General features: G+C 69.9%; 810 protein-coding genes, 6 tRNA genes, 3 rRNA genes, 6 pseudogenes and 4 riboswitches (2 of these 829 only partly in view). Of the genes and pseudogenes, 292 read left to right on the top strand and 533 right to left on the bottom strand.

The window, feature by feature from the left end:
- Positions 1-348, top strand: the 3' portion of a protein-coding gene (locus tag ACQP0P_RS18730) for a hypothetical protein (RefSeq protein ID WP_433378374.1). The gene continues 159 nt to the left of window position 1, outside the view; the window shows 348 of its 507 coding nt (coding positions 160-507); its start codon lies off the left edge, out of view; the stop codon is at positions 346-348.
- 107 nt (positions 349-455) lie between these two features.
- Here the strand turns inward: ACQP0P_RS18730 and whiA are convergent, their stop codons facing one another.
- The 7 genes from whiA to uvrA all read right to left on the bottom strand — a co-directional run bounded on the left by whiA (position 456) and on the right by uvrA (position 9,471).
- On the bottom strand, positions 456-1,436 hold the full coding sequence (whiA, locus tag ACQP0P_RS18725) for a DNA-binding protein WhiA (protein ID WP_433378371.1): 981 nt from the start codon (positions 1,434-1,436) through the stop codon (positions 456-458).
- A gap of 93 nt (positions 1,437-1,529) precedes the next feature.
- Positions 1,530-2,468 carry a gluconeogenesis factor YvcK family protein gene (locus ACQP0P_RS18720; RefSeq protein WP_433378368.1) on the bottom strand — a complete coding sequence of 313 codons (939 nt, stop codon included), beginning with the start codon at positions 2,466-2,468 and terminating at the stop codon, positions 1,530-1,532.
- Positions 2,465-3,337, bottom strand: coding sequence for an RNase adapter RapZ (gene rapZ, locus ACQP0P_RS18715; protein ID WP_433378365.1), 873 nt, complete (start codon positions 3,335-3,337; stop codon positions 2,465-2,467). Before rapZ ends, ACQP0P_RS18720 begins: the two co-directional genes overlap by 4 nt.
- The gene (gene uvrC / locus ACQP0P_RS18710; RefSeq protein WP_433381967.1) at positions 3,334-5,292 is read right to left on the bottom strand and encodes an excinuclease ABC subunit UvrC; all 1,959 of its coding nucleotides are present in this window, start codon (positions 5,290-5,292) and stop codon (positions 3,334-3,336) included. Before uvrC ends, rapZ begins: the two co-directional genes overlap by 4 nt.
- A gap of 146 nt (positions 5,293-5,438) precedes the next feature.
- Entirely contained in the window at positions 5,439-5,891 is a 453-nt protein-coding gene (locus ACQP0P_RS18705) for a Rieske (2Fe-2S) protein (RefSeq protein WP_433378362.1), read from the bottom strand.
- A 224-nt stretch (positions 5,892-6,115) separates the two neighbouring features.
- Positions 6,116-6,541 (bottom strand): Rieske (2Fe-2S) protein, encoded by a 426-nt coding sequence (locus ACQP0P_RS18700; RefSeq protein WP_433378359.1) that lies wholly within the window; start codon positions 6,539-6,541, stop codon positions 6,116-6,118.
- Positions 6,542-6,630: 89 nt separating this feature from the next.
- Positions 6,631-9,471, bottom strand: coding sequence for an excinuclease ABC subunit UvrA (uvrA, locus tag ACQP0P_RS18695; protein WP_433378356.1), 2,841 nt, complete (start codon positions 9,469-9,471; stop codon positions 6,631-6,633).
- Positions 9,472-9,742: 271 nt separating this feature from the next.
- Here uvrA and ACQP0P_RS18690 point away from each other — a divergent pair, with 271 nt between their 5' ends.
- Positions 9,743-10,384, top strand: a complete 642-nt coding sequence (locus ACQP0P_RS18690; protein ID WP_433378354.1) for an MBL fold metallo-hydrolase — start codon at positions 9,743-9,745, stop codon at positions 10,382-10,384.
- Between the two features lie 86 nt (positions 10,385-10,470).
- Here ACQP0P_RS18690 and pssA read toward each other — a convergent pair whose 3' ends face one another.
- From pssA to ACQP0P_RS18630, 12 genes are all read right to left on the bottom strand, one after another.
- Positions 10,471-11,304, bottom strand: a complete 834-nt coding sequence (pssA, locus tag ACQP0P_RS18685; RefSeq protein WP_433378351.1) for a CDP-diacylglycerol--serine O-phosphatidyltransferase — start codon at positions 11,302-11,304, stop codon at positions 10,471-10,473.
- Positions 11,291-11,938 carry a phosphatidylserine decarboxylase gene (locus ACQP0P_RS18680; protein ID WP_433378349.1) on the bottom strand — a complete coding sequence of 216 codons (648 nt, stop codon included), beginning with the start codon at positions 11,936-11,938 and terminating at the stop codon, positions 11,291-11,293. The genes pssA and ACQP0P_RS18680 overlap by 14 nt, the downstream gene beginning before the upstream one ends.
- A gap of 128 nt (positions 11,939-12,066) precedes the next feature.
- Positions 12,067-13,056, bottom strand: coding sequence for a TerC family protein (locus tag ACQP0P_RS18675; RefSeq protein WP_433378346.1), 990 nt, complete (start codon positions 13,054-13,056; stop codon positions 12,067-12,069).
- Between the two features lie 300 nt (positions 13,057-13,356).
- The gene (locus ACQP0P_RS18670) at positions 13,357-14,475 is read right to left on the bottom strand and encodes a glycosyltransferase family 4 protein (RefSeq protein ID WP_433378344.1); all 1,119 of its coding nucleotides are present in this window, start codon (positions 14,473-14,475) and stop codon (positions 13,357-13,359) included.
- Positions 14,465-16,114 carry a murein biosynthesis integral membrane protein MurJ gene (gene murJ / locus ACQP0P_RS18665; RefSeq protein ID WP_433378341.1) on the bottom strand — a complete coding sequence of 550 codons (1,650 nt, stop codon included), beginning with the start codon at positions 16,112-16,114 and terminating at the stop codon, positions 14,465-14,467. The genes ACQP0P_RS18670 and murJ overlap by 11 nt, the downstream gene beginning before the upstream one ends.
- The gene (locus tag ACQP0P_RS18660; protein ID WP_433378338.1) at positions 16,111-16,977 is read right to left on the bottom strand and encodes a hypothetical protein; all 867 of its coding nucleotides are present in this window, start codon (positions 16,975-16,977) and stop codon (positions 16,111-16,113) included. The genes murJ and ACQP0P_RS18660 overlap by 4 nt, the downstream gene beginning before the upstream one ends.
- Before the next feature lie 4 nt (positions 16,978-16,981).
- A complete protein-coding gene (locus tag ACQP0P_RS18655) occupies positions 16,982-17,956 on the bottom strand; it encodes a copper transporter (RefSeq protein WP_433378335.1) in 975 nt (324 codons plus the stop codon).
- Entirely contained in the window at positions 17,953-19,164 is a 1,212-nt protein-coding gene (gene steA, locus ACQP0P_RS18650) for a putative cytokinetic ring protein SteA (RefSeq protein ID WP_433378332.1), read from the bottom strand. The genes ACQP0P_RS18655 and steA overlap by 4 nt, the downstream gene beginning before the upstream one ends.
- Positions 19,165-19,323: 159 nt before the next feature.
- On the bottom strand, positions 19,324-21,036 hold the full coding sequence (gene recN, locus ACQP0P_RS18645; RefSeq protein WP_433378329.1) for a DNA repair protein RecN: 1,713 nt from the start codon (positions 21,034-21,036) through the stop codon (positions 19,324-19,326).
- A 90-nt stretch (positions 21,037-21,126) separates the two neighbouring features.
- Positions 21,127-22,032: an NAD kinase gene (locus ACQP0P_RS18640; RefSeq protein WP_343968981.1), complete on the bottom strand. Its 906-nt coding sequence runs from the start codon at positions 22,030-22,032 to the stop codon at positions 21,127-21,129.
- 129 nt (positions 22,033-22,161) lie between these two features.
- On the bottom strand, positions 22,162-22,980 hold the full coding sequence (locus tag ACQP0P_RS18635) for a TlyA family RNA methyltransferase (protein WP_433378325.1): 819 nt from the start codon (positions 22,978-22,980) through the stop codon (positions 22,162-22,164).
- Positions 22,977-23,150: a hypothetical protein gene (locus ACQP0P_RS18630; protein WP_433378322.1), complete on the bottom strand. Its 174-nt coding sequence runs from the start codon at positions 23,148-23,150 to the stop codon at positions 22,977-22,979. Before ACQP0P_RS18630 ends, ACQP0P_RS18635 begins: the two co-directional genes overlap by 4 nt.
- Positions 23,151-23,563: 413 nt before the next feature.
- Between ACQP0P_RS18630 and ACQP0P_RS18625 the strand changes: the two genes are divergently transcribed.
- Positions 23,564-23,911, top strand: a complete 348-nt coding sequence (locus ACQP0P_RS18625; RefSeq protein WP_030905074.1) for an SCP2 sterol-binding domain-containing protein — start codon at positions 23,564-23,566, stop codon at positions 23,909-23,911.
- Between the two features lie 61 nt (positions 23,912-23,972).
- On the opposite strand, the gene ACQP0P_RS18620 is transcribed toward ACQP0P_RS18625, so the two are convergent.
- Positions 23,973-24,980, bottom strand: a complete 1,008-nt coding sequence (locus tag ACQP0P_RS18620) for an HAD-IIA family hydrolase (RefSeq protein WP_433378318.1) — start codon at positions 24,978-24,980, stop codon at positions 23,973-23,975.
- A 50-nt stretch (positions 24,981-25,030) separates the two neighbouring features.
- The gene (locus ACQP0P_RS18615) at positions 25,031-25,462 is read right to left on the bottom strand and encodes a tetratricopeptide repeat protein (protein WP_343968972.1); all 432 of its coding nucleotides are present in this window, start codon (positions 25,460-25,462) and stop codon (positions 25,031-25,033) included.
- A 121-nt stretch (positions 25,463-25,583) separates the two neighbouring features.
- Between ACQP0P_RS18615 and ACQP0P_RS18610 the strand changes: the two genes are divergently transcribed.
- Both ACQP0P_RS18610 and ACQP0P_RS18605 read left to right on the top strand, forming a co-directional pair.
- The gene (locus ACQP0P_RS18610; RefSeq protein ID WP_433378314.1) at positions 25,584-26,942 is read left to right on the top strand and encodes a DUF1015 family protein; all 1,359 of its coding nucleotides are present in this window, start codon (positions 25,584-25,586) and stop codon (positions 26,940-26,942) included.
- 178 nt (positions 26,943-27,120) lie between these two features.
- Positions 27,121-28,047, top strand: a complete 927-nt coding sequence (locus ACQP0P_RS18605; RefSeq protein ID WP_433378310.1) for an MBL fold metallo-hydrolase — start codon at positions 27,121-27,123, stop codon at positions 28,045-28,047.
- Between the two features lie 90 nt (positions 28,048-28,137).
- On the opposite strand, the gene ACQP0P_RS18600 is transcribed toward ACQP0P_RS18605, so the two are convergent.
- The 14 genes from ACQP0P_RS18600 to argC all read right to left on the bottom strand — a co-directional run bounded on the left by ACQP0P_RS18600 (position 28,138) and on the right by argC (position 48,130).
- Positions 28,138-29,244 carry a hypothetical protein gene (locus tag ACQP0P_RS18600; protein ID WP_433378305.1) on the bottom strand — a complete coding sequence of 369 codons (1,107 nt, stop codon included), beginning with the start codon at positions 29,242-29,244 and terminating at the stop codon, positions 28,138-28,140.
- Positions 29,245-31,591: 2,347 nt separating this feature from the next.
- Positions 31,592-31,708: ribosomal RNA gene (rrf, locus tag ACQP0P_RS18595) — 5S ribosomal RNA — on the bottom strand.
- 131 nt (positions 31,709-31,839) lie between these two features.
- Positions 31,840-34,969: ribosomal RNA gene (locus ACQP0P_RS18590) — 23S ribosomal RNA — on the bottom strand.
- Positions 34,970-35,358: 389 nt separating this feature from the next.
- Positions 35,359-36,883, bottom strand: a 16S ribosomal RNA gene (locus ACQP0P_RS18585).
- Together the 16S, 23S and 5S rRNA genes form the textbook arrangement of a ribosomal RNA operon.
- Before the next feature lie 680 nt (positions 36,884-37,563).
- The gene (gene tyrS, locus ACQP0P_RS18580) at positions 37,564-38,832 is read right to left on the bottom strand and encodes a tyrosine--tRNA ligase (RefSeq protein WP_433378302.1); all 1,269 of its coding nucleotides are present in this window, start codon (positions 38,830-38,832) and stop codon (positions 37,564-37,566) included.
- Between the two features lie 138 nt (positions 38,833-38,970).
- On the bottom strand, positions 38,971-39,621 hold the full coding sequence (locus tag ACQP0P_RS18575; RefSeq protein WP_433378299.1) for a DNA-3-methyladenine glycosylase: 651 nt from the start codon (positions 39,619-39,621) through the stop codon (positions 38,971-38,973).
- A complete protein-coding gene (gene argH / locus ACQP0P_RS18570; RefSeq protein ID WP_433378296.1) occupies positions 39,621-41,039 on the bottom strand; it encodes an argininosuccinate lyase in 1,419 nt (472 codons plus the stop codon). Before argH ends, ACQP0P_RS18575 begins: the two co-directional genes overlap by 1 nt.
- A 41-nt stretch (positions 41,040-41,080) precedes the next feature.
- Positions 41,081-42,280: an argininosuccinate synthase gene (locus tag ACQP0P_RS18565; RefSeq protein WP_433378293.1), complete on the bottom strand. Its 1,200-nt coding sequence runs from the start codon at positions 42,278-42,280 to the stop codon at positions 41,081-41,083.
- A gap of 69 nt (positions 42,281-42,349) precedes the next feature.
- A complete protein-coding gene (locus tag ACQP0P_RS18560) occupies positions 42,350-42,844 on the bottom strand; it encodes an arginine repressor (protein WP_433381964.1) in 495 nt (164 codons plus the stop codon).
- Between the two features lie 8 nt (positions 42,845-42,852).
- Positions 42,853-43,833 (bottom strand): ornithine carbamoyltransferase, encoded by a 981-nt coding sequence (argF, locus tag ACQP0P_RS18555; RefSeq protein ID WP_433378290.1) that lies wholly within the window; start codon positions 43,831-43,833, stop codon positions 42,853-42,855.
- Entirely contained in the window at positions 43,823-44,974 is a 1,152-nt protein-coding gene (locus ACQP0P_RS18550; RefSeq protein ID WP_433381961.1) for an acetylornithine transaminase, read from the bottom strand. Before ACQP0P_RS18550 ends, argF begins: the two co-directional genes overlap by 11 nt.
- Positions 44,975-45,030: 56 nt before the next feature.
- Positions 45,031-45,960, bottom strand: a complete 930-nt coding sequence (argB, locus tag ACQP0P_RS18545) for an acetylglutamate kinase (protein WP_433378287.1) — start codon at positions 45,958-45,960, stop codon at positions 45,031-45,033.
- A complete protein-coding gene (gene argJ, locus ACQP0P_RS18540) occupies positions 45,957-47,111 on the bottom strand; it encodes a bifunctional glutamate N-acetyltransferase/amino-acid acetyltransferase ArgJ (RefSeq protein WP_433378284.1) in 1,155 nt (384 codons plus the stop codon). The genes argB and argJ overlap by 4 nt, the downstream gene beginning before the upstream one ends.
- Positions 47,108-48,130, bottom strand: coding sequence for an N-acetyl-gamma-glutamyl-phosphate reductase (argC, locus tag ACQP0P_RS18535; RefSeq protein WP_433378281.1), 1,023 nt, complete (start codon positions 48,128-48,130; stop codon positions 47,108-47,110). Before argC ends, argJ begins: the two co-directional genes overlap by 4 nt.
- A 271-nt stretch (positions 48,131-48,401) precedes the next feature.
- On the opposite strand from argC, the gene ACQP0P_RS18530 reads away from it, so the two are divergent.
- The 3 genes from ACQP0P_RS18530 to ACQP0P_RS18520 all read left to right on the top strand — a co-directional run bounded on the left by ACQP0P_RS18530 (position 48,402) and on the right by ACQP0P_RS18520 (position 52,111).
- Entirely contained in the window at positions 48,402-50,063 is a 1,662-nt protein-coding gene (locus ACQP0P_RS18530; RefSeq protein ID WP_433378278.1) for a class I adenylate-forming enzyme family protein, read from the top strand.
- A gap of 80 nt (positions 50,064-50,143) precedes the next feature.
- Entirely contained in the window at positions 50,144-51,454 is a 1,311-nt protein-coding gene (locus tag ACQP0P_RS18525) for an MFS transporter (RefSeq protein ID WP_433378275.1), read from the top strand.
- 78 nt (positions 51,455-51,532) lie between these two features.
- Positions 51,533-52,111 carry a Uma2 family endonuclease gene (locus ACQP0P_RS18520; RefSeq protein ID WP_433381958.1) on the top strand — a complete coding sequence of 193 codons (579 nt, stop codon included), beginning with the start codon at positions 51,533-51,535 and terminating at the stop codon, positions 52,109-52,111.
- A gap of 116 nt (positions 52,112-52,227) precedes the next feature.
- Here ACQP0P_RS18520 and pheT read toward each other — a convergent pair whose 3' ends face one another.
- From pheT to ACQP0P_RS18440, 16 genes are all read right to left on the bottom strand, one after another.
- On the bottom strand, positions 52,228-54,756 hold the full coding sequence (gene pheT, locus ACQP0P_RS18515) for a phenylalanine--tRNA ligase subunit beta (protein ID WP_433378272.1): 2,529 nt from the start codon (positions 54,754-54,756) through the stop codon (positions 52,228-52,230).
- Positions 54,756-55,805 carry a phenylalanine--tRNA ligase subunit alpha gene (gene pheS / locus ACQP0P_RS18510; protein ID WP_350956993.1) on the bottom strand — a complete coding sequence of 350 codons (1,050 nt, stop codon included), beginning with the start codon at positions 55,803-55,805 and terminating at the stop codon, positions 54,756-54,758. The genes pheT and pheS overlap by 1 nt, the downstream gene beginning before the upstream one ends.
- A 121-nt stretch (positions 55,806-55,926) precedes the next feature.
- A complete protein-coding gene (locus tag ACQP0P_RS18505) occupies positions 55,927-57,009 on the bottom strand; it encodes an ATP-binding protein (protein WP_433378269.1) in 1,083 nt (360 codons plus the stop codon).
- Between the two features lie 77 nt (positions 57,010-57,086).
- Positions 57,087-57,902, bottom strand: coding sequence for a TrmH family RNA methyltransferase (locus ACQP0P_RS18500; protein ID WP_433378266.1), 816 nt, complete (start codon positions 57,900-57,902; stop codon positions 57,087-57,089).
- Positions 57,903-57,974: 72 nt separating this feature from the next.
- Positions 57,975-58,358 (bottom strand): 50S ribosomal protein L20, encoded by a 384-nt coding sequence (rplT, locus tag ACQP0P_RS18495; protein WP_012892552.1) that lies wholly within the window; start codon positions 58,356-58,358, stop codon positions 57,975-57,977.
- Between the two features lie 24 nt (positions 58,359-58,382).
- Positions 58,383-58,577, bottom strand: coding sequence for a 50S ribosomal protein L35 (gene rpmI, locus ACQP0P_RS18490; protein WP_030920046.1), 195 nt, complete (start codon positions 58,575-58,577; stop codon positions 58,383-58,385).
- A gap of 129 nt (positions 58,578-58,706) precedes the next feature.
- Positions 58,707-59,324: a translation initiation factor IF-3 gene (infC, locus tag ACQP0P_RS18485; RefSeq protein WP_433378261.1), complete on the bottom strand. Its 618-nt coding sequence runs from the start codon at positions 59,322-59,324 to the stop codon at positions 58,707-58,709.
- 347 nt (positions 59,325-59,671) lie between these two features.
- On the bottom strand, positions 59,672-60,499 hold the full coding sequence (locus tag ACQP0P_RS18480) for a shikimate dehydrogenase (RefSeq protein WP_433378258.1): 828 nt from the start codon (positions 60,497-60,499) through the stop codon (positions 59,672-59,674).
- A complete protein-coding gene (mltG, locus tag ACQP0P_RS18475) occupies positions 60,493-61,668 on the bottom strand; it encodes an endolytic transglycosylase MltG (protein ID WP_433378255.1) in 1,176 nt (391 codons plus the stop codon). Before mltG (ACQP0P_RS18475) ends, ACQP0P_RS18480 begins: the two co-directional genes overlap by 7 nt.
- 157 nt (positions 61,669-61,825) lie before the next feature.
- Entirely contained in the window at positions 61,826-62,866 is a 1,041-nt protein-coding gene (gene mltG / locus ACQP0P_RS18470; protein WP_433378252.1) for an endolytic transglycosylase MltG, read from the bottom strand.
- Positions 62,863-63,372, bottom strand: a complete 510-nt coding sequence (ruvX, locus tag ACQP0P_RS18465) for a Holliday junction resolvase RuvX (protein ID WP_433381955.1) — start codon at positions 63,370-63,372, stop codon at positions 62,863-62,865. Before ruvX ends, mltG (ACQP0P_RS18470) begins: the two co-directional genes overlap by 4 nt.
- A 52-nt stretch (positions 63,373-63,424) precedes the next feature.
- Entirely contained in the window at positions 63,425-66,097 is a 2,673-nt protein-coding gene (gene alaS / locus ACQP0P_RS18460) for an alanine--tRNA ligase (RefSeq protein ID WP_433378249.1), read from the bottom strand.
- Position 66,098: 1 nt separating this feature from the next.
- Positions 66,099-66,353 (bottom strand): hypothetical protein, encoded by a 255-nt coding sequence (locus tag ACQP0P_RS18455; protein WP_433378246.1) that lies wholly within the window; start codon positions 66,351-66,353, stop codon positions 66,099-66,101.
- A complete protein-coding gene (locus ACQP0P_RS18450) occupies positions 66,350-66,796 on the bottom strand; it encodes a DUF948 domain-containing protein (protein ID WP_433378244.1) in 447 nt (148 codons plus the stop codon). The genes ACQP0P_RS18455 and ACQP0P_RS18450 overlap by 4 nt, the downstream gene beginning before the upstream one ends.
- Before the next feature lie 303 nt (positions 66,797-67,099).
- The gene (locus tag ACQP0P_RS18445; protein WP_433378241.1) at positions 67,100-68,413 is read right to left on the bottom strand and encodes a replication-associated recombination protein A; all 1,314 of its coding nucleotides are present in this window, start codon (positions 68,411-68,413) and stop codon (positions 67,100-67,102) included.
- Positions 68,414-68,444: 31 nt separating this feature from the next.
- A complete protein-coding gene (locus tag ACQP0P_RS18440; RefSeq protein ID WP_433378238.1) occupies positions 68,445-68,906 on the bottom strand; it encodes a hypothetical protein in 462 nt (153 codons plus the stop codon).
- A gap of 201 nt (positions 68,907-69,107) precedes the next feature.
- Between ACQP0P_RS18440 and ACQP0P_RS18435 the strand changes: the two genes are divergently transcribed.
- A complete protein-coding gene (locus ACQP0P_RS18435; protein WP_433378235.1) occupies positions 69,108-69,995 on the top strand; it encodes a peptidylprolyl isomerase in 888 nt (295 codons plus the stop codon).
- Positions 69,996-70,337: 342 nt separating this feature from the next.
- Here ACQP0P_RS18435 and aspS read toward each other — a convergent pair whose 3' ends face one another.
- The 3 genes from aspS to ACQP0P_RS18420 are packed head-to-tail and all read right to left on the bottom strand — an operon-like array spanning position 70,338 to position 74,068.
- Positions 70,338-72,074, bottom strand: coding sequence for an aspartate--tRNA ligase (gene aspS / locus ACQP0P_RS18430; RefSeq protein WP_433378232.1), 1,737 nt, complete (start codon positions 72,072-72,074; stop codon positions 70,338-70,340).
- The gene (gene hisS / locus ACQP0P_RS18425) at positions 72,071-73,336 is read right to left on the bottom strand and encodes a histidine--tRNA ligase (RefSeq protein WP_433378229.1); all 1,266 of its coding nucleotides are present in this window, start codon (positions 73,334-73,336) and stop codon (positions 72,071-72,073) included. Before hisS ends, aspS begins: the two co-directional genes overlap by 4 nt.
- A 3-nt stretch (positions 73,337-73,339) precedes the next feature.
- Complete coding sequence (locus ACQP0P_RS18420) at positions 73,340-74,068, bottom strand: MBL fold metallo-hydrolase (protein ID WP_350927288.1); 729 nt, start codon at positions 74,066-74,068, stop codon at positions 73,340-73,342.
- A gap of 147 nt (positions 74,069-74,215) precedes the next feature.
- Here ACQP0P_RS18420 and ACQP0P_RS18415 point away from each other — a divergent pair, with 147 nt between their 5' ends.
- Positions 74,216-75,082 carry a peptidylprolyl isomerase gene (locus tag ACQP0P_RS18415; RefSeq protein ID WP_433378225.1) on the top strand — a complete coding sequence of 289 codons (867 nt, stop codon included), beginning with the start codon at positions 74,216-74,218 and terminating at the stop codon, positions 75,080-75,082.
- Between the two features lie 38 nt (positions 75,083-75,120).
- Positions 75,121-76,371 carry a DUF349 domain-containing protein gene (locus tag ACQP0P_RS18410; protein WP_433378222.1) on the top strand — a complete coding sequence of 417 codons (1,251 nt, stop codon included), beginning with the start codon at positions 75,121-75,123 and terminating at the stop codon, positions 76,369-76,371.
- Between the two features lie 148 nt (positions 76,372-76,519).
- Here the strand turns inward: ACQP0P_RS18410 and ACQP0P_RS18405 are convergent, their stop codons facing one another.
- The 16 genes from ACQP0P_RS18405 to pgsA all read right to left on the bottom strand — a co-directional run bounded on the left by ACQP0P_RS18405 (position 76,520) and on the right by pgsA (position 92,500).
- Complete coding sequence (locus tag ACQP0P_RS18405) at positions 76,520-78,715, bottom strand: RelA/SpoT family protein (protein ID WP_433381952.1); 2,196 nt, start codon at positions 78,713-78,715, stop codon at positions 76,520-76,522.
- 237 nt (positions 78,716-78,952) lie between these two features.
- Complete coding sequence (locus ACQP0P_RS18400) at positions 78,953-79,471, bottom strand: adenine phosphoribosyltransferase (RefSeq protein WP_433378220.1); 519 nt, start codon at positions 79,469-79,471, stop codon at positions 78,953-78,955.
- A gap of 79 nt (positions 79,472-79,550) precedes the next feature.
- A complete protein-coding gene (gene secF, locus ACQP0P_RS18395; protein ID WP_433378217.1) occupies positions 79,551-80,624 on the bottom strand; it encodes a protein translocase subunit SecF in 1,074 nt (357 codons plus the stop codon).
- Positions 80,624-82,372: a protein translocase subunit SecD gene (secD, locus tag ACQP0P_RS18390; protein ID WP_433378214.1), complete on the bottom strand. Its 1,749-nt coding sequence runs from the start codon at positions 82,370-82,372 to the stop codon at positions 80,624-80,626. The genes secF and secD overlap by 1 nt, the downstream gene beginning before the upstream one ends.
- 79 nt (positions 82,373-82,451) lie before the next feature.
- Positions 82,452-82,814: a preprotein translocase subunit YajC gene (yajC, locus tag ACQP0P_RS18385; RefSeq protein WP_433378213.1), complete on the bottom strand. Its 363-nt coding sequence runs from the start codon at positions 82,812-82,814 to the stop codon at positions 82,452-82,454.
- Positions 82,815-83,040: 226 nt separating this feature from the next.
- Positions 83,041-84,099, bottom strand: a complete 1,059-nt coding sequence (gene ruvB / locus ACQP0P_RS18380) for a Holliday junction branch migration DNA helicase RuvB (RefSeq protein WP_433378211.1) — start codon at positions 84,097-84,099, stop codon at positions 83,041-83,043.
- A 73-nt stretch (positions 84,100-84,172) separates the two neighbouring features.
- Positions 84,173-84,793, bottom strand: a complete 621-nt coding sequence (gene ruvA, locus ACQP0P_RS18375) for a Holliday junction branch migration protein RuvA (protein ID WP_433378208.1) — start codon at positions 84,791-84,793, stop codon at positions 84,173-84,175.
- Positions 84,790-85,377, bottom strand: a complete 588-nt coding sequence (gene ruvC / locus ACQP0P_RS18370) for a crossover junction endodeoxyribonuclease RuvC (RefSeq protein WP_350927351.1) — start codon at positions 85,375-85,377, stop codon at positions 84,790-84,792. The genes ruvA and ruvC overlap by 4 nt, the downstream gene beginning before the upstream one ends.
- Before the next feature lie 189 nt (positions 85,378-85,566).
- Complete coding sequence (locus ACQP0P_RS18365) at positions 85,567-86,319, bottom strand: YebC/PmpR family DNA-binding transcriptional regulator (RefSeq protein ID WP_326638806.1); 753 nt, start codon at positions 86,317-86,319, stop codon at positions 85,567-85,569.
- Between the two features lie 3 nt (positions 86,320-86,322).
- Entirely contained in the window at positions 86,323-86,913 is a 591-nt protein-coding gene (gene pdxT / locus ACQP0P_RS18360) for a pyridoxal 5'-phosphate synthase glutaminase subunit PdxT (RefSeq protein ID WP_433378204.1), read from the bottom strand.
- 169 nt (positions 86,914-87,082) lie between these two features.
- The gene (gene pdxS, locus ACQP0P_RS18355) at positions 87,083-87,997 is read right to left on the bottom strand and encodes a pyridoxal 5'-phosphate synthase lyase subunit PdxS (RefSeq protein ID WP_030919964.1); all 915 of its coding nucleotides are present in this window, start codon (positions 87,995-87,997) and stop codon (positions 87,083-87,085) included.
- Between the two features lie 149 nt (positions 87,998-88,146).
- Positions 88,147-89,157 carry a DUF3048 domain-containing protein gene (locus tag ACQP0P_RS18350; protein ID WP_433378201.1) on the bottom strand — a complete coding sequence of 337 codons (1,011 nt, stop codon included), beginning with the start codon at positions 89,155-89,157 and terminating at the stop codon, positions 88,147-88,149.
- A gap of 97 nt (positions 89,158-89,254) precedes the next feature.
- A complete protein-coding gene (locus ACQP0P_RS18345) occupies positions 89,255-89,794 on the bottom strand; it encodes a hypothetical protein (protein WP_355553607.1) in 540 nt (179 codons plus the stop codon).
- Positions 89,791-90,960: a glycosyltransferase family 4 protein gene (locus ACQP0P_RS18340; RefSeq protein ID WP_433378198.1), complete on the bottom strand. Its 1,170-nt coding sequence runs from the start codon at positions 90,958-90,960 to the stop codon at positions 89,791-89,793. Before ACQP0P_RS18340 ends, ACQP0P_RS18345 begins: the two co-directional genes overlap by 4 nt.
- Entirely contained in the window at positions 90,957-91,871 is a 915-nt protein-coding gene (locus ACQP0P_RS18335) for a phosphatidylinositol mannoside acyltransferase (RefSeq protein ID WP_433378195.1), read from the bottom strand. Before ACQP0P_RS18335 ends, ACQP0P_RS18340 begins: the two co-directional genes overlap by 4 nt.
- An 11-nt stretch (positions 91,872-91,882) precedes the next feature.
- Positions 91,883-92,500 (bottom strand): phosphatidylinositol phosphate synthase, encoded by a 618-nt coding sequence (pgsA, locus tag ACQP0P_RS18330; RefSeq protein ID WP_433378192.1) that lies wholly within the window; start codon positions 92,498-92,500, stop codon positions 91,883-91,885.
- A gap of 276 nt (positions 92,501-92,776) precedes the next feature.
- Here pgsA and ACQP0P_RS18325 point away from each other — a divergent pair, with 276 nt between their 5' ends.
- The 3 genes from ACQP0P_RS18325 to ACQP0P_RS18315 all read left to right on the top strand — a co-directional run bounded on the left by ACQP0P_RS18325 (position 92,777) and on the right by ACQP0P_RS18315 (position 98,957).
- The gene (locus tag ACQP0P_RS18325) at positions 92,777-94,909 is read left to right on the top strand and encodes an elongation factor G-like protein EF-G2 (RefSeq protein WP_433378189.1); all 2,133 of its coding nucleotides are present in this window, start codon (positions 92,777-92,779) and stop codon (positions 94,907-94,909) included.
- A 159-nt stretch (positions 94,910-95,068) separates the two neighbouring features.
- On the top strand, positions 95,069-96,655 hold the full coding sequence (locus ACQP0P_RS18320; protein WP_433378186.1) for a glycoside hydrolase family 10 protein: 1,587 nt from the start codon (positions 95,069-95,071) through the stop codon (positions 96,653-96,655).
- 187 nt (positions 96,656-96,842) lie between these two features.
- Entirely contained in the window at positions 96,843-98,957 is a 2,115-nt protein-coding gene (locus ACQP0P_RS18315; RefSeq protein WP_433378183.1) for a hypothetical protein, read from the top strand.
- Here the strand turns inward: ACQP0P_RS18315 and ACQP0P_RS18310 are convergent.
- The gene (locus tag ACQP0P_RS18310) at positions 98,900-99,451 is read right to left on the bottom strand and encodes an HIT family protein (protein WP_433378180.1); all 552 of its coding nucleotides are present in this window, start codon (positions 99,449-99,451) and stop codon (positions 98,900-98,902) included. The genes ACQP0P_RS18315 and ACQP0P_RS18310 overlap by 58 nt on opposite strands.
- 181 nt (positions 99,452-99,632) lie before the next feature.
- Here ACQP0P_RS18310 and ACQP0P_RS18305 point away from each other — a divergent pair, with 181 nt between their 5' ends.
- The gene (locus tag ACQP0P_RS18305; RefSeq protein WP_433378177.1) at positions 99,633-100,307 is read left to right on the top strand and encodes an Asp23/Gls24 family envelope stress response protein; all 675 of its coding nucleotides are present in this window, start codon (positions 99,633-99,635) and stop codon (positions 100,305-100,307) included.
- An 85-nt stretch (positions 100,308-100,392) separates the two neighbouring features.
- On the opposite strand, the gene thrS is transcribed toward ACQP0P_RS18305, so the two are convergent.
- Both thrS and ACQP0P_RS18295 read right to left on the bottom strand, forming a co-directional pair.
- The gene (gene thrS, locus ACQP0P_RS18300; RefSeq protein WP_433378174.1) at positions 100,393-102,360 is read right to left on the bottom strand and encodes a threonine--tRNA ligase; all 1,968 of its coding nucleotides are present in this window, start codon (positions 102,358-102,360) and stop codon (positions 100,393-100,395) included.
- 68 nt (positions 102,361-102,428) lie between these two features.
- Positions 102,429-103,034, bottom strand: coding sequence for a glycoside hydrolase family 25 protein (locus tag ACQP0P_RS18295; protein ID WP_355553579.1), 606 nt, complete (start codon positions 103,032-103,034; stop codon positions 102,429-102,431).
- Positions 103,035-103,127: 93 nt separating this feature from the next.
- Between ACQP0P_RS18295 and dapD the strand changes: the two genes are divergently transcribed.
- Both dapD and ACQP0P_RS18285 read left to right on the top strand, forming a co-directional pair.
- Positions 103,128-104,105 carry a 2,3,4,5-tetrahydropyridine-2,6-dicarboxylate N-succinyltransferase gene (gene dapD / locus ACQP0P_RS18290; RefSeq protein ID WP_433378171.1) on the top strand — a complete coding sequence of 326 codons (978 nt, stop codon included), beginning with the start codon at positions 103,128-103,130 and terminating at the stop codon, positions 104,103-104,105.
- Between the two features lie 155 nt (positions 104,106-104,260).
- Complete coding sequence (locus tag ACQP0P_RS18285) at positions 104,261-104,875, top strand: hypothetical protein (RefSeq protein ID WP_433378168.1); 615 nt, start codon at positions 104,261-104,263, stop codon at positions 104,873-104,875.
- 25 nt (positions 104,876-104,900) lie between these two features.
- On the opposite strand, the gene ACQP0P_RS18280 is transcribed toward ACQP0P_RS18285, so the two are convergent.
- From ACQP0P_RS18280 to ACQP0P_RS18260, 5 genes are all read right to left on the bottom strand, one after another.
- Positions 104,901-105,797 carry an LLM class F420-dependent oxidoreductase gene (locus ACQP0P_RS18280; RefSeq protein ID WP_433378165.1) on the bottom strand — a complete coding sequence of 299 codons (897 nt, stop codon included), beginning with the start codon at positions 105,795-105,797 and terminating at the stop codon, positions 104,901-104,903.
- A gap of 100 nt (positions 105,798-105,897) precedes the next feature.
- On the bottom strand, positions 105,898-106,560 hold the full coding sequence (locus ACQP0P_RS18275) for a potassium channel family protein (RefSeq protein WP_433378162.1): 663 nt from the start codon (positions 106,558-106,560) through the stop codon (positions 105,898-105,900).
- A 132-nt stretch (positions 106,561-106,692) separates the two neighbouring features.
- Positions 106,693-108,591: a DNA helicase RecQ gene (recQ, locus tag ACQP0P_RS18270; RefSeq protein WP_433378159.1), complete on the bottom strand. Its 1,899-nt coding sequence runs from the start codon at positions 108,589-108,591 to the stop codon at positions 106,693-106,695.
- Between the two features lie 115 nt (positions 108,592-108,706).
- Positions 108,707-112,303, bottom strand: a complete 3,597-nt coding sequence (locus ACQP0P_RS18265) for a discoidin domain-containing protein (RefSeq protein ID WP_433378156.1) — start codon at positions 112,301-112,303, stop codon at positions 108,707-108,709.
- Between the two features lie 767 nt (positions 112,304-113,070).
- A tRNA-Val gene (locus ACQP0P_RS18260) sits at positions 113,071-113,142 on the bottom strand.
- A 464-nt stretch (positions 113,143-113,606) separates the two neighbouring features.
- Here ACQP0P_RS18260 and ACQP0P_RS18255 point away from each other — a divergent pair.
- Positions 113,607-114,023, top strand: a complete 417-nt coding sequence (locus ACQP0P_RS18255; protein ID WP_350927231.1) for an SsgA family sporulation/cell division regulator — start codon at positions 113,607-113,609, stop codon at positions 114,021-114,023.
- Positions 114,024-114,060: 37 nt separating this feature from the next.
- Here the strand turns inward: ACQP0P_RS18255 and ACQP0P_RS18250 are convergent, their stop codons facing one another.
- Positions 114,061-114,693 carry a DUF305 domain-containing protein gene (locus ACQP0P_RS18250; RefSeq protein ID WP_433378153.1) on the bottom strand — a complete coding sequence of 211 codons (633 nt, stop codon included), beginning with the start codon at positions 114,691-114,693 and terminating at the stop codon, positions 114,061-114,063.
- A 70-nt stretch (positions 114,694-114,763) separates the two neighbouring features.
- Here ACQP0P_RS18250 and ACQP0P_RS18245 point away from each other — a divergent pair, with 70 nt between their 5' ends.
- Complete coding sequence (locus ACQP0P_RS18245) at positions 114,764-116,134, top strand: LVIVD repeat-containing protein (protein WP_433381948.1); 1,371 nt, start codon at positions 114,764-114,766, stop codon at positions 116,132-116,134.
- A 72-nt stretch (positions 116,135-116,206) separates the two neighbouring features.
- On the opposite strand, the gene ACQP0P_RS18240 is transcribed toward ACQP0P_RS18245, so the two are convergent.
- From ACQP0P_RS18240 to ACQP0P_RS18230, 3 genes are read right to left on the bottom strand one after another with little or no spacing between them, the layout of a single operon-like run.
- Positions 116,207-117,037: an aminotransferase class IV gene (locus tag ACQP0P_RS18240; RefSeq protein ID WP_433378150.1), complete on the bottom strand. Its 831-nt coding sequence runs from the start codon at positions 117,035-117,037 to the stop codon at positions 116,207-116,209.
- Positions 117,038-117,054: 17 nt separating this feature from the next.
- A complete protein-coding gene (locus tag ACQP0P_RS18235) occupies positions 117,055-118,053 on the bottom strand; it encodes a chorismate-binding protein (RefSeq protein WP_433378147.1) in 999 nt (332 codons plus the stop codon).
- Between the two features lie 4 nt (positions 118,054-118,057).
- Positions 118,058-118,945, bottom strand: a complete 888-nt coding sequence (locus ACQP0P_RS18230; protein ID WP_433378144.1) for a LysR family transcriptional regulator — start codon at positions 118,943-118,945, stop codon at positions 118,058-118,060.
- A gap of 74 nt (positions 118,946-119,019) precedes the next feature.
- Here ACQP0P_RS18230 and ACQP0P_RS18225 point away from each other — a divergent pair, with 74 nt between their 5' ends.
- Positions 119,020-120,303 carry an NAD(P)-binding domain-containing protein gene (locus ACQP0P_RS18225; RefSeq protein ID WP_433378141.1) on the top strand — a complete coding sequence of 428 codons (1,284 nt, stop codon included), beginning with the start codon at positions 119,020-119,022 and terminating at the stop codon, positions 120,301-120,303.
- Here the strand turns inward: ACQP0P_RS18225 and hutH are convergent.
- Positions 120,284-121,831 (bottom strand): histidine ammonia-lyase, encoded by a 1,548-nt coding sequence (gene hutH, locus ACQP0P_RS18220; RefSeq protein ID WP_433378138.1) that lies wholly within the window; start codon positions 121,829-121,831, stop codon positions 120,284-120,286. The two genes, ACQP0P_RS18225 and hutH, sit on opposite strands and share 20 nt — an antisense overlap.
- A gap of 150 nt (positions 121,832-121,981) precedes the next feature.
- On the opposite strand from hutH, the gene ACQP0P_RS18215 reads away from it, so the two are divergent.
- The 4 genes from ACQP0P_RS18215 (at position 121,982) to ACQP0P_RS18200 (ending at position 123,681) form a co-directional block, all read left to right on the top strand.
- Positions 121,982-122,053, top strand: a tRNA-Gly gene (locus ACQP0P_RS18215).
- A 25-nt stretch (positions 122,054-122,078) separates the two neighbouring features.
- A tRNA-Cys gene (locus ACQP0P_RS18210) sits at positions 122,079-122,149 on the top strand.
- A gap of 14 nt (positions 122,150-122,163) precedes the next feature.
- A tRNA-Val gene (locus ACQP0P_RS18205) sits at positions 122,164-122,238 on the top strand.
- 516 nt (positions 122,239-122,754) lie between these two features.
- Entirely contained in the window at positions 122,755-123,681 is a 927-nt protein-coding gene (locus ACQP0P_RS18200) for an NAD(P)H-binding protein (protein WP_433378135.1), read from the top strand.
- A gap of 237 nt (positions 123,682-123,918) precedes the next feature.
- Here the strand turns inward: ACQP0P_RS18200 and ACQP0P_RS18195 are convergent.
- Positions 123,919-125,178 (bottom strand): annotated as a pseudogene (locus ACQP0P_RS18195) (RNA-guided endonuclease InsQ/TnpB family protein).
- A gap of 229 nt (positions 125,179-125,407) precedes the next feature.
- On the opposite strand from ACQP0P_RS18195, the gene manA reads away from it, so the two are divergent.
- On the top strand, positions 125,408-126,508 hold the full coding sequence (gene manA / locus ACQP0P_RS18190) for a mannose-6-phosphate isomerase, class I (protein WP_433378132.1): 1,101 nt from the start codon (positions 125,408-125,410) through the stop codon (positions 126,506-126,508).
- Between the two features lie 103 nt (positions 126,509-126,611).
- Here the strand turns inward: manA and ACQP0P_RS18185 are convergent, their stop codons facing one another.
- Positions 126,612-126,929, bottom strand: a complete 318-nt coding sequence (locus ACQP0P_RS18185) for a helix-turn-helix domain-containing protein (RefSeq protein WP_433378130.1) — start codon at positions 126,927-126,929, stop codon at positions 126,612-126,614.
- A 194-nt stretch (positions 126,930-127,123) separates the two neighbouring features.
- Here ACQP0P_RS18185 and tnpB point away from each other — a divergent pair, with 194 nt between their 5' ends.
- From tnpB to ACQP0P_RS18160, 5 genes and pseudogenes are all read left to right on the top strand, one after another.
- The gene (tnpB, locus tag ACQP0P_RS18180; protein WP_433378127.1) at positions 127,124-128,491 is read left to right on the top strand and encodes an IS607 family element RNA-guided endonuclease TnpB; all 1,368 of its coding nucleotides are present in this window, start codon (positions 127,124-127,126) and stop codon (positions 128,489-128,491) included.
- Positions 128,478-128,744, top strand: a complete 267-nt coding sequence (locus tag ACQP0P_RS18175; RefSeq protein WP_433381945.1) for a M24 family metallopeptidase — start codon at positions 128,478-128,480, stop codon at positions 128,742-128,744. Before tnpB ends, ACQP0P_RS18175 begins: the two co-directional genes overlap by 14 nt.
- Entirely contained in the window at positions 128,741-130,039 is a 1,299-nt protein-coding gene (locus tag ACQP0P_RS18170) for a threonine synthase (RefSeq protein WP_433378124.1), read from the top strand. Before ACQP0P_RS18175 ends, ACQP0P_RS18170 begins: the two co-directional genes overlap by 4 nt.
- Positions 130,036-130,575: pseudogene (locus ACQP0P_RS18165) on the top strand (LLM class flavin-dependent oxidoreductase); the annotation flags it as partial. The gene ACQP0P_RS18170 and the pseudogene ACQP0P_RS18165, both read left to right, overlap by 4 nt.
- Before the next feature lie 62 nt (positions 130,576-130,637).
- Positions 130,638-130,973 (top strand): hypothetical protein, encoded by a 336-nt coding sequence (locus ACQP0P_RS18160; RefSeq protein ID WP_433382557.1) that lies wholly within the window; start codon positions 130,638-130,640, stop codon positions 130,971-130,973.
- 287 nt (positions 130,974-131,260) lie between these two features.
- Here ACQP0P_RS18160 and ACQP0P_RS18155 read toward each other — a convergent pair whose 3' ends face one another.
- The 12 genes from ACQP0P_RS18155 to torT form a co-directional block, all read right to left on the bottom strand.
- The gene (locus ACQP0P_RS18155) at positions 131,261-133,648 is read right to left on the bottom strand and encodes a xanthine dehydrogenase family protein molybdopterin-binding subunit (RefSeq protein ID WP_433378121.1); all 2,388 of its coding nucleotides are present in this window, start codon (positions 133,646-133,648) and stop codon (positions 131,261-131,263) included.
- On the bottom strand, positions 133,645-134,118 hold the full coding sequence (locus tag ACQP0P_RS18150; protein WP_433378118.1) for a (2Fe-2S)-binding protein: 474 nt from the start codon (positions 134,116-134,118) through the stop codon (positions 133,645-133,647). Before ACQP0P_RS18150 ends, ACQP0P_RS18155 begins: the two co-directional genes overlap by 4 nt.
- Entirely contained in the window at positions 134,115-135,017 is a 903-nt protein-coding gene (locus ACQP0P_RS18145; RefSeq protein ID WP_433378115.1) for an FAD binding domain-containing protein, read from the bottom strand. The genes ACQP0P_RS18150 and ACQP0P_RS18145 overlap by 4 nt, the downstream gene beginning before the upstream one ends.
- Positions 135,018-135,083: 66 nt before the next feature.
- Positions 135,084-135,551, bottom strand: coding sequence for a RidA family protein (locus ACQP0P_RS18140; RefSeq protein ID WP_433378113.1), 468 nt, complete (start codon positions 135,549-135,551; stop codon positions 135,084-135,086).
- Positions 135,551-136,525, bottom strand: coding sequence for a biotin-dependent carboxyltransferase family protein (locus tag ACQP0P_RS18135; RefSeq protein WP_433378110.1), 975 nt, complete (start codon positions 136,523-136,525; stop codon positions 135,551-135,553). The genes ACQP0P_RS18140 and ACQP0P_RS18135 overlap by 1 nt, the downstream gene beginning before the upstream one ends.
- A complete protein-coding gene (locus tag ACQP0P_RS18130; RefSeq protein WP_433378107.1) occupies positions 136,515-137,405 on the bottom strand; it encodes a 5-oxoprolinase subunit B family protein in 891 nt (296 codons plus the stop codon). The genes ACQP0P_RS18135 and ACQP0P_RS18130 overlap by 11 nt, the downstream gene beginning before the upstream one ends.
- An 11-nt stretch (positions 137,406-137,416) precedes the next feature.
- The gene (locus tag ACQP0P_RS18125; RefSeq protein ID WP_433378104.1) at positions 137,417-138,778 is read right to left on the bottom strand and encodes an acetyl-CoA carboxylase biotin carboxylase subunit; all 1,362 of its coding nucleotides are present in this window, start codon (positions 138,776-138,778) and stop codon (positions 137,417-137,419) included.
- 5 nt (positions 138,779-138,783) lie between these two features.
- Positions 138,784-139,029: an acetyl-CoA carboxylase gene (locus ACQP0P_RS18120; RefSeq protein ID WP_433378101.1), complete on the bottom strand. Its 246-nt coding sequence runs from the start codon at positions 139,027-139,029 to the stop codon at positions 138,784-138,786.
- Position 139,030: 1 nt separating this feature from the next.
- The gene (gene pxpA, locus ACQP0P_RS18115; RefSeq protein WP_433378098.1) at positions 139,031-139,771 is read right to left on the bottom strand and encodes a 5-oxoprolinase subunit PxpA; all 741 of its coding nucleotides are present in this window, start codon (positions 139,769-139,771) and stop codon (positions 139,031-139,033) included.
- A 2-nt stretch (positions 139,772-139,773) separates the two neighbouring features.
- Positions 139,774-140,811, bottom strand: coding sequence for an ABC transporter permease (locus ACQP0P_RS18110; protein ID WP_433378095.1), 1,038 nt, complete (start codon positions 140,809-140,811; stop codon positions 139,774-139,776).
- A complete protein-coding gene (locus ACQP0P_RS18105; RefSeq protein WP_433378092.1) occupies positions 140,808-142,337 on the bottom strand; it encodes a sugar ABC transporter ATP-binding protein in 1,530 nt (509 codons plus the stop codon). The genes ACQP0P_RS18110 and ACQP0P_RS18105 overlap by 4 nt, the downstream gene beginning before the upstream one ends.
- 58 nt (positions 142,338-142,395) lie before the next feature.
- Positions 142,396-143,520, bottom strand: a complete 1,125-nt coding sequence (gene torT / locus ACQP0P_RS18100; RefSeq protein WP_433378089.1) for a TMAO reductase system periplasmic protein TorT — start codon at positions 143,518-143,520, stop codon at positions 142,396-142,398.
- 171 nt (positions 143,521-143,691) lie between these two features.
- Between torT and ACQP0P_RS18095 the strand changes: the two genes are divergently transcribed.
- The gene (locus ACQP0P_RS18095; RefSeq protein ID WP_433378086.1) at positions 143,692-145,185 is read left to right on the top strand and encodes a PucR family transcriptional regulator; all 1,494 of its coding nucleotides are present in this window, start codon (positions 143,692-143,694) and stop codon (positions 145,183-145,185) included.
- A 7-nt stretch (positions 145,186-145,192) separates the two neighbouring features.
- Here the strand turns inward: ACQP0P_RS18095 and ACQP0P_RS18090 are convergent, their stop codons facing one another.
- From ACQP0P_RS18090 to ACQP0P_RS18030, 13 genes are all read right to left on the bottom strand, one after another.
- A complete protein-coding gene (locus tag ACQP0P_RS18090) occupies positions 145,193-145,795 on the bottom strand; it encodes an energy-coupling factor transporter transmembrane component T family protein (RefSeq protein ID WP_433378079.1) in 603 nt (200 codons plus the stop codon).
- Positions 145,795-146,469 carry an energy-coupling factor ABC transporter ATP-binding protein gene (locus ACQP0P_RS18085; RefSeq protein ID WP_433378076.1) on the bottom strand — a complete coding sequence of 225 codons (675 nt, stop codon included), beginning with the start codon at positions 146,467-146,469 and terminating at the stop codon, positions 145,795-145,797. Before ACQP0P_RS18085 ends, ACQP0P_RS18090 begins: the two co-directional genes overlap by 1 nt.
- Before the next feature lie 19 nt (positions 146,470-146,488).
- Positions 146,489-147,070, bottom strand: a complete 582-nt coding sequence (locus ACQP0P_RS18080) for a biotin transporter BioY (RefSeq protein ID WP_433378073.1) — start codon at positions 147,068-147,070, stop codon at positions 146,489-146,491.
- A gap of 714 nt (positions 147,071-147,784) precedes the next feature.
- Complete coding sequence (locus ACQP0P_RS18075) at positions 147,785-148,324, bottom strand: TetR/AcrR family transcriptional regulator (protein ID WP_433378070.1); 540 nt, start codon at positions 148,322-148,324, stop codon at positions 147,785-147,787.
- Between the two features lie 258 nt (positions 148,325-148,582).
- Positions 148,583-149,404 (bottom strand): SDR family NAD(P)-dependent oxidoreductase, encoded by an 822-nt coding sequence (locus tag ACQP0P_RS18070; protein WP_433378067.1) that lies wholly within the window; start codon positions 149,402-149,404, stop codon positions 148,583-148,585.
- A gap of 10 nt (positions 149,405-149,414) precedes the next feature.
- Positions 149,415-150,737 carry an ABC transporter substrate-binding protein gene (locus ACQP0P_RS18065; protein WP_433378064.1) on the bottom strand — a complete coding sequence of 441 codons (1,323 nt, stop codon included), beginning with the start codon at positions 150,735-150,737 and terminating at the stop codon, positions 149,415-149,417.
- 35 nt (positions 150,738-150,772) lie between these two features.
- Positions 150,773-151,792, bottom strand: coding sequence for a branched-chain amino acid ABC transporter permease (locus tag ACQP0P_RS18060; protein ID WP_433378061.1), 1,020 nt, complete (start codon positions 151,790-151,792; stop codon positions 150,773-150,775).
- The gene (locus ACQP0P_RS18055; RefSeq protein ID WP_433378058.1) at positions 151,789-152,688 is read right to left on the bottom strand and encodes a branched-chain amino acid ABC transporter permease; all 900 of its coding nucleotides are present in this window, start codon (positions 152,686-152,688) and stop codon (positions 151,789-151,791) included. Before ACQP0P_RS18055 ends, ACQP0P_RS18060 begins: the two co-directional genes overlap by 4 nt.
- Positions 152,689-152,695: 7 nt before the next feature.
- A complete protein-coding gene (locus ACQP0P_RS18050) occupies positions 152,696-153,406 on the bottom strand; it encodes an ABC transporter ATP-binding protein (RefSeq protein WP_433378055.1) in 711 nt (236 codons plus the stop codon).
- Positions 153,403-154,167, bottom strand: a complete 765-nt coding sequence (locus tag ACQP0P_RS18045) for an ABC transporter ATP-binding protein (protein WP_433378052.1) — start codon at positions 154,165-154,167, stop codon at positions 153,403-153,405. Before ACQP0P_RS18045 ends, ACQP0P_RS18050 begins: the two co-directional genes overlap by 4 nt.
- Positions 154,168-154,611: 444 nt before the next feature.
- Positions 154,612-155,826: an amidohydrolase family protein gene (locus tag ACQP0P_RS18040; protein ID WP_433378049.1), complete on the bottom strand. Its 1,215-nt coding sequence runs from the start codon at positions 155,824-155,826 to the stop codon at positions 154,612-154,614.
- 108 nt (positions 155,827-155,934) lie between these two features.
- The gene (locus tag ACQP0P_RS18035) at positions 155,935-158,118 is read right to left on the bottom strand and encodes an acyl-CoA dehydrogenase (RefSeq protein ID WP_433378046.1); all 2,184 of its coding nucleotides are present in this window, start codon (positions 158,116-158,118) and stop codon (positions 155,935-155,937) included.
- Between the two features lie 12 nt (positions 158,119-158,130).
- Positions 158,131-158,997, bottom strand: a complete 867-nt coding sequence (locus tag ACQP0P_RS18030) for an amidohydrolase family protein (RefSeq protein WP_350927141.1) — start codon at positions 158,995-158,997, stop codon at positions 158,131-158,133.
- A gap of 182 nt (positions 158,998-159,179) precedes the next feature.
- On the opposite strand from ACQP0P_RS18030, the gene ACQP0P_RS18025 reads away from it, so the two are divergent.
- Positions 159,180-160,367 carry an amidohydrolase family protein gene (locus ACQP0P_RS18025; protein WP_433378043.1) on the top strand — a complete coding sequence of 396 codons (1,188 nt, stop codon included), beginning with the start codon at positions 159,180-159,182 and terminating at the stop codon, positions 160,365-160,367.
- A gap of 105 nt (positions 160,368-160,472) precedes the next feature.
- A complete protein-coding gene (locus tag ACQP0P_RS18020; protein WP_433378040.1) occupies positions 160,473-161,279 on the top strand; it encodes a VOC family protein in 807 nt (268 codons plus the stop codon).
- A 150-nt stretch (positions 161,280-161,429) separates the two neighbouring features.
- On the opposite strand, the gene ACQP0P_RS18015 is transcribed toward ACQP0P_RS18020, so the two are convergent.
- Positions 161,430-163,601: an acetate--CoA ligase family protein gene (locus tag ACQP0P_RS18015; protein WP_433378037.1), complete on the bottom strand. Its 2,172-nt coding sequence runs from the start codon at positions 163,599-163,601 to the stop codon at positions 161,430-161,432.
- Positions 163,602-164,075: 474 nt separating this feature from the next.
- The gene (locus ACQP0P_RS18010; protein ID WP_433378034.1) at positions 164,076-164,732 is read right to left on the bottom strand and encodes a GntR family transcriptional regulator; all 657 of its coding nucleotides are present in this window, start codon (positions 164,730-164,732) and stop codon (positions 164,076-164,078) included.
- Between the two features lie 574 nt (positions 164,733-165,306).
- Here ACQP0P_RS18010 and ACQP0P_RS18005 point away from each other — a divergent pair.
- A complete protein-coding gene (locus ACQP0P_RS18005) occupies positions 165,307-166,944 on the top strand; it encodes a flavin-containing monooxygenase (protein ID WP_433378031.1) in 1,638 nt (545 codons plus the stop codon).
- A 132-nt stretch (positions 166,945-167,076) separates the two neighbouring features.
- On the top strand, positions 167,077-168,027 hold the full coding sequence (locus ACQP0P_RS18000) for an alpha/beta hydrolase (RefSeq protein ID WP_433378028.1): 951 nt from the start codon (positions 167,077-167,079) through the stop codon (positions 168,025-168,027).
- Between the two features lie 242 nt (positions 168,028-168,269).
- On the opposite strand, the gene ACQP0P_RS17995 is transcribed toward ACQP0P_RS18000, so the two are convergent.
- Entirely contained in the window at positions 168,270-169,520 is a 1,251-nt protein-coding gene (locus ACQP0P_RS17995; RefSeq protein WP_433378025.1) for an extracellular catalytic domain type 1 short-chain-length polyhydroxyalkanoate depolymerase, read from the bottom strand.
- A 666-nt stretch (positions 169,521-170,186) separates the two neighbouring features.
- Here ACQP0P_RS17995 and ACQP0P_RS17990 point away from each other — a divergent pair.
- On the top strand, positions 170,187-171,041 hold the full coding sequence (locus ACQP0P_RS17990; RefSeq protein ID WP_433378022.1) for a shikimate dehydrogenase: 855 nt from the start codon (positions 170,187-170,189) through the stop codon (positions 171,039-171,041).
- 95 nt (positions 171,042-171,136) lie between these two features.
- Here ACQP0P_RS17990 and ACQP0P_RS17985 read toward each other — a convergent pair whose 3' ends face one another.
- The 4 genes and pseudogenes from ACQP0P_RS17985 to ACQP0P_RS17970 all read right to left on the bottom strand — a co-directional run.
- Entirely contained in the window at positions 171,137-171,877 is a 741-nt protein-coding gene (locus tag ACQP0P_RS17985) for a 4'-phosphopantetheinyl transferase family protein (RefSeq protein ID WP_433378019.1), read from the bottom strand.
- Positions 171,874-172,287 (bottom strand): hypothetical protein, encoded by a 414-nt coding sequence (locus ACQP0P_RS17980; protein ID WP_433378016.1) that lies wholly within the window; start codon positions 172,285-172,287, stop codon positions 171,874-171,876. Before ACQP0P_RS17980 ends, ACQP0P_RS17985 begins: the two co-directional genes overlap by 4 nt.
- A 40-nt stretch (positions 172,288-172,327) precedes the next feature.
- On the bottom strand, positions 172,328-173,998 hold the full coding sequence (locus tag ACQP0P_RS17975; RefSeq protein WP_433381942.1) for a type I polyketide synthase: 1,671 nt from the start codon (positions 173,996-173,998) through the stop codon (positions 172,328-172,330).
- 166 nt (positions 173,999-174,164) lie between these two features.
- A pseudogene (locus ACQP0P_RS17970) lies at positions 174,165-175,838 on the bottom strand (acyltransferase domain-containing protein); the annotation flags it as partial.
- On the opposite strand from ACQP0P_RS17970, the gene ACQP0P_RS17965 reads away from it, so the two are divergent.
- On the top strand, positions 175,813-176,427 hold the full coding sequence (locus ACQP0P_RS17965) for a GDP-mannose 4,6-dehydratase (protein ID WP_433378013.1): 615 nt from the start codon (positions 175,813-175,815) through the stop codon (positions 176,425-176,427). The pseudogene ACQP0P_RS17970 and the gene ACQP0P_RS17965 sit on opposite strands and share 26 nt — an antisense overlap.
- A gap of 61 nt (positions 176,428-176,488) precedes the next feature.
- On the opposite strand, the gene ACQP0P_RS17960 is transcribed toward ACQP0P_RS17965, so the two are convergent.
- The 6 genes from ACQP0P_RS17960 to ACQP0P_RS17935 all read right to left on the bottom strand — a co-directional run bounded on the left by ACQP0P_RS17960 (position 176,489) and on the right by ACQP0P_RS17935 (position 179,666).
- Positions 176,489-176,674, bottom strand: a complete 186-nt coding sequence (locus ACQP0P_RS17960; protein WP_433378011.1) for a thioesterase II family protein — start codon at positions 176,672-176,674, stop codon at positions 176,489-176,491.
- Positions 176,675-176,864: 190 nt separating this feature from the next.
- Positions 176,865-177,026: a hypothetical protein gene (locus ACQP0P_RS17955; RefSeq protein WP_350930096.1), complete on the bottom strand. Its 162-nt coding sequence runs from the start codon at positions 177,024-177,026 to the stop codon at positions 176,865-176,867.
- 145 nt (positions 177,027-177,171) lie between these two features.
- A complete protein-coding gene (locus ACQP0P_RS17950) occupies positions 177,172-177,516 on the bottom strand; it encodes a hypothetical protein (protein WP_433378008.1) in 345 nt (114 codons plus the stop codon).
- Between the two features lie 77 nt (positions 177,517-177,593).
- A complete protein-coding gene (locus ACQP0P_RS17945; protein WP_433378005.1) occupies positions 177,594-178,469 on the bottom strand; it encodes an IS5 family transposase in 876 nt (291 codons plus the stop codon).
- A gap of 34 nt (positions 178,470-178,503) precedes the next feature.
- A complete protein-coding gene (locus tag ACQP0P_RS17940) occupies positions 178,504-178,836 on the bottom strand; it encodes a PfkB family carbohydrate kinase (RefSeq protein ID WP_433381939.1) in 333 nt (110 codons plus the stop codon).
- A 68-nt stretch (positions 178,837-178,904) separates the two neighbouring features.
- A complete protein-coding gene (locus tag ACQP0P_RS17935) occupies positions 178,905-179,666 on the bottom strand; it encodes a DeoR/GlpR family DNA-binding transcription regulator (protein WP_433378002.1) in 762 nt (253 codons plus the stop codon).
- Between the two features lie 299 nt (positions 179,667-179,965).
- Here ACQP0P_RS17935 and ACQP0P_RS17930 point away from each other — a divergent pair, with 299 nt between their 5' ends.
- The gene (locus ACQP0P_RS17930; protein WP_350966380.1) at positions 179,966-180,214 is read left to right on the top strand and encodes an SAV_915 family protein; all 249 of its coding nucleotides are present in this window, start codon (positions 179,966-179,968) and stop codon (positions 180,212-180,214) included.
- Between the two features lie 277 nt (positions 180,215-180,491).
- Here ACQP0P_RS17930 and ACQP0P_RS17925 read toward each other — a convergent pair whose 3' ends face one another.
- The 7 genes from ACQP0P_RS17925 to ACQP0P_RS17895 form a co-directional block, all read right to left on the bottom strand.
- The gene (locus tag ACQP0P_RS17925) at positions 180,492-181,160 is read right to left on the bottom strand and encodes a response regulator (RefSeq protein ID WP_350966379.1); all 669 of its coding nucleotides are present in this window, start codon (positions 181,158-181,160) and stop codon (positions 180,492-180,494) included.
- The gene (locus ACQP0P_RS17920; RefSeq protein WP_433381937.1) at positions 181,157-183,694 is read right to left on the bottom strand and encodes a DUF4118 domain-containing protein; all 2,538 of its coding nucleotides are present in this window, start codon (positions 183,692-183,694) and stop codon (positions 181,157-181,159) included. The genes ACQP0P_RS17925 and ACQP0P_RS17920 overlap by 4 nt, the downstream gene beginning before the upstream one ends.
- 8 nt (positions 183,695-183,702) lie before the next feature.
- Positions 183,703-184,548 carry a potassium-transporting ATPase subunit C gene (locus tag ACQP0P_RS17915; RefSeq protein ID WP_433377997.1) on the bottom strand — a complete coding sequence of 282 codons (846 nt, stop codon included), beginning with the start codon at positions 184,546-184,548 and terminating at the stop codon, positions 183,703-183,705.
- Positions 184,549-186,699, bottom strand: coding sequence for a potassium-transporting ATPase subunit KdpB (gene kdpB / locus ACQP0P_RS17910; RefSeq protein WP_433377994.1), 2,151 nt, complete (start codon positions 186,697-186,699; stop codon positions 184,549-184,551). It abuts the gene before it with no gap.
- Positions 186,699-188,360, bottom strand: a complete 1,662-nt coding sequence (gene kdpA / locus ACQP0P_RS17905; protein ID WP_433377991.1) for a potassium-transporting ATPase subunit KdpA — start codon at positions 188,358-188,360, stop codon at positions 186,699-186,701. The genes kdpB and kdpA overlap by 1 nt, the downstream gene beginning before the upstream one ends.
- Positions 188,360-188,449, bottom strand: coding sequence for a K(+)-transporting ATPase subunit F (gene kdpF / locus ACQP0P_RS17900; RefSeq protein WP_225265852.1), 90 nt, complete (start codon positions 188,447-188,449; stop codon positions 188,360-188,362). Before kdpF ends, kdpA begins: the two co-directional genes overlap by 1 nt.
- A gap of 274 nt (positions 188,450-188,723) precedes the next feature.
- Positions 188,724-190,616, bottom strand: coding sequence for an amino acid transporter (locus ACQP0P_RS17895; RefSeq protein WP_433377987.1), 1,893 nt, complete (start codon positions 190,614-190,616; stop codon positions 188,724-188,726).
- A gap of 357 nt (positions 190,617-190,973) precedes the next feature.
- Here ACQP0P_RS17895 and ACQP0P_RS17890 point away from each other — a divergent pair, with 357 nt between their 5' ends.
- The gene (locus ACQP0P_RS17890) at positions 190,974-191,930 is read left to right on the top strand and encodes a D-2-hydroxyacid dehydrogenase (RefSeq protein ID WP_433377984.1); all 957 of its coding nucleotides are present in this window, start codon (positions 190,974-190,976) and stop codon (positions 191,928-191,930) included.
- 19 nt (positions 191,931-191,949) lie between these two features.
- A complete protein-coding gene (locus ACQP0P_RS17885; RefSeq protein WP_433377981.1) occupies positions 191,950-192,858 on the top strand; it encodes an alpha/beta fold hydrolase in 909 nt (302 codons plus the stop codon).
- A 286-nt stretch (positions 192,859-193,144) separates the two neighbouring features.
- Here ACQP0P_RS17885 and ACQP0P_RS17880 read toward each other — a convergent pair whose 3' ends face one another.
- From ACQP0P_RS17880 to ACQP0P_RS17865, 4 genes are read right to left on the bottom strand one after another with little or no spacing between them, the layout of a single operon-like run.
- Positions 193,145-194,179: an LLM class F420-dependent oxidoreductase gene (locus tag ACQP0P_RS17880; RefSeq protein ID WP_433377978.1), complete on the bottom strand. Its 1,035-nt coding sequence runs from the start codon at positions 194,177-194,179 to the stop codon at positions 193,145-193,147.
- 10 nt (positions 194,180-194,189) lie between these two features.
- The gene (locus tag ACQP0P_RS17875) at positions 194,190-195,401 is read right to left on the bottom strand and encodes an acetyl-CoA C-acetyltransferase (RefSeq protein WP_433377975.1); all 1,212 of its coding nucleotides are present in this window, start codon (positions 195,399-195,401) and stop codon (positions 194,190-194,192) included.
- 54 nt (positions 195,402-195,455) lie between these two features.
- Complete coding sequence (gene fabG / locus ACQP0P_RS17870) at positions 195,456-196,199, bottom strand: 3-oxoacyl-ACP reductase FabG (RefSeq protein ID WP_433377973.1); 744 nt, start codon at positions 196,197-196,199, stop codon at positions 195,456-195,458.
- Positions 196,196-197,371, bottom strand: coding sequence for an acyl-CoA dehydrogenase family protein (locus tag ACQP0P_RS17865; RefSeq protein WP_433377970.1), 1,176 nt, complete (start codon positions 197,369-197,371; stop codon positions 196,196-196,198). The genes fabG (ACQP0P_RS17870) and ACQP0P_RS17865 overlap by 4 nt, the downstream gene beginning before the upstream one ends.
- 68 nt (positions 197,372-197,439) lie before the next feature.
- Here ACQP0P_RS17865 and ACQP0P_RS17860 point away from each other — a divergent pair, with 68 nt between their 5' ends.
- Together ACQP0P_RS17860 and ACQP0P_RS17855 are read left to right on the top strand one after the other, a co-directional pair.
- The gene (locus ACQP0P_RS17860) at positions 197,440-198,396 is read left to right on the top strand and encodes an alpha/beta hydrolase (RefSeq protein ID WP_433377967.1); all 957 of its coding nucleotides are present in this window, start codon (positions 197,440-197,442) and stop codon (positions 198,394-198,396) included.
- Positions 198,397-198,520: 124 nt separating this feature from the next.
- Complete coding sequence (locus tag ACQP0P_RS17855) at positions 198,521-199,744, top strand: acyl-CoA dehydrogenase family protein (RefSeq protein WP_433377964.1); 1,224 nt, start codon at positions 198,521-198,523, stop codon at positions 199,742-199,744.
- 120 nt (positions 199,745-199,864) lie between these two features.
- Here ACQP0P_RS17855 and ACQP0P_RS17850 read toward each other — a convergent pair whose 3' ends face one another.
- From ACQP0P_RS17850 to ACQP0P_RS17820, 7 genes are all read right to left on the bottom strand, one after another.
- Positions 199,865-200,584, bottom strand: a complete 720-nt coding sequence (locus ACQP0P_RS17850) for an ABC transporter ATP-binding protein (protein ID WP_433377961.1) — start codon at positions 200,582-200,584, stop codon at positions 199,865-199,867.
- Positions 200,581-202,434, bottom strand: a complete 1,854-nt coding sequence (locus ACQP0P_RS17845) for a branched-chain amino acid ABC transporter ATP-binding protein/permease (protein WP_433377958.1) — start codon at positions 202,432-202,434, stop codon at positions 200,581-200,583. The genes ACQP0P_RS17850 and ACQP0P_RS17845 overlap by 4 nt, the downstream gene beginning before the upstream one ends.
- Positions 202,431-203,288, bottom strand: coding sequence for a branched-chain amino acid ABC transporter permease (locus tag ACQP0P_RS17840; RefSeq protein WP_433377955.1), 858 nt, complete (start codon positions 203,286-203,288; stop codon positions 202,431-202,433). The genes ACQP0P_RS17845 and ACQP0P_RS17840 overlap by 4 nt, the downstream gene beginning before the upstream one ends.
- Entirely contained in the window at positions 203,285-204,487 is a 1,203-nt protein-coding gene (locus tag ACQP0P_RS17835; protein WP_433377952.1) for an ABC transporter substrate-binding protein, read from the bottom strand. Before ACQP0P_RS17835 ends, ACQP0P_RS17840 begins: the two co-directional genes overlap by 4 nt.
- 105 nt (positions 204,488-204,592) lie before the next feature.
- Positions 204,593-205,354: an acyl-CoA thioesterase domain-containing protein gene (locus ACQP0P_RS17830; RefSeq protein ID WP_433377949.1), complete on the bottom strand. Its 762-nt coding sequence runs from the start codon at positions 205,352-205,354 to the stop codon at positions 204,593-204,595.
- On the bottom strand, positions 205,351-206,967 hold the full coding sequence (locus ACQP0P_RS17825) for a FadD3 family acyl-CoA ligase (protein ID WP_433377946.1): 1,617 nt from the start codon (positions 206,965-206,967) through the stop codon (positions 205,351-205,353). The genes ACQP0P_RS17830 and ACQP0P_RS17825 overlap by 4 nt, the downstream gene beginning before the upstream one ends.
- An 83-nt stretch (positions 206,968-207,050) precedes the next feature.
- On the bottom strand, positions 207,051-207,866 hold the full coding sequence (locus tag ACQP0P_RS17820) for an enoyl-CoA hydratase/isomerase family protein (RefSeq protein WP_433377943.1): 816 nt from the start codon (positions 207,864-207,866) through the stop codon (positions 207,051-207,053).
- 167 nt (positions 207,867-208,033) lie between these two features.
- Here ACQP0P_RS17820 and ACQP0P_RS17815 point away from each other — a divergent pair, with 167 nt between their 5' ends.
- Together ACQP0P_RS17815 and ACQP0P_RS17810 are read left to right on the top strand one after the other, a co-directional pair.
- Entirely contained in the window at positions 208,034-209,551 is a 1,518-nt protein-coding gene (locus ACQP0P_RS17815; protein ID WP_433377940.1) for a class I adenylate-forming enzyme family protein, read from the top strand.
- 97 nt (positions 209,552-209,648) lie between these two features.
- Positions 209,649-210,446: a FadR/GntR family transcriptional regulator gene (locus tag ACQP0P_RS17810; RefSeq protein WP_433377937.1), complete on the top strand. Its 798-nt coding sequence runs from the start codon at positions 209,649-209,651 to the stop codon at positions 210,444-210,446.
- A gap of 288 nt (positions 210,447-210,734) precedes the next feature.
- Here the strand turns inward: ACQP0P_RS17810 and ACQP0P_RS17805 are convergent, their stop codons facing one another.
- The 6 genes from ACQP0P_RS17805 to ACQP0P_RS17780 form a co-directional block, all read right to left on the bottom strand.
- Positions 210,735-211,769: an ABC transporter substrate-binding protein gene (locus ACQP0P_RS17805; protein ID WP_433377935.1), complete on the bottom strand. Its 1,035-nt coding sequence runs from the start codon at positions 211,767-211,769 to the stop codon at positions 210,735-210,737.
- A gap of 72 nt (positions 211,770-211,841) precedes the next feature.
- Positions 211,842-212,720, bottom strand: coding sequence for an ABC transporter permease (locus tag ACQP0P_RS17800; RefSeq protein ID WP_433377932.1), 879 nt, complete (start codon positions 212,718-212,720; stop codon positions 211,842-211,844).
- Complete coding sequence (locus ACQP0P_RS17795; RefSeq protein WP_433377929.1) at positions 212,717-213,517, bottom strand: ABC transporter ATP-binding protein; 801 nt, start codon at positions 213,515-213,517, stop codon at positions 212,717-212,719. Before ACQP0P_RS17795 ends, ACQP0P_RS17800 begins: the two co-directional genes overlap by 4 nt.
- Positions 213,518-213,793: 276 nt before the next feature.
- A complete protein-coding gene (locus ACQP0P_RS17790) occupies positions 213,794-214,531 on the bottom strand; it encodes an enoyl-CoA hydratase/isomerase family protein (protein WP_433377926.1) in 738 nt (245 codons plus the stop codon).
- 16 nt (positions 214,532-214,547) lie between these two features.
- On the bottom strand, positions 214,548-216,260 hold the full coding sequence (locus ACQP0P_RS17785) for a UGSC family (seleno)protein (protein ID WP_433377923.1): 1,713 nt from the start codon (positions 216,258-216,260) through the stop codon (positions 214,548-214,550).
- Positions 216,257-216,508, bottom strand: coding sequence for a hypothetical protein (locus ACQP0P_RS17780; RefSeq protein WP_433377920.1), 252 nt, complete (start codon positions 216,506-216,508; stop codon positions 216,257-216,259). Before ACQP0P_RS17780 ends, ACQP0P_RS17785 begins: the two co-directional genes overlap by 4 nt.
- A 170-nt stretch (positions 216,509-216,678) precedes the next feature.
- Between ACQP0P_RS17780 and ACQP0P_RS17775 the strand changes: the two genes are divergently transcribed.
- Positions 216,679-217,086 (top strand): nuclear transport factor 2 family protein, encoded by a 408-nt coding sequence (locus ACQP0P_RS17775; protein ID WP_433377917.1) that lies wholly within the window; start codon positions 216,679-216,681, stop codon positions 217,084-217,086.
- A 62-nt stretch (positions 217,087-217,148) separates the two neighbouring features.
- Here ACQP0P_RS17775 and ACQP0P_RS17770 read toward each other — a convergent pair whose 3' ends face one another.
- Entirely contained in the window at positions 217,149-217,913 is a 765-nt protein-coding gene (locus ACQP0P_RS17770; protein ID WP_433377915.1) for a FadR/GntR family transcriptional regulator, read from the bottom strand.
- Positions 217,914-217,969: 56 nt separating this feature from the next.
- Between ACQP0P_RS17770 and ACQP0P_RS17765 the strand changes: the two genes are divergently transcribed.
- Both ACQP0P_RS17765 and ACQP0P_RS17760 read left to right on the top strand, forming a co-directional pair.
- Positions 217,970-218,566, top strand: a complete 597-nt coding sequence (locus tag ACQP0P_RS17765) for a VOC family protein (RefSeq protein ID WP_433377912.1) — start codon at positions 217,970-217,972, stop codon at positions 218,564-218,566.
- Positions 218,563-220,128, top strand: a complete 1,566-nt coding sequence (locus ACQP0P_RS17760; RefSeq protein WP_433377910.1) for an AMP-binding protein — start codon at positions 218,563-218,565, stop codon at positions 220,126-220,128. The genes ACQP0P_RS17765 and ACQP0P_RS17760 overlap by 4 nt, the downstream gene beginning before the upstream one ends.
- 11 nt (positions 220,129-220,139) lie before the next feature.
- Here ACQP0P_RS17760 and ACQP0P_RS17755 read toward each other — a convergent pair whose 3' ends face one another.
- Positions 220,140-220,910, bottom strand: coding sequence for an enoyl-CoA hydratase-related protein (locus tag ACQP0P_RS17755; RefSeq protein WP_433377907.1), 771 nt, complete (start codon positions 220,908-220,910; stop codon positions 220,140-220,142).
- Between the two features lie 113 nt (positions 220,911-221,023).
- On the opposite strand from ACQP0P_RS17755, the gene ACQP0P_RS17750 reads away from it, so the two are divergent.
- Both ACQP0P_RS17750 and ACQP0P_RS17745 read left to right on the top strand, forming a co-directional pair.
- Positions 221,024-222,055 (top strand): acyl-CoA dehydrogenase family protein, encoded by a 1,032-nt coding sequence (locus ACQP0P_RS17750; protein ID WP_433377904.1) that lies wholly within the window; start codon positions 221,024-221,026, stop codon positions 222,053-222,055.
- Between the two features lies 1 nt (position 222,056).
- Positions 222,057-223,187, top strand: coding sequence for an acyl-CoA dehydrogenase family protein (locus tag ACQP0P_RS17745; RefSeq protein WP_433377901.1), 1,131 nt, complete (start codon positions 222,057-222,059; stop codon positions 223,185-223,187).
- 7 nt (positions 223,188-223,194) lie between these two features.
- On the opposite strand, the gene ACQP0P_RS17740 is transcribed toward ACQP0P_RS17745, so the two are convergent.
- Both ACQP0P_RS17740 and ACQP0P_RS17735 read right to left on the bottom strand, forming a co-directional pair.
- On the bottom strand, positions 223,195-224,499 hold the full coding sequence (locus tag ACQP0P_RS17740; RefSeq protein ID WP_433377898.1) for an acyl-CoA dehydrogenase family protein: 1,305 nt from the start codon (positions 224,497-224,499) through the stop codon (positions 223,195-223,197).
- Positions 224,496-225,248 carry an enoyl-CoA hydratase/isomerase family protein gene (locus ACQP0P_RS17735; RefSeq protein ID WP_433377895.1) on the bottom strand — a complete coding sequence of 251 codons (753 nt, stop codon included), beginning with the start codon at positions 225,246-225,248 and terminating at the stop codon, positions 224,496-224,498. The genes ACQP0P_RS17740 and ACQP0P_RS17735 overlap by 4 nt, the downstream gene beginning before the upstream one ends.
- Before the next feature lie 78 nt (positions 225,249-225,326).
- Between ACQP0P_RS17735 and ACQP0P_RS17730 the strand changes: the two genes are divergently transcribed.
- From ACQP0P_RS17730 to ACQP0P_RS17705, 6 genes are read left to right on the top strand one after another with little or no spacing between them, the layout of a single operon-like run.
- Positions 225,327-226,601 (top strand): hypothetical protein, encoded by a 1,275-nt coding sequence (locus ACQP0P_RS17730; RefSeq protein WP_433377892.1) that lies wholly within the window; start codon positions 225,327-225,329, stop codon positions 226,599-226,601.
- Positions 226,598-227,779 carry a CaiB/BaiF CoA transferase family protein gene (locus tag ACQP0P_RS17725; RefSeq protein WP_433377889.1) on the top strand — a complete coding sequence of 394 codons (1,182 nt, stop codon included), beginning with the start codon at positions 226,598-226,600 and terminating at the stop codon, positions 227,777-227,779. Before ACQP0P_RS17730 ends, ACQP0P_RS17725 begins: the two co-directional genes overlap by 4 nt.
- A 29-nt stretch (positions 227,780-227,808) precedes the next feature.
- Positions 227,809-228,918, top strand: a complete 1,110-nt coding sequence (locus ACQP0P_RS17720; RefSeq protein WP_433377887.1) for an acyl-CoA dehydrogenase family protein — start codon at positions 227,809-227,811, stop codon at positions 228,916-228,918.
- A 20-nt stretch (positions 228,919-228,938) separates the two neighbouring features.
- Positions 228,939-229,742, top strand: a complete 804-nt coding sequence (locus ACQP0P_RS17715; protein WP_433377885.1) for an enoyl-CoA hydratase/isomerase family protein — start codon at positions 228,939-228,941, stop codon at positions 229,740-229,742.
- 40 nt (positions 229,743-229,782) lie between these two features.
- On the top strand, positions 229,783-230,526 hold the full coding sequence (gene fabG / locus ACQP0P_RS17710) for a 3-oxoacyl-ACP reductase FabG (RefSeq protein WP_433377882.1): 744 nt from the start codon (positions 229,783-229,785) through the stop codon (positions 230,524-230,526).
- Positions 230,526-230,984: a MaoC family dehydratase gene (locus ACQP0P_RS17705; protein ID WP_433377879.1), complete on the top strand. Its 459-nt coding sequence runs from the start codon at positions 230,526-230,528 to the stop codon at positions 230,982-230,984. Before fabG (ACQP0P_RS17710) ends, ACQP0P_RS17705 begins: the two co-directional genes overlap by 1 nt.
- A gap of 107 nt (positions 230,985-231,091) precedes the next feature.
- Here the strand turns inward: ACQP0P_RS17705 and ACQP0P_RS17700 are convergent, their stop codons facing one another.
- The 4 genes from ACQP0P_RS17700 to ACQP0P_RS17685 form a co-directional block, all read right to left on the bottom strand.
- On the bottom strand, positions 231,092-232,093 hold the full coding sequence (locus ACQP0P_RS17700) for an LLM class flavin-dependent oxidoreductase (RefSeq protein ID WP_433377876.1): 1,002 nt from the start codon (positions 232,091-232,093) through the stop codon (positions 231,092-231,094).
- 10 nt (positions 232,094-232,103) lie between these two features.
- A complete protein-coding gene (locus tag ACQP0P_RS17695; RefSeq protein ID WP_433377873.1) occupies positions 232,104-232,982 on the bottom strand; it encodes an amidohydrolase family protein in 879 nt (292 codons plus the stop codon).
- Positions 232,983-233,072: 90 nt separating this feature from the next.
- Positions 233,073-234,269, bottom strand: coding sequence for an acyl-CoA dehydrogenase family protein (locus ACQP0P_RS17690; protein ID WP_433377870.1), 1,197 nt, complete (start codon positions 234,267-234,269; stop codon positions 233,073-233,075).
- 83 nt (positions 234,270-234,352) lie between these two features.
- Positions 234,353-235,630: a CoA transferase gene (locus tag ACQP0P_RS17685; protein ID WP_433377867.1), complete on the bottom strand. Its 1,278-nt coding sequence runs from the start codon at positions 235,628-235,630 to the stop codon at positions 234,353-234,355.
- Positions 235,631-235,784: 154 nt separating this feature from the next.
- On the opposite strand from ACQP0P_RS17685, the gene ACQP0P_RS17680 reads away from it, so the two are divergent.
- The 3 genes from ACQP0P_RS17680 to ACQP0P_RS17670 all read left to right on the top strand — a co-directional run bounded on the left by ACQP0P_RS17680 (position 235,785) and on the right by ACQP0P_RS17670 (position 237,992).
- Positions 235,785-236,048 (top strand): hypothetical protein, encoded by a 264-nt coding sequence (locus ACQP0P_RS17680; protein ID WP_433377864.1) that lies wholly within the window; start codon positions 235,785-235,787, stop codon positions 236,046-236,048.
- A complete protein-coding gene (locus tag ACQP0P_RS17675; protein ID WP_433377861.1) occupies positions 236,045-237,061 on the top strand; it encodes a MaoC family dehydratase in 1,017 nt (338 codons plus the stop codon). The genes ACQP0P_RS17680 and ACQP0P_RS17675 overlap by 4 nt, the downstream gene beginning before the upstream one ends.
- Before the next feature lie 181 nt (positions 237,062-237,242).
- The gene (locus ACQP0P_RS17670; RefSeq protein ID WP_433377858.1) at positions 237,243-237,992 is read left to right on the top strand and encodes a GntR family transcriptional regulator; all 750 of its coding nucleotides are present in this window, start codon (positions 237,243-237,245) and stop codon (positions 237,990-237,992) included.
- Between the two features lie 304 nt (positions 237,993-238,296).
- Here the strand turns inward: ACQP0P_RS17670 and ACQP0P_RS17665 are convergent, their stop codons facing one another.
- Together ACQP0P_RS17665 and ACQP0P_RS17660 are read right to left on the bottom strand one after the other, a co-directional pair.
- The gene (locus ACQP0P_RS17665) at positions 238,297-239,607 is read right to left on the bottom strand and encodes an FAD-binding oxidoreductase (RefSeq protein WP_433377855.1); all 1,311 of its coding nucleotides are present in this window, start codon (positions 239,605-239,607) and stop codon (positions 238,297-238,299) included.
- Positions 239,608-239,646: 39 nt separating this feature from the next.
- On the bottom strand, positions 239,647-239,907 hold the full coding sequence (locus tag ACQP0P_RS17660; protein ID WP_433377852.1) for a hypothetical protein: 261 nt from the start codon (positions 239,905-239,907) through the stop codon (positions 239,647-239,649).
- Between the two features lie 60 nt (positions 239,908-239,967).
- Between ACQP0P_RS17660 and ACQP0P_RS17655 the strand changes: the two genes are divergently transcribed.
- Positions 239,968-241,401: a PLP-dependent aminotransferase family protein gene (locus ACQP0P_RS17655; RefSeq protein ID WP_433377850.1), complete on the top strand. Its 1,434-nt coding sequence runs from the start codon at positions 239,968-239,970 to the stop codon at positions 241,399-241,401.
- Positions 241,402-241,542: 141 nt separating this feature from the next.
- Here the strand turns inward: ACQP0P_RS17655 and ACQP0P_RS17650 are convergent, their stop codons facing one another.
- From ACQP0P_RS17650 to ACQP0P_RS17640, 3 genes are read right to left on the bottom strand one after another with little or no spacing between them, the layout of a single operon-like run.
- Positions 241,543-242,802: an RNA polymerase sigma factor gene (locus tag ACQP0P_RS17650; protein WP_433377847.1), complete on the bottom strand. Its 1,260-nt coding sequence runs from the start codon at positions 242,800-242,802 to the stop codon at positions 241,543-241,545.
- Positions 242,799-243,167 (bottom strand): YciI family protein, encoded by a 369-nt coding sequence (locus ACQP0P_RS17645; protein ID WP_433377844.1) that lies wholly within the window; start codon positions 243,165-243,167, stop codon positions 242,799-242,801. Before ACQP0P_RS17645 ends, ACQP0P_RS17650 begins: the two co-directional genes overlap by 4 nt.
- A gap of 30 nt (positions 243,168-243,197) precedes the next feature.
- Positions 243,198-243,893: a DUF998 domain-containing protein gene (locus ACQP0P_RS17640; protein WP_433377841.1), complete on the bottom strand. Its 696-nt coding sequence runs from the start codon at positions 243,891-243,893 to the stop codon at positions 243,198-243,200.
- A gap of 196 nt (positions 243,894-244,089) precedes the next feature.
- Here ACQP0P_RS17640 and ACQP0P_RS17635 point away from each other — a divergent pair, with 196 nt between their 5' ends.
- Positions 244,090-244,569, top strand: coding sequence for a hypothetical protein (locus ACQP0P_RS17635; protein WP_433377838.1), 480 nt, complete (start codon positions 244,090-244,092; stop codon positions 244,567-244,569).
- Positions 244,570-244,705: 136 nt separating this feature from the next.
- Positions 244,706-244,879, top strand: coding sequence for a hypothetical protein (locus ACQP0P_RS17630; protein WP_433377835.1), 174 nt, complete (start codon positions 244,706-244,708; stop codon positions 244,877-244,879).
- A 1-nt stretch (position 244,880) separates the two neighbouring features.
- On the opposite strand, the gene ACQP0P_RS17625 is transcribed toward ACQP0P_RS17630, so the two are convergent.
- The 3 genes from ACQP0P_RS17625 to ACQP0P_RS17615 form a co-directional block, all read right to left on the bottom strand.
- The gene (locus ACQP0P_RS17625; RefSeq protein ID WP_433377832.1) at positions 244,881-245,138 is read right to left on the bottom strand and encodes a GNAT family N-acetyltransferase; all 258 of its coding nucleotides are present in this window, start codon (positions 245,136-245,138) and stop codon (positions 244,881-244,883) included.
- Between the two features lie 121 nt (positions 245,139-245,259).
- Positions 245,260-245,553 carry a hypothetical protein gene (locus ACQP0P_RS17620; protein ID WP_433377829.1) on the bottom strand — a complete coding sequence of 98 codons (294 nt, stop codon included), beginning with the start codon at positions 245,551-245,553 and terminating at the stop codon, positions 245,260-245,262.
- A gap of 590 nt (positions 245,554-246,143) precedes the next feature.
- A complete protein-coding gene (locus ACQP0P_RS17615) occupies positions 246,144-246,524 on the bottom strand; it encodes a hypothetical protein (RefSeq protein WP_433377826.1) in 381 nt (126 codons plus the stop codon).
- A 185-nt stretch (positions 246,525-246,709) separates the two neighbouring features.
- Here ACQP0P_RS17615 and ACQP0P_RS17610 point away from each other — a divergent pair, with 185 nt between their 5' ends.
- From ACQP0P_RS17610 to ACQP0P_RS17595, 4 genes are all read left to right on the top strand, one after another.
- On the top strand, positions 246,710-247,678 hold the full coding sequence (locus ACQP0P_RS17610) for a GlxA family transcriptional regulator (protein WP_433377823.1): 969 nt from the start codon (positions 246,710-246,712) through the stop codon (positions 247,676-247,678).
- A gap of 1,296 nt (positions 247,679-248,974) precedes the next feature.
- Entirely contained in the window at positions 248,975-249,661 is a 687-nt protein-coding gene (locus ACQP0P_RS17605) for an MmpS family transport accessory protein (protein ID WP_433377820.1), read from the top strand.
- A 594-nt stretch (positions 249,662-250,255) separates the two neighbouring features.
- On the top strand, positions 250,256-250,618 hold the full coding sequence (locus tag ACQP0P_RS17600; protein ID WP_433377817.1) for a nuclear transport factor 2 family protein: 363 nt from the start codon (positions 250,256-250,258) through the stop codon (positions 250,616-250,618).
- A gap of 360 nt (positions 250,619-250,978) precedes the next feature.
- Complete coding sequence (locus ACQP0P_RS17595) at positions 250,979-251,374, top strand: hypothetical protein (RefSeq protein WP_433377814.1); 396 nt, start codon at positions 250,979-250,981, stop codon at positions 251,372-251,374.
- A 127-nt stretch (positions 251,375-251,501) separates the two neighbouring features.
- On the opposite strand, the gene ACQP0P_RS17590 is transcribed toward ACQP0P_RS17595, so the two are convergent.
- From ACQP0P_RS17590 to ACQP0P_RS17580, 3 genes are all read right to left on the bottom strand, one after another.
- On the bottom strand, positions 251,502-251,747 hold the full coding sequence (locus ACQP0P_RS17590; RefSeq protein WP_433377812.1) for a DUF5958 family protein: 246 nt from the start codon (positions 251,745-251,747) through the stop codon (positions 251,502-251,504).
- Positions 251,702-251,944, bottom strand: a complete 243-nt coding sequence (locus tag ACQP0P_RS17585; protein ID WP_433377809.1) for a DUF7710 domain-containing protein — start codon at positions 251,942-251,944, stop codon at positions 251,702-251,704. Before ACQP0P_RS17585 ends, ACQP0P_RS17590 begins: the two co-directional genes overlap by 46 nt.
- Before the next feature lie 171 nt (positions 251,945-252,115).
- On the bottom strand, positions 252,116-252,493 hold the full coding sequence (locus ACQP0P_RS17580; RefSeq protein ID WP_433377806.1) for a hypothetical protein: 378 nt from the start codon (positions 252,491-252,493) through the stop codon (positions 252,116-252,118).
- Between the two features lie 176 nt (positions 252,494-252,669).
- Between ACQP0P_RS17580 and ACQP0P_RS17575 the strand changes: the two genes are divergently transcribed.
- The gene (locus tag ACQP0P_RS17575; protein WP_433377803.1) at positions 252,670-253,272 is read left to right on the top strand and encodes a DUF3885 domain-containing protein; all 603 of its coding nucleotides are present in this window, start codon (positions 252,670-252,672) and stop codon (positions 253,270-253,272) included.
- Between the two features lie 204 nt (positions 253,273-253,476).
- Here the strand turns inward: ACQP0P_RS17575 and ACQP0P_RS17570 are convergent.
- Positions 253,477-253,553, bottom strand: a tRNA-Pro gene (locus ACQP0P_RS17570).
- A gap of 110 nt (positions 253,554-253,663) precedes the next feature.
- On the opposite strand from ACQP0P_RS17570, the gene ACQP0P_RS17565 reads away from it, so the two are divergent.
- The 4 genes from ACQP0P_RS17565 to ACQP0P_RS17550 all read left to right on the top strand — a co-directional run bounded on the left by ACQP0P_RS17565 (position 253,664) and on the right by ACQP0P_RS17550 (position 256,157).
- On the top strand, positions 253,664-254,101 hold the full coding sequence (locus tag ACQP0P_RS17565) for a hypothetical protein (RefSeq protein ID WP_433377800.1): 438 nt from the start codon (positions 253,664-253,666) through the stop codon (positions 254,099-254,101).
- A 467-nt stretch (positions 254,102-254,568) separates the two neighbouring features.
- Positions 254,569-255,252, top strand: coding sequence for a hypothetical protein (locus ACQP0P_RS17560; protein WP_433377797.1), 684 nt, complete (start codon positions 254,569-254,571; stop codon positions 255,250-255,252).
- Between the two features lie 6 nt (positions 255,253-255,258).
- A complete protein-coding gene (locus tag ACQP0P_RS17555) occupies positions 255,259-255,960 on the top strand; it encodes a hypothetical protein (RefSeq protein WP_433377794.1) in 702 nt (233 codons plus the stop codon).
- A 2-nt stretch (positions 255,961-255,962) separates the two neighbouring features.
- The gene (locus tag ACQP0P_RS17550; RefSeq protein ID WP_433381934.1) at positions 255,963-256,157 is read left to right on the top strand and encodes a hypothetical protein; all 195 of its coding nucleotides are present in this window, start codon (positions 255,963-255,965) and stop codon (positions 256,155-256,157) included.
- Positions 256,158-256,373: 216 nt separating this feature from the next.
- Here ACQP0P_RS17550 and ACQP0P_RS17545 read toward each other — a convergent pair whose 3' ends face one another.
- Both ACQP0P_RS17545 and ACQP0P_RS17540 read right to left on the bottom strand, forming a co-directional pair.
- Positions 256,374-256,829, bottom strand: coding sequence for an ATP-binding protein (locus ACQP0P_RS17545; protein WP_433377791.1), 456 nt, complete (start codon positions 256,827-256,829; stop codon positions 256,374-256,376).
- A 119-nt stretch (positions 256,830-256,948) separates the two neighbouring features.
- The gene (locus ACQP0P_RS17540; protein ID WP_433377789.1) at positions 256,949-257,725 is read right to left on the bottom strand and encodes a SigB/SigF/SigG family RNA polymerase sigma factor; all 777 of its coding nucleotides are present in this window, start codon (positions 257,723-257,725) and stop codon (positions 256,949-256,951) included.
- 193 nt (positions 257,726-257,918) lie between these two features.
- Between ACQP0P_RS17540 and ACQP0P_RS17535 the strand changes: the two genes are divergently transcribed.
- Positions 257,919-258,290, top strand: coding sequence for an STAS domain-containing protein (locus tag ACQP0P_RS17535; RefSeq protein ID WP_433377786.1), 372 nt, complete (start codon positions 257,919-257,921; stop codon positions 258,288-258,290).
- Between the two features lie 113 nt (positions 258,291-258,403).
- Here ACQP0P_RS17535 and ACQP0P_RS17530 read toward each other — a convergent pair whose 3' ends face one another.
- Both ACQP0P_RS17530 and ACQP0P_RS17525 read right to left on the bottom strand, forming a co-directional pair.
- Positions 258,404-259,462 (bottom strand): enoyl-CoA hydratase/isomerase family protein, encoded by a 1,059-nt coding sequence (locus ACQP0P_RS17530; protein ID WP_433377783.1) that lies wholly within the window; start codon positions 259,460-259,462, stop codon positions 258,404-258,406.
- A 115-nt stretch (positions 259,463-259,577) separates the two neighbouring features.
- Entirely contained in the window at positions 259,578-260,294 is a 717-nt protein-coding gene (locus tag ACQP0P_RS17525; RefSeq protein ID WP_433377780.1) for an ANTAR domain-containing protein, read from the bottom strand.
- Between the two features lie 125 nt (positions 260,295-260,419).
- Between ACQP0P_RS17525 and ACQP0P_RS17520 the strand changes: the two genes are divergently transcribed.
- Positions 260,420-262,279, top strand: a complete 1,860-nt coding sequence (locus ACQP0P_RS17520) for a SpoIIE family protein phosphatase (RefSeq protein WP_433377778.1) — start codon at positions 260,420-260,422, stop codon at positions 262,277-262,279.
- A 514-nt stretch (positions 262,280-262,793) separates the two neighbouring features.
- Positions 262,794-263,948: a glycosyltransferase gene (locus tag ACQP0P_RS17515; protein ID WP_433377775.1), complete on the top strand. Its 1,155-nt coding sequence runs from the start codon at positions 262,794-262,796 to the stop codon at positions 263,946-263,948.
- Positions 263,949-264,000: 52 nt separating this feature from the next.
- Here ACQP0P_RS17515 and ACQP0P_RS17510 read toward each other — a convergent pair whose 3' ends face one another.
- A complete protein-coding gene (locus ACQP0P_RS17510) occupies positions 264,001-264,954 on the bottom strand; it encodes a hypothetical protein (protein ID WP_433377772.1) in 954 nt (317 codons plus the stop codon).
- Between the two features lie 111 nt (positions 264,955-265,065).
- Here ACQP0P_RS17510 and ACQP0P_RS17505 point away from each other — a divergent pair, with 111 nt between their 5' ends.
- Positions 265,066-265,797, top strand: coding sequence for a glycoside hydrolase family 16 protein (locus ACQP0P_RS17505; protein WP_433377769.1), 732 nt, complete (start codon positions 265,066-265,068; stop codon positions 265,795-265,797).
- Between the two features lie 66 nt (positions 265,798-265,863).
- On the opposite strand, the gene ACQP0P_RS17500 is transcribed toward ACQP0P_RS17505, so the two are convergent.
- Positions 265,864-266,931: a PucR family transcriptional regulator gene (locus tag ACQP0P_RS17500; protein ID WP_433377766.1), complete on the bottom strand. Its 1,068-nt coding sequence runs from the start codon at positions 266,929-266,931 to the stop codon at positions 265,864-265,866.
- A gap of 94 nt (positions 266,932-267,025) precedes the next feature.
- Between ACQP0P_RS17500 and ACQP0P_RS17495 the strand changes: the two genes are divergently transcribed.
- Both ACQP0P_RS17495 and pruA read left to right on the top strand, forming a co-directional pair.
- The gene (locus ACQP0P_RS17495) at positions 267,026-267,952 is read left to right on the top strand and encodes a proline dehydrogenase family protein (protein WP_433377763.1); all 927 of its coding nucleotides are present in this window, start codon (positions 267,026-267,028) and stop codon (positions 267,950-267,952) included.
- Positions 267,952-269,577: an L-glutamate gamma-semialdehyde dehydrogenase gene (gene pruA, locus ACQP0P_RS17490; RefSeq protein ID WP_433377760.1), complete on the top strand. Its 1,626-nt coding sequence runs from the start codon at positions 267,952-267,954 to the stop codon at positions 269,575-269,577. Before ACQP0P_RS17495 ends, pruA begins: the two co-directional genes overlap by 1 nt.
- A 320-nt stretch (positions 269,578-269,897) precedes the next feature.
- Here the strand turns inward: pruA and ACQP0P_RS17485 are convergent, their stop codons facing one another.
- From ACQP0P_RS17485 to ACQP0P_RS17445, 9 genes are all read right to left on the bottom strand, one after another.
- A complete protein-coding gene (locus ACQP0P_RS17485) occupies positions 269,898-271,091 on the bottom strand; it encodes an NAD(P)/FAD-dependent oxidoreductase (protein WP_433377757.1) in 1,194 nt (397 codons plus the stop codon).
- Positions 271,092-271,162: 71 nt separating this feature from the next.
- On the bottom strand, positions 271,163-272,578 hold the full coding sequence (locus ACQP0P_RS17480) for a diaminopimelate decarboxylase family protein (protein ID WP_433377754.1): 1,416 nt from the start codon (positions 272,576-272,578) through the stop codon (positions 271,163-271,165).
- A gap of 64 nt (positions 272,579-272,642) precedes the next feature.
- Positions 272,643-274,334: a thiamine pyrophosphate-binding protein gene (locus ACQP0P_RS17475; protein ID WP_433377751.1), complete on the bottom strand. Its 1,692-nt coding sequence runs from the start codon at positions 274,332-274,334 to the stop codon at positions 272,643-272,645.
- Between the two features lie 140 nt (positions 274,335-274,474).
- Positions 274,475-276,817: a N,N-dimethylformamidase beta subunit family domain-containing protein gene (locus tag ACQP0P_RS17470; RefSeq protein ID WP_433377748.1), complete on the bottom strand. Its 2,343-nt coding sequence runs from the start codon at positions 276,815-276,817 to the stop codon at positions 274,475-274,477.
- On the bottom strand, positions 276,814-277,641 hold the full coding sequence (locus ACQP0P_RS17465) for an SDR family NAD(P)-dependent oxidoreductase (protein WP_433377745.1): 828 nt from the start codon (positions 277,639-277,641) through the stop codon (positions 276,814-276,816). Before ACQP0P_RS17465 ends, ACQP0P_RS17470 begins: the two co-directional genes overlap by 4 nt.
- Positions 277,638-278,774, bottom strand: coding sequence for an ABC transporter ATP-binding protein (locus ACQP0P_RS17460; RefSeq protein WP_433377742.1), 1,137 nt, complete (start codon positions 278,772-278,774; stop codon positions 277,638-277,640). Before ACQP0P_RS17460 ends, ACQP0P_RS17465 begins: the two co-directional genes overlap by 4 nt.
- Before the next feature lie 11 nt (positions 278,775-278,785).
- A complete protein-coding gene (locus ACQP0P_RS17455; RefSeq protein ID WP_433377739.1) occupies positions 278,786-279,571 on the bottom strand; it encodes an ABC transporter permease in 786 nt (261 codons plus the stop codon).
- Complete coding sequence (locus tag ACQP0P_RS17450) at positions 279,571-280,425, bottom strand: ABC transporter permease (RefSeq protein WP_433377736.1); 855 nt, start codon at positions 280,423-280,425, stop codon at positions 279,571-279,573. Before ACQP0P_RS17450 ends, ACQP0P_RS17455 begins: the two co-directional genes overlap by 1 nt.
- Before the next feature lie 19 nt (positions 280,426-280,444).
- Positions 280,445-281,530: an extracellular solute-binding protein gene (locus ACQP0P_RS17445; protein WP_433377733.1), complete on the bottom strand. Its 1,086-nt coding sequence runs from the start codon at positions 281,528-281,530 to the stop codon at positions 280,445-280,447.
- A 346-nt stretch (positions 281,531-281,876) separates the two neighbouring features.
- Between ACQP0P_RS17445 and ACQP0P_RS17440 the strand changes: the two genes are divergently transcribed.
- The 3 genes from ACQP0P_RS17440 to ACQP0P_RS17430 all read left to right on the top strand — a co-directional run bounded on the left by ACQP0P_RS17440 (position 281,877) and on the right by ACQP0P_RS17430 (position 284,802).
- Positions 281,877-282,563: a GntR family transcriptional regulator gene (locus tag ACQP0P_RS17440; protein WP_433377730.1), complete on the top strand. Its 687-nt coding sequence runs from the start codon at positions 281,877-281,879 to the stop codon at positions 282,561-282,563.
- Positions 282,560-283,312, top strand: coding sequence for an SDR family NAD(P)-dependent oxidoreductase (locus ACQP0P_RS17435; protein WP_433377727.1), 753 nt, complete (start codon positions 282,560-282,562; stop codon positions 283,310-283,312). The genes ACQP0P_RS17440 and ACQP0P_RS17435 overlap by 4 nt, the downstream gene beginning before the upstream one ends.
- A gap of 281 nt (positions 283,313-283,593) precedes the next feature.
- Positions 283,594-284,802 (top strand): M20 metallopeptidase family protein, encoded by a 1,209-nt coding sequence (locus ACQP0P_RS17430; protein ID WP_433377724.1) that lies wholly within the window; start codon positions 283,594-283,596, stop codon positions 284,800-284,802.
- 538 nt (positions 284,803-285,340) lie between these two features.
- Here the strand turns inward: ACQP0P_RS17430 and ACQP0P_RS17425 are convergent.
- The 9 genes from ACQP0P_RS17425 to ACQP0P_RS17385 all read right to left on the bottom strand — a co-directional run bounded on the left by ACQP0P_RS17425 (position 285,341) and on the right by ACQP0P_RS17385 (position 293,284).
- The gene (locus tag ACQP0P_RS17425) at positions 285,341-285,982 is read right to left on the bottom strand and encodes a TetR family transcriptional regulator (RefSeq protein WP_433377721.1); all 642 of its coding nucleotides are present in this window, start codon (positions 285,980-285,982) and stop codon (positions 285,341-285,343) included.
- A gap of 447 nt (positions 285,983-286,429) precedes the next feature.
- On the bottom strand, positions 286,430-286,981 hold the full coding sequence (locus ACQP0P_RS17420; RefSeq protein ID WP_433377718.1) for a hypothetical protein: 552 nt from the start codon (positions 286,979-286,981) through the stop codon (positions 286,430-286,432).
- A gap of 157 nt (positions 286,982-287,138) precedes the next feature.
- Positions 287,139-287,891: a lysophospholipid acyltransferase family protein gene (locus tag ACQP0P_RS17415; RefSeq protein ID WP_433377715.1), complete on the bottom strand. Its 753-nt coding sequence runs from the start codon at positions 287,889-287,891 to the stop codon at positions 287,139-287,141.
- A gap of 48 nt (positions 287,892-287,939) precedes the next feature.
- Complete coding sequence (locus ACQP0P_RS17410; RefSeq protein ID WP_433377712.1) at positions 287,940-289,598, bottom strand: thiamine pyrophosphate-binding protein; 1,659 nt, start codon at positions 289,596-289,598, stop codon at positions 287,940-287,942.
- Positions 289,595-290,368: a cyclase family protein gene (locus tag ACQP0P_RS17405; protein ID WP_433377709.1), complete on the bottom strand. Its 774-nt coding sequence runs from the start codon at positions 290,366-290,368 to the stop codon at positions 289,595-289,597. Before ACQP0P_RS17405 ends, ACQP0P_RS17410 begins: the two co-directional genes overlap by 4 nt.
- A 209-nt stretch (positions 290,369-290,577) precedes the next feature.
- Positions 290,578-290,940: a hypothetical protein gene (locus tag ACQP0P_RS17400; RefSeq protein ID WP_433377706.1), complete on the bottom strand. Its 363-nt coding sequence runs from the start codon at positions 290,938-290,940 to the stop codon at positions 290,578-290,580.
- A 236-nt stretch (positions 290,941-291,176) separates the two neighbouring features.
- Positions 291,177-292,454 carry a hypothetical protein gene (locus ACQP0P_RS17395; protein WP_433377703.1) on the bottom strand — a complete coding sequence of 426 codons (1,278 nt, stop codon included), beginning with the start codon at positions 292,452-292,454 and terminating at the stop codon, positions 291,177-291,179.
- Between the two features lie 263 nt (positions 292,455-292,717).
- Positions 292,718-292,912: a hypothetical protein gene (locus ACQP0P_RS17390; RefSeq protein ID WP_433377700.1), complete on the bottom strand. Its 195-nt coding sequence runs from the start codon at positions 292,910-292,912 to the stop codon at positions 292,718-292,720.
- Between the two features lie 117 nt (positions 292,913-293,029).
- Positions 293,030-293,284 carry a Smr/MutS family protein gene (locus ACQP0P_RS17385; protein WP_030919034.1) on the bottom strand — a complete coding sequence of 85 codons (255 nt, stop codon included), beginning with the start codon at positions 293,282-293,284 and terminating at the stop codon, positions 293,030-293,032.
- 366 nt (positions 293,285-293,650) lie between these two features.
- Here ACQP0P_RS17385 and ACQP0P_RS17380 point away from each other — a divergent pair, with 366 nt between their 5' ends.
- Positions 293,651-296,995: a S8 family serine peptidase gene (locus ACQP0P_RS17380; RefSeq protein ID WP_433377696.1), complete on the top strand. Its 3,345-nt coding sequence runs from the start codon at positions 293,651-293,653 to the stop codon at positions 296,993-296,995.
- Positions 296,996-297,078: 83 nt separating this feature from the next.
- Here the strand turns inward: ACQP0P_RS17380 and ACQP0P_RS17375 are convergent, their stop codons facing one another.
- Together ACQP0P_RS17375 and ACQP0P_RS17370 are read right to left on the bottom strand one after the other, a co-directional pair.
- A complete protein-coding gene (locus ACQP0P_RS17375) occupies positions 297,079-297,507 on the bottom strand; it encodes a CBS domain-containing protein (protein ID WP_433377693.1) in 429 nt (142 codons plus the stop codon).
- Between the two features lie 94 nt (positions 297,508-297,601).
- Positions 297,602-298,801: a PucR family transcriptional regulator gene (locus ACQP0P_RS17370; protein ID WP_433377690.1), complete on the bottom strand. Its 1,200-nt coding sequence runs from the start codon at positions 298,799-298,801 to the stop codon at positions 297,602-297,604.
- Positions 298,802-298,985: 184 nt separating this feature from the next.
- Here ACQP0P_RS17370 and ACQP0P_RS17365 point away from each other — a divergent pair, with 184 nt between their 5' ends.
- The 22 genes and pseudogenes from ACQP0P_RS17365 (at position 298,986) to ACQP0P_RS17260 (ending at position 320,576) form a co-directional block, all read left to right on the top strand.
- Complete coding sequence (locus ACQP0P_RS17365) at positions 298,986-299,804, top strand: ABC transporter ATP-binding protein (RefSeq protein WP_433377686.1); 819 nt, start codon at positions 298,986-298,988, stop codon at positions 299,802-299,804.
- Positions 299,801-300,625: an ABC transporter ATP-binding protein gene (locus ACQP0P_RS17360; RefSeq protein ID WP_433377683.1), complete on the top strand. Its 825-nt coding sequence runs from the start codon at positions 299,801-299,803 to the stop codon at positions 300,623-300,625. The genes ACQP0P_RS17365 and ACQP0P_RS17360 overlap by 4 nt, the downstream gene beginning before the upstream one ends.
- Positions 300,622-301,512 carry a branched-chain amino acid ABC transporter permease gene (locus tag ACQP0P_RS17355; protein WP_433377680.1) on the top strand — a complete coding sequence of 297 codons (891 nt, stop codon included), beginning with the start codon at positions 300,622-300,624 and terminating at the stop codon, positions 301,510-301,512. The genes ACQP0P_RS17360 and ACQP0P_RS17355 overlap by 4 nt, the downstream gene beginning before the upstream one ends.
- Positions 301,505-302,623: a branched-chain amino acid ABC transporter permease gene (locus ACQP0P_RS17350; protein ID WP_433377677.1), complete on the top strand. Its 1,119-nt coding sequence runs from the start codon at positions 301,505-301,507 to the stop codon at positions 302,621-302,623. Before ACQP0P_RS17355 ends, ACQP0P_RS17350 begins: the two co-directional genes overlap by 8 nt.
- Positions 302,624-302,625: 2 nt before the next feature.
- Complete coding sequence (locus tag ACQP0P_RS17345) at positions 302,626-303,909, top strand: ABC transporter substrate-binding protein (protein WP_433377674.1); 1,284 nt, start codon at positions 302,626-302,628, stop codon at positions 303,907-303,909.
- 106 nt (positions 303,910-304,015) lie between these two features.
- Entirely contained in the window at positions 304,016-305,425 is a 1,410-nt protein-coding gene (locus ACQP0P_RS17340) for an aminopeptidase P family protein (RefSeq protein WP_433377671.1), read from the top strand.
- A gap of 345 nt (positions 305,426-305,770) precedes the next feature.
- Positions 305,771-306,580, top strand: coding sequence for an MlaE family ABC transporter permease (locus tag ACQP0P_RS17335; RefSeq protein ID WP_433377668.1), 810 nt, complete (start codon positions 305,771-305,773; stop codon positions 306,578-306,580).
- Positions 306,580-307,446, top strand: a complete 867-nt coding sequence (locus tag ACQP0P_RS17330) for an ABC transporter permease (RefSeq protein WP_433377665.1) — start codon at positions 306,580-306,582, stop codon at positions 307,444-307,446. Before ACQP0P_RS17335 ends, ACQP0P_RS17330 begins: the two co-directional genes overlap by 1 nt.
- Before the next feature lie 5 nt (positions 307,447-307,451).
- On the top strand, positions 307,452-308,471 hold the full coding sequence (locus ACQP0P_RS17325) for an MCE family protein (protein ID WP_433377662.1): 1,020 nt from the start codon (positions 307,452-307,454) through the stop codon (positions 308,469-308,471).
- 4 nt (positions 308,472-308,475) lie between these two features.
- On the top strand, positions 308,476-309,534 hold the full coding sequence (locus ACQP0P_RS17320) for an MCE family protein (protein ID WP_433377659.1): 1,059 nt from the start codon (positions 308,476-308,478) through the stop codon (positions 309,532-309,534).
- On the top strand, positions 309,534-310,559 hold the full coding sequence (locus tag ACQP0P_RS17315; protein WP_433377656.1) for an MlaD family protein: 1,026 nt from the start codon (positions 309,534-309,536) through the stop codon (positions 310,557-310,559). The genes ACQP0P_RS17320 and ACQP0P_RS17315 overlap by 1 nt, the downstream gene beginning before the upstream one ends.
- Complete coding sequence (locus ACQP0P_RS17310; protein WP_433377653.1) at positions 310,556-311,659, top strand: MCE family protein; 1,104 nt, start codon at positions 310,556-310,558, stop codon at positions 311,657-311,659. The genes ACQP0P_RS17315 and ACQP0P_RS17310 overlap by 4 nt, the downstream gene beginning before the upstream one ends.
- 92 nt (positions 311,660-311,751) lie before the next feature.
- Entirely contained in the window at positions 311,752-312,777 is a 1,026-nt protein-coding gene (locus tag ACQP0P_RS17305) for an MCE family protein (protein WP_433377650.1), read from the top strand.
- Positions 312,774-314,120, top strand: coding sequence for an MCE family protein (locus ACQP0P_RS17300; RefSeq protein WP_433377647.1), 1,347 nt, complete (start codon positions 312,774-312,776; stop codon positions 314,118-314,120). Before ACQP0P_RS17305 ends, ACQP0P_RS17300 begins: the two co-directional genes overlap by 4 nt.
- 4 nt (positions 314,121-314,124) lie before the next feature.
- Positions 314,125-314,886 (top strand): hypothetical protein, encoded by a 762-nt coding sequence (locus ACQP0P_RS17295; protein WP_433377644.1) that lies wholly within the window; start codon positions 314,125-314,127, stop codon positions 314,884-314,886.
- 81 nt (positions 314,887-314,967) lie between these two features.
- Positions 314,968-315,540: a MarR family winged helix-turn-helix transcriptional regulator gene (locus ACQP0P_RS17290; protein WP_433377641.1), complete on the top strand. Its 573-nt coding sequence runs from the start codon at positions 314,968-314,970 to the stop codon at positions 315,538-315,540.
- A 59-nt stretch (positions 315,541-315,599) separates the two neighbouring features.
- Positions 315,600-316,280 carry an LppX_LprAFG lipoprotein gene (locus tag ACQP0P_RS17285; protein WP_433377638.1) on the top strand — a complete coding sequence of 227 codons (681 nt, stop codon included), beginning with the start codon at positions 315,600-315,602 and terminating at the stop codon, positions 316,278-316,280.
- Positions 316,280-317,836 carry an MFS transporter gene (locus ACQP0P_RS17280; RefSeq protein WP_433377634.1) on the top strand — a complete coding sequence of 519 codons (1,557 nt, stop codon included), beginning with the start codon at positions 316,280-316,282 and terminating at the stop codon, positions 317,834-317,836. The genes ACQP0P_RS17285 and ACQP0P_RS17280 overlap by 1 nt, the downstream gene beginning before the upstream one ends.
- A gap of 233 nt (positions 317,837-318,069) precedes the next feature.
- The gene (locus ACQP0P_RS17275) at positions 318,070-318,486 is read left to right on the top strand and encodes a pyridoxamine 5'-phosphate oxidase family protein (protein WP_433377631.1); all 417 of its coding nucleotides are present in this window, start codon (positions 318,070-318,072) and stop codon (positions 318,484-318,486) included.
- Positions 318,485-319,075 (top strand): annotated as a pseudogene (gene cbiT, locus ACQP0P_RS17270) (precorrin-6Y C5,15-methyltransferase (decarboxylating) subunit CbiT); the annotation flags it as partial. The gene ACQP0P_RS17275 and the pseudogene cbiT, both read left to right, overlap by 2 nt.
- Entirely contained in the window at positions 319,072-319,821 is a 750-nt protein-coding gene (gene cobM, locus ACQP0P_RS17265; RefSeq protein WP_433377628.1) for a precorrin-4 C(11)-methyltransferase, read from the top strand. The pseudogene cbiT and the gene cobM, both read left to right, overlap by 4 nt.
- Positions 319,818-320,576, top strand: coding sequence for a cobalt-precorrin-6A reductase (locus ACQP0P_RS17260; protein WP_433377625.1), 759 nt, complete (start codon positions 319,818-319,820; stop codon positions 320,574-320,576). Before cobM ends, ACQP0P_RS17260 begins: the two co-directional genes overlap by 4 nt.
- Here the strand turns inward: ACQP0P_RS17260 and ACQP0P_RS17255 are convergent.
- From ACQP0P_RS17255 to ACQP0P_RS17245, 3 genes are read right to left on the bottom strand one after another with little or no spacing between them, the layout of a single operon-like run.
- Positions 320,564-322,087, bottom strand: a complete 1,524-nt coding sequence (locus ACQP0P_RS17255; protein ID WP_433377622.1) for a precorrin-2 C(20)-methyltransferase — start codon at positions 322,085-322,087, stop codon at positions 320,564-320,566. The two genes, ACQP0P_RS17260 and ACQP0P_RS17255, sit on opposite strands and share 13 nt — an antisense overlap.
- 5 nt (positions 322,088-322,092) lie before the next feature.
- Entirely contained in the window at positions 322,093-322,719 is a 627-nt protein-coding gene (locus ACQP0P_RS17250; RefSeq protein ID WP_433377619.1) for a precorrin-8X methylmutase, read from the bottom strand.
- Positions 322,716-324,236 carry a precorrin-3B synthase gene (locus ACQP0P_RS17245; RefSeq protein WP_433377616.1) on the bottom strand — a complete coding sequence of 507 codons (1,521 nt, stop codon included), beginning with the start codon at positions 324,234-324,236 and terminating at the stop codon, positions 322,716-322,718. Before ACQP0P_RS17245 ends, ACQP0P_RS17250 begins: the two co-directional genes overlap by 4 nt.
- Before the next feature lie 14 nt (positions 324,237-324,250).
- A riboswitch (cobalamin riboswitch) is annotated at positions 324,251-324,452 on the top strand.
- A 35-nt stretch (positions 324,453-324,487) separates the two neighbouring features.
- Between ACQP0P_RS17245 and cobN the strand changes: the two genes are divergently transcribed.
- Positions 324,488-328,129: a cobaltochelatase subunit CobN gene (cobN, locus tag ACQP0P_RS17240; protein WP_433377613.1), complete on the top strand. Its 3,642-nt coding sequence runs from the start codon at positions 324,488-324,490 to the stop codon at positions 328,127-328,129.
- Between the two features lie 189 nt (positions 328,130-328,318).
- On the opposite strand, the gene ACQP0P_RS17235 is transcribed toward cobN, so the two are convergent.
- From ACQP0P_RS17235 to ACQP0P_RS17200, 8 genes are all read right to left on the bottom strand, one after another.
- Positions 328,319-329,659 (bottom strand): cobyrinate a,c-diamide synthase, encoded by a 1,341-nt coding sequence (locus tag ACQP0P_RS17235; RefSeq protein WP_433377610.1) that lies wholly within the window; start codon positions 329,657-329,659, stop codon positions 328,319-328,321.
- Entirely contained in the window at positions 329,653-330,255 is a 603-nt protein-coding gene (gene cobO, locus ACQP0P_RS17230) for a cob(I)yrinic acid a,c-diamide adenosyltransferase (protein ID WP_433377607.1), read from the bottom strand. The genes ACQP0P_RS17235 and cobO overlap by 7 nt, the downstream gene beginning before the upstream one ends.
- 1 nt (position 330,256) lies before the next feature.
- Positions 330,257-332,380 carry a magnesium chelatase subunit D family protein gene (locus ACQP0P_RS17225; protein WP_433377604.1) on the bottom strand — a complete coding sequence of 708 codons (2,124 nt, stop codon included), beginning with the start codon at positions 332,378-332,380 and terminating at the stop codon, positions 330,257-330,259.
- A gap of 49 nt (positions 332,381-332,429) precedes the next feature.
- Positions 332,430-333,155, bottom strand: a complete 726-nt coding sequence (locus ACQP0P_RS17220) for a CbtA family protein (RefSeq protein ID WP_433377601.1) — start codon at positions 333,153-333,155, stop codon at positions 332,430-332,432.
- An 8-nt stretch (positions 333,156-333,163) separates the two neighbouring features.
- Complete coding sequence (locus ACQP0P_RS17215) at positions 333,164-333,352, bottom strand: CbtB domain-containing protein (protein ID WP_326638530.1); 189 nt, start codon at positions 333,350-333,352, stop codon at positions 333,164-333,166.
- A gap of 3 nt (positions 333,353-333,355) precedes the next feature.
- Positions 333,356-333,502: riboswitch (adenosylcobalamin (AdoCbl) riboswitch) on the bottom strand.
- A 185-nt stretch (positions 333,503-333,687) separates the two neighbouring features.
- Positions 333,688-334,440, bottom strand: coding sequence for a precorrin-6A synthase (deacetylating) (cobF, locus tag ACQP0P_RS17210; RefSeq protein WP_433377598.1), 753 nt, complete (start codon positions 334,438-334,440; stop codon positions 333,688-333,690).
- 53 nt (positions 334,441-334,493) lie between these two features.
- Positions 334,494-335,666 (bottom strand): chromate efflux transporter, encoded by a 1,173-nt coding sequence (gene chrA / locus ACQP0P_RS17205; protein ID WP_433377595.1) that lies wholly within the window; start codon positions 335,664-335,666, stop codon positions 334,494-334,496.
- 39 nt (positions 335,667-335,705) lie between these two features.
- A complete protein-coding gene (locus ACQP0P_RS17200; RefSeq protein WP_433377592.1) occupies positions 335,706-336,254 on the bottom strand; it encodes an ATP-binding protein in 549 nt (182 codons plus the stop codon).
- A 326-nt stretch (positions 336,255-336,580) separates the two neighbouring features.
- Between ACQP0P_RS17200 and ACQP0P_RS17195 the strand changes: the two genes are divergently transcribed.
- The 3 genes from ACQP0P_RS17195 to ACQP0P_RS17185 are packed head-to-tail and all read left to right on the top strand — an operon-like array spanning position 336,581 to position 338,270.
- Complete coding sequence (locus tag ACQP0P_RS17195; RefSeq protein ID WP_433377589.1) at positions 336,581-337,435, top strand: helix-turn-helix domain-containing protein; 855 nt, start codon at positions 336,581-336,583, stop codon at positions 337,433-337,435.
- A 33-nt stretch (positions 337,436-337,468) separates the two neighbouring features.
- The gene (locus tag ACQP0P_RS17190) at positions 337,469-337,870 is read left to right on the top strand and encodes a DUF397 domain-containing protein (RefSeq protein WP_433377586.1); all 402 of its coding nucleotides are present in this window, start codon (positions 337,469-337,471) and stop codon (positions 337,868-337,870) included.
- Positions 337,863-338,270, top strand: a complete 408-nt coding sequence (locus tag ACQP0P_RS17185; protein WP_433377583.1) for a DUF397 domain-containing protein — start codon at positions 337,863-337,865, stop codon at positions 338,268-338,270. Before ACQP0P_RS17190 ends, ACQP0P_RS17185 begins: the two co-directional genes overlap by 8 nt.
- Before the next feature lie 141 nt (positions 338,271-338,411).
- Here the strand turns inward: ACQP0P_RS17185 and ACQP0P_RS17180 are convergent, their stop codons facing one another.
- Both ACQP0P_RS17180 and ACQP0P_RS17175 read right to left on the bottom strand, forming a co-directional pair.
- Entirely contained in the window at positions 338,412-340,340 is a 1,929-nt protein-coding gene (locus ACQP0P_RS17180; protein WP_433377580.1) for a PQQ-binding-like beta-propeller repeat protein, read from the bottom strand.
- A 334-nt stretch (positions 340,341-340,674) separates the two neighbouring features.
- Entirely contained in the window at positions 340,675-340,812 is a 138-nt protein-coding gene (locus tag ACQP0P_RS17175; protein WP_433377578.1) for a hypothetical protein, read from the bottom strand.
- Between ACQP0P_RS17175 and ACQP0P_RS17170 the strand changes: the two genes are divergently transcribed.
- The 3 genes from ACQP0P_RS17170 to ACQP0P_RS17160 all read left to right on the top strand — a co-directional run bounded on the left by ACQP0P_RS17170 (position 340,811) and on the right by ACQP0P_RS17160 (position 345,022).
- Positions 340,811-341,014, top strand: a complete 204-nt coding sequence (locus ACQP0P_RS17170) for a hypothetical protein (protein ID WP_433377575.1) — start codon at positions 340,811-340,813, stop codon at positions 341,012-341,014. The genes ACQP0P_RS17175 and ACQP0P_RS17170 overlap by 2 nt on opposite strands.
- 481 nt (positions 341,015-341,495) lie before the next feature.
- The gene (locus ACQP0P_RS17165) at positions 341,496-343,973 is read left to right on the top strand and encodes a hypothetical protein (protein ID WP_433377572.1); all 2,478 of its coding nucleotides are present in this window, start codon (positions 341,496-341,498) and stop codon (positions 343,971-343,973) included.
- An 89-nt stretch (positions 343,974-344,062) separates the two neighbouring features.
- Entirely contained in the window at positions 344,063-345,022 is a 960-nt protein-coding gene (locus ACQP0P_RS17160; protein WP_433381931.1) for a C39 family peptidase, read from the top strand.
- Positions 345,023-345,096: 74 nt separating this feature from the next.
- On the opposite strand, the gene ACQP0P_RS17155 is transcribed toward ACQP0P_RS17160, so the two are convergent.
- Complete coding sequence (locus tag ACQP0P_RS17155; protein ID WP_433377570.1) at positions 345,097-347,106, bottom strand: PQQ-binding-like beta-propeller repeat protein; 2,010 nt, start codon at positions 347,104-347,106, stop codon at positions 345,097-345,099.
- 187 nt (positions 347,107-347,293) lie between these two features.
- Here ACQP0P_RS17155 and ACQP0P_RS17150 point away from each other — a divergent pair, with 187 nt between their 5' ends.
- Complete coding sequence (locus tag ACQP0P_RS17150) at positions 347,294-348,100, top strand: amidohydrolase family protein (RefSeq protein ID WP_433377567.1); 807 nt, start codon at positions 347,294-347,296, stop codon at positions 348,098-348,100.
- Positions 348,097-348,831 (top strand): amidohydrolase family protein, encoded by a 735-nt coding sequence (locus tag ACQP0P_RS17145; RefSeq protein WP_433377564.1) that lies wholly within the window; start codon positions 348,097-348,099, stop codon positions 348,829-348,831. The genes ACQP0P_RS17150 and ACQP0P_RS17145 overlap by 4 nt, the downstream gene beginning before the upstream one ends.
- A gap of 21 nt (positions 348,832-348,852) precedes the next feature.
- Here ACQP0P_RS17145 and ACQP0P_RS17140 read toward each other — a convergent pair whose 3' ends face one another.
- The 5 genes from ACQP0P_RS17140 to ACQP0P_RS17120 form a co-directional block, all read right to left on the bottom strand.
- Positions 348,853-349,833 (bottom strand): dihydrodipicolinate synthase family protein, encoded by a 981-nt coding sequence (locus ACQP0P_RS17140; RefSeq protein WP_433377561.1) that lies wholly within the window; start codon positions 349,831-349,833, stop codon positions 348,853-348,855.
- A gap of 10 nt (positions 349,834-349,843) precedes the next feature.
- Positions 349,844-350,707, bottom strand: a complete 864-nt coding sequence (locus ACQP0P_RS17135) for a carbohydrate ABC transporter permease (RefSeq protein ID WP_433377558.1) — start codon at positions 350,705-350,707, stop codon at positions 349,844-349,846.
- Entirely contained in the window at positions 350,704-351,570 is an 867-nt protein-coding gene (locus ACQP0P_RS17130) for a carbohydrate ABC transporter permease (RefSeq protein WP_433377555.1), read from the bottom strand. Before ACQP0P_RS17130 ends, ACQP0P_RS17135 begins: the two co-directional genes overlap by 4 nt.
- 54 nt (positions 351,571-351,624) lie before the next feature.
- The gene (locus tag ACQP0P_RS17125; protein WP_433377552.1) at positions 351,625-352,872 is read right to left on the bottom strand and encodes an ABC transporter substrate-binding protein; all 1,248 of its coding nucleotides are present in this window, start codon (positions 352,870-352,872) and stop codon (positions 351,625-351,627) included.
- Positions 352,873-352,943: 71 nt separating this feature from the next.
- Positions 352,944-354,113 carry a DegT/DnrJ/EryC1/StrS family aminotransferase gene (locus ACQP0P_RS17120; protein ID WP_433377549.1) on the bottom strand — a complete coding sequence of 390 codons (1,170 nt, stop codon included), beginning with the start codon at positions 354,111-354,113 and terminating at the stop codon, positions 352,944-352,946.
- A 62-nt stretch (positions 354,114-354,175) separates the two neighbouring features.
- Between ACQP0P_RS17120 and ACQP0P_RS17115 the strand changes: the two genes are divergently transcribed.
- A complete protein-coding gene (locus ACQP0P_RS17115; protein ID WP_433377546.1) occupies positions 354,176-355,381 on the top strand; it encodes a hypothetical protein in 1,206 nt (401 codons plus the stop codon).
- On the opposite strand, the gene ACQP0P_RS17110 is transcribed toward ACQP0P_RS17115, so the two are convergent.
- The 4 genes from ACQP0P_RS17110 to ACQP0P_RS17095 form a co-directional block, all read right to left on the bottom strand.
- Complete coding sequence (locus tag ACQP0P_RS17110) at positions 355,378-356,433, bottom strand: dihydrodipicolinate synthase family protein (protein ID WP_433377544.1); 1,056 nt, start codon at positions 356,431-356,433, stop codon at positions 355,378-355,380. The genes ACQP0P_RS17115 and ACQP0P_RS17110 overlap by 4 nt on opposite strands.
- 31 nt (positions 356,434-356,464) lie before the next feature.
- Positions 356,465-357,481, bottom strand: a complete 1,017-nt coding sequence (locus tag ACQP0P_RS17105) for an NAD-dependent epimerase/dehydratase family protein (RefSeq protein ID WP_433377541.1) — start codon at positions 357,479-357,481, stop codon at positions 356,465-356,467.
- Positions 357,482-357,577: 96 nt separating this feature from the next.
- Positions 357,578-358,474: a Gfo/Idh/MocA family protein gene (locus tag ACQP0P_RS17100; RefSeq protein ID WP_433377538.1), complete on the bottom strand. Its 897-nt coding sequence runs from the start codon at positions 358,472-358,474 to the stop codon at positions 357,578-357,580.
- Between the two features lie 144 nt (positions 358,475-358,618).
- Positions 358,619-359,389, bottom strand: coding sequence for a GntR family transcriptional regulator (locus ACQP0P_RS17095; RefSeq protein WP_433377535.1), 771 nt, complete (start codon positions 359,387-359,389; stop codon positions 358,619-358,621).
- 122 nt (positions 359,390-359,511) lie between these two features.
- Here ACQP0P_RS17095 and ACQP0P_RS17090 point away from each other — a divergent pair, with 122 nt between their 5' ends.
- Together ACQP0P_RS17090 and ACQP0P_RS17085 are read left to right on the top strand one after the other, a co-directional pair.
- Positions 359,512-360,807, top strand: a complete 1,296-nt coding sequence (locus ACQP0P_RS17090; RefSeq protein WP_433377532.1) for a D-tagatose-bisphosphate aldolase, class II, non-catalytic subunit — start codon at positions 359,512-359,514, stop codon at positions 360,805-360,807.
- A complete protein-coding gene (locus ACQP0P_RS17085) occupies positions 360,804-361,958 on the top strand; it encodes an SIS domain-containing protein (protein ID WP_433377529.1) in 1,155 nt (384 codons plus the stop codon). The genes ACQP0P_RS17090 and ACQP0P_RS17085 overlap by 4 nt, the downstream gene beginning before the upstream one ends.
- A 209-nt stretch (positions 361,959-362,167) precedes the next feature.
- Here ACQP0P_RS17085 and ACQP0P_RS17080 read toward each other — a convergent pair whose 3' ends face one another.
- The 14 genes from ACQP0P_RS17080 to ACQP0P_RS17015 all read right to left on the bottom strand — a co-directional run bounded on the left by ACQP0P_RS17080 (position 362,168) and on the right by ACQP0P_RS17015 (position 376,200).
- On the bottom strand, positions 362,168-362,716 hold the full coding sequence (locus ACQP0P_RS17080; protein WP_433377526.1) for an RICIN domain-containing protein: 549 nt from the start codon (positions 362,714-362,716) through the stop codon (positions 362,168-362,170).
- 140 nt (positions 362,717-362,856) lie between these two features.
- Positions 362,857-363,396, bottom strand: a complete 540-nt coding sequence (locus ACQP0P_RS17075; protein WP_433377523.1) for an RICIN domain-containing protein — start codon at positions 363,394-363,396, stop codon at positions 362,857-362,859.
- Between the two features lie 139 nt (positions 363,397-363,535).
- On the bottom strand, positions 363,536-364,078 hold the full coding sequence (locus tag ACQP0P_RS17070) for an RICIN domain-containing protein (RefSeq protein WP_433377520.1): 543 nt from the start codon (positions 364,076-364,078) through the stop codon (positions 363,536-363,538).
- Positions 364,079-364,489: 411 nt separating this feature from the next.
- On the bottom strand, positions 364,490-365,911 hold the full coding sequence (der, locus tag ACQP0P_RS17065) for a ribosome biogenesis GTPase Der (RefSeq protein WP_433377517.1): 1,422 nt from the start codon (positions 365,909-365,911) through the stop codon (positions 364,490-364,492).
- Complete coding sequence (gene cmk / locus ACQP0P_RS17060; RefSeq protein ID WP_433377514.1) at positions 365,908-366,564, bottom strand: (d)CMP kinase; 657 nt, start codon at positions 366,562-366,564, stop codon at positions 365,908-365,910. The genes der and cmk overlap by 4 nt, the downstream gene beginning before the upstream one ends.
- Before the next feature lie 162 nt (positions 366,565-366,726).
- Positions 366,727-367,800: a prephenate dehydrogenase gene (locus ACQP0P_RS17055; RefSeq protein WP_433377511.1), complete on the bottom strand. Its 1,074-nt coding sequence runs from the start codon at positions 367,798-367,800 to the stop codon at positions 366,727-366,729.
- Positions 367,801-367,834: 34 nt separating this feature from the next.
- On the bottom strand, positions 367,835-368,194 hold the full coding sequence (gene aroH, locus ACQP0P_RS17050; protein ID WP_030919183.1) for a chorismate mutase: 360 nt from the start codon (positions 368,192-368,194) through the stop codon (positions 367,835-367,837).
- 81 nt (positions 368,195-368,275) lie between these two features.
- On the bottom strand, positions 368,276-368,932 hold the full coding sequence (locus ACQP0P_RS17045; protein WP_433377508.1) for a pseudouridine synthase: 657 nt from the start codon (positions 368,930-368,932) through the stop codon (positions 368,276-368,278).
- A 1,541-nt stretch (positions 368,933-370,473) separates the two neighbouring features.
- A complete protein-coding gene (scpB, locus tag ACQP0P_RS17040) occupies positions 370,474-371,052 on the bottom strand; it encodes an SMC-Scp complex subunit ScpB (protein WP_433377505.1) in 579 nt (192 codons plus the stop codon).
- On the bottom strand, positions 371,045-371,869 hold the full coding sequence (locus ACQP0P_RS17035) for a segregation and condensation protein A (RefSeq protein WP_433377502.1): 825 nt from the start codon (positions 371,867-371,869) through the stop codon (positions 371,045-371,047). Before ACQP0P_RS17035 ends, scpB begins: the two co-directional genes overlap by 8 nt.
- A gap of 30 nt (positions 371,870-371,899) precedes the next feature.
- Positions 371,900-372,847, bottom strand: a complete 948-nt coding sequence (locus ACQP0P_RS17030) for a ParA family protein (protein ID WP_326638505.1) — start codon at positions 372,845-372,847, stop codon at positions 371,900-371,902.
- A 99-nt stretch (positions 372,848-372,946) separates the two neighbouring features.
- Positions 372,947-373,849 (bottom strand): tyrosine recombinase, encoded by a 903-nt coding sequence (locus ACQP0P_RS17025; protein ID WP_433377499.1) that lies wholly within the window; start codon positions 373,847-373,849, stop codon positions 372,947-372,949.
- Positions 373,850-373,885: 36 nt separating this feature from the next.
- A complete protein-coding gene (locus tag ACQP0P_RS17020) occupies positions 373,886-374,533 on the bottom strand; it encodes an NUDIX domain-containing protein (protein WP_433377496.1) in 648 nt (215 codons plus the stop codon).
- Positions 374,530-376,200: a CTP synthase gene (locus ACQP0P_RS17015; RefSeq protein ID WP_433377493.1), complete on the bottom strand. Its 1,671-nt coding sequence runs from the start codon at positions 376,198-376,200 to the stop codon at positions 374,530-374,532. The genes ACQP0P_RS17020 and ACQP0P_RS17015 overlap by 4 nt, the downstream gene beginning before the upstream one ends.
- A gap of 156 nt (positions 376,201-376,356) precedes the next feature.
- Here ACQP0P_RS17015 and ACQP0P_RS17010 point away from each other — a divergent pair, with 156 nt between their 5' ends.
- The 5 genes from ACQP0P_RS17010 (at position 376,357) to ACQP0P_RS16990 (ending at position 380,744) form a co-directional block, all read left to right on the top strand.
- Entirely contained in the window at positions 376,357-377,154 is a 798-nt protein-coding gene (locus ACQP0P_RS17010) for a DapH/DapD/GlmU-related protein (protein WP_433377491.1), read from the top strand.
- 92 nt (positions 377,155-377,246) lie between these two features.
- Positions 377,247-378,380 carry an NAD(P)H-dependent flavin oxidoreductase gene (locus ACQP0P_RS17005; RefSeq protein WP_433377488.1) on the top strand — a complete coding sequence of 378 codons (1,134 nt, stop codon included), beginning with the start codon at positions 377,247-377,249 and terminating at the stop codon, positions 378,378-378,380.
- 252 nt (positions 378,381-378,632) lie between these two features.
- A complete protein-coding gene (locus ACQP0P_RS17000) occupies positions 378,633-379,232 on the top strand; it encodes a DUF4126 domain-containing protein (protein ID WP_433377485.1) in 600 nt (199 codons plus the stop codon).
- A 130-nt stretch (positions 379,233-379,362) separates the two neighbouring features.
- Complete coding sequence (locus tag ACQP0P_RS16995) at positions 379,363-379,977, top strand: hypothetical protein (RefSeq protein WP_433377482.1); 615 nt, start codon at positions 379,363-379,365, stop codon at positions 379,975-379,977.
- A 176-nt stretch (positions 379,978-380,153) separates the two neighbouring features.
- Positions 380,154-380,744, top strand: coding sequence for a Uma2 family endonuclease (locus tag ACQP0P_RS16990; RefSeq protein WP_433377479.1), 591 nt, complete (start codon positions 380,154-380,156; stop codon positions 380,742-380,744).
- Here ACQP0P_RS16990 and ACQP0P_RS16985 read toward each other — a convergent pair.
- A complete protein-coding gene (locus ACQP0P_RS16985; protein ID WP_433377476.1) occupies positions 380,722-381,294 on the bottom strand; it encodes a hypothetical protein in 573 nt (190 codons plus the stop codon). The two genes, ACQP0P_RS16990 and ACQP0P_RS16985, sit on opposite strands and share 23 nt — an antisense overlap.
- A gap of 180 nt (positions 381,295-381,474) precedes the next feature.
- Entirely contained in the window at positions 381,475-383,586 is a 2,112-nt protein-coding gene (uvrB, locus tag ACQP0P_RS16980; protein ID WP_433377473.1) for an excinuclease ABC subunit UvrB, read from the bottom strand.
- A gap of 199 nt (positions 383,587-383,785) precedes the next feature.
- Between uvrB and ACQP0P_RS16975 the strand changes: the two genes are divergently transcribed.
- From ACQP0P_RS16975 to ACQP0P_RS16960, 4 genes are all read left to right on the top strand, one after another.
- Positions 383,786-385,342: an SPFH domain-containing protein gene (locus ACQP0P_RS16975; protein ID WP_433377470.1), complete on the top strand. Its 1,557-nt coding sequence runs from the start codon at positions 383,786-383,788 to the stop codon at positions 385,340-385,342.
- A gap of 66 nt (positions 385,343-385,408) precedes the next feature.
- Positions 385,409-386,659, top strand: a complete 1,251-nt coding sequence (locus ACQP0P_RS16970) for an SPFH domain-containing protein (RefSeq protein ID WP_433377467.1) — start codon at positions 385,409-385,411, stop codon at positions 386,657-386,659.
- 17 nt (positions 386,660-386,676) lie between these two features.
- Positions 386,677-387,450 (top strand): sporulation protein, encoded by a 774-nt coding sequence (locus ACQP0P_RS16965; RefSeq protein ID WP_433377464.1) that lies wholly within the window; start codon positions 386,677-386,679, stop codon positions 387,448-387,450.
- Between the two features lie 242 nt (positions 387,451-387,692).
- Entirely contained in the window at positions 387,693-388,697 is a 1,005-nt protein-coding gene (locus tag ACQP0P_RS16960; RefSeq protein ID WP_433377461.1) for a helix-turn-helix domain-containing protein, read from the top strand.
- A gap of 36 nt (positions 388,698-388,733) precedes the next feature.
- Here ACQP0P_RS16960 and ACQP0P_RS16955 read toward each other — a convergent pair whose 3' ends face one another.
- The 4 genes from ACQP0P_RS16955 to ACQP0P_RS16940 form a co-directional block, all read right to left on the bottom strand.
- Positions 388,734-388,904 (bottom strand): hypothetical protein, encoded by a 171-nt coding sequence (locus tag ACQP0P_RS16955; protein WP_433382555.1) that lies wholly within the window; start codon positions 388,902-388,904, stop codon positions 388,734-388,736.
- Positions 388,905-389,125: 221 nt separating this feature from the next.
- A complete protein-coding gene (locus tag ACQP0P_RS16950) occupies positions 389,126-389,323 on the bottom strand; it encodes a hypothetical protein (protein WP_433377458.1) in 198 nt (65 codons plus the stop codon).
- 138 nt (positions 389,324-389,461) lie between these two features.
- Positions 389,462-390,895 (bottom strand): reverse transcriptase domain-containing protein, encoded by a 1,434-nt coding sequence (locus tag ACQP0P_RS16945; RefSeq protein WP_433377455.1) that lies wholly within the window; start codon positions 390,893-390,895, stop codon positions 389,462-389,464.
- 444 nt (positions 390,896-391,339) lie between these two features.
- Positions 391,340-391,789 carry an ATP-binding protein gene (locus ACQP0P_RS16940; RefSeq protein ID WP_433377452.1) on the bottom strand — a complete coding sequence of 150 codons (450 nt, stop codon included), beginning with the start codon at positions 391,787-391,789 and terminating at the stop codon, positions 391,340-391,342.
- A gap of 252 nt (positions 391,790-392,041) precedes the next feature.
- Here ACQP0P_RS16940 and ACQP0P_RS16935 point away from each other — a divergent pair, with 252 nt between their 5' ends.
- Complete coding sequence (locus ACQP0P_RS16935; RefSeq protein ID WP_433377449.1) at positions 392,042-392,869, top strand: helix-turn-helix domain-containing protein; 828 nt, start codon at positions 392,042-392,044, stop codon at positions 392,867-392,869.
- Positions 392,851-393,072 carry a DUF397 domain-containing protein gene (locus ACQP0P_RS16930; protein WP_433377446.1) on the top strand — a complete coding sequence of 74 codons (222 nt, stop codon included), beginning with the start codon at positions 392,851-392,853 and terminating at the stop codon, positions 393,070-393,072. Before ACQP0P_RS16935 ends, ACQP0P_RS16930 begins: the two co-directional genes overlap by 19 nt.
- Before the next feature lie 117 nt (positions 393,073-393,189).
- Here the strand turns inward: ACQP0P_RS16930 and ACQP0P_RS16925 are convergent, their stop codons facing one another.
- Positions 393,190-398,004 carry a LamG-like jellyroll fold domain-containing protein gene (locus tag ACQP0P_RS16925; protein ID WP_433377443.1) on the bottom strand — a complete coding sequence of 1,605 codons (4,815 nt, stop codon included), beginning with the start codon at positions 398,002-398,004 and terminating at the stop codon, positions 393,190-393,192.
- A gap of 210 nt (positions 398,005-398,214) precedes the next feature.
- On the opposite strand from ACQP0P_RS16925, the gene ACQP0P_RS16920 reads away from it, so the two are divergent.
- Positions 398,215-401,358 (top strand): BTAD domain-containing putative transcriptional regulator, encoded by a 3,144-nt coding sequence (locus ACQP0P_RS16920; RefSeq protein ID WP_433377440.1) that lies wholly within the window; start codon positions 398,215-398,217, stop codon positions 401,356-401,358.
- A 188-nt stretch (positions 401,359-401,546) separates the two neighbouring features.
- Here the strand turns inward: ACQP0P_RS16920 and ACQP0P_RS16915 are convergent, their stop codons facing one another.
- From ACQP0P_RS16915 to polA, 7 genes are all read right to left on the bottom strand, one after another.
- On the bottom strand, positions 401,547-403,121 hold the full coding sequence (locus ACQP0P_RS16915) for a hypothetical protein (RefSeq protein ID WP_433377437.1): 1,575 nt from the start codon (positions 403,119-403,121) through the stop codon (positions 401,547-401,549).
- A gap of 352 nt (positions 403,122-403,473) precedes the next feature.
- On the bottom strand, positions 403,474-404,676 hold the full coding sequence (locus tag ACQP0P_RS16910; protein ID WP_433377434.1) for an SLC13 family permease: 1,203 nt from the start codon (positions 404,674-404,676) through the stop codon (positions 403,474-403,476).
- Positions 404,677-404,838: 162 nt separating this feature from the next.
- Positions 404,839-405,438, bottom strand: a complete 600-nt coding sequence (gene coaE / locus ACQP0P_RS16905; protein WP_433377431.1) for a dephospho-CoA kinase — start codon at positions 405,436-405,438, stop codon at positions 404,839-404,841.
- Positions 405,439-405,719: 281 nt separating this feature from the next.
- Positions 405,720-406,175, bottom strand: coding sequence for a GNAT family N-acetyltransferase (locus ACQP0P_RS16900; protein WP_350922730.1), 456 nt, complete (start codon positions 406,173-406,175; stop codon positions 405,720-405,722).
- Positions 406,176-406,349: 174 nt separating this feature from the next.
- Complete coding sequence (rpsA, locus tag ACQP0P_RS16895; RefSeq protein WP_433377427.1) at positions 406,350-407,846, bottom strand: 30S ribosomal protein S1; 1,497 nt, start codon at positions 407,844-407,846, stop codon at positions 406,350-406,352.
- Positions 407,847-408,066: 220 nt separating this feature from the next.
- Positions 408,067-409,155, bottom strand: a complete 1,089-nt coding sequence (locus ACQP0P_RS16890; protein ID WP_433377424.1) for a polysaccharide deacetylase family protein — start codon at positions 409,153-409,155, stop codon at positions 408,067-408,069.
- Positions 409,156-409,460: 305 nt separating this feature from the next.
- The gene (gene polA / locus ACQP0P_RS16885) at positions 409,461-412,154 is read right to left on the bottom strand and encodes a DNA polymerase I (RefSeq protein ID WP_433377421.1); all 2,694 of its coding nucleotides are present in this window, start codon (positions 412,152-412,154) and stop codon (positions 409,461-409,463) included.
- Positions 412,155-412,221: 67 nt separating this feature from the next.
- Here polA and ACQP0P_RS16880 point away from each other — a divergent pair, with 67 nt between their 5' ends.
- Positions 412,222-412,641 carry a PaaI family thioesterase gene (locus ACQP0P_RS16880; protein WP_433381928.1) on the top strand — a complete coding sequence of 140 codons (420 nt, stop codon included), beginning with the start codon at positions 412,222-412,224 and terminating at the stop codon, positions 412,639-412,641.
- Positions 412,642-412,870: 229 nt separating this feature from the next.
- Here ACQP0P_RS16880 and ACQP0P_RS16875 read toward each other — a convergent pair whose 3' ends face one another.
- From ACQP0P_RS16875 to ACQP0P_RS16865, 3 genes are read right to left on the bottom strand one after another with little or no spacing between them, the layout of a single operon-like run.
- On the bottom strand, positions 412,871-413,632 hold the full coding sequence (locus ACQP0P_RS16875; RefSeq protein WP_433377418.1) for an amino acid ABC transporter ATP-binding protein: 762 nt from the start codon (positions 413,630-413,632) through the stop codon (positions 412,871-412,873).
- Positions 413,629-414,477 (bottom strand): amino acid ABC transporter permease, encoded by an 849-nt coding sequence (locus tag ACQP0P_RS16870; RefSeq protein WP_433377415.1) that lies wholly within the window; start codon positions 414,475-414,477, stop codon positions 413,629-413,631. The genes ACQP0P_RS16875 and ACQP0P_RS16870 overlap by 4 nt, the downstream gene beginning before the upstream one ends.
- Before the next feature lie 3 nt (positions 414,478-414,480).
- On the bottom strand, positions 414,481-415,299 hold the full coding sequence (locus ACQP0P_RS16865; protein WP_433377412.1) for an ABC transporter substrate-binding protein: 819 nt from the start codon (positions 415,297-415,299) through the stop codon (positions 414,481-414,483).
- A 292-nt stretch (positions 415,300-415,591) separates the two neighbouring features.
- On the opposite strand from ACQP0P_RS16865, the gene ACQP0P_RS16860 reads away from it, so the two are divergent.
- A complete protein-coding gene (locus ACQP0P_RS16860) occupies positions 415,592-416,152 on the top strand; it encodes a DUF4352 domain-containing protein (protein ID WP_433377409.1) in 561 nt (186 codons plus the stop codon).
- Between the two features lie 47 nt (positions 416,153-416,199).
- Here ACQP0P_RS16860 and ACQP0P_RS16855 read toward each other — a convergent pair whose 3' ends face one another.
- The 6 genes from ACQP0P_RS16855 to ACQP0P_RS16830 form a co-directional block, all read right to left on the bottom strand.
- On the bottom strand, positions 416,200-416,973 hold the full coding sequence (locus ACQP0P_RS16855) for an ABC transporter ATP-binding protein (RefSeq protein ID WP_433377406.1): 774 nt from the start codon (positions 416,971-416,973) through the stop codon (positions 416,200-416,202).
- Positions 416,963-417,727: an ABC transporter ATP-binding protein gene (locus ACQP0P_RS16850; RefSeq protein ID WP_433381925.1), complete on the bottom strand. Its 765-nt coding sequence runs from the start codon at positions 417,725-417,727 to the stop codon at positions 416,963-416,965. Before ACQP0P_RS16850 ends, ACQP0P_RS16855 begins: the two co-directional genes overlap by 11 nt.
- A 65-nt stretch (positions 417,728-417,792) precedes the next feature.
- Entirely contained in the window at positions 417,793-418,962 is a 1,170-nt protein-coding gene (locus ACQP0P_RS16845) for a branched-chain amino acid ABC transporter permease (RefSeq protein ID WP_433377403.1), read from the bottom strand.
- Positions 418,959-419,927, bottom strand: a complete 969-nt coding sequence (locus ACQP0P_RS16840; protein WP_433377400.1) for a branched-chain amino acid ABC transporter permease — start codon at positions 419,925-419,927, stop codon at positions 418,959-418,961. The genes ACQP0P_RS16845 and ACQP0P_RS16840 overlap by 4 nt, the downstream gene beginning before the upstream one ends.
- A 158-nt stretch (positions 419,928-420,085) precedes the next feature.
- A complete protein-coding gene (locus tag ACQP0P_RS16835) occupies positions 420,086-421,288 on the bottom strand; it encodes a branched-chain amino acid ABC transporter substrate-binding protein (RefSeq protein ID WP_433377397.1) in 1,203 nt (400 codons plus the stop codon).
- 283 nt (positions 421,289-421,571) lie between these two features.
- Positions 421,572-422,198, bottom strand: coding sequence for an ANTAR domain-containing response regulator (locus tag ACQP0P_RS16830; protein ID WP_433377394.1), 627 nt, complete (start codon positions 422,196-422,198; stop codon positions 421,572-421,574).
- 113 nt (positions 422,199-422,311) lie between these two features.
- Between ACQP0P_RS16830 and ACQP0P_RS16825 the strand changes: the two genes are divergently transcribed.
- From ACQP0P_RS16825 to ACQP0P_RS16810, 4 genes are all read left to right on the top strand, one after another.
- Positions 422,312-422,384: transfer RNA gene (locus ACQP0P_RS16825), tRNA-Leu, on the top strand.
- Between the two features lie 100 nt (positions 422,385-422,484).
- The gene (locus ACQP0P_RS16820; RefSeq protein ID WP_433377391.1) at positions 422,485-423,252 is read left to right on the top strand and encodes a helix-turn-helix domain-containing protein; all 768 of its coding nucleotides are present in this window, start codon (positions 422,485-422,487) and stop codon (positions 423,250-423,252) included.
- Between the two features lie 70 nt (positions 423,253-423,322).
- Positions 423,323-423,910, top strand: a complete 588-nt coding sequence (locus ACQP0P_RS16815) for a GNAT family N-acetyltransferase (protein ID WP_433377388.1) — start codon at positions 423,323-423,325, stop codon at positions 423,908-423,910.
- A gap of 109 nt (positions 423,911-424,019) precedes the next feature.
- Positions 424,020-424,826 carry a maleylpyruvate isomerase family mycothiol-dependent enzyme gene (locus ACQP0P_RS16810; protein ID WP_433377385.1) on the top strand — a complete coding sequence of 269 codons (807 nt, stop codon included), beginning with the start codon at positions 424,020-424,022 and terminating at the stop codon, positions 424,824-424,826.
- 240 nt (positions 424,827-425,066) lie between these two features.
- Here the strand turns inward: ACQP0P_RS16810 and pyk are convergent, their stop codons facing one another.
- From pyk to gltB, 5 genes are all read right to left on the bottom strand, one after another.
- The gene (gene pyk / locus ACQP0P_RS16805) at positions 425,067-426,497 is read right to left on the bottom strand and encodes a pyruvate kinase (RefSeq protein WP_433377382.1); all 1,431 of its coding nucleotides are present in this window, start codon (positions 426,495-426,497) and stop codon (positions 425,067-425,069) included.
- A 410-nt stretch (positions 426,498-426,907) separates the two neighbouring features.
- Positions 426,908-427,327 carry a hypothetical protein gene (locus ACQP0P_RS16800; protein ID WP_433377379.1) on the bottom strand — a complete coding sequence of 140 codons (420 nt, stop codon included), beginning with the start codon at positions 427,325-427,327 and terminating at the stop codon, positions 426,908-426,910.
- 358 nt (positions 427,328-427,685) lie between these two features.
- The gene (locus tag ACQP0P_RS16795; protein WP_433377376.1) at positions 427,686-429,356 is read right to left on the bottom strand and encodes a S8 family peptidase; all 1,671 of its coding nucleotides are present in this window, start codon (positions 429,354-429,356) and stop codon (positions 427,686-427,688) included.
- A 238-nt stretch (positions 429,357-429,594) separates the two neighbouring features.
- Positions 429,595-431,073 (bottom strand): glutamate synthase subunit beta, encoded by a 1,479-nt coding sequence (locus ACQP0P_RS16790; protein ID WP_433377374.1) that lies wholly within the window; start codon positions 431,071-431,073, stop codon positions 429,595-429,597.
- 88 nt (positions 431,074-431,161) lie between these two features.
- Complete coding sequence (gene gltB, locus ACQP0P_RS16785) at positions 431,162-435,667, bottom strand: glutamate synthase large subunit (RefSeq protein WP_433377371.1); 4,506 nt, start codon at positions 435,665-435,667, stop codon at positions 431,162-431,164.
- Between the two features lie 199 nt (positions 435,668-435,866).
- Here gltB and ACQP0P_RS16780 point away from each other — a divergent pair, with 199 nt between their 5' ends.
- A complete protein-coding gene (locus ACQP0P_RS16780) occupies positions 435,867-437,537 on the top strand; it encodes a bis-aminopropyl spermidine synthase family protein (protein ID WP_433377368.1) in 1,671 nt (556 codons plus the stop codon).
- Here the strand turns inward: ACQP0P_RS16780 and ACQP0P_RS16775 are convergent.
- The 15 genes from ACQP0P_RS16775 to ACQP0P_RS16705 all read right to left on the bottom strand — a co-directional run bounded on the left by ACQP0P_RS16775 (position 437,503) and on the right by ACQP0P_RS16705 (position 449,049).
- Entirely contained in the window at positions 437,503-438,123 is a 621-nt protein-coding gene (locus ACQP0P_RS16775) for a hypothetical protein (protein WP_433377365.1), read from the bottom strand. The genes ACQP0P_RS16780 and ACQP0P_RS16775 overlap by 35 nt on opposite strands.
- 109 nt (positions 438,124-438,232) lie before the next feature.
- Positions 438,233-439,072 (bottom strand): hypothetical protein, encoded by an 840-nt coding sequence (locus ACQP0P_RS16770; RefSeq protein WP_433377363.1) that lies wholly within the window; start codon positions 439,070-439,072, stop codon positions 438,233-438,235.
- The gene (locus tag ACQP0P_RS16765; RefSeq protein WP_433377361.1) at positions 439,069-439,788 is read right to left on the bottom strand and encodes a VIT1/CCC1 transporter family protein; all 720 of its coding nucleotides are present in this window, start codon (positions 439,786-439,788) and stop codon (positions 439,069-439,071) included. The genes ACQP0P_RS16770 and ACQP0P_RS16765 overlap by 4 nt, the downstream gene beginning before the upstream one ends.
- Positions 439,785-440,894 (bottom strand): prolipoprotein diacylglyceryl transferase, encoded by a 1,110-nt coding sequence (gene lgt, locus ACQP0P_RS16760; RefSeq protein ID WP_433377359.1) that lies wholly within the window; start codon positions 440,892-440,894, stop codon positions 439,785-439,787. Before lgt ends, ACQP0P_RS16765 begins: the two co-directional genes overlap by 4 nt.
- A 26-nt stretch (positions 440,895-440,920) precedes the next feature.
- Complete coding sequence (locus tag ACQP0P_RS16755; protein ID WP_433377357.1) at positions 440,921-441,685, bottom strand: DsbA family protein; 765 nt, start codon at positions 441,683-441,685, stop codon at positions 440,921-440,923.
- Positions 441,685-442,215 (bottom strand): MauE/DoxX family redox-associated membrane protein, encoded by a 531-nt coding sequence (locus ACQP0P_RS16750; RefSeq protein WP_355617825.1) that lies wholly within the window; start codon positions 442,213-442,215, stop codon positions 441,685-441,687. The genes ACQP0P_RS16755 and ACQP0P_RS16750 overlap by 1 nt, the downstream gene beginning before the upstream one ends.
- Positions 442,216-442,425: 210 nt before the next feature.
- Entirely contained in the window at positions 442,426-443,220 is a 795-nt protein-coding gene (gene trpA / locus ACQP0P_RS16745) for a tryptophan synthase subunit alpha (RefSeq protein WP_433377355.1), read from the bottom strand.
- Between the two features lie 58 nt (positions 443,221-443,278).
- On the bottom strand, positions 443,279-444,448 hold the full coding sequence (gene trpB / locus ACQP0P_RS16740) for a tryptophan synthase subunit beta (protein ID WP_433381922.1): 1,170 nt from the start codon (positions 444,446-444,448) through the stop codon (positions 443,279-443,281).
- 78 nt (positions 444,449-444,526) lie between these two features.
- On the bottom strand, positions 444,527-445,336 hold the full coding sequence (gene trpC, locus ACQP0P_RS16735; protein ID WP_433377353.1) for an indole-3-glycerol phosphate synthase TrpC: 810 nt from the start codon (positions 445,334-445,336) through the stop codon (positions 444,527-444,529).
- A gap of 169 nt (positions 445,337-445,505) precedes the next feature.
- Positions 445,506-445,946, bottom strand: a complete 441-nt coding sequence (locus tag ACQP0P_RS16730; RefSeq protein WP_433377351.1) for a DUF2752 domain-containing protein — start codon at positions 445,944-445,946, stop codon at positions 445,506-445,508.
- A 108-nt stretch (positions 445,947-446,054) separates the two neighbouring features.
- Positions 446,055-446,465, bottom strand: a complete 411-nt coding sequence (locus tag ACQP0P_RS16725) for a DUF4190 domain-containing protein (protein WP_433377349.1) — start codon at positions 446,463-446,465, stop codon at positions 446,055-446,057.
- A gap of 182 nt (positions 446,466-446,647) precedes the next feature.
- The gene (locus tag ACQP0P_RS16720) at positions 446,648-447,223 is read right to left on the bottom strand and encodes a Trp biosynthesis-associated membrane protein (protein WP_433377347.1); all 576 of its coding nucleotides are present in this window, start codon (positions 447,221-447,223) and stop codon (positions 446,648-446,650) included.
- Positions 447,220-447,567 (bottom strand): phosphoribosyl-AMP cyclohydrolase, encoded by a 348-nt coding sequence (gene hisI, locus ACQP0P_RS16715; protein ID WP_433377345.1) that lies wholly within the window; start codon positions 447,565-447,567, stop codon positions 447,220-447,222. Before hisI ends, ACQP0P_RS16720 begins: the two co-directional genes overlap by 4 nt.
- Positions 447,557-448,264 carry a cache domain-containing protein gene (locus ACQP0P_RS16710; RefSeq protein ID WP_433377343.1) on the bottom strand — a complete coding sequence of 236 codons (708 nt, stop codon included), beginning with the start codon at positions 448,262-448,264 and terminating at the stop codon, positions 447,557-447,559. The genes hisI and ACQP0P_RS16710 overlap by 11 nt, the downstream gene beginning before the upstream one ends.
- Before the next feature lie 29 nt (positions 448,265-448,293).
- Complete coding sequence (locus tag ACQP0P_RS16705) at positions 448,294-449,049, bottom strand: FadR/GntR family transcriptional regulator (RefSeq protein WP_433377341.1); 756 nt, start codon at positions 449,047-449,049, stop codon at positions 448,294-448,296.
- Positions 449,050-449,218: 169 nt separating this feature from the next.
- On the opposite strand from ACQP0P_RS16705, the gene ACQP0P_RS16700 reads away from it, so the two are divergent.
- The 4 genes from ACQP0P_RS16700 (at position 449,219) to ACQP0P_RS16685 (ending at position 453,299) form a co-directional block, all read left to right on the top strand.
- A complete protein-coding gene (locus ACQP0P_RS16700) occupies positions 449,219-450,247 on the top strand; it encodes an ABC transporter ATP-binding protein (RefSeq protein WP_433377339.1) in 1,029 nt (342 codons plus the stop codon).
- A gap of 16 nt (positions 450,248-450,263) precedes the next feature.
- Positions 450,264-451,496, top strand: a complete 1,233-nt coding sequence (locus ACQP0P_RS16695) for an ABC transporter substrate-binding protein (RefSeq protein WP_433377337.1) — start codon at positions 450,264-450,266, stop codon at positions 451,494-451,496.
- Between the two features lie 121 nt (positions 451,497-451,617).
- Positions 451,618-452,493, top strand: coding sequence for an ABC transporter permease (locus ACQP0P_RS16690; protein WP_433377335.1), 876 nt, complete (start codon positions 451,618-451,620; stop codon positions 452,491-452,493).
- Positions 452,490-453,299 (top strand): ABC transporter permease, encoded by an 810-nt coding sequence (locus ACQP0P_RS16685; protein ID WP_433377333.1) that lies wholly within the window; start codon positions 452,490-452,492, stop codon positions 453,297-453,299. Before ACQP0P_RS16690 ends, ACQP0P_RS16685 begins: the two co-directional genes overlap by 4 nt.
- An 11-nt stretch (positions 453,300-453,310) precedes the next feature.
- On the opposite strand, the gene ppk2 is transcribed toward ACQP0P_RS16685, so the two are convergent.
- From ppk2 to ACQP0P_RS16670, 3 genes are all read right to left on the bottom strand, one after another.
- Positions 453,311-454,258, bottom strand: coding sequence for a polyphosphate kinase 2 (gene ppk2 / locus ACQP0P_RS16680; protein WP_433377331.1), 948 nt, complete (start codon positions 454,256-454,258; stop codon positions 453,311-453,313).
- A gap of 230 nt (positions 454,259-454,488) precedes the next feature.
- Positions 454,489-456,261, bottom strand: coding sequence for an ABC transporter ATP-binding protein (locus ACQP0P_RS16675; RefSeq protein ID WP_433377329.1), 1,773 nt, complete (start codon positions 456,259-456,261; stop codon positions 454,489-454,491).
- A complete protein-coding gene (locus ACQP0P_RS16670; protein ID WP_433377327.1) occupies positions 456,258-458,087 on the bottom strand; it encodes an ABC transporter ATP-binding protein in 1,830 nt (609 codons plus the stop codon). Before ACQP0P_RS16670 ends, ACQP0P_RS16675 begins: the two co-directional genes overlap by 4 nt.
- A 168-nt stretch (positions 458,088-458,255) precedes the next feature.
- Between ACQP0P_RS16670 and ACQP0P_RS16665 the strand changes: the two genes are divergently transcribed.
- From ACQP0P_RS16665 to ACQP0P_RS16650, 4 genes are all read left to right on the top strand, one after another.
- Positions 458,256-458,888: a TIGR03085 family metal-binding protein gene (locus tag ACQP0P_RS16665; protein ID WP_433377325.1), complete on the top strand. Its 633-nt coding sequence runs from the start codon at positions 458,256-458,258 to the stop codon at positions 458,886-458,888.
- Between the two features lie 402 nt (positions 458,889-459,290).
- Positions 459,291-459,452 (top strand): hypothetical protein, encoded by a 162-nt coding sequence (locus ACQP0P_RS16660; protein ID WP_169750203.1) that lies wholly within the window; start codon positions 459,291-459,293, stop codon positions 459,450-459,452.
- Between the two features lie 315 nt (positions 459,453-459,767).
- Positions 459,768-460,325, top strand: coding sequence for a hypothetical protein (locus tag ACQP0P_RS16655; protein WP_433377323.1), 558 nt, complete (start codon positions 459,768-459,770; stop codon positions 460,323-460,325).
- 111 nt (positions 460,326-460,436) lie between these two features.
- Entirely contained in the window at positions 460,437-461,843 is a 1,407-nt protein-coding gene (locus ACQP0P_RS16650) for a glutamine synthetase family protein (RefSeq protein WP_433377321.1), read from the top strand.
- 40 nt (positions 461,844-461,883) lie between these two features.
- Here ACQP0P_RS16650 and ACQP0P_RS16645 read toward each other — a convergent pair whose 3' ends face one another.
- The 10 genes from ACQP0P_RS16645 to hisD all read right to left on the bottom strand — a co-directional run bounded on the left by ACQP0P_RS16645 (position 461,884) and on the right by hisD (position 469,716).
- Positions 461,884-463,077, bottom strand: coding sequence for a hypothetical protein (locus ACQP0P_RS16645; protein WP_433377319.1), 1,194 nt, complete (start codon positions 463,075-463,077; stop codon positions 461,884-461,886).
- Positions 463,074-463,607 carry a SigE family RNA polymerase sigma factor gene (locus tag ACQP0P_RS16640; protein WP_433377317.1) on the bottom strand — a complete coding sequence of 178 codons (534 nt, stop codon included), beginning with the start codon at positions 463,605-463,607 and terminating at the stop codon, positions 463,074-463,076. Before ACQP0P_RS16640 ends, ACQP0P_RS16645 begins: the two co-directional genes overlap by 4 nt.
- A gap of 393 nt (positions 463,608-464,000) precedes the next feature.
- Positions 464,001-464,771: an imidazole glycerol phosphate synthase subunit HisF gene (gene hisF / locus ACQP0P_RS16635; protein ID WP_433377315.1), complete on the bottom strand. Its 771-nt coding sequence runs from the start codon at positions 464,769-464,771 to the stop codon at positions 464,001-464,003.
- Between the two features lie 10 nt (positions 464,772-464,781).
- On the bottom strand, positions 464,782-465,504 hold the full coding sequence (gene priA, locus ACQP0P_RS16630; RefSeq protein WP_433377313.1) for a bifunctional 1-(5-phosphoribosyl)-5-((5-phosphoribosylamino)methylideneamino)imidazole-4-carboxamide isomerase/phosphoribosylanthranilate isomerase PriA: 723 nt from the start codon (positions 465,502-465,504) through the stop codon (positions 464,782-464,784).
- Positions 465,505-465,508: 4 nt separating this feature from the next.
- Positions 465,509-465,850, bottom strand: coding sequence for a hypothetical protein (locus ACQP0P_RS16625; protein WP_433377311.1), 342 nt, complete (start codon positions 465,848-465,850; stop codon positions 465,509-465,511).
- 19 nt (positions 465,851-465,869) lie between these two features.
- The gene (hisH, locus tag ACQP0P_RS16620) at positions 465,870-466,505 is read right to left on the bottom strand and encodes an imidazole glycerol phosphate synthase subunit HisH (protein WP_433377308.1); all 636 of its coding nucleotides are present in this window, start codon (positions 466,503-466,505) and stop codon (positions 465,870-465,872) included.
- Positions 466,499-466,654, bottom strand: coding sequence for a hypothetical protein (locus ACQP0P_RS16615; protein ID WP_433377305.1), 156 nt, complete (start codon positions 466,652-466,654; stop codon positions 466,499-466,501). The genes hisH and ACQP0P_RS16615 overlap by 7 nt, the downstream gene beginning before the upstream one ends.
- A gap of 28 nt (positions 466,655-466,682) precedes the next feature.
- Complete coding sequence (gene hisB, locus ACQP0P_RS16610) at positions 466,683-467,303, bottom strand: imidazoleglycerol-phosphate dehydratase HisB (RefSeq protein ID WP_433377302.1); 621 nt, start codon at positions 467,301-467,303, stop codon at positions 466,683-466,685.
- Positions 467,300-468,370, bottom strand: a complete 1,071-nt coding sequence (locus ACQP0P_RS16605) for a histidinol-phosphate transaminase (protein ID WP_433377299.1) — start codon at positions 468,368-468,370, stop codon at positions 467,300-467,302. Before ACQP0P_RS16605 ends, hisB begins: the two co-directional genes overlap by 4 nt.
- A 38-nt stretch (positions 468,371-468,408) precedes the next feature.
- Positions 468,409-469,716, bottom strand: coding sequence for a histidinol dehydrogenase (hisD, locus tag ACQP0P_RS16600; protein WP_433377296.1), 1,308 nt, complete (start codon positions 469,714-469,716; stop codon positions 468,409-468,411).
- Positions 469,717-469,815: 99 nt separating this feature from the next.
- Between hisD and ybaK the strand changes: the two genes are divergently transcribed.
- Together ybaK and ACQP0P_RS16590 are read left to right on the top strand one after the other, a co-directional pair.
- On the top strand, positions 469,816-470,316 hold the full coding sequence (gene ybaK, locus ACQP0P_RS16595) for a Cys-tRNA(Pro) deacylase (RefSeq protein ID WP_433377293.1): 501 nt from the start codon (positions 469,816-469,818) through the stop codon (positions 470,314-470,316).
- Positions 470,317-470,387: 71 nt separating this feature from the next.
- Positions 470,388-471,845, top strand: coding sequence for an amidase (locus ACQP0P_RS16590; RefSeq protein WP_433377290.1), 1,458 nt, complete (start codon positions 470,388-470,390; stop codon positions 471,843-471,845).
- A gap of 15 nt (positions 471,846-471,860) precedes the next feature.
- Here ACQP0P_RS16590 and ACQP0P_RS16585 read toward each other — a convergent pair whose 3' ends face one another.
- Positions 471,861-472,466, bottom strand: a complete 606-nt coding sequence (locus ACQP0P_RS16585) for a hypothetical protein (RefSeq protein ID WP_433377287.1) — start codon at positions 472,464-472,466, stop codon at positions 471,861-471,863.
- Positions 472,467-472,519: 53 nt separating this feature from the next.
- Between ACQP0P_RS16585 and murA the strand changes: the two genes are divergently transcribed.
- The gene (murA, locus tag ACQP0P_RS16580; RefSeq protein ID WP_355550895.1) at positions 472,520-473,836 is read left to right on the top strand and encodes a UDP-N-acetylglucosamine 1-carboxyvinyltransferase; all 1,317 of its coding nucleotides are present in this window, start codon (positions 472,520-472,522) and stop codon (positions 473,834-473,836) included.
- A gap of 70 nt (positions 473,837-473,906) precedes the next feature.
- Positions 473,907-476,183, top strand: a complete 2,277-nt coding sequence (locus ACQP0P_RS16575; protein ID WP_433377284.1) for a transglycosylase domain-containing protein — start codon at positions 473,907-473,909, stop codon at positions 476,181-476,183.
- A gap of 184 nt (positions 476,184-476,367) precedes the next feature.
- Here the strand turns inward: ACQP0P_RS16575 and dnaE are convergent, their stop codons facing one another.
- Positions 476,368-479,889 carry a DNA polymerase III subunit alpha gene (dnaE, locus tag ACQP0P_RS16570; RefSeq protein ID WP_433377281.1) on the bottom strand — a complete coding sequence of 1,174 codons (3,522 nt, stop codon included), beginning with the start codon at positions 479,887-479,889 and terminating at the stop codon, positions 476,368-476,370.
- A gap of 97 nt (positions 479,890-479,986) precedes the next feature.
- Entirely contained in the window at positions 479,987-480,919 is a 933-nt protein-coding gene (locus ACQP0P_RS16565; protein ID WP_433377278.1) for a chorismate mutase, read from the bottom strand.
- Positions 480,920-481,388: 469 nt separating this feature from the next.
- Between ACQP0P_RS16565 and ACQP0P_RS16560 the strand changes: the two genes are divergently transcribed.
- The 6 genes from ACQP0P_RS16560 (at position 481,389) to ACQP0P_RS16535 (ending at position 489,063) form a co-directional block, all read left to right on the top strand.
- A complete protein-coding gene (locus tag ACQP0P_RS16560) occupies positions 481,389-483,623 on the top strand; it encodes a protein kinase domain-containing protein (RefSeq protein WP_433377275.1) in 2,235 nt (744 codons plus the stop codon).
- 50 nt (positions 483,624-483,673) lie between these two features.
- On the top strand, positions 483,674-485,599 hold the full coding sequence (locus ACQP0P_RS16555) for a protein kinase domain-containing protein (protein ID WP_433377272.1): 1,926 nt from the start codon (positions 483,674-483,676) through the stop codon (positions 485,597-485,599).
- Complete coding sequence (locus ACQP0P_RS16550; RefSeq protein ID WP_433377269.1) at positions 485,596-486,429, top strand: AraC family ligand binding domain-containing protein; 834 nt, start codon at positions 485,596-485,598, stop codon at positions 486,427-486,429. The genes ACQP0P_RS16555 and ACQP0P_RS16550 overlap by 4 nt, the downstream gene beginning before the upstream one ends.
- Before the next feature lie 23 nt (positions 486,430-486,452).
- Complete coding sequence (locus tag ACQP0P_RS16545) at positions 486,453-487,133, top strand: AzlC family ABC transporter permease (RefSeq protein WP_433377266.1); 681 nt, start codon at positions 486,453-486,455, stop codon at positions 487,131-487,133.
- Positions 487,130-487,441 (top strand): AzlD domain-containing protein, encoded by a 312-nt coding sequence (locus ACQP0P_RS16540; RefSeq protein ID WP_433377263.1) that lies wholly within the window; start codon positions 487,130-487,132, stop codon positions 487,439-487,441. Before ACQP0P_RS16545 ends, ACQP0P_RS16540 begins: the two co-directional genes overlap by 4 nt.
- Positions 487,442-487,587: 146 nt before the next feature.
- Entirely contained in the window at positions 487,588-489,063 is a 1,476-nt protein-coding gene (locus ACQP0P_RS16535) for a protein kinase domain-containing protein (protein ID WP_433377260.1), read from the top strand.
- Between the two features lie 90 nt (positions 489,064-489,153).
- Here the strand turns inward: ACQP0P_RS16535 and ACQP0P_RS16530 are convergent, their stop codons facing one another.
- Genes ACQP0P_RS16530 through ACQP0P_RS16520 form a run of 3 tightly spaced genes read right to left on the bottom strand, consistent with a single transcriptional unit; the run spans position 489,154 to position 491,073 of the window.
- The gene (locus tag ACQP0P_RS16530; RefSeq protein WP_433377257.1) at positions 489,154-490,083 is read right to left on the bottom strand and encodes an RluA family pseudouridine synthase; all 930 of its coding nucleotides are present in this window, start codon (positions 490,081-490,083) and stop codon (positions 489,154-489,156) included.
- Positions 490,076-490,702 (bottom strand): signal peptidase II, encoded by a 627-nt coding sequence (locus ACQP0P_RS16525; RefSeq protein ID WP_433377254.1) that lies wholly within the window; start codon positions 490,700-490,702, stop codon positions 490,076-490,078. The genes ACQP0P_RS16530 and ACQP0P_RS16525 overlap by 8 nt, the downstream gene beginning before the upstream one ends.
- Positions 490,666-491,073 (bottom strand): TraR/DksA family transcriptional regulator, encoded by a 408-nt coding sequence (locus ACQP0P_RS16520; RefSeq protein ID WP_386274343.1) that lies wholly within the window; start codon positions 491,071-491,073, stop codon positions 490,666-490,668. Before ACQP0P_RS16520 ends, ACQP0P_RS16525 begins: the two co-directional genes overlap by 37 nt.
- Positions 491,074-491,544: 471 nt before the next feature.
- On the opposite strand from ACQP0P_RS16520, the gene ileS reads away from it, so the two are divergent.
- On the top strand, positions 491,545-494,703 hold the full coding sequence (gene ileS, locus ACQP0P_RS16515; RefSeq protein WP_433377251.1) for an isoleucine--tRNA ligase: 3,159 nt from the start codon (positions 491,545-491,547) through the stop codon (positions 494,701-494,703).
- A gap of 200 nt (positions 494,704-494,903) precedes the next feature.
- Here ileS and ACQP0P_RS16510 read toward each other — a convergent pair whose 3' ends face one another.
- The 18 genes from ACQP0P_RS16510 to mraZ all read right to left on the bottom strand — a co-directional run bounded on the left by ACQP0P_RS16510 (position 494,904) and on the right by mraZ (position 516,198).
- Positions 494,904-496,646 (bottom strand): hypothetical protein, encoded by a 1,743-nt coding sequence (locus ACQP0P_RS16510; protein WP_433377248.1) that lies wholly within the window; start codon positions 496,644-496,646, stop codon positions 494,904-494,906.
- Between the two features lie 43 nt (positions 496,647-496,689).
- Positions 496,690-497,547: a DivIVA domain-containing protein gene (locus tag ACQP0P_RS16505; RefSeq protein WP_433377245.1), complete on the bottom strand. Its 858-nt coding sequence runs from the start codon at positions 497,545-497,547 to the stop codon at positions 496,690-496,692.
- Between the two features lie 49 nt (positions 497,548-497,596).
- Positions 497,597-497,884, bottom strand: coding sequence for a YggT family protein (locus ACQP0P_RS16500; RefSeq protein WP_433377242.1), 288 nt, complete (start codon positions 497,882-497,884; stop codon positions 497,597-497,599).
- Between the two features lie 82 nt (positions 497,885-497,966).
- On the bottom strand, positions 497,967-498,470 hold the full coding sequence (locus ACQP0P_RS16495) for a cell division protein SepF (protein ID WP_350924541.1): 504 nt from the start codon (positions 498,468-498,470) through the stop codon (positions 497,967-497,969).
- 119 nt (positions 498,471-498,589) lie between these two features.
- Positions 498,590-499,294 carry a YggS family pyridoxal phosphate-dependent enzyme gene (locus tag ACQP0P_RS16490; protein ID WP_433377239.1) on the bottom strand — a complete coding sequence of 235 codons (705 nt, stop codon included), beginning with the start codon at positions 499,292-499,294 and terminating at the stop codon, positions 498,590-498,592.
- Positions 499,295-499,385: 91 nt separating this feature from the next.
- The gene (gene ftsZ / locus ACQP0P_RS16485; RefSeq protein ID WP_433377236.1) at positions 499,386-500,750 is read right to left on the bottom strand and encodes a cell division protein FtsZ; all 1,365 of its coding nucleotides are present in this window, start codon (positions 500,748-500,750) and stop codon (positions 499,386-499,388) included.
- Between the two features lie 225 nt (positions 500,751-500,975).
- Positions 500,976-501,650, bottom strand: coding sequence for a cell division protein FtsQ/DivIB (locus ACQP0P_RS16480; RefSeq protein WP_433377233.1), 675 nt, complete (start codon positions 501,648-501,650; stop codon positions 500,976-500,978).
- A gap of 34 nt (positions 501,651-501,684) precedes the next feature.
- A complete protein-coding gene (gene murC / locus ACQP0P_RS16475) occupies positions 501,685-503,091 on the bottom strand; it encodes a UDP-N-acetylmuramate--L-alanine ligase (protein WP_433377230.1) in 1,407 nt (468 codons plus the stop codon).
- A gap of 116 nt (positions 503,092-503,207) precedes the next feature.
- Entirely contained in the window at positions 503,208-504,296 is a 1,089-nt protein-coding gene (murG, locus tag ACQP0P_RS16470) for an undecaprenyldiphospho-muramoylpentapeptide beta-N-acetylglucosaminyltransferase (protein WP_433377227.1), read from the bottom strand.
- A 14-nt stretch (positions 504,297-504,310) separates the two neighbouring features.
- On the bottom strand, positions 504,311-505,591 hold the full coding sequence (gene ftsW / locus ACQP0P_RS16465; protein ID WP_433377224.1) for a putative lipid II flippase FtsW: 1,281 nt from the start codon (positions 505,589-505,591) through the stop codon (positions 504,311-504,313).
- Positions 505,588-507,009 carry a UDP-N-acetylmuramoyl-L-alanine--D-glutamate ligase gene (gene murD, locus ACQP0P_RS16460; protein WP_433377221.1) on the bottom strand — a complete coding sequence of 474 codons (1,422 nt, stop codon included), beginning with the start codon at positions 507,007-507,009 and terminating at the stop codon, positions 505,588-505,590. Before murD ends, ftsW begins: the two co-directional genes overlap by 4 nt.
- Positions 506,991-508,049, bottom strand: a complete 1,059-nt coding sequence (gene mraY / locus ACQP0P_RS16455) for a phospho-N-acetylmuramoyl-pentapeptide-transferase (RefSeq protein WP_433377218.1) — start codon at positions 508,047-508,049, stop codon at positions 506,991-506,993. Before mraY ends, murD begins: the two co-directional genes overlap by 19 nt.
- The gene (locus ACQP0P_RS16450; protein ID WP_433377215.1) at positions 508,046-509,617 is read right to left on the bottom strand and encodes a UDP-N-acetylmuramoyl-tripeptide--D-alanyl-D-alanine ligase; all 1,572 of its coding nucleotides are present in this window, start codon (positions 509,615-509,617) and stop codon (positions 508,046-508,048) included. The genes mraY and ACQP0P_RS16450 overlap by 4 nt, the downstream gene beginning before the upstream one ends.
- Positions 509,618-509,629: 12 nt before the next feature.
- Complete coding sequence (locus ACQP0P_RS16445) at positions 509,630-511,174, bottom strand: UDP-N-acetylmuramoyl-L-alanyl-D-glutamate--2,6-diaminopimelate ligase (RefSeq protein WP_433377213.1); 1,545 nt, start codon at positions 511,172-511,174, stop codon at positions 509,630-509,632.
- 40 nt (positions 511,175-511,214) lie between these two features.
- The gene (locus ACQP0P_RS16440) at positions 511,215-512,996 is read right to left on the bottom strand and encodes a peptidoglycan D,D-transpeptidase FtsI family protein (RefSeq protein WP_433377210.1); all 1,782 of its coding nucleotides are present in this window, start codon (positions 512,994-512,996) and stop codon (positions 511,215-511,217) included.
- A 1,040-nt stretch (positions 512,997-514,036) separates the two neighbouring features.
- The gene (locus ACQP0P_RS16435; protein ID WP_433377208.1) at positions 514,037-514,432 is read right to left on the bottom strand and encodes a hypothetical protein; all 396 of its coding nucleotides are present in this window, start codon (positions 514,430-514,432) and stop codon (positions 514,037-514,039) included.
- 115 nt (positions 514,433-514,547) lie between these two features.
- Positions 514,548-515,540: a 16S rRNA (cytosine(1402)-N(4))-methyltransferase RsmH gene (gene rsmH / locus ACQP0P_RS16430; RefSeq protein ID WP_433377205.1), complete on the bottom strand. Its 993-nt coding sequence runs from the start codon at positions 515,538-515,540 to the stop codon at positions 514,548-514,550.
- A gap of 226 nt (positions 515,541-515,766) precedes the next feature.
- Positions 515,767-516,198 carry a division/cell wall cluster transcriptional repressor MraZ gene (mraZ, locus tag ACQP0P_RS16425; RefSeq protein WP_350924513.1) on the bottom strand — a complete coding sequence of 144 codons (432 nt, stop codon included), beginning with the start codon at positions 516,196-516,198 and terminating at the stop codon, positions 515,767-515,769.
- A gap of 491 nt (positions 516,199-516,689) precedes the next feature.
- On the opposite strand from mraZ, the gene ACQP0P_RS16420 reads away from it, so the two are divergent.
- Genes ACQP0P_RS16420 through ACQP0P_RS16410 form a run of 3 tightly spaced genes read left to right on the top strand, consistent with a single transcriptional unit; the run spans position 516,690 to position 521,409 of the window.
- The gene (locus ACQP0P_RS16420; protein ID WP_433377202.1) at positions 516,690-517,667 is read left to right on the top strand and encodes an AAA family ATPase; all 978 of its coding nucleotides are present in this window, start codon (positions 516,690-516,692) and stop codon (positions 517,665-517,667) included.
- Positions 517,664-518,920, top strand: a complete 1,257-nt coding sequence (locus ACQP0P_RS16415; RefSeq protein ID WP_433377199.1) for a DUF58 domain-containing protein — start codon at positions 517,664-517,666, stop codon at positions 518,918-518,920. The genes ACQP0P_RS16420 and ACQP0P_RS16415 overlap by 4 nt, the downstream gene beginning before the upstream one ends.
- On the top strand, positions 518,917-521,409 hold the full coding sequence (locus ACQP0P_RS16410) for a transglutaminase TgpA family protein (RefSeq protein ID WP_433377196.1): 2,493 nt from the start codon (positions 518,917-518,919) through the stop codon (positions 521,407-521,409). The genes ACQP0P_RS16415 and ACQP0P_RS16410 overlap by 4 nt, the downstream gene beginning before the upstream one ends.
- Positions 521,410-521,518: 109 nt before the next feature.
- On the opposite strand, the gene ACQP0P_RS16405 is transcribed toward ACQP0P_RS16410, so the two are convergent.
- The 6 genes from ACQP0P_RS16405 to ACQP0P_RS16380 all read right to left on the bottom strand — a co-directional run bounded on the left by ACQP0P_RS16405 (position 521,519) and on the right by ACQP0P_RS16380 (position 526,452).
- Positions 521,519-521,920 carry a DUF3040 domain-containing protein gene (locus tag ACQP0P_RS16405; protein WP_030909878.1) on the bottom strand — a complete coding sequence of 134 codons (402 nt, stop codon included), beginning with the start codon at positions 521,918-521,920 and terminating at the stop codon, positions 521,519-521,521.
- Between the two features lie 147 nt (positions 521,921-522,067).
- Positions 522,068-523,288, bottom strand: a complete 1,221-nt coding sequence (gene dinB, locus ACQP0P_RS16400) for a DNA polymerase IV (RefSeq protein WP_433381917.1) — start codon at positions 523,286-523,288, stop codon at positions 522,068-522,070.
- 55 nt (positions 523,289-523,343) lie between these two features.
- Positions 523,344-524,102: a class I SAM-dependent methyltransferase gene (locus ACQP0P_RS16395; protein ID WP_433377194.1), complete on the bottom strand. Its 759-nt coding sequence runs from the start codon at positions 524,100-524,102 to the stop codon at positions 523,344-523,346.
- 285 nt (positions 524,103-524,387) lie between these two features.
- Positions 524,388-524,798, bottom strand: coding sequence for a transcription antitermination factor NusB (gene nusB, locus ACQP0P_RS16390; protein ID WP_355550953.1), 411 nt, complete (start codon positions 524,796-524,798; stop codon positions 524,388-524,390).
- The gene (gene efp, locus ACQP0P_RS16385; protein ID WP_343979490.1) at positions 524,798-525,358 is read right to left on the bottom strand and encodes an elongation factor P; all 561 of its coding nucleotides are present in this window, start codon (positions 525,356-525,358) and stop codon (positions 524,798-524,800) included. Before efp ends, nusB begins: the two co-directional genes overlap by 1 nt.
- A gap of 26 nt (positions 525,359-525,384) precedes the next feature.
- The gene (locus tag ACQP0P_RS16380; RefSeq protein ID WP_433377189.1) at positions 525,385-526,452 is read right to left on the bottom strand and encodes a M24 family metallopeptidase; all 1,068 of its coding nucleotides are present in this window, start codon (positions 526,450-526,452) and stop codon (positions 525,385-525,387) included.
- A gap of 93 nt (positions 526,453-526,545) precedes the next feature.
- Between ACQP0P_RS16380 and ACQP0P_RS16375 the strand changes: the two genes are divergently transcribed.
- Positions 526,546-528,417: a glycoside hydrolase family 9 protein gene (locus tag ACQP0P_RS16375; RefSeq protein WP_433377187.1), complete on the top strand. Its 1,872-nt coding sequence runs from the start codon at positions 526,546-526,548 to the stop codon at positions 528,415-528,417.
- Positions 528,418-528,513: 96 nt separating this feature from the next.
- On the opposite strand, the gene ACQP0P_RS16370 is transcribed toward ACQP0P_RS16375, so the two are convergent.
- Positions 528,514-529,554 carry an LLM class F420-dependent oxidoreductase gene (locus ACQP0P_RS16370; RefSeq protein WP_433377184.1) on the bottom strand — a complete coding sequence of 347 codons (1,041 nt, stop codon included), beginning with the start codon at positions 529,552-529,554 and terminating at the stop codon, positions 528,514-528,516.
- Positions 529,555-529,714: 160 nt separating this feature from the next.
- Between ACQP0P_RS16370 and ACQP0P_RS16365 the strand changes: the two genes are divergently transcribed.
- Positions 529,715-530,620 (top strand): endonuclease/exonuclease/phosphatase family protein, encoded by a 906-nt coding sequence (locus ACQP0P_RS16365; RefSeq protein ID WP_433377182.1) that lies wholly within the window; start codon positions 529,715-529,717, stop codon positions 530,618-530,620.
- A gap of 180 nt (positions 530,621-530,800) precedes the next feature.
- On the opposite strand, the gene ACQP0P_RS16360 is transcribed toward ACQP0P_RS16365, so the two are convergent.
- From ACQP0P_RS16360 to ACQP0P_RS16340, 5 genes are all read right to left on the bottom strand, one after another.
- Entirely contained in the window at positions 530,801-531,430 is a 630-nt protein-coding gene (locus ACQP0P_RS16360) for a nucleotidyltransferase family protein (protein WP_433377179.1), read from the bottom strand.
- Entirely contained in the window at positions 531,427-532,587 is a 1,161-nt protein-coding gene (locus ACQP0P_RS16355) for an XdhC family protein (protein ID WP_433377177.1), read from the bottom strand. Before ACQP0P_RS16355 ends, ACQP0P_RS16360 begins: the two co-directional genes overlap by 4 nt.
- A complete protein-coding gene (locus ACQP0P_RS16350; RefSeq protein WP_433377174.1) occupies positions 532,580-533,788 on the bottom strand; it encodes a vWA domain-containing protein in 1,209 nt (402 codons plus the stop codon). The genes ACQP0P_RS16355 and ACQP0P_RS16350 overlap by 8 nt, the downstream gene beginning before the upstream one ends.
- Positions 533,772-534,668, bottom strand: coding sequence for an AAA family ATPase (locus ACQP0P_RS16345; protein WP_433377171.1), 897 nt, complete (start codon positions 534,666-534,668; stop codon positions 533,772-533,774). Before ACQP0P_RS16345 ends, ACQP0P_RS16350 begins: the two co-directional genes overlap by 17 nt.
- Positions 534,669-534,876: 208 nt before the next feature.
- Positions 534,877-535,938 carry an RNA-guided endonuclease InsQ/TnpB family protein gene (locus ACQP0P_RS16340; RefSeq protein ID WP_433381914.1) on the bottom strand — a complete coding sequence of 354 codons (1,062 nt, stop codon included), beginning with the start codon at positions 535,936-535,938 and terminating at the stop codon, positions 534,877-534,879.
- Between the two features lie 123 nt (positions 535,939-536,061).
- On the opposite strand from ACQP0P_RS16340, the gene ACQP0P_RS16335 reads away from it, so the two are divergent.
- On the top strand, positions 536,062-537,402 hold the full coding sequence (locus tag ACQP0P_RS16335) for a TrkH family potassium uptake protein (RefSeq protein ID WP_433377168.1): 1,341 nt from the start codon (positions 536,062-536,064) through the stop codon (positions 537,400-537,402).
- The gene (locus ACQP0P_RS16330; RefSeq protein WP_433377165.1) at positions 537,395-538,063 is read left to right on the top strand and encodes a potassium channel family protein; all 669 of its coding nucleotides are present in this window, start codon (positions 537,395-537,397) and stop codon (positions 538,061-538,063) included. The genes ACQP0P_RS16335 and ACQP0P_RS16330 overlap by 8 nt, the downstream gene beginning before the upstream one ends.
- Before the next feature lie 84 nt (positions 538,064-538,147).
- Here the strand turns inward: ACQP0P_RS16330 and ACQP0P_RS16325 are convergent, their stop codons facing one another.
- From ACQP0P_RS16325 to ACQP0P_RS16305, 5 genes are all read right to left on the bottom strand, one after another.
- Positions 538,148-538,606 carry a PH domain-containing protein gene (locus ACQP0P_RS16325; RefSeq protein WP_433377162.1) on the bottom strand — a complete coding sequence of 153 codons (459 nt, stop codon included), beginning with the start codon at positions 538,604-538,606 and terminating at the stop codon, positions 538,148-538,150.
- A 131-nt stretch (positions 538,607-538,737) separates the two neighbouring features.
- A complete protein-coding gene (ribH, locus tag ACQP0P_RS16320; protein ID WP_350924481.1) occupies positions 538,738-539,208 on the bottom strand; it encodes a 6,7-dimethyl-8-ribityllumazine synthase in 471 nt (156 codons plus the stop codon).
- Between the two features lie 73 nt (positions 539,209-539,281).
- Complete coding sequence (locus tag ACQP0P_RS16315) at positions 539,282-540,496, bottom strand: bifunctional 3,4-dihydroxy-2-butanone-4-phosphate synthase/GTP cyclohydrolase II (protein ID WP_433377158.1); 1,215 nt, start codon at positions 540,494-540,496, stop codon at positions 539,282-539,284.
- A gap of 106 nt (positions 540,497-540,602) precedes the next feature.
- Entirely contained in the window at positions 540,603-541,238 is a 636-nt protein-coding gene (locus ACQP0P_RS16310) for a riboflavin synthase (RefSeq protein ID WP_433377155.1), read from the bottom strand.
- Positions 541,239-541,567: 329 nt separating this feature from the next.
- Positions 541,568-541,698: riboswitch (FMN riboswitch) on the bottom strand.
- Positions 541,699-541,819: 121 nt separating this feature from the next.
- A complete protein-coding gene (locus ACQP0P_RS16305; protein ID WP_433377152.1) occupies positions 541,820-542,635 on the bottom strand; it encodes an oxygenase MpaB family protein in 816 nt (271 codons plus the stop codon).
- A 303-nt stretch (positions 542,636-542,938) separates the two neighbouring features.
- On the opposite strand from ACQP0P_RS16305, the gene ACQP0P_RS16300 reads away from it, so the two are divergent.
- From ACQP0P_RS16300 to ACQP0P_RS16280, 5 genes are all read left to right on the top strand, one after another.
- On the top strand, positions 542,939-543,964 hold the full coding sequence (locus tag ACQP0P_RS16300) for an ABC transporter permease (protein WP_433377150.1): 1,026 nt from the start codon (positions 542,939-542,941) through the stop codon (positions 543,962-543,964).
- A 17-nt stretch (positions 543,965-543,981) separates the two neighbouring features.
- A complete protein-coding gene (locus tag ACQP0P_RS16295) occupies positions 543,982-545,766 on the top strand; it encodes an ABC transporter substrate-binding protein (protein ID WP_433377147.1) in 1,785 nt (594 codons plus the stop codon).
- 127 nt (positions 545,767-545,893) lie between these two features.
- Positions 545,894-546,874, top strand: a complete 981-nt coding sequence (locus tag ACQP0P_RS16290) for an ABC transporter permease (protein WP_433377145.1) — start codon at positions 545,894-545,896, stop codon at positions 546,872-546,874.
- Between the two features lie 14 nt (positions 546,875-546,888).
- Positions 546,889-547,887 (top strand): ABC transporter ATP-binding protein, encoded by a 999-nt coding sequence (locus ACQP0P_RS16285; protein WP_433377142.1) that lies wholly within the window; start codon positions 546,889-546,891, stop codon positions 547,885-547,887.
- Positions 547,884-548,930, top strand: coding sequence for an ABC transporter ATP-binding protein (locus ACQP0P_RS16280; protein ID WP_433377140.1), 1,047 nt, complete (start codon positions 547,884-547,886; stop codon positions 548,928-548,930). Before ACQP0P_RS16285 ends, ACQP0P_RS16280 begins: the two co-directional genes overlap by 4 nt.
- Before the next feature lie 141 nt (positions 548,931-549,071).
- Here the strand turns inward: ACQP0P_RS16280 and rpe are convergent, their stop codons facing one another.
- Positions 549,072-549,728, bottom strand: a complete 657-nt coding sequence (gene rpe / locus ACQP0P_RS16275) for a ribulose-phosphate 3-epimerase (protein ID WP_433377137.1) — start codon at positions 549,726-549,728, stop codon at positions 549,072-549,074.
- A 390-nt stretch (positions 549,729-550,118) separates the two neighbouring features.
- On the opposite strand from rpe, the gene ACQP0P_RS16270 reads away from it, so the two are divergent.
- Positions 550,119-551,678 (top strand): PQQ-binding-like beta-propeller repeat protein, encoded by a 1,560-nt coding sequence (locus ACQP0P_RS16270; protein ID WP_433377134.1) that lies wholly within the window; start codon positions 550,119-550,121, stop codon positions 551,676-551,678.
- Positions 551,675-552,481, top strand: coding sequence for a hypothetical protein (locus ACQP0P_RS16265; protein ID WP_433377132.1), 807 nt, complete (start codon positions 551,675-551,677; stop codon positions 552,479-552,481). Before ACQP0P_RS16270 ends, ACQP0P_RS16265 begins: the two co-directional genes overlap by 4 nt.
- Positions 552,482-552,689: 208 nt before the next feature.
- Here the strand turns inward: ACQP0P_RS16265 and asnB are convergent, their stop codons facing one another.
- The 8 genes from asnB to ACQP0P_RS16225 all read right to left on the bottom strand — a co-directional run bounded on the left by asnB (position 552,690) and on the right by ACQP0P_RS16225 (position 564,798).
- The gene (asnB, locus tag ACQP0P_RS16260) at positions 552,690-554,543 is read right to left on the bottom strand and encodes an asparagine synthase (glutamine-hydrolyzing) (RefSeq protein WP_433377129.1); all 1,854 of its coding nucleotides are present in this window, start codon (positions 554,541-554,543) and stop codon (positions 552,690-552,692) included.
- 98 nt (positions 554,544-554,641) lie between these two features.
- A complete protein-coding gene (locus ACQP0P_RS16255) occupies positions 554,642-556,153 on the bottom strand; it encodes an RsmB/NOP family class I SAM-dependent RNA methyltransferase (RefSeq protein ID WP_433377126.1) in 1,512 nt (503 codons plus the stop codon).
- Between the two features lie 5 nt (positions 556,154-556,158).
- Positions 556,159-557,088, bottom strand: a complete 930-nt coding sequence (gene fmt, locus ACQP0P_RS16250) for a methionyl-tRNA formyltransferase (protein ID WP_433377124.1) — start codon at positions 557,086-557,088, stop codon at positions 556,159-556,161.
- A gap of 5 nt (positions 557,089-557,093) precedes the next feature.
- The gene (gene def, locus ACQP0P_RS16245) at positions 557,094-557,642 is read right to left on the bottom strand and encodes a peptide deformylase (protein ID WP_343979553.1); all 549 of its coding nucleotides are present in this window, start codon (positions 557,640-557,642) and stop codon (positions 557,094-557,096) included.
- Between the two features lie 77 nt (positions 557,643-557,719).
- Entirely contained in the window at positions 557,720-559,096 is a 1,377-nt protein-coding gene (locus ACQP0P_RS16240) for a hypothetical protein (protein ID WP_433377120.1), read from the bottom strand.
- A 40-nt stretch (positions 559,097-559,136) separates the two neighbouring features.
- Positions 559,137-560,789, bottom strand: coding sequence for a hypothetical protein (locus tag ACQP0P_RS16235; protein ID WP_433377117.1), 1,653 nt, complete (start codon positions 560,787-560,789; stop codon positions 559,137-559,139).
- A gap of 64 nt (positions 560,790-560,853) precedes the next feature.
- Positions 560,854-563,250, bottom strand: a complete 2,397-nt coding sequence (locus ACQP0P_RS16230; RefSeq protein WP_433377114.1) for a primosome assembly protein PriA — start codon at positions 563,248-563,250, stop codon at positions 560,854-560,856.
- Between the two features lie 90 nt (positions 563,251-563,340).
- Positions 563,341-564,798 (bottom strand): amidohydrolase, encoded by a 1,458-nt coding sequence (locus ACQP0P_RS16225; protein ID WP_433377111.1) that lies wholly within the window; start codon positions 564,796-564,798, stop codon positions 563,341-563,343.
- 494 nt (positions 564,799-565,292) lie between these two features.
- On the opposite strand from ACQP0P_RS16225, the gene ACQP0P_RS16220 reads away from it, so the two are divergent.
- Positions 565,293-566,987: a hypothetical protein gene (locus tag ACQP0P_RS16220; protein WP_433377109.1), complete on the top strand. Its 1,695-nt coding sequence runs from the start codon at positions 565,293-565,295 to the stop codon at positions 566,985-566,987.
- Positions 566,988-566,995: 8 nt separating this feature from the next.
- On the opposite strand, the gene ACQP0P_RS16215 is transcribed toward ACQP0P_RS16220, so the two are convergent.
- Both ACQP0P_RS16215 and ACQP0P_RS16210 read right to left on the bottom strand, forming a co-directional pair.
- Positions 566,996-567,418: a hypothetical protein gene (locus ACQP0P_RS16215; protein ID WP_433377106.1), complete on the bottom strand. Its 423-nt coding sequence runs from the start codon at positions 567,416-567,418 to the stop codon at positions 566,996-566,998.
- Positions 567,419-567,541: 123 nt separating this feature from the next.
- Positions 567,542-569,107, bottom strand: a complete 1,566-nt coding sequence (locus ACQP0P_RS16210; protein ID WP_433377103.1) for a hypothetical protein — start codon at positions 569,105-569,107, stop codon at positions 567,542-567,544.
- A gap of 229 nt (positions 569,108-569,336) precedes the next feature.
- On the opposite strand from ACQP0P_RS16210, the gene ACQP0P_RS16205 reads away from it, so the two are divergent.
- Positions 569,337-569,804 (top strand): ATP-binding protein, encoded by a 468-nt coding sequence (locus tag ACQP0P_RS16205; RefSeq protein ID WP_433377101.1) that lies wholly within the window; start codon positions 569,337-569,339, stop codon positions 569,802-569,804.
- 19 nt (positions 569,805-569,823) lie between these two features.
- Here ACQP0P_RS16205 and ACQP0P_RS16200 read toward each other — a convergent pair whose 3' ends face one another.
- The 16 genes from ACQP0P_RS16200 to pyrR all read right to left on the bottom strand — a co-directional run bounded on the left by ACQP0P_RS16200 (position 569,824) and on the right by pyrR (position 585,506).
- Positions 569,824-570,270, bottom strand: coding sequence for a type II toxin-antitoxin system VapC family toxin (locus tag ACQP0P_RS16200; protein ID WP_433377099.1), 447 nt, complete (start codon positions 570,268-570,270; stop codon positions 569,824-569,826).
- Positions 570,271-570,275: 5 nt separating this feature from the next.
- Entirely contained in the window at positions 570,276-570,566 is a 291-nt protein-coding gene (locus tag ACQP0P_RS16195; RefSeq protein WP_157594289.1) for a FitA-like ribbon-helix-helix domain-containing protein, read from the bottom strand.
- 108 nt (positions 570,567-570,674) lie between these two features.
- Entirely contained in the window at positions 570,675-571,862 is a 1,188-nt protein-coding gene (metK, locus tag ACQP0P_RS16190; protein WP_355563093.1) for a methionine adenosyltransferase, read from the bottom strand.
- A 364-nt stretch (positions 571,863-572,226) separates the two neighbouring features.
- Positions 572,227-572,595 carry a hypothetical protein gene (locus ACQP0P_RS16185; protein WP_030909976.1) on the bottom strand — a complete coding sequence of 123 codons (369 nt, stop codon included), beginning with the start codon at positions 572,593-572,595 and terminating at the stop codon, positions 572,227-572,229.
- Between the two features lie 78 nt (positions 572,596-572,673).
- Positions 572,674-573,897 carry a bifunctional phosphopantothenoylcysteine decarboxylase/phosphopantothenate--cysteine ligase CoaBC gene (coaBC, locus tag ACQP0P_RS16180; RefSeq protein WP_433377094.1) on the bottom strand — a complete coding sequence of 408 codons (1,224 nt, stop codon included), beginning with the start codon at positions 573,895-573,897 and terminating at the stop codon, positions 572,674-572,676.
- Between the two features lie 9 nt (positions 573,898-573,906).
- On the bottom strand, positions 573,907-574,170 hold the full coding sequence (gene rpoZ, locus ACQP0P_RS16175) for a DNA-directed RNA polymerase subunit omega (protein WP_030909981.1): 264 nt from the start codon (positions 574,168-574,170) through the stop codon (positions 573,907-573,909).
- A 12-nt stretch (positions 574,171-574,182) separates the two neighbouring features.
- Positions 574,183-574,755: a guanylate kinase gene (gene gmk / locus ACQP0P_RS16170; RefSeq protein WP_051752025.1), complete on the bottom strand. Its 573-nt coding sequence runs from the start codon at positions 574,753-574,755 to the stop codon at positions 574,183-574,185.
- Between the two features lie 193 nt (positions 574,756-574,948).
- Complete coding sequence (mihF, locus tag ACQP0P_RS16165; protein ID WP_030909986.1) at positions 574,949-575,272, bottom strand: integration host factor, actinobacterial type; 324 nt, start codon at positions 575,270-575,272, stop codon at positions 574,949-574,951.
- 185 nt (positions 575,273-575,457) lie between these two features.
- Positions 575,458-576,171, bottom strand: coding sequence for an orotidine-5'-phosphate decarboxylase (pyrF, locus tag ACQP0P_RS16160; protein WP_433377090.1), 714 nt, complete (start codon positions 576,169-576,171; stop codon positions 575,458-575,460).
- Positions 576,168-577,142: a dihydroorotate dehydrogenase gene (locus tag ACQP0P_RS16155; RefSeq protein ID WP_030909991.1), complete on the bottom strand. Its 975-nt coding sequence runs from the start codon at positions 577,140-577,142 to the stop codon at positions 576,168-576,170. The genes pyrF and ACQP0P_RS16155 overlap by 4 nt, the downstream gene beginning before the upstream one ends.
- Positions 577,132-577,983 (bottom strand): dihydroorotate dehydrogenase electron transfer subunit, encoded by an 852-nt coding sequence (locus ACQP0P_RS16150; protein ID WP_433381911.1) that lies wholly within the window; start codon positions 577,981-577,983, stop codon positions 577,132-577,134. The genes ACQP0P_RS16155 and ACQP0P_RS16150 overlap by 11 nt, the downstream gene beginning before the upstream one ends.
- Positions 577,984-578,033: 50 nt before the next feature.
- On the bottom strand, positions 578,034-581,330 hold the full coding sequence (carB, locus tag ACQP0P_RS16145; protein ID WP_433377086.1) for a carbamoyl-phosphate synthase large subunit: 3,297 nt from the start codon (positions 581,328-581,330) through the stop codon (positions 578,034-578,036).
- The gene (carA, locus tag ACQP0P_RS16140; RefSeq protein ID WP_433377083.1) at positions 581,323-582,561 is read right to left on the bottom strand and encodes a glutamine-hydrolyzing carbamoyl-phosphate synthase small subunit; all 1,239 of its coding nucleotides are present in this window, start codon (positions 582,559-582,561) and stop codon (positions 581,323-581,325) included. Before carA ends, carB begins: the two co-directional genes overlap by 8 nt.
- A gap of 121 nt (positions 582,562-582,682) precedes the next feature.
- The gene (locus tag ACQP0P_RS16135) at positions 582,683-584,011 is read right to left on the bottom strand and encodes a dihydroorotase (RefSeq protein ID WP_433377080.1); all 1,329 of its coding nucleotides are present in this window, start codon (positions 584,009-584,011) and stop codon (positions 582,683-582,685) included.
- Positions 584,011-584,940, bottom strand: coding sequence for an aspartate carbamoyltransferase catalytic subunit (locus ACQP0P_RS16130; protein WP_433377077.1), 930 nt, complete (start codon positions 584,938-584,940; stop codon positions 584,011-584,013). Before ACQP0P_RS16130 ends, ACQP0P_RS16135 begins: the two co-directional genes overlap by 1 nt.
- Positions 584,937-585,506 (bottom strand): bifunctional pyr operon transcriptional regulator/uracil phosphoribosyltransferase PyrR, encoded by a 570-nt coding sequence (gene pyrR, locus ACQP0P_RS16125; protein ID WP_350924424.1) that lies wholly within the window; start codon positions 585,504-585,506, stop codon positions 584,937-584,939. The genes ACQP0P_RS16130 and pyrR overlap by 4 nt, the downstream gene beginning before the upstream one ends.
- Before the next feature lie 292 nt (positions 585,507-585,798).
- Between pyrR and ACQP0P_RS16120 the strand changes: the two genes are divergently transcribed.
- The 3 genes from ACQP0P_RS16120 to ACQP0P_RS16110 all read left to right on the top strand — a co-directional run bounded on the left by ACQP0P_RS16120 (position 585,799) and on the right by ACQP0P_RS16110 (position 589,508).
- Entirely contained in the window at positions 585,799-587,043 is a 1,245-nt protein-coding gene (locus tag ACQP0P_RS16120; RefSeq protein ID WP_433377074.1) for an arginine deiminase, read from the top strand.
- Between the two features lie 626 nt (positions 587,044-587,669).
- Positions 587,670-588,164 carry a transcriptional regulator BldD gene (gene bldD, locus ACQP0P_RS16115; protein WP_030910010.1) on the top strand — a complete coding sequence of 165 codons (495 nt, stop codon included), beginning with the start codon at positions 587,670-587,672 and terminating at the stop codon, positions 588,162-588,164.
- 210 nt (positions 588,165-588,374) lie between these two features.
- Entirely contained in the window at positions 588,375-589,508 is a 1,134-nt protein-coding gene (locus ACQP0P_RS16110; protein ID WP_355549785.1) for a PP2C family protein-serine/threonine phosphatase, read from the top strand.
- A 158-nt stretch (positions 589,509-589,666) separates the two neighbouring features.
- Here ACQP0P_RS16110 and ACQP0P_RS16105 read toward each other — a convergent pair whose 3' ends face one another.
- Positions 589,667-590,113, bottom strand: a complete 447-nt coding sequence (locus tag ACQP0P_RS16105) for an SAV_6107 family HEPN domain-containing protein (RefSeq protein ID WP_355549782.1) — start codon at positions 590,111-590,113, stop codon at positions 589,667-589,669.
- Positions 590,114-590,482: 369 nt separating this feature from the next.
- Positions 590,483-591,286, bottom strand: coding sequence for a L,D-transpeptidase family protein (locus ACQP0P_RS16100; protein ID WP_433377069.1), 804 nt, complete (start codon positions 591,284-591,286; stop codon positions 590,483-590,485).
- A gap of 119 nt (positions 591,287-591,405) precedes the next feature.
- On the opposite strand from ACQP0P_RS16100, the gene ACQP0P_RS16095 reads away from it, so the two are divergent.
- Complete coding sequence (locus ACQP0P_RS16095) at positions 591,406-591,882, top strand: YbaK/EbsC family protein (RefSeq protein WP_433377066.1); 477 nt, start codon at positions 591,406-591,408, stop codon at positions 591,880-591,882.
- Between the two features lie 83 nt (positions 591,883-591,965).
- A complete protein-coding gene (locus ACQP0P_RS16090; RefSeq protein WP_433377064.1) occupies positions 591,966-592,514 on the top strand; it encodes a GNAT family N-acetyltransferase in 549 nt (182 codons plus the stop codon).
- A gap of 25 nt (positions 592,515-592,539) precedes the next feature.
- Here the strand turns inward: ACQP0P_RS16090 and metF are convergent, their stop codons facing one another.
- Positions 592,540-593,472 (bottom strand): methylenetetrahydrofolate reductase [NAD(P)H], encoded by a 933-nt coding sequence (metF, locus tag ACQP0P_RS16085; protein WP_433377061.1) that lies wholly within the window; start codon positions 593,470-593,472, stop codon positions 592,540-592,542.
- A gap of 401 nt (positions 593,473-593,873) precedes the next feature.
- Between metF and ACQP0P_RS16080 the strand changes: the two genes are divergently transcribed.
- Entirely contained in the window at positions 593,874-594,941 is a 1,068-nt protein-coding gene (locus ACQP0P_RS16080; RefSeq protein WP_433377058.1) for a polyprenyl synthetase family protein, read from the top strand.
- Between the two features lie 115 nt (positions 594,942-595,056).
- Here the strand turns inward: ACQP0P_RS16080 and thiE are convergent, their stop codons facing one another.
- The 3 genes from thiE to ACQP0P_RS16065 are packed head-to-tail and all read right to left on the bottom strand — an operon-like array spanning position 595,057 to position 597,279.
- Entirely contained in the window at positions 595,057-595,698 is a 642-nt protein-coding gene (thiE, locus tag ACQP0P_RS16075) for a thiamine phosphate synthase (RefSeq protein ID WP_433377056.1), read from the bottom strand.
- Entirely contained in the window at positions 595,676-596,050 is a 375-nt protein-coding gene (locus ACQP0P_RS16070; protein ID WP_433377053.1) for an Rv2175c family DNA-binding protein, read from the bottom strand. The genes thiE and ACQP0P_RS16070 overlap by 23 nt, the downstream gene beginning before the upstream one ends.
- Before the next feature lie 50 nt (positions 596,051-596,100).
- The gene (locus ACQP0P_RS16065; RefSeq protein ID WP_433377050.1) at positions 596,101-597,279 is read right to left on the bottom strand and encodes an NAD(P)/FAD-dependent oxidoreductase; all 1,179 of its coding nucleotides are present in this window, start codon (positions 597,277-597,279) and stop codon (positions 596,101-596,103) included.
- Between the two features lie 314 nt (positions 597,280-597,593).
- Between ACQP0P_RS16065 and thiO the strand changes: the two genes are divergently transcribed.
- The 4 genes from thiO (at position 597,594) to pknB (ending at position 601,713) form a co-directional block, all read left to right on the top strand.
- Positions 597,594-598,730 (top strand): glycine oxidase ThiO, encoded by a 1,137-nt coding sequence (gene thiO / locus ACQP0P_RS16060; RefSeq protein WP_433377047.1) that lies wholly within the window; start codon positions 597,594-597,596, stop codon positions 598,728-598,730.
- Complete coding sequence (thiS, locus tag ACQP0P_RS16055) at positions 598,727-598,927, top strand: sulfur carrier protein ThiS (RefSeq protein ID WP_433377044.1); 201 nt, start codon at positions 598,727-598,729, stop codon at positions 598,925-598,927. The genes thiO and thiS overlap by 4 nt, the downstream gene beginning before the upstream one ends.
- 56 nt (positions 598,928-598,983) lie before the next feature.
- On the top strand, positions 598,984-599,691 hold the full coding sequence (locus ACQP0P_RS16050; RefSeq protein WP_433381908.1) for a thiazole synthase: 708 nt from the start codon (positions 598,984-598,986) through the stop codon (positions 599,689-599,691).
- Between the two features lie 75 nt (positions 599,692-599,766).
- Positions 599,767-601,713, top strand: coding sequence for a Stk1 family PASTA domain-containing Ser/Thr kinase (gene pknB, locus ACQP0P_RS16045; RefSeq protein WP_433377041.1), 1,947 nt, complete (start codon positions 599,767-599,769; stop codon positions 601,711-601,713).
- Positions 601,714-601,811: 98 nt separating this feature from the next.
- Here pknB and alc read toward each other — a convergent pair whose 3' ends face one another.
- The 9 genes from alc to uraD all read right to left on the bottom strand — a co-directional run bounded on the left by alc (position 601,812) and on the right by uraD (position 610,188).
- Positions 601,812-602,765 carry an allantoicase gene (alc, locus tag ACQP0P_RS16040; RefSeq protein WP_433377038.1) on the bottom strand — a complete coding sequence of 318 codons (954 nt, stop codon included), beginning with the start codon at positions 602,763-602,765 and terminating at the stop codon, positions 601,812-601,814.
- Positions 602,766-602,824: 59 nt separating this feature from the next.
- On the bottom strand, positions 602,825-604,138 hold the full coding sequence (gene allB / locus ACQP0P_RS16035; RefSeq protein ID WP_433377035.1) for an allantoinase AllB: 1,314 nt from the start codon (positions 604,136-604,138) through the stop codon (positions 602,825-602,827).
- 143 nt (positions 604,139-604,281) lie between these two features.
- Positions 604,282-605,508: a glycerate kinase gene (locus ACQP0P_RS16030; protein WP_433377032.1), complete on the bottom strand. Its 1,227-nt coding sequence runs from the start codon at positions 605,506-605,508 to the stop codon at positions 604,282-604,284.
- 132 nt (positions 605,509-605,640) lie between these two features.
- A complete protein-coding gene (locus ACQP0P_RS16025; RefSeq protein WP_433377029.1) occupies positions 605,641-607,026 on the bottom strand; it encodes an 8-oxoguanine deaminase in 1,386 nt (461 codons plus the stop codon).
- Positions 607,023-607,529: a (2Fe-2S)-binding protein gene (locus tag ACQP0P_RS16020; RefSeq protein WP_433377026.1), complete on the bottom strand. Its 507-nt coding sequence runs from the start codon at positions 607,527-607,529 to the stop codon at positions 607,023-607,025. The genes ACQP0P_RS16025 and ACQP0P_RS16020 overlap by 4 nt, the downstream gene beginning before the upstream one ends.
- Positions 607,529-608,404, bottom strand: a complete 876-nt coding sequence (locus ACQP0P_RS16015) for an FAD binding domain-containing protein (protein WP_433381905.1) — start codon at positions 608,402-608,404, stop codon at positions 607,529-607,531. The genes ACQP0P_RS16020 and ACQP0P_RS16015 overlap by 1 nt, the downstream gene beginning before the upstream one ends.
- Before the next feature lie 5 nt (positions 608,405-608,409).
- Positions 608,410-609,324 carry a factor-independent urate hydroxylase gene (gene pucL, locus ACQP0P_RS16010; protein WP_433377023.1) on the bottom strand — a complete coding sequence of 305 codons (915 nt, stop codon included), beginning with the start codon at positions 609,322-609,324 and terminating at the stop codon, positions 608,410-608,412.
- A gap of 1 nt (position 609,325) precedes the next feature.
- Positions 609,326-609,637 (bottom strand): hydroxyisourate hydrolase, encoded by a 312-nt coding sequence (gene uraH, locus ACQP0P_RS16005; RefSeq protein WP_433377020.1) that lies wholly within the window; start codon positions 609,635-609,637, stop codon positions 609,326-609,328.
- Entirely contained in the window at positions 609,634-610,188 is a 555-nt protein-coding gene (uraD, locus tag ACQP0P_RS16000; protein WP_433377017.1) for a 2-oxo-4-hydroxy-4-carboxy-5-ureidoimidazoline decarboxylase, read from the bottom strand. The genes uraH and uraD overlap by 4 nt, the downstream gene beginning before the upstream one ends.
- 236 nt (positions 610,189-610,424) lie before the next feature.
- Here uraD and ACQP0P_RS15995 point away from each other — a divergent pair, with 236 nt between their 5' ends.
- Positions 610,425-611,273, top strand: a complete 849-nt coding sequence (locus tag ACQP0P_RS15995) for a deoxyribonuclease IV (protein ID WP_433377014.1) — start codon at positions 610,425-610,427, stop codon at positions 611,271-611,273.
- Positions 611,274-611,846: 573 nt separating this feature from the next.
- Here the strand turns inward: ACQP0P_RS15995 and ACQP0P_RS15990 are convergent.
- The 3 genes from ACQP0P_RS15990 to ACQP0P_RS15980 all read right to left on the bottom strand — a co-directional run bounded on the left by ACQP0P_RS15990 (position 611,847) and on the right by ACQP0P_RS15980 (position 614,575).
- Positions 611,847-612,638 (bottom strand): LytR/AlgR family response regulator transcription factor, encoded by a 792-nt coding sequence (locus ACQP0P_RS15990; RefSeq protein WP_433377011.1) that lies wholly within the window; start codon positions 612,636-612,638, stop codon positions 611,847-611,849.
- A gap of 66 nt (positions 612,639-612,704) precedes the next feature.
- On the bottom strand, positions 612,705-613,895 hold the full coding sequence (locus ACQP0P_RS15985; protein WP_433377008.1) for a histidine kinase: 1,191 nt from the start codon (positions 613,893-613,895) through the stop codon (positions 612,705-612,707).
- Between the two features lie 59 nt (positions 613,896-613,954).
- Positions 613,955-614,575 carry a molybdopterin-dependent oxidoreductase gene (locus ACQP0P_RS15980; protein ID WP_433377006.1) on the bottom strand — a complete coding sequence of 207 codons (621 nt, stop codon included), beginning with the start codon at positions 614,573-614,575 and terminating at the stop codon, positions 613,955-613,957.
- A gap of 343 nt (positions 614,576-614,918) precedes the next feature.
- On the opposite strand from ACQP0P_RS15980, the gene aroF reads away from it, so the two are divergent.
- Positions 614,919-615,956: a 3-deoxy-7-phosphoheptulonate synthase gene (aroF, locus tag ACQP0P_RS15975; protein ID WP_433377003.1), complete on the top strand. Its 1,038-nt coding sequence runs from the start codon at positions 614,919-614,921 to the stop codon at positions 615,954-615,956.
- A 61-nt stretch (positions 615,957-616,017) separates the two neighbouring features.
- Here aroF and thiI read toward each other — a convergent pair whose 3' ends face one another.
- The 3 genes from thiI to macS all read right to left on the bottom strand — a co-directional run bounded on the left by thiI (position 616,018) and on the right by macS (position 619,155).
- Positions 616,018-617,220 (bottom strand): tRNA uracil 4-sulfurtransferase ThiI, encoded by a 1,203-nt coding sequence (gene thiI, locus ACQP0P_RS15970; protein WP_350924371.1) that lies wholly within the window; start codon positions 617,218-617,220, stop codon positions 616,018-616,020.
- Positions 617,221-617,336: 116 nt separating this feature from the next.
- Positions 617,337-617,966 (bottom strand): response regulator, encoded by a 630-nt coding sequence (locus ACQP0P_RS15965; RefSeq protein WP_433381902.1) that lies wholly within the window; start codon positions 617,964-617,966, stop codon positions 617,337-617,339.
- Positions 617,967-618,045: 79 nt separating this feature from the next.
- On the bottom strand, positions 618,046-619,155 hold the full coding sequence (gene macS, locus ACQP0P_RS15960) for a MacS family sensor histidine kinase (protein ID WP_433376999.1): 1,110 nt from the start codon (positions 619,153-619,155) through the stop codon (positions 618,046-618,048).
- A gap of 77 nt (positions 619,156-619,232) precedes the next feature.
- Here macS and ACQP0P_RS15955 point away from each other — a divergent pair, with 77 nt between their 5' ends.
- A complete protein-coding gene (locus tag ACQP0P_RS15955) occupies positions 619,233-620,090 on the top strand; it encodes an MHYT domain-containing protein (RefSeq protein WP_433376996.1) in 858 nt (285 codons plus the stop codon).
- Between the two features lie 154 nt (positions 620,091-620,244).
- Here ACQP0P_RS15955 and ACQP0P_RS15950 read toward each other — a convergent pair whose 3' ends face one another.
- Both ACQP0P_RS15950 and ACQP0P_RS15945 read right to left on the bottom strand, forming a co-directional pair.
- Entirely contained in the window at positions 620,245-621,270 is a 1,026-nt protein-coding gene (locus ACQP0P_RS15950; protein ID WP_433376993.1) for a 6-phosphofructokinase, read from the bottom strand.
- Between the two features lie 316 nt (positions 621,271-621,586).
- Positions 621,587-622,534 carry a lactonase family protein gene (locus tag ACQP0P_RS15945; protein WP_433376990.1) on the bottom strand — a complete coding sequence of 316 codons (948 nt, stop codon included), beginning with the start codon at positions 622,532-622,534 and terminating at the stop codon, positions 621,587-621,589.
- 161 nt (positions 622,535-622,695) lie between these two features.
- Here ACQP0P_RS15945 and ACQP0P_RS15940 point away from each other — a divergent pair, with 161 nt between their 5' ends.
- The 4 genes from ACQP0P_RS15940 to ACQP0P_RS15925 all read left to right on the top strand — a co-directional run bounded on the left by ACQP0P_RS15940 (position 622,696) and on the right by ACQP0P_RS15925 (position 629,727).
- On the top strand, positions 622,696-623,598 hold the full coding sequence (locus tag ACQP0P_RS15940) for a bifunctional helix-turn-helix transcriptional regulator/GNAT family N-acetyltransferase (protein WP_433376987.1): 903 nt from the start codon (positions 622,696-622,698) through the stop codon (positions 623,596-623,598).
- 656 nt (positions 623,599-624,254) lie between these two features.
- Entirely contained in the window at positions 624,255-627,587 is a 3,333-nt protein-coding gene (locus ACQP0P_RS15935; protein WP_433376984.1) for a P-loop NTPase fold protein, read from the top strand.
- A gap of 245 nt (positions 627,588-627,832) precedes the next feature.
- On the top strand, positions 627,833-628,651 hold the full coding sequence (locus tag ACQP0P_RS15930; RefSeq protein WP_433376982.1) for a hypothetical protein: 819 nt from the start codon (positions 627,833-627,835) through the stop codon (positions 628,649-628,651).
- 257 nt (positions 628,652-628,908) lie between these two features.
- On the top strand, positions 628,909-629,727 hold the full coding sequence (locus ACQP0P_RS15925; protein ID WP_433376979.1) for an HPP family protein: 819 nt from the start codon (positions 628,909-628,911) through the stop codon (positions 629,725-629,727).
- A gap of 310 nt (positions 629,728-630,037) precedes the next feature.
- Here the strand turns inward: ACQP0P_RS15925 and ACQP0P_RS15920 are convergent, their stop codons facing one another.
- Together ACQP0P_RS15920 and ACQP0P_RS15915 are read right to left on the bottom strand one after the other, a co-directional pair.
- Positions 630,038-631,486 carry a hypothetical protein gene (locus ACQP0P_RS15920; protein WP_433376976.1) on the bottom strand — a complete coding sequence of 483 codons (1,449 nt, stop codon included), beginning with the start codon at positions 631,484-631,486 and terminating at the stop codon, positions 630,038-630,040.
- A gap of 163 nt (positions 631,487-631,649) precedes the next feature.
- Entirely contained in the window at positions 631,650-632,387 is a 738-nt protein-coding gene (locus tag ACQP0P_RS15915) for a GntR family transcriptional regulator (protein ID WP_433376973.1), read from the bottom strand.
- 198 nt (positions 632,388-632,585) lie between these two features.
- Here ACQP0P_RS15915 and ACQP0P_RS15910 point away from each other — a divergent pair, with 198 nt between their 5' ends.
- The 3 genes from ACQP0P_RS15910 to ACQP0P_RS15900 all read left to right on the top strand — a co-directional run bounded on the left by ACQP0P_RS15910 (position 632,586) and on the right by ACQP0P_RS15900 (position 636,086).
- Entirely contained in the window at positions 632,586-632,918 is a 333-nt protein-coding gene (locus ACQP0P_RS15910; RefSeq protein WP_433376971.1) for a hypothetical protein, read from the top strand.
- Positions 632,919-633,351: 433 nt separating this feature from the next.
- Positions 633,352-634,860, top strand: a complete 1,509-nt coding sequence (locus tag ACQP0P_RS15905) for a pyridoxal phosphate-dependent decarboxylase family protein (RefSeq protein ID WP_433376968.1) — start codon at positions 633,352-633,354, stop codon at positions 634,858-634,860.
- On the top strand, positions 634,857-636,086 hold the full coding sequence (locus ACQP0P_RS15900) for an MDR family MFS transporter (RefSeq protein WP_433376965.1): 1,230 nt from the start codon (positions 634,857-634,859) through the stop codon (positions 636,084-636,086). Before ACQP0P_RS15905 ends, ACQP0P_RS15900 begins: the two co-directional genes overlap by 4 nt.
- Here ACQP0P_RS15900 and ACQP0P_RS15895 read toward each other — a convergent pair.
- A complete protein-coding gene (locus tag ACQP0P_RS15895; protein ID WP_433376961.1) occupies positions 636,064-637,062 on the bottom strand; it encodes a helix-turn-helix domain-containing protein in 999 nt (332 codons plus the stop codon). The genes ACQP0P_RS15900 and ACQP0P_RS15895 overlap by 23 nt on opposite strands.
- A gap of 71 nt (positions 637,063-637,133) precedes the next feature.
- On the opposite strand from ACQP0P_RS15895, the gene ACQP0P_RS15890 reads away from it, so the two are divergent.
- A complete protein-coding gene (locus ACQP0P_RS15890) occupies positions 637,134-637,592 on the top strand; it encodes a rhodanese-like domain-containing protein (RefSeq protein ID WP_433376958.1) in 459 nt (152 codons plus the stop codon).
- Positions 637,582-638,061, top strand: a complete 480-nt coding sequence (locus tag ACQP0P_RS15885) for an N-acetyltransferase family protein (protein WP_433376955.1) — start codon at positions 637,582-637,584, stop codon at positions 638,059-638,061. The genes ACQP0P_RS15890 and ACQP0P_RS15885 overlap by 11 nt, the downstream gene beginning before the upstream one ends.
- Positions 638,062-638,311: 250 nt before the next feature.
- On the opposite strand, the gene ACQP0P_RS15880 is transcribed toward ACQP0P_RS15885, so the two are convergent.
- Positions 638,312-639,049 carry a GntR family transcriptional regulator gene (locus tag ACQP0P_RS15880; protein WP_433376952.1) on the bottom strand — a complete coding sequence of 246 codons (738 nt, stop codon included), beginning with the start codon at positions 639,047-639,049 and terminating at the stop codon, positions 638,312-638,314.
- A gap of 198 nt (positions 639,050-639,247) precedes the next feature.
- Here ACQP0P_RS15880 and ACQP0P_RS15875 point away from each other — a divergent pair, with 198 nt between their 5' ends.
- Positions 639,248-639,565, top strand: coding sequence for a hypothetical protein (locus ACQP0P_RS15875; RefSeq protein ID WP_433376949.1), 318 nt, complete (start codon positions 639,248-639,250; stop codon positions 639,563-639,565).
- Between the two features lie 89 nt (positions 639,566-639,654).
- On the opposite strand, the gene ACQP0P_RS15870 is transcribed toward ACQP0P_RS15875, so the two are convergent.
- Positions 639,655-641,097 carry a hypothetical protein gene (locus ACQP0P_RS15870; RefSeq protein ID WP_433376946.1) on the bottom strand — a complete coding sequence of 481 codons (1,443 nt, stop codon included), beginning with the start codon at positions 641,095-641,097 and terminating at the stop codon, positions 639,655-639,657.
- An 83-nt stretch (positions 641,098-641,180) separates the two neighbouring features.
- Here ACQP0P_RS15870 and ACQP0P_RS15865 point away from each other — a divergent pair, with 83 nt between their 5' ends.
- A complete protein-coding gene (locus tag ACQP0P_RS15865; RefSeq protein WP_433376944.1) occupies positions 641,181-641,798 on the top strand; it encodes a DUF6461 domain-containing protein in 618 nt (205 codons plus the stop codon).
- Between the two features lie 167 nt (positions 641,799-641,965).
- Here the strand turns inward: ACQP0P_RS15865 and ACQP0P_RS15860 are convergent, their stop codons facing one another.
- On the bottom strand, positions 641,966-642,508 hold the full coding sequence (locus ACQP0P_RS15860) for a TIGR03086 family metal-binding protein (protein ID WP_433376941.1): 543 nt from the start codon (positions 642,506-642,508) through the stop codon (positions 641,966-641,968).
- Here ACQP0P_RS15860 and ACQP0P_RS15855 point away from each other — a divergent pair.
- Positions 642,507-643,334 (top strand): AraC family transcriptional regulator, encoded by an 828-nt coding sequence (locus ACQP0P_RS15855; protein WP_433376938.1) that lies wholly within the window; start codon positions 642,507-642,509, stop codon positions 643,332-643,334. The two genes, ACQP0P_RS15860 and ACQP0P_RS15855, sit on opposite strands and share 2 nt — an antisense overlap.
- 197 nt (positions 643,335-643,531) lie before the next feature.
- A complete protein-coding gene (locus tag ACQP0P_RS15850) occupies positions 643,532-645,319 on the top strand; it encodes a hypothetical protein (protein ID WP_433376935.1) in 1,788 nt (595 codons plus the stop codon).
- Between the two features lie 222 nt (positions 645,320-645,541).
- Here the strand turns inward: ACQP0P_RS15850 and ACQP0P_RS15845 are convergent, their stop codons facing one another.
- Entirely contained in the window at positions 645,542-646,009 is a 468-nt protein-coding gene (locus ACQP0P_RS15845) for a Dps family protein (RefSeq protein WP_433376932.1), read from the bottom strand.
- A gap of 124 nt (positions 646,010-646,133) precedes the next feature.
- Here ACQP0P_RS15845 and ACQP0P_RS15840 point away from each other — a divergent pair, with 124 nt between their 5' ends.
- From ACQP0P_RS15840 to ACQP0P_RS15820, 5 genes are all read left to right on the top strand, one after another.
- Positions 646,134-646,976: a MerR family transcriptional regulator gene (locus ACQP0P_RS15840; RefSeq protein WP_433376929.1), complete on the top strand. Its 843-nt coding sequence runs from the start codon at positions 646,134-646,136 to the stop codon at positions 646,974-646,976.
- Positions 646,973-649,309 (top strand): VIT domain-containing protein, encoded by a 2,337-nt coding sequence (locus tag ACQP0P_RS15835; protein WP_433376926.1) that lies wholly within the window; start codon positions 646,973-646,975, stop codon positions 649,307-649,309. The genes ACQP0P_RS15840 and ACQP0P_RS15835 overlap by 4 nt, the downstream gene beginning before the upstream one ends.
- Before the next feature lie 190 nt (positions 649,310-649,499).
- Positions 649,500-650,357 carry a homocysteine S-methyltransferase gene (gene mmuM, locus ACQP0P_RS15830; RefSeq protein ID WP_350924324.1) on the top strand — a complete coding sequence of 286 codons (858 nt, stop codon included), beginning with the start codon at positions 649,500-649,502 and terminating at the stop codon, positions 650,355-650,357.
- A 312-nt stretch (positions 650,358-650,669) separates the two neighbouring features.
- Positions 650,670-651,638, top strand: coding sequence for an acetylxylan esterase (locus ACQP0P_RS15825; RefSeq protein WP_433376922.1), 969 nt, complete (start codon positions 650,670-650,672; stop codon positions 651,636-651,638).
- Positions 651,639-651,742: 104 nt separating this feature from the next.
- The gene (locus tag ACQP0P_RS15820) at positions 651,743-652,750 is read left to right on the top strand and encodes a LacI family DNA-binding transcriptional regulator (protein ID WP_433376919.1); all 1,008 of its coding nucleotides are present in this window, start codon (positions 651,743-651,745) and stop codon (positions 652,748-652,750) included.
- A 28-nt stretch (positions 652,751-652,778) separates the two neighbouring features.
- Here ACQP0P_RS15820 and ACQP0P_RS15815 read toward each other — a convergent pair whose 3' ends face one another.
- The gene (locus ACQP0P_RS15815; protein ID WP_433376917.1) at positions 652,779-653,498 is read right to left on the bottom strand and encodes a lysophospholipid acyltransferase family protein; all 720 of its coding nucleotides are present in this window, start codon (positions 653,496-653,498) and stop codon (positions 652,779-652,781) included.
- A gap of 149 nt (positions 653,499-653,647) precedes the next feature.
- Between ACQP0P_RS15815 and ACQP0P_RS15810 the strand changes: the two genes are divergently transcribed.
- On the top strand, positions 653,648-654,412 hold the full coding sequence (locus tag ACQP0P_RS15810) for an alpha/beta hydrolase (protein ID WP_433376914.1): 765 nt from the start codon (positions 653,648-653,650) through the stop codon (positions 654,410-654,412).
- Between the two features lie 66 nt (positions 654,413-654,478).
- Entirely contained in the window at positions 654,479-654,949 is a 471-nt protein-coding gene (locus ACQP0P_RS15805) for a hypothetical protein (RefSeq protein WP_433376911.1), read from the top strand.
- Positions 654,950-654,962: 13 nt separating this feature from the next.
- On the opposite strand, the gene ACQP0P_RS15800 is transcribed toward ACQP0P_RS15805, so the two are convergent.
- The 7 genes from ACQP0P_RS15800 to ACQP0P_RS15770 form a co-directional block, all read right to left on the bottom strand.
- A complete protein-coding gene (locus ACQP0P_RS15800) occupies positions 654,963-656,090 on the bottom strand; it encodes a hypothetical protein (protein ID WP_433376909.1) in 1,128 nt (375 codons plus the stop codon).
- A gap of 141 nt (positions 656,091-656,231) precedes the next feature.
- On the bottom strand, positions 656,232-656,942 hold the full coding sequence (locus ACQP0P_RS15795; protein ID WP_433376906.1) for an endonuclease/exonuclease/phosphatase family protein: 711 nt from the start codon (positions 656,940-656,942) through the stop codon (positions 656,232-656,234).
- Positions 656,943-657,190: 248 nt separating this feature from the next.
- Positions 657,191-658,135 (bottom strand): ROK family glucokinase, encoded by a 945-nt coding sequence (locus ACQP0P_RS15790; RefSeq protein ID WP_433376903.1) that lies wholly within the window; start codon positions 658,133-658,135, stop codon positions 657,191-657,193.
- A gap of 27 nt (positions 658,136-658,162) precedes the next feature.
- Complete coding sequence (locus ACQP0P_RS15785) at positions 658,163-659,134, bottom strand: hypothetical protein (RefSeq protein WP_433376900.1); 972 nt, start codon at positions 659,132-659,134, stop codon at positions 658,163-658,165.
- Positions 659,124-660,296 carry an ArsA family ATPase gene (locus ACQP0P_RS15780; protein ID WP_433376898.1) on the bottom strand — a complete coding sequence of 391 codons (1,173 nt, stop codon included), beginning with the start codon at positions 660,294-660,296 and terminating at the stop codon, positions 659,124-659,126. Before ACQP0P_RS15780 ends, ACQP0P_RS15785 begins: the two co-directional genes overlap by 11 nt.
- Positions 660,297-660,326: 30 nt before the next feature.
- Positions 660,327-660,764 carry an SRPBCC family protein gene (locus tag ACQP0P_RS15775; RefSeq protein ID WP_355549665.1) on the bottom strand — a complete coding sequence of 146 codons (438 nt, stop codon included), beginning with the start codon at positions 660,762-660,764 and terminating at the stop codon, positions 660,327-660,329.
- A 56-nt stretch (positions 660,765-660,820) separates the two neighbouring features.
- Positions 660,821-661,588 (bottom strand): metallophosphoesterase family protein, encoded by a 768-nt coding sequence (locus ACQP0P_RS15770; protein WP_433376894.1) that lies wholly within the window; start codon positions 661,586-661,588, stop codon positions 660,821-660,823.
- Positions 661,589-661,786: 198 nt separating this feature from the next.
- Here ACQP0P_RS15770 and ACQP0P_RS15765 point away from each other — a divergent pair, with 198 nt between their 5' ends.
- Positions 661,787-663,580, top strand: coding sequence for an AMP-dependent synthetase/ligase (locus tag ACQP0P_RS15765; RefSeq protein ID WP_433376891.1), 1,794 nt, complete (start codon positions 661,787-661,789; stop codon positions 663,578-663,580).
- Here ACQP0P_RS15765 and ACQP0P_RS15760 read toward each other — a convergent pair.
- The 8 genes from ACQP0P_RS15760 to ACQP0P_RS15725 all read right to left on the bottom strand — a co-directional run bounded on the left by ACQP0P_RS15760 (position 663,577) and on the right by ACQP0P_RS15725 (position 672,881).
- Positions 663,577-664,704, bottom strand: coding sequence for a glycosyltransferase family 4 protein (locus ACQP0P_RS15760; RefSeq protein WP_433376889.1), 1,128 nt, complete (start codon positions 664,702-664,704; stop codon positions 663,577-663,579). The genes ACQP0P_RS15765 and ACQP0P_RS15760 overlap by 4 nt on opposite strands.
- Positions 664,701-665,978: a M48 family metallopeptidase gene (locus ACQP0P_RS15755; protein ID WP_433376886.1), complete on the bottom strand. Its 1,278-nt coding sequence runs from the start codon at positions 665,976-665,978 to the stop codon at positions 664,701-664,703. Before ACQP0P_RS15755 ends, ACQP0P_RS15760 begins: the two co-directional genes overlap by 4 nt.
- A gap of 211 nt (positions 665,979-666,189) precedes the next feature.
- Positions 666,190-667,065 carry a hypothetical protein gene (locus ACQP0P_RS15750; protein WP_433376884.1) on the bottom strand — a complete coding sequence of 292 codons (876 nt, stop codon included), beginning with the start codon at positions 667,063-667,065 and terminating at the stop codon, positions 666,190-666,192.
- 160 nt (positions 667,066-667,225) lie between these two features.
- Positions 667,226-667,648, bottom strand: a complete 423-nt coding sequence (locus tag ACQP0P_RS15745; RefSeq protein WP_433376881.1) for a C40 family peptidase — start codon at positions 667,646-667,648, stop codon at positions 667,226-667,228.
- A gap of 211 nt (positions 667,649-667,859) precedes the next feature.
- Positions 667,860-668,019: riboswitch (cyclic di-AMP (ydaO/yuaA leader) on the bottom strand.
- Between the two features lie 401 nt (positions 668,020-668,420).
- Positions 668,421-669,398 (bottom strand): NlpC/P60 family protein, encoded by a 978-nt coding sequence (locus tag ACQP0P_RS15740; protein ID WP_433376878.1) that lies wholly within the window; start codon positions 669,396-669,398, stop codon positions 668,421-668,423.
- Positions 669,399-669,535: 137 nt separating this feature from the next.
- Positions 669,536-670,168, bottom strand: coding sequence for a hypothetical protein (locus ACQP0P_RS15735; RefSeq protein ID WP_433376875.1), 633 nt, complete (start codon positions 670,166-670,168; stop codon positions 669,536-669,538).
- Positions 670,169-670,231: 63 nt separating this feature from the next.
- Positions 670,232-671,494, bottom strand: coding sequence for an NYN domain-containing protein (locus ACQP0P_RS15730; RefSeq protein WP_433376872.1), 1,263 nt, complete (start codon positions 671,492-671,494; stop codon positions 670,232-670,234).
- A gap of 202 nt (positions 671,495-671,696) precedes the next feature.
- The gene (locus ACQP0P_RS15725; RefSeq protein ID WP_433376869.1) at positions 671,697-672,881 is read right to left on the bottom strand and encodes an RNA-guided endonuclease InsQ/TnpB family protein; all 1,185 of its coding nucleotides are present in this window, start codon (positions 672,879-672,881) and stop codon (positions 671,697-671,699) included.
- 239 nt (positions 672,882-673,120) lie between these two features.
- Here ACQP0P_RS15725 and ACQP0P_RS15720 point away from each other — a divergent pair, with 239 nt between their 5' ends.
- From ACQP0P_RS15720 to ACQP0P_RS15710, 3 genes are all read left to right on the top strand, one after another.
- A complete protein-coding gene (locus tag ACQP0P_RS15720; protein WP_433376867.1) occupies positions 673,121-674,239 on the top strand; it encodes a phosphotransferase family protein in 1,119 nt (372 codons plus the stop codon).
- A 97-nt stretch (positions 674,240-674,336) separates the two neighbouring features.
- Entirely contained in the window at positions 674,337-676,061 is a 1,725-nt protein-coding gene (locus ACQP0P_RS15715; protein WP_433376864.1) for a DEDD exonuclease domain-containing protein, read from the top strand.
- Between the two features lie 43 nt (positions 676,062-676,104).
- Positions 676,105-676,392: an Lrp/AsnC family transcriptional regulator gene (locus ACQP0P_RS15710; RefSeq protein ID WP_030910213.1), complete on the top strand. Its 288-nt coding sequence runs from the start codon at positions 676,105-676,107 to the stop codon at positions 676,390-676,392.
- Here ACQP0P_RS15710 and ACQP0P_RS15705 read toward each other — a convergent pair.
- From ACQP0P_RS15705 to ACQP0P_RS15695, 3 genes are all read right to left on the bottom strand, one after another.
- The gene (locus ACQP0P_RS15705; protein WP_433376860.1) at positions 676,335-677,264 is read right to left on the bottom strand and encodes a sensor histidine kinase; all 930 of its coding nucleotides are present in this window, start codon (positions 677,262-677,264) and stop codon (positions 676,335-676,337) included. The two genes, ACQP0P_RS15710 and ACQP0P_RS15705, sit on opposite strands and share 58 nt — an antisense overlap.
- Positions 677,265-677,619: 355 nt before the next feature.
- Positions 677,620-678,666, bottom strand: coding sequence for an anthranilate phosphoribosyltransferase (gene trpD / locus ACQP0P_RS15700; protein WP_433376857.1), 1,047 nt, complete (start codon positions 678,664-678,666; stop codon positions 677,620-677,622).
- 18 nt (positions 678,667-678,684) lie between these two features.
- Positions 678,685-679,083, bottom strand: a complete 399-nt coding sequence (locus ACQP0P_RS15695) for a hypothetical protein (protein WP_350930325.1) — start codon at positions 679,081-679,083, stop codon at positions 678,685-678,687.
- A gap of 195 nt (positions 679,084-679,278) precedes the next feature.
- Between ACQP0P_RS15695 and ctaE the strand changes: the two genes are divergently transcribed.
- The 4 genes from ctaE to qcrB are packed head-to-tail and all read left to right on the top strand — an operon-like array spanning position 679,279 to position 683,495.
- Positions 679,279-679,896, top strand: a complete 618-nt coding sequence (gene ctaE / locus ACQP0P_RS15690) for an aa3-type cytochrome oxidase subunit III (protein WP_433376854.1) — start codon at positions 679,279-679,281, stop codon at positions 679,894-679,896.
- 16 nt (positions 679,897-679,912) lie between these two features.
- Positions 679,913-680,728 (top strand): cytochrome bc1 complex diheme cytochrome c subunit, encoded by an 816-nt coding sequence (qcrC, locus tag ACQP0P_RS15685; protein ID WP_433376852.1) that lies wholly within the window; start codon positions 679,913-679,915, stop codon positions 680,726-680,728.
- Positions 680,725-681,849: a cytochrome bc1 complex Rieske iron-sulfur subunit gene (qcrA, locus tag ACQP0P_RS15680; RefSeq protein WP_433376849.1), complete on the top strand. Its 1,125-nt coding sequence runs from the start codon at positions 680,725-680,727 to the stop codon at positions 681,847-681,849. The genes qcrC and qcrA overlap by 4 nt, the downstream gene beginning before the upstream one ends.
- The gene (qcrB, locus tag ACQP0P_RS15675) at positions 681,846-683,495 is read left to right on the top strand and encodes a cytochrome bc1 complex cytochrome b subunit (protein ID WP_433376846.1); all 1,650 of its coding nucleotides are present in this window, start codon (positions 681,846-681,848) and stop codon (positions 683,493-683,495) included. Before qcrA ends, qcrB begins: the two co-directional genes overlap by 4 nt.
- A gap of 218 nt (positions 683,496-683,713) precedes the next feature.
- On the opposite strand, the gene ACQP0P_RS15670 is transcribed toward qcrB, so the two are convergent.
- The 4 genes from ACQP0P_RS15670 to ctaC all read right to left on the bottom strand — a co-directional run bounded on the left by ACQP0P_RS15670 (position 683,714) and on the right by ctaC (position 687,898).
- Positions 683,714-684,943, bottom strand: a complete 1,230-nt coding sequence (locus ACQP0P_RS15670; protein ID WP_433376843.1) for a L,D-transpeptidase — start codon at positions 684,941-684,943, stop codon at positions 683,714-683,716.
- Positions 684,944-685,098: 155 nt separating this feature from the next.
- A complete protein-coding gene (locus ACQP0P_RS15665) occupies positions 685,099-685,494 on the bottom strand; it encodes a cytochrome c oxidase subunit 4 (protein ID WP_433376840.1) in 396 nt (131 codons plus the stop codon).
- Positions 685,491-687,080: an aa3-type cytochrome oxidase subunit I gene (gene ctaD / locus ACQP0P_RS15660; RefSeq protein ID WP_433381898.1), complete on the bottom strand. Its 1,590-nt coding sequence runs from the start codon at positions 687,078-687,080 to the stop codon at positions 685,491-685,493. Before ctaD ends, ACQP0P_RS15665 begins: the two co-directional genes overlap by 4 nt.
- A 68-nt stretch (positions 687,081-687,148) precedes the next feature.
- The gene (ctaC, locus tag ACQP0P_RS15655) at positions 687,149-687,898 is read right to left on the bottom strand and encodes an aa3-type cytochrome oxidase subunit II (protein WP_433376837.1); all 750 of its coding nucleotides are present in this window, start codon (positions 687,896-687,898) and stop codon (positions 687,149-687,151) included.
- Between the two features lie 216 nt (positions 687,899-688,114).
- On the opposite strand from ctaC, the gene ACQP0P_RS15650 reads away from it, so the two are divergent.
- The 3 genes from ACQP0P_RS15650 (at position 688,115) to ACQP0P_RS15640 (ending at position 690,030) form a co-directional block, all read left to right on the top strand.
- Positions 688,115-689,251 (top strand): cysteine desulfurase family protein, encoded by a 1,137-nt coding sequence (locus tag ACQP0P_RS15650; RefSeq protein WP_433376834.1) that lies wholly within the window; start codon positions 688,115-688,117, stop codon positions 689,249-689,251.
- Between the two features lie 25 nt (positions 689,252-689,276).
- Positions 689,277-689,546 carry a sulfurtransferase TusA family protein gene (locus tag ACQP0P_RS15645; RefSeq protein ID WP_433376832.1) on the top strand — a complete coding sequence of 90 codons (270 nt, stop codon included), beginning with the start codon at positions 689,277-689,279 and terminating at the stop codon, positions 689,544-689,546.
- A 61-nt stretch (positions 689,547-689,607) separates the two neighbouring features.
- Positions 689,608-690,030: a CBS domain-containing protein gene (locus ACQP0P_RS15640; protein WP_399525947.1), complete on the top strand. Its 423-nt coding sequence runs from the start codon at positions 689,608-689,610 to the stop codon at positions 690,028-690,030.
- Positions 690,031-690,155: 125 nt separating this feature from the next.
- On the opposite strand, the gene ACQP0P_RS15635 is transcribed toward ACQP0P_RS15640, so the two are convergent.
- Together ACQP0P_RS15635 and ACQP0P_RS15630 are read right to left on the bottom strand one after the other, a co-directional pair.
- A complete protein-coding gene (locus ACQP0P_RS15635; protein ID WP_433381895.1) occupies positions 690,156-691,142 on the bottom strand; it encodes a carbohydrate kinase family protein in 987 nt (328 codons plus the stop codon).
- Positions 691,143-691,296: 154 nt separating this feature from the next.
- Positions 691,297-691,650 (bottom strand): HesB/IscA family protein, encoded by a 354-nt coding sequence (locus tag ACQP0P_RS15630; RefSeq protein WP_030910261.1) that lies wholly within the window; start codon positions 691,648-691,650, stop codon positions 691,297-691,299.
- A gap of 210 nt (positions 691,651-691,860) precedes the next feature.
- Between ACQP0P_RS15630 and nadA the strand changes: the two genes are divergently transcribed.
- Positions 691,861-693,015, top strand: coding sequence for a quinolinate synthase NadA (gene nadA, locus ACQP0P_RS15625; protein WP_433376827.1), 1,155 nt, complete (start codon positions 691,861-691,863; stop codon positions 693,013-693,015).
- A 104-nt stretch (positions 693,016-693,119) separates the two neighbouring features.
- Here nadA and ACQP0P_RS15620 read toward each other — a convergent pair whose 3' ends face one another.
- From ACQP0P_RS15620 to ACQP0P_RS15590, 7 genes are all read right to left on the bottom strand, one after another.
- Positions 693,120-693,830: an SIMPL domain-containing protein gene (locus tag ACQP0P_RS15620; RefSeq protein ID WP_433376825.1), complete on the bottom strand. Its 711-nt coding sequence runs from the start codon at positions 693,828-693,830 to the stop codon at positions 693,120-693,122.
- Between the two features lie 100 nt (positions 693,831-693,930).
- Positions 693,931-694,683, bottom strand: a complete 753-nt coding sequence (locus ACQP0P_RS15615) for a maleylpyruvate isomerase family mycothiol-dependent enzyme (protein WP_433376822.1) — start codon at positions 694,681-694,683, stop codon at positions 693,931-693,933.
- Between the two features lies 1 nt (position 694,684).
- The gene (locus ACQP0P_RS15610; RefSeq protein ID WP_433376819.1) at positions 694,685-697,102 is read right to left on the bottom strand and encodes a protein kinase domain-containing protein; all 2,418 of its coding nucleotides are present in this window, start codon (positions 697,100-697,102) and stop codon (positions 694,685-694,687) included.
- A gap of 212 nt (positions 697,103-697,314) precedes the next feature.
- Positions 697,315-697,890, bottom strand: a complete 576-nt coding sequence (gene pspAB, locus ACQP0P_RS15605; RefSeq protein ID WP_433376816.1) for a PspA-associated protein PspAB — start codon at positions 697,888-697,890, stop codon at positions 697,315-697,317.
- A gap of 62 nt (positions 697,891-697,952) precedes the next feature.
- Positions 697,953-698,855 carry a zinc metalloprotease HtpX gene (gene htpX / locus ACQP0P_RS15600; RefSeq protein WP_433376813.1) on the bottom strand — a complete coding sequence of 301 codons (903 nt, stop codon included), beginning with the start codon at positions 698,853-698,855 and terminating at the stop codon, positions 697,953-697,955.
- A 9-nt stretch (positions 698,856-698,864) separates the two neighbouring features.
- Positions 698,865-699,143 carry a PspA-associated protein PspAA gene (gene pspAA / locus ACQP0P_RS15595; protein WP_343982922.1) on the bottom strand — a complete coding sequence of 93 codons (279 nt, stop codon included), beginning with the start codon at positions 699,141-699,143 and terminating at the stop codon, positions 698,865-698,867.
- The gene (locus ACQP0P_RS15590) at positions 699,140-699,961 is read right to left on the bottom strand and encodes a PspA/IM30 family protein (protein WP_433376809.1); all 822 of its coding nucleotides are present in this window, start codon (positions 699,959-699,961) and stop codon (positions 699,140-699,142) included. Before ACQP0P_RS15590 ends, pspAA begins: the two co-directional genes overlap by 4 nt.
- A 147-nt stretch (positions 699,962-700,108) precedes the next feature.
- On the opposite strand from ACQP0P_RS15590, the gene ACQP0P_RS15585 reads away from it, so the two are divergent.
- Positions 700,109-700,717: a DUF3043 domain-containing protein gene (locus tag ACQP0P_RS15585; RefSeq protein ID WP_433376806.1), complete on the top strand. Its 609-nt coding sequence runs from the start codon at positions 700,109-700,111 to the stop codon at positions 700,715-700,717.
- 157 nt (positions 700,718-700,874) lie between these two features.
- On the opposite strand, the gene ACQP0P_RS15580 is transcribed toward ACQP0P_RS15585, so the two are convergent.
- Entirely contained in the window at positions 700,875-702,128 is a 1,254-nt protein-coding gene (locus ACQP0P_RS15580; protein ID WP_433376803.1) for an SMI1/KNR4 family protein, read from the bottom strand.
- 44 nt (positions 702,129-702,172) lie between these two features.
- Here ACQP0P_RS15580 and ACQP0P_RS15575 point away from each other — a divergent pair, with 44 nt between their 5' ends.
- Positions 702,173-703,171 (top strand): aldo/keto reductase family protein, encoded by a 999-nt coding sequence (locus tag ACQP0P_RS15575; protein ID WP_433376800.1) that lies wholly within the window; start codon positions 702,173-702,175, stop codon positions 703,169-703,171.
- A 155-nt stretch (positions 703,172-703,326) separates the two neighbouring features.
- Here ACQP0P_RS15575 and ACQP0P_RS15570 read toward each other — a convergent pair whose 3' ends face one another.
- Positions 703,327-703,533 carry a hypothetical protein gene (locus tag ACQP0P_RS15570; RefSeq protein WP_433376798.1) on the bottom strand — a complete coding sequence of 69 codons (207 nt, stop codon included), beginning with the start codon at positions 703,531-703,533 and terminating at the stop codon, positions 703,327-703,329.
- Positions 703,534-703,724: 191 nt separating this feature from the next.
- Between ACQP0P_RS15570 and ACQP0P_RS15565 the strand changes: the two genes are divergently transcribed.
- Positions 703,725-704,768, top strand: coding sequence for a bifunctional adenosylcobinamide kinase/adenosylcobinamide-phosphate guanylyltransferase (locus tag ACQP0P_RS15565; protein WP_433376795.1), 1,044 nt, complete (start codon positions 703,725-703,727; stop codon positions 704,766-704,768).
- Between the two features lie 319 nt (positions 704,769-705,087).
- Positions 705,088-706,041: an adenosylcobinamide-GDP ribazoletransferase gene (locus ACQP0P_RS15560; RefSeq protein WP_433376792.1), complete on the top strand. Its 954-nt coding sequence runs from the start codon at positions 705,088-705,090 to the stop codon at positions 706,039-706,041.
- Positions 706,042-706,232: 191 nt separating this feature from the next.
- Here ACQP0P_RS15560 and ACQP0P_RS15555 read toward each other — a convergent pair whose 3' ends face one another.
- The 3 genes from ACQP0P_RS15555 to ACQP0P_RS15545 all read right to left on the bottom strand — a co-directional run bounded on the left by ACQP0P_RS15555 (position 706,233) and on the right by ACQP0P_RS15545 (position 708,631).
- The gene (locus ACQP0P_RS15555; protein ID WP_433376789.1) at positions 706,233-707,156 is read right to left on the bottom strand and encodes a lysostaphin resistance A-like protein; all 924 of its coding nucleotides are present in this window, start codon (positions 707,154-707,156) and stop codon (positions 706,233-706,235) included.
- A 57-nt stretch (positions 707,157-707,213) separates the two neighbouring features.
- The gene (locus tag ACQP0P_RS15550) at positions 707,214-708,209 is read right to left on the bottom strand and encodes a DUF1648 domain-containing protein (RefSeq protein ID WP_433376787.1); all 996 of its coding nucleotides are present in this window, start codon (positions 708,207-708,209) and stop codon (positions 707,214-707,216) included.
- A gap of 92 nt (positions 708,210-708,301) precedes the next feature.
- Positions 708,302-708,631: a GntR family transcriptional regulator gene (locus ACQP0P_RS15545; RefSeq protein WP_433381892.1), complete on the bottom strand. Its 330-nt coding sequence runs from the start codon at positions 708,629-708,631 to the stop codon at positions 708,302-708,304.
- Between the two features lie 108 nt (positions 708,632-708,739).
- Between ACQP0P_RS15545 and ACQP0P_RS15540 the strand changes: the two genes are divergently transcribed.
- From ACQP0P_RS15540 to ACQP0P_RS15495, 10 genes are all read left to right on the top strand, one after another.
- Positions 708,740-710,284, top strand: coding sequence for a leucyl aminopeptidase (locus ACQP0P_RS15540; RefSeq protein ID WP_433376784.1), 1,545 nt, complete (start codon positions 708,740-708,742; stop codon positions 710,282-710,284).
- A 197-nt stretch (positions 710,285-710,481) separates the two neighbouring features.
- The gene (gene lpdA, locus ACQP0P_RS15535; RefSeq protein WP_433376781.1) at positions 710,482-711,861 is read left to right on the top strand and encodes a dihydrolipoyl dehydrogenase; all 1,380 of its coding nucleotides are present in this window, start codon (positions 710,482-710,484) and stop codon (positions 711,859-711,861) included.
- Between the two features lie 36 nt (positions 711,862-711,897).
- Positions 711,898-713,382 carry a 2-oxoglutarate dehydrogenase, E2 component, dihydrolipoamide succinyltransferase gene (gene sucB / locus ACQP0P_RS15530; RefSeq protein ID WP_433376778.1) on the top strand — a complete coding sequence of 495 codons (1,485 nt, stop codon included), beginning with the start codon at positions 711,898-711,900 and terminating at the stop codon, positions 713,380-713,382.
- A 399-nt stretch (positions 713,383-713,781) separates the two neighbouring features.
- Positions 713,782-714,678 carry a TIGR01777 family oxidoreductase gene (locus ACQP0P_RS15525; RefSeq protein ID WP_433376775.1) on the top strand — a complete coding sequence of 299 codons (897 nt, stop codon included), beginning with the start codon at positions 713,782-713,784 and terminating at the stop codon, positions 714,676-714,678.
- Between the two features lie 38 nt (positions 714,679-714,716).
- Positions 714,717-715,454, top strand: coding sequence for a Type 1 glutamine amidotransferase-like domain-containing protein (locus tag ACQP0P_RS15520; protein ID WP_433376772.1), 738 nt, complete (start codon positions 714,717-714,719; stop codon positions 715,452-715,454).
- A 28-nt stretch (positions 715,455-715,482) separates the two neighbouring features.
- The gene (lipB, locus tag ACQP0P_RS15515) at positions 715,483-716,160 is read left to right on the top strand and encodes a lipoyl(octanoyl) transferase LipB (RefSeq protein ID WP_433376770.1); all 678 of its coding nucleotides are present in this window, start codon (positions 715,483-715,485) and stop codon (positions 716,158-716,160) included.
- A gap of 118 nt (positions 716,161-716,278) precedes the next feature.
- Complete coding sequence (lipA, locus tag ACQP0P_RS15510) at positions 716,279-717,208, top strand: lipoyl synthase (protein WP_433376767.1); 930 nt, start codon at positions 716,279-716,281, stop codon at positions 717,206-717,208.
- Between the two features lie 96 nt (positions 717,209-717,304).
- A complete protein-coding gene (locus ACQP0P_RS15505) occupies positions 717,305-717,553 on the top strand; it encodes a fibronectin type III-like domain-contianing protein (RefSeq protein WP_433376764.1) in 249 nt (82 codons plus the stop codon).
- Positions 717,554-717,697: 144 nt separating this feature from the next.
- The gene (locus ACQP0P_RS15500; protein ID WP_433376761.1) at positions 717,698-718,378 is read left to right on the top strand and encodes a DUF4191 domain-containing protein; all 681 of its coding nucleotides are present in this window, start codon (positions 717,698-717,700) and stop codon (positions 718,376-718,378) included.
- Entirely contained in the window at positions 718,378-719,172 is a 795-nt protein-coding gene (locus tag ACQP0P_RS15495; protein WP_433376758.1) for a class I SAM-dependent methyltransferase, read from the top strand. The genes ACQP0P_RS15500 and ACQP0P_RS15495 overlap by 1 nt, the downstream gene beginning before the upstream one ends.
- Before the next feature lie 158 nt (positions 719,173-719,330).
- On the opposite strand, the gene ACQP0P_RS15490 is transcribed toward ACQP0P_RS15495, so the two are convergent.
- The 4 genes from ACQP0P_RS15490 to ACQP0P_RS15475 form a co-directional block, all read right to left on the bottom strand.
- On the bottom strand, positions 719,331-720,476 hold the full coding sequence (locus tag ACQP0P_RS15490) for a serine hydrolase domain-containing protein (protein WP_433376756.1): 1,146 nt from the start codon (positions 720,474-720,476) through the stop codon (positions 719,331-719,333).
- Between the two features lie 95 nt (positions 720,477-720,571).
- A complete protein-coding gene (locus ACQP0P_RS15485; RefSeq protein WP_433376753.1) occupies positions 720,572-720,859 on the bottom strand; it encodes a hypothetical protein in 288 nt (95 codons plus the stop codon).
- Positions 720,856-721,893, bottom strand: a complete 1,038-nt coding sequence (locus tag ACQP0P_RS15480; protein ID WP_433376751.1) for an RNA polymerase subunit sigma-70 — start codon at positions 721,891-721,893, stop codon at positions 720,856-720,858. Before ACQP0P_RS15480 ends, ACQP0P_RS15485 begins: the two co-directional genes overlap by 4 nt.
- A gap of 99 nt (positions 721,894-721,992) precedes the next feature.
- On the bottom strand, positions 721,993-722,454 hold the full coding sequence (locus ACQP0P_RS15475; protein ID WP_433376748.1) for an RDD family protein: 462 nt from the start codon (positions 722,452-722,454) through the stop codon (positions 721,993-721,995).
- Positions 722,455-722,577: 123 nt separating this feature from the next.
- On the opposite strand from ACQP0P_RS15475, the gene ACQP0P_RS15470 reads away from it, so the two are divergent.
- Together ACQP0P_RS15470 and glnA (ACQP0P_RS15465) are read left to right on the top strand one after the other, a co-directional pair.
- Complete coding sequence (locus ACQP0P_RS15470; RefSeq protein WP_433376746.1) at positions 722,578-723,597, top strand: hypothetical protein; 1,020 nt, start codon at positions 722,578-722,580, stop codon at positions 723,595-723,597.
- Positions 723,598-723,767: 170 nt separating this feature from the next.
- Positions 723,768-725,192 carry a type I glutamate--ammonia ligase gene (gene glnA / locus ACQP0P_RS15465; protein ID WP_350927894.1) on the top strand — a complete coding sequence of 475 codons (1,425 nt, stop codon included), beginning with the start codon at positions 723,768-723,770 and terminating at the stop codon, positions 725,190-725,192.
- A 306-nt stretch (positions 725,193-725,498) separates the two neighbouring features.
- On the opposite strand, the gene ACQP0P_RS15460 is transcribed toward glnA (ACQP0P_RS15465), so the two are convergent.
- From ACQP0P_RS15460 to ACQP0P_RS15450, 3 genes and pseudogenes are all read right to left on the bottom strand, one after another.
- Positions 725,499-726,221 (bottom strand): MerR family transcriptional regulator, encoded by a 723-nt coding sequence (locus tag ACQP0P_RS15460; RefSeq protein ID WP_433382552.1) that lies wholly within the window; start codon positions 726,219-726,221, stop codon positions 725,499-725,501.
- Between the two features lie 49 nt (positions 726,222-726,270).
- Positions 726,271-726,423: pseudogene (locus tag ACQP0P_RS15455) on the bottom strand (MerR family DNA-binding transcriptional regulator); the annotation flags it as partial.
- Positions 726,424-726,652: 229 nt separating this feature from the next.
- Entirely contained in the window at positions 726,653-728,683 is a 2,031-nt protein-coding gene (locus tag ACQP0P_RS15450; protein ID WP_433376743.1) for a protein kinase domain-containing protein, read from the bottom strand.
- Between the two features lie 705 nt (positions 728,684-729,388).
- On the opposite strand from ACQP0P_RS15450, the gene ACQP0P_RS15445 reads away from it, so the two are divergent.
- Positions 729,389-729,892, top strand: coding sequence for a hypothetical protein (locus tag ACQP0P_RS15445; protein WP_433376740.1), 504 nt, complete (start codon positions 729,389-729,391; stop codon positions 729,890-729,892).
- Between the two features lie 99 nt (positions 729,893-729,991).
- Here the strand turns inward: ACQP0P_RS15445 and ACQP0P_RS15440 are convergent, their stop codons facing one another.
- Together ACQP0P_RS15440 and ACQP0P_RS15435 are read right to left on the bottom strand one after the other, a co-directional pair.
- On the bottom strand, positions 729,992-730,219 hold the full coding sequence (locus ACQP0P_RS15440) for a DUF397 domain-containing protein (protein WP_433376738.1): 228 nt from the start codon (positions 730,217-730,219) through the stop codon (positions 729,992-729,994).
- Entirely contained in the window at positions 730,219-731,097 is an 879-nt protein-coding gene (locus ACQP0P_RS15435) for a helix-turn-helix domain-containing protein (protein ID WP_433376735.1), read from the bottom strand. Before ACQP0P_RS15435 ends, ACQP0P_RS15440 begins: the two co-directional genes overlap by 1 nt.
- Before the next feature lie 231 nt (positions 731,098-731,328).
- On the opposite strand from ACQP0P_RS15435, the gene ACQP0P_RS15430 reads away from it, so the two are divergent.
- The 7 genes from ACQP0P_RS15430 (at position 731,329) to ACQP0P_RS15400 (ending at position 739,750) form a co-directional block, all read left to right on the top strand.
- Complete coding sequence (locus tag ACQP0P_RS15430) at positions 731,329-731,670, top strand: hypothetical protein (RefSeq protein WP_433376732.1); 342 nt, start codon at positions 731,329-731,331, stop codon at positions 731,668-731,670.
- 416 nt (positions 731,671-732,086) lie between these two features.
- On the top strand, positions 732,087-733,538 hold the full coding sequence (locus tag ACQP0P_RS15425; RefSeq protein ID WP_433376729.1) for a hypothetical protein: 1,452 nt from the start codon (positions 732,087-732,089) through the stop codon (positions 733,536-733,538).
- Positions 733,539-733,757: 219 nt separating this feature from the next.
- Positions 733,758-734,369, top strand: coding sequence for a C40 family peptidase (locus ACQP0P_RS15420; protein ID WP_433376726.1), 612 nt, complete (start codon positions 733,758-733,760; stop codon positions 734,367-734,369).
- An 88-nt stretch (positions 734,370-734,457) separates the two neighbouring features.
- On the top strand, positions 734,458-735,294 hold the full coding sequence (locus tag ACQP0P_RS15415; RefSeq protein WP_433376723.1) for an LLM class flavin-dependent oxidoreductase: 837 nt from the start codon (positions 734,458-734,460) through the stop codon (positions 735,292-735,294).
- 408 nt (positions 735,295-735,702) lie between these two features.
- Positions 735,703-736,584 (top strand): AAA family ATPase, encoded by an 882-nt coding sequence (locus ACQP0P_RS15410; protein ID WP_433376721.1) that lies wholly within the window; start codon positions 735,703-735,705, stop codon positions 736,582-736,584.
- The gene (locus ACQP0P_RS15405) at positions 736,548-737,426 is read left to right on the top strand and encodes a hypothetical protein (RefSeq protein WP_433376718.1); all 879 of its coding nucleotides are present in this window, start codon (positions 736,548-736,550) and stop codon (positions 737,424-737,426) included. The genes ACQP0P_RS15410 and ACQP0P_RS15405 overlap by 37 nt, the downstream gene beginning before the upstream one ends.
- Positions 737,417-739,750: a S8 family serine peptidase gene (locus ACQP0P_RS15400; RefSeq protein WP_433376715.1), complete on the top strand. Its 2,334-nt coding sequence runs from the start codon at positions 737,417-737,419 to the stop codon at positions 739,748-739,750. The genes ACQP0P_RS15405 and ACQP0P_RS15400 overlap by 10 nt, the downstream gene beginning before the upstream one ends.
- Positions 739,751-739,937: 187 nt before the next feature.
- Here ACQP0P_RS15400 and ACQP0P_RS15395 read toward each other — a convergent pair whose 3' ends face one another.
- The 3 genes from ACQP0P_RS15395 to ACQP0P_RS15385 form a co-directional block, all read right to left on the bottom strand.
- A complete protein-coding gene (locus tag ACQP0P_RS15395; protein ID WP_433376712.1) occupies positions 739,938-741,164 on the bottom strand; it encodes a hypothetical protein in 1,227 nt (408 codons plus the stop codon).
- Positions 741,165-741,341: 177 nt separating this feature from the next.
- Positions 741,342-744,323, bottom strand: a complete 2,982-nt coding sequence (locus tag ACQP0P_RS15390) for a bifunctional [glutamine synthetase] adenylyltransferase/[glutamine synthetase]-adenylyl-L-tyrosine phosphorylase (RefSeq protein WP_433381890.1) — start codon at positions 744,321-744,323, stop codon at positions 741,342-741,344.
- 207 nt (positions 744,324-744,530) lie between these two features.
- Entirely contained in the window at positions 744,531-745,232 is a 702-nt protein-coding gene (locus ACQP0P_RS15385) for a type 1 glutamine amidotransferase (protein ID WP_433376709.1), read from the bottom strand.
- Positions 745,233-745,397: 165 nt separating this feature from the next.
- Between ACQP0P_RS15385 and ACQP0P_RS15380 the strand changes: the two genes are divergently transcribed.
- A complete protein-coding gene (locus ACQP0P_RS15380) occupies positions 745,398-746,261 on the top strand; it encodes an alpha/beta hydrolase (RefSeq protein WP_433376706.1) in 864 nt (287 codons plus the stop codon).
- Between the two features lie 122 nt (positions 746,262-746,383).
- Here ACQP0P_RS15380 and ACQP0P_RS15375 read toward each other — a convergent pair whose 3' ends face one another.
- Complete coding sequence (locus ACQP0P_RS15375; RefSeq protein WP_433376703.1) at positions 746,384-747,109, bottom strand: hypothetical protein; 726 nt, start codon at positions 747,107-747,109, stop codon at positions 746,384-746,386.
- A gap of 282 nt (positions 747,110-747,391) precedes the next feature.
- Positions 747,392-748,753, bottom strand: a complete 1,362-nt coding sequence (gene glnA, locus ACQP0P_RS15370) for a type I glutamate--ammonia ligase (protein WP_433376700.1) — start codon at positions 748,751-748,753, stop codon at positions 747,392-747,394.
- Between the two features lie 184 nt (positions 748,754-748,937).
- Here glnA (ACQP0P_RS15370) and ACQP0P_RS15365 point away from each other — a divergent pair, with 184 nt between their 5' ends.
- The 8 genes from ACQP0P_RS15365 (at position 748,938) to ACQP0P_RS15330 (ending at position 760,302) form a co-directional block, all read left to right on the top strand.
- Entirely contained in the window at positions 748,938-749,783 is an 846-nt protein-coding gene (locus ACQP0P_RS15365; protein ID WP_433376697.1) for a terpene synthase family protein, read from the top strand.
- Positions 749,784-749,818: 35 nt separating this feature from the next.
- Positions 749,819-750,364, top strand: coding sequence for an EF-hand domain-containing protein (locus ACQP0P_RS15360; protein ID WP_433376694.1), 546 nt, complete (start codon positions 749,819-749,821; stop codon positions 750,362-750,364).
- Between the two features lie 59 nt (positions 750,365-750,423).
- Positions 750,424-751,458 (top strand): terpene synthase family protein, encoded by a 1,035-nt coding sequence (locus tag ACQP0P_RS15355; protein ID WP_433376691.1) that lies wholly within the window; start codon positions 750,424-750,426, stop codon positions 751,456-751,458.
- Between the two features lie 216 nt (positions 751,459-751,674).
- Positions 751,675-753,597 carry a sensor histidine kinase gene (locus tag ACQP0P_RS15350; protein WP_433376688.1) on the top strand — a complete coding sequence of 641 codons (1,923 nt, stop codon included), beginning with the start codon at positions 751,675-751,677 and terminating at the stop codon, positions 753,595-753,597.
- Positions 753,598-753,682: 85 nt separating this feature from the next.
- Entirely contained in the window at positions 753,683-755,176 is a 1,494-nt protein-coding gene (locus tag ACQP0P_RS15345; protein ID WP_433376685.1) for a BTAD domain-containing putative transcriptional regulator, read from the top strand.
- A gap of 2 nt (positions 755,177-755,178) precedes the next feature.
- Positions 755,179-757,284: a histidine kinase gene (locus ACQP0P_RS15340; protein ID WP_433376683.1), complete on the top strand. Its 2,106-nt coding sequence runs from the start codon at positions 755,179-755,181 to the stop codon at positions 757,282-757,284.
- Positions 757,285-757,342: 58 nt separating this feature from the next.
- Complete coding sequence (locus ACQP0P_RS15335) at positions 757,343-758,248, top strand: TolB family protein (RefSeq protein WP_433376680.1); 906 nt, start codon at positions 757,343-757,345, stop codon at positions 758,246-758,248.
- Positions 758,249-758,517: 269 nt separating this feature from the next.
- A complete protein-coding gene (locus ACQP0P_RS15330; protein ID WP_433376677.1) occupies positions 758,518-760,302 on the top strand; it encodes an NAD+ synthase in 1,785 nt (594 codons plus the stop codon).
- Positions 760,303-760,394: 92 nt separating this feature from the next.
- Here the strand turns inward: ACQP0P_RS15330 and ACQP0P_RS15325 are convergent, their stop codons facing one another.
- From ACQP0P_RS15325 to ACQP0P_RS15295, 7 genes are all read right to left on the bottom strand, one after another.
- Positions 760,395-760,982, bottom strand: a complete 588-nt coding sequence (locus tag ACQP0P_RS15325; protein ID WP_433376674.1) for a TetR/AcrR family transcriptional regulator — start codon at positions 760,980-760,982, stop codon at positions 760,395-760,397.
- A 7-nt stretch (positions 760,983-760,989) separates the two neighbouring features.
- Entirely contained in the window at positions 760,990-762,288 is a 1,299-nt protein-coding gene (locus tag ACQP0P_RS15320; RefSeq protein ID WP_433376671.1) for a hypothetical protein, read from the bottom strand.
- A 17-nt stretch (positions 762,289-762,305) separates the two neighbouring features.
- On the bottom strand, positions 762,306-762,695 hold the full coding sequence (locus tag ACQP0P_RS15315; RefSeq protein WP_433376668.1) for a hypothetical protein: 390 nt from the start codon (positions 762,693-762,695) through the stop codon (positions 762,306-762,308).
- Positions 762,696-762,757: 62 nt separating this feature from the next.
- Entirely contained in the window at positions 762,758-764,791 is a 2,034-nt protein-coding gene (locus ACQP0P_RS15310; protein ID WP_433376665.1) for a right-handed parallel beta-helix repeat-containing protein, read from the bottom strand.
- A gap of 293 nt (positions 764,792-765,084) precedes the next feature.
- On the bottom strand, positions 765,085-765,732 hold the full coding sequence (locus ACQP0P_RS15305) for a TetR/AcrR family transcriptional regulator (protein ID WP_433376662.1): 648 nt from the start codon (positions 765,730-765,732) through the stop codon (positions 765,085-765,087).
- 7 nt (positions 765,733-765,739) lie between these two features.
- Positions 765,740-767,302 carry an MFS transporter gene (locus ACQP0P_RS15300; protein ID WP_433376659.1) on the bottom strand — a complete coding sequence of 521 codons (1,563 nt, stop codon included), beginning with the start codon at positions 767,300-767,302 and terminating at the stop codon, positions 765,740-765,742.
- A 133-nt stretch (positions 767,303-767,435) separates the two neighbouring features.
- A complete protein-coding gene (locus ACQP0P_RS15295) occupies positions 767,436-768,638 on the bottom strand; it encodes an MFS transporter (RefSeq protein WP_433376656.1) in 1,203 nt (400 codons plus the stop codon).
- A gap of 208 nt (positions 768,639-768,846) precedes the next feature.
- On the opposite strand from ACQP0P_RS15295, the gene panB reads away from it, so the two are divergent.
- Positions 768,847-769,692, top strand: coding sequence for a 3-methyl-2-oxobutanoate hydroxymethyltransferase (panB, locus tag ACQP0P_RS15290; protein ID WP_433376653.1), 846 nt, complete (start codon positions 768,847-768,849; stop codon positions 769,690-769,692).
- 60 nt (positions 769,693-769,752) lie between these two features.
- Here panB and ACQP0P_RS15285 read toward each other — a convergent pair whose 3' ends face one another.
- From ACQP0P_RS15285 to npdG, 3 genes are all read right to left on the bottom strand, one after another.
- A complete protein-coding gene (locus tag ACQP0P_RS15285) occupies positions 769,753-770,664 on the bottom strand; it encodes a threonine/serine dehydratase (protein WP_433376650.1) in 912 nt (303 codons plus the stop codon).
- 91 nt (positions 770,665-770,755) lie between these two features.
- Positions 770,756-771,928, bottom strand: a complete 1,173-nt coding sequence (locus ACQP0P_RS15280; RefSeq protein WP_433376647.1) for a trans-sulfuration enzyme family protein — start codon at positions 771,926-771,928, stop codon at positions 770,756-770,758.
- A gap of 345 nt (positions 771,929-772,273) precedes the next feature.
- Positions 772,274-772,939, bottom strand: a complete 666-nt coding sequence (npdG, locus tag ACQP0P_RS15275; protein WP_433376644.1) for an NADPH-dependent F420 reductase — start codon at positions 772,937-772,939, stop codon at positions 772,274-772,276.
- 123 nt (positions 772,940-773,062) lie between these two features.
- Here npdG and ACQP0P_RS15270 point away from each other — a divergent pair, with 123 nt between their 5' ends.
- Positions 773,063-773,641, top strand: coding sequence for a hypothetical protein (locus tag ACQP0P_RS15270; protein WP_433376641.1), 579 nt, complete (start codon positions 773,063-773,065; stop codon positions 773,639-773,641).
- Between the two features lie 22 nt (positions 773,642-773,663).
- Here the strand turns inward: ACQP0P_RS15270 and ACQP0P_RS15265 are convergent, their stop codons facing one another.
- Complete coding sequence (locus ACQP0P_RS15265) at positions 773,664-773,846, bottom strand: hypothetical protein (RefSeq protein ID WP_355570007.1); 183 nt, start codon at positions 773,844-773,846, stop codon at positions 773,664-773,666.
- Between the two features lie 44 nt (positions 773,847-773,890).
- Between ACQP0P_RS15265 and map the strand changes: the two genes are divergently transcribed.
- Entirely contained in the window at positions 773,891-774,739 is an 849-nt protein-coding gene (map, locus tag ACQP0P_RS15260; protein ID WP_433376638.1) for a type I methionyl aminopeptidase, read from the top strand.
- 37 nt (positions 774,740-774,776) lie between these two features.
- Here map and ACQP0P_RS15255 read toward each other — a convergent pair whose 3' ends face one another.
- From ACQP0P_RS15255 to ACQP0P_RS15240, 4 genes are all read right to left on the bottom strand, one after another.
- Positions 774,777-775,190, bottom strand: a complete 414-nt coding sequence (locus ACQP0P_RS15255; protein WP_433376635.1) for a sensor histidine kinase — start codon at positions 775,188-775,190, stop codon at positions 774,777-774,779.
- 178 nt (positions 775,191-775,368) lie between these two features.
- On the bottom strand, positions 775,369-777,411 hold the full coding sequence (locus ACQP0P_RS15250) for a cytochrome c oxidase assembly protein (RefSeq protein ID WP_433376632.1): 2,043 nt from the start codon (positions 777,409-777,411) through the stop codon (positions 775,369-775,371).
- Positions 777,408-778,013, bottom strand: coding sequence for a copper resistance CopC family protein (locus ACQP0P_RS15245; RefSeq protein WP_433376629.1), 606 nt, complete (start codon positions 778,011-778,013; stop codon positions 777,408-777,410). The genes ACQP0P_RS15250 and ACQP0P_RS15245 overlap by 4 nt, the downstream gene beginning before the upstream one ends.
- 83 nt (positions 778,014-778,096) lie before the next feature.
- A complete protein-coding gene (locus ACQP0P_RS15240) occupies positions 778,097-779,371 on the bottom strand; it encodes a helix-turn-helix domain-containing protein (protein WP_433381887.1) in 1,275 nt (424 codons plus the stop codon).
- A gap of 1,501 nt (positions 779,372-780,872) precedes the next feature.
- Between ACQP0P_RS15240 and ACQP0P_RS15235 the strand changes: the two genes are divergently transcribed.
- From ACQP0P_RS15235 to ACQP0P_RS15220, 4 genes are all read left to right on the top strand, one after another.
- Entirely contained in the window at positions 780,873-781,307 is a 435-nt protein-coding gene (locus ACQP0P_RS15235; RefSeq protein WP_433376626.1) for a helix-turn-helix domain-containing protein, read from the top strand.
- 93 nt (positions 781,308-781,400) lie between these two features.
- Positions 781,401-784,373 carry a BTAD domain-containing putative transcriptional regulator gene (locus tag ACQP0P_RS15230; protein WP_433376623.1) on the top strand — a complete coding sequence of 991 codons (2,973 nt, stop codon included), beginning with the start codon at positions 781,401-781,403 and terminating at the stop codon, positions 784,371-784,373.
- A gap of 130 nt (positions 784,374-784,503) precedes the next feature.
- Positions 784,504-786,747: a xanthine dehydrogenase family protein molybdopterin-binding subunit gene (locus ACQP0P_RS15225; protein ID WP_433376620.1), complete on the top strand. Its 2,244-nt coding sequence runs from the start codon at positions 784,504-784,506 to the stop codon at positions 786,745-786,747.
- A gap of 37 nt (positions 786,748-786,784) precedes the next feature.
- The gene (locus tag ACQP0P_RS15220; RefSeq protein WP_433376617.1) at positions 786,785-788,161 is read left to right on the top strand and encodes an NCS2 family permease; all 1,377 of its coding nucleotides are present in this window, start codon (positions 786,785-786,787) and stop codon (positions 788,159-788,161) included.
- Between the two features lie 27 nt (positions 788,162-788,188).
- Here ACQP0P_RS15220 and ACQP0P_RS15215 read toward each other — a convergent pair whose 3' ends face one another.
- Positions 788,189-789,178 (bottom strand): excalibur calcium-binding domain-containing protein, encoded by a 990-nt coding sequence (locus ACQP0P_RS15215; protein WP_433376615.1) that lies wholly within the window; start codon positions 789,176-789,178, stop codon positions 788,189-788,191.
- Between the two features lie 793 nt (positions 789,179-789,971).
- Here ACQP0P_RS15215 and ald point away from each other — a divergent pair.
- Complete coding sequence (gene ald / locus ACQP0P_RS15210) at positions 789,972-791,090, top strand: alanine dehydrogenase (RefSeq protein ID WP_433376612.1); 1,119 nt, start codon at positions 789,972-789,974, stop codon at positions 791,088-791,090.
- A 12-nt stretch (positions 791,091-791,102) separates the two neighbouring features.
- Here ald and ACQP0P_RS15205 read toward each other — a convergent pair whose 3' ends face one another.
- Positions 791,103-791,819, bottom strand: coding sequence for a DUF3105 domain-containing protein (locus tag ACQP0P_RS15205; RefSeq protein WP_433376609.1), 717 nt, complete (start codon positions 791,817-791,819; stop codon positions 791,103-791,105).
- Positions 791,820-791,952: 133 nt separating this feature from the next.
- Here ACQP0P_RS15205 and ACQP0P_RS15200 point away from each other — a divergent pair, with 133 nt between their 5' ends.
- Together ACQP0P_RS15200 and ACQP0P_RS15195 are read left to right on the top strand one after the other, a co-directional pair.
- On the top strand, positions 791,953-792,591 hold the full coding sequence (locus ACQP0P_RS15200; protein ID WP_433376606.1) for a DUF305 domain-containing protein: 639 nt from the start codon (positions 791,953-791,955) through the stop codon (positions 792,589-792,591).
- Positions 792,592-792,665: 74 nt separating this feature from the next.
- Positions 792,666-792,965 carry a DUF3467 domain-containing protein gene (locus ACQP0P_RS15195; RefSeq protein ID WP_030921269.1) on the top strand — a complete coding sequence of 100 codons (300 nt, stop codon included), beginning with the start codon at positions 792,666-792,668 and terminating at the stop codon, positions 792,963-792,965.
- 117 nt (positions 792,966-793,082) lie between these two features.
- On the opposite strand, the gene trpS is transcribed toward ACQP0P_RS15195, so the two are convergent.
- The 7 genes from trpS to ACQP0P_RS15160 all read right to left on the bottom strand — a co-directional run bounded on the left by trpS (position 793,083) and on the right by ACQP0P_RS15160 (position 800,319).
- On the bottom strand, positions 793,083-794,048 hold the full coding sequence (trpS, locus tag ACQP0P_RS15190) for a tryptophan--tRNA ligase (protein WP_433376603.1): 966 nt from the start codon (positions 794,046-794,048) through the stop codon (positions 793,083-793,085).
- 199 nt (positions 794,049-794,247) lie between these two features.
- Entirely contained in the window at positions 794,248-795,309 is a 1,062-nt protein-coding gene (locus ACQP0P_RS15185) for a threonine aldolase family protein (RefSeq protein WP_433376600.1), read from the bottom strand.
- A 138-nt stretch (positions 795,310-795,447) separates the two neighbouring features.
- On the bottom strand, positions 795,448-796,089 hold the full coding sequence (locus ACQP0P_RS15180) for an SDR family NAD(P)-dependent oxidoreductase (protein WP_433376597.1): 642 nt from the start codon (positions 796,087-796,089) through the stop codon (positions 795,448-795,450).
- Positions 796,086-798,158, bottom strand: coding sequence for a DUF6421 family protein (locus ACQP0P_RS15175; RefSeq protein ID WP_433376594.1), 2,073 nt, complete (start codon positions 798,156-798,158; stop codon positions 796,086-796,088). The genes ACQP0P_RS15180 and ACQP0P_RS15175 overlap by 4 nt, the downstream gene beginning before the upstream one ends.
- A 196-nt stretch (positions 798,159-798,354) precedes the next feature.
- Positions 798,355-799,281 carry a hypothetical protein gene (locus ACQP0P_RS15170; RefSeq protein WP_433376591.1) on the bottom strand — a complete coding sequence of 309 codons (927 nt, stop codon included), beginning with the start codon at positions 799,279-799,281 and terminating at the stop codon, positions 798,355-798,357.
- 253 nt (positions 799,282-799,534) lie between these two features.
- Entirely contained in the window at positions 799,535-799,738 is a 204-nt protein-coding gene (locus tag ACQP0P_RS15165; protein WP_433376588.1) for a DUF397 domain-containing protein, read from the bottom strand.
- A complete protein-coding gene (locus ACQP0P_RS15160) occupies positions 799,723-800,319 on the bottom strand; it encodes a DUF5753 domain-containing protein (protein ID WP_433376585.1) in 597 nt (198 codons plus the stop codon). The genes ACQP0P_RS15165 and ACQP0P_RS15160 overlap by 16 nt, the downstream gene beginning before the upstream one ends.
- Positions 800,320-800,504: 185 nt before the next feature.
- Here ACQP0P_RS15160 and ACQP0P_RS15155 point away from each other — a divergent pair, with 185 nt between their 5' ends.
- On the top strand, positions 800,505-800,711 hold the full coding sequence (locus ACQP0P_RS15155; RefSeq protein WP_433376582.1) for a hypothetical protein: 207 nt from the start codon (positions 800,505-800,507) through the stop codon (positions 800,709-800,711).
- A 154-nt stretch (positions 800,712-800,865) separates the two neighbouring features.
- Here ACQP0P_RS15155 and ACQP0P_RS15150 read toward each other — a convergent pair whose 3' ends face one another.
- Positions 800,866-801,942, bottom strand: a complete 1,077-nt coding sequence (locus ACQP0P_RS15150) for an RNA-guided endonuclease InsQ/TnpB family protein (RefSeq protein ID WP_433359705.1) — start codon at positions 801,940-801,942, stop codon at positions 800,866-800,868.
- 212 nt (positions 801,943-802,154) lie between these two features.
- On the opposite strand from ACQP0P_RS15150, the gene ACQP0P_RS15145 reads away from it, so the two are divergent.
- From ACQP0P_RS15145 to ACQP0P_RS15135, 3 genes are all read left to right on the top strand, one after another.
- Positions 802,155-802,304 (top strand): hypothetical protein, encoded by a 150-nt coding sequence (locus ACQP0P_RS15145; RefSeq protein WP_433376579.1) that lies wholly within the window; start codon positions 802,155-802,157, stop codon positions 802,302-802,304.
- Between the two features lie 165 nt (positions 802,305-802,469).
- A complete protein-coding gene (locus ACQP0P_RS15140) occupies positions 802,470-803,090 on the top strand; it encodes a hypothetical protein (protein WP_433376577.1) in 621 nt (206 codons plus the stop codon).
- A 210-nt stretch (positions 803,091-803,300) separates the two neighbouring features.
- On the top strand, positions 803,301-804,188 hold the full coding sequence (locus tag ACQP0P_RS15135; protein ID WP_433376574.1) for a phosphotransferase family protein: 888 nt from the start codon (positions 803,301-803,303) through the stop codon (positions 804,186-804,188).
- A gap of 182 nt (positions 804,189-804,370) precedes the next feature.
- Here ACQP0P_RS15135 and gdhA read toward each other — a convergent pair whose 3' ends face one another.
- Entirely contained in the window at positions 804,371-805,714 is a 1,344-nt protein-coding gene (gene gdhA / locus ACQP0P_RS15130) for an NADP-specific glutamate dehydrogenase (RefSeq protein ID WP_433376571.1), read from the bottom strand.
- Positions 805,715-805,917: 203 nt separating this feature from the next.
- On the opposite strand from gdhA, the gene ACQP0P_RS15125 reads away from it, so the two are divergent.
- Positions 805,918-806,622: a hypothetical protein gene (locus tag ACQP0P_RS15125; RefSeq protein ID WP_433376568.1), complete on the top strand. Its 705-nt coding sequence runs from the start codon at positions 805,918-805,920 to the stop codon at positions 806,620-806,622.
- Here the strand turns inward: ACQP0P_RS15125 and ACQP0P_RS15120 are convergent.
- From ACQP0P_RS15120 to ACQP0P_RS15105, 4 genes are all read right to left on the bottom strand, one after another.
- On the bottom strand, positions 806,562-807,224 hold the full coding sequence (locus ACQP0P_RS15120) for a response regulator (RefSeq protein WP_433376565.1): 663 nt from the start codon (positions 807,222-807,224) through the stop codon (positions 806,562-806,564). The two genes, ACQP0P_RS15125 and ACQP0P_RS15120, sit on opposite strands and share 61 nt — an antisense overlap.
- A gap of 78 nt (positions 807,225-807,302) precedes the next feature.
- Complete coding sequence (locus ACQP0P_RS15115; protein WP_433376562.1) at positions 807,303-807,554, bottom strand: hypothetical protein; 252 nt, start codon at positions 807,552-807,554, stop codon at positions 807,303-807,305.
- 87 nt (positions 807,555-807,641) lie between these two features.
- Complete coding sequence (locus tag ACQP0P_RS15110; RefSeq protein ID WP_433376560.1) at positions 807,642-809,189, bottom strand: serine/threonine-protein kinase; 1,548 nt, start codon at positions 809,187-809,189, stop codon at positions 807,642-807,644.
- Positions 809,189-810,760: a hypothetical protein gene (locus ACQP0P_RS15105; protein ID WP_433376557.1), complete on the bottom strand. Its 1,572-nt coding sequence runs from the start codon at positions 810,758-810,760 to the stop codon at positions 809,189-809,191. The genes ACQP0P_RS15110 and ACQP0P_RS15105 overlap by 1 nt, the downstream gene beginning before the upstream one ends.
- A gap of 624 nt (positions 810,761-811,384) precedes the next feature.
- Here ACQP0P_RS15105 and ACQP0P_RS15100 point away from each other — a divergent pair.
- Both ACQP0P_RS15100 and ACQP0P_RS15095 read left to right on the top strand, forming a co-directional pair.
- Entirely contained in the window at positions 811,385-813,442 is a 2,058-nt protein-coding gene (locus ACQP0P_RS15100; RefSeq protein ID WP_433376554.1) for a hydantoinase/oxoprolinase family protein, read from the top strand.
- 76 nt (positions 813,443-813,518) lie between these two features.
- Positions 813,519-815,219, top strand: coding sequence for a hydantoinase B/oxoprolinase family protein (locus ACQP0P_RS15095; protein ID WP_433376552.1), 1,701 nt, complete (start codon positions 813,519-813,521; stop codon positions 815,217-815,219).
- Here ACQP0P_RS15095 and ACQP0P_RS15090 read toward each other — a convergent pair.
- From ACQP0P_RS15090 to ACQP0P_RS15075, 4 genes are all read right to left on the bottom strand, one after another.
- Positions 815,200-815,784 carry a Uma2 family endonuclease gene (locus ACQP0P_RS15090; RefSeq protein ID WP_433376549.1) on the bottom strand — a complete coding sequence of 195 codons (585 nt, stop codon included), beginning with the start codon at positions 815,782-815,784 and terminating at the stop codon, positions 815,200-815,202. The genes ACQP0P_RS15095 and ACQP0P_RS15090 overlap by 20 nt on opposite strands.
- Before the next feature lie 68 nt (positions 815,785-815,852).
- Positions 815,853-816,500: an adenosylcobinamide amidohydrolase gene (locus ACQP0P_RS15085; RefSeq protein WP_433381884.1), complete on the bottom strand. Its 648-nt coding sequence runs from the start codon at positions 816,498-816,500 to the stop codon at positions 815,853-815,855.
- A gap of 215 nt (positions 816,501-816,715) precedes the next feature.
- Positions 816,716-817,489 carry an ABC transporter ATP-binding protein gene (locus tag ACQP0P_RS15080; protein ID WP_433376546.1) on the bottom strand — a complete coding sequence of 258 codons (774 nt, stop codon included), beginning with the start codon at positions 817,487-817,489 and terminating at the stop codon, positions 816,716-816,718.
- A gap of 172 nt (positions 817,490-817,661) precedes the next feature.
- Positions 817,662-818,627, bottom strand: a complete 966-nt coding sequence (locus ACQP0P_RS15075) for a FecCD family ABC transporter permease (protein ID WP_433381881.1) — start codon at positions 818,625-818,627, stop codon at positions 817,662-817,664.
- 187 nt (positions 818,628-818,814) lie between these two features.
- Here ACQP0P_RS15075 and ACQP0P_RS15070 point away from each other — a divergent pair, with 187 nt between their 5' ends.
- The gene (locus ACQP0P_RS15070; protein ID WP_433376543.1) at positions 818,815-819,006 is read left to right on the top strand and encodes a hypothetical protein; all 192 of its coding nucleotides are present in this window, start codon (positions 818,815-818,817) and stop codon (positions 819,004-819,006) included.
- Here the strand turns inward: ACQP0P_RS15070 and ACQP0P_RS15065 are convergent.
- The 6 genes from ACQP0P_RS15065 to ACQP0P_RS15040 all read right to left on the bottom strand — a co-directional run bounded on the left by ACQP0P_RS15065 (position 819,003) and on the right by ACQP0P_RS15040 (position 824,220).
- Positions 819,003-819,956 carry an ABC transporter substrate-binding protein gene (locus ACQP0P_RS15065; RefSeq protein ID WP_433376540.1) on the bottom strand — a complete coding sequence of 318 codons (954 nt, stop codon included), beginning with the start codon at positions 819,954-819,956 and terminating at the stop codon, positions 819,003-819,005. The two genes, ACQP0P_RS15070 and ACQP0P_RS15065, sit on opposite strands and share 4 nt — an antisense overlap.
- A 217-nt stretch (positions 819,957-820,173) precedes the next feature.
- Complete coding sequence (locus ACQP0P_RS15060) at positions 820,174-820,968, bottom strand: Gfo/Idh/MocA family protein (RefSeq protein ID WP_433376536.1); 795 nt, start codon at positions 820,966-820,968, stop codon at positions 820,174-820,176.
- A 56-nt stretch (positions 820,969-821,024) separates the two neighbouring features.
- Positions 821,025-821,165 carry a hypothetical protein gene (locus ACQP0P_RS15055; protein ID WP_433376533.1) on the bottom strand — a complete coding sequence of 47 codons (141 nt, stop codon included), beginning with the start codon at positions 821,163-821,165 and terminating at the stop codon, positions 821,025-821,027.
- Positions 821,166-821,199: 34 nt separating this feature from the next.
- The gene (locus tag ACQP0P_RS15050) at positions 821,200-822,402 is read right to left on the bottom strand and encodes a cytochrome P450 (protein WP_433376530.1); all 1,203 of its coding nucleotides are present in this window, start codon (positions 822,400-822,402) and stop codon (positions 821,200-821,202) included.
- On the bottom strand, positions 822,389-823,405 hold the full coding sequence (locus ACQP0P_RS15045; RefSeq protein WP_433376527.1) for a phosphotriesterase family protein: 1,017 nt from the start codon (positions 823,403-823,405) through the stop codon (positions 822,389-822,391). Before ACQP0P_RS15045 ends, ACQP0P_RS15050 begins: the two co-directional genes overlap by 14 nt.
- A gap of 35 nt (positions 823,406-823,440) precedes the next feature.
- Positions 823,441-824,220 carry a phytanoyl-CoA dioxygenase family protein gene (locus tag ACQP0P_RS15040; protein ID WP_433376524.1) on the bottom strand — a complete coding sequence of 260 codons (780 nt, stop codon included), beginning with the start codon at positions 824,218-824,220 and terminating at the stop codon, positions 823,441-823,443.
- A 119-nt stretch (positions 824,221-824,339) separates the two neighbouring features.
- Between ACQP0P_RS15040 and ACQP0P_RS15035 the strand changes: the two genes are divergently transcribed.
- Together ACQP0P_RS15035 and ACQP0P_RS15030 are read left to right on the top strand one after the other, a co-directional pair.
- A complete protein-coding gene (locus ACQP0P_RS15035; protein WP_433376521.1) occupies positions 824,340-825,254 on the top strand; it encodes a TIGR03621 family F420-dependent LLM class oxidoreductase in 915 nt (304 codons plus the stop codon).
- 70 nt (positions 825,255-825,324) lie between these two features.
- A complete protein-coding gene (locus ACQP0P_RS15030) occupies positions 825,325-825,906 on the top strand; it encodes a histidine phosphatase family protein (RefSeq protein ID WP_433376518.1) in 582 nt (193 codons plus the stop codon).
- A 40-nt stretch (positions 825,907-825,946) separates the two neighbouring features.
- Here ACQP0P_RS15030 and ACQP0P_RS15025 read toward each other — a convergent pair whose 3' ends face one another.
- The 4 genes from ACQP0P_RS15025 to ACQP0P_RS15010 all read right to left on the bottom strand — a co-directional run bounded on the left by ACQP0P_RS15025 (position 825,947) and on the right by ACQP0P_RS15010 (position 828,281).
- Entirely contained in the window at positions 825,947-826,720 is a 774-nt protein-coding gene (locus ACQP0P_RS15025; protein ID WP_433376515.1) for a hypothetical protein, read from the bottom strand.
- An 82-nt stretch (positions 826,721-826,802) separates the two neighbouring features.
- Positions 826,803-827,060 (bottom strand): hypothetical protein, encoded by a 258-nt coding sequence (locus ACQP0P_RS15020; protein WP_433376512.1) that lies wholly within the window; start codon positions 827,058-827,060, stop codon positions 826,803-826,805.
- A gap of 123 nt (positions 827,061-827,183) precedes the next feature.
- Positions 827,184-827,420 carry a DUF397 domain-containing protein gene (locus ACQP0P_RS15015; RefSeq protein WP_030921376.1) on the bottom strand — a complete coding sequence of 79 codons (237 nt, stop codon included), beginning with the start codon at positions 827,418-827,420 and terminating at the stop codon, positions 827,184-827,186.
- The gene (locus ACQP0P_RS15010; protein WP_433381878.1) at positions 827,421-828,281 is read right to left on the bottom strand and encodes a helix-turn-helix domain-containing protein; all 861 of its coding nucleotides are present in this window, start codon (positions 828,279-828,281) and stop codon (positions 827,421-827,423) included.
- A gap of 316 nt (positions 828,282-828,597) precedes the next feature.
- Between ACQP0P_RS15010 and ACQP0P_RS15005 the strand changes: the two genes are divergently transcribed.
- The 3 genes from ACQP0P_RS15005 to ACQP0P_RS14995 all read left to right on the top strand — a co-directional run bounded on the left by ACQP0P_RS15005 (position 828,598) and on the right by ACQP0P_RS14995 (position 832,749).
- The gene (locus ACQP0P_RS15005) at positions 828,598-829,029 is read left to right on the top strand and encodes an ATP-binding protein (protein ID WP_350915019.1); all 432 of its coding nucleotides are present in this window, start codon (positions 828,598-828,600) and stop codon (positions 829,027-829,029) included.
- Between the two features lie 284 nt (positions 829,030-829,313).
- Positions 829,314-831,710: a helicase-associated domain-containing protein gene (locus tag ACQP0P_RS15000; RefSeq protein WP_433376507.1), complete on the top strand. Its 2,397-nt coding sequence runs from the start codon at positions 829,314-829,316 to the stop codon at positions 831,708-831,710.
- A gap of 244 nt (positions 831,711-831,954) precedes the next feature.
- On the top strand, positions 831,955-832,749 hold the full coding sequence (locus tag ACQP0P_RS14995; protein WP_433376504.1) for an ABC transporter ATP-binding protein: 795 nt from the start codon (positions 831,955-831,957) through the stop codon (positions 832,747-832,749).
- Between the two features lie 42 nt (positions 832,750-832,791).
- Here ACQP0P_RS14995 and ACQP0P_RS14990 read toward each other — a convergent pair whose 3' ends face one another.
- Positions 832,792-834,399 carry a DUF885 domain-containing protein gene (locus ACQP0P_RS14990; protein ID WP_433376501.1) on the bottom strand — a complete coding sequence of 536 codons (1,608 nt, stop codon included), beginning with the start codon at positions 834,397-834,399 and terminating at the stop codon, positions 832,792-832,794.
- A 120-nt stretch (positions 834,400-834,519) separates the two neighbouring features.
- Here ACQP0P_RS14990 and ACQP0P_RS14985 point away from each other — a divergent pair, with 120 nt between their 5' ends.
- Positions 834,520-834,840 (top strand): GroES family chaperonin, encoded by a 321-nt coding sequence (locus ACQP0P_RS14985; protein WP_350915035.1) that lies wholly within the window; start codon positions 834,520-834,522, stop codon positions 834,838-834,840.
- Between the two features lie 159 nt (positions 834,841-834,999).
- Here the strand turns inward: ACQP0P_RS14985 and ACQP0P_RS14980 are convergent, their stop codons facing one another.
- The 4 genes from ACQP0P_RS14980 to ACQP0P_RS14965 all read right to left on the bottom strand — a co-directional run bounded on the left by ACQP0P_RS14980 (position 835,000) and on the right by ACQP0P_RS14965 (position 838,442).
- The gene (locus ACQP0P_RS14980; RefSeq protein ID WP_433376497.1) at positions 835,000-835,947 is read right to left on the bottom strand and encodes a hypothetical protein; all 948 of its coding nucleotides are present in this window, start codon (positions 835,945-835,947) and stop codon (positions 835,000-835,002) included.
- A gap of 116 nt (positions 835,948-836,063) precedes the next feature.
- A complete protein-coding gene (locus ACQP0P_RS14975; RefSeq protein WP_433376494.1) occupies positions 836,064-836,336 on the bottom strand; it encodes a hypothetical protein in 273 nt (90 codons plus the stop codon).
- Between the two features lie 167 nt (positions 836,337-836,503).
- Positions 836,504-837,415: an ABC transporter permease gene (locus ACQP0P_RS14970; protein ID WP_433376491.1), complete on the bottom strand. Its 912-nt coding sequence runs from the start codon at positions 837,413-837,415 to the stop codon at positions 836,504-836,506.
- Positions 837,416-837,449: 34 nt separating this feature from the next.
- Positions 837,450-838,442 (bottom strand): ATP-binding cassette domain-containing protein, encoded by a 993-nt coding sequence (locus ACQP0P_RS14965; RefSeq protein ID WP_433376488.1) that lies wholly within the window; start codon positions 838,440-838,442, stop codon positions 837,450-837,452.
- A 126-nt stretch (positions 838,443-838,568) separates the two neighbouring features.
- On the opposite strand from ACQP0P_RS14965, the gene ACQP0P_RS14960 reads away from it, so the two are divergent.
- Positions 838,569-839,357 carry a TetR/AcrR family transcriptional regulator gene (locus ACQP0P_RS14960; protein WP_433376485.1) on the top strand — a complete coding sequence of 263 codons (789 nt, stop codon included), beginning with the start codon at positions 838,569-838,571 and terminating at the stop codon, positions 839,355-839,357.
- A gap of 255 nt (positions 839,358-839,612) precedes the next feature.
- On the opposite strand, the gene ACQP0P_RS14955 is transcribed toward ACQP0P_RS14960, so the two are convergent.
- From ACQP0P_RS14955 to soxR, 5 genes are all read right to left on the bottom strand, one after another.
- Positions 839,613-840,791 carry an AI-2E family transporter gene (locus ACQP0P_RS14955; protein ID WP_433376482.1) on the bottom strand — a complete coding sequence of 393 codons (1,179 nt, stop codon included), beginning with the start codon at positions 840,789-840,791 and terminating at the stop codon, positions 839,613-839,615.
- 372 nt (positions 840,792-841,163) lie between these two features.
- Positions 841,164-841,538 (bottom strand): hypothetical protein, encoded by a 375-nt coding sequence (locus ACQP0P_RS14950; protein ID WP_433376479.1) that lies wholly within the window; start codon positions 841,536-841,538, stop codon positions 841,164-841,166.
- A gap of 278 nt (positions 841,539-841,816) precedes the next feature.
- A complete protein-coding gene (locus ACQP0P_RS14945) occupies positions 841,817-842,335 on the bottom strand; it encodes a TIGR02611 family protein (RefSeq protein WP_433376476.1) in 519 nt (172 codons plus the stop codon).
- 436 nt (positions 842,336-842,771) lie between these two features.
- A complete protein-coding gene (locus ACQP0P_RS14940) occupies positions 842,772-845,714 on the bottom strand; it encodes a cellulose binding domain-containing protein (protein WP_433376473.1) in 2,943 nt (980 codons plus the stop codon).
- Positions 845,715-845,947: 233 nt separating this feature from the next.
- Positions 845,948-846,424 (bottom strand): redox-sensitive transcriptional activator SoxR, encoded by a 477-nt coding sequence (gene soxR, locus ACQP0P_RS14935; RefSeq protein WP_433376470.1) that lies wholly within the window; start codon positions 846,422-846,424, stop codon positions 845,948-845,950.
- A gap of 140 nt (positions 846,425-846,564) precedes the next feature.
- Between soxR and ACQP0P_RS14930 the strand changes: the two genes are divergently transcribed.
- The 7 genes from ACQP0P_RS14930 to ACQP0P_RS14900 all read left to right on the top strand — a co-directional run bounded on the left by ACQP0P_RS14930 (position 846,565) and on the right by ACQP0P_RS14900 (position 854,560).
- Positions 846,565-847,386 carry a patatin-like phospholipase family protein gene (locus tag ACQP0P_RS14930; protein WP_433376467.1) on the top strand — a complete coding sequence of 274 codons (822 nt, stop codon included), beginning with the start codon at positions 846,565-846,567 and terminating at the stop codon, positions 847,384-847,386.
- A 7-nt stretch (positions 847,387-847,393) separates the two neighbouring features.
- Entirely contained in the window at positions 847,394-848,002 is a 609-nt protein-coding gene (locus ACQP0P_RS14925) for an AAA family ATPase (protein ID WP_433376464.1), read from the top strand.
- A gap of 430 nt (positions 848,003-848,432) precedes the next feature.
- Positions 848,433-849,392: a LysR family transcriptional regulator gene (locus ACQP0P_RS14920; protein ID WP_433376461.1), complete on the top strand. Its 960-nt coding sequence runs from the start codon at positions 848,433-848,435 to the stop codon at positions 849,390-849,392.
- A gap of 85 nt (positions 849,393-849,477) precedes the next feature.
- Positions 849,478-850,980, top strand: a complete 1,503-nt coding sequence (locus tag ACQP0P_RS14915) for a S1 family peptidase (RefSeq protein WP_433376458.1) — start codon at positions 849,478-849,480, stop codon at positions 850,978-850,980.
- A 184-nt stretch (positions 850,981-851,164) separates the two neighbouring features.
- Complete coding sequence (locus ACQP0P_RS14910; protein WP_433376455.1) at positions 851,165-852,640, top strand: hypothetical protein; 1,476 nt, start codon at positions 851,165-851,167, stop codon at positions 852,638-852,640.
- 142 nt (positions 852,641-852,782) lie between these two features.
- Positions 852,783-853,964 (top strand): ROK family protein, encoded by a 1,182-nt coding sequence (locus ACQP0P_RS14905; protein ID WP_433376452.1) that lies wholly within the window; start codon positions 852,783-852,785, stop codon positions 853,962-853,964.
- Between the two features lie 92 nt (positions 853,965-854,056).
- On the top strand, positions 854,057-854,560 hold the full coding sequence (locus ACQP0P_RS14900; RefSeq protein WP_433376449.1) for a GNAT family N-acetyltransferase: 504 nt from the start codon (positions 854,057-854,059) through the stop codon (positions 854,558-854,560).
- 6 nt (positions 854,561-854,566) lie between these two features.
- On the opposite strand, the gene ACQP0P_RS14895 is transcribed toward ACQP0P_RS14900, so the two are convergent.
- Entirely contained in the window at positions 854,567-854,830 is a 264-nt protein-coding gene (locus ACQP0P_RS14895; RefSeq protein ID WP_433376446.1) for a transposase, read from the bottom strand.
- Between the two features lie 23 nt (positions 854,831-854,853).
- Here ACQP0P_RS14895 and ACQP0P_RS14890 point away from each other — a divergent pair.
- Both ACQP0P_RS14890 and ACQP0P_RS14885 read left to right on the top strand, forming a co-directional pair.
- A pseudogene (locus ACQP0P_RS14890) lies at positions 854,854-855,826 on the top strand (RNA-guided endonuclease InsQ/TnpB family protein); the annotation flags it as partial.
- 40 nt (positions 855,827-855,866) lie between these two features.
- Positions 855,867-856,094, top strand: a complete 228-nt coding sequence (locus tag ACQP0P_RS14885) for a hypothetical protein (protein ID WP_433376443.1) — start codon at positions 855,867-855,869, stop codon at positions 856,092-856,094.
- Here ACQP0P_RS14885 and ACQP0P_RS14880 read toward each other — a convergent pair.
- The 4 genes from ACQP0P_RS14880 to ACQP0P_RS14865 form a co-directional block, all read right to left on the bottom strand.
- Complete coding sequence (locus ACQP0P_RS14880) at positions 855,990-857,129, bottom strand: glycosyltransferase family 9 protein (protein WP_433376440.1); 1,140 nt, start codon at positions 857,127-857,129, stop codon at positions 855,990-855,992. The genes ACQP0P_RS14885 and ACQP0P_RS14880 overlap by 105 nt on opposite strands.
- Before the next feature lie 109 nt (positions 857,130-857,238).
- Positions 857,239-858,462 carry a glycosyltransferase family 9 protein gene (locus tag ACQP0P_RS14875; protein ID WP_433376437.1) on the bottom strand — a complete coding sequence of 408 codons (1,224 nt, stop codon included), beginning with the start codon at positions 858,460-858,462 and terminating at the stop codon, positions 857,239-857,241.
- A 407-nt stretch (positions 858,463-858,869) separates the two neighbouring features.
- Entirely contained in the window at positions 858,870-859,349 is a 480-nt protein-coding gene (locus tag ACQP0P_RS14870) for a dCMP deaminase (RefSeq protein WP_433376434.1), read from the bottom strand.
- Between the two features lie 26 nt (positions 859,350-859,375).
- A complete protein-coding gene (locus ACQP0P_RS14865; protein ID WP_433376431.1) occupies positions 859,376-860,074 on the bottom strand; it encodes a RibD family protein in 699 nt (232 codons plus the stop codon).
- Positions 860,075-860,270: 196 nt separating this feature from the next.
- Here ACQP0P_RS14865 and ACQP0P_RS14860 point away from each other — a divergent pair, with 196 nt between their 5' ends.
- From ACQP0P_RS14860 to ACQP0P_RS14845, 4 genes are all read left to right on the top strand, one after another.
- Entirely contained in the window at positions 860,271-860,420 is a 150-nt protein-coding gene (locus tag ACQP0P_RS14860; RefSeq protein ID WP_433376428.1) for a hypothetical protein, read from the top strand.
- 64 nt (positions 860,421-860,484) lie between these two features.
- A complete protein-coding gene (locus tag ACQP0P_RS14855; protein ID WP_433376425.1) occupies positions 860,485-861,465 on the top strand; it encodes an anion permease in 981 nt (326 codons plus the stop codon).
- Entirely contained in the window at positions 861,462-862,121 is a 660-nt protein-coding gene (locus ACQP0P_RS14850) for a DUF47 domain-containing protein (RefSeq protein WP_433376422.1), read from the top strand. Before ACQP0P_RS14855 ends, ACQP0P_RS14850 begins: the two co-directional genes overlap by 4 nt.
- Before the next feature lie 128 nt (positions 862,122-862,249).
- The gene (locus ACQP0P_RS14845) at positions 862,250-862,879 is read left to right on the top strand and encodes a helix-turn-helix domain-containing protein (RefSeq protein WP_433376419.1); all 630 of its coding nucleotides are present in this window, start codon (positions 862,250-862,252) and stop codon (positions 862,877-862,879) included.
- Positions 862,880-862,992: 113 nt separating this feature from the next.
- Here ACQP0P_RS14845 and ACQP0P_RS14840 read toward each other — a convergent pair whose 3' ends face one another.
- From ACQP0P_RS14840 to ACQP0P_RS14780, 13 genes are all read right to left on the bottom strand, one after another.
- Positions 862,993-864,375 carry an FAD-dependent oxidoreductase gene (locus ACQP0P_RS14840; RefSeq protein WP_433381875.1) on the bottom strand — a complete coding sequence of 461 codons (1,383 nt, stop codon included), beginning with the start codon at positions 864,373-864,375 and terminating at the stop codon, positions 862,993-862,995.
- Positions 864,330-865,772 (bottom strand): kynureninase, encoded by a 1,443-nt coding sequence (kynU, locus tag ACQP0P_RS14835; protein WP_433381872.1) that lies wholly within the window; start codon positions 865,770-865,772, stop codon positions 864,330-864,332. The genes ACQP0P_RS14840 and kynU overlap by 46 nt, the downstream gene beginning before the upstream one ends.
- Before the next feature lie 162 nt (positions 865,773-865,934).
- On the bottom strand, positions 865,935-866,981 hold the full coding sequence (locus tag ACQP0P_RS14830) for an LLM class flavin-dependent oxidoreductase (protein WP_433376415.1): 1,047 nt from the start codon (positions 866,979-866,981) through the stop codon (positions 865,935-865,937).
- A gap of 12 nt (positions 866,982-866,993) precedes the next feature.
- Complete coding sequence (locus ACQP0P_RS14825) at positions 866,994-867,386, bottom strand: TIGR04076 family protein (protein WP_433376412.1); 393 nt, start codon at positions 867,384-867,386, stop codon at positions 866,994-866,996.
- On the bottom strand, positions 867,383-867,784 hold the full coding sequence (locus tag ACQP0P_RS14820; protein ID WP_433376409.1) for a nuclear transport factor 2 family protein: 402 nt from the start codon (positions 867,782-867,784) through the stop codon (positions 867,383-867,385). Before ACQP0P_RS14820 ends, ACQP0P_RS14825 begins: the two co-directional genes overlap by 4 nt.
- A gap of 73 nt (positions 867,785-867,857) precedes the next feature.
- A complete protein-coding gene (locus ACQP0P_RS14815; protein WP_433376406.1) occupies positions 867,858-869,156 on the bottom strand; it encodes an amidohydrolase family protein in 1,299 nt (432 codons plus the stop codon).
- Positions 869,153-870,865 (bottom strand): hydantoinase B/oxoprolinase family protein, encoded by a 1,713-nt coding sequence (locus ACQP0P_RS14810; protein WP_433376403.1) that lies wholly within the window; start codon positions 870,863-870,865, stop codon positions 869,153-869,155. Before ACQP0P_RS14810 ends, ACQP0P_RS14815 begins: the two co-directional genes overlap by 4 nt.
- The gene (locus tag ACQP0P_RS14805) at positions 870,858-872,522 is read right to left on the bottom strand and encodes a hydantoinase B/oxoprolinase family protein (protein WP_433376400.1); all 1,665 of its coding nucleotides are present in this window, start codon (positions 872,520-872,522) and stop codon (positions 870,858-870,860) included. The genes ACQP0P_RS14810 and ACQP0P_RS14805 overlap by 8 nt, the downstream gene beginning before the upstream one ends.
- A complete protein-coding gene (locus ACQP0P_RS14800) occupies positions 872,519-874,576 on the bottom strand; it encodes a hydantoinase/oxoprolinase family protein (protein ID WP_433376397.1) in 2,058 nt (685 codons plus the stop codon). The genes ACQP0P_RS14805 and ACQP0P_RS14800 overlap by 4 nt, the downstream gene beginning before the upstream one ends.
- Positions 874,577-874,584: 8 nt before the next feature.
- Positions 874,585-876,597: a dipeptide ABC transporter ATP-binding protein gene (locus ACQP0P_RS14795; RefSeq protein WP_433376394.1), complete on the bottom strand. Its 2,013-nt coding sequence runs from the start codon at positions 876,595-876,597 to the stop codon at positions 874,585-874,587.
- Complete coding sequence (locus tag ACQP0P_RS14790; RefSeq protein ID WP_433376391.1) at positions 876,594-877,454, bottom strand: ABC transporter permease; 861 nt, start codon at positions 877,452-877,454, stop codon at positions 876,594-876,596. The genes ACQP0P_RS14795 and ACQP0P_RS14790 overlap by 4 nt, the downstream gene beginning before the upstream one ends.
- Positions 877,454-878,464: an ABC transporter permease gene (locus tag ACQP0P_RS14785; protein ID WP_433376388.1), complete on the bottom strand. Its 1,011-nt coding sequence runs from the start codon at positions 878,462-878,464 to the stop codon at positions 877,454-877,456. Before ACQP0P_RS14785 ends, ACQP0P_RS14790 begins: the two co-directional genes overlap by 1 nt.
- A gap of 3 nt (positions 878,465-878,467) precedes the next feature.
- Positions 878,468-880,144 (bottom strand): ABC transporter substrate-binding protein, encoded by a 1,677-nt coding sequence (locus ACQP0P_RS14780; RefSeq protein WP_433376385.1) that lies wholly within the window; start codon positions 880,142-880,144, stop codon positions 878,468-878,470.
- Positions 880,145-880,504: 360 nt separating this feature from the next.
- On the opposite strand from ACQP0P_RS14780, the gene ACQP0P_RS14775 reads away from it, so the two are divergent.
- Together ACQP0P_RS14775 and ACQP0P_RS14770 are read left to right on the top strand one after the other, a co-directional pair.
- A complete protein-coding gene (locus ACQP0P_RS14775) occupies positions 880,505-880,738 on the top strand; it encodes a type II toxin-antitoxin system CcdA family antitoxin (RefSeq protein ID WP_433376382.1) in 234 nt (77 codons plus the stop codon).
- Positions 880,739-880,938: 200 nt separating this feature from the next.
- Positions 880,939-882,042 carry a transposase domain-containing protein gene (locus ACQP0P_RS14770; protein ID WP_433376379.1) on the top strand — a complete coding sequence of 368 codons (1,104 nt, stop codon included), beginning with the start codon at positions 880,939-880,941 and terminating at the stop codon, positions 882,040-882,042.
- Here the strand turns inward: ACQP0P_RS14770 and ACQP0P_RS14765 are convergent.
- The 8 genes from ACQP0P_RS14765 to ACQP0P_RS14730 form a co-directional block, all read right to left on the bottom strand.
- Positions 882,029-882,724, bottom strand: a complete 696-nt coding sequence (locus ACQP0P_RS14765; protein ID WP_433376376.1) for a hypothetical protein — start codon at positions 882,722-882,724, stop codon at positions 882,029-882,031. The genes ACQP0P_RS14770 and ACQP0P_RS14765 overlap by 14 nt on opposite strands.
- A gap of 595 nt (positions 882,725-883,319) precedes the next feature.
- Positions 883,320-884,816, bottom strand: coding sequence for an L-arabinose isomerase (araA, locus tag ACQP0P_RS14760; RefSeq protein ID WP_433376373.1), 1,497 nt, complete (start codon positions 884,814-884,816; stop codon positions 883,320-883,322).
- Positions 884,813-885,481, bottom strand: coding sequence for an L-ribulose-5-phosphate 4-epimerase (locus ACQP0P_RS14755; protein WP_433376370.1), 669 nt, complete (start codon positions 885,479-885,481; stop codon positions 884,813-884,815). Before ACQP0P_RS14755 ends, araA begins: the two co-directional genes overlap by 4 nt.
- Positions 885,482-885,512: 31 nt before the next feature.
- Positions 885,513-887,189: a ribulokinase gene (gene araB / locus ACQP0P_RS14750; RefSeq protein WP_433376367.1), complete on the bottom strand. Its 1,677-nt coding sequence runs from the start codon at positions 887,187-887,189 to the stop codon at positions 885,513-885,515.
- A gap of 50 nt (positions 887,190-887,239) precedes the next feature.
- On the bottom strand, positions 887,240-888,238 hold the full coding sequence (gene yjfF / locus ACQP0P_RS14745) for a galactofuranose ABC transporter, permease protein YjfF (RefSeq protein ID WP_433376364.1): 999 nt from the start codon (positions 888,236-888,238) through the stop codon (positions 887,240-887,242).
- Entirely contained in the window at positions 888,235-889,284 is a 1,050-nt protein-coding gene (locus tag ACQP0P_RS14740; RefSeq protein WP_433376361.1) for an ABC transporter permease, read from the bottom strand. The genes yjfF and ACQP0P_RS14740 overlap by 4 nt, the downstream gene beginning before the upstream one ends.
- The gene (locus tag ACQP0P_RS14735) at positions 889,281-890,798 is read right to left on the bottom strand and encodes a sugar ABC transporter ATP-binding protein (protein WP_433376358.1); all 1,518 of its coding nucleotides are present in this window, start codon (positions 890,796-890,798) and stop codon (positions 889,281-889,283) included. The genes ACQP0P_RS14740 and ACQP0P_RS14735 overlap by 4 nt, the downstream gene beginning before the upstream one ends.
- Before the next feature lie 218 nt (positions 890,799-891,016).
- On the bottom strand, positions 891,017-892,006 hold the full coding sequence (locus ACQP0P_RS14730) for a LacI family DNA-binding transcriptional regulator (protein WP_433381870.1): 990 nt from the start codon (positions 892,004-892,006) through the stop codon (positions 891,017-891,019).
- Positions 892,007-892,344: 338 nt separating this feature from the next.
- Between ACQP0P_RS14730 and ACQP0P_RS14725 the strand changes: the two genes are divergently transcribed.
- On the top strand, positions 892,345-893,382 hold the full coding sequence (locus tag ACQP0P_RS14725; RefSeq protein WP_433376355.1) for a TerC/Alx family metal homeostasis membrane protein: 1,038 nt from the start codon (positions 892,345-892,347) through the stop codon (positions 893,380-893,382).
- 9 nt (positions 893,383-893,391) lie between these two features.
- On the opposite strand, the gene ACQP0P_RS14720 is transcribed toward ACQP0P_RS14725, so the two are convergent.
- Together ACQP0P_RS14720 and ACQP0P_RS14715 are read right to left on the bottom strand one after the other, a co-directional pair.
- Positions 893,392-894,120, bottom strand: coding sequence for a maleylpyruvate isomerase family mycothiol-dependent enzyme (locus tag ACQP0P_RS14720; protein ID WP_433376352.1), 729 nt, complete (start codon positions 894,118-894,120; stop codon positions 893,392-893,394).
- Positions 894,121-894,328: 208 nt separating this feature from the next.
- The gene (locus ACQP0P_RS14715) at positions 894,329-895,780 is read right to left on the bottom strand and encodes an MFS transporter (RefSeq protein WP_433376349.1); all 1,452 of its coding nucleotides are present in this window, start codon (positions 895,778-895,780) and stop codon (positions 894,329-894,331) included.
- A gap of 158 nt (positions 895,781-895,938) precedes the next feature.
- Between ACQP0P_RS14715 and ACQP0P_RS14710 the strand changes: the two genes are divergently transcribed.
- The gene (locus tag ACQP0P_RS14710) at positions 895,939-896,565 is read left to right on the top strand and encodes a TetR/AcrR family transcriptional regulator (RefSeq protein ID WP_433376346.1); all 627 of its coding nucleotides are present in this window, start codon (positions 895,939-895,941) and stop codon (positions 896,563-896,565) included.
- Between the two features lie 220 nt (positions 896,566-896,785).
- On the opposite strand, the gene ACQP0P_RS14705 is transcribed toward ACQP0P_RS14710, so the two are convergent.
- Both ACQP0P_RS14705 and ACQP0P_RS14700 read right to left on the bottom strand, forming a co-directional pair.
- Positions 896,786-898,285, bottom strand: a complete 1,500-nt coding sequence (locus ACQP0P_RS14705) for a protein kinase domain-containing protein (RefSeq protein ID WP_433376343.1) — start codon at positions 898,283-898,285, stop codon at positions 896,786-896,788.
- Between the two features lie 281 nt (positions 898,286-898,566).
- Positions 898,567-898,749, bottom strand: a complete 183-nt coding sequence (locus tag ACQP0P_RS14700) for a hypothetical protein (RefSeq protein WP_433376340.1) — start codon at positions 898,747-898,749, stop codon at positions 898,567-898,569.
- A gap of 438 nt (positions 898,750-899,187) precedes the next feature.
- Between ACQP0P_RS14700 and ACQP0P_RS14695 the strand changes: the two genes are divergently transcribed.
- Positions 899,188-902,565, top strand: coding sequence for a hypothetical protein (locus ACQP0P_RS14695; RefSeq protein WP_433376337.1), 3,378 nt, complete (start codon positions 899,188-899,190; stop codon positions 902,563-902,565).
- Positions 902,566-903,015: 450 nt separating this feature from the next.
- On the opposite strand, the gene ACQP0P_RS14690 is transcribed toward ACQP0P_RS14695, so the two are convergent.
- The 8 genes from ACQP0P_RS14690 to ACQP0P_RS14655 form a co-directional block, all read right to left on the bottom strand.
- Positions 903,016-903,690 carry an ArsR/SmtB family transcription factor gene (locus ACQP0P_RS14690; RefSeq protein ID WP_433376334.1) on the bottom strand — a complete coding sequence of 225 codons (675 nt, stop codon included), beginning with the start codon at positions 903,688-903,690 and terminating at the stop codon, positions 903,016-903,018.
- Between the two features lie 5 nt (positions 903,691-903,695).
- Positions 903,696-904,190: a cupin domain-containing protein gene (locus tag ACQP0P_RS14685; RefSeq protein WP_433376331.1), complete on the bottom strand. Its 495-nt coding sequence runs from the start codon at positions 904,188-904,190 to the stop codon at positions 903,696-903,698.
- Positions 904,191-904,383: 193 nt separating this feature from the next.
- Entirely contained in the window at positions 904,384-904,797 is a 414-nt protein-coding gene (locus ACQP0P_RS14680) for a nuclear transport factor 2 family protein (RefSeq protein ID WP_433376328.1), read from the bottom strand.
- Positions 904,798-904,974: 177 nt separating this feature from the next.
- Positions 904,975-905,244 carry a hypothetical protein gene (locus ACQP0P_RS14675; protein ID WP_433376325.1) on the bottom strand — a complete coding sequence of 90 codons (270 nt, stop codon included), beginning with the start codon at positions 905,242-905,244 and terminating at the stop codon, positions 904,975-904,977.
- A gap of 128 nt (positions 905,245-905,372) precedes the next feature.
- Complete coding sequence (locus tag ACQP0P_RS14670) at positions 905,373-906,473, bottom strand: NAD(P)-dependent alcohol dehydrogenase (protein WP_433376322.1); 1,101 nt, start codon at positions 906,471-906,473, stop codon at positions 905,373-905,375.
- A gap of 393 nt (positions 906,474-906,866) precedes the next feature.
- Entirely contained in the window at positions 906,867-908,363 is a 1,497-nt protein-coding gene (locus ACQP0P_RS14665) for a phosphotransferase family protein (protein ID WP_433376319.1), read from the bottom strand.
- A complete protein-coding gene (locus ACQP0P_RS14660; protein WP_433376316.1) occupies positions 908,360-909,499 on the bottom strand; it encodes a hypothetical protein in 1,140 nt (379 codons plus the stop codon). The genes ACQP0P_RS14665 and ACQP0P_RS14660 overlap by 4 nt, the downstream gene beginning before the upstream one ends.
- A gap of 46 nt (positions 909,500-909,545) precedes the next feature.
- Entirely contained in the window at positions 909,546-910,742 is a 1,197-nt protein-coding gene (locus ACQP0P_RS14655) for a cytochrome P450 (protein ID WP_433376313.1), read from the bottom strand.
- A 978-nt stretch (positions 910,743-911,720) separates the two neighbouring features.
- Here ACQP0P_RS14655 and ACQP0P_RS14650 point away from each other — a divergent pair.
- Positions 911,721-913,019 carry a Rieske 2Fe-2S domain-containing protein gene (locus ACQP0P_RS14650; protein WP_433376310.1) on the top strand — a complete coding sequence of 433 codons (1,299 nt, stop codon included), beginning with the start codon at positions 911,721-911,723 and terminating at the stop codon, positions 913,017-913,019.
- Between the two features lie 145 nt (positions 913,020-913,164).
- Here ACQP0P_RS14650 and ACQP0P_RS14645 read toward each other — a convergent pair whose 3' ends face one another.
- Complete coding sequence (locus ACQP0P_RS14645; protein ID WP_433376307.1) at positions 913,165-914,076, bottom strand: IclR family transcriptional regulator; 912 nt, start codon at positions 914,074-914,076, stop codon at positions 913,165-913,167.
- Positions 914,077-914,560: 484 nt separating this feature from the next.
- Complete coding sequence (locus ACQP0P_RS14640; RefSeq protein WP_433376304.1) at positions 914,561-916,027, bottom strand: MmgE/PrpD family protein; 1,467 nt, start codon at positions 916,025-916,027, stop codon at positions 914,561-914,563.
- A gap of 628 nt (positions 916,028-916,655) precedes the next feature.
- Here ACQP0P_RS14640 and ACQP0P_RS14635 point away from each other — a divergent pair.
- Positions 916,656-917,054, top strand: coding sequence for an alpha/beta hydrolase fold domain-containing protein (locus ACQP0P_RS14635; RefSeq protein WP_433376301.1), 399 nt, complete (start codon positions 916,656-916,658; stop codon positions 917,052-917,054).
- Positions 917,055-917,549: 495 nt separating this feature from the next.
- Here ACQP0P_RS14635 and ACQP0P_RS14630 read toward each other — a convergent pair whose 3' ends face one another.
- The gene (locus tag ACQP0P_RS14630) at positions 917,550-918,986 is read right to left on the bottom strand and encodes an aldehyde dehydrogenase family protein (protein ID WP_433376298.1); all 1,437 of its coding nucleotides are present in this window, start codon (positions 918,984-918,986) and stop codon (positions 917,550-917,552) included.
- Between the two features lie 819 nt (positions 918,987-919,805).
- Here ACQP0P_RS14630 and ACQP0P_RS14625 point away from each other — a divergent pair.
- Positions 919,806-920,735, top strand: a complete 930-nt coding sequence (locus tag ACQP0P_RS14625) for an ABC transporter substrate-binding protein (RefSeq protein ID WP_433376295.1) — start codon at positions 919,806-919,808, stop codon at positions 920,733-920,735.
- 220 nt (positions 920,736-920,955) lie between these two features.
- Here the strand turns inward: ACQP0P_RS14625 and ACQP0P_RS14620 are convergent, their stop codons facing one another.
- From ACQP0P_RS14620 to ACQP0P_RS14610, 3 genes are all read right to left on the bottom strand, one after another.
- Positions 920,956-922,146: an epoxide hydrolase family protein gene (locus tag ACQP0P_RS14620; RefSeq protein WP_433376292.1), complete on the bottom strand. Its 1,191-nt coding sequence runs from the start codon at positions 922,144-922,146 to the stop codon at positions 920,956-920,958.
- Positions 922,147-922,370: 224 nt separating this feature from the next.
- A complete protein-coding gene (locus ACQP0P_RS14615; RefSeq protein WP_433376289.1) occupies positions 922,371-922,511 on the bottom strand; it encodes a hypothetical protein in 141 nt (46 codons plus the stop codon).
- A protein-coding gene (locus ACQP0P_RS14610) for a Rieske 2Fe-2S domain-containing protein (protein ID WP_433376286.1) crosses the window boundary here: on the bottom strand, positions 922,508-922,746 show its final stretch. 1,069 nt of this gene lie beyond the right edge of the window; the window shows 239 of its 1,308 coding nt (coding positions 1,070-1,308); the start codon falls outside the window, past its right edge — the gene reads right to left on this strand; the stop codon is at positions 922,508-922,510. Before ACQP0P_RS14610 ends, ACQP0P_RS14615 begins: the two co-directional genes overlap by 4 nt.

Raw genomic sequence — 922,746 nt, 5'->3', positions numbered from 1 at the left:
CTCGCCATGATGGCGGTCAGGCCGACGAGCCCGGTGCTGCCGCCGCTGGCCGCCCTCTTCTCCCTGATCGGCGCCGCGCTCGGCCAGGTCGCCGGATACGTGATCATCTGGGTACGAGCCTCCGGCGACGACTACGGCTCGGCGCTGACCCAGGTTCTCAACACCTTCCCCGAGGATCTCAGGCGCGATCCCAAGTCACTGCTGTTCTGGGCGATCGCCGCCTACGCGGGCTTCGGCTTCGTGAGCAGAAGAGTCAAGGCCGCCCGCGAAGCCCACGCCGCCTCGTCCGTCCCGCAGCCGGACGAGGCCGACCAGGTGGACTACTTCGCTCCCAGGAAGCAGCCCTGAGCGGGCTTTGACGGCACGTACCGGAGCGCGGCGGCCCCACCGGGCCCGCCGCGCTCCCGGCGTGGTTACCGGGAGCGCGGCGCCGCCCTTTCAGATCGGGGAGCGCGTCAGGGGGCCAGCATGTCGACGGTGAGATTGGCCTCGGTGTTGGGGATGCCGATGTCCTGAGCGCGCTTGTCGGCCATGGCCAGCAGGCGGCGGATGCGACCGGCGATGGCGTCCTTGGTCAGAGGCGGGTCGGCGAGCTGGCCGAGCTCCTCCAGGGACGCCTGCTTGTGCTCCACCCGCAGGCGGCCGGCGATCACCAGGTGCTCCGGGGCCTCCTCCCCGAGGATCTCCAGTGCCCGCTGGACCCTGGCTCCGGCGGCGACCGCGGCGCGGGCCGAGCGGCGCAGGTTGGCGTCGTCGAAGTTGGCCAGCCGGTTGGCCGTCGCCCGGACCTCACGGCGCATCCGCCGCTCCTCCCAGGCCAGCACGCTGTCGTGGGCGCCCAGCCTGGTCAGCAGCGCGCCGATGGCGTCGCCGTCACGGACCACCACCCGGTCGACGCCGCGCACCTCGCGGGCCTTGGCATGGATCTTCAGCCGCCGCGCCGACCCGACCAGCGCGAGCGCCGCCTCGGGCCCCGGGCAGGTGACCTCCAGCGACATCGAGCGCCCGGGCTCGGTGAGCGAACCGTGCGCCAGGAACGCCCCCCGCCAGGCCGCCTCGGCGTCGCAGGCCGCCCCGGCGACGACCTGGCGGGGCAGGCCACGGACCGGGCGCCCGTGGTTGTCGATCAGGCCGGTCTGGCGGGCCAGCGCCTCCCCGTCGCGGTAGACCCGCACGAGGTAGCGCGATCCCTTGCGCAACCCTGCCGGGGCCAGCACGAGCACCTCCGCCTTGTGCCCGAAAACTTCACCGATGTCTTTGATGAGCCGACGGGCGGTGACGTTGGTGTCCAGCTCGGCCTCGATCACGATCCGGCCGCTCACCAAGTGCAACCCGCTCACGAACCGCAGCAGCGTCGACACCTCGGCCTTACGGCAGCAAGGCTTCAGGACCGTCAGCCTGCTCAGCTCGTCCTTGACCACACCTGTCATCGCCATGCGCGTTCGTCCTCCCCCATACAGACCCCATGCGGCCCGAGATGAATCGGGCTCACAGCAGTTTCTCGCACTCCTGGGCACCGCTGACCAGGATCAACGCTTCGCACGGAAAATCTCGTCCAGGACGGAGGCAAGACGTTGTGCATCGTGTCGCGGCGAGCCGTCCTCATCCGCCACGGAGGCCAGGACCAGCCTCCCGCCGAGACCGGCCGCGGCCTTCTCCAGCTCCTCACCGTCGTCGGCCACGCCGGTGTCCGCGACGACCACGTCCACCTCCAGGGAGGGCGCGTGCTGGCGCAGCACCTCCAGGTGTTTCTGGGGGGAGAAACCGTCGGTCTCCCCCGCCTGGGGAGCGAGGTTCAGCGCGACCAGGCGCCGCGCGCGGGTGGTGTGCAACGCCTCGGCCAGCTCGGGCACCTTCAGATGGGGCAGCACGCTGGTGAACCACGAGCCGGGGCCGAACACCACCCAGTCGGCGTCGAGGACCGCCTCGACGGCCTCGGGGCACGCCGGTGGGTCCTCGGGGACCAGCGAGATGGCCCGGACCCTGCCCGGGGTGAGCGCACAGGCCACCTGGCCGCGCACCGTGCTCACCAGACCGTCCAGCTCCACCTCGGCGGCGATGTCGAGTGGCACCGAGGACATCGGCAGCACCCGCCCGTGCGCGCCGAGCAGCCGCCCGAGCCAGTCGAGTCCGGCGACCGTGTCGCCCAGGCGCTCCCAGAGCGCCACGATCAGCATGTTGCCGATCGCGTGGCCGTTCAGGTCACCATCGCTGCGGAAGCGATGCTGGACGACCTCGCTCCAGGTGTGGCCCCACTCGTCGTCACCGCACAGGGCGGCCAGCGCCATCCTCAGGTCTCCCGGGGGCAGCACGCCGAACTCGCGGCGGAGACGGCCGCTGGAGCCTCCGTCGTCGGCCACGGTGACCACCGCCGTCAGCCGGGAGGTGACCCTCCGCAGTGCCGACAGCGAGGCGTACAGCCCGTGCCCTCCACCCAGCGCGACGACCTTGAGACCTTCATGACTCACTCCCGGCCCACATCCCGATGGCTTACCTGCACCTCCATGCCACCCCGATCCCGCAGCCGGCCGCCGATCTGCTCGGCCATGGCGACGCTGCGGTGCTTGCCCCCGGTGCAGCCGACGGCGAGCGTGGCGTAGCTCTTGCCCTCGCGGGTGTAGCCGGAGGCGATGATGGCGAACACCTCGTCGTAGGCGTCAAGAAGTTCCTTGGCACCCGCCTGGTTGAGAACGTACTCCCGTACGGGGGCGTCCAGACCGTTCATGGGGCGAAGTTCGGGAACCCAGTGGGGATTGGGCAGGAACCGGCAGTCGACGACCATGTCCGCGTCGACCGGCAGGCCGTACTTGTAGCCGAAGGAGACGACGTTGACCCGCAGGCCCGGACGGTCCTCGCCACCAAAGAAGGCGACGATCTTCCCCCTGAGCTCGTGGACGTTGAGGCTGGAGGTGTCGATCACCAGGTCGGCGTTGGCCCGGACCTCACGCAGGATGCCGCGCTCGCGGGCGATCCCGTCGACCAGCCGGCCGTCGCTCTGCAGCGGGTGCGGGCGGCGGACGTTCTCGAACCTGCGGACCAGCTCCTCGTCACTGGCCTCAAGGAACACCACCCGCACGCCGACGCCGCGCCCCTCCAGCTCCTCGATGGCACTGTTGAGGTCGCTGGTGAAGGCCAGGCTGCGCACGTCGACCACCGCGGCCACCTTGTCGGCGGCCAGCTTGACCCGCCCCGCCTCCTCGGCCATGGCGAACAGCAGCCCCGGCGGCAGGTTGTCGATGACGAACCACCCCAGATCCTCCAGAGCCTTGGCGGCGGTGCTCCGCCCCGCCCCCGACATTCCGGTGACGAGGACGAACGCGGACTCTCTTTCGCTCATGGGTTCTGCCCCTTCAAGACCGACACGATCGTCTCGGCCGTCGAGGGGCCGATCCCGGGAACCTCGCAGATCTGCGCCGCGGTCGCCTCCTGCAGCCGTCTCACCGATCCGAAATGCTTGATCAACGCCTGCCTGCGGGCCGGGCCGAGTCCGGGAACCTCGTCCAGAGCGCTTTCCTTGACGCTCTTCGACCGCTTGGATCGATGGTAGGTGATGGCGAAGCGGTGAGCCTCGTCGCGCACCCGCTGAAGAAGGTAAAGGGCCTCGCTGGAGCGGGCGAGGATCACCGGCAGGTCCTCACCGGGCAGCCAGACCTCCTCCAGCCGTTTGGCCAGGCCGCACACCGCCACGTCGTCCACGCCCAGTTCGTCGAGCGCCCTGCGGGCCGCCGCGGCCTGCGCGGGACCGCCGTCGACGACGACCAGGTTGGGCGGGTAGGCGAACTTGCGCGGCTTGCCGGTCTCCGGGTCGACGCCCGGCGTCCGCAGCCCCTCGCCCGGCCCCTCGTCTGGCCCCTCGTCTGGCCCCGCCATGGCGTCGGCGTCGAGATCCCCGGTGGCCGAGCGCTCCTCCAGGTAGCGCTTGAAGCGGCGGGAGATCACCTCGTAGATGGAGGCGACGTCGCCCTCGGTGGAGCGCACCGAGAACCTGCGGTACTCGCTCTTGCGGGCCAGGCCGTCCTCGAACACCACCATGGAGGCCACCACGTCGGTGCCCTGCAGGTGGGAGACGTCGTAGCACTCGATGCGGAGCGGCACCTGGTCCAGACCGAGGGCGTCGGCGACCTCCTGCAGCGCCCTGCTCCGCGCGGTCAGGTCGCCGGCCCGCCTGAGCTTGTGCTGTTTCAGGGACTCCACGGCGTTGCGCTCGACGGTCTCCATCAGCGACCTCTTGTCACCCCGCTGCGGAACCCTGATCTCCACCCTGGCCCCGCGGTGCTCGCCGAGCAGCTCGGAAACCGCCTCCGTATCGGGTGGCAGGACGGGGACCAGCACCTCCCTGGGCAGCGCCTCGGCGGCCGCGTCACCGTACATCTGCAGGAGGAACTGCTCGACCAGCTCGCCAGGCGTGGCCTCCTCGACCTTGTCCACCACCCAGCCGCGCTGGCCCCTGATCCGCCCGTCACGGACGTAGAAGACCTGGACGGCGGCCTCCAGCGGATCCTCCGCAAGGGCGATCACGTCGCAGTCGGTGTTGTCGCCGAGGACCACCGCCTGCTTCTCCATCGCCCGCTGCAGGGCTCCGATGTCGTCGCGCAGCCTGGCCGCCCGCTCGTACTCCTGCGCGGCGGCGGCCTCGCGCATCTCGCGCTCCAGCCGCTTGACGAACCGGCCGGTGTTGCCGGCCATGAACTCGCAGAAGTCGTCGGCCAGCTTCCGGTGCTCCTCGGCGGTGACCCGGCCGACGCAGGGGGCGGAGCACTTGTCGATGTAACCCAGCAGGCAGGGGCGCCCGACCTGCGCGGCCCGCCGGAACACCCCCGTCGAGCAGCTCCTGATCGGGAACACCCGGAGCAGCAGGTCGACGGTCTCCCTGATCGCCCAGGCGTGGGAGTAGGGGCCGAAGTAGCGGATGCCCTTGCGCTTGGCCCCGCGCAGCACCTGGACCCGGGGAAACTCCTCCCCCATGGTGACCGCGAGGTAGGGATAGGACTTGTCGTCGCGGTATTTGACGTTGAACCGCGGGTCGTACTCCTTGATCCAGGAGTATTCGAGCTGGAGCGCCTCGACCTCGGTGCCGACGACGGTCCAGTCGACGTCCACGGCGGTCGTGAGCATGGTCTGGGTTCGCGGATGCAGGCTCGCGAAGTCGGCGAAGTAGGAGTTGAGCCGCTGGCGCAGGCTCTTGGCCTTGCCGACGTAGACGACCCGGCCTCCGGCGTCCTTGAACCGGTAGACGCCGGGGGACTCGGGGATCGACCCCGGCTTCGGCCGGAAACTCGCCGGACCACCCACAGATCTCGCCACACAGAAAGCCTATCGGCCCGGACCGACAGGTTTCCTTGCAACTTTTCCCGGCTCGGCCTCCGCGCCCGGAGAACCGGTGACACGCGGCCCCGCCGCCGGGGCGAGCCCTTCCGACGGCGGGGAGACGAGCGGATTCAGGCGAGGCTGATGGAGTCGCCGTCCACCTTGATCGCCTTCTCCTCCAGCGGCTTCGAGGCCGGGCCGTTCGCCACGGAACCGTCAGCGATCTTGAACTTGCTGCCGTGGCACGGGCAGTCGATGGTGCCGTCCACGACCTTGTCCACGCCGCATCCCTGGTGGGTGCAGACGGAGCTGAACGCCTTGAACTGACCCGCGGCCGGCTGGGTGATCACGATCTTCTGGTCCTTGAAGACCTTGCCACCCCCCTCGGGAATGTCCGCGGTCTTGGCCAGGGCGTTCGCCCCGGAGTCGCCCGCGCCGGCCGCCGGCGCCTGCGAGGACGCGGCCGACGAGGCGTCACCGCCGCTCACCGCGGGCTCCTCCGAGCTCCCGCACGCGGTCAGCACCGCGGCCACCCCGGCCCCTCCGGCGCCCAATATCACCGTACGACGTGTCGTCTCAGTCATGCATCTCCTCCAGGATCATCATCTTCAGGTACGGCCGGAACCCCGATGACGGTTCAGCATGCCGTACGCCGCGTCAGGAGACTGTGAAGAATTACCCCCTTGGCCCTCTTTCTGGATCATCCAGAGAATCCCCCGGAAACCCTCATCGCGGACTTCGGCCCCGGCGAACCGACCCCGATGAGCCCGACAAATCCGCCCCCTGGAGGAGAAGACGGCGCGAACCGTCAGACCACGATGATCCCGTCACCCTCGACCTTCAGCGCGTACTGGACCAGCGGCGCCTCCGCCGGGCCCTTGAGGCATTTGCCGGAGTCGGCGGCGAACTCGCTGCCGTGGCAGGGGCAGCGGATGACGCCGTCCCCGACCCCCCCGACCGCGCACCCCCGGTGCGGGCAGCTCGCCGTGAACGCCCTGAACACCCCAGAGGTCGGCTGGGTGATCACGATCTTCCACTTGGTGATCACCTTGCCGCCGCCCATCGGGATGTCTGCGGTCCTCGCGATGACCTTCCCCTTGATCCCCGGCGGCACGATGGCGGCGGCGGGCTCCCCGCTGCCGCACCCGGCCAGCGCCGCCCCGCACGCCACGGCCCCCGCGGCGGCGATCACCTGCCTGCGCGCAGGCATGGCGGAGGTTTCCTGCATGCTCATCGCAGCCCTTCTCGCAACATCATCCCCGTTCAGAACCGGGCTCCCGCGTCAAGGGTATTGACGGGGGAGCCCGGCCCTGAATCCGGCCTTCAGGTGCCGAGGATCTTGCGCAGGAAGCGGCCGGTGTGGCTCTCGTCGACCAGGGCGACGTCCTCGGGCGTGCCGACGGCGAGCACGCTGCCTCCCCTGGAGCCGCCCTCCGGGCCCATGTCGATCAGCCAGTCCGCGGTCTTGATCACGTCGAGGTTGTGCTCGATGACGATGACCGTGTTTCCACCGTCGACGAGCTTGCCCAGCACACCCAGCAGCCTGCGGATGTCCTCGAAGTGCAGGCCGGTGGTGGGCTCGTCGAGCACGTAGATCGTCCGGCCGGTGGAGCGGCGCTGCAGTTCGGAGGCGAGCTTGACACGCTGGGCCTCACCGCCGGACAGGGTCGTGGCGGGCTGGCCGAGCCTGACGTACCCCAGGCCGACGTCGTAAAGCGTCTGCAGGTAGCGCTTGATGGACGGGATGGAGTCGAAGAAGCCCAGGGCCTCCTCGATCGGCATGTCGAGCACCTCGGAGATCGTCTTGCCCTTGTAGTGGACCTCCAGGGTCTCCCGGTTGTAGCGCGCCCCGTGACAGACCTCACAGGGCACGTAGACGTCCGGCAGGAAGTTCATCTCGATCTTGAGGGTGCCGTCTCCCGAGCACGCCTCGCACCGGCCGCCCTTGACGTTGAAGCTGAAGCGCCCCTTCTGGTAGCCGCGGACCTTGGCCTCCGTGGTCTGCGCGAACAGGTCACGGACCTTGTCGAAGACGCCGGTGTAGGTCGCCGGGTTGGAACGGGGCGTGCGTCCGATCGGCGACTGGTCCACGTGCACGACCTTGTCGACCAGGTCCATCCCGTTGACCCGCGCGTGCCGGCCGGGGACGGTACGCGCGCCGTTCAGCTCCTTGGCCAGCGCGTTGTAGAGGATGTCGTTGACCAGGGTGGACTTGCCGGACCCCGAGACCCCGGTGACCGCGGTCAGCAGTCCGAGGGGGAACTCCACGTCGACGCCCTTGAGGTTGTGCTCGCGGGCGCCCTTCACGGTGAGCTGCCGCTTCCTGTCGCGCTTGCGGCGTACGGCGGGGATGGCGATGGTCTTGCGGCCGGACAGGTAGGCGCCGGTCATCGACTCCTCCGAGGCCAACAGGTCGGCCACGGTGCCGGAGACGACGACCTGGCCGCCGTGCTCACCCGCCCCCGGGCCGATGTCGACCACCCAGTCGGCGGCGGCGATGGTGTCCTCGTCGTGCTCGACCACGATGAGCGTGTTGCCCATGTCGCGCAGCCTGATCAGGGTCTCCAGCAGCCGCTGGTTGTCGCGCTGGTGCAGGCCGATGGAGGGCTCGTCCAGCACGTACAGCACACCGACCAGGCCGGAGCCGATCTGGGTGGCGAGCCGGATGCGCTGTGCCTCACCACCCGCGAGGGTGCCTGAGGCTCGGTCCATGGTCAGGTAGTCGAGGCCCACGTCGAGCAGGAAACCCATCCGGGCGTTGATCTCCTTGACCACCCGCTCGGCGATGTGCATGTCACGGTCCGACAGCGTCAGCCCCGCCAGGAACGTCGCGCAGTCGCCGATCGACATCGCCGAGACCTCGGCGATCGAGCGGCCGTCGACCGTGACGGCCAGCGAGACCGGCTTGAGCCTGGCCCCCTCGCAGGCCGGGCACGGGATCTCCCGCATGTAGCCTTCGTACTTCTCGCGCATGCCGTCGCTGTCGGACTCACCGTGGCGACGCTGCACCCAGGGGATGGCCCCCTCGAAGGTGGTGTAGTAGGAGCGCTCCCGGCCGTAGCGGTTGCTGTAGCGGACGTGGACCTGCTCGTCGTGACCGTAGAGCAGAGCCTTCTGCGCCTTCTTCGGCAGCCGCTCCCACGGGGTGTCGAGGCTGAACCCCATGTTCAGGCCGAGCGCCTCGACGAGGCGGACGAAGTAGTCGCTGGTGTGACCCCCGGCCCACGGGGAGATCGCGCCCTCGCCCAGCGGCTTCTCCGGGTCGGGCACGATCAGGTCGGGGTCGACCTCCATCCGGACGCCCAGGCCCGTGCACTCGGGACAGGCGCCGAAGGGCGAGTTGAACGAGAACGAGCGGGGCTCCAGCTCCTCGAACGACAGGTCGTCGTAGGGGCAGTAGAGGTGCTCCGAGTAGAAGCGCTCGCGGTTCGGGTCGTCCTCGGGCAGGTCGACGAACTCCAGGGTGATCGTCCCGCCCGACAGCTGCAGGGCGGTCTCCACCGAGCCGGTCAGGCGGCTGCTCGCGCCCTCCTTCACCGCCAGGCGGTCGACGATCACCTCGATGTCGTGCTTCTCCTGCTTCTTCAGCGTCGGCGGCTCATCCAGCCGGACCACCGTGCCGTCGACGCGGGCACGGGCGAAGCCCTTGGCCTGCAACTGGCTGAAAAGCTCGGCGTACTCGCCCTTGCGACCGCGGACCACCGGGGCGAGCACCTGGAAGCGGGTGCCCTCGGGGAGCTCCATCACCCGGTCGACGATCTGCTCGGGACTCTGCCTGGCGATCGCCCGCCCGCACCGGGGGCAGTGCGGCTTGCCGATGCGTGCCCAGAGCAGGCGCAGGTAGTCGTAGACCTCGGTGATCGTGCCGACCGTGGAGCGCGGGTTGCGGCTCGTCGACTTCTGGTCGATCGACACCGCGGGTGAGAGACCCTCGATGAAGTCGACGTCGGGCTTGTCCATCTGCCCGAGGAACTGCCGCGCGTAGGCCGACAGTGACTCGACATAGCGGCGCTGGCCTTCGGCGAAGATCGTGTCGAAGGCCAGACTGGACTTGCCCGAGCCGGACAGCCCGGTGAAGACGATCAGAGAGTCTCGCGGGAGGTCCAGCGAGACGTCCTTGAGGTTGTGTTCACGTGCACCACGCACGATGAGGCGGTCAGCCACGGTAGTCCCGACGTCGTTTTAGAGGGTTGGAAGCGGTCGCGGGAAGACTAGCGAGAGAGACCGACAATTTTCCGGGCCGGCGTCCGGAGCTCAGGGGTTCCCCGCCCTCTCCAGACTACGGTCTTCCCGTGGATGTGGCAGGTCGTCCCCGGTTTCAACAGGGTGAACACCCCCCTTATGCCCCGCACCACCCGCCGGGTGGCAATGATGAGGGGTGGGAACGGACACCACCCGCTCCCCACCTTGCCGTGACACCATCCGAGGAGAATCCGTGACGTACACCGGTGATGTGCGGGTCGGCGGCCCCGCAGACCTGCGTGAACTGCCCGGCCTGACGATCGCCAAGCTGGCCGTCGGCCCGTTCGACAACAACGCCTACCTGCTCCGCTGCACCCGGACCGGGGACGGCGCGCTCATCGACGCGGCCGCCGAGCCCGACCGGCTGCTGGAGCTCATCGGTGACCGGCCGATCAGCAAGATCATCACTACCCACCAGCACGGCGACCACTGGCAGGCCCTGGAGGAGGTCGCCAGGGCGACCGGCGCCTCGGTGATCGCCCACCCGCTCGACGCGCCGGGGCTGCCGGTGCCGGTGGACCTGGAGGTGGGGCACGGCGAGGAGATCACCGTCGGCGAGGTCGGCCTGGAGGTGATCCACCTGCGTGGGCACACCCCGGGTTCGATCGCCCTGTACCACCCCGGTCACCTGTTCACCGGCGACTCGCTCTTCCCCGGCGGTGTCGGCAACACCAACAAGGATCCCGAGCGGTTCGCCCAGCTCTTCGCCGACGTGTCAGAGCGGATCTTCGACCGGCTGCCGGACGACACCTGGGTCTATCCGGGCCACGGCAGGGACACCACGCTCGGCGCCGAGCGCCCCTGCCTGCCCGAGTGGCGCGAGCGGGGCTGGTGAGCTCGCGGCGCGGAGGTCTCACCGCCCGCGCCGACAGGGATCCTCCGCCCGCGGGGACCGCCGGTCCCGGCGGGCGGTCCCGGCGGTCAGCCGACTTCGGCGGACGCCCTGCGCTGCTCCTTGCGCTTCTCCCGCTTGAACATCAGGACACGCAGCGGGATGGCCGCCACGATCGTCATCTGCATGACGGCCCCGACCTTGATCAGCGTGTCGCCACCGGCCAGGCCCGCGACCCAGATGGTCAGGCAGGCAACATTGATCATCATCCAGGCGAGTACCCCGGCGGCCACGTTGCCCTTGGGCTTGGGGTACTCGATCCGGCTCACCATGAGATACGCCACACCGAAGATGGGCAGGATCGTCCAGGTCGACGGGGGGAACAGCAGTACGACCGAGACCACGGTCATGGCGCCCATCGGGATGGGCAGGCCCATGAAGTCGCCGCTCTTGGTCTTCACGCAGGCGAAACGCGCCAGCCGGATGACCCCGGCCAGCAGCACGGACGCCGCCGCGGTCATCACCAGCAGGAACGGGATCTGCGGATTGAACCCCGCCCAGATGACCACCATGAAGGCGGGGGCGAAACCGAAACTGATCACGTCGGCGAGGTTGTCCAGCTCGGCGCCCATGGCCGAGGCGCGGAACTTCCTGGCCACCAGGCCGTCGAACAGGTCACAGGTGGCACCGATCAGCAGGAGCACCACGGCGGTGCCGAAGAACCGGGGGTCGGCCGCGAAGGGCTTGCCCTCCTGCAGCGCGTTGATGGCCGACCAGGAGAGCACGCAGACCGCCAGGAAGCCACAGAGGGCGTTACCGAGCGAGAGGGAGTCGGCGGCCGACAGGCGGAACGCCTTGCCCACGGGCCCTCGCGGCTCGTCGTCCGTCTCGTCCATCGGCCAGCTCGCGTCAGCCGTGGTCAAGACCGGTCACCCCCGCGACGGTCCGCTGGCCCACCGAGACGGCCGGGGCGATCCCCTCGGGAAGGTAGACGTCGACCCGCGAGCCAAACCTGATCAGGCCGATCCGCTCGGCTCTGGCGACCTTCGCCCCCTCGGCCGCGTAGGGCACGATGCGGCGAGCGACCGCACCGGCGATCTGAACGAACTCGATGTCGCCGAGCGCGGTGTCCAGGTGCCAGACGACCCGCTCGTTGGTGTCACTGTCCTTGTTGAAGGCGGGCAGGTACCCCCCGGAAACATGCTCCACCGAGGTGACCGTGCCGGCCAGTGGCGCCCGGTTGACATGCACGTCGAGTGGGCTCATGAAGATCGCCACCCTGGTCCGGCCGTCCGGCCATGGATCGATGCTCTGCACCACACCGTCCGCGGGCGACAGGATCCGCCCGGTGCCCGGAGTCCGATCCGGATCGCGGAAGAACCAGAGCATCCCCCCGGTGAGCGCGGTCAGCGGAACCGCCGCCAGCGCCCAGCGCCGGTCACGGCGGCTGAGCAGGGAGGTCACGGTGGCGGCGGCCACGGTCGGGAGCAACCACGGGGAGACGCCACGCGCCAGGCCCAGCGGACCGGGCCGGTGGCTTACTGAATCGTGGGACACAGGGAACCTTTTGTGATGTCTTGCGGCATTAGACCGGTATGTCTACCCGCTCTGGGGCAGGATGTTACCCATCTCTTAGCCCTTATAAGGCGCAATGAGACAAGCAAAGCGCCTCACACGCCGATTCGCTAGCCCTGCTCGACACTCGCCGGGGTGGTGTTTTCCTTGCCTACACGAGCATCACGCCGGACCTTCGCCAGGCTGATCGCGGTGGTGACGACCATGGTGACGACGATAACCGACAGTGACACCCAGATCGGCACTTCGGGAGCCCAGGAGACGCCACTGGAGTGCAGCGCCTCAAGGATCAGCTTAACCCCGATGAAACCGAGGATGAACGCGAGACCGAAGCTGAGGTAGACCAGCCGCTGGAGCAGACCTCCCAGCAGGAAGTAGAGCTGGCGCAGACCCATCAGCGCGAACGCGTTCGCGGTGAAGACGATGAAGGCGTCGGTGGTCAGGCCGAAAATCGCCGGAATCGAGTCGAGCGCGAACAGCAGGTCGGTGGTGCCGATGGCGATCATGACGATCAGCAGCGGGGTGACCATGCGCCTGCCGTTGACCTTGACGACGACCTTGGAACCCACGTAGTCGTCGGTGTGCGGCAGCACCCGCCGGGCCCAGCGCAGGACCGCGTTCTCCTGAAGGTCCTCCTCCTGGCCGAACTGGCGGACGAGCTGGACCGCGGTGTAGATCAGGAACAGGCCGAAGACGTAGAACAGCCAGCCGAAGTTGGACAGGGCCGCGGCGCCGAGGGCGATGAAGACGCTGCGCATGACCAGCGCCATCACGATGCCGATCAGCAGCACCTTGTGCTGGTGGACCTTCGGCACCGCGAAGCGGGTCATGATGATGTAGAAGACGAAAAGGTTGTCGACGCTCAGGCTGTACTCGGTGATGTAGCCGGCGAAGAACTGTCCCGCGGAGGTGGGGCCCGCGAAGATCCACAACACGATACCGAAAATCACCGCGAGGGTGACGTAGAAGCCGACCCAGAACCCGGCCTGCTTGAGGGAGAACTCCCGCGGCTCGCCCCGGTCGACGATCCACAGATCGAAGGCGAGAACGATGAGCAGACCGCCGATAACGGCCAACCATGCCCAGACAGGAACAATCACAACTGATAAACCTCCGGCGGCGCGCACGACAGACTGCCGGAGGTCTCTCCCGCCCGCATGAGGCATCGACTGAGATGGTCGAAGTGCGGACCGACAGCCCCGGGGGCCTCGTGGAGCGAGGCAACACCGTGATGACGAGACTGCCGCGAAGGGATACTCCCCCCCTAAACACGCCAGTATAGGTCTCCGGCATGGTGGCGCCTAATCCAACATCACGACCTCTCCGCCTGTTCCATCGGGCTTCCGGCCTCGCCCGCCACCAGGCTTCGGAAATCTGGCACGGACCGTGATCGGGCCCTTTCAGCCCCTCGGGGAAAGCCCGGCGTAGACCGCGAGCACCGCCTCCAGTGCCTCCGGTTCACCCGGCATCCCACGGCCTCGCCTGGCGGCGGCAACGGCCAGCTCCTCCGCGAGACCGTCGTCGGCGAGCACCCTCGCGACCGCGTCGCGCATCGCCGCGACGTCCCCGTACGGCACCAGCAGCCCCGCCTCACCCACCATCGCCGGGATGCCCCCCACCGCGGTGGCGATCACCGCCGTACCCGCCCGCAGGGCCTCCTGCACGGTGAGCGGCTGCCCCTCCCAGCGGCTCGGCACCAGCAGTGCCCTGGCCACCCCGAGTAGGTCCGCCACGTCGGTACGGGCACCGAGCAGCCGTACCGGCAGGTTCTCCCGGTCGATTCGCTCCTGCAACTCCGCTCGCAGCGGCCCCTCCCCCGCCACCAGGAACACCGGCCCCGACGCGTGCTCCGCGTCCCGGCGAACCTCCGGCAGGGCCTTCGCCACATCGAGCAGGGTCTCCAGGCCCTTCTGCTGGGCGAGCCTGGCGACCGTCAGGAAGATCGCCCGCTCTCCCGTACCGAGCTCCCGCCGGATGTCCCCGGCCTCGCGCCCGGAAGGAGGCAGCGCGGGCGCCGGGACCACGGCGGCCTCGACACCCCTGGCCCCCAGGTGGGCCATCCGCTCCCCCAGATCGGAGGAGACGACCAGGATCCGGTCGGCGCGGCGGGCCACGATCCGTTCCAGGAGGCCGTAGACCGCGCCGACCACGCCGCCCGCGGTCGCGGCGTTGTGCAGGGTCACCACCAGGCCGGTTCCGGTTCCGGCCAGCGCGATCGCCGCCAGCGCCCCGGCTCTCAGCCCGTGGGCATGCACGGCATGCGCCCCGCGCAGCGTCCTGAGCGCCATGACCGCCCGTAGATCGTCGAGTGGGCGGGGCCGGTCGGAGATCGGCACCGGCACGAAGCGTGCGCCGAGTGCGGCGAACCCGAAGGCCCGCTCCGTGCTCGGGGGACCTGCCACGACCACCCGGTGGCCGCCGCGCACCAGCCCTCCGGCCAGCATGGCGACGTGTCTGCCGACCCCTCCCTCGCTCGTTCCCAGCACGAACGCCACGCGCGTCCCCTGATCAACCGTCAAAACCGCTCCCCTCCCTCGCGGCTCCGCCGCGCAGCCTGGCCAGCAGTGCCTGGGCGTCTCGCCTGTCGACCGTCACCGCCACGGCCGCGAACGCGGCCACCCCGGCCGTCGCGGCGGCCAGTCCGACCGCCACGTAGGCCGGCTTGGACACCGCCCCGAAAATGCTGACCAGGGTCAGGCCCGCCCCCCAGGCCGCGACACCGCCGACCAGGGCCGCCAGGAGGGTACGCGGCGTACCCTCCAGCGCGGCCCTCCCCCTGGCGCGCAACACCGCGAGGGCCAGCAGCAGCCCGCCGACGGTCATGCCGATCGTGCTGCCCAGTGCCAGCTGCCCGACCACGTCCGCCGGATCCGCGGCGGCATGGGCGAGCACGACCTGGGCCGCCAGCGCGACGGCCCATCCGGCCACCGAGGCGACGGCCGCCGACCGGCCCAGGCCACAGGAGTACAGGATGCGGGCGAGGTGCAACATGAGCGCGTACCCGACCACACCGGGCGCGAACAGCGCGACGGCCCTGGCCATCTCGGCGGGCTCGCCGCCCGGGGTGCCCCGCAGGAAGACCTCTGACACCGGTACGGCGACCGCGGCCATCACCCCGGCCGCGAGCCCCGTCACCAGCAGCACGGCCCGGATGGTGGAGGAGGTCAGGCTGTCGAAGCCGGCCCCGTCCCCCTCCTGCGCCCGAGTGGAGAGCACTGGGAAGGAACTGGTGGCGATCGGCATCACCAGCACCGCGTACGGCAGCTGGTACAGCGCCCAGGAGTAGGTGTAGACGCCGATCGCGCCGTCCCCGCCCAGGTCGTTGGCCAGGACGATGACGACGAGCAGCGTGATCTGCTGCGCGATCAGCACGGCGATGCCGGCACCCGCCAGGCCCCGTGCCCGGGTCGCGACGCCCGGTGGGAAAGACAGGGAGGGCCGCAGCCTGAGCCCGAGCCGGGCCACCGGGCCGATGACGGTGAGCACCATCGCGGCGGCGGCGACGGTCGCGCCGAGGGAGAGCGACAGCTGCCCGGCGGTGGTCAGCTCCGTCAGGTCCTCGGCGGCCTCCCCGTTGACCGCGCCGAACAGCAGGTTGGAGCCGACGATGAGCAGGCTGGAGACCAGCGGAGCCAGGGCCGGTCCCATGAACCGCCGGTGTGCCTGGAGCACGCCGTACAGGACCACGGCCAGCCCGAAGAAGATCATTCGAGGGGCGAAGAGGAGGAGCATGCCGGTTCCGGCCTCGATGACCGTGGTCAGGTCGCAACCACGTGGATCGCCCACCAGCAGCGCGACGATCGGCCCGGCGAACGCCACGATGAGCAGCGCCAGCGGCACCATGACGAGCATCACCCAGGTGAGCAGCGCCGAGGTGATCTGGCCGGCCTCCGCCCTGGCCTCGGGGTCGTCGTCGGCCCTGGCGGCCGCCGAGGCCAGCACCGGCACCACCATCCCGGCCAGCGCGCCGCCCGCCACCAGCTCGAAGACGATGTTGGGCACGTAGTTGGCGGTGTTGTAGGCGGTGCTCAGGCAGAGGTTGCCGACGGTCTGTGACTGGACGAGATAGCGGCCGAACCCGACGAGCCGGGCCAGGACGGTCACGATCCCGATGAGAAGTGCCGCTCCCGCGACCCCCTGGGCGATCCTGCTGCTCATCGGGTGGCGGGTGCCTGCTCCACGGGACGACGGCCCAGCATGTCGAAGCGGTGCAGGACGGGGTTGCCCGCGATCACCTTGGTGAAGCTGACCTTCTCCGAGGCGGCGGTCAGCGCGACCACCGTGCCGAGCACGGCCAGGCGTCCCGGACGGCCCAGGGTGACGGCGGCGGCCAGGCCGACAAGCGCGCCCAGCGCGTTGGCCCCCGCGTCGCCGAGCATGGCCCGCTCACCGAGGTCCTCGGGCAGCAGCGCGGCGGCGGCACCCATGGGAAGCGCGGCCAGGGTGGCCGGGACCGGGTCGTCCCTGAGCAGAGCCGCGGCGAGCAGGGGGGCGCCGGCGAGCAGGCCCACCTTGACGGCACGCCCGGGACGCAGGTCGAAGAGGTTGGCCAGGTTGGCGCTCCCGGCGATCAGCGCGCCGTTGACGGCGACGTCGAGGGGCGCGCGGGAGGTGGCGGCCGCGGTGGCCAGGCCGGTCGCGCCGATACCGAGGATCTTCACGGCCCCGCTGGTGACCTCCCCCTTGGCCAGGGCGCTCAGATGCCCCTTGAACCCCTTGGAGGAGGTCGCGCCGTACAGGTCGTCGTAGGCACCGAGGCCGCCGGCCCCCACCGCGGCCAGCAGCGCCGCCACCCGGGCCCTGCCGGTCATGCCGGGGATCACGGCCGCCGCGGCACCGGCGCCGGCGACGAACGCCGGGCCCTCGAGCAGGGTGATCGGTTCGCCCCTGTGGTTCGTGCGCGCCCAGGTCTCCACATCGCCCACCGGAGGCCTGCGGGTGAAGGCCGCGTACGCGGCACGCGCGGCGACCGCGCCGAGGAGCGCACCGGTGAGGGCACCGAGAAAAGCACGACGAGCCATCGGATCATCCTCCGGAGGTGGCCGTGACGGCCGTGGGGGTGGGCGTCGCGCTGGGCTCGATACCAGAGACGCCGGAGCCTATGCCGTACTGGCCGGCGAGCCCGGCCAGTTGCTCTCGGAGAGCGTAGACCACCACGACCCGCCCCGCGGGCATATCCGCGGTGTCGACACTGGAGACCTTCTCCGTGAAGGAGGTCTCCTCACGGAGCGCGGTGATGATCCCACCGGTCGCGGCGGAGGTCTGCGTACCGGCCAGTACCGTGCCCTGGCCCACCTCGTCGAGGCCCAGCGCCAGTGCCACGAGCGCGCCCGCCCGCCCGGCGGCGGTCTCTCCGGTGTACGCCTCCGCGGGTGCGATCATCAGGGCCAGTTCCGCGCGCTTGGCGGGGTCGTCGGTGATGGTGAGCAGGCCGGCACGCTGGAAGGCGTCGAGGATGCCCACGCCGGCCGGATGCTCCTTGCCCGCCTGGACGGGGTCGCTGGTCACGATCGCGTCGGCGAGCACCTGGGCCGCCTTGTCGTAGGCCGTGCCCTCGACGGGGAAGACGGTCTCGGCGGCCTTGGACCCGACGGCCAGCTTGTCGACGAAACCCGTCTGGGCGGGGTCGATGTACCTCTCGGTGAGGGTGATCCGGCCGGTCACGATCGCCCCGGCCTCCTCGATCACCTGCTGCGCCGACTCACGCACGCTCACCGTGGCGCCCGGTGCCTCGACGACCACGACACGCTTGCCCACGAGCGCGTCCTGGACCAGCCGGGGGGTGTCGGCGAGCACGAAGGCGTCGTTGCCCGCCTCCCGCCTCTGCAGGGCCTCCACCTGGTTGCGGAGCTCGTTGTTGCCCTCGCGGAGCTGGTTGGCCAGGCCCTCGCTCGCCTTGATGACGGGGTCTTCGAGGAGGGTGGTGCCCAGCACGATGCCCACCGACAGCGCGAGGAAGATCGCGACGATGGAGACGAGGTGATAGCGGAAATCGATCACGAGAAGAGTCCGACCAACCAGAAGATGAAGCCGCTCCAGACGTCGCGGACGCTGTCCAGCCAGATCTTGCCCACCGAAGAGACGACGATCGCCACTCCCATGGTGATCAGCGTGGTGGCGACGAGCAGGAGCAGGGACGGGGTGGAGATCCGGCTGCGGTAGAGCCGGCTGACGCCCTTTGCGTCGACGAGCTTGCTGCCCACCCGCAGGCGGGTGAGGAAGGTGCTGGCCATGCCGGAGCGCCCCTTGTCGAGGAACTCCACCAGCGTCGCGTGGGTGCCGACGGCGACGATGAGGTCGGCGCCCTTGTCGTCGGCGAGCAGCATGGCGATGTCCTCGCTGGTGCCGATCGCCGGGAAGATCACCGCGCTGCGACCGAGCTGCTGGACCCGTTCCAGCCCCGGCGCCCTGCCGTCGCGGTAGGCGTGCACGACCAGCTCGGCACCGGCGGTGAGCGCCTTGGTGGAGACCGAGTCGAAGTCGCCGACGATGATGTCCGGCAGGTAACCGGCCTCCAGCAGCGCGTCGGCCCCGCCGTCCACCCCGATCATGACCGGGCGGTATTCACGGATGTAGGGGCGGAGGGCGGCGATGTCCTCCTTGTAGTGGTAGCCGCGCACCACGATGAGGACGTGCCTGCCCTCCATGACGGTCCGGACGTCGGGAACGCCGATCCCGTCGATGAGGAGGTCACGCTCGCGGCGGACGTACTCCATGGTGTTGGCCGCGAACGCCTCGATCTGCACGGTCAGCCCGGCCCGCGCCTCGGTCATCGCGGCCTCGACGGACTCGGGGGTCTGCACGTCGCCCTTGCCGACCGCCTCCTCGTCGAGGTAGACGACGCCCTCGTGCAGCCGGACCAGGTCTCCGTCCTTGATCCGCTCGAACAGCTCGGAGGTGGCGTTGTCCACGAACGACACCCCGGCGTCAACGATGATCTGCGGGCCCAGGTTGGGGTAACGGCCGCTGATGCCCGCGGCGACGTTGACGACGCCTGCCGCACCGCACGCGACAAGCGCCTCCGCGCTGACCCGGTCAACGTCAACGTGATCGATAATCGCGATTTCCCCGGCCCTGAGGCGCTTGGTCAGCCTCTTGGTCCGCCGATCGATTCTCGCCACTGCCGTCACCCCGGGAAGGTCCGTGACCTTCCTGCGGCGGAGGTACCCGGTGAGCCTGTCTTGAAGCCCGTCAATCGGCACCTTCATCACGACCATCCTGCCAGAGTGAACGACCAGGAGAGCCAAACAGTCGGCAGCGTGTCAGATACGTCACCCGTGACCCCCGTCACCTGCTCCCCCGGAACATACGGATTACTCTTTCAAACCGCTACTTACTCCCTCGTCTCTCCTTCCGGGGGCGTCCGGTCACGCCTTGTCCGCGGCCGCGATCGACAGGAGCTCCTCCGCGTGCGCGCGGCCCAGCTCGGAGTTCTCCAGCCCGGCGAGCATGCGGGACAGCTCCCGCGCCCTGCCGTCCTTGTCGAGGGCGATCACGCCGCTCCGCACCACGCTCCCGTCATCGGCCTTCTCCACCACGAGATGCTGGTCGGCGAAGGCCGCGACCTGCGGAAGGTGGGTGACGACGATCACCTGGGAGGTCCTGGCCAGCCGCGCCAGCCTGCGGCCGATCTCCACCGCGGCCTTGCCACCCACGCCCGCGTCGACCTCGTCGAAGACGAACGTCGGGACCGGGTCGGCGCCGGCGAACACCACCTCGATGGCGAGCATCACCCGGCTCAGCTCGCCGCCCGAGGCGCCCTTGTTCAGCGGCAGGGGCGGCGAGGCGGGGTGCGGCGACAGCCGTAGCTCGACCTCGTCGACACCGTGCGGGCCGAACTCGGGGGCGGCGACGATGGTGACCACCACCCTGGCGTGCGGCATGGCCAGCGCGGTGAGCTCCTCGGTCACGGCCTGCCCGAAGCGCTCCGCGGCCACCGACCTGACCCGGGTCAGCTCGGCGGCCAGCTCGGTGAGGCGCCCGGTGAGCTCCTCGTGCTCGCGGGTGAGCTCACCGATGCGGTCGTCGTCACCGTCGAGCTCCGCGACGCGTGCAACGGCCCGAGCGGCCCAGGCGAGCACCTCGGCGGTGTCCTGGCCGTATCTGCGGATGACATGGATGAGCGCGGCCCGCCGCTCCTGCACCGCCGCGAGCCGACCCGGATCCGCGTCGATCGACTCGGCGTACGCGGCCAGCTCGGTGGCGACGTCGGAGATCAGGTAACCCGCCTCGGCGAGCCTTTCGGCGATCCCGGCGAGCGCCGGGTCGAAGTCGCGCACCGCCTCGACCGCCGTGCGGGCCTCGCCGACCAGCGCGATGGCATCCGGCATGGCCTGCTCACCGGACATCGGGTCACCGAGCAGCGCCCGGTGCGCCGTCTCGGCGGCACTCCGGAGGGAGTCCGCGTGGGAGAGCCGTTCCTCCTCCTCGCGCAGCTCGGTCTCCTCGCCGGCCTTGGGGTCGACCCTCTCGATCTCACCGAGCCCGAACCTGAGCTGGTCGGCCTCCTGGGCGCGCTCCCTGGCTCTGGTGGTCAGCTCGGCCAGCTGCTCCGCGATCTTCCTGTGCCGCTTGTACGCCTGCTCGTAGGCGCGCAACGGCTTGACCAGTTCCTCGCCCGCGTAGCGGTCGAGAGCGGCGCGCTGGCGGCCGGGCTGCAGCAGCCGCTGCTGGTCCATCTGGCCGTGCACGGCCACCAGGTCCTCGGCCAGGTAGGTGAGCGTGCCGACGGGGACGGTGCGCCCCCCCAGCCAGGCACGGCTGCGCCCCTCGACGGAGACGGTCCGCGAGATGATCAACTCGCCGTCCTCCACCTCGCCGCCCACGTCCTGCACCTGCTGCGCGACCCGTCCCGCCGGGTCGACGATCAGTGTGCCCTCGATGCTGGCCCGCTCGGAGCCGGGACGGACCCGGGCGGGATCGGCCCGGCCGCCGAACAGCAGCCCCAGACCGGTCACCACCATGGTCTTGCCCGCACCCGTCTCGCCTGTGACCACGGTGAATCCCGGCGATAGCACCAGGACGGCCTCGTCGATCACGCCGAGCCCCTGGATGCGGACCTCCTCGACCCTAGGTCGCACTGGTCCCTCCCGTCACATCGAATTCACCGAACATCAGTGCGGTGCGCGGGCACGATCCTACGCGCTTGAGACGTCACCCGCCCTGCCGTACTAGGGCCTCACCCGTCCGCGCCACCCCTGTACAGGGAGATCGAACTTGGCGACCAACCTGTCGGTGAACGGCGCGCCCGTGTCCTCCAGGCCGTGCAGCCGAGCCAGTCTTACCGGGAGCTCGGCCCGCCGCAGCTCCACCCTCGCCCCGGCGGGCAGGTCGAACCTGCGGCGCCCGTCACACCACAGCACCGCTCCCGCGGTCTCCGTCTGGACCTCCAGCGCGAGCCTGGAGCGGGGCGAGACCACCAGGGGCCGGGAGAACAGCGCATGGGCGCTGATCGGCACCAGCAGCAGCGCCTCCACCTCGGGCCAGACAACCGGCCCTCCCGCGGAAAAGGCGTACGCGGTGGAACCGGTCGGCGTGGCGCAGATCACCCCGTCACACCCCCAGCGCGACAGCGGGCGCCCGTCGATCTCGGCGACCACCTCGAGCATCCTCTCGCTCTTCTCGACGGTGGCCTCGTTCAGCGCCCAGCTGTCGGCCAGCAACTTGCCGTTGAGGCGGGCGGTGACCTCGATGGTCATCCGCTCCTCGACGTCGTAGCGGCCTTCCACCACGCTGTCGACCGCGACCGCCAGGTTCTCCACCTCGGCCTCCGCCAGGAAGCCCACGTGTCCGAGGTTCACACCCAGCAGCGGCACGCCGGCCGGGCGGGCGAACTCGGCCGCCCGCAGGAGGCTCCCGTCGCCGCCGAGCACGATCATCATCTCGGCGTCGTCGACCGCCGCCGAACCGGCGGGCACCACGTCGGCCCCGGCACAGGCGATCTCGTCGGCCTCGGCGCTGAGGACGCGCACGGTCAACCCGGCGTCCAGGAACCGCTGGATCACCATCCGGGCGCTGTCGACGGCCGCCGGCCGGCCGGTGTGCGCGGTGACCAGCACGACGCGCTTGGCAGTCATCTCATCTCCTCGAGCGTGGAGACCCCGAGCTCTGGCTCTGGGGAGGAAGTCAACTCAGCTCTTCCAGTGTGGGTGCCCCGAGTTTCGGCTCCGGGCAGGATGTCAGGTCGTGCTCTCCCGGGTCGCCGGCTACCGGGGGCCCTCCGCCACCGCTCGCTCGATCTCGGCGCCGAGGTCGGCGACCGGCGGGGCCCCCTCTCCCTTACCCAGCCAGATGACGTACTCGACGTTGCCCGACGGGCCGGGCAGCGGGCTCGCGGTGACCCCTCGCACGGCCAGGCCGAGCGCCCGCGCGGCTTCGGCCACGTCCTGCACGGCCTCCGCGCGAAGCGCGGGGTCGCGGACGACGCCGCCCGCGCCGACCCGCTCCCTGCCGACCTCGAACTGGGGCTTGACCAGCATCGCGAAATCGGCCCGCTCGGCGGCGCAGCGCACCAGGGCGGGCAGTACCAGGCGCAGCGAGATGAAGGAGAGGTCTCCGACGACCAGGGTGGGCGCCTCGCCGACCATGTCCGGCGTCAGGTCCCTGACGTTGACCCGCTCCATGACCGTGACCCTGTCGTCGGTCCGCAGCGACCAGGCGAGCTGGCCGTAGCCGACGTCGACGGCCAGCACGTGGGTCGCGCCGCCGCGCAGCAGCACGTCTGTGAAGCCCCCGGTGGAGGCACCGGCGTCCAGGCAGCGGCGCCCGGCGACCGTGAGGCCGCGGGGGCCGAATGCCTCCAGCGCGCCGAGGAGCTTGTGCGCCCCTCGCGAGACGTAGTCCGGACCCTCGGCCGCCTCCACCACCACGATGGCCGAGGCGGTGTCGACCTGGGTCGCCGGCTTGGCCGCCACCTGGCCGCCGACGCTGACCCTGCCGGCCTCGATGAGCTGGGCCGCCTGTTCCCTGGACCGCGCCAGCCTCCTGCGGACGAGTTCGCTGTCGAGGCGTGCCCGCCGGCTCACGGGTGCCGGTCCGGGACGTCGTCCACCGAGGCGAGCGCCTGCTCCAGTCCGGTGAGCACCTCCTCGAAGACGTCCGCGTGCGCGCAGACGGGCAGGGCACCGAGCCGGGCGAGCCCGCCCAGCGCGGCGTCCGCCCGCTCGTCGCCCGTCTCCTCAAGCAGGTCCGTCATGCGCCCCCTCCGGATCCTCTCCTGGCCGCCTCGGCCGTCGTGGCCGTCTCGGCGCCCCTTGCCGCCGCACGGACGCGACGCTCACCGGCCCGGTGCCCGTGAATTCCCCGACCGTATCGGAACCCGCGTCCCCCGTCGCCCCGGTGGGCCTCGCTCCGCCCCGGCGTGGGTCAGGAGAGCGGGTTCTTCAAAGCTGGGTAAAGCGCGAACTATCGCGGGGGTCTCGCGCGTTGTCATCTCGTTAAGGTCGGCGGCCGCCCAAGCACGCCCTCCTCGGGGTTTCGTACGCCGCGGCGTACGCCCCTTTCCCGGCACACCCCCGCGCCGGATTGCATGCCGTGCCCATGTGGAACGCTACCGTCCGTACCTGAAAGGGATTCAGGCCGGTCCGGAAGAGAAGGGAGCGCCACGCGATGGCGACCGTCGACGAGTGCCGGGCGGCACTGCGCAAACTCGGCGAGCAGTTCGACGAGGTTGACCAGGCAAGCCGCGCCAAGCACGTGGTCGAGCGCAGTATCAGCTGCCACATCAAGGATCTCGGCGTGACCTTTTACGGTCGCATCCACCACGGCGGCCTCGGCCCCTTCGAGGATCTGCCCTCGGACGACGGCAGGGAGGCCGAGGTGAAGCTGACCATCGGCAGCGATGATCTCGTCGCCCTGGTCAACGGGGAACTCGACATGGGACGGGCCGTGTTCGGCGGCCGGGTCAGGGTCGACGCCAGCTTCGGAGACCTTCTCCGCCTGCGCAAACTTCTCTGAGGGCCCCGCCCGAGGGCGGGATCACCTGAGGGGAGAGACCGCCGGGACGAAAACAGCCCTCTCAGCCGGCGGGCGAGAGCGCGGAGTCGAGTGCCGCCTTCACCGCGTCCTCGTCCGCCCGGCCCTCCCCCGCGGCCTCCCAGGTCGCGGCTGAGGCGGCGCGGAGGCCGTCGAGCGGCTCACCTCCACCCTCAAGGGTGAGGACACCCTCCTCCCAGCGGGCCGTCCACCCGTCGCAGGTCCACCCGTCCCCGGCCCGCCGCACCTCGGGATAGGGCCGGTGCAGTGCGGACAGATCGCCGGCGACATAGGTCGGCCGGTGCCGGGGGGCGGCGGTCAGCACGTCGAGCGCGCTCGCCACCCCCGTCAGAACCAGCAGGCTGTCGACTCCGGCGTTGGTCGCCCCCTCGATGTCGGTGTCGAGCCGGTCGCCGACCACCAGGGGCCGCCGCGATCCGGTACGGAGCATCGACTCCCGATGCAGGGGCGGCTCGGGCTTGCCCGCGACGATCGGCTCCACCCCGGTCGCCGTGGCGATGACCCTGACCATCGCGCCGTTGCCGGGAAACTCACCTCTGCCGGTCGGCATGGTCGAGTCGGCGTTCGCGGCCACGAAGAGCGCCCCCTCTTGCACCGCGAGTGTCCCCTCGGTCAGCAGGCCGTAGGAGAGGTCGGGGGCTATGCCCTGGACGACCGCGACCGGACTGTCCAGGGCGGTGCTGACCGGACGCAGACCATGGGCGCGCAACGCGGTGCGCAGTCCCATCCCGCCGACCACCAGCACCGCGGCACCCGGTTCGACCCGCTCGGCCACGAGCCGTGCGGCGGCCTGGGCGGAGGTGACGACGTCATCTGGGGTCGCCGGAGCGCCCAGCGCGCTCAGGTGCTGGGCGATGGCGCCGGGGGTGCGTGAGGCGTTGTTGGTGACATAGGCGAGGCGCACGCCACGCTCCGCCGCCCGGCGTAGCGCCTCGGGCGCCCCGGGTACGGCGTCGCGCCCGAGATACACCACCCCATCGAGATCAAGGAGGAGGGTGTCATACAGGTCGATCAGCGCGTTTGTGTCCACAGACCTATTTCATCACCCACGTTCCACTGCTCGCACAGATCACATACGGATCACATCCGGCGGGCCCGTAACGTGGCGCGCACGCTTTTCAAGGCGGAGACGTAGTGCCGCTGGTCGGGCCGCATCGCGACGGCGATGGCCAGCGGCTCCTGGGCTCCCTCCATGTCCCCGGTCCGCCACAGGGCGAGCCCGAGACCGAAATACGCGTAGTCCTCGGCTGGGTTCGCATCGATGATCCAGCGAAAGCTGTCGACCGCGTCGGCGTACTGCCGGGAGTTGAACTGTGCCCGGGCGAGAGCCTCACGGATGCTCCGGGACTCCGGCTCCGCGTAGGCCGCCCGCTCCAGCAGCGCGGCAGCCGCCGCCGGGCTCCCCTCGGCCAGCAGCCTCATCCCTCGTTGAAACCATTCGTAGACGTCCCCGACCGGAGCGCCCGTCTCGGGGTTGGGGGAATCAGACGGACCGCTACGTCCTTGGACCATTGTGTGAGGCCTCCTTCATCGACAGACGACAGATCTGGCCGACTCCCTGACGGGACCGGGCACCACCGCAGCCTCGAGACGGCGCCTGGCCGTTTCAGGCCTTTATGGCAGCATGCCCTCTATGGCGAATCCTGAACTGCCGGTTCCCGACGGGCTGCTGCTACGCCCGTTCCGCGGCGTACGGTTCACGGTCGACGATCTGGCCGGGGTCACCTCACCGCCTTACGATCTCATCGACGAGGCGGGCGTACGGAAGTTGCTCGACACCCACCCCAACAACGTGGTGCGCCTGATCCTTCCCGGCATCGACCAGCCCAGGTACGCCGAGGCACGGGAGAGGCTTCGGGAGTGGCTCTCCTCCGGAGTGCTGGCCGCCGACGAGACACCCGCGATCTACGTCTACGAGCAGTCCGGGCCCGGAATCCTGCAGCGCGGACTCATCGGCGACGTGGGCCTGGCGGGGCCGGAACAGCACATCGTCCTGCCTCACGAGAACGTGATGCCCGGACCGGTCGCCAACCGGCTGGCGCTGATGCGCACCACGGAGGCCAACCTGGAGCCGATCTTCCTGCTCTACGACGGCGCGGGCGGCGCCGCCACCCGCCTCGTCGACCGGACCGCCACATCCCGGCCTCCGCTGGCGGAGGCGGTGACCGGCGACGGGGTCAGACACCGGCTGTGGGCCGTCACCGACACCGGTGAGCTCGCCTCCATCAACGCCGATCTCCGCCCTCGCCAGGCTCTGATCGCCGACGGGCACCACCGCTACGCCACCTACCTCGAACTTCAGCGGGAACACCACGCCGCGAGGCCCGCAGAGCCCGGGCCCTGGGATTTCGGTCTCGCACTCCTGGTGGACTCCGGCGCCTACCCCCCGCATCTGAAGGCCATCCATCGGGTCATTCCCGAACTGCCGCTCGGGGAGGCGCTGGCCAAGGCCAGGGGCTCCTGGAAGGTGCGGGAGCATGCGGGCCTGGCCGAGGGGCTGGCCGCGCTGGAGGAGAGCACCGGACCGGCCTACCTGTTGTCCGGCGGGGGCCCCACCTACCTGCTCACCGACCCCGACCCCGACCGGCTCGCGCACGCCATGCCGACCGACCGCTCGGCCGGATGGCGGGCGCTGAACACCTCCATCCTCGCGGAGTTCCTCCTGCCGAAGGTGTGGGGGATGCGGGACGACGAGCGTTCGGTGCGCGTCGTCCACCACGATCCGGAGGCCGCCACACAGCTCGCGCGGGCCTCCGGTGGGACGGCGGTGCTGCTGCGCCCGCTGGCGGTCGAGGACGTGCTCGCGATCGCGGCCCGGGGAGAACGGGTGCCCCGCAAGTCCACCTCCTTCGGCCCCAAGCCCCGCACCGGCCTGGTCCTGCGTCTGCTCACCAGTTCGGCCCAGAGCCCGCCCGCGAGCGGTCCGGCCCCCCAGGAAGCCGGAGCTTTGAGCGACTCTGAGGTCTCCGGCCCCTGGAGGTCCGAACAGTGACCGAGATCATGCGTTCACCCCGGAGACGACATCTCAGCGGCCCTCACAACCGGCACCGGGTCGCTTGCTTTCTTCGCGTACGGAGGCGAGCGGCCGAGGATGATTCTCTACGATGTGAGCTGCACCGGAATGGCCGAATACCGTTCTGGGGACGCCGGTTCCAGTTATGAGGTGACCTGTGGACAACATCACCGCCCTCGGCGGAGACGTCTATGAGATCGACACGAGGATGGCCGGATACTCCAGCATCACGGCCGGATACCTGATTCTCGGAGATCGGCCCTGCCTGGTGGAGACGGGCACCTCCACCTCGGCTCCCGTGGTACGCGACGCCCTGACCTCGCTGGGCGTCGGCCCGGCGGATCTCACCACGATCGCTGTCACGCACATCCACCTGGACCACGCGGGCGGAGTCGGGGACATCGCCGGTTTCTACCCGGATGCGGAGATCGTGGTTCACGAGAAAGGCGCCCGGCATCTCGCCGACCCGGCCAAACTGATGGCCAGCGCGCGAATGGTCTGGGGCGACAGGCTGGACGCCCTGTTCGGCGAGCTCTCCCCCACCGAAGCCTCACGAATTCGCGCGCTAGGGGACACCGGCACCATCGACCTCGGCAACGGACGCACGCTGAGCAGCCACTACTCCCCGGGACACGCCAAACATCACGTGGGGCTCATCGACTCCGGCACCGGTGACCTCTACGTCGGCGACGCGGCCGGGGTCTACCTTCCGGAGACGGGCGACCTACGCCCCGCCACGCCCCCGCCGGACTTCGACCTGCGGACCGCACTGGACTCGATCGCCCTGTTCAAGGCGCTGGGCCCGCAACGGCTGCTCTTCAGCCACTACGGGCCGGTCACGGACGTGGAAGAGATTCTGGGACGCTCCGCTGAGGAGTTGCGTGTCTGGGTCGACCTGACCCGTCAGGCCCGCGCGCAGGCCATGGACCTGGACCACGCGGTGGCCATGGTCAGGGAGCGGACCCGTGACCGCTATGCGGCGCTGAAGGCGGACGAGGCCACCGCCGAGCAGTTCGAGCTGCTGAGCGGCGCCCCGTCCAACGTGGCTGGAATCCTGCACTGGCTGGACCGGACAGAGTCGTAAGGACGCGTCTCCCAGGCCCAGGACCGCGCTGGAATCGCCATTTCGGGTGAACGGACCGTTCACCCGAAACGCGGCGAAGTCCCCGGGGAGCTACTTCTCCTCGGGCTTGCTCCGGCGATTCTGGCCCTGCTCGTCGGTCTCGTCCTGATCGTCGTGGGTATCGGGGGCATCGCGGAGAATGTCGCCGAAGTCAGGCTCGATGAAGGCCGGCTCGACAGCCAGGTCGGCCTTTCCCTCCTTCTCCTGGATCTTCCGCTCGATGCCCGCCGTTCCGGTCGCGTCAGGAGCGCCGGTGTCCAGGGCGTCACCGATCACGGGCTTTCCCGTGCCGAACGCCTCCTCGTAGAGATCGTCTTCGTCCTCGATGTCCGCGTCCAGAGTCGCCGCGTCGTCGATGTCGTCCTCGTCGGCGTCGTCGGCGTCGTCGGCGTCGTCGGCGTCGTCGTCGGCGTCGTCGGCGTCGTCCAGGAAGCGGTCGTCGACGGCTTCCTCGTCCTCGAACTCGTCGTCCTCTTCGAGATCCTCGATGACGGCCCCGGTCAGCTCCGCGTAACGCTCGGCCGCATCGGTCTCGCCGTCCTCGTCGAAAGCCATCGCCCGGCCGAACCACTCGGTGGCAGGCCCCTCGTGACCCGCCTCGAACAACGCGTCGGCGTAGGCGAAGGCGAGACGGGCCGACCAGGGCTGGGGACGCGTGTCGCGCAACTCGGGAAGGCGCTGGAGAGTGATGACCGCGGCATCGTGCTGACCGAGATCACGCCGGGCGCCGGATTCCACGATGGCGAGCTCGATCTTGCCGACGCGGTCGAGCCGCTCGGCCTCCTTGGAGCGGACCAGGTCGAGGGCGCGCTCGGGGCGGCCGAGGCCACGCTCGCAGTCCGCCATGATCGGCAGGAACGAGTCAGAACCCGTCATCCGGCGGGCCGCACGCAGGTCACTGAGTGCTTCGGAGAAGTGGCCGGCATGGTAGGCCGCGATGCCGACCGCCTCGCGGATCACTCCGATCCTGGCCGCGAAGCGGCGAGCGACCTTGGTGTGCTCGTACGCCCGCTCCGCGTCGTCCTCGCCCAGAGCCCTCTCGGCTGCCACGAGGTGGCGAGCGATCAGCTCCGCGAGGTCGAGCGGGAGGGAACGGAGCTCCTCGCGAATCTCCTTGTCGAGCTCCTCCGCGGTGATGTCCGGGGCAAGCTCGGGCAATTCCTCACGCTGGCGGCTGGGCGCCTCGTCACGGCCACCGGGCCGGTCATCCCGGCCATAGCGGGTGCGTGACCCCTCGCCATCGCGGTCTCCCCGGTAGCCGCCGGCGGGACGGTCGTCACGGTTGAACGGCCTGCGCTCACCACGATCGTCACGGTTGAAGGGCCTGCGCTCGCCGCTGTCGGGACGCGAACCGTAACGGCTACGGGCCTGGTCACGGTCACCGTACGAACGACGCTCGCCACCCGGACGATCATCACGGTTGAACGACGGACGCTCCCCACCCGAACGGTCATCGCGGTTGAACGGCCTGCGCTCACCACGATCATCACGGTTGAAGGGCCTGCGTTCACCGCTGTCGGGACGCGAACCGTACTGACCACGCGACTGATCGCGGTCACCGTACGAACGACGCTCCCCACCCGAACGGTCATCGCGGTTGAACGGCCTGCGCTCACCGCTGTCGGGACGCGAACCGTACTGACCACGCGACTGATCGCGGTCACCGTACGAACGACGCTCCCCACCCGAACGATCATCGCGGTTGAACGGCCTGCGCTCACCGCTGTCGGGACGCGAACCGTACTGACCACGCGACTGGTCACGGTCACCGTACGAACGACGCTCCCCACCCGAACGATCATCACGGTTGAACGGCCTGCGCTCACCACGATCATCACGGTTGAACGACGGACGATCTCCCCGGTAACCACCACCCGAACGGTCATCGCGGTTGAACGGCCTGCGCTCACCGCTGTCGGGACGCGAACCGTACTGACCACGCGACTGATCGCGGTCACCGTACGAACGACGCTCCCCACCCGAACGATCATCGCGGTTGAACGGCCTGCGCTCACCGCTGTCGGGACGCGAACCGTACTGACCACGCGACTGATCGCGGTCACCGTACGAACGACGCTCCCCACCCGAACGATCATCGCGGTTGAACGGCCTGCGCTCACCGCTGTCGGGACGCGAACCGTACTGACCACGCGACTGGTCACGGTCACCGTACGAACGACGCTCCCCACCCGAACGATCATCACGGTTGAACGGCCTGCGCTCACCACGATCATCACGGTTGAACGACGGACGATCTCCCCGGTAACCACCACCCGAACGATCACCGCTGTCGGGACGCGAACCGTACTGACCACGCGACTGATCGCGGTCACCGGACGAACGACGCTCCCCACCCGAACGGTCGTCACGGTCGAACGGCCTGCGCTCACCACGATCATCACGGTTGAAGGACGGCCTGTCCCCGCGGTCACGGGCTCCGTAGGAACCGCCTCGGGACTGGTCGCGATCACCATAGGAACGCTGGTTGTCACCACGCGGCCCCGAAGGCCTCTGCCCACCGCCCGGCCGGTCGTCGCGGTTGAAAGGAGGACGGCCGGAACCACGGTCGTCACGGTTGTAGGACGGCCTGTCGCCGCGGTCACGAGAGCCGTAAGAACCGCCCGGGCGCCCCTCTCGGCGCTCACCATATCGGGGGCCGTCTCCCGGACGTCCCCTGTAGCCACCTGCGCGATCGCCGCGGTGACCTCCCTGACCGCCAGATCCGCGGTTCTCGCCCTCTTCGCGTCGACCCGCGCCTTCAGGCCGGTTGTCACTGTTCACTTCTGGTCCATTCGTTGGCTCACTCTGCGAGCGCCTCCCATCTCCTCGATCGGATGGGACGGTTCGCTGTGCGGGCGGTCTCCGGCCGCGGGGTGCGCCCCGTTCGCTATCGCTGCCCCGCCCTATCGTGGTCTGGCGCGACGAAGGCCACCCGCTGGTGGGGTGGCCCGGCCTCTCCAGCCTAGCAAGCCATTGAAACTCCATACGCCCTTCTCCGGTACCCGTAAATGATCACGAACGTCGTGGCGCAGTGCATTGCCGGATTTCAGAGCGCTGCGGAGTGTCCGGCCCTCGTCTGGCATCACAGGTTCGGCAGAGCAGAAGGCCGCTCAGCGGAGGCTCTCCCTGATGGCGAGCCCGTGGAGGCCTTAACTGGGACACGAACGGCTGGCTTTTCCATCAAGCCCCGGCTCCTGGGATGATTTCCGAATCTCCCAGAAGCGCCTTTCGGAACTCTCCTTGGAAGGCATGAAGAACACTGGCCGACGGTTCGGATTCCAGTGCATGGAAACGCCGAGAACTCCCACCGACCGGCGGGGATCCAGGTACAGCCCCTTGTTCGAAGGCTCCCCGGAAACCACTGTGAACCGGTGAGAGCCGAGGTCTGCCCCCTTACACGGAAGCCCACTGAAAACCCCAGAAAAACCCCGCAAGCCCCTTCCCGAAAGCTCCCTGGAAAACACGAAGGCCCCCACCAAAAGGTGAGGGCCCTCAATGAAAAATTGTCCGGCGGCGACCTACTCTCCCACACCGTCCCCGGTGCAGTACCATCGGCGCTGAAGAGCTTAACTTCCGGGTTCGGAATGTAACCGGGTGTTTCCCCTTCGCCATAACCGCCGTAACACTATGAAACACACAAACCACTGTTTGCTGTCTCAGAATTGCCTAGTGGACGCGAGCAAGACCTTGATCTGGCGCTGCTCCGGACCCGGCGAAGGGACAGAGCGCTGCACAGATCAAGCATGTTGCTTTGTGGTCAAGTCCTCGGCCTATTAGTACTGGTCAGCTCCACACATTACTGCGCTTCCACCTCCAGCCTATCAACCCGGTCGTCTACCGGGAGCCTTACCCACTCTCGTGGTGGGAGACCTCATCTCAAGGCGAGCTTCCCGCTTAGATGCTTTCAGCGGTTATCCCTTCCGAACGTAGCCAACCAGCCGTGCTCCTGGCGGAACAACTGGCACACCAGAGGTTCGTCCGTCCCGGTCCTCTCGTACTAGGGACAGCTCCTTTCAAGTCTCCTGCGCGCGCAGCGGATAGGGACCGAACTGTCTCGCGACGTTCTAAACCCAGCTCGCGTGCCGCTTTAATGGGCGAACAGCCCAACCCTTGGGACCTACTCCAGCCCCAGGATGCGACGAGCCGACATCGAGGTGCCAAACCATCCCGTCGATATGGACTCTTGGGGAAGATCAGCCTGTTATCCCCGGGGTACCTTTTAGCCGTTGAGCGACGGCGCTTCCACATGCCACCGCCGGATCACTAGTCCCAGCTTTCGCTCCTGCTCGACCCGTCGGTCTCACAGTCAAGCTCCCTTGTGCACTTACACTCGACACCTGATTGCCAACCAGGCTGAGGGAACCTTTGGGCGCCTCCGTTACTCTTTAGGAGGCAACCGCCCCAGTTAAACTACCCACCAGACACTGTCCCTGATCCGGATCACGGACCGAAGTTAGACGTTCAAAACGACCAGAGTGGTATTTCACCAATGACTCCACCACCACTAGCGTGATAGCTTCACCGTCTCCCACCTATCCTACACAAGACGTTCCAAACGCCAATGTCAAGCTATAGTGAAGGTCCCGGGGTCTTTCCGTCCTGCTGCGCGTAACGAGCATCTTTACTCGTAGTGCAATTTCGCCGGGTCTGCGGTTGAGACAGCGGGGAAGTCGTTACGCCATTCGTGCAGGTCGGAACTTACCCGACAAGGAATTTCGCTACCTTAGGATGGTTATAGTTACCACCGCCGTTTACTGGCGCTTAAGTTCTCAGCTTCGCCACACAAGTGCGACTAACCGGTCCCCTTAACGTTCCAGCACCGGGCAGGCGTCAGTCCGTATACATCGTCTTACGACTTCGCACGGACCTGTGTTTTTAGTAAACAGTCGCTTCCCCCTGGCCTCTGCGACCCCCACCAGCTCAGAACGCAAAGGTTCGTCACCAGCGAAGGCCCCCCTTCTCCCGAAGTTACGGGGGCAATTTGCCGAGTTCCTTAACCACAGTTCACCCGATCGCCTTAGTATTCTCTACCTGACCACCTGAGTCGGTTTAGGGTACGGGCCGCCACGACACTCACTAGAGGCTTTTCTCGGCAGCATAGGATCACCCACTTCGCCACAATCGGCTCGGCATCACATCTCAGACTTAATGTGCTGCGGATTTGCCTACAACACGTCCTACATGCTTACCCCAGGACTACCATCGCCTGGGCTGGGCTACCTTCCTGCGTCACCCCATCGCTTACCTACTACCAGTTCAGGCCAGGCGTTCAGCCTCACCCACACCCCGAAGGGCGTTAGGGGCTTAAGGACCCTTAGTATCACTGGATTCAGTATTGGCGCATCGTAGCGGGTACGGGAATATCAACCCGTTGTCCATCGACTACGCCTGTCGGCCTCGCCTTAGGTCCCGACTTACCCTGGGCGGATTAGCCTGCCCCAGGAACCCTTGGTCATCCGGCGCAGAAGTTTCTCACTTCTGATTCGCTACTCATGCCTGCATTCTCACTCGCACAGCCTCCACAGCTGGATCACTCCGCTGCTTCACCGGCCGCACGACGCTCCCCTACCCATCCACACACCTAAACCACAAAGGCTCAGTTATACGTGTGAATGCCACGACTTCGGCGGTGTACTTGAGCCCCGCTACATTGTCGGCGCAGAATCACTTGACCAGTGAGCTATTACGCACTCTTTCAAGGGTGGCTGCTTCTAAGCCAACCTCCTGGTTGTCACTGCGACTCCACATCCTTTCCCACTTAGCACACGCTTAGGGGCCTTAGTCGGTGGTCTGGGCTGTTTCCCTCTCGACTACGGAGCTTATCCCCCGCAGTCTCACTGCTGCGCTCTCACTTACCGGCATTCGGAGTTTGGCTGACGTCAGTAACCTTGTCGGGCCCATTAGCCATCCAGTGCTCTACCTCCGGCAAGAAACACGCAACGCTGCACCTAAATGCATTTCGGGGAGAACCAGCTATCACGGAGTTTGATTGGCCTTTCACCCCTAAACACAGGTCATCCCCCAGGTTTTCAACCCTGGTGGGTTCGGTCCTCCACGCGGTCTTACCCGCGCTTCAACCTGCCCATGCCTAGATCACTCCGCTTCGGGTCTACAGCATGCGACTCAAACGCCCTATTCAGACTCGCTTTCGCTACGGCTCCCCCACACGGGTTAACCTCGCCACACACCATAACTCGCAGGCTCATTCTTCAAAAGGCACGCAGTCACATCACAAACACTCCGAAGAATGTTTACGCTCCTACGGCTTGTAGGCACACGGTTTCAGGTACTATTTCACGACCCCTCACCGGGGCGCTTTTCACCTTTCCCTCACGGTACTTGTTCACTATCGGTCATCAGGGAGTATTTAGGCTTACCAGGTGGTCCTGGCAGATTCACACAGGATTTCTCGGGCCCCGTGCTACTTGGGATCCCCTCCAACAGTCCAACCAATTTCGCCTACCCGACTCTCACGGTCTACGGCGCCACTTCCCAGAAGCTTCGGCTATCGGAAGGATTTCTTACTGTCTACGGTCTCGGCAGAAACCGTCAGAGGGTCCCACAACCCCGTAAACGCAACGCCTGCCGGCTATCACACGCCTACGGTTTAGCCTGATCCGCTTTCGCTCACCACTACTCACGGAATCACTAATTTGTTTTCTCTTCCTACGGGTACTGAGATGTTTCACTTCCCCGCGTTACCACCAACCGCCCTATACATTCAGGCGGAGGCAACACCACATGACTGGTGCTAGGTTTCCCCATTCGGACATCCCCGGATCAAAGTCTGGTTGGCGACTCCCCGGGGCTTAACGCAGCCTCCCACGTCCTTCATCGGCTCCTGATGCCAAGGCATCCACCGTGTGCCCTAAAAAACTTGGCCACAAAGATGCTCGCGTCCACTATGCAAATCTCAAACAACAAACAGCGACCAAACCCGCCCCGCCACCAACACCCGGCTCCGAAGAACCAGACCGGTATGACAGGAGGATGGTCCCGCATGAGGCTCCAACAGACAGCAAGCCCGCCACAGGCGGGCCCGCCATGATGTCCGTTTCCTCAGGACCCAACAGTGTGTCCAACCAGACCCAGCCCCCGAAACCCCGTTCCCACTCCCTCTCACGAGGGCGGTACTAGCAGTCCCGGCCGACAGACCCGGTTGAGTAGCCAGTGCTCCACTAATGAGCGCGCCGTGTGCAGAACGTACGCCTGCAGACACGACATGAACCCTTCTCCCAGCCGAAACCGGCGAGAAGAGCCGATGCTCCTTAGAAAGGAGGTGATCCAGCCGCACCTTCCGGTACGGCTACCTTGTTACGACTTCGTCCCAATCGCCAGCCCCACCTTCGACCGCTCCCCCCAGACAAGCTGGTTGGGCCACGGGCTTCGGGTGTTGCCGACTTTCGTGACGTGACGGGCGGTGTGTACAAGGCCCGGGAACGTATTCACCGCAGCGTTGCTGATCTGCGATTACTAGCGACTCCGACTTCATGGGGTCGAGTTGCAGACCCCAATCCGAACTGAGACCGGCTTTTAGGGATTCGCTCCACCTCACGGTATCGCAACCCTCTGTACCGGCCATTGTAGCATGTTTGCAGCCCAAGACATAAGGGGCATGATGACTTGACGTCATCCCCACCTTCCTCCGAGTTGACCCCGGCAGTCTCCAATGAGTCCCCACCACCCCCGAAGGAGCGTGCTGGCAACATTGAACAAGGGTTGCGCTCGTTGCGGGACTTAACCCAACATCTCACGACACGAGCTGACGACAGCCATGCACCACCTGTCACCCAGTCCGAAGAGGCACCCATCTCTGAGTGTTTCCGGGCGATGTCAAGCCTTGGTAAGGTTCTTCGCGTTGCGTCGAATTAAGCAACATGCTCCGCCGCTTGTGCGGGCCCCCGTCAATTCCTTTGAGTTTTAGCCTTGCGGCCGTACTCCCCAGGCGGGGCGCTTAATGCGTTAGCTACGGCGCGGAAACCGTGGAAGGTCCCCACACCTAGCGCCCAACGTTTACAGCGTGGACTACCAGGGTATCTAATCCTGTTCGCTCCCCACGCTTTCGCTCCTCAGCGTCAGGTAAGGCCCAGAGAACCGCCTTCGCCACCGGTGTTCCTCCTGATATCTGCGCATTTCACCGCTACACCAGGAATTCCGTTCTCCCCTACCTACCTCTAGCCAGCCCGTATCGAATGCAGACCTGGAGTTAAGCCCCAAGCTTTCACACCCGACGTGACAAGCCACCTACGAGCTCTTTACGCCCAATAATTCCGGACAACGCTTGCGCCCTACGTATTACCGCGGCTGCTGGCACGTAGTTAGCCGGCGCTTCTTCTGCAGGTACACGTCAACTTCGTCCCTGCTGAAAGAGGTTTACAACCCGAAGGCCGTCATCCCCCACGCGGCGTCGCTGCGTCAGGCTTTCGCCCATTGCGCAATATTCCCCACTGCTGCCTCCCGTAGGAGTCTGGGCCGTGTCTCAGTCCCAGTGTGGCCGGTCGCCCTCTCAGGCCGGCTACCCGTCGTCGCCTTGGTAGGCCGTTACCCCACCAACAAGCTGATAGGCCGCGAGTCCATCCCCAACCGAAAAGACTTTCCACACCCACCCGATGCCGGGAGGTGTCGTATCCGGTATTAGACCCAGTTTCCCGGGCTTATCCCAGAGTCAGGGGCAGGTTACTCACGTGTTACTCACCCGTTCGCCGCTCGAGTACCCCGAAGGGCCTTTCCGCTCGACTTGCATGTGTTAAGCACGCCGCCAGCGTTCGTCCTGAGCCAGGATCAAACTCTCCAAACAATGTCTGAACAGTTGCTCCCGGCTGAAAGCACCCATCTCACATGATGGATGTTCAACCAAAGGAATCCGTCCCCCACCCCGATGAAAGGGCAGGTTGGACAGGGTTGTGCTTCATGCACTGGCTTTTAACACACTGTTGAGTTCTCAAGAAACGGACGCGTACACCGTCGTCCCGACCAGTACTTGATCGGAGAGCCAGGGGCGCTCTGCTTCGTACTTAAATCCTACAGCTTGTCAAGACTGTGTCAAATTGCTAGCTCTCAGCTATTTGTCACAAACCCTGCAGACTCACTAGGATTTTCTTTGCCCCGCTTCCGGAGCAATCCGCTGAACCTACCGTGTCATCCGGGCCACAGCGAAGCAACCGGTTTTCCGGTGATCTACGCGGAGTCCGAACTCTCAAGTTCGTTCAGTGGAGTGTCCCTGGGGCCCGTCCGCCAGCTCAGGCGTCCGGCTCGCTCCCGGGGCATTGAAAAGATTATGCCCCTCCCGGAACATCGTCAAATCAGCCGCGCTTGGTAAAACCGCAGGTCAGAGGGGTTCCTTAAGGAAACCAGGCGCGTTTGCTACCGGAATGTTACGCGGTGAGACAGCGAACGCCCCGGCCGAAGCCGGGGCGTCCATCCCTCGTAATCATCGCCTTTACCTGGCAGAAGAGCAGATCGACAGCGCGGGAGGGGTCAGGCCTCGACGACCTCGACGCCACCGACCGAACGCTTGCCACGGCGGAGCACCAGGAAGCGTCCGTGGAGCAGATCATCGGCCGACGGCACGTACGCCTCGTCGGTGACCTTGGTGTTGTTGAGGTAGGCGCCGCCCTCCTTGACGGTGCGACGCGCCTCGGACTTCGACTTGACCAGGCCACTCTCGGCGAGCAGGTCGACAAAGGACGCTCCCAGCACGGAAACCTCGGCACGCGGCACCTCGGCGAGAGCCTCCCCAAGCGTGCGCGCGGGCAACTCCTCCAGGGAGCCCTGACCGAACAGAGCCGCCGAGGCGGCGATCACCGCGGCGCACTCGTCGGCACCGTGCAGCAGCGTGGTGAACTCCTCCGCGAGTGCTCGCTGGGCCTCGCGCGCGGCGGGCCGCGCGGCGGCGGCCTTCTCCAGCTCCTCGATCTCCTCGCGGGACCTGAAGCTGTAGATCTTGAGGAACTTCACCACGTCCCTGTCATCCGAGTTCAGCCAGAACTGGTAGAAGGCGTACGGCGAGGTCATCTCAGGGTTGAGCCAGACCGCACCGCCGGCGGTCTTGCCGAACTTGGTCCCGTCCGCCTTGGTGATCAACGGCACGGTGAGGGCGTGCACATGGCTACCCGTCACCCGGCGGATGAGGTCGGTTCCCGCGGTGATGTTGCCCCACTGGTCGCTGCCGCCGATCTGGAGCGTGCAGCCGTGGCGCCGGTTCAGCTCCAGGTAGTCGTTGGCCTGCAGGATCTGGTAGCTGAACTCGGTGTAGCTGAGCCCCTCTCCCCCCAGCCGGGCGGAGACCGACTCGCGGGCGAGCATCCGGTTGACGGGGAAGTGCTTGCCGACGTCACGCAGGAAGTCGATCGCCGACATGCCCTCGGTCCAGTCGAGGTTGCTGACCAGGACCCCGCCCGTCTCCTCCGAGAAGTCGAGGAACTTCTCCAGCTGAACACGGATCCGCGCCACCCATTCGGCCACGACCTCGGACGAGTTCAGCGAGCGCTCGGTGCTCCGACCGCTGGGGTCGCCGATCAGGCCGGTCGCGCCGCCCACCAGGCCGACGACCCGGTGCCCCGCCCGCTGCAGGCGGGTGAGGGTCAGCAACGGGACCAGGTTGCCGACGTGCAGCGAGGGCGCGGTCGGGTCGAAGCCGCAATAGACCGTGATCGGACCCTCGGCCATCGTCCCGCGCAGGGTGTCGATGTCGGTGGACTGCGCGATCAGGCCGCGCCAGGCGAGGTCATCCAGAATGTCGGTCACGATCCTTGCTTTCCAATGCTCGAAGGGACATTTAGCGCTCTCGTACACCCTGCCCGATCGCGGCACCGTCGCGCCACTCGAAACCCTCCTCGAACGCGAGTCGACCAGCGGGGAAGCGAGGAGGAGCGCACGGGTGGCCTACCGGCGGCGCGGCACGTGCGGGCGATGGGGCGAGACGGTGGGGTCGCCGTCGATCCAGAAACGCCAGGGCGTCTCCTTCCCCGACGAGACCCCGGTGCGCGGCCCCGACCTGACGGACCTGGCCACGACGGGTTCCCCCTCGATCACGGAGAGCGATCCCGGGGCGCAGACATCGAGTCCGTTGTGCTCCAGGGTGAAACCGAGCGCCACGGCCAGACGTGCCGGCCCTCTGGCCAGATCGACGTCCCGGACGGCACGGGTGCTTCCCGTTCTCCGGCGGGCCATGGCGGTCCCGATACCGGAGATCACCTCTCCGGCCCTGAGCAGTATCCCGGACCCCGTCCCCTCGGGAAGGCACGTGAGGTTGGCGCAGAAATGCATGCCGTATGTGAAGTAGACGTACAGGTGGCCCGGTGGGCCGAACATCACCGCGTTGCGCGGCGTCCGGCCCCGGTAGGTGTGCGACGCGGGATCCTCGCCCGGCAGGCCGTACGCCTCGACCTCGGTGAGACGCAGCGCGACCGGCCCGTGCACGAGTACTCGTCCCAGCAGATCCGGAGCGATCTCGTGGGCGGGCCGGTCGAAGAAGTCGCGCGCCAGCGGCGCGGGCGCGGCGAGCGAGTGCCCGCCGTGCTCTTCGGCGGGCATCAGTTCCCGATCGCCCAGGCCGCCTGGTCGTCAACGATCTCGCGGAGCGCGACGAGCTGGTCGCGGACCCGGTCCGGCGCCGTACCGCCGTGCGCCTTGCGGGCGGCCAGTGCGCCCGGCACCGAGAGAACCTCGCGGGAGTCAGGCGTGAAGTGCGGCGAGACCTTGGCCAGTTCGTCGTCGGTGAGCTCGTCGAAGTCCTTGTCGTTGACCTGGCACCAGACGACCAGGTGCCCGACCGCCTCGTGGGCCTCGCGGAAGGCGACGCCCCTGCGGACCAGCAGCTCGGCCAGGTCGGTGGCCAGCGCGAACCCGTCTGGGGCCGAGGTCTCCAGCTTGGCGGTGTTGACGCGCATGGTCGCGACAAGCCCGGCCATGGCGGGAAGAACGAGCAGCAGGCTGTCGACGGAGTCGAACACCGGCTCCTTGTCCTCCTGCAGGTCCCGGTTGTAGGTCAGCGGCAGACCCTTGAGCGTCGTCAGCAGCGACATCAGGTTGCCGATGAGGCGGCCGCTCTTGCCCCGGGCGAGCTCGGCCACGTCGGGGTTCTTCTTCTGCGGCATGATCGACGAGCCGGTGGAGTAGGCGTCGTCCATCTCGATCCAGCGGAACTCCTGCGAGGCCCACAGGACGATCTCCTCGCCCAGCCGGGACAGGTGCACGCCGATCATCGCCGCGTCGAACAGGAACTCGGCGGCGAAGTCTCGGTCGGCGACCGCGTCCATCGAGTTGGGCGCGGCGGAGTCGAAGCCGAGTTCCCTGGCCACGGCCTGCGGGTCGAGCGGCAGGGAGGACCCGGCCAGCGCCCCGGAGCCGAGCGGGGAGACGGCCGCGCGCCTGTCCCAGTCGCGCAGTCGCTCGATGTCGCGGGCGAAGGCGTGTACGTGCGCCAGGAGCTGGTGGCCGAAGGAGACCGGCTGGGCGTGCTGCAGGTGGGTCATGCCCGGGGCCGCCGTCTCGGCGTGCTCCTCTGCCTGGCTCATCAGCGCGGTCTCCAGCTCCACCAGCCGGGACACGATATGCCTGACGTGATCGCGGAGGTAGAGCCGCAGATCGGTGGCGACCTGGTCGTTGCGGCTGCGGCCGGCTCTGAGCTTGCCGCCGAGCGTGCCGAGACGTTCCAGCAGGCCGCGCTCCAGCGCGGTGTGGACGTCCTCGTCGGCGACGGTCGGCCGGAACTCGCCCTCCTTGCAGGCTCGCTCCAGGTCGTCCAGGGCGCCGAGCATGCGTGCCAGCTCGTCATCGGTCAGCAGGTTCGCGCGGTGCAGCACCCGGGCGTGCGCGCGCGAGGCCAGCAGATCGTACGGCACCAGCCGCCAGTCGAAGTGCACGCTCACAGAGAGCCTGGTCAGCGCGTCGGCCGGACCTCCTTCGAACCGGCCGCCCCACAGCCGCATCGGCTTGCCACCATCAGTCACCGTTGTTCTCCCTCCCCATTCAATCCGCGACCTTAGCCCACTCAGCCCAACCGGGCGTCCCGGGCGGAGGCAATCTTGGAGGGAAGGCTCCACAGCTCGACGAAGCCCTTGGCGAGAGACTGGTCGAAAGTGTCGCCGGTGTCGTAGGTGGCGAGGTTGAAGTCGTACAGCGACGCCTCCGAGCGCCGGCCCGTGACCGTGGCCCGGCCGCCGTGCAGGGTCATCCGGATCTCGCCGGTGACGTGCTCCTGAGCCTCGGCGATGAAGACGTCCAGGGCCTTCTTGAGGGGGGAGAACCAGAGGCCGTCGTAGACGAGCTCGCCCCAGCGCTGGTCCACCGACCGCTTGAACCTGGCCAGGTCGCGCTCGACCGTGACGTTCTCCAGCTCCATGTGCGCGGTGATCAGAGCGATGGCGCCCGGTGCCTCGTATACCTCGCGGGACTTGATACCGACGAGCCGGTCCTCGACCATGTCGAGGCGGCCGACGCCCTGGGCGCCCGCGCGCTGGTTCAGCTCGGCGATGACCTGGAACGGGGTCAGGTGCCGCCCGTCCAGCGCCACCGGGACGCCCTTGACGAAGCTGATGATGACCTCGTCGGCCTCGCGCGACTGGGCGGGGTCGGCGGTGTAGGAGTAGACGTCCTCGATGGGGCCGTTCCAGATGTCCTCAAGGAAGCCCGTCTCGACGGCCCGGCCCCAGATGTTCTGGTCGATCGAGTAGGGGTTCTTCTTGGTGGTCTCGATCGGCAGGCTCTTCTCCTCGGCGTAGGCGATCGCCTTGTCCCGGGTCCACGCGTAGTCGCGGGCCGGGGCGATGACCTTGAGCTCGGGGAAGAGCGCGGCCAGGCCGGCCTCGAACCGGACCTGGTCGTTGCCCTTGCCGGTGCAGCCGTGCGAGACGTGGGTGCCGCCGAACTCCTTGGCCGCGGCGGCCAGGTGCTTGACGATCAGCGGCCGCGACAGGGCGGAGACCAGCGGATAGCGGTCCATGTAGAGGGCGTTGGCCTGCAGGGCGGGCACGCAGAAGTCGGCGGCGAACTCCTCGCGGGCGTCCACGACGACGGACTCCACGGCGCCGCAGTCGATGGCCCGCTTGCGGATGATCTCCATGTCCTCGCCGCCCTGGCCGACGTCGACGGCGACCGCGATCACCTCGGCGCCGGTCTTCTCGGCGAGGAAGGGGATGGCCACGGAGGTGTCGAGGCCGCCTGAGAAGGCGAGTACGACCCGGTCGGTCATGATTGATCTCTCCAAGTTATTCGTTCGTCACAGGTCTCAGATGGTGCCGGGATCGCCCGGCTGAGCAGGCTAAACACGTCGGTCGGCGTGCCTGAGCAGCCCCTCGGCGACCGCTGCCCCGCCCACCGGGTCACGGCTGATGACGAGGATCGTGTCGTCTCCGGCGACCGTGCCGAGGATGGACTCCCAGTCGGCGTGGTCGATGGCGGAGGCGAGGAACTGCGCGGCGCCCGGTGGCGTGCGGACGATGACCAGGTTGGCGGAGGCCTCGGCCGAGACGAGAAGCTCCTCGGCGAGCCGGCTGAGCCGGGCGGCCGGGGACTCGCCGGTGCCGAGCCTGGCCAGCCTTATCCGGCCGCCGCCCTCACCGGGCAGGGCGTAGACCAGGGAGCCGTCCTCGGCGCGCAGCTTGAGCGCGCCGAGCTCGTCCAGGTCCCGGGAGAGGGTGGCCTGGGTGACCTCGACCCCGCTCTCCAGCAGGAGCTTGGCCAGCTCCGGCTGGGATCTGACGGGCTGCCGCTGCAGCAGGTCGGCGATCCTGGCCTGACGGGCGACCTTGGTCATCGGGATCGTCACGCGACCACCCCGCCCCCGGGCGCGTCCGGACCGCTCATCGAGATCAACCAGTACAGCAGGGCCTTCTGGGCGTGCAGCCGGTTCTCGGCCTGGTCCCACACCAGGCTCCGCGGGCCGTCGAGGACCTCGGCGGAGATCTCCAGCTCGCGGTAGGCGGGCAGGCAGTGCAGGACGATGGCGCCGGGCGCCGCGCGGTCCACCAGCGCGGCGTTGACCTGGTAGGGCATGAGGTCGGCGACCCGCTGTTCCTTGCCGTCCTGGCCCATGGAGACCCAGGTGTCGGTGGCGAGGACATCCGCGCCCGCGGCGGCCTCGGCCGGGTCGGTGAGCACGGTGACCGATCCTCCGGTCTCCTCGGCGACCCTGGCGGCCCGCCGGAGAATCTTCGGGTCCGGCAGGTACCCGGCGGGGGCGGCGACCCGCACGTGCATGCCGGCGACGGCACCGCCGAGCAGGTAGGAGTGGGCCATGTTGTTGGCGCCGTCCCCGAAGTAGGCCAGGGTGAGTCCGGCGGTCCTGCCGAAGTGCTCCCTGACGGTCTGCAGGTCCGCGAGGATCTGGCAGGGGTGGAACTCGTCGGTGAGGGCGTTGATCACCGGCACCGAGGAGGCCGTGGCCATGGACTCGACCCTGTCCTGGCCCGAGGTACGCCACACGATGGCGCTCACCTGACGCTCCAGGACCCGGGCGGTGTCCTCGATCGACTCACCCCGGCCCATCTGGGAGGAGCCTGCGTCGACGATCAGGGGCAGGCCGCCGAGCTCCCCGATGCCGACGGCGAAGGAGACCCGGGTGCGGGTGGACGGCTTGTCGAAGAGGACGGCGACGGTCTGCGGGCCCTCGAAGGGGCGGTAGCCGTAGCGGTCCTTCTTCATGGCCTCGGCCAGGTCGAGCACCTGGGCCTGCTCGGCGGACGAGAGGTCGTCGTCCTTCAGGAAGTGCCTGACGGGCGCCTGCGCGGAGAGGTTACTGGGCATCGACGGCCTCGTCGAGGATCGCTGGGAGCGCGGCCACGAAGGCGGCGACCTGAGCGGAAGTGATCACCAGCGGGGGTGCGAGCCGCACCGCGTGGGGCTGGAGGGCGTTGACCAGGAAACCGGCTCGCCGCGCGGCGGTCTGGAAGTGGGCGGAGCGGTCGTCGGTCAGCAGAACGGCCAGCCACAGGCCCCTGCCCCGGACACCGGCGAGCAGCGGGTGGTCGATCGCGGCGATGCCGTCGGCGAGTTCGGCCCCGACGGTACGCACGTGCTCCAGCAGGCCGTCGGTGTCAATCGTGTCGAGCACGGCGAGCGCCGCGGCGGTCGAGACGGGGTTGCCACCGAAGGTGGACCCGTGGTCGCCCTGGGCGAAAACCGTGGCCGCCGCGCCGAAGCCGACGCAGGCGCCGATCGGCATGCCTCCGCCGAGGCCCTTGGCCAGGGTGAGCACGTCGGGCAGGATGCCTTCGTGCTGGTGGGCGAACCAGTGCCCGGTGCGGCCGATCGCCGACTGGATCTCGTCCGCGACCAGCAGCGCGCCTGCGGCGTCGCAGATCTCCCTGGCCGCCGTGAAGTAGCCCTCGGGCGGGGGCACGACCCCCGCCTCCCCCTGGGTGGGTTCGAGGAAGACCGCGGCGCACTCGCCGGTCACCGCGCTCTTGAGCGCGTCGGCGTCACCGTACGGCACGAAACGAACATCGATCGGGAAAGGTCCGAACTGGTCACGGATGGAGGGTTTGCCGGTCAGGGCGAGCGCGCCGAGGGTCCGGCCGTGGAAGGCGTTCTCGGCGGCCACGAAGTAGGTGCGGCCGTTCGACTTGCCGTACTTGATGGCGAGCTTCAGCGCGGCCTCGTTGGCCTCGGTGCCGGAGTTGGTGAAGAACACCCTGGCGGGGGCGCCGAGCAGGCTGAGCAGGCGCTCGGCGAGCAGCACCTCGGGCTCGTGCAGGAAGAGGTTGCTGGTGTGGGCGAGGGTGGCGACCTGCCTGGAGACGGCCTCCACCAGCGCCGGGTGGGCGTGGCCGAGCGAGCTGACCGCGATGCCGCCGATCAGGTCGAGATACTCGCGGCCGTCGACGTCCCAGACCCTCGTGCCCTCGCCTCGGGCCAGTGCCACCGGGGGCACCCCGTAGTTGGCCATGAAGGCGGCCTCGAAGCGCGCGGTGAGCGCCTCTGCGGCGGGACTTTCCTGCGGGCTCACGTGTCGTTCCCCTTCAGCTGGGCGGTGGCCGTCGCCGCGGGGGCGTCCGGCAGCACCATGGTTCCTATGCCCTTGTCCGTGAAGATCTCCAGCAGCACCGAGTGGGGCACCCTGCCGTCGAGTACGTGGGCCTGCGGCACGCCCCCCTGGACGGCGGTCAGGCACGCCTCCATCTTGGGGATCATGCCACTGGACAGGGTCGGCAGGAGCTTCTCCAGCTCGGTGGCGGACAGCTCGTCGATGACCTCGTTGTCAACGGCGTCGGGGCTCCAGTCACGGTACAGGCCCTCGACATCGGTCAGGACGATCAGCTTGGACGCCTGGAGCGCCACGGCGAGCGCGGCGGCGGCGGTGTCGGCGTTGACGTTGTAGACGGTGCCGTCCTCACTGCGCGCGACCGATGAGATCACCGGGATCCGCCCGTCCTCCAGCAGCGCCCGCACGGCTCCGGCCTCGACGTTGACGATGTCGCCGACCTGGCCGATGTCGACACTGGCGCCGTCGACGACGGCGTGCTTGCGCACGGCGGTGAACAGGTGGGCGTCCTCGCCGGACATGCCGATGGCGAACGGCCCGTGCCTGTTGATCAGACCGACCACGTCGCGGTTGACCTGGCCGACGAGGACCATCCTGACGACCCGCATGGCCTCGGGGGTGGTGACCCTGAGCCCGGCGGTGAAGGTGGACTCGATGCCGAGCAGGTCGAGGTGGGCGTTGATCTGCGGGCCTCCCCCGTGCACGATCACCGGCCTGAGCCCGGCGTAGCGCAGGAAGACGACATCGGCGGCGAACTTCTCGCGCAGGTGCTCCTCGGTCATCGCGTTGCCGCCGTACTTGATGACGACGGTCGCACCGTGGAAGCTGGCGAGCCAGGGCAGCGCCTCGATCAGCGTGGTGACCTTCGCCAGGGCCTCGGTCCGCCTCATGAGGAGTACGCCGAGTTCTCGTGGACGTACTCGGCGGTGAGGTCGGTGGTGTGGATCGTCGCCGAGTGCGGGCCCGCCGACAGGTCGATGGTGATCGTCACATCGCGTGAGGTGAGGTCGACCTTGGAGCGGTCGTCGCCCGCGGCACCACCCCGGCAGATCCAGATGCCGTTGATGGCCACGTTGAGCCGGTCGGCCTCGAAGACGGCGTCGGTGGTGCCGACGGCCGACAGCACCCGGCCCCAGTTGGGGTCCTCTCCGTGGATGGCGCACTTGAGGAGGTTCGACCGGGAGACGGTACGGCCGACGGTGACCGCGTCCTCCTCGGAGACGGCACCGACGACCTCGATGGCGATCGCCTTGGAGGCGCCCTCGGCGTCCAGCAGCAGCTGGCGGGCGAGGTCGGCGCAGACCGCGAGGAGGACCTGCTCGAACTCGGCGAGGTCGGGAGTGATACCGGAGGCGCCGCTGGCCAGCAGCAGCACCGTGTCGTTGGTGGACATGCAACCGTCGGCGTCGAGCCGGTCGAAGGTGACCCGCGTCACCTTGCGGAGCACCTCGTCGAGCCGTTCGGCGGGCAGGTCGGCATCGGTGGTGATCACCGAGAGCATGGTGGCGAGGCCCGGGGCGAGCATGCCCGCGCCCTTGGCCATGCCGCCGACCATGTAGCCGCCGGCGCCCTTCCTGAAGGAGATCTTCGAGACGGTGTCGGTGGTGCGGATGGCGTCGGCGGCGGCCAGTCCGCCATCCCTGGCGAGCTGTGAGACCGCGAGATCGACCCCCGCCAGCAGCGGTTCCATCGGCAGGCGCTCACCGATCAGACCGGTGGAGCAGACCGCGATCTCGCCGGCCGAGTCTCCCAGCGCCTCGGCGACCTTCTCCGCGGTGGCATGGGTGTCCTGGAAACCCAGCGGCCCGGTGCAGGCGTTGGCGCCGCCGGAGTTGAGGACCACCGCGTGGACCCGGCCTCCGGACAGCACCTGCGCGGACCACAGGACGGGCGCGGCCTTCACCCGGTTGGCCGTGAAGACTCCCGCCGCGGCGCGAGAGGGGCCGTCGTTGACGATCAGTGCCAGGTCGCGGGCGGCACCGGACTTGATTCCGGCGGCGACACCCGCCGCCCGGAAGCCGAGGGGGGCGGTCACGCTCATGGGGCGACTCCATTGAGAGGAAGGCCTAGCTCTTCCGGCAGGCCGAGGGCGAGGTTGGCGCTCTGGATGGCCCCGCCCGCCGTTCCCTTGGTCAGGTTGTCGATGGCGACGACGGCGACGACGCGGCCCGCACGCTCGTCCAGGACCACCTGGAGGGCGGCGGTGTTGGCTCCGAGAGTCATCGAGGTCGCGGGCCACTGGCCCTCGGGGAGCAGCCGCAGGAACGGCTCGTCCTTGGTGGCGACCTCGTACGCCTCGCGCAGGACCGCCGGGGTGAGGCCCGCTCTGGCGGGCGCGCTGCAGGTGGCGAGGATGCCGCGGCTCATCGGCGCCAGCACGGGGGTGAAGGAGACGGTGACCGGCTCACCCGCCAACGGGGAGAGGTTCTGCTCCATCTCCGGGGTGTGCCGGTGGACACCGCCGACGCCGTACGTGCTGGCCGAGCCCATCACCTCGCTGCCCAGGAGGTTCGGCTTGGGCGCCCGGCCCGCTCCGCTGGTGCCGCTGGCGGCCACCACCACCACGTCGGGCTCGACGAGGCCGGCGGCGAAGGCGGGGAACATCGCCAGGGTGACCGCCGTCGGGTAGCACCCGGGCACGGCGATCCTGGAGGCCGCGCGCAGTTCCTCGCGCCGGCCCGGCAGTTCGGGCAGCCCGTACGGCCAGGTGCCGGCGTGGGTTCCGCCGTAGAAGTGCTCCCAGGCGGCGGGGTCGGCGAGCCGGAAGTCGGCGCCGCAGTCGACGACGAGGGTGCCGTCACCGAGTTGCTCGGCGACGGTGGCCGACTGGCCGTGCGGCAGGGCGAGGAAGACGAGGTCGTGGCCGCCGAGGGTCTCGGGGGTGGTCTCCAGCAGAATCCGGCCGGCCAGCGGGGTCAGGTGTGGCTGGTGGGCGCCGAGCGCTGTGCCGGCGCTTGAGGCCGCGGTCAGCGCGCCGATCTCGATGCCGGGGTGGGACAGCAGCAGGCGCAGGAGCTCACCCCCGGCGTAGCCACTGGCACCCGCGATCGCCGCTCTCATCGGCCCCCCTGATCTCTGCATGTTCATACACACTCACTCATGCTCTTGCTAGAGAGATTATGCATCTCCAGGGATTGTCATGCAAGCCGGTTATGTGGGGGTTACCGGCCCGCGGAATACCCCAGAGCAGCGGAAAAGTCGTAAAAATCATGCTTTTTGGCTCGCGATTGCGGGGACTGGGCAATCATTTGCGTTTCGGCATTGTTGTGCATACCTACCGGTCAGTATCGTGGCGACCTCCGGTCCTTCCACCCTTCGGGAGTGCGAACGCATGACTGTCACCCATGACCAGGTCCAGGCTCAGCTCACCGGTCCCGGACAGCTTTTCGAGATGGATGAGGTCCCCAGCCACGGCGGGACCGTCAAAACCTGGAAGCACGCCCCCCGTGACTTCCGGGCGCTCCTCGAGACGAGCCGGTTTCACGGCGACAAGATCTTCCTGACGTACGAGGGCGAGCACATCACCTACGAGGAGCACTTCAGGCGGGCGGCCACGCTCGCACGGCGCCTGGTGGACGAGTACGGCGTGGCCAAGGGCGACCGGGTCGCCATCGCCATGCGCAACTACCCCGAGTGGGTGATCGCCTTCTCGGCCGCGCTGGCCATCGGGGCGATAGCCGTTCCACTCAACGCCTGGTGGACCCCGCAGGAACTGGAGTACGGCCTGTCGGACTCCGGCGCCAAGGTGCTGATCGCCGACGGCGAGCGGGCGGCCGGGCTCACCGGCCTGCCTCCGGCGCTGATCGTGACCCGCGGCGAGGTGCCCGAGGGCGCCCGTTCGCTCGAGGACGTGATGGGCGCGGTGAAGGCGGACGTGACGCTGCCGCCGGTCGACCTCTCCCCCGAGGACCCGGCAACGATCTTCTACACCTCCGGCACCACGGGCCGCCCCAAGGGCGCGCTCGGCAGCCACCGCAACGTCGGGCAGTCGCCCATGACCGTCGCCTACAGCATGTATCGCAGCGTGGTCAGGGCGGGCAGGGACCCGGGCGAGGCGGCCGGACAGCGCCGCGTCACCCTGCTCACCGTTCCGCTCTTCCACGTCACCGGCTGCTTCGCGGTGATGACCACCACCATGTTCAGCGGGAGCGGCCTGGTGCTGATGTACAAGTGGGATCCGGGTCGCGCGCTGGAGCTGATCGAGCGTGAGAGGATCACGGGGCTCACCGGCGTGCCCACCAACGTGTGGCAGCTCCTGTCCCACCCCGATCTGAACAGGTACGACATCTCCAGCCTCAACGCCCTCGGGTACGGCGGCGCTCCCGCCCCGCCGAAGCTGCTGGAACGCATCACCGAGCAGCTGCCCAGCCGCGCCCCCTCCAACGGGTACGGCATGACCGAGACCACGGCGCTCACCATCAACAACGCCGGCACCGACTACCTGGCCAAGCCCGACAGCATCGGCCTGCCGATGGCCGTGGTCGAGGTGAAGATCTCCGATCCGCTCGGCGACGAGCTGCCGGTCGGCGCGGTCGGCGAACTCTGCCTGCGCGGACCGAACGTCATCCTGGGCTACTGGAACCGTCCCGAGGCCACCGCCGAGACCTTCGTCGGCGGCTGGCTGCACACCGGCGACCTGGCCAGGGTGGACTCCGAGGGGTTCGTGTTCATCGTGGACCGGGCCAAGGACATGGTCATCCGCGGCGGCGAGAACGTCTACTGCGCCGAGGTCGAGGCCGCCCTGTTCGAGCACCCGGCGGTCGACGACGCCGCGGTGATCGGCATCCCCCATGACGAGCTGGGCGAGGAGGTCGGCGCGGTGGTGCGGCTGTCGTCCCCGGCGACCGCCGAGGAACTGCAGGCCTTCCTGCGCGAGCGGATCGCCCCCTTCAAGGTCCCGGTCAGGTTCTGGGTGCGTGACACGGAACTTCCCCGCAACCCCGGTGGCAAGCTCCTCAAAACCCACCTGCGCAGGGAGGTCCTGGGCTCCTGACGCCCGCCGCGCCCGACCCGGCGGTGACCTGCCGGAAAATGAGTTGCCCCCGCGCAGGTCACCGCCGAGACTAGCTGTTCGTGCCAGGAAACGCTGACCGGTCCATCAGAACCCTGCTCCGTCGCCTGACGATGGACCTCAGCCCGCTCCGCGACTCCCGTGACTTCCGGCTGCTCTTCGGCTCCGGCGTCGTCACGATGTTCGGCACCTTCCTGACCCTGGTCGCGGTCCCGCTGCAGATGAAGGAGCTGACCGGCTCCTATCTGGCGGTCGGCCTGGTCAGCGTGGCCGAGTTCGTCCCGATGGTGGTGTGCGGGCTCTGGGGCGGGGCGATCGCCGACGCGCTGGACCGGCGCAAGATCATCCTTTACACCGAGGTGGGACTCTGCCTCACGGTCCTGGTCCTGACCGTCAACGCGCTGCTGCCCAAGCCGCAGGTCTGGGTGCTGTACGTGGTCGGTGCGCTCTCGGCCGGGCTGGGCAGCCTGCAACGGCCCAGCCTGGAGTCGCTGCTGCCCCGCGTGGTCAGGCACGACCAGCTGACCGCGGCCGCCGCGCTCAGCGCTTTCCGGTGGAACCTGGGCGCCATCGTCGCCCCGGGCCTCAGCGGCCTGATCGCGGCCTGGTTCGGCGTCGCCGTCGCGTACGGCGTCAACGTGGTGACCTTCCTGCTCTCCCTGGTCCTGCTGCAGATGGTGCGGGCCCAGCCGCAGCGGGAGAACGCCCCCGCGGCCTCGATCAGGTCACTGGTCGACGGGGTCCGCTACGCCGTGGGCCGCCCCGACCTGATGGGCACCTACCTGGTCGACGTCGCCGCGATGATCTTCGCCTTCTCCACCGCGCTGTACCCGTTCCTGGCCGACGAGCTGGGCGCCCCCGAGGCTCTGGGGCTCTTCTTCTCCGCCTCGGCCGTCGGCTCGCTGATTGCCTCGGTCACCTCCGGCTGGACCAGGCACGTGCACCGCCACGGCCTCGGCGTGATCGTCGCGGCGGCCGTGTGGGGCGTGGCGGTGGCGCTGGCGGCGCTCATGCCCAGCATCTGGGGCATCTTCGCCCTCCTGGCCGTGGCCGGGGCCGCCGACATGATCAGCGGCGTCTTCCGCTCGACCATCTGGAACCAGACCATCCCCGACGAGTTCCGCGGCCGCCTGGCAGGCATCGAGCTGCTCTCCTACACCAGCGGCCCGATGCTGGGCAACGCCAGGGCCGGCCTGATGGCCCAGCTCGGCGGGACCCGCTTCTCCCTGGGCGCGGGCGGTCTGCTGTGCGTCGGCGCGGTGGCCGCGATGGCCGCGCTGCTGCCGAGGTTCCGCGACTACGACGCCCGCACCGACGAGCACGCGCTCAGGGAGCGCGCCCGCCGCGAGGAGATCGCTCCCGTCCAGGGATAAGGCACCCGCAACCACCCTCACAGAACGGAATCCTGTTGCTACTGTGAGGTCATGACGGTCGACGTACGGAGCCCCGAGATGACGGAGTCCTCGCTGCCCGACTGGGTGTTCCCCCCGCCTGGGGGATTCACCGCCGAGGATCTCGATCGCATTCCGCAATTACCCGCACACACAGAGTTAATCGATGGAAGCCTGGTCTTCGTGAGTCCTCAGGCTTCTTTTCACATGCGAGCGGTGGATCTGCTGGTCGACGCCCTCCGTCACGCCGCGCCCGCCGATCTTCGCGCGCGCCGGGAGATGAGCGTCGTGCTGGGCAGGCAGCAGCGGCCCGAACCGGACGTGAGCGTCATTCACGCCTCCGCCGAGCACAGCCCGGAACAGACCTTCTACCGGGCGGAGGACATCGTGCTGGCCGTGGAGGTCATCTCACCGGACTCCGAGCGGCGCGACCGCGACCGCAAACCGACGTTGTACGCCGAGGCGGGCATCGCACACTTCTGGCTGGTCGAGAACCAGTCGGGAAGGCCCGCGGTCTACGTCTACGAGCTCGACCCGCTCGCCCGGTCCTACGTTCTCACCGGCATCCACCACGACCGGCTCAAGATCTCGGCCCCCTTCGACATCGACATCGATCTGACGGAGATCGACCGGCTCTAGGCTCCGACCCACGGATCCTGCCGCAGGGCGGAGACGCGTCCGGAACCGAAACCACGGATCGTGAAAGCAGCGAAAAGGGGGCTCGGGGCATGCCCCGAGCCCCCTTCGTGGACCGGTCAGACGCCGCGCAACCGCGCCCCGGTGCGCTCGGCGGCCAGGGCCACGGCCGCGTCACGGGCCGCGGTGGTCTCCTCCACCGTGAGCGTCCTGTCGGCCGCCCGGAAGCGCAGGGAGTAGGCGAGAGACTTTCTGCCCTCGCCCACCTGGGCACCGGCGTAGACGTCGAACAGCCGGATCGACTCCAGCAACTCGCCCGCGCCCTCGCGCAGCGCCGCCTCCACCGGGGCCACCGGGGTCGCCGCGTCAACGATGAGCGCGACGTCCTGGCTCGCGACCGGGTAGCCGGAGATCGCCGGCGCCTGCGACCGGCCGACCGGCGACTGCTCCAGCCGGGTCAGCTCCAGCTCCATCGCGCAGGTGCGCGGGGGCAGGCCGTACGCCTCGACCACGCGCGGATGCAGCTCGCCGGCGTGACCGACGAGCACGTCACCGGCGTACAGCGCGGCGCAGCGGCCCGGGTGCCAGGGCTCGTGCCGGTCCGCGCGGACGTCGAGGGTGACGCCGGCCTCGGCGGCCACCACCCGGGCCGCCTCGACGGCGTCCGCCCAGTCGGCTCCCCTGCCCTTGCCCCACCAGCCGGACGGCTCGAACTCCCCGGCCAGCACGACCCCGACCCGCAGCGGCTGGGCCGGCAGCGCGGACTCGATCGAGGCCAGCTCCTCCGGGCTCGGCCTGCGGCCGACGCCCAGCACGGGGGCGACGGCGGGCGCGTCCGGCGAGGGCCGGTAGACCAGGCCCGTCTCGAACAGCGCCACATCGCCGAAACCCCGGCCCACGTTGCGGACCAGCGTCTTGAGCAGACCGGGCAGCAGGGTGGTCCGCATCAGCGGCTCGTCCTCGCTGAGCGGATTGGCCAGCCGTACGGCCAGGCGGCGCGCGTCGTCGGCGGGCAGTTGCAGGTTGTCGAAGTCGCGCTCCCCGCTGAACGGGTAGGAGAGGATCTCGACGTAGCCGGCGGCGGCCAGTGAGCGGCCGACCCGGCGGCGCAGGCGCTGGCTCTCGGTGAGACCGGCACCCGCGGGGGCCGCGGGCAGGATCGAGGGCAGGTTCTCGTAGCCCTCCAGCCGGATGACCTCCTCGGCGAGGTCGTTCGGGTCGGTCAGGTCAGGCCGCCACGAGGGTGGGGTGACCACCAGCATGTCGTCGCCGGTCACCGCGAGCTTCGCGGCGATCCCGTCGGCGGCGGTGCCGCCGGTCTCGGTGGCGGAACTCTCGACCGCGCAGCCGACCTGCTCCAGGCAGCGGATCACCGTCTCCCGGTCGTAGACGGTGCCCGCGACCCTGCCGGGGTAGCCGCTCGGGATGGCGACACGGACCGGCTCGACCTCCACCTCGGCGTGGGTGACGCCCGGCTGGATCGTGCCGCCGCCCAGCTCGGCCAGAAGCTGAGCCGCACGCCAGGAGGCGTACAGCGGAAGCTCCCGGTCGACGCCCCGCTCGAAGCGCTTGGACGCCTCGCTGACCAGGTTGTGCCGGCGCGACATGCGCGCGATGCCGCTGGCGGAGAAGTGGGCGGCCTCGATCACGATGTCGGTGGAGGCGTCGGAGATCTCGGTGTGCAGGCCGCCCATGGTGCCGGCCATCGAGATCACGCCCGACCCGTCGGTGATCAGGATGTCGTCCGGGTGGAGCTTGCGGACCACGTGGTCGAGGGTCTCCAGCGTCTCCCCGGGTTCGGCCCTGCGCACCACGATCTCACCGGTCAGCCTGGCGGCGTCGAAGGCGTGCAGCGGCTGGCCGAGCTCCAGCATGACGTAGTTGGTGACGTCGACGGCCAGCGAGACCGGGCGCATACCGGCGCGGGTGAGCCGCGCGCGCATCCACAGCGGGCTGCTCGCCGACGGGTCGAACCCGCGGATCTCGCGGAGCACGAAGCGGTCACAGGCCGACGGGTCGGCGATCGAGGCCGGGTAGGCGGGACCGGACGCGACGGGGGGGGAGACGTCCGCCGGGTCGATGAACGCCGAGTCGAAGGCGGCGGCGGCCTCGCGGGCCACGCCCCGGATGGAGAGCGCGTAGCCGATGTCCGGGGTGATCTCAAGCTCGATCACGTCGTCGCGCAGGCCGAGCAGCTCGACCACGTCGGCGCCGATCGGAGTGTCCCCGGGCAGCACGAGGATGCCCGGGGAGGAGTCGGCCACCCCGAGCTCCGCCTCCGAGCAGATCATGCCGTCCGACAGGCGTCCGTAGGTCTTGCGGGAGGCGATCTCGAACCCGCCGGGCAGCACGGCGCCGGGCAGCGCGACCGGGACACGGTCGCCGGCCTCGAAGTTGGTCGCACCGCAGACGATCTCGCGAGGCGCGGCCTCCCCCGCCTCGACCTGGCAGTGGCGGATGGGCTTCTTGAAACCCTCCAGGGTCTCGATGGAGAGCACCTCGCCCACCACGACGTTCTTGATGTCGTGGCCGTAGGAGATGACGGACTCGAGCTTGAGCCCGGCCGCGGTGAGCTTCTCGGCGATCTCGTGCGCCGTGACGGCGGGGAGATCGACGTACTCCCGCAGCCATGAAAGCGAGACCTTCATCAGACCTCCATTCCGAAGGGGAGCGTGAAGCGGACGTCTCCCTCGACCATGTCGCGCATGTCCTCGGCGTTGTGGCGGAACATCAGGGTGCGTTCGACGCCCATGCCGAAGGCGAAGCCGCTGTAGCGGGCGGGGTCGACACCGCAGGCGATGAGCACCCGCGGGTTGACCATGCCGCAGCCGCCCCACTCGATCCAGCCCTCCGACTTGCAGGTGCGGCAGGACGGGTTCCCCGGCACCGCGGAGGCACCGCGGCAGACGAAGCACTTCAGGTCCATCTCGGCCGAGGGCTCGGTGAACGGGAAGTAGTTGGGCCGGAACCGGGTGGTGATGCCCTCACCGAACATGACCTCGGCGAACCGGTCGAGGGTGCCCTTGAGATGGGCCATGGTCAGGCCCTCGTCGATCGCCAGCCCCTCGACCTGGTGGAAGACCGGGGTGTGGGTGGCGTCAAGCTCGTCGGTGCGGAACACCTTGCCCGGCGAGATCACATAGATCGGAAGCTCCCTGCTGAGCAGCGCCCGGATCTGGACGGGAGAGGTCTGGGTGCGCAGCACCTTGCCCGAGTCGACGGACTCCACGAAGAAGGTGTCGTGTTCCGAGCGCGCCGGGTGGTCGGCGGAGATGTTCAACGCGTCGAAGTTGAACCACTCCCCCTCCAGTTCGGGGCCCTCCGCCACCTCGTAGCCCATCGCGACGAAGGCGTCGGCTATGCGCTCCTGGAGGGTGGTCAGCGGATGCCTGGCGCCCCTGGAGGCGCGGCCAGAGGGCAGCGTGACGTCGACGGTCTCCTCGACGAGGACCCGCTCGTCGCGCTCGGCCTCCAACTGCGCCTGCCGTTCGGCGAGAGCGTCGGCGACGGCTTTGCGGGCACCGCCGATACGCTTGCCCGCCTCGGCGCGGGCCGCCGGGGGCAGGGCGCCGATCTCGCGGTTGGCCAGGGCGATCGGTGAGCGGTCACCGGCGTGCGCGAGGCGCACCTGCTTGAGTTCTTCGAGGTCGCGCGCCGCCTTGACGGCGTCGATCGCGTCGGCCTGCATGCGCGCCATCTCATCGGCGTGCAGCGGGGTCACCTCGACCGGGTCGTAGTTTGACAAGAGAGAGCTCCGAATCCAGGGCTTGAGCGGCCACGAGTCTAGTCGGGTAAGCCCACCGGGCTGGCATTCACGCTCAGGCGAAGTCAGGGGTGCCGGTGGGCACCATAAATCGAAACTCGGCGCCGCCCTCGGGTCCGCGCTGCACGGAGATGGTGCCACCGTGAGCCTCGATCAGCCCCTTGACGATGAACAGGCCGAGCCCGGTGCCGCCGCGGCGGCGGGCGTTGCCCCGCCAGAACTGCCGGAAGACGCGCGTGACCAGCTCGGGCGGGATGCCCTCTCCCTGGTCACGGACGGACACGGTCACTCCCCATTCGCTCGGTTCGACAACTATTGTCACCGTACCGCGCCCGTGCCGCACCGCGTTTTCCACCAGGTTGGCAAGCACCTGATCGATCTTGTCCTGGTCGAGCCAGGTCTCGGGCAGTTCACCGCGCACCTGGAGCAGGAAGCGGTCGTTCGGCTCACCCGCCGCCACCCGCCCCGCGATGACCTTGGAGATCCTGGCCGGGATGTCGACCACCTGGCGATGGATCTCCAGCCGCCCCGACTCGATACGCGAGACGTCGAGCAGCTCGGTGATCAGCCTGGTCACCCGGTCGGCGTCGGCGTTGACCGTCTCCAGCATGACCAGCTTCTGGTCGTCGGTGAAACGGGTCCACTTGGCCAGCAGGGTCGCGGTGAACCCCTTGACGCTGGTCAGCGGGGAGCGCAGCTCGTGGGCGACCGTGGAGACCAGGTCGGCGCGGCTGCGCTCCAGGCGGGCACGGGCTCCGGCGTCACGCAGCGTGATGACCACCCGGACCACCTCGCCGCCCCGCAGGGGCTCTCGCACCAGCCGGGCGGCCACCAGCATCTCCTGGCCACCGAGGGTGCGCAGCGGCAGCTCGGGCTGGCGGGTACGGGTGCGCAACCCGCCGTAGGTGTCGAGCCACTTCCACCAGTCGCGCCCGTCGTGGTCGTGGAAGGAGAACACGTCGCGCAGGTGCCGCCCCGCGGCCTGCTCGCGGGTGACCCCGGTCAACCGGGCCGCGGCCCGGTTGACGGTCAGCACATGGCCGTCTCCATCGGTCACCACGAGGCCGTCGGGAAGCTCGTCGACGTCGATCACAGAAGCGGGATCGGTGCTCCGCTCGCCGGTGTGTTCGCCGTGCACGACCCCGCCTCCTCGACGCTACATGGCCGACAATAGCGGGTTTCCCGCGTCGTACGGCAGCCTCGAGGCGGGGGGCGTCACCTGGCGCCGGGACCGGTGCGCTGAGACCGGGCAGATGCGTACAGACAGACCGCGGCGGCGGTCGCGAGGTTCAGGCTCTCGGCCCGCCCGTAGATCGGAACCCGGACGACATCGTCGGCCAACCCCAAAATCTCCTCGGGAAGCCCCCAGGCCTCGTTGCCGAAGATCCAGGCCGTCGGGCCGGACAGGTCCATGTCGTCCAGGGTCTGCTTGCCCGCGCCGTCGGCGGCGAGCACCCGCAGCCCGGAACCCTTCAGGTGCTCCACGACCCGGGTCACATGGACACCCGTGGTGACCGGGAGATGGAACAGACTGCCCGCGCTGGCCCGTACGCACTTGCCGTTGTAGGGATCGACCGAGGCGTCGGTGAAGACCACCGAATCGGCGCCCGCGGCGTCGGCGGTGCGCAGCACCGTGCCCGCGTTGCCCGGGTCGCGGACGTGGGCGAGCACGGCCACCAGCCTGGCGTCGGAGGTGACGGAGTCGTTCAGGGGCACGTGCACGAAGCGGCACACCGCCAGCAGTCCCTGGGGGGTGACGGTCTGGGCCAGCTCGGCCATGACCTCGCCACTGGCCCGGAAGAGGGGCACCCCCGCGGCGGTGGCGGCGGCGATGACGTCGGCGTGGCGCAGCTCGGCCTCGGCGGTGGCGAACAGCTCCACCACGACGCCGTCCAGCGCCAGCGCCTCACGGACCGCCTGTGGCCCCTCCGCCAGGAAGGAGCGGTCGCGGTCCCTGAAGGCCCGCTTGGTCAGCCTCCGCGCGGCCTTGACCCGCGGTGACTTGATATTGGTCAGCTCAGACCCGGCCATGCCCGTCCCCCAAGAATGCGAATGCGGCCCGCAGCGTCATCGCTGCGGACCGCATGGTCGTCAGTGTCTCGCTCAGCCGGCGACCGGCGCGTTCACGTCGGCCGGGAGCGCCTTCTTGGCGGCCTCGACCAGCGTCGCGAACGTGGCGGCGTCGTTGACCGCGAGGTCAGCGAGGATCTTGCGGTCGACCTCGATGGAGGCGAGCCGCAGGCCCTGGATGAGCCTGTTGTAGGTGATGCCGTTCTGGCGGGCAGCGGCGTTGATGCGCTGGATCCAGAGACGGCGGAAGGTGCCCTTGCGGTCCTTGCGGTCGCGGTAGGCGTACGTCATCGAGTGGAGCATCTGCTCCTTGGCCTTGCGGTACAGCCTGGAACGCTGACCCCGATAGCCCTTCGCCCGCTCGAGAACGACCTTGCGCTTCTTCTTGGCGTTGATCGCCCGCTTCACGCGTGCCATGTGTATCTATCTCCCCGGGGGCGGTTACTTAGCGAGCAGCTTCTTGATCTTCTTGGAGTCGGCGTCGGAGAGCACGACCTCGGGCTTGAGACGACGCGTCAAGGTGGACGGCTTGTGCTCGTTGTAGTGCGCACGGTTGGCGCGGCGGCGCACAAGCTTGCCGGAACCCGTGAGCCTGAACCGCTTCTTCGCACCGCTGTGCGTCTTCATCTTCGGCATCTCAGCCGTCTCTCCCTCGATCGTGCCGATGTCCCGGGCCGGTAACCCAAGTCAAGGGCATGCCTGACTACGAGACCGGACCCGGTCTCGACGTGATATCGCGACTACCTGACGATCAGGCTATGCGAGTTACTCCTGCGGGGCCGCCACCGCTCCGTTGACGGACACCTCGTCGGTGACGTGCGTCTCGTCGCCGGCCGGCGACCTGTCCCCCGAGGGGTTCTCGTCATGCCGCGCCTTGGCCGCCGCCTTCTCGGCCTTGGCCTCGGCCTTCTTCTTGTGCGGGCCGATCACCATGATCATGTTTCGGCCGTCCTGCTTGGGCTGGGACTCGACGAAGCCGAGCTCCGTCACGTCCTCCGCCAGTCGCTGCAGGAGCCGGAAGCCCAGCTCGGGCCGGGACTGCTCCCGACCACGGAACATGATGGTGACCTTGACCTTGTCGCCGGCCTTGAGGAACCGCACCACGTGACCCTTCTTGGTCTCGTAGTCGTGCGGGTCAATCTTCGGCCGGAGCTTGATCTCCTTGATGATGGTGTACGCCTGGTTACGGCGCGCCTCGCGTGCCTTCATCGCGGACTCGTACTTGAACTTGCCGTAGTCCATGAGCTTGCACACTGGCGGGCGAGCCGTTGCCGCGACCTCGACCAGGTCGAGGTCGGCTTCTTGAGCCAGCTTCAAAGCATCGCCGATGGAGACGATGCCCACCTGTTCGCCGTTCGGGCCCACGAGGCGGACCTCGGGCACGCGAATGCGGTCATTGATGCGGGGCTCGGCGCTGATGGGGCCTCCTAGGTTGCGATCCGCGGCCTTTCTTACGAAAGACCGCAACATGCTCGATCGTGCCGGGAAGTCGCAGAACACGCACCCTGTGAAGGCACGTCGAACGCAAGATGCCCCGCACGTCACGCATGCGGGGCCACATGAACTCGAAGGCTTTATGCCATTAAGCTCGCCGGAAACCTACCCGGTGTGATCCTGACCTGTCAGCCTTGCGGCCGACGAGGTGGGAGGATGACCTCCGCTTGCGCGTCCAGCAGGAACGCCGGACCGATCGATTAGTCACTCTATCACAACGGCACGCTCACCCAGAATCATTCCGCCGGAGCGGCACGCCTGACGATCTCGCTCTTCCCCGCCTCGCGCATCGCCTCCACCGGCACGTCCGCGCGGCCGGTCATCATCTCGACCTGCCGGACCGCCTGGTGCAGGAGCATCGGGAAACCCCCGACGACAATCCCGCCCCGCTCGGCCACCGCCGCCGCCGTCCGGGTGGGCCAGGGTGCGTAGACCACGTCGAAGAGGGCTGGCACGTCCGCCAGCGACTCGGTGAAGCCGTCGGCCGCGCCGGAGGGCAGGGTCGAGACGACCAGGTCGACCCCCAGCGCGGTGTCGAGCTTGTCGAAGGTCTGCACCGCCAGGCTCATGTCCAGCCGCCCGGCCGTCTCGACGGTCTCCGCCGCCCTGGCCGGGTCGCGGACCACGAGGGTCGCCTCGCCCAGCCCCAGTTCGCGCAGGGCGGCCAGCGCGGAGGAGGCCGTCGCGCCCCCGCCGAGGACGGTCGCGGAGGCGGGCGTGGCCACGCCCGCCTCCGCGAGCGCCCGGACGATGCCGTACACGTCGGTGTTGTCGCCGTGCCGGGCGCCGTCGCGCAGGATCACCGTGTTGGCCCCACCCACCTGGAGCGCGAGCTCCGAGACGGTGTCGAGCAGCGGCAGCACGGCCCGCTTGAGCGGCATGGTGAGCGAGAGCCCCGCCCAGTCGGCGTCCAGCCCGTCGAGGAGGCCGGGAAGCCCGGCCTCGTCGCACTCGATCGCCTCGTACCGCCAGTCGTACAGGCCCATGCCCTCGTAGGCGGCGCGGTGCAGGTACGGGGAGAGCGAGTGGGCGATCGGTGACCCCAGGACCGCCGCTCTCAACATCCGTTCCCCTTGTTTCTCTCGTACTCGGCCTTGAGCGCGAGGAAGTCCGTCTCCGTCGAGGCGAACTTGGTGATCTGCCGTGCCGGGCAGGTGGTCACGAACCAGACCCAGTCCCCCTTGGTGGGGTTGAGCGCCGCCTGGATGGCGTCGTCTCCCGGGTTGGCGATCGGTCCGGGAGGCAGGCCCTCGAACTTGTAGGTGTTGTAGGGCGAGGTGCTCTCAAGATCCTTGTGGGAGGACTCGATGCCGTACTTGTTCAGCCCGTACATCACCGTGCTGTCCATCTCCAGCTTGCGGCGGGGATTGCCGTCGAGCCGGTTGTAGATGACCCGGGCCACCTTGCCCATGTCCTCTTTGGTACCGGACTCGGCCTGGACGATGCTGGCGATCGTCATGATCTCGTGCGGAGTGTGCCCGAGTTCCTTGGCCTTACCCTGCAGGTCGTCCTTGTCCGCCGTCTGGGTGAAGCGGTCGACCAGCGCGACCAGGATGTCGGAGGGCGTCATCTTGGGCCTGATCTCGTAGGTGGCCGGGAAGGCGTAGCCCTCCAGCCTGCCCCTGGCGTAGGACGGCAGGCCGAGCTTCCTGCTGTTCTTGGCCGCCTGCTGGAACTCCCTGAGCGGCTTGCCGGTCTTCTCGGCGAGCTGCTTGAGGGTGTCGCTCAGGCGCAACCCCTCCTTGAGGGTGACCCTCTCCAGCAGCCGCTTCTCCGGATCGAGAAGCTTGACAGCCTCGGCGGCCGCCATCTGCTTGCGCATGGCGTATTCGCCAGGCTGCAGGGAGGAGCTCTTGCCCGCCTGGGCGACGGCGTTGACGAAGGCCTTGACGCTCTTCACCACGCCCTGCTCCTCCAGGGTCTGTGCGACGTCGGAGGCGTTCTGGCCGTCCTTGATCTCCACGACGACCTTGCCGGACCCCGGGCCGGTGTAGTCGTCCGGGGTCATCACGTCGCGGACCCATGTGTAGCCGTAGAAGCCGGCGGCGCCGACGCCACCGAACAGCACGATGACCGCGAGCATGGGGGCGAGGAAGCCGCCCCGGTTGCGGCGGCGCTTCCTACGCCGGCCACGCCGGCCGCCGGAGTCGCGTCCTGAGGACGCGCGAGATCTTCGGCCCGGCCGACCTTCGTCGTCGGAGCCGACCAGGAAGTCCATATCGAGATCGTTCATAGAGACGCTGGCCAATCTCCCGCTAGGGACGGCCTGGCGTCAAGCGGGTGTGCCAAACCGAAGGAAAGCACCCGGCCAGATCTTCCGGTGTTCCGGGAGTCTGGTTCGCGGGTCCGGGGCGCCGCATGCGGCGGAACGGGGGGTGTTCCGCCGGGCATCAACGCTTCCCGAGGTATCTGTTCAGCTCTTCCCGGTATCTCACAAACTCACTCTCTTTGTCAGTGAATTTCGTGATTCTATGCTCCGGATCTGTGGTTACAAACCAGAACCAATCACCTTGATCTGGCCGAAGTGCCGCGATCAACGCCTTCTCCCCGGGGTTCGCGATGGGGCCGGGGGGCAGGCCAGGTCTGCGATAGGTGTTGTACGGAGACCTCACCTCGGTGTCCTTCTCGGACACCTCCAGGGTCCTGCGCCTCTGCGCGTACAGCACCGTGGTGTCCAGTTGAAGTGGCGTTCCTGCCCTGATCCGGTTGTAGATCACTCTAGCGATCTTCGGATAGTCCGGATCCCGCCCACCCTCCGCCTGGACGATGCTCGCCATCGTGACAGCCTCCAGCGGGGTCAACCGCTTCCTGGCGGCCCGCTCCTTGAGGTCGAGGTGCTCGGCGACCTGTTTGTAACGTTCCACCATCGCGACCAGCACGTCCTGAGCGGTCGTGCCGGGCTCGATCTCGTAGGTGGCGGGGAACAGGAAGCCCTCGGCGTTCCTGGCGTACCGTGGCAGGCCCAGCGCCCGCACGTCGTCCGCGGCGCCGGCCAGGTCGGCCCGGCGCATGCCGGTGCCCTCGGCGAGCCGGTCGAGCAGTTCGGGCAGGCGGAGCCCCTCGGGGACGGTGACCCTGCGCACCATCCGCGACTCGGGCGCCACCAGCATGCCGAGTGCCGAGCGGGCTTCCATGCCCCTGCGGAGCCTGAAGTGGCCGGGGTGCAGGCTGCCCGTCCTGGCCTGCTCCTCCGCCGCCCTGACGAACGCCCTGGCACTTGCCACCACTCCGGCGTCGGCCAGTGCCAGCCCGATCGCGCCGGCACTCGCCCCCTCGGGGATCTCGACGACGACCGTGCCGGCACCCGGCCCCTCGAAGTCGGCGGGCATGAGATAGGGGCGGACCACGACGAGCCCGGCCGCCGTCCCGGCGGCGACGGCGAGCACCGTCGCCCCGGCCACCAGCAGCCATATCGGCCGCGGGCGGCTCACCGAACGGTCCCGCCGCCAGGCCGCTCGGCGGGCCTGTCACCGGGTCTTCCACCCGGTGGCGTGACAGGGCTGCCGGGAGGTCTGCCGGTGGCGCGTTCGGCGTCCAGCGCCGCCTGGAGCAGCACGACGGCGGCAGCCTGGTCCACCACACCGCGCTGGTTCTTCGCCTTCACCCCGCTGGCCCGCAGTCCCTGCTGGGCGGTGACGGTGGTCAACCGCTCGTCGAACATCCGCACCGGGACGGGCGCCAGTCGGAGTGCGATCCGGTTCGCGAAGTCACGGGCGACGACCGCCGCCTGCCCCTCGCGCCCGGAGAGCGAGGTCGGCAGGCCGACCACCACCTCGACGACCTCGTACTCGGCCGCGATCTCCGCGAGCCGGTCGAGGTCGCCCTTGCCACGCCGGACGGTCTCCACCGGCGTGGCAAGCAACCCCGAGGGATCGCTTCTGGCCACGCCGATACGGACCGAGCCGGCATCGACGCCCAGCCGAATGCCGTTTCTCATCATCTCTGTCTCCACCCTCGTACCGGCCGCGGCTCGAGGGTGTCGTTCCCCATCAGGTGAGCGTCTGCGTGATCGCCTGCTCGACGGCCGCGAGTGCCTCGTCGATCGCCTCGGGACGCACACCGCCTCCCTGAGCGACGTCATCCTTGCCGCCACCGCCACCTCCGAGTGCCTTCGCGGCGACGCCGACCAGGCGGCCCGCCTTCAGGCCGCGATCGCGTCCCACCTCGTTGACCGCGGCCACGACGACCGGCCGGTCATTGGGGACACCGGCGACGACGACGACCGCAGCGCGGTCGCTCGGGAACCGGCCGCGCACGTCGAGTGCGAGTTTACGCAGATCATCAGGAGATGTTCCATCAGGCGCACGGTGCGTCACAACGGAGACTCCATGTAGATCACGGGCGTTTCCCGCCATCTCCCCCGCACCGGCGAGCGCCTGGGCCGAGCGCAACGTGGCCAGTTCCTTCTCCGCGGAGCGCAACCGGGTGACGATGCCCTCGACGCGTTCGGGGAGCTCTTCCCTGCGGGCCTTGAGCTGCTCCGACAACTGGGCGACGAGCACGCTCTCCCTGGCCAGGAAGCGGAACGCGTCGAGACCGACCAGGGCCTCCACGCGGCGCACCCCCGCACCGATCGAGGCCTCACCCAGCACCTTGACCAGGCCCAGCTGCCCGGAGCTGGCGACGTGGGTGCCACCGCAGAGCTCGCGGGAGTACTCACCGACCTCGACGATGCGGACGGTGTCGCCGTACTTCTCACCGAACAGGGCCAGAGCGCCCATCGCGCGGGCCTCGGCCTGGGAGGTGTGGAAGGCGTTGACCCGCAGGTCGTTGATCAGGACCGCGTTGACCTCATCCTCGACGTCGCGCAACACGCTGGGCGACACGGCGCCCGCGGCGGTGAAGTCGAAGCGGAAGCGGCCCGGCGAGTTCTCGGAACCGGCCTGCGCCGCGGTCTCGCCCAGCGCGTTGCGGAAGCCCCGGTGCACCAGGTGGGTGGCGGTGTGGCTGCGGGAGATGGCCCGGCGCCGCTCGACGTCGATCTCGGCCTGAGCCGTCTCGCCCACCCGGATCTCCCCGGTACGGACCTTGCCCCGGTGCACGACGAGGCCGGCGACCGGGGACTGCACGTCCACGATCTCCACCTCGGCCCCGCCGGTGCGGATGAGGCCCTGGTCGGAGAGCTGGCCGCCGCCCTCGGCGTAGAACGGGGTGCGGCCCAGCACGACCTCGACCGTCGTGCCCGCGCCCGCCGCGGCGACGGAGACGCCGTCGACGAGGAGGCCGGCGACCTCGGCCTCGGCCGTCACATGGTCGTAGCCGAGGAACTCGACCTTGCCGGCCTTCTCCAGGATCTGGCCGAAGACCGAGATGTCGGCGTTGCCGGTCTTCTTGGAGGCGGCGTCGGCCTTGGCCCGGTCGCGCTGCTCCTTCATCAGCCGGCGGAAGCCCTCCTCGTCGACCTGCAGCCCCTGCTCGGAGGCCATCTCCAGGGTCAGGTCGATCGGGAACCCGTAGGTGTCGTGGAGCTGGAATGCCTGGTCGGCCGCGAGCGTGCTCCGCCCCTTGCGCTTGGTCTCCTCGGCCGCCACGTCGAAGATCGCGGTGCCGGTGCGGAGGGTGCCGAGGAAGGACCCCTCCTCCGCGTCGATGACGCCGTGGATCTGCGGGGCGTCGGCCTTGAGCTCCGCGTACTGCTGGCCCATGACATCGACGGTCACCGCGGTGAGCTCGTGCATGTAGCGCTCCTCGCCCGCGCCGAGCAGGCGCAGGTTACGGATGGCCCGGCGCAGGATGCGGCGGAGCACGTATCCCCGGCCCTCGTTGGAGGGCAGCACCCCGTCGGCCACGAGCATCACGCCGGTCCTGACGTGGTCGGCGACGACCCGCAGCGAGACGTCGGCGCGCTCGTCACGGCCGTAACGCGTCTTGGTGAGCTCCGCGGCCCGGTCAAGGATCTTGTACGTGGTGTCGATCTCGTAGATGTTGTCGACGCCCTGCAGGATCGCCGCCATGCGCTCCAGGCCCATGCCCGTGTCGACGCTCTTGGCCGGCAGCTCGCCGACGATGTCGAAGTCCACCTTGCTGCGGACCGCACCGAGCTGGAACTGCATGAAGACGTTGTTCCACACCTCGAGGTAGCGGTTCTCGTCGACGATCGGGCCGCCCTCGCGCCCGTACTCGGCACCGCGGTCGTAGTAGATCTCGCTGCACGGCCCGCCAGGACCCGGCACGCCCATGTGCCAGTAGTTGTCCGCCAGGTCACGGCGCTGGATGCGCTCCAGCGGCACTCCGGCCTTCCGGTGCCAGATGTCGGCGGCCTCGTCGTCGTCGAGGTAGACGGTGACCCAGAGGCGGTCCTCGGGGAAGCCGAACCCGCCCTCGGACTCGGGCCTGGTCAGCAGCTCCCAGGCGAACGGGATCGCCTGCTCCTTGAAGTAGTCGCCGAAGGAGAAGTTTCCGAGCATCTGGAAGAAGCTGGCGTGCCGGGTCGTCTTGCCGACCTCGTCGATGTCGAGGGTCCTGACGACCTTCTGCGCGCTGGTGGCCCGCTTGTAGGGCGGCTTCTGCTGGCCCAGGAAGTAGGGCTTGAAGGGCACCATGCCCGCGTTGACCAGAAGCAGCGTCGGGTCCTCGGCGATGAGGCTGGCCGAGGGCACAACGGTGTGCCCACGCTCCTCGAAGAAGCGCAGGAAGCGGCGGGCGATCTCTGCCGACTCCATGTCAGCGGCCATCCTTTACGTTGGAGTGATAGGGGTTTTCCAGGGTGTCGAGCCCGAACCTGGATCGCAACTCGGTTTCCCGCTCGGCCGCACCGCGCAGGGCGTCCTCCGCGAGATCCCGCGCCTGCTCCAGGACCCCGCCCGCGTTCCGAACGGCCCGGCGGGCCAGGTGGTTCGGGTGCAGTGCCTGAAGCTTACGCATGACCCACAGCGCGCCGAACGCGCCCAGGCCCATGTAGAACAGCCTGCGGATCATCTCCGCCGCCTTTCCAGCGCCTGCGCGGCGGGCCTGGCGCGCCTGCGGGCACCCACGGCCCGGCGGACGCCGTGGGTGAGGGCCGCGACCTTGATCAGCGGCCCGGTGACCAGGTTCTGGGTGACGTCGCTGACCTTGGCCACATGCCCGCTGACCTGCTTGACGTCCTTGGTGATCGCCTCGATGGCGACCAGCTGACGGTTGGTCTCGCCGACGGCGGCCGACACGTCCTCCAGCAGCGGCACGACGCGGTCGCCCAGCTGGGAGACCATCTTGGTGGTCTCGGTGAGCAGGCGGGCCAGCCTGACCATGACGACGGCCATGAAACAGACCAGGATCGCCCAGGCCATCGCGACGATCAGCCCCGCGACCTCTCCTGCGGTAAGCATGTGCGGACCCGCCCCCTCATAGGTGACCCCGGCCGTGGTCGGGTGGATTGGCAAAACCCTATCGTGCCCGATATCACTCATCCTCACTTACCGCGCGCCGTCGGCCCATGCCTACGGGCCGGGCCCGGTCTTCCCCGGTCTTCCCCGGTCTTCTGTGGGGGGGACCCGCGTCCCGAGGGCCGGGATTCACGGTGCCCCCGTGCCTGGACCGCCCTTCGCGCCGTACGGGGACGCACGGTCCGCGGGCCGAACCCGAAGGCGTCCACGCACAACTGCGCGAACCGGTCACCCCTGGAAATGAGAGCCCAACCGAGGTGAACGCGGTCACGCCCTGGAACGAGCGGGCGGCACGGCAGATCACTCCCCGCGCAGGAAGGCGCGGATCCTGGACCAGCGGTCGGCGAAGCCCGCCTCGGCGCCGTGCCGGGTGGGCCGGTAGTAGCGCCGGTCCCTGAGCTCCTCGGGCGCGTACTCCTGACGGACCAGGCCGTGCTCGAAGTCGTGGGGGTACTTGTAGCCCTTGCCGTGGCCGAGCTTCTTGGCTCCCGGGTAGTGGGCGTCACGCAGATGGTCGGGGACATGGCCGATGTTGCCGCGCCGCACGTCCTCGGAGGCCGCGCCGATGGCATTGATCACCGCGTTGGACTTGGGGGCCAGCGCGCAGTGGATGACCGCCTGGGCCAGGTTGAGCCGCCCCTCCGGCAGGCCGATGAACTCCACCGCCTGGGCCGCGGCCACCGCGACCTGCAGGCAGGTGGGATCGGCCATGCCGACGTCCTCTGAGGCGAAGATGACGATCCTGCGGGCGATGAACCGGGGGTCCTCGCCCGCCTCGACCATCCGGGCGAGGTAGTGCAGCGCGGCGTCGGCGTCGGAGCCCCGCATGCTCTTGATGAAACCGCTGATCACGTCGTAGTGCTGGTCGCCTTGACGGTCGTAGCGCACGGCCGCCTTGTCCACCGCCCGCTCCACCACCTCGACGGTGACCTCGCCGTCGGCTGCGATCAGCGCGGCGGCCTCCAGGTAGGTGAGCGACCTGCGGGCGTCGCCGCCGGCCAGCCGCACCAGATGCTCGGCGGCCTCGGGCGCCAGGCGCACCCTTCCCTCCAGGCCACGCGGGTCGGCGACGGCGCGCTCCAGCACCACCCGGATGTCGTCTTCCGACAGCGACTCCAGGGTCAGCAGCAGCGAGCGCGACAGCAGGGGCGAGATGACGGAGAAGAAGGGGTTCTCCGTGGTGGCGCCGATGAAGGTGACCCAGCGGTTCTCCACGGCGGGCAGCAGGGCGTCCTGCTGCGCCTTGTTGAAACGGTGCACCTCGTCGACGAACAGGACGGTCTGGCGACCGGACATGCCCAGCTCGCGCCGGGCCTGCTCGATGGCCGCGCGAACCTCCTTGACACCCGCCGACACCGCGGAGACCTCCACGAAGCGGCGTTCGGTGACGCCCGCCACCACGTAGGCGAGGGTGGTCTTGCCGGTGCCCGGCGGGCCCCAGAGGAAGAGCGACATCGGCGCCTCGGCCTCGACGAGGCGGCGCAGCGGCGTACCGGAGCCCAGCAGGTGCCGCTGGCCGATCACCTCGTCCAGGCTCCTGGGGCGCATCCGCACCGCCAGGGGCTCCTGGCCGCGATGGGCCTCCTCCGCCGCCGAATCGAACAGGCTGTCCACTCCTGAGACAGTACCGCTGCCCGGCTACGCCTCAGTTCGCCCAGACGGTGACGGCCCCGCTGTGCCCGGCCCGCACCACGTAGTAGAGCGCGACGGCGGCCAGGACCACGGTCAACGCCGAGACGGCCGCCCCCACCCGACGGTCGAACCGGTCACCGCGCGAGACGTGGACGAGCGCCAGCGACATCACCCCGAGGGCGAGGGTGACGAGCAGCAGGGGGATGCTGAAGCTCGCGTGCTCGGCTATGCGCTCACCGAGTTGCCCGCCCGCGGAGGCGAAACGCCCCTCCTCCAGCGACTCCCCGCTCTCCCGTGCCACGAAGACGCTCACCGGCACGATCGGGGCCAGCCCGACCACCGCCCAGGTGAGCACGGGCCGGGTACGGGGCAGCAGCGCGTACACGGCGGCGAGCACCGCCAGGAGCGGGGTCAGGACCACGGCGGCGTGGACGACCAGGGGGTGGAGGGGCAGGCCGAGGATCTCGTCGAACATGGAGCGCTCCGGTGGTGCGTGGCTCGTCATCAGCAAGTACGGATCCCACCATGAACGGGTTATGGAGAGTGTGAAGAGATCCCGGTCTTTCCCCTCTGTCCCCATCCGGCGAATTTCGCCACTTACGTGCAGCACACCTTAGGGCCGGTACGCTTTCCGCCAGTCCGTAGTCATGTAACAGTAATCCTGGAGGACATAGCGGTGAGCGCCGAGGACCGCCAGAGCCAGTTGGCTCGGGAGCATAAGGAGCGGCAGGCGAAACGTGCTGAGCAGAAGAGCACGTCGAAGCGGAACGCCGTCATCGGAGCGGTCATCGCGGTGGTCGTCGTCGCGGGAGGCCTGTTCGCCGGGGTGAGGCTCCTCGGTGGTGACGGCAAGGAGGTCCAGGCCGCCGCGACGCCCGATGCGAGCAGCACACCGTCCGAGGACGCCGTCGCGACGCCCGAGCCGAGCATCACGGCCCCCCCGGCCCCCGTGACTTGTTCCTACCGCAAGGACACCAGCGGCAGCCCGATGAAGAACGTGGGCAGGCCGCCGACCAAGCCCAATCTGAAGTTGAAGACCATGACGATCACCACCAACCACGGTGACATCGTGATCGACCTGGCGACCGCGCAGGCTCCCTGCACGGTCAACTCCTTCGCCTTCCTGGCCAGGAAGCACTTCTTCAACAACACCAAGTGCCACCGCCTGGCCACCCCGGAGAACTCCGGCCTGGGCCTGCTGCAGTGCGGTGACCCGCAGGCCAAGGCCGACGGCAAGAACCCCACCGACGGTCAGGGCAGCTCCGGCTACGTCTACGACAGCGAGAACCTCGGCGGGATCCCGTACACCAGGGGCACGGTCGCGGTGGCCCAGGCGGTCGACGCCGTCAACCAGAACGGCAGCCAGTTCTGGATCTCACTGGCCGACGAGACCGACCAGGTGGAGAAGGCCTACACCCCCTTCGGCGTCGTCTCGACGGGCATGGAGATCCTCGAAAAGATCTACAAGGGCGGCTGGATCACCAACCCCGACGACATCACCGGCGACGGCGGCTCCAACGCCCCCAAGATCCCGGTGATCATCAAGACCGTACGGCTCTCCTAGCCGGATCCGCGGCGGCCCGCCGCCCGCGAGACGCCCCGGTGGTCATCCGACCGCCGGGGCGTCTCGCGGTATCACCCCCGTACGACTCGCCCGGGACGCCGGCCCGGCCAGGCTCCCCGTGCCGCCAGGTGGCCGGTGACCGGCGCGGACGCCGGAGCGGCCGGGTAAGGGACGTGGGGCCGGTGCCGTCGGGGAAGCCCGGCACCCTCCACCCGGCCGCGCAGGATGCCCGGCAGGCCCGCGGAGGGCACCACCGGGGCCACCACGCCTGCCCCGGGCACACCGAGGGCCCCCGGAACGACGTTCCGGGGGCCCTCGGTCACTCCTGGTGCGGACCTCGGATCAGGCGTCGGCCTTGGGCCTGCCGTCGACGCCGGCCTCCTTGCGCTGCTCCGCCGTGATCGGGGTGGGCGCGCCGGTCAGCGGGTCGAAGCCCGAGGCCGTCTTCGGGAAGGCGATGACGTCACGGATGGAGTCACCCCTCGCCAGGAGCATGCAGATCCGGTCCCAGCCGTAGGCGATGCCGCCGTGCGGCGGCGGGCCGTACTTGAACGCCTCCAGCAGGAAGCCGAACTTGTTCTCCGCCTCCTCCTTGGAGATGCCGAGCACGTCGAAGACGCGCTGCTGCATCTCGGCACGGTGGATCCGGATCGAGCCGCCACCGATCTCCATACCGTTGCAGACCATGTCGTAGGCGTAGGCCAGGGCCTCGCCGGGGTGGTCCTGGAAGTTGTCCGCCCACTCGGGCTTGGGACCGGTGAAGGGGTGGTGCACCGCGGTCCAGCCGCCCTCGCCGTCCTCCTCGAACATGGGGGCGTCGACGATCCACAGGAAGTTCCACACCGACTCGTCGATCAGGTCGCAGCGACGGCCGATCTCCAGCCGGGCCGCGCCGAGCAGGTCGCGGGAGGCGGAGGCCGCACCGGCCGCGAAGAAGATCGCGTCACCGGGCTCGGCACCCACCTTGGCGGCCAGACCGGCAGCCTCGGTCTCCGACAGGTTCTTGGCGACGGGCCCGCCGAGCGTGCCGTCCTCCCCGACGAGCACGTAGGCCAGGCCCTTGGCGCCGCGCGACCTGGCCCACTCCTGCCAGCCGTCCAGCTCCTTGCGGGTCTGCGAGGCACCGCCCGGCATGACCACCGCGCCCACGTACGGCGCCTGGAACACGCGGAAGGTGGTGTCGGCGAAGAACTCCGTCATCTCGACGAGCTCCTGGCCGAAGCGCAGGTCGGGCTTGTCGGAGCCGTAGCGGGCCATGGCGTCGCGGTAGGTCATCCGGGGCAGCGGCACCGGCAGGTCGTAGCCGACCGTCTCCTTCCAGATGCGCCCGATCAGCGCCTCGCCCAGGGCGATGACGTCGTCCTGGTCCACGAAGGACATCTCGACGTCGATCTGGGTGAACTCCGGCTGCCGGTCGGCGCGCAGGTCCTCGTCGCGGTAGCACTTGGCGAGCTGGTAGTAGCGCTCAAGCCCGGCGACCTGGAGAAGCTGCTTGAACAGCTGGGGCGACTGGGGCAGGGCGTACCAGCTGCCCGGCTGGAGCCGGACCGGGACGAGGAAGTCGCGGGCGCCCTCGGGGGTCGAACGGGTCAGCGTCGGGGTCTCGACGTAGACGAACCCGTGCTCGTTCATCACCTCGTGGGCGAGGTAGGTGGCCTTGGAACGGGTGCGCATGGCGTGCGCGACCTGATGGCGGCGGATGTCGAGGTAGCGGTACTTGAGCCTGGCCTCCTCTGAAATACCGGCCGCGCCTTCAATGGGGAACGGCAGCGGGGCGGACTCGCTGAGCACCTCGACCTCGGAGGCGACGACCTCGATCGCACCGGTCGGCAGGTCGGGGTTCTCGTTGCCCTCGGGGCGGACCCGCACCTGTCCGACGACCTTGACGCAGTATTCGGCGCGCAGGCCGTGGGCGTCGTCCTCCTCGCGGAAGACCACCTGGGCGGAGCCTGAGGCGTCACGCAGGTCGATGAAGACCACGCCGCCGTGGTCGCGGCGCCGTCCCACCCATCCGGCGAGCGTCACCTGCTGCCCGGCGTGCTCCTCGCGCAGTGATCCCGCTTCGTGCGTGCGGATCATTTGTCCAGTCTCTCCTTCAACGTCGTGACGATCTCAGCGAGTGGTACGGCGGTCTGCTCTCCGCTGACCAGGTCCTTGACCTGCGCGGTCCCCGCGGCGATATCACGCTCGCCGAGGATCACCGCGTGGCTCGCCCCCGAACGGTCGGCGCCCTTCATGGCGCCCTTGACACCCTTGCCGCCGAACGACATGTCGGCGGCCAGGCCCGCCCGGCGCAACTCGGTGACAAGAAGGAACATCCGGCGGCGCGCCTCCTCACCCAGCGGCACACCGTACACCTGTACGCGCGCCTGTTCGCCGTCGCCCGCGAACAGGCCCTCGGCCTCCATGGCCAGGACCGTACGGTCGACGCCGAGCGCCCAGCCGACGCTGGGCAGGGCGGGACCGCCGAGCATCTCGCTCAGCCCGTCGTAGCGGCCCCCGCCGCCGACCGCTGACTGGGAGCCGAGCCCGTCGTGGACGAACTCGAACGTGGTCCGCGTGTAGTAGTCGAGGCCGCGGACCAGCCGGGGGTCGTCGGTGTAGGCCACGCCGGAGGCGGTCAGCAGCGAGCGGACCTCCTCGTGATAGGCCTTGCACGCCCCGCACAGGTGGTCGACGACCAGCGGCGCGCCGGCCAGCTGCTCCTGCACCTCGGGGCGCTTGTCGTCGAGCACGCGCAACGGGTTGATCTCGATCCGCTGCCGGGTGGGCTCGTCGAGGTCGAGGCCGCGCAGGAAGTCCTGGAGCGCGGCCCGGTAGACGGGGCGGCACTCCCTGTCACCCAGCGTGTTGATCAGCAGCCGGACCCCGGTGAGCCCCAGCGCGGCGTAGCCGTCGACGGCCAGCAGGATCAGCTCGGCGTCGAGCGCCGGGTCCTCGGAGCCCAGCGCCTCGGCGCCGACCTGCCAGAAGTGGCGGTAGCGGCCCTTCTGGGCCCGCTCGTAGCGGAACTGACTGCCCGAGTACCAGAGCTTCACCGGAAGCTGCCCGTTGTGCAGGCCGTGCTGGAGGACCGCGCGCACCACCGAGGCGGTGCCCTCCGGGCGCAGCGTGATGGAGCGCCCGCCCTTGTCCTCGAAGGTGTACATCTCCTTGGAGACGATGTCCGTCGACTCACCGACGCCGCGCACGAACAGCGCGGTGTCCTCGAAGACCGGTGTCTCGATGTAGCCGTAACCCGCCCGGCGGGCGGGGGCGGTCAGCGCCTCGCGTACCGCGAGCGCCCGCTCCGAACGCGGTGGGAGCCAGTCGAAGGTGCCCTTGGGCGCCTGCAAAGTCATTGTCTAAAGTCCCCTGCCGGGGCCGCGGTCGTGCCCGAGACCCGCGGGGCCTGCGCCCGCGGCCTGCTCCGCCTCCGCGAGATACGGGTTGGTGGCACGCTCTTGGCCGATCGTGGTCTGTGGTCCGTGACCGGGCAGCACCACCGTGTCCGCCGGCAGCGGCAGGCACTTGGCCGCCAGGCTGCGCAGGATGGTCGGGTAGTCGCCGCCCGGAAGATCTGTGCGGCCGATGGAGCCGGCGAAGAGCAGATCGCCCGAGAACAGCACGTCGGGGATCTCCTCGGTGCTGGGCAACCTGAAGGTCACCGACCCCCTGGTATGGCCGGGGGCGTGGTCGACGGTGAGCTCCAGGCCCGCCAGCCGCAGCACCTCGCCGTCCGCGAGCTCGCGCACGTCGTCCGGCTCGGTGAAGGTCAGTCCCCCGAACAGCTGCTGTTTCGCGGACAGCGACATTCCCTTGCCGGGATCGGACAGCAGCGCGCGGTCTTCGGGATGGATCCACGCGGGGACGTCACGCGCGCCGCAGACCGGGGCGACCGACCACATGTGGTCGAGGTGCCCGTGGGTGACCAGCACCGCGACCGGTTTGAGCCTGTGCTCGCGCAGCAGGTCATCGAGGTCGCCGACGGCGTTCTGGCCGGGATCGACGACCACGCACTCCTCGCCCGCGGCGGGAGCGACGACGTAACAGTTGGTCTGGAAGGACCCTGCGGGAAAGCCGGCGATGAGCATCTGCCTCAGCTGATCTCGTCAAGAATGCGGATGGGAATGTAACCGAAGGGTACCGGTGCGGGTCGGCGGGCTGCGAACCATTACCCATTGGCCGATACGATTCGCCCACCTCATTAAGTACGACTCGGCACTCGGGAGGGCGAAGCGGTGAGCGGCAGGGAGCGCCAGAAGCAGTTGGCGCGCGAGCACTACGAGCGGCAGACGAAGCGGCGCATCGAACGTGAGGCCAAGGTCGCCAGGGCCAAGCGCATCGCACTCATCGGCACCAGTGTGGTCGGTGTGCTGGCCGTGGCGGGTGTGATCGTCGCGACCAACGTGTTCGGGGGTTCCGACACGACGGCGACCGCCGATCCGGCCCCCTCGGGAAATCCTTCGGAGACGGCCTCGAAGGCCGCCGGCGCGCAGCCGGCGGCCTTCGACGCGGCCAGCGGCACCTGCGGCTACGTCGCCTCGGAAGGCGGCACAGCCAAGGACGTGGGCCTGCCTCCGGCGAAGGTCGACAAGACTCCCACGACGATGACCCTGAAGACCAACCAGGGCGACATCGTCATCAAGGTGTCGGCCGACAAGACACCGTGCACCGTCAACTCCTTCGCCTTCCTGGCGCAGAAGAAGTACTTTGACGGCTCCAAGTGTCACCGGCTGGGCTCCGACCAGTTCCCGATGCTGCAGTGCGGCGACCCGCTGGCCAAGGCCGACGGCAAGAACCCCACCGACGGTCAGGGGGGCCCGGGCTACCGCTTCGTCAACGAGAACCTGGAGGGCGCCAAGTACACGCGCGGTGTCGTGGCCATGGCCAACAGCGGTCCCGACACCAACGGCAGCCAGTTCTTCCTCGTGTACGGCGACGCCCCACTGACGCCGGACTACACACCCTTCGGTACGGTCACCAAGGGCCTGGAGATCCTCGACAAGGTGAACAAGGCGGGTGTCATCACTCCGGGACCTGACGGCACCGGGGCACCGAAGGAAACCCTCGAAATCAAAGACGTGACAATGTCCAGCAAGAGCTGACGTAATACATACAAGGGGCGGTAAGTCCCGAAAGGCTGATGAAAGTGCGGGAGGACACGGTGAGCACCGACCCGTGGGGCCGGGTAGACGACGACGGCACCGTCTACGTACGTACGGCTGAGGGAGAACGGGCCGTCGGGTCCTGGCAGGCCGGCGAACCGGAAGAGGCACTCGCCTACTTCCATCGCAAGTTCGACGAGCTGGCCGGGCAGGTCACCCTGCTCGAACAGCGGGTCCGCGGCACCGACCTGCCGCCCGCCCAGGCGGAGGCGACCATCGTCAAGCTCCGTGAGGCGATCACCGGCGCGCACGCGGTCGGCGACCTGGACGCGCTGCTGAACCGCCTCAACACCCTCACGGAGCTGGTCGCCCAGCGCCGGGAGGAGGTCAAGGCCGCTCGCGACGTGGCCAGGGCCGAGGCCAAGGGCGTCAAGGAGCGGATCGTCGCCGAGGCCGAGCGCATCGCCGACGACACCACCCACTGGAAGACCGGTGGCGAGCGGCTGCGCCAGCTGATCGACGAGTGGAAGGCCGCCGAGCGCATCGACCGGGTGACCGAGGCGGCGCTGTGGAAGCGCCTGTCGGCGGCCCGCACGGCCTTCGCCAAGCGGCGCAAGGCCTATTTCGCGGGGCTGGACGAGCAGCGCGAGGGCGTGCGCTCCACCAAGGAGCGCATCGTGGCCGAGGCCGAGGCACTGGCCTCGTCCACCGACTGGGGTTCCACCGCGTCGGCCTACCGCGAGCTGATGCAGGAGTGGAAGTCCGCCGGCCGGGCCTCCCGGGAGGTCGAGGACGAGCTCTGGGGCCGTTTCAAGGGCGCCCAGGACCAGTTCTTCCAGGCGCGTTCGGCCGTCTTCGCCGAGCGCGACGCCTCGCTGGCGGCCAACGCCGAGGTCAAGGAGCAGCTCCTGACCGAGGCCGAGAAGATCCTCCCGGTCACCGACGCCCGTGCGGCCAGGAGCGCCCTGCGCGGCATCCTGGAGCGCTGGGAGGCCGCGGGCCCGGTCCCGCGCGAGCAGCGCGACCGGCTGGAGGGTGGCCTGCGCAAGATCGACGACGCGGTCCGCAAGGCCGAGGAGACGGAGTGGAAGCGCTCCAACCCCGAGGCACGCGCCCGCGCCCAGAACACGGTCGACCAGCTGCGCAAGTCGATCGCGCAGTTGGAGGGCCGCCTGGCCAAGGCCAGGGACGCGGGCAGGGACAAGGACGTCAAGGACGCCGAGGAGGCCCTGGCCGCCCGCCGTTCCTGGCTGGAGGAGGCCGAGCGCACGCTCGCCGAGTTCTCCTGACCCCGTTCGCGAGCGGCTGACGCGATCTGAAGGACCGTCAGGGCCGCGGAGGGCCTCCCCCGGGGAGCGCCCTCCGCGGCCCTTACGTTCGCGATGGGGCCGTCGGCGCCTCCCCCTGCTCGGAGGAATCCGAGGACGTGCCCGACGCTCAGGAACCGGCGCCGCTGACCCGGTAGACGTCGTAGACGCCCTGGATGTTGCGGACGGCCTTCAGGACGTGCCCCAGATGCTTGGGGTCGCCCATCTCGAAGGTGAACTTGCTGATCGCCACCCGGTCCCTGGACGTCGTCACCGACGCCGACAGGATGTTGACGTGCTGGTCGGAGAGGGTGCGGGTCACGTCGGAGAGCAGGCGCGGCCGGTCGAGCGCCTCGACCTGCAGCGCGACCAGGAACACCGAGTCGTCCGCGGCGGACCAGGCGACCTCGACCAGGCGGTCGGGCTCGGACTTGAGCTGATCCATGTTGGGACAGTTGGTGCGGTGCACCGACACGCCATGTCCGCGGGTGACGAAACCGACGATCTCATCGCCGGGCACAGGAGTGCAGCATCGCGACAGGCGGACCCAGACGTCGGAGTCGCCCGCGACGACCACTCCGGCACCGCCACTGCCCCGGGGACGACCGCGCAGCTTGGTCGGCACGGAGGCCTCGGCGATGTCCTCTTCCGCGCCGTCCACTCCTCCGATGGACGTCACGAGCTTCTGCACCACCGCCTGCGCGGCGATGTGGCCCTCTCCCACAGCCGCGTAGAGCGCGGAGACGTCCAGGTAGCGCAGATCCCTGGCGAGGGCCAGGAGGGACTCTCCGGACATCAGACGCTGCAGCGGCAGGCCCTGCTTGCGCATGGCGCGGCCGATCGCCTCCTTGCCCGCCTCGATCGCGGTCTCGCGGCGCTCCTTGGAGAACCACTGCCGGATCTTGTTACGGGCCCGTCCCGACTTGACGAACTTCAGCCAGTCACGCGAGGGACCCGCGTCGGGCGACTTGGAGGTGAAGATCTCCACCGTGTCGCCGTTGCCCAGCCGCGACTCCAGGGGCACCAGACGGCCGTTGACCCTGGCCCCGATGCACCGGTGCCCCACCTCGGTGTGCACGGCGTAGGCGAAGTCGACGGGCGTCGCGTTCTCGGGCAGGGCGATGACCTGACCCCGGGGCGTGAAGACGTAGACCTCCGAGACCGACAGGTCGAACCTGAGCGACTCCAGGAACTCCCCCGGGTCGGCGGTCTCCTTCTGCCAGTCGAGGAGCTGGCGCAGCCATGCCATGTCGCTGGCGGGCTTCAGCTTCGCCCCCGGAGGGCCGGAGGTGGTCATGTCCTCCTTGTACTTCCAGTGCGCCGCCACGCCGTACTCGGCCCTGTGGTGCATCCCGTGGGTGCGGATCTGCAGCTCCACCGGCTTGCCCTCCGGGCCGATGACCGTGGTGTGCAGCGACTGGTACATGTTGAACTTGGGCATCGCGATGTAGTCCTTGAACCGGCCGGGCACCGGGTTCCATCGCGCGTGAATCGTTCCGAGCGCCGCGTAGCAGTCGCGGACCGTGTCGACCAGCACCCGGATGCCGACCAGGTCGTAGATGTCGTCGAAGGCGACGTCCCTGGCGATCATCTTCTGGTAGACGGAGTAGTAGTGCTTGGGGCGGCCCTTGACGACCGCGCGGATCTTGGCGTCCCGCAGGTCGCCGGAGACCTTCTCGATGACCTCCTGCAGGAACAGGTCCCTGCGCGGGGCCCGTTCCGAGACCATCCGGGCGATCTCGTCGTAGCGCTTGGGGTAGAGCATGGCGAACGCGAGGTCCTCCAGCTCCCACTTGATGGTGTTCATGCCCAGCCGGTGGGCGAGCGGCGCGAAGATCTCCAGCGTCTCGCGGGACTTCTGGTGCCGCTTGTGCTCGGGCAGGTAGCGCATGGTGCGCATGTTGTGCAGCCGGTCGGCGAGCTTGATCACCAGCACCCGGATGTCCCGGGACATCGCCACGACCATCTTGCGCACGGTCTCGGCCTCGGCCGCGGCGCCGAACTTGACCTTGTCGAGCTTGGTGACGCCGTCGACCAGCAGTGCGATGTTGTCGCCGAAGTCCGAGCGCAGCTCGTCCAGGCCGTAGGCGGTGTCCTCCACGGTGTCGTGCAGCAGCGCGGCGCACAGCGTCTCGTCGTCGGTGCCGAGCTCGGCCAGGATCGTCGCCACCGCCAGCGGATGGGTGATGTACGGGTCACCGCTTTTGCGCTTCTGGTCGCGGTGGTGATAGGCCGCCACGTCGTAGGCGCGCTCGATGAGCCGCAGGTCCGCCTTCGGATGGGTAGCACGGACCGTACGGAACAGCGGCTCCAGAACCGGATTCATGCCGCCACCCCATTGCCCCCCAAAACGTGCGAGCCTTCGCCTTACCGCCGGCTTCTCCTCGACGGCTCCGGACACGGCGGAACCGGCGTCGCCTGCTGGGACGGCCATCTCGGGACCGCCGCCGTTGGCGGTCGTGTCGGGGACGACCACATCACGGGGCACTCAGACTCCTCACGTTCGAGTCCAGATCCCTCAGTGTATCCAGACGGGGTTGTGTGCTTTTGTCCGCGGGGTCGATCAAACGACGACGAGGGAGTGCAACTCGACGTCCGTCAGGCGCTCGCGGCCCTTGAGGAAGGCCAGCTCCATGAGCACGGCGAAGCCGACGACCTCGGCACCCGCCTCGCGGACCAGCTCCACCGCCGCGCGCGCCGTCCCTCCCGTGGCGAGCACGTCGTCGACGATGAGGACGCGCTCTCCGGGGATGAAGGCGTCCCGGTGAACCTCGATGATGGCGGAGCCGTACTCCAGATCGTAGGACGCCTCAAGCGTCTCAGAGGGCAGTTTGCCTTTCTTCCGTACCGGGACGAAGCCCGCGCCCGCCTGGCAGGCGACCGGGGCGGCCAGGATGAACCCCCGCGCCTCGATTCCAACGATCTTGTCCACCTCGTACAGCCCGGCGAGCGCCTTGGTCACCGCGCCGAACGCCACCGGGTCGGCGAGCAGCGGTGTGATGTCCTTGAACATCACCCCGGGCTGCGGGTAGTCGGGCACGTCGCGGATGCGATCGAGGATCAGCCTGCTCAGCTCGGTCATGGTCGGCACTCCTTGGGAAGGGGGAAGGAAAACGCCTCCGCCCCCTGGGCAGGGAGCGGAGGCGCGAACTGCTCGGAGCTTACTTCTTCTTGCGTTTGTCGCCACCGGCCGCGGCCCCGTTGGCCACGGTGGTGGCCCCGTTGGCGGCCCCGTTGGACGCTCCGGCGGTGACCGGCTGGCGCGTCGTCCTGCCCCCGGAGCCACCCCTGTGGGCGGCGAGCCTGCGGGCGATCTCCTGGTAGCGCGGCTCGCGCTCCTTCAGCGTGACCAGCAGCGGCGTCGCGACGCACAGCGAGGAGTAGGTTCCGACGAGCATTCCGACGAACAGGGCCAGCGACAGGTCCTTCAGGGTACCGGCGCCGAACAGCGTGGTACCGATGAAGAGGATCGCCGCGACCGGCAGGATGGCCACCAGGGTGGTGTTCAGCGACCGGATCAGCGTGTGGTTCAGCGCGTTGTTGGCGGCCTCGGTGTAGGTCATCTTGGAGGTCGTGCCGAGCTTGGCGGTGACCTCCTTGATCATGTCGAAGACGACGACGGCGTCGTACAGCGAGTATCCGAGGATGGTCAGGAAGCCCAGCAGGGTCGCCGGGGTGACCTCGAAGCCGGACCAGGCGTAGACGCCGGCGGTGATCACCAGGTCGTGCAGCAGCGCCACGACGGCCGACAGCGCCATCTTCCACTCGAAGGCCATCGTCAGGTACAGGATGATCGCCAGCATGAAGACGATCAGTCCGATGATGGCCTTGTTGGCCACCTGGCCACCCCACGAGGCACCGATCACCTGCAGGTTGACCTCGTTCTGCGGCATCTTGAACTCGCTCGCCACCGCCTTCTGGACCGCGGTGACCTGCTCGGCCGGGAGGCTCTCCGTGGTGACCCGCCAGCCGTTCTGGGTCGTCTGCGCGATGACCTGATGCACACCGGCTTCGGTGAACGTGCCACGCACCTGCTCGATGCTGACGGACGCCGGGGTCTTGAAGGAGAAGACTGACCCGCCCTTGAACTCCACGCCCAGCTTGAGGCCGTTGAAGACCAGACCGGCAATGGAGATCACCAACAGGACCGCGGAGAGGCTGTACCAGAGCTTCTTACGGCTGACGAAGTCGACGTTGACCTCGCCCCGGTACAACCGGCGCGCGATGCCGGACATCAGGCCTCCTGCGGAGCGGACTTGGGAGCGGTGACGGTCTCGCTCATGCGCTCGGCGTCGAGACCGGAGAGCTTGTGACCCTTGGCGAAGAACTTCAACCTCGCCAGCATCGCGACGAACGGCTTGGTGAACATGAACACCACCGCGATGTCGATGAGCGTGGTCAGGCCCATCGCGAAGGCGAACCCGGCCACACCGCCGACCGCCAGGAAGTACAGCACCACGGCGGCGATGAACATGACGGCGTCCGCGATGAGGATCGTCCGCCGGGCTCGGACCCAGGCGACCTCGATCGCCGTGCGCAGCGAGCGGCGGCCTTCCTTCATCTCGTCACGGATACGCTCGAAGTAGACGATGAACGAGTCGGCGGTGATACCGATCGAGACGATCAGGCCGATGATGTGCGGCAGCGAGAGGCGGAAGCCGGCGAACGTGCCGAGTAGCACCACCGACTGGTAGGTCACGATCGTCGCCACCAGGAGGCTCAGCACCGAGACGACGCCCAGGCCCCGGTAGTAGAGCATCGAGTAGATCACGACCAGCAGCAGGCCGATCGCGCCCGCGATGAGGCCGCCGCGCAACTGGTCGGCGCCCAGGGTGGAGGAGACCTCGTCGATGGAGCTCTTCTCGAACTTCAGCGGGAGCGCGCCGTACTTGAGCTGGTTGGCCAGCTCGTCGGCGCTCACCTGGGTGAAGTTGCCGGAGATCTGCGCACGGCCGCCGGTGATCGGCTCCTGGATGACGGGCGCGGAGATGACCATGCCGTCGAGGACCATGGCGATCTGGTTGCGGGGGGCCTGCGAGTTGAAGGCGGTGGTGGTGACCTTCGACCACTGGTCGGGGCCCTGGCCCTTGAAGGAGAGCTGGACGAGCCACTCGCCGGTGGTCTGGTCGACGCCCGAGGACGCGCTGTCGATCGAGGTGCCGGTCACGGCCGCCTTGTCGAGGATAAACTTGGTGCTGCCGTCGGTGCTGCAGCCCACGTACTGCTTGTCCGGCGCGTCCTGTGCCCCTCGGTTCGTCTGCTTGGCGCAGTCGAGCGTCTGGAACTCCTTGAGGGCCGCCGGGTCGATCCCGGTGGGGTCGACGCCCGCCATGGGGTCGTCGGCCGCCGTCGGCGGGGCCGTCGGCGCGGCGGGGCCGTCACCCGGCTTGGCAGATTGGTCGCCGGGTTGAGCAGGCTCCGTAGAGGATTCGGAGCCGGCTCCCGGGCTTGGTTTGAGCAGCCCCGACGACAGGGCGCGCCCGGCGGGCGAGGTGCTCGTGTCGGGAGCGGCTGTCGCGGCCGGCTTCGGCACCGCGGACTCGGTGTTCCTGGGCACCCTGGTTCCCTTGCCCCCGGATGTGGCGGGCGAGGGGGACGGCGTCGGCGCCTGGGTGGCCATCTCCCCGGGGGGCGGAGGTGATCCGGCCCCGATCGCCAGCACCTGGCGGAACCGCAGTTCCGCAGTGGTGCCGACCAGCTTGACGACTTCCTCCTGGCCAACTCCGGGGACGGAGATGACGATGTTGTCACCGGACTTGGCGACCTCGGCGTCGGAGATGCCGCTGCCGTTCACCCGCTCGCGGATGATGTTCACCGCCAGATCGAGACTCTCCTGGGAGGGAGCGCTTCCGTTCGGGGTGATGGGCTGCAGCGTCACTGTCGTGCCGCCGGCGAGGTCGAGGCCATATTCCGGGGTGTACGCCTTGTTGAGGAGCATCACCCCTCCCATGGCGAGAATGATCGCCAGAAGCACCAGGAGCATGCGCCCCGGTCTGCTCTGGCCGCTGGTCGGTCGGGCCACTGGTCGACTTTCGGTTATAGGGGATTGGTGGTGAACCTACTCACAGTTTCTTGCTCGCCGAGTCGCGCTCTTCGCTCTGCTGCTCGGCGGTCTCCGCGACGTCGTGGTCGACGGCCTTGACATCCTCCTCCGCATCGTCGACGGGAACCAGGACGCGGCCGATCGCCGCCTTCACCCAGCGGGTCTCCACCCCGGGGGCGATCTCCAGGATCACGTCGTCGGCGTCGATGGCCACCACGGTCCCGAAAAGACCCGTCGTGGTCATGACACCGGTGCCCGGCGCGAGGCTGTTCTGCATCTTGACCTGCTCCTGCTGCCGCTTGCGCTGCGGTCGGATCAGCAGGAAGTAGAAAACCACGACCATGAGAGCGATCATGATCAGGCTTGAATAGTTGCCGCCCACAGGGCCGCTCCCTCTCTTGAGAATGACCGGCGTGAAACCGGACGTCATATACGACCACGCCGCTCAGCACGTCAGCCTACACAGCCAGCCAAGGCTCGGAGTTTAGGCGAGTTGTTAGAAGCGCGGCAACGAAGTCACGATTCGGCACGCAGGGAAGTTCCCATTTCGATACAGTTGTCATCTATCTGTGATCAAGCTTGTACGTCTCCCCTACCGATGCACAACGCTAGATTTGCTCAGCATCATCCCCAAGATCGATGAGGAGCGAGGCACCGAAGGCGTCCGGCGGGGGCACCAGCCCCAGATGGGTCCAGGCCGCGGCGGTCGCGACCCGGCCACGGGGGGTGCGGGCCAGCAGGCCCTGCCGCACCAGGAACGGCTCGGCGACCACCTCGACCGTCTCCGGCTCCTCCCCCACCGCGACCGCCAGCGTCGACAGCCCCACCGGGCCGCCGCCGAACTTGCGCAGCAGTGCTCCAAGCACCGCCCGGTCGAGCCTGTCGAGCCCCTCGGCGTCGACCTCGTAGAGGTTGAGCGCGGCGGAGGCGACGTCCCTGGTGATGACGCCTTCCGCGCGCACCTCGGCGAAGTCGCGGACCCTGCGCAGCAGGCGGTTGGCAATGCGGGGCGTGCCCCGCGAGCGGCCGGCGATCTCGGTGGCGGCGTCGCCCGGCAGCGTCACGCCCAGCAGGCGCGAGGAGCGGTGCAGCACCTCCTCCAGCTCGGCGACCCCGTAGAAGTCCATGTGCGCGACGAAGCCGAAGCGATCACGCAACGGCGCGGGGAGCATGCCGGCCCTGGTGGTGGCCCCGACCAGGGTGAACGGGGCGATCTCCAGCGGAATCGCGGTCGCCCCCGGCCCCTTGCCCACCACGATGTCGACGCGGAAGTCCTCCATCGCGAGGTAGAGCATCTCCTCGGCGGGCCTGGCCATGCGGTGGATCTCGTCGATGAACAGCACCTCGCCCTCCGAGAGGGTCGACAGGATCGCCGCGAGGTCACCGGCCCGCTCGAGCGCGGGCCCCGAGGTGATCCGGAGCGGCACGGAGAGCTCGGTCGCGATGATCATGGAGAGGGTCGTCTTGCCCAGCCCGGGACCACCGCTCATCAGCACGTGGTCCGGCGGCCGGTTGCGCCGCAGCGCGCTCTGCAGCACCAGGGACAGCTGCTCGCGCACCCGTGCCTGGCCGATGAACTCCTCAAGCCGCTTGGGCCGCAGCGCCGCCTCGATGTTCCTCTCGTCGCCCTCGACGTCCGGCGACACCAGATCCCGTTCGAAACTCACGCCGCCCCACCTCTGCTCACCGTACGGCGGAGGCGCCCGCGCTCTTCCCGCCGCGTCTTCCCCGTCGAGCCGCTCATCGCGTGCTCAGCGCGCTGAGTGCCGCCTTGAGCAGCGCCGCCACCTGCGGGGTGCGGCCCTCGGCCAGTTCGGCGTCGGCCCGGGGCGCGACGGCGGCGACCGCCTCGTCCGCGTCCCGCACCGAGTACCCCAGGCCGACCAGGCCGGAGTGGACCTGATCGCGCCAGACGGGCGCGGCGGCGCGGCCGTTGAGCGCGGCGTTGACCGCCTCCTCAGGCGTGCCGAGCTTGCCCTTGAGGTCGACGATGATCCGCTGGGCGCCCTTCGGACCCACCCCGGGGACCCTTGTCAGCGCCTTGACGTCGGCGGTGGCCACGGCCATCCTGAGCGCGTTGGGGGTGTGCACGGCCAGCATCGCCAGTGCGACCTTGGGGCCGACCCCGCTGGCCGTCTGCAGCATCTCGAAGATCCCGCGCTCGTCGTCGGCGGCGAAGCCGAACAACGTCAGCGACTCCTCGCGGACCACCAGCGAGGTGGCCAGCCGGGCCTCCTCGCCCGTTCTGAGCGTCGCCAGCGTGCCCGGCGTGCAGTGCACGAGCACTCCCACCCCGCCCACCTCGACGACCGCCCCGTCGGGGGTGATCGCGGTCACCTGTCCTCGCACCGAGGCGATCACTTCGTGGTTCCTCTCGGGTATCCGGCCCTGCCCCGGCCGCGGAAGTAGGCCGCCGCGCTCGTACCGGGACCGCTCGCGGCCTTCGCGGCGGCCTCGGCCAGCCTGCTCTGGGCTCCGCCCCGCCACACGTGGCAGATCGCGAGGGCGAGCGCGTCGGCGGCGTCGGCGGGCTTGGGCATGGCGTCCAGCCGCAGCAGCCGGGTCACCATCGTGCCGACCTGCTGCTTGTCGGCCGTGCCGCTGCCGGTGATCGCCGCCTTGACCTCGGACGGTGTGTGCAGGGCGACCGGCAGCCCCCTGCGGGAGGCGCACAGGATCGCCACGGCGGAGGCCTGCGCGGTGCCCATCACGGTCCTGAGGTTGTGCTGGGCGAAGACCCGCTCCACGGCCACCGCGTCGGGTTCGAGCTCGTCGAGCCACTGCTCTATGCCGGTCTCGATCGCCACCAGCCGGGCGCCGATCTCGTCGTCGGCGGGGGTGCGGACCACTCCGACCTTGACCAGGCTCAGCGGCGCGCCCGGCCTCCCCTCGACGGCGCCGAGCCCACATCGGGTAAGCCCGGGATCGACCCCCATGACCCGCAGTTCGGGCAACCGCACCGGCACGCCTCCGCTCGCCGAACACCTGTTCGGTGCCAGACTCTACCGCCTGAGAGCACGTCGCGCACGGCCCTCGCGGGGCCCGCGGGAAGTGTCAGCGGCGGTCGCGCACGTGGGGCATGGTGAAGGCGGTCATCGCCCGGAGTTCCGCGGCGGGGGCGCCGAAGCGCGAGATCACGCGTCGAGCTTCTCCATGACCTCGTCGGAGACGTCGAAGTTGGCCCAGACGTTCTGCACGTCGTCACTGTCCTCAAGGGCGTCGATCAGCCTGAAGACCTTGCGTGCGCCGTCCTCGTCGAGCGGGACGTTCATCGTCGGCATGAAGCCGGACTCGGCCGAGTCGTAGTCGATCCCGGCCTCCTGCAGGGCCTTGCGGACCGGGACGAGGTCGGTGGCCTCGGAGACGACCTCGAACTGGTCGCCCAGGTCGTTGACCTCCTCGGCGCCCGCGTCGAGGACCGCGGTCAGCACGTCGTCCTCACCCAGCTCGCCCTTGGGGACGAGCACGACGCCCTTGCGGTTGAACATGTAGGACACCGAGCCCGGGTCGGCCAGCGAGCCACCGTTACGGGTCAGCGCGACACGGACCTCGGAGGCCGCGCGGTTGCGGTTGTCGGTGAGGCACTCGATCAGCACCGCGACGCCGCCGGGGGCGTAGCCCTCGTACATGATGGTCTGCCAGTCGGCGCCGCCGGCCTCCAGGCCGCCACCGCGCTTGCGGGCGCGCTCGATGTTGTCGATCGGAACCGAGCTCTTGCGCGCCTTGGTGATGGCGTCGTACAGCGTCGGGTTGCCGTCCGGATCGGGGCCGCCCGTCCGTGCCGCGACCTCGATGTTCTTGATGAGCTTGGCGAACAGCTTGCCGCGCTTGGAATCAAGCGCCGCCTTCTTGTGCTTCGTCGTCGCCCATTTGGAGTGGCCGGACATCCCCTAGAGCTCCCTCACCATCTCAGCGAAATATGAATGCACACCAATATCCCCGGTAATCTCCGGGTGGAAGGATGTGGCGAGCAGCGGTCCTTGACGGACCGCGACGATCCTATCTCCAGGTTCGGCCAACGCCAGCACTTCGACCCCCGAACCCACGGATTCCACCCAGGGTGCGCGGATGAAGACCGCCCGCATGGCACCGCGGCCGGCGAAGTCGATGTCGGCCTCGAAGGAGTCGACCTGGCGGCCGAAGGCGTTGCGCCGAACGACCATGTCGATGCCGCCGATCGTCTGCTGGCCCTCGATGCCGCCCTCGATCCGGTCCGCCAGCATGATCATGCCGGCGCAGGAGCCATAGGCGGGCATGCCGGCCTTGATCCGCATCCGGAGCGGTTCGAGCAGTTCAAAGGTCTCGGCGAGCTTCCACATCGTGGTGGACTCCCCGCCCGGGATGACGAGGCCGTCGACCGCCTCCAGCTCGTGAGGGCGTCGTACGGCGACCGCCCTGGCCCCCACCGCCTCCAGCGAGCGCACGTGCTCGTGCACGTCGCCTTGGAGCGCGAACACGCCGATCGTCGGGACGATGGTCACCGATGGTCCTTCCCCTGGAAAAGAAACGTCCCTTTCAGGGTATGGCCCTCCACGGATCACCCCAAACTGGTTCATAACCAGCCCTGAGCCTTCCTGGACAGCCCCTCCAGCGCCGAAGAGGCGACCTCCCTCAAGGAGGCCGCCTCTCTGCTGGTTTCCCTGAGTTCCGCTACCAGCCGCGCTCGGCCAGCCGGTGCGGGGCCGGGATGTCGTCGACGTTGATGCCGACCATGGCCTCGCCCAGGCCGCGGGAGACCTTCGCGATGACGTCGGGGTCGTCGTGGAAGGTGGTGGCCTTGACGATCGCGGCGGCGCGCTCGGCGGGGTTGCCGGACTTGAAGATGCCCGAGCCGACGAACACGCCCTCGGCGCCGAGCTGCATCATCATCGCGGCGTCGGCCGGGGTGGCGATGCCACCGGCGGTGAACAGCACCACCGGCAGCTTGCCGGTCTTGGCGACCTCGGCGACCAGCTCGTACGGCGCCTGGAGCTCCTTGGCCGCGACATAGAGCTCGTCGGCGGGCAGCGAGGTCAGGCGCTTGATCTCGCCCCTGATCTTGCGCATGTGGGTGGTGGCGTTGGAGACGTCGCCGGTGCCCGCCTCACCCTTGGAACGGATCATCGCCGCGCCCTCGGTGATGCGGCGCAGCGCCTCGCCCAGGTTGGTCGCGCCGCAGACGAAGGGCACCGTGAACTGCCACTTGTCGATGTGGTTGGCGTAGTCGGCCGGGGTGAGCACCTCGGACTCGTCGATGTAGTCGACGCCGAGCGACTGGAGCACCCGGGCCTCGACGAAGTGGCCGATGCGGGCCTTGGCCATGACCGGGATCGAGACGGCGGCGATGATGCCGTCGATCATGTCGGGGTCGCTCATCCTGGAGACGCCGCCCTGGGCGCGGATGTCGGCGGGTACCCGTTCGAGGGCCATGACGGCCACGGCACCGGCATCTTCGGCGATCTTGGCCTGCTCGGCGTTGACGACGTCCATGATGACGCCGCCCTTGAGCATCTCTGCCATGCCGCGCTTGACCCGGGCGGTTCCGGTGACGGTGGTATCGCTGACTTCGGGCGTGCTGCTGGACACGGTCTCTACCTCACGACGGCTGCGGATCACGGGCCGCCCGCGCTGGACGGCCACTACGCTTCCCATCGTAGGCGCTGGGCAGGATGCCCCCTACACGCCGTCTTGTCGTTCTTAGAAGATCCTCTTGAACATGATGTAGGACTTGCGCGTCAGGGAATGACGGGTTTGGCGGAGGCCAGCGCGATCCAGACCTGACCGGGGGCGAAGTTCATCGGCTCACCCGCCTCCGTGGTGAAGACGGTGCCGTCCTTCTCCGTCTCCCGCGACCAGCGGGCCTTGAACGCCTGCCCGTCGCGGAGCACGATCGCCCTGCCCTTGCCCGTGCTGTGCACCAGCGGCGTGTAGCTCTGGTTCTTGTCGTGAAACTCCGAGCGCTCCGTCTTGGTGTACTGCACGACGATCGTGGGCGCGCCGAGCTGACCTCCCTCGGCCGCCATGTCCTTCTTGCCGTCCTGCCAGATCAGCCACTTGCCCGCCGCCTGCGACCAGGCGAAGGTGAAACGGGCCGCCGGGTACTTCACGCTGTACGCCTTCCGCGGCACGCCGCCCTCAGGGGCGTCGCCGAAGGTGAGTCCGATGTCCTTGGCCCTGCTCGCCTTGGGCGCCTCGGTCAGCAGTTGCCTGGTGTTGGCGAACAGGTTGTAGGGGGCGAAGCGTCCTTCCTGGCGGAAGTAGGCGCCCGGCGCCCGGCTGTCGGAGACGTCGAACAGCGGCGCCTCGGCGATGAGGGGGAGCATCTTGGTCTGCGCACCCGAGTAGGCGAAGGCGGGCCTGCCGAACTGCGGGACGATGTGCAGGTCGGAGATGCGGGCGCTGCGAACCGGGCCGATCTTGGCCGGGATCTTCGAGGAGAAGATCGCCATCAGCCGGGTCAGGCCCGCCTCTACCTGCTCGATGTAGACGATGTCCGCGCTTTTGAGGCCGAGCTGCGGCTTGCCCGCCGAGGTGTTCTCGATCTTCGCCGCGAGCACCGGCCTGCGGGCCGCGCCCGGCAGGCCGGTGAAGGGGTGCGTCGGCTCGGGCGTGGGGGTCGGCTCCGCGCTCGGTTCACCGGCCGCCGGATTGCCCGCCGACGCGGGCTTGTCGGAGGAACAGGCCGCGACCGGCGCGAGAACCGCGACTCCCGCCAGCGTGACGGCGATCATCCGAGAAACCCGCACGATTCATCTCCTCAAGTCAGCCACGTAGCCACTCGGCCACGAACCGCCAAGAGCCTACCGGTGTCCGACTTGTCAGTTACTCCAGTCTATGTGCGGCTTATTCGGCGGCCAGGGCCTTCGGCGGCGCATCGTCGATCTCGAAGAAGCCCGGATACTCGGTATGCCCGGCCAGCCGCAGCGTGCGGGCCAGCCAGCGGCGTTGCGCCGCGCGGGTCACGCCCACCGCGTTGTTGTAGAACCGGCGGGAGTAGAGGACCTTGGCCACCGCGGCCCCCAGCTCCTCCAGTAGGTCGGAACCTGCCGGAGTGTCGGCCAGCCGGTCACGGAAGCGCTCCTGGTCGACGACGGCTCGCAGGGTGCGCGACAGGTCGCTCTCGGCGTGCTCACGCTCCTCGGGGCCCGCCGTACGGGCCTCGTGGGCGGCCGCGGCCAGCACCAGGCTCGTCGCCGGGTCCAGCAGCCGGGAGGCGGCCAGCTCCAGGCTGACGGCGGTCCGCCGCACCAGGGCGGCGTCCAGGGACTCACGGGCCAGCTCCAGCCGGATGTGCAGCCGGTCGAGCCTGCCCGCCCGCCAGGAGATGTAGACGGCGCAGAGCACCACGATCGCGCCCACCACCAGGATCAGTGTGGTCGTCACAGCGTGTCGTTCCCTTCGGCCCAGGCCCTGCTCGCCACCGTGCCCTCGGCGTCCTCCTCGACCCCGGCCGTACTCGCCACCGTCTCGTAGACCCGCAGGACGTCACGGGCGACCGTCGACCAGTCGTACTTCCGCACGGCGGCGCGGGCCTCCCGCGACAGCTTGGCCCGGCGCACGGGGTCGTTGAGCAGCTCGGCGGCCCGGCGGGCGAGCGAGGTGGCGTCGCCCGTCTCGAACAGCGCTCCCGCCTGGCCGTCGTCGAGCACCTTGCGGAAGGCCGGGATGTCGCTCGCCAGGATCGCCGCGCCGGCCGACATCGCCTCGGTCAGCACGATGCCGAAGCTCTCACCCCCCAGGTTGGGCGCGCAGAAGACGTCGACCGTGTGGTAGGCACGCACCTTGTCCTCCTCGCTGACCATGCCGAGCAGGCCGATCCGGTCGTGGAGGGCGGCCGGGACACGCTCCAGCACCTCGGCGGCGTCACCCGGCCCGGCCAGGAGCAGGCGCAGCGCCGGCCGCTCGGCGGCCAGCAGGACGAACGCCTCCAGCAGCACCGGCAGGCCCTTGCGCGGCTCGTCCATCCTGCCGAGAAAGCCGATCACCTCGCCCTCGTCCCAGCCGGGCAGCGGCTCGCCCTCGGCGTAGCGGCCGACCGTCACCCCGTTGGGGATGAGCACGGCGTCGCCGCCCATGAACTCGACCAGGGTCTTCCTGGCCGCGTCGGACACGGCGATCCGGCCGGTGATCTTCTCCAGCGCGCTCATCAGCACCGAAGCCGTGACCGAGAAGGACCGGGAGTTACCGTACGAGGCGTGGAAGGTGGCCACGATCGGCCCCCTGGCCACCCAGCAGGCGAGCAGTCCCAGCGAGGGGATGGCCGGTTCGTGCACGTGCAGCACGTCGAAGGCGCCCTCGCGCACCCAGCGGCGCACCCGGTTCGCCGACAGGAACCCGAACGACAGCCTGGCCACCGACCCGTTGAAGGACACCGGAATCGCGCGGCCCGCCGAGGTCACGTACGGGGGCAGCGGGGTGTTGTCCGCAGCGGGGGCGATCACCGAGACGTGGTGGCCTTCCTCCATGAGCGCCTCCGCGAGATCGCGGATGTGCACCTGGACTCCGCCCGGCACGTCCCATGTGTAGGGGCAGACGATGCCGATCCTCATCCCCTGGGCTCCAGGTCCTCGAGCCAGAGGCGCTGGAGCATGTGCCAGTCCTCGGGGTGCTCGGCGATGCCCTTCTCGAAGACGCCCGCGAGGCTCTGCGTGACGACGGCCACCTTCTCCTTCCTGGTGCCCTCGGCCGGGACCGCGATCTCCTCGTGGAACTGCAGGCCCCAGCCGGTCCCCTGGAAGTAGGGGATCGCCGGGATGAGGGCGGCCCCGGTGTGCACGGCCAACAGGCCGGGGCCGGCGGGCATCCGCGTGGCCGAGCCGAAGAACTGCACCTCGACACCGTTCGCGGTCAGGTCTCGCTCGGCGGGCAGGGCGACCGGGAGCCCGGCGCGCAGGCGCTGCGCCAGGGTGCCGAAGGTGTGACCGTCACCACCGGTGAGCGGCAGCACCTCCATGCCCAGTCCCTCGCGGAAGGCGGTGTAGCGGTAGAACAGCGACTCGGGTTTGAGCCGCTCGGCGACCGTGGTGAAGGGATGCCCCGTCCCGGCGAACCAGGCACCCGCCTGGTCCCAGTTGCCCGTGTGCGGCAGGGCGAGGACCACGCCGCGCCCCGCGGCGAGGTTGTCGTAGACGGGCTCCGCGCCGATCACGTGCATCCGGGAGACGAGTTCGGCGACGGGGATCGAGGGCAGCCGGAAAACCTCGTGGAAGTAGCGGAAGTAGGAGCGCATGCCGTCGCGGCTGAGCTCCCGGATCACCGGGTCGCCCGGCGAGGTGCCCTTGACCCTGGCGAGGTTGGCCTCCAGCCTGAGCACCGACTTTCCCCGGTGCTTCCACAGCCGGTCGGCGGCGGCGCGGAAGGCCCAGGCGGTGAGCCGCTCGGGCAGGCGGGGCACGATCGTCCATCCGGCACCGAACGCGGCCGCGACGAGACGGTCCTGGGGGGAGGGCTTGTCTGTCATCGATTTTCCGATCAGCGGAGGGGCCGGGGCGAGGTGGGGACGGCCTGCCGGCGCACGTGCAGCAGGCGCTGGCCGACCGTGACCGCGCTGGCCGCGGCGAGCAGCCAGAGCCCCGCGGCCAGGATGTACGGCACGCCGAGGCCGCCGAGGCCGACCGAGACCAGACCCACCACCAGGCGCTCCGGCCGCTCGGCGAGACCGACGTCGCACGTCATGCCCAGCGCCTCCGCCCTGGCCTTGACGTAGGACACCACCGCTCCGGCGACGAGGCAGAACAGCGCGACCCCCGCCAGCGTCCGCTGATCGCTCACGATGAACCAGAACACCAGCCCGGAGAAGATCCCCGCGTCGCCGACCCTGTCGAGCGTGGAGTCGAGGAAGGCGCCCCAGGTGCTTCCCTCGCCCGTCATCCTGGCCATGACCCCGTCGAGGAGGTCGGCCAGCACGAAGAAGGTGATCACCATCGTGCCCGCGAACAGCTGGCCCCGGGGGTAGAAGAACAGCGCGGCGGCGACGGTGCCGAGCGTGCCCACCGCGGTGACCACGTTGGGGCCGATCCCGCGGCGGGTGAGTGCCCTGCCCAGCGGGGTCAAGACTCGGGTGACGGCGGGGCGCAAAAGTTTCAGCATCGCGCTCCGATCGTAGGCCACCCGGCCTGCGAGCGCGCATCGGCGAGCCGTGCGGCAAGGCGTTGCCGTCGCGGCGAGAGCTCTCCGGAGGAGGCTCGGACGCCTAGCGATCAGACTTCCCTCTCGCAAGAGGATCGCCCCACCCCTCTTGTGATATTCGCCACATGGGTATTTGGTGAACACACCGCGTCCATGCGGTGTATGGACGCGGCAGCGGATCGGCGGGGGTGTGGCCCCACCAGGCCGCGCCCCTTCGGCAACGACGCGGGAGGCGATGTGGCGGAGAGAGCAACCGGCGGAACAGCGGGAGCCGCGGGGAGGGCACCCACGGTCGATCAGCCGGACAAGATAAGAAACGTCGTGCTGGTCGGCCATTCCGGTGCCGGGAAGACAACGCTCGTGGAGGCGCTGCTGGCCGCGACCAAGACCATCCAGCGGCCCGGCCGGGTCGAGGACGGCACGACGGCCAGCGACTTCGACGAGGTCGAGGTGCGCCAGCAGCGCTCGGTGAATCTCACCGTGGCCCCTGTGATCCACAACGACATCAAGATCAACCTGCTGGACACGCCCGGCTATGCCGACTTCGCCGGCGACCTGCGCGCCGGGTTGCGCGCGGCCGACGCGGCGCTGTTCGTCGTCTCGGCCGTCGAGGGCGTGGACGGCCTGACCAGGATGCTCTGGGAGGAGTGCGCGGCGGTCGGGATGCCCCGTGCGGTCGTGATCACCAAGATCGACCACCAGCGGGCGAACTTCGAGGACGTCCTCGCCGCCTGCCAGGAGGCCTTCGGCGACGGCGTCTCGCCGCTGTACCTACCGGTGGTGACCAACGGCAGGGTGAACGGCCTGATCGGGCTGCTGAGCCAGAAGTTCTACAACTACGCGACCGGCACCAGGACGGAGAACTCCCCAGGCCCGGCCTACGCCGACCAGATCGAGATCTACCGGGGCGCCCTGATCGAGGGCATCATCCAGGAGAGCGAGGACGAGTCCCTGATGGACCGTTACCTCTCCGGCGAGGAGATCGACACCAAGGCCCTCATCGGGGACCTGGAGAAGGCCGTCGCGCGCGGCGGCTTCTACCCGGTGCTGGCCGTGGGGACCGGCGTGGGCGCGCTGGAGGTCCTGGAACTCATCACCCAGGGCTTCCCGTCGCCCCCCGAGCACCCGATGCCGGAGATCACCTCGATCGACGGCCGGCCCGTCGCCGGCATCACCTGTGACCCCGACGGGCCACTGGTCGCGGAGATCGTCAAGACGACCAGCGATCCGTACGTGGGCCGGATCAGCCTGGTGCGGGTCTTCTCCGGCACGCTGCGCCCCGACATGACGGTGCACGTCTCGGGGCACGGCCTGGCCGACCGCGGGCATGAGGACCACGACGTGGACGAGCGCATCGGGGCGCTCTCCTCGCCGCTGGGCAAGCTCCAGCGGACGACCGCCAAGTGCGTGGCCGGGGACATCGCGGCGGTGGCCAAACTGTCGCGCGCGGAGACCGGCGACACCCTGTCGGACAGGGAGAACCCGCTGGTGATGAAGGCCTGGACGATGCCGGATCCGCTGCTGCCGGTGGCGATCCAGCCCAGGTCCAAGGCGGATGACGACAAGCTGAGCCAGGCGCTGCAGCGGCTGGTCGCCGAGGACCCGACACTCCGGCTGGAGAACAACCCCGAGACCCGCCAGCTCGTACTGTGGTGCATGGGCGAGGCCCACACCGACGTGCTGCTGGAGCGGCTGAGCAGGCGGCACGGCGTGGAGGTGGAGAAGATCGAGCTGCGGGTGCCGCTCAGGGAGACCTTCGGCGGCCGCTGCCGGGCCCTGGGCCGCAACGTCAAGCAGACCGGCGGCCACGGCCAGTTCGCCGTCTGCCACCTGGAGGTCGAGCCCCTGCCGTCCGGCGGTGGCTTCGAGTTCGTGGACAAGATCGTCGGTGGCGTGGTGCCGCGCCAGTTCATCCCCTCGGTGGAGAAGGGCGTACGCACCCAGATGCAGCGCGGGGTCCTCGCCGGCTACCCCATGGTGGACGTACGGGTGACGCTGTACGACGGCAAGGCCCACTCGGTCGACTCCTCCGACATGGCCTTCCAGATCGCCGGGGCGCTCGCGCTGAAGGAGGCCGCGACCAAGGTGCCCACGCTGCTGCTCGAACCCGTCGACGAGGTGTCCGTGCTGGTCTCCGACGAGCACGTGGGCGCGGTGATGTCCGACCTGTCCTCGCGCAGGGGCCGCGTGCTCGGCACGGAGCCGGTGGGGGTGGGACGTACCCTGGTCAGGGCCGAGGTGCCCGAGCTGGAGATCACCCGGTACTCGATCGATCTGAGATCCATGTCACACGGCACCGGGACGTTCCAGCGGGTCTTCCTGCGCTACGAGCCGCTCCCGTCACATCTGGTGGAGAAGGTCACCGGCTGATCGGGCGATGAGGCGTGTGCCCGGCGGCACGTCGCCACCAGGTGGACACACCCCATCGGACACACGCCTCCCAGCACGCACTCACATAACAAAATCATCACGGAACGATTTCTTTTTTCCGGTCAGAGCACACTGGTCCAGGTGCCAGACTTGGGAACCATGCGAAACGGACGCCCTCTTCTGGCCGCTGCCGCCCTCGCCGTTCTGACCACGGGTGCCGCATACACCTTCGGCCCCGACACCGCACCGGCCCGGCCCAAGGGCGCCAAGGGCTCGGCGGTCTCGGCCGAAACGGCGGGAGCGACGACCTCCACCTCGGCACGGTGCCCGGTGGATGTGAGGTACCCCAAGCGGCAGCTGCGCGGGGTGTGGATCGCCACGGTCAAGAACATCGACTGGCCCTCGCGGACCGGTCTGTCCGCCGCCCGGCAGCAGGCGGAGTACGTCAGGATCCTCGACAACGCGGTCAAGCGGCGGTTCAACGCGGTGTTCGTCCAGATCCGCCCGGCCTCCGACGCGCTGTACAGGTCGAACCTGGAGCCGTGGTCGCAGTATCTGACCGGCACCGCGGGCAAGGACCCCGGCTGGGACCCGCTGCCCTTCCTCGTCGCCGAGGCCCATCGGCGCGGCCTGGAGTTCCACGCGTGGTTCAACCCCTACCGCGCCTCCCCCGACGGCGACCTGTCCAGGCTGCCCGCGAACCACCCCGCCCGGGTCCACCCCGAATGGGTCGTCAAGCACGGTGGCCAGGCCTACTACAACCCCGGCCTGCCCGAGGTCCGCGACCACGTCACCAAGGTCGTCAAGGACGTGGTGACCCGCTACGACGTCGACGGGGTCCACTTCGACGACTACTTCTACCCCTACCCCTCCGGGAACGCGAGGTTCGCCGACGACGCCGCCTTCGCCAAGTACGGCAAGGGCGCCAAGCTCGCCGACTGGCGCCGCGCCAACGTCAACAAACTGATCGCGCAGGTCGACAGGGCGGTGCACGAGGTCAGGGACAGCGTGAAGTTCGGCGTCAGCCCGTTCGGGATCTGGCGCAACAAGTCCGAGGATCCCACCGGCTCGGCCACCGGCGGCATGTCGGCGTACGACTCCATCTACGCCGACGCCCGCCACTGGATCCGCAAGGGCACCGTCGACTACGTCATACCGCAGCTCTACTGGCCGCGCGACTTCAAGGCCGCCGACTACGACGTGCTGATGCCCTGGTGGGCGAACGAGGTCAAGGGCACCGACGTGCACCTCTACATCGGGCAGGCCCTGTACCGGGTCGGCGCCACCGACACCCCCGCCTGGACCAGGCCCGGCGAGCTGCCCTCCCACCTCACTCAGAACCGCAGGCACAAGCAGGTCTCCGGCGACGTCTACTTCAGCGCCAAGCAGCTGTCCACCGACCCCCTGGGCGTGCTGGACCGCATCGTCAAGAGCCACTACGCGCGCCCGGCGCTGCTGCCGCTGATCAAGGACCGCGGCGGGCAGGCCCCGGCCAAGCCCGTGGACCTGCGGCTCCAGGGCACCTCGCTCAGCTGGAAGAGCTCCCCGGAGGCCCGCTCGTACGCGGTCTACCGGATCGCCTCCGGCAAGCCAGGCGAGTGCGCCACCGCCGACGCCCGCAACCTGGTCGCGGTCGTGCCCGCGGTGGACGGCGACCGCCAGACCTTCACCACGACGGGCGGCGGCACCTACCTGGTCACCGCCCTGGACCGCCTGCAGAACGAGAGCGCCCCCACCGGGACCTGACCGGGCACGCGTCCGTGCGGGCGTGGGCGCGCCGTGGGACGGGCACGGCGAGGCGATGAGCGCCCGGGTACCCCGCGGCCTGCCTCCGGACTCGCCGCGCCCCGTCCACCCCCGGATTCGCTGGACCCGTGACACGATCTTCCCCTACGGTGCGAGCACCTGGCAGAAGCTAAAGGGGAGGTCGTCGGTGAAGCGGACGCTTTTCGCGTTTGCACTGGTCCTGGGCTTGCTGTGGCCGGGTGTCGCGCAGTCCGCCACGCGGGTGGACGGACGGGTGGTGCTGATCGGCATTCCCGGCCTGCAGTGGAGCGACCTCAGCCCCGGCGGCACCCCGAATCTGTGGCGGCTGGCCACGCAGAGCGCGATCGGCTCGCTGTCGGTCCGCGCGGTGGGCCGGGTGACCTGTCCCTATGACGGCTGGCTGACGATCTCGGCCGGGGTGAGGTCCGCGGTCGGCTACGGCTGCGGGCTCCCCCCGCTGCCCGAGGCCGACAAAACGGGTGCCGTCATCCCCGGCTACGGATACCTGCGCGACGTCGCCGGGCAGCGTAACGCGGGCGCCCTCGGCGAGGCCGTGCACGCCGCCGGGGAGTGCACGCTGGCGATCGGCCCGGGGGCCGCGCTGGCACTGGCCGACAGATCGGGCAGGGTCGACGTGTACGCTCCCTCCCCCGCGCAGATCCGCTCAGACGTGCTCACCAGGTGTCGCGTGATCGCCGTCGACGTCGACGATCTGATCAGGCCCTACATCACCGACGGACGGCTGCCCAAGGTCGAGGAGCGACTCACCCCGCAGCAGCGGGCGGCGGCGCTGCGCCTGGCCGACGCCAAGGCCGGAGCGGTGCTGAGCGTGCTGCCCAGGGATGCGCGCGTACTGCTGGCAGGCCTGTCCGACCACGGCGCCAACCCGCACCTTCGGGTTGCCATGATGCGCGACGGAGACCTCTCCGGCCGCTTCCTTGGAGCGGCCTCCACCCACCGCGACGACATCACGATCCTGCCGGACGTCACCGCGACGGTGCTCTCCCTGACCGGCGTCGAGGCACCGCCGGGCATGGTCGGGCTCCCCTGGCAGGCGAGCGAGAGGCAGACCGGCGGCATCGAGGCCGCACGGGCCGACCTGGAGAGGGCCGACGTGGCCGGGCAGACGATCAGGAACGTGGGCGGCGTCTTCTTCACCTCGGTCGCCGTGCTGCAGGTCGCCTTCTACCTGACCGCGTTCCTGCTGCTGCGCCGCAGGCGCGGGCTGAGGCGCATGCGCGTGGCCGCGGTGGCACTGGCCTCGGTGCCCGCCTCGACGTACCTGGTGAACCTCACCCCCTGGCAGGACGCGTGGACGCCGCTGCTCGCACTGGTCGGCGGGATCGCCGGATGCGCGCTGCTGCTGGCCACGCTGGCGCTGGCGGGGCCATGGCGACGCGCACCGCTCGGACCGCCCGCGGTGGTGGCGGGGGTTACCGCGGCGGTGCTCGCGGGCGACCTGCTGACCGGGACGACCCTGCAGCTCAACAGCGTGATGGGCTACAGCGCCGTGGTCGGGGCCCGCTACTACGGCCTGGGCAACATCCCGTTCGCGCTCTTCGCCACCTCGGTGCTGCTGCTGACCGCCACGATCGCGCATCGGCTGACGCGCGGAGGCCACACGGGTGCGGCGGTCACCGCCGTGGCGGTGCTGGGCGGCTTCGCGATGATCCTGGGCGGCTGGCCGGGCGTGGGCAGCGACTTCGGTGGCGTGATCGCGTTCGTACCGGGGATCGCGGTGACCGCGCTGCTGATCGCGGGCAGGCGGGTCTCGATCGTCAAGCTGGGCGCGTTCTGCGTGGCGGGCGACTTCGCCGTGATGGGCATCGCCTACCTCGACTACCTGCGCCCGCCTGCCTTCCAGACGCACCTGGGGCGCTTCGTGGGCCAGGTGCTCACCGGCGAGGCCACCGAGGTGATCGGCCGCAAGCTCGGCGCGATGCTGGGCACGCTGCTAAGCCCCAACCTGATGCCGGTTGTGATCGCCGCGACGGCGTTCCTCGTCTACGCGCTGCTACGGCCGGAGCAGGCGACCGTGGGGGTGCTGCCCGCCGCGTTCGCGCACTCCCCCGCGCTGCGGGCCGGGTTGATCGGCACCCTGGTCAGCGGGGTGGTCGGCATGCTGGTCAACGACTCGGGCGCCGCGGTGCTCTCCATGGCACTGGCGCTCGCCGTGCCGCTGACACTGTCGGTGGGCATCAGGACCCTGGGCGGAGCCTCGCGCTACGACGAGGCGGGCCAGGAGCCGGCGAGCAGTTCCCTTGTGTCACGCAGCAACTGAGGAAGCACCCTGGTCTGGCCGACGACGGGCATGAAGTTGGTGTCGCCGCCCCAGCGGGGCACCACGTGCTGGTGAAGGTGGGCGGCGATCCCGGCGCCCGCCACACCGCCCAGGTTCATGCCCACGTTGAAGCCCTGCGCGCCGCTGGCCTTGCGCAGGGCGACCAGCGCCCGTTTGGTGAAGTCGGCGAACTCAGTGGTCTCGGCCTCGTTCAGGTCCGCGTAGTCCGGCACGTGGCGGTAGGGGCAGACCATCAGATGGCCGGAGTTGTACGGGTAGAGGTTGAGCAGCGCGAAGACCGCGTCACCTCGGGCGACGATCAGGCCGTCCTCGTCGCTCATCTGGGGGATCTCGCAGAACGGGCAGCCGTCCTCTGGGCCCGAACCCGTCGGTTTGCTGGCCCCCTTGATGTAGGCCATCCGGTGCGGAGTCCAGAGTCTCTGGAACGCGTCCGGTGTTCCCGCCCCGTACTGCGCCTCCGGCTCGTTGCTCATGGTCGCCAGCATATTGCCAAGCCGATTCCTTCGGTCTGGCGCCTCCCGCCGTGGCACCGGAACCGGCCGGTATCCGGCGGCTGGACGGGCTCCCGATCTACATCTCACCGCATTAACGGACGAATGCCGCAAATTTCCGGCAGAATCCCCCAGCAAGACCATCGACAGCCGAGGAGTATCCATGACCGACGTCTCCGTCGAGGAGCCGACCGAGGAGACCGTGTCTCCCGCCGAGACCGGTGGCAGGCCCACCCGCCCGTTCTCCCTCAGCCTGTCCCTGTCCGCCGACACGGAGCCGCCGGCATCCTTCACGAGCGAGCCCGTCCTGGCGGTGGTCGAGACGATCACCCCGTCACCGGACGAGGTGCCCTCCCCTTCCCCGGCCGTGACGGCGACCGTGTCTCCGCTCTCTCCGCTGACTCCCCCGGTCCCGGTCACCCCGGTCACCCCGGTGTCCTCGGCCGTGGTGAAGGGCCGGATCAAGGTGGCGGACGAGGTGGTGGAGAAGGTCGCGGCCCTCGCCACCCTTGAGGTCACGGGCGTCGCCGAGCTGGGAGGCAACGCCGCCCACGCGGTGGAGCCGGTGCGTGAGCGGGCCGGAATCGGTGCCAGGCGCGGCCCCCGGGGCGTCAGCGCCCATGTGCAGGACCGTACGGCCGCGGTGGACGTGTCGATCGTGGCGGAGTACGGGCACGTGGTGATGGACGTGGCCAACGAGGTGAAGACCAACGTGGCCCGGACCATCAGCCGGATGCTCGGCATGCGGGTCGTCGAGGTCAACGTCGACGTGGAGGACGTGCGCCTGCCGGGTGAGGTCCGGCCCGAGGCACCCGCCGAGCCCGCGAGGCACGACTAGGGACGCCTGGCGGGGCCAGGCCCCGCTACAGGAACGGGTCCGGCCCCCCGTGGGGAAGCCGGACCCGGAACGCCTCGGAGGAGACTCAGACCTGGAGGCGGCGCTCGATCGCGTCAACGATCTCGGTGATCGCCTCGTCGACCGGGACCCCGTTCTTCTGCTCGCCGTTGCGGAAGCGGAAGGAGACGGCGCCTCCTGCGATGTCGTCGTCGCCCGCCAGGAGCATGAAGGGCACCTTGGACTTCTGCGCGTTGCGGATCTTCTTCTGCATCCGGTCGTCGGAGGCGTCGACCTCGATCCTGATGCCTCGCTCGCGAGCCTTCTTGGCGACGTCCTGAAGGTAGGGCACGTGTGCCTCGGCGATCGGGATGCCGACCACCTGGACCGGCGCGAGCCAGGGGGGGAACGCGCCCGCGTAGTGCTCGACCAGGACGCCGAAGAAGCGCTCGATCGAGCCGAACAGCGCCCGGTGGATCTTGACGGGACGCTGCCGGGTGCCGTCCGCGGCCTGGTACTCGAGCTCGAAGAGCTCAGGCAGGTTGAAGTCCAGCTGGATGGTCGACATCTGCCAGGTGCGGCCGATGGCGTCGCGGGCCTGAACGGAGATCTTCGGCCCGTAGAAGGCGGCGCCCCCGGGGTCGAGGACGAGCTCCAGCTTCTCGGACTCGGCGACCTCGCGCAGCGTCTCGGTCGCCTCCTCCCACACCTCGTCGGGGCCGACGAACTTCTCCGGATCCTTGGTCGACAGCTCCAGGTAGAAGTCGTCGAGCCCGTAGTCGCGGAGCAGGTCGAGCACGAAGCGCAGCAGCGACTTGAGCTCGTCGCGCATCTGCTCGTGAGTGCAGTAGATGTGCGCGTCGTCCTGCGTCATGCCGCGCACGCGGGTCAGGCCGTGGATGACGCCGGACTTCTCGTAGCGGTAGACCGTGCCGAACTCGAACAGCCGCAGCGGCAGCTCCCGGTAGGAACGCCCGCGGGACCTGAAGATCAGGTTGTGCATCGGGCAGTTCATCGGCTTGAGGTAGTACTCCGCCCCCTCCAGTTCCATGGCCGGGAACATCCCGTCCTTGTACCAGTCGAGGTGGCCGGAGATCTCGTAGAGCTTGCTCTTGGTGATGTGCGGGGTGTTGACGAAGGAGTAGCCCGCCTCCTCGTGCCGCTTGCGCGAGTAGTCCTCCATGACGCGGCGGATCACGCCGCCCTTGGGGTGGAAGACCGGCAGGCCGGAGCCCAGCTCGTCGGGGAAGGAGAACAGGTCGAGCTCGGCGCCCAGCCTGCGGTGATCCCGCTTCTCGGCCTCCTCCAGCAGGTGGAGGTACTCGTCCTGCTTCTCGCGCGACTCCCAGGCGGTGCCGTAGATCCGCTGGAGCTGCGGGTTCTTCTCGCTGCCCCGCCAGTAGGCGCCGCCGGTGCGCATCAGCTTGAACGCCGGGATGGACCGGGTGGTCGGCACGTGGGGGCCGCGGCACAGGTCCTTCCAGCACAGCTCGCCGGTCTTGGGGTCGAGGTTGTCGTAGATGGTGAGCTCGGCACCGCCCACCTCGACGCTCTCCTCGTCGGCGGCCCCGCCCTTGAGGCCGATCAGCTCCAGCTTGTACGGCTCGGCGGCGAGTTCCTCGGCCGCCTGGTCGTCGGAGACGGGCCTGCGGGAGAAGAGCTGGCCCTGCTTGACGATCTCGCGCATGCGCTTCTCGATGCGCTTGAGGTCGTCGGGGGTGAAGGGGTTCTTGACGTCGAAGTCGTAGTAGAAACCGTTCTCGACCGGCGGGCCGATGCCCAGCCTGGCCTCGGGGAAGATCTCCTGAACGGCCTGGGCCATGACGTGCGCGGTGGAGTGGCGGACGATGGAGCGCCCGTCGGGGCTGGCCGCCTCGACCGGCTCGATCACGTCGCCCTCGGCCACCGGGGCCGCGAGGTCCTTCAGCTCGCCGCCCACGCGGGCGGCGACCACGGAGCGGCCGTCCGCCTCCAGCGCCTCCCCGTACGTCGTGCCTCCCGCCACCACACGCGCGGCTCCGGCGAGGGTGATACGAAGTTCTGACACGGCCGACACGGTTGCTCCCTGGGAGACGTCGATGGATGGTCCGAAATCGATGCTACCGGTGTCGGCGACGCGATTTCTCAGGCGTCGCGGCTCCGGCGGTAGCCCAGCGAGGTCAGCTCGGCCCGGGTCCCGCGAAAGACGTTGCGATCCAGCGGCTTGTGCGAGTGCTGGTGAATGGTCCACCTCCGCCACGGGCTGGGCACCTGCGGCCTGCCCCGGGGCGCGTCGGGCGCGGCGATCCACAGCGGGTAGGTCTCCAGCCCGGCGCAGTTGCCGTTCTGCGCGAACGCCTGGAACGTGTAGACCACCGGCTTCACCCCGGCCAGCGCGATGATCGCCTGACACCAGCTGCGGGCGAACCGCGCCACCCTGGCGGCGGGCAGGTGGTCGTTGGTCTCCAGGTCGAGGGCGAGCAGATCGCCCCTGCGCAGCCCTCCGGCCCGCTGCACGATCTTCAGGAAGTGCACCGCCTGCACCTCGGGGTCGCCCGCGGGGCGGGCGAAGTGGTAGGCGCCGCAGACGATCCAGCTCTCGCGCATGCCGTTCCAGTTGGTGCCGAACCACTTGTCGGTGAAGGTGCTCCCCTCACTCGCCTTGGCGAAGGCGAAGGAGACCCCGCCCTTCGCCTGCGCGCCCCAGTTGACGGCGCCCTGCCAGTTCGACACGTCGATCCCCTGCAGCATGGCGGCCACGCTAACCGGTGAGTGCCGTGGGCACACGCCCGACGCTCCCTCGGCATACTGCCGTTGCGACCGCTTTGGCTAGGCTTGGTCGGTGTGAACGCAGCAGCTCAGATCTCCGGCGCGTACGCGACCGGCATCGCGACCATAACTTCCGGCGGGACCGTGCTCGACACGTGGTTCCCGTCCCCGCAGCTGGGCGAGCCCTCCGCGCCGGGCACCAGGCGGCTGAGCGCGCAGGAGGCCGCCCAGGAGCTCGGCTCCGAGGTCGCCGCGCTGCTCGGCGTGGACGAGGACCGCGGCGTGGAGGTGGTCGCGGTGCGGACTCAGATCACCAAGCTGTCAGAGGCCCCGGCCGACACCTACGACGTCTACCTGCGCCTGCACCTGCTGTCGGCACGCCTCGTCCAGCCGCACGGCCTGAACCTGGACGGGCTGTTCGGCCTGCTCGGCAACGTGGTGTGGACCAACCACGGTCCGTGCGCCGTCGAGGGCTTCGAGCGGGTACGGCTCCGCCTGCGCGCCCGCGGCCAGGTGACCGTCTACGGCGTGGACAAGTTCCCCAGGATGGTCGACTACGTGGTGCCCAGCGGCGTCCGGATCGCCGAGGCCGACCGGGTCCGTCTCGGCGCGCACCTGGCGAGCGGCACGACCGTGATGCACGAGGGTTTCGTCAACTTCAACGCCGGGACGCTCGGCGGCTCCATGGTCGAGGGTCGTATCTCGGCGGGCGTCGTCGTGGGCGACGGCTCCGACGTCGGCGGCGGTGCCTCGATCATGGGCACCCTGTCCGGCGGCGGCAAGCAGGTCATCTCCATCGGGCAGCGCTGCCTGCTGGGCGCCAACAGCGGCATCGGCATCTCCCTCGGTGACGACTGCGTCGTGGAGGCGGGCCTCTACGTCACCGCCGGGACCAAGGTGGCCCTGCCCGAGGGTCAGGTGGTCAAGGCGGCCGAGCTCTCCGGCGCCTCCGGCCTGCTGTTCCGCCGCAACTCCACCTCGGGGGCCGTCGAGGTCGTGCCCCGCCAGGGGACGGGCGTGGAGCTCAACAGCATCCTGCACGCCAACGACTGATCACCGGCACGCTACCGCGAGCGCGGCGGCGTGCCGGAGGCCGTGGGGCCCGCGGGTGCTCGTCCCCGGGTCTCCCGGCTGGCAGGGTGGCCCCACGGACCTCACCCCGACGCGTACGCCTCCGGGACCGAGGTCCTGGCGCTGGAAGGATTCAGATGACCGGTCAGGAGATGGCGGGCGACGGGAGCGGCGCGACGGCGGCGGCCCGGTGGGTGACGGGGCTGTTCGCACCGCAGGTGCTGGTCATCGGGCTGCCCCCGGTCGTCGGGCTGATGGCCGACGGGTGGCGGGGCGGGGTGTGGGGCCTGGTGGCCTCAGCCCTGTGCGGCGGCATTCCCGCCCTGGTGATCCTGGCCGGGGTCCGTTCCGGACGCCTGGACTCCCATCATCTGGTCGACCGGGCGAGCCGGACCAGGCCGCTGCTGGTGGCGGTCGCGGCGGTGGTCGTCGCGCTGGTGCTGCTGATCTCCCTCGGCGCGCCGCGTCTGCTGGTGGCCACGGTCACCGCGATGCTGGCCGCGCTCGCGGTGACGGTCCCGATCACTCTCAAGTGGAAGATCTCCTTCCACGCGGCCGTGTCCGCGGGCACCGTGGTGGTGCTGGCCCACGTGCTGCCCGCGGCGCCCACCCTGGTCGTGGGCGCGCTGGTGGTGTCGACGGTGTGCTGGGCGCGGGTCCGGCTCACCCACCACACCCCCGCCCAGGTCGCCGCCGGGGCCGTGACCGGTGCCGGCACGGCCTGGGCGGCCCTGAGCGCCTTCGGCGTCTGAGCGGGACGGGTGCGGGGGCGGTGCGTCAGAGAAGGCTCTTGAGGAACTCCCTGGTCCGGGTGCCGGGAGAGTACTCGGCGGCGACGAAGTCGGTGACCCCCGCCTTGGCGAGCGCCTCGATCCGCGCCGACACCTCGTCCTCGTCTCCGACGATCGCCACGTCGGCCGGGCCCGCGGCCCCCTCCCGATCCAGCATCGCCCGGTAGGACGGCAGCTGGCCGTAGATCTCGAACCGCTCCGCGGCCAGCGCCCTGGCCGCCTCGGCGTCGTCGGTGACGCAGATGGGCAGCGCGCACACGATCCTCGGCTCGGGGCGCCCCGCGGCCCGCGCGGCCTCGGTGACGGCGGGCGCCACATGCTCGGCCACGGTCCGGGGACCGGTCATCCACAGCACGGTGCCGTCGGCCGTCTCCCCGGCCAGCCTGAGCATCCTGGGGGCCAGCGCGGCGATGAGCACGGGCATGTCCCTCGGTCCCGGCGTGCTCAGCCCGAGCTGTCCGGTGAGGGTCTCCCCCTGGAAGGACGCGTTCTCCCCGCGTACCAGCGGCATCAGGATCGACAGGTACTCGCGCATGTGCCGGGCGGGCCGCTCGAAGCCGATGCCGTACATGCTCTCGATCACCAGCTGGTGCGAGAGCCCGATGCCGAGCGTGAGCCGCCCGTCGAGGGCGGCGTTGACCGTGAGCGCCTGCTGGGCGAGGGCCGCCGGGTGGCGCGGGTAGGTCGGGACGACGGCGGTGCCGAGTTCGATCCCGGGCACCTGGTTTCCGGCCACGGCGAGCGCGGTCAGCGCGTCGAGGCCGAAGATGTGGGACATCCAGGCGGAGGAGAAGCCGTCGTCGGCCGCGCGGGCGATGCGCTCCCGCAGCTTGCCGAGCACGTCCGGCTCTTTGGGTTCGTTGAGCAACAGTCCGAATCGCATCGCTACCGAACTCCGTTCTAGTGGTTCCGTCCAGTGTAGATCGACGGCGGGGACCACACACGGACGTACCGGCGGCACGCGGGCCACATGGCGGGGGCGGTCACGGGAGTTCGGTGAACCGCTCCACCTGCTCGATCTTGCCCGCGATGACGATCACATCGCCGTAGCCCAGCACCGTTCCGGAGTCGGCGTAGGTGAACTCGTCGTACTGGCCCTTGACGCAGACCACCGTCACGCCGTACTTGCGCCGCAGGTTGGACTCGCCCAGGGGCACGCCGACGTACTCGCGGGGCGGCCGGGTCTTGACCACCGCGTAGTCGCCGTCCACCTCCATGTAGTCGAGCATCCGCCCGTTGAGCAGGTGGGCCAGCCGCTCCCCCATGTCGTGCTCGGGGAGGATCACGTGGTGGGCGCCGACCCGCTCCAGGATGCGGCCGTGCTCGCGGCTGATCGCCTTGGCCCAGACGTCCTCGATCTCCAGTTCGACGAGCAGGGAGGTGGTGAGGATGCTGGACTCCAGGTCGGTGCCGATGGCGACCACCGCCCGGTAGAAGTCGGGCACTCCGATCTGGCGCAGCGCCTCGATGTCCGTGGAGTCGGCGACGACGACATGGGTGAGCTTCCCCGCCAGGCTCTGCACCACCTTGGGGCGGCTGTCGATGGCCAGCACCTCGGTTCCCCGCCGGGAGAGCTCGAGTGCGAGGGAGCCGCCGAAGCGGCCGAGCCCGACGACCACCACGGGGTCGTTCCTTCTGTCAGGCAACGATCGTCCTCTTTCGGGAGTCCGCAGCCGCGGGGGCCGTCAACGCGAGGAGCCCGGAGGTGGACGACAGCCTCCAGGCCCCTACCTGCGTGTCATTGGGGCGCTGAGGCCCGGATTCCGCCCGATTCTACCTCAGGGGAAGGCCAGGAGACCTTCCTCGCTTCCCGCGGGATCGGGGCCGGAACCGGCACCGGCGAGGGTGTCGAGGACCTGCCGGCCGTACTTGGCCAGCTTGTTCTCCCCGACCCCGCTCACCGTGCCCAGCTCGGCCAGGGACGAGGGGGACCGGGTCGCGATCTCGCGCAGGGTCGCGTCATGGAAGATCACGTACGCGGGCACCCCCTGCTCCTTCGCGGTGGCTCCGCGCCAGGCGCGGAGCAGCTCGAACACCGGCACCGCCTCCTCGGGCAGCTCGACGGGCTCGGCCCGGCGCGAGGAGGAGGTCTTCGCGGCTTTGGCGGGCCGGGCCGCCATCGTAGGCTCGCGCCGCAGCGGGACCTGGCGCCGGCGCCCCAGCACCTCCGCGCTCGCCTCGGTCAGTACCAGCGTGCCATAGTCCCCCTCAACGGCCAGCAGCCCCTGCGCCAGCAACTGGCGCACCACGCCACGCCACTCGGCCTCGCCCAGCTCCGTGCCGATGCCGAACACCGTCAGGCCGTCGTGGTCGTGCTGGATGACCTTGGCCGTCTTCTTCCCGAGCAGGATGTCGATGATCTGGCCCGCGCCGAACTTCTGGCGGCGCTCGCGCATCAGCCGGAACACCGTCGACAGGACCTTCTGCGCGGCGACCGTGCCGTCCCAGGACTCGGGCGGCGACAGGCAGGTGTCACAGTTGCCGCAGGCGGCGGCCTGCTGGCCGAAGTAGGCGAGCAGCAGCACGCGGCGGCACTCGACCGCCTCGCACAGGGCGAGCATGGCGTCCAGGTGGGTGGCCAGGCGGCGGCGGTGGGTGTCGTCACCCTCCGAGGTGTCGATCATCTTGCGCTGCTGCACGACGTCCTGGAGGCCGTAGGCGAGCCAGGCGGTGGAGGGCAGGCCGTCGCGCCCCGCCCTGCCGGTCTCCTGGTAGTAACCCTCGATGGACTTGGGCAGGTCGAGGTGGGCGACGAACCGCACGTCGGGCTTGTCGATGCCCATGCCGAACGCGATCGTGGCGACCATGACGAGGCCGTCCTCGCGCAGGAAGCGTGCCTGGTTGGCGGCGCGGGTGCGGGCGTCGAGGCCCGCGTGATAGGGCAGCGCCTGGACACCGTTCTCCACCAGGAACTCGGCGATCTTCTCGACCGAGTTGCGCGACAGGCAGTAGACGATGCCCGCGTCCCCGGCGTGCTCGGTGCGGAGCAGGTCGAGCAGCTGCCGCTTCGGCTCGTTCTTGGGAGCGATGCGGTACTGGATGTTGGGCCGGTCGAAGCTCGCCACGAAGTGGCGGGCCCCCTCCAGACTGAGCCTGGAGGCGATCTCGGCGTGGGTGGCCCTGGTGGCCGTGGCGGTCAGCGCGACGCGCGGCACGTCGGGCCAGCGCTCGTGCAGCGCGGACAGGGCGAGGTAGTCGGGCCGGAAGTCGTGCCCCCACTGGGCCACGCAGTGCGCCTCGTCGATGGCGAACAGCGAGATCGTCCCGCTGTCGAGCAGGCGCAGCGTCGCGTCGACCCGCAGCCGCTCCGGCGCCAGGTAGAGCAGGTCCAGCTCACCGGAGAGGAAGGCCGACTCGACCTGGCGGCGCTCCTCGAACTCCTGGGTGGAGTTGAGGAACCCGGCCCGCACGCCGAGCGCCGTCAGGGCGTCGACCTGGTCCTGCATGAGCGCGATGAGCGGCGAGATCACCACCCCCGTGCCCTTCCGCACGAGCGCGGGGATCTGGTAGCACAGCGACTTGCCGCCCCCCGTCGGCATGAGCACCAGGGCGTCGCCACCGGCCACCACATGGTCGATGATCTCCTGCTGACCCTCCCGGAACGATTCGTAGCCGAAGACGCGCTGCAGGACCCGCGACGCGTCGCTCACCTCGGGGTCGTTCTCGGGGAAAGACATCGGGTCATTGTACGAGGCACCCCCGACAGCCGGGGGCGAACCGGCCACACGGCCGGAGGACGGCGAAGGTGCCGCCGGGAGGGACGTCCCTCCCGGAGGCACCTTCCCGCTCCTGCTACGGGTTGACGTTGATCGTGAAGGTCGACGTCGTGTTCTTGATGTTCTGGAAGTTGTTGCTCATCTGGAGGTTGTTGAACGTGGCCGAGCCGACCGCCGGGCCCTGGCCGGGCTCGGGCATCTCGTTGGCCCAGATGGCCCAGCCGGACTTGGCGTCGAAGGCGTCGCCGCTCTTCTTGGCGCCCGTGATCGAGACGTTCGTGAACACGGTGTCCTTGACCGGGAACTGCGGCTGGCCCCCGACGTAGTTCGTCTGGAACATGATGCCGCCGTAGGTCGGGTCCACGATGTCCACGTCGCTGACCCGGATGCCCTGGAAGACCTTGGAGGCGGAGAAGACCCAGATCGCAGGGAAGACCTGCTGTCCCCAGAAGTGACCGCCGGCGCGGACGATCGAGATGTTCTCGAACCGGGTGGGCGGGCTGGCGCCGAAGCCGTTCATCGGGTAACCGAAGTCCAGCGAGCTGATCGTGATGCCGGAGTAGACCAGCGTGTCGGCGATGTAGATGTTCCTGAAGACGTTGTCGTACCCGCCGTAGACCGCGACGCCGGCGGCCCGCCAGGTCAGGATGGACGTCAGGTTCTCGTAGACGTTGCCCTTCATGTCGGAGCCGCCGGCGTCGATGGCCGAGAACAGCGCGAAGCTGTCGTCACCGGTGGCGCGGGCCTCGTTGTTGCTGACGAGGTTGTCGGTGCTGCCGTTGGTCATGTTGATGCCGTCGGCGAACATGTTGCGGATGCGGGAGTTCTTGATCGTCACGCGGTCGGTGTTGGCGCCCCAGTAGAGGCAGACCATGTGCTCGTTCCAGATGTTGTCGATCACCACATCCGCGACGTTGGCGAAGTCGAACACCTTGCCCGGGCCGTCGATGCGCGAGGTGTAGTTGCCGAAGTAGGCGAAGTTGGCGAAGGACGAGCCGTTCGCGGTTCCCTCGGCACGGAACCCGATGTCGGTGTTGTCCTGGTTCGACGGCGCGCGGAACTGGGTGTACCAGGGGCCGGCGCCGACCACCTTCACCGCCTTGCCGTAGACCTGGAACTTGCTCGCCGTCTGGTAGGTGCCCGGCGGCAGGTAGACGCCGACGAGGGTGCCGGTGTTGTCCATCCGCACCTTGTCGAGCGCGTTCTGCACGTCCTGGTGGGTGAACCCGGCCGGAACGGTGTACCTGGCGGGGTCGGGGTTGGCGATCGGCGACACCTGCTCGGTGTTGATGAAGTCGATCGCGTACGTCGTGGTGTTGGCGGGGTCCTTCTGCAGCTTGATCTTGCTGCCGGCCTGGACGGTGGTCCCGAGCATCATGCTGGCCTCGTCGTAGATGTGACGCTGCGTGCCGGCACCCGGCGAGTTGCCCGGGCTCGCCTCCGCGCCGTACAGCCAGGCGTACTTGGACGTCAGGTTGATGGCCTTGAGGAAGGTGCCGTCGACGTAGACGTTGAGCGTCGAGTCGATGCCGCCGCCGCCCGCCGAGTCGGGGATGGAGAAGCGGGTGACGAGGGTGTTGGTGCTGGCCTTGGTGGTGAACTCGACGTAGCTGCCCGTCGTGTTCAGCGTCACCGCCCTGCGACCTGACGCCTCACCCGCCAGGTCGCCGATGTCGCGGTTCGGGCCGACCACGGCCGCCCCGCCGCCGACGACGGCGTCCTCCGCCTCGTACATGTCGTACGGCATGTTGGCGCCGCGGCCGACGAAGAACGGCTGGGTGACCGTGTTGTTGGCCCGCTTGACCGGCAGTTCGTTGGCGTCGTCGGCGAGGACCGTCTTGACGGTGAACTTGCCGTTGGCCGCCGTCCAGGTGCCCAGGTTCACCGGGCCGGTGGTGGCGCCCGCGGCGATCACACCGGTGTGGGAGCCGGTCAGCGTGCGGACCACGGTGCCCGCCTCGTTGGCGACGGTCAGCGTGATGCCGTGGGCGCCGCCCGCGGAGGCCACGGTGCCCTGGTTCTTGATCGCCACGGAGAAGGTGACGACGTTGCCGTTCGCCGGGTTGCTCGGGGTCCAGCTGGTCGTCGCGACCAGGTCGGAGGTGTCGACGGGCCTGACCACGAGCGGGGAGGGGCTGGAGAAGTCGTTGTTCGACTCGTTCTGCTCGATGACGCTGCCCGCCTCGTCGACCTTGGCGCTCAGCGGGTAGCTGCCGGCGTCACGGGTACCGATGCCGGCCGAGACGGTGGCGGAGGCCCCCGCGGCCAGCGCGGCGACCGGGGCGGTGCCGACCTTGGTGGTGCCCAGGTAGAAGTTGACGTTCGTCGCGCCGGCGGCCGCGGTGCCGTTGTTCTTGACCGTGGCCGACAGCGTGATCGCGTCGGTCTCGATCGGGGAGGCGGGGGACGCCGTCAGGCCGGTGATCGTCAGGTCCGGGTTCGGCGCCGGGGTGCCGATGACCTGGAACTCGGCGACCTGCCCGGCGGGGGCGCCGGTGTTGGAAGTGATCTTGAGCTGGACGTCGGCGTAGGAGCCGCCGACCGGGATCGTCACCGTGTTGCCGGAGGCGGGGTCGAAGGTGTAGTTCGCCGCCGCCGCCAGGCTGGTGAAGGAGGTCGAGCTCTGCTCACGCCCGAGAACCTGGATGTTCTGGGTACGCGTCCCCCAGATGTTGTCGGGGTTCAGCTTCAGCACGACCGAGTTGAGGGTGGCGTTCGCGCCCAGGCTGACGGTCAGCGTGTTGGGGTAGCTGCCGCCGTTGCCCTCCCAGTAGGTCGCCGTGTTGTTGTCGTTGGCGTTGGTGGCCACGAAGGTGAAGACCGTGGAGGAGGCGGTGATCGCCTTGCCGACGGCCAGGTTGGAGCCGCCGCCGGAGCCGGTACGGGTGACGGTGTTGCTGTTGCCGGACTGGTTGTTCGCCGCGTCCTTGGCCTTGACGTAGTAGGACACCGTCGCACTGGCCGGCTGGGTGTCGGTGTAGGTCAGGACATCGCCCGCCACGCTGGCGCGCAGGACGTTGTTGGCGTAGACGTCGTACCCGGTCACGCCCACGTTGTCGGACGAGGCGCTCCAGGTCAGCCTGATCTGGCCGGAGCCTGGCTCGGTGTAGGCCAGGTTCGACGGCGTGGTCGGCGGCGACGTGTCATCGCCGGAGCCGGTGGGTCCGTACACCTCGAACTCGGAGACCTGGCCGGCCGGCCAGCCCGTGTTGGCGGTGATGTTCAGCCGGAGGTAGCGGGCGGTGGTCGCGGCGAAGTTGATCGTCACCGTGTTGCCGGTCGCCGGGTTGAAGGTGTAGCCGGCGGAGCCGACGATGGTGGAGGTGGGCGAGGCGCTCGTGCCCGCCAGCACCGACAGGGTCTGCGTCCTGGTGGCCCAGGCCGCCGCCGGGGGCAGCTTCAGGATGATCTGGTCCACGTTGGTGACGGCTCCGAGATCCACCTGGAGCCACTGCGGGAAGACGTTGTTGCTGCTCTCCCAGTAGGTGTTGGCATTGCCGTCGGTGACGTTGGCCGCGCCGTAGGGGGCGGTGGTGCTGCTTGACGAGGTCGCCTTACCCACCGCGAGGTTGGGGCCGGCCGCCGCGGCGGGTGAGACCGCCCCGGCCAGGACGAGCAGGCTGGTCGCGGCCATCGCCGCCACCAGCCTTAACGCCAGGTACTGCTTTCTCATCGCGTTCCTCTATCTCTCGGCTGGAACGACAGGGTCGGATGGGAGGCCGGGGCCTCCGCCGTGCGGCGCGGGGCGCGCGCAGGCGCCTCGCTCACGAGACGCGGACTCGGAGTCGTGACATCCGGCGGGCTGGCCGACCGGTGTGACCTGCGATGGGTCGGTCCGCGAAACTCGTCTCGTTCGTCGCTGGGGGGTGCTGGTCGCCGGGCGCGCCCATGCGACGCCGAGAACGACGTCACCTGAGGGCTCTTCCGGAGGGATACGACGGATGTGTGGCGCGGCACATCGCTACCGGAAGTTGCGGAGAAGAGAGAAAATTTAACAGGACTTTGCAATATTCTTGCATTGCGTTGGCCAAAGGTTACATACGTGCTACGGCCGCGTCAACGGGTCGAGAAGGACGGTTTACTTCGCCTTACAGCCCCGAGTGCGATCCCTTGCCCCCGGGCCCGCAGGCCCCTTCAAGCCGGTGCGAGGGAACGTCCGCGAGCCTCGGCACAGGGTGAAGCCGGCACCGCGAAACCGGGCGGCGAGCCTGGAGCGGGAGACACCTCGGGCAGGCACGGCAGGGAAGGCGGAGCCGCCCTCAGGACCGGATTCCAATGCGTGGACGCCGGACGTGGCCCGCCCTGCCGGAAACCCGTCTCACCCGGCGAGCGGAGCCGGGAACTCGTCCGGGATGCCCGGTCGTCCGGAAGATCGCGGGACAACGAAAGAGCCCGGCGGCTGATGTCAACCGCCGGGCTCTGATCTGCGTCTTGCTAGTGTGGGCGATACTGGGATCGAACCAGTGACCTCTTCGGTGTGAACGAAGCGCTCTCCCGCTGAGCTAATCGCCCGCCCTGTCCGGCCCCTCGCGGTGCCGACGTGGAAAACCATACAGCAATCCGGGAGTGCCCGCGAAGCGGTGTCCGCCACTAAAGTTGATCTTGAGAGATGACGCACTCGGGAGGCAAAGCTCTGAGGATGCATCCGACGGGGGGCTACGGTGTCATAGCATCGTCCTGATCCACAGAAGCACAGAACGACCCGGGCTCGACCCGAATCACCCGAGACGCCCCGCCAGGGAGTCGACGGTGACCAAAACGAGACGCAAAACCCTTGCAAATACGGCCCTGTTGGTGATGTTTAGCCCGGTAGATGCCCAAATGTCGCGCTGTGATGTGCGTTACAGAAGGGCGTAGAGGCGGAATCTTTCCTACAGGTTTCTTTGTTCCGCGTGATGGCTCATGCGGAGCGAAGCCCGCTTGAAAGCAGTGAAAGCCCCGAAGAGGGGACCGACGACGAAAAGGTTTGGCTGACGATGAACAGCGCCACCGTCTCTGCCGAGCTAGGCCTTCGGCTTGTGGTCCCCGACCGTACCACCGTCCCCCTGCTTGCCGGACTCAGCTACACGGCCGATGATCCTTACGCGATCAGAATGGCCTTCCACGTGGGGAACGACGAGCCGGTCGAGTGGATCTTCGCCCGCGAGTTGCTGACCGTCGGCATCGTGCGGCGGGTGGGCGACGGCGACGTGCAGGTGTGGCCGGCGCGTGCCGACGGCGAGCGCACGCTGCACATCAGCCTCACCTCGCCGTTCGGACAGGCGCTGTTCGAGGTGCCGCTGACTCCGCTCACGGAGTTCCTGCACCGGACGTACGAGCTGGTGCCCGCGGGTCGCGAGACCGACTTCATGGATCTGGACGCCGAGCTCAGCAACATGCTCTGGAGCTCCTGACCCGGCTCTCACCGCGCCCCTCGGCGGGACCGCGGGCCTACGCCGCGGGCTTGAGCAGGCGCCGCATCCTGGCGATCTCGATGCCCTGGCCCGAGACGACGTCCTTGGCGACGGCCAGCATGGCCCGGTCGGCGCCCTCGCGGAGCTGGAGCCCGGCCATCGTGACCGCCGCCTCGTGGTGAACGATCATGAGGGTCAGGAAGAGCGAGTCGAAGGCCGCTCCCCTGGCCTCCCTGAGCCGGTTCATCTCCTCCAACGTGACCGCGTGCTCGTCGTGCCCCTCGTGCCCCTGCGGCGCCCGGCCGATCACCTCCAGCCATGACGTCATGGCCGCGATCTCCGGCCGCTGCGCCGCGGTGATCCGTTCGGCGAGTTTCCGCAGGACCGGCGAGGACGACCTGGCCGGGACCAGCTCCGCCATCTCCAGTGCCTGCCGGTGATGCGGGATCATGCCCTCGGCGAACCTCACGTCGGCCGCCGTGACCCTGGCCTCGGACTCCCCGAGATTCTCGCCCGGTCGCGCCGTACGGCCCGCCTCGCCGGGGCCGCCCGGGATTATCACCGGTGCACCGGTCTCCGCGACGAGCGGTGCCGATCCTCGCTGTGCCGCCTCCGTGCATCCGCCAAGGACCGATGTCGCCATGATCACCGCGATAACCTGACTCGGCATACGAATCCTCCGCATAGCTTCAATAATGGGGCAAGTGGACCGACGTAATGGGGGCACCGTGCGATCGACCATGGCGTTCGGCCTGGCCGCGCTACTTCTTGTGGCCGGATGCGGGGCGGATCCAACGCCCCAGGCCCCACCGCCCGCGGCTGCCTCGGAGAACACTGAACAGACGGTGGGGACCCCCTCCCCCGGAATCTCCGGGGACGGCATCCACAGCGACAACGTCACGCACCTGGCCAACGTGCCGCTCGGCGCCCCGCTCGACGGACCCCAAGCCTGGGGCACCGACCTGGCCTTCCAGGGCGACTACGCGTTCGTCGGCAACTTCGACGGCTTCAGCGTCTTCGACATCTCCGATCCCTCCAGCCCCTCGGCGGTCAGCCGGGTGCTCTGCCCCGGCGAGCAGAACGACGTCTCGGTGAGCGGGAACCTGCTGTTCCTGTCGATCGACTCCGCCCGGGTCGGCCCGGAGTGCGACGCCCAGCGCGGCGAGCCGGAGTCGGACGGCTGGGAGGGCATCCGGATCTTCGACATCGCGGACAAGTCCCATCCCAGGTTCGTCTCGGCGGTCCGCACCGACTGCGGCTCGCACACCCACACCCTCGTCCCCGGCGACGCGGGCCGCGTCTACCTCTACATCTCCTCCCCGGGCCCCGAGCCACAGTCGACGACCTGCCCGGCGCCGCACAACAAGATCTCCGTGGTCGAGGTACCCGTCGAGGCCCCCGAGACCGCCAAGGTGATCTCGCAACCGGTGCTCTCCGACTCCCCCGGCGAGGGCGGCCTCGGCGGCTGCCACGACATCACGGCCTACCCCGAGAAGAACCTGGCCGCCGCGGCCTGCTTCGGCGACGGAGTCCTGCTGGACATCACCGACCGGGCCAACCCCAAGGTGCTCCAGCACGTGAGCGACCGGGAGAACTTCGCCATCTGGCACTCGGCGACGTTCAACAACGACGCCACCAAGGTCGTCTTCGGGGACGAGCTGGGCGGCGGCGTGAGCGCGACCTGCGACTCCGGCACCCCGAAGACCAAGGGCGCCAGCGCCGTGTACGACCTCGGCAAGGACCGCAGGCTCACGCTCCGCGGCTACTTCAAGATCCCGAGGGAGCAGGCGTCCGACGAGAACTGCGTCGCGCACAACGGGTCGCTGCTACCCGTGCCGGGAAAGGACATCATGGTCCAGGCGTGGTACCAGGGCGGGGTGTCCGTCTGGGACTTCACCGACTCGGCCAACCCCCGGGAGATCGGCTTCTTCGAGCGGGGCCCGCTTCCGGGAGTCGGCGGCTCGTGGTCGGCGTACTACTACAACGGCCACATCTACTCCAGTGACATCACCAGGGGCCTGGACGTGCTCCGCATCGACGACCCGCTGACCGATCCGGCGGCCAAGGTCAGGATCAAGGAGCTGAACGCGCAGACCCAGGTGTCCTACTAGCCGGTCCGTGACCGCCGGACGGCCGGCCTTCCGGCGGGGGTGTGCCCTCGCCGGAACCGGAGACCCGGAACCTCAGGGGTCGAGGTCGGCGGCGGAGCGCTCGGCGAAGACCTGCATGGCCTTGGCGGTGATCGGGCCGGGCGCGGCGGGCAGCACGGTCTGGTCGACCGCGCGGATCGGCTGGATGTCACGGGTGGTAGAGGTCAGGAACGCCTCTTCCGCCTCGTACAGGGCCGAGATCGGGACGTCCTCCTCGGCTCCCCCGCACCACTCCAGCGCGAGCGCGCGGGTGACCCCGGCCAGGCAGCCCGAGGCGAGCGTGGGGGTGACCAGCCGGCCGTCACGCACGATGAAGACGTTGCTGCCGGTGCCCTCGCAGAGGTCTCCCGCGATGTTCTCGAAGATCGCCTCGCCGCCGCCGGCGGCCTTGGCGTAGAACAGCGCCCTGGCGTTGTCACCGTAGGAGGTGCTCTTCACCCCGGCGAGCGCGCCGCGCTCGTTGCGCGGCCAGGGCACGACCGTGACGTCGGCGGTGGCCGGGAACGGCTTCTGCTCGTCGACGATCACCACGGTCGTGCAGCCCACCTCGCCCCGGTCCGAGCCGAGCGGCCCCGGGCCGCTGGTGTAGGTGACCCGGACGCGGCCGAGCCGCCATGGCGGGGCCTCGGCCAGGCAGGCGCGGATCCCGTCGGCGATCGCGTCGGTGTCGGGGTCGGGCAGTTCCATGCGCCGCGCCGAGAGCGTGAGCCGGTCAAGGTGGCGGGTGAGCGCGAACGTGGCACCGTTCACGCACTTGATGGTCTCGAACACCCCGTCCCCGACCATCAAACCATGATCGAAAACTGAAACGGTGGCCTGATCCGGAGAGACAAGTGCCCCGTTGAGCCATACAGGTACCTTCATGCGACTCCTTCTGAACCTTATGTTGATGCCAGAGCGACGAGCCGGGAGGCCTTCAACTCGGTCTCGTCCCATTCGCGGCGCGGGTCGCTCCCCCAGGTTATGCCCGCGCCCGTGCCGAAACGGATCTCGCCGGGCGACAGCCAGAACGTGCGGATCCCCACGGCCAGCGACGCCCGCCGCCGGCCGGCGTCGACCCAGCCCACGGTCCCACAGTACGGCCCGCGCGGCTCGGGTTCGAGCTCATCGATGATACGCAGGGCGGAAGATTTCGGGGCCCCTGTCACCGACCCCGGCGGGAAGGTCGCGCCGAACAGTTCGGGCCACCCGCACCCCGGCGCGAGCCGCGCCCTGACCGTGGAGACCAGGTGCACGAGACCGGGATGCTCCTCCACCTCACACAGGGCGGGCACGCTCACCGAGCCGACCTCGGCGACCCTGCCCAGGTCGTTGCGGACGAGATCGACGATCATCACGTTCTCCGCGTAGTCCTTCTCCTGCAGGTCCTCCTCGGTGACCCCGGTCCCCTTGATCGGTCTGGACTCGACCACGTCACCGTCCCTGGACAGGTAGAGCTCGGGAGAGGCCGACACGACGCTCAGTCCCGGCAGGCTCACCGTCGCGGCGTAGGGGGCGGGGTTGCCCTCCGCCAGCCGTACGGCCAGTGCCAGCGGGTCCGGTTCCCCTCCCGCGGGCAGCGGAGCGTTCAGCACCCTGCACAGATTGGCCTGGTAGACCTCGCCACGCTCGATGTACGAGCGGATGCGCCGCACGCCGTCCTCGTACCCGGCCCGGTCCAGGGAGCTGCGCCACGACGACGGGTGCGGCCCGCGCCAGGGACCACGCGGCACGGGCAGCGGGGCCTGACGGACGTCGTCGAACCTGGCGCACGTCACCTTGCCCTCGTAGTCGACCACGACGGCCCACCATCCCTCGCCGTCCAAGGCGGTCAGGTCGGTGGTGACGTCTCGGAGCCCCGTGGCCAGATATCCGGTGACATGCGCAAAAGAGTCATGCACTTCCCTATTGTCTCGCTTGTGCGGCCAGCAGGCGCACCAGGGTGCGGGCCGCGGGCAGCGGGACGGGCGGCAGGGCCGCGTAGACGGTCCTGCGGGGGGCGAGCTCGCCGAGGGATCGGAGCACCAGATCGGGCGGTACGGCGTGCGCGGCGATGGCGGGCACCAGCGTGATGCCGAGCCCTGCCGCGACGAACCCGAACTTGCCCGTCCACTCGCTGATCCTGACCGAGGCGCGGGGGGTGAACCCGGCCCGGGCGCAGGCCGCGGCGAGGGCGGTGGCCCCGCCGGGCGGGGACGCCTCGATCCAGGTCTCCTCCCGCAGCTCGCGCAGGTCGACGATCTCCTGCCCGGCCAGCCGGTGGTCACGGCGGAGCGCGACGAACAGTTCGTCGTCGGCCAGCTCGACCAGCTCCGGCTCCTCCTCACGGGGCAGCTCAAAGGGGTAGTCGCTGACCACCGCGACGTCCAGGCCGCCCTCTCGCATGCGGCGCAGCAGGCTGCGGCTGGGCCCCTCGATCGGGACGAGTTCGACCTCGGGGAACTCCTTGCGGAACTCGCGCAGGGCGCCTGGCACGAGCGCGACGTTGGCGGTGGCGAACGCGCCCACCCGCAGCCGCCCCCGGTAGCCGCCGTGGATGCCGGCCAGCTCCTCCTCCGCCCTGGTCAGCCGGTTCAGCACGACCTGGGCGTGGTGGTGCAGCGCCTCACCGGCGGGCGTCAGCCGCACCCCGCGCGGCAGCCGCTCGAACAGCGGGCCGCCCGCGCGGTGTTCGAGCGCGGCGATGCGCCGGGAGACCGCCGACTGGGTGTAGCTGAGCCTGGCGGCCGCCGCGGTGAAAGACCCGGTGCGGGCCACGGTGTCCAGCAGGCGGAGCCCTTCGATGTCGAACACATTCCTCCTTCGCATGGCTTATATGCAATCTAGTCGCTGGTGGAATGCCTCACTGACTCCCTACCGTGAGGCGCATGATTTCCTTTCTTGGTCTGGGGCGCATGGGCGCCCCGATGGCCCGGCGGCTCGTGGCGGCCGGGTACGAGGTGACGGTGTGGAACCGCACCCCCCGCGTGGTCGAGGGGGCCACCGTGGCGACCTCGCCGGCTCGGGCCGTGGCGGGCGCGGAACTGGTGGTCACGATGCTCAGCGACCCCTCGGCGGTGCGGCGGGTGCTCGCGGACGCGGCACCGGGGCTGCGGGCCGGGACCGTGGTCGCGGAGATGTCCACGATCGGGCCCGAGGCGGTGGCCGGGCTCCGCGACCTGCTTCCCCACGAGGTGGGACTGGTCGACGCGCCGGTCCTGGGCAGCGTGGGGCCCGCCGAGGACGGCACGCTGACGGTGCTGGCCGGCGGGCTCCCCGAGGACCTGGCCCGCTGCCGGAAGGTGCTGAAGGTGTTCGGCCGGGTACGCGAGGTCGGCGGCCCGGGTGCGGGCGCGGCGATGAAGCTGGCCGTGATGAGCGCGCTGGTGCCCGCCCAGGTGCTGCTCGCCGAGACCGTCGCCTGCGCGAAGGAGACCGGGGTGGACACCGGGACGCTGCTGGACGTGCTCGGCGGCACACCGCTGGGAGCGCTCGCCGAACGGGTCCGCCCGGCCGTCGAGAACGGCCCGGACGAGACGCGTTACGCCCTCGGCCTGGCCGCCAAGGACATGGCGCTGGCCTCGCACGGGACCCGGACCCTCGCCGCCGCGGCCGGAAACAGGCTGGCCGCCGCGACGGCGGCCGGGCTGGGCGACGCGGACCTGACCGCGATCTTCGCGCACCTCACCGTGACCGGGCCCGCAGGGGCAGCTCGGACCGGCGAGGCGGGCCGGGACATGGAGCGGAGCGACCAGCGGGGCCGTACGGGCGTGCAGAGGATAAACCCGGCCACGGTCCCCGCCACCAACGGGTACTACTCCCACGCCACCAGGGCGGGGAACCTGCTGTTCGTCTCCGGGCAGGTGGCCCTGGACGGGGAGGGGAAGGTGGTCGGCGAGGGGGACATGACGCGCCAGTCCGAGTACGTGATGGACCAGCTGTCACGCGTCCTCGCCGATCAGGGCTGCACGTTCGACGACGTGACCCACATCCGGACCTTCCTCACCGACATGTCGCTGCTGTCGGAGTACGGGGCCGTGCGCGGGCGCCGCATCACCGGCGAACCCCCGGCCAGCACGACGGTGGAGGTGTCGCGGCTGTTCTCGCCGGGGTTGCTCATCGAGGTGGAGGTGATCGCCGCCGTCCCTGCGGTTACGACAGGGGGCCGGTGACCGTCTCGGCGGCGGTGACGACCGCGTTGCCCGCGACGAGCCCGACCACCGCCTCGATCTCCGGCGCGAGGAAGCGGTCGGGTCCCGGGCCGGGGACGGCCTGGCGCAGGGCGGCCACCACGGCTCCGGTCGCCGGGGCGGGCCGCAGCGGGGCGCGCAGGTCCAGGGCTCGCGCGGCGGTGAGGATCTCCACCGCGAGCACCCGGGTGAGGCCGTCCACCGAGCGGCGCAGCTTGCGCGCGGCCGACCAGCCCATGGAAACGTGGTCCTCCTGCATGGCGGAGCTCGGGATCGAGTCGACGCTCGCGGGCACGGCCAGGCGCTTGAGCTCGGAGACCACCGCCGCCTGGGTGTACTGGGCGATCATGTGACCGGAGTCGACACCGGGATCGTCGGCGAGGAAGGCCGGTAGGCCGTGGCTGCGTGCCACGTCCAGCATGCGGTCGGTGCGGCGTTCGGAGATGCTCGCCATGTCCGCGACCGCGATGGCGAGGAAGTCGAGCACGTAGCCGACGGGGGCGCCGTGGAAGTTGCCGTTGGACTCCACCCGGCCGTCGGCCAGGACCACCGGGTTGTCGATCGCCGAGGCGAGCTCCCGTCCGGCGACCGAGGCGGCGTGCGCCAGGGTGTCACGGGCGGCGCCGGCGACCTGCGGGGCGCACCGCAGGGAGTAGGCGTCCTGGACGCGGGTGCAGGTGCCGTCCCGGTGGGAGTCCATGATCTGCGAGCCCGCGAGCAGCGCCCTGAGGTTGGCGGCGCTGGCCGCCTGCCCGGGGTGCGGGCGCAGGGCCTGCAGGTCGGCGGCGAAGACGCGGTCGGTGCCCAGCAGCGCCTCCACGCTCATGGCCGCGCCGATGTCGGCGGTCCTGAACAGCCGGGCGAGGTCGTCCATGGCCAGGATGAGCATGCCGAGCATGCCGTCGGTGCCGTTGATGAGCGCGAGCCCCTCCTTGGCCACCAGTTCCACGGGCTCGATGCCCGCCTGCTTGAGCGCCTCCGCGGCGTCGGCCCGCTCCCCGGCGGCGTCCCGGACGACGCCCTCACCCATGATCGTGAGGGCCACGTGGGAGAGCGGCGCGAGGTCGCCTGAGCAGCCGAGGCTGCCGTACTCGTGCACGACGGGGGTGATCCGCGCGTTGAGCAGGCTCTCCAGCACCTTGGCCGTCTTCGGGCGTACGCCGGTGTGGCCGGTGGCCAGGGTGTGCAGGCGCAGCAGCATCATCGCGCGGGTCACCTCGACCTCGACCTCGGGGCCCGACCCGGCGGCGTGCGAGCGGACGAGGGATCGCTGCAGCTGTGCGCGGAGCGCCGGGTCGATGTGCCGGGTGGCCAGGGCGCCGAACCCGGTCGAGACGCCATAGGCGGGGGTGGGGCTCTCGGCCAGTTCGTCCACACGCGTGCGGGCCGCGGCCATGGCGGCCACTGCGTCGTCGGTGAGGCGCACGGGGGCACCGTGTCTGGCGACCTCGACAACCTGCTCGAAGCTCAGCGGCTCCGGCCCGACGTTCACGACCTCGTTGTCGCGCATGCTGTCACTCTCTCGCGTAGGCTGAACTTGGTAACTGGTGAACCCATTACTGGCTCCTTACATCTCACGATACCGGTAGTGCTCGGTTTGGGGAGTGGCCGGGTATTCGCTAGAGTTCTCGCAGTGAGTCCGGGCAGGTCCCGGAGGCACGCGGAAGTGGCTCAGTGGTAGAGCATCACCTTGCCAAGGTGAGGGTCGCGGGTTCGAATCCCGTCTTCCGCTCGGAAGGGACTCCGGTCCCCCACTCGGTGGAGTGGCCGAGAGGCGAGGCAACGGCCTGCAAAGCCGTGTACACGGGTTCAAATCCCGTCTCCACCTCTGGTTCGCAGCGAGGACGATTAGCTCAGCGGGAGAGCGCTTCCCTGACACGGAAGAGGTCACAGGTTCAATCCCTGTATCGTCCACCACCGCTCATGGCAGCCATGGGCAGACCACCGCAGACGGCCGTCAAGATCCCGGTTCAGGGGCCTTGGCGGCCTTCCGGTTTCTCTGGGTGATGATGGAGGCGATCCAGCCCATGTCTCCCAGGCGTTGATGAAGATTGGCTTGATACCCGGTCACCTCGTCATATCGGGCAGCGGCTTGATCCCGAGAGAGGGCGCACACATGGCGGTGTGCTTGAAGGCTGGATATGTCAGGGTCCCGATTCATCAGTTCAGTGGCGGCTCCCTTGTTGAAGGCTCGGAGGTTAGCTCCCGCGCCGTTCACACGGTCAGCCTGAAACCGTCCGAGAACGGCAGGCCGTGGCCACCGGGGGAACGCAGGCGGATTGAAATGGTCACGTGACCGGTAAGCGGTCGAATCGGCCGGTGCGCCGGCGAGTGGCCCGGAGTAGTGTTCCGATCACGGTACGTCAGAGCGCCGGGCGCGGTGCGCGCCGCGGCCTCGGCACCGTGACCACCCCAAGGTGAGGAGACATCGCGATGGCCGACGACGCCCCCGTCCTCGTCACCGGTGCCGGCGGAGGTGTCGGGAGCGTCGGGCGCACCGTGGTTGGGCTGCTGCGCGCACGCGGCCTGCCCGTACGGGCGATGGCGCATCACGACGACGAGCGCGCGGACGCGCTGCGCGCCCTCGGCGCGCAGGTGGTGGTCGGTGACCTCACCAGCCCCACGGACGTGGCGGACGCCCTCGACGGCAGTTCCCGGATGTTCTTCGGTATGAGCGTGTCGCCGTCGTACCTGGAGGCCGCCGCCACCGTCGCGACGGTGGCCCGCGCGGTGGGCGCCCTTGAGGTCCTGGTCGGCATCTCGCAGCTGACCGTGTCGCAGATGAACGCGTTGAGCAGCGCGGAGTCCCACCAGCAGCGGCTGCACTGGCTGTCGGAGCAGGTGCTCGACTGGTCGGGGCTCCCGGTCGTGCACGTCCGGCCCACCGTCTTCCTGGAGAACCCGATGTTCACGACGCTGGCCGAGCGTTCCATCGCCGACAGCGGGACCATCCGGCTTCCCTTCGGGACCGGCCGCACGTCACCCGTCGCGGCCGGCGACGTCGCGGCCGTGGTCGCCACGATCCTGCGGGACCCCCGGCCTCACGTCGGGCACGTCTACGAGCTGACGGGCCCCAGGTCGCAGGGGATGGACGGGATCGCCGAGGAATACTCCCTGGCCCTGGGAAGGCAGATCCGCTACGTGGACGTCCCGCTCGACACCTGGGTCGAGCGGGACCTCGCGCCCGCGGGGCTCCCGGCGCACACCGAGGAGCACATCGTCACCATGGCGCGCCTGCACCGCCGGAACCGCTACGACCGGATGACCGGGGACGTCGAATCGATCACGGGTAGGCCCGCGACGACGGTGCGGGACTTCGTCGCGGAAAGGGCCGCGCTCTTCACCCGGCGCCCGCGGTGAGCGGTCACCCGGCGCCGCCGTCCGCCGTCGAGATGTCCACGCGCACCGGCCGGAGCAGGAGTTCGGCCCGCGGCCTGGCGCGGTAAGGATCGCCGCGTGGCGATGCGGGGCCCGGGCGGCGAGCCCCCGCGGTCGACGGACTTGTTCACCCTGCCTTGGCCGTGCATTGGCCACCGGGGGACACCGAAGACGCGTAGCATCGGCGTTCTGTGGCATTCATTCGTTTCCTGCTCGGACTCACGGACACGGAGGATCTTGACTTCCTCCCCACGGCTGAAGCCGGGGGAATCCAACCCTCACGGGTCGGGTTTCCTGCTTCGCCGCCAGTTGCCCGCCAGGCATGTGCCCTTGAGGTCCTACACCGGCTCCACAGGCGTTTTACCTCTCCGCCAGCCCGGCGGCGAGGATGTTCTTCGCGGCATTGACATCCCGATCATGCACGGTGCCACAGGCGCACACCCACTCGCGGACACTCAGCGGCATGGATCGCTGAAGCGTGCCGCAGGCCGAGCACAGCTTCGAGGAGGGAAACCACCGGTCCACGACCAGCAACTCCCGCCCGTACCACCGCGCCTTGTACTCCAGCATCGACCGCAGCTCCCGCCAGGAGGCGTCGGAGATGGCGCGAGCGAGCGAGTGGTTCCTCACCATGTTGCGCACCGTGAGGTCTTCGATCGCGATCACTTGGTTCTCGCGGACGATCGAGGTGGTGACCTGGTGCAGGTGGTCCCGGCGGCGGTCGGCGATCCGGGCGTACACCCGCGCCACCTTGAGCCTGGCCTTGACCCGATTCGCCGAGCCCTTCTCCTTGCGGGCCAGGGCGCGCTGGGCCTTGACGAGCCTGCGCCACTCGGCCCGCTCGTGCTTCGGGTTGGTGACCTTGCCCTCCTCGTCACTCACGCCGGGGATGGGGCGCGACAGGGTGAGCAGGGCGGTGATCCCGGCATCCACGCCGACCGCGTTCGGTGTCGGCTTCAGCGGGCGAATCAGGTCCTCGCACAGGATGGAGACGAACCAACGCCCGGCGGCGTCCTTCGACACCGTCACCGTGGACGGCTCCGCCCCCTCGGGAAGCGAACGCGACCACACCACGTTCAGCGGCGCGTTCATCTTCGCCAGGGTGAGGCGGCCGCCCCGGTAGGTGAACGCCGACCGGGTGTATTCGGCGCTGAGGCGGGACTTCTTGCGGGACTTGAACGCCGGGTACCCGGCCCGCTTGGCGAAGAAGTTCGTGAACGCCGCCTGCAGGTGGCGCAGTGCCTGCTGGAGCGGCACCGACGACACCTTGTTCAGGAACGCAAGGTCGTCGGTCTTCTTCCATTCGGTGAGCGCTGCCGAGGACTGCGCGTAGGAGACTTTGCGGCCTTCTTCGGTGTAGGCGCGGGTGCGGTGTTCAAGGGCTTTGTTGTAGACGAGGCGGACACAGCCGAACGTCCTGGCAAGCTCGGGGGTCGGGTGGAAGCGGAACCGAAACGCCCGCCTCACACTCTGTGCCATGTCGAACACGGTAACCGGAATCAGTCACGTACGAATGTAGGTTCGACCAAAATCCCTGCGGCCTCGTGCCGCGTTTCCTCCTCAGGGCCAAAGCCTGAGGTCTCCATGCTGGAGGTATTCCGATGAACGGCCCCTTCATCCCCGCCGCCCGCGTGGCGGCCGACCGGACCGGGCCGGGCGAGATCCCCGCGTCGCGGCGCTCCTTTCTGCCGGAGACGGTGGAGACGTCATGACGAGCCTGCTGCGCAATCCCGTGAAGAACTACGACTGGGGCTCGCGCACCGCCATCGCCACGCTGGCCGGGCGCCCCTCCCCCGCGGAGCGGCCCGAGGCGGAGATGTGGTTCGGCACCCATCCGTCCGGCTCCTCGTCGGTGCTGCGTCGGGGGACGTGGCACTCCCTCGCCGAGACGGTGGCCGCCGACCCGGTGGCCGAGCTCGGGGAGAGGACCGTCGAGCGGTTCGGCTCGCGGTTGCCGTACCTGCTGAAGCTGATCGCCGTGGACCTGCCGCTGTCACTGCAGGTTCACCCGTCGCGGCGGCAGGCGGAGGAGGGCTACGCCAGGGGCGTCTACGTCGACCCGTTCCCCAAGCCCGAGCTGATCTGCGCGCTGACCCCGTTCACCGCGCTGGCCGGGTTCCGTCCGCCCACGGAGGCCGCGGCGCTCATCGGCGGGCTGGGCATCCCGGAACTGGAGCCCGTCGTGGCGCCGCTGACCGCCGGGGACGCCTCCGCCGCGCTCCGCGCGCTGGTGGAGTGGCCGAAGGAGGGCAGGGCGGACCTGGTGGCCGCGATCGCGCGGGCCGCGTCGGCCTCGGGCGGCCCCGACGACGAGCTGGTGGTGCGCCTGACCGGCATCCATCCGGAAGACCCGGCCTGCCTCGCCCCGCTCTTCCTGCGCCGCCACGAGCTGCGGCCCGGCGAGGCGCTGTTCCTGGGCGCGGGAGTCCTGCACTGCTACCTGAGCGGCTTCGGTGTGGAGATCATGGGCAGCTCCGACAACGTGCTCCGCGCGGGGCTGACCGGCAAGCCGATGGACATCGACGAGCTGCTGCGCGTCACCGACCCCTCGATCTCACCCCTGCCGGTCGAGCCGGTCGGCAACCTCTACCGCACTCCCGCCCCGGAGTTCCGCCTCGGCACGGCCGTTCCGGGCTCCGAGCTCACCCTGGAGGGCGGAGTACCGCGCATCCTGGTGTGCACCGAGGGCGAGGTCGAGGCCGGCGGGCAGGTGCTACGGCCGGGCGAGTCCGCCTTCGTCCCCGCCGCCGGACCGGTCCGCCTGCGCGGCTCCGGGACGATCTTCTGGGCCGAACCGGGCCTCGACTGACCCGCCCACCACCTCGGCCGCCGTAGGCCGGGCAAGCACGGCGCACGCCGTCGTCTCCGCCCCGGCGCCCCGGCCGTGCGACAACGGGCGATCCCGTACCCGGTCACTCCAGGCCGCGGTCGTCGAGGCGCGCGTCCTGCCGGCCCTGGCCGAGCTCGTCGGCCCGCAGCGCGAGGAGGACGTCGGGGCGCAGCAGCCGGGAGGGAGCGTCCAGGTCCAGCAGCCGGAGAATGCGGCGCAGCCGGTAGCTGACGGTGTTCTCGTGGATCGACAGGTGCTGCGCGGTCAGCCGTACCGACAGGCCACAGGCGAGGTAGGTCCGCAAGGTCTCGATGAGCACCGGGCTGGGTCTCAGCGGGGTCAGCACCGTGTCCACCAGGCGGCCGGCGTCGAGGGGGCTATGGGCTGTTGATCGCTTCATCAGTGTTTGTCGGTTCTCCCTTTGATCTTCTCTGTCCGGTGGGCTGAGGTGTGGGAGGAGACGGTACGCGTTGTCGGGGTTGGGACCGTGCCGGTGGCGGGTTCTCCTGCCGATTGGGGAGCTGTCGATCATCCCTGAGGGTAAGTTCGCCGTCGTCGTTCGACAGCGATGGGTAAAGGGCGAGAGGTGGGGTGGTGCGGGTTCAGCAGGCCTACCGCTATGCCCTCGACCCCGCTCCGGCCCAGGCCGGTGCGTTGTTCTCGCACGGCGGGGCGGCGCGGTTCGCGTTCAACTGGGCGCTGGGCCTGGTCAAGGCGGCGCTGTCGCGGAGGGAGGCGGAGAAGACCTACGGGGTGGCGACTGAGTTGCTGACCGAGGTGCCCTGGTCGCTGTACGCGTTGCGCAGGCGGTGGAACGCGGCCAAGGGGCAGGTGGCACCGTGGTGGGGTGAGAATTCCAAGGAGGCCTACAACAGCGGCCTGGAGGCGTTGGCGCGGGCGTTGCGCAACTGGGCCGATTCGCGCGCCAGCAAGCGCAAGGGAAAGAAGGTCGGGTTTCCCCGATTCAAATCCAAGCACCGCACCACCCCATCGTGCCGGTTCAGCACCGGCACCATCCGCGTCGAGGCCGATCGCCGTCACGTCACGTTGCCGCGACTGGGCACGATCCGCACCTGTGAGTCCATCCGCAAGCTCGCCCGTCATCTGGAGCGGGGTACGGGCCGGATTCTGTCGGCGACCATCCGGTTGGAGGGGAGCCGATGGTTCGTGTCGTTCACCTGCGAGATCGACCGCGCCGAGCATGTTCCGGCCCGGCCGGGAGCGGTGGTGGGGGTGGATCTGGGGCTCAAGGCGCTGGCGGTGCTGTCCACCGGCGAGGTGGTCGACAACCCTAAGCATCACCGGTCGGCGTTGCGGCGGTTGCGGCGGCGGAACCGGCAACTGGCCCGCCGAACCGGGCCGCGCACTCCTACTGGTGGCCACCGGGAGCCGTCGGCGCGCTGGCGCAAGACTAAGACCGCGCTGGGTAAGGCGCACGCGAGAGTGGCCCGGCAGCGGCGTGACGGCCTACATCAGCTCACCAGCAAGCTGGCGGCTGGCTATGGCACGGTCGTGGTCGAGGACCTGAACGTGTCGGGCATGCTCGCCAACCGGCGTCTGTCTCGCGCGGTCGCTGATGTGGGGATGGGTGAGGTGCGCCGTCAGCTCGCCTACAAGACCGCCTGGAGCGGTGGTCGGCTGGTGGTGGCGAGCCGCTGGTATCCCAGTAGTAAGACGTGTTCGGGTTGCGGTGTGGTGAAAGCCAGGCTCGCCCTGTCCGAACGCACCTACACCTGCGATGGGTGTGGTCTGGTCCTGGATCGGGATCTGAACGCCGCCCGTAATCTGGCCGCGCTCGCGGCCGACGTCGCCCAGAGTTGCGGGGAGACGGTAAACGCCCGCCGAGGAGCGGTAGGACCCGGCGCCCGTGCCGGGCACGCACCGGTGAAACGGGAACCCCGGAAACGGGGAACGCCGCCGTGGCAACGCGGCGGCTTGCTGATCCTCACTGACAAACACTGAGAATCAGCGAACGGTCACGCCCTACCGGCGCCAGCACTGCGGGCACGGCATCGGCCTCGCCGTCTACGAACCGCCCATCGTCTCCCCCGGTGTGGAGACGGCGCTGGAACCGGGCATGACATTCTGCTTCGAGACGCCGTACTACAACCTCGGATGGGGCGGGATGATGATGGAGGACACCCTGGTGGTGACCGGCGACGGGGCGGAGCTGTTCACCCGCTCGCCGAGGGAGCCGACGGTGGTGCCGGCATGACCCCGGTCTCCCGCTACCTCGGCCGGCTGGCCTGCCAGCGGTGCTCGACGACCTACCCCGACCCCTCGCTGGAACTCGCCGGGCGCGGCTGCCCGGCCTGCGAGAAGGAGGGGGCGCCCGCCAACGTGCTCCCGGTCTACGACCTCGGCGGCCTGCGCGGCCTGCCCTGTGACCCCGCCCAGCCGGGACTGTTCCGCCACCGCGCGCTGCTGCCGCTGGACGGCGCCACACCCGCGGTGAGCCTGGGCGAGGGCGGCACGCCGCTGGTGCCGCTCCCCCGCACCGCCGAACGCCTCGGGCTCGGCGCGGTCCTCGTCAAGGACGAGACCCGCAACCCGACCTGGTCCTACAAGGACCGGCTGGCCGCCGTGGCGGTCACCAAGGCCGTGGAACTGGGCGCCCCGGCGGTGGTCGTGGCGAGCACCGGTAACCACGGGGCGGCGGTCGCCGCCTACGCGGCGCGCGCGGGGCTGCCCTGCGTGGTGCTGACCGTGGCGTCGGTACCGGCCACGATGAAGACCCTCATGCAGGTGTACGGTGCTCGCGTCGTCGCCCTGGAGAACCCCCCGGATCGGTGGCGTCTGATGCGGCGGCTCGTCGAGGAGCGCGGCTGGCTGGCGATGTCCGGGCACGCCGACCCGCCGGTGGGGTCCATCCCCTACGGCGTCGACGGCTACAAGACGATCGCCTACGAGATCGTCGCCGACCTCGGCCGGACTCCCGACCACGTGGTCGTGCCCGTCGCCTACGCCGACGGGCTGGCCGGGATCCGGCGCGGCTTCGCCGACCTCGTGGAGTCGGGGCTGGCCGACCGGATGCCGGTCCTCGTCGCGGCCGAGCCGTTCGGCCCGCACCACGCCGCCCTGGCCGCCGGCACGGACACCGCGGGACCGGTGCCGATCACCCCGTCGGTCGCGTTCTCCATCGCCTCGCCGTACGGGACCTTCCAGGGCCTGGCCGCGCTGCGGGCGACCGGCGGCCGGGCGGTGCCCGTCCCCGACGACGCGCGCATCCTCGACGCGCAGGGCAGGCTCGGCCGGGAGGCCGGCCTGTACCTGGAGGCCTCGTCCGTCACCGCGCTGGTCGCGGTGGAGGACCTGGCCGGGTCGGGCGCGCTGCCCGCCGACGCCACCGTGGTCGTGGTCGGCACCTCCACCGGCCTGAAGGACGTCGGGGCCACCGCCGCCACCCTGCCGCCGGTGCCCGTCGTGGAACCCACGCCCGCCGCGCTCGACCGGGAGCTCGCCGCACTCGACCGGCGAGGTGGCGGCCTCGGCCCGGAGGGCGAGCGATGAAACTCGCGTTCTCCATCTCCGGGCACCGCGACGCCGCCTCCGCCGTCGCGGTCGCCAGGCTCGCCGAGGAGGCCGGGTTCGACACCGTGTGGATCACCGAGGACTACTGCGAGCGCGGCGCCTTCGCGCTGGCCGGCGCGATCGCCGCGGTCACCGGGCGGATCCGGGTGGGCATCGGGGTGGTCAACCCCTGGACCCGCCACCCGGCGCTGATCGCCATGGAGCTCGCCGCCCTGGAGGAGATCAGCGGCGGGCGCGCGATCCTCGGCCTCGGCGCGAGCAACTCCCGCTGGATGACCGACCGGCTCGGCATCCCCTTCGACCGGCCGATCGGCCGCCTGGCCGAGGCGGTCGACATCGTCAGGGCGATGATGACCGGCGAGCGCGTCGACCACCGGGGCGAGCACTTCCGCGTGTCGGCCGGGCTGTCCTTCACCCCGCCACGCCGCACCCCGCCGATCGTGCTGGGGGTCAAGGGTCCGCGGGCGCTGGCCCTGGCCGCCGAGCGGGCGGACGGCCTGCTGCTGTCCATCCTCTCCTCCGCGCCCTACGTCTCCTCGGTCCGCGAGCGCGTCGGGGCCGGGATGGAACGCTGTCGGTGGGCGAGGACGCGCACGCGGCCCGCGACCGGCTGCGTCCCATGGTGGCGACCTACCTCGGCGTGCACGGCGACCACGAGATCACCAGAACCGCGGGGCTCGACGCGGGGCTGTGCGCCGCGTTCCGCGAGGGGTGGCTCTCCGACGCTCCGCGCACCGACCTCGTCGACGACGCGCTGCTCGAACTGTTCGCCGCCGCCGGGACGGCCGCCGACGCCGCCGCGTCACTCGGCCGCCTGGCCGCCGCCGGCCTGGACGTGGCGGTCGTCCGCGACGACCCCGACACCGATCCGGGACGGCTCATGCACGCGGCCGCCCTCGCCATCGGCCGCTGATCGGCCTGCTCGGCCGGCCCGCCGGGAGCTACCGCTCCCGGCGGGCGCGCACCGTCCATACCGGCCCGCTATGACGGATAACCCTTACGGCGCGCGAAGCGTCCCCACCAGCGAGGCTGGAGGTTATTCGATGACACCATCCGAGATGGTCACGGACCAGGACCTCCATCTGGAGCTGATCCTGGTCGAGGTACTGCACCACGAGGCCGAGCACCTGGTGACCGGCTGAGCGCCCCGGTCCCGGCTCCAACGGGGGGAGCCTGGACCGGAGTCGTCCGGACGGGCGATCAGGGGCGTCCCACACCGGCCGCGGCCATCAGTTCGTCCGGATCGGCGATCACGTTCTCCCGCCAGCCCCGCGGCATGTGCCGGAGATCCACGGATTCGCCGTCCCGCTCCAGGATGAGCCCGAGAACCCGCTGCGGGGTCAGCGGGATCTGCGACACGGACCTGCCGATGGCGTCCGCCACCGCGCAGCAGACCACGGCGGCCACGTTGAGGATCGGCACCTCGCCCGCGCCCTTGACGCCCAGGGGCCCGATGGACGGAGCCCCCTCGTAGAGATCGAGCCGGACCGGGACGACATCGCCGGACAGGGGCACGCGGTAGGTCTCGAAACCCGTCTGCCGCACCTTCCCCCGAGGGTCGATGGTGATCTCCTCGTGCAGCGCGTAGCCCAGTCCCTGGACCACACCGCCCTGCACCTGGCCCAGGATGGCCCTGGGGTTGATCGCCCGGCCGACGTCCTGCACGACGCGGTAGGCCAGCACCTCCACGTGACCGGTGTCCGGATCCACCGCCACGTCGCACTCGTGCACGGCGAAGACCGGCAGGTCCAGTGCCCCGATCAGGTGTCCGGCCGCGCAACCGGACATGGGCTGCACGCCGGTGCCGGTGAACGAGCCGGAGCCGGAGATCGGTCCCGACACCTGCTGCGCGTGTTCGGCGACCTCTCTGAGGGTGATTCGCGCCGACGGCACCCCGTTCACGACGACGTGGCCGTCGGCGAGACTCAGGTCGCCGGGAGACGTCTCCAGCATCTCCGCCGCGACCTCGAAGACCTTCCTGCGCACCTCGTCGCAGGCGGCGACACCGGCCGCCCCCAGCGAGACGGTGGTCCTGCCACCGCCCACGCCGCCGTCGTATCCGGCCGCGTCGGTGTCCGCGGCCCGGACCGTGACGTCCTCCACCCGCAGGCCCAGCGAATCGGCGACGATCTGCGGGATCGCCTGCATGGTCGATCCCGAACCGATCTCGACCCCGGCGGTGACCAGGGTGACGCCGCCGTCCGGATTGAGGTTCACCGTCGCCGCGGAGGGCCCCACGAAGATGAACCAGGTGCCGACCGTCGTCGCGGTGCCGTACAGACGTCCGTCGTCGGCGTGCTTCACGGGCTCGCCCGAGTCCCGCAACGAGATCATCCGATCGAGCATGGGAGCGAGCACGTCGCCCTCGAACACCTGCCCGGTGGACCCGATGTCGCCGTCGCCGAGGACGTTGCGCCGCCGGAACTCCACCCTGTCCATGCCAAGCGCCGCGCAGATCTCGTCGGTGTGCCGCTCAAGGGCCGCGGTGCAGTACGTGCCGTTGCAGGCGCGGAACGCCCCGTTGGGCGGCGAGTTGGTGTAGACCGCGCGGCTTACCAGCCGCACGGATCCCAGGCGGTAGTTCCCGCCCAGCGTGTGAGCCGTCATGCTGGTCAGGAACGGCTGTTCACCGCCGTAGGCGCCGCAGTCCATCAGGACCACCGCCTCCCGGGCGAGGATCTCGCCCGACTCCGACACGGCGGACCGGATCCGGATCTCCGCGTTCTCCCGGCAGAGTGCCGTCTGCATCTCCTCCTGCCGGCTGTTGACCAGCTTGACGGAACGGCCCGAGGCGCGGGCCAGCAGGGCGGCGAACGGCTCGATGCTCACCTCGAACTTCATCCCGAATCCACCACCGACCGGCGGAACCACCACCCGGACGTCGGACTCCCGCACCCCGAGAAGGCGTGCCGTGGAGTTGCGGACCGCCCAGGGGACCTGGGTGGACGTCTGAAGGACGAATCGCCCGTTCTCATATCCGGCCACGCAGGCGCGCGGTTCCAGCGGCGTCTGGTTCTGCCGACCGGCGACGAACTCCGTCTCGATGACCCTGACGTCGCTCCGGGCGAACACCGCGTCGGTGTCCCCGCGAACCACCGTGGCCTCCCAGCCGATGTTCCGTGCCCGCCGGCCGCCCTCGATGAGCACGTCGTAGTCTTCCCAGCCCGGATGGAGATCGCGGGCGTCGTCGGCCAGCGCCTGGGCCATGGTGATCAGGGGGGTGAACTCCTCGACCTCGACCACGATGGCCGCGGCGGCCGCGCGGGCCTGCTCCAGGGTCTCCGCCGCGACCGCCGCGATGGGCTCGCCCAGGTAACGGATCTCGTCGACGGCGAACAGCGGGTGGTCGGCGATGGTGATCCCGTACCGGCCGGGGGCGTCGGCGGCCGACACGACGGCCCGCACTCCGGGCATGCGCCGGGCGGGCTCCAGGTCGACCGAGACGATGCGCCCCGCGGCCACGTCCGACCGGCGCAGCGCCGCGTGCAGCAACCCTCCCGCGGCGGCGTCCACCGTGAACATCGTCCGGCCGCGCAGCTTGTCCTCGGCGTCGCGACGGGGCAGGTTGGCTCCGATGATCTGGCTCACGATCCGTTCCCCTCCGCCTGTGCCGCCGCGAGCGCGGCGTCCACGATGCGCTCGTATCCGGTGCACCTGCAGATGTTGCCGACCAGGGCTTCCCGTACGTCATCCCGGTCAGGGGCCGGATCCGACTCCAGCAGCGCGCTCAGCGACATCAGCACCCCGGGAAAGCACATCCCGCACTGCACCGCGTCGGCGTCCTTCATCGCCTGCTGAAGGGGGGAGAGCGCACCGGCCGGGTCCGCGAGGGACTCCACGGTCCGCACCGACCTGCCCTCCGCGTGTCCCACCGGAACCAGGCAGGACGCCACCGCGTCGTCGTCCACGAACACCGTGCACGATCCGCAGAACCCTTCGCCACACGCCATCTTCGTGCCGCTCAGGTGCAACTCCTCGCGAAGCACCCTGGCCAGCGGGGTCATCGGGTCGGCGTGCACCCGCCGCACTTCGCCGTTGACCGTCAACTCGGTGCTCATGCCCTGCCCGCCTCTCCGCTGTCTTCCCGTCCGGCCTGACCGGACCGTTCCAGCGCGCGTACGGCCCGGCCCACGACCACCGGCAGCACCTGCGACCGGTACCAGCCGTCCACCTCCACCGACTCCCGCGCCTGGAAGGACCCGGCGTGCTCGCGGGCGGCGAGCACCGCCGCGTCCGCGTCGAGCGGCCGGCCGACCAGCGCGGCCGCCATCTCCGGCCACAGGCGGGCCACGGGTTCGACCGAACCCACCGCGACGGTGGCCGACTCCACCACCCCCGCGCCGTCCAGCGCGGCCGTGGCACTGACGATGACGACCGGGTAGTCCCCCGCCCGCCGCATGGTCAGGCGAGCGTGCGCGGACACGACGGGAGCCAGCGGCACGGACACGTGCGACAGCACCGTCGCGGGAAGTGCCGCGCCCCGCGTGGCGAGGAACCGGCCGAGCGGCATCCTGGTCTCACCGGCCGGACCTCTCACGATGGCGACGGCCGACAGGCTCAGCAGCGCGGGCACCAGATCCGCCGCGGCGAAGCCGGTGGTGCAGAGGTTGCCGCCGACCGTGGCCTGCCGCCTGACGGACGGATTGGCCGATTTCGCCGCGGCCTGCCGGAGGACGTCCAGCCCGGGGTAGCCGGCCAGCGCTTCGGCCAGCCGGGCATGGGTGACGGCCGCGCCGATCGTGAGATTCGTACCGTCGTCGTCGATCCGTCCCAGTTCCTCGATCCGGGCCAGTGACACGTACTCGCCGCGGAACGGCTCGCCACGGGCGGGACTCCGCATCACCCAGGTGGCACCGGCGATCGGCACGGCGTCCAGGTCGGAGGTCGCCAGCCGCTCGATGGCGTCGTCGAGCGAGGTCGGCCGGTACAACGCCGGTGTTGTCGAAGCTGTCGTCAAAGCTGTCAACGGAACTCCTTGTCCAAGGGCCCGCGGCCGGGGTCCGGCCGCGGGCCACGGCCCGGCTCAGCGGGCGGCGACCACGATGCCGACCTCCACCGGACTGTTCAGCGGTAGCCGCGGGGCTCCCACATTGGTACGGACGTGCCGGCCGGCTTCCCCGAAGATCTCCACCATGAGCTTGCTCGCGCCGTCGAGCACGGCCGGATGTTCGATGAAGTCCGGGCCACCGGCGATGTGCCCGGTGACGCTGAGAACGCGGGCGATGTTGTCGACACCGCCGAGAACGCCGGCCGCGGCGGCGATCGCGTTCAGGCCGGCCTGACGTGCGGCACCGGCCGCCGCGGCGATGTCGAGGTCGACGCCGACCAGTCCCGTCAGCGGCAGGCGGCCGTCGACGAAGGGCAGCTGGCCCGTTGTGATCACGATGTCGCCGTACCGGACCGCCGCGACGTAGGCACCGGCCGGCGCGGGGACATCGGGCAGCACCAGTCCCAGTGCCGCCAGCCTTTCCGAAGCGGGCTGAGGTCGCATCAGGCGGTCGCGCCCAGAGCCTGGCGCACCCGCGACTCCCAGTCCGCCGCGGCGGCACGCGCCTGCAGCGCCTCCTCCAGGGTCACCGCCACGAAGCGGGTTCGCGTCCCCGGAGAGCACTGGGCGACCAGGTTGAGATCGGTGCTGATCACGGTGGCCAGCATGGCGTAGCCGCCGCCGGAGACCGCGTCGCGATGCAGGATGATCGGCTCCACGCCACCCGGCACCTGGATGGAACCGATCGGATATCCGGCGTCGACGATGTTGGAGGGGTCGGACCCCGCGCCGAACGGCTGAACCCGCTGCTCCCATTCCAGCACCGGACCGGAGTATCGGAAACCGGTGCGGTCCGCGACCGGGGTCAGCGACCACTCCGACTCCAGCAGGCAACTGCGACCGGCGTCGGTCAGCCGGTAGTCGTACAGCCCCATGACCACCCGTAGCTCGACGTCACGGCTGTGGACGGGCCGCAGCTCCTCGGGCACGACCCTGCCGGGGGTTCCCCCGGCCCCGCCGATCGGGACCAGGTCGCCCTTCCTCAGGTTCCGGCCCTCGAAGCCGCCGAATCCGCCCAGCGCGTAGGTCGACCGGCTGCCCAGCACCACGGGGACGTCGAACCCGCCGGCGACGGCGATGTAGACACGCGCGCCCGCCTGCAGGAAACCGAAGGCCAGCTGGTCTCCGGCCGCGACCGCGAAGGACTCCCACTGCGGGACCGGTGCTCCGTTGAGCAGCACCGGCATGGTCGCGCCGGTGACGGCCACCACCGTCGGCTCGTCGAACCGCAGGGCGGGCCCCATGTAGGGCGACTCGATGACCGCCGCGTCCGGGGTGTTGCCGACGAGCAGGTTGGCCGCGGCCGCGGCGCGCAGATCGGCGGCGCCGGACGGCGGGATGCCCACGCTGTAGTAGCCGGGCCGGCCTCGGTCCTGGATGCTTGAGGCCAGCCCGGGCTCCAGAATCTCAACCGGCATAGAGAGCTCCCAGAAGTTCGGTGTTGTAGCCGTCGGGGTCGGCGAGGAATCGATCGAGGTCGAAGGTGATCGGGCGCTGACGGTAACGGTAGGTACCGGCCTCGACCTGCGCTCGGATGCTGTCGTATTCGGCGCTGTCGATACTGCGGAACTTGACGATGTCGCCGGGACGGAAGAACACCATGAAGTCGCTGAAGTCGGCGAGCCTCTGCTCCGGGTCGAAGATCGGCACGGGGGTGACGCCGAACATCTGGTACCCGCCGGCTCCGCGGACCGAGTAGATGCAGGCGAAGCATCCGCCGTGTCCGATGGTGAGGGCGGGCGTGTCGGTGCGCGGCCTCAGATACTTGGGCAGCTCAAGCTGGCGTTCCCGGGGAACCATCTGGAACATGAACGGCAGTCCGGCCACGAAGCCGACCATCGAGGTGATCCACGGCGAGCCCGAATGGGCGTCGATGAACGCCTGCACGGAGTCCATGTCGTTCTCGACGGCCGCGAACTCCAGGTCGTTGCCCTCGGGCCGCTGGTGCCGGTCGCGGAACCTGGCCCCCGTCTCGTTGGTGAACGGGTCGTCGTACCAGACGGGGACCTCGAAGATCCTGGTCTCGACGCTCCGCGAGGGTGAGCCCGCGACCTGCTCCTCGGCCGCCCTGACCGCCGCCTCGACCGTGGCGGGCGGCACGACGTCGGGGTCGAACCTGATCAGCAGGGACGCGTTCGCCGGGCAGATGTCCACGATCCCCGGCAGCCGGTTCTCGGTGAGCGCCTTCGCCACCGCCATGGCCGTGAAGTTGACCTCAAGGCTCATGGCCTCGGCGAACTGAACGACCAGATGCTCGTCGCCACCCCAGGAGTAGCGGCTCTCGCCTGCTTTGCACACGGTGTTCTCCTTCACTTGCCGCCCCCGTTCCTGGTACCGGTCATCCAGTCCTCCAGGAAGGTGGTGTGGTACCGGCCGTCGCGGAACTCCTCGATGTCGATCACCTCGCGCAGGAATCCCGCGGTGGTGACGACACCTTCTATCTCGACCTCGTCCAGGGTCCTGGCCATGCGGGCGATCGCCGCCCGGCGGCTGTCCCCCCAAACGATGATCTTGGCGAGCAGGGAGTCGTAGAAGGGGCTGACCTCACTGCCGGGCCCGAATCCCGAGTCGATGCGGACGAACGGGCCGCCCGGCATCCGCATGGCCGACAGCACGCCGGGGCTGGGCATGAACCCGAAGTCCGGGTTCTCCGCGTTGAGCCGCACCTCGATGGCGTGGCCGCGGAACTCGATGTCCGCCTGGCAGAACGACAGCGGGTCGCCCGAGGCCACCGTGAGCTGTTCGCGGACCAGGTCCCGGCCGGTCACCATCTCCGTCACCGGATGCTCCACCTGGATCCGGGTGTTCATCTCGATGAAGTAGAACCCCTCGCTCGCGGAGTCGTAGAGGAACTCGACGGTGCCGGCCCCGGAGTAGCCCGAGACCTTGGCGAGCGCGACGGCGGCGTCGGCCATGGCGGTGCGCACGTGATCGGGCAGGCCCGGCGCTCCCGCCTCCTCCAGCACCTTCTGCCGCCGCCGCTGCATCGAGCACTCGCGTTCCCCCAGGTGGACGAAGTTCTCTCCGTCACCGAACACCTGGACCTCGATGTGCCTGGCGTTGGGAACGAACCGCTCGATGTACACCAGCCCGCTGCCGAACGCCGCCTGGGCCTCGGCCTGGGCGACCGGCAGCGCCTCGGCGAGCTCCGTCGCGTCGGCCACGATACGGATACCGCGGCCACCGCCGCCCGCGGCGGCCTTGACCGCCACCGGGTATCCCGCCTTTTCCGCCGCGGCCAGCGCCTGCGACAGGCCGTCGACGGGCCCGTCGGATCCCGGCACCGTCGGCACTCCGGCCTCCTCGGCGGCGGATCTGGCCCGTGCCTTGTCTCCCATCAGCCGGATCGTCTCCGCCGACGGTCCGACGAAGAGGAGCTTGGCCCCGGTCACCCTGTCGGCGAACTCGGCCCGCTCGGAGAGGAATCCGTACCCGGGATGCACCGCGTCCGCGCCCAGATCGACCGCCGCCGTGACGACGGCGTCCATGTTCAGGTAGCTGCGGGAGGCGGCGGGCGGGCCGATGAGCACCCGCTCGTCGGCCAGCCGGACGTGCAGGGCGTCCTGGTCCGCCTCGCTGTACACCGCCACCGTGCTGATCCCGAGTTCCCGGGCGGCCCGAATGATCCGCACCGCGATTTCGCCGCGGTTGGCGACCAGCAACTTACGCAACAGGATCAGCCCTTCTCGATGGTGACGACGCCGTCCCCGGGGCCGATGATGCTCTCGTTCTCCACGTGGATCGCCGTCACGGTCCCGCTCTCGCCGGCCTTGATCTCGGCGAACTGCTTCATGACCTCGACCAGGCCCACGGTCGTCTCGGCGCCGACCACGCTGCCCACCTCGACGAAGGGCGGCTGGTCGGGCGCGGGCTTGGTGTAGAAGACGCCGGGAAGCGGAGACTGCACAACGTGCTCAGACATGTCAGGCCTTTCCGGATGACGAGTTCGTCGAATCGAGAACATTTTTAATGGCAGAGGCGACCTCTACCGCGTTGGGCGTGTCCGAATGGACGCAGACCGTGTCGAATCTCATCGGGATCCGCTCACCGGTGACGGCAATTGCGACTCCCTCTTCAATGGCGATGGTCATTCGCTCCACCGCTCGCTCGACAGGCGTGGCGTGCGGCCGTCTGGCGATGATCAAACCGCCTTCTGCCGTGTATTCGAGGTCCACGTAGAACTCGGCGAGAAAGGGAACTCCCCGTGCCTCGCAAACCCGCTCGTGCGCGGTTCCGGCCATTCCGAAGACCGGTACCCCGTACATCGCGGCGACGTCGCACACCGCGTCCATCAGCGCCTCGTCCCGCGCGACCATGCCGTACAGCGAGCCGTGCGGCTTGATGTGATCAAGAGGTACACCCGCGGAGTCGAGGAAGCCCTTCAGCGCTCCCACCTGGTACTGAACGATGTCACGTACCTCATCAGGGTACAACTTCATCTCGCGTCGCCCGAAGCCGACCGGGTCGGGCAGTCCCGGATGCGCGCCCACGGAGACCCCCGCGGCGGCCGCGCCCGCGACGGTCTCGCGCATGCCGCCCGGGTCTCCGGCGTGGAACCCGCACGCCACGTTCGCCGTGTCGATCAGGGTGAGCAGCGCTTCGTCGTTTCCAAAGGAATGGATCCCGAAGGATTCCCCCATATCGGAATTAAGAGTGACCTTCATAATCACACCTTTCCTGCGTACACCGCAGCGGCGAGTCGAGTACGGAGACGGTCGGCGACAACCGCCAGGGCCAGCACAACGCCGGTGACTATCATTTGATAGTAGGAATTGATCTGCGCCAGATTCATGCCGTTGGCGACGATTCCAATGAAAACCGCGCCCAGCACCGCGTCGAGCACCCGGCCGGATCCGCCGCGGAGGCTGACCCCGCCGATGACGGCCGCGGCGATCGTCTGCAGCGGAAGGGAGGCCCCGATGTTCGCCTCTCCGGTCTCGATGCGCGCGGTGAGCAGCACCGATCCGACCGCCGCCAGGCCTCCGGCCAGCACGTACGTCAGGATCAGGGTGCGGAACTCGCTGACCCCGGAGAGCCTGGCCGCGCGCGGGCTCGACCCGACGGAGTAGATGTGGCGTCCCTGCCGGGTCAGGGTCAGGAACAGCCAGAGGAGCCCGGCCGCCAGTGCGGCGAGCCAGATGGAGACGCCGATCCCGAGGACGCTGCCGAAGCCCAGCCAGTCGCTGAACTCCTGGGGCAGACCGGAGACCGGCACGCCCGAGGTGAGCATCAGGGCGAGCCCGGAGAACACCGAGGCGGTCGCCAGCGTCATGATGAAGGGGTTGATGTTCAGGCTCGCCACGCCCAGACCGTTGACGAGCCCGCAGATCATGCCGACCAGCACGCCCACGGCGATGCCGACGAGCACGGCGGTCAGCGGGGAGGACGTCTCCGACTGGGCGGTCATGGCCATCGCCGTGGTCACCGAGACCAGCGCGGTGATGGCACCGATCGACAGGTCGAACCCACCGACCAGCAGCACCGCGAACTGGCCGAGGGTGGCGATGATGATGTACGAGTTCTGCCGCAGCGCCGAGTGGATGTTGTCCACGGTCAGGAAGTTGTCCGACATCGCGGAGAAGGCGATCAGCGCGACGATCACGAGAATGGGCAGGACGCCGATCTTGACGAATACCCGGGCGGCGTACGAGATCACAGATCTCCGAGGTCGTGCTGGTACTTCGACCTCACTCTGGAGGGTCATGCGATCTCCTTTGTCGCTGGTTCGTCCCAATGCATCATGTGACGCAGGACCGTTTCCTCACTGAGGTCGTCCCGCTGTATCTCGGCGGTGATCGTTCCGTGCGAGAACACGTACACCCGGTGACAGAGGTGAAGGATCTCCGGCAGTTCGGAGGAGATGACCAGCACGGCGTTGCCCTGCCGGGCGAGTTCCACGATCTGGTCGTAAATCGTCACCCGGGCGCCGACGTCCACCCCGACCGTCGGCTCGTCCAGCATGTAGATGCCGCACTCCCCCAGCAGCGCCCGCCCCAGCAGGCCCTTCTGCTGGTTGCCGCCGGAGTAGCTGTCGGCCGTCCGCTCCGGATCCGCCGGGCTCAGCTTCATCCGGCGCAGCATGTCGCCGGCCACCGTGCGCTCGCGTCCCGGCCGCAGCATCGGTCCGCTGGACATCGGTGCCCGGCGCAGCCAGGGAAGCGTGACGGTTTCGCGCAGCGGGCGGTTGAGGAACAGCCCCTCGGTCTTCCTGTCACTGGGCAGGTACACCACCCCGGCCTTCATGACCTGGGCAGGACCGGCGCCCGTCAGGTCTTTGCCCTCGATCGTCAGCGTCCCGGAGTCGGTCCGCTCCAGACCGAAGCAGGCACGGGCGGCGCTGGACTTGCCCGACCCCATGAGGCCGGCGAATCCCACGATCTCCCCCGCGCGCAGCTCGAAGCTCGCCTCGCGCACCGCGCCGTCGAAGGTCGTGAGGTCGCGGGCGGCCAGCATCACGCGGGTACCGGGCTCGGGCAGTTCGGGGTAGAGGTCCTCCACCACCCGGCCCGTCATCAGGCCGATCAGCTCGTCGTCCGGCGTGCCACCGGGAACCGTGGTGATCAGCCGCCCGTCCCGCAGCACGGTCACCCGGTCCGCGAGGCGCCGGATCTCGGCCATCCGGTGCGTGATGTAGATGATGCCGACCCCTCGGCCGCGGGCGTCCTCCACCAGGGTGAACAGCCGCTCCGACTCCTCCTCGGTCAGCGAGGCGGTCGGCTCGTCCAGGATGAGCACGCTGAGCTCGGGGCGGAACGCCTTGGCGATCTCGACCATCTGCTGCTCGGCCCGGCTCAGCGTCTCCACCAGCCGGTCCGGCGAGATCTGGAAGCTGAACTCGTCCAGGCGCGCCTGCGCCAGCTTCCTGCTCTGACGCCGGTTGACGAATCCGTACCGGCCGGGCTCGGAGCCCATCACCAGGTTCTCGGCCACGGTCATCGTGGGCATCAGCGAGAACTCCTGGAACACCGCGCTGATGCCCAGCTCGCGTGCGGCGGCGACGCCGGACAACTCGACGGTCCGCCCGCCGACCTCGATGGTCCCGCCATCGGGGTGCTGTGCTCCGGAGATGATGGAGATGAGGGTGGACTTCCCGGCTCCGTTCTCGCCGAAGAGTACGTGCACCTCACCTCGGCGGAGCTCGAAATCCACCTGGTCCAGCGCGGTCACACCCGGGTACTTCTTGGTGAGCCCGCGGATCCGAAGCACAGCTCCGTGGTCAGGTTCGGTCATAGGAGGCAATCTTTCTGATGATGGAACGTTCCAGCCGGGCCGGAACCGACGCGACGGGTCAGCTGCCGGCCTTGACCTGGAACGTCGGGGACCATCCCTCGGGCGCCAGCGTGGTCGTCAGGTCGAAGTCGCCGAGCGTGTCCTTGGTGACCATGACGAGCTCCGGCCCGACGTGCTTCATGAACTCCTTCTTCTCCAGCGCCCGGACGGCCTGGTCGATGGCGATCCGGCCCTGCAGCACGGTGCTGTCGCTCGGCGCGCCCTGCACGGTGCCGCGCTGGATTCCGGTGTGGGTGCCCGGGGTGAAGTAGTAGCCGGCGACCTTCACCTTGTCGCTGAGACCTCGGTCCCGCAGGATCGGCCCGGCGGCCTCGGCGGTCACCGCGGTGCCGATGATGTAGTCGATGTCCGGGGTGGCGGCGAGCACGTCCTCGATCAACCGGGTCTGGGCGTCCTTGCCCGTGTCGCCCCACTTGGTGTCGACGATCTCCACCTTGCTGTCCTTGAGCGCGCTCTTGAAGCCCGCCTCGCCGGCCTCGGCCCAGCCGGCGCCGCTCGGCCCGGGGAACCAGGCGACCTTGACCGGCTCTCCCTTGGAGTCCTTGATGAGCCAGTCGGCCGTGATGGCGGCCAGGTCGTTGAACGAGACGAGCGACTTGGCGGTGATCTTGTCGCTGGACATGCCGTTGACGACGTCGATGATCGGCTTACCGGTCGCCGCCAGGCGGTTCACGGTGCTGTTGAGCCCGTCGTAGGAGATGGCGCCGATCACCAGGGCGTCGGCGCTCTGCGCGCAGTCCTCGATCTGCTGGGTCTGCTTGTCGAGGTTCTCGTAGCCGCCCGCCTCCACCATCGTCATGTTGACGCCGGCTTCGCGCGCCTGCTCGGCCACCCCGTAGTTGAGGCCCAGCCAGTAGGCGTCCTTCATGTGGGGCACCGACACGCAGATGTTCCAGGCCTTCTCCGCCTTCCCCACGGGCGTGTACTCCGCCTTGGTCCGCTCGCTGTCCATGGAGAAGTCGGCCCACACGTCGACCTTCGCCGGCGCCCAGTTCTTGGCGGGGGCCGCCGGGGCGGCCGCGGCACCGTCGGCCGAGTCGGTGGGGGTGGATGAGCCGCAGGCCGCAAGCGACAGCATGGCCACAGCGGAGGTCGCCAGGAAGGCGGGATACTTGAACCGCACGAATGCTCCCTTGATTCGTTCCACATCGGGAACTTCGCGTACAGGGGTGGGATGCCAAGCAGTCAACAGGGATGCCGGTTTCACCGTCTACGTGCGTGCGGGCCAAGGCTGCGGAGCTTGTATTGTGCAGTTGCACAGCGTGAGGCTCCGCCACAGAGAGGAATCCGCCCCATGGCCCTGATGCTCGACCAGCTCATCGCCGAAGCGGTCCTGGAGCTGACACTGGTCACACCCAGTAGTCCTGAGCTGCTGCAACGCACCGTTCGATGGGTCGCGTCCACCGAACTGGTCGACCCCAGCCCCTTCCTGCGCGGGGCCGAGCTGGTGCTGACCACCGGTGCCTTCATCGACGCGGATGACTACGAAGGGTGGCGGGCCTTCACCCGGCGGCTCAAGGCGGTGCGGGCCACGGCCCTCGGTTTCGGCTGCGGCCTGACGCACCAGGAGGTGCCGCGCGCGCTGGTCGAGTGCGCCACGGCGGTGGACCTGCCGCTGCTGATCGTCCCCTACAACGTGCCCTTCGTACGGATCAGCGAGTTCGTCGCCGACGCGATCATCGCCGACCGGTTCAAGGACATGGGGCGGGCCTCCAATCTCGCCGCCGAACTGGCGAGATTCATCTCCAACGGGGCTCCCCTGGCGGCACTGCTGAAACAGATCGCCGAGGAGATCAAAGGTGAGGCGGCCATCGTCGACATCGACGGAAAGGTGATGGCGAGTTGGCCCTCGCACTGGGAGTGGCGGACGGACCTGGTGCTGGAGGGGCTGGCCAGCAACGGGACGACCGGTTACTTCGCGGTACCTCTGGACCAGGCCGGCGCGCACGACCACGTTCTGGTCGGCCGATCCGACGAGGCCATGGAGAGCGTCCGGATGGCCATGGGCTCGGCGGCGACCCTGGTCGCGATCGACCTGACGCGGAGGTTGCAGGAGGAGCCGTCGAGCGCGACGCGGATGGCCGCGGTGCTCGCCGGCCTGGCCGACTGGACCACGCCCACGACAACGCTGATCAGAGCGTTGCGGGTGGCGGGGTTCGAAAGCGACGTGCCCTTCGTCGTGCTGGTCGCCCGTCCGAATCCCGCGTTCTCCGCCGGCTACTCCCTCCGGCTGCGCCTGGCCGTGGAACAGGTGCTGCCCATGGTGCGTTCGGTGCGCAGCGGCGAGACCCTGGTGCTGCTCGCCCAGGGCGATGTCGCCGACGCCACGGGCAAGATCCTGGAGGTTCTCCGGCGGGAGATGCCCAGCCGGCGGATCGTCGTGGCCGGACCGGCACACGACGCCGGGGAGATCCGCATGGTCTTCGCGTCCGCGCGTGCCGTGATCACCCCGAACCAGTCGAGTCCGATCCGCGCCCGAGCCTTCGACCTGACCTCGATCGTGGCCGCGGCCGCCGGCCGGGGCGGGCAGCATGCCGCGCGGGAGTTCCTGCAGCCGCTGATCGATCACGATGCCAAGAGCAACGGCGAGCTGCTCCACACCCTGCGGACCTACCTGCGGCTGGATGCCAGACAGCACACGACCGCCCAGGTTCTGCACGTGCACCGCAACACCCTGCGATACCGGCTCGCCCAGATCGGCAAGCTGCTCGAAGCCGACCTGGACAATCTTGACACCCTGCTGATCTGCAACCTGGCGTACCGGATGTACGACCCGGCGGGCGGATGACGCCGGCTCAGCGGTCGCCCTCGCCGCGCGCGGCGAGGGCCTCACCCAGCTCGTCGGCGTGACGCAGGGTACGGATCAGGAACGGCACCGCGAACGCGATGACCGAGCGCTGCGCCCCGCGGGCCTTCGCCGCCTCGCGCACCTCAGCGGCGATCTTGGACAGCGCGGCCACCGACTGCAGGGTGAGCCCGACGAGCAGGCCGATCCGGTCCGGACGCACCCCGAACCGCCGCAGCGGCCGCAGCCCGCGCTCGACGGCGGACACCAGGTCGTCGACCCTGGTGGTGATCGTGAACAGGTTCGCCGCGGTCAGCGCGGCCACGATCCGCAGGCATACCAGCACGGCCGCGTCCAGGCCGAGCAACCACCACTGCAGCGCGAACATGAACGCCACCAGCACCCCGAGCGGGCGGGCGACCCGCAGGCAGCGCCCGGGCGAGACCCGTGCCAGCGCGTACCCCAGGACCATGACGGCGCAGATCCCGCCGAGCCACACGGGAGAGCTCAGCACGAACACCACCGCCGCGAGCCCGAGCAGGGCGAGGAACTTCCAGCCGGCCGGTGTCCGGTGCAGCGGACTCGATCCCGGCTCGTACCATCCGCCCACCATCAGCCGACGAGCTTCCGGTAGTGGCGCAGCGCGGGGTCCGGCTCGTCGTCGGCCACCACGCGGCCCCCGTCGAGCACGATCACCCGGTCGAAGTCGCCGAGCAGGTCAAGATCATGGGTAACCAGCACGACCCGCTGCCTCAGCCCCGCGAGCAGGGTGCAGAACTGCCTCTTGTTCCGCAGGTCGAGCAGCGTCGTCGGCTCGTCGCAGACGAGCACGTCGGGGTCGAGCACGAGCATCCCGCACAGCGCGAGCAGCTGCTTCTGGCCGCCGGAGAGCTGGTGCGCGGGATGGTCCGCGTAGCCGCCGAGCCCGTGTTCGGCCAGGATCTCGGCCGCCCGCGCGGCACGCTCCCCGGCGGAGAGCCCGCTGCGCCGCAGGGAGAAGGCGACGTCCTCGCCCGCGGTCGGCATCACGATCTGGCTGTCCGGATTGGTGAAGACGAACCCGACGCGCCGCCGTACCTCACGGCCCTTGCGGCTCGGGTCCAGCCCGTCGACCAGCACCCGGCCGGTGCTCGGCAGCACCAGGCCGTTGATCATGCGGGCCAGGGTGGACTTTCCCGAACCGTTCGCGCCGACGAAGGCCACCCGCCGCTCGGGCAGGCGGAGACTCACCTCGGACAGCACGACCCGCTCGCCGTAGCTGTGCCCGACATCCTCGAACTCGATCACGGAGCCGTCTTCCACCTCGTCAGGCAGCGGGGGTCCGCGTCGCCGGTCTCGCCGACAGGCCCGGCAGGGCGCGATGCACCACGGCGGCGATCAGCGAGGCGGCCACCACCTTGATCAGATCACCCGGCACGAAGATCAGCGACTGCAGCGCGGCCGCCGGCAGGTCTCCGATGTACACGCCGAGGAACGGGATGCCGATCAGGTAGTCGGCGGCCAGCCCGGCCACGTTGGCCAGTAGCAGCACCGGCAGCCCGACACGCTTGGCGCGCGACACGATCAGACCCGCGACCAGCGCCGACAGGATCCAGCCGATCAGGAATCCACTGCTCGGCACGAAGAACGAGGCGATACCACCCCGCCCGCCGGAGAGCAGCGGCAGGCCGATCGCGACCAGCACGAGGAACAGCATGACGGACGCGGCGCCACGGCGCGCGCCCAGGATGCTGCCGGCCAGCAACGGCCCGGCGTTCTGGATCACGATGGGGACGCTCGAACCGCCGACGTAGATTCCGGGAAAGATCCCCAGCACCGCGATGAAGGCGGCGAAGACGACCGTACGGGCAAGATCGACAGCGGGCAGGGGGGAGCGGGACTCTGACACATCAGACACGATATCCGCTGGTCATCCCAGAAACACCACGGCCTGCGGTGGAGCGTCTCCCCGCCGGTGGGGTGAGCCCCCTCAGCCGTTCGCGGTGGCGAGAAGCCCGCGACCGCGCTTCGGTTCGGCCTCCGAACCGGGCGCCGGCTCGATGCCGCCCGGGGTAGCGTGCGGAAGGATCCCGGTGATGAGGTCCAGCGTCGTGTTCGCCTCTCCCGCGGCCCAGCGGTTGGCCCGACGCCCTTCGAACCGCGTTGGTGGTACGGCGCGCCACCGGCCAGGTTGATCTCGTCACCTGTTTCGGCGCAGCCGGTATCGGCATAATCGTTGGTCGCGAACAAGCGCGCCGAGATATCGACGATCCGCTCTCGTGTCTCGTCATATCGCATGGTGCGATCGATGGCTCGACCCGCCTCGATCTTTCACCTTGTTTTCTCTTTAACCGGCATGATCGTGCCCGCGTCTCCATACAGACCGCTCAGTCCGTCGAACATCGATCTCGAGATGCCAGATCATGGCACGGCGTACACGGGAACATGCGATCAGACGCTTCCCGAAGGGTGAGCCGATTGTGCTTCACGACCCGATGGAAGATAAGGCTCACGGATCCCGTCGTGAACCACATCTCAGGGATTCCCGGCTCAACGACCGGTCAGCGGACGAGCGATTACATTACCCCGAATCCCGCTCACGCCCTCTCCGATCCGGAATTCCTCAGCGTCCCGCCGGAAACTCGTAGATCAGGCGAATCGCGTCGTCGATGGCCTTGTACACGTTGTCGATGGTCCGGCGTCCCATGATCCAGGCGCGCAGCTCCCCGTTGAGGACGGCCGTGAGGACGCTGAAAATCGCCTGGTGGTCCTCGTCCAGAGCTCCATCGCCCGCGAACGCGGATCTCGCGATGTCGACGAAGATCCCGTCGAGCGAGTGGTAGATGTCCGCGACATAAGGGTCGGACGCCGTCTCCAGCACGATGAGAACCCGATAGAACTGGGGCTGCATCTGAAACGCGCGAACCGTGCGATGGAGCACATCACCGATGCGCTCGCTCTCCGTTTCTCCGGCAGGGGCGGACTTGTCGAGTTTGCGCTTGAGCCCTTCCTGCCACTCCCGGAACGCGGCCGCGAAGAGATGCTCCTTGGAGGTGAAGTACCTGTAGAGCGTGCCCAGCGCCACACCCGAGTCCCGGGCCACGTCGGACACCTTGACCCGTTCGTAATCACTACTCGCGAGGCTTCGCAGCGCGGTGCGCACGATTCGCTCCCGGCGCTCACGCTGGTCTCGGCGAAGCAGCTCGGGCGCGACCGGACCCGAAACGTCAGTAATCACCGGCAGTTCCCCCTCGACCCGCTGGACACTGACCTAGAATACAGCTCTATTTCACTGGTTGATCTGATCAGACTGAGCGAACAGGGTTAATTCTCTGTTGCCTGGTTCACAAAGAGGGAGAACTCCGGATTCAAAGTGGCCGACGGCCGGCTCTCGCCCCGCCACCGGCCACCCGCCCCTTCGTCAGTGGATCGTCAGCTGGCCTCCGTCGATGTTCCACGCCTGCCCGGTCACCCACGAGCCCTGGTCGCTGCAGAGGAACACGACCAGGTTCGCCACGTCACCGGGATCACCCGCCCTCCGGAGCGGCACCGTGGTCTCGATGATGCGATCCCAGGCCTCGTCCGGCAGGTCGTCGAGCCGGGAGGTCCGGACTATTCCGGGACACACGGCGTTGACGCGTATCCCCTCCGGCCCCAGTTCCTGGGCCATCGCCGAGGTCAGCGCGTGCAGTCCCGCCTTCGAGGCGGAGTACGCGGCCGTCCCGGCCCCCATCAGCTTGCCGCCGATGGACGAGATGTTGACGATGCTGCCACCCTCCTTCCTGGCGAGCAGGTGCCGCGCGACCACCCGGCTCAGCTGAAAGGAACCGGTGAGGTTGGTGCCGATCACGGTGTCCCACACCGCCGGATCCAACCCCGCCACACTCACCCGGTCGGCGCCCCGTGACGCGGCCGCGTTGTTGACGAGGATGTCGACCCGGCCGAGCCCTCGTACGGCCTCGTCGAGGACACGGCCGGCGTTCTCCTCGTTCGCGGCCCCGTCCGTCGTGATGGTCACGCACCGCCGTCCCAGCGCCGCGATCTCCGTCGCGACCGAGGCCAGCCCCTGCCATCCGGTGTTCCGCTCGTGTGCGGGAAATGCCTCCGGTGGCCGGTCGGTGCCGGTCACGGCGACGTCGCAGCCCGCCTCGGCCAGGCCGAGGGCGATGGAGCGGCCTATGGAGCGCATCCGCGCCGCTCCCGTGACGAGCGCGACCCTGCCCTCGAATCCGGTCAGCAACATGATGGGGACCTCAACCTGTGATCTTCTCGTACCTGGTGGTGCCGTCGAAGTCCTGCACCTCTCCGATGGGGACCAGCCTGCCCGCGGCACGGTCCAGCCGCTGCTGCCGGACCCCCTCGAGCAGATAGTCGTCGCCGTCACCGGTGCGCACCTTCACACCCGGCAGGTAGATGGTCGGTTCGGTCACCTCCATGTTGTGCGCCGACTCCATCACCCCCACCCGGTCCATGGTCTTGGCGTGCTCGATCGCCCACGTCGCGAGCATCCCGGCCGTCCAGCCGCCGACGGCCGTGGACGGCACCTGCTTCTCGTGCCCGGGTGTCTTCTCGAACCACTCCAGGTAGAGCTTGATCTGCGGTAGGTCGGCGTTCTCCGGCAGGTCGGGGTCGTAGGCGGTGGTGGAGATGACAAGGCCGTCACCCGCCCCCGGCTGCAGCTTCTTGAGCAGTGACAGGCCGAGCTGTGCCGCCTGCAGGATGCGTGGCTTCCACCCTCCGGCGTGCACGTGGTTCAGCGCCTGCATCGCCTGCAGGCCGATGGCGATGTCGTAGAACGTGTCGGCGCCGGACGCGGCCAGGCTGGTGATCTGGTTGGCGACATCGGGATCGGTGGACTCGAAGGACTCCGTCTTCACGATCTTGATGTTCGAGTTGGCGATACCCTGCTTGAAACCCTGCAGGTAGGCGCGGCCGAGGTCGTCCTCCTGGTGCAGGATCGCGACCTTGGCGTTCGGGTTGACCGACTTCAGGTACTCCCCGGTCGCCTTGGCCTCCAGTAGGTAGGAGATGCTTCCCGCGGGCCCGCCCCAGGGGTAGTCCGGGTTGCCGAGCTCGGGCGCTCCCGAGGTGGGGAACAGGGAGGGCACGCACTCCTTGGCGAGCAACGGCCGCGCCGCCAGGTTCCCGGACGTGCCGAACAGGCCGAGCATCGCGAAGACCTTGTCCTGGGAGATCAGCGCGGAGACGTTGGCCTTGGTCTTGGTGGCCACGTACTGGTCGTCCTTGGCGACCAGTTCGACCTTGCGCTTCTTACCGTCCGGCCCCTGGATGCCGCCCTTGCTGTTGACGTAGTCGAAGTAGGCGTTCATCCCGACCACGAAGCCCCCGCCGACGGCGACGAGTGGTCCGGACATCGGTTGCGACACGCCGAGTTTGATCGTGGTGTCGGTCAGTCCCTCGGTGCCGTTGTCGGGGCAACCGGCCGCCGCCCCGCTGGACGCGGGCGCGGGCCGGTCGGCGCCCGCGGCCGAGATGGCGCTGCCGCCGCAGGCCGTGGCGGAAAGGGAGAGCACGGCCATGACGGCGAGCAGCCGTACATGAGATCTGGGGGTCATCGGTTCTCCTTCGGGTGGTGCGCGGAGGGCCGGAGTCAGGCGGCGACGGGGCGGGGGGAGTTGGGTTCCTTCTCCGGTGTGACGGCTCCGCCACGTGGCCCGCGGAACCGTTGGATCACGGTCCTGGCGCCTCCGGCGAGGCCCTGGGGCAGGAAGAAGGTGAGCAGGATCAGCAGCACGCCGTACACCGCGGGCGTGAGCTGGGGGTTGACGCCGGCCGCGGCCAGCAGTTCGGGGACGTAGTGCAGGAACACCGCGCCGAGGATCGGGCCCACCAGGGTTCCCGATCCGCCGATGGCCATGCCGAGCAGCAGGTTGATCGACACCAGGACCGTGAAGTCACCGGGGCTGACGAACTGGTTGGCGACCGTGAACATCCATCCGGCCACGCCGGCCACCGCGGCGCTGGCGGCGAACACGGCCACCTTCGTCGCCTTGACGTTGACGCCCACCGTGTGCGCCGCCACGTGCTGGTCGCGGATCGCGATGAGAGAGCGGCCGATCGAGCTGTGCATGACGTTGCGGATGAGCAGGAAGACCAGCGCGGTGATCGTCAACAGCACCCAGTACTGCCACGCGACGTCGGAGACGCCCAGCGAGGCGGGGGCGCTCAGGTTCCGGTCGACGGTCAGCCCGGCGGTGCCACCGGTCCAGTCGGTGAAGCGCACCGGTATCTGGGGGAACACCAGGGCCAGCGCCATCGTGACGAGCGCCAGGTTCATGCCGCGGATCCGCAGGGCCGGAATACCGGCCACCGCGCCCACCAGCGCGGCGATGAGGATCGCGAGCGGCAGCACCGTCCAGTAGGACCAGCCGTAGTTCTGCACCGCCAGCGCCGTGGTGTACGCGCCGAGGCCCATCAGCGCGCTGTGGCCGATCGACGGCTGCCCGTTGAAACCGGTCAGCAGGTTGAGGCTCATCACGGCGACGGCGAGGAAGAGCACCTCCAGCAGGCCCCGGATACCGGTGACTCCCAGGACGAACGGGGCAAGGAAGAGAAGGACCAGACCGGCGAGCCAGGGCGCCGCGCTGACTGTCGTTCGCATCATGGTCATACCCGCTCCACCGGAACTCGGCCGAACAGCCCCTGCGGGCGGATCAGCAGGACGAGAAGGATCACCGCGAACGCGGTCGCGAGCTGGAGCTGGTTACCGATGAAGGGCAGGTAACCGGCCGACAGGGACTGGATGAGGCCCACCAGCACGCCGCCCACCAGGGCACCGGGCGCGCTCTCGAAGCCCCCCACCACAGCCGCGGCGAATCCGTACAGCAGGAGGGTGGCCATCATGTTCGTGCTGACGAACACGACCGGTGCCACCAGGACCGCCGCGAGGGCTCCGATCGACGACGCCAGCCCCCAGCCGATCATCATCATCCGGCTCACGTCGATCCCGGCCAGGCGGCTTGAGGAGGGGTTCATGGCGGCGGCGCGCAGGCCTAGGCCGAGCTTCGTGCCCATGAAGAGCTGCCGGATGAGCAGTGCCACGAGCAGGAAGACGACGACCGTGCCGATCTCCAGGTAGCTGATGTTGACGCCGCCGAGGTTCAGTCCTCCGTCCGGGAACGGCGACTCCAGCCGTTCGGTGTCGGTGCTGAAGATGTATCCGGCCAGGGCGTTGATCGCGAGGAAGAGGCCGAGCGTGACGATCAGCAGTCTGAGATGGTTGTTGGTCCCTCCCTCGAAGGGCCGGATCACGACGCGTTCGATGACCGCCCCGAGTAGGAAGGCGAAGAGGATGCCGATCGGAATGGCGACGACCAGGGCGAGCCCCAGCCCCAGGGTCTGGTCCGCCAGTTTCCAGACCACGAAGGTGCTGAACATCGCCATCTCGCCCTGGGCGAAGTTCATCAGTCCGGTGGAGCGATAGATGAGCACCAGGGCCAGTGCGACGGCCCCGTAGAGAAACCCGTTCGACGTTCCGTCGACCAGACGTTGGATCAACAGTTCCATTGCGGTCTCAAACTCCCAGGTAGGCCCGGCGGATGGAGTCGTCGCCGCGCAGTTCCTCGGCGGTGCCGGTCGAGACGATCCGGCCGTGCTCCAGCACGTACGCGCGATCGGCGATCGACAGCGCGAGTTCGGCGTTCTGCTCGACGAGGAGCATCGCGGTGCCGGTCTGCCTGTTCATCTCGGCCAGGCTCCGGAACAGCTCCGCGACCAGCATCGGCGCCAGTCCCATCGAGGGCTCGTCCAGCAGCAGCAGCTTCGGTGCGCCCATCAGGGCCCGCGCCACCGCGAGCATCTGCTGCTCGCCTCCGCTCATGCTGCCCGCGAGCTGGCCGCGTCGCTCCGCCAGCTGGGGGAAGACCTCGAACCAGCGCTCCATCGCGCCGGGCACCTCCCGCGCCGGCCGGTGGTAGGCGCCGAGCCGCAGGTTCTCCTCGACGGTGAGGTCCACGAAGGTGCCACGTCCCTCGGGCACGTGTCCGATGCCGAGCCGGGCCCGCCGGTCGGCGCGGAGCCCGCCCACCTGCCGGTCGGCGAGTTCGATCGTCCCCTCTGCCGGGATCTCGCCGCTGAGCGCGCGCAGCGTGGTGGTCTTGCCCGCGCCGTTCGCCCCCAGGATGACGACGATCTCGCCGGGTTCCACATGGAAGGTCAGGTCCCGCAGCACGATGAGCGATCCGTAGCCCGCGGTGAGGCCGGTGACGGCCAGTGCGGCGGTCATGCGGCGGCTCCCAGGTAGGCGGCGACCACGGCCGGGTCCGTCGACACCTCGCCGGGCGGCCCCTGGGCGATGACCCGTCCGAGGTTGAGCACGATCACCTTCTCCGAGATGGTCATGACCAGGCCCATATGGTGTTCGACCAGGAGCACCGTGAGTCCGTGCGTCTCCCGGAGCGAGCGGATCGTCGTGCCCAGTTCCTCGACCTCGCCGTGGGTCAGGCCCGCGGCGGGCTCGTCCAGCAGCAGCAGGCGCGGGCCGCTCATGACGGCGCGGGCGATCTCGATGCGCTTCAGCGTGCCGAAGGGAAGCCCCGCCGCCGGCTGGTCCGCGAGATGGGCGAGCCGGAGCTCGGTGAGCACCTCAAGGGCGCGTCCTCGCGCCTCCCGCTCCCGGCGCCTCTCCCCCGGCCAGCGCAGGGCGCACGCCAGGACGTTGGAGCGGTGCGCGGTATGGCCGCCGAGCAGCACGTTCTCCAGCACGCTCAGGCGCGGGAACAGGGCGAGGTTCTGGAAGGTCCGTCCGATCCCGCGGGAGGCGAGCGCGTGGGAGGGCAGTGTGAGGATGTTCTCGCCGGCGAACTCGATGTTGCCGTCATTCGGCCGGTACAGGCCGCTGACGCAATTGAACACGCTGCTCTTCCCGGCACCGTTGGGGCCGACAAGGGCGACGAGGGCGCCTTCCTCCACGGCGAAGGACACGCCGTCCAGGGCGCGTACACCGCCGAACCTCAAGGTCAGGTCCTGTACGTCAAGGAGGCTCACGAACGGCCTCCGCTGCTTGGGGGGGTGGGGGGACTGTAGGCGATCATGGAACCGCCCCTTCCTGGGTGACACTTGTCGAATCGGGCACGTGTCGGGACATCTGAGTCGACGGGGACAACGTCTGAGGGGTGAGACTCACCAGGTGCCCTCGCCGGTCCGGCGGTCGGGTTGCGTCCGATCCTGAAACAGGATTCTTGTTTCGTCAAGGTTTCCAGGACTCGACACGATGAAGTCTCGCAGCCTGGCCGCTTGACAAGAAGTGTCATGTTTAGCCAGTTCAGGAGCCTGTATCTCATCGATGACGACTACGAATCGAAGTCGGGGTACGGCCGTTGGACAAGGCTTTGAGATTATGAATGAAAACCTCGTTTCAAAAGGCGTGCCGAGACATGGCGAGGTCGCGCGATGGCCACGGCCATCGCGCGATCTCGGCTTCGGGGCGGGTCAGGCCGCTGTCACGTTGCGGATCAGGGCCTCGTTGGGGTTGTCGGGCAACTCGGTGAGCGGCCGGGCGACCTCGGAGATCCTGGGACCGAGGCGCGACGCCGGCCCCGCGAGAGCGTCCAGATCGAAGCCGTAGACGTCGGCCGCGTTCTCCGCGAGGATCTTCCGCAGGTCCGCCTCCGGCCAGTCGTGGAAGAGCTGGCGCAGGGACATGGTCGTGTACGGGTAGGTGCCCTCGTCGTGGGGGTAGTCGCTGCCCCACATGAACTTGTCGATGCCGAGGACGCGGGCCGCGGCGGCGTCGGCACGCTGGGGGAAGCTCACGCCCAGCCAGACGTTCTGCCGGAAGTACTCGGTGGCCGATCTCGGCAGGATGTGCTCCGGCTTGAACCTCAGCTCACCGACCGCGCCACTGTCGCGAATCGCCGCCAGGGTGGTGTCCAGCTGCTCCAGCAGGGGCGGCAGCCACGAGCAGCCCTGCTCGGTCAGCACGACCTTGAGCCTCGGGAAGCGCTCGAAGACGCCGGAGAGCAGCATGAACAGCAGGGGCCGCCGCGAGTAGTGGGTGATCTCGGAGAGCATGATGAGGGCGGACGACGGCAGCGGCGCGTACGCCGGCGAGCCGGTGCCGCCGTGCACGTTCACCGGAACCTCGAGTTCCTCGCACACCGCCCATAGCCGGTCGTAGTCGGGATGGTTCAGCGGCTTGATCCAGTCGACGTCCGGCGGGATCGTGGGCAGCAGCACGCCTCCGCGCAACCCGTGCTCCTTGATCCAGCGGACGTCGGCGATGGCGTCGTCGATGTCATTGAGGAAGATCTGGCCGATGCCCGCCCGTCGTTCCGGCGCCCGCCGGCAGAACGCCTCCAGCCAGCGGTTGTGGGCACGGATTCCGGCGAGGCGGTGCTGGTACTCGTCCGGCTTGGGCGGCCGGGCGAACAGCACGAAGCTGGGAAAGAACGGGGGCACCGTGTTGGGGAAGATGACCTCCCCGACGACGCCGTCCGCGTCCTGCTGTGAGTTGCGCATCTCGTCGTCCCAGTTGCGGTACCGGCGCGTGTCGCCGAGATCGCTGAACGGGTTCTTGTACCGGCCCCGCCAGGCGTCGAAGTCGTCGTGGTACTTCTGCTCCAGGAACTCCCGGTACATCGCGTGACTTCCCCCGGCATGGGTGTCCGACGATATGACGGTATAGCGCGATTCCTGCTCTGCCATGGTGTCTCCCTGAACTCTGATTTGATCACTGTGAACCGATGCGTGGTTCAGGCTCCGGGGCCGGCCGCCGTACCGGGACGCCATCGGAGGCGCCGTCACCGGAGATGTTCATCGAACCTGTTCGCGTGGGAGGCGCAGGACCTGCTCCGCGATCACGTTCAGCTGGATCTCACTGGTTCCCCCGCCGATCAGCAACGGCGGCACCGAGAGCAGGGCCTGGGCGGCGTCGCCGGCCTCGCCGGTGAGGACTCCGGCCCTCGAACCCAGCCAGCTCAGCTCCTTGCCGCGGATCTCGGCGGCGTTCCAGGCCGACACGACCTTCAGCACGCTCGACTCGGCGCCCGGTTGCAGGCCGGAGAGCTGCCGCACGAACGCGCGCTGGCCGAGCGCCTCGAAGGAGTTGACCTTCGCGGTCAGCACCCCGATGTCACGGACCACCGCCGGCCCGTCGACGCCCAGTGCCTCGGCGGTGCGGGCGGGATTCTCCCGGGGCCCGGACATCCCGCTCCCCATGCTCACCCGCTCGTTGCCCAGCGTGGTGCGGGCCAGCCGCCATCCCTCGCCGGGCTTGCCGACCAGGCACTCGTCGGGGACGAAGACGTCGTCGAAGAAGACCTCGTTGAAGAGGTAGCCGCCGTTGGCCTCGCGCAGCGGCCGGACCTCCACCCCGGCGGAGCGCATGTCCACCAGGAAGTAGCTCAGGCCCTTGTGCTTGGGTGCCTCGGCGTCGCTCCTGGCCAGGCAGATACCCCAGTCGGCCTCGTGCGCGCTCGACGTCCAGACCTTCTGGCCGTTGAGCACCCATCCCCCGTCGGCCTTCTCCGCCCGGGTCTTCAGCGAGGCGAGGTCGGAGCCGGCACCCGGCTCGCTGAACAGCTGGCACCAGACGATGTCGCCGAGGAGCGTGGGCATGACGAAGCGTTCGCGCTGCCGCTCGGTCCCGTGCGCGATAACGGTGGGCAGGGCCCACTCGCCGATGACCGTCGACGGCTGGGTCAGGCCGGCGCGCTCGTACTCCTGGGAGATCACGACCTGCGAGATCGGGTCCGCCGCCAGCCCGTAGGGCCTGGGGTAGTGCGGGGAGACCAGGCCGGCCTCGGCCAGCAGGCGACGCCGCTCGGCCTGCGGGGCCGAGACGATCTCACCGAGCGTCTCCGCGACCCGGGCGCGCAGTCCCGCCGGCTCGTCGGTGAGGTCGACGGCCCTGGTCCGCTCGGTGACGCGGGCGAGCCGCCCGGCGCTCTCCTCCCACTCGTGCGCGGGACCCAGCAGGGTCGCCAGGCTCATCGCGCGGCGCCAGTACAGATGGGCGTCGTGCTCCCAGGTGTAGCCGATGCCCCCGAACAGGGTGACCGTCTCCAGGCCCAGCTCCGCGATACCGCCGAGACAGGTGACCGCGGCCGAGGCGGCGGCGAACGCGAACTGCTCCCTGTCCTGGTCGACGGCCGAGGCCGCGTCCCAGGCCGCCGCCGACATGAGCCGGCTCTGGATGAACATCCTCGCGCACTTGTGCTTGATGGCCTGGAAGGAACCGACCGGCCGGCCGAACTGCTCGCGCACCTGGACGTAGCCGAGCCCGTTCTCCTGACACCAGCGCGCGATGCCCGCGGCCTCCGCGGAGAACAGCACGGCCGCGAGCGAGCGCAGTTCGGTGCTGTCGACGGAGAGCACCCGGTCGAAGGGCACGAGCAGGCCCTCGGCCGTGACGGAGCCGATGTCACGGGAGAGATCCACTCCCGGCTGCCGGGAGACCTTGACCGTGTCCCGCTCCGCCGGCTCCAGCAGGAACCAGACGGTGCCCTCGGGAGCCTCGGCGCCGAGCACCAGGTGCTCGGCGCTGAGCGCGCCCAGGACGGGCTCGGTCGTGCCGGTCACCTGCCAGCCGTCCCGCCTGCGCACCGCGACAAGGCCCTTCGGCGTGGTGGCACACGCGCCGGTGGAACCGCCCGCGAAGCGCGGCAGCGCCCGGGAGCACAGGTCGCCGCCACCGTGCCGCGCGACGACCAGGCTGGTCAGCAGGGTGGGGAGCAGCGGACCTGGCATCAGCCCCCGCCCGGTCTCCTCCAGCACGACGGCGAGCTCGACGAGCCCGGCGTCGTCGCCGCCGTACTCGGCGGGCAGGTGCATGGCGAGGATGCCCTGCTCCACCAGATGGCTCCAGACCGACGGCCACACCCCGGCGGCCAGGTCCTCGAACTCGGCCCGGGTCGACTCGGAACTCACGTGGCGGGCGGTGAACCCGGCGATGGACTCGGCGAGCGCCTGCTGGTCCTCGGTCAGTGCGATCGACATCGTCTCGTCACCTCACCTGTCCAGCTTGAGGATGCGCCGGGTGTTGCCGGAGAGGAACTTCGGCCACACCTCGTCCTTGAAGGGCACGCCCGGCATGTCGGTGAAGATCCGCTCCAGGGAGAGCCCCATGGGGAAGTAGCCGGCGTAGAGGATCTTGTCGGCGCCCCTGGTGTTGGCGTACCTGATGATGGCCTCGGGGTAGTGCTTGGGAGCGAAGGCGGAGGTGGAGTAGTACAGGTTCGGCCACTTGAGCATCAGTTTCACCGCGAGCTGCTCCCAGGGCTCACAGCCGTGGCGGGTCACCATGACCAGGTCGGGGAAGTCGTACATGACGGTGTCGATCCGCGACACCTCCTGCGGGGCGAACTTCAGTCTCGGCCCGGGGATACCGGCGCACACGAAGATGGGGATGTCGAGTTCCACGCAGGTCGCGTAGACCGGGTACATCTTCGGATCGTCGATCGCGACCTGCGGGAACGTTCCCGCGGGGAACGACCCCACGGCGCGGATCCCGTACTCCTCGTAGTCTCGCCTGATGGCGGCCACGCTGCCCATCACGTCGTTGGGGTCGTCGACGTTGCCCGAGGGGATGAAACGGTCGGGGTAGCGCTTCAAAGCCGCCCGCGACACCTCGTCCGACACCCCGATCATGCCCTGGACGATGCCGAAGCGGTCCATCTCCCGCAGGGTGAGGCCGATCGGGTCGTCCGCGGGGAGGTCCTTGGGGACCTGCTTGAACATGTACTCCGCGGGGAACTGCATCTCCTCCAGCGACCCTCGGTCCCTGGTCTGCCTGCGGATGAAGTCGTACTGCGAGAAGTCCTTCTGCGGGAATCCGATCATCGTGTCGATGACGGGCACTCCGGACGGCATGGCCATCGTGAGCTCCTTTCAGTCCTGGCTCGGTACTCTGAAACAGGATTTCAGTTTCGTCAAGAGATAGGCGTCACTTCACCTACTAGCAGCAGACATAGCTGATGCTTGCCACAACTGAAATCCCGTTCTACATTGCATGCGGCGGCTCAAGAAGGCCGCGCGTGACAACCGGGAGGTACGAACCCGTGGCTGACCTGCCCTTCAGGTACTTCGACTGCGACAACCACTACTACGAGGCGCTCGACGCCTTCACCCGCCATCTGGAACCCCGGTTCGCCAAGCGAGCGATGCAGTGGGCCACGATCAACGGCAGGACCCGGCTCCTGGTCGGGGGCCGGGTGAACAAGTTCATCCCCAACCCGACCTTCGACCCGGTGGCCAAGCCGGGTGCCATGGACGAGTACTTCCGCGGCCGCAACCCCAAGTCTGCGGGGACACTCGAACTCTTCGGCGAGCTGGAGCCCATCCGGCCCGAGTACCGCGACCGTGACGCGCGCCTCGCGCTCATGGACGAGCAGGGCATGCAGGGTGCGATCTTCCTGCCGACCCTCGGCGTCGGCATGGAACAGGCGCTCCTGCACGACGTGCCCGCGCTCACCGCGGCCTTCCGCGCCTTCAACCGCTGGCTCGCCGAGGACTGGGGATTCGCCCACCGGGAGCGCATCTTCGCCGCGCCGTACATCACGCTGGCCGACCCCGACAACGCGGTCAGGGAGCTGGAGTGGGCACTTGAGCGGGACGCCCGCTTCGTCGTCATGGTGGGCGGGCCCGTCATGACCCCCTGCGGCGGCAGGTCACCCGCCGACCCGATGTTCGACGGCTTCTGGGCGCGGGCGAACGAGGCCGGCATCACCGTGCTCTACCACGGCGGCGACTCCTACTACAGCAAGTACCTGGCCGACTGGGGCGAGAGCGAGTTCACCGAGGCGTTCCGCGCCAGCCCCTTCCGCGGCCTGGCCTCGGCGAACTCCCTTCAGGACACCATCGCGAGCATGCTCGCCAACCGGCTGTTCGAGCGCTTCCCCCGGCTGCGGATCGCCTCGATCGAAGTGGGCTCCGACTGGGTCTTCCACCTGTTCGACAAGCTCAAGAAGTCCTTCGGCCAGACCCCGTACCTGTATCCCGAGGACCCGCGCGAGACGTTCAGGCGGCACATCTGGGTGGCCCCCTTCTACGAGGACGAACTGGGCGCGCTGCGCGACCTCATCGGCGTCGACAAGATCTTGATGGGATCGGACTATCCGCACGTCGAAGGCCTGGCCGACCCCGGCTCCTACATCAAGGACCTGGAGAACTTCCAGTACACGGTCGAGCAGAGCAGACGAGTGATGCGGGACAACGGTCTCGAACTCGCCACGCGGCTGCCGGCCTGACCCGGACCGAGCCGGATCCAGCCGGACCGTGGTCCGCGGGCCCGGACGGCACGCCGTCCGGGCCCGCGGCCGTTTCCAGAGATTCCCGCACGGGAGAGGACGCACATGTCAGACGTCGTCATCTTCGACCACCTCGCCATCGGGGTCGAGTCATGGGAGGACGCCTACCCTCGTTTCGCCGTTCGACTGGGCGGCGCATGGTCACACGGAGGTGACACGGGCGAGTTCGCGCCCTACCAGCTGATCTACGCCCATGACATGAGACTGGAGTTCATCGCCCCCGGCGCCAGGCCAGGCGGCTTCATGCGGCGGTTCATCGACAGGAACGGCCCCAGCCCGCACCATCTCACCTTCCAGGTCCCCTCCCTGGTCGACGCCCTGGATCGGTTACGGGCGATCGGGATCGACACCCTGGGCGGCAGGAATGAGACCTACTGGAAAGAGGCGTTCCTCCATCCGAAACAGGCGGGCATGGGGACCCTGATACAGCTTGCCGAGTCGGACAAGGACCTGGTGGGCGGGTTCACCTCCCCCGCTCCCGAGGGCTTCCCCGAGTCCGTCGGAAAACCGCTCGGCATCTCCTGGGTCGGCCTGACCGTGGCGTCGCTCGACACCGCCGGGACACTGTTCGCAGACCAGTTGAGCGGCCACGTCCGCCACCGGGGCCGGGGCTGGTTCCTCATCAGCTGGGGTACCGGCCATAACCTGCTCGTCCGCGAGCGTGCGGAGACACCGGGTGGCGCGGGCCTGTGGCTCGCCCACGGACTGGGAGTCGACCACGTCATGTTCGGCTCCCCCGAGCTCACCCCCGGCGACCTGGAGGACGGGAGCACGCAGGCCGTGCGGATGCCGTACGAGCCGTCGACCGGCGTCGCGGTCCTGCAGGCATGGCAGGACGTCGACCGGCAGTGATCCGAGTAAGGCGTGAAACGACCCCCCTGCCAGAGCAGGGGGGTCGTTTCATCGGTCGGACGCCGAGGGGCGACGTCGGGTGGGGCGGTGCCGCCGCCTTCGGCGGCACCGCCCCGCTGACTCGTGAGCTGCGTCCGGTCTGCCGGAACCTCAGCCCTCGTCCCAGACGACCATCGCGTCCAGGACCTCGACGCCCTCGCCGGAGACCCGCAGCGGATTGACCTCCATCTCCGTGATCCGGTCGCCGAGCGCCAGCGCGACGTCGGCGAGCCGGCAGATGGCGTCGGCCAGCTTCTCCAGGTCCACCACCGCTCCGCCACGAGCCCCCGTGAGCAGGGGATAGCTCTTCAACTCCGCGAGCATGGCCCTGACCTCGTCACGATCGACGGGCAGCAGCCTGATCGCGGTGTCCTTGAGAACCTCCACCCAGACGCCGCCGAGGCCGACGACGAGCGTGAGGCCCCATACGGAGTCACGGACGAAGCCCACCAGCAGGTCGACGCCGTCGGGGCGCATCGGGCTGAGGACCGCGCCCTCGATGTCGGCGTCCGGCACGTGCGACCGCACCGTGTCCATCATCCGCTCGAACGCCTCGCGCACCTCACCCGGCGAGCTCAGGCCGAGGACGACCCCGCCGACATCCGTCTTGTGCGCGATATCGGCGGACGAGACCTTCATCACCAGGGGAAGCGGCATCGCCTCGGCCGCGCGCTCGGCCTCCTCGGCGCTCCGCACCAGGCGCTGGGGAACGACGGGCACCCCTGCGCCGGCCAGTAGTTCGACGACCTGGCGCTCGGACCAGCGACCGCCGGCGCCGCCCTCGATCTCCACGGCCGGCGAGGAGCCGGCCCGCGGCTGCGCGATCTCCCTGCGCTTCTCGGACCACCACATCGCCTTGGCAAGGGCGGGGATGCCCCGGGCGAAGGACTCCAGCACGTATGAACTGCCCGACGAGCGGCGGAACTCACGCGCGAACAGGGTGCGCTCGGTGGGCAGGAACTCCATGGGGATGACGGGAACCGGGCTCGTGTCCGCCAGCTCCTTGCGCCACTCGACGCTCCCGGCCATGAACGCGGCCGCCTCGGGGGTGGCCGGGGCCGACCCGTTGATCACCAGGACGTCGATGCCCGGGTCCTTCGAGACGACCTTCTCGCACAGCGGCAGCAGGTCGGGCTTGATCACGACGTACCCGGTGGTGTCGAGCGGGTTCTGCGCCGTCGCGAAGTCCGGCAACCCGCTCTCCCGCAGCGCCGTCACCGTGGAGTCGGCGAGGTCGGGCAGCTGCACGCCGTTCACCTCGGCGACATCGCCGATCACCCCGCACATCGCTCCGGACCCCGTCACGAAGGCGGCCCTGCGCCCGGGGATCTCCCCATACTCGGCGAGCAGCCCGGACGTGGCCACCAGGTCCTCGATGGAGTCGACACGGATGACCCCGAGCTGCCGGAAGGCCGCGTCGAACACCCTGTCGTCACCGGCGAGCGCTCCGGTGTGCGCAGCCGTCACCTTGGCGCCCACCTCACCGCGCCCCGCCTTGTACGCGACGATGGGCACGCCGGCTTCCAGCGCCCGGCGGGCGGCGTCGACGAACGCCTCGGGGTGGCGTACCGATTCCAGGTACAACGCGATGACCTTCGTGGACTCCTGCGCCAGCAGGTAGTCGATGCCCTCGGCGATCGTGATCATCGCCTCGTTGCCCAGCGTGACCAGATGGCTGATGCCCACATCCCGGCTCTGCAGGTAGTTGAGCAGGAAGATACCAAGCGCGCCGCTCTGCGAGAGGACCCCGACACCACCGGTCTCCATCGGCCACGGCAGCATCTGACTCCACGGCATCGTCGCGGCGGCCGCGTTGATGAAGCCGAGATTGTTCGGTCCCAGGATGCGCAGGCCGAGTTCGTTCGCGCGGGCGGCCAGAGCGCGCTCGCGTTCGGCCCCCTCCTCGCCCATCTCCCCGAAACCTGCGGCGATGACGACGAGATTGACGATCCCCTTCGCCGCCGCGCCCTCCATGATGCCCGGCAGCGAGTCGGGACCGGTCAGCACATAGGCCAGATCGACATGACCGTCGATCTCCTCAAGGGACCTGACGGTCGGCTGACCATGGACCTGATCACCCTTGTGATTGACGAGATGGATGGGGTGGGGGTATCCCGCCTGCACGAGGTTGGCATAGGTGTAACGGGACCAGCCCGAACGATCACTCGCCCCGACGATCGCGATCCCGCGCGGCGCGAACATCGAATCGAGTGGATGCCCCCCAGAGGCGTCGTTGTCCAAGCGCGATGACGAACTGCCCTCGGTGCCGGTGATGAGGCTCATTCTCCACTCCCTGTCGCATGCGGGCGGTAGCCCGGACGATCAGTACCTGGGGCACGCCGGCCGCGGTGACCACGCCCGGGGGGCGGCCGGCACAGCAGGCGAGACTCCGTGGAGCTATAGTGAAATTAGATTCTACTACTGTCAATACCCGAGGCATTCGAGAAAACTCGGATCAAGTTGCTACCTGCAAAGGTGATGCATCCTCACCCGACACCTCGCACTCCACCCTTAAATAGAGTCAGAATCTAACTAGCCGGCATGTCAGCCTTCCTGACGGACGCGCTCGGTGTCGCCGGTGTCCACGCTGACATCCGTCACCGCCGGCGGGAGATCTCTCCGGTCACGCCCGGCACCCGGCCGGCCTGGCAGCGCCGATTCGTCGCGGTGACGTGGGACCACGGCGCGCGACGCCCCCGACCGCACCCTGATCACGAGCGAGGCCCACGCCCGACAGGTCCTTGCCGCCTACCTGCGTCAGTGATCCTCGTCGAACAGCAGGGTCTCCACCCGCTGCCGATAGTCGCGGTAGATCTGCCGGTACCGCTCGACGGCCCCGGCGCGGTCGCCCTGTTCGAGCAGTTCCAAGGTCTGCCGGTAGCCGTCCAGCCACACGCGCCACACGTCGCTCTCGGCGGTGAGGGCCAGCACCCGCAGGGTACGGGTGACCACCAGGTCGACATGGGTCTGCAGTTCCCGGTTGCCGCTCGCCATGATGACCACCGTGCTGAAGTCCGCCCCCGCCGCGGCGGCGGCCGTCACGTTGCCCTGCCGCAGCCCCTCGGCGAACTCGCCGAGCTTGACGCGCAGGGTGGCGATGTGCTCATCGGTGACGTTCTCCATGCCCCACTCGAAACCGGCACAGGCCAGCACCATCATCACGTCGATCAACTCGAGCGCGCTCTTCTGGGTCACCCGGGTGACCTGCCGCGTCCGGTTGGGCGAGATGTCGATCAGACCTTCGGCGGCGAGCTGGGTGACCGCCTCCCGCACCGGGGTGATGCTCACGCCCAGCCGAGCCGCGATCTCCGCGTCCTTGATCAACGCACCGGGTTTCAGCAGACCGGTGATGATCTCCTCCCGCAGCCTGCGCAGGACCGCCTCTTTCCGCGTCAGCGGTACCGCAAAGGACATGGGAACGCTCTCGGTCAGGAGGAAGCCGACGCCGCCATCCTACGATCCCACCCGGAGACTGATCGAGCGGATGTTAGATACGCCCCGAGCCATGGATTTGCGGCAGGACATAACCCCTTCAAACCGTTGACTCTTCGCAGAATGCATTTTACATTGATGTAACTTCCAGATAGCAGATACGTGATGTCTCCCTGATCGCGACGGGGCGGCGACCGCACTCCTGAGCCAGATGGTGCCCCGTGGCGGAGAGCCGCCACCCGCACGAGTTCCTCACCACAGTCAGCCTCCTGCCGGATAGCGACGCCGGCACGGACCACGTCATCTCAGCGCCCGACGGCCACCTGGCCGGGAAGCCCTGAGACCGCCGCCCCTCACTCCGTCACGGACACCCCCGTCCACCGTGACGCTTCGGGCACAGGCCATTCCCCACCACCACAGCCGGCCGAGCATGCGACGACGGACGTCGTCGCCCTCCCCCGCCGCAGGGCGATGACGCACGCCCTGCGGGCCGAACGGCGTCGTGATGAGGTCGCGACGCACACCGCCTCACCACCCCCGCACCTCAGGAGGACGAATGTCCGCACCCAGCCACGGCGCGCAGTCCGACTCACGCACCCTGCCCTCCTCCGTCGACGTCGTCGTCGTCGGCGCCGGCTTCTCGGGCATGTACCTGCTGCACGAACTCCGCGAGATGAACCTGTCCGCGGTCGTGTTCGAGGCCGGCACCGACGTCGGCGGCACCTGGTACTGGAACCGCTATCCCGGCGCCCGGGTGGACGTGGAGAGCCTGGCGTACTCCTATTCGTTCTCCTCAGACCTCGAGCAGGAGTACGAGTGGCAGGAGCGCTACCCGACCCAGCCTGAGATCCTCCGGTACGCGCAGCACGTCGCCGACCGGTTCGACCTGCGCCGGGACATCTTCTTCGGAACGCGCGTGCGGGCGGCCGACTACCAGGAACGGAGCGGGACCTGGCTGGTGCGCACCGAGCGGGGGGACGCCGTCACCGCCCGATTCCTCGTCATGGCCACCGGCTGCCTGTCGTCCTCGAAGCTGCCGGAGATCCCCGGCCTCGGCAGCTTCGAGGGCGCCACCTACCACACCGCGCACTGGCCGCACGAGAGCGTGGACTTCACCGGCATGCGAGTCGGGATCATCGGCACCGGGTCCTCCGGCGTGCAGTCGATCCCCGTCATCGCCGAGCAGGCCGCCGACCTCACCGTCTTCCAGCGCACCCCGGCCTACAGCCTCCCGGCCCGTAACCGCGGGCTGCGCCCGGACGAGATCGCCGACATGAAGGCGAACTACCGGGCCTTCCGCCAGGCCCAGAAGGAGTCCGGATTCGGGGTCCCCACACCGGTCACCACGACGTCCGCCCTCGAGGTCTCCGACGAGGAGCGCGACGCCGTCTTCGAGGGGGCCTGGGAGAGCGGCAGCCTGGTCAACCTGCTGACCTCGTACGCCGATCTCAGCATCGACCAGGAGGCCAACGACACGGCGAAGCGGTTCATCCACCGCAAGATCCACCAACTCGTCGAGGACCCGCGGACCGCCGCGGACCTCTGCCCCGAGTACCCCGTCGGGACCAAGCGCCCCTGCCTGGACACCGGCTACTACGAGACGTACAACCGCGAGAACGTACACCTGGTCAACCTGCGACGCACGCCTCTCGTGGAGATCGCCAAAAAGGGCGTCCGCACCTCTGACGGGGAGTACGCGTTCGACGCGATCGTCTACGCGACCGGGTTCGACGCGATGACCGGGGCGCTGACGAACGTCGACATTCGCGGCCGGGGCGGAGCCTCACTCAAGGAGGCATGGAGCGCCGGCCCCCGCACCTACCTCGGGATCAGCTCCGCGGGCTTCCCGAACATGTTCATGATCACCGGACCGGGCAGCCCGTCGGTGCTCTCGAACATGGTCGTCTCGATCGAGCAGCACGTCGACTGGGTGGTCGACGCGATCGAGCACCTCGACCAGCGAGGCCTGCGGACGATCGAGCCCACTCCGGAGGCCCAGGACGCCTGGGTGGACCACGTCAACCTCATCGCCGGCTTCACCCTCTACCCCAAGGCGAACTCCTGGTACATGGGAGCCAACGTGCCGGGCAAGCCCCGGGTCTTCATGCCCTATGCCGGTGGGGTCGGGGAGTACCGCAAGAAGTGTGACGAGGTCGCCGCCCAGGGCTACGACGGCTTCGTCCTCTCCGGCTGACCGAAACCCCCGAGTGTCCCTGAGGCGGGGTGGTCACCCCCTGATCGGGAAAACAGGTGAACAGGCACCGCCCCCGCCACCGATCCCCAACCACTCCACCGTTCACCGGCTTCGTGTCCCCATGGAGGGCCCATGTCCCGTCGTGACCTGATCGACCCCGAATCCCGCGTTCCCCTGGACGGGCTGCTCGGGATGTTGCCCGGCGGCTTCAACGCCATCCCCGACATCGTCCAGCGCCGAGCCACCGTCGAGGGCATGATGGGCGCCCTTGAGGTGCCCGAGAACCCCAACGTCACCAAGGAGGACCTGACCGTCCCCGGTCCCGACGGGGAGCCCGACATCACCGTACGGATCTACCGGCCGGTCAACGCGTCCGGCACGCTGCCCGGCATCTACTACATCCACGGTGGCGGCATGATCCTCGGCGACATCGCGGGGGAGGACGCCAACGCGACGATGATCTGCGACCAGGTCGGCGCCGTCGTGGTCTCCGTCGAGTACCGCCTCGCCCCCGAGCATCCCCATCCCGCCCCGGTCGAGGACTGCTACGCGGGCCTGGTGTGGATGGCGAAGAACGCCGGTGAGCTGGGTGTCGCCCCGGAACGCCTGGCGATCTACGGCGCCAGCGCGGGTGGCGGGCTGACCATCGGCACGGCGCTCCTGGCGCGGGACCGCGGCGGCCCGGCGCTCTCGTTCATGATGCCGATCTACCCGATGCTCGACGACCGCAACGAGACTCCGTCGAGCCATGAGATCACCGACATCGGGATCTGGGACCGCGCCGGCAACATCGAGGCCTGGGCCTGGTACCTCGGCGGCAAGGAGGCCGACCGGTACGCGGCCCCGGCACGCGCCGAGGACCTGACCGGCCTCCCCCCGGCCTTCATCGACGTCGGCACCGTCGACCTGTTCCGGGACGAGGACATCGCGTTCGCGCAGCGGCTCATGCAGGCCGGCGTCCCGACCGAGCTCCGTGTCAACCCGGGCAGCTACCACGCCTCGGAGACCTTCGCCTCCGAGGCGGCCCTCTCCAAGCGAATCTGGGCCGGCCGGATCGACGCCCTCCGGCGCGCCCTCACCTGAACCGACACCCCCGGCGCCGTGGGCGGCACGAGATTCCGCCCACGCACCGGGGCATGGCGACGGGCGAAGCCGGTGTGCCGACCTCAGCCGACGTGGCAGGCCGTCGAACCATGCGATGAGCCGAGTGCCGGATGCGGGGGACCGCGACAACTGATCCGGTCCGCTCACTGGGCCTCGCCGATGACGATGCCCGGTGAGCGAGCAGTGTGCCGATCAGCCCGACGGCCGCGGTCCGCCGGATATCAGGCGGTGCAGTTCGTGCCGTTGAGGGTGAACGATGCCGGTACACCGGTGTTGCCGGTGTGGCCGGCCTGGAAGCCGAACGAGGTCGAACCACCCGCCGGGATGGCCGCGTTGTAGCTCATGTTCCTCGCGGTCACGGCGCCGCTCGCGGGCGTGATCGTGGCGTTCCACGCCGAGGTGACGGTCTGGCCCGAAGGAAGCGTGAAGGCCAGGGTCCAGCCGTTGATCGCGGAGGTGCCGGTGTTGGTGACGGTCACCGAGGCCGTGAGGCCGGTGTTCCACGCGTTGGTGGTGTAGGCGACCCGGCAGGGCGCGGTTCCGGGGGTGGGAGTCGGCGTGGGAGTCGGCGTGGGGGTCGTGCCGTCCAGGCCGAAGAACGAGATGACCATCGCGGCCTGGCCGCCCAGCGGCAGGTTGTGCCCCACCCCCTGGAGGCTGATGGCCTCGACGGCGGAGCCGTACCGGGTGCGGGTCCAGGTCGGCTGGGGCTTGTCGGTGGAGGTGGGGGTCTGGGAGAGGCCGTGGACGTTGGTCCACTGTTTGATCTCCTCGGTGAAGTTCGGGTAGCGCAGCGTCGTGTCCTCGGTGCCGTGCCAGACCTGCATCCTCGGGCGCGCCCCCGAGTAGCCCGGATAGGCGCCGCGGACCAGGTCTCCCCACTGTTGCGGCGTCTTCGTCACCTGCCCGTTGGCGCAGGCACTGTTCCACGTCGAGCCGTCGGTCGTGGCGAAGCAGCCGAACGGCACGCCCATGAACGCCGCCCCGGCCTTGAACACGTCGGGGTAGTCACCCAGCAGGACGTTGGTCATCATGCCCCCGGAGGAGGCACCGGTGACGAACACCCGGCCGGTGTCGGCGTTGTAGCGGGACGTCACGTAGTTGACCATCGACACGATGCCGACGGGGTCGCTGTTGCCGTTGCGGGTGAGGGCTCCGGGTGAGTAGACGTCGAAACAGGAGCCGCTGCGGGTGGCCGACGGGTAGATGACGATGAAGCCGTACCGATCGGCCAGCGACGCGAACTCGGTGCCGGAGTGGAACGCCGGCCCCGACCCGGTGCAGTAGTGCACGGCCACCAGGATCGCGGGACGCGCGGTGACGTTGTTCGGGACGTACAGGTGCATGCGGAGGTTGGTCGGGTTCGTACCGAAGCCTGTCACCTCGACGAGCGAGGCGGCCCCGGCGGGCGGCGCCGTCATCAGGCCGACGGCGACGAGCAACGCCGCCACGATGCCCAGGAGTCGTTTCATCTGCTCTCCTCTTCTCGAAACGTTCTGAGCATCACAGAAATATTTCAGTCACCAAAGGCTGGAAAACTCACATCGAGCTGACCTGGAAGTGCGCAATCAAGGAAATGAAAGTTTCGGAAGACTCTCCATCGGGTTGGCTGCCAGAACGCCGCAGGGGCACCCCCTCTCGGGAGCCCCTGCCAACGGTCCGAACGACAGAGCGCGCCGGAGCAGCCGCCACCCGGTCGGCCCGGCCCGACCGCCCCGACCAAACGCCCTTACGGCTCTTGACAGGTGACCCGGGTCACCCTGACCATACGTAACCGCCGCATTAATTAACCATCTGGTTCGTAACCCGGTCGTCATCTCGGCGGGCACCTTCCAGCGGCTGACCAGCGAACGCAGAATCCCGCGGCCGACGAGGCGACCCACCCCCCAAAAAAACGCCGATCGCCTCGTTGCTCGCATCGGGGCATTCGCGAAGGAGCACGACGTGACCGCCCCCCGTCCCCCGCCGCGGGAACGCCCGTACGGATCGGTGCCGATCAAGGCCGTACCCGAGAGCACACCGGCGGCGTCGCGGTCAACACCGCCGGTCACGGCCACACGTCGACGGCGTCGCGCGACGCCCTGGCGGCCACGTCCTCGACTCGCCCGTCTGTCCCGGCCAGTGGAGAGAACACCAGGATGACCTCACACCTGATCGGGCTGATCGGCTCAGGCGTCGGCCCCTCCCTCAGCCCCGCCCTGCACGAGCGGGAGGCCGACCACCACGGCCTCCGCTACCTCTACCGGATCATCGACATCACCCCGCTGGGACTGGACGCCGCCGCGGCCGGTGACCTGGTACGGACGGCCCGGCGACTCGGCTACACCGGGCTCAACATCACCCACCCGTGCAAGCAGACGGTCATCGAGCACCTCGACGGACTGTCACCGGACGCCGCGACGCTCGGCGCCGTCAACACCGTGACCTTCGACGGGGAGCGTGCCATCGGGCACAACACCGACTGGACCGGATTCGCCCGGTCGTTCACCCGGGGCCTGCCGGACGCGGTCACCCGCCGGATCGTGCAGCTCGGCGCGGGCGGCGCGGGGGCGGCGGTCGGACACGCGCTGCTGACGCTCGGCGCCGAGCAGATCGTCCTCGCCGACGCGCTACCGGCGCGGGCGGAGTCGCTGGCCACCGAGCTGGAGCGCCGTTTCGGCAGTGGACGTGCCCGCGCCGCACCCCTCGGCGAGCTGGCCGGGCTGCTCGGCGGCGCGGACGGTCTGGTCAACGCGACACCTACCGGGATGGCCGCTTACCCCGGAACGCCGGTACCCGCCGAGCTGCTCCACCCCGACCTGTGGGTCGCCGACGTGGTCTACCGCCCGCTGGAGACAGAGCTGCTGCGCCGGGCGCGCCGGCTCGGCTGCCGCACTCTCGACGGCGGGGGCATGGTGGTCTTCCAGGCCGCGCACTCCTTGCGCCTCTTCACCGGCGTCGAGCCCGACGCCGAACGGATGCTCGCCCATCTGACCGACCTCGTCGCCGTCTGACCTCCGGGAGAACGACATGCGCAAGTCCGTCGCCACCGTGTCCGTGAGCGGCTCGCCGGTCAGAGGCGGATTTGACCTTGCTCGGCGTCACTGAGCTAGAGAGGATCCCGGTCGTCCGAAGCGTCCACCACGTCCGAGGTTCCCGTGGTGTCCCACGCGTCCGGGGGGGTGGCCACGACCGCGATGGCCGTGATCACCAGACCCCCGCGTACCAGCCAGCGGCCGGAGAACTCCCGCAACTCGCTGCCGTCGCGCAGTCTCGGCCCCTCGACCAGCAGCCGGGCCAGGAAACCGCCCCCGACCGGATCGAAGGTGATCGACGCCTCGGTGAAGTCGAGGCGTGGTTCCCGCCGCGGGGCCAGCGGGAACCACGCCTTGTAAACGGACTCCTTGGCGCTGAACAGCAGTCGGTCCCACCTCGCCGACGGATCGTGCCGCAGGAAATCCGTCACCCAGCGCGACTCGTCGTCGACCGCGATGGTCTCCAGGATGCCGGGGGGCAGCGGCTTGTTCGGCTCGGCGTCGATCCCCAGGGTCGTGATGTCATCGGACCAGGCGACGGCGGCGGCACGGTATCCGGCGCAGTGGGTGATGCTGCCGACGACACCGGGGGGCCAGACCGGCGCGCCCTTCGCGCCCGGCACCACGGGTACCAGCGGGTGACCCAGGCGCCTCAGGGCGTCGCGGGCGCACCAGCGCGCCGTGGTGAACTCGCGGCGACGCTTCTCCACCGCCCCGCTGATCACCGCCTCCTCGGCGAGGAACAGGGCGCATGGCCGCGAGTCGTCGAACGCCTCCGACGACATGATCTCGCCGGGCAGCAGGTCCTCGATCATGACGTGAGTTCGGGGGCCAGAATGATCGACCGCGCCGGACGGGGGGTCCCACCCCGTCGGCGCCACTCCCGCGGGTGTCCCCACGAAACCGCCTCGAAGCGAACTCCGTCGTGCCACGTCGTGCGTGGTATGTGCGGGTGGCCGTACCCGACCACGGCCGCCCGGTGCTTGAGGTGCCAGTCGGCGGTCCGCTGGGTGCCGCACCACTGGGCGAACTCCGGACAGCGCAGGACGCGGGTGGGCTCACGTACCGGTGGATGGTGACTGACGGGGACGACCGGGTGGTCGACATCACCCGCGACGATCAGCCGGTCCTCCTCCGAGCGGGGCCGGGACCCTTCGACGAAGCGTCGACTCTCGGCGTAGGCGACATGCAGGTCGCCTACCGCGAGCAGATTTCGCGCCTTCATGATGTGGTCAGCCCCCGCATGATCCGGAATGGTGATGAATTCACGACAAGCCGAGCTCGTTGTCGAGGATCTCGAACATCTCGCTGTCCGTGGCCGAATCGAGGTCGAACTCCATGTCGCCGGAATCGTGCGACAGCGCCGCCCATTTGGTCTTCAGAATGTCCAGCCGCGCCGCGACCTGCTTGTGCACATCGATGTCGACGGTCATCTCGCCGAAGGCCTTCTCCAGTTTCGCGAGCTCGGCCAGGAGCGCCGCGGACCCCGTCTGCTCGGTCAGGCCGAGCCGGTCGAGCAGGTGGTCCACCAGAGCGAGCGGCGTGGGGTGGTCGAACACCAGGGTGACCGGCAGGCGCAACCCGGTGGCGCCGTTCAACCGGTTGCGCAGCTCGACGGCGGTGAGCGAGTCGAAGCCCAGCTCCTTGAGGGCGCGGTCCGGTTCGACGGAGTCGGCTCGGGCATGCCCGAGCACACCCGCCACCTGGGCACGCACGAGATCCAGGAGCACCTCGGCACGCTCGGCGGCACCGAGAGCGGTCAGACTGCGCACCAGGGTGTCCGGTTTCTGTCGCCGCCCGCCCGTGGCCGTACGGCGCCTGGCGGACACCAGGCCCCGCAGCGCCGGCAGATCGAGCCGGACCGGCGCCAGCACCGGGCGGTCCACGGCGACGGCCGCGTCGAACAGCCAAAGCCCCTGCCTCACCGACAGCGGGCGAATACCCGCGCGCGACATCCGCCGCCGATCGGTGTCGTCAAGCCCGCCGGTCATGCCACCGGTCATCCCGGTGTCCTGCGCCCAGGGCCCCCAGGCCAGCGACATCGCGGGCAGCCCGGCGGCCCGCCGGTGGTGGGCCAGACCGTCGAGGAAGGCGTTGGCCGCGGCGTAGTTGCCCTGCCCCGCGCCGCCGGCCAGGCCGGCCACCGACGAGAAGATCACGAACGCGGCGAGATCCATGCCCTGGGTGAGCTCGTGCAGATACCAGGCGGCACCCGCCTTGGGCAACAGCACGGTGTCCAGCCGCTCAGGCCGCAGGGAGGGAATCGTCGCGTCGTCCAGCACCCCCGCCGCGTGAACGACCGCGGTCAGCGGATGCTCGGCGGGTACGGCGGCCAGCAGGCCGGCGAGCGCGTCCCGATCGGACACGTCGCACGTGGCGATGGTGACCTCGGCACCGTACGTGGCCAGCTCGGCCCGCAGCGCGGGGGCGCCCGGCGCCTCCGGCCCCCGGCGACCTGCCAGCAGCAGATGCCGTACCCCGTACTCGCTCACCAGATGCCGCGCCACCTCGACGCCGAGACCGCCCGTACCACCGGTGATCAGCACCGTGCCCTCGGGGTCCCATCGCCGTACGGTGTCCTCGCCCGGCGCCACCGGCGCCAGGCGCGCCGCTCTCAGCACCCCGTCACGCACCACGACCTGCGGCTCACCACAGGCCAACACCGCCGACAGCAGCGCTTTGGACGGCTCCCCCGGCACATCGAGATCGACGAGCACGAACCGGCCGGGATCCTCCGCCTGCGCGGCACGGACCAGGCCCCACACGGCGGCCCCCGGCAGGTCGATCACGCGGTCGTGGTCCGGGACGTGGTCTGGGACGTGGTCTGGGACGGTGACCGCGCCGCGCGTCACCACGATGAGGGGGGTGTCGCCGAACCGGTCTTCCGCGAGCCAGCGCTGCAGGAGGCCCAGAACCCGGGCGGTGGACTCGCGCATCGCGGCGACGACGTCCATGGAACCGATGGAGCCGGACGAGTCGAAAGACCCGAAGAGTCAGAGGCGCCGGCGGGGAAGTCCGCGGTGAGGAACGAGCCCGCGGCCACACGTGCGCGGCCGTGATCTCGCCGATCGAATGCCCGGACAGGAAATCCGGCGTGACGCCCCAGGACTCCACCAGCCGGAACAGCGCCACCTCCAGCGCGAACAGCGCCGGCTGGGTGTATCCGGTCTGGTTCAGCAGTTCGGTGTCGCCGAACATCACCTCGCGCAGCGGGTGGTCCAGCTCGGGATCCAGGTGGGCGAGCACGGCGTCGAAGGCGCCGGCGAACACCGGGAACCGCTCGTACAACCCACGGCCCATTCCGGCCCGTTGAGCACCCTGCCCGGTGAACAGCAGCGCGAGCCTGCCCGGCCGCGTGCCACGTCCGTGGACCACTCCGGGCGCCGAATGCCCGTCCACCACCGCCGCCAGGCTCGCCGGCAGCTCGTCCCGGTCACCGGCCAGCACCACCGCCCGATGCTCGAACGCCGAGCGGGTCGTCGCCAGCGAGAAGCCGATGTCCACCAGGGAGGCGTCCGGATCGTCCTGGGCCCGCGACAGCAGGCGTGCCGCCTGGGCCCGCAGCGCGTCACTCGTCTTCCCCGAGAGCAACAGGGGCACCGCACCCGGCACGACGCCTGGCACCGAACCGTGTGCCGGGCCGGTTCCCGCATCCGTGGTCGGCGGCACCTGCTCAAGGATCACGTGTGCGTTGGTCCCGCTGATGCCGAACGACGACACCCCGGCGATCACCACCGAAGCCGGACCGTTCACCGCCGCCACCGACACCTCACCCTCACACCCGGCCAGCAGCCCGACGACCTCCTCCTCCGACGCCGCCACCGCCACCATCGCCCCACCCGAAGGCAACGCCTGCATCAACCGCGCCCGACCCGCCACCAACACACACGCATCGGCCAACGACAGCACCCCCGCCACATGCGCAGCCGTGATCTCCCCGATCGAATGCCCCGCCAGCACACCCGGCCGCACCCCCCACGAAGACACCAACCGGAACAACGCCACCTCAAGCGCGAACAACGCCGGCTGCGCCCACCCCGTCCGATCCAGCAACCCCGCCTCAACCCCGGCCGACCCCGGCTCGGCGAACAGCACCTCCCGCAACGACCCCTCCAGCAGCGGATCCAGCTCCGCGATCACCGCATCCAACGCCGCCGCGAACACCGGGAACCGGTCATACAACTCCCGGCCCATCCCCACCCGCTGACTGCCCTGACCGGTGAACAACACCGCCAGCTCCGGATCCACCCCGGCCACCCCGCGCATCACACCGGCACCCGGCCGCTCCTCGGCCAGCGCACCCAACCCGGCCAGCACACCCTCACGATCAGCCGCGACCACCACCGCCCGATGCTCGAACACCGACCGCGTCGCCACCAGCGAGAACGCCACATCGCTCAGCACCAGAGCAGGATCGGTGCCCACATACGACACCAGCCGCCCGGCCTGCGCCCGCAACGCCTCCGCCGTACGACCCGACACCACCACCGAAACCACCGGCGGCTCCACGACGACATCCGCTACCGGCACCGTCTCGACACCCGGCATCCGGTCCTGCGCTTCGGCCGTGACCTGCTCGTCCTCTGGGCCCTGCTCGACGATCACATGCGCGTTGGTGCCACTGATCCCGAACGACGACACCGCGGCCCGGCGCGGACGGTCGGCCTCCGGCCACGATCGCGCCTCGGCCACCAGCTCGACCGCGCCCTCGCTCCAGTCCACATGCGAGGACGGCTCGTCCACATGCAACGTGCGCGGCACCACACCCTCGCGCATCGCCATCGACAAGGTTTACGGCTCGCAGCACGTCGGTGCCATAGGCGAGGATCTGGAACCCCACCCGGAGAGCCCATACGCGGCGTCGAAGGTCGGGGCGGAGCAACTCGTCGCGGCGTACGCCGCCACTGGAGCGATTGGCGCGGTCACGCTTCGGTGCTTCAACATCGCCGGAGCGGCCAATGGGCGCACCGACACCGACACCGCGCGTATCATCCCGAACGTATTCCGCGCGCTCACCGGCGAGTTGCCGTACATCACACTCAACGGCGACGGATCCGCGGTCCGCGACTTCGTCCACATCCTCGACGTGGTGACAGCGATGCGGCTGTCGCTCGCCGCCGTGAAGGTGGGCGAGCACCGCGTCTACAACATAGGGAGCGGCACCGCGTCCAGCATGGCGCAGGTCGTGGCGACAGCGGAAGCTGTGACCGGCCTTCCGGTACCGGTCCGAAAGGCGCCGCCCAAGCAGGAACCGCAGATCCTCACGGCCGACAACAGCCGCGCGGTGAAAGAACTCGGCTGGCTTCCCGAGCGATCGGGCCTTATCGAGATGATCGCCGACGCCTGGCGCACCTGGCACGCCTGAGGCTCGGGTTCAGGGTCAGCCCGTGCCTGCCATACGTCGTCGGCATGCCCGGTCTCCTGCACTACGCCCCGAGTTCCCGGGCGATCTCCTCGTTCACCGCCTGCTGATGCCGGGTGAGGAAGAAATGACCACCGGGAAACACCCTGATACGGAACCGCCCCGAGGTGTGCCGGCCCCAGGCCTCCGCCTCCTCGACCGTCGTCCTCGGATCGGCGTCCCCGGTCAGCACGGTGATCGAACCACCCATGCTCCGCCCATACGCCACGAACTCCGGTGATTTCCTGGTCTTTCGACATCTAGTGTCGCTACTGGCCGTGGGCGGCGAGAGGGATTTCCATGATCACAACCCGTGGACCGACACACGGTTTTCACGCGGACGGTCAGCGGATCGACGCGGTCAATGGTGTCGACATCGATGTGAACGACCCCTTGGGTGGTCAACGTACGTTGACCTTACGAATGGGGAAATCGTGGCTCTGGTGACCGAAGCAGAAGGGGACGACCCTTTGCGTGCGCTGCGTGCCGCCGCCGAGTTGCGCCGCCAGGTCGATCGGCTGGCCGCCGTCCAGGTGCGCCGGGTACGCGTACAGGGGAGTCATGGGTGCACATAGCGCAGGCCGTCGGGGTCGGAAAGCAGGCGGCGCACAAGCGCTTCGGCGGGGGGAGATTCTTCGCGGGCGGGTGGCACCGAGCGGCCTGAGCAAGCGGAACTCGTGGCGGCTGCTGTTCGACCTAGGGCCTGTTTCAGAAGTCGGTTGAGGGCTGGTTTTGGTTGAGAGCTCTGTGTGCCCGGGCGGTTGCAGCGCTCCAGCAGGTCACGTCGTTGGCGATGCGGCTGGGATCGGTCTCGACGTTGAGGTGGTGACGACTGCGGACGGCATCGCGGTATTCGACCTCGTAGGTGCCGTTATCGAGGCGGGAGACCGAGGCGAACCAGACCGGGTCGTCCTCGTCGGGCTCGACGATGACGAAGGTGTTGTCGGGCGCGGACAACTCAAGGATCATTTCGTGGAGAGCGTCCTCGGATGGCTCCACGATGAGTTCGCCGCCCTCGGTCTCGGCTTTCAGCCGGATGTCGTCGCTTCTCATCGCTTCGTCCCTTCTGTCGCCTCCTACGCCTGCCCTAACGGGTGGTTTTAGGATCCCAGCCTTGGGCGGGGTCTTGGTCACAGCCACTCACCGATCACGGCGATCTGGACGGTGGCCTCGAAGCGGACGGCGAGCTTGTCATAGCGGGTGGCCACCGCCCGGTGGCGCTTGAGCCGGTTGATGCCGCACTCCACCGCGTGCCGGGCCTTGTAGTCCTCGGTATCGAAGGCGGGCGGGCGGCCACCGGCCGAGCCGCGCTTTTTACGGTGAGCGATCTGGTCGGCGGGCTCGGGGATGGTGGCGCGGATCCCGCGGCGACGCAGGTAGGTGCGGTTGGCCCGAGAGGAGTAGGCCTTGTCACCGCGCACCCGCTCGGGTCGGCTGCGAGGTCGGCCCGGACCCAGCCGGGCCACCTTGATGGCGTCCAGTACCGCAGCGAACTGCGGGGAGTCTCCACGCTGACCGGCGGTCAGGAGGATGGACAAGGGCTTTTGCCGCTGCTCGCAGGCCAGGTGGATCTTCGTGGTGAGCCCGCCGCGAGAACGGCCGAGCGCGTGATCAGCCGGTTCCGGCCTGCTGATACCGCCCGGCGGTTGCCTTTGCGCGTTGCCATCGCGGCGGGCGCCGGCCGCGTGCTGATGCGCACGGCAGACGGTGGAGTCCACGTTGACCTGCCAGCAGATCAGCCCGGCGGCATCAGCCCTGGCTTGCAGCCTGGCCAGGATCTGCATCCAGACTCCTTCGCGCTGCCAGCGGCGAAACAGGCCGTAGACGGTCTGCCAGGGCCCGTAGACGGCGGGCATGTCCCGCCATGGGGCACCGGTCCGCACCCGCCATCTGATCCCGTTGATGAGCTGGCGTCTCGGCCATACAACCGGGCGACCACGCTTGGCCGTGTCCGGGAGAAGCGGCTCAAGTACCTGCCACTGTTCATCGGTCAGATCCCCACGCACGCAGCGATCATCTCGACAAGAAGTAACACAAAGATCAACTTATGAAACAGGCCCTAGTCCGCCCGCACAAGCGCGTGCTGCTGCTGGGTGGCGTGCTCACGGCCGCCGACAACGCCGTCCCCGGCTCGTTGACCTTCGTCACCGTGCCATCGGGCTCGGCCAGCGCGACATTGGAACGCGTGGCCCCGGCCACCGGCACGGTGACCATCTCGATGCCCTCGGCTGAGAGCAGGCTCACCAACCGCCGCCCCTCATCCCCGCCGAAAGACACCACCGCACACGAACGCACCCGGTTGGCCAGCAACGCCCGCGAGACATTGACCCCCTTACCACCGGGATCCAGATGAGTGGCCGCGGCACGGATCACCGCCCCACGCCGCAACGAGGAGACCTCGATCGTGCGATCCAAACTGGGATTAAGAGTCAAAGTCACGATCACGCCCGGATCACCTCGGGCCCGGCCGCGGCCATCTCGGCCGCCACCCCGGTATCGAGCCCCACATCACTGATCACCACATCGATCTCCTGCAACGCGGCGAAACGAGACAGATAGGTATTGGCGAACTTGGTGTGATCGGCCAGCAACACACACCGCTGCGCCGCGGTGACCATCGCCCGTTTGATCGCGGCCTCAGCCGGATCCGGCGTCGTCAGCCCCTTGGCCACCGAACAACCGTTGGCCGCCATGAACGCCACGTCCACATGCAGATCCGCCAACGGCCGCAGCGCCCAGTCATCAACCGTGGCCAGGGTCCGCCCCCGCACCCGCCCACCCAACATGAACACCGTCAAATTCGCGCGGGTGGCCAACGCGGCCGCCAACGGCGGCGAGTTCACGATCACCGTCAACTCCCGATCCACCGGCAACGCCTGCACCAAACGACCCGTCGTGGTGCCCGCGTCAATGATGATCGCGCCATCCTGCGGCAACTCGGCCAGCGCCGCCTTGGCGATACGCTCCTTCTCCACCGTCATCACCTCATCGCGCGTCGCGAGGGCAGGCTCGAAACCTAGGCGCTCGACCGGGATCGCCCCGCCGTGCACACGCCGCAACACCCCCGAACGCTCCAACGCGGTCAGGTCCCGGCGGATCGTCTCAGTCGTGACGCCGAACCGTTCCGCCAGGGTCACCACGTCGACCCGCCCGGTGGCCCGGGCCTCACACAGGATCTCCTGCTGCCGTTCCTCGGCGTACATCTTGTTGGTTCACCGCCGTTTCAATGTTGTTTTACATGTCTTTATACCCGAGTATGTTGCATGTCAAGGGTCGATGAGAACCGCTCTGTCATGAGTTTCATGAACCTGTGACCTTCACGCACCGGCTCGCGATCATGCTGGGCGTCTGTCTTCGGTGAGGTCAGCGCTGGTTGGAGCCACACCATGTCAACGCGTCATAAGTACTTCCGCGATTGCCGTCTTGATCCCGTAGCGATCACGCTCATGCTCCCCGCGCGGCTCTAGCGTCGCTGGTGTACGAGTTCTCACCAGGAGGAAGCATGTTGTACGTCCCGGTCCGTCAAGGCGCGTTCAGCACGTCACTGCGCCTGTTCAGGACTGCTGCGGGGAAGCGGACGGCGGTCGCCTTCACCTCACCGATGCGCCTGGCCAAGGTGCTCGGCTCCGATCAGCACTGGGTACGGCTCAGCGAGCCCGCGCTCAGGAGCATGCTCAAGGAACTGGACACCATCGGCATCGTGATCGACCCCGCAGGGACGATGGCCCGGCACTCCGCCAAGACCGCATGATGTGCGTCATCGCGGCGATCGCACGGGGAGCGAGGACCAGCGGTTCGGCCCGTCGATCGCGGCGGGCGGTGCCGCGGCCCGGGTGCCGGCACGGGGCTCGCCGGAGCTCACCGGAGCTCACCCGCCTGATGCGCGGGGAAGTCGGCCTCTGATCGAATGCGAGAAGCGCGGACAGTCACTCGGCTGCCCGCGCTTCGTCGTTGCCGGTCAGGGATCCCGGAGCACCGTGAGCAGCGCCAAACCGGTGAGCGGCCTGAAGGAGAACGCAAGGCTTCGATCAGGCCTTGAAGCGGTACCCCATACCGGGCTCGGTGATCAGGTGAGCTGGATGCCCGGCGTCGCGTTCGAGTTTGCGCCGCAGCTGGGCCATGTACTGCCGTAGATAGTGGGTCTCCTTGACGTACTTGACCCCCCATACCTCGGTCAGCAGCTGCCGCTGGCTGACGAGCTTGCCCGGATTGTGTAGCAGGATCTCCAGGATGTGCCATTCGGTCGGCGTCAGCCGTGCCCCGCCGGAGATCGTCTTGTTGGTCAGGTCCACCACGTGGTCGCCGATCGTGATGCTGGCCAGCTCCGCCTCCTGCGCGGACGTGCGGCGCGACACCGCGCGGATCCTGGCCAGCAACTCGTCGATGCCGAACGGCTTGGTGACGTAGTCGTCGGCGCCGGCGTCGAGGGCGTCGACCTTGTCCTGGTTGCCCGCCCTGCCGGACAGCACGATGATCGGCATCGAGGTCCAGCCGCGCAGCCCGTGAATGACGTCGACGCCGTCGAGGTCGGGCAGCCCGAGGTCGAGCACCACCAGGTCAGGATGCCAGTCGGCCGCCTGGCGCAGGGCCGCGCCACCGTCGGTGGCCACCGCCACCTCGTAGTGGCGGGCGATCAGGTTGATGCGAAGCGCCCGCAGGATCTGCGGTTCGTCGTCGACGACGAGAATGCGTGTCATGCGATCACGGCTCTGGATGAGATGGGCAGTGTCAAGATCATGGTGAGACCTCCCCCTGGTGTCTCCTCCGGTACGAGAGAGCCGCCCATCGCCTCACTGAGCCCTCTGGAGAGCGCGAGGCCAAGGCCGACCCCCGAATGGTTGTCCCGATCGCCGAGCCGCTGGAACGGCTTGAAGACCTGGTCATGTGCTTCTGGCGGAATCCCCGGACCGCGGTCGATCACCCGGATCTCCACGTGGTCGCCGTACCAGCTGCCGGTGACCAGCACCCGTTCGCCCGGTGGGCTGTAGCGGACGGCATTGGACACCAGGTTCACCAGCACCCGCTCCAGCAGGGCGGGGTCGGCGATCACCTCGGGCAGTTCGACGGAGATGTCCCCCTTGACGCGATCCCGGAGCGGGCCCAGGTCGTCCATCGCCCTGGGCAGGACCTCCTCCAGGGCGACCGGCTGGAGGGCGGTCCCAAGCACGCCCGCCTGCAGCCTGCTCATGTCGAGCAGGTTGTCCACCAGGCGATTCAACTTGACCAGCGACTCGTCCGCCGTGGCGAGCAACTCCTCCCGGTCCTCCGCGGACCAGTCGATCTCGGTGTTGCGCAGGCTCTCCACGGCGGCTTTGGCCGAAGCCAGCGGAGTACGCAGGTCGTGGCTGACGGCGGCGAGCAGCGCGGTGCGCATCTTGTCCGCCTCGGCCAGCGGCCTGGCCCGTTCGGCCTCCTCCTCCAGCCGCCGCTGACGCAGCGCGACGGCGGTCTCCGCGGCGAACGCCTCCAGCACCCTGCGGTCGGAGGCGTCGAGCAGTCCCCCACGCACCGCGAGCACCAGGTTCTCGTCGATCACCACATCGGTGTCGGCGATTCCAGGGCTGGTGCACGGCTCGCCCCCGGAAGTGGCCACGATCCGCCACGCCTCCGGCTCCGACTGATCGTCAGGGGTTGGCGGTCCCGTCCGCTCCAGGAGCGTGGCGGACGCGAGCCCGAACGTCTCCTTGATCCGGGCGAGCAGCGACGGCAGGGCGGCCTCGCCACGCAGGACGTGACCGGCGAGCGTCGACAGGACCTCGGCGTCCGCAGTGGCCCTGGCCGCCTCTCTGGTACGGCGGGCCGCCACGTCGACCACCAGGCTCACCATGATCGCGACCAGCACGTAGACGAGGAGCGCGAGCAGGTTCTCCGGATCGTAGATCGTGAACTGGTCGACCGGCGGCGTGAAGTAGTAGTTCAGCAGCAGGAACCCGCCGATGGCCGCCGTCACCGCAGGCCACATGCCACCCACCAGGGAGACGCCGACGACCATCAGCAGGAAGATCAGGATCTCGCTCGGCAGCGCCAGATCATCCCTGAACGGGAAAAAACCCGCGGTCAGCGCGGGCATACCGAGCACCGCCATCACCCAGCCGATGATCCTGCGCTTGCGGGTCAGCGCGGCTCGCGAGCTCGCGTGGCGGCGGCCCTTCTTGACCTCCGCATGGGTGATCATGTGGACGTCGATCGAACCCGACAACGCGGTCGTCTCCACCCCGACGCCCCGGGACAGGATCTGGGCGAACCTGCCCCGCCTGGACGCGCCGAGCACGAGCTGGGTGGCGTTCACCCCGCCGGCGAAGTCGAGCAGTGCGCGCGGGATGTCGTCGCCGACCACCTGGTGGTAGGTGCCGCCCATGTCCTCCACGAGGGTGCGCTGGCGAGCCAGGCTGGCCGGATCGCCGCCGGTCAGGCCGTCCGCCCTGGTGACGTGGACGGCCAGCAGGTCGGCGCCCTTGCTGCGCGCCGCGATGCGGGCCGCGCGCCGTACCAGGGTGTCGCCTTCCGGGCCGCCGGTGAGCGCGACCACCACCCGCTCGCGTGCTTCCCAGGTTTTGACGATGCCCTGCTCGGCGCGGTAGCGGTCGAGCTGGTCGTCGACTTTTCCCGCGACCCAGAGCAGGGCGAGTTCGCGCAGCGCGGTCAGGTTGCCGATCCTGAAGTAGTTGGACAACGCGGCGTCCACCTTCTCCGGTGCGTAGATGTTGCCGTGGGCCATCCGCCTGCGCAGCGCATCGGGCGACATGTCGACCAGCTCGACCTGATCGGCCCGCCGTACCACCTCATCCGGTACGGTCTCCCGCTGCGGAATGCCGGTGATCTGCTGGACGACGTCGTTGACCGACTCCAGGTGCTGGATGTTGACGGTGGAGACGACGTCGATGCCGGCGTCGAGGATCTCCTCGATCTCCTGCCAGCGCTTGGTATTGCGCGAGCCTGGGATGTTGGTGTGCGCCAGCTCGTCGATCAGCGCCACCTTCGGCGCCCGCTCGATGACGGCATCGACGTCCAGCTCGGTGAAGTGGCTCCCCCGGTAGGCCAGCGTCCTGCGAGGGAGGACCTCCAGACCGTCGAGCAGTTCGGCGGTGTGGGGGCGGCCGTGGGTCTCGACGAAACCCACGACCACGTCCCTGCCACGCTCCAGCGCCCTGCGTCCCTCGTTGAGCATCGCGAAGGTCTTACCGACTCCGGGAGCCGCCCCGAGGTAGACCCGTAGCCGCCCGCGTGGCACCGCGATCACTACTCCTTGTCGAGGGCCAGGTTGAGTTCGAGCACGTTGACCGCGGGCTCGCCCATGAAACCGAGGGCGCGCCCTGTGGTGTGCTCCTGGATGAGCGCCTTGACCCTGGCGAGGTCCGTTTTGCGCTCCTTGGCCACTCGCGGGGCCTGCAGGTCGGCGTAGGCCACCGAGATGTGCGGGTCGAGGCCCGAGGCGCTGGCTGTGACGGCATCGGCAGGCACCTCGACCTTCGTCACACCGCCACGGATCGGGACGGTCTTGCCGGCGGCGTAGTCCTCGCCCGGCTTGCCGCACTCCACCTTCAGACCCTGGTACTCGGCGATGAAGGGGATACCGGGGCAGGCCTGGTTGACGCTGACCGCGCGGTCGGAGAAGACCTTCAGCACCGCGCCCACACCGTCACCGGTGCAGTACGGCCTGGCGCCGCTGACGCCCTCCAGCTCACCGACCGCCTTGGAGCGGGCGCAGACCTGGGTGAGCAGGCTCTGCCTGCCCTCGTCGTCCTTCGCGCCGGGGACGGGAAGGACGTCCAGGACATCCTCGGGTCCCAGGTTGCTGGCGGCCGTCGACTGCATGTCGTACCCGTCACCCGCGGCCGACGGGCGGCTCTGGAAGTAGGTCCTGACGGGGTTGCCGTCCTTGTCGGTGAAGTTCTGGCCGATGATGGCGCTGCCCACGTCCTTGCCGTCCTGCTGGACGATCGAGCCGTTGGCATTGCCGTTGAACAGGGCCTGGGCCACGCCGGTGGTGACCAGCGGGTAGATCACGCCGAGGAGCACCGTGAGGACGGCGACCGCCCTGGCGGCTGCGAGGTGCTGGCGGACCCAGCTTGGTAGGCGTTCCATTTATGACATCCCCGGAAGGAACTGGATGAGCAGGTCGATGATCTTGATGCCGATGAACGGGGCGACGATGCCGCCCAGTCCGTAGACGTATAGGTTGCGGCTGAGCAGTTTCGACGCGCTCGAAGGGCGGTAGCGAACACCCCTGAGCGCCAGCGGGATCAGCGCGACGATCACCAGGGCGTTGAAGACGACCGCGGACAGGATCGCCGACTGCGGGCTGGCCAGCCGCATGATGTTCAGCGCGTCCAGGCCGGGATAGACCGCCGCGAACATCGCGGGAATGATCGCGAAGTACTTGGCGATGTCGTTGGCGATCGAGAACGTGGTCAGCGCGCCACGGGTGATGAGCAGTTGCTTGCCGATCTCGACGATCTCGATGAGCTTGGTCGGGTTGGAGTCGAGGTCGACCATGTTGCCGGCCTCCTTGGCGGCCGACGTGCCGGTGTTCATCGCCACCCCGACGTCGGCCTGCGCGAGCGCGGGCGCGTCGTTGGTGCCGTCGCCGGTCATCGCGACCAGCCGGCCGCCCTCCTGCTCCGACCTGATCAGCGCGAGCTTGTCCTCGGGAGTCGCCTCGGCCAGGAAGTCGTCCACCCCGGCCTCGTCCGCGATCGCCTTGGCGGTGAGCGGGTTGTCACCGGTGATCATGACGGTGCGGATGCCCATCCGGCGCATCTCGTCGAACCGCTCGCGCATGCCCTGCTTGACGACGTCCTTGAGGTGAATGACCCCCAGCACCCGCGCCTTACCGTCGACGATCTCACCGACGACCAGCGGGGTACCACCCGAGGCCGAGATGCCGTCGACCAGGTGGCCGACCTCCTCGGTCGCGCGGCCGCCGTTCTCGCGTATCCACTTCATCACGGCCGTCGCCGCGCCCTTACGCACCTGCCGGCCGTCGACGTTGACCCCCGACATGCGGGTCTGGGCGGTGAATTCCACCCACTCGGCGTGGGCGAGCTCGCCTGGCTGACGTTCGCGCAAGCCGTACGCCTGCTTGGCGTAGACCACGATCGAGCGGCCCTCGGGCGTCTCGTCGGCGAGGCTCGCAAGCTGCGCGGCAGCGGCCAGGTCGTCGGCGGGGATCCCCGAGGCGGGCTGGAACTCCGACGCCTGCCGGTTGCCCAGCGTGATCGTGCCGGTCTTGTCGAGCAACAGGGTGCTGACGTCTCCTGCCGCCTCGACCGCACGGCCGGACATGGCCAGGACGTTGCGCTGGACCAGCCGGTCCATGCCCGCGATTCCGATGGCCGACAGCAGCGCGCCGATCGTGGTCGGGATGAGGCAGACCAGCAGCGAGACCAGCACGACGCCGGTGACGCCGTCGCCCGTCAGGGCGAGAGAGTCGGCGATGCCGGGGTTGACGTTCTTGGCGTAGATCGCCATCGGCTGCATGGTGACGGTGGCGACCAGGAAGATGATCGTCAAAGCGGCCAGCAGGATGTTCAGCGCGATCTCGTTGGGCGTCTTCTGCCGGTCGGCACCCTCGACCAGGGCGATCATCCGGTCGATGAAGCTCTCGCCCGGCTTCTGGGTGATGCGAACGATGATCCGGTCGGACAACACCCTGGTGCCGCCGGTCACCGCCGAGCGGTCACCACCCGATTCGCGGATCACGGGTGCGGACTCGCCGGTGATGGCCGACTCGTCGACCGAGGCGATGCCCTCGATCACGTCACCGTCGCCGGGGATGATCTCCCCGGCTTCGACGATCACGTGATCGCCCTGCTTGAGCTCCGGCGCGCCGACGGTGTCCCACGAGGACACGTTCGCGCCCGGCGCCCAGCCGGAGAGGCGACGGGCGGTGGTGTCACGCTTGGCGGCACGGAGCGTGGCGGCCTGCGCCTTTCCGCGGCCCTCCGCGACGGCCTCGGCGAGGTTGGCGAAGACCACCGTCAGCCACAGCCAGACGGCGATGGCCCAGGCGAAGAACGACGACTCGCCGGTGGCGGCGAGGACCGTGGTGGCCAGCGCGCCGATCTCCACGATCAGCATCACCGGGTTGCGCCACAGCGAGACCGGGTTCAGCTTCTTCAACGCGTCGGGCAGTGACTTGATCAACTGCTTGGGGTCGAGCAGACCACCGCCGACCCTGCCGTTCTTCTGCGGCGTCGGCGCCTGTCCCGGCGCCTCGAGCACTGGGGTGGACATTAGCTGATTCCTTCTGCGAGCGGGCCCAGCGCCAGGGCCGGGAGGAAGGTCAGGGCGACCAGGATGATCGTGACGCCGACCACCATGCCGACGAACTGCGGCCGGTGGGTGGGCAGCGTGCCTGCGGACTCGGGAACCGGGGCCTGCCTGGCCAGCGATCCTGCCAGGGCCAGCACGAAGATGATCGGCAGGAAGCGGCCGAGCACCATGCACAGGCCGAGCGCCACGTCGTACCACGGCGTGTTGACGGTGACGCCGCCGAACGCGGAGCCGTTGTTGTTCGAGGCGCTGGTGAAGGCGTAGAGGATCTCGGAGAAACCGTGTGGGCCGCTGTTCAGCATGGCCGCCAGACCCGCTTCGTTGCCCATGGCGACAGCCGTACCGACGAGCACGAGGATCGGGGTGACCAGGAAGTACATCGAGGCCAGCTTGATCTCGCGGGCGCCGATCTTCTTGCCCAGGTATTCGGGGGTACGGCCGACCATGAGCCCGGCCACGAAGACCGTGATCACGGCCAGCACCAGCATGCCGTACAGGCCGGCCCCCACGCCGCCGGGTGCGACCTCGCCCAGCATCATGTTGAACAGCGTCATCATGCCGCCGAGCGGGGTGTAGGAGTCGTGGAAGGAGTTGACCGCGCCGGTGCTCGTGAGAGTCGTCGCCGCGGCGAACGTCGCGGAGTTGGAGACGCCGAACCTGACGTCCTTGCCCTCCATCGCCGAGCCGACGGCCTGCGGCACGGTGGCGTTGGCGCCCAGCTCGAAGACGTTGGTCAGCACGACACTGGTGATGGCGATGGTCGCCATCACGGCGAGGATCGCGTACCCCTGCCTGACCTGGCCGACCATCTTGCCGAAGGCGCGCGGCATGGCGAACGGGATGAGCAGGATCAGGAAGATCTCGAACCAGTTGGTCCAGCCGGTGGCGTTCTCGAACGGGTGCGACGAGTTGGTGTTGTAGAAGCCGCCACCGTTGGTGCCGAGCTCCTTGATGACCTCCTGGCTGGCCACCGGACCGCCGGTGATCGACTGGGTGCCGCCGGTCAGGGTGCTCAGCTCATGCGGGGAGGAGAGGTTCTGCACCAGACCGCCGGCCACCAGCACCAGTGCGCCGACGAAGGCGATGGGCAGCAGGATACGGACCGTGCCGCGCACCAGGTCGACCCAGAAGTTGCCGATGGTGTCGGCCCGGTTGCGGGCGAAGCCGCGCACCAGCGCGATCGCCACCGCCATGCCGACGGAGGCGGACACGAAGTTCTGTACGGCCAGCGCGGCCATCTGCACCAGGTGGCCCATGGTGGACTCACCCGAGTAGGCCTGCCAGTTGGTGTTGGTGACGAAGCTGATCGCGGTGTTCCACGCGATGTGGTCGGGCACCGGGTCGAAGCCGAGTGACAACCACAACCTGTCCTGCAGGCGCTGCACGCCGTACACGAACAGGATCGACACGACGGAGAAGGCCAGCACACTGCGGGCGTAAACACCCCACCGCTGCTCGGTGTCCGGGCGGACGCCGAGCAGACGGTAGATGCCGCGCTCGACGACGTTGTGCCTGACGCCCGAGTACACGCGGTACATGTAGTCGCCGAGCGGCTTGTGCGTCAGCGCGAGGGCGACGATGAGGGATGCGACGAATATGATCCCGGCTGCTGTCGTACTCACTAGAACCGCTCCGGGAACAGCAGAGCCGCGACCATGAAGATCACCAGGCCGACGGCCACCACGAGGCCGGTGGCGTTGACGGCGCTCACAGGCGCTCCACCGCCTTGACGACGAATCCGAAGATCACGAACAACGTGATCGTCAGGGCGACGAAGATGACGTCGGCCATCCCCACTCCTCTAATCCGAATGTTTGCTCTTCTAACACCCATAGAAAAGCGGGATATTTGGGAGATTTTGCCGCCCTTAACGCATTTCATACGCCCGTAGGCCAACTGTTGACACCTTCTTGACGGCACGGCGGAAACGGCGCACAGGGATGCCGTCGAGACAGGCGCGCCCGCGCTTCACCGAGGAGCGCGGCTCACCCGACGTGGACGTGCGGCCTGCGGGCGATGTCCGGTTCCGCCTGGCGGAGCACCTCTCGGGTCATCGGTGGTACGTCTCCGCCGCCGAACAGCAGGTAGCGCAGCATCGCCGCCACCGGATTGCCCTCGGTCCAGTGGAAGTAGATGTGCGGTATCCGGCCCGTACGGTCACGCAGGTCGAGCAGGAGCGCGGCCAGCGAGTTGGGCACCGTGGGACTCTCGAAGCGCAGGATCCGGTGGCCGAAGCGTTCCTCGCCGTGCACGACCAGCTCGGTCTCGAACTCCGAGGCGTCGACGACCGTCACCTCGACGAACATGACCTGCTCCGAGCTGCGCAGGCGGTGGTTGAACCACTGCTCGCGCAGCTTGTCGTTGTACTCGGCCTGGTCACGTTCGTGCGGCTCGTTGGCGATCAGGTGCACCTCGCCGCAGGCCCCGTTGACGAACTGCCCGGCCAGCGCGTCATAGGTCACCTCGGTGACGCGCAGCTCGGTGGAGCGGGTCGTCCGGGAGATGAGCGAGGTCACGATGATCGCCACGATGAAGAAGGACGCTATCTTCACCCCGTCCGGGCGCTCGAACACGTTGTCCACCAGCGTGAAGGCGAAGACGGCGGAGACGGCGGCGAAGCCGCCCATCAGCCTGGTCTGACCCTTGCGCCACGCGGACAGCGTCACGGCGACGGAGGCGGACAGGATCAGCACGAGCACACCGGTGGCGTAGGCACCGCCCTGGGCTTCGACGTCGGCGTCGAAGATGATCGTGATGGCGAAGCCGATCGCGCTGAACACCAGGACCAGCGGGCGTACGGCCCGCGTCCAGTCGGGCGCCATGCCGTACCTGGGCAGATAGCGCGGCACCAGATTGATCAGGCCCGCCATCGCCGACGCCCCGGCGAACCAGAGGATCGCGATGGTGCTGACGTCGTACAACGTGCCGAACCAGTCGCCGAGGAAACCGTGCGCGAGGAATGCCAGCGCCCGCCCTGAGGCCTTGCCGCCCTCCTCGAACTCCCGCTCCGGGATCAGCACGGTGGTGACGAGGCTACTGAAGATCAGAAAGACGCTCATGATGATGGCCGCCGAGGTCAGCAGCCGCTTGGTGCCCTTGATCCGGGCCTGGACATCACCCTTGACGATCGGCATCACCGCGACGCCCGTCTCGAACCCCGACAGGCCCAGCGCGAGCTTCGGCATCACCAGCAGGGAAAGCCCGATCATGGCCATCGGGCTGGTGTAGGTCGTGGTCAGCGCGTGTTGCCAGTCGATGACCAGGTTGGGGGCATCGAGCACGTGCGTGACGGCCACAGCCACCACGATCGCGTTGAGCACGAGGTAGACGCCCACGAGGACGACGGCGATGCCGATCGCCTCGCTGAAACCCATCAGGAACACCCCGCCGAGCAGCGCGAGCAGCACGAGCGTGACCAGCACCCGCCGGCCCGCCAGGAAGTCGGGGACGAACGGGTTCTCCAGGATGTGGGCCGTCGCGTCGGCGGCCGAGAGCGTCATCGTGATGACGAAGTCGGTGGCGGCGAACCCGAGGAGAGCGAGCACGAACAACTTGCCCCACCACTGCGGGGCCAGCTTTTCCAGCATCGCGATCGAGCCCTGGCCGTGCGGGCTCTCCTCCGCGACCCTGCGGTAGACGGGCAGCGCCCCGAACAGGGTGAGCATGACCAGCAGCAGCGTCGCCAGCGGTGACAGCGCGCCGGCCGCGAGCGCCGCGATGCCCGGCTGGTAACCGAGGGTGGAGAAGTAGTCGACGCCCGTGAGGCACATGACCTGCCACCACGTGTGCTTCTTGGGCGGACCGTGCTCGATCTGCCTACGGTCGGTCTGTAGGCCCTTGAGCAGCCACGTCTGTAGTGGCCCAGTCGTGCCGGCCACTGTCGGCCCCCCACATCAATTATCCGTAAAGACGCAATGCACACTACTGACGTCAGAGCCCATCGATTCATGGCCGGGCGTCAAGAAAACGTCAATATTCACAGACAGGGCATATGTCGCCATAAAGGGAAAGATCGTGCACCGGCGAGGGCGAACAGCGCGACGGGCATGGCGACTCCTGAGCCGTACCGGTGCGAGCCGCCCCTCGGGATCGGGCGGGCGCGACCGGGGCGGCCGGCACTCACCGGCGATCCCGTCCCGTCCGCACAGACCGGCCGCCGGACGCACCCCCAAGCAAGATAGCTATAATAGTATTGATTACATCTTAGTCACCTGAATACAGGCGGGAACGGGACAATGCGCGTCGGCAAGATCACCAAGGTGCACTGCTACGGCAGGTTCGCCATCGACGCGCTGGACGCCTCGATGTCCGCACTCGGAGGTCGCCGGCTGATCGCCTGCCGTACGGAAACGGAGTTCGTCGCCGAGCTCGGCCAGATCGAAGCCGTCCTCGGCATCGGTATGCCGGTCGACAACTGGTCCCGCGCCGAGCGCCTCCGCCTCATTCACCTCATCGGCTCTGGCGCCGACAGCCTTCTCCCGGCGAAAGGCCTGTCCTCGGACGTGCAGGTGGCGAACGCCCGCGGCATATCCGCGCCGGCCATGGCCGAGTTCGCCGTCTCGACGCTCCTCGGCCTGACGAAGAGGCTCCCCGATGCGCTGACCAGCCAGCACGCCCGGGAGTGGAAGCGCCATCACCCCCGCCTGATCTCGGGCGCCACCCTTCTGGTCGTGGGAGCCGGCCCGGTGGGGCGCGAGGTGGCACAACGCGCCAGGGCGCTGGGCATGTACGTGATCGGGATCCGCAGAACCGGAGCGCCGCATCCAGGGTTCGACGAGATGCACTCGGCCGACCGCTTCGCGCAACTGGCGACCAGAGCGGACGCCATCGTCATGGCGGTTCCCGCGACAGCGCGGACACGTCAGATGCTGAACGCCGACGTTCTCGATCGATGCACCGCGAACTGCCTGATCATCAACGTCTCGCGTGGCGATGTCATCGACGAGGAGGCGCTGTCCGCCCGCCTTCACGCCGGCGTCCTCGGAGGCGCCGCACTCGATGTGTTCCAGCGTGAACCGCTGCCAGCCACCAGCCCGCTGTGGGACGCGCCCAACACGATCATCACACCGCACGTCTCATGGAGCACCCCGGACTATCCGTCACGAGTGGTCGATCTGTTCTTCACGAACATCGAACGCGTCGAGTCCGGCCAACCCGTGATCAATCCGGTGGACCATGTCCGCGGATACTAGGCGCCGAGGAGCCATCGCCATGAGCATCGTGCATACCGCCCCTCCCTGGTTCCGCGACGCGCTCGCGCATCCGGTCGACGAACACCAGGTGATCGTCTCCGGGATACCGATCCACTACCGGGCTTGGGGACGGGAGGGTCGGCCAGGCATCGTGTTCGTGCACGGTGCGGCCGCCCATTCCAGGTGGTGGGACCACATCGCTCCTCAATTCGCCGACGAACGCCGCGTCGTCGCGCTGGATCTGTCCGGGCATGGCGACAGCGGCCATGCCGAGCACTACAGCTACGAGGATTGGGCGAATCAGGTGCTGGACGTCGCGCGTGACGCGGGGATCGCCGGCGGCCTGGTTCTCGTCGGGCACAGCATGGGCGCCCTGGTCTCACTGCGTACGGCGATCTCCTTCGGTGAGCGGCTCATCGGCGCCGTCTGCGTCGACGGCGCGGTACACGACGTCACGGCCGAAGAAATGATCGCGCGACGCCAACATGCCTTACGGCGACCCCGTCTCTACCCGACGCGCGAGGCGGCGATAGCACGGTTCCATCCCATCCCCGAGGTCGGGCGGGCCCATCGATACATCGTCGACCACCTCGCCGAGACGTCCATCCGGGCGGCCGAAGGAGGATGGGTCTGGAAGTTCGATCCCCGCCTCTTCGGCCAGAGCCCTCTCACACCCGACCAACTGCTCACTCCGCCCTGCCAGATCGCTCTCATCCGCGCTCAGTACGGCCTGCCGACCGTGGAAACGTTCGAGCTGATGCACAGGCTGCTGGGCAGTTCGCCACCGATCATCGAGATCGCCGACTCCGGACATCACGTCATGCTCGACCAGCCGCTTCCCCTCGTCGCCGAGTTGCGCTCGATATTCGCGAGCTGGGGCTGGGAAAGCCCCCGGACCGATCCGCACGATCGCGAACGATCCCGATGACGACACACCTCAACCGCCTACCGGCGTGCCGGTGGACCGCCGGAAGGAACGGGAGCGACTCGTCATCGAGCCGCTCCCGGGGCGATCAACTCGGCTGAGAGCCGGGCGACGTTCACCACACCGGGCCACCACACCGTGGACCCCACGATCCCCCAGACGCCGTAGCAGAGCAGATCTCGGTCATGTGACTCTGCGTGGTGATGGTGCTGAACTCGTGGATGTAGATCTTGTCGTTGACGGACGTGCCTCCAGACCTCGTAGGGGGCGGCGCACCGCGGCCAGCGGCTCAGCCGTGGACGAGCTCGGCGATCGCGGCCAGCCGCGCGGGGGCACCGGAGACCAACACCGTCGTGACCAGCGACGACCGCCAGACGTCGAGTTCCTCGGCGATCTTCGATCGCGGTCCGACCAGCGCGACCTTCTCCACCATCGCCAGCGGTATCGCGGCCGCGGCCTCTTCCTTGCGTCCCTCCAGGTAGAGCTCCTGGACCCGGGCGCACTCCGCCTCGAAGCCCATTCGCGCGAAGGCCTCGAAGTGGAAGTTGGCGCCCCTGGCGCCCATGCCTCCGACGTAGAGCGCGAGCATCGGCCGGACACGATCGGCCGCGGCTTCGACGTCGTCGTCGATCTCGACGTTCACCCGGCACGTCACCTCGAACGTCTCCCGGGTACGGCGCGCCTCCCGCCGGGCGAACCCCTCATCAAGGGACGCCCGGTAGTGCGCGTCGTCGTAGGGGGAATAGAACATCGCCAGCCAACCGTCGGCGATCTCGGCCGCGAGAGCCACGTTCTTCGGCCCCTCTGCGGCGAGGAGGATCGGCAGGTCGGCGCGTAGCGGATGAATGGTCGAGCGCAGCGGCTTCCCGAGCCCGCTGCCACCCGGGTACGGCAGGCGATAGTGCTCACCCTCGAAGGCCGCCTTCTCGCGCGCCATCACCTGACGCAGGATCGCAACGTACTCCCGCGCGCGCGCGAGCGGCTTGGGGTACGGCTGGCCGTACCAGCCCTCGACGACCTGCGGGCCGGAGGCGCCGAGCCCGAGTACGAACCTGCCTCCCGACAGGTGATCGAGCGTCATCGCCGCCATCGCCGTGGCCACCGGCGTCCGCGCGGACATCTGCATGATGGACGTGCCGAGCCTCATCCGCCCGGTCCTGCCGCCCAGCCAGGCGAGCGGTGTGAGCGCGTCCGAACCGTACGCCTCGGCGGCCCACATCGAGTCGTACCCGAGTCGCTCGGCGGCCATGACCAGCTCGGCGAGTCCGGGCGGCGGCCCTGCTCCCCAGTAGCCCAGCGCGAGTCCAAGCTTGAGATCGCTCATGGCCCGCCGCTCAGCCGACCCGCTCGAAGACAGCCGCGATGCCCTGACCCCCGCCGATGCACAACGTGGCCAGGCCGTACCGCTGTTCACGGCGCTGCAGCTCGCGAGCGAGGGCGCCGACCATGCGCGTCCCGGTGGCGCCGACCGGATGGCCGAGCGAGATCCCGGACCCGCGCGGATTGGTGCGTTCGAGATCCTTCTGGCCGAAGCCCCACTCGCGCATCACCGCGATGGCCTGCGCCGCGAAGGCCTCGTTCAGTTCGATGACATCGATGTCCGACAACCTGATTCCAGCACGTGCAAGGGCGATCTCGGTGGCCGGGACGGGGCCGATGCCCATGCGGTGCGGCTCGACGGCCGCGAGACCCGAGGAAACCAGTCGTACCAGCGGCCGCAGCCCGAGTTCCTCGGCCCGCCGCGTCGTCGTGACGACGCACAGGGCGGCGGCGTCGTTCTGGCCACTCGCGTTGCCGGCGGTCACCGTCGACTCGGGATCGATCGCCGCCCGCATCGGACGGAGGCGGGCGAGCGCTTCCATCGTGGTGTCGGCGCGAGGATGCTCGTCGTGGCCGACGATCACGTCGCCGCCCTTGGCGGGAACGGTCACAGGAATGATCTCCTCCGCGGACGCGCCACTGCGCTGCGCCTCGACGGCCCGCGCGTGGGACAGGACCGCGATGGCGTCCTGCTCCGAGCGCGGGATCGCGTACTCGCGGCGGAGGTTCTCCGCGGTCTCCAGCATGCCACCGGGAACGGGGTGGCGGCGGCCGCCGGCGGTGACCCGGCCGCGCTCCAGGCTGTCGTGGAACACGACCCCGCCCTGGCGGGCGCCCCACCGCATGTCGCCGGAGAAATGTGCGGCGTTGCTCATGCTCTCCACGCCGCCGGCGATCACCAGCCGGGCGTCACCGGCCATGACCTGCTGTGCGGCGTACAGAATGGACTGGAGACCGGATCCGCAGCGCCGATCTATGGTGAGGCCGGGCACCGTGACCGGCAGGCCGGCGTCCAGCGCCACCACGCGTCCGATGGCCGGTGCCTCACTCGTCGGGTAGCAGTGCCCGAGAACCACGTCGTCGACCGCGTCCGGTTCGATGCCCGTGCGGTCGAGCAGCCCGCGCATCGCCTGGGCGCCGAGCTCCGCCACGGACAGCCCCCTGAGCGATCCCCCGTAGCGTCCGATCGGCGTCCGTACGGGCTCACAGATCACAGCGTCACGCACGATGTACTCCTGCTTGATGTGGTCCACGCGGCGTGGACGACGGAGGCATGGCGATCACATCGATCGCCCGCCGGTCACCTCGATCACCGTGCCGGTGAGATAGCTCGCCAGGTCGGAGGCGAGGAAGAGCACGACCGCGGCGACCTCCTCCGGCTCGCCCGCGCGGCCCAGCGGGATCTCGCTCATCTTGGCGTCCCAGACACGTTGCGGCATGGCCTCGGTCATCGCCGTGCGGATGAGCCCCGGCTGTACGGCGTTGACGCGCACACCGCGCGGCGCGAGCTCCTTGGCGGCCGCCTTGGTCATGCCGACGATGCCCGCCTTGGCCGCCGAATAGTTGGTCTGGCCGATGTTGCCGACCTTCGCCGACAGGGACGACATGTTGACGATCGACCCGCGCCCCTGTTCCCGCATGATCGGGGCCGCCGCGCGCAGCCCGTTCCAGCAGCCTTTGAGGTGAACGTCGATGACGTCGTCGAACTGCTGCTCGGTCATCGTCCGCAGGGTGGCGTCGCGGGTGATCCCCGCGTTGTTCACCAGCACATCCGCGGCGCCGAAGGCGTCGAGGGCGTGCCCCACGAGTCGCTCGACCTGCTCGCCCCTGCGGACGTCGCAGACCGCCGCGCGGGCGGCGGACGGTCCGCCCAGCTCCTCGACCGCGGTGTCGAGGCGTGCCTCGTCGAGGTCACCGATGACGACCCTGGCCCCGTGCGCCACGAACATCCTCGCGATGGCCAGCCCGATCCCCTGGGCCCCGCCGGTGACGACGGCGGTGCGCCCGCCGAGCAGGCCCGTCACCGCTGCGCCGCCGCGGCGCGGAGGAGCTGCCTGGCGATGATCGTCTTCTGAACCTCGCTGGTGCCCTCGTAGATGCGATACAGACGGGCGTCGCGGTAGAAGCGCTCGACCGGTACCCCGTGGACGTAGCCGCTGCCACCGTGGATCTGCACCGCCCGGTCGGCGACGCGCCCCACCATCTCGCTGCAGAAGAGCTTCGCGCTCGACGGCGCGATCCGGCGGTCGGTGTCGTCGTCGTAGGCCCCGGCCGCCGCGAGGACGAGGGCCCGGCCTGCCAGCAGATCGGTCTGCGACTCCGCGAGCATTGCCTGGACCTGCTGGAAGTCGCCGATGGTGGTGCCGCCCTGCTTCGCCGTGGCGGCGTAGGACACGCTCTCGTCGACGAGCCGCTGCGCCATGCCGACACAGCAGGCCGCGATGTGCAGCCGCCCCTTGGCGAGTGAGCGCATCGCGGCGGCGAAGCCCTCGTTCTCGACCTCGCCGACGAGGCGGGAGGCCGGCACCCGGACATCCTCAAGAAAGATCTCGGCCGTGGTCGAGCCGCGCTGGCCCATCTTCTTGTCCCGCGGTCCCACGGTCACACCTGGTGTGTCGGTGTCCACCACGAAGACGGAGATGCCCTCGGCGCCGGGTCCGCCGGTGCGGGCGAAGACCAGGAGGATGTCCGACCAGTTCGCGTTGGTGATGAAGCGCTTCTGGCCGTTGATGACGTAGTCGCCTCCGTCGGCGACGGCACGGGTGCGCAGGCCGCTGGGGTCGGACCCGGCCTCGGACTCGGTGAGCGCGAAGGCCGCGACGCACTCGCCTTCCGCCATGCGCGGCAGGAACTCCCGCTTCTGGCGTTCGGTGCCGAAGTTGACCAGGACCTGTCCCGCGATGCCGTTGTTCGTGCCGAACATCGACCGGAAGGCCGGGGTCGTGTAGCCGACCTCCAGCGCCAGCCTCGCGTCCTCCAGCGCGCCGAACCCCAGACCGCCGTACTCCTGCGGCAGCGCGTAGCCGAACAGCCCCATCTCCGCGGCACTCCGCCGGATCGCCTCGGGGATCTCATCGGTCTCCTCGATGAGATCCTCCGCGGGCACGACGACCTCACGCACGAAACTCCGGACTGTGTTGAGAACGGAGGCGAAGTCCCCGCTGTCCATCCAGGCACCCTTCCCTGCGGCGATCATTACTGGCAATAATAGCAATCATAGCATAAACAAGATATCGGGCCTCGAATGCCCGACGGAACCGGCAGGTGGGACAGAGCATGTATCGCTACCTCGATCCCGAACTCACGGAACTCGTCCGGTCGCTGGTCCCGACCGATGTCGGCGATCCGGTGGCGGCACGCGAACGGCTCGCCCGGACCCGCGCCACGCGCCCGGAGTTCGTGACACCCCCTGGACTGGTCCGGGATGACCTGACGGTGCCGGCGAGCGGGCGGCGGCCCGCAGTCCGCTGCCTGACGTTCCGGCCGGTAGTCCAGATCGCGGCGAAGCCGGCGATCGTCTACCTGCATGGCGGCGGATTCGTCATGGGTGACGCCGACGGCGACCCGGTCCTGCCGGCGCAGCTGGCCGGGTCCACCGGTGCCCTCGTACTGTCGGTCGACTACCGGCTCGCCCCCGAGCACCCGTACCCGGCGGCGGTGGACGACGGCTGGGCCGTACTGCGATGGGTGTCCGATCACGCGGCGCCCCTCGGCGTGGACCCGGCACGTGTCGCCGTGGCGGGGGCGAGCGCGGGCGCCTGTATCGCCGCCGCTCTCGCCCTGCGGGCTCGCGACGGGGGAGGTCCGCGAGTCGCCGCACAACTGCTCGACATCCCCGTGCTGGACGATCGGGCGATCACGCCGTCATCCCGGCTGGAGGACGGCCCGCTGTGGAATCGCGCGAACGTGCTCGACAGTTGGCGCCACTACCTTCGCGACCTCCCAGAGGCCCAGGAGGTTCCGTCCTACGCCGCACCCGCCCGGGCCGTGGACCTTTCCGGGCTTCCGCCGGCGTACATCTCGGTGTGCGCGCGGGACCCGCTGCGCGACGAGGGCATCGCCTACGCGCAGGGTCTCACGGACGCCGGAGTCCCCACCGAACTGCGGCTCTACCCGGGCACCTTCCACGGCGCGGTCAGCACGTTCCCGGACACGGCCGTCACCAGGCGCGCTCGCGCGGACTTCCTGGCGGCGGCGCATCGGCTGCTGGGCGCAGCGTGACACGGACCGGGCCGGCCGTTCCGGCCGAAGTTCAGAAGTCGACGTTCAGAAGTCGACGTTCAGAAGTCGACGTTCAGAAGTCGACGTTCAGAAGGAGCAGTTCGTTGGATCAGAAGGAGCAGCGATGACCGCGTCACAACCGGCCGCCGAACATCCCGGCGGCCCGCTCGACGCGGTGCGGAGGATCGTACCGCTCGTGATCGAGCGCGCCGACCAGGCCGAGCGGGACATCCGTGTCGACGACGAGGTCATGAACCGGCTCGTCGCCGCGGGCACGATGACGCTCATGGCACCACGGGAGTACGGCGGAGCCGAGGCCGAGCCGTCCGTCCTCATCGACGTCATCCAGGAGCTCTCCAGAGCCGACGGCTCCACCGGCTGGGCGGTCATGGCCTGCATGAGCGGCACCGGCACGATGCTCACCCTCCTGCCCGAAGGCGGCGCCCGCGCGATCGCCGAAAGCCCGGACCCGACATGTGCCGGCCAGGCTCCCCCGACGGGAACCGCACGCCGCGTCCCGGGCGGGTTCGAGGTGCGGGGCCTGTTCTCGTTCGCGAGCGGATCGACGCACGCCGGCTGGTTCCTCGGGGGCTACCGGATCCTCGACGAGTCGGGCGAACCGGTGCTCAACGCCACCGGTCGGCCCTCGACCGCGATCGGCGTCGTCCCACGCGGCGGCGTCGAGTTGCTCGGCGGCTGGGACGTCATGGGGCTCGTCGCCACCGGCAGCTACGACTACGAGGTCAAGCCGCAGTTCGTCGAGGAGAAGTTCCTGCGGGTCGACGGGATGGACGCGCTGCGGGGCGGTCCTCTCCACACCATGGGCCTGAAGTCCCTTCCGGGCGTGGGCCACGCCGCCTTCGCGCTCGGCGTGGCCCAGCGCGCGCTGGAGGAGTTCGCCGCGCTGGCCGCGCAGAAAAAACGGCCACCGTCGGGCGTGCTGAACAGGAACGTCGCCGTGCAGCGCGACGTCGCCCAGTGGACCGCGCGGTACAAGGCGGCCCGCGCGTTCGCCCACGACGCGTTCACCCGGCTCTACCGGGCCACGCGGGACGGCGGACGGCGCACGCCCGAGATGCAGGCGGACTGCCGCGTGGCCGCCACCCACGCCGTCTACATGGCCGCCGAGGTGACCCGCGACGTCTATCTCGCCTCCGGCAGCGAGGGGCTGCGTAATGGTCACATCATCCAGCGCTGCTTCCGTGACGCCCACGCGGCGAGCCAGCACCTGTTCACCGCCGAGCACACCTACGTCGACGCCGGGCGGATCTACCTTGGCACGCCGGGGCTGACACCGCTGCACAGCGAGGTCATGACGTACACCTTCGCGCCGCCCCTGATGGACTGACCGTGGCCGAATGGTGGCCCCTCACCGAGTGGCAGTGACCCCGCTCGCCTGTCCGCCGGTCGCGTGGCCGGCGGACGGGCGGGTCACACCCAGCCGACATGCGGGAGACAGGCCCACGGATCACCTGCCCATGCAGGCGTCCTTGATTTTTTCGAGGTCGTCGATCTCGTGGACCGGTGAGCTCACCACGACCTTGCCGATGTCGATCACCGTCACGTGGTCGGCGACGTCCATCGCCGCCTCGACGGCCTGCTCGACCAGCAGGATGGCCAGGCCCGACTCCTTGAGCTCCGACACCCGCGCCATGACCTCGGCGACGACCGACGGCGCGAGGCCGCCCGACGGCTCGTCGAGCATGAGCAGGCGCGGCTTCGCCATCAGGGCCTGGCCGATGGCCACCATCTGCTGTTGGCCGCCGGACAGCGACCCGGCCGGATCGTCGCGCTTGGCGTGCAGGATCGGGAAGAGCTCGTAGATCCTGGCGAGCTCGCTTTCCAGCGCTTTGCGGCGCAGCTTCAGGCTGTAGCCGCCGAGGAGCAGGTTCTCCCGTACGGACTGCGCACGGAAGACCCGCTTGCCCTCCTGGACGTAGCTGACGCCCAGAGCCACCCGGCCGTGGGCGGCGACGCCCTCCAGCGGTCGGCCATCGTAGGTCATCGTGCCGCCGTGCACCGGGTTGAGTCCCGCGACGGCCCGCAGCGAGGTCGTCTTGCCCGAGCCGTTACGGCCGAGAAGAGCGGTGATGCGACCGGACCACACCTGGAACGAGACGTCCCAGACGGCGCGGAGGTCGCCGTACCCGGTCGCCAGGTGTTCCACTGTGAGCAGGGGGTCGGTCATGATGTGCTCTCCTGTCCGGCCGCCGCGATGACCGAGTCGTCCGGCCGAGCACCCTCGTCGCTCGTGCCCAGGTATTCGTCGCGCACCCGTGGATCATTCTCGATCTTGGACGGGGTGCCGGCCGCCAGCACGGACCCGCGCGCCAGGACGACGATCTCGTCCGCGAGCGACAGCACCAGGCCGAAGTTGTGCTCGACCAGGATGATGGTGCACCCCGCGTCGCGGATCCGGCGGATCACCTCGGCCAGGGTCTCCACCTCGGCCTCGTCCAGGCCGGACGCCGCCTCGTCGAGGAGCAGGACCTTGGGCTCGGCCGCCAGTGCCCGCGCGACCTCCAGCATCCTCCGCATGCCGAGCGGCAGCGTGGCCGCCTCGGTGTCGGCCACGTGGTCGAGGCCGACGAGCCCGAGCATCTCGTCGGCTCGCTGCCGGTCCCGCCGTTGGATCGCCCGGAACCGGGGGGTCCTCAGGATCGCCCCTGCGAACGACGTGCGCTCCACTGTGTAGCGTCCCGAGGCCACGACGTCCCGGACCGTGATGGACGGCGGGATCAGCGGCGTCTGGAACGTCCGGGCCACCCCCAGCCTCGCGATGAGATGGGTCGCGGCCGTCCTGATCGGCTTCCCGTCCATGGTGATCGCGCCCGCGTCCCGGCGGTAGTAACCACAGATGAGGTTGAGCATCGTCGTCTTGCCGGATCCGTTGGGGCCGATCAGCGCGGTGACGCGGCCGGGTTCGGCGCGCAGCGACACGTCGGTGAGCACCCGGTTCCCACCGAAGGCCTTGGACACTCCGGTGGCCTCGAGCAGGCCGCCGTCGATGCGGTGGATCGCCTCGCTCTCCCCCGTGACCGACGGTCTGCGACCGGTGCCGATGAGGCCGGCGGCCCTGTCGAGGCGGGCGACGAGCGTGCGCGCCGCTCCCGCGACTCCACCGCTGAGCAGTACGCCTCCGACGAGGAGGAACAGCCCGAAGAAGACCAGCGAGTACTCCTGGAAGCTGTCCGACCGGGAGCTGGCGTACTCCACGACCGCCGCACCGAGGAGTGCGCCGTAGACGCTGACCGAGCCCCCGAGGATGGAGGCCGCCAGCGCGCCGGTGGCGACACCGAAGCCGAACGCGTCGAGCGACACGAACAGGTCCAGGTTCGCGAAGAGGGCACCGGCGAGCCCGGCGGGAACGGCGCCGGTCGCGTAGCCGGTGAGCTTGACGCGAAAGACGGACATGCCGACCGAGGACGCCAGCACCGGGCTCTGCTTGAGCATCTGGAACGCGATCCCGTGGCGGGACACGATGATGTTGCGGAACGCGGCGAACCACAGGATCGTCACGACCACGACGCTCAGGTAGAAGTCGGTCGGCGTGAGCTGGTACCCGAACAGGGTCGCACCTTGGATGCCCGTCAGCCCCTGCTGGCCGCCCGTGTGCTCTTCGAAGATCGACACGATGTCCGGCACGAGCAGTACGAGGAAGAACGACGTCATGGCCAGCGACCAGGAACCGAGCCGCAGGCCGGGTATCCCGGTGATGATCCCGACGACCAGCGCGGCCGTCCCCGCGGCGAGCAACTGGACGAGGAGGTCCGTCACGCCTGCGACCGAGATGATGCCCGCGGTGTAGGCGCCCGCCGCATACATGGCCACCTGGCCGATCGCGAGCTGCCCGGCGTATCCGAGCGAGAGGTTGAGCCCGCTGACGACGAGCGCGAGGATGAGCGTCAGCTCCACCTGCCGGGTCACCGAATAGCCCGGTTGCAGGGCGGGAAGCACCAGGAGGAACAATCCCAGCATCGCGGCGTACCCCCACGACGGCATCGCCCTGAGCGTCTTCCACCATTTCACAGTCGTCACACCGTCCGTTCCTGGACCTGGCCGAACAAGCCCGTCGGACGGAGCATCAGCACAAGGATGAGGATCAGGAAGACGCTCAGGTTGCTGAACTCCGAGCCGAGGTAACGCGCGGCGTGCTCCTCGACGAGGCCGACCACGAAGCCGCCGGCCAGGCCGCCGTAGAAACTGCCGAACCCGCCTATGGCAAGGGCCACGAACCCCTTGAGCGCGAGCGCCGATCCGAGCGTCGCCACGGCGAAGGTCTTGGGGCCGACGAAGAAGCCCATCAGCCCCGCGAGCAGGCCGGTGACAGCGAAGGCCACGAACGCGAGCTTGCGCACGTTGATCCCCCGCAGGAGGGCCGCCTCGTCGTCCTGCGACATGGCGACGAGGGCCAGACCGCTCATCATCCTGCGGTTGTACAGGTGGATGACGACGACGAGCACGATGGCGAGCACGATCAAACCGAGCTCGAAGGTGTACAGGCGGCCGCCGAGGAGCGTGATCGCTCCCTTGGCGCCGACGAACGGAACGTCCAAGGGCTGCGACCCCCAGACGAGCTGGGCGACGCCCGTGAGCATGGTGCCGAAGCCCAGCGTCGTGATCAGCTGCGTCTGGTGGTCGGCGACCGGGCGGACCGCGATCCTCTCCTCAATCGAGGCGACGAGCATGACCGCGATCATCGCCAGCAGGATGACGACGATCGCGGGCAGCCCAAGCGTCACGTGACCGGTGTACGCGACGAAGGTGCCGATCATCATCAGCTGCGCCTGCGCGAAGTTGAACGAGCGCGACGCCACGAAGACGATGTTGTAGCCGATCGCCACCAGCGCGTACACCGCCCCCAGGGACAGTCCTGCGTAGATGAGCGTCATTTCGGCGAGCTCAGCTGGCCGTTGACGATGGGGCCGGGCTCGGCGAAGGAGTGCGTGTCGAGCGGGAGCTTCGGTTCATGCGAGTCCGCCGAGAACGGATAGGTCGAATAGACCGCCGTTCCCGCGGCGCTCGTGACGCTCGGGTCCTCGAGTGCCTTGGCCATGGCCTCCGGTTCGGTGCTGTTCGCGCTCTTCGCCGCGGCTGCGACGAGCAGGATCGCGTCGTAGCCGAGGCAGTTGTTCATCGAGCCCTTGATCTGGCCGATCGACGTCATCGCCTTGACCGCCCTGTTGGTGGCCTCCGCCGACGGGTCGTGCACGGTGCTCTTGGTCACCTCGAGCTTGAGGTGCTTGAGGTCCGGCGATCCCAGCAGGCCCACGGGCGGCTCCTGCGTGACCAGCGGCGTGGAGGATACCGAGGTGTCGCCCAGCAGCGGCACGTCCCATCCCAGTTTGGTGATGCCCTTGAGCACGTAGCCGGCCGGGGCGCCGTAGGCGTTGAAGACGACGACGTCGGGGCCGGCGGCCCGCAGGGTGGAGATCTGGGCGGTCATGTCGAGCGCGGCCGAGTCGTACTCTTCCACCCCGACCACGTCGTAGCCGGCGCCTTTGAAGACCGACTCGGCGAGCTTGCCGAACGTCTTCGCGTACGCCGAGTTGCCGTGCAGGACGCCGATCTTCTTGTAGCCGTTGGCCTCGAACATCGGCAGGTAGCCCTCAACCACCACCTGGGGGGACGCCGCGAGGTTGAACGCCAGCGGGTGCTGCTTCGGGTCTCCTGTCGCCGCGATGTTGGCGGCGTTCATAAAAAGGATCTTGTTCTGGTTCAGGATCGGCGCGACGGCGGTGCTGACGTTCGAACCCGCCCCCACGAGATAGGCGTCGGGTTTCTTCTTCGCGATCTGCGCGCGCAGCGCGCTCAGCGCCTTCGTCGGGTTGGCGTTGTCGGGCGACTCGAGGAGCTTCACCTCGCGCCCGTTGATGCCGCCGGCCTCGTTGACCGTCGCGACGCCCGCTCTCGCCGCGGTCAGCGCGGTCAGCAGCTGATCGGTGACCGGCCCCGCGTCGGCACCGCCACTGATCATGATCACGAACGGTTCGTTCGCCTTGTTCGATCCCCCGTCGTCCGGCGCGCCGCACGCGGGGAGTATCAGTGCCGCGGCCGCCAACGCCGCCCACCGGGCCTGTCGAACCTTCATGGATCCTACCTATCTTAGCTATGATTGAATCGTGTGCATCGAAGGCTGGCATGAGAGAGGCCAGCTGGCAATGCGTCCGGCGAGAATTCCTGGCCGACCACCTGATCAACCCTGAGTCAGCCGCGCGGTCTGCTCTGCGACCGCCACCAGTGCGGTTCCTCCCGACCACATGGCGACCCTGCCGACGGCGGTGCGCTCGGCGCACGCCACGAGGCTCACCTCGAGCAGGATCCAGTCGGCCACCGGCCCGCCCAGTACGCGCAGCGAGGCACTGACCGTGGTGACCCGGGCCAACCGGGGAAAGGCACGGCGCAGCAGGTAGGGCACATGGTCGCTGACCACCGCCAGCCGCACCTCGTCGGCCGCGTCGCAGCGCACGCGGGCCCACAGCAGCGCCGATCCGGCGACGCCGGCTTCGACCTCCTCCCGGGCGCAGCGGACGTCGAGGAGCACGGATGTCCCGGTGCCGGGTCCGGAGCCATACGAGCGCTCGGGGCAGTCCCAGGGCGGTGGGACCCGAGGTGGGCCGCCCCCGTAATCCACCGGCCCCGGCGCCGGACCGACCACCGCCGTGCCCGCGAAAACCGGCAGCCCGCCGTCCGTCGCCTCGAGCCTGTGGTGACTCAGCGACCGTCCCGCCGCGAGCAGCTCGCAGGCCACGTCGAGCCGGCTTCCCTCGGTGACCGGGCGCAGGTAGCTCACGGAGAGGTCGCTCAACCGCCGTCCGGTCGACCGCTGGGCGACGTCCGTGAGCAGCCCGAGCCCCCAGCCGCCGAAGAGCGTGCCGGTGGCGCTGCAGATCTCGGAGCCCACCGGCACGCTGGAACCGGAGCCGAGGCCGCCGCGGGGCCAGAGGGCGGCGGTCACGCTGTCGCTCGCCCGGCCGCGGGGCCGCGCAGGTCGCCCTTCAGCACCTTGCCGCTGGCGTTGCGCGGCAGTGTGGAGACGAGTTCGACGGTCCGCGGGACCTTGAAGTTCGCCACCCTCTCACGTGCCCAGGCGATGATCTCCTCGGCGGTGGTCTCGGCCCCCCTGCGCGGCACGATGTAGGCCTTGGGCACCTCGCCCAGCCGCTGGTCCGGCATCCCGACCACGGCGACCTCCGCCACCGCCGGGTGACGGGCGAGGACCTGCTCCACCTCGGCCGGTGACACGTTGAAACCGCCGACGAAGAAGAGGTCCTTGAGCCGATCGGTGATCTTGAGGTTGCCGTCCGCGTCCAGCGTCCCGATGTCACCCGAGTGCAGCCAGCCGTCCGTGTCGATCGCCTCCGCGGTGGCCTGCGGATCCTCCCAGTAGCCGGACGTGATGGTGGCGGCGCGGATCAGCACTTCCCCCGGCTCGCCTGAAGGGAGATCCCGACCTTCGGAGTCCACGACCCTGAGTTCGATGCCCGGCAGAGCCCGGCCGTTCGTGCCCGCGATCACGTCCGCGGAGTCGCCCATGCGGCACATCGTGGCGGTGCCGAAGCACTCGGTCATCCCGTACGCGGTGATGAAGTGCTCGAACGGCAGCTCCGAGCGCGCGCGCTCGACCAACGCCACCGGAACGACCGCCGCTCCCGTCGCCGCGACGCGCAGGGAGCCGAGGTCGTACGACTCCCGCTCGGCGCTCTCCATGAGCGAGTAGTAGATCGTGGGCGGGCCGTTCATGACCGAGACCTCGCAGGACTCGACGAGCCGCATCGCCTCGACGGGGTCGAAGACCGCCATCGGCACGATCGTCAGACCGTGCATGAGGCTCGTGATCATCCCCGCCTTGTTACCACCCGTGTGGAAGAACGGCAGCGTGACCAGGTAGCGGTCACCGGGCCGCAGACCCCAGATACCGCCGTACGTCGCGTACAGATCCAGTGAGGGGCCGTGCGGGAGCATCACCCCCTTGGCCCGTCCGGTGGTGCCGGAGGTGAAGATCACGTCAGCGAGATCGGCCGGTTGCACCGCCATCGCCGCGTCACGGGCGGCCTCGGCGGGCACCTCCTTCGCCCGTGCGAGGAAGTCGTCCCAGCCCAGCAGGCGCGGATCGCCCGCCGCCGCGCCGGCCAGCATGTCCACGACGACCAGAGCCGTCAGAGACGCGTCGACGCCTTCCAGACCCTCGCTGTCCTCGCCCGGATCGCGTACCGCGCCGGCGTAGTCGTAGCCGAGAAAGCCGCCGTCGACGAAGACCGCCTTCGCGCGGACCCGAGCCAGGATCTCGCGCGCCTCACGGCCACGGTAGCGCGTGTTGATGGGGACGACGGTCGCTCCGGCGCAGTGCAGGCCGAGCGACACGATGATCCAGCGGTGGGAGTTGGGCGCCCAGACGCTCACCCGGTCACCGCGTTCGATCCCGAGCGCGATGGCTCCGCGAGCGACCTCCAGCGCCGCGTCGAGCAGTTCACGGAAGGTGAACCTGGTCTCGCCGTCGATGACGGCGAGACGGTCACCGAAACGCTCGGCACTGCCCATCAGCATCCGCGGGACCGTCCGCTCTGCCACGTGATCACTTTCCATTGGCCCTCCCGACCATGTGCCCATCGTCCCGATTCCTCCTGAGGCGCCTGTCACTGGAGCGCGTCCGCTCATCGGCCGGCGAACCTCGGCTCGCGCTTCTCGACGAAGGCGGTGAGGCCCTCCCGGAAGTCCTGGCTCCGTGACGAGATCTCGAGCGAGAACGCCTCGGCGGGGAGTTGCTCGCGCAGGGCTGCGTCGGCGGCCTGGTTGATGAGGGCCTTCGTGAGGCCGAGCGCCACCGTCGGCCCGCCGGCGAGCCTGACCGCGAGCGCGCGGGCCGTCTCATCGGCCGCACCCCGCTCGGCGACCTCGTACACGATGCCCCAGTCATGTGCCGTCCGGGCGTCGAGACGGTCACCGAGCAGGAGGAGGCGACGAGCTCGCTGCGCCCCGACGGCCCGCGTCGTCAGCCAGGTCGCACCGCTGTCCGGCGTCATTCCTCGAGTGATGAACGGCTGCCAGAAGGTGGCCGAGGTATCCGCGACCACGAAGTCGCTCGCGAGGGCGAGCTGGAACCCGATCCCGACCGCGTATCCCGTCACGGCGCACACGACCGGCACCTGCAGCTCGCACAGCTGGGGGATCAGGCGATGGGCCTGGGACGGGAGACGGCGCTGGATCGCCCCCGGCCGGGGTCGCTCGGCCGGGCCGCCGGCATTGCGCCCGACGATGTCGAAGCCACTGCAGAAGTCAACGCCTGCTCCGGACAGGAGTACGGCACGGACCCGCTCGTCGTTCTGGGCGAGTTCGAGGGCATCGATGAGGGCGCGCAGTGATCGGTCGTGCAGCGCGTTGCGTCGGCGCGGGTCGTTCAGGCGCAGGGCCAGGACGCCACCGGCCAGGTCGATCTCGACGCCGTCGGCGGCAGGGTATTCGCTTAGCATGCAAGCATTATAAAGATGAACTCTTAGGGCACCAGCCTACCCTTTATGCTATTGCTATCTTTATAATAATAAGGTTTCAAGCCACCGAGAGGACGGACATGAGCACAAGCGTTCCCAACGAGGACGGGCCATCCGCCCGGCCTTCGACCCAACCGCCCGATCGGTCGTTGGTCGAGCTTCTGAATGACCTTCCGGCGCTCGACGAGACCGTTGTCGTGCATTCGACCGGAGGCGCTCTGACCTTCATGGAGCTGCGCGCGGCCGTGTCACGGGTGGCGGCCGAGCTGACCCGGGCCGGCGTGGAACCGGGCCACCCCGTCGGCGCGCTCGTCGGACCGGGGGTGACCGGGGTCGTCGCCATGTTCGCGGTCTGGACGGTAGGCGCCGTGTACATGCCGATCAACCATCGCGGCACCGGTCGCGAGGTGGCGGATCTCGTCGCCGACACGCCGGTCGGTCTTCTCCTCGGCACAGCCGAGGACCTTGACCGCCAGATCGTCGACATCGGCATGATCGAGCTCGACGAGACGGCATGGAGTGCGAAGATCCGGCGGCCGATGACCGCTCCGGCAACGACCTACGACAGCGACACCGCCCTCATCCTGCGCACCTCCGGAACGACGGGCAAGCCCAAGGCCGTCCTGCTGCGCCATCGCAGCACGATCGACGCCTTGGACTCGAGCCTGCGAAAGCTGCGCCGGCGTGGCCCCGACCCGCGGGAGCCTCGAGAGTCGATACGGGTCAATCTGATCCCGCTGTCGCTCGCACTCTGGGCGGGCATCTTCAACACCTTGTTCTCACTCCGCGCGGGGTTCGGCGTCGTCCTGCTCGGCAGGTTCACCCCGGCGGAGTTCGCTGTGGCGGTCCGCACGCACCGCTTCAAGTCCACGGTGCTCGCGCCCGCCATGATCACAATGCTGTGCGACAGCGACAAGATCAACACGTTGGAGCCGCTGGAGATCGTCCGATCCATCACGGCGCCGCTCTCTCCGGCCACCGCGCGGCGCTTCCACGAACGGTTCGGCGTCCTCGTACTCAACTCCTACGGGCAGACAGAGCTCGGAGGCGAGGTCGTCGGCTGGACGATCGAGGACATCCGCGGGTTCGGGGCCGAGAAGCTCGGCGCCACCGGCCGCCCCTACGACGACGTCGACGTGCGGATTTTGGACGAGGACGACCAGGAGGTCGCGACGAACGAGCTCGGCCACATTCACATCCGGTCGCCTTTTCGCATGCGCGGATACGCCGCCGCCGTCGATGAAACGTCGCCGCCGGGCGACGACAGGATCGTGGACGGCTTCCTCCGCACCGGTGACATCGGCCGCCTCGACGGTGACGGATTCCTGTGGATCGAGGGCAGAGTCAGCGATATGATCAACCGCGGCGGGCTCAAGATCTTCCCCGACGAGGTCGAGGAGGTGCTGCGGCGCCACTCTTCGGTGCGCGACGTCGCGGTCGCGGGGGTGCCCGACAGCCGCCTCGGCGAGGTGCCCTACGCCTGGATCGTGCCCAGGTCGGGATCCGTCGACGCCCTGGCGCTCGAAGCCTGGTGTCGCGAACACCTGGCTCCCTACAAGGTGCCGGTGGCCTTCGTCACGGTCGAGACGATGCCCCGTTCCGACGTCGGCAAGCTACTCCGCCGTGAGTTGAGCTGCACCATTCCTCCACGGCAAGCTACGCTGTAGTCATAATGATTGTATGATTGACGACGGGGTCATACGCGACATTGACCGGGACAGTCTGAGACCCGTCCGTGTCGGAGTTTAATTGGAGAGGGGTCCTGTGCGACAGTTACGACAGCCGCGTCTCGCCGAGATCGTCGCCGCGAAGCTGCGCGACGACATCCTTTCTGGCCGGCTGACGGAGGGTGACAGCCTGCCTCGCCAGGAGCACCTCTTCACCGAGTTCCGGGTCAGCCTGCCCGCCGTGCGCGAGGCCATGCGGATCCTTGAGACCGAGGGGCTCGTCTCCGTCAGGCGCGGCAACGTCGGAGGCGCCGTCGTGCACCTGCCCACGCCGCAGCGCATCGCACGCACGATCAGCATGGTCCTGCAGACGCGGCGCACGAACATGGCCGATGTGAGCGGTGCCCTGCTCCACATCGAGCCCACGTGCGTCGCGCTCTGCGCCGCGCGTGCCGACCGCGCCGAGACGACCGTGCCGGAGCTGCGCCGCGTCATCGAGGAGCAGCACGAGGCCTTCGACGATCCCGAGCAGTTCCCCATCCGGGCCCGGCGCTTCCACGAGAAGCTCGTCGAGACGTGCGGCAACGAGACGATGATCGTCATCATCGGATCCCTTGAGATCATCTGGACCGCCCATGAGTCCACCGTGTGGTCCGAGGTGTCCATCGACGGGGAGACCGACCCGGATTCGCCGATGGCCCGCAAGTCGCGCCGGGCGGCGCTTCGCGACCATGAGAAGCTCGTCGACGCGATCGAGGCCGGAGACGTAGCGCGTGCCGTCAAGCTGGCGAGTGCCCACCTGGCGGCGACGAGGCAATCGAGCCTGGGGTCCGCGGAGGGCGACATCGTGAACACCGATCTGCTCGACGAGCTCGACTACTCCACCTCCCGCTAGTGCTCCGTTCCTCAACGGAGGTCGCGAACGCGCGGCCGAAACCCGGGGCTGTCGAGGTGGCCTTTCCGGCGGCCTGAGTCAACGTGGATCTGTGCATCCGATGAGGAACGTCGCACTGGGGAGACCCGTCAGGCGGTGCCCGGGCATCACGCCCTCATGGCAACGCGATGAGGGCTTTCCGGCCGGTGCCGCGGTTTCACCCGCCGCACCGAGCCGTGAAAGCCCTCGATCCGCGCTGTCTCAGCGACTGCTCGCCCGTCCTGTCACCGCCGTCCGGGTACGGAGCCTCTAGCCGACGGCCTCGACGCGGATGCCGTCGTCGACGAGTTTCTCGGACGGGATGATCTGGTCATAGGTGAGCGTCCCCTTCACCTTCATGAACATCTCCTGCATTTCTGTCAGGGTGCTCGCGTTCACGGCGAGGGTCGGGTCGAAGACGTAGAGGCCGCCCCCGCTGATCGTCGTCTCCGGCACCTTCATGAAGCTCGCCAGCGCCGAAACGATCTTGGTGTCCTTTCGCCAGTCCCCCTGCATCTGCCGGGTCGCGCAGGCGGCCGCCTTGATGAACTTCACGCCGGCGGCCCGATCGTCCTTGAGGAGACCGGGACCGTACATGATGCCGGCGGTGGTACTCGTCCCGTATGCCTTCTTGGAGTCGACGAGCGCGTGGGCGACGTCCTGGTCGAGGGCTTTCTGGGTCTCCGGGGCGATGAGAAGTGCCCCTTCGATACCGCCGTTCTTCAGCGCGGGGACCATGTCGGGGAGCGCGAGAGAGACCAGCTCGACGTCGCCGAAGGTGAGACCGCCGGCCTCCAGGGACTTGCCGAGCAGGTAGGACGTGGCGGTGCCCACGGTGCCGAGGACGCCCACGCGTTTGCCCTTGAGATCCTGGGTCTTCTCGACGCTCTTGGCGCCGAACAAACCGCTCGGCGCGTTCTCACCGTCGGGCGTGTTGACCGAACCCAGCGACACGACCATCTTGAGCTCGGCGCCCTTGGCGACCTGGTTGAACATTCCAGCCGACGGCGAGCCGACGTAGGCGTCGATCTTGTCGGACGACAGGAAGGCGATCGCGTCCGCCGGATTCTTGATCGGTTCGAACTCGACCGTCAGGCCTTCCTTCTGGTAACAGCCGAGGGCGCCTGCGACGAAGACCGGTGCCAGCGAGGCTCCAGAGATGTAGCCGACCTTGAGGGCGCTGGATCCGCCTGCGGACACGTCCCGCTCATCACCGTTGCCACAGGCGGCGAGTACGCCGAGGGCGAGGGTCGAGAGGGCGAACGCGGCCATGGCGCGACTCCGCGACGAGAGCCGTGCGGTCACGTGGTGTTCCTTTCAATCGATCGGCACAGGTCCGCCGGACGTCTACCGGCGGAAGGTGCCGCACTCAGTTGATCATCGGTTCCAGGCGGTGAGCAGCCACTCGACACCTCGAAGGATCATGTTGGCGATGACGCCGATCACCGAGATCGAGACGATGCCCACGTACATGTGCTCCGGGACGCCGAGGTTCCACGAGTTCCACACCAGGAACCCGAGGCCCGCGTCCGCGGCCACGAACTCGGCGCCCACGATGACGATGACGGCGAGGCCGGAGGCGAGCCGCATCCCGGTGAGCGTCTGGGGCAGCGCGGCCGGAAAGGTGATGTGCCGCAGGGTCGCCCAGCGTGACGCTCCGCACGATCGGCCGACGTCCCCGTAGCGGGGGGACACACTGACGACCGCGTCGATCGTGTTGATGAGCACGACGAAGAAGCAGGTGAGGGCCACCAGGAGGACCTTGCTCGTCTCGCCCAGCCCGAAGATGAGGAGGAGCAGCGGGAGGATCGCCAGCTTCGGAATCGTGTAAAGGGCGGAGATCATCGGCTCAAGGGCCACCCGTAGCAGCCGTACCGAGCCGATGGCGAGCCCGAGAACGATCGCGCTGAGGCCGCCGGCCAGGTAACCGATGACGATGCGTCGAATGCTCGCGACAACGGAATCCTGGTAGACGCCGCTCTCCACGAGCTCGGCCCAGGCCGACCCGATGGTCGAAGGCGCCGGGAAATAGTTGCCTTCCAGCGCCCCGCTGCTCGCCAGGAGCTGCCACAGACCGATGAGTGCGACGGGCACAAGGATCGCGAGGCCCCGTTCCAGGAGGCGCCGACGCCTCGCGTACCCGCGCGGGTCGAGTTCGGCCGGCCCGGGGGTGATCGACCGCCAGGTGGTGCCGCCGGCCGCGCTGTCGGCGCGCGGCGCCGTCGCGGCGCCGGAATCGCGGGTCACTGGGGTCATGCGGGCTGGAGTTCCCTTCGCAGTCGGTGCCAGATCTCGTCACGCAGAGCCGCGAAGTCGGGAGAGGCACGGATCTCGTCCGGATGGCGGGGCCGCTCGAACGGTACGTCGATCACCGTGGCGATACGGCCCGGGCGGGCGCTCATCACCGCGATGCGGTCACCGAGCAGGAGCGCCTCGTCGATGGAGTGGGTGACGAAGACGACGGTGTTCTGGTTCGCCTGCCAGAGCGCCAGCAGCTTCTCCTGCAGGAGCAGGCGAAGCTGGGCGTCGAGCGCGGCGAGCGGCTCGTCCATGAGCAGCAGTTCGGGCTGCACAGCGAGCGCGCGTGCGATCGCGACACGTTGCTTCATGCCGCCGGAGACGGTGTCGGGATAGGCCCGCTCGAACCCGGCGAGATCGAGCTGGGCGAGCCAGTGGTCGGCGACCTCGCGTGCCCGCGCCCGGCGCATCCCGGTCTGGAGCAGCGGAAAGATCACATTGTCCCGGATCGTCTTCCACGGGAACACCGAGTAGTCCTGGAAAACGACGGCCGACAAGGGCCGGGACGGATCGTCGTGACGCATCTCGATCACACCGCTCGACGGCCGCTCGAGCTGCGCCATGACCCTCAGCAGTGTGGTCTTCCCGCATCCCGAGGGCCCCAGGAGACACAGGAACTCGCCGTCGTGCACGTCAAGTGAGATATCCGCGAGGGCCTGCACCGAGCCGGCGCCGGAGGGAAACACCTTGCCCACCGCCCGGACCGCGATCTTCACATCGGCCTCGGCAGTGCCCTCGAGCGGAAGTGGTGGCATCACGAAGCACCTCTCTGCGACCGCCACTCTATGTGGAGCCTTATAAATCAATGATTTATAAGATACATAGCTAACGCGGGCGAAACAAGGGTGAAACAAGGGTGACAGGGACCACCGCTCAAGTGCGGCGACGACGATGTGGCGTACGCCACACCCCTCTTCTCGACCAGGCGACGTTCCCGGCGGACAACGCGGGACGGCCGCCGAGATCGCCCGCGCCCACGGGACCTTCACCGGGAAGGTCCCGTGGGCGCGGAACCGGAGTGTGGCCGCTCATCACGACGCCGGACCACGAGACACCGCCAGCACCTCCTCTGACACCCGCGACTCGATCTCGAACGCCTGCGCCAGAGTGCCGCGCAGGCCCTCGCCGACCGCGCGCTTGACCCCTCTCACCGCCTCGGGGGCGTTCGCGGCTATCCGCTCGGCGATCTCAAGAGCGCGTTCGATCGCCGAACCGTCCGGCACGACCTCTCCGACGAACCCCCACTCGCGCATCCGGGTGGCGTCGAAGCGTTCTCCGGTGAGCAGCACCTGCATCGCCGCCGGGTAGCCGATCTGGCGGGGCAACCGCGCGACCGACCCTCCGCTCGCGATGAATCCGTGCCGCACCTCCGGCAGGCAGAACCGCGCCGATTCGGCGGCGACGCGGATGTCCGTCGCGCCGACGAGCTCCATGCCGGCGCCGAAGCAGATACCCTCGATCGCGGCCACCACCGGTATCGCCAGCACGGCGTCGCGCAGGAGCGCGAAGTGCACGTCGGCCCAGAGATCGGTCGCCGACTCGCCGCCGCGGAGCGCCGCGGCGACGTCATCGGAGAACGTCGCCAGGTCCGCGCCAGAGGAGAAGTCCGCTCCCCCGGTGACCACGGCGACCCGCACCCCGCTCGCCGCGACCTCGCGCCACGCCGCGGCGAGCTCCCGAAAGCCGGCCAGGTCCAGGGCGTTACGGCGCGCGGGCCGGTCAAGGGTGACGAGGGCGACATGCGGACGAGGTTCGCTCAGGTCGATCATCGATTCTCCGGGCATCTCAGGGGACGACGACGGGCTTGGTCACCGAGTTCGTGCCTCCGAAGCAGAACTGGCTGCGCCCGGCCTTGGCACCGACGACGAAGAACTCGAAGCAGTCGGCGGAGGGGTTGACCGTGACCATCGTCTCCGGGGCGTCGAGCAACCACCGCAGCTCCGGGTGGGACGTCTCGAAGGCGGCCATCGACTGGTTCAACATCAGTTGGCGGAACGGCACCTTCGTCCGCCGGTGGATCGCCTCACGGATGTCGTCCGGCGTCCAGCCGGCCGCGGCGAAGGCCGCGGCGTGGTCGGGCGCCATCAGCAGCATGTTGGAGAACTTCCCGTGGAACGGATACCCGGCGGACAGCGGAGCGTCCTGCTTGATCAACCAGGCGCCCGCGGCCGGCGTGCCGACCGCCTGGGAGGTGAGCGTCGACCAGCTCTCGATGAGCAGTTCCGGGTCGGAGTTCTGGAAATCAAAGAACTCGGTCATGCCGTAGGGGACGTTCACCGTCACCGTCGACTCCTCCGCCGAGAAGCCCTGCTGGACACGCCAAGGATCCCATGGCGTGCGCTCCTCGTTCTCGGCGACGCAGGCCGAGAACTTCATCGGGGTACCGATCGTGTCCATGTCGGTGATGCCCGGGTACGACAGGCCCACGTTCATCATGATGAGCCGCAGCGCTCGCCCGATGGCGACGTTGACCGCGGAGATCGAGCCCGGGCCGAGCGCGCAGATGCCGCGGTTCATGCCGATCTGGTCGGCGATGGGGCCGGAGACGAGCACGAGCGGGGCCTGCGGACCGGTGGACATCGCCCAGGTGCGCAGCCCTATGGACGGGTCGAGGATGCATTCCATCATCGCGAGGACCACGGGCATGGCCTCCGGCCGGCACCCTGCCATGACCGCGTTCGCGGCGATCTTCTCCACTGTGCCGATGCCGAAGCCCGGCGCGAAGTCGCCCACCACGTGGTCACCGTCCAGCCCGGACGCCGCCACCATCGCCGCGACCTTACGGCGGGTCGGCGGCACCAGGGGCATCCCGTCGCTCCAGCCGTTGGCCACGAACCGGCGCTGCATCTCATCGAAGGCGTCGAGCTGGTCGTCACCGTCGAAGTGGAGTTCGGGCGCCTCCTCGAGCACCATCGAGGCGAACTCGGGCAGGACGTCGTACACGGCCCGCTCGGTCGTCAGGAAGGTGACCACCTCCGCGAAGGACTCGTCCACCATGCGGTGGATCTCCTCCGTACCCTTGTTGGAGAAGCACTCCGGGACGATCACCGGGCACGCCTCCGGCACGCCGAAGGTCTTGGCGCTGAATCGGGCGTCCTCATCGAAGATTGCCGCGGTGTAGCCCACAGCGGGGACGCCGCGACGCTCGACCTCGCAGAGGTCGCGCATGAGCCAGGAGCAGCAACTGCCGCAGTCCGCCGTGGTGGCGACCATGGCGTCGACCCGCTTCTCGATCAGCGCGAGCTGCTCCTCGGAGAGGTAGCGCGTCGTGCCGCCGAGCGCACCCGTCATCTCGATGAAGGTGACGCCGCGGAATCTGGCGTCGATGAGTTCCCTGGCCCGCGCCAGCGCGTCCAGGCCGTTCTGCTTGCCGTTCCAGTACAGCGCCACGGTCGCGCCGTCCAGTGTCGACGGCCGCGCCGCGGGCGGGAAGCGGTCACCATCGGCGTGCGACCGCGGCGTCGCGATCGGGTTGACAATGGTCATTCGCGCGTTCACGGGAGTACCTCCACCACTATCTCGATGTGCGGGCCGCGCCGGCGCAGTGTCTCGGCCATGAGCTGCCGCAGCTCCTGCTGCGGCAGAACGCAGACATCGTCGCGACAATCGGGGCCGGCGTTCCCGGGCCGGTAACCAACGCGGATCACGTCACCGTCCTCCGCCAGCAGGGTGACCTCGCCGCCGTCCCGGCGGACCATCCGGTCGAATTCGGCGACGAGCTGTGCGCCTATCGACGTCACTGCCATGACCGCATCCTCCATTCCTGATGCCATCTCTGATCAATCCAGGAACCTAGTCTTTAGCCCCAACACCGTCAATGGATGTACGGATCTCTGAAACCAGGTACCTCAACTGGGCGACTGTGTGGCGCCTTCCTTCTCTATGATTTACATCATTGATACGTTAGAGTGACACAATGCCCGAGGCCAGCCCCGCACACGACCACGCACTCATCCGGGATCTTGTCGGGCGTGCCGCGCACCTCGCCGACGAGGGCACGCCCGACGACTACCGCACGCTCTACACTCACGACGCCACCTGGACCTTTGGCGCGAGCACGCAGAACGGCATCGAGGAGATCGTCGCCTCCGCCCGGCAACGGCGCGCGGAGGGGATCAGCGGACCGGAAACGGCGACCCGCCACCTCGTGGTCCCCCTGCACGTGACCGTCGACGGCGACACGGCCGACGCGGTGTCATATTTCCTCTTCTTCGGCGACACCACCTCGGCGCCCGTGGTCCGCGTGTTCGGCGTCTACACCGACGAGCTCACCCGCACGCCCGAAGGCTGGCGCATCCACCGGCGCGTGAGCCGCGTCGGATGACCGCGCCGCCGCGGGACCGCGCTCGGTGTCACACTCGGACGCTCGACGGCGTCCCCCAGCGGCTACCCGGGGTCGCCAGGATGGCGCACATCCGACCAGGTCATCACCTGTGCGATCTGCCGGGGGTATCCCTGCCTGAGCCGCCGCCCGAACTCCTCCTCGAGCGCGCGCATGACCTCACGGGCCCGAGCCGGGTCGCGCGCGACCACGGCAGCGTGCACGGTACGAAGCCGGGCCAGTACTTCGCTCCGATACGGTTCATCCGGTACGAATCCGGCGCTGTTGACGATGGCCCGCAGCGCCGGACTGAGAAAGGCGAACAACTCGTTATGACTACTCTCGGCGAGGTGCTGCCAGTAGGCCTCGTAGGCCGTCGCGAACGCGCGGTAGGAGCCCAGCGCGCGTTCGATGGCGTCGAGGTCGTCGGCCATCAGGGCCAGTTCCTCCTCCGTCGCGTTCCGCGCGGCGAGTTCGGCCATGCCCGGCTCGATCACGACCCTGGCGTCCAGCACCGATCGCAGGGGCGCCCCGGCGAACTGCAGCAGCAAGGCGATGGTCGAGGCGAGATTGGGCCAGCCCGGTTGGACGATCTCCGGCCCACCGTTCGGCCCGGGACGCATGACGATCAAGCCCTGGTGCTCCAGGAAACGAAGCGCTTCGCGGTACGTGCCGCGTCCCACTCCGTGGCGCCGCATCGCCTCCGCCTCCGGCAGATAGCGGTCGCCCGGCCCCATGCCGGCGTCGCTCATCGTCTGGACGATCTGCCGGGCCACCTCGAGCGAGAGCTTCGGGCGACGCGTGGACCCGGCACCGGATTCGGCGTGCACCCAGAGATTGTACACAGTTCCCCCCGGCGGTCCGGACGGCGCGAGCTGGGGCGGCGATGAGCGTTCCCGGAATCGTGGGGCTCTGTCACATCGGCTTCGCCGTGCACAGCATCGAGGAGTTCCGCCGCACATGGGGTGCCCTGCTGGGCATCGAGGACTGGCTCGTCCGCGACGTGGACCATCCCGACGGGCTGCTCCAGCTCCACGGCGAGATCCTCGGGCCGTCCTCGTCCCGGGTGGCCTTCGCCCGCCTGGCCGACACCGCGATCGAGCTCGTGGAGCCGCACCGCGGCCGCACCCGCACATCGGCGTGGCTCGAGGAACGCGGTCCCGGAATCCACCACCTCGCCTTCTGGGTCGACGACCTCGACCGGGCCGTCGCCGCGCTCGGCGACGGCACCGAGGTGAGCTACTCCCCTGCCGGGCGACGCCCGGACACGATGTCCCCGATGACCGCAGTGGTTCGCGGACGCGGAGCGATGCCCCTCGCCCCGACGTCCACCGGCCCGGGCTTCTGGGCCTACACCGAGTCCCGCGACGCACAGGTTCCCTGGTGTCTCGAACTTCTCGACGCGCGTAGCACGGACGTCGTGCGCGCCGCCTTCGGCGACCACCTCGTCTATCCACGACCACACCGCGAGGACCAGGCATGACCACCACCTCCCCCCACTCGATCGACGCACTGCTCGCCGCCGCGGCCGAGGACGCCGCCGATGTCACCGCCGTGATCTGCGAGGGACAAACCCTCTCGTACGCCGAACTCGACGCGCGTGTCCGCGCGGGTACCGCCGCCTGGCAGAGCCAGGGCCTGCGCCCCGGAGACCGGGTCGCGGTCTGGGCCGTGAACACGATCGACTGCGCCGTCGCCATGCTCTCGGCGATCGTCGGCGGCGGCGTTCTCGTGCCGCTCAACCCTCGCTACACCTCATCGGAGGTGGGTGAGATCCTGCCGCGAGCCGCCTGCGGTTTCGTGGTCGCGCCCGACCTCTTCCTCGGTCGCCGGCTGGCGGAGGAGGCCCTGTCGACAGCCGGTGGCGCCGGCGTGGTGACCCTCGGCGAGGACGTGCCGGAAGGCGGTGCGGGCTGGCGTGATCTGGTCGAGCGGGCCGACGGCAGGCCTGTCTCCCCGGTTCCGGCGGGTGACATCGCCGCGATCCAGTTCACCTCAGGTACAACGGGGCGTCCCAAGGGCGCGCTGCTACGGCAGGAGCCGATGTTCTCGACGGCGCGCACCTGGTCCGACGTCGTCGGCCTCAGGCGCGGCGACATCTACCCCGTGACCTACCCGCTGGCGCACATCGGCGGGTTCAAGACCGGCCTGATCTCCGCGTTCCACGCGCGCGCCACCATCGTGCTGGTGCCCGTGGTGTCCGCCACGTCCATCATCGACGTCGTGCGCACCCACCCGGTCACGGTCCTCAACGCCCCGCCCGCGGTGCAGCAGTACGTCCTCGCGGCCCGGCTGGCCGGCGACATCCCGGGCGAGCTCGGCATTCGAACGGCGGTCATCGGTTCGGCGATCGTGCCGCCCACCCTCGTACGGGGGCTCATCGACAGCCTCGGAATCGATGACGTGATCATCGGCTACGGGCTCACCGAGGCCACCGGCGTCTGCACCATGACCCGGCCCGGAGACTCGTTCGACCTGGTCTGCGGCTCGATCGGCCGGCCCATCGACGGCGTACGCGCCCGGGTCTGGGCTCCTGACGCGACGGGTGACCCGCTCGTGGGCGAGATCGAGGTCATCGGCGACAACGTCATGGTGGGTTACCTGGACGATCCCGTCGCCACCGCCGAGGTGATCCACGACGGCTGGCTGCGTACCGGCGACCTCGGCTGGATCGGCGACGACGGCTACGTGCGCATCGCGGGCCGCGCTCGCGACCTCGTCATCGTGGGCGGGTTCAACGTCTACCCGGCCGAGGTCGAGCACACGCTGGCCGAGCACCCGCAGGTGCGGGAGGTCGCCGTCATCGGGGTGCCCGACGAGCGCCTCGGCGAGGTGACGGCCGCCTTCGTCGTTCCCGAGGACGGCACCGGCGGCCGTGATGTCACCGGGGAGGAGCTCATCGGCTGGTGCCGGGAGCGGCTCGCGAACTTCAAGGTGCCACGGCGCGTCTGGCTCGTCGACGACCTGCCCCGTGGAGCGGTCGGAAAGGTGGCCAAGGCCGAGCTCCACGAGCTGGCCGGGACGCTGCTGCGCCCGGCCGGCTGACGATACGCCCGTCAGGGGTTTCCGGCACGCGGTCGTACCCGCTCGCGGAGCCGGCGGACGGCCTCGGCGAAGCCCGGCTGCCGCATCGACCAGTCCTGGGCGACCTGTTCGAGATCGGCGGCCATCCGGGGATCGGTCAGCGAACGGCTGAGCCGCATCGTCGCCTTGGTCCGTCGCACCAGATCCGGCGAGCGCCCCACAACGCGCGCCGTCATGCGGCGGACCACATCGAGGAGATCGTCGTCCTCGACACAGCGCCAGATGAGGCCGCACCGCTCCGCTTCCCGCGCCGTCACGGTCTCGCCGAAGAGCACCATCGCGGCGGCTCCCTGCCGGCCCACGCGCTGTTCCATCCGCCACAGGTGGCCCCCGCCGGGATGGATCGCGACATCGAGGAAGCGCGGGTCGAAGGTGGCGCTTCGCGCGGCCACGACCACGTCGCATGCCAGGACGAAGTTCACCCCCGCCCCGATCGTGGGGGCGTGTACCGCCGCGACGACGGGCACCGGGAGGGCCGACAGGGCTCTGAAGCCGGCATAGACGGCGGTCGGATCCTCCACCGGCTCGCCGAGCGCGTCGATGTCACCGCCGGCCGAGAAGACGGGACCGCGGGCACGGAGCACGACGGCCCTCAGGTCGGGATCCCGCCGGATCTCGGCACAGGCATCGGCCAGCTGCCGGACCAGCACGGGGTTCAGGCTGTTACGCCGCTCGACATCGTCCAGCGTGATCCATGCGACGTGGTCCTCCATGGTCACGGTGACGGCCCGGCGTTCGGTCATGGCTCTCTCCCTGTTCAGGACGCCCTCGGACACGGGCCCGTTGCCGACGTCGCGGACGAGCCCTAGAATAGCGTCATTATTTCAATAATAGATAAGATAGCTCTCGGAGTGGCATGGAGATCGAGATCACCGCGGAACAGCGGGCGTTCCGCGAGTCCTGCGGCAGGTTGGCCGCCGTCCTTGCGGCCCAGTGGAACCGCGGCCGCGGCCCTCACGACATCGACCCGCCCGTCCCTGACGAAGCCTCGTGGTCCCGCATCGTCGACACCGGCTGGCTCGCGATCGGCCTTCGCGAGGAGAACGGGGGCGCCGGCGCCGGCGTCGTCGACCTGACCGTGCTCGCCGAGCAACTCGGCCACCACGCGGTGGCCGCCCCGGTCCTCGGGACCATCCTCGCGGCCGAGCAACTTCAGGCGTGGGGCGCTCCCTCCGGACTGCTCCAGGACATCGCGGAAGGCGAGATCCGCCTGGCACCGGCGCTCGACGCCGACCTGCGTGGCCTCGCCCGCGCCGCCGCCGGGGCCCTCGCCTGGGACGCCGCGGGAGCCGAAGCGGCCGTGATCCCGTCGAGCGGCGTCGCGTACTCTCTCGGCGACCGGCTGCCCTTCGCCGATCCGACTCGCGCGGTCCGCCCTCTGGGCGCACCGTCGGCGGGCATCCCCACATTCGCGCCGACCGCGCCCGACGACGACGCGGCCGCGCGGCTCGACGCGTTCGCCCTGAGCCTTCTGACCGCCGACCTGCTGGGCACGATGCAGGCCGCGCTCGCCGCCGCGATCGAGCACGCCCGCACGCGTGCGCAGTTCGGGGCTCCCATCGGCTCGTTCCAGGCGGTCCAGCAACTCCTCGCCGACGGCCACGTCCTCGTGGAGGCCGGCCGGAGCGCCTCGTACTACTCGGCGTGGGCGGTCGACGCGCTTCCCGGCCGTGAGGCCCTGCGCGCCGCACGCGTCGCCAAGGCATTCGTGTCCCGGTCGGCGGTGGAGGTGTGCGAGAGCGCCGTCCAGGTCTTCGGCGGCATCGGAATGACGTGGGAAGCCCCCGCGCACATCTGGCTCCGCCGCGCCCACGCCGGCCGTTCTGTGCTCGGCGATGAGCACCACCATCAGAGTTTCATCGCCGACAACGACCTTTCGAGGAGCTGACATGGATTTCGCCGACGATCCCGCCGAAGCCGAATTCCGGGCGGGTCTGCGCGCCTGGTTGCACGCCCATCTCGCCGAGCACCGCGACGGCACCGGATACGAGTCCGCCGCGGCCGTCGAGCGGACCCTGCGCTGGCACCGCGCCCTGGCCGCGGCGGGCTACGTGGGAATCTCGCTGCCCGCCGCCTACGGAGGGCGCGGCCTGCCGGATGCCTACGAGGCCATTCTCAACGAGGAACTCGCGGTCGCGGGGGCGCCTCCGTCGCCGCCCATCGGCCACATCGCTCACGCCGTGGCGGACTTCGCGGGCGAGGAGCTCAAGGCCCGGGTGCTTCCCGGGCTTCTCGACTGCACTGAGGTGTGGTGCCAGGGCTTCAGCGAACCCGGGGCAGGCTCGGATCTGGCCGGGCTCTCCACCACGGCGACGCTCGACGGCGGCCGGTTCGTCGTCAACGGCCAGAAGATTTGGACCAGCGGCGCGATGTGGTCGGGCTGGTGTCTCCTGCTCGCGCGGACGGAGCCGGACCGGCCGCGCCACCGCGGCCTGTCGATGCTCGTCGTCGACATGCGGTCCCCCGGCGTGGACTGCCGTGAGATCGTGCTTGCCAGCGGCAGCCGCGAGTTCGCCGAGGTCTTCTTCGACGGCGTGACCGTGCCCGCGGCCAACCTGATCGGCGAGCGCGGCCAGGGCTGGCAGATCGCGATGCACATGCTGTCGTACGAGCGCGGACCCGCCGACATGGGATGGGTCGGACGGCTCGGCCGCGTGCTGGCCGCCGCATGCGACGACGTCCGGTCGGGCCGGGTGGCCGCCGACGCGGGTCTGCGCCGCCGCCTCGCGGAGGCCACCGTGGAGGTCCAGGTGATGCAGTGGCACGTGGCGCGGTCGCTGGCGAACCGCGCCACGGACGCCACCGGATCCGCCGGCTCGGTCGACAAGCTGCTGGCCACACGTGTCGAGCAGAACCTCTACCGCGTGATCAGCGATCTCGCGGGACCGTCCTTCGTGCTGGGCGCGCCGGGTCCGTTCTCGGACTACCTGTGGTCGCGTGCCCAGTCGATCTACGGCGGCACTCAGCAGATCCAGCGCCAGATCGTCGCGCAGCGGGTGCTCGGGCTTCCCCGGGCATGAGTCCCGCTCAGCTCCGGGGCAGTTCCCGCCAGGGCCTGCCCCGGTAGGGGTCGAAGTCCTTCGGCAGTCCCAGGACCCGTTCGGCGATCACGTTCTTGTTGACCTCGGTGGTGCCGCCCTCGATGGTGTTGGCACGGCTGCGGAGCAGTCCACGGACCTCCGCCGGCATGCCATCCCAGTATTCGGCGGGCGTAGAGGCCGATCCGCGCCACGCCATGGCGTCCTCGCCCAGCAGGTCCGCGGCCATCTCCTGGACACGCTGGTTGAGCTCGGAGCCGTGCACCTTGCCGATCGAGCTCTCCGGTCCCGGTGGGAGGTTGCCGGCGAGCCGGTCACGGACGCGCTGGTTCGTCCAGGTACGAGCCTGCTCCTCGCACCACAGCCAGACGATGTGCTCGCGGGTCGCCGGGTCGTCCCAGCCGCCCGGCAGGCCGGCCGCGCTCCGTCGGCGAGCCAGACGTACGAGATGGGAGGCGCTCACGCCGCCGATCCGATCGACGCCACCCGATCCCGACCCGGACGCCATCTGCCGCTCCCCGCTGAGAGTCGCCTGCGCGACCCTCCAGCCGGCGCCGGCCTCGCCGACCCGGTGACCGTCCGGGACCCTGGCACCGTCGAAGAACACCTCAAAGAACTCCGTCTCCCCGCCGATGTGAGGGAGCGGCCTGACCTCGACGCCAGGCTGCCGCATCTCCATGAGGAAATAGCCGATGCCCTGGTGCTTGGGCAGGTCCGGATCGGTGCGGGCGAGCAGGACGCCGAAGTCGGCGCGATCGGCCCACGTCGTCCACACCTTCTGGCCGGTCACCACCCAGGTGTCGCCGTCGCGCTCGGCCCTCGTCGACAGCGAGGCGAGGTCGCTGCCGGAACCGGGCTCGCTGAACAGCTGGCACCAGAACTCCTCGGCCCGGACGATCGGGCCGAGGAAGCGGCGGCGCTGTTCCGGAGTCCCGTGCGCGAACAGCGCCGGGGCGACGAGGTTGAGCCCGAGGGGGTTGAGCCTCGGGAGATGGTACCGGCGCAGCACCTTCTCGACGGCCGCGGCGACGGGCCGCCTCCAGCCGAGCCCGCCGTGCTCGACGTCCCAGGTCGGGGCGACCAGGCCGGAGGCACCGAAGACGGGATACCACGCCTGGTACTCCTTGGGCGACCTGACCACGCGTACCGCGCGCGCGCCACCTCTCTCCCCCGCCTCGCGCCACGGCTTGGGCACGTGGGCCTCGATCCACGCCCGGACCGCCTCGACGGCCAGGTCGGGCCGCACGTCCGGTCCGACCGGCACCTCAGTGAACGCCGGCTGCTGCTCTGTCATGGCTGAACCTCTCCGTCGCTCTGGTGATGCATCGGTCGCGGCGCCGCTTCGCGGGCCGCTGTGAGCGCTCTGGCCAGGCCGAGTTCCTCCGACCGCCAGAGCGCCTGCTTGATCCGCCGCACCGACACGGGGTGACCGCGGGCGATCGCTTCGGCCACGCGCTGCGCCGCGTCTCGCAACTCCTCTCCGTCGACCACCTCGCCGACCAGTCCCAGCCGGCGCGCCCGCGTGGCGTCGAGGCGCTCGTGCACCCCGATGAGCGCGAGGCGGGCGGCGACCGTGGCCGGCATCCGGTGCACCAGGCCGACGGCCTCCCAGGCGCTGACCTGGCCGACGCTGACGTGGGGGTCGACGAAGGTGGCGTGACGCGCGGCGAGGACGACGTCGGCGTCGACCACGAAGTGCAGACCTCCCCCGGCGCACACCCCGTTGACGGCGGCGACGACCGGCGTGCCGACGCCGAGATGCCAGCCGGTCAGCTCCAGCGCCGCGTCGCGGGTGCGCCGGCTCGACTCCCGCAGGCTCGCGGGGTCGCGGGCGAGGGCCGCCATGTCCAGCCCGGTCTGGAACGCCTTGCCGCGCCCGGACACGACGATGCAGCGCACGTCCTCGTCCCGGTCGAGCTCGCGCCAGGCGCGCGGCAGTTCGGCCATCATCACGGCGTCCATGGCGTTGCCGGCGTGCGGCCGGTCGAACACAAGCCAGCCCACCGGCCCGTGACGCTCGACGAGCAGCGTCTCGTACACCATGCGCCCCCCTCTTCCTCGACATGTCGAATCTTATAGTTATAAGATAGCAAAGAAAAGGCGAGAGGACGTCCAGGCAGCATGGCTCCGACGGATGAGAAGACCCAGCCCCGCATCACGGACGAGGGGGTGGCGGCACTGCGTGCGCGCATCGGCATCGCCCAGCCCAACCCGGTGCCGCCCCACTACCTGCGGCCCGGCACCGACGCGTTCCGCATCGCCGCCCGCTCCTACGGCGACGACAACCCGCTGTGGTGCGACCCCGGCTACGCCGAGCGCTCCCGCTGGGGCCGCCCGATCGCCCCGTTTCCGCTCGTGGGCGGCGACAGCGTCATCGGCGAGGACGTGCTGACCGAGACCGACCTGGCCCGGCAGGACGAGCTGAAGGGCGACCCGCTGCGCGGTGTCCACGCCTTCTACTCCGCGTGCGAACGCGAGTGGTGGTCGCCGTTGTACGCCGACCGGGCCGTCCACCGGCGCAACGCCCTCGTGGGCGTGCTCGACAAGCCCAGCGAGTTCAGTGGACGCGCCGTCCACGAGTGGAACGCCAACGTCTTCGCCGACGCCGACGGCACCCCGCTCGCCGGGCAGTACCGGCTGATGATCCGCACCGAGCGCACCGAGGCGCGCAAGCGCAAGAAGTACGACGACGTCGCGATCGAGCCCTGGACCGAGGAACGGATCGCCGAGATCGACGCCCGGTACACCGCCGAGCGGCCCCGCGGCGCGGAGCCGCGATGGTTCGAGGACGTTCACGAAGGCGACGCGATCACCCCCCTCGTCAAGGGTCCCCTCACCGTGACCGACATCGTCTGCTGGCACACCGGCATGGGCATGGGCGTCTACGGTGTCGCGCCCCTGCGTCTGGCGCACCGGAACCGCCGGCGCATCCCGCGCTTCTACCATCGCGACGAACTCGGGGTCTGGGACGCCATGCAGCGGGTGCACTGGGACCCGGAGTTCGCGCGCCGCTCCGGCAACCCCACGACCTTCGACTACGGGCGGATGCGTGAGACCTGGATGATCCACGCCTGCACCGACTGGATGGGCGACGACGCCTGGCTCTGGCGGCTGCGCGTGGAGTTCCGCCAGTTCAACTACATCGGCGACGCCCAGTGGATCACCGGCACCGTCGTGCGCAAGCACCTCGTCGAGGACGGCCACGGCGTCCACCCGGCCGTCGACCTCGAACTGGCCGCGACCAACCAGCGCGGCCAGGTCACGGCGCCGGGGACGGCGACCGTCCTGCTGCCGAGCCGCGAGCACGGACCCGTCGTCCTGCCCGAGCCGATCGGCGGTGCGAGCACGCTCGACGGCACGCTGCAGGCCGCCATCGAGCACTTCTCCCGGACATGACGGCACCACTCGACGGCCTGCTGGTCGTCTCGATGGAGCAGGCCGTCTCGGCGCCGTACGCGACCCGCCAGCTCGCCGACCTGGGAGCACGCGTCATCAAGGTGGAGCGGCCCGACGGCGGCGACTTCGCCCGGCACTTCGACACCCACGCCAACGGCACCGGGGCGCACTTCGCCTGGGCCAACCGCAACAAGGAGTCGCTGACGCTCGACGCCAAGGCGCCGCGGGGCCGTCGCGTTCTCGAGGCCCTGCTGGCGCGGGCCGACGTGTTCGTGCACAACCTCGTACCCGGGGCGGCCTCCCGCCTGGGCCTGGACGGCGCGACCCTGCTCGCCGGGCATCCGCGGCTCGTCGTCTGCGAGATCTCCGGCTACGGCACCGGCGGCCCGTACGACGACCGCAAGGCGTACGACCTGCTCATCCAGGCCGAGGGCGGCCTGACGACGATCACAGGGAGCCTGGAGCACCCGATCAAGCCGGGCATCTCCGTGGCCGACATCGCGGCCGGAATGTTCGGGTTCTCCTCCGTGCTCTCGGCGCTGCTCGGCCGCGAGCGTACGGGCGAGGGCTGCGTTCTGGAGGTGTCGATGCTCGACGCCCTGGCCGACTGGATGGGCTACCCCCTCGTCGTGCACAAGCACGGTTCGGTACCCGGCCTCGCGTCCGGCATGAGCCACCCGTCCATCGCACCGTACGATGTCTACCGGGCCGCCGACGGCAGGCTCGTGACGGTGAGCGTCCAGAACGACCGCGAGTGGGCGAAGCTCGCCACGGCGGTGCTGGAGAGGCCCGACCTGGCCGGCGATCCCAGGTACGCCACGAACCAGGCGCGCGTCGCTCACCGGGCCGACATCGACGAGCTCCTCGCCTCGGTCATCGGCCGCCTCGGCGGCTCCGAGGCCGTCACCGCGCTACACCGGGCCGGCATCGGCTGCGCCCTGGTCAACGACCTGGCGGAGGTCGTCGACCACCCCCAGCTCGTGTCGCGGGATCGCTGGCTGACCGTTCCCGCGCCGACCGGTCCGGTCGCCACCCCGCTCGCGCCTCCGGTGAGCTCCGCCTGGAAGACCCCCGCCGGCCCCGTCCCGGCCCTGGGCGAGCACACCGACACGATCCTCCGCGAGCTCGGGTACGACGACGCGTCCATCCACCGACTGCACCACGACGGCGTCGTATGAATCGGCGTCGTACAGATCCAGGAGCGGCCATGACCACCACCTCGGAAGAGGACCTCCAGCAGTTCCGTGACAGCGTACGAAGCGCGTTGTCCGAGGTCAGCACCTCCGCCCGGGTCCGCGCGGCCATGATGACCGAGCACGGCCGGGACGATCCCACCTGGCGGCTGCTGGTACGGCTCGACCTGCCCGGCCTGATGCTGCCCGAACGTCACGGCGGCAGCGGGCTCGGGCCCGCGGAGTTCGCCGTCGCCGCCGAGGAGTACGGCGCCTCGCTCGCCTGCACGCCGCTGTTCGCGACCTCGGTGCTCGCCGTCCCCCTGCTGCTCGCGCTGGACGACACCCGGGCGCTGGAGCACCACGGGCGCCGGATCGCCGGCGGCGAGCTCACCGCGACGGTGGCCCTTGCCGAGGCCGGCGCCCGATGGGACGTGTCCGGTGTGCGCACCACCGCGCGGCGCGCGGGGGACGGCTGGCGACTCGACGGCACGAAGCACCACGTGGTCGACGGCGCGACCGCCGATCTGCTGATGGTGGTGGCGCTGACACCGGACGGTCTCGGCGTCTTCGCCGTCGAACGCGGCGCCGCCGGCCTCAGCTCGGAGCCGCTCGTCACACTGGACCAGACACGGAAGATGGCGCGGCTCCAGCTGACCGGTGTGGAGGCCGAGCTCGTCGGGCCGGTGGGCTGCGACGCCGCCCTGGCCGCGGCCACCGACGTCTCCCGCGCCCTGCTCGCGGCCGAGCAGACCGGTGTCGCCCAGCGCTGCCTCGACATGATCGTCGCGTACGCGAAGACGCGCATCCAGTTCGCGCGGCCCATCGGATCGTTCCAGGTCGTCAAGGAGCGGCTGGCCGACGCGCTCATCCAGGTCGAGTCCGCGCGCTCCGCCGTCTACACCGCCACGCGGTCGGCGGACGCCGAGCTCTCACGCAACTCCCTCGTGGCCGCGCTCATGGCGGCCAGGGCGTCGACCTGGGTCACCGCCCAGACGATCCAGCTGCACGGCGGCGTCGGCTTCACCTGGGAGCACGACGCGCACCTGTACTACAAGCGTGCGCGCACGAGTGCCCGCCTGCTCGGGCAGGTCGACGAGCACGTCGCCGCGCTGAGCGAGCTGCTTGAACACGAAGTCGCATGACAGGAGAGGACATTCCAGGCATGACCACGTACGAGACCATCAAGGTGGAGCGCGACGGCCCGGTCGGCTGGCTGGTCAACAACCGGCCCGAGGTGCTCAACGCCATGAACAACGCGATGCGTGAGGAGCTGGCGGACGCCTGGCTCGAACTTGACCGCGATCCCGCCGTACGGGTCATCGTGCAGACCGGCGAGGGCCGTGCCTTCCAGACGGGGGCCGACCTCAACGAGATCACCACCGACGGCGTGGGCATGGAGCGCTACCAGGACAGCGTGATCGACTTCGATCTCCATTTCACCTCCTGGCACCAGAACGTCGCCAAGCCGGTCGTCGCGGCCGTCAACGGCCTGTGCGCGGGCGGCGGCCTGCACTTCGTCGCCGACGCCGACATCGTCATCGCGGCCTCCGACGCGACATTCTTCGACCCGCACGTCAGCGTGGGCCAGGTGACCGCGATCGAAGTGATCGGCCTGGCCAAGAAGATGCCTTTCGAGGCGGTCATGCGCCTGGCGCTCGTCGGCGCCCATGAGCGGATGACGGCACAGCGTGCCTACGAGCTAGGGATGATCAGCCAGATCGTCGACCCGCCCGAGAAGCTGCGGGAGGCCGCGCAGGAACTCGCCGAGAAGATCGCGCGCAACTCCCCTGCCGCCATGGCCGCGACCAAGAAGTCGCTGTGGGCGGCTCTCGAGCTGGGACTCACCGACGCGTGCCGCATCGGCTCGCAGCACCTGGTCAGTATGTGGGGCCATCCGGACCAGACCGAGGGCCCCCTCGCCTTCGTCGAGAAGCGAGCACCTCGCTGGGTCGACCGGACCTCGTGACGTCCACCTGATGACCGACGAATGACGAACGGAACGAGACGTGAACCTTCTTGACGGCCGCAGCGCCATCGTCACCGGGTCCGCTCAGGGGATCGGTCTGGCCATCGCCTCGGTCCTGGCCCGGCATGGCGCGGCGATCGTGGTCAGCGACATCAACGCCGAAGGGGCCAGGTCGGCGGCCGCCGACCTGGAGGCCCGAGGTCATCGGGCCGTCGCCGTGCCGTGCGATGTGACCGATGAGGACGCCGTCGACGCGCTGGTGAACACCTGCCATGAGACGTTCGGGACAGTCGATGTCATGGTCAACAACGCGGGCGTCACCCGCGACTCCACCATGGCGAAGATGACCCTGGAGAACTTCAAGACCGTCGTGGACGTGCACCTGACGGGGGCCTGGCTCGGCACCCGTGCCGCCGGCCGGGTCATGAGAGCCCAGGGCCGGGGCTCCATCGTGAACATATCCTCAATTTCAGGAAAAGTCGGTAATTTCGGGCAGACCAACTACAGCGCCGCCAAGGCGGGCATCGTCGGGCTCACCAAGGCCGCCGCACGCGAGCTGGCCAGGTACGACGTCCGCGTCAACGCGATCCAGCCGGGCCTTGTCCGCACGGCCATGACGGCCGCCATGCCGCCCGAGGTTCTCGCGAGGATGGTCGCGGACATCCCGCTGGGCCGGATCGGCGAGCCCGAGGACATCGCCAAGGCCGTCCTGTTCCTCTCCTCGGATCTGTCCGGGTTCATCACCGGCACCGTGACCGAGGTCGCCGGCGGAAGGAACATGTAGTGCGCGTCTTCAGAGACCTCGGCGAGTTCAGGACCTGCGTCGGTGAGACGCTCGGCACGAGCGACTGGCTGGCGATCGACCAGGAGCGGATCAACGCGTTCGCGGAAGCCACCGGCGATCACCAATGGATCCACGTCGATCCGGTCCTGGCCGCGGACGGCCCCTTCGGCACGACCATCGCGCACGGCCACCTGTCCCTGTCGCTGCTGCCGGTCCTGGTCGGTCAGATCTACCGGATCGACCGCGTGCGAATGTCGATCAACTACGGTCTCAACCGGGTGCGTTTCCCGAGCCCGGTGCCGGTGAACTCACGCGTGCGGGTCAGCACCCTGCTGCAGGAGGCGGAGGACGTCGCCGGCGGCGTCGGGGCGGTGCTGCGCTCGACGATGGAGATCGAGGGCGGACGGAAACCGGCCTGCGTCGCCGAGACCGTCAGCCGCTACTACGCGAGCCCATGATGACGGCCGGGGTCCGGTCGCACCTGGCTGCCAGGTGCGACCGGACCCCGTGGCCTGCCGCTGATCACACAGTGGAGCAGGACCTCCATATGGCGTCCCGCGCGGTCCTACCAGCTCTTGAGCGTCGGCAGGACCTGATCGGCGAAGCGCTTGAGATCGGCGTACGCCTCGTCCGGCGGGGTCCCCCCGGCCGGCCCCGAGTGAACGATGTCGGTCAGCGGGAGCGACCTGACGAACCCCTCCAGCGTCCCGATCACCGTGTCCGCGTCACCGATCAACTCGAAGTCCCGGTATGCCTCCGGTGATGGCGGCAGGCCGTAGTGCAGGCCCTGGTCGCCCATATCGTCGCGGATCCGCCGGTAGAAGTCCCACCGCTCGAAGATGAGATCCTTACGCCGATCCCACACCGCGTCCGGACTCTCGTCCGTGACGGTGATGGACCACGGATTCGAGATCCGGACCTGATCGCGTGGCACGCCGGCCTCCGCCAGGCCGGCGAAGTACGCCTCGTGAAACGCCGGGTCGACGGAGGCCCCGTGCAGGTGGGCGCCTACCTGGCCGGCGCGACGGGCGGCCGGCGGTGCGGTGGCGGCGACCCACAGAGGCGGGTGGGGCTGTTGCAGCGGTGCCGGCCGCACCACGACATCGTGCAGGTCGTAGTAACGCCCCGTGTAGCTGAACGGCCGCTCCGTCCAGGCGCGCTTCAGCACCTCGATGCCCTCCTGCATGCGGGAGGGCCGGGTCTTCGGCGAATAGCCGAGTGCGCGATATTCCGCGGCGCTGTGTCCCGACCCGACCGTGACGTCGAGCCGCCCTTCCGAGAGATGGTCCAGCACCGCGGTCTCCTGCGCCAGCATGGCCGCGTGGTGCAGCGGAAGGATGTATACGTAGGAGCCGATTCGGATGGTCCTGGTGCGCTCGGCCAGCAGCGTCAGGAAGACCGGCACCGACGGGGCATAGCCGTCCGGCTGGAAGAAGTGCTCCTGCACCATCACGTAGTCGAAGCCCATCGCCTCCGACTCGCACATCAGGCGGAGGCAGTCCTCCCAGTGGTCGCGCCACGGCCGTCCCAGCGGATTACGCAGGTCCATGGTGAACCCAACCTTCATGGCGATCTCCTCAGATCCTGTAGCAGCGCTCGGCATTGGCCGCGAACACCTGGTCCCGCTCCGCCGCGGTGAGCCCGCTCGTCGCGCCCAGGTACGCGTCGACGAGCTGGGCGTACGTCCCGAACAGCGAGTCGACCGGGAAGTTGCTGCCGAAGAACGTCCGGTTCGTGCCGAAGACGTCCAGGCATGTCTCGATCCATGGGCGCAGGACCGTCCCGTCGAGCGTGTGCAGCGCCATCGGCAGGCCGGAAATCTTGCAGCTAACATTGTCCAGGCGGGCCAGGGCCGCCAGGCCGTCCCGCCATGCGGCAAGGTGCGCCGGATCCGCGCTGTCCGGCCAGCCGGCATGTTCGAGGACCACCGAGAGCCCCGGCACGTCGCGCAGCAGCGGCAGCCAGCCCTCGACCTCGGCGGGCCGGATGACCACGTCGAGCACATGGCCGCCCGCGTCCAGCAGTTCCACCAGCGTGCGGGTCACCGGGTCCACCGGGTCGAAGCCGTACAGGACCCGGATCCCCCGGAACAACGGGCTCTCCGTCTGGACGGCGATGTCCCGGGCGACGGCGGCGGCGTCCGATCCCGGCTCGACGGCGCCGATGACCGCGCCCACCAGACCGCTGCCGGGGGCGAGGGCGTCGAGCCAGCGGGCCTCGTCCAGGTGACTCCCGGGTGCGGTCACCGCCGAGACGTGGACCGCCTTGTCCACGACGACCCCCGCGCCGGAGGCGTCCGCACGGTATTCCGCGGGCAGGTAGTCCCTCCGGAGGGCGGCCATGTCCCCGATGCCGAAGCCGTCCTCACCCTCAGGCGGATCGAGCGCGGGATACCACTTGTGCGCGGTCAGATGCCACAGATGCATGTGAGTGTCCACGAAGCGAACGTCGGACATAGGGCACCTCGTTTTCAATCATTACAAGAATAGAAAAGATACTTGTGATCGAAGGCGATGTCCATGGAACGAGGCGCCCGCATCCGGGCGTCACGCGCGCAACCTGTAGTCCTCCAGCACACGCCGACCGATGATCATCCGCTGGATGTCCGCGGTGCCCTCGCCGATCAGCAGCATCGGGGCCTCCCGGTAGAGGCGCTCGATCTCGTACTCCTTGGAGAAGCCGTAGCCCCCGTGGATGCGGAACGACTCCTCGACGACGTCACGGCAGTACTCCGACGCCAGGTACTTGGCCATGCCGGCCTCAAGGTCGTTGCGCTCACCGGAGTCCTTCTTGCGCGCGGCCATGACCATCATCTGGTGTGCGGCCTCGACCTTGGTGGCCATGTCGGCGATCCGGAACAGCACTGCCTGGTGGTCCGCAATGCGCTTGCCGAAGGTCTCGCGCTGCTGCGCGTACCGGACGCCGAGCTCGAAGGCGCGCAGCGCGACGCCGCATCCCCGGGCGGCGACGTTGACCCGGCCGACCTCGACGCCGTCCATCATCTGGTAGAAACCACGCCCCGGAGCCTCACCGAGGATCTGCGCGGCGGAGGTGCGGTAACCATCGAAGACGAGCTCGGTGGTATCGACGCCCTTGTAGCCCATCTTCTCGATCTTGCCGGGCACCGTGAGACCCGGCTCGACCTCGCCGAACCCCTGCCTCTTCTCCACCAGGAACGTGGTCATGTTCCGGTAGACGGACTCGGCGCCCTCATCGGTCTTCACCAGCACCGCGACGAGGGTCGCCGACCCGCCGTTCGTGAGCCACATCTTCTGGCCGTCGATGACGTACCCATCGCCCTCCCTCACTGCGCGGGTCTTGATGGCGGACACATCCGATCCACAGCCCGGCTCGGACATCGAGAACGCCCCGCGCACCTCGCCGGTGGCCATCCGCGGCAGGTAGCGCCGCTTCTGCTCCTCGGTTCCGTGCCGCATCAGCATGTAGGCGACGATGAAATGCGTGTTGACGATCCCCGACACGCTCATCCAGCCCCGCGAGATCTCCTCCACGACCAGGGCGTAGGTCAGCAGCGACTCGCCGAGGCCGCCGTACTCCTCCGGGATGGTCAGGCCGAACAGGCCCATCTGCCGCATCCGGTCGACGATCGCCTGCGGGTACTCGTCGGCGTGCTCAAGGCGCTGCGCCTCCGGGATGATCTCCTTGTCGACGAAGTCACGGACGGTGTCGAGGATCTCCTGCTGGACATCGGTGAGTCCTGCGGTATGCGCAAGCCGGCCCATCGGTCGGTTCCTTTCCTTCGCATCTTTCCGATCTCGCGGAGCACCTCCGGACGGGAGGGGCGAGTCGGGCAACCACGGCGCTGTCAGTCCGCGGGTCCGGGCCGCTCCGCGGGGCGCTCGGCCCGGGCGGACACGACCCGGCGCGCGTGCAGGTCCCGGATCTCGTCATCCCGCAGGCCGAGACCGCGCAGGATCTCGTCGGTGTGCTCGCCGAGCACCGGAGCCCGCACGACGTCCCTCCGGCGGGTCGCGCGCACGGCGATGGGCGAGCCCGGCGCGAGATGCTCGCCGACACCGGGCTGGTCGATGACGTCCATCATCGGGTTGGCGCGCACGTCGCCGGCCTGCTCGCCGACGAGATCGGCGAACGTCCCGTAGGCCGACCACAGCACCGATGTCCCGCGCAGCCGTTCCCGGATCTGCGCCAGATCGTGGGCGCCGAACCAATGCTGAAGCAGCCCGGCCAGCACCTCGCGGTAGGCGAAGCGGTCACCCTCCACCGAGAAGTCGGCGCCCAGGCCGCGTTCGAGCGCGGCGACGGCGTCCGCGAACCCGGTCACCGCGAGAAGGTCCCGCCAGTGCCGGGACGTCAGGGCCACCACCATCACCTGCTTCCCGTCGCGTGAGACGAAGTCCCGCCCGAAGCCGCCGTACAGGTGGTTACCGACCCGCGGACGGGTGGCCCCACCGACCTGCGCCTCGGCGAGGAACCCGAGATTGCCGGCCATGGCGAGGGCCACGTCGTACAGTGCCACGCTCATCGCCTGGCCCTGCCCGGTCGCCTGCCGGCGGCGATCGGCGCCGAGGATGCCGATCGCCGCATACAGCCCGCAGGCCACGTCCCACGCGGGCAGAACGTGGTTGACGGGATCCGCGTGCCCCTCCGGGCCGGTCACCATGGGGAAACCGATGGCCGCGTTGACGGTGTAGTCCACCGCCGGCGCGCCGTCGTGGTGGCCCTCGATCTGCAGGTGGATCACGTCGGGCCGGCGCTCCGCGAGCGCCTCGAAGGTCAGCCACGACCGGCCGACCGAGTTGGTCAGCACGATGCCGCCTCCCGGCCCCGAGTCGGTGATGAGCCGCGTGACGATTTCCCGGCCTTCCGCCGAGCGCAGGTCCACGCAGAGCGAGCGCTTCGCCTTGTTCAAACCCGCCCAGTACAGACTCTGCCCGGAGGGGGCGAGCGGCCAGCGGGAATGGTCCGGCGCCCCGCCGAGCGGATCGACCCGCACCACGTCGGCCCCGAGCTGTGCCAGCGTCATGCCGCCGAGCGGCGCCGCGACGAACGATGAGACCTCGACGATCCGCATGCCGGCCAACGGCTTGTCGGCGGCCGGGGCGGTTCCTGGAGCGGCGATCACCGAGCACCTTCCTTCACAATTTGTACGGCCATATTGGCCTCGCCATCCACAGGTGTCAATGCTGTCCCATTGACACCTGTGGATCAGGCGTGAGAATTTGGCCGCACATTTCGACTCGACCTGTCCTGAGATCCGCCCGCTGGGAAGGTGGCCTGTGGATTCTGTGGTGCGCCGCTCCTGCCTGTCCGTCCCGGCGTCGGAGGCGTTCACTCTGGGCGCCGACGAGATCGTCATCGACCTGGAGGACTCCGTCACGCCCGACGTGAAGCCGCGGGCACACACGGTCTGCGCGGCGCCGGCGCGGGCGGAGCGTGACGGTAGCGGCGCCGTCGCCGTCGACGGCGAGATGGTCGATCCGGCCGTGGTGCTCGTCGGCCGCCGGACACTGTCCCGCGCCGGGGTTGGAGGCTCGCGATGAACTCCGCCGGCCCGCACCCCGTGCCGGTGGACGGCCCCTACTTCGAGGACCTTCAGATCGGTCAGCGGTTCGACAACGCTCCCGCCGTCACGCTCACCGAAGGGCTGGCGGCCGCACACCAGGCGATCGTCGGTTGTCGCCTGCCACTGGCGCTGAACCACCGCCTGTCTCGGCGGGTGACCGGTGACAGCGGGGTCCTGGCCGCGCCCAATCTCGTCTGGGACGTGGCCATCGGGCAGTCGACGATCGCGACGCACACCGTGGTGGCGAATCTCTTCTACCGAGGCGTCGTGTTCCGTCGGGCGCCCACGCTCGGAGAAACCCTGAGCACGGTCACCGAAGTCGTCGGGCTGCGGCAGAATTCGCGCCGCCCCGGACGGGCCGCGACCGGGCTGGCCGCGCTGCGGATCAGCACCGTGGATCAGAACGGCCGCCCGGTGCTCGACTTCTGGCGCTGCGCGATGCTGCCGCTGTGCGACGACGAACGGGAGACCGGGTACGCGGACGACCTGTCCGGCATCGGCGCCTCGCCGTCCCATGAAGACCTCTCAGCGGTGACCTCGCGGTGGGATCTGGCCGTGTACCGCGCGGAGCGGCCCGGCCCGCACCTCGCCGGCCTCTCGCCGGGGATCGTCTTCGACGTGGCGGGCGGTGACGTCGTCTCCTCGGCCCCCGAGCTGGCCCGGCTTACTCTCAACCTGGCCAAAGTGCACCATGACGCGTCCGTGAGCGGGTCAGACCGTCTCGTGTACGGGGGACACACCATCGGGCTCGCACTGCATCAGGCCGTCCGCGCCCTGCCGAACATCGTCACCGTCGTCGGCTGGCACGGATGTGACCACCTCGGCCCGGTCCGGGAGAACGACACGCTGAGAAGCACGATCGAGGTGGAGCGGCTCGATCCGCTTCCCGAAGGCGGGCTCGTCCATCTGCGGTCGCGCGTCCGAGCGGCCGCCTCGGGTGCCGAACCCGCCGATGTCCTCGACTGGCGCTTCGTCGCCGTCCTGGCGTAGGAACTCGGCGTGCGCCACGGACCGGGCAGCCCGCGACCTCGTACCTCGGCGAGTGGCGGGAAAGGCCGGATAGGCTGCACGGTGGGACTCGTCGGCAATGGTGGCAGTGGAGAGGATCCCGCGGTCGTCCTATCCCGCCGACCGGATGGTGACGCGCCGCGCAAGTGAAACCGAGGTGGACATGGCTGCGAGCACCAGCCGTCGGGAGAGCAACTACATCGTGCTCGCCCGAGAAGTACGCAACGAGATCCTGCAGGGCCGCTACGCGGACGGACGGCGCCTCCCGACAGAAGCCGAACTCGCCGAGCGCCATCGAGTGAGCCGGCAGACGGTGCGGCGCGCGTTCCACGATCTGGTCGCCGAGGGCATGGTCTACCGCATCCCGGGACGTGGCACCTTCGCCACGCCCAAGGGCGGCACCTACATCCGGCAATTCGGATCCGTCGAGGACCTCATGAGCCTCTCCGTCGACACGCGGATGGACATCACCGTTCCGCTGCACCGCCAGGTCGACGTGGGCGCGGCGAGCAGACTGCGACTGTCCAGCGATCTCGTCTACAACCTCGCCTTCCGCCGGCTCCATGACACCACGCCCTTCTGCCTGACCACGGTGTTCCTTCCGCCTGCCGTCGGATTGACCCTGGCGTCCGTTCCGGAACTCACGGCCGAGGGGGCGACCAGCGACGTGACCGTCATCGGGCTGCTGGACAGCCGACTCGAGGCGCCCATCGCCGAGGCGGACCAGAGCATCACGGCCACGCCGGCCGACACGTCGACCGCCCAGCAGCTCGGCTGCGCCGCGGGACATCCCCTTCTGCGGATCGATCGCCTCTACTTCGACACCGCCGGGCGACCTGTCGAGCTGGCGATCAGCTATTTCCTGCCCGAGCACTACTCGTACCGCACCAACCTTCGTCGCAGCGTCACGTGATGCCGCTTTCGCGGTGCGAGCGGAAGTCCACTGTCAGCAGGCCATGCATCCCCCGATTTCACCCACGACGTACGACGTGTCGCTCAGTTCGTCACCCGGCGATATGGGTGCCCAGCAGGTTCCGGACAGTCGTCAACATCGTCCGAGCAAGGCAGCCTTCAGCCGACGCCGGATGCGTCGCCGTTCTTCCCGCTCAGGGGCGTCTCCGGTGTCTTGCCCGTCCTGTCCTTGGTTGAATACCTGAGGCTGACCAGGCTCGGCGCCGACCATCTCCTTGATCCTGCAAGAGGGGAGAGCCTGCGGCTCAGGCGAGCACGGGGTAGTTGCTGCGGAAGACCCCGTCCGGGTCACGATGCTGCTTGATCTTCCGCAGCCGATCGATGGCGACGGGGCCGAAAGCGGTCGCCGACGTCTCCCCGGGGGCCAGGTAGGTGAAGGGCTTGCGACCGCTGACGCTGGGAGCGAGGGCGTTGGTGATCTCCTGCTGCCTGGCTCGGATGCCGGCCGCGGCCTCACGCGTGGCGGGCACGCCGAACAGGTAAAGGGAGTAAGGCTCGATCAGAGCGCCGTGCGGGCTGTCGGAGGGGCGAGCCAGGGCGCCGCCCAGATGCCGGATCTGTACGCTGAGCAGTGGATCGATGGGTGCCGACAGCAGACTCTTGACGGCGACATCATCCAGCTGGGTCAGCAGTTCCCCACGGGACAGGCCGGGCCCGGGGGTGGTGGGCTCGGCGGTGATGGAGCCCAGGTCGGCGACCGGGAGGACGTCCCGGCTGTCGGTGATCAGATCGTCGATCCGATCCAGGGAACCGAGCAGTGCCCGTCCCTCGGCCGCGTCGCCAAGATAGGTGGCATCCACCGCCACCAAGGCCGGTGAGCCGGGGAAATTCAGCAGGTCCGCCCAGAGGGTCAGCTCGTCGGGGGCTTGGGCGGTGATCTGGCGGAAGGCCTCCAGTACGGCCGGTGCCTGCGCGGCCGGCCACAGCATGCGTCCGCCGTACAGTGCGGGCGCGGGGTGCAGGTCGAACTCGACCGCGGTGACCAGGGCGAAGTCGCCTCCGCCTCCGCGTAGCGCCCAGAACAGCTCGGCGTCGGAGTCGGCGGTGACCCGGGCGTGAGTCCCTTCGGCGTCGACGATGTCGAAGGCGGTGACACTGTCGGCGGCCCAACCGTAGGTGCGGCCGAACCAGCTGAGGCCACCGCCGAGGGTATAGCCGGTCACGCTGACCACCGGTGAGCTGCCGGGTAGCCCGGTCAGGCCGTACGGCCCGGCTACTGCCTGCACCTGCCCCCAGGTCACGCCCGCGCCGACACGGGCGGAGCGGGCGACGGGGTCCACCCGCAGTTCGTTCAGCCTGCCGGTGCGCAGCAGGATCACCCCGTCCACATCACCGGTGGCGCCGTGGCCACTGGGCTGGGCCGACACCGTCAGCCCCGAGTCGCGGGCGTACCGGACCAGGTCCGCCACGTCGTCGGCGTCGGCCGCCTCGACCACTGCCCGCACCGGCTGGGCGACGGCCAGGTTCCACGGCCGCCGGGCCTGTTCGAAGCCGTCGTCGCCCGCCAGGAGCACAGGGCCGCGGACCAGAGAGCGCAGGTCGTTGAGGTTATTCATGATCTTTCTCTTCTCTGTCGTGTGGGTGAGGAGTGGGGGTCACCGTCGGGCGGGGTTCTGTTCGCTGCCGGAGGGCGCGGCGGACGCGGCATCGGGGGCCGGCCCGCGGGTGGGGCTGAAGCCCAGCGCGGCCAAGGTGGTGAGGACGATGCCGCCGGTGCCCAGGTCACGGCCGCGCAGCGACCGCAGGGGCAGCAGCGGGTCGGAGCAGCGCCGTTCGATCGCCACGAACGCGGCCGGCAGCGCCCAGGCCGCCCCCGGCCGCCGGCAACGCGTCGGCGGGTTGTGGATATCAGTCACCTTTATTACCTCCGCTGAGTAACCTATGGCGGCAATAGACCCCCGATAGGGTGCAATTCCATGGCAGAAGATTGGGTCAATCTGGCCGAGCGCATCGGCACCGACCTGCACCTGGAGCTGTCCGGCCCGAGCGGTCGCCGGGCTGCTCTCATCCACGCTCTCCGCGAGGCCATCCGGTCCGGCCGGCTGACGCCCGGCACCCGGCTGCCGCCCTACCGCTCGCTCGCCGCCGATCTCGGCCTTGCCCGCAACACCATCGCCGACGCGTACGCCGACCTTGTCGCCGAGGGGTGGCTCATCGCCCGCCAGGGTTCGGGGACCCGGGTCGCCCAGCGCGCCCGACCTCCGGCACCAGGGCGATCCCCGCAGGAGACGGCACGGCGAACGCCTACTCCGGTTCACAACCTGCGTCAGGGACAGCCGGACGCCTCCTCCTTTCCCCGGTCCCCCTGGCTCGCATCGGCGCGTCGCGCGCTCACCTCGGCCCCGAGTGAGGCGTTCGGCCCCGGCGATCCTCGTGGTCGGCCCGAGTTGCGGCGCGCGCTGGCCGACTACCTGGCGCGAGCGCGTGGTGTCCGGGCCGATCCCGAACGCGTCGTGGTCTGCTCGGGGTTCGCCCACGCGCTGCGGTTGTTGTTCGGCGGCAAGGTACTGCGCGGCCCGCTGGCCGTGGAGTCCTACGGCCTGGCGTTCCACCGCTCTCTCCTGGCGGAGGCGTCGATCCGCACATATCCGCTGGCCGTCGACGAGGGCGGAGCCCGTGTCGAGGAACTGACCGGCGGTGTGCGGGCGGTGCTGCTCACTCCCGCCCACCAGTTCCCGACCGGCGTGCCGTTGCATCCGGAACGGCGCGGGTCCGTCGTCGACTGGGCCTGCTCGTCCGGTGGCCTGATCCTTGAGGACGACTACGACGGGGAGTTCCGCTACGACCGCCAGCCGGTCGGCGCCGTCCAGGGCCTCGCCCCTGATCGGGTGGTCTACCTCGGCTCGGTGAGCAAGAGCCTGTCGCCCGCGATACGGCTCGGCTGGATGGTGATGCCCGACCAACTCGTCGACGAGATTCTGGCGGTCAAGGGCGAGCGCGAGGCATGGGCGGGCGTCATCGACCAGCTCACCCTCGCTGACTTCATCGACTCCGGGTCCTATGACCGTCACATCCGGCGGATGCGCCAGCGTTACCGCCGTCGCCGCGACCGGCTCACCGCCACCCTCGTCGAACGTGCCCCGCACATTCAGGCGTCCGGTGTCGCCGCCGGACTGCACGCGGTCCTGCGCCTGCCATCAGGTACGGAACGGGCCGCTGTCGCGGCCGCCAACCGGAACGGGCTCGCTGTGGACGGCCTGGCCGCGTTCCGGCATCCGGCCGCCACCATGCCCGCCGCCGACGGTCTGGTGGTCGGATACGCGACGCCGCCGGACCACGCCTTCAACGCGGCGCTGGACGCGCTGCTCCGCGTCCTGCCGCCGCACCGCCGAACGACCTCAGATCGCTGAGGACCGGCTGGACCGGGACGCGGTCAAATCGTCATCGGGATGGCCGTCCGGTGCTGGTGCTGGCCGGGCAACGCCTCCGACCAGGCACTGGGCCGAACAGTCCCGCCCCAGAACGGCGATCTCAGGCTCGCGCCATGTCGTCTATCCACCGCCTGCCTTGCGGGACAGGTATCGGGCCTCGGGCTCGTTCTGGGTCAGCTCGGCGGCGGCGAGGAAGTCGGCTCGGGCCGCTATGGCGTCCCCCTCGGCTTCACGGAGGTGCGCGCGGATCGCGTGCGCGCGATGACGGGTCAGCGGGTGCTGGAGGAGTCCGTGTTCGCGGTCGAGTTGATCGAGCAGGGCGCTCGCTCGCGCGGGGCCGTAGGCCTGGGCGACGGCAACGACCCGCGAGAGCATGACGGGACCTCCGGGCTCGACCTGTTCGAGTCCGAGATAGAGGGCCGCGATCTGCTCCCAGTCGGTCTGGTCGGCGGAGGCGGCGGAGGCGTGGACCACGGCGATCGCGGCTTGCAGCCGGTAGGTTCCGACGGCCCCCTTCGACCACGCCGCGCGGATGAGCTCGGATCCCTCGCGGATCATCGCGCGGTCCCATTTGCTCCGGTCCTGCTCGGCCAGGGGAACGAGATCGCCGTTCTCGGTCGTCCGCGTGGAGCGACGGGAGTCGGTCAGGAGCATGAGCGCGAGGAGTCCGGCGGGTTCGGGATCATCCGGCAGTAGTCCGTGCAGCAGCCGGCCGAGCCGGATCGCCTCCGTGGTCAGGTCGGTGCGCGTGAGCTGCTCGCCGGAGGTGGCTGTGTAGCCCTCGTTGAAGATCAGATACAGCGCGCGCATCACCGCTGAGACGCGGGCCGAGAGGTCGTCATCCGGCGCGAACCGGAAGCGGGCGCCGCTCTTGCGGATCTGCTGCTTCGCTCGGCTGATCCGCACAGCCATGGTCTGCTCCGTGACGCCGTACGCGTGGGCGATCTCTGCGGTCGTCAACCCTCCCACGGCGCGCAGCGTCAGGGCGATCCGGGATGCGGAGGAGAGCGCCGGATGGCAGCAGAGCAGGAGCAGGTTCAGGCTGTCGTCGTGATCGGGACCGACTGCGTCGGAGTCGACGGCATCGGAGCTCGGGGCGAACATGTGCGGTTGCGAGGCGACGTATGCCTCCTCGCGCTGGCGGTCCGCGGACTCGGCGCGGAGAGTATCGATCATGCGACGGTAGGCGACACGGATCAGCCATGATCGGGGCTGTTCGGGGAGTGCGCCCTCGCGCCATTGCCGGCTGGCCGCGAGCAGCGCGTCCTGCGTGGCTTCTTCGGCGACGTCGAAGTGGCCAAAGCGGCGAACCAGCGCGCCGAGCACCTGCGGCGCCTCGGTGCGCAGCAGGTGCTCGAGCGTGTCGGGTCGGGCCGTCACGCGAAGTCGTCACCCATGATGGGCCGGATCTCCATGGGCTCGCCGAGCATCTCGACCATCCTGGCGACTATGTCCTTCGCCCGATCCAGCCCCGACACGTCGATCACGGCGAAGGAGGCGAGCACTTCCTTCAGTTCGGCGAAGGGACCGTCGGTGACGGTGACACCGCTGTCGGACTTGCGCACGGTGGTCGACATGGCCGGATGCCCCAGTCCCTCCGTGCTGACAAACTCGCCGGTGGCGCGCAGTTCCGCCTCGAACTCTTGATACGCGGCGAAGGCGGCGAGGGCGTCCTCTGTCGGGGCGTCTGCCGTTGCCTCGTCCCAGCCGGCGGCCGGTGTGTAACCGAGGATGAGGAACTTCACGATCTCTTCTCTTTGATTCGAACGGTGCTTTCAGGCTACCGAGTCAGTGACGGCGGCGGACGGACGGTCCTTCAGCAGGCGAGCGGCCACGACGGTACACCAGCCGAAGGCGAACAGCCCGGTGACGGCGACCTGGATGCCGGCGATGTCGGGGATGACGGGGAGCAACAGCGCGAGCGTCACGATGCCGTTGCCGATGGCGGCAGGGGGGCGCCGCGCGCGGATGGCGCGAACCAGGGCGATCAGGGCGGCGAGCGCCAGTGCGGTGAACGCGATGATCGCGGCTGCCATGTGCACGGCGGCATGCCAGGAGGTTGCGGCGGCGGGTCCGTCGGGAGTGCCGAGCGGGAATCCGTAGGCAGGATCCTGCGGAAAGACTCCTGCGACGATGAAACCGAGGCCACCGATGGCGATGAGCACGGGAATAGCGCCGCGACCGGCGCCGGTGGTCACGATCTTCCGGTGGCCAATCGCGAGACACACCAGCCCGAGCCCGGTCAGCGCGAAGGTGAGCATCTGGATCCACCCCAGCCCACCGGTGGAGAGTTGACTGATCGGGTGCGCGCGGAGGTCGAATCCGGGGCGGGTCGCCATCTGCACGATCGCGGACAGGTAGAACAGCGGGCCGGCGGCGGCGCCCGCGATCAGCAGAGCCCGCGTCTTCGGCGGTGGGGTGGAGCCTCGGTTCTGATCGGTGACGGCGGGCGCGGTGTGGTGCGTGGTCACGGTGTCCTCCTTCGGTCGACGGAAGTGACGTTGCACCGATACCTCGGAGCCGGGTACCGATTCTTGACATCCGGCGCCTCTTCTCCGCATCCGCGAAGCAGTTCCCTCTTTTTCGCGCGCCGATGTCAATCCGTGCGGTTCGACTCCGAGGTATCGGTGAACGCGACCCGCCGGGCCGCAGGCGAAAGGACACATCATGAACGACAACCCGCTCGACAACGTCACGGCCGAACAGGTCGATGCCTACGGCCTCGGCGAGCAGCCCGCCCCCAGCAGCGCCGTCGCCGCCCTCGACCGGCTCGTCGGCGAGTGGACGGTGACCGGCGGCGCCGAGGGCGTCATCCGATACGAGTGGATGCCCGGACGCTTCTTCCTGCTGCAGCATGTGGAGCTGCAGCAGTTCGGTCAGAGCATCACGGGGCTCGAGGTCATCGGGCGGCTGCATGCCTTCGGAGAGCCCGTCGGGACGGACATCGTCTCCCGGTTCTACGACTCCATGGGCAACACGCTCGACTACGTCTACGAGCTGGACTGCGACACCCTGACGATCTGGGCCGGAGCCAAGGGCAGCCCAGCGTACTTCCGCGGCACCTTCACGGACGGGGATCGCGTGCTCGATGGATCGTGGGTCTACCCCGGGGAGGGCGGCTACGCGTCCACGATGACCCGCAGATGACAGAACCTTTGAGGGCTCGCGCCGCTGACAGCTGCCGGGCGAGCCCTCAAGGTTCCCCTGGTTCAGAAAGGAACAGAGACCGCACGGTACCCCGCTCAACACCGACCGCTGGGACGCGCTTCGCGCCCTCTCGCTCGTGCTCGTCAGCAGCAAGGGCGAGCCGTTCATGCAGAGCGGCACGGCGGAGCTGGCATCCGTGATCGGTGCCCGGCATAAAGTCATTCCCGGAGCGCATCATGGAACACCGATGATGAATCCGTCGTCGCCGATCCCGGCCATGGAGTCTTTCCTCACGGCTGCAGGTGGCTGATTCATCTCGAGAGGGCCTGGCTTCCGGCAGGAAGAGGCTTGCTGAGATGTACGGTTCCGTCCGCGCCTTCGCTCAGGTACAGGCCGATGTTGCGCTCGCTGCGCGATCCGGTGCTGAGAACCGCCCTACCGCAGGCCTTATCGACGGTGGCTTCCGCCTGACGCGGAAGCCACCGTCCGATGCCCGCTCCGCGCAGGTCGGGCACGACGGCGAGGCGACCGATGTGTCCCGTGTCGCCGTCTCGCCGGGTACGGATCATCCCGAGCAGGCCGCCGTCGCGCCACAGGCCCGTGATGTTCCATTGAGCGCCGGATCCCCGCTTTGTCGCAGGATCTCAGCGCTGCGGAGAGCGATGCTCTGCGGACCGGAGGATCCGTTCGTTACTTGACGTACATCCGCGAGTATTTGAAGAGGTTGAAGTATTCACACCAGAATTGCGAGATCTGACCCTTCGCTCGCAGATAGAGACCTCGTTCGTAGCATTTTCCACAGGCGACCGAGCGCTCGCCCGCGAACCGGTCCCCGGGTACCGAACCGGATCCAGGCGGGTTTCGGTCGCAGTAGTCGGCCATCACCGCGGGTGACGTCGACGCCTGGGCGGGCGTGGTGGCGACGGGGAATGCTCCGATGGCGCCGGCCACGATCAATCCGGCCAGCATTTGCTTCTTGCCCATGACTCGCTCCTGATATCTGCTCGAATCTCGAAATCGACATGGCGCCGCAGCCGTTCGCGTCCACGGCGCGGGCCACGGATGCGCTCGGCCGCTGGGTATGCCGGCCGCCGAGCGATTGTCCGAAGGGTCCGTGAAACGCACTGCCGCTACTGTTTCGCCCGGTCGCAGGCCGCTACGGCCACCGCCGACGGAATTCGCGTGTCCACGAGACCGTCCCAGCAGAGGAACCAGCTTCCGGCCGCGGAAGTGGCGCCGATCCAGCAGGCGTCCCTTCTCGGAGGGCTGATCTGATACCCCCCTCCTTCGAGGTACGAGATGCAGGCAGAATAGGTGGCCTGCGCCGGTGACGCGACGACGACGGTGAATCCGGTCGCCGCAGCGGTCACGGCCGCCGCGATGGCCATACGAGAGACTTTCACCATTCGATCCCGCCCTTTCCTGGGTGAACTGTTTCCGATGTGCGTCGTCCTGTGCCTGCCAAGCTGATTTCGACTCGGCGCGATACGCATGTGTACGTCAAGCCGGACGCCTCGGTACCGGCCCTTCTTCCTGCCCTTGGTGATGACATGTCCCGCAGGCTCAGGTCCTGGTCACGCCGATTCCGCCGACGGCCTTACCCCGTTGATGTGCGAACTCGTGCCGACGCTTCTGCATGCCACGCAGAAGAGATGGAGGTCGGCCCATGCGACCGCGCCATTCGAGTTGTTCACCCTCCGGCAGTAGGCGCGCCACTTTCCGGTGGCCTCGTAGAAGGCGCCTGCCGACTGGCATTTCAGACATGCGTTGGGATTCGCATAGGTGGAATCGTAGTAGTAGCCGCCGGGCGGCCGGCTGCTTCCGCATGTAACGGCGGACGACGCGGGGAGATTGTCCGTGGACCGTTGCGCCAGTACGGGGCTTGCGCCCGCTGTCGAGATCGCTAACAGTATGATTCCCCCGGCCGCCGCGGCGACGAGCTTGTTGACCCGCATTCACGCCTCTCCGTTTCCATCGCCGGTGACCGCGTCCCCGCCACGCGCGTACCACGACCTCGGTAGCCGCGTGGCTTTCCTTGCGCTTCAGATCCAACGGCAGGCCGGTCGCGCGAACCATGGCCGGCCTCGGTCCTGTCGGTAAACTTGGGATTCGTGTCGGTTCCCCACCAGAATGGGCACTCATGGACGAGCGGCTGACCGTCGTGATCGGATATCCACAGTCAGAGTTACTGGACATCGCCTCGGTGACCACGCCGCTCCATATGGCCAACCAGCTGGGGGCGGCTCCTCCCTACCGAATACGCCTCGCCACCTCGGGTGGCAGGTCGTTGCCCTGCGACTCGGGTTTGACGCTGGAAAGCCAGGAAGCCCTTGAACGCATCACCGGGCCGCTCGACACCCTGGTTGTCTCCGGTGGGGTCGGTCACGAGGTCGCCGCGGAAAATCCCGTGCTCCTGGCACACATACGTCGACTGGCCGCGGTCAGCAGGCGGGTGGCATCGGTGTGCACGGGCGCGACCCTGCTGGCCGCCGCCGGACTGCTGGACGGGCGGCGCGCCACCACGCACTGGAGGTACGCGGGAACGCTCGCCGCCCACCATCCCAACGTCACGGTTGATCCCGGCCCGCTCTACATCCGCGAGGGACACGTGTCGACCGCGGCCGGCGTCACCAGCGCCCTGGACCTGACACTTGCCTTCATCGAGGAGGACCACGGCCCTCACCTGACCCGCATCGTGGCGCGTGCCCTGGTGACCTATTTGCAGCGGCCGGGTGACCAGGCGCAGATCAGCATGTTCGTGGGCGCGCCGCCGCCGGAACATCCGCTGATTCGGCAGATGATCGACCACATTGTCAACAACCTCGACGGTGATCTGAGCCCTACGACACTGGCTGCCCGGCTGAACGTGAGCGAGCGTCACCTGACCCGGCTCAGCCTGGAGCACTTGGGCCAGACGCCTGGTCGCTTCATCAGGCAGGCACGCACGCAGGCGGCCGAGCAACTCCTCGTCTCGTCATCGCTCTCCGTGGCGGACATCGCGACCCGCTGCGGGTTCGGCTCCGCCGAGAGCCTTCGACAGTCGTTCGTCGCCGAGTTCGGCGCTTCCCCCACCCGCTACCGCCAGGCCCGCGCCAAGCGCTCCGGATGAGGTCCCGAGGTCACACTGCGCCGCCCCCAGCCTGAACAAGGACCGCGTCAGGATGAACGACCTTCGGACTGCGAAAACGCGAGTCGCGTCGTAGCGCGTCAGAACCTCGGTCAGCAGCGGTACAGCGCGCAGGGTGCGGCGCAACTCGGCGTAGGCGCGGGCTTCCAGGGCGATCCCCACGCGGGGCACACCGGCACCGCCCCTAAAAAGCCGGTACGGCAACACGGTCTCCCCCCGTAGCCGCGTTGCCGTACCCAACCAGTAATGACCGTGATCAGGTCGCCATGTCATTCGATGGCGACCACCGTCACTGACCGATCCGCCGTTCTCCCGACCCCTACCAGCTCTCGCTCCACCGGTACCAAGGACCCTGCACATGCTCAAAAGACTGCGCAGCCGCGTCGTCAGGGGAATCCACGGGTTCGCCTTTCGGGCTCCAGACGTAGCCATACGGATCTACGCCCGCCCGGGGGCTCAATTGAAAGTACACCAGATCCTCGTATCGGTGGATTGAAGTGAATTCAAACAATCCGATCTGGCGCGGCTCGTCCGCTGACCTCACATCCGGTTTCACCGTACGCGCCACCTGCTCCATGCTCTCCACAGATCGCGCAAAACGCTCTTTCTCGGACGCTCCGCAAGCAGTCAATGCGATCAACACAATCCCGAAAAGTGGAATCACAATCCATCGCGTGCAGGCTTCCCTTAAAGTAACCCGACTGCTCGCCACAAGTCCCTTCCGAATTTTATATATCCAAACACATCGAAGTGCGCGTGAATCCTATCGAGGCCGGAAGAGATTTCCGCACCGCCTTTTGCCTTGATCGTCTCGTCTGCCATCACCCGCCCCGGAGGGGCGGCGGGTCGGGGACGGAGGGGCGAGCTCGGCGTCGTGCGTCCATGTTCCCGGAGACCTTCCTCGTGTGCTGGTTGGCCTACATGCACGGACCGGGCCTGCGCCGGAGGAATCGGGCTGCTGGGCTCCACCTGGGCGATGACAGACGAGACGATCAGATCCACCACCTTAGCCCGCCACGGGTTGGCCGTGTCGTGGATCATCTCGGAGCCGAAGTCCCCCGCCGGAGGCGCTCACAGCAGAGTGAGCCACCGCGTGTTGACGACGGCCACCACGGCATGTTTTTCATCCTGTGGAGCGTCCGAGGAGGAAATAGACGGCCATCCTGCGCAGCGATGTTCGTACAGCGCACCGGACAGCAGGTGACCGGATTCGGCCACGGCGACAACCGTTCATAGGTAACAGGCGTCCCACGCGTACCGCCGAAATGTGGAGAACCCGTGAGCTATCCGCCTGGCTATGGCCAGCAGCCCCCACCCGGATACGGCTACGGGTACGCGGCCCCGCCACCGAAAACCAACGGACTCGCCGTCGCCAGCCTTGTGCTCGGCCTTACAGGGTTCATCACCTGCGGATTCACATCGATCTTGGCCGTGGTGTTCGGACACGTGGCCCTCGGCCAAATCAGGAGGGATCGTACCGACGGCCACAGCATGGCGTTGGCCGGCGTCATCCTCGGCTGGATCCTCACCGGCCTATGGATCCTCTACTGGGTGCTCGTCGTCAGCGGCATCGTCGGCGCCGGGTTCAGCGCCCTCAACGACCCCGAGCCCAACACGGGGCGCACGCAGCTCGGCCACAACAGCCCGCCCGCCGCGCAGGAGGAGCAGGAGAACACGTCGGGTGCGCACACGGTGCTGTTCGAAGCCATCGGCAGCGACGGGGCCACCAGCGCGGACAACATCACCTACAGCGTGAAGTACGACATCAAGCAAGAGCAGGGCGTGCCCCTGCCGTACAGCAAAGAGATCAAAGTCGGCGACACCCCGTACCTGTACCTGTGGGCGCAAAACGCAGGCGCCAAAGGGTCGGTGACGTGCCGCATCACGGTCGATGACGAAGTCATGTGGGAGGACGTCGCGGATGGCCCGTACGGGGTGTGCACCGTCACCGGCAACGCCCCATAGGCCAGTTCTTCGTTGGGCCCTACATCCGGAGGAGGTAGGGCCTCAGGGAGAACCGTCTCGCCCTAAGGACCAGTACTCACGACCACCGTGAGGAGCCGGGCACGACATCCCACCGGAGATCACCCCTCCCGGCCACCGGCCAGGGGCACGGTCTGGCCTTAGAGCTCAACAACCCGGAGGCAGTCAGCGCTCACCTGACGGCGACTTACCGAATCGAGTCGGCTTGACCAGGCAGACTCGATTCACCCCCATTAGGGGCTGGACCGGGCAAAACATCGAGGTCTGATCCACCATGGTGACTGACCAGCGGTGGTCTCCTGGAAGGCATTCCGAGCCGGGCTTTTGGCGTTCACTGGTTCTCATCGTTTCGCGCTGCTTCTCGTGCCCAGGTGCCCTGGGTGTGCCCTGCTCTCCTCGATCTGCGTGATTCCGAACGATCACCGCGCCGGGCCCGACCACGATGCCGCGCCCCAGGTTCGAAGATCTTCGGCGAGCCTTATGGCGATGAGATAGCCACCTTGGCGATAGTTGCGCGTCGCCCTTCGCTCCGTATCGTCCCCATCAGTGATCCCGACTGTGCGAGGAAGGATCGGCATGACCGACGATGTGGTGCGACACGTTTTCCAGACAGTCGACTCGTTCGACCCCGGAGAGTTCGTGCGATTGCTGGCCGAGGACGCCACGCTGGTATTCGGCAATGCCGAGCCGATGACGGGACGTGCGGCCATCGCCGCCGGGTTGCGGGCGTTCTTCTCCACCATCGGCGGCCTGCGGCACCGGATCGTCAGGAACTGGCAGGTGGACGCCGACATCATCGCCGAGACCGAGGTGACCTACCGGCGGCTCGACGGCAAGGACGCCGGCGTCGTGGCCGTGTCGATCTGGCGCACCCGCGACGACGGCCTGATCACGGACTACCGCATATTCGTCGACCTCGCACCCGTCTACCTGGTCTAGGGCTCCAGCGAGACCGCATCCACGGGTGCGGCGTCTGTCTTCTCTCATAGGGGGCCGCCACCGTCGCTCGCGAAACCAGACGCGCCGACATGGACACCGGCGATACGGGGATCTCGGGCCGGCTCAGGGAGCCTCGGCCCACGTCTCCCTCGACGAGAGGCGCAACGGCCCTCGGCAGGCTTGGCGACGCCCTCGGGTAAGCCGTACTCCTGCGAAAGAGGTCCCGAGCTCGGTTCGTGGAACGTCTTCAGCGCTGAGGATGAGGTTTCCCCCGAGGCGCTTTTGGCGCACTGCAACCAAGCCTTTCTGGCAGTGACGGCTGCGATCATGCCGCTGACATGATCAAGGGAGGACTGACAGGTGAAACAGCAATCGGGACTTCCAGAAACATATGACAGCATGGATAAAGATCGCCTGACCATGCTTGCCCGCGACAAGAAGGTCCAGGTTCGGCTGGCCGTAGCGAGCAACTCCGCCACGCCTACCGAGATCCTCAAAGCCATGGCGGGGGACCCTTCGCGCACCGTCAGGCGGGCGCTGGCGGCTCGGACCGACGCACCGGGCGAATTATTACGTGAACTCGCCCGGGATTCTGACCTGAAGACCCGCCAAGCGCTTACTGAGAACGTAGAAGTACATCCACACCGGCTCGTCGTCGGCGTGCTCGGCGGCCCGGCGGATCAGCGCCTCGGCCTCGTCCAGCAGCGTGCGGGCGGGTCGGGCATCACCTGCGAGCGCGTCATCTGCGCTGTCTGACTCCGGCGTACCCTTGAGGGCATCGCGCAACTCGTCGGCCACAGCGGCACCGCCGTTACCGAAGCCGTCTACCGCAAGCAGATCCGCCCGGTCCTGCTCGGCGGAGCCGCAGCCATGGACCGGATCTTCACGTGAGCAGATCCATCGGCCTCCGGGCGGTCCCCAACTGGTGCCATGCGTGACTGCAACCGCCAGCGCAGTAGCGCTCCCGTCGGCGCTGGTCCGCGACAGCCAGAAGAGCGACTAGAAGCCGAAATGCCTTGACCCGCTCATCCTGCGGCAAATTGATGATCTTCGCCAGCTGCTCAATCAGCCGGCCACGTGTGATCAGTACTGCTGGTGTATGGGTGGGCCGTATCCTCGCCAGACGCACACTCTCCGGCCCGTCCTCGACAGTCGCGCGAGCCTGAATGCAGTACCCGGAACGTCGAGCGGGTACTCGGTGAGCATCCCCGTCAGTCCGCGGGCGCTGATCCACTCCTCCGCCCGGTCCCGGGAACTGAAGATCGCAGAAGGCCAACGCCCACCCTCGCCCACGAACGCCCACACCGACTGCGGCTCGTCGTCCATCACCCAAGACCTTCCAGCTATACAACATCCGGACGCACCCGTACCAGGCGACATCGAAGCCTTCGATGCGAAGCCGAACGACCTGCGCTCAGCCAAGCTCCGACAGACCTCACCGGCCACACGAAATCCCTGTCAGCTGGTTTGCAGATTTTCCGTTGACGCGTACGGCACTTACCAGATCGGCTGCCGCTGACGCTGACGAACCCGGCGGATCCGGGCTTCACCTCGTTCCGGAGCATCGATGCCCTGTCTGATCCGGATCCGGAGCGTCCCTTGGACGATCGCCCCGAGCGGCGCATCGGGAAACTTCTTCCACGCCTTCCGGCGCTTCACCAGCAGGCGTGCCTCTACATCCTCACCCATCTGTGCGTCCACCACGCCAATGGCCGCTTCGAGAATCTGATGGTCATGGTGACGGTTGGCACGATGCGGCGCCTGCTTATTGCGCCGAATGTTCCTACGAGAGCTCTTGTCGTTCTCGCCATAGTTGTTCCGGCGGTCCTTGGCGTAACTCAGCCGCTTCTTCTCCTGTGGGCTTCTACGCCTCACGGGTCGGCCTCCCACGACGATCGGTTATCCTCGCCAGCAGGCTATCCAGCAGCACGTCACGGGGGCGAGCGAAATAAATCCCACGCCTCGTCGCAGCACCCGTTGTGGTCACCTGACGATTGTCCAGGCGATCAAATCGTTTAGCCGCCCACCAGGCCACCGGATAGAACGGCACGGTGATCCTCGATGGTGCCCTCGATCCGCAAGCACTGAGCCGACTCTGGGAGCGGCAGTGGCCCGAGTGCCCGCCGGTCGCCCACTGGCTTCGCGGTCACCATCCGGACCGCTGGATCAGGTTTCACAGCCTGCCGGAGTCGAAGCGCCACCCAGACAGTGAGGCGGAATACGCCATCGTGCTCAACCGCCACCACACCGTGCTGTCCGAACTCGATCCAGGCCCAGACCTCCTGGTCATCACTGCCGAATGGACGAATACTCCAGCACTCACCCCTCAGCAGTGGCCGAGACGATCAGAGGTCGCGCCGGCAGCACAACACTGGCAGACCCTCATCGAAGAGCCCGACGAGGATCCCGAATTCCGCACCTATACACAGCTCTACGTCGAAACACGACCATGGAGGCCCGGCGTCATCGACGCCGTGCTTCGAGCGGTCACAGACGACGAGATCGGCAACGTGCTCCTCGGCCCTGCGGATCTCCGATGGCTGTATCACCCCTACGACGGCGGCGCCGACGTGATCCTGCCCACGCCGGCCGAACGTGATGCTCTCAAGGACCGACACCGCGACTGGCTGTCCACACACCCATTAGGTCTCTAGAGGACGTATTGAATCGCGGATAACCAGTGCCATCGATGTTTGACCACTGGCCACGAGCCAAGAGTCCAGGTAGATCCGACGGCGTCGAGCGAGGAGCCTGCCACCCGCGTAAACATCCCAAGCACACTTGACTCCAGTTGGCTCCCAAAGATCGAAAAAGGGGTTCCGGAGAATCTCCGAAACCCCTGCCGACCAGCTGAAACCTGGTCGGGACGACAGGATTTGAACCTGCGACCCCTTGACCCCCAGTCAAGTGCGCTACCAAGCTGCGCTACGTCCCGGTTGTGCTGCGCACCTCTCGGGTGCACGTCATAACCTTAGCGCAGATCGGGTGGGCTTCGCACACGGCGACGTCCGTCAGGACAGGCGATCGCGCGAAAGGTGAGGGTGCGTGGGGCGCAAGGCGTTGATCGATCAGGAGGAGCTGCGGCGGCTGGCCGGGCGGGGGCTGTCGAACGCGGAACTGGCGGCGCGGTTCGGGGTGAGCGAGTCCGGGATCTTGCAGGCGAAACGGGCCGCCGGGCTCTCGAAGCCGATGCTCGATCACTCGCGGGCCATCCCCTGGAAGCTGGACCGCGCACACAGCCAGTCGGGGCCCGCGACGAACCTGCGGAACCTGTCGTCCGTGGCGCAGGGGCGGGCGATCCCCGCCGAGAAGCTGAACACCGCGCTGCGCTGGGCCGGGCGGCTGGTCGCCGCCGGGCTGGACATCTCGTACGAGTCCGGCAGGGGGTTCACCGAGGTTCCCGCCTCCACGGATGACTGGCTGGCCGCCAGGGTGCTGGCCGAGGCCCGCGGAGCTCTCGATCTCCCCGAGGAGCAGGCCTGACGGGCTGAATGCATGCTTGAGCCTTCAATCCCCGGCCTGCGGGCCGGGCACTGGCCCGCAGGCCGGCGATGAAGGCCCGACCTGGGGGGCCGAGCACTGGTTCGCACCTCGGAGGTGAAGGCGCGACCTGGAGGCCGAGCACTGATTCACATTCCGGGAGTGAAGGCGCGACCTGGGGACCAGGCACCGGTCCCCACTCCGAGGGGTGCCGGGCCGGGTACCGGCCCGCAGGCCGGTACATCGGAGGTCGGGTCCCGGTATCCCCGCCACCGGAATTCATAGGCGGCCACCGAAGCCGGGAATCGCATTCGAAAACGCAGCAAAAGAATATCCAATACCCGACAGGACCTGCTAAAACATCAAATCTAGATGAAGTGGCGGGGGGGCGATAAATGTCGGCTGCCGGTTTCGAGGCCTGACCCCAGGGCAGCGCACAGGGACAAGCGCCTACACAACCGGAGGCAGACATGTCCACCGTGATCTGGGTGGCCGTCATCGTGGTCGCGGTGGTGGCGATCGTCGCAATCGGCTATCTCGTACTGCAGCAGCAACGCCGGCATCGACTTCGTGACCGCTTCGGCCCCGAATACGAACGTACCCTGCGGGAGCGTGACAGCAGGCGCGACGCCGAGCAGGAGCTCAGAGCCCGCGAGCAGCGCTTCAGCTCCCTCGACATCCGCACCCTGGACGCGCAGACGCGCGAGATCTACACGAGGAAGTGGATGGAGGTCCAGGAACGTTTCGTGGACGCTCCCGGTTTCGCGGTGACGGAGGCCGACCATCTGGTGACCTCCGTGATGGCCGAGCGGGGCTACCCGACCGAGGACTTCGAGCAGCGGCTCTCCGACCTGTCCGTCGCGCACGGCCGCGCTCTCGACCACTACCGGCAGGCCCACGAGATCAGTAGCAGGGCCGCTCACAAGGAGGCCTCAACCGAGGAGCTCCGGCAGGCCATGGTGCACTACCGCGCCCTGTTCGAGGAGCTGCTCGCGGCTCCTGGCAGCGAGGTCAACGGTGAGCGGAGTGCCCGGCAGGACGATCTCGCCGACCGCGACCCCCATCACCATGATCCCAGGCAGACGGCTGCCGCCGCCCCCGAGACCACAGACGGCAACGAGCGAGCCTACCGACGCGATCCCCAAGGACGGTGACCCGACGTGAACAGTCGATTCAACCCGGACAACGACCGGCTGGTCCACAAGGCCGACGAGGACGTGGCGCTCGAGTTCCAGGAGCCACCCGCCCCTGACGCCGATACCCGCGCCCCCCTGACCGGCGACCGGCGCAACGTGCCGGCCGACCTCGACGGTGACGCGCTCCCCCGGGACCCGGCCATGACCCCGGGTACGCCGGTGACCGGCACCGGCGCGCACGACGCCACACACGACGCCCTGGACGACGCCCTGGACGACGCCCTGGACGATACCGCGCATGACGCCGTACGTGACCGCGCCCCCGCTACCGACTCCCCGATGACCCCCGCTTTCTCCGGAAGCGCCGCGGACCGGCAGGGCGACGTGCTCGACGAGGGTGCGAGCCTCATCGGCACCGAGCGGGCCGACCGGGCACCCGCCACGGCCGAGACCCTCTTCGACCATGACTCCGACGATGTGCTGCGGCGCTGGCAGGAGGTCCAGGCCGGGTTCGTGGACGACCCGCGCGACGCGGTACAGCGGGCCGACTCCCTGCTCGGCGAGATCACGACCTCTTTCAGGAACGCTCTGGAGGTCCGGACCACCGAGCTCCAGGGACGCTGGAAGAACACCGAGAAGAACGACACCGAGGATCTGCGGACCGCCCTGCGCGACTACCGCACGACCCTGGAACAGCTTCTCAACATCTCCGCTGGGACGAGGTGACCATGCTCGCCATCGCCGCCGCCGTCGTGTTCGGCCTCGGACTCCTGCTCGACCTGATCAACACCAGGATCGGCGGGATCAGTGGGACGACCTTCCTGCTTCTCGGACTTCTGCTCCTCGCTCTGCACCAGGCCGGGATCGGCTCGGCCGGCCCTCGGACCACCGCCGGGGGCGGAGGCTGGCGCCGCAGGCGCTGATCGACCGTCGAGTGGGGAGCGTGGACGGGTCCCCGCTCGAACCTTAGGAAAAAACGTCCGGGCGCGGACGAGGAAGTCGTTTCTCCCAGCCCTTCGGGACTCTGTTGCTCAATTGCCGCCGGTCGACGTCCGGCGTCGTTATCGGTGCCGGGCACGCAGGTCGCGGACATCGAAAACGAATTGGGCAACGGAGTCCTTCAGGGCCGGGAGGAACGGCTAGACCTTGAACGACATGGTGATGAACGTGCCCGCGGCCCCGGTCTCGAACTTGATGTCGGAGCTGACCATCCGGGCCACCCACAGGCCCATGCCGCTGGTCGCGTGCGGCCCCGGGGGCGTCTCCCCCGGGGACGGTCCGGGGTCCCACTGCCCCTCGTCGTGGATCTCCACGACGAGGATCCGGCCGACGGTCCACATCCGCAGCATGGCCTTGGCGCTGGTGTGGCCGTGGGTGACCGCGTTGGTGGCCACCTCGTTCAGCGCCACCAGAAAATCGGCGAGTCCGTCCTGCGACATGCCGCTCCGCACGGCCTGGGCGGCGGCGAAGTCGCGTACGTCGGGAAGGTCGGGAAGGCAGAAGGCGAGTTCGGCCACCGCGGTCCCCGCGGGAGAAATCCTGGAACGGGCGCCACTCGCCGTGAAGCGAGCCGGACGAACACCGTCCTCGTTCACCCGAGATCCGCCTCCCCTGTCCCGGTCCGCTGTCGTCCTCAGCATCCGGGATTCGTTCAAAGGCACCTTACGCCACGTCCGTTGTCGCCGACTGAGGTGCCCGGTAACAGACTGTGTATTCAGCATTCGGCGACAAGTTCCGCACGGAGCTGGTCGAGCACCTTTCGCAGGATACGGGAGACGTGCATCTGGGAGATCCCGAATTCCGCGGCGATCTCGGCCTGGGTCATGTTTCCGAAGAAGCGCAGCAGCAGGATGTTCTTCTCACGCGTCGGCAACTTGTCGATCAACGGCTTGATCGCCTCGCGGTCCACGAGGGTGCCCAGCGCGTCGTCCTCCTCGGGGATGACGTCGCCGAGCGCCGCCGCGTCGTCGTCGGCGCCGAGGGGGGCGTCCAGCGAGAGCGCGCTGTAGGCGGCGGAGGCATCGAGGGTGAGCAGGACGTCCTCTTCGGAGATGTGCATCTTCACAGCCAGCTCGGCGACCGTGGGGGCACGGCCGAACTCCTGGCTGAGGTCGGCTACCAGGCGGTTCAGCTCGGCCCTGCGCTCCTGGTAGACGCGGGGGACGCGAATGGCCCAGGTGCGGTCGCGGAAGTGGCGCTTGACCTCACCGGTCATGGTGACCACGGCGTAGCCGCGGAAGGGGTGCCCGAGGGTCGGGTCGAAGCCGTTGATGGCCTTCATCAGCCCCACGTACGCGGCCTGCAGGAGATCCTCCATCGGCTCGCCGCGGTAACGGTAGCGGCGGGCGATCTCCATGGCGAGGTGGCGGTGCATCTCGACGATGCGCTCGCGCAGGCGCTCGGCTCGGTGGTCGGAGACCTCGGGCAGGGACATCTCGGCGAGGAGGTCCTCAGCGGTCATGTCGGTGATGTCGAGTGCCTGAACAGACATTGCTGCTCCCTGGTATTACTGTCGGGCGAGCCGACCACGGAGCAACGTCCGGGCAGACGGCATCGCCTCGACTGATTTTCGAGGCGAGGCCCTCTGCTGGACCTCTGGTTCCACCATTCCCCTGAATCCTGGAGTATTACTCGCCCGCAGGTAACAGTAAGGTTGCTAATCGAATGGTGCGAGGAGGCTCTGAGTGACGGTGTCGGAGAACGGCGAGAGACCGGCAGCCCTGACTCTCACGTCGGCGCTCGTCAGTGGGATCAACGTGATCCGGGTGACGGGCCTGCTGGACGCGACGACAAGGGACCAGTTCGCCGACTACCTGGCGGCACAGACGGGCGAGCACGGCCTGGACATGGCACTGGATCTGGGCGGCGTGACCTTCATGGACTCGCGGGCATTGGGACTGATCGTCCACCACTGGCAGGTCAGCACCACCGCCGGCGCCAAGTTCGCGCTCATCGGAGTGGAGTACGCCAAGACCAAGGTGATGTGGATCACCGGCCTGGCCCAGCGGCTGCCCCTCTACGACACGATCGACGACGCGATCACCGCCTTCGGCTAGGGCTTGCGCTGTGGATCCTGCCGCCTATCGCGGTCGGCCACGCCCCTGTCATGAGTCACTCCTCCGCCGCGCGGGGCGTCCAGCCGCGTGGGTGGGCCGGGTGAGCCGTCCGATCACCCTGACGGCATCACCTCGTCGACCAACCCCCACGACAGGGCGGTCGCCGCGTCGATGGGCTCACCGGTCATGGCGAGGTAGAGGGTGCGCCAGCGGCCGACACGCCGGGGGATGCTGACCGTGCCGCCCGCGCCGGGGATCAGCCCCATGCCGATCTCCGGCAGGCGGAAGGTGGCCCCGGGGTCGGCGATCACGGTTCCGGCGAAGGCGGGCAACTCGATCCCGGCGCCGACGCAGCTACCGTGCACGCGCACCTCGACCCGGTCCGCGAGCTCGTGAACAAGCCTTCCCGCGCCGCCGCGGGTGCGCACCAGATGCGCGGTGGTGAGATCAGGAGTGGTGCCGAACTCGTCGAGGTCGCCCCCGGAGCAGAAGGACGGCCCGGCACCGTCGATCACCACCCGGGTAACGGTGTCGTCGAGCACCGCAAGGCGCATGGCCTCGACCAGGGCGTCACGGACCTCCCGTCCGTAGGCGTTCCGCCGCTCCGGCCTGTTCAACGTGATCAGCAGGCGGTCGCCGGCCCGGTCGATCAGCACCGATGGTGCCACCGTCGCCGGCACCGCCCGACGACGGCGACCATCGAGCCAGCGGCGGAACTCGGGGCCGCCGAGCAGGGTCGAGTAGGCCAGGGATTCGACGTCCAGCGCGGTGGTGACCTCCAGTGCCTCCGTCATCCTCAGGACGGCGCCGAAGACAACGGAGCTCTGCGGATTGCGCAGCGCCGCGCTGTGCACGGCCGTGAGCCGCTCCTCGGGGTCGGGAACGGCGACGCACTCGCGTCCGGTCGGCCCGGCCGTCCCGACAAGGGTCAGATCCAGCGCCTGCGTCAGATCCACCGCCTGTGCGGGCAACGGCTTCCCGGCGATCCCGATCAGCAGCCGGTCGCAGGCGCGTGCCCGCGTCAGCGCCCGGTCCAGCGTCGCCGCGTCGGCGCCGCCGTCCAGTTCCACCCCCACGATCGGCTCGCACACCCCTCTGGACATGTCGAGCAACGGGCCGTCGGCGGCGCCGTCCGCCAGTTCGGCGACAGAGACACGCAGCAGGTCAGCCACCCACTCCCCCACTCCGTCGATAGGTCATCGGCTTCCCTTTTCGCTGTCCCGTGGGCACCAGGCCCGATCACCACTACGGCTCACCGCCCTCGGCACGGCGCCGGCGGACGCCCTCTCAGCCGGTTTTCTCGCCCTGGTTGCGCTGGTGCTCGTCGACCAGCAGCCTGGCCAGGTCCGCGACCTTCACCTGGTGGTGCTGGGAGATGCGGCGCAGCTCGTCGAAGGCGGCCTCGGCCGAGCAGCCGCTGGACTTCATGATGATGCCCTTGGCCTGGTCGATGATCGCCCGGCCCGCCAGGGCCTCCTGCATCTGGGCGGCGTCGGTACGGACCTCGTCGTAGTCCCACAGGTTGGCGAGCGCCACCCCTGCCTGCTCGGCGAGCATGTCGGCCAGCGGTGGGACGTTCCTGGCGGCGAAGACGCCGGGACGCACGCCGTACAGGCCGAGAACCAGGACGGCGTGCTCGATGGTGATCGGCATCACCAGAACCGAGCGGACACCGCAGCGGACCGCCATACCGACGTACGCCGGCCAGCGGGACTCGCGCAGGACGTCCTGGACGACCACGTGGCGTCCGGTGACGCGGGCCTCGGTCGAAGGACCCTCACCGAGCTTCTCCTCGCCGTCGAGGAGCACGATGAGCTCGCTGTGAGAGGCTGAGACGACCATGCGTTCCTGGCGCCAGAGTTCGGCGGACCCGCCCGCGCAACCGGGCACACCGCCTGCGAGGGTGGCCGTGAGCCCGCGTAGCACGCTCTCGCTCGACGTTTCCTCGCTGACCCTGCCGAGGACCGCCAGATCCCGGGCCAGAACGGGAGTGACCATGTCCATCTCGCGACTCCCCTCCCTGTGTCACTAACTTAACCACTATCCGACCACGGATCGATTCGACCTACCGGGGTGGCGTACCGTCTACGACGGGACCAGTCCACTCCGGCCCCTGACGAGGACGAGCATTGACCGACGCCATTGGCCTTCAGAGCCTGGAGCAGGCGCTGAGCGCGCTGAGCGCCAGGGTCTCCTCCCTGCGCGAGGCGAAGTCCGCATACCCCGCCGACCCCCGGTCCACACTTGACGCGGCGCTGGCGGAGCTCGACACCGCCCGCGAGCTGCTGGAGACCTCCGTGCGCGAGCTGCGTAAGGCGCCCAGGCGGTCGGGCCAGCGGGAGAGCGGATCGCAGCGGGAACTCAAGCTACTGCGGCAGGTGTTCCGCACCTTCCCCGTCCCGGTGGTGGTGCTGGACGCCTCGGGTGTGGTCCGGCGGATCAGCGCCGAGACCTCCCTGATGCTCGGCAGCCCGGCGGGGTATCTGATCGGCCGCTCGTTCCCGCTGTTCGTCGACGTCTCCCGTCGGGCGGCGTTCCGCTCGCACCTTACTGCGGTCCAGCAGGGCGGTCAGACCGCGACGTTCCAGACGCGGCTGGCCCACCAGGGCCGCGCGCACACGGTGCAGCTGGCCGTCACCCGGCTGACGATGCCGGGCGAGCCGCAGGAGATGGTCGCGGTCATGATCCTGCCGCTGGAGGCGCAGGTGGCGGGGCCGCCCCCCGGCCCCGCCGACCGGTCGGACGCCACCCTGGTCATGGCCGCGGCACGCCGGCAGGAACTGCTGGCCAGGATGACCCGCCTGTTGCTCGACGAGGAGAGCCTGCGCCAGCCGGTGACCGTCACCAGGGCCGCGCGGCTGCTGGCCTCGGAGTCGGCCGACTGGGTGATCGCCGACGTGATCCGCGACGGCGTCCCCGCCCGTGCCTGCGTGCTCGGCCCGAGCGACAAGCCGGTGACTCAGCTGGTCCGCCTCGCCGAACAGATGAACCCGCTGACCGCACCGGCCATCGCGCACGTGCTGACCGGCGGCTCGGGCGTGGTGCACGAGATGCTGGAGGACGAGGGGCTGCTCGGCGACGTCCCCGGCGGGCCGCCCCTGCTGCGGGTGATGGGTGCCGCCTCGGTGCTGATCGTGCCGATCGGCGGCGAGGACGACGTACTGGGTTCCCTGACCCTGGTCCGCCTGCGCGACCGTGAACCGTTCTCGCTGGCCGATCTGGGGTTGATGGAGGAGATCGGCGTCCATCTGGGGCTCGCACTGCGCGCCCGGCGCAGCTTCCAGACCCGCTCGCGGGCCGCCGACGCGCTGCGCACCAGCGTGGTGCCCCGGAGCCTGCCGGACATCCCCGGATTCGAGGCCGCCGCCATCTACAACGCGGGCTCCAGCCCGGTCGGCGCCGAGTTCTACGACGTCTTCCCCACCCAGGACGGGTGGGGTTTCGCCCTCGGGGGCGCCGCGGGCAAGGGCGAGGAGGCCGCGTCGGTCAGCGCCATGGTCCGCAACGGACTACGCGTGCTCAGCATCTGGGAATCCGACCCCGGTGAGGTGATGCGCAAGCTGAACCAGGCCCTGACCGCCCAGCACAACGGCATGTTCGTGATGGCCGTGACCGGCTTCATCCGGGCGCGCAAGATCAGGCTGGCCAGCGCGGGACACCATCCCGCCGCGCTGCTGCAGCCCGACGGCGGGGTGCGGTTCACCGCGGGGGGCGGCGTGCCGCTGGGCATCGCCGCTGAGGCCGAGATGTTCGCCGAGGAGCTCACGCCGGCCTCCGGCCAGACCCTGGTCTTCTACTCCGACGGCCTGGTCGCCTCGCAGAACGAGCTCGGCGAGTCCTACGGCGAGACCAGGTTGGCCGACGTGCTGGCACGCTGCGTGACGCGCTCTCCCGCCGAGATCGTCAAGACGGTGGAGGAGGACCGGCACGCGTTCTCCGGCGGGAGAGTTTGGGATGAGATCGTGATACTCGCCCTGCGTGTCGTATAACTTGGCTAACTCGGCGTGGCCTGTCGGTCTCACCGAGCGGCCAGGGACCGCACCCGGCGGCGCCCGTGTCCGGCCAGGTGGGGCGCAGAATGAGATCACTTCAGGGCCGGTCCCCTGCCGGTTGGAGCGGGCCGGCTTCGAGACCGAGCCGCTCCCCCTCGACGCGTCGGCCCCCTGCCTGTTGGAGCGGGCCCGACGGGCGCCCCCGCCGCTCCCGCGACCACGACGATCTTCCATGACCTCCATCCACCAGGCCGGGGACGGGCTGTGGATCGCCCGGCAGCTGTGCGACCGCCTCGACATCCACAACGACCGGGATGGATGTGTGATCCAGCTGCACGTCCCGAGCGCCAGGGCCGAGGAGTCACGGCAGCGCAGGAGGTATTGCCCCTCGCGGGTTTGGCTCCGGCTGAGATCGGGGTATGGTTAGGGCAATGCAGACGTGTGCCTAAGACGCAGGCACCCCTGAAGGAATAACAGGCTTTCCATGCCTATCTCCTCCCAGAGGTGTGCCGTGAACATTGCATTCGTCTCCTCCGAGGCCCTCTCCTCCACCCAGGACGAGTCCGATCTCGCCTCCCAGCGCGCTCACCTGATGGCCGTTGCCCGTGAACTCGGCCGGGAACACAGGGTCACCATCTACGCCCGGAGAAACTCCGACCTTGACAAGCCCAAAGTTCGCGTGTCGCAGGGCGTCACGCTTGAGCATCTGACCGCCGGGCCCGCGCAGGATCTTCCGGAAGACGGCGTGCTGCCCTACCTTTCCGACCTCGGCGACCAGCTGATGCACCGCTGGGGGCAGGACCGCCCCGACGTCATCCACGCGCACTCCTGGACCGGCGGGCTGGCCGCCATCGCCGGAGCGAACGGCCTGAACGTGCCGTTCACCCAGACGTTCAGCAGCGAGCACCCCCGCGACGCCAAGCGTGTGCGGCTGCAGCGGGCCATCGGGCGCCGGGCCAGCGCGGTGATCGCCGGGTGCGGCGACGAGGAGAGCTCGCTGATCCGGCTGGGCGTGCCGCGCCGCAGCATCTCGGTCATCCCATGCGGTGTCGACGTCGAACGGTTCCGCCGTCAGGGGCCGGCCTCCGCCCGCGGTACCCGCCCCCGCCTGCTGCACGTCGGGCCGCTCACCGCGGAGAAGGGCGTGCACACCGCGATCCGCGCCCTGGAGGGCATCCCCGACGCCGAGCTGATCATCGCCGGTGGCCCGGCGGTCGCGGACCTGGAGCACGACGCCGACGCGCGCCGCATGATGCTGCTGGCCAAGGAGGTCGGCGTCGACGATCGGATCACCGTTCTCGGGCACATCCCGCACTCCGCGGTCGCCAAGCTGATGCGCAGCGCCGACGTGGTCGTCTCCCTGCCCCAGGAGGCTCCGGCCGGCGTCGTCGTGCTGGAGGCCATGGCCTGCGGCGTGCCTGTCATCGCCTCGGCGGTGGGCGCCCACCTCGACTCCGTGGTGGACGGGGTTACCGGCCTGCTGGTGCCCGCCGACCGTCCCGCGCAGACCTCCCGCCTGACCCGCGAACTCCTCGCCGACCCGACCCGCCGCACCGCGCTCGGCTTCGCCGGCGCTGACCGCGCCCGGTCCCGCTACTCGTGGGAGCGGATCAGCCAGGAACTCGTCCACGTCTACGAGGTCGCCCTCTCCGGTTCCTCCCGCTGACCGCGCCCACCGCGACGGCCGGGCGCCGTCGGCCCCCTACCGGAAGGCGGCCCTACGGCTGGGACGCGCGGCGGTGCAGCACGACCCCGAGACCGCTCGCGGCCAGCAGGACGGCCCCGGCCAGGACCAGGATCACCGCGCCACCCACGGCCCCGTCCGTCCAGTCCCAGACGGCCTCGGGAACGGCGAGTGTCAGCCCGGCCACACCGCTGACGATCAGCACCCAGGTACGCCGGCGCCCGTACAGCGCCAGGCAGGCCAGCGCGATCACCGCGGTCAGCCAGTATCCCCAGGCCTCCCCGTCCCACAGGACGGGCCACTGCCCGCCGAAGAGCGCGATGGCGGCGCCCATGCCCAGCCCCAGGTCACCGGGGGCGAGCAGCCCGGCGAGGGCGAGCGCCAGGATGAGCACGCCCAGCGCGACGTAGGCGAGGCCCCAGCCGGCGCCCTCCTGCCTGACGAAGACGTCCAGCAGGCCGGTCACCGTGAGCAGGGCGAACCCACCGCAGGCCAGCAGGCCGATCGCGGTGGGCAGCAGCACGTAGGCCACCGCCGCGACCACCAGCCCGGCCACGCCGGCGACGAGTCCCTCGTGGCGGTCGGCGGCGACCCCCGCGCAGAGGGCGGCCGTACCCGAGCCCAGCGCGGCGAGCGTGGCGGCGACCCTGCCCTGTACCGCGGCCGTCCTGCCGGTCGCGGACCGGGCGGCCCGGCCGAGCCCGGCGGCCACCGCCAGCAGCAGGACGGTGACCACGGCGAGGGCCGTGATCTTCGTCGGCTGGGTCATCCGCTCCCAGCCCAGAGCGACGAAGGCGGCGGCACCGGCCAGGACGAGTCCCCCGCCGACGTAGGCGAGGATCTCGCTCCATCTGACCCGGTCCCCGGCACCCCGGTCGCGCAGCGCCTCGCCCACGGCGAGGGTGACCGGCTCCACCTGCTCCGCCTGGAGCTCACCGGACTCCACCAGCCTGGCCAGTGCCCGCCGTATGGCGTCAATGTCGCTCATATCCGAAATCGTGGCACAACCTGCTCGGAGTAGCACCCTCCGGATTCGTGGGACGGATGCGAAAATGGAATACCACTGTTACTGGAGTGCGATCGTTGCTTTGATGGGCCCATGTCAATTCGTGGCACGTTCCTGGGCATCCTGGCCACCGCCCTGGCGCTCTCCGCGCTGCCGGCACAGAGCGCGTCCGCCGAGCGCGGGTGGGGCGCCCCCGTCCTGGTGGAGAACTTCGACGGCACCCGGGTCGACGGCCGCAGGTGGGTCGTCTACCACTCCCCCAACGCCGAGACCAACCCGCGCACCGGGCGGGCCACGAGCGTGGGCGGCGGCGTCCTGCGGCTCAAGGGCGGCATCGTGGCAGGCAGGGATCTGTCCGGTGGCATCGCGACCCGCTCGGCGCAGCGGTACGGGCGCTGGGAGGTGCGGCTGCGGGCCGAGCGCGGCGCCGGCTACACCCCGGTGGCCCTGCTCTGGCCGTCCGACCAGGGCCGTGGGGAGTACGCGGAGGTCGACTTCGCCGAGATCATCGACCCGGCCCGCAGATCGGGCGGGATCTTCGTGCACCGCGGCGACGGCCCCCAGGCTCAGCGGCAGATGCGGGCCGACTTCACCCGGTGGCACACGGTCGCGGTCGACTGGCTGCCCGGACGGCTGACGTTCTGGCTGGACGGTGCGAAGGTGTGGGACTACCGGGGGCCGAACGTGCCGAGGGGCCGCTCCATGCACCTGGCGCTGCAACACGACGTGACGTGCAACGAGTGGTCGCCGTGCCGCAACCGCTCCACTCCGCCGACGGTCAGCATGTACGTGGACTGGGTGAAGATCTACCGGGCCACTGTTTAGCGCGGCCGGCGCGGTGGGCCTGCCGGCAGTCACCCCGGGGACGTCCGGGTTGCGGCGTGGGGTCCTTCAGAGCAGGCGGATCGCTTTGAGGGCGAGGTGGACCAGCAGGCGGTTCTCGCCGTCGGCGAGGTCGCGGCCGGTCAGCCGCTCGGCCTTGGCCAGCCGGTAGTAGAGCGTCTGGCGGTGCACGCCGAGCGCGGTGGCGGTCTCCTGGACGTGACCCGCGCGGTCGAGATAGCTCTCCACGGTCCTGACCAGTTCCGGGTCCCGGGCCAGCCCGGCGACCTCCTCCGCCAGTTCCCGCAGCCCGGCCTGGGACATCCGGGCGAGCAGCCGGTAGACCCCCAGCCCCGGCCAGGCGGCGACGGGCCCCAGCGCGGGCACCCGGCCGGCGACACCGAGCGCGTGCACGGCCTCCCGCCAGCTCCGCCAGGCCTGGGCGAGATCGTCTCGGGGGGCGCCGACACCCACCACCGTGCCGTACATGCCCTGGATCCGGCCCGCCAGCTCCCCCGCCTGGCCGGCCGGGACCAGCAGCGCGACCAGCGGCTCGTCCCCGGCGGGGAACGCCGGGTCGGCGAGCACGCCGCGCGGGAGCGTCCAGAGGGCGGCGACCCGGTCCGGCGAGCTGCGAGCGGCGATCGCCGCCACCGGACCGCGCAGGTCCAGCCTCGACAGTGCCCAGGAACGCTCCTCGGTATCGGAGGAGAACAGTCCTCGCAGGCTCGCCCCCATGTCCTGGCGGCTGCGGGCCTCCTGCGCGAGGACCGCGGCGGCCCGGGAGACCAGATCGCCGACCGAGGCCAGGACGTCGTCGCCGAGCGTGCCGTCGTCGAGCAGCCACAGGTAGCCGTAGGTCACCTCGCGGTGCCGCAGCGGCACGCACACCCGGGCGAGCACTCTCAGGTCGGCGTCGGCGGGGATGCGCACCGGCCCGTGGGCGCCGGCGATGCCGTATCCCTCGAAGTAGGCCCGCACCTGGTCGGTCGCGCGGCGCCGCAGAATGGACTCCTGGCGCACCATGTCGATGTCACCGCTCTGCGCGGCATAGGCCAGGAGCTGGAACGAGCGGTCCTCCAGGGTGGCGGAGGCGCCGAGCCTGGCGGCGATCTCGTCGACTGTCTCCTGTAGCACCTCACCATTGTTGTACATGTGTATGAACACTCTTCCCGCCGGTCGTGGCAGATGCACATGATGGTCGGCCTGAGCAGGGTTTTAGGGTGAAGACATGCTCGGTTCCCTCCTACTTGGCGCATCCCGGTTGCCGCTGGTACGGCGCGCGGTCTCCGGCGTACCACTGACACGCAAGGTCGTCGACCGCTTCGTCGCGGGCGAGACGCCCCAGGACGCGGTCGAGGCGATCCGTCACCTCGCCGCCGCGGGCCTGGCCGTCAGCGTCGACCACCTGGGTGAGGAGACGAAGGACGCCGCTGCCGCCGCCCAGACGGCCAGGGCGTACGCCACTCTGCTCAGCTCCCTGGGCGAGCTGGGGCTCGGCGACCGCGCCGAGGTTTCGGTGAAGCTCTCGGCGGTCGGTCAGGCGCTGGGCGCCGACGGTGACAAGATCGCCTTGGAGAACGCGCGGCAGATCTGCGAGGCCGCCCGCGCCTGCGGGGCGAACGTGACCCTCGACATGGAGGACCACACCACCGTCGACTCCACGTTGGAGACGCTGCGGGCCCTGCGCGAGGACTTCCCCTCCGTCGGCGTCGCGGTGCAGTCCTACCTGTTCCGCAGCGAGGCCGACTGCCGCGACCTGGCATACCGGGGCTCCCGGGTCCGCCTGGTCAAGGGCGCCTACGCCGAACCCGCCTCGGTGGCCCACCAGCACAAGAACGAGGTCGACCGGGCCTACGTGCGCTGCCTGCGCATTCTCATGTCGGGTGCCGGCTACCCGATGGTGGCGACGCACGACGACCGGCTGATCTCCATCACCGAGACGCTCGCCGACCGGTTCGGCCGCTCCCTCGGTGACTACGAGTACCAGATGCTCTACGGAATCAGGACGGACCGGCAGCAGGCCCTGGCGGGCGCCGGCCATGTCATGCGCGTCTACGTCCCCTACGGCGACGACTGGTACGGCTACTTCATGCGCCGGCTGGCCGAGCGTCCGGCGAACATCGCCTTCTTTCTTCGTGCCCTTGGAGGCAAGTGATGGATGCCATCTCCACAGTTCCCGCCCCGATCAACGAGCCGGTGCTCGGCTACGCGCCGGGCAGTGCCGAGCGCACCGCGCTGGAGAACCGTGTCAAGGAGCTGGCCGGGGCCCAGCTGGATCTGACGATGACGATCGGCGGCGAGCAGCGGATGGGCGGCGGCGCCCCGATCGACGTGGTCCAGCCGCACAACCACGCCTCCGTGCTCGGCCGTGCGGCCGACGCCACCGCCGGCGACGTGCGCGCGGCGATCGACGCCGCGCTGCGGGCGGCGCCCGCATGGCGCGCCATGCCGTTCGACGAGCGGGCCGCGATCTTCCTGCGGGCCGCCGACCTGCTGGCCGGCCCCTACCGGCAGACGCTGAACGGCGCGACGATCCTGGGCCAGTCCAAGTCCGCGCAGCAGGCGGAGATCGACTCGGCCTGCGAGCTGATCGACTTCCTGCGCTTCAACGTGGACTTCGCCCGCAGGCTCCTCAGTGACCAGCCGATCTCGTCGGCCGGCGTGTGGAACCGGATGGAGTACCGGCCGCTGGAGGGCTTCGTCCTGGCGATCACCCCGTTCAACTTCACGGCCATCGCCGGGAACCTGCCGTCGGCTCCGGCCCTGATGGGCAACGTGGTCGTCTGGAAGCCCTCCCCCACCCAGCAGTTCGCCGCGCACTTCACCATGCGCCTGCTGGAGGAGGCCGGGCTTCCGCCGGGCGTCATCAACATGGTGACCGGCAACGGCGCCGCCGTCTCCGAGGTCGCGACGACCCACCCCGACCTGGCGGGCATCCACTTCACCGGCTCCACCGCGACCTTCCAGCACCTGTGGTCCACGGTCGGCGCCAACATCACCTCCTACCGGTCCTACCCGCGTCTGGTCGGCGAGACCGGCGGCAAGGACTTCGTGCTGGCCCACCCCTCCGCCGACCCCAGGGTGCTCACCACCGCGCTGGTCCGCGGCGCCTTCGAGTACCAGGGGCAGAAGTGCTCGGCCGCCTCCCGGGCCTACGTGCCGCGCTCGGTCTGGTCGGTGATCCGCGACGAGCTGGTAGGCACCGCCGAGTCGCTGACCGTCGGCGACGTGGCCGCCGACCTGTCGACCTTCATGGGCGCGGTCATCGACGGGCGGGCGTTCGCCAAGCACAGGGCCGCGATCGACCGGGCCCGCTCGCTCGACTCGATCAACGTGCTGACCGGCTCGTACGACGACTCGACCGGCTACTTCGTGAGACCGACCATCCTGGAGTCGGCCGACCCCACCGACGAGATCTTCGTCAAGGAGTACTTCGGCCCGATCCTCGGCGTGCACGTCTACGACGACGCGGACTTCGACGCGGTGCTCGACCAGATGGAGGGCGTCTCCCCGTACGCGCTGACCGGCTCGATCATCGCCCAGGACCGCTACGCGATCACCTCGGCGTCGGAGCGGCTGCGCTTCGCGGCGGGCAACTTCTACATCAACGACAAGCCGACCGGCGCGGTCGTCGGCCAGCAGCCCTTCGGCGGGGCCCGCGCCTCGGGCACCAACGACAAGGCCGGGTCGATCCTCAACCTCACCCGCTGGGTCAACGCTCGGACGATCAAGGAGACGTTCGTCCCGCCGACCGACCACCGCTACCCGCACATGGGCTGACATTCCTCAGAGCGGCTGGATGGAGCCCGGCCTGAAGGCGCCCGGCTATTCGAACGGCACCGAATAGGCCGCTCAACAATGACGCCCGGGCCTTGGATCCAAGGCCCGGGCGTCACCCGCCATCGCCGTTTCTCGTCACAGCCACGGCCCCGGCCCCACCCACACGGCCGAGACGGCCTGCACCGGCGGCGGGTGACACCGGCGACCGCACCTCGTACGGCAGCACCGGAGGCGGCAGCGGCGCGGTACCGCGAGGGCCGGGATCGCACTGGATCGGGGCGGTGATATCGACCGAAGACGTCGCTCAGGCTGGTCGGTTGTCACGTCCAGGGACGCTCCGGGTCTCCGGCGTCCAGGAGCGCGGTGAGGTTGTTCAGCGGCGGATAGATCCGCTTTTCGACGATGGTGCGTTTGAGGTCCTTGGCCGTGCTGCCGGTGAGTTTGACGGAGCGTTCCCATCCGGTGGTGAGGACGGCGCCGGCCGCTCCCAGGTCGAGGCAGGTCACGTAGGGCGCGGGCTCGAACGCCAGGGGAGGTCGGCCGAGCAGGTCCGCTGCGGCGTTGTGGCCGGCGTACCTGCCGAGCGGAATCGCGTACTGACAGCTCTGCACGGTTGGATGGGTGGCGTCCGCCATTGCCGCCGCGGTGTCTCCGGCGGCGAACACCTCCGGCGATTCCGGCACCCGGAGGTGCCGATCGACGTGGAGCCGCTCCAACTGATCACGGCGACCCGGGATCTGCCGGGTGAGCGGGCTCGCCGTCATGCCGGCCGTCCAGACCGCGGTGTGCGCGGAGATCTCCGTTCCGTCGATGAGGCGGACGCCGGTGGCATCGAGCGAGGCGACGCCCGAGTTGAGGAGGACCTCGATGCCGAGCTCCTTCACCGCTTCATTGATGACGGCATGGGGGCCCGGGCCGAGCTCCGGACCGAGCGTGTCCGCGCGCTCCACCAGCACGACACGGACCTCGTGGGCGGCGGGACCGGCGAGCGCGCGTAGCCGCCCGACCAGCTCGGTCGCCACCTCCAGGCCGGTGAAGCCTGCCCCGACGACCACGGCGGTGAACCGGCCGGACTTCTCGGGCCGCGCCGACAAGGCGCGCAGATGGCTGTCGAGGGCGACCGCGTGGGCAAGGGTGTCGACGTCGAACAGGTGCTCCCCGCCGGGCAGGGCCGGCCGCCGCAGGGCGCTGCCGCTGGCCAGGATGAGCCGGCGGTAGCCCAGCCGCTCGATCCGCCCGTCGGCGCGCGTGACCGAGACGGACCGGTGCTCGGTGTCCACGGCCGTGGCGATCCCCGCGAGCCGCGAGACCCCGGTGGGCTGCAGGATCCGTTCCAGCGGCACCCGCTGCGCCGCCGGGTCTGCCTCGTACAGGCGCGGGCGGATGACGAGGTCGTCACCTGGGGTCACCAGGGTGATCGCCAAGGCTGCGCCGTGCTGGTCACATACCCGGGCGGCAGCCAGAGCGCTCCACACTCCGGCGAACCCGCCACCGATGATCAATATGTCCGACACTGTCGAGTTTCCTCCTTATACATAGGTTGGACGGGTAGACCCGGGGGCGGTGGCCGACGGCCCGCGCGGCATCACGCCGTGCCCCCGCCCGGCCACAGGTCGAGCGCGGCCGACTCGCGCTCCCAGACGTCAGCGAGCGTCTCCCTGCGGCGCGCCGGACGGACATCACCGCCGTCCAGGTACACGACCGCCGGCCTCGGGAAGCCGTTGAACTGGGTCGACAGCACCTCGCAGTAGGCGCCGTGGTTCAGCAGGGCCACCAGGTCGCCCTCCCGCACATCCGGCAGCAGGAGGTCCTCGGCGATGCTGTCGTACGCGCACGTGGGCCCCACCAGCTCCACCGGCAGCGGATGGACCGGAGCGTCCGGCGGGTGCCCGACCGCGATCACGGGAAAGCCGACCCGGGTGAGCCCGCGGCCGGTGAACATGGTCATGGCGCAGTCGAGGGTGACATAGCGCCGCTCCCTGGGGTGGGTCACGTCCTTCGTGTCCTGCACTCGGGCGAGCAGCAGCACTGCGTTGCCCACCTGGAACCCGCCGGTCTCGAACTGGACGATCGGGTCCCAGTCCGCCTGGGCGAGCCCTGCCGCGATCGCCTCCGCGTACTCCTCGGGGCGGGGCAGTGCCCGGAACTCACCGTCGGTGCCGTCGCCCGGTGTCGAGAGGTACACCGACCCTCCGGAGCGGAACCCGCCGCCGAGGTTGATGCGCGGCACGGTGACGCCCATTCCGCGACGGAGCAGATGGGCGAACTCCACGATCTCCTGAGCGCAGAGGGTCTGGTGCATCAGCTGACGCTCGGCGGTGTAGTCCGCGCGAATCCCGGGAAACCCGGCGTGGTGGGTGAGTCCGACGAACTCCAGTTCCTCGGCCGCGAGGATGGCCTTGACGACGGCCTCGGCGTCACCGCTCTGCGTGCTCGAGCCGAACTTCCCTTCGGCGACGCGCAGCGTCCGCTCGTAGCTGGGGTCGTTCTGCAGCAGGCGGGTGTAGGAGAGTTTCAGCCGGACGGCGCACGGTACCGAGACGCCGAGCTCCCTCGCGATCGAGCGGATGCGGCCCACCTCGGCGATCGAGTCGACGTTGATCTGCCACACACCCATGCGGATGGCGGCGGTCAGGTACGCGCGTGACTTCCCGTTCCCGTTGACGATCACTCTGCCGGCCGGGACGCCTGCGGACACGGCGAGCGCGAGCTCGTGTTCGGAGCTGCAGTCCAGCACCGCTCCGAGCCCCGCCATGGTCTGAACGACCGTGCGGTTGTTGTTGGCCTTCATGGAGTACGCGATCACCGGCCGCGGCAGGCGCGCGCTGAGCGCGGTGTGGAGGGCCATGTAGTTGTGCCGGAGCTGCGCGGCGGAGATGACCCAGGTCGGAGTGCCATGGCCGGCCGCCAGCTGCGCCAGGTCCACACCGTCGAAGGTGACGGAGCCGTCGGGGGCGTGGGCGAGCGCCTCGGGCGCATGGGAGAGGTCGGATACGGTCACCTGGACACCGTCCTTGGAGCACGAGCACCGTACCGGTGCTGGGGAAGATTTACGATCATCTGGTTCAGCGGCCCGCGTGTCGCCCGGCGTTGAACGGAGGCATCGCCTCCGGGTCGATGACGACGTCGACGAGGGCGGGTCCGTCCTGCGCGAACGCCGCGCGCAGGACGTCGGTCAGCCGGCCGGGATCCGTCACCCGCCAGCCGGGGATACCCACCGCCGACGCGAGACGGTCGTGCCGCACGTCGGCAAAGTCCAGCCAGCGCGGGCGCCGGTCGTTCAGGTCGTGCCAGAGGCGCTGGTAGGCGAAGCAACCGTTGTTGAGCACGACGACCACGACGGGCAACCGCTCCCGCGCCAGGGTCTCCAGTTCGCCCCAGCCGAAGCCGAATCCGCCGTCGCCGACGATGGCGACGACCCGGCGGCCGGGGTGGGCGACCTGCGCTCCGATGGCTCCGGGCAGGCCGAACCCGAGGGTTCCGGCCGCGCGCCCGTAGGTGATGGCGGAGACGTCACGGCCGACGGCCAGCGCGCTGAGCGCCCAGATGCTGGAATAGCCCGCGTCGCAGACGACCAGGGCGCCCTCTGGCAGGGTGCCGCGCAGGTCCGCATAGAGATGGGCGGGTGCGATGGCGGGGCCCGGAGCCGCCGCCGCGGACGCTTGGGCGGCCCTCACTTCCGCCCACTGCCGGGCGAGCTCACCGGCCGGCGCCGACCGGTCGCGGGGGCCGGGTCCGGCGGCGTGCAGCGCCTTGTTGATCGCTTCGAGGGCCAGGCGGGCGTCCGCGGCGATGGAGAGCTGCTCGCGAGGCGAGCGGGCCAGCCGGTCGGGATCCACGTCGATTCGGATGACGGTGCTGTCCGATGCGGGCAGCCTGCCGCCGTCGGTGGTCGCGCCGTCGAGATCCGATCCGACGACGAGCACGACGTCCGCGGTGGCGAGCCGCGGGTTGGCCACACTGCCCGATCCGCCGGGCGCGTCGCTCATGAACCCGGCGACACCCGCATAGAGCGGATGGGTCTCCGTGATGACGCCCCGGGCCATGGCCGTCACGGTCATCGGGGCGGACAGTCGCTCGGCCAGCGCGATGGCCGCGGCTCCGGCTCCGGCGATACGGGCGCCGTTGCCCAGCAGCAGCACCGGCGAACGGGCCTCGGCCAGGACGGCGGCCGCCCGCGTGGCCATCGCGGGCGCGATGCCCGTGGGTACCGAGAAGGGCGCGTTCGGCGACGGCCGCGCCGGCCCGACCGGGCCACCGAGGACGTCGTTGGGCAGGGCCACCAGGACAGGTCCCGGGCATCCGCTCATCGAGGTGCGCAGCGCCCTGGCCACCGCCGGCGCGACGTCGGCGGGCCGCTCGGGCCGCGCCGCCCATTTGACGATCGGCGCGACCACCCTCAGCATGTCGACTTCCTGGAACGCACCGCGACCGCGGACCGTCGTCTCCACATCGCTGACGAGCGCGACGAGGGGCGAGTTCGCCTCGCGCGCCTCGAACAGCGCGGTGGTGAGGTTGAGCGCGCCGGGGCCGTGGATGCCGCAGGCGACGGCCGGTCGCCGGGTCAGCCGGGCGACCGCGTCGGCGGCGAAACCGGCCGACCGCTCGTCACGCATGGTCACCGGCCTGATGGTCTCCGGGTCGATCGCCTCGTAGAGCCATTCCGGGGAATCCTGGCCGAAGATCTCGGCCACTCCGTGGCGGCGTAACTCCTCGGCGACGGCGTGGCCCGCGTTCCGCGCGGCGTTCTCAGGCATGGGCGCCGACCCGCCGCGGCCTGGGGTGGCCGGTCGTATCCGGCACGGGGTGACAAACGGTCATCGTGTTCTGGACCTCCTTCGGATGTGGGCACGGGCACTGGCCGGCCTGTTCAGGGTTGGGTTGGCGGAATAGCCCGTCAAAGGTCGACGGCGCCGAGATTGGATACGATTCGTGGCTCCGGCGCACCGGACGCCGGCCCGCTCCACCCCAGCGGGACGGATGTGTCCAGGAAGCGGCGAAGCACGTTCCCGGTGATGCGCGAGACGTTGTTGTCATAGCCGTTGTGCGAGAGGCTGCCCACCCAGTCGATGGAGCCGACCGAGAAAACCCCGCCCCCTTCGGGGGTCTCGTAGAAGGTGAGGTCCGCCCGGACCTCGGGGCATTCCGTGCCGCCCTGCCCGGGCTTCGTCGCCAGCACCTCTTCGACGACATGCTGGAACAGGTCGCTGTGCTCTCCCTGGGACGTCGCGACCACGAGCGCGTGCGGCGGCGTGCCGAGCGAGAAGTCCGCCCGGTCCGTCTCCGCGCCCGCGGCGCCGCCGCCGTTGTTGCCGAAGTCGCCGATCGGCTCGTCCAGATCCACCCCGTCGAAGACGAAGGCGACGCGCGGGTCCCGGCTCGCCGGCGTGCACCGGTAGGGCACCGAGGGGCCGCCGCCCTGGGCGGTGAAACCGACGCCGACGAGGCGTTGCGGAGCTCGGCCGCGGTGCCGCCACAGGCCGCCCGGCTCTCCGTTGGAGTGGTGCTCCTCGCCGGGCGGGCTGGCCCACGCCCGTGTGCCCGCGTGGCCGCGGCGGATCTCGATCACGTGGGGGCGATCCGGCAACACCGTCGTCACCCAGTAGAACCCGTTGCCGCCCAAGTACATCAGGCGGCCGCCGGAGTCGGTGTAGCACGCCAGCGCGTCGAGCATCTCGCCGCTGACGTACTCGGGATGCATGCCGGTGAGCACCACGTCGTACCGCCGCAGCAGCGCGGCGCCCTCCTCGTGAAGGTCCTCGTCGGTGATCACGTCGTACCCGACGCCCTGCGCGTGCAGCCAGTCGAGGAGGTACATGTCCCCGCTGAAACACCACCCGCCTCCGCCGCTGAGGAACCAGCGGTAGGTGGGCTGGACGTTGAGCATCGGCCGCAACCGGGAGACGTGCGCGGTGCCGGAGCCGTCGGAGTGGAGGTTGTAGAACGACCGCCCCAGGTCCTGGCGGTCGCCGATGACCGGGTCGATCTCGTCGATCAGCGCGTCGGCGCTGCCGGTCATCTCCCTCATCCGCACCGGATTGAGCGCGAGGTTCGAGTAGGCCATGTAGGTGAAGGTCGAGGCGAGGAAGGCGACCCGCCGGCCCGTCCTGCCCCGCGGCGGACGGACGAAGAAGACGATGAAGTACTCCTCCCGGTCCGTACTGAGCCGCGCGGCGTAGGCACCGCTGGGCAGGTCGTCCGGCACCTCGTAGCGGAACGCCGGATCCCACCGGGCGTCGTCCAGGTCGTCGTCGTGGAAATGGATCGCGCCGTACTCCCCCGGCGCCGACCGGTGGTCGCGATATCGGCCGCTCCATCGGTGCCCGGTCACAGCGCGCAGCGGGGAGTTGACCGTCTCACCGTGGAAGCCGTGCCCTGACACGTCCACGATCCGCCGGCGCTCCATATTCAGGCTGAAGTCCCAGTCGGCCAGGACGCTCGCTGGGGCGATGGCCCTGCCGTCCACTCCTTCGCACAACCGCGCCATCTCCGCAGCCGTCAGCGCCCGGCCGAGCACACACGGGCCGTCGATCTTGCCGTTGAACCCGCCCTCAAGACGAGGGAGCCGGCGGCCCCGCGCCGATCCGGCGAGTCGCTCACCTCCGATGAGGACGTGGGCGTCGCCGTCGATCGGCACGTCGGAGCCGATATCCGCGATCCGCTCCGCCCTGTCGGGATCACCGGCGTAGCGTGTCAGCGGCCGCTGCAGGAGGCGCACGGTACCGACGGTGAGATCGACCGCCGCGGCCACGAGATACCAGTGCCCGGCAAGGAGCGGGACGCCCGTGGTGACCAGGACGTCGCCGGCCCGGCACGCGAGCGCGCCGGTCTCGTCGAGCAACAGGCCGAAACCGCCCCCGGGCTCCGCGCACCCTTTCGTGAGGATCCCCTGGCGGCGACCACGACCGGGCGTGCTGGGGCAGACCCACGCCTGGACGGTGAATTGGCCACCGGTCAGCAGCCCTCCGCTGTCGGTGACCAGCGCGTACGAGCCTGGCCGCAGTTCCTGGACGCCGCCCGGGTAGGTGCCGTCGATCACGGTGCCGACCTGCTCGTAGGCGAAGGTCTCGGCCTCGCCCCCGGTGCGCGGCCCGCCGCGGGTCAGCCTGACGATCTCCGCCGTGTAGCGCTCGGGTTCGGCGCTCACCATGAAGGTGAGCGCCTCGCCGGGAGCGACCGACCAGCGATCGGCATAGCCCATGAGCCGTCCGTTGCGGCGTACCGCCGCGGCCGCGGTCATCCGCGCAAACCTCCATCGACTCGAATGATCTGGCCGCTGACGTAGTCCGACAGATCGGTGGCGAGGAACTCGAGGACACCGGCGCAGTCCTCCACGGTGCCGAGCCGACGCAACGCGATGTCCCGGGTCACCTCGTCGAGGCCCAGCTCGCGCATTTTCGGCAGCAGCCGTCCGGTGCCGATCGCCCCCGGTGCGATCACGTTGGCGGTGACGCCTTCCGGGCCCAGTTCCTGGGCGAGGCACTGGGTGTACATGATGATCGCCGCCTTGGCCGCGGCGTAGTGGGCGTAGCCTCCGTCGGGCCGGGGCTGGAGCCCGGAGACCGAGGAGACGGTCACGATCTTGCCTGACCGTTGGGCGCGCATCACCTCGGCGACCGGCGTGCAGGTGTTGACGGTCGTCAGGAGGTTGCGTTCGAGCACGGCGGCGAGCTGGTCGAGGTCGAGGCGGGAGGCGGTGTTCTCCGTCAGCGCGCCGGTCCCGCCGCCGGCGTTGCACACACAGACGTCGATGCGGCCGCAGGCGTCCATGACCTGCTCGACCATCTGCCGGGCCGAGCACGCGTCGCTCAGGTCGGCTTCGATGGCCAGGGCGCGACCGCCCAGCGCCACGATCTCGTCGGCGGTGCCGGCACCGGTCATCAGCTCTCGTTCGGCGTCGAACTCCTCGTAGGAGTGCAGGTCACGATCGACGACCACCACAGCCGCGCCCAGCCGGGCCAGCCGCAGCGCGTAGCCGCGCCCGATGCCACGGCCCGCCCCGGTCACGATCGCGACCTGGCCGGCGAGCGCGGTACCGCGCTCGCCGATGGTCGTGGCGTTCACAGGGCCACCTCACGAGCCGGAGCCTCCAGGAGGATCGCGTCGGCGCAGTCCCACGACAGCCGCACGCGGTCGCCTCGGCCGATGTCGGGGTCGGCTTCCGCGGCGCCGACTCGAGCCTGGTACGTGCTGCCGTCGGGCAGGGCGACGAGATACCTGCGCCCGGAGCCGAGGTAGATCACGTCCTGGACGACGCCGGTGAGGATGTTGTGACCTGGGGCCTGCCCGGGATCGCCGGCCGGTCCGTCTCTCGTCACACGAATGCGCTCGGGGCGGACCACGACCGCGGCGCTCGTACCGTCACCGGGACCGCGCGATCCGTTCGGTGACACGACGATCGGCGGGCGGCCCGGGGCGACGAGGCGTGACTCCCTCCCGGCGCCGTCGAACGTGCCGTGGAAGATATTGGACTCACCCATGAACTGGGCCACGAAAACCGACTCGGGACGCTCGTAGAGTTCCTCGGCCGTACCGACCTGCTGGATCCGCCCGTGGTCGTAGATGGCAATGCGATCGCTCATCACGAGGGCCTCCTCCTGGTCGTGCGTCACGTAGCAGATGGTGATGCCGAGCTCCCGGTGGATTCGCATGATCTCGAGTTGGAGCGCTTCGCGGAGTTTCTTGTCGAGCGCTCCCATGGGTTCGTCCATCAACAGGACCTGCGGCTCGAAGACGATCGCCCGGGCGAGCGCGACCCGCTGCTGCTGCCCGCCTGAGAGCTGGCGCGGGTACCGGCCGCCCATGCCTTCCAGACGGACGGTGGCCAGCGCCGCTTCCACCCGCCGGTGCCGCTCCGCCTTCCCGAGCCCGCGCACCCGCAGCGGGAAGGCGATGTTCTCGGCAGCCGTGAGATGGGGGAACAGCGCGTAGTTCTGGAAGACGATGCCGATGTTCCGGCGGTGCGCGGGAAGCCGGGTGATGGCACGATCGTGCAGCCGGACCTCACCGGAATCCGGCTCCACGAAACCGGCGATGATCTTCAGGGTGGTCGTCTTGCCGGATCCGGAGGCGCCCAGCAGGGTCAGGAACTCGCCCGGCGCTATCCGGAGGGAGACGTCGTCCACCGCGGACACCTTGCCGTAGCGTTTCCCGATCCCGCACAGCTCCAGGTGGCCGGAGGATCTCGTCGTTGTCATGCGGCATTCCTCTACGTCTTGAGCCGGCGCCGGGCGAGCAGGGCGACGCCGAGCGCTATCACGGTGACCAGGATGAGCAGGGTGGCCGCGGCCGCGACCGTCGGGTCGACTCCACTGCGCAGCTGGTTGAAGATCACGACCGGCAGCGTGCGGACGACCGGGTCGGTGACGAACAGGGCGACCACGATCTCGTCCCACGAGGTGATGAACGCGAAGAGCGCGCTGGCCGCGACTCCCGGCGTGATCAGCGGCAGCGTGACCCGGAAGAACGTGGTGAGGGGCCCGGCACCGAGGCTCGCCGCCGCCAGTTCGAGGTTGCGGTCGAATGAGCGAAGGCTGTTCGTGACGGAGACGACGACCAGGGGAAGCGCCAGCACCGTGTGCGCCAGCACCAGCCCGGCGGTCGTGCCGGTGATCCCGAGCCGCACGAAGACGAAGTACGTGCCGATCGCGGTGATGACCGTCGGGACGACGATCGGGCTCAGCACCAGCGAGCTGGTCAGCTGCCGCCCGCGGAAGCGTCCGCGGGTGAGCCCCAGCGCCGTCGAGGTGCCGATGACCGTCGCGGCGAGGGCCGTCCAGAGGGCCACCTCCAGGCTCTTCAGTGCCGCGTCGCGCCAGGCCGGGTCGGCCAGCAGGGTCTCGTACCACCGCAGGCTGAAGCCGCGCGGCGGCCAGCGCAGCAGGGTGCCCTCGGTGAAGGACAGGGGGATGACGACGAGGGTGGGCAACAGCAGGAAGATCGCGACCAGCGCGACGGCCGAGCGCAGGCCGCCCTTCCAGGAAATCCGGCTCATCAATCCTCGTATCCCATGACGGTGCGCAGGTCGACGAGCCGCGTGCCCGCCCAGATCACGGCCAGCGTCGAGACGAGCAGGACGACGCCGAGCGCGCCGCCCACGCCGAACTCCAGTTGACCGCTGACCTGCTCGACGATGAGCTGGCCGACGAGCGGCTTGCCGGGATCCCCGAGCACGGCCGGGGTGAGGTAGAACCCGAGCGAGATGACGAACACGATGAGGCTCCCCGCGTAGACTCCGGCCAGGCTGAGCGGCAGAAAGACCCGGCGGAACGCGGTGAGCGGCGAGGCGCCCAGGCTCATCGCGGCACTGGTGAGATCCGGATCGATCCGTCGCATTCCCGCGTAGAGGGAGAGCACCATGAACGGCAGCAGCACGTGTGTCATGCCGATGGTCGTGCCGAGCGCGTTGCGGATCAGCGGGAGGGGCTCGTCGATGATGCCGGCGCCCATCAGCGCGGCGTTGACGATGCCGCTGTCCTGAAGCCACACGGACCAGGCGAAGGTGCGCACGAGGATGCTCGACCAGAACGGCAGCAGCACGAAGAACCCCAGGACCAGGGCGAGCCCGCGGCCGCCCATGTGCATCAGGTACGCGTACGGATAGCCGAGCAGCAGGCAGGCTCCGGTGGTGACCACCGCGACGAGGAACGTCGTGACGTACGCGTCCAGGTAGACGGGGGATTCCGTGAAGACCGCGTAGTTGGCCGGGGACGGCTCGGTGAGGCTGAGGATCGCCATGTCGGCGATCGGCCACCCGAAGAACAGCAGCAGGAGCAGGATGCCAGGAACGGCCAGCAGCCCCCAGCCGCGCACCCGCCTCATCGTCATGCCGCCGAGCGCCGCGAGCACGACGGATCCTCCGTTCGGGTCATTTCTTCAGCCATTCGTTGAGCCGCTGCGCGAGCATCTTCTGGTTCTCGGCGTAGTAGCGGCTGTCGTAGGCGAAGGACGTGCCGCCCTTCCCGGACGGCAGGAAGTCATAGGTGGGCGCGGACGTGTCGGGCCGGGCGTCCGGGTGGCCGGGTGCGACCGGATAGACGTTGGACAGCTGAGCGTTGTGCTCGGCGCCGGCCATGTAGGCGGCGAGCGCCATGGCGGCGTCCTTGTTCTTCGCCCCCTTGGGGATGACCAGATAGTCGCTGCCCAGCCCGTACTCGTTCCACACCACGCCGATCTTGGCGCCGTCCTGCGCCATGGCGTACGCCTGGCTGGAGAAGACGGACGCCAGGGTGACCTCCCCGTCGGCGAGCAGCCGCACGGTGTCGGTGGGAGAGGGCGCCCAGATCAGCGACGACCGAATGGTCTCCAGCTTCCGGAACGCCCGGTCGACGTCGAGCGGGAACAGCTTGTCGATGGGCACGCCGTCGGCCAGCAGCGCCGACTCGTAGATGCCGGTGGGGCCGGACACCCGGAAGAACGCCCGCTTCCCCGGATAGGCGTCGAGGTCGAACCACTCGGCCCAGGTCTTCGGCGGGTTGGGGGTCTTGTCGGTGCGATAGCCCATGACGCTCGCGTACCGGTGCAGCGGCACGCGGTAGCGGGTGCCGCCTTCGCCCGCCGTGCAGTCGATCAGGCCACAGTCCAGCGGCTCGAGCAGGGCCTCCTGGTCGCCCGTGCCGAAGTCGCCGCCGACGTCGACCAGATCCCAGGTGACGTTGCCCGACTTCACCATCGCCTCGATGCGCGCGTAGTCGGTCGAGCCCACATCCTGGACGATCCTGATGCCGGGATTGGCCTGCGTGTACGGGGTCAGGTACGCCTTCTCCTGCGCCTTCTGCAGGGCGCCACCGTTGCTGGCGAAGGTCACCGTGGCCGCTTTGCCCCCGGCCCCCTTGCCTCCGTCGCCACATCCGGCCAGGAGCTGCGGCACGGCCAGCAGGGCGGCTCCGCCCACGCCTCCCCGCAGCACCTGCCTGCGGGTCGGCCGCTGCCCTCCGCGTTCGTGATCTCGCATTGGATCCACCTTTCGCCATCTCACTCCGCGGTGGCCCCGTTCAACTGGGAGTGCTCGAAAAACTGGATCCAAGTATCCAAATAGGCCAGATTGCTGTCAAGGGTCGCCCACGGTCGAGGCGCCACGCGATCCCCGGCCCGGCACGCCGGGACGGGCCGCCCCAGGTGCTGAAATTGCCGAGTCATCGCAGTTCAATGAGGGTTTTTTGGAACGCGAGACGGCGGGGTGCAGACTCTCGCGGATGCACGGGTTCACGGGGGCCCGCAGCGCACGGCAATCCTTTGCAGCCGGACAGCCATCCCGTATAGGATCCAATTATCCAGTAGGGCCGGAGAGACGGAGAACGATGGCATTGGATCAGCAGGGATGGCGGACCCAGCGGCAGGGAGGCGAGTCGCTGAGTCACTTCGTCACACGGGCGGTCCGGGAGGCGATCGTCGGCGGGCAGCTCGCCCCGGGCGAGCGGATCCCGCAGGAGCAGATCGCCACCGCGCTCGACGTGAGCCGCATCCCCGTACGCGAGGCACTGCGCCAGCTGGAGAGCGAGGGTCTGGTCCACCTGACGCCCAACAGCTTCGCGCGGGTCGCGAAGCTGGACATCGCCGAGGTCAGCGAGATCTACCTCATGCGCGAACGGCTCGAACCGCTCGCGATCGAGCTCAGCATGCCCGGGCTCACCGAGGGGCACCTGCGACACCTCGGCAACCTGCGCGACGACATCGAAACCAACCGGGACAACTCCGAGACGGTGCTCCAGCTCGACCGCGACTTCCACCTGGCCTGCTACGAGGGCGCCCCGCCCCGGATACGACGGCTCGTGGGCGACTTCTGGAACGCCACGCAGCACGTGCGCAGGGCCTATCGCAACACGGTGCGTCCCGACGACGAGGAGCACGAGGTGATGCGCGCCGAGCATTACCTCATCTACGTGGCCCTCAAGGAAGGCGACAGCGAGCAGGCCGGGGCGCTGCTGCGCAGCCACATCGCTCGCACCCGGGTGCGGCTCGAACGGGAGCTGTCTTGCGGGGCGTGAGCGCGTCCCCGGCCGTCCGGCCGGTCGCCGTCGTCACGGGAGCGGCCGGCGGGGTCGGCCGTGCCGTGGCGAGGCGCCTCGCCGCCGACGGCATGCGGATCGTCGCCTGCGACCGGGACGAGAGCGTCGACGAGGTGGCCCGGGAGCTGACCGCGGACGGCTTCCCGGCGCGCGGCGTGCGCTTCGATGTCCGGGACGAGCAGGCCGTGGAGGCCGCCGTCGCGGACGTCTGCCGGCGCGAGGGCCCGCCGGCCGCGGTCGTGGTGGCTCACGGGGTGCCCGGGCCGAACGCCTCCGTCTGGGAGTGCGCGCCGGATCGGTGGCGCCAGGTGCTGGACGTCAACCTGACGGGCACGTATCTGGTGTGCCGCGCCGTGCTCCCTCCGATGCTGAAGCAGGGCTCCGGCCGGGTGGTGCTCATCGCGTCGATGGCCGGCAAGGAGGGCAACCCGAACGACTCGGCGTATTCGGCGTCCAAGGCCGGGGTGATCTGCCTTGCCAAGTCTCTCGGCCGTGAGACGGCGACCAGCGGCGTGCTGGTTAACGCCGTCGCTCCCGGCGTCGTGGACACGCCCATGCTCCGCCACGCGTCGGACGAACTCCTCGAGTACATGACGTCCCGGATCCCCATGGGCCGGATCGCCCGCCCGGAGGAGGTGGCCGCGACGGTGTCGTGGCTGTGCTCGCCGGAGTGCACGTTCTCGACGGGCGCGGTGTTCGATCTTTCCGGCGGCCGGGCGAGCTACTGAGCGCCCGTGCCGCCGGTGCCCGGTCAACCGTGGCTGATCATCACATGCTTGACCCGGGTGTAGGCGTCCGGCCCGTAACGTGACAGGTCCTTGCCGGTCCCCAAGCGCTCGAACCCACCGTGGGGACGGCCCGGTCCCGGATGCGCTCCAGCGCCGTGCGACACTGCGGCGCGCCCCCACGCCGCCCACTGCGCATCGGACGGATCACCACGAGCCACGCAGAGATCATCCAGTCGAGAGGATTCTGTAAACTTTGCGGATAATAAATGGAGGATATCGTCATGTCGTTCACCGAATCTGCACATGACATGCGGGACGTTCTCGTCCGGCTCCGGCACTCTCTGCACGCCACCCCCGAGATCGGCCTCATGCTGCCGCGCACGCAGCAGAAGGTCCTGGAGGCGCTCGACGGGCTGCCACTGGAGATCACCACCGGCACGGCGCTGAGCTCGGTGACCGCCGTGTTGCGGGGTGGTGGGCGGGCCGCCGGCGACGAGCCCGTACCGGTGGTCCTCCTGCGCGGCGACATGGATGCGCTGCCCGTCATCGAGCGGAACAATCTTCCGTACATCTCGCGCGTGGCGGGCCGGATGCACGCGTGTGGGCACGACCTGCACACCACGATGCTGGTGGGAGCGGCGCACCTGCTGAGCGCCCGGCGCGAGGAACTCGCGGGCGATGTGATCTTCATGTTCCAGCCGGGTGAGGAGGGGGACGAGGGCGCCCGGCACATGATCGGCGAGGGGGTACTGGACGCGGCGGGAGCCCGGCCGATCGCGGCGTACGGCATGCACGTCGTCTCCTCGATGCTGCCGCCCGGCCTGTTCTCCTCGCGCGGAGGGCCGGTCATGGCGGCGGCCGACGTGTTCCAGGTGACGGTGAAGGGGCGCGGCGGCCACGGCTCGAGCCCTCACCGCGCGCTCGACCCGGTTCTGGCGGGCTGCGAGATGGTGTCGGCACTGCAGTCGATGGTCACTCGAACGTTCGACCCGTTCGATCCCGTGGTGGTCACGGTCGGCCAGTTCCACGCGGGCACGGCCGACAACGTGATCCCCGACGAGGCCTACTTCGAGGCGACGGTCCGCACGTTCAGCAAGGACCACCGGGCGCTGGTGAAGCGGCGACTGGTCGAGGTGGTGGAGGGCATCGCCGCCGCCCACGGCCTCGGGGTGGACGCGTCGTTCGGCATGGGATACCCGGTGACGGTGAACAACCCGGGTGAGTCCGACTTCGCCGGACGGACGACAGACGAGTTGTTCGGGCCGGGCCGTTACTTCGTCGCGCCGCAACCAGTGATGGGGTCGGAGGATTTCTCGTACGTGCTGGAGGAGGTGCCCGGCGCGTTCGTCTTCCTCGGCGCCTGCCCGCCGGACCTCGACCCGGCCACCGCGGCCTACAACCACTCGCCGGAGGCGCGGTTCGACGACTCCGTCCTGCCGGACGGCGCCGCACTCTACGCGTCCCTGGCGTTGTCCCGGCTGGCTTCCTGAGCCACCCTCGCACCATGAGGCGGGCTGACCGTGGCACCGCAGCAGCCCGAGGAACCGCTGAACCTTGTCGTAGTACGCCCGCTCCGACTCGATCGCCTCGATGGTGCTCCGCCGGCCGGCACGAGTCGAATCCCGGTTCATCGGCGATCTGGAATTCCTCGATGGTGTCTCGCAGCACCTGCGCGTCGTCTCCGTCGCCCTCGGCCGGAAACAGATTCATAACGCCAAAGTTCATGCTTCAACCCCCTCTTCATATTCCGACCAGTAGGTATGGAACGTGTATCGAACCGAGATCGGCAAAATGCCGGATGTCTGGACTCCCGGCACTTCCCCGGCGGACGGCACCAGCGTCCGCGGGCCGTTCCACGGCCTCCACCGAACGGCGTCAACACCGAGGTCAGCAGTACCACAGGGCATCCTCGAAGGCGCTGTCGCCCGAGCGCGCCCCCAGGTCCTCCATCTTCGACGGACATCGCAGGGCCGGTGAGTAACCGGGCACGCGACGGTGCCCGTTTTCTCACACCGACCGGTCGGGACGTTACTGGCCGAAAGAAGCCCTGCTCGCCGGCGAGATCAGTCCTCCGAGAACCAGCCCGGCGAGCTGGTCGGCCACTTCGGAGACGGCCAGCAGGCCGTCAGGGCGGTACCATTTGTACGCCGAGGTCAGCATGCCAAGGACTCCGAAGCCAGCGATACGTGGCTGCAGGGCCGAGTTGAAAACCCCTTCTTCGATACCTTGTCGGATCACCGACTCGTACATCGCGTCGAGCTCGTCGCACTTTTTCTTTATCGCGGCGAAGCGTTCCTCGGCAAGGAAGCGACGCTCCTGAGTAAACACGGTGACATGGGCGCGGAACTGGTCGATGGCGACCAATGACTCAAGGATGAGCTGCCGCAACCGGTCGGCCGGGGCCTCGAACGACTCAAAAATGCGATGACAGTTCCGGAGCCGGTCGTCGATGTATTCCTCCTGAATCTGCTGGAGGATCTCCTCCTTACCCGAGAAGTGGTGATACAAGGCTCCCTTTGTCAGGTTGGCCTCCTTCACGATGTCCTCGACGGACGTCGCGTGGTAGCCGCCGACCTCGAACAACTTCAGTGCACTTGCCAGCAGTGCCCGCCGCGTCTCCGCGGGAGAATAGGTGCCCCGAGGGCCACCTCGTGATGCGGTACGCGCCATGCTTCTCGTCCCCCTTACTCAGAACGGTTTTTCGGTGGTTATCTGCCACACAGGGTAGGGCGTCCACCGTCACAGTGCGCGAGCTCGGGAGAGGAGCAACGAATCGGTTTTTCTCCGGGGATTCCCGTGGCACCCGCTTGAGCAGCTTTCCCGGGGGATTGCGGGGAGCCTGTCCACGAAAGCCACGGATTTCGGCGTTGTAGCCGATCAGATCGTCCTCCGCCGGCGTCGCGCCGACCTTCAACACGACGTACGCCTTCGGACCTCCTGCCGACGCGGATGCGGCACACCGATCACCGCCGTCTCGGACACGAGAGGATGAGTGGAGAAGCGCCGGAGATCTCCGGCCGGAGGCATGAGCATCCGGCCCGGTCGGGCGCGCTCAGCCGCAGCGGCTGAGCGCGCCTGGTACCACGGACCCGGCGGAGCCGGAACGGCGGGGGCCGGTCAGGAGTAGGCGGCGACCATGCCGACGACGACACCGGCGAGCGAGACCACGGTGAGCACGGAGCCGAAGGCGACCGCGGCACGCCTGCCATGCCGCGCCTTGGCGACGTAGAGGAGCACGTACGGCAGGAAGGCGAGCACTCCGACACCGAGGAACGGCATGGTCAGCGCGGCCAGGATGCCCGAGGTGCCGGTCGCGACGGCACGGTCGCCCTCGGGAGTGAGCTGCGCCCGCCTGACGTCACCGGCCGTGGAGTCGGGCGAGGCGTCGACCGGGATCGCGTCGCCACCGCCGTCGGACGCGAAGCTGCCCTTGCAGTCGTAGCGGCCCCTGCCCAACTCCTCGCACGAGACGACCGTGAGGGTGCCGGGGGTGCCGATGGAGCCGGTCGCGAGCTTGAGGCCGGAGACCGCGAACACGAAGGGCGACACTCCCAGGCCCACCCAGAGGAGGAGCAGGATCGCCATGCCGACCCGCCCCGGCGTGCGGCCGGGACCGGGGGTCGGCACCGGCTGGAAGGCGTTCGCGATGTCGTCGAATGCGTTGCTCATGCGAACAGGTTGGAGCATGCCACTTGCGAATTACCTGTTCGGGACTTGTAGAGGATGCTCATGATTCGCGCACTTTGTCCCGGTGAGCGATGGCCTCGGCGCGGCATCCGGGGCCGTGAACCCGCCCCCCGTTACGTGCGCGTGTGCGCCATCGCCCTCATGACTCGCGCCGGGCCGCCCTCTCCGCCGCCTCCTCGGCGTCGAGCTTGTCCGCCTCCTCGGGAGTCGGTGCGGTGCCGCCGAGGTGACGGGGCTGCCACCAGACGCCCTTCGGGATCTCCGGGTAGCCCCGCTGCGCCTGGTCGAGCATTTCGCTCATCCGCCCGCGCAGGTCGGCGGTGACCGCGTCGTAGTCGTCGCCGCGCTTGGGGTGCATGGGCTCGCCGACCACGATCGTGATCGGCACGTGCCGCTGCAACAGCTTCTTGGGGTGACCCTTGGTCCACAGCCGCTGGGTGCCCCACAGCGAGACCGGGATCATCGGCACCTTGGCACCGACGGCCATCCGGACCGCACCGTTCTTGATCTCCTTGATCATGAAGGACCGGCTGATCGTGGCCTCGGCGAACACGCCGACGACCTCTCCGTCCCTGAGCGCCTTCAGCGCCGCGCCGAACGCGGCGGCGCCCGCCGCGCGGTCGACCGGGATGTGGTGCATGCCGCGCATCAGCGGGCCGGAGATCCTGTGGTCGAAGACCTCCTTCTTCGCCATGAAACGCACCAGGCGCTTTGAGGGGCGCGCGGCCAGGCCGGCGAAGATGAAGTCGAGATAGCTGATGTGGTTGCTGACCAGCACGGCTCCGCCGGTCCGCGGGATACGCTCGGCTCCCTCGATACGGATCTTGAGGTCCAGCGCGCGGAACAGGGTCAACGCCGCCCCGATGACCGGGGGGTACACGATCTCAGCCATGGCTGAACCGTACCTCAGCCGCTCCCCCCTCCCACACCCGCGAAAGGCTCAGTGTCCCCGGAACGCCTCCTCCAGCCACCACGAGCCCCGCGCACGGCTGACGTGGGCGTGGATCAGCAGCGGCCGCTCCCTGGCTCCGTCCAGCCAGCGGGCCACCCCGGCGAGATCGGACCTGTCCCCCACCGTGACGGCCTCGCAGCCGAAGCCGCGGGCGATGGCGGCGATGTCCACGGGCGGGAAGGTCACCGTGTCCAGGGGGTGGCCGTCCGGGCCGAAGTGGTGCACCTCGGCGCCGTAGCCGTCGTCGTCGTACACGACGATCACCATCGGGAGACCGAGCCGCACGACGGTCTCCAGTTCGGCGACGCCCATCAGCGCGCCGCCGTCGCCCAGCGCGGCCACCGGGAGCCTGTCCGGCTGGGCCAGGGCGGCACCGATCGCGGTGGCCAGGCCGAGACCGACCGACTGGAACGCCTGCGTGAAGCAGAAACCCCGTTCGTCGGGAACGTCGAGGAACATCGATGGATATCCCATGAAATTTCCGGAGTCGATGGAGAGGACGCGTTCCGCGGGGAGGAGGTCGTCCAGTTCGATCGTCAGCGTCCTGGGGTCGATGCGGCCGTCACCGCTCTCGTCGGTGTAGGGCACGTCCCGCCAGCGGTTCTCCCCGGCGATCCTGGTGGCCAGTGCCGCCGAGCGGTAACCGGTTCTCGTGTCGTCGCCGAGCAGCCGGGTGACCTCCCGCGCGGTGCGGGCGACGTCACCCGTCACGCCGAGGTGGACCGGGCGGTGGGCGCCGAGCGCGGCGGCCTCCAGGTCGACCTGGACGACCGTGGTGTCGCGGCCGATCAGCGTGCCGTGGCGCATCGTCCACATGTTGAGCGCGCACCCCCAGCCCACGAGCACGTCGGCGTCGCGGATGAGCTCGGCGGTGAGCGGCGAGGCGAAACCACCGCTGACGTCCAGGTCCCACCGGCTGCCCCGGAAGAGTCCCCTGGCCACGGCGGAGGTGGCCAGCAGCGCTCCGGCCCGCTCGGCGAGCTCCTCAAGTTCGTGCCGCGCCTCGCGGGCACCACGCCCGGCCACGAAGACGGGGCTGCGTGCCGCCGCGAGGATCTCCGCCAGCCGGGCGGCCTCCCCGGCCTCCGGTACGCCCCTCGGACCGTTCCCGCCCGAGGCCCCCGCAACCGAGGCCCCCGCAACCGAGGCCCTCGGCACATCCGGGACGTGTCGCCCCTGAACCTCCAGCGGGAGGTTGAGCAGGACCGTGCGGCGGCCTTCGCGGGCGACCCGGAACGCCTCGGCGGTGTCGGCGGCGGCGGTCTCCGCCGAGGAGATCCGCAGCGGGACGGCGCCCACCGCCTCCGCCAGCGCGGCCTGGTCGACGAAGAAGTTGGAGCGGGGCTCCGTCGCCTCTCCCGCCAGCACGATGAGCGGGGTACGGCTCTTGGCGGCCTCGGCGATGCCGGTCATCGCGTTGGTGAGCCCCGGCCCCTGGTGGACACTGAGCACGCCGACCCTGCCGCTGAGACGCGCGTAGGCGTCGGCCATGGTCGCCGCGCCGCCCTCGTGGCGCGCGGCGACGTAACGCGCGCCGTGCGCGACCAGGGCGTTGGTCACGTGGAAGTTGCCGCTGCCCACCACCCCGAAGGCGGTGTCCACACCGAGCGCGGCCAAGGTCCGGCCCACCACCTCCGCGACGTTCATCTCTCCACCAGTGCCAGCACCCGCAGCGGGCTGCCGGAGCCTCCCACGATGGGCAGCGGCGACGCGACGACCACCGCGCCGGTCACCGGGAGCCGGTCGAGGTTGCGCAGCTGGGTCAGCCCGTACTTCCCCGCGCCCAGCAGGAAGGAGTGGCACGGGAAGGCCGGGTCGAAGCCGTGCGCGGCGCCGGCGTCCGTGCCCACGGTCTCCACGCCCAGCCCGGCGATCGAGGTCTCCTCGGCCAGCCAGCGGGCGCACTCGACCGAGACTCCGGGCGTGTGCGGGCCCGTCTCGTTCGCGTTCAGAAAGCGCTCCTGGTCGTGGGAGCGGGCGTCCCAGCCTGTGCGGTAGAGCAGCCATCCGCCCTCGGGCAACGGCCCGTTGGCCTCCTCCCACGCCTTGACGTGCGCGATCTCCAGCAGGAAGTCCGCGTCTCCGGCCGCCTCCGCGGCGAAGTCGAGGACCACTGCCGGGGCGATCAGCCGGTCGACCGGAACCTGCGAGACGTCCTCGCCGTCCTTTCCGGTGACCCAGTGCACGGGGGCGTCGAAATGCGTGCCGGTGTGCTCTCCCGTCACGATGTCGTTCCAGTACCAGGCGGGGCCGCGGTCGTCGTAGCGGCTGATCTCCTTGAGCGTGAACGGGACGGTGTTGCCGAACGGCTCCGGCAGCCGCAGGATCGGCGTCTCCGACGACAGCGGCGCCGTCAGGTCGATCACCTCGATCCCGCCGTTCCGGATGCTCTCCACCAGGTCTCGCAACACCGACATGACGCCTCCAACACGGGATGAGATCTGGGCAGATCCTCCTACAGCGCCGCCGCCCGCCGCCACCTCCCCGGCGCGTGACTCGCCGCGGCCTGCCACGGAACGCCCTCCGGGAGAGCACGGCCGGTCGCACGGCGTATCGGGGCCCCGTGCGAGGTCCCGATACGCCGTGTGACCGGGCTCCGCGTGAGAGGCCGGGTCCGTACCGGCGATCAGCGCGTGGCCAGCAGGCCCTCCAGGAGGCCGATGACCGCCTGGATCGGCGGGGGCGTGGTCCCGAACTCCACGTCGGTCCCGCTGACGGAGTCCATCACGGTGACCGAGTTGGGCGGCAGGCCCCAGCGCTCGCCGCCGTCGTGACCGACACCGACCTCGATGCCGGCGAAGGTGACGTACTCCCAGTTCTTGAGGTCCCTCCTGAGTGCCTCGTGGCCCTGCACGGTCGCCCACTTGGCGACGGCCGCGAGAATGTCACCGAGGGTGTTCTCGCGCTCCTTCAGATCGCCGGACTGGAGTTCCTCGATCAGACGGTCCAGTTCGGCACGCTGGGCGAGAAGTGCCTTGATATCGCTCATGAGGGGCCTTTCGAAGAAGATGAGGGTACGCGGATGACAGCGCCGAACTCGATCGGGCCCGCTCGGGCACCCCCGCCGCGATCCGCGCCCTGCCGGAGGCTCCACCGATCGCCGGAGAGAACATTGCTGTCATGCGTCACATAATGGTGCCGCACCCACCCGTTCGCCGTCGATCCATCAATATGGGCTTTTAACAGTCCAAAAACACCAAGACGGAGCCATTTTCGGAAAACACGTCAGGGGACGGCGTCGTAGGCGTCGGCGGTGAGGCCGAGATACTCCTCGCGGCTCAGCGTCCGGGCCTCGAAACCGAGACCGTGCCGCGTGGCGAAGCGGTGCGCGTCCTCCGGCGGCCAAGGTCCGGGCAGGTGACGGAGGACCCGGCCGCTACCACCCATCACGAAGAGTCCGGCCAGGTCCCCATGGCGGTAGGTCATCAGGCCGGCCACGCATCCCGCGTCCGGCCCGATCGCGATGTCGTCGGGCACCATCCGCGAACCGAGCCGGACGCGCAGCGTGCTCTTGCGCCAGATGGAGAGATACGGTCCGCCGGGTGGGCCGAGCGCGCTGCCGCGCCGGATCCGCCGGCCGTGCCACATCTGACGCGCGGGCTTCAGGACGACGAGCAGCGGAGCGAAGAAGACCGCCAGCCACTTGGCGTCCAGGATGTCCAGCAGCGCCCTGCCCAGCGCGGACAGCCCCCGCCACGCGAACCAGCCGCTTACCGCGACGACGTAGGCCATCGCCAACAGGCCCGCCACCCCGGCACAGACCGTGGCGACCGTCCTCGCCCTGGACGCCCTGGAGAGCGCCTGCCCGGTGAGACGCGTCCAGCCGGGAGCTCGCCTGCCCAGGGTGGCGCGCACCGCCCTGGGGGGTGCGATCAGTGCGTCGCGCACGGGCAGCCCCCTCCCCGCCGCGAAGATGGCCACGTCCGGTGGCATCCAGTCGCCGGGCAGGTCGGCGAGCACCAGCCCGTCGGCGTCGAGCACGGCGAGGCCGGTGAGGAAACGCGTCTCCTCCTTACCCGAGTTCTTGCCCGAGACGAGGACGACGCGCTCGTACCGGTAGTGGTACAGGGCGGCGGGCGCGAACCGCATCGAACGCCCGGAGATCGAATCCGTCGCGACCAGCGTCCGGTCGTCCCAGGTGAGGCTGGTCGCCGGAGCGGGCGTGCCCTCCAGCGCCCCGCCATACGGCAGAAGCTCGGTCGGCGCCCCTTCGGCGAGGTTGGCGGGGAGCCCTTCGTACGCCGTGGTGTACCACTGCCGCGCCCGGTTCCCGAACGCGGCACGCGCCTCCTGCTCCGTGGCGTACCGCCGATACTCGGCGGCCAGCCCGGCAGCGGCGGCGAACTCCTGCACCCGGTGGCGGGACCTGAACCCCGGGGAGTCGAGCATGACCCTCCCGTCCCTGTCCAGAACCGCGAGACCGTAGACGATCATGTCCCCGGAGGGGCGGCCGTACAGGACGAGCCTCGTCGCGCGCTCCTTACCGCTGAGCGGCAGCCGCACACGGTGCCGGCCGGAAACATCGACGACCAGAGACCCGTGGTCGATCGATAACTCGCACCCTCCCCCGGTAAGTGACCGTGTCGTGTCGATCGTTACCCTCCCCTACCCGCTCGGCGAGCCCCCCTTTCCGTAAAGGACGCATAAAGAAGACATAAAGTTCCAGAAGCTCACCATGGCCCCGTAGATGCCGCGACGGTTGTCGGGGGCGTACTCAAAAGGGCCATGACCTGGGCGGAACTCGCCTCTCCGCCGAGGCAGAAGCCCTACAGGAAACGGAGGAGCACCAGGCCGGCGGGTGCCGCCGCTCCAATGGAGTCGTATCCCGGGAGGAGCCCGATGGCCAGTGAGACGGCGCCCATCATCGTCAGCGAGACGACCATGGCCTTCTTCCTGCCGGCCCGGTCGACTATCCGGGTGAAGGCCGCGGAGGGTTTGGGGCCGACGGCGAAGTCGTGCAACCCCTGCAGGGTAGAACGCTCCGACTCGGCCTAGCTACGGTATTCGTGCGGGTAGGCAGGGACGCCCGGCCGTCCGGACCGCCATGCGAGAAGAGCGTCGGGCATGCGCCCCGGCTCCTACTTGTAGCGGAAGTAGACGAAGAGACGGCCGTGGTTCTTGGCGTCCTTGTCGATGCGGTGGTAGAGGGCCTTGATCTCCTTCTGCTCCAGGAAGCGCAGCACCTTCTTCTTGAGCTGGCCCGAGCCCTTGCCGGGGATGATCTCGACCTCGGTGGCCTTCTTCCTGATGGCCTCGTCGATGATGCCCCGCAGTGCCTTGTCGATCTCCCCACCCCGGTTGTAGATGGGGTGTAGATCAAGCTTGAGCTTCAACCGGGCCTCCCGCGTGTCATCTGGGGTCAGTCTACGCACGCCGGACCGTCGTGCCCTTCCGCCGGCCACAAGCGCCTCGGGGATGGAGGGCGGCCGAGCCGCGGCTCCGTGTTAACCAGAACACCCGGTGCAGTCTGCAATGAAATTTGACCAATTCCAATGATGATTGTGTCAATTTCACGATCTAGGCAAATAAATGGTCTCTAGTTAGGCTGCCAGTCATGATCGTCCGCCTTTACCGGTGGCCGATCGCGTGTCACCCGACGGGGAGGGTCACGGCCTTCCCCGGCATGCCCTGCCCCGGGCGCACGGACGGCCCCCTCCCTGCCACGTGAGCTGCTCATGCGTGTCGAAAGGGAGGTCTCGTTGACCAGGAAGCCCTACTTACCGAGGATCAGACGCGCGGCGGTACTCGCCGCCGGCCTCGGGCTCGTCGCGGCGATGGCGCCGCCCGCGAGTGCGGATCCCACCCCCACCCCCGCGCCGTCCGCCAAGTGGACGGCGACCCCCCTGACCGGGGGTGAGCCGATCCAGGGCGCGAAGTCCCCCACCGGAAAGCTCGCCCGCAGTGACGAGGGGCTACTGAAGTCGACCTCGGGCGCCACGGTCAACGTGATGGTCAAGCTCGACTACGACTCCTTCGCCGCCTATCAGGGCGGCCTCGAAGGGCTTCCCGCGACGAGCCCGGCCAAGACCGGGAAGGCTCTTGACATAAAGAGCGGCGACGCGAAGAAATACCAGAAACACATCGAGGACGTCGAGAACGCCTTCCTCGCCGAACTGGCCAGAAGCGTGCCGGGCGCCACGGCGGGCCAGAAGCTGCGGACCGTCTACGGCGGCATCGCGCTGCGCATCCCCGCCAACAAGGCGGCCGCGGTGCTGAAGCTGCCCGGGGTGGCCGCCGTCCAGGAGGACAAGCCCGAGCAGCTGCTGACCGACTCCAGCCCCGAGTTCATCGGGGCGCCCGCGATCTACAACCAGCTGGGCGGCAGCTCCTCCTCCGGCAAGGGCGTCGTCGTCGGCATCCTCGACTCCGGTGTCTGGCCCGAGCACCCCCAGTTCGCCGACCCGGGTACGCTGCCCGCCGTACCGGCGACCAAGGACGGCACGCCGCGCGTCTGCAACTTCGGCGACAACCCGCTGACCCCGGCGGCCGACCCGTTCGTCTGCAACCGGAAGCTCATCGGCGGCGCCCCGTTCCTCGACACCTACAACGCGATCTACCCCGGCGAGTACTTCCCGACCAGCGCCCGCGACTCCAACGGCCACGGCACCCACACCGCGACCACCTCGGCCGGCGGCCCGGTGGCCGACGCCAACCCGCTCGGCATCAGCCGCGGCCCGATCCACGGCATCGCCCCCGCGGCGCACGTCTCCGTCTACAAGGTCTGCGGCGTCGAGGGCTGCTTCCCCTCCGACTCCGCCCAGGCGGTCGGCCGGGCCATCCTCGACGGCGTCCGCGTGATCAACTTCTCGATCTCGGGTGGTACCTCCCCCTACAGCGACCCGGTGGAGCTGGCCTTCCTCGACGCCTACGCGGCCGGCGTGCTCGTCTCGGCCTCGGCGGGCAACGCGGGTCCCGGCGCGGCGACGGTCAACCACGTCGCCCCGTGGGTGACCACGGTGGCGGCCTCCACGCAGCCCAGGACCTTCCAGTCGACGATCACGCTGTCCGGTTCCGGCGGCGCGGCGGCCACGCTGACGGGTGCCTCCATCACGGGGGGCGTGCCCTCCGCGCTGCCGGTGGTGCGGGCCTCGGCGCCGCCGTACTCCAACGCCCTGTGCACCACGCCCGCACCCCCGGGCCTGTTCGTCGGGAAGATCGTCGCCTGTGAGCGCGGTCCCAACCGGGTCCTGAAGAGCTTCAACGTCAGGCAGGGCGGCGCGGCCGGCATGGTCCTGTACAACTCCAGCCCGCTCGACGTGATGACCGACAACCACTGGCTCCCCACGGTTCACATCGACAAGCCCGACACGGACGCGCTGCTGACGTTCCTGTCGGCCAACCCCGGCGCGACCGCCTCGTTCACCCAGGGCACCAAGGCCACCTGGCAGAGCGACAGGATCACCACGTTCTCCTCGCGCGGCCCCGGCGGCGACTTCCTCAAGCCTGACGTCACCGCCCCCGGCCTGCACATCGTGGCCGGACAGACGCCGGTGCTGGAGGATCCGGCCGGTGGCCCGCCGAACAACCTGTACCAGGTCATCGCGGGCACGTCGATGTCGTCGCCGCACGTCGCGGGCTCCGCGGCCCTGGTGTTCGCGCTGCACCCGGACTGGACCCCCGGCCAGGTGAAGTCCGCACTGGAGACGACGGCCAAGACCTCGGTCACCAAGCAGGACGGCGTCACCCCGGCCGACCCGTTCGACACCGGCGGCGGGCGCATCGACCTGACCAAGGCCGGTGACCCCGGCCTGACCCTGGACGAGACGGGCGCGAACTTCCTGGCCGCGGCCGACGATCCGCTGAACCGCATCGACCTGAACCTGCCGTCGGTGAACGCCCCGATCATGCCGGGTCTCATCACCGCCAAGCGGACGGTCACCAACGTCACGGACAAGACGCTCACCTTCGCCGCCACCGGCACGACCGTGGCCGGCGCCAACATCTCGGTGCTACCGCCGCTGTTCACCGTGAAGGCGGGCAAGACCGCCAAGTTCAGCGTGGTGATCACCGCACCCGACCTGCCCGAGGGGCAGTACTTCGGCCAGGTGAACCTCAAGCAGGTGGGCGGCTCGCGCAACCTGCACCTGCCGGTCGCGTTCGTCCGCAAGCAGGGCGCCGTCCCGGTGGAGCAGACCTGCGCCCCGGCCACCATCCCGCGTGACACCGGCGAGTCCACCTGCACCGTCACCGTGCGGAACGACACGCTCCAGGACGCCGAGGTCACCGCGGTCAGCACGCTGGACAGCAAGCTGCGGCTGAACTCGGTGACCGGCGCCACCAAGGTCGGTTCCCAGATCGCGACGGCGAAGACCACCCTCGCGGCCAGGCAGCCGGACAGGCCGGGCATCGCCCCGGGCTTCGGGCCGGCCCCGTACCTGCCGCTTGACGCCTTCGGCATCGCACCGACACCGATCGGCGACGAGCAGGCGATCAACTTCACCGTCCCCGCGTTCCAGTACGCGGGCAAGACCTACACCAGGATCGGCATCGTCTCCAACGGCTACACGGTCGCCGGAGGCAGCTCGGGGTCGACGGACATCTCGTTCGAACCGCAGACCCTGCCCGACCCCTCGACCCCGAACAACGTGCTCGCCCCCTACTGGACCGACCTGGACGGCACCGGCGCGCCGGGCGTCTACGCCGGGACGCTGACCGACGGCGTCAGCGACTGGCTCGTCATCGAGTGGCGGGTCAACCTCTACGGCACGACCGACACCAAGGTGTTCCAGCAGTGGATCGGGCTGAACGGGACCGAGGACATCACCTACACCTACGACCCGGGCAACCTGCCCGGCGACCCCCCGGCGGGCTACGGCCTGACCGTGGGAGCGGAGAACGGTGACGGCACCGCGGGCGGCCAGATCACCGGCCCGCCGACCGAGGACCTCCGGGTGACCAGCACGCCCGGCGCCCCGGGTGGCAGCCTGAACTACACGATGAAGATCAAGGGTGTCAGCGCCGGGACCGGGAAGGTGACGACGGGAACGTCGACACCGCAGGTCAAGGGCGTGACCATCGAGGTGGACAAGATAGTCGTCCAGTAGCGGGAGGGGATATCGGACCGATGGGCCCGGCGCGTCGCGCCGGGCCCATCGGGTCTTCACCGGGAACTTCAGGGAACGGGCGCTCAGCGGTGGAGGTAGTCGACCAGGTAGGCCTTCTCCGTCTCCAGTGCCTCGATGGAGCTCTTGACCACGTCGCCGATGCTCACGATCCCGGCCAGCCGGCCGGCGTCCACGACCGGCACGTGCCGGATGCGGTGCGTGGTCATGGTCTGGCGGAGGTCGTCGGCGTCGGTGTCCGGGAGGCAGGTGCGGACCTCGGTCGTCATGATGGACGACACCGGGTCGGTCAGCACGCGCGCGCCCCGGTCGTGCAGCCGCCGTACCACGTCACGCTCGGAGACGATGCCCGCGATGGAGGAGCCGTCCTCGGACACCACCACGGCGCCGACGTTCTTCTCGGCCAGGATGGCCAGCAGTTCGGTGACCGTCGCATCCGGGCGTACGGTCACCACCTCTGTTCCCTTGCCGTGCAGAATCGTACCGATCAGCATTGACACCACCTCGGTTCAGCCGGGCGCGGGTATCCCTTTTCTCTGCCCAATCGGGCCTCACGCTAAGCCACCAAGATGGCAAAACGTGTGACTGTCACGTAACGGGCAGCAGCCGGACCGCGTCGAGGGCCAGGGTGAGCTCGACGATGTCGAGCGGGCGCGCCAGGGAACGGCCGGTGAGCTGCTCGATGCGGCGGATGCGGTTGAAGACCGTGTTGCGGTGGCAGTACAGCTGCCCCGCGGCGCGCATGGCCGAGCCCTCGCAGCGCAGCCACGCCTGCAGGGTGCCGAGGAGCACGTCCCTGTCCGCCTGGTCGAGGGCGAGGATGGGCCGCAGCACAGCTCCGCTGAGGTGGCCCGCGAGCTCGGGCTGGCTGACCACCAGGGCGGCGGGAAGCCTGTCCTCCAGTCTGGCGATCTCCGGACCGTCGCCCACGCATGTCCGCAGGGCGAGCTCGGCGAGCCGCCTGGCTCGGCCCAGCTCGGCCAGTCCCTCGACGATCGGGCTGATCCCGGCGCAGCCGGTGACGTGCGGGCGCAGTTCCTCGGCCAGGTGCTCCATGTCCGCGTCGTGCAGCAACACCACCGACACCTCGTAGTCGGGGCGCATCCGCCACAGCAACCGCATCACGCCCAGGGCGGTCGGCCGTGGGGCGTCGTCCCCGTGGTCGTGGCGGCCCGGCAACCTGGTGATGACGACGGCGTACCGGCCCAGCTCGGGCAGGTCCAGCGCGGCGGCGGCACTGCGGACCAGGGCTGCGTCCGCCCGGTCCTCCAGGAGCGCGTCGAGCAGGGCCTGGACCCTCTCGGCTGTGCGGCCGAACATCTCGGCCTCCCGTCTTCGGTAGGCCTCGGCGGCGGCGATCGCCTGCCTGTCGATGGCGTGCCACACCTTCGTGGCGCTGCGGATCAGGACCGGCAGGCTGTCGGACTCCTCCTCGGTGACCACGTCGATGAGGCCGTCCCACATCACCTGTGCGGAGAGCCGGTAGCTGCGCAGCAGGGAGTCCATGGGCAGGCCCTGCTCCGCCCTGCGCCGGGCGGTCTTCTCGGCCTGTGGCAGGTCGCGCCGCTCGGGGCGGGGCAGCAGGATGGCGCCGATGCCGTCCCGCATCGCCTCGTAGACGCTCTGCCAGTGGTCGTCGGTGGGCACCATCCTGCGATACGCCTCGTCGGTGTCGCGGATCCTCGCGACGAGCTCGTCGGTGAGCTCGGGAAGTCTCAGCAGCAGCCGGCGGGCGGCCAGGCGCATGATCCTGCGTACTTCGTCGTCCGTAACCGGCCGGGTCCCCATCTGGGAATCGTGTCAGCAAGTCAGGCAGCGGAACAAGGTTCTGTTCTGTTTCGTGATCCGGGGTTGTACTCGCGCACAACCGCGCCCCGTCCACCATGGGCGCCCGCCCCGACTTCACCTGGCCCTCTGGACGCCGGTGAACCACCTCGGTTGGGTGCGTTCATCGGCTGTACAGGAGGAACACATGGACGTGCACGACCCTCGCCCGCCCGGAGACTCCGGGCTGGTCGTCAGGGATCTGGCGGTGAGTTACGGCCCGGTCCTGGCCCTGCGGGGTGTCTCGCTGGACGTACCGCGCGGCTCGGTCGTCGCGGTGCTCGGCGGCAACGGCGCGGGGAAGTCCACTCTGCTGCGCGCCATATCGGGCACCCTAAGGTTCCACCGGGGCGGGATCACCGCGGGCGAGGTCACCTTCGGCGGGGCGCGGCTCTCCGGCGCCGCCACCTCGGCCGTCGTGGCCGGCGGCGTCGTCCAGGTACCCGAGGGCCGCCGGGTCTTCGCGCGGATGACCGTGGCGGAGAACCTGCGGGCCGGTGCGCTCGGCGCGCCCGACCGGCGGTCGGCGGCCGAGGCGAGAGAGAAGGTGCTCACGCTCTTCCCCGTGCTCGCCGAGCGCGCCGGGCAGCGCGCGGGACTGCTGTCCGGGGGCGAGCAGCAGATGCTCGCCATCGGCCGCGCGCTGATGGCCAGACCGAGGATGCTCCTGCTCGACGAGCCCACCCTCGGCCTCGCGCCGATGATGGCCGCCCGGATCGCCGACACCGTTCGCGAGATCAACGCCGAGGGGACCACGGTGCTCCTGGTGGAGCAGAACGCCGCCATGGCCCTGTCCCTGGCCTCGCACGCCTACGTGCTGGAGGTCGGAGAGGTGGTCCTGTCGGGACCGGCCGCCGAACTCGCCGCGAGCGACGAGGTGCGCCGCCGCTACCTGGGCATCGAGGACGCCCCCGAGGACGCGCCCGCGGCCGACGCCCGTCCCGTGCTGGCGAGGTGGTCCACGTGAGTGGTGCGGACACCTCCGTTCCCCGGCTCGACGTGCGCGAGGTGACGGTGCGCTTCGCCGGGCTCACCGCGCTGGACGCGGTCGGCTTCACCGTCGAGCCCGGCAGTGTGCACGCTGTGATCGGGCCCAACGGGGCGGGCAAGTCGACCTGCTTCAACGTCCTGTCGGGCGTCTACCGGGCCACCTCGGGCAGCGTGCGGTTCGGCGACGCGGAGCTGACCGCCCTGGCCCCGCACCGCATCGCCGCCCTGGGCGTGGCGCGCACCTTCCAGAACATCGCCCTGTCACCGATGCTGTCGGTGCGGGACAACCTGATGCTCGGCCGGCACCGGCTGACCCGCGCCGGGTTCCTCTCCGCCGGGCTGCGGCTGCCGTCGGCCCGGCGTGAGGCCGCCGCGCACGGCGGGCGGGTGACCGAGATCGCCGCGTTCGTCGGGCTCTCCGAGCACCTGGCCACGCCCGTCGGACTCCTGTCGTACGGCGTGCAGAAGCGCGTGGAGCTGGCACGGGCACTGTGCATGGAGCCGCGGCTGCTGCTGCTGGACGAGCCGGTCGCCGGCATGAACGGCGGCGAGCGCCGCGACATGGCCGAACTGATCATCGCGGTACGGGAGAGCCTCGGCATCTCGATCCTGCTGGTCGAGCACGACATGGGGATGGTCATGCGGCTCGCCGACACGGTGACGGTCCTGGACTTCGGCAGGCGCATCGCGGACGGCCCGCCCGGCGAGGTGCAGAACGATCCCGAGGTCGTCCGCGCCTACCTGGGCGCGGCGGCCGAGAGCACGACCGCTAGCGGGACCGAGGAGGTCACCTCATGATCACCTTTCTCGAACTCCTGGTGAACGGCATCTCCGTCGGAGCGGTGTACGCGCTGATCGCCCTGGGCTTCGTGATCATCTTCAAGGCGACCGAGGTGGTGAACTTCGCCCACGCCTCGCTGCTGCTGATCGGCGGATTCGTGGTCGCGAGGCTGCACCCGCTGACCGGCTTCTGGACCGCGCTGCTGCTGGGCATCGCCGGCGCGGCGATCGTCGGCGCCCTGATCGAATTCCTGATCATCCGCAGGGCGAACGTCATCTCGCACAGCGTCCTCGCGATCGTGACGATCGGTGTCGACATCGTGCTGACCACCGAGCTCACCAGGCAGATCGGCACCGACGTGCTCGCCCTGGGCGACCCGTGGCGCGACCGGGTGCTGCACCTGGGAGGCGTCAGCATCGCCGAGACCCGGCTCGTCGCGCTGGCCGTCGCCGCGGTCCTGATCGCCGCGTTCCTGCTGGCGTTCAAGTACACGAACTGGGGCATCGCCATGCGCGCCACCGCGGAGGACACCGAGACCGCCGCGCTGATGGGCGTGCGGCGCGGGCGGGTCTCGATGGGGGCCTGGGCGGTCGCCGGGGCACTCGCCGCCGTCGCCGCGCTCTTCCTGTGCGTCTTCCCCACGCCGGGCCTGGATCGCAGCACCACCTTCGCGGCGATGAAGGCGTTCCCCGCGGCGATCCTCGGCGGCCTCGACTCCACCACCGGGGCACTGGCCGGCGGGCTGATCATCGGTGTCACCGAGGCGATGATGAGCGGCTACCAGAACGACCTGGTCTTCCTCGGCCGGGGTATCGGCGACGTCGCGCCGTTCCTCGTGATGATCGTGGTCCTGCTCATCCGCCCCGCGGGGCTGTTCGGGACGAGGGAGCTGGCACGTGTCTAAGAAGGTCGTCATCCTCTGCTGTGTCGTGTCGGCCGCGGTGGCGGTCGCCGTACCGTTCTACCTGGAGGGCTTCTGGCTGCAGGCCGGACTCTTCGCGATGTCGGCGGCGATCGGGGCGATCGGCCTCAACCTGCTGACCGGCGCCACCGGCCAGCTCTCCATGGGCCACGCGTTCTTCCTCGCGGTCGGCGCGTACGCCTACGTCTACTTCGCCGCGGAACCGGAGGGCGGCGCGCACGCCCTCGGCGGCCTCGGCCTGCCCACGCCGGTCGCGGCACTGCTCGCGGTGCTCATCGCGGGTGTCGCGGGCGGGGTGTTCAGCCCCATCGCGGGACGCCTGAAGGGCGCGTACCTCGGCATCGCCACCCTCGCGCTGATCTTCATCGGCCAGCACGTGCTGTTCAACGCCGAACCCGTGACGGGCGGCTACAACGGGCGGGCGGTGCCGCCGATGGAACTGTTCGGATTCGTGTTCGCCGACTCCCCCGAACTGGTGGTCGCCCAGGTGCCGTTCGGGTCGCTGGAGCGCCTGTGGTTCCTCGGGCTGGCCGTGCTGACCTGCGCGGCGCTGTTCGCCCGCGGGGTGCTACGCGGCCGGCCGGGACGGGCCATGAACACCATCCGCGACCACGAGATCGCGGCCGGGGTGATGGGCGTGCCGGTGGCCCGCTACCGCGCCGGGGTGTTCGTGCTGTCGTCGATGTACGGAGGGCTGGCCGGGGTCCTGATCGCGCTGGTCTTCCAGCGCACCGTACCCGACTACTTCGGCCTGCTGCTCTCCCTCGACTACCTGGCGATGATCATCATCGGCGGCCTCGGCTCCGTCGCGGGCGCGGTGATCGGCGCGTTCTTCATCTCCCTGCTCCCCCAGCTGCTCAGCCGCTACAGCGACGCCCTGCCGCTGGTGGCCGAGCCCGGTTCAGGCGGGGTCTCACCCGCCGAGGCGTCCCGCATCCTGTACGGCGCCGCCGTCGTCGTCATCGTCCTCTTCCTGCCCGGCGGGCTGCTCGGCCTCGCCAGGCGCCTGCGCCTCGCCGTGACCCGGCGGCCCGCCCCGATCCCCGCAGCGAGCAAGACCCCGCTCTCCCCCACCCCTGACCCAAGGAACTGAACATGGGAATGCCAAGAACCCCGGTCCGACGAATCGCGGTACTCGCCCTCCTGGCCCTGGCCGTCACCGCGTGCGCCAGCGAGAAGGCCACCGGGGGCAGCGGAGGCGCCGCCGCCCCCTCCGCCGTCGGGGGGGACGGCGTGAAGACCGGCCCCGGCGTCGCCGCCGACAAGATCACCATCGGCCTGATGACCGACCTCACCGGCCCGTACGCCTCCTTCGGCAAGAGCCTGACCCAGTCCCAGCAGCTCTACTTCGAGCAGACGAACGCGGCGGGGGGCGTGTGCGGGCGGCAGCTGGAGGCCCTGGTCCGCGACCACGGCTACGACGCGCAGAAGGCGGTCGCGGCCTACACCGAGATCTCACCGAAGGTGGTGGCGCTCGCCCACGTCGTCGGCTCGCCCATGGTGAACGCGCTCAAGCAGCGCATCGAGGCCGACGAGATGCTCACCCTTCCGCAGGCGTGGGCGACCGGGCTGCTCGGCAGCAAGCCCATCCAGGTCACCGGGACGACCTACGACATCGACATGATCAATGGAGTGGACTTCCTGACCAGGGAGAAGGGCATCAAGGCCGGGGACAAGATCGGTCATCTGTACTTCGAGGGCGACTATGGCGAGAGCGCGCTGAACGGCTCCACGTACGCGTCCGAGAAGCTCGGCCTCACGCTCGTGGAGCAGAAGATCAAGGCCACCGACCAGGACATGAGCGCCCAGGTCGCCGCGTTCAAGGCGGAGGGCGTCAAGGCCGTCCTGGTCTCCGTCGGTCCCCGGCAGACCGCCTCACTCGTCGGCGTCTCGCTCGCCAAGGGCATGGACGTGCCGTTCGTCGGCAGTAACTCGGCCTACTCCCCGCAACTGCTGCCCACCCCGGCCGGGCCCGCGCTGCTGAAGGACTTCTACTACATGACCGCCGGTACCCCGATCAGCGCCGACCAGCCCGCCATGAAGAAGCTGGCCACCGACTACGCGGCGAAGTATCCGGACACGGCCATCGACAGCGGCGTCGCCGCCGGCTACTCGGCGGCGGCGATCGTCGTCGACGCGCTCAAGAAGGCCTGCGAGAACAAGGACCTGACCCGGGGCGGCGTGGTCGCCTCGCACCGCAGCCAGTCGGCCTGGGGTGAGGAGTTCGGTGCCGTCATGGACTTCACCGTGTTCGACAAGCCTGCCTCGCTGCTGTCGTACGTCGCCAAGCCCGACAAGGACGCCCTGGGCGGTGCGGTGATCTTCAAGGAGGCCGCCACCTCCGACCTGGCCAAGACCTACCAGGTCCCGGTGGGCTGACCCGTGGTTCGCGGCGGCACCCCGCACCCCCGGCAACGAAGGTGCGGGGCCCCGTCGCTCCGGGCTAGCGTGGGGGGAACCACAGACCTACGCATCCGGGGACACGATGACCCAGAAGCTCAACACCGGCAGCCACGACCTGCCGGTCTCCGACGCCCTCGCCGAGTTCATGAACACCGGCTGGGCCGACACCCACCGCGACGACCTGGCCGCGCTGCCGCAGGTCGCCTACACCGCCAAGCGGCGCGCCGCCCTCGCCGCACGCTTTCCCGGCGAGCGGCTGGTCGTCCCGTCCGGCACGCTCAAGGCACGTAGCAACGACAGCGACTACCGGTTCCGGGCGCACAGCGCGTTCGCCTACCTCACCGGTGACCAGGAACCCGGCGACGTACTGGTCGTCGAGCCCTCCGGGGAGGCCGTCCTGTTCCTGCGTCCCCGCTCCTCGCGGTCGACGCCGGGGCAGGCCGGGCAGGAGTTCTACCGCGACCGCCGCTACGGCGAGTTCTGGGTCGGCCGCCGCCCCGACCTGGCCGAGGCGGAGGCGCTGTACCAGATCACCTGCGTGCCGATCGACAGACTCGACGACGTGCTCGGCGGGCCCGCGCGGGTGCTGCGCGGGGTGGACGCGTCGGTGGACGGGCGAGTCGCGCCCGGCGACGGGGACGAGAAGCTGGAGGCGTTCCTGTCCGAGATGCGGCTGATCAAGGACGACTGGGAGATCGCGGAGCTGCAGTTCGCGGTGGACGCGACCACCCGCGGGTTCGAGGACGTGGTGCGGGCCCTGCCCGCCGCCCTGGGGCACCGGCGCGGTGAGCGCTACCTGGAGGGGGTCTTCGGCCTCCGCTCCCGACTGGAGGGCAACGCGGTCGGCTACGACAGCATCGTGGCCTCCGGCGCCAACGCGTGCGTGCTGCACTGGATCCGCAACGACGGGCGGCTGAACGCGAGCGAGCTGCTCCTCCTCGACGCGGGCGTGGAGACCGACCACCTCTACACCGCCGACATCACCAGGACCCTGCCGCTCTCCGGGCGCTTCGACCCCGTCCAGCGCCAGGTCTACGAACTGGTGTACGAGGCCCAGGAGGCGGCGATCGCCGTCCTGCGACCCGGTGCGAGTTTCCGCGACTTCCACGGTGCGGCCATGCGGGTCATCGCGGAGGGACTGCGCGACTGGGGCGTGCTGAAGATCAGCGCGGACGAGGCGATGGAGCCGGACAGCGGCCTGTACCGCCGCTACACGTTGTGCAGCAGCGGCCACATGCTCGGCATGGACGTGCACGACTGCGCCGGCGCCCGCGCGGAGACCTATCTGGACGGTGTGCTGGCGGAGGGTCAGGTGCTGACCGTCGAACCCGGCCTCTACCTGCAGCCTGACGACCTGACGCTGCCACCGGAGTTGCGCGGCATCGGGGTGCGCATCGAGGACGACCTCGTCATCACGGCCGACGGCGCCCGCCTCATGTCAGGCGGCCTGCCCCGCCACCCGGACGAGATCGAGAAGTGGATGCAGTATTGATTGCGACGCTAACGCGTCGCGGTTCGGCCGCTCTTATCCGGCTCCTTCCCTCGTCGAGGGTGGTCGTTCGTTCCTCACGACCACCCTCTCCTCAGTCCAGTCGCCGGCGCGGCCTCACGGGGCCCGTAGGTAAACGACCTCATAGGGCTCGTAGGTGAGCAGCCTCACGGGGCTCATGGGTGGGTGGCCTTGTGGGGGGCTGACAAGTTGAAAGGTGGGGGTCATACCTTTTCATCAAATTACTTGAGAAGCATCGACTTACTGGAATACCCGTCAGTAGCGTGGCTGGTCCATGGTCGGAGTCGCTAGTTCCGAGGTGGTCATGGCTCAACGGACGGCGGGTTGATGGCGGTCGGCGGGCGGACGAGGGTCACCGGTTACCTGGTCCGCCGGACGACCGGCGTGCTGGACCGGGTCGGCGACATGTCAGTGATCGCCCTTGAGGGCTTCCGCCGCACCTGGGACGTCAGGACCTGGTTCTGGGAGTTCGTCCAGCAGTGCTGGTTCCTGGCCCGCGTCACGAGCCTGCCCGTGCTGCTGGTCTCGCTCCCGCTGGGCGCGACCGTCGCCCTGCAGGTGGGCCAGCTGGCCTGGCAGCTGGGCGCCTCCTCCGCCACCGGCGGCGCGGTGGTCGTCGGCCTGGTCCGCGAGGTCGCCCCGATGGCCTCCGCCCTGCTGATCGCCGGAGCCGGGGGCTCGGCCATGACCTCCGACATCGGCGCCCGCAACATCCGCGACGAGCTGGCCGCCATGGAGGTGATGGCGGTCAACCCGATCCACCGCCTGGTCACCCCCCGGCTCTGGGCGGCGAGCACGGTGGCGGTGCTGCTGGTACCGCTGGTCATCGTGGCCGGGGCGGGCGGCGGCTACTTCTTCAACGTCATCGTCCAGGGTGTCACGCCCGGCGCGTACTTCGACGGCGCGGTCTCGCTGCTGGTCACCAGCGACCTGCTGGTGACGCTGCTCAAAGCCTGGATCTTCGGCTTCATCGCGGCCATCATGTCGTGCTACTTCGGCATGACCTGCCAGACCAGCCCGGTCGGCGTGGGCCGCGCGGTGAACCAGTCGACGGTCGTCACGTTCATGCTGGTCTTCGCGGTCAACTACGTGATCACCATGATCTACTTTCTCGCCTATCCGCCGAGGGCCATGTGATGGCCGCCGTACCGGAGGTACGCACCGCGGGGGTCCGCGCGTACGGGCTGATCCGCGACGGCGCGGACCGGCTGGCCTCGCTGTCGGACTGGCCGTTCTTCCTGTGGAAGGTCGTCTTCTACTCGGTCAGGGACATCGTTCTGCGGCTGAAGTTCTCCAAGGTCGTGCTGCGCCAGGTCAGCGACGTGGTGGTGGGCGTCGGTGCGACGGTCATCGGCGGCGGCATGGTCTTCGTGGTGTTCACCATGGCCTTCGCGGTCGGTGCCACCGTCGGCCTCCAGGGCTACCAGGGCCTGCAGTCGATCGGAGCCGAGTCCTTCATCGGGCTGGTGGGCAGCTTCGCCAACGTGCGGGAGATCACCCCGATCATCGCGGCGGTCGCGCTCGCGGCCCAGGTCGGCTCGTCCTTCACCGCCGAGCTCGGCGCCATGCGGATCTCCGAGGAGATCGACGCGCTGGAGGTGATGGCCATCAACGCGTTCACCTATCTCATCTGCACCCGCGTGGTGGCCGCGCTGATCGCGCTGATCCCGGTCTACCTGATCGCGCTGTTCGCCAGCTTCTTCGCCACCCGGCTGATGTGCACCGTCCTGTTCGGCATGTCGCCGGGCGTCTACGACTACTACTTCTACCTCGGCCTGCCGGTGATCGACATCTTCTACAGCGTGATCAAGGTGATCGTCTTCGCGTTCGCCGTGGTCAGCATCCACTGCTACCACGGGTTCAACGCCACCGGCGGCCCGGTCGGCGTGGGCATCGCGGCCGGGCGGGCGATCCGGCAGTCGATCGTCACGGTCATCCTCCTCAACCTGCTGCTGTCCTACCTGTTCTGGGGTGGCGGCGGCAGCCTGAAGCTGACGGGGTGAGCCGGATGGCGACCAGGGGCGAGGTGGCGCTGCCGATCAGGCTGGCGATCTCGATCGTCGTGCTGCTGGTCCTGGCCGTGTCCGTCGCCGCGGTGGTGCGGGGTGCGTCCGAGGTGAGCGGCACCCGGCTGACCGCGGTGTTCACCCGTTCGGGCCAGAGCCTGGACCCCAACTCCCCCGTCAAGATCCGCGGCATCACGGTGGGCGGGGTAAGTTCGGTCACCCTGGACCGGCAGGGCCGGGCCGTGGTCGCCATATACGTGGACCCCGGAGTCAGGGTGCCCCAGAGCGTCACCGCCACGATCGAGCCGAGCTCGGTCTTCGGCCCCAAGTTCGTCAACCTCGTCCCCGGCTCCGGCGAGACCTCCGGCCCCTACCTGCTCAGCGGCGCGGTCATCACCAGGACCGAGGCCCCCTCCGACCTGTCGGACTCCCTCACCGACGCGTACGAGGGGCTGAAGGCGATCGACCCGCAGGACGTCACGACCGTCGTGCACACCCTGGGCCGGGGCCTGGACGGCAAGGGCCCGCAGCTGCGGGCGATCATCGGCGACGCCGGAAGGGTCATCGAGGTGGCCCACCGGCACCGCGCCGACTTCCAGCGGTTCATCGGCGACGCCGGGGACCTCGGCGCGGCCCTGGCCGACAAGGGCGACGAGCTGGTGGCCATCTCCGCGGACGCCAATGTGATCACTCCCGACCTGCTGAAGCGGGCCGACAAGGTACGCGCCCTGCTCAAGGAGCTCGACGACGTCTCCCACCTGACCGCGCACGGCCTGCGCGAGCACCGCCGCGACCTCAAAGCCGCGGTCAACTCCGGGGAACGCGTCGCCTCCCTGCTGTACGCGCAGCTCGGCATCGCCGGAGACGGGGTGCGGGGGCTCAACCAACTGCTCACCGTACTCAACGACCTGGCCTCGGGGCAGGGTCCGAACGGCACCGCCCAGCTCAAGATGGAGACCTTCATCTCGACGGACGTGTGCGAGCTCTTCGTCGGCGCGTGCGGCTCCACGAAGGGCGGGTGAGCGCGTGGCCGGATCCGCTGAGCAGGTTCGGCGCCGCTGGACGCTGGGCAAGTTCGTGCTCTTCCTCCTGGTGACGGGCACGCTGATCGTCCTGATCGGCGGCCAGATCGCCAGGGTCGACGTGGGCGACTCCTACAGCCTCGTCGCCACCTTCGACGACGTCTCCGGGCTGCACGAGGGAGACCAGGTGAAGATCGCGGGTGCGCCCGTCGGGCAGGTCGACACGATCGAGGTGGTCGCCGGCCGGGCCGAGGTCACGCTCAGCGTACGGACGGATGTACGGGTTCCCTCCGACAGCTCGGCCGCGATCCGCTGGCGCAACACGATCGGGCAGCGGGTGGTCTATCTGGAGCCGGGCACCGCCGGGGAGATGCTCGGCGACGGCGCCCGCGTGGCGCGGACGAGTTCGGTGGTCGACATCGGCGAGCTGGTGAGCGACCTGGGCCCGCTCACCCGCAGCCTCGACCCCGAGCAGATCAACCGGTTGCTCACCGCGGCGGGCGAGGCGCTGGACGGCAACCAGGAGAACATCCCCGAACTGGTCGACAATCTCGACGACCTGACCGGCACGATCGCCGAACGTAGGAAGGTCATCCAGGGGCTGCTGGAGGACTACGCCACGGTGACCGACGTCGTCGCCCGCCGGGACCGGCAGATAGCCCGGCTGGTCGACAACCTGGTCACGCTGACCGGCGCGTTCGCCCGCAACCGCGAGCTGGTCGACGACGCCCTGGTGGAGCTGTCCACCACGGTCAGGGTCAACGACCGGGTGCTCGGCGCGAACTCCCAGGAGCTGGGCCGGGTGGTGGACCACCTGACCCGGTTCACCGGCGGCGTCCGGCGCAACATCGGCAGCGTGGAGAAGCTCCTCGGCACGCTGCCCCAGCCGATGCGGCGCTCGTTCCAGGTGACCGGCCAGGGCAACTTCGTCACCGCGTACGTGCCCTGCTTCGCACTCGGCCCGCTGCCCTGCCCGTACCCGATGAAAAGTCCCCCGCCGCTGCGCGGCTCCTTCAAGCTGTCCGACACCGGTGACCTGCGCCGGGTTCTGGTGGGGTCCTGATGGCACTCAAGTCGTTCCGCGACCGCGACAGGACCGTCGTCGGCCTGGTGTCGATGACGGTCCTCGCCATCGCGCTGGTCGTCACCTTCCTCATCGGCAACCTGGGGCTGCTGGAGGGGGGATACACGATGTCGGCGGTGCTGCCCGACTCGGCCGGGCTGCGTTCCGGCAACGACGTCCGGGTGGCGGGGGTGACGGTCGGCAAGGTCACCGAGGTCCGCGCCGACTACTCCCGGGGGCACGTCGTGGTGACCTGGAGGGTGGACGACGGGATCAGACTCGGCCCGCAGACCCGGGCCGAGATCGCCCTGTCCAACCTGCTGGGCGGGCGCTACGTCAGGCTCACCGGGCCGGTCACCCGCCCGTACCTGGACGAGCTGCCCGAGGAGCAGCGGCGGATCCCCATGTCCCGGACCAGCACCCCCGTGCTGGTCACCGACGCGCTCAAGGACGCCACCCGGCTGGCGCAGCGGCTCGACACCGACTCCGTCGACAGGCTCCTGGCCGAGCTGGCGGAGCTCAAGCCCGCCCGCCAGGGCAGGGTCAGCAAGCTGCTGGACAACATCGGCGAGCTGTCGGAGATCATCAGCGAGAGCGAGCCCCAGTTGCGGCGGCTGCTGGACAACGGCAACAAGATCATGGACGTGCTGGAGAAGAAGGACGCGCAGATCGGCCGCCTGATCGACTCGATCGAGATCATGCTCAACGAGCTGCGGCTCCGCCGCGACGAGCTGAAGTCGTTGCTCGGCGACGGCAGCGACCTGGTCAACAGCATCACCACCCTGGTCACCCGGCACGAGAAGGACCTGATCACGGTGCTCGACGACGTGACCGCCATCGGCAACCGCCTCGACTCCACCAGCGGCGGGAACCTCAACTCGGTTCTCGCCTGGGTCGGCCCCACCTTCTCCGGGCTCGCCACGACCGGTGGCCACGGGCCGTGGGTGGAGGCCATCGCCACCGGGCTGGGGCCGATCAACCCCGAGGTGCTCGCTGCCATCCGCAAGGACAGGAACAGCCGTTGACAGTACAGGGACAGCAAGGAGCGAGCCGCCCGCACCGCGCCCGCACCGCGACGCGGTTCCCGGCGCGCAGGGTGATCGCGGTGCTGCTCGCGGGAGTGCTGCCGGCCTCCACCGGAGGGTGTTCGCTGCTGCCGGGCGGCGCCGCCTCCTACCGGCTGACCGCCTACTTCAGCGCGGCACCCTCGCTGTACGAGCAGGCGAAGGTCAAGGTGCTGGGCCTGGACGCGGGGACCGTGGAGAAGCTCACGGTCGAGGGCGACAGGGTCCGGGCGGATCTGCTGATCGACGGGGGGATACCGCTGCCCGCCGAGGTCAACGCCATCGTGGCCGCGCAGAACACGCTGGGCGAGCGGAACGTGGTGCTCCACCCGCCCTGGACGCCCGGCAAACCGAAGATCGCGCCCGATGCGGTGATCCCGCTGGAGCGGACCGACCTGCCGGTGGAGATCGACGACGCCCTGGAGGCGTTCACCAAGCTCACCGAAGCCCTCGACACCGACAAGATGGGCGATGTGGCCGGCAACCTGGCCGACACCGTCAGAGGCCGGGGCAAGCAGATCAACGGCGCGCTCGCCGACGCCGCCTCGCTGACCCGCACCCTCGCCGGTCAGGACGAACAGCTGATCGAGCTGGCCAGGGGCCTCAACCGGATCGCCACCAACCTCAACAGGCGCGAGAAGCAGGTGAAGACCACCATCGACGCCTTCGCCGAGGCCGGCGCCACCCTCGCCGACGAGCGGCAGCGGATGAAACGCTTCATCACCGGTCTGGCGGAGTTCGTGCAGCGCGGTGACGTGCTGATCGAGGCGTACCAGGAGCGGCTGCCCAAGGGGGTGGCCAACCTCGCCGAGCTGGTGCTGACCCTCAAGGTCAACAGCGAGTCGGTGGCCGAAGGCATCGAGGGCACCAGGAAGTTCCTGGACAACATGATCCTGTCATGGGACAGGAGGAACCACGTGCTCAAGATCCGTGTGGTGCTCAACGCGCTGACGCGGGCCTGGCTGACCCCGCTCTTCGAAGCCATGGGCCTGGGCAAGGTGCCCTGCCTGCCGGGAGAGCTGAGCAACTGCCCCTGGCAGGGAAGCGGGAAGGGCCGCTGATGGGCGCGGGAGTACGGAGGCGGACGGAGACACAACCGGGGACACAACCGGGGACACGACCGGGGACACCGGCGGGCGCGGGCCAAAAGATCGTGGGCCGGTGGCGGCGGTGGACCCGTCCGGTCGCCGGGCTGGCCGTGCTCTGGCTGAGCGCGGCGTGCAGCCTGCAGACCCTGGGCGCGCCGACCGGCGAGCTCACCCTGACCGCGACCTTCGACGACGTGCAGAGCCTGGTGGCCGGACACAGCGTGCAGGTGTCCGACGTACGGGTGGGCAGCGTGACCGACATCCGGCTGGAGGGCTACCGGGCGAAGGTCACCATGTCCATCGAGGACGGCAACCAGGTGCCCGAGGGGACGAGCGCCATCGTCGCCAAGACCTCGATCCTCGGCGAGAACTACATCGAGCTGGATCTTCCCGAAGGGAGGGACATGACGACGGGGCCGTTCCTGCGGAGCGGCTCGACCATCGCCGTGACCTCCGTCAAACCCGACATCGAGCAGGTCACCGAGCGGGCCGGGCCGCTCATCGACGCGCTCGGTGCCCAGGACGTGAACGCCATCCTGGACGCGGCGGCGACCGGGATCGGCGGCAGGGGCAAGGACCTCAACCGGCTCCTGCGGCAGACCACCGAGGTCACCGCCGCCTACGCGGAGTCCCGCGAGGACCTGGCCCGTACCATCGACGGCCTGGCCAGGCTCGGCGACGAACTCGCCAAGGGCACCGCGGAGCTGGACCGGCTGCCCGGCACGCTCGCCGACGCCACCGCCCGCCTGAACCACGGCCGCAGGCACATCAAGAAGACCCTCAGGGAGCTCACCGCGCTGGCCCGTGAGGTCAACGACACGATCTATCCCAGGCACGAGGCCCGGCTGCGCACCCTGCTGCGCGAGCTCGACGCGGTCTCCACCTCGGCGGTACGCGGCAAGGAGGACCTGAAGGTGCTGGTGAGCCGGGTGCAGAGCTTCCTCGACCAGCCACCACTCGTGGTGAACGGCCAGTTGCTGATCTCCGTGTGGCTCAAGGGGCTGCTGCTGCCCGAGCCGAAGAAGAGTGGCAGGCCCCGCCTGCCCAACTCGGTGGACGACTTCCGCCTGCTGCTGGGGCCGCCACGATGAGGAACCGCATCTGGATCAACCTCGGCTTCTTCGCGGCGCTCGGCGTCGTGATGACCGTGTGGGCGTTCACCACCATCATCAAGCTGGACCTCGTCGAGCGGCCGTACCGGATCAACGCCGAGTTCCTCTCCTCCCCCGGCCTGGTGGAGGGCTTCGACGTGGCCTACCTCGGCGTGCGGATCGGCCGGATCAGCGGCGTGCAGCTGGCACCCGGCAAGATCGTTGTCGCGCTGAGCATCGATCGCGGGGTGCGTCTGCCCCGGGACGTCACCGCCGAGGTGCGCCGCAAGTCCGCCATCGGCGAGCCGTACGTGGAGATCTCCCCGCCCCAGAAGGGCGGCGAGGGCGGCGAGGGCGCTGTCCTGGCCGCGGGCGCCACCATCCCGCTGGCCAGCACCTCGGTGCCGCTCGACTACCGGAAGCTGTTCGACGGCGTCGGCAAGCTGCTCGACGCGGTGCCTGCCGAGGACGCCCGGACCATCGTGGGGGAGCTGGCGACCGGCCTGGACGGGCGGACGACCTCGATCCGGGAGATCGTCGACAACGCGCACGACCTCACCGCGACCCTCGCCGAGAACACCGACGTGCTGGACGAGTTGTCGGTGCAGCTCACCCGGCTCACCGGGACCCTGGCGGGCCGGCGCGAGAAACTGTCCGAGGGGGTGGACGACCTGGCCGAGGTGACCCGGGCGGTCCGCGAGTCCCGCAGGCAGCTGAACGCCGCCCTCGACCACGGGCCGAGCTTCTTCCGGCAGGTCAACACCCTGCTCACCACCGCACGCCCCGGCCTGTCCTGTCTGCTGACCGCCGGAGGTGTCAAGCCCGGCAAGGTGTTCGGCGGCCGTACTCCCGACAACGTCAACCGCCTGCTCCGCAACGTACCCACCGCTCAGGCACTGATCGCCGACGTGAGCGACAGGCAGGCCGGCGGCCTGTACGGCAGGACCGCGTTCGTCTTCAGCGTCCCCGGCGGCCCCAAGGCCGCGCGGGAGTATCGCAATCCGCTGGCTCCCCCGACGGTTCCCAAGCTCCGCACCTGCCCGAAGGGACCCGCGAGCAAGGTGGCGGTCGGAAAGGACGAGGAGGCTCCCACCGCCGAGAAGGCCAGCGGAGACGCCGACGACGAGTCCGCGGACGGAGCGACCGCCGAGCCCGGCGACGCGACACCGGCGCCCGAGGAGAGCCAGGAGCCGGTACCGGCCGCGGACACCGGCCGGACCTCGGAGTCCTCCCAGGACATGACCCCCCTCATCGTTGCGATCTTCGCCGCGGTCGTCGTCTCCGGCGGTGTGCTCGGCTGGATCGCCGTCGGCCGAGCCTCCCGCCGCCGTGAACAGGAGTAAGCCCTTGACCTCCACCCCCCGCACGTCGGAACAGCACCGGCGCGACCCCGCCGGAGACGCCCCGCCCCCGGCTCCGGACCAGGACCAGGAGGCCGGACCGTCAGCCGGGGCGAGCACGGAGACCGAACTGGAGCACCGGGCCGCGGGTAGCGGGAAGAGCGGATTCAGCACGTGGCGGGGCAGGCTGGCCGGTGCCGTCGCGGCCATGCTGTTCGCGGCGGCCGCGACCACCGCGGTGCTCCAGTGGATGGCCGCCGACCGGCTGGCGCAGGAGAAGGCCGAGCGCGGGGCGGTGTCCACCCGGGCGGGCGAGTTCGCCGTGGCCCTGCAGACCTACGACCACACCGACCTGCAGGCCTACCGCGACCGGGTCTTCGCCATCTCCGGCGAGGACTTCGAGAAGACCTACAACGAGGCGTTCAGCCCGCTCGAAGGCGTGATCACCACGATGCGGGCGAGCTCTTCGGCCTCGATCCGCGGCGTCTACGTCTCAGAGGTCGGCGAGGGCAGGGCGAAGGCGATCACGGTGGTCGACTCCCAGGTCACGAGCACGGCGGGGACCCGGCGCATGCTCGGCACGTACATGGAGCTGAGTCTGATCAAGACGGGAGGCCGGTGGAAGGTGAACGCGGCCACGGTCATGGGCGCCGCCGAGGAACTGGTCACCGACCCGAACGGCGAGACCGTCGAGCCGTCCCCGACATCATCTCCGGCACCGTCACCGGCACCGTCACCGGCACCGTCTCCGAGCGGGAAGGGAGAATGACGACGGAGAGGTGGCCCCCTCCGGCCGCGCTGACACCGCCTACCACGAGTGATCGGTGCCTTCTGAGGTAGGTTCTGATCCATGACCCTGCAGCAGGCCTCGCCCGGCGAACGGAGTGGTCGGTCGGGGGGCGGACCCGCCGAAGTCACCGGAGTCACCGACGCGGGGAACGAGAGTGGTGAGCGACCGGTGAACGACGAGACGCCCCGCTGGCTGTCGTCAACCGAGCAGCGGGCGTGGCGTGCCCACCTCGCCGCGCACAAACTCCTCGAACACCGCCTCGACCGCGAACTCCAGCCCTTCGGGCTCTCGGTGAACGACTACGAGATCCTGGTGAACCTGTCGGAGATCTCCGGTCACCGGATGCGGATGAGCGACCTGGCGGACGCCACGATCCAGTCCCGCAGCCGGCTGTCGCACCAAATCTCCCGGATGGAGAAGGCCGGCCTGGTCGCCAGGGAGAACTGCGCCGACGACCGGCGCGGCACCTTCGCCGTCCTCACCGCGCACGGCTGGGACACCATCAACAGGGTCGCGCCGCACCACGTGGCCGGCGTGCGCCGGCACTTCATCGACCTGCTCACCGACGATCAGCTGATCGAGCTGGAAATCGCCTACGCTCCGGTGGTGGAGCACCTCAAAAACATTCGCTGACGCGAAACCGATACCGCCCGTACTCCCTTAGTAGACCGCGCTGTCGTTACGATCCGGCCATGTCTGCTCGCCGGATCTTCATCGCCGCGGTGCTCACCGTGTGCTCCCTGGTCACCGCCTGCAGCGGCGGCGACGCCTCCGACGCCACGGCAGCCCTTCCCAGCGGAGCCGAACTGGTCAGGAAGTCCGCGGAGGCGACACGTGCCGTGAAGTCGGCGACCTTCTCCATGGAGACCGAGGGCACTCCCGCGGTGCCGGTCAAGAAGGCCTCCGGCCGCCTCAGCGGGACCGGTGACGCGGACGGCACCATCCAGATCGACGTGGCGGGCAGCCTGCAGGAGATCAGCTTCGTGCTGATCGGGGAGACCGTCCACTTCAAGGGGGTGACCGGAGGCTTCCAGAAGATGTCGCGAAGCCAGCTGGCGGCGATCTACGACCCGTCCGCCATCCTCAACCCGGAGAGGGGCGTCGTACAGCTGCTGAGCAACGCGCTGGACCCGAAGACCCAGGCGGCCGAGAAGGTGAACGGCGTCGACTCCTACCGGGTCTCGGCGACGCTCTCCCAGCAGGTGCTCGCCACGATGGTGCCCGGCCTCGCACAGAGCGTCAACGGCACGCTCTGGATCGACAAGGCCACCAGCCGCCTGCTCAAGGCGGATCTGCCACTGACCGGCGGCAAGGTGATCGTGGTCTTCAGCGACTACGACGTGCCGGTCCAGGTCACCGCTCCGGCCCAGTGATGGTGACCCGCGCCGTCCCGGAGGACGGCGGCCGGGTGGCCCGGCGACGGGCCGCTCTCGGCGTCGGCGGCACCGCGGTGCTGCTGGCGGCGCTGGACGCGTACGTCGTGGTCACGGTCCTCATCGACATCGCCAAGGACGTCGACGTCCCGCTCAACCACATGGAGCGGGCCACCCCGATCGTCACCGGCTTCCTGCTCGGCTACATCGCGGCCATGCCGCTGCTCGGCCAGCTCTCCGACCGGTACGGCAGGCGCCCGCTCATCCAGCTCTGCCTGGCGGGCTTCGCGGCGGGCTCGGTGATCACCGCGCTGGGTGAGACGGTGCCCTGGCTGGTCGCCGGACGGGCCCTGCAGGGGGTCGCGGGCGGCGCGCTGCTGCCCATCACCATGGCTCTGATCGGGGATCTGTGGGATGAGGACGAGCGTCCGGTGGCGCTCGGCGCCGTGGGGTCGGCCCAGGAGCTCGGCAGCGTGCTGGGCCCCCTGTACGGCGCGGCCCTCGCCGCCCTGGTCCCGTCCACCCTCCAGCTCGGCGGCGTGCAACTCGGCGGCTGGCGGTCGATCTTCTGGCTGAACATCCCGCTGGTGGCCCTGGCCGCGGTCGCCGTACAGCGGTCGGTGCCGCCACCCGGCCGTGACCGGACCGGCGCCGGCGGCAGCCGCGTCGACGTGGTCGGCGGGCTGCTGCTGGCGCTCGCGCTCGGCCTGCTCGTGGCCGGTCTCTACAACCCCGACCCGAGCGGGGCGGTCCTCCCGCCGTGGGGCCTGCCGGCGATCGTCGGCGGGATCGTGTCCGGCGCCGTGTTCGTCGGGTGGGAGATGCGCGCCGGAACCCGGTTGATCGACATGGCGGGGGTGCTGCGCGGCCCGTTCTTCGCCACGCTCGGGGTGAGCTTCCTGACCGGCGCCGCGCTGCTGGTCACCCTGGTCGACGTGCAGTTGTCGGCCCAGACCCTGCTGCGCCTGGACACCCTGGACGGCGCCCTGGTGTTGTCGCGCTTCCTGGTCGCGCTCTCCGTGGCCGCTCTGGTGGGCGGCCTGGCGTCCCGCCGCTACGGTGAGCGCGTGGTGACGGTGATCGGGCTGGCGCTGGCAGGCGTCGGCTACGTGCGCATCGGCCAGTGGCCGCTGGACCTCGCCTCGGCCGGGTACCGGATGGACGCCGACCTGATCGTCGCCGGTCTCGGTCTGGGGCTGGTGATCGCACCGGTCTCCTCCGCGGTGCTGCGTGCCGTCCCCGCCGTCCAGCACGGGGTGGCCTCGGCGGCGGTGGTCGTGGCCCGGATGATGGGCATGCTGCTCGGCGTCGCCGCGCTGTCCGCCTGGGGCTTCCACCGCTTCCAGTCCCTCACCGCGGACCTGGACACCCCGCTGCCCTTCGGCGTGGACCCGGCCGTGTACGCCACCCGGCTCGCCGAGTACGAGGAGAAGGTCAGGGCGGCGCTGCACACCGAGTACAGCGAGATCTTCCTGATCACCGCCGCCCTGTGCGGGGTGGGCGTGCTGGTCGCGCTGCTGCTGCCGCGCGGGACCGGGTCGTCCGACCCGGCCTGACCCTGTCTGACCCGGTCTGACCCGGGCGTGGTGGCCTCACCCACGCCGTGCCCGGCCCGGTGCCGCTCAGGACCCTGGCCTCGGCCGTCACCTCCGTCTCCGAGTACACTCGCCCCGCCACGGGTGACGTGCGGCGTGTCCCGCCCGGCATCGGGAGAGGGCGGCACCCCGCGACGGTATGCCACGGGGGTTCGTCATCGGGTGAACGTACCGACGACCATTGGGGTGACGTGATGCTTGTGGGGGCCACGCGGCCGGACCTGGCCGGGCTCGGCGAGGGGTTCGACGCGTTCTGGCATGAGCGGCACCTGTGCACGCTGACCACCGTCCGTTCTGACGGGACGCCGCACGTGGTGCCCGTCGGGGTGACGCTCGACGTCGGCACGGCGATCGCCCGGGTCATCACCTCGCGCGGGTCGTACAAGGGCCGGCTGGTGGCCGCCGCGGGTCCGGCGGGCGCGCCGGCCGCCGTCTGCCAGGTCGACGGACGGCGCTGGTCCACCCTGGAGGGGCGTGCGGTGCTCCGGGACACCCCCGGGGAGGTCGCCGACGCCGAGCGCCGGTACGCGCTGCGCTACCGCGCCCCCCGGGTGAACCCCGACCGTGTCGTGATCGAGATCCAGGTGACCCGGGTGCTCGGCAATGTCTGACCCGGGACACGTCCCGCTCCCCCGCGTCCCCGGGCTGCCGGACGAGGCGTTCGAGCACGACGGGCAGCTGACCAAGCGCGAGGTGCGGGCGGTCACCATGTCCCGCCTCGCGCCCGTCCCCGGCGAGCTGCTGTGGGACGTCGGCGCGGGTGCGGGGAGCATCGCGATCGAGTGGATGCGCTGCCATCCCGCGTGCCGGGCCGTCGCGGTGGAGAGCCGCCGGGACCGGGCGGAGCGGGCCGCGCGCAATGCGGCCACGCTGGGAGTGCCCGAGCTGAAGGTCGTCGTCGGCGCGGCCCCCGGCGCGCTCGCCGGGCTGGCCGTGCCCGACGCCGTCTTCGTCGGCGGCGGCGCGACGGTCCCCGGCGTGCTGAGCACCTGCTGGGCGGCGCTCAGGCCGGGGGGCAGGCTGGTGGTCAACGCGGTGACCCTGGAGTCCGAGGCGGTCGTGGCCGACTGGTACGGCAGGCACGGCGGAGACCTGGTGCGCCTCGCGGTCGGCCGCGCCGCCCCGGTCGGCGGCTTCACCGGCTGGCGGACGATGATGCCGGTGACCGTCTGGTCATCGGTCAAGGAGGAGGGGTCTTGACGGCCAGGGTGTGTTTCGTCGGAGCGGGCCCCGGAGCCGCCGATCTCGTCACGGTGCGCGGCCTGCGGGTGATCGCCTCGTCCCCGGTGTGCCTGTACGCAGGATCGCTGGTGCCGCGCGAGCTGCTGGACGACTGCCCGCCCGGGGTACGGCTGGTGGACACCGCCGAGCTCACCCTTGATGAGATCGTCGCCGAGATGGCCGGCGCGCACGCGGCCGGGCTGGACGTCGCCCGGCTGCACTCGGGCGACCCCTCCGTCTTCAGCGCGATGGCCGAGCAGATGCGGCGGCTGGACGCGCTCGGCATCCCGTACGACGTGGTGCCGGGCGTCCCGGCCTTCGCGGCCGCGGCGGCCTCGCTGAAGCGGGAGCTCACCGTGCCGGGAGTCGGGCAGTCCATCATCCTCACCCGTACGTCCGCGCGGGCCACGCCGATGCCGGAGGGCGAGGACCTGGCCACGCTCGGCGCGAGCCGGGCGACCATGGTGCTGCACCTGGCCGTGCAGCGGATCGAGGCGGTCGTCACGGAACTGCTCCCCGCCTACGGCGCCGACTGCCCGGTCGCGGTGGTGGCCAGGGCGAGCAGGGACGACGAGGTGATCCTGCGGGGCACCCTGGCCGACATCGCCGAGCGGGTCAGGGCCGCCGGGGTGCTGCGGACGGCGGTGATCGTGGTCGGGCGGGTGCTGACGGCCTCGGCGTTCCCCGACAGCCACCTCTACTCGGCGGACAGGTGCCGGGATTGACCGGCGGGACCGAGACGAGACGCCTGCTGATCCTGGGAGGGACCGCGGAGGCCAGGGCACTGGCCGCCCGGCTGGACGGGCGGGCGGATCTGCACGTGGTGTCCTCGCTGGCGGGACGGGTCGCCAACCCCAGGCTCCCGGTCGGCGAGGTGCGCGAGGGTGGATTCGGCGGCCCCGAGGGACTCGCCGACTGGCTGCGGGAACACGCGATCGACCTGGTCGTCGACGCCACCCACCCGTTCGCCCGGCGGATGACCGCCTCGGCCGTCGCGGCCTCCGCCGGCACCGGGGTGCCGCTGCTGGTGCTGCGCCGTCCCGGCTGGCGCCAGGGTCCGGACGACGACTGGCGCTGGGTGCCCACGCTTGAGGCCGCCGCCCGCCTGCTGCCCGAGCTGGGGAGGCGGGTCTTCCTCACCACCGGCCGCCGCAGCCTGGCCGTGTTCACCGGCCTTGACCTGTGGTTCCTGGCCAGGTCCGTCGATCCGCCCACCCCACCGCTGCCCGGCCGGACGGTGGTCGTGCTCTCCCGGGGGCCGTACACTCTGCGCGGAGAGCTGGAGCTGATGCGCGAGCACCGCGTCGAGGTGCTGGTGACCAAGGACAGCGGCGGCGAGATGACCACCGCCAAGCTGGCCGCCGCGCGGGAGCTGGGGATTCCGGTGGTCATCGTACGGCGGCCGCCGATCCCCGGCGGTGTCCCGCTGGTGGACACCGCCGAAGCCGCTGCGGCCTGGGTGGAGGCTCAGGCCGGGTAGCGGCGCGGGGTGTAGACGACGGGCCGTCCGCCGCGTTCGGTGAGCCGGGTGGTGGACGAGCCCACGATCAGCAGGCAGCGCATGTCGATCTCGGCGGGGTCGAGGTCGGCCAGCTCCACGACGCGCACGCTCTCCGCCGGGCCGCCGACGTCCCGCCCGATGACGACGGGCGTGTGCGGGGAGCGGTGTTCGAGCAGCAGGTCGCGCATGGCGGCCACCTGCCAGGTCCGGCTCCGCGAGGCCGGATTGTAGATCGCCAGCACCAGGTCGGCCCGCGCCGCGGCGGTGATCCGGTCCGCGACGACCTCCCACGGTTTGAGCAGGTCGGACAGCGACAGCACGCAGAAGTCGTGGCCCAGCGGAGCCCCGGCGCGACTGGCCACCGCCTGGGCGGCGGTCAGGCCGGGCAGCACGCGTACCTCGACGTCGGCGAACCTCGGCTCGGACGCGACCTCAAGCACCGCGCTGGCCATGGCGAACACCCCCGGATCGCCCGAGGAGACCACGGCCACCCGTGATCCGGCGGCGGCCAGCTCCAGCGCGTGCGCGGCGCGCTCGGCCTCGACCCGGTTGTCCGTGGGGTGGCGGCGCTGGCGCGGGTTGGGCGGCACCCGATCGAGGTAGGGGCCGTAGCCGATCAGTTCGTCGGCCCGGGCGAGGGCGTCCTGCGTCTCGGGGGTCAGCCATGGCCGCCCGGCGGGGCCGAGCCCCACCACGACGACCTCGCCGCGCCGCTCGTCTCCGGCCTGCTCCTCGCGGTCGGCCACGGCCTTCGCGGAGAACGGCGTGAGCGGGCTGGGCAGCAGCGCGAGGGAGAAGTAGGGGACCGACTCGGGGTCGACGTCCGCCAGCGGGTCGATGCGCTGCTTGCCGGTGGTGGCCCGCTCGACGTACCAGGCGTCGTCGAGGCGACCGGCCTCGGCGAAGGCGGCGCGGACCTTCTCGAAGGTCCTGCCGAGTTTCAGCACCGCGGCCGAGTCGGCGGCGGCCAGCCGCTCGGCCAGCACCTCCGCCGGGAGCGTGCCGGGCAGCACGGTCAGCGTCTCGTCCCGCTCGACCAGCGGGCGGCCGAGCACCGCGGCGGCCCCGCTGACGGAGGTCACCCCCGGCACCACCTCGGTCGGGTACCGGTGCGCGAGCCGCTTGTGCATGTGCATGTAGGAGCCGTAGAAGAGCGGGTCGCCCTCGCAGAGCACCACCACGTCGCGCCCGGCGTCCAGGTGCGCGGCCAGCCGCACGGCGCAGTCGGCGTAGAAGTCGTCGAGCGCGCCCTGGTATCCGCCGGGGTGGTCGGTGCTCTCGGTGGTCACCGGGTAGATCAGCGCCTCCTCGACCTGGTCTCCCCGCAGGTAGGGCAGGGCCACCGACCTGGCGATGCTCCGCCCGTGCCGGGCGCTGTGGTAGGCGATCACGTCGGCCGCACCGAGCAGCCTGGCCGCCTTCACCGTCACCAGCTCCGGATCTCCCGGCCCCAGCCCGACCCCGTACAGGCACCCGAGATCCCCGCTCAACCCGCTCACTCCTCCTCACTCGCGATCGCGTTGACGGCAGCCGCCGCCATCGCGCTGCCGCCCCTGCGTCCGTGCACCACCAGGTGGTCGAGTCCGGCCGGGTGCTCGGCCAGGGCCAGCTTCGACTCCGCGGCCCCGATGAAGCCGACCGGCACGCCCAGCACCGCGGCCGGGCGTCCGGCACCCTCCTCGACCAGTTCGAGCAGGCGGAACAGCGCGGTCGGCGCGTTGCCGATCGCGACCACCGCACCGTCGAGCCGGTCGCGCCACAACTCCAGCGCCGCGGCGCTGCGGGTGGTGCCCAGCCGCAGCGCCAGCTCCGGGACCCGTGGGTCGCCGAGTGTGCAGATCACCTCGTTCGACTTCGGCAGCCGTCGCCTGGTGACGCCGGAGGCGACCATCATGGCGTCGCACAGCACGGGCGCGCCGTCGCGCAGCGCCTCGCGCGCCGCCGTGACGACTCCCGGCGACCACGCGAGGTCGTCGACGAGGTCGACCATGCCGCAGGCGTGCACCATGCGGACCGCGACCTGGGCGACGCCCGGCGGCATGCCGCCGAGGTCCGTCTCCGCGCGGATGGTGGCGAAGGAGCGGCGGTAGATCTCCGCCCCGTCCCTGATGTAGTCGATCACGTTCCCTCTCTGGTCGCCGCCACCGCGGCGCTCGTCTGCTCGGCGTCGGCGAACGTACGGCTCACGCCGTCCGCCTCGACGCGGTATCCGTCTCCGGTCGCGACCACGTCCACGACCCGGCCGCGCGGGCGTCCGCACCGCCGCTCGCAGCCCGACCAGTGCACGGGGAGCGCACGGGTGCGGCCCCGCGAGGGGTGGACGCCGTCAGGACCGTCCACACCGGACTCGAAGCCGGTGCCGCCGTTCGCATGGACGTCGGCATGGACGTCGGCATGGACGTCGGCATGGACGTCGGCATGGACGTCGGCATGGACGTCGGCATGGACATCGGCGAGGGCCTTGGCGCATCCGGGCCGGCCGGCGCAGGCGGTCAGGCCCAGCCACGGCGACGCCGGGTCGCCGACCAGGCCCGCGGCCGTGAGCGTCGCCCGCCAGCCGTCGGCCTCCGGCGGCGGCAGGTCGGGGACGACGATCGTCCGCCACGGCGTCACCCGGACCTCTCCCCCGCCGTGCTCGGCCGCCTGGGCGAGCGCCTCCAGCTGGGCCGCCGTGAGCCGTCCGAGCGCGGCGAGAACGGTGAGGGCCGACCTTCCGTCACGCTGCGCGGCGACCCCGATCGTGCCGCCGTCCGCCGTTCGCGCCCGTCGTACGGCGGGGGCGGACAGCCGGAGAGCCGGCTCCGCCCCGAGCCCGCGAGCCGAGACCCGTCCTGGGCCGTCGGTCAGCTCGGCGAGCCGCCAGGCGCCCGACCTCTGCTCGGCGCGCTCGGCCAGGAACGCCTCGGCGACCACGAGCATGCCAGTGACCGCGGAGCAGACGGGTGCGCGCAGCCCCAGGTCGGCACCGGCGAGCAGCAGCGCCACCTCGGAGACGTCCGCCGAGGCGTCCACCGGATCGACCGGCAGCAGCGTGACGTCCGCGCCGAGAGCCGCCATGTCGCCCGAGCCGTCGTCGAGCGCGAAGAGGAACCGGCCGGGCAGGTCGGCGAGCACGGGCCGGGCGCGGAGTTCCCCGTCCAGCTCGGACACGAGCGGACGGACGTCGAGCAGGCTCGCGGGTGCCCGCCCGGCCAGGGGTGAGGCCACGATGTTGCGTACCCGCTCATGCGTGGCCGACGGCAGCAGCCCGGCGGCGGCCAGCCGCACGGCGAAGTCGGATGCCGGGGAAAGCCGCCGACCGTCGTCCGGAACGCGCGTGTCGTCGCGTGCGAAGGCCCCGGCCGGAGAGGACCCGGCGCCTGGAACGCGCGTGTCGTCGCGTGCCGGGTGCACGACGGGAAGGGGCTCGCCGTCCTGTGGCGGAAGGCCGCGTACCTGGAGGTTCGCCCGGGAGGTCAGCTCGATCACGCCGGATCCGAGCTCCCGGGCGGCGGCGGCGACCACGCGGAGCTGACGCGCCGTGAGCGCCCCGCCGGGAACCCGGATCCGCGCCAGGCCGCCGTCGGCCGCGGCGTGCACCTGGAGCGCTCCGGGACACGCGTCGGTCCGGGTTCTTCCGGGAGGGTCGGTTATTGACACGCAGTGGATGGTAGCTCCCATTTCTTTACGGATGTCCGCCTGGCATAGTGTGACCTAGGCGACGGCGCAGGGAGGAAGCCGGTGTGAAACCGGCGCGGTCCCGCCACTGTAACCGGGGAGCGAACCCCACCGAAGGCCACGGTCCGGCAACGGGCGGGAAGGCCGGGGTGAGCGTTGATCCGGGAGCCAGGAGACTCCTGCCGTCGCGATGACGACGACCCGGGGCGAGGACCCCGAGGGAGGACTTCCGCATGCGTTCCGTGCCACCCGCACCGCCCGCGCCACCAGCCGTCCTGCTGCTGTCGACCTCCGACACCGACCTGCTCAGCGCGCGGACGAGCGGCGCGAACTACCGGCTCGGCAACCCGGCGAGGCTGTCCGCCGAGGATCTGCCCGCGCTGACCGAGGGCACGGACCTCGTGGTCGTGCGACTGCTCGGCGGCCGGCGGGCATGGCAGGACGGGCTGGACGCGCTGCTCGCCGACCGGCGGCCCATCGTGATCCTCGGTGGCGAGCAGGCCCCCGACGCCGAGCTGATGGAGCTGTCCACGGTGCCCGGCGGGGTCTGCGCCGAGGCGCACGCCTACCTCGCGCACGGCGGTCCGGCGAACCTGGCCCAGCTGCACGCCTTCCTCTCCGACACGGTGCTGCTCACCGGGTACGGCTTCGCACCGCCCGTGCCCACCCCGAGCTGGGGCCCCCTCGAACGTGTCGCGCGACGCACCGAGGGCCCCGTCATCGGCGTGCTCTACTACCGCGCGCACCACGTCGCGGGCAACACCGCCTTCGTCGAGACGCTCTGCCTGGCCATCGAGGAGGCGGGCGGCCAGGCCCTGCCCGTCTACTGCGGTTCCCTGCGCAGCGCCGAGCCCGACCTGTTCGACACGCTCCGGGCCGCGGACGCCCTGGTGGTCACCGTGCTCGCCGCCGGGGGCACCCGCCCGGCGACCGCCTCGGCGGGCGGGGACGACTCCGCGTGGGACGTCGGCGCGCTCGCCGAGCTGGACGTGCCGATCCTGCAGGGCCTCTGCCTGACCACGGGAAGGGACGCCTGGCGGGAGAACGACGACGGCCTGTCCCCGCTCGACGCGGCCTCCCAGGTGGCGATCCCCGAGTTCGACGGGCGGATCATCACCGTGCCGTTCTCCTTCAAGGAGGTCGACGACGAGGGCCTGACCGTGTACGTGGCCGATCCCGAGCGGGCCTCGCGGGTGGCCGGCATCGCGGTACGGCACGGCCTGCTCCGGCACGTCCGGGCGCCGGAACGGCGGATCGCGGTGATGCTGTCGGCGTACCCGACCAAGCACTCCAGGATCGGCAACGCGGTCGGCCTGGACACCCCCGCCAGCGTGGTCAGGCTGCTCACGGCCATGACGGAGGCCGGGTACGACCTCGGAGACGGTTTCCCCGGCGTGGCGGAGCGGGACGGCGACGCGCTGATCCACGCGCTGATCGCGGCGGGTGGCCAGGACCAGAACTGGCTCACCGAGGAGCAACTGGCCGCGAACCCGGTGCGGATCCCGGCCGCGCGCTACCGGGCGTGGTTCGAGACGCTGCCCGAGGACCTGCGGCATGGCATCGAGGCGCACTGGGGGCCGCCGCCGGGCGGGTTGTTCGTCGACCGGAGCCGCGATCCCGACGGCGAGATCGTGCTGGCCGCGCTGCGCGCGGGCAACCTCGTGGTGATGGTCCAGCCGCCGCGCGGCTTCGGGGAGAACCCGGTCGCCATCTACCACGACCCCGACCTGCCGCCGAGCCACCACTATCTGGCCGCCTACCGGTGGCTGGCCGACGACTTCGGCGCGCACGCGATCGTGCACGTCGGCAAGCACGGCAACCTGGAGTGGCTGCCCGGCAAGTCGGCGGGGATGTCGGCCTCCTGCGGCCCCGACGCGGCGCTCGGCGACCTGCCGCTGGTCTACCCGTTCCTGGTGAACGACCCCGGTGAGGGCACCCAGGCCAAGCGGCGGGCGCACGCCGTACTGGTCGATCATCTGGTGCCGCCGATGGCCCGCGCGGAGACCTACGGCGACATCGCCCGGCTGGAGCAGTTGCTGGACGAGCACGCCTCGATCGCGGCCATGGACCCGGCCAAGCTGCCCGCCATCCGGGCGCAGATCTGGACGCTGATCCAGGCCGCCAGGCTCGACCACGACCTGGGCGTCGACGACCGGCCGCAGGACAGCGGGTTCGACGACTTCCTGCTGCACGTCGACGGCTGGCTCTGCGAGGTCAAGGACGTCCAGATCCGCGACGGCCTGCACGTGCTCGGCAGCGCCCCCGAGGGGAAGGCCCGCGTCGACCTCGTGCTGGCCATGCTCCGCGCCCGCCAGATCTGGGCCGGTCAGGAGGCACTCCCCGGCCTGCGTGAGGCCCTCGGCCTGGCCGAGGACGGCGGCGCCGCGAGGGTGAGCGTGGACGAGGCCGAGTCGCTGGCCCGCGCCCTCGTCGAGGGCATGGAGGAGCGCGGCTGGGACCCGTTCGCCGTCTCCCCCGTCACCGCGTCCGTCCTTGCCGGCCGGAGTGACCGCGACTCCGGAGTCCTGGCCACCGTGGAGAAGGTGCTCGGGTTCGCGGCCGGGGAGATCGTGCCCCGGCTCGCCAGGACCACGGACGAGATCGGCGCGGTGCTGCACGCGCTCGACGGCGGTTACGTTCCCGCCGGGCCAAGCGGGTCGCCACTGCGCGGGCTGATCAACGTGCTGCCGACCGGGCGGAACTTCTACTCCGTCGATCCCCGGGCGGTGCCCAGCAGGCTGGCCTGGGAGACCGGGCAGGCCATGGCCGACTCCCTGCTGGAGCGGTACCGCTCCGACACCGGTGAGTGGCCGCGCTCCGTCGGGCTGTCGGTCTGGGGTACCAGTGCCATGCGCACGGCGGGCGACGACGTGGCGGAGGTGCTCGCGCTGCTCGGCGTGCGGCCGGTCTGGGACGAGGCGTCCCGGCGGGTCAGCGGCCTCGAACCGGTCCCGCTCGCCGAACTCGGCCGGCCCAGAATCGACGTGACCGTCCGGATCAGCGGGTTCTTCAGGGATGCCTTCCCGCACGTCGTCACCATGCTGGACGACGCCGTACGGCTGGTCGCGGGCCTCGCGGAGGCCGCCGAGGAGAACTACGTGCGGGCGCACGCCGACACCGACCTGGCCGCGCACGGCGACGAGCGTCGGGCCACCCTGCGGATCTTCGGCTCCCGGCCGGGTGCCTACGGCGCGGGCCTGCTGCCGCTGATGGAGAGCGGGAACTGGCGCGACGACGCCGACCTGGCCGAGGTGTACGCGGTCTGGGGCGGCTTCGCCTACGGCCGCGACCTCGACGGAACACCGGCGCGGCAGGACATGGAGAGCGCCTACCGGCGGATCGCGGTGGCCGCGAAGAACGTCGACACCCGCGAGCACGACATCGCCGACTCCGACGACTACTTCCAGTACCACGGCGGGATGATCGCCACCGTGCGGGCGCTCACCGGCCGGGCACCCGCCGCGTACGTGGGCGACAGCACCCGTCCGGACGCGGTGCGGACCAGGACCCTGCACGAGGAGACCGCGCGGATCTTCCGCGCCCGGGTGGTCAACCCCAACTGGCTGGCGGCGATGCGCAGGCACGGGTACAAGGGCGCGTTCGAGCTGGCCGCCACCGTGGACTACCTGTTCGGCTACGACGCCACGACGGGAGTGCTGGCCGACTGGATGTACGACAGGCTGGCCGCCACCTACGTCCTGGACCCGGAGAACCGGGCGTTCATGGCCGCGTCGAACCCATGGGCGTTGCACGGCATCGCCGAACGGCTCCTTGAGGCGGCCGACAGGAGGATGTGGGAGCACCCCGACCCCGAGATCATGACGGCCTTGCGGGAGGCGTACCTCAGCATCGAGGGCGACCTGGAGGACCGCTGACCCGCTCCGCGACGGCGGGGGCGGCAGGGTCGGTGCACGGTCACCGCCCCCGAGGTGAGCGCGCACCGCCGGACTCGCCGCGGCCCCGGAGGGAAAACGGTTCGATCGACGACCGCCGGACTTGCCGCGGCCCCCGAGAGAACGGTGGTTCGGTCGACGGCCGCCAGACCGGTGCGGGGTGCGGGCGGTTCAGCCGATGGCCGCGACCAGGCGTTCGGCCAGCTCGGGGCTGCCGGCCCAGTGCAGGTGCAGGTAGGAGGCGGCCAGCAGGGGCTCGGCGAAGCCGTCGGCCGCGCCCCTCCAGCGGAACAGCGGCGGCGTCGCGTGCCCGGGATCGGTGGCCGTGCGGTGGAACTCGTGGCCCCGGTAGCGCTCGCCCTCGCGGGTGAGCACGGACTTGGCGGTCGCCACGGCGTCACGGTAGCCCAGCATAAGCCTGCCGGTCATCGTCGCGGTGACGTCGAGCCTTCCGCACATGGGATGGCCGTCCAGCTCGCGCGCCAGGTAGAGCAGCCCGGCGCACTCGGCGACGATCGGGCCGTCGAAGGCGGCCACCCGGCGGCGGAGCGGCTCGTTGGCGGACAGCTCCGCCGCGTACATCTCGGGGAAACCTCCGCCGATGACGACCGCCCCGGCGTTCTCGGGGAGGCACTCGTCCCTGAGCGGGTCGAAGGTCGCCACCTCGGCCCCCGCCGCCGCGAGCAGCTCGACCTGCTCGGCGTACCCGAAGGTGAACGCCGCCCCGCCCGCCACGGCCACGACCGGCCGCCCACCGGACGCGGTCGCGGTCACAGCCGGGGACGGGGGCAGGGCCGGAGTCCAGGGATGCGCGGGCAGCGGCGGCGCCGAGCGCGCCAGGGCCACCAGTCCTTCGAGGTCGCAGGAGCCGGCGACCAGGGCTCCCATCCGCTCCACCGCCGCCACCGCGTCCCCGCTGCGCTCGGCCGCCGGGATCAGCCCGAGATGGCGGGAAGGGGTCGCCACCCCGTCCACCCGCGGGATCACGCCCAGTACCGAGATGCCGCTCTCGTCCAGCGCGGCGCGGCAGATCTCCTCGTGCCGCGGCGAGCCGACCCGGTTGAGGATCACCCCGGCCAGCCGGACCCGGGTGTCGAAGGAGGCGAAGCCCTGCACGAGCGCGGCCACGGACCTGCCCTGCCGCGCGGCGTCCACCACCAGGACCACCGGCGCGCCGATCAGCCGGGCGACGTGCGCGGTGGAGGCGAAGTCCCCGCTGCCGGCGCCGTCGTACAGGCCCATGACCCCCTCGACCACGGCGATGTCCGCGTCCCGCGCACCGTGCAGGAAGAGCGGCGCGACCCGGTCCTCACCGGTCAGCCAGGGGTCAAGGTTGCGGCCCGGGCGTCCGGTGGCGAGCGCGTGGTAGCCGGGGTCGATGTAGTCGGGGCCCACCTTGTGCGGGGAGACCCGCAGGCCCCGCGCGCGCAGCGCCGCCATCAGGCCGGTCGCGACGGTGGTCTTCCCGCTGCCCGAGGACGGCGCGGCGATCACCAGTCGCGGCACTACCATTCGATGCCCTTCTGACCCTTCTGCCCGGCGTCCATCGGGTGCCTGACCTTCCCCATCTCGGTCACCAGGTCGGCGACCTCGACCAGCCTCGGGTCGGCGTCCCTGCCGGTGATCACAACATGCTGGTTGCCCGGCCGCGAGGTCAGGGTGGCGACCACGTCGTCCACGTCCAGCCAGCCCCACTTCAGAGGGTAGGTGAACTCGTCGAGCACGTAGAAACGGTAGGTCTCCGCGGCCAGGTCGCGCCTGATCTGCGCCCAGCCCTCGCGGGCGTCGGCGGCATGGTCCTCCTCGCTGCCCGGCCGCTGGATCCACGACCAGCCCTCGCCCATCTTGTGCCAGGTCACGCTGCCGCCCTCGGCGGACTCACCGAGCACCACCAGCGCCCGTTCCTCGCCGATGCGCCACTTGGCCGACTTGACGAACTGGAACACCCCGACCGGCCAGCCCTGGTTCCACGCGCGCAGCGCCATCCCGAAGGCGGCGGTGGACTTCCCCTTACCCGGCCCGGTGTGCACGATCAGCAGTGGCCGACTGCGGCGCTGGCGCGTGGTGAGCCCGTCCTCGGGCACCGTGTCCGGCTTGCCCTGCGGCATCTCAGACCGCCTTCCGGTAGTCGGTCCGGTGGTCACGGACGAGCCCGCCGAGCCCGCCGCTCGCCGCGAGCGCGTCGAGCCGTACCGCGGGCGCGCCCAGCCTGGCCGCGAGGTCGAGGGCCAGGGCGAGCCGCACCGGACCGCTCTCGCAGTCGACCACGACCCCCGCCGTACCGGCGAGCAGCGCGGCGGGGGCCGCCAGGTCGGACCCCGAGGTGGCCCGGCCGTCGGTGACCACCACGAGCAGCGGCCTTCTGGCGGGGTCGCGCAGCCGCTCCACCCTGAGCACCTCGGCGGCCCGGCGCAGCCCGGCCGCCAGCGGGGTGCGACCGCCGGTCGGCAGCTCCCGCAGCCGCGCCGCGCCGACCTCGACCGAGGAGGTCGGGGGCAGCACCAACTCCGCCGTGGATCCCCTGAAAGTGATCAGCCCGACCTTGTCCCGCCGCTGGTAGGCGTCGAGCAGCAGGCTGAGCACAGCCGCCTTGACCTCGCGCATCCGCTGCCGGGCCGCCATGGAACCGCTCGCGTCCACCACGAAGAGCACCAGGTTGCCCTCCTTGCCCTCGCGGACGGCCTCGCGCAGGTCGGTGTCACGTACCAGCAGGCCGGGGCCACTGCGACCGCGCTCGCGCTGGTACGGCGCGGCGGCGCGGAGCGTCGCCGACAGGTGCGGCCGCTGGAGCCTTCCGGTGGGAACCCGCGATCCGGTGGTCCGCCCGTTGGGGGTACGGGCCCGCGACCGCCGGCCCGAGGCGCCGTCGCCCAGCCCGGGGACCTGCAAGGGGCGCACCCGGTACGGTTCGGCGGCGGCGACCACCCGCTCCGCGCAAGGACGGTCCGGCGAGGCGTCGTTCCCGTCGGAGGCACCTGGAGCACCGGAGGCACCGGCCCCGGAACCACCGTCGGGCAGGCCGCCGTCGTTGGAGCCGTCGGCGGCGCCGTACGGGCCACTCTCACTGGAGGCGCCGGCCTCGGGAGCGTCCCCGGAGTCCGCGGGGCCCTCGGGACCGTCCGAGACCCCCGGCCCGCCATCCGGGCCGCTGTCCGGGCCGCCATCCGGGCCGCTGTCCGGGCCGCTGTCCGGGCCGCTGTCCGGGTCGTCCGGTTCGTCGCCGCCGTGCTCCGCCAGGAGGTCGTCGAGGCGTGACTCGTCAAGGCCCGGCGCGTCGAACGGGTCGCGGCGGCGGCGGTGCGGCAGCGAGAGACGGGCCGCCTCGCGTACGTCCTCGGCCGTGACCTCGGCGCCGCCGCGCCAGGCCGCGTGCGCGATGGCCGCGTTGGCCATGACCAGATCGGCCCGGAGCCCGTCCACCTCGAAGGCGGCGCACACCGCTGCGATCTGGCGCAGCCGGGCATCCGGCAGCACGACCTGCCTGACCCGCTCCCTGGCCTCGACGATCCGCCGCGCCAGAGCCGCCTCCTGTCCCGCCCACCCGGCGGCGAAGGAGGCGGGGTCGGCGTCGAAGGCCAGCCGGCGCCGTACCACCTCGGCCCGCTCGTCCGGATTCCTGGACGCCCGCACCTCGACGGTCAGCCCGAAACGGTCCAGAAGCTGTGGCCGCAGCTCACCCTCCTCCGGATTCATCGTGCCGACCAGCAGGAACCGCGCCGCGTGCCGTACCGAGACCGACTCGCGCTCGACGAAACAGGTGCCGAGCGCGGCGGCGTCGAGCAGCAGGTCCACCAGATGGTCGTGGAGCAGGTTGACCTCGTCGACGTACAGGACACCTCGATGCGCGGCGGCGAGCAGGCCCGGCTCGAACGCCCTGACCCCCTCGGTGAGCGCGCGCTCGATGTCGAGCGCGCCGACCAGCCGGTCCTCCGACGCGCCGACGGGCAACTCCACCAGCACGGCCGGACGCTCCTGCCCGCTCTCGCCCGCGCCGTGCGGGCCGTCGGGGCAGCCCGGGTCCGGCTCGGCCGGGTCGCAGGAGAAGCGGCAGGCGGCGATCACCTTCACGGCGGGGAGCTGTGCGGCGAGCGCGCGGACGATCGTGGACTTGGCGGTCCCCTTCTCCCCCCGGACCAGCACACCGCCCACCCGTGGGGAGACCGCGTTGAGTATCAGCGCGAGCTTGAGGTCGTCGAGACCGACGACGGCACTGAACGGGTAGGCACCGATCACGAGGTTTCCTTCTGCGAGATCCTGCTGACGTGTCCGGCCCGACGGACCTTCAGTTCGGGGCCGCCGCGAGCGCGTCGCGGCGGACGGGGTGCCGCACGGCGATGCCGTACAGCACGCCGATGGCCGACCAGAGCACGAGTTGGGTTCCGAGGGAGGACAGGCGGAAGTCCCACAGCAGCTGGGCGGGGAAGCCGTCGGGCACCTCGTCGACCGCCGGCAGCACGAACAGGGTGACGATCACGGGCACCAGGAAACCGGCCGCGCCGGCGAGCCAGGGCCTGGCCGGCACCTTACGGGCGCAGGCCACTCCCACCGCCACGGACAGCAGGCCGATGGCGACCAGGACCAGGTACAGCGTGGTCCGGCCGCCGATGGTGTCCGGGTCACCGACGGCGGGCGGGTTGGCCGGGTACTTGACGAACGGCACCAGCACGAGCGCGACGAACGCCGTGGCGGCCATCGTCGCGGCCAGCACCACGTCGGAGCGGGGGCCGATCCGGCCGCGCAGCCCGGCGAAGACGAGGGAGAAGACACCCCCCACGGACATGCCGTACAGGGCCAGGGCGAGGAAGAGCCCGGCCTGCTGGCCGGACCGGCTGACCAGTGCCTCCTCCCCGTGGGAGTGCCCGGCCTCGGTCTGGGCATGGGCGGCGGCCTCTTCGAGCGCGATGGCCTGGCCGATGTTCGGCTCGCCGAGCAGGTAGCCGAACACGGCGGCGATCAGCCCGGCGACCAGCCCGACGAGCAGGCCGCGGAGCAGCAGGGTACGGATCACGGCGCGGTCTAGTGGCAGGGAACGCCGAGCAGGTGGCGCCCGTCGTGCATGAGCTCGTGCAGATAGTCGCCCGCCTGCGACACCGCCCCCTGGTCGAAGGTGACCAGGTAGGCCACCAGCAGGAGCAGCGGAACCGCCACGAGCCAGCGGGCCAGGTGGGAGAGGGGAACGGGCTGAGAAACGGACAGCTCACGCATGAGTAGCCTCCTTGGGGATGACGCGTCCCGACAGATGAGGACGCGGCGGCCAAGTAACCTGGCTCCCGGAACTCACGTTCCGGATACAGTGGCGCGACCGCACCGGCTTCTCACCGGACTTCCCTCGGACCACCGCGAAATCGTCCGCAATGTAACCCTTTTCGTGGCGGGCCGTCAAACAAGGTGATTCGTCACGGCGCGGCGGACCTGGCCCGCTCCCCGGCCCGGATGGATCGGGCTTTCGGAGGTGAGCCTCCGCTGCGCGGGCCATCCGGCCATGGCGGCGACGAGCGGAGACCGACCGGATGCCCCCCGAAGGCCGCCGCGACAGGTGCTCAGCGAGACACCCTGCGGAGCAGGTAGGTGTCCATGATCCAGCCCTTGCGCGCCCGTGCCTCGGCACGCAGCTCGCGGATGCGGTCGGCGACCTCGGGCACCGGTCCGGCGACCAGGATCTCATCGGGGGTGCCTAGGTAGGCGCCCCAGTAGATGTCGAAGTCGGCGCCCAGATCCGCGAAGGCGCAGTGCGCGTCCAGCATGACGACGACGTCGTCGGCCGAGGGCCCCTCCTCGGCGAGACGCCGGCCGGTGGTGACGTGCACCGGCCGGGCGACCCGGGTCAGGCTGACCCGATGCCGGGCGGTGAGCGCGGACACGCTGCTGACACCGGGAATCACCTCGTGCTCGAACCGGACCGAGCCCCGCTGGTGAATCTCCTCGACGATGGCCAGGGTACTGTCGTACAGGCCCGGATCGCCCCACACCAGGAAGGCACCCGTCTGCCCCTCGGCGAGCTCGTCCCGGATGAACCGCTCGCAGATGTCGGCGCGGCGCGAGCGCCAGTCCTCGACCGCGGGCGCGTAGTCGGGCGTGGTCCGGTCCCGTTCGGGATCGCCGGCCTCGACGATCCGGTACGGCGAGCGGGCGTGCGCGTCGACGAGGTCGTGCCGCAACTGGACGAGGTCGTGTTTGACCTCGCCCTTGTCCAGGACGAAGAACACGTCGGTACGGGCGATGGCCTTGACCGCCTGGAGGGTGAGATGGTCGGGATCACCGGCACCGATGCCGATGATGAGGATTCGCTTCACCCGACAGAGTCTGCCCGTACCGCTTCGAGATCCGGCACGGGGGTTACCGCCGGTCAACCGGCGAGCAGCGTGCGGGCCAGGCCGATGGCGGCGGCCACGGCGATGAACCAGGCGGTGTTGAGCCTGGTGCGCCACTGCAGCAGCAGCGCGAGCACGGCCAGTGCCACGGTGAGCGGGTCGACGAACGCGTCACCGGCCAGTTGCAGGGTGACACCGGCCATCAGGGCCAGCGCGGTGGCGTTGACACCGTCCAGGAACGCCGATGACCAGGCCCGGCCGCGGATCCGGTCGACGAGCCGGGTCAGCAGGCCGACCAGCACGAACGACGGGGTGAAGATGGCGACGGTGGCCAGCACCGCCCCCGGCAGGGCGGCGGTGACGTAGCCGATGAAGGTGGCGGTGGTGAACACCGGCCCCGGGGTGAACTGGCCGATGGAGATCGCGTCCAGCAACTGGTCGCGAGTGATCCAGCCGAGCCGCCGTACGAAGTCGCCCTCCAGGAAGGCCAGCAGGACGTAGCCACTGCCGTACAGCACCGAGCCGATCTTCAGGAACGTCAGGAACAGCTCGGTGAGCCGGCCGCCGGTGGGGCCGGGAACCAGCAGCGGCACCAGCAGCAGGCCCGGAGAACCGCGACGCGGCAGCCAGAGGTGCCTGGTGCCGGCCGCCATCACCACCAGCCCACCGACGGCCAGCACGAGCAGCTCGTTGACACCGAGCAGGTACAGCGCCAGTGCCACCGTGGCGACGAGCGCGGTCAGCCGGCCCTTGATCGCGGTCCTGAGCAGTCCGGCCAGGGCCCACACCACGATGGCCACCACCACCGGTTTGATCCCGTACAACAACCCCTCGACGGCAGGGGTCCGGCCGTAGCGGACATAGGCCCAGGCCAGGGCGAGGACGATGGCGAAGGCGGGCAGGATGAAGCACACCCCGGCGGCGATCAGCCCCTTCCAGCGAGCCCGGTCATAGCCCAGGTGGATGGCCAGCTCGGTGGAGTTGGGGCCGGGGATGAGGTTGACGGCGCCGATCAGGTCGACGAAGCGCTCATCGGAGACCCAGCCGCGCCGGCGCACCAGTTCGTCGCGCATCATCGCGGTGTGCGCGGCCGGGCCACCGAATCCGATCACACCGAGTTTCAGGAAGACCCCGATGACCTCGCCCAGCGCGTGTACCGGCCGTCCGCCGGATCCGCCGCCGGTGTCATCGCGCGAAGCGTCCATCATGGCCTTCCATCTTGGGGGGTGTATCAAATCGTGCATTGTTCACGACCGGGTTGAACACCAGGCTGACGGCGGCGAAACATCGCCGGGCGGGGGCGTGGCGAGCTGGAACCAGACGCTCGTGCTTCCGGGGGATCGGTGGAAACCCCAGCGGGCCGCCAGGGTGTCGACCAGGGCGAGACCCCGGCCGCTCTGGGCCTCCTCCTCCGCCTGTCTCGGGTACGGAATCCTGGAGGACCCGCAGTCCCGGACCGCGACCAGCACGCCGCCGGTGGCGAACGCCAGCGAGACGAGGAACTCCCGCTGGATCGCGTGCCGGATCACGTTCCCGGCCAGCTCGCTGGTGAGCAGGACGGCGTCGTCCCGGCGCGGATGCTCGTCCCCCAGCAGGTCGGCGACGAAGGTACGGGCGGGCCTGACCTGCGAGGCCGTAGCCGCGAACCGGCGGGAGAAACTCGGGGAGGCGGACAGCACGTCCAGCGCGAACAGCTGCCAGTCCAGACCGGAGAACCTCCGATCCGCGCCGTTGAACCTCCTGCCCCGGAACAACCCGGAGATCCCGCCGACGATCAGAGCACGCGAACGCTTCATGACCATCCCTGTCCCTTCCCTGGTCCACGACGCCGATCGGCGCGGGAACATTCCATTGCCGCCTGACACGGCCCGACCCCATGGCGGCACGCCACCGCAGATCCCCACAGCCACCACCTACCGTGACGAGACCCGCAGCACCGGCGCTTCGAACGCCGAATCCGCCATCGATTCCGACTACTAACCGTTTTTTGTCGATCACCTTCGGTAATCGATCGCCGAGCCTATAGTGGTCCGCGAGATTCTGATCCGCAAGCTGCTTCGGTGAAATTCTTACGACGAAGAAAGCTTCATCAAGCGCTCGATCACTGACCCAGGAAAGGGACATGAGACCAGAAAAACCATCACTCCGACAACGTTGGTTCGGCGCCAAGCTCGCGGAACTCCGGCTCCGGGCAGGCCTCACCTCCCTTGCCCTCGCCGCCGAGAAATGCGGACGTTCCACAGGCTCACTCAGCCGCATCGAGAACGGCATCGTCGGCATTCCACCCCGCGACGTGCCTCCGATCCTGGACGCGTACGGAGTCACCGACCTCGGCATCCGAGAAAAACTCATGGCCGTCGCAACAGAGGTGCAGCAGGAACGACGCGGCTGGTGGGTCGAGCACAGCGACGCGCTGTCGCCCTCATATGTGGACCTGATCCGGCTTGAGGCAACGGCGACCGAGATCTGGACATACGAGATGCATCTGATGCCTGGGCTTCTGCAGACAGAGGCATACGCCCGTGCGTTCGTGTCCGCCCTGGGAGAGCTGGGCAGCGTGCCGAGGCTCGATGAGTTCATCACCGTCCGGATGAACCGCAAGGCCATTATCAGCCGCGACGAACCAGTCATCTTGAGGGCCGTGATCAGCGAGGCCGCCCTGCGCCAGCCCATCGGCGGGCCGGAGATCTTCCGGGATCAGCTACAGCATCTGCGCGAATACACGACTCGGCCGAACGTCACCTTGCAGGTCCTGCCGTTTCTCGACCGCCCCAATCCGGGACTCTTCGGCGCCTTCAGCGTCCTACGTCTCCCCAGCCTGGACGTTGCCCACGTCGAGACGATGAACACCGATGCCTACATCGAGGACGAACACAGCGTCGACCAATATCTCCGAGCTTTTGAGCGTCTCACCGCCCTCGCCCTGAGCCCCGCCGAATCAGACTCCTTTCTTCGAGAGATAGCAGTTACCCTCTAATCGGCACAATTCATCCAAGAAAGGGTGCCGAGTATGGCTGGCGATCAGAATGTGGGCGGCATCTGGCGTAAAAGCGCCCGTAGCGGCGTCCAGAGCAACTGTGTCGAAGCCCGCTTCGACGGCACCGTCGTCTGGCTGCACAACTCCAACAACCCCTCCCCCCAGGGCCCGACCATCGCCATCACCCCGGAGGACTGGCTCACCCTCCTCGACCAGGTCCGAGCGGGCAGCCTCACCCCCCAGAAATTGAACTCCCCCACCCTCATCGAAGGCCGCCTGCTCATCGGCTTCGACGGCGAACACGTCACCGTGCAGGACAACGACACCCCCACCATCAACTACACCCTCGACGAATGGCACGCCTTCCTCGACGGAGCGGCCCACGACGGCGAGTTCACCCTTCCCTGGCTCCTCGGCACCCCGGCCAATGCCTGACCCCGGCCGCGAAGCCTTCTGGCGTAAAAGCGCCCGTAGCGGCGCCCAGAGCAACTGTGTCGAAGCCCGCTTCGACGGCACCGTCGTCTGGCTGCACAACTCCAGCAACCCCTCCCCCCAGGGCCCGACCATCGCCATCACCCCGGAGGACTGGCTCACCCTCCTCGACCGTGTACACGCCGACGATCTCGCCCCGCAGAAGCTGGGCACCCCCGCCCTCTTCGCAGGCCGCCTCCTCATCGGCTTCGACGGCGAACACATCACGATCCAGGACAGCGATACCCCGCCCACATCCACCATCACCTACACCCTCGACGAATGGCACGCCTTCCTCGACGGAGTAACCCACGACGACGAGTTCACCCTCCCCTGGCTGCTCTCCGCCCCGGCCGATGTCTGACCCCGGTCGCGGAGCCTTCTGGCGTAAAAGCGCTCGCGGTGGCGCCCAGAGCAATGTGTGGACGCCCCCGCCCGCGCGGCCGATGTGAGCGAGGCACCGGCGAAGGTGCTCGCGGCCCGGGGATGACCGGCCCGGCCGTGGTCAGCGCCGCCCGGTGACGGCGATCCGGACCAGGTCGCGGCCGCGCACGCCGTACAGTGCCCTGCGCGAGGGGTCGAGAGCCAGCTTCGGCTCGCCACCGAACCACTCGCCCGCCAGGCCGGAGGCGATGGTCTTCACGGCGAACGTCACGAGGTCGACCTTGTAGATCGCGTCACCGTCGGTGGTGTAGGCGACCAGGCCGGACACATGCAGGTCGCTCCCCTTCGCACCGACCTGCACGGTGCGGGTGACCTTGCGGCGCAACAGGTCGTACTCGAACAGGATCCCGGTATTCGTCACGCCGTACACGGCCAGGGGCGTGTGCGCCAGGCCCAGGACGACCTTCGCACCCGGCACGGGTTCGAGCTGCCACAGCAGCCTGCGCGCGCGCAGGTCAAAGGCGGCCAGCCGGGCGGTCGTGGTGACCGGCGGAAGTCCGAGGCCCTCCTGGATATTGGTGCCGAGGTAGGCGACCCCGGCCCGGCAGGTGACGGCGTACAGGCTCTGCCGCTCGACGACCGGCCGGTAGGTGTCCAGCTTCCCCGTGCGGAGGGAGTAGAGCGACAGCGCGCCGTTGAGCTGGCCGGGCTCGGGCTGGGTGGTCATCGCGATCAGCCCGGTCAGCGCGTCGTGGGCGAGGTCGCGGGGGCGATCCTGCTGGTTGCCCGTCTTGGCGAGCAACGTGGCCGACGGCTCGCCGGCCCGGTGCGCATACAGCAGGCCCTGGGTGTAGACGCCGAGATAGGTGACGTCCCGCACGGTGAGCGCGGTCTTGGGTTCGCCGGGGATGCCGAGGCGGGTGCTGGTGCCCGCCTTCAGGTCGTGGATGTCGGCGCCGCCCTTGCCACCGACGTAGACCCGCCGCCCGTCGGAGTGCACGGACATGGGCTGCTCCGGCGCGGCCCTGAACCCCCGCTGGACGAGGTTGACGTAGTCGAGCGAGCCGTCGGCCGGGTCATAGACGAAGACCGCGCCGTCCTGGACGCCGTAGACGCGGCCTTCGTGCGAGAGGAGCCGGTGGGTGGCCGCCTCGGGAAGCGCCACGCCGAGCGTCTCCACCGCGCCGCCGTCCAGCCGGCAGCGGTAGAGCGTGCCGGTGGGCCGCCCGGTGAAGTAGACATGGCCGTCGTGCAGCAGGACCGAGGGAATGTACTTCTCGCCGGTGGTGAGCACCCGGTGGTCGGACGGGTCCGACTTCGACATCACCAGCACCTCGCCGTTGGAGGAGATGCCGCCCGCGAGGTGGGTATCGGAGATCGTCAGGCTCGCGACGAAGTCGCGGGCGGCCAACTCGGCGGGCAGGATGTCGCGCTTGGCACCGGTGGCCCGGTCGATCGCGATCAGGTGGGCGTGCGCGCCGATACCCGCGTAGACGGTGGTGGCGTCGGCGGCGATGCTCCGCACGTACGCCTCACCCTCGACGATGACGCCCAGGTCGCGGCTCGCTCCGGTGGCCGGGTCGTACTCCACGACCCGGCCCGGTTCGGAGATCGCCAGGTAGACCTTGCCGTCGGGTGAGGAGGCCAGGTTCCAGATGTAGGGGTGGCTGTAGGCGCCCACCTTGGACAGCGCGCCGGTGAGCGTGTCGAGCCGGTAGAGGTCGGAGCGGCCGTGGGTGCCGATGTAGACATCGGTGCCGACGGCGCACATCGCCCACACGCCGATGCCCGTGGGGATGTCGGTGTGCCCGGTCACCGTGTCACGGGCCAGGTCGTATGCGCCCACGACGTTGGGTGACAGCCCACGGGTGCCGGCGTAGAGCACGCCACCGACGAACTCGCCGTTGCCGAGGGCGCTGGTGACGCTGGCGGGGCCCAGGACGGTCACCTCGCCTTCGGCGGCGGTGTGGGCGTGGGCGGGGGCGGCGGGCAGCAGTGCGGAGCCGCCCGCGACGGCGGTGAGCTGCAGGAATCTACGACGCTGGATCATGTGGGGGGAACCTTTCCGGTCGTCATGGATGGGAGTGGGTCGCAGGACACCGCTCCGATGCGGGAAGAGGCCTCGGCGCGGACCCGGCCGTCCGTACCGAAGGTGTAGCTGCCCAGGCTGACCTGGTTCGAGGGCGAGGTCGCGCGCGGACGGCCGTGCGTGACGACGGAGCAGACCTTTCCGCCGGGCAGCGCGGTGGCGGGAGCAGGGAGGAGAAGCGGGGGTAGGGGGGTAGACGCACGAGCCTTTCCAATTCGGTCGTTGCCGAAATCGACCAACGACGGAAAGATTAGCGGTATTTAGGTTTCCGGTCATGACCCTAATAAGAAAATTATTAGCGATCGTCGTCGCGGCATCCGCCGTGCCGGCGCTCCAGGGGTCCACCGAGGCTCATGCCCTGGGCAGGATCACCGAGCTGGGCGTGCCGCCGCAGGACGCCCTGCTCATTCGGCAGCGCGAGTCCGGGTCCCATGCATGTGTGGGACATCGCCGCAGGCGCGTGGGTCGACAAGCTCGACGCCGCCCACGGCCTCGACGCCTCCCCGCCCGACGAGCAGGGCCGGACCTACTACGACCCGCGCACCCCTGCCGTCACCGGCCGCGTCGCCAACTCGCGCGGTATCGGCTGGGCCGAGCCGGGCCCGTGTCGCGGAGCACACGCCGGTTTCCGGTAGGTCAAGGTGAACTTCCCGAACCGAACCAGGGGGACTCGACCGGCGTTGGATGTTGGTTCACCTCGGTCCCGTTTCATTTATTTGGGCCTTGACCGTAATCGACACAGTATGCAAACTAACGACCATGCCCAGCCCGCCGCCCGCGGGCCCGCCTTAACCCGGGGGGCAGAACGCGCCCCGTTCGATGACCCGCTTGACGACTGCCAGGCCGGCGGTCATCGCCGACAACGACAGTCTGCTACCGGATCGCGACAAGAGGGGCACGTCCTACGGCTACATCACCTGCCCCGGCAGGTCCACGCCGTGAGGGGATCCCCGCGCACGCCGGCTCACGCGGTGGGCGTGGAGGCAGCATATGAGATTACGGTCATGGCTGAAATTGAACACGAATGAACGCATCATGGAGGTGGCGCGCTGTGCAGATTCGCCTGGAGAACCTATTGGCGGGGCCGACGCCTGTCCGCAGGACAGGTACAGGCGCGTGAGCCGCGCCCTGCGCGGGGCGGTGGCGATGGCGTTCCTGGCGGCGCTGCTCGCGGTGCCGTTCACGTCGGCGTCCGCGGCCGACCTGCGGATCGTCAACGGAGGTTTCGACGAGGGGCTGGCCGGATGGAGCGGTTCGCACAGCCCGGGCGGCGTCAGCGTCGTGGCCTGGGACGGGCGCACCACTGCGCGCGTCGCCGACACAGACCCGGGGGCCGCGTACGGCAGGGAGAGCATGCCGGGCCTGCCCGCCGCGGCGGGGACTCGCTACACACTGCACGCCGAGGTCTGGGCCGATGACGGCACCGCGCATCTGTATCTGCGCTTCAGGGATGCCTCCGGCCGTCTTCTCGGCGGCGGCGCGAACGCCTCGGTGACGGGCAGACGGTGGAACCGCGTCACGGCCTCGGGCGTCGCGCCCACCGGCACGGCCACCGTCTCGGCCCTCATCTACTCGGGTGTGGCCGACGTGGGCACCGCCTACTGGGACGAGGTGCTGATCACCAGGGACCTGACCGATCTGGGCGTGCAGATCGAGAGCAGCGTGCCCAACGCCACCACCTTCTCGGGCGGCAGCGCCTACGCCCTCTACACCGGCACCGCCGACGCCAACCCACAGCTCGCCGTGATCGACGTGGCCGGCGAGGAGGTGACCCGGAAGATCACCATTCCCGACACCGCGGCCACAGCCACCGTCGGCGGCTGGGCGGCGGCCACGGCCACCGACGGCAGCGTCTACCTCGGCACCTATCCCAACTCCAAGCTCTACCGATACGTCCCCGGCCAGTCCACGGTCACCGACCTCGGGCGGGCGGAGGGCGGTTACTCGTTCATCTGGGACCTGGAGCCGGGAGCGGGCGGGAAGGTGTACGGCGGCACCTACAACGACGGCCGCTACTTCAAGTACGACAACGGCTCCTTCACCACGATCGGCAACGTGCCCATCGCGGCCGGTGCTCAGTACGTGCGCAGCCTCGCCCACGACCCGGACGCCAACGCCACGTACCTGGGCACCGGCACGAACGCCGCGCTGACCAGGTTCGACAACGTCACGGGGCGCGTGGACAGTCTCCTTCCGGCGGCCTACGCGTACAACTCCATGGTGGGCGGGCTCACCTGGACGGGGAACAGGCTGTTCGCCTGGATCGACCGCACGCTGCTCGTCCTGCGCGTCGTCCGCAACGCCGACGGCTCGCACGCCGCCGTCACCGACGCCGCGATCACCGACGTGGACCTGCACCACTCGCCGGCTCGCGACGGCAAGGTCTGGTTCGTCAAGGAGGGGCTGCTGCACTCCTACGACGTGGGCACCGGGTCCGTGCGGGCGACCTCTGTCCGGCCCGGACTCGACGTCACCGGGTACACCTGGGCCGACGGCACGCTGGTCGGCCTCGGCGCGGCCTCGGACGGCACCAGGATCTTCAAGTACGACCCCGCGAGCGGCAACTGGAGTAGCCGGGTCGTCTCCGGCGCACCCGTCCTGCCCGCCGCGATCAACGCGCTCGGCGCGGGGCCCGACGGCGACATCTACACCGGCGGCTACCTGACCGGCGGCATCGGTGTCTACGACCCGCTGCGGGGCGACGGCGACGACGGCCGGCCGGACACGCCGACCCTCAATGGGCTCAGCCAGACCGACAGCCTGCTGGCACACAACGGCCTGCTCTACATGGGCGTCTACCCGTCGGCCAAGCTCTACAGCCACAACCCCGCGGGTTCCTGGCCGCCCACGCTCAGGTACACCGGTGGCGAGGCGGGAGACAAGGCCAACGACTGCGAGCCGGGCAAGGGCCCGCCGCCGCAGGATCGGCCATACGCGCTCGCCGGCGGGCCGGACGGCACCGTCTACATGGGCACGGTGCCGAAGTACGGCAAGCGCAGCGGCGCCCTCACCGTCTGGAAGGAAGGCACGGCCGGGCGGACCCTCTGCGTGGCGCCGAACCAGTCCGTCGTCTCGCTGGCCTACGCGGGAGGCAAGCTGTTCGGCGGCACCTCCACGCGCGGTGCTCTGGGTGTCGACCCCGTCTACGCGCCGGGGGCGTCGGCCACACTGTTCTCCTTCGACCCCGCCACCGATGCCGTGCGCCCACATCCGCTCCCGCTGACGGCGCCCAAGGCCGTCACAGCCCTCGCGGAGGTGGACGGTGAGCTTTGGGGCCTGGCGGGCGGCTCACTGTTCACCCTCGATCCGGCGCGGCCCGCGGCGATCACGGCCAGACGGCTGTTCCCCGACCCCGACTATGCCGGTAAGCCCAGTCTGGCCTGGCGCGACGGGGTGCTGCTGACCGTGACCCAGGATCCCCTCCACGTGTACGGCACGATGGGCGACCAGATCTTCAAGATCAACAAGTCGACGAAGGTGCTGACCGTGCTGCTGACGATCCCAGGGATGGAAGGCCTGACGGCCGACGGCCTCGGCAATCTCTATTACAAGATCAACGAGCGGCTGTACAGGCTTGCCGTTCCCCAGGAGTGAGGACAGCCCCTCCTTACTTCGGCCTGAACCGATGTGGGCCTCTCGACCAACCATGCCCTCGACACAAAGGAGGCAAGCTCGTGCGAAGAATGATCAGAGCATTACTCGCGGTCCTGAGCGGAACGGTGCTCGCGTTCGTCGCCGTCCCCGCGATCCCCGCACAGGCCGGCACCTGGGGGGAATACCCCACAAGTACCGGGAACAGGACCTGTTCCAATTCCAGAACCTACAACGGGACCGCTTATCAGGTGTGCCTGGAGTTCAACTCGGCACGCACGCAAGTGCGGGCCATCTCCTTTATCAACCCCGGCGCGTACACCAATTTCCAGGTCAACATGAGGCTCTGGTTCGGTGACAACGGCGTCAGCATCCCCCAGTCGTGCCCGACGATGACGACTAACGGCAGTCGCGCATGCTGGACCGGATGGACCGCGCTCAGACGGCCCTATGTGGTGGCCGACGCCACCTTCGGTATCGCCGGCGCGTGGATGAGGCCCGTGCGTGCCCTGGACATGACTCTCTCCGCCAAGTATCAGGAGAAGTCGAACTGGTGCGGTCCCGGAGCGGCGCAGACGATCATCGCCACGATGGGCATCTCGGCTCCCTCGCAGTCCAGCCTGGCCGGTATCTCGGAGACGACCGCCCTCGGAACGATGCCGTGGATGATGAAACTCGGCCTCAACGCAAGCGTGCCCCAGGACTTCCCCTACAAGGACTACGACATCCCTCCCAGCGGGATCGCCAGGGAGATCGGACTCAACACGATTGTGACGTCGCTGTCGAGGGGCAGGCCGGTCGCCGTTCTCGTCAAGCCTGGCCAGTTGCCCTGGTCTCCGAACGCGTCCGGGAGCCTCCGGCACTACATCGTCATCCACGGCTACGGCGGCTTCGAGACAACCAACGCGAGCCACATCCCATGGATGCCCATGAACTTCAAGGTCTGGGATCCGGGCGCCGGGCGGGAGGAGTCGCTCACACAGGACGAGCTCTTCTTCGCGGCCAGGGGAGCGCAGGCTGTGGACGACAACATCTGGGCCATCGCGACATGACGCTCATCTGATCCGGCTGTGCCAGGTTCACGAGGGCCTCGTGAACCTGGCTGGGTCTGCTTCGAAGACGAATCTCAGGCCGGAGGGATCGTCAAGGTCGGGCAGCGGGGATCGAGCCGGATCAGCGCCAGGTCACGCCCGGCCAGGGCCCAGGCGTTCCAGGAGCCGCGCTCGAAGTGGAGCTGCGGGTTGGTGTACCACTCGTCTCCCAGGCCGGTCGCCACGAGCTTGGCCTCGGTGCCCAGTTCGTAAACGTTGCCGCCGCCGAAGAAGGTGGAGGTGAAGACGCGGCCCCGATGGACGGTCAGTTCGCCGTACCCGGGCAGCGGGCCCTGGTGAGTGATCGTGCGGGTGGCCAGGTCCATCGCGAACCAGCTCGCGGTGCGCTTGTAGACCCCGTAGAGCACGCCGTCGTGCACCTTGATGTCCTGGAAGGTCCGGTAGCCGGCGACCGGGTCCACCTGCCAGAGCACCGTGCGGCTGCGCAGGTCGAACGCCGCGACGGACGCCGACGTCTTCACCGGCGGGGTGCCGCCGCCACCGAGCACGTCGCCTCCGAGGTAGACGATGCCCTCGCGGGAGTCGAGCGAGAGGCTCATGAGGCTCTGGTCGGGGATGACATCCAGGTAGACGTCCATCTCGCCGGTGTCGGGGTCGACGACCGACAGGGCCCCCTTCAAGTTGGCGCCCAGTGGGGCCGAGGCGACGAGCAGCTTGTCGGTGCGGGGGTCGTACTCCAGGTCCCACGGCCGCTGCTGGCCGTGACCGAGGTAGCCGAGGCTGCGGACGCGGTCGCGCCGGTCGATCTCGAGGATCTGCCCGCTGGGGTAGATCGCGGCGTAGATCTTGTCGCCGCGGCGGACCAGGTCCTTCGGCTCTCCCGGCAGCCAGATCCGGCGCTGGTCGCCGCTGCGCAGGTCGCGGATGGTGAGGGAGAAGTGGCCGCCGACGTACAGCGTCCGGCCGCGGTCGAGCAGCATCGACTGCGGGCGCTCCGAGCCGGTCGGCAGGCCCGCCTCGATCAGGTCGGTGAACACGGTCTGGCCGGTGCGCACGTCCATCGTCCACATGCCGCCGCTGCCGGAGAAGCCGAGCAGCGTGTCGCCCTCGGGCACCAACCGGCGGGTCTCCTCAGCGGCCTTGGGGGTGCCGACCTCGGTGAGCGCGGTGTCGCCCGTGCGGTAGCGGTAGATCGTGCCCTGCGGCCTGGACGACACGTACGCGGTGCCGTCGGCAGCGAAGCCGATCATGTCGAGGGTGCGGCCGCCGAGGTCGATCCGCCTGGCGTCCGTGCCGTCCTTCCGCACGTCGAAGAGGGTGTTCCCGCTGGCCCCGAGCACCCGGTCACCGTGCTCGGCGACCGCGCCGAACCCGGTGCCGCCCGCCGCCAGCTCGCGCACCGCGCCGCTCGCGCGGTCGATCGCGACCAGCTTGGCCTTGTCGAGCAGCCCGGCGTAGACGGTGTGGTCGTCGACGGTGAGGCTGCGCACGTAGCGCTCGCCTGCGGCCAGCACCCCGAAGACACGTACCGCGCCGGTGGCCGGGTCGTACTCGCGGACCCTGCCGTCTGGATAGGTCCCGGCATAGATCTTCCCGTCGGGGGAGGCGGCCAGGCTCCAGATGAACCCGCCGTTGCGGCCGAAGGAGGCCAGGTGCTCGACCTCGCCCGTCGCCGGATCGAACCTGTACAGGTCCGGCACCGGGTAGGTGCCGGCATAGATCTTGCCGCCCGCGACCGCCGTGGCCCAAGCTCCCTCGGCCTCACCGGCGGCGGGTGCGTCGGGCAGCCGCACCGAGCGGAGCGTCTTGCGGGTGGCGAGGTCGATCTCGGCGAGCACGGGCGGCTTCAGGCCGCGTGTGACGACGTATCCGCGTCCCTCGTGGGTGACGGCGCCGACGATGGCGCCGGTCGCGGAGGCGGGGCCGAACCTCTGTACCCCGGCCCCCTCGCACCGCGCCTGCTGAATTTGCGAGCTCTGTACGGCGGGCGGCCCCTGTGCGGCGGCGGCGATCGAGGGGACGAGCAGGGCGGGTAACGCGGCGACGGTGACGAGGACGGCTCGCAGCGATCGGCTGAGAGGCATGGGACTACTCCTTGCGAGAGCTCACTTCTGCACCATATTGGTCCAGACCGTAATCAAGTGAGCAGAAGTCGTCAACACTCTCGTCCGCACCGCCCGTCCAACCGGAAACCGTCAACGCTCCCGCCCTTGCGGTCATCGGACTCGATGATTATGGTCATGACCGGTATACGAACGGAAGGATGCCCGGATGACACCCTTCGACACCCGGCGCCTGATCGGCGACCTGGTGGTGACGCTCGACGCCGACGTGCTCGGCGGCGCCTACCCCGACCGTGACCTTCCGCAGGAGCCCGCCCCGCATATCCTGGCCCGCCACGACATCACCGCGGGCGCGGTGGCCAGCCTGCGGGCCGCGCTCTTCGACATGGCGTCGGGCAACGACGAAACCCTCGCCTCGGCGGCCGGCGGCACCGCACTCCCGGCCGCGGAGTCCTCCGCCCACGGCGAGCCACCGGCCGCAGGCGGCGCGGCGGTCGTGCCCGTCGGGGCCCTCGACCTGCGCGACCCCCTGGGCGCGGTGCGCGAGATGGAGCGGCTGGCCGCCCTGGGGGTACGGGCGGTCCGGCTCTTCCCCGACGAGCAAGGCGTCGAGGCGGGCTTCCCCTCGGTGCGGCACGTCGCCGGACGGGCCGCCGCGCTCGGCCTGACCGTGCTGACCGGAGGCGACGTGCGCCGGTTCTGGCAGCCGTTCACCGGTCTCGGCCTGCGGGTCGTCTTCCTCGACACGCACTTCTACCACCTGGGCGACTTCCTCGTGGCGGCCGCCGACGAGCCGGGCTTCCACACCTCGACCCGGCTGCTCAACTCCCCTGACGCGCTGGAGACCGTCGCCGGCGAGATCGGGGCGGACCGCCTGCTGTTCGGCTCCCGCACGCCCTACTACGAGCCGCTCGTTCCCCTGCTCCGCCTGGCCACCGGCGACCTGAAGCCCGACGAGGTCGCGCTCGTCGCCGGAGGCAACGCCCGCCGCCTGCTCCTCGGGGAACCCTCATGATCATAGATGTCCACGCGCACTGGGGTCCGTGGTTCTTCACCATGGACGTCTCAGCGCTGACGATCCGAGCCATGGACCGCTACGGGATCGACCTGGCCATCGTGTCGGGCACCGAGGCCGTCATCTACGACGCCCCGGCGGGTAACCGCGCCCTGGCCGCCTACCTGGACTCCGTGCCCGGCCCCGCCCGCCTGTACGGCTACGCGACCGTCAACCCGCGCCGCCTGGCCGAGGCCGAGCGCGACCTGAACACCTACCTGCCCACCGGCCGGTTCGTCGGCGTGAAGATCCACACCGACTACACCGGTTCCCCCGTCACCTCCCCGCAGCTGCGCGACGCGCTGGCTCTGGCGGCGGCGGCGGACGTCCCGGCGCTGGTGCACACCTGGGGCGCCTCCGTGCTCGACCTGGCCCAGGTCTGTCTCGACACCCCGGGCCTGCGCGTGATCGCCGGGCACATGGGCGCGGACGGCTACCGGCACGCCATCGAGGCCGCCCGCGCCTGCGACCGCCTCTACCTGGAGCCGTGCTGGTCGCACTTCCCCGCCGGGCGCATCGCGGAGGTCGCCGCCGCGGTGGACCCGGGACAGCTGCTGTTCGGCACCGACTCCACGCTCATCGACCCGGCCGCCGCCTTCGGCTCCGTGGCGGCGGCGGGACTGACCGGCGACGCGGCCGACCGCCTGGCCTGGCGCAACGCCGCCACCCTCTTCCGCCTCCCGATCGGCTGACCGGCCCGGGCGCGGGGTGGGTCAGACCTCGGCGAGGACGGCCTTCTCCAGCGTCTGCCCGTCCTCCTCCATCACCGGGCCGTACAGGTCGAAGGCGTGCGAGCGCGGAATGCGCCCCTCAGCGGCGGCCAGCCACAACATGCGCTGGACGTAACCCTCCATCGGCGCGGTGAACGTCGCGGCGGCCAGCCGATCGAGCCGCGCAGACGCCCGCTCGAACTCCCGCAGGTCGTTCCCGGCGAAGGCGCGCATCACGTCTCGGGTGACGCCCACCCGCGCGGCCGCGAGGCCGACCAGCGCCGCCTCGGCGCCCCACAGCAGCGACGGGCCGAACATCCGGTCCTCCCCGGTGATCGCCAGCCGTCCCGCCTCATGGGTGATCCGTATCGCCTCCTGGCATCCCATCGCGTCCGACAGCAGCGCCGCCTTCAGTCCCGCCACTCCGGGGTGGCGGACGATCTCCTTCAGTACGGCGGATGGGCAGGGCAGCGTGTAGAGATCGAAGGCGATCATGGGCAGCCCCGCGCCCCGCCAGACGGCATCGTGCAGGGCGAGCCGGTCGGTGGCGGAGGGGAACACCAGCACGCCGGCGGCCCCGAGCCCGGCGGCGACTCGCGCCTCCTCGACGACCCGCTCCACCGAACCCGGGGGCGCGTCCCGGGGAGCTGCCGAGCTGTCCGGTCGCGCCGTGCTCAACGTGACCGTGACTCCGCCCGTCTGTGTCTCATCAGGGACGCCGCCGACGCCGACCAGCACCGGCACTCCCAGGGAGACCGCGCACTCGATCACGGCGGACCGCACCGGCGGCGGCAGGAAGGGGCCGCGGCCGGTGTGGGCGAGCACCGCGAGCCCGTCGGCACCGTCGGCGAGCAGGCCGCGGAAATAGGCCGTCACCAGGTCGAGGTCCACCTCGCCCGAGGCCGTCATGGGGGTGGCCGCCGCCGCGAGCAACGTGCCGCGCAGCTGCTCCCGCAGCCGCGCGGCCTGTGACGATATATCCATCTAAAAGACTTTATTTGAGTCCGGTCATCGTAATGCTGTTGACCAGGTACCGCTGCAGGAGCGCGAACACCAGCAGGCATGGCAGCACCGACAGCGCGGCGGAGGCCATCAGCACGGCCAGCGACGACCCCTCCGTGCGCATCGACGCCAGCCCCACGGTGAGCGTGCGCATCTCGTCCGACTGCGCCATCACCAGCGGCCACAGGAAGTCGTTCCAGTGCCACAGGAACACGAACACCCCGAGCGTGGCCAGGATCGGCCTGATCAGCGGGATCACGATCTGCCAGTAGACGCGCCACTCGGAGGCCCCGTCGACCTTGGCCGCCTCGAACAGCTCGTCGGGCAGGTCGCGGATGAACTGCCGCATGAGGAAGACCGCCTGGGAGTTGGCCAGCGTCGGCACGATCAGTCCCCAGAACGTGTCCACCCCGCCGAGGTTGGAGATGAGCACGAACATCGGGATCAGCGTCGCCTGGGACGGCACCATGAGCGTCGCGAGGAACGCCCACATCATCGTGTCGCGCCCGGGGAAGCGCTTCTTGGCGAAGGCGTACCCGGCCATCGACGCGGTCAGCAGGGTGATCAGCACGGACACCAGCGCGTAGATCACCGTGTTGACCGTCCAGCCGGCGAACCCGGAGGACGACAGCAGGTCCACGATGGTGTCCAGGGACAGCGACTCCGGCCACTGCACGGGCAGGGTCGGCTCGCCCGGTGGCGACAGCGCCACCACGAACATCACGAAGAACGGGCTGACCGTGATCACCGACACGAGCGCGAGCAGCACCCACAGTGGCCATCGGAAGGACCCGCGCCGTGCCTTGACCGGAGGCTTCACGACCGCGGTGGCGGGCCGGGTGGCGGTGAGCGTCATGCGTTTCCCCGATCGAGCAGGCGGCGCTGGACCAGCGACACGACGAGCACCAGCGCGAAGAGCACGATGCCGATCGTGGCCGCGTAGCCGAGGTTGGAGAATTTGAAGCCCTGGTCGTACAGGCCGTAGATGAGCGTGTAGCTCGCCCTGGCGGGCCCGCCGCCGGTCATCACGTAGATGGTGTCGAACGTCTGGAAGGCGCCGATGGTCTCGATGACGACGACGAAGAACAGGGTGGGCTTGAGCAGTGGCAGCGTGATCCGGCGGAACCGCTGCCACGGCCCGGCCCCGTCGACCGTCGCCGCCTCCAGATAGGAGGCCGGGATCGACTTGAGACCGGCGAGCAGGATCAGCATGGAGTAGCCGAAGCCCTTCCACACCGACACCACCGCCAGCGCGGGCAGCACGAGGGCGGCCTCCTCAAGGAAGCCGACGGGGCCAAGGTCGAACTTGCCCAGCAGCCCGTTGATCATCCCGTCGAACTCGTAGATCCACCGCCAGATCACACCCGCCAGCACGAAGCTGGTGACGTACGGCAGGAAGAGCATGCCCCGGAACAGGCCGCGCATGAAGACGACCGCGTTGAGCAGCAGCGCGGTGCCGAGCGCGACGATGACGGTCAGGGGCACGTAGATCGCGACATAGACCAGCGTGATCCGCAGGCTGTCCCAGAACTTCGGGTCGTCGAGCAACCGGGCGTAGTTGTCGACGCCGACGAAGTTCCACTCCCCGCCGAGATTCAGGTCGGTCAGGCTCATGCCCCCCGCACCCAGGATGGGCACGAACCTGAAGACCAGGAAGAGCACCAGCATGGGGAGGACGAACAGCAGGCCCGCCATGGGGTCCCGCAAGCGCTGTCGCATCAGGTTCTCGCCTTTCGCACGTAACGGCCCCCGCCGCGATGGGGGCGAACCGCATCAGCCGCCGTTGGCCAGCAGCGCGTTGGCCTCCTTGGCCGCGTCGTCCAGGGCCGTCTTGGCGTCCTTCTGGCCGAGCAGGGCCGCCTGGATCTCCGGCGCGATCAGCGCCATCACCTGGCGGGCCATCGGGTGGGTGTCGCCCGGGAAGGCGTACTCCAGCGACTTGGCGAACTCCTGCACGACCGGAGAGATGCCGGGCACGGTCACGTCGGTACGCGCGGAGAAGAAGCCCGACTCCTTGGCCAGCGCCGCCGAGGCCTCCGGCGCGGACAGGAAGGCGGCGAACTTCTTGGCGGCCTCGGCGTTCGGCGAGTGCTTGGCCAGCACGAGCCCGCCGGGGATGCCGAACGCGACCTTCTTCGCGTTCTCCAGCGGCAGCCCGACACCGACGTTGTCGTCGCCGATCGCCGCGCCGAGCTGGGCGACCTGCAGCGCGGTGGCCGCGTGGTAGACGGCCGTCTTGCCCCCGGCCAGGGCGCCGCCCTCGATCTCGTTCTTCTTGGTCGCCGCGTTCTCCGGCAGGCCGCCCAGCTTCTGCAGGTCGAGCAGGAACTGCAGGGCCCCGATGCCCTCGGGACCGTTGAAGGCGACGCTCTTGCCGTCGGCGGCGAACACGCTGCCGCCGTTGCCCCACAGCAGCGGGTAGAAGCTCTGGTTCAGGCTGACCTCGGGGGCGCCGGGGTAGTCGAGGATCGCGACCTTCTTGGCGGCGAGCTTGGGCGCGGCGGCCTTGAACTCCTCCCAGGTCTGGGGGAACCCGGTCACGCCCGCGTCGGTGAACGCCTTCTTGTTGTAGATCGGCGCGGTGATGGTCTGGTAGATCGGCACGCCGTAGAGCTTGCCCTCCATGCTCAGCGCGGTGAGGGCGTTGGGCAGGAAGGAGGTCTTGGCGGCGGCCACCACGTCGTCCACCGGGGCCAGGGCGCCCTGCTTGGCGTACTGCGGGATCTGGTCGGGAGTGAGCACGACCAGGTCGAAGCCCTTCTTCGAGGCGAGCGCCGTCGTGATCTTCTCCTGACGGCCCTCCCAGGGCTGATGGTCGACCTTGAGATCGATCGTGGCGTTCTTGGCCTCGAAGTCCTTCTCGATCTTGGCCCAGAACGCCTGGTTCTTGGCCTGATCCCCGATCACGGGGTACATCCAGAGTGTCACCGTGCTCTTGTCCGACCCTGAGCCGGAGCCGCCGCATCCGGCGAGCACGACTCCCAGGGCGGCCGCGAGGCCGGCGAGCGCAACCTTCCTCATCGAGCCTTCCTTTCATTGGAAACACCGGCTTATTGGCAATACCGGTCCAGACCGAAATGTAGCGACCACCCTCATGAAGGGTCAATGCCCGACATCTGAACGTAACGACGGAATCCATCGGTGATCGCCGTGACGTGGTCGGCGGTGTAGTTCTCGTTCAGGTCCACGATCAGCAGCGTCTCGCCGACCAGGCGGTCCGCCTCGGGGCAGGCGGCCGGTGACGCCGACAGCGGGAATCTGGACGTGCCGTACATCGGCCCGTCCCACAGCGGTGCCCGGTTGAGCGGCTCGGCGAGGTACCCGGACCGGGCCGGAATCCCGTCGGCGGCCAGCCTTGCGGCGAGCTCCGGCGCTCCCCCGCCCGGCAGCACGACCGGGAAGTACCACCACGCGTGCCCGCGCGGATCGGGCAGCACGAGGCCCGGCAGCCCGGCCAGCTCCCGCAGCAACCGCGTGGCCCAGTGCCGCCGGGCGGCCACCACGCCCGGCAGTTTGGCCAGCTGCGCGCGGGCCACCGCGGCCTGCAGCTCGGTCATCCGGTAGTTGAGCCCGAAGCTCAGGTGGTGCCGCCCGCCGGCCCGATCCCAGCCCTTGTCGGAGAACAGCCGCATCGTCCGGGCCAGCGCGTCGTCGTCGGTGACCACGAGACCGCCGTCGCCGCAGGTGACGTGCTTCCACTGCTGCAGGCTGAAGCAGCCGATCTCGCCGGCGGCGCCCACCGGCCGGCCGCCGGGCAGCTCGCCCAGCCACGCCTGCGCGCAGTCCTCGATCAACATGATCCCGTGCTCGTCGGCGATCGCCCGCAACTCGTCCACGGCGGCGGGCGCGCCGAAGAGGTGCACCGCCATGATCGCCCTGGTGCGCGGGGTGATCGCGGCCCGCACGGCGGCCGGATCGAGATTCCCGGACAGCGGATCGACGTCGGCGAAGACAGGGATCGCGTTCTGCGCCAGGATGGGGGCCACGGTTCCGAAGTCGGTCATGGGCGTCGTTATGATCTCGTCGGCCGGGTTCGGAGCGGCCGCCACGACCGCGAGATGCAGAGCCGCGGTGCCCGAGCTGCACGCCACGGCGTGCCGGGCGCCGCACAGCTCGGCCATCTCGCGTTCGAGCGCCCTGGCCTCGGTGCCCCACACGGAGTTGAGCATCCCCGAGCGGATCACCCGCTCGGCGGCGGCCACCTCCTCGTCGCCGAGCGTCCTGCCGGCCGCTTCCGCGGCGCTGGGGAATTTCGGAATCACGCAACACCTCGCACAAGATAAAGTCATAGCGGTCTTGACCGTAATTTAGCCAGGAGGTTTCAGTGGGGATCCTCATCGGGGTGGTCGGCCCCCACGATCTGGTCGACGACGTGGCGGCCACCTGCGAGGAACAACCGGGTGTGAGCACGCTGCGGCTCGACTACGACCACGAGTCGCAGGCGCCCACGATCGTCGAGGCGCACGCCGGCGCGGTGGAGGGCTGGCTGTTCACCGGCATCGTGCCGTACATGCTCGCGCAAGAGGCCGACGTCCTCACGCGTCCCGCCGCGTTCGTCGACTACACGGGCGCGACCCTGCTCAGCGCCCTCGTACGGCTCCAGTACCAGGGCCATAACGTCACCCGCCTGTCCATCGACACCCTGTCGGGCGCCGACGTGACCGCCACGTTCGCCGAGGCCGGCCTGCCCACCGACGAGCTGCGGGCACTCCCCTGGCGCAGCGGCCTGACCTCGCGGTCGGCCATCGCCTTTCACCGCCGCGGCGGCGAGCACACCGCGATCACCTGCCTCAGCTCGGTGCACGAGGCGTTGCGCGGCAAACTCCCGGTGCTGCGCCTGGCTCCGTCGACGCACTCGGTCCGCGTCGCCCTGCGCCGGCTCCTGCTGTCTGCGGAGGGCCAGGCGCAGGAGGACGCGCAGATCGCGCTGGGCCTGATCGAGCTCGACGGCGAGGAGGGCCTGCTGCGCGAGGCGGCCGCGCTTGGCGGCACGCTCGCGGCCTTCCGGGGCGGCCTCCACCTGCTGGTCACCACCCGCGGCCCGCTGCACGACGCGACGGGCGGCTTCTCCTCCCTGCCGATGCTGTCGCGGCTGGCCGCCTACAGCCGGGTCGTGCGGGCCGGGTTCGGCCTGGGCCGCAGCGCCGCCGAAGCCGAGAGCCTGGCCCGCAGGGCGCTGGCCAGGGCCCGGCGCATCGGCGACGTGGCCGCGGTGCTGTCGCTGCGAGCCGACACCGACGTCGTGCTGGAGTCGGTCGCCCCGCCCCCGGCCAGCGAGACGAACCTGCCGCTCCTGGCCCGCCGGGTGGGCCTGTCGATGGCGACGCTGGAGAAGTTGCTGGAGGCGCGGGCGACGGTGGGCGATCAGCCACTGACCACCCGCGAGATCGCCGAACGGCTCGCGGTGCAGCAGCGCACGGCCCGCCGGATGCTGCACCGCCTGGAGCTGGCCGGGCTGGCCGAACGCACCGGTAACCTTTCCAGCGGCTCCAGCGGCCGCCCGCTGACGCTCTACCGCCTGACCCTTTAGCGCAGCCACCGGTCCAAGCCCTCGGCGACGAACTCGTCGTCGCGTAGCCACGGATAGGCCGCCCAGATCCGGTCGATCTCGGCGAGCTGCCCGGGGGAGAGCTCCTCCTCCAGATCCAGGCACCAGCGCCCGGCCAGCAGACCCTGGCGACGCAGAACCTCGTGGATACCGGGGATGCAGCCGCGGAAGCCGTGCTCGGCGTCGAAGATGGCGGCGTTGGCGTCGGTCAGGTGCCCATCGAGGGTGAGCAGCCTGCGCACGGCGGCGTCGTCGCCGCCGCGGGCGCGCCGCGCCTCGTCGAGCAGCTCGACCGCCCGCTTCACCCACACCGCCCACTGGCCAAGGAGACCGCCGACGAACTCGACGTCGACCTCCTCGCCGTCCACGACGACGCGATGCGAGGTGATCAGGTCCGACAGGATGTGGTCGTCGTTGCCGGTGTAGAGCGCCACCTGGCGGGTGCGCCCGGCCCTGACCACGCCATGGAGCACGTCCAGCGTCCGGTAACGGTTGAACGGGGCGACCTTGATGCCGGCGACCGCGTCAATCGAGGCCAGGCGCGTCCAGTAGTCGCGGGTCAGCGCCCGGCCGCCGACGGCGGGCTGCAGGTAGAAGCCGATCACCGGCAACACCTCCCCCACCGCGCGGGTCCGCTCGATGAGCTGATCCTCATCCAGCTCGCGATACGGGCTCAGCAGCACCATGTGGTAACCGAGCGAGGCCGCCAACTCCGCCTCCGCCACCGCCTGCGCGGTGCTCCCGGTCGCGCCCGCCACCAGCACCACCTCGCGCTCGTAGCCACGGACGGTCTCGGCGGCCAACTCCAGCACGGGAGGCAGCAGGCCCGTGCCGTGGAGCGCGAACTGGGTGGTGTGCACCCCGACGGCCAGACCGCCCGCCCCCGCCTCGACGTAGTAGCGGGTCAGCGCCCGCTGCCGCCGCTCGTCGAGCCGCCGGTCCTCGGTCAGCGCCAGCGGGTGCGCCGGTATGACTATGCCCTTGCGGAACAGGTCGTGGACGGAACCAGGTCTCTCAGGTGCCGTGCTGAGCACGTACGTTCCCCTTTCACTCTCGCCGATGCGGTCAGAACGCGCCGTCACGGCGCTCGAACTTGGTGGGCTTGCCCAGCAGCGCCCCCCCGTCACCCACCCAGCGGGCGATGTGCTCGACCAGTTCGGCAAGCGTGAGATCGGGGTAGCCGAACAGACCGTGGCAGCGCGAGGCGTTGGACAACAGCGCCGTGGAGGCCTCCTCGCCGATGAAGACCGGCTCCCTGCCCAGCAGGCGGCCGAGGTCGGTGGCGACCTGCCGTACCGAGACCAGCTCGGGTCCGGTCACGTTGAGCACGTACGGCGGAACGGAGGCCAGCAGCAGCGAGCGAAGCGTCACCTCGTTGGCGTAGCCCTGCCAGATCACGTTCACCTGGCCGGTGGTCACGTCTATGGCCTGTCCGGTGACGATCTTCTGCGCGAGGTCGACCAGCACGCCGTAGCGCGTCTCGACGGCGTAGTTGAGCCGGATCAGCGCCGTCGGCGTGCCGCGCTCCTCGGCGAAACGAGTGAGCACACGCTCGCGGCCCAGGCAGCTCATGGCGTAGTCGCCGACCGGCCCGGTGGGCGAGTCCTCGGTGGAACCACCGGAGGTGATCGGAACGAGCGGGTAGACGTTGCCCGTCGACAGCGCGGCGATCCTGCTGCCCGCGAACCGGTCGGCCACGCGACCGGGCAGGTAGGCGTTGGTGAACCAGGTGGCGTGCTCGCGCCCCTGGGTGCCGAACTTGGCACCGACGAGGAAGACCACGTTGGGCACGTCGGGCAGCTCCCGCAGCGCGTTCTCGTCGGCGATGTCGGCCGCCACGACCGTGGCGCCCTCGTCGCTGAGCTCCTGCGCCAGGCCAGGCTCGGAGAAACGCGACACCGCGATGACGCGCTTGCCGCCTCCGGCCGCCCTGACCCCGTTCAGCGCCAGGCGGACGAGGCTGGGGCCAAGCTTGCCTCCGGCACCGAGCACCATGATGTCGCCGTCGAGCTTGCCCAGATCCTCGACCAGCCCGTCACGGGGGCGTGACAGGCGTTCTTCCAGCTCTGCGATGGTCCGCACGCGGAACTCCTCACTCTCATTTACGGTCCAGACCGTAACTGGGAGAGAGTTCGGCTGTCAACGTCCGCCCGGCGTGCCGGGCGGACGGGATCCCAGCTAGGCGCAGGCCTCGCGGGCGGACACCAGCATGCCGAGTACGGCCCTGGTCTGCTCCCAGGGCACCGGGCTCGGGGCACCGCCCACCATGGCCGAAAACGCCTCCACGGTGCCCCGGTAGCCCAGGCCGGAGAGGGGGTCGGCGCCAGGCTCCACCACGACCTCGCGGGTGCCGGCGCGCGTGTGGACGCTGACCGTGTAAGACTCCTCGTCGGTGACCCCGATGACCTCCACGGCGCCGACGGCGCCGTTCTCCCAGGCCAGCGCCATGACGCCGGTATCCTCCGACTTCAGAGCGGTGTAGCAGCGGGTGGCGGCCGCCGCCCCGGCCAGCTTTACGGCAGGGCCGAGAAGGGCGACCAGCAGCTCCACGCCGTGCACGCCTATCGTCACCATCGTGCCGCCGCCCACGGCGGGGTCGTCCTGCCACGGGTTGTGGCCGCCCGCCCACAGGCCCACGTCGTGCCGTACGGTGGCCCGCACCGAGAGCACCTCCCCGAGGTCCTCGGCCACCAGGGCGGTGAAGGCGGGCGCGAAACGCAGCACCGAGGTGGACAGCACCAGCTCGGGCCGCGAGGAGGCCACCACGTTGACGGCGGCGAGCTGGGCGGCGGTCGCGGCGGCCGGCTTGTTGACGAAGCACGGCAGGTCCGCCGCCAGCACCCGGGCGAGCGCGGGAGCCACCCCCGGGTTGGGCACGGTCAGCACCACCCCGTCGGGGCGAGCGGCGAGCAGATCGTCCAGCCCGTCGGCGACCTCGGCCGCGGGGTGTTCCTCCGTGAAGCGGGCCAGCCGGGCCTGGTCCTCCTCCCACACAATGAGGCCGGCGCGGGAGGCGAGGATGCGGGCGTCGGTATAGGGGTGGCTGGTGGCCAGTCCGGCGATGGCGATGCGCACGACATTCTCCTGGTCGGTGAGAGGGCTACCGACCGTACCTCACGGGCCGAGCGGCGATCCTCCTGCTGCACCGGGCGCGACCCCTGCCCCTGGGCGCTCATCCCCATAGCCGACCGGCAGCGTCACCACGTCACATCCTCACTGTCAGTCGGTGATGGAAGCCCGGAAGCGGTAGCGGTCCCCTCGGTAGACCTGCACCGTCAGTTCGAGCGGCCGCCCGTCCTGGTTGAAGGAGAGCTGCTCGGCGACCAGCACCGGAGTCCCATCCTTGATCTCCAGCAGATCCCGCTCCCGGGTCTCGGGCTGCCGTGCCTCCACCGAGTAGTCCGCGACCCGGGGGAGCTGCGCCGGATCGGCGCTTCGCAGGGTCGCGTAGAGCGACGCAGCAGTGAAGTCGGTGTCGGCCAGCGCGGGACAGAGCGTCAAAGGCACCCGGTTGTGCTCCAGTACGACGACGAGGTCGTTAAGGAAACGCAGCCGCCGCATCTCGAACAGCGCGGCGCCCGGGCCGATGCGCAGCGTCTCGGCCTCATTCACAGTGGCCGGCCTGGTTCCCGATTCCAGCACTTGGCTGCGGGTGGTCAGGCCGTGCTTCAGGGCATAGTCGGCGAACCCCTCCACTGTGTGCCCGCCCGTCGGCGCGACCGTCCGACCACCTTCAGTGACGAACCAGCCGCGGGCCGCGGCGGACTCAAGCAGGCCCCGGTCCGCCAGTTCGGCCAGAGCGGCGCGCAGCGTTTCCCGCGACACCTCGTATCGCGTGGCCAGACTCCGTTCCGATGGCAGCCGGTCCCCCGCCCTGGCGCCGCCGGCCGAGATGTCATCCCAGAGCCGTGCGGCGACCTGGACGTAGCGGGGCAGGGCGTCATCGCTCAGCAGGCCTTTGGGGAAGGGAGGTACATCCAAGCCATCCATACCAGAACCATACCAGATTCTGACCATTGACGACCAAAAACCAGGCCAGTACTGTTCCAGCTTGTCGCCAGCTGTGAGAACGCGCCGCGACCCGGAACGTAGGGCAAGAACAGGAGCGGATCATGTGGAGCTTGTTGGACGAGGTGGTCCGGTGTCAGAAGACAGGTGAGCCCAGGGGCATCACCTCCGTCTGTTCGGCGCATCCGCTGGTGATCGAGGCGGCTATGCTCCAGGCGCGCGAAACCGGGAGGCAAGTCCTGGTGGAGGCGACCTCCAACCAGGTTGACCAGTACGGCGGTTACACGGGCATGCGGCCCGACGACTTCCGTGACCTGGTGTACGCCATCGCCGCCGAACAGGGTCTACCGCTGGACCGCGTCATCCTCGGCGGTGACCACCTTGGCCCCAACCGGTGGCGCGCACTGCCACCGGACCAGGCGATGGAGCGGGCCGAAACCCTTGTCGCCGCTTACGTCGCGGCCGGTTTCACCAAAATCCACCTGGACTGCAGCTTCCCCTGCGCGGGCGACCCCACGCCGCTCACCGACGACGTGGTCGCCGAGCGCGCCGCCCGGCTGATACGTGTGGCCGAGGACACGGCGGGGCAGCGCGGCGCCGCCCGGATCCGCTACGTGATCGGAACAGAGGTGCCGACGCCCGGTGGCGCTCACGAAACGCTGAACGAACTCATGCCCACCTCGGCGCAGGCCGCACGGGCGACCCTGGAACGTCACCGCGAGGCGTTCGCCGGGCACGGACTTGAGAACGTCTGGCCCCGCGTCATGGCACTCGTCGTCCAGCCGGGCGTGGAGTTCGACCATCAGCGGGTGATCGACTACCGACCGGAGAGGACCGCGGAGCTCGGAGCGGTCCTCAACGAGGAGCCCACCATGGCGTTCGAGGCGCACTCGACCGACTACCAACTGGCCGAAGCACTCACAGCACTGGTCAAGGACCACTGGGCCGTCCTCAAGGTCGGTCCCGGTCTGACCTTTGCGCTCCGTGAGGCGCTGTTCGCTCTCGCAGCCATCGAGGACGAGCTGGTGCCCGTGGGCGAACGGTCCCGACTGCCCGAGGCCGTCGAACAGCGGATGCTCGCCGAGCCCGACCGCTGGGAGGGTTACTACCCGAGCGACGACACTGAGCGGCGGCTCGCCCGGCGCTACAGCTACAGCGACCGGCTGCGCTACTACTGGCCGGATCCCGAGGTGACCGAAGCGCAGGAGCGGCTCCTCGGCAACCTCGCGGCGCGGGACATCCCTCTGCCGCTCCTCAGCGCCTATCTGCCCAATCAGTACGCGCGCGTTCGCCGCGGGGAACTCGCCGCGAAGCCGCGGGCATTGGTGATCGACCACATCCGCGATGTGCTGCGCGACTACGATCGCGCGTGCGATCCCCACCACCAGGAGTATTCGTGACCGGCCTTCCCAGCGCTCTGGCTCGCACCCCCGGGGCCAGTGACACTGTCCGTGAGATCATGCAGCAGCCCGGCATCTGGCGGGATATCGACGGTATCGTCGCCGCCTCCCGGGCCACGCTCGACGGCTTCCTCCAGCCCCTGATCGCTCGCGACCACCTGCGCGTGGTGCTCACCGGCGCCGGTACCTCGGGCTTCGCGGGGCAGGTACTGGCCACGACACTGGCGCGGCGGCTCGGGCGGCGAGTCGACGCCGTGTCCACCACGGACATCGTCGCCGACCCGCGAGGCTGCTTCGCCGAGGATCTGCCGACCCTGCTCGTCTCCTTCGCCCGGTCCGGGGACAGCCCAGAGAGCCTCGCGGCCACCGAACTCGCCGAACAGTGCCTGTCGGATGTGCACCACCTCGTGATCACCTGCAACGAGGAGGGGCGGCTGGCTCGGGAACATTCCGGGAGGACCACCTCGTATGTGCTCCTGATGCCGCCCGCCTCCAATGACCGTGGCTTCGCGATGACATCGAGTTTCACCGGAATGACGCTTGCCGCCCTGCTCGCCCTCGGTGGAACCGCCTATGCCGGTGTCGCGGAGCGGCTGGCTCGGGCAGCCGAGCGGATCACGCAGGACGGCATCTTCGACAAGAACATCGGCGCGCTACTGGCCCGCGATCCCGAACGGATTGTCTACCTGGGCAGCGGGGCTCTCAGGGGGCTGGCCGCGGAGTCGGCGCTGAAGGCGCTCGAACTGACCGGCGGGGCGATCACCACGACCTCGGACTCCGCCCTGGGATTCCGCCACGGTCCCAAGGCCGTGCTGAGTGAGCGCACCGTCGTGATCGTGTACGTGTCGAACGATCCGTACACCCGCCAGTACGACCTGGACATCATCGCGGAACTACGCTCGACCATGGCGCCCGGCAGTGTTATCGCGATCAAAGCCGGGACCGACAGCACGCCGGGCGAGGGGAACTGGCTGCTCCACGGTGTCGAGGACATCGAGGACGCGGCGCTGGCCCTACCCGCCGTCGTATGTGCCCAGCTCATCGGCCTCAACGCCGCTGTGCTCCGAGGAACTCGGCCCGACAACCCGTTCCCTTCGGGCGAGGTCAACCGAGTGGTGCAAGGTGTCACCCTGCACCGGTTGCAGCACTGACATCACAGCGGCACGGCGTTGACCGGGGCGCCAAATCGCAGGCCGCCTGCTGATCGGCTTCGACGGCGAACACATCACCGTGGAGGACAACGACACCTCCACCATCCACTACACCCTCGACGGAGTAGCCCACGACGGCGAGTTCAGCCTCCCCTGGCTCCTCGACATCCCGGCCAACGCCTGACCCACGACCACCTGGCGGGGCCGGCTCAGACGAGCCGCCACTCCTGGTTCTTCCGTCCCCTGACGCACGTCACCTGCTTGACGTTGGCCCCGTCCAGGATCAGACCGTTCTGCACGTCCAGGCACATACCGGTGTGCCGGACCACGACCGCGAAGTAACCGTTGTCCCGCTGGACGAGTTTCCACTCCTGATTGCGACGTCCGGGGACGCAGGTCCACAACTGGAGGCCGGCGTTGTTGTGCGTGTCGCCCTGCACCACCTCCATGCACAGGCCGCTGGCCACATCCCTGAAGTTGTAGTAACCGTCACTGGTCGCCGTCAGGTTCCACTCCTGGCCGTCATGGTCGTCGCTACACGGCCACTGCTGAACATCGGTCCCCAACTTCAGCTCATCACTCAGCGTGAACACGTCCAGGCACTTGTCGCTGTGCCGGGTCATCAGGATCGCAGTGAACCTGGCCCGAAACCCCTCCCGCGCACCGGCGGCCCCGCCGGCCGACGCCCGCGCGGCCGACGGGGCCGCGAGCAGGGCCGCCGCCAGGACAAACACCTGACCGGCGTGAAAAAGTCTCATCGGGCCTCCCGAGGCACTCCCTGAAGATCAACAAACCCTTGATAACACGAATCACCCAACGTAGCGAATAACTACGCCAAGTAATCAGTATCGTGTCGCGTCCCCGGATGACCGACCACCATCACCGGCGGAAATCCCACTCAGGCAAGCCGCCACTCCTGGCTCGCCCGCCCCCTGACACAGGTCCACTGCAGGGCATTGGTCCCATCCCCCGTCCCACCCCCCTGCATGTCCAGGCACTTGCCGCTGTGCCGGGCCACCAGGACGAAATAACCGTCGTTCCGCTGACTGAGCCCCCACTCCTCGCTGTAGCGCCCGTTCACGCAGGCCCACTGCCGGATGTTGGCCCCGCTACGCAGGTCACCGTCCATCACATGCAGGCACTTGCCGCTGTGCACGGCCCGAATGGTGTAGTAACCACCGCTGGTCGCCGTCAGGTTCCACTCCTGATTGGCGCCGCCATCGCAGGTCCGCTGCTGGACGTCGGCTCCGTCCTCCATGGCGGAGTGCAGCACGTCCAGACACTTGCCGCTGTGCCGGGCCACCAGGATCGCGGTGAACTTGGCCCGGAGCCCCTCCCGCGCACCGGCGGCCCCGCCGGCCGACGCCCGCGCGGCCGACGGGGCCACGAGCAGGGCCGCCGCCAGGACAAACACCTGACCGGCGTGAAAAAGTCTCATCGGGCCTCCCGAGGCACTCCCTGAAGATCAACAAACCCTTGATAATGCGAATCGCCCAACGCGGCGAACAGCCACGCCAAGTAAGCAACCCGTGCCGCCCCCTGGAGCCCTCAAGCCCAGGCGAGTCCGCGCCGTCGACTCACGCGAGCCGCCACTCCTGGTTCTTCCATCCCCTGACACAGGTCCACTGCCGGAGGCGGGCACCGTCACGCATGTCACGGTCCATCACCTGCAGGCACTTGCCGCTGTGCCGGGCCACCAGGACGAAGTAACCGTCGTCCCGCTGACTGAGCCCCCACTCCTGGTTGCGGGCTCCGACCAGGCAGGTCCACTGCTGGATGCCGGCCCCGATGCTCCTGCTGTCATCCAGCACGTCCATGCACTTACCGCTGTGCATGGCCTTGAGGGTGTAGTAGCCGCCACCGGTCGCCGTCAGACTCCACTCCTGACTCTCCTTGTCGCTACAGGTCCACTGCTGGATGTTGGCCCCGTCGTCCATCCCGCCGCCCTGCACGTCCAGGCACTTGCCACTGTGCCGGGCCACCAGGCTGGCCGTGAACCTACCTCCAGCCCGCTCCGGCGCACCGGCGGCCACGACATCCGCCGCCGACGCCCCGCCGACCGGGACGACAAGCAGGGCCGCGGCCAGAGCCAGGACCTGACCTGCGCCAACGAGTCCCATCGAACCTCCCGAGACGCTCCTTAAAGATCAACAAACCCTTGATAACACGAATCACCCAACGTAGCTAACAGCTACGCCAAGTAATGATGTCGTGTCGCATCCCCGGTAGCGTCTCGTCGAACGACGGTGGGGTAGGCGTTTCCGCACAGCACGCGAGCGCGGAACGGCTTCTGGTTCAGGATCAGAAGCGAGGCGGGCCGGCCTCTCAGTGTTAGTGCGACGTTCCTCTCATCGGATGCACAGATCCACATTGACTCAGGACACCGGAAAGGCCACCTCGACAGCCCTGGGGTTTCGGCCGCGCGTTCGCGACCTCCGTTGAGGAACGGAACATCAGGCCTCGACGGGACTCCGCAACGACGAGAACGACGAACGGCCCGGCGCGGGCCGGGCCGTTCGTGATGGGGCCCCTTACTTCTTCTGCCCCTGCCGCTTCTCGCGGATCTTCATGGTGACCTCGATGGGCGATCCGGCGAAGCCGAACTCCTCGCGGATCCGGCGCTCGATGAAGCGGCGGTAGGTCTCCTCCAGGAAGCCCGAGGTGAACAGCACGAACTTCGGCGGCTCCGTCGACGCCTGGGTGGCGAAGAGGATCTTGGGCTGCTTGCCGCTGCGGACCGGCGGCGGGGTGGCCGCGACCAGGTCGGTCAGGAAGGCGTTGAGGCGGGCGGTGGGCACCCGGGTCGACCAGGAGTCGAGCGCCTTCTCGATCGCCGGGACGAGCCGGTCGACGTGCCAGCCGGTCTTGGCGGAGATGTTGGCCCGCAGCGCCCACGGCACGCGGACGAGCTGGCGGTCGATCTCCTTCTCCAGGTAGTAGCGGCGGTCTGAGTCCAGCAGGTCCCACTTGTTGAACGCCACGACCATGCACCGGCCGGACTCGATCACCAGCGAGATGATCCGCAGGTCCTGCTCGGTCAGCACCTCGCTGGCGTCGATGAGCACCACCGCGATCTCCGAGCGCTCCAGCGCGGCCCTGGTACGCATGCTCGCGTAGAAGTCGGCGCCCTTGAGCTCGCGGTCACGCCGCCGGATGCCGGCGGTGTCGACAAAGCGCCAGGTCCTGCCGCCGAGCTCGACCAGTTCGTCCACCGGGTCGCGGGTGGTGCCCGCCATCGGGTCGACGAGCACCCGCTCCTGACCGGCGAGCTGGTTCAGCAGCGAGGACTTGCCCACGTTGGGCTTGCCGACCAGGGCGACCCGGCGCGGCCCGCGCTCGACGCCGAACCGCTGCTCGGGCGTGTCCGGCAGCTTTTCGAGGATCACGTCCAGCAGGTCACCGCTGGAGCGGCCGTGCAGCGCGGAGACCGGCTGCGGCTCACCCAGGCCGAGAGACCAGAGCCCGGCCGCCTCCAGCTCCATCTGCTGGTTGTCGACCTTGTTGGCGGCGAGGATGACCGGCTTGCCCGACCCGCGCAGCACATGGCCGACGATCTCGTCCGCGTCGGTCACGCCCACCACGGCGTCGACCACGAACAGGATCACATCGGCCAGTTCGGCCGCCACCTGGGCCTGCTCGGCGATCTTCAGCGCCATACCGGTCGCGTCGGGGTCCCAGCCACCGGTGTCGACCACCGTGAACCGGCGCCCGCGCCAGGTGGCGTCGTAGGTGACCCGGTCGCGGGTCACCCCCGGCACGTCCTCCACGACCGCCTCGCGGCGGCCGATGATCCGGTTGACCAGTGTGGACTTGCCCACGTTGGGGCGGCCCACCACGGCCACGACCGGCTGCGGGGCGGTGTCCGGCCCCGCCTCCTGAGAGCTGTAATCGGTCCCTGAATCGGCGAGCTCCGCGTCGATCCAGCCGTTGTCGTCGTCGTATTCCCCGGTCACGCCTTTTCCTTAATCACACGCAGTATTTCGGCGATGACCTCTTCGAGGTTCAGCGCCGTGGTGTCGAGCTCGACGGCGTCGGCCGCCTTCGCCAGCGGGTCTGCCTTCCTGGTCGAGTCAAGGGTGTCCCGGCGGGCCATCGCGGCCCGCTGTGCCTCCACCGTGGTGCCGGTGAGCTCCGCCGTACGACGCAGTGCCCTGGCGTCCGCGCTCGCGGTCAGGTAGATCTTGACCACCGCGTCGGGCGCCACAACCGTGCCGATGTCACGGCCCTCGACGACGATGCCGCCGGAACCGATGATCTCACGCTGCTCGGCCACCAGGCGGCGCCGTACCTCGGGCACCGCGCTGACCGCCGAGACGGCCGCGGTGACCTCGGCGGTCCGGATCGGCCCGGCGGCGTCGACGCCGTCGACCGCCACCGCGGGGGCGTCGGGGTCGGTGCCCAGGGTGAGGATCGGGGCGATCGCCCCGGCCGCGATCGCCCCGGGGTCGGCGAGGTCGACGCCCCGCTGGAGCATCCACCAGGTGATCGCCCGGTACATCGCCCCGGTATCGAGATAACGCAGCCCCAGCGCCCGCGCCACCCCTCGTGACGCGCTCGACTTGCCCGATCCCGAAGGACCGTCCATGGCGACGACCAGTCCGGTCACGACGCCTTCTCCCTTGCAGCCCGCTTCAGTTGTCCGTACGAGGCTACCGGGAGCCGGGCAGGAACCGCGCATCGAGCGAACGGGCCACCGCAGGGGCGGTGGACCCCGCGGCGGACCGTCCCAGACGATCATGACGGTCCGGGCACGGAGTGCGGCAGGCGCCTACGGCAGGTGCCAGCCGTGCGCGCGCAGGGCCTCGGACAGCCTCGGCACCGCCTCCGGCTGCACCGAGAGATCGGCGGCGCCCAGCGGCAGGCCGGGGGCGTGCTCAAGCCGGACGTCCTCGATGTTGACGCCCGCCTCCTTGGCCACCTGGAACAGCCGGGCCAGCTCGCCGGGGCGGTCACCGATGATGACCTGGACCGTCGCGTAGGCGCGCGCGGGACCTCCGTGCTTGCCGGGGATCCTGCCGGTGCCCGCGACGCCCCGGTACAGCAGTTCGGTGACGCGAGCCATGGCCTCGGGATCGGCGGCCTCCCTGAGCGCGGCGGCCGCGGCGGCCAGGTCGGCCGCCACCGCCTCCAGCACCTCGGCCACCGGCAGCGCGTTGCCCGACAGGATCCCGGTCCACAGCCTCGGGTCGCCCGCCGCGATGCGGGTGACGTCGCGCACCCCCGGCCCGGCCAGGCCGAGCGCGGTGGCCGGCGCGTCCGCGAGACGGGCGGCCACCGCGGAGGCGGTCACGTGGGGGGCGTGCGAAACGACCGCGACGGCCCTGTCGTGCTCCTCGGCGCCGACCCTGACCGCCTCGCCGCCGCAGAGTTTGACGAGGCCGTACATGGCCTCCACCGCGTCGGGCGAGGTCTCCTCGGTCGGGCAGAGCGCCCACGGACGCCCGAGGAAGATGTCGGCCCGCGCCGCGGCGGGCCCGGAGCGCTCACGGCCGGCGAGCGGGTGCCCGGCGACGTAGCTCGTCAGGTCGCAGCCGAGGCTCGTGGCCTCCCTGAGCGGAAGGGCCTTGACGCTGGCCACGTCCGTGTAGAAACGGGCCGCACCGGCCTTCTGGAGAGCGGCGAGCCGCCCCGCGACCGCATGGGGCGGGACCGCGATGACCGCGACGTCCACCCGCACGCCCTCGACCCACTCCACTCCGGCGCCCAGCTCGCGTGCCAGCCGCAGGGAGCCCTCGTCCCGGTCGGCCAGGTGGACGGCGACGCCCTGCTCGCGCAGGGCCAGGGCGATCGAGGTGCCGATCAGCCCCGTACCGACGACCAGGACGCTCTCCAGACCGCTCACACCCACTCCCCCGAGATCATGATGCCTAAAGGACTCATTGCGCGATGTCCACCCGAAGTGCGACCGCGCCACGCAGGTAGACGTGCTGGACCTCCTGGCGGGGCCGGTCGACCTCGACATGGGCCATCAGCCGCACCACGCGGGGCAGGGCGCCCGGCACGTCGATCTCGGAGGCGCAGATCAACGGGACGTCGTGGAAACCAAGCTTGCGGGCGGCCAAGGCGGGAAACTCGGCGGTGAGATCAGGCGTGGCCGTGAAGATCACACTGATCACGTCCTCGGTGGTGAGCCTGTTGCGTCCCATCACCTCCGTGACCAGTTCGGTGACTCCGGACAGGATCGCGTCCCGGTCGTTCGCCTCGACCTGAATCGCACCGCGGATCGCCCGCACCATCGTCGTTCCTCCATATCCACCCACGCCGGACCACCCCCGAGGGGTGATCCGGCGCGTCCTGAACGTGTGTGTCAGGGAAGGCTACAACCCGACCGCTGCGTAGAGTTCCCCGACCTCCGTGAGGGTCAGCGCGCGGAGGGTGCCCGGCTTGAGGCGGCCGAGCTTGACCGGGCCGAACTCGATACGGGCCAGGTCGATGACCGGGTGCCCGACCTCCTCCAGCATGCGGCGGACGATGTGCTTGCGGCCCTCGTGCAGGACGATCTCGACCAGGGCCTGCTGGCCGTGCTCCTGGACCAGGGTGAAGGAGTCGGCCTTGGCCAGGCCGTCCTCCAGCTCGATGCCCTTCTTCAGCCGGCGGCCGAGGTCGCGCTCGATCCGGCCGGGGACCTTGGCCCAGTACTTCTTCTGCACGCCGTAGCTCGGGTGGGTGAGCCTGTTGGCCAGCTCGCCGTCGTTGGTGAGCAGGATCAGGCCCTCGGTCTCGGTGTCGAGCCGGCCCACGTGGAACAGGCGCTCGGTGCGGTCGGCCACGAAGTCGGCCAGCGAGGGGCGGCCGTCCGGGTCGGACATGGTGCTGACGACGCCGATCGGCTTGTTGATCGCGAAGTAGACCAGGTCGGGCATCGTCGGCAGGCGCTTGCCGTCGACGTGGATGACCTGCTTGGCGGGGTCGACCCGGGCGCCGAAGCGGCGGACCACCTGGCCGTCGACGGTCACCCTGCCGTCGCCGATCATGTCCTCGCAGGCCCGGCGGCTGGCGACGCCCGCCTGGGCGAGGACCTTCTGCAGCCGGACGCCGTCAGGGACCTCGGTGGTGTCGCGCTCGTCGACGTAGTCACGGTCGTAGAAGTCGGAGTCACGCTTGGGCTGGCGGGCGGTCTTGAACCGGTCGTTCGCGATCGTGCCGGGCCGCAGCGGGGCCTTCGCCTCCGGAGCTCGGCCGGTGGAGCGGCCGGCCGGGGCACGACGCTCGCCGTACGCCCCGGCGCGGTCGCCGCCGATCGTCTGGACGTCGTCCCGGCGGCCGGTCCTGCCGAAGCGGGCACGGGAACCACCGGCGGGCGCGCCGCCGCGACCTCGGTCGGCGCCGGGCCTGCCACGCGAGCCGTCTCGGTCCGCGCGGAAACCACCCTGCGAACCACCACGGTCGTCACGACGCGGGGCATCGGACCGGAAATCGCTCCTCGAACCGTCGCGGGACCCGCCGAACGACGAACCGCCACGGTCCTCACGGCGCGGGCCGTCGGACCGGTAACCGCCCTGCGAACCACCACGGTCATCCCGACGCGGGCCGTCGGACCGGAAACCACCCTGCGAACCACCCGAAGGCCTGCTCCCGTACGAACTGCGCGAACCATCACGCTCGGCACGGAAACCACCACGATCATCCCGACGCGGACCATCGGACCGGAAACCGCCCTGCGAACCACCACGGTCATCCCGACGCGGGCCGTCGGACCGGAAACCACCCTGCGAACCACCCGAAGGCCTGCTCCCGTACGAACTGCGCGAACCATCACGCTCGGCACGGAAACCACCACGATCATCCCGACGCGGACCATCGGACCGGAAACCACCCTGCGAACCACCCGAAGGCCTGCTCCCGTACGAACTGCGCGAACCATCACGCTCGGCACGGAAACCACCACGATCATCCCGACGCGGACCATCGGACCGGAAACCACCCTGCGAACCACCACGGTCATCCCGACGCGGACCATCGGACCGGAAACCGCCCGAGGACCTACCGGACGAGCTGCGCGAACCATCACGCTCGGCACGGAAACCACCACGATCATCCCGACGCGGGCCGTCGGACCGGAAACCGCCCTGCGAACCACCACGGTCATCCCGACGCGGACCATCGGACCGGAAACCGCCCGAGGACCTACCGGACGAGCTGCGCGAACCATCACGCTCGGCACGGAAACCACCACGATCATCCCGACGCGGGCCGTCGGACCGGAAACCGCCCTGCGAACCACCACGGTCATCCCGACGCGGACCATCGGACCGGAAACCGCCCGAGGACCTACCGGACGAGCTGCGCGAACCATCACGCTCGGCACGGAAACCACCACGATCATCCCGACGCGGGCCGTCGGACCGGTAACCGCCCTGCGAACCACCACGGGAGCCGCCTGACGAGGATCCGCCCCGGGAGGAACCGCCCCGGAATCCACCGGACTGCGAGCCCCCACGGGGATTGCCACCGCGCGGGGCTCCGCCACGGCCTTGACCGCGTCCATCACCGGACGGGGTACTACGGCTGTTGTTCACTGCTTCTGCTCCTCTAGGGATTCCATGTCATCGGGCAGGAAAGGCGCCAGTTCTGGAAGCTCGTCGAGCCCCCGCAGGCCTATCCTTTCGAGAAAATACGAACTTGTCCGGTAGAGCACGGCTTGGCTCTCCGGTTCGGTGCCGGCCTCCTCGACCAGCCCCCTCGTCACCAGCGTGCGCATGACGCCGTCGCTGTTGACACCGCGGATGGCCGCCACCCGGGCCCGGCTCACCGGCTGCCGGTAGGCGACCACGGCCAGGGTCTCCAGCGCGGCCTGGGTCAGACGCGTCTGCTGGCCGTCGCGGACGAACCGCTCCACGAGTGAGGCGCACTCGGCCCGCGTGTAGAAACGCCAGCCGCCCGCGACCTCTCTCAGGTCGAAACCCCGCCCGGCTTCGGTGTATTCCGCCGAGAGTTCCCGGAGCACCCTGCCGACCTCGTGGACGGGCCGCTCCAGCACCTGGGCGAGGGTCACCTCGGCGACGGGCTCGTCGACCACCAGCAGGATGGCCTCCAGCCCGGCGCGCAGGTCAGGACCGGCGCTCAGATCAGGCTCGGATGCCAGGTCAGTCATCGGCGGGTTCTCTCTTCGGGGTCTCGTCGTAGTCGTCGGCCACGGCGACGTCACCGTCGTCACTGCCGGTCCAGGTCACGTGCAACTCCCCGAGAGGCTCAATCTGCTCGAAGGAGACGGCCGCCTCCCGGTAGAGCTCCAGGACCGCCAGGAAACGGGCGACGATCTCGAAGGTGCCGGCGCAGTCGGAGGTGAGTGCCCGGAAGGTCGCCCGGCGTAACCGCCGCAGCCGCTCGACAAGGATAACCGCCTGATCGCGGACATTGGCGAGTGGTTGGTAGATGTGGGCCACGGAAACCGACGGGGGCACCTTGGGGACGAAGGCCCGCCGGGCGATCTCAGCGAGGCGGTCGGGGCCGATGCCGAGGATCAGCTCGGGCAGCAGGCCCGCGAACTGGGCCTCCATCGGCACGGTACGCGGGAAGCGCAGCGCCTCCTCGGCCATCCTGGCGGAGAAGACCTTGACGACCTCCTTGTAGGCCCGGTACTGCAGGAGGCGGGCGAAGAGCAGGTCGCGGGCCTCCAGAAGGGCCAGGTCCTCCTCGTCGTCCACCTCGCCGGCGGGCAGCAGCCTGGCCGCCTTGAGGTCGAGCAGGGTCGCCGCGACGAGCAGGAAATGGCTCGTCTGGTCCAGGTCCCACTCCGGGCCCCTGGCCCGGATATAGGAGATGAACTCGTCGGTGACCTGGCTGAGCGAGACCTCGGTGATGTCCAGCTTGTGCTTGGAGATCAGACCGAGCAGGAGGTCGAAAGGGCCTTCGAAGACCTCCAGATGCACCTTGAAGGTGTCATCGGCGGTCCTCGGCTGCTCGGTCATCCCTCCATTGTCCCGTACCAGCAGGTGGGATCATCGCTCCAGCGCGGCCCACCTGGCAAGAACTTCCCTGGCGAGCTCGCGGTACGCGCTGGCGCCGAGCGAGGAGGAGTCGAAGCTGGTGATGGGCTCACCGGCCACGGTCGCGTCGGGGAAGCGAACCGTCCGGTTGATCACTGTGTGGTAGACCTTGTCGTCGAACGCCTCGACGACCCGGGCCAGCACCTCGCGGCCGTGCAGGGTGCGCGCGTCGTACATGGTGGCGAGCAGGCCCTCGATGACCAGCTCGTCGTTGATGCGCTCCTGGACCTTGATGATGGTGTCCATGAGCAGCGCGACACCGCGCAGCGCGAAGAACTCGCACTCCAGCGGCACCATGACGCCGTGCGCACAGGCCAGCGCGTTGATCGTGAGCAGTCCCAGGGAGGGCTGGCAGTCGATCAGGCAGACGTCGTACTCGGGCAGGAGGGGCTTGATGACCCGGCCGAGCACCTGCTCGCGGGCGACCTCGGTGACGAGCTGGACCTCGGCGGCCGACAGGTCGATGTTACTGGGCAGCAGGTCCATGCCCTCGACGCCGGTCTCCAGCAGCACGTCCCTGGCCGTGATCTGCCGCTCCATGAGGAGGTTGTAGACCGTCAGGTCGAGCTGGAGGGGGTTGATCCCGAGACCGACCGAGAGGGCGCCCTGTGGGTCGAAGTCGACCAGCAGCACCTTGAGCCCGGCCTCCGCCAGCGCGGCGCCCAGGTTGATCGTGGTGGTCGTCTTGCCGACGCCGCCCTTCTGGTTGACCATGGCGACGACCCTCGCCGGTCCGTGCACGGTGCGAGGGGGCGGATCGGGAAAAACGGGGCGGGGACGCCCGGTCGGGCCGAGGACTCCCCCACTGCGAGGGGTCCCGGCGGTCTTGGTGTCGCCCCAGGGATTCTCGGGGTTTGCCGGGGCCGCTCCCCGGATAGAACCGTCGGTGGTCACAGTCACCAGTCGAACCTCCCTGACGGCCTCTAACCGGACCGTCCGGACGGACACTATGGCGTCAACACGTATGCGGCAAGGCGGCACGCCCGGACATAAGGAAGGTCAATCCCGCGTGCGCGGATGCGCCACGGCATAGACCTCCCGGAGCCTGTCGGCCGTGACCTGCGTGTACACCTGGGTGGTGGTCACCGAGGCGTGGCCGAGTAGTTCCTGAACCACCCTAACGTCCGCACCGCCGTCAAGGAGGTGGGTTGCGAACGAATGTCGCAACATATGTGGCGACACTCCTTCGAGCCCGCCGCGCTCGGCGGCGCCCTGGAGGACCTCCCAGGCCCCCTGCCGGGTGAGCCGGCCACCCCTGGCGTTGAGAAAGAGCCCCGAGGTGCCACGGCCTTGGGAGGCGATGCGGGGGCGGGCACGGGTGAGGTAGGCGCCCAGCGCCTCCCCCGCGAAGTCGCCCAGGGGCACCAGGCGGGTGCGCCCGCCCTTACCCCGCAGCCGCACCCGCTGGGCCTCCGCCCCCAGCTCGACGTCGTCGACGGTGAGCCCGACGGCCTCGGAGATACGCGCGCCGGTGCCGTACAGCAGTTCGAGCAGTGCCCGGTTGCGCAGGGTGAGAGGGGCGCCGTCGGGCCCGGAGGCGGCGATCAGGCGCTCCACGTCGCGGACGCTGATCGCCCTGGGCAGCCGCCTGAGCTGGCGCGGCGGGCGCACCTCGTGGGCGGGATCATGGCGGCAGAGGCCCTGGCTCAGCGCGAAGCGGTGCAGCCCGCGCACCGCGGAGACGGCCCGCGCCGCCGAGGCGGCGACGAGGGCCTGATGCTCCCCGTCGCCCTCCCTGAGTGCCGCCACGAAGGCGGCGACGTCGCCCTCGGCGACCTCGGCGAAAGTGACGCGGCCGCGGTGCCTGAGGTGCTCCACGTATCGCAGGAGGTCACGGCGGTAGGAGGCCAGTGTGTTGGCTGCCAGGCCCCGCTCCCCCGCCAGGTGGGCGAGGTAGCGCAAGAGGACGGCCTCCGTCTCGCTCAGGGTGTCCTCCTGTCATGCCTCCGGTGCGTCGGCGGGCCGCAGCGAGGCGAATCCATCCGCCGAAGCGGCGTATGCGGCGAGAATACCGGCCACGGCTTGGGAATTGTGGATCATTCCCGCCATGGCACGCCGAACCGCGTCGGACAGGGGAATCCAGACCACCGGCATGTCGGCCTCCTCGTGCCGGTGGACGAAGTCCAGCTCCCCCTCGGGAATGGGAGCGACGTCCCTGGCGAGGAAGATCCGGGTGCGCTCGTCGGTCATTCCCGGCGAGATGAAGGCGTCGACGAGGGTGTGCCAGGTGTTCGCCCGGTAGCCCGCCTCCTCGGCGAGCTCGCGGGCCGCCCCCGCCTTCAGGGACTCTCCGTGGACGTCGCGCAGCCCCGCGGGCAGTTCCCACAGCAGCCGCCTGACAGGGTGGCGGTACTGGCGGATCATCAGGACCCGCTCCCGGTCGTCGAGGGCGACGACCGCCACGGAGCCGGGGTGGACCACGTAGTCACGGTTGACGACATCGCCCTCCGGCATGACCACCGCGTCGGTGACGGCGGTGATGACCCGGGCGCGGAAGTGCTCGGTGGAAGAGGTGACCTTCCACTCCTCGGGAACGTCCAGGACCTCCAGGACGTCCTCGCTCCGCCCCCCTCGCGTGTCGCTCACTTGCCCCGCCCGGCCTTGGCGACGGTGCCACGGGTTTCCGCGTATGTCAGGGCGGCGCCGATCAGGCCCTTGAACAGCGGATGCGCCCGGGTCGGCCGGGAGCGGAACTCCGGGTGCGCCTGGGTGCCGATGAAGAAGGGGTGGGTGTCGGTGGGCAGCTCGGCGTACTCCACCAGCCGACCGTCGGGCGAGAGACCCGAGAAGACCATGCCGACCTTCTCCAGCTGCTCGCGGTAGGAGTTGTTGACCTCGTAGCGGTGGCGGTGGCGCTCGTCGACCTTCGCCATGCCGTACAGCTGGCGGGCGAGGGTGCCCTCACCGAGCCTGGCCGGGTAGAGGCCCAGCCGCATGGTGCCGCCCATGTCGCGCTCGCCGGAGACGACGTCCTGCTGGTCGGCCATGGTGGAGATGACCGGGTGGGTGGTCTCCTCGTCGAACTCGGTGCTGCCGGCGTCCTCGATGTCCGCGAGGTTGCGGGCCGCCTCGATGACCATGCACTGCATGCCCAGGCAGAGGCCGAGCAGCGGGATCTTGTTCTCCCTGGCGTGCCGGACCGCGCCGACCTTGCCCTCGATGCCGCGCACCCCGAAGCCGCCGGGGACCAGGACGCCGTCGACGCCGTCGAGTTCGCGGGCCGCGCCCTCGGGGGTCTCGCAGTCGTCGCTCTTCACCCAGCGGATGTTGACGCGGGCGTCGTTGGCGAAACCACCCGCGCGCAGCGCCTCGGTGACCGACAGGTAGGCGTCGGGCAGGTCGATGTACTTGCCGACGAGCGCGATCGTGACCTCGTTGGCCGGGCGGTGCACCCGGCGCAGGAGCTGCTCCCACTCCTTCCAGTCGACGTCCCTGAAGGGCAGGCCGAGGCGGCGCACCACGTAGGCGTCCAGACCTTCCGCGTGCAGCACCTTGGGGATGTCGTAGATGCTGGCGGCGTCGGCGGCGGAGACGACCGCGTCCTCGTCGACGTCGCACATGAGGCTGATCTTGCGCTTGATCGCGTTCGTGACCGGGCGGTCGGAGCGCAGGACGATCGCGTCGGGCTGGATGCCGATGCTGCGCAGCGCGGCGACCGAGTGCTGGGTCGGCTTGGTCTTCAGCTCTCCGCTCGGCCCGATGTACGGCAGCAGCGAGACGTGCAGGAAGAACACGTTGTCGCGGCCGACCTCGTGGCGGACCTGGCGGACGGCCTCCAGGAAGGGCAGCGACTCGATGTCGCCCACGGTGCCGCCGACCTCGGTGATGACCACGTCCACGTCGGGGCCGGCCATCGACCGGATACGGTCCTTGATCTCGTTGGTGATGTGCGGGATGACCTGCACGGTGTCGCCGAGATACTCGCCGCGTCGCTCCTTGGCGATGACGTTGGAGTAGACCTGACCGGTGGTCACGTTGGCCGAGCCGTGCAGTTCGGTGTCGAGGAACCGCTCGTAGTGGCCGACGTCGAGGTCGGTCTCGGCGCCGTCGTCTGTGACGAAGACCTCACCGTGCTGGAACGGATTCATGGTGCCGGGGTCGACATTGAGGTAGGGGTCGAGCTTCTGCATGGTGACCCGCAGGCCGCGCAGCTTGAGAAGACGCCCGAGGCTTGACGCCGTCAGTCCCTTACCCAGACTGGAGGCGACGCCGCCGGTGACGAACAGATGCTTGGTGTGTGCGGCGCTGCGCAAGAAGGCTCCCGTGGTCGTTGAAGATCAGTCGGCACACCCTTGTGAATGGCCTACAGGTCCACGGGCTCTCAGAATATCAAACGGTACCGGCGAAGTGCCCGAACAACCCCCACCCGCATTCCCGCCAAACCTAACCAAGCAGTAACTTGATCCGTTATGTCACTTCGTGGGGTGGTAAGGCGTGCTGTGGGCACCCTGATCCACCGACTCTGGGCGGCGGTCCGCGCGGCCGGCACCGTCAGCCCCGCCAACCCCGCCGGATACCGGTTCCGGCGCCTCGGCGAGGGCGCCTGCCTGTCGTTCCCGGTCGGGGCCATCTTCGGCGAGGCCTGGATCGAGATCGGCGACCACACCCTGATCGGCGAGCGGGTCTCCATCTCCGCGGGCATGGGCCCCGGGGTGAACCTGGGCCCGAACTCGATCGTACGGATCGGCGGAAGCTGCTCCATCGGCCGGGGCAGCCACATCGTGGGCCACCAGTCGATAGACATCGGCGACCATGTCTTCACCGGCCCGTACGTCTACATCACCGACCAGAACCACGTCTACGACGACCCCGAGATGCCGATCGGCCGCCAGTGGCCGCGCAACAACCCCGTCTCCATCGGGTCGGGATCGTGGCTGGGCACCGGTGCGATCATCCTGCCGGGCACCCGGATCGGCAGGCAGTGCGTGGTGGCGGGCGGGGCCGTGGTGCGCGGGGAGTTCCCCGACCACAGCGTGATCGCGGGCATCCCCGCCAAGGTGGTACGCCACTACGTACCCGGCGAAGGCTGGCTGCCGCCTCACCGCGGCGGCGCGGAGACCCCCGGCTCGGGGACCTCTGGCGGCCCGGAGACCTCTGGCGGCCCGGAGACCTCTGGCGGCCCGGAGAGCGAGACCGCAGAGCCACCCGCCCCCCTGACCGGACCGGCCGTACCGCCTCCCCCCGCCGATCCCGTCCACACCGCCTGACGCCCCCTTCCGCCACGGAGATCGCGACCACCCGGTTCCACGCCCGGTCACGACACTGGACCGAACAAGGTTCTGTGACTTACGGTCACGTCATGCGGACCACGATCTGTGAGAGATTCGGCGTCGAGTTCCCACTCTTCGCCTTCAGCCACTGCCGCGACGTGGTCGCCGCGGTGACCAACGCGGGCGGGTTCGGCGTGCTCGGCGCCGTCGCCTACTCCCCCGAGCAGCTCGACACCGAGCTGAGCTGGATCGACGAGCGTGTCGGCGGCCGCCCGTACGGGGTGGACGTGCTCGTTCCCGGCAGGATCGACGCCTCGGCCGCCAACCGGAACACCAGCCTCATCGACCACATCCCCCAGCGGCACCGCGACTTCGTGGCACACCTGTTCGGCAAGTACGGCGTGGGCGGGGCCGAGACGCTCACCCACGGCGCGGCCGGCCGCGCCGACGAGATGGGCCGCCGGGTGACCGCGGAGGGCGCCACCGGGCTGATCGACGTGGCGCTCAAGCACCCGATCGGCCTCATCGCCAGCGCGCTCGGCCCGCCCCCGCCGGAGATGACGGCCAAGGCCAGGCAGGCCGGGGTGCCGGTCGCGGCGCTGGTCGGTACCGTCGAGCACGCCCGCCGCCAGGTCGCCGCCGGAGCCGACGTGATCGTGGCCCAGGGCTCCGAGGCGGGCGGCCACACCGGCGAGATCTCCACGATGGTGCTCGTCCCCCAGGTCGTGGACGCGGTGGACGTCCCAGTGCTGGCGGCCGGCGGCATCGCGGGAGGCCGCCAGATGGCCGCCGCGCTCGCGCTGGGCGCCGAGGGGGTGTGGTGCGGTTCGGTCTGGCTGACCACCGAGGAGGCCGAGACCCTGCCCCTGGTCAAGCAGAAGATGCTGGCCGCCACCTCCTCCGACACCGTGCGGTCCCGGTCGCGGACCGGCAAGCCCGCCCGGCAGCTGAGATCCGCCTGGACCGACGAGTGGGACGGGGCCCCGGAGAGCCCGGGCGCGCTGCCGATGCCGCTGCAGATGCTCCTCGCCGAGGGCGCGATGGCCAGGATCGGCAGGGCCGCCGAGAGCGGCTCCCCCGGCGCCGGGGAGCTCGCCACCTACTTCGTCGGGCAGGTCGTCGGACAGATGAACCAGATCAGACCGGCCCGCCGGGTGGTCCACGACATGATCGAGGAGTTCGCCGCCGTCGTCGAACGCCTCGACCGCCTCACCGGCGCCTGACCGGCTCCCCCTCCGCGGCCCCCTCCCCTCTCCTCCTTCTCGGGCTCCTCTGTTTCGGCTGTTTCAGCGCGCCCCGGTTCCGGTGGATTTCCCGGCCGCGGTGACGCCCGATGGACTCTTTCGGTATCCCCTGACCCTCCCGGCTCACCGGAGCGGCCACCGAGACCGGAGCGATACCGGGAGAGGGAACCCAGCGGGATCGATCAGCCGCCGTGAAACGTTGAAGGGGGCAGAGAGGACAACGGAGGTGTGATGCTCGCGGCACTGACGGGCCTTGGGCTCTCCACCGCGGCCGGGCTCAACGCCTACATCCCGCTGCTGGTGGTCGGTCTGCTCGCCAACTTCACGGACCAGGTGCGGCTGCCGCAGGAGTTCGCCTGGCTCTCCAACGGCTGGGTGCTCGGGATCATCGGCGTGCTGCTCCTGGCGGAGTTCGTGTTCGACAAGGTCCCGGTGGTCGACAGCGTCAACGACATGATCCAGACCGTCGTCCGCCCGGCCTCCGGCGGCGTCGTCTTCAGCGCCACCGAGGCCGCGGCCCGGCTGGACGGCTCGACCTGGATGAGCCACAACCCCTGGCTCAGCTGGGTGCTGGGCATCGGGATCGCGCTGGCCGTGCACATCATGAAGACGACCGCCAGGCCCGTGGTGAACGCCACCACGGCCGGGGTGGGCGCGCCCGTGGTCAGCACCGTCGAGGACGCCGGGGCGCTGGGCATCAGCCTGGTGGCGATCTTCCTGCCCGTCCTGGTCATCCTGGTGGTGGCGGGGCTGGCACTGCTCGCCTGGTGGACGACCCGCAGAATACGGCGACGAAGGCGGAGCCGGGTGTCCGACCCGAGCCTGCGATGAGGTCTCGCCGGCCGTGCCACGCCCACGCCGGGCACCTGGCCTCCCCGCCCTGCCCCGCGCTACCCGACGCCCACCCAAGAGGGAAAGTGCGGACTATGCTCTAAACATCTCGTACAACCCCCGTGGGGAGGTGGTTCCGATCGGCGAATTCCTCATGATCCTGCTGGTGATCCTGCTGTTCTTCCTTCTCCTGGGAGCAGCCGGGATCTATCTGCTGGTCAAGATCGGCAAGAAGGCCACGAAGAAGGCCAAGAGCGTCTCCACCCGGGTCGCCTCCCACATGGCCGCGATGGGCACCGGTGACGCCGCGGAGACCGAGCGGATGCGTCTTGACCTGCGGCGCGAGGTCTCCCTGACCCGTCAGGCGGTGGACCACGCGCTGCGCGACGGGTGGGGACTGGGCGATCTGCCTCAGTTGGTGGGAGAGATCGCGGCGCACGCCGAGCAGCTCGACGCCCAACTCGCCCACTACGCCCAGGAGCGGCGGGTCTCGCCCTACATCGACCACACGGCGCTGGGCCGCCTGCGCGAGCACCACACCAAGCTGACCACCTCCTGCGCCCGGATCAGGGCCGACCTGCGCAACGACCAGATGGCGCACTCGGCCGGGGGCATCGACCAGATCCAGGACCGCACCGACCTGGAGATCGAAGCCCGCCGCCGGGCCCCCGACCCGCTGGAGGAGATCGACGAGCTCTACAAACGCACCATGATCAACCGCTCCCTCCCCGAAGACCTCCGCTGACCGGCTCCGGAGCCCTCCGGGTAGGAAAACCCGCCTCCGACGATGTGCATTGACCCCGCCCTCAAGCCATCGGCGCCTGCGGTGCTCTCGGTTGACCTGCGGTCCACCTACCACAGGTGCCAGCATGACTCCGTAAAGTCATGTTCCGGAGTATCACCGAAGGCGGGGTTCGCCGTGTGAAAGCCCTCTTCCCCGATCGGTTCCGTCCAGGACCGACCGGCGGCTGGACCGCCGACATGCTCGATCATCTCCCCCCGAACTCGCCCCGGCATGTCGAACTGATCGACGGAACACTGATCGTGAGGCCGCCACAGACCGCCTTTCAAATGTTCGTGGTCACGCTTTTCGAGCAGACGCTCACCTTCCCGGGCGATCTCATGGTCGTTCGGGAGATGACCGTGACCCTGGGAATCCGGCAGCGGCCGGAACCCGACATCATGCTGGTGGCGAGTTCGGCGTTGACGAGCCTGAGAACCACCTCGTTCAAGCCGGAGGACGTGCATCTGGTGGTCGAGGTGGTGTCCCCCGAGTCGCTGGAACGAGACCGCACCACCAAGCCGATCAAATACTCCGACGCCGGGATCAGGTATCTCTGGCGCGTGGAGCAGGAGGACGACAGGCCCGTCGTCTACACCTTCGAACTGGAACCCTCCGTCAAGGCGTACGTTCCGACGGGCATCCACCGGGGGCGGTTGAAGACGGACATCGGCTTCGAGGTCGACATCGACCTTGACCTCGGCAGGTTCATCGGTTCGGAAAGTTTGTGAAGTCGGCGTAGAGCCTGGCGAGGTCGTCGTAGGTGGCGCCGGTGTTGATGCGGGCGCGCAGGGCCTGGGCCTCGGCGGTGCTGGGGAGGAAGCCGTCGAGCAGCGCGGGCAGGCCGAGGCGCCAGCCGAGCAGGGCGCGTGGTGACTGCCGGTGGCCCGCGCGGATCACCGAGACGCCGACCCTGATCGCGTGCTCGTTGCCGGGTGGCACGTTCGGGCGGTCGGTCTCGATCGCCGAGTAGCGGAAGCCGTCGGCGAGGTCGCACGGCGGGCAGCCCCGTGGCCCCCCGCCCAGCGGGGCCCCGCAGCCGGAGCAGGTCAGCCGGTCGAGGGCGCCGTCGACGACCCGCCAGTCGTGCCGGTCGGGCTCGTCTGCGACCATCTCGGCGATCGCCGACTCCTCCTCGGCGGGCAGCTCGGCCACACCGAACCGGTCCCGGAGGAACACTCGCCAGCCGTCCTCGACGATCCGGTCGACCAGCGCCGCGCACCGGTCGCAGCCGGGTGCCCCGCCGTACTCCCAGCAGCCGCAGCCGGCACATCGTCGCATCCCGCGACCGTATCCGGCCGCATCGCCGACGGGCGAGCCGTTTTCACACCGGCTTCACATCGCCCCGGCCCTCCCGGAAGCCTCGTCTCCCCTCGTTCTCCTGGGCCGGGTCGCCCTCGCGTTACCCTCACAGGGAGCCGCCGGTGGCTTCCGAAGGCGAGGGACGTGTTCACGCCTGAATCAGGAGACCCCGGCCTCGCGCATGTCGCGGACCTCTCGCTTGAGCTCCTTGATCTCGTCGCGGAGCCGGGCGGCGACCTCGAACTGCAGGTCGGCGGCGGCCTGGTGCATCTGCTCGGTGAGCGACTCCATCAGCGCCTCCAGCTGGGCCCTGGGCATCTCTCCGGCGATCGCCCTGGCGTGCCGGCCCGCCTGCTTGACCGCGAAACCGGGGACGGGTGCCTTGCCTCGTGACTGCTGGCGGCCGCTGCCACCGAGGAGCTGGGCGGTGTCGGCGTCCTCCCGGTTGAGCGAGTCGAGGATGTCGGCGATCTTCTTGCGGAGCGGCTGCGGGTCGATGCCGTTGGCCTCGTTGTAGGCGATCTGCTTGGCCCGGCGGCGGTTGGTCTCGTCGATCGCCCGCTCCATGGAGGGGGTGATCCGGTCGGCGTACATGTGCACCTGGCCGGAGACGTTTCTGGCCGCGCGGCCGATGGTCTGGATCAGGGAGGTCTCCGAACGGAGGAAGCCCTCCTTGTCGGCGTCGAGGATGGCCACCAGCGACACCTCGGGCAGGTCGAGGCCCTCCCGGAGCAGGTTGATGCCGACCAGCACGTCGAACTCGCCCATCCGCAGCTCGCGCAGGAGCTCGATGCGGCGCAGGGTGTCGACCTCGCTGTGCAGGTAGCGGACCCGGATGCCGAGCTCCAGCAGGTAGTCGGTGAGGTCCTCGGACATCTTCTTGGTCAGCGTGGTGACCAAAACCCGCTCGTCCTTCTCGGTGCGGACGCGGATCTCGTGGATCAGGTCGTCGATCTGCGACGTGGTCGGCTTGACGATCACCTCGGGGTCGATCAGGCCGGTCGGCCGGATGACCTGCTCGACCACGTCGCCCTTGGAGCGGCCCAGCTCATAGGGGCCCGGGGTGGCCGACAGGTAGACCGTCTGGCCGATCCGCTCCAGGAACTCCTCCCATCTCAACGGGCGGTTGTCCATCGCGGACGGCAGGCGGAAGCCGTGGTCGACGAGCGTGCGCTTGCGGGAGGCGTCCCCCTCGTACATCGCGCCGATCTGCGGGACGGTCTGGTGGGACTCGTCCAGGACCAGCAGGAAGTCCTCGGGGAAGTAGTCGAGCAGGGTGTTGGGCGCGCTGCCCGGCTCGCGGCCGTCCATGTGGCGCGAGTAGTTCTCGATGCCGGAGCAGGTGCCGATCTGACGCATCATCTCCAGGTCGTAGGTGGTGCGCATGCGCAGCCGCTGGGCCTCAAGGAGCTTGCCCTGGCGCTCCATGGTCTCCAGCGTCCCGGCCAGCTCGGCCTCGATGCCCCGGACCGCGCTCTCCATCCGCTCGGCGCCCGCGACGTAGTGCGAGGCCGGGAAGATGTAGAGCTCGGTGTCCTCGGTGATCACCTCGCCGGTCAGGGGGTGCATGGTCGAGAGCTTCTCGATCTCGTCACCGAACATCTCGATGCGGACGGCGAGTTCCTCGTACTTGGGAATGATCTCGACGGTGTCGCCGCGCACCCGGAAGGTGCCCCGGGTGAAGGCCATGTCGTTACGGGTGTACTGCATGTCGACGAGGCGGCGGAGCAGGCTGTCGCGCTCGATCTCCTGGCCGACCTTGAGCCTGACCATGCGGTCGACGTACTCCTGCGGGGTGCCCAGGCCGTAGATGCACGAGACCGAGGCGACCACGATCGTGTCGCGGCGGGTCAGCAGCGAGTTGGTCGCCGAGTGGCGCAGCCGCTCGACCTCCTCGTTGATCGAGGAGTCCTTCTCGATGTAGGTGTCGCTCTGCGGGACGTACGCCTCGGGCTGGTAGTAGTCGTAGTAGGAGACGAAGTACTCGACCGCGTTGTTGGGCATCATCTCGCGCAGCTCGTTGGCGAACTGCGCGGCGAGCGTCTTGTTGGGCTGGATGACCAGGGTGGGTCGCTGGAGGCGCTCGATCAGCCAGGCGACCGTGGCGGTCTTGCCCGTGCCCGTGGCGCCCAGCAGGACGTTGTCCTTGTCACCCGCCGTGACCCGCCGTTCGAGCTCGGCGATCGCGGTGGGCTGGTCGCCCGAAGGGGTCATGTCGGTGACGACCTCGAAGGGGGCCACCTTGCGCTGCAAATCTGTTACCGGCCTCACCTGTTCCACTGTAGGCGGCGTGACCGACAATCCTTCTCCGTACGGTCTCCCGCCGGGGCGACCGGCTTAACCGCACGGCAAGTGAACCGCAAGCGAGGTCCCCTTTACTGGCCGGCGTGCCTGTGCTCACAAAGCGTGATATATCGAGCTTTCGACATATGACTACCTCGGAGGTGTGATGTCCCGGCCAAGGGAAGCCATGCAGTACGCGAGGGCCGCGGCCCAGACGATAGGGCAGGGTGGCGACATGCGCCAGGTGGTCGGGCAGGCCGTCGGACAGTTCGCCGGGCAGATGACCGGGCAGGCCACCGGGAGTCCGACGGCCGCCGGGAGCGAGGGCTTCGCGCTCAACCCCTCCGACTTCGCCGCCGCCCGTGACCAGGGCGCCTCCCCGGGCACGATCATCGAGGCCCGCAGCGCGCCGCTCAACGAGGCCGGCGAGATCGTCAACCGGAGCTTCGGCGGCACGGGTCAGCACGGCGAGTCCGTCCACGTCATCTCCCCCGTGGTCATCCCCAAGAGCGGCGCCGCCAAGGTGATCATCCCGCTGGTGGTGCTGGCCGGCCTCGGCCTGGTCGGGCTCATCGCCACCGGCCTCCCGGACGGGGCACGGGTGCTGTTCGGCCCGCACTACTGGGCCGTGCTGGTGCTGGCCGCGGTGTTCCTGTGGTGGCGCAGGAGCGTGGTCATGGTGCCCGAAGGCTGCAAGGCCCTGATCACCAAGTTCGGCAAGCTCGTGCAGATCGCCGAGCCGGGCCGGGTGACGCTGTTCAACCCGTGGAAGCGGGTCAGCTACATCGTCAACACCACCCGCGAGTACCCCTTCAACGCGCCCATCCGCGAGGCTCCCACCCAGCAGGGCGTCAAGGCCAGCGTCGATCTGTTCCTGCAGTTCCGGATCGAGGACCCGGCCGAGTTCATCTTCGTGCTCGGCTCGGTCAGCGGCTTCCAGGCCAAGCTGCAGAACGCGATCAGCGAGGTCACCCGCTCGCTGATCTACTCCCAGCGCGCCGAGGAGATCTACGACCTGGTCGGCGAGAGCACGATGGGCATGCTGGACAACCTCAACCAGCAGTTCCTGCCCGCCGTGCGGCTCACCGACGTCAACATCACGCACGCCGAACCGTCCAGCCAGGAGTACCGGATGGACCTGGCCGCCCCCGAGATGATCAGGGTCGCCAAGGAGGCGTACACCTACGAGTACGAGCTCCAGCTCCGCAAGGAGCAGAACGAGGGCGACCTGATCAAGGAGTTGGCCGGCCTGCAGGAGCAGCTGTCGGCCATCCACGCCGAGATCGCCGGATACCAGGCCCGGATGGACACCGCACTGGAGCGCGCCTCGCACCAGGCGAAGGCCCAGGCGGGCCAGCGGCTGGTGGAGGCGGAGTCCACCGCCAAGGCCAACGCGGCGCTGCTGGAGGCCCAGGCGCTGGACATCCGCGCGCTGAGCGCCGCCGAGGCGCCGGAGATCCTCGACTACCGGTTCCAGCAGGACCTGCTCGACAAGCTGGAGTCCGTCGCCTCGCACCTGCCGCGCCTGGTGCAGGTCGGCGAGGACGTCGATCTCGACCTGCTCGCGCTGGCCAGGCAGCTGGTCGGCAGCCGCGAGGCACAGCTGTTCTCCGAGGCGGACATGGCCGCGATCAGGTCCCGGATGGCCGAGATCGGCGGCCGCGTCGAGGAGCGCGGGGCGGAGATCGCCGCCCTGCTCAACCCGCCCGCCGACGTCGCCGCTCCGGTACGGGAAGAGGAGTGACGTGAACGGGGACATACGGCGAACGCGGAACGTTGAAGATTCGGTGAGAGGAACGGTGAGGTCTCGGTGAGCGCCGGAGAGTTCTCCAAGATCAAGGAATCCCTGGCCTCCTGGTCGGAGATCCGCCAGCTGCTGCGCGGCGGCGAGTCGGGCCGGCTCGTCCCGGTGGTGATCCCCAAGGACCGGCGCGGCTTCGCCTGGGTGACGCTGCTGTTCTTCGCCCTCTACCTGGCGGGTACCGCCGTGCTCGCCGACGGGGTGCTCTCCCTGCTGGCCGCGGTCGGCGCGGTGTTCTTCCTGATAACGGCGCTGATCTGGCTCTGGCGCCGGGCGATCATCGAGATCGAGGAGGGCACCACCGGCGTGCGCAGCCGGTGGGGCGCGATCGTCGGCACGCTGCCTCCTGGCCGCCACTACCTGTGGCTGCCGTGGGACCGGGTGGACGCGGTGGTGGACACCTCCACCGAGATCCCCTACTCCGCGCCGATCGTGGCCTGCCCGACCGCGGAGAACGTCCCGCTCAAGTCGATCGAGTTCTTCCTGAAGTTCCGCATCGTCGACCCGGTGGCATTCGTCCGTACGATCGGCGCCGGCAACTTCGACCTGGTGCTCAGCAGCGCCGTACAGGACGCCATCCGCCAGCGCAGCCGCCAGGTACGGACCGAGCGCGCCTACGACCTGCGCGGCTCCGACGTCGGCGACATGCAGGAGCTCCTCACCCGCCAGCTCGGCCGGTACGGGGTGCGGATCACCGGTGCCAACATCCCCGACGTGCAGCTGCCCGACCAGTACCAGCAGCATCTGGCCACCCGGGAGAAGGTCGCCAAGGAGCTGTCGGCCTTCGAGCGCGAGTGGGAGCTCACCCGCAAGCGCCGGATCGACACCCTGCTGATGGAGATCGAACGCGCCAAGAAGACGCGGGACGCGCGTATCGTCGAGGTGCGCGCCGCCGCCAACACGGCGCGTAAGGACGTGGCCCGCATGCTGGAGGAGCACGAGACCGAGGCGCAGCGAGTGCGCTGGGAGATCGAGGCCAAGGGCCGGGCCGAGCTCACCTCCGCCGAGAACGAGGCGAAGGGGCTGCGCAGGCTGGCCGACTCCTACCGCGACAACCGTGCCGTGCTCCAGTACGAGCTGGCCCGCCGCAGGCTCGACGTGGGCGCCAAACTCGCGGAGAGCGCACCTCGTCCCGTCGTCGTCCGCACCACCGGCGCCTCCGGCGACACCTCGGCGCTGTCCACCCTGCTTCTGGCCCAGCTCCTGCCCCAACTGGGCGGCGGCAACGGCCAGACCCTCCCTCCGCACCAAATCCCCTGAGAAAACCTGGAGTCACAATGGTGTTCCGTAAGCTGATGGCCGCGTTCGGGGCGGGTGTCGAGGTCGACACGGTCCTGCAGAACTCGCACGTACGGCCCGGCGAGACCCTGCGCGGGCAGGTCAACTTCCGCGGCGGCGGCTCCGACTACAAGGTCGAGGGCATCTTCATCGACTTCACCGCCGTGGTCGAGGTCGAGAGCGGCGACAACGAGTACAAGTCGACCTACAGCTTCCTGCGCCAGCAGATCACCGGACCGTTCCACCTGGCCGCGGGAGCCCCGCAGTCGGCCCCCTTCCAGATCCAGGTCCCCTGGGAGACCCCGATCAGCGCCATCGGCGGCCACCCGCTGCGCGGCATGCAGCTCGGCGTCTCCACCGAGCTGGCCCTGGCCGGCGCGCTCGACAAGGGCGACCTCGACCCGCTGTTCGTCAACCCGCTGCCCGCCCAGGACCACCTGCTCGGCGCGCTGGACCGGATGGGCTTCCGCTTCAAGAAGGCCGACCTGGAGCGGGGCACCCTGCACGGCTCGCGGATGCCGTTCTTCCAGGAGATCGAGTACTACGCGGGCGGCGAGTACCACCGCCACTTCAACGAGCTGGAACTGACCTTCATCGCCGGCCCCCAGGCGATGGACGTCATCCTGGAGGCCGACAAGCGCGGCGGCTTCCTTAGCTCAAGCCACGACAGCTACAGCCGCTTCACCATCCACTACAACGACCACCCGGGCCAGGTGGAGCAGTCGCTGCGCTCCGGCCTCCAGGCCATGGCCCAGAAGCGCGGCTGGTTCTGACTTTCCTCCTGTACGGGTGTGCTCCGATCTCCGGGGCACACCCGTTCTCCGTTTCGGCATGTGACCTCTCCACACGCTGGGCGGCAACCGGCTGTCCCGTTTTCTCCCGGCACGGGAGGAAGCGGGATTCTGGCACCGCAAGGAAAGTCGCCAATGTCCATAATGTCGAATAAGCCCTTGATCGAATCGTCGGTCAGGGGATCTCGTTGTGTTGCACAGACACTTTTATCTGGGGGCATGCAATGCAGACAACTCTCATTCGGCTGGACCATCTACCCGCCCGCGACCGCTTCGACTTCTGGTGGGAAACGGTCGCCACCTCGGTGGTTTCGGTCGACGCCATCAGCGATCACGCCGCGGACTTCTGGGCCGAGATGAACGCCGTCGACCTCGGTCAGGTGCAACTCTCCCGGGTGCGCTCCGCGTCGTTCCAGGCCCGCCGGACCCCCCGGCGCATCCGCCAGTCGGACCACGGTCTCTACCAGCTCAACCTCACCTTCAACGGCCAGTCGGGCCTGGACCAGGAAGGCCGCCAGGTCCTGCTGCGGCAGCATGACTTCGTCCTCTACGACACCTCAAGGCCCTTCCACGCCTGGTCGGTCGCCGGTCACCGCGGCCCGGCCGACGGCCTCGTCACCCAGTTCCCGCACGGCGCCCTGCGGCTCCCCGCCAAGACCATCGACAGGCTCCTGTCGGTACGCATCCGCGCGGAATCGGGCCTGGGCGCCCTGCTGGCCTGCCTGCTCGAACAGCTCATCGGGCAACGAGAGCGTTACTCGCCGGCCGCCGCCACCCGCCTGTCCTCCGCCATCATCGACCTGGTCACCGGGATGCTCGCCGAACACGCCGGAGTCGAGGCCGGCGGTGGTCCTGAGACCACTGCCGTCACCACGGCCCTGCGCGTCCAGGCCTTCATCGAGGAGCACCTCGACGGCGACCTCACACCTGCGACCGTGGCCGCCGCCCACCACATGTCCCTGCGGCACCTGCAACGGCTCTTCGAACGACAGGGTCTCAGCGTGGCCCAATGGATCAGGGAACGCCGCCTCGACCGCGCCCGCCACGACCTGGCCGACCCCCGACTCGACGCGCTCGCGGTCCGGACGATCGGCGCACGTTGGGGATTCCACAACGACGCCCACTTCAACCGGGCCTTCTGCGCGTTGTACGGTATCTCACCCGGGATGTACCGTCGCCGCGTGCGCGACGAACTCTCTCCGCCGCCGGAGGTCACGGCGATTCGGTGAAGTGCGCCACATCCTCCGTCCGCCCGGACACGATGATCACGTCTCGGCAGTCGCATAGGTGAACATGGCCAGAGCTTCTCCGGCGCCGTCGCCGCCGTGGTCGGCGACGGCGATCATGGGGTGGAAGCCGTAGGTCTTCTTCCAGGTCGCTGCCGCGCCTTGTTCATCGGAGTGGGCGATGACGACGCCCGAACTTTCGGCGGACATGACGATTTGGGGCGGGGAGCGATGGTCTTCACGCGAAAAGTGCCTCTTGGACTGGCTCGGACGGGACCTTAGACAAGTCCGCCCCTTCCAGCCCAAGGGCACTTTTCTCATGCAAGCGATCAAGTTCTCCGAAACTCACCGCGAAAGCCCGAGGTTAATCGCCGGGTCGGCCGTGACGGATCGGGCGACTGAATGGGAGACAATGATCCGCTCACTTGATTTCAAGGGCGATTACCCCGCTCCCTCTCCGCTGCCAGGCGGCGGGCCATTTCGCCGAGGGTGGTCGTGCACATCACGTTGGACAGGCCGTGGCGGCGCACCGCGTAGTAGCCGCCTCCGGCCGCCTCGGAGATGAGCCACCGCCTGCCGTACCGGGCGATCAGGATGGCCACCTCTCCAGGGGCCGGCGCGTCGGTCACTGTCGCGCCAAGGGCAGGGTAGGCCGTCAGCGAGGTGCCAGCTGTGCCGGTCCTTTTCCGACGGCCTCCCTCCGAACCCGCCGTGCGACTTTCACCGCAACGGGCTCTCCAGTGACTTATGCGTGATTTAGCGGCTCGTCATCTGTTATGGATGACGTCGTGGCATGGGTGGCAGACGACTAAGGTCTTACGTCGTCGTCTGGCCATGATCCTTGCCCACTCAGGCTGCGTTGGTCCGGTTGCCGGAAGATCGGCGAGTTTCCTGACCTGGTGAACAGTCGCCTTGTCATTTCGTCCGCAGATCTCACAATGAGCTGACAGAAGGCGCTCGATGAGCTCCTTCCGGCGGGTCGTGTCCCGAGCCGGTTGCAGGTCGGTGAGGACCGCGAACTTCTGCCGTTTGAGAGGAATACCGCCGAACCGTGCGACCAGTGGTTTCCTGCCCGGGCCGCGTTCGCGGCTGCCTTGCAGGCAGATGCGTCGCCCCGTCGGTGTCTCGATGGTGGTCTTGAATTTCCTGACCATCTTAGCGACCGAGCTGCGATGCTTACCCGCCGGCGTTTTCAGCAGCGAGGTTTGCATGACCCAGTGCAGCCGACTCAGTCTGTAGACGTCACCGGCCAATGGATAATACTGGACGACGCCCCGATACCGTGCCCCGTGAACATTGATGATGGAGTAGTCGTCCATGGCCGTCAACGAGGGTTGGCGCGCGGGTTTACCGCGTTGAAGATAGGGGGCGCATTGAGCCTTGATAACCGTTGCGGGGACATTTAGCGAGATCATCGCAGTGAGCCCTCGGCGGCCATGACTGATTTTGGTGTCGTCATGCTTGACGGCGATCTCATAGCCGAGAAATCTCGCCGCCCTGGTACGGGCGTGCGTGATCAATGTCTTGTCTTGCGACAGTTCCAGTTTGAGGTCTTCACGCAGGAACTGTGCAAGGCGTGCCTTGATATGTTCGACCTCGCTCTTCGGTCCGGCGAACCCGAGCAGGGTGTCGTCGGCATAGCGCACATATCGCAGCCGCCGGTAGCCCGGATCGCGTGGATCCTTGCTGGGCAGGCTGCGCAGCCGTCCGCGTAACTCCCGCGCCAAGGCACGGTCACCACGTTTTCGGGCCTGAGCGAGCGCCTGTTCCACCTTGCGGTAGGCGGGATTGCGGTTTCTGCTCTCGCCTTGGGTGTATTCCGGGATCAGAACCGTCTCGACGAAATTGTCCAAGCGGTGCAGGTAGATGTTGGACAGGATTGGGGAGAGCACGCCACCTTGCGGGGCACCGCTGAGTGTGGCGTTCCAGACCCGGTCCTCCAGGTATCCGGCTTGGAGCATGTTGCGCAACAGCCTCAGGAACCGGCCATCGCGGATCTTCTCCGCCAGGATGTCGATCATGATGTCGTGATCGAGCGATCCGAAGCAGTCGGAGACATCCCCTTCGATGAACCAGCTCGTCCCGGTCCAGGTGGTGGCCACTTCGCGTAACGCGGTGTGGCATCCCCCGCCGGGACGGAAACCGTGGGAGTGGCCGGAGAAGGACGGCTCGTAATACGCCTCCAGGAGAAGGCGGATCACTTCGCCCTGTGAACGGCTTTCCCGTTCTCCCTGGCAGGACGTGACCCCTGCGACTACTACGAGAACTCCGTCGCCCTGAGGCTCGCGCCTTGTAGGCGATCCCGCGTTCGTCTCCGTTATACGTGTCAGCGTGACTTAGGCGGCCCACTCATCTCCTTGAATGCCCTCACTGGGCATCGCCCCTGCACCCTGGAGGTTGCGCCGGCCGTTCCAAGATGCCAGCGCAGGATGCGGCGCCGGTTTCAGGCGTCTTTCCGGCGGATGCGTCTTTTCATCGACTGGAGATTAGGCTTCAGGCAATCCAGCTTTCGCCATATCACGCGGGTCTCGCGGCGGCCCACATTTGACGCCTACGCTGTGTTCGCTGCTTTCGTTGACATGCTATTTTTCCCTTCGCCTTTCGGGTCCAGGTAAAGTCATCGACCCATGAACATTCCTCCAAGTTCATCCCGGCTTAGCCGGGGATATAACGGAGCGCCTCGCGGCGCACTGGAACCAGACGATCCGGCCCACCGCGCCCTCGTACCAACCCCATGACAGGGCGACCTCACTGACCAGCCAGAGCCCACGACCGCCCTCGGCGTCCTCGTCCGGTTCGGCCGGAACCCCGGGAGCGCACGTGGCGGAGCCGCTGTCACCCACCGCTATCTGGACGGTCTCGCCGCAGTTCGCGACCACGACCGTCACCAGCCCGCCGGCGCGTCCCGACTCCGAATGCCGCACCGCGTTCGACACCAGCTCGCTGACCAGAAGCTCGGCGTCGTAGGTGTCCCGCTGCCCCGAGTTCTCCAGCACTCCCCTGACATATCGCCGGGCCGTACCGACCGACTCGGCCACCCCGGGCAGTTCGACACTGCCCAGCAGCCCGAGCGCGGGAACCGCTTCGGCGCCCATTCGATCACCGCCATTCCTGCGAGGTCACAGGCGCCATGAATTCGCCTGTCACAATGTCTCCGTTAACCGGGCGAATTGTCCATTTAGTTCTTTGACATCGTCCGGATAAAGGCTTGGCACCATAGAGTGCACAGAGTTAGGCTGCCATTACAGAAAGAATCGACCGACAAATGAACGACGAACCCCTACACCTGGTGTAGTAATTTGTCATTTATTCGACGGCCGACGTCATCAAAACGTTGGAGCGATGACATGGGAAACGGCTTCGACCCACATCTGACCCCGGCCCAACGCTTCGGCCGCGAACTCGGCCGAGCCCGCAGGGAGGCGGGCCTGTCACAGGAGCGGCTCGCCAACCATCTGGGCGTCTCGACGTCCCTCATCGGACACATCGAGACCGGCAACCGGAACCCCAGCCTCGACCTGGCGGCCCGCTGCGACGAGTTCTTCAAGACGGACGACCAATTCACCCACCTCTGCCGGAACATCACCGCCCCCACCGGGCCGCGCTGGTTCCTCAGGTGGTCCGAGGAGATCGAACCCCGAGCACGGGTGATGCGCAGCTGGGACCCACTCCTGGTCCCCGGCCTCCTCCAAACGGAGAACTACGCACGAGCTGTCTTCCGTGGTGGTCTGGCCACCTCAGAACAGGAGATCGAAGATCAGGTAAGCGCTCGCATCCGGCGGCAACTCATCCTCAAAAAGGAGAGCCCTCCCGTTCTATGGGCACTTATCGACGAGTGGGTGCTCCGCCGCCCTATCGGAGGCCGAGACGTTATGTACGAACAGCTCGACCATCTCGCTGCTGTCGCCGGTTGGCAGAACGTGAAAGTGCAGCTCGTCCCCCACGACACCTTCTGCATAGCGGGCCTGATGTCCGGGTTCGTTCTCGCCGAACTACCGGACGCACCTACCGCTGTCTCCATAGAGTCGTCGGGAGCTGGCGAGGTGTCAGCGGAACACAATCTGGTAACCACCGTATGGGACAGATATGACCGGCTCCGGGCCGAGGCACTTCGTCCCAGCCAGTCGCTAGAGATGATCAAAGAAGTGAGGGATCAGTGGAAGCAACAGACCTGACCGGCCTCGACCTCTCCCAGGCCACCTGGAAGAAGAGCTCCCTCAGCGGCGACAGCGGCGGAAACTGCGTCGAAGTCGCCGGCAACCTCCCCGGAACCATCGCCGTCCGCGACAGCAAGAACCCCACCGGCCCGGCCCTCACCTTCACCCCGACCGAATGGCGTACCTTCCTCAGTGCCGTAAAGTCAGGCCACTTCGACTGACCAGCGTCCCGGTACGAGCGCCTGATCAGATTCCCTTGGAGGGAAAACCGCAGAGGGCGCCAATTGGGCACCCCCTGCGGCGATGAACAGGTCATCGATTTATATCGGCGGGATTCATCAATTCTGTCGCACGCACTTCCACGCCTCGTCGCTCAAACCGTACTTCGAGCCCCCCCGCCTGCTCCAGTTACATGCGGCATTGACGCGGACATCCTCATGGGCCGGGTGCTTGCGACCATTACTGTCGACGCTATACCACCTGAAGCGCAGATTTCCATAGAGAGAATGCTGGTACGCTTCGATGAAGCAGTACTGGAGCCAGGTACTGAAACAGGCGGCATCGACGTAGTCCAGGTCGACCGTAAGAGCGTTTTCGGAGTGCGGCCATTTTGCCGTGACCTTCTGGCAACGCTCCTCCACCGTCCCAGAAATGGTGAAGGATCCGGTGACCTGCCATTCTGGAGTGGGAAGTTTGACGGAGAACGCACCACCGGCAGTGACCTCCGTATTGTAGAGGGTGTTTCTGAAGCAGGGCATCACATCCAGCTGAATCGTCGAATTCTTACGGATGTACTTCGCAAGAGCGTCCTTGTTCTTGTCCTTTGGGTAGGTCCACTGGGCGCCATTAGTTGGATAGAGCCTGATCCAGTTTCGGAATGGCTGGATGCGCCAGAAATCGGAGGCAGCATTTCCGGCCCAGCAAGAGGAGGAAACCATGTGAAGCTGCCAGTATTTCCAGAGTTTTGTTTCCGCCTTGCCGACCCTGTACTGATCCGTCTGCTGTCCGTGCGGCTGCGTCGCTCCGTTATCGAGAGTGCAGGCGCCAGTAGTAGGTGACCCGCTACAGCTCGCCGCAGCACGGGTCAGACCTTCGCTACAGCCACCCCGAGAATCGGAATGGTCGGTCGAATCCTCTTCCACCTCAAGAGGAACATCGATGATGGTGAGGCCACCGCACCTATCGTGCACGAATATCGAAATTGTGGGCTCGCCAGGCTCAACTTGTCCTGCGATTACCCCACCAGTCGACATAGCGTTGGCTCGACCTGCCGTCGAGGTCTCCTCCCAATCGCGAACAACCGTTGCGGTAACCCGGACCGTACCGTCAGCGGCCTCCTGCGGAACCACGTTTTCCACCATCACAGTGGAGTTGGAGCGAGTTTTACCCGTGTCGTCAAGGAACTTCTTTCCCTCCACCAACGAGGTGTTGAGGAGTGAAATATTAGCGGTGATCGGTGCTTCCGGAGTTACTTCGGATGCTTCCCAAACCGTTGCCACACGACCTTCCAGAACCGCGTCTTGGGCCTCGTAGTAGCTCCTGATCCGGTTCGTGTACTCCTCCACCGAACTCGTCGAGTCTACGCCGTTTCTTTGCACGCGAGTGTCGATATTTGGATCACAGGGTTGCGCGGGAGGAGGAGGCGGAGGCGCCGCCTTTGGCGTTACGGTCGCCGACTCCCAGTCACTGACACCGAAGCGAGTCTTCGCACGAACCATTACCGTGTAGGTCGTACCGTTTACCAGACCCGAGATCACTGCTGTCGGATCGGTAACCTCCAGCGTACGAACAACGCTCCCGTTGCTGGAAACCTCAACATCGTATCCGTCGAGGAGTGCGATACTGCCGTTGTCTTCAGGAAGGCCCCAGCTGGCGACGGCGCCACTGTCCCCATGCGCGGCAACCAGATTGAGCACGTTACTTGGAGGTCCTGCGGGCAGGTAGGTGAGGGCAACCGACGGCTGCTCGGCAGCTCCAGCATCGCCGAAGGTAAGAGCCTCATCTTTGTTAGAAGAGAGCATCAGCCACTGGTATTCATTACCAGCGATATCCGCTTGTGGTGCAGTGATCGGGAAGACATGGCTGACACTGTCGTCGATGTCGCCAGGTAAGTCCGAGCCCTTCGTCTCACCAGTTACTTCGCTCTTCAACGGTGCTGCGGTGATCGTAAGGTCGTTCGAACACGGACCCGCGAGGCAGGTCGGCGTGCCCAGTTTGAGCGTAGCCTCCGACACACCGGCGCCGTCCGGGAGCGCATCCAGTTTGAGCCCGAGAACGGTTACGGTCTTATCTGTTCCAGTGCCAGCGAATCGCATGATGCCAGAGTCAAGAAGCTCGCACGGATTTCCGCCGCATGCCAAAGGATCGATTTTCGTTGTCTTGATAACGAAGTTATCCTTTAGCAATGTCAGGTGGCGGCGCTTGTCCGCCGGGGGATCTGGCTCAGTCCCCGGGGTGTTGAAGCCGACCGATGTGGTCTTGGCGGTGCAGATCTCCAGCGCACACGCCTGCATCTGCCAGGTGTAGGTCCCACCCGCCTGGACGGTGTTCTCTGGGAGCTGGAAGGACGCCCGTTCCCCGCCGTTGACCACGCGCTCGCCGAGCGGGCTAGAACCGACCGGAGCGCCAGTGCTGTCGTACAGGAAGTACTTGGCGGTGACCAGGCCACCTGAGGGACGGGAGACCATACCCGACAGAATCGGACGCATCGGGTCGGCCATGCCGGTCTCGGTGTCGGTCGGCAGGTAAGGCGCGTCGGTGGTGATGCGGTAGTAGGGGCTTTCGCTGCAGGTGAGGGGGGTGGCCCCGTTGATGCAGGCGCGGACGGAGATCTTGAAGCTGTCGACGTTGCTGACGTCGTAGGTGATGGACGCGGCCTGGCCGGAGGGCAGGTTGGCGTTGGTGGGCGGGGTGAGGTTGAGCATCCACTGGATCTCGGTGGGGCTCAGTGCGCGGTCGTAGGCGCGGATCTCGTCGTAGGCGGCCTTGACCGAGGAGTAGCCGGCCCCGCCGTACCTGCCGTTGCCGAGCTCGAAGGTCTGGTCGGCCTGCCAGGGGGTGGCGGTGTGGTCGGCTTCCGCGGCCTGGACGCCGTTGACGTACAGGCGGATCTTCTTGGCGACGGCGTCGTAGACGCCGGCCAGGTGGGTCCAGGTGCCGATCTGCGCCGCGGCGGCGGACTTGATCTCCGTCACCGCACCGCCGGCGGTGTTGTCGTGGTACATCTGCATGTTCCACTTGCCACCGGTGGATTCATAGCCCACGGTGAAGGCGCTGTTGACGGTGCCGCTCTGGCTGATCAGCGGGATGGTGTGGGTCCCGACGTCCAGGCGTACCCAACCGGCCGCGGAGAAGCTCTTGTCGGTGCGCAGCACCGGGGCGTCGGTGGAGGCGGTTGACGAGTTGGCGACGGTGCCGTTGAGGAACAGGGCCTTGCCGTCCTTGCCGTTGATCCACGAGTGGCGGTTGGCGATGAAGACCAGCGTGTTGCCCTTGCCGCTGGAGTCGGTGCCCCCGGTGCCCTCGGTGAAGCTCCACTTGCCGACCTCGCCGCCACCCGTGGTCCAGGTCGGGAGCGGGGCGGTGGAGTCGACGACGGAGACGTAGTAGTCGATGTTCCTGCCGTCGACGGAGGTGCTCTTGTAACCGACCTTGGCCGAACTCTCACGCACGATCGCGTGCTCGCCGTCCATCGAGTCGACCGACTCGGCGGTGACCGTGGGGATCTCGGGCGGCAGAATGTACTGGGTGATCAGCTTGGGCGGGGTGGCGCCGGTGCCGGTCGTCTCCGCGGAGTGGAAGACCGCGGTGTATCCGTTGTAGCGGTCGACGCTCTCGCTGGGCCCCTTGAGCTCGACGCCGTAGTTGGGCTGGCCTGCGGCCCACCCCTTGACCCAGTTGGTGATCGGCCAGGTCATCACGCCGGGGGTGAGGACGTTCGTGGTCGGGCAGGGGGTGGCCACGAAGTCGTTGGTGCCTGGTTTGTTGGACCAGGTCATCCTGCCTGCGGTCCAGTTGGCGTTGACCCGTCCGGCGTAGACCTTGCCGTCGCCGCGCAGGTGGCAGGCGGGTGACTCGGTGCGCCACAGCTGCATGGTGGAGGAGATGATGGGCTTGTTGGCCAGGCCGGCGACATCGAACTTCAGGTACGAGCGCCAGTAGTTGACCGCGTCCACCCCGTTGCAGCCGTAGTAGGCCGCGCCGACCTTCAGCAGCGTGGCACCGGGCTGGTCGTTGGTGTTGCAGTCCGCGCCGCTGGACAGCAGCGTATCGGTCTTGACGGTCAGCGTGGAGGTGGGGTCCACCACGACCGGGAAGGTTGTGGCCGGGTCGGCCAGCCAGCCCGCGTCCGGTTTGAGGACCAGCGTTCGCCTGCCGCCGTCCTCGATGACGGAGGTGGCGATCGGGGCGCTCCGCGAGACCGCGCCGGCCTCCGTGCTGTCCCACATCACCGGTCGCGGTGCCTGGGCGACGACCTTGTCCTTGCCATCGGTGAGCTGCAGGCCGCCCTGCTTGGACTTGGCGAGGGTCAGTTCCCGTGACTCCACCGGGATGCGGATCTCCAACGGCCCCTTGGGGCGCTCGCGCAGCACCACGTCGTGCCGGAAGCCGGTGGGTAGCGCCGTGACGACCAGGTCGGCCCCTGGTCCTGCGGCGTCCGGGTAGGTGGCGACGTTGCCCTTCACCACCGGGCGGGGCAGTTCCCCGTCCCACGAGAGGCTGAGGCTCTGTTTCGCGTCCCGTTTCATCACCGCGAACGGGACGTCACCGCCGCCGAGGGAGAAGGCGAGGTCGGCCTTGCCCACCTTGGGCTTGAGGACGCCGTCCTGCTCCACCAGCGTGGTGTCGATCCACGCCCACGTGCCGTCGTCCTGCTTGACCTGGGCGGGACCCGAGTACGACTCCGTCTTCAGGCTGCCGTCCGGGAAAGCCCAGGTGCGTGCGGTCTCGGTGAACGCGCCGGTGGCCTCGACCGGCTTGTTCTGCTTCCTGGCCTCCGCGACCGCCGCGCGCAGCGGGGCGTCGGGGTCCTCCGGGCGGGGAAACGGCGTCTGGACCGGCGCCGTAGGAGTGGGGGTGGGTGTCGGATCGGCCTGTGCGGGCAGGGCGCTGCCCGACACCAGGAGCGAGGCGGCCAGGGCTGAGACGGTCACGACCGTGGTCGTTACCCGTCTGTTCGGTCCGCGCCGTGGAGGCGGCGCGAAAGGACGGTTCGGTAAGGGAAACCCCACCGGTGCCTCCATCGTGAAAAAGGGGATTGACCGGCCGGGCATGGGGACGGAAGACCCGGCCGAAGATGATCGCGCTCAGCATGCCGTGCGGCACTATTGATCTTGTAGGATGAAATGTCTTGATCTTGGAACGTGGTTGTCAAGCGCCAGCTTTGTGAAGGAAAACCGCACGGTATCCGGCAGGTCGCAATAAACATGCGGAAGCTGATCAAGAGCGCCACACCGGCGCGACCAGATGTTGTGGGAGTCGGTATGCAGATTCGCATCCTTGGTCCGGTTGATATGTGGCGTGATGGACGCCCATTCGCGATCACCGGCCTGAAACAGCGCACCCTGCTGGGCGTTCTGGTGCTTCAGGCCAACCGGACGGTTTCCCACGACCGACTGATGGCGGCACTGTGGAGCAACGAGGTCCCCGCCACGGGCCGACGCCTGCTCCACAGCCAACTGTGGTCTTTACGACGCCTGCTCACCGACGGACAGAACCTGGTCAGCATGCCCAGCGGCTATTCGCTACAGCTTGAGCCGGGCGCTTCCGACCTGGACGTTTTCACCACCGAGACGGCACTGGCCCGCACCGCTCTGTCCTCGGGCGACGCCCTGCGCGCGTCGGAGCTGTTTCGCCGGGCCCTGTCGCTGTGGCGAGGGCCCGCACTGGGAGGCACCCGTCCCGAGCTACAGGCCACGGAGGGAGCAGCCCTGGAGGAACGACGTGTCGCGGCCCTCCTCCAGCGCATCGAAGCCGATCTCGCCCTGGGAAATCACGCGGAGCTGATCAGCGAACTGCGTGTCCTGGTAACCGAGCACCCGTTGAACGAGGAGATGCGCGGCCAGTTGATACTGGCGCTCCATCGTGCGGGACGGACTGCCGACGCGCTCGCCGAATTCCAGCTGGCGCGCGAATACATCCGGGACGAGGTCGGGCTCGAACCCGGTACGGGCCTGTCGAGGATTCAGCAGGCGGTCCTCTCCTCTGACACGGCCCTCGACGCACAACCCGGCGTTCCGGCGAGAGCATTCAGTCCTGTACCCCGGCAGTTACCGGTCGACATCGCCCGATTCACCGGCCGTAGAAAGGACCTGCGGAAACTCGACGAACTGCTGTCCCCCGGTCAGATCAGCGCGTCAACGGTAGTGATTTCCGCCATCGCGGGAACCGCAGGCGTCGGCAAAACAGCTCTGGCGACACATTGGGCGCACCGGGTGGCCGCCCGGTTCCCCGACGGGCAGCTGTACGTGAACCTCCATGGTTACTCACACAACGAACCGGTCACCGGCGCGCAGGCGCTATACCAGTTTCTGCGGGCGCTCGGAATGCCGACGGACGAGATTCCTTCGAACACGGACGAACGCGCCACCCTCTACCGGTCCCTCGTGGCCGGTAGGCGGATGCTCATGATTCTCGACAACGCCGCCACCCCCGACCAGGTGCGTCCGCTCCTGCCCGGGTCACCATTGTGCAGAACGGTCATCACCAGTCGAGACGCCCTACGGGGCCTTTCGGTCACCCATGACGTGCGCACGATCACCCTCGACGTCCTGTCCGTCGACGAGGCCCAGGCACTGCTCGTCGCCGTGCTGGGCGCGGAGCGCATCGACGCCGAGCCCAAGGAGGCAGCCGAGCTGGCACGGCTGTGCGGATATCTGCCGCTGGCGTTGAAACTTGCCGCCGCCCACCTCGGCAGCCAGCCCACTCTGCCCCTGAAGGACCTGGTAATGAAGCTCGGCCAGGAGAACCGGCTGGCCGCCCTCGACATCGAAGAAGATCCACAGGTTGGAGTCCGTGCCGCTTTCGAACTCTCCTACCGTGCCCTACCGGAAACCGCTCGGCGAACGTTCCGTCTGATCAGCGTCCAACCGGGACCGGACATTCACTGTGCAGCGGTCGCTGTTCTGACCGGCCTTCCCCCGCACGAGACCCTGGCGGCGGTCGACGCGCTCGCGAACGCGCACCTGATCCACCGCGTCGGCGACCAGCGGCTGGCGATGCACGACCTGCTGGGTGTGTACGGACGCGATCGCAGCGACACGGACGACAGCGCGACCGACCGCCACACGGCACTGTCGCGGCTCGTCGACTGGTACCTGCACACGACGTACGCGGCCATCAACCGGGTGACCGGGAAGGAGAGGGAACTGGTCACGCCGCCTCCAACGGGCACACGGGCCTTCGCCGGTGTGGACGATGCCCTGACCTGGCTGGACATCGAGTTCTCCACGCTGATGGCGATAATCGCTTACGCGGGCGTCGAGGATTTCCCCACGCACTCCTGGCAGATCACCCTCACAATGTCAAGGTTCTTCTACATGAGGGACCAAGCAGACGAGATGATCACAAGCCATCGGATCGCCCTGTCCGCCGTTCGCCGCCTTGGCGAGAGGCAGGGCGAGGCGGAACTACTCAAGTCGTTGAGCCTCGCCTATCTGTGCACCGGGGATTACCGCGGCTATCTCTCCCACCTACGGCAGGCTCTCGCTGTTTTCCAGTCCATGGGTGATCAGATGGGTGAAGCCCGAGTCCTCGGTGACATCGCGTTCGCCCTCGTGACACTGGGAGAATTCACCCAGGCGGCTGAGACCAGCCGACAGTCCATCGAACTCCTCCATCGGCTGGGCAACCGAAGCGCCGAGAACGCGGTCATGAGCACCCTGGCGAGGGCCTACCGGGACCTGGGACGCCTGGCGGAGAGCCGGGATCTACTGCGAACATGCCTCGCCTATGAGCGCGAGCAGGAACGCCGTCCCGACGAAGCCGCCACCCTCATAGAGCTGGGCACGGTTCACACCCGGCTCGGCGATGCCGACATCGCCGTCGAGTTCCTGACCCGGGCCCTCACGATGACTCAGGAGCTGGGTATCAGCAGTCTGGAGACGGAGGCGTTCATCGGCCTCGGCACGGCATATCGCGAGCAAGGACATCACAGCGAGGCCATCGGCCATCATCAGAAGGCTCTCGGCCGGTCCAAAGAACTGCGCAGCCGACATCTGGAGTGTCAGACCCTCAACGAGTTGGGCGCTGACCACTTCGCCACAGGCAAACACCGGTCAGCGCTCGAATACCGCCTGACGGCCATGGACATCGCCTCCAAACTCCCGGAACGCCACATGGATGGGCTGACGCGCAAGGGCGTCGGCGAGGCTTTGTACGCCCTCGGGCGGGTCGAGGATGCGGTGAAGCACTGGGAAGAGGCCCTGGCGATTCTCGCTCCCATGGACGTGCCGGAGGCCGAAGAGATAGCGGAGCGGATCCGTGAAGCGGCGGATTCCTCGCGATGACCATGGGGCGGCCGGGAAACAGGTGATCGAGTGCCGCACCATCTAAACCTGAGACAGAGGGCGCCGCCGGGAGTGGAGAACCGCTCTTGGCCCATCCTCACCGCGACGGCATCCTATGGCCATTGGATGGATGCCGGACTGGCCGGCATGATGTCCGGCATCGAACCACACCTGGCCGGCTTGCCGGGTTAGCCCGCCGGGCGCAGCACCCGTTCCCAGGAGGTGTGCGTGTCACGCAGGGCGCGTTCGCGCCGGTCGGGTGTCACGCAGATGTTGTCGCCGGCGAACGCCTCCCGCCAGACGTAGCCCTGGATACAGGTGCGCGACCCGTACGGGTCCGTCCAGCGACCGGCCCCCATCATGTTGTCGGCGATCACCTGGTCGCGGACATCCTGGGTGACGCAGACCTGGTCGAAGCTGTCGGCCCCCCGCCAGACGTAGCCCGGTTTGCAGGCGTTGGGGCCCAGGACGAGCCTGGCCGGGTTGACCCGCGAGGCGGCGGTGGCGTTGTCGGAGACCACCTGACTGCGCGTGCTGGAGGGCACGCACACGTTGTCAGACGGCGTGGCCAGTCGCCGCTTGTACGAGGGGACGCACTTGTCGTTCTCCTCCCAGTTGGAGGCGTCCGCGGTGTCGGCCTGGGTCTGCTCGTAGACGGCCGGTGTCACGCACACCAGGTCGTCGGAGGTCGCCTTGCGGTGGACGTAGCCGTCCAGGCACTTCTGCGTGATGCCGGTGCTGACCGTGACGACCGCCTCGTCCTGCCCCACGGAGTCGATCGAGACGCTGACCTCGTTGGTGTTCAGCGACGTCACGGGATTGCGCGTTATCCGGTCCTTCAGCAGGTACGACACGCCGTTCTTGACCTCGTGCAGGAGCACGATGTCGGCGGGGATGCCGGCGCTCTGGCCGGTCTTCTTGCGGAACTCCACCGTGTAGTAGTGGAACGGGTCGGCGACGTCGAACGGGACGCGTACCATCTGCGTGCCGATCTTGCTGGGCTGGTCCAGCGGTACGAGGCGCACGGTCCGGTTCGCCACGCCGTCCGCGCCGAGCGTGACGATCCGGTGCGGCTCCAGCCAGCCCATCTCGTCACGGGTGGGACCGTTGAGGCCGACCGCGCTGGTGCCGAACCTCTCCGTCCAGTACGTGTGGATGTGCATGGCGCTCATGATGTCCCACTGGTTGTCGTACTCGCCGATCTGGGACCAGCTGGAGTTGCGGTAGGTGGGGTCGTCGGAGAAGGAGTGGTCCCTGTCATAGCCGTGCAGCACCTCGTGGGTGGCGAAGCCGAGGTTCCAGGCGAGCGGATCCAGCAGCACCCGCTTTCCCCAGCTGCCGGAGTCCACCGCACCGTTGATCATAACGGCGGTCCAGTGGTTGGACGGAACGGTGTAGCCGGCGGCGGCGGCCGTCTGCACACAGTCCTCGATTCGCTGCCACCGGTTCTTGGTCTTGGCCTGCTCCAGCGTGAAGGGCATCGTGTACCAGCCCTTCACCACCGATCCCGCCACGCTCGTCCGGCCGCCGGACTGGTCGGCCAGGTAGTCGGCGAGCCCGCCGAGGCCCTTGCCCGCGTCGGTGAACAGCTCCCGGAAGAACTGCGGGGGTTTGGGCTCCTCCGGGATGTCGGCGAATTTGCACAGCAGCACCGACCAGGGCAGGTCGCCCTGTACCGGGTACGCCTGGGCCGGCAGGGCGGGCACGCAGATCAGCGTGAGCAGCGCGATCGCGGCGGTCAGGAACGATCTTCGTAAGCGCATGAATCCTCCTTCGGAAACGCCTGAAACCAGATCAGGCTCCCAACCGCCGCTTGTCGCTCACTTGTGCGTGAATGGCGGCCCCGCCGACTGCTTCCCGCTCGTGCCGTCACCCACGAAGCGACCGTCAAATCACCGGTCGGCCCTCCTGAAACCCATGTCTCGGACGGCGTTGGAGCGCCCCGAAGCGCGAGTCCCGAGCCGTCTCCTTTCCAGTGGTTCACAGGCCGCCTACCATCGCCGCCCGACATCGTGGGGCGAGCGTGCGACAACGGGGGCGCTGTCCGGGAGGGGGCGCGACGGGCGGTGACGGGCGGAGGGAGAGTGAGCACGGAGAAGGCTCCGCGGCTCCCCTTCAGGCGGTGAGCAGCAGGGCCGCCACAGTCGCGGGGACGGCCACCACGACCAGTACCGTCCCGGTCAGCACGAAGGTGAGCATCGGCACCCGTACTCCCCTGCGGCGGCACCACTCGAACCAGAGCAGGGTGGCCAGGGAAGCCCATGGGGTGATCACCGTGCCGACGTTGGTGCCGATGAGCAGGGCGAGCAGTGCCTCCCGGTCGCCGGCGGGGAGGACCTGCTCCACCGCGGTGTAGGCGGGCAGGTTGTCGAGCAGGTTGGACAGCACCGTGCCGACGGCCGCCACCCGGTAGGCGCCGTCGCCCGTGTCGGTTCCGACCAGGGTGCTCATCACGGCGGCCAGGCCGTGCCGGCTCAGGGTGGGCACCACCAGGAACAGGCCCACCACGAAGACGAGCAGCTGCCAGGGGAACAGCGCGAGGGTGAGCTTGGCGCGATCACGCCAGGCGAAGGCGGCGACCATCAGGGCCGCCCCGGCCAGGGCGGCGAACTGGATCGGCAGCTCCAGCAGGATCGCGGCGATGAACAGCGCACAGACCCAGGCGGCGGTTCCGAACAGCACCGGGTCCGCGACCGGCTCGGGGGCCGGCGGGATGTAGCGGTCGGCGCCGCGCCGGCCTCGGCGCCAGAAGAACACCCACAGGAAGATCATGGTGATCGCGACCGCGACGAGCTGGGGGAACCAGAGCCTTCCGGCGAACTCGCGGGTGGACATGCCGATCCGATCCACGACCAGCAGGTTCGTCAGGTTCGAGACCGGCAGCAGCAGGCTTGCGGTGTTGGCCAGCCAGAGTGTCGTCATGGCCAGCGGCAGCGCGGCGATCCCGGTCCTGGCCGCGAGGGCGAGCATGACGGGCGTCAGCAGCACCGCGGTGGTGTCCAGGTTCAGGAAGATGGTGACCAGCGACGCGAAGGCCGTGCAGAGCAGGAAGAGCACGACGTGGTCTCCCCGTCCCAGCATCGCCAGCCGGGTCGCGATCACGTCGAAGAGCCCGGCCTCCTTGACCAGGTCCGCGAGGACGACCACCGCGGCGAGGAAGAGCAGGATGGGCGCGATCCGCTCCATCTCGCTCCACGCCTCCCGTACGGGAAGCAGGCCGGTCGCGACGCACAGGAGTCCGAGGCCCAGCAGTCCGAGGCGGATCCAGTCCAGGATGCCCAGTCGTCGCAGCACATCGGCCATGATCGCACGTCTCACCTGGGCGGATCGGGCCAGGAGGGATGATCGCGCTCAGTCGGTGGCGCGGGCGGTGCGGACCGTCTGAATCCCGCTCGCCAGGGTGACCTCAGATCTTCGCCGGGTCCGCGACACCCGCGCCGGCCAAGCCTGACCACCGGCGCATCCGGGCGGGTAGCTCGTTCAGGCGGCGGCGCGGGCGGTGAGGTCCTTCCAGAGGCCGTCCATCCTGGCCTCCAGTTCCTCCAGGGTGCCCTCGTTCGGCACCACGATGTCGGCGATCTCCAGGCGCTCCTCGCGGGTCGCCTGGGCGGCGAGCCTGGCCCTGGCGTCCTGCTCGCTCATGCCGCGCAGCTCGACCAGCCGGGCCACGCGCACCTCGTCGGCGGCGTCCACGACGATCACCACCTCGTACATGGGGGCGAGCCTGTTCTCCGCCAGCAGCGGGACGTCGTAGATCACGATGCTGCCGGGGACCGCCTGGTCCTGCAACTCGGCGACCCTCACGCCGACCAGCGGGTGCACGATGGCGTTGAGCGAGGCCAGCTTCTCGGAGTCGGCGAAGACGATCGAGCCGAGCTTCTCCCGGTTGAGCGAGCCGTCCTCGCGCAGTACCTCGGTGCCGAAGACCCCGACCACGCGCGCCAGGCCCGGGGTTCCCGGCTCGACCACCTCACGGGCGATCTTGTCGGCGTCGATGACCACGGCGCCCCGGGAGGCCAGCCGCCGGGAGACCTCGCTCTTGCCCGACCCGATACCGCCGGTAAGCCCCACCTTCAACATGATCCGCAGCATACGCGGTACGGACCGTCCACCGGCAGCGCGGTCCTCGCATCACGGCGGGCCGGGCCGAGACCGCCCCGACCGCGTCGGAAGGCCGCCTCGCCGCTGCTCCCGGTTGTCACACAGGACGGTCGGCGTCTCCCCCGTCGCGCGCCCCCCTGCCGGCCCGTCGGCAGACGGACCGAAGCCGCCCTTCGCAGCGCCGGAGAGGGCGCCTGCCACCCTCTCGTACAGGTACAGCCCGGGGGCCATCTGCCGCACCGGAGGGCGTCTGAGCGCCCCTACAGCTCCCTGCGCATGTGCACCAGCGTCAGGTGGTCGCTCATCCGCTCCCTGCGGGTCTCGCGGTAGCCGTGGCGGCGGTAGAGCCGCAGGTTGCCCTCCGACAGGTGCCCGGTGAACAGGTCGAAGGCGAGCGCCGCGGCGGCCTCGTCGTGCAGTGCCGCCAGCAGCGCGCCGCCGATGCCCGCGCCCTGCCTGTCGGGGGCGACCACCAGGCGGCCGACCAGGCAGGTCGTGCCGGACATCCGGCCCCGGACCGCGCCCACGATCCGCGCCCGGTCCCGGGCGACGAGCACGATGGCCGTCTCGACCGCCCTGCGGACCTGGCCGGCCGACTCCACCAGCGGCGCGATGAACGGGTCGCCGTAGAGCTGGGCCTCGCCCACGTAGGCGGCGCGCTGCACGGTCAGGATCTCGCCCGCGTCCTCGGGCTCCGCCCACTCGATCACGGCCACGGCACCCACCTTAGCGGGCGGTCAAGGTTCGCAAAGGTCTCCTGAAGAGCGCCCGAGGCTACCCGAAACGCCGCGTCGGCGGGGGGATACCGCGCCGCACCGGAAAAGGCGCCGGGAACGCGGGAAGGGCCCCGCCGGAGCGGGGCCCTTCCGTTGGAACTTCTACCGCGCAGGTCAGCTCTGGCCGCCCGCGAGCTTCTCGCGCAGGGCCGCGAGAGCCTCGTCGGAGGCGAGGGCACCCGCCGCCGGAGCGGAGGAGCCGCTGCTGGAGCTGCCGGCACCGGTGGACGGGGTCTCACCGGAGTAGGACGTGGGGGCAGCCTCGCCCGCCTCGGCCTCGGCCTTGCGGGCCTCCTCGACCTGCTTCTTGTGAGCCTCGAAGCGGGTCTGAGCCTCGGCGTACTGCCGCTCCCACTCCTCGCGCTGCTTGTCGAAGCCCTCGAGCCACTCGCCGGTCTCGGAGTCGAAACCCTCGGGGTAGATGTAGTTGCCCGAGTCGTCGTAGGTCGCCGCCATGCCGTACAGCGTGGGGTCGAACTCGACGTCGGCGCCGATCGCACCCTCGTTCGCCTGCTTGAGCGAGAGCGAGATCCGGCGACGCTCCAGGTCGATGTCGATGATCTTCACGAAGATCTCGTCGCCGACCTGGACGACCTGCTCGGGGATCTCGACGTGGCGCTCGGCCAGCTCGGAGATGTGGACCAGGCCCTCGATGCCCTCCTCGACGCGGACGAACGCACCGAACGGCACCAGCTTGGTGACGCGACCCGGGACGACCTGACCGATCTGGTGGGTACGGGCGAACTGCTGCCAGGGGTCTTCCTGCGTCGCCTTGAGCGACAGGGAGACACGCTCGCGCTCCATGTCGACGTCGAGCACCTCGACGGTGACCTCCTGGCCGACCTCGACGACCTCGGAGGGGTGGTCGATGTGCTTCCAGGAGAGCTCGGAGACGTGAACCAGACCGTCGACGCCGCCGAGGTCGACGAACGCACCGAAGTTGACGATCGAGGAGACGACGCCCTTGCGGACCTGACCCTTCTGCAGGGTGTTGAGGAACGTCTGGCGAACCTCGGACTGGGTCTGCTCAAGCCAGGCACGGCGGGACAGAACCACGTTGTTGCGGTTCTTGTCGAGCTCGATGATCTTCGCTTCGAGCTCGCGGCCCACGTAGGGCTGGAGGTCGCGGACGCGCCGCATCTCGACCAGGGACGCCGGCAGGAAGCCACGCAGGCCGATGTCGAGGATGAGACCACCCTTGACGACCTCGATGACGGTGCCGGTGACGATGCCGTCCTCGTCCTTGATCTTCTCGATCGTGCCCCAGGCCCGCTCGTACTGAGCGCGCTTCTTGGACAGGATCAGGCGGCCTTCCTTGTCCTCCTTCTGGAGAACAAGGGCCTCGACGTGCTCGCCAACCTCGACGACATCCGCCGGATCGACATCGTGCTTGATCGAGAGCTCACGCGAGGGGATGACGCCCTCGGTCTTGTAGCCGATGTCGAGCAAAACTTCGTCTCGGTCGACCTTGACGACGGTGCCCTCGACGATGTCGCCGTCGTTGAAGTACTTGATGGTCAGGTCGATCGCTGCGAGGAACTCTTCCTCGGAGCCGATGTCGTTGACCGCTACCTGCGGGGTGCTCGAGGTGGCCTCAGTGCTGCTCGTCATGTGTGGAGTTGCTCCGAACGCGGACAGATGTCGATGTGGCGAACGCGCGGCAGGCTTCTTACCGTCAGCCGAAGAATTCACATCGGCGTGATCGAGCGCGAGCCCACTCCGTCCGAGACACGCGCGAGCCCACAACGCAGCGATCAGCATATGAGACGAGACGGGTATGGTCAATCCGACGACACTACGCTCCCGCGTGCCGAAAGGATAACGATCTCGCCTAATAGGCGTTGATCATCTGTCTCCGGTCAGCCCTGATACTACCCCGAAGCCCCCGCGGGATGGAGATGCGCTCGGGGTCGCCGTCCGCCGTGTAGCGTCGGTGGGGGTGCTTGTCCAGCCACTCCAGCCAGTATTGGGAACACCATTTCCGGCACTCGCCTTTTTTACCATTGCTCTGGATCCGCTGGATCGATCGCCAGTCGTAGTTCTTGGCGAACGGCGAGACCGACGGCTCGGCACCGGCCAGGAAGACGGCCTTGAACCGGTAGGAGACTCCCTGCCACTTTCCCGACTGCACCGTGGACCTCTTACGGGGCATCGCGCCGAACGGCAGCGCCATCGTCTCGGAGGGGGGAACGCCGAGCTGCTTCAGCAGCCGCTCGACCCTGGCGAGCTGCTCGGCGATCTTCTTCTTGGGCAGGCTCGGCAGGTGGGGGTGGCCCCAGGTGTGGTTGGCCACCTCGAAACCCCGCGAGGTCAGCCACTGCACGGCCCGCGCCTGATCCTTGGCGTTCTGCAGGCCGAAAGGCTGCTGGTTGACCCAGAAAGTGGCGACGGGCCGGAAATCTGGGTGTTTCTTTGCCACCTGATAGATGATTCCGACCGCGGTGTTCCTGGCCGGGGTGCCGTCCGCCTCCAGCGCGAAGTGGCTGGGGTGACCGTCGTCGAAGGTCAGCACCACCGGGTACTTGCCCGCGGGGATGTCCATCCTCCCGGCGGCGAACTCCCGCGCGGTGACCGGCACGTAACCGTCCCTGGCGAGCATCTCCAGCTCCTTGCGCAGCTGGGCGGGCGTGCGGTCGATCGACGCCAGCCGCTTGCCGATAATCCGGTGGTACATCAGGATCGGGACCATGCCGGCCTCGTTGGCCTTCACCTGCCGCGCGAACTCGGCCGTGGCGGTGACCGGCGGCGGCAGCTCGGCCGAGGGAAGATCCGGCGTCGGCGAGGGGGTCGCGGACGGCGGAGGCGGGCTGGCCACCCTGCCCGCCCCGGAGGCCCCGGCCGGGCCCGGCGGACCGGGTGGTGCCGGAAGCACCAGGAGCACCACCACCGCCACTGCGACGACCACCACATTGGTGAGCATGATGATCTGCGTCAGGGGGTTTGGACTCCGCACAGCACTCCCAGGCCCATCGAGCTTATTCGGACTGGATCACCAGCCTAGAACAGACTCGGACAGGCCCGACCAATCAGCGGAGTTCGGCCCTCCCCGAGGGGCGGTCCCCCACCCGCTCGGAGGCGGTCGTCAGTGCCCGCCCCTCTCCCGGCGGGACACCGAGGAGGCAGGCGGCTAGGAGGCAGGCGGCCTTCAGCCGGCCGGGGACCGGCTCGCAGCGGGGTCCCCGGCTCCTTGGGGGACTCGTCGGTGTCCGGCGTCAGTGTCCGGCGTCAGTGTCCGGCGTCCTCCCAGGTGCGGCCGACGCCCACCGAGACGGCCAGCGGGACACGCAGGGCGTAGGCGGCGTTCATCCGGTCGGTGACCAGCTCGCGCAACGTCTCCAGCTCACCGGGGGCCACCTCGAAGACGAGCTCGTCGTGGACCTGCAGCAGCATCCGGGAACCGAGCGCCGCCTCCTTGAGCGCGCCCTGCACGTTGAGCATGGCGACCTTGATGATGTCGGCCGCCGAACCCTGGATGGGCGCGTTGAGCGCCATCCGCTCGGCCATCTCGCGGCGCTGGCGGTTGTCGCTGTTGAGGTCGGGCAGGTAGCGGCGACGCCCCATGATCGTCTCGGTGTAGCCGTCGTTCCTGGCCTGCGCGACGATCGCGTTGAGGAAGTCGCGAACGCCGCCGAACTCCTCGAAATACCCCTCCTTGAGCGCTCTGGCCTCGGAGACGGGGATGTTGAGCTGCTCCGACAGCCCGAAGTCGGACAGCCCGTAGGCCAGGCCGTAGTTCATCGCCTTGATCTTGGCCCGCATCTCCCCGGTGACCTGCTCGGGCTCGATGTCGAAGACCCGGGCCGCGGTGGCCTTGTGGAAGTCGTGTCCGGACTCGAAGGACGCGATCAGCGCCTCGTCGCCGGACAGGTGGGCCATGATGCGCAGCTCGATCTGGCTGTAGTCGGCGGTCAGCAGGGTCTCGAAGCCCTTACCGACCACGAAGCCCTGCCGGATGCGGCGACCCTCGGCGGTGCGGATCGGGATGTTCTGCAAGTTGGGCTTCTCCGAGCTGAGCCGCCCGGTGGCCGCCACGATCTGGTTGAACGTGGTGTGGATGCGGCCGTCGTCGGCGACCTCCTTGATCAGGCCCTCGACCGTGACCTTCAGCTTGGCCTGGTCGCGGTGGCGCAACATGATCGTCGGCAGCTCGTGCTCGGTCTGGGCGGCCAGCCAGGCCAGCGCGGGGGCGTCGGTGGTGTAGCCCGTCTTGGTCTTCTTGGTCTTGGGCAGGTTGAGCTTGACGAACAGGATCTCCTGAAGCTGCTTGGGCGAGCCCAGGTTGAACTGCTCACCGCCCACGGAGGCGTGCGCCGCCTCGACCGCCTGCTTGACCGCGGCGCCGAACTCGGCCTCCAGGCCGCTGAGATACTCCCGGTCGGCGGCGATGCCGGCCCGCTCGAGCTCGGCCAGCACGGTGACGAGCGGCAACTCCACGTCGCGCATCAGGCGGATGCCGCCCAGCGGCTCCAGAAACGCCTCCAGCGCGTCGGCGAGCTCGCCGACCGCCAGTGCCCGCAGGGCCAGATCGCGGGCGGCGTCGTCGTCCTGGTCGTCGAAGAGGCTGGTCTGGCCGCCGCTGTCGGCCTCGCTGCGCAGCTCACGCCGCAGATAGACCCGCACGAGGTCCTCCAGCGGGAACGAGCGCTGCCCGGGCGTCGCCAGGTAGGCGGCGAGCGCGGTGTCGCAGGTGAGGCCGCGCAGCTCCATGCCCTGCGCCCACAGCGCGAGCATCGGGCCCTTGGCGTCGTGCACCGCCTTGGGCTTCGAGGCGTCGGCCAGCCACGCGCGCAGGGCCGCCTCGTCGGCCTCGGTCAGCGTGGTCGGGTCGATGAACGCGGCCCCGGCTCCGGCCGCCGCGACGGCGATGCTGTCGACGCGGCCGGTGCCGCTGCCGTACGCGCCCTTGAAGGCCAGGCCGGCGCGGCCCTCGGGCAGCGCGCGCAGCCACGGCTCCACCTCGTCGGGGCCGAGGGTGACGACCTCGACCTCGAAGCCCTCCTCGGTCTCCGCCTCGGGCGAGCCGATCGTCTTGAACAGCCGGTCGCGGATCTCGCCGCGGAACTCCAGCGTGTCGAGGATCTTGTTGACCTCGTCGCGGTCGGCCGCGCCGACCGTCAGCCCGGAGACCTCCCGCTCCAGCGGGACGTCGCGGATCAGCTGGGTCAGGCGCCGGTTCATCAGCACCTGGTCGAGGTGGTCGCGGAGCTTGTCACCGACCTTGCCCTTGACCTCGTCCACCCGGTTGACCAGCTCCTCCAGCGAGCCGAACTCGCGGATCCACTTGGCCGCGGTCTTCTCCCCCACGCCGGGGATGTTCTTCAGGTTGTCGCTGGAGTCGCCGCGGATGGCCGCGAAGTCGGGATACTGGGCCGGGGTGAGCTCGTACTTCTCCAGGACGGCCTCGGGGGTGAAGCGGGTCATGTTGCTGATGCCGACACGGGTCATCAGCACGGTGACCCGCTCGTCGACGAGTTGCAGCGCGTCGCGGTCGCCGGTGACGATCAGCACGTTCATGCCCTGCTCGGCGGCGCGGGTGGCGAGGGTGGCGATCAGGTCGTCGGCCTCGTATCCGGCCAGCGACAGGTGCGGCACGCGCACCGCGTCGAGCACCTCGTGGATCAGGCTCATCTGGCTGCGGAAGCTGTCCGGACTCGCACTCCGGTTCGCCTTGTAGTCGGCGTACTCCTCGTGGCGGAACGTCGGCTCGGAACGGTCGAAGCAGACCGCCACGTGGGTCGGCCGCTCGTCGCGGAGCACGTTGACCAGCATCGAGGTGAAACCGTAGACCGCGTTGGTCGTCTGGCCCGTGGTGGTGGAGAAGTTCTCCTCCGGCAGGGCGTAGAAGGCCCGATAGGCGAGTGAATGCCCATCCAGCAGCAGGAGACACGGACGAGTGGGGGTCGCTTCGTTCTTCGGCACAGCGAAAGCCTAGTCTCCTGGTACGACAGAACGCCTGACTCGCCTGACAGGAGACGTCCCCTTGACCATGACAGACCCCGACGAGGCCGCTCGCATCGAGGAGTTGCTGGCCGCCTCACACCGGAACACACTGGTGGAGCGGATGGGCATCCTGATCACCGATGCCACTCCCGAGCGGGTGACGGGCACGATGCCCGTCGAGGGCAACACCCAGCCGTACGGCCTGCTGCACGGCGGCGCCTCGTGCGTGCTGGCGGAGACGCTGGGCTCGGTCGGCGCGGCACTGCACGCGGGCCCCGAGCGGATCGCGATGGGCATCGAGATCAACGCCACCCACCACCGCTCGGCCACCTCGGGCCTGGTCACCGGCGTGGCCACCCGGCTGCACGGCGGCCGGACGCTCGCCACCTACGACATCGAGATCGTCGACGAGCGGGACCGCCGGGTGTGCAGCGCGCGCCTCACCTGCATGCTGCGCGACGCCTGAACACACCCGGAACGCCTTTTCGCCATCATCGAGCGACGACTCCGCTACGGTGGGTGATGGCGATGCCCGCGGGGAGGCCGAGTAGAAAACGTACGGGGTCGGGGAAGCTCCGTACGGCGCCAAAGGCCTCCCCCGGGCTCCCTGAGCTTCGGACCTTCATCGGCTTCGGACCTTCATCGCACGAGGGCCCGCACCGGGCGGGTGCGGGCCCTTACTTAAGAGACGGAACTCAGATGTCCGTGTGCGTCGGGTCGAGCACCCGGCGCAGGAAGGTCTTCGTGCGCTCGTGCCGCGGAGCGCCGATCACCTGCTCCGCCGGGCCGTCCTCCACGATCACGCCGCCGTCCATGAAGACCACCCGGTCGGCCACGTCGCGGGCGAACGCCATCTCGTGGGTGACCACGAGCATCGTCATCCCCTCCTCGGCGAGCTTGCGCATGACCGTGAGCACGTCCCCGACGAGCTCGGGGTCGAGCGCCGAGGTGGGCTCGTCGAAGAGCATCAGCGCCGGGCTCATGGCCAGCGCCCTGGCGATGGCCACCCGCTGCTGCTGGCCACCGGAGAGCTGGGTAGGGTAGGCGTCGCACTTCTCACCGATGCCGACCTTGTCCAGGTTCTCCCTGGCGATCTTCTCGGCCTCGGCCTTGCCCCGCTTCAGCACCCGGCGCTGCGAGATCATCACGTTCTGCAGAACCGTCATGTGCGGGAACAGGTTGAACTGCTGGAAGACCATCCCGATGCCGCGGCGGGCGGCGTCGATGTCGACGTCGCGGTCGGTCAGCTCCACTCCGTGGACGACCACCTTGCCCGACGTCGGCTGCTCCAGCAGGTTCACGCAGCGCAGCAGGGTGGACTTGCCCGACCCCGAGGGTCCGATGACACAGACCACCTGGCCGGGGTCGACGGCGAAGTCGATGCCCTTGAGAACCTCGAGCTTGCCGAAGCACTTGTGCAGGTCACGGATCTCGACCGCGTGGTTCACCGGAGTCACCGTCCCTTCGCCTGGCGCTTCTCCAGCCGGGACGCGAGATAACCCAGCGGGATGGTGACCAGAAGGTATGTCACGCCCACGACCAGGATGGGCGTGGCGTTGGCATGGGTCGAGGCCATGTCGTTGCCGAACTTCGTGAGCTCGACGTAGTCACCGGAGACACCGAGGAACAGCACCAGCGAGGAGTCCTTGAGCAGGGAGACGAACTGGTTGGTCGTCGGCGGGATCACGATGCGCACGGCCTGCGGGATGACGATGGAGACCATGGCCCGCGTGTACGACATGCCCAGCGAGCGCGCCGCCTCCATCTGCCCCTTGGGCACCGCCTGAAGGCCCGCCCTGAGCGTCTCCGCCATGTAGGCCGAACCGACGATCGTCAGACCCAGGATGCCCTCACCGTAGGTGCCGCCCGGCACCTGGAAGCCACTCAGGGCCAGCGGCAGGAACAGGATGAGCAGAAAGATCAGCAGCGCGGGCAGGCCGCGGAAGATCTCGATGTAGGCGACCGCGATCCACCGGTAGGGCCGCACCGACGACATCCGCATCAGCGCGAACAGCAGACCGAGCAGGAAGGCGAAGACGAACCCACCCACCGAGTAGATGATGGTGTTCTTCAGCGCGATCGTGAACAGCTCTGGAAGCGTCTTCTCCGCGACGTCGAGCCTGGCGAAGTTCTTTCCGAGCTCGCCCCACTCGATGGTCAGGGCCAGGAAGACGGCCACGGCCGCCAGTACGACGTACTGGACGGCCCGGCTGATCTGCTGTCTCTTACGGGGACTGAGCCCACTCCCGGCGGGGGCGCCCCCGCCGGGAGTGGGCTCGGTCGTCGTTGGCTGGTCCGTCATCGGTTAGCCGAGCTCCCCGGGCTTCTTACCGAACCACTTGACGAAGATCTGCTCGTAGGTGCCGTCCGCCTTGGCCTCGGTGATCGCGTCGTTGATCGCCTTGAGCAGGATCGGGTCGGCGCCCTTCTTCAGGCCGACGCCGTACTGCTCGCCGGTGTCGAGGCTGGCGACCAGTTCGAACTTCTCCGCGATCTCGGGCTTCTTCAGCCAGGTCAGGACGACGGGAAGGTCCTGGACGATCACGTCGACCTGTCCGGACTGCAGACCGAGCAGTTCCTTGGGAGAGTCGGCGAACTCCTTCGGGTCCATGCCCTTGCCCTTGACGTAGTCGAGGCCCGTGGTCGAGGCCTGGGCGCCGAGCTTGAGGCCCTTGGCCTTGATCTCGTCAAGGGTCGCCACGCCGGCTCCCTTCTTGGCCAGCAGTGCCTGCGTGGCGTCGAAGTAGGGCTCGGAGAAGTCGATGTTGGCCTTGCGCTCCTCGGTGATCGTCATACCGGCGGCGGCCACGTCACACTTGCCCGCCGCCATCGCCGCGCCGCTCTTGATGACGGCGAAGTCGATGTCGACGATCTCCTGCGTCAGGCCGAGCTTCTTGGCCGCCAGGTCGACGATGTCGACGTCGAAACCGACGACCTTTTCCCCCTCCTTGAACTGGAAGGGCTCGTAGGGCAGGTTGGTGCAGGTGGTCAGCTTGCCAGGGGTGATCACCTGCGGGCCGGCGGCGGCTGCGGGAGCGCTTGCCGAGGCACCATCGCTCGGGCTCGCGGTGCTGGTCTCGCCACCACCGCAGGCCGCAAGGCCGAGCGCACCGGCGACGACCATGGCGCCCACCGTGAGTGCACGACGAGAAACAAAACTCAGGCCCACAAAGGCCTCCTTACGGTCAAATGTCGCTTCTTTTATGGATACCTCAGTGCAGGTCATGCTCCATCACCTGCATAATCGTGCAGATCACTGGTATGACACAATTCGGACAACAACCGTGTCAGGAGTCCCCCTCTCCGATCCACACCCTGCTCCCGCCGTGGACCGGGATGCGAACACTTGCCGGATCGTCAACACCAGCCGGGCCGGTCGTTGAATTTCGGGCTCCGACTCGGTTACGTTGCCCGATGTGCGTGCCCCCCTGATCCTGTTCACCGGTGTCGCTCTCGCCGTCACCGTCCTGTCCGGCTGCACCGCAGGAGGACCGGCCGCATCCGCCTCCCCCTCGGCCGCCCCCACCCCGACCTACGAACTCCCGCCGCGCCCGGTTCGGCCGGGCGAGAGCCCCGTCAGGGCCGCGCCGGTGACCGACGGCGACACCCGGTTCCAGGTGATCGGCCTGCAGAAGGGCCTGAGCGGCTTCTTCGGCAGCCACGCCGAGTGGCAGGCCAAGGGCCAGTACGTGGTCGTACGGATTCTCGTGGAGAACCCCGGGCGCACCAACTCGCGCTTCGACGCCAAGCGGCAGCGGCTCATCACCGCCGACGGCACCGCCCACACGATCGACAAGTTCGCGCAGGCCATCAAGCGCCAGCCGGACACCCTCCCGCTCGGCGCCCAGGTCAGGATCGAAATGGACCTGTGGTACGACATCCCCGCCGAGGCGAAGGTCACCGCGATCAGGCTGTTCGGCGACCCGCCCCTCGGCGTGGGGGGCACCACCGACGGCGCGCAGGTGCCACTGTCCTGAGCCCCACGGCAGGGGACGGGCCCGCCCCCTGCCGTGGAAGGCACGGATCAGGCCGGCTCCTCCGAAGCGGAGGCCGAGCCGGGAGCACCCGCCGCCTCCTCGACCAGGTCGTGCGCCGCTCCACCGCCCAGATAGGCGGCCTGCACGGCCGGGTCGTTGAGCAGCTCGTCCGCGGGCGCGCTCTTGACCACCTGCCCGGTCTCCAGGACATAGGCGCGGTGGGCCAGCTTCAGCGCCTGCTGGGCGTTCTGCTCCACCAGCAGCACCGTGGTGCCCCGGCGGTTGATCTCCTCGATGATCGAGAAGATCTGCTGCACGATCAGCGGCGCCAGCCCCATCGACGGCTCGTCCAGCAGGAGCAGCTTGGGCTTGGCCATCAGCGCGCGGCCGATGGCGAGCATCTGCTGCTCACCTCCGGACATCGTGCCGCCCATCTGGGTCCTGCGCTCCTTCAGGCGGGGGAAGAGCTCGTAGACCTCGTCCAGGTCGGCGCTGAAATCACCCGAGCGGGTATAGGCGCCCATGAGCAGGTTGTCCTGCACCGTCATGCCCGGGAACACGCCCCGGCCCTCGGGCGCCTGCCCCAGACCCGCGACGACCCGCTGGTGGCCGGGCATCTTGCTGATGTCGTTGCCGTCGAAGGTGATGCTCCCCGACGACAGCGGGCGCAGCCCCGAGATCGTCTTCAGGGTGGTGGTCTTACCCGCCCCGTTCGCCCCGATGAGCGTGACGATCTCGCCCTCGTTCACCTCGACCGAGATGCCCTTGAGCGCCTCGATCTTGCCGTAGTGGACATGGATGTCCTTGACCTCAAGAAGCATCGGCGGGAGCTCCCAAATACGCCTCGACGACCCGCGGGTCGGTCCGCACCTCGTCCGGCAGGCCATCGGCGATCTTCTGGCCGAAGTCCAGCACCGCGATGCGGTCACTGATGCCCATGATGAGGCTCATGTCGTGCTCGATGATCAGAATCGTCCGCCCGGCGTCCCGGATGTCCCGGATCAGCTGCTGCAGCGCCACCTTCTCCGCCGGGTTCATACCGGCGGCGGGCTCGTCCAGCAGCAGCAGTTTCGGGTTGGTCGCCAGGGCGCGGGCGATCTCCAGACGGCGCTGGTCACCGTAGGGCAGGTTCTTGGCGTGGTCCTGCGCGCGGTGCGAGATGCCGACGAAGTCGAGCAGTTCCATCGCCAGCGCACGCCCGTCGCGCTCGGCCCTGCGGTGCCAGGGAAGCCCCAGCGCCACGCTGACCATGCCCGACCTGTGGTGCGCGTCCGCGCCCACCATGACGTTCTCGATGGCCGTCATGTTGTGGAACAGCCGGATGTTCTGGAACGTGCGGGCGATGCCCCGCTTTGTGATCTTGAAGCGCTTGACGCCGCTGATCTTCTCGTCCAGGAAGCGGACCTCGCCCTCGGTCGGCTGGTAGACCCCGGTCACCACGTTGAAGACCGTGGTCTTACCGGCGCCGTTCGGGCCGATGAGCGCGAAGATCTCCCCCTCCTTGATGGTCAGGTCGACCTCGCGCAGGGCCGTGACACCGCCGAACCGCATCACGAGGCTCCGCAGCTCCAACATGGTGCGGCCGCTCCGCTCCGCCTGTGTCACCTCCGAGGTCACAGTGGCCGGATTCACCTCGGCGCTCACTTGGAAGCCACCTCCTCAACCTGCGAATCGGGCCCGGGAACCTCGGCCCCGAGCGTACCCATCCCGCCTGTTCCCTCCTGCAACTCCGCCTTGCGTTGACGCGACGGCAGCAGCCCCTCCGGACGGAAGATCATCAGCGCCACCAGCACCGCACCGAAGATCAGCATGCGGTACTCCTGCAGACCACGGAACCGCTCGGGCAGCCAGGCCACCAGGAAGGCGCCCAGCATGACACCTGGCAGGTTGCCCGAACCACCCATGACCACCGCGGCCAGGATCGTCGCCGACAGCAGGAACTGGAAGTCGTTCGGGTTGATCGAGATGGCCTTCGCCGCCCACAGCACGCCCATCGCGCCACCGATGGAGGCACCGATCGCGAAGGCGAGCATCTTGAAGCGGAACGTCGGCACGCCCATGACCTCGGCCGCGTCCTCGTCCTCCCGGATCGCCGCCCAGGCGCGCCCGACCCGGCTCTTCTCCCAGCGCTTCACCAGGATGATCACGATGACGGCCAGCGCGACCAGCAGGTAGTAGTAGGGGCGCGGGTCCAGCACGCCGTACTTGAGCGGATCCACTCCGAACACCTCGGAGAAGTTGATCCCGAAGAGACTGAAGTCCTCGATGCTCGGCGGGTGCGGAATGCCGCGGATGCCGTTCGGGCCACCGATCTCGTCGGTGTTGCGGGCGGTGATCCGAATGATCTCACCGAAGCCCAGCGTGACGATCGCCAGATAGTCACCGCGCAACCGCAGCGTCGGAGCACCCAGTGTGAGGCCCGACAGGGCACAGATCCCGATGCCGACCACCAGGATGAGCCAGAAGTTCCAGCCCAGCCGGGTGCCGATCAACGCCATCGCGTAACCGCCCACCGCGTAGAACGCGACGAAGCCCAGGTCGAGCAGACCCGCCTGACCGACCACCACGTTCAGGCCGATCGCCAGGACCACGTACGTCCCGATCGGGAAGAACAGGATGCTCGCCCAGTCGGTGTAGGGCGACATGAAGGGGGCGAGACTCTCCGACGGCAGCAGCAGCGCCCCGACGATCAGGAGCACGTACAGCGTCCAGCGCTGCCAGCCGGGAGTGCTCAGCCAGCGATCGTGCATGGCGTCGCCGAAGCGGCCGAGGCCATTGCGGAAACCTGCCAGGGAATTCTTCTGGTTCATGCGCGCGCCTGCTGGAGTGATTCACCGAGGATTCCGGTGGGGCGGAACATCAGGACCAAGACGAGGATGGTGAAGGAGATCACATGCTTCCAGTCGGAGCCGAAGAAGATGGCTCCGTAGTTCTCCACCAGCCCGAGCGTGATTCCACCGACCAGGGCGCCGCGCAGGTTGCCGATGCCACCCAGGACCGCCGCGGTGAACGCCTTGATACCGAAGAGGAATCCAACAAGGTAGTGCGTGTTCTCGTACGAGATCAGGTAGAGCGAACCCGCCACACCGGCCATGCCGCCGCCGATGAGGAAGGTCATCCGGACGATCCTGTTGATGTCGACGCCCATCAGGACGGCCGCCTCGGGATTCTGCGCGGTGGCGCGAATACCTCGGCCGATCTTCGAGCGGTTCACCAGGGCGTCCAGCGCGATCATCATGCCGATCGCGGCGACGATGACGAATATCTGGTCGATCCGGACAGGGTGCCCGAAGATCGAGAAAAGTTCGCTCCGCTCCATCAGCCGGGGCAGAGCCATCTGGATACGGCCCTGCTCCGGACGGTTGAAGACCTCCGGGATCACCAGGAGCGCGAACAACTCCTGCAGGAAGATCGAGGCACCGATCGCCGAGATCAGCGCCGCCAGCCGGGACGCGCCGCGCTTGCGCAGCGGCCGGTAGGCGATCCGCTCCAGCGCGACCGCGGTACCCGCCGAGGCGAGCATGCCGGCCAGGATCATCGCCACCACGACACCGACCAGCGCGATGCCGGTGAGCGGCGAGTTGATACCGAACACGAACGGCACCAGCATCGCGCCGAACGTGCCGATCATGAAAACTTCTGAATGCGCGAAGTTGATCAGCCGCAGCACGCCGTACACCATGGTGTAACCGAGCGCGATCAGGGCGTAGATCGAGCCGAAGGCCAGGCCGTCGATCGTCGCCGGCCAGAACTGATTGATGAAGTCATTGAGCACTAGGGTTTACCACTTCTAGCGGGGGTCGCCTGCACTTCCGGGTAGCACACCGCCTCCAGCAGAACCTCGTGGACTCTCTGGAAGTACGCGGGGAGCGGGAACGCGCTGCGCGTTCCCGCTCCCCGCGCGCCGACTACCTAATCTCCTTCAGCGCCGGACTAACCCAGCTTGGCCTCGGTGGCCTTGCCCAGCAGGCCGATGGCGCCATCCTTGACCTGGTAGATGTAGATGTCCTTCGCCGAGACCTCACCGTTGGCCTCGAACTTGACCTGCTTGGAGACACCCGCGAAGTCCACCGTGGCGATGAACTCGTTGATCTTCTCAGCCGTGGTGTTACCAGCCTTGATCGCCTCGACGAAGACCGTCGCGGCGTCGTAGCCCTCGGCCGCGTAGATCGCCGGGTCGGCGCTGTAAGCGGCCTTGTAGGCGTCGGCGAACGCCTTCACCTTGGCGTCGGTCACATCCGGGGTCGCGATGTAGCACGGGCAGCCGACCAGCGCACCCTCGGCGTTCGCGGCACCGGCGCCGTCGATCAGACCCTTGTCCAGCGAACCGTCACCGGACAGGAACTTCGCATCCTTGACACCCTTGTCGCGGAGCTGCTTGAGCAGGTTGCCGCCCGCGGCGTAGTAACCACCGAAGAAGATCGCGTCAGGCTTGGCGGCCGCGACCTTGTTCACCACCGAGGAGAAGTCACTCTCGGTCGGGTCAAGCGAGTCGGTCGTCAGCTTCACGCTCTTGGCCTCAAGCGCGCCCTTGACCGCGTCGGCAAGCGGCTTGCCGTACTCGGACTTGTCATCGATGACGAAAACGTTCTTCGCGGCGAGACCCGTCGCGATGAAGTCACCGATACCGGGGCCCTGAACGTTGTCACTCGGCAGCACCCGGTGCCAGTACTTCCAACCATTCGCCGACAGCGCGGCGTTGGTGGCGGACGCCGAGACGCTCGGCAGCTTCGCCTCCTCCAGCACCGGCGCCACCTGGGCGGACTCGCCGGAGAACGCGGGACCGATCAGGCCGACGATCTTGTCAGTCTTGATCGCCTGCTGGGCCAGGGCGACCGCCTTCGACGGGTCCGCCTGGCTGTCGTACTCGACCAGCTCGATCTTCACAGCCGGGTTGGTCTTGTTGTACTCGTCGATGACGAGCTTCGCACCGTTCCGGGGGGGAATGACGATGCCGGCATTGGCGCCGGTCAGGTCTCCCATGAAGCCGAGCTTGATGGTACCGGGGGCGGCAGCACTGGAGCCGCCCTCAGCCGGCGTGGCTTCCGTACCACCGTCACCGCAGGCAGCGAGACCGAGGGTGAGCGCCACACCGGCGGCAAGCACTCCACCGAGGCGTGCAGTCTTAAGCCGCAAGGTTGCCTTCCTTTCGCCCGCTCCCTCGTCAGGACCGGGTTCACAGATGCCCTTCCCTGGCGGGTGGCCAGGGGGTTGTGTCGGTAGTACAGCCAGCCGATGTCACGGGTCGATACAGGACGGCCCGCCGTTATCGTTTCTTTATAACACCGATCCTTTTCGGCTATCAGCCGCAAAAGCCATGGTCACTGGCGACCTCGCCGCCCCCACGGCCGTCACACCGGCCCCCACGAGCTACATCCCCGACAGGCACGGGCCTGCGGAAAGGGCCGGAGAGTCCGATTCAGGGCTCCTCCGCCCCCATCTCGGGGCCGCCCCCACCCCGGTCCACATTCGCGTCCGCGTCCGCGACCACGATCTGCGCGACCTGCCGCATGCTCAGCCTGCGATCCATCGACGCCTTCTGGATCCACCGGAACGACTGCGGCTCACTCCACCCGTGCCGCTCCATCAGCAGACCCTTCGCCCGCTCCACCAGCTTGCGCGTCTCCAACCGCTCGGAGAGCGTCCCGACCTCCCGCTCCAGCGCGGCGATCTCCTGATGCCTGCTGACCGCCATCTCGATCGCCGGCACCAGATCCGACTTCGTGAACGGCTTCACCAGGTACGCCATCGCACCGGCGTCCCTCGCCCGCTCCACCAGGTCACGCTGCGAGAAGGCCGTGAGAATGAGGCACGGCGCGATCCGCTGCGACACGATCTGCTCGGCCGCCGAGATCCCGTCCAGGACGGGCATCTTCACATCCAGGATCACCAGATCGGGCTGCTGCTCCATCGCCAGCTTGACCGCCGACTCCCCGTCCCCGGCCTCCGCGACGACCTCGTATCCTTCTTCCTCTAACATCTCCTTGAGGTCGAGACGGATCAGTGCTTCGTCTTCCGCGATCACCACTCGCCGCTGCGTACTCACGAGCAAGAGAGTACCGACGTCCGCTAGATTGGGACCACGTCAGCTACCGAAAGCGATCTACTTCTAGGTAAGCTCTTAGCTGGCACGCAGGATCCGGACAAGTCCGGAAATATGCCCCGATAGACCAACGGCAGAGTCGATGGCCTCAAAATCCATTCAGTGTGGGTTCGAATCCCACTCGGGGCACAGTTAACCGGGCCGGTCGACGAGATCGACCGGCCCGGCTACTTCCAACGCGATCTGTAGCGACACGAAAACTGTCGGTAGCGCTTGGCATGGTGGTCCCATGCACCCCCGTGAAACCGTCGACCGCGCTCTCCAACTCTCGGCGCTTGGCCTCATCGACCGCCGTGTCGCCGAACTCTGTGGCGTATCACTCGGCGCGGTTCAAAAATGGAGAACCGGGGCACGAAGAGCTCACGAAGACGAAGACCGTAGGCGACACCACTCCTGTCCCCGTTGCCACGAGCGGCCACTTGACGAGGCAGCCTATGCCTATCTTCTCGGGCTGTACCTCGGTGACGGCCACATCGTGCTGTGCCGCAAAGGCGTCTATCGGTTTTCCCTGGCCTGCTGCGATGACTGGCCAGGGCTTATAGAAGAAGCGGCTGAGGTTACAGCTACGGTGATGCCCACCTCTTCGGTGAGTCGTCGGCAGAAAAGCGGCTGTGTAGAGATCCAAAGCCACTCAAAACACTGGACGTGTCTCTTCCCGCAACATGGTCCTGGGCGCAAACACCTCCGAAAAATCGTGCTGGAAGACTGGCAGAAGAAGATCCTCACGATACATCCGGGTCGATTCGTCCGGGGCCTGATGCACTCGGACGGCTATCGCGGCATGAACCGCGTTCGTCATCACATCAACGGCAGCGATCACTGGTACGAGTATCCGCGCTACCTCTTCAAGAACGAGTCGAAGGACATCCTCGAACTGTGCGGTGAAGCACTTGACCTCCTTGACGTGGCCTGGCGCTATTCGCGCTACAACACCATCTCCGTGGCCAGGCGAGCGGCCGTCGAGCGGTTGGACGAGTTCGTGGGCCCGAAGTACTGAGGTAGTCCGGCGGGACACCGGCCGGCAGGCGAGTAGGTTACTCGGAAGACGGTGCGACAAAGGGGGATGCGTGGAAACTGTGCAGAACGGCCAGGCGGAGCCGAGCGGTCCCGGGGCCGGGCGGGTGCTTCCGGAGGGAGTGCGGCTCCGCGGGCACGGGGTGGTGCTGCGGGAGTGGGAGGACGACGACCTGGGGACGATGGTGAAGCTGTTCGACGACCCCGAGGTGGCGTACTGGACGCCGCTGGTCTCGCCGTTCGGCCCGCAGGAGGCGCTGGCCTATCTGGAACGGGCCCGGCAGCGGCGGGCGGCCGGGGATCGGCTGCAGTTGGCGATCACCGTGGACGGAGATGAGCCCATGGGTGAGGTGTTGCTGATGTTCAAAGGGCCGGGCCTGGACGTCGCGGAGATCGGTTACAGCGTGGGGGCCGCCTACCGGGGGCGGGGGCTGGCGCGGGAGGCGGTGCGGATGATGACGGAGTTCGCCCGTGACACGGTTGGGGTGCCGCGGCTGCTGCTGGTGATCGAGGACGGTAACGCGGCGAGCGTGGCGGTGGCCCGCGCGGCGGGATACCTCCGGACGGACGCGCCACCGGTGCCCGCTGAGGAGAAGGGCCGGCCGATAGTGCTGCGGACGTGGGAGTACGAGGGGGCCTGACCGTGAGTGCCGGTGCGGGGCAGGATGATGGTGACCCGGGCGACGGCGGGTAGGAGAGTATCGGGGCGATCACGACGACCCGTGTTCCTTCCATCTCGGTAGGAGAATCATGAGCACACTCGCCGACCGGACCATCGCGGCCCTGCGCGCCACCCATGACGGGCTGGCGGCCTTCGTCCGCGGCCTGGACGCCGCCGGCCTGACCCGGCCTTCGGCCTGTTCGGAGTGGACCGTCGCCCAGGTGCTCAGCCACCTCGGCAGCGGCGCCGAGATCGGTCTGGCGGCGTTGCGGGCGGCGCTGGGTGGTCAGGACACCCCGGGCCAGGATTTCAACCACGAGGTCTGGGATCGCTGGAACGCGAAGGACCCCGAGGGGCAGGCCGAGGACTTCCTCATCGTGGACGCGGAGATCGTCTCCGTCTTCGAAGGTCTCGACGTGGACGCCCGCGAACGGCTCCGGGTCAAGTTGAGCTTCTTGCCCGCGCCCGGCGATGTCGCTCTGGTGGCCGGGATGCGGCTGAACGAGGCCGCCCTGCACTCCTGGGACGTCGGGGTCGCCTTCGACCCGGCGGCCACCGTGGCGCCGGACACGGCCGGGGTGCTGATCGATCTGTACTCCGGGCCGCTTGATTTCATGATCGGCTTCATGGGCAGGCCGGACGCCCTTGATCCGCGCCTTGCCACGACCCTCCGGGTCGAGACGAGTGATCCCGAGCGGGTGCTGGGCCTCACTCTCGGCGAGACCGTCGGCTTCAGTGAGGTTCCCGAGCCTGCCGACACCCTGTCGCTCCCGGCGGAGGCGTGGGTGCGTCTGCTCGGTGGCAGGCTGGCTCCCGAGCAGACGCCGCCGTCGGTGACCGTCACCGGCGACGGCGTCACCCTGGACGACCTGCGCCGGGTGTTCCCGGGGATCTGACGCCCGGGGGCCCGGGGTGCCTGCTCAGGCCCCCATCACGGACCTGAAGGACAACACACGGCCCCGGCGGGCTGGTCCATGCTCCAGGCAGATGTGGCCGAGGCCGGCCCGCTCGCGGCGTGGTGAACCGGTAGCGGGTCGAAGGCGGTGCGCGGTACGTCCAAGGAGTGCTGCCGGGAGATGCCCCTCGAAGACGGGTACGGCCACCGCCGGAGCGGTGGCCGTACGCTGGTGTGTCGATCAGGAGGGGTTGGAGACCGCCGCCCCGATGGTGTGCACGCGCAGGGCGTTGGTGGAGCCCGCGGTGCCGGGAGGGGAGCCGGCGACGATGACCACCTTGTCGCCCTTCTCCAGGCGGGAGTGGGCCAGCAGTGAGGCCTCCACCTGGCGGACCATGTCGTCGGTGTGGTGGACGAACGGCACTTCGAAGGTCTCCACGCCCCAGGTCAGCGCGAGCTGGTTGCGGACGTGGCTGGCGGAGGTGAAGGCCAGCAGCGGGATGGGTGAGCGGTAGCGGGCCAGGCGGCGGGCGGTCTCACCGGACATGGTGAACGCCACCAGTGCCTTGGCGCCGACGATGGCGCCGACCTCGGCGGCGGCGCGGGCGATGGCGCCGCCGGTGGTCTCCGGCAGCCGTTCGAGGCTGTGGGTGGCCTGGAGCGAGCTCTTCTCCGCGGTGGTGGCGATGCGGCTCATGGTCTCGACGACCTCGATGGGGTAGTTGCCGACCGAGGTCTCCCCGGAGAGCATGACCGCGTCGGCGCCGTCCATGACGGCGTAGGCGACGTCGGAGGCCTCGGCCCGGGTGGGGCGCGGTGCGGTGATCATCGAGTCGAGCATCTGGGTGGCGACGATGACCGGGCGGGCCTTCTCGCGGCAGAGCTCGATGGCCCGTTTCTGCACGATGGGCACCTCTTCTAGGGGCAGCTCGACGCCGAGGTCGCCGCGGGCGACCATGATGCCGTCGAAGGCCTCAATGATCTCGGGGAGCCGCTCCACCGCCTCCGGCTTTTCGATCTTGGCGAGCAGCGGGAGGCGGATGCCCTCCTGCTCCATGATGTTGCGCACCACGTCGGCGTCGGAGGGACGCCTGACGAAGGAGAGCGCGACCAGGTCGAAGCCGGTGCGCAGGGCCCAGCGCAGGTCGGTCTCGTCCTTGTCGGTGAGGACGGGGGCGCTGACCTTGACGCCCGGCAGGTTGAGGCCCTTGTTGTCGGAGATCATGCCGCCGATGATCACGCGGGTGGTGACGCGCTGGCCCTCGACCCGGGTCACCTCCAGGCGGACCCGGCCGTCGTCGACCAGGATGCTGTCTCCGGGGTGGACGTCCTTGGGGAGCCCCAGGTAGGAGGTGGAGACCTGCTCACGGTCGCCGGGGACCTCTTCGGTGGTGATCGTGAAGACGTCACCGAAGCCGAGGCGGACGGGGCCCTCTTCGAACTTGCCGACCCGGATCTTGGGGCCCTGGAGGTCGGCCAGCAGACCTACGCCACGTCCGAGCTCGGCGGCAGCCTCCCTCACCCTGTCGTAAACCTCCTTGTGCAGCTCGTGGCTGCCGTGGCTGAGGTTGAAACGGGCCACGTCCATCCCGGCCGCGATCAGCTCGCGGAGACGTTCGGGAGAGGAGGTGGCGGGGCCGAGAGTGCAGACGATTTTCGCGCGACGAGTCACGGATCCCACCCTAATTGGTACAGACCACTTGGTCGTGACGTTGGTCATGGCAGCGATGAAAAATTCGGTGACACAAACGCTACCCTGGGTGAACGGAAGGTTGCGAATCGCCCCTCACCTCACGCTCACCGTGGTCTGTCTCATCGAGGACACAGATTTCCGCCTGCCCGAGCCGCTCCCTGGCGACCGAGGAAGCACTTCTCGTTTTTTCGCTCATTGTGCGGGTGTGGCTCGGTAGGGTCGGGGTGTTCCGCGATAACCAAGTGGGGCGTGTTTGTGCGAACGCGGCAGGGCGTGCCGTGTCTGCGCGGGGAGGCTTCGGGGGTGCCCGGGCCGGTGAACCGCGAACCGACAGATCCGACCGTCAGGTCGGGTGCTGGAATCCCCGGCTTCCAAGCCGTGGGAGGACGTCAATCGTAGACGAGTTCCTCCACGACCAGTCCGGCGCCGATGCCCAGCAGCCAGACGTCCTTGGCGAGGGCGACGCCCTGCTGGGTGGGGCGCAGGCTGTCTTCCTCCCGCATGCCCGGCGTCTTGAGGTAGAGCCCGAGCAGCCCTCCGGCGAAGGCGGTCAGCCCGGCGCCCGCCAGCAGCGAGGGCACCACGGGGACCAGCAGTGCCGCGCCCAGGGCGATCTCCGCGGTGGAGAGCAGCTTCACGAACCGCGTCGCTTTGATGTTCTTGAGGAACGGGTAGGTCCCCACCGCCATCCCGTGGACCCCCGCGGCGGTCTCCTCGTCGGCGGACCACTTGCCCAGCCCCGAGTTCAGGATGATCACACCGGCGGCGGTCCGGGGTGGAAGCTGGTGTGGGCGCGCTAGAAGTCTCATGGATCCTCACAGTGACGAAATGGAGCCGGAGAACCGTTCTCCTTCCCCGGCCTGACCGCTCCACCCGCCTGTTGATCCTCTTTTGAACGTGACAAAACGAACATAACGGGGCGCCGTTTCCACTGAGCCCTCCCCCTCTCATCGGATCCTCATCGGCCGCCAAGCGGGCGTCGAGCGGGCGTCGAGCAGGAGAGCCGTGCCGCGGTCGGCCTGGAGGGCGTCACCGATCTCTGATCGCCGCGGTACCTGGCAGCCCGGGGAAATCCCTCCGGGCCCGGGACGGTGCGGCTCCCCCAGGGCGTGACGGAGCCTCAGCGGGCGGACACGGGCGCGACCGCCGCTGGGGCCCGCGAAAGCCTCAGGGGGTGACGGAGGCCGCCTTGGCGGCGTTGACGATGCCGTGGCCGTAGAAGCCGTTGCGTGCCTTCGAACCCTCGCACTTGTGCACCCCTTCCTCCACGGGGTCGAGCTTGTAGGCGTACTCGCGGGGCGAGGGGCAGGCCTCGCTCGTGGCGGTGGCGTACAGCAGGCGCTGGACCTCGCCGGGGGCCATGGTGAGGCCGCTCTTGTCCGGCTTGCCGAAGCGGCTGATCAGGATGGCGGCCACACCGGTGGCGTGCGGGGCGGCCATGGAGGTGCCGACCAGGTACTGGTAGTAGGCGCAGACGTTGTCGCGGCACTCCCGAATGATCGACGTGTCCTTCGGCGTGCCGTCGACGCCGATCCGCCCCTTGGCCCGCAGCGCGTACTCCGGGGCGGCGGCCAGGATGCCCTTGGTGATGTCGTAGCGGGCGCTGCCGTCGAACTCGTCGCCGCCGGGTGCCGACAGGTCGGTCTGCTCGACGCCGTAGTCGGAGTAGTAGGCCTTGCGCTTGCTCGGGCCGACCGAGGAGACCGAGATGACGCCCTTGGACTCGGCCGGGACGTTGAGGCAGGAGTTGTCGATCCTGCGGGTGCGCTCGGCCTCCTTGGGGTAGTCGGGGCTGGTCTTGTCCGTCTTGGGCCTGCCGAGGTCGGTGGCGCTGTTGCCGATGGCGCTGATGAGGGTGACGCCCCGCTGGCGGGCGTAGTCGAGGGCGCGCTGCATGCCGGTGATGATGCCGCGCTGCTCCAGTTGCTCGGCCTTGGAGTCGGCGGGGTTGGCCTTGCAGTTGAACAGCCACGGGTCGACGTAGAAGCTCATGTTGACCACGTCGATCCCGGCGTCCGCGGCGTAGGTGAGCGCCTCGATGCTGGGCTTGAGGAAGAACAGGCCGGAGTCCTGGCCGGCGCGCAGGTTCACCAGGGTGACCCCGGGGGCGACTCCGGCGACGCCCCGGCCGTTGACCGGCGAGGCGATGGTGCTGGCCACGTGGGTGCCGTGGCCGTCGTCGTCCCAGTCGACCGGGTCCTTGCAGTCCTTGAACTCGCAGGGTCCGTCGAGGGTCTTGCCGTTGGGATCCTTGGGCCGGTCGGTCACGAAGTTGCGGCTCAGGGGGTAGCTGAAGTTGGGGGCGATGTCGGGGTGCCTGCCGTCGATGCCGGTGTCGATGACGCCGACCAGCACGTTCTTGTTGCCGGGGGCGCCTGCGTGGGAGCCGTCCGCGGTGGCGCCGATCATCTTCATGTCCCACTGCCGTTCGGCCAGCGGCTCCGGTGCGCCGACTCCGGTCTCCCGGATGTCCGGAGTAGCGCTCTGCCCGAGGGCCGTGGGGGCTCCTGTCCCGGGGATCGCGGTGGCGGAGCCGATCCTGCGGTCGGAGGAGACGCCCACGACGGCGTCGCTGCCGGCGAGATCCTCCACGAAGTGGGCGCCGGGACCGCTGGCGACGACGTAGCCGAGCCTCGTCTCGGTGGACAGCGCGGTGCCGCCGCTCGCGTCGATCGCGTCGATCGCACGGTCGCGGGCGCCGTCGGCGTAGAAGACCAGGTACTCGCGGGCCTGGCTCGCGACCGTGGTGGCCCCGCCGTCCAGGGCCCCCGCCGTGAGGGTAGCCGCCAGGGCGAGAACCGCTCCCGCGCCCGTCAGGCTTCTGATCCCGCGTCTCATCGATCCTCCGCACCTGGCCTGATCACGAAAATTCATCCTTCAGCGATACGCGTGACACAGCGAACTCAAACATCCGCTCCGCGCGTTTTCCTGTGAAGGAGTCCGTGAAACAGCCGGTACACAAGGCGTTCCCGGGCGCGGCGGGCGGCGCCGCACCCGGGAATGCCATGACGTGCTCATACCGGCCGTGACATACACGGACCAAATACAACCTACTCAGTGTTCAGACCGGCTGTGCTCAGACCAGTGGCCTCGCGGTCGGCGGGATCGCCACCGGCAGGGCCGTCTGGCCGGTGAGGTAGCGGTCCGCGGCCGAGGCGGCCGAGCGGCCCTCGGCGATCGCCCACACGATCAGGGACTGGCCGCGGCCCATGTCCCCGGCGACGAAGACGCCGTCGACCGAGGACATGTAACCCCTGTCCCTGGCGACGTTGCCCCTGGCGTCGAAGAACTCGCCCTCGGCGACCTCGGCGAGCTCGGTGAGCAGGCCCTTCTTCTCCGGTCCCACGAAGCCCATCGACAGGGTGACCAGCTCTGCGGGGATCTCCCGCTCGGAGCCGGGCACCGGCTTGAACCCGGTGCCGGGCCCCTCCACCTCGACCAGGCGCAGCGCCCTGACGTTGCCGTCGGCGTCGCCGACGAACTCGGTGGTGGAGACCGCGTAGACCCGGTCGCCGCCGCCGTCGGCCAGTTCCTCGTGGGCGCTCTCCATCTTGAACAGGATGGGGAAGGTGGGCCACGGCTGGCTGCCGGGGCGCTCCGCCGGGGGCTGGGGCATGATCTCCAGCTGGGTGACCGAGGCGGCCCCCTGCCGGATCGCGGTGCCGATGCAGTCGGCGCCGGTGTCGCCGCCGCCGATCACGACGACGTGCTTGCCCTCGGCGCTGATCGGTGAGACCGGGAAGTCACCCTCCTGGACCTTGTTGGAGGGCGGCAGGAACTCCATCGCCTGGTAGACGCCCTTCAGGTCGCGCCCGGCGACGGACAGATCCCGCCACTGGGTCGCGCCGCCGGCCAGCACGATCGCGTCGAACTCCGCACGCAGCCGCGCCGCCGTGATGTCGACTCCGACGTTGACGCCGGTACGGAACTCGGTGCCCTCGGCCCGCATCTGGGCGAGCCGGCGGTCGATGTGCCGCTTCTCCATCTTGAACTCGGGAATGCCGTAGCGGAGCAGGCCGCCGATCCGGTCGGCGCGCTCGAACACCACCACGTCGTGCCCGGCGCGGGTGAGCTGCTGCGCGGCGGCCAGGCCCGCGGGGCCCGAGCCGACGACCGCGACCCGCTTACCGGTCTTCGAGGCGGGGAGCTGGGGGGTGACCCACCCCTCGTCGAAGGCGCGGTCGATGATCTCGACCTCGACCCGCTTGATCGCGACCGGGTCGGAGTTGATACCGAGCACGCACGCCGCCTCGCACGGAGCCGGGCACAGGCGGCCGGTGAACTCCGGGAAGTTGTTGGTGGCGTGCAGGCGCTCGATGGCCTCCTGCCAGTCGTCCCGGTAGACCAGGTCGTTCCACTCGGGGATCAGGTTGCCCAGCGGGCAGCCGTTGTGGCAGAACGGGATGCCGCAGTCCATGCACCGCGCCGCCTGCTTGGTCAGCGCGGGCTTGGGGAAGTCCTCGTAGACCTCCCGCCAGTCGCGGATGCGGACGTCCACCGGGCGGCGCGTCGGCAGCTCGCGCCCGTGAGTGAGGAAACCCTTGGGGTCGGCCATCGGTCGTACCTCCCTTATCCCTGAACAGCCTGAGCGGTGTGAACGAGTCGCCGGGGGTTCCCGGCCGGGGTGCGCCTGGACATCGGCCTCACCCCTGGACCGCGGCGGTCATGACCGCCTCGTCGATGTCGCGGCCCTCCAGCCGGGCGGACTCGGCGGCCCGCAGGACCCGCTTGTAGTCCGTCGGCATGATCTTGCCGAAGCGGGACGGGTCCCAGTCGGCCAGCAGCGCCTTGGCCACCGTGGAGCCGGTCTCGGTCAGGTGCGCCTCGACGATCTCGCGCAGCGTCTCGGAGTCGGCCTCGTCGAGCTCCTCGATCTCCACCATCTCGCGGTTGACCCGCTCGACATCGGGGTCGAGCAGGTAGGCGACGCCGCCCGACATGCCGGCCGCGAAGTTGCGGCCGGTCGGGCCGAGGACGACCGCCTTGCCACCGGTCATGTACTCGCAGCCGTGGTCGCCGACGCCCTCGACCACTGCGGTGGCGCCGGAGTTGCGGACGCAGAACCGCTCCCCCACGACGCCGCGGATGAACGCCTCGCCGGAGGTCGCGCCGTACAGGCCGACGTTGCCGGCGATGATGTGCCCCTCCAGCGGGGCCGCCTGGTGCGGCTGGACCGAGATCCGGCCGCCGGACAGGCCCTTGCCGACGTAGTCGTTGGCGTCGCCGGTCAGCCGCAGTGTGACGCCCCTGGGCAGGAAGGCGCCGAAGGAGTTGCCCGCGGAGCCGGTGAAGCGCACGTCGATGGTGTTGTCGGGCAGGCCGGCGCCGCCGTACCGCTTGGTCACCTCATGACCGAGCATGGTTCCGACGGTGCGGTTGACGTTGCGGATGGGCAGTTCGAGGGTGACCCGGGAACCGTCCTTGAGCGCGCCCTCCGCGAGCTGGATCAACGTGTTGTCCAGCGCCCTCGCCAGTCCGTGGTCCTGCCCCACCACGCGGCGGAGCGAGGCACCGGCGGGCAACTCGGGCTGGTGCAGGATCGGTGCCAGGTCAAGACCCGCGGCCTTCCAGTGGTTCTCCGCCGAGGTGGTGTCCAGCAGCTCGGCGTGGCCGACGGCCTCCTCCAGGCTGCGGAAGCCCAGCGCGGCGAGATACTCGCGGATCTCCTCGGCGACGAACTCGAAGAAGTTGACCACGAACTCGGGCTTGCCGGTGAACCTCTTGCGCAGTTCGGGGTTCTGGGTGGCGACGCCGACCGGGCAGGTGTCCAGGTGGCAGACGCGCATCATCACGCAGCCGGAGACGACCAGGGGTGCCGTGGCGAAGCCGTACTCCTCGGCGCCGAGCAGCGCGGCGATGACCACGTCGCGGCCGGTCTTGAGCTGGCCGTCGACCTGGACGGTGATCCGGTCGCGCAGGCCGTTGAGCAGCAGCGTCTGCTGGGTCTCGGCCAGCCCGAGCTCCCAGGGGGCGCCCGCGTGCTTGAGCGAGGTCAGCGGGGAGGCGCCGGTGCCGCCGTCGTGGCCGGAGATGAGCACGACGTCGGCGTGAGCCTTGGACACGCCCGCCGCGACCGTTCCGACGCCGACCTCGGCCACCAGCTTGACGTGCACGCGGGCGGCGGGGTTGGCGTTCTTCAGGTCGTGGATGAGCTGGGCGAGGTCCTCGATGGAGTAGATGTCGTGGTGCGGCGGCGGCGAGATGAGGCCGACGCCCGGGGTGGAGTGCCGGGTCTTGGCGATCCACGGGTAGACCTTGTGGCCGGGCAGCTGGCCGCCCTCGCCGGGCTTGGCGCCCTGGGCCATCTTGATCTGCAGGTCGTCGGCGTTGACCAGGTACTCCGACGTCACGCCGAACCGGCCGGAGGCCACCTGCTTGATGGCCGAGCGGCGGACCGGGTCGTGGAGCCGCTCGGGGTCCTCGCCGCCCTCACCGGTGTTGGACTTGCCGCCCAGCCGGTTCATCGCGATGGCGAGCGTCTCGTGCGCCTCCATCGAGATGGAGCCGTACGACATGGCGCCGGTGGAGAACCGCTTGACGATCTCGCTGACCGGCTCGACCTCGTCGATCGGCACCGGCTCGCGGACCCCCTCCTTCAGCGTGAACAGGCCCCGCAGCGTCATCAGCCGCTCCGCCTGGGAGTCCACCAGCCCGGTGTACTCCTTGAAGATCTCGTAGCGGCGCGAGCGGGTGGCGTGCTGCAGCTTGAAGACGGTCTCGGGGTTGAACAGGTGCGGCTCGCCCTCGCGGCGCCACTGGTACTCGCCGCCGACCTCCAGGCGGCGGTGGGCGTTCTCGGCCCGGGGGTAGGCGCGCCGGTGGCGCAGCGCCGCCTCCTCGGCGAGGACGTCGAAGCCGACACCGCCCAGCCGGGAGGTGGTCCCGGTGAAGCAGGCGTCGACGACCTCCTGGCTCAGGCCGAGCGCCTCGAAGATCTGCGCACCGGTGTAGGAGGCGACGGTGGACACCCCCATCTTGGACATGACCTTCAGCACGCCCTTGCCGTACGCCTTGATGAGGTTGCGCACGGCCTTGTGCCGGTCGACCCGCAGCACGCCGGAGTCGACCATGTCCTCGACGGTCTCGATGGCGAGGTACGGGTTGACCGCACCCGCGCCGTAGCCGATGAGCAGCGCCATGTGGTGCGCCTCGCGCGCCTCGCCGGTCTCGATGACCAGGCCGACCCTGGTGCGGGTCTTCTCGGCGATCAGGTGGTGGTGGACGGCACCGGTGAGCAGCAGCGACGGGATCGGCGCCAGCACGTCGGAGGAGCCCCGGTCGGAGAGGACGATGATCCGCGCCCCGCCCTCGATCGCCGCGGAGACCTCGGCGCGGATCTCCTCGATGCGGCCGAGCAGTGCCTCGCCGCCGCCCGCGACCTCGTACAGGCCCTGGACCACGTGCGGGCGAAAGCCCGGCAGCGCGCCCTCGTCGTTGATGTGGATGATCTTCGCGAGCTCGTCGTTGTCGATCACCGGGTAGGGCAGCACCAGCTGGCGGCAGGAGGCCGGGCCCGGGTCGAGCAGGTTGCCCTCGGGGCCGATGGTGGTGGCCAGGGAGGTGACGAGCTCCTCGCGGATCGCGTCCAGCGGCGGGTTGGTGACCTGCGCGAACAGCTGGCTGAAGTAGTCGAACAGCAGCCGGGGCTTCTCGCTGAGCACCGCGACGGGGCTGTCGGTGCCCATCGAGCCGATCGGCTCGGCGCCCACCCTGGCCATCGGAGCCAGGATGATCCGCAGCTCCTCCTCGGTGTAGCCGAAGGTCTGCTGCCGCTTGATCAGCGCCTCGTGCGTCGGGACCTCGTGCGAGCGGGCGGGCAGTTCCTCGAAGCGGACCAGCCCGGCGTGCAGCCAGTCCGCGTACGGCAGCTCGGCCGCCAGCTCGGCCTTGATCTCGTCGTCCTCGATGATCTTGCCGAGCTCGGTGTCGACCAGGAACATCCTGCCGGGCTGCAAGCGGCCCTTGCGGACCACGTCCTCGGGGGCGATGTCGAGCACACCGGCCTCGGAGGCCAGCACGACCAGGCCGTCGGTGGTGACCCAGAACCGCCCCGGGCGCAGGCCGTTGCGGTCGAGTACCGCGCCGACCAGGGTGCCGTCGGAGAAGGTGATCGAGGCCGGGCCGTCCCAGGCCTCCATGAGGGTGGAGTGGAACTCGTAGAACGCCCGCCGGGCGGGGTCCATCTCGGTGTGGTTCTCCCACGCCTCGGGGATCATCATCAGCACCGCGTGCGGCAGCCGGCGCCCGGCGAGGTGCAGGAGTTCCAGGGTCTCGTCGAAGGAGGCGGTGTCGGAGCCGGCCGGGTCGCAGATCGGGAAGAGCCGCGACAGGTCTCCCGGCAGGTTCGCGGTCCCCAGCATGGCCTCGCGGGCCCGCATCCAGTTGCGGTTGCCCTTGACCGTGTTGATCTCGCCGTTGTGGGCGATGTAGCGGTACGGGTGCGCCAGCGGCCATGAGGGGAAGGTGTTGGTGGAGAAACGCGAGTGGACCAGCGAGATCGCGGTCTCGTAGCGCTCGTCGCTGAGGTCGGGGAAGAACTGCTCGACCTGCAGCGGGGTGAGCATGCCCTTGTAGACGATGGTCCGGCAGCTCAGCGAGGGGAAGTAGACGTTCGCCTCGTGCTCGGCCCGCTTGCGCAGGCAGAAGGCCAGCCGGTCCAACTCCAGGCCGGTCTCGCCGTTGGGGGACGTCACGAACAGCTGGCCGAAGAACGGCATCACCGCGCGGGCGCTCGGCCCGGGCAGGTCGGGGGTGGTCGGCACGTCGCGCCAGCCGATGACCGTCAGGCCCTCCTGCTCGGCGATCTCCTCGATCAGCCGTACCGCCCTGGCGCGGGCCGGCGCGTCGGCGGGCAGGAAGGCCGTGCCGACGGCGTAGGCGCCGGCCACGGGCAGGGGGAAGCCCACCACCGTGCGGAAGAAGGTGTCGGGGATCTGCGTCAGGATCCCGGCGCCGTCGCCGGTGTCCGGCTCGCTTCCCTGGGCTCCTCGGTGATCGAGGTTGCACAGGGCGGTCAGTGCCTTCGCGACGATGTCGTGGCTGCGGCGACCGGCCACGTCCGCGACCATGGCGACGCCACAGGCGTCGTGTTCGTGCGAGGGGTGGTACAGGCCCTGGGGCTCGGGAAAGCCGAGGTGGGCAGCGGGCATCGAATCCCTCCCGTCGTCTTGCTTCTGTGGAACAAGCAAGGGACGACGTTGGCCCTGCTGCGTGGTGGGTAGAGGTTACCGTACCCTGCCGGATACCGGCCTACCCGGTCAGGTCACACCGATTTGGCACCGATTCGCCCGGTTTGTTTAACACGCGCCGATGGCACGACATTCCAGGTCCGGGCTCTAAGGTGGCCAGATGGAACCGAGCGCCCCCGCCGAATCGGGCGACCACACCGGCCTGACGAACACCGGAACCGCGGACACCCCGGGCGTGTCGGAGGTGCCAGGCGGCCCGGCCGCCCACGAGGGGGTCAGGGCGCTCGTCGCCCGGCTGGGCGTCGACGGCAGGCGGCTGAGGATCGCGCTGGCGGCGCTGGGCGACGGCCGCTGGTGGACTCTCGCCGATCTGGTCAGGCGGACCGCGACGTCGCGGCGGACCATCGAGGCGCTGCTGCGCGAGGTGGACGGGGAGCTGGAACGCTCCGGCGACCGCTTCAGGCTTCCCGCCCACTGGGCCGGGCAGGAGCTGAGCACCCTCGCACCGGCCGACCCGGTGGCGCACCTCCTTTCCGACCGGGCGGAACTGGTCGCGCGGATGGACGAGCTGATCGCCAAGGCCCCCCGGGGCCGCCACACGCTGGACCACGTCGCCGCGACCGGCGACACCGTGGTCCGGCGGGCGCTGCTGCTGGACGCCCGGTTCTGGCTGGACGGCGCCCGGCTGCTGTGCGTGGGCGACCACGACCTGACCTCGTTGGCCACCGCGATGCTGCACCCCGGCGTCGAGGTGACGGTCGTCGACGTCGACGAACGCATCCTGGCCTACATCGCCGGCCAGGCCGACCGGCTCGGGCTGGCCGTGCGGACCCGCTGGGCCGACCTGCGCCTGGGACTGCCCGCCTCCACGCAGGCCTGGGCCGATCTGGCGATCACCGACCCGCCCTACACCCCCGAGGGGGTCGGGCTGTTCGTCGCCCGCTGCGCGGAGGGGCTGCGCGACCGCGAGCAGGGCCGGATCATGCTGGCGTACGGCGCGAGCGAGCGCACCCCCGCGCTCGCCCTCAAGGTGCAGCAGGCCCTGTCCCAGCTCAACCTGGTCAACGAGGCGATCTACCCCGACTTCAACCGCTACCTCGGCGCCGAGGCCATCGGCTCGGCCGCCGACCTGTACGTCCTGCGCCCCACCACGAGGACCTGGCCGGCCGCGGCCGCCCGTACCGACTCCTCCGGCACCGCCATCTACACGCAGGGTCCCCAGTCCGTGGAGTCCGCCGGGGAGCCCACGGCGGGCTCCACGGCCGGTTTCGAGGAGGGGTTCGTCCCGGAGGTGCTGGTGGGCGAGTGGCCCCGCGACGTACTGCCCAGAGCCCCCAGGGCGCGCCTGGCGACCTGGCTGGCCAAACCCTACGCCAGTGCCCCGGCCAGGGTGGCGATCTCCGTACCGGCCGGGCTGGAGGCCGCGCTGCCCCGGCTGCTGCTGGCCACCCGCGCCGGGGAGGTCCGGGTCACCCTGGCCGCGGCCCCCGGAAACCTCCCCGCCGACCTGCTCGCCCCCGTCTACGACCTCATCGTCGAGGGCGCGTCCGTACGCGCCGTACGGACGGCGCCTCACCAGGACGACACGGCCCGGATCCTGCGCCGCGTCCTGGACAACGCGCACGGCAAGCTCGCCAACACCTGGCGCGAGGCCCTGATCAAGGTCAGGGGCGAGTTGACGAAGAAGCAGGCCAGGGCGGTCATCGCCGCCGTCGCCCCGTGGGCGGACGACGTCACGGTCCTCGAACTGCCCGCCCACCGGCTACTGGAGCTCCGGGCCGCGGTGGAGAGCTCCCTCAGCGCACCAGCCGGCGCTGGATCGCCAGGCTGAGGCCGTCCACGGCGACCTGCGGGTAGGTGAGATCCACCTGACCCCCCTCGACCACCGGGGCGACCCAGCTCACCGTGGCGTAGTGCCCCAGGGCACGGGCCTGTGCCCAGCTGCGTGAACCGTCGAAACCCTCGGGCGTGTCGGGAGCGGGCCGGACGAAGCCGTCGCTCCTGAGCGCCGCCACGAGCCTGTCCGCGGCGGCGGAGTCCGCGAGGTTGAAAATCAGGAACTGGCCGGAGACCTCGCCGTCCTCGGTCTCGTAGCGGGCCCGCAGCACCTGCGTGCACCCGGCGAGCGCGTCCAGCGCGCTCCCCCAGGCCGCCTCGGCGCAGTCTGCGAGGGTCTCGGTGGTCTTGAGCGCGAGCCTGGTCGTGCCCGCCGACACCGAGGGGCCGGGGAACATCTCGGCGACGGTCAGCGGCTGGGGGTCGAGGGCGCGGGTCGCGATGGGCGCGTAGTGGGCCGTGCTGGGCTCCGCGCGAAGGACGGCGGCGCGCGGGTCGGGCCTGCCCCCCAGCAGGAGGAAGGCCGCCACCCCGGCGACCACGACCGGCACGGCGACGGTGACGGCGATCCACGTGCGCATGAGGAAAGAGCTTACTTCGACAGACGGGACGCCAGGGACCACTGAGCCGAAGCGGCGCCGGGCGACCATGTCGACCGGGATACGGAACGGATTCGAGGGACGGCGGGGGCTATTTGGACGGGGCGGGCGCGGGGGAGGCGGCGACGATGCGGCGGAAGATCGCCTTCTCCACGCCGCGGACCGTCAGCGCCAGCGAGACGAAGTCGTCCTTCGGTCCGGGATCGGCGCCGTCGGTCCTGCCGATCCAGACCAGGCCCGCGTAGTGCCCCATGGCGTGCCCGCTGGACTCGGTGTGACCCCCGGCGGGGAAGACTGCCTTGCCCGCCTGGAGCGGCCGGACCCAGCCGCCCCGGTGCAGGGTGGTCAGCGTGTTCACCAGCGTGTCGGCCGAGGCGGTGTCGCGGAGGTTGAACAGGGTGTACTGGGCGACGTAGCGGCCGTCCCCGCTGACGTACAGGCCCCTGGCCACCTGGGTGCACCCGCCCTGGGCGAGCAGGTCGGCGAGCCCCTGGCCCCAGGTCGCCATCGCACAACCGGCCTCCAGGCGGGTGGCCGCCAGCCTCAGCGTGACCCTGCCCTCCTTGAGGGTCCTGGTGGCGAAGAGGTCCTTGACCGTCAGCGGCTTGGGGTCGGCCTTGCTCTGCGCGATCGGGGTGAACACCTTGGAGGAGGGCCAGCCCTTGTAGAGGTCGGGCCTCGGCTCGGTGCCGATGACCGAGGCGGTGGCCCGTTCGGGCTCGAAGTCGTTGCCGATCGCGGAGATCGCGAGGGTGAGGGCGACCGCGGCGACCAGCACGCCCGCCACCGCCCCGAAGACCATCAGCAGCCGCTGCTGGGGCCGGGTCAGCCCCCACTCGTCCAGCCGGGTGATGTCCTCGGTCCGCGCCCTGGCGGAGGTGCGGCGGCGCTTGCGTGCGGGTGTGGGGGGCGGGCCGGCCGGAGGGGTCACAGTCCGCCCCCTCCCAGGAGGGTGCCCAGGCCGAAGGTCAGGGCCGCGGCGACCACGCCGACGAGGAGCTGGCGCAGCCCGCTGTACCACCAGCTGCGCGCGGTGACCCGGGAGACCAGCGCGCCCGCGCCGAACAGGGCCAGACATGAGATCACCGCCGAGGTCACCAGGCTGGTGACCCCGAGCAGGTACGGCAGGAGCGGCAGGAGCGCGCCCACGCCGAACGACAGGAACGAGGAGATCGCGGCGATCCTGGGCGAGGGCAGGTCCTGGGCGGTGACCCCAAGCTCGGCCTGGGTGTGCACCTCGAGCGCCCGGTCGGGGTCCATCGAGATCTGCCGGGCCACCTCGGCCGCCACGGCGGGCTCGACGCCCCGGTCCTCGTAGAGCTTGGCGAGCTCCTGCTGCTCGGCCTCGGGGTGACGCTCAAGCTCGCGCCGCTCGACGTCGATCTCGGCCAGGGCGAGTTCCCGCTGGCTGGCCACCGAGACGTACTCACCCCCGGCCATGGAGAACGCGCCCGCCGCCAGCCCCGCGACTCCGGCCAGCACGATGACCGTGGTGCTGGCGGCGCCGCCGGCGACACCGGCGATCAGGGCGAAGTTCGAGACAAGGCCGTCCATCGCGCCGAACACCGACGGCCGCAGCCAGCCGCCGTTGACGTCGCGATGCCGGTGGTGCATCTCGGCGCGGCCCCCCGAGTCGTCGCCGCTCACCGGGATCCTTTCTCCTCCTGGTCGGCCAGGTCGGACGGGTGGGCCGGATCGACCGAGTCATCGGCCGCGAGCGTGCCGGCGGTGAGCCGCGCCTCACCGTCCTCCTTCTCCGTGCCGCCGCTCTCGTCGGAGTCGGCCAGGCCGGACGGGTGAGCCGGGTCGGCGGTGTCCTCCCCGTCCGAGGCGGCCGGGGTGACGGCCGGCTCGGCATCGGTGTCGGCCCCGACCTCACCCTTGTCCGCGTCGGCCGTCTCGCCCGGCACGGGCTCGGCGGCCGGATCGGGCAGCGGACGGACCTGCTCGGCGTTGCTCTTGTTCCTGGCGTACCAGAAGTAGGCCATCGCCCCGATGAACAGGATGATCGAGGTCCACTGGTTGAGCCGCAGGCCGAGGATGTGGTGGGCGCTGTCGACCCGCAGCCCCTCGATCCAGAAGCGGCCCACGGTGTAGCCGGCGACGTAGAGCGCGAACAGGCGGGCGTGGCGGAGCGCGAATTTGCGCCCTGCCCAGATGAGAACCAGCGCCAGGCCCAGGTCCCAGATCGACTCGTACAGGAACGCCGGGTGGTAGGTGGCCTCGCCCGGCACCGTGCCCGGCCGGTCGGGGTCGATCTCCAGCCCCCACGGCAGGTCGGTGGGGCTGCCGAACAACTCCTGGTTGAAGTAGTTGCCCCAGCGGCCGATGGCCTGGGCCACCGCGATCCCGGGGGCGACGGTGTCGGCCACCGCGGACAGGGAGATGCCCCTGTTGCGGCACCCCAGCCAGACACCCACGCCACCGAGCGCGACGGCACCCCAGATGCCCAGGCCACCGTTCCAGATGAACAGCGCCTCGATCGGCTCGTTGGGTGCGTCCGCTCCGAAGTAGAGCTGCCAGTCGGTGATGACGTGATAGAGGCGTCCGCCGACCAGGCCGAACGGCACGGCCCAGACGGCGAGATCCACGATCGTCCCCGGCTCACCGCCGCGGGCACGCCAGCGGCGCTCGCCGATGACTACCGCGACGACGACGCCGAGCACGATACACAGTGCGTAGGCCCGGATGGGGACCACGCCGAACAGATACCAGACCCCCTGAGAGGGGCTGGGAATCGAGGCGAGGGGCATGTCAGGTGACGTTACCGTGTCCCGGGCTACTTGGCGGCATCAAGAACGGCCTGGCGTAGCTCGGCCGGCTTGAAAGCCACGTTCGTGTCCAACTCGACGCCGTTGAGTTTCAGCGTCGGGGTGCCCTGGAGCTTCTGGGTCTCCATGACCTTGGTGCTGTAGGCGATGTGCGCGGGCGCCTTCTCCTGGCTGGTCACGCACGCCTCGAAGCCGGGATCGGTCACCCCGGCGTCCTTGCCCCAGGCGATCAGGTCAGGGATCTTGAAACCCTCCACGAGCTCCGAGGGCTGCTCCTTGAACAGCCTGTCGTGGAAGGCGATCCACGGGGCGCCCCCGGGGATGCAGCGGATCGCCGACGCGGCGCGCAGCGAGTTGGCCCGGGTGATCCCCTTGTTGGTCTGTTCCTGGAAGATCGTGATCGGGTGGTAGACCACCTTGGCCTTGCCCTCGGCCGCCAGGTTCCTGATCGTTGGGCCGCTGGTCTCCTCCAGCGCCCTGCAGGCAGGGCACTGGAAGTCCTCGAAGACGTCCAGGACCGGCTTCTCCACACCCGGTCTGGCCATGACCACCGAACCGTCCGCGGCTGCGGTGATCGGCGCGAGCGAGGCTCCGACCTGCTCGGACTTGCTGCTCTGGGCGGCGAACCACCAGCCACCGCCGACGGCGGCGATCGCGACGACGGCCACGGTCACGATGGTCGCCACGCGCTTTCGCTTCTCCCTCCGCATCTGCTCCTCGCGCTGCGCCTTGATCCGATCACGCGCCGACTGCTCCCGCGCGGCCTTGCCCATCAGTAAGCCTCCTTCTCCTGGAGCTCCTCGTCATCGCTCTCGACGTCCTCGTACGACTCCTCGCCCGGGGTGAGCCCAAGCGCGGAGTCCAGCGCGAAGCGGCCCGGGGGGAAGACCGCGACGAACACGCCGAGCCCGAAGAGACCGAAGTCACGCAGGATGTCGATGAGGTAGTCGGGCTCCACCCCGGCCGCCAGCTGACCGCCACCGCCGAAACAGCCGCAGTCGATGCGCAGCCCGCGCGCCCACGCCGAGGCGATGCCGATGACGAACGCCAGCATAAGCAGCGCCGAGATGACACCCGCCGCTCGGGTGAGCAGCCCGACGACCAGCAACAATCCCACGACGATCTCCAGGATCGGCAGGCCGTAGCCGACCGCCGTGGCGAGCGATTTGGGGAGCAGATCGTATGCCTCGACCGCCTGAACCGAGAGCACCGGAGTGCCGATCTTGCCCCAACCCGCGACGATCAGCACTCCCGCCAGCACCAGCCGCGAGACGGTCGTTACCCAGGGTAGCGCCGAAATCACGATACGCGACCTATTGGGTGCGGGGTTATCAGAGGTCACGAGCACCATTCTCCTATTCCAAGCCCCGGCCACAGACGTCTTCGGCGAATGCCAGGTATTCGAGGAAAACCTCATCACGAGCCTGATAAGCATCGAATAAGCCTGCCTGGCAGGCGCGGACGCGGGAGCGGCCCTTTCTTCGAGTAAGGGAGCCGCTCTCGAACGGGCTCGTCAGCCGCGGACACCCGCCGCCAGCTCGGCGCCCAGCTCACGGACCGACGCCAGCCCCGAGGCCTCGTCCGGCGCGTCGAGAACGCGGCGGATGAACGCCGACCCCACGATGACGCCGTCGGCGTAACCCGCCACCTCGGCCGCCTGCCTGCCGGTGCCGACGCCCAGGCCGACGCAGACCGGCAGGGAGGTGTGCGAGCGGGTGCGCTCGACCAGGCCCTGCGCGGCCGCGCCGACCGAGTCGCGGGCACCGGTGACGCCCATCAGTGAGGCCGCGTAGACGAAGCCGGTGCAGCTGTCGACGACCGCCTTGATGCGGGCCTCGGTGGAGCTGGGCGCGACCAGGAAGACCGTGTCGATCCCGGCCCCGGCACTGGCCTCGCGCCAGGGCCCGGCCTCCTCGGGGGTCAGGTCGGGTGTGATGGTGCCCACCCCGCCCGCGTTCGCCAGGTCATGGGCGAAGCGGTCGGCGCCGTAGCGGTCGATCGGGTTCCAGTACGTCATGACCAGGGTGGCGGCACCGGTCTTGGCCACACCCTCGACGGTGCGCAGCACGTCGGCGATGCGGGTGCCGTTGGTCAGCGCCCGGTGCACGGCGTCCTGGATCGTCGGGCCGTCCATGAGGGGATCGGAGTAGGGCAGGCCGATCTCGATCACGTCGCAGCCGGCGTCCACCATGGCGGCGGCGACGGCGATCGCGCCCTCCTTGCTGGGGAACCCAGCGGGGAGATATCCGATGAGGGCGGCGCGGCCGTCCGCCTTGGCCTTGGCGAACACCGTCTGAAGAGTCGTCATCGTTGTTTCCGTTGCGGTTCGTCCCCTCCGGCACGCCGGAGGGGAGGCAAGTCGGTCGTCAGAGGTTGAAGTACTTCATCGCGGTGCCCATGTCCTTGTCGCCCCGCCCCGAGAGGTTGACCAGGATCGTCGCCTCGGGACCCATCTCGCGGCCGAGCTTGAGGACTCCGGCGAGCGCGTGCGAGGACTCGATCGCGGGGATGATGCCCTCGGTGCGGGCGAGCAGCGAGAAGGCCTCCATCGCCTCGGCATCGGTGATGCCGTGGTAGGTGGCGCGGCCGGTGTCCTTGAGCCAGGCGTGCTCGGGGCCGACGCCCGGGTAGTCGAGCCCGGCCGAGATCGAGTGCGACTCGACGGTCTGGCCCTCCTCGTCCTGCAGCACGTAGGTGCGCGAGCCGTGCAGCACCCCGACGGAGCCCTCGGTGAGGGTGAGCGCGTGCTCACCGCTCTCCAGGCCCCGGCCGCCCGCCTCGTAGCCGTGCAGCCGGACGCCCTCGTCCCCGAGGAAGGCGTGGAAGATGCCGATCGCGTTGGAACCGCCGCCGACCGCCGCGGCGACCGCGTCGGGCAGCCTGCCGGTGAGCTCCAGCATCTGACGGCGGGCCTCGACGCCGATGATGCGGGCGAAGTCGCGGACGATCTCCGGGAACGGATGCGGCCCGGCGATGGTGCCGAAGAGGTAGTGGGTGCGGTCGACGTTGGCGACCCAGTCGCGGAAGGCCTCGTTGATGGCGTCCTTGAGGGTCTGGCTGCCGTTGGTGACCGGGACCACCGTGGCGCCGAGCAGCTTCATGCGGGCGACGTTGAGCGCCTGACGCTCGCAGTCGACGGCCCCCATGTAGATCACGCACTCCAGGCCCATCAGGGCGGCGGCGGTCGCGGTGGCGACGCCGTGCTGGCCGGCACCGGTCTCGGCGATCACCCGCGTCTTGCCCAGGCGCTTGGTCAGCAGGGCCTGGCCGAGCACGTTGTTGATCTTGTGGGCGCCGGTGTGGGTCAGGTCCTCGCGCTTGAGGATGATCCGGGCGCCCCCCGCCTGCTCGGCGAAACGGGGCACCTCGGTCAGCGTGGTCGGCCGCCCGGCGTAGGTGCGCAGCAGATGGTCGAACTCCCGAAGGAACGCCACGTCGCTCTTCGCCTTGTCGTACTCCGCCGCGACCTCGTCCAGGGCCGGGATGAGCGCCTCGGGCACGTAGCGGCCGCCGAAGACGCCGAACTTGCCGTGGATGTCCGGGTCGTTGCCGTGGAGGCCGTTCCCGGCGAGGTCCGCGGCGGTGAGGACGGTTCCTTCGTGCGTTGTCACTGCTTACTGCCCCTCGGGTCGGGATGCGGGGTGGGCACCGGCGGTGACCAGGTCGACCACGGCGGCCCGCGGATCCTTGCCGGTCACCAGGCTCTCGCCGACCAGGACGGCGTCGGCGCCCGCCCTGGCGTAGGCGAGCAGGTCGTGGGGGCCGCGCACGCCCGACTCGGCGATCTTGATGATCCCGTCGGGAACCTTGGGGGCGAGCTTGGCGAACACGTCGCGGTCCACCTCAAGCGTCTTGAGGTTCCGCGCGTTGATACCGATGATCTTGGCTCCGGCGGTGAGCGCCCGGTCGAGCTCCTCCTCGGTGTGCACCTCGACCAGCGGGGTCAGCCCGATCGACTCGGCCCGCTCGATGAGTGAGACCAGCGCGTTCTGGTCGAGCGCCGCGACGATCAGCAGCGCCAGGTCGGCGCCGTAGGCGCGGGCCTCCCAGAGCTGGTACGAGGTGACGATGAAGTCCTTGCGCAGCACCGGGATGTCGACGACGGCGCGCACGGCGGCCAGGTCGTCGAGGCTGCCGCCGAAGCGGCGTCGCTCGGTGAGCACGCTGATGACGTGGGCACCGCCCGACTCGTAGTCGCCGGCCAGCGCGGCGGGGTCGGCGATCGCGGCCATCGCGCCCTTGGACGGGCTGGAACGCTTGACCTCGGCGATGACCGCCACCTGGTCGCCGCCCAGCGCCGCGTAGGCGTCACGGGGGGCGGGCGCCCGCCCGGCCCGCTCCTTGAGCTCGGCCAGCGTCACCCTCTCCTGCCGCTCGGCCAGGTCGGCGCGGACTCCTTCGAGGATTTCCTCAAGCACGCTCATTTGCCCTCCCCGCGAAGTTCAGAGGCCAGGTTCGCGAACGCTGCCGTGTCCGTGGTTCGCTCGCTCCGCTCGCTCACGAGTAAGGCCCCTCCCGATCGACTGCCCTTGTCCCGCCGATGCTATCGGCCCGGCCGGGGTCGCCCCGCCACTGGGTGAAGCACAAAGGCGACTATGGGCCCAAGAATTCCCCAAAAGGGAGATTTCGTACTATCCAAAACACGATCATTAAAGCAAGAAATAACCAGACATAGGCCGGACGTATGGATTTCGCCATGGGCGGCCCACTCGATTCCCTTCCGGACCTACCCCCCCACCAGGCACGCGACGCCCAGCGACCCCAGAGCACGACCAGCACCGGGACCATGAGGGTGACGAGCGGGTTGAGCCCCAGCGCCGTCACCGGATCGCCGTGCGCGAGCGCGTGCACGGCCCGCAGGCCGCCGCAGCCGGGGCAGTACAGACCGGTGAGCATGAGGAACGGGCAGGTCGGGTAGTGACCGGGCTCGTTCGGATCGACCGCCCCCACGAACGCGACCGCGGCACCCGCCACCAGCGCGGTACCGAGCGGCGCCAGCACGGCCCGCGCGCGTGAACCAGCGATCTTCCCCATGAGCACGGCCGTCGGCACCCCCTCACCGGCCACCCTACTCGCGCCGGACGCGGACCCGCCTCAGGCGACCGTCAGGTCAGGCACCCGTCAGGTCAGGCACCCGTCAGGTCAGGCACCCGTCAGGGAGGCGCTGCCGACGATGGCGCCGACCGCGATCAGCCAGGCCAGCACCGCCAGCCAGCACGCGATCCCGAAGTAGGACAGGACCAGGCCGGCGATGGCCATGCCCCGCCCCTCCTCGCCCGTCCGCTTGATCTGCCCCAGCGAGATGTGGCCCAGCACCACGCCCACGATCGAGGTGAGGCCGCAGACGAACAGCCCCGCGATCCCCATGATCAGCGCAGCGATGGCCATGCCGTTGTTACCCCGGGGAGGCGGCGCACCGTAACCGCCGTAGGCGTCGTAACCGCCACCGGGCGGCGGGCCGTAACCACCGGACGAACCGTAACCACCCGGAGAGCCATAGCCACCGCCTCCCGGGGGTTGCCCGTAACCACCCGGCTGATTGCCATAGCTCATGAATGACTCCCATTTATCTAAGTTGCGGGCGAAATCCTAGCGAAAACATTCCCGGGCCGAAGGAGTCCGGGCACGCCTGTGAGCAAGTCGTAGCCGGGGCGCACGCCCCTCGGACCTCGGATCTCGGACCGCGGGATCGAGGAGGACGCACCGAGCGCGCGAAGGCCGCGTTTCCGCCGAGGTCAGCGCTCCCGGGGGTCCTGATCGACCGTCGGATCGGTGCCCTCGTCGAGGGCCTCCCACAGTGCCCGCTCGCTGGGGGCGCTCTCGGCGGGGGCGGAGCCCTGGCGGTTGTAGCGATCGGACATGCCCGGCCATCGGCCACCCCGCAGGAGGGCCGTAACTCCCCCGGCCAGCAGGAGCAGCCCCCCTGCGGAGGCGATGATCGGCCAGACGACGGCCGAGGCGACCCGCGGCACGGAGTCCACGACCATCGGCGCCTGCTCCGCGGAGATCCGCAGCGCGGCGCTCGCACCGCTCCCCCACCAGGAGGCGGCCACCACCCCGGCCCCGCAGAGCGCCATCACCACGCCGACGACCCGGCGCCACACGCCTGCCGTCGCGAGCACGGCGACCACTGCGGCGAGTGCCGCCCAGGCCGCGGGCCCCAGCGCGGGGGCCAGTTCCGCGGCGGGGACCGCCACCTCGCGGGTGCCGTACGTCACGGTGAACCAGTCGCGCCCGGCGGCGAGCAGCACGAGCGCGGCGCCGGCCACGCAGGCCGCCAGCCAGGTCCACAGCTCCCGCTTGGCCGTCACGCCCGGGTCACCACAAGCTCGTCGGCGTCGAAGCAGGTCCGATCGCCCGTGTGGCAGGCGGCGCCCACCTGGTCGACCCTGAGCAGGATGGTGTCGCCGTCACAGTCGAGCGCGGCGGACTTGACGTGCTGGACATGGCCTGAGGTGTCACCTTTCACCCAGTAGGACCCTCTGCTGCGTGACCAGTAGGTGGCCCTGCCGGTGGTGAGCGTGCGATGCAGCGCCTCGTCGTCCATCCAGGCGAGCATGAGCACCTCGCCGGTGTCGTACTGCTGGACGACGGCGGGAACCAGCCCGTCGGTGGTGCGCTTCAGCCGGGCCGCGATGGCAAGGTCAAGGGGCATGCGGCAATTGTGCCGCAACCAGGGAGAGGGGTAGCGTCCGGCATGGCCTCGCGAGCAGACCGGGGGCTCCCCTGAAGACCGACCCGGCGAGCCATCTGGCGGTGGTGGAGGCCACCACCCTGCCGTGCGCGTTCACCAGGAAGGCCGGCCCCCCTACCCTGCGGAGCAACGGCGAGACGGCGACCTCGAAGCGGCGCACGAACACGTCGGCCGCCGCCACGCCGATGAACTCCCCGCCCTTCAGCACGGGCACCGACAGGGTCAGGGAGTACTCGGTGCTGCAGAGGAAATCCACGTACGGGCCGGTGAGAGTGTGCTCGGCACCGGAGCGCGGACCGGCGAACCAGTCCCAGTGCGTGTAGTCGTAGAAGGCGCTGCTGGAGGGGTCCATGTCCCGGAGCAGTTGCACGGGCTCACCCGAGGCGCCCTCCTGCCACCACTCCAGATACCAGGGCGCGTCGATGAGCAGGCCGGGCGCGGCGATGAACCCGATGCCGGAGATCAGCCCGCCCAGCCGGGGGAAGAGCAGCGGGCGCAGCGCGGCCAGGTCGCCGCTCACCGGCGTGGTGCCCACAAGCCCGACCACGGCGTCGCGCACCTGGTGGAGCCCCTCGAAGACATCCTCGACGATGCCGCCGACGGCCACGGCCACCTCGGCCGCGCCGCCGGACGCCAGCAGCGCACCGTGTTCACTCACTTGATCCATCCGCCCCAGGCATCCGACGATCACGGCTCTCGCAGACGCAGCTCGATGAGGTGTTCCATCGCGTCGAGCACGTGCCGCTCCGCCAGGAGCCTGGCGTGGTCGTCGTCTCCGCGGTGGATGGCCTCGGCGATGGCGTGGTGCCGAGCCGGCGTTCCATCGTCTCCCCCGTGAGCGGACCAGAGCAATGGTCCGATGTCAGCCTGTAACCTGATCTCTTCCTGAGTGAGTCGTGCCGACTGGGAGGCCGCGGCCACCTCGATGTGGAAACGCCCGTGCAGCCTGCGCAGGTGGGCCTGGTCGCGGGAGCCGGCCATCTCCTGCAGCGTGCGGCGGAGCGGCGCGATGTCCTCCGGCAGTGCCCGCTGTGCGGCCAGCCTCGCGGCGGCCCCGGCGATGGCCGCGTAGTGGTCGCCCAGGTCGCGGAGTTCCTCAGCGGTGAAGGCACACAGTCGATCGAGTGCCCCGGGAGCCTCACCCGGGGCCCGCACGAAGCTACCGCCTCCGCGCCCCCGCCGCGTCTCGACCATGCCCTGCTGGCGCAGGGCCATCAGGGCCTCCCGCAGCGTGACCGTGGACACGCCCAGCTGGGCGGCGAGCTCCGCCTCGCTGGGCAACTGCTCGCCGTCGGCCACCAGGCCGAGCACTATGGCGTCGGTGAGCCGCCTGACCACGGCGTCGACCCGCGCGGTGCTGTCGACCGGCGCGAACGCGGCCAGACGGGCACCACCGGAGATGCCTGCCATGCCCATGCGCCCTCCCTCGCCCTCGACGGTCATACAGTCTCCCACCTGGGATCCCGTCTGGAGTTCCCCCGGGTGCCACCCGCTCGTGGCCGGCACCCACGCGATGGCACGCATCGTCGCGAGAATCTCACTCCGCGCCCCCTCGACGGTGATGTCCGAACGGCTCTTGCCATAAAACATCTAACCTCATATGTTTTCGGTCATGTCAGACCCAGCGGTGAGGTTGACCGGCCTCCGCAAGAGTTTCGGGGCCGTGGACGCGGTCACCGGCGTCGACCTCGACATCGCCGACGGCGAGTTCTTCGCCATGCTCGGCCCCTCGGGCTCGGGCAAGACGACGGTGCTGCGGATGATCGCCGGCTTCGAGACGCCCAGCGCGGGCACCGTCGAGCTCGGCGGGGTCGACGTCACCCGGCTCGCCCCCTTCGAGCGCGACGTCAACACGGTCTTCCAGGACTACGCGCTGTTCCCGCACATGAACGTGGCGGACAACGTGGAGTACGGCCTGCGGGTCAAGCGGGTCCCCCGGGCCGAGCGGCGCGAGCGTGCGCTGGCCGCGCTGGCCTCGGTCCGGCTGGAGGGCATGGAGCGGCGCAGGCCGAACCAGCTCTCCGGCGGCCAGCGGCAGCGGGTCGCCCTGGCCCGCGCCCTGGTCAACCGTCCCCGGGTACTCCTGCTCGACGAGCCGCTCGGCGCACTGGACCTCAAGCTCCGCGAGGAGATGCAGGTCGAGCTCAAGTCGATCCAGCGCGAGGTCGGCATCACCTTCCTGTTCGTCACCCACGACCAGGAGGAGGCGCTGACCATGAGCGACCGGGTGGCGGTGTTCGACCGGGGGCGGATCGAGCAGGTCGGCACCCCGGCCGAGATCTACGAGAGGCCCGCGAGCACGTTCGTCGCGGGGTTCGTCGGCACCTCCAACCTGATCTGTGGCCAGGCCGCGCAGGCGGTGCTCGGCCGGGAGGGCACGTTCAGCGTGCGCCCGGAGAAGCTGCGCCTCGCCGGCCTCGACGAGACGGTCGACGGCACGGAGCACAGCGCGACGGGCACCGTCGCCGAGGTCGTCTACGCGGGCCCCGCGACCCGGTTCGTGGTCGAGCTCGACGCGGGCGGGCGGCTCATCGCACTCCAGCAGAACCTGCAGGTCTCGTCAATGGACGTGATGGGCCTGCGTGGCACCAGGGTCCGGCTCATCTGGCACCGCCGGCACGAGTTCGCGATCGTCCCGTAAGAAAGGTCGTCATCCCATGCGGTCCACCCCCCGGATTGTCACCCGGCACAGCGCGGTCGTCCTCTCCGCGCTCGCCCTGGCCACCGTCACCGCCTGCGGCACCGGCTCCGCGCCCGCACCTGGCGCCTCCGCCGCCGCCCCCGGCCAGACCGGCTTCACCCCGCCCAAGATCGAGGCGCTGCAGTCGCTGGGCCAGGGAGAGGGGCAGGTCAACCTGGTCAACTGGGCCGGATACGTCGAGGACGGGAGCAACGACCCCAAGGTCGACTGGGTCACCCCGTTCGAGAAGGCCACCGGCTGCCAGGTCAACTCCAAGACCGCCGGCACCTCCGACGAGATGGTCAACCTCATGAAGACCGGCGAGTACGACGCGGTCTCCGCCTCGGGAGACGCCTCGCTGCGGCTGATCGCCGGCGGGACCGTCGCCCCGGTCAACACCGCCCTGATCCCGAACTACGCCGACGTCTTCGCCGGCCTGAAGGACAAGGCGTGGAACTCGGCCGGCGGGGCCGCCTACGGCGTGCCGCACGGACGCGGGGCCAACCTGCTCATGTGGCGCACCGACCAGGTCAAGCCCGCACCCGACTCCTGGGGCGCGGTGTTCGACCCCGCCTCGCCGTACGCGGGGAAGATCACCGCCTACGACTCCCCGATCTACATCGCGGACGCGGCGCTGTACCTGATGGCGACCAGGCCCGAACTCGGCATCAAGAACCCGTACTCCCTGGACGAGGGGCAGTTCCAGGCCTCGGTCGATCTGCTCAAGCAGCAGAGGAAGATCATCGGTGAGTACTGGTCCGACTACACCAAGGAGGTCCAGGCCTTCAAGAGCGGTGACTCCGTGCTGGGCACCACCTGGCAGGTCATCGCCAATGTGGCGCTGGCCGACAAGGCACCGGTCGAGGTGACGCTGCCCAAGGAGGGGGCCACCGGCTGGTCGGACACCTGGATGGTCGCCGCCGCCGCCAAGAACCCGAACTGCGCCTACCGATGGCTCGACTGGATCATCTCGCCCCAGGCCAATGCCCAGGTCGCCGAGTATTTCGGGGAGGCACCCTCGAACGCGAAGTCCTGCGAGCTGACCGCCGACCCGAAGCACTGCGACACCTTCCACGCGACCGACGAGGACTACTACTCGAAGGTCTGGTACTGGACCACCCCCATCGCCCAGTGCCTGGACGGGCGCACCGACGTCACGTGCAAGGACTACTCCGAGTGGACCAGGGCCTGGACCGAGATCAAGGGCTGAGTCCCGCCGGAACCACCTGTGCGGCGGGCACTCGGGGGCCCGCCGTGTCCGCCCCGCGAGAAGGGCCGGAAGCCCGCCTCGCCCGGGGAGAGAACCGACGTTGACCGGGAAGGAGCCGACGTTGAACATCGCGGCACCGGCGAGACCCACACCGCCCCGCACCCCTCGACGCAGGCTCGCGGCCTTCCTGCACCGGCACGCGGGCGTGCGGCTTTCGCTGCTGCTGTCGGCCCCCGCGCTCTGGCTCGGCCTCGCCTATCTCGGCGCGCTGGCCGCCCTGTTCGTGACGGCCTTCTGGAGCACCGACACCTTCACCGGCGACCTGGTCAGGGTGCCGACCTGGGAGAACTTCCAGGACCTGCTCACCGCCGACGTCTACCGCACGATCGCGCTGCGCTCGGTGGGCGTGGCGGTCGCGGTGACGCTGATTGATCTGCTGATCGCCTTCCCGATGGCGTTCGCGATGGCCAAGCTGGCCTCGCCGCGCGCCCAGCGCTGGCTGGTGATCGCCGTGCTCACCCCGCTCTGGGCCTCCTACCTGGTCAAGGCGTACGCCTGGCGGGTGATGCTCGGCTCCGAAGGCCTTCTCGGCTGGGGGTACGGGCTGACCGCCACCATCCTCACCCTGTCCTACCTGTGGTTGCCGTACATGATCCTGCCGATCTACGCGGGGCTGGAGCGGCTGCCGGACTCACTGCTGGACGCCGCCGGAGACCTGGGGGCGCGTGGCTGGCGGACGTTTCGCACCGTGGTGTGGCCGCTCGCCCTCCCCGCCGTGATCGCGGGATCGGTCTTCACGTTCTCGCTGTCGCTCGGCGACTACATCACCGTGAAGATCGTGGGCGGTACCTCGCAGCTGATCGGCAACGTCGTCTACGACAACATCGGCGCGGCCAACAACCTCCCCTTCGCCGCCGCGGTCGCCACCGTCCCCGTGATGATCATACTGGTCTACCTCGCCGCGGTCCGCCGCACCGGCGCCCTGGAGAACCTGTGAACCTGTCCCGTATGGCGCGCACGGCGCTGTGGGCCATGCTGGCCGCCGGGCTCGGCGTCGTCTACGTTCCGCTGCTGATCGTGGTGCTCAACTCCTTCAACACCGACCGGACGTTCGCCTGGCCGCCCAGCGGGTTCACCGTGCGGTGGTGGGAGGCGGCATGGAACTCCACCGGCGTGCGCGACGCGCTGTGGACCTCGGTCCAGGCGGGGGCGGGCGCCACGGTGATCGCCCTGGTGCTCGGCACGATGGCGGCCTTCGCGATCCAGCGCTACGACTTCTTCGGCAAGAACGCGGTCTCGCTGCTGGTCCTGCTGCCGATCGCGCTGCCCGGCATCGTCACCGGCATCGCGCTCAACAACGCCTTCCGTGCGGTGCTGAGCCCGTTCGGGGTGAGTCTGGGGCTGTTCACGGTGATCGTCGGGCACGCCACCTTCTGTGTGGTGACCGTCTACAACAACGTGCTGGCCAGGCTGCGGCGTACGGGCACCTCCCTGGAGGAGGCCTCGGCCGATCTGGGTGCCGACACCTTCACCACGTTCCGGCTGGTCACCTTCCCGATGATGCGCTCGGCACTGCTCGCGGGCGGGCTGCTGGCCTTCGCCCTGTCCTTCGACGAGATCATCGTGACCACGTTCACCGCCGGGGCCGGGGTCAGGACCCTGCCTCTGTGGATCTTCGAGAACCTGTTCCGCCCCAACCAGGCGCCCGTGGTCAATGTGGTCGCCGCGGCTCTCATCGTCGCCTCGGTCGTCCCGATCTATCTTGCCCAGCGCCTGTCGGGCGGTGACGCGGGAGTCCGCTGAGCGGGGACGGCTCAGCGGGCGCGGTCGTCGTCGAGCACGTCGGCGGCGTGAACGACGATCCTGGGGTCGGGGGTGCCGACGACCTCGTGGTCCTTGTTCTCGTACTCGAAAAGGCTCAGCACGTGGCGCATGGCCTCGACCCTGGCCCGCTTCTTGTCATTGCTCTTGATCACCGTCCACGGGGCCTCCTCGGTGTCGGTGTGGATGAACATGTCCTCCTTGGCGGCGGTGTACTCCTCCCATTTGTCAAGCGACTTCAGGTCCATCGGCGACAGCTTCCACTGCCGTACCGGATCGACCTGGCGGATCACGAACCGGGTGCGCTGCTCGGAACGTGAGACCGAGAACCAGAACTTCACCAGGTGGATGCCGTCGCGGACGAGCATCCGCTCGAACTCGGGCGCCTGTTCCAGGAACTCCAGGTACTCCTCGGGAGTGCAGAAGCCCATCACCCGCTCGACCCCGGCGCGGTTGTACCAGGAACGGTCGAAGAAGACCATCTCTCCGGCGGACGGCAGGTGGTGGACGTAGCGCTGGAAGTACCACTGGGTGCTCTCGCGCTCGCTCGGCTTCTCCAGCGCCACCACGTTCGCCCCACGGGGGTTGAGGTGCTCCATGAACCGCTTGATCGTGCCGCCCTTGCCCGCCGCGTCACGCCCCTCGAAGAGGACGACCAGGCGTCCCCCGGTGTCCTTGATCCAGTACTGGAGCTTGAGCAGCTCGATCTGGAGCAGCCGCTTGAGCCGGTCGTACTCGGCCCGGTTCATCCGTTCCCCGTAGGGATACTTCTCCCGCCAGGTGTCGACGGGGGTGCCGTCCAGGCGGATCAGAACGGGGTCGTCGTCGTCATCGTCGTCGACCCGCAGGTTGGACAGGTCATCGAGCAGGCCTCCGCGGGCCGGCGCCGAACGGAGGTTCAGAACGGGGAACCGCTCCTCCGCGGGCTCCGCCTCTGCCATCGTTCCCTTCCCCCCGGGCGGACATGGGATCCGCCCTCACCTTGCCCCTACCTCCCCATGAGCAGGCTAATCATCGGCGGGCGGTCCGGTTTGCACCGATCCGGCCGGCTGACCGTGCCACCGCCCGCCCGCCGGCCGTTCCGGCGAACACCTTTCCGGCACCCGGCTCGCGGGCCGGGGAGCGCCGGAGATGACCTCTGCCGGACACCGACGGCCCCGATCCCGACTTCCTAGGAACGGGCCGACGAGACCCAGGAGGCGTACAGGTCGGCGTAGACGCCCGGCTGCCGTACCAGCTCGGCGTGCGGGCCGCGCTGCACGATCCGGCCCCGGTCGAAGACGAACACCTCGTCGGCCGCCTCGGCGGTGGAGAGCCGGTGGGCGATGGAGACGGCGGTGCGGCCCCGGGTGACCCCCTCCAGGGCGCGGGCCAGCCGTACCTCCGTCGCCGGGTCCACCGCGGAGGTGGCCTCGTCCAGCAGCAGCAGGTCGGGATCCGCCAGGTAGGCGCGGGCGAGCGCGACGAGCTGGCGCTCGCCGGCCGACAGCGACTCGCCGCGCTGGCCCACCCTGGTCGACAGGTCGGCGGGCAGCCCCTCCAGCCAGTCGGCGAGCCCCAGCTCGGTCATGGCCAGCCGGATCTCCTCCTCGGTCGCCGAGGGGCGGCCGAAGGCGATGTTCTCGGCCAGGGTGCCGTCGAACAGGAACCCGTCCTGCGGGACCATGACGATGCGCCGGCGCAGCGAGGAGAACCTGACGGTCCGCAGGTCGTGGCCGTCCACCGTGATCCGTCCCGAGACGGGGTCCATCAGGCGGGTGAGCAGCTTGGCGAAGGTGGTCTTGCCGGAACCGGTCTCCCCCACCACGGCGATCCGCGAGCGGGGCGGGATGTCCGCCGAGACCTCGTGCAGCACCTGCACCCCGCCGGGATAGGCGAACCCGACGTTCTCGAAGGAGACCGAGATGGGACCGCGCGGCAACTCGACGCCCTCCGGGCCGGGGTCGGCGACGTCGGGCGGGGTGTCGAGCACGCCGAGGATGCGCCGCCATCCGGCGACGGCGTTCTGCGCCTCGTTGAGCACCTCGGTGGCGATCTGCATCGGCGAGACGAAGAGCGTGATGAGGAACAGGAAGGCGACCAGGCGCCCCACGGTGATCTCGCCGGCCAGGCCGAGCCGCACCCCGACCAGCACCACGGCGGCCAGGGCCACCGAGGCGACGATCTCGGTCAGCGGGAACACCGTCGCGACGATCCGCTGGGTGCGGGCCTGCGCCGCCTTGTTGGCGTCGATCGCGACGTCGAGCCTTTCCTCGGTACGGGCCTCGGAGCCGTGGGCCCTGATCACCGCGGCGCCCACCACCGACTCGCTGACCGCCGAGAGCATGTCGCCGGTGCGCTCGCGGACCCGGGTGTAGGCGCCGGAAAGCCACCGCTGGAAGCGCGGCAGCACGACCATGAGCGGCAGGAAGCACGCCCACACCACCAGGGCGAGCTGCCAGGAGTAGACGAACATCAGCACGGTGGCGACCAGGAGCTGTCCCAGGGCGACGATGATCATCAGCCCGCCCCACTGCATGAACGTGCTGATCTGGTCGACGTCGCCGGTGACCCGGGAGACGAGGGCGCCGCGCCGCTCGGAGTTCTGGGTGAGCACCGACAGGTCGTGCACGTGCCGGAAGCCGCGCACCCTGAGCGTGGCCAGGGAGGACTCGGTGGCCCGGTAGAGGCGGACGTTCATCAGGTACGCGCACAGCGCGGTGAGCACCACCGCGGCGGCGCACAGCAGCACCGCGGTGCGCACGTAGGCCAGGTCGGGGGTCGCCCCGCCGAGCCCGGTGTCGATGGTCTGCTGGACCGCGATCGGTACGATGATCTTGCCGACCGTGGCGACCACGGCCAGCGCGAGCGTTCCGGCCAGCCCCTTGCGGAACTCCGGCGTGAGTGACAGCCCGTGCCTGACGGTGGCCACTCCGGAACGCTCGACCCCCTGAAACGAGCTCAAGCGCTGACCTCTTCCTCTTGCTCGGCGTCGAGCGCCTCGCGCTCGGCTTCCTGACGTTCGTAGGCGGTGACCAGGTTGCGGTAGCCCGCGCAGCGGGCGAGCAGCTCCGCGTGGCCGCCCCGGTCGACGACCCGGCCGTGCTCCAGGTAGACGACCTCGTCGGCCAGCGCGATGGTGGCCATCCGGTAGGCGATGACGACCACCGTGGAGGCCTGGGCCGCGTCCCTCAGCCCGTACAGGATCCTGGCCTCGACCTGCGGGTCGACGCTGGAGGTGGCGTCGTCCAGGACGAGCAGCCGGGGGCGGCGCACCAGCGCGCGGGCCAGCGCGATCCGCTGGCGCTGGCCACCGGAGAGGCTGGTGCCGCGCTCGCCGACCTTGGTGTCCAGCCCCGAGGGAAGTGCGCTGACGAACCCCTCGGCCTGGGCCAGGCGCAGCGCCGCCCAGACGTCCTCGTCGCCGACCGGCAGGCCGAGGGTGACGTTGCCCCGTACGGTGTCGTCGAACAGGAACGTCTGCTGCGGCACCAGCGCCACCGCGTCGCTGACCCCACCCCTGGTGATCTCGCGCAGGTCCGTGCCGTCCAGCAGGACGGTGCCCCGCGCCGGATCGACCAGGCGGACGAAGGTCTGGGCGAGCGTGGACTTGCCGGACCCGGTGGGGCCGACCAGGGCGACGGTACGGCCGGGGGCGACCTCCAGGCTCACCTCGTGCAGGACGGGGAAGTCACCGTCACCGTCATCGTCACCACCACCACCACCGCCACCGCCACCGCCACCGTAGGCGTAGCCGAGGTCGCGGACCTCCAGCCTGGCGGGGGCGGCGCCGGTCAGCTCGACGGCGCCGTGCTCCATGGAGCCGGTCGCGTCGAGCACCGCCCTGATCCGCCCGTAGCCGACGACGGCCCGGGGCAACTCGGCGAGCACCCAGCCCAGCGCGCGGATCGGGAAGGCCAGCAGGGTGAACAGGTAGGCGACCTGGACGAGCACGCCGGAGCCGATCGCGCCGCTCTCCAGCCGCATCGCGCCGATCAGCAGCACGGCGAGCACGCCCAGGGTGGGCAGCGCCTCAAGCACCGGGTCGAACAGGCCACGGATCCGGCCGACGGCGATGTTGGCGTCGCGCAGCTCATTGGCCTTGGCCAGGAACCTGTCGGTCTCCTCGTCCTCGCGGCCGAGGGTCTTGACGACCAGGGCGCCGTCGAAGCTCTCGTGGGCGATCTCGCTGACCTCGGCGCGCAGTTGCTGGGCGCGGGTGGCCAGCGGGTTGAGCCTGCGCTGGTAGACCAGGTTGAGCACGGCGATCGCGGGAAAGACCAGGAAGCCGACGAGGGCGAGGATCGGGTCGGTGATCACCATTGCGACGGCCGCGGTGACCAGCATCACCACGACGCCGACCGCCATCGGCAGCGGCGCGAGCGGCGCCCAGGCGGCCTCGACGTCGGAGCCGGCGTTCGACAGCAGCTGCCCGGTCGGGTGCCTGTGGTGCCAGGCCAGTGGGAGCCTCAGATACTGCCGGGTGACGTCCCGGCGGGAGCGGGCCTGCATCCGGTACTGCATGACCCCGGCGAAATACCGCCGTCCCGCCACACCCAGCGCCTTGAGCAGGGAGACCCCGAGGATGAGGAGCGCGCCGAAGGCCAGCGCGCCGGTCGTGATCCGCCCGTTCTCGAAGGCGGGCAGCACGACCTGGTCGGTCGCCCAGCCGAGCGCCCACGCCGCGGCGACGGTCATCAGGCCGTACAGGGCGCTGGACAGCACCGCGGCAGCGAAGATCGACTTTTCAGCCCGGATCGCCACCCCGAGGACACCGAGCCCCTGTCGCATGACTGTGCCTGTCACCTTGCTCGCCACGCGGGGGGTGTCCTTTCGACAGGAAACATTGCTACCTAAATCCCTATCACTCTGGATCATGTGGTTATTCCCGAACCACCTCCAGCGAGATCGCAGCCACAGCTCTGATTGCTCACACAACGACCTTGTTAGGATCATGAAATGAATCACGCCCGTGCCGAACGCGCCGCGCTCAGCGACCTGTTCGCCCAGCTCGGCCCGGATGCCCCCACCCTCTGCGAGGGCTGGACCACCTTCGACCTCGCCGCCCATCTCGTCCTGCGCGAGCGCCGCGCCGACGCGCTCGGAGGCATCATCCTCAAGCCGCTGGCCGGATACACCGACAGGGTGCAGGAGTCGTTGAAGACCAGGAAGGGCTACCCGGGCCTCGTCGAGCTCGTGCGCTCGGGGCCGTCCGGGCTCTACCGCCTTCCCGGCCTCGACCAGACCGTCAACACGGTGGAGCTCTTCATCCACCACGAGGACGTGCGGCGCGCACAGCGGGTCTGGGAGCCGCGCGAGCTGCCCGCCGACCTTGAGGAGAGGTTCTGGAAGCAGATCCGCGCCGGCATCCGGGTGTTCCTCCGCCGCTCCCCCGTCCGGGTGGTCCTGCACCGCATCGGCGGAGGTGTCGCCATCGGCGGCCCCAGGGACGCCACGCAGCAGGTCGAGGTGACCGGCCGGGCCGGGGAGCTGCTGCTGTTCTGCTTCGGCCGCCAGGCCCACGCCAAGGTCGACCTGAGCGGCGACGACGAGGCGGTGGCCAGGCTGATGGACGCCCCCCTGGGCGTCTGAGGGCTGTGCGCCCGACCGGCCCGCTCACGGCCTGTGCGAGATCGCGACCGAGCCCGGAGACGCACACACCAGACCTCGCGTGAGCGGGAGCGGGACGAACCCGCCGGTGCGGCGGACGCGGTCGGGACGAGAGCACGCCAAGGGTTCCCGCACGCCGGTATTCGCGAACCCGCCGCCCGCCCCTAGCCCTACCGGTATACCTGGCTGTGAGGATTGGACAGGAGCGCCTCGGCCACCGCACGATGGCTGGTGTGACCTATGCCAAACTCGCGACCAGACCATGGTTTGCCCCTGTGGGATGGGTATGATCATCAAAATCCGGGAGCCACCCGGGCCGCAGATGCCAAAGATCGATAAAATTCGGGTATATACGGCTGGGATTGGAACTGCCAGGAGGCCCCCATGCAGGTCAAGAAGGTCCTCACCTACCTCGGGGTAGCGTTCGTGGTCTTCTATCTGTTCACCAAGCCCGCCGAAGCGGCGGGCGCGGTCAACGGAGTCTTCGACGGGATCGTGAGGGGAGCAGACCAGTTGGCTCTGTTCGTGACACGAGTACTTAGCTGACCGACCGGCGGGAACCACCCGCCCCGGACCATGTCATCCGCGCTCCTGACCGATCCACGGGGGAGCGCCACACTCCCCCGACACCAGACCGCCGCACCGTCTGCTTCGCCGATCCCGAGAGCGCGTCACAAGGATCGCCGTAAGCCGCCACCCCCTGCCCGTGAGCCCCCGACGAAACCCCACCCGCCGCCCAGAGCCGCGCGGCGAACGCCCTGACCCGATCATGGATGACCACGGGAAACATCACGGTACTCCCTTGATGATCTTTCCGGCACCTTGAGGGGAAGGTCCGTTTCTCGTACGGGGGGATCGTTCATGCGGGGCACGCGGGGTTTCTCCCTGGTCGGGTCGCTCATCGCCGGAGCCGTCACGGTCGGCCTACCGGCGACCCCACAGGTCGCCTTCGCGACCCCCACATCCGTCCAGGCACCGTCTCCCGACCCGTCACCGGCCTCCACCCCGGCGGCCGGCTTCGAGGGCCCGGCAACGATGGGGACGGCGGCCGGCGACGGGACCGAACAGCCCGTCGTGCGGGACGCCGCTCCTCCAGCGCCCTTCGCCCACCCGTTCCTCGGCCACTTCGGCGCCCCCGTCGACCGGCCGCTGAAGGGCAGGATCACCCTGGCCAACCCGGCCGGCGCGACACTCGGCTTCCGGGTGGCCGACCCCACCCTGCTGCCCGCCGGGATCACGCTCGACGCCGACGGCCTGCTCGGCGGCGCCTCCCGGCTGCCCGGCATCTGGACGGTCCCGGTCGAGGCGTGCACTCCCTCCGGCGCCTGCGCCACCGGCGCGGTGACGATCACCATCACCTGCCGCTGCGCCCGCCCGCTCCCCCCGGCTGACCCCGCGATGCCGAACGCTCGGCAGTAGCGTGGTTCCGCCGCATAACAACAGGTCAAAGACCAATGGAACCCCCCGAACCGATCCAGGGGAAGCCCCAAGGTGCTTCCCCTCTCCCCGGAGACGTGTTACGCAGAAAGCGTGGGAGATCATCACGACGCCGGCGGAGCCGACACGCTCGACTCCGCGACACGACGCGTCATCGAACGTGTCACCGAACGCGTCAACACCGACGGCATCAAACTGATCCGCTTCCTGTACGCCGACCACGGCGGCGTGATCAGGGGTAAGGCCACCTCCCACTCCCTGCTGGCCGAACGGCTCCGTACCGGCATCGGGCACACCGTCGCGATGATGGCGATGAACATGCTCGACGAACTCCAGGACGTCAAGGGGCTCGGCCCGGTCGGCGAGGTCCGTCTCGTCCCCGACCCGGCCACCTTCGTCCAGTTGCCCTACGCCCCCGGCTCGGCCGCCATGCTGTCGGACCTGCGCCGGCTCGACGGCTCCCCCTGGCCCGCCTGCCCGCGCACCTTCCTGCGCGAGGCCGTGGCCGCCCTGGCCGACGAGGGCCACCTCCTCGTCGCCGCCTTCGAACCCGAGTTCACCCTCGGCCGCCGCGAACCCGACCCCGAGGGCGGCCTGGACCGCCTGGTCCCCGCCGACGACAGCCTCTGCTACTCGACGACCGGCTTCAACCAGGCCCACGACTACGCGACGACTCTGGTCCACGCCCTGGAGAGCCAGGGCCTGCGGGTCGAGCACTACCACCCGGAACTGGGCCACGGCCAGCAGGAGCTGTCGATCCGCCACGCCGCCGCCCTGCACGCCGCCGACAACCACCTGATCTACCGCGAGACCGTCAGGGGCGTCGCCACCCGCATGTCGATGTGGGCCTCCCTCGCCCCCAAACCCCTTGCCGACCAGGCGGGCAACGGCACCCACCTGCACCTGTCCCTCTGGGACCCCGCCCTGCGCACCAACGTCTTCGCCGACCCCTCCGACCGGTACGGCCTGTCGGTCACGGCCTACCACTTCATCGGCGGCCTGATCGCCCACCTGCCCGCGCTCACCGCGCTGACCTGCGGCTCGGTGAACAGCTTCCGGCGTCTCACCCCGAGGGCATGGTCGAGCGCGTACGCCTGCTACGGAATGGACAACCGCGAGGCCGCGGTGCGCATCTGCTCCCCCACCGGCCGGGACGCCGCGGCGTCCACCAACCTGGAGCTGAAACCCTCCGACTCCTCGGCCAACCCCTACCTGTCGCTCGGCGCCGTCATCCACGCCGGCCTGGACGGCATCCGCCGCCGGCTCGACCCCGGCGACCCCGTCGACGTCGACCCCGCCACCCTCCCCACCGGCCGGGTCCCCCGCCTCCCGGCCTCCCTGGACGAGGCTCTGGACGCCCTGGAGGCCGACGAACTCCTCATGCACGCCCTCGGCCCGCTGCGCTCCTCCGCCTACCTCGCCGTCAAACGCTCCGAGGCCCGCTCCTTCGCGGCCCACAACACCGCCTACGAGCTGTTCCACCACTTCCGGGTCTTCTGACCGCCTTCCCGAACCGAAACACCGCCCGGCCCGGATGCCGTCAGAGCGTCCCCTCGTGACCCGGCAGGACCAGGCCGAAGAAGTCCTGCGCCGTGTAGCCGCCGATTCGCCGTGCCTTGCCGGTTCCGACGTTCAGCGCGTAGGCGGTGACGGTCACATAGGGCGGATCGGTCGTCGTGGCCGGGGCGTCATCCGCCGCGGGAAGCCGTTTGCCCATGCACACCGGGTTGGGAATGGCGATGACGGTGATCTCCCTGGGGTTCAGCCAGGCGCGCAGGGAGACGTTGTGGGTCTTGGTGGGCAGGCCGCTCACCGTGACCTTCCGGCGCACCTTGCCGGTCCTCGCGTCCAGGTGTGCGAGGGCACCCGTCAGGCACGGCTTGGAGTTACTGGTCATACGGTTCTCCAGTCCGACGACCGTTTCGCCGTCGGGAGCCAGCGCGCCGAACTTGTAGGCCCGTGGGAGGGTGACCGCGGCCTGGTTTCCGGCCGTGGACGTCGTCCACAGGTGGGACATCATCTGCAGACGGGACTTGGGCGAATACTCCGCCAGCATCACGGTGTCGCCGTCCTTGGAGATGCCGATGGGGTTCCCCCCGTTCGGCAGCGGCCGGGTCATCCGCTCGCGCATGTCGATCAGCATGGCCGGGTCCTTCAGGGGAGGACGCTTGGTGAACGCCAGGAAGCGGCCGTCGTCGGACATCAGGAGGTGGGAGACGGAGCCGAGCCACGCTGTGGGGATCTTGACGGGAGCCGCCAGTTCGTCGCCGCTGTCCAGCTCACGGACTTTGAAGGTGCTCTCCTTGACGGCGTAGTAGGCGATCCTGCGCCCGTCCTGGCTGATCGCCAGCGGGCTGCTGAAGCCGGTCAGCGCGTCGGGAACGTGGTAGGTCCTCCCCGCGCGGGTGACCACCCGCCAGGCGCCGTCCCTGCAGTCCGGCGGGGCCGCGCCTTCGGACGGGTTGCAGAAGGTCTTGTACGCGTGGCTCAGCGGGCCCACTCCCCGGTCCGGCAGATCGGCGACTCCGCCAGTCCCGGAGGAATCCTGCCCTTCCGTGGGCAGCAGCCGCACCCCGGCCGTCGCGCCGAGCACGATGACGGTGACCGTGACGGCCGCGACGAGTGCGGTGACGGTCCGGCGCCTGCGTTCGTGGATTCTGATCGTCCGCTCGGCCAGATCCACCCTTGGAGAGTCTTCGGCGATGTCGTCGAGCACCTGCCGCAGCCAGGTCATCGGTGTGCCTCCTGAGTATCGGCCTGATCTTCCAGCTCGGAGAATTTGGGGGCCAGTTCCGGCGCCAGGGCTCGTAAGCGGCTCAGTGCCTGATGGGCCTGGCTCTTGACCGTGCCGACCGAACAGCCCATCAGCTCGGCGGTCTCACGTTCGGTGCGGTCCTCGTAGAAACGCAGGACGATCACCGCGCGCTGTTTCGGGGGCAGCCGCAGGAGCGCCTGGCGCACGACGATCCGGATGACCGTGGAGTCCTCGCTCGAATAAGCCGTCTCGGGTGGGTCGGCCCGCGGAAGTTCGCTCCCGGCCCGGCGCCGCAGCCATGAGATGTACTGGTTCACCAGCGCTTTCCGCGCGTACGCCTCCGGCCTGTCAAGGCTCAGCACCTTCGACCAGCGCCTGATGATCTTGATCAGGACACTCTGCAGCAGGTCCTCGGCAATATGCGCGTCTCCGGTAAGCAGGTACGCCGTGCGCATCAACGACTGCTGGTGAGCGTCCATGAATTCACGGAAGCTGTCATTGCGATCCAATATGTCTCCTCCCGACTGTTACAAACGCCGGCGAGGAGCCAGAAGGTTGGGTGGAGAACCCGAATTAAATGACCTGCGCAAACGTGTGGCCCCAGGAGCCAGGAGTCCGGGCTCCTTTTCGCAGGGGCGCCAAGGACCGCTCCAGGGCCTTGGCCGCGCTCTCGATCGCGCGCCGGACGGGTCCGTACCCGGTGCACCGGCACAGGCCGGACTCCAGCGCGGCGACGGCGAGCATTCGGCCGACTCGCGCCGGAGCCGGTACGGCGCCCGATGGGAGCACCACACGGTCAGCCGGCACGCCAATGTCGGCAACGTGGCGACCATGGCCGGTGAGCAGCCGCGCGTCTTCCCGCCTAGCCCGGCCGCCGCAGAACCCGCCGCAGAACACCGACGTCAGCGAACCGGATGCCCCGCCTCCCGCAGCGCGTCCTTCACATCACCGATCTTGAGCTGCCCGAAGTGGAACACCGACGCCGCCAGCACGGCGTCCGCCCCCGCCTCCACCGCCGGAGGGAAATCGGCGACAGAACCCGCACCACCACTGGCGATCACCGGAACCGACACCACGGCCCGCACCGCCCGGATCATCTCCAGGTCGTAGCCGTCCCGGGTCCCGTCACCGTCCATCGAGTTGAGCAGGATCTCCCCCGCCCCCAGCTCGGCACCCCGCCGAGCCCACTCCACCGCGTCGATCCCGGTCCCCCGGCGACCACCGTGCGTGGTCACCTCGAAACCGGACGGCGTCGGCGGCCCGTCGACGACCCGGCGGGCGTCCACCGACAGCACGATGCACTGCGCCCCGTACCGCTGCGAAGCCTCGGTCAGAAGCTCGGGCCTGGCGATCGCCGCGGTGTTCAGCCCCACCTTGTCCGCGCCCGCCCGCAGCAGCCTGTCGACATCCTCGACCGAGCGCACTCCCCCGCCCACGGTCAGCGGGATGAACACCTGCTCGGCCGTCCGGCTGACCACGTCGTACATCGTCGACCGGTCGGAGCTGGAGGCCGTGATGTCGAGGAAGGTCAGCTCGTCGGCCCCCTCCGCGTCATAGCGGCGGGCCAGCTCGACCGGGTCTCCGGCATCGCGCAGGTTCTCGAAGTTGACGCCCTTGACCACCCGCCCGGCGTCCACGTCCAGGCAGGGAATCACTCGTACCGCGACACTCATCGACAACTCCTCACGAACGGACGGCGGCGAGGGCGTCTTCGAGAGTGAAGGCCTGCGCGTACAGCGCCTTGCCCACGATGGCCCCCTCGACGCCGATCGGGACCAGCGAGGCCAGCGCGCGCAGGTCCTCCAGGGAGGAGACCCCGCCACTGGCGACCACCGGCTTGTCGGTACGGGAGCAGACCTCGCGGAGCAGGTCCAGGTTGGGGCCGCGCAGCGTGCCGTCCTTGGTGACGTCGGTGACGACGTAGCGGGAGCAGCCGTCCTTCTCCAGCCGGGCCAGCACCTCCCACAGGTCACCGCCCTCCTGGGTCCAGCCCCGGGCGGCCAGGGTGGTCCCCCGGACGTCGAGGCCGATCGCGACCCGGTCACCGTACTCAGAGATGATCTTGGAGCACCAGGCGGGGTTCTCCAGCGCCGCGGTACCGATGTTCACCCGGCGGCAGCCGGTGGCCAGCGCGAGCTCCAGGGAGACGTCGTCACGAATGCCCCCGGACATCTCCACCTTGACGTCGAGCGCGCCGACCACGGTGGCGAGCAGCTCACGGTTACTGCCCCGGCCGAAGGCCGCGTCGAGGTCGACCAGATGGATCCACTCGGCACCGGCCTCCTGCCAGGCGAGCGCCGCGGACAGGGGGTCGCCGTACGACGTCTCGGTGCCGGCCGCGCCCTGGACCAGGCGGACCGCCTGGCCGTCGGCGACGTCCACGGCGGGGAGCAGCTCAAGCGACATCTGTTCAAGACCTCCGGTCGAAGACAAGGGTAAGAAAAAGCGGTACGAACAGTAGAGACAGAACAAATACTCCGAACCGAGCGGCCCACGAGGACCACAGCAGCCAGACGATCACCTGGACGATCAGAAACAGCACCGCCGCGACGCCGTTCTGCGCCCGGCGGCGACGGGCCATGATGCCGCCCTGGGAGACGATCCGGACGGGCCTGCCCGGCAGCAGCGCGGTCACCTTGCCGATGCGCTCGCGCCGCCGCGCCAGCCGCGCCTCCCGCGCCGCGCGCAGCGCGGCCAGGCGCGCCTGCTCGGCCTCCCGCTCGGCTCTGCGCCTGGCCCGTTCCTTACTCATCAAAGGCCCATCAAAAAACTCACCCGACGGTCCCGAGCCAGTTGGTGAGCAACTGGGCTCCGGCGTCACCCGACTTCTCCGGATGGAACTGGGTGGCCATCAGCGGGCCGTTCTCCACCGCCGCGACGAACGGCACCCCGTGCTCGGCCCAGGTGAGCAGCGGGTCGGCGAACCCGGGCCCCGCCTGGAGCTTCCAGGTCCGCACGCCGTACGAGTGCACGAAGTAGAAGCGGGTATCCGCGTCGAGCCCGGCGAACAGCACGGTCTCGACGGGCGCCTTGACCGTGTTCCAGCCCATGTGCGGCAGGACCGGCGCCTCCAGGGACTCCACCGTGCCCGGCCACTCCCCGCAGCCCTCGGTCGTGACGCCGTGCTCGACGCCCGTCTCGAAGAGGATCTGCATGCCGACGCAGATGCCCAGCACCGGCCGCCCGGCCGACAGGCGCCGCGCGATGATCCGCTCACCCCGCACCGCGCGCAGCCCGGCCATGCACGCGGCGAACGCCCCCACGCCGGGGACGACGAGCCCGTCGGCCTCCATCGCCGCCTCGTAGTCGGCGGTCACCGTGACCTCCGCGCCGACCCGGGCCAGCGCGCGCTCCGCCGAACGGAGGTTGCCCGAGCCGTAGTCGAGAACGGTTACCTTCTTCACCACCAGAGCACCGCCGCCGTGGTCGCCAGGGCCGCGAGGGCGGCGAGCAGCACCGCGCCCTTCTTCAGACCCTGTTTGAGGAATGAGACGACCCCGCCCACGAAGAAGAGCGCGACGAACGCCATCGCGATGGCCGACCAGTTGTCGCTCACCGTCTCCGCCCCCTCCAGCCGAGAGAAATCACAGCACGCCCTTCGTGCTCGGCACCCCGGTGGCCCGCGGGTCACGCTCGGATGCCGCCCGCAGCGCCCTGGCCAGGGCCTTGAACTGCGCCTCCACGATGTGGTGGGCGTTGCGGCCGTAGGGGACACGCACGTGCAGGCAGATGGCGGCCTGGGCGACGAACGACTCCAGGATGTGCCTGGTCATCGTCGTGTCGTACTCCGGGCCGATCATCGGAGCCATGCCCTCGGGCTCGCTGTGCACCAGGTACGGCCGCCCCGACAGGTCGACCGTGACCTCCGCCAGCGACTCGTCCAGCGGGCAGGAGGCGCTGCCGAACCTCCGCAGGCCCGACTTGTCGCCCAGAGCCTCACGGAACGCGGCACCCAGCGCGAGCGAGGTGTCCTCGATCGTGTGGTGGGCGTCGATGTGCAGGTCCCCCTCGGTCTTCACGACCAGGTCGAACAGCCCGTGCTTGCCGAGCTGGTTCAGCATGTGGTCGAAGAACCCGACACCGGTGGACACCTCGACGTTCCCGGTGCCGTCGAGGTCGACCTCGACCAGCACCGAGGTCTCCTTGGTGACGCGCTCGACGCGACCGCGACGCGATGCGGCCTCGCCGCCGGCACTGATGCTCACAGGATCTCCTCCAAGGCGGCGCGGAACGCCGCCATCTCCTCTGTCGTTCCGATCGAAACTCTCAGCCAACCGGGCGGCCCCACCTCGCGGATCAGCACCCCGCGGTCCAGCAGGCCCTGCCACACCGCGCGCCGGTCCGGAAACAGCCCGAACAGCACGAAGTTGGCGTCCGAGTCGGCGACCTTCAGCCCCCGGGCGCGCAACCAGTCCACGACGGCGTCGCGCTCGGCCCGCAACTCGTCGACCGCGCCGAGCAGCTCGGCGCGGTGGGCGAGCGCGACACGCGCCGCCGTCTGGGTGAGCGTGGACAGGTGGTACGGCAGGCGGACCAGCAGCAACGCCTCGACCACCGCCGGGTGGGCGGCCAGGTAACCGAGCCGGGTGCCGGCCATGGCGAACGCCTTGGACATCGTCCGCGTGACGATCAGCCGGGGATTGTCCGGCAGCAGGGTCAGCGCCGACGGGGTGCCGGTACGGGCGAACTCGAAGTAGGCCTCGTCCACCACCACCATGCCCGGCGCCGCCTCGACGATCCGGGCGATCACCTCCGGGTCCAAAGCGGTGCCGGTCGGGTTGTTGGGTGAGGTCAGGAAGACGACGTCGGGCCGGTGCTCCTCGATCGCGGCGACCGCCTTGCCCGGGTCGATCCCGAAGTCGTCCTCACGAGCCCCGGAGATCCACTCGGTCGAGGCCCCGATGGTGATGATCGGGTGCATCGAGTAGGACGGCTCGAAACCCATCGCGGCGCGGCCGTGGCCGCCGAAGGCCTGCAGGATCTGCTGGAGCACCTCGTTGGAGCCGTTGGCGGCCCAGACCTGCTCCACTGCGAGGCCGTGACCGAGATATCCGGCCAGCTCCCGGCGCAGGTCGAACGCGTCGCGGTCGGGGTAGCGGTTGAGGTCGGCGGTGACGCCCCGTACGGCCTCCGCCAGCTCGGCGACCAGCGAGTCCGAGGGCCCGTAGGGGTTCTCGTTGGTGTTGAGCCTGACCGGGACCTCGATCTGGGGGGCACCGTACGGCGTGCGCCCCCGGAGATCGTCTCGGATCGGCAGGTCTTCGAGCTTCACGACGGGATCTCCACCTCGAACCGGAAAGGGAAGGGCACTCACGAGGGCACCTCCCAGGCGAACCGCGCCCTGATCGCCGCACCGTGCGCCGGCAGATCCTCGGTGTCGGCCAGCACGCACACGTGAGCGGCGGCACCGGCCAGGGCCTCGCGGCTGTAGTCGACGACGTGCACGCCGCGCAGGAACGTCTGCACCGACAGCCCCGACGAGTGACAGGCGCAGCCGCCGGTGGGCAGCACGTGGTTGGAGCCGGCCATGTAGTCGCCCAGCGAGACCGGCGCGTACGCCCCGACGAAGATCGCCCCGGCGTTGCGGACCCGGGCGGCCAGCGCGGACGCCTCCGTGGCCTGGATCTCCAGGTGTTCGGCGGCGTAGGCGTCGACGACGCGCAGCCCCGCATCCATGTCGTCGACCAGCAGGATGCCGGACTGACGCCCGGAGAGCGCCTCGGTGATCCGCTCGGCGTGCTTGGTGGCGGCGACCTGCCGGGGCAGTTCCCGCTCGACGGCCTCGGCCAGCTCCACCGAGTCGGTGACGAGCACGGCTGCGGCGATCGTGTCGTGCTCGGCCTGGCTGATCAGGTCGGCGGCGACGTGCACCGGGTCGGCCGTGGAGTCGGCGAGGATCGCGATCTCGGTCGGACCCGCCTCGGAGTCGATGCCGATACGGCCCTTGAGCAGGCGCTTGGCCGCGGCGACCCAGATGTTGCCGGGGCCGGTGACCATGGTGACCGGCGGGCACTCCTCGGTGCCGTAGGCGAACATCGCCACCGCCTGGGCGCCGCCGACCGCGTAGACCTCGTCCACGCCGAGCAGCGCGCACGCCGCCAGGATGGCCGGGTGCGGCAGGCCGCCGAATTCGCGCTGCGCGGGTGAGGAGACCGCCAGGGAGGCCACCCCCGCCTCCTGGGCGGGGACGACGTTCATGACCACGCTGGAGGGGTAGACCGCCCGGCCGCCGGGGACGTACAGCCCCACCCGGTCGACGGGCACCCAGCGCTCGGTGACGGTGCCGCCCGGCACGACCTGGGTGGTGACGTCGGTGCGCCGCTGGTCACGGTGGACGAGACGGGCGCGGCGGATCGACTCCTCCAGGGCCGCCCTGACCTTCGGGTCGAGCCTCTCCAGCGCCTCGGAGATCGCCTCGGCCGACACCCGGGTGGACTCCAGCTCGACGCCGTCGAACCTGGCGGTCAGCTCCCGCACCGCGGCGACCCCACGATGATGCACGTCGTCGCAGATGGGCCGCACCTTCTCCAGGGCGGCTTCGACGTCGAGGTCGGCGCGGGGCAGCACGTCGCGAAGGTCCTCGGGAAGAGGGCCTCGCAGGTCGGTACGCGAAATCACCCGTTCAGTCTACGGAGGTCCGCCACCCGGTATCGTCGCGTCCATTATCCGGACAGCGCCTTTACTATGTAGATTTTAACCAGCCGCTACGCTTTCTCCGTGAGCAAGAGCAAGAGCAAGGGCGGCCAGGGAACCCCCGCGACCGTGGCCCTGACCCAGGCGGGAGCCGACTTCACCCTGCACCCCTACGAGCACGACGCGAACGCGCAGGCCTACGGCGAGGAGGCGGCCGACGCCCTCGGCGTGCCGTACGGGCAGATCTTCAAGACCCTGGTGGCCGAGGTGGAGGGCGGGCTGGCCGTCGCGGTGGTACCGGTGGCGGGCAAACTCGATCTCAAGGCGTTCGCGGCGGCGCTGAGGAGCAAGCGGGCCGCGATGGCCGACGCGGCCAAGGTGGAACGGGTGACCGGCTACGTGGTCGGCGGCATCAGTCCGCTGGGACAGCGCAAGCGCCTGCCGACCGTGGTCGACGCCTCCGCGCTGGACTTTCCGACGATCTACTTCTCCGCCGGCCGGCGCGGGCTGCAGATCGAGACCTCCCCCTCGGAGCTGGTACGCCTCACCGGAGCCGTCACCGCGCCCATCGGCAAGAACGGCTGACGCGGCGGCCCCCCTTTGGGAGACAGATCCCACAAGGTGGGCCGGAGGTCCCCGGGCCGTCCTGTCGAAGGTTGCCGAGGCGGCACGCGACGGCGTTCGGCCAGACTCGTCTGCGACAGGCCGTACCGATCGGGGGACAGATGCACTACCTGACCGCTACCGAGATGCTCGAACTGCTGCGCACCAGGCAGGTCAGCGCGGCCGAGCTGCTCGAGGCGCACCTGCGGCGGATCGAGGAGGTCAACCCGGAGGTCAACGCGATCGTCACGCTGACCGCCGAACGCGCCAGGCGGGAGGCGGCCGAGGCCGACCGGGACCTGGCCCGCGGCCACTGGCGGGGACCGCTGCACGGGCTGCCGGTCGCGCACAAGGACCTGGCCGACACCGCGGGGATCCGCACCACGTACGGCTCGCCGCTCTTCGCCGACCACGTCCCCGACACCGACGCGCCGATCGTGCGGCGGATGCGCGAGGCCGGGGCGATCACGGTCGGCAAGACCAACACCCCGGAGTTCGGCACCGGCTCGCACACCGTGAACGAGATCTTCGGCGCCACCCGCAACCCCTACGACCTGACCAGGTCGGCCGGGGGCAGCAGCGGCGGGGCCGCCGCCGCGCTGGCCACCGGCATGGTGGCGCTGGCCGACGGCTCCGACATGGGCGGCTCGCTGCGCAACCCCGCCTCCTTCTGCAACGTGGCGGGGCTGCGGCCCACCCCCGGGCGGGTGCCGGCGCCGTCGGCCGTCGCGGCCTGGTTCACCCTCGGCGTGCCGGGGCCGATGGCCCGTACCGCCGGTGACCTGGCGCTGCTGATGAGCGCGATCGCCGGGTTCGACGCCTCCTCCCCCCTGTCGATCGCCGAGAGCGGCACCGTCTTCGCCGGGCCGCTGGAGCTGGAGGCGACCGGGCTGCGCGTGGCCTGGAGCCCGGACCTGGGCGGGCTGCCCGTCGACGCGGAGACCGCCAAGGTCACCGCGGACGCCCCGGCCGCGCTCGCGGAGCTGGGCGCGCGGGTGGAGCGGGTGGAGTTGGACCTGTCGGACGCCGAGGACGCCTTCCGGATCTACCGGGCGTGGTACTACGCGCTCTGCTACGGCGACCTGCCACAGGAGCGCCTGGGGGCGAACGTGCGCTGGAACGTCGAGCGGGGCCGCGAGGTGACCGGGGCCGACCTGGCCCGCGCCGAGCGGCTGCGCAGCGGGCTCTACCGGCGGATGGACGCCTTCTTCGGCACCTACGACTTCCTGATCACCCCGGTCAGCCAGGTGCCGCCGTTCCCGGTGGACGCCCCGTACGTCTCGGAGATCAACGGGCAGGCGCTGCCCGACTACCTGGCGTGGATGCGCTCGGCCTACTGGATCAGCGTGCTGCACGCCCCGGCGGCGTCGGTGCCGTGCGGGTTCACCTCGGACGGGCTGCCGGTGGGCGTGCAGATCATCGGGCGCCCCTTCGCCGACATGGCGGTGCTCCGGCTGGCCCACGCCTTCGAGCGCGCCACCGGGTACGGCGCGCGCAGGCCGCCCCGCTGACCGCGACCGCCGTCCCTACCGGCCGTCGATGTCATGCGACGACAACGGCCCGTAGGGGTCGTCCCCGCCGAACGGATGGCGCAGTGGCGAGTCGCGGTAGCCCGCGACGCCCTCCAGGACGAAGAAGACACCGGCGGCCAACGTCGGCCACGCATACAGCACGCCCCTGGCGGTCAGTGCCAGCGGCCCCGGGACCAGCGGCACGGAGCTCCCCACAGGGCTCCCCGAGGCGGCGACGCTCACCGCGCCGAGGTTGGCCGCCTCGCCGACCAGCAGCGCGAGGTGCGCGCCGAGCAGGCCGCCCGCGGCCAGGCCCACCACCACCGGCAGCGGGCGCCCCCCGCGCGACACGCCGTAGCCGACGACCCCGCAGACCAGCCCGAGCACGCCCGTGATGACGGCGAACCAGCCGTCGGCGGCGATCAGCGCCTGCGTGGAGGGATCGGCCGGCAGCGGCCCCGTGCCCGTCACGACGTACGGGGGTCGCGGCGCGGCCAGCGACCACAGGATCCCGGCGACGACTCCGGCCAGGGCGAGTACCAGCACGGTGATCACGAAGTCACGCACGGCGCGCACCACGGCCCCCTCACCCTCTGTGCAGATGTGCCCGATGTTACCCATCCGCCCGCCTGGCGCCACCCGGGGCTCCCACCGGGCCCCGTTACGCTTACGGGGTGAACGAAGAGGCATGGTTGATCGAACCCTCCGGGCCGCTCCGCGGTGACGTCGAGGTCCGCGGTTCCAAGAACGGCGTCTCCAAGCACATGGTCGCCGCGATGCTGGGCACCGGTGAGAGCACGATCCAGAACGCCCCGGACGTGGGTGAGGTGGGGATCACCGCGCAGATGCTGAGGGCGCTCGGCATCGACGTGGAGATCAGCTCCGGGGAGATCACCGTCTCTCCCGGGGAGCAGATCAACCCGCACGTCCCGGCGGCGTTCACCGGCCTCAACCGGATCCCGATCCTGATGCTGGGCCCGCTGCTGCACCTGGCGGGCGAGGCGTTCGTGCCGCTGGTCGGCGGCGACCCGATCGGCCGCCGGCCCGTCGACTTCCACGTCGAGGCGCTGCGCGCGATGGGCGCCGAGGTCGAGGTGAGCGACACCGGCGTGTACGCCAAGGCCAAACGGCTGCGCGGCACCCGGCTCGAACTGCCCTACCCCAGCGTCGGCGCCACCGAGACGATCCTGATGTCCGCGGTGCTGGCCGAGGGCAAGACCGTGCTGAAGGGCGCGGCGATGGAGCCCGAGGTGGTGGAGCTCGCCCTGTTCCTGCAGCGCATGGGCGCGCGCATAGAGCTGAGCCCGGACCGGCGCATCGTGATCGAGGGGGTGGAGCACCTGCACGGCGCCTCCACCTGGCTCAACGGCGACCGCATCGAGGCGTTCTCCTACCTGGCGGCCGGTCTGATCACCGGCGGCCAGGTACGGGTGCACGGCTGCCCGCAGGACCGGCTGGTCACCGCGATCACCACCCTGGCCAGGATGGGCGCCGAGGTCGACATCACCGACGACTACCTGTCGGCGTCGGCGCCGCACGGACTGCGGGCCGCGGCGGTGCAGACCGACACGCACCCGGGGTTCATGACCGACTGGCAGACGCCCCTGATGGTGCTGTTCACCCAGGCCCAGGGCATGTCGGTGCTGCACGAGACCGTGTTCGAGAACCGCCTGGTCTACGTGCCCGCACTGCAGAAGATGGGCTGCGAGATCGAGGTGTTCGACGTCTGCCTGGGCGGCCCGGCCTGCCGCTACCACGACACCAACGCCAAGCACTCGGCGGTCGTGCGCGGCGTGTCCAGGCTGAGCGGCGCCGACGTGACGCTGCCCGACATCCGGGCCGGGTTCTCCGCCGTGCTGGCCGCGGCCGCCGCGGAGGGCGTCTCCACGCTGCGCGGGGTGCACCACATCGAGCGGGGCTACCACCGGCCGTTCGAGCAGTTCGCCTCTCTCGGGCTGAAGATCAGTCGAGAAAAGGTGCAGGACGGGTAAGGATTGGCAACCGGGTGTTTATGGGTGATCATCCGGTTGCACGTTACCTTGCGTGACATCGCACCCAGAGGTGAGACGCGGACCCGGCGCGTGCCTGCGCGTCCTGGCGGCCTGCGGGGTGCTCGGCGGGCTACTGGCCGCCCTGGCCGCGTTGCCGCTGGTCGGCACGGTGGGGGTCACCGTCAACAACGTCACGAGAACCCTGACGGACCTGCCGCCGAGCCCTCGGGAGAGCCCGCTCGCCCAGCGCACCGTGCTCCTGGACCGGAACGGCAAGCGGTTCGCCCAGTTCTACACGGAGAACCGGACCGTCGTACGGCTCGACCAGGTCGCCCCCGTCATGCGGGAGGCGATCGTGGCGATCGAGGACTCGCGCTTCTACGAGCACGCGGGCCTGGACATCAAGGGCACCCTGCGCGCCCTGGTGACCAACACCAGGGCGGGCGGGGTGCGCCAGGGCGGCTCCTCGCTCACCCAGCAGCTGGTGAAGAACATCCTGGTCGAGAACTCCGAGACCGAGACCGAGCGCGCCCAGGCCCGCGCGCCCAGCATCCAGCGCAAGATCACCGAGCTGCGGTACGCGCTGGCGATGGAGAAGAAGTACACCAAGGCCGAGATCCTGGAGCGCTACCTCAACATCGCCTACTTCGGCGCGGGGGCCTTCGGGGTGGAGGCCGCCGCCCAGCGGTTCTTCTCGGTCGCGGCCTCCCGGCTGACCCTGGCGCAGGCGGCGACGCTGGCCGGCGCGGTCCGCACCCCGTACGTCACGGACCCGTCGCTGGACGCGGCGCGCAGGAAGAGACTGCGAGAGCGCAGGGACATCGTCCTGGAGCGGATGGCCCAGCTGTCGTACGTCCCCCGGCCCCGGGCGGAGGCCGCCATGAGACGGCCGCTGAACCTCCGGCTGCAGCCGCAGCCCGGCGGCTGCGACGGGAGCGTCTATCCCTACTTCTGCCTGTACGTGCACAGGGAGCTGCTGACCAACCCGGTCTTCGGCCACACCCGCGCGGAGCGGGAGCGCCGCCTGGCCAGGGGCGGCCTGGTGCTCCGCACCACCCTGGCGCCGAGGGCCCAGCGGGCCGCGGAACGCGCCATCGCCGCGCGCGTCGGCAGCAAGGACACCGAGGTCGCCGCCGAGGCCATGATCCAGCCTGGCACCGGGCGGATCCGGGCCATGGCGGCGAGCAAGAGGTACGGCCTCAACACCGGCGGCAAGAACAACGGCCCCCGCACCACCTACAACCTGGTCGCCGACACCGCGCACGGCGGCGGCCAGGGATTCCAGGCGGGGTCGACGTTCAAGGTGTTCACCCTGGCGACCGCGCTCAGCCAGGGCTGGCGGTTCGACCAGGGCTTCATGACACCCGGCAGCTTCGTGCCCGACAGCGGTTTCAAGGACTGCCGGGGCCGCAAGGTCAACGACCCCGGCGCGGAGATCTACAACGCGAGCGGCGAGGGCAAGGGCGGCCCGCAGAGCCTGTCCACCGGCACCTGGAAGTCGGTGAACATCTTCTACATGATGCTGGAGCAGCGGGTGGGCCTGTGCCCGGTCGTCAGGACCGCCAGGGCGATGGGCATCGCCCGCGCCGACGGCGCGCCGCTGCGGGAGGTGCCGACCTTCACCCTGGGGGTGAACGAGATGGACCCGGTGACCGTGGCGGCGGCGTTCGCCGCGTTCGGGGCGCGGGGCCGCTACTGCCGCCCGCTGTCCATCGTCGAGATCGTCGAGCGGAACGGCAGGCACTTCCGCGTCCCGCCCAGCTGCGCGCAGGCGATCGAGCGCGACGTGGCCGACGCGGTCAACCACCTGCTGTCCGGGGTGTTCACCAAGGGCACCATGACCGGCCAGAGCATCGGCCGCCCGGCGGCGGGCAAGACCGGCACCAACAACGGCTACACGTCGGCCTGGTTCGCCGGCTACACCCCCGACCTGGCCGCGGCGGTCAGCGTGGGCGACATCCGCGGCTCCTACCGCTACCCGCTGCGCGACGTCGAGATCGGCGGCGAGTACTACGGAGCGGTCCAGGGTGCCTCCCTGCCGGGGCCGATCTGGGTCTCGTCCATGTCCGCCGCCCTGCGGGACGTCTCGCCGCGTTCCTTCCACCGCCCGGACATGGGCCGTTTCGGCGGCGGGTTCACCCCGGGCCTGAAGGAGGCCGAGGAGGCCGAGAAGGCCAAGCGCCGTGACGGCGAGCGTCGCGGCGACGACGCCCGCGCGGACGAGCCCCGCGGGCCTCGCGGTTTTCACGGGAACCGCGGTTTCCGCGGGAACCGCGGTTTCCACCGGGCCGCGGCCCCGGGGGACTTCGATGAGCGAGGCGGCCTGCCGCCCGGAAACGCGTGGTAGAGCCCGCCCAGGTCGTCCGGCGGCCACCAGACGGCCTGGTCGGGAGGGCCGTGGTCACCGGACCACGACCGGGGACGACGCCCCACTCACCAGCGGGGCCGGGGCACCGGATCCGTCGGCGGGACCGGATGGACAGCGATGTATCCGGAAGCGGCGGGCCACGGAGGCGCCTCGGCGCCCGTTCTCACGCCCCCAGGCAGGCGGGGCCGAGCAGTTGCTTCAAATCGCCCATCAGGGCCGGGGACGGCGACACCCGCAGGCGGTCGTCGAGGCGCATGATGGTGGTCTTGGGGCCGTTGTGCACCTGCAGATGCACCTCGGTGGTACCCGGATGGGCGGTCAGCACCTCCTTGAGGCGGCCGACCACCGGCGGGGTGCAGCGGGTCAGGGCGAGGCTGACCGCCAGGGGACCACCGGCCTCACGGGTCAGGTCCGGAGCCGTCACCTCCATGGCGATGATCTTTCCGACGTCCTCGCGCTTGTCCAGGCGGCCCTTGACGAAGACGATGGCGTCCTCGGCGAGCACGGTCGCGCAGAGCTGGTACGCCGAGGGGAAGATCATCACCTCGATGGCGCCCTCCAGGTCCTCCAGCTGGGTCAGCACCCAGGTGTCGCCCTTCTTGGTGACCTTGCGTTGCAGACCGCTCAGGATGCCGCCGACGGTGACGACCTGGCCGTCGGGACGGTGCTCGTCCTGGAGTGAGGCGATCGAGCAGTCGGCGCCGGAGGCGAGGATGTGCTCCACGCCGAAGAGCGGATGGTCGGAGACGTACAGGCCGAGCATCTCCCGCTCGAACTGCAGCAGCGTGTTCTTGTCCCACTCGCCCATCGGGATCTGCACGTCGAAGGTCTGGTCCTCGGCGCCCTCGACGGCGCCGAACAGGGAGTCCTGCCCCTGGGCCTCGTTCTTCTTGATGCCGATGATGCTGTCGACCGCCTGCTCGTGGACCATCACCAGGCCCTTGCGCACGTGCCCGAACGAGTCGAAGGCACCGGCCTTGATCAGCGACTCGATGACCCGCTTGTTGCAGACGACCATGGGGACCTTGCGCAGGAAGTCCTTGAAGTCGGCGAAGCGGCTCTTCTCCTTGCGCGCGGCGATGATCCCGTCGACCACGTTGCCGCCGACGTTGCGGATGGCCGACAGGCCGAACCGGACGTCGGTGCCGCGCGGTGTGAAGTCGAAGTCGGAGTCGTTGACGTCCGGCGGCAGCACCTTGATGCCCATCCGGCGGCACTCGTTGAGATAGAGGGCCGACTTGTCCTTGTCGTCCTTGACCGAGGTCAGCAGCCCGGCCATGTACTCGGCCGGGTAGTTGGCCTTGAGATAGGCGGTCCAGTAGGAGACCAGGCCGTAGGCGGCGCTGTGCGCCTTGTTGAAGGCGTAGTCGGAGAAGGGCAGCAGGATGTCCCAGAGCGTCTTGATCGCGGCCGCGGAGTAGCCGTTGTCCTTCATGCCCTGCTCGAACGACTCGAACTGCTTGTCCAGCTCCGACTTCTTCTTCTTGCCCATCGCGCGGCGCAGCAGGTCGGCCTTGCCGAGCGAGAACCCGGCGACCTTCTGTGCGATGGCCATGACCTGCTCCTGATAGACGATCAGGCCGTACGTGGTGCCGAGGATCTCCTGCAGCGACTCCTCGAACTCCGGGTGGATCGGGACGATCTCCTGCTGGCCGTTCTTGCGCAGCGCGTAGTTGGTGTGCGAGTTGGCGCCCATCGGGCCAGGCCGGTACAGCGCGCCGACGGCGGAGATGTCCTCGAAGTTGTCGGGCTTCATCAGCCGCAGCAGCGACCGCATGCCGCCGCCGTCCAGCTGGAACACCCCCAGGGTGTCGCCCCTGCCGAGCAGCTCGTAGGTCTTGCGGTCGTCCAGCGGCAGCTTGAGCAGGTCGATCTGCTCACCGGTGTTGGCCTCGATCATCTTCAGGCAGTCGTCGATGATCGTGAGGTTGCGCAGGCCCAGGAAGTCCATCTTCAGCAGGCCGAGCGTCTCGCAGGTCGGGTAGTCGAACTGCGTGATGATCACACCGTCGGAGTCACGGCGCATGATCGGGATGTAGTCGGTCAGCACCTCCGCCGACATGATGACCCCGGCGGCGTGCACGCCGGTCTGCCGGATCAGGCCCTCCAGGCCCTTGCCGAGGTCCATCGCCGACTTGACGTCGACATCCTCCTCGTACAGCCTGCGCAGCTCGCCGGCCTCGTTGTAGCGCGGATGATCTTTGTCGAAGATGCCGGAGAGCGGGATGTCCTTGCCCATCACCGCGGGCGGGAACGCCTTGGAGACCTTGTCGCCCAGCGCGTACGGGTGGCCCAGGACGCGGGCCGCGTCCTTGATGGCAGCCTTCGCCTTGATGGTGCCGAAGGTGGCGATCATGGCGACCTTGTCGGCCCCGTACTTCTCCGTCACGTACCGGATCACGTCGCCGCGTCTGCGCTCGTCGAAGTCGATGTCGACGTCGGGCATGGAGACGCGGTCGGGGTTGAGGAACCGCTCGAAGATCAGCCCGTGCGGCAGCGGGTCGAGGTCGGTGATGCCCAGCGCGTACGCGGCCAGCGAGCCGGCGGCCGAGCCGCGGCCGGGGCCGACCCGGATGCCGTTGTTCTTGGCCCACATGATGAAGTCGGCGACCACGAGGAAGTAGGAGGGGAACCCCATCTGCAGGATGACGCCCATCTCGAACTCGATCTGCGTGCGGTGCTCGGCGTCGACGCCCTCGGGGAAGCGCCGCTCCATGCCCCGCCAGATCTCCTTGCGGAACCAGCTCTCCTCGCTCTCCCCCTCGGGCAGGGGGAAGGTCGGCATCAGGTTCTTGAAACCGAACATGCCGCTCGGGTCGACCTTCTCGGCGACCAGCAGGGTGTTGCGGCAGCCCTCGGCCCACAGATCCGAGGAGTCGACCGCGCGCATCTCGTCGGCGTTCTTGATGTAGTAGCCGCTGCCGTCGAAGCGGAAGCGGTCGGGGTCGGACAGCTGCTTGCCGGTCTGGATGCACAGCAGAGCGTCGTGGGAGGTCGCGTCCGACTCGTAGGTGTAGTGGGAGTCGTTGGTCACCAGCGGCGGGATGCCCAGCTCGCGCGAGATGCGGGTCAGGCCGTCCCGGACCCTGCGCTCGATGTCGAGCCCATGATCCATGATCTCCAGGTAGTAGTTCTCCTTGCCGAACAGCTCCTGGAACCTGGCCGCCGCCGCGACCGCCTCGTCGTACTGCCCCAGGCGCAGGCGGGTCTGCACCTCACCCGACGGGCAGCCGGTGGTGGCCATCAGCCCCTCGGCGTGCTCGGCGAGGATCTCCGCGTCCATCCGCGCCCACTTACGGACGAAGCCCTCGGTGTAGGCGCGCGAGGAGAGCTTCATCAGGTTGCTCAGACCCTTGGCGTTCTTCGCCCAGATGGTCATGTGGGTGTAGTAGCCACCCGCCGAGACGTCGTCGCGCTTCTGGTGCGGCTCGCCCCACAGCACCGGCTTCTTCTGGTGCCGGGAGGCCGGGGCGACGTAGGCCTCGATGCCGATGATCGGCTTGATCCCCGCCCCGGTCGCCTGCCGGTAGAAGTCGTAGGCCCCGTGCATGTTGCCGTGGTCGGTGATCGCGATCGCGGGCATGCCCAGGTCGCCGACCTGCTTGAACATTTGCTTCAAACGGGCGGCTCCATCCAACATGGAGTACTCCGTGTGAACGTGCAGATGCACAAACGAGTCTGACATGCGGCCCCGTCCTCCCCTAGTCGCACCGTCGGCGGGGAAAGCGTATCCAAATCCGGGTTCCCAAAGTGACCCGTGTGCTCCGGGTCGTCCCTCCCGCTCAGTCTCGCTCGGCGGACGCCGAGCGGCGTTCCTCGGCGAGGTGCAGGCCCGCCTCGATGACGGCGTTCATGATGGGGGCGAGCCGGGCCTCGCCCAGGACGGGGGCGCGGCGGGCCATCTCGGCGACCACCTGGCGCTCGCGGGCGGCGTCGCGACCGGCGAAGCCTCCGACGGGCTTGAGGCGCTGGATGGTCCCGGCGAGCTCGGCACGGCGTTCCAGCAGGACGGCGAGGGCGGCGTCGACGCGGTCGATGGCGTCGCGGGCGGCGGGCACCGAGTCGGGGACCTCCCTGCGGGTGACCGCACCGACGATCCTGGTGGCCTCCAGCGCGGCCAGCGCGTCCTGCTCGGTGGCTCCGGGATCCAGCAGGAGGCCGTCGGCACCGGCGGCGATCGCGGCGGCGGCCAGCGCGGGGTCCGCGCCGAGGTCGGCCAGGACGGGGCGGCCCGACCTCGTCCGCGCGGCGCGCATCAGGGCGAGGTCGAAGGTGGCGCCGTCCGGGTGGGCGCGGCCGCTCTCGCAGAGCATGATCTGGTCGTTGCCCTCCGCCACGCAGTGGCCGGCGACCGCCAGCCACTCCTCCAGCGTCGCGGAGGAGGCCCGCTGGACGAGCACCGGCAGGCCGAGCCTGGCCGCGGCGCGCACCAGCTCCGAATCTCGCATCCAGGCCGCGCCGACCACCACGCCGTCCGCACTCTCGGCGATCACCGGCAGGTCTCCCGCCGAGGACGGTTCCACCAGGAGCGGCCCCGCCCCCTCGACGCGGGCCGCCACCACGGACTCGGCGGCGGGGACTCCACCGTGCCGGCCCCGCAGGCTGATCCAGCGGGCGTCCGCACCGGAGCCGCCTATCACCACGGCCGGTCCGGCACCCACCGTGAGCGCACCCAGCCCTACCGCTGCGCGTTCCAGAGGTGCGGTGGTCGACATGAGGCTCCCCCATGCTCGGCCGGCGCGCGTCCCGCGAGCCGGCGGCCGTTCGGAAAGAGGTGTTCGAAATGAAAAAGGCAGAGACCTCGCGTCTCCGCCCGGTGCCGGCTCCGGCTGGTCGCCAGGCCCTGTCCCTCGGGTCCCTCGGGTCCCTCGGATCTCCTGACCGCTACGTTGTCGTCGGTCGCCGCGGCTCACTGCTCCACCTTGTGAGGCGCCGCCCGGCCGGCCCTCGCCACGGTAAGATCCGCGGGACAGCGGCTAGATCACGCTGTCACGACCGGCTCTCCGGAGCCGAGCCGGTAAACGCGAAACAACAGGTCATGGGCCCAATCTTAGGTCATCTACCGGACACCCGTCACGTACTGGACAGCGCATCTCAGGATATGGACTTTTCCCCAGCGAGTGAGTCGATCACTTTACTGGGCTATGAGAGTATTCGGGGGTTCCGAAGGAGGTAAGCCGGTTGATGGCCGAAGCACAGCCCGAGGGGCGCCGTATCGCCTCCCGTTACCACCTGCTCGAAGCCATCGGCCGGGGTGGCATGGGCATCGTGTGGCGGGCCCATGACGAGCTTCTGGACCGCGAGGTCGCGATCAAGGAGGTCCGCTACGCCGACATGCTCGGCGAGGACAACCAGGAGGACTTCAACCGGCGCACCAAGCGCGAGGCACGTGCCGCCGGGCGCCTGACCCACCCGAACGTGGTGGTCGTCCACGACGTCGTCGAGGAGGACGGGCGTCCCTGGATCGTCATGCAGCTGGTGGAGTCGCGCTCCCTCGGCAAGGTGCTGAGGCAGGACGGGCCGCTGCCGCCGCAGCGGGTGGCGGAGATCGGCCTGCAGGTGCTGGAGGCGCTGCGCGCCGCCCACGCCCAGGGAGTGCTGCACCGCGACGTCAAGCCGGAGAACGTGCTGCTGGCCGACGACGGCCGGGTGGTGCTGACCGACTTCGGCATCGCGACGCTCGAAGCCGAGACCGCGCTGACCATGACCGGCATCGCGGGCACCCCCGCGTTCATCCCTCCCGAACGCATCAAGGGCGGCAGCGCGCAGCGCGAGTCGGACCTGTGGTCACTCGGTGCGACCCTGTACGCCGCCGTCGAGGGCAAGCCCCCGCACGACCGGGGCGGTGCGCTGCCGACCATGCACGCCGTCCTGAACGACGAGCCCGAGCCCCCGGTCCACGCCGGGCCGCTGGCCCCGATCCTGGAGGGGCTGCTCCGCAAGGACCCGGCGCTGCGCATGCCCTACCAGGAGGCGGAGCGGCTGTTGCGCAGGGTGGCCGAGGGGGCGGGCAACCGTGACCGGCCCGCCAGGACCGCCGTCATGCCCGCCGTGAGCCCGGCGGCCGACACCGATCCCGGAGCCCGCTTCCAGGCCGGCGCCCTCCCCCAGACGGGCGCGAAGCTGGACTCCGTACCCGCCGAGTCCAGGGACGAGGAGCCGTCGAAGGCCGCCGCGGAGCCGCCCGCCGGAGCCGTACGGCAGCAGCCGGGCGCCGGAGCGAAGGCGAAGCCCGCGAAGGGGGCGCCGGGGGCGAAGCCCGGTGCCAAGGCCGTCCCCGGCGCCGGGAGCGGTTCCGCTCCGGAGGCCGCGGACGACTCCGAGGCGAACCGGCCCACCAGCAGGGCGCCTTCCGGCGCCAGGGCCGCCGGAGCGGCGGCTGCGGCTGCGGGCTCCGGCACCGCTTCCGAGCCGGCGCCGGAGGCGGAGGCGAAGCCCGCCGCCGCGTCCCGTGCGTCCCGTGCCACGCCCCCGCCCGCCGCGGCCGAGGAGAGACCCGCCGCGAGCCGCGAGGGCGCCCCTCCGGCCGCGGCCGAGCAGGGATTCGCGCGCCGGAAGCCCGTCCCCGTCTCGCGGCCCAACCCCTTCCCGCCGGTGGGCCGCGAGCCCTCGCCCAGAGCAGAGCCCGCGAGCGAGCCCGCACCCGCCCAGTGGCGAGAGCCCTCGGCCCCCTCCTACGCCGACCATGACTACGAGGCGGCCACGCTGACCTCGCAGAAGCGCGGCGGCTCCCAGCTGAAGCGGGGACTGCTGGTGCTCCTGCCCGCGCTGCTGGTCGTCGGCGGGGTCGCCGGCTGGCTCGGCATGCGCAGCCGCGAGAACGAGGAGGCCTCGCGGGCCGGCTCGGGGAGGCCGGGCACCTCCAGCGCGCCGAGCGTCCCGAGCGGCGATGCCAAGGCGACCCCGCAGGGCTCACCCGAGCCGGCGTCCTCTCCCCCGCCCAGCCCGAGCCCCACCAAGACCGAGAAGGAGTCCGCCCTGCCCTCCGGCTGGCGGATGCACAAGGATCCCAACGGCTTCTCGATCGGCCTGCCCAAGGGGTGGAGCGTGGACCAGCGGCCGGGACAGCAGGTGTGGTTCCGCGGCCCCGACCGGACCAGTTTCGTCTTCGTCGAGTACGTCGACCGCGCGGGCCCCGACCCCAAGCGGGACTGGGAGAACCAGGAGGGGTACAGCCGCGGCAACTTCCGCGGCTACAAGCGGATCAGGATCGAGAAGGTCGACTACATGGTGAAGGCCGCCGACTGGGAGTTCACCTGGCAGACGACGAATTCGGGCAAGGCCCGGGTGCTCAACCGGGGGTTCGTCACCAAGGGCGGCCGGGGGTACGCCATCTACTGGCACACCCTGGCCAAGGACTGGAAGAAGAACCTGCACTACTTCGAGGGGTTCGCCGCGACCTTCTCCTCGAAAAAGTAGGGCGGACCCCTACCGGCTACGATTCGTGGGGCTGGGAGGGAGGTGGGGAGATGGCGGAGCGAAAGGTGGCGGGCCGCTACCAGTTACTCGAACACATCGGCGAGGGCGGCATGGGCATCGTCTGGCGAGCCCATGACGAGCTCCTCGACCGGGTCGTGGCCGTCAAGGAGGTCCGTCACCGGGGGGTCGACGAGGCCGCCCGCGCCGACCTGAACCGGCGCACGATCCGCGAGGCCAGGACCGCCGGGCGCCTCGACCACCCTTCCGTGATCATCGTGCACGACGTGGTCGAGGAGGAGGGGCGTCCCTGGATCGTCATGCAGCTGGTCAGGTCCCGGTCGCTGGGGGAGATCGTCCGCGCCCACGGCCCCCTCCCGCCCGAGCGGGTGGCCTCGGTGGGACTGCACGTGCTGGGCGCGCTGCGGGCCGCGCACGCCTCGGGGGTGCTGCACCGCGACGTCAAGCCGGAGAACGTGCTGCTGGCCGACGACGGCCGGGTGGTGCTGACCGACTTCGGCATCGCCTCCATGACCCAGGAGACCGGCATCACCCGCACCGGCGGGATGGTCGGCACACCCGCGTTCCTGCCCCCCGAGCGGCTGCACGGGCTGCCCGCCACTCCCGAGTCGGACCTGTGGTCGCTCGGGGCGACGCTGTACGCGGCGGCCGAGGGCCGGCCCCCGTTCGAGCGGCCCACGGCCGCCGCCACCATGATGGCCGTCCTGCACGGCGAGCCGAGCCCCATGACCCACCCGGGCCCCCTGGCGACGGCGATCCTCGGCCTGATGGCCAGGGATCCGGCCGCCCGGATGGTGCCCGACCAGGCCGAGGCCCTGCTCAGCCGCGCCTCCTCTGGTCCCGCGTCCTCCCGGGGCGCCTCGGGAGCCGCCGCGGGGCCCCTCTCGGGACGGGAGCCGTATCCCGGACAGCAGCCGCACGGCTCCCCCGGAGCTCACCCCGGCCCGCCGCACGCCGGCCCCCGGTACGCGGAACAGCCGCACCCGGACGCGGCGCGGAGCGGTTGGCAGCCGGGTTACCGGAACCTCCCCGGTGCCCCCGGGCAGCCCCCGTACCCACCCGCGCACACGCACCCCGAGCACTCCCCGTACCCGGCCGGACACACGCATCCCGAGCAGCCCTCCCAGCACCCGGCCGCGTACCGTGCCGAGCACACGCACCCCGACCAGGGGGCGTACGGCTACGAGCACCCACATCCGGGCTCCTGGCCGGGGCGGGAACAGCCCACCGGCACCGGAGGCGAGCCCGCGCGGCGGACCGGAGCGGGACGGCTGGCACTCCTGGCCGGGATCCCCGCGCTCGTGGTGGCGGTCGGGGTCGGCGGGTGGCTGGTCGTGCGGGCCCAGAACACCACGGCCGACACCGGTCCCGGCCTGCCGGCGACCACGGCCCCGATCACCGACGGCACCCCGCCCGAGACGCCCCAGGCTGCCACCCCGGCGACGACGGTGACTCCGACGGTGACCCCGACGGTGACCCCGACGGTGACTCCGACGGTGACCCCGCGGCCGAGCCGGACGATCCCCGCGGGCTGGCGGCTGCACCGCGACCCGATGGGCTTCTCCGTCGCGGTGCCCAGGGGATGGCAGGTCAAACGGTTCTCCGGCCGTGACCGGGTGGAGTTCCGCGCCCCCGGGTCGAGTGGTCTCCTGTGGATCGAGTCGACGGACGACCCCGAGAAGGACCCGCTCAGGCACTGGCAGAAGGTGGAGCGGGCCGGCCGGGCCGACAATGTCTGGCCTGGCTACGAGCGGATCGGCATCACCTCGCTGAGATACCGGGGGGTGCCCGCCGCCGACTGGGAGTTCACCTACCTCAGGGACGGGGTCCGCACGCACGTCCTGGACCGGGGCTTCCGCACCCTCGCCGACCGGCCGTACGCGATCTACTGGGAGAGCCCGGAGTCGGAGTGGGACCGCTCCCTCTTCGACGGCTTCACCAGGACCTTCCGCCCATGAACGGGCCGGAGAGGGCGCGCTTCTGGCGCAGCCCGGGACTGCCCGGGGTGGACCTGCTCAAGGCCAGGTACGTGACCCACCGCTTCACCCCGCACGCGCACGAAAGCTACGCGATCGCGCTGGTCCTTTCCGGGGTGGAGGAGTTCGGCTACCGGGGCGCCCGCCACCGCGCGGGCGCGGGCAGCCTGAGCACGCTCAACCCCCAGGAGGCGCACGACGGCCACGCGGGCGTCCCCGAGGGGTGGAGCTACCGGGTTCTCTACCCGTCCGTCGAGTTCGTCTCCGGGATCGCCGCCGAGGTGCTGACCGGGCGCGGCACCCCCTGCTTCCCCGAGACCGTCACCTACCACCAGCCCACCGTGGAACTGCTGCGGGCCGCGCACCAGGCCGCGGAGCACGGCGACGACCTCGCCTCCTCGACGCTGGCCCGCACCGCCTTCGCCGCCCTGCTCCGGCGGCACGCCGCCCGCCCTCCGCTGGAGGCGCGCTCCCGCGACCAGGACCCGGGGGTGCGGCGCGCCAGGGAGATCCTGCACGAGCGGCTCGTCGACCCGCCCACGATCGAGGACCTGGCGCGGGCCGTCGACGCCAGGCCGTTCGCGCTGATCCGGGCCTTCAAGGCGGCCACCGGGCTGCCCCCGCACGCCTATCTGAACACATTGCGGATCATGCGTGCCCGGCGGCTGCTCCAGGCGGGCACACCTCCCGCGCAGGTCGCCGGGGATGTGGGGTTCACCGACCAGGCCCACCTGAGCAGGCACTTCAAACGGATGGTGGGCGTTCCCCCCGCCGCGTACCAGCGTGCAGGAACGTACAAGACCGGAAGTTAAAAACGGACATAAGCTCCCTTTCCATGGATACAACCACTCGCTCCTCCGCGACAAGGGATGGACTGGGTGTGGGGATCGCCGTCGGGCTGTCCGGGGTCGCCTTCGGCGCCGCGGCGGTCACCGCGGGGCTGAGCGTCGCGCAGGCGTGCGTGCTGAGTCTGTTCGCCTTCACCGGTGCCTCGCAGTTCGCCCTCGTCGGAGTCGTCGCGGGCGGCGGCAACCTGGTCGCGGGCACGGCAGGCGCGATGCTGCTGGGCGCCCGCAACAGCCTGTACGGCCTGCGCATGGCCGGCGTGCTCGACATCCGGGGCTGGCGCAGGCCGCTGATGGCCCAGGGCGTGATCGACGAGACGACCGCGGTCGCCCTGGCCCAGCCGGACGAGGAGTCGTCCAGGACGGCGTTCCTGGTCACCTTCGTCACCCTCGCCCTGACCTGGAACGCCACCACCCTCCTCGGCGCGCTGGGCACCTCCTGGGTGGCCGACCCCGCGGTGTTCGGCCTGGACGCGGTCGGTCCCGCGACGTTCCTGGCCATCCTGTGGCCCCGGCTCACCGGGAGCGGCCCCGAGGCCCGCGCGCTGCGGCTGATCGCGGGCGGCGGCGCGGTGATCGCGCTGGCCGCGACCCCGTTCACCCCGCCGGGCGTGCCCGTACTGCTCGCGTCCGTGGTCGTGCTCGCGGTGATCCTGAGGAGGCCCAGGTGACCCTCTGGTGGGCGATCGTCGCCACCTGCGCGGCCTGCTACGCGCTGAAGCTCGCCGGGCTGTCGGCACCGCGCCGGATCCTCGACCACCCGGGGGTGCAGCGCTTCGCGACGCTGGTCCCGGTGGCCCTGCTGGCGGCGCTGATCGCGGTGCAGACCTTCGGGCACGGGCAGGCACTGCATCTGGACTGGCCGCGCACCGCGGGGATGGGCGCGGCCGTGGTGGCGCTGCTGCTGCGCGCCCCGTTCCTGGTGGTCCTCGCGGTGGCGGCCGTGGTCACCGCCGGGCTGCGCCACCTGCTGAACTGAGATCGCCGTCCCCCGCCGAGCCGCGGTTCACGGCGGGTGGGCGCGGCACCCGGTTCGTGGAGGGGTTCAGGAACGAAGGGCGCCTCCGAGGTGACCTGCGTCGCCAATCCTGAATGTCGGGATTAATCCTGGGTAGGCGTCGGCGCATGACCGATTCTCAGGGGATCATCGGAGCCCGCTACCGCCTGCTCGAACGTATCGGCCGAGGAGGCATGGGGACGGTCTGGCGAGCACGGGACGAGGTGCTGGGCCGCGAGGTGGCGGTCAAGGAGGTCATCCCCTTCCCCGACCTCACCGGTCCCGAGCGCGAGGTCTTCACCGTGCGGACGCTCAGGGAGGCCCGGGCCGCCGGGCGGATCGGGCATCCGGGGGTCGCCACGGTGTACGACGTGATCGAGGAGCACGGGCGCCCCTGGATCGTCATGCAACTGGTCGACTCCCGCACGCTCGGAGCGGTGATCAGGGAGGACGGGCCGCTGCCGCCGGCGCGGGTGGCGCGGATCGGGCTGGAGGTGCTGGGCGCGCTACTCGCCGCCCACCACGCGGGCGTCCTGCACCGGGATGTGAAGCCGGACAACGTGCTGCTCTCCAAGGACGGGCGGGCCGTGCTCACCGACTTCGGCATCGCCGTCCTGGAGGGCGACTCGTCGATCACCAGGACCGGCTCGCTCATCGGTACCCCGGCGTTCATCGCGCCTGAGCGGGCGAGCGGCGGACCCGCCGAGTTCGCCTCCGACCTGTGGTCGCTCGGCGTGACGCTGCACCTGGCGGTCGAGGGGCGCTCCCCCTTCGAGCGCGCCCACCCGCTGGCGACGCTCAGCGCCGTCATGCACCAGGAACCCCCGCCGCTGCGGTTCGCCGGACCGCTCGCTCCCGTGATCTTCGGCCTGCTCCGCAAGGATCCCGCGCGACGCATGTCGGCCCAGGAGGCGCAGGTCCACCTGACCTCGCTGGTGAACGGGACCGCCCCGCAGCCGACCATGCCGATCGAGCTGCCCCCGGCGGTCCCCGTGCCGGCCGCCGCTCTCGCGGGCACGCCCACCGCCCCTGCCGGAACCGGGCGATCGGGGCCCGAACCCGGCTCGGCGGCCGCCCCCGGAAGGCGACGGCGCCCGGTGATCGCGGCGATGGCCGCGATGGCCCTCGCCGTCGCCCTGACCTCCGCCGGGATGGCGTGGGTCGCCGCCAACTCCGCCGACCGGAACCCCGCCGGGCCGCCGGCCCCGGCGAGTGTGCCCTCCGGGAAGGACACGCCGACTGCCGAGCCCGAGCGGGCGAAGGTCCCGGCGCGAAACGACCCCGCCGGGAACGACGGCGCCTCCACCCGCCCGGCCCCCGAGAGGTCGGGAGACGGCGACCCCGCCCCCCGGGACAGACCGTCGGACGAGCCGACGGATAAGCCTTCGGGTAAGCCGTCCGGCAAGCCGTCGCAGGACGGTTCCGAACCGCCCGAGGAGGACTCCTCCGACGACCGGGGAGAGGACGACGGGGGCGAGGGGGCCGAGGAGGGCTCGGGCCAGGGCGACGCGCCGGGCCGGGGACAGCAGGGCGACTCCCCCGACCAGATCGCCCCCGACGCCGGGGTGGCCGCCCTCGGCGCGAGCGCCCGGGGCAGGGCCTGAGAAACCACCGCGAGCGGTGAACCCGGCCAGGGCCGGACGCGCCGGCGGGGCCACCGGCGCGAAGGCACGCCCGCCGCGGAGGGACAGGGCCTAGGACTCGGCGGCGACGACCTTCAGGGCGTGGGCCAGGTCGTCGGGGTAGGCGGTGGTGAAGGAGACCCACTCGCCGGTGGTGGGATGCTCGAAGGCCAGGGAGACCGCGTGCAGCCACTGCCGGCTCATTCCCAGCCGCGCGGCCAGGGTCGGATCGGCCCCGTACAGCATGTCACCGACGCACGGGTGGCGCAGCGCCGACATGTGGACCCGGATCTGGTGGGTCCGGCCCGTCTCCAGCTTGATGTCCAGCAGCGACGCCGCGCGGAACGCCTCGATCGTGTCGTAGTGGGTGACCGACTCCTTGCCTCCCGCCACGACCGCCCAGCGGCCGTCCCCGACGGGGTGGCGGTCGATCGGCGCGTCCACGGTGCCGCGGTGCGGGTCGGGGTGGCCCTGGACCAGCGCGTGGTAGCGCTTGTCGACGGTGCGCTCCTTGAAGGCCCGCTTCAGGTGGGAGTAGGCCTGCTCGCTCTTGGCGACGACCATCGCGCCGGTGGTGTTGGCGTCCAGCCGGTGCACGATGCCCTGGCGTTCGGCCGCGCCGCTGGTGGCCACCCGGTGGCCGGCGCCGAGCAGGCCGCCGATCACGGTGGGTCCGGTCCAGCCGGTGGTCGGATGGGCGGCCACGCCGACGGGCTTGTTGACGACGACGATGTCGTCGTCCTCGTACACGATGTGCATGCCGGGCACGGGTTCCGCCACCGGCATCGGCGCGGTGGGCGGCGGCGGGAGGGTGACCTCCAGCCAGGCGCCCCCGTGGAGCCGGTCGGACTTGGCCGCGGTCGAGCCGTCCACCAGCACGTCACCGGCGACGATCAGCTCGGCCGCCCGGGTGCGGGAGAGGCCGAACAGGCGTGACAGGGCGGCGTCGAGACGCTCGCCCTCCAGCCCGTCGGGGACGGGGAGACTCCGCCGGTCAGCCATTGCCGTTCTCCTTCGCTTCCTTCTCGGCTCCCGTGTCGCGCGTGCCGTCGATCTGGTAGCCCCGCCAGGCGAGGAAGACCGCCAGGATGCCGCCGCAGACGATCGCCGAGTCGGCGATGTTCCAGACCGGGAAGTGACCGGGGAAGGTCTCCACGAAGTCGACCACGTGTCCCTGCAGCGGTGCGGGCCTGCCGGAGCCGAAGCCCGAGGGCCAGCGGAAGATCCGGTCGGTGAGGTTGCCGAGCGCCCCGCCGAGCAGCAGGCTCAGCGTGATCGCCCAGGGCAGGCTGCGCAGGTTGCGCGCGGTACGCAGGATCGCCACCACGACGACGGCCGCGACACAGGTGAAGACGATCGTCATCCCGGTGCCGAGGCCGAAGGCGGCCCCGGAATTGAAGATCACTCGGAACTGGAGCACGTCGGGGATGACCACGATGGGTTCCCTGCCCTCCAGGGTCTTCAGCACGAGGGTCTTCGTGGCGAGGTCGAGGGCGTAGACGATAGGGACGATCACCGCGAGCACGGCGATCCGCCGTGCCGCGAGCGGGACGGCGGGGACCGCCCCGTTCTCGGTGTCGCCGGTCAGCGGCGCTCCTCCCGCTGCTTGCAGGCCACGCACAGCGTCGCCCTCGGAAACGCCTGAAGGCGCTCCTTTCCGATCGGCTGATGGCACGATTCGCACACTCCGTAGGTCCCCGCGTCGATCCGGGCGATCGCTCGCTCGTTCTGCGCGACCAGGTCGCGCGAGTTCAGGGTAAGGGCGATTTCGCGCTCACGTTCATACGTCCGTGCTCCGGCGTCGGCCTGGTCGTCGCCCGCACCGTCGGTAACGTCGCTTGACGCGATCTCGATCTCGGCCTTGGCGATCTCCTTGGTGAGCTCGCGGCTCTCCGCGACCAGTCGCCCGCGGACCTCCGCGAGTTCCTCGGCCGACCAGGTGACGACGGCACCGTCGGATGACGGCGCTGCCGCGCTGTTGTCTGCGCGCACGGTCGCGGCCATGGCGACCTCCTTGCTGGATCGGACCGTATCCAATGTGGTAAACGGTGCGGGCAGCTTAGGTCCCTCATAACAGAACGACAAACGACCCGCCGCAATGTTTGCCAATCCAGTAACATCCGGTCGCTTCCCCCTGATTCCCCCCAGCCGCCTCTGATATGGGGAAGCTTCCGGCAGGCGGGTGCGTTATCGTGTGAGCCTGCACGGCGTTGATGGGGACAGCGACCTCCGCACCCCCTCGCACGAGCGACCCGGGGACGGTGCGAGCCCGGGGCGAGGCGCGGAGGAAAGATCACCCCGGAGTCGCCGGAAGAACGGCCGTGACGGCCCAGTAGACCCGGCAGCAGGCCAAAGGAAGAGGGCCTTCTCGCACGCGAAGGTCAAGGAGGGTGGTACCGCGGGGCCCCAACAGCCTCGTCCCTCCACGCCACAGCCGATTCCAGCGTGGAGGTCCAGCCCATCATGTCCGCCTATTTCCGCTCTCTTCCTGCGCAGGTCGATCTTCCCGCGCTTGAGCACGAGGTACTCGACCGCTGGCGGGACGGCAAGATCTTCGAGCGCTCGGTCGAGCAGAACACCGGCGGTCCCACCTGGGTCTTCTACGAGGGGCCGCCCACCGCCAACGGCATGCCGGGCGTCCACCACGTCGAGGCCCGCGTCTTCAAGGACGTCTTCCCCCGCTACAAGTCGATGCGGGGCTACAGCGTGCCCCGCAAGGCGGGCTGGGACTGCCACGGGCTACCCGTCGAGGTCGCCGTCGAGAAATCCCTCGGTCTCTCCGGCAAGAAGGACATCGAGGCGTACGGCGTCGCCGAGTTCAACGCCAAGTGCCGCGAGTCGGTGCTGCGGCATGTGGACGCCTTCGAGGAGATGACCGAGCGGATGGGGTACTGGATCGACCTGTCCCAGGCCTACCGCACGATGGACCCGGCCTACGTGGAGTCCGTCTGGTGGTCACTCAAGGTCATCTTCGACAAGGACCTGCTCTCCCGCGACTTCCGCATCACCCCGTACTGTCCCCGCTGCGGCACCGGCCTGTCCGACCACGAGCTGGGCCAGCCCGGCGGCTACGAGACCGTCACCAGCCCGTCGGTCTACGTCCGCATGCCCGCCACCTCGGGGCCGCTGGCCGACCTCGGCGCCTCGCTGCTGATCTGGACCACCACGCCCTGGACGCTGGTCTCCAACACCGCCGTGGCCCTGCACCCCGACGTGACCTACGTCGCGGCGCGCCCCGCGGGGTCCGACGAGGTCCTGGTGGTGGCCGAGCCGCTGGTCGTCTCCGCGCTGGGCGAGGGGGCCGAGGTCCTGGCCTCCTTCCAGGGCGCCGACCTGGAGCACACCACCTACTCGCGCCCCTTCGACCTGGTCGACATCCCCGGCGCGCACTACGTGGTGCTCGGCTACTACGTCACCACCGAGGACGGTACCGGCCTGGTTCACCAGGCACCCGCCTTCGGCGCCGACGACATGACGACCTGCAAGCGGTACGGGCTGCCCGTGGTCAACCCGATCGGCCCCGACGGCCGGTTCCTCGACAGCGTGCCCCAGGTCGGGGGCCAGTTCTTCAAGGACGCCGACGAGGGGCTCACCGCCGACCTGCGGGCGCGCGGCCTGCTCTACCGGGGCAGCCACTTCGAGCACAGCTACCCGCACTGCTGGCGCTGCCACACCGCGCTGCTCTACTACGCCCTGCCCGCCTGGTACATCCGCACCACCGCGATCAAGGACCGGCTCCTCGCCGAGAACGAGAAGACCAACTGGTACCCCGAGACGATCAAGTGGGGCCGCTTCGGCGAGTGGCTGCGCAACAACGTCGACTGGTCGCTGTCGCGCTCGCGTTACTGGGGCACCCCGCTGCCGCTGTGGATCTGCACCGCCGACGAGTCGCACGTCACGTGCGTCGGCTCGCTGGAGGAGCTGAGCCGGCTGTCCGGCCGGGACGTCTCCGCGCTCGACCCGCACCGCCCCTACGTGGACGACGTCACGCTGCCCTGCCCCACCTGCGGGGCCGAGGCCCGGCGGGTGCCCGACGTGATCGACGCCTGGTACGACTCGGGCTCGATGCCGTTCGCCCAGTGGGGGGCGCCGTACCGCAACGAGGAGATGCTCGAGAAGGCCTACCCGGCGCAGTTCATCTGCGAGGCCACCGACCAGACCCGCGGCTGGTTCTACTCGCTGATGGCGGTCGGCACGCTCGTCTTCGACCGGTCCTCGTACGAGAACGTGCTCTGCCTCGGCCTGATCCTGGCCGAGGACGGCCGCAAAATGAGCAAGCACCTGGGCAACGTGCTCCAGCCGATGCCGCTGATGGACCAGCACGGCGCCGACGCGCTGCGCTGGTACATGGCCTGCTCCGGCTCACCGTGGGCGGCCCGCAGGGTCGGGCACGGCGCCCTTGAGGAGATCGTCCGCAAGGTCCTGCTCACCTACTGGAACACCACCTCCTTCTTCACCCTGTACGCAGGCGCCGAGTCCTGGTCGCCCTCCGGGCTCGCCGAGGCTCCCGCGTACGCCGAGCGCCCGTTGATCGACCGCTGGGCCCTCGCCGAGCTGCACCGGACGGTGGCCGAGGTCACCGCGTCGATGGACGTCTTCGACACCGCCCGCGTCGGGCGACGGCTCTCGGAGTTCCTCGACGACCTGTCCAACTGGTACGTGCGACGCTCCCGCCGCCGCTTCTGGGCCGGTGACACCGCGGCGTTCGCCACGCTCTACGAGTGCCTGGAGACCGTCACCCGGCTGATGGCACCGGTGGTGCCGTTCACCACCGACTACGTCTGGGACGTGCTCCGCGACACCGACGCCCCCGTCTCGGTCCACCTGGCCCGCTGGCCCGAGGTCAACGGCGAACTGCTGGACGAGGAGCTGTCGGAGCGGATGGCCCTGGTCCGCCGCCTGGTGGAGCTGGGCCGCTCGGCCCGCGCCTCCAGCGGGGTGAAGACCCGCCAGCCGCTCGGCCGTGCCCTGGTCGGCGCCCCCGGCTGGGCCACGCTCCCGCCCGAGCTGCGCGAACTGATCGCCGACGAGCTCAACGTCAAGGGCCTGGAGGACCTGTCGGGGATCGGGGCGGACCTGGTCTCCTTCACGGTCAAGCCCAACTTCCGGGCGCTGGGCAAGCGGTTCGGCTCGCAGACCAAGCTGGTCGCCGCGGCCGTCACCGCCGCCGAGCCCGCGGAGCTCGCCCGCGCGCTCCGCACCGGTTCGCCGGTCTCGATTGACGCCGGAGAGCTGGGAGCGGTGGAGATCGGCGTCGACGACGTGATCGTCACCGAGCAGCCCAGGTCCGGCTGGGCGGTGGAGGCCGCCTCCGGCGAGACCGTCGCCCTCGATCTGACCATCACCGACGAGCTGCGCCGCTCCGGCCTGATCCGCGACGTCATCCGCCTGCTCCAGGACACCCGCAAGTCCACCGGCCTGTCGATCTCCGACCGGATCGACGTGTGGTGGTCCACCGGTGACGCCGACCTGGCCGAGGCCCTGCGGGCCCAGGGCCGTGCGGTGGCCGACGAGGTCCTCGCCGTCTCCCTCACCGAGGGCGGCGCCGACGGCCTTCCCACCCACAGCGACGCCGAGCTGGGCCTGACCTTCCAGCTCCGCCGCGCGACGGCCACGGCCTGACGGCGGAGCGCTCCGGCGTCACGGGACGGCCGTGCTCCCGGAGAGCCCGGCCGTTCCGGTTCACACCGGGAGCGGCCGGCCCGGCGCCTCAGGTGGTGCTCGGCGCCCGTCACGGCCCGGAGAGCGGTCCGCGGGCACCGCGACACGCCCGCCTCCTCGTGGTGAACGGTGAGCGAGGCGGGCGGTGGTCACGCCAGGTGTCAGCTCTGGCCCCGGTGGTCGTTCAGGCAGATCGAGCAGTTGATCAGGCCGGCTCCCTCGGCCTCGACCAGGGAGACGACCTCGGTGCCGCTGTCGCCGGCGCCTTTGATCAGGGGGCAGGCGGGGTCATGAAAACGACGGGTGCCGATGATGACCATGACGGTCCCGTCGCCCGTCTTTTGCTCCCCGGCCCCGGGGTCGCCGCCGGCGTCACGGTCCTCGGAGGAGGGACCGGCCGCGGGCTCCGCCGAGGTGGAGCCGGCCGCTACCTGCCCGGCGCGCCCGGGTGCGGTCTCGGCCGGCTCCACCGGCTCAGGTGTCGTGCCGTCGGCGGTGGCCTGGCGCCCGGAATCCGATGCCTCTCGGGTGCCCGGCCCCTCGGACCTCTCCGGCTCCACGGCCTTCTCGGAGCCTGAGTCGGCGGCTCCGGGCTTGCCCGAGGGCGACGGCTCCGACGGGGCGGAGTCTCGCCCGGCGATCTCGGCCCCTGGGCGGGTCCCGGACGCCGCAGGCCCGGCTTCGGCCTTGGCTGCTCCGGACACGGCCCCCTCGGACACGGCTGGCTCGGGCACGGCGGCCCCGGGGCGCTCGGCCTCGCTGGTTTCCTGTTTGGCGCTCTCAGGCGCCTCACCCCGGCTCGCGGAGGCACCGCCCATGGCCGGTCCGGACTCCGCCGCCTCGGGCTCGGGACTGGCCGGGGTCGCCGGGGTCGCCGGATTGGAGACCTGGACGACCATGTCGCGGCTGAACCAGCTGGTGGCCTCGGATTCGGCGTGCGGGATCTCGGGGACCTTCGGCAGCCGGATCGGCACCGAGGGGGTCGGGGACTCCGCCGCGCGGAGCGGGGGGCTCACCGGCTCCTGGGGCCGTACCTGCGGCTCGGAGGGCTGAATGTAGGGCCGGGTGACCGGGACGACGGGCTCCTGCGGGGAACGCGGGGGCTCCTGCCGGGACACGGCGCTCTCTCGCCTGGCGGCGGGGTTCTCCGGCCTTGGCGGGGACTCGGGCCGTGCTCCGGGGGCCTGCTGCCCTCCGGCGGGGGTCGCGGGTCGCGTGGGACGGTACGGGGCGGTGAATCTGGCGGTGGCCTCGTGCGGGCCGGGCTCGCCGGCGCTGCCTGCGGGACCGGACTCCTGGGAGGCGCTCAGGGGCTCGGCGGGCTCCCGTACCCCGGGCGGGGTCTGGTGCGGCCTGCTTCCGGCGGCGGGTTCCGGCAGGCAGGTGGTACAGGGCGTGAAGCCCTCCTCACGAGCCTCCTCGTGGGTGAGTTCCTCATGGTCCCTGCCGGCCAACTGGCGGCACCCCGCGACGTGATAGCGCTTGCGGCCGGGGATGACCAGCACGATCGCCTCGGCGTCCAGGGCGCCCCGCCTCGTGGCGGTGGCGGTGGCCGGCCCGGCCACCGGGCCTCGTCGCGGCTGGGTCGGGGCCACAGGCATCTGCTGCCGCATCCCGTGCTGCGCCATCATGTGCGGTGGCAGGGGAGGCTGGTTCGGCACACCGTGCGGCGCGGGGACGGTCCCGGCCGGCATCGGTCCCTTCTCGGGAAGGGGCTGAGCGGCCCCGGCCTGCCCGCCGGGGAACAGCTCGTGGCGCCGCAACAGCGCCCCGATCACCAGGAAGACGGCGGACAGCACACTGACCGCGATCGACCACATGACCAGAAACGGTTTGGCCAACACGATCCCCACGATGAGCAGGACGATGGCCGTGAGTACCAAACCGGCGCTGATAAGGATCACAGAAAGACTCCCGGATGCGGGTCAAAGGGGGTGACCCGACACCTTAGCGGCGGTCGTTGTGAGGACCGTCAACGCCCTGGAAGGCGCCCGAATGCTGTGACGGGTCGCCGCCGAACGGGTTGGGCGCGCCCTGGAGCGTCGGCTGACCACCCGGGGCCACCGCGTGGGACATGGTCGGAGGCCCGCTCACGATCGGGAACCCGCCGCTGCCCTCGGCGGCCACGTTGAGCTCGGCCAGCTGGTTCTCCAGATACAGTTTCAGGCGGCTACGGTACTCGCGCTCGAAGCTGCGGAGCTCCTCGACCTTGCGCTCGAGCTCGTCACGGGTCTGCACCAGCGAGCCCATGGCCTGGCGGTGCCGCTCCTGCGCGTCGCGCTCCAGCGTCTCGGCTCGGGCACGTGCGTCACCGATGACCTGCTCGGCCTGGCGACGTGCCTTGCCGAGAATGTCGTCGGCCTCGCGGCGGGCCCGGGTCACCGTCTCGTCCGCCTCCCGGCGGGCGTCGGCGATGGCCTGGTCCGCGGTCTGCTGCGCGAGGGCGAGCACGCGGGCCGCGGTGTCCATGTTGTCCTCGGCCGGAGGCATTCCCATTCCGACGGGAACGGGCTGCTGATGCTGCACCGGCTCGGGAGCGCGCATCGGCTCCGGCTGCTGCATCATCATCTCGGGCTTGGGCTCGGCGATGGGGGCGGGCGCCATGGCCATGCCCATCCCGCCGGGGACCTTGCCCCGCAGGCACTCCGCCAGCTTGGCGCGGAGCTCCTCGTTCTCCTGAATGAGACGGTCCAACTCGGACTCGACCTCATCGAGGAAGGCATCTACCTCTTCCTCGTCGTAACCCGGCCGAAGGCGGGTCGTACTGAATTGCTTGTTCCGCACATCGGCGGGAGTCAGCGGCATTTCGGTCTCCTTGGCGCGCTTGGAGTCTGTCCGGGGGGACGGTACCCGATCAACGAAGCGCGGACACGAGTTGGATCAAGACCCAGACCACAATGAACAGCACTGTGAAGCTTAGGTCAAAGGCCACCGTACCCAACCGGAGTGGTGGAAAGAAACGGCGGAGGAACTTGAGAGGTGGGTCGGTCACCGTGTACACGGCTTCCGCCAGCACCAGGACGATACCTGTGGGGCGCCACTGACGTGCGAACGCCTGCACCGTCTCAAAGATCATTCTGCCGATCAGCAGCACGAGGTAGATGGACAGGACGAAGACCAAGATCCCGCTAACGATCCCCACGGTCCGTCGTCGCCTCCACTCCGCTCTGCCGTCCTTCGTCCCATCGGGACCCGTCGGGCCGGTCACTGTTCATAGTGGAACTCTAGCTCTGGTTGAAGAATCCGCGTTCCGCGATTCGGGCCTTGTCCTCGGCGGTCACCTCGACATTGGCTGGGGACAACAGGAACACCTTGTTGGTAACACGTTCAATGCTGCCATGTAGGCCAAAGACGAGACCTGCCGCGAAATCAACGAGTCGCTTTGCGTCACTGTCAACCATCTCGGTCAGGTTCATGATGACGGGAGTGCCGTCACGGAAGTGCTCACCAATGGTCCGCGCCTCGTTGTACGTGCGGGGATGAAGGGTGGTGATGCGCGCCAGATCGGTTGTGCGGCGCTCCAGGACAGCCGTCGCGGGCCTCGGAGCGGGCACGCCTGGGTCGGTGTCGTCCGAGAGGTCGTGGACCGTGCCAGGACGCTCGTCGCCCTCCCGGCGCGTGTCGTCGAACTCCTCGTACTCGTCGTCGGGATAGCTGTCGTATCTCTCGTAGCGGTCGTCCTCAACAAGACCGAGGTAGACCGCCATCTTGCGCATCGCGCCGGCCATCGCTACTTCTTCCTCCGTCTTACTTCGATGTGCCCGAGGGGCCAGCCCGACCGCCCTGAGCTCACCACCGTTCGACCGCTGTCCGAATACGCGGACGCCAAGGTCCACTTGAAGGGACATTACCTGACGAAGGGCTTCCTGCGACCGAGCAACGCCGTACCAACACGCAGGTGTGTCGCACCGTTGGCAATGGCCTGGGACATATCCCCGCTCATCCCCGCCGAGATGACGTCGGCGCCCGGGTGGGCGTCCTGGACGGACCGCGCGATCTCCCTCAGCCTCGCGAACGCCCTGCCCGGCTCCTCCCCCAGCGGCGCGACCGCCATCACCCCGCCCAGTTCAAGCCCCGGCGCTCCGGCGACGGCGTCCGCCAGCGCCTCGGCCTGCTGTGGTACCACGCCGCCCCTGGCGGGGTCACCGTCGAGCGCGACCTGTACCAGGCAGGTGATCCGGCGCCCCACCCCGAGCGCCTCCCTGCTGAGGGCGGTGACCAGGCGCGGGCGGTCGACCGAGTGGACGACGTCCGCGTAGCCGACCACCGAGCGGACCTTGTTGGTCTGCAACTGGCCGACGAAGTGCCACCGCAGGCCGAGGTCGGCGCATTCTCGCGCCTTGACCGAGGCCTCCTGGTCGCGGTTCTCCCCGACGTCACCGACCCCGAGCCCGGCCAGCAACCGCACGTCGGAGGCGGGGTAGGTCTTGCTCACCGCGATGAGCGTCAGCTCCTCGCGACTGCGGCCGGCGGCCCGGCAGGCTTCGGCGATCTCCGCCTCGACCCGGGCCAGCCCGGCCGCGATCTCATCTCGTCGTGTTGTTTCCGTCACATCTCCGCCGCTCGGACACTGGCAAACCGGCGGAGCCCATTCTTCCCGGCACGGCCGGGTGGCTCTGCACCCACCCCCACCGTGAGCGATGTCACTTCAGGAAGTCGGGGACGTCCAGCTCCTCTTCCTGCTCCTCGAAGATCACCGGTCGCCGCCGGGCGGGGTCGGCGACCCTCGCGGAGATCGGCGTCGGCTGCGAGGGCTCGGGGGCCGGGCGCGGGATCGACAGCGGAGGGGAGTGCGGCTCCTCCACGCGGTGCGGCTCGGAGTGCTCCCCCGGGTGGATCTGCTGGGGCGGGGGCGCCGGCTCCGCCGGCGGGGTGACGACCTGCCGCACCGGCGAGGGCGGCAGGTGCTCCACCCTGGGCTCCGGACGGGGCTCAGGGCGGGGCTCCGCCTTGACCGTGGGCGCCAGCGGGCGGACCGCGGTGGCCGCCGAGGGCGGCGGGGCGGGACGCGAGGCGGGCTGCGGGCGGGAGGCCGGCTGCGGGAGTTGCTTGGGCTCGGGAGCGGGCTCGTCGAAGCCTGCCGCGATCACGGTGACGCGCACCTCGTCGCCGAGGGCGTCGTCGATGACCGTACCGAAGATGATGTTGGCGTCCGGCGCCGCGGCGGTGGAGACGAGCTGGGCCGCCTCGTTGATCTCGAACAGGCCGAGGTCGGAGCCGCCGGCGATCGAGAGCAGCACGCCGTGCGCGCCGTCGATGCTGGCCTCCAGCAGCGGGCTGGACACGGCCATCTCGGCCGCCGCGACCGAACGGTCGTCGCCGCGCGCGTGGCCGATGCCCATCAGGGCCGAGCCGGCACCGGACATGACCGACTTCACGTCGGCGAAGTCGAGGTTGATCAGTCCGGGCGTGGTGATCAGGTCGGTGATGCCCTGGACACCGGAGAGCAGCACCTGGTCCGCCGCCTTGAAGGCGTCCAGCACGCTCACCTGCCGGTCGGAGATCGACAGCAGCCGGTCGTTCGGGATCACGATGAGGGTGTCGACCTCCTCTCGGAGGGTCTCGATGCCGGCGTCGGCCTGCATCGCCCTGCGCCGCCCCTCGAAGCTGAAGGGCCGGGTCACGACACCGATGGTCAGCGCGCCCAGGGTGCGGGCGATGTTGGCCACCACCGGGGCGCCTCCGGTGCCCGTGCCACCGCCCTCACCGGCCGTGACGAAAACCATGTCGGCGCCCTTGAGGACTTCTTCGATCTCCTCACGGTGGTCCTCGGCCGCCTTGCGCCCGACTTCGGGGTTGGCTCCCGCGCCGAGGCCGCGAGTGAGCTCGCGCCCGACGTCGAGCTTGACGTCGGCGTCACTCATCAGCAGCGCCTGGGCGTCGGTATTGATGGCGATGAACTCGACGCCCTTGAGTCCCTCCTCGATCATCCGGTTGACGGCGTTGACTCCGCCTCCGCCGATTCCTACAACCTTGATGACCGCGAGGTAGTTCTGCGGTGCTGCCACGACGAGGGGCCTTTCCGCTCGTTGACTTGCAATTTCATGCGGCACGGGGCCCGTGCCGTCGTTTCCAAAACCCTCACCCTCAAGTTGAGATTTAGCTTTATGTCAACCTGAGGAGTGATACGGACAGTAGGAGTTACGCTCCTGGCGGGTCAACTAACCGCGCCGCAAGCACGTCCAGCGTGTCGCGGGCCGTCCCTTTCCGGGAACGTCCGCCATCCGATGAGATCACTTAACCGTCACGACGTCAGGCGAACTGACGTCATAGGTGTCGGCCGGACGTCTGAGCAGCGTAACAAGGATCCGGGCCTTGTCCGCGGGACGGTCGCCGCCGCCCCACACGATCGCGCGGCCGTCCTTCAGCCGCAGCGAGACCGTCTCAGCCGACGGTGCGAGCACCTCCGCGACCCGGCGGGCCAGATTCTCCGGCAGCGCGGCGATGACCGTGAGCGCCGCCGCGGTCGCCGGGTCGCCCGGCCCCGGCCGGTCCACCCGCAGCACCGGCAGCGTCGGGGGCGCGACGTCCTTGACCTCGGTGACCATCCCGTGCCGGTCCATCAGCGCCGACCTGTCGCCGACCGGCACCACCGCCACCGGCCTGCGCTCCACGACCTTCACCCGCAGGGTCCCCGGCCAGGCGCGGCTGACCGTCACCGACTCGATCTGGGTGATCTGGCCGATCCGGTCCTCCACCTCGGCCAGGTCGACCGTGGCCAGGGGCTTGCCGCCGGCCACCTGCGCCGCCCGCCGGATCTCCTCGGTGGACAGGCCCGCGTTGCCCACCACCTGGATCTCCCGCACCCCGAGCACCGGGGAGAAGAACACCAGCCACGCGGCGATGCCCACCACTCCCGCGGTGAGCAGGGCCAGGAAGGCCGACCGCCACACGCCGTTCAATACCACTCCCCCTCCGGCGACCCGCGCCCGCTGGCATGGGTCACCGCGCGGCCAGCTCCGCCACGATCCTGGGACCCAGCTCGGTCACGTCGCCCGCGCCCATGGTCAGGACGATGTCCCCCGGCCTGGCCAGGCTCGCGACCAGAGCGGGCACGCCGTCCCGCTGGGGGGCGTAGGCCACCCGCTCCGCGGGCAGCGGCACCTTGCCCGCCACCAGCGCCCCCGACACGCCAGGCTCGGGATCCTCGCGGGCGCCGTAGACGTCCAGGACGATGGCCTCGTCGGCCAGCCCGAGCGCGATGCCGAACTCGTCGGCGAAAAACCTGGTGCGCGAGTACAGGTGCGGCTGGAAGACCGCGATGACCCTGCCGTCTCCGGAGAAGGACGCCACCACGTCCCGCGCCGCGCGCAGGTCGGCGGCCAGCTCGGTCGGGTGGTGGGCGTAGCTGTCGAAGACCGCCACCCCGCCCGCCTCACCCTTGGCCTCGAAACGCCGCTTGGCGCCGGTGAAGGCCGCCAGACCATCACGGATCTCACCAAAGGAGACACCCAGCTCCTCCGCCACCGCGATGACCGCGGCCGCGTTGAGCGCGTTGTGACGGCCCGGGACCGCGAGCCTGACCTCCCCGTGCCCGTGGACCGTGAAGGTGATGCCCAGCCCCTCGGGAGAGATCCCGCCCACCCGCAGGTCGGCGTCCTCCGCCTCACCGTACGTGATCACCTTCAGGCCGCGGGCGCGGGCGATCGGGACCAGCGCGGCGGAGCCGGGATCGTCGGCGCAGACGACCATGGTGCCGGCCACCCGCTCCACGAACCGGGCGAAGCTATCGTGAACCGCACGCGGGTCACCGTAGTTGTCCAGATGGTCCGGCTCGACGTTGGTCACCACGGCGATGTCGGGGGCCAGCATGAGGAAGGAGCCGTCGCTCTCGTCGGCCTCGGCGACGAACACCCCGCCCGAGCCCTCGTCGGCGCCCAGCCCCGTCGTCACCAGCTGCCCGCCCACGCAGTACGAGGGGTCGGCGCCGCACTTCTGCAGCGCCACGGTGAGCATCGAGGTCGTGGTGGTCTTGCCGTGGGTGCCGGCCAGCGCGACGCCGGTCCTGCCCGCCATGACGGAGGCCAGCGCGGCGGCCCTGGGGATGACCCGCAGGCCCTGGCGGAGCGCCTCGCCCAGCTCGGGGTTGGAGTCGCGGATCGCGGTGGAGACCACGACGGTGTCGACCTGCTTGATGTGCGAGGCGGCGTGGCCGATGTGAACCCTGGCCCCCAGCTCCCGCAGCTCGGTCGCCATGTCCGACCCCCGCGCGTCACTGCCGGAGACCTGCACGCCCCGTTTAAGCAGGATGCGCGCGATTCCGGACATCCCAGAACCGCCGATCCCGATGAAGTGGACCCGCCCCAGGTCTCCGGCCGCAACCGGATCCACCAGCTTGACCAGGCTCATCGGCCGCTCACCCCTCCTCGTTCGCCGCGTGGACGGCCTCGTCCCGCCCGGCCCTCTCGCCGGAGGCGAGCGCGGGCAGCCCCACGCTCACCGCGTCGAATCCGCTCCGCGCCCATTCAGCCTCTCCCTCGCACCGCGATCTGCAGCACCCTGCGCGCCAGCGTCACGTCGGCGTCCTTCCTGCCCATCCTGGATGCCGCCTCGGACATGGTGACCACACGTTCGGGGTCGGACAGGATGGGCAGCACGTTCTGAATGATCCACTCCGCTGACAGCTCGGCGTCGTCGATCATCAGACCGCCGCCGCCCTGCACGATCGGCGTGGCGTTGAGCCGCTGCTCGCCGTTGCCGTGCGGCAGCGGGATGTACGCGGCCGGCAGGCCCACCGCCGTCAGCTCGGCGCAGGTCATCGCGCCGCTGCGGCACAGGGCGAAGTCGGCGGCGGCGTAGGCCAGGTCCATCCGGTCGACGTACTGCAGCACGACGTACTGCGGGTCGCCTGGCGGCGGTTCCTCCTCCAGCGTGTTCTTCGGGCCGATGACGTGCAGCACCTGCACTCCGGCCCGGCGCAGCGCGGGGGCGGCGGCCAGGGCCGCCTGGTTGAGCGAGCGGGCCCCCTGGGAGCCGCCGGTGACCAGCAGCGTGGGCAGGTCGGCCTCCAGGCCGAACCAGGACCTGGCCTTGTCGCCCATGGACAGCCGGTCGAGGTTGACGATCTCACGGCGCAGCGGGATGCCGACGTACTCGGCGTGGTTCAGCGGCGTGTCCGGGTGACCGGTGAACACGTGGTCGGTGAGGCGCGCGCCCAGCCGGTTGGCCAGGCCGGGGCGCGGGTTGGCCTCGTGGACCACGATCGGCACGCCGCGCCGCCGCGCCGCCAGGTAGGCGGGAGTCGCCACATAGCCGCCGAAGCCGACCAGGACGTCGGCCTGGACCCGGTCCATGATGGCGGCGGCCGTGTTGATGGCACCCGCCAGACGGCCCGGCACGCTCAGCAGCTGGGGCGTCAGTGTCCGGGGCAGCGGCACCGCGGGCACCAGTTGCAGTTCATACCCCCTGGCCGGAACCAGCCTGGTCTCCAGACCTCGCTCGGTGCCGAGGCAGGTGATCCCGATGTTGGGGTCGAGTTGGCGCAGCGCGTCGGCCAGAGCCAGCGCCGGTTCGATATGACCGGCCGTCCCGCCGCCGGCGAGGACCACCCTCATGTCGGTCCTTTCGCTTATCGTCTTCCACGGCCCGGCCGTCGTTTCCTGGCCGGACCACCCAGGCCAAGCCAGCTTAGGCCCCGCGCCACCGGTCCGGGGCCATGGGCCGCGAGAGCCTCGCGGGCGCCGGGTTCGTGCTTGGCGAACGACAGGAGCATGCCGAGGGCGGCCAGGGTGGGCAACAGGGCCGACCCACCGTAGGAGACCAGCGGCAACGGGATACCGGTGATGGGCAGCACGCCGATGACGGCGCCGATGTTGACGATCGCCTGGCCGGCGATCCAGGCGACCGCGGCGGCGGAGGCGAGCCGGACGAACGGGTCCTTGACCCGGGTCGCCACCCGCAGCCCCGCGTAGCCCAGCAGCCCGAACAGGGCCACCACCACGAGCGTGCCCATCAGTCCGAGCTCCTCACCGAGGATGGAGAAGATGAAGTCGCTCTCCGCGTGCGGGATCCAGCTCCACTTCTGCCTGCTGGACCCCAGGCCCAGCCCGAACCAGCCGCCGCTGCCCATCGCGATCTGCCCCTGCACGGCCTGGAAGCCGGAACCCTGGGCGTTGCCCCACGGGTCGAGCCATCCCGCGATCCGTGCCGAACGGTAGCCCTCGGTGCTGATCATGACGATGGTCGCGAGCACCGCCACCGCGAGGATCCCGCCGAACAGCCTCAGCGGCGCGCCCACCACCCAGAGCAGCGACAGGAAGATCATCATCAGCACCAGCGTGGTGCCGAGGTCGCGCCCCAGCATGACCATGACGGCCAGGATCGCGGTGCCCGGCATCAGCGGGATGAACAGGCTGCGCCACTCGATCAGGCCGTTGCGCGCCCTGCGGGCCAGCAGGTCGGCCCCCCAGATCGTCAGCCCGAGCTTGGCGGGCTCGGACGGCTGCAGGTAGATGGGGCCGAGATCGATCCAGCGCTGGGCACCGAGCTGGGAGGTGCCGACGAACAGCACCAGCACCAGCCCGAGGATCGACAGCGCCATCAGCGGGTAGCCGGCGAGCCTGAAGAACCGGGGCGGCAGCTGGGCGCAGATCCACATCAGCGGGAGGGCGATCCCGGCCGAGATCGACTGCTTGAAGAACCAGTAGAAGGGATCCCCCTTCTCCTGCAGTGCCTCGATGCTGGATGCCGACAGCACCATCATCAGGCCGAGGACGAGCAGCAGGGCGCTGCACCCCAGGATCAGGTAGTACGAGGTCAACGGCCGGTTGAGCAGCTCACGGAAGGCGAGCAGGTGCTCGCGGAAGCCGTCCTGACCCCGGGGGGCGCTCTCCTGCGCCGTCGCGCTCACGCCCGTCCCCCGTCGTGCCCTGCGGCGAGACGGTGCACGGCTCGGGCGAACGCCTCCCCTCGTGCGGGATAACCGGAGAACATGTCCCAGGAGGCGCCGGCCGGGGCCAGCAGCACGGTGTCTCCGGGGGCGGCGAGCCTGGCGGCTTCGGTGACGACACGGTCCATGACCCCAGTGTCTTGCCCGGCCACCTCCACCACCGGAACATTCCCGGCGTGTCGCGCCAGAGCCTCGCGAATTCGTTCGCGGTCGGCGCCCAGCAGGACCGCGCCGCGCAGGCGGGGCGCGGCGCGGCGTACCAGCTCGCCGACGTCCGCGCCCTTGAGCAGCCCGCCCGCCACCCAGACGACCGACGGGTAGGCGGCCAGTGAGGCGGCGGCGGCGTGCGGGTTGGTGGCCTTGGAGTCGTCCACGTAGTCGACCTCGGCGACCCTGGCCACGTGCGCGATCCGGTGGGGGTCGGGCACGAAGTCCAGCAGGCCCTCGCGCACCGCGGCGGCGCTCACCCCGTAGGCTCTGGCCAGCGCCGCGGCGGCGAGCGCGTTGGCCACGTTGTGCGGCGCGAACGGGCGGACGTCGTCGAACGAGGCGAGTTCCTCCGCGTTACCCGTGGGATCGGCCACGAACGCCCGGTCCACCAGCAGGTCCTCGACCACGCCGAGCCGGCCCGGTGCGGGCACGCCGAGGGTGAAGCCCACGCTGCGTACCGCCGTGCCCTCGTACGGCGCGGCGAGACGGGTCGCCCACTCGTCATCGGCGTTGTACACGACGATCCCGGCCCTGGCGAAGATCTCCCCCTTGGCCCGGGCGTACTCCTCCATGGAGCCGTGCCAGTCGAGGTGGTCCGGCGCCACGTTGAGCACCGCGGCCGCGTACGGGACGATGCTGGGCGAGCGGTGCAGCTGGAAGCTGGACAGCTCCACCGCCAGCACGTCGCCGGCTCCGGCGACCGCCTCCACCACCGGGGTGCCGACGTTGCCGACGGCGAGCGCCCGGTGCCCGGCGGCCAGGAGCATCGAGGTGAGCATCCGGACCACGGTGGTCTTGCCGTTGGTGCCGGTCAGCGCCAGCCAGGGAGCGGCTTCGCCCGAGCGGAGCCGCCAGGCCAGCTCGACCTCGCCGATCACCTCGATCCCCGCCGCCGCGGCGGCGGCGAGCAGCGGGTGGTACGGCGGCCAGCCCGTGGTGACGATCAGCGAGGTGCCCGCCGGGGGCTCCACGGGCTCACCGAAGCGAACCTCGACACCGAGCTCGGCGAGCTCGCCCGCGAGCGCCCTGGCCCGCTCGCCGTCCCTGCCCTCCAGGACGACCACCTTCTCGCCCCTCGCGGCCATCGTGCGGGCCACGGCCGTGCCCGAGACCCCCAGCCCGGCGACGCAGATCACACGGCCTTTCCCACTCACAGCCTGGGCATCCATTCCACGTAGAAGATCCCCAGCCCGGCGGCCGCGCACAGGGCGGCGATCAGCCAGAAGCGGACCACGATGGTCGTCTCGGCCCAGCCCTTCAGCTCGAAGTGGTGCTGGAGCGGGGCCATCCTGAAGACCCGTTTACCGGTCATCTTGAAGGAGCCGACCTGGATGATCACCGACATGGTGATGAGCACGCACATCCCGGCGAGGATGATCAGCAGGAGCTGGGTCCTGGTGGTGATGGCCAACCCGGCGAGCACGCCGCCCAGGGCCAGCGAGCCGGTGTCACCCATGAAGATCTTCGCGGGCGGGGCGTTCCACCACAGGAAGCCGACCAGCGCGCCGAGCACCGCCGCGGCGACCACGGCCAGGTCCAGCGGGTCGCGGACCCAGTAGCAGTTGGGCCCGAGCTGGGTGGTGCAGCTGTTACGCAGCTGCCAGTTGCCGATCAGCACGTACGAGGCCAGCACCACGCCGGTGGCACCGCTGGCCAGGCCGTCCAGACCGTCGGTGAGGTTCACCGCGTTGGAGAAGCCCACGATCATGATCAGCACCCAGATGATGAACCCGATGAGCCCGATGGAGGGGCCGAAGTCCCTCAGGAACGACAGGCGCGTCTCGGCCGGGGTGATCAGGTATGCGTTGGGGAAGCGGGTCACCAGGACCGCGAAGACCGCGCCGACGATGAGCTGACCCAGCGCCTTGGCACCGCTGCGCAGGCCCAGGCTGCGCTGCTTGTAGATCTTGATGAAGTCGTCCAGGAAGCCGACCGCGCCCAGGCCCGTCATCAGGAACAGCACCAGGACCGCGGAGATCGTGGGCGGCGTGAAGCTGTAGAGGTGGGCACAGGCGAAGCCGACCAGCGCGGCGATCACGATCACGGTGCCGCCCATGGTGGGGGTGCCGCGTTTGTCGTGGTGGCCGGAGGGTCCCTCCTCCCTGATGCTCTGCCCGTAGCCACGCCGGGAGAACAGCCGGATCGCCAGTGGCGTGCCCAGCATGGACAGCAGCAGGCTGACCGCCGCCGCGACGAGGATCTCCCTCATCGGCGATCACCCCCGAGCAGCGCCGCGGCCACGCGCTCGAGAGCCGCGGCGCGCGGTCCCTTGACGAGCACGACGTCACCGGGGGCCAGCAGCGCCGACAGCTCCGCGCCCGCCTGTGCCGCGTCGGCGGCGTGCGAGACCCGGGTGGCGCCCTGGACCCCGGCCGCCGGGGCGTCACCGAAGGCGGCGAGGGGCGAGAGGCGGGCCGCCGAGCCGGTGCCCGGTGGCTCTCCCGCGCCCGGCGGGCCGCCCGCGGCGCGCGAGGCCTCCGCGTGCGAGGCCGGTCCGGCATACGCGGCGGGGGCGCCGGCCACCGGTACGCGGCCGGCGGCCTCCCGTACGGCGGCCTCCGCCCCGGCCAGGATCGGGCCGGCGTCGGGGCCGACGACGAACAGGCCGGCGAGACCCGCGCCCCCGGCCAGCCGGCCCAGCTCCTCGTTGAGCGCTGGACCGTCCTCGCCCAGTTCGCGCAGGGCGGCGATGACCGCGAAGCGGCGGCGATCGCCCGCGAGCGCGTCCAGGGCGCCGAAGGCGGCGCGCATGGAGTCGGGGTTGGCGTTGTAGGCGTCGTTGATCACGGTCACCCCGTCCTCGCGGTCGGTGACCTCCATCCGCCAGCGGCTGCGGGGCTCGGCCTCCGACAGCTCCTCGGCGATGGTGGCGACCGGCAGGCCGAGCTCGTAGGCGGCCGCCGCGGCCGCCAGCGCGTTCTCCACCGCGTGCTCGCCGTACAGGCGGAGGCCGACCGGGGCGGCGCCGGACGGGGTGCGCAGCGTGAAGGAGGCGCGCCCCCGGTCGTCGACGGTCACGTTCTCGGCCCGTACGTCGGCGCCGGAGGCCCGGCCGTACCAGGTGACGCGGGCACCGGTGCGTCCGGCCATGGCGGCCACCAGCGGGTCGTCGATGTTGAGCACGGCCACGCCGTCGGCGGGCAGCGCCTCGACCAGTTCGCCCTTGGCCCTGGCGATCTCCTCCTTGCCCCCGAAGACGCCCAGGTGGGCGGTGCCGACGTTGAGGACCACGCCGATCCTCGGCGGGGCGATACGGGTCAGGTGGGCGATGTGCCCGACTTCGCGCGCACTGAGCTCGAGCACCAGGTAGCGGGTGTCCTCGTCGGCCTTCAGCACGGTCAGCGGGTGGCCGATCTCGTTGTTGAACGATTCGACGGGGGCGACCGTTGGACCGATCCTGGCGGTGAGCCTGGCCAGCAGGTCCTTGGTGGTGGTCTTGCCCGCCGAACCGGTGATGCCGATGACCGTGGTCGCCGGCAGTTCGGCGCAGACGGCGGTGGCCAGGCCGGTCATGGCCGTCACGGTGTCGCCGACGACGACGGCGGGGACGTCGACGGGCCGGGAGGCCAGCACGGCGACCGCCCCGGCCTCGATGGCCTGGGCGGCGAAGTCGTGCCCGTCGACCCGGTCACCCTTGATCGCGACGAACAGCGACCCCGGTTCGACGGCGCGGGAGTCGATGACGACCGGGCCGCGCACCACCGCGCGTGGGTCGGCCATGCCCGCGAGGGCCCCCGAGGTGATCTCGGCGATTCTGGCCAGCGGCAACGGGATCATGATGCGTCTTCCCTACTCTCCATACGTGCTTCGGCGCCCGGTGCGGTTCCGGCGCCTGACGATCGCGTCGGCCACGACCTGCCTGTCATCGAAAGGAAGCACCTGGTCGCCGATGTACTGGCCCTGCTCGTGACCCTTGCCGGCCACGACGACGACGTCACCGAAACCCGCCCGGCCGATGGCCAGGTCGATGGCCGCGGCACGATCAGGCTCAATGATCACATGTGCGCGTCCGTCCTGGGACACACCGAGAACTCCGTCCATCATCTCCGCGAGGATCCGCAGGGGATCCTCAGAGCGGGGGTTGTCGCTGGTGAGAATAGCCACATCTGCCAGCCTTGCGGCGGCTTCTCCCATCATTGGGCGTTTACCACGGTCACGGTCGCCCCCGCAGCCAAGGACCACGATGAGCCTGCCCGCGGTGACCTCGCGCAGCGAGCACAGGACCGACTCGACCGCGCCGGGCTTGTGCGAGTAGTCGACGATGGCCTGGAAGTCCTCCCCGCCGGGAACCCGCTCCATCCGGCCCGGAACTCCTGCCAGCGTACCTATGCCCGCCACCGCGGTTCGCAGCGGCACACCGGCCTCCACCAGTGCGACGACGGCGCCCAGGGCGTTGGCCACGTTGAAGGGGCCGGGCAGGGCGATCGTCGCGGCCTCCTCGACGCCGCCGGGGCCCACGATCTTGAAGCTGCTGCCCTCGGGTCCCAGCCGCACGTCCACGGCCCGCCAGTCGGCCTCCACGGCGCCCTCGGCGGAGAAGGTGGTCATCGGGATCTTCGCGATGCCGAGGAGTTCCCGCCCGTGGGCGTCGTCGATGTTGACGACGCCCACCCTGCTCATCTCGGGGGTGAACAACCGGGCCTTCGTCGCGAAGTAGTCGTCGAGATCCCGGTGGAAGTCGAGGTGGTCCTGCGACAGGTTGGTGAACAGCGCCACGTCGTAGGACACCTCGTCGACCCGGCCCAGCGCCAGCGCGTGGCTGGAGACCTCCATGGCCGCGGCGGTGACGCCCTGCTCGCGCATCAGGGCGAACAGGCCCTGCAGGTCGCTGGCCTCCGGCGTGGTGAGCTTCGGCGCGAAACGCAGCTCACCGACGTGGATCTCCACGCCCCCGATCAGCCCCGGCCGGTGTCCTGCGGCCCGTAGTCCGGCCTCCAGCAGGAAGGTGGTGGTGGACTTGCCACTGGTGCCGGTGACGCCGATGACCATCACGTCCGCCGCGGGATTGCCGTACACCCAGGCGGAGACCTGTCCCAGCAGGCGGCGCGGGTTGGGCACGACGAGGACCGGCAGGCCGGTCGCGACCGCGGCCTGCCTGCCCGCCTCGTCGGTCAGGATCGCGGCGGCACCCGAGGCGAGGGCCTGCGCGGAGAAGTCGGCCCCGTGGGCCGTGGCCCCCGGCAGCGCGACGTAGAGATCTCCACGACACACCTGGCGCGAGTCGATGGTGATCCCGGACACCGCGGCCAGCGGCGCTCGTGACGTGCCCGAGGGCGCGCCGATGAGGCTCGCCAGCCCGGAGAGCGGACGGGGTGAACTGGTTGAGGGTCGCATGGACGACGGGGGATGCACGGCGAGAGCGTACCTTCACTCGTCACCTCCCTGCGCGTATCCGCACCGGGGAGGGCCGGGTTCCGGTCGGGGGAATCTTCCCGCTCTTCAACGCGAACGTCATCAGCTGCTTGAAGACCGGGGCGGCGATCTCCCCACCGTAGTGGCCCTGCTGGGGGTCCTGGAGCACCGCCAGGACGACCAGGCGGGGCTTGTCCACGGGAGCAAAACCAACGAACGTCGCGGTGTATCCGCAGTAGCCCTGACATCTGGTGTCATAGCGCATCGCGGTGCCCGTCTTGCCCGCCACCCGGTAGCCGTCGATCGCGGCGAGGTTGCCGGTGCCCTCCTCGCTCACGGCGGCCTCCAGCATGGCGGCGATCTCCCGCGCCGTACGGTCACTGACCACCCGGGTCCGCTCACCCGGCGCGGACGGCGTGAACGCGCCGTTCTCGCCGGTCGTACCGGCCACGATCTGCGGGGTGACGCGCACCCCGCCGTTGGCGATGGTCTGGTAGACGCTCGCCGTCTGGATCGCGGTCACCGAGATGCCCTGGCCGTAGGCGATCGTGCAGCGCTGGCTGCCCGACCAGTCCTTCCAGTCGGGCAGCAGCCCCGCCTCCTCCCCCGGCAGCCCGGTGCCGGGTTTCGCGCCGAAACCGAAGCGCTGGAGCATCGAGTGGAGCCTCTCGTCGCCGATCTTCTGGGTGGCCAGGATCGTGCCCACGTTGCTGGAGGTCGCCACGACGCCCGAGAAGGTCAGGCGCTCGGTGGCGTGCGGGTGGGAGTCCTTCAGCACCCGGTCGGCACACCTGATCTGGTCGGGGACGGTGAACAGGGTGTCCGGCCGCACGGCCCCCGACTCCAGCGCCGCCGCGGCGGTGATGACCTTGTTGGTGCTGCCCGGTTCGAACACCTCCGTGACCGACCGGTTGCCCCGGTCCTCCACCGGGGAGTCCTTCCAGTTCCTCAGGTCGAGCTCCGGCGCGTTCGCCATGGCGATCAACTGACCGGTCTGCACGTCCATCACGATGGCGCTGCCGGTGCGCGACCCGGTGGCCTTGACCTGCTCGCTGATCGCCTTCTGCGCGGCCCACTGGACGTCGCGGTCGATGGTCAGCCGTACGTCCCTGCCCTCGACGGGCGCCCGCAGGGTGCTGCGGGTCATCGGGATGCGCTGCCCCCTGGCGCCCGTCTCGATGATCTGCTCGCCGTCCCGGCCCGCGAGCAGCTTGTCGTAGGTGCTCTCCAGCCCGGCCAGTCCCGTGCCGTCGGTGCCGACGAAACCCAGCAGGCTGCCCGCCAGGTCACCGCCCGGGTAGTCACGCCGGTAGCGGTGCTTGCTGCCGACGCCCTTGAACTCGTACGCCATGATCCGCTGGGCGAGCGCGGGGTCGACGGCAGCGGCGATCTGCTCGTAGTGGCTGGTGCCGTCGGCCAGCTTGGCGGCGATCGGATCCTTGGCCTCGTTCAACTCCTTGGCCAGGACCGTGGCCACCCGGTCGCGCTGCGCGGCGACGACCTGCGAGGGGTCCACGAAGATCTCGCGCGCCTCCAGGGTCAGCGCGAGCTCGTGCCCGTTGACGTCGGTGATCGAGCCCCTTCTCGCGGGCAGCTTCTCACCCTGTACGCGCTGCTTGGCCGCCTCGGCGGTGTAGACCTTCGAGTCGAGGCCCTGAAGCTGGATGAGCCGCCCCGCGAAGATGGACAGCACGAAGGTCATCGCCATCAGGCCGATACCGATACGCCTGCGGGGGTTGCCCAGCCGCAGCACCGCGGACGGGCGCGCCGGAGGCCGCGGTGGCCTGCCGCCGCCGCGTCCCATCGTGCGCGTGTACTCCTGCTCCTGCGGCCGCTCGTCCCCGCGCCTCGGCGTGGGCCTCGCCCGGCCCGGCGGGCCCGGTGACTCCTGGGGTCGTGCGGACCGCACCGGTCCACGCGTGGTCTCGGAACCGGTGGGCCTGCGCGGCGCCGAGGGGCCGCCGGGCCCGCCGGAGCCACTCGTCGCCCGGAGTGCGGAGGGGACGTCCGGCGCCCCGGAGGCGCCCCTGCCCGGACGCGCGCCCGCCCGGCCGGGTACGTCGGGGGCGGGCGGCCTCGCGCCGGACCCCTGCCTGCCGGTGGAACCCTGCCGCCCCGGAGAGCCGGATCTACCGGACGTACCCGCGGCCGACGGCCTCACCGGAGAGCCGGACCTGGCGGGCCTATCGGATTTATCGGATTTATCGGATCTGCCAGGTCTGCCGGTGCCCTCCGAGGCCGCCGGCCTGCCGGGCGAGCCCGTCCTGCCGGGACCGCCGGAGGTGGACGCCCGGCCGGAGCCGCCCGAAGCGGACGGCCTCGCGGCGGAGCCCGACCTGCCGGTCCGCCCTGCCCCCTGGCCCTTACCTGGTCCTTCGGCGGAGGATCTCCCCCTGGCCGCACCGGACGCCTTCTCGTCCCCCTGCCCCCTGGCCGGAGAACCCGCCCGGCCGGAGCCCGTGGTGGACGGCCTGCCCGAAGAGCCCGCGCGACCGGAACCGGACGACCTGCCCGAGGAACCGGACCTGCCCGGCCCGTCGACGCCCTGCGCCCGGTCGGCGGAACCCGCACGGCCGGCACCAGAGGACCCAGACGATCTCGACGAACCGGACCTGCCGGGCGCCGGGGGCCTGCCCGGGGAGGCGGGCCCGCCGGGGCTGTCGGGAACACCGGGAGCACCGGAAGGCCCGGTGCCGTCGGAACCGGGCTTGCCGGGGACGTCCGAGGCTCCGCCGGGTCTGCCCGTCCGGCCGGGGCCACCGGGAGACCGGCGGCCGGAGCCTCCGGCCGATCCGCCCGAGGAGCCGCCGCGCCCTTGTCCCGGTCCCCGCCCGCCGTTCTCCCTCACCGGCCCGTGCCCGGCGCTCGCTCCTGCCCTGCGGGCGTCTGGCCGTCACTGGCGGCCCTGCTGGCGGGTTTGTCGGGGGTGATGACGCGTGCGGTGCCCCAGTCGGGCTGCTGCCCCTGGTACTCGTTGTTCTTCGCGACCGCGGCGGGCATCTCCAGCCCCATGATGGTGCTCTCCTTGCTCTCCTTCGCGATGCGCAGCCCGCTGATCTCATTGCGCAGTCCGTTGGCCCTGAAGGAGTCCTTGGCGAGCACGGCGTTCAGCAGCAGCAGACTGACCAGGCCGCCGCAGAGCAGGCCGACCACGAGCAGCAGGAAGGGAGCCCTCGGCGCCCGCGCGCGACGGGCCGCGGGAGCCGCCTGGGCCGGGGCTGCCGGACCGGAGACGGGCACGGGCCTGGCCGGAGGACCGCCGCGGCGCCCCTGCGGCACAGCGCGGGGGACACGCACGGGACGCGCGCCGCGACCGGGCACGGCACGGCTGGGCGCGGCACGTCGGACGTCTGTCTCACTCCTCGTCAACTGCCTCACGGATCCTCTCTGCCGCCCGACACCGGGCAGAGGCCGCCCGCGGGTTGCGGGCCACCTCCTCTTCGCTCGGAAGCTCGGCTCCCCTCGTCAGGAGCGCGAACCGCGGCTGGTGAGCCGGCAGCGGGACAGGGAGGCCAACAGGGCCGGTGTCCCTGGTCCGCGCGGTGATGACCTGCTTTGTCAGCCGGTCCTCGAGGGAGTGGTACGCGAGCACGACGACGCGCCCGCCCAGCGTCAATGCGTCGAGCGCGGCTGGGAGCGCGCGTTCCAGCGCCGTCAACTCCGCGTTCACCTCGATCCGCAACGCCTGAAAAGTCCTTTTAGCGGGGTTGCCCCCGGTCCTGCGCGTAGCGGCGGGGATCGCCGTCCGGACGATCTCCGCAAGCCGCTTGGTAGACGTTATGGCCTCCCTGGCCCTTTCCTTGAGAATTAGATGCGCGACACGCGGGGCGAATCGTTCTTCTCCGTAATCCCGCAGGATCCGGATCAGCTCGGCGACCGGATAGGTGTTGACCACGATCTCGGCCGTGAGCTCCTCGTCACGGTCCATCCGCATGTCCAGCGGCGCGTCGTAGGAGTAGGCGAAACCGCGCTCGGCCTCGTCCAGTTGCGGGGAGGAGACGCCCAGGTCGAACAGGGCTGCGTCGACCCTGGGGTGGCCGGCGCCGGCCAGCACCTCGGAGAGCTCGTCGGAGACCGCGCGCACCAGCGTGATCCGGTTCGCGTACGGCGCGAGCCTGGCCGTGGAGCGCTCGATGGCGGTGGGGTCGCGGTCGATCCCGATCAGATGGAGCGAGGGGTGCGCGGCGAGCAGCGCCTCGGCATGGCCGCCGAGTCCGAGGTTGGCGTCGACGAGCACCGGAGCGGGGCGGGCCAGCGCCGGAGCGAGCAACTCCAGCACCCGGTCGAGCATGACGGGGACGTGCCCCCCCGGCGCCTGAAGATCATGGCTGTGGTTTTCGGCGCGCATGAGGCGCAGCCCTCCTTATTTCCCGCCCCGTCCCACGGACGCGCGGCGGACGCTCACCGGTGTCTTGAAACTGGCCCCCACCCCCGGGGCCGTCCGGCCAGGTCCCCATCCGCACCCGCGTATCCGTCCGTCACCTGACACCGGGGAAGGTGCATCAGCTGACGGGCAGGTGGTTGCGGGTGGAGACCTCGCCGAACGACGTTTTACCGATGAGTCGACCGTGGAGTCACAAAATCCCTGGCAGCACCTCCTCCGACAGATCGGCGAAAGCCTGCTCTTGGTCGGCCAGATAGGCGCTCCAGGCGTGCGCGTCCCAGATCTCCAGCCGGGTGTTGGCTCCGATGACCACGCAGTCACGGCGCAGGCTGGCGTATTCGCGCAGAGCCTGCGGAACGGTGATCCGTCCCTGCTTGTCGGCGACCTCGTCGGATGCGCTGGCGAAGAGGACACGACTGTAGTCACGGACCGCCTTGGCGGTCACCGGCGCGTTGCGCAGAGCCTCGGTTATGCGCTGGAACTCCTCTACGGGAAAGACGTAGAGGCAACGCTCCTGGCCTTTGGTGATCACCAGACCCTCCGCCAGCTCCTCACGGTACTTCGCCGGCAGGAACAGCCGTCCCTTCTCATCGAGACGCGGGTGGTGAGTGCCGAGGAACATCGGCTCCACCTCCCGTGCCCAGCGGCGAACCAGGCGTCGCGGCCTTGCCCTCCACTGCGCACCACCATACTCCACTTCTCTCCACCGTCAACTGATTCCGCGCCTCTTCGCGGCAGGTTTCGTCGACATTTCCCCAGTTCAAATGGGGTGGTGCGGAGTGGAGGGGGTAAGCGGCCCGGCATACGTCACGGGCGTGTCGGGAAGATTACCGAATAGTCCAAAGATCATGAAATGGACTGTAAGGCGGTGAAGAATGATGGAAGGTGAAACAGCACCATGCCCGTCACAGGATCGACACGTCACTCGCACAGGAACGCGACGATCATGGCGCACACTGTGGCTGATCACCCGAAATCATCCTTGATGACCACGTAAGGTCGCCGCTGAAACGCGCGGCGCCGTAGGGTCGTAAACAGAATGAGTAACGGGATCGCAAAGATTCCGCAACGGCAACCCCCGGCGCACAACCGCCGCATCCTCATGGAGGCCTGGTGGCAGTAACTCATGACGTCTCACCTCAGCTTGATGATCTTGTTGTCACCGCGCACCGGATCCGCCAGTCGATCGAATCGGTGATCGAAGGCAAAAGTGACGTCATCCGCCTGACCTTGACCGTACTACTCGCCGAGGGCCACCTGCTCATCGAGGACGTGCCCGGAGTCGGCAAGACCATGCTCGCCAAGGCCTTGGCGCGCTCCATCGACTGCCCGGTGCGCCGCGTGCAGTTCACCCCCGACCTGTTGCCGAGCGACATCACCGGGGTGAGCGCCTACAACCAGCAGACCAGGGAGTTCGAGTTCAAGCCGGGCCCGGTCTTCGCCAACATCGTGGTGGGTGACGAGATCAACCGTGCCTCACCGAAGACCCAGTCGGCGCTGCTGGAGTGCATGGAGGAGCAGCAGGTCACGGTCGACGGGGCGACCTACCGGCTGGACTCCCCCTTCATGGTGATCGCGACACAGAACCCGATCGAGATGGAGGGCACCTACCCCCTGCCCGAGGCTCAGCGCGACCGGTTCACCGCCAGGATCGCGATGGGCTACCCGGCCCCCGCCGCGGAGCTGGAGATGCTCGACGTGCACGGCGCGGCCTCCCCGCTGGACAAGCTGGAGCCGGTGGCCACCACCGAGGAGGTGCGGGCGCTGATCGAGGCGGTGCGCGGGGTCTACGTCTCCCAGCCGATCAAGAAGTACGCGATCGACCTGGTGACCGCCACCCGCCAGTCCCCCGACCTGAGGCTGGGCGCCTCTCCTCGCTCGACCCTGCAACTGGTCAGGGCCGCGCGGGCGCACGCGGCGCTCGCCGGCCGCGACTACGTCATCCCCGACGACCTGCAGGAGCTGTCCATCCCCGTGCTGGCGCACCGGCTGCTGCCCAGCATCGAGGCTCAGGGACAGCGCCGCCCGCCCGAGCAGGTGATCGCCGACCTGGTCCGCCGGGTTCCCGTTCCCGAGGCCCAGGCCCGGTGACCTCCGGCCTCAAGGCGCTCACCGCCCGCGGCCGGTCCTTCATCGCGTCCGGCGTCGCGGCGCTGCTGTGCGCCTTCCTCCTCGGCGAGCACGACCTGCTCAGGATCGGCGTGCTGATCGTCTCGCTGCCGCTGCTGGCGGCCATGGTGGTCGCCCGCACCCGCTACCGGCTGAGCTGCGCGCGGCGTCTGGATCCGCCCAGGACCGAGGTGGGCAGCGAGGCCACCGTGACGCTGCGGCTGGAGAACGTCACCCGGCTGCCGACCGGTCTGCTGATGGTCGAGGACACCGTTCCCTACGCCCTCGGCGCCCGGCCCAGGTTCGTGCTGGACCGGGTGGAGCCGCAGGGTGTCCGGGAGATCGACTACCGGGTCCGCTCCGACCTGCGCGGCCGCTTCACCATCGGCCCGCTCTCCATCCGGATCAGCGATCCCTTCGGCCTGGTCGAGCTGACCAGGTCGTTCACCATCAGCGACACGCTGATGGTGACGCCCCAGGTGGTGGCGCTGCCCCACGTCCGTCTGGCCGGCGAGTGGACGGGCGGCGGTGACAGCCGTACCAGAAGCGTCGCGGCGTCGGGGGACGACGACGTCGCCCCGCGCGAGTACCGGCAGGGCGACGACCTGCGGCGGGTGCACTGGCGCTCGACCGCCAGGCACGGCGAGCTGATGGTCCGGCGCGAGGAGCAGCAGTGGCAGAGCAGAGGTGCGCTGCTGCTGGACACTCGGCGGTACGCCCACCGAGGTGAGGGCCCGCGCTCGTCGTTCGAGACCGCGGTCGCGGCCGCCGCCTCCATCGGCGTGCACCTGGCCCATGAGGGTCTCGGCCTGCGCCTGGTCACCGACCAGGGGGCCGAGCACCTCACCGACGGCGGACTGAGCCTGTCGCTGCTGGACACCCTGGCCGTGGTAAGGGCCAGCCCGGCACGGTCGCTGGAGTACGGCGTCGGCGCGCTGCGTCAGGGCGGCGGCGACGGGCTGATCGTGGCCGTGCTCGGCAAGATGGACCTCGACCAGGCCCAGGAGCTGGCCAGGGTCAGGCACGGCAACATGACCGGCGTGGCCGTGATGCTGGACGTGGCGGGATGGGAGCATCCCGAACTCGGCGAGGACGAGGACTTCCAGGCGGCGCGGGCGGTGTTGACGGGGACGGGCTGGCGCGTCGTGCGACTGGCCGCCGGCGTCTCCATCGCGAGCGTGTGGCAGGACGCCGCGCGGCGCGGGCGATCCTTGGCGAGCAGGGGCAACGCATGAGACTTCCCATCGCGTCGGGCGTGGCCACGGGAGCGGTCGCGATCGCGCTCTATCCCCTCTTCCAGGGCGGCGCCTGGTTCTGGACCAGCCTCGGCGCGATCCTGGTCGTGACCGGGATCGGCGTGCTGGCCGGCCACTACAGGCTGCCCGGCTGGCTGGTGCCGCCCGCCCAGGTGCTCGCGGTCTGGATCTACCTGACCGCGGTCTTCGCCGGCGACGAGGCGTGGGCGAGGGTGGTGCCCACCAAGGAGTCGATCCTGGTACTGGCCGAGCTGCTGGCGACGGGCTTCGCCGACATCCAGCGGTTCGCCGCCCCCGTGCCGGACAGCGCCGGAATCGTCCTGCTCACCTGCGGCGGCGTCGGCCTGATCGCGGTCACCGTCGACCTGCTGGCCGCGCGGCTGCGCAGGGCGGCCCTCACCGGGCTGCCGCTGCTGGCGCTGTTCACCGTCCCGGCGGCGGTGGTCGCCGAGCCGATCAGCTGGCCGGCGTTCATCATCGGCGCCCTGGGCTATCTCGGCGTGCTCGTCGCCGACGGGCGGGAGCGGGTCAGCCACTGGGGCCGGGCGGTGCTGGTGCGCCGGACGTCCTCCTTCACCGTCACGCGCCCCTCCTCCGATGCCGGGACGCTACGGCTGTCCGGCAGGCGCATCGGTTTCACCGCGATCGTGCTGGCCGTCCTGCTGCCCTTGCTGCTCCCTCCGCTGGAGCCCAACCCGCTGTTCTCGTTCGGGGTGGGCAACGGCAAGGGTGGCGGCAACTCGATCAGCATCCCGAACCCCATCGTCAACCTGCGCGGCCAGCTGTCGCTGCCGGAGAACTCCACGGTGCTGACCTACACGGTCAGCGACGGCTCGGCACGCTACCTGCGGATGTACTCCCTCGACGTCTTCGACGGCGAGCAGTGGACGATGTCGGAGCCCAGAGGCCGCCCCGAGGACCGGACCTCCGACTCACCGATGCCGGTGCCCCCCGGCCAGGACGCGGACGTGCCCGTCACGCCGGCGACCCTCGACATCACGGTGAGCGAGCAGGTCAGGAGGCTGAGTTTCCTGCCACTGCCCTACCCCGCGTCCAGGGTCACGGTGGAGGGCGACTGGCGGCCCGACCGCGACACGCTCATGGTCTTCTCCACCAGGAACACCGCCGAGGGCCTGACCTACCAGGTGGTCACCGCCGAGCCCGAGCCCACGGCGGAGAAGCTCAGGGCGGCGGGTCCGGCGGCCCCGGCGATCAAGGAACGGTACCTGGGACTGCCGGAGAGCCTTCCCGGGGAGATCAGGGAACTGGCCACCCGGGTGACCAAGCGCGAATCCAGCCAGTACGAGCAGGCGATCCAGCTGCAGGAGTTCTTCACGAAAAAGGGCGGGTTCACCTACGACCTGTCCACTCAGGGGCACGACGGCCCGGCGCTGACGGATTTCCTGATCCGCAACAGGACCGGCTACTGCGAGCAGTTCGCCGCCTCCATGGCGGTGCTGGCGCGCGTCCTGGGCATCCCCTCCCGGGTCGCCATCGGCTACACCGGCGGCGGCAACCTGTCCGGGCAGTGGCAGGTGCGCACCCATGACTCGCACGCCTGGCCCGAGCTGTACTTCGAGGGGACCGGGTGGCTCCGTTTCGAACCCACGCCGACGGGCGGGGCGGGCCAGGGCAGCGCGACGGTGCCCTCCTACACCCGGCCCGAGGCGACGTCGGCCACCCCCGACGAGCCGATCACGGCCCCGTCGGCGGACCCCGGCGACTCCGACCCCACCGGCGGGGCGGCGGCCGGCCGTCGTGACCGGACGCTCGGCCTCGACTCCGGCGGCCTGCCGATCGCACTGGACGAGGGCATGCCGCCGGCCGCGCGAATCGGCATCGGAGTCGTGATCGCGCTGCTGGTCGCGCTGATTCCGGCGATGATCCGCTGGCAGCTGCGGGCCCGCCGCAGCAGATACTACTCCCGGCGGTTCAAGGATCCCGACGACGAGGATCCGTCCGACGTCACGGCGGTCAGGGGCGTCCGGCGGGAGTCGGCGGTGCGGGCGTCCTGGGCCGAACTCGACGAGGATCCGTCCGACGCCACGGCGGTCAGGGGCGTCCGGCGGGAGTCGGCGGTGCGGGCGTCCTGGGCCGAACTCGACGACGCTCTGTACGACTACGGGATGTCACGGCAGGCGAGTGAGAGCCCGCGCGCGCTGGCCAGGCGGCTGACGGAGCAGTACGGGTTCGAACCGGAGGTCGCCACCGCGCTGGGGAGGATCACCTCGGCGGTGGAGCGGATGCTCTACGCCAGGACCCCGGGTGAGACCGGCACGCTCCGTGCGGACCTGCGGAGTGTGCGGCGGGCGCTGGCCGCCACCGTGACCCGTGGCAGGCGGATCAGGGCTGTGCTGCTGCCGCCCTCCACGCTCCTGCGGATGCGGGGGCTCGGCGGGCGGGTGCTGGACGGCTTCGACCGGCTGGAGAACATCCGGCTCCGCAGGCCGGCCAGGAAGGGCGCCTGAGCAGGGCGGGTTCACCGGATGGCAGGGGCCGCTTCCAATCGGGAGCGGCCCTCGTCGTCAGGGGGTCGGGGAGGAGATCCGCCGCCGCGAACGGCGGCGAGCCCGGCGGCTAGTGCTCGTCGTTACGACGGCGCCAGCGCTCCTCCATGCGTTCCATGAAGCTCTGGCGAGAGCCACTGCGGCGTCCCCCCTTGCCTCGCGGCTGATCGGACGGTACGGCCGCGCCGGCCTCACCGAACCCGTTCATCCGCTTCCAGCTGGACAGACCCCACAGACACGCGGCGAGCATGACCACGAAACCGCCGACGCCGAGCGGGATGTTGATGATCACAACGCCGACCATCAGCAGGACGACACCCAGGATGAAGCCGATGGAGGCCTTCACCAGGCGGCGCCTGTAGTGGCTGCGGGGATCACTGATCCTGACGGTATTGGCCCACTTCGGGTCCTCGGCGTAGAGTGCCTGCTCGATCTGGTCGAGCAAGCGCTGCTCGTGCTCAGAGAGCGGCACGGCGCCTCCCAAGGACAGCCCCAGGACGGGGAAGACGGTGACGGACGACACGGGGTGTCCGAACCTCGCGGTCGGTTATCCCCAGAATACGAGGCTGTAGACGTAGACGAAAGAAAACGTCCAACGTAGTCCAAACCGGAGGCCGCGTCATGGATCTATTCCATCAAACGGCGGGCGAACAAGGGAGGCCGGGAGCACCGCGTTGTGACCGAATCTGCGGGCGGCCCTGTCCATCGCCTGCTCGGCTTCCCGCCAGCCCGTCTCACGCTCTCCGAGGCCGAGCTGCCTGCTCGCCCCGTCGGCCGGGCTGAGGTTCTCCACCCGTACTCCGACCAGCCTCAGCTGGACGTTCTCCAGACCGGAGGCGGTGTAGAGGGCGCAGGCGACGTCGTACAGGATCTTGGCTACGTCTGTGGGCTCACGCAGGCTCCGGGAGCGGGACAGGGTGGTGAAGTCGGCGCGGCGGAGCTTGACGCTGACCGTGCGGCCGACGCTGCCCCCCTGCCTGAGTCTGGCCGCGACCCGCTCGGAGAGCCGGAGAAGCTCCCTGCGGATCTCCACGGGGTCTGCGACGTCTGTGGCGAATGTCTCTTCCGCGCCGATGCTCTTGTCGGGAACGTGCGGGGTCACGGGACGCTCGTCACGCCCCCAGGCGAGCGCCGCGAGGTGCTCGCCCGCCGCCTGCCCCAGCTCGCGCCGGAGCGTGTCCACCGGGACCCTGGCGAGATCGCCGACCGTCTTGACACCGAGCCGGGCCAGCGATCGCTCGGTGCGCTCCCCGACACCCCACAGCGCCGCCACCGGGAGCGGGTGCAGGAAGTCGACCACCCTGTCGGCGGGAACCACGAACAGCCCGTCCGGCTTGCAGTGGCGCGAGGCGAGCTTTGCCACGAACTTACTGTTGGCGACTCCCACGGAGCAGGTGACGCCCTGCTCGCGCACGACCTGTTCACGGATCATCCTGGCGATCTCCGCCGGGGGACCCAGGCGCTTGCGTGCCCCGCCGACGTCCAGGAACGCCTCATCGGAGGCTATCGGCTCGACCTCGGGGGTGAAGGTTTGGAATATCTCCATGACACGCCGGGAGACCTCCGCGTACTTGCTGCGGCTCGGCGGGATGATCACCGCGTGAGGGCAGAGCCGTCGGGCCCGGGTCATGGGCATGGCCGAGTGCACCCCGAACCTCCGGGCCTCGTAGGTGGCGCTGAGCACCACTCCGCGCGCGCCGGGCGCGCCGATGATGACGGGGGTTCCGCTGAGCTCGGGGCGCTCGCGCAGCTCGACACCGGCGTAGAAGGCGTCCATGTCGACATGGAGGATCGGGCAGCCGGTGTCGTCCGTCCCCAGATCCGATTCCGGGCGTGGCATCTGCTGCTTTCTCGACACGACGCCATCCTACGGGAACACGCGTTCGATGTGGTGCTCACCGGTGGCCAAGCACATGCAGTTGGGTCGCGATGTCGCGGAGAACCGGGTGCGCCGCCGCCGCCTGCTCCAGGTCGAGCAGGGCGCGTGCGGCTCCGGGTTCGCCGTCGAGCAGCCTGCTGGGCACCAGGTCGGTGAAGATTCGCACACCGTGCACCTCGCCGGGCGCGAGGCCGGTCACGGCGAGAAGCCGCTCCAGTGCCTCACGGGTGAAGCGCCTGGGGGTGGGGTCGCGGTCGCCCCAGCGGCCCTCGGGGTCGTCCAGGACCTGGCGGGCCTCGTCGAAGCGTCCGGCGAAGGCCCGATGCAGCGCGGCGGCGAGCGGGTTCGCGGCGAGCACGCTGATCACGCCGCCCTCGCGCAGCAGGCCGGCCATGGCCGTCACCGCGCCGACCGGATCCTCCACGTACTCCAGCACGCTGTGGCAGAGCACCAGGTCGGTGCCACCGCTCGGGAGCAGCTCCCCCAGGTCCGCGGCGTCACCCTGCAGGGCGCGCACCTTCACCCCCGCCTCCGCCGCGCGGCGCTCCAGCGCGGCGAGCGAGTCGGGACTGGGATCGACGACCGTCACAGCGTGGCCCAGGTCGGCCAGGGGAACGGCGAAACCACCCGTGCCGCCCCCGGCGTCGACGATGTCGAGCCGATCACGGCCCGTCGCGGCCACCCGTTCGGCCAGCACGGCGCTCAGGACGTCCCATACGACCGCGGTGCGGACCGCCGGGGTGCCTGCGTGCCGTGAGATGCCTACGGCGTGCAACTTCAGATCGCCTCCTCATACGTGACGAGCCCAGCCTACGCCGCGCGTCCCCCGGCGCGGCCCAAGGACTATCCATACTCGTAATTGATCGAGTCTTTTTCCCCGTGCGGACAGACCTGGCCGGCGTGCCCGGAGGAAGGCGGTCGGATCCGCGGGAAAAGGGGGCGTCCGGGGGAGGTGCCTGACGAGTGCCCGTCCAGGCCGCGGGGGTGTGCGAGTGGATGAGGAGCCGTGGGGATGTGCGCCGAGGCGGGGAGACGGAGATCGGCTCCCCGCGGGGCGCGGCTAGAGCGTCAGCGACGGCTTGAGCTGCTTGAACCTGGCCATCAGGCCGTTGACGAACTGCGGCGACTCGTCGGTCGACAGCTCGGAGGCCAGGCTGACCCACTCACTGATGACGACGCCCTCGGGGACGTCGGGCATCCACAGCAGCTCGTAGGTGCCGCCACGCAGGAGGTTGCGGTCGACCGCGGGCATGCGGTCGAGCGTCCAGCCGTCGGCGTAGGCGGTGATCAGCTCGTCGATGCGCGTCCGGTGCCTGCACACGCCTTCGACGATCGTCGTGGTGTATTCGTTCACGGGCGGCTCGGCCCGCTCCAGGCGCTCGGCGAGAACGCTGAGCGGGTCCTCGCTCCGTGCCTCCGCCTCGAAGAGGATGTCCAGCGCGCGCCTGCGCGCCTTACCCCGTGCCGACATCAGGCGCGGCCGAGATAATCGCCGGTGCGGGTGTCGACCTTGACCTTCTCGCCGGTGGTGATGAACAGCGGCACCTTGATCTCGGCACCGGTCTCCAGCTTGGCGGGCTTGGTGCCGCCGGTGGAGCGGTCGCCCTGGAGGCCGGGCTCGGTCTCGGCGACGATCAGCTCGACGGCCGCGGGCAGGTCGACGTAGAGGACGTTGCCCTCGTTGATCGCCACGGTGGCCAGCATGTTCTCCAGCAGGTAGTTGGCGGAGTCGCCGACCGCGACCCTGGAGACATGGAGCATGTCGTAGGTCTCGGTGTCCATGAAGACGTAGTCGTCACCGTCCATGTACGAGAACTGCATCTCGCGCTTGTCGACGTTGGCCACCTCGACCTTGACGCCCGCGTTGAAGGTCTTGTCGACGACCTTGCCCGATAGCACGTTCTTGAGCTTGGTGCGGACGAACGCGCCGCCCTTGCCGGGCTTGACGTGCTGGAACTCCACGACAGCCCAGAGCTCACCGCCGTCGAGCTTGAGCACCAGGCCGTTCTTGAGGTCGTTCGTCGTCGCCACTAGTTCTCTCCTGCGTACGGCCGCTCTTAGAGGACGAGCAGCTCTTTGGTCGTCCGGGTGAGAAGTTCCGGCCCGCCATCACGCGCCACGAGCGTGTCCTCGATGCGGACACCGCCCCTGCCGGGAAGATATACCCCAGGTTCAACCGTGACCGGAACTCGGTCCTCTATTCTAGCGTGCTCACGGTCAGGCTCTGGCTTTCGCGGAGACAGGAACGGCATCTCGTGGATCTCCAGCCCGACTCCGTGGCCGAGCCCGTGCTTGAAGAACTCCCCGTATCCCGCCTCGGCGATCAGGTCGCGGGCCGCGGCGTCCACCTCGTGGAACGCCGCACCGGTCCGCACGGCCCGGCGGCCGGCCCGTTGGGAGGCGCGGACCAGGTCGTACAGCTCGCGCTGCCAGCCGGCGGGCTCGCCGATCGCCACGGTTCTGGTCATGTCGGCGTGGTAGCCCCGGTACAGCGCCCCGAAGTCCATGGTGACCAGGTCTCCGCGCTCCAGCGGCCGGTCCGAGGGCGAGTGGTGCGGGATCGCACCGTTGGGCCCGCTCGCGACGATCGTGTCGAAGGCGAGCCCGTCCGCGCCCAGTTCGACCATCCGGCGCTCCAGCGCCCTGGCCACCTCCTTCTCGGTCAGCCCCGGACGCAGTTCGGGCAGGACCTCGGCGAAGGCCCGGTCGGTGAGCTCGCACGCGGTGCGGATGAGATCGATCTCGGCGTCGTCCTTGACCATGCGCACCGACTCCACCAGTCCCGACAGGCGGAGCCGGTCGCCGCCCAGCCGGAAGTAGGTGGCGACGGACATGTGGTCGGCCTCGATGCCCGTCCGGCCGCTCTCCGGTAGCAGCGCCGCGGCGACGTCGAGTTCCTCGACCACCTCGATGTCGGCGCACAGCCGCCGGGCGGCCCCGATGTAGCGGGAGTCGGTGGCCAGCGTGGCGCCGGCGTCGGCCCGGACCAGGACCGCCGCGTTGGAGCTGGCCAGGCCGGTCAGGTAGCGCACGTTCACGCCGCCGGTGACCAGGATCGCATCCGTCTCGTGAGCGGGGAGCAGGGCCGTCAGGCGCTCGCGGCGCCGGGCATGGATGAGGCTCATGTCCCACATGCTATTGACCCTCGTACTCCGGTGTCGTTACCTTCCCAAGGAACGTTAGGAAGCTTTCCTAACTTTCCCCTACCAGGAGCGCCGATGCGACGCATTCTCGCCGCCGTAGCCCTCTTCGCACTCGTGTCAGCCGGGAGTCCCGCCACGGCCGACAGCACCGCCGGATTCATCAGGGTGGACCAGGTCGGGTTCGCCCCCTCGGAGACCAAGCAGGCCTACCTCATGACCACCGGTCCGGCCGCGGGCGCCCGCTTCACCGTGGTCGATCGCAGGGGGCGGGAGGTGATGAGCGGCCGGGCCGGAGCGGATCTCGGCACCTGGAACGCCCGGTACAAGCACGTCTACTCCATAGACGTCAGCAGGCTCCGCACCCCGGGCGAGTACCGGATCAAGACCTCCACCTCCACCTCGGCGAGGTTCCTGGTGGCCCCCGCCGCACAGTTCGCCCGGCCGGCGTCCAAGGTCGTCACCTTCTTCGGTTCCCAGCGCGACGGCGCGGACGTGATCCGCGGCGAGCTGGGGCGCAAGCCCAGCCACCTGACCGACCGCGACGCCACCGTCTACGAGTGGCCCACCTTCACCGGCCCCGGTACCGACCAGATCCAGGGCGAGCTGACCAGGATCGGCGGGGGTGTCGACGTCGAGGGCGGCTGGTTCGACGCGGGCGACTACCTGAAGTTCACCCACATCCAGTCCTACGTCGACACGCTGCTCTGGGCGGCCAGCCGCGACGCGGGGCCGGTGGTGGACCCCCGCCTGCGCGCGGAGGCCGCGCACGGCCTGAAGTGGCTGGACAAGATGTGGGACGAGGAGTCCAGGACCCTCTACATCCAGGTCGGCATCGGCGCGGGCAACGCGGAGGGCACGTTCTTCGGCGACCACGACATCTGGCGCCTGCCCGAGGCCGACGATCTGGACACCGGTGAGGGGCGCCAGTACATCCGCAACCGCCCGGTCTTCCGCGCGGCCCCTCCCGGCCGGCCGATCAGCCCCAACCTCGCCGGCCGTACCGCTGCCGCCTTCGCCCTGGCCGCCCAGGTCGAACCCAGCCGCGCGCGGGCCAGAAAGCTGCTGGACAAGGCCGCCTCGATCTACGCGCTGGCCAAGACCGAGGACGTGGGACAGCTCGTCACCTCGCTGCCGTGGGCGTTCTACCCCGAGAGCGTGTGGCGCGACGACATGGAGCTCGGCGGCGCCGAGCTCGCGCTGGCCGCGCAGCGGCTGGGCGACCCCAGGGCCGGGGAATGGCTGAAGCAGGCCGCGCACTGGGCCGGCCAGTACCTGCGGCACGACGCCGGCGGTGACACGCTCAACCTCTACGACGTCAGCGCCCTCGGTCACGCCGACCTGGTCCGCGCGCTGCGCGCCGCCCGGGAGACCGGCCTGGCCGTGGACGAGTCACGCCTGATCGGCGACCTGAAGGCCCAGCTGGAGATCGGCGCCGGGCGCGCCGCCGCGGACCCGTTCCGGGCCGGGGCGGTCTACAACGGGTTCGACGCGGTGCCGCACGCCTTCGGCCTGGCCGCCACCTCCCGGCTGTACCGGTCGGTGAGCGGCGACCGCTCCTACGACGCCTTCGGCACCCAGCAGCGCAACTGGACCTTCGGTGCCAACGCCTGGGGTGTGTCGTTCATGGTCGGCGTGGGCGAGAACTTCGAGCGCTGCCCGCACCACCAGATCGCCAACCTCAACGGCCGCGTGGACGGCCGCCCGCCTTACGCCACCGGCGCGGTGGTGAACGGCCCCAACAGCGAGGACCTTTTCAAGGATGGCCTGGGCGGGCACTTCGAGGAGATGAAGCGCTGCCCGGGTGACGGCGTGGACCGCTACGAGGAGTTCACCGGGCGCGGCTCCCGCTACGTCGACGACGTGCGCTCCTGGCAGGCGTCGGAGCCCGCCGACGACTTCGCGGCGATCGCGCTGTACGCCCTCACGTTGATGTCGAACGATCGGTGACCCGCGGACAGCGCGGATAGCTCTGTACCGCCTGGCACCCGCCGGTTGCCGGAACCGGCGGGTGCCAGGCCAAGCCGATCGCGATGTCCGAGAAGGTCAGGAGGCGAGTTCCCTGACCTTCTCGATGAGCCGGAGGCGCTCTGCGTGGGTGCGTCCCAGCGGGGCGACGTTGATGGTCGTGACCCCCGACTCGCGCATCGCCTGCAGCCGCTCCCTGACATGCCCCTCCGAGCCGATCAGCGACATCTTCTCCAGCATCTCCCCCGGAACGAGCGCGGCGGCCTCGTCCTTCTTTCCCTCCAGGTAGAGGTTCTGGATCTGCTCGGCCTCCTTCTCGTAGCCGTACCTGCGGGCGAGGTCGTTGTAGAAGTTCCTGCCCTTGGCCCCCATCCCGCCGATGTAGAGGGCGGCCATCGGGCGGCCCAGCTCCAGCCAGCCCGAGACGTCGTCGCCGATGGCCAGCGACGCCTGGGCGATCACGTCCAGCTCTCCCAGCGCCGGGTCCCGCTTGGCCCGGCCCGCCGCCAGGGAGGCTCCCCACACCTCGGCCGCCTTCTCCGGCATGTAGAAGATCGGCTCCCAGCCCTCGGCCAGCTCGGCGGCCAGCTCGACGTTCTTGGGACCGATGGCGGCGATCACGACGGGGATGCGGTCGCGGAGCGGGTGGTTGATGAGCTTCAGCGGCTTGCCGAGACCGGTCCCCTGGTCCGCGGGGAGCGGGACGGTGTAGTGCCTGCCCTCGTAGTTCAGCCGCTCACGCCGCCACACCTGGCGGCAGATCTCGATGACCTCGCGGGTACGTCCGAGCGGGGCGTTGTACGGGACACCGTGGAAGCCCTCGATGACCTGCGGCCCCGAGGCCCCCAGGCCGAGGGTGAAGCGGCCGTCGGAGACGTAGTCCAGGCCCGCCGCGGTCATGGCCAGCAGGGCGGGGGTGCGGGAGTAGATCGGCAGGATGCCGGAGGCGATCTGCAGCCTCTCGGTCTTGGCCGCGATGTAGCCCATCTGGCTGACCGCGTCGAAACTGTATGCCTCGGCGACGAAGACGATGTCGAGACCGGCCTTCTCGTAGTCGGCCAGTTCGGCCACCGTCTCCTTGAAGCCCCCCGAGTAGCTCAGGGCCATACCGATACGCATCGTGAGATCGTCCTTCCGCAGCGCCGACGAAACCGAATGTTGTTCCGTTGCCTTGGCTGTAAAGGCTATCGACTCACCGCCGAAGCACCAAGCCCCGCCCGCCGGGCCGGTAGCCTACGCATTCCGGGGTAGGGGATCTTTGACGGCGACAAGGAGGGGTGTGCTGAGGCGGTCGATCATCGTGGTGGCGGGAGCCCTGGCCTTGACTCTTGGCGGGCACCGGCTCCTGCCGGAACTGGGCGGGTTCACTCCCGTGCTGGAGAGCCTCCTTCCCTGGCTCGGCGTCGCGATACCTGTCCTGCTGATCTGCGCGCTGGCCACCCGCTCATGGCGGGTGATCCTCGCGGCGCTGCTCCCGGCGATCGTCTGGGGCCTCATGTTCGGCCCGACGCTGCTGCGCAGCCCGCCCGGCGGCCCCAGCGACCTGTCGGTCGCCACGCTCAACGTGGGCGCGGCCAACGCCGACTCGGCCGAGGCCGTACGGTCGGTCGCCAAGGGCCGTGACCTGGTCGCGGTGCAGGAGCTGACCGCAGGAGGCCCGGCGGCGGAGATCCTCAGCGAACGCTTTCCCCATCACTACCGGATCGCCACGGTCGGCCTGTGGAGCCGGTTCCCGATCGTCGAGGCCCGCAAGGCCGACATCGGCCTCGACTGGGCGCGGGCGCTGCGAGCGGTGGTCGCCACCCCCAAGGGGAGACTGACCGTGTACGTCATGCACCTCGCCTCCGCCCGGCCGGGCCAGACCGCGCAGCGTGACGAGACCCTCGCCCACGCCCGCAGGATGATCGACAAGGACGACAGCGCGCGCCTGCTGCTGCTCGGCGACCTCAACACCGCCACCACCGACCGCAAGCGCTCCGGCCTGGTGCCGCCGCTGTCGGACGCCCAGCAGGAGGCCGGTACGGGGTTCGGCTTCACCTGGCCCGCGGCCTTCCCCGTCACCCGTCCCGACCACATCCTCTACCGCGGCCTGACCGCCACCGGGGCGGGCGTCGAGCGGGCCGCGGGCAGCGACCACCGCGCCGCCTTCGCCTCGCTGCGCCTGACCTCCCAGAAACCGGGCTGACCGGACTGACCGCCGGGCCTGAGGGTCCGGAGGGCTCGGAGGGCTCGGAGGGCTCGGAAGGCTCGGAAGGCGAGGCCGGAACGGGCCCCTGGCTCCGGCGGGTCCGCCCAGGTTGGGCTCAGGGGGTTCGGACGGCGACTCGGGCGGCGAGGCCGGAACGGGCCCGTAAAGCCGCCGGGCTCAGCCGGGGCGGGCGGCTCGGGCGGCGGCCTCGGAGCGGGCCCGCAGCGCCGACAGGTCCGCCGGGGTGTCGATGTCGGCGGGGTCCGCCACGTCGTCGCAGGGGACCGCGACGACCAGTTCGGGATGGGCCTTCAGAAACGGGCGTGCTCCGGCGTCACCGGTCGCGAGCCGGGAGACCTCCGCGAAGTGCTCCCTGGCGATCAGCACCGGGTTCCGCCGCGCCCCGCCGTAGGTGGCGACGGCGACCGAGGCACCCCGCTCCGCGGCCCGGATGAGCCGTTCCACCGCCGCCGGGCCGACGAACGGCTGGTCCACCAGGCTGATCACCACCTGCTCGGCGGTGGCGGGGATCGCGTCCAGACCGGCCCTGAGCGAGGAGCCCATCCCCGAACTCCAGTCCGGGTTGTGGACGGTCACCGCCCCCGGCACCCGGACGGCGGCCGCCCCGAGCACCACGACCACGGGCCGGCAGCCACCGTCCTGGAGCACCCTGACCCCCCGGTCCACCAGCCGCTCCCCGCCGAACTCCACCAGCGCCTTCGGCGTGCCGAGCCGCGAGCCGGACCCGGCGGCCAGCAGCAGCCCCGCGCTCACCGTTCCCGCCGGTTCCGCTCCGGCCGTACTCACGCGCCGGGCCCGTCGCCGTGAACCGGGTCATCGCCATGAACCGAGCCGTTGCCATGAACCGGGCCGTCGCCGTGGATCCGGCCGGAGCCGTCGGTCAGCGGCCTGCCCGAGCCGCCCCAGCGCAGCTGGATCAGCTCGGCGGCGATGGAGACCGCGGTCTCCTCGGGGGTGCGCGCACCCAGATCCAGGCCGATCGGCGAGCGGAGCCGCTTCAGCTCGGCCTCCCCCAGCCCTGCCCGCGCGAGCCTGGCCAGCCGGTCCTCGTGGGTACGGCGCGATCCCATGGCACCGACGTAGCCCGCCGGGGTGCGCAGGGCCACCTCCAGCAGCGGGACGTCGAACTTGGGATCGTGGGTGAGTACGCAGATCGCGGTCCGCTCGTCCACGGTGACCGAGGTGAGGTAGTCGTGCGGCCACTTGACGATCACCTCGTCGGCCTCGGGGAAGCGCTTGGCCGTGGTGAAGACCGGCCGGGCGTCGCACACGACCACGTGGTAACCGAGGAACTTGCCGATCCTGGCGACCGCGGCGGCGAAGTCGATCGCGCCGAAGACCAGCATCCGGGGCGGCGGCGCGAAGGACTGCACGAAGACCGACAACTCGTCGAGCCGCCGCTCCCCCCGGGCCCCGTACCTGCGGGCGCCCGTCAGCCCCTGCGCCAGCATGCCCCGTACGTCGTCGTCCACCGCCTCGTTCAGCCGGTCCACCCCCAGGGAGCCCGAGGAGCGGTCCGGCCAGATCACCCGGCGGCTGCCCGCCGCGCCCGGCCCGGACAGGATCGTCGCCACCGCCACCGGCTCGTGCCCGAGCACCGAGGCGGCGACCGCCCCCAGCTCGGGGAAGGTCTCCTCAGAGACCGGCTCGACGAACACGTCCAGGATGCCGCCGCAGGTCAGGCCGACGGAGAAGGCGTCGTCGTCGCTCACGCCGTACCGCTGCAGGACGGGCCTGCCCGAGGAGACCACCTCCTGGGCCAGCTCGTAGACGGCCCCCTCGACGCAGCCACCCGAGACGCTGCCCGCCGCCTCGTCGCCGAGCACCGCCATGGACGCCCCAGGCGGCCGGGGGGCGCTGCGGAAGGTGTCGACCACGGTGGCCAGGCCGAACGTCTCCCCCGCCTCCCACCAGCGCAGGACCTGCGACAGAACATCACGCACGAGTGCCTCCCAGCAGCATTGCCAGTTCTTCGAAGGCGGCCAGACTGTGCCCGGCCACGAAGTCGTCGATATGGGGAAGGGCGGCCCGCATGCCGGCGGTGAGCGGCTGGTAGCCCTCCTGCCCCTTGTGCGGGTTCACCCAGATCACCCGGTGGGCCGTCCGCGACAGCCTGGCCATCTCCGCCCCCAGCAGCGAGACGTCGCCGCGCTCCCACCCGTCGGACGCGATCACCACCGTCGCGCCGGCCGCGTCGTTCAGCGCCAGGAGCCGCCGGAGTTCCGCACCCAGCCGGGTGCCGCCGCTCCAGTCGGGAATGGCGCGGGAGACGGCGTTCATCGCGGTGGCCGGGTCGCGGTGGCTCAGCTCGGCGGTGAGCCGCGTCAGCCGGGTGCCCGCGCTGAACACCTCGGTGGCCCCGGGCTCCGACCTGACCAGCGCGTGGGCCAGGCGGAGCAGCGTGTCCGCGTACGGGGTCATGGAGCCGCTGACGTCGACCAGCAGCACGACCCTGCGGGGTCTGGTCCGGTGCGCGCGGTAGCGGAGCCCGGCGATCTCCCCGCCCCTGCGCAGGGTCTCGCGAATCGTCGCCCTGCCGTCCAGCCGCCCCCGGCGCGAGGGCCTGAAACGTCGCGACCGGCGCCGTTCCCGGCCCACCCGCAACAGGGCGAGCAGCCGGTGTACCTCGGCCAGCTCCGGTCCCGTCATCCTGGCCACGTCACGGGTGCGCAGCACCTCCGTCGCGCTCGCGGTCGCCGCGAGCGCGGGGGAGTCACCGCTCTCCTCCCGATCGGGCCGGGTCTGCGGCAGCGCCGCGGTGTGCCGGGTGACGGTGATCGCCGCCGGTCTCGCACGGCCCGCGCGCCGCCCTTCGAAGTAGGCCGCGAAGACCCGGTCGTAGCGGGGCAGGTCATCGGCCGAGGCGCACAGCGTGAGCCTGCCCGCCCAGTAGACGTCGGTGGGCTCCGCGGCGTCCAGGTGGGACAGGGCGCGGAGCAGGCCCTGGGTTCGCTCGTGATCGGCGGGCACCCCCGCGGCACGCAGGGTCCTGGCGAAACCGGTCATGACCGCGACCAGGTCCTCGCCGTTCCCGGCGGGAAGGGCGGCGCCGTCATCCGTGGCGGGCGGGCCGCCGGTGTCCCGATCCGCCGGGGCACCGGTCGCGCCGGTGGGGAAACCGGGGCCGTCAACGCCGGGCCACACCGAAGAATCCGTTCCCGAGCACGGTCTCGTGGTCCTCCCTGTGCTTGAGCAGGGCGCCCAGGGTGGCTGCCGCCACGTCGGGGTCGAGCTCGCGGGATCCGAGAGCCAGGAGTGCCTCGGTCCAGTCGAGGGTCTCGGCGATCCCCGGCGGCTTGATCAGGTCGGCCTCGCGGAGCCGTCCCGTCGCGTGAGCGACCTGCTCGGCCAGGATCGCGGAACAGCCGGGGAGCCGCCTGCGCAGGATCGCCACCTCCCGCTCGAAGGAGGGGTGCTCCAGCCAGTGGTAGAGGCAGCGCCGTTTCAGGGCGTCGTGTACCTCGCGGGTGCGGTTGGAGGTCAGCACGACCACCGGCGGCCGCGCGGCGCGGACCGTGCCGAGCTCGGGGATGGAGATCGCGAAGTCCGAGAGCACCTCCAGCAGGATCGCCTCGAACTCCACGTCTGCGCGGTCGACCTCGTCGATGAGCAGCACCGAGGGCTGGGTCTCGATCGCCTTCAGCAGCGGCCTGGCGATCAGGAACCTCCGATCGTAGACCTCCCCCTCCAGCCGGGCGGCGTCGGTGATCCCACCCGCCTCCGCCGCCTTCAGGTGCAGGAGCTGGCGGGCGAAGTCCCAGTCGTAGAGCGCCTGGGCGGCGTCCAGCCCCTCGTAGCACTGCAGGCGGATCAGCGGCGCCCCGAGCAGCGCGGCCAGGGTCCTGGCCAGCTCGGTCTTGCCGACGCCGGCCTCGCCTTCGAGGAGCAGCGGGCGCCCCATCCGCAGTGCGAGAAAGGCGGCCGTGGCGAGCCCGGTATCGGCCAGATACGACCGCTCGTCGAGCAGCTCCGCCAGCTGCGCGGGTGACTGCACGTTGGATGCCTCAATTGTCCGCCTGACCACCACCTCAGGTTACGCCCGGTGGCCGCGTTCTCGCGTTGTCACGCCGCACCCGTGGCACCGGGAGGAACCGGCCCGGCGAGGCGGCGCCGGGTATCGGGGGCGGACAGGTCTACCGCCGCCCCTCGAAGAGGTATCCTCACCCCCTGTCAGCTTCTCGGCCCTGAAGGGACCGAGCTTGCAGCTCCTCGCCGTACCTGGCGGGTACGGTTCAGGCCGCGTCATCGGCAGCGTGACTCACTGCCCTGCGACCGATGTTGATCGCGGCGTTGTGGTCGGCGGGGCCGGCGAACCCGCAGCCGAGGCACGTGAAGTCGTCCCGGCTGGGACGGTTGCGTTTGTCGCAGTGCCCGCACCGATGGCAGGTGCGGGAGGTGTTGCGGGGGTCGACCAGACGCACGGGCACGCCGGCGATGGCGGCCTTGTAGGTCACGAACGTGCGGAGCTGGTAGAGCGCCCACGAGTGCAGGTCGGCACGCTGAGCCTTACGAACCGTTACCCGGTCGCGGATGCCTTCGAGGTCTTCGAGGGCGATCCCGGTCTGGGTGTCTTTGGCTTTACCGACCAGATGCTTGGAGATGACGTGATTGGTGTTACGGGCGAACCGGGACTCCTTGCGGCGACGCGCCTTGAGAAGCCGCTTGGCGGACTTGGTGCCCTTGGCCTGGAGCCGGGCGCGCAAGCGGGCGTTGCGCCGCCGGACGGCGCGTACGCCCTTGCCGGTGTGGGTTTCGCCGGTGGAGTCGGTGGCCAGGTTCACGATGCCGAGATCCACGCCCAGCCACTCGTCCGGCTCATCACCCCGCGGCGGTTCGGGAACGTCGATCACCACGGCGAGGTAGAACGCCCCGCCGCGGTAGACGAGATCGGCTTGGCCGCGCATGATCGCCCCGGTAGTGGCCGGCCAGCGGCCCTGGTAGATCACGGGGATGACGATCCGGCCCGCGAGGGTGAGGATGCTGACGCGGTCGCGGCCCTTCCACGACAGAATGCGCTGGTCGTAGGCGACCGCCCCCAGCTTCTGGAAGGTCGGCTTGATGGTCTTGTCCCGCTTGTACGCCTCGCACGCTTTGGCGATCGACCGGATGGCCATCTGCGCCGACAGGCCGAACTCGTGCCGCAAGTCGGCGTAGACGAGTTTTTGCACCGCCATCTTGTTCGCGGTGTGGTGAGCGGACGCCACCTCGGCGGCCCGGTTGGCGGCGGCGTTGCAGACGCGCATCGTCGCCAGCAGGCTCTCGGCCTGCTCGGCGCTCGGGGCGAGCTTCAACATTTCCGTCACCAACACATCGTTGATGATGTCACTCAATGCTCATGGAAGGATCACATTCGTGCAGGACCGTTCCGCGCTTCCTACCGGCCCTGAAGGACCGGGCTTCCACGCTGTAGGTGTTTGGTGAAGAACCTCCTCGGCCAGATCAACACCCCGTCCAGAGTCGTCGTGGTGGCGTTCCTTGCCGTGGTCCTCACCGGTACGGGGCTGCTGTCGCTGCCGGTGGCGGTCGAGGGTGGCCAGCAGGCCTCGTGGACGTCGGCCCTGTTCACCGCCACCTCCGCGGTCTGCGTGACCGGTCTGGCCATGCACGACACCGCGGCGCACTGGTCGCTCTTCGGCGAGATCGTGCTCATGGTGCTGATGCAGATCGGCGGCTTCGGGATCATGACGCTCTCCTCGATCCTGGCGGTGCTCGTCTCCGGCAAGCTCGGCCTGCGCGCCCGCCTGAACACCCAGACCGAGACCAAGACCCTCGGGGCCGGCGACGTGCGGCGGCTGATCGTGGGAGTCGCCAAGGTCACGGTGATCGCCGAGGTGCTGACCGCCACCGTGCTCGCCATCCGGTTCGTGATCGGGTACGGGGAGCCGGTCGGCCGTGCCATCTATTACGGGATTTTTCATGCGATCTCGGCATTCACCAATGCCGGGTTCGCCCTCTGGTCGGACAGCATCATGGGGTTCGTCACCGACCCGTGGATCTGCCTCCCACTCGCGCTGGCGGTGATCGCCGGAGGTCTCGGCTTCCCGGTCTACGCCGTCCTGCGGGAGAACTGGCGCCGCCCGTCGCGCTGGACGCTGCACGCCAAGATCACGCTGTGGATGACCGCCGTCCTGCTGCTCGGCGGGACGCTGGCCATCACCATCATCGAATGGAACAACCCCGGCACGATGGGCGGCCTCTCCCCGGGCCTGCGGATCATGGCCGGGTTCTTCCACAGCACGATGACCCGCAGCGGCGGCCTGAACTCCGTCGACACCTCCCAGATGAGCGAGAACTCCTGGCTGGTCAGCGACGTGCTGATGTTCATCGGCGCGGGTAGCGCGGGCACCGCGGGCGGCATCAAGGTGACGACGTTCGCGCTCCTGGGCTTCGTGATCCTCGCCGAGCTGCGCGGCGAGCCCGACGTCTCGGCGGGCCGCCGCCGCGTCCCCGAGCAGCTGCAGCGCCAGGCCCTGACGATCGCGCTGCTGAGTGTGGCGTCGGTCGCGGCGGGAACGTTCGCGTTGATGACGGTGACCCCCTTCAAGCTCGACCGCGTACTGTTCGAGGTGATCTCCGCCTTCGGCACGGTCGGGCTGTCGACGGGGATCACCGCCGACGTCGGCACCGCGGGGCACCTGATCCTGACCGTCCTGATGTTCGTCGGGCGGCTCGGCCCGGTGACCCTGGGCGCCGCGCTGGCGCTGCACGTCCAGACCCGTCGGTTCCGATATCCGGAGGAGCGTCCCCTCGTTGGTTGACAAGAAGAACCGCGGCGACTCGGTCGTGGTCATCGGTCTCGGGCGGTTCGGCGGCGCTCTGGCGGCGGAGCTGGTGAGCCGCGACGTCGAGGTGCTCGGCGTGGACAGCGACCCCAAGAACGTCCAGCACTTCTCCGGCAGGCTCACCCACGTGGTGTGCGCGGACTCCACGGACCCGGACGCCCTCCGGCAGCTCGGCATCGCGGAGTTCGGCCGGGCCGTGGTCGGCATCGGCACCGACATCGAGGCGAGCATCCTGACCACCTCGATCCTGACCGACCTGGGGGTGGCGGACATCTGGGCCAAGTCGATCAGCCTGCAGCACAGCCGGATCCTGCAGCGGGTCGGCGCGCACCGCGTGGTGCAGCCGGAACACGACATGGGCGAGCGGGTCGCGCACCTGGTCATCGGTCGGATGCTCGACTATCTGGAGGTCGACGAGGGCTACGCCCTGATCAAGACCATGGCGCCCGGGTGGGCGGACGGCAAGAGCCTGGGCCGGCTGGGCATCCGCAGCGAGTACGGGGTCACCGTGGTCGGCATCAAGAAGCCCGGCGGCGGGTTCACCTACGCCACCTCGGAGACGGTCGTGCAGAGCGGCGACATCCTGCTCGTGGCGGGCGACACCGACAAGACCGAGCGGTTCGCCGAGGAGACCTGAGCGCCGAAGTGGCCCCACGGGGCTCGCCGGATCCGGCGCGTTCGGACGGTGGCGGCGGCGTCGAGGTGACGGCCCGCCGGTGGTTCAGCGGGCCTCGTCCGCCTCGCCGCGCTCCCTGATGAGAGCGGCGAGCTCGTGGACCTGGCGCATCGTGCGTTTCTTCTCCGACCCCTGCATGCCCATGGCGCCGACCGTGACCCCGTCGGCGAAGTCGATCTTCGCCCAGGGCTCGTTGTCGGTCAGGGTGACCCCGAGCACCTCGGCCCACTCGTAACGGCGCACCCTCAGCGGGTTGACGACGGTGATCCCCTGCTCGTCGGCCTCCACCCGGCACCGCCCCAGCAGGTGGAGGGCCCCGGCGATCACGAGGCCCAGCACGAGCATCCCGATCCTGTCGACCAGCGTGAACGGCGCCGGCAGGAAGATCGCCATCAGAACGGCGCCGAGCGTGATCACGCCCGCGAAGCCGTAGGCCACGATCCGCCCGTTCTTCGGCCGCCAGACGACGGGCAACGGGGGCGGGGAGACGCTCTCCGGGCTCACTCTCAGATCACGATCCTTCGGGAAACCACCGATCAAAACGGCTGCGACGGCTGGTCACGGTGCCGATGGCAACCTATCGCACGTCCCCGCCGCACCGATCACACGGCGCGGCGGGGTGCGTCGGCGATGCTCTAGGAGCGGAGTTCGCGCAGCAGCAGCGCCGCCTCCAGCGCCGCGACGGTGGCCTCGTAGCCCTTGTCCTCGTGACTGCCCGGCACCCCCGACCTGTCCACGGCCTGGTCGAGGGATTCGCAGGTCAGCACTCCGTTGCCGACCGGGACCTGCTCGTCGAGGGAGATCCGGGTCAGGCCCGCGGTGACGGAGTCGCAGACGTAGTCGAAGTGGGCGGTCTCCCCGCGGATCACGGCTCCGAGGGCGACGACCGCGTCGCAGCGCCTGGCCAGGGCCTGCACCACGACCGGGATCTCCAGCGATCCGGCCACCCGGACCACGGTCACCGCCGCGCCGCTGTCCTCCCCCGCCCGTACGGCCCGCGCCACGAGCTGATCGGTGATCTCCTCGTGCCACCGGGCGGCCACGATGCCGACGGTCAGCCCCCGCGCGTCCACGGCCGACACCACCGGCCGTCCTGTCCCACTCATCTGATCAACTCACTCCGCTCGCGGTTCGCGTTCGCGAACACCCCGTCCACACCGGCTCTCTCGCCACGCTCACTCATTCGCGCTCCCGGGGAATGTCGTGGCCAAGGCGGTCGCGCTTGGCCGACAGGTACTTCTCGTTGTACGGGTTCATCGCCACCGGCATGGGCTCACGGCCGACCACCTTGATGCCGTAGCCGTCCATGCCGCGCAGCTTGGCCGGGTTGTTGGTCAGCAGCCGGATCGACTTCACCCCCAGGTCCGCGAGGATCTGCCCGGCGTTGGAGAACTCCCGCGCGTCCACCGGCAGTCCGAGCTCCAGGTTGGCGTCGACCGTGTCGCTGCCGGCGTCCTGGAGGCTGTACGCCCGCAGCTTGGCCAGCAGCCCGATGCCGCGCCCCTCGTGCCCGCGCAGGTAGACGATCACGCCTCGGCCCTCGGCGGCGATCCGGGACATCGCGTGTTCCAGCTGCACCCCGCAGTCGCACCGCAGCGACCCGAGCACGTCGCCGGTCAGGCACTCGGAGTGCGCCCGGACCATGACGTTCTCGCCGTCCTCGATGTCGCCGAAGACCAGGGCCAGGTGCTCGCCGCCGTCCACCGAACTCGCGAAGCCGTAGGCCCGCCACACGCCGAACCTGTTCGGCAGCAGGGTCTCGGCGACCCTGGTCACCATCCGCTCGGTCCTGCGCCGGAACTCCACCAGCTGCTCGATCGAGACGAGCGCCAGATCGTGCTCGTCGCAGAAGCGGCGCAGCTCCGGCAGCCGCATCATGGTCCCGTCGTCGTTGACGACCTCGGCGAGCACGCCGGACTCGCTCAGCCCGGCGAGCCTGGCCAGGTCCACGGCCGCCTCGGTGTGGCCGCGCCTGACCAGGACACCGCCCTCCCGGTAGCGGAGCGGGAAGACGTGACCCGGCCGTACCAGCTCGGACGGGTCGGTCGCGGAGTCGGCCAGGAGACGGATCGTGCGGGCCCGGTCGGCGGCGGAGATCCCGGTGCTCACCCCGTCCCTGGCGTCCACGCTGATCGTGTACGCGGTGCGCAGGCGCTCCCTGTTGTCGTGCACCATCAGCGGCAGGCCGAGCCGGTCGAGGTCCTCACCGCGCATCGGCACGCAGACCACGCCGCTGCTGTGCCGGATGGTGAAGGCCAGCAGTTCCGGCGTGGCCCTGGACGCGGCGAAGATGATGTCGCCCTCGTTCTCCCGGTTCTCGTCGTCGACGACCACGACCGCCTTGCCCTCGCGGGTGTCGGCGATCGCGCGTTCGATCGGGTCCAGCTTGATCACACGGCCTCCTCGGGGACGAGCACGGTCCGCGACCTGTGCTCCTTGAGCCAGCTGACGAATCCGACCGGGACCGGTACGGGGGCCTCGAATCCCGCTTCCGCCCGGTTCACCGCTCGTCCCCCCTGCCGGCCTGGCCGTCCGTGCTCGCGGGGGCGTACGCGCCGATGAGCTTCTCGACGTGCTTGGCGATCACGTCGACCTCGAGGTTCACCGGGTCTCCGGGCTGCTTGGCACCGAGGGTGGTCAGGCGCAGGGTGGTGGGGATGAGGCTGACGGCGAAGCCGCCGGAGCCGACGCTCACCACGGTCAGGCTGATGCCGTCGACCGTGATCGACCCCTTCTCGACCACGTAGCGGTCGAGGTCGGACGGAAGGGAGATGCGGACGACCTCCCAGTGCTCGCCGGGCTCCCGCGACAGCAGGACGCCCGTCCCGTCCACGTGACCCTGCACGATGTGGCCGCCCAGTCGCTGGTCGGCGCGGACCGCGCGCTCCAGGTTGACCGGGGAGCCGGGCCTCAGCGCGCCGAGGGAGCTGCGGTCGAGGGTCTCCTTCATCACGTCGGCGGTGAACACCTCACCGGCCACGTCCACCACGGTCAGGCAGACGCCGTTGACGGCGATCGAGTCGCCGTGCCCGGCGTCCGAGGTGACCGTCCTGCCCCGGATGGACAGCCGGGCCGCGTCGCTCAGCTGCTCGATCCCGGCGATCTCACCCAGTTCTTCGACGATTCCGGTGAACATTCACAGCTCCTTGCGGGGGATCGCGCGAAGGCGGGCGGCCGAGGTGTCGCGGGGCCGGAGGCGGGACGTCGCCGGAGGGCGGGAAGCCGCGTGGGGGCTGACGGGGCATGCGCTCGGAGAGCGGGACAAGCCGGTGTGCCCGGTCAGGGAATGGTGGGGGCCGGCGGCGCCATGCCCGTGGGGGGCGGGCCCGGCCACTGGGCGCGTCCGCGTCCGATCAGTCACCCGAGGTCTCCTACTCGCCAGTAGCTGTCTGCCACGGCGGGCCCCGGGGAATTCGATGGGTGCGTACACCCGGTCAGCGGAGGGCGCCAAAGGGCACTCTCCGCTCGCGCGCTTCCTCCCATCCGGACTCTAACCGTCGGTCCTGGAGTTTCACCAGGTCAACCGGTCGATGGATTCGACCGGGTCGCGGACTGTAACCGCCGGCTCGGAATTTCACCGACCCCGGAGCACGCTGCTCTGTCTTGCTTCGGGAAGCGCGCCACAGGCGGCCCGCTTCCCGTACACCAGTGTGCCATGTCCGGCAAACCGCACCGCACACCCCTCCATCATATGGACCAAGCGAGCGCTTGGTCAAGTCATGCGGCGCGCTCGGCGATCACCTTCCGAGCCCGCCGCGCGTCCGGGGAGTACCGCACCGGGGCGGGCACCAGACCGATGCCGGTGTGCAGCGCCCGCAGGGAGGCCGTCGCCCACAGGTCTCCCAGCGGGGTCGCGGGCAGCCCGTAGAGCCTGCGGGCCCAGCGCGGCAGGGTCGCGAAGGCGAGCAGGGTGACCATGGGGAACACCGGCTTGAGCGGGGTCAGGCGCGCCGGGAGCGGCGCGTTGAGCGACTGCCTGAGCGGATGGGGCACCTCGGGCGCGAGGTAGAGACCCGGACGGCAGGCCCGGATGTAGTCGTCCAGCTCGCCGACCGAGCCGGGCACGTCCTCGGGGCGCAGGCCGACGACCTCGGCCGCGCGGCGCCACTCCGCGACGAACCTGTCGGCCTCCTCGCCGCTCAGGCGCACTCCGGCCCGCCGGGCGACCGACAGGTAGGAGTCGACCTCGCCCACATGGACCCAGAGCAGCGCGGCGGGGTCGTCGAGGCGGAACCGCTCGCCGGTGTCGGGGTCGAGGGCGGTGAGGCTCGCGTGGATCTTCCTGACCCTGGCCCCCGCGCGGGCGACCTCCCCGGTCGTACCGTAGGTGCGCACCCGGACGAACTCGGTGGTGCGCACGAAGCGGGACCAGGCCTCCGCGGGGTCCATGAGCGCCGAGTTCTGCGCGACCCCGCGCATCGCCCGAGGGTGCAGGCCCTGCATGAGCAGCGCCCTGAAGCCTCCGACGAGCAGGATCGGCTCGCCCATCACCTTCCAGGTCACCGAATCCGGTCCGAACAACCCGTGATCCATGCGCCGCCTCCCTCGTAAGTGGTCAATTACGCTACCGGAGGGGGGCTGGGCACACATGTCCCGGGTCTGTGACACAAGCGGAACGAGATCCGGACGGGGGTGTCACGGCCAGGTCATCAAAGTGTCACAGATCCGTGAAAAGCGACTTTTAAGTGGTCCGATTCTTTCACCTCACCCCCCCACCGCGTCAACGGAATTGAAGCTACGAACAGGTGGAAATTACACAACAATAAAATGAGTAAGGAGTAGACCATTGATTTGACCTTGACTGTTTTGCGATGGTTCCAAGGATCAGGCTCAGCCATGCTCGTTGGGAGCGCCCGCACGATGACCATCCCTGCACCAGCCGCGTCCACCACCGGGGAACCCCCCGCGGTGAAGACACCGGAGACGGTGGGCCGTTCCCCCGGCCAGTTGATGTGGCTGCGCTTCCGCCGCGACCCCACCGGCATCGCCTCGGCCGGCGTGGTGATCTTCTTCTTCCTCGTCGCGATCCTCGCGCCGGTCATCTCCTGGCTCTACGGCAAGGACCCCTACACCCTCTACGGCCAGGACACCCCGGGGCTGCTGAACGACTTCGGCTACCCGGTGCTGCCCAACGGCGGCATGAGCTCGGACTTCTGGTTCGGCATCGAGCCGAACCTGGGCCGGGACGTGTTCATGCAGCTCGTCTACGGGATCAGGACCTCGCTGCTGATCGCGATGGTCTCGACGCTGCTCATCTCGATGATCGGCATCGTCATGGGCATCGTCGCCGGGTACGCCGGGGGCAGAACCGACTACTTCATCGGCCGCCTGATCGACATCGTCCTGTCGTTCCCCTCCACCCTGTTCATCATCGCGTTCATGCCGGTGGTGGAGAACCTCTTCGTCAGCCCCGACGAGGAGACTCCGGTCTGGTTGCGGGCGGTGACGCTCATCACCCTGCTGACGGCCTTCGGCTGGGCCGGCATCGCCCGGCTGCTGCGCGGCCAGGTGCTCTCCATGCGCGAGCGGGAGTTCGTCGAGGCCGCCAAGGTGACCGGTGCCTCCCCCGCCCGGATCATCTTCAAGGAGCTGCTGCCCAATCTGTGGACGCCGATCCTGATCCAGTCGACCTTGCTGCTGCCCGCGATGGTGACCGCCGAGGCGGCCCTGTCCTTCCTGGGCGTCGGGATGATCGAGCCCATCCCCGACTGGGGCCGGATGTTCCTGCGGGGCACCCAGGTCTACCAGAACGACATCACCTTCCTGATCTTCCCCGGCGCGGCTTTGCTGATCTTCGTCATCGCGTTCAACCTGCTCGGTGACTCGGTCCGCGACGCCTTCGATCCCAAGCTCAAGCGTTAGACCTGAATAGGAGAGAGATGAAAGTCCGTACGCGGTCAGCGATGGCCGTACTCGCCATAGGCGCGCTCGCACTCACCAGCGCGTGCGCCGAGGGCAACCAGGGCGCTCCCGCCGCTCCCAGCGGTTCCGCCGCTTCGTCCGCCCCCGCCGCGGAACCCTTCAAGGCGCCGACCATCACGATCGGCACCGCGGAGGACTCCAAGGGCCCGGCCATCGAGCCGGAGGGCGTCGTCAAGGGCGGCACCGTCACGATGATCGACCGGGACGACTTCTCCCACCTCGACCCGGCCCAGCTCTACGTCAACACCGAGACGAACTTCTCCCTCCTGATCGCGCGTACCCTGACCGGCTACAAGCGCACGGCCAAGAGCGAGTACAAGCTGGTCGGCGACCTGGCCACCGACACCGGCACTCCTTCCGACGGCGGCAAGACCTGGACCTTCACCCTCAAGGACGGGGTGAAGTGGGAGGACGGCACGCCCATCACGTCCGAGGACGTGAAGTGGAGCATGGAGCGGACGTTCGCCTCCTTCGTCACCCAGGGCCCGACCTACATCCAGCAGTGGCTGACCGAGGTCGACCACAAGAAGGCCTACCAGGGCCCCTATGACGGCAAGCGCCTGGACAGCATCGAGACGCCGGACGACAAGACGATCGTCTACAAGTTCAAGACGCCGCACGCCGACGCCAGCTACGCCTTCGCCATGGGCGGCTACGGCATCGTGCCCAAGGCCAAGGACACCAAGGAGAAGTACGACAAGGCCCCCGTCTCCAGCGGCCCGTACATCATCAAGAACCACGTGGTCGACAAGTCCATCGACCTGGAGCGCAACCCGAACTGGGACGCGGCCACCGACCCGATCCGCGGCGCCTACCCCGACAAGTGGCGTCTGGAGTTCGGCCAGGAGGCCCTGCAGATCACCGACCGCCTGATGGCGGACGCGGGCCCGGACCAGACCGCCTTCACCTTCTACGCGACCGTTCCCCCGGAGCGGCTGCAGCAGGTGCTCGGCGACCCCGCGCTGGCGCCCCGCCTGATGAAGAGCCCCTCGCCGTACGGGAACTACTACTACTTCAACCTTGACCGGATGAAGGACGCCAAGATCCGCCAGGCCATCAACTACGCGTGGCCCTCCAAGCAGATCCAGCAGACCATGGGCGGCCCGGCCGCCGCGGCGCTGCCGACCACCATCCTCAACGAGAACACCACGGTCGGCTACCAGCCCTACGACCTGTTCAACAAGACGACCAAGCCCGAGGGTGACATCGAGAAGGCCAAGCAGCTGCTGGCCGAGTCGAGCAACCCGACGCCGACCATCGTCTACGCCTACAACCAGACGCCGGTCCAGGAGCAGGTCACCGTCGTGATCAAGAGCGCCCTGGAGAAGGCGGGCATCAAGGTCGTGGCCAAGCCGCTGGACCGCAAGACCTACTACGACTCCATCGGCCTGACGAAGAACGAGTTCGACCTGTACTGGGGCGGCTGGGGCGCCGACTGGCCGTCCGGCTCGACGGTCCTGCCCGTCATCTTCGGCCCGATCGCCGACGGTGCGCCGAACTACTCGCACCTGAAGGACGAGGCGCTCACCAAGAAGATGGACGAGATCACCGCGATGACCGACATCGACGCGCAGAACGCCGCGTGGATGGCGCTGGACAAGGAGATCCAGGAGACGATCACCCCGCTGGTCGTCGCCGAGAACCGGATCGCCAACACCCTGCACGGCTCCAAGGTCGGCGGCGCGGAGATCGACCCGCAGTCGTGGACCGTCCAGCCGAACAGAATCTTCGTGAAGCAGTAACGCCCACGAAGCCTTAGGAGACACCGGCGGCCGTGGCCTCGCGGAGAACGACACCGTTCCCCGCGAGGTCACGGCCAAGGGGCCGTCAGGCCCCAGCAGCGGTCCCAGCCACCTCGGGAAACAGGCAATGCTTCCATTCATCACTCGCCGCACGCTCGGCGCCGCGGTCACGCTTCTGATCATCGCCGCGGTCACGTTCTTCCTCTTCTTCGCCGTGCCCGCCGACCCGGCGAGGCTCGCCTGCGGCAAGGTCTGCCCGCCCGACCTCCTGGAGCAGGCGCGGCACAACCTGGGACTGGACCAGCCCCTGTTCGCCCAGTTCGTGGCCTGGCTGGCCGGCATCTTCGTCGGCCGCGACTACGAGAACCTGGACTACTGCCCGGCCCCCTGCCTCGGCTACTCGTTCGTCAACCGCGAGCCGGTGTTCGAGACGATCCTGGACCGGCTGCCGGTCACCGTCTCCCTCACCATCGGCGCGGCGATCGTCTTCCTCATCTTCGGCATGGCGACCGGCATCATCGCGGCCCTGCGCCAGGGCAAGCCACTGGACAAGATCGCCAGCGTGGCGTCCCTGATCGGCGCCTCCGTGCAGATCTACTTCATCGGCACGCTCGCGCTCTACGTCTTCGTCTACAAGGGCCAGCTCCTTCAGCGGCCCCAGTACCTGCCGTTCACCGAGAACCCCATCGCCTGGGCGAGCGGGCTGGCGCTGCCCTGGGTGGTGCTGGCGATCATCTTCACCGCCAACTACACCCGTATGACGCGCTCGACGATGGTGGAGCAGCTCAGTGAGGACTACGTCCGCACCGCGCGGGCCAAGGGCATGTCCGGCCGGACCGTCGTGATGAGGTTCGCCCTGCGCGGCACCCTGACACCCATCATCACGATCTTCGGCGTGGACCTCGGCACGCTGATCGGTGGCGCGATCATCACCGAGACCACCTTCGGGCTGCAGGGGCTCGGACGGCTCTCCATCAAGGCCGTCGAGGATTCCGACCTGCCCATGCTGATGGGCACGGTGCTCGTGGCGGCCGGGGCGATCGTCTTCTTCAACATCGTCGTCGACGTCCTGTACGCCTTCATCGACCCCCGCGTGCGGCTGGGTTAGGAGTCCTGAAGAAAGTGTCAACGTTCCTCTCGGTCCGCGACCTGACCGTCGACTTCCACACCGAGGACGGCGTCGTCCACGCGGTGGACGGGCTCTCCTTCGACGTGGAGAAGGGCACCACGCTGGGCATCGTCGGCGAGTCCGGGTCCGGCAAGTCGGTGACCAACCTGACGGTGCTCGGCCTGCACAACCCGGAGACCACCACGATCAACGGGGAGATCCGGCTGGACGGCGAGGAGCTGATCGGCGCCTCCCGCTCCACCATGGAGAGGCTGCGCGGCAACAAGGTCGCGATGATCTTCCAGGACCCGCTGACCTCGCTCTCCCCGTACCACACCATCGGCAAGCAGATCTCCGAGGTCTACCGCAAGCACACCGGCGCGAGCCGCGCCGAGGCCAGGGCCCGTGCGATCGAGATGCTGACCCGGGTCGGCATCCCGCAGCCGAAGACCAGGGTGGACGACTATCCCCACCAGTTCTCCGGCGGCATGCGGCAGCGCGCGATGATCGCGATGGCCCTGGTCTGCGACCCCGACCTGCTGATCGCCGACGAGCCCACCACCGCGCTGGACGTGACGGTGCAGGCCCAGATCCTGGACCTGCTCAAGGAGCTCCAGGACCAGATGGGCACCTCGATCATCCTGATCACCCACGACCTCGGCGTGGTCGCCAACACCGCGCACGAGGTGCTGGTGATGTACGCCGGGCGCGCGGTGGAGCGCGGGACCGTCAAGGAGGTCCTCCGCGAACCCCGCCACCCCTACACCTGGGGCCTGCTGGCCTCCATGCCCAAGCTGAGCGCATCGGTGGACGTGCAGCTCCAGCCGGTCCGCGGCACCCCGCCGAGCCTGATCAACGTCCCGCCCGGCTGCCCCTTCCACCCTCGGTGCGACTTCATGGAGGTGGCGGGGCCCGAGCTGTGCCGCTCGGAGCGGCCCGAGCTGTCCCCGCACCGCGGCCACGGCGACGCGTGCTACCTGACCCTGGCCCAGAAGCGGGAGATCCACAAGTGAGCGAGACGACCTCCGAGCCGCTGCTGGAGCTGTCCGGTCTGAAGAAGCACTTCCCGGTGATGGGCGGCCTCATCTTCAAACGGCAGGTCGGCCGGGTCCACGCGGTGGACGGCATCGACCTGACCGTGCACGCCGGTGAGACGCTCGGCCTGGTCGGCGAGTCCGGCTGCGGCAAGTCCACCGCCGGGCGGCTGGCGGCCCGGCTGCTCGAACCCACCGCGGGCGGCATCCGCTACGCCGGACGCGAGATCGGCCACGCCGGTCGCAGGGAACTGAAGCCGATCCGGGCCGAGATCCAGATGATCTTCCAGGACCCGTACTCGTCGCTCAACCCCCGGCACACCGTGGGCACCATCATCGGCGGCCCGATGGAGATCAACGGGATCGACCCGCCGGGCGGCAGGACCAAGCGGGTCCAGGAGCTCCTGGAGATCGTCGGGCTCAACCCCGAGCACTACAACCGCTTCCCGCACGAGTTCTCCGGCGGCCAGCGGCAGCGGATCGGGGTGGCCCGCGCGCTCTCCCTCAACCCCAAGCTGATCGTCGCGGACGAGCCGGTCTCGGCCCTCGACGTCTCCATCCAGGCGCAGGTGGTCAACCTGCTCCAGCAGCTCCAGCGGGACATGGGGATCGCGTTCCTGTTCATCGCGCACGACCTGGCGATCGTCAGGCACTTCTCCCAGCGGGTCGCGGTCATGTACCTCGGCAAGATCGTCGAGGTCGCCGACCGCGCCTCCCTGTACGAGCGCCCCCGCCACCCCTACACCCACGCGCTGCTGTCGGCGGTGCCCGAGGTGCAGGAGGACGACGAGCCGCGCGAGCGCATCCGCCTGGCGGGGGACGTGCCCTCCCCCATCAACCCGCCGTCCGGCTGCCGCTTCCGCACCCGTTGCTGGAAGGCCCAGGACAAGTGCGCCACCGAGGAGCCTCCGCTGCTCAGGCTGGAGGGCAACAGGGAAGGTCACCTGACCGCCTGCCACTTCCCCGAGGAGCCGACCGTGCACGGCCAGGACGTGGTGCTCGACCCGGCGCTGCAGACCTGACACCGGCCGTCACCGGTCCTCGCGACCGGTGATCCCCGGTGAGCGAACGGCGGAGGGCGGACCCGTCCCGGGTCCGCCCTCCGCCGTTCGGCTGTCCGCCTGACGGTCCGGTCCTCCCGGACGCCCCCTGGACCGGGCCGGTCAGTCGCGGGTGGCCAGGGCGCGCAGACCGTCGACCGCGCGGGCCGGGTCCTCGGCGCCGTAGACGGCGTTGCCCGCCACGAAGACGTCGGCGCCCGCCTCCGCGCAGCGCTCGATCGTCGTGTCGGAGACGCCGCCATCCACCTGGAGCCAGACCTGCCCGCCACAGCGGTCGATCAGCTCGCGGGCCCGGCGGATCTTGGGCAGCACCACGTCGAGGAACTTCTGCCCGCCGAAACCGGGATCGACGGTCATCAGCAGCAGCATGTCGAGTTCGTCGAGCAGGTCCTCGTACGGCTCGACGGGGGTGGCGGGGTTCAGCGCCAGGCCGGCGCGGGCACCGGCGCCGCGGATCTGGCGCAGCGTGCGCACCGGGGCCTTGGCCGCCTCCACGTGGATGGTCACGCTCTGGGCCCCGGCCTCGGCGTAGGACGGGGCCCAGCGGTCCGGGTCCTCGATCATGAGGTGGCAGTCGAGCGGCAGCGAGGTCGCCTTGAGCAGGGACTCGACCACCGGCAGCCCGAGGGTCAGGTTGGGGACGAAGTGGTTGTCCATGACATCCACGTGCAGCCAGTCGGCGTTGGAGACCGCCTTGGCCGCCTCGGCGAGGCGGGCGAAGTCAGCGGACAGGATGCTGGGCGAGATCTGTACGGCCATAATTGGCCGATTCTATGAGGCGGCGCCCTGCCCTCCGTCACCCGCCGTCCACCGCGTGACCCACGTCACACGTCATCCGACGCTCGACACCCGCCGCACATCGCATGACATATCAGGAATATAGCTATATCTCCGCTTTTTTCGCCATTCACACCGTCGCATCTCCGGCACCGAACTCGCAGATGGCCGGGGATTTCGCAGGACGCGAATTCATAACTATCCCGGCGAGCGGGAGATCCCCCGAGTAATTTCCTTCAGGAATCATCCGAATTCTCGAATGAGACGGTACGCGAGAACCGAAAAGCTCCACTTTGACCGACTTTCAGCCTTCATCGGAGCCGGATAGCGATGTCCTTTCGCCGCAACCTCCCACGCTCGGTTCTCATTCCGATGATCGTCGCCGTCGCTCTCCTCACCGTACCCACCGCGACCCCTGCGCCCCCCTCCAACACCACCGAACCCTCGCCGATCGTCGGGACCCACATTTCCGGAGACGGCAGAACCCTCACCGCGAGGGCCTCCGGCCGGGTGCTCTGGAAGAGCACCCGGAGCAGTCCGTTCTTTGGCAGAACCGACCTGTGGATGGACGAGCCGGAGAGTGCGGCGAGGATGTGGGGGGATTTCGAGGACGCGGAGCGAAAGGCCGCCACCTTCACCGGCCGCCACGTCGCGATCGAAACCGAGATCGAGTCAGGCACCCCGGGCGATCCGGGCAACCGGCGGCGCATCACCGTGCTCGACGCCCTGACCGGCCTGCCGACCTGGAGCATCCTGTCCGGCCACCCCGCCGACGGCCGGGCGCGGCCGTTCTTCTACCTGATGGGCGCGGCGGCGGGAAGGTTCGTCATCGACGTTCCCGCGCTCCGCGTGATCCGCGCGCTGGACCCGCGGGACGGAACGATCGGGTGGGAGAGGAAACTGCCCGGCGACTGCGTGAGCGCCGCCCTGCCATCCACCGACCCACGGACCTATGACGACGATCCCATCCAGACCTACTCGCTGGCGGACAGGAACCTGGTGGTCGCCATGACCCGCTGCGCGGGCCGCCGCACCGCACTCACCGGCATCGACCCCACCACCGGGCGCGTTCGCTGGGAACAGCGGCTCCCCCCGTCCGACCTCCCGCGACTGAGTCTGGAGCAGGGCATCTCCGTCCTGACATCCCCCCACGCGATCACGATCTTCGACGAGAACGGTCTGATCCTCACCGACGACCTCATCTACCACTCCCCCTCCTGGAGGATCACAGCCGGAGCCGTGATCGTCTCTGACGGCGACTGGAGGGGTCCCGGATCGGGAGTCAGATCGATCAGCCGGTCGTCGGGACGGATCATGTGGTCCCGGCCCGACCTGTCAGGGAAGGTCGGCACCGGCGCGGGGAAGATCTACCTGAGGTCGGCGGAGGGAGACATGCTGAACGTCCTCGATCCGGTCGACGGGCACACACTCAGAACGCTCTCGGCGCCGCTGACCGAGAAGGACATCGGGGCCGCCCTCGCCGCCCCGCCCGACTGGAGCAGACGGGGAGGGGTGCCCGCGGCCGACTGGCCGGACCCCTGCGCACTGCTGCCCGCCACCGAACTCGCCTCCCTCTCCGGCACCGGCGGGTACCCGGTCACCCCGATCCCCGCACCCCCCGAGCTGGGCCTGACCACGCCCCTCGCCTGCGAGTTCGCCACCAAAGGAAAGGGAACGGCCGTCACCGTCTCCGTCATCTGGGTGTACCCGTCAATCGAGAAGGCCGCGGAGAGGATGAAGAAGCTGACCGGCGAAGAGGACCCCCCGAACGCGGCGCGACACCTCGGCTACTTCTCCGAGGAAAAGGATGCGGTCGCCATCAGAGAGGGCCGCGTCGTCGTCACGGTGGAGGCCTTCGGCGACCGCGCCCTGCTCCGGCACGCCCTGCGGATCACAAGGGAGCGGCTGCGGGCCCGGAAAGGGACCTCATGACCGCGCAGACGTCCCCCGAGCAGCCGGCCGGGGAGAACACCCGGGAGGACACGGAGGAGACCCCCCTGGCGAAGGCCACCCGGCCGGTCAGGTGGCTGGGGGTCACCGTGGCCGGAGGACTCGCGACGGTCATCGCGGGCATCGTGGTGACCGGCTGGTCGTGGGTCCAGGATCAGTGGCGCGACTTCCACCGGGAGCCCCGGATCAGCGCGATCGTCTACTCTCCGGAGACCGCGGGGATATCGTTCGCCTTCCCCGACGCCATCACCTCGGGCCCCGACCGCCGCCTCCTGCTCAACGGCGGCTACGAGCCGCTGGTCAGATCCCGGGGCTCACGGATCGGTGAGATCAAGGTCCTCCTCGTGCTGCGGGGCCGGCGCAACGACCCGGTCCGCGTCCTGGACGTCCGGCCCCGGATCCTGTCCTCGGGACCCGTCGCGGCCGGCACGTGTTTCCATCTTCCCAATGCCGGCGAATCGCCCGTCTTCCCGGTGAAGGCCGACCTCGACCGGCTCGCCTCCTCGGGCAGGTCCGCCGGACGGCTCCTGGAGAAGAACATCGACCTCGTCTACGGGGAGAGGACGTCGGTGGAGCTGACCGTGACGGCGCGAAAGCGCCGCTACGAATGGGACATCGAGGTCTCCTACGCCTACGGTGACTCGGCCGAGGTCCAGCGTGCCTACTTCACCGCCGAGGGCGACCGGCCTTTCCGGCTCACCGGCCCCGCCCGCAGGTACACCATCGGCTACAGCTCCATGATCAGCTATTTCCGCGAAACAGGCAGGAACGTCAAGAGATGCTGAGGAGGCCGGCGGCGATCCTCACCCTCCTCCTCGGCGGCGGGCAGGCGGTCGTCGTACGGACCGGCCGTGACCTGGCCCGGATCCGATCTCCCCACCTCGGCGTGCGCGACAGGCCGGTCCCGGTCGCCCGCGAGCCGGCCGGACGGCTCGGCTCACTGAGATGGGCGGTCCCGGCGAGCCGGTCCCCCTCGGTGGAGCAGGCCCGGGATCAGACGTTGACCCGGACGTGGTACCCCTCCAGCCAGGCGTTGAGCTGCAGCAACCCCTCCAGCGCCGCCCGGCCTCCCGCCGGGCCGCCGTCCGTCTCCGGCCGGTCGATCACCGCCCGTACCTTCTCCCTGTCGATCAGCGGCTCGGCCGCGATGTCCCCGCGGCCGAGCAGCCGGGCCACCTCCGCGCGGACGGCCTCGGTGTAGGAGGGGTCCTGCGTCGAGGGGTAGGGGCTCTTGTGGCGGTGGACGACCGAGGGCGGCAGGATGTCCGCCGTGGCGGCGCGGAGCAGGCTCTTCTCCCGTCCGTCGAAGGTCTTCATCGACCAGGGGGCGTTGAAGACGTACTCCACCAGCCGGTGGTCGCAGAACGGCACCCGGACCTCCAGCCCGACGGCCATGCTCATCCGGTCCTTGCGGTCCAGCAGGGTCTGCACGAACCGGGTGAGGTTCAGGTAGGAGATCTCCCGCATCCGCCGTTCCAGCCCCTCCTCACCCGGTAGCCGGGGCACCTCGTCCAGCGCGTGCCGGTAGCTGTCCGCGCGGTAGGCGGGGATGTCCAGCTTGCGCATCAGGTCCTCGTCGAGGAGCGCCCCCAGCCCGCCGAACCGCGCCATCCCCGGGGAGACCAGCCAGGGGAAGGTGTCTGCGGCGACCGCCTCCGGATCGTGGAACCACCGGTAGCCGCCGAAGACCTCGTCGGCCGACTCCCCGGACAGCGCCACGGTGGAGTGCTCCCGGATGGCGCGGAACAGCAGGTAGAGGGAGGTGTCCATGTCACCGATGCCGATCGGCAGATCCCGTGCCCGCAGGACCGCGCCGCGCACCGCCGGGTCCATGAGGTCGGCGGAGTCCAGGACGATGTCGGTGTGGTCGGCGTCGACGTGCCGCACGACCTCGTGCGCGTACGGCGTGTCGGGGGTGTCGCGCATCTCGTCGGGCTGGAAGTTCTCGGTGTATCCGGCGAAGTCGACGGAGAACGACCGGATCCTCCCCTCTCCCCGCTCCCGAAGCCCCAGCGCGGCGAGTGCCGTGACGGCGCTGGAGTCGAGGCCGCCGGAGAGCAGCGCGCAGAGCGGCACGTCGGCGACGAGCTGGCGGCCGACGATGTCGTCCAGCAGGTCGCGTACGCCCGCGACCGTGGTGGCGAGGTCGTCGACGTGCTCGTGGGAGTTCAGCTGCCAGTAGCGGCGCCGGCACAGGAACTCGCGGGTCACCCGGATCGCCTGGCCGGGGCGAACCTCGTACATGCCCTGGTAGACGGCGTGCTCGGGGGTCTTGACGAAGGCGATCAGCTCGCGCAGCCCGTCGGCGTCGACGGTGGGCGTCCCGGCGAGCGGGTTGGCGAGGATCGCCTTGGGCTCGGAGCCGAACAGCACGCCGTGCGCGGTGGGGTAGTAGTACAGCGGCTTGACACCCATCCGGTCGCGGACGAGCAGCAGCTCCTCGCGGCGGGTGTCCCAGATCGCGAAGGCGAACATGCCGTTCAGCCGGTCGGCGAGGTCCTCACCCCATTCGAGGTAGGCCCGCAGCACGACCTCGGTGTCGCTCCGGGTCTGGAAGCGGTGGCCGTGGGTGGCCAGTTCGGCACGTAACTCGACGAAGTTGTAGATCTCGCCGCTGTAGGTGAGGACGGCAAGCGGCAGCCCCTCCTCCGCGACGACCATCGGCTGGCGGCCGCCCTCGATGTCGATGACGGCCAGGCGCCGATGGCCTATCGCGACGTGCGGGGCGAGCCAGATCCCCGCGTCGTCGGGCCCTCGGCAGGCCATGGTGTCGGTCATGGCCTTCGCGATGTCCGATGACTGCCGGACATCGCCCTCGAAGTCCACCCATCCACAGATTCCACACATTTCGCCACCCCCGCGTCCTCTTGGAAGCAGTTATGCCCAGTCGAACGGCGTGCGGCATCCATATATGCCCTGACCTGCGATGACGGTCCCGGGGCCGATCAGCGGCGGCGCAGCAGGGCCAGGAACATGGCGTCGGTGCCGTGCCGGTGCGGCCAGAACCGCGCGTACGGCCCCTCGCCCAGCCCCTCGACCTCGGGGAGGTAGGCACGGGCGTCCAGCGCCTCGACGTCGTCGCGGCGGCGCAGGGCGTCGCCGACCACGACGTCGGTCTCGGCCAGGTGCGGCGAGCAGGTCACGTACCCGACGACGCCGCCGGGACGGACCGCCTCGATCGCCGAGGCGAGCAGGTCACGCTGGAGCCTGCCCAACTCGGGAAGACTCCGGGGATCACGGCGCCAGCGGGCCTCGGGGCGGCGGCGCAGCGCGCCCAGGCCGGTGCAGGGGGCATCCAGCATGACCCGGTCGAAGACTCCGGGCCGCCAGGCGGGCACGGTGCCGTTCGCGGTGATCACCGCGGCCTGCCGGGTCGTCTGCCACACCAGTCGCGCCCGGTGGTACTGCAGCTCGGCGGCGAGCAGGCGCGCCCCACCGGGGAAGGCCTCCGGCCCCGCGCCCGCCGCGAGGCCCGCCTCGTCACCGTGGGTCGCGATGGCGTCGAGCAGGCCGGCCTTGCCGCCGGGGCCCGCGCACAGGTCGAGCCAGCGCGAGTCGGCGCCCTCCACCGGGACCCGGGTCAGGGCCAGCGCGACGAGCTGGCTGGCCTCGTCCTGGACGGCGGCCCGCGACTCGGCCACGGCGAGGATCGCCCCGGGGTCGCCCTCGGGCAGATGGGCCGCGTACGGGGAGTATCCGGCGGGCTCGGCGCCCGCGTCGAGGAGCTCCGCGACCGACGAGCGGCCCGGACGGGCGACCAGGGTCACCCGGGGACGCTCGTTGTCGGCGGCGAGCAGGGCGGCCGTCTCGTCGAAGTCGCCGCCCACGGCGTCGCGCAGCGCCTCGACGATCCACCTCGGGTGGCTGTGGGCCACCGCCAGATGGCCGACGGGGTCGTCGGCGGGGTCCGGCGCCACGATCGGGATCCACTGCTCCAGCGACCGGGTGGAGACCTTGCGCAGCACGGCGTTGGCGTACTTCGAGGCACCGATGCCCACGCGCAGCCGCACCAGATCGACCGTGGTGCCGACGGCGGCGTGCGGGGGCACCCGCGTCTTGAGCAACTGGTGCACGCCCAGCCGTACGGCGTCGAGCAGCGGCGGGTCGACGTCCTCCGGCGCCCGGTCGCTGCAGGCTGCGATGATCTCGTCGTAGGTGCCGAGACCGCGCAGGGTGCCGTAGGCCAGTTCGGTGGCCAGTCCCGCGTCGCGCCCCGACAGGCGGCGCTCGCGCAGCAGCGCGGGCATCAGCAGGTTGGCGTAGGCGTCCCGCTCGTCGACGGCACGCATCAGGTCGTACGCGGTGTTGCGCGCCTCGTCGCGGACCGGCTTGGGCGGACGCCCGGCCCCGGCCGTGCCCCTGCCTCGGTTCCCGCCCGCTCCATGGCCGCGCGGAGTCGCCCCCCGGCCGCGCCCGCCTCGTGCGGCGTTACGGCCGTCACCACCAGCACTGCTCATGATCTCTAGGCCAGCCGATCCTCGTCCGTGGGCCGCACACCGCGGGCCCACTCCCCCGCCCTCATCAGACGCTTGCCCTGCGGCTGCACCTCGCCCAGCTCGACCGGGTAGGTGGCGGTGCCGACCAGGACGGTGTTCTTGGACGCCGCGATCTGGCCGGGGGCCAGGCCCGAGGCGTCGGGAACCGGTCGCAGGGGGCCGAGCTTGACCCGCTGGCCGCGGAACTCGGTCCACGCGCCCGGGGCGGGGGTACAGGCACGGACCAGCCGGTCGACGCGCATGGCGGGTGCGGACCAGTCGACCCTGGCGTCGTCGACGCTGATCTTCGGGGCGAGGCTGACCCCCTCCGCGGGCTGCGGAACGGCCTCCAGCTTGCCGTCCTCGATCCCGTCGAGGGTGGCCGTCAGCAGCCCGGCACCGGACTCGGCGAGCCGGGCGAGCAGCTCCCCGCTGGTGTCCGCGGGGCGGATCTCCTCGGTGACCACGCCGTAGACCGGGCCCGCGTCCAGCTCCTTGACGATCCGGAAGGTGGCCGCGCCGGTGATCGCGTCACCGTGCAGCACGGCGTGCTGCACCGGCGCCGCGCCGCGCCAGGCAGGCAGCAGCGAGAAGTGCAGGTTGACCCAGCCGTGCCGGGGAATGTCCAGGGCGGCCTGGGGCAGGAGCGCACCGTAGGCGACCACCGGGCAGCAGTCGGGGGCGAGCTCGGTGAGCCGGTCGAGGAAGGCCGGGTCACCCGCCTTCCGCGGCCTGAGCACCTCGATGCCCGCCTCCTCGGCGAGCTCGGCGACAGGGCTCGGATGGACCCTGCGGCCCCGGCCCGACTGGGCGTCCGGCCGGGTGACGACGGCGACGACGTCATGGCGGGGCGAGTCGATCAGAGCCCGCAGCGCGGGCAGGGCTGTGTCCGGGGTTCCGGCGAAGACCAGGCGCAAGGTTCCTACAGAGCCTTCCCGTGGGTGGCGTGCGGGGAGAACTTGAACGCGGGGGCCGACAGACCGTTCCAGTCGGCCTCCCGGATCGCCTTCATGGCGAGTTTGCGCTGTTTGGCGTCCATCCGGTCGATGAACAGCACGCCGTCGAGGTGGTCGGTCTCGTGCTGGAAGCAACGGGCCATCAGGTCGGTGCCCTCAAGCGTCACCGGCTCGCCGTGCATGTTGAAACCGGTCGCCACGGCCCGCAGCGCCCTGGGCGTGGGGAACGAGAGGCCGGGGAAGGACAGGCAGCCCTCCTCGCCCTCCTCGTCCGCCTCGTCCGACAGGTCGAGGTTGGGGTTGATCAGGTGCCCGAGCTGGTCGTCCACGTAGTAGGTGAAGACCCGGAGCCCGACCCCGATCTGGGGTGCCGCCAGCCCGGCCCCCGGTGCGTCCATCATCGTGTCGGTGAGGTCCTTGACGAGCTTGCGCAGCTCCTTGTCGAAGTCCTTGACCGGATCGGCCGGAGTGCGCAACACCGGGTCGCCGAAAAGGCGGATCGGCTGAATGGCCAACAGGGGTCTCCTCACGCTTCAGGGGATCGCCCCAGTCTAAGGGCGCCGGCCGCCTCCCCCGGGCCTTCCTCCGCACCTCAGCGGGAGCGGGCCTTCATGGCGGCCTTGCGGGCCGACTTGGCCACCGCGGCGGTGCCGTGCCTGGAGCCGAGCAGGTCGAGGACGGCGAACGTGTCGGGGTGCTCCACCAGGGCCATCTCCTCGACCACGCGTACCAGGTCCGCTCCGGGTTCGAGCGCGTCGAACTCGCAGATCGCCTCGGAGGCCTCGCCCCGCTCCAGCAGCGAGGCGAGCGAGTCGACCGCGAGCCAGGTGTTGTCCGCGGGGGTGAGCGCGGGCGCGGGCAGATCGCGGATGTGCAGCCAGGAGGCGGCATAGCGCCACATGGCGGGCTCGGAGAGCGCCTCCCTGAGCGGGGCCTCGGCCTCGGGGCCGAGCTCCTCCAGGATCGTGCCCGCGACACCGCGCCGGCCTGCCGTGCCCGAGGCTGCGACCTTGACCAGCTCGCGCGCGGCGGCCTCGGGGTGGCGGGACTCCAGCCACACGGTGACGGCGCTGGGCGCGGCGGAACCCTTCACGATCGCCTCGACCAGCTCGGGCGCGCCGAGGTCGGTGAAGACGGCGACCTCGGCGCCCGTCGGCGCGTCGTGGCCCTCCCTGATGAGGTCCTGGCGGACGGCCCACATGCCGAGCGGGGTCAGCCGGGGCCTGCCCGACCGCGAGGTCTCGACCAGCCCGCAGTAGCCCAGGAGCGACAGTGCCGACTCCAGCTGGGCGGGCAGCGTGCCGGTCAGCGTCCTCATCTCGGCGGGACCGGCCCCGCAGGCCACCTGGTGCGACTGCAGGATGCCCTTGACCAGGGTCGTGGTGGACAGTCCTTCGCGCACGGCGTACAGCGTGGCGAGCATCTCGGCCAGGTGATCGTCGATCACGGGAGACCCGGTCAGGTCGTCGTCCGCACGGTCGAGGACGTCCATGACCACGCCGTCCCAGAACCCCAGCACGGCCCGGTGCGGCAGGTCGGCGGAGAGCGCCAGCGGGCCGGGGCCCACCCGGCCGCGGGAGATGCGCAGCATGCCGGTGTTGACCGCGACCACCCAGAGCAGGTGCAGCCGCGCCGGGCCCGGCAGGCCGAGCTCCGCGCACGGCGCGAACGGGTCGGGCAGCAGTCCCTCGGGGGTCACCGCGCGGGTGCCGGTCCAGGCGGCCAGCCGCTGGGCGTCGAGCACCAGCGGCACCAGCGGCACCAACGCGGCCAGCTCGGCGTCCGGGGCGAGGTCGACCGGCGGGAAGCTCAGCGCGTCGCCGCGCGGGGGGCAGTCACGGCCCGCGGCTGTGACCGACTCCTCCAGAACGGCTGTTCGCAGCTCGCGGGGTGCCGCTCCCAGCTCGTCCACAAGCCTGCGCAGCTCGCCGATGTCGAAGACGTTCCCACTGTTCCCGCTCTTTGCCACCCGTGAAACTTACTGCACTCGCGCCTCACGCATACACGGCTCAGCCGATGGCGCGGGAACGTGCCTTGAAAGCCGCCTTGCGGGCCGCCTTGGCCGCGTTGTGGTCCCTCAGCGAGCGTCCGAGCAGCTCAAGAACCTCGACGACCTCGGGATGATCGACCCGCCACATCTCCTCGATCACGCTCTGCGGCGGCCCGGAGGCGGACATGTTCTCGGCGAACGCCTCCGGATCCTCCTCGGCGGAGGGCATGGCCAGGACGAGCATGTCCACGCTCATCCAGAGCACCTCCTCCGAGGTGAGCGCGGGGGCCGCCAGACCGCGCGCGGTCAGCCAGTGGATGGCGTGCGGGCGCAGCTCCGGCTCCTCCAGGAAGGCCCGTACCGCCTCCTCCGCGTCGGCGCCGAGGCGGTCGACGATCGTCACCGCGACGCCCCTGGCGACCGAGGGCGCCCCCGAGACGGAGCCGAGCAGCTCGGTGACCGCCCGCGCCGGGCTCCTGTGCCGCAGCCAGCCCTCGATGTCGGCCTCGGCCATCTCGGCGGGCATCCCCGACAGCAGCCCCTCGATGAGCTCGGGTGCGTCGGCGAGGGCCAGGTCGGCCGCCTGGGGCGCCTCGATGCCCAGGTCGGTGTAGAGCCTGTGCAGCCCCCACAGGGCCAGCGGGGTGAGCTCCAGGAGTTCGTCGCCCGGCTCGGCCATCCCGCAGTAGGCGAGCCGCCGCGCGACCTCGGGGACGTCGATCTCCCCCTCCTCCACCAGGCCGATCTCGTCCAGGTACTCCCTGACCAGTGGGATCGGCACGGGTGCCTGGAGCCGGTAGAGCATGTCGCACAGGCCGTAGAGCTCCTCGTCCAGGGAGACCTCACCCGTCACGGCACCGCCGGTCTCCTTCTCGACGACGAACTCGACGGTCGCGGCCCAGATGTCGAGCGGGTCGAAGTCCTCGCCGTCGAAGATGGCGGTGCCCTCGACGGTGACCAGGCCGGTGTGGACCGCGAGTTCCCAGAGCAGGCCGGGGTCGGTCACCGAGAGCTGGGCGATCGCCTCGGTGGCGTCACGGACCCTGAGCCTGCCCTTGACGGTGGGGGTGCGCCCCCCCGCGAGCATCCACTGGACCAGCCTGCGCGCGTCGGTCAGCAGCGGCACCCGCAGGCTGCTCTGGGCGAGCGTCTCACGGGGCGCCAGGCGCACCGGGGGAAGCGGCGAGCAGCCGGGGCAGTCGCAGTGCTCGACGGCGGGCTCCTCCTGCACCGCCGAGACGGAGAGGATCGCGCTCCCAGCGTCCCCGGTGGCCCGCTCCAGCGAGTCGGCGCCCATCGCGCTGAAGAGGCTCTTGGCCATGCCGAACCTGGAGGTGTCGGCGAGGGCGATGGGCATCTCGGGCTCGATCCGGTCGAGGACGCTCCTCATCCGGACGGCCATCTTGCCGCCGATCTCCTCGGTCGAGAGCAGGAAGTCGACCAGGGTGCGGGCGGCGGCGACGGTCTCGGGGGCGCTCTCCGGCGGGGCGATGACCTTGCGTGGATAGATGTTGAGCAGCAGCTCCTCGAAGGCGACAGGGGTGAAATCACCCAGCTCGTTCACGTCCAGATAGTCACTCGCGTAGTCGCAGAGCAGCCGCACCTCGTCCACATCAACGTCCAGGCCGCGCGCACGCCCCCACGCGCGCAGGTCGTCTACGGCCCGATTCACCCATTCGATCGACACAGGGGAAAATTAACGGCTTACTGCCAGCACCGCGAATCGGGGAAACAACTCAAATCACATCTAGAGGGTCAATGCATACCTTGACCACCTCCGCGGCCTTGCGTGCGGAGCGCACTCCCACGGCTCCTTTCAGAGCCGCGGCCAGCGTGGAGCCGGAGCCTCGCGCGATCCGCACCATGGCACGTTCCCGCACTTGATCCCCCCTGGGCGAGGCCACCGGGACCGGGCCGAGCACCTGTGCCTCGGGGGGCAGCGCCAGCTCACCGAGCATTTCCCTGACCCCCGCCGGGGATCCGGTGAGCGTCGCCATTTTCACCGCCGGGGGGAAACCGAGTTCTGTCCTGTCGGCCAGTTCTCTCTCGGCATGTGTCACCGGATCCCAGCGCAGCAACGCCTGCACGACGGGCAACGAGGAATCGGCCAGCACGACCAACTCGGCGGCGGGCCGCAGCAGCGCCGCCGCGTTCATCCACCGGCGCAGCGTCTCCTCGGCGGCGCGCAGGTCCGGTCTGCCGAGCAGCGCCCAGCCGTCCAGCAGCACCGCCGCCGCGTATCCGCCCTCGGGCACCGGCTCGGCTCCCGGGGTGGCCACCACCAGTGCCCGGGCCGCGCCGACCGTGGCCAGCACCCCGTCCCTGCCCGACGTCTTGACCCGTACCGAGGGGAAGGCCCGCCCCAGTTCCTCGGCGGTGCGGCGGGCACCGACCACCTGGGCCCGCACCCGCGCCCCGCCGCAGGAGGGGCAGCGCCACTCGCCGGCGATCCGGCCGCACCAGCGGCAGTACGGGGCCACGTGGCCACCGCGTAGCGCGAAGGGCCCGCCGCAGTGCCCGCAGCGGGCCGGCGCCCGGCAGCCCTGGCAGGCCAGCGCGGGCAGGTAGCCCCGCCGGGGGACCTGCACCAGCACCGGGCCGCTCTCCAGCCCCGTGCGCAGGATCCGCCAGGCGAGGCTGGGCAGCCGGGCGGCCCTGGCCGCCTCGTCCCTGGCCAGCTCCGAGTCCTCCCCCGCCGGACGGATCCTCGGCGCCCTGGCCCTGACCGCCTGGCGGGCCGCGACGATGGGCCCCGCCCAGCCCGTGGCGATGAGCTGGGTGGCCTCCGCCGTACGGGCGTACCCGCCGATGAGCAGGCCCGCGCGGGCCCGGTGGGCACGCAGTGCGAGGACCTCCCTGGCGTGCGGGTAGGGGGCGAGCCGCTCGGAGTGCAGGTCGTCACCGTCGTCCCAGATCACCGCCAGCCCGAGGTCGGCGACCGGGGCGAACGCCGCCCCCCTGGTACCGACGGCGACCCGGACCTGGCCCCTGGACAGGCGCAGCCACCGCCGGTAGCGCTCCGCGGGCCCGAGGTCCGCCGTCAGCGCCACATGCGCGCCGGGCCCCAGGACGGCGCTCAGCGCCGCGTCGGCCAGGGCCACGTCCTTGCCGTCGGGAAGCACCACGAGGGCTCCCCTGCCACCGTGCAGGGTCTCCCGTACGGCAACCGCGACCGCCCGCGGCCACCCGGGCCCGTCCTGGCCGGTACCCGGCAGGGCGGTCCACACGGCTCGGGGGGAGCCCCCCTTCGCCAGCGCCGCCAGGAACGCCGCCCCCTCCCGGTAGTCCGCCCACGGCCCCGGTTCCCGCTCCGGCTCGCCCCCCGGATGATCGCCCGGCCCGCTCTCGCCTCCCTGTCCCCGCCCCGGCACGGTCGTCCCCGGCCCCTCGCCCAGCCCGCTCTCGTCTCTTTGTCCCGGCCCCGGCACAGTCCCCCGTTCCTCGCCCGGTCCGTGTTCCCCTCCCGGTTCCGTCCGCCTCGGCCCCGCCTCCCCTGTCTCCGGCTCTCCCGCCGTCCGTTCGGATCCGGGCTCTCCGGAGGTCTCAGCCGCGTCGCTCCCCGCCCGCGAGTCCGTACCGGTCTCGGAAACGGGATCGGCGGAGGCGGCGACGGTCTCGGCCTCGACCCTGGCGTGGCGGGGCGGGACCGCCAGGCGCAGCACGTCGGCCATGGTCCCGGCGTAGTGGTCGGCCACCACCCGGGCCAGCGCGGCGATCTCCGGGGTGAGCACGGGCTCGGCGGAGACGACCCGCTCCAGGCGGGTCAGCCTGCCCTGGTGCTCGGTGGTCTCCACCCGTTCCAGCAGGAACCCGTCGACGAGCTTGCCCGCGAACCTGATCCGGACCCGGCATCCCGGCACCGCGGCGGTGTCCAGGGGGGCGGGGACGAGGTAGTCGAACAACCGGTCGAGGTGCGGCAGCGGGGTGTCGACGACCACCCGCGCGACCGGCAGCTCCGCGGCCGGCTCCGGCACCCCTCTGACCTGCTCGGCCACCCCTTGCGCCCGGGCCACCCCCGCCGCCCTGACGGCCCCCGCCCGCGCCCTGGCGGCCTTGCCGGGCACGGGCCGTTCGCGTACGGCGTCGAGCGGCAGGAGGGCGTCATCGTCCGGCGAGGGGTTGGCGTGGGTCACCCGCCTGTCCTACCAGACACCGGCGCCCGGTCCAGCCCCTCGGCCCGTCGGCGGCATGGCACCGGGCCGCTTTCCTGCCCGGCCGCCGGGTCAGATGGCGCGGCGGTGGGTCCAGCGGCCACCGAGCAGGGTGCCGAGGATCGGCATGTGACGGAGACCGTCCCCGTCCAGCCCCGCCGGGTCGTACTCGGTGATCACCAGGTCCGCGGGGTCGCCCGGGCGCACCCCGGCGCGGCCCCGGCCGGCCGCCGCCAGCGCCGCCGGCAGCGAGATCGCCTGTTCCGGGTGCCACGGCGGCCGCTCGTCGTCGGTCCTGGCCACGGCGGAGGCGATGCCGTCCCACGGGTCGAGCGGCGCCACCGGGGCGTCGGAGCCCAGCTCCAGGGTCGCCCCCGCGGCCAGCAGGTCCGCGTAGGCGAAGGCCCGCCCGGTCCGCCCCCGCCAGTGCAGATCGGCCACCTCCCGGTCGTCGGGCGCGTGGGCGGGCTGCACACCCGCCACCAGACCGGGCCTCGCGAACCTCCCGAAGTCCTCCGGGCGGACCAGTTGCGCGTGCTCGATCCTCCCCGGGCAGCCGACCCGCTCGAAGGCGTCCAGCGCGATGCCCACCGCCAGGTCGCCGATGGCGTGCACCGCCGGGGCGATCCCGTGCCTCGCGGCCAGCTCCATCACCCCGTACAGCTCCTGTGGCGGTGTCTCCAGCAGCCCGCGCGCGTCGCCACCGGGATACGGGTCCGTGCAGTAGGCGGTCCTGGTGTTCAGCGAACCGTCCACGAACGTCTTCACCGGCCCGACCTCCAGCAGGCCCCCCGAGCCCGCGATCGGCTCCCCGGTGCGCAGGCCGCGATCGATCGCCTCCCGGAGCCGGTTCACCGGGATCGAGCAGCTGACCCGGACGTCGACCGCCCCCCGCGAGATCCGCCGGGTCCAGTCGGTGACGTTGTCTGCGAACTCGAAGTCCAGCACGCCGACGACGCCCCTGGCCGCGGCGGCGGTGGCGGCCTCGGCCACCCAGCGGTCCAGCTCGTCCTCGGGCGGCGGGGGCATCTGGGCCATCGCGTCGTAGCAGTCGCGCTCGCGCAGCACCCCCGTCGGATGCCCGCCCCTGCCGATCGCCGCCAGCGCGGCCGGGCTGAACCAGGCGGTGTGCAGGTCGTTGCTCACCAGCACGATCGGGCAGCCCGGCGCCGCCGCCTCCAGCAGCGACTTGTCCGGTGTGTCCGGCCACAGGCCGTCGCGGAAACCGTAGCCGACCGTGAACCCGGCCGTACCCGCCTGCGGGGCGACGAGGTCGACCGCCTCCCGCGCCGACCGCGCCGAGGTCAGATCGATCCTGCGCCGGGCCTGCGCCCACTGCACGGAGTGCACGTGCGCGTCCCACAGCCCCGGCAGCAGGGTGGCGCCCCCGACGTCCACCGACTCGTCGCAGGGGGGAGACTCGGCGGCCACCTCCGCGACCCGGCCGTCGACGATCAGGACATGGCGCAGCGGACCACCGGGACCGATCCGCGCGTTACGCAGCAGCAGGCGAGAAGAGGTAGAGGACATAAAGCAGACTTTAGGCGGATAGCCGCTGGTCACTCACCCCGGCTCCCCACCCCGCTTCCGTGACCTCCCTGCCGATCGAACTCCTATCTGACGGCAATCCAGCTGTCTAAGGTAAAACTGGGGATTGCCTTCGGTAGGAGACTTTCGATATGGGGCCGACGCCGCCTGCGTCATCGGGAAACGGGTCATCTCCGGATGAATACTCAGGAATTCATCCGGAGTTGATGGAGCAATTCATCGCGTCGCTGGAGCAGGCGCGGAAAGTGATCGGTGAGGAGACCGCGAAAATCCTGAACGTGCTTTCCTCGGTGGGCGCCGACCGGTCCGCGGCGCTGCGGATCCGCGAGATCGAAGGCTGGCTGGAACAGGAGATCCCGCGACTGCGCAAGCGTAGCCAGCTGATCCAGGAGGCTGACTCCCTGGCGGACTGGGCCCCGGCCCTGACGGGTCTGGGCCTGCTGGGACTCGCGCCGTCGCCGGAGGGCGGAGGGCTCATGGCGTTCGACGAGAAGGACCTCGCGACGCGCACCCTCGCCAACGACGAGGGCAGGAAGCTGGCGGAGACCCTCGCCGGGCTGTCGAGGACGGGTCCGCACTCCTCCAGAAACGACTACGACCGGGCCTTCGAGCAGCTCGCAGACCGGGGCAGGGACGCCGACTTCACCGCCGGGTTCTTCGCCGTCCTCGGCCCGAAGGGAGCGGCGGCCGTGCTCCGGGAGCTGAATCACTACCGTGGCGAGTCCGCCAGGAAGCACTGGAAGACCATGGGCGAGGCTCTCGCCACCGCGGTGGCCCGGCGGCCGAAGACGCTCGGCCCGGCTTGGGAGCCGGAGAGCCTCGGAAAGGTGCGGGCGGCCGAGCTGGGCCTGCTGCTCGGGCATGGCAGGTTCCCGTCCAGATGGCTTACCGAGGTGGTCCGCCCGCGCGTGCAGAAATCCCCCGGGGACGAGGTCCTCGCACGCTGGACCGCCGACCTGAGCCACTTCCTGTCCGCCCTGGCCAACAATCCGGAGACGGCCAGGGCCCTGTTCAACGACCTGCCGCGCGAGGATCTGCGGGATCTGTTCTCCGAACTCAACAAGGAGGTCTCGCTGTATCCCAACGAACACGACGCGATCGCCTTCGACCTGGAGGCGGAGTTCGGCCGGATGCTCGCCGCCGGGGCCGGTGTCTTCGAGAAGCATTCCCCGGGTCCGGGGGCGGTGCGATTCGCCTTCAACGCCATGACGACCATGGGAGACCTCCGGACCGGGGCGGACTTCCGCAATCCGGAGGGGCAGCCGATGGAGGTGGCGGAGGGCGCGAGAATCTTCATGTCGATGCTCGCGGGCGCCTACGCCGCCGAAATAATAGAGGGAGCCAGCTTCCGGGACGCCAACCGAACTGGAAACAGTGTTTTCGAGAAGACGGACACGCTCATCCTCGGGCTCAACCCAAAGTTTGTCCTCAGCCCCGGGGACACTTATCGGTTCATGAAGACATTCGCTGACTCTGCGGAGCACATGAAGCCATTCGAGGAGGGGATGGGGAGGTTCTCCAGGCATCTCATGGACTCGGCCGCCGCGAAGGACCAAGGGAAGAACACTGAATACCTTGGACGCGCTTTCACGGGATTGGGTTATGTGGCAGGAATGCAGATCGCCGCCACGAACGCGGTCCAGAAGGAGATGGATGAGTACGACCAGAAAATGAGGGATCGACTCTTCTTCATCCTGGGTCTGGGGGTCGATGCCGCAGGGTTCGCCGCCTCTGGGTTGAAACTCGTGGAAACCTCGTTCGACGACTTCATCTGGTTTCTGATCAGCAAGCCCAGCAGCGAGACCATCGACTCGTACAAGGACATCGACGAGACTCGTCTGGACAAGCTCAAGGAGGGCAATCGCCTGGCCACCCTGGGCAGTGAGTACTGGATCTTCCACGAACTGAAGCGCTACGGGTTCTCGTACAAGGTGCCTCCCACCGACCCCGCCTTCAGCCATCCACCCATCACTGGGGCCAATGGGAACCTCCTCCCCTTCGGCACATTGGCTAAGGATCCGAAGGCGCTGAAGAACCTTGCAGACTGGCTGATCAGCAACGGTTCGGGGAGTGGAGACAAAAGCACAGCCGGGGAAGCCGCAGCAGAGATCGACCTTCTCTTCACCGGAGCAAAAGGAAAAACCAGAGATAATCCCGCCCCGTGGGGATGACAGAGGTATCAGGAAGTTCTTAGGCATTCGGTTTCTCCGGAGAGAACGAAGTTCTTGTCCTTTGGGGACGTAGTGACCACTTTGACGTATGACTCCTTTTTGACCAGCTCATCACGCGGCGCTACCGGATCGGCGGATGCGACTTTATAGCCCCGCTTGATCAGGCCACCAGCCAATATGTTGAGCGTACTCATCGGATCGTGCGAGCTGGAGGTACTTATTCCGGTAATTCCATACGTCCGCCTGGATTTACCTTCCCCACAAGGAATGTTCTTGCCGCCTTCATTTGTTACTTTAACGCTCTCAGCCTGAATTAGATTCATCAGCCAGTCGATGTCGGCCTTCAACGTCGCCTCGGCCTGGGCGGCCGTCGGCTCCGGAGGGGTGGAGGAGCACGCTCCCAGAGCCAGCGCCCCCACGACGGCGATCACTGCTGAGCTAATACGGGCGGAAGCAAGGTGTGCCACAGAACTCTCCGTTCATACCGGCCAACATCACCTAGCTTCAATGATGTCTGATAATCGAGCATTTTCCAGGAAGAGCACCCAAACATGTCAGACTGGGATGGTCAGCGAACGCAACCGTTCGTCCAGGTCCTGGACATACTTGTTGCCCTCCCACGGCGTGAGCCGAGCACGAGTCTGCCGTACGGAGTGAACCAGACGAGTGGAACTGTGCCCCACGACGGCCTGCGCGGCCTTGTCAATCATGGTGGCGGCCGCCGGAATCTCCTGCTTCTTGATCAGCACAGTCGCGTATTCGAGTTGAAGGATGCTTTTAACCCGGACAGAACCGGCCCCCATCTTCGCGAGCCTTTGCTCTACTTCGGCCATCGCCCGGTCGAACTGCCCTGCCTTGATGAGGCAGAACACGGCATGGCGAGCAATGCGGTCCGGTTCAAGCCAGAAAAGGTGCCGGAGTTCCGCTCCATTCCGACTGCTATCTGCCAATCTGACAGCACGATCGAGCATCCGAAGCCCTTCCCCGTCGCGCCGCGTATTCGAGAGCACCCTGGCAACTATGGAGAAGGTCGCTGCCTGTTGCAGAGCGTTGCCGCTGTTCTTGGCCCACCCCTCGGCTGCGAAGGCATGATCTATGGCCATGGTTGGCTTCCCTTGAAAAATCGCCATGTCAGCCATCAGCCCGTGCAGATGAGCCAGGAGAGCAGGAGCACCCAGCTCGTAACCCGCGGCCAGCCCTTCCTGATAGCGACGCGTGGCACTCATGTAGTCTGTCAGGTCGTAGTAGCACCAGCCCGTCATGTGGCAGAGACTCCAGTAGACCCTCAGCAGGCGCTCGCGGAGGGCCGGGGTGAGGGAGCCCCGTTTGAGGATGTCGTCGACCATGGCGCGCTTGGCCTCGGCGACCGGGAGGACCTGCCGGGGGCCGGACGCCTCGTCCATGGCCCACAGCCGGGCGGTGAGCCGCTCCAGCACGTCGATGGTGGCCGCGTCGATCGGGCCCCGGTGGCGGGCTGCGGCTGCCAGGCGTTCCCGTTCCGGTGGGGTGAGGTGGCGCAGCAGGCCCAGAGCGGGCGTCCCGCCTAAGACCAGGGCCAACTCGAAGAGCAGTTCGCGGCGTTTCACGTCGGCCTCCTCTGCGCCGACCGCGCGCAGCAGGTCGGCGCAGAGGGTGGGCGCGGGAACGAGTGGGGGAAGTGCCTTCGTTCCCTTGGTGCCCGCGATGGCCGGTGCGGACACCTCCCGGCGGTAGTGCGGATCGAGGTGACGGTGGTCGGCCCGGTCGATCAGGTCGCGGTCCCGTACCCCGTATGAGGCGTAGACCTCGTCGGTGACCAGGCGGCGGGCGGTGGTCTGGTAGACGCGGGCGAAGATGGCGACCGCGCCCGCGCCGGGACGCCGCCCGGCCTGTGGCCAGGCCTCGTAGTCGTAGAACCGCGCGGCACGCAGGGTCGCGGTGCCCGCCGGGTCGAGGTCGTTGTAGGCCGCCACCACGTCGCCCGCCGTACGGCCATGGGCGTAGCGGTACAACCGCAGCGGGCTGACCTGGTGATCGAGGGCGAACACGCCGGCGATCTGGTCGAACGTGAGGCGACAGGCCCGCAGCGCCTCACTACGCCGCCTGCACCCCAGCAGGATCCGGTATCCCTCTCCGGGCATCCGCACTCCCTTCCCCGAACACACACGGATCGTATGGCTTCGGTCACGGAGAATGACAGCCCGGCGGGGAAGTGGGGATCCTCGACCGCGGAACAAGATGTTCTCGCAGGTCATCGGCGCTGTGCGCGGAGTATCTCGCCGACGGTGTCCCGGAGGGCTACCGCGCGGGAGGGCCGGACCACTGTTCTGCCAACGATTTTTCCCTGACCAGGAGACCAGGAGAGCGCGCATGACCGCTACCCACGACGGCGTGGCCCCGGAGTTGATCGACGCGATGGTACGACTCCGCCCTGGCGGCCTGACCTGGCGGCGGACCTTCCCCGGCCGCCCCGCCCAGGTGCCCGAGGCCCGGCGTTTCGTCAGGTTCCTGCTGGCGGACTCGTCCTTTCAGCGGGACGCGGAGCAGATCGTCGCCGAACTCGCCGCCAACGCCGTCCGCCACACCGCCAGCGGGCGCCCGTACGGCACGTTCGTCGTCGAGGTCGTCCGCAGACCCGAGGTCACCCGGGTGACGGTCTACGACTCCGGCCAGGGCTCCGTCCCCGCCATCGTCCACCCCACCCTCCTCGGCGAGGGCGGCCGGGGACTCCCCCTGGTCACCGCCCTGGCCTCCCAGGTCGGCTGCCGAGGCAGTCAATCCCACGGCCACGCCGTCTGGGCCCAGCTCACCGGCGAGAGGTTCCCCGAGTGCCCATGACGAGCGGGCCGTCATGACACTAGACGGGAGTGAAACCAAGTGCCGCAGCTGCCTCGCTCTGGGCGTTGTCACGGCTGGCGAAGCCGAGTTTGTCTCCCGGAGCTTCCAGTAGCGAGACGGCTGCCAACTCCGCGACAGCGAGGTGGATCGCGTCGAGCGCGCGAAGGGCATGGGTGTAGACGATCTCCGTAGCCCGTTGCTCCACGGTGTTGCGAGGAGCGGTCAGCAACGTGACGGGGCCGTCCTCTCCAAGATCTGCCGCCAGTACGGCAAGCCTGGTGTCCAGTTCCAGCAGCCGCCTGGCACGAGAGGCGCGCACCAGCACGCCGGTCACCTCCACCACCGTCAAGGTGCCGGTGACAAGCAGGTGCTCGGGGTTTTCGAGAAGTTCCCTGGCGCGGCCGTGACCCGGTTCGTCGTGGAGGTAAGCACAGGCCAGAACCGAGGAGTCGACGTAGGTGAGCACGATGGTCAGCGGCCCTCGGCCCAGAGGTCGTCGAGAAGCGGGCCTATGCCCCTGGTGGCGGCAAGTGCGCGTTCACGGTCGGCTTCGGTCACCGGAGGAGCGGGGGGACGCTCGGCGAGCACGCCGAGCCGACGAGCACGTGCACGAAGCTCCGCCCGGGCATCCAGCACCTCGTCGGACACACCGTGGGCGAGGATCTCCCCGGCGGTGGCGTTGATGGAACGGCCGGTACGGCGAGCCCTCCGGGTTATCCGCCGATGCAGATCGTCATCGATTCGAAGAAGTAGTTGCTTCATACTCCAACGATATCAATCGAATCCCTAAAAGTGATATCATTTTCCGCCGGGCATGCGACGGCCCCCGTGAATGAGTTCTCACGGGGGCCGTCTGGAGGGTGCGGGTCGTCAGAGACCGGCGGCGGCGCGCAGGGAGTCGGCGCGGTCGGTGGACTCCCAGGAGAAGCCCTCGCGACCGAAGTGACCGTAGGCGGAGGTGCCCGAGTAGATCGGGCGGAGCAGGTCGAGGTCGCGGATGATCGCGGCCGGGCGCAGGTCGAAGACCTTGACCACGGCTTCCTGGATCTTGCTGATCTCGATCTTCTCGGTGCCGAAGGTCTCGACGAACACGCCGACCGGGTGCGCCTTGCCGATGGCGTAGGCGACCTGGACCTCGGCGCGGTCGGCCAGACCGGCGGCCACGATGTTCTTCGCGACCCAGCGCATGGCGTAGGCGGCCGAGCGGTCGACCTTGGACGGGTCCTTGCCGGAGAAGGCGCCGCCACCGTGGCGGGACATGCCGCCGTAGGTGTCAACGATGATCTTGCGGCCGGTCAGGCCGGCGTCGCCCATCGGGCCGCCGATCTCGAAGCGGCCGGTCGGGTTGACCAGGAGGCGGTAGCCCTCGGTCTCGATCTCCAGGCCGGCCAGGACCGGGTCGACCACGTGCTCCTTGATGTCGGGAGCGAGCATCTCCTTGAGGTCGATCTCGGCCGCGTGCTGGGTGGAGACGACCACGGTGTCGAGCCGGACCGGCTTGTCGCCGTCGTACTCGACGGTGACCTGGGTCTTGCCGTCGGGGCGCAGGTAGGGCACTGTGCCGTCCTTGCGGACCTGCGACAGGCGCTCGGCCAGGCGGTGCGCCAGCTGGATCGGCAGCGGCATCAGCTCAGGGGTCTCGCGGCAGGCGTAGCCGAACATCAGGCCCTGGTCACCGGCGCCCTGGCGGTCGAGTTCGTCGCCCGCCTCGCCCTCGCGGTTCTCGTAGGCGTCGTCGACGCCCTGGGCGATGTCGGGCGACTGCGCACCGATGGACACCGACACGCCACAGGAGGCGCCGTCGAAGCCCTTGTGCGAGGCGTCGTAACCGATCTCGAGGATCTTCTCCCGGATGAGACCGGGGATGTCGACGTAGGTCTCCGTCGTCACCTCTCCGGCGACGTGGACCTGACCGGTGGTGATCAGCGTCTCGACCGCGACGCGGCTCTTGGGGTCACCCTTGAGCATGGCGTCGAGAATCGCGTCACTGATCTGGTCGGCGATCTTGTCCGGGTGGCCCTCTGTGACCGACTCGGAGGTGAACAGGCGACGGGACAAGTCAGTGGCTCCTCATGCAGCGGCTGCTGGCGTCTGGGGCTCTGGCATCGGCAGGACACCAGTAGCGCTCCGGCGAATTCTAGCCCCACCTGATGCGGGGCCGCGAAACCGTCTCAGATCGTGTCACCCTAAATGTTCAGTTCATGTAGTGGAAGAGCTGCGGGTTCACCGGCATCCACCGCGGGGAAAGCCGGCTGCCTCACGACGTGAGGCGGGACACACCCCGCAAGGACCCGGAGCCCGCGAAACCCCCGGCTCGCCTCACTCACCCGGGCCTCGAAAGCTCCGGCACCCCGGGCTCACCCACGTCCCGCGCGGCGGGATGCGCAGCCCCGCCCGGATCCTCAGGGGCTCACAGCCCGGTTCACAGATCGGGCAGCGGGTCGGGCGGCAGCGTCTCCGGGGCGAAGACCTCGGCGTCGGCGGCGGAGATCACCGCGGCGTACTCCTCCTCGATCTCGAACACCATGCCGCCGAGCTCGATGGCCGCGCCCGCGGAGAACTCCAGCGGGCCGAGCCGGGTGCGCCGGGTGTGGGTGGCGTACACCGAGGTCGGCGCGTCGCGGTCGAAGAACTTGGTGGAGAGCAGGTAGATGGTGCGGTCAGTGATCACGATGAGGAAGGTCGCCATGCCCGGGGTGCCCACCGACAGAGCCGGCAGGACATAGTGGATCTCCTCCCCCGGAGGAAGCAGCGCTCGGCATCGTGCCCTGACCGCGGCGGCGACCGGCATGATCCAAACCCCTCCCGGCTGCGATGTGGCAGGGCTCTGGGAGGCAGTATCCGCCGGGAGTCGGGCTACGGCAAGTGGTCAGGCCAGGCGCGCGGCGACGAGGTCCCAGACCACGTCGGCAAGGGCCTCCTTGGGACCGCGCGGGATGTCGACCTGCTCCCCGTCCGCGAGGAGGACCACCGCCGCGTTGTCGGGGGTGCCGAAGGCGAGGTTGTCGCCGACCTGGTTGACGACGAGCAGATCACAGCCCTTGCGGGTGAGTTTGGCCCGCCCGTTGGCGAGGACGTCGTCGGTCTCGGCCGCGAATCCCGCGATCACCCGAGGGTACGGCTTGAGCCCCGCACGGCGCCGTTCCCCCAGCTCCGCAAGAATGTCCGGATTTTTCACCAGATGAATGGCGTCAGGCTCATTGGCGGTCTTCTTGATCTTCGACCCGCTCCGCGCCGAGGGCCGGAAGTCGGCGACGGCGGCGGCCATGACCACGGCGTCGGCACCCTCCACCGCCTCCAGCACGGCGTCGCGCAACTCCAGGGCCGAGGTGACCCGGACCACCTTGACCCCCGCGGGGTCGGGCAGGGCGACGTTGGCCGCCACCAGGGTGACCTCCGCCCCTCGGGCGACGGCCGTGCGGGCCAGGGCGTAACCCTGCAGCCCCGAGGAACGGTTGCCGATGAAACGGACCGGGTCGATGGCCTCGCGGGTGCCGCCCGCGGAGATCACCAGGCGACGGCCCGCCAGGTCCGCGGGGCGCCCGGAGAGGACGCCGCGGCAGACCTCGAAGATCTCCTTCGGGTCCGGCAGACGGCCGGGGCCGGTGTCGGCCCCGGTCAGGCGGCCCACCGCGGGATCGACGACGATCGAGCCGCGCTCGCGGAGCGTGGCCACGTTCGCGCGGGTCGCGGGGTGCTCCCACATCTCGGTGTGCATCGCGGGGGCGAACACCACCGGGCAGCGCGCGGTGAGCAGGGTGTTGGTCAGCAGGTCGCCCGCCAGCCCGTGGGCGGCCTTGGCGAGCACGTCGGCGGTGGCCGGCGCGACGACCACCAGGTCGGCGTCCTGCCCGATGCGGACGTGCGGCACCTCGTGCACCGACTCCCAGACGTCGGTCGTGACCGGGTTGCCGGACAGCGCGGCCCAGGTCGGCTCACCGACGAAGCGGAGCGCCTCCCTGGTCGGGACCACGCGCACCTCGTGGCCGGACTCGGTGAACAGGCGCAGCAGCTCACACGCCTTGTAGGCGGCGATGCCCGCGCTCACACCGAGGACGACCCTCGGCCTGCGGGGAACCACGGAGGTCGGCATCGAGGTGGGTCAGCCCTCGATCGGCTCGGAGGTGAGCAGGCCCTCGCTGACCTCGCGCAGCGCGATGGAGAGCGGCTTCTCCTGCGCGTGGGTCTCGACGAGCGGGCCGACGTACTCGAGCAGGCCCTCGCCGAGCTGGGAGTAGTAGGCGTTGATCTGACGCGCCCGCTTGGAGCCGAAGATCACGAGACTGTACTTGCTGTCGACGATGTCGAGCAGGGCGTCGATCGACGGGTTGGTGATGCCTTCGGAGTAGGCGGCGCTGGTTGCCACGTGTGATTTCCCCTAGCTAGGTGAACGTCCGAGGCGTGAACCCTCGGGAGCATCAGCCAACAAGGCTATCAGCCGATGGCATACATCCTGGACTGACGTGTTGACGAGCGTCAGGTCGAACTCCCGCTCGGCCGCCATCTCGATCCGGCCGGCCGCCAGGCGGCGGGCGATGACGTCCTCGGGCTCGGTACCTCTGCCGCGCAGGCGCTTCTCCAGCTCCTCCCAGGTCGGGGGGGCCAGGAAGACCAGCAGTGCCTCGGGCATGGTCGCCCGGACCTGCCTGGCGCCCTGGAGGTCGATCTCCAGCAGCGTGGGCACCCCGGCGGCGAGTTTCTCAAGCACCGGGCCGCGCGGCGTTCCGTACCGGTTCCCGGCGAACTCGGCCCACTCGAGCAGCTCGCCGGAGGCGGCGAGGCGGTCGAACTCCTCGTCGTCGGCGAAGAAGTACTCGACCCCGTGGGTCTCCCCGGGACGGGGTTTCCTGGTGGTCACCGAGACCGACAGCCACACCTCCGGGTGTGCCCGCCGAAGCTCGGCGACGACCGTGGACTTGCCGACGCCGGACGGCCCGGACAGGACCGTCAGACGCCTACCGGCCGGGAGTCCGGCGAGGGCTCGCGCCCCCTTCGGACCTCCGGCCGAGGATGTGGAGCGACCGGCTCCGCCCTCGGCGGTTGCCTCCGGAGCCCGACTCTCGCCGGACCGCGACGTTCCGGTCACTCCAAACCCCCCGTGATGCTGTCCCCATATGGGGTGAACGTGGTCGTATGAACCGAGATTAGCTCTCGGCCCCGCCGAACTCACGCTCGAGCGAAGCCCGCTGGTTCGTACCCAGGCCCCGCACGCGGCGGGACTCGGCGATGCCAAGCCGCTCCATGAGCTGCTTGGCGCGAACCTTGCCCACGCCGGGGAGCGACTCAAGAAGGGCCGAAACCTTCATCTTGCCGATGACGTCGTCGGCCTGCCCGTCTTTGAGCACCTCAGCCAGAGAGACCGCACCGTGCTTCAGGCGGTTCTTCACCTCGGCACGCTCTCGGCGGGCCTTGGCAGCCTTCTCTAGGGCTGCGGCGCGCTGCTCAGGGGTTAGGGGAGGAAGAGCCACGCCGGGTCACCTCGAATTTCCTGTCGATGTACTCGGACGGGAAGGGAAACTAGCTGGTCATGGCGCTTCAAGCAACGTCAAGACCACTTTATCCCCCTAGAAAATCTACTTCGTGACTTTCCGTGCTCACGACATCGCTCTGTGTGGACAAAACTACGCTCAACGCCGAGTTTTCCGGGGTTGTGTCATGCGCCGTGTCCGGCGGCCGCGGAGGTGCGCCGGAGGGCCGCGGCGATGCCCGCGGCCGTCGCGCCGGGGTCGGCGGAGCCGGTGATCGGGCGGCCGATCACGAGAAGGTCCGCCCCGTCGGCGAAAGCCTGCTCGGGAGTCGCTACTCTTGCCTGATCCTGACTCTCGGCACCGGCGGGGCGGACGCCGGGGGTGATGAGCGTGATGTCGGGCCCGACCTCGGCACGCACCGCGGCCACCTCGCGCGGCGAGCAGACGAGGGCCTGGGCGCCCGCGGCGACGGCCATGGCCGACAGGCGGCGCACGGCGTCCTCGGACGGGCCCCTGACGCCCATCTGCTCCAGATCGGCCTCCGAGAGCGAGGTGAGCAACGTCACCGCCGCGATCTGGGTGTTGGGCACGGCCTCCACCGCCGCCCGGATCATCGCGGGGCCGCCGGTGGCATGGACCGTCAGGATGGCGGGCTTGAGCCTGGCCACGGCCCTGGCGGCGCCCGCGACGGTGTTGGGGATGTCGTGGAGTTTAAGATCGAGAAAGACCCGCACCCCGCTCGCCCCCCGGACCGAGGCGATCACGTCGGGGCCGTAGCGGAGGTAGAGTTCCAGCCCGACCTTGACCGTGGTGACGTGTGGAGTGACCAGGCTGGCCCAGTGAGCCGCGGTCTCGAGGTCTGGCGCGTCCAGGGCGACGGCGATGGGTGCGGGCGTCACAGGGAACTCTCCTCAAGGTCTATCCGGTGCCGGGTGGACGCCCCCGGCGGGCGGTGTGCCAGCCCGACCGCGTCGGCCAGCCGGTGGAACCCCCGGGCCGCCAGGATCTCCTCAAGCTCGCGGAGGATGCGCAGGCAGGCGTAGGGGTCGTGGAACAGTGCGGTCCCCACGGCGACGACGCAGGCTCCGGCGAGAATGAACTCGAAGGCGTCCCTGCCGGTCAGCACGCCGCCCATGCCGATGATGGGCACGCTGGGCAGGGCCGCGTGGACCTGCCATACGCAGCGTACGGCCAGTGGCCTGACCGCGGGGCCCGACAGGCCGCCGGTGACCGCCGCGAGCACGGGCCGCATGGCCTCGGTGTCGATGCTCATGCCGAGCGGATTGTTGATCATAGACAGGGCGTCGGCGCCGCCGTCCACGCACGCGCGGGCCACGCTCACGATGTCCATGACGTCCGGGGAGAGCTTGGCCACCACGGGCACGTCGTAGCGCATCACCGAGCGCACCGAGGCGATCACCTCGGCGGAGGCCGCGCCGTCGCGGGCGAAGACCCGGCCCCGGTCCTCGATGTTGGGGCACGACAGGTTGACCTCCACGGCGGTGACGCCGGGCGCGTCGGTGAGCCTGCGGGCCAGCGCGGTGTACTCGGCCACGGTGCCGCCGCCGATGGACACCACGGTCCGCACGCCCCGCTGGGCCAGCCAGGGCAGCTCACGCTCCAGGAAGGCGTCCACACCCGGCCCCTGGAGCCCGACAGCGTTGAGCATGCCCGAGGGCGTCTCGGCCATCCTGGGGGTCGGGCGGCCCGCCCTGGGGGCCATCGTGATCGACCGGGTGGTCAGCGCGCCGATCCGGGCGAGGTCGAAGAACTGGGCGAGTTCGGAGCCGGACGCCGCGCACCCGGCGGCCGTGGTGACGGGGTTGACCAGTTCCACGTGCCCCAGGTACGTCCGCATGTCAACCGGCATTCCGTATTCCTCCACCGGGCGCTCCCAGCGCGTCGAACGGGATCGTCCCGACGTCGTCGAAGCGGACGCGCTCACCCCTGAAGACCGGTCCTTCGACGCACGAGCGCACCATCCGGGTCACCCCGTCGTCCCCGATGACCGGCAGCACGCACGTCATGCACACGCCGATCCCGCACGCCATCCGCTCCTCGACCGCCACCTGGACGGGGATGTCGAACTCGACGGCCACCGTGGTGACGCCGTGCAGCGTCGGCATCGGACCGCAGGCGTAGACCGCGTCGGCCCGTACGTCGGCGATCACGCCGGGCAGCACGTCGGTCACCCGGCCGCGCATGCCCAGGGAGCCGTCCTCGGTGGTCAGCGTGGTCGTCTCCCCCATCCTCCTGGCGCGCAGGGCGCCGAACACCCGGTCGGCCGAGGCCGCGCCGAGCACGAAGTCGACGCGGCAACCACGCCGCTGGAGGGCGTCGGCCACGGTGAACAGCGTCGCCGAACCGTGCTCGGCGCCAACCAGGACGCAGGTCACCGGGTCTCTGGGCAGCGGGAACGGGCGGCCGAGCGGGCCCACCAGGTCGAGGGTGTCGCGGGCGCGCCGGTCGGCCAGCCAGGCCGTGCCCGGCCCGCTCACCGAGAAGACGAACTCGACGGTACCGCCGTAGTCGGGCTTGACGTCGTGGACGAAGAAGGCACGGCGCGTCAGCATCGACGTCTGCGCCCCGCCCACGGCCACCCCGACGAAGTGGCCGGGACGGAAGCGCTCGGCGATGCCGGGCGCCACCACGGTGAGCGCATGGTAGGCGTCGACGCGGCGCGTCGTCAGCACCGTGCCCGTCACCTGCACCGGAGTAACAGGCGTCTTCCTCACCTCCGCTGGGGCGCCGGCCTCACTCCTCAACCGCTCCGCAACCGCTTCGCGTGCTCCTGGAGGGACCGTACGCCGATGTCGCCGCGGACGATCGCCTGGATGCCCTGCACCGCCGCGGCCAGGCCCTGAACCGTGGTGATGCAGGGGATGGCGCGCAGCACGGCGGCGGTGCGGATCTCGTAGCCGTCCAGGCGGGGTCCCGACTGGCCGGGGCTACCGAAGGGGGTGTTGACGATGAGATCCACCTCCCCGTCCAGGATGCGCCGGACGATGGTCTGCTCACCCGCGGGACCGGCTCCCTCGCTGTGCTTGCGCACGATCTTGGCACGGACACCGTTGCGGCGCAGGACTTCGGCGGTGCCCTCGGTGGCGAGGATCTCGAAGCCGAGGTCGGCGAGGGCCTTGACCGGGAAGATCATGGCGCGTTTGTCGCGGTTGGCGACCGAGACGAACGCCCGCCCCTTGGTGGGCAGCGAGCCGTAGGCGGCGGCCTGCGACTTGGCATAGGCGGTGCCGAAGAACTCGTCGATGCCCATGACCTCGCCGGTGGAGCGCATCTCCGGGCTGAGCACGATGTCCACGCCGCGGAACCGGTTGAAGGGCAGCACGGCCTCCTTGACCGCGATGGGCGCGTCCAGCGGCATGGTGCCGCCGTCGCCGCTCTCCGGCAGCAGGCCCTCGGCGCGCAGTTCGGCCACCGTGGCGCCCATCATCACCCGGGCCGCCGCCTTGGCCAGCGGCACCGCCGTGGCCTTGGAGACGAACGGTACGGTACGGCTGGCGCGGGGGTTGGCCTCCAGCACGTACAGGATGTTGGCCGACATGGCGTACTGCACGTTGAGCAGGCCGCGCACGCCCACGCCTCTGGCGATGGCCTCGGTGGCGGTGCGGATGCGCTTGATGTCGTAGCTTCCCAGCGTCATCGGCGGCAGCGAGCACGCCGAGTCGCCGGAGTGGATGCCGGCCTCCTCGATGTGCTCCATCACGCCGCCGAGGTAGAGCTCCTCGCCGTCGAAGAGCGCGTCGACGTCGATCTCCACGGCCTCGTCGAGGAACTTGTCCACCAGCACCGGGTGGTCGCTGGCCGCGCCCGCCTTGGCCATGTAGGCGATCAGCGTCTCGTCGTCGTAGACGATGGCCATGCCCGCGCCGCCCAGCACGTAGGAGGGGCGCACCAGCACCGGGTAGCCGATCTCCGCGGCGATGGCCAGCGCCTCGTCGGAGGTCACCGCCACGCCGTGCTTGGGGGCGGGCAGGCCCGCCTCGGCGAGGACCCGGCCGAACGCGCCGCGCTCCTCGGCGAGGTGGATCGACTCGGGCGAGGTGCCGACGATCGGGACACCGGCGTCCTTGAGCGCCTGGGCCAGGCCGAGCGGGGTTTGGCCGCCGAGCTGGACGATGACGCCCGCGACGGGGCCGGTCTGCTGCTCTGCGTGGACGACCTCCAGGACGTCCTCCAGGGTGAGCGGCTCGAAGTAGAGGCGGTCGGAGGTGTCGTAGTCGGTGGAGACCGTCTCGGGGTTGCAGTTGACCATGACGGTCTCGTAGCCGGCCGCCGACAGCTCGAAGGAGGCGTGCACGCACGCGTAGTCGAACTCGATGCCCTGGCCGATCCTGTTGGGCCCCGAACCGAGGATGAGGACCTTGGGGCGCTCCCCGTAGGGGACCTCGCTCTCCTCGTCGTAGGTGGAGTACAGGTAGGGGGTCTGGGCGGCGAACTCGGCGGCGCAGGTGTCGACGGTGTTGTAGACCGGTCGGACGCCGAGCGCGTGGCGCAGGTCGCGCACCCGCGACTCGGTCATGCCGCGCAGCTCGGCGATCTGCGCGTCGCTGAAGCCGTACCGCTTGACCCTGGTCAGCACCTCGGCGGTCAGTTGCGGCACCTCGCGCAGCTCGGTGGCCATCTCGTCGATCGCGATCAGCTGGTCGACGAACCACGGATCGACACGGGTGGCCTCGAACAGCTCCTCGGCGCCTGCCCCGGCGCGGATGGCCTGCTGCATGGTGAACAGGCGCCCGTCGTGCGGGATGCGGCAGGCGGCCAGGAGCTCGTCCCTGTCGCCCGGATCGCCCGCCCAGGTGAAGGAGGCGCCCTTCTTCTCCAGTGAGCGCAGCGCCTTCTGCAGGGCCTCGGGGAAGGACCGGCCGATCGCCATGGCCTCACCGACCGACTTCATGTGGGTGGTCAGGGTCGCGTCGGCCCCGGAGAACTTCTCGAACGCGAACCGGGGCACCTTGACCACGATGTAGTCCAGCGAGGGCTCGAACGACGCCGGGGTCTCCCTCGTGATGTCGTTGGGGATCTCGTCCAGCGTGTAGCCGATGGCGAGCTTCGCGGCGATCTTCGCGATCGGGAAGCCGGTGGCCTTGGAGGCGAGCGCCGAGGAGCGCGAGACACGCGGGTTCATCTCGATGACGACCATGCGGCCGGTGCGCGGCTCGACGGCGAACTGGATGTTGCAGCCGCCGGTGTCGACGCCGACCTCGCGGATGACCGCGATGGCCACGTCGCGCATGTTCTGGTACTCGCGGTCGGTCAGGGTCAGCGCGGGGGCCACGGTGACGCTGTCACCGGTGTGCACGCCCATCGGATCGATGTTCTCGATCGAGCAGACGATCACCACGTTGTCCGCCCGGTCGCGCATGACCTCCAGCTCGTACTCCTTCCAGCCGAGGATGGACTCCTCAAGGAGCACCTCGGTGGTCGGCGAGGCGTCGAGGCCCGCCCCGGCGATGCGGCGCAGCCCCTCCTCGTCGTGCGCGAAACCGGAGCCGACCCCGCCCATGGTGAAGGAGGGCCGCACCACCAGCGGGTAACCCAGCCGGTCCGCGGCGGCCAGGCACTCGTCCATGGTGTGGCAGACGAACGAGCGGGCCGACTCGGCGTTGAGGCCGTATTCCTCGGCGACCTTGGCCACGATGCCCTTGAACAGCTCGCGGTTCTCGCCCGCCTGGATGGCGTCGACGTCGGCGCCGATCAGTTCGACCTCGTAGCGCTCCAGGACGCCGGCCTCGTACAGGGAGATCGCGGTGTTCAGCGCGGTCTGCCCGCCCAGAGTGGGCAGCAGCGCGTCGGGCCGCTCCTTGGCGATGATCTTCTCGACGATCTCGGGAGTGATGGGCTCGACGTAGGTGGCGTCGGCGAACTCGGGGTCGGTCATGATGGTCGCCGGGTTGCTGTTGACGAGGATCACGCGGAAACCCTCGGCACGCAGCACGCGGCAGGCCTGGGTACCCGAGTAGTCGAACTCGCATGCCTGGCCGATCACGATCGGTCCTGAGCCGATCACCATGATCGACTGGATGTCCGTGCGCTTAGGCACCCTTGCTTCCCTCCGTACCCATGGTCGCGTCCGGCTCCTCGCCGGCTCCGCGGAAGACTCGTCCCCCGGACCGCTCCGTACCCGTGGTCGCGCCCGTGTCAGTGCTCTCCCCGTTGCCCGTTCCCCGCTTCCCCGCCATCAACGCGCAGAAGTCGTCGAACAGGCTTGCGGAGTCGTGCGGGCCGGCCGCGGCCTCCGGGTGGTACTGGACGCTGAAAGCCGGGCGGTCCAGCAGCCGCAGCCCCTCGACGCAGTCGTCGTTGAGGTTGACGTGGCTGACCTCCGCCGGGCCGTACGGCGTGTCGAACACGCCCTCCAGCGGTGCCCGCACCGCGAAACCGTGGTTGTGCGCGGAGATCTCCACCTTGCCGGTTCCCCGGTGCTGTACCGGCTGGTTGACACCTCGATGGCCGTAACGCAGCTTGTAGGTGCCCAGCCCCAGGGCACGCCCGAAGAGCTGGTTTCCGAAGCAGATGCCGAAGAACGGGACACCCGCGTCGAGGACCCCGCGAAGCGCCTTGACCGGTCCGTCGGCGGTGGCGGGGTCGCCGGGGCCGTTGGAGAAGAACACCCCGTCCGGACCGAGCGCGAGGATCTCCTCCGCGGTGGCCGAGGCCGGCAGCACGTGCACCTCGCAGCCGCGCTCGGCCATCCGGTGCGGCGTCATCGCCTTGATCCCGAGGTCGACCGCGGCCACGGTGAACCGCCGCGTGCCGATCGCGGGCACCACGTACGGCTTGGCGGTGGAGACCTCCCCCGCCAGGTCCGCGCCCTCCATCGGGGGGCTGCCCAGCACCCGCTCCAGCAGCTCCTCGACCGGCGCCAGAGCCTTGCCGGAGAAGACCCCGGCCCGCATCGCTCCCCGCTCCCGCAGGTGACGGGTCAGCGCGCGGGTGCCGGGAATGGCGATGCCGACGACGCCCTGCTCCCTGAGGTAGTCGTCCAGGGAACGGTTGGAGCGCCAGTTGGAGGCCACCCGGGCCGGCTCACGGACCACGTAACCGGCCACCCACACCCGCGAGGACTCCGGATCCTCGTCGTTGACCCCGGTGTTCCCGATGTGCGGCGCGGTCATCGCGACGATCTGGCGGTGGTAGGACGGATCGGTCAGCGTCTCCTGGTAGCCGGTCATCCCCGTGTTGAAGACCATCTCGCCGAAGGTCTCGCCCTCGGCTCCGTAGGGGGTCCCGTGGAAGACACGTCCATCTTCCAGCACTAGCACTGCGGTCACTCACACACCCCGATCATCTCGGCTCCAGCTCCGCAAAGTATGAAATATCTGGCACATCGATTCGCCGTCGCCGCACCGAGCGGGACGCCCCCACGTCCCGGTGCGGGAAGGCGGGGAGTCCTCACGTGAGCTTCCCCTCCAGGACCGTCGGCCTGCCGCGCAGGAAGGTCGCCACGACGCGGCCGGGCAGGGTAAGGCCCTGGTAGGGGGTGTTGCGGCTCTTGGAAGCGTAGCCCGCCGGGTCGACCGCGGCTCGCACCGCCGGGTCGTAGAGGGTGAGGTTGGCCGGCGCGCCGACCTCGATCGGCTGCCCGTGCCCCCGAAGCCTGCCGATCCTGGCCGGGGCGCAGGACATGCGCTCGGCGACACCGGCCCAGTCGAGCAGCCCCGTCTCCACCATCGCCTCCTGGACCACCGCGAGCGCCGTCTCCAAGCCGATCATGCCCATGGCGGCGGCGGCCCACTCGGTCTCCTTGTCCTCGACCGGGTGCGGGGCGTGGTCGGTGGCCACGCAGTCGATCGTGCCGTCGGCCAGAGCCGCGCGCAGCGCCTCGACGTCGGCGCGGGTGCGCAGCGGCGGGTTCACCTTGTAGATCGGGTTGTAGGAGCCGACCGGGGAGTCCTCGACGAGGTCGTCGGTCAGCAGCAGGTGGTGCGGGGTCACCTCGGCGGTGACATCCCAGCCTTTGGACTTGGCCCAGCGGATGAGCTCCACCGAGCCCGCGGTGGAGACATGGCAGATGTGCAGGCGCGAGCCGACGTGCGCGGCCAGCAGGCAGTCGCGGGAGATGATCGCCTCCTCGGCGACCGCGGGCCATCCGGTCAGGCCCAGCCTGCCGGAGACCGCGCCCTCGTTCATCTGCGCGCCCTCGGTCAGCCGCGGCTCCTGGGCGTGCTGGGCCACGACGCCGTCAAAGGCCTTGACGTACTCCAGCGCGCGGCGCATGAGCACCGCGTCGGAGACGCACTTGCCGTCGTCGGAGAAGACCCGGACCCGGGCCGCCGAGTCGGCCATCGCGCCGAGTTCGGCCAGGCGCTCGCCGCCCAGGCCGACCGTGACGGCTCCGACGGGCTGCACGTCGCAGTAGCCCGCCTCCTGGCCCAGGCGCCAGACCTGCTCGACGACGCCGGCGGTGTCGGCGACCGGGTCGGTGTTGGCCATGGCGTGCACGGCGGTGTAACCGCCGAGGGCGGCGGCGCGGGTGCCCGTGGTGACGGTCTCCGCGTCCTCACGTCCCGGCTCGCGCAGGTGGGTGTGGAGGTCCACCAGGCCGGGCAGGGCGATCAAGCCCTCGGCCTCGACGGTCTCGACGGCCTCGCCGCCGCTCAGCCCCTTGCCGATCTCCACCAGGAGACCGTCACGGATCAGGATGTCGACGGGCTCTCCGCCGAGGATCCTGGCGCCCCTGATGACGATGCCGTCACGCGTGGCCCCGATGCGGTCGTTCATCAGATCTCTCCCCCGAGGTCGGCGCCGCCAAGCAGCAGGTACAGAACGGCCATGCGTGCGGTCACCCCGTTGGCGACCTGCTCGACGATCGTCGAGCGCGGCGAGTCGGCCACCTCGGCCGCGATCTCCATCCCCCGGTTCATCGGGCCGGGGTGCATCACGATGGCCTGGTCGGGCATCCTGGCGACGCGCTCGCGGTCGAGCCCGTAGCGGCGGCTGTACTCCCGCTCGGTGGGGAAGAACGCCGCGTTCATCCGCTCGCGCTGCACGCGCAGCATCATCACCACGTCGGACTTGGGCAGCATCGCGTCGAGGTCGTAGGAGACCTCGCACGGCCAGGAGCCGACGTTGACCGGGAACAGGGTCGGCGGGGCGACCAGGGTCACCTCGGCGCCGAGGGTGGCCAGCAGCAGCACGTTGGAGCGGGCCACCCTGCTGTGCAGCACGTCGCCGACGATGGTGACCTTCCTGCCGTCCAGCGAGCCCAGGCGGCGGCGCATGGTGAAGGCGTCGAGCAGGGCCTGGGTGGGGTGCTCGTGGGTGCCGTCGCCGGCGTTGACGACGCTGCCGCGCACCCAGCCGGCCAGCCGGTACGGGGCGCCCGAGGCGCCGTGCCGGATGACGACGGCGTCGGCGCCCATCGCCTCCAGGGTGAGCGCGGTGTCCTTGAGCGACTCGCCCTTGGAGACGCTGGAGCCCTTGGCGGAGAAGTTGATGACGTCCGCCGACAGGCGCTTGGCCGCGGCCTCGAAGGAGATCCTGGTCCGGGTGGAGTCCTCGAAGAAGAGGTTCACCACGGTGCGGCCCCGCAGGGTGGGGAGCTTCTTGATGGAACGTTCCGAGATCTTCGCCAGCTCGTCCGCGGTGTCCAGGATGAGCAGGGCGTCGTCACGGGTCAGATCGGCCGCCGAGATCAGGTGCCGCTTCACCGGCCGTCCTCCTTCAGCAGCAGGACCGCGTCGCGGCCGTCGTTCTCCTCCAGGTAGACCTTGACGCTCTCGGACTTGGAGGTCGGCAGGTTCTTGCCCACGTAGTCGGGGCGGATGGGCAGCTCGCGGTGGCCCCGGTCGACCAGGGTGGCGAGTTGCACGGCCTGCGGGCGGCCCAGGTCGTTGAGCGCGTCGAGCGCGGCACGGACCGTGCGGCCGGAGTAGAGGACGTCGTCGACGAGGACGACGGTCCTGCCGTCGATGCCGTCGGCAGGCAGTTCGGTGCGGCCCAGCGCGCGGGCGGGACGCAGGCGCAGGTCGTCTCGGTACATCGTGACGTCGAGGGAGCCGACGGGCACGGAACGGCCCTCGAACTGCTTGATGTGGGCGGCCAGGCGGCGGGCCAGGTGGACACCGCGCGTGGGGATGCCCAGCAGGACGACGTTCTCGCCGCCCTTGGTCCGTTCAAGAATCTCGTGGGAGATGCGGACCAGAGCCCGGTTGATGTCGGGCTGCTCAAGAACGGCGCGCGCACCGCTCAGCGCATGCGAAATGGCATCGGTCAAGGAGTAACACCACCTTTCCCGCCTCACGGGACGGGTCTTAAAGGAAGTCAGCGCTCTTACGTTACCAGCCGCTCGACGGCTCCCCCTGACCGGCCTCACCTCGGCGGACGCCGGACACCCGCCCCAGCGATCTTCCTAAAAGTGAATAAATATCGTGATCTTCACTGACTTCCCATGGTTCTGGCGGGTATGCGCTTTAGATCCGTACCAACGCGAGGTATGGCGAGCGCGCCCACGGGGTCCGGGGCGCCGCCCTCCCGACTCTCTCGTCACCAGCCGCGAAGGAAGAGAAATGGCCTTTCACGTCGACTCCGAGGTCGGCCGGCTCCACCAGGTCCTGCTTCATCGGCCCGAACTCGCCCTGAAACGGCTCACGCCGTCGAACAAGGACGACTTCCTCTTCGACGACGTGCTGTGGGTACAGCGCGCCGTGGAGGAGCACGAGGAGTGGCAGAGACTCCTGGTCGACCAGGGAGTCACCGTCCACATGCTCTCCGACCTGCTCCATGAGACCGTCGAGATCCCCCAGGCGCGCAAGCACATCCTGGACGGCATCGCCGACGAGCGCTACTTCGGCCCGATGGCCGTCGACGCCATCCGCAACGCGCTGGACTCGATGGACTCCACGATGCTTCAGCGCTATCTCACCGGCGGCATCACCAAGCGCGAACTGGTGGACATGGGCACCGATCCCAAAAGCCTGGCCTTCCACACGCTCAGGCCGGACGACTTCGTCCTGCCCCCGCTGCCCAACCACCTGTTCACCCGTGACACCTCCTGCTGGATCTACGGCGGCGTCTCGATCAACGCGATGAGAAAGAAGGCCCGCCGCCGCGAGACGGTCAACATGGAGGCGATCTACCGCTACCACCCCGCCTTCGCCTCCGGCTACGACCGGCCCGAGGAGGGCGGCTACCACGTCTGGATGCCCGGCATCCCGGCGGCTCCGGCCACCATCGAGGGCGGCGACGTGCTCGTCATCGGCCGGGGCGCGGTGCTGGTGGGGATCAGCGAGCGCACCCAGCCGCAGGCTGTCGAGATGCTCGCGCGGAGCCTGTTCGCGAAGGGCGCCGCGACGAGGATCGTCGCGCTGGACATGCCGAAGGCGCGGGCCTTCATGCATCTGGACACGGTCATGACCAACGTGGACGTCGGGGTGTTCACCAAGTTCGCGGGGCTGGGCATGCTGCCCTCCTACACCGTCGAGCCCGGCGACAACGAGAAGGAACTCAAGATCACCGACCATCCTCCCGAGGACATGCACGGAGCCATCGCGCGGGCGATCGGCCTGGACGACATCAAGGTCCTCAGCGCGACACAGGACGTGTACGCCTCCGAACGGGAACAGTGGGACGACGGCTGCAACGTGCTGGCCCTGCGACCCGGTGTGGTCGTGGCCTACGAGCGCAACACCACCACCAACAACCACCTGCGCCGCAACGGGATCGAGGTCATCACGATCCGGGGCAGCGAGCTCGGCAGGGGCCGGGGCGGCCCGCGCTGCATGAGTTGCCCGCTGGAACGCGACGGCATCTGAGCCCTCCCGGGGGCGGGCGATCGCCACCACGAAAGGCACGGTCGAGGGGAGGAACCCGGCTCGCCCGCTTCCGCTACGGCCACCGCCACCCGCGTCTCGACCGGAGCCGGCGCCTGCGGCACTCCTGCCGGGAGACGACCGGCGGGGGCCGCCGCGGAGACGGCACCGGCGAGCCCCGATCGGCATGTGGGCACACCGCCGATCCACACCGTCCGGCCGGACGGGACCGTCGCATCGGGTATTCCTCCCGGACCACCTTGTCGAAGATCATACTCTTGTCGCCGCACCCGAAGATGATGTTGCCCCGAACCCCCAGGAGAAGCCAGAATCTGGCGAAAATCCCATAAAAACTAGAGGTTTCGCGATGCGAGGTAGGACAACTACCGCGTTTGAGGCGGACCACATCGGACCGGATTCGACATCTTTTTTCCAATCAGCTTGACCTTGGGCGCCCACAGCTTTACCGTCACTGTCCGTAACCACACCTCGTGGCGTTATCGGGTGAACCCTGACGCACCGGTCATCGAAGACGCCTACCCCAGGCGCCAACCCGGTGGCCGGGGCATAAGTTGCGAGGTAGCACAATCAAGTTGAGAGCAGTACATACAGAGCCGGGGGGCCACACCATGCCGTCTGAGTACGCCAAGTCGCTGGGTGCACGACTCCGCGCCATTCGCACCCAGCAGGGCCTGTCCCTGCACGGAGTCGAAGAGAAGTCCCGCGGGCGCTGGAAGGCGGTCGTCGTGGGCTCCTATGAGCGTGGCGACCGTGCCGTCACCGTGCAGAAGCTTGCCGAACTGGCTGATTTCTACGGGGTACCGGTCTCGGAGTTGCTGCCCGGAGGGGCTGCTCCCAGCCCTCTGGGCCCGACACCGAAACTTGTGATCGACCTTGAGCGCCTTGCCCAGCTCCCCAAGGAGAAGGCCGGCGCGCTTGCCCGCTACGCGGCCACCATCCAGAGCCAGCGCGGCGACTACAACGGCAAAGTGCTGTCCATCCGCCAGGAGGACCTCCGCTCCCTTGCCGTGATCTACGACAAGTCCCCCAGCGAACTCACCGAGGAGCTCATCGGCTGGGGAGTCCTGGACCCCGAGGCGCGCCGCGCCGTCGAGTCCTTCTGACCGGTCGTGGGTGCGCCGGAACCGGCGTGCCCACCCCGCTCCAAAAAAATCTTGCTCTCAGCAGAACGTTAGCTTCATTCCGCCCCGGCCGTCGGCCACTGTGGTAGGAAAAGGCAAACATTCGATTGGCGAGATACGGTGGACATGACTTCGGGAGATGATCGGCTCGATCACTCTCGACCGCGCTCAAAAAGCCGTCTCCACTCGGTCATGGTGTCGCTGGGATCGACCAGGACCCGCACCTTCCTGCGGTTGCTGGCATCGATCGGCACCACCAGGACCCAGGACACCCTGAAGCTGCTGCCGTTCGTGGTCATGGCCGTGGTGGCCGTGATCGACTTCGGCTCGGGCCCCACGTCCGGCCTCCTCCCGCTGCTCGCCCTCGGCCCGGCCTTCGCCAGTGTGGCCTGCGGCCTGGCCCGCACCACCGTGATCGGCGTCGTCGCCCTGATGCTGTGCGTCGCGCTCGGCCTCTACAACGACATCCTCTGGACGCCGCGTACCAACATCACCATGTTCGCCATCCTCGGCGTCACCGTGGCCAGCGTGCTGGCCAGCGCCGGGCGGCTGCGCCACGAGCGCCAGCTCGCCGACGTGCGCTCGGTGGCCGAGGCGGCCCAGCGGGTGCTGCTGCGCCCGGTGCCCCGCCGCGCCGGTCCCGGCATAGGCGTGGCCGTCTCGTACACCTCCGCCACGGCCGAGGCCAGGATCGGCGGTGACCTGTACGAGGTCGTCACCACCCCGCACGGGGTCCGGATCATCGTGGGAGACGTGCAGGGCAAGGGCCTGGAGGCCGTGGAGACCGCGGCCGTGGTGCTCGGCGCCTTCCGCGAGGCGGCCCACGACGAGAAGAAGCTCCAGGGCGTCGTGGCACGGCTGGAGAAGGCGCTGACCCGCGAGTTGTCCGGCGAGCAGTTCGTGACCGCCGTACTGGCCGAGATCCGCGGCGGTTCCACCATCGCCGTCATCAACTGCGGCCACCCCCCGCCCATGGTGCTGGACGCCGAGGGCACGATCTGGTTCGCCGACCCGCCGGACGAGGCCCTGCCGCTGGGCATGAGCGCACTACAGGCCAGCAAGCCGCAGCCGCACCACATCCCTTTCGAGCCGGGGGATCAGGTCCTCTTCTACACCGACGGGGTCATCGAGGCGCGCAACGGGTTCGGCGAGTTCTACCCGCTGCCGGAGCGGGCGCACCTGCTGGACGGCGAGGACGACCCTCAGGGGTCGCTGGACGCTCTGCGCGCGGACCTGCTCCACCACGTGGGCAGACCGCTGGGCGACGACGCCGCCATGCTCCTGCTGCGCCACCGCGCCGTCCAGGAGAACTCCTCCGCGGCGTAGACCGCCTCGGGTCTTGCCCGCCACCGCCGGTCGGACGGCGCCCCGCCGCGTCGTCGACGGTCACCGCCGCCGGTCACCGAGGCACGCCGCGGCGCCCTCCGCCGGCCTCGCGACACCGTCTGATCAACCTCGCCACGGCGAGATCCGCCGGAGGGGACCTAACCCGCCAGCGGGACGTGGCCCGGGAGCACGGGTTGTGCCGGCACCCCGAGCAGGTTCTCGACCTCGATGACGAAGCGCTCCGCCTCGGAGATGAGCTCCTCGGCGTCTCGCGACGACACCGTGCGGGTCAGCCCCGCCTCGGCGGCGGCCCGCTTGGCCGCGCTCGTCTCGAAGTAGGGCGCCCACTCGGCCAGCCGGGGCTCGGCCTCGGGGAGCAGCTCCCAGGCACTGCGCAGCCTGCGCCTGCGGCCCTGCATGGGACGGGGGCGCGCGGCCAGCACGGCGGCGGCCGCCCTGAGCGCCGCGAGGTGGGCCGCGACGTAACGAGCGGCGGAGGTCCGGGCGGCGGCGGCCTCTTCGAGGCAGTCACGCGCGTCTGTGAGGTGCGCCCGCACCGTGGGGGACAGTCGGGGCCCACCGGAATCGCCGAGCCGAGGGGTCATGTGCGTCAGCCTCCTTGGTCGCAAGCGGCTCCCGGCGTTTTCACCGGCGGTGTCAACATTCGCAGACCCCACCGACAAATCCACCGGGCGGCCGGACGAGGAGCTTCCCCTCTCCCCGCCCGCCCCGACCTGGGCCCGATCGTCTCCTCCGACGACGTGGATCCGGCCGACCACCCTGGACACGGGCTGCGAGCCCCGCGTCATTACATCGAACATAAATTCGACCACTAATACTGTCAAGTAGAACAGCGAACAAAAGTTCGATCTTCCAATATGACAGGAATGACGGAGGCCCCGGGAGATCTCCGTCTCCCGGGGCCTCCGCTCGCCGAGCGCCGATCCCCCCGCAGGTTCGCCCGCTCCGCCACGTTACCGGGCGAACCTGCCTCGGACATGCACCGGCACCCCGGTGCCGAGCAGACCGGGAAGGACCTCCGCCACGTGCATCGGCAGCCGGACGCAGCCGTGCGAGGCGGGTGCCAGCGGCACCGACAGCGCGCCGTGGAAGGCGATGCCGCCGTTGAAGAAGATCGGGTTGTAGAGCTGGCCCAGGTAGGACTTGTGCCAGCCGTCCCTGCGCCAGGTGGTCTTGTAGTCGCCCGTCGGCGTGCGGGCGTCGCCGCAGAACCGCTGGGTCTTGCCCTCCCAGGTGGCCGTCTCGCAGTAGGCGATCCCACTGCCCGAGGAGGTGTGGCTGATCAGCCGCACCGCGCCGTTGACGTAGAGGACCATCACCTGGGTGGCGAGGTTCACCTCCACCCGGGTCGGCTTACCCCTGGGGACGAGCACCTTCGGCGCCAGCGGACTCTCCAGGGCCTGCCAGGTCCTGCGCGCCACGGTGCTGGTCGGCGAGATGCCGTTGACCTTCTGGAAGGCCCAGATCGCGGTCAGGGTCGCACCGCCGTAGCGGCCGTCGATCCTGCCCGGGGCGTAGCCGAGCTCGGCCAGTCTCGCCTGGAGCACCTTCACCGTGGCGCCCTTCGCGCCGAGCCTGAGCGTCTTGCCCGGTGCGACGAACCGGGACGCCTCGGTCCTCGTCGCGACGGCCGGCGCGGCCGAGACCGCGGCCTGGGCCTCGGCGACGCCCGCGGAAAGGGTGACGCCCGCGGAAGAGAGGAGCACGGCCCCCGCCGTCATCAGCGCGGCCGCTCCCAGCCGCTGTCCAACCCCCACTTTCCATCAACTCCTCATATCACTATGGATCAGGTCAAGGGACCATAGCGCACGGGCTCCCCGTGCAAGTGACCGGTTATGAAGCGGAAATCAACGGTCAACCCGTTTAGAGTGGCCAGGTGCCAGAAAAGTTGCATCCGAACGTTGAGAAAGTCGCCGCCGTGCTCCGTGAGCACGCCGTCCCCGGCGAGATCGTCACCTTCGCCGAGGCCACCCCGACCGCCGCCAGCGCCGCCGCGCAGCTCGGCTGCGAGGTCGGCGCCATCGCCAACAGCCTGATATTCGACGCCGACGGCGAGCCGCTCCTGGTTCTGACCAGCGGCGCCCACCGGGTCGACACCGACCTGATCGCCAGGACGGCCGGTGTGGCGAAGGTGAAGCGCGCCGATCCCGCCTTCGTGCGGGCGGCCACCGGCCAGGTCATCGGCGGCGTCGCCCCGGTCGGCCACCCCGCCCCGGTCAGGACGCTGGTCGACACCTGGCTGGACAAGTACGACGTCGTCTGGGCCGCCGCCGGCCACCCGCACACCGTCTTCCCGACCTCCTTCGACGAGCTCGTCCGCATCACCGGCGGGATCCCCGTCGAGGTCGAATGACCGCGATCCGGCGGTGAGCACGGCATGGCGCTCCCGCCACCGGCGATGACCCGCGTCATGTCCTCCCTGCTAGGGTGCGACGCGTGATCGGACTGCGACGGATCGGCCCCGACGAGTTCACGCTCCGGTTGGACGCGGTCCTTGACGTCTACACCAAGGCGATGGACCCGCCCGCCGACCAGATCGCCGGTCGCAAGGCGATCATGGGAAACCACGCCGCCAACCCCGCCTTCACCTGCCTGTTCGCCGAACTCTCCGACGGCACCCCGGTGGGGATCGCCTACGGTTTCCACGGGGTTTCCGGCCAGTGGTGGCACGACGTGGTCCGGCGGGCCCTCGCCGAGAGGCACGGCGAGGGCAGCGCCCGCGGCTGGCTGGGCGACGCGCTGGAGCTCGCCGAGATCCACGTCCACCCCGACTACCAGGGCAAGGGCATCGGACGGTCGATGATCATGGGCATCTGCGCGGGCCGCCTGGAGCGCACCGCCGTGCTGTCCACCCGCGACCGGCCCACCGCGGCCCGGCACCTCTACCGGAGCATCGGCTTCGTGGACCTGCTCACGCAGTTCGTCTTCCCCGGCGGGCACGAGCGCTACGCGATCCTCGGGGCGGTCCTCCCGCTGGACGGCTGAGCCGCCCAGCGGGAGACTCTCTCGCTCAGCCCCCCAGCGAAGGGGCCTTCGGCGTGTGGTCGAGCGCCTGGAAGACCTCGCGGGTCGCGCTGGAGCGGTTGAAGGTGATGAAGTGGATGCCGGGCGCGCCCTCGTCGAGCAGGGTCTGGCAGAGCTCGGCGGCCAGCTCGATGCCCAGGCTGCGCACGGCGGCCGGATCGTCGGCGACGGCCGCGAACCTCTCGGCCACCTCGGGCGGGAACGGCGCGCCGGAGAGCTGCTCCGACCTGGCGATGGTGCTCATCTGCGTGACGGGCATGATGCCGGGGATGATCGGCGTGTCACAGCCGCTGGCCGCCACCCGGTCACGGAGCCGCAGGTAGTCGTCCGCGCGGAAGAACATCTGGGTGATCGCGTAGTCGGCGCCCGCCCGGCACTTGCGTACAAAGTACTCGGTGTCGGACTCGATTGAGCGCGACCTGGGGTGCTTGTAGGGGAAGGCGGCCACCCCCACGCAGAAGTCGCCGGACTGGCGGATGAGCCTGACCAGTTCCTCGGCGTACAGGACGCCCTCGGGGTGGCGCACCCACTCGCCCGTCACGTCGCCCGGCGGGTCGCCCCGCACGGCGAGGATGTTGCGAACGCCCGCCCCGGCGAACCGGCCGACCAGGTGGCGCAGCTCGCGGACGGAGTGGTTGACGGCCGTGAAGTGGGCGACCGGGGTCAGCGTGGTCTCGTGGGCGATCCGCTCGACGATGTCGACGGTGCGGTCGCGGGTGCTGCCTCCGGCACCGTAGGTGACGGAGACGAAGGTGGGGTGCAGCGCCTCCAGCTCGCGGACGGCACGCCAGAGGTGGCGCTCTCCCTCGTCGGTCTTCGGAGGGGAGAACTCGAAGGAGAACGAGTGGGCACCGGCGGCGAGGAGTTCGCGGACGGTGGCGACACGATCTGGAAGAACGGACGGGCGACCCAGAGCCATGGGGCAAGGATACTGGCCCGGCCGCTCGGATGACCGATCAGGTCACGGCCGCCCACGGGGCGATCGTCACGCGAAACAGCCGTTCTTCTAGATCGAAATATCCCTTTGGACCGTTAATCTCATTACTTGACCTCCTGCTGCCGCCGAAGCCGGGGGATCCCAACTTTCATAGATTGGGTTTCCTGCCTCATGACCAGTCGCGAGAAACCCGGAGGTGTCGTGTCTCGCACCGGCCCCACGACCGTTCCGCCTCTCCGCCGCCCCGGCGGGAAGGCCCGTGCCGACCATGCGTACGGTGGTCGGGGTGTCATCACCGCCGGACACGGTGCCAGGGCGTGCTGCACCGTACCGCGTTTCCTCCCCAGAGCTGAAGCCCGGGGTCTCCATACCGGAGGTATTCGATGATCACTTCTGCAACCGCGCTGGACATGATCCGGTCCGAGGTGGACCACGCTCTCCGGCGGTTCGTCGAACAGCAGCGTCCGCAGGTCAGTGCTCCAGAGCTGGCCCCTCTTGTCGCCGCTGCCGAGGACTTCCTCGCTGGTGGCAAGCGGCTGCGCCCCGCCTTCTGCTACTGGGGCTGGCATGGTGCGGGCGGAGGCGACGACCCCGCGCTCTTCTCCGCGGCCGCCTCCCTCGAACTGCTCCAGGCAAGCGCCCTGGTGCACGATGACGTGATGGACGCCAGCGACCTGCGCCGGGGCATGCCCTCGGCACACCGCAGGTTCGAGGAACTGCACAGAAAGGCGGGCTGGCACGGCTCCGCCGAGCAGTTCGGCGAGGGTGCGGCCATTCTGCTGGGCAACCTGATGCTCATCTGGTCCGGTGAGATGTGGCGCAACAGCGGTCTGCCCGCCGCCTCGCTGGCGGCGGCGCAGAAGGTGCACGACGACATGCGCACCGAACTGATGTGCGGCCAGTATCTCGACCTGCTGGAGCAGGCGCACGGCGAGGGCACCTTCGACAGCGCGCTGCGGGTCGCCCTCTTCAAGAGCGGTAAGTACTCCGTGGAGCAGCCGCTCCGGCTCGGGCTGGTGCTGGCCGCCCAGGGCAGGGAGCCCTGGATCGACCGGCTCTGCGAGGAGTACGGGCGGTCCGTGGGCATCGCCTTCCAGCTTCGCGACGACATCCTCGGCGTGTTCGGCGACCCGGACGAGACCGGTAAACCGGCCGGCGACGATCTTCGCGAGGGCAAGCGGACGATGCTCATCGCCCGCACGCTCGCCGCCGCCTCGGCCTCCCAGGCCCAGGTGGTACGCGCCACGCTCGGCGACCCGGATCTGGACGAGGCCGGGGTGGACCGGCTGCGCCGGATCATCGAGGAGACGGGGGCTCTCGTGGCGTGTGAGGACCTGATCAAGGGGTACCTGGAGAACGCCCTCGGTTCGCTGGAGGGCGCCCCGATCCGCCCCGACGCCCGGGCGGCCCTGGCCGACCTCGCGGTGGCCGCCACCTCCCGGCGCACCTGAACCGCGCACCCGAATCGCACACCTGGCCCGCGCACCGGTCCGGTGCACGGGCCGGCGCCGTGCTCAGCGTCCCGTCCGCCCGGCCGGAGACACGCTCCCGCCGGGCGGAAGGACTTCAGACGGAGGCCGCCAGCCTCCGCTTGAACTCCTCCGCCGCCGCCTTGGGATCGTCGGCCTCGGTGATCGCCCGCACCACCACGACCCGGCGCACCCCATGGGAGACGACCTCGTCCAGGTTGGTGAGGTCGATGCCGCCGATGCCGAACCAGGGCCGTTCGGTCTGCAGGGCCGCGGCATGCCTGAGCAGGCCGGGGCCCGGAGCGTGCCTGCCGGGCTTGGTGGGCGTCGGCCAGATCGGGCCACAGCAGAAGTAGTCGACGCCGGGCTCGACCGCCGCGGCGGACGCCTCCTCGGGGGCGTGAGTGGAACGCCCGATGAGGATGTCGTCGCCGAGCATGTCGCGCACGATCGGCACCGGCAGATCGCCCTGGCCGAGGTGGAGCACGTCGGGGCGGATCGCGTAGGCGATGTCGGCCCTGTCGTTCACGGCCAGGAGCTTGCCATGCCGGTCGCAGGCCTCACGGAAGACGGCGAGGAGGTCGAGCTCCTCGCGCGCCTCAAGACCCTTCTCGCGGAGCTGCACGATGTCGACCCCGCCCGCCAGGGCCGCGTCGAGGAAGTCCGCGAGATCTCCCCGGTCACGCCGTCCGTCGGTGCACAGATACAGACGGGCGTCAGAAACCGAGGGCTTGGGCACGTCTCTTCACTTCCGTGTGGCGGCCCGCCACGATCGCGTCGACCGGCGAGCCCGGCAGCGTGTCGTCGGGGGTGAAAAGCCAGCGGAGCGACTCGACGTCGTCGTATCCGGCGTCGAGGAGCACCGTGAGAGTGCCCGGCAGCCCCTTGACGACGTCCGCGCCGACGAGGAAGGCCGCGGGGACCTGTGGCTCGCCACCGCCCCTGCGCACTCCGATGAGCTTGCGGTCCTTGAGAAGTTGCTTGGCGCGACCGGCGCTCAGGTTGAGCCTTCTGGCAACCTCGGTCAGGGTGAGCCACTCGCCCACCAACTGGTCGGTCTCCCGGTCGATCTGCGCAACAGAAAGCGTCACGAATCCACCACTACCACATCGAGCCCTTCGCCAAACACCTGGCGGCGAGGTTACGCCACCGTACAGTCGCGCAACGCTATCGCAGGGTCGGCGAGGCGATTGACGTCGAGGCGCCGTCCGCCCTCGATGAGGCGGCGCCCCTGGACGAGGTCGCGGGGGCGGTTGACCGAGAGGACCGCGGCGAGCCGGTCGTCCTCGGTCACCCAGCACACCGCCCACCTGGGATTTCCCTCGGCCTCCGGGTCGCCGCGCCGGATCAGGCGGGCGCCGTCGTGGTACCCGGCGTACTGGACCATGTGGCCGAACTGCTCGGACCAGAAGTAGGGGACCGGATCGTAGACGGCGACGTCGCCGACGAGCGTGGCCGCGGCCACGTCCGGGGCGCCCAGGGCGGTGTCCCAGTGCTCGACGCGAAGGCGCACGCCGTAGCGGCGCGACCACCAGGCCGCGCAGTCGCCCACGGCGACCACTCCGGGCAGCGAGGTGCGCAGGTGCTCGTCGGTGACCACGCCGTTGTCGAGCCTGATGCCGGAGCCGACCAGCCACTCGGTCGCGGGCCGCACGCCGACGCCCGTGACGACCACGTCGGCCTCGACCGCGGAGCCGTCGGCCAGGGTGAGCCCCCCCTGGTCGACCGAGGCGACCATGGTGCCCAGGCGCAGGTCGACGCCGGCCTCCGCGTACCAGGCGGCGGTGTACGCGCCGACCTGGCCGAGCGCGGCGGACAGCGGGACGTCGGCGGCCTCGATCACGGTCACGGCGCATCCCGCCTTGCGTGCGGCGGTGGCCACCTCGGCGCCGATCCAGCCCGCGCCGATCACGGCGACCCTCGTCCCCCTGCCGAGCAGGGAACGCAACCGGAGCGCGTCGTCGATGGTGCGCACCACGTGCTGTGAACCGTCCCCGCGCAGCCGGATCGGACGCGCGCCGGTGGCGATGACCAGGCCCTCGTAGGCCAGCTCGCCCTCGGTGGTCTCGACCACGCCGGGGTGGAGCCCCTTGGCGGAGACGCCCGCGCGAAAGTCGACCTCAAGCGCGTCAAGGTCGGAGTCGACGACGGTGGAGTCGGTCTCGCCGAGCAGCACCCCCTTGGACAGGGGTGGACGGTCGTACGGTCTGTGCCGCTCCTCCCCGATCAGCGTGATCCTGCCGCCGAACCCGCGGGCCCGTAACGCCTCGACGCTGCGTACGCCGGCCAGACCGGCGCCTACCACCACGACATGATTCACACTTCCCGACCATAAGCGTCAGCACCGTACTCCTACCAACGGTCGTTGATAACGAAAACGGTATTTACCTCACATCTGACGCTCTAAGCGTGTTGCCGGACCCCTTAGGGTGGAGGGGAAGACGCGCGGGAGCCCGGAACGCACCGGGCTGAGAGGAGGGCTGCGGAGCGGCGAAGGACCCGGCGCGAGCCAGGTGGTGTGCGAGGAGCGGATCCGCACGGCACGGGCGAGCGAGGTCTGGAGGCGACCGCGAGCGGGCCCTCGACCGCCACGAACCTGATCCGGGTCATGCCGGCGAAGGGAGCGGAGTACGTATGGCGGACCAGTTTCACCTCCTCGTCGTCGGCGGGGGGGTGATCGGACTGTCGGTGGCCTGGCGTGCCGCCGGCCGGGGCCTGAGGGTGGCGGTGGCCGACCCCGCGCCCGCCTCCGGCGCCTCGCACGCGGCGGCGGGCATGCTGGCCCCGGTCAGCGAGGTCACCTACACCGAGGAGCCGCTCCTGCGGCTGGGCCTGGCCTCCCTGGAACGCTGGCCCGCCTTCGCCGCCGAACTGGCGGACGCGAGCGGGCACGACCTCGACTACCGCACCGACGGCACCCTCGACGTCGCCTTCGGCTCGGACGATCTGGCCGCGCTGGACGAGCTCGCCGCCTTCGTCGCCACGCTGGGATTGCCCGCCGAGCGGCTCACCGGCCGCGAGTGCCGCCGCCTGGAACCCATGCTGGCCCCCGCGGTCCGCGGCGGCCTGCTGGCGGGCGGCGACGCCTGGGTGGACCCCAGGAAGGTCACCGCCGCGCTCCTCACCGCCCTGGAGCGGGCGGGCGGCACCCTGGTGCGCACCCGCGTGGCCGGGCTGCTCACGGCCGCCGGAGCGGTCACCGGGGTACGGCTGGCGACCGGCGAGAGTGTCGGGGCCGAGCGGGTGATCCTCGCCGCCGGTGCCTGGTCGGGCTCCCTGCGGGGGATGCCGCCCGAGGCGCTGCCACCGGTGCGGCCGGTCAAGGGCCAGATCATGCGGCTGCGCTCCCCCGAGCCGATCCTGCGGCGATGCGTGCGCGGGGTCGTGCACGGCTCGAACGTCTACCTGGTGCCACGCGGCGACGGCGAGGTCGTCCTCGGCGCCACGCAGGAGGAGATGGGCTTCGACACCCGGGTCACCGCCGGTGGACTGTGGGAACTGCTGCGCGACGCGCGGGAACTCGTCCCCGGCGTGACCGAGCTGGAGGTGGCCGAGGTCGCCGCGGGACTGCGTCCCGGTACCCCGGACAACCTGCCGCTGGTCGGCCCCACGATCGTGCCCGGTCTGCACATGGCCACCGGACACCACCGGGGCGGGGTGCTGCTCGCCCCGCTCACCGCCGACCTCTGCTCGGGAGAGACCGACCCGGAGCTCTCCCCGATCTGCTCACCCCTCCGCTTCCAGGAGCACCCACCGCAGGAGCTGTCATGAACGTGACCATCAACGGCGCCGCGCACGAGTTGCCCGCGGGGGCGACCGTCGCGCAGGCCGTGCAGCGGCTGACCGGCATGCGGAGCGGGGTGGCCGTCGCGGTGAACGACGAGGTCGTCTCGCGCGGCGCTTGGGAGGCCACCGCGCTCACGGAGGCCGACAGGGTCGAGGTGCTCACCGCGGTTCAGGGAGGGTGAGGGGCGTGCTGGACGATCTGATCATCGGCGGCGAGAAGTTCTCCTCTCGTCTCATCATGGGCACCGGTGGCGCCCCGTCCCTGGAGATCCTGGATGCGGCGCTCGCCGCCTCGGGGACCGAGCTGACCACCGTCGCGATGCGGCGGCTCGATCCGGCCGCGCGGGGCTCGGTGCTCGACGTGCTGCGCCGGCGCGACATCAGGGTGCTGCCGAACACCGCGGGCTGCTTCACCGCCGGGGAGGCGGTGCTGACCGCCAGGCTGGCCAGGGAGGCACTGGAGACGAACTGGGTGAAGCTTGAGGTCATCGCCGACGAGCGCACCCTGCTGCCCGACCCCATCGAGACCTTCGACGCCGCCGAACGGCTGGTCGCCGACGGGTTCGTGGTGCTGCCCTACATCGGCGACGACCCCGTGCTGGCACGCAGGCTGGAGCAGGCGGGCTGCGCGGCGGTGATGCCGCTGGGGGCGCCCATCGGTTCCGGCCTCGGCATCCGCAACCCGCACAACATCGAGCTGATCGTGGAGTTCGCGAGCGTGCCGGTGATCCTGGACGCGGGGATCGGCACGGCCAGCGACGCGGCACTGGCCATGGAGCTGGGCTGCGACGCGGTTCTGCTGGCCACCGCGGTCACCCGGGCGCAGCGCCCGGAGCTGATGGCGCAGGCCATGCGCTCGGCCGTCGCGGCGGGCCGGACCGCGCGCCTGGCCGGGCGGATACCCCGGCGTCGCTACGCGGAGGCCTCCTCCCCTCTTCATCGATAGAAAACGACCACGTCTCGGCATCGGTTTGGGATTCAGGCATCCTGTCGGCGTCAAATCGCCCGTAAACTCGGCCACGTGGACACGACGCTTACGGACCCCCTGGTCGGGAAACTCCTCGACGGGCGTTACCGCGTCGAGTCCCGGATTGCCCGGGGCGGAATGGCGACCGTCTATCTGGCCCTGGACATCCGGCTCGACCGCACCGTCGCCGTGAAGGTGATGCACCGCTCGCTCGCCGAGGACCCAGCCTTCGTACGGCGGTTCATCGGCGAGGCCAAGTCGGTGGCGAGCCTGTCGCACCCCAACGTGGTGCACGTCTTCGACCAGGGCACGGACGGCGACAACGTCTACCTCTCGATGGAGTACGTGCCGGGCCGGACCCTGCGCGACGTGCTCCGCGACCGTGGCAGGCTGCCCGCCCGCGAGGCACTGGAAGTCATGATCCCGGTGCTCGCCGCGCTGGGCGCCGCCCACCAGTCGGGCCTGGTCCACCGGGACGTCAAACCGGAGAACGTGCTGCTCGCCGACGACGGCCGGGTCAAGGTGGTGGACTTCGGCCTGGCCCGCGCGATCGAGGCGACCAACCAGACGCGCACCGGCGTCATGATCGGCACCATCGGCTACATGTCCCCCGAGCAGGTCACCTCGGGGGCCGCCGACGCCCGCAGCGACGTCTACGCGGCCGGCATCATGCTGTTCGAGCTCCTGACCGGCCGCCAGCCGTACGAGGGCGACACCCCGATGTCGGTGGCCTACCGGCACGTACACGACACGGTGCCCGTGCCCTCCGCGCTGCTCCCCGGCTCTTCCCCGCTGCTCGACACCCTGGTGGCCAGGGCGACGGCCCGCGATCCCGCGAACCGTCCCGCGGACGCCACCGCGCTGCTGGTCGCCGCCGTCGACGCGCACCGGATGCTGCCCAGGGAGAGCGGCCCGGTGCCGTCCGTCCCCGTCGGGCCGCCGCACGCCCACGAGACCGTCGCGTCCGCACCGCCCGTACCGCCCGCACCGGCCAACCACACGCTGATCCAGCCCCGCGTCGAGTTGCCCACCGGCCCGGTGGGCGACCAGCCACCGCCCGCCTCCACGACGCGCAAGATGTCCGGAGCCCGCTGGTTCCTGCTCGCGCTGGCCGTGGTCATGGTGATCGCGGTGGGGGTGACCGGCTGGCTGTTCTCGCAGAACACCACCATCGTGGTGCCCTCCACCCTGGTGGGCAAGAACATCACGGTCGCCACCAGCGAGGCCAGGCAGCGCGGCTTCACCGTCGAGGAGGGCGAGGCCGAGCACGACGAGAAGGTGCCCAAGGGCAGCGTGCTCCGCACCGACCCCGTGGCGGGCACCGAGGCCGAGCCGGGGAGCAAACTGATCCTGATCGCCTCGGCCGGCCCCAAGCGGGTCGCGGTGCCCAACGTGGTGGGCATGACCGAGCCCCAGGCCAGGAGCAGGCTCGCGGAGGACTCACTGGTCGTCGGCAAGGTCAGGAGGCAGCCCAGCGAGACCGTGCCGCGTGACCAGGTGATGCGGACCGTCCCCGCCGTGGGAAACCCGGTCAAGGAGGGCAGCAAGATCGATCTGGTCGTGAGCGCGGGCCTGCTCATGCCGGACGTCATGGGCATGCCCCGTGACCAGGCGGACGGGGTGCTGCGCGGGGCGGGATTCGCTCCCGAGTTCGTCGAGCAGACCGACGCCGCCCAGCCGTGCACGGTCATCGCCCAGGACCCCCAGCCCAAGGCCGAGACCGACAAGGGCGCCGTGGTCCGGCTGACCCTTTCGCAGTGCGCCGGCGAGTGGCACTGGCCCTGGGAGAACAACGGCGAGCAGCCTCCCGGCGACGGCGGCAACGTCGTGCAGATTCCGAACATCATGTTCAAGGACTTCAGGGCGGCGCGCGACGAACTGCGCGCCGCGGGGGTCACGGTGAAGCTGAGGCGGACCCTGGGCAAGGGCAGGGTGCTGGCCCAGATCCCGCCGGGCGGCCAGACGGTCCCGGCCGGCACCGAGGTCACCATCTGGTACTGACGGCCGGGCCTGGCGGCCTCGGCGCCGGGTCTCGCCGAGACGGATCTCCGGGCTCCGGCCGGTACCGGCAGCCGGGCGCGGGACGAACCTCCGGGTGCTCAGCCCTCGGCCAGGAAGCCGTGCAGGCGGATCCTGGCGAGACCACCGTCGGGGTGGATGTCCACCCTGACGTACGCGGCCTCGGGCGCGTCGGTGATGCGGAAGCGGTGCCGGGTGTCGGGCAGCAGGCGGGTCCTGGGCAGCAGCGGGAACCAGGTGGCGCCGTCCGCGCTGCCGGTGACGGAGACCTCGGCGGGGGCGTTGAACACCAGGTTGGTGGTGTCGATCTCGGCGAGCCTGACGATCCCGGGCCCCGCCAGACGGATGACCAGCCAGTCGTTGCCGCCGTCGCGGCGGCGGGCGGTCTCCCAGCCCTCGGCCTGGTGGCGGGCGAGGCCCGGGGAGATGGCGTTGTTGGGCGAGGAGTAGAACTCGTTGGAGCAGGCGGTGACAAGCGCGCCGTTCTCCAGCGCGGCCAGGTCCAGGCCGAGTCCCTCGTACACCGACAGGTCGGGCCTGATCTCGCCGTGCACCCGCAGCCTGGCGATGCCCCCGTCGGGGAACATGTTCAGCCGCACATGGGTGTAGCGGCGCTCTCCGGACACCTCGAAGAAGTGCTCGGCGTCCCCCTTGAGGTCGCTCATGGGCACGATCTCCACCCAGTCGGCCGCCTCCAGTTCGGCGACCGTCGGATAGCCCTCGGCCTCGCACGCCTCGACGGAGGCGTGCGGCGGGTAGTTTCCCTTGAACCAGGCGGTGTCGATCACGACACCCCGGACCACCCCGGGCATGCCGAGCCTGACCAGGGCCCAGTCGTGGCCGGGTTCGCGCCGCCTGCGGGTCTCCCAGCCGTCGTAGACCTGGCCCTTGGCGCCGAAGGTGTGCGGGCGGAAGCCGGGGCGCCCCGGCCTGATGAGGCTCTCCTTCTCCGCGAAGGACTCGTCGTTGGCCGCGATCACCGAGCCACCGAGGGCACGCAGGGCGAGGTCGGGCAGTGCGGTGAACTCGATCAAGGAGAGAACCTTTCTCACGGGGAGCGGAATCCTGGCCGCCGGATCGTTCCGCGGGAGCGCTAAAGCAGGACGCCCCTGAAGTCCTTCCCCACGGCCCGGCCGCGCAGCCAGGTCGTGCGGACCGTGCCGGTGAGCGTCCTGCCGTGATAGGGCGTGACCGGGTTCCTGTGGTGCAGCCTGGTGACGTCCACGGTGTGGACGGCGTCGGCGTCGAAGGCGACCAGGTCCGCGTCTGCGCCCTCGACGATGGCGCCCTTGCCACGCAGCCCGGCCAGTTCGGCCGGGCGGGTGGCCATCCAGCGCACGACGTCGCCCAGACCGTGCCCGCGCCGCGCCGCCTCGGTCCAGACCGCGGTCAGGCCGATCTGGAGGGAGGAGATACCACCCCAGGCGGCGGCGAAGTCGGGCACCTTCAGGTCGGGGGTGGAGGGCGAGTGGTCGGAGACGACGCAGCCGAGCACCCCGTCGGCGAGCCCGCGCCAGAGCTCGTCGCGGTTGGCCGAGGCACGGATCGGCGGGCAGCACTTGAACTGGGTGGCGCCCTCGGGCACCTCCTCGGCCACCAGCGTGAGGTAGTGCGGGCAGGTCTCCGCGGTGAGCCTGATCCCCTCCTGCCTGGCCCTGGCCAGCGGTTCCAGGCAGAGCGCGGACGACACGTGCAGGATGTGCGCCCGCACCCCGGTCTCCGCGGCCAGCGCGGCGACCCGCTCGACGGCACGGCGCTCGGCCTCCCCGGGGCGGGAGTCGAGGAACTCTGGATACCGCGGTCCCACCGGGTCCGCGAGCAGCGCGGGGTCCTCGGCGTGCACGACCAGCAGGCCGTCAAAGGAGGCGATCTCCACCATGGCCGCCCGCAGCCCGTCCGTGTCCAGCGGCGGGAACTCCTCCACCCCCGACGGGGACAGGAAGCACTTGAACCCGCGCACACCCGCCTCGTGCAGCGCCCTCAGGTCCGCGACGTTGCCGGGGATCGCGCCGCCCCAGAAGGCGACGTCCACCGCGCACTGCCCGTCCGCGGCGCTCCTCTTCACCGCCAGGGCGTCCGCGTTCACGGTCGGCGGCAGCGAGTTGAGCGGCATGTCCACGATGGTGGTCACCCCGCCCGCCGCGGCGGCCCGGGTGGCGGAGGCGAACCCCTCCCAGTGGGTCCTGCCGGGCTCGTTGACGTGCACGTGGGTGTCGACGAGGCCCGGCAGCAGCGCGACGCCGCCGAGGTCGACCTGCTCGGCGGCGTTCAGCTCGGTGTCGTGGGCGTGCACCCCGACGATCCTCCCGTCCCTTACCGCGACGGCCGCCGGTCCCTCTGTCCCGGGCAGCACGGCCCGGCGGGACCGGATGACCAGATCCAGCACGTCCTCAGCCCTCGCACTCATCGGCTCTCCGTTCCTGCCCGCTTCTCGCCGCGGAACGCGCCGGTCCGGGCACCCGTGCCCCGCCCACGTTCATCGGCCCCGCGTCCCCTTCCCGCTCCCTCCGCGCCCGCTCCCGCCGCGCCCGGACTGCGCCGGGACGGCGCTCAAAGGTGCCTCTCGGCGACCGTGCGCGCGAGCCGTTCGAGCAGCGGGCCCGCCTGCGACATGCACACGGCCGGGTCGGGCTCGATGTCGGTGAGCGCGTAGGCGGCCGTGATGCCTGCCGCGCTCAGTTCCTCGTCGCCGAGAGCCCGGCGCCCGCAGACCACGACGACGGGGACTCCCGCCTTGGCCGCGGCGCTCGCGACCCCCGCGGGTGCCTTGCCGCGCAGCGTCTGCTCGTCGAGCGAGCCCTCACCGGTGACGACGAGGCGCGCGCGCTCCAGGCTGTCGTGGAATCCGAGCAGGTCGAGGAGGTATTCGATGCCGGGCCGGAACTCGGCGGACAGGAAGGCCAGTGCGGCGAAGCCCACTCCCCCGGCGGCACCGGCGCCCGGCCGCCCGGCCACGCCCATCGAACGGACGACGCCGTCGTGCTCGGCGGCCCCGACCAGGCCGTGGGTGTGCGCGGCGACGGCGGCCAGCCGGGCGAGGGCGGCGTCGAGCAGCCTCACCTCGTCGGGGCTCGCGCCCTTCTGCGGCCCGTACACGGCGGCGGCCCCGTGCGGACCGAGCAACGGGTTGTCCACGTCGCCCGCGACAACGAACTCGACATCACCAATCTCGATAAGGCCAGATTTATCGATTTTTACCAGGTTGCCGAGGGCGGCTCCACCAAACGGGAGCTCCCGCCCTTCGGCGTCCAGGAAGCGGACGCCGAGCGCCCGCATCATGCCCGCACCCCCGTCGGTGCAGGCGCTGCCGCCGAGACCGAGCACGATCCGCCGGGCCCCGCGCCGTACGGCGTGGGCGATCAGCTCGCCGGTACCGTGGCTGGTCGCGGTGAGGGGGGCCGTCTCGACGCCCTCGTGCGCGAGCGAGCCCGCCGCCGGGGCGACCGGCCCCGAGGCGGCCGGCAACCGCCGCAGCCCCGACGCCTCGGCCAGCTCGACGACCGCGGTGGCCACATCTCCTTCCCCGAGGGCGTCGCGCCAGGCGTAGGAGGCGAGAACCGGCTCACCGACGGGGCCGGTGACCTCGACCTCGACCCGGGTGAACCCGCAGGCCACGACCGCGTCCACGGTGCCGTCACCGCCGTCGGCCACCGGCAGCGCGACCGTCGCGACACCGGGCCCGAGACCCGCGGCGATCCGCGCGGCGACCTCGGCACCGGTCAGCGAACCCTTGAACTTGTCCGGGGCGATCACTACATGTCCTGACAACTCAGACAACCCTGCTCCCTAATGGCGGATGAGCGGCACGCGCCCCCCGCCTGTGCGAGCCGGCGGGGAGCGAATACCTGACCTCGGTGAAACGGAGAACAATCATCACATCCACCGCTGAGCGCCCCCGACGCCCGGTCCTCATCCGCCGACCTTCTGGCCCGCGGTGAAGCCCTGCTCGGCGGCCAGCCGCATGAGGCGGCGGTGGGCCTCGCCACCGGCGCGGCCGAGTTCGTCCTGGGCGACGGTGCGCAGCTCGTCGTCCTCGACGACGGTCTCGCCGCCCACCAGCAGCCGGGCCAGCGGTGGCTGCCGGGTGCCGAAGACCAGGGCGCAGACCGGGTCGGCGACCGCGGAGGCGAAGGCCCCGGTACGCCAGAGGGCGATGTCGGCGAGCTTTCCCACCTCCAGCGAGCCGAGCTCCTCCTGCCGGCCCAGGTTCCTCGCCCCGCCCAGGGTGGCGATCTCCAGGGCCTGGCGGGCGGTGAGCGCGGTGGGCCCGTACCTGGCCCGCTGGAACAGCAGGGCCTGGCGCATCTCGCCGGAGAGCGAGGTGAGCTCAGCCGAGGCGCTGCCGTCCACCCCCAGGCCGACGTTCGCGCCCCTGCGCAGCATCTCGGAGACGCGGGCGATGCCGGCGCCGAGGCGGCCGTTGGAGCTAGGGCAGTGCGCGGAGCCGGTACCGGTCTGGGCGAAGACGTCGATGTCACCGTCGCTCAGGTGGACGGCGTGGGCGAACCACACGTCCGGGCCGAGCCAGCCGAGCTTCTCCATGTAGTCGACCGGGCGCTGCCCGACCTGCCGCAGGCAGTGCTCCTCCTCGTCGAGAGTCTCGGCGAGGTGCGTGTGCAGCCGTACCCCCTTGGACCTGGCCAGCGCGGCGGCCTCGGTCATCAGGTCGGCACTGACGGAGAACGGCGAGCAGGGGGCGACCGCGACGCGGAGCCTGGAGGAGAAGGACGGGTCGTGGTAGGTGTCGACGGCCTCGGCCGTGGCGTCGAGGATCTCGTCGAGCCGTTCGACCACCACGTCCGGCGGCAGGCCGCCCTGCGACCTCCCCCGGTCCATCGAGCCCCGGGCGGGGTGGAAGCGGAGCCCGACCTCCCGGGCCGCCTCGATCTCCGCGGCGAACAGATCCCCGCGCCCGGACGGGAAGATGTAGTGATGGTCGCTGGAGGTGGTGCAGCCGGACAGGGCCAGATAGCCCAGCCCCGCGCCCGCCGCGCCCTTCACCACCTCGGCGTCCATGGCGGCCCACACCTGGTAGAGCGCCGTCAGCCACTCGAACAGCGTGGCGTCCTGGGCGAGTCCCTGGGAGGCCCACTGGTAGAGGTGGTGGTGGGTGTTGACCAGGCCGGGGGTGGCCAGGCAGCCGGTGCCGTCGATCCTGACCGCACCCGGTACCGCCGGGGCGGGGCCCGCGCCGAGGGCCACGATCCGGTCACCCTCGACGTGGATGTGTCCCGAGGGGATCTCCGGGCCCACGACCGGGGCGATGTGCACGTTCTCGATCAGGATGGCGCTCAACGAGACTCCATCTCCTCGCCGCGCGGCCCCGGATTCGCACCGGCCTTGCGGGCCGCGGCGAGGCGTACGGCGTCGAGGATCTTCTCGTAGCCGGTGCACCGGCACAGGTTGCCCGCCAGGGCCTCGCGGATCTCGGTGTCGGACGGGCGTGGGATCCGCTCGATCAGGTCGTGGGCCTGGACGACGAGGCCGGGGGTGCAGAACCCGCACTGGACGGCTCCGCACTCGACGAACGCCTCCTGGACCGGGTCGAGCCGGTCGCCGTCGGCGAGTCCCTCGACGGTGCGGACCACGCGGCCCTCGGCCTGCCCTGCCGCGACCAGGCACGCGCAGACGGGCACCCCGTCGAGGTAGACGGTGCAGGAGCCGCACTCGCCCTGCTCGCACGCGTTCTTGGAACCCGGCAGGCCCACCCGTTCGCGCAGGACGTACAGGAGGCTCTCGCCCTCCCAGACGTCGTCGGCGGTCTCGCTGCGGCCGTTGACCGTGAAGGTGACGCGCATCAGCCTGCCCTCCTCTCGAAGCGCCCGGAGCGCAGCTCGTTCCACGCCCAGGTCAGGGTGCGCCGCGCCATCACCGCGATGGCGTGACGCCGGTAGTCGGCGGTGCCGCGCACGTCGTCGATCGGTGAGGCGGCCTCGGCGGCCAGCTCACCAAAGCGCCCGAGCAGCGCGGGGTCGAGCCGCGCCTCCCAGTCGAGTTCGGCGGCCAGGAACTCCTCGGCCGCGACGGCGCGCCGGGGGGTCGGGGCGGCCGAGCCGATGCCGGTACCGACCCGGCGCTCCGCGGGATGGAGCGCGATCGCGAACGAGCAGACCGCGATCACCATGGCGTTGCGGGTACCGACCTTGGAGAAGTACTGCGGGCCGCTCGCCGGGCTCATCCAGAACGCCCTGATCAGCTCGTCGGGTTCCAGCGCGCTGCGCTTGACCCCGAGGTAGAAGGCCGCGGCCGGGATCATCCGCACGCCCCGGGCGGCGGAGGCGACCTCGATGACCGCGTCCGCCGCGAGCAGCGGCGGGTGACTGTCCCCCGCGGGCGAGGCTGCGCCGAGATTGCCTCCCACCGTGCCCCGGTTGCGGATCTGCGGCGAGCCGACGGTACGGGAGGCCTGGGCGAGACCCGGCAGCCGGTCGCCCAGCTCGGCGATCAGCCGGGCGTACGACACGCCCGCACCGACCCTGAGCCTGCCGTCCGCCTCCTCGCTCCAGGTCGCGAGCTCGGCGATCCGGTTCAGATCGAGCAGCCCGGCGGGCCTTCGCACGTCGAAGTTGAGCTCGACCATCATGTCGGTGCCGCCCTGTATGGGCGCCACCTCCGGCCGGTCCGCCTTGGCGGCCAGTGCCTCCGCCCAGGTGGCGGGTCGCAGGAAATCCACGGTCATCACTCCCAGGCGAAGCGGGCGTCGGGGGTGTCGTCGCGGAGCACGCTGCCCTCGATCAGCCCGTAGGGACGGTCGGCGGCGTAGAACACCTCATTAGGGTTGTCCAGCCCGAAGGGGGTGAGGTCCACCAGGAAGTGGTGCTTGTTCGGCATCGCCAGGCGCACCTCGCAGACCTCTTTCCGGGTGTTCAGCACCCGCTCGCCCATCGCGTAGAGCGTCTGCTGCAGCGACAGGCTGTAGGTCTCGGCGAACGCGCCGAGCAGGCAGCGGCGCACCTCGTCGTAGGACTCCCCGTAGGGGGAGTCCCCCGAGGAGTCCCCGTGCGGGGGCACGCCTGGCAGGTGCCGCCAGCGGGCCGAGACCTCGGTGGCCAGGACGCGGTCCCTGGTGGGTTTCAGGGTGGTGTACTCGTCCTGGGCGAAGCCGGAGAACTCCGACCCCGTCGAGTTGAGCACCACCAGGTCCCTCAGCCCGGAGACCACGGTGGTGGTACCGTCCCGGTCGTGGTGGACGACGCAGGTGCGCGTCTCCCTGCCGGAGCGAACGAAGGAGTGCTCGGCTCCCGGGGCGGAGTCGCCGTTCACCGGTATCCGGTCCCAGAAGTGCTCCTCGATCTCCACCCGGGCGTGATGGACCGTGGGCTGGGAGTCCACGTAGTGACGGGCCAGCAGGATCGCGAAGTCCTCGATCTGGGCGACACCGTGCTTCCTGGCGAAGGCGTACACGGTGTTCTTCTGCGTGTCGGTCGGCAGGACCGCGGCGTTGTCGCCGGTGAGGTGGACCGCCTCCATGTCGCCGGAGAGTGCCGAGCCGACGGTGACGTCCTTGATGTGGTGGACGTCACCGTCCCTGACGACACGGACCAGGCGGGTCTCCGCCTTGCCGTAGCGGTTGGGTCCGAGAACGACGGGCATGCTAGCTCCCTCGATACGTCGAGTAGGCGAACGGGCTGAGCAGCAGGGGCACGTGGTGGTGCTCCCCCGGGTCCGTCACCGTGAAGTCGATCGAGACCCGCGGGTAGAAGGCGTCCACCGCGCGGGCGGCGAAGTAGTCCCCGGTCTCGAAGACCAGCCGGTGGGCGCCCGCCCCGCACGTCCATCCCGCGATCCGCCCGTCGGCGTCGGTGACGCCCTCGGCGAGCACCTCGCCGTCCCGTTCCAGGCGTACGGCGACACCCGCCGCCGGCCTGCCCAGGGCGGCGTCGAGCACATGCGTGGACAGGCTCATGTGGCCGCCCCCAGGAGCTTCGCCAGCCGCAGACGGATGATCTTCGCGAGCTCGGCCCTGACCACGTCCCGCTCGGTCTCCTCGTCGTTGCCGAGTCGCTCGGTGAGGCGGGCCAGCAACTCCTCGGCCGACAGGCCCGTGGCGCAGATCAGGTAGACGTGGCCGAACCGCCGCTCGTAGGCGCGGTTGCCCTCCGCCAGCCGGTCCAGGACCTCCCGCCCCGCCGCCGCGACCCCCGACTGCTCGCGGCGGGACCAGGCCGCCTCCCTTCCGGAATGACCGGCCACCGGGCCGCCCTCGCGTGGCGGCTCGCCGATCCTGGGGTGGGCCGCCAGCGCCTCGCGTACGCCGGACCAGTCCAGGCTCCGCACGGTGGCCTCCGCGACCTCGGCCAGCCTGTCGAGGTCGCGGTAGGGGCGCGACGCAGCCACCCGCGCGGTGAAGTCCCGGCAGGCGCAGCAGGCCAGCAGTTCGGCCTCGGCCTCCTCGGTGCTCAGCGCGTTGAAGGCGGCCAGCCCCGCGACCTGCGGCGCGGAGTGCACGTTAGACATGGGAGCAGTACACACACCAGCGGCGCGTACAGTCCAGCGACAAGCGCCCCAAACTGTGCCAAGGGTTTGCCGCAGATTTCCGCAACATACTCCAAACCTGCTGGTCTCCTTGGAGGACGTGGCCGAGCACACCGCCGGCGCCCCTCACCGATCACCTCGCCCCCGGAGTGCGGAAGGGCAGGTGAGCGGCCTGTCGGCTGGGAAGCGCCGGGGGCGACGCCTAGACTGGGGTCACCATGACTTCACTCTCCCCTATCGGCGGACACGTCTCCGTCACCGGTGGCCTCGCCAAGGGCGGGCTGCGCTACGCCTCCGACATCGGTGCCGAGATGATCCAGGTGTTCGTCACCAACCCTCGCGGCTGGGCGCTCGCCGTGGGCGACCCCGCCCAGGACGCCAAGCTCCTCGAATCGGGCGTGCTCTCCTTCGTGCACGCGCCCTACCTGGTCAACATGGGCTCGCCCAGCGCGGAGACGCTGGAGAAGTCGGTGGCCACCGTGCGGCACAACCTGCTGCGCGGCCACGCGATCGGCGCGAAGGGAGTGGTCGTCCACACGGGGTCGGCGGTGAGCCAGTCCCGCGACGAGGCGCTGCGCCAGCTGCGTGAACATCTCCTGCCGCTCCTGGATGAGATCCCCGACGACGGGCCCGACCTGCTGCTGGAGCCGATGGCCGGGCAGGGCGCGGTGCTCTGTGCGACGGTCCAGGACCTGGAGCCCTACCTGGCGGCCCTCGACTGGCACCCCAAGGCGGGGGTCTGCTTCGACACCTGCCACGCCTTCGCCGCCGGGCACGACCTGTCGACCTCCGAGGGCGTCAAGGAGACTCTGGAGGCCCTGCACGCGATCGCCCCCGGACGGCTCAAGCTGGTCCACGCCAACGATTCCAAGGACGTGTGCGACTCCAGGAAGGACCGGCACGAGAACATCGGCTCCGGCCACATCGGCGCCGAGCCCTTCGCCGACATGCTGAGCCATCCCGTGATGGCCGGGGTGCCGTTCTGCATCGAGACACCGGGCGGCGCCGAGAAGCACCGCGAGGACATCGAGGCGCTCAAGAGGCTCCGCGACCGGGTGAGTTCCTGACCTGCCGGAGGGTCGGACGGGACGCCCGTCCTCGTGATCCGGCCGCCCCCGTGTGGCCGGATCACGGTCCGGCCCGCTGGCTAACGCGGGCGTCCCGTCGTATCGGAGAGCGGCGACCCCTCCCCCTTCCGGTCAAGGACCCGGTGGCCGGATGCCGGCGGTCACCCCGTGTCCGCGCACCAGGTCCTGTGCGAGCCTTACGGCCCTGTCCCCCCTGATCCGGCGGGTCTCGCTCTCCGATGAGGGAACACTAGAGGCGCGTCCAGACGAGCGAGCGGCGCTTTCCCGCCAGCGCGATTAACGGTCAGTAGTTGTCGATGTGCGGAGAGTGCCGACACGACGAACGGCTCACGGCGGGCGACGAACGGTCGATCGGGGGCTCGTGGGACCCCTGGGACCCGCCCGTGCCGGGGAAACGCCGATGAGCCGTACGACCGTGGAACGGCGCACGGAAGGCGCGAGGTCGGTCGGCGCGCGGAGACACACGAAGGAGACGGCGACCGTGAAACGGTCGACCGGAAGCCCGCACGGGTGCGAATCACCGTGCGGGGGCCCGTGGAGAGCGTGCCGCGGTTACCGCAGGGCGGCCGCGGAGGGCAGGGGCCTGGCCCGGACCACACCGGGGACGGCCGGGCGGTCACGGAACTGGCGGACCAGCCGTTCGCGGACCTCGCGGGCGTGCCGGCGGCTGACCGGAAGCGTCTCGTTGCCCACCCGGAGCATCACCCTGCCGCCGTCGAAGCGCAGCTCGCTCACGTGCCGCACCGAGACCAGCGTGCTGCGGTGCACCCGGATGAACCCCGACCCCGCCCAGCGCCGCTCCAGGGCGGCCAGCGACATGCGGACCAGGTAGCTGCCCTCGTCGGTGTGGAGCCGGACGTAGTCGCCCTGCGCCTCGGCGAACCAGACGGCCTGCTGGGGCACGAACCGCGTCCGTCCCGCGAGCTCGACCGGGATGACGTCCTCCGGCACGGGGTCGGCCGCGGCCGGAATCATGGACTCCAGGCGCCGTACCGCCTCAGCCAGCCGGTCGGCCCTGACCGGCTTGAGCAGGTAGTCGACCGCCTCCAGCTCGAAGGCCTGCACCGCGCACTCCTCGTGGGCGGTGACGAAGACCAGCCGGGGCGGATTGGGAAACCCCGCGATGAGCCTGGCCAGGTCGAGGCCGTCCAGGCCCGGCATCCGGATGTCGAGGAACACCCCGTCCAGCCGCTCGCCCGCGCCGATCATCTGGACCATGTCCTGGAGCGCGGTGACCCCGCCCGCGGCCGTGGAGACGTGCTCGATACGGGGGTCCTGGCGGAGGAGATAGGCGATCTCCTCAAGGGCGGGGACCTCGTCGTCAACGGCCAGGACTCGCAACATGACCCCACGCTGCCCTCTGAACCACACCCGCCGCAAGCCTCATGGCAACTTCAGGTAATAGTTTGACTACAAATAGCTATTGGTGGGGTGGAGCTTGGGAACGCGGAGCCGCACCGTCGTGCCCGCGTCCGGGGCGCTCTCCACGACCAGACCGTAGTCCTCGCCGTAGATCTGGCGGAAGCGCACGTCGACGCCCGCCAGCCCGATTCCGCCCTCCTCTCCCTGCGGCGCGGAACCGTCGAGGAGCCCTCTGGCACGCTCGGAGGACATGCCCAGGCCGTCGTCCTCCACGCTGATGTGAGCCTCGGCCCCGGCGTCACTGACCACCACCCGCACCTCTCCACGACGTCCCGCGGCGGCCACGCCGTGCTTGACCGCGTTCTCCACCAGCGGCTGCAGGCAGAGGAACGGGACGGAGACCGACAGCACCTCCGGCGCGACCCTGAGAGTGAAACGGAGCCGGTCGCCGAACCTGGCACGTTCCAGGAGCAGGTAGCGGTCCACGCAGTGCAGTTCCTCGGCGAGGGTGGTGAAGTCGCGTGCCCGGCGCAGCGCGTACCGGTTGAAGTCGGCGAACTCCACCAGCAGTTCCCGCGCCCGCTCGGGGTCGGTGCGGACGAACGAGGCGATGGTGGTCAGCGCGTTGTAGACGAAGTGCGGAGACATCTGGGCGCGCAGCGCCCGCATCTCCGCCTCCATCGTCCGCCGCCGCGAGGAGTCGACCTCCGCCAGCTCCAGCTGCCCCGAGACCCACCTGGCGACCTCGGTGACGGTCCGCACCAGTGCCACGCTCACCACGGCGTCATACGCGGCGAGCGTCCCGACCACCCGCCCGTCGACGGTGAGCGGTACGACGACCCCGCCCCTGGTGGCACAGCCCGGCGTGTCGCAGGCCGGTTCGTCCCCGGTCACCACGTGCGGGCGCGCCGAGGCCAGTACGGTCCTGGCGTGCTCGGGCGCGTGGTCGCGGTGGCAGCCCGCCGCGCCGTCCCAGGCGAGCAGGCCGCCGCCGTCGGCGACCGCGACGGCACTGGTGCCCAGCAGGGTACGCAGGTGGCGGACCGCCTTACGGGCGGACTCGTGGGTGAGCCCGGACCGTAGCGAGGGAGCCGCCATCGCCGCGATGTGCAGTGTCAGGAAGGTGGCCTCGTCCGTCGGGCCGCCCTGCCGGTCCGGGGGCCGCCGGCGCGGGCGGGGAAGGGCGAGTCCGAGAAGGGCGCTGAAGGCGCAGAGCAGCACCCAGCCCATGGTCGACATGCGGAAAACCGTAGTCAACCCACCCCGGAGATCGGGGGCGAACGCCGATCACGAGCCGATCAGGGCGGGCCTTCGCCCGCTTCCTCCTGATAGGAGTAGCGCTGCTCACGCCAGGGGTCGGCGATGTTGTGATAGCCGCGCTCCTCCCAGAAGCCGCGCCTGTCCTCCAGCAGGTACTCCACGGCGCGCACCCACTTGACGCTCTTCCACGCGTACAGGTGCGGGACGATCATCCGCACCGGGAACCCGCGTTCCAGGGCGATGGGCTTCTCGTCCAGCTCCAGCGCGAGCATCGTCTGTGCGCGGTCGAAGTCGCCCATCCGCACGTTGGCGCTGTAGCCGTACTCGCCCCAGATCATCACGTGCTTCACACCGGGCGCGGGCGGGGCGACCTCCATCAGCGTCGCCGCGGCCACCCCGCCCCACTCGTTACCCATGATCGAGAACTTGGTGACGCAGTGGAAGTCGGCCACCACCGTGGTACGCGGCAGCGCGGAGAACTCGGGCCAGGTGAAACGGTGCTGCTCACCCGAGGCCGTCGCCCCCATGACGTGCAGTTGCCAGGTCTCCGGGCGGAACCGGGGCACCCGGCCGTAATGGATCACCGGTCGGCCCCGGGGGACGTACTGGCCCGGAGGCAGGCGAGGCTCCTCCCACGAAGGTTCGGACTGCTCCACCATCACTCCCTCCGCCGTTTCCCCTACGGCACGTGGTAATCCTGCCATCGCGGACTTTCCGCCGCCTCAGCGGCTACCGAATAGCGTTCTTCCGCCTGGTTGGACGGGAGTGCTCTGACCGTGCGCTATCATTTCCCACTATGCGTGCAGCGTTCTGGTTTTTTTATGGCGACGGACCCGTGAGTCGGACCGTTCGCCACCAGATGCTGCGCTGACAGCCTGGCGAACAGAAGGCCCCGGGTCCGGTTTCGGACTCGGGGCCTTCTGCTTTTCCCGGCCTTCATCGAACACACCACAGACCTCGGAGCCGGCCGGAACCGGCCGGAGCCGTCGAAGAGGGAGAGACATGGTCATCGTCATGGGACCCGGCGCCACGGAGCAGAACGTCGAGGCGATCGTGGAGGTCATCGGCGCGGCGGGCGGCGAGGCGTTCGTCAGCCGGGGCGTGAGCCGCACGATCATCGGCCTGGTCGGCGATGTCGCCCAGTTCGCCACCCTCGATCTGCGGAGCATGACCGGAGTGGCCGACGTGATACGGGTGAGCGCGCCGTACAAGCTGGTGAGCCGCGACAACCACCCCGAGCGGTCCACGGTCCGCGTCGGCGGTGTGCCGATCGGTCCCGGCACGGTCACCCTGATCGCCGGCCCGTGCGCGGTGGAGACCCCCGATCAGACCCTTCAGGCCGCCCGGATGGCCGCGGCGGCCGGAGCCACCCTGCTGCGCGGCGGCGCCTACAAGCCCCGCACCTCCCCGTACGCCTTCCAGGGGCTCGGCGAGGCCGGCCTGCGCATCCTCGCCGACGTGCGCGAGCAGACCGGGCTCCCGGTCGTCACCGAGGTCGTCGACGCGGCCGACGTGGAACTGGTGGCCTCCTACGCCGACATGCTCCAGGTCGGCACCCGCAACGCGCAGAACTTCGCGCTGCTCCAGGCCGTCGGCGCCGCAGGCAAGCCGGTGATGCTCAAGCGCGGGATGAGCGCCACCATCGAGGAGTGGCTGATGGCCGCCGAGTACATCGCCCAGCGCGGCAACCTCGACATCGTGCTGTGCGAGCGTGGCATCCGCACCTTCGAGACCGCCACCCGCAACACCCTGGACGTCTCCGCGGTGCCGCTCGCCCAGCGGCTGTCGCACCTGCCGGTCATCGTCGACCCGTCCCACTCCGGTGGCCACCGCGACCTGGTCCTGCCGCTCACCCGCGCCGCCATCGCGGTCGGCGCCGACGGCGTGATCATCGATGTCCACCCGCGCCCCGACCAGGCCCTCTGCGACGGCCCCCAGGCGCTGGTCGACAGCGACCTGGACGAGCTGGCCCGGGTGATGGAGCGGTTCCCGCCGCTGCTGGGCAAGGTCGCGGCCGTCGACGCCCTGGCCCCCGCCTGACCCACCCGCTCGCCACGGCCCCCCGGCCCCGGGTACGCCCTCGGGGCCGGGTGATCCGATCTCAGGCGTCGAGCCGGTACTCCTGCAGGGATCCGGCGAGCTGGACGGCGAGCTCCTCGGCGTCCAGACGACGCTCGATCTTCTTCAGGTCGGCGACCTTCGCGGCGGTCTCGGCGCGGCGGGGGGCCAGCAGCGAGCAGCAGTCCTCGTCCGGCAGTTCGGAGATCGCCAGGGTTCCGATGCGGCGGGCCTCGGCCATGATCTCGGTCTTGTCGAGGCCGATGAGCGGACGCAGGATCGGCATGTCGACCGCGTCGTCCTGGGCGGTGATGTTCTGCAGGGTCTGCGAGGAGACCTGGCCCAGGGAGTCGCCGGTGACCAGGGCGCCGGCGCGCAGGCGTCGGGCGACCTCCTCACCGGTCTTCAGCATCAGACGGCGCTGGGTGATCACCGCCAGGCGGTCCTGGCCGGAGGCCTTGATGGACTGCTGGGCCTTGCCGAAGGGGACGACCCACAGCCGGGACCCGCCCTGGAACCTGTCGAGTGCCCTGACCAGCGCGTACGCCTTGTAGATGGACTCGGAGGTGGTGAAGGGGATGCCGGAGAAGTGCAGGAAGTCGACGCGCAGGCCGCGGCGCATCATCCGGTAGGCGGCCACCGGGGAGTCGATGCCACCGGACATCAGGACCAGGCCCCGGCCGCTGGTGCCGACCGGCAGCCCGCCCTGGCCCGGCAGCCCGCCGGTGAAGACGAACGCCTCGTCGCGGTCGACCTCGATGGAGACCACCAGCTCGGGGCGCTTCAGGTCGACCGGCAGTCCGTAGATGTCGTTGAGCTCGCCGCCGACCGAGCGGTCCAGCTGCATCGAGGTGAGCGGGAAGCGCTTGTCGCGGCGGCGGGAGCGGACCGCGAAGGAGACGCCGCGCCTGACGTCGTCGCGGTCGGCCAGCAGCTCGATGGCGGCCTTGGTGATCGCCGAGGGATCCTTGGCCACCCGCCAGGCACGGTGGATCCAGACCAGCCCGGGAACGTACGAGACGCGCTCGGCGACCGTGTCCGCGACCTCGACCTCGGTGCCGTCCGGCAGGAAGAGCGCGATGACGCCGTGGCGCTGCCGGACGTCGACCTTGACGCCGACATCCTTCAGCGCGGCCTTGATGTTGGCCTGCAACCTCCGCTCGAAGAGCTCACGGTTGTTGCCCTTGAGGACGACCTCGCCCAGTTTGAGCAGAACGCAGGGCTCGCCCAAGGCGGACATGGTCATGGTGCAACCTCCGGTGGAGCTTCGAGGGGATATGCGGGGCTTCGTGGTAGGGCTTCGTCAAGTCTCTCGCGCGTTCGCGCAAAGACAACCTCTCGACCTTGTTACTTTAGTCGGCACTACGACTCGTCGAGGCCCTGCTCGATGGCGTAGCGGGCCAGTTCCACCCGATTGTGGAGCTGGAGCTTGTTCAGCGTGTTCTGGACGTGGTTCTGCACGGTCCGGTGGGAGAGCACGAGACGCTCGGCGATCTGCTTGTAGGACAACCCCTTGGCGACCAGGCGGAGCACCTCGGTCTCCCGCTCGGTCAGGCGGGGTGTCGCCTCGGGCGCGGGTCTGACCGCCAGCCTCCGATACTCCCCCAGCACGAGCCCGGCCAGCCCGGGGGTGAAAACCGCGTCGCCCTCCGCGGTGCGCCGGACCGCGTCGAGGAACTCCTCCTTGCTCGCGGATTTCAGCAGATATCCGGAGGCTCCCGCCTTGATGGCCTCCAGCACGTCCTCCTGCTCGCCGCTGGCCGACAGCACCAGCACCCTGGGCGGCGGCTCCGAGGTGGCCAGCCTCCTGGCCACCTCGACTCCCGGCAGGTCGGGCAGTCGCAGGTCCAGCACCACCAGCTCGGGCCGGACCGCCGCGGCCACCCGGACCGCCTGCCGCCCCTCCCCGACCGCGGCCACCACCTCGTATCCGGCCTCGGCCAGGTCCCTGGCCACCCCGTCCCTCCACATCGGGTGGTCGTCCACCACCATCACGCGCATTGGCCTACCTTAGGTCCGTTCCTCCGGAGGTGTCCGTCCGTCGGTCAGCCCGGCCCGCCCACCGTCGCGTCTAGCCGGCCGGCACCGACATCTCGATCTCGGTGCCCCGGCCGGGAGCGGAGATCACACTGACCGTGCCGCCGAGGTCCGCGACACGGCCCCGGATGGACTGCACGACGCCGAGCCGCCCGTCGGCGGCGGCCTCCTCCAGGCGTCCGGGGGCCATACCCGGCCCCTCGTCCCTGACGGTCACGGTGACCAGTCCGCCGTCACTCTCGGCGAAGACCCACGCGGGCGCCCGCGCCCCGCAGTGGCGGGCGACGTTGTCCAGGGCGGCCCCGACCGCGGCGGCCATCTCCGCCGCGGTGGCCGCGGGCAGGATCAACGGGGTCGCCGGGGCCGAGACGGTGACCGTGGCCGAGCCGTACCTGTGCAGCAGGGCGCACAGGTCCGCGGTGCCCGCGGCGGGTGCCTCGGGCCTGAGCCTGACCAACTCGCGCAGGGCGGCCTCCTGCTCGCCCGCGAGCCTGCCCAGTTCGGCCGCCTCACCGCCGATCTCCTGCCCGCGCCGCTGAACCAGCGCGAGCACCTGGAGCACCGAGTCGTGGATTCCCCGGGCGAGCCGCTCCCGCTCCCGCCCTGCGACCTCAAGTTCGATCGCCTGCTCCATGCGCTCCTCGGCCTTCTTGGCCAGCCGGGCGACGTGCCCGACGACGGTCCCGGCGAGGAAGAGCAGGACGGTGCCGTTGATCGGCAGCGTCTCGAAGCCGCCTCCGGGGACACCGTGCAGCCACAGGTCGGCCAGCGAGACGATCAACGCGGCCACGGCCCCCAGCCGCCGCCCGCCGTACACGCCCCAGGCGAGCACCGCGCCGCCCATCCAGGTGCCGGTGATCGGCAGGCTGCCCTCCTGGTAGGCGCCCTGTACCGCCGGGGTGGCGAGCAGGCAGCCCACGGTCACGAGCATGTCGGCGGCGAGCAGCGGCCGGCCGCGGAGTTCCTCGACGGAGTAGGCGAAGATCGCCCCCGCGGTCCACAGCGCCATGACGCCGATCACCAGCCAGCCGATCGCCGGGTGGGCGTACCCCCCGGCGCGGATGAGCAGAACCGCCGCGTATCCAAGGGATGCGACGCGGAACACCGCGACCGCCCGCCAGAACGGCCCCTCGATTCCCGTCACACGCCAGCCCTACCTCTCAACAAGAAAGCGGCGTACTGCAATAATCCACCGATTTCTCTCTCACGAAAAACTGGAACATGTCCCACATAGATCACTTTTCTTACGGCCTGCTCACCCCCGTGCTGGCCTACGTCATGTCGAGCGTCGGATGCATGCTCGGCCTCCTGCTCACCGCCAGAGCCCGCGAGGCGGCGGGGGCGGCACGGGTCCGCTGGCTGATGGGCGGGGCACTGTCCATCGGCGGCACCGGCATCTGGGTCATGCACTTCGTCGCCATGATGGGCTTCTCCATCGGCGGTGGCCAGATCCGCTACGACGTGCCGCTGACGATCGGCTCGGCGGCCCTGGCCGTCGTCATCGTGGGCGCGGGCCTGTTCCTGGTCTCCTACCAGGGCGAGAGGTTCGTGCCACTCGTCTCCGGCGGCGTGCTCACCGGTCTCGGCGTGGCGGGCATGCACTACATCGGCATGTTCGCGATGAGAATGCCGGCCCACCTCTCCTTCGATCCGGTGCTGGTCGGGGTCTCGGTCGCGATCGCGATCGCCGCGTCCATCGTGGCGCTCTGGTTCAGCCTGCGGATCAGCGGCGTGCTCGCCACCGGCGGCGCCGCGATGATCATGGCCCTGGCGGTCTGCGGCATGCACTACACCGGCATGTTCGCGCTCGAGGTGCACCCCCGGCTCTCATCCGCGCCGCTCGGAGGGGCCAAGGGCATCGACTTCATGCTGCCCACGCTGGCCGTGCTGGGCCTGCTGACCCTCGGCCTGCTGCTCACCGTCATCCTGTCACCGTCGCAGCCGGAACTGGACCACGACGCCACCCTGCTGGCCAGGCTGGAGAACCGCCGCGCCGAGGCCCGGCTGCACGAGCCGGTCACCCCGCCCGCCGCTCAGGGGCCGAAGGGCCCGTCTCTGTTCGACTCCCAAGAGCGATGATGTACGGCCTGCGCCCGCTGGGCCGCTTGGACAGGGCGCAAGCCGTACATGGAGGGGAATCGCAGGCGGCCGGCCGCCCAGTCAGGAGGCTAGGACCGGACACTTGCAGAACGCTTGCAAACGGCCACCCTCCGCGAGCGGCCGCGGTGACGGCTCAGCCGAAGAAGACCTCGGCCTCCTCGTAGCGGCCGGCCGGCACGGTCTTCAGTTCCTTGGTGGCCTCGTCGAGACCCACCCGCACGATCTCGGTGCCCTGGAGGGCGACCATCTTGCCGAAGTCGCCGTCCTGCACCGCGTCGATGGCCTGCAGGCCGAACCTGGTGGCCAGCACCCGGTCGAAGGCCGTGGGGGTGCCGCCACGCTGGATGTGGCCGAGCACCGTGGTGCGGGCCTCCTTGCCGGTGCGCTTCTCGATCTCGCTGGCAAGGTTCTCGCCGATGCCGCCGAGCCTCACGTGGCCGAAGGCGTCGAGCTCGCCCGCCTGCAGCGTCATCTGGCCCTCGACCGGGTGCGCGCCCTCCGCGACCACGATTATCGGCGCGTACTTCGTCTTGAAGCGGGACTCGACGTAGGCGCAGACCCGGTCGATGTCGAAGGGCTTCTCCGGGATGAGGATGACGTTGGCGCCGCCCGCCATGCCGGCGTGCAGGGCGATCCAGCCCGCGTGTCGGCCCATGACCTCGCAGATCAGCGCGCGGTGGTGGGACTCGGCGGTGGTGTGCAGGCGGTCGATCGCCTCGACGGCGATGTTGACCGCCGTGTCGAAGCCGAAGGTGTAGTCGGTGGCGTTGAGGTCGTTGTCGATCGTCTTGGGCACGCCGACGACCTTCACCCCCTTGTCGAAGAGCTGCTTGGCCACACCGAGGGTGTCCTCGCCGCCGATCGCGATCAGCGCGTCGATCCCGCCCTTCGCGAGGTTCTCCTTGATCTTCTCAACGCCGCCGTCGATCTTGATCGGGTTGGTCCGCGACGAGCCCAGGATCGTCCCGCCGCGCGGCAGGATGCCGCGCACGGCCTCGATGTCCAACGGCATGGTCTCGCCCTCAAGGGGACCCCGCCAGCCGTCGCGGAACCCGACGAACTCATGCCCGTGGACGCCCACTCCCTTACGCACGACAGCGCGGATAACGGCGTTCAGGCCGGGGCAGTCGCCGCCCCCGGTGAGCACTCCGATACGCATGACATCCTCCGGTTATGAGTCCGAGCCAAGATGATCAGACTAAAGGGCATGGGTCGATCGGCGACGGATTTCCGCCACCGACGGAACGCATTCTGCCGTCAGATGCGCCAGTGGTCTAGACCAAATAGAACTAGTCACCATATGTCACCTCCCCGCGATCGACGGAGAAACAGCATTTGAGTGCCTCCACCGGGCACGAGGTCCGGCTCCGAGCGGGTCGCGCACGTCACGGGCAGATGCAGGAGAGGACACCGCGGCCTGGCCATCGCATGAGTCGTACCCGCCCGGAACCACCGGCTCCCTTCTCATCGGCGGCTCAGGGCAGCGGCAGCACGCAGGACGGGGTGCCGACGGCGAAGACCTCCCCCGCAGGTCGCGGGACGCCGTCCTTCAGCGGGAGCACGGCGACGGTGTCCGAGTGCTGGTTGGCCACGTACATACGGCCGTCGGCGATGGCGAAGTGCCTCGGCCAGGCGCCGCCGCAGGCGACCTCCGCGACCGGCTTCAACTCGGGGCCGGCGAAGACCGAGATCGTGTCGGGACCCCGGTTGGCGACGTAGACGAGCCCGCCCAGGACCTCCAGGTGTGAGGGCTGGTTCCGTCCCCCGCTCCCGCTGGCCGGGGCGACATGGATCTCACGCCATTCGGCGTCGTAGGCGCGCACGGTGCCGTCCAGCTCTCCCGCCACGTACCAGTGGCCGTTCGCCATGGCCATGTGCCGGGGGCCCATGCCGGGGGCGAGCCTGACCGGTCCTTCCGGGTGCGGGACCACCTCGTCGCCGACCAGGTAGCGACGGATCTCGTCGGTACCCAGGTCGCTCACGTACAGCACGCCGTCGGGGCCGAAGACCGCCTGGTGGGCGTGGGCACCCTCGCGGTAGGGGAAGATCCACGTGTCGGTCAGCAGGCCGGATCCGTCGATGCCGTGCACGCTGAGGGTGCCGTCGCCGTAGTTGGCCACCGCCAGGCGCGTGCCGGTGGCGTCCACCGCCAGGTGGCAGGGGGCCGACCCCTCGCTGGGCCGCTGCGCGAGCGGGCTCAGCGTGCCGTCACCGGCGCGGGCGAAGACGCCGACCGTGCCGCGCTCGCCCTCCCCCACCGCGTACAGAACCGGGAGGACGGGGTGAACGGCGAGGAACGACGGCCCGGAGGCGGGCGTCGCGCCGAGCCGGGCGAGGCTTCCCAGCTCCACCAGGGTGATCCCCGGCCCGGCCCCTTCGGTGTCCGGGGTGTACCCACCGATGTACGCGACCTCAGCCATCATGCTCCCGCCATGGGCACGGCACGCGCCGCCCCTGCTCATCGTCCGTTCTAAGGCAAAATGCGAAGTTAGCGCAGTTAGCCGGTGATCTCACAGTTACCCACCCGCAAAGATCTCTCACCATTTTGTTGACCCGGTCAATGAATTCGTTGATGCTGTCAAGCATGGAGAGACACGTGGCGAGGGTCCGGGCCTTCAACCGCTTCTACACCCGGCTCATCGGCGTGCTCCACCAGGGCATCCTGGACACTCCCTACTCGCTCACCGAGATGAGGGTGCTGTTCGAGCTGGACCGGGCGGACCGCATGGAGACCGGCGACCTGCGGCGGCTGCTCGGGCTCGACGCCGGATATCTCAGCCGGATGCTCGCCGGGTTCGAGGGCGACGGGCTGGTCGTCCGGAAGCGGTCCGCCACCGACGCGCGGCGGCAGGTGGTCGAGCTGACCGACGAGGGCCGGACCAGGTTCGCGCTCTTCGACGGGCGCGCGGCCGAAGAGGTGCGCGAACTGCTGGCCGGGGTGACCGACGAGGACCGCGGGCGGCTGGTCGCGAGCATGGCGGCCATCGAGGAGATCCTCGGCCGGAAGCCGAGGACGGACTCTCCTTACGTCCTGCGCCCGCTGCGTCCGGGCGATCTCGGCTGGGTGATCTACCGGCACGGCACGCTCTACAGCTCCGAGCAGGGCTGGGGCATGGACTTCGAGGCGCTGGTGGCCAAGGTCGCGGCCGGCTACGTGGACCACCACGACCCGGCGCGCGAGGCGGGCTGGATCGCCGAGGTGGACGGCGAGCGGGCCGGCTGCGTCTTCTGCGTGCGCAAGGACGACGAGACGGCCCAGTTGCGGTTGCTGCTGGTCGAGCCGTCCGCGCGGGGCATGGGCATCGGCAGCCTGCTCGTGGGGGAGTGTGTGCGCTTCGCCAGGGCCGCGGGCTACCGGCGGATGAGGCTGTGGACCAGGGACGTGCTGCTGGGCGCCAGGCGCATCTACCGGGCGGCGGGCTTCGAACTCGTCGAGAAGGAGCAGCACGGCGACATCGTCGACGAGATCTGGGTCCGCGACCTCTGATCTCGCCCCGGACCCCGCGCCGCTCCTGATGGGCGAGCCGTTCGCCGCTTCACAGGGAGCGCGTGCAGGAGGAGGTCCGCGAGCTGTGGCGGCGGGCCGGCACGACCGTGGTCTTCATCACCCACAGCGTGGACGAGGCCGTCCGCCTCGGCACCCGGGTGCTCGCGCTGAGCGGCGGGCCCGGCCGGGTGCTCTCCGGCCATACCGTCGGGGAAGCACGCGCCGCCGTCCGGCGCCGGGTGCCAGCGCAGCCCGCCGATCCGGCTGCCGGTACGGGCGACGATCCGGCTGGTGAACCCCTCGGGCAGCGCGACCCCGTTGGCGTCGGGCTCGCCGAGCGGACCGTAGGGGCTCTTGAGGCTCGGGGCGACGGCACCCGCGCCCCCTGCCAGAGCGAGCCCGCGAGAACCGCACCGGCGGTCAGACCTCCGGTGCGCACAAACGTTCGGCGAAGCATGGCCCCTCCTCGTCGTCCCTCACGGTACGCCGCAAGCCGATCGAGCTCACATGAACGCCGAGACTCCTTGAGCGCAAACTTTGCGCGAACCGAAGGACAAACATCCGCCAAACCAGGTCGGTCTATCACCAAGATCGCCATCTGTCCCGCCGGACGCGTCCACAGTGGAGTCTTCACCGTCGTCGGATCGGGAGGACCGTTGAGCGAGGGACTCGCGTTCGCGAATCCAGTCTTCGAGACCACGCCCCGGGTGGGCACCCGCCGAGCTCTCGTCTTCCTCGACTCCCCGCCGGACACGCTCCCGCCCTCGGCCCCCGATCCGCTCCAGGCCCCTGTCCCGCACCCGGCCCGGCCACACGACCGGGCCACGACGCCGTCCCCCGGCACCCCCACCACCGGGCCGCACACCACCGATCCGCACGCCGCGGGGCCGGGTGCCGGGCGGCCGGACGCACGGCTGGCGAGCGCGCTGCGCGCCGAGGGGTTCACCGTCGACGCCGAGACCAGCGGCGGGGCGAACGCGGACGGCGAGCGGGTGTGGAGCCTGCTGCGCTCGGCGCGGGAGGGGGACCTGCTGCTGATCCGGCTGCCCGCCGACGGCGGCTGGACCTCGGGACAGCTGGGATCGATGATCGGCACGTTCGGACGGCAGGTCGGCGAGTCGCTGGCGGCCGCCGTGCTGCTGATCGTGGACTTCGGCTGGAGCGCCCTTGACGGCTCCGCCGAACCGGTCAGGCAGCTCGCCGTAGCCGGGGAGCCGAGGGTGGCGGCGGCGGCGCTGACCCTCACCCTGAGGCTCGACGAGACGGTGCCCGGACCGGTGCGCACGCTGACCGACGTCATCGCGGAGGGCCTGCTGACGCGGGCCGCCGACCTCGACGGGGACGGGACGATCAGCGTCGGGGACCTGCATGCCTACGCGCTCGCCCGCTACATGGCGGTCTCGGCCGCCCGCACCCCCATCCTGATCGCCTACGGAGCCGTCGCCGGTGTCGCCCTGACCCCGGCGAGGGACGCCGCCGCCCCACACGCCGCCTTCACCCACGCGCTGGCGCGACTCGGCGATCACGCCCCGCCCAGCTGCGGAATCGAGATCGTCCGGCGGGTCTACGAACTCCACCTGAGCGAGCCGGCCAGGGAGTTGCTGCGCAGGGCCGCCCTGCTCGACGAGGGCGAGCCGATCGACGAGATCCTCGGCGACGCCGCCGAGCTCAGGCAGTGGGGCCTGCTGGGCGAGACGACCACGTTCGTCCATCCGGACGTGCGGAGCTTCGGCCACTCGCGGCTCTCGGCGGCCGAGCGGGCGCAGACCTCGGCGCTGCTCCGCCGCCACCGGGCCGGGCTCCGTACGGTACGGCCCCGGGCCAGGCTCACCGCCGACCGGTGGACCACCGAGGACCAGCTCGGGCACCGGGTCTACGCCGAGGCCATCGCCGCGTTCGTCCGCCACCCCGAGACCCGGCCCCCGCTGACGATCGGCGTCAAGGGGCCGTGGGGCACCGGCAAGACCTCCCTGATGCGGATGATCCAGGACCTGCTGGACCCCGGGGCCGCCGGGGACGATCCCGCCCCGATCCATCTGCCCGGCTCCCGCGCGGAGCGGGCGCTGACCAACGCCGAGGTGCTGGCCAGGACCGGCCGGCGCCCCAGGGGGAGCGCCGGGCGGGCGGAGCCGGACCCGCTCCCGCTCCCGCTGCGGCGGGCGGACTGGCGGCCCACGGTCTGGTTCAACCCGTGGATGTACCAGAACGGTGAGCAGGTCTGGGCCGGACTGGCACACGAGATCATCAGTCAGGTCACCCGGCGGCTGCCCCGCGCCGAGCGGGAGCGGTTCTGGCTGGAGCTGAATCTGTCCAGGATCGACCGGGAGGCGGTCCGCAGCCGCGCCTACCACCTGGCGCTGACCCGCCTGGCGCCGGTGGCCCTCGGCCTGGTCGCCACCCTCGTCCTCACCGGGGCGCTGCTGGCCGCCGCCGCGCTGCTGCCCGCCTTCGGCTCCCTGCTGGGGAACGCCGCGGCGGCCGTCGGCGCGGCGGGCGCGGCGGCCGTGGTGGGGGCGGGCGCGCTGCGGCTGGCCCGGTTCTTCGGGGAGTCGGCGGACAACGCGTTCCGCGGCCTGGTCACCCAGCCCGACCTGCTCGGCCCGGGTGCGGCCGACGGGGCGGGCGGCGAGGGCGCGACCACCCCCGGATACCGGTCCAAGACCGGCTTCCTGCACCTGGTGCAGACCGACATGCGGCAGGTTCTCGACCTGGTCGCCACCGAGGAGCGCCCGCTGACGGTGTTCGTGGACGACCTGGACCGCTGCTCGTCCGGAACGGTGGCGCAGGTCATCGAGGCGATCAACCTGTTCCTCGCCGGCGAGTTCCCCAACTGCGTGTTCGTGCTGGCCATGGAGCCGGAGATGGTCGTCGCGCACGTCGAGGCCGCCTACCCGGAACTGGCCGGGACGCTGCCCACCGGCGGGCGGTCCGGCCTGGGCTGGCGGTTCCTGGAGAAGATCGTGCAGCTACCGCTGAGCGTGCCACTGCTGGACGACGCCGACCGGCTGCCCGCCTTCGTACGGGCGCTGCTCGGCGTCTCGGAGGCCACCCGCCTCCCCGGCCCGGAGACCGTACGACCAGGTGACCCGGGCGCCACACGGACACCGAATCCGGCCGGACCGCGTCCGGCGGGTCCCCCAGCCGCCCTGGAACGGCTCGACCCGCCCCCGGATCCGGCCGGACCGCGTTCGCGCGGTCCCCTGCCTCCCGCACGGCCCTTCCCGCACGACGCGGCCACGCCGGGCTCGCCCGGCACCGCCACGCGGTCGGGAGCGGCCGTGCAGGGGCGGCAGATGCCGGGCGCGCGAAGACTGGAACTGTGGGCGCCGGTGGAGGCGCTGGGACCGCCCCCACCGACGGACCTGACGGGATCGCACCCGGCACCGGGCTCGTGGGCGGCCGAGCCGCCGGACCCGGTCCAGGTGAGCCGGTTGCAGGACGCCATCTGGGCACTGCGCCCGACCACGACGACGCTCGACGAGGCGGCCCGGCTGGCCCAGGACGCCCTGGGCATCGAGTGCTCGGACGCCGTCGGCGGCCTGTGCGCGGCGACCCGCGAGGCCGCCGACCGGGTCTTCGACGACCTCTACAGCGACGAGAACGCCTACCTGGCGATCGAGTTCGTGCTCCCCGCGCTGACCTTCTTCAACCCGCGTGAGATCAAGCGGTACGTGAACGTCTTCCGCTTCTACTCGTTCCTGACCTACCGCCGCGCCCTCGCCGGGGCGGCCCCCGCCTCGGACGGCGAGGTCGCCAAGCTCGCCGCGCTGGCCGTCCAGTGGCCGCACCTGCTGACCCTGCTGGCCAGGGAGATCGACGGGGTGAGCATCCTGCGCCGTCTGGAAGCCGCCGCGAGCGACGATCCGGCCTGGGAGCGGATCGTCCACGAGACCGGCCTCACCACCCACGACTCCCCCCACCTGGACTCCCTCCGCGACCTGCTCTCCCGCCCCCACCCCATCGCCGATCTGGCCCGCTATCTCCTTTGATCGCCGAATATCCGATAACGGTCTGATGATGTTGGCGATGGGCTGCGGCCGACCTACCTAGCGTTGCGGGCGTAGCCGATCCGGGCCGCTCTGCCGCGTCCGGCGAGGGGCGGTGGGTGATGGCGAGAAAGAAGAAGGCGACCCGGAATCGCACGAAAAGCCCGGCAGCCCCAACAGGGGAGAATCCCCCCAAAGAGGAAACAGGGGAAAAGTGGTACGCCAAGCCGGCGGTCTGGATCGGCGGCGTGGTCGCCACGGTCGTCGGCGGTGTGGCGCTGGCCGGCCTGGGGTGGTTGTGGCCCGAACTGGTCGATGACGCCGCCCTGAAGGACGGGGTCCGTACGGAGATCAGAGGGGACGACGACCTCGACTATCACGTGGAGACGATCTACGGAGAGGACGAGGGCAGATCCATGGCCTTCGCCGACGTCGTGCTACCGGACGCCTCGCTGCTGAAAATCATGAATCGGCAGAACGGTGCGGTGTCCTCCGAACTGAACGATCGGCTGCGGGCGATGGGGGGCGTCAATCTCGGCAAGCTCACCCTGCGGATCAATTTCGAGGGGCGGCGGAAAAGAGAGATCCGGATCGTCGACATCCGGCCGGTGATCCTCAAAAGATCGGCCGGGCTGGGTGGCACCTTGTTCAGCGTGCCGTCGCAGGCGGGCACGCCGATAGCCCGCATGGTGATCAACCTCCACGAGCCCGTCCCGGTGGCCCGGGAGGTGGTGGACGGGAACCCGTTCGGTGACGGAACCGAGGGCGAGCCGTACTTCGAGAAGCAGGTGATCTCGCTCCCCGACGGCAAACAGAAAACGCTGATCGTCCGGCTGAACGAGAAACGTCACCACTCCACCTTCTACCTCCAGGTGGACTACCTCATCGCCAACGAGAAGAAACGCATCCTGATCAAGGACCGGGGAAGGCCGTTCCAGCTCACCGGGCTGCACTGCGGCACGAAACCCGGCATGCTCTCGTACAGGCGCGCCTTCGTCCTGGCCAATGGCCATAGGCTCCGGCCCGAAACCCATCCGGACCGGCTACAGGACGGCGACTGCTCCTGAATTCGGAAACACCCGGGCCCGGCGCTTCTATGAGCGTTTCGGCTTCGTCCCGTCCGGTCATGTCCAACTCCCGTCGGCTCCCCTTCCACCGACAGAGGAGGTCTACTGCCGGCTGTCCTTGCCCGAGCCTGCCTCTTGAGTCCCCCGCATCGGCCGACGTTCGCCCGGTGGGCAGGCGCTTGCGCTGACCTCCAAGTAAGGCACAAGTACCTTCTGCGACTTTTGGCCATCGGTACCGAGATCGCAGGAGATTTTCCATGGGGGTTCGCAACTTCTTCCCGGCCGACCGGATGCGCAGGTGGACGACACCGTTCCTGCCGCAGGCGCCCGGACCGGAAGAGGTCCTGGCGACCGCGCGGCTCGATCAGCAGGCCATCGGGGACACGAGGGAGATCTCGCCGGGAGGCAGGACGCACCTGAAGGGGCCCATCGAGGCCACACCGGATCCGGAGACCCGGGTGGAGCCGTCGCGGCCCCCGCGGATCGCCCATGTGGCGTACCCGGGTGCCTTCGGCAAGGACGACGAGAAGACGGCCTTCCTCTCGCCGACGAGCGGGAACGACGAGACCACCGCGACGGACGTCTGGCGGGGCCTCAGGAGCCGCGCACCCGCCCGGCCGAAGACGGCGGCCATCGCCGTCTTCACCGCGGGCGCCACGATCGCCCTGGTCACCCTGGTCGCGTTCGGTACCGTGCTGGACCAGGTCTGGCTGATACCCCCGCTCGTCGCCAGCGCCGCCCTGGTCTTCGGCGCACCGACCCTGCCGCTGGCGCAACCGCGAAGCGTGATCGGCGGTCAGCTGCTGGCGGCGCTCACCGGATTCGCCGTACTGGCCGTCGCCGGCTCTTCCATCTGGGCCGCCGCCGTCGCCGGCGGCCTGGCCCTCGGGGTCACGGCCCTGACGCGTACGCCGCACTCGCCCGCCGCCGCCACCGCGACGGTCGTGGTCGCCCAGCAGCAGCCCCTGGTGCCGTTCCTGCCGATACTCATCGCCGCGACCGTCATCCTGGTGCTCGTCGGCATGATCGTCGGACGTAGCGGAGTGACACCGCGCTACCCCACCTACTGGTGGTGACGACCACCGGCTCCGCCCTTTCGCCCGGGAGGCCACGGTGACCGGTTGCCATGCCCGGCTCGCGTTCACCCCGTTGGTACGCGGCAGACGGCAGCACGGCAGCCGCACCGCCTGTGCCCACACCGAGCAGGGGCCCGCGGCCGTCGACCGGCCACCGAGGCCGAGTTCATCGGCTCCCGAGACGACCTCTACCCTGGCGGTGCCCTGCCGACCACGCCTGATCGCGAGGCCGGCCACCTGTGCAAGGCCGTCGCCGTTCTGCGAAGCCACCGGGTCGCCCAAGATCGCCGACCTCACCCTCTCCCTGAGCTCAGGACGACGGGTAGTCGCGGTAGATCCTGGACCGCTTCTCCTTCCCGGGGAACACCATGATCATCAGTTGGACCGTGCCGTCAGGGGACTCGATGTTCTCCGTCACGGCCTTGCGTCCCCGGACGTGGACCCGGACCCGATAGTTTCCCGGGCCTCCGGCCGCGAGGTCGGGAAGCCGCTCGCCCTCACCGTCCACGATGGACAGGACCCCGTCCCCGCTCTGGTAACCGACCTCGACGACCTGCTCCCAGCCCCGGGTCTCCACCGGCGGACGGCGCCGGTAGGACTCCCCCGTCACGCACGCGTGGCCGATCTCGTCCGCCGCCCAGATGCGCAACGCGCCGGGTCCGCTTCCCACCAGGTCGGCGACCCGGCCGTCGACCTCGTCACCCTCGTTCTCCTCGTCCCAGGCGTGGATGTCCCAGAACTCCGTCCACATGGTCTCGCGGACCTGCCGCACCGGCTTGATCCTCGGCCGGTGCCGGGGATGGGCGGCGCAATTCCTCTCCGCCGCCGCGTAATAGGCGTCGATCTCCGCCTGCTTCTGCCACCCTCTCTCCTTCTGCACCTCGGCCACCTTGGGGCAGGACCTCTCCAGTGCCCCCACCAGCGGGTGACTGTCCACCTCACCCATCGCTTCCGACACGGCGGGCGCGTAGGCGTCACCTCCGTTCCTTACGGCCAGGTCACACAGATGCCGGCCGTACGCGAGGAGTTCGCGATCCGGCATGTTCGCCAGCTGGGGCACTCCCCTACCGAACGAGTCGTCCCGTATCCCGCAGAGGAATCCCTTCTCGTCTTCGTCGAGCCCCGACACGGTGCCGTTGCCGAACCCTGCGCAGTCGAGCGCCGACTCGTCACTAACCCTCCCTCGCGCGGCGTCGGCCCCGGCGGTGAGAAGCATCACGATCACGAGCGACACCGCGATCGCCGTACGGGCGAGGGCGCCTCTCCGGGAGAGTCCCGGGGTGCGCACCGCGAGGAGCACGAGAACCGCGGGGACGAGATGGTAGAGGTCCATCGCGATACCCCAACCGGTCAGTTCCAGTGGCTCCCAGCTGTCCGCGCATCCGGCACCGGCGGACATGTCGAGCACGAACAGCAGCGGGGACGGGAGGTGACTGACGATCATCACCGCGGCGGCGGAGCGCCCCAGGATCCGGCCGAGCCCGGGGTGTCCGGCCCGTTCACTCAGAACCACGCCTCCCCAGGCAAGGACAATCAGCGGCACGGACCCGAACCACAGGAGCGGAAAGTCCCGCAGCGGGCCGAGTATCCGGTTCAGTGCGAAGTCGGCCTCGCGACCCGCACAAAACCCGAACGACGCCCAGATGCCACCGCCGTCGCCCTCCGGGCCGAACAGCATCTCTGTGATCCAGAAACAGATGCTGGGGGTCGCGGCGGTAAGGATCGCCGCCGCCCAGAGAATCAATGATCGTTTGGGCACAAAACGGGAGACTACCGGGCGTTAACCACTGGCATCCGGCCACGATCGCGATCGGCGCACTACCCGATCCATGCACGAGCGGCGTTTTCCACGGCTGCGCCAACCGTGCACCACCTCCCGGCTGCCAGCCGGTCGATGAGCACCGGCCGATAGGTCAGAGGAACTACTCCAGGTCGTAGTCGGCCGAGAGCTCGCGCTCAGGGGCGAGGAAGTCCACGGCGTACTCGGTCACGTCGCCCTGCTGGTCCCAATAGAAGTTGGTCATGGTCAGCGTCGGCAGGCCGTTCCGCATGCCGAGCACCGAGGCGATGTCCTCGGGAACCGGCTTGATGGCGACGACGTCGCGGCGCCGGACGGCCCTTCGGCCGGTCCGCTCCTCGACCAGCCCGAAGGTCATCTGAGGGAGCGGCTCCGCGACCAGCAGTTCGGCTGCCGCCTCGCCCAGCTCACCGGGAAGCCACGAGGTGGACACCACGACGACACCCCTGTCGTCGTGGTACGCACGGCGCCGCCGAACGACAAAGGCCCCGGTCTCGACTCCCAGCGCATCCGCGATCTCCTCGGGTGCCGGGACGAATCCGGCGCTCAGCATCTCGGCCCGCTCGCCTGAGCGATATCCGCTCCCGGTCGCCCTCAGCATTCGCAGGCGATCGGAACCCGCCGTGATCTTCTTCGGCAGGCCGGCCAGGGTTCCGACTCCCGGCACCGACTCCGCGTAGCCCTCCGCCCTCAGCACGGCCGCGACCCGGGTGGCGGTCGCGGTGGACACTCCCTCATCGCGCATGATCTCTCGTACCGACGGAATCCGGTCACCTGGCCGGATCTCCCCGCTCTCGATCCTGGCCCTGATCTGAGCGGCGATCCGCCGGTACGGAGCCATTGCCCGCGGGTTGTCAGCCATCGCGACCCTCCTGTTCTAGTGCACTCTAAATCAGCCGTTGACTTCACTGGTGCTCTAGAACACTATAGAGCTGAGGCGGGCCGGAGAACAGAAGGAGCAATTCGTCTTTTGGCGCCGAGGGGCGGTCGTCCCAGCGAGCCGACACGAGACCGGCCGAAATCGCCTTTCAGCGGCATCAGCAGGAAGAGAGAACCCGTCATGGAACACCGCTCCGACCTCGGTCAACCATCCGCCTGCCACGACCCGGACTTCGGCGAGCACCATCCGCAGGAGGTGGCTCTGGAGCGTGCCTACACGCTGACCGGCGACCTCCCCCGGATGTTCGTCCTGGTCCAGGACTTCACCGAGAACGAGGGGAGCCACCCGGAGGTGGTGGCCTACGGGCTGGCACTGCCGGGCGGCACCGCGACGACCGTCGGCACGAACGGCCGCGGCTTCGGCCTGTGGACCAGCCCCCGCAGCGCCGCCCGCCGCCTCCACTCCGACCTCGTCTGGTTCGGCAACGGCGGCACACAGCAGCCCACCTCGTAGTTCTCAGGCCGGTCGCGTCCCCGAACCTGGCGCACGAGCATCCGGCTCCCGGCGCCATGCCGGGAGCCGGTCGCCACTTCCCTCAAGCTCAGAACCACAGGGAGCCGCGGTAGTCGGCCAACACCTGGGCGCCGACCACATCACCGTGCTGAACAAACTGTGCGAACGCGGCATCCCACCCGAGACACCCACGGGCGTCCGTACATCGAAGCGGGTGACCTTCGATGACCCGGTCTCCAGCTATGTCAGCTCGATCAGGTTCGGACGGGGCTGTCAGCGTGATCACGGGCGTCGTCGGCCGTGATCACGATGGAGATGGAGAGTGGCGCAAAGTTGGCGCATCTTGGCGTTGCCGCCACTGGCCGGGCATCACCCACGCGTTGATGCTGGCTCCGTCCCGCAGTTGCCAGTCGAACGATGAATGAGATGCCACATGCCCGACGTCGCGTTTCAGACGGATGCATCCGCCTTGTCCAGGTTGGATCGACGTGGCCCATTGGATGTGGGTGCCGAGGAGGGGGCCCGGCTGCTCGCCGCGGCGTCCAGTCTGCTTGTCGAGCACGCCGAGAAGGTCGTTGACGGGCCGGTGGCTCCGCGAGAGCCCGCCGATGGACCTATCCGCGACTGGTTGGCCGGGTTCGACTTCCGAACTGCGCGGCCGGCTGCCGAGGTGCTGTCCGAGGTGATGGCCGGGCTGCGGAACTGGACGGTGCACACCACGCATCCGCGCTACTTCGGCCTGTTCAACCCGACCCCCACCTGGTGGGGAGTGGTCGGTGAACTCCTCGCCGCCGGCGTCAACCCGCAACTCGCGGCGCGCAGCCACGCTCCGGCCGCCGTGGAGATGGAGCGGCACGTGTTGCGCTTCTTTGGTGCCCGGCTCGGGATGCCGGTGACCGCGGAGGGAAGCTTCACAGTGGGTGGCGCGGAGGCGAACCTGACCGCAGTGATCGTCGCGTTGACCCGCCGCTTCAAGTCCTATCCGGACACCGGCCTCGTCGGGCTACCTGGCCGACCGGTGTTCTATGCCTCGGCGGAAAGCCACCTGGCGTGGCTGAAGATCGCGCACCTGGCCGGTCTCGGACGGCAGGCGGTCCGGTTGGTCCCGGTCGATGCGTCGCACCGGATGGACCTCGACCGGTTCCGCCGGTTACACGACGAGGATCTGGCCGCGGGCAAGGTGCCCTTCCTGCTGGTCGGTACCGCCGGCACGACGGGCGGTGGCGCGCTGGACCCGCTGGCGGAACTGGCTGACGTGGCATCGGAGCGGGGTCTGCATTTCCATGTGGACGCAGCGTGGGGCGGCGCGATCGCGCTGTCCGATCGGCTGCGCCCGCTACTGGCCGGGGTGCATGCCGCTGACAGCGTCACTGTTGACGCGCACAAATGGCTGTCCGCGCCGATGGGGGCCGGCATGTTCCTCACCCCTCATGTGGAAGCCTTGGCGAACAGCTTCCGGGTGGCCACCGCGTACATGCCCGCCGGCACGGAAGGAGTTGCCGACCCGTACACCACGAGCGTGCAATGGTCCCGCCGACACATCGGCTTGAAGGTCTTCCTGGCCCTGGCCGCCGCGGGGCAACCGGCGTTCGCCGAGCAACTGGAACGCGATGTCGCACTGGGAGTTCTGCTCGCGCGGCGACTCGACGAGAACGGTTGGCATCGGATCAACGACACCCCGCTGCCCGTGGTCTGTGTCGTGGACCGCGAAGTGGATGCCTTGGGACAGGAAACCAGCAGGGCGTGGCACACCGCGGTCGCCGACCATGTCGTGCGAAGCGGGCTGGCCTGGGTCAGTCCGGTACTTCTCGACGGCCGCGCCGCCGTGCGACTCTGCGTGACGAGCCATCGTACGACCGCCCGGGACATCGAATCGGTGGTGTCCGCCCTCAACGCGGCGCGGACCGCGATGACATCTCGCGATGACGAGACGTCACGATGACGGCGAATTATGATGACCTGCCACTGCTGCGCAGGGTGGCCATGCTGCCGCGCGCGGTATGGGTGATCTGCGGCGGCATGTTCATCAACAAGCTCGGCAACTTTCTGAACGTGTTCCTGGTTCTGTATCTCACCAGTAAGGGCCACTCGGCGTTCCTTGCCGGTGTGGCCCTTGGCGCAACGGGCCTGGGCGGTTTCATCGGCAATGTCGTGGGGGGCTCGATTGCTGACCGGTTCGGTCGACGGAGCGCCATGGCCGTGTCGATGTTCGGCGCGGCTCTGTTCACTGTTCTGTTGCCGGCGAGCTCGAATGTCCACCTGACGATCGCGCTGGCGGTGCTGGTCGGCTTCTTCGCTCAGCTCTACCGGCCCGCGGCCGGAGCTGTCCTGGTCGATGCTGTCCCGGCCGCGCAGCGCCTGACCGCGTTCGCCTTGCTGAGACTGGCGATCAACCTCGGCATGGCGATCGGCCCCGCGATCGGCGGTGTTCTCAGCGCACTGTCCTACTGGTACCTGTTCGCAGGAGACGCGATCGCTTGCGTGCTGTTCGGCGTGCTGGTGCTGGTCATGCTGCCCGACGTCAAGCCCGAACCGGTAGCACCCGTGGCGGATGCTCCGGCGACCAAGGCCGGCTACCGCGCGGTGTTCGCCGATCCCGCGCTGCGCCTGTATGTGCTGTCAATGATCGCTGCGACGTTCGTCTACGTGCAGACCACCATGACACTGCCTTTGCACATCAAGGATGCGCACTTGAGCAACTCCTTCTACGGTCTGCTGCTCGGGCTCAACGCGGCCCTCTGTATATTGTTCGAACTTCCCCTGACGAAGTTCGTCGAACGCCGATCGGCTCGTCACGTCATCGCATTCGGCATACTCGTGACCGGCATCGGTGTCGCCGGCACCGGGCTGGCCAGCACCGAACTGCCGCTGGTACTCACCGTCGTCGTGTGGACATTCGGCGAGATCATCTACACCCCGGTCGCCACCACCTACCCTGGAACGCTCGCACCCGCGCACCTGCGCGGCAGGTACCAGGGTGCCGAGGGCATGGCCGTTACCATCGCCCAGACCGCCGGGCCCGCGGCAGGCGGGTTGCTCTACGCGGCCACCCCTGCTGGGCACTGGACGGTGTGCGTCGCGATCTCGATCGTGGCCGCCCTGCTGATCCTGGGCGCACGGGCAAGACCGGCGGTACCCGCCGAGCTCACGCATTCGCCGGGGCTGTGACCGGGCGGAAGGCGCGCCGGTACGCCGACGGTGAGGTGCGCGTCGTCCGTCCGAAGTGGTGCCGATAGGTCACCACGCTCTCAAAGCCGACGGTGGCCGCGATCGCCTCCACCGGGAGGTCGGTTTTCTCCAGCAATGACAGGCTGGCGTGCACCCGCTGGGTGATCAGCCACCGGATCGGGCTGCTGCCGGTGGACCGAGCGAAATGACGCAGATAGGTTCGTGCGGACATGTGGGCATGTCTCGCGAGCGACGCGACGGTGATCGGCTCGGCGAGGTGGGCCAGCGCCCACTGCATGCTCTGCGTGACGCGGTCGTCCTCCGAGTCGCCTACCACCGGCGCTTCGATGAACTGGGCCTGGCCACCTTCCCGATGCGGGGCGATGACCAGGCGCCGGGCCACCGCGTTAGCGATGGTGGGCCCGAAGTCCTTGCGCACCAGGTGAATGCACAGGTCCAGACCGGCGGCGCTGCCGGCGCTGGTCAACACGTCGGTGCCGTCGATGTAGAGCACATCGGCATCGACCTCGACCAAAGGGAAGCGTTGTGCCAGCAGCCCGGCGTACTGCCAGTGTGTGGTGGCCCGGCGGCCGTCGAGCAGGCCGGCCGCCGCCAGCGCGAAAGCGCCCGAGCAGATCGAGACCACTCGAGAGCCTCGTTGCCGCGCCAGGCGCAGCGCGGCGATCACATCCGGCGAGCAGTCGGTGTGGACGTCACTGACCCCTGGCACGATGACGGTCTGGGCGGAGGCGAAGACGTCGAGTCCACCGTTGGCGTGGATGGTGGCGCCGCCGACGATCGGCACCGGGCCGGGGCGCTCGGAACAGATCGCCAACCGGTACCAGTCGACGTCGAGTTCCGGGCGGGGCAACCCGAAGACCTCGGTGACGATGCCCATCTCGAAGGCGGACATTCCCTCGTAGAGCAGCACGGACACCCGGGGACCGAGAGGTGTGCGCAACGACAGTGAGGTCATGGCGAGATATTATCGGACGATGGCGTTTACGCCACTGGTTCCGATGGGCCGCCACCAGCACCATTGATCACATGAGCGCTGTTCTCTCCACTGCCCCGGCCGCATCTGTCGACGCGGTCTCCCATTTCACCGCCCGCCTCACCTTCGAAGCCGATGTCAGTGACGTGCACGCCGACCTGCATGCCGCGGTCGAAGGCCTGATCGTGGTCGATTCGCGGAGCGAGGTGTCCTGGAACCAAGGACACGTTCCTGGCGCTGTGCACCTGCCCACCGACCAGATCGCCGATCGCGCCCTCGGGCTGATCAGGACGGACGCGATGGTGGTCACCTATTGCTGGGGACCGGGCTGCAACGGCGCGACCCGCGCGGCCCTCGCGTTCGCCCGCCTCGGATACCGGGTCAAGGAAATGATCGGCGGCTACGAATACTGGGTACGTGAGGGCTTTACCGTGCAAACCGCGACCGGTCTGCTCGCCCAGCCCGCGGATCCACTGACCGCACCGGTCTCCACCGTCGACTGTGGCTGCTGACAGGCCTCCGACCGCGACCGAGGCATACTCGATCCGTCCGGTCCAGCCGGAAGACCTCGCGCAGTTGGCTCTGCTGTGTGCGGCACACGCCGAGTTCGAGCACGCGCCGCCGCCGCCCCACGACCTTGCCGACCGCCTGCGGCCGGCATTGTTCGCGCCGCACGCCCGGCTGTGGTGCCTGGTCGTATGCGTGGCGGACGAACTCGTGGGCTACCTTTCCTACACGCTCGAATTTTCCACGTGGCAGGCAGCGGAATTCGTCCACCTGGACTGCGTGTTCCTCACCGATGACTACCGTGGGCGCGGTCTCGGAACCGAATTGCTGGCACACCTGTGTGGCATCGCGCGACAAATCGGCGTGCAACAGATCCAGTGGCAAACTCCCTTCTGGAACACCGATGCCATCCGGTTCTACGACAGATCCGGCGCACGCGGCGCGCACAAGATCCGCTATACCCTCGAAACCTGATATCCGCCGCTTCGGCAATCTGGTGCACATCCCGGGCCGGGCGGGAATTCGGTGGGGCTGATCGTCCGATTCCGGTGGACAGTGATCACCAGATGATGAAAGGGGCCGTTCATGCGGCCGCCGAGCGCTCCACCATCCGCGCCGAGGCCTGCGGCTTCCAACTCCTGCCCCCTCACCTCGACCAGGTGCGCTTACAGCGCCACCTGCTGCTTCGAAGTCACCGAGATCACCTCGGTGATGGAGAGAGTGGCTACCCCAGGTCGTAGTCGGCCGAGAGTTCGCGCCCGGGAGCGAGGAAATCCACCGCGTACTCGGTCACGTCACCGTGCTGGTCCCAATAGAAGTTGGTCATGGTCAGCGTCGGCAGGCCGTTCCGCATGCCGAGCACCGAGGCGATGTCCTCGGGAACCGGCTTGATGGCGACGACGTCGCGGCGCCGGACGGCCCTTCGGCCGGTCCGCTCCTCGACCAGCCCGAAGGTCATCTGAGGGAGCGGCTCCGCGACCAGCAGTTCGGCTGCCGCCTCGCCCAGCTCACCGGGAAGCCACGAGGTGGACACCACGACGACACCCCTGTCGTCGTGGTACGCACGGCGCCGCCGAACGACAAAGGCCCCGGTCTCGACTCCCAGCGCATCCGCGATCTCCTCGGGTGCCGGGACGAATCCGGCGCTCAGCATCTCGGCCCGCTCGCCTGAGCGATATCCGCTCCCGGTCGCCCTCAGCATTCGCAGGCGATCGGAACCCGCCGTGATCTTCTTCGGCAGGCCGGCCAGGGTTCCGACTCCCGGCACCGACTCCGCGTAGCCCTCCGCCCTCAGCACGGCCGCGACCCGGGTGGCGGTCGCGGTGGACACTCCCTCATCGCGCATGATCTCTCGTACCGACGGAATCCGGTCACCTGGCCGGATCTCCCCGCTCTCGATCCTGGCCCTGATCTGAGCGGCGATCCGCCGGTACGGAGCCATTGCCCGCGGGTTGTCAGCCATCGCGACCCTCCTGTTCTAGTGCACTCTAAATCAGCCGTTGACTTCACTGGTGCTCTAGAACACTATAGAGCTGAGGTGGGCCGGAGAACAGAAGGAGCAATTCGTCTTTTGGCGCCGAGGGGCGGTCGTCCCAGCGAGCCGACACGAGACCGGCCGAAATCGCCTTTCAGCGGCATCAGCAGGAAGAGAGAACCCGTCATGGAACACCGCTCCGACCTCGGTCAACCATCCGCCTGCCACGACCCGGACTTCGGCGAGCACCATCCGCAGGAGGTGGCTCTGGAGCGTGCCTACACGCTGACCGGCGACCTCCCCCGGATGTTCGTCCTGGTCCAGGACTTCACCGAGAACGAGGGGAGCCACCCGGAGGTGGTGGCCTACGGGCTGGCACTGCCGGGCGGCACCGCGACGACCGTCGGCACGAACGGCCGCGGCTTCGGCCTGTGGACCAGCCCCCGCAGCGCCGCCCGCCGCCTCCACTCCGACCTGGTCTGGTTCGAAAACGACGCCTCGTAGATCCTCAGGTCGGTCTCGTCCCCGAACCTGGTGCACGAGCATCCGGCTCCCGGCGCCATGCCGAGAGCCGGTCGCCACCTGTCCCAAGCTCAGGACGACAGCGAGTCCCGGTAGATCCTGGGCTCCTTCTCCTTTCCGGGGAACACCATGATCAGCAGTTGGACCGTGCCGTCGGGGACCTCGATGTTCTCCCGTACGGCCTTGCGCCCGCGGACATGAACACGGACCCGATAGTTTCCCGGGCCTCCGGCCGCGAGGTCGGGAAGCCGCTCGCCCTCACCGTCCACGATGGACAGGACCCCGTCCCCGCTCTGGTAACCGACCTCGACGACCTGCTCCCAGCCCCGGGTCTCCACCGGCGGACGGCGCCGGTAGGACTCCCCCGTCACGCAGGCGTGGCCGATCTCGTCCGCCGCCCAGATGCGCAACGCGCCGGGTCCGCTTCCCACCAGGTCGGCGACCCGGCCGTCGACCTCGTCACCCTCGTTCTCCTCGTCCCAGGCGTGGATGTCCCAGAACTCCGTCCACATGGTCTCGCGGACCTGCCGCACCGGCTTGATCCTCGGCCGGTGCCGGGGATGGGCGGCGCAATTCCTCTCCGCCGCCGCGAAATAGGCGTCACTCTCCTCCTTCGCCCGCCGCGCCTTCTCACGCTCCACCTCGTCCACCTTGGGACACAGCGACCTCAGCACCGCCGCCAGCAAGTGGCTGTGCACCTCACCGATCGCCTCTGGCACGGCGGGCGCGTCGACGTCACCCCCTCCAACGCGCACCACCAGATCGCACAGCCTTCGGCCGTACCCGAGAAGATCACGGTCGGGCATGTCCTCCAGCTCCGATATGCCCCTGTCGTAGTCCCGGACCCGGCACAGGAATTCCCTCTCGCTCTCGTCCAGCCCAGAAACGGTGCCGTCGCCGAATCCGGCACAGTCGAGCGCCGACACGCTGCTCACCTTCCCCCGCGCGGCGTCGGCGCCCACCCCGAGGAGCGTCACGATCACGAGCGGCACCGCGATCACCGTACGGGCGAGACCGCCTCTCGGAGCACCTGGGGCACGGACCGCGAGGAGCACCAGGATCGCGGGGATCAGACGGTAGAAGTCCATCGCGATGCCCCGGCCGGTCAGCTCCAGGGGCCCCCAGTTGTCCACGCATCCGGGATCGGCGGACATGTCGAACACGAACAGCAGCGGGGTCGGGAGGTGGCGAACGATCATCACCGTGGCGGCGGAGCGACCCAGGATCCGGCCGAGCCGGGGGTGTCCGGCCCGCCGGCTCAGAATCTCGCCTCCCCAGGCGAGGGCGATCAGCGGCACGGACCCGAACCACAGGAGCGGAAAACCCCACAGCGGGCCGAGCAGCAGGTTCAACTCGAAGTCGGTCTCGTGCCCCGCGCAGTACCTGGACGTCATCCAGACAACACCGCTGCCGCCCTTCGTACCGGACAGCATCGCCGTGATCCAGAAATAGATGCCAGGGGTCGCGGCGGTAAGGATCGCCGCCGCCCAGAGAATCGATGATCGTTTGGGCACGAAACGGAAGACTATAGGGCACCAGCCGATACCGTGCCGGAAGTGGATCACATCAATGAAATGGACACAATGAGGAGTTGGGTATGCGGCCGGAAACCTATCTGTATGACCTTCTGGTATCGACCGTATTCACCGAAGGTCTCGATGCCGAGATGGACCTCTGGGCGTTGGGATTCAGCGCCCTATGGATCCACGGAACGGACATCACAACCCTCGCATCGGATTTCTCACTGGATCCCGGCACCCGCGCACCCTGCTACCTGAGTGAAATTCTTGATCACAACATCTCCGACGGTTCCCGCTGGGTGGCCGAGGTCGGAGGATGGATCTGCGTCGTACCCGGACCTTCCGACGACGACCAATTCATGAAGTCCTTCACCGTCGACGGCCGACAGGCCCTCAGCCTCAGCATGTACATCACCGGCAACGACTGGTTCAAGTACGCCCGCGATGGACGCATGGTCGTCGCCTTCAATCCCACGTGGCCCGACCGGGCGTTCGGCGACGATCCACGCGCACTCGATCGCATGATGGAGGGACTGCGCTTTGAGGTCAGCGGTCCGGAGGTCCACGAGAATCACGTGGAACCGCCGGAGAGTATCAGTTCGGCATTGGCGCTCATCGGACGGGTCACGGAAACGAACATGGCCGCCGACTGGTTCGAGGCGTTGCATTCTCGCCTCAGCCCCATCTCTCCCTGATGGTTTCCCGACCATCCGGCTCTACAGCGAGATGATCATGGAGAGAGTGGCCACTCCAGGTCGCGGTCGGCCGAGAGCTCTCGACTGGGCGTGAGGAAATCCACGGCGTACCTCGGCTCCCGGCACAGGACACCGTGCCGGGAGCCGTCCTACCGCACTGGAGCGGATCACGGCGTCCAGGCCGGATCCCGGCCGATGACGCCGAGCAGGCGGTCGAATCGCGGGGCGTCGTCCGGCACCGCCACCGGCGGCCCGAAGGCACCTTGCTGCCTGCCCATCTCCGCCATCTGGCCGGTGAAGTCCAGCGCCCGCGAGACGGCCTCGGGGTCCGGCTCGTACTCCTGACCGGTGGCCCTGGCCAGGTCCCAGCCGTGCACGACCATGTCGACGAGGTACATGTGGGCCAGCGTGGTCATCGGCAGGCCCATGCCGGGGCTGGTCCCCTCCCAGGCCTCGGGCCGCGACCAGGCGGCCAGCATGCGCTCCGCCCGCTCGGGGAAGTCGCCCGCGTAGGGTCCCTGCTCGACGTTCGGCCCCTTGCGCCCCAGTGACTCGAACATCTCCGCCACCCACTCAAGGTGGTTGATCAGGTCCTTGACGTCGAACTTCGCGCACGGCGTCGAGGACCCGAGCTGTTCCTGCCGTACCGCGCGCACCAATCCCGCGGTCCGTTCGGTGGCGTGCGTCATCAGCGGCATCATGTCGTCCATGGCAGCCATCATGCCCCGCCCACCCGAGGCGCGGCTTGTAGAAACGCGACAGCGCGGCTGGGTCGACCCGTACGCGGGACTCAACGCCTTCAATTTCGTCCGTCAGGCGCCATCGCCCGAAATTTCGGCGTATGTGAGTCATTTTTGGGTCGTCACCTGGACCGACCTCGCCGAACCGTACGAACAGCGCATCGTCTCGCACCCCACCGTGAACATGACGATCACCTCGGACTTCCGCCGGATCGCGGGGGTGATCAGGGGCGGGTTCTCCTACACGATGCGGGGCAGCGGCCGCGTGCTCGGCACGTGCTTCCGGCCCGGCGGCTTCCGGCCGTTCCTCGGCGGCCCGGTGTCCCAGCTGACCGGCCGCTTCGTGGAGATCGACGAGATGTACGGCGCGGCGGGCGCGACCCTGGTCGAGCAGGTCCTGGCCGAGCCCGACGTCCGGGCCGCCATCGCGCTCATCGAGACGTTCCTGCTGGGGCTGGGGCCGGATCGGGATCCGCTGGCGGAGGAGGTCGCGGCGCTGGTGACGATGGTGGAGAGCGACGTGTCCGTGACCAGGGTCGACGAGCTGGCCGCCAGATCGGGGCGGTCGGTGCGCTCGCTGCAGCGGCTGTTCCGGGACCATGTCGGCATCGGCCCCAAGTGGGTGATCCGCCGCTTCCGGCTGCACGAGGCCGCGGAGCGGGTCTACCAGGGCCTCGACCTCGCCACGCTGGCCGCCGAGCTCGGCTACACCGATCAGGCCCACCTGACCCGCGACTTCACCGCCGCGGTCGGCATGCCACCCGCCGCCTACGCCCGGCTCAGCAGCCGGGCCTGATCCTGACTTCGGCAAGACTGCGGTAACAGGTGAGAGGTACGGGGCCGCTCATCGGCATCGACCTCGCACAGGGCGACCCGCTCGCGCCGACGGTCAGACCGGCCAGTGCCGTGGCTGGAGTCACAACCAAAGCCCAACTGGTTCACAAGTGGAGACCTTGATCATGGAAACCTTTCACAAAGAGGAAAGGGATCCTGATGAAGAGGACAGCGTTGCTGCTGAGCACGGTGGTGCTCGGCGGGCTGCTGGCCGCCGCCCCCTCGTACGCCGCCACATCGTCCGCCCCGGCGCTCAAGACCGCCGTGGCCCAGGTGAAGGCGAGCCCCGCCAAGCAGTCGGGCGCGTGTCCGACCACGGTGGGGTTCTCCGCGGTGGTGGCGGCCAAGGGCAAGGGCACCGTCCGTTACAGGTGGGTGCGCGGCGACGGCGGCAAGAGCGTCGTCAAGAGTTTCCGCGCCAACGGCTCGCGCAAGGTGGTCGTGCGAGACCGGCAGACCTTCGACCGCGACACCACCGGCTGGCAGGCCATCGAAATCCTGGGCAGGAAGGGGCTCTCGGGCAAGGCGCGGTTCAGCGTCGCCTGTGCCGGTCCGGTACAGGTGTGGGACGTCTCCCACCCGCTGCCCGCCCAGCCCGGCCGGGCGCTGGAGTCGGCGGCGGACGTGGACGTCAGCCCGCCCGGCTACCACGGCGTTTGCCCGACGACGGTGCGGTTCACCGCGACCATCCAGGTCTCGCGCACCCCGGCCACCGTCGACTACCAGTGGATCGACAGCATCACCGGGGAAGGACGGCCTGAGTCGCTGTACTTCGCCGCCGGCGGGCCGCGCATCCGCCAGGTCACGCTGCCGATGAGTGTGGGCAGCTCCACCGGCGGCTGGAAGGCCGTCCGCATCCTCATCCCCGGCGGGCACGACTCCGGCCGCGCCGACTACTCGGTGACCTGCAAGAGCGGCCCGGCACCCACCCCGACGTCCACTCCGACGTCGACGCCGACGTCCACTCCGACCTCCACGCCCACGCAGCCTCCGGTGACGCCGGGACGGCAGATCGTGGAGCTCACCCCGGGCGACTACACGGGCACCTGCGTGGAGCCGGTCGCCTACCGGGCCGCCGGGCGGGTCACGCTCCCTGCCGGAGCCGCGCAGCAGGTCACGTACTGGTGGCTCGTGGACGGCGCCGCCTGGCAGAGGCAGGTGCTGGACTTCCCCGCCTCCACCCAGGCCCGCGCCCAGGACGTCTCCGCCTCCTGGACCCTCGACACCTCCGGGAACGGCCCGCACAAGGTCGGCCTCATGGTCGAGGGCGGCCCCGCGCAGCCTGACGAGCGCTCGTACACCTTCACCTGCGACGAAGGGCCCAACGACGCCAACGTGACCTTCCGCTACACGCTCGTGCCGCGCTACGCGGGCGACTGCGACCGTTCCTTCGGCCTGCGCATGGACGGGCTGTTCACAACGGACCGCGAGACCGAGGTCAGGTACCGTCTGGTGGCCGACGGCAAGCCGGGGCCGGTCAGGAGCCAGGTGCTCAAGCCCGGCGTCGTCCAGACGATCGGCGACTTCTGGTACAAGTCCGCGCAGAGCAGCGGAAGCGGCACCGTACGGCTTGAGGTGCTCAACCACAACAAGCCGTTCACCCAGCAGACCTACTCCTGGACGTGCGTGCCGGAGGACCCGACACCGGGCACGGTCCGCATCAGCGGGCTGACCTCGGTGGCCTACTACGGCGACTGCGACGCCGCGCCGTACCCCACCGCGTGGGCGAGCTTCCAGGCGGCTCCGGACACGGAGATCAGCTACCGGTGGGTCATCGACGGGAAGCCGGATGACCCCCTCACGCACAAGGTCGGGTCCAGCGGATTCCTCGAGGTCCAGGCCTTCCACTGGTACCGGGATTCGAAGACCAGCGGAACAGTCGCCATCGAGGTACTGAGCCACAACAAGCCGACCAAGCAGGCCGAATATCCGGTTAACTGCACCTGATCGGCATCATCCCGCCCGTGGTTCCCCTGCCCCGGCAGGGGAACCACGGGCTTTCACGTTCTCCAGCGTGCTTTATCGCCCAGATCCGCTTCCCGTCCCTTGGGCAGACCGCCCCGAACCCTCCCCGCGCCCCTGGGCAGGATCGTCGCACTCCCGAAGAGCCTCTCGGCCAGGAAGACACCAAAGGCGCTCCGGCGGGCCGGAGCGCCTTGGCGAGACGATCTAGCGCTGGGCCTCGATCATCCAGTGGTGCTTCTCCAGGTCCCGGGTGATCTCGATCAGGAGATCCTGGGTCACCAGGTCGGGCTTCTCGGTGGCGACGATCCGCTCGCGCATCCGGCGGATGATGGACCCGAGGATGTCCGTCATGGCGGCGACGACCTTGCCATCGTTGATGTAACCCGCCTCCAGTTGCGGCACCTCGGTGTGGTTCGCGACCGTGGTGGACCGGCCGTCGGGATTGCACCCCATGGCGACCGCGCGCTCTGCGACGGTGTCCGCGTGCTTCCTGGCCGACGAGACGATCTTGTCGAGCTGCAGGTGCAGTGTGCGGAAGTTATGGCCGATCACGTTCCAGTGGGCCTGCTTGGTCAGGAGCGACAGGTCGAGCAGGTCGACGAGCGCGCCCTGGAGCACCTGGCCGACGACCTTCTTGTCTTCTGGCTTGAGTGGACTGGTGATCGAGGACATGGAATTTTCCCCCTGTTTCGAGCTCTGTTTCCCGTTTGCTACGGAATGTCCGTACCCATCTATCCGCATCCCTATCCAGCCCTCCACATTGACAGTGTCATGATGACAGTGTCACTATCGACATATGGAATGGACCGTCGGTGAACTGGCTGAGCGGGCGTCCGCGGCGCTGGCCCCCACCGCCCAGCTCAACGGGCGGGTCAGGGATGTGCCCAACGAGCGACTCATCCGGTGGTACGCCACGATCGGACTACTCGATCCCCCCTTGGCCCGACGCGGCCGGGTGGCCCTGTACGGCAGGCGCCACCTGCTCCAGCTCATCGCGGTCAAGCGGCGCCAGGCCGACGGCCGGACCATCGCCGAGATCCAGGCCGAGCTGACCGGAGCCACCGACCAGACCCTGGAGTCGATCGCCCGCATCCCCGGGCGGTCACCGGAGCACGCCACCGAGACGGTCTCCCCCAGGACGGCGCGCCCGCGCTTCTGGGCCGAGCCGTCCTCGGCCCCGGCGGAGACCGGCCTCACACCACCACCGAAACCCGCCCCCTCCGACACCCCGCCCCTTCCGGCCTCCTCCGGCGGGGCCACGCCTCCACTCGGCCGGGCAGAGCCCCGCTCCGCCCCGTTCGGCCAGGCCGTGTCCCACCCGGCACCCTCCTGCCAAGCCTCACCCGATCAGGCCGCGCACGACTCGGCCCCGTCCCACCGGCCCACGCCCGGGGCGGGCGTACCCACAGCGGCCCCACCCCGTTCGGCGGCCCCCCGTCCGGCCGCGGAAACCCGGCCACCCGCCGTGATCGTGCACGGCGTACGCCTGGCGGACGGCGTGACGCTGCTGCTCGACGGCGGCGGCGACGGACGCACCCCCTCACCCGACGACCTCGCCGAGATCGCCGCCGCGTCACGGGAGCTCCTGTCGCTCCTGCGCGAACGCGGCCTCACACCTCCGGAAGGAACGCAACCATGATTACCTCGATCGCAACACTGTCACCGGAGGAGTGCTCGCCCGTCCCGGACGCCGGGCTGGGGACGCTCACCACCGAGCGCGGCAACCTGCCGCTGGAGAGCGTGGACGTGACCGCCGCCGTGACCGGCCTGATGGCCGATCTTGAGGTGGTCCAGGGCTTCCACAACCCGCACGACGTGGCGCTGGAGGCGACGTACGTCTTCCCGCTGCCCGACCGCGCCGCCGTGACCGCCTTCAGGATGGAGGCCGACGGGCGGGTCATCGAGGGCGTGCTCAAGGAGCGCGGCCAGGCCAGGGCCGACTACGACCAGGCGATCGCCCAGGGCAAGCGGGCCGCGATCGCCGAGGAGGACCGCCCCGACGTCTTCACCATCAGGGTCGGCAACATCGTGCCCGGCGAACGGGTCACCGTCCATCTCACGCTGAACCAGTCGCTCCCGTACGAGGACGGCGCGGCCACCTTCCGCTTCCCGCTGGTCGTCGCCCCCCGCTACATCCCCGGCACCCCGCTGGACGGCGAGCGGGCGGGCGACGGGTGGACCCCGGACACCGACGCGGTCCCCGACGCCTCCCGGATCACCCCGCCGGTGCTGCTGCCCGGCTTCCCCAACCCGGTACGGCTCTCACTGGCCGTCTCCATCGACCCGGCGGGGCTGGAGTTGCACGAGATCCGCTCCAGCCTGCACGTGGTTCTCCAGGAGGGCGGCACGATCCGCCTCCAACCGGGCGAGCGGCTGGACCGTGACTTCATCCTGCGTCTGGCCACAGGCGCCTCCACCTCCCTGGCTCTGGTCCCCGACAACGAGAACGGCGAGGGCACGTTCACGCTGACCGTCGTCCCCGAGGCGGCACCCGCCGGAGCGAGGGCCAAGGACGTGGTGCTGGTGCTCGACCGCTCGGGCAGCATGACCGGCTGGAAGATGGTGGCCGCCCGGCGCGCCGCCGCCCGCATCGTCGACACGCTCACCTCCCGCGACCGGTTCGCGGTGCTCTCCTTCGACACCGTCGTGGAACAGCCGGACGGGCTCGGCGAGGGGCTCTGTGCGGCGTCCGACCGCAACCGCTACCGGGCCGTGGAGCATCTGGCCAGGCTGGAGGCGCGCGGCGGCACCGAGATGCTGGCCCCGCTTGAACAGGCCGCCGCGCTGCTCGCCGACTCCGCCAGGGACCGGGTGCTGGTGCTGGTCACCGACGGGCAGGTGGGCAACGAGGACCAGATCCTGAAGCGGACCGGATCCCGGCTGGCCGGTGTGCGGGTGCACACGGTCGGCATCGACAGGGCGGTCAACGCCGGGTTCCTGGGCAGGCTCGCCGGGCTGGGCGGGGGCCGGTGCGAGCTGGTCGAGTCCGAGGACCGGCTTGACGAGGCGATGGAGCACATCCATCGCAGGATCGGCGCCCCGCTGGTCACCGACCTGGCCCTGCACTCCGACGGGCTCGACCTGATCACCGAGACGGTCGGCCACGTCGGCTCGATCTACCCCGGCGTCCCGCTCACCGTCCTCGGCCGCTACCGTGGCGCCGCCACCGGGGCGCTGACCGTACGGGGCCTGGACGCCGCGGGCCTGCCGTGGGAGCGGCGGGTCGCCTCGGCGACGGTGGACACCCCGGCGGTACGGGCGATCTGGGCGCGGGGGCGGCTGCGGACCCTGGAGGACCGCTACGCGATCGGCGACCGGTCGCTGGAGGCCGAGATCGTGGAGACCTCGCTCAGGTACGGGGTGCTCTGCCGGTTCACCGCCTTCGTCGCGGTCGACACCCAGGTGGTCGCCGAGGGCGGTCCCGGGCACCGGGTGATCCAGCCGGTGGAGCTGCCCAGCGGCTGGCAGAACCCCGTCGTCGCGGCGGCGCCGATGATGCTGACCTCGATGGCCGCCGACGCGAGCGCGACCCCGAGCTCGCCCATGAGGCCGCCCGGGATAGCCGCTCCCGGCTCCATGCCGAAGTTCGCGGCAAGCCCGATCGGCGCTGGTCTGCCGCAGGAGGCGGCGGCCGGCGGCTTCGACGACCGCGCCCGGATGCTGCCCCGCCCGGTGCCGGCCCCCGAGCCGCAGGGCAGCCCGCAGGAGCCGCCGAGGGAGCTGCTCGCCGAGGAGCTGAGGCGGCTGCGCGCCGCGGCGTCCCTGCCCGCCGCCGAGCGGCTGCGCGTGCTGGAGGACCTGGGAAGCCGCCTCGCGGCCCTGGTGGTCTACCTCGGCGGCCACCCGCAGCTGGCGGCCCTGGCCGAGGAGCTACGGGCCGGTGGGGACGTGGACACCCTGTGGCAGCGGGCCGTGGAGGTCCTGGAGGCCCTGGTGGGCAACGGCGGGCGCCGCCCGTTCTGGAAGCGATGACCTCCTCCGGGCCCGGACGGACCACCGGACGACCGGGCCCGGAGAAGGCGTCCGCCGAGTTCCGTCGCCCGTGGCCTTCTCCGGCGCGGGACACCCGGGTCCGCGACGCCCGGCATTACGGGCACGACCCGGCGGGGCCGGTACGGGACAGCGGGCTCCCCGGCCTCGCGGCTCCACATAAAGTAGCGGAATGGTGATTCTGGACGGCGGCCTGGCCACCCATTTGGAGGAGCTGGGCGCGGACCTGCGAGACGACCTCTGGTCGGCGAAGCTCCTGCTGGAGAACCCCTCCGTGATCCGGCAGGCGCATCTCGACTACTTCACCGCCGGTGCCGAGGTGGCGATAACGGCGAGTTATCAGGCGAGCATCCCGGCGTTCCTGCGGCGGGGACTGAGCGCCGCCGAGGCCGAGGATCTGATCCTGCTCTCCGTGCACCTCGCCGCCCAGGCCAGGGACACCCACGGCTCCGGCACCGTGGCCGCCAGCGTCGGGCCGTACGGCGCCTACCTGGCCAACGGCGCCGAGTACACCGGAAAGTACGACCTCGACGAGGACGGCCTGACCGACTGGCACCGCGACCGCTGGCACATCCTGGCCGACAGCGAGGCCGACCTGCTGGCCTGCGAGACCATCCCCTCCTACCCCGAGGCGAGGGCACTCCGGCGGCTGCTGGCCGAGACGCCGGGGATGCGGGCGTGGGTGAGCTTCTCCTGCCGCGACGGCGAGCACATCAACGACGGCACCCCGCTGCGGACCGCGGCCCGCCTGTTCGCCGGCAACCCCCAGGTGATCGCGATCGGCGTCAACTGCACGGCACCGCGCCACGTGCTCAACCTGATCTCCCAGATCAAGGGCAAGCCCACCATGGTCTATCCCAACTCCGGCGAGGTCTGGGACTCGGCGAACCACCGCTGGCTCGGGCTGGCCGACCCGGTGGAGTTCGGCGAGGCGGCGGCCGGGTGGAACGCGGCGGGGTCCGCCTTCGTCGGCGGCTGCTGCCGCACCACGCCGGAGCACATCCGCCAGATCCGCGCCCACCTGACCTGACCGGTGAGGTCCCGCCGTCACCTCGCCGGCGGGACCTCGGCGGCCGGATCGGGGTCGTGGCGCTCCAGATGCCGGGTCCACCGGGTTGTGAACGGTCAATTTAAAACGTTTTAGTAATGACGAAAGGCTAAGCGACAGGTGCGAGCAGCGTCAACGCCACGTCAACACCACGCCAACACCACTAGGCCGACCACCGAATTGATACGTTTTCACCAGCCGGGACCGCGCACTACCCCCGGGCACCGCGACGGCCTACGGTAGTGATCGGCCGGCGCCCAGGGCGTCGGAGCGCGTTCCGCCCCGGGAGGTCTCTTGTTCATCGACATGCCCCTCGACCGGCTCAGGGAGTACCGGCCCGAGCGCCGGGAACCCGCCGGGTTCGACGCCTTCTGGGCGAGGACGCTTGCCGAGACCCGCGAGCACGACCTGAACTCCGTCTTCACCGAGGTGGAGACGGACCTGGCCCTGGTCCGCTGCTTCGACGTCGGCTACGCGGGCTTCGGCGGTCAGGAGATCAAGGGCTGGCTGCTGCTGCCCACCGCGGCCGAGGAGCCGCTGCCGTGTGTGGTGCAGTACATCGGCTACAACGGCGGCCGGGGCCTGCCGCACGACTGGCTCACCTGGCCCGCGGCCGGATGGGCGGTCCTCGTCATGGACTCCCGCGGGCAGGGCGGCGGCTGGCGGCCCGGCGACACCCCCGACCCGGTGGGAGGCACCGGGGCGCAGAGCAGCGGCAAGCTCACCCAGGGCGTGTCCGACCCCGACGACTACTACTTCCGGCGCCTCTACACCGACGGGGTCAGGGCGGTCGAGGCCGCCCGCGCGCACCCACTGGTGGACGCCTCGCGCATCGTCGTCTCCGGCGGCAGCCAGGGCGGTGGCCTCGCGATGGCGGTGAGCGCGCTGGTACCCGGCCTGCTGTTCGCCTTCATCGACGTGCCGTTCATGTCGCACATCCGCCGCGCCGCCGAGATCACCGACGAGGACCCCTACGCCGAACTCGGCCGGTTCCTCAAGTCCAACCGCCACCGGGTCGACCAGGTCTTCGCCACCCTCGACCACTTCGACGGCATGAACTTCGCCGCCCGCAACACCACGCCCGCGCTCTTCTCCGTCGGCCTGCGCGACGGCATCACCCCCGCCTCCACGGTCTTCGCCGCCTACAACCACTACGCTGGCGACAAGGACATCCGGGTGTGGGCCTTCAACGGCCACGAGGGGGGCGAGTCCGACCAGATCACCGAGCAGCTCAGGATCGCCAGGAAACTGCTGACAGGCTGACCGCCCGCTATGCTGATCAAAACGTTTTACTTAAAAGCCGGAGGTGAGCGGTAAATGGTGACTTCACTGGCACCTGCACGGTTGTTACGTTTTAATCGGTGCACATGAGTTCGGTGAGCATCAAGGAAGTGGCCGCGCGGGCCGGAGTCTCCCCGGGAACGGTCTCCAACGTGCTCAACCGCCCGGAGAAGGTCGCCGAGCACACCCGCTCCCGGGTCGAGGAGGCCATTCGTGAGCTGGAGTTCGTCCGGCACGGCTCCGCCTCCAGCCTGCGGGCCGGGCACAGCCGCACCGTCGGCCTCTCGGTCATCGACATCGGCAACCCCTTCTTCACTGATGTGGCCGCCGGGGTCGAGGAGGTGGCCAGCGAACGCGGGTACGCGGTGATCCTGGGCAACTCCTCGGGCGACAGGCTCAAGGAGGAGCGCAACCTCCTGGTCTTCGCCGAGCAGCGGGTCCGCGGGGTGCTCATCACCCCCGCCGGGGGGAACCTGGCCAAGCTCGACCAGCTCAGGGAGCGCGGCATCAACGTGGTCCTGGTGGATCATCCCGCCGAGCGCGCCGACCAGTGCTCGGTGGCGGTCAACGACATCACCGGCGGCTTCCTCGCGGTCTCCCACCTGCTGGCCGCCGGGGCCGACCGGATCGCCTACGTCACCGGCCCCCTCACCATCCGCCAGTGCTCCGACCGCCTGACCGGCGCCGAGCGGGCGCTGGCCGCGGCGGGCCGCGACCCCGGGCAGATGCTGGAGGAGGTCGCGATGAACGCGATGAACGCCAGGTCCGGACAGCAGGCCGCGGAGAAGCTCATCGCCGAGGGGCGGCTGCCGGACGCCGTGTTCTGCGCGAACGATCTGCTGGCCCTCGGCATGCTGCGGGGGCTGCTCCACGCGGGCGTGCGGGTCCCCCAGGACGTCCTGCTCATCGGTTACGACGACATCGACTTCGCCTCGGCGTCGACGGTCTCGCTCAGCTCGATCCGGCAGCCGACCCACCGGCTCGGCAGGGCGGCCACCGAACTGCTGCTCGACGAGTGCGACAACCCGGAGTCCCACGCCCACCAGCAGGTCATGTTCCAGCCCGAACTGATCGTCCGCGAGTCGACCCGCTGATCTCCGCCTGGCCGGCCGTGCGGGACGTTCAGGTGCGCTCACGCGCCTGAACGACGGTCTCCTTGGCGGCGCGGGCGGCCTCGGCCTTGGCGCTCGCGGCGTACCTGTCGACGTACTCCTGGCCGGAGAGCTCCATCAGCGCGTACATGATCTCGTCGGTGACGGCGCGCAGCACGAGGCGGTCCTCCTCCATTCCGTAGTAGCGGGTGAAGTCCAGCGGCTTGCCGAACTTCACACCGGGACGGATGCCCAGCCTGGGCAGGATGCGGCCGGGAGGCATCATCTCGAAGGTGTTGACCATCGCCCACGGGATGACCGGCACGCGCGACTCCAGCGCCAGGCGGGCCACCCCGGTCTTGCCCTTGTAGAGACGGCCGTCGTGGGAGCGGGTGCCCTCGGGATAGATGGCGAGCACATGGCCCTCGTCAAGGATGCGCCTGCCGGTGCGGAGCGCCGCCTCACTGGCCTTGCCCCCTGAGCGGTCGATCGGGACGGTGCCGACACCACTGAAGAAGGCTCTGCTCAGCATGCCCTTGAGGCCGCGGCCGGTGAAGTAGTCGGACTTGCCGAGAGAGATCACCTTACGCCGCAGAAAGAGCGCACCGAAGAAATGGTCGGCGAACGACAGGTGGTTTCCGGCCAGGATCACCGGCCCCTGCCTCGGCACGTTGTCCACGCCCTCCACCCACGGGCGGAAAATCACGTGGAGTAGGGGTCCGAGGATCGCCTTCACCACCCAGTAGAACACTCCATGCTCCTTCAGTTGACAGGCGAGGACCTGGAGTTATCCTCCCACTTCCGGCCTCGGTCACCTACACCACCGAACCACCCAAATCGACCTCTCGCAAAACACGCCCCAGTCGTGCGACGATCGGGCGAACCTTACAAGGAGCCGCGATGCCAGTCATGCCCGGTGCGGAGGCGTACCACCATGCGGGAGGACAGATCGGCGTCCTGCTCTGTCATGGATTCACCGGATCGCCGCAGTCCCTGCGTCCGTGGGGCGAGTACCTGGCGGCGGCGGGCATCACCGTGTCACTGCCACGACTGCCCGGCCACGGCACCACCTGGCAGGAGATGAGCCACACCCGCTGGGAGGACTGGTACGCCGAACTGGACAAGTCCCTGGCGGACCTGCGTGGCAACTGCGCCGAGATCTTCGTCATGGGCCTGTCGCTCGGCGGCTGCATGGCGCTGCGGCTGGCCGAGGTGCACGGCGACCGGATCAGGGGGCTGGTGATCGTCAATCCGTCGGTGACCAACGACGTGCCGCTGCTCAGGCTGGCCCCCCTGCTCAGGTTCGTGATCGCGTCGGTGCCCGGCGTGGCAGGAGACATCAAGAAGGAGGGGGCGACCGAGCTCGGCTACCCGCGCACACCGGTCAAGGCCGCGGCAACCCTCCCCCGGCTCTGGTCGCTGACGCAGTCGGAGCTGAGCAAGATCACCCAGCCCGTACTGGTTTTCCATAGTCCACAGGATCATGTTGTGAAACCGGCGAGTGTGCGTATTCTGCGTGAGAGGCTGACCGGGGGGAATCTGAATGTGGTGGAGCTCGCCGACAGCTACCACGTCGCGACTCTTGACAACGATGCGGATCAGATCTTTGCGGGGAGCCTGGAGTTCATCAAGACGAACGCGTCTGTACCCTTGCAGAGAGACTGATCCCGAGCGGAGGATGCGCGGTCTCCGGGAGAAAGTGATCGGCCGATGAACAATGGGCCCAGCTAAGTGACACCTCAAAGTGACGAGGACGAGGTCTGGCGTCAGATCGTCGCGTCCTTCAACGACCCCGCCGAGCATGACTCGGCACATCAGCCGTGGCCGGACAGCGAGAACCTTCCGGCCGAACCTCCGCGACGGGTGATCAAGCAGTCGGACGAGGAAGACCTCCTGCGTGAGGACGACCTGGCCGACGGTGACTCCGGCAGCGAACGGAGTGACGGCGAGGAGGAGGAGCACTACGTGCCTCCGCCACCACCCCCGCTGCCCAAGACCGACGCCACCACCAAGATCGCATGGTTGGCCCTGTTCGGCGGGCCCGCCTATCTACTGCTCAGCGCCGCGCTCAGCTGGAACCTGCAGGGCTGGATGCTGTTCACCGCGGTCGCCGCGTTCATCGGCGGTTTCGTGGCGCTGGTGGTCCGCATGGGCGACGGTCCGCCCAACGACTCCGGCTGGGACGACGGCGCGGTCATCTGAGCGGGGTCCGTCCCTACGGCTTGGCGCGCACCGGGGTGCCGAAGCGCTCGATCACGTCCGTGTACTTGCCGGAGGCGTCGACCACGTGGCCGACCGACCACACGGTGCCGGTGCCCGGCAGACAGGTCACGGCCTGGAGCCTCACCGTCCGGGAGCCGGTGGTCTCGGGACCGCGCAACGCCTTGACCTTGTGCCCGTCGTAGCGGAGCAGGAACGCCTCGCCGGGCCGGTCCAGGTCGACCCCGGAGATCCAGAAGCGGCCCTTGCGGTCACCGGTCACCCCGTACAGGCGGATGTCACCGGCGGGCGGGGACACCCGGGACCACTTCTTGCCGTTCCACGACAGAATCAACGGGACGGTCTCGCCGGCCCCCCGGTAGAGGCCGCCCACGGCGAGTGCCCGCTTCGGCCCGTCGAGGTGGACGTCACGCAGGTAGCCGCCGGGAATCTCGGGGGTCTTGAAAGGCTTCCAGCGCCCGCCGGACTGCCTCATGATCAACGGCTTGCCCGCGGCGTCGCCCACCGCCCACCCGTCGCTCTTGCCCGACAGCGCCACCCCGTACAGCGTGCCCCTGCCGGAAAGCGGGGTGAGCCTCCACTTCGAACCGGTGCCGGTCACGAGCAGGGGCTGCTTGTCCCGGCGGCCGACGGCGACCACCCTGCCGGGGACGGTCGCCACCCCGCCCAGCCAGTCACCCGCGTGCAGCTTGTCGACGACGACCCTGTCGAAGGCCGCCCCGTCTCCCTTCGCCAGGTAGGGAAGACCGTCATGTCCCTCACCGACGGCCCACAGCTCCGACGCCGAGGCCGCCGCGACGGAACGCAGGGGCCCCGCGCCCGTCGGGTCGTTACGGATGCCGACCTCTTTCCAGGAGGAACCGTTCCAGTGGGTGATCGCGCCACGGCTCTGCCAGACGTCCCAGACGCTCTGCTGGCCCACCGCCCACACACTCGTGGCCGAGACGCCCACCACGTCGGAGAGTGATCCGTCACTGCTCAGGCCCGCGCTGGCCGGAGCCTGCCAGGCCTCGGCCACGGACGGGCTGACGGGATCGGCATGTGCTGGAAAGGTGTGCGAGGACAGCAGGACTAGGCCTCCCGCGCAGAGAGCCAGCGCACGCCGCGGAAGGCGACGGGTCATGTTTCAAATGGTACGGGGCTCGTCCCCTCCCCGTGTCCTGGTCTCTCCAGTTGACGGGTGCGATCCGGAAAGACGCCCTACCGTTCGTCACGAAAACCCTGATCCCACCGGTCTTCTCAGCTCCCCGGGAAGGCGGGCTCCTCAGAGGTGCGGTCCGGGGTACCGATGATCCAGTTCAGCGACCACCGGCAGGTGGTCGGTGGCGGCCACCAGGTCTGCCGGATCGGCCTCGGCACCCCCGCAGGAGACCACGGAGAGGCCGGCCACCGCGAAGATCGCGTCAATCCGCTTGTGCGGCCCCCTGGCCGGGAAGGTGAAGCCGTCACCGCGCGGTGAGACCGGGTAGCAGTCGGTCAGCCGCTCGGCGAGGTGCTGCCAGCTCGGCTGCCCGGACTGCTCGTTGATGTCTCCGGCCAGCACCGGCAACGCGCCGAACCGGCCGGCCACCCCTCCCAGGAGCCTCACCGCCTCGCCCGCGTGCCGGTGCCTGGCCGTCTCGTCGAGGTCCAGGTGGATGGAGCCGACGGCGACCCGCCGCCCCTCCGCCTCCACCACGGCGATCGCGATGGCCCGCCGCTCCAGGGGGAAGAAGGGCTCCAGTAGATGCCCCTCCCCGTGCAGCAGCCGCACGCCGGGACCGGTCAGCACGGCGACACCGCCCCTGCGGCGGCCGGCCGCCACGGACAGTCCGCCGAAGGCGGCCAGCCGTCTGCGCCTGCGGCGCCAGCAGAGGAACCGGGGCGCCTCCTGCACACAGAGCACGTCCGCGCGAAGCGCGGCGACCACCCGCTCCAGCGCCGGGATGTCGTCCCTCATCGAACGCACGTTGTAGCTGGCGATCCTGAGCACCACGGCTGCCTCACTTCGCGACGCGTGACGCGAGGGTAACCGCGAACCGCCGGGCATACCAGCCATCCGTCCCTAATCGGTATACGGGCCGTCGGCGGGCGGGCGGCGGTGCGTGCCGACGGCCCAAGCTCTCCGGCAGAGGTCTACGGCGGGCGCGGCCGGCCGGGCAGGGCCGAGCGGTGCTCCTGCCGGACGCGCTGAGGACGGCCCGGCGGGGCCTTCCTCAGCGCGTCTTTTCGAGGGGACCCCGGTCAGCGCCTGCGGGCGAGATCCGCGGCCCCCACCAGGCCCGCGGAGGCGCCCAGCTCGGCCGGCCGGATGTCGGCCAGCGGGCGGTGCCCCCGGCCACTCAGGTGCGTGGCGAAGAACTCGCGGGTCTCGTCGATCCACAGATCCGCGGCGCGCGAGACACCGCCGCCGAGCACGAAGCAGCCGGGGTCGAGGACGGCGACGAGGTCGGCCAGCCCCTGACCGATCCAGCGGGCCATCGAGGAGAACGCGGCCAGCGCGGCCGGGTCGCCCTGCCTGGCGGCCTCGGTGACCTCGTGGCCCTCGATCTGTTCCGGCGTACCGCCGGCGATCTTCAAGAGCGTGACGGCCCTGTCCGGCTCGGCCTCGGCGATCTTCCTGGCCTCGTGGACCAGGGCACTGCCGCTGGCGTACTGCTCCCAGCAGCCCAGGTTGCCGCATCCGCACTGACGCCCCTGGGGGACCGCCTGCATGTGGCCGAACTCGGCGCCCATGCCCCAGCGCCCCCGGTAGAGGGAGCCGTCGAGCACGATGCCGCCGCCGATGCCGGTGCCGACGGTCACGCACACCAGGTGGCTCTCCCCTCGGCCGGCGCCGAACCTGGCCTCACCCCACGCCATCGCGTTGGCGTCGTTCTCCACCACGACGGGCAGGCCGACCAGGTCGGAGACCTTCTTCTGCAGGGGCTCCTCGCGCCAGGCGAGGTTGGGGGCGAACCGGACGATGGACCGGGTCTCGTCCACGAACCCGGCGGCGCCGAGACCGACGGCCTCGATCTCACGGCCCCTGGCGAGTTCCAGGATCGCGTCACCGATGGTGTGGGCGACCTGCTCGGGGTTCTCGGCCGGGGTGGGCCGCAGCAGGTGCGCGATGATCTGGCCGTCCTCGTCGACGACTCCCGCCGCGACCTTCGTACCGCCGATGTCCACGCCGATGGTCAGCGCCATTGTCCGTTTCTTCCTCTCCCCCTGGGCTCACCCCAGGTCGATGTGCTCCACGGGGGTGTCCTCGCGCTCCCGTGTCCGCTGGCCGGGCGTGGGTTTGCCGAGCCCCTCGACCGCCGACTTGAAGGCGGCGAACAACTCGGTGCCGGCCTGCATGAGGTGGTCGGTGACGGCGGCTCCCGACTCACGCTGCGCGGCCATCGCGCGGCAGACGGGGCAGGCCCGGCAGATGTACTCCTCGGGCTCGGAGACCGCCTCCTCCCACACGTCCCGCTCTCTTCCTCGACCGCCACCGGAGAACGCGCTGCCGAAACCGGTCATCGTGCCCTTGATCAGATTCTTGCGCAGTTCCCTGGCCGCCTTCTGCTGCAGCGTGTCGAAGAGTTTGAACGCCTCCTCGGCGGCGGTGCCCAGTGGGTCCCTACCTGCTTCGGCCCGCTCCTCACGCACCCGCTCGTCTCGCCCGGCGCGCTCGTCTCGCCCGCGCTCCTCGCTCCCGCTCTGCTCCTCGCTCCCGCCGGGGCGGCCCCACGGGGTCCAGCCGGTCCGCTCCTCGCGCCGGACCCGATCGGCGCGCTCGAACCACTCGGCGCGCGCGTCGCGCTCAGCCTGCTCCGAGGCCGGAGGCCGCCCGGAATCCGAAGTCTCGGACACGACCTCGATCCGCTCGACGGGCTCGGTCCTCGCCTCAGCCGACTCGACCGGCTCGGCCGATCCGGTGCGCCCGGACGTCGCGGCTCCCCCGGCAGGCTTCGCGCGGCGGCTCTTCTGGACCTTCCCGGCGCCTCCGGTGTCGACGGCCTCCGCGACGACCTCCGGCGTCACGACGTCGGCGGCCTTACCCGGCTTCCTGGGCGCACGCGGCTTCGCGGCCTTCCCGGCGCCTCCGGTGTCGACGGCCTCCGCGACGACCTCCGGCGTCACGACGTCGGCGGCCTTACCCGGCTTCCTGGGCGCGCGCGGCTTCGGGGTCTTCTCTGCGTCATTCGTGTTATCGGTCATCAGGCCCTCCCGCTTCGAACCGTACCCGGAGAAATCCATCTCGGAGCGCGGCTTCCCGCACCGACCTGCGAGCCAGCGCGGCGGGCAGGGCCAGGACCCGGCGGTAGGAACCGGCGTTGACGATCAGTTCGTCGCCCTTGCGCGCCAGATCCACCTCGTTCTTGTCCGCGAGCGGCAGCGCCAGGATCAGCTCGCCCTCGGCGGTGATCCGCAGCGGTGGGTCGACGGAGGGCGGGGCGAAGGGATCGCTCCCGCGGTACATGGCCTCGGCGACACCGGCGAGGGCGTCGAGGCCGACGGGCTCGGCCTCGAGGTAGGGCACGGTGTGCACGGGCAGCGGCGCGAAGGACTCCTCGACCTCGGCCAGGTGCAGGGCCTGGGCCCGCACCCACCGCTGCCGCCACTCGTCGGCGCCCTCCGAGGGGAAGACCCGGTTGGCGATCACCGCGTCGACGCGGTAGCCGTACAGGCTGAGGGAGGTGAGCGTGCGGCGGGCCTCGGCCAGCACGACGGCCTCCGGGGTGAGCACCAGCCGGACACTCGCGCCGGGCCCGGTGAGCAGCTCGCGCACCTCCAGCAGCCCCCGGTGGAGCCGCTCCCCCGCGCCCACCACATGGTCTTCCGGCACGCTGACCTGCGCCAGGCGGCGGATCAGCGGGGAGAGGGTGCGCAGCAGCCGCCTGCCTACGGGCAGCAGCCGGTTCACGTGCCAGTCGAGGGCCTCGGGCAGGGCCAGCAGCCTGAGCGTCTCGGCGGTCGGGGCGCAGTCGATGACGATGACGTCCCACAGCCCGGTGCGCGCCTGCTCGCGCAGCTCCAGCAGCGCGATGACCTCCTCGGCGCCGGGCAGCACCGTGATCTCCTCGGCGGTCACCTCGTCGAGGCCGAGTTCGGCGAAGACGCCCCTGGCATAGTCGCGCAGCTCGCCCCACTGACGCTCCAGCGCCCGCTGGGTGTCGACCTGGTACAGGGAGAGGCCCGGAGCGATCTCGGTGGGTTCCTCCCCCGCGTGCACGCCGAGGGCGTCGGCCAGCGAGTGGGCGGTGTCCGTGGAGACCACCAGGGTCTTGAGGCCGGACCGGGCGGCGAGGGTGGCGGTGGCCGCGGCGGCGGTCGTCTTGCCGACGCCGCCCTTGCCGGTGAAGAGCAGAACCCGGCTCACGTCATCCTCCAGAGGGACGGTTCCGCGACCTCATCGGGTCTCGACGCGCTTCTTCAGCCCCTTCAGGGCGGTGTCGACGATGACCTTCTCCGCCTTCCGCTTGATCATGCCGATCATCGGCACCTTGAGGTCGACGGCGAGCTCGTACGTCACCTCGGTGCCGCCGCCCGCGTCGGTGAGACGGTAGCTCCCGGTGAGCCCGGAGAGCATCTTCCCCGCCTCGGCGATGCTCCAGTCGACGGACTCGTCACCGTTCCAGGTGTAGCGGAGGGTGTACTCGTCGCTGATCACACCCGCGTCGAGGACGAACCTGACCGTGGCCGGGCGGCCGTCCTCCCCGGTGGAGAGGATCCGCGCGGACTTCACCTGGCCCGCCCACTGGGGGTAGGAGGGGAAGTCGGCGATGACCGCCATGATGGTCGACCGGTCCGCGCCGATCGTGATACTGGAGGTGGTGCGATCAGCCATGGGCCAACCGTACTGCTTCACGATCGTCAACGTACGCCCGGCGGGGCCGGAGGTGGCTACCACTCCAACGCGAAGGGAACGCCCCTGTTCCTGAAGTGCCCCACGTTGAGGCACTCGGTCCTGCCGACCCGGGTGCGGGCGACGAGGGGCTGGTGCACGTGACCGAAGAGGGCGTAGCGCGGCTGGGTCCGCCGGATCGCCTCCAGAGTGGCCTCGCTGCCCCGCTCGAACCGCCGGGCCACCACGTCGTAGAGCAGCTCGGGGATCGCCGGCGGGATGTGGCAGCAGAGCACGTCGACCTCGCCGACGGCCTCCACCTTGCGGGCGAACTCCTCCTCGTCGATCTCGTACGGGGTCCGGTACGGGGTGCGCAGCCCGCCCCCGACGAAGCCGAAGCGCAGCCCGCCGATCTCCACGGTCTCGCCGTCGAGCACGTGGTGGCCCTCGCGCACGTAGTCGGGCCAGTAGTGCGGCAGGTCCACGTTGCCGTAGGTGAGGTAGGCAGGGGTCGGCATCGCGGCGAAGATCTCACCGTACTGCCGCCTGACGGAGCGCTCGATGTGCTCGCGCGGGCCGCCCTCCAGCGACGCCCAGAGCGCCGAGGACATCGCCCGCGCCTCCTCGAACCGCTTGGCCGTCCGCAGCGCGATGAACTCCGCCGCCTGCTCCGCCCCGAAGAGCTCGGCGAAGATGCCCTGGGAGTGATCGTCGTAGTCGACGAACAGGATCAGGTCCCCCAGGCAGATCAGGGCGTCGGCGCCGTCTCCCGCGCGGGCCAGCGCGTCGGCTCTCCCGTGTACGTCGCTGACGACATGAACCCGCATGCCGGACATCCTAACCACCCACAAATACCGGCATAAGTAACAAACTTCACACGGCGGCGCGGCCAATGACTCCAGGCGAGAGCAGTTGGTACGGTGAAATCGCCTTTGATAACGCCTGGGTGACGAATTTACTCATGCGTAACTTATCGCGATAGCTTCCAGGCAGCCCATCGATCCGTGCGTCTCCAGGAGTGATCCGTGCGCGAGTACAGCGTCCCCGTGCTGGTGGATGTCCCCGCCTCCGCCAACCTGACCGACACGGTGTTCCGGCGTGCCGAAGAGGAGCCGGGCGCCGTCGCCCTGCGCCGCAAGGTCGGCGACGACTGGGCCGCCGTCACCGCCCGCGAGTTCCGCGACCAGGTCGCGGGAGTGGCCAAGGGCCTGATCTCGGCCGGCGTCGAACCCGGCGACCGGGTGGCGCTGATGTCGCGCACCCGCTACGAGTGGACCGTGATCGACTACGCGATCTGGGCCGCCGGCGCGGTCAGCGTGCCGATCTACGAGTCCTCCTCGGCCGACCAGGCCTCCTGGATCATCTCCGACAGCGGCGCGAAGGCCGTCTTCGTCGAGCTGGACTCGAATGAGGAGACGGTCCGCGAGAGCGTCTCGGAGCTGTCCGGCCTCAAGAACGTCTGGCGCATCGAGGGCGGCGCCCTGGACGAGCTGACCGCGCTCGGCGCCGAGGTCGGCGACGACACGCTCGCCGAGCGCAGGTCCAGCCGCGGCATCGCCGACCTGGCCACCATCGTCTACACCTCGGGCACCACCGGCAGGCCCAAGGGCTGCCGGCTGACCCATGACAACCTGCTGTTCACCGCCAGGAACGTCGCGGACGGCCCGCTGGAGCGCCTCTTCACCGTGGACGACAGGGCGGCGCTGCTCTTCCTGCCGCTCGCGCACGTCTTCGCCCGCATCATCGAGATCGTGCTGATCGAGACCGGCACGGTCCTCGCGCACACCCCCAACATGAAGAACGTCGGCCCCGACCTGCAGGCTTTCAAGCCCACGTTCCTGCTGGGCGTGCCCCGCGTGTTCGAGAAGGTCTACAACGCCGCCGAGCAGAAGGCCACCGCCGACGGCAAGGGGAAGATCTTCCACGCCGCGGCGGAGACCGCCGTCGCCTGGAGCAGGGCGGAGTCCACCGGCGGCGCGGGGCTGGGCCTGAGGCTCAAGCACGCCCTGTTCGACAGGCTCGTCTACGGCAAACTGCGCGCCGCGACCGGCGGCAGGCTGACTGCGGCCGTGTCCGGCGGCTCCGCCCTGGGCGAGCGGCTCGGCCACTTCTTCCGCGGCGTGGGCATCGAGGTGCTTGAGGGCTGGGGCCTCACCGAGACCTCGGCGCCCTCCTCGGTCAACCTGCCGGGGGCCAACAAGATCGGCACTGTCGGCAAGCCGTTCCCCGGCGTCACCATCGGCATCGGCGAGCACGGCGAGGTGCTCGTCAAGGGCCGCCATGTCTTCGAGGGCTACTGGAACAACGACGAGGCCACTACCGTGGCGATCGACAAGGACGGCTGGTTCCACACCGGCGACATCGGCGAACTGGACGGGGACGGCTACCTGCGCATCACCGGCCGCCAGAAGGAGATCCTCGTCACCGCCGCGGGCAAGAACGTCGCCCCGGCCCCGATGGAGGACCACATCCGCGCCCACCCGCTGATCAGCCAGGCGATGGTGGTCGGCGACGACAGGCCGTTCATCGCGGCGCTCATCACGCTCGACGTCGAGGCTCTGGAGCAGTGGAAGGCCGCCAACGGCAGGACGGACGCGGACCTCGCCACCCTCAGCTCCGACCCGGCCATCGTCGCCGAGGTGCAGAAGGCCGTGGACAACGCCAACACATTCGTCTCCAGGGCCGAGCAGATCAAGAAGTTCACGGTGCTCGACGTCGACATCAGCGAGGAGAGCGGACACCTCACCCCGACCCTCAAGGTCAAGCGCGCCGTCGTGATGCGCGACTTCGCCAAGCAGGTCGAGTCCCTCTACGGCTAGTCAGGGGTCTCCACGGACTCCAGAACGCGGGCGAAGCGGGAGGCGGCGAGATCCCAGCTCCACTCGCGCGCGACCCACTCGCGCCCGCGTTCACCCATGGCACGTGCCCCGGCAGGGTCCTTGAGCAGGTCGACCAGGGTCGCCGTGACCTCGTCCGGACGGGTGCCGTCGACGACCAGGCCGGTCTGCCCGCGTAGCACGGCGTCGGGGGCGCCGCCCGAGGAGCCCGCCACCACGGGCAGCCCGCTGGCGGACGCCTCCAGATAGACGATGCCGAGCCCCTCCACGTCGACACCGCCCAGGCGGGTACGGCACGGCATGGCGAACACGTCGCCCGCTGCCAGGTAGCCGGGCAGCGCGGTCTCCGGCACGGGGCCGGTGATCTGGACCGAGCCGCCCATCGGCCTGGCCAGCCGCTCCAGGGTCCTGCGGTACGGGCCACCTCCGACGATCAGGAGCATCGCGTCGGGAACGTCCCGCAGCACGCCGGGCCAGGCTCGCAGCAGCGTGTCCTGGCCCTTGCGCGGCACCAGCCTGGACAGGCAGAGCACCACCGGCCGCTCTCCCAGTCCGAGCGCCGCGCGCGCCTGCTCTCTCCCGGCCTCGGGCGCGAACACCTCGGTGTCGACGCCGGGCGCGAGCCGCACCAGCTTGTCCTCGGGTATCACCCTGGCCAGCCGCTGCCGGGTGTACTCCCCCAGGTAGGTGACCACGTCGGCGTGCGCGCCGATCCTGGCGAGCACCTGGCGGCCGATCGGGAGCGCCGTCCAGCCCGCCTCGTGGCCGTGGGTGACCATGACGACGCGGCGGACCCCGGCCTCACGCATCCTGGGCGCGAGCAGCCCGAGCGGTGCCGCCGCCCCGAAGACCACGGTCTCGCAGCCGAACTCGGCGATCAGTGCGGCCGCCCGGCGGGCGACGGCGGGGGTGGGCAGCATCAGCGAGGTGGGGTGCCGCACCACGGGGTAGGGCTGCCGCAGGTCGAAGTCCTCGCTGCCGGGCCACTGGGGGGCGTAGACGACGACCGAGCCGGGCGGGCGGCGGGCGATGAGACCGTACACGAACGACTGGATCCCCCCGGCGCGGGGCGGGAAGTCGTTCGTGACCACCAGCGTGCGCCTCATGGCTCGGAGAGACCGTTCAGCCGGGCCCAGGATCGCGCCAGCGCGATGCGCTGCGGCGCGGTGGGATGCGAGGCGTAGAGCACGTACTCCACGAGGTCGGGCGACAGATCCGAGATGTTGGTGACCGCCAGCCGTTTCTGCATGGCGACGAACGTCGCCGGATCCCTGGTCAGGTCCAGCGCGTGGACGTCCGCACGAGCCTCGATGTGCCGGCTGACCAGGTTCTGTGCCGGTCCTGACAGCACCGCGGCCAGACTGAGCAACCCCATGACCAGGCCCACCGCCCTCGGGTCGCCGATGGAGGAGATCCCCGCGCGGCGCCGCACGGCCCCCGCCGAGGTCACCAGGTAGAGCAGGACCGCCCCGAACGCCGCGCCCAGAGCTCCGACGAGCGTACCGGAGAGCACGTCGCCCGCCTTGGCGTGACCGAGCTCGTGCGCGACCACCAGCTCGACCTCGTCGGCGGGCGCCCGGAGCAGCGTGTCGTAGACGACGATCCTGCGGGTCGCGCCGAATCCGGAGACGTAGGCGTTGAGCGCGGTGGTCCGCCGGGAGGCGTCGGCGACGAGCACGTCCTCCACCGGCACACCGTCCCTGGCGGCCATGGCGAGCAGGTCGTCGCGGAGTTGTCCGGCCTCCATCGGCCTGAAGTCATTGAAGATCGGCTCAATGAGCACCGGATAGGCGAAGGAGGCCGCCACGGTCAGCGCGAACGCGCCGGCCGCCGCCGGGATCCACCAGCGCCGGTAGCGCCGCGCCAGCGCGACCACCGCCAGAACCATGATCGCGGTCAGCGCGGTGCCGACACCGATGCTCTTGATCCGGTCGGCGGTCCAGGCCGGCCAGGTCTGGGTGGACAGCCCGAAGTCGCGCAGGTAGGTCTCCGACCACATCCCCAGCGGCCAGCGCAGCATCGCGACGGCCACCGACAGCGCCAGCACGCCGAGCAGCGCCCGCAACCACCACGGCCCCCGCAGCCGGCCGACGAGCCGCGCGCCCAGCGGGGTGCCCACCAGCACCCCCGCCACCACCAGCGTCAGGCCCAGGGAGAGGTAACCCGGTACGCTGACCAGCTTGTCGAACGCCTCGGACCTGGCGATCTGCTCGGCCGTGAAGTCGCGGGCCGGATCGGGGACGACCGCCGGGGCCCCCTCGGGCAGCTCCTGCCAGGGCGTGGTGAACGCCACGACCGCCAGCGTGACCACCCCCAGCGCGGCCAGCGCCCACCCCGCCGGCCGCACCCCCGAGGGCGCGTCCGTCGTGCTCAGCGTCATCAAACACCTCCAGCGTGGAGCCCGAACCCTGGGCCCCGTCCTTTGGATCTTCTGCCTGCCGCGGTCGGCCGGACGGCGCCTCGCCGAGTCGTCACCGGTCACCGCGGCACGCCGCGGCTCCCTCCCGTGCCTTGCGAGGCACCCGCCGACCGCTCCTCGCCGCGGCGAGATCCGCCAGGTGAGGCCTGGACCGGGAAAGGACACAAGGATGTCAGGCGAGTTCCTTTCCGAGGTAGTCACGCCACGCCACGGTGAGTTGGGCGGGCGACAGGCCGAGCGTGCCGGTGACATCGCCACCGTAGAGCCTCACCAGGGCCTTCTCGCCGAAGCGCTCCGCGATGAACCGGCAGGCGAGCCAGGCCTCCTCGTACGCCTGCGCGAGCCGCGGGGCGCCGGGGGCGAAGTCGGCGGGACCGGGGAGACGGGCGGGCAGGACTCCGGCGCGTACCTCGGCGACCAGCTCGGCGGCGGCCGTCCGCACCGGGATCCCGGCATCGCGGTAGCCCACGTAGTCGGCGAAGCCCTCCGACAGCCACATCGGCACCCGGCCGCCACGGGTCGCGCCGGTGGCCACGTGCACGAGCTCGTGCGTGATCACCACGTCCCTGCCGGTCGTGCTGAGCCTCGCGTAGCCCGAGGGCAGGACGATCACCCGGTCCGCGGCCGCCATCGCGGCCAGGCCCCGGGTGCTCTCCGCTCCGGCGAGTGCCGCGGCCTCGGCATCGGTGGCGGGGAACAGGATCACCGCTCGGACCGGCCCCCAGATCGCCGCGACCGCGCGGCGGGCCCGGTCGGCCCCGGCGGCCAGGTCCCGCAGGACGGCGGGCGCGACGTGGTGGCCGATCACGAGGGAGTGCTCGCCCCGGACGACGACGGCGGCACCGGGCCACAGGTCGCGAAGGCCGGCGGGGAGTTCTCCGGCGTCGCGGCGAGGGTCGTGCGGCAGGGGGTGGTCGGGGAGCTCTCGGGGAGTGCGCGGGAGCGGCCCGGCTCCGGCCAGGAGAGGTCCCGTCCCGGCCGACGGGCCCACGCTCATCAGCGCCAGCATCCCGGCGAGCACGGTGCGGCGCCCCTTCGGGACGGACATAACGAGTCGATGCTACTCGACCGGCATCGTGACGTTCCTTGCCGGAAGCGTGGATCCGCACCGGCCCGGGCCGCCGGCCACGCGCTCGCGGCCTCCGCCGGAAACGGAGCGGCCCCGTCCCCGCACATGTGAGGAACGGGGCCGGCGTCCCTGCCCGGGCTCAGGCTCCGGGCCGGACCGCTCCGGCGAAGGAGGACCTGTAGTACCCCTCCAGCTTCACGATCCGGACCGTCTTGCCGCTGCTCGGCGAGTGGACCATCCTGCCCTTGCCGACGTACATGCCGACGTGGCCCTTTCCACTGAAGAACATCAGGTCACCGGGGCGCAGGTGGCTCCACGAGACCTTCTTCCTGATCGCCCGGAACTGGCTGTGCGTGATCCGGGGGATGGACACGCCCGCCTTGCGCCAGGCGTATTTGACGAGCCCCGAGCAGTCGAACGCGCCGGGACCGGAGGCACCCCACCGGTACGGATCGCCGACCTGCCGCCTGGCCGCCGAGACGGCCTTGCGAGCCCGGACCTTCTGCAGGGCCGCCCTGCTCATCCTGGTCTTGACCTTGGTATCGGCCTTGGCCTTGTGCACGGTTCTCTTCGTGCCCTCGGCCTGCTCGGAGACTCCGGCCGCGGTGTTGACCAGGATCTCAGGGGTACTGTCCGTCGTCGCCCTCGCCGCCGTCGACCCCAGGGTGACCGCTCCGGCTGAGGCGGTCAGGGTGAGGGCGATGCCGCCGAGGGAAAGGCGGAAAAGGCGCGACAGACGGGTGTTACACGGGGTGGTAGACAGGATTTCTCCTTGGTGCTTCCACTGATGCCTACCGGGTTAGCTGACGGGTTCGGGCTTGGAAGATGCCCTACGGCGCAAATGCGCTGATTCACCCCCGGCCACGCTGTATCGGGCCTTTTGGGTCCCCGGTTCCATGCCTCCTGGCTGCATGGATTCGGCGGGCCGCCGTGATGAGGTCCGTCCCCGGCAGGGGAACGGCGGCCGGCTGGATTTCTATAGGGACACCGGCCCGAAGACCGACATTCACCGCGACGGCATGGCTTGCACGTCGCGAGGCCAGAAGTTACCCCGATCTCCAACCTTCGGCAAAGCATTCGCCAAACAAGAAGATCAATAAGCCTTCGTGATCTTCCCGTTACCCCTGCTTAATGGCCATTTATGCTATTAAGATATGATCCTCGTCACACCCTCGGAATCACACCCGACAAATCGCAATTTCTGTAATGTTCATCACATTTGCCGTAATTCATGGTTGAAGCCGCGAGGGTGCCCTCTCCCGCCGCGGAGCACGGATCAGCGCCGTCGCCGACGGCGCACCAGGTTTTACCACCGGAGGGCGGGCCTCCGCTCCTCAGGGGCGGACGGCTCCGACGAGGCGACGGCCGTAGGCCGAGAGCGGGACGACCTTGACGACGTCGCCGGTCTGCGGGGCGTGCACGATCTGGCCATTGCCCGCGTACATGCTGACGTGGCCCAGGCCCTCACTGAAGATGAGGTCGCCCGGCTGGAGGTCGTTCAGCGAGACCTTGCGGCTGGTGCCCCAGCTCCACTGCTCCCAGGTGGTACGGGGGAGGCTGACTCCCCCCCTGCGCCAGGCGGCCTGGAGGAGGCCCGAGCAGTCCCAGCCGCCGGGCCCCGTGCCGCCGTACTGGTAGGGCTTGCCGACCTGCGCGAAGGCGAACTGCAGGGCGGCGCGGGCGTTGCCCGAGGCGGGGCCGCTGTACTGGATCCCGGTGCTCTCGGGGTTGCCCGTCTTGAAAACGTTGAGTTCGCGCAGGAGCTTCGTCTGAGCCCTGACCATCTTGTCGGCCTTGGCCTTCTCCCTGGCCAGTTCGTCGCGCGTCTCGTCGGCCTCGCTCAGCGCGCCCTTGGCCAGATTCCTGTTGAGCCGCAGCGCCTTGGTGGCCTCGTCGAAGGCGCTCAGCGACTGGGCCCGGGAAGCCGACATCTGGTCGACCGAGGCCAGGCCGCTCAGCAGCGCGCCGGGGTCGGCCTGGTAGATCATGCCTTCCCAGCTGTTGACCGCGCCGAACTGGTAGGTGCTGACCGCCATCGCGACGAGCTCCTTGCGCAGCCCGGCGACCTGCTCGCTCTGCCGGGCGAGCTCGCCGTTCAGCGTCGCGTACTTCTTCCTGGCCCGCTTCCACTTCTCCGAGGCCTGGTTGTACTTCTCGACGATCTGGTCGGCCTGCTCGTTGAGCTTCTCCAGTTTCTTCTTGGCCTGGGCGAGTGTCGGCTTCGGCTCCGCGGAGGCCCCGCTCACCGGCACCATCAGCAGCGCGAGGGCGAGCCCGGCCGCCACCGGTATCCGCATGAGTCCAACCGGCATACCCGCCACGGTCACGTCAACGCCTCCAGACTGCACAGACCTGCGGCGAATAGTACAGAACAAGTAAGGTTTAGATCACCTTTTCCTGTGTTCAGCCCTATAGCTGCAGGTAGCAGTCCCGGTCTCCCGGGGGAGCGTCAGCAGGCGGCGATATCGCAGATCTTCGCGGTCATCTTCCTGGCGTCGCTCAGCTGCCTGGTCCAGTCGCTCTTCGCCGGCTTGGAGTACTCGCCGCCCCAGAGGTAGACCAGGACCGCGTTGCCCTTCCTGACCAGCACGCCGCGCTCACCGCCCACGCCGGCCTTCCCGCCGTAGTAGACCTGCCCGGAGATCCTCAGCGCCTCGTCTCCGAGCCCGGTCAGGCGCGAGGAGACGTAACGGTAGGTGGAGCCCGCGTTGGTGTTGGAACCACAGGTGGTCAGGGCGGAGCGCAGCCGGGCCACGGCTCCGGCGGCGGCGGCCTTCGAGCGGTACAGGATCACCTGTTCGACCTTCAGGAAATCCGGGACGCCGGTGAAGGTCACCGTCCGCGCGGCCGTCCTGCCGGTCGCGGCCGGCGCGGCCTTGTCACACGGGTCGACGGCCAGCCGGGCCTTCGCCGAGTTGCTGACCGTCCAGTTGGTCTCGGGGTCGTTGTCCTTCTTCGCGGCGTCCTTCTCGTACAGCAGGAAGCCCTTGGGAATGCCGGCCACCGCAGCCGCGGCGGCGGGTGTGGCAACGGTCGCCCCGATGGCCAGAACGACGACGGCGAGCGTTATGATCTTCTTCATCGAGTGCCCCTGGGGAGATCGAAATACCTTCCGGTAGTTCGATGCGCCATCACCGGGAAAGGTTCACGCCCGCCCCAGACGTCTGAGAAGAAGCAGCGAGGGGACCGGCCGGGCGCCCATCCTGCGGACCGACTCGGCCACCTCCCGATCCGAGGAGACCACCGCGACCGCGCGTCCCGTGGGCTCGGCGCGGACCAGCTGGCGGATCAGGTCGTCGGCGATCTGCCCGGGGGCGCTGAACATCACCCGCACCCCCCTGGGTGCCGAGACCGGGACCGGCCCGTTCAACTCGGCGCCGTCGAAAACACAGGTCAGCTCGGTGCGGGTCTGCGCGTAGAGCGCGCCGAGGCCGGTGAGGAGGCGATTGCGCTGGTCGGCGAGGGTGAACGTACCGTAACCGGTCTTGGTCACGTTGTAGCCGTCGACGATCAGGTGGATCTGCGGCAGCGCGAGCAGCTGGTCGAGCAGGGCGGGGTCGTCGTCGGCGAGCGCCCGCGCGGGAACCGCCTGGACCCCCTGCCTGCCCGGCGCCACCGAGGCCACCGAGTCGGCGGGACGGTGGATGCCGGAGGGCAGGGCGAGCTCCCTGCGGAGCCCCGCGGCGGCGTCCTGCAGGGCGTCGAGCAGCATGCGGACCTTGGTGTCCTCCACGCTGCGGCCCTCACGGGCCGCCCTGCGCGTCGACTCCAGCTGACGCTCGGCGTCGGCCAGCCGCTCGCGCAGACGGCGCAGCTCGCTCTCCACGCTGCTCCCCGCCGAGACCGCGGCGGCCTTCGCCTCCTCCGCCGCCTCCCAGGCGTCGGCGGCACGCGCCTCGGCCGCCTTGGCCCGCTCCCGGGCCTCGTGCAGCCTGCGGCGCAGGTCGGAGACCTCCGAGCGTGAGGCCTTGAGCTGCTCGCGCAGCCGTTCGGACTCCTCCTTGGCCGCGCTCTTCTGGCCGGCCAACTGCTCACGCAGCCGGGAGAGCGTCTGCTCCTGCGCGGAGCCCTCGGCGACGGCGACCGACCGCTCCAGGTCCTCGCGGGCCGCCTCCACCATGGCCGCCCAGCCGGGCGGGCGGGTCAGGTAGGCGGCGGCGGCCACCATGACGGGCTCGGCGGCCGGCGGGACCGCGCCCTCGGCGAGACTCGCGACCAGCTCCGGCCAGCCCGCGGTCAGCGTCTCCGCGACCAGCTCGCGAAACTTCTTGTCGGTCTCCAGTTGCGCGGCGATGGGCGCGCCACCCAGCCTGGCGCGCTTGCGGGGATCGAATTTGGCGATCCCCTTCAGCGGCGGCGGCACCGAGGCGGCGGGCATCGAGCCGAGGATCTGGGACGCCAGTTCCACGACGTGCAAGCGAACCTGCTCGGGTAACGGACGAGACAGGCCCTCTCCGGCTGAACTCATCACGGCCCCTACTCGGATCGGTCTTCACGTCAAGGGTACGGCTACCGCACCCTGACCCCGACCTGACCGTAAGGCGGACGGCAGCCGACCCGGCCGTGAACTCTTTGTGACTCCTCCGCTCCCTGAAGGGAGCGGCTTCTCGCTAGGCCGCTTGCGCAGCCTCACGAAGGGCAAGCCCTGCCCTCAGAATGTTGATCGCCGCGTTCACATCGGCATGCGCCACATGAGCACACCGCTGACAGCGGAACCCGGCTTGGCTGAGGCGGTTCTCCTTCGCACAGTGCCCACAGCGGGCACAGGTGCGGGAAGTATTGGCGGGGTTCACCGCGATCAGCTCTCGACCGGCACTTTCAGCCTTGTCCGCGAGGATACGCAGGAACACCCCCCAACCCGCGTCCAGAATGCTGCGATTGAGGCCGGACTTGGCGGCGACGTTGCGGCCGGGAGCCTCCACGGTGCCGGACGCCGAGCGGGTCATGTTCGTGATCCGCAGGTCCTCGTGGGCGATGACGTCGTAATCGCGAACCAGGTGCAGGGCGGCCTTGTGAGCACCGTCGAGACGCCGGCGGCGGACCTTGGCGTGCAGGGCGGCGACGCGGGCGACGGCCTTGCGGCGGCGCTTGGAGCCGCGCTGGGTGCGGGCGAGGTCTTGTTGCGCGGCCGCGAGGCGGTCGGCGGACGCGGCCAGGTGGCGCGGGTTGTCCAGGTGCTCGCCGTCGCTGGTGGTGACCAGCGATGCCACTCCCATGTCGATCCCGACGACCGCGCCGGTGGCGGGCAGGGTCTCAGCGGGCACGTCGTCGCACGACAGGATCACGTACCAGCGGGTGCCTTCCCGTTTCGCACTGATCGTCTTGACGGTGCCGTGTACGGGGCGGTGCCGGTGGACGCGGACATGCCCGATGCCCTGCAACCGGACGAACGTCGCACTCGGATGCTCGGGCTGGGAATCCCACCGGCAGCCGTCGCCGTCCTTGGGCCACTCCACCGTGTCGAACCACCCCTTGCCCTTGAAACGCGGGAAGCCCGGTGTGCGCCCGGCCTTGACGCGGGCGAAGAACGCGGCGAACGCCTTGTCCAGGCGGCGCAGGGTGGCCTGCTGGGAGGAGAACGACCAGCGGCCCTGACCGTCCGCGTCATCGGCGCGGATGTACTTGAGATCGGCCGACTGGTCACCGTAGCGGACGCTCACGCCCGCCTTGCGGTAGGCGGTGCGGCGGTGCTCCAGCGCGGCGTTGTACAGGACGCGGTGATCATCCAGGCACGCGGCCAGCCAGGCGACCTGGCGGGCGGTGGGGCGCAACGGGAACTTATAGGACCTACGCACCACACCACCCCCCTGGCTCGAACCTTTGTTCTCACCGTATCGAATTTCAGAAAGAGGCGACGCGGAATGCGCGGACCTGTCGGGTCACTACACGCTCGGGCCTTGACGGCCCTCCCGCTCCCGATTCCCCCGTCGCCTGAAGGCGACGGTCCCCTCGGGAGAGTCTGATGGACAAGCGCTTGCTCTTAGGTTACGACTGTGCGGATCGCCTTGTGACGTACGCCACCCGGGAGAGCGCGATGGATCAGCAGCGCCGGCAAGCCGAGGATATGCGGACATCCACCCGCGACCTCGATGAGTTACACGAACGGATGCGCTCGTGGCTCTCCGGCAGGGTGGGATCCCCCGTCACGCTCTCCCGGCTGTCGGCGCCCTCGGGCAACGGCATGTCCAGCGAGACCCTGCTCTTCGACGCCTCCTGGACGGCGGCGGAGGGCAGGCGGGAGGTCGGCTGCGTCGCCCGGATGGCCCCGGCGAGCGAGGCCGTGCCGGTCTTCCCGAGCTACGACCTCGGCAGGCAGTTCGAGGTCATGCGGATGGCCAGGGAGCGCGCCGGCGTGCTCGCGCCGCGGACCCTGTGGTACGAGCCCGACCCCGCACCGATGGGCACCCCGTTCTTCGTGATGGAGCGGCTCACCGGTGACGTGCCGCCGGACGTCCCGCCCTACACCTTCGAGGGCTGGCTGCTGGACGCCTCCCCCGCCGACCGGATGCGGCTGCAGCGGCAGAGCGTCGAGATCCTGGCCAGACTGCACGACGCCCCGTTCACCGCGGCGGAGCTGCGCCCGCTGGAGATCGCGGGGACGGGCGAGTCCGCGCTGCGCAGGCACGTCGACGACCAGCGGTCCTACTACGAGTGGGCACACGGCTCGATGCGCATCCCGCTGCTGGAGCGGGCGTTCGACTGGCTGCGGGAGCACTGGCCGAACGATCCGGGACCCGACGTGCTGAGCTGGGGCGACGCCCGCATCGGGAACGTGATGTACCGCGACTTCACCCCGGTGGCGGTGCTGGACTGGGAGATGGCCGCGATCGCCCCCCGCGAGCTGGACATCGCCTGGATGATCTTCCTGCACCGGTTCTTCCAGGAGATCGCCGAGATCATGGAACTGCCCGGCCTGCCCGACTTCATGCGACGCGAGGACGTATGCAAGACGTATCACGAAATAACGGGATACAAGCCACGCGACATGGAGTTCTACGAGATGTACGCCGCGCTCAGGCACGGCGTCATCATGGCCCGCGTCTGGCACCGCCGCATCCACTTCGGCGAGCAGCCCATGCCGGCCGACCCCGACGACCTGGTGCTGCACCGGGCCGCCCTCGAACGGATGCTGGACGGGAGCTACTGGAGCTGACGCCTTTCCCCCGCGCGGACCACGGGTGTTCTGGGCGTCCGGCGCCGAAAGAACCCGGTGCGGTGAATGTCGGTCGGGGCTTCTATGGTCGTGAATCGTGAACTACGCCGTGCAGGGAACACTCGACGAGCTGGGCACCCCGCTCAGCCAGATCACCTTCGTCGTGTTCGACCTGGAGACCACCGGCGTCTCGGCGGGCGAGCACGCGATCACCGAGATCGGCGCGGTCAAGGTCAGGGGCGGTGAGGTGCTCGGTGAGTTCGGCACCCTGGTCGACCCCGGTTCACCGATCCCGCCGTTCATCTCGGTGCTGACCGGCATCACCGACGGCATGGTCGTGGCGGCGCCGCGGATCGAGTCGGTGCTGCCGTCCTTCCTGGAGTTCGCCGCGGGCTCCACCCTGGTGGCGCACAACGCCGGGTTCGACCTGGGGTTCATCAGGGCGGCCTGCGCGGCGCACGGGTATCCGCCGCCCGCCCACCAGGTGGTCGACACCGTCGACCTGGCCCGCAAGCTGCTGACCCGCGACGAGGCGCCCAACTGCAAGCTGTCCACGCTGGCCGCGATCTTCAGCCACACCGAGCCCTGCCATCGGGCGCTCGCCGACGCTCGGGCCACGGTCGACGTGCTGCACGCCCTGCTGGAGCGGGCCGGCTCCTTCGGGGTGCAGACGCTGGAGGAGCTCAAGGGCTTCGTCCGCGCACCCACCCCCGAGCAGCGCCGCAAGCGGCACCTGGCCGACTCGGTGCCGACGGGACCCGGCGTCTACGTCTTCGAGGACTCCGGCGGCGACCCGCTCTACGTCGGTAAGAGCACCAACCTGCGCAACCGCGTGCGCGGTTACTTCACCGCGAGCGAGACCCGGCCCCGCGTCCGCGAGATGATCGGCATCGCCGCGCGGGTCAGATCCATCGCCTGCGCGACCCCGCTGGAGGCGGAGGTCAGGGAACTCAGGCTGATCGGCTCGGCCAAGCCCCGTTACAACCGCAGGTCGCGCCACCCGGAGAAGATGTTCTGGCTCAAGCTGACCGACGAGCTCTTCCCCCGCCTGTCGGTGGTCCGCGAGGTCAAGGACGACGAGGCGTCCTACCTGGGCCCGTTCACCAGCACCCGCGCCGCCGAGGACGCCCGCACCACGTTGCACGAGACGATCCCGCTGCGGCAGTGCACCGAGCGGATCACTCCGCGTACCAGGCGCTCCGCCTGCGCGCTCGCCGAGATCGGCAGGTGCGGCGCACCGTGTGAGGGGCGCGAGACCCCCGACGAGTACGCGGTGCACGTCGTGGCGGCGCGCCGGGCGCTGGAGCTGGACGCGGCCGAGGTCTTCTCCGCCATGGAGGCCAGGATGGAGCGCCTGGCCCTCGACCAGCGCTACGAGGAGGCCGCGGCCGACCGCGACCGGCTCGCCTGCTACGTCCGCACCTCGGCCCGCATGCAGCGGCTGCGGTCGCTGACCGCCATCTCCCAGATGGTCGCGGCCGCCCCCGTGGCGGGCGGCCGTTGGGAGATCCATGTCATCCGGTACGGACGGCTCGCCTCGGCGGGGGTGATGCCCAAGGGCGCCCACCCCACCCCGTTCGTCGAGGCGCTGACGGCCACCGCCGAGACGGTGCCGCCCGGCCCCGGGCCGGTCCACGCCGCCAGCGCCGAGGAGACCGAGTGTGTCCTGCGCTGGCTGGAGTCCCCGGGGGTGCGGCTGGTGCAGGTGGAGGGCACCTGGAGCCTGCCGGTCTCGGGTGCCGGCCGGCTCAAGGCCCGCATCGACCGCGCCTACCAGACGGCCGAGCCACGCCGGGCGCGCGAGGGCCGTCCGCTGCGCTGATAGCGTCAAAGACGGCAGGCAACACTCAACGAGGAGGAAGCTCGTGGTCACCGCGATCGTTCACATCAACGCCGAGGTGGACCGGATCCCCGAGGTCGCCCAGACGATCGCCGAGATCGACGGGGTGAGCGAGGTCTACTCCATAACCGGGGAGTACGATCTGATGGCCATGGTCCGCGTCACCGCCTACGAGGAGATCGCCGAGGTCATCCCCGGCCGGATCAACAAGGTGGCGGGGGTGCTGCACACCGAGACCAACATCGCCTTCCGCGCCTACTCCCGGCACGATCTGGACGCCGCCTTCTCGATCGGCCTCGGCGAGTCCGACTGACCCGCACCGGCGGGACGGAGGAGAGGGCGGGTCGGTTCGAGGTCGGTGACGTCTCCCATCCCCTTGCGGGCGGCGTCCGGGGCCGCCTCACCCGAGATGGGCAGCCGCGCCCGCACCTCGAACCCCCCTCCGGGCAGGATCCCGGCCGCCAGCGTCCCGCCGAACAGGGCGGCCCGCTCCCGCATGCCGAACAGGCCGTGCCCCGCGGTCGCCGCGGGGTCGGCCTGGCCGTCATCCCGTACCAGCACGTCGAGGAAGCCCGGCCGCCAGCGCAGCGTGACGCGGGCCGAGCGGGCGCCGGCGTGTCGCAGGGTGTTGGCGAGCGCCTCCTGGACGATGCGGTAGGCCACCAGTTCGAGGGTGAGCGCGACCTCGGCGGGCCTGCCGTCCTCGACCAGGTCCACGCCCAGGCCCGCCGCACGGGCCTCGGTGAACAGGTCCCGCAGGTCGGACAGCCTGGGCTGGGGCGTCCTGCCCGCCGAGGAGCCGTCGAGATCGAGGAGTGACAGGGTGCGCTGGAGCTCGACGAGCGCCTGACGCCCCGACTCCTCGGCCACCCGCAAGGTCCGCCTGGCTCGGTCGGGATCCTTGTCCATGATCATCCGCCCGGCGCCCACGCCGAGCGTCATCATGCTGACACCGTGCGCGACCACGTCGTTCAGCTCACGGGCGATGCGCACCCGCCTCTCGGCGAACTGGGCGCGGACCAGTTCCTCCTGCTGACCGACGAACCTGTCCTCCGCGGACTTGAGCCTCAGCAGCAGGAGCCGGCGATCCCACACCAGGCTCACGACGGCCACGCACAGTCCGAGCACCAGGGACGCCAGCAGGACGGGGAACATCTGCTCGGTCAGGGGGTCAGCACGCCACATGGTCGCAACCTAGAACGGCACGCCGAGGTGACACATCCGCTCTCGGGTGGATCTCCCATCCCCCCGGGGTCGGAGACATCCGGCCCTGGAACGGCCCTGAACGGCCCTGAACGGCCCTGGAACGGCCCTGGGACGGCCCGGCGGTGCCGGGACCGCTCCTTGGACAGGGCCTTCCGGCACCCGGCAAGATCCGGCGACACCGTCAGGAGGGCACACGACGACGGCCCGTGGCCCTGGACCTGGCCCCTGGTGACGAGGCGAGAACTCCCGCGAGAGAGCAGGCTCATCTCGTAGGGCGTGGGCCGCTCGGGAGCGCGCTCACCAAAGCGCGCTCACCGGTAACGGCCCGTACGGCTCAGGACGGCTTCGACGACCGGCTGACCGCGATCCAGCGGTCGAGGGTCTCGCCGGCGGCACCGGAGTCGACGGCCCGCGTGGCGCGCTCGTAGCCCGTGGCCATCGCGGCGTTCAGGTCGCCGCCGGCACCGTCGAGGGCGACCAGCGCGGCCGCGGCGTTCAGCAACGCCGCGTCGCGGACCGGGCCGGTCTTGCCGCCGACCAGGTCGTGCACGGCCCTGGCGTTGAACGCCACGTCTCCGCCGCGCAGCGCGTCGGGCGCCGCCCTGGGGATGTCGAGGACCGCCGGGTCGAAGACGGTCTGCTCGGCGCCGCCCTCGCGCACCACCCAGACCGAGGAGGTCGTGGCGATGGTGAGCTCGTCCAACCCGTCGTCGCCCCGGAAGACCAGGGCGGAGGCCCCGCGCTCGGCGAAGACGCCCGCGACGACGGGGAGCATGCCCGCGTCGAAGATGCCGATCGCCTGGGCGGCGGGCCTGGCCGGGTTGGTCAGTGGTCCCAGGAAGTTGAAGACGGTGGGCACGCCGAGTTCCTTGCGCGGCGGTCCCGCGAAGCGGAACGCCGGGTGGTAGACCGGCGCGAAGCAGAAGGCGATGCCGGCCTCCGCCGCGACCCTGGCGGTGTCCGCGGGAGGCAGGTCGAGCACGATCCCCAGGTGTTCCAGGACGTCGGCGGCGCCGCATGAGGAGGAGGCGGCCCGGTTGCCGTGCTTGACGACCCTGGCCCCCGCCGCGGCGGCCACGATCGCGGCCATGGTGGAGACGTTGACCGTGTGCGCCCGGTCACCGCCGGTGCCGACGACGTCGACGACGGGCCCCTCGACCGACAGCGGGGTGGCCAGCTCCAGCATCGTGCGCGCCAGGCCGGTCACCTCCGCGACGGTCTCGCCCTTCGCCCGCAGCGCCACCGCGAAGCCCGCGATCTGGGCGGGGGTGGCGGAGCCGGACATGATCTGCTTCATCGCCCAGGCGGTCTCGTCAGCCGTCAGGTGCTCGCCCGCGAGCAGGGCGGACAACAGCGCCGGCCAGGTGGTGCGCACGTCCATGCGGTTCTCCAGGAGGTTTTACCGGGCGGTCAGACGAGTGGACAGGCGGCGGCGCATCAGGTCGGCGACGGTCTCCGCGAGGACGACCGGGTCGATCGGCTGCGGCACGACGGCCTCGGCGCGCGACCACTCGGCCAGCCAGCGGTCGTCGCGGCGGGCGATCAGCAGGCAGATCGGCGGGCAGTCGTGGACCTCGTCCTTGGCCTGACGGGCCACCCCCATGCCCCCTGCGGGCTTGGCCTCGGCGTCGAGCACGGCGACGTCGATCTCACCGGAGTCGAAGTGCTGAACGACCTTGGCGTGGGTGGCGCACTCCACGATCTCCACGAGGGGCACGTCGGCGGCGGGGCGGCGGCCGAGTGCCTGCCGCACCTTCTCGCGGGTGCTCGCGTCGTCGCTGTAGACGAGGACCCTCATCTTGTCGTCGGTGCTCACGGTCGCGCTCACTATCCCTCGTCGATGTATGGTCACCTGGGATGCTACCGGTCAGCCGGCCTGGAGACCCAGGCCGGAGCCACAGCTGAGCAAATTGCCCCATACGTCCCCTTTTTAGGGACGTATGCACCCCCTATCGGGGGGTCGTGCGGCGACCCGAGCAGGAGAGCCGCAATAATGCTGCCCGTGGCGACAGCATCCGCAATTTCAACGACGACGACAGCACACTCGTCCCGCAGACCCGATCTGGTCAGCGTCGGGACGATTGTCTGGCTGTCCTCCGAGCTCATGTTCTTCGCGGCGCTGTTCGCGATGTACTTCACCATCCGGTCGGTGAGCCTCAGCCAGGGAATGCCCTGGCCGGAGGCCCACCTGAACGTCCCCTTCGCCCTGGCCAACACGACCATCCTGGTCCTGTCGAGTGTGACCTGCCAGCTGGGCGTGTGGGCGGCTGAGAAGGGCCAGGTCGCCAAGCTGCGTTTCTGGTACGTCATCAGCTTCCTGATGGGCTCCGTGTTCGTGGCCGGCCAGCTGTACGAGTACAACGAGCTGGTCCACGAAGGACACACCCTGTCGCACACCGCGTACGACTCGGTGTTCTACCTGACCACGGGCTTTCACGGCCTCCACGTGACCGGTGGACTGATCGCGTTCCTCTTCATGCTGGGACGCACGTACGCCGCGAAGCGCTTCACCCGTGAGCAGGCGACCAGCGCGATCGTCGTGTCCTACTACTGGCACTTCGTCGACGTGGTCTGGATCGGCCTTTTCGTAACCATCTATGGAATTCAATAAGGAATCGGGGATCTCTGTGAATAGGATCACCGCTGGGCGGCGGCATCCCCTCGCGAGATACGCCGTCCTGCTCATGGCCCTGGCCTTGATCGGCGGGGTCTACACCGTTGCCCTGACGGCCTCCTCCAGCCAGCAGGCCGACGCCGCCGTCGCGTCCGGCAGGGCCGACGACGTGGCCGAGGGCAAGAAGCTCTTCGAGCAGAGCTGCTCCAGCTGCCACGGGCTCAACGCCGAGGGCACCGCCTCGGGTCCGACCCTGATCGGCGTCGGCGCCGCCTCGGTGGACTTCCAGGTCAGCAGCGGCCGCATGCCCATGGCCAACCCCGGCGCGCAGGCACCTCGCAAGCCCCCGGCGCCGTGGGTCAACGAGGACACCATCCGGCAGCTCGGCGCCTACATCCAGTCACTCGGCGGCGGTCCGGCCGTGCCGAGCGCCGAGCAGGTCGACGCCTCCAAGGGCGACAAGGCCAAGGGCGGCGAGCTGTTCCGTGCGAACTGCATCCAGTGCCACAACTTCGTCGGCTCCGGCGGCGCCCTGACCCAGGGCAAGTACGCCCCGCCGCTCCACGAGGCCACCGAGAAGCAGATCTACGAGGCCATGGTCACCGGCCCCCAGGCGATGCCGGTGTTCAACGACAGCATCATCACTCCCGAGCAGAAGCGGGACATGATCGCCTACATCGTGGGCGTGCGTGAGGAGCCCAACCCGGGCGGCGCCGGTCTGGGCCGCATCGGCCCGGTCACCGAGGGTCTGGTGGCCTGGGTCGTCGGACTCAGCCTCCTCTCCCTGGCCGCCATCTGGATCACCGCGAAGAGGCGACAGGCCAAATGACTGAGAACAATCACGGCATCGAACAGCCGGAGGAACGCGTGCCAAGGCGCGTCATCGGCACCCCCCCACCTGCGGCGAGCACCTCCCTGCTCGGCACCGAGGAGCACCCGTCGACCGAGGTCGTCCAGGTTCCCGGCGTGACCCCGCAGGACGAGGCGACCGCGAAGAAGGGCGAGAGGTACGCCGCCCTCTGCTTCCTCGTCGCCTTCCTGGCCGGCATCGGCTTCGTGGTGTCGTACGTCGTCTTCCAGGTCGGCGACATCGAGAAGACGCAGGTCTCCAACCTCGCGCTGGGCGGCACGCTCACGCTGGCCCTGCTCGGGCTGGCCGCGGGCATGGTGACCTGGGTCCGCATGGTCATGCCCAAGTACAACCTGGTCCAGGAGCGCCACCCGATGGCCTCCGACACCGAGACCCGGTCCTACGTCGGTGAGACCTTCATGCAGGGCGCGGCCGAGAGCGGCATCACCAAGCGCCCGCTGCTGCGCCGCACCCTGCTGATGGCCGCCGCCCCGCTCGGCCTGGCCCCGCTGGTCCTGCTGCGCGACCTCGGCCCGAGCTACAAGGACTTCCCCGCCAAGCTGCGGCACACCGTCTGGGGTGACAAGACCAAGGAGGGCAAGCTCCGCAAGCTCCTCGTCGAGGGCAGCGGCGCGCCCATCCGGGCGGCCGACTTCAACTCCCCCGGCGGCATCCTCTCCGTGGTGCCCGAGGGATACGAGCACGACCTGAACGAGCTGGCCAAGGCCACCCTGATCCTGATCAAGTTCCGCCCCGAGGAGCTCAAGTCCGGGACGAACCTGAACTGGACCCACGACGGGATCGTGGCGTACTCCAAGATCTGCACGCACGTCGGCTGCCCCGCGGCCCTGTACGAGCAGACCACGCACCACATCCTGTGCCCGTGTCACCAGTCGACCTTCGACGCCGCCGACGGCGCCAAGGTCGTCTTCGGTCCGGCGGCCCGGCCTCTTCCCCAGCTGCCGATCGACGTGGACGACGAGGGATACCTCGTGGCGACGGCGGACTTCCCCGTCCCCGTCGGGCCCAGCTTCTGGGAACGTGGCGACGCCGAGGCCGAGTTCCGTGAGGCCGAGGCCAAGAAGGGAGCCCAATCATGAGCACCCAGACCGTTCCCAAGCCCATCGCGGGCGCGAGCGGCTTCATCGACGACCGCATCGGGGCGGGGAACTTCCTGCGGCGGAACCTGCGGAAGATCTTCCCCGACCACTGGTCGTTCCTGCTCGGTGAGATCGCGCTCTACTCGTTCATCGTCCTGCTGCTGACCGGCACGTTCCTGACGTTCTTCTTCAAGCCCAGCATGGCCCACACGGAGTACCTGGGCTCCTACGGTCCGCTGTACGGCGTCGGGATGTCCGAGGCGTACGCGTCGTCGCTGGAGATCAGCTTCGACGTGCGCGGCGGCCTGCTGATGCGGCAGATGCACCACTGGGCCGCCCTGCTGTTCATCGGCGGCATGATGGTGCACGCGCTGCGGGTGTTCTTCACCGGCGCCTACCGCAAGCCGCGCGAGCTGAACTGGCTGATCGGCGTGCTGCTGCTGACGCTGGCGCTGGCCGCGGGACTGACCGGCTACTCCCTCCCCGACGACCTGCTCTCCGGCGCCGGTCTGCGGATCACCGAGGGTGTGGCGATCTCGCTGCCGCTGGTCGGCACCTGGATCACCTTCTTCCTCTTCGGCGGCGAGTACCCGGGCGTGGACGTCGTCTCCCGGTTCTACTCGCTGCACATCCTGCTCATCCCGGGCATCCTGCTGGCGCTCATCTCGGCTCACATGATCCTGATGTGGGTCCAGAAGCACACGCAGATGCCGGGCAAGGGCCGCACCAACGAGAACGTGGTGGGCGCGCCGTTCTACCCGGCCTTCATGGTCAAGGCCGGCGCCTACTTCATGTTCACCTTCGGCGTCATCGCGCTGCTGGGCACCTTCGCCCAGATCAACCCGATCTGGCTGTACGGTCCCTACACCCCGGCCGACATCTCGGCGGGCTCTCAGCCCGACTTCTACATGGGCTTCCTGGAGGGTTCGCTCCGTCTGATGCCCGCCTGGGAGATCAACGTCCTGGGCTTCACACTGCCGATGAGCGTGCTGATCCCGGCGCTGGTGCCGATGGGCATCATCATGACGGGGCTGGCGCTGTACCCGTTCATCGAGCAGTGGGTCACCGGAGACCGCCGCGAGCACCACGTCGTGGACCGTCCCCGCAACAACCCGCACCGCACCTCGATCGGCATCTCCGCGATGACCTTCTACGGGGTCCTGTGGCTGCTCGGCGCCAACGACGAGATCGCCGCGTTCTTCCAGGTGTCGCTGAACTGGACGACCTACGTCGGCCGGGTTCTGATCTTCGCCGGTCCCGCGCTCGCCTACTACGTCACCTACCGGGTCTGCCTGGGCCTGCAGCGCGCCGACGCGGCCATCATCGGCCACGGCGTGGAGTCCGGTGTGATCAAGCGACTGCCGCACGGCGAGTACATCGAGGTCCACGTCCCGCCCAACGAGGCCATCGAGGCCCACATGCGGGGCAAGGAGCCGGTCCCGGTCATCACCGGGGGCGGCGGTGGAGACGACGACGGCATCCCGTCCAGGGCGACGCGCGGTCCGCTCGGCAAGCTCCGCACCAAGATGAGCGCGGCCTACGGCGGCGAGAAGATCCCGCTCGACGACGGCCACGGCCACGGTGAGGGCCACGAGGAGCACACGGCGGTCGGCCAGGGTGGAGACGACAAGTCCCTGACCCACTGATCCGCCACGGCTGACGCCACACGAGGGGCCCGGACACCGCACGGTGTCCGGGCCTCGACGTCTTTCCGCACCTTTTCCCACCGCCCCGCCGGATCTTCCCGACGCCCCCGCCGGAGGGCCGGCCTGAGCCCCGGACCTCGGGAGGGCCACCGGAGACGACCTCCGCCTCCCCGCGACGGCCGACGCCCCCCTTCAGGGGCCTCCGCGGGCACCTCCGGTCAGACGTCGTCGGTGGTGAAGTGCTTGAGGCTGCTCCACTTGAGCCATTCCCGCCAGCTCTCCTGCCAGTGCCCCCAGCCGTTGGTGGGTTCCAGGACGCGGGGCGAGCCGGTGATGATGATCGGGTCCCCGATCAGGGTGTTGTCGAGGAACCACTTGGCGTTGCTCGGGCTGACGTTGACGCAGCCGTGGCTGACGTTGGAGTAGCCCTGGGAGCCGACCGACCACGGGGCGCTGTGGATGTACTCGCCGCTGTTGGAGATGCGGACCGTGTCGTAGACGGTCAGCTGGTAGTAGCCGGCCGAGCCGGGCCCGATGCCCGGAGAGGTCATCACCGTGACGTTCTCCCTGGACATGGCCAGGTGCACGCCGCTGGTCGTGTGGTACTTCCAGACGCCGCCCTGGCCCGCGCTCATCGGGATCTCCCTGACGACCCTGCCGTTGCGCCGCACGGTGAGGTGGTGGGAGGGGATGCTGCCCCGGGTGATCTGCGAGCGGCCGACCTTGAAGTTGACCGTCCGGTTCGCCGCGCCGTACAGACCGGCGCCACCGCGCACCCCGGCCAGCCGGGCCTCGACCCTGACCTTGGTGCCCGAGGGCCAGAAGTTCTTCGGGCGGAAGTGCACGTTGCGGTCGTCGAACCAGTGCCACGCCCCCAGGACCGGCCTGGAGGTACGGACGAACAGGTTGCGCTCGACGGAGACGCGGTCGGTGACGGGGTGGTCGAAGGTGATCATCACCGGCATGCCGACACCGACGGTCAGCCCGGTCATGTCCCGGTCCGGCATGAAGCTCTCGATCGCGAAGGTCTCGCGGCTCTTCACCGTGGAGAAGGACGAGGTCGTCTGGGTGACGGCGCCCGCCGGATTGACCGCCGTCACCGAGACCTCGTAGGAGGCTCCTGGAGCCGCCGTACCACGACTGCGCCACTGTGTGCCGTCGGCGCTGAGAACGCCCGGCAGAGAGCCTTTGGCGCCCTTCACGGCCCTGACGGTGACCGACTTCAGGGTGCCGCCCTGCGCCGCGACCAGGACCGGAGTATCCGTCGGCACTCCCCTGGCCCCCTTGAACGGCGCCACGGTGACCACGGCGGCGGCGGACTCCACCTGCTGGGACGCCTGCGGCGTCTGGTCCTGGCGTACGGCGGTGCTTGTCGAGCAGGAGGTCGTCACCAGCACGAGGGCCAGCAGTCCCGCTCCCTGGCTCGAACCACGGATCGCGTGCCCCACATGAACTCCCCTGTCCCGGACTGAACCACTGATTCAGTTATTACCCGGAGTAAGCGGTCCACCACATAAGACATCCACCCTGAGCCCCAAATAAACGCCAAAAAGCGGGCCACGGAAGTTTTTCCGTGGCCCGCTTTTCGCGGTGGGACGCGGGGTCAGTGCGAGAAGTTGCCCCGGTAGTACTCGAAAACGAAACCGATCATGCTCATGATGATCGCGAACACCCCGATCAGGAACAGCCACCAGCCGATGACCAGGCCGACCGCGGCGAGCGAGACGGCCAGGCAGACGAAGAGCGGCCACCAGCTGTGCGGGCTGAAGAAGCCGAGCTCTCCGGCACCGTCGCTGATCTCGCCCTGCTTGTCGTCCTCCGGCTGGTCGCCGATGCGGCGGGCCGTGTACATCAGGTAGTAGCCGATCATGAGCGCGAAGCCCACCGAGATGGCCATCGCCGTCGTGCCGACGGGCTCCTTCGACCAGTACCAGTAGACGACGGCCACGGCGGCGAAGAAGAAGCCGCAGAGGATGAACAACCAGCCTTGGACCTTCATCGGACCTCCTCCAGCTCACGGGGGGCCGGGGTGTGCGGGTACTTGAGGTCGAACGCCGGGCGCTCGGACCTGATGCGAGGCAGCGAGGTGAAGTTGTGCCTCGGCGGCGGGCAGGAGGTCGCCCACTCCAGGGAGTTGCCGTAGCCCCACGGGTCGTCCACGGTGACCTGCGGCGCGGTCTTGTGGGTCTTCCACACGTTGTAGAGGAACGGCAGCGTGGAGGCGCCCAGCAGGAACGCGCCCACCGAGGAGACCATGTTGAGGTCGGTGAACCCGTCGATCGGGCTGTAGTCGGCGTAGCGGCGCGGGAAGCCCTGCGCGCCCAGCCAGTGCTGGACCAGGAAGGTCGCGTGGAAGCCGATGAACAGCGTCCAGAAGTGGATCTTGCCCAGCCTGTCGTTCAGCATCTTGCCGGTGAACTTGGGCCACCAGAAGTAGAAGCCGGCGAACATCGCGAACACCACGGTGCCGAACACCACGTAGTGGAAGTGCGCCACCACGAAGTAGGAGTCGGACACCTGGAAGTCCAGCGGCGGGGAGGCCAGGATGACACCGGTCAGACCGCCGAACAGGAAGGTCACCAGGAAGCCGATCGAGAACAGCATCGGCGACTCGAACGACAGGTGACCGCGCCACATGGTGCCGATCCAGTTGAAGAACTTCACCCCGGTGGGCACCGCGATGAGGAACGTCATGAAGGAGAAGAACGGCAGCAGCACCTGGCCGGTGGCGAACATGTGGTGCGCCCACACCGTGATCGACAGACCCGCGATGGCGATGGTCGCGCCCACCAGGCCGATGTAGCCGAACAGCGGCTTGCGGCTGAAGACGGGCAGGATCTCGGTCACGATGCCGAAGAACGGCAGCGCGATGATGTAGACCTCGGGATGGCCGAAGAACCAGAACAGGTGCTGCCAGAGCAGCGCCCCGCCGGTGGCGGGGTCGAAGATGTGCGTGCCGAGCTTGCGGTCGGACTCCAGCGCCAGCAGCGCGGCGGCCAGCACCGGGAAGGCCATCAGCACCAGGATCGAGGTGAGCAGCACGTTCCAGGTGAACATCGGCAGCCGGAACATGGTCATGCCGGGCGCGCGCATGCCGACGATCGTGGTGATGAAGTTCACCGAGCCGAGGATCGTGCCCAGACCGCTGATGGTCAGGCCGACGATCCACAGGTCGCCGCCGATGCCCGGGGAGCTGATCGCGTTCGACAGCGGGGTGTAGGCGAACCAGCCGAAGCTGGCCGCGCCGCCCGGGGTGAGGAAGCCCGACAGGGCGATGGTGCTGCCGAAGGTGAAGAGCCAGTAGCTGACCATGTTCAGCCGCGGGAAGGCGACGTCGGGCGCGCCGATCTGCAGCGGCATCAGCTCGTTGGCGAACCCGGCGAACAGCGGGGTCGCGAACATCAGCAGCATGACGGTGCCGTGCATGGTGAACAGCTGGTTGAACTGCTCGTTCGTGGTCAGCTGGAGGCCCGGCTGGGCCAGCTCCGCCCGCATGATCAGCGCCATGACGCCGCCGATCAGGAAGAAGACGAACGAGGTGATCAGGTAGAGATGTCCGATGATCTTGTGATCGGTGGACGTCATCCACTTGACGACGACCGAGCCCTTGCGGGTCGGCACCGGGGGAAGGGGGACTGCTGCGTTATGTGCGGTCACTGGGCACCCGCCTGGCTAGCGATGTACTGGTCGAAGTCGGCCTGGGACACGAGCTTCACCGAGAAGAGCATCCGGCTGTGGTCCACGCCGCAGAGCTCGGCGCAGCGACCGGCGTAGACGCCTTCCTTGTTCAGCGTCTGGACCTCGAACTTGTTGGTCACACCCGGGATCACGTCGCGCTTGAAGTGGAACGCCGGGACCCAGAAGGAGTGGATGACGTCCGGCGAGTGGAGATCGAACTCGATGTTCTTCCCCATCGGCAGCACCAGCTGCGGCCCCTGCTTGTAGTCGGCCGCGGGCAGGCCCACGACCTGCTTGGTCTTGCCGTTGTACTCCGTCGTGAAGCGCCAGCTCCACTGGAAGCCCTCGACCTTGACCTTCACGTCGGGCTTGCCGGACAGGGTGTTGATGTAGTTCTGGTCCCGCGCGGTGAAGAAGAAGAACACGCCGACCATGACGATCGGCACCACCGTGTAGAGGATCTCGATCGGCAGGTTGTACCGCACCTGAGGCGGCAGCTCCTCCTTGGAGTTCTTCTTCTTACGGTGGAAGGCGACGGACCAGAGGATCAGACCCCACACGACCACACCGGTGGCGAGGGCGGCGATCCACGATCCGTTCCACAGACTCTGGACGGACTCGGACTGCTTGGTGATGCCCTCGGGCAGGCCGCCTCGGGACCATTCTTCGGCACTGCACGCCGTCAGGGAAACCAGCAGCAGCGCCAGAGCGGCAGCGCGTGGCACCCGGCGGCGGGCCAACGGACGCCGTGCGGAACGGCGGGTCGGACTCACGGATCGCCTACCCCACAGATGAAGCCCAGGAGTCACTCCTGGGCGGTCGTTTGTTCATGTTCAAGATTTGTAGTTCACAGCTTCACGCTGGGGGACACACTAGCGCGGACAACCGTCGCCCCCCCGCGCAGCCCCCGCCCGCACCGTGCGTGGTGCGACGATTGGAGCGTGGCGTACTTCGACGCGGCCTCCACTGAGCCGCTGCACCCCCAGGCTCGGGAGGCTCTCATCGCGGCCCTCGACGTCGGCTGGGCCGACCCCGCGAGGCTGTACGGTTCCGCTCGCCGGGCAAGGATGTTACTGGAACAGGCGAGGACCGAGGTCGCCGAGGCCCTGGGCGCCAGAGCCGACGAGGTCTCGTTCACCTCGTCGGGCACCCAGGCGGTGCACCTGGGCGTGCTCGGCACCCTGCACGGGCGCCGCAGGAGCGGCCGCCGCCTGGTGACCTCGGCCGTGGAGCACTCCAGCGTGCTACACGCGGCCGGCATCCACGAGCGTGACGGCGGCTCGGTCGAGACGGTCGGCGTCGGCATCACCGGCGCCGTCGAGATCGGCGCCTTCCGCGAGGCGGTTCTCGCCGAGGGCACCGCCCTGGCCTGCCTGCAGAGCGCCAACCACGAGGTCGGGACCGTCCAGCCGGTCGCCGAGGTGGCGGCGGCGTGCGCCGAGGCGGGGGTGCCGCTGCTGGTGGACGCCGCCCAGACCGCGGGCCGGATGCCGCTGCCCGGCGGCTGGTCGGTGCTGGCCGCGAGCGCGCACAAGTGGGGCGGTCCCGCGGGGGTCGGCGTGCTGGTGGTCCGCAAGGGCACCCGGTGGCGCAGCCCGCTGCCCGAGGACGACCGCGAGCGCCGCCGGGTGCCCGGTTTCGAGAACGTGCCGGCGATCGTCGCGGCGGCCGCCGCGCTGCGTGCCACGGTGGCCGAGTCGGCCGTGGAGTCGGCCAGGCTCTCCGCGCTCGTGGACCGCGTCAGGAGCGAGGTGCCCCGGCTGGTCCCCGATGTCGAGGTCATCGGTGATCCGGTCGTGCGGGCGCCGCACATCGTCACCTTTTCGTGTCTTTACGTGGAAGGTGAGGCATTGCTCACCGAACTCGACAAGGCCGGATTCTCGGTATCGTCCGGCAGTTCCTGCACGGCGAGTACGCTTCGTCCATCACATGTTCTGGAGGCCATGGGCGTGCTCACCCACGGGAACGTGCGGGTGTCGCTGCCCAGGGGCACCTCGACGACGGATGTCGACCGTTTCCTCGCCGTCCTGCCCGGCACGGTACGCAGGATCCGCGAGGAGGCGGGGGTTAAACTGTGATCAACACTTGGGAAGTGAAAACTGCATGACGTCCAGCCAGGCCGACCCGGCGGGATCGGCCCAGAGCCCGGCACTGACCATCGACGCGCTGGGCAAGAAGTGCCCGATCCCCATCATCATGCTGGCCGAGCAGATCAACTACGTGCCGCTCAACGCGATCGTCGCGGTCCTGGCCGACGACCCCGCCGCCTTCACCGACATCCCGGCCTGGTGCCGGCTGAAGTCGCACCACCACGTGGCCAGCCACGAGCTCCCCGAGCGCGGCTGGTCCATCCATGTGCGCCGCAATTACTGATTTGTCCTGAAACTGGGTAGGACCCTCCCCGAAAATCCATCAAACGGTTCGGGGGGACAGTATGAGCGGCGAGACCGCCAGGAGTCTGATGAATGCCGGGGTCCGGTGCGTGGAGGCGCACGAGACGCTCGACCGGGCCGCACAGATGATGCGCGACATGAACGTGGGCGCACTACCCATCTGCGGCAGCGACGACCGGCTGAAGGGGATCATCACCGACCGCGACATCGTGGTCAAGTGCGTGGCCCATGGCATGGACCCGTCCAAGGTCACCGCCGGCGAGCTGGCGACCGGCCTGGTCTGGGTGTCGTCGGACGCCAGCGTCGACGAGACGCTGGCCAAGATGGAGCAGAACCAGATACGGCGGCTGCCGGTGATCGAGGACGGCCGCATCATCGGCATGATCAGCGAGGCCGACCTGGCCAGGCACCTGCCCGACGACAAGCTCGCCGAGTTCGTGCACCGCGTCTACGCGAGCGCCTGACACCTTCCGGGACGGCGTCCCGCCCGGCTGAGTGCCCTATGTCGGGTGATCTCAGCCGGGCGTGGCTCAGCCGCCGGTGATCCCGGCGGTGCCCGGCGCCGACCGGCCGGTGTCCGAGCGGCGGCTCAGGCGTGGTGGCACTTCACGAAGCCGGCCACCTCGGCCGCGGCGTCGGTGCCGTAGGCGTCGGCGAAGCGCTCCAGGAAGATCTTCTGGCCGAGTTCGTACTCCTGTCCGCCGACGCGCTCCAGAACGTGGGTGGCGGTGAGATTGCCGACCTGGCCGCAGCGCTCCAGGGACAGCCCCCAGGCCAGCGCCGCCAGGAAACCGGACCTGAAGGCGTCTCCCACGCCTGTGGGGTCCGCCTTGCCGAGCTCGGGCGCCGGGGGGACATGCAGCGGCGGCTCGTCCTTGCGGTCGATGACGACGCCCTTGGGGCCGAGCGTGGTGACCCGGACGCCGACCCGGTCGAGGATCTCCTCGTCGGTCCAGCCGGTCTTCTGCTCGATCATGCCCTTCTCGTAGTCGTTGCCGAACAGATAGGCGGCGCCGTCGACCAGTTCGCGGATCTCCTCGCCGGGCATCCGCGCGAGCTGCTGGGAGGGGTCGGCGGCGAACGGGATCGTGCGCTGGCGCGCCTCGGCGGTGTGCCTGAGCATCGCCTCGGGGTCGTTGGGGCTGATCAGCACCAGGTCCAGGCCACCGAGCCGCCGGCTGACCGGGCCGAGTTCGATGAGACGGGCCTCGGCCATCGCACCGGTGTAGAACGACGCGATCTGGTTGTGGTCGTCGTCGGTCGTGCACAGGAAGCGGGCGGTGTGGTGCAGCTCCGAGACATGGACGGAGTCGCAGTCGACGCCGTGGCGCTCCAGCCAGGAGCGGTAGTCGGCGAAGTCCGCGCCGACCGCGCCGACCAGGACGGGCCGAAGACCCAGGCAGCCCATGCCGAAGGCGATGTTGGCCGCGCAGCCGCCGCGGCGGATCTGCAGGTCGTCCACGAGGAACGACAGGGAAATCCGGTGGAGCTGATCGGCGATGAGCTGGTCGCCGAAGCGGCCCGGGAAGGTCATCAGGTGATCTGTCGCGATTGAGCCGGTGACGGCGATGCGCACGGGGTTCTTCTCCTCGTTGTCAGCATCTCTGGGAACGTGGGCGATCGAGCCACGCAAGAATACGCGACCTTGTGAACGCGCGAAGGCCCCGCGGGGTGACACATGTCACCCCGCGGGGCCTTCGGGGACTCGCCCTACCGGGCGAAACAAGTCCTTAGTTGAACGAGTCTCCGCAGGCGCACGAACCCGTGGCGTTCGGGTTGTCGATCGTGAAGCCCTGCTTCTCGATCGTGTCGACGAAGTCGACGGTGGCACCCACGAGGTAGGGCGCGCTCATCCGGTCGGTGACCACGCTCACACCGTCGAAGTCGGAGACGACGTCACCGTCCATCGAACGGTCGTCGAAGAAGAGCTGGTAGCGCAGGCCGGAACAGCCACCGGGCTGCACGGCCACGCGCAGCTGGAGGCCCTCCTCGCCCTGCTGCTCCAGCAGGCTCTTGACCTTCGCGGCGGCCGCGGAACTGAGGATCAGGCCCTGCGCCGTGGTCTCGCTGCTCTCAACCGACATGTGGTGACTCCCGCGTCTGCGTCAGCCGCTCCCCGGGAACGGCTGTCTGTTTCTGACGTCCTTCTTAGACGCTACCAACACCCGTCCCCCCTTACACATTCCTGGGACGACGCACACCTCCTCCTTCGGACAAAACTCCCTCCCACGGAATAAAGCCCCAACTGCGTGTGTCATCATTAGTCGTCACTTCGACGATAAGGGGGTGTGGCCATGACGACCACCGAGATCGGGCTTCCGCTCTTCGTCCTGGGCAGGGGCGTGGACCCGCACAGCGAGCGCGGTGTCGACTGTCCCGGCGAGCTGCCGGCCGCGTCCGACCCGGCGCTGGTGGAACGCGCCAGGAAGGCGAAGGCGGCGCTCGGCGACAGGGTCTTCGTACTGGGCCACCACTACCAGCGTGACGAGGTCATCCAGTTCGCCGACGTGACCGGTGACTCGTTCAAGCTCGCCAAGGAGGCCGCGGCCCGGCCCGACGCCGAGTACATCGTCTTCTGCGGCGTGCACTTCATGGCCGAGTCCGCCGACATCCTCACCTCCAACTCCCAGAAGGTGGTGCTGCCCGACCTCGCCGCCGGGTGCTCGATGGCCGACATGGCCACCTTCGACCAGGTCGAGGAGTGCTGGGAGGCACTGGAGGACGCCGGGATCGCCGGGGTCACCGTGCCTGTCACCTACATGAACTCCAGCGCCGACATCAAGGCCTTCTGCGGGCGCAACGGCGGCACCGTCTGCACCTCCTCCAACGCCAGGCGCGCCCTGGAGTGGGCCTTCTCCCGCGGGGAGAAGGTGCTCTTCCTCCCCGACCAGCACCTGGGACGCAACACCGCGGTGCTGGAGATGGGCCTGTCCCTGGAAGAGTGCGTCGTCTACAACCCGCACCGGCCGAACGGCGGCCTGACCGCCGAGCAGCTCGCGAGCGCCAAGATGATCCTGTGGAAGGGGCACTGCTCGGTACACGGCCGCTTCAGCGCCGAGTGCGTGGACGACGTCCGCGCGCGCATCCCCGGCGTCAACGTGCTGGTCCACCCCGAGTGCAGGCACGAGGTCGTCACCAAGGCCGATCATGTCGGTTCGACCGAGTACATCATCAAGAAGATCGAGGCCGCCCCCGCCGGGTCCTCCTGGGCGGTGGGCACCGAGCTGAACCTGGTCAAGCGGCTCGGCGCCATGTTCCCCGACAAGGACGTGACGTTCCTGGACCGGACCGTCTGCTACTGCTCGACGATGAACCGGATCGACCTGCCGCACCTGGTGTGGGCGCTGGAGTCGCTCGCCGCCGGCCAGGTCGTCAACCAGATCACCGTGGACGACGACACCGCCCACTGGGCCGGGGTCGCCCTGGACAGGATGCTGGCGCTGCCCTGACCACGAGGTGGACGGGCCCCGGTGGGTGGTGACCCGCCGGGGCCCGTCGTGTGCCGGGAACCTGTCGCGTACCCGGGATCGGGGGAGCACCGCGTGAGCGGGGCCTAATCCAGCTCGTAGACCACCCTGACGCTGACCGACACATCCTGGCGGCCGGGGCTGATCGACGCCTTGTCCGCGATCGCGCCGGCGGCGAAGAACGGCCGCGGCGGGGTGACGTTCTCCTCGCTGATCTCCAGCGCGCGGCCGAGGCTACGCCCCGCGAGCTTGGCGTACTGCGCGGCGCGGGTCCTGGCGTCCCTGAAGGCGGCCTCGCGCGCCAGCCTGAGCGGCTCGCGGTTGTCGGAGACCTCGAAGGAGACGCTGTCCAGCCGGACCGCCTCGCCGACCGCGACCGCCGCGTCGATCACGTCGTCCGCGCTGTCCAGGTCACGCACCACCGCCTCGACCCCCTGCGCGGCCCGGTAACCGGAGATCGTGGGGTAGTCCTTGTACTGGGGCCCCAGGGACAGCTCGTTGGTCCGCAGGTCCTTGGCCGCGATACCGGCCGCCAGCAACGCCTTCGTCAGCGCGGCGGCGGCGGCGCGGGCGGCGGTGAACGCCTCTCCCGCGGTGGAACGGACCACCTCGACACCGGTGTCCAGCTTCATGACATCGGGGGTGACCGACAGACGTCCCTCGCCCACGATCGTGATCTGCGGCCGGTCCTCCCTCACCGTCACCGTGGAGGGTGCGGAGTCCGCGACCGCCGTGCCACCGAACAGGCCCACCGAGACGAGCGCGGCCGAGACCACCGCCTGAGACATCTTGATCATAGGGGCATGGCACCACGGGGCGGCCGCCCCGGCGGCGAGCCCTCCTGGGGATCTGCCGTGTCTTGGCCGAATCCCGGGGCGGGTATTTATCTTCCGCCGGTCAGATCCTGGCGAGCTCCCGCCACCAGCCCAGCAGTCCCGCGTCGCCCTCGACGGCGTAATCGTCGACGCTGCGCCGCCCCCACACGACCTGGAGCAGGTCGGCCGACGTGGCGGTGCGCACGGTCACGCTCCCCGGCTGCAGGGACCGCCGGTGGTGGAAGCGGTCGGGGTCGAGGGTGATCACCCACCCGGCTCCGGTGTCGGCCTGCAGGGAGATCGTCTCGCCTCCGCCCCTCAGCTCGGCCACCCCCGGGTTCCACAGCGCGTACGGCAGGATGTCGAGGAACTCCTCGACCCCGTCGGCCGCCACGTCCTCGGGGACCAAGACCGGGACACCCAGCGCGAGCTCGGCGTCCATCCGGTGCACCAGGGTCTCGTGGAGCATGCGCCTGGACCAGAATCCCACCCGCCGCTCGGCGCCCCAGGACCACATCGGCGCCTGCGGATCCTGCGACAGCAGCGCCTCGGACAGCAAGGGGGCCCCCGCACCGAGCCAGTCGGGATAACCGCTCGCGTCGGCGGGCAGGCCCATGTCCATCCCGCGGCGGTCGTAGCGCCGCTCGGCCAGGTCGGCGACCATGGTGGCCGACCACCGGTGTACGCCACCGGTGTGGGTGACGAGCCTGGCCAGGTCCCAGCCTGGACAGGTCAGCACGGGAACGGACATGTCGCGCCCCCTCAGGACGTCGGCCATCCGGGCGACCTCCGCGGTGGCCGCCGAGACATGCTCGGCGTGGGTCCATTCCCTCATGTCAGCCCTCCCGGGTGAAACGCATGAACTGCTTCTCGTACTCCTTGGCATTGGTGGTGGTGATCAGCACCCGCTGCGACCGCCCCTCGAAGTCGAACACCACGGCCTCGTAGCCGGAACCCTTGCGCCGCCAGCCCGCGATGTGCTCGTCGTCGTACCAGCCGATGAGCCGCTCTGTCTCGAACGGGATCCGGACCTTCGCCGGGGCGTCGGAGGCGGTGGACCAGACGCAGATCTCCTTCTCGTTCTCCTTGCAGTACGTGAGCAGTGACGATCCCGACGGGGAGATGTCGTCGCCCTCGACGGTGATCGGGGTTCCCACGTCCAGCAGGGTCTGCAGCACGGTGCCCCGCAGGTCGTAGAAGCGGATGCGCTGGGTCTTGCCGGTGAGCGCCCAGGTGCCGACGGCTCGGCCGTCACCCCGCCAGAAGTAGCTCCACTTGCCCGCGTCCTTCTCCTTCACCCGGACGATCCTGGCCTTCTTCGTGGCGACGTCGATGATCGCGAAGCCGTACTCCTTGCTGGTGTTGTCCACGGCCTCGTACAGCGTCACCAGGCCACGTTTGCCGTCCGGCGACCACTGCGGCAGCGTCGGGTAGACCGGCGCCTTGGTGATCCTGATCTTGCTCGCCGAGCCGGTGCGCTGGTCGACGACCGACACCATCGAGTAGTTCTGCGCGTCGTAGATCCGGTCGGTACCCAGCGCCTGGGTGCCCGCGGCGTTGAGCGTGTAATGGAAGTACTTGTCGTTCTTGGCGAACCGGTTGGTGCCGTACTTCCTGACGTAGAGGATCTCCTCCCAGTCGAGGCTGTAGGAAGTCAGCTTGATCGGGTCCTGGGGACTCTCATGGAGCGTGATCGAACTACCGGGCAGCTTGATCCTGCTGGTCGCCTGCGGCACCGTCGACGCGTCGGGGATCGGGGACGCGGAGGTGGGAGGGCTCGCCTTCTCCGTACCGCCGGTCTGCGGGCTGCCGCTCCGGGTGATGCCCGCCTGGGGGTCGCCCGGCGTCTCGGTGCCGCCGCCGCGCACCGCCAGCACGACGCCCCCGGCCACCAGGGCGGTGGCCAGCAGGCCGCCCGCGACCGCGAACCACACCCCGCGCCCGCTCCTGGCGGGAGCGGGCTGTCCCGGATATCCAGGTTGGTACGGGGCGCCGTCATGGGCGAGACGGGGCACGGGACCGCCGTGGGGCTGTGGACCCGGAGGCCCCTGATATCCCTGCTGCGGGTATCCCGGCCCCTGCTGCGGATACTGGGCGTAGCCGTGGGAGTCGAACGGCTGGGTGTAGCCGTGGGACGCGGACGGCTGGGTGTGGCCACGGGGCTCGGAGTGCTGGAGATAGCCCTGCGGGCCCTGCGCGGGGTATCCCCCGCCCGGACCGCCCTGCTGGGGATACGACTGCGGCTCCGGGTGGTGGGGATAGCCCTGCTGCCCGCGGTCGTCGCCTGCCGGATGCCGCACTCCGTAAGCGGTGGCGGTGGGGGCGGGTTCGCTCCCGGCGGGGTAGCCGCCGGGGCCGGGGCCGGTCCGCTGCGCCGCGGCCGCCGAGCCCTCGGCGAGGATGCCACGGGGCGCGGTGGGCGGTGCGGCACCGGCCGGCCCGCCCGCGTGGCCGAGCAGCCGCAGCAGCGCCTCGCCCGCCGTGGGCCGCTGGGTGGCGTCCTTGGACAGGCACTGCCCGACCAGGTCGCGCAGCGCCGGATCGGCGATCGCCCCCAGATCGGGTTCCAGGTTCATGATCCGGTTGAAGATCGCAGGCAGGCTGTCCGTACCGAACGGCGGCTGCCCGGTGGCCGCGAAGACCATCGTGCAGCCCCAGGCGAACATGTCGGCGGGTGAGCCCGCGTTCTCCCCCGCCAACTGCTCGGGGGTCATGTAGGAGGGGGTGCCGATCGCCATCGCGGTCAGCGTGGAGGTGCGGTCGAGCGCCTTGGCGATACCGAAGTCGATCACTCGGGGGCCGTCGGGGGCCAGCAGCACGTTGGAGGGCTTGAAATCGCGATGAACGATTCCCGCCTGGTGGATCGCGACGAGCGCGGTGACCGTGCCGATCGCCAGGCGGTGCAGGGCCGCGCCGTGCCGGGGGCCTTCGGTGGCCACGACCGCGTCGAGCGTCGGGCCGTCGATGTACTCGCTGACGATGTACGGGCGATGCTGGTCGACCCCGGTGTCGATCACCGCGGCGGTGCAGAAGGGAGCGACCCGCTGGGTCGTGCTGACCTCACGGACGAAACGCTCCATCGCCTCCTCGTCCTGCGCGAGGTCGGCGCGGAGCAGCTTGACCGCGACACGGGCACCGGTCGGGGAGACTCCCAGGTAGACCGTTCCCTGGCCACCCTCGCCGAGCCGGGCGGTGAGCCGGTACTCCCGCACGTGCTCGGGATCCCCGGGCCGCAAGGACGCGAGGTCCGCCATGGTCACACCCTTCTTCCGTGATGAACTTCCGGACCCATTGTGGGGGCAAAGGGTCACAGGACGTGCATCAAACCGCAAGTCGGACGGACCTCAATAGCGCGTTCCAGACGGCCTTTCAGAATCCCCGGAAGGGGCGGAACGCCCTGCCCGAGAGCCGGAGACGATCTTGGGGAGGACCGGACCGGACCGGGCCGCCCGGCCGGCGGAACGGCTCAGAGGCCGGGCGCGCCCCAGAGGGGGAACCAGCGGCCGAGATCCGGCTCGATCTCCAGCTCACCGCCGATCGCACCGCGTACCTGCAGCTCCAGCGCGTTGTCCCGGCGCCCCGCCGGCCCGGACAGCGGGGCGAACGGGTAGAAGGTGCCCTGCTTGTAGAGGTAGACCATGGCGAGCCCGCGGCCGTCGGGGGCGGCGAAGGAGACCAGTGAGCAGAGCAGCGAGGGGCCGAAACCCGCCGCCTCCAGGGAGGAGTTGACCGCGTGCAGGTCGGTGACCAGATCGCCGAGCAGGTCGGGCGTGCGGCGGACCAGCAGCCACGTGTAGCCGTAGGAGTCCTTCGACACCTCCACCGGAGGGCCGCCTCCGGCGTCCAGCAGCTGGGTGATGTCGCGCTCGAGCGCGGCGAACGCCCCGCCCTCGGCCGAGCGGAAGCAGACCGCCCCCAGCCCGGTCGGCGCCAGATCGGTGGCCGCCTGCAGGGTCACCGCGGCCGAGGGCAGCGCGAACAGCGCGTCCAGGTCGGCCTTGGCCGGCTTACCTCGGCCCAGCAGAGCATCCCACCAGCGCATCCGGTCTCTTCCCCTTCACCGCTTCCACGGAACGGCGCTCCCGCCGCCCACCGGTAGTCCTGTCACCCGCCCTGCCCGAGCTGGGCGGAGATCCTGCCGAGCTGGTCAAGGCGCTGCTCCAGCGGCGGGTGGGTCGCCAGCAGCGCGCTCAGGCTCGCCTTGCCGGACAGGGCCGGCACGAAGAAGAAGGCGTTGAACGGCTCGGCCTCGCGCAGGTCCCTCGTCGGGATGCGCGCCATCTCGCCACTGATCTTGACGAGGGCGCTGGACAGGGCCGACGGGCGCTGGGTGAGCAGCGCTCCCGCGCGGTCGGCGGCCAGCTCCCGGTAGCGCGACAGGGCCCGGGTGAGCAGGAAACTGACCGCGTACACCAGGACTGAGGCGAGCATGATGATCAGACCGATCGGCAGTCCGCCCCGGTCGTCGCGCCCGCGTCCCAGGCCGCTGTAGAGCGCGACCCTGGTCATGAGCCCGGCGACTATGCCGAGGAAGGAGGCGATCGTCATGACCGCGACGTCCCGGTGCGCCACGTGGGACATCTCGTGGGCCAGCACGCCCTCCAGCTCACCGGCGTCGAGCCGGCGCAGCAACCCCGTGGTCACGCAGACCACGGAGTTCTTCTGGTTGCGACCGGTGGCGAACGCGTTCGGAACATCCGAATCGGCGATCGCCACCCGCGGCTTGGGCATGTCGGCCAGAGCGCACAACCGGTCGATCATGCCGTGCAGCTCCGGCGCCTCCTGCGGGGACACGACACGTCCGTGCATCGCGAACAGCGCGATGCGGTCGGACATGAAGTACTGCACGAGGAGCATGACGCCGGCGATGAGCAGTACCGCGACCGCGCGGACGCCCAACGCGATCAGTACGGCCACGAAGACGACATAGAGCAGTCCGAGCAGGAACATGGTGACCACCATGCGCCTGGTCAGGCCCCGGTCCGGGGCGAACCGGGTTTGTACCATATGCCCAGGCTATCCGGGAATCAGGCCCTCATTGCCGAGCATCTCCCGAACTTCTTCCATGGAAGCGTCAGCCGGGGGCAAAATCAGCTCCGAGGACTCCAGGCTGTCGTCGGGCAGCGCCTTGCCGACATGGCGGACCTTGTCCAGCAGGGCGTGCAACCGGGTACGGAAGACCTCTTCCTCACCCGCCTCGATGGCGGCCTCCAGCTCGGCGTCCAGGGTGTTGAGCACGTCGAGATCGGCGGGGGCGATGTCGATCTGCCCCTCCCCCATGATGCGGACGATCACAGGCCCTCCCCGGGCTGGCGCAGCTGCTGCGTCTGGTTGGACTGCGGCTGCTGCTGGGGCTGCTGCTGGGGCTGCTGCTGGGCGGGACCGGACGTGATCGCGCCCTGGGGCCCGGTGCCCTGGCCGAGTTCGGCCTTCATCCGGGCGATCTCCAGCTCCACGTCCTGGCCACCGCCCATGCGGTCGAGCTCGGCCTGGATGTCGTCGCCACGCTGCCCGCTGAAGTCGTCGAGCGCGCCGCTGGCCAGCAGCTCGTCGATGGCACCCGCGCGGGCCTGCATGGAGGCCGTCTTGTCCTCGGCACGCTGGATCGCCAGACCGACGTCGCCCATCTCCTCGGAGATGCCGGAGAAGGCCTCGTTGATCCGCGTCTGCGCCTCGGCCGCGGTGTAGGTCGCCTTGATCGTCTCCTTCCTGGTGCGGAAGGAATCGACCTTGGCCTGCAGCCGGTGGGAGGCCGTGGTGAGCTTCTCCTCCTCGGCCTGCAGGTTGTCGTGCTGCACACGAAGGTCCGCGATCTGGGTCTGCAGGCTGCCGCGGCGGGTCAGCGCCTCGCGGGCCAGGTCCTCGCGACCGACCCCGAGCGCCTTGCGGCCCTGCTCCTCAAGCTTGCGCGCCTGCGCCTCGATCTGGTTGATCTGAAGCTCCACGCGCTTGCGCGAGGTGGCGACGTCCGCCACGCCCCGGCGTACCTTCTGCAACAACTCCAGCTGGCGCTGATATGAGTAGTCCAGGGTTTCGCGAGGATCCTCCATCTTGTCCAACGCGTTGTTCGCCTTGGACCTGAAGATCAGCGAAAGTCTCTTCATCACGCTCATGCGCGTCGGCCGTCCCCTTCTTCAAGTGCGCTTCGGGTCACCCCAAGTGATTCCAGCCCCCCGAAAAGCACCGGAGCCACCATAGGGTTCACCCTACGCATAACGCGCGGGGGCGTCACTAAGTTGCACTCCCGGTAGGCTGACGTTGTGTTCCGACGTACCCAGACCACCGCGGACGACTCCCCCGCCTCCGCTAACGATCCTAAGCCTGCGGGCAAGGGGCGTCCCACACCCAAGCGACGGGACGCCGAAGGCCGTCGCCGGCAGCCGGTGAACGCCCCCAACAACCGCAAAGAGGCCTACAAGCAGCTCCGCGAGCGCCAGGCGAACGACCGCGCCAAGGCGCGCGAGGGGATGCTACGCGGCGACGAACGCTACTACCCCGCCCGCGACAAGGGGCCTGTCAGGAAGTTCGCGCGCGACTGGGTCGACTCCCGCCGCATCGTCAGCCAGTACTTCCTGCCGTTCTCCCTGCTGATCCTGCTGCTCACCTGGATCCCCTTCCCGACCGACGTCCGCGGTTACGTCTACGTCGCGGTGATCACGATCGGCTGGCCGATCATGATGGTCGGCGTGCTGCTCACCTCGATCTGGGTGTCCTGGAAGGTGAAGAAACTCGCCGCCGAGAAGTTCCCCGGCGAGAACCTCAAGGGTGTCGGCTTCTACGCCGCCATGCGCGCGCTGCAGATCCGCAAGCTGCGCTTCCCCCCGCCCACCGTCCTGCCCGGCGGCAGGCCGGTCCCGCCGAAGAAGTAGTTCACGGCACACCGGCTTTCGAACCCCGTTCCTCCTTCGGAGGGACGGGGTTCTTCGTGTCCCCCCCGGCCTCGGGAGGTGCCCGCCGGGGCTCGCGGGCCAGAGGGATCTCGTGCTTCTCCCCGGCCGGGATCGGCGACCGCCCGGCCTGCCGTGATCACGACTCGACGACGTCCCAGTCCAGCTCGCCGTCGGTCACCACCGGCTTCCAGTGGCCGACGGATCCGCCGCTCTCCAGGGCGTTCGCGGTCGCCTTCAGCAGACCGTAGTACGAGCGGATCCGGATGCCGCCGGGGGTGAAGCTCAGCTGGCCCTCGTGATCGGTACGCCCGACGTCGCGCGCCACGGAGTCGATCACCAGGTGGTCGCCGCTTCCGTTGGCGCCGAACGGGATCATCCGCCCGTCCCACCATTCCGCCCGCGAGCCGATGCCGGTCGCGCCGATGTCCTCCCCGTCCGTCCCGCAGAGCCGCCGCCAGGTGTCACGGATCCCGCGCACCCCCTGGTTCCGGTTACCGATGAAGCCGAACGGCCAGGTGTCGCCCACCACGCGGGCCCCGTCGTGCCGTAGCAGGGAGGCACGCAGGTCGTCGGGGAAACGCAGGCCCATCTGCGCCTCGGCGACGGCGATCGTACGGGCCCTGGCGGGCCTGCCCAGCGTGCGAAGACTCTCGGGGGCGTTGGCCGCCAGCCACCTCTCGATGCGGCGCCACTGGTGGTTCACCGCCCTGGTCACCCCGGGACTGACCGCCCGCACCCTCGGAGCCCTCACCTGCGGCCGGCAGTCCGCGTCGGGAACCGCCACAGGGGACTCGTCCGGCGGCGGGGCGGGGTCGGCCGCGTCGGAGTCCGGAACGACCGCGACGTCGACCAGGCACGGGCCGGTGGACCGGATCATCGGCCCCTCTTCCGCCGGGTAGCGGATCCCCGGCTCCAGCGCCTGCCCCGTCCCCGGCCCGCACCCGTCCTTCGCGTCCGGCGGACTCCACAGGGCGATTCCCTCGACGGCCCGCGTCCCCTCCGAGAAGACCGAGTTCCCCAGGACCTGGGTGCCGAAGGCGAGCAGGCAGAGCCCGATCCCGACGGCGCCCCAGCGGACCAAGCGGCTCCTGACCGCCCGGTCCAGCGGTTCGCGCGACGGCCTGGGCGCGAACGCCCGCAGGGCGGCGTACCGCCTGGGGTCCTCCTCGGTGGGGACGCCGAGGAGCGGCGCGGGAGGCCGGCGCGGCGCGTTCCCGGTTCCGGAGGCCGGCTTCTCTGCCGGTGAGCCGATCGCCCCCTTGACCGGGGAGTCGTCCCGGGGGCCGTCCTCCGGTCTCCGCCACCGGCGGACGACCACCACGACGACCGCCGCCAGCGCCCCGGCGACCAGCGCCAGCCATACCCTCCGCGAAGTGATCAACCGCAACACGCCCGGCAGGGTATCCCGAATCGGGCACCTACTAATGTCAGAGCATGGAATTCCGCCACCTTGGCCGGAGTGGTCTCATGGTCAGTGAGATCAGCTACGGCAACTGGATCACCCACGGTTCCCAGGTAGAGGAGGACGCCGCCAAGCAGTGCGTGCGAGCGGCGCTCGACGAGGGGATCACCACCTTCGACACCGCCGACGTGTACGCGGGCACCAAGGCGGAGGAGGTTCTCGGCCGCGCCCTCGCGGGCGTCCGCCGCGAGTCCCTGGAGATCTTCACCAAGGTCTACTGGCCGACCGGTCAGGGCCCCAACGACCGCGGCCTGTCGCGCAAGCACATCACCGAGTCCCTGCACGGCTCGCTACGCCGTCTGCAGACCGACTACGTCGACCTTTACCAGGCACACCGCTTCGACTACGAGACGCCGCTCGAGGAGACCCTCAAGACCTTCGACGACCTCGTACGCCAGGGCAAGGTCCTCTACGTCGGCGTCAGCGAGTGGACCGCCGAGCAGATCGGCCGGGCCCTGAAGATCGCCGACGAGATGGGCTTCGACCGCCTGGTCTCCAACCAGCCCCAGTACTCCATGCTGTGGCGGGTCATCGAGGCAGAGGTCGTGCCGCTGAGCGAGAAGGAGGGCGTCGGCCAGATCGTCTTCTCTCCCATCGCCCAGGGCGTGCTCACCGGCAAGTACCTGCCGGGGCAGCCGCCCCCCGCCGGTTCCCGGGCCACCGACCCCACCGGGGGCGACTTCATCTCCCGGATGCTCAACGACGACGTGCTCACCCGCGTCCAGCGGTTGGAGCCGATCGCCGCCGATCTCGGGCTGAGCATGGCCCAGCTCGCGGTGGCCTGGGTGCTGCAGAACCCGAACGTGTCCTCGGCCATCGTCGGCGCCAGCAGGCCCGAACAGGTCCGCGACAACGTCAGGGCCTCCGGGGTGAGGCTGGACGCCGAGGTGCTCAAGAAGATCGACGACGTCCTCGGCCCGATCGTCGAGCGCGACCCCGCCAAGACCGTCAGCCCCGAGCGGCGCCCCTAGAGCCTGTCCCGGTCACCACCGGACGGGGAGATCCCCTCGCTCCTTTTCACCGAGGGGCGAGGGACCGGTGCACCACTCGCCGTTCCTCAGTGATCGCCGGTTCGCGCCCACCCCTCTGCCGGACGGCCCGCCCGGTGATCCAGCGGGCTCCTCCCTCACTCCGGGCGCAGGGACATTCCCTCGTACTCGATCTTCTCGTCCTCAAGCAGGGTGACCTTCTCGACCCCCGCCTCCAGCAGCTCACGCCAGCTCTCACCGAGCCACGACTCGGCGTCGGCCTGGCTCGGGAACGTGTCGGAGGGCGCGACACCCTCGACTACCTCGCCGCCATTCGCGTTTTCATAACGCCAGCGCCACGTCATGCCATAGCTCCTTCTCGCGGATCCTGCCAGTGCCGTTCGGCGGCTCAGCGAACCCTACCTCTCCAGGATGCCCCCGAGCGTGAAGGCAGGATCATGGTCTCGCACCCCGTCGCCCGGCTGTTCCCGGCCCCCCGTACGCTGCGTAGGTCATCCGCTTCCGCCGGAAGCTCGAACCCGATGGGAGGCCGGGTGTGAAGGTCCTGATCTCCGGTACCGCGGCTGCGGCGGGCTGGCCGGCCTCGGACTGCGGGTGCGCCTCCTGCGCCCGGGTCGCCCCCGGCCGCCGCCCCACGTCCGTGCTGCTCGGCGACTCCGTGCGGCTGCCGCCCACCGGCCCGCTCCCGCCCGGCTACCGCGCCTCGCCCGGTCCGGACGGCCTCACCGTCACCACCCCCGGCGGCCGGCGCGTCCTTTACGCCCCCGCCTCTCCCCCGTACGAGGAGCGAGAGCCCGCCGGTCCGGGAGCGGCGCTGGACCTGGTGCTGCTGGACGTGCTCGACCGGCCGGAACGGCTGGGGGACCTGCGCCGGCGGGGCCTGGTCGGCGAGCGAACGCACGTGCTGGCCGTCGACCTCGACCACCGGGTACCGACGGAGGCGGAGCTGGCCCGGCGGGCAGACCTGTGGGGGGTGCGTACCGTACCGGACGGCACGGTCCTCGACATCGGCGAGCCCCCGCCACCTCCGGCTTCCCCGCCCCGAAGGACCCTGCTGCTCGGCGGGACCCGGTCGGGCAAGTCCGTGGAGGCCGAACTGCGACTGGCGGCCGAACCCGAGGTCCGCTACGTCGCGACCGGGCCGTCCGGCGACGGCGATCCCGAATGGCTGCGCCGGGTCCGGGCACACCGTGACCGCAGGCCCGCCCACTGGGAGACCACCGAGACCACGGACCTGGCCGGACTGCTGCGGTCCGCCGGAACCCCGCTGCTGATCGACGGGCTCGGCACCTGGGTCGCCTCCGTCTTCGACGAGTGCGACGCCTGGTCGGGCGGGGACGACCTGGACGCGGTCCCGGCCCGGTGCGACGAGCTGGTGGCGGCCTGGCGGCAGACCCGGGCCCGGGTCGTGGCGGTCTCCGACGAGGTCGGCCTCGGCGTGGTGCCGGCCACCGCCAGCGGCCGGATGTTCCGTGACGTCCTCGGCCGCCTGAACCAGCGCCTCGCCGCGGAGTCCGAGGACGTCACCCTCGTCGTCGCCGGCCGTCTCCTTCCGTTACGTGTGGGTGTGCCTTGGTAAGCGCACTCGCAAGCAGCCCATGCCTTACGACATGAGCGTTCTCCCTGGCGGGGGTTCTCGCTTCACCGCCCATCGCCCGGCCTGACGACCTGGTCTCGCATCGGCTCCACGAGCGTTCAACGCCTCCCCGCGACTCCGGGCGACGTGACCGTGAGCACGATCAACTCTCCAGGGAAGCGACTTCCTTGCCGGCCACGACCAGGTGGCCGCACCGCCACCCTGAGCACCCCAGGGCATAACAGGCGGTTACCGGCCCCGAGAGTCCGGGTCGAAGGACGTCACCGGGCATCCGGGAGGAGGAGGGCTATGATCTGCGGTCATGCCCGCGCCCCCGCCTCCCGACAGGTCGTCGACGTTCGCCGACGGGGTGCGTCTCGCGATCGGCACGCTGAGTGTGCTCCCGGTCCGGCCCGGGGTGGTCGACCGCCGGGCGGGGGGTGTCGCGATGGCGATGGCCCCACTGGTGGGGGCACTGCTCGGGGCCGTCGCGGGGCTGGTGCTGGCGGTGGCGCTCTGGCTGGGTATGACGCCGCTTCCGGCCTCGGTGCTGGCCGTGGCGGCCCTCGCACTGCTCACCCGGGGGCTGCACCTGGACGGGCTTGCCGATCTCGCCGACGGGCTGGGCAGCGGGAAGCCCGCCGAACGGGCACTGGAGATCATGAAACGGTCCGACATCGGCCCGTTCGGGGTGGTGACCCTGGTCTGCACCCTGCTACTCCAGGTGGCGGCTCTGTCGGAACTCGCCTCCCCGGGGCTGGGGCCGATCATCCTGGTCACCGCCTGCGCGGCCGGGCGGCTGGCCCTCACCTGGGCCTGCCAAGCGGGTATCCCCTCGGCCCGCCCCGACGGGCTCGGTGCGATGGTCGCGGGCACCGTGCGACGGAGCGTCGCGGTGGGCATGACCGTGCTGGTGCTCGCGGGGTCGGCCGCGTTGCTCTTCCTGCGTGACGCCGGCGCCCTCGACGTCCGGTCGCCCTCTTCTCCGCTCCTCGGCGCCTATCAGGACAACCACGGGCTCACCTCGGGGATCGGCTCGCTCTCCGGCTCCGGGGGAACCGCACTGGCCGGCCTCGGCGACCTTGTTCCCGGGTTGGGGAGCCTCGTCGCCTCCTGGGGGCTCCCGGCGGCCGTACTCCTCGGGCTGCTGGCGGCCTGGGTGGTGCGGCGCAGAGCGGTGCGCCGGCTTGGCGGCATCACCGGAGACGTGCTGGGAGCCCTGGTCGAGATCACCACCGTCACGGCACTGCTGGTGAGCACGGTACTCGTGCGCTGACCTTCCAGCCTCGTCCGACCGTGCCGGACCCTACGAACCTGCCGGACTCCACGGACCTGCCTGACCCAACGGACCTGACGCTTGACGGACCCGACGGGCTTGATCGGAGCAGCCGGATTCGGTGAATAGGGCGGACCTGACAGAGGCGACTCATCGGGGAGGGCGGGCAGGAGCATTCCTCTCCTCAGATCTCAGTCGGCGGCCTGGGGCTGTGGCCCGATCGGCCAGCGTTTGATCACCAGCACGGAGATCGCGGCCAGCAGGGCCGAGCCGACCAGCCCGGTGATCCCCGCGACAGCCAGATTGGGCGGGTCAGCCGCGTTACCGACGAGCAGGGTCAGGCTGCCGGAGGCGTTCAGGGATCCGTGCCCGATGACCGCAGGCCAGACACTCCCGGAGTAGAGCCGGAACCAGCCGAGCAGTGCCCCGAAGACCACGCAGAAGACGACGAACATCGGTGCCGCCCACGCGCCCAGCTCTGGGTAGTTGTATCCGCGCAGGGTGAGCGGGAAATGCCAGACTCCCCAGATCAGCCCGGAGACCAGGAGCGCACGCCAGATGCCGAGCGTCATCAGACGGGGCAGCAGCCAGCCCCGCCACCCCCACTCCTCCCCGAATGCCGCGATCGAGTTGATCAGCGGAGCGATCAGGAAGGCCGACGCGACCTGCACGGCCGCCAGGACTCCTGGCTCCATCGGGAGCGATTGGCCCGGGGAGGCCGCCGCCAGGTTCTCGCGGAACAGGCTGAGCCCCCACAGGTCGACGGAGAGCAGGCCGAGGGCGGCGCTGAGCGCGATCGCGACGACCACCAGCAGAGGGGTCCCGAACCAGGCCAGCGCGATGAGCGCGAGCGTGCGCCCGCGACGCTCTCCCATCCACAGGCCGGTCCCCTCGCCCCACTCACGCCAGGTGGTGGCGGGTTCCCCCGGTTGTCTGCCACGTAGCCGGACGGCGAGAACACCAAGGGTCGGGGTGAACATCATCGCCACCCCGATCGCCATGAACGCGAACGCGCCGACCGACGCACCCGTCAGCCAGAGGGGCAGGGCGAACAGCCAGGACAGGCCGAACGCGACGAGCAGGAACAACCACAGGTCAGTGGATCGGCGGAGCATGAGATCACCTTCGAATGCTCGGTCTTCGGGGGATGGGGAGGCTCGCGAAGGTGGAGATCAGCGGGTGCCGGCAGCGGTGGACGTACTGGCCACGAGGGTGTTCAGCAAGGCGGCGCCATTCTCGGCGTCGTCGATCGAGACGGCGAGGCGACCGCCGGAGACGTAGCCGATCACAAGGCACTCCCCGCCGCGGAGCATGACCGTCGCGGCACCCGGCAGCCCCCGAATGCCCCAGCCTCCGACATCGGACGGGAACAACTCCTCCGTCCAGGCCCGCTCCACTCGCGCGACAGGGATGTGCCTGCGGGGCAGGCGGAACGGCCCGTAGGAGAGGGCGACGCCCTCCTCGGTGATCTGCACCCGCACCGAACTGAAGGTCACGGCCACCAGGCCAACAAGGAGCGTGATCACCGCTGGGGTCCAGAGCGTCCCGTCGCCGCCGACCAGGGCGACCACCGCGAGCCCTGCCCCCAGCGCCAGGACGGAGCCGCCGGTCACGGCGAGCAGTCCGCTGCGCACGGAGGAGACCCACACGGCGCGCTGGCCAGGGCGGAGCGGGAACCGCCGGGAGGTGGCCGCGGCCCGCTCCGGCTGGTCGTCGGGTCCCGGACGGGCTGCGAGAGCACCGAGCCAGCCGCCGAGCACCAGCCCCACGACCGCGAGCAGCGCGGTCCACCCCAGGTGACCGGCCTGCCGCCAGTCGGGGGCGTCGAGGTTGGCCGCCAGCGTGACCGCCTGCAGCCCCAGGAAGAACAGGCCGGTGCCGCCCAGCAGGGCGCCGAGCGCCACGCGGCTCGTCCTGCGCCTGAGCATCGCGGCGTTGACAAGCGCGACCACGCAGGCCCCGCCCCCGATCAGCACCCACATGCCCACCACGAACAGCAGTGCGGCGGTGAACGACATCGAGCGGTCGGGGGCACCGGACGGGCCCCAGTGCATGGCCATGGGGTTGGGCAGCCGCTCCCGGAACATCAGCGGCGCGACGACCAGGGCGGCGGCCACCAGCGCGAACCAGGCTGCGGCCGTGGAAAGGAAACGGACTCGCAGGCCCATGTCGATCACTCCTTCGAAGGACCGGGTCCCGGACCCGGTCGTCTGACTCTTTTCAGCGGGGAGACCCCGGGCTTCGGCTCCGGGGAGTGAAGTCAGGACAGTTCCCTGATGAGCTCGATGACGTCGTCGTGGCGGTAGCCGTACTGGACCGCCTCGGCGAGCAGGGAACGCAGCTTCTCCTCGATGACACTGCGCGGGTTGGGGCGGCTGAGCACGCTCACGCCGCGGCCACGACGGAACTCCAGCACCCCCTCGTCACGCAGATCCCGCAGGGCACGCAGCACCGTGTTGGCGTTGATGCCCAGCGCGGCGGCCAGATCGCGCGCCGGCGGGAGCCGGTCTCCCTGGGCGTAGGAGCCCTCGGCGACGGCACGTCTGATCGCCTCGGCGACCTGCTCGTGCAGTGGCCGAGGATCGTTCATATCCAAGGTGAGCAACATAGTGCTAGCGACATTAGCACCATCTCTCTCGATGATGCCACTCCGGATAGCACCATCGGACGACACTATTTGTAGGATGAACCCTCGTTTATGAGTACTGCGCAAGCCCGACTAGCATCGGCTTGTGTGACCACTGTGCGGCTGACCCCAACTGACAATGCTGTCTCGTTCGACACCGACGCACTGGTCGTCGGCGTCCATACCGGACCGGACGGCCTGCTCCCCGCTCCCGGGGCCGACGGCCTCGATCAGGCTCTCGGCGGCAGACTCACCGCCACGCTCGGCAGTGTGGGCGCCAAGGGGAAGCCGGGCGAGATCTCCAAGATCCCCACTTTCGGCGCGCTGACCGCACCCCTGCTGGTCGTCGTCGGCCTGGGCGACGTCCCCGAGAACGGCTACGACGCCGAGGCCCTGCGCCGTGCCGCGGGCACCGCGGTCCGTGCCCTGGCCGGCACCGGCCGGGTGGCGCTGGCCCTGCCCACCGCGAGCGCCGAGCACGCCGGCGCCGTCGCCCTGGGCGGCCTGCTCGGCGCGTACTCCTTCACCAGGTACCGGACCGCCGACGAGCCGAGCGCCCCGGTGGCCGAGCTGGCCGTGCTGACCGACGCCGAGGGCGCCGAGGCCGCGGTCGGGCGCGCCGGCACGCTGGCCGAGTCGGTCTCACTCGTCCGTGACCTGGTCAACACCCCGCCTTCCGACCTGTGGCCCGCGCGCTTCGCCGAGATCGCCGAGCAGGTGGGCGGCGAGGCCGGCCTGTCGGTCGAGGTCCTGGACGAGAAGGCGCTCAAGGAGGGCGGCTACGGCGGCATCGTCGCCGTCGGCCAGGGATCGGCGAACCCGCCCCGCCTGGTACGCCTCGCCTACAGCCACCCCGAGGCCGAGAAGAAGCTCGCCTACGTCGGCAAGGGCATCACCTTCGACTCGGGCGGCCTGTCGCTCAAGCCGTCGGCCGCGATGGACTGGATGAAGTCCGACATGGGCGGCGCGGGCGCCGTCCTCGGCGCGATGCTCGCGATCGCGAGGCTGGGCCTGAAGGTCAACGCGGTCGGCTACCTCTGCCTGGCCGAGAACATGCCGAGCGGTACCGCGCAGCGTCCCTCCGACGTGTTCACCAGCTTCGCGGGCAAGACGGTCGAGGTGCTCGACACCGACGCCGAGGGCCGTCTGGTCCTGATCGACGGTATCGCCCGCGCCGGTCAGGACGACCCCGACGTGATCGTCGACGTCGCCACGCTCACCGGCGCGCAGATCGTCGCACTGGGCTGGCGGACGGCGGGCGTCATGGCCAACGACGACGACCTCCGGGCCGAGATCGTCGCGACGGCGGGCGCGCAGGGCGAGGCCGCGTGGCCCATGCCCCTGCCCGACGAGCTCCGCAAGGGGCTCGACTCGCCCGTGGCCGACATCGCCAACCTGCACCCCGAGCGTTTCGGCGGGATGCTCACGGCGGCGATCTTCCTGCGGGAATTCGTGCCGGACGGTGTCCGTTGGGCACACATTGACATGGCCGGTCCCGCCTTCAACAAGGGAGAGCCGCACGGCTACACGCCGAAGGGCGGTACCGGGGCGGTCACCCGGACGCTCGTCGGCCTGGCCGAGCGCTACGCGACCGGGTCCGCCCAGGCGTCGGCGTAGCCGCGCATGCGGGTCACAAGCAACACAGACAGATGAAAAGATGCGGTTGTCGGTGCCGGGCCAAGGGCGGGCACCGACTGGGCGCCGAGCCGGGTCAGGCGGCGGCGTGGATGCGATCGAGGATCCGCGCGGCCGGCCAGGGCACGGAAGGGGCGCGACCGTGAACACGGTATTCCAATCCGACAAGGAGCTTTCCTGTGGCTGATGGCAGCGGCCCCTACGACATCGTCGTCCTGGGTGGCGGTAGCGGCGGGTATGCCTGCGCTCTGCGGGCGGCCGAGCTGGGCAAGACGGTCGCGCTGATCGAGAGAGACAAGATCGGCGGCACCTGCCTGCACCGGGGGTGCATTCCCACCAAGGCGCTTCTGCACTCCGCGGAGGTCGCCGACGAGACGCGGGAAAGCGCGACCTACGGCGTCAAGGCCCGTTTCGAGGGCATCGACGTGCCCGCGGTCCACGCGTTCAAGGACAAGATCGTCAATCGCGCCTGGAAGGGCGTGCAGGGCCTTCTCAAGAGCAAGGGCATCACGATCATCGAGGGTGAGGGCCGTCTCGCGGGCCCGAACCGGGTGTCCGTGGGCTCCGAGATCTACGAGGGCCGCAACATCGTGCTGGCGACCGGCTCCGCGCCCAGGTCCCTTCCCGGCCTGGAGATCGACGGCGAGCGTGTCATCACCAGCGAGCACGCGCTCAAGCTCGACCGGGTGCCCACTTCCGTGGTCGTCCTGGGCGGCGGCGTCATCGGCGTGGAGTTCGCCAGCGTCTGGCGCTCCTTCGGCGCCGAGGTGACGATCGTCGAGGGCCTGCCGCACCTGCTGCCGCTGGAGGAGGAGTCGAGCTCCAAGCTGCTCGAGCGCTCCTTCCGCCGCCGCGGCATCAAGCAGGAGCTGGGCGTCTTCTTCGAGGGCGTCAAGACCACCGACACCGGCGTGGTCGTCAGCCTGGCCAACGGCAAGACCCTGGACGCCGAGCTGCTGCTCGTCGCGGTCGGCCGCGGCGCGGTCTCCGCGGGCATGGGCTTCGAGGAGGCGGGTGTCGCCATCGAGCGCGGCACCGTCACCGTGAACGAGTTCTGCCAGACCAGCGTGCCCGGCGTGTACGCGGTCGGCGACCTCATCCCGACCCTGCAGCTCGCCCACGCGGGCTTCGCCGAGGGCATCCTGGTGGCCGAGCACATCGCGGGGCTGAACCCCGTGCCGATCGACTACGACGGCGTGCCGCGGATCACCTACTCCGACCCCGAGGTCGCCTCGGTGGGCATCACCTCCGCCCAGGCCAGGGAGCGCGGCCACGAGGTCGTCGAGTTCACCTACGACCTCGCGGGCAACCCCAAGAGCCAGATCCTGCAGACGCAGGGCGCCGTCAAGATCATCTCAGCGAAGGACGGCCCGGTGCTCGGCGTGCACATGGTCGGCCGTCGCATCGGCGAGCTCGTGACCGAGGGGCAGCTGATCTACAACTGGGAGGCCCTGCCCTCCGAGGTCGCCCAGCTCATCCACGCCCACCCGACCCAGTCCGAGGCCGTCGGCGAGGCGATGCTGGCGCTGGCCGGCAAGCCGCTCCACGTCCACAACTAACGTAAGCCCTCACTCGGAACGCGAGAGAAGACACCAATGCCGAAGTCCGTACAGATGCCCCAGCTCGGTGAGAGCGTCACGGAGGGCACCGTCACCCGTTGGCTGAAGAAGGAGGGCGAGCGCGTCGAGGCCGACGAGCCGCTTCTCGAAGTCTCCACCGACAAGGTCGACACCGAGATCCCGTCTCCGGCCGCGGGCATCCTCACGAAGATCGTGGTGGCCGAGGACGAGACAGTCGAGGTCGGCGCCGAGCTCGCCGTCATCGACGAGAGCGGCACCGAGGGCGCCGCCCCGGCGCAGGAGGCGGCCCCCGAGCCCGAGCCCGAGCCGGTCCCCCAGCAGCAGGCACAGCCGGTCTCCTCGATCCCGCAGCCCGCCCCGCAGGCCCCCGCTCCCGCCCCCGCTCCCGCCCCCGCTCCCGCCCCGGCTCCCGCCCCGGCACCCGCGCAGGCCCCGGCACCGCCCCTCCAGGCCGTCCAGACCTCCCCGGCCGCGCCGCCGTCCCCGATCGCGACGGCACCGGCCGCCGAGCCCGCCGCCCAGCCCTCCGGTGAGAGCCCGTACGTCACCCCGCTGGTGCGCAAGCTCGCCGGCGAGCACGGCGTCGACCTCGACTCGCTGAACGGCACCGGCGTCGGCGGTCGCATCCGCAAGCAGGACGTGCTGGAAGCGGCCCGCGACCAGCGCGAGCGGGCCGCGGCGACCCAGGCCCAGGCTCCGGCTCCGCAGGCCGCCGTCCAGGCTCCGGCGGCCGCCCCCGCGCAGGCTCCCGAGCCGGTCGTGGTGGACACCACGCTGCGTGGACGCACCGAGAAGATGTCGCGGCTGCGCCAGACCATCGCCAAGCGCATGGTCGAGTCGCTGCAGGTCTCGGCCCAGCTCACCACCGTGGTCGAGGTCGACGTCACCAAGGTCGCGCAGCTGCGTGACCGCGCGAAGGCCGAGTTCCAGCGGCGTGAGGGCGTCAAGCTCTCGTTCATGCCGTTCTTCGCCCTCGCCACGATCGAGGCGCTCAAGCAGCACCCGAAGCTGAACGCCACGATCAACAGCGAGACCAACGAGGTCACCTACTTCGACGCCGAGCACCTGGCCTTCGCGACGGACACCGAGCGCGGCCTGATCGTCCCGGTGATCAAGAGCGCGGGCGACCTCAACATCGCCGGGCTGGCCCGTAAGATCGCCGATCTGGCCGAGCGCACCCGCACCAACAAGGTGAGCCCGGACGAGCTCGGCGGCGGCACGTTCACGCTGACCAACACCGGCAGCCGGGGCGCGCTGTTCGACACGCCGATACTCAACCAGCCGCAGGTCGGCATGCTGGGCACCGGCGCGGTCGTCAAGCGCCCGGTCGTCCTGGACACCGCCGAGGGCGAGGTCATCGCCGTCCGCTCGATGGTCTACCTCGCGCTCAGCTACGACCACCGCCTGGTCGACGGCGCCGACGCCGCCCGCTTCCTGACGACGATCAAGCGTCGCCTGGAGGAGGGCCGTTTCGAGAACCAGCTGGGCCTCAACGCCTAGTCGCCGTTCCGCCTCCCCCGGGCCGGTCCGCTCTCCGCGGACCGGCCCGGTCCGTTCTCGTCATCTTCACGGGTGTCCTTTGGGTATGAGCGGAATACGCCCGGCCAGCGGCGGACAGGCTGTTGACGGCCGCCGCGCGGCACGGTTTCCAGCCGCCGCCACCGAGCAGCGGGAGAGAGGCTCATGGCGAGGGCGGCGGCGAGCGGCAGTACCGCGACGGGCGAGAGCGCCCCAGCCGACTCCGCCGCCGAGGAAGAAGACGACATGACCCCGCCGTGACGGCGACCAGCCGCTTCCCGCCGTCGCCGGAGGCGAGCCGACCCCCGTCTTCCGCTCCCGACGCATCCGGTGACTCCTGCTTCCCGGAAATCGCAGGGGAGGTCGACTAGATTGGACAACATGGCGATCATCGTGACCGGGTCCTCTGGACTGCTTGGATCGGCTCTGGTCAAGGCTCTGCGGGCCGACGACACCCGGGTGGTCAGGTTGGTACGGCGGGCGCCGCAGGGCGTCGACGAGGCGTTCTGGAACCCGGGCAAAGGGCTCATCGACCCGGCGGCCCTGCAGGGGGCGCGGGCCGTGGTCCATCTCGCCGGAGCGGGGATCGGCGACCGGCGCTGGAGCGACGACGTCAAGCGCGAACTGGTCCGCAGCCGGGTCGAGGGGACCAGGACGCTGGTGAAAGCGCTGGCGGAGCTGCCGGACAGGCCTCCGACGCTGCTGTCGGCGTCCGCGATCGGCTACTACGGGGACACCGGGGACCACGAGGTGGACGAGACGGCCCCACCGGGCGAGGGATTCCTCGCGCGGGAGGTGGTGGTGCCCTGGGAGGCCGAGACGGTACCCGCCGAGGAGGCGGGCATCCGGGTGGCCCGGCTCCGTACCGGCCTGGTGCTGAGCGGCGCGGGCGGCATGCTGGCGAAGATCCTGCCGATCTTCAAGCTGGGGCTGGGAGCGCCCCTGGGCTCGGGAGAACAGTACTGGTCCTGGATATCGATCGACGACTGGGTGCACGCCGTACTGCACATCCTGGGCGACCCGGAGATATCGGGCCCGGTCAACCTCACCGCGCCGCAGCCGGTCACCAACGCGGAGTTCACCAGAGCGCTCGGGAAGGCCCTGCACCGGCCCACCATGCCACTCGCCGTACCCGGATTCGCGCTGCGCACGGCCATCGGGGGGTTCGCGGAGGAGGGGGTGCTGGCCGGGCAGCGGGTGCTGCCCCGGCGCCTTCTGGAGTCTGGTTACACGTTCCGGCATACGCGCCTCAGTGAGGCGCTGGCCGCCGTACTCTAGGGTCCCTGTTTCCGCCAAAGCCGTCGAAGAGGTCATGTATGCGTAGTTCTGGGCAGTCTCACATCCTTGCCATCGGAGGCGGCTCGTTCCGCCCGTCCGAGCGCTACGGGTTCATAGAGGCGAGCGCGCTGCTGCGGTACGCCCTCGACCTGACCGGCCAGGACCGGCCGAGGCTGGGCCTGCTCGCCACCGCCACCGGCGACGACGCCGACTGGCTGCTGAAGATGTACGGCGCCTTCCGCGATTGGGACGTCGAGGTCAGCCACCTGACCGTGTTCCCGATGCCCAACGTCGAGGATCCGCGCGAGTGGGTGCTCAGCCAGGACCTCATCTACGTCAGCGGCGGCAGCGTGGCCAACCTGGCGGCCCTGTGGCGGCTGCACGGCCTGGACGAGATCTTCGAGGAGGCCTGGCGGGCCGGTGTGGTGCTGAGCGGCCAGAGCGCCGGGGCGCTCTGCTGGCACGTGGGCGGCAACACCGACTCCTTCGGCCCGACGCTGCGGGTGTGGTCCGACGGCCTGGGCCTGCTGCCCCACTCGTGCGGCGTCCACTACGACTCCGACCCGCAGCGCCGCGCGCTGCTGCACGAGGCGGTGGCCTCGGGCGAGCTGCCGGGGGGCTACGCGGCGGACGAGGGTGTGGCGCTGCACTACGTGGGCACCGAGTTCATCCAGGCCGTCAGCGTGCAGCCGGACGCCTACGCCTACAAGGTCGAGCACGACGGGGCGGGCGGGGCCAAGGAGTTCCGCATCGAGCCTCGGCTTCTCACGTCGTGACCACGAACGGGTCAACTACTCTTGAGACGTGAGTGACCTGGCAATCGTCCGTCTTGGCGTTGACTTCCCCTATGAGCAGGCCTGGGATCTTCAGCGGCGCATCCACGCACGCCGCGTGGCCGAGGAGATTCCCGACACCTGCCTGATGCTTGAGCACGCGCCGGTCTATACGGCGGGAAAACGAACCGCGCCGCACGAGCGGCCCTCCGACGGCACCCCCGTCGTCGAGGTCGACCGGGGCGGCCGGATCACCTGGCACGGTCCCGGCCAGCTGGTCGGCTACCCGATCGTCAGGCTCGGCGGCCCGCTCGACGTGAACGCCTACGTGAAGCTCCTGGAGGAGACCCTGGTGGCCGTCTGCGCCGACTTCGGGGTGCAGGCCGGCCGAGTCCAGGGGCGTGGCGGTGTCTGGGTGGCCGGAGACCCCTCGCACGGCCTGCCGGACAGGAAGGTCGGGGCCATCGGCATCCGGGTCTCGAGCGGCGTCACGATGCACGGGTTCGCGCTCAACTGCTCCAACGACCCGAGCTGGTACAACCGGATCGTCCCGTGCGGCATCAGCGACGCCGGGGTCTCCTCGCTGTCCGCCGAGACCGGCCGGCGGATCGTGGTCGACGAGGTCCTGCCGTACGCCGAGAAGCACCTGGCGGAGGCGCTCGGCGCGCGGGCCTTCGAGCTGCCCGAGGAAGACCTGTTCCGGCGCTGAACCCCCGGGGCCTCGCGGCTCACGGTGGGACATAGGCTGGACAGGTGAGCGAGCGTGATGACACTTACCCCACCTCGACGTGTAACACCTCGGTCCCTCGACCGACGAAGGAGCTGGCATGACCGTCGCACCTGAAGGGCGCAAGCTCCTCCGGCTGGAGGTCCGCAACGCCGAGACCCCCATCGAGAAGAAGCCCGAATGGATCAAGACCAAATTCAGGGCGGGCCCGAACCACACCGAGCTGCGTGCGCTGGTCAAACGCGAAGGGCTGCACACGGTCTGTCAGGAGGCCGGATGCCCCAACATCTCCGAGTGCTGGGAGGACCGCGAGGCCACCTTCCTCATCGGCGGTGACCAGTGCACCCGGCGGTGTGACTTCTGCCAGATCGACACCGGCAAGCCCAAGGCGTACGACACCGACGAGCCGCGCCGCGTGGCCGACTCGGTGCGGCAGATGGGCCTCAACTACGCGACCGTGACCGGTGTCGCCCGCGACGACCTGCCCGACGGCGGCGCGTGGCTGTACGCGGAGACCGCGCGGCAGATCCACGCGCTGCTGCCCGGCTGTGGCGTCGAGCTGCTGGTGCCCGACTTCAACGGCGACCAGGCCCAGCTGGAGGAGGTCTTCTCCGCCAGGCCCGAGGTGTTCGCGCACAACGTCGAGACCGTGCCGCGGATCTTCAAGCGCATCCGGCCCGCCTTCCGTTACGAGCGCTCCCTGGAAGTGATCACCAAGGCCCGCCAGGCCGGCCTGGTGACCAAGTCCAACCTGATCCTCGGCATGGGCGAGGAGCGCGAGGAGGTCGTCCAGGCCATGCGCGACCTGCACGAGGCCGGGTGCGACCTGCTCACCGTGACCCAGTACCTGCGGCCCACCCCGCGCCACCACCCCGTCGACCGCTGGGTGAAGCCGGAGGAGTTCGTGGAGCTGGGCAAGGAGGCGGAGGCCATCGGTTTCGCCGGGGTCCTGTCGGGGCCGCTGGTTCGCTCCTCCTACCGGGCGGGCCGCCTGTACAAGCAGGCCGTCGAGGCCCGCCAGCACGCCTGAGCGGCCCGGCCTCACCGGCTGTGGAAACCGGAGGAACCCCGCTCGCGAGCGGGGTTCCTCCGGTTGGGGCGTCGGAGGTGCCCGCCTTCTTCAACGGTGTCGCCGCCAGACCTACCGAGCCGCCGGTTGCCGTTCGCCCCACCAGGCGTAGGAGACCGGGACGGCGCGGGGTTCTCCGTCGTCGACGCGGCCCCGGGCGAGACCGTGGTCACCACGGTCCACCTGCCCGAGCGCGCCTTCCAGGTGTGGACGGACCGGGGCTGGTCGACGGTGCCGGGGGACCACACGGTCGAGGTGAGCCGCAGCGTCGCCGACCGCCGCCTGAGCGCGACCGTGACCGGATAATCCAGGTAAAGCAGTCGGCAGGGGCGTTTCTCCCAGCGGTACCGGCCTTTCCGGCGCTCCGCGGCCTTCGGCCCCGGCGCCGGAACCGGCACCCGGCAGGTCACGTTTTCACTTCTTGAGCCATGGATTTGTATCCTTCAGAACATGGCCAAGAAGCCCGAAGACTCAGAGCGCCCGGGGCGCATCAAGCAACTCCGTATGATCACGAAGATCATCAAGGAGGCCAACCCCAAGGGGATGCCGATCGTCTACGCCTCGGCGCTGGGCACGCTCGCGCTGTTCGTGGTGATCGGCCTGGTCACGGGCTGGTTCTGGTATCTGCTTTTCATCGGGATACTGCTGGCCCTGACCGTCGGGCTGGTGGTGTTCGGCCAGCTCGCCCAGAAGGCGCAGTACTCCATGCTGCACGGGCAGGTCGGCGCCGCCGCCGCGATCCTGCAGGGCATGCGCGGCAACTGGGAGGTCACCCCGACCGTCGCGGCCACCCGCGACCAGGACATCGTGCACCGCGTGGTCGGCTACCCAGGCATCATCCTGGTCTCGGAGGGGCCGGGCAACCGGGTGCAGAAGATGCTGGTCGCCGAGAAGAAGCGGGTCCAGCGGATCGCGCTGGACGTGCCCGTCTACGACATCCAGTCCGGTGACGGCGAGGGGCAGATCCCGCTGGCCAAGCTGCAGCGGCACCTGATGAAGCTGCCCCGCAACCTCAAGAAGCCCGCCCTGTACGAGATCAACAACCGGCTGAAGGCCCTGCCTCAGACGCTGCCGATGCCCAAGGGCCCGCTGCCGCGCGGCGCGAAGATGCCCCGCCCGAAGATGCGCTGATGGGCTCCGCCGGGGTGGGCCGCCACCGGGTGGACGCCACGGCCACCTCCCGGGCCAACCGCGGCTGGTGGGACGGCGCCGCCGACGAGTACCAGGCCGAGCACGGGGAGTTCCTGCGCGACTCCGGATTCGTCTGGTGTCCCGAGGGGTTGGACGAGGCCGACGCCCGTCTGCTGGGCGATGTCGCGGGCAGGGACGTGCTGGAGATCGGCTGCGGCGCCGGGCAGTGCGGGCGCTGGCTGGCCGGCCAGGGCGCCAGGGTCGCCGCCTTCGATCTGTCCTTCCGCCAGCTTCAGCATTCGCGCCGGATCGACCTGGACGCGGGCGCCGCGCTCCCCGTGGTCCAGGCGGACGCCGAGGTCCTGCCCTTCGCCGACGGGGCGTTCGACCTGGCCTGCTCGGCCTTCGGCGCGCTGCCGTTCGTGGCCGACGCCGGGGCCGTCCTCGCCGAGGTCCGCCGGGTGCTGCGCCCCGGGGGCCGCCTGGTCTTCTCGGTAAGCCACCCCGTCCGCTGGGCCTTCCCCGACGACCCCGGCCCCGCCGGGCTGACCTCCGACCGCTCCTACTTCGATCGCTCCGCGTACGTGGAGATCGGCGAGGACGGGCGTCCGTGCTACGTCGAGCACCATCGCACGATGGCCGACTGGGTCCACCTCATCACCGCCTCCGGGCTGGTGCTGCGGCACCTGACCGAGCCCGAGTGGCCGCCGGGCCACGACCGCGAGTGGGGCGGCTGGAGCCCGCTGCGCGGCCGCCACCTGCCCGGCACCGCGATCTTCACCTGCGCCCGGTAGACGCGCACCCGGCGGCCGGGGCGGCACCCGTGTGCCCGCCATGCGACACGGATGGCACCCCGGCCTCCTTTCCCGCACGCCGGAGATCGTCACAGGTCGGCTGCCGGCTGAGATCCGATGCTGCGGGAGGTCGTCCCGGACCGGCCGGGAACGCGGGTCTAGCGGCCGGCGTTCATGACGATCCGGCCGATCTCATCGAAGGTGCCGAAGTCTCCGCCGGAGACCAGGTTCTTGGTCATGGCGATCGCGATCCCGGTGGCCGTGTCGGCGTAGGCGGCCGAGCCGCCGCTGCCCGCCATCCCGAACAGGGTGGGGGCGTCGAGCAGTTCGGTGGCGCCGACGGCGTACCCGAGGGATCTGGTGACCGGGGTGCCGGTGACCTCGTCCACGCCGGTCACCACCACCTCGGTGATCTCTCGCAGCCGTGCCGGCGAGACGAGCCTGACGCCGTCCACCTCGCCCAGCAGGGCGGCGTACATGCGGGCCACGGCACGGGCGGACATGGTGCCGCCCGCCGGGATGTCGGAGGTCAGCACGTCGGCGCGGTTGCCGAAAGCGGCATCCGGCATCGCCGCCATCGGCGCCGCCGTGTAGCCGTCCACCACCCTGAAGAACGGTATGTCGGCGAACATCTCCGCGGGCATCTCCGCGGGCATCTCCGCGGGCATCTCGAAATCGCTCGGCGCGTCCTCCAGCCGGGCCAGCCGGGCCAGCTCGGATTCCGGGACGCCGAAGAACAGCTCACCGGCCACCCCGAGCGGCCCGGCGACCTCCTCCCGCAGGATCTGCGAGATCGGCCTGCCGGTGCTCCGGCGGACGATCTCCCCGATGAGGTAACCGAACGACTGGGGGTGGTAGCCGGTCCTGGTGCCCGGCTCCCACCAGGGCTTGGCACCGGCGATCGCCGCGCACATCCCGTCCCAGTCGCACAGGTCCTCGGGCGTGGTCCCGGCGGGCAAGCCGGGCACGCCCGTCGAGTGGGTCAGGGCGTGCCGCACCGTCGCGCGTTCCTTGCCGTGGGCGCCGAACTCCGGCCACAGCTCGGCGATCGGCGTGTCGTAGCCGAGCACGCCCCGCTCCACGAGCACGTGCACCACGGTCGAGGTGACGCCCTTGCCGGTCGAGGTGCTGTAGAACGGCGTGTCCGGCGTGACCAGGCGCCCGGTGGCCGGGTCGGCGACACCCGCGACGACGTCGACCACCGGTTCGCCGTGCCGGTACACGGCGACCTGCAGGCCCCGCTCGGTCCCGGACTCCACGAGCCTGTCGGCCGCCTCCTGGACCCGCTTCTGCATATCGTTCATGATCATCCCTTCCGTGACGCGGTGTGTGACCGTTACGACGGCCGGGGGCCGCAAAAGGAATCGCCCCGGGGGTTTGGTTCTCGGAAGCCAGGGACTCAGCGGCGCCCGGGCCTGCGTGAGATCGCGAGCAGGACGGCGGGTTCCCGCCCCGGATTGTGCAGGGCTCGCACCGGCAGCCCGTCCAGCCACAGCACGTCGCCGCACCGGAAGGCCAGGCGATCACCGTCGGAGCAGACGAGCTCGATCCGTCCGCGCTCAAGCAGGACGATCGCGTCCCGCCATTCGGCTCCGGCCCGGTCCAGCGAGCCGCCGGGCTCGACGACGACCGTCCGTATCCGGAACGACGGCCCGAACCGCCCGGGGTCCTCGCCGATGCCCGTCACAGCGCCGTGGGGAGGCCGAACGCCGGGAAGATCTCGGCGCCGAAGGTGGTGATCTGGGTCACCAGCTCGTCCTCGACCCGCAGCACGCCGAGCCACGAACCCTGGTACCCGGACTCGCCCGGACGCCTGAGGTAGGCCGCCGCGGCGGGTTGCCGGTTGGCGCGGGTGGGCAGGACGCGCCAGTCACCCCACGCCTCGGGACCGATCATCGCCGGGCGCCACGCCTCGACGATCGCCTCCCCACCCAGGATCCAGATCGGGGCCGGCGGCATCGCCTGCCAGGCGTCCGCGCGCAGCACCCCGGCCAGGACCTCGGGATCCGCCTGCTCGACGGCGTCCATGTAGCGTCGCAGCGCCGCGCGTTCCTCCCCGGTCGGATCCGAGGAGGGCGCCCACTCCATCCGCTGTGCGGGCAGGTGCTCCCGCATCGTCGACCGGGCCCGCTGCAGGGCGCTCTTCACCGCCGCGACGCTCACCTCCAGCAGCGCGGCGGCCTCCTGCGCCGACCAGCCGAGCACGTCGCGCAGAATCAGCACCACCCGCTGCCGGGGAGGCAGGTGCTGGATGGCGACCAGGAACGCCAGCTCGATCGTCTCCTTGGCGACCACCTCGGCGTCCGGCTCGGCGCCGGCGGGGGCGGGCGGCTCCAGGAGCCGGTCCGGGTACGGACGCAACCAGAAGACCTCGGTCGGTGCCGGCGAGGGGACGCCGGAGGTGGCCAGCACCGGCGCTTCACGCGGGCGTGGGCGGCGCGGGTGGCGGTCGAGGAAGTCCAGGCAGGCGTTGGTCGCGATCCGGTACAGCCAGGCCCTGAAGGTCGAGCGCCCCTGGAAGCTCTCCCGCCTGCGCCAGGCGCGCAGGAACGTCTCCTGCACCAGGTCCTCCGACTCCTCGAAGGAGCCGAGCATCCGGTAGCAGTGCACCCGCAGCTCCCGCCGGTACCGCTCGACGAGCGTGCCGAACGCCGGCTCGTCACCCGCCAGCGCGGCGGCCAGGACCGCGCTCTCCTCCGGACCCGCCTCTTCCTTGATCACGAAGTCGTTCCTCCCTCGCGGCGGACCGCCCGGCGCGGCCGCCCGCCGTTGTGACGTCCGCCGGAGGGAAAAGGAATCGGCTGCGGGCGCGGGGACGCCTCAGAGGCGTACGACCACGGTGTTCGCCGCGCGGTCGTGCAGGCCCCGCTGGTCACGGTCCCAGATGAGGGCGGGCAGGGCCAGGCAGAGCAGGACGGTCCGGGTCAGCACGGAGAGGAACCCGGGGCGGCCGCCGCCGAGCGCGGCGACCCTGATGCCGAACAGCCGCATCCCGAAGGTCATCCCCATGGTGCCCACCAGCAGGAGGTATTCGGCGGCCAGGACCAGGATCGGGACCCAGGCCGCATGAGTGGGGTCGATCCGCAGGAGCCCCTGGGTGATGGCCCAGGTGCAGATCAGCCAGTCGACCACGATGGCGCCGAGTCTGCGGCCGAATCCGGCCACCGAGCCGCTGCCCTCCGCGGGCAGCCCGAGCCGCTCCCCCGGAGAACCGAGGTCGACTCCGGCCGACCTGACGCCGCCGAGCCAGGTCTGGGTCCAACGCGGCTGCTTGCTGCTCATGCCCCAACGGTAGCCGCCCCGGGCACCGCCCCCGTACTCGCCCGGACCGGCTGGCGAGACAGGGCGAAAACCATAGATCATATGTGTCGGCATCTCAACCAGCACATTCCCCCCGGAGCCCCCGTGCCTGACAACGACGACATCGACGAGCGGTTCGAGACGCTCACGGCTCAGATCAGCGTGCGGGAACGCAAGCGGATGACCAGGATCGCCGAACAGGAGTGGGCGCGGCAGCCCCGCCTCAGGCGTCGCCGCAGGCGGCGGTGGGCCGCGGTCGCGGTGGCCGTCCTGGTGGCGGCGGCCGGGGGATTCGTCGTCTACCGGCCCGAGACCGTCGAACAGGTCCGCGCCGCCGTCCTCGCGGACTTCGGCATCGACCCGTCCACCGAGCCGACGGCCGGGCGGAGCGCCGAGCCGACCCCGGTGGAGTCGGCGAAGGTCTCCCCCTTCGACGGCTCACCCGCCCAGAAGTACGCCAACGGCGCCAAGGGGCTGGTCATGCCGGAAGCCAGGGCGATCGGCGGGCTGAGCCGTAAGGAGGTGTCCGCGGCACTGCGGCACGCGAGAAAACTCCTGACGGCCTCGAACCTGGACCGGAAGGTGCTGCTGGGCGGCAGGCCGAACGCGCTGATCCGGTTGCTGGACCCCGAGCAGCGCACGCCGTTCGTCAAGGACCTCAGGCGCCCCGGCAGGAAGGGCGGGTACGAAAGCCGGAGGTGGGTGACCAGCCTGGCTCCGAAGAGCGCCGAACTGGTCAGCGAGACCTTCAAGGTCCATGGCAGAACCCGGCTGACGACCTTCGAGGAGAACGGACTCGGCGGCGTTCGGATCAAGGTCAACTACCTGTTCGTGTACGCGATCCAGCGGCCGGGCCGGCCGGACACCCTGATCAGGCTCGTCGCGCACAACACCGGCAGGCTGGACGTGTGGCGGGAGGGCGGCCGACTGCGCTTCTGGGTCGGTCAGTGGAACGGCGGGGGGACCGCTCCGGCACGGTGTGACATCGATGACGGCTTCGTCCATCCGTTCTATCCGGACTCCCCTCCCGACCGGAAACTGAAGGTCGACGGCCCGGCCGTGGATCCCTACTCGCTTGAGGAGGAGACGCCGGAGGGCTGCAGAGCGCTGAAGTCCGACACGTGAAAATCCAGCAAAACCAGGCAAAGGAAGGCCCGATATACCCGTTCAGACGGGGCAGGAGAACTAGCGTGAAGGCGACTTCCGCTTAACACGAGTGAAACAGACGAGACACGGGGCGGTAACGGCGCAGGCATACTTTCGCCCTGATAGCCCGTGCCCCATGGGAGGTTCGCGTGTTCAACTCCGCCGACGACGTCCTGAAGTTCATCAAGGACGAGGGGGTGCAGTTCGTCGATGTCAGGTTCACCGACCTGCCGGGGACGACGCACCACTTCACGTTCCCTTCGGAGAACTTCGGAGCCGGCGTCTTCACCGACGGTCTCATGTTCGACGGCTCGTCGATCCGCGGTTTCCAGGCCATCCACGAGTCGGACATGCTGCTGCTGCCCGACCCGTCCACGGCCGTGCTCGACCCGTTCCGCCAGCACAAGACGCTCAACATCAACTTCTTCGTGCACGACCCGCTGACGGGCGAGGCCTACAGCCGCGACCCGCGCAACGTCGCCCGCAAGGCGGAGGAGTATCTCAAGGGCACCGGCATCGCCGACACGGTCTACTTCGGCCCCGAGGCCGAGTTCTACATCTTCGACGACGTGCGGTTCGAGACCAACGCGCACGCGAGTTACTACTACATCGACTCGATCGAGGGTGCCTGGAACAGCGGCAAGGCCCAGGACGGCGGCAACCTCGGTTACAAGCCGCGCTTCAAGGGCGGCTACTTCCCGGTCCCGCCGATGGACCACTTCACCGACCTGCGCTCGGAGATGGTGCGCCGCCTCATCGACGCGGGCATCGACGTCGAGATGCAGCACCACGAGGTGGGCACGGCCGGCCAGGCGGAGATCGACTTCCGGTTCAACACGCTGCTCAAGGCCGCCGACACCCTGATGCTGTACAAGTACATCGTCAAGAGCACGGCCCTGGAGCACGGCCACACGGTCACCTTCATGCCCAAGCCGATCTTCGGTGACAACGGCTCCGGCATGCACTGCCACCAGTCGCTCTGGAAGGACGGCGCGCCGCTCTTCTACGACGAGGTCGGCTACGCGGGTCTGTCCGACACCGCCCGCTACTACATCGGCGGACTGCTCAAGCACGCTCCGTCACTGCTGGCCTTCACCAACCCGACGGTCAACTCCTACCACCGCCTGGTGCCCGGCTACGAGGCCCCGGTGAACCTGGTCTACTCCCAGCGCAACCGCTCGGCGTGCATCCGCATCCCGATCACGGGCTCCAACCCGAAGGCCAAGCGCATCGAGTTCCGCGTCCCGGACCCGTCGTGCAACCCGTACTTCGCCTTCGCCGCCCAGCTGATGGCCGGCATCGACGGCATCCGCAACAAGATCGAGCCGGTCGAGCCGGTCGACAAGGACCTCTACGAGCTTCCCCCCGAGGAGGCCCGCAACATCCCGCAGGTCCCCGGCTCGCTGACGGACGTGCTCGCGGCCCTGGAGGCCGACCACGAGTACCTGCTGGAGGGCGGCGTGTTCACGCCGGACCTGATCGAGACCTGGATCTCCTACAAGCGGGAGAACGAGATCGACCCGATCCGGCTGCGCCCGCACCCGCACGAGTTCGAGCTCTACTACGACGTCTGAGCCCCTGAGCTTCTGACCTGCGTAAACAAGGCGGTTGAGCCGCCAGGGCACACACAGGGCACTCAGGCCTCCTGCGAAAGGCCGTCGACCGTCCTGCCATTGAGGGCACGCTCGACGGCCTTTCGCAATGGACGACCCCTGACACGAAGTCGACGTCGTCCACCGGAGCGTTCGACCAGCGACGCAGGGCCGGATCCCGCCACGCCACCACCAGCCCGGCGGCATCCGTCTCGCGCCAAGGGCGGAGCACGAGGGCGGGAGCCGACTACGTCGCGGCCACTTGCAAGACCACCCCCATCTCGGTCACTATCGGCGCTCCTGGGCCCGCATGGTGCGCAGGCACCACTCCAGCGCCGGTGTCACCATCTCCGGGGCGGGCCGGCCGTTGATCGCCGCGAGCAGCGTGAGATACCGCTCCCGGCGAGGGTCGTTCATGCGCTTCAGCCGGGTCAGCATCAAGTGCCGGAGCTCAAGGTTGTCGGGGTGGTCAATCAGGTCTGCGTAGCGGGCCGTGAGGGCCGCGAGGAGGTGAGCGGCCTCACCCGAGGCCGGGTCCATGCCGTCGGCCGCTGCGGGAGCGACCTGGTCGCGCACGATCGCAGCAAGATCGCGCCGCACGACGGTGTCTGCGCCCTGCCCGCGTTCGGCCGCATGATCTTCGGCCATGTGGCGCATGCTCGTGCGAAAGCCCAGGTCCTGGAACAGGTCCGCCAGCTCCACCCACGCCTCGACCTGCTCGGGCTCGGGGTTGTCGGGCAGCTCAGGGGTCATCGAGCGCCTGATTCCGGCGAAAGCGTGGTCGACGTCCAGGCCGCCGAAGACTGTGTCGAAAAAGTCGTCGATCAGCGTCCGGCGCTCGTGTTCCGACAGCTTGGCCAGCTTGTGCATCAGATCCATCTCCTCCAAAGTCGAGCCGCGCCGGGCCACCGCCGTCAGCACCGCGCGGCGCAGGTGCAGCGTGCGGATCTGCACGTCCAGGGCTTCGGCGTGCGCTGCGACGACCTGAGCCAGGCACCTCCTGGTCCACAACCTTGCCGATCGTGAGCAGGTCCAGACCCAGGTCGCGCAGCGTTCTTACAAGGTCCAGGCGGGCAACGGCGTCGATGCCGTAGAGGCGGTGGCCGGTTGGGCTGCGGTCGGTGGGCGGCACGATCCCGCGATCGGAGTAGAACCGGATGGTCTTGACGCTCAGCCCGGTCCGCCGGGCCAGGTCACCGATCGAGTAGAGCATGTCCCCGTCCATGCGCCTTACCTTCGCATCTCCCCCTACTGGAGGTTCAAATCCGGCAAGCAGGATTATTAAGGCCTGATCAGGTGGCGGTCGGCCCGGTGAGTCGCCCGGCGGCAGGGCCTTGAGTGGGGCGGCGGTTGGACGTGATCCGTCCCATCTGGAGTTCTGTGTCTCTTCCGCCTCGTCTTCAAGGGGCCGACACGCCGTCGCGTCCGAAGCCGGCCAGGCCCTACTGGTTGGCCTTTTTCGACGGCTCAGCGGATCGGGCGACATCGGCGATGTCTTGCAAAGGGATCCGCCGGGCGTCACCACCTGACAGAGCGGTCACGAGCACGGCTCGGTCGACGCCTTCCTGGGTTCGCTCGCCGCCGCCCGCGACCACAGTTCCAGCTTCGGTGACGGCGAGGCTCGACAGCGTCCCGGGAATACGACCGAGATCATCACTCTTGGACCACGACTTTCCGTTCGCGCTGCGATAGAGGGCGTACTGCTGTTCCTTCGTCGGCGCGATCGCGATCGCACCTCCCGGAGCGGAGACGACACCGTACACCCCCTGTGGGCCGAGCCCCTTGATGACTCCGCAGCGCACCCAGTTGGCTCCCGCCTCCGAGCAGAAGACCCGAGCCTCGCCCGTCCCCGCCCGCTGAGTTGAGACGAGAAGCAGACCCTCATCGGTTGTGGCGAGTGCAGCCGTTTCCGGCCGCACGCCGGGGAGCGCGGCGCCGGTGCGCAGCCAGCTCCGGCCGCCGTCATTGGAACGCACGATCACTGTGGTCGCCTCCCCGAGGCCGTCCGCCAGAGCCACGACGACGTCCTCCCGTGTCACCACTGTCCGGAACTCGCCCACTTTTCCAGGCGAGGCGGCCTCCGTCCGGTTCCAGACACGGCCGTCCGCAGAATGCCATGCCCTTGGATTTTTCCCCGGCTGTGTACTGCCCACGGCCACGAATCCGGAGCCGGTCACCGCCACGTCATTGATCACGTCTCCCCTTTGGAAGGCACTCCCCGGATCTGCCTCCGCCCATGTCCGGCCGTCGGCCGAGGTCCACATGTTCGGAACCGCACCGGCCGGCCCCGGCCCCACGGCGAGCCAGCGCCCAGGAACCCCCGCTACCTGGTTGACGGACCTCCCCCTCTGCGACGGATTGGAGACCTCTCCGTAGGACCATCGCCCGCCACCGTCGTCGGAGTACAGGAACAGCGGATCAGGTCTGGCGGGGCCGCCGCCGGCTGCGACCACGGTCGATCCCGCCACGGCCACCGCGTTGATCGTCTGACCGGAGCCGTCATTCGGAGTGGCGGAATCCTCGGTGCCGCCGTCCCATAGCACCGTGAGACCGAGCACGGTGGCCATGACGGCCAGACCGGCGCCCACGCTGACGCCGACTTTCAACGCGCGGCCGCTCCTCCGCCGAGACTCCGGGTGCTGTTCGCCACGCGCCAGGACGACCGATCCCATATCGGTCTCGGACCCGCCAAGCCGGGTAAGGGCCTCGAGCAGGGAACGGGCCGTGGGCCTCTTTCCCGGACGTTTGTCCAGACAGGAGACAAGGAGGTCGTGCAGCTCAGCGGGCACACCGTCCAGCTCTGGCCTGCCCTTGGTGATCCGGTTGAACATCACCGCCAGATGCCCGTGGCCGAAGGGCGGAGACCCGGTGGCGGCGTACACCATCGTGCTCCCCCAGCTGAACACGTCTGATGGTGTGTCCACCTCTCCCTCGCCGAACTGTTCGGGAGACATGTACGGGGGGGTGCCCAGCACGCTCGACGTCGTTGTGGTCATATCCAGCGCGCGGGCGATACCGAAGTCCACCACCCGGGGACCATCCGAACCGATGATCACGTTGCTGGGTTTGAAATCCCGGTGCACGATTCCCACCCGATGGATGGCCAGGAGGGCGGCGGCCGTACCAACCGCCAGCCGTCTGAGATCATCTGCGCCAAGTGGCCCCCGAGATTGGACGAGACGATTCAGTGGCTCCCCATCGATGTATTCACTGACCACATACGGCTGATCCGCGGTGAGCGCGGCCTCCAACACCCGCGCGGTACAGAAAGGAGCCACCTTCATCGCCGCCTCCACCTCCCGCAGGAAGCGCCGCCGCGCACTGGGGTCGTCGACGAGGCGGGCATGCAGGACCTTGATCGCCACCCGTGTGGCGTCCCCGGTCTCTCCCAGATAGACGACGCCCTGCCCGCCCTCGCCGAGCCGTGCGATCAGACGGTAAGAGCCGATACGTACAGGTTCTCCGGATCGCAATGGATCAAGTTCCGACACACGAACCGCCTATATCCAGCCTACGGAGATATCGTTGAATAGTCTCACAGGAAGGAAACCTCTTCGCCACGACCGCTAAGCGGGTTACAGAGCGGCCCTTCGTCCGCGTTGGTCTCCGCAATAATCTCGCTGCGGGCTGACGGCCGTCCTGGCCGACGTCCATCCGGCCGGGGGCATCGAAAGAAAGCTGTCCGTTCGTCTTTCAACCAGACGTCTCCGGCCGAATGGCCATCCGACGCTCCGGTGAAACCGCAGGTCTCGGCAGGGGCACTGGACGCCGTCCGGCCAGGCCGGACCCGGTATAAAAAGATTTACCGATGTGCGACCCCAGAGCGGACTTCACCCAGACATTCCAGTATGGCATCGACGGACATCAGGAATGGATCGGACCGCAGAATTCGAGTGTGCGTCCTGCCCATTTCCGGGCCCGGCAGAACTCCCAGTTCCCGGTCGAGCAGCACAAGGGTTTCCTGAAATATCCCCAGCGCAAGCCACCGACAGGTCTCCGTTTCATGCGAGAGGCTCACTCTCATAGGGCCCGTTCCTCCTGCGTCGCCGAGGGTGAGCGGCGGAAAAGCTGTTTGTCATTTTCAGCTGCCGGGCTACGCTGCTGACCACGCTCTCGTTGACCTTCCTGGAAGAGGTGCTTTTGGCAGGCGAGATGTCACCCCCCGGATGGCACGGCTGATGACCCTTTTCGTACATCTCACCGCGGCCAAGAAGGTCCGTTCGGTGCGGCGGGCCGGCATCCGCGCGCAGAGCCGAAACCATGACGGCCTGCCGGGAGTGTTCTGCCTGCCAATCCTCCCCTCCTACCAGCTCACTCACCAGTGGGTTCGCGAACTGAAACGCGGTGGCCAACGCACCATGATGGTGGCCGTCGACTTTCGGGTACCCGATGACGAGCCGGTGTTCGTGGGTTACTTCTCAGAGGAACACGAGCAGCTTCCCAGCGCCGAGGCCGCGGCCCTGATCGCCGGATGCGAGGACGCCCGAGGTTACGAGGTCTTCATCCCACGGGCGATCACCGCCAAGGAGGTCCACCGCGTTCGCGGCATGAACCAGGTGACCGGCTGGAGATACATGCCCAACGCCCACGGCAGGTTCCCCTGTCCGTGTCCCGGATGCATCCCGCGCGGTCAGTACGGTGGAGCGAAGATCCGCCAAGCGGCCGAGAGTCGCGGTTACTGAACGACCGTCTCGTCCACGCGTCCGGTAGGGGCGGCGTCGCCACTGACGACCAGGACGGCCGACGCACGGTCGTGAACGTTCGCCGGAGGCCGTGCCCTTTTACCTGGCGGGGAAGTCGAATTCGCCGTTCTTGACGCCGTCGACGAATGCCTGCCACTCGGCGCGGGTATAGACGATCACCTCGGCATCGGGGCGACGGCTGTGCCGTACGGCGACACGTCCACTGCCGTCGGCCAGCGGACCGGCCTCGACGCACTGCCCACCACCGTCAGGGCTCCGGGTGCTGATGTGCCAGGCGACGCCCGCCAGTTCCTCGGGGCTGATCATCACGTACTCCTCCCTTTCGCGCGTTTAGCACGACCGATCGCGGAGCGGATGACGGTCGCGGACTCATCCGGGGTGAGCGCGGTGCTACGTAGGGAATCGTACGCTTGCGCGAAGTTCTCTACACCCTCTGCTTCGGTGTAGACAGCACCTCCCCGAGTCTCTACACAGGTCACGTCAGAGTAGGGCTCCGGCATGTCAAAGATCATGAAGGCACCCTCCGGACTGGCGTGCGCCCCGGCGGCGAACGGCAGGACCCGGATGGTCACGTTTGACCCGGTCATGACCTCGGACAGGTGCTCCAATTGAGCGCACATCACCTTCGGGCCGCCGGTCATGCGGTGCAGCACAGCCTCATCAAGAACGATCTCCAGGTGCGGAGATGATTCGCCGTCAAGCACGCGCTGGCGGTCCATTCGGAACTCCACCCAGCGCTCGATCTGCTCGCCGGGAGTATCCATACCGCTCGCCGTAATGACCGCTTGAGCGTAGTCCCGAATTTGGAGGAGCCCGGGGACGACCATCGCCGTATAGCAGCGGATCCCCTCCGCACGGTTTTCAAGCCAGGCATGGTCGAACATCACACCAAGGGAATCGGCGGCATAACCGTCGTCCCACCAGCCCCTGCGCCAGATGTCGCGACTGAGCCGCTCCAGCCCGTCGCGGATCTTCTCGTCGCCGATGCCGTACAGATTGAGCAGTGCGAACACATCGGACACCCTTGCCGGGATGATGCCGGCCTCCAGCCTGCTGATGGTCGCGGCGTCGCGCTGCAGGTAGTCACCGGCCTGCCTGAGCGTCAGCTTGGCCGACTCGCGGAACTCCTTGAGGTATTTGCCGAGCCACTGCGCCCGCAGTGTCGGTCCTCGTTTCGCGCCCATCGTCGTCTCCTCCGAGCTCGCGCCACCCGCATTGCCGATTCAATGTGGGGTAAATCAGGACAATCTCAACAAGCTCGTCAAGCAAGCTTGCGTCACTGTGAATTAGATGTCACGCTACCGAGCTACCGGTGGTCACGTTACGCGTTTGGTCAAATACGCAAAGGGATCAGCGTGGAGCGGAGCCGTCCGGCAGATCTCCACTCAGGTTCAGCACCGGAAGGGAGTACCAACATGGAGCACCACGCTGGTTCCGACCAGCCACCCGTCCGCCATGACCCGGACTTCGACGAGCGTCGCCCACAGACCACGGGCCCGGAGAGTACGTACCCGAGTACGCGCGTGCCGACCGACGATCTCCCGCGCATGTTCGCCCTGGTCCAGGAGTTCGACGAGGACGACGAAAGGGACGGGCGGGGTTCGCCGGAGGTGGTGGCGTACGGGCTGGCGCTGCCGGATGGGACGGCGGCGACCGTCACCAGGAACGGCTATGGGTTCGGCCGCTGGACGAACGCCCACCGGGCCGCGCGTCGGCTGGGCTCCGACCTGGTCTGGCTCGGTGAGAGCGCCGTCTGACCGGGCAGGGAAAGGTGCCCCGGACCGCGCCTCCGGGGTATCGCGGTCGAGTACCCGAAGGTGACGCGCAACGACCGCGTACGACAACGCCGTCCCATGACCGGCGCGAGACACCGCCGGGAGGCTTCACATCCTGCTCGGAGACAGGTACGTGACTCCTTCGCTCCCCGAGGGGAACGGCTTCTCGCCTCTCTCGGCCGAGTGAGGCGACGGCCAAGCCCTGACCGCTTCACAACAGGGAGGCGATTCACCTGCCGGGCAGGCCCGGCAGTCCCCTCGCCAAACATGACTGGCCACCTGGCCCACGCCGGCACCCTGGGGAAACCTCCGATGCAAGCCAGATACCAGTGGGATCTCAGTGACCATGGATACCTTGCGCCCTTCCTACTAAGAAGCCATTGGAAAGGCGTAATCTCATGAAGAGGACAGCATTACTGCTGGGTACCCTCTTGCTCAGTGGGCTGCTGGTCACTCCCCCGGCCGCCGCGGCGCCCGCCGCGGCGCCCGCCGTCAAGGTAGCGGTCGCCAAGGTCGGCGCCTCTCCCGCCAAGCAGTCCGGCGCGTGCCCCACCACCGTCGGTTTCTCCGCGACCGTGTCCGCCAAGGGCAAGGGCACCGTTCGCTATCGCTGGGTGCGCGGTGACGGCAGCAAGGGAGCGATCAAGAGCTTCAAGGTCAGCGGCAACCGGAAAGTCATCGTCCGCGACAGGCAGACCTTCGAGGCGTCCGTGAAGGGCTGGCAGGCCGTCGAGATCCTCGGTGACAAGAAGCTGTCGCGCAAGGCGCACTTCACCGTCAACTGCGCGGGCCCGGTCAAGGTGTACGACGTCGCCCACCCGCTTCCGGCCCATCCCACCAGGCCGCTCGTCGCCGCCGCGGACGTGGACGTCACGCCGCCGTCCTACAGCGGCGCCTGCCCCACGGCCGTGCGCTTCACCGGCACCATCCAGGTGTCCAGGCTCCCGGCCCGCGTGGCCTACCGGTGGGTCGACAGCTCCCAGGGCGACGGCCCCGTCGAGTATCTCGACTTCCCCGCCGGAGGCCCCCGCCTCAGGCAGGTCACCCTGCCGCTCAGCGTGGGCAGCTCCACCGGTGGCTGGAAGGCCATCCGGGTGACACACGGACACGATTCGGGCCGTGCCGCCTACCAGGTGACCTGCACCGGCACGCCCACCCCCACTCCCAGCCCCACACAGACCACTCCCACTCCCAGCCCGACGGGCCCGTCGGCGCCGAAGCCCGTGGTCACCATCCCCGACCTGTTCCCCGGTGACTACGAGGGCAACTGCACGGTTCCTGTCGAGTACAACGGCTGGGGCGACATCCGACTGCCCGCGGGGGCGGCCACCACCGTCACCTACTGGTGGATCCTGGACGGTTCGCCATGGCAGAAGGAGCAGATCGACTTCGCCGCCAGCGACAATTACCGTTCCCGCTACGTGCCTGCCAGGTTCTCGCTGACCGACCAGCAGAACGGTACTCACACCCTCGGCCTCATGGCCGAAGGCGGCTCTTCCGAGCCCGTCGAGCGGACGTTCGTGCTCAACTGCCTGACCGAGCCGCAGGACGTGACCGTGACCATCGACAAGATCGGCCACAACGTCGACTACCCCGACCCCACCTGCACCATGCCGAGAGTCGGGCTGGACGTCACACTGACCCTGAGCCGCGCGGGAGAGGTGGAGTACACCTGGACGGTGAACGGACGCACCGGCTATTCGGGCAAGAGAGCCTTCTCCGCTGGGACGACCAAGATCTCGGGCGGCGTGTATCCGACGGCCACCAGTGGCATCGCCCGCTTCGAGGTGCTCAACCACAACAAGCCGGTGAAGGAGATCTCCTACACCGTGAACTGCCCTAAGAAGTAGTGACATGCCAGGCGCCCCCGCCGGAAGACGGGGGCGCCTTCGTCATGCTCCGCGGCCCGGAGACGGAACTCGATGACCCGTGCCCGCGAGCGGAGCCACACATGAGCGGCAGGTGACGTCAACGAGTGGCCCGGTCCAGGACCGTCGGCATGTAACGCGCGGCGCCGGGTTGTTGGGCAGACTGGTCGTGACTTATGCGAATAAATCAGGCGAGGTGACGTGACAGAGGCCGGCCCTCACCGACTTCGCGTTCTTCTCGGACACCGGCGGCAGGCCATCGCGGCCGTGCTGCTGGGAATGCTCCTGCTGCTGAGCGCCTCGGTGCCGACCCTGCCGGTCGCCCTCAACCGGATCACCGCCATCGCGTACGCGATCGAGGCCGGATGGCACCAACCCGGCTGGAAGGGCGGCGGGATCCCGTACTCCTGGGGCGGCGGTCACGGTGAGGACCCGGGCCCCTCCCTCGGCACCTGCCAGGGCTACACCGGGGCGATCCGGCCCTGCCCGGCCACCCGGACCCTCGGCCTGGACTGCTCCGGTCTCACCCGCTGGGTCTACCACCTCGCCTACGGGCGCGACGTGCTGGGACCCGGCAACACCGACGACCACGTGAAGCGGCTCAAGAGGATCCCCGCCGCCGCGGCCAGGCCGGGAGACCTCGTCTTCTACGGCAAGATCGGCAAGCGTAGGATCAGGACTCATCACGTCGGCGTCTACGTCGGCCAGGGCAAGATGATCAATGCACGGAGGACCGGGACCGAGGTGCGGATCGATCGCGTCGCGGCCCTCGACGACCTCGCCGGCTACTTCCGCTACGCGGGGGGCCTCTGAGCCGCCCCGAAAACGGGATGCCACGAGAACTGCACAGCGGGAATCCCCGGCCTCCCGCACCGGGAAAGAGATCAACTGTAGGAGAGACATGCGTCTGGGCGTCATGTTCGATCGCGACCTTCCCCCCGAGTCGCTCATCCCCTTCTGCCGCCACCTGGACGCGGCCGAGGTGGACGACGTCTGGGTGGTGGAGGATCTCGGCTGGACCGGGGCGATCTCGTCGGCGGCCACCGCGCTCGCCGTCACCGAGCACCTGCGGGTGGGCATCGGGATCACCCCGGCGCCGCTGCGCAACCCCGCCCTGCTGGCCATGGAGCTGGGCAACCTGGCCCGGCTGCACCCGGGGCGGCTCGCGGCCGGCATCGGGCACGGCGTCCAGGACTGGATGCGCCAGGTGGGCGCACTCGCGCCCTCGCCGCTGACGCTGCTGGCGGAGACGATCACGGCGGTAGGCGAGCTGCTGCGCGGCGAGACGGTCACCCTGGAGGGCAAGGCCGTACGGCTCGACGGGGTGCGCCTGGCGCATCCCCCCGCCGTCGTGCCGCCGCTGCTGGCCGGGGTGCTGCGGCCCCGCTCGCTGGAACTGTCGGGACGCCTGGCGCAGGGCACGATCCTGCCCGACGGGGTCGGTTCGGGGAAGATCGAGGAGGCCCTCGCGCTGACCGGCGGGGGCGATCACGAGCTGGTGGTCTTCGTCAACCTCTACGTCGGCGACGACGCCGCGACGGTCACCGCTCTGGCCGCGGGTTCCGCCGAGTTCCTGAAGATCGCCCCGGACGAGGTGGTGATGGCGGTGGGTTCCGCCGAGGAGGCCGCCGACCAGGTCAGGTCACTGTGGGAGGCGGGTGCCCACACCGTCGTGGTCCGCCCGTTCGGCCCCGACCCGCTCCCCCAGGTCGACCTGCTGCTGGCCGAGCTCCGCTAGGCCCGTTTTCCGCACATGCCACGTCATCGCAGGTCAGCAGCTATATCTGATCCAGTACTGCCGTAGCACCCCGGGCGGCACAGGTCCGGTTTTCCTGACCGCGATGTCGTCGGCTCGCGCCCATCGGCGTGCCGCCTGTCCATCCACGTTCCGTGGGCACTGCCTGGCCCCCGGGTTCTGCCGGATCATGCTGCTCGACGAGCCGTCGGACTGGGCTGGGAGCAGGTGCGCGAGATCGAGTGCGGGCACACGCTGCGGATGGCCCCGGCCGTCGGCAACCTCGCCCCGGGCAATCCCCGGCCAGGGCGCGGCACATGTCCGGCGCGTGTGTGCGAGCGTGCCGGGGCCGAGGCGCTAGAGGGGCATAGCGTGACATTTCACCCGGCAGGCGCTTCAATGGCTTCGATCATGGACGATGCCGATGTGACCACGGAGCGGGTGATCTCGCCGATCCTCGTGGGCCGGGACATGGAGCTGCGGCGGCTGCTGGCGGCGGTGCGGCGTCCTCCGGCCGTCGTCATGATCGAGGGCGAGGCGGGCATCGGAAAGACACGGCTGGTCGGCGAGCTGGCCGCCGAGGACGAGCTGCGCGACCGGCCACCGCTCGTCGGCGGGTGCGCGCAGATCCGCGAGCCGTTCCCGCTCGGCCCCGTCGTCGAAGCGCTGCGCGGCGCCGCCGGCCGGTTTCCCGCGGTGGGTCTGTCGCCGGTGACCGGTGCTCTGCATCCGCTGTTGCCCGAACTCGCCGCCGTCCTCCCGGCGGCGCCCAGCCCACTGGACGCCCCCGCCGGGCTGCGGCATCGCGTGTTCCGCGGGCTCACGGAGCTGCTCGGCGCGCTCGGCCAGGTCGTGCTGGTACTGGAAGACCTGCACTGGGCCGACGAGCAGACGATCGAGTTCCTCGGCTACCTGCTCGCCGACCCGCCGCCCGGACTCGGACTCGTGCTCACTTTCCGAGGTGAGGAGGCCGGTCCCGGTCTGCGGGCGCTCACCGCGCGGTTACGGCCGGAGCTGACCCACACCCACCTCGTCCTGGCCCCGCTGGACGCCGCGCACACGAACGAGCTGACGGCCTCGATCCTGGGGACCGCGCAGGTGTCGGAGGAGTTCGCCGCCTATCTGTGCGAGCGGACGTCCGGCCTGCCGTACGCCATCCAGGAGCTTGTCGCGCTGCTGCGTGCCCGCGGCACGCTGGTCCAGCGCGGCGCCAGGTGGGCGCGCAAGACGCTCGACGATCTCGGTGCCCGGCCGGGGTGCGCGACTCGGTGCTGGAGCGGGTGCGCGGCCTGAGCGCGAACGCGCAGGCGGTGGCGGAGGCCGCGGCGGTGCTGCAGATGGGCGTGCCGGTGCCGGTGCTCGTGGCCACCTGCCGCGTGCCGAAGCAGGACGCCCACGAGGGCCTGGACGAGCTGCTCGACCGCGGCTTGTTCGTCGAGCGGGGCGGCACGGCGGGGTTCAGGCACGCGCTGGCCGTCCAGGCGGTGCACGGGAGCATCCCACTGTCCAGGCGGCAGGACCTGCACGCCCGCGCGGCCACGGCGGTGGCGGGGCAGCGTCCCACGCCGCTGGGCCAGATCGCACACCACCGTCGCCACGCCGGTCACCACGACGCCTGGGTGGACGCAGCGGAGAAAGCGGCCGACCAGGCCGTGGCGCTGGCCAACGACGCGGAGGCCGAGCGCCTGCTGGAGGCGGTGCTGCGGCACGTGCCGCGGCAGCCGGCGGAGGAAGGCGGGGACGCGCCTCTTGACCCGGCGCGGGAGGGCAGGCTCGCGGCGAAGCTGGGGTGGGCGGGTGGCTACGCGCTGGCCGCCGACGAGCTCGTCGGCCTGCTGCGCGGCGCCGCTGATCGCCAGCCGCCCGGACCGGTGCGCGGCGAGCTGAAGTACCTCATCGGGCTGAAGCTGGAGGCCGCGGGCGCACCGCGCAGGCCCTGCCCGCCAGCACCACCACCCGGTCGCTGCCCAGCATCGACGGCGCCGCGCTGGCGGTCGACAAGGCCGAGGCGGACGACTTCTGGGCCACCCTGCGCGGGCAGACGACCCAGGCGAAGGCGTCGCTGTCCGGCGGCGTCGGCAAGGTCTGGCTGGACGCCAGGGTCAAGGCCGACCTTGCCGAGAGCGTGCCGCTGATCGGCGCCCCCGAGGCGTGGAAGGCGGGCTTCGACGGCTCGGGCACCACGGTCGCCGTCCTGGACACCGGCGTCGACGCCACCCACCCCGACCTGGCCGGCAGGATCGCCGACAGCCGTAGCTTCGTCGACGGCCAGGAGGTGACCGACGGCCACGGCCACGGCACCCACGTCGCCGCCACCGTGGCGGGCTCGGGCGCGGCCTCCGGCGGTTCGCGCAAGGGCGTCGCCCCCGGCGCCCGGCTGGTCATCGGCAAGGTGCTCGGCGACTCGGGATCGGGCAACTTCTCCGGCATCATCGCCGGCATGGAGTGGGCCGCCACCGAGGCCAAGGCGAAGATCATCTCGATGAGCCTCGGCGGCACGCCCACCGCCGGCACCGACCCGATGTCCCAGGCCGTCGAGGACCTCAGCGCCTCGACGGGCACGCTGTTCGTGATCGCCGCGGGCAACACCGGGCCGGGCAGGGAGACCATCGGCACGCCCGGCGCGGCCGCGTCCGCGCTGACGGTGGCCGCCACCGACAAGTCCGACAAGCTCGCGGGCTTCTCCAGCCGAGGGCCGCGGGCCGGTGACGGCGCGCTCAAGCCGGACATCGCCGCCCCGGGCGTGGGCATCGTCGCCGCCCGTGCCGCGGGCACCGCGCTGGGCAGCCCGGTCGACGACCGCCACACCAGCCTGAACGGCACCTCGATGGCCACGCCGCACGTGGCGGGCGCCGCCGCGCTCCTGGCCCAGAAGCATCCCGGCTGGAACGGGCAGCGGCTCAAGGCGGCGCTGATGTCGACCGTCAAGGACGCCGGGTACACCGCCTACGAGCAGGGCGCGGACCGGGTCGACGTGGCCAGGGCCACCTCCCAGGAGGTCGTCTCCACCACGCCGAACCTGGACTACGGCGCCATCCCGGTCGGCACGGACGGCGCCGTGGAGCGGACCGTCACCTACGCCAACGACGGCGCCGCGGAGGTGACGCTGCCCCTCGGCGCCACCCTGGGCGAGGCCAAGGACGCGCTGACGCCGAGCGCCCCGTCGGTGACCGTCCCCGCCGGCGGCACCGCCTCCGTCACCGTCACCCTGCACCCGGACGGCCTGGCCAAGGGCGACCACACCGGCGCCGTGGTGGCCACCGGACCCTCCGGCGCGCACATCACGACCCCGGTGGGCCTGCGCCGCGGGCCCAAGAAGGTGCCGCTGACCGTCCACGTCGTCAACAGGCACGGCGACCTGCCGCTGGTGCAGGAATTCTGGGTGGCCGCGGGCGCGGTCGATGTCCCCGACACCTACGGCGCCGGTAAGCGCGAGTTCGTCGGCGACGGCACCTACTGCTACACCAACGGCCGGCTGGCGGCCGTGGACACCGCCTACCAGGCGCCGAAGGACCTCGACCATCAGTTCGAGGCATGGCACAGCTTCAAGCCGTTGGAGCGGATCTCGTTCTCGATGGCCTTCGGCTTCGCCACGCCCGCCAGGCGGACCGAGTACTTCAGCGGGTTCGCTACGGACACGCTGCGCAAGGGAACCGTCAGCGCTACCGACAGAGGGAGCTGGGAGCTGGAGACGACGATCGAGAAGCCCGGCAGGGACACCAGGCGCTGGGGCGCCGTCCCAGCCACCCCGGGCAGTCTGGTGCTCCCCGAGGTCCCCGGCGTCCAGTACGAAGTGATGTGCTCCATGTGCCGCATCGGCGACACGTTCCTGCCCGCCTACACCTTCGTGACCGGCAGCGGCCGACAGGCCGCCGAGGGCGGGAGTGTCAACACCAACGCGAAGCTGTTCAGGGACGGCAAGGAGATCCCGCGCGCCGGCGGCAGCGCGATCCCGGCGTTCACGCTGCCCAACGAGGAAGGCGTCTACCGGCTCGAACAGAGCGGCCCCGGCACCGTCAACGCCTGGACCTTCCACTCCAGGGGCCGCGACAAGGACACCGACCCGCCCACGCACGCCTGCTACCCGCTGGCCGGCTCGTCCGGCCCGTGCAACCCGCAACCGCTCGTGTTCGTCGGTTACGACCTGCGTGACACCCAGGCCCTGGACAACACCGTGCCGGCCGGCGGCAGGCACACCTTCGAGATCGACGTGACCCATTCCGCGTCCACCGAGCGGATGCCGGCCATCGCGGGGCTGAAGCTCGCCTACAGCACCGACGACGGCCGGACCTGGCAGGACGCCAGGGTGCACAAGATCCGCGACGGTGTCTACACCACCACGCTCACCTACCCCGCCCTCGCCAACACCAAGGGCGCCGTCTCCCTCAAGGCCGAGGCCTGGGACGCCGAAGGCAACAAGGCCGAACAGACCACCACCCGTGCCTTCCCCCTGCGCTGACCCCTGCAGGTGACCCGTGCCCGCCGCCCGCCGAGGGCGGCGGGTTTCGGCCTGGGCGGGCCCGTTATCCGATCCGCGACCGCGACCGGGACCGGGACCGGGACCGGGACCGGGACCGGGACCGGTCGGAGCGGATCAGGCCGTGTCGGCGCAGGATCGGTATGACCGCCTCGCACAGCGCGCTGGGCTAGGAACGGTTGCCCCGGACGCCGGTCAGGCGGCGCAGCACATCCCACCAGAACGAGGCGCCGAACAGCAGCGCCACCATGGTGAGCAGGTAGCCCGGCCAGTGGCCGGGGGTGATGAGCCGGTCCCACCAGGCTCCGCCGTTCCAGTGGAACGACGGATCGGCGGAGCCGTCGGGCGGGATCGTGATGCTCACGATCGCGTGGTCGAAGATCTTGACCAGCGCCGGGGAGCTGAGGGACTCGGTCACGCACCGGTAGGGCTCGGCGAGGCCGGCCTCGGCTCCCGCGCACTTGTCCTTCAGCGCGGCGTACCCCTCCCCGCCGCCGCCCGCGATGGCGGCCACCCCGGCGCGGTAGGCATTGTCGCGCAGCAGGGTCTTGCCGTACTCCAGCGCGTCCATGCTGAACAGCAGGGTCAGCACCAGACCCAGCGCGAACACCACCCACCTGACGTAGCGGGCGTAGAGGGTGGACAGGCGCTGCATCTCCCCGTTGAACCAGTCCTCGACGCCCTTCCGGAACTTCTGCGCGTCCCGCTGGGCCCCCTCCCAGACGCCCTTGAGATGGCCCGCGAGCGGGCTGCGGATGGCCTCCAGCTTGGCGAGCAGAGCGTCGACCCCACCCTCCTCCGCGGCGACCAGCTCCATCACGGCACCGGAGAACCGCTCGGGCGGGATGTTCGCGATGCTGGTGCGGGTGCCCTTGGGGTGGTCGATCTCCTGGAGCCGTTCGTACAGCCGCGCGGTCATGTCGACCGGTGGCGTGGGCGGCTCCGCACGGTCCTCGGCCGCGGGCCCGCCGACGCCCGCCTCGTCGGGTCCGGTCTCCTCGGCGGTCTTTCCCGCGGTGCCCTCCGGGGCGATTTCTTCGGCGATCTCCTCCGAGACCCTCTCCTCGGCGTTCTCGGTGGCCAGGACCGTGGCGGAGTCGACCCGTATCGGCTCGACCACGGCGGGCGCGGGATCGGGACTGTGCGCCGGGCGCGGATCGTCACCGGAGAAGGGCAGCTTCGCGAAGACGTCGGCTATCTTCGACGGGATCCACGACCTGCCGTCCTCTGGTGAGCCGTCCAGGGTGTCCCTGAGATAGGCCCAGAGGAACTTGCTGCGGATCCCGAGCAGCCGGACGATGGCCTCGTTGATCCCGCTCACCAGGAGCGACAGGAGCAGGAAGGCCAGGATCAGGCCGATGGCCAGATCAATGTAAACCGATATCAAAAGGATCACCCGGACCGTTGATACACGCCCGCCCCAGGCGGCGCAACGCGATCACCGAAAACGGGTCGGCTTTCGTGACGATCCGGGTCGGGTGGCAGGCGTCCACTCCGCCCCGAGGAGCGGAGATCCTTACCCACCGCGCGGGCCTCGTCCTCTCACGTGGCCGGAGCAAGGCCCCGAGAACGGTCAGCCCTCGTAGAAGACGCGCTCCACGACCCGGCGGGCCCGGCGGGTGACGCGGCGGTAGTCGTCCACGAAGTCCTCCGTACCGTCGGGCGGGTAGCCGAGGGCGCAGGCGACGAGCATGCGCTCGCGGACGTCCACCGGGATCGTGTCCGAGGCCCGGCCCCGGACCACCACGATGGCGTCGCGGATGCGGGAGGCGAACCGCCATGCCTCGGCGAGCATCGCCTCGTCGGCCTCCGCGAGCAGGCCCTCGGCGACCGCCGCGCCCAGGGCCTCCAGGGTGCGGGTGGTCCGCAGCGACGGGAGGCGCCCGGCGTGGCGGAGCTGGATGAGCTGGGCAACCCACTCCACGTCGGACAGCCCACCGGGGCCGAGCTTGGTGTGCAGGGCGGGATCGGTGCCGCGCGGGAGCCGTTCGGCCTCCATCCGGGCCTTGAGCCTGCGGATCTCCAGCACCGCCGCCTCGGAGATGCCCCCGGGCGGATAGCGCAGCGGGTCGGCCAGGTGCAGCAGGCCGACCCCGAGCTCGGCGTCCCCGGCGGAGAAGCGGGCGCGCAGCAACGCCTGCGACTCCCAGGGCGAGGACCACCGCTCGTAGTAGGCCGCGTACGAGGCCAGGGTGCGGACCAGCGGCCCGGCCTTGCCCTCGGGACGCAAGGAGGGGTCGATGAGCAGCGGCGGGTCGGGGGCGGGCAGGGCCAGCAGCCGGCGCAGCTCGTTGGCCACCTCGAACGCCATCTCGGTGGCCGCGCGCTCGGCCATCCCCTCCAGCGGAGAGTGCACGAACATCACGTCGGCGTCACTGCCGTAGGAGGACTCGATCCCGCCCAGGCGCCCCATCGCGATCACCGCGAACCTGGTGCCCAGCGGGGTGCGGCGTTCCATCTCGACCTTATGGATCGCGGCGTCGAGCGCGGCCTGGATCGTCACGTCGTTGAGCCCGGACAGCGTCTGGCCGACCTCCTCGATGTCGATGAGCCCGGAGAGGTCGGCGACGGCGGTGCGGAGCAGTTCCCTGCGGCGCAGCCCCCGGACCGCGGCCACCGCGCCCTCGGCGTCCCCCGGATGGCGGGCGACCACGGTCCGCGCCTCCGACAGCAGCGCCTCGGCGGGCCTGGGGGCCAGCTCGGTGTCCGAGCCGAGCATCGCGACCGACTCCGGTGCGTTCATCAGCAGCCCCGTCACGTAGCGGCTGGTACCGAGCATCCGGGCCAGCTGCGAGGCCACCGCGGTCTCGTCGCGCAGCAGTCGCAGGTACCACGGGGTGGAGCCGAGCTTGTCGGAGACCTGACGGAAGCCGAGCAGACCGGCGTCGGGGTCGGGGGCGTCGGCGAACCAGCCGAGCATGACCGGAAGGAGGGTGCGCTGGATCGCGGCACGGCGGGAGACACCCGTGGTCAGCGCGCTGATGTGGCGTAGCGCCCCGGCCGGGTCGGTGTAGCCGAGCGCCTCCAGGCGGGCCTTGGCCGCGGCGGTGGAGAGCCGGTCCTCGGACTCGGGCAGCCGGGCCACCGCCTGCAACAACGGCCGGTAGAACAGCTTCTCGTGCAGGCGCCGTACCTCCATGGCGTGCCGCCGCCACCTGGTGGTGAACTCTCCCACCGGATCGGCGGTCATACCCAGACTCCTGCCGAGGCGGCGCAGGTCGGCGTTGCCATCGGGCACCACATGCGTGCGGCGGAGCCGGTGCAGCTGGATGAGGTGCTCGACCTGGCGCAGGAAGGTGTACGCCTCGGCGAGGGCCTTGGCGTCGTCCCTGCCCACGTAGCCGCCGCGGGAGAGGGCGGCGAGCGCGGGAAGCGTGGCACGGCGGCGCAGCAGCGGGTCGAGCCGGCCGTGAACGAGCTGGAGCAGCTGCACCGCGAACTCGATGTCGCGCAACCCGCCCGGCCCCAGCTTGAGCTGGCGCTCGGCCTCGCCGCCGCGGACGTGCTCCTCCACCCGGCGGCGCATGGCCTGCACGTCCTCGACGAACTTGTCCCGGGTGGCGGCCTGCCAGACCATCTCGTTCACCGCGGCGACGTACTGCTCTCCGAGTTCGGTGTCACCCGCGACCGGCCGTGCCTTCAGCAGTGCCTGGAACTCCCACGTCTTGGCCCAGCGCCGGTAGTAGGCCAGGTGACTGGCGAGGGTGCGGACCAGCGGCCCGGCCTTGCCCTCGGGGCGCAGCGCCGCGTCGACCTCCCACAGCGCCCCTTCCGGGGTACTGGTCGAACAGGCGCGCATCATGCCCTGGGCCAGCCGGGTGGCGAGCTTGATGGCCCCGTGCTCGTCGAGGGAGCCGTCGGCCCCCTCTCTCGGCTCGGCCACGAAGACGACGTCGACGTCGCTGATGTAGTTGAGCTCGCGCGCCCCGCACTTGCCCATGCCGATGACGGCCAGCCGCACCGCCCCCGCCTCCGGGTGCTCCGACCTGGCGACGGCGAGCCCCGCCTCCAGCGCGGCCCCGGCCAGGGCGGACAGCTCGGCGGTCACCTCCGACAGCGAGACGGCCCCGGTGACGTCGCGCGCGGCGAGGTGGAGCAGGCGGCCCCGGTAGGCGACGCGCAGCGCCGAGAGGGTGGCGGTGGAGGCGTCGGCGGCCCTCGGCTCGGGGTCGTCGGGCTCGGCGCCGACCGCGAGCAGCAGCTCCGCGCGGAGCTCCCCCTCGCCCGGGCGCTCCATCGCCGACACCCCGCAGAGCAGGCGCCAGTGCTCCGGGTGCCTGACGACATGGTCGCCGAGCGCGGCGCTGACGCCGAAGACGCCGAGCAACCGGTCACGCAGCCCGGAATCCGACCGGAGCGCTCCAAGAACACTGGGATCCTGCTCGGCCAGCCGGTTCAGCGAGATGAGCGCCAGGTCGGGATCGGCCGCGGCGACCAGCGAGGTCAGCAGGTCGATGTCTCCGAAGGCCTCCGGTCCCAGTTCGTCGAGCAGCCGCTCGGCCCTGGCCCCGTCGGCGAAGCCGAGCCTGGCCAGACGCCCGGCAGTCGTCTGCATCCGGGGCACGGTCTCCACCGACCCTCCATGGTCCTCGATCACAGGCACGGGTGCCCTTCCTCAATCCTTACCCCGAGCGATCAAAGGTGCACGCCCCTCGCGGTCGCGTCGGCCTCGGCGCGCACCTCGGGCATTCGGAGCGTCGCCGCACAGGCTAATCCTGAAACTGTGCGGCGTCGTTAGCGGATTCGGAACGTAATCGCTCAGTCACGCGGTTTGGACGACGGTGGCGAATCGCTCGGCGAGCGGCCTCCAAGCGGCGACGAGCCGCTCTCTGGCCTCCTTCACCTGCGTGTTGAGCTCCTCGACCGGGTGGCCCAGGTCGGTCAGGCGGTCGGCCGAGCCGGCCGTCCAGCCGGCGAAGATCTCCGGGGTGGCCTCGGGGTGGAACTGCACCGCCCAGGCGTTCTCCCCCAGCCGGTAGGCCTGGTTGGGGTAGGGGTCGCCGGTGGCCAGCGGCACCGCGCCCGCGGGGAGCCGCGTGATCGCGTCGCGGTGGTACTGGACGGCGGGGGAGGAGGCAAGGCCGGTGAACAGCGGGTCCGCCCCGGCCGCCGGCAGCGGGACGACCTCGGTCGCGCCCACCTCCAGCCCGTGCTCTCCGCGCTCGACGGCGCCACCGCAGGCGAGCGTCATGAGCTGGGCGCCCAGGCAGATCCCCAGGGTGGGCACGCCCGCCTCGACACAGCCGCGGATCAGGTCTCGGGTGGCGGGCAGCCAGGGGTACTGCTCGTCCTCCCAGGCCGCCGCCTCGCCGCCGAGGACGATCAGCCCGTCGGCGGCCCGCTCGGGCACGGCCTCACCCAGGTAGGGCCGGACGATCTCGCAGGCGACCCCGGCTCCGGACAGCCATTCGGTGAGGAACCCGAGGCCCGCGTCCGCCTCGTGCTCGATGACGGTAATTCTCATACGGCAATTATGGGCTCAAACGGGCACAAGGGCGGACGCAAAAAACCGGAGAGCCGCCGCCGTCACGCTCTCGGCGACCTGACCGGATCCAGATACATTGCCGAAGGGCCGCGTTCCCCCCTTCGCCGGAGGAAGGCGGAGGTCTCCAGTTCCAAGGAGTACCGATTGAATCCCGTCCTGAGTGATGTCGAGGTCCCCGGCGGTGCGCTGCGTGTCGCCAGGTTCGGAACCGGGCCGCGCGTGATCGTGGCCGTGCACGGCATCACCGCCTCGCTCATGTCCTGGACCGGCGTCGCCCGCAGGCTGCCCGCCGAGTGGTCGCTGGTCGCGATGGACCTGCGCGGCCGTGGCCACAGCGCCGGGCTCCCCGGCCCGTACGGCCTGGCCAGGCACGCCGAGGACGTGAACCTCGTCGCCCGGTCCGTGGACGCGGAGTCCGGCATCGTGCTCACCGGCCACTCGATGGGCGCCTACGTCACCGCGCTCGCCGCGGCGGGCCACGACTACGCCAAGGTGGTGCTGGTCGACGGCGGGCTCCCGCTGCCGATGCCTCCCGGCGCGGCCCCCGACGCGGTGATCGAGGCCACGCTCGGGCCCGCCGTCGCCCGGCTGGCCCAGACCTTCCCGAGCGTCGGCGCGTACGTGGACTTCTTCAAGGCCCACCCGGCCTTCGTCGACGCGTGGACCGAGGAGGCGGAGGAGTACGTCCGCTACGACGCCTCGGGGCCGGAAGGCGCGGTGCGCTCGCGGGCGCGGCAGGAGCCGGTCCGCGAGGACGGCCGGTGGATGCTCACCGAGGGTGAGGCGATCGGTGCCGCGCTGCGGGCGATCACCTCACCCCTGTCGCTGCTGCGCGCCCCGAGGGGGCTGCTGAACCAGCCGGTCGGCATGTTGCCCGACGAGCTCGCCGCCGTGTGGACCGCACAGGTGCCCTCGCTGAAGGACGAGGTGGTCGAGGACTGCAACCACTACACAATCCTCTTCGACGACCGCTGTGCCTCGCTGATCGCCGATCATCTCACCCGTTGACCGTAGGGAACGGCAGGGCAGGCACCCGTACCGGGCCCCGCCCGGCCGATCCCGCCGTGGCGAGGATCGGCCGGGCGGGTCTCGTAGGGCGGCCGCGGGCAAGGGATTCCAGGGGGCAGGACCTAGGCGGGCACGATCCAGACGGCCTTGGCGGCGGCGACCAGGGTGCCGTCGACCTCGTAGATGGCGCTCTCCCCAAAGAGCTTGCGGCCCTCGCGGCCACTGGCGCGGGCGACGACGGAGTAGGTGCCGCCGGGATAGATCCGGCGGTGCAGCCGCGCGGTCAGCCGGCCGAGCAGGGCGAAGTCGCCCGGCTGGAAGTGCGTCCAGCCGGTGGGGCAGTCGAGGGCGGCCCAGACGATCGCGTCGGGGACGGCGCCGTCCTCGTCGGTGACGGTCATCGGGACCCGCCAGCCGGCGGCGATCAGGCCGGTGCCGGACACCGGGCCGGGGAAGATCCGCAGGCCGTCGCCGGGATCGCGCAGACCGCACGCGAAGCAGCCGGGGCAGGCGTGTCCGACGAGACCGGCGAAGCCGCCCTCGGCCCGCGCCGCCTCGTTGAAGGGCACGAAGGCCGGTACGTCGAACTCTTCGGTGACCGTGATGGCCTCGACGAGGAGCCTCTCACCGTCGGTGAGGGTCGCGGTGTTGGCGAGGTGGCGCAGGGACAGCTCGGTATCCAGTGGCGTGGGCGCGTGGAGCGTGACCTCGACGGCCGAGTCGTGCCGGGCGCCGTGCAACGCCTCGGAGACCGTGCCCGCGATCCATCCGCCGTTCGCGGAGCCCTCGGGGCCGCGGAAACGCGCCGGAACGGTCAGCACGGTCTGCAGCTCGGCAGCCGTCGTCATGCCGCACCTCCTGTCGCCTTTATGGCGATTAATCATCAAAAATAATGGTATTCGGACTAACCGATTTTACCGGACTGCTTGTACATACAGCCAACTCGGGGTCGATGACGCCTCGATGAGCAGCGGGTAACACCGGTATGACGTTCGGCGGGCGGCGTCGGATTACCCGCCTCCGCGGCGTGTCGGCACACCGCCGGCAACGGCCGCGCGGCACGGTCCGCGCGGTCGTTGCCGGCACGACGGGAGCCCTCGGCACCCGCCGTGCCGGCGACGCGGAAGCGGCTAGAGAACCGGCAGGTAGCGGCCGAGTTCGAATTCGGTGACCTGGCGGCGGTAATCATTCCATTCGGCACGCTTGTTACGCAGGAAGTAGTCGAAGACATGCTCACCGAGGGTCTCGGCGACGAGCTCGCTGCGCTCCATGACCGCGATGGCCTCGTCCAGCGACTGGGGCAGCGGCTGGATGCCCAGCGCCCTGCGCTCGGCCGGGGTCAGCGCCCAGACGTCGTCCTCGGCTCCGGGGGGCATCTCGTACCCCTCCTCGATTCCCTTCAGACCGGCCGCCAGGATCACGGCGAAGGCCAGGTAGGGGTTGCAGGCGGAGTCGAGCGAGCGGAACTCGATGCGGGTCGAGCCGCCCTTGTGCGGCTTGTACATCGGCACCCGGACCAGGGCCGAGCGGTTGTTGTGGCCCCAGGAGATGTAGCTCGGGGCCTCGCCACCGGCTCCGGCGATCGCCTCGGCGCCGCCCCAGAGCCGCTTGTAGGAGTTGACCCACTGGTTGCAGACCGCGGTGATCTCGGCGGCGTGCGCCAGCAGACCGCCTATGAAGGAGCGGCCGATCTTGGAGAGCTGGTAGTCGGCGCCCGGCTCGTAGAAGGCGTTACGGTCGCCCTCGAAGAGCGACATGTGGGTGTGCATGCCGGAGCCGGGATGCTCGGTGAAGGGCTTGGGCATGAAGCTCGCCCAGATGCCCTGCTCCAGCGCGACCTCCTTCATGACCAGGCGGAAGGTCATGATGTTGTCGGCGGTGGTGAGCGCGTCGGCGTAGCGCAGGTCGATCTCCTGCTGGCCCGGACCGCCCTCGTGGTGGCTGTACTCGACGGAGATGCCCATCGACTCCAGCATCATGATCGCGTTACGCCGGAAGTCGTGGCCCGAGCTGTGCGGGGTGTGGTCGAAGTAGCCGCCGCCGTCGATCGGCTCGGGCCGCTCGATGCCCTCCGGCCGGTTCTTCAGCAGGAAGAACTCGATCTCCGGGTGGGTGTAGAAACTGAAGCCCATGTCGGAGGCCTTCGACAGGGTGCGCTTGAGCACCCAGCGCGGGTCCGCGTGCGAAGGCGAGCCGTCCGGCATGAGGATGTCGCAGAACATCCGGGCCGCCCCCGGCGTCTCGCTGCGCCACGGAAGGATCTGGAAGGTCGACGGGTCGGGCTTGGCGAGCATGTCCGACTCGTAGACCCGGGCGAAGCCCTCGATCGCCGAGCCGTCGAAGCCGATGCCCTCGGCGAAGGCTCCCTCAAGTTCGGCCGGGGCGATGGCCACCGACTTCAGGAACCCGAGCACATCGGTGAACCACAGCCGGATGAACCGGATGTCGCGCTCCTCAAGGGTGCGGAGAACGAACTCCTGCTGGCGGTCCAAGGCTTCTCCTTCATTGCCGACGTGCTGCGACACGCCTGGTGGTCTATCAGTTTGCCCGCTAAGTGTTTCGCACACGTTACGAGGAAGAACAGTGAGATGCGCGTCGCGCCTCCGCTCGACAGACCCCGTCTCCTCTTACAGTGTGCGACCGGAGCCGCTGGAAGTTCGATCCGGGGGGGAAACGATGATGCGCGCTGAAGTTCCCGAATCACCGTACGCGGTCTCGTCGCCGGTCAGGCTCACCGAACGCCTCGCGGCATTGACGATGCCCTGCCCCGTCCACCCGTCGATACACCTGGTCGAGGCCGCCGCGTCCGACTGGGCCCACACGGCCGGGCTGACCCCCGATCCCACCGCCTCCTGGCTGGCCGGGCGGGCGTTCGCCCGCTGCGAAACCCGCGCGGTCACGCTGCTCGCCCGCTGGCTGACCTGGGAGGCGCGCCTGCGCGAGGAACCCGCGGCGCTCACCCCGGTCCTCGCCGTGGCCGCGGGCGGCGAGCCGGGCACGGCACCGCTGACGCGGGCCTTCGCCGATCTCTGGGGAGCGTGCGCCCCCCGGATGAGTGACGCCTGGCGCGAGCGCTTCACCGCCGGACTGGCCACCGGCGCGCATCCGGCCGGCGAGCACGCGAACACCTTCGGCCGCCGGCTGCTGGACCTGGTGGAGCCCTGCTACGGGGTGGAGGTGCCCGCCCCGGTACGGCGGAGCCCGCGCTGGCGGACGCTCGTCGAGGCGAGCGGCGACGTGACCACCTGGTGCGCGGAGGCGGCGGCCGAACACGACGGCGCGAGAGGCGCCTTCCTGGAACGCTCCGACCGGATGACGGAGGAGCGGGTGATCGACCGCGTGGCCACCCGGATGGAGGAGCTGTGGACGGCGGCCCGCGCGATCCCGGCGCTCACCGAGCGGCACGATCTCGGCTTCGCCGCCTCCCGGGAGGTGACACGGGTGGCATGTGCTTTCTTGACCATCCCGAGGGCTTATCTGGAGTGGCTCCTGGAAACACCCCGCTATCGTCACTTAGGGTAACAGTTCGAGTTCATCAAGTGACGACGGAGTAAACGATGAGCACCAGGCTCCTCAATCGCAAGCTTGACCGTGCCTTCGAGCACATGGACGCCGACGGCAGCGGATCGATCGAGCGCGAGGACCTTCTCGGCCTCGAAGCCCGGATCCTCGTCGGCTTCGGCGAGTCGCCGACCTCCCCGGCCGGCAGCAGGCTCATCCAGGGCTTCGAGGGGATCTGGCGGACGCTGGCCGCGGAGATCGACACCGACGGCGACCGTGCGATCTCCCCGGAGGAGTTCCGCGCCGGCATGACCTCCGCGTTCGTCGAGGGCGACCGGTTCGACGCGGTCTTCGGACCCGCGGCCGAGGCGGTGGCCTGGCTGTGCGACACCGACGGCGACGGCGCCGTCGGGCCGGACGAGTTCTGGGTCATGATGGCCGCGTTCGGCACCTCCCGCGAGGACGTGACGGCCGCCTTCGAGCGGCTCGACGGCGACGGCGACGGCGCGGTGTCCGTGGGCGAGCTGGTCGAGGCGACCCGGCAGTTCTACACGGGCACCGATCCGGACGTGGCCGGCAACTGGCTGTTCGGTCCGCTGTAGTGGCTCTCACCCCAACGTTCGGCGATCCCCTGACCTTTCCCCGACCCCACTCACAGCCCTTGCCACACTCCCTGCACACCCCCCTCTCACCCGTCGCGCGTCCCTTCGCCGCCCCGCCCCCCGAGAGCGCGGGATATCCGGGCGGGGTGGCCGCGGCTTCGCTGCTCCCCCTCGCCGAGCTCGTACCGGCGATGTCGGCACCGTGCCGGATGCATCCCTCGGTCGACCTGATCGGCGCCGAGCTCGCCGGCTGGGCCCGCGAGGCCGGGCTGGAGGCTCCCCCGCGCGCCGGGTTCGAGCGGATGGCGGGCCGGGCCTTCGCCGGGTTCGGCGTGGAGGCGGCGCTGTTGTTCGCCAAATGGCTGACCTGGCTGTTCCATTTCGACGACGAGTGGGATGAGAAGCCCGCCGGGCGCGCGGCCGAGATCGTGGAGGCCACCTTCGCCAGACTCGACCTCGTCGCGCGCGCTCCCGTCCACGCCTCCTCGCCCGTCGAGACCGCCTTCGCCGGCCTCTGGGAGATCACCGCGGGGCGGATGAGCACCCGGTGGCGGCACCGGTTCCTGGCGGGGCTGGCGGCGCAGGGCGAGGCATGCCGCACCGAGGCCGAGAACCGGTGCGCGGGCCGGGTGCCCTCCCCCGCGGAGTATCCGCGGCTGCGGCGGGGCACCGCGGGCCCCTACCTGTTCGACCTGGTGGAGCCCTGCCTGGGAGTGGAGGTGCCCGCGGGGCTGCGCGAGAGCACGACCTGGCGGACGCTGGTGGACGCCTGCAACGACGTCACCGCGTGGTGCAACGACGTCGCCTCGCACCACAAGGAGCGGGCCAACGGCGACGTGCACAACTACGTGACGGTCGCCGCGACCGCGTTCGGGCTCTCCGACGGCGCCGCCGTCACCTGGGTGAACGATCGGATCGCCGCCCGCGCCGAGGACCTGCGGATCTCCGCGCGCCGGCTGCCGGCGCTGTTCGACCGGTTCGAGCTGTCGATCGGCCAGGCCAGGGAGGTCAGCAAGGTCGCGTGCGCGTTCCTCGCGGCGCCGAGAGCACAGTTGGAATGGCTCCTGGAGTCCAGCCGGTACGACGTGCCGTGACCGGCCCGCTCCCATCCGGGCGAGTCCGCCCGGGTGGGAGCGGTGTCCTGCCCCAAGCCCCGCCGGCGATCGGGCCGACTCTGGGGCTCCGTACGAGATACACCCTGCTTTGATCGCTTATTGATTGGATTGCGCTTCAAGCCGGTTAAGGTCCTTCCAAGTACCAGATGAAGGGCCTGAACCACCATGCGCGGGCTGAACCTGTTGATCCAAAGGGTGACGCCTGTCCGGGGGCGGGTCGCGGCGGTGCTGATCACCAGCGCGTCCGGCGCGATGGTGTGTGTGAACATCTGGGTCACGGCGTTGCTCCCACAGCCCCGCTACACGCCGCTGCCGTTCGCGCCGGAGGACGTGGCCGGCACCGCGTTTCCCATCCTCGGAGCGCTGCTGGTGTTCCAGCGGCCCCGGCTGGTCATCGGCTGGCTGCTCTGCCTGGGCGGGCTGTTCTCCGCGCTGAACAGTCTCACCATGAACCTCACCCTCCTGGGCATGGCACGGGAGTGGACGGTTCCGCCCGAGGCCACCTGGACGCTCGCGGGGGTGAACTGGAGACTGACCATCCTGTTCCTGGTCGTGCTGCTGCCGCTGCTCTACCCGGACGGAAGGCTGCCCTCCCCGCGCTGGCGGCCACTGATCTGGGCCTCGGTCGCCGTCCTGGCGGTCGACGTACTCGTCACGGACTTCATGTCCTTGCCGGGGAGAGGGGACACCTACCCCCTCAGGTTCTCCCTGGACATGCTCACCAACGCGGTGATCCTCCTGGCCTTCGCCTCGCTGGCCATGCGGTTTCGGCGGGCGGACGCCGAAGAGCGCAGGCAGATCCTGTGGCCGCTGGTCGCGATCGCCACGGTCGTCGTCCCCTGGGTGCTCGGCAACCCGGTGTGGTGGCTGGCGTCGTTCACGATCCCGCTGGTCCCGCTCGCGATCACCTTCTCGGTACTGCGGTACCGCCTCTACGGGATCGACACGCTGATCACCAGGGCTCTGGTCGGCGCGGGCCTGGTCGGCGTGATCGGCGGGGTGTACGTGGCGGTGGGCACCGCCTCCAGCCTGTTCCTGTCGGACGTGGACCGGATCGGCGGCCTGGTCGCCGCGCTCTGCGCGGGGGCGTTCTTCCACCCGATACGGCGGGTGCTCCAGCGCGGCGCCGACCGCCTGCTCTACGGCAGCAAGGGCGACCCGGTGACGCTGGCCGCCGAACTCGGGCGCAGGCTGCAGCACACCGATCCGGCGGGCGGGCTGACCGCCGCCTTGGAGGTGCTGCGCGACGGTCTGGCCGTCACCGGTACGGGCGTGCGCTTTTCCGGCGGCTGGCCCGAGGAGGCGACTGCGGGGACACTGGAGGAGGTGGCGCGCGACATCCGGCTGGTGTGGCACGGCGAACCCGTCGGCCGCCTGCTCATCGGCCCGCCGGGGGCCAGGCGCCTGCCGGCCACGCACAACGAGCGGGTCATCGCCGCGCTCACGCCGTACGTGGCGGACGCGGCCCACGCGGTCCGGCTGGTCGGCGCGCTGCGGCGTTCCCGGGAGCGGATCGTCACCACCCGAGAGGAGGAACGCCGCCGCCTCCGCCGTGACCTGCACGACGGCCTCGGCCAGTCACTCAGCGGGATGGCGATGTCCATCAACGCGGCCAGGCACTCCCTGCGCGTCTCCCCCGAGACGGCCGAGCGGATGCTCAGCGAGCTGCGATCCGGCATGGACGGCGTCACCAGCGACATCAGGCACCTGGTGTACGGCCTGCGACCGCCCACCCTCGACGAGCTGGGCCTGGCCGGCGCGCTGGCGGAGATGGCGGGCCCCGGCGTCACCGTGGAGGTCAGGGGCGAGCTGCCGGGGCTGCCTGCCGCCACCGAGGTGGCCGCGTACCGGATCGCGCAGGAGGCACTGACCAACGCCCGCAAGCACGCCGGTGCCACGACGGTGCGACTGTCGCTGGAACGCGGTGCGGACTCCTTGGGCATCCGGGTGCACGACGACGGGATCGGCATCCCCGCGGAGCGTCGTGCGGGGATCGGGCTGGCCTCGATGCGCGAGCGGGCCGCCGAACTCGGCGGGACATGCATGATCACGGCACCGCCCGAGGGAGGTACCACGGTCGAAGCCGTTCTTCCGGTGAACTTGAATGTGGAGATATGACCACCGATGATTTCTTACAGCCTGCGAACGATGGTGAGTATTGCCCTATGACGTTGGTCCAGGTAGCTCTAACCTTGCGCCTGCAATGCTGACATTTCGTGCTCTCGGACCGTTCCAGGCGCGCCACGACGGCACGCTGCTCGATCTCGGCGGCCAGCGCCAGATGGCGGTGCTGGCCCGGCTCCTCGTAGCCGGTGGCCGCGCCGTCCCGGTGACCATGCTGATCGACGAGCTGTGGCCGGGTGAGCCTCCGACCCAGGCCCTGTCGACCATCCAGGGATACGTGTCGCGGCTGCGGCGCGCCCTGGAACCAGGCCGCGCGCCGCGGGAGGAGGCCGAGGTACTGGTCTCCGCCCCGCCGGGCTACGCGCTGCGCGCCTCAGCAGACCAGGTGGACTCCTGGATGTTCGAGAACGCGGTCAAGGCCGGTGGTGAACCCGCCGAGGTGTGGTCTCGCCTGGAGACCGCCCTCGCGCTCTGGCGGGGCCCGGCCCTGGCCGAGTTCTCCGACCTGCCGTGGGCGGTGACCGAGGCGGGCCGGTTGGAGGAGCTGCGGCTGATCGCGGTCGAACGCCGCGCCGACGCGGGACTCCTCCTCGGTCACTCCGGCGCCCTGGTCGCCGACCTGGAGGCGCACGCCTCGGCGCACCCGCTGCGGGAGGAGGCCTGGCGGCTGCTCGCACTGGCCCTGTACCGCAACGGCAGGCAGGGGGACGCGTTGGGAGCGCTCCGACGGGCCAGGGGGATGCTCCGCGACGAGCTCGGCCTCGACCTCGGCGCCGCCCTGCAGCGCCTGGAGTCCGACATGCTGGCCCAGGCCGTTCACCTCGACCCGCCCGCGGAGCCGGTCGCCGCGCGCACGGCGGAACCGGCGGCACCGCGCCCGACGGCCACCGAGGAGCGGGCGCGGGCACTGCCCGGGCTGCGCATCGTGGTGGTGGACGACCAGGCACTGGTCCGCACCGGCCTGCGCGTGGTGCTGGACAGCGAGCCCGGCTTCGAGCTCGTCGGGGAGGCGGAGAACGGCGAGCAGGCGATCGCCGTGGTCCGGGAGACCGCTCCGGACCTGGTGCTGATGGACATCCAGATGCCCAGGCTGGACGGGCTGACCGCCGCGCGACGGATTCTGGCCGATGAGGCACCGCCGAAGGTCGTCATGATGACCACCTTCGGCACGGACGACAACCTCTACGCGGCGCTGCGCGCGGGGGTGAGCGGGTTCGTCCTCAAGACGTCGGCGCCCGAGCAGCTCATCACCGCGATACGGGCCGCGCAGGCGGGGGACGCGTTGATCGATCCCGCCGTCACCACCCGCCTGATCGCGGCCTTCGCCGGGCGCACCAACCCGTCCGCGCCACCCGGCCTGGCCGGTCTCGGGGACGCGGACCTCGATTTGATGAAGCTGGTCGCCAGGGGGCTGACCAACCGGCAGATCGCGGCGACCCTCGCGGTCTCCGAGCGGTCGGTCTCCCAGTCGGTGGTCAAGCTGCTGGACCACCTCGGGCTGTTCGACCGGGCCCAGCTCGTCGTCACCGCGTACGAGTCCGGACTGGTCAACCCCGGCGACGTGGGCAGATAGCGATGCACCTGCGGGCACGGGAGCACGGCCGGGTGCTCGACGGCGTCGGCGGCGTGCCCAGACGGGCCGTCGACGCGCTCACGGTGCCCGCGGGCCTCCCCATCGAGCCCGCCGTGCCGCTCTCGCGCGCTCTGCTGCACTCGCCACGGCGGCTCGCCGCCGTGGCGATGGCCGCCTTCTCCGTGGGACTCATCGTGGGCGGGGTCGTGATCTACCTCGGCCTGCCGCCCGACTGGCAGCCTGAGCCGTCCATCGTGTTCCAGTTGACAACGGGGCTGATGTTCCCCGTGGTGGGCGCCTTCCTGCTGGCCCATCGCTCGCGTCCGGCCACGGCATGGCTGATGTGCGTGGGCGGCCTGATATGCGCTGCCACCTTCTTCTTCTGGTTGGCGATGTTCGCCCTCGCGGCGGCGGGCGACCTGGCCGGCGCCGGCTACCTCCGCTGGTTCATGATCGTGGGACGGGCAGGTGCGTTCATGCTGGCGGTCCTGCTCCCGCTCTACTTCCCCGACGGCCGGCTGTCCTCACGGCGCTGGCGGCCGGTGGCGGTGGCCACCATGGTCGTGTTGGTGACGGACACACTGCTCAACCTCACCCGTCCGGCACCGAACCCGGCGCTCTACCCCTGGCCGCGGATCATCCCCAACCCGCTCACAGTGGATGTCCTGGCTCCCTACAACCTGGCGGCACGCCAGGTGACCTTTTTCCTGTTCTCTGCCCTCGTGGTCCTGGCGCTGGCCTCCCTGGTGCTGCGTTTCCGGCGGGCCGATTCCGTGCTGCGCCGCCAGATCGCCTGGCCGCTGTTCGCGTTCGCCATCCACGTCGCCTTCCTGCTCGCCGGACCCGGCTGGTGGATAGCCGCCGCGGTCTGGGCCGGGCTGGTCCCCGTGGCCATCGCCTTCTCGGTGCTGCGCTACCGGCTCTACGGCATCGACACCGTGATCAGCCGCGCCTTCGTCGCCGCCGGGCTGATCGCCGCGATCAGCGTCATCTACGCGGTCGGCGCGGTCGCCGGACTGGCCCTGTCGGGATATGACCGGATCGGCGGTCTGATCGCGGCCCTGCTCGCCGGAGTGATCTTCCACCCGCTCCGGCACCGGCTCAGGGGCCTGGTGGACCGGCTCATGTACGGCACGCACGGCGACCCGCGGGCGTTCGCCGCGCGCCTGGCCAGGGAGGTCCGCGAGACCGAGCCGACCAACGCGCTCGCCGCCGTCGCCGCGGTGGTCAAGGACGGGCTGAGCGTCACCGGGGTCGCGGTCGAGGTGTACGAGCCCGGCACCAGGCAGGTACAGGTCGGCCTGCTGGGCCCGGCGCCACGCGGCGTGCCGCTGGTCTGGCACGGCGAGCCGGTCGGGCTGCTGCTGCTGGGCTCCCCCGGCCCCCGCAGGTTCGCCGCGGCGCACAACGACCGCCTGGTCGCGGTGGCCACGCCGTACGTCGCCGACGTGGTGCACGCGGTGCGGATGACCGCCGACCTGCAGCACTCCCGGGAGCGCATCCTCAGCGCCCGTGAGGAGGAACGCCGCCGCCTGCGCAGGGACCTGCACGACGGGCTCGGCCACGCGCTGACCGACATGGCGATGGCGATCAACATGGCCAGGATCAGCCTGCGCACCGCCCCCGACTCCGCCGACCGGCTCCTGGCGGAGCTGCGCGGCGGCATGGACGCGGTCGGCGAGGAGATCAGGGAACTGGTCTACGGCCTGCGACCGCCCACCCTCGACGAGCTGGGCCTGGCGGGGGCCGTGCTGGCCCTCGCCCAGGAGGGCACCCCGAGGGTCGCCGTGGAGACCGAGGGCAACCTGTCGGACCTGCCCGCGGCGGCCGAGGTGGCCGCCTATCGCATCGCGCAGGAGGGGCTCACCAACGTCCGCAAGCACGCGAGGGCCAGCTCCGCGGTCATCTCGCTGCGGCGCGGGGAGTCGCTGGTGGTGCGTGTCCAGGACGACGGGCACGGGCTGCCCGCCGGACCCCGCTCGGGAGTCGGGCTGCTCTCCATGCGCGAGCGCGCCGCCGAGCTGGGCGGGACCTGCGTGATCGGGGCGGCCCCTGGCGGCGGCACGGTCGTGGAGGCCGTGCTGCCGATCGCGGCCGACCACCGGTAAACCTTCTGCCCCTTTCGGGACTCTAACTCCGTTAAGGAATTGACCCGAGGAGATCTCCTTGAAGTACTGGGCACTGGCCGCCGGCGCCGCACTCGCCGTGTCTGCCACCGCCACCCCCGCGGTGGCCTCCCCCCGGACCGCCTCACCCCGGACGGCTCCCGTAGCGGGCGCCGTCTACTTCCGCTACGCCGGCAGCGGGGTCGAGGCGCTGACCCACCGGGGAGGCTGGAGCCGCCTGACCGCCGGGGACGGGGCCTTCGCCGGTCAGTTCGCGGTCGCGCCCGACGGCGGCAAGGTCGCCTGGATCGACGACAAGAGCAGGCTACACGTCAAGTCGGCCGCCGGGGACAGGGTGATCGCCAAGAACGCCGCCTACGGCGGCCCCTGCCTGACCCCCGCCTGGACCGTCGACGGCAGGCGGATCGCCTACCCGGTGCGGGGCACGGCCACGGCCACCACCGTGGCCGTGGTCGGCGCCGACGGCAAGGGCTCGTCCAATGCCGGCAAGACCCTCGGCCCCTGTCACCTGACCTGGTCGGCCGACGGCAGGACCCTCGCCGGATACGCGGGCGACGTCAACGGCGTCTACCTCCTGGACACCAGGCGGCGTGTCTCCAACCGCAACCCCGGCATCAAGCTCGCCAACCATGTGGAGAGCCTGTCGCCCGACAGCCGCAGGGTGGTGGTCAACGCCATCGGCCCGAACGCCCCGGGCGGTGACGGTTCCTGGCCGCTGTCGTTCTCCCCGTCGATCTACGACACCAAGACCGGGGCGAAGATCGCCATCCCGGTCAAGGGGCGGCTGCTCGGCGCGCGTTACCTGCGCGACGGCCGCCTGGCGGTCCGCGTCAAAGGCACGACCGCCAACACGATCGTGATCCTCTCCCGCGCGGGCAAGGAGCTCCAGCGGATGGCCGAGCCCCCGGGGGCGAGGAACCTCGGACTGGTCGGGGTCCTCGACTGACAGTGATGATGTTCATGGTGACGCTGCGGCGGGTTACTTTACGATCTTGATGACCCGCGCGTTGCCCGTCGGACGACATCGGACGCCGACGGGCAACCGGCCGACAGAGCCCGGAACGTGCCGTTCTCGTCGCACCTCACCGGCTTCCCGAGCGGCCGCCGGACCTGGATCGCACCTTTCATCCTGATATAGCAGGAGGTATGGGTAAAACGCGCCCGGAGGGATCACCTGAACGGTGATCCCGTGGTACGTCCCAATAGGATGGGCACGTGGCTCAACTCCGTATCGCCCTGGCCCAGAGCAATCCCGCCGTCGGCGACCTGGCCGCCAACACCGACAGGCTCATCGAGTGGACCCGGCGCGCCGCGGACCGCGGCGCGCACCTGGTCGTCTTCACCGAGATGTTCCTGACCGGCTATCCCGTCGAGGACCTGGTACTGCGCACCTCGTTCGTGGAGGCGTCGATCTCCGCGATCGAGAAGGCCGCGCGACGACTGGACGAGGCGGGACTCGGCGAGATCCCGGTCGTCGTCGGCTACGTGGACCGCGCGAATCTCGCCCCGCGCGTCGGCCAGCCCAAGGGCGCCCCGCTCGACGCGGCGGCGCTGCTCCACCGGGGCCGGGTGGTCGTCAAGACCGCCAAGCACCACCTGCCCAACTACGGCGTCTTCGACGAGTACCGCTACTTCGTCCGCGGCGACCGGCTGCCGATCTTCCGGCTGCACGGCGTCGACGTGGCGATCGCGGTCTGCGAGGACCTCTGGCAGGAGGGCGGCCCCGTCGCCGTGGCGGCCGAGGCCGGAGCCGGGCTGCTGGTGGTGCCGAACGCCTCGCCGTACGAGAAGGAGAAGGACGACGTACGGCTGGCGCTGGTGGCCAGGCGCGCCCGCGAGGCCGGTTGCACCCTCGCCTACGTCAACCAGGTCGGCGGCCAGGACGAGCTGGTCTTCGACGGTGACTCGCTCATCGTCTCCGCCTCCGGCGAGCTCATCGCGCGTGCGGCGCGCTTCTCCGAGGAACTGCTGGTCACGGACCTGGAGCTGCCCGAGGCCGGGTACGAAGGACTCGGGGGGTTCCAGGTGGACGCCGGGGACAACAGCGTGATCACGGTGCAGCGGCTGGAGCTGTCGCCCCGCCCCCTGGAGCCGTACGAGCCGGAGCCCCCCACGATCGCCGAGCAGCTCGACGACACCGCCGAGATCTACTCGGCGCTGGTCCTCGCGGTCCGCGACTACGTCGCCAAGAACGGCTTCGGGTCGGTCATCCTGGGCCTGTCCGGCGGCATCGACTCGGCGTTGACCGCCACGATCGCCTCCGACGCCCTCGGCCCCGACCGGGTGCACGCGGTGCTGATGCCCTCCCGCTACTCCTCCGACCACTCGCTGAGCGACGCCCAGGAGCTGGTCGACCGGCAGGGGATCAACGCCGGCACCGTGCCGATCGCCGACATCGTCAGCGGCTTCGAGAAGGAGATCGAGCTCTCCGGCCTGGCCGCGGAGAACCTCCAGGCCCGGGTGCGCGGCATGCTCCTGATGAGCCTGTCCAACCAGCACGGCCACCTCGTCCTCACCACCGGCAACAAGAGCGAACTGGCCACCGGCTACTCCACCCTCTACGGCGACTCCGCGGGCGGTTTCGCGCCCATCAAGGACGTGCTCAAGACCATGGTCTGGGAGCTGTCGCGCTGGCGCAACGCCCAGGCGGGCCGCTCGGGCGAGTTCCTGCACCCCTTCGCGGTGCCGCCGATCCCGGAGAACTCGATCGAGAAGGAGCCCAGCGCGGAACTCCGCCCCGACCAGCGCGACACCGACTCCCTTCCCGAGTACGAGGTCCTGGACCGGTTGCTGGGCGACTACGTCGAGAAGGACATGGGCTCGGCCGAGCTGATCGCCGCCGGACACGACCCCGCGCTGGTCGCCCGGGTGATCCGCCTGGTCGACCTGTCCGAGTACAAGCGCCGCCAGTATCCCCCGGGCCCCAAGATCACCCCCAAGAACTTCGGCCGCGACCGCCGCCTCCCCATCACCAACCACTGGCGCGAGACGATCGCCTGACGGTCCGGCCGGGGAGGTGAGCGGTTGTGGTTTCCACGGCCGTCATCCTCGGCTACCGGCCGGTCGGCGCCGATGACCGCCGGGTTTCCCGGTCAGCGCGAGAGAACGCGTTCCAGATAGGCGCGGAGGAGCTGCTTGGTCTCGGCGATGTAGCCGGGGTCGCCGTCGGGAGACTCGCGGAAGGCGAGTTTGAGGAGCGCGTCGGCGGCCTCGACCGCGACGAGCAGGGGGCGGTGCAGACCGGCCGTGTCCACCGGGCGGTGGTCCGGGCCGGCCGGGGCGATCCGCCGGGCCAGGTGATCGGCGAGCGATTCGGCCACCGCCCGGTTCCCGCTGAAGTCGACGACCGCGAAGCCCGGGACGGTGCGTTTCATCTCGACGTATTCGTCCACGATCAGGTCGGCCATGTCCGGCCAGTGCGCCACTCCCGCCAGCCGCCGCTCGATCCGGGCGAGGAAACGCTCCAGGTTGCGCTGGGCCAAGGCGTCGGCCAGGCCGCGCTTGTCGCGGAAGAAGCGGTAGATCGAGCCGATCGGCACCTCGGCGCGGGCCGCCACCGCCCGGGTGCTCAGCGCGTCGTAGCCGCCTTCGTCGAGCAGGGCCGCCGCCGCGTCGAGCATCTGGTTCACCCGCTCCACGCTGCGCTGCTGGACCGGATTTCTGCGTACGGAGGATCCCACGGCCCCATCATGCCGCGAAGAGAAGGGTGAGCCCGCCGACGGTGTAGCAGACCATCAGGACCAGCAGCGGGATCTGCCCGGCGACCGCCTTCTCCGGCGGGAAGAGCCGTACGGAGCGGTCGTGGGCCGCGACCACGCCGAGCACGTGGCCGGTCACGATGGCCAGCACCTGGACGGAGGCGATCACGCCGGCGCTCACCGCCTCCTGGTCCACGGTCCGGTCCAGCCCCAGGGAGAGGATGACCGCCCGCTGGCCCTCGATGACGAGGAGCGAGAAGTAGTGGGCGATCAGGTAGCCGACCGCGACGGGGACCAGCGAGTGGACGAACCGCGGGGCCATGCCGTGACCACGGCTGATCACTCCGGCGGCGGCGGTGCAGGCCAGGTAGAGGATCGCCACAAGGCCGATCGCGACCAGCAGGCCCAGGGTTCCGGTGGCGGTACGGCCCAGTGGCCCGGTCTGCAGGGCGTCCACCCACCACGGGGAGGTGGAGAACCCGTCGTATCCGGTCGTGCCGAGCAGCACGCACACCACGGCGACCAGCCCCGGGGCCGGGGGGAGGGCGTCGAGCCCGTCGAAGGGGTTGCGCAGCACGAGCCTGCCGTCGTCTCTGCGGCCCAGCGGGGACAGGCGGCCGATCAGGGCGGAGTAGACCTCGAAGGCGTCGGCCCGGTCGAACCACCGCGTCCCGTACCGGAAGGCACCGGCCAACTGTACGGCGCCGTACAGGATGAAGAAGGCCAGCAGCGTGGTCGTCGAGGCGGGGGCCGGTGAGACCAGCTCCATCCAGGCGAAGGCGGCCAGGCCGAACGCGGCCGGCCGGTAGCCGAACGGGGCCGGCCCCTTGTCCCGGCCGCCGAGCAGCAGGTGGATGGTACGCAGCGGGTTGACGAGCCGCCAGACCGGGCCGGCCAGCAACGACGCCGGGACCAGGCCCACCCAGAGGACCACGTAGACCAGGTGGGCCGCCGGGTTCCGGTCCGGGTCGTCGGGCCCGAGGAGCATCCACGCCCCGGTGAAGGCGGCCCCGGCCAGCCCGAGGACCCGCAGGGCCCACCGGATCCGCGGGCCCTCGGGGAGCCTCACCGGCCGCCCCGCCGCACCGCCCCGGAACCGCGAGTCCGCCCAGAGCAGGGCCAGTCCCAGGAACGACGCGAACAGCGCCGCGAACGCCCCGGCGAAGGCGTAGAACAGCGGGATCGGCAGGTCGTGCCGGCTGCCCAGGCCGTGGGCGAGCAGGCCGGTCACCCCCTGGGAACCGGTCACGCCGTTCAGAGGACCGGTCAGGCCGTACAGAGGATCCACGCCGTACAGGGGACCGGTCACCGGACGGCGAGCTGGGTCAGGACGAGCCCGGAGTCGTGGGTCTCGACCTCGAACAGCCCGGTGCGGTCGGCGAGGACGTCGACGGTGACGGGCCGGCCGGGTTCCAGGCGGCAGGTGAGGTCGAAGCCGTGGATGTGGATCTCGTCGGCGACATCGGAGGTGACGACCAGGCGGACCGCCTGTCCCCTGGCGACCTCGACGCGTCCGGGAGGCGGCACCACCTTCCGGCCGGTGATCGCGATCTCGACCGTCGGCCCCTTGGGGGCACCGTAGCTGTCGTAGGCGGGGGGTGCGGTGGCCACGCTGTGGTCGGTGCCGGGGTTGTGGTGGCCGGTGGAGACGTTACAGGCGGCCAGCAGCAGGCAGGCACCCACGACGCACAGCATCCGCCGTCCCTTCGGGAACCGCGTTCGCCCTGTTTCCGGGGCCCCTGGGAACCATGACCGTCTCACGCGGGCACTTCCCCGACGCGCGCGGCGGCGGCCGTACGGCGCGGCTTCGGGGCGAGCAGGACGATCGCCCAGAGGGTCCAGACGCCGGCGAGCAGGCCCCGGATCCAGCCGGGACCGAGCGGCAGCAGCGGGATCATCATGACCACCTTGTCGAACGCGTCGGCCAGGGCGAGGGCGCCGAGCACGACCGTGAACCAGCCGAACGCCTGACCGCCCGCCGGTCCCCCGGCGAGTCCTCCCCTCCCGCGCCACAGCCATCCGGCCCCGATCCACCACACGCCCATCAGCGCCAGGGCGGCGGCGGGCAGCGGGGTGTAGGTGTGGGCTGCGCCGAAGACGTCCAGGGTCAGACCCGCGAGACCGGCGAACGTGACGGCGAGACCCGCGCGCGAGCGGAGCCTGCGGAGCTGGAGCAGGATCGCGATCAGGCCGAGGACGAGGGAGGTGGCGAGGGCCAGCTGGACCTCGACCCTGGCCAGGCCGGTCGAGCCATACCACTCGCATCCGGCCGGCAGTCGCCTCTCGCCGATGCTGTAGTCGTTGCACAGGTAGCTCTTGGCCAGCTTGACCGGCTCTCCAAGGATCCTGGACGGCCCGGCCGAGCCGCAGGCGGGCAGGGCCCACGGGGTGGAGGGGCCGGTGCCGCGCTGCCAGCAGTTGCCCGTTCCCTGGCCGTCCCAGGAGACGCCGGCCCCGTTGGGGCGGTCGGCCCCCTCGGGCGTCACCCCGAGGTGGTTGCCCTCGTAGAGGTTGTGGTGGGAGGTGTCGAACTGCTTGTCCCAGGAGTCCTCGCCCCGGATGAAGGCGGGCACCGCGAGTAGGTCGAACGCGGCCGACTCGTGACCCCAGATCCAGTTGTCGCGGAAGACGTTCCAGTTGCCGCCCGCCGTGACGATCCCGGTGCCCCGGGGCATGCCGATCTGCGGGCAGACGACACCTCGCTCGTAGCCGCGTTCGGCCGTGGGTTTGGCGCAGGTGCCGTCGGCGACGTGGCGGTAGTAGTCCTGGTTGTTGTCGTGGATCCGGTTGCGCTCGAACCGCGCGTGGTTCTGCGGCAGGCCCGGATGCCCGGCGAACGCGCTGTCCATCGAGGCGCCGCCCATGTTGTCGTAGAACTCGTTGTCGTGGACGTAGACCGAGTCGCCCGCCGTACCGGAGTAGCCCACCATGTTCTGGTGGCTCTTGCAGCGCCGGATCTCGATGGAGTAGCGCGGCACATCGTGGCCACGGCCGTCGTTGATGTCAGAGGCGCTCCCCGGATAGATGCCCGAGTCGCCGTTGCCGTGCGACTCACAGTCGGTGTAGAGGCCGTGGTCGCTGGCGAAGGTCAGGAAGCCGTACTCGTCGTTCCAGCGGGTGAGCATCGTGTCGATGACGAAGCCGTCGGTGGCCAGGATGTAGATCGAGTTGAACGTGGTCCGCTGAGCGGTGAAGTTGCGGAAATAGATCCCGTTGGAGGTGTCGGCCCGGATCGCGTTCAGCTTCTTGTACTGCGCGTCGATGATCACATCCGTCGGTTCCGCTCCGGTGCCCTCGATCTGCAGGTTCTCGATCCCGAGGATGGCGACCAGGTTCTGGTTGTGCGGGCACTGCTTCTGCTGCTCGTAGGAGAGGATCTGATAGCCCCACGATGACCAGCGGGCTTTCAGGTTGGCGCAGGCGCCGGTGGGTCCCGGCTGACTGGGCTCCTCCAGGTAGACGCCGGGCAGGATCGCGATGGTCGTCTCGGGCCGGTCGACCCGGTCCACCGCCTCCTGCAGGTGGCGGTACCCCTTCTCCTGGCAGCGCTCGAACAGCTCCAGGTTGCGCTTCTTGAGATCGGGCGGGAAGCTCGCGATCCGCCTGCCGAAGTCGGCGCGGTCGTTCTTGCAGACCAGCAGGTCGGGTTCCCCGGTACGGCGCACCGGGACGCTGCCCGACCCGTCGGGGAAGGTCACGGGGCGCTCTTCGTGGGCGAAGGCGGCGGAGGCGGGCAGCAATAGGCCGAGGGTCAGCGCGACGGCGGTCGCGACCCCGCGCAGGGAACGCATGACCGCGAGAGTAGAACGATGTTCATGTTTTGCCTAGGCCTGCCCTGCGGATTCCCGCCACGGCGAAGGCCCGGGAAAGGAGCCCGGGGCCGTCCGCGGAATCCGGGACGTCTCCGAGAGCGCCGCAGGAGAGAGCCGAGCCGCTGGAGTCGCCCGTGACTCGACCCGCCGCATCAGGTGAACGGATCCGGGACGCGCGTCCCGCCGGCTCCGGGTCCCGCTCGCGACGCTACGGACCCGCCCGGAAGCGGCCCGGCGGAACCGGGTCGCCCGGCTGCCCGGTTAGGCGCGGCTCAGCGGGGGGCGAGGCCGGCGAGGAGCTGGTCGACGATCCGTTCGGCCAGGTCGGGGGGGAGCTCGCCGTTCTCTTCCGGGCCCTCGGTGCGGATGTACCACATGACGGTGCCGACCACCGTCGCCATCGCGATACGAACGTCGAGGTCGGCCCGGAGCTCGCCGGTGGCGATGCCGCGCCGCAGCAGGGCGGCCATCGCCGCCCTGCGCGGCTCGATGGTCGCCTGACGGATGCGTTCCACCAGGCGCGGATGCCGCTCGGTCTCGTTCATCGCGATGTTCATCACGCAGCGGTTGCGCGCGTCGCACGCGTCCTGCTGGAAGACCCGTATGTAGGTGATCAGATCCTCACGGACCGAGACGCCCCCCGGCGCGGGAAACGGCCTCTTGAGGGTCGCCAGCGCGTCAACGAGCAGGTCCTCCTTGCTGGACCAGCGCCGGTAGATGGTGGTCTTGCCGACCCCCGCGCGAGCGGCGATGCCCTCGATCGACAGTTCGGAGAGGCCGCTGCTCTCCCCGACCAGATCCAGGGTCGCCTCGATGATGGCCTTCTCCGCCCTGGCGCTGCGGGGACGGCCCGCGGGGCGGGTCGTCTGAGCCTGGGCTGCCCGGGTCTCGGCCATCTGGGTCTCGTCGGTGGTCGTCATCGCACACCTACACTACTGCCGGTTCCGTCTCGCGATCGACGCCCCGCGGGGCGGAGGTCCCGGAGAACCTGCCGGGCAGCCACCTGAGCACCACCAGGGCTCCCACCAGCGCGATGGCCGCGGAGACGAGGGCGGTGATGTGCATGCCCTCGACGAAGGCGAGCTTCGCCGGTTCGATCAGCGCCGCACCCCGCTCACCGAGGCCCTGGGCCACGCCGAGCGTTCCGGTCAGCGACTCCCCGGCGACGTGCCTGAGCCCCTCGGGCAGGCCGGTCAGCGCGGGGGCGATCTGGTCGCGGTAGGTGGCCGAGAGCAGCGAGCCGAGGAGCGCGACCCCGAGCGCGCCGGCCACCTGGCGGACGGTGTTGCTCATGGCCGACCCGACGCCCGCCTTCTCCCTGGGGAGCGCCTCCATGATCGCGGTCGTCGCCGGGGGCATGATGTTGGCCATCGCCGCACCCTGGACGAAGAACACGATCTCCAGTACGAGGATCGGGGTGTGCTGGTCCATCAGCGAGTAGGCGGCCAGCGCGCCGGCCACGATGACCATGCTGACGGTGGCGGTCAGCCTGCCACCGAAGCGCGCGGCCATCTGCTGGCTGAGCGGGGCGAAGATCAGCTGAGCGGCGGCGAAGGGGATCATCAGGGCGCCCGCCTGCAGCGCGCTGAAGCCCAGCACGATCTGCAGGTAGAAGACCAGGAAGAACATCGCGCCCATCATCGCGAAGAACACGATGCCGACCATGCCGACCGCGGTGGCGAAGCGTGGATCGCGGAAGTAGCGGACGTCGAAGGCCGGATGGTCGATGCGGTGCTCGTACCAGACGAAGACGCCGAGCACGACGACGCCGAGGATCGTCGGGACGAGCACCTCCGCGTCGGCGATCGTGGCCAGCTCGCCGCCCCGGATGATGCCGTAGGTGACGGCGACCAGACCGACGATGGAGAGGATCACACCGACCGGGTCGAGCCTGGACGGGTGCGGGTCACGCGACTCGGGCACGACCAGGCCGATCAGCACCATGCTGACCAGCACGATCGGCAGGTTGATCAGGAAGACCGACCCCCACCAGAAGTGCTCGATGAGCAGGCCCCCGGTGATCGGCCCGATCGCCACGGCCAGGCCCACGCCGCCGGCCCAGACGCCGATCGCCTTGCCGCGCTCCTGCGGGGGGAAGACGTTGGAGATGATGGCCAGCGTGGCCGGCATGATCGCGGCACCGCCGATGCCCATGAACGCCCGGGCGACGATCAGCTGCATGGGGTCCTGGGCGTAGGCGCTGGCCAGCGAGGCCAGGCCGAACAGGACCATGCCCACCATGAGCATGCGCCTGCGGCCGGTACGGTCGCCGATCACCCCGAAGGTGAACAGCAGGCCCGCGAAGACGAGCGTGTACGAGTTGATCGCCCATTCCAGCTGGCTCTGGCTGGCTCCCAGGCCTTCCCCCGGATCGGCGATCGTCTTCAGCGCGACGTTGAGGATGGTGTTGTCGAGCACGACCGCCAGGAGGCTGAAGACCAGCACTCCCAGGATCTGCCACCGTCTCGGGTGGCCAAGCTGTTGTTCCACGAAGGCCCCGTGTTTCGATACGTATGAGTTTCGAAACACCACCGTAGCGCTGCCTTTTTCGATACGCAACCGTGTCGTTTCGTATTTATCAGGACATATCGCGATACACGCACCATTGGGAGCGCGCCGAGGTTCAGGCTGCGAGCGGGAGCGACTCCTCGACCGAACTCTCGGTGCGCCGCCAGAACGGCAGGGCGACTCCGACCATCAGCACGCAGCCCAGCCCGGCGGCGGCGAAGGCCCAAGCGGGACCGGGGCCGTCGATGATCACACCCGCGATGGGCGCCGCCGAGGCACCACCGATCAGCAGCGCCGTGCCGTGCAGGCCCATCGCCTCACCACGGGCCTCCGCGGGAACCCAGCGGCTCACGGTGTCGAGCGAGGAGGACAGCGCGGGGGCGCACAGCACGCCCGCCGGCAGCAGGGCCATGACCAGCCAGCGCCAGTCACCGCCGACCAGCCCGACCGGAATGGTCAGCACCCCCATGGCGCCGATGAGAACCAGCGGCGACAGGCCGCGAGGCAGCATGCCGTACACGAAACCGCCGATCAACGAGTAGGCGCACCACAGGGCGATCGCCAGCCCGATCCACTCGGTGTGGCCGCCCTGTTTCATGGTCGCCACCAGGGACAGCTCGGTGGCGGCCAGCACGAACATCGCCGCGACGACGGTGCCGAGCAGTCCGAACATACCCGGGTTCAGCCACTGGCGACGTGCCACCTTCGCCACCGGCTCGCGGAGCTCCTCGACCGAGCGGACAGGCGGGTTCAGCACGATCAGTGCCGCCCCCGAGCCGACCAGACCCGCCGCGACGACGCCCATGGTGGGAACGCTGCCGAGGGAGGTCACCCCCGCGATCGCCAGGGCGGGGCCGGCCATGTAGGAGAGCTCCACGATTATGGAGTCGAGAGAGAAACCCATCCTGCGCTGCTCGACCGGGACCAGCGCGGTGAGACACTGCCTGATCACGCTGAACACCGGGAGTGCGAGGATGCCCGCGGGCACCGCGGCGACGAGCAGCACCGGGAACGGCATCGCCCACGCGAAGGACCAGAAGACGAGCTGGGCGAGCGTGGTCACCGCCAGCACCGGGCGCAGGCCATGCCTGTCGACGAACCTGCCCGCCAGCGGTGAGCCGACGGCCATGCCCACGGTGCTCGCCATGGTCACCAGGCCGGCCGCGCCGAAGCCCATCCCGAGTCCGCCGGGGTCGACGACATGCATCGTCAGCGTGATGGCGACCGCGGTCGAGGGAATGCGGGCGAGCAGCCCCACCAGCAACAACGACCGCACGCCCGGGAGTGCCAGCAGGCGGCGGTAAGGTTCTACAGCCATTGTGATTACTTACCTCCGTCAGCATTGTGCCTTACCCCCCCGACATTTCCGCCACCGGATTAACCGTGCGGCTGTGTGGTATGCCACCCACACCCCCGCCATCGGATTACCAGGCCGGCCGGGGCTGTTGAACCTGCCGAACGCGTGCAATCATCGGAACCGTCCGGGGACGCCATCAGGGGCGCCTCGAGACTTCACTGGAGGTCCCATGTCCTCTTCCTCCCCCAGCCGGCCGACCTCGCTCTACGGCGGCCAGGCCGGCCGAAGGATCACCGTACGCGACGTCGCCGCCGCCAAGGAGCGCGGCGAGCGGTGGCCGATGGTCACCGCGTACGACGCGATGACCGCCAGGGTCTTCGACGAGGCCGGCATCCCCGTGCTGCTCGTCGGCGACTCGGCGGCCATGGTCGTGTACGGCTACGACTCGACGCTGCCCGTATCGGTGGACGATCTCATGCCGCTGACCGCGGCCGTGGTGCGCGGCTCCTCCCGCGCGATGGTCGTGGCCGACCTGCCGTTCGGCTCCTACCAGGCATCTCCCCAGCAGGCCCTGGAGACGGCCGCCAGATTCATGAAGGAGGCCGGTGCCCACGCGATCAAGCTTGAGGGTGGGCGGCGGGTGCTCCCCCAGGTCGAGGCGCTGGTCTCGGCGGGCATTCCGGTGATGGCCCACCTGGGTCTGACCCCCCAGTCGGTCAACGCGCTCGGCGGCTACCGGGTGCAGGGCCGCGGCCAGTCGGGTGACGAGCTGATGGCCGACGCCAAGGACCTGGAGTACGCCGGAGCGTTCGCCGTGGTCCTGGAGTGCGTTCCCGCCGAGCTGGCCGGGCGGGTCACCTCGTCCCTGTCGATCCCGACGATCGGCATCGGTGCCGGGCCCGGCACCGACGCGCAGGTCCTCGTCTGGCAGGACCTGATGGGCCTGACCGCCAGCCCGGCCAGGTTCGTCAAGAAGTACTTCGACCTGGCCCACGAGATGGACCGGGCGGTGCGCAGCTTCGCCGACGAGGTGTCGACCGGCGCCTTCCCCGCTCCCGAGCACAGCTACAGCTGACGACTCCGGGCCTCGGCGTCCCAGGAAACCCTGGCGGCGCCGGGGCGTTCAGGCGCGAGATCAGGCGAGCGTGGCGGGGTCGGTGTTGGCGCCGCACACGACCACGGCCACCCGCTCCCCTTCGGCCGGGGTGTAGAGGTCGGACAGCAGAGCCGCGTACGCGGTGGCGCCCGCGTGCTCGGCGGCGATCCGGTGCTCCCGCCACATCTCGCGCCGTGCCTCGACGATGGCCTCCTCGGAGACCAGCAGGCTCCGTATCCCCGCCGCGCCCGTGATCTCACAGGCGATCTCGCCCGCCCGGCTCGCGCCCAGGGCGTCGGCCCCCACCCCCGCGACCTCGACCCCGACCGGCCTGCCGGCCTCCAGCGCCCGGTGCAGGGTCGGGATGAGCTCGGGCTCGACGGCGACCACGCGGGCGTGGCCGTCGAGCGCGACGGTGATCCCGGCGACGAGCCCGCCGCCGCCGACCGCGACGAGGACCGTGTCGACCCCCCCGGTCTGCTCCAGGATCTCCAGGCCGACCGTGCCCTGCCCCGCGACCACCTCCGCCTGGTCGTAGGCGTGCACGTCCAGGGCGCCGGTCTCGGCCGCGCGCTTGACAGACGCCTCGTAGGCGTCGGCGTAGACGGCACCGACCTGGGTCACCCGCGCGCCCAGCGCGCGCAGCCCGGCCACCTTCACCGGGCTGGACACCGTGGGCACGAAGATCTCCGCCGGGACACCGAGACCGCGTGCCACGTACGCCACCGCCAGGCCGTGGTTGCCCCCGCTCGCCGCGATCAACCCGGCCTCGGGAACCTCTCCAACGGACAGGGCGCGGTTGAAACCTCCTCGCGCCTTGAACGACCCCGAGTGCTGCAACCCCTCCAGCTTGAAGAACAGCCCCGGCGACACCTCGACCACCGGTGTGCGCCGGACGTACCCCGCGATGCGCTCGGCGGCCTGCCGCACGTCCCCGATCGACACGCTCACGCGCGCCCCCTCCCCACACAGCGGCTCGGAAAGTGGCCGCCCCGCCCTTCCGGCGGCCCCGTGCCGCAGTCTAGGAGACGCCGTGCGTCCTTCAGGCGAGCGCCTGCTCGAAATCGGCCCACAGGTCCTCGATGTGCTCGATGCCGACCGCCACCCGTACGGTGCCCTCACCGACCCCGTGCCGGGCGAGCTCCTCGGCCGTCAGGGAGTGGTGGGAGGTGGTCGCGGGGTGCAGGATGAGCGTCTCGACACCGCCCAGGGACGGGGCCAGCAGGGCCAGCCGCACCGAGCTCATGAACCGCTCGCCCGCCGCCCGGCCGCCGACCAGGTCGAACGAGAAGACACCCCCGAAGTCCGGCAGGAGCTTGGCCGCCAGCTCGTACGAGGGATGCGAGGGCAGGCCCGGCCAGTGCACGACGGAGACCGCGGGGTGGTCGTTCAGCCGGGTGGCCAGCTCGCGGGTGTTGAAGCAGTGGCGCTCCATCCGCAGCGGCAGTGTCTGGATGCCGCGCAGGGTGAGCCAGGCGGCGAACGGATCCGCGGTGGCACCCAGCTTGACGTTGAAGGCCCACACCCTGCGGTACATCTCCTCCGCGGCGAAGACGGCGATCCCGCCGAGCACGTCGGTGTGCCCGCTCAGGTACTTGGTCGTGGAGTGCACCACGATGTCGGCCCCGTGCTCCAGCGGCCGGCACAGGATCGGTGAGGCGAAGGTGTTGTCGACCACGGAGACGAGTCCGGCCTCGCGGGCCGCCGCGCACATGCCCGGCAGGTCGGCGACCTGGGTCACCGGGTTGGCGATGGTCTCCAGGTAGACCAGCTTCGTCTCCGGCCGCACGGCCGCGCGCAGCGCCGCCGGGTCGTCCTCGGGGACGTAGGAGACCGAGATCCGGAAGCGCCGCTCCAGGTCGTTGATCATCGAGGCGGTGCCGCCGTAGAGCGCCTGCTGCGCGATCAGGTGATCACCGGGCTCCAGCAGCGCGAGCAGCACCGAGTTGATGGCCCCCATTCCGGAACCGGTGGCCACGGCCCCGACACCGCCCTCCAGGCCGGCGACGGCCTCCTCCAGGGAGCGGACCGTCGGGTTCGACAGGCGCCCGTAGACGAAGGCCCCGTCCGGGCGGCCCATCCCGTCGGCGAAGACGGCCGGGTCGTCGAAGACGAAGCCGGAGGTCTGGTAGAGCGGCACCGCGATGGAGCGGCTGCCGTTCAGCTGCGGCTGGGGAAGGTGGACGGTACGGGTCTCCGGGCGAAAATCAGTCATGAGATAAGAATGTCCGGTTAACAGGCTGTTTGTCAGATCTGGTCGGTGCGATGTTCGTTATCAAAAGCACAGATCACCCTGCCCCAGGCGCCGGGAAGAGCACCGTGACAGCCCCAGGCTCCCGGCCGCGCGTTCGCGATCTCCGTCGGGTAACCCGGCGTCGGGCATCGAGGCGTTCCTCGTCAAGGACGCCCCGGGCGACCGCCCGGCCGACGCGATCCGGTGCACCGCACCGGGGCTACGGGCGCTGGATCCCGAACCGGTCGCCACGGCCGCCGAGTCCGGCGCGAGCCCGCTGCCCCGGCTTACGGAGCGGCCGAGATCGTCATATATCCGGCTGTCGCGCTAGATGTCGGTGACGCGCAGGCCGGCGTGAGCCTTGTAACGGCGATTGATCGAGATGAAGTTGGCGGTCATCGCCTCGACCTGGTGGGCGTTGCGCAGGCGACCGCCGTACACGCCGCGCATGCCGGGGATGCGGCCCGCCAGCGCCTGGACGGTGTCGGTGGCCTCGCGGTCGTCGCCCAGCACGAGCACGTCCAGGTCGATCTTGTCGACCTCGGGGTCCAGCAGCAGGACGGCGGAGACGTGGTGGAAGGCGGCGACCACCCGGCTCTCGGCCAGGACCGCGGCCGCCTGCTGGGCGGCGCTGCCCTCCTCGACCGCGAGTGCGTACGCGCCCTGCTTGTCGAAGCCGAGCGGGTTGACGCAGTCGATGACGATCTTTCCGGCCAGCTCGGCACGGAGGGACTCCAGCGTGGAGCGGTGCCCGTCCCAGGGAATGGCCACGATCACCACGTCGGCCTCGGCCGCCACGGTCGGGTTGTCGGCGCCGCGCACCGATCCGCCGATGCTCGCCGCCGCCTGCTGAGCACGCTCGGCGCTGCGTGAACCGATCAGCACGTTGTGCCCGGCGAGGGCGAACCGCCGCGCCAACCCCTTGCCCTGGTCCCCGGTCCCGCCCAGGATCCCGATCGAGATTCCCCCCACGTCCGGAATATCAGTGCTCACTCACCGCTCCTCATCATCCGCGACCCTCAAGATCAGAGTTCATCGACCATATCGTCTGCCCCGAATCCTCTCAGGGGCGCATTCCCAGGATCATTGCGGGGGGGCTGGTGCACCATGGTGCCCATGGACGCTGGGTCGGTGACACTGCTGCGCGAGATCCTGGCTTCGACGGGCTGGATCGAGCGGACCCGCGAGCTGGGCCTCGCCCTGCGCTCGACCCGCTCGGCCGGCGGCCTGCTGGTGGTCGGCACGCCCAACGAGGAGCCCTGGCACCTGACCGCGCACCTGAGCGACGAGGCCAGGCTCTCCGGACTGTCCCAGCTCTCCCCGACGCTGGTCCGCTGGGCGCCCGCCCCCGATGCGCCCGCGCACCTGCGGGTCGGGCTGGAACGGATCCGGCAGGCCGGACGGGGCGAGACCCTGTTCGTGGTCGCCGAGGAGCGCGCTCCCGAGGCACTGCTGGAGCGGGTGAGCGACGCCCGCAGGACCGGAACGACGATCCTGGCCCTGGACGGCGGTGACACGGACCTTACGGGCCTGGCCCACGACGCGCTGACGATCCCCGAACGGGCGCCGTTCTCCTTCGACGGGGCACAGCATCTGGTGAGCATGGCCGCGGGCGAGGTCGAACGGCGCCCCACCCTGCGTGACCGCCTGGCCAGGCTGCTGGAGCGGGTCAGCGGCCCGCAGGTCACCGACTAGGCGTCCCGGCCACGCCCCGCCCTCAGTCGTCGTCCTCCCAGGCCTGGTCCTCCTTCTTCCAGTCCTCGTTCCGATCGGCCGCGGTCTTCAGCGCGTTGGCCGCGGCCTCGCGCGTCGGGTACGGTCCCATCCGGTCCTTGTTCGGGCAACCCTCGTCGGGTTCGACGGCCATGTGCTTCAGGCAGAACCACCATTGGTCACTCATGCGGCAATCCTGCCCAGTGGGAAGCGCAACTAGACTGTGGAACCATGACGACACTGCTCCAGCCCGGGCGGATCTCTCCCCTCCGCAGGGTTCCCTCTCACATCCAGCGGCCGGAGTACGTCGGGAAGAAATCCCCGAAGACCGGAGAGGCCGACGTCAAGACCCCCGAGATCATCGAGCGGATGCGGATCGCGGGCAAGCTGGCGGCTCAGGCACTCGAAGAGGTCGGCAAGCACGTGGCGCCCGGCGTCACCACCGACGAACTCGACCGGATCGGCCACGAGTTCCTCTGCGAGCGGGGAGCGTATCCCAGCACGCTCGGCTACCGGGGATATCCCAAGTCACTGTGCACCTCGATCAACGAGGTGATCTGCCACGGCATCCCTGACGACACCGTGCTGCGCGACGGCGACATCGTCAACGTCGACATCACCGCCTTCATCGGGGGCGTGCACGGCGACACCGACGCCACCTTCCTGGTCGGCGACGTCGACGAGGAGTCACGACTGCTGGTCGAGCGCACCCGTGAGGCCACCAACCGCGCCATCAAGGCCATCGCCCCCGGCCGGCAGCTCAACGTGGCCGGTCGCGTGATCGAGGCCTACGCCAAGCGGTTCGGTTACGGCGTGGTCCGTGACTTCACCGGCCACGGCATCGGCACCACGTTCCACTCGGGCCTGATCGTCCCCCACTACGACGACCCGTCACTGGCGGTCACGCTGGAGCCGGGCATGACGTTCACGATCGAGCCCATGCTGACGCTCGGCACCATCGACTACGACGTCTGGCCCGACGGCTGGACCGCCGTCACCAAGGATCGCAAGCGGACCGCCCAGTTCGAGCACACCATTCTGGTGACCGAGACCGGCCACGAGGTCCTGACACTGCCCTAGGGGCGCTCGCCTGGCGCCGCGCCCGTTCTCGTGCCGCCTAGTCCTGGCGGGGCACCACTCCGGTGACCGTGGTTCCCGCGCCGGGAACACCGTTGACGCTGAGCGTGCCGCCGACCTGGTCGAAGTGGGCGTGCATTGCGGTGATACCCCGGCCCTCGGCCGGACCGAAGAAGCCGACGCCGTCGTCACTGACCGTCATGCGCAGGCCACCGCGGCCGAGGGTGACGGCGACGGCCACGACCCGCGCGCCGCTGTGCCGCTCGACGTTGGCGAGCGCCTCCTCCAGCGTGGCCATCACGGCCCTGGTGATCCCGGCCGGAACCTCGCCGGCGGGCAGCGCCCAGATCTCGACGGTGGTCCCGGTGCGCTCGGACCATTCGGTGAGATGCCCCTCAAGGGCCTGGGCCAGGCTACGACTCCGGCCCTCACGTACCCGCAGTTCCTCGGACACTGCTCAACCTTCCTGATGCACATTGCAGCCACCGGCCCCCCGACCGAATATGTGACTGGGCGTGGCGCGCGATGACGAAGCGCTGCGCCCGCTGCGGTGAGCACGAGCCCCCTGAAACACCAGGCTACCGGGAGGCGTCCGGGAGAGGGCTGGAAGATAGCAGGCCGTGGCCGTCCGGCTATTTCACGCCGTCGCGCTTATTGAGTTTGGCCAGGTATTCATTGTAGGCATCGAGCTGGGCGTCGCCGCTGCCACCGGTCCGGGCCGCGGCGGCATCGGCTCGGCGGTCGGCCCGGCGGGCTCTGCGGTCGTCGGCGCGCCACCACTGGAAGGCCAGCGCGAGGAGCACGACGAGCGTCGGGATCTCGCCGAACCCCCAGGCGATGGCCCCGCCGGTCTGCTGGTCCTCGACCGCGGAGGCACCCCACGTCCTGCCCAGCTGGTCGTACCAGTCGGAGGCCAGCACGGTGGTCATGCTCATCAGCGCGATGCCGAAGAAGGCGTGGAACGGCATGGTCACGAACAGCAGGAGGAGCCGGGCCACGTGCGGCAGCCGGTAGGGAGCCGGGTCGACACCGATGATCACCCAGAAGAACAGGGAGCCGCTGATCAGGAAGTGCACGGTCATCACGATGTGGCCGAGGTGCTCCTCCATCGCGGCGGCGAACAGCGGCGTGAAGTACAGCGCGTAGGTGGAGGCGATGAAGATCGTGGTAGCGATCGCCGGGTGGGTGACGAAGCGGGCGAACCTACTGTGCAGGATCGTGGTCAGCCACTCGCGGGGCCCTCGGTCGCCCCTGCGGGCGGCGGGCTTGAGCGCACGCAGGGCCAGGGTGACGGGCGCGCCGAGCACCAGGAAGATCGGCACCATCATCGACAGCGTCATGTGCTCGGCCATGTGCGCGCTGAACAGCACCTTGGCGTAGCGGGCGACGCCACTCTGGGTGGCGATCAGCAGGATCAGCACACCGGTGAACCAGGCGGCCGTACGCCCCTTGGGCCAGAAGTCGCCACGCCGGGTGAGCCGTACGACACCGGCGAGGTAGAGGCCGGCCAGCAGCGCGATGACCGTGCCGGAGAACAGGTCGAACCACCACAGCGAGGCCAGGTTGGCCAGCGAGATCTCCGGCGGCATGGTGTAGCCGAGCACCTCGAAGGCCCTGTCGACGGGCAGCACCACCGGGGGCGGCGCGGTGCGGGAGAGCGCGACGGCCAGCCCGATGGCCGCGAACATGACGACGAGCTCACCGGTGGCGAAGCGGACGAAGGTGCCGGGGCCGCCCGCGGCGAGCAACGGCAGGGTCCGCCTGCGGTGCCACCAGCCGACGGCGCCGAGCAGCGCGAACGCGACGGTCTTGGCCAGCAGCAGCAGGCCGTAGGCGGAGGTGAAGAGCTCGGAGACCGAGGTGAGCCTGGCCAGGACGCTGAACAGGCCGGACAGCCCCACTCCGACGAAGCACCACAGCGCCAGGGTCGAGAAGCGGGCGGCGGCGATCTCCAGGTACGGCTGCCGGCGCAGCGCGTGCGCGCAGAGCACGCCGAGGCCGCCCACCCAGAGTGCGAGGACGACGAGGTGGAGCGCGACACCGGTGGTGGCCAGGTCATGGTTGGGCGAGGAGGCGGAGTGGCCGGTCAGCGCGGGCGGGAGCAGGGTGACCAGCGCGAGGATGAGCAGGCCGCCGGCCGCGCCTGCGGTGATCGCCCCTCGGGCGAAGAGCGCGATCGCGACCGAGAAGAGCACGACCAGGGTCAGCGCGATGCCCTGGGCGACCTGGCTGGCGAAGCTGGTCAGCTCGTTGCCGCCGAGCACGTCGGCCACCGGCAGCCCGAGCGCCTCGGAGAGGCTGAACACCATCGTGGCGGCGGCGGCCCCGGCCCAGACGAGGGCGATCCAGGAGGCGGCCTTGACGTAACCGAGCGCGGGTTTGCCCAGCAGGCCCTTGTCGTTGGGGAGCAGGATCGTGGCGGCCAGGAGCACACCGACGGTGAGCACGCCCGCCGCGTCCATCGCCAGCTTCGCCAGCGGCAGCCCCCAGCGGGTGAAGGCCCCCTGGTCGGGCAGGCCGGGAATGATGCGCGGGGTCGCCGCGCCTCCGGCGATCATGGCGATCACCAGGGCGGCGGCGGCCGCCACCGCGGCCGCCAGGGCGAGCCGCACGGCCCGGCTGTTCCCCGGCGTCTCGCTCTGTGCCGTCTGCGCGGCCCGCGCGGGCCCGCTCATGGCCGCTTCTTGTTGCGCATGCTGAAGAACATGCCGATGCCGACTCCGGTCACGCCTCCAACGATGATCCACATCCAGCCGGGCACGCCCTGCGAGGAGCCGGGCTCCTCGCCGCCGACCGCGGCGGCCGGCGCGTTCCCGGCCGGGGTCTCCGCGGTGACCGGGCTTTCGGCCGCCACCGGGGACTCGGCGGCGGCGGACGGCGACGCTGATTCCGACGCTGATTCCGACGGGGAGGCGGAGCCGAGCAGGGTGAAGGGAATCTCACCCTCTATCGGATGGCCGTCGGAGGAGACGACGCGATAGGCGATGACGTAGTCACCTGGAGGGAGATCTTCCTTGACCTTCTGGGTCACCACCGCGCCGTCGACGACGGGTTTGCCGTCCTGGTGGTTCTCGTCCCCGGAACGTACGACGACGTTCGGGAAGCGCACCGAGGCGGTGAACGTCAGCTTCACCTCCTCCAGGCTCTCGACCTTGGCGCCCTTGGCGGGGTCACTGCTCTTGAGCCGGTCATGGGCGAGGGCCGGCGAGGCGAAGGCCGTGCCGAGCACGAGGGCGGCGAGAAGCGCGAGGGCGACCGCGACAGGGGAAGTCTTCATGGCAACCACAAGGCTACCCAGGTGACCGCGCGGTCTCGACCCCCCTGTCCGATCTACCTTCGGCTCGGGTTCTCTGCCCCGTCCTACAGCCCGACGCCGGCCAGCGCCCGCCGGTAGGCGTCGACGCTCCGGTCCGGCTCGTCGATACGTTCCAGGACCCGGGCCGCGGTCAGCCAGGCATGGGCGGTGAATCGGGTCTCCGGCGCCTGCTCCAGGCACTCCGTCCCGGCGAGCAGCTCCTGCGAGGCCTGCTCCCGCAGGCCCAGCTCCGCGAGGGTCTCACCGTGCAGCAGGCGGGCCTCCGCCTGCATGACCTTCGGCATGCCGTCGAGCAGATCGCAGACGAAGCGCATGCGCTCCTCGGCCCGTTCGGGCTGGGCGAGCAGCAGCTCCGCCCGGACGAGGTTCATCGCGCAGCGCATCTTGTCTATCGAGCTGGCAGAGCTCTCCGCCAGTTCCCTCTCCACCTTCAACAGCACATCACGCCAGGCCTCGGCCTCCATGGGCCGCACGATCAGCAGGACCTGGGCGTAGTCGCCGCGCAGCCGGGCCAGCCTTCGGGCGTCGCCGTACTCGGACTGGATGGCCAGGGCACGCTCGGCCTGGGTGACCGCCTCGTCGGCGTGGCCGCTCTCGACGGCGACGATCGCGGCGCCCCAGTGCGCCAGGGTGAGCGCCTGCGGGCTGGCGAGGAGCTCGGCGGCGGCGATCATCTCGGCGGAGAAGTGACGTGCCCGGAGCAGGTCGCCGCGCTCGATGTAGGCCGCGAGCAGCTGGCCGCCCAACCGCATCAGGCCGTCCGTCCAGGCCGGCCGGACCGCGCCGGTGAGGATCTCCTCGGGGACGCGCACCGCCCGGGCCAGGTCCCCGCTCTCCCGGTAACAGCGCGAGAGCGCGACCGCGACCGCGACCTGGCGTTCGGGACTCAGCGCCGCCTCGTCACTCTCGCGCAGCCCGTTGAGCAGGACGATCGCCTGCTCCAGGTCGCCGCAGGCCTCGGTCGAGAGGGCCAGGCCGTACTCGGCGTCCTGCCGCATCTGGGGCAGGCCCGCCAGTCCGCTGTCGGCGAGAAGTTCGGCGTAACGGGTGCGGGCCTCGACGACCTCGCCGTTGTCCATGGCCAGCTGCGCATAGCTGAGTGCGAGCTCGATCTCCTGCATCTGCTCGGCCGTGACACCATTGATCAGATACGTAAGGGAACAGTCGAGTTTTTCGGCCAGAAGCTCCAGCACCGCGGGGGTCGGAGTACGCTTGCCACTCTCGATGAGAGATACGTAACTGTCCGACAGTTCTGGATGGGCGAGCTGAGCCTGGGAAAAACCACGTTGCCGGCGGACGGTTTTGATGCGCTGCCCCACCAAGTCTTGACCAGTCACGTTACCCCTTGAAAGATATCATTTGAGCAGCAGAACCTACGACAGGAGTCTCCCCGTGCGCCGACGTCTTGCCTTGTCTGCCCTCGCCATGCTATTTACGGCTGCTTTTGCCGTCACTGGCAATGCTACGACCGCGAGTGCTGATTCGTCTGCCCCCCTGAACGACACCGGTAAGTATTCTTTGCAGACGAGCGCCGCCCAGTCCCACCTGGGCTGGGGCTACCCGGACTGAGCGACGGCTCAGCCCGCCGCAAGGCCAGGGAACGGAAAGAACCCCTCCCGCCCTCGTGGAGAGCTTCCAGCCAGCGAGCCACTCCACCCTGGCGGAGCCGGTGCGGCCCGCACCGGTGTGAGCGTGCAGGCCTCCGGCGTGCGCGCTCCGCGAGACGGGATCCGCAGGTAGCGGCGGAGCCGGGATCCGGAACCTCTCCGTGGCAGACCGTCACCCTTCACGGAGGATCCCGGCCGCAGGCAACACCTACATATAGATCTCATTACATCCGTATAGATTTTATTGCAGGTCACGGCTCGAACCGAGAGGGGCAGCGGCACCCATCCGCCCCCTCTCATCGACCATGCCTTTCCGCCCGCCTTTCATCGCCGACCGGCCCGCGGGCCGGTCGGCTCGCGGAATTCGAGCCGCCTCCCCGTGCCGCCAACCGGTCCGCGGGCCTGTCGACTCACCGAACCCATGTCGCCGGAACCCGTGTCGCCGACCACGCCTACTCGACACCCCGCTTTTAAACCAACCATTACTCTAGAAATACATTGAACTAATCCGCTATCAAGTCAATGTCCTAAACCGGTCAGCCGACTTCCCCGAAGACGGAGCGGCCTGTCCACTTCAGGCAGGGAAAAGCCCCCCCGGATGAGGCCGCGAGCGTGGCCTGCCCGGAGAGAGGTCGCGGGACGGCCCCCGTGCCCGCCCTCGCCGCGTTCCCCTCGGATCCCGGCCTCCTGCTCGGCCCGTCCCCGGGCATCTCTAGATGATCTCTAGGACCGCCTGCGACAGTCGGATGGCGGGAATTCCAGAGGACCGCCGGCCGGGATTCTGTTGCTCCGGGCCTTCGGTCCGAGAATCCCTTTCCTGGCGGCTCTCTCGTCATCGCGGACCGGAACGACAGGACGGAGGGACGATCGATGGACGACTCTCCTTCACGCGCGTACGACAGTGGATCCATCACACGTGCCACGCGCCTCCCCTTCCGCATCGCGAATCACCTCGGAAATTCATCGGAGTCCGATCCGAGAGCGGCGTCACCTGCCGGGAGGAACACCGGGTGTTCGGTCAAGCGCAGTTCGCGAGGGGCACATGACCCATTCTTTCCTGACCTCTCCCTCAGCCGGGGGAAGAGACCAGATCCGACCCGACATCAACACCCTCTGCTCGTCCGCGAGGCGTAGCGTGGCCGTTCTCCTGCCCAATCCCAGAACCGGCGTCGCGTTTTCCCGCGTCTTCAATTCGGCTGTCATTCCACCCGGCGTGCGGACGAGGGTCGTCGTCGGCTCGTCGTCCGGAGCGGCCGGTTTCCCCGAGTCGGTGGAGCTGAGGGTAGATCCGCTGATCTCCGAGAGATTCCTGATGATCGACGGCCTCGTCGCCATGACCGGCCACACCTCCCGGATGGCGATGGTGCGCACCCCCGCACTGGTCACGTTGCTGGGAGAGCTGTTCGAGCGCGTCTGGTCACAGGCCGCACCACGCCTCCGCGAGCGGGAGCCGCTGTCCTCGCTGACGGACCAGGAAAAGACCGTTCTAAGGATGTCCGCGGAGGGCCTGACGGACGAGGTGATCGCCCGCCATCTCGGCCTGACCTCCCGCACCGTACGCCGCCACATGGCCACCGCGATGGAGCGGGTCGGAGCGCAGAGCAGATTCCAGGCGGGAGTCCGTATCGCCAAGGCGGGGATCGTCTAGGCGGTCAGCGGGGAACTCCGCGCCGCGAACTTGTCAGATAAGGTCGTTCTCCTCGACTTCGCTGTGTCATGCCCAACCGCGTGTGGAGGCCTGGTGGACGAGACGGAAGCCATTACCACCACTGGCGAAGACCTTCCCGCGGAAAGACTCGGCGTCGACGTACTGGGACCGGTGACCGGCCGGAGGGGTTCACTCGAGCTCGACCTGGGAGAGCCCAGGCAGCAGGCCGTCCTCTGCATCCTGGCGATCAACGCGGGACAGCCGGTCACCAGGGACCGGCTGATCGACGGAGTATGGGGAGAGAGGCCGCCGAAGACGGCGGAACAGAGCGTCTACACGTACGTGTCCAGGCTGAGACGGGCACTGGACCCGGACCGGGATCCGCGGAGACCTTCGAGGCCACTGGTCTCCGTCCCTGGCGGATACTCGCTGCGGCTCGCGCCGGAGCAGGTGGACGCCCTGGTCTTCGAGCGCTGCCTTGACCTGGCCAGGAAGTCGCACGCGAAGGACTCGTACGAGACCGCCCTGCACTCCCTGAACAGGGCCTCGGAACTGTGGCGGGGCACCTGCCTGGGTGGGATTCCCGGTCCGTTCGCCGAGTTCGAGCGGCACAGGTTGGACGAACTACGCCTGACCTCGCTGGAGCTGCACGCGGACCTGCTGCTCCTGCTCCGGCGTCCCCAGGAGGCCGCGGCCCGGCTGGCCCCCCTGATCCGCGAGCACCCGCTGCGCGAAAGGCTCCGCGAGCTGCACATGGTCGCGCTTTACCGCTGCGGCCGGCAGGTGGAGGCGCTGAAGGTCTATCAGGAGATCCGGCACCTGCTGGCCGAGGAGTTCGGCATCCAGCCGCACGAGAGTCTCCGCAGGTGCCATGAGCTGATCTTACGCGCCGACCCCCTGCTCGATCTGCCCTCGGCGACGCTCCCCACGCTCCCGGAGCGGGTTCCCCCCGTCCGGGAGCCCCCGCATTCGCGGCACCGCGCCACCGCCCGGGGAAAGGTGGCGCACCAGTTGCCGCGCGACCCCACCGACTTCGTCGGACGCGCGGAGGAGCTCGTGCGGCTGAGAACGCTGCTCTCTCCCTGGGACGGCCGCCCGCCCCGGCACGTCGTCGCGATCACCGGGGCACCCGGATCCGGCAAGTCGACCCTGGCGCTCCGGGCCGCGCACCTGGTCCGCGACCGTTTCCCCGACGGGCAACTGTACGTGAACCTGCGCGGGGCGACGCCGGGCATGAGGCGGCTGGAACCGATCGAGGTGATCAGCAGGTTCCTGCGTGATCTCGGCATGCCCCAGCGTGACATTCCCGCCGACCTCGATGAGGCCGCCGCCCTGTGGCGCGGCGAACTCGACGGCCGCGAGACCCTCGTCGTGCTGGACGACGCCACCGATGAGGCCCAGATCCGCCCGCTGCTGTCGGTGCCGATGGGCAACACGATCCTGACGACCAGCCGGGAGAGCTTCACGCTGCTCGACGACTGTGCCCGTATACCGATCTCCAGGATGCGGCGCGCCGAGTCCTCCACGATGCTCGCGAGACTGATCGGGGAGGAGCGGGTCGCCGAGGACGTTCAGGCGACGGCGCGCCTGATCGACCTCTGCGGGGGCCTGCCACTGGCCGTCGGCATCGCGGGAGCCCGGCTGGCGAACCGGCCGCGCTGGGGCGTCGTCGATCTGGTGAGCCGGCTGGAGGACGAACGGGGGCGGCTGCGAGAGCTGGCGGCGGGCGATCTCGCGGTCCGATCCAGCCTCGCGGTCAGTCACGACATGCTCGCCGGCAGCGACCATCACCTTGACCGGACGGCCGCCCGCGCGCTGCGTGCGCTCGGCGTGCTGCAGACGGCCGACGTGACGGCACATGTCGTCGGCGCCCTGCTGGACGTCCCCGCGGACACCGCGGAGCGCGCGATGGAACGGCTGGTCGACGCGCACCTGCTGGAGGAGGACGAGCCGGGAAGGTACCGGCCGCACGACCTGATCCGGCTGTTCGCCAACGAGCAGGTCGCCCGCGAGGAGACGGAGACGGATCGCGACGCCATGCTGGACCGGGCGCTGAGCTTCTATGTCGGGACCACCCGGCTGGCCGTGAAGCTGGCCCGCTACCCTCGCGCGGAGTCGGCGGACGTCGATCTCGGCGCCGATCCCCTCCCGCTCGGCTCGTACCAGGAGGCCCACGAGTGGCTGAACCGGGAACAGGCCAATCTCCTGTCCGCCGCCTTCCAGGCGATGTCCGCTCCCCGGGAGCGGACCTCGCGTCTGGGCGTCGCCCTGGTCTTCGCGCTCTTCTGGCACCTCCACCACGCCGGCCTCCCCGCTCGTCTCCTCACCATCAGCCGGCGGACCCTCGCGGCCGGGCAGCGGCTGGAGGATCGCCGGCTTGAGGCGGGGGCGCACAGCCTCGTGGGCCTCGCACTGAACATGGTCGGCCGTCTCGAAGAGGCCCTGCGCCACTTCCGGCAGCACCTGATCCTGTGCCGCCGGCTCTCCGAGCGGCACGGTGAGCAGAAGGCGCTGGGCAATCTCGCCATGAACTACCTCGCACTCGGCTGCTACGAGAAGTGCATCGACTGCGCCGAGAAGCAGCGGGAGGTCGCGGACGCGATCGGGTACAGGTCGGGCGAGCACTACGCGCTCACCATGATCGGTTCGGGATACCACGGCCTGCGCCGGTTCGAGCAGGCACTGGCCATGCTGGACGAGGCCCTGTTCAAGTGCCGCAGGGACGGCAACCTGTATCAGGAGACGGCCGTGCACGAAAGGCTCGGCGGCGTTCACCTCGATCTGGGGGACGCCGCGGCGGCCAGGGCCTCCTTCGAGGCCGGCCTCGACTGCGCACGCGCCGCGCAGGTGGTCGTCGCCGAACCGTACCTGCTGCTCGGCCTGGCCCGCTCCCTGCGGCTCCTCGGCGAGACCGAGCAGGCCGTGACCTACCTGGGGCGTTCCGTCGCGTCCGCCAGGGCGACGGGGAACGATGAGGTGGAGAAGGAGGCGTCGACGGAGCGGGCGTCCATCGGGGCCACCCGCGAGAAACCGTCCACCTCCCCGGGCCGGATGATGGCTCGCTGAGGACCACGAGCCCGGCGGGCCGATCACGCGCACCCGGCCGGGCACAACCGTAAGAATCGCTAACGACCGCCTCCCGCGTTTCCCCGTGTCTGCCATGTCCGGCCCCGTGCCCGGCTGATGTACTACCGGAGTGAGCGGCATCAAAACGCGGCAGAGCCTGGGCATCGGCGAGAGCGTCCTGCGTCCCGACGGGACGCTGAAGGTCACCGGCGAGTTCGCCTACTCCTCCGACCTGTATCTGGCGGACATGATCTGGGGGGTCACCCTGCGCAGCCCGCACCCGTCGGCGTGGATCCGCTCGATCGACGTCGGCCCCGCGCTGGCCATGCCCGGCGTGTACGCGGTGCTCACCCACGAGGATGTTCCCGGCGAGAAGTTCTACGGGCTGGACCACAGGGACCAGCCGGTGCTCGCCGTCGACCAGGTCCGCTACCAGGGTGAGCCGGTCGCGCTGATCGCCGCCGACCACCCCGAGCGCGCCAGGAGGGCGGCCGAGGCCGTCATCGTGGAGTACGAGGTCCGCGAGGCCGTCACCGACCCGCGCCGGGCCGCCTTCGACACCTCCTGTCCCGCGGTCCACGAGCGCGGCAACGTGCTGCGCCACCAGCCGATCCGGGTCGGCTCCACGTTCGAGGCCCCGGTGGTGGTCACCGGCGAGTACGAGGTCGGCATGCAGGACCAGGCCTTCCTCGGCCCGGAGTCCGGGCTGGCCGTACCCGCCGAGGACGGCGGGGTGGACCTGTACATCGCCACGCAGTGGCTGCACGCCGACCGGGGCCAGATCGCACCGTGCCTGGGACTGCCAGAGGAGAAGGTGCGGCTCTCGCTGGCCGGGGTGGGCGGCGCGTTCGGCGCCCGTGAGGATCTGTCCATGCAGGTCCACGCGTGCATGCTGGCCCTGCGCACGGGCCGCCCCGTGAAGATCGTCTACAACCGCGAGGAGTCCTTCTACGGCCACGTCCACCGGCATCCGGCCCGGATGCGCTACGAGCACGGCGCCACCCGCGAGGGCAGGCTGCTGTACGTCAGGGCGGAGATCCTGCTGGACGGCGGCGCCTACTGCTCCACCTCCCCGGCCGTGGTCGGCAACGCGGCCTCGCTGGGGGTCGGCCCCTACGAGGTGGACAACGTGTGGATCGACGCCTACGGCGTCTACACCAACAACCCGCCCTGCGGGGCGATGCGCGGTTTCGGCGCGGTGCAGGCCTGCTACGCCTACGAGTCGCAGATGGACAGGCTGGCCGAGGCGTGCGAGATCTCCCCCGTCGAGGTCAGAATCCGCAACGCGGTCTCCCAGGGATCGAGGCTGGCCACCGGGCAGGTGATCGACTCGCCCGCGCCGCTGGCCGAGATGCTCGCCGAACTCGCCGCGATGCCGCTGCCCGCCGCCCCCGCCGTCTCGGACGACGCCTCGGACGACGCGGGCGGGACGGACCTGCTGAACATGCCGGGCGGCATCTCACAGACCACCCACGGCGAGGGCGTGCGGCGCGGGGTCGGCTACGGCGTGGGTATCAAGAACATCTGCTTCTCCGAGGGCTTCGACGACCACTCGACCGCCAGGGTGCGGGTGGAGCTGATCGGCGGGGAGCCGCACGTCCTGGTGCACACGGCGGCGGCCGAGGTGGGACAGGGGCTGCTGATGGTCCAGGAGCAGATCGCCAGGACCGAGCTGGGGATCGACACGGTGACGGTCGCGCGGGCGGACACCTCCGTCGGGTCGGCCGGGTCCTCGTCGGCGTCCCGCCAGTCCTACGTCACCGGCGGCGCGGTCAGGGCGGCCTGCCAGGCCGTGCGGGAGCGGCTGGACAAGCTGCGGGCCGACGGATCGTCGCTGGTGCGGGCTCTGGAGCTGGCCGGGGCCGTGGAGGAGACCAGGGAGTACCGGCACCGGCCCACCTTCCCGCTGGACCCCCTCACCGGGCAGGGCGACTCCCACACCCAGCTCGCGCTGTGCGTGCACCGCGCGGTCGTGGACGTGGACGTGGAGCTCGGCCTGGTCAAGGTGGTGGAACTGGCCGCGGTCCAGGACGTGGGCCGGATCATGAACCCGCTCGCGCTGGAGGGCCAGATCCACGGCGGTTCGGCCCAGGGGCTGGGGTTGGCGCTCATGGAGGAGATCCAGGTCCGGGACGGGGTGGTGCGAAACCCCTCGTTCACCGACTACCTGATCCCCACCATCCTCGACATGCCGCCGATGCGGGTGTCGATCCTGGAGAACCCGGACCCGCACGCCCCCTACGGCCTGCGTGGCGCGGGCGAGCCGCCCACCCTCTCGTCCACCCCCGCGGTGGCCGCCGCCGTACGGGCCGCGACCGGCCTGCCGCTGCCCCGGGTGCCCATTCGCCCCCATGACATCGCCTTGAACGGGTAGGAACCCGCCCATCCCCTCCACGTCCGGAGGGGAGACCATGGATCGCTTCTTCGAGCTTTCGGCCAGGGGGACGACGGTCGGCCGCGAGCTTCGGGGCGGGATAACCACCTTCATGGCGATGGCGTACATCATCCTGCTGAACCCGATCATCCTGGGCGGGGCGACGGACGTCACGGGGGCCAGGCTGTCGATCCAGCAGCTGACCACGTCGACGATCCTCGCGGCGGCGGTGAGCACGCTGCTCATGGGAGTGATCGGCAACGCACCGCTCGGGGTCGCGGCCGGGCTCGGGCTGAACGCGGTGGTCGCCTACCAGGCCGCGCCGCACATGACGTGGGCTCAGGCGATGGGGCTGGTCGTGCTGGAGGGGCTGGTGATCGTGCTGCTGGCCGTGTCCGGGCTGCGGCAGCTCATCATGAACTCCATCCCGCTGGCGCTGAAACACGCGATCAGCGTGGGTATCGGGATGTTCATCGCGCTGATCGGGCTGGTGGACGCGGGTTTCGTCGGCAGGGGTACGGGGTCGCCGGTCCAGCTCGGCACCACCGGGCGCCTGACGGGCTGGCCGGTGGCGCTGTTCTGCCTGGGGCTGCTGGTGATGATCGCCCTTTTCGTGCGCAAGACCCGGGGCGCCATCCTGATCGGCATCGTGATCACCGCCGTGCTCGCCGTCGTGGTCGACACGTTCACCACGGTCCCGCCGGAGCTCTGGGGTGTGGTGATCCCCCGGATGCCGGAAGCGGTGGTCGGGGCGCCCGACTTCGGGCTGGTCGGCCAGGTGGACCTGTTCGGCGGATTCGCCCGCGCCGGTGCGCTGACCGCCACCATCGTGCTGTTCACGCTCGTACTGTCGGGGTTCTTCGACGCGATGGGCACCATCATCGGGGTGAGCGACGAGGCGGGCCTGGTGGACGAGCAGGGCCGGGTGCCCCGGCTGGGGGCGATCCTCAGCGTGGACGGCGTGTCCGCGGTGATCGGGGGGCTCACGAGCTCCTCGTCGAACACGGTGTTCGTGGAGTCGGCGGCCGGGGTCGGCGAGGGGGCCAGGACCGGCCTGGCGTCCGTCGTCACCGGTGCCCTGCTCTCGCTGACCCTGCTCTTCACCCCGGTCGCCACCGTCGTCCCCGCCGCCGCGGCGGCGCCCGCGCTGGTCCTGGTGGGCGCGCTGATGATGACCCAGGTCAGGAAGGTGCCCTGGGAGGACCTGGCCATCGCGATCCCGGCGTTCCTGACGATCGTGCTGATGCCGTTCACCTACAGCATCACCAACGGGGTGGGCGCGGGCGTGATCTCCTACACCGTCATCCAGGCGGCCCTCGGCCGGGCCGGGAGGATCCCGTGGCTGCTCTGGGCGGTCAGCCTGATCTTCGCGATCTACTTCGGCGTCGACGGCATCGGAACGCTGTTCTTCTGAGCCGGCCCGGATCGCACGGGGCCGCTCTCACGACCTGTCATTCAGCTCGCAGGCGATGCCGTTCTTGTTCCCGTCGATGTACCAGTCGTACTCCTCGTGGATCCCCTTGTGGTAGGGGCCGTATCCGTTGTCGTTCGCTTCCTTGCAGGTGGCGTACTTGGGGTCGGGGTTTCCATCGCCCGATGTGGCCGGAGAGGTGTTCCGGGTGGCGGGGTTGGTCCCTGCCCCATCGTTCCCTGTTCCGTTGGTCCCTGTTCCGTTGGTCCCTGTTCCGTTGGTCCCTGTTCCGTTGGTCCCTGGCGGGTTCGTCCCCGCCGGGTCCGGCCCTGCCGGGTTCGTCGCGGTCGTGTCCGGGACGCCGTTGTTCGACGGGTTCACCGGCTGGTCGGGCTGCGGGTCCGTGGCCGGATCGGCCGACGGGGTGAAGACCGACGTGCCGTTCGGCTGGGGGTCGGTGGTCGGCTCCGTGCCGGTCGAGCCGAGCAGCCGGACGACCATCGCGTCCGCCTGCTCCTTGGTGAAGGAGCCGGCGATGCTCAGGCTGTCGGCGGTGATCGCCTGGGCGACCCGGGGGGCCGCCACCACCTTCTCCCCCACCACGATCGCGATCTGCTGCCTGACCGGGTCGTCCTCCTTGACCACCTCCTCGGTCAGGTCGGTGATCTGCTCGCGGAAGGTGGGCGCGAACGCGATCCTGACCGAGTAGGTGCCGTTCTTCTCCCTGATCGCCTCGATCTTCCGCACGGCGTTCACGGTGACCCCGGCGGCGACCGAGTAGCAGTTCTGCCCGAGGTCGTCGGGGTAGGTCTCCGGAAGCGTGCAGGCTCCGGCCTTCGCCTCGGTCACCGGGGCGAAGTGGATGGGAATCGCCAGCCGGCTGGGCGGCTTGGCGCCGAGCGGCATGTCGGGGTTGCGGGTCATGAGCACCGCGATGGTGCCGAGCACGCCGGTGATCAGCACGACGACGACCAGGGTGGTCAACAGGATCGCGGTCGTGATCCGGCTCGCCTGGGGCACCCCCGGCGCCCCGTTCGGCGGACCTCCGGCCCGCCTGCCACCGGCCTCCGGACCGCCCGCCCCCGGGCCACCCAGCCCCTGACCGCCCGGACCTTGACCACTCGGCCCCGGCACGCCCTGCCCCTGACCACCCTGACCTTGACCACTCGGCCCCGGCACGCCCTGCCCCTGACCACCCTGACCTGGGCCATCCGGTCCGTGATCGCCGAAACCCGGGCCGGCGAACCTCGTGTCATCGGGGTCCGGACCACCGGGACCCGGACCTTCGGAGCCGGGATCGCCGGGCCTCGGACCAGCGGGGCCGGAACCACCGGAATCAGGGCCACCGGAATCAGGGCCACCGGGACCCGGTTCGCCGGGGGGCTCAACGCCCGGTGCCCAGGGGCCACGGGCGTGGCGTCCGGTTGGGGCGCCGGGACGCTCGGGCGGCGTGAAGGCGTCACGGCGCGCCGGCGGTGTGAAGGCGTCGTAGGAGGATGAGGGTCCCCATGACGCGCCGGCGGGCTCGTCAGACCCTGCTGGAGGTCCCTGCGGTACGGGCGGCCCACCCTGCCCCGCGTGCATCCCCATCGTCATATCCCCGTATTCCTCGCAGCTGTTCGCGGCGAGCCTATCGATCAGCGCGGGAAGCCGGTAACCCCGCAAGTCAGGATGGACGCCGACAGGCCGGGCATCGACGAACCGCTGACGGCATGCCGCCGACGCCGCCCCTTTCCTGTCACCTTGCGCGTGATTACTCCCCTTCGGGGAACGCAACGTGAAGAAGAGGACACGTGCCCACCCTGGAGGAGCCGTGAAGATCTCTGTTCCCCGCGAGGTCAAGACTCGCGAGTACCGTGTGGCCCTGACTCCCTCTGGAGCCCATGAGCTCATCCGGCACGGCCACCAGGTCTTCGTCGAGAAGGGCGCCGGGGTGGGGTCCGCCATTCCCGACGCCGACTTCCAACGCGTGGGCGCGATCATTCTGGACTCCGTGGACGACGTGTGGGCCGAGGGCGACCTGGTCCTGAAGGTCAAGGAGCCCATCGCCGAGGAGTACCACCGGATGCGCAAGGGCCAGGTGCTCTTCACCTACCTGCACCTGGCCGCGTCGCCGGCCTGCACCCGGGCCATGCTCGAATCGGGGATCACCGGCATCGCCTACGAGACGGTGCAGAACGCGGACGGCTTCCTGCCTCTGCTGGCCCCCATGTCGGAGGTGGCCGGACGGCTCGCCCCGCAGGTGGGCGCCTATCACCTGATGCGCCAGGGCGGCGGGCGAGGCGTGCTGATGGGCGGGGTGTCCGGCGTGCACGCGGCCGGCGTGGTCGTGATCGGTGCCGGGGTCTCCGGTATGAACGCCGCGGTCATCGCGCTGGGCATGCAGGCGGAGGTGCTGCTGCTGGACCGTGACATCGACAGGCTCCGCCAGGCGGACATGATCTACAGGGGCCACTGCAGGACCGTCGCCTCCACCGCTTACGAGATCGAACGGGCGGTGCTGAACGCGGACCTGGTCATCGGCGCGGTGCTGGTCGCGGGCGCGAGAACCCCCACGCTGGTCGACAACGACCTGGTCTCGCGGATGAGGCCCGGTTCGGTCCTGGTGGACATCTCCATCGACCAGGGCGGCTGCTTCGAGGACTCCCGGCCCACCACCCACGACGATCCGACGTACCGGGTGCACGACTCGCTGTTCTACTGCGTGGCCAACATGCCGGGCGCGGTCCCGCACACCTCGACGTACGCGCTGACCAACGTGACGGTCCCCTACGCCCTCGCGATCGCCGACCTGGGCTGGCGGGAGGCCCTCCTGGGCGACCCCGCGCTGGCACGGGGCCTGAACACGCACGAGGGGCACCTGACCAACCGGCCCGTGGCCGAGGCTCACGGGCTGGAGGCGGTGCCCCTGGAGTGGGCGTTGCGGGCCTAGATCAGGACCTGGTCAGGGCGCCGGGGTGGCGCTGGGAACCGGGGCGTCCGTGGCCGGAGCGTCACTGGCCGGGGCGCTCTGGCTGGGATCCGCGGACGGCGCGGTCGCCGGGACGGGCGCCTCGGCGGTGGTGCTGCCCACGCCGCCGCTGCAGGAGGCGCCGAGCTCGGGGGTCTCCGGGCCGTTCTTGTACTTGATGATGAACTTGGGCAGACGCGGGTCCTCCGCGCTGTCCAGCTTGAGCTGCTTGTTCCAGGAACTGGCCACGACCTTGGAGGGCAGCTCCGGGTACGGGCTCAGCAGCATGTAGTCCTTGGACGCCAGCTCCTTCAGCGTGTCCAGCTCGGCCTTGGGCAGGTCGGGCCGGTAAGTGATCCACACGGCGCCGTGCTCCATGGAGTGGACGGCGGTCTCGTTGTTGATCGGCTGGTCGTAGATACCGCAGTTCTGCCAGGCCGGGTTGTGCTCACCGCCGAGCGGAGGGCTCTCCTTGTACGTCACCTTGGTCTGGGTGTGCTGGCTGCCGGTGTACTTCGCACTGGTGACGTTGTCCAGCGAGGTCGCGGCCCGCTCGTTGACCATGTAGAAGGCGACGAGCCCGACGAGCAGAACGATGACGAGGCCTCCGGCACCCCACATCAGGAAGGCCGTCCTGCGCTCCTTGCGCTGCTGATCCGCACGCATCCGGGCAAGGTGCTCTCGCCTTGCCTGCGCCTTTTCCTTGGTCATCAACCCTCCAGCCAGCAAACAACTTCGGTCACCCTATGCCCTACCGGCGTATGCGGAGAATAAAGGGCTCATAACACGTGATAGAGCGACGATTCGCGGCAGTGGGTACGCTGGGCAGGCAATGGAAACTCCAGTGAAAAACAGTGCAAAGTCCAGGCGCGGCGTCCTGTTCGGCGCCCTGCTCGGTGTCCTGGCCGTGGCGGTCACGCTGCTCTTCGTCGTGGGCAGGACGGCCTCCCCGACCGACGCCTCGGCAGAGGCGGGATTCGCCCGCGACATGTCCGTCCACCATGCTCAGGCCGTCGAGATGTCCTTCGTCGCCAGGGACGGGAGCGAGGACGAGGCGCTCCGGCGGCTGGCCTACGACATCATCGTCACCCAGACGGCCCAGCGCGGCATCTTCACGGGCTGGCTGCAGCAGTGGGGGTTGAACCAGTCGACGGAGCGGCCGATCATGGCGTGGATGGCCGGTCACGGCGGCCACTCTGTAACGCCGGGAACCTCCGCCGCGATGCCCGGTATGGCCACCGACGACGAGCTCAAAAGGCTCGGTGGGGCCACAGGCAAGGACCAGGAGATCCTCTTCCTGCAGCTCATGATCCGCCATCACGAGGGCGGCGTGCAGATGGGCCGAGGGCTGCTGAAACTGTCCGACCGCGACGAGGTTGCCACCATGGCGCAGCACATCGTCGACGGCCAGGCAGGCGAGATCGAGTTGATGACCGACATGTTGCGGCAGCGCGGCGCCCAGCGGCTGCCTTCCATCCTTTAATAGTGTCGGCGCGTCCCTGTGTGGCCGGTCTCCGGCCAGGGCAGCATGGAGTCAACCTGGCCGGAGGAAAGAGAATGGTGAACGACGAGCCGGAGAACCGCCTGGAGGTGAGCATCTCCGCCGAGGTAGAAATGGGGCAGTACGCCAATTTCGCCTCCGTGTGGCACACCCAGGATGGGTTCGTCCTGGACTTCGCGGTGATCACCAGGCCGCCCCAACTGGCCAACGACCCCTCCTCGGGGCATCACTTCGTGAGCGTGCCGACCCGGATCGTCAGCCGGATCCGTATCCCCCCGAGCCAGGTCTTCGAGCTGATGAAGGCCCTCGAACAGCAGCTGACCGCGTACGAGCACGAGACGGGCCAGAAGAACTGAGCCCGGCCCGCCGGGGTGGCGGATCCGGTCCACCGTGCCCCGCGCCCGGCGAGTCCCACCCGCCGAGACCTGGGACGCGGCCGAACCCGGCAGGCGAGACCCGGTTTCAGGCCGCCTTCATGGCAGGCCGATGGCCTGCCGGGCCTCGGCCAGCAGGCCGGCGGTGCGCCGGATGGCCAACTCCGCCCCGCCCGACAGGAGCCGCGACAGCTCGGCCTGGTCCGCCGAAAGCTCGGTGTAGCGCTCCTGGACAGGCCGCAGCCTCTCCACCACCGCCTCGGCCACATCCCGCTTGAGCGCGCCGTACGACCCGTACGACAACGACTCGATCGGCCGGTCCGAGCAGGCGGCGAGCAAGGCGAGCAGGTTGGAGACGCCGGGCTTGCCCACCGGATCGTGGCGGACCTCGGTGCCGGAGTCGGTCACCGCACGCATGACCTTGCGCCGGATGTCGCCGGGCTGATCGAGCAGATAGACGGTCCCCGCGGCCGAGCCATCCGATTTGCCCATTTTCGAGGTGGGATCGCTCAGGTCCATGACCCTGGCGGCGACCCGCTGGTGCACCGCCTCGGGCACCGTGAAGACCTCGCCGTACAGGCGGTTGAACCGCAGGGCCAGGTCCCTGGTCAGCTCCACGTGCTGGCGCTGGTCCTCCCCCACCGGCACGACGTCCACCCGGTGCAGCAGGATGTCGGCGGCCATCAGCGCGGGGTAGGTGAGCAACGAGAGCCGGACCTCCTCCTGCCCGGCCGACTTCTCCCTGAACTGGATCATCCGCCGCATCTCGCCGAAGTGGGCGGTGCTCTCCAGCAGGTAGGCCAGTTCGGTGTGCGCGGGCACCTGGGACTGGATGTAGACGAGAGAGCGGTCAAGACCGCAGGCGAGCAGCAGGGTCGCCGCCTCGCGGGTGCGGGCGCGGAGCCGCTCCGGGTCGTGCTTGATCGTCAGAGCGTGCAGGTCCGCGACGGCGTAGACGCAGTCGGCCTCGTCCTGGAGCCGTACCGCGGGCATGATCGCGCCCAGCAGGTTGCCCAGCGTGAGGTGGCCGGTCGGTTTGAAAGCGGTGAAGACGCGCTTTGTCATGGTCACTCCTCGTGGAAGGGGGACCGTCGCGCACCGGCCGTACGGGAAAACAAGAACGACCGCCGGTGAACGGCGGCCGTTTCTTTGCGCAGTCGGGACTGGCTAGCGGATCCGCCTCTCAGCGGCCCGCCACAGACCCAGACTGTGCTTGCTCATACCCGCGAGTATAAGCGCTCCCCTTGTTCCTTGCCCACCGTGGTCAGGCGGTGCCCATCTCCTGTGCCACCGCGGCGGCGAACGCGTCCACGTCGGCCTCGGTGGTGTCGAACGCGGTCATCCAGCGGACCTCGCCGGTGGCCTCGTTCCAGGTGTAGAACCGGAATCGCTTCTGCAGGCGCTCGGTCACGTCCCTGGGCAGGATCGCGAAGACCGCGTTGGCCTGCACCGGACGCGGGATCTCCACGCCGGGCACGTCCCGCACCGCCTCGGCGAGCCGCCGGGCCATGGCGTTGGCGTTGCGGGCGTTGCGCAGCCACAGATCGCCCGCGAGCAGCGCCTCGAACTGCACCGAGACGAACCGCATCTTGGAGGTGAGCTGCATGGCGCTCTTGCGCAGGTAGCGCAGGCCGCGGACGGCGTCGGGGTTGAGCACCACGACCGCCTCGCCGAACATCAGGCCGGCCTTGGTACCTCCAAAAGAGAGCACGTCCACACCCGCGTCGGTGGTGAACGCGCGCAGCGGCACGTCCAGCGCGGCGGCGGCGTTGGTGGCGCGGGCGCCGTCGAGGTGGACGACCATGCCGAGATCATGGGCGTGGTCGCAGATCGCCCTGATCTCCTCCGGCGTGTAGAGCGTGCCCAGCTCGGTGGTCTGCGTGATCGACACGACCCTGGGCTGGGCCCGGTGCTCGTCGCCGAAGCCCCACGCCTGCCTGTCGATCAGCTCGGGCGTGAGCTTGCCGTCGGGGGTGGCGACCGGCAGCAGCTTGAGCCCCGCCGACCGCTCGGGGGCGCCGCCCTCGTCGGTGTGGATGTGCGCCGACTCCGCGCAGACCACCGCCTCCCAGTGGGCGGTCATCGAGCGGAGCGCGACCACGTTGGCACCGGTGCCGTTGAACATCGGCCAGGCCTCGGCCGCGGGGCCGAAGTGCCTCTTGAAGATCTCCTGCAGCGCCTCGGTGTAGACGTCGTCGCCGTACGCGGTCTGGTGTCCCCCGTTGGCGAGCGCGATCGCCTGGAGGATCTCCGGGTGTACCCCGGCGTAGTTGTCGCTGGCGAAACCCTTCACCAGCGGGTCGTGCCTGCGAATGGCGTCCGTCACGTGCTCTTTCCCCCTCGTTCGACGCCCGGCCGCTTCGTGGCCGGGCGTCGCCTTGCTTCTTCGTGGCCGCGGTACCGGTACGGGCGCGGCACCGGCCGTGGCCGCCGTACGGGTCCCGGCAGCCGGTTCACGGCCGCCTCAGCCTGTGGTGAGGTCGATCCGGGTGCCGTTGGCGTCGGTCTCCCAGAGCCTGTCGATCGCCTCGGCGAGGTCGTCGACGTCGGTGAAGCCGGGGAACCTCCGCTCCGGGGCGGCCGCGCGCATGCCGTCGTGCACAAGCGCCTTGACCACCAGGATGTTCGCGGTGGAGGCGGTGTCCTTCAGCGCGTCGGCGAAGGCCAGGGTCCATGCCTCGGCGGCGGCCTTGGCCGTGCCGTACACCGCGTCGCCCTGACCCGGGTGCTCGGCCGTCTTGGCCGAGACGATGGCGAACCGGCCGCGCTCACTGGCCTTGAGCAGCGGTTCGAAGGCCAGCGTGACGTGCTGCAGGGTGCGGATCAGCAGGTCGTGCAGGAGCGCCCAGTCATCCAGCGACGTCTCGGCGAAGGTCTTGGACCCGCGCCAGCCGCCGACCAGGTGAACGATCCCGTCCAGGTGGCCGTGCTCGGCCGCCACCTCCCGCGCCAGCCCCTTGACCGCGTCGAAATCGAGCAGGTCGACCGCCAGGGTTCCGTCGGCACCGCTCCTGTCGACACCGATCACCGTGTGGCCCTGGCCGGTGAACCTGCGGACGACGGCCTGACCGGCGGGGCCGGCCGCGCCGGCGACAAGGATGATCATGCTCGGATGCCCTTCGTGGAGTCGATGACATCGGTGAGCTTACGGCGCAGGGCCTCGTAGAACATGCTCAGCGGGAACTCGTCGGGCAAAACCGCGTCGACCACGGCCTTGGGGAACCCCTCAACGGGGAGGGCCTCCACCCCCCGGGCCCAGACCGAGGCGGGGTGCGGCTCGACGTAGGTGGCGACCAGCTGGTGGGCGGCCAGCCAGTGGGCCAGCTTGGAGCGGTCGATGCCGTCCCGGTAGAGCTTCTCCACCTCGCCCCGCAGATCGGCCACGCCTCCGGCGAGCCGGTCCCAGTCGACGCTCAGCCGGTTGTCGGTCCACCTGACGATGTCGTTGCGGTGCAGGTACGCGAAGAGCAGCTGCCCGCCCAGGCCGTCGTAGTTGCGGACCCGGTCACCGGTGATCGGGAAGCGGAACAGCCGGTCGAAGAGCACCCCGAGCTGGACGTAGCGGGCGTGCGGCACGCCCTCCTGCTCCAGCTTCACCGCCTCGCCGAACGCGGTCAGGTCGCAGCGGAGCTCCTCCAGGGAGTACAGCCAGTACGGCATCCGCTGCTTGATCATGAACGGGTCGAACGGCAGGTCGCCGTGGCTGTGCGTGCGGTCGTGGATCAGGTCCCAGAGCACGAAGGTGTCCTGGGCCAGCTCCTGCGAGGCGATCAGCCTGGCCGCGTCCGGCGGCAGCGCCAGTTTGAGCGTGTCCGCCGCCGCCCCGCTCACCGCGCGGAATCTGGCGGCCTCACGGTCGGCGAAGATGCCGCCCCAGGTGAAGCACGCCGGGGTCGCTCGGACCGCGACGGTCTCCGGGAAGAGCACCGCGGAGTTGGTGTCGTAGCCGGAGGTGAAGTCCTCGAAGGCGATCGGCACGAACATCGGGTTGTCGTAGCGGGTCCGCTCCAGCTCGGCCAGCCACTCCGGCCAGATCGTCCGGATCCACACGGCCTCGATGAGCCGGGAGGTGCTGCCGTTCTGGGTGTACATCGGGAAGAGCACGAGGTGCTCCAGACCGTCCACCCGCTGGGCGTCGGGGTGGAAGGCGTCCAGCGAGTCGAGGAAGTCCGGCACGCCCAGGCCCTGGTCCACCCACTTGCGCAGGTCGGCGACCACGGCGGCCAGGTAGCCGGCGTCGTGCGGAAAACGCGGCGCGAGCCGCTCGACGTGCCCGGCGATCTCGGCGACCAGCTCGGCGGCCCTGGCGTGGTCCCCTTCGACCGAGCCGTCCTTGGCCTGCATCGGCCGCAGCTCCTCGATCGCCCGCTTCAGGTCCTCGAAGGCGGCGCGAGCCTCGGACTCCCTCGTCGCGGCCGGGGCGGGGACCCGGGCGACCCAGGTGACCAGGTTGCCCCAGAGCGCGGCGTGGTCGTGGTCGCCGATCGAGTCGTCACCGAACAGGTCGGAGTCGGCGACGACCACCACGCGGCCCTCGCCGTGCCGTACGGCCACCGCCAGCGGGCGGCCCGCGGGGGTCGCGGTGGGCGAGGTCTCGAACAGCACCGCCGCGTCCTCGGGGGCGGTGAGCACCCCGGCCCGGTAGAAGCAGGCGCTCCGCACCCCGGCCAGCAGGTCCTGGCCCGCGACGTCGATCTTTCGCGGGGCACCCATGACCCAGGCGGCCACGCCGTTGTGGGCGCTCTGCGGATCGTGGACGAGGGTGTGCTCGACCCCGACGCCGAAGCGCGCGAGCAGCTCGACGAGGTTGCTGCCGTACTTCTCCTGCTCGTACTCGGCCAGCACGACCAGCCCGCCGCCGCCCGCGACGTACTCCTCGATCGCGTCCAGCTCCTCGACCGGCAGAACCGGGCTGCCCAGCCCGGTGGTCCGCTCCCAGCGCCCGTCGGCGGGGTGCGCGATCACCAGCACGTCCCGCGCGCTCAGCAGGGCCGGGGTGAGCGGCCCGGTGGTGTGCGCGTCCACGGTGTGCCCCAGCCGGCGCAGCAGCTGCGCGGCGCGCGCGTAGCTGCTGTCGTCGGGATGGCCGGGATTCATCGTCTCGGCCACGTCCCGCCGGATGGTCCACGACTCGCTGTGAGCCTCATCGAACAGTACCCGCGGAAGAGCCGCCACGATAAATCCTCCTTCAAGTAAGAGCTAGCAACGGAAAATATACACAATCCATCCCATTTTTGACACATCCCTTACGGGGCGGACAGCTTGGAAGATCGAAATCTCGGGGAGCGGGACCCTCGGGCCGTTCCGAGCGGGCCGGCGAGTGATCCCCGCCGAACCGACGAGGCCGGGCCGGTCCCGGCTCGGGACGGTGTCAGGTCGGTGCCACCGCCCATTGCGGTGGGGTGCGCGCGGGCCGGTAGTCCTCGTCGAGGCGGACCTCACGACCGTGGACGACCGTCCAGCACTCCAGCTCGTGCAGCCAGAGCCGGTGCAGGTGCGCGTGGGCCACCACCTCCTCCGTGAACACGTACGCGACTCCGGCGATCGGCGGGTCACCGGAGTCTTCGAGTACGGCCAGGCGGGCGTCGCGCATCTCGGCGTCGTGCACGGCGCGGCCGTGCACGACGATCCGCAGGGTCCGCGTGTCGGCGTCGTACCGGCCGGGCGACCCGCTCCGGCGTCTCGGCCACAGCCGGTCCCGCGCTCCACCGGGCAGGGGCGATATGTAGCCGACCCCCGCCGTGAGGAGTTCGTGTCCCGGCCAGGCCTGCCGCCGCGCGGTCTCGGAGTCGGCGGCCAGATCGTGGAACTGCACCAGCGTGATGTCCCCACGGGTGAGGAGCCGCCACGGGCCGTGCTCCAGCCACCGCCGCGACAACAGGCGGTCGTGGCCCGCTCCGCTGAACGCGCACGCCCACCCGTGGCTGTAGTGGAGATCGGCGAAGCCCCCGTTGCCGGTCCAGTGATGGATGCCTCCGGTGGAGGCGACGGTGAAGGGCAGCTCCTCCAGAACCTCCAGCAGCGACTCGGCGGTCCAGTCTCCGTCGCGGCCCGCCTTCACGATGGCGTTACCTATGTTGAACGCGAAGGGCTCCCCGTCACCGTTCCACCCGACGGCGCTCTCCGCCCCTCTCTCCTGGCGGGCGGCGAAGCGCTCCAGCCAGTCCGCACCGGGCACCTCGTCCGCGAAGCCCACGGAGAACTTCGAGTCGGGCGGCCAACCTGGCCCGAACGCGCCCACGGCGGCCCGTGCCAGCGCGGACAGATCCGGCCCGTCGAGCCCCAGCAACAACCTCATGTCCACCCGTCCCGCTCCCGCAAGGCTCGATCACTCTTACGGGACGGACGCTAGGAATCCGCCCTTGCGAGCCACTGGGAGCCGGGTTGGGGCCGGCGACAGAACCACCCGACCGGGCGGAGAACGGCAGGCATGACTGAGAAACACGCGGTGACAGGCTCCAGCCCGAGGCGCCGACGCGATCGCTCACCCGGGCGCGGCGGATCCGGCGGATCCGGCGGATCCGGCCTCCGGCAACGCGGAAGGGGCCTTGCTAGACGGTGTCGTCGGTGCGGACCCAGCGGGTGAACGCCGACCACTCGGCCGGCGTGAACACCGACGCCGGACCAGACCGGTCCTTACTGTCCCGAACACCGACCCGGCCACCGGACAACTGCGCGACCTCCACGCAGTTACCGCCGTTGCCACCGGAGAACGACGACTTCACCCACACGGCCTCGCTCAGTTCCTGGTCCATCGAGCCCTCATCTCCCTGATCAGCTCCAGCGACGCACGCTGCGGAAGTGCCTCGGCGCGAATCGCCTCGTACTTGATGATGATGTCCGCCACGTCAACGGGGCGATCGGTGACCTGGCCCTGGCCGGCCGACTCCATGTAGACAGTATTGGCGAGCCCTCGGACCTGTGCAATGACGAAACCGCCCAGCAGCCCGACGGTGCTGCCCGCGTCGGAGGGCACGATCTGGATGGTGACGTGCGGCAGGCGCGCGACATCGAGAAGATGGTCCAGTTGGGCCGCCATGATCGCCTCGTCGCCGATGCGGCGGCCGAGCACGCCCTCGTCGAGGACGACCCAGAACATGGGCGGATCCTCCCGCTCCAGGATGCGCTGCCGCTCCAGCCGGGCGGCCACGTCCAGCTCCGCCTTCTCCACCGTGGCCCGGGGCTCCCCGATGAAGAGCACCCGTGCGTAGTCAGCCGTCTGAAGCAGACCCGGGACGATGAGCGGTTCCCAGGTCCGTAGCGTCTCGGCGGCCTGTTCTATCTCGGCCCAGGGGCGGAACCAGGCCGGTAGCCGGGCTGCGACGTTGTCGATCATCTCCTTGATCCGGATGAGCGCCCCTCCGGCGCCGAGGGCCTCGTCGCACCGCCTGACGAAGTCCTCGGTCGGTGGGCGGCGGCCGGTCTCGACATCGTCGACGAGATCTCCCGGCAGCGCTGGGGAGTCCGCGACCAGGGAGACCTCGGCCGTACCGTGTGGTGCGCGATCGACCAGGTGCCCACATGCGAGTGATCGTCACCATCACCCGCGAAGGGGTCAGGATCAGCGCACCGGGACAGCCGGGCATCCTGCTCGGCTTCGACGCCTGGGACGCGTTCCTGCACCGGGCCAGGAAAGGCTGGTTCGACCAGGAGACGGATGACAGGAGAACACCCGGCGACCGGATCGGCTGCGCATCCCATCGCGCTTTTTCACAAGAGGGCGGCTGACCCGGCCCGCGACCGAGCAGTGGTCACCGGGACGATATCCGGACTCATCGACGTCGCCCCCGTGTTCTTCGGACTGAAAAACCAGGCGACGTCAGCTTCTCGGCCCTGAAAGGGACCGAGCTTGCAGCTCCTCGCCATACCTGGCAGATACGGTTCAGGCCGCGTCGTCGGCAGCGTGACACACTGCCCGGCGACCGATATTGATCGCCGCGAAGTAATCCGCCGGGCCAGCGAGCCCGCACAAAACACAACAGAACTCATCCCTGGTGGGACGGTTCCGTTTGTCGAGGTGACCGCACCCGGGGCAGGTGCGGGAGGTGTTGCGCGGATCCACCAACCGCACCGGTACCCCGGCCAGGGCGGCCTTGTACGTCACGAACGTCCGCAACTGATGGAAACCCCACGAGTGCAGGTCGGCACGCTGAGCCTTACGAACCGTGACCCGCTCCCGAATGCCCTGAAGATCTTCCAGGGCGATCCCGGAGCGGGTGTCCTTGGCCTTGCCGACCAGCTTCTTGGCGATGACATGGTTGACGTCACGGGCGAACCGCGACTCCTTACGGCGGCGCCTCTTTAACAACCGCTTGGCGGACTTGGTGCCCTTGGCCTGGAGGCGGGCCCGCAGCCGGGCGTTACGCCGCCGCACGGCCCGCACCCCTTTGCCGCTGTAGGGCTCACCGGTGGAGTCGGTGGCGAGGTTGACGATGCCCAGATCCACCCCCAGCCACCTCACCGGCTCGCCACCGGCTGACGGTTCGGGGACCTCGACGACCACGGCCAGGAAGAACACCCCGTCGCGGTAGACGAGATCCACCTGCCCCCGCAACGTCGCCCCCTCACTCTGGAGCCACCGGCCCCGGTAGAGAACGGGCACGATGACCCGGCCACTCAGGGTGAGGAGGCTGACCGCCTCAGAGCCTTTCCAGGTGAGGATGCGCTGGTCATAGGCGACCGCCCCCAACGGGCGGAAGACCGGTTTGACGGTCTTGTCGCGTTTGTAGGCCTCGCAGGCCTTGGCGATGGAACGAACAGCCATCTGCGCCGACAGCCCGAACTCCTGGCGCAGCTCGGTGTAGACGAGCTTCTGCAAGGCGATCTTGTTCGCGGTGCGGTGGGCGAACGCGACCTCGGCGGCCCTGGTCGCGGCGGCGTTGCAGGCGCGCATCGTCGCCAGCAGAGCCTGCCCCTCCTCGGGCGAGGGCGCGAGTTTCAGCATCTCCGTCACCAGCACGCACCGATCCTGTCACTCACCGCTACCGGACAGCACCGTTTTCCGCGTTTCCTCCCCGCCGTGAACGACGGGGCCTCCACGCTGCAATTCCGGTGAATCTCGTCTCGCGCCGTCACCCCCGGCTCCGCCCTCGGTGAACGACATGGCCCCGTTTCCCCGATCGCGTTCACCCGGCAACGCCGTCGCGAGCGTGGCCGGCCCCCGCCCTCGGCGTGTTCGACACCGACCGTTCTCGCACCGTCGAGTCGTTTCGCGGGCTCGCCGAACTCCACGTCGAGACGATCCGTTTCGGGCACGGTGACCCGCTCACCGACGAGGCGTCGAAGGCAGGGCGCGCGGCGGTGGCCCCTCTCCCGGCCTGAACGGCAGCCGGAATAGGGACACCCTCGCCCCTTCTCCTGTCGCGCCGTCGGCTCGGGACACCCCGGAGAGCCACACTGTTCACTTAAAGTAATGAAGCAGCTACAGCGAGTAGAGTGCGGAGGAAGGTGCGAACCACGGCACCGTGACGTTCTCCAGGGGGGAAAATGCTTGCACGGGGGACCCGATCCCTTGCCATCCCGGCAGCGGTGCTACTGGCCGTGGCCTTGGTGGGTGGCTGCGGCGACAACACGCCGGCCGACCTGAGGCCCGGTGCCATGGTGGCCACGACCTCGGCACCCGCCGCCGCCCCACCGGCCGCCACGACCGCCCCACCGGCGGCGGACGCCGACCAGGAGTACCCCTCCGAGGAGTGCCCGCCCGCCGGCAACGCCAAGAAGTTCGCCAAGACCCGCTTCGCGCTGCACGCGGGCCTCGCGCTGGGGGCTTTCTACCGCTACATCTACCGACCACTGCGGAGCGGGGGCTTCAAGACGGGGGCGGAGAAGCGGAAGCGGACCTTCGCGAAGGCGGCCGTGGCCGGTCTCTTCACCGTTCACGAGTTGAAGGTCGCCAAGCGCTTCGCCGTGGCCAACCCGACGTTGTGCAAGGGTGTCACAGCGGTCGCCGCCGGCTTCAACAACCTGACCTCCAAGCTGAAGAGCGGCACCGCCACCGAGGCCGACCTCGCCGCCAGCAAGAACGCCTTCAACGGCCTGCAGCAGAAGGCGACACAGAACGGCTACGGCTTCAAGGAGAAGAACGTCACCGTCCCCGGCGCGAGCTGAGAGCACCGCCGAGACCGAAAGGCCATCGCGGGTGACAGCGGAGACAGGCGGCCGTGCCGGAGTCGGTCTGCCGATTCGCACGCCGGGCGGCCATGGTCACCCGGCGTTGCCACGGGGATCTCGTTGGTTCGAGAGGATCCCCTTGTCGTCACGGCGCCCTGGCAGGCCGGAGCCGCTCCAGCCCGGCCCTGTGATCGGTAGGGTCACGGCATGCAGAGCCGTGGCCGCGCCCAGGACGCCCACGACGCGGTGGCCGCGCAGCTGCCCGGCTACCGGGTCGAGACCGTCACACCGCTCGGTGAGGGCCAGGACAACATCGCCTACGAGGTCAACGGCGAGTTGATCGTGCGCTTCAGCAAGGAGCCGGATCCGGCACGGCGGGCCGCGCTCGTGGAGCGCGAGGCCCGTCTCCTGGCCGCCGTCGCGAGCTTCTCCCCGGTGCCCGTCCCCGAACCGCGGTTCACGGTCGCGGAGCAGGGCTGCCTGGCCTATGTCAAGCTCCCGGGCCGGCCGCTGCTCGGCCTGCCCCCGACGGAGCGGCTGGCCCACGGCCCTTCGGTCGCCGCCACGCTCGGCGGCCTGCTGGCCGCCGCGCACGCCGTTCCGGTGGATCGGATGGCCGGCCTGGTGGAGGTGGACGACCCAGCACCGTCCGAATGGCTGGACGAGGCGGCGGAGACCTACCCGACGCTCGCCGACGAGATCCCGGCGGCTCAGCGGCGGGCGGTGCAGGCGTTCCTGGACACCCCGCCCCCGGACGGGGGACACACCCCGGTCTTCTCGCACAACGACCTGGGGATCGAGCACGTTCTCGTCGACCCTGCCACGGGTGCGGTGACCGGCGTGATCGACTGGAGCGACGCCGCGATCGTCGACCCGGCCTACGACTTCGGCCTGCTGTATCGCGACCTGGGCCCCACCGCCCTGGACGCCGCCCTCGGCGGCTACCGGCCCGGCGATGTCACCGCCCTGCGCGAGCGCGCCGTCTTCTACGGCAGATGCGGTCTCTTCGAGGACCTGGCCTACGGTCTCGAAACCGGCCAGGACGCCTACGTCGGCAAATGCCGAACCGCGATGGAGTGGCTCTTCCAGTCCTAGGAGCTCCGGCGATCAGAACGGCGTATTCGCGGTTTCGCTGGAGAACGCCGGCTCAGGACGCTGCCGGCATCCCGGTGTGCGGGGAGCGGGCTCGGCGTCCGGGACCACGATGGGAGCGGCGCCCGGTCGTGGAAGGTGTGCCGGTGACCGACGCCATTGGCGGTCACGGCGAACACTTCAGATCAGATCAGGCCGAGGGAGAGCATCGCGTCGGCGACGCGCTTGAAGCCGTCGATGTTGGCGCCGGCCACGTAGTTGCCCGGCATGCCGTACTCCCTGGCGGTCTCCAGGCAGCGGCTGTGGATGTCCTGCATGATCTCCTGGAGGCGGCGCTCGGAGAACTCGAAGGTCCACGAGTCACGGCTGGCGTTCTGCTGCATCTCCAGCGCGCTGGTGGCCACACCGCCCGCGTTGGCGGCCTTGCCGGGCCCGAAGGCGACACCCGCCTCCTGGAATACCCGGATGCCCTCCGGTGTGGTGGGCATGTTGGCGCCCTCGCCGATCGCGATGCACCCGCCGCGCACCAGCGACTCGGCGTCCTTGCCGGTGATCTCGTTCTGGGTGGCCGACGGCATCGCCACCTCGCACGGCAGCTCCCAGATGCTCCGCCCCGCCACGAAGGACACGTTGCCGCCGTGACGCTTGGCGTAGGCGTCCATCCGGAGGTGCTCGACCTGCTTGACCTGCTTGAGCAGGTCCAGGTCGATGCCCTTCTCGTCGACGACGTACCCCGAGGAGTCGGAGCAGGCGATCACCGTGCCGCCGAGCTGCTGCACCTTCTCGATCGTGTAGACGGCGACGTTGCCGGAGCCGGACACGATGACGCGCTTCCCCTCGAAGGAGGTGCCGCGTGCCTTCAGCATCTCGTCGACGAAGAACGCGCAGCCGTAACCGGTCGCCTCGGTGCGGACCTGGGCGCCGCCGTAGCTGAGCCCCTTACCGGTGATCACCGCGGACTCGTACCGGTTGGTGATGCGCTTGTACTGGCCGAACAGGTAGCCGACCTCGCGCTGGCCGACGCCGATGTCCCCAGCGGGGACGTCGGTGTACTCACCGATGTGCCGGTAGAGCTCGGTCATGAAGCTCTGGCAGAAGCGCATGATCTCGCGCTGGGAACGGCCCTTCGGGTCGAAGTCCGAGCCACCCTTGCCCCCGCCGATCGGCAGGCCGGTCAGTCCGTTCTTGAAGATCTGCTCGAAGCCGAGGAACTTGACGATGCCCAGGTACACCGAGGGGTGGAAACGCAGTCCGCCCTTGTAGGGCCCGAGCGCGCTGTTGAACTCGACCCGGAAGCCACGGTTGATGTGGACCTCACCCTGGTCGTCCTCCCACGGCACCCGGAAGATGATCTGCCGCTCCGGCTCGCAGATCCGTTCAATGATCTTGGATTCGGCATACTCGGGATGCTTGCCGAGGACCGGTCCGATGCTCTCCAACACCTCGCGAACGGCCTGGTGGAACTCGGTCTCACCCGGGTTGCGGCGCAGGACACTGTCGTAGATCGAGTCCAGTTTTTCGTGCAACATCACTTGTCTTTCTGATCGCCGGCCACACACTGTGGTCTAGACCTTACGAGACGCACTTCTCACACCTTTCACCGGCCCACGGTGAGAACTTCTTACCCCGCGAGAGGGACCCCGGATCAGCCCGGCGACGGACGCCCCGGCGGGGACCCGCCGCCTACCTTCCTGGTTAAAGGCCGGACCGCCCCCCACGGGAAGAAGAGACCATGTTCAAGGATTCAGCCGACTTCCGGCGCATCGCATCAGGCCTACTGCTGATCGTCGCCCCACTGCTCCAGGCCATCGCTGTCATCCTCGACCCCGGCACCTGGGGCGACGAGCGCGAAGCGGTCAGTTTCGCGGAAAATCCCGCCCTCGCCCAGGTCCAGTCGGTGATGTACCACTGGTCCTGGGTGCTGATGGCCGTCGCGGCCTTCGGCCTGCTGCACGTGATGCGCCGCCGCGCGGTGGTCTTCGGCCACATCGCCGGCCCGCTCACCATCCTCGGCTACATCAACGTGTCGGGCCTGCTCATGATCGACCCGATGGAGTGGTGGCTCGGGCAGCGGAACAGCCCTGAACAGGCGCAGCGGATCGTCGACGAGATGCTGAACCTGCCCGGCGTCGTCTTCGGGTTCCAGATGCCCTGGCTGTTCTTCGCCATCTTCGGCCTGCCCGTCCTGGTGATCGGCGTCTGGCGGGCGGGATTCGCGCACTGGTGGGTGCCGCTCGTCGTCGGCATCGGCTACGGCGGCTCGATGCTGTTCTCGTACGGCCCGGTGATCGTCCCGCTGTGGGCCGCCCCCGCGGTCGCGCTGGGCTGGCTCGGCGTCAAGATGATCCGGATGAGCCGCGAGGAGTGGATCTCCTACTATCCGACCGCCGCCCCCGGCCGCACCACGCCCGACTCGTACGCGAACACCACCGCCTGAGCGCGGTCCCGCAGATGGAGCTTCATCAGTACCCGTGCCACATGGGTCTTGACCGTGGCCTCACCGACGAAGAGCTTCCCCGCGATCTCGGAGTTGGTCAGGCCACGGGCCAGGGAGCGCAACACCTCCAGCTCGCGCGGGGTGAGGTCGGCCAGCTGCGGCGGAGGCGCGGGAGCATGATGGCCCGCGAAGGAGGCGATGACGCGAGTGGTGACGGCCGGGTCGAGCAGGGCGTCCCCGGCGACGACGACACGGATGGCGTCCACCAGTTGCTCAGGCGGCGAGACCTTGAGCAGGAACCCGCTGGTCCCCGCGCGGAGCGCGGCGTAGAGGTTCTCGTCGGTGTCGAAGGTGGTCAACATGACGATCTTCGGCGGTTTCGGCTGCCCCAGGAGCTGCCTGGCGGCGGTGAGGCCGTCCATCCGGGGCATCGAGATGTCCATCAGCACGATGTCGGGCTTGGTGCGGCGGACCACCACGATGGCCTCGACCCCGTCGGGGGCCTCGCCGACCACCTCCATGCCGGGTTCACTCTCCACGACGAGCTTCAGCCCGGCGCGGACCATAGCCTGGTCGTCGACGATCACGATACGAATGCTCACTTCTCCTCCTTCTTGCCAGGCGGCTCGGCGCCTCGTTCATGGTTCCGTCCGTCAACCGGCTCATCCGACCGGTTCCACTCATCCGAGAGGGCCTCCTGGGCGATGCGGGTTCTCTCTCCCGCGCGGCGGCCTCGCGCTCCCTGTCACGTTCCAGGCGGCGTACCCGAGCGCCTGGCCGGCCCACCACAGGTCGGGCGTCTCGGTCGCGCCGTACTCGGTGGCGACGGTGAACGCCTCCAGCGTGCCGAGAGCGACGATCGCGGCGCCGATCAGCACGCCGGACTTCGGCACCGCGCGCAGGTGCCGAAGGGGGGAGAGGAGAACCGCCATGCGGGGAGACTAAAGCTTGGTGACCGTCTTGCCCATAGGACAAAACACCCGGACAAGTCGCTCGCAAGTGGGACGCAAGTCAATGGTTCAGAACATTGGGAATGAAACACTCCCCACGAATCGATTGGCGGTCGCGTTGTCGCACCTGCCGGACGCGCAGAAATAGATGATGAGGGCCGGTTCGTCCGGCCGCTCGACGACCCAGCCGGTGAATTCGAGCTGGCCACCGCGCTGCGGGTCGGCGATCGTCCCCTGCAACCGGATGGCCGGCTGCCCGCCCACGCTCACCTGGACGACCTGGGAGAAGACGCTGACCGTGCCGGGGAGCGAGGACTGCATCGTCTCCTGCAGTTGCTTGGCGCCGCTGCGCGGGTCGAGGGTGTCGAGCGTCTGCGCGTAAAGGCCGCCGGCGTCCTGGGGGTCGTCCTTGATGATCTCGTTCACGGCCGCCCAGTCGGCGGTGACGGGCGTGGCGAACAGCGCCCGGAACTGCTCCACCCTCGGCGAGGCCACCACGAACACGTCGGCGTGCGGTTGGAGGGTCCAGGTGCCGGGATACTGGAAGGCCACCGGCACCGCGGCCGAACCTTGGTACGCCACCCAGGTGTCGCCACCGCGCAGGAACGTCGCGAGCATCGCCACCAGTGCGACGATCGCCGTGATCGCCACTGCGGCGCCGACGAGGATGCCCTTCCCGCCGGATCTGGGCCTGCTCGGCTCCTGTCGTCTCGTGGGCACCGTCGGTGCGGCGGGGGAAGTCTGGGTGAGCTGGTACGACTGGCCGGCACCGCTGATCGCGTCACGCAGCTCGGTGACGAACTGGCCGCAGGTCTCGTAGCGCTGCTCGGGCGACTTGGCCAGGGCCCGCATCATGACGCCGTCGACCTCAAGCGGCAGCTCGGGGCGGAGTGTGGTGAGCGGGGTGGGGGTCTCGGCGAGGTGTGCCCAGAGCAGGGCGATCTCGTTGTCGCGCTGGAAGGGCAACCTCCCGGACAGCGCCTCGTAGACCACGCAGGCCAGGCCGTACTGGTCGCAGCGGCCGTCGATGTGCTCCTTGTTGATCTGCTCGGGCGACATGTAGCGAGGGGTGCCGATGAACTGGTTGGTCTGGGTCAGCCCGGAGATCGAGGTGCGGTGCTTGGTGATGCCGAAGTCGGTGAGGTAGGCGTGGTCGCCCTCGGTGTGGGCGGCGATCAGGATGTTGGCCGGCTTGACATCGCGGTGAACCAGGTCGTGGGCGTGCGCGGTGTCGAGCGCTGCGGCCACCTGGGCGAAGGTCCGGTTGACCTGGCTGACCGGCATCGGGCCCCGGTCGTAGAAGAGCTTGCGCAGGTCGGGGCCGTTGACGTAGCGCATCGCGATGTAGAGGGTTCCGTCGTCGGCGGTGTCGGCCTCGTAGATCGGGATGATGTTGGGGTGGTCGATGCTCGCGACGGTGCGCGACTCCAGCACGAAGCGCTGGCGGAACCGCTCGTCCTCGCCGAGGAGCGGGTTGAGGATCTTCAGTGCCACCCGGCGGTTGAGCCTGGGGTCGACCGCGAGGTAGACCACGGCCATGCCGCCCTTGCCGATGATGTCCTCGATCTGGTAGCCGGCCACCTCCCGGCCGATCAGCGCCCTGTCGTTGACTGACATCACGTCTTCGCCGGCTGGCCGCAGTAGGCGCAGAAGCTGTGCGCGGGGCCCAGCCGCATCCCGCAGCCCGTGCAGTACTTCTGCGCCGTCGTCTCGGTGGGTCTGGGGTCCGGAGCGGTGCTGGACCCCGGATCGCGCGCCACCAGCACCGGCTGGCCGGGCGAGGTCGAGGAGATCTTGGGCAGTGCGGGGAAGGAGCGGCCGACCACGATCGTGGAGTCGACCTGCTCGCCGAAGACCGATCTCGCCTGCACGGGTGGCGGGTTCAGAGTGGGTGGCGGGCTCGGTTCCGGTTCGGGGTCGGGGCCGGGGTCCGGTTCGGAGTCGGGGAGTCTGCGGCGCCAGAGCAGGATCGCGGCGGCCAGCACCACCAGCACCAGCAGGCCGCCTCCGACCAGGAACGGCCACAGGGGCGCGCCGCCGGGCGCGTCGGTGGAGGCGGCCGCCCTCTTGGTGCCCTCGTCCTCCGCGGTGCCGCGCTTGGCCTGGGACGTCTTCAGGTGCGCGGCGGCCACGGTGTGGCCCGGGTAGAGGTCCAGCACCCGCTGGAAGGCGGGGACGGCGTCACCGTAGTAGTGGGTGTGGAAGCGGGTCAGCGCCTGCTCGAAGGCGGCGTCGATCGGGCCTCGGGCGGGCGCGACGTCCGCCTCGGCCAGGGCCTTGGTGACCTCGCGGATGCCGATCATCCTGGCGTCCTTGCCGCCGCCGAGCAGCAGGCCGACGACCTCGCCCTTCTTGTCCTCGATCACCGGGCCGCCGAGCAGCCCCTTGTCGACGAGCGCGCCCAGCTTCTCCGGCTCGTTGACCTTGTTCTCCGGGTCCTTGAACTGCCGGCCGCCCTCACCCGCGCCGCCCGCCCGGAGGTGGGCGATGTCGACGGTCTCCGGCAGGTTCGCGGCGGGCCGCCCGGTGAACCCGGCGACCGCCACCGGCGAGTTGTCCTTGGCGGGCACCTCGGCGGCGAGCGGGGCGGTGGGCAGGCCCGCGCTCCCGTCGGCGCGGCCGACGGGCTTCAGCACCGCCGGGCTGTCGGGCTTGTCACCGGGGCGGACGATCTCGGCCCTGAACCCCTCCGTGTCGGCGGGGTTGATGTTGGGGAAGACCTTGATCTCTGTGGTGACGTCGATGATGCAGGTGGCGGTGGGCTGCTTGGGCGGGTAGCACTCCTGCAGGTGATGGTTGAGCAGGTCGTCCTTGAGCTTGTGCCGCTCGAAGTCCGCGGGGATCTTCACTTTGAAGTGCTCGGAGAAGATCTTGTTGGCGGCGTAGATCCGGACGTCCCTGTCGTTCTTGACCACCCGGGTGAGGGTGACCATGCCCCCGTCGGGGTTGATCACCGTGCCGGTGCCGCTGCCGATCGGCACCTCGTAGGAACGCTCCACGTGGACCAGCTCGCCGATGTGGTCAAGGAGCGTGATGTCCACGTGTGCCGTGGCCTCGATCCTGACCACCGCGGGAGTCACCAGATCGGTGATCCCGCTGGGGTGCTCGTGAGCCAGGGCGGGCGCCACCCCGGCGACCGCCAACAGGAGGCCGCCGAACACCGCCACCGCCGAACCGAACCGCCGCATCGCCACTCCCTACAGGGGATAGGACAAGGGTCGCAAACCAGAGTGAATAAGTGAACCGCTCAGGCCCGATGGCTTGACTTTCTTTCCGCCGTTACCTGAGCCTGGTCACGAGACGGATATCTCCATCCCGTCTTCACCGCCACCACCCAGGCACCGACCATGCCTTTCACCATGCCCACCCCCCGGTGCGGACAGTCACGCAAAGTCTAATCCCGACCGGGCCCCGGCGCGACAATGTATACCGCGCGAGGACCGGTTCCCTCATCTCGCCCAACGGCCCGCAGCCGCCCCCAATCCAATGGGACGGAAACCCCGCATTTCGATATTTCCATCTAATACGCGATGAAGGGGATAAAGCTCTCATTGCTTCTCATGCACCCGAGGAGGCTCCTCCCGTACGCGGGCAGACGGCCCGCGAATTCGACGGGCACCGCACGGAAGACGAGGGCCACCGGACCACGGGCGGGCCGATCACCCGGGGTCGGCCCCCGGCAGACCCCATGGACAAGCGCTTGCTAGGGAAATAGCCTGCCCTTCGTGGGCGGGCGAACGGGCGCGGGGCCTGCCCCCGCGCCGCGACGGGCCACCCGCCCGGAGTACCGGACGATCAGACGGGGAGAGCCGTTGAGCCACTCGATCGGGGTCGACGTCGGAGGGACGTTCACGGACGTGGTGCTCCGCGGGCCGGATGGTGAGATCAGCGTCGCCAAGTGCCTGAGCACCCACGACGACCCGGCCGACGGCATCGTCACGGGCATCACCACCGCGCTCGGCCGCGGGGACCCCTCCCTGGTGACCAGGGTCGTGCACGCGACCACGCTGGCCACCAACGCCGTGCTCGAACGCAGGGGCGTTCGCGTCGCCTATGTCACGACCAGGGGTTTTCGCTCGGCGATCCCCCTGGGCCGCTACGCGCGGGTCGAGGAGGACCGCTACGACCTCCGCTTCGACCCTCCCGCGCCGCCGGTCGCCGCCGGTGACTGCTTCGAGGTGCCCGAGCGGGTGAACGACCGGGGCGAGGTGCTCGAACCGCTCGACGAGGCGGCCGTGGCCCGCGTCGGCGAGGAGATCGCGCGGCGGGGTGTCACCGCGGCCGCCGTCTGCCTGCTGCACTCGTACGCGAACCCCTCGCACGAACGGCGGGTCGCCGAGATCCTCCGGCGCGTCGTGCCGACCGTGGTGATCTCCTCGGAGGTCTGGCCGGAACTGCGCGAGTACGAGCGGGCGACCACCACGATCATGTCCGCGTACGTCGGGCCCGTCATGGCGGGATACCTGCGGCGGCTGACCACGCGGCTGGCCGGCATCGGAATCACCGCGCCGGTGCACGTCATGGACTCCGGCGGCGGCGTGATGTCCGCCGAGCTGGCGGCCCGGCGGGCCGTGGCCACCATCGAGTCCGGGCCCGCGGCCGGGGTGCTGGCCGCCGCCGCGTCCGGCCATCCGGACGTCATCTCCTTCGACATGGGCGGGACCACCGCCAAGACCTGCGTGATCAGGAACGGCGAGCCGGAGATCACCCACGAGTTCCACGTGGGCGGCAGGGGCAGCTTCGGCGGGCGCAGGGCCGGGACCGGGGTGCCGGTCAAGACCCCGGCCATCGACCTGGCGGAGGTGGGGGCCGGCGGGGGCAGCATCGCGTGGGTGGACCCGGCCGGCACCCTGCGGGCAGGCCCGCGCTCGGCCGGTTCGGAACCCGGCCCGGCCTGCTACGGCCTGGGCGGCGACGAGCCGACGGTGACGGACGCCAACCTGGTGCTCGGCTACCTCGACGCCGCCTCGTTCGCCGCCGGGACGATGTCGCTCTCCCTCGACCTCGCGGAGAAGGCGGTCGACCGCCGCCTGGCCGGTCCGCTCGGGGTCTCCCGCGCCGAGGCCGCGCACGCCGTCCACGAGATCGCCAACGCCTCGATGGGGTCGGCGGTCCACGTGGTGACGGTGCAGCGGGGCATCGATCCCCGGGGGTTCGTCATGGTCGCCTTCGGCGGCGCGGGCCCGATGCACGCGGCCAGGGTCGCCTCCCGCTTCGGCATCTCCACGGTGGTCGTCCCCGCGCACTGCGGGGTCGGCTCCGCGGCCGGCCTGCTGGCCGGCGACCTGTCCACCGACCGCGTCCTGTCCGCCCCGGGTGCCGATCCGGTACGGGTCTTCGCCATCCTGGCCGAGGCCGCCGCCGCCGACCTGAACGTGACCCTCGGCTCCCCAGGTGTCTCGGTCACCCGCTCGGCCGACGTCCGCTTCACCGGACAGGCCCACGACCTGACCGTGCGGTGGAGCGACTCCCCCGCCGAACTGGCCGACCGCTTCTTCGCGAGATACCGGCAGGTGTACGGCATCGAGCAGCGGGGCCCCATTGAGGTCGTCAGCTACCGCGTCCGCGTCACCCAGACCGCCCGGCACCCCCCTGCCGACGCCGCGCCCGGAGCCCGGGAGCCGGGTGCGCCCCCGAAGCGCCCGGAGGCTCACGCTGCCTCCGATGTTTCCGAGGTGCGGCGGGCCGCGTACTTCCCCGAGCTGGGCGGGTACGTACAGGTGCCGGTGCTCACCAGGGCGACCCTGCGCGAGACGGAGGGGCCGGCGATCGTCGAGGACACCGAGGCGACGATCGTGGTGCCACCGGGCTGGACGGCCAGGCTCGCGGACGACATGGCGGTAATCCTCACCGAGGGCGGAACACCATGACACCGGAACCCTCGACGGCGCACGAGCGGTCCTCACGAGGGGTCCTCACGAGGGTCCTCACGAGGGGGCGAGTCGGTTGACGGCGGAGCCGCTGACCGCGGAGGTGCTGCGGAACGCGCTGGTGGTGGCGGCCGAGGAGGCGAGCATCGTGGTGGTGCGCTCGGCCTACTCGACGTTCATCGTCGAGGGGTCCGACGCCTCGGCGGCGATCCTCGACGCGAGTGGGCGCCTGGTCGCGCAGTCGATGGCGACCACGCTCATGAACAGCATGGCGCTGAAGGTCGCACTGCCCGAACTACTGAAGGACATCCCGGCTCCCACCATGCGGCCCGGTGACGTGTTCGTGCTCAACGACGCCTACCGGGGTGGGGTGCACACCAACGACCTGCTCGTCTACCGGCCGGTCTTCGTCGCCGGCGAGCCCGCCTACTTCACCGCGACGATGATCCACGTCTCGGACCTCGGCGGCCTGTCCGCGGGCGGCATGGCCCCGCTCGCCACCGACGTCTTCCTTGAGGGCCTGCAACTCCCCCCGGTCCTGCTGGCCACCGCGCGCGGCGTGGAACCGGCGATCGAGGCGATCCTGCGGGCCAACAGCCGCACCCCTGACAAGGTCATGGGCGATGTGCGCGCGCTCGTCGCGGGCACCGCGGTCGCCGCGGCCAGGGTCGAGGCGCTGGTCGGCGAGTACGGCCCGGCCGGACTCGCCCGGGGGATCGACGACTATCTCGACCACACCGAGACACTGACCCGCGCGGCCCTTCTCGCCCTGCCCGCCGGGCGCTACGAGGCGTCCTACCCGATCGACGACGACGGCATCGACCTCACCGTCTCGCACACCGTCAGGGTCGCGGTCACCCTGGCCCCCGGTGCGGGAGCCGTGCTCGACTTCGACGGCACCGACCCCCAGGTCCCCGCGGCGATCAACTCCTCCTCGTCGCAGTCGCTGGCCGCCGCCGTGTTCGCGATGCGCTGCTTCCTGGACCCGTCCATCGCGATGAACGACGGCTGCCTGCGGGCGATCGAGGTGCGGCTGCCACCCGGCTCGCTGCTCAACGCCCGCTCGCCCTATCCGTGCGGTGGCCGGTTCGTACCCATCTACGCGGCGATGGAGGCCGTCTTCCAGGCGCTGTCGGACGCGATGCCCGAACGCGCCATCGCGGCGAGCGGCATCCTGCAGCCCTTCTCCATCGCGGCCGTCGGGGCGCCGTACTGGATCCACCTGTCGTACGACTTCGGCGGGGTCGGCGCCCGGCAGGGCAAGGACGGCCCGGATGCGACCGGCGTGCACTTCGGCATCGGCCGCAACTCGGTACCCCAGGTCGAGCCGGTCGAGACCCGCTGCCCGCTCATCGTGGAGTCGGTGGAGACCGTCCCCGACTCCGGCGGCCCCGGCAGGCATCGGGGCGGCCTCGGCTCCCGCACGGTGATCCGCTTCCTGGCCGACGCCCACGTCACCACCCGGGGCGACCGGCTGCGCAACGCCCCGCCCGGACGCTCCGGCGGCCTGCCCGGCCGGCTCGGCGGCTTCTACCTGCGGCGCGCGGACGGCTCGCTGGAACGCCTCGACTCCAAGGTGAACAACGTCCGGTTCAGCACGGGCGAGGCGTTCGTGATCGAGACGACCGGCGGCGGCGGCATCGGCTCCCCGTATGAACGTCCCGTCGAGGAGGTCCTCGCCGACCTCGACACCGGCCGCGTCACCCCGCACGGCGCCCTCGCCGACTACGGCGTCACCCTGCCCCCAGACGGCGGGGCTACCCGCGTGGCCGGGTGAGCACGATGGGGTCGAAGGAGACCTCGAACGGCGCGAGCAGGTTCGCGACCTCTCCCGCCTCGTGTCTTTCGGCGGGTTTGTACTCGTCACCGGCGAGCTCGTGGACATGGACGGACGGGCCTTTGGACAACTCGATCCGCCAATACAGGGGAATGCCCGCGGCGGCGTAGGCGGCCCTTTTGAGGTGGCGGTCTCGCGCCTGGGTGCTCGGACTGACCACCTCGACGGCGAGGAGGATGTCGCGTGGCGCGAACATCAACTGCGTCTCGTCGACGGTCTTTGTCCGCACCACGACGAGGTCGGGGATGAAGAAATCGCGGTCACTCGCCCGGAGGTTGACATCCGGCAGTGGCTCGAACTCAGGTGGTGCGACGCCTTCGAGAATTACGAGAAGGCGAGCGATCGCACGCTGATGCAGGGGGATAGGAGAGGGACTCACCAACAGGCTCCCGTTGAAGAGCTCATAGCGGTTCCCGTCGTCGGGAAACTTGAGCAGGTCGTCGACAGTGAACGGCGGCTCTCCTTGGAGAACCGTCCGCTTGGTCGTCGGCTCCGTTGTTGCCATCGTGGTCACCTGCTCAGTATCGGGAGTCTCGCCCTCGCTCACATGCTACTTCCCGTAGTTCCATTACTTTAGGTAGTCAACACATCACGATTTGCCCACTGCTGGGCGCCCGCGCGGACGGCGGTGTGGACGGCGCGGGCGATGCGGGCGCCCCAGGTGGAGCGGGGGCCGCCGAAGAGTTCCTCCGGGCCGTGCTCGGGGACCGCCACGCAGACGGCGTCGGAGGCGGTCCCGGTGCCGGGGAAACCGACCTCCAGCAGGGCCTGGGTCTTGGCCTCGGTCACCGTCATGACCGTGTTGACCAGGGCGGCGTCGCTCATCGCGACCGGTACGGCGACGACGATGTTGATCGTTCCCGGCAGGTACATGGGGGCCAACTCGGGGTCCGGGACGCCTTCGGGGGCGGCGGCCCAGGTGGGGACGCGCAGGCCGACGGTGGCCATGACCTCCACTCCCCCGTCGGCGGCCCGGGTGAAGTGGTCGACGGAGGCGGCGGTGAGCATGCCGACCCCGGGGCCGGGCGGGGCGAGTTCCAGCAGGTGCTCCACCGGGTCCATCCGCGAGTATCCACCGACCACCTGCGCGTTGAGCGCCCAGGCGACCGGGCCGATGCCGCCGCCGACCATGGCCGAGGAGATCGCCCGCCACCCGGGACCGAACTCCCAGAGCAGCGAGGCCAGCCGGGCCCCGTCCTCCTGGCGATGGCTCAGCCTCAGGGAGACCCCGTGCGAACCTCGGAGCCGATCGAATGCGTCCGCCTGAACCTCGGACCCACTCACCCGCCCTCCGGACGAACCTCGGACCTGCCCGGGAACATCCGAAGCGCCCAGAAACTCTTCGGACGAACTCCGCACCCGCTCGGGAACACCTGGAGGAACCTCGGCTCCACGCAAAAGCCCTCCGGACGAACCTCGCGGAATCTCGGGCCCGGTCAAGGACGCTCCAGGTGGACCTCGGGCCTGCCACCGGGGCCGGTGGCGACGCGGACGCGGGCCTCGAAGTGCTCGCCGATCAGCTCTCCGGTCAGCACCTCGGCCGGGGTGCCGGAGGCGGCCACCCGGCCGCCCGAGAGCAACATCATCGAGTCAGCGTACTGGCCGGCCAGGCTCAAATCATGCAATGTCGTGATGACGGTTAGTCCGTCGGCCAGCCGGAGCCGGTCCACGAGCTCCAGCACCTGCTGCTGATGTCCCAGGTCGAGGGCGGTGGTGGGCTCGTCGAGCAGGAGCACCGGGGCCTGCTGGGTCAGCGCCCTGGCGAGCACCACGCGCTGGCGCTCGCCGCCGGACAGATGGCCGAGCCGCCGGCCGGCGAGGGGCGACAGGTCCAGCCGCTCCAGCACCGACGCGGTCACCTCGCGGTCGCGACGGCCCTCGCGGCCCAGGTAGGGGATGTACGGGGTACGCCCGAGCAGGGCGTAGTCGAACACCGTCATGTCGACCGGCAGCGCTGGAGACTGCGGGGCGTAGGCCAGCAGCCTGGCCCGGCCCCTGGGCCGCAGCCGTCTGATCGGCACGTCGTCGACGAGCACCTCGCCCTCGCAGGGCAGCACCCCGGCCAGGGCGCGCAGCAGTGTGGACTTGCCCGCGCCGTTGGCGCCGATGACGGCCAGCCAGCCGCCGTTCCTGACGTCGAGCCCGACGCCGGACAGCACGGTCCGCCGGTCCAGCACCACCGACAGGTCGTTCACCGTGAGACGGCTCACCGGACCTCCCCACCGCGCGGCACGCAGGCCGCGGTCACGTGCTCTCCATCCGCGCGGGCCGCGGTCTCGTGCTCACCGGCCGGCTGGCACGGGGCGGTCGCGTACCTCCCAGACGCGCGTACCGGTGCGGTCGCGCGCTCTCCATCCGCGCCGTACACGCGGGCCGGGGTGCTCACGTCTCCACCCGGCGGGTCATCCGCAGCACCGCCACGAAGAACGGCGCGCCGAAGAAGGCGGTCACCACTCCGATGGGCAGCTCGGCCGGGGCGAGCACGGTCCTGGCGATCAGGTCGGCGAGGACCAGGAAGGCGGCCCCGGCGATCAGCGAGATCGGCAGCACGACCCGGTACGAGGAACCGGTCAGGCGGCGGACCACGTGCGGCACGACGATGCCGACAAAGCCGATCAGCCCGCTGACCGCGACGGCCGCCGCAGTGGCCAGGGAGGCGGCGAACAGCACGACGAGGCGGACCCTGGCGGCGTTCAGGCCGAGGGTGACCGCCTCGTCGTCACCGACCGAGAGCACGTCGAGCAGCCTGCCGTGCAGCAGCATGACCGTCACCGAGACGACCGCGTACGGGGCCACCAGCGTGACCTGACTCCAGCCGCCGCCGACGTTGCCGAGGATCCAGGCGTAGATGCGCTGGAGCTCCTCCACCCTGAGCTGCTGCAGGAACGTCTGGATGGCGGTGAGGAAGGAGGTGACCGCCACGCCCGCGAGGACCAGCGTGGCGGTGCCGCCGCCCCGGCCCGCCGCGTTGCCCAGCGCGTAGGCGAGCAGGACGCCGCCGACGGCGCCGACGAAGGCCGCGGCGGGGATGCCGATCGCCTCGCCGTCGCCCTTGGTGAGGACGATCGCCGCCGTGGTCGCCAGACCGGCGCCCGCCGCGGCTCCCAGCAGGTAGGGGTCGGCCAGCGGGTTGCGGAAGACTCCCTGGTAGCCGGCTCCCGCGACGGCCAGCAGGCCGCCGACGATCGCGGCGAGCAGGACCCTGGGCAGCCGTATCTCGGCCAGCAGGCTCAGTTCGACCGGGGCCAGCCCGGAGTCGGCCGAGACGAACGGCAGCCAGTCGAGCAGTTGGAGCAGCACACTGCGCGGCGCGATGTCCGCGGCACCGACCAGCAGCCCGGCGAGCATGCTCGCCAGGAGCAGGGCCACGGCCGCGACCGTCACCGCCGGGCTGAGCCGGGCCGCCTGCCCGCCCGCGACACCGGCCTTCCGAGCCGCACCGGCGCCGGGCGGGAACGGCTCCTTCCCGGCCCCCAGGCGGGACGGCCCCGAGGTACCGGTACCGGAGACGGCACCGGCAGGAGACGGTTCCGGCATGTCGGTGCCCGGACGGGGCGGCCCCGACGTACCCGTGGCCGGAGTGGCCGCGTCAGGAGGAGACGGTTCCGGCCGGGTACGGGACGGTGCCGAGGTGGCGTTGCCCGCCTTCGGGGTGCCGGAGTCGCGGGGCGGCCCGTCCGTGCCGCCGCCGGGGACGCCCAAGGAGCGGGGGAGATCTGTCAACTAGCTGGCCGCGGCCTTCTGAACGGCCTCGCCGACCTGCTTGGCGAGGTCCACGACGCGCGGCCCCCAGCGGGAGGCGATGTCGTCGTCGAGGAGGATGACCTGGTCGTTCTTGATGGCCGACAGCTTGGACCAGCCCGGACGCTTGGCGAGGGTGTCCTTCGACTGGCCGCAGCACTTGGTGTCGGCCAGGAAGACGAGGTCGGGGTCGGCCTGCGCGACGAACTCGGCGGAGAGCTTGGGGTAGCCACCCGCCGCGTCGGGGGCCTTGTCGGCGATGTTGGTCAGGCCGAACAGCCCGTAGATCTGGCCGATGAAGGTGGTGGAGGTCGCCGCGTAGGGGGTGACGTCCAGCTCGTGGTAGTAGGTGAGCTTCGCGTCCTTCGGTGCGGCGGCGGCGAGCTCGTCGATCTGCTTCTTCATCTGCGCGGCGAGTTCGGTGGCCCGCTCGCCGTTGCCGGTGGCGGCACCGAGGTCGGTGATCTGGTCGTAGGTCTCGTCGAGTTCGGTGGCGGCGGGCTCCAGCAGCACCGGTACGCCGACCTTGCCCAGCGCGGCCACGATGCCGTCGATGTCATTGGAGAGCACGACCAGGTCCGGCTTCTGGGCGATGATCGCCTCAACGTTCGGCTTGAAACCGGAAAGCTCGCTCTTCGGCGCTTCCGCGGGGTGGTTGGACTGGTCGTCCACCGCGATGACCTGTGCTCCCGCGCCGATCGCGAACAGGCTCTCGGTGGCGGCGGGCGAGAGCGAGACGACCCGCTCGGGCCTGCTCTCGATGGTGACGGAGCCGTTGCCCGCCTCGACGGTGACGGGGAAGCCCGCCGCCGAGGGAGTCGCGGCGGCGCTCGCGGAGGCGGTGGTAGGCGAGGTCGCGGGGGAGGTCTGGCCGCATCCGGCGAGGGTCAGTGCGGCGAGCAGGGCACCGGCGAGGGCGCTGCGTACGGGCCTCAAGGGAGGTCCTTTCAGTTACCGGAACCGAGGGACCCAGACAAGGACGGGTCACCCTTTTCCACGAGGGTCGGCGTCGACGACGCGGCGGAGGCGACCTGGCTCGACCCACGAGGGGCCATGACAGTTGCGGGACAGCGCCGGACTCACACCGGACTTCGCTCACACCACGCGTTGGACGAACGCTATCAACTCCCCCGAACAGCCTCCATGCCGCCTCTCAGCCGAGCTGCTCCTCGGCGGCGGCGATGATCTCCTGCAGGCGCAGGCCGTGCGCGGCGTCCAGGGGGTGGCCGCCACCGCGCCGCACGGTCCGCTCGAACTCCATGAGCATGAGGGAGAAGACGTCGGAGCCCAGCCGGGTGTCGTCCATGGTCTCCCGGCCGAGGCGGCCGTAGATCTCGACGTCGGAGGGCGGGCTCTCACCCGGCACGCTCATGCACAGCGACGCCTCGCTGACCGCGCCGGTCTCGTGCTCCAGCAGCAGGCCGACCCAGCCCAGCGGGTTGCCGTGGGCGCGGACCCCGACGACCCTGCCGAGCGCGGCGTCCAACATGTCGATCATGTGCGGGCCGACGTCGAGGATCGCGCCGCGCTCCAGTCGCCAGGAGGTGGCGAAGGCCCCGCCGAGCATCGCCCCCGAGATGTTGGCCGCCCGGCCGCCGAACGGCTCGATGGCCGAGACCCTGGCCAGGAAGGCCCGGGTGGCGGGCGAGTAACGCCAGGTGAGGACCATCTGCGAGGCCACGCCCGCCTCGGCGACCGCCTCGGCCAGCCGCCGTGCGCCGTCCAGATCGGCGGCGAGCGGTTTCTCCAGCAGCAGTGCCTTGCCCGCCTTGGCGGCGAGCACGCCGAGCTCCGCCTGGACGGCGGGCGGCACCGAGAACGCGACCGCCTCGCAGTTGTCGAAGAGTTCATCGATCCGCTCGAAGACCGGAGCACCGAACCTGGCCGCGGCCTCGGGGCGACGGGCCCACACCCCCGCCAGACGTGTGTTCGGACCAGCCGCCAACATTGGCGCGTGCACCATCTCGGCCCACGGTCCGGCACCTACCAGACCCACAGATAACGTCACGGATCCAGTTTCGCACGCTCCCAGGCCCTGATCGCGTGCTCCGGACGGTGCGCCGTCGTCCCGCTGTAGGCCACGATCGTCTGGCCGGTCACGCACCGCGCCTCATCCGAGGCGAGGAACGCGACCGGCGCCGCCACGTCGTCCGGCTCCGCCGCCCGAGGTCGAAGCGCGTCACCATTCCACGTTCAGCGCGGTCAGGCCCCGCCCGACCAGCGACGTGCGGTAGGTGACCGGCGGTCCGCCGGATGCCAGGCGGAGCCCCGGGAGACGGCGCCCCAGCACCTTCAGCGCGGTACGGAGCTGCAGGCGGCCGAGCGCGGCCCCCACGCAGAAATGGATGCCGTAGCCGAGCGTCATGTGCGCGTCGGCGTTGCCACGGTCGATCCGGAACTCGTCCGGCTCGTCGAATACGCGCTCGTCGTGGGCCGCGGAGTCGGTGGAGAGCAGGCAGAGCGAGCCCTTCGGGATGGTCACGCCGTGCATCTCCACATCGACGGCGGCGTACCGGAAGGAGCCGAGGCTGGCACCGTCGATGCGCATGCACTCCTCCACCGCGTTCTGCACCAGCTCGGGCGGCACCGGCCAGATCTCCTCGCGCAGCAGCCTGAACACGCTGTTGCCAAGCTGGTTGGGTACGGTGTCGTTGCCGCCGAGCAGGATCGTGGAGATCAGCTCGACGACCTCGCGGTGCGACAGCTCGGTGCCGATCAGCGAGGTCATCAGCGAGACGAAGTCGTCGCGCGGCGCGGCGGCGCGGGAGGCGACCAGCTTGTCGACGTAGTCGAGGTAGGTCAGGAAGCTCGTCGCCAGCACCAGCTGGCGCTCGGGCGGCTGCGGCGACAGGAAGAGCTGGAACCAGTCCTTCACGTGCTCCTTGACGAAGGCCTCGCCCTCCTCGGGGACGCCGATGAAGCGGGCGGTGAGCTTGACCGAGGGCACGTGCGCGATCTCCGCGACCAGATCTCCCCCGCCACTCGGGATCACCCGGTCGAGCACCTCCTCGTTCAGGTCGCGGAAGCGCTGTTCCATCGCGGCGACGGCGCGCGGGGTGAAGGCGCGCGAGACCGAGCGGCGCAGCCGGGTGTGGGTGGGCGGGTCGACGTTGGCCACGAAGCTGGACAGGAACGAGCCGTGCTCGCCCAGCACCCGCCTGGTCTCGTCGGCGAGGCTGCGGGAGATCGTCAGCGAGCCCTCGGAGGAGAAGCGCCGGGGATCGCCGTAGGCGGCGCGCACGTCCTCGTGCCGGCTGATGACGTAGGCGCCCAGGTGCTCGCTGTAGAACACCGGACGCTCGTCGCGGAGTCTGCGCAGGAAGTCGTAGGGCGCGGCGACGTGCCAGGCCGCGCTGACGTCGAAGTCCTCAGCGGTAATCATGACCTGCCTCTCGGTACGGCTCGCGCCGGGCGAGGATCCGACGGGGGTTGGCGATGAGCATCAGGTCGATCTGCTCGGAGGTGACGCCTCGCCTGCGGAGCTCGGGCAGTACCTCCCTGGAGATGTGCAGCAGGTGGTAGTTGGGGTGTCGTCGCCGTACGACGTCGGCGTCGAAGCGGTCGTTGAAGCAGTAGGAGTCATGGGACAGCACCATCCGGTCCGCGTGGCCGCGCGCGGCGAGTTCGGCGACGATCGCCACCCGGTTCTCGAACGAGCTGATCGTCTCGATACCGAACCTGTCCATGCCCAGGTATGAGCCGTTCGCGATGAGTTCTTCCAGGTAGGTGACGTCTGTTGTGTCTCCGGCATGCCCGATGACGACCCTGGAGAGGTCCACGCCCAGCCGGGCCAGCAGCCTCTGCTGCGCCAGGCCGCCGCCCGAGGCGCTGTGCGAGTGGGTGGAGATCGGCACCCCGGTCTCCAGGTGCGCCTCGGCGACCGCGCGGAAGACCCGCTCACAGTTGGCGGTCATGCCGAGGTGGTCGGTGGCGCACTTGAGGACGCCGGCCTTCACCCCGGTACGGCCGATCCCCTCGGTGATGTCCCTGACGAAGAACTCGGCCAGCCGGTCGGCGCCGCCGAACAGCGAGCCCGGCCCGCGGTTGCCGAAGTAGGGCGGGAGCGCGTCGTAGGTGTAGAGGCCGGTGGCGACCACGATGTTGACCTCGGTCAGCTCGGCCACCCGTTGCACCGCGGGCACGTAGCGGCCCAGGCCGACCACGGTCAGGTCGACCACCGTGTCGATGCCGTGCCGTTTCAGGTCGTTCAGCTTGGCCGCGGCCTCCTGGGCACGCGCTTCGAGGTCCCAGCCCTCGGGGATGTCCGGCCAGTTCCACAGGATCTCCGGGCTGAGCCCGAAGACGTGCTCGTGCATGAGCGTCGCGCCCGGGTCCTCGATGGGGCCGGCGACCGTCTCGACACTCCGGACAGATCCGTCACTCATACCTGGTCACCACTCCTCGCTCGTCGCCGCCCCGTTCACGCGTGCGCGACGACCGGGAACCTCGGGTGTTCGAACGGCTGGTTGACGACCAGCCCCAGGCCGTCGGTCTGCCCGTACGGCGTCCCGGTGTAGAGCGCGTCCGCGTCGAAGTAGGTGACCGTGAACGACAACCTGGCGCCGTCCCTGCGGTTGGCGGCCGCCCCGTGGACGGTCAGCGCGTGGTGCACCGTCGCGTCCCCGGCCGCGAGGTCCAGCGGCGGTGAGATCTCCAGCTCCTTCAGCCACGGGTGCTGGCTGAGCTGGTCGTCACCGTCCCTGGCGAAGGAGCGGCCCAGCAGGCCGTACCGGTGGGAACCGCACAGGAACCGGAGCGAGCCCATGTCCGCGGGCACGTCCACCAGGGCCAGCCAGACGGTGAGCATGGCCGAGCGGTCCATCGGCATCCACGGGAAGTCCTGGTGGAACTCGGTGGCGCCGTGCCCGCCGTCCGGCTCCTTGATCAGCAGGTTGGTCACCTGGATCCGTACCCCGGCCACCCTGTGCAGCAGCCGGGTGGCGCCGCGGCCGAGAGCCGGGGCGAAGGCCAGGTCCCGGAAGTGCTCGTCGGTCTCGGCGATGTCCCTGGACTGGCCGAACGCCTGGTCGACCTTGGAGGTGACCACCCGCGAGCGCTCGGCGAGGTGTTCCCGGGCACGGTCCCGGAGCAGGGCCACGTAGCCGCCTTCGACCAGGCGTGGCAGCCTTACCCAGCCGTTGTCCGCGAAGAAGGCGACCTCGTCGTCGGTCACCTCGCGGACCAGGTTGTCGTCAGCCATTGCCTCAGTGTCGAACCTCACACTCACTAAAGCAAGCGCTTGGTAATAACAGCCGCCTTTCCGGGCCCGGACGGCACATCTATGCTTAGCAAGCGCTTGGTCGAACAGAGGGGATGCCGATGGATCGCCCGTTCCGGTTCGCCGCCGTGATCCGCGAAGCCGGCTCGGCCAGGGCCTGGGCCGACAAAGCACGCCGCCTGGAGGGCTCGGGCTTCGACGTGCTGCTCGTCCCCGACCATCTGGTCGGTCCCCGCTTCGCGCCGGTCGCGGCGATGACCGCGGCGGCGTGCGCCACCAGCCGCCTGCGGGTCGGCACGCTGGTGTTCGCCAACGACTTCCGCCACCCCGCGGTGCTCGCCAAGGAGGCCGCCACCGTCGACCTGCTCTCCGAGGGCCGCCTGGAGCTGGGCCTCGGCACCGGCTGGCTGGCCGCCGACTACGCCGGTGCCGGGCTGGCGTTCGAGCCGCCGGGGGTCAGGGTGGACCGGCTGGCCGAGGCGATCACCGTGCTCAAGGGCCTGTGGGCGGACGGCCCCTTCACCTTCCACGGCAGGCACTACCGGATCACCGCCCTGGACCAGACCCCCAAGCCCCTGAGCCGCCCCCATCCTCGGCTGTTGCTCGGCGGCGGCGGCCCGCGCATGCTCGGGCTGGCCGCCCGCGAGGCCGACGTGATCAACCTCGGCATGCGGGTACGCGCCGACGGCACCGGCCCCGACGGCGCGGACGGCGGTCTGGACGCCTTCCTCGCCAAGATCGACCTGGTACGGCGGGCCGCGGTCGGCCGCTACGACCGGATCGAGCTCGGCACCAGCGTGCAGCAGCTCGGCGTCCGCAAGCGGGACGAGCCGTGGAGCGCCGCCGACTCCTCCCGGCAGGACGAGACTCCGCAGGTGCTGCTCGGCACCCGCCAGGACATCGTCGACAAGCTCCGCCACTGGCGCGACACCCACGACCTGTCCTATTTCGTACTCCACCACGAACGTGACCTGGACGCCTTCGTCCCGGTCGCCGAGGAGCTCGCGGGGCGCTGACCCGCGACGCTTCGGGGTCCCGGAGCTCCGGGGCGTGCGCGACGGACAGCCGGCGGCATGATTGGGCATCATGGACCAGATGATTCTGCTGCGGCACGGCGAGACCGAGTGGAGCCGAGACGGCCGGCACACCGGGCGCACCGATCTACGACTGACCGTCAGAGGCGAGGACCAGGCGCGGGCACTGGCCCCGCTGATCTCGGACCGGGCGTTCGGCCTCGTCCTGGTCAGTCCGGCCCGGCGCGCCGGGGACACCGCCGAGCTCGCCGGAATCAAGGACTACGAGACAGATCCCGACCTGTGGGAATGGGACTACGGCGGCTACGAGGGCATCACCACCCTGGAGATCCGCGAGAGGCGCCCCGGCTGGTACCTGTGGCGCGACGGCGTCGTCCCCGGCGACGCCGAGCACCCCGGCGAGAGCGCGGAGCAGGTCGGCGCCCGCGCCGACCGGGTGATCGCCCGAGCCCTGGCCGCGGACGGCGACGTGGTCCTGGTCGCCCACGGGCACTACCTGCGGGTGCTGTGCGCCCGCTGGCTCGGCCTGCCGCCGACCGACGGCCGCCTGTTCCGCCTGGACACCGGCACCTACTCCCGGCTCGGCTTCGAGCGCGACGAGCCGGTCGTCCTCACCTGGAACGCGCCCGTCTGACCCCTTGGATCCCCCTTTCCACCGTGACAGCCCCTCCTCCTCACCGGAGGTCGGCCTGGATCGGGGCAAGGCGGGAGCCGGGGAAGGGCGCCAGCAGGGTCTCCCGCCACGGGCCCGCCAGAAACTCCCTGGCCCGGCTGCTCCAGTCGAGCAGCCGGGCGTCCGGCTCCACCTCGTCGTCCAGGCCGAGCGCCGCGTCCCTGGACCGCTGGAGCGCCAGGTGGTCGTCCAGCGTCATGCCCCAGACGGTGACGACCTCGGTGTCGCAGAACAGGACCTCGTACAGACCGATCGGGCGGTGGCCGTGGTCGGCGAGAACGGGCGCGCGCTCCTCACGGACGGCGTCGAGGTAGTCCAGCGCGGCCCCGGGCCGCACCTGGGCGCTCTCGAACAGGTAGAACGGGGCCGCGTAGCCCTCGGCGGTGATGTCGGCGAGGGCCGGGCTGCCGCGCACGGCGCCCAGTGGCCGGGAGAAGGCGGAAAAACGCAGGTCGTCGATGTCGGAGAGGAAAAGCCTGCCGTCGACGCCGTCGTAGATGTTCATCATCTGCCGCCAGCCGCCGTCCCAGCCGCCGTGGCAGTCCCAGAGCGTGACCGCCTTGAACTGAGGGTGGCCGGTGATGCCGACGGCGTAGAAGGCGCCCACCAGGTCGATGTCCCTGGATCTGATCGACAGTCCCCGGGTCAGTTCCGGGGTGTCGAGGGCCTCGTCTTCCTTCTTGTAGCGGGTGAGCCAGGTGAGGTACTCCAGCGGCCTGCGGGAGTTCATCGGCCGGAAGTCGACCTCTTCGATCAGGTAGATGCCTCGCCGCACGGTAAGCGCCTCCTCAACCCAAGCGAATGCTTGGTTGAACACTAGTTGAGGAGGATCACGCCGTACAACGTGAGGACCTCGGTCAGGCGGCCGCCGCGGCGGGCTGCGGACCTCGCCCCGTCAGCCATTCGAGGACCCGGCGGTGCCCCTGGCAGGCGTCCTCGAAGTGACCCCAGCGCCAGTAACGTGGCTGGTCGCGCACTCCGGTGACCCATGTGCGGTAGGACACCGGAGTGGACGCACCCTCCCCCGTTGCCGCCGAGGCGACGCCGTAAGTGCGGATTACGACGCGCCCGCCTGGCGCGAACAGCACGTCGTCGGCCACCGGGTACAAGGTCATCTGGTCGAGCACGGCTTGAGCCCCCAATCACTGTGATCTCAAACTCTTCCGTGCCGTTCCACTCTCCCGGTTACACGACCGGCGCGGCTCGGTTAACCCGGCGGCCTTGAGGTAAAAACGGTGTTACACCGTTAAACCGTCGAACTCCCCATCCTTCACCCCGAGCACCAGGGCACGGATCTCGTCCCTGGTGTAGATCAGGGCAGGCCCCTCGGGAAAACGCGAGTTTCGGACCGCGATGCTGCCATCCGAAAGTTCGGCAAGCTCGACGCAGTTACCCGTCGAGTTGCTGTAGCGGCTCTTGCGCCAGCTGGCCCCGGCAAGGTCAGTGGCCGGCATGCCGTTGTAGGTCTGCTCCATTTACATCTCTCTGAGAAGGTCGCCGAGGATCTCGGCGGTGCCCCCGGGCGTGGTGCTTTCCACGCACAACTGCTCCATGGCCGTGAGGTATGGATCGATGTCCTCACGTTTGTCCAGGTAGAGGGCACCCCAGAGCTGCTCGACATAGACGACGTCCGACAGGTCGGACTCGGGAAACCGCAAGATGCTGAACGCACCACCCTCGGCCGCGTGCATGCCGAATCGGAAGGGCATCACCTGGAGGGTGATGTTGGGAAGCGTGGCCACTTCCAGCAGGTGCTGGATCTGCTCACGCATCGTCTCCTTACCTCCGATGGGACGCCTCAGGGCCGCCTCGTCGATGACCGCCCACAACCGAGGGCCGTCCTTCTTCGTTAAGCGATCCTGCCGCTGCATGCGCATATGCACACGACGCTCGATCTCCGCCTCCGGCACGTCCGGGTAGCCCAACCGGATCACGGTGCGCGCGTAGGCGGATGTCTGCAGCAGGCCGGGAATGAACTGCACCTCGTAGGTGCGGATCATGTTCGTCGCCTCCTCCAGCCCCACGTAGGTGGTGAACCAGTTCGGCAACAGGTCGCCGTACTTGTGCCACCAGCCGGGGGTGTTCGCCTCGCGGACCATCTCCAGCAGGCCGCGCCGTTCTGCGTCGTCGAGCACGCCGTACAGGGTGAGCAGGTCTTCCACGTCACGCGTCTTGAAGCCGACGCGGCCGAGTTCCATACGGCTGATCTTGGACTCTGAGGCACGGATGTGAAATCCCGCCACCTCACGGGCGAGCCCCTTCTCCTCACGCAGCCGGCGCAGACTCGCGCCGAGCATGATGCGCCGGACAGTGGAACCGGTACCGGGCGGATCCATGGACACGTGATGCTCCTCGCTCGCTTTCCTGATCGACAGTCTGTCACTTCGCGGCCGAAGAATCCCTGGCCACGATCAAGATCCCCTTTCGTCCAAAATTACCCAATCACCGGTAACGGTAGCGGTTGCACACACCTTATGCACGTGCATTCGCTCTTGCACCTGCACGGGAGTTTGCACCATGATTGCGACTGTGCAGTCCGCCCAAACCGCGCCCCCCCGAGCGTCAACGTCATGGACGGCCCTCGACTGGTGGCCCCCCGCAGGCTGGTGGCCCGACTCCGCGCGCGATCTTCTCCCCGGATCCCCGGCAGTCATGGCCAGCGCCACCTTCGTGCTCCCGCCACACGCCGAGTCCGTCCACTCCGCCCGCAGCTTCGCGACGGGCACCCTCACCGGCTGGAACCTCGGCGAGCTGGGCGAGAACATGGAGCTGGTCGTCTCGGAACTGGCGACCAACGCCCTCAGACACGGCCTCCGGCTCGCCGAGTCACGCGCCAGGGAGCCGATCCGGCTCTCCCTGATCCGGCGGGGCAATCTGGTCACCTGCACGCTCAACGACCCGGGAGCCGGCTTCCCCGCGCTCCGCGATCCTTCGCCACTCGACATCGGCGGCCTCGGACTGCACATCGTCGAGTCACTGAGCCTCCGCTGGGGCTGGGCACCGCTGGCCCCGTACGGCAAGATTGTCTGGGCCGTCCTGCGGACCGGCCTTCGTGAGGATCCCGCCCCCCTCGACCGCCCGTAGACCCACGAACGCCCACCCGCGCGTCCGTTCCCCACCCCGCTCCTTCACCACCTCCACCGACCTCTTCCGGACGGCGCCGCCTCTTCCCCTCAAGGGCGCCAATCGGTCCCGGGGCCACCGCTCCTCCCTCTCGGTGGCCCCGGGACCGGTTAGAACCGGATGGAGACCTCATATAACGCGTCGCATTCTGCGCGGTAGATGCCGTCAGCGATGCCCTCTGCATTACCGTGGATGTTTATGGCTCACGGAGAGTCCCCGCGCGAGATTCCTGAGAGAGCTGCGAGATGGACGATCACCTGCTCGGCTGGTTGAAAACCCTCGACGAAGAACGGCTCGCCCGAGTTCTGGCCAACCGGCCGGACGCCATCGCCCCGCCGTGGCCGCGCCGCCTGGACACCCTGGCGCAGCGACTGGGCAACGGGTTCGCGGTGATGGAGGTCATGCGCGGCCTGCCGCTGCCCTCCCTGGAGGTGGCGCAGGCCGCACTGACCCTCGGCGAGCAGGCCGGGCCGGAGACGGTGGCCCGGTTCATGGACGTGCCCGAGGCCGAGGTGGCGCCCTGGCTCGACCTGCTGTTCGACCACGCTCTGGCGTGGCCGGACAGTGAGGGCCGTATCCGGGTGGCCGAGGGGCTCGCCCGGTGGTGGACCGCCCCCTGCGGGCTCGGTGAACCGCTCCCCGACTACCTGAACTCCTGGACGGTCAGCGCCGACGCGCTACGCGCGCTGGCCAGGACCCTGGGCCTGCCGCACGGCCCGAAGCGGCGTACGGTCGCCAGGGTCACCGAGATCCTCTCCGACTCCCACCGGGTGACCGCGCTGCTGGAGAAGGCTCCCGAGGGCGCGCGGCGGCTGCTTGAGGAGTTCGCCTGGGACGGTCCTGTCCGCGACGTGGACGGCGGCGAGTTCGTGGTGCCGGGGTCTCCCGAGAAGTGGGCCGCCGATCACGGGCTGCTCTTCCGCCCCAGCTGGAATGTGGCCGAGATGCCCCGTGAGGTGGCGCTCGCGCTGCGCGGCCCCGACTACCACCCGCCCTTCACCCCCGTCCCGCCCGACCTCGCCACGCTCCCCGTCGACCCCGAGGCCGTCGACCACCTGATGACCCTGGCCGCGCCACACGTGGTGGAGCGCTGCGCCGCCATGCTGGAGAACACCGCGAAGTTCCCGCTGCCGCTGCTCAAGGCCGGCGGGGTGGGTGTGCGCGAGGTCCGGCGGGTGGCCAAGGACACCGGCTGCGACGAGGACGAGACCCGGCTGCTGCTGGAGGTCTGCGCGGTGGCCCGGCTGCTGGCCTGGGACGACTCCGCCGGCGGGCTGGTGCCCACCGAGAAGTTCGACCGCTGGCGGCTGGACGACGCGGCCGCCAGGCTCAGGGTGCTGCTGTCGGCGTGGTGGCGGATGGAGCGCTCGTCGCTCCGGAAGGTCGACGGCAAGTACGGCACGGTGCTCGGCGACGATCCCGCCGGGGCCATGGTCGCCCGCGCCCGGCGGGCGGTGCTCGGCGTGCTGGCCCGCCTGCCCGCCAGCACCGCGTGCGTCGACCTGGCCGGGCTGGTCGAGTCCGCGTACTGGCACGCCCCGCTGCTGGACCGGTCGCTGCTGGCCGAGTGCGCTCCCGCCGTGCTGGCGGAGGCCCGGATGCTCGGGCTGGTCGCCCTCGACACGATCACCGACCTCGGCCGCGCGATGGCCGGGCTGGACGCCTTCCCCGGCGACGAGATCGACGACTCCGCGCCCCTGGTGGAGAACGACCCCGTGCTGGTCGAGTGCTCCACCAGGGCGCTGGCCAGCGTGCGGCGGAGCGCGCTCTTCGGCGCCGACCTCACCGCGGTGGTCACCGGCCCGCCCGCCGGCGAGCTCGCCGAACTGCTCGACCGGGCCGCCGAGCGCGAGTCGCGCGGCGCGGCCTCGGTCTGGCGGTTCACCCCGGCCAGCGTGCGCCGGGCCATGGACACCGGCTACACCGCCGAGGGTCTGCTGACGGACCTCGCCGAGGTGGGCAGGGTGCCGCAGCCCCTCGAGTACCTGATTCACGACGTGGCCAGGCGGCACGGCGAGGTCACGGTGACCACCGTCGCCTGCATCGTGCAGGCCTCCGACCCGGTGCTGCTGGCCGAGATCGCCGGGCACCGGCGGCTGGGCAGGCTGGGCCTGCGGCTGCTCGCCCCGACCGTGCTGGCCAGCGCGATGCCCGCCGACAGGACCCTGGCGGCGCTGCGGGAGAACGGCTACGCGCCGGTGCCCATCGAGGACACCGGGGAGATCACCATCCGCAGGGCCCGTGTCGAGGAGCCGCGGAACGGGCGGCTGATCCTGCTGCCCGGGGGCAGGGTGGCCGAGTTCGAACAGCCCCCGTACCCGCTGGTGGAGCCACCGCCGGACCCTCGCGAGCACGCCCAGCGCCTGCTCGTCGCCGAGGGCCAGGCCGCCCAGTCCGGCGGCAGGACCTGGGCGGTCATCGGCCGCATGGCCTCCCGCCTGCCGACCGCCCAGCAGTCGCTGCTCGGCTTCGTCGTCGATCGGGGCGTGCGGGCGGCGATCACGCTGACCGACGGCCTGACCGCCACCGTCAGCCACGGCGAGCTGCGCAGCGGCGTGCTCGACGCGTGGTGCGAGGAGGCGGGCGACTACCTGGAGTTCCCGCTGGCCGACATCATCGAGGTCCGCGGCGCCTACGCCTGATCCCCGGCCGCTCCACCTCGTAGGCCTACCAGGTCTGCCGTCTCGGCTCCGCTCCCGCACGCGGCGAGGGCGAACACGAGGCCGAGGCCGGCGACCATGAATTCCCGCCAGGGACATTTCCCTTTCTAAAGGATAGGCTTACCTAAATGGCTAATCTATTAGATTAGCCTTACCTTAGTTGTGTCGACGGGAAGGGGCACTCGGTGAGTAGGGACGTCGTGGCCACGGCCGAGAGGAAACGACGTTGAGACTGTACGGCACCGGCCTGACCCTCTGCTACGACAAGCGCGTGGTGGCCAGAGACCTGGACGTCACGATCCCCGACGGGTCGTTCACCGTGATCATCGGCCCCAACGCGTGCGGCAAGTCCACGATGCTGCGCGCCCTGGCCCGGATGCTCAAGCCCCGCGCGGGGGCGGTCCACCTGGACGGATCCGTGATCACCTCGCTGCCCTCCAAGGAGGTGGCGCGCAGGCTGGGCCTGCTGCCGCAGAGTTCGATCGTGCCCGACGGCATCACGGTCGCCGACCTGGTGGGCCGGGGCCGCTACCCGCACCAGCGGATGATGCGCCAGTGGTCCCGCGAGGACGAGGCCGCGGTGGCGGCGGCCATGGAGTCGACGGACGTGACCGAGCTGGCCGACCGCTGCGTGGACGAGCTCTCCGGCGGCCAGCGCCAGCGCGTCTGGCTGGCCATGGCGCTGGCCCAGGAGACCCCGATCCTGCTGCTCGACGAGCCGACCACCTTCCTGGACATCGCCCACCAGATCGAGGTGCTCGACCTCTGCGCCGACCTGCACGAGCGGGGCAGGACCCTGGTCGCCGTGCTGCACGACCTGAACCAGGCCTGCCGCTACGCCACCCACCTGATCGTGATGCGCGACGGCCGGATCGTCGCCGAGGGCGACCCCTCCACGATCGTCACGGCCGACCTGGTACGGGAGGTCTTCGAGCTACGCTGCGAGATCATCGAGGACCCGCAGAGCGGCACCCCGCTGATCGTCCCCGAGACCCGCCGCCGCGCTCCCGCCAGGACATAGGCGCGGGACCGCACCCTGGAGGCGGCGGACTCCCTCCCAGGGCTAGGACTCCAGCGCGACCCGGCGGGCCAGGCCCAGCGGGAGACCGCCGGAACCCGCCAGCGTGTCGTGGAAGGCGCGCAGGTCACCGCGGCCCGCGGCCAGGTAGTCGTCACGGATGCGGTCGATCTCCAGGGCCCCCGTCAGGTAGGAGGGTGCCTGGGTGGGCCACGCGCAGTAGCGGTCGACCTCCCCCTTGGCCGTGCCGGGGGTGAGCGAGGACCTCGTGGTCATGAACTCCTCGGCCTGCTCGATCGTCATGTCACCGCAGTGCAGTGAGGTGTCCACGACGATGCGGGCCGCCCGGAAGAGCCGGAAGTCCAGGTGGGCGAGCTCCTGGGCGGGAGTGGTGAAGTAGCCCTGCTCGTGCATGAGCTTCTCGACGTACAGACCCCAGCCCTCGGCGAAGTACGGGGTGCGGAACAGCCTGCGGGCCCGGCGCGGGTTGCCCGCCATCCAGGACAGGTGCCAGTGGTGACCGGGGTACGCCTCGTGGACCGCGATGGAGGGCATCTGGGCCCTGGCGTTGGTGCGCAGCCGCTGGCGGACCTGCTCCTCGGTGAAGGAGGACGGAGTGAAGGGCACGAAGAAGTGCCCGATCCTGGAGGTCGACAGCGGCGGCGGCGACAGGTAGGAGGCGACCGCGAGGATGGGCCGCTGGAACTCGGGCGACGGGACGACCAGGCACTCCTCGCCCTCGGCGAAGGTCACCAGGCCGCGCTCGCGGACGAACCTCCTGGCCCGCTCCGTCTCGGCCTCGTACTCGGCCCGCATGTCCTCCAGCGTCGGCGCGTGGTCGTCCTGAAGCTCGGTGATGACCGCGTGCCAGTCGCCCGAGCCGCCGTCCAGCCGGGCGGCGACCTCGCGCATCCGCGCGTCCAGCTCGTCGTAGGCGGCCTGTCCCCGCCTGAGCAGCTCGTCGGCGCCGTAGCCGAGCATCTCCCGCTCGCGCAACAGCGTGGAGTAGAGCTCCTCCCCCATCCGCCAGGTGCCCTCCGCCCGGAAACCTTCGAGGAACTCCACCAGCTCGTCGAAGGCCGCCGCCGCGGGCTCGGCCGCCGCGGCCAGCCGGGCCCGCAGCGCCTCGTCGGACACCTGGCCGGGGACCGTCCCGGTGAGGAGGCGGCGAGCGGTCCGTGCCTGGCCCAGCCCCCGCTCGACCAGCAGCGGGGCCGCCAGCGCGGGGTCGAGGTTGGCTCGGCAGGCGGCGAGGACGTCCGGCACCTCGGCCAGCCGCGCGACGGCCGCGTCCACCAGCTCGGCCTCACCGGAGAGCCGCTGCAGGAACGGGCTGAACATCGAGGAGAAGATCGGGCCCACGTAGGCGGCCGGATCACGCCGCCAGAGCGGCCACGACTCGTACGCGATCCCGCCGCGCAGCGTGGACATGACGAGTTCCCGGTCGATCTCGTCCTCGAAGTCTCCGGCGTCCTGGGCCTCCTGGAGTCGTTCCAGCCGGCGGCGCGCCTCCCGCTCCCTGGCCAGGATGCCGGCCTCGGTGAAGTCGCCGAGGGTCCTGTCGTACCCCGGCGCGCCCGCGAGGGCGGCATGGATGGGATTCTCCGCCAGGTACCAGTCGAGAAATTCGCTTACCAGCTGGGGGGACGTCATACCGCGAGATCCTACTTCGCAGGCGATTTCAGCACCGATATGGTCACCGGCCGGCCTTCGCCCCCCGCCGAGTCCACGGACACGCAGGCGCGGCTCCGCCGTTCCCATAAACTTCATGACGTGGGTGACCCGAAGTTCGAGATCCAGATGCTCCACGACCGCGTCATGGTCAAGGTCGAGCAGGAGTCAGAGGAACGACGCAGCACGGCCGGCATCGTCATCCCGGCGACGGTGAAGATGGCCAACCGCCTTGTCTGGGGTGAGGTCTGCGGCGCGGGCCAGAACGTCCGGGCGGTCAAGGTCGGCGACAAGGTCCTGTTCAACCCCGAGGACCAGTACGAGGTCGAGGTCCACAGCCAGATCTATCTGGTCATGCGCGAGCGCGACCTGCACGCCATCGCCACCCCGCAGACCGACAACGGCACCGGCCTCTACCTCTGAGCTCCACTGAGCTCTACTGAGGACGGCACCGGCGCCCGGTTTCCGCCGCGGGATCCCGAGGCCCGTGAGACGTCCCACCGCGCGGATCGCCTCCTCGCCCAGGGGCGGCCGTCCCGGAAGAACCCGGCACCCGACCAGCCCGCCCTCGGGCCGCACGGGTCATTTCCGGGTGTATCCGAGATAGAGCTTGTTGTTCCAGTCCTCGGCGGAGAAGGCGGCCAGCACCCGCGTGGTCTTGCCCTTGAGGGTCGACAGGACCACCTGGTAGTGGTTCCCGGAGGGGATGACCGCGATGAAGTGCTTCTCGTCCCACCATCCCCACAGGGCCTTCGGCCGGATGCCGGGCACCTTGGCCGCGAGCCTGCCCGAGGTGCGATCCCAGACACAGACGTGCTCGGTGTAGCTGGACGGGCACCAGGTCATCAGGCCCTTGCCCGAGGGGGTGAAGGCGTCCTCACCACCGGCGGGCCTGCCGGTCTTGGCCAGGGTGCGGCGGATCGTGCCGTCCGGCCCGTAGAAGCGGGCCCCGCCCTGGTACTCGGCCACCACCTCGGTGCCGTCGGAGCTCCAGCGGAACCGCGCGGCCTTGTCGACATCGGCCACGGTCACCGTCTTGGCGCTCTTCGCGGACACGTCGACGACCACGAACCCGGAGGTCACCCACGCCGAGCCGCTCTTCCGCTCGGTGGTCAGCACCGCCTTGCCGCCGTCGCGGCTCCAGTGCACGTAGTGCGCGACGAGCGGTTTCCGCACCGTACGGATCCTGGTGCCCTTGGAGGTCGCCAGGTCGAGCAGGACGACCGAGTCGTAGCCGCTCTTGTAGGAGGTGGGCACCGCCAGCGCGCTGCCCCCCTTCGGCGCGACCGTGATCTCCTGGTAGGCGGCCTGCCGGGTGAACCCGTCACCCCTGCGCAGGTAGGTCGTCTTTCCGAAGGAGTACGAGGTCACCCTGAGCGGGTCCGTGGCGTCCTCCCGTACGGTGACCCTGGTGCCGGGCAGCACGGTATCGACGGGCGCGGCCGCGGCGTGCGCGGGGAGCGGCACGATCGCCGAGGCCAGAACGACAAGGCAGCCGAGGAACCGGTAAATCCCAGGAGTCACGGACACGCCGGAATCCTAAGCTGGAAATCTCTCAAGATCCCGATCTAGACCGAATCGGTTAGAACAGGTGTAAGAGAGGCCGGCGGTGGTGAAGGGTCCTCCTCCCCTCGGGCCATGCCGCGTCATGCCCCCTCACCCGTCGCGGCCCCGCACCTCAGACACTCCCTGCCCGCGGGGAGGCGATGGCGCCGGTGTTCGTAGAACCGGTGACCGAGCGCCGCCGTGACGAGCACCCCGCCGAGCAGCAGGAGCATGAACGGCCCGTACTTCTCATGTCCGATCAGGCCCATGACGAGATGGGCTATGCCGGCGGCGACGATGATCGCGCCGACGTTGAGCAGTTCCCTGTTGAGCGTCCACCCCGAGGCGGATCGTTCCCGTTCCGTCTCACTCATGCCCCCAGGTTCACTACGGTCAGTTACAGGCTCCGACGGATTCCGTCACCGCGATGTAAAACGCGGAGCGGTGATGTAAAAGGCGGAGCATCTTCTCGCGGTGGCAGACGTTGTGATCCATCGGGAAACAGGACCTCCCCCGGCCGCGCAAAGACCTGAAGACTCCGTCAGCCGCCGAGCCGGCGGAACCTGTGCGCCGACAACGGCAGGAAGACGGCGATCAGCAGCAGCGGCCAGAGGAGCGCCATGAGGGTGGCGTTCTGCACGATCCACGACTCTCCCGCCCAGCCGGGGTTGTCGAAGAGCCTCCTGGTGGCCGTGGCGGTGGCCGAGAGCGGGTTCCACTGCGCGATCGCACCAAGCCAGCCGGGCATGGTGGCGGGATCGACGAACACGCTGGACAGGAAGCCGACCGGCCAGACCAGGATCTGCACCGACGTCACCACCTCCGGCCCTCCCGAGACCAGGCCGATGTAGATCCCCACCCAGAGCAGGGCGAAGCGCAGCAGCAGGAGCAGGCCCACCGCGGCCAGCGCCTCGGTCAGGCCGCCCTCGGCACGCCAGCCGAGCAGCAGCCCGGCCCCGATCATGACGGCCAGCCCGACCACCGAGTTGAGCATGTCGGCGATCCCGCGGCCCATGACGACCGCCGAGGCGCTCATCGGCATCGAGCGGAACCTGTCTGTCACCCCCTTGGCCGCGTCGGTGGTGACCGCCATCATCGTGCTCTCCAGGCCGAAGAGCATGGTCATCGCGAACATGCCGGGGATCAGGAAGTCGAAGTAGCCGCCCCCGCCGGGGACGCCGATGGCGCCGCCGAACAGGCCGCCGAACATCAGCACCATCATGACCGGGAAGAGCCATCCGACGGCGACCGTTCCCGGGCGGCGGGCCCAGTGGCCCAGGTCGCGCAGGGTGATGGTCCAGGAGTCGGCCAGCGCCCAGCCGAACCGGGAGAGCGGGGAGGTGGCGGGCGGGGTCGAGGTCGTCGTGCTCACGCGGATGCCTCCGTGTCGGGGGTCGGGATCGTCGTACTCACCGGGGCGCGCGGCGGCGATGTCCATGCCGGAGGTGCCCATACCGAGCCCCTGCCGGAGAGCGCGGTCGCGGCGTTCACGCGGACGCCCCGGTACGGGCGGCCGTGTGCTCGGCACCGCCCGTCAGGTGCAGGAAGACCTCGTCGAGCGTGGGGCGGCGCAGCGTGACGTCGACCGGCTCGATCCCGGCGTCGCCGAGCGCGGTGGCCATGGTGACGAGCGCCCGGGTGCGCTCGGCGACCGGGATGCTGACCCGGCGCGACTCGGCGTCCACCAGGATCCCGCCGGAGGCGACCCGCGCCGCGAGCGCCTCCGCCCCGGCCACGTCCCCCGGATCGGCGAGGACGAGGTCGAGCCAGTCGCCGCCGATGGCCGACTTCAGCTCCTCGGGAGTGCCCTCGGCGACGACCCGGCCCGCCCCGAGCATGGTGATCCGGTCGGCCAGCCGGTCCGCCTCCTCCAGATACTGGGTGGTGAGCAGCACGGTCGTGCCGGAGCCGACCAGGTCGCGGATGGCCGACCACACCTCCTGGCGGGCGGCCGGGTCGAGGCCGGTGGTGGGCTCGTCCACGAAGAGCACCTGGGGTGCCACGATGAGGCTCGCCGCCAGGTCGAGCCGCCTGCGCATGCCGCCGGAGTACGCGCCGACCGGCCTGGCCCCGGCATCCGCCAGTGAGAAGCGCTTCAGCAGCTCGTCGGCCCGCCTCCGCGCCCCGGCGGCCGGCAGGTGGTTCAGCCTGCCGAACATCACCAGGTTCTGCCGCCCGCTGAGGATCTCGTCGACCGCCGCGTACTGACCGACCAGCCCGATCCGCTCGCGTACCCGCCGCGCCTGCGTGCGGACGTCGAATCCCGCGACGCTCGCCCGGCCCGAGTCCGGGCGCAGCAGCGTGGACAGGATCCTGATCGCCGTGGTCTTGCCCGCGCCGTTGGGCCCGAGCAGGCCGCAGACCGTTCCGGCCGCCACCTCCAGGTCGAACCCGTTGAGCCCCGCCCCCTCGGAGGCGCCCGCGTAGTTCTTGCGCACGTCGTGCGCGGCGATCGCGAACTCCGTCGCTCGCACAGCCACCTGTCTCACCCCTGTTTCGCCTGTCTTCCCACCCGGCGCCGTCGCGCCTCCGTGGCGTAGACCGTACCGTACATCGTACGGCTCGGCTACGGTGGTCCCAACGACGAAAATCTGGAGACTGTTCCCTTGAGTGCGAAGAAAGCTTCCGACGCCGACCCGGCACGCAGCCTGGCGCTCCTGTGGGGCTCGCACAGCAAACCGGGGCGTTCCGGGCTCACCGTGCGCTCGATCGTCCTGGCGGCCATCGAACTGGCCAACGCCGAGGGGCTCGAAGCGGTCTCGATGCGCCAGGTCGCCGAGCGACTGGGGGCCGGGACCATGTCCCTCTACACCCACGTCCCCGGCAAGGGCGAGCTGACCGACCTCATGGTCGACACCGCGTACGGGGAGCTGTACGCCGATGTGGACGCCCCGTCCCGGCAGCCCGGCGGCTGGCGGGGCGCGCTGGAGTTCGTCGCCGCCCGCAACTGGGACCTCTACCGGCGCAACCCGTGGCTGCTGCAGGTCATCGACGCCCGCTCCACGCTGGGGCCGAACGCGTCGCTCAAGTACGAGGCCGAGCTACGCCCGCTGGACGGCGTCGGCCTGACGGACGTCGAGATGGACTCCGTGCTGGCCCTGGTCCTCAGCCACGTGCAGAGCACCGCCAGGGCCGCGGCCAACCAGGCACGGGTCCAGCAGGAGAGCGGGATGACCGACGTCGAGTGGTGGCTGTCCAACGCCCCGCTGCTCGACAAGATCATGGACGACACCCGCTTCCCGGTCGCCTCCCGCGTCGGCCAGGCCGCGGGCCAGGCCCATCATGCGATCTCCGACCCCGCACACGCCCTGGCCTTCGGCCTGGACCGCATCCTGGACGGCGTCACCGACCTGATCGCGAGCCGGAACCCGGCGAACGGGAGACAGGACCGCTGATCGGGAGCCGGGTCAGCCCGCGGCCGGGGTGAGACCGGCGGCGCGGGCACGGAGGACGACTTCCGGCTCGAAGCGGTCGCCGGAGGTGCCGAGCCGGCCGGCGAAGAGTCCGGCGGCCCGGCGGAGGCGGTGGTGGACGGTCCGCGGGTGGATGCACAGGATCTCGTGGCGCCGGTGAGTGACCGCAACGCGTTAACCGAGAGGATCGGCAGGCGCATGGTCACGCTGTGACGGACGTGAGACGGCCCTTGTGAATCAGGTGGGCTCCTCCGCCGGTGCGACCATGTCGGTTCCGGGCTCCCGGGGCGGTCCGGCCGTGCCGGTTCCGGGCTCCTCCGCCGGTCCGGCCATGTCGGTTCCGGGCTCCCGGGGCGGGTCGCTGAGCTGTTCGCGCAGGTACTTCCAGACCACGGCGATCAGGGCGGCGGCCGGTACGGCGAGCAGGCTGCCCACGATGCCGGCCAGGCTGCCGCCCAGCGTCACCGCGAGCAGGATCACCGCCGCGTGCAGGCCCAGGCCGTGGCTCTGCACCATCGGCTGGAACACGTTGCCCTCAAGCTGCTGGACCGCGATGATGATGGCCAGCACGATCAGCGCGTCCGTCGGGCCGTTCGACACCAGCGTGACGAGCACGGCGACGAGGCCGGCGAACAGGGCACCGATGATGGGCACGAACGCCGTCACGAAGGTCAGGACCGCCAGTGGGAACACCAGCGGCACGCCCACGATCCACAGGCCGAGGCCGATGAAGACGGCGTCGAGCAGGCCGACGAACGCCTGGGAGCGGACGAACGCGCCGAGGGTGTCCCAGCCGCGTGCGGCCACGGCCGGCACGTCCACGGCGAGGCGGCCGGGGAGCTGGCGGGTCAGCCACGGCAGGAACCGCGGACCGTCCTTGAGGAAGAAGAACATCAGGAAGAGCGCGAGGACGGTGGTGATCAAACCGTTGGCGACGGCGCCCACCCCGGTCACGGTCGCGTTGACGATGCTGCCGACGCTGTCCTGGATGCGGGCGATCGCGGTGTCGAGCACGCTGGCGACCTGGTCGTTGCCGATGTTCAGCGGCGGCCCGGCGGCCCATTCGCGCACCTGCTTGATGCCGTTGACCACGCCGGTGGCCAGCTCTCCGGACTGGGACGCGACGGGCACGACGATCAGGACCACGATGCCCGCGGCGACCAGGAGGAACAGCAGGGTCACGGCCGACGCGGCCAGGGCGGGGGGCCAGCCGTGCCGGCGCAGGAAACGGGTCACCGGCCAGGTCAGTGTGGTGAGCAGCAGGGCGACCATGAGCGGCCAGACCACGGACCACATCTGGCCCACGACCCACAGGACCACCGCGCCCATCAGCAGGACCAGCAGCATCTCCGCGGAGATGCGCGCCGAGGTGCGCAGTGCGGCCTTGGTCTTCGTGGTACTCAGCGTGGCAGGCATGTGATCACCCTATGCATCTTCATGATCAGGCCCGCATCAACGCACAGGATTCAGGCGGACTCATACTGACATGGCACCGCTTGCCCTGTTTCACCCTGTCAAAACGGCGCCCTACTTCATAGTAAAAGGAGTCATGCGTCCGTTTCTCCTGGAAGTCCGGCACGATCCGGGGTCTCAGGCCGACGAACGCCCCTCTCGACGAGGAGAGAAGCCGGACAGGAGCAGCCCCACCGCGACACACGGCATCGCGCCGAACACCACGAAGAGCGAGGCCGCAAGAAACGAACGACCCCGCTCGACGCGGAAAGAAGCCAGGCAGGAGCGGCGTCGCCACGTACACGCCCGTTCTCGCCCGGTATACTCCCGGCTGGTTTAGAAGTAGCCGGTGCCCGTGATGGCGGCCGCTGTGTCACCCATGTTCTTCACCCGGTAGCGGATGCACTGGGCGGGCTGGGGAGTGCTGGCGGCGACGTGCGCGGCGTGGTCGTCGGCGGCGATCGGCACCGACCCGATGTACCGGCCGCGGCAGTTGCCGACCTTGACCTTGACGGGCACGCTGTTGTTGTCCAGCTTGACCAGCACGTTTCCGTTGTACTGCTTCCCGGGGACGAGCTCGGGCGTGAGGAACACCTCCTCGCCGGGCTGCACCCTCGCGGACAGGTTGACGTCATCGGCGTGGGCGGGGGTGCCGGTCAGGGCGACGGCTCCGGCGGCCGCCAGGGCCAACATCGAGGACAGGGCGCGCATCGAACGTCACTCTCCTTATTCGTCTCTGCCGATCCGTCCCTGCGGATCGGACGTGGAGACACTACGGAGAGTCACATCCAGGGATGATAACGAGGTGGCCGAGTCCGGGTAAAACTCCCGGGAGTGCGGTTCCGCTGCCCGTACGTACCGCGTCATTACCGGTCGGAATGGCCGCCGTCGCCGTCACCGAAGGGGCCTCGGGGCCGGGCGGGTCAGGTACGGGTGACCCGCCCCTCCTCGCAGGCCTGTGCGCATGAGCGGGGTCCGGCGCCGGGAGGCTATCGGGTGAGGAGCCTCTGGGCCTCGACGATCAGGTCGAGGTTGAGGCTGAGCTTGAGGCCGTAGTAGACGATGGCGGTGGCGGTCGCCGCGGCGACGAGGACGACCAGGATCTTGACGCTCCAGCCCTGGCGGCCCAGCCAGGCCGTCCAGGCCGACAGGGTCCGCTTGCCGAACTCCAGTAGCCGGTGTGCCCAGTGGAACTCGGTGGCCAGCACCGCCAGCCCCGCGAAGACGACCAGCCAGCCGGGGCCGGGGAAGGGCACCATGACGAGACCACCGATGACCAGCACCGCGCCGATGGTGCCGATGACGACCTTCAGGGTGAGACGTCCGGTGCGAGTGGACCTGATCCCGTCGAGCCAGCCGTGGATACCGGACCGCTCGGCGGCCTCGTCCTTCAGCACGTCGGCGTCGCCGGTCTCGCTCCGCCTGTCAACGATCTCGTTTGGAGCGCCGGTTTCCGACGGGCGCCCCGTCTCGTCCTGAGGGCTGCACACCCCGTCTGAGACCGCCATACTCTCCCCCGGACAATCGGTTTTCTTCACAATAGGGTCTGCCGAGCGGCCTGGCCGCCGTTGACGCCTTACATCATCCTTAAGGCTGAGGCCATGGGGTTCTCCAGGCGGAGGCCGCGATACCCGACCTCCCTCGTTCGGCTGGATATACCCGCGAACAACGTATAGGACGACAGGTAGCACTTACATCGCGAATCATCACCGGAGCGGCGGAAGCGAAACGGCCCCGCCGGGGCCCGTTCGGGGCGTGGGCGGGGCCGTACGGACTCCCGGTGCCCCGCGGTTCCACACGGGGCACCGGAAGCGCCGGTGCGTCCGACAGCCTGGACCCCCCGGCCTCGGCGACGGGTCACCCCGGCAGGTCTCCCTTACCGGTCACCCTTCCGGGGTGACCAGGCCGTCAAGAAAGCACCGTTCGGGGGCGCGGAAAGCGCCGTCAGGGGGCGGTGCAGGTGACGTTGGAGGGAACGCCGTTGGTACCGGTCCAGGAGGCGCCGAAGCCGAACGACGTGGCGGCTCCGGCGGCCAGGACGCCGTTCCAGCTCGCGTTCTTCACGGTGACGTCGGCGCCGGTCTGGGTGTGCACGCCGCTCCAGAGCTGGGTGATCGTCTGACCGTTCGGGAACGACCACTTGACGGTCCAGCCGGTGGTCGCCGAGGTGCCGGTGTTCTTTACGGTCACCTCGCCCTGGAAGCCGCCAGGCCAGGAGTTGGACACCGTGTAGGTCGCGGTGCAGCCGCCGCCGACCGGCCCGGTGAGGGTCCTGAAGGTCACCGGGCCGGAGGCGGTCGAGCTGTTCCCCGCGGCGTCCCGGGCGATCACGTAGAAGGTGTACGAGGTGTCGGAGGTCAGCCCGGTCAGCGCGAACGACGCCGAGGCCGGCGAACCCACCTTGACATCCGTCGCCCCCGCCTCACGGTAGACGTCATAACCGCTCACCCCGACGGCGTCCGTCGAAGCCGTCCAGGACAGCGCCGCACCCGAGGAGGTGATCGCCGAGGCGACCGGGGTGCCCGGCTTGGTCGGCGGGACGGTGTCGACCGGCGGGACGACCCCGCCGTTGTCGGCGTACAGGATGCCGCGGCCGTTGGTGCCGAGATAGACGCGGCCGTAGACGCGCGGGTCGCCGGTGATCGCCTCGCCCGCGTTGCCGTACTGGTGCTGGTCGTCGTTGATCCTGACCCAGCTCGCGCCGGCGTCGTCGGAGCGGAACACGCCGTTGACGCCGCCGACCGTGGCGACCGCGTACAGCGCCTGGTAGCCGGAGGCGGTGGCGGACTTGCCGAAGCCGATGTTGACGGCGCTCGTGACATTGGAGAGCTTGGTGAACGACGTGCCGCCGTTGGTGGAGTGCCAGATGCCCGAACCGGTCGTCGACCCCCCGGCCAGCCAGATGTCGCCCTCGCGGCCGGGTACCGCCTTGAACTTGACGTTGCCCTCGGTGGGCAGCCCGGTCGCGGCGGTGGCCGCGAAGGAGGCGCCGCCGTTGGTGCTGGCGTAGAACTTTCCGGCGCTGAAGCCGTAGAACGTGTTGGAGTTCACCCGGTCGGACTCGACCACGGCATTGGCCGGGAGCCCGGTGGAGGCGGTCCACGAGTTGCCGTAGCCGACCGAGTAGTGCACGCCCACGTCCTTGGGCGCCCAGACGAACCTGGACCCGTTGGCCGCGGCCGCGATCGTGCCGCCCTCGTTGATCCCGCTCGGCTCGGCGCCCTGGAACCAGTTGGCGCCGCCGTCGGTGGAGAACGCGGCGTGGCTGTCGTTCGGCCGGTCGGAGTCGGTGAAGTTGCCCGCGCGGACCATGATCGACGGGTTGGTCTCGGCGTAGTCGAGGCTGGTCGTCGAGGTGAAGTTGGGCGAGGTGAACATCATGGGCGGTACGGCGTCGAGGTTGGTGTGGCGGAAGCCGCCGATGTCGCCGAGACCGCTGACCAGCGGAGCTCCTGAGGGCGGGCTGATCAGGTCGAGGACCGCGGTCTCCTCAAGTCCCCTCACCATCGGCTTGATGGTGAACTGGCCGCCGGTGTCCCACTTCTTCAGGTCCTCGGTGCCGTAGAGCGTGGCGCCGGTGCCGTACATCATGCGGTTGCCGTCGAACGGGTCGATCTCCAGCGATTCGGTCATCCAGCCGAGCTTGGGCGTCGTCTCCGGCGGCTGCGGATTGGCCCCGAAGGTGAGCCACGGCGAGGAGGAGACGTCCATCGTGTAGCGGAAGCTACGGTTCGGGTAGGAGGTGAAGTCCCAGACGCGGGTCCAGGTCGCCCCGGAGTCGGTGGAGCGGAAGAAGATGACGTCCGGCCACCAGGAGATCTGGGTGGCGACCATGATCGTGCCGGGGTTCTGCCGGTCGATGGTGAGGCCGCTGTAGCCGAAGTAGTCGTCGGCCGAACTGGAGGGGACCGGGCTGATCTGGGTCCAGGCGCCGGTGGTCGTGTTGAGCTTCCACACGTCGCCCTTGGCGCCGTCGTACGGGCCGCCGGTGTCGCTGGTGGCGATGTAGAGCGTGTGGTTGACGTGGTCGAGCACGCCCTTGTGCGCGATGTAGCCGGTGGGCTGGCCGGCCACCCTGGTCCAGGTGGTCCCGCCGTCGGCGGAGCTGTAGACGGTGTTCGCCTTGTCCGCGACGCCGACGTAGATCTTCTGCGTGGTGTTGCCCGCGGTCGCCGAGGACGGGTCGAAGGTCACCCAGACCACGCCGGGACGGTGGCTGAGGTAGCCGTTGGGGTCGGCGGGGTCGGCGGCGTAGTTGCCCGCGTTGGGGAAGGAGGCGACCTTGGCCCAGGTCACGCCCTTGTCGGTGCTGCGCCACAGGCCGTTGCCGTCGGGCGCGCCGAGGTAGACGATGCTGTTCCTGTTGGGGTCGACGGCCAGCCGCTCACCCATGCCCCGGCCGGGCATGTTGCCGCCGAGCTTGAACGGCAGCGCCGTGGCCTGCCAGGTCGCGCCCTTGTCGGCGGAGCGCAGGATGGCGCCGTTGTTGGGATCCCAGCTGTTGGTGTACATCCCGGCGGCGACGTAGACCCGGTTGGTCTCCACCGGGTCGGTGGCCAGGCTGACCACGCCGTTGTAGCCCCACTTGTCCCAGCCCACCCAGTCGAGCAGCGGAGTCCAGGTCTTGCTCGCCTGCTCCCAGCGGTAGGCGCCGCCGATGTCGGTGCGGGCGTAGATCAGGTTCTTCTCCTTCTGGTTGAACACGATCCCCGGCACGAACCCGCCACCGTCGATCCTGACGTTCTTCCAGGTGTACGTCTCGGCGGCGGCAGCGGCGGCAGCGGTCCCGGACGCGGACGCCGGAGCGACCCCGCCCGCGACGGCCACGCCGACCGACGCGCACGCCACCGCCGCGGCGGTGAGCATGCTGAACAGCCTTCTTCGCATGTACGGCTTCCCTTCGCAATGCAACGGACAAACCGCCATGCACGATCAGGTGACGGGACCCTGACCTTCGACCGCCCATGATGCGCGTGCATGAACGCCCAGAGGTTCACACGCCGGACCCCGCCCCGTCAATAGTTTGAACAGGCAACTAACAAATAAGTGTCCGGCCGCAGCGTGCCGCGCGGGGAGGGCGCGGCGTACGCGGGCGTCCCGCACGTGGCGCCTTCCGGGACCTACTCCGGATCACAGTCGGTGGCGCACTCCCGGCGGGAAGCGATCATCAGCCGCGAACCCGGCCCTCTCGCCGCGGCCACGTCGTCGGGGTTGGCCAGCGCACAGCGGTCCAGCGAGAGGCAGCCGCAGGCTATGCACTCGGTCAGTCCGTGCCGGAGACGTTCGAGCTGCCTGATCCGGTCGTCGAGCTCGTCCTGCCACATCGCCGAGAGCCTCGCCCAGTCCTCCCTGGTGGGGGTCCGCCCGTCGGGGAGCGCGGACAGCGCCTCCTGGATCGTCCGAAGCGGGATCCCGACCCGCTGGGAGACCCGGATGAAGGCGATCCTGCGCAGCGTGTCACGGGAGAAGCGGCGCTGGTTGCCCGTGGTGCGGCGGCTGCGGATCAGGCCCTTGGACTCGTAGAAGTGCAGGGCGGAGACGGCGACCCCGCTGCGCGAGGAGAGCTGACCGACGGTTATCTCCGGATTGTTGGGCATGCCGCAGTCTACCCTGACCTCAACTTACATCGAGGTTATCGGGTGGCACACCGTTCACGGGAGCTCGCCCGTCTCGAAGCCCGGAGCGTCAAAACGTCCCCCCTCGGCTCCAGAGGGATGTTCGGGTAAGAATAGGCCGCATGACGAGAACACTGGTGCTGGGTGGCGGAGGCGTGGCGGGCATCGCCTGGGAGGCGGGGATCATCACGGGTCTTCGCAAGGCGGGACTGGAGCTGGGCGAGGCCGACCTGGTGGTCGGCACCTCGGCCGGCTCGGTGGTCGGGACGCTGGTCGCCACCGAGGTCGACCTGGAGAGCTCGGTCGGCGTCCAGGCGGACACCGAGACCGCGACCGTCTCCGCGGTGGACATGGAGGCGGTCATGGCCGCCTTCGGCGTGCTGTACGACCCGTCCCTGGAACCGCGGGAGGCCCGGCGCAGGGTCGGCGAGCTGGCCCTGGCCGTGCGGGACACCGGCGCCAGGATCGAGACGATCGGCGACCGGCTGCCCGTCAAGGAGTGGCCGGAGCGCCGCCTGCTGATCACCGCGGTCGACGCGGCGACCGGCGAGTTCGTGGTCTGGGAACGCGACTCGGGGGCGCCGCTGGTGTCGGCGGTCGCCTCCAGCTGCGCGGTCCCCTGCGTGTTCCCGCCGGTGGAGATCGGCGGGCGCCGCTACATGGACGGCGGGGTGCGCTCGGCGACCAACGCCGACCTGGCGGCGGGCAGCTCGGCCGTGGTCATCCTGGAACCGCTGGCGCACGTCTCACCGAGGGCGCGCTTCGAGGCCGAGCTGGCCGAACTGGGGGACGCGGCGGTCGCGCACATCGTCCCCGACGAGGCCTCGGTCGCCGTGTTCGGCGCCAACGTCCTCGACCCGGCCCTGTGGCGCCCCGCCTTCCAGGCCGGCCTCGCCCAGGCGCCCGCCGTCGCGGAGAGCGTGGCCAGGGCCTGGAAGGACTGAGAACGACGTGGGCGCGGACGGGGCGGCGCCGCTCTGGGTGGTGAGCGGCCCGCCGGGAGCGGGGAAGTCGACGGTCGCGGCGGCGCTGCTGGCGCTGCTCGACCCACCTCCCGCGCTGCTCGACAAGGACACCGTCTACGGCGGCTTCGTCGCCGCCACCCTCCGCGCCCACGGCCGCGACGACGGGGAACGCGAAGGCCCCTGGTACGACCAGCACATCAAGCGCTACGAATACAACGGGCTGACCGAGGTCGCCCGGCAGATCCGCTCGCACGGCTGCCCGGTGATGCTGGAAGGCCCCTTCACCACCCAGGTACACGACGCGGCGGTGTGGGAGCGCTGGGTCGGGCGGCTGGGCGGGCCGCCCGTACACCTCCTCTGGGTCCGCTCGGACGGTGCGGCGCTGCGCTCCCGGCTGGAGGCCAGAGGGCTCGCCAGGGACGCGGGCAAGCTGGGCCGCTTCGAGGACTACCTGCGGGCCATCAGGGTGGACGAACCACCCGTCGTGCCGCACGACGAGATCGACAACCGTCCGGGGGCGCCCTCCCCGGTGGCACAGCTGGAGAGGCTCGTCGCCTCCTGGCGGGCCGCTCCCCGGGGCGGCTCCGGCCCCTGACCGGTTTCACCGCCGAGGATCTCCCCGGCGACGGGCGGGGCCATCGGCCCCCGGGGCGCCGGGAGGCGGAGCGGCCCCGGCCGCCGCCGGACCCGCGTGCCCCCGGTGAGCCCGTGGCGCGCATCGGCGCGTCCGCCTCCTTCTCCCGCGCCCGTACGGGAGTCCCGGCCGCCGGATATCGGTGGGCCCGGCGTCCGAAATGCGGGTGAAATCCGAATCGCGGGAATCTCGGATGCCGGACACCGGCACCGGCTTCTCGACCATGGAAATCGTGACCTTCCGGATTCGGCCCCGGCAGGCGTCAACGGTCACCCCAAGTCACCCCGTATTTCCGGACCAGAACCCTATTTGGAACGATTCGACAAAATTGAGTCATATTTCATGACAAGTTTGCATTGCAGGCATAACGTGGCGGCCTTACGTTCCCGGTATGGATCTCGAGCTCCGACATCTCAAGATCGTGCGCGCGGTGGCACAGGCCGGTAGTGTCACCAAGGCCGCCACCCACCTCGGACTGGCCCAACCCGCACTGACAGCACAGCTCAAACGGATAGAGCGGGTTCTCGGGGGAGCTCTTTTCGAACGCGATCACAACGGCGCGCGGCCCACGCCCCTGGGGGAGCTGGTCCTGTCACGCGCGCTGGTACTACTGCCCGCGGCCCGCGAACTCCAGGAGGAGGCGCTTCGATTCGCCAACGCGAACGCCGACGTCCCCAGCTACCGGCTGGGCGCCACCAACGGCCCGATACTCGGCGGCCTGATGGACCGCCTCGCCACCGCCTGGCCGTCCACTCCGGTGAGCACCCACACCTCCTGGTCCGCCAAGGAGCTCACCACCATGGTGATGCTGGGCCGGATCGACTTCGCGTTCATCGGCGCCTGCGGGGAGAGCCCACCACCGGTGGAGGGACCGGTGGTGTGGTCGACCGTGGGCACCGACCCGGTCTTCGTACTGCTCAACGAGGACCATCCGCTGGTCGACAGAGAGGAGGTGGAACTGGCCGAACTGGCCGACGAGCAGTGGACCGTCACCCCCGGCGACAGCTGCTTCGGCGACTGCTTCGCCACGGCCTGCGCCCGCGCCGGCTTCACCCCCAAGACCATCTACGAGACCGACGTGGCCACCTGCATGCACCTGGCCAAGGTCGGCCGCGCCGCCGCGCTCTGCCAGGCGACCTTCCAGCCCGCCGAGGGGTTGAAGCTGGTGCCGCTCGCCGGTACCCCGCTGCGCTGGCGGCAGCTGTTCGGCTGGCACCCGGAGGCGGCCACCGCCGGAGCCGCCACGGCGATCCTCGAACACGCGAAGGCCGCGCACTCCGACGCGGTCGGGCGGAGCAGACGATATGCCGCGTGGCTGACGGAGAACCCCGGGTTGGGCACCTGTCCATAACGTGACGATAGGGGACATTCGGTAGAGGCGCGCCTCATGTGTACACCGTTACCTTGACGGCACCCCCCACATGAGGAGAGAACCCATGCTCCGCAGAAGTGCCGTGACAGCGGGCTTCGCGCTCGCTGTCGCCATGGTGGCCACCCCCGCCATCGCCCACCAGGGACCCGGCGAGACCGCCACCGCCCCCTACACCCTCGCCGAGGCCCGGACGCTGGTGGAGGCCACTGCCAAGCCGGCTCCGGGCCTGGTCGACGCCATCCGGCGCGACCTCGGCGGCACCAGCGAGCAGGCCTCGGCTCGACTGATCAACGAGGCCGCCGCCGCCAAGGTCGAGCCCGCCCTCCGCGGACGGCTCGGCACCTCCTTCGCCGGAGCCTGGGTGACCGGCCCCACCTCCAACCTCGTGATCGCCACCAGCGACTCCACCAAGATCGCCTCGCTCGCCACGTCGGGCGCGGAGGTCAAGCTCTTCAGGAACTCCCTGGCCACGCTCGACACGGCCAAGGAGCGCCTCGACCAGCTCGTGGCCTCCGCGCCGAAGTCGATCCCGTCCTGGTACGTCGACGTGCGGAGCAACAGCGTCGTCGTGCTGGCCGGTGACGTCGCCGAGGCGCAGGCGTTCGTGGACGGCAGCGGCGTGGACAGGTCGCTCGTCCGCGTCGAGGCCTCGCAGGAGAAGCCCAAGCCGCTCTACGACGTCCGCGGCGGCGACGCCTTCTACATGGGAGGCCGCTGCTCGGTCGGCTTCTCGGTCACCCGCGGCAGCCAGGGCGGCTTCGCCACCGCCGGCCACTGCGGCACGGCCGGCACCGCCACCCAGGGCTACAACCAGGTCGCCCAGGGCACCTTCCAGGGCTCGTCCTTCCCCGGTAACGACTACGCGTGGGTCGCGGTCAACTCCAACTGGACCCCGACCGGCGTGGTGAACGGCTACAGCGCGGGCATCCTTCCGGTGGCCGGCTCCACCCAGCAGGTCGTGGGCAGCTCCATCTGCCGCTCCGGCTCCACCACCCAGTACCGCTGCGGCACCATCAGCCAGCACAACACGAGCGTCACCTACCCCGAGGGCACCATCACCGGCCTGACCCGCACCACCGTGTGCGCCGAGCCCGGCGACTCCGGCGGCTCCTACATCTCCGGCAGCCAGGCCCAGGGCGTCACCTCCGGCGGCTCCGGCAACTGCACCGTCGGCGGCACCACCTACCACCAGCCGATCAACGAGATCCTGTCGGCGTACGGGCTCACCCTGGTGACCAACGGAACCCCGCCGCCCACCGGGTGCACCGGTTACCAGAGCTCCTACACCGGCTCGCTGACGTCCAACGCCAACGCCTACCAGCCCGGCACCGCCGGCTACAGCGCCGCCGCGGGCGTCCACCGCGTCTGCCTGGACGGGCCCAACGGCACCGACTACGACGCCTACCTGCAGAAGCTGAGCGGCTCCACCTGGACGACCGTGGCCAGCGGGACCTCTCCCAACCCCGATGAGGCCTTCACCTACAGCGGCACCGCGGGCACCTACCGCGTACGGGTGCACGCCTACAGCGGCTCCGGCTCCTACACCCTCGGCCTGACCAGGCCGTAAGGGCCTTCCCCGCCGGACCCGATCGAGTCCGGCGGGGAACACACCGGGCACACGAGCCCCGGGGATCCCCCGCCCCAAACAGCCCCCGGGAGGTGTACCGGAAGCCCTCCCCGCCACGAGCACGTACGACCTCGTGGCGGGGAGGGCGGCGTCGCCATGTCCGGACGTCGAGAACAATGGGGTGATGAGCGACCTTCTGAGGCTGAGCGAGGGCGCGGTGCTGACGCACCTCGTCACCCGGGCCGAGCTGGCGAGCGGGGTGCTGCCGGCCTCCGACGACCTGCGGCTGTGGGCGCGGCTGGCCGACGGCGACGGGGTGCCGCTGGCCGGGGGCGGCCGGGTGCTGACCTCCCTCGACACCGGAGAGCCCGTCCTGACCGGCCCCGAGGGTTGGCTGGCCCACCTGGAACCCGAGCAGGTGATCGCGCTGCGCCTGCGCGACGGCGTCCTGGAGCTGTCGGCCGTCGAGCTGGACGACGTTCCGGCGGAGCGGGTGATGCGGGTGGTCCAGGAGTTCGGGGAGCAGGCCCTCGACGCGCTGCGCGCCTTCGCGGAAGGGCTGGAGCCCAGTCCGGGCGTGCCGGTCGACGTGGTGGTCCTGGAGCTGCTGATGAAGGCTCCGGAGACCTTCGCCGACCCGCTGCCGCCGCTCTCCCCGCTGCTGCGCAACGCCTCGCTGGAGGTGCACGGCGGCAGGGTGGGCATCGTGGGCGCGCCGTGGGACACGGCGTCGGTCGCCGACCTGGCGCCGCTGGACATCATCAGGCTGGCCCTGGTGCGCAGCGCGCTGCGCACCTACAGCGAGGGCGCCGACCTCTCCAAGGCCGTCACCTACCTGTCCCGCTCCGAGACGGTGCTGGCGAGGATCGCCGACGAGGTGGAGCGCGAGCCGCTCGGCCCGGCGCCGGCCTCGGCACTGCCCCGCACCGAACCGGCCGCGCTGCTGCTGATCGCCAGGTCGGCCGAGGGCGAGGGCCGCTCGTTCGAGGCGTCCGGGCTGATCTCCGAGGTGCTCTCCCTCTCCCCCGGCCTGGCTCCGGCCGTGCGCGACGCGGCCGAGTACGCCGCGTGCCGCACCGATCCGGGCGCCCCGCTGCCCGAGCGCGCCGCGCACCTGTACCGGCAGCTGCTCGCGTACGCCTATCGCCCGGCCCGCAGGCGGCTGATCGAGGACCTGGTCGCGCTGAGCGTCCGGGTGGCCGAGCCCGCCCTGGCGGACCTGGCCCTGTTCGAGAACGACGTGGTCGGCGAGTTCCTGGACGCGCGCGCCGAGTGGCTGCGCGACGACGAGGTGAGGCTGCTGGAGTCGTGGCGGCGGACGCCGCTGCGCCTGTGGGAGGTCCTCGACGTCTCCGGGGACGAGATCACCGTGGCCGCCGCCGGAGGCGGGGACGGCGACGGGGGGCGGGTGACGCTGGCCGACGAGCTGCTCTCCGGGCAGGCACTGCCGGGAGACCTGATGCTGACCCGGCTGCTGAGCGACGGGGCGGGCCCGCACGTGTTCGGCCACCCGTTCAAGGTCGCCCCGGAGCGGCGGCAGGAGATGCTGGACCTGCTCACCGACCCCATCGACCCCTACGCGGTGGCCGCCTTCTTCAGGCGCCTAGGCCGGGCCTCCGGCGCGACGGGCGGGGACACGGGCGGGGACTCCGGGCGCTGAGAGGCCGGCCCTCCCCCGGCGGGCACGTAGGCTCCCTTATGCCGATGACTAAGCAAAAGAAAATCACCGATAGGCATAATGGGGCAGGCTTAGGGCGTAAGCCGCTTTGACGTGGCGGAAACAAGGAGTGTTGACTGTGCGCATGCTTAGCGAAGCGAACGGCTCGATCGCCGGCGCGGGGGCGCTTCTGAACATCATGCGCGACGGTCGGGCCAGGACACGGGCCGAGCTGATCCAGCTGACCGGGCTGGCCAGGTCCACGCTGGCCCAGCGTCTCGACGCGCTGCTGAGCCGGCAGTGGATCGTGCCGACCGAGGAGGCCATCTCCTCGGGAGGCCGGCCCGCCGTCGCCTTCGCGTTCAACCGCACCGCCCGCGTCGTCCTCGCCGCCGACCTCGGCGCCACCCACGCCCGGGTGGCGGTCACCGACCTCGGCACCACGGTTCTGGCGGAGCGCACGGCCGAGGTGCCGATAGACCGCGGCCCCGAGGAGACGCTCGGCTGGCTCCAGCGCACCTTCGAGGAGATGCTCGCCGAGACCGGCCACCGCCCGGACGAGATCTGCGGCATCGGCGTCGGCCTCCCCGGCCCGGTCGAGCACAGCTCGGGACGCCCGGTCAACCCGCCGATAATGCCGGGCTGGGACGGTTTCCCCGTTCCGGAATGGCTCGGCTCGCGCCTCGGCGCGCCCGTCCTCGTCGACAACGACGTGAACATCATGGCGCTGGGCGAGCACTGGGCCGCCCGCCCCGAGGCCGACCACCTCATCTTCATCAAGATCGGCACCGGCATCGGCTGCGGCATCATCAGCGACCGCCGCCTGCACCGGGGCGCCCAGGGCGCGGCGGGCGACATCGGCCACATCCAGGTGGCCTCGGCCCTCGACACCGTCTGCCGCTGCGGCAACGTCGGCTGCCTGGAGGCCGTCGCCAGCGGCGCCGCCATCTCGGCCAAACTCTGCGCGGCCGGGGTGACCGCCGAGGACAGCCGCGACGTGGTCCGTCTGGTGCGTGGCGGCAACACCCAGGCCGTCCAGCTCATCCGGCAGGCGGGCCGCGAGGTCGGCGACGTGCTCGCCTCGATCGTCAACTTCTTCAACCCCTCGGTGATCGTGGTCGGCGGCGACATCTCCGAAGCCGGGGAGCAGGTGCTCGCCGGCCTTCGCGAGGTCATCTACAGCCGGTCGCTGCCGCTGGCCACCCAGCATCTGACGATCACCGGCAGCGAGCTGGGCGACCGCGCGGGCGTGATCGGCGCCGCCGTCATGGTCATCGAACACGTCCTGGCCCCCGGCAGCGTCGACCGCTCCGTCAGCCCCGCCTGACCGCGAGCGGTTCCGGCGCCGCGGTTCCGCCGAGGAGGCCCGCGCACCGTCGACCCCGGACCGATCGGCGGCCGTGGGACACTCGTCCGGCCATGGACACCGAAACCATCAGGACCGCCCGGCTCAGGCTCGAACCGCTGGCGGTGCGCCACGCGGCCGAGATGGCCGAGGTGCTCGGCGATCCGGCCCTGCACACCTTCATCGGCGGCTCTCCGGAGACCCCCGAACGACTCCGCGACCGCTACGCCCGCCTGGTCGCCGGGCCGCCACCGGGCCGGGACGAGTCGTGGCTCAACTGGGTGATCCACCTCGACGGCCCGGATCGGCTGGTCGGTTACGTCCAGGCGACGGTGACCCGTGACCACGCGGCCGTGGCCTGGGTGGTGGGCACCCGCTGGCAGGGCCGGGGCATCGCCGGGGAGGCCGCGGTCGCCCTCGTCGACTGGCTCAGGGCACGCGGCACGGCCGTCGTCGCCACCATCCATCCCGACCACGCCGCCTCGTCGGCCGTGGCCCGCGGGGCAGGGCTGGTACCGACCGGCGACCGGGTGGACAGGGAGATCGTCTGGAGATACGGCGGGCGCGAACCTGAGTAGGAGTGCTCAGCCGCCGCTGAGTGCGTACGCTCTCCCCCGGCTTGGCGATCTTCGAGATCCTCGGGTCTTGAAATAGTGGATCTTCCTGGTCGCGCTCGTCAGCACGGTGGTCGCGGCGTGGTCGGCGCACACGTCTCGCATGATCTGCTTCATGCGTTCCAGGTGGCCGCCTGTGAATACCCGATGCCGGAACTTCGTCACGAAAACCAAATGATCATGCAGGACGAAAATGCAGTACCTGCCTGTTCTGATATCCCCATACTCGGTCATAGACGCAGGGCTAGGATCGCGGCGTGCAGCTCAGGTACAACTTCCGCCTCCACCCGACCGCCGCTCAGCGCCAGTCGCTGGCGCGGGCGTTCGGGTGCGCGCGGACGGTGTTCAACGACGGGTTGCGCGCGCACCAGGACGCCCACCGGCAGAACCTGGCCTATGTCTCCGATACGGAGTTGTCCCAACGCCTCACCGCCGCGAAGCGGACCCCGCAGCGGGCATGGCTGCGAGGTATCGGCGGTGGTGCTTCAGCAGGCCCTCGCCGACCTGAACACCGCCTACCGCAACTTCTTCGCCTCCCTGACCGGTAAGCGCAAGGGCCGCAAGGTCGGCCCGCCCCGGTTCCGGTCGCGTAAGGATTCGCGGCAGGCGATCCGGTTCACGAAGAACGCCAAGTTCAAGGTCACGGCGGGCGGGAAGCTGTGCCTGCCGAAGATCGGCGACGTTGCGGTGCGCTGGTCGCGTTCGCTGCCGTCGGAGCCGTCGTCGGTGACGGTGGTCAAGGACGCGGCGGGCCGGTACTTCGCCTCGTTCGCCGTCGAGACCTCAGACGAGCCGTTGCCCGAGACGCCGGGCGAGGTCGGCATCGACCTGGGGTTGACACACTTCGCGGTCCTGTCGAACGGCCGGAAGATCGACAATCCGCGCATTCTGCGGCGGGCAGCCAAGAAGCTCCGCAAGGCACAGAAAGCGCTGAGCCGCAAGGAGAAGGGGTCGGCCAACCGGGCCAAGGCCAAGCTGAGGGTCGCCAAGGCACACGCCCGCGTGGCCGACACCCGCCGCGACTGGGCACACAAGCTCTCCACTCAGATCATTCGCGATAGCCAAGCGGTGTATGTGGAGAACCTCGCCGTGTCGGGTCTGGCGCGTACGAGGCTGGCCAAGTCGGTGCACGACGCGGGCTGGTCACAGTTCGTGAACATGCTGGAGTACAAGGCGAAGCGGTACGGCCGCCACTTCGCGAAGATCGACCGATGGTTTCCGTCCGGCCGGCGCCTACCTGTCCCACCTGCGCGAGCGGGTCACCACGCTGATGAGCGAGGCCCACCACCCCCGCGAGGACATCGTCTCGCTCGCCGCCAGGGTGGACGACCCGGCCGCCGAGGTGACCGCGCTGACCAGGTCAGCCGAGCGGCTCCGGGACGACGTCGAGACGCTAGGCGCCGCCCTGCGCAACGGCGACGAGGCCCTGGAGCGCCGGATCACCGGGCTCAAGGCCTTTCTGCGCCTGGTCCGTGCCGACGCCCACGGCCAGGCCTGACCCGCGCCACGCCGGGGGTGCCGCCTCCAGCAGCCGCGCCACGGCGCCGAGGACGTCCCGGACGCCGATTTCCAGCAGACCCGGATCGGGCCGGTAGGCGTAGGGGTCGCCGTGGCCGCCCGCCCACAAAACGACGTGCGGTCCCGTCTCCGGAGGTCCCCACACGGCGGGTGCGACGGGGCCGAACAGCGCCACGGAGGGCGTGGCGAACGCGGCCGCCAGGTGGGTCACCCCGGTGTCCCCGCAGACCACCAGCCTGGCCCTGGCCACCAGCGCGGCCAGCTCGCGCAGCCCGGCGCGCCCGGCGAGCACGCACGAAGGCGGCAGCCCGGCGAGCATGGCCACCCGCTCGGCGAGGTCCCGCTCCCCCGCGCTCCCGGTGACCACCACCTCGTGCCCGTTCCTCCGCAGGTCCGCGGCCACCAGCGCGAACCGCTCCGGCGGCCAGCGCCTGGCCGGGTACCCGGCCCCGGGGTGGATGACGACGGGCCGGGACTCCTCCTCGCGAGAGGCCAGGCGCCGGAGCCCCAGCTCGGTGGGGTCGGCCGTGATGCCGTACCAGGCGAGCAGGTCGCACCAGCGCCGCACCTCGTGCACGCCGTCCCGCCAGGCCGGTCCGCGCGCGCCGGGGAAGGCCGGGTGGGAGTGGGTCAGCAGCCGGGCCGGGCCGGTGCGGTGCAGCGCGGCGATGCCGCGCGGGCCGGCGCCGTGCAGGTTGACCGCGACGTCGACGCGCCGGCCGAGCGGCGGTACGTGACCGGGCCCCGACACGTCGCACACCTCGTCCACCGCGCCGATCAGCGACACCAGGGGCGCCAGCGTGGAAGGCGCGGCCAGCACGATCCGGTGGCCGGGGTGGGAGCGGCGCAGGGCACGCAGGGCGGGGACCGCGGTGAGCAGGTCACCGAGTCCCAACCCGCGCAGCACCACCATGACCGGGCGGTCCGCCTCAGGCCCGGCGGGGGCGCCCCGTTCTCCGTCGCCGGCACCGTCAACGCCCCCGCGGAGACTCACGCAGGCCGGAGTGGTCCTCATCTGAATACCTCCAGCGTGGAGACCCCGGGCTTTGGCCCCGGGGCGGAAACGAAGCAGGAGACCCGACCCGTGAGGATGGGAATCCCCCGGCTCAGCCGTGAGAAGGATGTCAAGTGACCGTCTCCTTGATGGAGGTCAGGTGGTCGACCGCCTCGACGACCCGCGCGCTCGGCACCGACGACAGGCAGGGATGACCGGCGACGGCGCAGGTCCCTTCCCTGGTCACCCGGCAGGGGGCCCGCTGGTCACCGAGGATCACGACCGGCACGCCGTACGGCGCCCAGCGGCCGGCGGGGGCCAGGGGGGCGAACAGGCTGACGACCGGCGTGCCGACCGCCGCCGCGAGGTGGGCGGGCCCCGCGTCCGCGACGACCATGGCGCACGCCCCGGCGAGCACCGCGGCGAGTTCGGGAAAGGTGGTCCTGCCGCCCAGGTCGACGACGGACCTTCCCCGCTGCCCGCCGTACCCGGCCGGGGGACCGTTCCAGTTCCGGCCGCCCGTCGCGGCACACGTCCCGTCGATCCAGCCGGCGGTGAAGGCGGGCTCGTCCACCCTCCAGCCGCGTAGCCGGGCGGGCCCGCCGCCCATCCAGCCGCCCGCGAAGACGGGTCCCGGCGACAGACCGTGCTGCCCGGCACCCGCGGCGATCCGCGCGGTGAGCCCGTGCTCGTCCTGGCCACCGGTCACGACGACCCTGCGGCCCGAGCGGACGAGGTCCTGAACCGTGCGCGCCCACCTCTCCGCGGGCCATGCCCTGGCGGGGACCGAGGTGCCGGGGTGCACGACCACGTAGCCCGGCGGCCCGGTGAGGTGGCGGACCTCGGGCAACGGGTGCCGTACGGCGAGCCCCCCCGAATCTCCGCGCGGGAGCTCGAACCCCGCCGCCCTGGCCAGTCCGAGCATGCGCTCGCTCTCCGGCACGTCCACCTCCTCGTCGACGACATGTCGTACGTCGAGCAGCGAGCCCGGGTCGTCGGTGGAGACGGCGGCGATCCTCGGTGTACCCGCCAGCCTGAGGATCAGGGCCAGCGGCAGCGCGGACTGGTGGCGCGAGGTGAGGATCAGCGCCTGCTCGGGAGCGGTGTCCCGGATGGTCCGCAGCAGTCTCAGCGCGTGCGGGCCGGTCACCGGCGGCGCGGTGGGGTCGATCCACGGCGCGCGCCACTCCACCACCCGCGACACCCCCGGCAGCAGCTCGCCCGCGGGCCGGCCCCGCGGCCCGGTGAGCAGCACGACCTGCCGCGCCTCCGCGGCCACCGCGCGGATCGCGGGCCCCGCCAGCAGGACGTCGCCCGCGTTGTCCAGGCGGGCGACGAGAACGGTGCCGGTCACCGCCGGCCTCCGGCGCGCCCTGGATGCGGTACGTGAGCCGCCAACAGCACGGTCGTTAAGTCATGAAATATCGCGCTTTTTCCAAGAAACCTCATGGAGCCGGGCCTCTCATTCGATATCTAGTGACTACCGAGAGTGGCGCCCCTTAAACCGAAAAATCGGATATAGAGGTAGTTAAGAGCGTTGGCCGACTGCTTTTATCACTACAAGTAATTGTTTTGAGGATTATCAGCCCTCTCCGCCGGGCAGCGAGCGGGGCGTCGGCCGGGTCGAAGCCCCCGCGCGAGACAGGGGATGAGGGCGACCGGCTCGCGCAGCCCGGTGGGCGCCTGCCGAGGCCGCCCCGCGACCGCGGCCCCCGCCCACCGCGAGAGGCGAAGGGACGGGGCAGGAAGCCGGTCAGCCGGTCAGCCGGGGATACCGGGGACGTCGGGGGCATCGGGGGCATCGGGGAGGAGGTGCGCGTTGGGCTCGCGGGCGCGGTCCGCCAACTCGGGGATCTCCACCACGGTCACCCCCGCCTCCGCGAGTTCCTCGGCCCCGTGGCAGTCGACGAAGAGCAGCGGCTCCCGCCACGCCAGCACCACTCGCCGGACGCCGCTGTCCAGGATCAGGCGGGTACAGGTCCTGGGGCGCGACCTGCGCGCGCTGCACGGCTCCAGGCTGCTGTAGACCGTGGCCCCGGCCAGCCTGGGATCGTCCGGGGAGATCTTGCCGAGCGCCGACTCCTCCGCGTGGACGTGGGGGTCGTCCTCCCGCGAATAGCCGCGGGAGATCTCCTCGCCGTCCTCGGAGACGACCACGGCGCCGACGGAGAAGGCCGTCTCGGAGGGCGGGCACAGCCTCGCCAGGTCGCACGCCAGCCCCAGCCAGTCGTGGTCGTTCATCCGGACCTCCCGGTAGACGGTGCCTGTCAGGCCAGCAGGTAGCGCAGCAGGGTGACGTCGCCCATCCTGCGGACCTCCGCCAGGTCCATTCTGCGGTGGCGGTCCCGGGGGAAGTCCCCGTCCAGGACGAAACGCGGGGCGGCGGAGTCCCCGACGAAGAACGGGGCGACGACGAGGTGGAGCTCGTCCACGAGGTCCTGGCGCAGGAAACGGGTGTGGACGGAGGTGCCGCCCTCGACCATCAGACGGCGCACTCCCCGCCCGTACAGGTCGGCGAGGACCCGGCCGAGATCGATCGGCTCTCCCGCGTCGACCACCTCCGCGGCCCCCGCGAGGCGGATGGCGAGTTCCGCCACGGCGGGCGACGCCGCGTACACGATCTTCTCCGGGTCACCGGCGGTGAAGAAGGCGGCGGCCGGGTCGAGGTCCCCGGTGGCGGTCAGCGTCACCTTCGCGGGGGACGGCGGCAGGCCGCGCGCGACCCGCTCCCGCCCGCGCTCCGGCGACCTGACCAGGAGCCGGGGGTTGTCGCGGCGGACGGTGCCCGCCCCGACCAGGATCGCGTCGCAGCCGGCGCGGACCTCGTCGACCCGGTCGAAGTCCTCGTCGTTGGAGAGCAGCAGCCGCTGCGGCGTGCGGTCGTCGATGTAGCCGTCGACGGACATCGCGCAGCTCAGCAGCACGTACGGGCGCTCGCCCACTCCCCGCCTCCCCTGGTCAGGCACCGGCCGATCGTAACAACCTCCCGCCCGGCCCGCTCGCGGCGGCGCCCACCTTCCCCCCGTCCCGCGCGCTGTCGCCCGCCTTCCTGATATCCCCTGGTGAACCGCTACGACAGGTCGTCCTGTTAGCGATGAATGCCGCTATTTGTTTACCTTCTGTTAACCTGAAACTGAAGCTTCCCGGGGTGAGGAGTTCATCATGCGTGCGGTTCTGCCGGACCTTGGTCACAAAGGCGCCTTCTCCGCTCCTGTCGAGGAGCCGATCGGCCGCCACCTCCACGACCCCGGTGTGCCGCCGGGAACCGCCGTCCGCGCGACCGACACCGACCGGGGCGAGGAAGGAACATGACGGCGGGCCATCCGGTACGCGAGTGTCCAGCAGGCGCCGAGCACGACCGGCGGCACCGCCTCTGATGGGATGGACTCTGGCGTTCGCCGCCGTGGCGATCCTTTTCGTGCTGGTCAGCGGCGCCAACGACGGCGCCACTCTCATCGGTCTCGGGCTCAGGTTCCCCCGCTTCCCCGGATGGGCCGCCGCCACGATCCTGGTGGTCGTGCTCTTCGCCGTCCCCTACCTGCTGGGGGTGACCGTCGCGCGCACCTTCACCGAGCGGCTGGCCGGGCTCGGCACGAGCGACGGCGCGGCGGCGTTCCTGGTGGGAGTGGTGATCGCGGTGGCGGTGGTCGCGGTGCTGACCGGCAGAGGGCTGCCGACCAGCCTGACGCTCGCGGTGATCGGAGGCATCGGCGGCGCGGGGCTCGGTGCCGGACTACCGGTCTCCTGGACCGGCCTGGGCACCGTCCTGGCGATCGGGGCCTGCGCGCCCGTGGTCGGGCTGATCCTGGGCTACCTGCTGGGGGCCGTCTCGCGCCGGGTGCCCTCCTACCGCCGCATGTCGCGGCTGGTGTCCGGCACCCACCTGCTGGCCTACACGGCCCAGTGCGTGGCGTACGCGCTGAACGACGGGCAGAAGATGATCGCGGTGGTGAGCGTGGCGGTCGGGGTGAGCCGCGGCGGGCTCGGCGGGGTCGGCCCCATCGAGGTCCCGCCGGCGTGGATGGCGGTCCTGGTGGCGCTCTTCCTCGCCGGTGCGCTGACCAGCCTGATCCGTGTCGGAGGGCGGCTGGGCCGCGGGCTGGTCATCACCCGCCCGCTGCACATCGTCTCCGCGGAGGCGGCGGCCACCGGCGCCGTCCTCGGCAGCTCGGCTCTGGGAAGCCCGGTGAGCATGACTCAGTCGATCACCGCAGGGGTGGTCGGCTCGGCGGCAAGTGAGGGAATGAGGAGAGTGCGATGGCAGGGCGTCGTGAACGTGGGTACGGCATGGCTGGTCACGCTGCCGTCGTCGATGGCGCTGGGCGGCCTCGGCGGTCTCGCGCTGAGACTGATGTGAGCGGCAAGGACGGCCGTACCCGGAGGTTCGCGCGCGCCTGGGACGACCTGCGCGGCCGGTCGGGGCTGCGGATCGTCGGACTGGTGAGGAGCCAGGTCGCCGTCGCGCGGGCGGGAGCCGAACTGGCCCGCTCGACCGCGGCCGGCGAGGTCGAGCGGTCGGCCGCGCGCGCCCGGATGGCCGAGATCGAGCATGAGGGCGACGAGGCGCGGGCCGCGCTGGTACGGATACTGCGGCGGGTGCTGGCGACCCCCATCGACAGGGAGGACCTGTTCCGGCTCTCGCGCTCGATCGACGACGTGCTGGACCAGCTCCGCGACTACGTGCGCGAACTCGACCTGTTCGGTCCGGAGGACCTGCGGTTCGCGGTCGAGCCGCTGCAGGCGGTGATAGACGGTCTCGACGAGCTGGAGGGGGCCGTGTTGAAGATGATCGACGCCCCGGGCTCGGTCACCATGGCCGTGCTGGACACGCGCAAGGCGTGCAGCCGGGTCCGCCAGCTCTACCAGGCCCGGCTCGCCGAGCTGTTCGCCGAGCCGCTGGACATGGACACCCTGCGCAGGCGCGAGCTGCTGTCACGGCTCGACGCGGTGGGCCGCCGGCTCGGCGAGGCCGCCGACGCGCTCGCGGACGCGATGCTCAAGCGGAGCCACTGAAACCGCGCCGCCTTACCCATCACCGTCTGCCATTCCCCACTCCCTTTTGACGAAGGACGACTCTTGTTATGAAATATGTTTAGCTAGAGCGAACAGGCGGCCACGCCGCTTGACGGAGGGAGCCGCGGGTGGGCACATCGGAGCGTCATGGCGGTGAGGAGCCGGACCGCCAGGACGCCGTCGGAGCCCGGATGCGGCAGTTCCGCAAGGAGCGCGGCCTGACGTTGCGCGGTCTCGCCACCCACTCCGGGCTCTCCATCGGGTTCCTCTCCCAGGTCGAGCGGGGCATCTCCTCCATCGGCCTGACCGCGCTCAACAGCGTGGCCACGGCGCTCGACCGGAGCGTGGCGGAGTTCTTCAACGACGCGCCGCCGGAGGGGGAGACCGAGGAGAGGCAGCCATCGGTCTCCCCGCTGCCGAGCCACTTCACGCTCACCCGCTCCGCGACGGCCACCACCGAGTACATCTCGGGCCAGCAGACCTACCGCATGCTCTCGGCCAGGGGGCCGAACCTGGTGCTCGAACCGCTGCTGGTGCACATCGCGCCCGGCGGCAGGCGGGAGAACTCCTACGGGCACGCCGGTGAGGAGTTCGCCTTCGTGCTGGAGGGCGAGCTGCTGTACGAGGTCGACGGCGTCGAGCACCGGCTGCACCCGGGCGACAGCGTCCACCTGAGGTCGACGGTCCCGCACAGCATGTTCAACGACACCGACCGGGTCACCACCGTCGTGTCCGTGGTGACCCCCCGGCTGTTCTGACCTGCTGCACCGCTCGCGCCCTCGCCTCGCGAGTACGGAGTGACCGCCGATGGCCTACGGGCCCCTCCCCGCCCGCACGACCAGGACTCGCGACGGCGGGGGCGGAGCCGCGGTCAGTGACGGCTCAGGGCGCGGATCGCCGACGCGGCCAGCCCGGCCGCGGCCAGCGCGCCGAGCGCCCCGGCGGCGACCACCCGGCGCTGGCGGGAGATGCGCGGCTGGATCTCGGCGTACGGCACGGTGCTGAACGAGACGAGCTCGTAGCGCGAGGTATAGCGGCCGGGCAGCAGCCGCTCCAGGCCGTGCTCGACGCGCTTGCCCAGCAGGAACGTCCGGGAGGCGACCTTGTCGCGCATCTCGACGAAGTTCGCGAGCGCGAGTTCGGCGATGGTGTCGGCGTGCTCCTTGCGGCGGGCGCCGTACCGGGCGAGGGCCTCGGGGAAGTCGTCGCCGGTCTCCTGCAGGCAGCGGTCGAGCTCCACGCAGTCCTCGAAACCGCAGTTGGCGCCCTGGCCGTAGAAGGGGACGATGGCGTGGGCGGCGTCGCCGATCAGGCCGACCACGGCACCGGTGCCGCGCACCTGCCAGGGGTGCGCCCGCACGGTGACCAGGTGCCCGATCGGGTTGTGGGCGTAGTCTCCGGCGAGGTCGGGCATGAGCGCGCGGGCGTCGGCGTAGTTGGCGGCGAAGAACTCCTCGAACCGCTCCGCGGTGTCCAGTTCCTCGAAACTGCCGGGCCCCGACTTGGGCCAGAACAGCGTGCAGGTGAAGGACCTGTCCGGGTTGGGCAGCGCGATCATCATCGCCTTGCCGCGCGGCCAGATGTGCAGCGCGCCGGGATCGAGGGCGAACCCGCCGTCGCGCGCCGGGATCGTCAGTTCCTTGTAGCCGTAGTCGAGGTAGTCCTGGCTGAAGTCGAAGCCGGGCAGCAGTTGCAGCCGCCCGCGTACCGCGCTGTAGGCGCCGTCGGCGCCGAGCACGACCGGGGCGCCGTGGGTGACGGGCCCGGTGGGCGTGTCGAAGTCCATCCGCCCCGAGTCGACGTCGAGCCCGGTCAGCCGGTGCTCGAAGAGGGCGCGGACCCCGGGCATGGCGAGGGCCGCCTCCAGCAGCGTGCGGTTGAGCTCGGAGCGGCTGATGGAGTTGATCGCCCGCTGCCCTCCGGCGCTGTACGGCTGGAAGTTGAGCGTGCCGTCCGGGGCGTGCACCATCCGGCCCGGCATCGGCAGCGCGGCCTTCAGCACCGCCTCGTCAAGGCCGATCCGGCGCAGCGCGTCGATACCCCGCTCGGAGATCGCCAGGTTGATCGAGCGCCCGCGCTCCGGCATGGCCTGGCGCGGGTCGGGCCTGCGCTCGTACAGGGTGACCTCGTAGCCCCGGCGGGCCAGGTAACAGGCCGTCAGGCAGCCGACCAGCCCGGCGCCGACCACGGCGACCTCTCTCGCGGAGCTCATACCGGGTTCACCTCCTCGGCGAGCGCGGCGGCCGCCCGCCAGCAGTCGTGGAACGTGGAGTACATCGGCACCGGGGCCAGCCGGATGACGTCCGGCCGCCGCACGTCGGCGAGGACGCCGTGCGTCTCGTGCAGCCGGGCGGCAACGGCAGCCGCGTCGGCGGCGTCCGCGACGTCCGTGCCCCCGATCACCCGCAGGGAGAGCTGCGCTCCGCGCCTGGCCGGGTCGGCGGGCGTGACGATCTCCAGCGGGCGGTCGCGGACGACCTCGGCGAGCAGCCGCTCCAGGTAGCCGGTGAGCGCCAGGCTCCGCTCCCGCAGCGCCGCCATCCCGGTCTCGGCGAACATCCGCAGCGAGACCCTGACCGGGGCCATGGCCAGGATCGGCGGGTTGGAGATCTGCCAGGCGTCGGCGGTGGGCACGGGGACGAGCTCGGGCCGCATCTCGAAGCGGGTCGCCTGCTCGGTGCTCCACCACCCGGCCAGCCGGGGCAGCTCGGGGTCGGTCACGTGGCGCCGGTGCACGAAGCAGCCCGCGACGGCGCCGGGGCCGGCGTTGAGGTACTTGTACGAGCACCAGGCCGCGAAGTCCACGTCCCAGTCGTGCAGCGCCAGCGGCACGTTCCCCGCGGCGTGCGCGAGGTCCCAGCCGACGACGCACCCGGCCGCGTGCCCGGCGGCGGTGACGGCGGGGATGTCGAGGAACTCTCCGGTCAGGTAGTTGACCCCGCCGAGGAGCACGAGCGCCACCCGGTGCCCCTCGCGGGCCAGGTAGTCCACGATGTCCTCGGTGCGCAGGCAGTCCTCGCCGGGGCGGGGGCGCAGCCGGACCACCGTCTCGTCGGGGTCGAGGCCGTGGTGGACCGCCTGGCTGCGCACCGCGTAGCTGTCCGAGGAGAAGGCGTGGTCCTCGATGACGATGCGGGTGCGCTCGCCCGCCGGGCGGTAGAAGGTGGCCATCATCAGGTGCAGGTTGACCGTGAGGGAGTTCATCACCACGGTCTCCTCGGGGGCCGCGCCCACCAGCGCGGCGGCGTCCTCACGCAACTCGGCGTGGTAGGGCAGCCAGGGGTGTGCCGCCCGGTGGTGCCCCTCGACCGCGTGCAGCGCCCAGTCGTCCAGCTCGGCGGCGAGCGCGGCGCGGACGGCACGGGGCTGCAGGCCGAGCGAGTTGCCCGCGAAGTAGGCGACCTCGGGGTATCGGCAGGAGCCGGGGGCGGGCGGCAGCAGGAACTCCTCGCGACGGCAGACCGAGTCCTCGGCGTCGGCCGCCAGCGCCGCCCGCTCGCCGAACTCGCCGTCCTCGCCGAACACGCCGGGAGCGCGCGACGCGCCGAGCCCGGCGGAACCGTCGGATCCGCCCTGGCCAGGTCCACCCCGGCCGGCTCCCGCCGAGCCGGGTCCGCTCGGATCACGGAGGTCCTCGGCCCGCGTGGCCATCACGCCGACGTCCTGATCGCCGGACCTCCGGCACGCTCGCTCGTCACATCGTCTCCTTCTTCCCCGCCAATGTTCACTCATGCTGAACTCAAGTGAAATTGAGAGTACGAGATGATTCGGGCAGTGCGCTTTGCGGACGAAAGGTTCTATGGGGATCTGGTTTCAGGATGACGGAGCGTCACCCGTGGGCACCGCCGCCCCCCTCGGTGCGCGGTTCAGCAACGGCAGCACCTCGGTGCCCAGCAACTCCACGCCACGGTCGTCGGTGAGGCCGTGCGGCGTGCCGAACTCCACCCGGTGCGCGCCCGCGTCGATGAGGGCCTGTGCCTGCGCGGCGACCTGCTCCGGGTCACCGGAGAAGGCGAACAGGTCGAGCAGGTCGTCGGGGATCAGCCGCCCGGCGGCCTCGTCCCTGCCGTCGTCGACCAGTTCCTTGACCCGGCCGAGCAGGTCGGCGGGGATCTCCACGGTCGGGTCGAGGTCGGCGACCACCGCGAGGTACATGGCGACCTCGCTGCGTGCCCTGGCTCTGGCCGCGGCGCCGTCGACGTCCACGACCGTCACCGCGCCCAGGACGACGCCCACCTCGCCCGGGTCACGTCCGGCCGCCGTCGCCCCGGCCGCGACCCGCTCACGGATCACCCCGACCATCGCCGGGTTCGCACTGCCGCCCACCTTGATCTCGTCGGCGATCCGCCCGGCCAGCGCCGCGCCCTTCGGCCCCCACGCGCCGAGCAGCAGCGGCGGCCGGGTGCGGTGTACGGGGTAGCGCAGCCGGGTGCCCGGCGCCAGGCGGAACATCTCCCCCTCGAACCCTCCGGCGTCGCCGGCCAGCAGCCGGTAGACCACCTCGACGGCCTCGGCCAGCGCGGTCAGCGGCCGGGGCTGGTCGATGCCCACGGCGCCGAGCCAGGTACCGCGTGCCAGGCCCAGGTAGGCGCGTCCGTGCGAGGCCAGGTCGAGGGCGGCGAGCTGCCCGGCGATCTCGTACGGCGCCGCCGAGTACGGGTTGAGGCAGGCCGCGCCGAGCCGCACCCGCTCGGTCGCGGCGGCCATCTCCAGCAGCGGGAAGATCGGGGGCTGGTACATCAGGTCGCCGAACACGCTCAGCACGTCGAAGCCGTGCTCCTCGGCGCGGCGCGCGAGCCGCGCGTAGTCACCGGCCCGCTTGTCGCTCTGCAGGCCCAGACCGATCTCGGTAGTGCTCATCGGGGGATCACCTCAGGTCAGGTCTGCGGAGTTCATCCGGCGGCGACGGGTCCGCTCGACCCGCATCACCAGCCGCTCCTCCGGGTCGGGGCAGCTGAAATGGGAGTCCTGCGCCAGCCAGTCGCCCTGGGCGAGGTCACGCTGCTTGGCGGCGAGGAACGGCAGGACCGAGGCGAGCGCGTAGACGCAGAAGTGCCCGCCGTCGGGGAGGCGCAGGTGCGCGCTCCGCTCCAGCGTGAAGCAGTCGCCCACCTCCATGCCGCAGACGGATCTGCCCTCGATGCGGTCGACCACGACCCGCAGGTCGTACAGTTCCATGTCGCCGTCGTCTTCCATGCCCACCCCTCGCTCGCCCGTGCTCTCGCCGATGTCCTCGCCGATGTCCTCGCCCGTGCCCTCGCTCATGGCACGAGCAGTTCGGAGTGGTGGTGCACGATGAGCCAGTCGCCGCCGGTCCTGCGCAGCACGTCGGTCACCCGGCTGTACTGCGCGGGTTCACCCGGCGCCTCGGCGACGAGCAGGTAGCGCGCCACCCCGGCGTCGCCCCACACGTCGATCCGCTTGTCCTCGGCCGCCAGCCTGCCGAGTTCGGGACGGGCACCCGAGCCGTCCCTCTCGTCGCGGTAGGCGTCGAGTTCCGACCGGGTACGCAGCGGTCCCGGCAGGTGCGTCTCCCAGGTGGTCACCTCGGCGTGCAGGTGGCTGTCGAACCGGCGACGGTCCGCCGCGAGGAAGGCGTCGTACATGTCGTCGATACCCGCCGCGATCACGGCGGCCTCCGCGTCGTTCACAGAGCCGTTCATCGGGCCGTTCACCGGACCGTTCACCGGTACCTCACCCAGATGCCCAGGTCTTCAGACCCCGGGAAAACCGCGTTCACTGCTTCTCCCATCCCGACCGGTCGTCGCGGACGACCCGGCCGCCCTTCATCACCCAGCGGACCCCCCGGAAGGCCGAGGTGTCCGCGAGCGGGTCCGCGTCCATGGCGATGAGGTCCGCGTACTTGCCGACCTCGACGGTGCCGAGGTCGGCGTCGGCGCCGAGCCAGCGCACCGGGCCGAGCGTGCCCGCGTAGAGCGCTCCCGCCGGGCCGAGACCTCCCTCGGACATGCACTCCAGCTCGCGTACCGAGGCGTTGGTCCCCTCGAAGTCCCAGAACGGCGGCATGTCGCTGCCCAGCAGGACGTCCACCCCGGCGTCGAGGGCCATCGCGTAGCTCTCCAGATGCCGGGGACCCGCGCCGAGCGAGCGGCACTGCATCCACTCCGGCACCCCGAGCTCGTCGAAGAAATCCTTGCAGCGGGTGACGAGCAGAGTCGGCACCAGGGCCGTGCCGCGCTCGGCCATTCTCTTCGCGACCTCGGGGGTGAGCTGGTAGCCGTGCTCCACGCAGTCGAGGCCCAGCTCGACGGCCTCGGCGATCACCGCCGCCGGCCCCGCGTGCGCGGTGACCTTCCGGCCCCAGGCGTGCGCGGTCTGCAGCGCCGCCGCCATCTCGTCGGAGAACAGCTGCGGGGTGTCGATGCTCTCGTGCTCCCCGGCGATGCCACCGGAGATCATGATCTTGATGAGGTCGGCACCCGCCTTGACCTGGGTGCGCACCCCGCGCCGGAACCCGTCGACTCCGTCGCACTCCATGGTGTCGCTCGCCTCGTGGCCGTGGCCGCCGGTGCAGACCAGTGCCTGGCCCGCCGTGAAGATGCGCGGCCCGGTCGCCCGGCCCGACTCGATGGCCCGGCGCAGCGCGAAGTCGGCGTGCTCCTTCTCGGCCACGCACCGCACCGTGGTGACCCCGCAGTGCAGAGTACGGCGGGCACCGTCGGCCATGTAGAGAGCGAGTTCGTGCGCCGTCATGTTCTTGACGCTGTCGCCTCCCTGGCCCGGCAGCGACAGGGACAGGTGGGTGTGCATGTTGACCAGGCCGGGGGTGACGTACGCGCCGTCGAGATCGAGCCGCGGGGCCTCCCCCACCCGCTCCAGGACCTGCTCGCGGGGACCCACGGCCGCGATCCGGTCGTCCCGGATCCACACCGCCGCGTCCGCGATCCGCCCCTCGGCGCTCTTCGGAGCCTCGGCCGACGCCTTGGCTGACGGAACACCCGACGGTGCACCCGACGGTGCACCGCCAGCGCGGGCGTCGGTGACCGTGCAGTTGACAATGACCACGTCGTTCATCGGACGGCCTCAATCCCGTAGATCCTGCGGGCGGCGTCGGGAGAGACGTAGCCCTCGGCGACGTCGCGGCGGACCAGCTCGGGGTCGCGCTCGCACGGATCCCCGTGCCCGCCACCTCCGGCGGTCAGCAACCTGATCCGGTCACCGGCCCGCACCCTGGTCCGCTTGGTACTGACCCGATGCTCACGCTCGGTGTCGGGGAAGATCACCACCTGGTTGGGCTCGGGCTCCAGCCCGCCCTCCAGCGCCCACGGCCGCGACCGCGTCTTCTTGATGACCGACAGGAACTCCCCTGGAGTGACGAACCGGATGTCCCTTCGCAGCCCCACCCCACCGCGGAACCGCCCGGCGCCGCTCGAGTCCTCGCGCATCTCGACGCGCTCGAAGAACATCCCGGTCCTGGCCTCCAGGACCTCGACGGGGGTGTTGCGGGCCTGGGTCTGGCACAGGTGGTTGGCGGCGTTCATACCGTCGTGGGAGGGGGTGGCGCCCCAGCCGACCGGGTCGTTGTTGCTGACCGCGAACATCTGCCCGGTCTCCGGGTGGATCCCGACCATCATGAACCCCGGCACGTCCCCTCCGGAGGAGGCGGGCAGCTTCTCCGGCATGCCCTGCGCCAGCGCCTTGTAGATCAGTTCCAGGGCGACGGTCCCCGTCCACTGGGTGAAGGTCGCCGCCGGGTAGACGGCGTGGAAGAGCGTTCCAGGCTCGGCCCGCACCCGCAGGGGGGCGAAGTGCCCGGCGTTGGTCTGCTCCCCCGGGGTGGTGATCGCCTTGAACGCGACCCGGCAGGTCGCGATGGTCGCGCCGAACGGGAGGTTGACCGGCCCGGCGGTCGCGCCGGACGATCCGGCGAAGTCGACGGTGAAGGTGCCGTCGGCGACGGTGACGGTGACCTGCATCCGGATCGGGTCCTCGGTGATGCCGTCGTCGTCCAGCCAGTCGACCGCGGTCCACGAGCCCTGCGGGAGGCGGGCGACGGCCTCGGCCGCCGCCTCGGCGGCGGCCTCGACCACGGTCTCGATGACGGACTCGACGACCGCCCTGCCGTAGCGGGCGTACAGCTCCTGAACCCGGCGCTCGCCGGTGCGCAACGCGGCGACCTGCGCGTTCAGATCACCGATCACCAGATCCGGCATCCGCGAGTTGAACCGGATCAACTCGATGATCTCCCGGTTCGGCTCACCCCCCGAGAACACCTTCGTCCCGGGAAAGATGATCCCCTCCTGATGCATGTCCGTGGAATCCAGCACATACCCCGGATCCTTGGCCCCCAGATCCATCCAGTGAGCCCGCACACACAGAAAACCCACCAGCTCAGAGGCCAGGAACACCGGCGAGAACAACGTCGCGTCATAGGCGTGCGCCGCGTTCCAGTACGGATAGTTCAGCAGCACCACATCACCCGGACGCAGGTTCTCCCGCCCCACGTACTCCACACCCTTGCGGATGGAGTAGTCGTTGGCGCCGAGGAAGCGGCTCAGCCCCGTCGACTCGGCGACCAGGCGCAGGCCGGAGTCGTAGACGGAGATGCCGAAGTCGAAGACCTCGTAGATGACCGGATTGAAAGCGGTACGTACGAGCGTGGCCCGCATCTCCTCGGCGGCCGAGGCGAGATGGCTGCGCACCACCTCGACCGTCGCGCCGTCCACCCGTGGCGGAGCCGTGCCGGACCGATCGGCGACCGTCTCAGGCACCGTCTCAGACATCGTCGATCCCGTAGATCCTGCGGGCGGCGTCGGGAGAGACGTAGCCCTCGGCGACGTCGCGGCGGACCAGTTCCGGATCGCGCTCACACGGATCCCCGTGCCCGCCACCCCCGGCGGTCAGCAACCTGATCCGGTCACCGACCCGCACCCTGGTCCGCTTGGTACTGACCCGATGCTCACGCTCGGTGTCGGGGAAGACCACCACCTGGTTGGGCTCGGGCTCCAGCCCGCCCTCCAGCGCCCACGGCCGCGACCGCGTCTTCTTGATGACCGACAGGAACTCCCCCTCCGTGACGAACCGGATGTCCCTCCGCAAACCCACCCCACCGCGGAACCGCCCGGCACCACCGGAGTCCTCGCGCATCTCCATCCGCTCGAAGAACATCCCGGTCCGCGCCTCCAGGACCTCGATCGGGGTGATCCTCCCGGTGCTGCCCGAGACGTGGGTGGCGGCGTTCATGCCGTCGTGGGAGGGGGTGGCGCCCCAGCCGACCGGGTCGTTGTTGCTGACCGCGAACATCTGCCCGGTCTCCGGGTGGATCCCGACCATCATGAACCCCGGCACGTCCCCTCCGGAGGAGGCGGGCAGCTTCTCCGGCATGCCCTGCGCCAGCGCCTTCAGGATGAGCTCGACCGCGACGATGCCGGTCCACAGGGTGAACGTCGGCTGCGGGTAGACGGCGTGGAAGAGCGTTCCAGGCTCGGCCCGCACTCGCAGGGGCACGGTGGTGCCGAAGTTGGACGGCTCGTCGGGCGAGGTGAGCGACTTGAGGACCACCTTGCAGATCGCCTCGGTGGCGCCGAACGGCATGTTGATGGGACCGGGCGTGGCCGGCGCGGAACCGTCGAAGTCCACGGTGAAGGTGCCGTCGGCGATGGTGACGGTGACCTGCATGCGGACCGGGTCCTCGGTGATGCCGTCGTCGTCGACCCAGTCGACCGCGGTCCACGAGCCCTGCGGCAGCTCGGCGAGGGCGGCGCGGGTGCGCGCCTCGCCGTCCTCGATCATCCGCCCGACGGCGGCCTCCACCGTCGGGCGGCCGAACTTCTCCAGGATCTCCAGGAACCGGCGCTCGCCGGTGCGCAACGCGGCGACCTGCGCGTTCAGATCACCGATCACCAGATCCGGCATCCGCGAGTTGAACCGGATCAACTCGATGATCTCCCGGTTCGGCTCACCCCCCGAGAACACCTTCGTCCCGGGAAAGATGATCCCCTCCTGATGCATGTCCGTGGAATCCAGCACATACCCCGGATCCTTGGCCCCCAGATCCATCCAGTGAGCCCGCACACACAGAAAACCCACCAGCTCAGAGGCCAGGAACACCGGCGAGAACAACGTCGCGTCATAGGCGTGCGCCGCGTTCCAGTACGGATAGTTCAGCAGCACCACATCACCCGGACGCAGGTTCTCCCGCCCCACGTACTCCACACCCTTGCGCAGGGAGAAGTCGTTGGCACCGAGGAAGAAGGTGAGCCCGGTGGCCTCGGCGATCAGCCTCAGGTCGGCGTCGTACATCGACATGCCGAAGTCGTGGACCTCGTAGATGACCGGGTTGAACGACGTGCGGATCAGCGTGGCCCGCATCTCCTCCGCCGCGGCGAGCAGGTAGCTGCGCACCACCTCGGCGGTCGCCCCGTCCAGTTGCTCGGTCAAGATGCCACCTCCACAAGCCTGACCAGCAGGTAACCGTGCTGGTCGACCTCGACCCGCTGCCCCGAGGGGACCACGGTGGTCGAGGTGCCCTCGTCGATGAGGGCGGGTCCGTCGAACGCGTCGCCCGGCTCCAGCAGCGCGCGGTCGTAGACGGCGAACGACGCCGTGGCGCGGGTGCCGAAGTCGTAGGCGTCCCTGCGGGCGAACAGTGCCCGGCCCGCGTCGCCGTCGCCCTGCGGGCGCACCACCAACTCCGGCCGGTCGGTGCGGCCGATGCCGCGCACCCGCAGGTTGAGGATCTGCAGCCGGTTGTCCATGGCATGGCCGTAGCGCGCCACGTGGGTCTCCTCGAACGCCCGCCTGATCGCGTCCCGGTCGAGGTCGCGGCCCGCGGTGACGATGAGCGAGTGCTCCTGCCCCAGGTAGCGCAGCTCGAACTGGCGCTCAAGGACCATGCGCTCGGCCGCGACCCGCTGCGCCTCCAAGGAGTCGACGGCCTCGGCCTCGATGCCCTTGAAGATCGTCTCCAGCTCGTCGAGGTCGGCGTCGTCCAGGGTGGCCATCACCGTCCGGGAGAAGTCGTCGACGATGTCGGCGCTGAGCATGCCCCAGGCGGAGAAACCGGACGGCGCGAACGGCACGATGACCTCGCCGATGCCCATCTCCGCCGCGAGCAACGGGGCGAGCAGCGGTCCGGCCCCGCCGAACGCGAGCAGCGAGAAGCCCCGGGGGTCGTGCCCCCGCTCGACGGTGATCTGCCGGACCGCGCCGACGGTCTTGGCCAGCAGCACGTCGAAGACGCCCGCCGCGGCGGCCTCCGTGCTCAGTCCCAGGGGCCGGGCCACCTGCTCGTCGAGCGCCGCGCGAGCGGCGTCGGCGTGCAGGTCCATGGTCCCGGCCAGGAAACGGCCCGGGTCCACGTAGCCGAGGACCACCGCCGCGTCGGTGACAGTGGGGCGGGTGCCGCCCCGGCCGTAACACACCGGGCCGGGGTCGGCACCCGCGCTGTGCGGACCCACCTTGAGCAATCCCCTCTCCAACCACGCGATCGAGCCCCCTCCGGCCCCTATCGTGCGGATGTCGTAAGTGGGGATCAGCAGCGGGAAGTGCTCCAGCTGCGCCTCGTAGGCGGCCACCGGGGACCCGTGCTCGATCACGCACGCGTCCAGCGAGGTGCCGCCGATGTCGAAGGTGAGCAGGTCCCGGCGGCCGAGGGCGGCGGCGAGGTGCGCCGCGCCGACGATGCCGCCCGCCGGGCCCGACAGCACCGTGTGCGTCGGGGAGGTCTTGGCCACCGACGACGTCATGGAACCGCCGCCGGACCTCATGATCAGGAACTGCCCGCCGAACCCGCGCTCGGCCAGCCCGTGCTCCAGCCTGTCGACGTACCTCTCGAAGATCGGCCGGATGTAGGCGTCGAGGACCGTCGTGCTGGTCCGCTCGTACTCGCGGTACTCCCTGACGATGTCGGTGGAGAGCGAGACCGTCACGTCCGGGTACGCCTCGCGGATGATCCGGGCGGCCTGGCGCTCGTGGGAGGGGTCGAGGAAGGAGTGCAGGAAGCAGACGGCGATCGACACCACGCCCTCCTCCTCGACCAGGACCCGGGCCGCCTCCCTGACGCCCTCGGCGTCGAGTTCCTCGACCACGCGGCCCCGGTGGTCGAGCCGCCCCCGCACCCCCGCGGTGTGACGGCGCCGCACCAGGCTCTCGGGGCGCTCGTACTGGAAGTCGTACATGTGGTCGGCGGGCACGTTGCCCCGGCCGATCAGGAAGATGTCGCGGAAGCCGTCGTTGGTGATGATCCCCGTCGGCTCACCGCGCCGTTCCAGGACCGCGTTGAGGCCCAGGGTGGTGCCGTGGATGAACAGCTCCACCTCCGACAGGTCGGTACCGAGCGCGGTGACCGCGTCGAGCACGCCTTCCCAGGGACGGGCCGGGGTGGTCGAGGCCTTCCTGAAACGCACCTCATGAGTGCGGGTGTTCAGCTCCATCGCGTCGACGAAGGTGCCGCCGATGTCGACGGCCAGACGGATGTGCTTCGGGTCGGGCATTTCGGGTGTCACCTTTCGATCAGCGCGGGGATCTCGGCGGCGCGGTGGCAGGCGACCAGGCTCGCGCCGTACGGGCGGAGCTCCTGCTCCCGCTCTCCGCATTCGTCTGTCGCGAAGGGGCAGCGCGGCGCGAGGGCGCAGCCCCCGGCGGCGTCCGCCTCCTCCAGATCCTTGGTCAACTCGACCTGCGGGCCGCGGTAACCGGCGCCGAGGCTGGGGGCACTGGACAGCAGCGCCCTGGTGTAGGGGTGCCCGGGGTTGCCGAAGACCTCTTCCACCGGCCCCTCCTCGACGATCCGTCCCAGGTAGAGCACCACGACGCGGTCGCAGAACCCCCGCACGGTGGCCAGGTCGTGGGAGATGAAGACCGAGCCACGCGAGCTGTCGCCGCTCACCTCGGCGATCACCTTCAGGATCTGCGCCTGTACCGTGACGTCAAGCGCCGAGGTCGGCTCATCGAAGACGATCAGGTCGGGTTCGCCGACGAGCGCGCGGGCGATGCCGACGCGCTGCGCCTGCCCGCCGGACAGCTCGTGCGGGCGCCGCTCCAGGATCGACGGGTCCAGTTCCATCCGCTCCAGGGCGCGGGCGACGCGCGCGGCGCGCTCCGCGGCGGGCACCCCGGCGGCGCGCAACGGCTCGCCGATCGCGTCCCGCACGGTCCGCCGGGGACTGAGCGACCCGATCGGGTCCTGGAAGACCAGCTGGGCGCGGGTACGCAGCCGGCGCAGCCGCCTGCCGCGCAGCTCGGACAGGGCGTGACCGGCCACCTCGACCCTGCCCCGCGAGGGCTGCACCAGGCCGAGCATCAGCCTGGCCAGGGTGCTCTTACCGCAGCCGCTCTCCCCGACGACGCCCAGCCGCTCGCCCGCGGCGACGCTGAGGCTGACCCCGCGCAGGGCGTGGTGCCCCCCGCCGCCGAAGCGGCTGCGGTAGACGACGTGCGCGTCCTCGATGCGCAGCACGCTCTCCTTCGCACCGGGCGAGGTGGCCGTACCGGCGGGCGGGACCGTTCCCGCGGGCGGGGTCTTCGCGGGGGCCGGCGGCTCGGCGCGATCGTCGAGTGGGCCCGAGCGGGGGTGGAAGCAGGCGGCGCTCCAGTCCTGGGCCAGGGGCCCGGCGACGGGCAGGTCCGCCGTGCACAGCTGCGTCGCGTGCGCGCAGCGCGGCGCGAACGGGCAGGATGACGGCGCCTCGGTCAGCAGCAGCATCGCGCCGGGGGTCGCGGTCACCGGGCGCCCGTCGAGGTCGGGCACCGAGCGCAGCAGCGCCCGCGTGTAGGGGTGGGCGGGCTCGTGGAGCACCTGCGGGCCGGGACCGCTCTCCACCACCGTCCCCGCGTAGAGCACCACGACGCGGTCGCAGACCTCCGCGATCGACGCCAGGTCGTGGGAGATCAGCAGGACACCGCGCCGCTCCGCGTTCGCGGCGAGCCGGAACCGGTTGAGGATCTCCCTGGTGAGCGTGACGTCCAGCCCGGTGGTGGGCTCGTCGGCGATCAGCAGGCCGGGCGCGCACCCGGTGGCCAGCGAGATCATGACGCGCTGCGCCATGCCGCCGGAGAGCTCGTGCGGGTAGGCGTCCAGGCGGCGCCTCGGGCTGCGGATGCCGACCGACTCGAACAGCTCGGCGGCGACCTCCCTGGCCGGAGCCGGGGCCAGCGACCGGTGGGTGACCAGCCGGTCGACGAGCTGGCGGCCGACGGTACGGGTGGGGCTGAGCGCGCCGCGCGGGTTCTGGAAGCAGATCGCGGCGCCGTGCCCGCGGAAGGCCTCCAGCTCGGCGGCGTCCATCGTCAGCACGTCGGCGCCGTCGAACATGACCCGTCCGGTCGTCTGGGAGCCGCCGGGCAGCAGGCCCACGATCGAGCGGGCCACCATGCTCTTGCCGCCGCCGCTCTCACCGACCAGGCCGACCACCTCGCCCGGCTCGACGCTCAGGTTCACCCCGCTCAGCGCGGCGACCCGGCGTCCCGGCCGCCGGATCACGACGGAGAGGCCCTCGATCGACAGGAGTGTCATCGTCTGTCACCTCTTGTGGAGTCGGCGCGTTCCTGCAGGCCCTCACCGAGGAGGCTGAAGCCCAGGACGCAGATCAGCAGGAAGAGGCCGGGCGGGACCGAGGTCCACCATCGGCCCGCGACGACGTCACCGGAACCGAGGCTGATCATGGCGCCCCACTCCGCGGTGGGCAGCGGCACGCCGAGTCCCAGGAAGGACAGCCCGGCCAGCGTGAGCATGGCCCAGCCGCAGTTCAGCGGGGCGATGACCCGCACCGGCGTCAGGCTGTTGGGCAGTACGTGCCGCCAGAGCACCCCCCAGAAGGAGGAGCCGGAGGTGCGGGACGCCTCCACGAAGGGCAGTTCCCTGATGGAGCGCACCTCGGCGCGGACCAGCCGGGCGTAGGCGGGTGCGTTCACCAGGGCGATGACCGCGATCAGGTTAGCCGTGCCGCCACCGAGCAGCGCGGCCACCGCCAGGGCCAGGATGAAGGTGGGGAACGCCTGGAAGACGTCGAGCACCCGCATCAGCACGTCGTCGGCCCAGCCTCCCCGGTATCCGGCGACCAGGCCGACGAGGCTGCCCGCGACCACGGCCAGGGCGACCGCGGCGACGGCGATGCCGACGTCGAGCCGGGCGGCGTGCAGGACCCGGCTCCACACGTCCATGCCGTTGAGGTCGGTGCCCAGCAGGTGCGCGCCGCCCGGCGGGGCGAGGGAGGCGAGGGGGTCGATCTCCTCGGGACCCCAGGAGCTCAGCAGCGGCGCGAACAGGACGGCCACCGCGACCACGGCCAGGATGGCGGAGCCCACCGTGATCAGGGACGACGCGAAGCGACGGTCCGCGCCCGCCTCCCGGGCTCGTGGCGCTTCGGCCATCAGATCCTCACTCTCGGGTCGAGGATCGCGTGGACCACGTCGGCGATGAGGAAGACCACCACGTAGAACAGCGCGATCACGAGCACCGACGCCTGAACCACCGGGTAGTCCCGGTAGAGCAGGCCGCGCAGCGCCCACTGCCCGAAGCCCTGCCAGGAGAAGACGTACTCCACGAGGACCGTCGAGCCGATGGAGAAGCCGAACACCAGGGCCGCCAGCGCGGGGAGCCGCACCAGCGTGGCCCGCACCAGGTAGCCGCGGAGCAGCAGCCGGCCCTTCAGGCCGTGCGCGGCGGCGGCCGTGTACGCCTCGGAGGCCAGTACCTCAAGCGCGGAGGCCCGGACGCTGCGCAGCAGCGGCGCGACGATGACGATGACCAGCGTGGCCACCGGCAGCGCGAGGTGCTCCAGCGCGGAGACGAACGCGGGGCCGTTGGCGGTCAGCGCCGCGTCGAGCAGGTCGGCACCGGTGATCAGGTTCAGCTCGGTGTCGGGATCCACCCGGCCGCTGGGTGCCGGGAACCAGCCCAGCACGCTGTAGCCCACCAGGACCAGCACCAGCCCGAGCCAGAACTCCGGTACCGAGTTGCCGATGAGCGCCGCGACGCGGACCGTGTGGTCGCCGAACCGGCCCGCGTGCCTGGCCGACCAGATGCCGAGCACCACCGCCAGCACCAGCGCCACGGCCAGCGCGATCACCACGAGTTCCATGGTCGGCCCCACCCGCAGGGCCATCTCCGAGCCCACCGGGGCACCGCTCTGGATGGAGGTGCCGAAGTCACCGGTGAACAGTCCCCCGACGTAGTCGAGGAACTGCTGCCACAGGGGCCGGTCCAGCCCGAACCTGGCCCGCGCCGCGGCGGCGTCCGCCTCCGTGGCGTTGGGGCCGAGGATGGTACGGATCGGGTCACCCGGCAGGACCCTGACGAGCAGGAAGGTCAGCACGACCACCCCGAGGAGCACCGGGACGAGCTGGAACAGCCGCCTGAGGACAAATCGGAGGATACGCATGGGTCAGGAGGAGGTGCTCAGGTAGCGCAGCCGGGCCAGGCCGTCCATCGGCTGGACCCATCCCGCCACCTCTTCCCGGACCGGGAGGTTGAAGTTGGGCTGGCAGATGACGACCCATGGCACGTCCTCGGCCAGGACCTCCTGCACGCGCAGCCAGAGCTTGGCGCGCTCGGCCGCGTCGACGACGGTGTGGGACTCCTCGAAGATCTTCTCGATCTCGGGGCTGACGTAGTTGGAGTAGTTGAGGCTGGCGCCCTTGGTGAAGCTGGTGCCGAGCATGTACTCCACGTCGTTGACCCAGAGCTGGCCCAGGGTGATCTGCAGGGGGATGTTCTTCTTCGCCCTGCGCTCGCCGAGCGTGGCGGGGTCGAGCGGGGTGAGCTTCAGCTCGATGCCGGCCTTCCTGGCCTCGCTCTGCACCAGCACGGCGATCTGCTGCTGCTCCTCGCTGTCGGTCTGGAAGACCAGCTCGGAGGTGATCGAGGTCTTGCCCGCCGCGGCCAGCGCCTCCTTGGCCTTGGCGACGTCGTAGGCGTAGGGGTAGCCGGTCTCGGAGTAGCCGGGCATGTCCAGCGGGACGACGCTCTTGGCCGCCCGCGCGTCGCCGCCGTAGACGTTGGCGATGATCTGCTCGTACGGCACCGCGTGGGCGAGTGCCCTGCGCACCGCGGGGTCGTCGAAGGGGGCGGTAGTCACCGACATCTGGATGGCGAGCTGGTTGTTGCTCGGCGCGGAGATGACCTTGATGCCCTTCGTGGACTTGAGGTCCTTGATGTCGCGCTGGCCGATGCCGAAGGCGACGTCGATGTCGCCGTTCTGCAGCTGCAGGCGCTGGTTGGCGGCCGCGGGCACCACGCTCAGCCTGATCTCGGAGCTCTTGGCGCCGTCGGTGCCCGGGTAGCCGGCGTTGGCGGTGAGCACGATCTCCTGGCCCTGGACCGCCTTCTCCACGTTGAAGTAGCCGCCGGTCGGGGGGTTCTTGGCGAACCACTCCTTGGCCCAGGGGTCGGCGTCGGTGGCGTGCTTCTTCGCCTCCTCGGAGTCGAAGACGTACAGCGAGATGGCCTGGATCTGCCGGGTCAGCGCGCTGGGGAAGGCCTGGGTGAACGTCACCGTGTAGTCGTCGACCACCTCGATCTGGTCGGCCTTGGCGAGCCCGATCAGCCGGTAGACGCCGGCCACGTTGGCCTTCGCGGCGAACGCGCGGTCCTTGGACCACTTGACGTCCTTGGCGGTCATCTCGTTGCCGCTGGCGAACGTGACGCCCTTGCGCAGCTTGAGGGTCCAGACCTTGTTGTCGGCGTCGGGCTCGAAGGACTCGGCGAAGGTGGGGGCGATGGCCTCGGTGTCGAGGATCTGGCCGTCGCCGACCGAGGTGACCCCGTAGTCGACCATGTAGGGGAAGACGTTCTTGTAGAGCATCAGGGCGGTCAGGTCGAACCCGACGAAGTCCTGGTCCCAGCTGCTCAGGTAGCTGCTCACCGCGATCCGCAGCTTCGAGGCGGCGGGGGTTCCGCCGGGGGCGGTGCTCGCCGCGGGCGCGGTGGATCCGCCGCCCGCCGTGGTGCCGGCGGCGCACCCGGTCGCCAGGAGGAGGGCGACCCCGCTGCCGAGCTGCAGGACCGAGCGGCGGGACAGCGCCGGGGATCCCGGACCGTTGGGACGAGAGAAGCCGGGCACGGCAGTCCTCCAGGGGCCATGAGGGATAGGCCGCGAGGTGAACGGATTGCTCCGCTGAGGACCCACCCGACCTACATGTGGCATTTGTTCTATCAGACCTGAGTTTGGTGAACAAGTGACCAATGTCTGTTCATGAACGAGGCCAATGCCCGGAGAAGCACCAGGACAGCATAAAGATCATGCCCAACGGGCATGTTCACTGAATTTCACAAGGCCGTCACCCACATGTGACCGGTATCCCGTACCGTATCGGCAGAATCGCCTCCGCCCGGCGGCCCGGCCCGGAGCGGCGACAGGACCACTTTCCGCCAGACACCTCGGCCGGCGGAAAAGATCTTAGTGCGGTACTACCGTGTCACCATGGCCGCGCAGGAGACCATCAGCGTAACCCTCGATCGCAATCTGCTCGATCACGCCAGGCGACGGGTCGGCACCGGCCCACCGTCCGCCTACGTCAACGAGGCCCTCACCCTGGAAGTCCGGCGGGAGCGCCATCGCCGCGCACTCTGGAACACGAAGGCCGCTGACGCCGACCCCGATCGCGTGGCCCGCATGATGGCCCATGTCGAGAGCCAGGGCGAGCGCGACCGGTGACCGGACACGAGCCTCCTGACGGACAGCCCTGTCGCTCTCCTGCGACACCGAAGCCCCCAGGTCCGCCCGGCGGCCTCGGCCACCCTCCCGGCACTCACCCGGTGCGCATTTTTTGGGCGGATTTAAGCGTATTTGTATGGAAATAAAGCATTTGACCGCCTATGGCTTGACAGTTAATCCCCACGGGCATGACTACCTGGGTGAAGACTGAGCCGGTCCATGGGCGGCTGGCCGATCATCTGTCGATCGGGATCCTCACCTCCGCCTTCCCCGTACCGCTCCTCGACGAGGTCGTGCTGGCCAGCGGCTGCGCCGACCAGCGGCGGCGGGCACTGCCCGCCCGCCTGACGATCTACTATGTGCTGGCCCTGTGCATGTTCCCGGACCGGAACTATGACGAGATCATGCGCCTGCTGCTGAACGGCCTGTCGTGGCGTTCGCACTGGGCCAGGAGCTGGGAGCCGCCCAGCGTGTCGGCGATCAGCCGGGCCCGCGCGCGGCTCGGCGCGGAGCCGCTGCGGGTGCTGTTCCGCCGGGTGGCCGGGCCGCTGCCGGAGCCCGGGGCCGCCGGGTCGCGGCTGGCCGGACTGCGGCCGGTGTCGCTGGACGGCACCGCGCTGACCGTCCCCGAGACCCGCGACAACGCTGCGTTCGGCTACCCGGACGAGAGTGCCCGCCTCCCCTGCGTGCGGGTGGTCGCCATGGCCGACGGCGGGACGCACTCGCTGATCGACGCGACCATCGGCGGTTCCGGAGCCCAGCAGGCACTCGCACCGAGGCTGCTGCGCCGCCTGGGGCCGGGCGTGCTGCTGCTCGCCGGTCCGGGGGCGAGGGGTGCCGAGCTGTGGCGGCAGGCGGCGGGCACCGGCACGCACCTGCTGTGGCGGACCGGTGGAGCGGGCGGATTCCCGGTGGCGCGCCGTCTCGGCGACGGGTCGTTCCTGTCCAGACCGTCCGGCTGGGCGGGCGTGCCGGTGCGGGTCATCCCCCTGCCGGGCGCGGGACGGCTGGTCACCACGCTGGTCGACCCGGGAGGGGCCCCGGCGCCGGAGCTGGTGGCACGGTACGCGGAGCGCTGGGTCATGGACCGCGCGCTGGCCTGGCTGCGATCCGACCGGAGCGGCGCGGTGCTCGCGCTGCGCTCCCGGACCCCCGAGACGGTGGCCCAGGAGATCTGGGCGCTGCTCTGCGTCTACCAGGCGGTACGGGCCCTGACCTGCCGGGGGGCCGGCCGCGCATGGGTGCGGCCCGCCTCCCGGGTGCGTACCGGAAGGCGGGCCGAGGGTGTTCTCAGGGGGTGGTGAGGTACAGCTTCTGGTCGAAGACACCGGAGTTGGCGACGGTCTCCCCCATGAGCTGGAAGGTGGCGGTGTAGTTGGCCGTTCCGGGGCACAGGATGCTGCCGCTGTCCTTGGTGAGGGCGTAGTTGGTGGCCTTGGCCTGGGCCTGGGCGATCGCTATTTTCGGACGGCTGGCGTTGTCGGGGTTGAAGGCGTCCAGGGCGATGCTGTTACCGGCGCCGGAGCCCCGGTAAACACAGCTGATGGTGCCGAACCAGCCGGTGGACACCGAGGAGACCTTGACGCCCTGCAGGGTCACGATGCCGTCCCGCCCGGGGGTCACCTTGTTGTAGACGACGGTGCCACCAAGCCAGGAGAGCCCTACCGGGGACACGGTGGAGGAGCCTCCGGCACTGTTCGGGCAGGCCGGGCCGGGAGTGTTGCTGAAGTTGAAGACCGAGACGTTCAGCGCGGTGCCGTCCGACTGGACCGTCCCGTCGATGTTGCCCGTGTTGCAGGTGGCGGTGGCGAGCGTGGTCGAGACCGACACCGGATCGATGAGCGTGGCCCGGATCTTGCCCGAATAGGCGGCGCCCAGGGCGGTGTCCCGGTGGATCGTGGTGCCGGCCGCCGAGGCGGGAAGCGGGGCGAGCACGAGTGCCGTCATGGCGACGGCGGCGGCGGCGAGGTTTCGGATACGTTTCATCGGCCACTCCCTTGTAATGTGCTGGACATCGTGAGGGTAGATAGCCGAATATTCACCGTCAATATCAATCCCCTAAACACCGCAATCGAAGTTCGATGTCACCTCCTAAGTCAATTGAAGCGCTGTTGACATAAGCGCTTCGCTATTGCGTGAATTGACCGGCGAGTCGGCCGGAGTTCCCGCGAAGGAAGCACCCCCAATAGACCGCCGGACTCCTGCGCCGCCGCCCGCCGCCTCTCGCACCCCATCTGAGCAGCACGGGAGCCTTCGGACAGCGGAACCGGTGGGAGTTCGGGCGCCCAAGCGCTTCTCTCAACCGTTCTCCCGATCGAGCGTGCCGCGACGACCAGAGACGAAATACAGGAGAAAACGGTTCGCCCCGCCGGCCGCGCTTGAATCGGACGCCCCATTGCCCGTTCCCCGCAGTTTCCGTCATCCGAAAACAAACGCGACGGCCCCGCGTCTGGAAATACGCAGTCGCCTACAGTTCCGTCGAGCGTTTTGTGTGTTCGGATGACAAGTGAAGTCCGCGAGTCGCGGGGCGTGTCTCCGCACGGCGGCACGAGGGCCCCGCCGATCGGCGGGGCCCGTCGGGTCAGAAGCCCTGGGCCAGGCGGTAGTAGGCCTGGTTCCAGCGGATCTCCTTGGCGAACTGGCGGGGGGTGGTGTCGGCGTCGATGACCAGCAGTTCGACGCCGAGCATGTCGGCGAGGTCGGTGAGCTCCTCACTGGTCAGCGCGGACGACAGGACCGTGTGGTGCGGTCCTCCGGCGGTGAGCCACGCCTCAGCGGAGGTGCTCAGGTTCGGGCGGGGCCGCCACACCGCGCGGGCGACGGGCAGGTTGGGCAGCGGCTCGGCCGGGGTGACCACGTCGATCTCGTTGGCCACCAGCCGGAACCGCTCCCCCATGTCCGACAGACCGATCACCACCGCCGGTCCGGGTTCGGCGTCGAAGACCAGCCGGACGGGGTCCTCGCGCCCGCCGATGCCCAGCGGGTGGATCTCGCACGAGGGCACCCCGGCGGCGATCGTCGGGCAGACCTCCAGCATGTGCGCACCCAGGATGACCTCCTGGCCCGGGGCCAGGTGGTAGGTGTAGTCCTCCATGAAGGAGGTGCCGCCGGCAAGGCCGGCCGCCATCGTCTTCAGGGTGCGCAACAGCACCGAGGTCTTCCAGTCGCCCTCCCCGCCGAAGCCGTAGCCGTCGCCCATCAGCCGCTGCACCGCCAGCCCCGGCAACTGCCGCAGGCCCCCGAGGTCCTCGAAGTTGGTGGTGAACGCGCCGAAGCCCCCCTCGGTGAGGAAGTGGCGCAGGCCCAGCTCGATGCGGGCGGCATACCGCAGGGACTCGTGGCGCTCGCCCCCGGCCCGCAGCTCGGGGGCGACCTTGTAGGTGTCCTCGTACTCGGCGACCAGGGTGTCCACCTCGGAGTCCGCCGCCGCGTCGACCACGGCGACCAGGTCGTTGACGCCGTAGGTGTTGACCGAGACGCCGAAGCGCAGCTGCGCCTCCACCTTGTCGCCCTCGGTGACCGCCACGTCGCGCATGTTGTCGCCGAAGCGGGCCAGCCGCAGCGAGCCGACCTCCGCGCGCCCGGCCGCGGCCCGCGCCCACGCGCCGATGCGCGCGGCCACCGCCGGGTCGCTCACGTGCCCGGCGACGGTCTTGCGCGCCACGCCCAGCCGGGACTGGATGTAGCCGAACTCGCGGTCGCCGTGGGCCGCCTGGTTGAGGTTCATGAAGTCCATGTCGATGGAGCTCCACGGCAGCGCCACGTTGGCCTGGGTGTGCAGGTGCAGCAGCGGCGTACGTAGCGCGTCCAGCCCGGCGATCCACATCTTGGCCGGGGAGAAGGTGTGCATCCAGGCGATCACCCCGATGCAGGCGTCCGAGGCGTTCGCCTCCAGGCAGACCCTGCGGATCGACGCGGCGTCGGTGAGCACCGGCTTCCACACCAGCCGGAACGCCGGCGACTCGCCGAGTCGCTCGGCGATCCGCCGGGACTGCCCGGCCACCTGGGCCAGCGTCTCCTCTCCGTACAGGCCCTGGCTTCCGGTGAGGAACCAGATCTCACGCTCGTGGAGGATCAACGCGGACTCCTTTGCCCGTAGACGTTCTGGTAGCGGTCGTACAAACTGTCGACGGCGGGTCGCGGGATCGGCAACGGGTCGCCCAGCTGGCGGGCCACGTGCACGGTGCGCGCGACGTCCTCGCACATCACCGCGGCCTTGACCGCGGCGCGGGCGTCCGCGCCGATGGTGAAGACGCCGTGGTTGCGCATCAGGATCGCCGGGGAGCGGTGCCCCTCCAGGGTGGCGACGACTCCCCTGCCGATGTCGTCCCCGCCGATCAGCGCGAACGGCCCCACCGGGATCTCCCCGCCGAACTCGTCCGCCATGGCCGTCAGCACGCACGGGATCGCCTCGCCCCGCGCCGCCCAGGCGGAGGCGTAGGTGGAGTGGGTGTGCACCACCCCGCCGACCCGCGGCATCGCCCGGTAGACGTACGCGTGCGCGGCGGTGTCGCTGGACGGCGACAGCTCGCCCTCGACCGGCTCGCCGTCCAGGTCGCAGACCACCATCGACTCCGGGCTCAGCTCGTCGTACGAGACCCCGGACGGCTTGATGACGAACAGGTCCTCGCCCGGCACCCGCCCCGAGATGTTGCCCGCGGTCCAGGCGACGAGGTCGTAGCGGACCAGCTCGTCGTGGAGCCGGCAGACCGTCTCGCGCAGCTTCCTGACGACGGCGCTCATCCGGCCGCCCCCGTCGTTCGTGGTAGTCCGGTCACACGTCCTCCTTGTTCGGTGGTGTGCTCGCCTCGTTACGCAGGGCCCGCAGGCCGTGCAGCATCTCCCCGTCGGCGAAGTGGTCGTGCAGGCGGCGGTAGTCGGCGTACAGCCGGTCGTAGGCGTCGGCGCGCCCGGCGTCGGGCAGGTGGACGGCCTCAGCGCGATTGCCCATCGCGGCCGAGGCGGCGGTGATGTCCGGGTAGGCCCCGGCGGCGACCGCGGCGTGGATGGCCGACCCCAGGGCGCAGCCCTGCTCCGAGCCGATCACCGAGATCGGGCGGCGCAGCACGTCGGCGTAGACCTGCATCAGGAACCGGTTCTTGATCAGACCGCCCGCCGCGACGAACTCGGTCACCGGCACCCCGGAGTCCTCGAAGGTCTCCACGATCACGCGGGCGCCGAACGCGGTGGCCTCGATCAGCGCCCGGTAGGTGTCCTCGGGTCTCGTCGCGAGGGTCTGGCCGACGAGTACGGCCGAGAGGTCGTGGTCGACCAGCACCGAGCGGTTGCCGTTGTGCCAGTCGAGCGCCACCAGGCCGTGCTGCCCGACGCTCTGCGCGGCGGCGAGTTCGGTGAGGTACTCGTGCGCGGTGAGCCCGCGCCGTTCGGCCTCCCGCTCGTAGGAGCCGGGCACCGAGGTCTCCACGAACCAGCCGAAGATGTCGCCGACACCCGACTGGCCCGCCTCGTATCCCCACAGTCCTGGCACGATCCCGTCGCGCACCACACCGCACATGCCGGGCACCTCCGCCAGCGTGTCGGACGGCATGATGTGGCAGGTGGAGGTGCCCATGATGGCGACCATCTGACCGGGCCGCACGGCGTCGGCGGCGGCGGCCGTGACGTGGGCGTCCACGTTGCCGACCGAGATCGCCACCCCCTCGGGCAGCCCGGTCCAGGCCGCGGCGCGGGCGTCCAGCCGGCCCGCGAGACCGCCGAGGGGCGACAGTTCCTGGCCGAGCTTGGCGGTGAAACCGGCGAAGGCCGGGTTGAGCTCGGCCAGGAACTCCGCCGAGGGGTAGCCGTCGCCGGTGTGGACGGCCTTGTACCCGGCGGTGCACACGTTGCGGGTCTCCACGCCGGTGAGCTGCCAGACGATCCAGTCGGCGGCCTCGATCCAGCGCTCGGCGCGGCCGTAGACCTCCGGGTCCTCCTCCAGTACCTGCAGGCCCTTGGCGAACGCCCACTCCGCGGAGATCTTCCCGCCGTAGCGGGGCAGCCACGCCTCCTTCCTGCGGGCGGCGACGGCGTTGATCCGGTCGGCGTGCGGCTGCGCGGCGTGGTGCTTCCACAGCTTCGGCCACGCGTGTGGGCGCTCCGCGAGCCCGTCGACCTCGCAGAGCGGGGTGCCGTCCGCGGTGGCGGGCAGTACGGTGCAGGCGGTGAAGTCGGTGCCCAGGCCGATGACCCGTGACGGGGAGATCCCGGCCGCCGCCACCGCCCCGGGCACCGCCACGCGCAGCACCTGCCGCCAGTCCTCGGGCGACTGCAACGCCCAGTCGGGGCCCAGCCGCACGGCACTGCCGGGCAGCCGTTCCTCGATCACCCGGTGTGCGTACTCGTGCACGGCCGTGCCGACCTCGGCACCGTCGCTCACCCGCACCACCACGGCGCGGCCGGACAGCGTGCCGAAGTCGACACCGACCACGTAGCGGTCATTGTTAGCGTTCACACAATCTCCAGGACCTCGACGGGGAGGGCTCCCGCGCGGGAGCCGGGGGGTCAGGTGCGCCGCGCCGCACCGAGGCGTTGCAGCAGGATGAAGGCGAAGAGCAGCAGGCCGATGAAGATCTTGGTCCACCAGGAGCTGAGGGTCCCCTCGAAGCTGATGATCGTCTGGATCAGCCCGAGGACGAGCACGCCGAGCACGGTGCCGAGCAGGTAGCCGTATCCCCCGGTCAGCAGCGTGCCGCCGATCACGACCGCGGCGATCGCGTCCAGCTCCATGCCGACCGCGTGCAGCCCGTAGCCCGACAGCATGTAGAAGGAGAGCAGCACGCCGCCCAGCGCGGAGCAGAATCCGCTGATCGTGTAGACCGCGATCTTCGTCCTGGCCACCGGCAGGCCCATGAGCAGCGCCGACTGCTCGCTGCCGCCGGTCGCGTAGACGTTGCGTCCCAGCCGGGTGTAGTGCAGCACGTACGCCCCGGCGAGGATCACCACGACGGCGACGAGCACGCTCGGCGAGACGAACGCGCCGCCCGGCAGGTCGATCCTGGCCTGGGCGAGGCCGGTGTACGTCGGGTCGGTGATCGAGATCGAGTCGGTGCCGATGGTGTAGCAGAGCCCCCTGGCCAGGAACATGCCGGCCAGCGTCACGATGAAGGGCTGGATGTCGAAGTAGTGGATCACGCAGCCCATGGCGAGGCCGAGCACCGCGCCGACCGCCAGCACCAGCGGGATCACCAGCGCGGGCGGCCAGCCCCCGTCCGTCACCAGGCTCGCCGAGATCATCGTGGCGAGCGCGACCACCGCCCCCACCGACAGGTCTATGCCGCCGGTGAGGATCACGAACGTCATGCCGACCGCCACGACCAGCAGGAACGCGTTGTCTATGAAGACGTTGAGCACCACCTGCCCGGACGCGAAGCCCTGGTAGCGGATACCGCCGGCCACGAACATCGCGAGGAACAGCCCGCCGGTCACCAGGACCGGCAGATATTTGCGGGGGATCGACCGGTTCGGCGAAAGCACGCCCAGGCTGGTCATCAGGCTGGTCATGCGGAGACCCTCACCTTCGTGTCGGCGCCCGAGGCGGCGGGTGGAGCACCGCGTCGTGGGCGGTGGAACACCTTCTCCCTGAAGGTCGGTGACTGCAGCAGGCAGACCAGGGTGACGACGAGCGCCTTGAAGAGCAGCGTCGTCTCCGGCGGCACGCCGATCGAGTAGATCGTGGTGGTCAGCGTCTGGATGATGAGCGCGCCGAGCACGGTGCCGCCGAGCGAGAACCGGCCGCCCGCGAGCGAGGTGCCGCCGATCACGACCGCGAGGATCGCGTCGAGCTCGATCCAGAGCCCGGCGTTGTTGCCGTCGGCGCTGGACACGTTGGAGCTGATCATCAGCCCCGCGATGCCGGCGCACAGGCCGCAGAACGCGTAGACCACGATGATCAGGCCCCGGGAGCGGATCCCCGCCAGGCGGCTGGCCTCGGCGTTCCCGCCGACCGACTCGATGAGCAGGCCGAGGGCGAGGCGCCGGGTGAGGAAGGCGGTCACCGCGAGCACGACCAGCACGAGCAGGATGCAGAAGGGCACGGTGAGCCAGTAGCCGCCGCCCACCAGCTTGTACGGCACGCTGTTGACGGTGATGATCTGGCCGTCGGTGACCAGCTGGGCCAGCCCCCGCCCGGCGACCATCAGGATCAGCGTCGCGATGATCGGCTGGATGCCGATCCCGGCGACCAGGAACCCGTTCCACACCCCCAGCACCAGGGAGAGCACCAGCGCCAGGCCGATCGCCGCGAGGACGCCGCCCACCGCGTTCTGGTCGTCCAGCTCGCTGATCCGCAGGCAGGCGAGCGCCCCGGAGATGGCCACCATCGATCCCACGGACAGGTCGATGCCGCCGGTGGCGATGACCAGTGTCATGCCGATCGCCACCAGGATCAGCGGCGCGCCGAAGCGGATGATGTCGATGAGGCTGCCGTAGAGGTGGCCGTCCTTCATCTGCACCGACAGGAAGCCGTCGGTGAACGCGACGTTGGTCGCCAGCAGCAGGACGAGAACGAGCACCGGCCACAGCAGGCGGTGCCTGGCAAGACGGTTCATGGGCGGGCTCCGCTGGCGATCGTCTCCATCAGGACGTCGACCGTGAGGTCGTCGTCGTTGGGCAGCTGCGCCACCAGGTGCCGGTCGCGCAGCACGCCGACCCGGTGGCTGAGCCGGAGCACCTCCTCCAGCTCGGCGGAGATGAACAGCACGGCCATGCCCCCGTCGGACAGGGAGACGACCAGGCGCTGGATCTCGGCCTTGGCCCCGACGTCGATGCCGCGGGTCGGCTCGTCCAGGATGAGCAGCCGCGGCTCGACGATGAGCCAGCGGGCCAGCAGCACCTTCTGCTGGTTGCCGCCGCTGAGGTTGCGTACAAGCTGTTCGGGGTTGGGAGGGTTGATCCGCAGCGCGCCGATGTACTTCTCCACCAGCTCGTCCTGGCGGCGGCGCGGTATGGGCCTGGCCCAGCCGCGCGCCGCCGCCAGGGCCAGCACGATGTTCTCCCGTACGGTGAGGTCGGCGATCAGGCCCTCGGTCCGCCGGTTCTCCGGGCAGAAGGCGATGCCCCTGGCGGTCGCGGCGCGCGGGGTGCGCAGCGAGACCGGCGTACCGTCGATCGCCACCTCCCCGGTTCCCGCGTGGTCCGCGCCGAAGAGCAGGCGGGCGATCTCGGTGCGGCCGGAGCCGAGCAGCCCGGCCAGGCCCACCACCTCGCCCTGGTGGATGGAGAGCGTGAACGGCCGCACGGCCCCCGCCCTGCCGAGCTCCCTCGCCTCGATGACCACGTCGCCGGTCCGCGCCAGGTCCTTGGGCTTCTCGTCGAGCCGCTCCAGGTCGGCGAGCTCATTGCCGATCATCTTGCCGACCAGCTCGACCTGGCTCAGCTCGGCGGTGAGGTACTCGCCGACCAGCCGGCCGTTGCGCAGGATCGTCATCCGGTCGGCGATCTCGTAGACCTGGTCGAGGAAATGCGAGACGAACATGATGGCGATCCCCTCGTCCTTGAGCCGCCGCATCACCTCGAACAGCTGCGCGACCTCCCCCGCGTCCAGGCTGGAGGTCGGCTCGTCGAGGATGAGCACGTTCGCGGAGATGTCGACGGCCCGCGCGATCGCCACCATCTGCTGCACGGCCGGCGAGTACGAGGACAGCGGCGCCGAGACGTCCAGGTCGAGGTCGAGCCTGGCGAGCAGCTCGGCCGCGCGCCTGCGCGTCTCACCCCACCGGATGCGGCCGAAGCGGCGCGGCTCGCGCCCGATGAAGATGTTCTCGGCCACCGAGAGGTTCGCGCAGAGGTTGAGCTCCTGGTAGACCGTGCTGATCCCGGCCCGCTGCGCCGCCAGGGGCCCGGCGAAGGCGACCGGCGCGCCGGCCAGCTCGATCTCGCCCGCGTCGACGTCGTACACGCCGGTGAGCACCTTGACGAGCGTCGACTTCCCCGCGCCGTTCTCTCCCATCAGCGCGTGCACCTCCCCCGGCAGGAGTCTGAAGTCCACGCCGGTCAGCGCCTTGACGCCGGGGAACTCCTTGCTTATCCCGATCATCCGCAGGATCGGGTCGGGTGCGGCCATGCGACTCCCTTTCCTCCCAGGAGACGGGCCGCCCGCGAGGCGGCCCGCCGGGTCAGTTGCGGCGGGTGGGCGGCGCCGTTCCGGCCCGCTCCCGCGTGAGGATCGTCTTCGTACGGGCCTTCTCGGCCGGGTCCGCCGGCCGGGCGTCCGGTGTCGGTGGGGTTCGCTGGGACTCGTCTGCCCGTTAACGCTAACATCAACAGGCGGGCTGGTGCGTGTCACGTGTGGACCGGTGCGGTGCTGGCCCTGGCCACGAACCTCGGCGGGACGACGTGTCGCTCGTGGGACCATTCCGCGCCCGCCTCCATCTGCCTGAGCAGCAGTTCGATGCTCCATCTCCCGACCGCCCCGAAGTCCTGCCTGACCGTGGTGAGCGGCGGGGTGAAGAACTCCGACTCGGGGATGTCGTCGAACCCCACGACGCTGATCTGCTCGGGCACCCGCACTCCCAGCTCGCCGAAGGCGCGCAGCGCACCGAGCGCCATCTGGTCGTTGGCGACGAACACCGCGGTGACACCCGGCACCGCCGCCAGGCGCAGACCCGCCTGGTAGCCGGAGCGCGGGCTCCAGTCACCGGGCAGCGGTTCGGGGATCGGACGGCCCGCGGCGACCAGCACGTCACGCCAGCCCTCGATCCGCCCCTCGACCTCCAGCCAGTCCGGCGGGCCGCCGATGTGCCAGACGGTCTCGTGGCCGAGGTCGAGCAGGTGCCTGGTGGCCAGCCGGGCACCGTGGACCTGGTCGACGCTGACCACCGACACGTCACCGGAGTGGCCGCCCTCGACGGCCACCACGGGGATGTCGGTGGGCACGTCGGCCAGCGCGGGGGCGGCCGAGCGCTGCGGCGCGACCACCACGATGCCGTCGACGCCCTGCTCGGCCAGGTAGCCGAGCGCGTCGCGCACCCCCGCGGTGTCGATGGTTTTGAGGCTGACCATGCTGACGAAGTAACCCGCCGCCCTGGCGGCCTGCTCGATGCCGTACACGGTGCTCGCCGGCCCGTACAGGGTCGTGTCGAAGCTGACCACGCCGAGGGTGCGGGTATGCCTCGTGACCAGGGCGCGGGCCACCATGTTGCGCCGGTAGCCGAGCTCGCGGATCGCCGCCAGCACCCGGGCGCGGGTCTCGGCACGGACGTTGGGGTGATCGTTGAGCACGCGCGAGACCGTCTGGTGCGACACGCCGGCCTTCGTGGCGACATCCGCCATCACCGGCGGGCGGCGCTCGTGGCTCGGGCTCACGGTCGGCTCCTTCTGGTGGCTTGGCACAGACTGTGAGCGCTAACAACACCTCGCGTCAAGCACCCGCCACATTGCAGTCCGGTTACCCGGGAACCATTCGTCAGGGAGATCCAGCTCCGCACGGTCGGCGAGGCGATCGGCCACGGGCTCGCGTACGCCACCGAGGACCGCAAGCGGTACGGCCTCAACCTGATCGACGACATCAAGCGGAACGTGTCGGCCGCCGCGCGGGACGGTGACCACCGGGTGTGGACCCCCTTACCTGAGGGTAAGCGAGGGTTCTCAGCCGGCTGGAGGGAACACGGATGGCGATCGATTCGATAGGCGTGTGGATCGCGGTCGTCGTTCTGGTGATGGCGCTGCTCGTCCTCGACTTCCTGGTGGCGGCGCGCCGGCCGCACGCCGTGGGCATGCGCGAGGCCACCGTCTGGAGCGTCTTCTACATCGGCGTGGCCATAGCCTTCGGCCTGGTCCTGTGGTGGCTGGCCGGGTCGGCGCTCGCCGCCGAGTACTTCGCCGGGTGGCTGGTGGAGAAGAGCCTCTCCGTCGACAACCTCTTCGTCTTCGTCATCATCATGGCGCGCTTCTCCGTGCCCCCGGAGAACCAGCAGAAGGTGCTGCTCTTCGGGATCGCCACCGCCCTCGTGCTGCGCGCCGTCCTCATCGCGGTCGGCGCGGCGGCCATCAGCCTCTTCTCCTTCACGTTCCTGCTCTTCGGCCTGCTGCTGATCTGGACGGCGATCCAGCTGGTCCGGCACCGGAACGAGGAGCCCGACATCGAGAGCAACCCCCTGATCCGCTTCGTCTCGAAGGCGCTCCCGGTCACCGAGAACCTGCATGACGGCAAGCTCGTCGTCCGCGAGGACGGAAAGCGGATGGTCACCCCGCTGTTCGTGGTCTTCCTCGCCATCGGAAGCACCGACCTGCTGTTCGCCCTCGACTCCATTCCGGCGGTCTTCGGCGTCACCACGCACCCGCTCATCGTCTTCGCCGCCAACGCCTTCGCGCTGCTGGGGCTGCGTGCCCTGTACTTCCTGATCGAGGGCCTGCTGGAGCGTCTGGTCTACCTGTCGATCGGCCTGGCGGTCATCCTCGGCTTCATCGGCCTGAAGCTCATCCTGGCCTTCCTGCACGAGGACGTCTCCACGTCCTTCCCTGAGATCCCGACCCCGCTCTCGCTGGTAGTGATCTTCCTGGTGCTACTGGTCACCGTCGTCTTCAGCCTGCGCAGGGTGCGCGCCCACCCCGAGGAGCGCGCGCGGGCGGGCACCCTGTACCGGATGCGCCGCAAGGACGGGAACGGGGGCCAGGACGAGGGGCGACAGGGGCAGGACGACCGCTGAGGCCCCGGCTCAGGCCAGACAGCGCAGGGCGGCCCTGAGTCTGCGGTCGAGGGGATGGTCGACGGGGTGGTCGTCCGGCAGGCGGCCGACGGTCGCCGCCACGAACGCCGGGGGCCCCAGCTGCTCGCTCATGTCGTAGGCGTGCACCCAGATCCCGTCGGCGGTCAGCTCGACCTGGACCTTCGACCCCTGCTCCGCGAGCGCGAACGCGCCCACCCTCGCCCGCCACCAGACCCGCTCGTCCTCCTCGTCCTCCGCGACGGGCGCGCCGACGTCGTCGGCGTGGGTGGCGTACTCCGAGTCGTAGTGGAAGGTCTGCGACCCCACCGGGTACGGTCCCGCGAGGGTCGGTAGCAAGGCGTCGCGGCCGAGTGCGCGCATCCGCTCGCGCGTCTCCCCGTTCTCGCGCCGCCACTCCTGGAGCACCTCCTCGACCGGAACGTCACGGCGGCGCTCCACGCACCAGGCGTTGAAGGCGTTGAAACCGCCCGCCACGCCCTCGCTCCCGAGCATCGCGACGAACCCGTCGATGTCGTCGTCCAGACAGGCGTGGTTGTACAGCTCCTCCCCCGCCAGGTGCCCGAGCACGTCGCGGACCGACCAGCCCGCCGCCCGCGAGGGACGCCGCCAGCCCTCCGCGTCGAGCCCGGAGAAGAAGCGGTCGAGGCGGAGGGCCTCGGTGTCGAATATGTCGAACGGGTTGAGATCCGCCAGCGGATCCTTCGATTCTGCGGTCATTCCTCATCAGTACCCGGGGCTCCGGGGCGTCGCACCAGTCGTCATCGCGGTCCAGAGGTTCTGCACGGGTTGCGGGATGCGGCCGGGTCCCGCCCACGGTTCCTGCGGCTGCCGCGGGCACCCGAGCAAGTAGTGAGAGAGCCTTGACCTGGCAGGGCATGGCCGGCCGCTCCGTTGGGAGTGTCATCGGCGGCCGTTCGGCTGCTCGTCAGTGTCCGCCGTGTCCGTGGCCGACGAAGGTCCCGGACGACTTGCCCGGCGGCACCAGACCGAGTGCGATCGCGGCCGCGGCCACGGCGATGATCGCGCACATCGTGAACCCGGAGATGAAGCCACCGATATCCGCGGCTCCGGGTGTGAAACTCGCCGCGGCGACCGTGGAGACGACGGCGACGCCGATCGACCCGCCGAGTTCGTGGAAGGTGTTGATGACGCCGGAGGCCACGCCCGTCTCGGCATGAGGAATGTTGGCCAGGGTCGTGGTGGTGGCGGTGACGAACGCCGGACCGATGCCCAGGGCGGCGATGACGAATCCGGGCAGAAGGGTGGTGTAGGCGTTGCCCTGGAGGGAGATGCGGGTCATCAGGAGCACGCCGGCGGCGGTGATCAGGAACGCGACCACGGCGACGGGCCGGCCGCCGACCTTGCCGATGAGGTGGCCGCCCAGTTGCGCACCGATGGTGATGGCGATCGCGACCGGCAGGAACATCAGGCCCGTTTCCAGCGCGCTGAACGTGAGGACGTGCTGAAGGTAGAGGGAGCTGAGGAAGAACAGGGCGAGCATCAGCCCGGTCGCGACGAGCATCACGAATGTTCCTGAGATCACCGGGCGGCGGGCGAGTGTCTCGGCGCGCATCAAAGGTGCTCGGACGCTGCGTTCGATGAGGACGAACACCACGTAGAAGATCACCGCCCCGGCCAGGGGCAGCAGGGTGTCGGCTGCGCCCCAGCCGGCGTCACCCGCGTTGACGAGGCCGTAGATGAGCAGCGCGGTCGCGGCGGTGACGGCGAGCGCACCGGGGACGTCTATCTGCTGGCGCGCCGGACGCGGGCCGTCGGCGGGAACGACCGCGGGAAGGGTGAACAGCACCAGCAGCCCGATGGGCACGTTGACGAAGAACACCCATTCCCAGCCTGGACCGGTGGTCAAGAGGCCGCCGAGCAGTACGCCCAGTGCGGCTCCGGTGCCGCCGATCGCCGCCCACACGCCCAAGGCGCGGTTGCGCCGCCGGCCGTGGAAGGTACTCATGATGATCGCCAGCGCCGACGGTGACAGCAGCGCGGCGCCGACTCCCTGGGCTGCGCGGCCCACGATGAGCACGATGCCGTTCGGGGCCAGACCGCAGGCCAGCGAGGCAAGGGTGAAGAGGGCAAGGCCTGCCAGCAGCGTGCGTCGCGCTCCGAGCGCGTCGGAGAGCCGTCCGCCGAGCACCATCAGACCGCCGAAGCACAGCGTGTACGTCGTCACCACCCAGGTGAGTGCCTCACGGTCGAGGGCGAGGTCACCGCCGATGGTGGGCAGGGCGACCTGGACGACGGTGATGTCGACGATCAGTATGAATTGAGCCAGGCAGAGCAGGAGCAGTGTGGTCCACCGCCGGGAATCGGGAGGTGTTTCCTCGGGTGCCGGTGGGGTGTGCACGGAGTGACCATGACTCATAACGTGATCTCCCTGGAATTTCGCAGGCTCGATGCCGAGGTTTCATAACCCGAACACCAGTGTTCGGATTATGAAACCATGCCGGGGTAGGGCATGTCGACCGCGAGGTCATGGATCAGGGCCATGCGGGGCGAAGACGCGTCGCCTACGCTTCCGTCATGCCCACCACGCATAAGGACGCAGGCGCCGACTCTCCAGCGCGCAACCCTGCGCCGGGAAGCCGGCGCCGGGCCGATGCCGAACGGAGCGTCGCGGCCATCCTGGACGCCGCGTTGACGGCCTTCGGTGAGAACCCCGAGGTCAGCATGACCGACATCGCTCGCGCCGCCGGTGTCGGCCGGGTCACCCTCTACAGCCACTTCCCCTCGCGGGAGGACCTCCTCGACGCGGTCATGACACATGCCGTCCAGGAGGCCAACGCCGCACTCGGCGCCGAGTCCTCACAGGAGACTCCCGCACGGGAAGCCCTGGAGATGCTGATCGGCTCGTCCTGGCGGATCCTGAGCCGATACGACCGCCTGCAGCCGGCCACCCTTCGAATCCTGGGCCCCGAACGCATGCGAGAGCATCACGACCAGCCGCTGGTTCGCGTCCGCGACATCATCGTCCGAGGCCGACGCGAGGGCGTGATTCGCGATGATCTGCCCGAGGACTGGCTTGTCACCGTTTTCTACAGCCTGTTGCACGCGGCCGCCCTTGAAGTGGATGCGGGCCGCCTGCCGGCGGATGCCGCCGCCGACACGCTGACGACGACTCTCCTTTCCACCCTGGGCGTCCCCGCCTGACCTGCCGACGCGATACCCCCGCACTGACCCGAACACCACTGTTCGGATCAGTGCGGCATTGGTGGCCGGTAAGAGTTATGTGGACACGCCGTCGGTCCGGTTCCACTACTCGCGGGCCGGCAGCGGCCCTCCGGTGTTGCTCCTGCCGGGAAGCGGCGGCCGGCGGCTCAACTTCCGGGCCGTGATTCCCACCCTGACCAAGAGGCACACGGTCTACGCGCTAGTCATCGTCGTCGTCATCGCTGCTGTGATGAAGCGGTCCGGACTGGTAACCGTCCACCTGGAAGGCGAGCCCCGAGGTTCGCAGGAAGTCGACGAGCGGCCCCTCCGAGGCGATCCTGCCCTTCCGCTGCGCCTCGCTCAGCTCACGGCCGAGCTTGCGCAGTTCGTCACGGGCCTTCCCGTTGTCGCCCTCCTGGAGTTCCCCGGCGAGTTTGACGATCCTCTCGCGGACCTTGCGGGCCGTCTTGGGATCGATTCCGCCCTGCAGCTCCTGCGCGGTGACCGCCTGTGCCAGGGCCGCCAGGCGCGCCTGCCATCCGCCCGCCGCCGGCGCGGTCCGGCTGGGCGCGGGGGACGGCGCCGCGGACGCGCTCGGTGAGACGGCCGGTGTGGGCGACGCGGACCGCTCCGGGGGCGCCGCCGACGTGATCGCGGGTGGCACCGCCGCGGTGCCCTGTCCCGCCGGGTCCGGCGAGGCCGACGCCCACAGGGCCACCAGCACCGGCAGGGCCACCACGCCCAGCAGGATCGCGACGAACATGCCGGGTGGGCTCTCCCGCAGGAACCTCGTCGCACGCCCCGCCCATGCCTCGCCCTTCCCTGCGGGGACGGGAGGCACCGAGGGCAGGACGGAGGTCGGCGCCGGGGGCCCGGACGCGTGCGGCGTCCTGCGGGGCGCCGCGGCCAGGAGTCCGCGGACGACTTCTCCCCCGGTGGGCCGCGCGGCGGGATCCTTCTCCAGCAGGGCCAGGACGAGCCTCTCCAGCTCCGCGGGGATGCCGGGCCGGTGGCGGCCGGGCGGGTCCGGCCGGGCTCCGACGTGCTGGGAGATCACCTCCGTCGCCGTGCCGACGAACGGGGGCCGCCCGCAGAGCAGCTCGTAGCAGACGCAGCCGAGCGCGTACAGATCGGCGGTCGCGGCTCCGGCCTCGCCGCGGATCTGCTCGGGCGACAGGTAGGCGGCCGTGCCGATGACGGTGCCCACCGAGGTCAGTCGCATCGCGGCCTCGGTCGCGACCCTGGCCGTACCGAAGTCGACGACCTTGAGCGCACCGCCCGCGCCCAGGTGCAGGTTCGCCGGTTTGACGTCGCGGTGCACGACCCCGGCCTGGTGCGCGGCGTCCAGCCCGAGCGCGATCTGCCCCGCCAGGCGGCACGTCTCGGCCACGCTCAGCGGTCCGCGCTCGGCCAGCTCGGCGGCGAGATCCCGACCGGTCAGCAACTCCATCACCAGGTACGGGCGGCCCTCGTGCTCGCCCATGTCGAGCACGGTCACCACGTTGGGGTGAACGATGCGCGCGGCGGTCCTGGCCTCCCTGGCGAACCTCTCGCGCACCGCGGCGTCGGCCACCTGCGGTGCCAGGATCTTGACCGCCACCGGCCAGCCGGGGCGCAGGTCGTAACCGCGCCAGACCTCGCCCGTGCCGCCGCGGCCGATCAGCTCGTCCAGCCGGTACCGCCCCGCGAGCACCACGGCCGCCCCCTCCCAAACCCCCATGATCTCCCGCCATCAACTCCGAACCCGGCAATTGGCACACCACTGTACGGGTGCCTCACCGGGCCACAGGACAAGATCATGACCCTATATCCCAATGCGCATCGTCCCGTCCCGGTGTGGCGGGCCCGTCCGAACAGCCAACGGGCACGATCCCGGCTATCCGACACAGCGAGATGCCGTCTGATCGACGGATCCGCTGGAGAGGCACCGAATCACCCGGCTGACCGAAGTCCAGGACCCGCCACCAGCAGCCCGCGCCTTCGCGGGGTGGGTGAGATGCCCTATCGCTGGGATGGAGGGCGGCGCAGGAGCAAAGTGAGGGTGGCGCGGGCATCCCGGCGGCGGGTGGGAGTACGGGCGAACACCGACACCGCGGCCAGGACCGCAAGGACGATGCCATACAGCAGGCCGCCGGCGCCGAGGATGGCTGCGGCGGCAGGCAGGATAGTGACAAGACCGCTCATGAACTCGCATTCCCTTCCGGAGTTCTCTGGCCCGCCAGGTCGCCGACCACGTGGCAAGCGGGATGTAGGTCCCAGTGAGCCAGGTGACGTGTGAATCCGGCGATTCCGGTTCGGCCACGACCTGCCCGGGATAGCTGATTGGCGCAGGTGGCTGCTTTAGCGTGGAAATCTTCCGGGAAGCTCCGGTCCGGACCGGACCGGGAACGACACCGGATGTCCGCTCTCGTTCTCTGGGGAGGGATCGTGGCGCGCAGCGCCCCTGATGGCGCGCGGGCGTGGTTTGCCGCCCGGCTGGCCGAACTCCTGAAGGCCGGAACGGGCCCAACCCAAGACGAGGTGGCCAAGACCGCTACGGCATGGTTACAACGACGGGCCCCGGACAGCTCCCCCGCTGCCCCGGGTACCACACGGGGGCGGTCTGCGCGTCCGGTCCGGGCTGTGACGGGAAACCAGATCAGCGCCTGGCGCAACGGTGACAATCTGCCCGGCTCCGTCGATCGTCTGAACGCCGTGGTGCGGGTGCTGATCGGCCAGGCACGCCATAACGGCGTCGTACCCGACCAGGTGAGCGCGGGGTTACTGGATGAGCGGGTTTGGTTGCGCTGGTGGCAGGTGGCGCGCGACCAACCGCACCACCCCGGCGTCCAGCCGCAGGCAGCAGCGGACGGCCCGGCCCCCAAAAGGGAGCGAGAGCTGGTGGGACGTCCAATCGAGGAGTTGAACGCGCTGGATCTGGAGGTGCACCCGGCGATCGACGCGGGCGCGGCCGCCGCCGGTCTCACCGAGTTGCCCGCGTACCTGCATCGCCCTCATGATGACGAGCTGGCCAAAGCCGTTGACCGCGCCCGTCACCGCAGCCTGATGGCGGTGCTGGTAGGCGGGTCCTCCACCGGTAAGACCCGCGCCTGCTGGGAGGCGATCCAGACATTGGGGAAGCCATGGCGGATCTGGCACCCGATCGACCCGGGACGCCCGGCCGCCGTGCTGGCGGAGTTGGCGAGGGTCAGCCCACAGACCGTGCTGTGGCTGAACGAAATCCAGCACTACCTGCTCACCCCAGGTAGTCAGATCGGCGAACAGGTCGCCGCGGGGCTGCGCGAACTACTGCGCGACCCACGCCGGGGTCCGGTGCTCATCCTGGGCACGATGTGGCCAATGTACTGGGCCACACTAACCGCGGTGCCCGACCCCAGCAGCGCACAAGACCCGTACGCGCAGGCGCGGGCGTTGCTGGGCGGCACCGCCATTGAAGTGCCGCCCGTCTTCAGCGCGCAGCAGTTGAACCTCGCCACCACGGCTGCGGTCCGTAGCGGGGATCCGCGTTTGCGTGAGGCCTTGAGACGGGCACCAGCCGGGCAGCTAACCCAGTACCTGGCCGGCGCGCCCGCTCTGCTGGAGCGCTACCGTACCGCGAGCATCGAGGCCAAAGCGGTGCTGCACACCGCGATCGACGCCCGCCGACTCGGGCACGGAGCGGCACTGCCGCGGCCGCTGCTGGAACAGGCCTCCACCGGCTACCTGACCGACGAGCAGTGGGAGATACTGACCGATGACTGGCTGGAGCAGGTGTTCGTCTATCTGACCGACCACAGACCATGCCGCGGAGCCCGCGCGCCCCTGACACGCATCCGCTCTCGCCCAGGAGATGTTCCCTCCGGCCGCCAGAAGATGGAACCGTCCTATCGACTGGCCGACTATCTGGAACAGTACGGTGGCCGAACCCGCCATGTACTGTGCCCCGCGGCACAGTTCTGGCAGGCTGCGGTCGACCACGCCGCCAGCGCTCAAGATTATGACCGCCTGGCTCGTTCCGCCGCAGCACGAGGCCGTTACCGCCACGCCGCACTGCTGTGGCAGCGCGCCGCTGACATCGGTGACAACGCCGCCCTGTGGAACCTGGTCTATCTGCACGAACAGGCCGGGAACAGCGAAAAGGTCGAGCGGCTGCTGACCCTGGCCGCCGACACCGGAGACACCAGCGCGCTGTGGGAACTGGCCGAGCGACGAGAGCAGGCCGGAAAGCACCGAGAGGCCGAGCGGTGGGCCCGTACTGCCGCTGACAACGGAGACACGCGTGCGCTGCGGGATCTGGCCAAACGGCGTGAGCACGCCGGAGACCAGGAGGGTGCCGAGCGGCTGCTGACCCTGGCCGCCAACGCCGGAGACACCGACGCGTTACATCGCCTGTCATACCTGCGCGAACGCGCCGGAGACCAGAAAGAGGCCGAACGGCTGCTGACCCTGGCCGCCAACGCCGGAGACACCGACGCGTTACATCGCCTGTCATACCTGCGCGAACGCGCCGGAGACCAGAAAGAGGCCGAACGTTGGGCTCGGGCAGCCGCCAAGGCCGGAAACACCAGCATGTTGCGGGAACTCTCGGAGCGGCGGGAACGGGCCGGAAAGCAGCAGGACGCCGAGCGGCTGGCCCAAGCCGCCGCTGACGCCGGAGACACCGACGCGTTACATCGCCTGTCATACCTGCGCGAACGCGCCGGAGAGCAGCAGGAAGCCGAACGGCTGCTGACCCTGGCCGCCCACGCCGGAGACACCGCTGTGCTACGCACGCTGACAAGGCAGCAGGAGGTGGCCGGGGACCACCAGGGGGCGGAACGGCTGGCCCAAGCCGCCGCCGACGCCGGAGACACCAGCGCACTACGAAAGCTGGCCTACCTCCGCGAACGAGCAGGACAGACAGAAGACGCCGAACGCCTGGCCCAAGCCGCCGCCGACACCGGAGACACCAGCGCACTACGGGAACTGGCCTACCTCCGCGAACGAGCAGGACAGACAGAAGACGCCGAACGCCTGGCCCAAGCCGCCGCCGACACCGGAGACACCAGCGCACTACAGGGCCTGGCCTCCCTGCGGGTGCGCGCTGGGGATGACGCGGGAGCCGAGCGGCTGTTGATCCTGGCCGTTCATGTCGGAGACACCAGCGTGCTGCGGGAGCTGGCAAAGCGACGGGCGGTGGCCGGGGACCACCAGGGGGCGGAACGATGGGCCCGGACGGCCGCCGAGGCCGGAGACACCGACGCACTGCAGGAACTGGCCTCCCTGCGGGAGGTGGCCGGGGACCACCAGGGGGCGGAACGGCTGGCCCAAGCCGCCGCCGACGCCGGAGACACCAGCGCACTACGGGAACTGGCCTACCTCCGCGAACGAGCAGGACAGACAGAAGACGCCGAACGCCTGGCCCAAGCCGCCGCCGACACCGGAGACACCAGCGCACTACAGGGCCTGGCCTCCCTGCGACATCAAGCCGGGGATGATGAAGTCGAGCGGCTGCTGCTCCTGGCCGCCGACGCCGGAGACACCGGGATGTTGCGAGAACTGGCGGAACGACGAGAGGCAGCCGGAGACCACCAAGGAGCAGAACGATGGGCCCGCGCCATCGCCGACGCCGGAGACACCGGGATGTTGCGAGAACTGGCGGAACGACGAGAGGCAGCCGGAGACCACCAAGGAGCAGAACGGCTGGCCCGCGCCATCGCCGACGCCGGAGACACCGGGATGTTGCGAGAACTGGCGGAACGACGAGAGGCAGCCGGAGACCACCAAGGAGCAGAACGGCTGGCCCGCGCCGCCGCCGACGCCGGAGACACCGACGCACTGCAGTATCTGGCCCGACGATGGGAGGTGACCGGGGATCGTCAGGGGGCGGAGCGGCTGGCCCGCGCCGCCGCCGACGCCGGAGACACCCACGCGCTGCAGTATCTGGCCCGACGGCGTGTGAACGCTGGAGACGCGAACCAGTGGGCGAACCTGCTGCAGTTCGGGCTGGAACCGGACGGCAGCATCGCCGAACCATGGTGAGACAGGACCGCTCGTATCTCGCCGTGACGACCTGGCTGAACTCCAGCGGGAGGTGAGATCCCGGCGGTTCAGCCAGGTCGCCACGGCGGCCGCCCCGGTGAGCACCCCGGCGGCGCGGAGCACCGCGGCGTAGTCGTCGAGCCCCTCCCAGGATTCGCGTCGTCCGCGCAGCGTCTTCAGGTATCCCGGAAGTCGTTCGGCGACCTCCTTGCATCCCTCCTCGTCCAACTCGACGATCCGGGCCGCGACGGCGTGGGCGTCCCGGCGGTCGACGAGTCCGCGGATCTCCTCCCAGGCGGTCATGCGCCGGCCTCTTCGCGGCAGGTGATCCGAGAGAGTTCGCCGGGTGCGGAGACCCTCGTCCCGGCAGTCGACAGAGCAGCCTGCTGCTGCGAACCGAACGTGCCGGGAACGACAGTGATCCACTCCGACGATTCGGCCGTGGGCCCGTTACCGGGCCGTGGCGGAACCGGTCTGCAGTCGTCTCCCCGTGCGTCGCCAGCGGGTGAGCCCGCCGTCCAGCGGGCGCGCTGGAAAGCCGTGGTCGCGGAGCAGACGCACCGCCTCCGGGGAGACCACGCAGTAGGGGCCGCCGCAGTAGGCCACGATCTCGATGTCCCTGGGCAGCTCGTCGAGACGGTCCCGCAGCTCGGCCAGGGGAATCGACACCGACCCCGGCACATGGCCGCGGGCGTGGTCGGCGGCCGAACGGACATCGACGATCACGATGCCGGGGTCGTCGAGACGTCCGGCGAGCTCGTCGGCGGTCACCGCCTCCAGGACCGCGACCTCGCCGAGATGCTCGGACACCGCCTCCCGCAGATCGGCGAGCCTTTCCGCGGCGAAGTCCTGCAGCTCGCCCAGAAAGCGCGAGACCCGCTCGTCGGCCAGCCGGTAGTGGACCCGGGTACCCGCCTTGCGGCTCGTCACCAGGTGAGCCGCGCGGAGTTGCTGCAGCTGGGCCGAGGTGTTCTTCAGCGGGATGTCCGCCTCCTCGGACAGCTGCTCGACGGTGCGCTCTCCCTGGTCGAGCACGTCGAGCAGCCTCAGCCGCACCGGACTGGCCAGCGTCCTGCCGATCCGGGCCAGCTGCCGGTAGATCGGTTCCTCGGGAAACTCCGCCATGGCCGTCAGACCATGTACTGGTCGTGGCGGAGGTAGACGTCCGCCCATTCCTCGTCGCTGAGCCGGCGCCCGCTGCTCGCGATCTCGGCGAGCTCCTCGAAGTAGCCCTCGCGAGGTGCCCCCGGCGCGAAGAGCAGAAGCATCGAGGCCGGTTCGCCGGACTCGTTGCGGAAGCTGTGCACCCCGCCCTCCGGGACGTACAGGAAGTCTCCCGCCGTCGCGTCGGTCCAGGTCTTCCCGTTGAACAGCCGCACGGTCCCGGAGAGCACGAAGAAGGACTCGGAGATCGTCCGGTGGAAGTGCGGGTCCGGGCCGGACGGCTTCGCTCCCATGTCCCAGCGGTACAGACCGAACTGCCCGTTCGTCGAGGCGCCGGTGCCCAGATAGTGCACCTCCGTCCCGCCCTCGCCCATCACCAGGTCCGGCCCCGCGCTCGCCGGCCGGAAGAACCCACTGCTCTCGCCCGCCTCGCCCAGGTAACGAGGCTCCGGGTACGACATCGCGCCCTCCGTCCGATCCACTGCGGCTTATACTCCAAAGAACTATAGAGTATGGGAAAGACGGAGAACACGAGGGCGACGACCAGCCCCGCCGGCGAACCCGCCATCTTGACGGCCGGAATGTCTCGTACGACCGGAACCGTGCATCCCCGCCGCACTCCCGGATCCAGGGGGCGGCGGGAACCCGGTCCGCCTAATCCAGCGACTCCCCGATCGCGGGCACGCTGCGGTAGGCCACCCAGCGGCTGATCCGGCCTTCGCCGTCGAACGTCCCCGATCCCGCGAACGAGGACCTGATCGGGCCGTCCTCGAACTCACGGACGATGCCCTCGATGAGGCAGCGGTCGTCGGCGACGAAGAGCGACTGGATCTCGTGATGCCATCTGCGACTGCCGCGCCGCCCCTTGAGCAGGGCGCGCAGCGCCTCGCGCCCCTTGACCTCAGCCCGCTTGGGGCTGTCCGGGTCATAGGGCGGGTGGGAGTAGAAGGCGTCGTCGGTGAACAGGTCCGCGACGGCGTCGAAGTCCGAGTTCTCCAGGCCCTTGATGTAGTCGAGCACCGTCTGGCGGATGATCTCGCGGTCAGGACAGGTACCGGGTTCCGTCATGATTCTCCTTCGTGGTTTACCGACACGAGACACCTCGTGCTCATTGCCTGTCTCCAGCCGGAGCGACGCCCCCTCCGTTGGAGGAAGTGCGGCGTCGGCGAGGTCCTGGTCGGTGGGGATCGCCGAATTCGGCCGCGACGACCGAGACAGGCGGGGCGCCGGGCACGGAAGGCGGGATCAGTTGACGGCCACGTCCAGTGCCGTCAGCATCTCCACCGGGAGCGGTTGCCAAAGCTCGGAACGGTCCGGGCGGCCGACCGGGAAACCTCCGGCGGAGAAGCGGCGCGACAACTGCTCGGCGAGGTCCAGCACGGCATCCACCATGGTGTCTCCCTGGCAGGTGAGATCGCACACCCCCAGGCATCGGGCCGAGTACCGGCCTTCCTCCCAGGTGATGGCCACCACGACCTCCACGTGGACGGACTCGTCGTCCTGCTTGCCCATCATCCTCCTCTCTCCTCGACGGTGGCCTACGGGCAGCTGCGTTCGATGTGCCCGTAGGCCACCTCGCCGTCCCAGGTGTACCGGGCCCGCCCCTCGTGCTCGTCTCCGGCGGCCTTCTTGTGGTCCGTCCCTCAGCCCCCGAAGGTCAGCACGGGCTTGATCACCTTGCCGCTCTCGGCATCGGCCATGGCCTGTTCGATCCGGTCGAAGGGGTAGGTCTGCACGAGCCGGTCGACGGGGAACTTCCCGTCCCGGTGGAGCTGCATCAGTGCCTGCAGGAACGGCGGGGTGCCGTCCCCCATGACGATGCCCTCGATGCGCATCGCGCCCATGATCAGCTGCACCACGGGCAGGGACACCTGCTCAGTGGCGGCCGGAGCCCCGATCAGGCCCATGACCCCGCCTCGGGCCAGCGCCGGCAGGGCCGACCGCAGCACCTTGGTGCTGGCGGTCGTCTCAACGATGACGTGCGCACCACCCCCGGTGGCGTCCTTGATGGCCGCCGTCAGGTCGTCGGTCTCGGCACCGTTGATCGTGTCCGTGGCACCGAGTTCCCGCGCCAGGGCCAGCCGCTCGGGCACCACGTCCACCGCGATCAGCCGTGCCGCCGGGGTCAGGGCCGCGGCCATGATCGCGGACATGCCGACCGCGCCCGCCCCCAGCACGACCACGCTCTGGTTCGACTGCGGCTTCAGCACGTTGAGAACGCCACCCGCTCCGGTCACCACCCCGCAGCCGAAGGGCGCCAGGATCTCGTCGGAGATGTCGTCCGGCGCCTTGAGGACGGTGCGCTCCTCGACCAGCGCGTACGTACTGAAGGAGGACTGCCCCAGGAACCTCGACGCGACCGGCTTGCCGTCCATCGTCAGGACCGGGGAGCCGTCGAGCCGGCCGCCTCCCCACCGCAGAGCCGGGACCTCGCACAGCGCCGGATGTCCGATGAGGCAGGGCCGGCAGTGTCCGCAGGAGGGCGAGATGAGCAGTACCTTGTCACCAGGACGCACGGTGGTCACACCGGAGCCGACCTCCTCCACCACACCCGCGCCCTCATGTCCCACCACGCCGGGCATGCCGAAGGGGATCTTTCCCTGAATGATCGAGATGTCGGTGTGGCAGATGCCGGTGGCGGTGACGCGCACCAGCACCTCGGTGGGCCGCGGCTCGGCGACCTCGACCTCACAGACCCGGAGCGGCCGGCTGGGCGCCTCGCACACCACCGCTGTTGCTTTCATCTAAATCCCTTCAGTGTGGAGACCCCCGCCTTTAGGCGTGGGAAGGAAACGCGGTACGGCGCCGCATGGGTTAACATGCTCGAACGGTGGCGATAACCAAGCCACCGCACGCATGACCCGCACCACCCTCGCCGCCGGGCCGGTGGAGAGGAAAAACGCCTGTGGAGCCGGTGTAAGACCTCAAAGGGGAATTTTCCTGGCGGGCGACTGGCAGTGAAGCAGGAAACCCGACCTGTGAGGGTTGGAATCCCCCGGCTTCAGCCGTGGGGAGGAGGTCAACCTTGCTCCTCGTCACTTGGCATCGGTCGTCGTTCGCAGGGGGCGAGCCGTCCCTGGCCCCCCAGCGGAGCCCGCGTCCACACGTCCGTCGGCGTGGAGCCAGCTCGACCCGGCTCACTGCGCGGCCTCGGCTCGGTCGGCGGTGAATGCGGCCTGCAGTTGCCGGGCGAGGACCGCTTCCATCCGGGAGAAGGTGTCCACCGAGGTCACGAACATGTCGAAGGTCGTGATCCGGCCGGCCACGACGTTGTCCATCACCTGCGCGCACAGGGACGCGTTGCGCAGCTGACAGAACACGCCGAAGAAGTTCAGCTCCCGCTCGGACACCTCCCGGCCACCGCACTCGCGATAGCGCCGCAGGAACGCGTCCCAGTCGGCCACCCGCTCGACCGCGGGCCGGCAGTAGGCCAGGTCCTCGGCTGGATGGCCGACGTGGGCGAACTCCCAGTCGAGCAGCCCGGTCAGCCGGCCCCGGTCGACGAGGATGTTGTGCAGGCTCGCGTCGCCGTGCACCATGACGGGCTGCTGCCCGGCGAGCTCGTGGGCGTGTTCCCGAATCCACAGGTGCCCCAGCTCGACCGCGACCGACTCGGTCAGGGTCGTGTCGCGCCACAGCTCCTCGATCTTCCGGCGCGACTCCTCCACCACCTGGAGCAGATCGGTCGGCGGCGAGTCGACGAGCCGGTCGAGCGGAACCGAGTGCAGCCGTCCGAGCCCGGCGGCGAGGGCGAAGGCCTCCGCCGAGGAGGCGCCGGCCGCGTCGAGGATCATGCCGGCGGCCTTGCCGTCCAGACGGCGGCTGACCATGAACGGCCGGCCGAAGGCCGCCTTGTCCGCCTCCAGCAGCAGCGGCTCCGCCACCGGGACACCGGCCTGGAAGAGCCTGCTCGTCAGGGCGTACTCGTCGAGCACGCTGTTGTCGAAGTAGCCCGTGTCCATCCGCACCACGACGCCGCCGCGCCAGGCCTCGGGCCCTTCCCGCGGATCGACGTTGACGAGGTAGGTGTGCTTGGACTGTCCGCCGACCACCATCTCCACCTCGGCGGCGCGGGGCCGGGGGACCGCCCAGTCCCGGCCGGCGAGGTAGGTGTCGAAGCCGTCCACGTCCAGTGGCCGCGCCTCGGCCTTCGCCGCCTCGCCCGCGGAGTCATGAGGCCCGGCGACCCCACTGTCGCGGGTCTCCGCGATGGCCTGTTCCAGCGCCTGCCGACCGGCGTGGTCGGTGCCGGCGATGTCCCGCAGCAGTCCCCAGATCTCGTCGGCGGTGTCGGGGGAGGCGTCCTTCAGGCGCTCCCCCAGCACGCGGGCCTTTTCGGCCAGCACGTCCAGTGGATGGGAGTTTCGCACGTCCGAGGCACCGAGCAGCGCGTCCGCACGTTCTATATGGGACTCGTGCTCGGGGGCGAGGCCCGCCTCGACCTCGAGCAGCCGGGTCTCGGTCGTGATCAGCCGGACGATGGCCTGGTCGAGCCGCATCGCCAGACGCCTGCGGCCGGCGTCGGCCGCCTCGTCGTCGTACACGGCCGCCACGGCCTGGCGTATCAGGCGCAGTGCGAGCCCCCTGGGCATGGCCCGGGCCTTGGCCCAGGACGAGCCCGGAACGGTTCTCACAGTCGTTCCTTCAGCCCGTAGACCTGGTTCGGGCCGACCACCATCATCGGAGCGTGGCCGTTGCCCTGCTCACCGCGTACGGTGACCCGGACCGGCTGCTCCCGGTGGATCGGACGGATCATCTCGCCGTTGGGAAGCACCACGTTCTCGGGATGCGACACGTCGTAGACGTCGGTCTCCACGGTGAGGCTGTCATGGCGCCAGGCGCCGAGGCCCTTGCCGTCGTTCCAGCCGTGGTCGTAGCCGGTGCCCCGGTACGCCCAGGGCCGCCCGATCGCCTCGACGTCGAGATCCCACACCTCACCGTCGGCGGTCTGGGCCTGGATCCTCATCGAGTCGAACACGTTGGTGCCCGGGTGGAACGTGATCTTGTGGGCCCCGTCGACCAGCTCCGACGGTTCGCCGTCGTTCACGCGGATGGCCCCGTCGATGTAGAGCCGTTTGCCGACCTCGTCTTCGATGGTGAAGAAGAAGCCGGAGTAGCTGTCGGTGGCGAAGCCGCAGTAGACGAGCAGGATGCCCATCCCGCCGGCCCTGGCCGCGGAGGGGATCCCACCGCGGTTCCGGGTGCCGGTGTAGGGCTCGAAGCCGCCGACCCCCGGGCGGACGCCCCAGGAGTGGTCCCGCCAGCCGAACCAGCGGTCGAAGGTGTGCTCCTGGCCGTCGACGACGAGCGTGCCGCTGGTCCACCCGACCTGGCTGAAGCGCCGGTAGTCGGTGTGCACCCGGCCGTCGGCCTCGCCGTAGTGCGGAGACTCCAGCCGGGTGAAGACCGGGCGGAAGGAGAGGTCGAACGCGTCGCCGAACTCGTTGGGCTCCGCGATCATCCTGGTGACCTTGAACGCCTCGGGGAACTCCGTACGCATCGGACCGAGGGTGAGCGGTTCCACGATCGGCCGGAGCGGCCGGGACAGCCGGACGTTGCGCTGGACCGCCGCCCCCGCCTGCGTGCAGATGAAGCCGTCGTGGACGTTGAGGTTCTTGTAGACCGCCATGCCGGTCAGCAGGGCCGCGGCCCCGTCGGGGGCCATCAAGGTGTAGGAGTACCGGTCGTAGAACCGGTGGTCGCTCACCGCGGCCTCCGCGAACACGCGGGACGATTGGTGATAGAGCGACTCATCGAGACTGGTCAGCATTGGTATCTCCCGCTAGTGCCGAATCGATGGATGGGCCTCCGGCCGATCAGGCGGAGTACACGCGAGGACCGGGGGTGAACGTGACGGGGATCGTCTTGGGACCGCGGTTCAGGGGGATGTTGGTGCCGATCTCGATCTCGCCGTCCAGCTCGAAGTCGGGCATGCGGGCGAGGACCTGCTCGATGGCGACGCGCATCTCAAGACGGGCGAGGTGCTCCCCGATGCAGCGGTGGATGCCGTGCCCGAAGGCCACGTGGGGGTTACTCGGCCGGTCGATGTCGAACTTCTCGGGGTTCTCGAACTTCGCGGGGTCGAGGTTCGCCGCGCCCCACACCAGCCCCACCCGGTCGCCCTTGGAGATCGGCACACCCTCGAGCTCGAAGTCGGCGGTGGCGGTCCGGCCCATCATCTGCACCGGAGAATCCAGGCGCAGGCTCTCCTCCACGGCGGCGGAGATCAGCGAGGGGTCCTCAAGCAGGCGCTTCTTGACGTCCTGGTGAGCGCCCAGGCGCCACAGGGCGCTGCCGATCCCGTTCACCGTCGTCTCCTGGCCGGCGACGACCACGGTGACGGTCATCGCCATCGCCTTGTCGTGCCCGATGGGCACGCCGTCGATCTCAGCGTTGACGATCATCGTGAGCAGATCCTCACGGTCCTGGTCCTGCTCCGCCTCGGTCACGATCTTCTCGACGAACCGCATCAGCGCGATGTTGGCGTTCTTCTTCCCCTCCGCGTCATTCCTCGTCGCCGCGCGGTTGATGTCGTCGGTGAGCTTGACCATGATCGAGCCGTCCTCGGGCACTCCGAGAATTGCGGCGATCACCGCCGGCGGCACGTACCGCGAGATGGCGTTCAGGTCGCCCTTGCCGCTCTCGATGAAGGTGTCAATCGCCTCGTCGACCTTCCGGCGGGTGAGCTCCTCCCAGTCCGCCATCCGGTCCGGACGCAGCTCCGGCACGAGGATCCGGCGGTAGTTTCGGTGCTCCGGGGGGTCCACCTCCACCGGGATGGGGCGGAACGGCATGCCCAGAGCCGGGATCGTCGAACCCAGCCCCGAGCACAGGCGCCCGGTGTCGTTTGCGGCCTCACGTACCTGCGAATAGCCGAGGAGGGCCCAGTAGCCGCCCAGGTCCTCACTTCTGGCGACCGGTCCCCCCGCGCGCACCTCGGCATAGGCCTCCGCATGCCCATGCGCGTTGTTCACCGTGGCGATATCCAGCACCGGACACTTCTTCTCCGACATCAGAACCCTCCGCTCGTCGTCACCCGACGGCTACCATTGCGGGATTTCGCGTAAAGCTACGATTCATCGTGGTTTTAGTCAATGGGGTGAAATGAGATTTCCGCGCACCCGACTCCTTCGGACGCCCGGGAGGCACGGCAGGAGGAACGAGGGACCCCGACACGGCCGACCGAGGCGGCGACCAGGCCGTCCGCCTGCGACCGACGAATACCGCCGCGGGCGGCCTGATCGGATCCGGCACGCTCCTGTGGCACTCCGGCACCTGGCCGGACCGAACAGGGGCACCGGTGAAGTCCGAGCGGTCCAGCACGTCGGCCACAGAGCGCACTCCGAGGCACCCGGCTCGATCAATGACGCCGACCACCACCATGGTGGCGGTGGAGCCCGTCAGCCTGGAGAGATCACTTGGTGCTCGCACACACACTTCCTCGAGCGTCACGGTTCACCCTGACGAGGGATCCATGTAACTTCGTGGAAATATACGATATTTCGTAGGTTTGATGCAAGGGTTTCCGGCAGCCGTCCTCACCCACGAAGGGAGTCGACGCGACCCGGCACGCCCTCTCACCCCCCGCCCATCCGGCGAACCCGGAAAGAGCACCCTGGACCAGGCCTCCGGAATGGCGGCACAGGTGCGCCGCTTCCCCCCGTCCGAAGTCACGGGCCACCGGAGATCCCACGCGCCCGCGACAGTGTCCAACCCTTGCCCTGGCCAACGTTCAACCGTAATATCTCGCGAGATATCGTAATCCTGGCGAAACAATGCGGGGTGACAGGAGGAACGAGCGCATGGATCCGGCAGAACAGGAGCCGAGATCGGCGGAGGTCGGTCCCGCCCGGCGTGACGGCACGACCCTTGTCTCGACCCCCCGCATGGAGCCTCGCAATCTTGCCGTCAACCGCGAAACTCTGTCTAATACGCCGAAATACCGTACTAAATGTGGCTCGTAACCTAACTGTGGCGAAGGGATGTCGGACATGGACCTGATCAGTCAGAAGAAGCTGCTCATGGAGGTCGGTTCGGGCACACCGATGAATGCGTGCCTGAAGCGGTTCTGGTTGCCTATCGCGCTCTCCACGGATGTGGCCGAGAACGACGGCGACCCGATGCGCGTCCGCACACTGGGCCAGGACTATGTGCTCTTCCGGGACAGCGAGGGCCGCCTGGGCCTGCTCGACGAGCTGTGCACCCACCGCAGCGCCTCGCTGTGCCTCGGCCGTAACGAAGAGGGCGGGCTGCGCTGCCTCTACCACGGCTGGAAGTACGCCGTCGACGGCACCATCCTCGACACCCCCAACGTCCGGGACCCGCGGTTCAAGGAGCGGGTGCGTCAACCCGCCTACGCCGTGCGCGAGGCCGGCGGCATCGTCTGGGGCTACTTCGGCCCGCAGGACAAGGAGCCGCCCTTCCAGCACTACCCGTTCTTCGACCTGCCCGACGAGAACGTCGTCGTCGAACTCCTCGTCTGCTCCGCCAACTACACCCGTCTTGTCGAGGGCCTGATCGACACGACCCACACCGGTTCACTGCACCAGGACGCCCTGCGTCAACTCGCCGCCGGCGAGGGACCGGCGCCCAGCTTCGGCGGGAAGTCCCGCGTCGCGTCCGCGGGCGTGCTGGCGCAGGACCTCGCACCGGACATCGAGGTGCAGGAGACCGACTTCGGCCTCCGTTACGCCGCCATAAGCCAGCACCCGCAACCCGATGGCACGGTGCGCCGCCGGGCCAGAGTGACCGGCTTCAAGCACCCCACCTCGATCCTCATCCAGTCCGGCCACCTCGCCCAGCTGGTGCTCCCCGTGGACGACGACCGGTCCTACCTCTTCATGGTGTTCTGGGACCCTACCCGCAACATCAGGGACGGGGAGGCCCGCCAGGAGATCCGCACCTACTACGGCATCGACGACATCGCCAAGGACTTCTACGGAGCCGGGCGCGAGTTCCACGACCTGCCGGACCGTCCGAACACGTCGAACAACTGGCGGCAGGACCGCGAGGCGATGAGGAACGACAGCTTCACCGGCCTTTACCGCTTCATCCCCGAGGACTTCGCCGTCAGCGCCTCAATGGGTCCCGTGGGGCGCTTCCCAACAGAGCACCTCGTCCCCTCCGACCTTGCCATCGCCCGCTTCAGACGGCAGATGATCGACAATGCCCAACGGGTCCAGAAGGGCGAGGATCCCAGGGGTCTCGCCCCCAAGGAACAGCCGCGACCGGCGCAGTACGACATTCCCGAGGGTGAGGACTGGCGCGATCACTACACCCGCACCGACTGACCGACGCCCCCGCTCGCGCTTCGAAGGCCATCGCACCGCCCGTGCCAACGCCCGCGAGCGAGCCTGGGGCATGGCCGGACCGGCGCCCGGAAACGTTTCGGGACCGGGCTCGACGGCGGTTCGATCGTGCCGGGGAACGGGCCGGTCAGGAGGTGCGTCCGAAGACGGTGTCCCTGACCTCGAAAAGGATCTGGCGTAACTCGTCCTGGTTGGACTGCACCCGGTCGGTGGGGCCGATGATGCCCAGACCGACGACGTCGTCTCCGACCCGGTCTGAAACGGCGAACGAACTGACACCGACCGTGCCCTCGTCGAGGGCCTGATACCAGCCGAGTTCCCGGTGCTTGCGAATCTCGTCCTCAAGCTCTCGCGGCTCGGTCTTCGTCCGGTCCGTGAGCCTGGTCAACGCCTTCAGCCTCAGCATCCGACTCATCTCATGGTCGTCGAGGCCGCCCAGCAGCGCCTTGCCGATCGCGGTGCCGTGGATGGTGAAGGTGTCCCCCACACCGATCACATAGCGCAGGCGGTGCCCTCCCTCCGAGACCGCGATCACCTTGATGCGGTTGCCGGCGAGCACCGCGCAACACGCGGTCTCGCCCGACCGCTGTGCGAGCAGCCCGCTCGCCTCGGCCCCGAACGCCGAGAGGGGATCATTCTCGGCGATCACCGTGGCGACGGCCAACAGCCGGCCGGTCGGGTAGAAGCGGCGCGTCGTCGCGGTACGGCTCACGTAACCGAGCTCGTGCAGCGTATTGAGCAGATCGGAACTGCTGCTCTCCGGAATGTCGAGCAGCCGGGCCACTTCGGATTTGGTGAGCTCGCGCCGTTCACGCCCGAAGACCTCGAAAAGCGCCATCGCCCGGGCGGCGGCGGGCACAGTCGCGCTATTGGCCTCCACCGGACCGCCACGTGGCCGCCGCCCGCGCCGTGCCAGCGAGGCGGTCTCTGCCGACGGGGCCGGTTCCACAGCCTTCGCCATCGGAATCCCTTCCATGTGTCGCAACCGCGGACCGCTGTGCGACATCCATATACAAGGCCTTGCCAGTCGGAAACACACCGATCGATCACTCAATGTCGCGCGTGGCGCGGGTGGTCGGCCGAGCCCCGGAAACACCCGCCCGACACCGGTCGATCAGCGGAAACATTCAGCGGGTCATCATCGGATATGAGGAGACGACAAGATCGCGCACCGGCCATACCCAGGATGATGGAATCCAGATCAAGAATACCGTGGCAAAGGCCTTGCCCGTCGGGAGTCCGTCGATCAAAACGCTCCCAACGCTTGACCTTCGGCCGGTGGACCCCCTCCCCACCGGCGCCGACCGCGAGCGGCTTTCCTGCCTCGACAACCGCGATTCAGGTCATCGCCGCTACGAGCGATGCCGACGAAACCGCGTCGACCCGGCCTGGCGGGTTGACGCCGGACACACTCCCCTGACGCGTCTCCGCGGCGTCGATCGGTTACGTGCCGGATCACGGCCCCCCGACGCGTCGGCAGGGCATCGTCGCCACCGTACCCGGAGTGCACTCCCGCGGGCAGGTCAGGCCCGCACCGTGAGAGCGGCGACGAACTTCTCCAGGTTCTTCAGCCGTTCCAGTTCGTTGCCGAGCGCGAGGGCCCGCTCGCTCCGTTCCTCGCCGAGGGCGTCGATGGTGTAACGGCGAAACTTGTCGGCGATGTCCGCGTCGGTGATCCGGGTCTCCGGTGTGTAGGAATCCCCGCGGGCATAGTCGGCGCTGCGGGTGAAGCGCCGCCCCCCGGCCTCGACCGTGACCGTCGTGCACATCCTGACGCTGTGACCGTACCGGGTGAGGTCCTCCTTCGCCGCCTGCGCGGCCCGGGGCTCCACCCCGACGTCAACCTTGGCCGAGAAGCGCCGGATGGCGGGGGCGGAGCGGGTTTCGGGCCTGTGCCACCCCGGACCGGGAGGGCCGGCCAGCGCCGCGCACGCGAGCAGGTACGGCAGGCTGAAGCAGCCGTCGACCATGGACTCGACGGTCGGGTCGTTCATGTGCTTGGCGATCGCGCTGCCGGGCACCAGCGCCTCGACACGCTCGATTTCGTCGGCGGTCAGGCCCTCGTCGCGGAGGATGTCCAGGAAGACGTCGATGGCCGGGTTGAGGAATCGACAGCCGGGATAGTCCTTGTAGGACGCCTCATCGACCAGCCAGCGAGTGCCGATCCCGTCGGTGAGCGCCGTCCAGTCGCAGTCCGGCGAGCCGGCCATGCGCCAGAGCCCGCGCTCGCCGTCGAGCACCGTCGTATCCGCGGTGAACCCCCGCTGGGCCAGGAGTGCCGCCATGAGTCCCCCCTGGGCCATCTCGCCGTACAGGCCGTACTTGGTCATCGGGCGGGGAAGGTCGAGGCCGAACTTCCCCGACGTCGGCAATGGTGCGGCGGCGGCGGCGAGACCGAAGGCGTGCCGCATCCCCATGGTGTCGAGGCCCAGCAGCCGGCCGCTCGCGACCGCGGCGGCGAAGCCGGTCCAGCCGTACCCGGTGACGGGGGCGAACGTGAACGACCCGGCGGGGGTGACGACCAGGCCGCGCAGGGAGAGTCCGATGCGTCCGGCCACTTCGTAGCCGAGGGCGATCGCGGCGAGGGTGTCCAAGCCCGAGCTGCCGACGCGCTCGGCGACCGCCAGCGCCGGTGCGACGGTGGAGGCGGCGATGTGGGCGCTGTAGTTGAGCGTGTCGTCGGCATCGATCGCGTTGGACAGGTGCGCGTTGACGTACGCCGCCGCCGGGGCCGGCAGTCTGGCACCACCGACCAGGACCGTCGCCTCCTGCCGACCTCCCTGTTCCTCCACGAGCTCACGAATGATCCGGCTCGACGGCAGATCCCATCCGGCGACGGCGCACGCGACGGTGTCCAGCAGGAGGCGTCGAGCTCCTTCGAGCGCGACCGGCGGCAGGTCCGCGGCGCTGGTTTCTGCGGCGAAACGGGCGAGTTGCACGGTCGGTCCGCTCGGGTCCCCGGCGGCGGCTTGCGGCTTTAGTTCCGACATACCGTTATACATTACGGCCAGCCGTATTATTTGGCTAGGCTGCACTTGTGCGACCGACACCCCGGGGCACCCCGGTCTCGCGCGCGGACGACGACGGCGCAGGCGAGCGACCTTTCGCCCCCGGCCGGACTTTCACGCCTACCGTGCCACCCCGCACGCTCGCGACGGACCGAGGGCGACGGGCATTCACCGAAGGCGCGACCGCTCGCCGCGCCGGACGGCAGCCCCTCGCAGAGCATCCTTGACATTGGCCACATTAACGAAATGCCGCACATTACTGCGGAGATTCGCAATATTTGCCTAGCCGCCGCTGGCGGCTCCCCGCTGTGGATGAGTACGACTTCCACCGCGACGCCGGCGGCGGCCCGATCCTTGACCCGTTCCCGTTGAGGCGTTCCCGCAAGGGCCGTGGCGCGAATGCGCACCGCGACCCGATGGATCCGCCTCGCTTCGAGCGAGTCAACGCCGGGGCGAAAGGGAAGATCGTGATTCTCTCGGCTCGCCTCGGGGCCAGGAACTGGCGCGGCCTTGTCGGCCAGTGCTTACTTGTGCCTGCGGTTGTGCCTGGATGTGCCCGGCCCGCGTTGCTTGCATAGGTCACGTAACTCCAAGCCTCCCGGAAGTGATCATGAACAAACCCGTTCTGGAGCCGAACGCTCACACGCACGACCGACTGGTGCGCGAGTTGGCGGTCGGAGCCGGGGCGGCCGTGGTGTTCCCCGAGTACGACCTGTCGCCCGAGCACCGCTACCCGGTGGCGATCGAGCAGAACCGGACGATCGCGCAATGGGTCGTGGCCGCGGGCCGGGCCAAGGGACTGGCCCCTGAGCTGATCGCGGTGGCGGGCGACTCGGTCGGCGGCAATATGAGCGCGGCGCTGACGCTGATGGTCAGGGAGCGCGGCGGGATCGCCCTGCGCCGGCAGGTGCTGTTTTACCCGGTGACCGACGCGGCAGTTCGCCACCGGCTACTTCCTGCGCCGCGACGCACCTGGCCGGCCTGGGCGACGACGGCGGCAACGATCTGATCGTCTCCACCGTGATCCGCACCGGCGAGGCGCGGACCTGGTTCCTCACCGAGTACCCGCAGACGAGCACGCGTGCTCCGCGTCCTCGGCCGGCGGGAGGTTGTTCAGCGGCTGGGCGATCCGCAGCAACCGACCGGCACGCAGGTTGTCGTGAATCCGCCTGGGACAGGTGTGCCACCTCCGGCGCACTGCGAAACACCTCGTGTCGCTCGCGGGCGGATTCGGCGATGGCCAGGCAGGTCCGGACGGTCTCCCGCCCGAACTCGCCGTCATGGAACGCGGCATTGAAAAGTGCCTTCGATCCGATCGGATCGAAGGCACTTTTCACATTCGGGCCCTGCCGCGCCCCACCCCCGGGTCTCGGTATGGCGGACGGTGCCGGCCCGTCCGTCACCGCCGTTCTCATCGAGAGATCGAGGCGGCAGGGAGTGTCCTGTGCGTCCTGCGCCTACCACGGTCGTCACCGCGATCCACAGGACACGCCCTGACGTCTGCCTAACGCGCGGAGCCGGGCAGAGTGATCGCGTGTCCTTCGGTGAAGCCCTCAAGCCCCGCCCGGTTGGCGCCACCACGCCCCACGCTGCTCCGCTTCACGCCGCCCCACGGCGCCCGGCCGTCGATGCCGGGGCCGCCGTGCATGTTGATCCAGGTCATGCCCGCCTCTATCCGGCGCGCCAGCGCGACCGCCCGGTCCACGTCACTCGACCACACCGAACTGCCCAGCCCGAACTCGGAGTCGTTGGCCATCGCGACCGCCTCGTCCAGGGAGTCGTAGCCGATCACCGGCAGGGTGGGGCCGAACTGCTCCTCACGGACCACCGCGGCCGCGTTGGTCACCCCGGACACCAGCGTGGGAAGCAGGAAGTGGCCCCTCTCCGGGTCGTCGACGAGCGTGCCGTACTCGTCCACCCGGAAGCCGGCCGCCCGCGACTCCTCCACCAGGCGCGCCACCCGGGCGCGGATGGCCGCGGTGTGCAGCGGGCCCATGGTCACCTCGGGCCGCATGCCGTCGCCGACGACCGTGGAGCCCAGCACCGCGCCCAGCCCTTCGACGACCTCGCCGACACGGGCGGCGGGGACGTACAGCCGCTTCAGCGCGATGCACGCCTGCCCGCCGAACGGGAACGCCGCGGTGACGAGCCGCTGGTAGATCGACGCGTCGTCCAGGGCGTCGTCCAGCACGATGGCGGGGTCGTTGCCCCCGAGTTCGAGAGTGATCGTCGTGTTCGTCGCCGCCGCCTCCTGTGCGACGAGTGCGCCGATTGCCGGGCTTCCGGTGAAGTGGACGTGACGCACCAGCGGATGTTCGACGAGCGCCTGGGCCACCTTCGTGTCGGGCGAGGAGATCAGCGACAGCACTCCGTCGGGAAGCGCGGCGGCGAGCTGGCCGAAGAGCTTCATGACCGTCAGCGGCGCGGTCACCGGCACGTGGGCGACCACCGAGTTGCCGGCCAGCAGCGCCGGGGCGATGGTGATGACGCTCATGCCGATGGGCACGTTCCACGGGGCGAGGATACCGACCACACCGAACGGGTCACGGTAGATCCGCGTGCGATGCATCCCCGAGTCGCCCAGATCCTCACCTTCTGCCAGCCAGGTCAGGTGCTCCCCGAGAAATTTGACCGGGTAGTCGAGGTACTTCAGCTCCCGGGTGGAGTCCACCAGCACCTTGCCGTGCTCGCGGGTGAGCAGCCGATCCGTGTCCGCGATGTCGAGAGTGGTCACCACGCCTTCGATCATTTCGAAACGCCGCGCGGGCGTCAGCGCGGCCCAGGCGCGCTGCGCGTCGTGCGCCGCGCGAACCACGGCGTCGACGTCGGCCACCGACATCCGGGGAATCGTCCCGACCACCTCATCGGTGCACGCGGGGTTGTACACGTTGACGACCCCGTCGGTCGACAGCTTCACGGGGGTGACAAGCTCTACGTTCACCGGGTCCACGTTGGCTACTCCCTAACACCCAATAATTTCCGCTGAAGACCAGGCTCCACCCGCGACCCGGCTCACCGACCCGCGATGCCCGGGAGCCTCCGTCGGCCGAGCAACCGGGGGGCACACCGCATGCCGAGCCCGCGTGGGGGATCCGGCACTCGCACAATCGCCTCCATGACCGGGGGCTCCAGCCTAAACAGCATTTCATCGCTATTTCGGCACATATTACGGTAGGCCGTGATTCAAGGCAAGAGTCCACAGCAGGCCCCGGCGGTCCGCCTCTCCGGGTACGACCGCGGAACCACCTTCGCCAATTGACTTATCATTACGACCTTCCGCATACTTTTACGAAACCTCGTAGCAAAAGATGAGCCGGGCCGCATCGTTCGCCGGGCTGACGAACTACGGCCCCGCCACGGTCCGGGACTTCGTGCCCGATCTGTTCCCGATGCCCTGACCGGCACGGCCGATCCGGCGACGGCGTCGCACTACCGGCGGGGCGCCGTCGACCCCACCGCCACACCTGCCGAAGCGACAGGGTCAGGGCCGCCGGGAACGCCCTATACCCCCGAGAAAGGTACGTTCGTCATGTTGCTCAGCACTTCGCTCCGTCTGAGGGGCAGAGCCGACGTCGGCCAAAGCCGCTCTCACAGGATGCCCAGGGCGGTCACGTCGCGTAGATCGTTGGCTGCGGCCGCGATGTCGATGACCGTGGCGTTGCTCTCCGCCGCATGCGGCGGAGGCGGCGACACGGGTGACGGCGGGACAGCCGCCGCGTTCCCGTCCGTGAACGCGGCCGACCCGCTGGCACCTGTGCCGATGAAAGTGCCCAAGACCGTCCGGGTGGCAGTGACCAGCGGCGCCCTGTCCTATGGTGCGCTGTTCGCCGCCAACGGCCTCGGCGAGTTCAAGAAGGAGAATCTCACGGTCGACGTCCAGGTCCTCCCCGCCCAGGACGCTCACGTGCTGCTCGACCAGGGGCGCATCGACGTGGCCGTCACCATTCCGACCCCCGGTGTTCTCAACCTGACCTCCGGGGGCGCCGGGGCGCGCGTGGTCTTTTCCGGCGGTGGACGCCAGGAGAGCAGTACCCAAGGCTGGTACATCAACAAGAAGTCCCTCGGTTCCAACGGCACGTTCGAGGCGGCCGACGTGAAGGGCGTTTCCCTGGGAGTGCCCACCGGAAGGGCCTCCGGCGCGCTGGGCCTGTTCTTCGCGAAGATCCGCGCTGCGGGCGTGGACCTCAAGCCGGACGACATCAAGTTCGAGAACCTCGCCGGCCCGGACATCGCCGGCGCGCTGGAGCGGGGCGCCGTCGACGTCGGCTATGCCTCGAATCCGTTCAACGACGTCATCGTCAAAAGCGGATGCTGCGAGATCATGCCCGGCCTGATCTCCAGCAGGGCGAGCGTCCACTACTGGTTCTCCGACGGATTGCGCACGCAGAACCCCGATGTCGGCCTGGCCTTCGTCCGGGCCCTGGCCCGCACCACGCGGACCTATCTGCAGGGTGATTTCCGGGCCGAGGACAAGGTCGTGAGCGCGTTGGCGGCGGGTTCCGGCACCGATGCCGACGTCGTCCGCAAGCTCGAACCGAACAAGTTCGGGACAGACCTCGACGGAGTGCCCGAGGAGATCGCCTCCTACCAGAGCTGGTACCTCGAAACGGACGCGTTGTCCTACAGCAGTCCTCTAACGGCAGACCAGATCATCGACCGGCGCTTCGTCGACGCGCTCAAGCTGAAGTAGAAATCCGAGTCACGCGTACCAAGAGGAACGGCGCGATGCCCACGCAACGCCGGCGCGTGAGCGGGACCAGCGGCGGTGGGCCGTGGCGCGCTCACCCGCCCGCCTGCGATATCCCCGGGACCGCCGCGCACGAGCCTCCCCGCGCGAACCGTCGCATCCCCGGTGCGACATCGCCCTGCCGGTTCCCCAACGGGACCGGCAGGGCGATCGATCTGTTCCGTCAGGAGACCGCAAGCACGGCGCGGAATCGGCGAAGATCCTCGGCGAAGGTCTCCGGCTGCTCGAATGCGGCGAAATGCCCGCCGTGCGGCGCCTCGTACCAGTGCGCGACAGGGAAGCGGCGTTCCATCCACGCCCGCGGCGACTTGACGATCTCGCCGGGATAGATCGCCACTCCGGTCGGGACTGCGACCGGCCCGGCCGCACCCTCGCCGCGGCCCTGCGCGAGCGTCTGCTCCCGGTAGAGCCGGGCCGCCGAGGCGATCGTGCCGGTGAACCAGTACAGCGACAGGTTCGTGAGGAAGGCGTCCCACGACACCGCGTTCCTGATGTCCCGGCGCCCGTCTCGCTCGCAGTCGGTCCACACGTGGAACTTGTCGAGCACCCACGCGCACCATCCCGTCGGCGAATCGGTGAGCGCGTACGCCGCGGTCTGCGGCCGCGTGCTCTGGATCGCGTGGTAGCCCAGACCGTTCGCGGCGTGGTCGGCGTTGGCCTCCATCCACGGCTTCTCGTGCTCGGCCACGAGCGACATCGGGTCGGCCTCGCCCGGCGGGGGGAACGGCTGGGCGATGCTCAGATGCAGCCCGACGACGTGGTCGGGATGGCCGGCGGCGAGGTGACAGGCGATGAGGCTGCCCCAGTCCCCGCCCTGCACGATGTAGCGGTCGTAGCCCAGCTCGGCCATCAGTCTCGCGAAGCGGCCGGCCATCGCGCGCGGGGACATCCCGGGAGCCGTCGCCGGGGCAGACCCGCCGTACCCCTGCAATGACGGCGCGACGACGTGGAAGGCGTCCTCCTTCCGGCCGCCGAAGCGTTCCGGCTCGCTCAGGCGGGGGATGGTGTCCAGGAACTCCACGATCGACCCCGGCCAGCCGTGCAGCAGGAGCAGCGGCATCGCGTCGTCATTCGCCGCGCGGGCATGCAGGTGGTGCACGTCGAGGCCGTCGACGTCGGTCAGGAACTGCGGAATCTCGTTGAGGCGCCGCTCGGCGGCGGCGAAGTCGAACCCGTCGCGCCAGTAGTCGACGAGTTCGCGCAGGTAGCCGAGGTCGGTCCCGTAGGACCAGCCCGGCGCGTCCAGTTCGTCGGGCCAGCGGGTGAGCTCCAGCCGCCGTCGGAGGTCCTCGACGGCCTCCTTGGCGAACGTGAAGCGGAACGGCCGGGCCACCGGTGATGTTGTCATCGGCATCTCTGTTTCTTTCGCGCTGAAGTGTGATCGCAGACGTGTGTTTCGTATCGATGCCAGGCAGGATCGGGGCGCTCGGCGGTGAGCCACGGATGCGGCCAGAACAGCGCTGAGCCCTGCCGCGGAGACACCCGCACCACCCGGCCGCGCCCGGTGCGACGGCGCTGGCGCAGGGCGGCGCCGTACAGCGGCGGGGCGAACGCCACCTGGGTCGGCCGGTCGCCGACCTACTCGAAGACGAAGCCGGTGCGGGCCCGGACCAGCAGGTCGGTGGCCGGGGTGGGGTCGTCCGTTGTTGGAAGCCCGTTCCCGGCGTCCGGGATCCGGAGCCGTGAAATCGGCAGGGCGCGTCTTTCGACGACGGTCACACCCCGCTCCAGCCTGTCTCCGCGAAGTGGTCCTGCCATGACCGGCCGTCCTCGAGCACCAGGTAGTCCCCTCGGGGTTGCTGCTTGGCGTTCAGGCCGAGCGGCGCCTCTCGCCTGGCGACGCGCTGCGCGTTGTCGATCAGCCGGCGACGGAATCTTGCGATCGCCAGGTCGGCGGGGACCAGGTGCTCGATCGGGTACAGCTCCATCGGGCCCATCGACGCGGACACACCGA

Origin of the sequence: Streptosporangium sp. CA-115845, from assembly GCF_050943795.1 — a bacterium.
Taxonomy (GTDB): Bacteria; Actinomycetota; Actinomycetes; order Streptosporangiales; family Streptosporangiaceae; genus Streptosporangium.
The sequence above is the reverse complement of the archived record's forward strand: the minus strand, read 5'-3'. Positions and strand labels throughout refer to the sequence as shown.

What these genes read in the sequence shown, in the direction of transcription:
- ACQP0P_RS15490 (WP_433376756.1), bottom strand. Translation starts at nt 720,476, where the DNA reads ATGAACGATATGCAGAAGCGGGTCCAGGAGGCGGCCGACAGGCTCGTG.
- whiA (WP_433378371.1), bottom strand. Translation starts at nt 1,436, where the DNA reads ATGGCGATGACAGGTGTGGTCAAGGACGAGCTGAGCAGGCTGACGGTC.
- ACQP0P_RS16120 (WP_433377074.1), top strand. Translation starts at nt 585,799, where the DNA reads ATGGCCTTTCACGTCGACTCCGAGGTCGGCCGGCTCCACCAGGTCCTG.
- ACQP0P_RS15475 (WP_433376748.1), bottom strand. Translation starts at nt 722,454, where the DNA reads ATGAGCAGCAAGCAGCCGCGTTGGACCCAGACCTGGCTCGGCGGCGTC.
- ACQP0P_RS15620 (WP_433376825.1), bottom strand. Translation starts at nt 693,830, where the DNA reads ATGATCAAGATGTCTCAGGCGGTGGTCTCGGCCGCGCTCGTCTCGGTG.
- ACQP0P_RS16185 (WP_030909976.1), bottom strand. Translation starts at nt 572,595, where the DNA reads ATGCCGGTCGCCGCCGCGGTCAGGGCACGATGCCGAGCGCTGCTTCCT.
- ruvX (WP_433381955.1), bottom strand. Translation starts at nt 63,372, where the DNA reads ATGAGAAACGGCATTCGGCTGGGCGTCGATGCCGGCTCGGTCCGTATC.
- ACQP0P_RS15810 (WP_433376914.1), top strand. Translation starts at nt 653,648, where the DNA reads ATGCCAGTCATGCCCGGTGCGGAGGCGTACCACCATGCGGGAGGACAG.
- hisS (WP_433378229.1), bottom strand. Translation starts at nt 73,336, where the DNA reads ATGACTTTGCAGGCGCCCAAGGGCACCTTCGACTGGCTCCCACCGCGT.
- ACQP0P_RS18335 (WP_433378195.1), bottom strand. Translation starts at nt 91,871, where the DNA reads ATGACAGACAAGCCCTCCCCCCAGGACCGTCTCGTCGCGGCCGCGTTC.
- ACQP0P_RS16135 (WP_433377080.1), bottom strand. Translation starts at nt 584,011, where the DNA reads ATGAACGACCGCATCGGGGCCACGCGTGACGGCATCGTCATCAGGGGC.
- ACQP0P_RS16225 (WP_433377111.1), bottom strand. Translation starts at nt 564,798, where the DNA reads ATGTCCTCTACCTCTTCTCGCCTGCTGCTGCGTAACGCGCGGATCGGT.
- ACQP0P_RS17170 (WP_433377575.1), top strand. Translation starts at nt 340,811, where the DNA reads ATGCATGTGTGGGACATCGCCGCAGGCGCGTGGGTCGACAAGCTCGAC.
- ACQP0P_RS18480 (WP_433378258.1), bottom strand. Translation starts at nt 60,499, where the DNA reads ATGTTGAGAGCGGCGGTCCTGGGGTCACCGATCGCCCACTCGCTCTCC.
- ACQP0P_RS14690 (WP_433376334.1), bottom strand. Translation starts at nt 903,690, where the DNA reads ATGGCGGAGTTTCCCGAGGAACCGATCTACCGGCAGCTGGCCCGGATC.
- thiO (WP_433377047.1), top strand. Translation starts at nt 597,594, where the DNA reads ATGGCGGACCAGTTTCACCTCCTCGTCGTCGGCGGGGGGGTGATCGGA.
- ACQP0P_RS14915 (WP_433376458.1), top strand. Translation starts at nt 849,478, where the DNA reads ATGCTCCGCAGAAGTGCCGTGACAGCGGGCTTCGCGCTCGCTGTCGCC.
- ACQP0P_RS17775 (WP_433377917.1), top strand. Translation starts at nt 216,679, where the DNA reads ATGCCCGAGGCCAGCCCCGCACACGACCACGCACTCATCCGGGATCTT.
- ACQP0P_RS17700 (WP_433377876.1), bottom strand. Translation starts at nt 232,093, where the DNA reads ATGAAGGTTGGGTTCACCATGGACCTGCGTAATCCGCTGGGACGGCCG.
- ACQP0P_RS18615 (WP_343968972.1), bottom strand. Translation starts at nt 25,462, where the DNA reads ATGGTCCAAGGACGTAGCGGTCCGTCTGATTCCCCCAACCCCGAGACG.
- ACQP0P_RS14800 (WP_433376397.1), bottom strand. Translation starts at nt 874,576, where the DNA reads ATGCCCGACCCGAAGCACATCCGTCTGGCCGTCGACATCGGCGGCACC.
- ACQP0P_RS16850 (WP_433381925.1), bottom strand. Translation starts at nt 417,727, where the DNA reads ATGTTGGAGCTGCGGAGCCTCGTGATGCGGTTCGGCGGTGTCACGGCC.
- ACQP0P_RS15840 (WP_433376929.1), top strand. Translation starts at nt 646,134, where the DNA reads ATGGAATGGACCGTCGGTGAACTGGCTGAGCGGGCGTCCGCGGCGCTG.
- rplT (WP_012892552.1), bottom strand. Translation starts at nt 58,358, where the DNA reads ATGGCACGCGTGAAGCGGGCGATCAACGCCAAGAAGAAGCGCAAGGTC.
- ACQP0P_RS17975 (WP_433381942.1), bottom strand. Translation starts at nt 173,998, where the DNA reads ATGCGCGAGTCCACCGCCCGGGTTCTGGGCCTCCTGCAGCGCTGGCTC.
- ACQP0P_RS17935 (WP_433378002.1), bottom strand. Translation starts at nt 179,666, where the DNA reads ATGTACGCCGAGGAACGGCAGCAGGAGATCCTGTGTGAGGCCCGGGCC.
- mraY (WP_433377218.1), bottom strand. Translation starts at nt 508,049, where the DNA reads ATGAGGGAGATCCTCGTCGCGGCGGCGGTCAGCCTGCTGCTGTCCATG.
- ACQP0P_RS14950 (WP_433376479.1), bottom strand. Translation starts at nt 841,538, where the DNA reads ATGCGCGCCCTGTCCTCGATGTTGGCCCTGGCGGCCGCCGGAGCCGTC.
- ACQP0P_RS15105 (WP_433376557.1), bottom strand. Translation starts at nt 810,760, where the DNA reads ATGCGGCGGTTCGGTTCGGCGGTGGCGGTGTTCGGCGGCCTCCTGTTG.
- ACQP0P_RS15570 (WP_433376798.1), bottom strand. Translation starts at nt 703,533, where the DNA reads ATGACGTGGCGCTGGCGTTATGAAAACGCGAATGGCGGCGAGGTAGTC.
- recQ (WP_433378159.1), bottom strand. Translation starts at nt 108,591, where the DNA reads ATGTCTTTCCCCGAGAACGACCCCGAGGTGAGCGACGCGTCGCGGGTC.
- ACQP0P_RS15115 (WP_433376562.1), bottom strand. Translation starts at nt 807,554, where the DNA reads ATGGCGGTTCTCCTCTCCCCCCTTCGGCACCTGCGCGCGGTGCCGAAG.
- ACQP0P_RS18005 (WP_433378031.1), top strand. Translation starts at nt 165,307, where the DNA reads ATGTCCGCACCCAGCCACGGCGCGCAGTCCGACTCACGCACCCTGCCC.
- ACQP0P_RS18705 (WP_433378362.1), bottom strand. Translation starts at nt 5,891, where the DNA reads ATGACTGAGACGACACGTCGTACGGTGATATTGGGCGCCGGAGGGGCC.
- ACQP0P_RS16625 (WP_433377311.1), bottom strand. Translation starts at nt 465,850, where the DNA reads ATGAGTAAGGAACGGGCCAGGCGCAGAGCCGAGCGGGAGGCCGAGCAG.
- ACQP0P_RS15135 (WP_433376574.1), top strand. Translation starts at nt 803,301, where the DNA reads ATGCAGAGCCGTGGCCGCGCCCAGGACGCCCACGACGCGGTGGCCGCG.
- aroF (WP_433377003.1), top strand. Translation starts at nt 614,919, where the DNA reads ATGGTCATCGTCATGGGACCCGGCGCCACGGAGCAGAACGTCGAGGCG.
- ACQP0P_RS18050 (WP_433378055.1), bottom strand. Translation starts at nt 153,406, where the DNA reads ATGACCGCCGCACTGGCCGTCACCGGCCTCACCGCGGGCTACGGATCG.
- ACQP0P_RS15045 (WP_433376527.1), bottom strand. Translation starts at nt 823,405, where the DNA reads ATGAGTGACGGATCTGTCCGGAGTGTCGAGACGGTCGCCGGCCCCATC.
- ACQP0P_RS18265 (WP_433378156.1), bottom strand. Translation starts at nt 112,303, where the DNA reads ATGAGAAAGCAGTACCTGGCGTTAAGGCTGGTGGCGGCGATGGCCGCG.
- ACQP0P_RS15195 (WP_030921269.1), top strand. Translation starts at nt 792,666, where the DNA reads ATGGTGAACGACGAGCCGGAGAACCGCCTGGAGGTGAGCATCTCCGCC.
- asnB (WP_433377129.1), bottom strand. Translation starts at nt 554,543, where the DNA reads ATGTGTGGAATCTGTGGATGGGTGGACTTCGAGGGCGATGTCCGGCAG.
- ACQP0P_RS16105 (WP_355549782.1), bottom strand. Translation starts at nt 590,113, where the DNA reads ATGACCCCTCGGCTCGGCGATTCCGGTGGGCCCCGACTGTCCCCCACG.
- rsmH (WP_433377205.1), bottom strand. Translation starts at nt 515,540, where the DNA reads ATGCGCGCCGAAAACCACAGCCATGATCTTCAGGCGCCGGGGGGGCAC.
- ACQP0P_RS17505 (WP_433377769.1), top strand. Translation starts at nt 265,066, where the DNA reads ATGTCAATTCGTGGCACGTTCCTGGGCATCCTGGCCACCGCCCTGGCG.
- hutH (WP_433378138.1), bottom strand. Translation starts at nt 121,831, where the DNA reads ATGCGCGACAACGAGGTCGTGAACGTCGGGCCGGAGCCGCTGAGCTTC.
- ACQP0P_RS16820 (WP_433377391.1), top strand. Translation starts at nt 422,485, where the DNA reads ATGCACCCCCGTGAAACCGTCGACCGCGCTCTCCAACTCTCGGCGCTT.
- ACQP0P_RS16305 (WP_433377152.1), bottom strand. Translation starts at nt 542,635, where the DNA reads ATGGATCACGGGTTGTTCGGACCGGATTCGGTGACCTGGAAGGTGATG.
- ACQP0P_RS18320 (WP_433378186.1), top strand. Translation starts at nt 95,069, where the DNA reads ATGCGAAACGGACGCCCTCTTCTGGCCGCTGCCGCCCTCGCCGTTCTG.
- ACQP0P_RS18150 (WP_433378118.1), bottom strand. Translation starts at nt 134,118, where the DNA reads ATGAGCACCGAGTTGACGGTCAACGGCGAAGTGCGGCGGGTGCACGCC.
- ACQP0P_RS15180 (WP_433376597.1), bottom strand. Translation starts at nt 796,089, where the DNA reads ATGATCATCCTTGTCGCCGGCGCGGCCGGCCCCGCCGGTCAGGCCGTC.
- manA (WP_433378132.1), top strand. Translation starts at nt 125,408, where the DNA reads ATGACGAGCCTGCTGCGCAATCCCGTGAAGAACTACGACTGGGGCTCG.
- ACQP0P_RS15250 (WP_433376632.1), bottom strand. Translation starts at nt 777,411, where the DNA reads ATGAGCGGGCCCGCGCGGGCCGCGCAGACGGCACAGAGCGAGACGCCG.
- ACQP0P_RS14720 (WP_433376352.1), bottom strand. Translation starts at nt 894,120, where the DNA reads ATGACCGCAGAATCGAAGGATCCGCTGGCGGATCTCAACCCGTTCGAC.
- ACQP0P_RS16915 (WP_433377437.1), bottom strand. Translation starts at nt 403,121, where the DNA reads ATGCGCTTACGAAGATCGTTCCTGACCGCCGCGATCGCGCTGCTCACG.
- rpsA (WP_433377427.1), bottom strand. Translation starts at nt 407,846, where the DNA reads ATGACGAGCAGCACTGAGGCCACCTCGAGCACCCCGCAGGTAGCGGTC.
- ACQP0P_RS15315 (WP_433376668.1), bottom strand. Translation starts at nt 762,695, where the DNA reads ATGCTGTGCGTCGTGGGTGCCTGCCTGCTGCTGGCCGCCTGTAACGTC.
- ACQP0P_RS17670 (WP_433377858.1), top strand. Translation starts at nt 237,243, where the DNA reads ATGGCTGCGAGCACCAGCCGTCGGGAGAGCAACTACATCGTGCTCGCC.
- ACQP0P_RS18530 (WP_433378278.1), top strand. Translation starts at nt 48,402, where the DNA reads ATGACTGTCACCCATGACCAGGTCCAGGCTCAGCTCACCGGTCCCGGA.
- ACQP0P_RS14710 (WP_433376346.1), top strand. Translation starts at nt 895,939, where the DNA reads ATGCCCACCACGCATAAGGACGCAGGCGCCGACTCTCCAGCGCGCAAC.
- ACQP0P_RS16155 (WP_030909991.1), bottom strand. Translation starts at nt 577,142, where the DNA reads ATGCCGGTTGACATGCGGACGTACCTGGGGCACGTGGAACTGGTCAAC.
- pheT (WP_433378272.1), bottom strand. Translation starts at nt 54,756, where the DNA reads ATGAAGGTCTCGCTTTCATGGCTGCGGGAGTACGTCGATCTCCCCGCC.
- ACQP0P_RS16955 (WP_433382555.1), bottom strand. Translation starts at nt 388,904, where the DNA reads ATGTCCGCCGAAAGTTCGGGCGTCGTCATCGCCCACTCCGATGAACAA.
- ACQP0P_RS15630 (WP_030910261.1), bottom strand. Translation starts at nt 691,650, where the DNA reads ATGTCGGTTGAGAGCAGCGAGACCACGGCGCAGGGCCTGATCCTCAGT.
- ACQP0P_RS15720 (WP_433376867.1), top strand. Translation starts at nt 673,121, where the DNA reads ATGGATCAGCAGCGCCGGCAAGCCGAGGATATGCGGACATCCACCCGC.
- ACQP0P_RS16535 (WP_433377260.1), top strand. Translation starts at nt 487,588, where the DNA reads ATGACCGATTCTCAGGGGATCATCGGAGCCCGCTACCGCCTGCTCGAA.
- ACQP0P_RS15310 (WP_433376665.1), bottom strand. Translation starts at nt 764,791, where the DNA reads ATGCGTTCCCTGCGCGGGGTCGCGACCGCCGTCGCGCTGACCCTCGGC.
- ACQP0P_RS14620 (WP_433376292.1), bottom strand. Translation starts at nt 922,146, where the DNA reads ATGCCGATGACAACATCACCGGTGGCCCGGCCGTTCCGCTTCACGTTC.
- ACQP0P_RS17695 (WP_433377873.1), bottom strand. Translation starts at nt 232,982, where the DNA reads ATGTCCGACGTTCGCTTCGTGGACACTCACATGCATCTGTGGCATCTG.
- ACQP0P_RS17760 (WP_433377910.1), top strand. Translation starts at nt 218,563, where the DNA reads ATGACCACCACCTCCCCCCACTCGATCGACGCACTGCTCGCCGCCGCG.
- ACQP0P_RS15440 (WP_433376738.1), bottom strand. Translation starts at nt 730,219, where the DNA reads ATGATCAGCCCCGAGGAACTGGCGGGCGTCGCCTGGCACATCAGCACC.
- ACQP0P_RS16080 (WP_433377058.1), top strand. Translation starts at nt 593,874, where the DNA reads ATGATCACTTCTGCAACCGCGCTGGACATGATCCGGTCCGAGGTGGAC.
- ACQP0P_RS15265 (WP_355570007.1), bottom strand. Translation starts at nt 773,846, where the DNA reads ATGAGTGACCAATGGTGGTTCTGCCTGAAGCACATGGCCGTCGAACCC.
- ACQP0P_RS17125 (WP_433377552.1), bottom strand. Translation starts at nt 352,872, where the DNA reads ATGAGGAAGGTTGCGCTCGCCGGCCTCGCGGCCGCCCTGGGAGTCGTG.
- ACQP0P_RS15165 (WP_433376588.1), bottom strand. Translation starts at nt 799,738, where the DNA reads ATGGACCAGGAACTGAGCGAGGCCGTGTGGGTGAAGTCGTCGTTCTCC.
- ACQP0P_RS14990 (WP_433376501.1), bottom strand. Translation starts at nt 834,399, where the DNA reads ATGACGTCCCCCCAGCTGGTAAGCGAATTTCTCGACTGGTACCTGGCG.
- ACQP0P_RS15855 (WP_433376938.1), top strand. Translation starts at nt 642,507, where the DNA reads ATGGCAGCCATCATGCCCCGCCCACCCGAGGCGCGGCTTGTAGAAACG.
- argF (WP_433378290.1), bottom strand. Translation starts at nt 43,833, where the DNA reads ATGCCCAGTAACCTCTCCGCGCAGGCGCCCGTCAGGCACTTCCTGAAG.
- secF (WP_433378217.1), bottom strand. Translation starts at nt 80,624, where the DNA reads ATGTCCGGCATCGCGCGCCGGTTGTACCGGGGCGAGGTCAACGTCGAC.
- ACQP0P_RS14790 (WP_433376391.1), bottom strand. Translation starts at nt 877,454, where the DNA reads ATGGCCGAAGCGCCACGAGCCCGGGAGGCGGGCGCGGACCGTCGCTTC.
- ACQP0P_RS15070 (WP_433376543.1), top strand. Translation starts at nt 818,815, where the DNA reads ATGTCGGTGCCCGGACGGGGCGGCCCCGACGTACCCGTGGCCGGAGTG.
- ACQP0P_RS17280 (WP_433377634.1), top strand. Translation starts at nt 316,280, where the DNA reads ATGGTGACCCGCGCCGTCCCGGAGGACGGCGGCCGGGTGGCCCGGCGA.
- ACQP0P_RS17865 (WP_433377970.1), bottom strand. Translation starts at nt 197,371, where the DNA reads ATGATCGCCGCAGGGAAGGGTGCCTGGATGGACAGCGGGGACTTCGCC.
- ACQP0P_RS17005 (WP_433377488.1), top strand. Translation starts at nt 377,247, where the DNA reads ATGCGGACCACGATCTGTGAGAGATTCGGCGTCGAGTTCCCACTCTTC.
- ACQP0P_RS17410 (WP_433377712.1), bottom strand. Translation starts at nt 289,598, where the DNA reads ATGAACGTCGCGGAGGTGGTGGGCCGGACCTTGGCCGCGCTCGGTGTG.
- ACQP0P_RS15950 (WP_433376993.1), bottom strand. Translation starts at nt 621,270, where the DNA reads ATGCGTATCGGAGTGCTCACCGGGGGCGGCGACTGCCCCGGCCTGAAC.
- ACQP0P_RS14820 (WP_433376409.1), bottom strand. Translation starts at nt 867,784, where the DNA reads ATGAACGGCTCTGTGAACGACGCGGAGGCCGCCGTGATCGCGGCGGGT.
- ACQP0P_RS14795 (WP_433376394.1), bottom strand. Translation starts at nt 876,597, where the DNA reads ATGACACTCCTGTCGATCGAGGGCCTCTCCGTCGTGATCCGGCGGCCG.
- pxpA (WP_433378098.1), bottom strand. Translation starts at nt 139,771, where the DNA reads ATGAAGGTCACTCTTAATTCCGATATGGGGGAATCCTTCGGGATCCAT.
- ACQP0P_RS16270 (WP_433377134.1), top strand. Translation starts at nt 550,119, where the DNA reads ATGATCGTCGCCGTCGCTCTCCTCACCGTACCCACCGCGACCCCTGCG.
- ACQP0P_RS17755 (WP_433377907.1), bottom strand. Translation starts at nt 220,910, where the DNA reads ATGACCGAACGCCGGGCCGTCACCGTGACCATGGAGGACCACGTCGCA.
- ACQP0P_RS17445 (WP_433377733.1), bottom strand. Translation starts at nt 281,530, where the DNA reads ATGCGAGATCACGAACGCGGAGGGCAGCGGCCGACCCGCAGGCAGGTG.
- ACQP0P_RS17080 (WP_433377526.1), bottom strand. Translation starts at nt 362,716, where the DNA reads ATGAGACTTTTTCACGCCGGTCAGGTGTTTGTCCTGGCGGCGGCCCTG.
- ACQP0P_RS14910 (WP_433376455.1), top strand. Translation starts at nt 851,165, where the DNA reads ATGAGCGACCTTCTGAGGCTGAGCGAGGGCGCGGTGCTGACGCACCTC.
- ACQP0P_RS17510 (WP_433377772.1), bottom strand. Translation starts at nt 264,954, where the DNA reads ATGAGCGACATTGACGCCATACGGCGGGCACTGGCCAGGCTGGTGGAG.
- ACQP0P_RS18015 (WP_433378037.1), bottom strand. Translation starts at nt 163,601, where the DNA reads ATGAGCCTCATCACCGGCACCGAGGGCAGTTCGTCATCGCGCTTGGAC.
- ACQP0P_RS17200 (WP_433377592.1), bottom strand. Translation starts at nt 336,254, where the DNA reads ATGAAGCGTTCGCGTGCTCTGATCGTCGGCGGGATCTCCGGGTTGTTC.
- ACQP0P_RS17145 (WP_433377564.1), top strand. Translation starts at nt 348,097, where the DNA reads ATGATCATAGATGTCCACGCGCACTGGGGTCCGTGGTTCTTCACCATG.
- ACQP0P_RS16210 (WP_433377103.1), bottom strand. Translation starts at nt 569,107, where the DNA reads ATGCCCGGAGAGGGATACCGGATCCTGCTGGGGTGCAGGCGGCGTAGT.
- ACQP0P_RS15160 (WP_433376585.1), bottom strand. Translation starts at nt 800,319, where the DNA reads ATGATCGACAACGTCGCAGCCCGGCTACCGGCCTGGTTCCGCCCCTGG.
- ACQP0P_RS18520 (WP_433381958.1), top strand. Translation starts at nt 51,533, where the DNA reads ATGACGGAGTCCTCGCTGCCCGACTGGGTGTTCCCCCCGCCTGGGGGA.
- ACQP0P_RS17455 (WP_433377739.1), bottom strand. Translation starts at nt 279,571, where the DNA reads ATGAGCCGGATTTCCTGGAAGGGCGGCCTGCGCTCGGCCGTCGCGCTG.
- ACQP0P_RS16670 (WP_433377327.1), bottom strand. Translation starts at nt 458,087, where the DNA reads ATGCGACAGGGGCTCGGTGTCCTCGGGGTGGCGATCCGGGCTGAAAAG.
- ACQP0P_RS14735 (WP_433376358.1), bottom strand. Translation starts at nt 890,798, where the DNA reads ATGGCCGCACCCGACCCGATCCTGCGGATGATCGGGATAAGCAAGGAG.
- ACQP0P_RS16565 (WP_433377278.1), bottom strand. Translation starts at nt 480,919, where the DNA reads ATGTCGACCACCGCACCTCTGGAACGCGCAGCGGTAGGGCTGGGTGCG.
- ACQP0P_RS16310 (WP_433377155.1), bottom strand. Translation starts at nt 541,238, where the DNA reads ATGTTCACCGGAATCGTCGAAGAACTGGGTGAGATCGCCGGGATCGAG.
- ACQP0P_RS16985 (WP_433377476.1), bottom strand. Translation starts at nt 381,294, where the DNA reads ATGCGACGATGTGCCGGCTGCGGCTGCTGGGAGTACGGCGGGGCACCC.
- rapZ (WP_433378365.1), bottom strand. Translation starts at nt 3,337, where the DNA reads ATGAGCGAAAGAGAGTCCGCGTTCGTCCTCGTCACCGGAATGTCGGGG.
- ACQP0P_RS16450 (WP_433377215.1), bottom strand. Translation starts at nt 509,617, where the DNA reads ATGATCCCGTTGCCGCTGGCCAGAATCGCCGAGATCACCTCGGGGGCC.
- ACQP0P_RS17375 (WP_433377693.1), bottom strand. Translation starts at nt 297,507, where the DNA reads ATGCTGATCGGTACGATTCTGCACGGCAAGGGAACAGAGGTGGTGACC.
- ACQP0P_RS16340 (WP_433381914.1), bottom strand. Translation starts at nt 535,938, where the DNA reads ATGTTGAAGCTCGCCCCGAGCGCCGAGCAGGCCGAGAGCCTGCTGGCG.
- ACQP0P_RS17675 (WP_433377861.1), top strand. Translation starts at nt 236,045, where the DNA reads ATGAACTCCGCCGGCCCGCACCCCGTGCCGGTGGACGGCCCCTACTTC.
- ACQP0P_RS15640 (WP_399525947.1), top strand. Translation starts at nt 689,608, where the DNA reads ATGAGCGGCGAGACCGCCAGGAGTCTGATGAATGCCGGGGTCCGGTGC.
- ACQP0P_RS16845 (WP_433377403.1), bottom strand. Translation starts at nt 418,962, where the DNA reads ATGAACCAGAAGAATTCCCTGGCAGGTTTCCGCAATGGCCTCGGCCGC.
- ACQP0P_RS17730 (WP_433377892.1), top strand. Translation starts at nt 225,327, where the DNA reads ATGGCTCCGACGGATGAGAAGACCCAGCCCCGCATCACGGACGAGGGG.
- ACQP0P_RS18630 (WP_433378322.1), bottom strand. Translation starts at nt 23,150, where the DNA reads ATGACGGACCTGCTTGAGGAGACGGGCGACGAGCGGGCGGACGCCGCG.
- ACQP0P_RS15590 (WP_433376809.1), bottom strand. Translation starts at nt 699,961, where the DNA reads ATGAGCGTGATGAAGAGACTTTCGCTGATCTTCAGGTCCAAGGCGAAC.
- ACQP0P_RS15340 (WP_433376683.1), top strand. Translation starts at nt 755,179, where the DNA reads ATGCACCTGCGGGCACGGGAGCACGGCCGGGTGCTCGACGGCGTCGGC.
- ACQP0P_RS17135 (WP_433377558.1), bottom strand. Translation starts at nt 350,707, where the DNA reads ATGACGCTCACCGCCACCCGGCCCGCCACCGCGGTCGTGAAGCCTCCG.
- ACQP0P_RS17000 (WP_433377485.1), top strand. Translation starts at nt 378,633, where the DNA reads ATGCTCGCGGCACTGACGGGCCTTGGGCTCTCCACCGCGGCCGGGCTC.
- ACQP0P_RS15020 (WP_433376512.1), bottom strand. Translation starts at nt 827,060, where the DNA reads ATGACCTTGTACCCGGTGGCCGACGACGTGCTGTTCGCGCCAGGCGGG.
- ACQP0P_RS15385 (WP_433376709.1), bottom strand. Translation starts at nt 745,232, where the DNA reads ATGAGAATTACCGTCATCGAGCACGAGGCGGACGCGGGCCTCGGGTTC.
- ACQP0P_RS17725 (WP_433377889.1), top strand. Translation starts at nt 226,598, where the DNA reads ATGACGGCACCACTCGACGGCCTGCTGGTCGTCTCGATGGAGCAGGCC.
- ACQP0P_RS16110 (WP_355549785.1), top strand. Translation starts at nt 588,375, where the DNA reads ATGGTGTCGCTGGGATCGACCAGGACCCGCACCTTCCTGCGGTTGCTG.
- ACQP0P_RS18310 (WP_433378180.1), bottom strand. Translation starts at nt 99,451, where the DNA reads ATGAGCAACGAGCCGGAGGCGCAGTACGGGGCGGGAACACCGGACGCG.
- ACQP0P_RS17095 (WP_433377535.1), bottom strand. Translation starts at nt 359,389, where the DNA reads ATGGATGGCTTGGATGTACCTCCCTTCCCCAAAGGCCTGCTGAGCGAT.
- ACQP0P_RS15445 (WP_433376740.1), top strand. Translation starts at nt 729,389, where the DNA reads ATGACCCTTTTCGTACATCTCACCGCGGCCAAGAAGGTCCGTTCGGTG.
- ACQP0P_RS17160 (WP_433381931.1), top strand. Translation starts at nt 344,063, where the DNA reads ATGATCAGAGCATTACTCGCGGTCCTGAGCGGAACGGTGCTCGCGTTC.
- pgsA (WP_433378192.1), bottom strand. Translation starts at nt 92,500, where the DNA reads ATGCTGAAACTTTTGCGCCCCGCCGTCACCCGAGTCTTGACCCCGCTG.
- rpe (WP_433377137.1), bottom strand. Translation starts at nt 549,728, where the DNA reads ATGGCCGTACAGATCTCGCCCAGCATCCTGTCCGCTGACTTCGCCCGC.
- ACQP0P_RS17180 (WP_433377580.1), bottom strand. Translation starts at nt 340,340, where the DNA reads ATGATCCAGCGTCGTAGATTCCTGCAGCTCACCGCCGTCGCGGGCGGC.
- ACQP0P_RS18245 (WP_433381948.1), top strand. Translation starts at nt 114,764, where the DNA reads ATGGCGTTCGGCCTGGCCGCGCTACTTCTTGTGGCCGGATGCGGGGCG.
- ACQP0P_RS15525 (WP_433376775.1), top strand. Translation starts at nt 713,782, where the DNA reads ATGGCGATCATCGTGACCGGGTCCTCTGGACTGCTTGGATCGGCTCTG.
- ACQP0P_RS15090 (WP_433376549.1), bottom strand. Translation starts at nt 815,784, where the DNA reads ATGGCAACAACGGAGCCGACGACCAAGCGGACGGTTCTCCAAGGAGAG.
- argB (WP_433378287.1), bottom strand. Translation starts at nt 45,960, where the DNA reads ATGAGGCGGACCGAGGCCCTGGCGAAGGTCACCACGCTGATCGAGGCG.
- murJ (WP_433378341.1), bottom strand. Translation starts at nt 16,114, where the DNA reads ATGAGCAGCAGGATCGCCCAGGGGGTCGCGGGAGCGGCACTTCTCATC.
- ACQP0P_RS17720 (WP_433377887.1), top strand. Translation starts at nt 227,809, where the DNA reads ATGACCACCACCTCGGAAGAGGACCTCCAGCAGTTCCGTGACAGCGTA.
- ACQP0P_RS15520 (WP_433376772.1), top strand. Translation starts at nt 714,717, where the DNA reads ATGCGTAGTTCTGGGCAGTCTCACATCCTTGCCATCGGAGGCGGCTCG.
- ACQP0P_RS16050 (WP_433381908.1), top strand. Translation starts at nt 598,984, where the DNA reads ATGGGCACCGGTGGCGCCCCGTCCCTGGAGATCCTGGATGCGGCGCTC.
- ACQP0P_RS15775 (WP_355549665.1), bottom strand. Translation starts at nt 660,764, where the DNA reads ATGGCTGATCGCACCACCTCCAGTATCACGATCGGCGCGGACCGGTCG.
- ACQP0P_RS15735 (WP_433376875.1), bottom strand. Translation starts at nt 670,168, where the DNA reads ATGAAGAAGATCATAACGCTCGCCGTCGTCGTTCTGGCCATCGGGGCG.
- cobO (WP_433377607.1), bottom strand. Translation starts at nt 330,255, where the DNA reads ATGCCGCAGGGCAAGCCGGACACGGTGCCCGAGGACGGGCTCACCACG.
- ACQP0P_RS15495 (WP_433376758.1), top strand. Translation starts at nt 718,378, where the DNA reads ATGGGCTCCGCCGGGGTGGGCCGCCACCGGGTGGACGCCACGGCCACC.
- lgt (WP_433377359.1), bottom strand. Translation starts at nt 440,894, where the DNA reads ATGCCCCTCGCCTCGATTCCCAGCCCCTCTCAGGGGGTCTGGTATCTG.
- ACQP0P_RS15205 (WP_433376609.1), bottom strand. Translation starts at nt 791,819, where the DNA reads ATGACCAAGGAAAAGGCGCAGGCAAGGCGAGAGCACCTTGCCCGGATG.
- ACQP0P_RS17550 (WP_433381934.1), top strand. Translation starts at nt 255,963, where the DNA reads ATGCTCGCCATCGCCGCCGCCGTCGTGTTCGGCCTCGGACTCCTGCTC.
- ACQP0P_RS14705 (WP_433376343.1), bottom strand. Translation starts at nt 898,285, where the DNA reads ATGGGGGTTTGGGAGGGGGCGGCCGTGGTGCTCGCGGGGCGGTACCGG.
- ctaD (WP_433381898.1), bottom strand. Translation starts at nt 687,080, where the DNA reads ATGACGTCCACCGATCACAAGATCATCGGACATCTCTACCTGATCACC.
- ACQP0P_RS14680 (WP_433376328.1), bottom strand. Translation starts at nt 904,797, where the DNA reads ATGACGGAACCCGGTACCTGTCCTGACCGCGAGATCATCCGCCAGACG.
- ACQP0P_RS17290 (WP_433377641.1), top strand. Translation starts at nt 314,968, where the DNA reads ATGACCCTGCAGCAGGCCTCGCCCGGCGAACGGAGTGGTCGGTCGGGG.
- trpS (WP_433376603.1), bottom strand. Translation starts at nt 794,048, where the DNA reads ATGACAAAGCGCGTCTTCACCGCTTTCAAACCGACCGGCCACCTCACG.
- ACQP0P_RS17985 (WP_433378019.1), bottom strand. Translation starts at nt 171,877, where the DNA reads ATGATCGAGGACCTGCTGCCCGGCGAGATCATGTCGTCGGAGGCGTTC.
- ACQP0P_RS16780 (WP_433377368.1), top strand. Translation starts at nt 435,867, where the DNA reads ATGGAACCGAGCGCCCCCGCCGAATCGGGCGACCACACCGGCCTGACG.
- ACQP0P_RS18455 (WP_433378246.1), bottom strand. Translation starts at nt 66,353, where the DNA reads ATGATCCGCAGGCTGTTCTACATGGGCCTGGGCGCGTTCGGCGCGCTG.
- ACQP0P_RS17330 (WP_433377665.1), top strand. Translation starts at nt 306,580, where the DNA reads ATGGCCGCCGTACCGGAGGTACGCACCGCGGGGGTCCGCGCGTACGGG.
- ACQP0P_RS18140 (WP_433378113.1), bottom strand. Translation starts at nt 135,551, where the DNA reads ATGCGACCTCAGCCCGCTTCGGAAAGGCTGGCGGCACTGGGACTGGTG.
- ACQP0P_RS17840 (WP_433377955.1), bottom strand. Translation starts at nt 203,288, where the DNA reads ATGACGCTCATCTACGCAGGACTGTCCCTGGGGGCGGTGTACGCGCTG.
- ACQP0P_RS15560 (WP_433376792.1), top strand. Translation starts at nt 705,088, where the DNA reads ATGCCCGCGCCCCCGCCTCCCGACAGGTCGTCGACGTTCGCCGACGGG.
- ACQP0P_RS15075 (WP_433381881.1), bottom strand. Translation starts at nt 818,627, where the DNA reads ATGCTCGCCGGGCTGCTGGTCGGTGCCGCGGACATCGCGCCGCGCAGT.
- ACQP0P_RS15610 (WP_433376819.1), bottom strand. Translation starts at nt 697,102, where the DNA reads ATGGCGGACCTCGCGTCCTTGCGGCCCGGGGATCCCGAGCACGTGCGG.
- ACQP0P_RS18295 (WP_355553579.1), bottom strand. Translation starts at nt 103,034, where the DNA reads ATGCTGCAGGGGATCGACGTGTCGAACTGGCAGGGCGCCGTCAACTGG.
- ACQP0P_RS16790 (WP_433377374.1), bottom strand. Translation starts at nt 431,073, where the DNA reads ATGGCCGACCCCAAGGGTTTCCTCACTCACGGGCGCGAGCTGCCGACG.
- ACQP0P_RS14655 (WP_433376313.1), bottom strand. Translation starts at nt 910,742, where the DNA reads ATGTCGGAGAAGAAGTGTCCGGTGCTGGATATCGCCACGGTGAACAAC.
- ACQP0P_RS18030 (WP_350927141.1), bottom strand. Translation starts at nt 158,997, where the DNA reads ATGGCCATGCCGTCCGGAGTGCCCGTCATCGACACGATGATCGGATTC.
- ACQP0P_RS17470 (WP_433377748.1), bottom strand. Translation starts at nt 276,817, where the DNA reads ATGACCGCGGCCGCGGCGGTACGCCGCAACGGACGGCTCATGGGCTAT.
- ACQP0P_RS17795 (WP_433377929.1), bottom strand. Translation starts at nt 213,517, where the DNA reads ATGCCACCACTTCCGCTCGAGGGCACTGCCGAGGCCGATGTGAAGATC.
- ACQP0P_RS17615 (WP_433377826.1), bottom strand. Translation starts at nt 246,524, where the DNA reads ATGCGGGTCAACAAGCTCGTCGCCGCGGCGGCCGGGGGAATCATACTG.
- ACQP0P_RS14635 (WP_433376301.1), top strand. Translation starts at nt 916,656, where the DNA reads ATGAACAAACCCGTTCTGGAGCCGAACGCTCACACGCACGACCGACTG.
- ACQP0P_RS18240 (WP_433378150.1), bottom strand. Translation starts at nt 117,037, where the DNA reads ATGAAGGTACCTGTATGGCTCAACGGGGCACTTGTCTCTCCGGATCAG.
- ACQP0P_RS17175 (WP_433377578.1), bottom strand. Translation starts at nt 340,812, where the DNA reads ATGGGACCCGGACTCGCGCTGCCGAATGAGCAGGGCGTCCTGCGGCGG.
- ACQP0P_RS17635 (WP_433377838.1), top strand. Translation starts at nt 244,090, where the DNA reads ATGAACGACAACCCGCTCGACAACGTCACGGCCGAACAGGTCGATGCC.
- thiI (WP_350924371.1), bottom strand. Translation starts at nt 617,220, where the DNA reads ATGACCATGTCCGCCTTGGGCGAGCCCTGCGTTCTGCTCAAACTGGGC.
- ACQP0P_RS17600 (WP_433377817.1), top strand. Translation starts at nt 250,256, where the DNA reads ATGACCGACGATGTGGTGCGACACGTTTTCCAGACAGTCGACTCGTTC.
- ACQP0P_RS18200 (WP_433378135.1), top strand. Translation starts at nt 122,755, where the DNA reads ATGGCCGACGACGCCCCCGTCCTCGTCACCGGTGCCGGCGGAGGTGTC.
- pruA (WP_433377760.1), top strand. Translation starts at nt 267,952, where the DNA reads ATGGATGCCATCTCCACAGTTCCCGCCCCGATCAACGAGCCGGTGCTC.
- ACQP0P_RS17190 (WP_433377586.1), top strand. Translation starts at nt 337,469, where the DNA reads ATGGCTGGCGATCAGAATGTGGGCGGCATCTGGCGTAAAAGCGCCCGT.
- ACQP0P_RS14685 (WP_433376331.1), bottom strand. Translation starts at nt 904,190, where the DNA reads ATGTCGTACCCGGAGCCTCGTTACCTGGGCGAGGCGGGCGAGAGCAGT.
- hisI (WP_433377345.1), bottom strand. Translation starts at nt 447,567, where the DNA reads ATGCCCCTTGACCTTGCCATCGCGGCCCGGCTGAAGCGCACCACCGAC.
- ACQP0P_RS14945 (WP_433376476.1), bottom strand. Translation starts at nt 842,335, where the DNA reads ATGGCGGTCTCAGACGGGGTGTGCAGCCCTCAGGACGAGACGGGGCGC.
- nusB (WP_355550953.1), bottom strand. Translation starts at nt 524,798, where the DNA reads ATGTCGGCACGGGGTAAGGCGCGCAGGCGCGCGCTGGACATCCTCTTC.
- ACQP0P_RS15365 (WP_433376697.1), top strand. Translation starts at nt 748,938, where the DNA reads ATGATGCGCGCTGAAGTTCCCGAATCACCGTACGCGGTCTCGTCGCCG.
- ACQP0P_RS16960 (WP_433377461.1), top strand. Translation starts at nt 387,693, where the DNA reads ATGCAGACAACTCTCATTCGGCTGGACCATCTACCCGCCCGCGACCGC.
- ACQP0P_RS17150 (WP_433377567.1), top strand. Translation starts at nt 347,294, where the DNA reads ATGACACCCTTCGACACCCGGCGCCTGATCGGCGACCTGGTGGTGACG.
- ACQP0P_RS16370 (WP_433377184.1), bottom strand. Translation starts at nt 529,554, where the DNA reads ATGCGTATCGGTATGGCCCTGAGCTACTCGGGGGGCTTCAAGGAGACG.
- pspAB (WP_433376816.1), bottom strand. Translation starts at nt 697,890, where the DNA reads ATGCGCTGGTGGGATGCTCTGCTGGGCCGAGGTAAGCCGGCCAAGGCC.
- ACQP0P_RS17495 (WP_433377763.1), top strand. Translation starts at nt 267,026, where the DNA reads ATGCTCGGTTCCCTCCTACTTGGCGCATCCCGGTTGCCGCTGGTACGG.
- ACQP0P_RS17980 (WP_433378016.1), bottom strand. Translation starts at nt 172,287, where the DNA reads ATGAAGGCGCGAAATCTGCTCGCGGTAGGCGACCTGCATGTCGCCTAC.
- ACQP0P_RS14920 (WP_433376461.1), top strand. Translation starts at nt 848,433, where the DNA reads ATGGATCTCGAGCTCCGACATCTCAAGATCGTGCGCGCGGTGGCACAG.
- bldD (WP_030910010.1), top strand. Translation starts at nt 587,670, where the DNA reads ATGCCGTCTGAGTACGCCAAGTCGCTGGGTGCACGACTCCGCGCCATT.
- ACQP0P_RS15575 (WP_433376800.1), top strand. Translation starts at nt 702,173, where the DNA reads ATGGAATTCCGCCACCTTGGCCGGAGTGGTCTCATGGTCAGTGAGATC.
- ACQP0P_RS16195 (WP_157594289.1), bottom strand. Translation starts at nt 570,566, where the DNA reads ATGAAGCAACTACTTCTTCGAATCGATGACGATCTGCATCGGCGGATA.
- ACQP0P_RS18280 (WP_433378165.1), bottom strand. Translation starts at nt 105,797, where the DNA reads ATGCGATTCGGACTGTTGCTCAACGAACCCAAAGAGCCGGACGTGCTC.
- ACQP0P_RS18560 (WP_433381964.1), bottom strand. Translation starts at nt 42,844, where the DNA reads ATGACCAAGGTCGCCCGTCAGGCCAGGATCGCCGACCTGCTGCAGCGG.
- ACQP0P_RS17420 (WP_433377718.1), bottom strand. Translation starts at nt 286,981, where the DNA reads ATGAGCAACGCATTCGACGACATCGCGAACGCCTTCCAGCCGGTGCCG.
- ACQP0P_RS16290 (WP_433377145.1), top strand. Translation starts at nt 545,894, where the DNA reads ATGCTTCCATTCATCACTCGCCGCACGCTCGGCGCCGCGGTCACGCTT.
- ACQP0P_RS18020 (WP_433378040.1), top strand. Translation starts at nt 160,473, where the DNA reads ATGTCAGACGTCGTCATCTTCGACCACCTCGCCATCGGGGTCGAGTCA.
- kdpB (WP_433377994.1), bottom strand. Translation starts at nt 186,699, where the DNA reads ATGTCCACCCCAGTGCTCGAGGCGCCGGGACAGGCGCCGACGCCGCAG.
- ACQP0P_RS15155 (WP_433376582.1), top strand. Translation starts at nt 800,505, where the DNA reads ATGCGAGTGATCGTCACCATCACCCGCGAAGGGGTCAGGATCAGCGCA.
- ACQP0P_RS15860 (WP_433376941.1), bottom strand. Translation starts at nt 642,508, where the DNA reads ATGGACGACATGATGCCGCTGATGACGCACGCCACCGAACGGACCGCG.
- ACQP0P_RS18035 (WP_433378046.1), bottom strand. Translation starts at nt 158,118, where the DNA reads ATGTCGATCGCACTGACCGAGGACCAGCAGGCGCTCGCCGAGTCCATC.
- ACQP0P_RS15980 (WP_433377006.1), bottom strand. Translation starts at nt 614,575, where the DNA reads ATGGTGGAGCAGTCCGAACCTTCGTGGGAGGAGCCTCGCCTGCCTCCG.
- ACQP0P_RS15895 (WP_433376961.1), bottom strand. Translation starts at nt 637,062, where the DNA reads ATGACCTCACTGTCGTTGCGCACACCTCTCGGTCCCCGGGTGTCCGTG.
- ACQP0P_RS17425 (WP_433377721.1), bottom strand. Translation starts at nt 285,982, where the DNA reads ATGGCGCGTACCGCATCACGAGGTGGCCCTCGGGGCACCTATTCTCCC.
- ACQP0P_RS17560 (WP_433377797.1), top strand. Translation starts at nt 254,569, where the DNA reads ATGTCCACCGTGATCTGGGTGGCCGTCATCGTGGTCGCGGTGGTGGCG.
- ACQP0P_RS16810 (WP_433377385.1), top strand. Translation starts at nt 424,020, where the DNA reads ATGAGCACACTCGCCGACCGGACCATCGCGGCCCTGCGCGCCACCCAT.
- steA (WP_433378332.1), bottom strand. Translation starts at nt 19,164, where the DNA reads ATGAAGGTGCCGATTGACGGGCTTCAAGACAGGCTCACCGGGTACCTC.
- ACQP0P_RS18565 (WP_433378293.1), bottom strand. Translation starts at nt 42,280, where the DNA reads ATGACCGACCGGGTCGTACTCGCCTTCTCAGGCGGCCTCGACACCTCC.
- ACQP0P_RS17690 (WP_433377870.1), bottom strand. Translation starts at nt 234,269, where the DNA reads ATGGGCCGGCTTGCGCATACCGCAGGACTCACCGATGTCCAGCAGGAG.
- ACQP0P_RS16220 (WP_433377109.1), top strand. Translation starts at nt 565,293, where the DNA reads ATGGCGTTCGACGAGAAGGACCTCGCGACGCGCACCCTCGCCAACGAC.
- ACQP0P_RS14640 (WP_433376304.1), bottom strand. Translation starts at nt 916,027, where the DNA reads ATGTCGGAACTAAAGCCGCAAGCCGCCGCCGGGGACCCGAGCGGACCG.
- ACQP0P_RS14970 (WP_433376491.1), bottom strand. Translation starts at nt 837,415, where the DNA reads ATGGGCACCTCCGGCATGGACATCGCCGCCGCGCGCCCCGGTGAGTAC.
- ACQP0P_RS16890 (WP_433377424.1), bottom strand. Translation starts at nt 409,155, where the DNA reads ATGCTCACCAATGTGGTGGTCGTCGCAGTGGCGGTGGTGGTGCTCCTG.
- ACQP0P_RS16380 (WP_433377189.1), bottom strand. Translation starts at nt 526,452, where the DNA reads ATGAGCCTCATCCATGCCCGGCGCCGCGAGCGCCTGACGGCCCTGCTC.
- ACQP0P_RS16775 (WP_433377365.1), bottom strand. Translation starts at nt 438,123, where the DNA reads ATGCGCACGTGGATCGCCGTCACCGTCGCCGTGCCGGTCGTGGTCGCC.
- pucL (WP_433377023.1), bottom strand. Translation starts at nt 609,324, where the DNA reads ATGCCCGTCGTTCTCGGACCCAACCGCTACGGCAAGGCGGAGACCCGC.
- ACQP0P_RS14730 (WP_433381870.1), bottom strand. Translation starts at nt 892,006, where the DNA reads ATGGCGGATGTCGCCACGAAGGCCGGCGTGTCGCACCAGACGGTCTCG.
- aroH (WP_030919183.1), bottom strand. Translation starts at nt 368,194, where the DNA reads ATGGTGCGGGCGATCCGCGGTGCGATTCAGGTCGAGGCGAACGACCGG.
- ACQP0P_RS17740 (WP_433377898.1), bottom strand. Translation starts at nt 224,499, where the DNA reads ATGACAGAGCAGCAGCCGGCGTTCACTGAGGTGCCGGTCGGACCGGAC.
- ACQP0P_RS18095 (WP_433378086.1), top strand. Translation starts at nt 143,692, where the DNA reads ATGGCCCTGATGCTCGACCAGCTCATCGCCGAAGCGGTCCTGGAGCTG.
- ACQP0P_RS16560 (WP_433377275.1), top strand. Translation starts at nt 481,389, where the DNA reads ATGGCCGAAGCACAGCCCGAGGGGCGCCGTATCGCCTCCCGTTACCAC.
- ACQP0P_RS15695 (WP_350930325.1), bottom strand. Translation starts at nt 679,083, where the DNA reads ATGAGGGTCCTCGTCTACAGCGACGACGCGAGCACCCGCGAGAAGGTG.
- ACQP0P_RS17885 (WP_433377981.1), top strand. Translation starts at nt 191,950, where the DNA reads ATGAGCATCGTGCATACCGCCCCTCCCTGGTTCCGCGACGCGCTCGCG.
- ACQP0P_RS15375 (WP_433376703.1), bottom strand. Translation starts at nt 747,109, where the DNA reads ATGACGACGGCTGCCGAGCTGCAGACCGTGCTGACCGTTCCGGCGCGT.
- ribH (WP_350924481.1), bottom strand. Translation starts at nt 539,208, where the DNA reads ATGAGTGGGACAGGACGGCCGGTGGTGTCGGCCGTGGACGCGCGGGGG.
- ACQP0P_RS17370 (WP_433377690.1), bottom strand. Translation starts at nt 298,801, where the DNA reads ATGGGGACCCGGCCGGTTACGGACGACGAAGTACGCAGGATCATGCGC.
- ACQP0P_RS15415 (WP_433376723.1), top strand. Translation starts at nt 734,458, where the DNA reads ATGCGTCTGGGCGTCATGTTCGATCGCGACCTTCCCCCCGAGTCGCTC.
- ACQP0P_RS15345 (WP_433376685.1), top strand. Translation starts at nt 753,683, where the DNA reads ATGCTGACATTTCGTGCTCTCGGACCGTTCCAGGCGCGCCACGACGGC.
- ACQP0P_RS18055 (WP_433378058.1), bottom strand. Translation starts at nt 152,688, where the DNA reads ATGGAACTGTTGATCCAACGTCTGGTCGACGGAACGTCGAACGGGTTT.
- ACQP0P_RS18550 (WP_433381961.1), bottom strand. Translation starts at nt 44,974, where the DNA reads ATGGCCAACTACGGGGTGCCCCCGGTGGCACTGGCCCGAGGCGAGGGC.
- ACQP0P_RS18225 (WP_433378141.1), top strand. Translation starts at nt 119,020, where the DNA reads ATGATTTCCTTTCTTGGTCTGGGGCGCATGGGCGCCCCGATGGCCCGG.
- ACQP0P_RS17715 (WP_433377885.1), top strand. Translation starts at nt 228,939, where the DNA reads ATGACCACGTACGAGACCATCAAGGTGGAGCGCGACGGCCCGGTCGGC.
- alaS (WP_433378249.1), bottom strand. Translation starts at nt 66,097, where the DNA reads ATGGAGTCGGCAGAGATCGCCCGCCGCTTCCTGCGCTTCTTCGAGGAG.
- ACQP0P_RS17745 (WP_433377901.1), top strand. Translation starts at nt 222,057, where the DNA reads ATGGATTTCGCCGACGATCCCGCCGAAGCCGAATTCCGGGCGGGTCTG.
- ACQP0P_RS14670 (WP_433376322.1), bottom strand. Translation starts at nt 906,473, where the DNA reads ATGAAAGCAACAGCGGTGGTGTGCGAGGCGCCCAGCCGGCCGCTCCGG.
- ACQP0P_RS17735 (WP_433377895.1), bottom strand. Translation starts at nt 225,248, where the DNA reads ATGGTGTACGAGACGCTGCTCGTCGAGCGTCACGGGCCGGTGGGCTGG.
- ACQP0P_RS16205 (WP_433377101.1), top strand. Translation starts at nt 569,337, where the DNA reads ATGACCGCTACCCACGACGGCGTGGCCCCGGAGTTGATCGACGCGATG.
- qcrB (WP_433376846.1), top strand. Translation starts at nt 681,846, where the DNA reads ATGAGCACCCAGACCGTTCCCAAGCCCATCGCGGGCGCGAGCGGCTTC.
- ACQP0P_RS14880 (WP_433376440.1), bottom strand. Translation starts at nt 857,129, where the DNA reads ATGAGGACCACTCCGGCCTGCGTGAGTCTCCGCGGGGGCGTTGACGGT.
- ACQP0P_RS16410 (WP_433377196.1), top strand. Translation starts at nt 518,917, where the DNA reads ATGAGACTTCCCATCGCGTCGGGCGTGGCCACGGGAGCGGTCGCGATC.
- map (WP_433376638.1), top strand. Translation starts at nt 773,891, where the DNA reads ATGACGACACTGCTCCAGCCCGGGCGGATCTCTCCCCTCCGCAGGGTT.
- ACQP0P_RS16505 (WP_433377245.1), bottom strand. Translation starts at nt 497,547, where the DNA reads ATGCCGCTGACTCCCGCCGATGTGCGGAACAAGCAATTCAGTACGACC.
- rpmI (WP_030920046.1), bottom strand. Translation starts at nt 58,577, where the DNA reads ATGCCGAAGATGAAGACGCACAGCGGTGCGAAGAAGCGGTTCAGGCTC.
- ACQP0P_RS14740 (WP_433376361.1), bottom strand. Translation starts at nt 889,284, where the DNA reads ATGAACCGTCTTGCCAGGCACCGCCTGCTGTGGCCGGTGCTCGTTCTC.
- ACQP0P_RS18625 (WP_030905074.1), top strand. Translation starts at nt 23,564, where the DNA reads ATGGCGACCGTCGACGAGTGCCGGGCGGCACTGCGCAAACTCGGCGAG.
- ACQP0P_RS15305 (WP_433376662.1), bottom strand. Translation starts at nt 765,732, where the DNA reads ATGACGACCACCGACGAGACCCAGATGGCCGAGACCCGGGCAGCCCAG.
- ACQP0P_RS18610 (WP_433378314.1), top strand. Translation starts at nt 25,584, where the DNA reads ATGGCGAATCCTGAACTGCCGGTTCCCGACGGGCTGCTGCTACGCCCG.
- ACQP0P_RS15540 (WP_433376784.1), top strand. Translation starts at nt 708,740, where the DNA reads ATGAGTACTGCGCAAGCCCGACTAGCATCGGCTTGTGTGACCACTGTG.
- ACQP0P_RS14895 (WP_433376446.1), bottom strand. Translation starts at nt 854,830, where the DNA reads ATGACCGAGTATGGGGATATCAGAACAGGCAGGTACTGCATTTTCGTC.
- ACQP0P_RS18305 (WP_433378177.1), top strand. Translation starts at nt 99,633, where the DNA reads ATGACCGACGTCTCCGTCGAGGAGCCGACCGAGGAGACCGTGTCTCCC.
- ACQP0P_RS18120 (WP_433378101.1), bottom strand. Translation starts at nt 139,029, where the DNA reads ATGTCTGAGCACGTTGTGCAGTCTCCGCTTCCCGGCGTCTTCTACACC.
- ACQP0P_RS14755 (WP_433376370.1), bottom strand. Translation starts at nt 885,481, where the DNA reads ATGAGCGCCGTCGTCAGGAAGCTGCGCGAGACGGTCTGCCGGCTCCAC.
- ACQP0P_RS15800 (WP_433376909.1), bottom strand. Translation starts at nt 656,090, where the DNA reads ATGACCCGTCGCCTTCCGCGGCGTGCGCTGGCTCTCTGCGCGGGAGGC.
- ACQP0P_RS15835 (WP_433376926.1), top strand. Translation starts at nt 646,973, where the DNA reads ATGATTACCTCGATCGCAACACTGTCACCGGAGGAGTGCTCGCCCGTC.
- htpX (WP_433376813.1), bottom strand. Translation starts at nt 698,855, where the DNA reads ATGGTACAAACCCGGTTCGCCCCGGACCGGGGCCTGACCAGGCGCATG.
- ACQP0P_RS16935 (WP_433377449.1), top strand. Translation starts at nt 392,042, where the DNA reads ATGGGAAACGGCTTCGACCCACATCTGACCCCGGCCCAACGCTTCGGC.
- ACQP0P_RS18060 (WP_433378061.1), bottom strand. Translation starts at nt 151,792, where the DNA reads ATGACCATGATGCGAACGACAGTCAGCGCGGCGCCCTGGCTCGCCGGT.
- ACQP0P_RS15110 (WP_433376560.1), bottom strand. Translation starts at nt 809,189, where the DNA reads ATGTCAGTCAACGACAGGGCGCTGATCGGCCGGGAGGTGGCCGGCTAC.
- gltB (WP_433377371.1), bottom strand. Translation starts at nt 435,667, where the DNA reads ATGCCCGCTGCCCACCTCGGCTTTCCCGAGCCCCAGGGCCTGTACCAC.
- ACQP0P_RS15390 (WP_433381890.1), bottom strand. Translation starts at nt 744,323, where the DNA reads ATGCAGACGACTGCCGGGCGTCTGGCCAGGCTCGGCTTCGCCGACGGG.
- ACQP0P_RS15410 (WP_433376721.1), top strand. Translation starts at nt 735,703, where the DNA reads ATGGACGATGCCGATGTGACCACGGAGCGGGTGATCTCGCCGATCCTC.
- ACQP0P_RS17090 (WP_433377532.1), top strand. Translation starts at nt 359,512, where the DNA reads ATGTGGAGCTTGTTGGACGAGGTGGTCCGGTGTCAGAAGACAGGTGAG.
- ACQP0P_RS17195 (WP_433377589.1), top strand. Translation starts at nt 336,581, where the DNA reads ATGAGACCAGAAAAACCATCACTCCGACAACGTTGGTTCGGCGCCAAG.
- metF (WP_433377061.1), bottom strand. Translation starts at nt 593,472, where the DNA reads ATGGCTCTGGGTCGCCCGTCCGTTCTTCCAGATCGTGTCGCCACCGTC.
- uraD (WP_433377017.1), bottom strand. Translation starts at nt 610,188, where the DNA reads ATGTCTAACGTGCACTCCGCGCCGCAGGTCGCGGGGCTGGCCGCCTTC.
- ACQP0P_RS15360 (WP_433376694.1), top strand. Translation starts at nt 749,819, where the DNA reads ATGAGCACCAGGCTCCTCAATCGCAAGCTTGACCGTGCCTTCGAGCAC.
- ACQP0P_RS18255 (WP_350927231.1), top strand. Translation starts at nt 113,607, where the DNA reads ATGAACAGCGCCACCGTCTCTGCCGAGCTAGGCCTTCGGCTTGTGGTC.
- murC (WP_433377230.1), bottom strand. Translation starts at nt 503,091, where the DNA reads ATGAGCCTGGTCAAGCTGGTGGATCCGGTTGCGGCCGGAGACCTGGGG.
- ACQP0P_RS17215 (WP_326638530.1), bottom strand. Translation starts at nt 333,352, where the DNA reads ATGCGTGAGCTGTCCGTTTCTCAGCCCGTTCCCCTCTCCCACCTGGCC.
- qcrA (WP_433376849.1), top strand. Translation starts at nt 680,725, where the DNA reads ATGACTGAGAACAATCACGGCATCGAACAGCCGGAGGAACGCGTGCCA.
- ACQP0P_RS18420 (WP_350927288.1), bottom strand. Translation starts at nt 74,068, where the DNA reads ATGCTCATCGCCGGCTTTCCCGCAGGGTCCTTCCAGACCAACTGTTAC.
- secD (WP_433378214.1), bottom strand. Translation starts at nt 82,372, where the DNA reads ATGCTCCTGGTGCTTCTGGCGATCATTCTCGCCATGGGAGGGGTGATG.
- sucB (WP_433376778.1), top strand. Translation starts at nt 711,898, where the DNA reads ATGCCGAAGTCCGTACAGATGCCCCAGCTCGGTGAGAGCGTCACGGAG.
- ACQP0P_RS15990 (WP_433377011.1), bottom strand. Translation starts at nt 612,638, where the DNA reads ATGTTGCGAGTCCTGGCCGTTGACGACGAGGTCCCCGCCCTTGAGGAG.
- ACQP0P_RS17035 (WP_433377502.1), bottom strand. Translation starts at nt 371,869, where the DNA reads ATGACCGAGCAGCCGAGGACCGCCGATGACACCTTCAAGGTGCATCTG.
- ACQP0P_RS18070 (WP_433378067.1), bottom strand. Translation starts at nt 149,404, where the DNA reads ATGTTGCTGACCGGATTCGAGGGCAGGGTCGCGCTCGTCACGGGAGCG.
- ACQP0P_RS18365 (WP_326638806.1), bottom strand. Translation starts at nt 86,319, where the DNA reads ATGTCCGGCCACTCCAAATGGGCGACGACGAAGCACAAGAAGGCGGCG.
- ACQP0P_RS14765 (WP_433376376.1), bottom strand. Translation starts at nt 882,724, where the DNA reads ATGAAACGTATCCGAAACCTCGCCGCCGCCGCCGTCGCCATGACGGCA.
- ACQP0P_RS17155 (WP_433377570.1), bottom strand. Translation starts at nt 347,106, where the DNA reads ATGCCTCTCAGCCGATCGCTGCGAGCCGTCCTCGTCACCGTCGCCGCG.
- ACQP0P_RS17930 (WP_350966380.1), top strand. Translation starts at nt 179,966, where the DNA reads ATGTTGTACGTCCCGGTCCGTCAAGGCGCGTTCAGCACGTCACTGCGC.
- ACQP0P_RS17315 (WP_433377656.1), top strand. Translation starts at nt 309,534, where the DNA reads ATGGCACTCAAGTCGTTCCGCGACCGCGACAGGACCGTCGTCGGCCTG.
- allB (WP_433377035.1), bottom strand. Translation starts at nt 604,138, where the DNA reads ATGAGTGCGAGGGCTGAGGACGTGCTGGATCTGGTCATCCGGTCCCGC.
- ACQP0P_RS17620 (WP_433377829.1), bottom strand. Translation starts at nt 245,553, where the DNA reads ATGGGCAAGAAGCAAATGCTGGCCGGATTGATCGTGGCCGGCGCCATC.
- ACQP0P_RS16665 (WP_433377325.1), top strand. Translation starts at nt 458,256, where the DNA reads ATGAATCACGCCCGTGCCGAACGCGCCGCGCTCAGCGACCTGTTCGCC.
- lipA (WP_433376767.1), top strand. Translation starts at nt 716,279, where the DNA reads ATGACCGTCGCACCTGAAGGGCGCAAGCTCCTCCGGCTGGAGGTCCGC.
- ACQP0P_RS16585 (WP_433377287.1), bottom strand. Translation starts at nt 472,466, where the DNA reads ATGGGTAACATCGGGCACATCTGCACAGAGGGTGAGGGGGCCGTGGTG.
- ACQP0P_RS15125 (WP_433376568.1), top strand. Translation starts at nt 805,918, where the DNA reads ATGTTCAAGGATTCAGCCGACTTCCGGCGCATCGCATCAGGCCTACTG.
- nadA (WP_433376827.1), top strand. Translation starts at nt 691,861, where the DNA reads ATGACGACCACCGAGATCGGGCTTCCGCTCTTCGTCCTGGGCAGGGGC.
- ACQP0P_RS17285 (WP_433377638.1), top strand. Translation starts at nt 315,600, where the DNA reads ATGTCTGCTCGCCGGATCTTCATCGCCGCGGTGCTCACCGTGTGCTCC.
- ACQP0P_RS17665 (WP_433377855.1), bottom strand. Translation starts at nt 239,607, where the DNA reads ATGAATAACCTCAACGACCTGCGCTCTCTGGTCCGCGGCCCTGTGCTC.
- soxR (WP_433376470.1), bottom strand. Translation starts at nt 846,424, where the DNA reads ATGCCCAACAATCCGGAGATAACCGTCGGTCAGCTCTCCTCGCGCAGC.
- ACQP0P_RS14625 (WP_433376295.1), top strand. Translation starts at nt 919,806, where the DNA reads ATGAAAGTGCCCAAGACCGTCCGGGTGGCAGTGACCAGCGGCGCCCTG.
- mmuM (WP_350924324.1), top strand. Translation starts at nt 649,500, where the DNA reads ATGGTGATTCTGGACGGCGGCCTGGCCACCCATTTGGAGGAGCTGGGC.
- ACQP0P_RS17185 (WP_433377583.1), top strand. Translation starts at nt 337,863, where the DNA reads ATGCCTGACCCCGGCCGCGAAGCCTTCTGGCGTAAAAGCGCCCGTAGC.
- ACQP0P_RS17045 (WP_433377508.1), bottom strand. Translation starts at nt 368,932, where the DNA reads ATGATCGGCGACGGCAGGGTGACCGTCGACGGCCAGGTGGTCCGCCGC.
- ACQP0P_RS17275 (WP_433377631.1), top strand. Translation starts at nt 318,070, where the DNA reads ATGCTTGTGGGGGCCACGCGGCCGGACCTGGCCGGGCTCGGCGAGGGG.
- ACQP0P_RS15785 (WP_433376900.1), bottom strand. Translation starts at nt 659,134, where the DNA reads ATGACCGATAACACGAATGACGCAGAGAAGACCCCGAAGCCGCGCGCG.
- ACQP0P_RS16855 (WP_433377406.1), bottom strand. Translation starts at nt 416,973, where the DNA reads ATGCTTCTTGAGGTCAAGGACATCCATGTCCACTACGGCAAGATCGAG.
- gdhA (WP_433376571.1), bottom strand. Translation starts at nt 805,714, where the DNA reads ATGTTGCACGAAAAACTGGACTCGATCTACGACAGTGTCCTGCGCCGC.
- ACQP0P_RS15965 (WP_433381902.1), bottom strand. Translation starts at nt 617,966, where the DNA reads ATGGTGGTGGACGACCACCCGATGTGGAGGGACGGGGTGGCCAGGGAC.
- ACQP0P_RS17525 (WP_433377780.1), bottom strand. Translation starts at nt 260,294, where the DNA reads ATGGACATGGTCACTCCCGTTCTGGCCCGGGATCTGGCGGTCCTCGGC.
- ACQP0P_RS18500 (WP_433378266.1), bottom strand. Translation starts at nt 57,902, where the DNA reads ATGGCCGGGTCTGAGCTGACCAATATCAAGTCACCGCGGGTCAAGGCC.
- ACQP0P_RS14900 (WP_433376449.1), top strand. Translation starts at nt 854,057, where the DNA reads ATGGACACCGAAACCATCAGGACCGCCCGGCTCAGGCTCGAACCGCTG.
- uraH (WP_433377020.1), bottom strand. Translation starts at nt 609,637, where the DNA reads ATGAGCCTGTCCACGCATGTGCTCGACGCCGCCCTGGGCAGGCCGGCG.
- ACQP0P_RS15050 (WP_433376530.1), bottom strand. Translation starts at nt 822,402, where the DNA reads ATGATTACCGCTGAGGACTTCGACGTCAGCGCGGCCTGGCACGTCGCC.
- chrA (WP_433377595.1), bottom strand. Translation starts at nt 335,666, where the DNA reads ATGATGGACGCTTCGCGCGATGACACCGGCGGCGGATCCGGCGGACGG.
- aspS (WP_433378232.1), bottom strand. Translation starts at nt 72,074, where the DNA reads ATGATCCGCACGCACGAAGCGGGATCACTGCGCGAGGAGCACGCCGGG.
- ACQP0P_RS18250 (WP_433378153.1), bottom strand. Translation starts at nt 114,693, where the DNA reads ATGCCGAGTCAGGTTATCGCGGTGATCATGGCGACATCGGTCCTTGGC.
- ACQP0P_RS15060 (WP_433376536.1), bottom strand. Translation starts at nt 820,968, where the DNA reads ATGTTGGCGGCTGGTCCGAACACACGTCTGGCGGGGGTGTGGGCCCGT.
- ACQP0P_RS16445 (WP_433377213.1), bottom strand. Translation starts at nt 511,174, where the DNA reads ATGCGACCCTCAACCAGTTCACCCCGTCCGCTCTCCGGGCTGGCGAGC.
- ACQP0P_RS15940 (WP_433376987.1), top strand. Translation starts at nt 622,696, where the DNA reads ATGGAGAGACACGTGGCGAGGGTCCGGGCCTTCAACCGCTTCTACACC.
- ACQP0P_RS15005 (WP_350915019.1), top strand. Translation starts at nt 828,598, where the DNA reads ATGGCCAGCGCCACCTTCGTGCTCCCGCCACACGCCGAGTCCGTCCAC.
- ACQP0P_RS16495 (WP_350924541.1), bottom strand. Translation starts at nt 498,470, where the DNA reads ATGGCCGGCGCGATGCGCAAGATGGCGGTCTACCTCGGTCTTGTTGAG.
- ppk2 (WP_433377331.1), bottom strand. Translation starts at nt 454,258, where the DNA reads ATGGCAGAGGCGGAGCCCGCGGAGGAGCGGTTCCCCGTTCTGAACCTC.
- ACQP0P_RS15245 (WP_433376629.1), bottom strand. Translation starts at nt 778,013, where the DNA reads ATGAAGACTTCCCCTGTCGCGGTCGCCCTCGCGCTTCTCGCCGCCCTC.
- ACQP0P_RS17790 (WP_433377926.1), bottom strand. Translation starts at nt 214,531, where the DNA reads ATGATCGACCTGAGCGAACCTCGTCCGCATGTCGCCCTCGTCACCCTT.
- ACQP0P_RS15995 (WP_433377014.1), top strand. Translation starts at nt 610,425, where the DNA reads ATGACTTCACTCTCCCCTATCGGCGGACACGTCTCCGTCACCGGTGGC.
- ACQP0P_RS15760 (WP_433376889.1), bottom strand. Translation starts at nt 664,704, where the DNA reads ATGAGGCGCACGCTGGTGGTCACGAACGACTTCCCGCCCCGCGCCGGG.
- ACQP0P_RS15220 (WP_433376617.1), top strand. Translation starts at nt 786,785, where the DNA reads ATGGATCGCTTCTTCGAGCTTTCGGCCAGGGGGACGACGGTCGGCCGC.
- argJ (WP_433378284.1), bottom strand. Translation starts at nt 47,111, where the DNA reads ATGAGCGTGACCGCCCCCCTCGGCTTCCGGGCGGCGGGTGTCGCCGCC.
- ACQP0P_RS17440 (WP_433377730.1), top strand. Translation starts at nt 281,877, where the DNA reads ATGGCATTGGATCAGCAGGGATGGCGGACCCAGCGGCAGGGAGGCGAG.
- ACQP0P_RS15000 (WP_433376507.1), top strand. Translation starts at nt 829,314, where the DNA reads ATGGACGATCACCTGCTCGGCTGGTTGAAAACCCTCGACGAAGAACGG.
- ACQP0P_RS15985 (WP_433377008.1), bottom strand. Translation starts at nt 613,895, where the DNA reads ATGTCGACCATGGGCTGGGTGCTGCTCTGCGCCTTCAGCGCCCTTCTC.
- hisF (WP_433377315.1), bottom strand. Translation starts at nt 464,771, where the DNA reads ATGAGTGTCGCGGTACGAGTGATTCCCTGCCTGGACGTGGACGCCGGG.
- ACQP0P_RS15925 (WP_433376979.1), top strand. Translation starts at nt 628,909, where the DNA reads ATGGGGGTTCGCAACTTCTTCCCGGCCGACCGGATGCGCAGGTGGACG.
- ACQP0P_RS14855 (WP_433376425.1), top strand. Translation starts at nt 860,485, where the DNA reads ATGGGATGGACTCTGGCGTTCGCCGCCGTGGCGATCCTTTTCGTGCTG.
- ACQP0P_RS17925 (WP_350966379.1), bottom strand. Translation starts at nt 181,160, where the DNA reads ATGACACGCATTCTCGTCGTCGACGACGAACCGCAGATCCTGCGGGCG.
- ACQP0P_RS16020 (WP_433377026.1), bottom strand. Translation starts at nt 607,529, where the DNA reads ATGCGCGTCACCTTCACGGTCAACGGCCGCAGCGAGACCGCCGACGAC.
- ACQP0P_RS18285 (WP_433378168.1), top strand. Translation starts at nt 104,261, where the DNA reads ATGACCGGTCAGGAGATGGCGGGCGACGGGAGCGGCGCGACGGCGGCG.
- ACQP0P_RS15550 (WP_433376787.1), bottom strand. Translation starts at nt 708,209, where the DNA reads ATGGGCCTGCGAGTCCGTTTCCTTTCCACGGCCGCAGCCTGGTTCGCG.
- ACQP0P_RS16700 (WP_433377339.1), top strand. Translation starts at nt 449,219, where the DNA reads ATGTCAGACCCAGCGGTGAGGTTGACCGGCCTCCGCAAGAGTTTCGGG.
- ACQP0P_RS17780 (WP_433377920.1), bottom strand. Translation starts at nt 216,508, where the DNA reads ATGGCAGTGACGTCGATAGGCGCACAGCTCGTCGCCGAATTCGACCGG.
- ACQP0P_RS17540 (WP_433377789.1), bottom strand. Translation starts at nt 257,725, where the DNA reads ATGTCTGTTCAGGCACTCGACATCACCGACATGACCGCTGAGGACCTC.
- ACQP0P_RS17010 (WP_433377491.1), top strand. Translation starts at nt 376,357, where the DNA reads ATGTCACTTCGTGGGGTGGTAAGGCGTGCTGTGGGCACCCTGATCCAC.
- ACQP0P_RS15035 (WP_433376521.1), top strand. Translation starts at nt 824,340, where the DNA reads ATGGATCGCCCGTTCCGGTTCGCCGCCGTGATCCGCGAAGCCGGCTCG.
- ACQP0P_RS17655 (WP_433377850.1), top strand. Translation starts at nt 239,968, where the DNA reads ATGGCAGAAGATTGGGTCAATCTGGCCGAGCGCATCGGCACCGACCTG.
- ACQP0P_RS17325 (WP_433377662.1), top strand. Translation starts at nt 307,452, where the DNA reads ATGGCGACCAGGGGCGAGGTGGCGCTGCCGATCAGGCTGGCGATCTCG.
- ACQP0P_RS16800 (WP_433377379.1), bottom strand. Translation starts at nt 427,327, where the DNA reads ATGAGACTTCTAGCGCGCCCACACCAGCTTCCACCCCGGACCGCCGCC.
- ACQP0P_RS17835 (WP_433377952.1), bottom strand. Translation starts at nt 204,487, where the DNA reads ATGAAGGTTCGACAGGCCCGGTGGGCGGCGTTGGCGGCCGCGGCACTG.
- ACQP0P_RS17820 (WP_433377943.1), bottom strand. Translation starts at nt 207,866, where the DNA reads ATGCTAAGCGAATACCCTGCCGCCGACGGCGTCGAGATCGACCTGGCC.
- ACQP0P_RS15955 (WP_433376996.1), top strand. Translation starts at nt 619,233, where the DNA reads ATGTCCCACATAGATCACTTTTCTTACGGCCTGCTCACCCCCGTGCTG.
- ACQP0P_RS17340 (WP_433377671.1), top strand. Translation starts at nt 304,016, where the DNA reads ATGACCCAGAAGCTCAACACCGGCAGCCACGACCTGCCGGTCTCCGAC.
- ACQP0P_RS18090 (WP_433378079.1), bottom strand. Translation starts at nt 145,795, where the DNA reads ATGGTGGGCGGATGGTACGAGCCGGGATCGAGTCCGCTGCACCGGACA.
- ctaE (WP_433376854.1), top strand. Translation starts at nt 679,279, where the DNA reads ATGCTGCCCGTGGCGACAGCATCCGCAATTTCAACGACGACGACAGCA.
- ACQP0P_RS15615 (WP_433376822.1), bottom strand. Translation starts at nt 694,683, where the DNA reads ATGAGGGAATGGACCCACGCCGAGCATGTCTCGGCGGCCACCGCGGAG.
- ACQP0P_RS17400 (WP_433377706.1), bottom strand. Translation starts at nt 290,940, where the DNA reads ATGAGCGATATCAAGGCACTTCTCGCCCAGCGTGCCGAACTGGACCGT.
- ACQP0P_RS17405 (WP_433377709.1), bottom strand. Translation starts at nt 290,368, where the DNA reads ATGTCGGTGTTGCGAGACCTGGTGGAGAGCATCCGGAACGGCGGGATC.
- trpD (WP_433376857.1), bottom strand. Translation starts at nt 678,666, where the DNA reads ATGGACGTGCGCACCACCTGGCCGGCGCTGTTGTCCGCCCTGCTCGCG.
- ACQP0P_RS15865 (WP_433376944.1), top strand. Translation starts at nt 641,181, where the DNA reads ATGCGGCCGGAAACCTATCTGTATGACCTTCTGGTATCGACCGTATTC.
- ACQP0P_RS17610 (WP_433377823.1), top strand. Translation starts at nt 246,710, where the DNA reads ATGGACGAGCGGCTGACCGTCGTGATCGGATATCCACAGTCAGAGTTA.
- ACQP0P_RS16870 (WP_433377415.1), bottom strand. Translation starts at nt 414,477, where the DNA reads ATGACGGACCAGCCAACGACGACCGAGCCCACTCCCGGCGGGGGCGCC.
- ACQP0P_RS16865 (WP_433377412.1), bottom strand. Translation starts at nt 415,299, where the DNA reads ATGGTCGTCGCCGGTGCGCTCGGCCTTGCGGCCTGCGGTGGTGGCGAG.
- ACQP0P_RS17950 (WP_433378008.1), bottom strand. Translation starts at nt 177,516, where the DNA reads ATGAGAAGCGACGACATCCGGCTGAAAGCCGAGACCGAGGGCGGCGAA.
- ACQP0P_RS14775 (WP_433376382.1), top strand. Translation starts at nt 880,505, where the DNA reads ATGGCCGCGCAGGAGACCATCAGCGTAACCCTCGATCGCAATCTGCTC.
- ACQP0P_RS17915 (WP_433377997.1), bottom strand. Translation starts at nt 184,548, where the DNA reads ATGGAACGCCTACCAAGCTGGGTCCGCCAGCACCTCGCAGCCGCCAGG.
- ACQP0P_RS17460 (WP_433377742.1), bottom strand. Translation starts at nt 278,774, where the DNA reads ATGACAACGACGAGATCCTCCGGCCACCTGGAGCTGTGCGGGATCGGG.
- ACQP0P_RS15645 (WP_433376832.1), top strand. Translation starts at nt 689,277, where the DNA reads ATGACGTCCAGCCAGGCCGACCCGGCGGGATCGGCCCAGAGCCCGGCA.
- ACQP0P_RS16655 (WP_433377323.1), top strand. Translation starts at nt 459,768, where the DNA reads ATGCGGGGCACGCGGGGTTTCTCCCTGGTCGGGTCGCTCATCGCCGGA.
- mltG (WP_433378255.1), bottom strand. Translation starts at nt 61,668, where the DNA reads ATGAACGATCTCGATATGGACTTCCTGGTCGGCTCCGACGACGAAGGT.
- coaE (WP_433377431.1), bottom strand. Translation starts at nt 405,438, where the DNA reads ATGTTGAAGGTGGGGCTTACCGGCGGTATCGGGTCGGGCAAGAGCGAG.
- ACQP0P_RS15875 (WP_433376949.1), top strand. Translation starts at nt 639,248, where the DNA reads ATGGAACACCGCTCCGACCTCGGTCAACCATCCGCCTGCCACGACCCG.
- ACQP0P_RS15820 (WP_433376919.1), top strand. Translation starts at nt 651,743, where the DNA reads ATGAGTTCGGTGAGCATCAAGGAAGTGGCCGCGCGGGCCGGAGTCTCC.
- ACQP0P_RS15915 (WP_433376973.1), bottom strand. Translation starts at nt 632,387, where the DNA reads ATGGCTGACAACCCGCGGGCAATGGCTCCGTACCGGCGGATCGCCGCT.
- ACQP0P_RS17800 (WP_433377932.1), bottom strand. Translation starts at nt 212,720, where the DNA reads ATGACCCCAGTGACCCGCGATTCCGGCGCCGCGACGGCGCCGCGCGCC.
- ACQP0P_RS17365 (WP_433377686.1), top strand. Translation starts at nt 298,986, where the DNA reads ATGGACGTGCACGACCCTCGCCCGCCCGGAGACTCCGGGCTGGTCGTC.
- ACQP0P_RS17300 (WP_433377647.1), top strand. Translation starts at nt 312,774, where the DNA reads ATGAGGAACCGCATCTGGATCAACCTCGGCTTCTTCGCGGCGCTCGGC.
- ACQP0P_RS15705 (WP_433376860.1), bottom strand. Translation starts at nt 677,264, where the DNA reads ATGTGGCGTGCTGACCCCCTGACCGAGCAGATGTTCCCCGTCCTGCTG.
- ACQP0P_RS16965 (WP_433377464.1), top strand. Translation starts at nt 386,677, where the DNA reads ATGGTGTTCCGTAAGCTGATGGCCGCGTTCGGGGCGGGTGTCGAGGTC.
- ACQP0P_RS17960 (WP_433378011.1), bottom strand. Translation starts at nt 176,674, where the DNA reads ATGGGTGGTTCGATCACCGTGCTGACCGGGGACGCCGATCCGAGGACG.
- yjfF (WP_433376364.1), bottom strand. Translation starts at nt 888,238, where the DNA reads ATGACCAGCCTGATGACCAGCCTGGGCGTGCTTTCGCCGAACCGGTCG.
- ACQP0P_RS17850 (WP_433377961.1), bottom strand. Translation starts at nt 200,584, where the DNA reads ATGACCGACCCCCTGCTCACAGTGGAACACCTGGCGACCGGGTACGGC.
- ACQP0P_RS15270 (WP_433376641.1), top strand. Translation starts at nt 773,063, where the DNA reads ATGGACGCTGGGTCGGTGACACTGCTGCGCGAGATCCTGGCTTCGACG.
- ACQP0P_RS17430 (WP_433377724.1), top strand. Translation starts at nt 283,594, where the DNA reads ATGTCGTTCACCGAATCTGCACATGACATGCGGGACGTTCTCGTCCGG.
- ACQP0P_RS17990 (WP_433378022.1), top strand. Translation starts at nt 170,187, where the DNA reads ATGACCTCACACCTGATCGGGCTGATCGGCTCAGGCGTCGGCCCCTCC.
- scpB (WP_433377505.1), bottom strand. Translation starts at nt 371,052, where the DNA reads ATGACTGACCTGGCATCCGAGCCTGATCTGAGCGCCGGTCCTGACCTG.
- ACQP0P_RS18340 (WP_433378198.1), bottom strand. Translation starts at nt 90,960, where the DNA reads ATGAGGATCGGCATCGTCTGCCCCTACACATGGGACGTGCCGGGCGGA.
- ACQP0P_RS15770 (WP_433376894.1), bottom strand. Translation starts at nt 661,588, where the DNA reads ATGCGGGTTCATGTCGTCAGCGACGTACACGGGAGAGCCGACGCGCTG.
- ACQP0P_RS18440 (WP_433378238.1), bottom strand. Translation starts at nt 68,906, where the DNA reads ATGTTCGACGAGATCCTCGGCCTGCCCCTCCACCCCCTGGTCGTCCAC.
- ACQP0P_RS14815 (WP_433376406.1), bottom strand. Translation starts at nt 869,156, where the DNA reads ATGAACGACGTGGTCATTGTCAACTGCACGGTCACCGACGCCCGCGCT.
- ACQP0P_RS18170 (WP_433378124.1), top strand. Translation starts at nt 128,741, where the DNA reads ATGACCCCGGTCTCCCGCTACCTCGGCCGGCTGGCCTGCCAGCGGTGC.
- ACQP0P_RS16545 (WP_433377266.1), top strand. Translation starts at nt 486,453, where the DNA reads ATGGATACAACCACTCGCTCCTCCGCGACAAGGGATGGACTGGGTGTG.
- ACQP0P_RS15905 (WP_433376968.1), top strand. Translation starts at nt 633,352, where the DNA reads ATGCCCGACGTCGCGTTTCAGACGGATGCATCCGCCTTGTCCAGGTTG.
- dnaE (WP_433377281.1), bottom strand. Translation starts at nt 479,889, where the DNA reads ATGTCAGACTCGTTTGTGCATCTGCACGTTCACACGGAGTACTCCATG.
- ACQP0P_RS14940 (WP_433376473.1), bottom strand. Translation starts at nt 845,714, where the DNA reads ATGCGAAGAAGGCTGTTCAGCATGCTCACCGCCGCGGCGGTGGCGTGC.
- ACQP0P_RS17750 (WP_433377904.1), top strand. Translation starts at nt 221,024, where the DNA reads ATGGAGATCGAGATCACCGCGGAACAGCGGGCGTTCCGCGAGTCCTGC.
- ACQP0P_RS15430 (WP_433376732.1), top strand. Translation starts at nt 731,329, where the DNA reads ATGGAGCACCACGCTGGTTCCGACCAGCCACCCGTCCGCCATGACCCG.
- ACQP0P_RS18135 (WP_433378110.1), bottom strand. Translation starts at nt 136,525, where the DNA reads ATGCCGGTTGAGATTCTGGAGCCCGGGCTGGCCTCAAGCATCCAGGAC.
- ACQP0P_RS15435 (WP_433376735.1), bottom strand. Translation starts at nt 731,097, where the DNA reads ATGGGCGCGAAACGAGGACCGACACTGCGGGCGCAGTGGCTCGGCAAA.
- ACQP0P_RS18400 (WP_433378220.1), bottom strand. Translation starts at nt 79,471, where the DNA reads ATGACCGAGCTGAGCAGGCTGATCCTCGATCGCATCCGCGACGTGCCC.
- ACQP0P_RS14955 (WP_433376482.1), bottom strand. Translation starts at nt 840,791, where the DNA reads ATGCCTGCCACGCTGAGTACCACGAAGACCAAGGCCGCACTGCGCACC.
- ACQP0P_RS18410 (WP_433378222.1), top strand. Translation starts at nt 75,121, where the DNA reads ATGAAAGTGCGGGAGGACACGGTGAGCACCGACCCGTGGGGCCGGGTA.
- ACQP0P_RS18185 (WP_433378130.1), bottom strand. Translation starts at nt 126,929, where the DNA reads ATGAAGCGATCAACAGCCCATAGCCCCCTCGACGCCGGCCGCCTGGTG.
- ACQP0P_RS15900 (WP_433376965.1), top strand. Translation starts at nt 634,857, where the DNA reads ATGACGGCGAATTATGATGACCTGCCACTGCTGCGCAGGGTGGCCATG.
- ACQP0P_RS17625 (WP_433377832.1), bottom strand. Translation starts at nt 245,138, where the DNA reads ATGATCCGTACCCGGCGAGACGGCGACACGGGACACATCGGTCGCCTC.
- ACQP0P_RS15170 (WP_433376591.1), bottom strand. Translation starts at nt 799,281, where the DNA reads ATGAGGTTGTTGCTGGGGCTCGACGGGCCGGATCTGTCCGCGCTGGCA.
- priA (WP_433377313.1), bottom strand. Translation starts at nt 465,504, where the DNA reads ATGTCGCTTGAGCTGCTCCCCGCCGTGGACGTCGCCGACGGCCAGGCG.
- ACQP0P_RS17140 (WP_433377561.1), bottom strand. Translation starts at nt 349,833, where the DNA reads ATGGATATATCGTCACAGGCCGCGCGGCTGCGGGAGCAGCTGCGCGGC.
- ACQP0P_RS15890 (WP_433376958.1), top strand. Translation starts at nt 637,134, where the DNA reads ATGAGCGCTGTTCTCTCCACTGCCCCGGCCGCATCTGTCGACGCGGTC.
- ACQP0P_RS14725 (WP_433376355.1), top strand. Translation starts at nt 892,345, where the DNA reads ATGGCGATCGATTCGATAGGCGTGTGGATCGCGGTCGTCGTTCTGGTG.
- ACQP0P_RS16555 (WP_433377272.1), top strand. Translation starts at nt 483,674, where the DNA reads ATGGCGGAGCGAAAGGTGGCGGGCCGCTACCAGTTACTCGAACACATC.
- ACQP0P_RS15010 (WP_433381878.1), bottom strand. Translation starts at nt 828,281, where the DNA reads ATGGATCCGCCCGGTACCGGTTCCACTGTCCGGCGCATCATGCTCGGC.
- ACQP0P_RS15850 (WP_433376935.1), top strand. Translation starts at nt 643,532, where the DNA reads ATGAAGAGGACAGCGTTGCTGCTGAGCACGGTGGTGCTCGGCGGGCTG.
- ACQP0P_RS14700 (WP_433376340.1), bottom strand. Translation starts at nt 898,749, where the DNA reads ATGAGCGGTCTTGTCACTATCCTGCCTGCCGCCGCAGCCATCCTCGGC.
- ACQP0P_RS15545 (WP_433381892.1), bottom strand. Translation starts at nt 708,631, where the DNA reads ATGAACGATCCTCGGCCACTGCACGAGCAGGTCGCCGAGGCGATCAGA.
- murD (WP_433377221.1), bottom strand. Translation starts at nt 507,009, where the DNA reads ATGGATGCCCAGGCTGTGAGTGGGAAAGGCCGTGTGATCTGCGTCGCC.
- ACQP0P_RS16645 (WP_433377319.1), bottom strand. Translation starts at nt 463,077, where the DNA reads ATGACCTGGCTGCGGCAGGTGCTCGACGACATCGCCGAAGACTCTCCA.
- ACQP0P_RS15790 (WP_433376903.1), bottom strand. Translation starts at nt 658,135, where the DNA reads ATGGCGCTGACCATCGGCGTGGACATCGGCGGTACGAAGGTCGCGGCG.
- ACQP0P_RS15500 (WP_433376761.1), top strand. Translation starts at nt 717,698, where the DNA reads ATGGCCAAGAAGCCCGAAGACTCAGAGCGCCCGGGGCGCATCAAGCAA.
- ACQP0P_RS17585 (WP_433377809.1), bottom strand. Translation starts at nt 251,944, where the DNA reads ATGGACGACGAGCCGCAGTCGGTGTGGGCGTTCGTGGGCGAGGGTGGG.
- trpA (WP_433377355.1), bottom strand. Translation starts at nt 443,220, where the DNA reads ATGACGACTCTTCAGACGGTGTTCGCCAAGGCCAAGGCGGACGGCCGC.
- ACQP0P_RS16375 (WP_433377187.1), top strand. Translation starts at nt 526,546, where the DNA reads ATGCGACGCATTCTCGCCGCCGTAGCCCTCTTCGCACTCGTGTCAGCC.
- ACQP0P_RS16660 (WP_169750203.1), top strand. Translation starts at nt 459,291, where the DNA reads ATGCAGGTCAAGAAGGTCCTCACCTACCTCGGGGTAGCGTTCGTGGTC.
- ACQP0P_RS17890 (WP_433377984.1), top strand. Translation starts at nt 190,974, where the DNA reads ATGCGCGTCGGCAAGATCACCAAGGTGCACTGCTACGGCAGGTTCGCC.
- ACQP0P_RS16255 (WP_433377126.1), bottom strand. Translation starts at nt 556,153, where the DNA reads ATGAGCAGTGCTGGTGGTGACGGCCGTAACGCCGCACGAGGCGGGCGC.
- ACQP0P_RS17355 (WP_433377680.1), top strand. Translation starts at nt 300,622, where the DNA reads ATGATCACCTTTCTCGAACTCCTGGTGAACGGCATCTCCGTCGGAGCG.
- ACQP0P_RS14785 (WP_433376388.1), bottom strand. Translation starts at nt 878,464, where the DNA reads ATGCGTATCCTCCGATTTGTCCTCAGGCGGCTGTTCCAGCTCGTCCCG.
- kynU (WP_433381872.1), bottom strand. Translation starts at nt 865,772, where the DNA reads ATGGCCACGCGGGCCGAGGACCTCCGTGATCCGAGCGGACCCGGCTCG.
- ACQP0P_RS15945 (WP_433376990.1), bottom strand. Translation starts at nt 622,534, where the DNA reads ATGATGGCTGAGGTCGCGTACATCGGTGGGTACACCCCGGACACCGAA.
- ACQP0P_RS18040 (WP_433378049.1), bottom strand. Translation starts at nt 155,826, where the DNA reads ATGGCAGAGCAGGAATCGCGCTATACCGTCATATCGTCGGACACCCAT.
- ACQP0P_RS16550 (WP_433377269.1), top strand. Translation starts at nt 485,596, where the DNA reads ATGAACGGGCCGGAGAGGGCGCGCTTCTGGCGCAGCCCGGGACTGCCC.
- ACQP0P_RS17070 (WP_433377520.1), bottom strand. Translation starts at nt 364,078, where the DNA reads ATGGGACTCGTTGGCGCAGGTCAGGTCCTGGCTCTGGCCGCGGCCCTG.
- ACQP0P_RS18640 (WP_343968981.1), bottom strand. Translation starts at nt 22,032, where the DNA reads ATGACTGCCAAGCGCGTCGTGCTGGTCACCGCGCACACCGGCCGGCCG.
- mraZ (WP_350924513.1), bottom strand. Translation starts at nt 516,198, where the DNA reads ATGTTCCTCGGCACTCACCACCCGCGTCTCGATGAGAAGGGACGGCTG.
- ACQP0P_RS14810 (WP_433376403.1), bottom strand. Translation starts at nt 870,865, where the DNA reads ATGTCTGAGACGGTGCCTGAGACGGTCGCCGATCGGTCCGGCACGGCT.
- ACQP0P_RS16695 (WP_433377337.1), top strand. Translation starts at nt 450,264, where the DNA reads ATGCGGTCCACCCCCCGGATTGTCACCCGGCACAGCGCGGTCGTCCTC.
- ACQP0P_RS14675 (WP_433376325.1), bottom strand. Translation starts at nt 905,244, where the DNA reads ATGATGGGCAAGCAGGACGACGAGTCCGTCCACGTGGAGGTCGTGGTG.
- ACQP0P_RS17335 (WP_433377668.1), top strand. Translation starts at nt 305,771, where the DNA reads ATGGCGGTCGGCGGGCGGACGAGGGTCACCGGTTACCTGGTCCGCCGG.
- ACQP0P_RS15750 (WP_433376884.1), bottom strand. Translation starts at nt 667,065, where the DNA reads ATGTCCGTCCCGAAGGGGCGCCGCACCGTGCTCGCCGGGATGCTGGCG.
- ACQP0P_RS14930 (WP_433376467.1), top strand. Translation starts at nt 846,565, where the DNA reads ATGACGAGAACACTGGTGCTGGGTGGCGGAGGCGTGGCGGGCATCGCC.
- ACQP0P_RS18660 (WP_433378338.1), bottom strand. Translation starts at nt 16,977, where the DNA reads ATGGCTCGTCGTGCTTTTCTCGGTGCCCTCACCGGTGCGCTCCTCGGC.
- ACQP0P_RS14715 (WP_433376349.1), bottom strand. Translation starts at nt 895,780, where the DNA reads ATGAGTCATGGTCACTCCGTGCACACCCCACCGGCACCCGAGGAAACA.
- murG (WP_433377227.1), bottom strand. Translation starts at nt 504,296, where the DNA reads ATGAGGGTGGTCCTCGCCGGCGGCGGGACGGCCGGTCATATCGAACCG.
- ACQP0P_RS17995 (WP_433378025.1), bottom strand. Translation starts at nt 169,520, where the DNA reads ATGAAACGACTCCTGGGCATCGTGGCGGCGTTGCTCGTCGCCGTCGGC.
- ACQP0P_RS18700 (WP_433378359.1), bottom strand. Translation starts at nt 6,541, where the DNA reads ATGAGCATGCAGGAAACCTCCGCCATGCCTGCGCGCAGGCAGGTGATC.
- ACQP0P_RS14905 (WP_433376452.1), top strand. Translation starts at nt 852,783, where the DNA reads ATGCTTAGCGAAGCGAACGGCTCGATCGCCGGCGCGGGGGCGCTTCTG.
- dinB (WP_433381917.1), bottom strand. Translation starts at nt 523,288, where the DNA reads ATGCCACGCCCGGAATCGGATCTGGGGACGGACGACACCGGCTGCCCG.
- ACQP0P_RS18575 (WP_433378299.1), bottom strand. Translation starts at nt 39,621, where the DNA reads ATGCCCGCCGAAGAGCACGGCGGGCACTCGCTCGCCGCGCCCGCGCCG.
- ACQP0P_RS16725 (WP_433377349.1), bottom strand. Translation starts at nt 446,465, where the DNA reads ATGAGCTATGGCAATCAGCCGGGTGGTTACGGGCAACCCCCGGGAGGC.
- panB (WP_433376653.1), top strand. Translation starts at nt 768,847, where the DNA reads ATGTCCTCTTCCTCCCCCAGCCGGCCGACCTCGCTCTACGGCGGCCAG.
- ACQP0P_RS16300 (WP_433377150.1), top strand. Translation starts at nt 542,939, where the DNA reads ATGCTCGTTGGGAGCGCCCGCACGATGACCATCCCTGCACCAGCCGCG.
- ACQP0P_RS14860 (WP_433376428.1), top strand. Translation starts at nt 860,271, where the DNA reads ATGCGTGCGGTTCTGCCGGACCTTGGTCACAAAGGCGCCTTCTCCGCT.
- ACQP0P_RS14885 (WP_433376443.1), top strand. Translation starts at nt 855,867, where the DNA reads ATGAGCGAGGCCCACCACCCCCGCGAGGACATCGTCTCGCTCGCCGCC.
- ACQP0P_RS15880 (WP_433376952.1), bottom strand. Translation starts at nt 639,049, where the DNA reads ATGGCTGACAACCCGCGGGCAATGGCTCCGTACCGGCGGATCGCCGCT.
- ACQP0P_RS18065 (WP_433378064.1), bottom strand. Translation starts at nt 150,737, where the DNA reads ATGACCCCCAGATCTCATGTACGGCTGCTCGCCGTCATGGCCGTGCTC.
- ACQP0P_RS16705 (WP_433377341.1), bottom strand. Translation starts at nt 449,049, where the DNA reads ATGACCGTCGAGGGCGAGGGAGGGCGCATGGGCATGGCAGGCATCTCC.
- ACQP0P_RS17855 (WP_433377964.1), top strand. Translation starts at nt 198,521, where the DNA reads ATGACCGCGTCACAACCGGCCGCCGAACATCCCGGCGGCCCGCTCGAC.
- ACQP0P_RS15845 (WP_433376932.1), bottom strand. Translation starts at nt 646,009, where the DNA reads ATGTCCTCGATCACCAGTCCACTCAAGCCAGAAGACAAGAAGGTCGTC.
- ACQP0P_RS16795 (WP_433377376.1), bottom strand. Translation starts at nt 429,356, where the DNA reads ATGAGACGCGGGATCAGAAGCCTGACGGGCGCGGGAGCGGTTCTCGCC.
- ACQP0P_RS18000 (WP_433378028.1), top strand. Translation starts at nt 167,077, where the DNA reads ATGTCCCGTCGTGACCTGATCGACCCCGAATCCCGCGTTCCCCTGGAC.
- ACQP0P_RS16440 (WP_433377210.1), bottom strand. Translation starts at nt 512,996, where the DNA reads ATGGGACGCGGCGGCGGCAGGCCACCGCGGCCTCCGGCGCGCCCGTCC.
- ACQP0P_RS17075 (WP_433377523.1), bottom strand. Translation starts at nt 363,396, where the DNA reads ATGAGACTTTTTCACGCCGGTCAGGTGTTTGTCCTGGCGGCGGCCCTG.
- ACQP0P_RS15665 (WP_433376840.1), bottom strand. Translation starts at nt 685,494, where the DNA reads ATGAAGGTCCAAGGCTGGTTGTTCATCCTCTGCGGCTTCTTCTTCGCC.
- coaBC (WP_433377094.1), bottom strand. Translation starts at nt 573,897, where the DNA reads ATGCCGACCTCCGTGGTTCCCCGCAGGCCGAGGGTCGTCCTCGGTGTG.
- ACQP0P_RS16530 (WP_433377257.1), bottom strand. Translation starts at nt 490,083, where the DNA reads ATGGCTGACCGGCGGAGTCTCCCCGTCCCCGACGGGCTGGAGGGCGAG.
- ACQP0P_RS16295 (WP_433377147.1), top strand. Translation starts at nt 543,982, where the DNA reads ATGAAAGTCCGTACGCGGTCAGCGATGGCCGTACTCGCCATAGGCGCG.
- ileS (WP_433377251.1), top strand. Translation starts at nt 491,545, where the DNA reads ATGTCCGCCTATTTCCGCTCTCTTCCTGCGCAGGTCGATCTTCCCGCG.
- trpC (WP_433377353.1), bottom strand. Translation starts at nt 445,336, where the DNA reads ATGAGCGTGCTTGAGGAAATCCTCGAAGGAGTCCGCGCCGACCTGGCC.
- ACQP0P_RS18105 (WP_433378092.1), bottom strand. Translation starts at nt 142,337, where the DNA reads ATGACCGAACCTGACCACGGAGCTGTGCTTCGGATCCGCGGGCTCACC.
- ACQP0P_RS14650 (WP_433376310.1), top strand. Translation starts at nt 911,721, where the DNA reads ATGGACCTGATCAGTCAGAAGAAGCTGCTCATGGAGGTCGGTTCGGGC.
- ACQP0P_RS15425 (WP_433376729.1), top strand. Translation starts at nt 732,087, where the DNA reads ATGAAGAGGACAGCATTACTGCTGGGTACCCTCTTGCTCAGTGGGCTG.
- ACQP0P_RS14660 (WP_433376316.1), bottom strand. Translation starts at nt 909,499, where the DNA reads ATGCTGACCAGTCTCGATGAGTCGCTCTATCACCAATCGTCCCGCGTG.
- ACQP0P_RS16265 (WP_433377132.1), top strand. Translation starts at nt 551,675, where the DNA reads ATGACCGCGCAGACGTCCCCCGAGCAGCCGGCCGGGGAGAACACCCGG.
- ACQP0P_RS15555 (WP_433376789.1), bottom strand. Translation starts at nt 707,156, where the DNA reads ATGCTCCGCCGATCCACTGACCTGTGGTTGTTCCTGCTCGTCGCGTTC.
- ACQP0P_RS15910 (WP_433376971.1), top strand. Translation starts at nt 632,586, where the DNA reads ATGGAACACCGCTCCGACCTCGGTCAACCATCCGCCTGCCACGACCCG.
- ACQP0P_RS17475 (WP_433377751.1), bottom strand. Translation starts at nt 274,334, where the DNA reads ATGCCTGAGAACGCCGCGCGGAACGCGGGCCACGCCGTCGCCGAGGAG.
- ACQP0P_RS15755 (WP_433376886.1), bottom strand. Translation starts at nt 665,978, where the DNA reads ATGACGCTGAGCACGACGGACGCGCCCTCGGGGGTGCGGCCGGCGGGG.
- cobN (WP_433377613.1), top strand. Translation starts at nt 324,488, where the DNA reads ATGCGTTCCGTGCCACCCGCACCGCCCGCGCCACCAGCCGTCCTGCTG.
- ACQP0P_RS16730 (WP_433377351.1), bottom strand. Translation starts at nt 445,946, where the DNA reads ATGGGGAAGATCGCTGGTTCACGCGCGCGGGCCGTGCTGGCGCCGCTC.
- ACQP0P_RS18405 (WP_433381952.1), bottom strand. Translation starts at nt 78,715, where the DNA reads ATGAATCCGGTTCTGGAGCCGCTGTTCCGTACGGTCCGTGCTACCCAT.
- argC (WP_433378281.1), bottom strand. Translation starts at nt 48,130, where the DNA reads ATGAGAGCGGCGATCGCGGGTGCCAGTGGCTACGCCGGGGGTGAGCTC.
- ACQP0P_RS17765 (WP_433377912.1), top strand. Translation starts at nt 217,970, where the DNA reads ATGAGCGTTCCCGGAATCGTGGGGCTCTGTCACATCGGCTTCGCCGTG.
- ACQP0P_RS15140 (WP_433376577.1), top strand. Translation starts at nt 802,470, where the DNA reads ATGCTTGCACGGGGGACCCGATCCCTTGCCATCCCGGCAGCGGTGCTA.
- ACQP0P_RS15280 (WP_433376647.1), bottom strand. Translation starts at nt 771,928, where the DNA reads ATGACTGATTTTCGCCCGGAGACCCGTACCGTCCACCTTCCCCAGCCG.
- ACQP0P_RS15040 (WP_433376524.1), bottom strand. Translation starts at nt 824,220, where the DNA reads ATGGCTGACGACAACCTGGTCCGCGAGGTGACCGACGACGAGGTCGCC.
- ACQP0P_RS14870 (WP_433376434.1), bottom strand. Translation starts at nt 859,349, where the DNA reads ATGAACGACCACGACTGGCTGGGGCTGGCGTGCGACCTGGCGAGGCTG.
- ACQP0P_RS16880 (WP_433381928.1), top strand. Translation starts at nt 412,222, where the DNA reads ATGACAGACCCCGACGAGGCCGCTCGCATCGAGGAGTTGCTGGCCGCC.
- ACQP0P_RS15030 (WP_433376518.1), top strand. Translation starts at nt 825,325, where the DNA reads ATGGACCAGATGATTCTGCTGCGGCACGGCGAGACCGAGTGGAGCCGA.
- ACQP0P_RS17415 (WP_433377715.1), bottom strand. Translation starts at nt 287,891, where the DNA reads ATGGCTGAGATCGTGTACCCCCCGGTCATCGGGGCGGCGTTGACCCTG.
- ACQP0P_RS15740 (WP_433376878.1), bottom strand. Translation starts at nt 669,398, where the DNA reads ATGCCGGTTGGACTCATGCGGATACCGGTGGCGGCCGGGCTCGCCCTC.
- ACQP0P_RS18010 (WP_433378034.1), bottom strand. Translation starts at nt 164,732, where the DNA reads ATGTCCTTTGCGGTACCGCTGACGCGGAAAGAGGCGGTCCTGCGCAGG.
- ACQP0P_RS15295 (WP_433376656.1), bottom strand. Translation starts at nt 768,638, where the DNA reads ATGGCTGTAGAACCTTACCGCCGCCTGCTGGCACTCCCGGGCGTGCGG.
- ACQP0P_RS16755 (WP_433377357.1), bottom strand. Translation starts at nt 441,685, where the DNA reads ATGGGCAAGGCCGCGCGGGAGCAGTCGGCGCGTGATCGGATCAAGGCG.
- ACQP0P_RS14830 (WP_433376415.1), bottom strand. Translation starts at nt 866,981, where the DNA reads ATGAGCACTACCGAGATCGGTCTGGGCCTGCAGAGCGACAAGCGGGCC.
- ACQP0P_RS17880 (WP_433377978.1), bottom strand. Translation starts at nt 194,179, where the DNA reads ATGAGCGATCTCAAGCTTGGACTCGCGCTGGGCTACTGGGGAGCAGGG.
- ACQP0P_RS15015 (WP_030921376.1), bottom strand. Translation starts at nt 827,420, where the DNA reads ATGGAGCAGACCTACAACGGCATGCCGGCCACTGACCTTGCCGGGGCC.
- ACQP0P_RS14975 (WP_433376494.1), bottom strand. Translation starts at nt 836,336, where the DNA reads ATGAGTGAGACGGAACGGGAACGATCCGCCTCGGGGTGGACGCTCAAC.
- ACQP0P_RS17955 (WP_350930096.1), bottom strand. Translation starts at nt 177,026, where the DNA reads ATGACTCCCCTGTACGCGTACCCGGCGCACCTGGACGGCGGCCAGCCG.
- ACQP0P_RS16940 (WP_433377452.1), bottom strand. Translation starts at nt 391,789, where the DNA reads ATGGGCGCCGAAGCGGTTCCCGCGCTCGGGCTGCTGGGCAGTGTCGAA.
- ACQP0P_RS17345 (WP_433377674.1), top strand. Translation starts at nt 302,626, where the DNA reads ATGGGAATGCCAAGAACCCCGGTCCGACGAATCGCGGTACTCGCCCTC.
- ACQP0P_RS18110 (WP_433378095.1), bottom strand. Translation starts at nt 140,811, where the DNA reads ATGACCCTCCAGAGTGAGGTCGAAGTACCAGCACGACCTCGGAGATCT.
- ACQP0P_RS16975 (WP_433377470.1), top strand. Translation starts at nt 383,786, where the DNA reads ATGCAGTACGCGAGGGCCGCGGCCCAGACGATAGGGCAGGGTGGCGAC.
- thiS (WP_433377044.1), top strand. Translation starts at nt 598,727, where the DNA reads ATGAACGTGACCATCAACGGCGCCGCGCACGAGTTGCCCGCGGGGGCG.
- pheS (WP_350956993.1), bottom strand. Translation starts at nt 55,805, where the DNA reads ATGGCGCGCATGCAGGCCGACGCGATCGACGCCGTCAAGGCGGCGCGC.
- ACQP0P_RS17130 (WP_433377555.1), bottom strand. Translation starts at nt 351,570, where the DNA reads ATGCGACAGCGCTTGCGGGACCCCATGGCGGGCCTGCTGTTCGTCCTC.
- ACQP0P_RS17235 (WP_433377610.1), bottom strand. Translation starts at nt 329,659, where the DNA reads ATGGTAGTGCCGCGACTGGTGATCGCCGCGCCGTCCTCGGGCAGCGGG.
- ACQP0P_RS14825 (WP_433376412.1), bottom strand. Translation starts at nt 867,386, where the DNA reads ATGAGCGAGGGCACGGGCGAGGACATCGGCGAGGACATCGGCGAGAGC.